At 66.7% G+C, this 910,915-nt stretch carries 815 protein-coding genes, 8 tRNA genes and 14 pseudogenes (2 of these 837 cut by a window edge); 490 read left to right on the top strand and 347 right to left on the bottom strand.

Annotated elements, in window-relative coordinates:
• A protein-coding gene (locus tag ACUDTM_RS05845; protein WP_353080284.1) for a M3 family metallopeptidase crosses the window boundary here: on the bottom strand, positions 1-421 show its 5' portion. It extends 1,748 nt beyond the left edge of the window; only the first 421 of its 2,169 coding nucleotides appear in the window; its start codon is at positions 419-421; its stop codon lies beyond the left edge, outside the window.
• Positions 422-551: 130 nt separating this feature from the next.
• On the opposite strand from ACUDTM_RS05845, the gene ACUDTM_RS05840 reads away from it, so the two are divergent.
• Entirely contained in the window at positions 552-1,031 is a 480-nt protein-coding gene (locus tag ACUDTM_RS05840) for a glutathione peroxidase (protein WP_053497833.1), read from the top strand.
• A gap of 94 nt (positions 1,032-1,125) precedes the next feature.
• On the opposite strand, the gene ACUDTM_RS05835 is transcribed toward ACUDTM_RS05840, so the two are convergent.
• The 4 genes from ACUDTM_RS05835 to ACUDTM_RS05820 form a co-directional block, all read right to left on the bottom strand.
• Positions 1,126-1,905 carry a ferredoxin--NADP reductase gene (locus ACUDTM_RS05835; RefSeq protein WP_049439380.1) on the bottom strand — a complete coding sequence of 260 codons (780 nt, stop codon included), beginning with the start codon at positions 1,903-1,905 and terminating at the stop codon, positions 1,126-1,128.
• Positions 1,906-1,985: 80 nt separating this feature from the next.
• On the bottom strand, positions 1,986-3,857 hold the full coding sequence (locus ACUDTM_RS05830; protein ID WP_072168357.1) for an ABC transporter ATP-binding protein: 1,872 nt from the start codon (positions 3,855-3,857) through the stop codon (positions 1,986-1,988).
• A 360-nt stretch (positions 3,858-4,217) separates the two neighbouring features.
• Positions 4,218-4,667: a carboxymuconolactone decarboxylase family protein gene (locus ACUDTM_RS05825; RefSeq protein WP_151355321.1), complete on the bottom strand. Its 450-nt coding sequence runs from the start codon at positions 4,665-4,667 to the stop codon at positions 4,218-4,220.
• Between the two features lie 35 nt (positions 4,668-4,702).
• Entirely contained in the window at positions 4,703-5,599 is an 897-nt protein-coding gene (locus tag ACUDTM_RS05820; protein ID WP_088496679.1) for an RNA polymerase sigma-70 factor, read from the bottom strand.
• 146 nt (positions 5,600-5,745) lie between these two features.
• On the opposite strand from ACUDTM_RS05820, the gene ACUDTM_RS05815 reads away from it, so the two are divergent.
• The 3 genes from ACUDTM_RS05815 (at position 5,746) to ACUDTM_RS05805 (ending at position 8,418) form a co-directional block, all read left to right on the top strand.
• Positions 5,746-7,263 carry a fumarate hydratase gene (locus tag ACUDTM_RS05815; protein ID WP_005417564.1) on the top strand — a complete coding sequence of 506 codons (1,518 nt, stop codon included), beginning with the start codon at positions 5,746-5,748 and terminating at the stop codon, positions 7,261-7,263.
• 122 nt (positions 7,264-7,385) lie between these two features.
• The gene (locus ACUDTM_RS05810; protein ID WP_353080285.1) at positions 7,386-7,724 is read left to right on the top strand and encodes a hypothetical protein; all 339 of its coding nucleotides are present in this window, start codon (positions 7,386-7,388) and stop codon (positions 7,722-7,724) included.
• Positions 7,725-7,782: 58 nt separating this feature from the next.
• Positions 7,783-8,418: a glutathione S-transferase family protein gene (locus ACUDTM_RS05805; RefSeq protein ID WP_005417555.1), complete on the top strand. Its 636-nt coding sequence runs from the start codon at positions 7,783-7,785 to the stop codon at positions 8,416-8,418.
• Between the two features lie 73 nt (positions 8,419-8,491).
• On the opposite strand, the gene arsC is transcribed toward ACUDTM_RS05805, so the two are convergent.
• The 3 genes from arsC to ACUDTM_RS05790 all read right to left on the bottom strand — a co-directional run bounded on the left by arsC (position 8,492) and on the right by ACUDTM_RS05790 (position 10,591).
• The gene (arsC, locus tag ACUDTM_RS05800; RefSeq protein ID WP_061477988.1) at positions 8,492-8,833 is read right to left on the bottom strand and encodes an arsenate reductase (glutaredoxin); all 342 of its coding nucleotides are present in this window, start codon (positions 8,831-8,833) and stop codon (positions 8,492-8,494) included.
• Complete coding sequence (locus ACUDTM_RS05795; protein WP_088496680.1) at positions 8,833-9,987, bottom strand: phospholipase A; 1,155 nt, start codon at positions 9,985-9,987, stop codon at positions 8,833-8,835. Before ACUDTM_RS05795 ends, arsC begins: the two co-directional genes overlap by 1 nt.
• A 118-nt stretch (positions 9,988-10,105) precedes the next feature.
• Positions 10,106-10,591 (bottom strand): DUF456 domain-containing protein, encoded by a 486-nt coding sequence (locus ACUDTM_RS05790; RefSeq protein ID WP_032958895.1) that lies wholly within the window; start codon positions 10,589-10,591, stop codon positions 10,106-10,108.
• Between the two features lie 235 nt (positions 10,592-10,826).
• Between ACUDTM_RS05790 and ACUDTM_RS05785 the strand changes: the two genes are divergently transcribed.
• Positions 10,827-11,036 carry a cold-shock protein gene (locus ACUDTM_RS05785; protein WP_005417546.1) on the top strand — a complete coding sequence of 70 codons (210 nt, stop codon included), beginning with the start codon at positions 10,827-10,829 and terminating at the stop codon, positions 11,034-11,036.
• Positions 11,037-11,109: 73 nt separating this feature from the next.
• On the opposite strand, the gene ACUDTM_RS05780 is transcribed toward ACUDTM_RS05785, so the two are convergent.
• Both ACUDTM_RS05780 and ACUDTM_RS05775 read right to left on the bottom strand, forming a co-directional pair.
• Positions 11,110-11,604: a glycine zipper 2TM domain-containing protein gene (locus ACUDTM_RS05780; RefSeq protein ID WP_005417545.1), complete on the bottom strand. Its 495-nt coding sequence runs from the start codon at positions 11,602-11,604 to the stop codon at positions 11,110-11,112.
• Positions 11,605-11,740: 136 nt separating this feature from the next.
• Positions 11,741-12,175 (bottom strand): cytochrome c, encoded by a 435-nt coding sequence (locus tag ACUDTM_RS05775; protein ID WP_061477985.1) that lies wholly within the window; start codon positions 12,173-12,175, stop codon positions 11,741-11,743.
• A 79-nt stretch (positions 12,176-12,254) separates the two neighbouring features.
• Here ACUDTM_RS05775 and ACUDTM_RS05770 point away from each other — a divergent pair, with 79 nt between their 5' ends.
• Entirely contained in the window at positions 12,255-13,082 is an 828-nt protein-coding gene (locus ACUDTM_RS05770; protein ID WP_188240814.1) for a tRNA threonylcarbamoyladenosine dehydratase, read from the top strand.
• Between the two features lie 76 nt (positions 13,083-13,158).
• Here ACUDTM_RS05770 and ACUDTM_RS05765 read toward each other — a convergent pair whose 3' ends face one another.
• The gene (locus ACUDTM_RS05765) at positions 13,159-13,932 is read right to left on the bottom strand and encodes a TatD family hydrolase (RefSeq protein ID WP_072168353.1); all 774 of its coding nucleotides are present in this window, start codon (positions 13,930-13,932) and stop codon (positions 13,159-13,161) included.
• Complete coding sequence (locus tag ACUDTM_RS05760) at positions 13,929-14,144, bottom strand: DUF6116 family protein (RefSeq protein ID WP_188240815.1); 216 nt, start codon at positions 14,142-14,144, stop codon at positions 13,929-13,931. Before ACUDTM_RS05760 ends, ACUDTM_RS05765 begins: the two co-directional genes overlap by 4 nt.
• A gap of 163 nt (positions 14,145-14,307) precedes the next feature.
• Between ACUDTM_RS05760 and ACUDTM_RS05755 the strand changes: the two genes are divergently transcribed.
• The 9 genes from ACUDTM_RS05755 (at position 14,308) to ACUDTM_RS05715 (ending at position 23,950) form a co-directional block, all read left to right on the top strand.
• On the top strand, positions 14,308-15,150 hold the full coding sequence (locus tag ACUDTM_RS05755) for a glycine zipper 2TM domain-containing protein (RefSeq protein ID WP_061478099.1): 843 nt from the start codon (positions 14,308-14,310) through the stop codon (positions 15,148-15,150).
• Positions 15,151-15,276: 126 nt separating this feature from the next.
• On the top strand, positions 15,277-15,825 hold the full coding sequence (locus tag ACUDTM_RS05750; RefSeq protein WP_072168352.1) for a GNAT family N-acetyltransferase: 549 nt from the start codon (positions 15,277-15,279) through the stop codon (positions 15,823-15,825).
• A gap of 155 nt (positions 15,826-15,980) precedes the next feature.
• Entirely contained in the window at positions 15,981-16,637 is a 657-nt protein-coding gene (locus tag ACUDTM_RS05745; RefSeq protein WP_032954328.1) for a glutathione S-transferase family protein, read from the top strand.
• A gap of 61 nt (positions 16,638-16,698) precedes the next feature.
• A complete protein-coding gene (locus tag ACUDTM_RS05740) occupies positions 16,699-18,978 on the top strand; it encodes a transketolase C-terminal domain-containing protein (RefSeq protein ID WP_353080286.1) in 2,280 nt (759 codons plus the stop codon).
• 3 nt (positions 18,979-18,981) lie between these two features.
• Positions 18,982-20,925 (top strand): asparagine synthase (glutamine-hydrolyzing), encoded by a 1,944-nt coding sequence (gene asnB, locus ACUDTM_RS05735; protein WP_061477980.1) that lies wholly within the window; start codon positions 18,982-18,984, stop codon positions 20,923-20,925.
• Positions 20,926-20,991: 66 nt separating this feature from the next.
• Positions 20,992-21,552 carry an NADPH-dependent FMN reductase gene (locus ACUDTM_RS05730; protein WP_049410520.1) on the top strand — a complete coding sequence of 187 codons (561 nt, stop codon included), beginning with the start codon at positions 20,992-20,994 and terminating at the stop codon, positions 21,550-21,552.
• A 247-nt stretch (positions 21,553-21,799) separates the two neighbouring features.
• Positions 21,800-23,230, top strand: coding sequence for a replicative DNA helicase (locus tag ACUDTM_RS05725; protein ID WP_049410515.1), 1,431 nt, complete (start codon positions 21,800-21,802; stop codon positions 23,228-23,230).
• 253 nt (positions 23,231-23,483) lie between these two features.
• Entirely contained in the window at positions 23,484-23,696 is a 213-nt protein-coding gene (locus ACUDTM_RS05720) for a hypothetical protein (RefSeq protein WP_005417525.1), read from the top strand.
• Positions 23,693-23,950, top strand: coding sequence for a hypothetical protein (locus tag ACUDTM_RS05715; RefSeq protein ID WP_072168350.1), 258 nt, complete (start codon positions 23,693-23,695; stop codon positions 23,948-23,950). The genes ACUDTM_RS05720 and ACUDTM_RS05715 overlap by 4 nt, the downstream gene beginning before the upstream one ends.
• 143 nt (positions 23,951-24,093) lie before the next feature.
• Here the strand turns inward: ACUDTM_RS05715 and lpdA are convergent, their stop codons facing one another.
• The 6 genes from lpdA to purB all read right to left on the bottom strand — a co-directional run bounded on the left by lpdA (position 24,094) and on the right by purB (position 34,287).
• Complete coding sequence (gene lpdA / locus ACUDTM_RS05710; protein ID WP_005417523.1) at positions 24,094-25,530, bottom strand: dihydrolipoyl dehydrogenase; 1,437 nt, start codon at positions 25,528-25,530, stop codon at positions 24,094-24,096.
• Positions 25,531-25,593: 63 nt separating this feature from the next.
• Positions 25,594-26,793, bottom strand: coding sequence for a dihydrolipoyllysine-residue succinyltransferase (sucB, locus tag ACUDTM_RS05705; protein ID WP_053499860.1), 1,200 nt, complete (start codon positions 26,791-26,793; stop codon positions 25,594-25,596).
• Between the two features lie 40 nt (positions 26,794-26,833).
• Entirely contained in the window at positions 26,834-29,665 is a 2,832-nt protein-coding gene (locus tag ACUDTM_RS05700; protein WP_005417518.1) for a 2-oxoglutarate dehydrogenase E1 component, read from the bottom strand.
• 186 nt (positions 29,666-29,851) lie between these two features.
• A complete protein-coding gene (locus tag ACUDTM_RS05695; RefSeq protein WP_072168349.1) occupies positions 29,852-30,757 on the bottom strand; it encodes a GNAT family N-acetyltransferase in 906 nt (301 codons plus the stop codon).
• Between the two features lie 9 nt (positions 30,758-30,766).
• Positions 30,767-32,179 (bottom strand): ribosomal protein uL16 3-hydroxylase, encoded by a 1,413-nt coding sequence (locus ACUDTM_RS05690; protein ID WP_445391210.1) that lies wholly within the window; start codon positions 32,177-32,179, stop codon positions 30,767-30,769.
• Between the two features lie 740 nt (positions 32,180-32,919).
• A complete protein-coding gene (purB, locus tag ACUDTM_RS05685; RefSeq protein ID WP_445391209.1) occupies positions 32,920-34,287 on the bottom strand; it encodes an adenylosuccinate lyase in 1,368 nt (455 codons plus the stop codon).
• 292 nt (positions 34,288-34,579) lie between these two features.
• Between purB and ACUDTM_RS05680 the strand changes: the two genes are divergently transcribed.
• Positions 34,580-36,007 carry a class II fumarate hydratase gene (locus tag ACUDTM_RS05680; RefSeq protein WP_072168173.1) on the top strand — a complete coding sequence of 476 codons (1,428 nt, stop codon included), beginning with the start codon at positions 34,580-34,582 and terminating at the stop codon, positions 36,005-36,007.
• A 71-nt stretch (positions 36,008-36,078) separates the two neighbouring features.
• Here ACUDTM_RS05680 and ACUDTM_RS05675 read toward each other — a convergent pair whose 3' ends face one another.
• From ACUDTM_RS05675 to ACUDTM_RS05645, 7 genes are all read right to left on the bottom strand, one after another.
• Positions 36,079-36,504, bottom strand: coding sequence for a hypothetical protein (locus tag ACUDTM_RS05675; RefSeq protein ID WP_072168172.1), 426 nt, complete (start codon positions 36,502-36,504; stop codon positions 36,079-36,081).
• Positions 36,505-36,610: 106 nt separating this feature from the next.
• Positions 36,611-37,216 carry a hypothetical protein gene (locus tag ACUDTM_RS05670; RefSeq protein ID WP_072168171.1) on the bottom strand — a complete coding sequence of 202 codons (606 nt, stop codon included), beginning with the start codon at positions 37,214-37,216 and terminating at the stop codon, positions 36,611-36,613.
• Between the two features lie 28 nt (positions 37,217-37,244).
• Positions 37,245-38,132: a DUF4097 family beta strand repeat-containing protein gene (locus tag ACUDTM_RS05665; protein WP_334271538.1), complete on the bottom strand. Its 888-nt coding sequence runs from the start codon at positions 38,130-38,132 to the stop codon at positions 37,245-37,247.
• A gap of 25 nt (positions 38,133-38,157) precedes the next feature.
• The gene (locus tag ACUDTM_RS05660; RefSeq protein ID WP_065178601.1) at positions 38,158-39,186 is read right to left on the bottom strand and encodes an ABC-2 transporter permease; all 1,029 of its coding nucleotides are present in this window, start codon (positions 39,184-39,186) and stop codon (positions 38,158-38,160) included.
• Complete coding sequence (locus ACUDTM_RS05655) at positions 39,183-40,058, bottom strand: ABC transporter ATP-binding protein (RefSeq protein WP_005417484.1); 876 nt, start codon at positions 40,056-40,058, stop codon at positions 39,183-39,185. The genes ACUDTM_RS05660 and ACUDTM_RS05655 overlap by 4 nt, the downstream gene beginning before the upstream one ends.
• Complete coding sequence (locus tag ACUDTM_RS05650) at positions 40,058-40,417, bottom strand: GntR family transcriptional regulator (protein ID WP_005417481.1); 360 nt, start codon at positions 40,415-40,417, stop codon at positions 40,058-40,060. The genes ACUDTM_RS05655 and ACUDTM_RS05650 overlap by 1 nt, the downstream gene beginning before the upstream one ends.
• A 2-nt stretch (positions 40,418-40,419) precedes the next feature.
• Positions 40,420-40,656, bottom strand: coding sequence for a hypothetical protein (locus tag ACUDTM_RS05645; RefSeq protein WP_072168169.1), 237 nt, complete (start codon positions 40,654-40,656; stop codon positions 40,420-40,422).
• A 369-nt stretch (positions 40,657-41,025) separates the two neighbouring features.
• On the opposite strand from ACUDTM_RS05645, the gene ACUDTM_RS05640 reads away from it, so the two are divergent.
• From ACUDTM_RS05640 to ACUDTM_RS05620, 5 genes are all read left to right on the top strand, one after another.
• Positions 41,026-41,613 (top strand): glutathione peroxidase, encoded by a 588-nt coding sequence (locus tag ACUDTM_RS05640; protein WP_072168168.1) that lies wholly within the window; start codon positions 41,026-41,028, stop codon positions 41,611-41,613.
• A 96-nt stretch (positions 41,614-41,709) separates the two neighbouring features.
• On the top strand, positions 41,710-42,687 hold the full coding sequence (locus ACUDTM_RS05635) for an FKBP-type peptidyl-prolyl cis-trans isomerase N-terminal domain-containing protein (RefSeq protein ID WP_014037761.1): 978 nt from the start codon (positions 41,710-41,712) through the stop codon (positions 42,685-42,687).
• A 23-nt stretch (positions 42,688-42,710) separates the two neighbouring features.
• Positions 42,711-44,060 (top strand): UDP-glucose dehydrogenase family protein, encoded by a 1,350-nt coding sequence (locus ACUDTM_RS05630; RefSeq protein WP_072168167.1) that lies wholly within the window; start codon positions 42,711-42,713, stop codon positions 44,058-44,060.
• Positions 44,053-44,295, top strand: coding sequence for a SlyX family protein (locus ACUDTM_RS05625; RefSeq protein ID WP_005410256.1), 243 nt, complete (start codon positions 44,053-44,055; stop codon positions 44,293-44,295). Before ACUDTM_RS05630 ends, ACUDTM_RS05625 begins: the two co-directional genes overlap by 8 nt.
• 10 nt (positions 44,296-44,305) lie before the next feature.
• Positions 44,306-44,959 carry a DUF2058 domain-containing protein gene (locus ACUDTM_RS05620; protein WP_072168166.1) on the top strand — a complete coding sequence of 218 codons (654 nt, stop codon included), beginning with the start codon at positions 44,306-44,308 and terminating at the stop codon, positions 44,957-44,959.
• 48 nt (positions 44,960-45,007) lie between these two features.
• Here the strand turns inward: ACUDTM_RS05620 and ACUDTM_RS05615 are convergent, their stop codons facing one another.
• The 4 genes from ACUDTM_RS05615 to ACUDTM_RS05600 all read right to left on the bottom strand — a co-directional run bounded on the left by ACUDTM_RS05615 (position 45,008) and on the right by ACUDTM_RS05600 (position 51,059).
• The gene (locus tag ACUDTM_RS05615; protein ID WP_252744948.1) at positions 45,008-46,195 is read right to left on the bottom strand and encodes an MFS transporter; all 1,188 of its coding nucleotides are present in this window, start codon (positions 46,193-46,195) and stop codon (positions 45,008-45,010) included.
• Between the two features lie 87 nt (positions 46,196-46,282).
• Complete coding sequence (gene metH, locus ACUDTM_RS05610) at positions 46,283-48,967, bottom strand: methionine synthase (RefSeq protein ID WP_445391208.1); 2,685 nt, start codon at positions 48,965-48,967, stop codon at positions 46,283-46,285.
• Positions 48,968-49,024: 57 nt separating this feature from the next.
• Positions 49,025-50,116 (bottom strand): homocysteine S-methyltransferase family protein, encoded by a 1,092-nt coding sequence (locus ACUDTM_RS05605; protein ID WP_353080288.1) that lies wholly within the window; start codon positions 50,114-50,116, stop codon positions 49,025-49,027.
• Between the two features lie 13 nt (positions 50,117-50,129).
• Complete coding sequence (locus ACUDTM_RS05600) at positions 50,130-51,059, bottom strand: ArsR/SmtB family transcription factor (RefSeq protein ID WP_072168161.1); 930 nt, start codon at positions 51,057-51,059, stop codon at positions 50,130-50,132.
• 153 nt (positions 51,060-51,212) lie between these two features.
• Here ACUDTM_RS05600 and ACUDTM_RS05595 point away from each other — a divergent pair, with 153 nt between their 5' ends.
• Both ACUDTM_RS05595 and ACUDTM_RS05590 read left to right on the top strand, forming a co-directional pair.
• Positions 51,213-52,361, top strand: a complete 1,149-nt coding sequence (locus ACUDTM_RS05595; RefSeq protein WP_088496857.1) for an acyl-CoA dehydrogenase family protein — start codon at positions 51,213-51,215, stop codon at positions 52,359-52,361.
• A 235-nt stretch (positions 52,362-52,596) separates the two neighbouring features.
• Positions 52,597-52,884, top strand: coding sequence for a hypothetical protein (locus ACUDTM_RS05590; protein WP_138951979.1), 288 nt, complete (start codon positions 52,597-52,599; stop codon positions 52,882-52,884).
• A gap of 152 nt (positions 52,885-53,036) precedes the next feature.
• Here the strand turns inward: ACUDTM_RS05590 and ACUDTM_RS05585 are convergent, their stop codons facing one another.
• From ACUDTM_RS05585 to ACUDTM_RS05575, 3 genes are read right to left on the bottom strand one after another with little or no spacing between them, the layout of a single operon-like run.
• A complete protein-coding gene (locus tag ACUDTM_RS05585) occupies positions 53,037-56,210 on the bottom strand; it encodes a multidrug efflux RND transporter permease subunit (protein WP_005417430.1) in 3,174 nt (1,057 codons plus the stop codon).
• A gap of 15 nt (positions 56,211-56,225) precedes the next feature.
• Complete coding sequence (locus ACUDTM_RS05580) at positions 56,226-57,494, bottom strand: efflux RND transporter periplasmic adaptor subunit (protein WP_072168158.1); 1,269 nt, start codon at positions 57,492-57,494, stop codon at positions 56,226-56,228.
• Positions 57,494-58,150 (bottom strand): TetR/AcrR family transcriptional regulator, encoded by a 657-nt coding sequence (locus ACUDTM_RS05575; protein ID WP_072168157.1) that lies wholly within the window; start codon positions 58,148-58,150, stop codon positions 57,494-57,496. Before ACUDTM_RS05575 ends, ACUDTM_RS05580 begins: the two co-directional genes overlap by 1 nt.
• 250 nt (positions 58,151-58,400) lie before the next feature.
• On the opposite strand from ACUDTM_RS05575, the gene ACUDTM_RS05570 reads away from it, so the two are divergent.
• From ACUDTM_RS05570 to ACUDTM_RS05560, 3 genes are all read left to right on the top strand, one after another.
• On the top strand, positions 58,401-63,377 hold the full coding sequence (locus ACUDTM_RS05570; protein ID WP_180883892.1) for an NAD-glutamate dehydrogenase: 4,977 nt from the start codon (positions 58,401-58,403) through the stop codon (positions 63,375-63,377).
• Positions 63,378-63,659: 282 nt separating this feature from the next.
• Positions 63,660-64,433: an NAD kinase gene (locus ACUDTM_RS05565; protein WP_069139728.1), complete on the top strand. Its 774-nt coding sequence runs from the start codon at positions 63,660-63,662 to the stop codon at positions 64,431-64,433.
• A 47-nt stretch (positions 64,434-64,480) separates the two neighbouring features.
• A complete protein-coding gene (locus ACUDTM_RS05560) occupies positions 64,481-65,425 on the top strand; it encodes a 5'-nucleotidase (protein ID WP_005417414.1) in 945 nt (314 codons plus the stop codon).
• A gap of 60 nt (positions 65,426-65,485) precedes the next feature.
• On the opposite strand, the gene ACUDTM_RS05555 is transcribed toward ACUDTM_RS05560, so the two are convergent.
• The 12 genes from ACUDTM_RS05555 to asnS form a co-directional block, all read right to left on the bottom strand.
• Positions 65,486-66,037, bottom strand: a complete 552-nt coding sequence (locus tag ACUDTM_RS05555) for a DUF2939 domain-containing protein (RefSeq protein ID WP_072168155.1) — start codon at positions 66,035-66,037, stop codon at positions 65,486-65,488.
• A gap of 42 nt (positions 66,038-66,079) precedes the next feature.
• Positions 66,080-67,072 carry an aldo/keto reductase gene (locus tag ACUDTM_RS05550; protein WP_334271414.1) on the bottom strand — a complete coding sequence of 331 codons (993 nt, stop codon included), beginning with the start codon at positions 67,070-67,072 and terminating at the stop codon, positions 66,080-66,082.
• Entirely contained in the window at positions 67,072-67,758 is a 687-nt protein-coding gene (locus ACUDTM_RS05545; RefSeq protein WP_053500718.1) for a DUF2461 domain-containing protein, read from the bottom strand. Before ACUDTM_RS05545 ends, ACUDTM_RS05550 begins: the two co-directional genes overlap by 1 nt.
• Positions 67,755-69,194: an exodeoxyribonuclease I gene (gene sbcB / locus ACUDTM_RS05540; protein ID WP_088497050.1), complete on the bottom strand. Its 1,440-nt coding sequence runs from the start codon at positions 69,192-69,194 to the stop codon at positions 67,755-67,757. The genes ACUDTM_RS05545 and sbcB overlap by 4 nt, the downstream gene beginning before the upstream one ends.
• Positions 69,194-70,561, bottom strand: a complete 1,368-nt coding sequence (locus tag ACUDTM_RS05535) for an FAD-dependent oxidoreductase (RefSeq protein WP_151355024.1) — start codon at positions 70,559-70,561, stop codon at positions 69,194-69,196. Before ACUDTM_RS05535 ends, sbcB begins: the two co-directional genes overlap by 1 nt.
• A gap of 32 nt (positions 70,562-70,593) precedes the next feature.
• Positions 70,594-71,868: a kynureninase gene (gene kynU / locus ACUDTM_RS05530; RefSeq protein ID WP_088497051.1), complete on the bottom strand. Its 1,275-nt coding sequence runs from the start codon at positions 71,866-71,868 to the stop codon at positions 70,594-70,596.
• 138 nt (positions 71,869-72,006) lie between these two features.
• Entirely contained in the window at positions 72,007-72,528 is a 522-nt protein-coding gene (locus tag ACUDTM_RS05525; RefSeq protein WP_151355025.1) for a 3-hydroxyanthranilate 3,4-dioxygenase, read from the bottom strand.
• Between the two features lie 20 nt (positions 72,529-72,548).
• Entirely contained in the window at positions 72,549-73,211 is a 663-nt protein-coding gene (gene can / locus ACUDTM_RS05520; RefSeq protein ID WP_005417406.1) for a carbonate dehydratase, read from the bottom strand.
• 71 nt (positions 73,212-73,282) lie between these two features.
• Positions 73,283-73,921: an FMN-binding negative transcriptional regulator gene (locus ACUDTM_RS05515; protein WP_252744954.1), complete on the bottom strand. Its 639-nt coding sequence runs from the start codon at positions 73,919-73,921 to the stop codon at positions 73,283-73,285.
• A 7-nt stretch (positions 73,922-73,928) separates the two neighbouring features.
• Positions 73,929-74,243, bottom strand: coding sequence for a hypothetical protein (locus ACUDTM_RS05510; RefSeq protein ID WP_005417404.1), 315 nt, complete (start codon positions 74,241-74,243; stop codon positions 73,929-73,931).
• A gap of 5 nt (positions 74,244-74,248) precedes the next feature.
• A complete protein-coding gene (locus ACUDTM_RS05505; RefSeq protein WP_005417403.1) occupies positions 74,249-74,548 on the bottom strand; it encodes a hypothetical protein in 300 nt (99 codons plus the stop codon).
• A 30-nt stretch (positions 74,549-74,578) separates the two neighbouring features.
• Positions 74,579-75,973, bottom strand: coding sequence for an asparagine--tRNA ligase (gene asnS / locus ACUDTM_RS05500; protein WP_049415614.1), 1,395 nt, complete (start codon positions 75,971-75,973; stop codon positions 74,579-74,581).
• Positions 75,974-76,101: 128 nt separating this feature from the next.
• Between asnS and ACUDTM_RS05495 the strand changes: the two genes are divergently transcribed.
• From ACUDTM_RS05495 to zipA, 6 genes are all read left to right on the top strand, one after another.
• The gene (locus ACUDTM_RS05495) at positions 76,102-76,440 is read left to right on the top strand and encodes a HesB/IscA family protein (RefSeq protein ID WP_072168148.1); all 339 of its coding nucleotides are present in this window, start codon (positions 76,102-76,104) and stop codon (positions 76,438-76,440) included.
• 196 nt (positions 76,441-76,636) lie between these two features.
• On the top strand, positions 76,637-77,074 hold the full coding sequence (gene rpsF, locus ACUDTM_RS05490; protein WP_005410228.1) for a 30S ribosomal protein S6: 438 nt from the start codon (positions 76,637-76,639) through the stop codon (positions 77,072-77,074).
• Between the two features lie 11 nt (positions 77,075-77,085).
• A complete protein-coding gene (gene rpsR, locus ACUDTM_RS05485; RefSeq protein ID WP_002804494.1) occupies positions 77,086-77,316 on the top strand; it encodes a 30S ribosomal protein S18 in 231 nt (76 codons plus the stop codon).
• Between the two features lie 104 nt (positions 77,317-77,420).
• Positions 77,421-77,870 carry a 50S ribosomal protein L9 gene (gene rplI / locus ACUDTM_RS05480; RefSeq protein WP_065178618.1) on the top strand — a complete coding sequence of 150 codons (450 nt, stop codon included), beginning with the start codon at positions 77,421-77,423 and terminating at the stop codon, positions 77,868-77,870.
• 259 nt (positions 77,871-78,129) lie between these two features.
• Complete coding sequence (gene smc, locus ACUDTM_RS05475) at positions 78,130-81,633, top strand: chromosome segregation protein SMC (RefSeq protein WP_445391207.1); 3,504 nt, start codon at positions 78,130-78,132, stop codon at positions 81,631-81,633.
• A gap of 46 nt (positions 81,634-81,679) precedes the next feature.
• On the top strand, positions 81,680-82,420 hold the full coding sequence (gene zipA, locus ACUDTM_RS05470) for a cell division protein ZipA (RefSeq protein ID WP_061480035.1): 741 nt from the start codon (positions 81,680-81,682) through the stop codon (positions 82,418-82,420).
• A gap of 93 nt (positions 82,421-82,513) precedes the next feature.
• On the opposite strand, the gene ACUDTM_RS05465 is transcribed toward zipA, so the two are convergent.
• Entirely contained in the window at positions 82,514-83,638 is a 1,125-nt protein-coding gene (locus ACUDTM_RS05465; RefSeq protein WP_353080291.1) for a pyridoxal phosphate-dependent aminotransferase, read from the bottom strand.
• Between the two features lie 256 nt (positions 83,639-83,894).
• Here ACUDTM_RS05465 and ligA point away from each other — a divergent pair, with 256 nt between their 5' ends.
• The 10 genes from ligA (at position 83,895) to ACUDTM_RS05415 (ending at position 96,668) form a co-directional block, all read left to right on the top strand.
• Positions 83,895-86,366 carry an NAD-dependent DNA ligase LigA gene (gene ligA / locus ACUDTM_RS05460; protein ID WP_404830524.1) on the top strand — a complete coding sequence of 824 codons (2,472 nt, stop codon included), beginning with the start codon at positions 83,895-83,897 and terminating at the stop codon, positions 86,364-86,366.
• Between the two features lie 49 nt (positions 86,367-86,415).
• Positions 86,416-86,901: a GNAT family N-acetyltransferase gene (locus ACUDTM_RS05455; RefSeq protein WP_353080292.1), complete on the top strand. Its 486-nt coding sequence runs from the start codon at positions 86,416-86,418 to the stop codon at positions 86,899-86,901.
• Positions 86,898-87,854, top strand: coding sequence for an EF-P lysine aminoacylase EpmA (epmA, locus tag ACUDTM_RS05450; RefSeq protein WP_353080293.1), 957 nt, complete (start codon positions 86,898-86,900; stop codon positions 87,852-87,854). Before ACUDTM_RS05455 ends, epmA begins: the two co-directional genes overlap by 4 nt.
• A gap of 138 nt (positions 87,855-87,992) precedes the next feature.
• Positions 87,993-88,721 (top strand): DUF3011 domain-containing protein, encoded by a 729-nt coding sequence (locus tag ACUDTM_RS05445; RefSeq protein WP_227836983.1) that lies wholly within the window; start codon positions 87,993-87,995, stop codon positions 88,719-88,721.
• 47 nt (positions 88,722-88,768) lie between these two features.
• A complete protein-coding gene (gene mtnA / locus ACUDTM_RS05440; RefSeq protein ID WP_111201551.1) occupies positions 88,769-89,833 on the top strand; it encodes an S-methyl-5-thioribose-1-phosphate isomerase in 1,065 nt (354 codons plus the stop codon).
• A gap of 215 nt (positions 89,834-90,048) precedes the next feature.
• Positions 90,049-92,763, top strand: a complete 2,715-nt coding sequence (gyrA, locus tag ACUDTM_RS05435; RefSeq protein ID WP_088497059.1) for a DNA gyrase subunit A — start codon at positions 90,049-90,051, stop codon at positions 92,761-92,763.
• 130 nt (positions 92,764-92,893) lie between these two features.
• A complete protein-coding gene (locus ACUDTM_RS05430; RefSeq protein WP_088497060.1) occupies positions 92,894-95,422 on the top strand; it encodes a membrane-bound PQQ-dependent dehydrogenase, glucose/quinate/shikimate family in 2,529 nt (842 codons plus the stop codon).
• Between the two features lie 40 nt (positions 95,423-95,462).
• A complete protein-coding gene (locus ACUDTM_RS05425) occupies positions 95,463-95,783 on the top strand; it encodes a lysozyme inhibitor LprI family protein (RefSeq protein ID WP_227836985.1) in 321 nt (106 codons plus the stop codon).
• A 58-nt stretch (positions 95,784-95,841) separates the two neighbouring features.
• The gene (locus ACUDTM_RS05420) at positions 95,842-96,336 is read left to right on the top strand and encodes an XAC2610-related protein (RefSeq protein WP_409349625.1); all 495 of its coding nucleotides are present in this window, start codon (positions 95,842-95,844) and stop codon (positions 96,334-96,336) included.
• A 47-nt stretch (positions 96,337-96,383) separates the two neighbouring features.
• Positions 96,384-96,668 (top strand): hypothetical protein, encoded by a 285-nt coding sequence (locus ACUDTM_RS05415; protein WP_072168137.1) that lies wholly within the window; start codon positions 96,384-96,386, stop codon positions 96,666-96,668.
• A 294-nt stretch (positions 96,669-96,962) separates the two neighbouring features.
• On the opposite strand, the gene ACUDTM_RS05410 is transcribed toward ACUDTM_RS05415, so the two are convergent.
• Positions 96,963-97,370, bottom strand: coding sequence for a DUF3037 domain-containing protein (locus ACUDTM_RS05410; protein WP_061480045.1), 408 nt, complete (start codon positions 97,368-97,370; stop codon positions 96,963-96,965).
• A complete protein-coding gene (locus ACUDTM_RS05405; RefSeq protein WP_072168136.1) occupies positions 97,348-98,124 on the bottom strand; it encodes a HipA family kinase in 777 nt (258 codons plus the stop codon). Before ACUDTM_RS05405 ends, ACUDTM_RS05410 begins: the two co-directional genes overlap by 23 nt.
• Before the next feature lie 239 nt (positions 98,125-98,363).
• Here ACUDTM_RS05405 and ACUDTM_RS05400 point away from each other — a divergent pair, with 239 nt between their 5' ends.
• The 5 genes from ACUDTM_RS05400 (at position 98,364) to ACUDTM_RS05380 (ending at position 104,297) form a co-directional block, all read left to right on the top strand.
• On the top strand, positions 98,364-98,693 hold the full coding sequence (locus ACUDTM_RS05400) for a hypothetical protein (RefSeq protein WP_061480047.1): 330 nt from the start codon (positions 98,364-98,366) through the stop codon (positions 98,691-98,693).
• A gap of 168 nt (positions 98,694-98,861) precedes the next feature.
• Positions 98,862-101,324 carry a S9 family peptidase gene (locus ACUDTM_RS05395; RefSeq protein WP_334271423.1) on the top strand — a complete coding sequence of 821 codons (2,463 nt, stop codon included), beginning with the start codon at positions 98,862-98,864 and terminating at the stop codon, positions 101,322-101,324.
• A 165-nt stretch (positions 101,325-101,489) separates the two neighbouring features.
• Entirely contained in the window at positions 101,490-103,322 is a 1,833-nt protein-coding gene (locus ACUDTM_RS05390; RefSeq protein ID WP_445391469.1) for a M3 family metallopeptidase, read from the top strand.
• A gap of 317 nt (positions 103,323-103,639) precedes the next feature.
• Positions 103,640-103,906 carry an ABC transporter permease gene (locus ACUDTM_RS05385; RefSeq protein WP_445391206.1) on the top strand — a complete coding sequence of 89 codons (267 nt, stop codon included), beginning with the start codon at positions 103,640-103,642 and terminating at the stop codon, positions 103,904-103,906.
• Between the two features lie 70 nt (positions 103,907-103,976).
• Complete coding sequence (locus ACUDTM_RS05380; protein ID WP_072168131.1) at positions 103,977-104,297, top strand: hypothetical protein; 321 nt, start codon at positions 103,977-103,979, stop codon at positions 104,295-104,297.
• A 13-nt stretch (positions 104,298-104,310) separates the two neighbouring features.
• On the opposite strand, the gene ACUDTM_RS05375 is transcribed toward ACUDTM_RS05380, so the two are convergent.
• On the bottom strand, positions 104,311-105,294 hold the full coding sequence (locus ACUDTM_RS05375) for a hypothetical protein (protein WP_445391205.1): 984 nt from the start codon (positions 105,292-105,294) through the stop codon (positions 104,311-104,313).
• 138 nt (positions 105,295-105,432) lie between these two features.
• Here ACUDTM_RS05375 and ACUDTM_RS05370 point away from each other — a divergent pair, with 138 nt between their 5' ends.
• From ACUDTM_RS05370 to ACUDTM_RS05360, 3 genes are all read left to right on the top strand, one after another.
• Complete coding sequence (locus ACUDTM_RS05370; RefSeq protein WP_445391204.1) at positions 105,433-106,398, top strand: DUF2268 domain-containing putative Zn-dependent protease; 966 nt, start codon at positions 105,433-105,435, stop codon at positions 106,396-106,398.
• A gap of 49 nt (positions 106,399-106,447) precedes the next feature.
• The gene (locus tag ACUDTM_RS05365) at positions 106,448-107,230 is read left to right on the top strand and encodes an SGNH/GDSL hydrolase family protein (protein ID WP_445391203.1); all 783 of its coding nucleotides are present in this window, start codon (positions 106,448-106,450) and stop codon (positions 107,228-107,230) included.
• 96 nt (positions 107,231-107,326) lie between these two features.
• The gene (locus tag ACUDTM_RS05360) at positions 107,327-108,049 is read left to right on the top strand and encodes a hypothetical protein (protein WP_111127365.1); all 723 of its coding nucleotides are present in this window, start codon (positions 107,327-107,329) and stop codon (positions 108,047-108,049) included.
• A gap of 3 nt (positions 108,050-108,052) precedes the next feature.
• Here the strand turns inward: ACUDTM_RS05360 and ACUDTM_RS05355 are convergent, their stop codons facing one another.
• A complete protein-coding gene (locus ACUDTM_RS05355) occupies positions 108,053-108,598 on the bottom strand; it encodes a thioesterase family protein (RefSeq protein ID WP_053497299.1) in 546 nt (181 codons plus the stop codon).
• 69 nt (positions 108,599-108,667) lie between these two features.
• Between ACUDTM_RS05355 and ACUDTM_RS05350 the strand changes: the two genes are divergently transcribed.
• From ACUDTM_RS05350 to ACUDTM_RS05335, 4 genes are all read left to right on the top strand, one after another.
• Positions 108,668-109,243 (top strand): TetR/AcrR family transcriptional regulator, encoded by a 576-nt coding sequence (locus ACUDTM_RS05350; protein ID WP_439426282.1) that lies wholly within the window; start codon positions 108,668-108,670, stop codon positions 109,241-109,243.
• Positions 109,244-109,295: 52 nt separating this feature from the next.
• A complete protein-coding gene (locus ACUDTM_RS05345) occupies positions 109,296-109,679 on the top strand; it encodes a nuclear transport factor 2 family protein (protein ID WP_134970697.1) in 384 nt (127 codons plus the stop codon).
• Positions 109,680-109,832: 153 nt separating this feature from the next.
• Positions 109,833-110,612, top strand: coding sequence for a hypothetical protein (locus tag ACUDTM_RS05340; protein ID WP_353762244.1), 780 nt, complete (start codon positions 109,833-109,835; stop codon positions 110,610-110,612).
• A gap of 195 nt (positions 110,613-110,807) precedes the next feature.
• Complete coding sequence (locus ACUDTM_RS05335) at positions 110,808-111,326, top strand: hypothetical protein (RefSeq protein WP_053497341.1); 519 nt, start codon at positions 110,808-110,810, stop codon at positions 111,324-111,326.
• A gap of 46 nt (positions 111,327-111,372) precedes the next feature.
• Here ACUDTM_RS05335 and ACUDTM_RS05330 read toward each other — a convergent pair whose 3' ends face one another.
• From ACUDTM_RS05330 to hutI, 6 genes are all read right to left on the bottom strand, one after another.
• Positions 111,373-113,484 carry a TonB-dependent receptor family protein gene (locus ACUDTM_RS05330; RefSeq protein WP_445391202.1) on the bottom strand — a complete coding sequence of 704 codons (2,112 nt, stop codon included), beginning with the start codon at positions 113,482-113,484 and terminating at the stop codon, positions 111,373-111,375.
• A gap of 194 nt (positions 113,485-113,678) precedes the next feature.
• Positions 113,679-115,115, bottom strand: a complete 1,437-nt coding sequence (locus ACUDTM_RS05325) for a serine hydrolase domain-containing protein (RefSeq protein WP_072168124.1) — start codon at positions 115,113-115,115, stop codon at positions 113,679-113,681.
• A gap of 110 nt (positions 115,116-115,225) precedes the next feature.
• Positions 115,226-116,893, bottom strand: coding sequence for a urocanate hydratase (gene hutU, locus ACUDTM_RS05320; protein ID WP_445391201.1), 1,668 nt, complete (start codon positions 116,891-116,893; stop codon positions 115,226-115,228).
• Entirely contained in the window at positions 116,890-117,744 is an 855-nt protein-coding gene (gene hutG, locus ACUDTM_RS05315; RefSeq protein WP_088496100.1) for an N-formylglutamate deformylase, read from the bottom strand. The genes hutU and hutG overlap by 4 nt, the downstream gene beginning before the upstream one ends.
• Positions 117,741-119,282, bottom strand: a complete 1,542-nt coding sequence (hutH, locus tag ACUDTM_RS05310; RefSeq protein WP_334271430.1) for a histidine ammonia-lyase — start codon at positions 119,280-119,282, stop codon at positions 117,741-117,743. The genes hutG and hutH overlap by 4 nt, the downstream gene beginning before the upstream one ends.
• Positions 119,279-120,502, bottom strand: a complete 1,224-nt coding sequence (hutI, locus tag ACUDTM_RS05305) for an imidazolonepropionase (protein WP_353080303.1) — start codon at positions 120,500-120,502, stop codon at positions 119,279-119,281. Before hutI ends, hutH begins: the two co-directional genes overlap by 4 nt.
• 67 nt (positions 120,503-120,569) lie before the next feature.
• On the opposite strand from hutI, the gene ACUDTM_RS05300 reads away from it, so the two are divergent.
• The 4 genes from ACUDTM_RS05300 to ACUDTM_RS05285 all read left to right on the top strand — a co-directional run bounded on the left by ACUDTM_RS05300 (position 120,570) and on the right by ACUDTM_RS05285 (position 123,374).
• Positions 120,570-121,940, top strand: a complete 1,371-nt coding sequence (locus ACUDTM_RS05300; protein ID WP_353080304.1) for a formimidoylglutamate deiminase — start codon at positions 120,570-120,572, stop codon at positions 121,938-121,940.
• A 27-nt stretch (positions 121,941-121,967) separates the two neighbouring features.
• Positions 121,968-122,696 carry a histidine utilization repressor gene (gene hutC / locus ACUDTM_RS05295; RefSeq protein ID WP_072168119.1) on the top strand — a complete coding sequence of 243 codons (729 nt, stop codon included), beginning with the start codon at positions 121,968-121,970 and terminating at the stop codon, positions 122,694-122,696.
• Positions 122,697-122,790: 94 nt separating this feature from the next.
• Positions 122,791-122,973, top strand: a complete 183-nt coding sequence (locus tag ACUDTM_RS05290) for a type II toxin-antitoxin system HicA family toxin (protein ID WP_072168179.1) — start codon at positions 122,791-122,793, stop codon at positions 122,971-122,973.
• Between the two features lie 8 nt (positions 122,974-122,981).
• Positions 122,982-123,374 carry a type II toxin-antitoxin system HicB family antitoxin gene (locus ACUDTM_RS05285; protein ID WP_005417308.1) on the top strand — a complete coding sequence of 131 codons (393 nt, stop codon included), beginning with the start codon at positions 122,982-122,984 and terminating at the stop codon, positions 123,372-123,374.
• A gap of 141 nt (positions 123,375-123,515) precedes the next feature.
• On the opposite strand, the gene ACUDTM_RS05280 is transcribed toward ACUDTM_RS05285, so the two are convergent.
• The 3 genes from ACUDTM_RS05280 to ACUDTM_RS05270 all read right to left on the bottom strand — a co-directional run bounded on the left by ACUDTM_RS05280 (position 123,516) and on the right by ACUDTM_RS05270 (position 125,605).
• The gene (locus ACUDTM_RS05280; protein WP_353080305.1) at positions 123,516-124,520 is read right to left on the bottom strand and encodes a restriction endonuclease; all 1,005 of its coding nucleotides are present in this window, start codon (positions 124,518-124,520) and stop codon (positions 123,516-123,518) included.
• A 236-nt stretch (positions 124,521-124,756) separates the two neighbouring features.
• Positions 124,757-125,248 carry a phasin family protein gene (locus ACUDTM_RS05275; protein WP_005417304.1) on the bottom strand — a complete coding sequence of 164 codons (492 nt, stop codon included), beginning with the start codon at positions 125,246-125,248 and terminating at the stop codon, positions 124,757-124,759.
• 81 nt (positions 125,249-125,329) lie between these two features.
• Entirely contained in the window at positions 125,330-125,605 is a 276-nt protein-coding gene (locus ACUDTM_RS05270; RefSeq protein WP_005417302.1) for a polyhydroxyalkanoic acid system family protein, read from the bottom strand.
• A gap of 125 nt (positions 125,606-125,730) precedes the next feature.
• On the opposite strand from ACUDTM_RS05270, the gene ACUDTM_RS05265 reads away from it, so the two are divergent.
• The 4 genes from ACUDTM_RS05265 (at position 125,731) to aroA (ending at position 130,439) form a co-directional block, all read left to right on the top strand.
• Positions 125,731-126,537: an FHA domain-containing protein gene (locus ACUDTM_RS05265; RefSeq protein ID WP_445391200.1), complete on the top strand. Its 807-nt coding sequence runs from the start codon at positions 125,731-125,733 to the stop codon at positions 126,535-126,537.
• 181 nt (positions 126,538-126,718) lie between these two features.
• Positions 126,719-127,804 carry a 3-phosphoserine/phosphohydroxythreonine transaminase gene (gene serC, locus ACUDTM_RS05260; RefSeq protein WP_088497904.1) on the top strand — a complete coding sequence of 362 codons (1,086 nt, stop codon included), beginning with the start codon at positions 126,719-126,721 and terminating at the stop codon, positions 127,802-127,804.
• 51 nt (positions 127,805-127,855) lie between these two features.
• Positions 127,856-129,055: a prephenate dehydratase gene (gene pheA / locus ACUDTM_RS05255; RefSeq protein ID WP_005417297.1), complete on the top strand. Its 1,200-nt coding sequence runs from the start codon at positions 127,856-127,858 to the stop codon at positions 129,053-129,055.
• Positions 129,056-129,131: 76 nt separating this feature from the next.
• Positions 129,132-130,439 carry a 3-phosphoshikimate 1-carboxyvinyltransferase gene (gene aroA / locus ACUDTM_RS05250; RefSeq protein ID WP_353080306.1) on the top strand — a complete coding sequence of 436 codons (1,308 nt, stop codon included), beginning with the start codon at positions 129,132-129,134 and terminating at the stop codon, positions 130,437-130,439.
• A gap of 190 nt (positions 130,440-130,629) precedes the next feature.
• Here aroA and ACUDTM_RS05245 read toward each other — a convergent pair whose 3' ends face one another.
• The gene (locus tag ACUDTM_RS05245) at positions 130,630-131,202 is read right to left on the bottom strand and encodes an energy transducer TonB (RefSeq protein WP_188240841.1); all 573 of its coding nucleotides are present in this window, start codon (positions 131,200-131,202) and stop codon (positions 130,630-130,632) included.
• Positions 131,203-131,321: 119 nt separating this feature from the next.
• On the bottom strand, positions 131,322-131,960 hold the full coding sequence (locus tag ACUDTM_RS05240; protein ID WP_334271435.1) for an energy transducer TonB: 639 nt from the start codon (positions 131,958-131,960) through the stop codon (positions 131,322-131,324).
• A gap of 113 nt (positions 131,961-132,073) precedes the next feature.
• Between ACUDTM_RS05240 and serS the strand changes: the two genes are divergently transcribed.
• Positions 132,074-133,354 carry a serine--tRNA ligase gene (gene serS / locus ACUDTM_RS05235; RefSeq protein WP_188240842.1) on the top strand — a complete coding sequence of 427 codons (1,281 nt, stop codon included), beginning with the start codon at positions 132,074-132,076 and terminating at the stop codon, positions 133,352-133,354.
• Positions 133,355-133,420: 66 nt separating this feature from the next.
• On the opposite strand, the gene ACUDTM_RS05230 is transcribed toward serS, so the two are convergent.
• Together ACUDTM_RS05230 and ACUDTM_RS05225 are read right to left on the bottom strand one after the other, a co-directional pair.
• A complete protein-coding gene (locus ACUDTM_RS05230) occupies positions 133,421-133,783 on the bottom strand; it encodes a ligand-binding protein SH3 (protein WP_088497906.1) in 363 nt (120 codons plus the stop codon).
• 137 nt (positions 133,784-133,920) lie between these two features.
• Entirely contained in the window at positions 133,921-134,508 is a 588-nt protein-coding gene (locus tag ACUDTM_RS05225; RefSeq protein ID WP_088497907.1) for an FMN-dependent NADH-azoreductase, read from the bottom strand.
• A 127-nt stretch (positions 134,509-134,635) separates the two neighbouring features.
• Here ACUDTM_RS05225 and ACUDTM_RS05220 point away from each other — a divergent pair, with 127 nt between their 5' ends.
• Entirely contained in the window at positions 134,636-135,628 is a 993-nt protein-coding gene (locus tag ACUDTM_RS05220; protein WP_005410175.1) for a LysR family transcriptional regulator, read from the top strand.
• A 52-nt stretch (positions 135,629-135,680) separates the two neighbouring features.
• Here the strand turns inward: ACUDTM_RS05220 and ACUDTM_RS05215 are convergent, their stop codons facing one another.
• Positions 135,681-136,754 carry a DUF4241 domain-containing protein gene (locus ACUDTM_RS05215; RefSeq protein WP_072168108.1) on the bottom strand — a complete coding sequence of 358 codons (1,074 nt, stop codon included), beginning with the start codon at positions 136,752-136,754 and terminating at the stop codon, positions 135,681-135,683.
• Between the two features lie 124 nt (positions 136,755-136,878).
• Between ACUDTM_RS05215 and ACUDTM_RS05210 the strand changes: the two genes are divergently transcribed.
• Positions 136,879-136,968, top strand: a tRNA-Ser gene (locus tag ACUDTM_RS05210).
• A gap of 667 nt (positions 136,969-137,635) precedes the next feature.
• Here the strand turns inward: ACUDTM_RS05210 and ACUDTM_RS05205 are convergent.
• The 3 genes from ACUDTM_RS05205 to acuI form a co-directional block, all read right to left on the bottom strand.
• Complete coding sequence (locus ACUDTM_RS05205) at positions 137,636-138,187, bottom strand: hypothetical protein (RefSeq protein WP_143592557.1); 552 nt, start codon at positions 138,185-138,187, stop codon at positions 137,636-137,638.
• A gap of 335 nt (positions 138,188-138,522) precedes the next feature.
• Positions 138,523-141,276 carry a UvrD-helicase domain-containing protein gene (locus ACUDTM_RS05200; RefSeq protein WP_445391468.1) on the bottom strand — a complete coding sequence of 918 codons (2,754 nt, stop codon included), beginning with the start codon at positions 141,274-141,276 and terminating at the stop codon, positions 138,523-138,525.
• A 152-nt stretch (positions 141,277-141,428) separates the two neighbouring features.
• Complete coding sequence (gene acuI / locus ACUDTM_RS05195) at positions 141,429-142,418, bottom strand: acrylyl-CoA reductase (NADPH) (RefSeq protein ID WP_072168106.1); 990 nt, start codon at positions 142,416-142,418, stop codon at positions 141,429-141,431.
• 101 nt (positions 142,419-142,519) lie between these two features.
• Between acuI and ACUDTM_RS05190 the strand changes: the two genes are divergently transcribed.
• The 4 genes from ACUDTM_RS05190 to ACUDTM_RS05175 all read left to right on the top strand — a co-directional run bounded on the left by ACUDTM_RS05190 (position 142,520) and on the right by ACUDTM_RS05175 (position 146,056).
• Positions 142,520-142,867 carry a winged helix-turn-helix transcriptional regulator gene (locus ACUDTM_RS05190; RefSeq protein WP_072168105.1) on the top strand — a complete coding sequence of 116 codons (348 nt, stop codon included), beginning with the start codon at positions 142,520-142,522 and terminating at the stop codon, positions 142,865-142,867.
• A 487-nt stretch (positions 142,868-143,354) separates the two neighbouring features.
• Positions 143,355-143,762 (top strand): hypothetical protein, encoded by a 408-nt coding sequence (locus tag ACUDTM_RS05185; RefSeq protein WP_072168104.1) that lies wholly within the window; start codon positions 143,355-143,357, stop codon positions 143,760-143,762.
• 76 nt (positions 143,763-143,838) lie between these two features.
• A complete protein-coding gene (locus tag ACUDTM_RS05180) occupies positions 143,839-144,702 on the top strand; it encodes a Smlt3025 familytype IV secretion system inhibitor (RefSeq protein WP_072168103.1) in 864 nt (287 codons plus the stop codon).
• A gap of 31 nt (positions 144,703-144,733) precedes the next feature.
• A complete protein-coding gene (locus ACUDTM_RS05175) occupies positions 144,734-146,056 on the top strand; it encodes a Smlt3024 family type IV secretion system effector (RefSeq protein WP_088497910.1) in 1,323 nt (440 codons plus the stop codon).
• Between the two features lie 50 nt (positions 146,057-146,106).
• Here ACUDTM_RS05175 and ACUDTM_RS05170 read toward each other — a convergent pair whose 3' ends face one another.
• Both ACUDTM_RS05170 and ACUDTM_RS05165 read right to left on the bottom strand, forming a co-directional pair.
• Complete coding sequence (locus ACUDTM_RS05170) at positions 146,107-148,248, bottom strand: TonB-dependent siderophore receptor (protein ID WP_353080307.1); 2,142 nt, start codon at positions 148,246-148,248, stop codon at positions 146,107-146,109.
• A 72-nt stretch (positions 148,249-148,320) separates the two neighbouring features.
• On the bottom strand, positions 148,321-148,965 hold the full coding sequence (locus tag ACUDTM_RS05165; protein WP_188240845.1) for a TetR/AcrR family transcriptional regulator: 645 nt from the start codon (positions 148,963-148,965) through the stop codon (positions 148,321-148,323).
• Positions 148,966-149,046: 81 nt separating this feature from the next.
• Here ACUDTM_RS05165 and ACUDTM_RS05160 point away from each other — a divergent pair, with 81 nt between their 5' ends.
• Positions 149,047-150,582 (top strand): FAD-dependent monooxygenase, encoded by a 1,536-nt coding sequence (locus ACUDTM_RS05160; protein WP_334271444.1) that lies wholly within the window; start codon positions 149,047-149,049, stop codon positions 150,580-150,582.
• On the opposite strand, the gene ACUDTM_RS05155 is transcribed toward ACUDTM_RS05160, so the two are convergent.
• The 6 genes from ACUDTM_RS05155 to ACUDTM_RS05130 form a co-directional block, all read right to left on the bottom strand.
• Positions 150,579-152,282 (bottom strand): hybrid sensor histidine kinase/response regulator, encoded by a 1,704-nt coding sequence (locus ACUDTM_RS05155; RefSeq protein WP_088497928.1) that lies wholly within the window; start codon positions 152,280-152,282, stop codon positions 150,579-150,581. The genes ACUDTM_RS05160 and ACUDTM_RS05155 overlap by 4 nt on opposite strands.
• A 378-nt stretch (positions 152,283-152,660) precedes the next feature.
• A complete protein-coding gene (locus tag ACUDTM_RS05150) occupies positions 152,661-152,909 on the bottom strand; it encodes a hypothetical protein (protein WP_005417258.1) in 249 nt (82 codons plus the stop codon).
• A 113-nt stretch (positions 152,910-153,022) separates the two neighbouring features.
• Positions 153,023-153,268, bottom strand: coding sequence for a hypothetical protein (locus ACUDTM_RS05145; RefSeq protein ID WP_072168099.1), 246 nt, complete (start codon positions 153,266-153,268; stop codon positions 153,023-153,025).
• 124 nt (positions 153,269-153,392) lie between these two features.
• On the bottom strand, positions 153,393-153,662 hold the full coding sequence (locus ACUDTM_RS05140) for a hypothetical protein (RefSeq protein ID WP_072168098.1): 270 nt from the start codon (positions 153,660-153,662) through the stop codon (positions 153,393-153,395).
• Between the two features lie 150 nt (positions 153,663-153,812).
• Positions 153,813-155,024, bottom strand: a complete 1,212-nt coding sequence (locus ACUDTM_RS05135; protein ID WP_445391199.1) for an MFS transporter — start codon at positions 155,022-155,024, stop codon at positions 153,813-153,815.
• A gap of 127 nt (positions 155,025-155,151) precedes the next feature.
• Positions 155,152-155,571, bottom strand: a complete 420-nt coding sequence (locus ACUDTM_RS05130) for an HD domain-containing protein (protein WP_005417250.1) — start codon at positions 155,569-155,571, stop codon at positions 155,152-155,154.
• A gap of 130 nt (positions 155,572-155,701) precedes the next feature.
• On the opposite strand from ACUDTM_RS05130, the gene ACUDTM_RS05125 reads away from it, so the two are divergent.
• From ACUDTM_RS05125 to ACUDTM_RS05020, 22 genes and pseudogenes are all read left to right on the top strand, one after another.
• Positions 155,702-155,959 carry a hypothetical protein gene (locus tag ACUDTM_RS05125; RefSeq protein WP_005417248.1) on the top strand — a complete coding sequence of 86 codons (258 nt, stop codon included), beginning with the start codon at positions 155,702-155,704 and terminating at the stop codon, positions 155,957-155,959.
• A gap of 35 nt (positions 155,960-155,994) precedes the next feature.
• The gene (locus ACUDTM_RS05120; protein WP_061480696.1) at positions 155,995-157,674 is read left to right on the top strand and encodes a type IV secretory system conjugative DNA transfer family protein; all 1,680 of its coding nucleotides are present in this window, start codon (positions 155,995-155,997) and stop codon (positions 157,672-157,674) included.
• Between the two features lie 425 nt (positions 157,675-158,099).
• The gene (locus ACUDTM_RS05115; protein WP_032954281.1) at positions 158,100-158,546 is read left to right on the top strand and encodes a hypothetical protein; all 447 of its coding nucleotides are present in this window, start codon (positions 158,100-158,102) and stop codon (positions 158,544-158,546) included.
• 89 nt (positions 158,547-158,635) lie between these two features.
• Positions 158,636-159,691, top strand: coding sequence for a virB8 family protein (locus ACUDTM_RS05110; protein ID WP_019660295.1), 1,056 nt, complete (start codon positions 158,636-158,638; stop codon positions 159,689-159,691).
• Positions 159,688-160,467 carry a TrbG/VirB9 family P-type conjugative transfer protein gene (locus ACUDTM_RS05105; protein WP_014037652.1) on the top strand — a complete coding sequence of 260 codons (780 nt, stop codon included), beginning with the start codon at positions 159,688-159,690 and terminating at the stop codon, positions 160,465-160,467. The genes ACUDTM_RS05110 and ACUDTM_RS05105 overlap by 4 nt, the downstream gene beginning before the upstream one ends.
• Positions 160,464-161,735 (top strand): TrbI/VirB10 family protein, encoded by a 1,272-nt coding sequence (locus ACUDTM_RS05100; RefSeq protein ID WP_053500185.1) that lies wholly within the window; start codon positions 160,464-160,466, stop codon positions 161,733-161,735. Before ACUDTM_RS05105 ends, ACUDTM_RS05100 begins: the two co-directional genes overlap by 4 nt.
• Before the next feature lie 14 nt (positions 161,736-161,749).
• Positions 161,750-162,793, top strand: coding sequence for a P-type DNA transfer ATPase VirB11 (gene virB11 / locus ACUDTM_RS05095; RefSeq protein WP_021202793.1), 1,044 nt, complete (start codon positions 161,750-161,752; stop codon positions 162,791-162,793).
• Between the two features lie 3 nt (positions 162,794-162,796).
• Complete coding sequence (locus ACUDTM_RS05090; RefSeq protein ID WP_111201523.1) at positions 162,797-163,780, top strand: lytic transglycosylase domain-containing protein; 984 nt, start codon at positions 162,797-162,799, stop codon at positions 163,778-163,780.
• Positions 163,781-163,853: 73 nt separating this feature from the next.
• The gene (locus ACUDTM_RS05085) at positions 163,854-164,264 is read left to right on the top strand and encodes a TrbC/VirB2 family protein (RefSeq protein WP_069139858.1); all 411 of its coding nucleotides are present in this window, start codon (positions 163,854-163,856) and stop codon (positions 164,262-164,264) included.
• A complete protein-coding gene (locus ACUDTM_RS05080) occupies positions 164,257-164,565 on the top strand; it encodes a type IV secretion system protein VirB3 (protein ID WP_334271446.1) in 309 nt (102 codons plus the stop codon). The genes ACUDTM_RS05085 and ACUDTM_RS05080 overlap by 8 nt, the downstream gene beginning before the upstream one ends.
• An 81-nt stretch (positions 164,566-164,646) precedes the next feature.
• A complete protein-coding gene (locus ACUDTM_RS05075; protein ID WP_334271447.1) occupies positions 164,647-167,088 on the top strand; it encodes a VirB4 family type IV secretion/conjugal transfer ATPase in 2,442 nt (813 codons plus the stop codon).
• A 45-nt stretch (positions 167,089-167,133) separates the two neighbouring features.
• Positions 167,134-167,931, top strand: a complete 798-nt coding sequence (locus tag ACUDTM_RS05070; RefSeq protein WP_231112037.1) for a hypothetical protein — start codon at positions 167,134-167,136, stop codon at positions 167,929-167,931.
• A gap of 79 nt (positions 167,932-168,010) precedes the next feature.
• The gene (locus ACUDTM_RS05065) at positions 168,011-169,168 is read left to right on the top strand and encodes a type IV secretion system protein (protein WP_353080309.1); all 1,158 of its coding nucleotides are present in this window, start codon (positions 168,011-168,013) and stop codon (positions 169,166-169,168) included.
• Positions 169,071-169,745 carry a DUF4189 domain-containing protein gene (locus ACUDTM_RS05060; protein ID WP_334272296.1) on the top strand — a complete coding sequence of 225 codons (675 nt, stop codon included), beginning with the start codon at positions 169,071-169,073 and terminating at the stop codon, positions 169,743-169,745. Before ACUDTM_RS05065 ends, ACUDTM_RS05060 begins: the two co-directional genes overlap by 98 nt.
• 379 nt (positions 169,746-170,124) lie before the next feature.
• Positions 170,125-170,946 (top strand): type IV secretion system protein, encoded by an 822-nt coding sequence (locus tag ACUDTM_RS05055; RefSeq protein WP_434556931.1) that lies wholly within the window; start codon positions 170,125-170,127, stop codon positions 170,944-170,946.
• A 37-nt stretch (positions 170,947-170,983) separates the two neighbouring features.
• Entirely contained in the window at positions 170,984-171,511 is a 528-nt protein-coding gene (locus ACUDTM_RS05050; RefSeq protein ID WP_315898891.1) for a DUF4189 domain-containing protein, read from the top strand.
• A gap of 404 nt (positions 171,512-171,915) precedes the next feature.
• On the top strand, positions 171,916-172,803 hold the full coding sequence (locus ACUDTM_RS05045) for a type IV secretion system protein (protein WP_343648491.1): 888 nt from the start codon (positions 171,916-171,918) through the stop codon (positions 172,801-172,803).
• Positions 172,804-172,827: 24 nt separating this feature from the next.
• Positions 172,828-173,367, top strand: a complete 540-nt coding sequence (locus ACUDTM_RS05040; protein WP_445391198.1) for a DUF4189 domain-containing protein — start codon at positions 172,828-172,830, stop codon at positions 173,365-173,367.
• Between the two features lie 152 nt (positions 173,368-173,519).
• Positions 173,520-173,893 (top strand): annotated as a pseudogene (locus tag ACUDTM_RS05035) (transposase); the annotation flags it as partial.
• A 400-nt stretch (positions 173,894-174,293) separates the two neighbouring features.
• Entirely contained in the window at positions 174,294-174,830 is a 537-nt protein-coding gene (locus tag ACUDTM_RS05030) for a hypothetical protein (protein WP_032954278.1), read from the top strand.
• 57 nt (positions 174,831-174,887) lie between these two features.
• Positions 174,888-175,895, top strand: coding sequence for an XVIPCD domain-containing protein (locus ACUDTM_RS05025; protein WP_005417198.1), 1,008 nt, complete (start codon positions 174,888-174,890; stop codon positions 175,893-175,895).
• A 97-nt stretch (positions 175,896-175,992) separates the two neighbouring features.
• On the top strand, positions 175,993-177,261 hold the full coding sequence (locus tag ACUDTM_RS05020) for a hypothetical protein (RefSeq protein WP_425520607.1): 1,269 nt from the start codon (positions 175,993-175,995) through the stop codon (positions 177,259-177,261).
• Positions 177,262-177,313: 52 nt separating this feature from the next.
• Here the strand turns inward: ACUDTM_RS05020 and ACUDTM_RS05015 are convergent, their stop codons facing one another.
• Genes ACUDTM_RS05015 through ACUDTM_RS05000 form a run of 4 tightly spaced genes read right to left on the bottom strand, consistent with a single transcriptional unit; the run spans position 177,314 to position 180,216 of the window.
• On the bottom strand, positions 177,314-178,639 hold the full coding sequence (locus ACUDTM_RS05015) for an XVIPCD domain-containing protein (RefSeq protein ID WP_227837008.1): 1,326 nt from the start codon (positions 178,637-178,639) through the stop codon (positions 177,314-177,316).
• Complete coding sequence (locus ACUDTM_RS05010; protein ID WP_227837009.1) at positions 178,636-179,289, bottom strand: hypothetical protein; 654 nt, start codon at positions 179,287-179,289, stop codon at positions 178,636-178,638. Before ACUDTM_RS05010 ends, ACUDTM_RS05015 begins: the two co-directional genes overlap by 4 nt.
• Positions 179,290-179,332: 43 nt before the next feature.
• Positions 179,333-180,004 (bottom strand): hypothetical protein, encoded by a 672-nt coding sequence (locus tag ACUDTM_RS05005; RefSeq protein ID WP_262221670.1) that lies wholly within the window; start codon positions 180,002-180,004, stop codon positions 179,333-179,335.
• A 17-nt stretch (positions 180,005-180,021) separates the two neighbouring features.
• Positions 180,022-180,216, bottom strand: a complete 195-nt coding sequence (locus ACUDTM_RS05000; RefSeq protein ID WP_134955477.1) for a hypothetical protein — start codon at positions 180,214-180,216, stop codon at positions 180,022-180,024.
• A gap of 34 nt (positions 180,217-180,250) precedes the next feature.
• Between ACUDTM_RS05000 and ACUDTM_RS04995 the strand changes: the two genes are divergently transcribed.
• Positions 180,251-180,757 carry a GNAT family N-acetyltransferase gene (locus ACUDTM_RS04995; protein ID WP_005417179.1) on the top strand — a complete coding sequence of 169 codons (507 nt, stop codon included), beginning with the start codon at positions 180,251-180,253 and terminating at the stop codon, positions 180,755-180,757.
• 34 nt (positions 180,758-180,791) lie between these two features.
• On the opposite strand, the gene ACUDTM_RS04990 is transcribed toward ACUDTM_RS04995, so the two are convergent.
• Complete coding sequence (locus ACUDTM_RS04990; RefSeq protein WP_252744723.1) at positions 180,792-181,229, bottom strand: acetyltransferase; 438 nt, start codon at positions 181,227-181,229, stop codon at positions 180,792-180,794.
• 184 nt (positions 181,230-181,413) lie between these two features.
• Between ACUDTM_RS04990 and tadA the strand changes: the two genes are divergently transcribed.
• The 4 genes from tadA to ACUDTM_RS04970 all read left to right on the top strand — a co-directional run bounded on the left by tadA (position 181,414) and on the right by ACUDTM_RS04970 (position 184,860).
• Entirely contained in the window at positions 181,414-181,938 is a 525-nt protein-coding gene (tadA, locus tag ACUDTM_RS04985; RefSeq protein ID WP_005417177.1) for a tRNA adenosine(34) deaminase TadA, read from the top strand.
• Between the two features lie 75 nt (positions 181,939-182,013).
• On the top strand, positions 182,014-182,586 hold the full coding sequence (gene orn, locus ACUDTM_RS04980; protein ID WP_065178525.1) for an oligoribonuclease: 573 nt from the start codon (positions 182,014-182,016) through the stop codon (positions 182,584-182,586).
• 143 nt (positions 182,587-182,729) lie between these two features.
• The gene (locus ACUDTM_RS04975; protein WP_049415102.1) at positions 182,730-183,605 is read left to right on the top strand and encodes an EcsC family protein; all 876 of its coding nucleotides are present in this window, start codon (positions 182,730-182,732) and stop codon (positions 183,603-183,605) included.
• Between the two features lie 139 nt (positions 183,606-183,744).
• Complete coding sequence (locus ACUDTM_RS04970) at positions 183,745-184,860, top strand: alkene reductase (RefSeq protein WP_227837010.1); 1,116 nt, start codon at positions 183,745-183,747, stop codon at positions 184,858-184,860.
• Positions 184,861-184,991: 131 nt separating this feature from the next.
• On the opposite strand, the gene ACUDTM_RS04965 is transcribed toward ACUDTM_RS04970, so the two are convergent.
• Positions 184,992-185,891, bottom strand: coding sequence for a mechanosensitive ion channel family protein (locus ACUDTM_RS04965; RefSeq protein ID WP_334272182.1), 900 nt, complete (start codon positions 185,889-185,891; stop codon positions 184,992-184,994).
• Positions 185,892-186,036: 145 nt separating this feature from the next.
• Positions 186,037-188,415 carry a phosphoenolpyruvate synthase gene (gene ppsA, locus ACUDTM_RS04960; protein ID WP_188240859.1) on the bottom strand — a complete coding sequence of 793 codons (2,379 nt, stop codon included), beginning with the start codon at positions 188,413-188,415 and terminating at the stop codon, positions 186,037-186,039.
• A 144-nt stretch (positions 188,416-188,559) separates the two neighbouring features.
• On the opposite strand from ppsA, the gene ppsR reads away from it, so the two are divergent.
• From ppsR to ACUDTM_RS04885, 15 genes are all read left to right on the top strand, one after another.
• Positions 188,560-189,381 (top strand): posphoenolpyruvate synthetase regulatory kinase/phosphorylase PpsR, encoded by an 822-nt coding sequence (gene ppsR, locus ACUDTM_RS04955; protein ID WP_005417170.1) that lies wholly within the window; start codon positions 188,560-188,562, stop codon positions 189,379-189,381.
• A gap of 177 nt (positions 189,382-189,558) precedes the next feature.
• Positions 189,559-190,068, top strand: coding sequence for a DUF1249 domain-containing protein (locus ACUDTM_RS04950; RefSeq protein ID WP_334272184.1), 510 nt, complete (start codon positions 189,559-189,561; stop codon positions 190,066-190,068).
• Between the two features lie 42 nt (positions 190,069-190,110).
• Entirely contained in the window at positions 190,111-190,599 is a 489-nt protein-coding gene (locus tag ACUDTM_RS04945) for an NUDIX hydrolase (protein ID WP_088496173.1), read from the top strand.
• 143 nt (positions 190,600-190,742) lie between these two features.
• Complete coding sequence (locus ACUDTM_RS04940) at positions 190,743-191,357, top strand: DUF2239 family protein (protein WP_111201511.1); 615 nt, start codon at positions 190,743-190,745, stop codon at positions 191,355-191,357.
• Positions 191,358-191,474: 117 nt separating this feature from the next.
• Positions 191,475-192,836 carry an MATE family efflux transporter gene (locus tag ACUDTM_RS04935; protein ID WP_334272187.1) on the top strand — a complete coding sequence of 454 codons (1,362 nt, stop codon included), beginning with the start codon at positions 191,475-191,477 and terminating at the stop codon, positions 192,834-192,836.
• A gap of 455 nt (positions 192,837-193,291) precedes the next feature.
• The gene (locus ACUDTM_RS04930) at positions 193,292-193,906 is read left to right on the top strand and encodes a CDP-alcohol phosphatidyltransferase family protein (RefSeq protein ID WP_019660264.1); all 615 of its coding nucleotides are present in this window, start codon (positions 193,292-193,294) and stop codon (positions 193,904-193,906) included.
• A 22-nt stretch (positions 193,907-193,928) separates the two neighbouring features.
• The gene (gene phaE, locus ACUDTM_RS04925; RefSeq protein WP_227837012.1) at positions 193,929-194,978 is read left to right on the top strand and encodes a class III poly(R)-hydroxyalkanoic acid synthase subunit PhaE; all 1,050 of its coding nucleotides are present in this window, start codon (positions 193,929-193,931) and stop codon (positions 194,976-194,978) included.
• Entirely contained in the window at positions 194,975-196,042 is a 1,068-nt protein-coding gene (phaC, locus tag ACUDTM_RS04920) for a class III poly(R)-hydroxyalkanoic acid synthase subunit PhaC (RefSeq protein ID WP_072168075.1), read from the top strand. The genes phaE and phaC overlap by 4 nt, the downstream gene beginning before the upstream one ends.
• Before the next feature lie 33 nt (positions 196,043-196,075).
• On the top strand, positions 196,076-196,444 hold the full coding sequence (locus ACUDTM_RS04915; RefSeq protein ID WP_334272189.1) for a YfeK family protein: 369 nt from the start codon (positions 196,076-196,078) through the stop codon (positions 196,442-196,444).
• 112 nt (positions 196,445-196,556) lie between these two features.
• Positions 196,557-196,715 carry a PspC domain-containing protein gene (locus ACUDTM_RS04910; protein ID WP_194430536.1) on the top strand — a complete coding sequence of 53 codons (159 nt, stop codon included), beginning with the start codon at positions 196,557-196,559 and terminating at the stop codon, positions 196,713-196,715.
• A gap of 44 nt (positions 196,716-196,759) precedes the next feature.
• Positions 196,760-197,164, top strand: a complete 405-nt coding sequence (locus ACUDTM_RS04905) for a hypothetical protein (RefSeq protein WP_088123871.1) — start codon at positions 196,760-196,762, stop codon at positions 197,162-197,164.
• 385 nt (positions 197,165-197,549) lie between these two features.
• Entirely contained in the window at positions 197,550-197,765 is a 216-nt protein-coding gene (locus tag ACUDTM_RS04900; RefSeq protein ID WP_005417149.1) for a hypothetical protein, read from the top strand.
• 207 nt (positions 197,766-197,972) lie between these two features.
• On the top strand, positions 197,973-200,360 hold the full coding sequence (locus ACUDTM_RS04895; RefSeq protein WP_353080312.1) for a Tex family protein: 2,388 nt from the start codon (positions 197,973-197,975) through the stop codon (positions 200,358-200,360).
• Between the two features lie 207 nt (positions 200,361-200,567).
• On the top strand, positions 200,568-202,757 hold the full coding sequence (locus tag ACUDTM_RS04890; RefSeq protein ID WP_072167438.1) for a PAS domain-containing protein: 2,190 nt from the start codon (positions 200,568-200,570) through the stop codon (positions 202,755-202,757).
• Positions 202,758-202,819: 62 nt separating this feature from the next.
• A complete protein-coding gene (locus ACUDTM_RS04885) occupies positions 202,820-203,122 on the top strand; it encodes a hypothetical protein (protein ID WP_072167439.1) in 303 nt (100 codons plus the stop codon).
• On the opposite strand, the gene ACUDTM_RS04880 is transcribed toward ACUDTM_RS04885, so the two are convergent.
• Complete coding sequence (locus ACUDTM_RS04880) at positions 203,064-203,354, bottom strand: putative quinol monooxygenase (protein ID WP_061479066.1); 291 nt, start codon at positions 203,352-203,354, stop codon at positions 203,064-203,066. The two genes, ACUDTM_RS04885 and ACUDTM_RS04880, sit on opposite strands and share 59 nt — an antisense overlap.
• Before the next feature lie 61 nt (positions 203,355-203,415).
• Positions 203,416-204,504, bottom strand: a complete 1,089-nt coding sequence (locus tag ACUDTM_RS04875) for a DUF5694 domain-containing protein (RefSeq protein WP_252744508.1) — start codon at positions 204,502-204,504, stop codon at positions 203,416-203,418.
• Positions 204,505-205,034: 530 nt separating this feature from the next.
• Here ACUDTM_RS04875 and ACUDTM_RS04870 point away from each other — a divergent pair.
• Positions 205,035-206,861: a methyl-accepting chemotaxis protein gene (locus tag ACUDTM_RS04870; RefSeq protein ID WP_188240866.1), complete on the top strand. Its 1,827-nt coding sequence runs from the start codon at positions 205,035-205,037 to the stop codon at positions 206,859-206,861.
• A gap of 27 nt (positions 206,862-206,888) precedes the next feature.
• On the opposite strand, the pseudogene ACUDTM_RS04865 reads toward ACUDTM_RS04870, so the two are convergent.
• Positions 206,889-207,096 (bottom strand): annotated as a pseudogene (locus tag ACUDTM_RS04865) (GGDEF domain-containing protein); the annotation flags it as partial.
• Positions 207,097-207,365: 269 nt separating this feature from the next.
• A tRNA-Leu gene (locus tag ACUDTM_RS04860) sits at positions 207,366-207,451 on the bottom strand.
• Between the two features lie 132 nt (positions 207,452-207,583).
• Here ACUDTM_RS04860 and ACUDTM_RS04855 point away from each other — a divergent pair.
• Positions 207,584-207,964 (top strand): response regulator, encoded by a 381-nt coding sequence (locus ACUDTM_RS04855; protein ID WP_061479069.1) that lies wholly within the window; start codon positions 207,584-207,586, stop codon positions 207,962-207,964.
• Between the two features lie 124 nt (positions 207,965-208,088).
• Here ACUDTM_RS04855 and ACUDTM_RS04850 read toward each other — a convergent pair whose 3' ends face one another.
• Positions 208,089-209,045: an SOS response-associated peptidase family protein gene (locus tag ACUDTM_RS04850; RefSeq protein ID WP_329847473.1), complete on the bottom strand. Its 957-nt coding sequence runs from the start codon at positions 209,043-209,045 to the stop codon at positions 208,089-208,091.
• A gap of 76 nt (positions 209,046-209,121) precedes the next feature.
• Here ACUDTM_RS04850 and ACUDTM_RS04845 point away from each other — a divergent pair, with 76 nt between their 5' ends.
• Positions 209,122-209,538, top strand: a complete 417-nt coding sequence (locus tag ACUDTM_RS04845) for a GNAT family N-acetyltransferase (RefSeq protein WP_072167443.1) — start codon at positions 209,122-209,124, stop codon at positions 209,536-209,538.
• A gap of 95 nt (positions 209,539-209,633) precedes the next feature.
• Here the strand turns inward: ACUDTM_RS04845 and ACUDTM_RS04840 are convergent.
• The 7 genes from ACUDTM_RS04840 to ACUDTM_RS04810 all read right to left on the bottom strand — a co-directional run bounded on the left by ACUDTM_RS04840 (position 209,634) and on the right by ACUDTM_RS04810 (position 210,968).
• A tRNA-Glu gene (locus ACUDTM_RS04840) sits at positions 209,634-209,709 on the bottom strand.
• Between the two features lie 47 nt (positions 209,710-209,756).
• Positions 209,757-209,832 (bottom strand) — tRNA-Ala (locus tag ACUDTM_RS04835).
• A 44-nt stretch (positions 209,833-209,876) separates the two neighbouring features.
• Positions 209,877-209,952 (bottom strand) — tRNA-Glu (locus ACUDTM_RS04830).
• Between the two features lie 49 nt (positions 209,953-210,001).
• Positions 210,002-210,077, bottom strand: a tRNA-Ala gene (locus ACUDTM_RS04825).
• Between the two features lie 183 nt (positions 210,078-210,260).
• Positions 210,261-210,336, bottom strand: a tRNA-Glu gene (locus ACUDTM_RS04820).
• A gap of 54 nt (positions 210,337-210,390) precedes the next feature.
• A tRNA-Ala gene (locus ACUDTM_RS04815) sits at positions 210,391-210,466 on the bottom strand.
• Between the two features lie 103 nt (positions 210,467-210,569).
• Positions 210,570-210,968 (bottom strand): heavy metal-responsive transcriptional regulator, encoded by a 399-nt coding sequence (locus ACUDTM_RS04810; RefSeq protein ID WP_088496180.1) that lies wholly within the window; start codon positions 210,966-210,968, stop codon positions 210,570-210,572.
• A 186-nt stretch (positions 210,969-211,154) separates the two neighbouring features.
• On the opposite strand from ACUDTM_RS04810, the gene ACUDTM_RS04805 reads away from it, so the two are divergent.
• The 7 genes from ACUDTM_RS04805 (at position 211,155) to ACUDTM_RS04775 (ending at position 220,595) form a co-directional block, all read left to right on the top strand.
• Positions 211,155-212,222 carry a GlxA family transcriptional regulator gene (locus tag ACUDTM_RS04805; RefSeq protein WP_227837751.1) on the top strand — a complete coding sequence of 356 codons (1,068 nt, stop codon included), beginning with the start codon at positions 211,155-211,157 and terminating at the stop codon, positions 212,220-212,222.
• Between the two features lie 82 nt (positions 212,223-212,304).
• A complete protein-coding gene (locus ACUDTM_RS04800; RefSeq protein WP_111201503.1) occupies positions 212,305-213,108 on the top strand; it encodes a TlpA disulfide reductase family protein in 804 nt (267 codons plus the stop codon).
• 30 nt (positions 213,109-213,138) lie between these two features.
• Positions 213,139-213,981 carry a thiol:disulfide interchange protein DsbG gene (dsbG, locus tag ACUDTM_RS04795; RefSeq protein WP_088496182.1) on the top strand — a complete coding sequence of 281 codons (843 nt, stop codon included), beginning with the start codon at positions 213,139-213,141 and terminating at the stop codon, positions 213,979-213,981.
• A 514-nt stretch (positions 213,982-214,495) separates the two neighbouring features.
• The gene (locus ACUDTM_RS04790; RefSeq protein WP_188240870.1) at positions 214,496-215,926 is read left to right on the top strand and encodes a DcaP family trimeric outer membrane transporter; all 1,431 of its coding nucleotides are present in this window, start codon (positions 214,496-214,498) and stop codon (positions 215,924-215,926) included.
• A gap of 76 nt (positions 215,927-216,002) precedes the next feature.
• Complete coding sequence (gene adiC, locus ACUDTM_RS04785) at positions 216,003-217,355, top strand: arginine/agmatine antiporter (RefSeq protein ID WP_049415369.1); 1,353 nt, start codon at positions 216,003-216,005, stop codon at positions 217,353-217,355.
• 20 nt (positions 217,356-217,375) lie between these two features.
• Complete coding sequence (locus ACUDTM_RS04780) at positions 217,376-219,664, top strand: Orn/Lys/Arg family decarboxylase (protein ID WP_111201501.1); 2,289 nt, start codon at positions 217,376-217,378, stop codon at positions 219,662-219,664.
• Between the two features lie 28 nt (positions 219,665-219,692).
• Positions 219,693-220,595, top strand: a complete 903-nt coding sequence (locus ACUDTM_RS04775) for a cation diffusion facilitator family transporter (RefSeq protein ID WP_072167450.1) — start codon at positions 219,693-219,695, stop codon at positions 220,593-220,595.
• Between the two features lie 204 nt (positions 220,596-220,799).
• Here ACUDTM_RS04775 and ACUDTM_RS04770 read toward each other — a convergent pair whose 3' ends face one another.
• The 7 genes and pseudogenes from ACUDTM_RS04770 to ACUDTM_RS04740 form a co-directional block, all read right to left on the bottom strand.
• Positions 220,800-221,513 (bottom strand): energy transducer TonB family protein, encoded by a 714-nt coding sequence (locus tag ACUDTM_RS04770; RefSeq protein WP_072167451.1) that lies wholly within the window; start codon positions 221,511-221,513, stop codon positions 220,800-220,802.
• Positions 221,506-221,676, bottom strand: a pseudogene (locus ACUDTM_RS04765) (ChaN family lipoprotein); the annotation flags it as partial. The pseudogene ACUDTM_RS04765 and the gene ACUDTM_RS04770, both read right to left, overlap by 8 nt.
• 1 nt (position 221,677) lies before the next feature.
• Positions 221,678-221,884 (bottom strand): annotated as a pseudogene (locus ACUDTM_RS04760) (RNA polymerase sigma factor); the annotation flags it as partial.
• A 125-nt stretch (positions 221,885-222,009) separates the two neighbouring features.
• Positions 222,010-222,516, bottom strand: a complete 507-nt coding sequence (locus ACUDTM_RS04755; RefSeq protein WP_111007676.1) for a hypothetical protein — start codon at positions 222,514-222,516, stop codon at positions 222,010-222,012.
• A 108-nt stretch (positions 222,517-222,624) separates the two neighbouring features.
• Complete coding sequence (locus ACUDTM_RS04750) at positions 222,625-222,849, bottom strand: hypothetical protein (RefSeq protein WP_088497903.1); 225 nt, start codon at positions 222,847-222,849, stop codon at positions 222,625-222,627.
• Positions 222,846-223,547 (bottom strand): glutamine amidotransferase, encoded by a 702-nt coding sequence (locus ACUDTM_RS04745; RefSeq protein WP_072167454.1) that lies wholly within the window; start codon positions 223,545-223,547, stop codon positions 222,846-222,848. Before ACUDTM_RS04745 ends, ACUDTM_RS04750 begins: the two co-directional genes overlap by 4 nt.
• Positions 223,544-224,317 carry a YggS family pyridoxal phosphate-dependent enzyme gene (locus ACUDTM_RS04740; RefSeq protein ID WP_353080428.1) on the bottom strand — a complete coding sequence of 258 codons (774 nt, stop codon included), beginning with the start codon at positions 224,315-224,317 and terminating at the stop codon, positions 223,544-223,546. Before ACUDTM_RS04740 ends, ACUDTM_RS04745 begins: the two co-directional genes overlap by 4 nt.
• 76 nt (positions 224,318-224,393) lie before the next feature.
• On the opposite strand from ACUDTM_RS04740, the gene ptsJ reads away from it, so the two are divergent.
• Positions 224,394-225,680 carry a MocR-like B6 salvage transcription factor PtsJ gene (gene ptsJ / locus ACUDTM_RS04735; RefSeq protein WP_334271341.1) on the top strand — a complete coding sequence of 429 codons (1,287 nt, stop codon included), beginning with the start codon at positions 224,394-224,396 and terminating at the stop codon, positions 225,678-225,680.
• A 102-nt stretch (positions 225,681-225,782) separates the two neighbouring features.
• On the opposite strand, the gene ACUDTM_RS04730 is transcribed toward ptsJ, so the two are convergent.
• The 7 genes from ACUDTM_RS04730 to ACUDTM_RS04700 all read right to left on the bottom strand — a co-directional run bounded on the left by ACUDTM_RS04730 (position 225,783) and on the right by ACUDTM_RS04700 (position 234,599).
• Positions 225,783-226,289 (bottom strand): hypothetical protein, encoded by a 507-nt coding sequence (locus ACUDTM_RS04730; RefSeq protein ID WP_069138254.1) that lies wholly within the window; start codon positions 226,287-226,289, stop codon positions 225,783-225,785.
• 81 nt (positions 226,290-226,370) lie between these two features.
• Positions 226,371-229,481, bottom strand: a complete 3,111-nt coding sequence (locus ACUDTM_RS04725) for an error-prone DNA polymerase (RefSeq protein ID WP_072167457.1) — start codon at positions 229,479-229,481, stop codon at positions 226,371-226,373.
• A 6-nt stretch (positions 229,482-229,487) separates the two neighbouring features.
• Positions 229,488-230,897, bottom strand: a complete 1,410-nt coding sequence (locus ACUDTM_RS04720) for a Y-family DNA polymerase (RefSeq protein WP_334271342.1) — start codon at positions 230,895-230,897, stop codon at positions 229,488-229,490.
• A gap of 9 nt (positions 230,898-230,906) precedes the next feature.
• Positions 230,907-231,521 (bottom strand): translesion DNA synthesis-associated protein ImuA, encoded by a 615-nt coding sequence (gene imuA / locus ACUDTM_RS04715; protein ID WP_053499642.1) that lies wholly within the window; start codon positions 231,519-231,521, stop codon positions 230,907-230,909.
• Between the two features lie 340 nt (positions 231,522-231,861).
• Positions 231,862-232,869: a cyclase family protein gene (locus tag ACUDTM_RS04710; RefSeq protein ID WP_072167459.1), complete on the bottom strand. Its 1,008-nt coding sequence runs from the start codon at positions 232,867-232,869 to the stop codon at positions 231,862-231,864.
• 36 nt (positions 232,870-232,905) lie between these two features.
• Entirely contained in the window at positions 232,906-233,556 is a 651-nt protein-coding gene (locus ACUDTM_RS04705; protein ID WP_061479094.1) for a DsbA family oxidoreductase, read from the bottom strand.
• Between the two features lie 92 nt (positions 233,557-233,648).
• Positions 233,649-234,599, bottom strand: a complete 951-nt coding sequence (locus ACUDTM_RS04700; protein ID WP_172412164.1) for a LysR family transcriptional regulator — start codon at positions 234,597-234,599, stop codon at positions 233,649-233,651.
• Positions 234,600-234,702: 103 nt separating this feature from the next.
• On the opposite strand from ACUDTM_RS04700, the gene ACUDTM_RS04695 reads away from it, so the two are divergent.
• A complete protein-coding gene (locus tag ACUDTM_RS04695) occupies positions 234,703-235,593 on the top strand; it encodes a sterol desaturase family protein (protein ID WP_088497897.1) in 891 nt (296 codons plus the stop codon).
• Positions 235,594-235,602: 9 nt separating this feature from the next.
• Here the strand turns inward: ACUDTM_RS04695 and ACUDTM_RS04690 are convergent, their stop codons facing one another.
• Positions 235,603-236,307, bottom strand: a complete 705-nt coding sequence (locus ACUDTM_RS04690; protein WP_072167461.1) for an AraC family transcriptional regulator — start codon at positions 236,305-236,307, stop codon at positions 235,603-235,605.
• 302 nt (positions 236,308-236,609) lie between these two features.
• Positions 236,610-237,044, bottom strand: coding sequence for a VOC family protein (locus tag ACUDTM_RS04685; RefSeq protein WP_227837766.1), 435 nt, complete (start codon positions 237,042-237,044; stop codon positions 236,610-236,612).
• Between the two features lie 338 nt (positions 237,045-237,382).
• Between ACUDTM_RS04685 and ACUDTM_RS04680 the strand changes: the two genes are divergently transcribed.
• Complete coding sequence (locus ACUDTM_RS04680) at positions 237,383-240,178, top strand: beta-glucosidase family protein (RefSeq protein WP_353080429.1); 2,796 nt, start codon at positions 237,383-237,385, stop codon at positions 240,176-240,178.
• 120 nt (positions 240,179-240,298) lie between these two features.
• Here ACUDTM_RS04680 and ACUDTM_RS04675 read toward each other — a convergent pair whose 3' ends face one another.
• Entirely contained in the window at positions 240,299-241,204 is a 906-nt protein-coding gene (locus ACUDTM_RS04675; RefSeq protein ID WP_088496137.1) for a LysR family transcriptional regulator, read from the bottom strand.
• 105 nt (positions 241,205-241,309) lie between these two features.
• Here ACUDTM_RS04675 and ACUDTM_RS04670 point away from each other — a divergent pair, with 105 nt between their 5' ends.
• The 3 genes from ACUDTM_RS04670 to ACUDTM_RS04660 all read left to right on the top strand — a co-directional run bounded on the left by ACUDTM_RS04670 (position 241,310) and on the right by ACUDTM_RS04660 (position 245,186).
• Positions 241,310-242,671 (top strand): MFS transporter, encoded by a 1,362-nt coding sequence (locus ACUDTM_RS04670; protein ID WP_445391197.1) that lies wholly within the window; start codon positions 241,310-241,312, stop codon positions 242,669-242,671.
• The gene (locus tag ACUDTM_RS04665) at positions 242,668-243,054 is read left to right on the top strand and encodes a DUF4440 domain-containing protein (RefSeq protein ID WP_088496136.1); all 387 of its coding nucleotides are present in this window, start codon (positions 242,668-242,670) and stop codon (positions 243,052-243,054) included. The genes ACUDTM_RS04670 and ACUDTM_RS04665 overlap by 4 nt, the downstream gene beginning before the upstream one ends.
• 221 nt (positions 243,055-243,275) lie before the next feature.
• Complete coding sequence (locus ACUDTM_RS04660) at positions 243,276-245,186, top strand: CocE/NonD family hydrolase (protein ID WP_088496135.1); 1,911 nt, start codon at positions 243,276-243,278, stop codon at positions 245,184-245,186.
• Positions 245,187-245,306: 120 nt separating this feature from the next.
• Here the strand turns inward: ACUDTM_RS04660 and ACUDTM_RS04655 are convergent, their stop codons facing one another.
• Entirely contained in the window at positions 245,307-246,260 is a 954-nt protein-coding gene (locus ACUDTM_RS04655) for a helix-turn-helix transcriptional regulator (protein ID WP_072167468.1), read from the bottom strand.
• Between the two features lie 320 nt (positions 246,261-246,580).
• Between ACUDTM_RS04655 and ACUDTM_RS04650 the strand changes: the two genes are divergently transcribed.
• The 7 genes from ACUDTM_RS04650 (at position 246,581) to ACUDTM_RS04620 (ending at position 254,461) form a co-directional block, all read left to right on the top strand.
• Positions 246,581-247,339 (top strand): SDR family NAD(P)-dependent oxidoreductase, encoded by a 759-nt coding sequence (locus ACUDTM_RS04650; RefSeq protein WP_088496134.1) that lies wholly within the window; start codon positions 246,581-246,583, stop codon positions 247,337-247,339.
• A 128-nt stretch (positions 247,340-247,467) separates the two neighbouring features.
• On the top strand, positions 247,468-247,920 hold the full coding sequence (locus tag ACUDTM_RS04645) for an MgtC/SapB family protein (RefSeq protein WP_005413774.1): 453 nt from the start codon (positions 247,468-247,470) through the stop codon (positions 247,918-247,920).
• 222 nt (positions 247,921-248,142) lie between these two features.
• Positions 248,143-249,801: an L-lactate permease gene (gene lldP / locus ACUDTM_RS04640; RefSeq protein WP_227837776.1), complete on the top strand. Its 1,659-nt coding sequence runs from the start codon at positions 248,143-248,145 to the stop codon at positions 249,799-249,801.
• Positions 249,802-249,854: 53 nt separating this feature from the next.
• Positions 249,855-250,619 carry a transcriptional regulator LldR gene (lldR, locus tag ACUDTM_RS04635; protein ID WP_353080430.1) on the top strand — a complete coding sequence of 255 codons (765 nt, stop codon included), beginning with the start codon at positions 249,855-249,857 and terminating at the stop codon, positions 250,617-250,619.
• 4 nt (positions 250,620-250,623) lie between these two features.
• Positions 250,624-251,763, top strand: coding sequence for an FMN-dependent L-lactate dehydrogenase LldD (lldD, locus tag ACUDTM_RS04630; protein WP_353080431.1), 1,140 nt, complete (start codon positions 250,624-250,626; stop codon positions 251,761-251,763).
• A complete protein-coding gene (gene dld, locus ACUDTM_RS04625; protein ID WP_072167472.1) occupies positions 251,760-253,466 on the top strand; it encodes a D-lactate dehydrogenase in 1,707 nt (568 codons plus the stop codon). Before lldD ends, dld begins: the two co-directional genes overlap by 4 nt.
• Before the next feature lie 110 nt (positions 253,467-253,576).
• The gene (locus tag ACUDTM_RS04620; RefSeq protein WP_088497344.1) at positions 253,577-254,461 is read left to right on the top strand and encodes a hypothetical protein; all 885 of its coding nucleotides are present in this window, start codon (positions 253,577-253,579) and stop codon (positions 254,459-254,461) included.
• A gap of 102 nt (positions 254,462-254,563) precedes the next feature.
• Here ACUDTM_RS04620 and ACUDTM_RS04615 read toward each other — a convergent pair whose 3' ends face one another.
• Complete coding sequence (locus ACUDTM_RS04615) at positions 254,564-254,860, bottom strand: hypothetical protein (protein WP_005417035.1); 297 nt, start codon at positions 254,858-254,860, stop codon at positions 254,564-254,566.
• Positions 254,861-255,030: 170 nt separating this feature from the next.
• Here ACUDTM_RS04615 and ACUDTM_RS04610 point away from each other — a divergent pair, with 170 nt between their 5' ends.
• Together ACUDTM_RS04610 and ACUDTM_RS04605 are read left to right on the top strand one after the other, a co-directional pair.
• Positions 255,031-255,690: a decarboxylase gene (locus ACUDTM_RS04610; protein ID WP_088497343.1), complete on the top strand. Its 660-nt coding sequence runs from the start codon at positions 255,031-255,033 to the stop codon at positions 255,688-255,690.
• Positions 255,691-255,758: 68 nt separating this feature from the next.
• A complete protein-coding gene (locus ACUDTM_RS04605; protein WP_088497342.1) occupies positions 255,759-256,538 on the top strand; it encodes a CDP-diacylglycerol diphosphatase in 780 nt (259 codons plus the stop codon).
• On the opposite strand, the gene ACUDTM_RS04600 is transcribed toward ACUDTM_RS04605, so the two are convergent.
• Positions 256,535-257,134, bottom strand: a complete 600-nt coding sequence (locus ACUDTM_RS04600; protein WP_353080432.1) for a GNAT family N-acetyltransferase — start codon at positions 257,132-257,134, stop codon at positions 256,535-256,537. The genes ACUDTM_RS04605 and ACUDTM_RS04600 overlap by 4 nt on opposite strands.
• 218 nt (positions 257,135-257,352) lie before the next feature.
• Between ACUDTM_RS04600 and ACUDTM_RS04595 the strand changes: the two genes are divergently transcribed.
• A complete protein-coding gene (locus ACUDTM_RS04595; RefSeq protein WP_072167477.1) occupies positions 257,353-260,079 on the top strand; it encodes a TonB-dependent receptor plug domain-containing protein in 2,727 nt (908 codons plus the stop codon).
• 79 nt (positions 260,080-260,158) lie between these two features.
• On the opposite strand, the gene ACUDTM_RS04590 is transcribed toward ACUDTM_RS04595, so the two are convergent.
• A complete protein-coding gene (locus ACUDTM_RS04590) occupies positions 260,159-260,803 on the bottom strand; it encodes a hypothetical protein (protein WP_072167478.1) in 645 nt (214 codons plus the stop codon).
• A 183-nt stretch (positions 260,804-260,986) separates the two neighbouring features.
• Here ACUDTM_RS04590 and ACUDTM_RS04585 point away from each other — a divergent pair, with 183 nt between their 5' ends.
• Entirely contained in the window at positions 260,987-262,147 is a 1,161-nt protein-coding gene (locus ACUDTM_RS04585; protein WP_353080433.1) for an amidohydrolase family protein, read from the top strand.
• Positions 262,148-262,195: 48 nt separating this feature from the next.
• Here ACUDTM_RS04585 and ACUDTM_RS04580 read toward each other — a convergent pair whose 3' ends face one another.
• Together ACUDTM_RS04580 and ACUDTM_RS04575 are read right to left on the bottom strand one after the other, a co-directional pair.
• Entirely contained in the window at positions 262,196-262,633 is a 438-nt protein-coding gene (locus tag ACUDTM_RS04580; RefSeq protein WP_088497338.1) for a DUF3806 domain-containing protein, read from the bottom strand.
• A 131-nt stretch (positions 262,634-262,764) separates the two neighbouring features.
• Positions 262,765-263,646, bottom strand: coding sequence for a LysR substrate-binding domain-containing protein (locus tag ACUDTM_RS04575; RefSeq protein WP_072167481.1), 882 nt, complete (start codon positions 263,644-263,646; stop codon positions 262,765-262,767).
• Positions 263,647-263,761: 115 nt separating this feature from the next.
• Here ACUDTM_RS04575 and ACUDTM_RS04570 point away from each other — a divergent pair, with 115 nt between their 5' ends.
• Together ACUDTM_RS04570 and ACUDTM_RS04565 are read left to right on the top strand one after the other, a co-directional pair.
• A complete protein-coding gene (locus ACUDTM_RS04570; RefSeq protein WP_088497337.1) occupies positions 263,762-264,463 on the top strand; it encodes an ankyrin repeat domain-containing protein in 702 nt (233 codons plus the stop codon).
• A gap of 54 nt (positions 264,464-264,517) precedes the next feature.
• The gene (locus ACUDTM_RS04565; RefSeq protein WP_188240886.1) at positions 264,518-265,975 is read left to right on the top strand and encodes an amidohydrolase family protein; all 1,458 of its coding nucleotides are present in this window, start codon (positions 264,518-264,520) and stop codon (positions 265,973-265,975) included.
• Positions 265,976-266,063: 88 nt separating this feature from the next.
• On the opposite strand, the gene ACUDTM_RS04560 is transcribed toward ACUDTM_RS04565, so the two are convergent.
• Positions 266,064-266,993: a LysR family transcriptional regulator gene (locus ACUDTM_RS04560; RefSeq protein WP_005417015.1), complete on the bottom strand. Its 930-nt coding sequence runs from the start codon at positions 266,991-266,993 to the stop codon at positions 266,064-266,066.
• Between the two features lie 93 nt (positions 266,994-267,086).
• Here ACUDTM_RS04560 and ACUDTM_RS04555 point away from each other — a divergent pair, with 93 nt between their 5' ends.
• Positions 267,087-268,280 carry an MFS transporter gene (locus tag ACUDTM_RS04555; RefSeq protein ID WP_188240887.1) on the top strand — a complete coding sequence of 398 codons (1,194 nt, stop codon included), beginning with the start codon at positions 267,087-267,089 and terminating at the stop codon, positions 268,278-268,280.
• Positions 268,281-268,885: 605 nt separating this feature from the next.
• On the opposite strand, the gene ACUDTM_RS04550 is transcribed toward ACUDTM_RS04555, so the two are convergent.
• Complete coding sequence (locus ACUDTM_RS04550) at positions 268,886-269,539, bottom strand: response regulator (RefSeq protein WP_014037539.1); 654 nt, start codon at positions 269,537-269,539, stop codon at positions 268,886-268,888.
• A complete protein-coding gene (locus tag ACUDTM_RS04545) occupies positions 269,532-272,561 on the bottom strand; it encodes a sensor histidine kinase (RefSeq protein ID WP_445391196.1) in 3,030 nt (1,009 codons plus the stop codon). Before ACUDTM_RS04545 ends, ACUDTM_RS04550 begins: the two co-directional genes overlap by 8 nt.
• 96 nt (positions 272,562-272,657) lie before the next feature.
• Between ACUDTM_RS04545 and ACUDTM_RS04540 the strand changes: the two genes are divergently transcribed.
• The 7 genes from ACUDTM_RS04540 (at position 272,658) to ACUDTM_RS04510 (ending at position 279,434) form a co-directional block, all read left to right on the top strand.
• Entirely contained in the window at positions 272,658-272,990 is a 333-nt protein-coding gene (locus ACUDTM_RS04540; RefSeq protein ID WP_353080434.1) for a hypothetical protein, read from the top strand.
• 50 nt (positions 272,991-273,040) lie between these two features.
• Positions 273,041-273,484, top strand: coding sequence for a helix-turn-helix transcriptional regulator (locus ACUDTM_RS04535; RefSeq protein WP_072167487.1), 444 nt, complete (start codon positions 273,041-273,043; stop codon positions 273,482-273,484).
• A complete protein-coding gene (locus ACUDTM_RS04530; protein WP_005417006.1) occupies positions 273,481-274,137 on the top strand; it encodes a hydrolase in 657 nt (218 codons plus the stop codon). Before ACUDTM_RS04535 ends, ACUDTM_RS04530 begins: the two co-directional genes overlap by 4 nt.
• A gap of 2 nt (positions 274,138-274,139) precedes the next feature.
• Positions 274,140-274,565, top strand: a complete 426-nt coding sequence (locus ACUDTM_RS04525) for a DoxX family protein (RefSeq protein WP_188240890.1) — start codon at positions 274,140-274,142, stop codon at positions 274,563-274,565.
• A gap of 119 nt (positions 274,566-274,684) precedes the next feature.
• Positions 274,685-276,532, top strand: coding sequence for an amidohydrolase (locus tag ACUDTM_RS04520; RefSeq protein WP_445391467.1), 1,848 nt, complete (start codon positions 274,685-274,687; stop codon positions 276,530-276,532).
• On the top strand, positions 276,511-277,794 hold the full coding sequence (locus ACUDTM_RS04515) for an alginate export family protein (RefSeq protein WP_445391195.1): 1,284 nt from the start codon (positions 276,511-276,513) through the stop codon (positions 277,792-277,794). The genes ACUDTM_RS04520 and ACUDTM_RS04515 overlap by 22 nt, the downstream gene beginning before the upstream one ends.
• Positions 277,788-279,434, top strand: coding sequence for an MFS transporter (locus ACUDTM_RS04510; RefSeq protein ID WP_445391194.1), 1,647 nt, complete (start codon positions 277,788-277,790; stop codon positions 279,432-279,434). Before ACUDTM_RS04515 ends, ACUDTM_RS04510 begins: the two co-directional genes overlap by 7 nt.
• A 328-nt stretch (positions 279,435-279,762) precedes the next feature.
• On the opposite strand, the gene ACUDTM_RS04505 is transcribed toward ACUDTM_RS04510, so the two are convergent.
• Entirely contained in the window at positions 279,763-280,587 is an 825-nt protein-coding gene (locus ACUDTM_RS04505; protein WP_151355020.1) for an alpha/beta fold hydrolase, read from the bottom strand.
• Between the two features lie 186 nt (positions 280,588-280,773).
• On the opposite strand from ACUDTM_RS04505, the gene ACUDTM_RS04500 reads away from it, so the two are divergent.
• Complete coding sequence (locus ACUDTM_RS04500) at positions 280,774-281,160, top strand: hypothetical protein (protein WP_088497886.1); 387 nt, start codon at positions 280,774-280,776, stop codon at positions 281,158-281,160.
• A gap of 76 nt (positions 281,161-281,236) precedes the next feature.
• Here the strand turns inward: ACUDTM_RS04500 and ACUDTM_RS04495 are convergent, their stop codons facing one another.
• The 13 genes from ACUDTM_RS04495 to ACUDTM_RS04435 form a co-directional block, all read right to left on the bottom strand.
• Positions 281,237-281,941, bottom strand: a complete 705-nt coding sequence (locus tag ACUDTM_RS04495) for a DUF2968 domain-containing protein (protein ID WP_151355019.1) — start codon at positions 281,939-281,941, stop codon at positions 281,237-281,239.
• A gap of 99 nt (positions 281,942-282,040) precedes the next feature.
• Positions 282,041-284,191, bottom strand: coding sequence for a TadG family pilus assembly protein (locus ACUDTM_RS04490; protein ID WP_445391193.1), 2,151 nt, complete (start codon positions 284,189-284,191; stop codon positions 282,041-282,043).
• An 8-nt stretch (positions 284,192-284,199) separates the two neighbouring features.
• Complete coding sequence (locus ACUDTM_RS04485) at positions 284,200-284,667, bottom strand: DUF3613 domain-containing protein (protein WP_072167497.1); 468 nt, start codon at positions 284,665-284,667, stop codon at positions 284,200-284,202.
• A complete protein-coding gene (locus tag ACUDTM_RS04480) occupies positions 284,664-285,554 on the bottom strand; it encodes a Flp pilus assembly protein TadD (RefSeq protein WP_445391192.1) in 891 nt (296 codons plus the stop codon). The genes ACUDTM_RS04485 and ACUDTM_RS04480 overlap by 4 nt, the downstream gene beginning before the upstream one ends.
• The gene (locus tag ACUDTM_RS04475; protein WP_445391191.1) at positions 285,554-286,489 is read right to left on the bottom strand and encodes a type II secretion system F family protein; all 936 of its coding nucleotides are present in this window, start codon (positions 286,487-286,489) and stop codon (positions 285,554-285,556) included. Before ACUDTM_RS04475 ends, ACUDTM_RS04480 begins: the two co-directional genes overlap by 1 nt.
• Before the next feature lie 28 nt (positions 286,490-286,517).
• Positions 286,518-287,474, bottom strand: coding sequence for a type II secretion system F family protein (locus tag ACUDTM_RS04470; RefSeq protein ID WP_069138314.1), 957 nt, complete (start codon positions 287,472-287,474; stop codon positions 286,518-286,520).
• A 2-nt stretch (positions 287,475-287,476) separates the two neighbouring features.
• A complete protein-coding gene (locus ACUDTM_RS04465) occupies positions 287,477-288,823 on the bottom strand; it encodes a CpaF family protein (RefSeq protein WP_061479830.1) in 1,347 nt (448 codons plus the stop codon).
• Positions 288,808-290,064, bottom strand: coding sequence for an AAA family ATPase (locus tag ACUDTM_RS04460; protein ID WP_005416986.1), 1,257 nt, complete (start codon positions 290,062-290,064; stop codon positions 288,808-288,810). Before ACUDTM_RS04460 ends, ACUDTM_RS04465 begins: the two co-directional genes overlap by 16 nt.
• Before the next feature lie 28 nt (positions 290,065-290,092).
• Positions 290,093-291,451 (bottom strand): type II and III secretion system protein family protein, encoded by a 1,359-nt coding sequence (locus tag ACUDTM_RS04455; protein WP_188240894.1) that lies wholly within the window; start codon positions 291,449-291,451, stop codon positions 290,093-290,095.
• A gap of 18 nt (positions 291,452-291,469) precedes the next feature.
• Positions 291,470-292,507: a Flp pilus assembly protein CpaB gene (gene cpaB, locus ACUDTM_RS04450; protein WP_445391190.1), complete on the bottom strand. Its 1,038-nt coding sequence runs from the start codon at positions 292,505-292,507 to the stop codon at positions 291,470-291,472.
• Between the two features lie 25 nt (positions 292,508-292,532).
• Positions 292,533-293,009 (bottom strand): TadE/TadG family type IV pilus assembly protein, encoded by a 477-nt coding sequence (locus tag ACUDTM_RS04445; RefSeq protein ID WP_072167502.1) that lies wholly within the window; start codon positions 293,007-293,009, stop codon positions 292,533-292,535.
• A complete protein-coding gene (locus tag ACUDTM_RS04440) occupies positions 293,006-293,551 on the bottom strand; it encodes an A24 family peptidase (protein WP_072167503.1) in 546 nt (181 codons plus the stop codon). Before ACUDTM_RS04440 ends, ACUDTM_RS04445 begins: the two co-directional genes overlap by 4 nt.
• A gap of 89 nt (positions 293,552-293,640) precedes the next feature.
• Positions 293,641-293,829, bottom strand: a complete 189-nt coding sequence (locus tag ACUDTM_RS04435; protein WP_005416979.1) for a Flp family type IVb pilin — start codon at positions 293,827-293,829, stop codon at positions 293,641-293,643.
• Between the two features lie 693 nt (positions 293,830-294,522).
• Here ACUDTM_RS04435 and ACUDTM_RS04430 point away from each other — a divergent pair.
• The 4 genes from ACUDTM_RS04430 (at position 294,523) to ACUDTM_RS04415 (ending at position 302,405) form a co-directional block, all read left to right on the top strand.
• Positions 294,523-295,503, top strand: coding sequence for an AraC family transcriptional regulator (locus ACUDTM_RS04430; RefSeq protein WP_072167504.1), 981 nt, complete (start codon positions 294,523-294,525; stop codon positions 295,501-295,503).
• 235 nt (positions 295,504-295,738) lie between these two features.
• Positions 295,739-301,096 (top strand): ESPR-type extended signal peptide-containing protein, encoded by a 5,358-nt coding sequence (locus ACUDTM_RS04425; RefSeq protein ID WP_445391189.1) that lies wholly within the window; start codon positions 295,739-295,741, stop codon positions 301,094-301,096.
• Positions 301,097-301,157: 61 nt separating this feature from the next.
• A complete protein-coding gene (locus ACUDTM_RS04420) occupies positions 301,158-301,994 on the top strand; it encodes an OmpA family protein (protein ID WP_111200613.1) in 837 nt (278 codons plus the stop codon).
• A 147-nt stretch (positions 301,995-302,141) separates the two neighbouring features.
• A complete protein-coding gene (locus ACUDTM_RS04415; protein ID WP_223224455.1) occupies positions 302,142-302,405 on the top strand; it encodes a DUF6959 family protein in 264 nt (87 codons plus the stop codon).
• An 81-nt stretch (positions 302,406-302,486) separates the two neighbouring features.
• Here the strand turns inward: ACUDTM_RS04415 and ACUDTM_RS04410 are convergent, their stop codons facing one another.
• A complete protein-coding gene (locus ACUDTM_RS04410) occupies positions 302,487-303,314 on the bottom strand; it encodes a class I SAM-dependent methyltransferase (protein ID WP_445391188.1) in 828 nt (275 codons plus the stop codon).
• A gap of 63 nt (positions 303,315-303,377) precedes the next feature.
• On the opposite strand from ACUDTM_RS04410, the gene ACUDTM_RS04405 reads away from it, so the two are divergent.
• Positions 303,378-303,782, top strand: a complete 405-nt coding sequence (locus ACUDTM_RS04405; protein WP_088497877.1) for a MerR family transcriptional regulator — start codon at positions 303,378-303,380, stop codon at positions 303,780-303,782.
• Between the two features lie 30 nt (positions 303,783-303,812).
• Here the strand turns inward: ACUDTM_RS04405 and ACUDTM_RS04400 are convergent, their stop codons facing one another.
• From ACUDTM_RS04400 to ACUDTM_RS04390, 3 genes are all read right to left on the bottom strand, one after another.
• Positions 303,813-304,529, bottom strand: coding sequence for an MgtC/SapB family protein (locus ACUDTM_RS04400; RefSeq protein WP_445391187.1), 717 nt, complete (start codon positions 304,527-304,529; stop codon positions 303,813-303,815).
• A 101-nt stretch (positions 304,530-304,630) separates the two neighbouring features.
• Complete coding sequence (locus ACUDTM_RS04395) at positions 304,631-306,403, bottom strand: chloride channel protein (RefSeq protein WP_194433856.1); 1,773 nt, start codon at positions 306,401-306,403, stop codon at positions 304,631-304,633.
• A 62-nt stretch (positions 306,404-306,465) separates the two neighbouring features.
• A complete protein-coding gene (locus tag ACUDTM_RS04390; protein WP_088497875.1) occupies positions 306,466-308,547 on the bottom strand; it encodes a TonB-dependent receptor family protein in 2,082 nt (693 codons plus the stop codon).
• Between the two features lie 131 nt (positions 308,548-308,678).
• Here ACUDTM_RS04390 and ACUDTM_RS04385 point away from each other — a divergent pair, with 131 nt between their 5' ends.
• Complete coding sequence (locus ACUDTM_RS04385; protein ID WP_445391186.1) at positions 308,679-309,599, top strand: M14 family metallopeptidase; 921 nt, start codon at positions 308,679-308,681, stop codon at positions 309,597-309,599.
• A gap of 101 nt (positions 309,600-309,700) precedes the next feature.
• Here the strand turns inward: ACUDTM_RS04385 and ACUDTM_RS04380 are convergent, their stop codons facing one another.
• Positions 309,701-310,552 (bottom strand): LysR family transcriptional regulator, encoded by an 852-nt coding sequence (locus tag ACUDTM_RS04380; RefSeq protein ID WP_111200625.1) that lies wholly within the window; start codon positions 310,550-310,552, stop codon positions 309,701-309,703.
• A 160-nt stretch (positions 310,553-310,712) separates the two neighbouring features.
• On the opposite strand from ACUDTM_RS04380, the gene ACUDTM_RS04375 reads away from it, so the two are divergent.
• The 4 genes from ACUDTM_RS04375 to betT all read left to right on the top strand — a co-directional run bounded on the left by ACUDTM_RS04375 (position 310,713) and on the right by betT (position 314,029).
• Positions 310,713-311,066: an SMR family transporter gene (locus tag ACUDTM_RS04375; RefSeq protein ID WP_072167514.1), complete on the top strand. Its 354-nt coding sequence runs from the start codon at positions 310,713-310,715 to the stop codon at positions 311,064-311,066.
• Positions 311,066-311,389: a DMT family transporter gene (locus tag ACUDTM_RS04370; RefSeq protein WP_072167515.1), complete on the top strand. Its 324-nt coding sequence runs from the start codon at positions 311,066-311,068 to the stop codon at positions 311,387-311,389. Before ACUDTM_RS04375 ends, ACUDTM_RS04370 begins: the two co-directional genes overlap by 1 nt.
• Before the next feature lie 96 nt (positions 311,390-311,485).
• Positions 311,486-311,866 (top strand): VOC family protein, encoded by a 381-nt coding sequence (locus ACUDTM_RS04365; RefSeq protein ID WP_072167516.1) that lies wholly within the window; start codon positions 311,486-311,488, stop codon positions 311,864-311,866.
• A 183-nt stretch (positions 311,867-312,049) separates the two neighbouring features.
• On the top strand, positions 312,050-314,029 hold the full coding sequence (betT, locus tag ACUDTM_RS04360) for a choline BCCT transporter BetT (RefSeq protein WP_072167517.1): 1,980 nt from the start codon (positions 312,050-312,052) through the stop codon (positions 314,027-314,029).
• Between the two features lie 106 nt (positions 314,030-314,135).
• On the opposite strand, the gene ACUDTM_RS04355 is transcribed toward betT, so the two are convergent.
• Both ACUDTM_RS04355 and ACUDTM_RS04350 read right to left on the bottom strand, forming a co-directional pair.
• Positions 314,136-316,763: a TonB-dependent receptor gene (locus tag ACUDTM_RS04355; RefSeq protein ID WP_072167518.1), complete on the bottom strand. Its 2,628-nt coding sequence runs from the start codon at positions 316,761-316,763 to the stop codon at positions 314,136-314,138.
• A 232-nt stretch (positions 316,764-316,995) separates the two neighbouring features.
• Positions 316,996-317,973, bottom strand: coding sequence for a zinc-binding dehydrogenase (locus ACUDTM_RS04350; protein WP_072167519.1), 978 nt, complete (start codon positions 317,971-317,973; stop codon positions 316,996-316,998).
• Positions 317,974-318,404: 431 nt separating this feature from the next.
• Here ACUDTM_RS04350 and ACUDTM_RS04345 point away from each other — a divergent pair, with 431 nt between their 5' ends.
• From ACUDTM_RS04345 to ACUDTM_RS04330, 4 genes are all read left to right on the top strand, one after another.
• Positions 318,405-320,768: a ribonucleoside-diphosphate reductase subunit alpha gene (locus ACUDTM_RS04345; protein ID WP_227837702.1), complete on the top strand. Its 2,364-nt coding sequence runs from the start codon at positions 318,405-318,407 to the stop codon at positions 320,766-320,768.
• Positions 320,769-320,838: 70 nt separating this feature from the next.
• Positions 320,839-321,879 carry a ribonucleotide-diphosphate reductase subunit beta gene (locus ACUDTM_RS04340; RefSeq protein ID WP_061479853.1) on the top strand — a complete coding sequence of 347 codons (1,041 nt, stop codon included), beginning with the start codon at positions 320,839-320,841 and terminating at the stop codon, positions 321,877-321,879.
• Between the two features lie 25 nt (positions 321,880-321,904).
• Positions 321,905-322,372: a flavodoxin gene (locus ACUDTM_RS04335; protein ID WP_080376919.1), complete on the top strand. Its 468-nt coding sequence runs from the start codon at positions 321,905-321,907 to the stop codon at positions 322,370-322,372.
• Entirely contained in the window at positions 322,344-322,670 is a 327-nt protein-coding gene (locus tag ACUDTM_RS04330) for a thioredoxin family protein (RefSeq protein WP_058982346.1), read from the top strand. Before ACUDTM_RS04335 ends, ACUDTM_RS04330 begins: the two co-directional genes overlap by 29 nt.
• A gap of 118 nt (positions 322,671-322,788) precedes the next feature.
• On the opposite strand, the gene ACUDTM_RS04325 is transcribed toward ACUDTM_RS04330, so the two are convergent.
• Positions 322,789-324,120, bottom strand: a complete 1,332-nt coding sequence (locus tag ACUDTM_RS04325) for an Nramp family divalent metal transporter (RefSeq protein WP_353762333.1) — start codon at positions 324,118-324,120, stop codon at positions 322,789-322,791.
• 116 nt (positions 324,121-324,236) lie between these two features.
• On the opposite strand from ACUDTM_RS04325, the gene mntR reads away from it, so the two are divergent.
• The gene (gene mntR, locus ACUDTM_RS04320) at positions 324,237-324,701 is read left to right on the top strand and encodes a manganese-binding transcriptional regulator MntR (RefSeq protein ID WP_005416934.1); all 465 of its coding nucleotides are present in this window, start codon (positions 324,237-324,239) and stop codon (positions 324,699-324,701) included.
• Between the two features lie 78 nt (positions 324,702-324,779).
• On the opposite strand, the pseudogene ACUDTM_RS04315 reads toward mntR, so the two are convergent.
• The 3 genes and pseudogenes from ACUDTM_RS04315 to fabR all read right to left on the bottom strand — a co-directional run bounded on the left by ACUDTM_RS04315 (position 324,780) and on the right by fabR (position 328,410).
• A pseudogene (locus tag ACUDTM_RS04315) lies at positions 324,780-325,327 on the bottom strand (thioredoxin-like domain-containing protein).
• The gene (locus ACUDTM_RS04310) at positions 325,317-327,476 is read right to left on the bottom strand and encodes a TonB-dependent receptor plug domain-containing protein (RefSeq protein WP_072167523.1); all 2,160 of its coding nucleotides are present in this window, start codon (positions 327,474-327,476) and stop codon (positions 325,317-325,319) included. The pseudogene ACUDTM_RS04315 and the gene ACUDTM_RS04310 overlap by 11 nt, the downstream one beginning before the upstream one ends.
• A 277-nt stretch (positions 327,477-327,753) precedes the next feature.
• Entirely contained in the window at positions 327,754-328,410 is a 657-nt protein-coding gene (gene fabR, locus ACUDTM_RS04305) for an HTH-type transcriptional repressor FabR (RefSeq protein ID WP_005416927.1), read from the bottom strand.
• Between the two features lie 92 nt (positions 328,411-328,502).
• Here fabR and ACUDTM_RS04300 point away from each other — a divergent pair, with 92 nt between their 5' ends.
• Both ACUDTM_RS04300 and ACUDTM_RS04295 read left to right on the top strand, forming a co-directional pair.
• Entirely contained in the window at positions 328,503-329,573 is a 1,071-nt protein-coding gene (locus ACUDTM_RS04300; protein WP_172412121.1) for a ferredoxin reductase, read from the top strand.
• A gap of 11 nt (positions 329,574-329,584) precedes the next feature.
• Positions 329,585-330,733: a fatty acid desaturase family protein gene (locus tag ACUDTM_RS04295; RefSeq protein WP_072167525.1), complete on the top strand. Its 1,149-nt coding sequence runs from the start codon at positions 329,585-329,587 to the stop codon at positions 330,731-330,733.
• Positions 330,734-330,738: 5 nt separating this feature from the next.
• Here the strand turns inward: ACUDTM_RS04295 and ACUDTM_RS04290 are convergent, their stop codons facing one another.
• The 5 genes from ACUDTM_RS04290 to ACUDTM_RS04270 form a co-directional block, all read right to left on the bottom strand.
• A complete protein-coding gene (locus ACUDTM_RS04290) occupies positions 330,739-331,074 on the bottom strand; it encodes a tetratricopeptide repeat protein (protein ID WP_072167526.1) in 336 nt (111 codons plus the stop codon).
• Positions 331,071-331,649 (bottom strand): flavin reductase family protein, encoded by a 579-nt coding sequence (locus ACUDTM_RS04285; RefSeq protein ID WP_188240902.1) that lies wholly within the window; start codon positions 331,647-331,649, stop codon positions 331,071-331,073. The genes ACUDTM_RS04290 and ACUDTM_RS04285 overlap by 4 nt, the downstream gene beginning before the upstream one ends.
• Entirely contained in the window at positions 331,646-332,275 is a 630-nt protein-coding gene (locus ACUDTM_RS04280; RefSeq protein WP_088496844.1) for a superoxide dismutase, read from the bottom strand. The genes ACUDTM_RS04285 and ACUDTM_RS04280 overlap by 4 nt, the downstream gene beginning before the upstream one ends.
• Before the next feature lie 182 nt (positions 332,276-332,457).
• Positions 332,458-333,978, bottom strand: coding sequence for a thioredoxin family protein (locus ACUDTM_RS04275; protein ID WP_188241089.1), 1,521 nt, complete (start codon positions 333,976-333,978; stop codon positions 332,458-332,460).
• 120 nt (positions 333,979-334,098) lie between these two features.
• Entirely contained in the window at positions 334,099-334,548 is a 450-nt protein-coding gene (locus ACUDTM_RS04270) for a GNAT family N-acetyltransferase (RefSeq protein ID WP_188240903.1), read from the bottom strand.
• A gap of 66 nt (positions 334,549-334,614) precedes the next feature.
• On the opposite strand from ACUDTM_RS04270, the gene ACUDTM_RS04265 reads away from it, so the two are divergent.
• From ACUDTM_RS04265 to ACUDTM_RS04220, 10 genes are all read left to right on the top strand, one after another.
• Positions 334,615-335,550 carry a TIGR03571 family LLM class oxidoreductase gene (locus tag ACUDTM_RS04265; RefSeq protein ID WP_445391185.1) on the top strand — a complete coding sequence of 312 codons (936 nt, stop codon included), beginning with the start codon at positions 334,615-334,617 and terminating at the stop codon, positions 335,548-335,550.
• Positions 335,551-335,727: 177 nt separating this feature from the next.
• Complete coding sequence (locus tag ACUDTM_RS04260) at positions 335,728-336,039, top strand: DUF3817 domain-containing protein (RefSeq protein ID WP_032129991.1); 312 nt, start codon at positions 335,728-335,730, stop codon at positions 336,037-336,039.
• A gap of 154 nt (positions 336,040-336,193) precedes the next feature.
• Positions 336,194-337,390 (top strand): MFS transporter, encoded by a 1,197-nt coding sequence (locus tag ACUDTM_RS04255; RefSeq protein ID WP_072167531.1) that lies wholly within the window; start codon positions 336,194-336,196, stop codon positions 337,388-337,390.
• Positions 337,387-338,580, top strand: coding sequence for an isochorismate synthase (locus tag ACUDTM_RS04250; protein ID WP_072167532.1), 1,194 nt, complete (start codon positions 337,387-337,389; stop codon positions 338,578-338,580). Before ACUDTM_RS04255 ends, ACUDTM_RS04250 begins: the two co-directional genes overlap by 4 nt.
• Positions 338,577-340,229, top strand: coding sequence for a (2,3-dihydroxybenzoyl)adenylate synthase (locus ACUDTM_RS04245; protein ID WP_227837692.1), 1,653 nt, complete (start codon positions 338,577-338,579; stop codon positions 340,227-340,229). Before ACUDTM_RS04250 ends, ACUDTM_RS04245 begins: the two co-directional genes overlap by 4 nt.
• Positions 340,229-340,861, top strand: coding sequence for an isochorismatase family protein (locus ACUDTM_RS04240; protein ID WP_049465418.1), 633 nt, complete (start codon positions 340,229-340,231; stop codon positions 340,859-340,861). The genes ACUDTM_RS04245 and ACUDTM_RS04240 overlap by 1 nt, the downstream gene beginning before the upstream one ends.
• Positions 340,861-341,118, top strand: a complete 258-nt coding sequence (locus ACUDTM_RS04235) for a phosphopantetheine-binding protein (RefSeq protein WP_072167534.1) — start codon at positions 340,861-340,863, stop codon at positions 341,116-341,118. Before ACUDTM_RS04240 ends, ACUDTM_RS04235 begins: the two co-directional genes overlap by 1 nt.
• Positions 341,115-345,005, top strand: coding sequence for an enterobactin synthase subunit F (locus ACUDTM_RS04230; RefSeq protein ID WP_445391184.1), 3,891 nt, complete (start codon positions 341,115-341,117; stop codon positions 345,003-345,005). The genes ACUDTM_RS04235 and ACUDTM_RS04230 overlap by 4 nt, the downstream gene beginning before the upstream one ends.
• Positions 344,996-345,754 (top strand): 2,3-dihydro-2,3-dihydroxybenzoate dehydrogenase, encoded by a 759-nt coding sequence (locus ACUDTM_RS04225; protein ID WP_088496086.1) that lies wholly within the window; start codon positions 344,996-344,998, stop codon positions 345,752-345,754. The genes ACUDTM_RS04230 and ACUDTM_RS04225 overlap by 10 nt, the downstream gene beginning before the upstream one ends.
• A 113-nt stretch (positions 345,755-345,867) precedes the next feature.
• Positions 345,868-346,314, top strand: a complete 447-nt coding sequence (locus ACUDTM_RS04220) for an REP-associated tyrosine transposase (protein WP_088496085.1) — start codon at positions 345,868-345,870, stop codon at positions 346,312-346,314.
• Between the two features lie 398 nt (positions 346,315-346,712).
• On the opposite strand, the gene ACUDTM_RS04215 is transcribed toward ACUDTM_RS04220, so the two are convergent.
• Genes ACUDTM_RS04215 through ACUDTM_RS04200 form a run of 4 tightly spaced genes read right to left on the bottom strand, consistent with a single transcriptional unit; the run spans position 346,713 to position 350,634 of the window.
• A complete protein-coding gene (locus tag ACUDTM_RS04215; RefSeq protein ID WP_088496084.1) occupies positions 346,713-347,081 on the bottom strand; it encodes a DUF2894 domain-containing protein in 369 nt (122 codons plus the stop codon).
• Positions 347,071-347,709 (bottom strand): OmpA family protein, encoded by a 639-nt coding sequence (locus tag ACUDTM_RS04210; RefSeq protein ID WP_072167539.1) that lies wholly within the window; start codon positions 347,707-347,709, stop codon positions 347,071-347,073. The genes ACUDTM_RS04215 and ACUDTM_RS04210 overlap by 11 nt, the downstream gene beginning before the upstream one ends.
• Positions 347,706-349,970 (bottom strand): DUF802 domain-containing protein, encoded by a 2,265-nt coding sequence (locus tag ACUDTM_RS04205; RefSeq protein WP_445391183.1) that lies wholly within the window; start codon positions 349,968-349,970, stop codon positions 347,706-347,708. The genes ACUDTM_RS04210 and ACUDTM_RS04205 overlap by 4 nt, the downstream gene beginning before the upstream one ends.
• A gap of 10 nt (positions 349,971-349,980) precedes the next feature.
• Positions 349,981-350,634 carry a DUF3348 family protein gene (locus ACUDTM_RS04200; protein WP_005416902.1) on the bottom strand — a complete coding sequence of 218 codons (654 nt, stop codon included), beginning with the start codon at positions 350,632-350,634 and terminating at the stop codon, positions 349,981-349,983.
• 146 nt (positions 350,635-350,780) lie between these two features.
• Here ACUDTM_RS04200 and ACUDTM_RS04195 point away from each other — a divergent pair, with 146 nt between their 5' ends.
• Positions 350,781-351,704: a M14 family metallopeptidase gene (locus ACUDTM_RS04195; RefSeq protein WP_072167542.1), complete on the top strand. Its 924-nt coding sequence runs from the start codon at positions 350,781-350,783 to the stop codon at positions 351,702-351,704.
• Positions 351,705-351,754: 50 nt separating this feature from the next.
• Here ACUDTM_RS04195 and ACUDTM_RS04190 read toward each other — a convergent pair whose 3' ends face one another.
• The 3 genes from ACUDTM_RS04190 to ACUDTM_RS04180 all read right to left on the bottom strand — a co-directional run bounded on the left by ACUDTM_RS04190 (position 351,755) and on the right by ACUDTM_RS04180 (position 353,608).
• Positions 351,755-352,147, bottom strand: a complete 393-nt coding sequence (locus ACUDTM_RS04190) for a diacylglycerol kinase (protein WP_439426953.1) — start codon at positions 352,145-352,147, stop codon at positions 351,755-351,757.
• Positions 352,148-352,229: 82 nt separating this feature from the next.
• Positions 352,230-352,856, bottom strand: coding sequence for a hypothetical protein (locus tag ACUDTM_RS04185; RefSeq protein WP_061479990.1), 627 nt, complete (start codon positions 352,854-352,856; stop codon positions 352,230-352,232).
• Between the two features lie 119 nt (positions 352,857-352,975).
• Positions 352,976-353,608 (bottom strand): hypothetical protein, encoded by a 633-nt coding sequence (locus ACUDTM_RS04180; RefSeq protein WP_439426951.1) that lies wholly within the window; start codon positions 353,606-353,608, stop codon positions 352,976-352,978.
• Positions 353,609-353,956: 348 nt separating this feature from the next.
• Here ACUDTM_RS04180 and ACUDTM_RS04175 point away from each other — a divergent pair, with 348 nt between their 5' ends.
• The gene (locus ACUDTM_RS04175; RefSeq protein ID WP_439426950.1) at positions 353,957-354,274 is read left to right on the top strand and encodes a hypothetical protein; all 318 of its coding nucleotides are present in this window, start codon (positions 353,957-353,959) and stop codon (positions 354,272-354,274) included.
• A gap of 50 nt (positions 354,275-354,324) precedes the next feature.
• Here ACUDTM_RS04175 and ACUDTM_RS04170 read toward each other — a convergent pair whose 3' ends face one another.
• The 5 genes from ACUDTM_RS04170 to ACUDTM_RS04150 all read right to left on the bottom strand — a co-directional run bounded on the left by ACUDTM_RS04170 (position 354,325) and on the right by ACUDTM_RS04150 (position 359,310).
• Positions 354,325-354,672: an RcnB family protein gene (locus tag ACUDTM_RS04170; protein WP_021204235.1), complete on the bottom strand. Its 348-nt coding sequence runs from the start codon at positions 354,670-354,672 to the stop codon at positions 354,325-354,327.
• Between the two features lie 134 nt (positions 354,673-354,806).
• Positions 354,807-356,243, bottom strand: coding sequence for an efflux transporter outer membrane subunit (locus tag ACUDTM_RS04165; protein WP_445391182.1), 1,437 nt, complete (start codon positions 356,241-356,243; stop codon positions 354,807-354,809).
• Entirely contained in the window at positions 356,240-357,124 is an 885-nt protein-coding gene (locus ACUDTM_RS04160; RefSeq protein WP_188240906.1) for an efflux RND transporter periplasmic adaptor subunit, read from the bottom strand. The genes ACUDTM_RS04165 and ACUDTM_RS04160 overlap by 4 nt, the downstream gene beginning before the upstream one ends.
• Before the next feature lies 1 nt (position 357,125).
• On the bottom strand, positions 357,126-357,335 hold the full coding sequence (locus ACUDTM_RS04155; RefSeq protein ID WP_188240907.1) for a DUF1656 domain-containing protein: 210 nt from the start codon (positions 357,333-357,335) through the stop codon (positions 357,126-357,128).
• A gap of 4 nt (positions 357,336-357,339) precedes the next feature.
• Entirely contained in the window at positions 357,340-359,310 is a 1,971-nt protein-coding gene (locus ACUDTM_RS04150) for an FUSC family protein (RefSeq protein ID WP_445391181.1), read from the bottom strand.
• 70 nt (positions 359,311-359,380) lie between these two features.
• On the opposite strand from ACUDTM_RS04150, the gene ACUDTM_RS04145 reads away from it, so the two are divergent.
• The gene (locus tag ACUDTM_RS04145; protein ID WP_072167551.1) at positions 359,381-360,175 is read left to right on the top strand and encodes an AraC family transcriptional regulator; all 795 of its coding nucleotides are present in this window, start codon (positions 359,381-359,383) and stop codon (positions 360,173-360,175) included.
• Between the two features lie 35 nt (positions 360,176-360,210).
• Here ACUDTM_RS04145 and ACUDTM_RS04140 read toward each other — a convergent pair.
• Positions 360,211-360,339: pseudogene (locus ACUDTM_RS04140) on the bottom strand (alpha/beta fold hydrolase); the annotation flags it as partial.
• A gap of 278 nt (positions 360,340-360,617) precedes the next feature.
• On the opposite strand from ACUDTM_RS04140, the gene ACUDTM_RS04135 reads away from it, so the two are divergent.
• From ACUDTM_RS04135 to ACUDTM_RS04090, 10 genes and pseudogenes are all read left to right on the top strand, one after another.
• Positions 360,618-365,324 (top strand): RHS repeat-associated core domain-containing protein, encoded by a 4,707-nt coding sequence (locus ACUDTM_RS04135; RefSeq protein WP_445391466.1) that lies wholly within the window; start codon positions 360,618-360,620, stop codon positions 365,322-365,324.
• A 402-nt stretch (positions 365,325-365,726) separates the two neighbouring features.
• Positions 365,727-366,449, top strand: a pseudogene (locus ACUDTM_RS04130) (RHS repeat-associated core domain-containing protein); the annotation flags it as partial.
• Positions 366,450-366,929: 480 nt separating this feature from the next.
• A pseudogene (locus tag ACUDTM_RS04125) lies at positions 366,930-367,666 on the top strand (RHS repeat-associated core domain-containing protein); the annotation flags it as partial.
• A 452-nt stretch (positions 367,667-368,118) separates the two neighbouring features.
• Positions 368,119-368,538, top strand: a complete 420-nt coding sequence (locus ACUDTM_RS04120; protein WP_188240908.1) for a hypothetical protein — start codon at positions 368,119-368,121, stop codon at positions 368,536-368,538.
• Between the two features lies 1 nt (position 368,539).
• Positions 368,540-369,112 (top strand): hypothetical protein, encoded by a 573-nt coding sequence (locus tag ACUDTM_RS04115; RefSeq protein WP_143592480.1) that lies wholly within the window; start codon positions 368,540-368,542, stop codon positions 369,110-369,112.
• Between the two features lie 14 nt (positions 369,113-369,126).
• A pseudogene (locus tag ACUDTM_RS04110) lies at positions 369,127-369,643 on the top strand (RHS repeat-associated core domain-containing protein); the annotation flags it as partial.
• Positions 369,644-369,830: 187 nt separating this feature from the next.
• Positions 369,831-370,271, top strand: coding sequence for a hypothetical protein (locus ACUDTM_RS04105; protein WP_143592479.1), 441 nt, complete (start codon positions 369,831-369,833; stop codon positions 370,269-370,271).
• Positions 370,272-370,583: 312 nt separating this feature from the next.
• Positions 370,584-370,913, top strand: coding sequence for a hypothetical protein (locus ACUDTM_RS04100; protein WP_111008031.1), 330 nt, complete (start codon positions 370,584-370,586; stop codon positions 370,911-370,913).
• 487 nt (positions 370,914-371,400) lie between these two features.
• Complete coding sequence (locus tag ACUDTM_RS04095; RefSeq protein WP_061479978.1) at positions 371,401-371,790, top strand: hypothetical protein; 390 nt, start codon at positions 371,401-371,403, stop codon at positions 371,788-371,790.
• A 149-nt stretch (positions 371,791-371,939) separates the two neighbouring features.
• Complete coding sequence (locus ACUDTM_RS04090) at positions 371,940-372,419, top strand: hypothetical protein (RefSeq protein ID WP_227837675.1); 480 nt, start codon at positions 371,940-371,942, stop codon at positions 372,417-372,419.
• Between the two features lie 19 nt (positions 372,420-372,438).
• Here the strand turns inward: ACUDTM_RS04090 and ACUDTM_RS04085 are convergent, their stop codons facing one another.
• Positions 372,439-372,813: a hypothetical protein gene (locus tag ACUDTM_RS04085; RefSeq protein ID WP_072167559.1), complete on the bottom strand. Its 375-nt coding sequence runs from the start codon at positions 372,811-372,813 to the stop codon at positions 372,439-372,441.
• A gap of 573 nt (positions 372,814-373,386) precedes the next feature.
• Between ACUDTM_RS04085 and ACUDTM_RS04080 the strand changes: the two genes are divergently transcribed.
• On the top strand, positions 373,387-373,716 hold the full coding sequence (locus ACUDTM_RS04080; RefSeq protein ID WP_019659894.1) for a hypothetical protein: 330 nt from the start codon (positions 373,387-373,389) through the stop codon (positions 373,714-373,716).
• On the opposite strand, the gene ACUDTM_RS04075 is transcribed toward ACUDTM_RS04080, so the two are convergent.
• On the bottom strand, positions 373,710-374,114 hold the full coding sequence (locus ACUDTM_RS04075; RefSeq protein WP_227837673.1) for a ribonucleotide reductase subunit alpha: 405 nt from the start codon (positions 374,112-374,114) through the stop codon (positions 373,710-373,712). The two genes, ACUDTM_RS04080 and ACUDTM_RS04075, sit on opposite strands and share 7 nt — an antisense overlap.
• Positions 374,115-374,308: 194 nt before the next feature.
• Here ACUDTM_RS04075 and moaA point away from each other — a divergent pair, with 194 nt between their 5' ends.
• From moaA to ACUDTM_RS03980, 19 genes are all read left to right on the top strand, one after another.
• Positions 374,309-375,289 (top strand): GTP 3',8-cyclase MoaA, encoded by a 981-nt coding sequence (gene moaA / locus ACUDTM_RS04070; RefSeq protein WP_072167561.1) that lies wholly within the window; start codon positions 374,309-374,311, stop codon positions 375,287-375,289.
• Between the two features lie 8 nt (positions 375,290-375,297).
• Entirely contained in the window at positions 375,298-376,293 is a 996-nt protein-coding gene (gene moaCB, locus ACUDTM_RS04065) for a bifunctional molybdenum cofactor biosynthesis protein MoaC/MoaB (RefSeq protein WP_072167562.1), read from the top strand.
• Positions 376,293-377,546, top strand: a complete 1,254-nt coding sequence (locus ACUDTM_RS04060) for a molybdopterin molybdotransferase MoeA (RefSeq protein ID WP_088496068.1) — start codon at positions 376,293-376,295, stop codon at positions 377,544-377,546. The genes moaCB and ACUDTM_RS04060 overlap by 1 nt, the downstream gene beginning before the upstream one ends.
• On the top strand, positions 377,546-377,806 hold the full coding sequence (locus ACUDTM_RS04055) for a MoaD/ThiS family protein (protein ID WP_065177647.1): 261 nt from the start codon (positions 377,546-377,548) through the stop codon (positions 377,804-377,806). Before ACUDTM_RS04060 ends, ACUDTM_RS04055 begins: the two co-directional genes overlap by 1 nt.
• A gap of 3 nt (positions 377,807-377,809) precedes the next feature.
• Positions 377,810-378,310, top strand: a complete 501-nt coding sequence (locus ACUDTM_RS04050) for a molybdenum cofactor biosynthesis protein MoaE (protein ID WP_005416853.1) — start codon at positions 377,810-377,812, stop codon at positions 378,308-378,310.
• A 36-nt stretch (positions 378,311-378,346) separates the two neighbouring features.
• Positions 378,347-378,889, top strand: coding sequence for a molybdenum cofactor guanylyltransferase (gene mobA, locus ACUDTM_RS04045; RefSeq protein ID WP_072167564.1), 543 nt, complete (start codon positions 378,347-378,349; stop codon positions 378,887-378,889).
• On the top strand, positions 378,886-379,251 hold the full coding sequence (locus ACUDTM_RS04040) for a hypothetical protein (protein WP_053499740.1): 366 nt from the start codon (positions 378,886-378,888) through the stop codon (positions 379,249-379,251). Before mobA ends, ACUDTM_RS04040 begins: the two co-directional genes overlap by 4 nt.
• Positions 379,252-379,395: 144 nt before the next feature.
• A complete protein-coding gene (locus tag ACUDTM_RS04035; RefSeq protein WP_053499738.1) occupies positions 379,396-380,814 on the top strand; it encodes a NarK family nitrate/nitrite MFS transporter in 1,419 nt (472 codons plus the stop codon).
• 72 nt (positions 380,815-380,886) lie between these two features.
• Entirely contained in the window at positions 380,887-384,630 is a 3,744-nt protein-coding gene (locus ACUDTM_RS04030) for a nitrate reductase subunit alpha (RefSeq protein ID WP_445391180.1), read from the top strand.
• Positions 384,630-386,174, top strand: coding sequence for a nitrate reductase subunit beta (gene narH, locus ACUDTM_RS04025; protein ID WP_065177652.1), 1,545 nt, complete (start codon positions 384,630-384,632; stop codon positions 386,172-386,174). Before ACUDTM_RS04030 ends, narH begins: the two co-directional genes overlap by 1 nt.
• Positions 386,174-386,854 carry a nitrate reductase molybdenum cofactor assembly chaperone gene (gene narJ, locus ACUDTM_RS04020; RefSeq protein WP_005416842.1) on the top strand — a complete coding sequence of 227 codons (681 nt, stop codon included), beginning with the start codon at positions 386,174-386,176 and terminating at the stop codon, positions 386,852-386,854. Before narH ends, narJ begins: the two co-directional genes overlap by 1 nt.
• Complete coding sequence (gene narI, locus ACUDTM_RS04015) at positions 386,851-387,558, top strand: respiratory nitrate reductase subunit gamma (RefSeq protein ID WP_072167565.1); 708 nt, start codon at positions 386,851-386,853, stop codon at positions 387,556-387,558. The genes narJ and narI overlap by 4 nt, the downstream gene beginning before the upstream one ends.
• A gap of 3 nt (positions 387,559-387,561) precedes the next feature.
• Positions 387,562-388,461 carry a peptidylprolyl isomerase gene (locus tag ACUDTM_RS04010; protein WP_065185686.1) on the top strand — a complete coding sequence of 300 codons (900 nt, stop codon included), beginning with the start codon at positions 387,562-387,564 and terminating at the stop codon, positions 388,459-388,461.
• A gap of 23 nt (positions 388,462-388,484) precedes the next feature.
• The gene (locus ACUDTM_RS04005) at positions 388,485-389,816 is read left to right on the top strand and encodes an MFS transporter (protein ID WP_005416836.1); all 1,332 of its coding nucleotides are present in this window, start codon (positions 388,485-388,487) and stop codon (positions 389,814-389,816) included.
• Between the two features lie 195 nt (positions 389,817-390,011).
• Positions 390,012-391,226 (top strand): coproporphyrinogen III oxidase, encoded by a 1,215-nt coding sequence (locus tag ACUDTM_RS04000; RefSeq protein WP_072167566.1) that lies wholly within the window; start codon positions 390,012-390,014, stop codon positions 391,224-391,226.
• A gap of 11 nt (positions 391,227-391,237) precedes the next feature.
• The gene (locus ACUDTM_RS03995) at positions 391,238-392,014 is read left to right on the top strand and encodes a helix-turn-helix domain-containing protein (RefSeq protein WP_005416832.1); all 777 of its coding nucleotides are present in this window, start codon (positions 391,238-391,240) and stop codon (positions 392,012-392,014) included.
• A gap of 19 nt (positions 392,015-392,033) precedes the next feature.
• Positions 392,034-392,777, top strand: a complete 744-nt coding sequence (gene modA / locus ACUDTM_RS03990; protein WP_445391179.1) for a molybdate ABC transporter substrate-binding protein — start codon at positions 392,034-392,036, stop codon at positions 392,775-392,777.
• Positions 392,778-392,780: 3 nt separating this feature from the next.
• Positions 392,781-393,464 carry a molybdate ABC transporter permease subunit gene (gene modB, locus ACUDTM_RS03985; RefSeq protein ID WP_065177657.1) on the top strand — a complete coding sequence of 228 codons (684 nt, stop codon included), beginning with the start codon at positions 392,781-392,783 and terminating at the stop codon, positions 393,462-393,464.
• Positions 393,454-394,122 carry a sulfate/molybdate ABC transporter ATP-binding protein gene (locus tag ACUDTM_RS03980; RefSeq protein WP_227837670.1) on the top strand — a complete coding sequence of 223 codons (669 nt, stop codon included), beginning with the start codon at positions 393,454-393,456 and terminating at the stop codon, positions 394,120-394,122. Before modB ends, ACUDTM_RS03980 begins: the two co-directional genes overlap by 11 nt.
• A 93-nt stretch (positions 394,123-394,215) precedes the next feature.
• Here ACUDTM_RS03980 and ACUDTM_RS03975 read toward each other — a convergent pair whose 3' ends face one another.
• Together ACUDTM_RS03975 and ACUDTM_RS03970 are read right to left on the bottom strand one after the other, a co-directional pair.
• Positions 394,216-395,745, bottom strand: a complete 1,530-nt coding sequence (locus tag ACUDTM_RS03975) for a diflavin oxidoreductase (protein ID WP_072167568.1) — start codon at positions 395,743-395,745, stop codon at positions 394,216-394,218.
• Positions 395,742-396,170, bottom strand: coding sequence for a PAS domain-containing protein (locus ACUDTM_RS03970; protein WP_069138376.1), 429 nt, complete (start codon positions 396,168-396,170; stop codon positions 395,742-395,744). The genes ACUDTM_RS03975 and ACUDTM_RS03970 overlap by 4 nt, the downstream gene beginning before the upstream one ends.
• Before the next feature lie 441 nt (positions 396,171-396,611).
• On the opposite strand from ACUDTM_RS03970, the gene glgA reads away from it, so the two are divergent.
• Genes glgA through glgX form a run of 7 tightly spaced genes read left to right on the top strand, consistent with a single transcriptional unit; the run spans position 396,612 to position 408,741 of the window.
• The gene (glgA, locus tag ACUDTM_RS03965) at positions 396,612-398,138 is read left to right on the top strand and encodes a glycogen synthase GlgA (protein ID WP_111008045.1); all 1,527 of its coding nucleotides are present in this window, start codon (positions 396,612-396,614) and stop codon (positions 398,136-398,138) included.
• Entirely contained in the window at positions 398,135-400,369 is a 2,235-nt protein-coding gene (locus ACUDTM_RS03960; RefSeq protein ID WP_445391178.1) for a 1,4-alpha-glucan branching enzyme, read from the top strand. The genes glgA and ACUDTM_RS03960 overlap by 4 nt, the downstream gene beginning before the upstream one ends.
• On the top strand, positions 400,366-402,084 hold the full coding sequence (treZ, locus tag ACUDTM_RS03955; RefSeq protein WP_072167572.1) for a malto-oligosyltrehalose trehalohydrolase: 1,719 nt from the start codon (positions 400,366-400,368) through the stop codon (positions 402,082-402,084). Before ACUDTM_RS03960 ends, treZ begins: the two co-directional genes overlap by 4 nt.
• Positions 402,081-403,925: a 4-alpha-glucanotransferase gene (locus ACUDTM_RS03950; RefSeq protein ID WP_227837665.1), complete on the top strand. Its 1,845-nt coding sequence runs from the start codon at positions 402,081-402,083 to the stop codon at positions 403,923-403,925. The genes treZ and ACUDTM_RS03950 overlap by 4 nt, the downstream gene beginning before the upstream one ends.
• Positions 403,922-406,495 carry a malto-oligosyltrehalose synthase gene (gene treY / locus ACUDTM_RS03945; protein WP_445391177.1) on the top strand — a complete coding sequence of 858 codons (2,574 nt, stop codon included), beginning with the start codon at positions 403,922-403,924 and terminating at the stop codon, positions 406,493-406,495. The genes ACUDTM_RS03950 and treY overlap by 4 nt, the downstream gene beginning before the upstream one ends.
• Complete coding sequence (locus tag ACUDTM_RS03940) at positions 406,464-406,634, top strand: DUF2934 domain-containing protein (protein WP_072167575.1); 171 nt, start codon at positions 406,464-406,466, stop codon at positions 406,632-406,634. Before treY ends, ACUDTM_RS03940 begins: the two co-directional genes overlap by 32 nt.
• Positions 406,621-408,741, top strand: coding sequence for a glycogen debranching protein GlgX (gene glgX, locus ACUDTM_RS03935; RefSeq protein ID WP_111008050.1), 2,121 nt, complete (start codon positions 406,621-406,623; stop codon positions 408,739-408,741). Before ACUDTM_RS03940 ends, glgX begins: the two co-directional genes overlap by 14 nt.
• A 52-nt stretch (positions 408,742-408,793) precedes the next feature.
• On the opposite strand, the gene ACUDTM_RS03930 is transcribed toward glgX, so the two are convergent.
• Together ACUDTM_RS03930 and ACUDTM_RS03925 are read right to left on the bottom strand one after the other, a co-directional pair.
• A complete protein-coding gene (locus tag ACUDTM_RS03930) occupies positions 408,794-409,108 on the bottom strand; it encodes an AzlD family protein (RefSeq protein WP_005409898.1) in 315 nt (104 codons plus the stop codon).
• Positions 409,105-409,836 (bottom strand): AzlC family ABC transporter permease, encoded by a 732-nt coding sequence (locus ACUDTM_RS03925; protein WP_353080463.1) that lies wholly within the window; start codon positions 409,834-409,836, stop codon positions 409,105-409,107. The genes ACUDTM_RS03930 and ACUDTM_RS03925 overlap by 4 nt, the downstream gene beginning before the upstream one ends.
• 127 nt (positions 409,837-409,963) lie before the next feature.
• Between ACUDTM_RS03925 and ACUDTM_RS03920 the strand changes: the two genes are divergently transcribed.
• From ACUDTM_RS03920 to ACUDTM_RS03850, 15 genes are all read left to right on the top strand, one after another.
• A complete protein-coding gene (locus ACUDTM_RS03920) occupies positions 409,964-410,428 on the top strand; it encodes an Lrp/AsnC family transcriptional regulator (protein WP_005413654.1) in 465 nt (154 codons plus the stop codon).
• A gap of 478 nt (positions 410,429-410,906) precedes the next feature.
• Positions 410,907-411,587, top strand: coding sequence for an STN domain-containing protein (locus ACUDTM_RS03915; protein ID WP_072168847.1), 681 nt, complete (start codon positions 410,907-410,909; stop codon positions 411,585-411,587).
• 16 nt (positions 411,588-411,603) lie between these two features.
• On the top strand, positions 411,604-412,134 hold the full coding sequence (locus ACUDTM_RS03910) for an RNA polymerase sigma factor (protein WP_061479455.1): 531 nt from the start codon (positions 411,604-411,606) through the stop codon (positions 412,132-412,134).
• A gap of 69 nt (positions 412,135-412,203) precedes the next feature.
• Positions 412,204-413,184: a FecR family protein gene (locus tag ACUDTM_RS03905; protein ID WP_353080464.1), complete on the top strand. Its 981-nt coding sequence runs from the start codon at positions 412,204-412,206 to the stop codon at positions 413,182-413,184.
• Positions 413,185-413,242: 58 nt separating this feature from the next.
• The gene (locus tag ACUDTM_RS03900) at positions 413,243-413,794 is read left to right on the top strand and encodes a hypothetical protein (protein ID WP_072168844.1); all 552 of its coding nucleotides are present in this window, start codon (positions 413,243-413,245) and stop codon (positions 413,792-413,794) included.
• A gap of 144 nt (positions 413,795-413,938) precedes the next feature.
• Entirely contained in the window at positions 413,939-414,496 is a 558-nt protein-coding gene (locus ACUDTM_RS03895) for a hypothetical protein (protein WP_269777758.1), read from the top strand.
• A 57-nt stretch (positions 414,497-414,553) separates the two neighbouring features.
• A complete protein-coding gene (gene gspG / locus ACUDTM_RS03890) occupies positions 414,554-414,991 on the top strand; it encodes a type II secretion system major pseudopilin GspG (protein WP_005416799.1) in 438 nt (145 codons plus the stop codon).
• Positions 414,992-415,000: 9 nt separating this feature from the next.
• Positions 415,001-415,906: a type II secretion system minor pseudopilin GspK gene (gene gspK / locus ACUDTM_RS03885; RefSeq protein WP_111008419.1), complete on the top strand. Its 906-nt coding sequence runs from the start codon at positions 415,001-415,003 to the stop codon at positions 415,904-415,906.
• On the top strand, positions 415,903-417,066 hold the full coding sequence (gene gspL, locus ACUDTM_RS03880; RefSeq protein WP_088496232.1) for a type II secretion system protein GspL: 1,164 nt from the start codon (positions 415,903-415,905) through the stop codon (positions 417,064-417,066). Before gspK ends, gspL begins: the two co-directional genes overlap by 4 nt.
• Entirely contained in the window at positions 417,063-417,590 is a 528-nt protein-coding gene (gene gspM, locus ACUDTM_RS03875) for a type II secretion system protein GspM (RefSeq protein ID WP_072168841.1), read from the top strand. Before gspL ends, gspM begins: the two co-directional genes overlap by 4 nt.
• Entirely contained in the window at positions 417,587-419,968 is a 2,382-nt protein-coding gene (gene gspD, locus ACUDTM_RS03870) for a type II secretion system secretin GspD (RefSeq protein ID WP_445391176.1), read from the top strand. Before gspM ends, gspD begins: the two co-directional genes overlap by 4 nt.
• Positions 419,965-421,398 (top strand): type II secretion system ATPase GspE, encoded by a 1,434-nt coding sequence (gene gspE, locus ACUDTM_RS03865; RefSeq protein ID WP_111200557.1) that lies wholly within the window; start codon positions 419,965-419,967, stop codon positions 421,396-421,398. Before gspD ends, gspE begins: the two co-directional genes overlap by 4 nt.
• 7 nt (positions 421,399-421,405) lie before the next feature.
• Positions 421,406-422,605, top strand: coding sequence for a type II secretion system inner membrane protein GspF (gene gspF / locus ACUDTM_RS03860; RefSeq protein WP_088496234.1), 1,200 nt, complete (start codon positions 421,406-421,408; stop codon positions 422,603-422,605).
• Between the two features lie 271 nt (positions 422,606-422,876).
• Entirely contained in the window at positions 422,877-424,052 is a 1,176-nt protein-coding gene (locus ACUDTM_RS03855) for a substrate-binding domain-containing protein (protein WP_445391175.1), read from the top strand.
• Positions 424,053-424,251: 199 nt separating this feature from the next.
• Positions 424,252-436,635, top strand: coding sequence for a filamentous haemagglutinin family protein (locus tag ACUDTM_RS03850; protein WP_445391174.1), 12,384 nt, complete (start codon positions 424,252-424,254; stop codon positions 436,633-436,635).
• A gap of 838 nt (positions 436,636-437,473) precedes the next feature.
• Here ACUDTM_RS03850 and ACUDTM_RS03845 read toward each other — a convergent pair.
• From ACUDTM_RS03845 to gspH, 3 genes are read right to left on the bottom strand one after another with little or no spacing between them, the layout of a single operon-like run.
• The gene (locus ACUDTM_RS03845) at positions 437,474-438,088 is read right to left on the bottom strand and encodes a prepilin-type N-terminal cleavage/methylation domain-containing protein (protein ID WP_111008412.1); all 615 of its coding nucleotides are present in this window, start codon (positions 438,086-438,088) and stop codon (positions 437,474-437,476) included.
• Entirely contained in the window at positions 438,085-438,447 is a 363-nt protein-coding gene (gene gspI / locus ACUDTM_RS03840; RefSeq protein WP_111008411.1) for a type II secretion system minor pseudopilin GspI, read from the bottom strand. The genes ACUDTM_RS03845 and gspI overlap by 4 nt, the downstream gene beginning before the upstream one ends.
• A complete protein-coding gene (gene gspH, locus ACUDTM_RS03835) occupies positions 438,444-438,890 on the bottom strand; it encodes a type II secretion system minor pseudopilin GspH (RefSeq protein WP_111008410.1) in 447 nt (148 codons plus the stop codon). The genes gspI and gspH overlap by 4 nt, the downstream gene beginning before the upstream one ends.
• Before the next feature lie 103 nt (positions 438,891-438,993).
• Here gspH and ACUDTM_RS03830 point away from each other — a divergent pair, with 103 nt between their 5' ends.
• The gene (locus ACUDTM_RS03830) at positions 438,994-439,455 is read left to right on the top strand and encodes a hypothetical protein (RefSeq protein ID WP_445391173.1); all 462 of its coding nucleotides are present in this window, start codon (positions 438,994-438,996) and stop codon (positions 439,453-439,455) included.
• Positions 439,456-439,545: 90 nt separating this feature from the next.
• Here the strand turns inward: ACUDTM_RS03830 and ACUDTM_RS03825 are convergent, their stop codons facing one another.
• A complete protein-coding gene (locus tag ACUDTM_RS03825; RefSeq protein WP_072168832.1) occupies positions 439,546-439,881 on the bottom strand; it encodes a hypothetical protein in 336 nt (111 codons plus the stop codon).
• Positions 439,882-440,082: 201 nt separating this feature from the next.
• Between ACUDTM_RS03825 and ACUDTM_RS03820 the strand changes: the two genes are divergently transcribed.
• From ACUDTM_RS03820 to ACUDTM_RS03795, 6 genes are all read left to right on the top strand, one after another.
• The gene (locus tag ACUDTM_RS03820; RefSeq protein WP_445391172.1) at positions 440,083-441,699 is read left to right on the top strand and encodes a ShlB/FhaC/HecB family hemolysin secretion/activation protein; all 1,617 of its coding nucleotides are present in this window, start codon (positions 440,083-440,085) and stop codon (positions 441,697-441,699) included.
• Between the two features lie 38 nt (positions 441,700-441,737).
• Positions 441,738-443,522, top strand: coding sequence for a DUF2341 domain-containing protein (locus ACUDTM_RS03815; protein ID WP_072168830.1), 1,785 nt, complete (start codon positions 441,738-441,740; stop codon positions 443,520-443,522).
• A 10-nt stretch (positions 443,523-443,532) separates the two neighbouring features.
• A complete protein-coding gene (locus ACUDTM_RS03810; protein ID WP_005409874.1) occupies positions 443,533-443,946 on the top strand; it encodes an ExbD/TolR family protein in 414 nt (137 codons plus the stop codon).
• Between the two features lie 39 nt (positions 443,947-443,985).
• On the top strand, positions 443,986-444,651 hold the full coding sequence (locus ACUDTM_RS03805; protein WP_088496240.1) for a cell envelope integrity protein TolA: 666 nt from the start codon (positions 443,986-443,988) through the stop codon (positions 444,649-444,651).
• 43 nt (positions 444,652-444,694) lie between these two features.
• Positions 444,695-446,440: a putative porin gene (locus tag ACUDTM_RS03800; protein WP_072168828.1), complete on the top strand. Its 1,746-nt coding sequence runs from the start codon at positions 444,695-444,697 to the stop codon at positions 446,438-446,440.
• A gap of 97 nt (positions 446,441-446,537) precedes the next feature.
• Positions 446,538-446,867: a hypothetical protein gene (locus ACUDTM_RS03795; protein ID WP_088496241.1), complete on the top strand. Its 330-nt coding sequence runs from the start codon at positions 446,538-446,540 to the stop codon at positions 446,865-446,867.
• A 63-nt stretch (positions 446,868-446,930) separates the two neighbouring features.
• On the opposite strand, the gene ACUDTM_RS03790 is transcribed toward ACUDTM_RS03795, so the two are convergent.
• The gene (locus tag ACUDTM_RS03790) at positions 446,931-447,329 is read right to left on the bottom strand and encodes an OsmC family protein (RefSeq protein WP_094000713.1); all 399 of its coding nucleotides are present in this window, start codon (positions 447,327-447,329) and stop codon (positions 446,931-446,933) included.
• A 321-nt stretch (positions 447,330-447,650) separates the two neighbouring features.
• On the opposite strand from ACUDTM_RS03790, the gene ACUDTM_RS03785 reads away from it, so the two are divergent.
• The 9 genes from ACUDTM_RS03785 to ACUDTM_RS03745 all read left to right on the top strand — a co-directional run bounded on the left by ACUDTM_RS03785 (position 447,651) and on the right by ACUDTM_RS03745 (position 458,078).
• On the top strand, positions 447,651-448,154 hold the full coding sequence (locus ACUDTM_RS03785) for an RNA polymerase sigma factor (protein ID WP_445391171.1): 504 nt from the start codon (positions 447,651-447,653) through the stop codon (positions 448,152-448,154).
• An 82-nt stretch (positions 448,155-448,236) separates the two neighbouring features.
• On the top strand, positions 448,237-449,193 hold the full coding sequence (locus ACUDTM_RS03780) for a FecR family protein (protein ID WP_445391170.1): 957 nt from the start codon (positions 448,237-448,239) through the stop codon (positions 449,191-449,193).
• 182 nt (positions 449,194-449,375) lie between these two features.
• A complete protein-coding gene (locus tag ACUDTM_RS03775; RefSeq protein ID WP_445391169.1) occupies positions 449,376-452,534 on the top strand; it encodes a TonB-dependent receptor domain-containing protein in 3,159 nt (1,052 codons plus the stop codon).
• A 52-nt stretch (positions 452,535-452,586) separates the two neighbouring features.
• Positions 452,587-453,351 carry a Slam-dependent surface lipoprotein gene (locus ACUDTM_RS03770; protein WP_111007795.1) on the top strand — a complete coding sequence of 255 codons (765 nt, stop codon included), beginning with the start codon at positions 452,587-452,589 and terminating at the stop codon, positions 453,349-453,351.
• 90 nt (positions 453,352-453,441) lie between these two features.
• Entirely contained in the window at positions 453,442-454,896 is a 1,455-nt protein-coding gene (locus ACUDTM_RS03765; RefSeq protein ID WP_445391168.1) for a surface lipoprotein assembly modifier, read from the top strand.
• 136 nt (positions 454,897-455,032) lie between these two features.
• Positions 455,033-455,437, top strand: coding sequence for a response regulator (locus ACUDTM_RS03760; RefSeq protein WP_005416747.1), 405 nt, complete (start codon positions 455,033-455,035; stop codon positions 455,435-455,437).
• 9 nt (positions 455,438-455,446) lie between these two features.
• On the top strand, positions 455,447-457,033 hold the full coding sequence (locus ACUDTM_RS03755) for a sensor histidine kinase (protein ID WP_445391167.1): 1,587 nt from the start codon (positions 455,447-455,449) through the stop codon (positions 457,031-457,033).
• 70 nt (positions 457,034-457,103) lie between these two features.
• Complete coding sequence (locus ACUDTM_RS03750; protein WP_111007792.1) at positions 457,104-457,445, top strand: type II toxin-antitoxin system prevent-host-death family antitoxin; 342 nt, start codon at positions 457,104-457,106, stop codon at positions 457,443-457,445.
• A gap of 3 nt (positions 457,446-457,448) precedes the next feature.
• Positions 457,449-458,078 carry an AAA family ATPase gene (locus ACUDTM_RS03745; RefSeq protein WP_072168825.1) on the top strand — a complete coding sequence of 210 codons (630 nt, stop codon included), beginning with the start codon at positions 457,449-457,451 and terminating at the stop codon, positions 458,076-458,078.
• Between the two features lie 72 nt (positions 458,079-458,150).
• Here ACUDTM_RS03745 and proP read toward each other — a convergent pair whose 3' ends face one another.
• Entirely contained in the window at positions 458,151-459,641 is a 1,491-nt protein-coding gene (gene proP / locus ACUDTM_RS03740; RefSeq protein WP_445391166.1) for a glycine betaine/L-proline transporter ProP, read from the bottom strand.
• A gap of 558 nt (positions 459,642-460,199) precedes the next feature.
• On the opposite strand from proP, the gene ACUDTM_RS03735 reads away from it, so the two are divergent.
• Both ACUDTM_RS03735 and ACUDTM_RS03730 read left to right on the top strand, forming a co-directional pair.
• Entirely contained in the window at positions 460,200-460,616 is a 417-nt protein-coding gene (locus ACUDTM_RS03735) for a host attachment family protein (RefSeq protein WP_072168823.1), read from the top strand.
• 5 nt (positions 460,617-460,621) lie between these two features.
• Positions 460,622-460,945: a thioredoxin family protein gene (locus ACUDTM_RS03730; protein WP_072168822.1), complete on the top strand. Its 324-nt coding sequence runs from the start codon at positions 460,622-460,624 to the stop codon at positions 460,943-460,945.
• Between the two features lie 59 nt (positions 460,946-461,004).
• Here the strand turns inward: ACUDTM_RS03730 and ACUDTM_RS03725 are convergent, their stop codons facing one another.
• From ACUDTM_RS03725 to ACUDTM_RS03710, 4 genes are all read right to left on the bottom strand, one after another.
• The gene (locus ACUDTM_RS03725; protein WP_088496249.1) at positions 461,005-461,250 is read right to left on the bottom strand and encodes a hypothetical protein; all 246 of its coding nucleotides are present in this window, start codon (positions 461,248-461,250) and stop codon (positions 461,005-461,007) included.
• A 415-nt stretch (positions 461,251-461,665) separates the two neighbouring features.
• A complete protein-coding gene (locus tag ACUDTM_RS03720) occupies positions 461,666-463,633 on the bottom strand; it encodes an autotransporter family protein (RefSeq protein ID WP_445391165.1) in 1,968 nt (655 codons plus the stop codon).
• Between the two features lie 545 nt (positions 463,634-464,178).
• Positions 464,179-466,488: an autotransporter family protein gene (locus ACUDTM_RS03715; RefSeq protein WP_445391164.1), complete on the bottom strand. Its 2,310-nt coding sequence runs from the start codon at positions 466,486-466,488 to the stop codon at positions 464,179-464,181.
• A 95-nt stretch (positions 466,489-466,583) separates the two neighbouring features.
• Positions 466,584-468,266, bottom strand: a complete 1,683-nt coding sequence (locus ACUDTM_RS03710; RefSeq protein ID WP_353079947.1) for an autotransporter family protein — start codon at positions 468,264-468,266, stop codon at positions 466,584-466,586.
• Between the two features lie 3 nt (positions 468,267-468,269).
• Between ACUDTM_RS03710 and ACUDTM_RS03705 the strand changes: the two genes are divergently transcribed.
• Positions 468,270-468,659, top strand: coding sequence for a hypothetical protein (locus ACUDTM_RS03705; protein ID WP_146260233.1), 390 nt, complete (start codon positions 468,270-468,272; stop codon positions 468,657-468,659).
• A gap of 619 nt (positions 468,660-469,278) precedes the next feature.
• The gene (locus ACUDTM_RS03700; RefSeq protein ID WP_227836774.1) at positions 469,279-471,624 is read left to right on the top strand and encodes a GH92 family glycosyl hydrolase; all 2,346 of its coding nucleotides are present in this window, start codon (positions 469,279-469,281) and stop codon (positions 471,622-471,624) included.
• 139 nt (positions 471,625-471,763) lie between these two features.
• Here ACUDTM_RS03700 and ACUDTM_RS03695 read toward each other — a convergent pair whose 3' ends face one another.
• Both ACUDTM_RS03695 and ACUDTM_RS03690 read right to left on the bottom strand, forming a co-directional pair.
• Positions 471,764-473,137 carry a sensor histidine kinase gene (locus tag ACUDTM_RS03695; RefSeq protein ID WP_445391163.1) on the bottom strand — a complete coding sequence of 458 codons (1,374 nt, stop codon included), beginning with the start codon at positions 473,135-473,137 and terminating at the stop codon, positions 471,764-471,766.
• The gene (locus ACUDTM_RS03690; RefSeq protein WP_072168815.1) at positions 473,130-473,804 is read right to left on the bottom strand and encodes a response regulator; all 675 of its coding nucleotides are present in this window, start codon (positions 473,802-473,804) and stop codon (positions 473,130-473,132) included. Before ACUDTM_RS03690 ends, ACUDTM_RS03695 begins: the two co-directional genes overlap by 8 nt.
• Before the next feature lie 62 nt (positions 473,805-473,866).
• On the opposite strand from ACUDTM_RS03690, the gene ACUDTM_RS03685 reads away from it, so the two are divergent.
• Genes ACUDTM_RS03685 through ACUDTM_RS03675 form a run of 3 tightly spaced genes read left to right on the top strand, consistent with a single transcriptional unit; the run spans position 473,867 to position 479,357 of the window.
• The gene (locus ACUDTM_RS03685; protein WP_445391162.1) at positions 473,867-475,114 is read left to right on the top strand and encodes a TolC family protein; all 1,248 of its coding nucleotides are present in this window, start codon (positions 473,867-473,869) and stop codon (positions 475,112-475,114) included.
• Positions 475,111-476,283, top strand: coding sequence for an efflux RND transporter periplasmic adaptor subunit (locus ACUDTM_RS03680; protein ID WP_111007781.1), 1,173 nt, complete (start codon positions 475,111-475,113; stop codon positions 476,281-476,283). The genes ACUDTM_RS03685 and ACUDTM_RS03680 overlap by 4 nt, the downstream gene beginning before the upstream one ends.
• Positions 476,280-479,357 (top strand): efflux RND transporter permease subunit, encoded by a 3,078-nt coding sequence (locus ACUDTM_RS03675; RefSeq protein ID WP_111007780.1) that lies wholly within the window; start codon positions 476,280-476,282, stop codon positions 479,355-479,357. Before ACUDTM_RS03680 ends, ACUDTM_RS03675 begins: the two co-directional genes overlap by 4 nt.
• Before the next feature lie 117 nt (positions 479,358-479,474).
• Here the strand turns inward: ACUDTM_RS03675 and ACUDTM_RS03670 are convergent, their stop codons facing one another.
• Positions 479,475-480,218 (bottom strand): SDR family oxidoreductase, encoded by a 744-nt coding sequence (locus tag ACUDTM_RS03670; RefSeq protein WP_445391161.1) that lies wholly within the window; start codon positions 480,216-480,218, stop codon positions 479,475-479,477.
• Positions 480,219-480,323: 105 nt separating this feature from the next.
• Here ACUDTM_RS03670 and ACUDTM_RS03665 point away from each other — a divergent pair, with 105 nt between their 5' ends.
• Positions 480,324-481,277 (top strand): LysR family transcriptional regulator, encoded by a 954-nt coding sequence (locus tag ACUDTM_RS03665; protein ID WP_445391160.1) that lies wholly within the window; start codon positions 480,324-480,326, stop codon positions 481,275-481,277.
• A 19-nt stretch (positions 481,278-481,296) separates the two neighbouring features.
• On the opposite strand, the gene ACUDTM_RS03660 is transcribed toward ACUDTM_RS03665, so the two are convergent.
• Genes ACUDTM_RS03660 through dkgB form a run of 4 tightly spaced genes read right to left on the bottom strand, consistent with a single transcriptional unit; the run spans position 481,297 to position 484,337 of the window.
• Positions 481,297-481,620: a MoaF-related domain-containing protein gene (locus ACUDTM_RS03660; RefSeq protein WP_111007777.1), complete on the bottom strand. Its 324-nt coding sequence runs from the start codon at positions 481,618-481,620 to the stop codon at positions 481,297-481,299.
• On the bottom strand, positions 481,617-482,555 hold the full coding sequence (locus ACUDTM_RS03655; protein ID WP_198422623.1) for a cyclase family protein: 939 nt from the start codon (positions 482,553-482,555) through the stop codon (positions 481,617-481,619). The genes ACUDTM_RS03660 and ACUDTM_RS03655 overlap by 4 nt, the downstream gene beginning before the upstream one ends.
• Positions 482,556-482,574: 19 nt before the next feature.
• A complete protein-coding gene (locus ACUDTM_RS03650; RefSeq protein WP_334271165.1) occupies positions 482,575-483,522 on the bottom strand; it encodes a TIGR03571 family LLM class oxidoreductase in 948 nt (315 codons plus the stop codon).
• Between the two features lie 11 nt (positions 483,523-483,533).
• A complete protein-coding gene (dkgB, locus tag ACUDTM_RS03645) occupies positions 483,534-484,337 on the bottom strand; it encodes a 2,5-didehydrogluconate reductase DkgB (protein ID WP_151355309.1) in 804 nt (267 codons plus the stop codon).
• Between the two features lie 118 nt (positions 484,338-484,455).
• On the opposite strand from dkgB, the gene ACUDTM_RS03640 reads away from it, so the two are divergent.
• Positions 484,456-485,358: a LysR family transcriptional regulator gene (locus ACUDTM_RS03640; protein ID WP_072168806.1), complete on the top strand. Its 903-nt coding sequence runs from the start codon at positions 484,456-484,458 to the stop codon at positions 485,356-485,358.
• Between the two features lie 73 nt (positions 485,359-485,431).
• Here ACUDTM_RS03640 and ACUDTM_RS03635 read toward each other — a convergent pair whose 3' ends face one another.
• Entirely contained in the window at positions 485,432-485,908 is a 477-nt protein-coding gene (locus ACUDTM_RS03635) for a MerC domain-containing protein (RefSeq protein ID WP_151355310.1), read from the bottom strand.
• 31 nt (positions 485,909-485,939) lie between these two features.
• Here ACUDTM_RS03635 and ACUDTM_RS03630 point away from each other — a divergent pair, with 31 nt between their 5' ends.
• The 8 genes from ACUDTM_RS03630 to ACUDTM_RS03595 all read left to right on the top strand — a co-directional run bounded on the left by ACUDTM_RS03630 (position 485,940) and on the right by ACUDTM_RS03595 (position 492,564).
• Positions 485,940-486,473 (top strand): ZrgA family zinc uptake protein, encoded by a 534-nt coding sequence (locus ACUDTM_RS03630; protein WP_072168804.1) that lies wholly within the window; start codon positions 485,940-485,942, stop codon positions 486,471-486,473.
• Positions 486,470-487,165, top strand: coding sequence for an ATP-binding cassette domain-containing protein (locus ACUDTM_RS03625; protein ID WP_061479410.1), 696 nt, complete (start codon positions 486,470-486,472; stop codon positions 487,163-487,165). The genes ACUDTM_RS03630 and ACUDTM_RS03625 overlap by 4 nt, the downstream gene beginning before the upstream one ends.
• On the top strand, positions 487,158-488,411 hold the full coding sequence (locus ACUDTM_RS03620) for an ABC transporter permease (protein WP_445391159.1): 1,254 nt from the start codon (positions 487,158-487,160) through the stop codon (positions 488,409-488,411). The genes ACUDTM_RS03625 and ACUDTM_RS03620 overlap by 8 nt, the downstream gene beginning before the upstream one ends.
• Positions 488,412-488,413: 2 nt before the next feature.
• Positions 488,414-488,965, top strand: a complete 552-nt coding sequence (locus ACUDTM_RS03615) for a DUF3299 domain-containing protein (protein ID WP_072168802.1) — start codon at positions 488,414-488,416, stop codon at positions 488,963-488,965.
• The gene (locus ACUDTM_RS03610; RefSeq protein WP_072168801.1) at positions 488,955-489,575 is read left to right on the top strand and encodes a DUF3299 domain-containing protein; all 621 of its coding nucleotides are present in this window, start codon (positions 488,955-488,957) and stop codon (positions 489,573-489,575) included. Before ACUDTM_RS03615 ends, ACUDTM_RS03610 begins: the two co-directional genes overlap by 11 nt.
• Positions 489,575-490,321, top strand: a complete 747-nt coding sequence (locus ACUDTM_RS03605) for a hypothetical protein (RefSeq protein ID WP_072168800.1) — start codon at positions 489,575-489,577, stop codon at positions 490,319-490,321. The genes ACUDTM_RS03610 and ACUDTM_RS03605 overlap by 1 nt, the downstream gene beginning before the upstream one ends.
• Before the next feature lie 148 nt (positions 490,322-490,469).
• Entirely contained in the window at positions 490,470-492,002 is a 1,533-nt protein-coding gene (locus ACUDTM_RS03600) for an MFS transporter (protein WP_445391158.1), read from the top strand.
• A gap of 4 nt (positions 492,003-492,006) precedes the next feature.
• Entirely contained in the window at positions 492,007-492,564 is a 558-nt protein-coding gene (locus ACUDTM_RS03595; protein ID WP_445391157.1) for a TetR/AcrR family transcriptional regulator, read from the top strand.
• A 195-nt stretch (positions 492,565-492,759) separates the two neighbouring features.
• Here the strand turns inward: ACUDTM_RS03595 and ACUDTM_RS03590 are convergent, their stop codons facing one another.
• Positions 492,760-493,641, bottom strand: coding sequence for an AraC family transcriptional regulator (locus ACUDTM_RS03590; protein WP_088497546.1), 882 nt, complete (start codon positions 493,639-493,641; stop codon positions 492,760-492,762).
• 106 nt (positions 493,642-493,747) lie between these two features.
• On the opposite strand from ACUDTM_RS03590, the gene ACUDTM_RS03585 reads away from it, so the two are divergent.
• On the top strand, positions 493,748-494,284 hold the full coding sequence (locus ACUDTM_RS03585; protein ID WP_445391156.1) for a carboxymuconolactone decarboxylase family protein: 537 nt from the start codon (positions 493,748-493,750) through the stop codon (positions 494,282-494,284).
• A gap of 56 nt (positions 494,285-494,340) precedes the next feature.
• Here the strand turns inward: ACUDTM_RS03585 and ACUDTM_RS03580 are convergent, their stop codons facing one another.
• Both ACUDTM_RS03580 and fdhD read right to left on the bottom strand, forming a co-directional pair.
• Positions 494,341-495,339 (bottom strand): TraB/GumN family protein, encoded by a 999-nt coding sequence (locus ACUDTM_RS03580; protein ID WP_111007771.1) that lies wholly within the window; start codon positions 495,337-495,339, stop codon positions 494,341-494,343.
• Positions 495,340-495,544: 205 nt separating this feature from the next.
• Positions 495,545-496,384 carry a formate dehydrogenase accessory sulfurtransferase FdhD gene (gene fdhD / locus ACUDTM_RS03575; protein ID WP_072168795.1) on the bottom strand — a complete coding sequence of 280 codons (840 nt, stop codon included), beginning with the start codon at positions 496,382-496,384 and terminating at the stop codon, positions 495,545-495,547.
• A gap of 244 nt (positions 496,385-496,628) precedes the next feature.
• Between fdhD and ACUDTM_RS03570 the strand changes: the two genes are divergently transcribed.
• The 3 genes from ACUDTM_RS03570 to ACUDTM_RS03560 all read left to right on the top strand — a co-directional run bounded on the left by ACUDTM_RS03570 (position 496,629) and on the right by ACUDTM_RS03560 (position 499,935).
• Positions 496,629-498,914, top strand: coding sequence for an FdhF/YdeP family oxidoreductase (locus ACUDTM_RS03570; protein ID WP_445391155.1), 2,286 nt, complete (start codon positions 496,629-496,631; stop codon positions 498,912-498,914).
• Between the two features lie 23 nt (positions 498,915-498,937).
• Positions 498,938-499,279, top strand: coding sequence for a hypothetical protein (locus ACUDTM_RS03565; RefSeq protein ID WP_088497595.1), 342 nt, complete (start codon positions 498,938-498,940; stop codon positions 499,277-499,279).
• Between the two features lie 116 nt (positions 499,280-499,395).
• Positions 499,396-499,935: a DUF411 domain-containing protein gene (locus ACUDTM_RS03560; RefSeq protein WP_080376956.1), complete on the top strand. Its 540-nt coding sequence runs from the start codon at positions 499,396-499,398 to the stop codon at positions 499,933-499,935.
• A 116-nt stretch (positions 499,936-500,051) separates the two neighbouring features.
• On the opposite strand, the gene blaL1 is transcribed toward ACUDTM_RS03560, so the two are convergent.
• A complete protein-coding gene (blaL1, locus tag ACUDTM_RS03555) occupies positions 500,052-500,921 on the bottom strand; it encodes a L1 family subclass B3 metallo-beta-lactamase (RefSeq protein ID WP_088497549.1) in 870 nt (289 codons plus the stop codon).
• A gap of 202 nt (positions 500,922-501,123) precedes the next feature.
• Here blaL1 and ACUDTM_RS03550 point away from each other — a divergent pair, with 202 nt between their 5' ends.
• Together ACUDTM_RS03550 and ACUDTM_RS03545 are read left to right on the top strand one after the other, a co-directional pair.
• Positions 501,124-501,390 carry a hypothetical protein gene (locus ACUDTM_RS03550; protein ID WP_005416705.1) on the top strand — a complete coding sequence of 89 codons (267 nt, stop codon included), beginning with the start codon at positions 501,124-501,126 and terminating at the stop codon, positions 501,388-501,390.
• A gap of 9 nt (positions 501,391-501,399) precedes the next feature.
• On the top strand, positions 501,400-502,572 hold the full coding sequence (locus tag ACUDTM_RS03545; RefSeq protein WP_445391154.1) for a low temperature requirement protein A: 1,173 nt from the start codon (positions 501,400-501,402) through the stop codon (positions 502,570-502,572).
• A gap of 69 nt (positions 502,573-502,641) precedes the next feature.
• Here the strand turns inward: ACUDTM_RS03545 and ACUDTM_RS03540 are convergent, their stop codons facing one another.
• The 8 genes from ACUDTM_RS03540 to pip all read right to left on the bottom strand — a co-directional run bounded on the left by ACUDTM_RS03540 (position 502,642) and on the right by pip (position 510,858).
• Positions 502,642-503,193, bottom strand: a complete 552-nt coding sequence (locus ACUDTM_RS03540; RefSeq protein WP_088497551.1) for a DUF1697 domain-containing protein — start codon at positions 503,191-503,193, stop codon at positions 502,642-502,644.
• The gene (locus ACUDTM_RS03535) at positions 503,190-503,831 is read right to left on the bottom strand and encodes a response regulator transcription factor (protein ID WP_088497552.1); all 642 of its coding nucleotides are present in this window, start codon (positions 503,829-503,831) and stop codon (positions 503,190-503,192) included. Before ACUDTM_RS03535 ends, ACUDTM_RS03540 begins: the two co-directional genes overlap by 4 nt.
• Positions 503,824-504,879, bottom strand: coding sequence for a sensor histidine kinase (locus tag ACUDTM_RS03530; protein WP_072168788.1), 1,056 nt, complete (start codon positions 504,877-504,879; stop codon positions 503,824-503,826). The genes ACUDTM_RS03535 and ACUDTM_RS03530 overlap by 8 nt, the downstream gene beginning before the upstream one ends.
• A 238-nt stretch (positions 504,880-505,117) precedes the next feature.
• Complete coding sequence (locus ACUDTM_RS03525; protein ID WP_049448085.1) at positions 505,118-505,855, bottom strand: MgtC/SapB family protein; 738 nt, start codon at positions 505,853-505,855, stop codon at positions 505,118-505,120.
• Positions 505,856-505,886: 31 nt separating this feature from the next.
• A complete protein-coding gene (gene mgtA / locus ACUDTM_RS03520) occupies positions 505,887-508,646 on the bottom strand; it encodes a magnesium-translocating P-type ATPase (RefSeq protein ID WP_445391153.1) in 2,760 nt (919 codons plus the stop codon).
• Between the two features lie 63 nt (positions 508,647-508,709).
• Positions 508,710-509,009, bottom strand: a complete 300-nt coding sequence (locus tag ACUDTM_RS03515) for a hypothetical protein (RefSeq protein ID WP_072167132.1) — start codon at positions 509,007-509,009, stop codon at positions 508,710-508,712.
• Between the two features lie 293 nt (positions 509,010-509,302).
• A complete protein-coding gene (locus ACUDTM_RS03510) occupies positions 509,303-509,602 on the bottom strand; it encodes a hypothetical protein (protein WP_188240955.1) in 300 nt (99 codons plus the stop codon).
• A gap of 308 nt (positions 509,603-509,910) precedes the next feature.
• Positions 509,911-510,858: a prolyl aminopeptidase gene (gene pip / locus ACUDTM_RS03505; protein ID WP_188240956.1), complete on the bottom strand. Its 948-nt coding sequence runs from the start codon at positions 510,856-510,858 to the stop codon at positions 509,911-509,913.
• Between the two features lie 114 nt (positions 510,859-510,972).
• Between pip and ACUDTM_RS03500 the strand changes: the two genes are divergently transcribed.
• Entirely contained in the window at positions 510,973-511,638 is a 666-nt protein-coding gene (locus ACUDTM_RS03500; RefSeq protein ID WP_088497561.1) for a TraX family protein, read from the top strand.
• Positions 511,639-512,096: 458 nt separating this feature from the next.
• A complete protein-coding gene (locus tag ACUDTM_RS03495; RefSeq protein WP_353079958.1) occupies positions 512,097-512,468 on the top strand; it encodes a hypothetical protein in 372 nt (123 codons plus the stop codon).
• Positions 512,469-512,653: 185 nt separating this feature from the next.
• On the opposite strand, the gene ACUDTM_RS03490 is transcribed toward ACUDTM_RS03495, so the two are convergent.
• Complete coding sequence (locus tag ACUDTM_RS03490) at positions 512,654-514,849, bottom strand: TonB-dependent receptor (RefSeq protein ID WP_353079959.1); 2,196 nt, start codon at positions 514,847-514,849, stop codon at positions 512,654-512,656.
• 244 nt (positions 514,850-515,093) lie between these two features.
• On the opposite strand from ACUDTM_RS03490, the gene ACUDTM_RS03485 reads away from it, so the two are divergent.
• The 4 genes from ACUDTM_RS03485 to ACUDTM_RS03470 all read left to right on the top strand — a co-directional run bounded on the left by ACUDTM_RS03485 (position 515,094) and on the right by ACUDTM_RS03470 (position 517,746).
• Positions 515,094-515,681: a TetR/AcrR family transcriptional regulator gene (locus tag ACUDTM_RS03485; RefSeq protein ID WP_334271174.1), complete on the top strand. Its 588-nt coding sequence runs from the start codon at positions 515,094-515,096 to the stop codon at positions 515,679-515,681.
• Positions 515,682-515,799: 118 nt separating this feature from the next.
• Positions 515,800-516,426: a signal peptidase I gene (lepB, locus tag ACUDTM_RS03480; RefSeq protein ID WP_353079960.1), complete on the top strand. Its 627-nt coding sequence runs from the start codon at positions 515,800-515,802 to the stop codon at positions 516,424-516,426.
• A gap of 95 nt (positions 516,427-516,521) precedes the next feature.
• Complete coding sequence (locus ACUDTM_RS03475) at positions 516,522-517,610, top strand: DNA glycosylase AlkZ-like family protein (RefSeq protein WP_353079961.1); 1,089 nt, start codon at positions 516,522-516,524, stop codon at positions 517,608-517,610.
• Positions 517,611-517,623: 13 nt separating this feature from the next.
• A complete protein-coding gene (locus ACUDTM_RS03470) occupies positions 517,624-517,746 on the top strand; it encodes a hypothetical protein (RefSeq protein WP_353080123.1) in 123 nt (40 codons plus the stop codon).
• Between the two features lie 117 nt (positions 517,747-517,863).
• On the opposite strand, the gene ACUDTM_RS03465 is transcribed toward ACUDTM_RS03470, so the two are convergent.
• The 3 genes from ACUDTM_RS03465 to ACUDTM_RS03455 all read right to left on the bottom strand — a co-directional run bounded on the left by ACUDTM_RS03465 (position 517,864) and on the right by ACUDTM_RS03455 (position 519,814).
• A complete protein-coding gene (locus tag ACUDTM_RS03465; RefSeq protein WP_069138450.1) occupies positions 517,864-518,457 on the bottom strand; it encodes a mechanosensitive ion channel domain-containing protein in 594 nt (197 codons plus the stop codon).
• 6 nt (positions 518,458-518,463) lie between these two features.
• The gene (locus ACUDTM_RS03460; RefSeq protein WP_088497565.1) at positions 518,464-519,330 is read right to left on the bottom strand and encodes a glucose 1-dehydrogenase; all 867 of its coding nucleotides are present in this window, start codon (positions 519,328-519,330) and stop codon (positions 518,464-518,466) included.
• A 100-nt stretch (positions 519,331-519,430) separates the two neighbouring features.
• A complete protein-coding gene (locus ACUDTM_RS03455; RefSeq protein WP_088497566.1) occupies positions 519,431-519,814 on the bottom strand; it encodes a sensory rhodopsin transducer in 384 nt (127 codons plus the stop codon).
• Between the two features lie 59 nt (positions 519,815-519,873).
• Between ACUDTM_RS03455 and ACUDTM_RS03450 the strand changes: the two genes are divergently transcribed.
• Positions 519,874-520,860, top strand: coding sequence for a TIGR03885 family FMN-dependent LLM class oxidoreductase (locus ACUDTM_RS03450; protein ID WP_353079962.1), 987 nt, complete (start codon positions 519,874-519,876; stop codon positions 520,858-520,860).
• On the opposite strand, the gene ACUDTM_RS03445 is transcribed toward ACUDTM_RS03450, so the two are convergent.
• The gene (locus ACUDTM_RS03445; protein WP_353079963.1) at positions 520,830-522,416 is read right to left on the bottom strand and encodes an alpha-amylase family glycosyl hydrolase; all 1,587 of its coding nucleotides are present in this window, start codon (positions 522,414-522,416) and stop codon (positions 520,830-520,832) included. The genes ACUDTM_RS03450 and ACUDTM_RS03445 overlap by 31 nt on opposite strands.
• A gap of 160 nt (positions 522,417-522,576) precedes the next feature.
• Between ACUDTM_RS03445 and xth the strand changes: the two genes are divergently transcribed.
• Positions 522,577-523,368, top strand: coding sequence for an exodeoxyribonuclease III (gene xth, locus ACUDTM_RS03440; RefSeq protein WP_353079964.1), 792 nt, complete (start codon positions 522,577-522,579; stop codon positions 523,366-523,368).
• On the opposite strand, the gene ACUDTM_RS03435 is transcribed toward xth, so the two are convergent.
• The 15 genes from ACUDTM_RS03435 to ACUDTM_RS03365 form a co-directional block, all read right to left on the bottom strand.
• On the bottom strand, positions 523,369-525,087 hold the full coding sequence (locus ACUDTM_RS03435) for a sensor domain-containing diguanylate cyclase (RefSeq protein ID WP_353079965.1): 1,719 nt from the start codon (positions 525,085-525,087) through the stop codon (positions 523,369-523,371). It abuts the gene before it with no gap.
• Between the two features lie 120 nt (positions 525,088-525,207).
• Positions 525,208-525,402, bottom strand: a complete 195-nt coding sequence (locus tag ACUDTM_RS03430; RefSeq protein ID WP_061480303.1) for a hypothetical protein — start codon at positions 525,400-525,402, stop codon at positions 525,208-525,210.
• Positions 525,402-526,037, bottom strand: a complete 636-nt coding sequence (locus tag ACUDTM_RS03425; RefSeq protein WP_088497572.1) for a DNA-3-methyladenine glycosylase — start codon at positions 526,035-526,037, stop codon at positions 525,402-525,404. Before ACUDTM_RS03425 ends, ACUDTM_RS03430 begins: the two co-directional genes overlap by 1 nt.
• Positions 526,038-526,109: 72 nt before the next feature.
• Positions 526,110-527,069: a cation diffusion facilitator family transporter gene (locus ACUDTM_RS03420; protein WP_072167118.1), complete on the bottom strand. Its 960-nt coding sequence runs from the start codon at positions 527,067-527,069 to the stop codon at positions 526,110-526,112.
• 69 nt (positions 527,070-527,138) lie between these two features.
• Complete coding sequence (locus tag ACUDTM_RS03415) at positions 527,139-527,498, bottom strand: AprI/Inh family metalloprotease inhibitor (protein ID WP_227836745.1); 360 nt, start codon at positions 527,496-527,498, stop codon at positions 527,139-527,141.
• 33 nt (positions 527,499-527,531) lie between these two features.
• Positions 527,532-527,723, bottom strand: a complete 192-nt coding sequence (locus ACUDTM_RS03410; RefSeq protein WP_227836744.1) for a hypothetical protein — start codon at positions 527,721-527,723, stop codon at positions 527,532-527,534.
• A 210-nt stretch (positions 527,724-527,933) separates the two neighbouring features.
• Entirely contained in the window at positions 527,934-528,191 is a 258-nt protein-coding gene (locus ACUDTM_RS03405; RefSeq protein ID WP_053496535.1) for a hypothetical protein, read from the bottom strand.
• Complete coding sequence (locus tag ACUDTM_RS03400; RefSeq protein WP_111007759.1) at positions 528,188-529,540, bottom strand: TFIIB-type zinc ribbon-containing protein; 1,353 nt, start codon at positions 529,538-529,540, stop codon at positions 528,188-528,190. The genes ACUDTM_RS03405 and ACUDTM_RS03400 overlap by 4 nt, the downstream gene beginning before the upstream one ends.
• A gap of 20 nt (positions 529,541-529,560) precedes the next feature.
• The gene (locus ACUDTM_RS03395; protein ID WP_072167115.1) at positions 529,561-530,700 is read right to left on the bottom strand and encodes an SPFH domain-containing protein; all 1,140 of its coding nucleotides are present in this window, start codon (positions 530,698-530,700) and stop codon (positions 529,561-529,563) included.
• A 137-nt stretch (positions 530,701-530,837) separates the two neighbouring features.
• Positions 530,838-532,142: a transporter gene (locus ACUDTM_RS03390; protein WP_445391152.1), complete on the bottom strand. Its 1,305-nt coding sequence runs from the start codon at positions 532,140-532,142 to the stop codon at positions 530,838-530,840.
• A gap of 44 nt (positions 532,143-532,186) precedes the next feature.
• A complete protein-coding gene (locus ACUDTM_RS03385) occupies positions 532,187-532,936 on the bottom strand; it encodes a hypothetical protein (RefSeq protein ID WP_445391151.1) in 750 nt (249 codons plus the stop codon).
• A gap of 13 nt (positions 532,937-532,949) precedes the next feature.
• A complete protein-coding gene (locus ACUDTM_RS03380) occupies positions 532,950-533,654 on the bottom strand; it encodes a C39 family peptidase (RefSeq protein WP_072167149.1) in 705 nt (234 codons plus the stop codon).
• A 99-nt stretch (positions 533,655-533,753) separates the two neighbouring features.
• The gene (locus ACUDTM_RS03375) at positions 533,754-535,070 is read right to left on the bottom strand and encodes an adhesin (RefSeq protein ID WP_445391150.1); all 1,317 of its coding nucleotides are present in this window, start codon (positions 535,068-535,070) and stop codon (positions 533,754-533,756) included.
• Positions 535,071-535,113: 43 nt separating this feature from the next.
• Positions 535,114-535,731: a hypothetical protein gene (locus ACUDTM_RS03370; RefSeq protein ID WP_151354756.1), complete on the bottom strand. Its 618-nt coding sequence runs from the start codon at positions 535,729-535,731 to the stop codon at positions 535,114-535,116.
• On the bottom strand, positions 535,728-536,258 hold the full coding sequence (locus tag ACUDTM_RS03365; protein ID WP_445391149.1) for a hypothetical protein: 531 nt from the start codon (positions 536,256-536,258) through the stop codon (positions 535,728-535,730). The genes ACUDTM_RS03370 and ACUDTM_RS03365 overlap by 4 nt, the downstream gene beginning before the upstream one ends.
• Before the next feature lie 397 nt (positions 536,259-536,655).
• Between ACUDTM_RS03365 and ACUDTM_RS03360 the strand changes: the two genes are divergently transcribed.
• Positions 536,656-538,011 carry a sigma-54 interaction domain-containing protein gene (locus tag ACUDTM_RS03360; protein ID WP_111200987.1) on the top strand — a complete coding sequence of 452 codons (1,356 nt, stop codon included), beginning with the start codon at positions 536,656-536,658 and terminating at the stop codon, positions 538,009-538,011.
• A gap of 7 nt (positions 538,012-538,018) precedes the next feature.
• Here the strand turns inward: ACUDTM_RS03360 and ACUDTM_RS03355 are convergent, their stop codons facing one another.
• On the bottom strand, positions 538,019-538,900 hold the full coding sequence (locus ACUDTM_RS03355; RefSeq protein ID WP_065177771.1) for a TolB family protein: 882 nt from the start codon (positions 538,898-538,900) through the stop codon (positions 538,019-538,021).
• A complete protein-coding gene (locus ACUDTM_RS03350) occupies positions 538,897-539,937 on the bottom strand; it encodes a hypothetical protein (protein ID WP_445391148.1) in 1,041 nt (346 codons plus the stop codon). The genes ACUDTM_RS03355 and ACUDTM_RS03350 overlap by 4 nt, the downstream gene beginning before the upstream one ends.
• A 91-nt stretch (positions 539,938-540,028) precedes the next feature.
• Between ACUDTM_RS03350 and ACUDTM_RS03345 the strand changes: the two genes are divergently transcribed.
• From ACUDTM_RS03345 to ACUDTM_RS03330, 4 genes are read left to right on the top strand one after another with little or no spacing between them, the layout of a single operon-like run.
• Complete coding sequence (locus ACUDTM_RS03345; RefSeq protein ID WP_111200989.1) at positions 540,029-540,955, top strand: LysR substrate-binding domain-containing protein; 927 nt, start codon at positions 540,029-540,031, stop codon at positions 540,953-540,955.
• Entirely contained in the window at positions 540,952-541,413 is a 462-nt protein-coding gene (locus ACUDTM_RS03340) for a helix-turn-helix transcriptional regulator (RefSeq protein ID WP_445391147.1), read from the top strand. The genes ACUDTM_RS03345 and ACUDTM_RS03340 overlap by 4 nt, the downstream gene beginning before the upstream one ends.
• 10 nt (positions 541,414-541,423) lie before the next feature.
• The gene (locus ACUDTM_RS03335; RefSeq protein WP_005416636.1) at positions 541,424-541,849 is read left to right on the top strand and encodes a VOC family protein; all 426 of its coding nucleotides are present in this window, start codon (positions 541,424-541,426) and stop codon (positions 541,847-541,849) included.
• On the top strand, positions 541,846-542,076 hold the full coding sequence (locus ACUDTM_RS03330) for a hypothetical protein (RefSeq protein ID WP_061478310.1): 231 nt from the start codon (positions 541,846-541,848) through the stop codon (positions 542,074-542,076). Before ACUDTM_RS03335 ends, ACUDTM_RS03330 begins: the two co-directional genes overlap by 4 nt.
• A 7-nt stretch (positions 542,077-542,083) precedes the next feature.
• On the opposite strand, the gene ACUDTM_RS03325 is transcribed toward ACUDTM_RS03330, so the two are convergent.
• From ACUDTM_RS03325 to ACUDTM_RS03315, 3 genes are all read right to left on the bottom strand, one after another.
• The gene (locus ACUDTM_RS03325; RefSeq protein ID WP_072167105.1) at positions 542,084-542,779 is read right to left on the bottom strand and encodes an HAD family hydrolase; all 696 of its coding nucleotides are present in this window, start codon (positions 542,777-542,779) and stop codon (positions 542,084-542,086) included.
• 336 nt (positions 542,780-543,115) lie between these two features.
• Positions 543,116-543,856 (bottom strand): DNA/RNA non-specific endonuclease, encoded by a 741-nt coding sequence (locus ACUDTM_RS03320; RefSeq protein ID WP_072167103.1) that lies wholly within the window; start codon positions 543,854-543,856, stop codon positions 543,116-543,118.
• Between the two features lie 311 nt (positions 543,857-544,167).
• Positions 544,168-545,316, bottom strand: a complete 1,149-nt coding sequence (locus tag ACUDTM_RS03315) for a hypothetical protein (RefSeq protein WP_445391146.1) — start codon at positions 545,314-545,316, stop codon at positions 544,168-544,170.
• 24 nt (positions 545,317-545,340) lie between these two features.
• Here ACUDTM_RS03315 and ACUDTM_RS03310 point away from each other — a divergent pair, with 24 nt between their 5' ends.
• Positions 545,341-546,915, top strand: a complete 1,575-nt coding sequence (locus ACUDTM_RS03310) for a S15 peptidase family protein (protein WP_445391145.1) — start codon at positions 545,341-545,343, stop codon at positions 546,913-546,915.
• Positions 546,916-546,919: 4 nt separating this feature from the next.
• On the opposite strand, the gene ACUDTM_RS03305 is transcribed toward ACUDTM_RS03310, so the two are convergent.
• Complete coding sequence (locus tag ACUDTM_RS03305) at positions 546,920-547,849, bottom strand: DUF6708 domain-containing protein (RefSeq protein ID WP_070489131.1); 930 nt, start codon at positions 547,847-547,849, stop codon at positions 546,920-546,922.
• Positions 547,850-547,909: 60 nt separating this feature from the next.
• A pseudogene (locus ACUDTM_RS03300) lies at positions 547,910-548,206 on the bottom strand (PfkB family carbohydrate kinase); the annotation flags it as partial.
• 185 nt (positions 548,207-548,391) lie between these two features.
• Between ACUDTM_RS03300 and ACUDTM_RS03295 the strand changes: the two are divergent.
• Complete coding sequence (locus ACUDTM_RS03295; RefSeq protein WP_445391144.1) at positions 548,392-549,606, top strand: hypothetical protein; 1,215 nt, start codon at positions 548,392-548,394, stop codon at positions 549,604-549,606.
• A gap of 65 nt (positions 549,607-549,671) precedes the next feature.
• Here the strand turns inward: ACUDTM_RS03295 and ACUDTM_RS03290 are convergent.
• Positions 549,672-550,006, bottom strand: a pseudogene (locus ACUDTM_RS03290) (LysR substrate-binding domain-containing protein); the annotation flags it as partial.
• Positions 549,945-550,271: pseudogene (locus ACUDTM_RS03285) on the bottom strand (arsenic transporter); the annotation flags it as partial. The pseudogenes ACUDTM_RS03290 and ACUDTM_RS03285, both read right to left, overlap by 62 nt.
• 66 nt (positions 550,272-550,337) lie before the next feature.
• On the opposite strand from ACUDTM_RS03285, the gene ACUDTM_RS03280 reads away from it, so the two are divergent.
• Positions 550,338-550,550 carry a hypothetical protein gene (locus tag ACUDTM_RS03280; protein WP_111007751.1) on the top strand — a complete coding sequence of 71 codons (213 nt, stop codon included), beginning with the start codon at positions 550,338-550,340 and terminating at the stop codon, positions 550,548-550,550.
• 106 nt (positions 550,551-550,656) lie between these two features.
• Complete coding sequence (locus ACUDTM_RS03275; RefSeq protein WP_227836732.1) at positions 550,657-551,214, top strand: hypothetical protein; 558 nt, start codon at positions 550,657-550,659, stop codon at positions 551,212-551,214.
• Here the strand turns inward: ACUDTM_RS03275 and ACUDTM_RS03270 are convergent.
• From ACUDTM_RS03270 to msuE, 3 genes are read right to left on the bottom strand one after another with little or no spacing between them, the layout of a single operon-like run.
• Positions 551,171-552,205: a methionine synthase gene (locus tag ACUDTM_RS03270; protein ID WP_072167097.1), complete on the bottom strand. Its 1,035-nt coding sequence runs from the start codon at positions 552,203-552,205 to the stop codon at positions 551,171-551,173. The two genes, ACUDTM_RS03275 and ACUDTM_RS03270, sit on opposite strands and share 44 nt — an antisense overlap.
• A gap of 39 nt (positions 552,206-552,244) precedes the next feature.
• On the bottom strand, positions 552,245-553,222 hold the full coding sequence (locus tag ACUDTM_RS03265; protein WP_445391143.1) for a DUF1852 domain-containing protein: 978 nt from the start codon (positions 553,220-553,222) through the stop codon (positions 552,245-552,247).
• A 56-nt stretch (positions 553,223-553,278) separates the two neighbouring features.
• Positions 553,279-553,872 (bottom strand): FMN reductase, encoded by a 594-nt coding sequence (gene msuE, locus ACUDTM_RS03260; protein ID WP_445391142.1) that lies wholly within the window; start codon positions 553,870-553,872, stop codon positions 553,279-553,281.
• 75 nt (positions 553,873-553,947) lie between these two features.
• Here msuE and ACUDTM_RS03255 point away from each other — a divergent pair, with 75 nt between their 5' ends.
• The 4 genes from ACUDTM_RS03255 (at position 553,948) to ACUDTM_RS03240 (ending at position 556,851) form a co-directional block, all read left to right on the top strand.
• The gene (locus ACUDTM_RS03255; protein WP_072167094.1) at positions 553,948-554,862 is read left to right on the top strand and encodes a LysR family transcriptional regulator; all 915 of its coding nucleotides are present in this window, start codon (positions 553,948-553,950) and stop codon (positions 554,860-554,862) included.
• Positions 554,862-555,746 (top strand): methylenetetrahydrofolate reductase, encoded by an 885-nt coding sequence (locus ACUDTM_RS03250; RefSeq protein WP_445391141.1) that lies wholly within the window; start codon positions 554,862-554,864, stop codon positions 555,744-555,746. The genes ACUDTM_RS03255 and ACUDTM_RS03250 overlap by 1 nt, the downstream gene beginning before the upstream one ends.
• A gap of 88 nt (positions 555,747-555,834) precedes the next feature.
• The gene (locus tag ACUDTM_RS03245; RefSeq protein WP_072167092.1) at positions 555,835-556,362 is read left to right on the top strand and encodes a DUF6622 family protein; all 528 of its coding nucleotides are present in this window, start codon (positions 555,835-555,837) and stop codon (positions 556,360-556,362) included.
• A gap of 108 nt (positions 556,363-556,470) precedes the next feature.
• A complete protein-coding gene (locus ACUDTM_RS03240) occupies positions 556,471-556,851 on the top strand; it encodes a hypothetical protein (protein ID WP_072167091.1) in 381 nt (126 codons plus the stop codon).
• 61 nt (positions 556,852-556,912) lie between these two features.
• Here ACUDTM_RS03240 and ACUDTM_RS03235 read toward each other — a convergent pair whose 3' ends face one another.
• Entirely contained in the window at positions 556,913-557,815 is a 903-nt protein-coding gene (locus ACUDTM_RS03235) for a LysR family transcriptional regulator (RefSeq protein ID WP_010485668.1), read from the bottom strand.
• Between the two features lie 109 nt (positions 557,816-557,924).
• Between ACUDTM_RS03235 and ACUDTM_RS03230 the strand changes: the two genes are divergently transcribed.
• The 5 genes from ACUDTM_RS03230 to ACUDTM_RS03210 all read left to right on the top strand — a co-directional run bounded on the left by ACUDTM_RS03230 (position 557,925) and on the right by ACUDTM_RS03210 (position 563,356).
• Positions 557,925-559,046: a 4-oxalomesaconate tautomerase gene (locus ACUDTM_RS03230; RefSeq protein WP_151354690.1), complete on the top strand. Its 1,122-nt coding sequence runs from the start codon at positions 557,925-557,927 to the stop codon at positions 559,044-559,046.
• Positions 559,047-559,121: 75 nt separating this feature from the next.
• Positions 559,122-560,180 (top strand): ABC transporter substrate-binding protein, encoded by a 1,059-nt coding sequence (locus tag ACUDTM_RS03225; RefSeq protein ID WP_151354683.1) that lies wholly within the window; start codon positions 559,122-559,124, stop codon positions 560,178-560,180.
• A 14-nt stretch (positions 560,181-560,194) separates the two neighbouring features.
• Positions 560,195-561,028, top strand: a complete 834-nt coding sequence (locus ACUDTM_RS03220) for an ABC transporter ATP-binding protein (protein WP_049467258.1) — start codon at positions 560,195-560,197, stop codon at positions 561,026-561,028.
• Complete coding sequence (locus ACUDTM_RS03215; RefSeq protein ID WP_005409726.1) at positions 561,012-561,788, top strand: ABC transporter permease; 777 nt, start codon at positions 561,012-561,014, stop codon at positions 561,786-561,788. The genes ACUDTM_RS03220 and ACUDTM_RS03215 overlap by 17 nt, the downstream gene beginning before the upstream one ends.
• Positions 561,789-561,922: 134 nt before the next feature.
• Entirely contained in the window at positions 561,923-563,356 is a 1,434-nt protein-coding gene (locus tag ACUDTM_RS03210) for an OprO/OprP family phosphate-selective porin (protein ID WP_252744996.1), read from the top strand.
• 24 nt (positions 563,357-563,380) lie between these two features.
• Here ACUDTM_RS03210 and ACUDTM_RS03205 read toward each other — a convergent pair whose 3' ends face one another.
• Entirely contained in the window at positions 563,381-564,628 is a 1,248-nt protein-coding gene (locus ACUDTM_RS03205) for an arsenic transporter (protein ID WP_072167088.1), read from the bottom strand.
• A gap of 294 nt (positions 564,629-564,922) precedes the next feature.
• Here ACUDTM_RS03205 and ACUDTM_RS03200 point away from each other — a divergent pair, with 294 nt between their 5' ends.
• The 3 genes and pseudogenes from ACUDTM_RS03200 (at position 564,923) to ACUDTM_RS03190 (ending at position 565,639) form a co-directional block, all read left to right on the top strand.
• Positions 564,923-565,114 carry a hypothetical protein gene (locus tag ACUDTM_RS03200; RefSeq protein ID WP_072167087.1) on the top strand — a complete coding sequence of 64 codons (192 nt, stop codon included), beginning with the start codon at positions 564,923-564,925 and terminating at the stop codon, positions 565,112-565,114.
• Positions 565,081-565,320 (top strand): annotated as a pseudogene (locus tag ACUDTM_RS03195) (penicillin-binding protein); the annotation flags it as partial. The gene ACUDTM_RS03200 and the pseudogene ACUDTM_RS03195, both read left to right, overlap by 34 nt.
• A gap of 106 nt (positions 565,321-565,426) precedes the next feature.
• On the top strand, positions 565,427-565,639 hold the full coding sequence (locus tag ACUDTM_RS03190) for a hypothetical protein (protein WP_049411161.1): 213 nt from the start codon (positions 565,427-565,429) through the stop codon (positions 565,637-565,639).
• 97 nt (positions 565,640-565,736) lie between these two features.
• On the opposite strand, the gene ACUDTM_RS03185 is transcribed toward ACUDTM_RS03190, so the two are convergent.
• Positions 565,737-566,297, bottom strand: a complete 561-nt coding sequence (locus ACUDTM_RS03185) for a fasciclin domain-containing protein (RefSeq protein WP_072167086.1) — start codon at positions 566,295-566,297, stop codon at positions 565,737-565,739.
• A gap of 415 nt (positions 566,298-566,712) precedes the next feature.
• Here ACUDTM_RS03185 and ACUDTM_RS03180 point away from each other — a divergent pair, with 415 nt between their 5' ends.
• The 8 genes from ACUDTM_RS03180 (at position 566,713) to ACUDTM_RS03145 (ending at position 580,326) form a co-directional block, all read left to right on the top strand.
• Positions 566,713-569,841, top strand: a complete 3,129-nt coding sequence (locus ACUDTM_RS03180) for a TonB-dependent receptor (RefSeq protein WP_312249936.1) — start codon at positions 566,713-566,715, stop codon at positions 569,839-569,841.
• A 125-nt stretch (positions 569,842-569,966) separates the two neighbouring features.
• Positions 569,967-570,725 (top strand): SapC family protein, encoded by a 759-nt coding sequence (locus ACUDTM_RS03175; RefSeq protein WP_095377571.1) that lies wholly within the window; start codon positions 569,967-569,969, stop codon positions 570,723-570,725.
• 3 nt (positions 570,726-570,728) lie between these two features.
• Positions 570,729-571,751, top strand: coding sequence for a cupin-like domain-containing protein (locus ACUDTM_RS03170; RefSeq protein ID WP_188240996.1), 1,023 nt, complete (start codon positions 570,729-570,731; stop codon positions 571,749-571,751).
• A gap of 11 nt (positions 571,752-571,762) precedes the next feature.
• Positions 571,763-573,295, top strand: a complete 1,533-nt coding sequence (locus tag ACUDTM_RS03165) for a tryptophan halogenase family protein (RefSeq protein ID WP_445391140.1) — start codon at positions 571,763-571,765, stop codon at positions 573,293-573,295.
• 163 nt (positions 573,296-573,458) lie between these two features.
• Positions 573,459-574,952, top strand: a complete 1,494-nt coding sequence (gene xylB / locus ACUDTM_RS03160) for a xylulokinase (protein ID WP_445391139.1) — start codon at positions 573,459-573,461, stop codon at positions 574,950-574,952.
• Positions 574,953-574,995: 43 nt separating this feature from the next.
• Positions 574,996-576,330 (top strand): xylose isomerase, encoded by a 1,335-nt coding sequence (xylA, locus tag ACUDTM_RS03155; protein WP_072167081.1) that lies wholly within the window; start codon positions 574,996-574,998, stop codon positions 576,328-576,330.
• 31 nt (positions 576,331-576,361) lie between these two features.
• On the top strand, positions 576,362-577,771 hold the full coding sequence (locus ACUDTM_RS03150; protein WP_445391138.1) for a sugar porter family MFS transporter: 1,410 nt from the start codon (positions 576,362-576,364) through the stop codon (positions 577,769-577,771).
• Entirely contained in the window at positions 577,768-580,326 is a 2,559-nt protein-coding gene (locus tag ACUDTM_RS03145; protein ID WP_445391137.1) for a glycoside hydrolase family 3 protein, read from the top strand. Before ACUDTM_RS03150 ends, ACUDTM_RS03145 begins: the two co-directional genes overlap by 4 nt.
• A gap of 8 nt (positions 580,327-580,334) precedes the next feature.
• On the opposite strand, the gene ACUDTM_RS03140 is transcribed toward ACUDTM_RS03145, so the two are convergent.
• Complete coding sequence (locus tag ACUDTM_RS03140; RefSeq protein WP_353762575.1) at positions 580,335-581,393, bottom strand: LacI family DNA-binding transcriptional regulator; 1,059 nt, start codon at positions 581,391-581,393, stop codon at positions 580,335-580,337.
• 92 nt (positions 581,394-581,485) lie between these two features.
• Between ACUDTM_RS03140 and ACUDTM_RS03135 the strand changes: the two genes are divergently transcribed.
• From ACUDTM_RS03135 to ACUDTM_RS03105, 7 genes are read left to right on the top strand one after another with little or no spacing between them, the layout of a single operon-like run.
• Positions 581,486-583,660 (top strand): alpha-glucuronidase family glycosyl hydrolase, encoded by a 2,175-nt coding sequence (locus tag ACUDTM_RS03135; RefSeq protein WP_445391136.1) that lies wholly within the window; start codon positions 581,486-581,488, stop codon positions 583,658-583,660.
• Positions 583,657-585,645 carry a sialate O-acetylesterase gene (locus ACUDTM_RS03130; protein ID WP_445391135.1) on the top strand — a complete coding sequence of 663 codons (1,989 nt, stop codon included), beginning with the start codon at positions 583,657-583,659 and terminating at the stop codon, positions 585,643-585,645. Before ACUDTM_RS03135 ends, ACUDTM_RS03130 begins: the two co-directional genes overlap by 4 nt.
• Positions 585,646-585,698: 53 nt before the next feature.
• Positions 585,699-587,393, top strand: coding sequence for a glycoside hydrolase family 43 protein (locus ACUDTM_RS03125; protein ID WP_072167076.1), 1,695 nt, complete (start codon positions 585,699-585,701; stop codon positions 587,391-587,393).
• Positions 587,390-590,083: a glycoside hydrolase family 3 protein gene (locus tag ACUDTM_RS03120; protein ID WP_088497158.1), complete on the top strand. Its 2,694-nt coding sequence runs from the start codon at positions 587,390-587,392 to the stop codon at positions 590,081-590,083. Before ACUDTM_RS03125 ends, ACUDTM_RS03120 begins: the two co-directional genes overlap by 4 nt.
• A gap of 59 nt (positions 590,084-590,142) precedes the next feature.
• Positions 590,143-591,627 carry an MFS transporter gene (locus ACUDTM_RS03115; protein ID WP_065186401.1) on the top strand — a complete coding sequence of 495 codons (1,485 nt, stop codon included), beginning with the start codon at positions 590,143-590,145 and terminating at the stop codon, positions 591,625-591,627.
• Between the two features lie 16 nt (positions 591,628-591,643).
• A complete protein-coding gene (locus ACUDTM_RS03110) occupies positions 591,644-592,681 on the top strand; it encodes a glycoside hydrolase family 43 protein (protein ID WP_088497159.1) in 1,038 nt (345 codons plus the stop codon).
• Positions 592,671-593,516: an aldose epimerase family protein gene (locus ACUDTM_RS03105; RefSeq protein ID WP_423172771.1), complete on the top strand. Its 846-nt coding sequence runs from the start codon at positions 592,671-592,673 to the stop codon at positions 593,514-593,516. Before ACUDTM_RS03110 ends, ACUDTM_RS03105 begins: the two co-directional genes overlap by 11 nt.
• 113 nt (positions 593,517-593,629) lie before the next feature.
• Here ACUDTM_RS03105 and ACUDTM_RS03100 read toward each other — a convergent pair whose 3' ends face one another.
• The 4 genes from ACUDTM_RS03100 to ptsP form a co-directional block, all read right to left on the bottom strand.
• On the bottom strand, positions 593,630-594,883 hold the full coding sequence (locus ACUDTM_RS03100; RefSeq protein ID WP_072167072.1) for a carbohydrate porin: 1,254 nt from the start codon (positions 594,881-594,883) through the stop codon (positions 593,630-593,632).
• A gap of 14 nt (positions 594,884-594,897) precedes the next feature.
• Positions 594,898-596,604, bottom strand: a complete 1,707-nt coding sequence (locus ACUDTM_RS03095) for a PTS fructose transporter subunit IIC (RefSeq protein WP_334271194.1) — start codon at positions 596,602-596,604, stop codon at positions 594,898-594,900.
• Between the two features lie 86 nt (positions 596,605-596,690).
• Entirely contained in the window at positions 596,691-597,647 is a 957-nt protein-coding gene (locus ACUDTM_RS03090) for a 1-phosphofructokinase family hexose kinase (RefSeq protein WP_065186396.1), read from the bottom strand.
• On the bottom strand, positions 597,644-600,157 hold the full coding sequence (gene ptsP / locus ACUDTM_RS03085; protein ID WP_445391134.1) for a phosphoenolpyruvate--protein phosphotransferase: 2,514 nt from the start codon (positions 600,155-600,157) through the stop codon (positions 597,644-597,646). Before ptsP ends, ACUDTM_RS03090 begins: the two co-directional genes overlap by 4 nt.
• Positions 600,158-600,314: 157 nt before the next feature.
• On the opposite strand from ptsP, the gene ACUDTM_RS03080 reads away from it, so the two are divergent.
• From ACUDTM_RS03080 to ACUDTM_RS03065, 4 genes are all read left to right on the top strand, one after another.
• The gene (locus ACUDTM_RS03080) at positions 600,315-601,298 is read left to right on the top strand and encodes a LacI family DNA-binding transcriptional regulator (protein ID WP_072167068.1); all 984 of its coding nucleotides are present in this window, start codon (positions 600,315-600,317) and stop codon (positions 601,296-601,298) included.
• Between the two features lie 60 nt (positions 601,299-601,358).
• Entirely contained in the window at positions 601,359-602,045 is a 687-nt protein-coding gene (locus ACUDTM_RS03075; protein ID WP_445391133.1) for a hypothetical protein, read from the top strand.
• A 45-nt stretch (positions 602,046-602,090) separates the two neighbouring features.
• On the top strand, positions 602,091-602,537 hold the full coding sequence (locus tag ACUDTM_RS03070; RefSeq protein WP_242015815.1) for a Rap1a/Tai family immunity protein: 447 nt from the start codon (positions 602,091-602,093) through the stop codon (positions 602,535-602,537).
• A 147-nt stretch (positions 602,538-602,684) separates the two neighbouring features.
• On the top strand, positions 602,685-602,918 hold the full coding sequence (locus tag ACUDTM_RS03065) for a hypothetical protein (protein ID WP_111007731.1): 234 nt from the start codon (positions 602,685-602,687) through the stop codon (positions 602,916-602,918).
• 15 nt (positions 602,919-602,933) lie between these two features.
• Here the strand turns inward: ACUDTM_RS03065 and ACUDTM_RS03060 are convergent, their stop codons facing one another.
• From ACUDTM_RS03060 to ACUDTM_RS03050, 3 genes are all read right to left on the bottom strand, one after another.
• Positions 602,934-603,485, bottom strand: coding sequence for a cysteine hydrolase family protein (locus ACUDTM_RS03060; RefSeq protein ID WP_111007730.1), 552 nt, complete (start codon positions 603,483-603,485; stop codon positions 602,934-602,936).
• A 3-nt stretch (positions 603,486-603,488) separates the two neighbouring features.
• The gene (locus tag ACUDTM_RS03055; protein ID WP_111007729.1) at positions 603,489-604,127 is read right to left on the bottom strand and encodes a DUF6766 family protein; all 639 of its coding nucleotides are present in this window, start codon (positions 604,125-604,127) and stop codon (positions 603,489-603,491) included.
• A 99-nt stretch (positions 604,128-604,226) separates the two neighbouring features.
• Complete coding sequence (locus tag ACUDTM_RS03050) at positions 604,227-604,415, bottom strand: hypothetical protein (RefSeq protein WP_088497168.1); 189 nt, start codon at positions 604,413-604,415, stop codon at positions 604,227-604,229.
• A gap of 148 nt (positions 604,416-604,563) precedes the next feature.
• Between ACUDTM_RS03050 and ACUDTM_RS03045 the strand changes: the two genes are divergently transcribed.
• The 8 genes from ACUDTM_RS03045 (at position 604,564) to ACUDTM_RS03010 (ending at position 610,446) form a co-directional block, all read left to right on the top strand.
• The gene (locus tag ACUDTM_RS03045; RefSeq protein WP_088497169.1) at positions 604,564-605,727 is read left to right on the top strand and encodes a zinc-dependent alcohol dehydrogenase; all 1,164 of its coding nucleotides are present in this window, start codon (positions 604,564-604,566) and stop codon (positions 605,725-605,727) included.
• A gap of 10 nt (positions 605,728-605,737) precedes the next feature.
• Entirely contained in the window at positions 605,738-606,235 is a 498-nt protein-coding gene (locus tag ACUDTM_RS03040) for a hypothetical protein (protein ID WP_445391132.1), read from the top strand.
• A 109-nt stretch (positions 606,236-606,344) separates the two neighbouring features.
• Positions 606,345-607,286 (top strand): acyl-CoA dehydrogenase, encoded by a 942-nt coding sequence (locus ACUDTM_RS03035; protein WP_445391131.1) that lies wholly within the window; start codon positions 606,345-606,347, stop codon positions 607,284-607,286.
• Positions 607,274-608,032: a PIG-L deacetylase family protein gene (locus ACUDTM_RS03030; protein WP_072167062.1), complete on the top strand. Its 759-nt coding sequence runs from the start codon at positions 607,274-607,276 to the stop codon at positions 608,030-608,032. Before ACUDTM_RS03035 ends, ACUDTM_RS03030 begins: the two co-directional genes overlap by 13 nt.
• Positions 608,029-608,616, top strand: coding sequence for a class I SAM-dependent DNA methyltransferase (locus ACUDTM_RS03025; protein ID WP_065196295.1), 588 nt, complete (start codon positions 608,029-608,031; stop codon positions 608,614-608,616). The genes ACUDTM_RS03030 and ACUDTM_RS03025 overlap by 4 nt, the downstream gene beginning before the upstream one ends.
• Positions 608,613-609,302 (top strand): glycosyltransferase, encoded by a 690-nt coding sequence (locus ACUDTM_RS03020; RefSeq protein ID WP_445391130.1) that lies wholly within the window; start codon positions 608,613-608,615, stop codon positions 609,300-609,302. The genes ACUDTM_RS03025 and ACUDTM_RS03020 overlap by 4 nt, the downstream gene beginning before the upstream one ends.
• Positions 609,303-609,480: 178 nt before the next feature.
• Positions 609,481-609,909 (top strand): BLUF domain-containing protein, encoded by a 429-nt coding sequence (locus ACUDTM_RS03015; protein WP_188241011.1) that lies wholly within the window; start codon positions 609,481-609,483, stop codon positions 609,907-609,909.
• A 138-nt stretch (positions 609,910-610,047) separates the two neighbouring features.
• Positions 610,048-610,446 (top strand): BLUF domain-containing protein, encoded by a 399-nt coding sequence (locus ACUDTM_RS03010; protein ID WP_072167058.1) that lies wholly within the window; start codon positions 610,048-610,050, stop codon positions 610,444-610,446.
• A 15-nt stretch (positions 610,447-610,461) separates the two neighbouring features.
• Here the strand turns inward: ACUDTM_RS03010 and ACUDTM_RS03005 are convergent, their stop codons facing one another.
• Complete coding sequence (locus ACUDTM_RS03005; RefSeq protein WP_072167057.1) at positions 610,462-610,854, bottom strand: response regulator; 393 nt, start codon at positions 610,852-610,854, stop codon at positions 610,462-610,464.
• Positions 610,855-611,059: 205 nt separating this feature from the next.
• Between ACUDTM_RS03005 and ACUDTM_RS03000 the strand changes: the two genes are divergently transcribed.
• The 3 genes from ACUDTM_RS03000 to ACUDTM_RS02990 all read left to right on the top strand — a co-directional run bounded on the left by ACUDTM_RS03000 (position 611,060) and on the right by ACUDTM_RS02990 (position 613,029).
• Complete coding sequence (locus ACUDTM_RS03000; protein WP_080376901.1) at positions 611,060-611,401, top strand: hypothetical protein; 342 nt, start codon at positions 611,060-611,062, stop codon at positions 611,399-611,401.
• Positions 611,402-611,559: 158 nt separating this feature from the next.
• A complete protein-coding gene (locus ACUDTM_RS02995; RefSeq protein ID WP_069138513.1) occupies positions 611,560-612,081 on the top strand; it encodes a ferritin-like domain-containing protein in 522 nt (173 codons plus the stop codon).
• Positions 612,082-612,120: 39 nt separating this feature from the next.
• Positions 612,121-613,029: a manganese catalase family protein gene (locus ACUDTM_RS02990; protein WP_188241013.1), complete on the top strand. Its 909-nt coding sequence runs from the start codon at positions 612,121-612,123 to the stop codon at positions 613,027-613,029.
• A gap of 121 nt (positions 613,030-613,150) precedes the next feature.
• On the opposite strand, the gene ACUDTM_RS02985 is transcribed toward ACUDTM_RS02990, so the two are convergent.
• The gene (locus ACUDTM_RS02985) at positions 613,151-613,486 is read right to left on the bottom strand and encodes a KGG domain-containing protein (protein WP_133050517.1); all 336 of its coding nucleotides are present in this window, start codon (positions 613,484-613,486) and stop codon (positions 613,151-613,153) included.
• A gap of 303 nt (positions 613,487-613,789) precedes the next feature.
• Between ACUDTM_RS02985 and ACUDTM_RS02980 the strand changes: the two genes are divergently transcribed.
• The 3 genes from ACUDTM_RS02980 to ACUDTM_RS02970 are packed head-to-tail and all read left to right on the top strand — an operon-like array spanning position 613,790 to position 615,748.
• Positions 613,790-614,257 carry a BLUF domain-containing protein gene (locus tag ACUDTM_RS02980; RefSeq protein WP_088497443.1) on the top strand — a complete coding sequence of 156 codons (468 nt, stop codon included), beginning with the start codon at positions 613,790-613,792 and terminating at the stop codon, positions 614,255-614,257.
• Positions 614,254-615,021, top strand: a complete 768-nt coding sequence (locus ACUDTM_RS02975) for a DUF72 domain-containing protein (RefSeq protein WP_188241014.1) — start codon at positions 614,254-614,256, stop codon at positions 615,019-615,021. The genes ACUDTM_RS02980 and ACUDTM_RS02975 overlap by 4 nt, the downstream gene beginning before the upstream one ends.
• Positions 615,014-615,748 (top strand): DNA-formamidopyrimidine glycosylase family protein, encoded by a 735-nt coding sequence (locus ACUDTM_RS02970; RefSeq protein ID WP_188241015.1) that lies wholly within the window; start codon positions 615,014-615,016, stop codon positions 615,746-615,748. Before ACUDTM_RS02975 ends, ACUDTM_RS02970 begins: the two co-directional genes overlap by 8 nt.
• A gap of 39 nt (positions 615,749-615,787) precedes the next feature.
• Here the strand turns inward: ACUDTM_RS02970 and ACUDTM_RS02965 are convergent, their stop codons facing one another.
• Entirely contained in the window at positions 615,788-616,285 is a 498-nt protein-coding gene (locus ACUDTM_RS02965; RefSeq protein WP_005416567.1) for a YciE/YciF ferroxidase family protein, read from the bottom strand.
• A gap of 249 nt (positions 616,286-616,534) precedes the next feature.
• Between ACUDTM_RS02965 and ACUDTM_RS02960 the strand changes: the two genes are divergently transcribed.
• From ACUDTM_RS02960 to ACUDTM_RS02950, 3 genes are all read left to right on the top strand, one after another.
• Entirely contained in the window at positions 616,535-616,711 is a 177-nt protein-coding gene (locus ACUDTM_RS02960) for a DUF3606 domain-containing protein (RefSeq protein ID WP_065426543.1), read from the top strand.
• Between the two features lie 13 nt (positions 616,712-616,724).
• Positions 616,725-619,274 carry a DNA ligase D gene (ligD, locus tag ACUDTM_RS02955; protein ID WP_188241016.1) on the top strand — a complete coding sequence of 850 codons (2,550 nt, stop codon included), beginning with the start codon at positions 616,725-616,727 and terminating at the stop codon, positions 619,272-619,274.
• Positions 619,275-619,412: 138 nt separating this feature from the next.
• On the top strand, positions 619,413-619,862 hold the full coding sequence (locus tag ACUDTM_RS02950; protein WP_188241017.1) for a BLUF domain-containing protein: 450 nt from the start codon (positions 619,413-619,415) through the stop codon (positions 619,860-619,862).
• A 9-nt stretch (positions 619,863-619,871) separates the two neighbouring features.
• On the opposite strand, the gene ACUDTM_RS02945 is transcribed toward ACUDTM_RS02950, so the two are convergent.
• Positions 619,872-620,102 carry a hypothetical protein gene (locus ACUDTM_RS02945; protein ID WP_138951212.1) on the bottom strand — a complete coding sequence of 77 codons (231 nt, stop codon included), beginning with the start codon at positions 620,100-620,102 and terminating at the stop codon, positions 619,872-619,874.
• 221 nt (positions 620,103-620,323) lie between these two features.
• Here ACUDTM_RS02945 and ACUDTM_RS02940 point away from each other — a divergent pair, with 221 nt between their 5' ends.
• Positions 620,324-621,814 carry an FAD-dependent oxidoreductase gene (locus ACUDTM_RS02940; protein ID WP_088497448.1) on the top strand — a complete coding sequence of 497 codons (1,491 nt, stop codon included), beginning with the start codon at positions 620,324-620,326 and terminating at the stop codon, positions 621,812-621,814.
• A gap of 30 nt (positions 621,815-621,844) precedes the next feature.
• On the opposite strand, the gene ACUDTM_RS02935 is transcribed toward ACUDTM_RS02940, so the two are convergent.
• The 3 genes from ACUDTM_RS02935 to ACUDTM_RS02925 form a co-directional block, all read right to left on the bottom strand.
• Positions 621,845-622,267 carry a low affinity iron permease family protein gene (locus ACUDTM_RS02935; RefSeq protein WP_188241018.1) on the bottom strand — a complete coding sequence of 141 codons (423 nt, stop codon included), beginning with the start codon at positions 622,265-622,267 and terminating at the stop codon, positions 621,845-621,847.
• Positions 622,264-622,518, bottom strand: coding sequence for a hypothetical protein (locus ACUDTM_RS02930; RefSeq protein ID WP_188241019.1), 255 nt, complete (start codon positions 622,516-622,518; stop codon positions 622,264-622,266). Before ACUDTM_RS02930 ends, ACUDTM_RS02935 begins: the two co-directional genes overlap by 4 nt.
• A gap of 123 nt (positions 622,519-622,641) precedes the next feature.
• Positions 622,642-622,920: a hypothetical protein gene (locus ACUDTM_RS02925; RefSeq protein WP_111128470.1), complete on the bottom strand. Its 279-nt coding sequence runs from the start codon at positions 622,918-622,920 to the stop codon at positions 622,642-622,644.
• Positions 622,921-623,097: 177 nt separating this feature from the next.
• Here ACUDTM_RS02925 and ACUDTM_RS02920 point away from each other — a divergent pair, with 177 nt between their 5' ends.
• Positions 623,098-625,782 carry an excinuclease ABC subunit A gene (locus tag ACUDTM_RS02920; RefSeq protein WP_445391129.1) on the top strand — a complete coding sequence of 895 codons (2,685 nt, stop codon included), beginning with the start codon at positions 623,098-623,100 and terminating at the stop codon, positions 625,780-625,782.
• Here the strand turns inward: ACUDTM_RS02920 and ACUDTM_RS02915 are convergent.
• Entirely contained in the window at positions 625,779-626,027 is a 249-nt protein-coding gene (locus ACUDTM_RS02915; protein WP_227836711.1) for a hypothetical protein, read from the bottom strand. The two genes, ACUDTM_RS02920 and ACUDTM_RS02915, sit on opposite strands and share 4 nt — an antisense overlap.
• Positions 626,028-626,214: 187 nt before the next feature.
• Here ACUDTM_RS02915 and ACUDTM_RS02910 point away from each other — a divergent pair, with 187 nt between their 5' ends.
• The 3 genes from ACUDTM_RS02910 (at position 626,215) to ACUDTM_RS02900 (ending at position 627,321) form a co-directional block, all read left to right on the top strand.
• Positions 626,215-626,430: a hypothetical protein gene (locus ACUDTM_RS02910; RefSeq protein WP_072167045.1), complete on the top strand. Its 216-nt coding sequence runs from the start codon at positions 626,215-626,217 to the stop codon at positions 626,428-626,430.
• A 58-nt stretch (positions 626,431-626,488) separates the two neighbouring features.
• A complete protein-coding gene (locus ACUDTM_RS02905; protein WP_088497450.1) occupies positions 626,489-626,758 on the top strand; it encodes a hypothetical protein in 270 nt (89 codons plus the stop codon).
• A gap of 281 nt (positions 626,759-627,039) precedes the next feature.
• Positions 627,040-627,321 carry a hypothetical protein gene (locus ACUDTM_RS02900; RefSeq protein ID WP_005416560.1) on the top strand — a complete coding sequence of 94 codons (282 nt, stop codon included), beginning with the start codon at positions 627,040-627,042 and terminating at the stop codon, positions 627,319-627,321.
• A 43-nt stretch (positions 627,322-627,364) separates the two neighbouring features.
• Here the strand turns inward: ACUDTM_RS02900 and ACUDTM_RS02895 are convergent, their stop codons facing one another.
• Entirely contained in the window at positions 627,365-627,676 is a 312-nt protein-coding gene (locus ACUDTM_RS02895) for a hypothetical protein (protein WP_026346984.1), read from the bottom strand.
• A gap of 237 nt (positions 627,677-627,913) precedes the next feature.
• A complete protein-coding gene (locus tag ACUDTM_RS02890) occupies positions 627,914-628,867 on the bottom strand; it encodes an alpha/beta fold hydrolase (RefSeq protein WP_353079987.1) in 954 nt (317 codons plus the stop codon).
• Positions 628,868-629,035: 168 nt separating this feature from the next.
• Between ACUDTM_RS02890 and ACUDTM_RS02885 the strand changes: the two genes are divergently transcribed.
• From ACUDTM_RS02885 to ACUDTM_RS02850, 8 genes are all read left to right on the top strand, one after another.
• Entirely contained in the window at positions 629,036-629,605 is a 570-nt protein-coding gene (locus ACUDTM_RS02885; protein ID WP_072167042.1) for a TetR/AcrR family transcriptional regulator, read from the top strand.
• 62 nt (positions 629,606-629,667) lie between these two features.
• Positions 629,668-630,144 (top strand): nuclear transport factor 2 family protein, encoded by a 477-nt coding sequence (locus ACUDTM_RS02880; protein ID WP_021202431.1) that lies wholly within the window; start codon positions 629,668-629,670, stop codon positions 630,142-630,144.
• A 79-nt stretch (positions 630,145-630,223) separates the two neighbouring features.
• Positions 630,224-630,808, top strand: coding sequence for a sel1 repeat family protein (locus ACUDTM_RS02875; protein ID WP_095377603.1), 585 nt, complete (start codon positions 630,224-630,226; stop codon positions 630,806-630,808).
• 253 nt (positions 630,809-631,061) lie between these two features.
• Complete coding sequence (gene paoA / locus ACUDTM_RS02870; RefSeq protein WP_445391465.1) at positions 631,062-631,709, top strand: aldehyde dehydrogenase iron-sulfur subunit PaoA; 648 nt, start codon at positions 631,062-631,064, stop codon at positions 631,707-631,709.
• Positions 631,706-632,656 carry an FAD binding domain-containing protein gene (locus ACUDTM_RS02865; protein ID WP_445391128.1) on the top strand — a complete coding sequence of 317 codons (951 nt, stop codon included), beginning with the start codon at positions 631,706-631,708 and terminating at the stop codon, positions 632,654-632,656. Before paoA ends, ACUDTM_RS02865 begins: the two co-directional genes overlap by 4 nt.
• Entirely contained in the window at positions 632,656-634,860 is a 2,205-nt protein-coding gene (paoC, locus tag ACUDTM_RS02860; RefSeq protein ID WP_445391127.1) for an aldehyde oxidoreductase molybdenum-binding subunit PaoC, read from the top strand. Before ACUDTM_RS02865 ends, paoC begins: the two co-directional genes overlap by 1 nt.
• A gap of 8 nt (positions 634,861-634,868) precedes the next feature.
• Positions 634,869-635,930 carry an XdhC family protein gene (locus tag ACUDTM_RS02855; RefSeq protein WP_445391126.1) on the top strand — a complete coding sequence of 354 codons (1,062 nt, stop codon included), beginning with the start codon at positions 634,869-634,871 and terminating at the stop codon, positions 635,928-635,930.
• The gene (locus tag ACUDTM_RS02850) at positions 635,906-636,574 is read left to right on the top strand and encodes a nucleotidyltransferase family protein (RefSeq protein WP_445391125.1); all 669 of its coding nucleotides are present in this window, start codon (positions 635,906-635,908) and stop codon (positions 636,572-636,574) included. The genes ACUDTM_RS02855 and ACUDTM_RS02850 overlap by 25 nt, the downstream gene beginning before the upstream one ends.
• 61 nt (positions 636,575-636,635) lie before the next feature.
• On the opposite strand, the gene ACUDTM_RS02845 is transcribed toward ACUDTM_RS02850, so the two are convergent.
• On the bottom strand, positions 636,636-637,106 hold the full coding sequence (locus ACUDTM_RS02845; RefSeq protein WP_445391124.1) for a hypothetical protein: 471 nt from the start codon (positions 637,104-637,106) through the stop codon (positions 636,636-636,638).
• Positions 637,107-637,463: a hypothetical protein gene (locus tag ACUDTM_RS02840; RefSeq protein WP_445391123.1), complete on the bottom strand. Its 357-nt coding sequence runs from the start codon at positions 637,461-637,463 to the stop codon at positions 637,107-637,109. It lies immediately after the preceding gene.
• 583 nt (positions 637,464-638,046) lie between these two features.
• Here ACUDTM_RS02840 and ACUDTM_RS02835 point away from each other — a divergent pair.
• Positions 638,047-638,571, top strand: coding sequence for a transporter (locus ACUDTM_RS02835; protein ID WP_088497459.1), 525 nt, complete (start codon positions 638,047-638,049; stop codon positions 638,569-638,571).
• 61 nt (positions 638,572-638,632) lie between these two features.
• On the opposite strand, the gene ACUDTM_RS02830 is transcribed toward ACUDTM_RS02835, so the two are convergent.
• Positions 638,633-639,388 carry a tetratricopeptide repeat protein gene (locus ACUDTM_RS02830; RefSeq protein ID WP_445391122.1) on the bottom strand — a complete coding sequence of 252 codons (756 nt, stop codon included), beginning with the start codon at positions 639,386-639,388 and terminating at the stop codon, positions 638,633-638,635.
• 167 nt (positions 639,389-639,555) lie between these two features.
• On the opposite strand from ACUDTM_RS02830, the gene ACUDTM_RS02825 reads away from it, so the two are divergent.
• From ACUDTM_RS02825 to ACUDTM_RS02790, 8 genes are all read left to right on the top strand, one after another.
• Positions 639,556-640,272, top strand: a complete 717-nt coding sequence (locus ACUDTM_RS02825; RefSeq protein WP_445391121.1) for a hypothetical protein — start codon at positions 639,556-639,558, stop codon at positions 640,270-640,272.
• 272 nt (positions 640,273-640,544) lie between these two features.
• Entirely contained in the window at positions 640,545-641,129 is a 585-nt protein-coding gene (locus tag ACUDTM_RS02820) for a fimbrial protein (protein ID WP_088476134.1), read from the top strand.
• A gap of 60 nt (positions 641,130-641,189) precedes the next feature.
• Positions 641,190-641,930, top strand: coding sequence for a fimbrial biogenesis chaperone (locus ACUDTM_RS02815; RefSeq protein WP_088497462.1), 741 nt, complete (start codon positions 641,190-641,192; stop codon positions 641,928-641,930).
• Between the two features lie 30 nt (positions 641,931-641,960).
• Positions 641,961-644,642, top strand: coding sequence for a fimbria/pilus outer membrane usher protein (locus ACUDTM_RS02810; protein WP_088497463.1), 2,682 nt, complete (start codon positions 641,961-641,963; stop codon positions 644,640-644,642).
• Positions 644,639-645,694 carry a fimbrial protein gene (locus ACUDTM_RS02805; RefSeq protein WP_445391120.1) on the top strand — a complete coding sequence of 352 codons (1,056 nt, stop codon included), beginning with the start codon at positions 644,639-644,641 and terminating at the stop codon, positions 645,692-645,694. Before ACUDTM_RS02810 ends, ACUDTM_RS02805 begins: the two co-directional genes overlap by 4 nt.
• Position 645,695: 1 nt before the next feature.
• On the top strand, positions 645,696-646,190 hold the full coding sequence (locus ACUDTM_RS02800) for a fimbrial protein (protein WP_088497465.1): 495 nt from the start codon (positions 645,696-645,698) through the stop codon (positions 646,188-646,190).
• An 8-nt stretch (positions 646,191-646,198) separates the two neighbouring features.
• Positions 646,199-646,678, top strand: a complete 480-nt coding sequence (locus ACUDTM_RS02795; RefSeq protein ID WP_143592548.1) for a fimbrial protein — start codon at positions 646,199-646,201, stop codon at positions 646,676-646,678.
• Positions 646,679-646,740: 62 nt separating this feature from the next.
• The gene (locus ACUDTM_RS02790; RefSeq protein WP_088497467.1) at positions 646,741-647,184 is read left to right on the top strand and encodes a fimbrial protein; all 444 of its coding nucleotides are present in this window, start codon (positions 646,741-646,743) and stop codon (positions 647,182-647,184) included.
• Positions 647,185-647,267: 83 nt separating this feature from the next.
• Here ACUDTM_RS02790 and ACUDTM_RS02785 read toward each other — a convergent pair whose 3' ends face one another.
• Both ACUDTM_RS02785 and ACUDTM_RS02780 read right to left on the bottom strand, forming a co-directional pair.
• Positions 647,268-648,461: a TIGR00341 family protein gene (locus ACUDTM_RS02785; protein ID WP_172412151.1), complete on the bottom strand. Its 1,194-nt coding sequence runs from the start codon at positions 648,459-648,461 to the stop codon at positions 647,268-647,270.
• A complete protein-coding gene (locus ACUDTM_RS02780) occupies positions 648,458-648,643 on the bottom strand; it encodes a hypothetical protein (RefSeq protein WP_172412152.1) in 186 nt (61 codons plus the stop codon). Before ACUDTM_RS02780 ends, ACUDTM_RS02785 begins: the two co-directional genes overlap by 4 nt.
• Before the next feature lie 273 nt (positions 648,644-648,916).
• On the opposite strand from ACUDTM_RS02780, the gene ACUDTM_RS02775 reads away from it, so the two are divergent.
• Together ACUDTM_RS02775 and ACUDTM_RS02770 are read left to right on the top strand one after the other, a co-directional pair.
• Positions 648,917-651,577 carry an ATP-binding protein gene (locus ACUDTM_RS02775; protein ID WP_111007719.1) on the top strand — a complete coding sequence of 887 codons (2,661 nt, stop codon included), beginning with the start codon at positions 648,917-648,919 and terminating at the stop codon, positions 651,575-651,577.
• Positions 651,501-654,977: a response regulator gene (locus ACUDTM_RS02770; protein WP_445391464.1), complete on the top strand. Its 3,477-nt coding sequence runs from the start codon at positions 651,501-651,503 to the stop codon at positions 654,975-654,977. Before ACUDTM_RS02775 ends, ACUDTM_RS02770 begins: the two co-directional genes overlap by 77 nt.
• An 11-nt stretch (positions 654,978-654,988) precedes the next feature.
• On the opposite strand, the gene ACUDTM_RS02765 is transcribed toward ACUDTM_RS02770, so the two are convergent.
• A complete protein-coding gene (locus ACUDTM_RS02765; RefSeq protein WP_088497471.1) occupies positions 654,989-655,648 on the bottom strand; it encodes a response regulator transcription factor in 660 nt (219 codons plus the stop codon).
• Positions 655,649-655,764: 116 nt separating this feature from the next.
• On the opposite strand from ACUDTM_RS02765, the gene ACUDTM_RS02760 reads away from it, so the two are divergent.
• The 4 genes from ACUDTM_RS02760 (at position 655,765) to ACUDTM_RS02745 (ending at position 661,374) form a co-directional block, all read left to right on the top strand.
• On the top strand, positions 655,765-656,445 hold the full coding sequence (locus ACUDTM_RS02760; protein WP_088497472.1) for a response regulator transcription factor: 681 nt from the start codon (positions 655,765-655,767) through the stop codon (positions 656,443-656,445).
• Between the two features lie 76 nt (positions 656,446-656,521).
• Positions 656,522-656,755, top strand: coding sequence for a hypothetical protein (locus ACUDTM_RS02755; RefSeq protein ID WP_143592550.1), 234 nt, complete (start codon positions 656,522-656,524; stop codon positions 656,753-656,755).
• Between the two features lie 171 nt (positions 656,756-656,926).
• Entirely contained in the window at positions 656,927-660,790 is a 3,864-nt protein-coding gene (locus ACUDTM_RS02750) for an autotransporter outer membrane beta-barrel domain-containing protein (RefSeq protein WP_445391119.1), read from the top strand.
• Positions 660,791-660,975: 185 nt separating this feature from the next.
• The gene (locus tag ACUDTM_RS02745) at positions 660,976-661,374 is read left to right on the top strand and encodes a hypothetical protein (protein WP_252744717.1); all 399 of its coding nucleotides are present in this window, start codon (positions 660,976-660,978) and stop codon (positions 661,372-661,374) included.
• Positions 661,375-662,408: 1,034 nt separating this feature from the next.
• Here the strand turns inward: ACUDTM_RS02745 and ACUDTM_RS02740 are convergent.
• On the bottom strand, positions 662,409-662,888 hold the full coding sequence (locus ACUDTM_RS02740; protein ID WP_445391118.1) for a GNAT family N-acetyltransferase: 480 nt from the start codon (positions 662,886-662,888) through the stop codon (positions 662,409-662,411).
• Between the two features lie 133 nt (positions 662,889-663,021).
• Here ACUDTM_RS02740 and ACUDTM_RS02735 point away from each other — a divergent pair, with 133 nt between their 5' ends.
• Together ACUDTM_RS02735 and ACUDTM_RS02730 are read left to right on the top strand one after the other, a co-directional pair.
• Positions 663,022-665,217 (top strand): hypothetical protein, encoded by a 2,196-nt coding sequence (locus tag ACUDTM_RS02735; protein ID WP_445391117.1) that lies wholly within the window; start codon positions 663,022-663,024, stop codon positions 665,215-665,217.
• A 73-nt stretch (positions 665,218-665,290) separates the two neighbouring features.
• The gene (locus tag ACUDTM_RS02730; protein WP_072167008.1) at positions 665,291-665,776 is read left to right on the top strand and encodes a TspO/MBR family protein; all 486 of its coding nucleotides are present in this window, start codon (positions 665,291-665,293) and stop codon (positions 665,774-665,776) included.
• 16 nt (positions 665,777-665,792) lie between these two features.
• Here ACUDTM_RS02730 and ACUDTM_RS02725 read toward each other — a convergent pair whose 3' ends face one another.
• Positions 665,793-666,086 carry a hypothetical protein gene (locus ACUDTM_RS02725; protein ID WP_151354712.1) on the bottom strand — a complete coding sequence of 98 codons (294 nt, stop codon included), beginning with the start codon at positions 666,084-666,086 and terminating at the stop codon, positions 665,793-665,795.
• A gap of 127 nt (positions 666,087-666,213) precedes the next feature.
• Here ACUDTM_RS02725 and ACUDTM_RS02720 point away from each other — a divergent pair, with 127 nt between their 5' ends.
• The 4 genes from ACUDTM_RS02720 to ACUDTM_RS02705 all read left to right on the top strand — a co-directional run bounded on the left by ACUDTM_RS02720 (position 666,214) and on the right by ACUDTM_RS02705 (position 672,013).
• Positions 666,214-666,801, top strand: a complete 588-nt coding sequence (locus ACUDTM_RS02720) for a biliverdin-producing heme oxygenase (RefSeq protein WP_172412153.1) — start codon at positions 666,214-666,216, stop codon at positions 666,799-666,801.
• Between the two features lie 115 nt (positions 666,802-666,916).
• Entirely contained in the window at positions 666,917-669,157 is a 2,241-nt protein-coding gene (locus tag ACUDTM_RS02715; protein WP_088497484.1) for an ATP-binding protein, read from the top strand.
• Positions 669,154-669,621: a response regulator gene (locus ACUDTM_RS02710; protein ID WP_005416517.1), complete on the top strand. Its 468-nt coding sequence runs from the start codon at positions 669,154-669,156 to the stop codon at positions 669,619-669,621. The genes ACUDTM_RS02715 and ACUDTM_RS02710 overlap by 4 nt, the downstream gene beginning before the upstream one ends.
• Positions 669,614-672,013, top strand: coding sequence for a hybrid sensor histidine kinase/response regulator (locus ACUDTM_RS02705; RefSeq protein ID WP_088497485.1), 2,400 nt, complete (start codon positions 669,614-669,616; stop codon positions 672,011-672,013). Before ACUDTM_RS02710 ends, ACUDTM_RS02705 begins: the two co-directional genes overlap by 8 nt.
• Positions 672,014-672,015: 2 nt before the next feature.
• On the opposite strand, the gene ACUDTM_RS02700 is transcribed toward ACUDTM_RS02705, so the two are convergent.
• The 3 genes from ACUDTM_RS02700 to ACUDTM_RS02690 are packed head-to-tail and all read right to left on the bottom strand — an operon-like array spanning position 672,016 to position 674,016.
• Positions 672,016-672,708, bottom strand: a complete 693-nt coding sequence (locus ACUDTM_RS02700; RefSeq protein WP_353080117.1) for an oxidoreductase — start codon at positions 672,706-672,708, stop codon at positions 672,016-672,018.
• Between the two features lie 13 nt (positions 672,709-672,721).
• A complete protein-coding gene (locus ACUDTM_RS02695; RefSeq protein WP_088497486.1) occupies positions 672,722-673,396 on the bottom strand; it encodes a ChrR family anti-sigma-E factor in 675 nt (224 codons plus the stop codon).
• Positions 673,393-674,016 carry a sigma-70 family RNA polymerase sigma factor gene (locus tag ACUDTM_RS02690; RefSeq protein WP_049414756.1) on the bottom strand — a complete coding sequence of 208 codons (624 nt, stop codon included), beginning with the start codon at positions 674,014-674,016 and terminating at the stop codon, positions 673,393-673,395. The genes ACUDTM_RS02695 and ACUDTM_RS02690 overlap by 4 nt, the downstream gene beginning before the upstream one ends.
• A 131-nt stretch (positions 674,017-674,147) precedes the next feature.
• Here ACUDTM_RS02690 and ACUDTM_RS02685 point away from each other — a divergent pair, with 131 nt between their 5' ends.
• The 11 genes from ACUDTM_RS02685 to ACUDTM_RS02635 all read left to right on the top strand — a co-directional run bounded on the left by ACUDTM_RS02685 (position 674,148) and on the right by ACUDTM_RS02635 (position 685,493).
• Positions 674,148-674,915: a hypothetical protein gene (locus ACUDTM_RS02685; protein WP_031269076.1), complete on the top strand. Its 768-nt coding sequence runs from the start codon at positions 674,148-674,150 to the stop codon at positions 674,913-674,915.
• 81 nt (positions 674,916-674,996) lie between these two features.
• The gene (locus ACUDTM_RS02680; protein ID WP_065178583.1) at positions 674,997-675,947 is read left to right on the top strand and encodes an acyl-CoA desaturase; all 951 of its coding nucleotides are present in this window, start codon (positions 674,997-674,999) and stop codon (positions 675,945-675,947) included.
• Between the two features lies 1 nt (position 675,948).
• Positions 675,949-677,226, top strand: coding sequence for an NAD(P)/FAD-dependent oxidoreductase (locus ACUDTM_RS02675; protein ID WP_445391116.1), 1,278 nt, complete (start codon positions 675,949-675,951; stop codon positions 677,224-677,226).
• Positions 677,223-677,990, top strand: a complete 768-nt coding sequence (locus ACUDTM_RS02670; RefSeq protein WP_088497487.1) for a DUF1365 domain-containing protein — start codon at positions 677,223-677,225, stop codon at positions 677,988-677,990. Before ACUDTM_RS02675 ends, ACUDTM_RS02670 begins: the two co-directional genes overlap by 4 nt.
• Complete coding sequence (locus tag ACUDTM_RS02665; protein ID WP_088497488.1) at positions 677,987-679,246, top strand: SAM-dependent methyltransferase; 1,260 nt, start codon at positions 677,987-677,989, stop codon at positions 679,244-679,246. The genes ACUDTM_RS02670 and ACUDTM_RS02665 overlap by 4 nt, the downstream gene beginning before the upstream one ends.
• Position 679,247: 1 nt before the next feature.
• Positions 679,248-679,793 (top strand): DUF2878 domain-containing protein, encoded by a 546-nt coding sequence (locus ACUDTM_RS02660; RefSeq protein ID WP_088497489.1) that lies wholly within the window; start codon positions 679,248-679,250, stop codon positions 679,791-679,793.
• Complete coding sequence (locus ACUDTM_RS02655) at positions 679,790-680,575, top strand: DUF1295 domain-containing protein (protein WP_072166999.1); 786 nt, start codon at positions 679,790-679,792, stop codon at positions 680,573-680,575. The genes ACUDTM_RS02660 and ACUDTM_RS02655 overlap by 4 nt, the downstream gene beginning before the upstream one ends.
• Entirely contained in the window at positions 680,572-681,645 is a 1,074-nt protein-coding gene (locus tag ACUDTM_RS02650; RefSeq protein ID WP_072166998.1) for an SAM-dependent methyltransferase, read from the top strand. The genes ACUDTM_RS02655 and ACUDTM_RS02650 overlap by 4 nt, the downstream gene beginning before the upstream one ends.
• An 8-nt stretch (positions 681,646-681,653) precedes the next feature.
• Complete coding sequence (locus ACUDTM_RS02645; protein ID WP_088497492.1) at positions 681,654-682,187, top strand: lipocalin family protein; 534 nt, start codon at positions 681,654-681,656, stop codon at positions 682,185-682,187.
• A gap of 313 nt (positions 682,188-682,500) precedes the next feature.
• A complete protein-coding gene (locus tag ACUDTM_RS02640) occupies positions 682,501-683,127 on the top strand; it encodes a response regulator transcription factor (RefSeq protein WP_072166996.1) in 627 nt (208 codons plus the stop codon).
• Positions 683,124-685,493, top strand: a complete 2,370-nt coding sequence (locus ACUDTM_RS02635) for an ATP-binding protein (RefSeq protein ID WP_445391115.1) — start codon at positions 683,124-683,126, stop codon at positions 685,491-685,493. The genes ACUDTM_RS02640 and ACUDTM_RS02635 overlap by 4 nt, the downstream gene beginning before the upstream one ends.
• On the opposite strand, the gene ACUDTM_RS02630 is transcribed toward ACUDTM_RS02635, so the two are convergent.
• The 9 genes from ACUDTM_RS02630 to ACUDTM_RS02590 form a co-directional block, all read right to left on the bottom strand.
• Positions 685,450-686,205, bottom strand: coding sequence for a SapC family protein (locus tag ACUDTM_RS02630; protein ID WP_053496662.1), 756 nt, complete (start codon positions 686,203-686,205; stop codon positions 685,450-685,452). The genes ACUDTM_RS02635 and ACUDTM_RS02630 overlap by 44 nt on opposite strands.
• Positions 686,206-686,315: 110 nt before the next feature.
• A complete protein-coding gene (locus ACUDTM_RS02625; RefSeq protein WP_005409616.1) occupies positions 686,316-686,588 on the bottom strand; it encodes a hypothetical protein in 273 nt (90 codons plus the stop codon).
• A 252-nt stretch (positions 686,589-686,840) separates the two neighbouring features.
• Complete coding sequence (gene fusA, locus ACUDTM_RS02620; protein ID WP_445391114.1) at positions 686,841-688,877, bottom strand: elongation factor G; 2,037 nt, start codon at positions 688,875-688,877, stop codon at positions 686,841-686,843.
• A gap of 415 nt (positions 688,878-689,292) precedes the next feature.
• Positions 689,293-690,042 carry a hypothetical protein gene (locus ACUDTM_RS02615; RefSeq protein ID WP_445391113.1) on the bottom strand — a complete coding sequence of 250 codons (750 nt, stop codon included), beginning with the start codon at positions 690,040-690,042 and terminating at the stop codon, positions 689,293-689,295.
• Positions 690,043-690,106: 64 nt separating this feature from the next.
• Positions 690,107-690,868: a heme ABC transporter ATP-binding protein gene (locus ACUDTM_RS02610; protein WP_445391112.1), complete on the bottom strand. Its 762-nt coding sequence runs from the start codon at positions 690,866-690,868 to the stop codon at positions 690,107-690,109.
• Positions 690,865-691,908 (bottom strand): FecCD family ABC transporter permease, encoded by a 1,044-nt coding sequence (locus ACUDTM_RS02605; RefSeq protein WP_188241049.1) that lies wholly within the window; start codon positions 691,906-691,908, stop codon positions 690,865-690,867. The genes ACUDTM_RS02610 and ACUDTM_RS02605 overlap by 4 nt, the downstream gene beginning before the upstream one ends.
• Complete coding sequence (locus tag ACUDTM_RS02600; RefSeq protein WP_188241050.1) at positions 691,905-692,951, bottom strand: heme/hemin ABC transporter substrate-binding protein; 1,047 nt, start codon at positions 692,949-692,951, stop codon at positions 691,905-691,907. Before ACUDTM_RS02600 ends, ACUDTM_RS02605 begins: the two co-directional genes overlap by 4 nt.
• A gap of 51 nt (positions 692,952-693,002) precedes the next feature.
• Positions 693,003-694,379, bottom strand: coding sequence for a YncE family protein (locus ACUDTM_RS02595; RefSeq protein WP_188241051.1), 1,377 nt, complete (start codon positions 694,377-694,379; stop codon positions 693,003-693,005).
• Between the two features lie 122 nt (positions 694,380-694,501).
• The gene (locus ACUDTM_RS02590) at positions 694,502-695,530 is read right to left on the bottom strand and encodes an alpha/beta hydrolase (protein ID WP_111200890.1); all 1,029 of its coding nucleotides are present in this window, start codon (positions 695,528-695,530) and stop codon (positions 694,502-694,504) included.
• Between the two features lie 320 nt (positions 695,531-695,850).
• Between ACUDTM_RS02590 and ACUDTM_RS02585 the strand changes: the two genes are divergently transcribed.
• The gene (locus tag ACUDTM_RS02585; RefSeq protein WP_111178192.1) at positions 695,851-696,225 is read left to right on the top strand and encodes a hypothetical protein; all 375 of its coding nucleotides are present in this window, start codon (positions 695,851-695,853) and stop codon (positions 696,223-696,225) included.
• Between the two features lie 135 nt (positions 696,226-696,360).
• Here ACUDTM_RS02585 and ACUDTM_RS02580 read toward each other — a convergent pair whose 3' ends face one another.
• The 4 genes from ACUDTM_RS02580 to ACUDTM_RS02565 all read right to left on the bottom strand — a co-directional run bounded on the left by ACUDTM_RS02580 (position 696,361) and on the right by ACUDTM_RS02565 (position 702,973).
• Positions 696,361-697,638, bottom strand: coding sequence for a replication-associated recombination protein A (locus ACUDTM_RS02580; protein WP_227836677.1), 1,278 nt, complete (start codon positions 697,636-697,638; stop codon positions 696,361-696,363).
• A gap of 241 nt (positions 697,639-697,879) precedes the next feature.
• Positions 697,880-698,518, bottom strand: a complete 639-nt coding sequence (gene lolA, locus ACUDTM_RS02575; RefSeq protein WP_005416489.1) for an outer membrane lipoprotein chaperone LolA — start codon at positions 698,516-698,518, stop codon at positions 697,880-697,882.
• Between the two features lie 111 nt (positions 698,519-698,629).
• Positions 698,630-700,573: a DUF3857 domain-containing protein gene (locus ACUDTM_RS02570; RefSeq protein WP_445391111.1), complete on the bottom strand. Its 1,944-nt coding sequence runs from the start codon at positions 700,571-700,573 to the stop codon at positions 698,630-698,632.
• Between the two features lie 39 nt (positions 700,574-700,612).
• A complete protein-coding gene (locus ACUDTM_RS02565) occupies positions 700,613-702,973 on the bottom strand; it encodes a DNA translocase FtsK (RefSeq protein WP_072166984.1) in 2,361 nt (786 codons plus the stop codon).
• A 233-nt stretch (positions 702,974-703,206) separates the two neighbouring features.
• Here ACUDTM_RS02565 and trxB point away from each other — a divergent pair, with 233 nt between their 5' ends.
• Positions 703,207-704,178, top strand: a complete 972-nt coding sequence (gene trxB, locus ACUDTM_RS02560) for a thioredoxin-disulfide reductase (protein ID WP_005416486.1) — start codon at positions 703,207-703,209, stop codon at positions 704,176-704,178.
• A 93-nt stretch (positions 704,179-704,271) separates the two neighbouring features.
• Here the strand turns inward: trxB and ACUDTM_RS02555 are convergent, their stop codons facing one another.
• The gene (locus tag ACUDTM_RS02555) at positions 704,272-705,750 is read right to left on the bottom strand and encodes an N-acetylmuramoyl-L-alanine amidase family protein (RefSeq protein WP_353762408.1); all 1,479 of its coding nucleotides are present in this window, start codon (positions 705,748-705,750) and stop codon (positions 704,272-704,274) included.
• Between the two features lie 192 nt (positions 705,751-705,942).
• Here ACUDTM_RS02555 and ACUDTM_RS02550 point away from each other — a divergent pair, with 192 nt between their 5' ends.
• The 4 genes from ACUDTM_RS02550 to ACUDTM_RS02535 all read left to right on the top strand — a co-directional run bounded on the left by ACUDTM_RS02550 (position 705,943) and on the right by ACUDTM_RS02535 (position 708,767).
• Positions 705,943-707,067: a GNAT family N-acetyltransferase gene (locus ACUDTM_RS02550; RefSeq protein ID WP_343648263.1), complete on the top strand. Its 1,125-nt coding sequence runs from the start codon at positions 705,943-705,945 to the stop codon at positions 707,065-707,067.
• A gap of 65 nt (positions 707,068-707,132) precedes the next feature.
• Positions 707,133-707,873: a leucyl/phenylalanyl-tRNA--protein transferase gene (aat, locus tag ACUDTM_RS02545; RefSeq protein WP_151354635.1), complete on the top strand. Its 741-nt coding sequence runs from the start codon at positions 707,133-707,135 to the stop codon at positions 707,871-707,873.
• An 86-nt stretch (positions 707,874-707,959) separates the two neighbouring features.
• Positions 707,960-708,178, top strand: a complete 219-nt coding sequence (gene infA / locus ACUDTM_RS02540) for a translation initiation factor IF-1 (protein ID WP_005409596.1) — start codon at positions 707,960-707,962, stop codon at positions 708,176-708,178.
• 202 nt (positions 708,179-708,380) lie between these two features.
• On the top strand, positions 708,381-708,767 hold the full coding sequence (locus ACUDTM_RS02535) for a hypothetical protein (RefSeq protein WP_353080007.1): 387 nt from the start codon (positions 708,381-708,383) through the stop codon (positions 708,765-708,767).
• Positions 708,768-708,839: 72 nt separating this feature from the next.
• Here ACUDTM_RS02535 and clpA read toward each other — a convergent pair whose 3' ends face one another.
• Positions 708,840-711,125 carry an ATP-dependent Clp protease ATP-binding subunit ClpA gene (gene clpA / locus ACUDTM_RS02530; protein WP_353080008.1) on the bottom strand — a complete coding sequence of 762 codons (2,286 nt, stop codon included), beginning with the start codon at positions 711,123-711,125 and terminating at the stop codon, positions 708,840-708,842.
• A gap of 139 nt (positions 711,126-711,264) precedes the next feature.
• On the opposite strand from clpA, the gene ACUDTM_RS02525 reads away from it, so the two are divergent.
• Entirely contained in the window at positions 711,265-712,077 is an 813-nt protein-coding gene (locus ACUDTM_RS02525) for an APH(6) family putative aminoglycoside O-phosphotransferase (RefSeq protein ID WP_072166980.1), read from the top strand.
• A gap of 175 nt (positions 712,078-712,252) precedes the next feature.
• Here ACUDTM_RS02525 and clpS read toward each other — a convergent pair whose 3' ends face one another.
• Complete coding sequence (gene clpS / locus ACUDTM_RS02520; RefSeq protein WP_005416477.1) at positions 712,253-712,579, bottom strand: ATP-dependent Clp protease adapter ClpS; 327 nt, start codon at positions 712,577-712,579, stop codon at positions 712,253-712,255.
• 112 nt (positions 712,580-712,691) lie between these two features.
• On the opposite strand from clpS, the gene ACUDTM_RS02515 reads away from it, so the two are divergent.
• The 8 genes from ACUDTM_RS02515 to ACUDTM_RS02480 all read left to right on the top strand — a co-directional run bounded on the left by ACUDTM_RS02515 (position 712,692) and on the right by ACUDTM_RS02480 (position 718,850).
• Positions 712,692-713,165 (top strand): hypothetical protein, encoded by a 474-nt coding sequence (locus tag ACUDTM_RS02515; RefSeq protein WP_005416476.1) that lies wholly within the window; start codon positions 712,692-712,694, stop codon positions 713,163-713,165.
• A gap of 1 nt (position 713,166) precedes the next feature.
• Entirely contained in the window at positions 713,167-713,628 is a 462-nt protein-coding gene (locus tag ACUDTM_RS02510; RefSeq protein WP_072166979.1) for an NUDIX hydrolase, read from the top strand.
• On the top strand, positions 713,625-714,752 hold the full coding sequence (gene mnmA, locus ACUDTM_RS02505; protein WP_445391110.1) for a tRNA 2-thiouridine(34) synthase MnmA: 1,128 nt from the start codon (positions 713,625-713,627) through the stop codon (positions 714,750-714,752). The genes ACUDTM_RS02510 and mnmA overlap by 4 nt, the downstream gene beginning before the upstream one ends.
• A gap of 12 nt (positions 714,753-714,764) precedes the next feature.
• Positions 714,765-715,379: a high frequency lysogenization protein HflD gene (gene hflD, locus ACUDTM_RS02500; RefSeq protein WP_049412377.1), complete on the top strand. Its 615-nt coding sequence runs from the start codon at positions 714,765-714,767 to the stop codon at positions 715,377-715,379.
• A gap of 162 nt (positions 715,380-715,541) precedes the next feature.
• Entirely contained in the window at positions 715,542-716,732 is a 1,191-nt protein-coding gene (locus tag ACUDTM_RS02495; protein ID WP_088497504.1) for a methyl-accepting chemotaxis protein, read from the top strand.
• Between the two features lie 98 nt (positions 716,733-716,830).
• The gene (locus ACUDTM_RS02490; protein WP_088497505.1) at positions 716,831-717,046 is read left to right on the top strand and encodes a hypothetical protein; all 216 of its coding nucleotides are present in this window, start codon (positions 716,831-716,833) and stop codon (positions 717,044-717,046) included.
• A 67-nt stretch (positions 717,047-717,113) separates the two neighbouring features.
• Entirely contained in the window at positions 717,114-717,620 is a 507-nt protein-coding gene (locus ACUDTM_RS02485) for a hypothetical protein (RefSeq protein ID WP_088497506.1), read from the top strand.
• A 54-nt stretch (positions 717,621-717,674) separates the two neighbouring features.
• Positions 717,675-718,850, top strand: a complete 1,176-nt coding sequence (locus ACUDTM_RS02480; RefSeq protein ID WP_445391109.1) for a GAD-like domain-containing protein — start codon at positions 717,675-717,677, stop codon at positions 718,848-718,850.
• 185 nt (positions 718,851-719,035) lie between these two features.
• On the opposite strand, the gene ACUDTM_RS02475 is transcribed toward ACUDTM_RS02480, so the two are convergent.
• Positions 719,036-721,795: a bifunctional diguanylate cyclase/phosphodiesterase gene (locus ACUDTM_RS02475; RefSeq protein ID WP_088497508.1), complete on the bottom strand. Its 2,760-nt coding sequence runs from the start codon at positions 721,793-721,795 to the stop codon at positions 719,036-719,038.
• Positions 721,796-721,924: 129 nt separating this feature from the next.
• Here ACUDTM_RS02475 and ACUDTM_RS02470 point away from each other — a divergent pair, with 129 nt between their 5' ends.
• Both ACUDTM_RS02470 and ACUDTM_RS02465 read left to right on the top strand, forming a co-directional pair.
• Entirely contained in the window at positions 721,925-724,027 is a 2,103-nt protein-coding gene (locus ACUDTM_RS02470) for a sensor histidine kinase (RefSeq protein ID WP_353080010.1), read from the top strand.
• Positions 724,028-724,031: 4 nt separating this feature from the next.
• The gene (locus ACUDTM_RS02465; protein ID WP_005416466.1) at positions 724,032-725,804 is read left to right on the top strand and encodes an EAL domain-containing protein; all 1,773 of its coding nucleotides are present in this window, start codon (positions 724,032-724,034) and stop codon (positions 725,802-725,804) included.
• 93 nt (positions 725,805-725,897) lie between these two features.
• Here the strand turns inward: ACUDTM_RS02465 and ACUDTM_RS02460 are convergent, their stop codons facing one another.
• From ACUDTM_RS02460 to flgA, 4 genes are all read right to left on the bottom strand, one after another.
• A complete protein-coding gene (locus tag ACUDTM_RS02460; protein ID WP_053496680.1) occupies positions 725,898-727,118 on the bottom strand; it encodes an ATP-binding protein in 1,221 nt (406 codons plus the stop codon).
• Positions 727,119-727,209: 91 nt separating this feature from the next.
• Entirely contained in the window at positions 727,210-727,548 is a 339-nt protein-coding gene (locus tag ACUDTM_RS02455) for a FlgN family protein (RefSeq protein ID WP_014037132.1), read from the bottom strand.
• The gene (flgM, locus tag ACUDTM_RS02450; protein ID WP_005409579.1) at positions 727,545-727,850 is read right to left on the bottom strand and encodes a flagellar biosynthesis anti-sigma factor FlgM; all 306 of its coding nucleotides are present in this window, start codon (positions 727,848-727,850) and stop codon (positions 727,545-727,547) included. The genes ACUDTM_RS02455 and flgM overlap by 4 nt, the downstream gene beginning before the upstream one ends.
• Before the next feature lie 75 nt (positions 727,851-727,925).
• On the bottom strand, positions 727,926-728,582 hold the full coding sequence (gene flgA, locus ACUDTM_RS02445) for a flagellar basal body P-ring formation chaperone FlgA (RefSeq protein WP_088497510.1): 657 nt from the start codon (positions 728,580-728,582) through the stop codon (positions 727,926-727,928).
• 166 nt (positions 728,583-728,748) lie between these two features.
• Between flgA and ACUDTM_RS02440 the strand changes: the two genes are divergently transcribed.
• From ACUDTM_RS02440 to ACUDTM_RS02120, 65 genes are all read left to right on the top strand, one after another.
• Positions 728,749-729,693 (top strand): chemotaxis protein, encoded by a 945-nt coding sequence (locus ACUDTM_RS02440; protein WP_019659622.1) that lies wholly within the window; start codon positions 728,749-728,751, stop codon positions 729,691-729,693.
• Positions 729,694-729,840: 147 nt separating this feature from the next.
• Positions 729,841-730,236: a flagellar basal body rod protein FlgB gene (gene flgB, locus ACUDTM_RS02435; protein ID WP_005409576.1), complete on the top strand. Its 396-nt coding sequence runs from the start codon at positions 729,841-729,843 to the stop codon at positions 730,234-730,236.
• A 3-nt stretch (positions 730,237-730,239) separates the two neighbouring features.
• Positions 730,240-730,647, top strand: a complete 408-nt coding sequence (flgC, locus tag ACUDTM_RS02430; RefSeq protein WP_005416461.1) for a flagellar basal body rod protein FlgC — start codon at positions 730,240-730,242, stop codon at positions 730,645-730,647.
• A 23-nt stretch (positions 730,648-730,670) separates the two neighbouring features.
• The gene (locus ACUDTM_RS02425) at positions 730,671-731,354 is read left to right on the top strand and encodes a flagellar hook assembly protein FlgD (RefSeq protein WP_005416460.1); all 684 of its coding nucleotides are present in this window, start codon (positions 730,671-730,673) and stop codon (positions 731,352-731,354) included.
• A gap of 32 nt (positions 731,355-731,386) precedes the next feature.
• Positions 731,387-732,610, top strand: a complete 1,224-nt coding sequence (gene flgE, locus ACUDTM_RS02420) for a flagellar hook protein FlgE (protein WP_005416459.1) — start codon at positions 731,387-731,389, stop codon at positions 732,608-732,610.
• Between the two features lie 32 nt (positions 732,611-732,642).
• Positions 732,643-733,392 carry a flagellar basal body rod protein FlgF gene (locus tag ACUDTM_RS02415; RefSeq protein WP_072166971.1) on the top strand — a complete coding sequence of 250 codons (750 nt, stop codon included), beginning with the start codon at positions 732,643-732,645 and terminating at the stop codon, positions 733,390-733,392.
• A gap of 103 nt (positions 733,393-733,495) precedes the next feature.
• The gene (gene flgG / locus ACUDTM_RS02410) at positions 733,496-734,281 is read left to right on the top strand and encodes a flagellar basal-body rod protein FlgG (RefSeq protein WP_005416457.1); all 786 of its coding nucleotides are present in this window, start codon (positions 733,496-733,498) and stop codon (positions 734,279-734,281) included.
• 22 nt (positions 734,282-734,303) lie between these two features.
• Complete coding sequence (gene flgH, locus ACUDTM_RS02405) at positions 734,304-734,996, top strand: flagellar basal body L-ring protein FlgH (protein WP_005416456.1); 693 nt, start codon at positions 734,304-734,306, stop codon at positions 734,994-734,996.
• 2 nt (positions 734,997-734,998) lie between these two features.
• Positions 734,999-736,141, top strand: coding sequence for a flagellar basal body P-ring protein FlgI (locus ACUDTM_RS02400; RefSeq protein ID WP_072166970.1), 1,143 nt, complete (start codon positions 734,999-735,001; stop codon positions 736,139-736,141).
• Between the two features lies 1 nt (position 736,142).
• Complete coding sequence (flgJ, locus tag ACUDTM_RS02395) at positions 736,143-737,342, top strand: flagellar assembly peptidoglycan hydrolase FlgJ (protein ID WP_353080012.1); 1,200 nt, start codon at positions 736,143-736,145, stop codon at positions 737,340-737,342.
• A gap of 8 nt (positions 737,343-737,350) precedes the next feature.
• Entirely contained in the window at positions 737,351-739,231 is a 1,881-nt protein-coding gene (gene flgK, locus ACUDTM_RS02390) for a flagellar hook-associated protein FlgK (protein ID WP_053496686.1), read from the top strand.
• Entirely contained in the window at positions 739,228-740,430 is a 1,203-nt protein-coding gene (flgL, locus tag ACUDTM_RS02385; RefSeq protein WP_053496687.1) for a flagellar hook-associated protein FlgL, read from the top strand. The genes flgK and flgL overlap by 4 nt, the downstream gene beginning before the upstream one ends.
• Positions 740,431-740,829: 399 nt before the next feature.
• A complete protein-coding gene (locus ACUDTM_RS02380; RefSeq protein ID WP_005416451.1) occupies positions 740,830-742,047 on the top strand; it encodes a flagellin in 1,218 nt (405 codons plus the stop codon).
• Positions 742,048-742,119: 72 nt separating this feature from the next.
• A complete protein-coding gene (locus ACUDTM_RS02375) occupies positions 742,120-743,310 on the top strand; it encodes a flagellin (RefSeq protein WP_095377991.1) in 1,191 nt (396 codons plus the stop codon).
• An 86-nt stretch (positions 743,311-743,396) separates the two neighbouring features.
• A complete protein-coding gene (locus tag ACUDTM_RS02370) occupies positions 743,397-744,575 on the top strand; it encodes a flagellin (RefSeq protein WP_353080014.1) in 1,179 nt (392 codons plus the stop codon).
• A 441-nt stretch (positions 744,576-745,016) separates the two neighbouring features.
• Positions 745,017-746,432: a flagellar filament capping protein FliD gene (fliD, locus tag ACUDTM_RS02365; protein ID WP_061478707.1), complete on the top strand. Its 1,416-nt coding sequence runs from the start codon at positions 745,017-745,019 to the stop codon at positions 746,430-746,432.
• A gap of 128 nt (positions 746,433-746,560) precedes the next feature.
• A complete protein-coding gene (gene fliS / locus ACUDTM_RS02360) occupies positions 746,561-746,977 on the top strand; it encodes a flagellar export chaperone FliS (RefSeq protein WP_005416447.1) in 417 nt (138 codons plus the stop codon).
• The gene (locus ACUDTM_RS02355; RefSeq protein ID WP_072166966.1) at positions 746,974-747,267 is read left to right on the top strand and encodes a hypothetical protein; all 294 of its coding nucleotides are present in this window, start codon (positions 746,974-746,976) and stop codon (positions 747,265-747,267) included. The genes fliS and ACUDTM_RS02355 overlap by 4 nt, the downstream gene beginning before the upstream one ends.
• Positions 747,264-747,842 (top strand): PilZ domain-containing protein, encoded by a 579-nt coding sequence (locus ACUDTM_RS02350; RefSeq protein ID WP_072166965.1) that lies wholly within the window; start codon positions 747,264-747,266, stop codon positions 747,840-747,842. Before ACUDTM_RS02355 ends, ACUDTM_RS02350 begins: the two co-directional genes overlap by 4 nt.
• A gap of 92 nt (positions 747,843-747,934) precedes the next feature.
• Complete coding sequence (locus ACUDTM_RS02345) at positions 747,935-748,567, top strand: response regulator (protein ID WP_005413261.1); 633 nt, start codon at positions 747,935-747,937, stop codon at positions 748,565-748,567.
• A gap of 284 nt (positions 748,568-748,851) precedes the next feature.
• Positions 748,852-750,261 carry an RNA polymerase factor sigma-54 gene (gene rpoN, locus ACUDTM_RS02340; RefSeq protein ID WP_072166964.1) on the top strand — a complete coding sequence of 470 codons (1,410 nt, stop codon included), beginning with the start codon at positions 748,852-748,854 and terminating at the stop codon, positions 750,259-750,261.
• Between the two features lie 14 nt (positions 750,262-750,275).
• A complete protein-coding gene (locus tag ACUDTM_RS02335) occupies positions 750,276-750,653 on the top strand; it encodes a response regulator (protein ID WP_005409556.1) in 378 nt (125 codons plus the stop codon).
• A complete protein-coding gene (locus ACUDTM_RS02330) occupies positions 750,650-752,152 on the top strand; it encodes a sigma-54 dependent transcriptional regulator (RefSeq protein WP_072166963.1) in 1,503 nt (500 codons plus the stop codon). Before ACUDTM_RS02335 ends, ACUDTM_RS02330 begins: the two co-directional genes overlap by 4 nt.
• Before the next feature lie 186 nt (positions 752,153-752,338).
• Positions 752,339-752,755 carry a hypothetical protein gene (locus tag ACUDTM_RS02325; RefSeq protein WP_445391108.1) on the top strand — a complete coding sequence of 139 codons (417 nt, stop codon included), beginning with the start codon at positions 752,339-752,341 and terminating at the stop codon, positions 752,753-752,755.
• Positions 752,756-753,202: 447 nt separating this feature from the next.
• Positions 753,203-753,568: a flagellar hook-basal body complex protein FliE gene (fliE, locus tag ACUDTM_RS02320; RefSeq protein ID WP_061478712.1), complete on the top strand. Its 366-nt coding sequence runs from the start codon at positions 753,203-753,205 to the stop codon at positions 753,566-753,568.
• Between the two features lie 13 nt (positions 753,569-753,581).
• Positions 753,582-755,228 carry a flagellar basal-body MS-ring/collar protein FliF gene (gene fliF / locus ACUDTM_RS02315; RefSeq protein ID WP_180870863.1) on the top strand — a complete coding sequence of 549 codons (1,647 nt, stop codon included), beginning with the start codon at positions 753,582-753,584 and terminating at the stop codon, positions 755,226-755,228.
• Between the two features lie 7 nt (positions 755,229-755,235).
• Entirely contained in the window at positions 755,236-756,222 is a 987-nt protein-coding gene (fliG, locus tag ACUDTM_RS02310) for a flagellar motor switch protein FliG (RefSeq protein WP_445391463.1), read from the top strand.
• A complete protein-coding gene (locus ACUDTM_RS02305; RefSeq protein WP_111008423.1) occupies positions 756,219-756,860 on the top strand; it encodes a FliH/SctL family protein in 642 nt (213 codons plus the stop codon). The genes fliG and ACUDTM_RS02305 overlap by 4 nt, the downstream gene beginning before the upstream one ends.
• Complete coding sequence (locus ACUDTM_RS02300; protein WP_065178546.1) at positions 756,857-758,242, top strand: FliI/YscN family ATPase; 1,386 nt, start codon at positions 756,857-756,859, stop codon at positions 758,240-758,242. The genes ACUDTM_RS02305 and ACUDTM_RS02300 overlap by 4 nt, the downstream gene beginning before the upstream one ends.
• Positions 758,243-758,245: 3 nt before the next feature.
• Positions 758,246-758,713 carry a flagellar export protein FliJ gene (fliJ, locus tag ACUDTM_RS02295; RefSeq protein WP_005416437.1) on the top strand — a complete coding sequence of 156 codons (468 nt, stop codon included), beginning with the start codon at positions 758,246-758,248 and terminating at the stop codon, positions 758,711-758,713.
• Positions 758,713-759,882, top strand: a complete 1,170-nt coding sequence (locus ACUDTM_RS02290; RefSeq protein ID WP_445391107.1) for a flagellar hook-length control protein FliK — start codon at positions 758,713-758,715, stop codon at positions 759,880-759,882. The genes fliJ and ACUDTM_RS02290 overlap by 1 nt, the downstream gene beginning before the upstream one ends.
• Positions 759,883-760,009: 127 nt before the next feature.
• Positions 760,010-760,525 (top strand): flagellar basal body-associated FliL family protein, encoded by a 516-nt coding sequence (locus tag ACUDTM_RS02285; RefSeq protein WP_151355146.1) that lies wholly within the window; start codon positions 760,010-760,012, stop codon positions 760,523-760,525.
• Positions 760,526-760,535: 10 nt separating this feature from the next.
• The gene (gene fliM, locus ACUDTM_RS02280; RefSeq protein ID WP_005416434.1) at positions 760,536-761,540 is read left to right on the top strand and encodes a flagellar motor switch protein FliM; all 1,005 of its coding nucleotides are present in this window, start codon (positions 760,536-760,538) and stop codon (positions 761,538-761,540) included.
• A complete protein-coding gene (gene fliN, locus ACUDTM_RS02275) occupies positions 761,537-761,872 on the top strand; it encodes a flagellar motor switch protein FliN (protein WP_005409543.1) in 336 nt (111 codons plus the stop codon). Before fliM ends, fliN begins: the two co-directional genes overlap by 4 nt.
• A gap of 17 nt (positions 761,873-761,889) precedes the next feature.
• Complete coding sequence (gene fliO / locus ACUDTM_RS02270; protein ID WP_445391462.1) at positions 761,890-762,288, top strand: flagellar biosynthetic protein FliO; 399 nt, start codon at positions 761,890-761,892, stop codon at positions 762,286-762,288.
• Between the two features lies 1 nt (position 762,289).
• The gene (fliP, locus tag ACUDTM_RS02265; RefSeq protein ID WP_445391106.1) at positions 762,290-763,069 is read left to right on the top strand and encodes a flagellar type III secretion system pore protein FliP; all 780 of its coding nucleotides are present in this window, start codon (positions 762,290-762,292) and stop codon (positions 763,067-763,069) included.
• A 59-nt stretch (positions 763,070-763,128) separates the two neighbouring features.
• On the top strand, positions 763,129-763,398 hold the full coding sequence (locus tag ACUDTM_RS02260) for a flagellar biosynthetic protein FliQ (RefSeq protein ID WP_005413254.1): 270 nt from the start codon (positions 763,129-763,131) through the stop codon (positions 763,396-763,398).
• Positions 763,399-763,411: 13 nt separating this feature from the next.
• The gene (fliR, locus tag ACUDTM_RS02255; protein ID WP_049412889.1) at positions 763,412-764,203 is read left to right on the top strand and encodes a flagellar biosynthetic protein FliR; all 792 of its coding nucleotides are present in this window, start codon (positions 763,412-763,414) and stop codon (positions 764,201-764,203) included.
• 278 nt (positions 764,204-764,481) lie between these two features.
• Positions 764,482-766,614: a putative bifunctional diguanylate cyclase/phosphodiesterase gene (locus ACUDTM_RS02250; RefSeq protein ID WP_445391105.1), complete on the top strand. Its 2,133-nt coding sequence runs from the start codon at positions 764,482-764,484 to the stop codon at positions 766,612-766,614.
• A 207-nt stretch (positions 766,615-766,821) separates the two neighbouring features.
• On the top strand, positions 766,822-767,952 hold the full coding sequence (gene flhB / locus ACUDTM_RS02245) for a flagellar biosynthesis protein FlhB (protein WP_445391104.1): 1,131 nt from the start codon (positions 766,822-766,824) through the stop codon (positions 767,950-767,952).
• 44 nt (positions 767,953-767,996) lie between these two features.
• Entirely contained in the window at positions 767,997-770,057 is a 2,061-nt protein-coding gene (gene flhA / locus ACUDTM_RS02240; RefSeq protein ID WP_188241100.1) for a flagellar biosynthesis protein FlhA, read from the top strand.
• 145 nt (positions 770,058-770,202) lie between these two features.
• On the top strand, positions 770,203-771,831 hold the full coding sequence (gene flhF / locus ACUDTM_RS02235) for a flagellar biosynthesis protein FlhF (RefSeq protein WP_445391103.1): 1,629 nt from the start codon (positions 770,203-770,205) through the stop codon (positions 771,829-771,831).
• Positions 771,818-772,705 (top strand): MinD/ParA family ATP-binding protein, encoded by an 888-nt coding sequence (locus tag ACUDTM_RS02230; RefSeq protein WP_072166952.1) that lies wholly within the window; start codon positions 771,818-771,820, stop codon positions 772,703-772,705. Before flhF ends, ACUDTM_RS02230 begins: the two co-directional genes overlap by 14 nt.
• Positions 772,702-773,445: an RNA polymerase sigma factor FliA gene (locus tag ACUDTM_RS02225; RefSeq protein ID WP_053498623.1), complete on the top strand. Its 744-nt coding sequence runs from the start codon at positions 772,702-772,704 to the stop codon at positions 773,443-773,445. The genes ACUDTM_RS02230 and ACUDTM_RS02225 overlap by 4 nt, the downstream gene beginning before the upstream one ends.
• 57 nt (positions 773,446-773,502) lie before the next feature.
• Positions 773,503-773,895 (top strand): chemotaxis response regulator CheY, encoded by a 393-nt coding sequence (gene cheY / locus ACUDTM_RS02220; RefSeq protein WP_005413247.1) that lies wholly within the window; start codon positions 773,503-773,505, stop codon positions 773,893-773,895.
• Positions 773,895-774,500, top strand: coding sequence for a protein phosphatase CheZ (locus tag ACUDTM_RS02215; protein ID WP_032129220.1), 606 nt, complete (start codon positions 773,895-773,897; stop codon positions 774,498-774,500). Before cheY ends, ACUDTM_RS02215 begins: the two co-directional genes overlap by 1 nt.
• Before the next feature lie 2 nt (positions 774,501-774,502).
• On the top strand, positions 774,503-776,350 hold the full coding sequence (locus tag ACUDTM_RS02210) for a chemotaxis protein CheA (protein WP_445391102.1): 1,848 nt from the start codon (positions 774,503-774,505) through the stop codon (positions 776,348-776,350).
• 101 nt (positions 776,351-776,451) lie between these two features.
• The gene (locus ACUDTM_RS02205) at positions 776,452-777,192 is read left to right on the top strand and encodes a flagellar motor protein (RefSeq protein ID WP_049413360.1); all 741 of its coding nucleotides are present in this window, start codon (positions 776,452-776,454) and stop codon (positions 777,190-777,192) included.
• A 1-nt stretch (position 777,193) separates the two neighbouring features.
• Complete coding sequence (gene motD, locus ACUDTM_RS02200) at positions 777,194-778,210, top strand: flagellar motor protein MotD (RefSeq protein WP_061478727.1); 1,017 nt, start codon at positions 777,194-777,196, stop codon at positions 778,208-778,210.
• A 4-nt stretch (positions 778,211-778,214) separates the two neighbouring features.
• Positions 778,215-778,997, top strand: a complete 783-nt coding sequence (locus ACUDTM_RS02195) for a ParA family protein (protein ID WP_069138615.1) — start codon at positions 778,215-778,217, stop codon at positions 778,995-778,997.
• Positions 778,994-780,253, top strand: a complete 1,260-nt coding sequence (locus ACUDTM_RS02190) for a chemotaxis protein CheW (protein WP_072166949.1) — start codon at positions 778,994-778,996, stop codon at positions 780,251-780,253. Before ACUDTM_RS02195 ends, ACUDTM_RS02190 begins: the two co-directional genes overlap by 4 nt.
• A 289-nt stretch (positions 780,254-780,542) precedes the next feature.
• Entirely contained in the window at positions 780,543-780,851 is a 309-nt protein-coding gene (locus ACUDTM_RS02185; RefSeq protein WP_061478730.1) for an STAS domain-containing protein, read from the top strand.
• Positions 780,848-781,213, top strand: coding sequence for a response regulator (locus tag ACUDTM_RS02180; protein WP_005409521.1), 366 nt, complete (start codon positions 780,848-780,850; stop codon positions 781,211-781,213). The genes ACUDTM_RS02185 and ACUDTM_RS02180 overlap by 4 nt, the downstream gene beginning before the upstream one ends.
• Positions 781,214-781,258: 45 nt before the next feature.
• Positions 781,259-783,247 (top strand): chemotaxis protein CheA, encoded by a 1,989-nt coding sequence (locus ACUDTM_RS02175; RefSeq protein ID WP_334271982.1) that lies wholly within the window; start codon positions 781,259-781,261, stop codon positions 783,245-783,247.
• A gap of 372 nt (positions 783,248-783,619) precedes the next feature.
• A complete protein-coding gene (locus ACUDTM_RS02170) occupies positions 783,620-785,869 on the top strand; it encodes a methyl-accepting chemotaxis protein (protein ID WP_227838166.1) in 2,250 nt (749 codons plus the stop codon).
• Positions 785,870-786,028: 159 nt separating this feature from the next.
• Positions 786,029-786,802 carry a flagellar brake protein gene (locus tag ACUDTM_RS02165; protein ID WP_005416413.1) on the top strand — a complete coding sequence of 258 codons (774 nt, stop codon included), beginning with the start codon at positions 786,029-786,031 and terminating at the stop codon, positions 786,800-786,802.
• A gap of 205 nt (positions 786,803-787,007) precedes the next feature.
• Positions 787,008-787,499 carry a chemotaxis protein CheW gene (locus tag ACUDTM_RS02160; RefSeq protein ID WP_072166946.1) on the top strand — a complete coding sequence of 164 codons (492 nt, stop codon included), beginning with the start codon at positions 787,008-787,010 and terminating at the stop codon, positions 787,497-787,499.
• Between the two features lie 135 nt (positions 787,500-787,634).
• Positions 787,635-788,018 (top strand): hypothetical protein, encoded by a 384-nt coding sequence (locus ACUDTM_RS02155; RefSeq protein WP_061480764.1) that lies wholly within the window; start codon positions 787,635-787,637, stop codon positions 788,016-788,018.
• A 101-nt stretch (positions 788,019-788,119) separates the two neighbouring features.
• Complete coding sequence (locus tag ACUDTM_RS02150; protein WP_065178536.1) at positions 788,120-790,498, top strand: methyl-accepting chemotaxis protein; 2,379 nt, start codon at positions 788,120-788,122, stop codon at positions 790,496-790,498.
• 739 nt (positions 790,499-791,237) lie between these two features.
• The gene (locus ACUDTM_RS02145) at positions 791,238-793,508 is read left to right on the top strand and encodes a methyl-accepting chemotaxis protein (protein ID WP_445391101.1); all 2,271 of its coding nucleotides are present in this window, start codon (positions 791,238-791,240) and stop codon (positions 793,506-793,508) included.
• A 37-nt stretch (positions 793,509-793,545) separates the two neighbouring features.
• Positions 793,546-794,415 (top strand): CheR family methyltransferase, encoded by an 870-nt coding sequence (locus tag ACUDTM_RS02140; RefSeq protein ID WP_049416359.1) that lies wholly within the window; start codon positions 793,546-793,548, stop codon positions 794,413-794,415.
• Positions 794,412-795,008: a chemoreceptor glutamine deamidase CheD gene (cheD, locus tag ACUDTM_RS02135; protein WP_014037083.1), complete on the top strand. Its 597-nt coding sequence runs from the start codon at positions 794,412-794,414 to the stop codon at positions 795,006-795,008. Before ACUDTM_RS02140 ends, cheD begins: the two co-directional genes overlap by 4 nt.
• Positions 795,005-796,078: a protein-glutamate methylesterase/protein-glutamine glutaminase gene (locus ACUDTM_RS02130; RefSeq protein ID WP_072168978.1), complete on the top strand. Its 1,074-nt coding sequence runs from the start codon at positions 795,005-795,007 to the stop codon at positions 796,076-796,078. Before cheD ends, ACUDTM_RS02130 begins: the two co-directional genes overlap by 4 nt.
• Positions 796,079-796,491: 413 nt before the next feature.
• Entirely contained in the window at positions 796,492-797,130 is a 639-nt protein-coding gene (locus ACUDTM_RS02125) for a hypothetical protein (protein ID WP_088497667.1), read from the top strand.
• 206 nt (positions 797,131-797,336) lie between these two features.
• Positions 797,337-798,602 (top strand): XVIPCD domain-containing protein, encoded by a 1,266-nt coding sequence (locus ACUDTM_RS02120; protein ID WP_445391100.1) that lies wholly within the window; start codon positions 797,337-797,339, stop codon positions 798,600-798,602.
• A 144-nt stretch (positions 798,603-798,746) separates the two neighbouring features.
• On the opposite strand, the gene acnB is transcribed toward ACUDTM_RS02120, so the two are convergent.
• The 3 genes from acnB to ACUDTM_RS02105 are packed head-to-tail and all read right to left on the bottom strand — an operon-like array spanning position 798,747 to position 802,012.
• On the bottom strand, positions 798,747-801,338 hold the full coding sequence (acnB, locus tag ACUDTM_RS02115; RefSeq protein WP_088497665.1) for a bifunctional aconitate hydratase 2/2-methylisocitrate dehydratase: 2,592 nt from the start codon (positions 801,336-801,338) through the stop codon (positions 798,747-798,749).
• A gap of 44 nt (positions 801,339-801,382) precedes the next feature.
• The gene (locus tag ACUDTM_RS02110; RefSeq protein WP_005416402.1) at positions 801,383-801,781 is read right to left on the bottom strand and encodes a type II toxin-antitoxin system VapC family toxin; all 399 of its coding nucleotides are present in this window, start codon (positions 801,779-801,781) and stop codon (positions 801,383-801,385) included.
• A gap of 6 nt (positions 801,782-801,787) precedes the next feature.
• Complete coding sequence (locus ACUDTM_RS02105) at positions 801,788-802,012, bottom strand: AbrB/MazE/SpoVT family DNA-binding domain-containing protein (protein WP_005409505.1); 225 nt, start codon at positions 802,010-802,012, stop codon at positions 801,788-801,790.
• 183 nt (positions 802,013-802,195) lie between these two features.
• On the opposite strand from ACUDTM_RS02105, the gene bamE reads away from it, so the two are divergent.
• Positions 802,196-802,555, top strand: a complete 360-nt coding sequence (gene bamE / locus ACUDTM_RS02100; protein WP_069138623.1) for an outer membrane protein assembly factor BamE domain-containing protein — start codon at positions 802,196-802,198, stop codon at positions 802,553-802,555.
• Positions 802,556-802,932: 377 nt separating this feature from the next.
• The gene (acnA, locus tag ACUDTM_RS02095) at positions 802,933-805,686 is read left to right on the top strand and encodes an aconitate hydratase AcnA (protein WP_072168982.1); all 2,754 of its coding nucleotides are present in this window, start codon (positions 802,933-802,935) and stop codon (positions 805,684-805,686) included.
• 146 nt (positions 805,687-805,832) lie between these two features.
• Here acnA and ACUDTM_RS02090 read toward each other — a convergent pair whose 3' ends face one another.
• Positions 805,833-807,383 carry a BCCT family transporter gene (locus ACUDTM_RS02090; RefSeq protein WP_061479285.1) on the bottom strand — a complete coding sequence of 517 codons (1,551 nt, stop codon included), beginning with the start codon at positions 807,381-807,383 and terminating at the stop codon, positions 805,833-805,835.
• 170 nt (positions 807,384-807,553) lie between these two features.
• Between ACUDTM_RS02090 and betI the strand changes: the two genes are divergently transcribed.
• The 5 genes from betI to ACUDTM_RS02065 all read left to right on the top strand — a co-directional run bounded on the left by betI (position 807,554) and on the right by ACUDTM_RS02065 (position 814,372).
• Positions 807,554-808,144, top strand: coding sequence for a transcriptional regulator BetI (betI, locus tag ACUDTM_RS02085; protein WP_065177626.1), 591 nt, complete (start codon positions 807,554-807,556; stop codon positions 808,142-808,144).
• 38 nt (positions 808,145-808,182) lie between these two features.
• A complete protein-coding gene (betB, locus tag ACUDTM_RS02080) occupies positions 808,183-809,655 on the top strand; it encodes a betaine-aldehyde dehydrogenase (protein WP_088497664.1) in 1,473 nt (490 codons plus the stop codon).
• 101 nt (positions 809,656-809,756) lie between these two features.
• A complete protein-coding gene (gene betA / locus ACUDTM_RS02075) occupies positions 809,757-811,439 on the top strand; it encodes a choline dehydrogenase (RefSeq protein ID WP_072168986.1) in 1,683 nt (560 codons plus the stop codon).
• 222 nt (positions 811,440-811,661) lie between these two features.
• Entirely contained in the window at positions 811,662-813,338 is a 1,677-nt protein-coding gene (locus ACUDTM_RS02070) for a long-chain fatty acid--CoA ligase (RefSeq protein ID WP_065177624.1), read from the top strand.
• A 161-nt stretch (positions 813,339-813,499) separates the two neighbouring features.
• A complete protein-coding gene (locus ACUDTM_RS02065) occupies positions 813,500-814,372 on the top strand; it encodes a crotonase/enoyl-CoA hydratase family protein (RefSeq protein WP_065184932.1) in 873 nt (290 codons plus the stop codon).
• 70 nt (positions 814,373-814,442) lie between these two features.
• Here the strand turns inward: ACUDTM_RS02065 and ACUDTM_RS02060 are convergent, their stop codons facing one another.
• The 10 genes from ACUDTM_RS02060 to recJ form a co-directional block, all read right to left on the bottom strand.
• Positions 814,443-816,617, bottom strand: a complete 2,175-nt coding sequence (locus ACUDTM_RS02060) for a response regulator (RefSeq protein WP_088497663.1) — start codon at positions 816,615-816,617, stop codon at positions 814,443-814,445.
• The gene (locus tag ACUDTM_RS02055; protein WP_049435901.1) at positions 816,614-817,759 is read right to left on the bottom strand and encodes a response regulator; all 1,146 of its coding nucleotides are present in this window, start codon (positions 817,757-817,759) and stop codon (positions 816,614-816,616) included. The genes ACUDTM_RS02060 and ACUDTM_RS02055 overlap by 4 nt, the downstream gene beginning before the upstream one ends.
• A gap of 204 nt (positions 817,760-817,963) precedes the next feature.
• Positions 817,964-819,475 carry a lysine--tRNA ligase gene (gene lysS, locus ACUDTM_RS02050; RefSeq protein ID WP_252744342.1) on the bottom strand — a complete coding sequence of 504 codons (1,512 nt, stop codon included), beginning with the start codon at positions 819,473-819,475 and terminating at the stop codon, positions 817,964-817,966.
• Between the two features lie 146 nt (positions 819,476-819,621).
• On the bottom strand, positions 819,622-821,262 hold the full coding sequence (locus ACUDTM_RS02045; protein ID WP_072168990.1) for an acetolactate synthase large subunit: 1,641 nt from the start codon (positions 821,260-821,262) through the stop codon (positions 819,622-819,624).
• Between the two features lie 63 nt (positions 821,263-821,325).
• Positions 821,326-822,711, bottom strand: a complete 1,386-nt coding sequence (locus ACUDTM_RS02040) for an NAD-dependent succinate-semialdehyde dehydrogenase (protein WP_088497662.1) — start codon at positions 822,709-822,711, stop codon at positions 821,326-821,328.
• 706 nt (positions 822,712-823,417) lie between these two features.
• On the bottom strand, positions 823,418-824,200 hold the full coding sequence (locus tag ACUDTM_RS02035) for a helix-turn-helix transcriptional regulator (protein WP_072168992.1): 783 nt from the start codon (positions 824,198-824,200) through the stop codon (positions 823,418-823,420).
• A gap of 159 nt (positions 824,201-824,359) precedes the next feature.
• Positions 824,360-825,485 (bottom strand): peptide chain release factor 2 gene (prfB, locus tag ACUDTM_RS02030; RefSeq protein WP_111008336.1). Its coding sequence is split into 2 segments (ribosomal slippage): positions 824,360-825,409 and positions 825,411-825,485, totalling 1,125 coding nucleotides; the frame shifts between segments, so codons are not numbered across the junction.
• A complete protein-coding gene (locus ACUDTM_RS02025; RefSeq protein WP_172412160.1) occupies positions 825,408-825,656 on the bottom strand; it encodes a hypothetical protein in 249 nt (82 codons plus the stop codon). Before ACUDTM_RS02025 ends, prfB begins: the two co-directional genes overlap by 78 nt.
• A 78-nt stretch (positions 825,657-825,734) precedes the next feature.
• Positions 825,735-828,647, bottom strand: a complete 2,913-nt coding sequence (locus ACUDTM_RS02020; RefSeq protein ID WP_445391099.1) for a VIT domain-containing protein — start codon at positions 828,645-828,647, stop codon at positions 825,735-825,737.
• 143 nt (positions 828,648-828,790) lie between these two features.
• Complete coding sequence (recJ, locus tag ACUDTM_RS02015; protein ID WP_088497773.1) at positions 828,791-830,548, bottom strand: single-stranded-DNA-specific exonuclease RecJ; 1,758 nt, start codon at positions 830,546-830,548, stop codon at positions 828,791-828,793.
• Between the two features lie 158 nt (positions 830,549-830,706).
• Between recJ and ACUDTM_RS02010 the strand changes: the two genes are divergently transcribed.
• Positions 830,707-831,747, top strand: coding sequence for a DUF1176 domain-containing protein (locus ACUDTM_RS02010; protein WP_072168994.1), 1,041 nt, complete (start codon positions 830,707-830,709; stop codon positions 831,745-831,747).
• A 99-nt stretch (positions 831,748-831,846) separates the two neighbouring features.
• On the opposite strand, the gene ACUDTM_RS02005 is transcribed toward ACUDTM_RS02010, so the two are convergent.
• The 5 genes from ACUDTM_RS02005 to dapB all read right to left on the bottom strand — a co-directional run bounded on the left by ACUDTM_RS02005 (position 831,847) and on the right by dapB (position 838,789).
• Entirely contained in the window at positions 831,847-832,764 is a 918-nt protein-coding gene (locus tag ACUDTM_RS02005; RefSeq protein ID WP_088497767.1) for a phosphoglycerate mutase, read from the bottom strand.
• Between the two features lie 4 nt (positions 832,765-832,768).
• On the bottom strand, positions 832,769-833,245 hold the full coding sequence (gene greA / locus ACUDTM_RS02000; protein WP_005409483.1) for a transcription elongation factor GreA: 477 nt from the start codon (positions 833,243-833,245) through the stop codon (positions 832,769-832,771).
• Complete coding sequence (gene carB, locus ACUDTM_RS01995; RefSeq protein ID WP_188241349.1) at positions 833,242-836,484, bottom strand: carbamoyl-phosphate synthase large subunit; 3,243 nt, start codon at positions 836,482-836,484, stop codon at positions 833,242-833,244. The genes greA and carB overlap by 4 nt, the downstream gene beginning before the upstream one ends.
• Before the next feature lie 149 nt (positions 836,485-836,633).
• Positions 836,634-837,761 carry a glutamine-hydrolyzing carbamoyl-phosphate synthase small subunit gene (gene carA / locus ACUDTM_RS01990; RefSeq protein ID WP_072168996.1) on the bottom strand — a complete coding sequence of 376 codons (1,128 nt, stop codon included), beginning with the start codon at positions 837,759-837,761 and terminating at the stop codon, positions 836,634-836,636.
• A 308-nt stretch (positions 837,762-838,069) separates the two neighbouring features.
• Positions 838,070-838,789 (bottom strand): 4-hydroxy-tetrahydrodipicolinate reductase, encoded by a 720-nt coding sequence (dapB, locus tag ACUDTM_RS01985; RefSeq protein ID WP_072168997.1) that lies wholly within the window; start codon positions 838,787-838,789, stop codon positions 838,070-838,072.
• 143 nt (positions 838,790-838,932) lie between these two features.
• Here dapB and ACUDTM_RS01980 point away from each other — a divergent pair, with 143 nt between their 5' ends.
• Positions 838,933-839,394, top strand: a complete 462-nt coding sequence (locus ACUDTM_RS01980) for a DUF4304 domain-containing protein (RefSeq protein ID WP_072168998.1) — start codon at positions 838,933-838,935, stop codon at positions 839,392-839,394.
• A 67-nt stretch (positions 839,395-839,461) separates the two neighbouring features.
• Here ACUDTM_RS01980 and ACUDTM_RS01975 read toward each other — a convergent pair whose 3' ends face one another.
• The 3 genes from ACUDTM_RS01975 to ACUDTM_RS01965 are packed head-to-tail and all read right to left on the bottom strand — an operon-like array spanning position 839,462 to position 841,823.
• Positions 839,462-839,707, bottom strand: coding sequence for a DUF6587 family protein (locus ACUDTM_RS01975; protein WP_065177612.1), 246 nt, complete (start codon positions 839,705-839,707; stop codon positions 839,462-839,464).
• Positions 839,707-841,572, bottom strand: a complete 1,866-nt coding sequence (gene feoB, locus ACUDTM_RS01970) for a ferrous iron transporter B (protein WP_072168999.1) — start codon at positions 841,570-841,572, stop codon at positions 839,707-839,709. Before feoB ends, ACUDTM_RS01975 begins: the two co-directional genes overlap by 1 nt.
• Positions 841,569-841,823 (bottom strand): FeoA family protein, encoded by a 255-nt coding sequence (locus ACUDTM_RS01965; protein ID WP_049464336.1) that lies wholly within the window; start codon positions 841,821-841,823, stop codon positions 841,569-841,571. Before ACUDTM_RS01965 ends, feoB begins: the two co-directional genes overlap by 4 nt.
• Positions 841,824-841,942: 119 nt before the next feature.
• Between ACUDTM_RS01965 and ACUDTM_RS01960 the strand changes: the two genes are divergently transcribed.
• The 5 genes from ACUDTM_RS01960 to yeiP all read left to right on the top strand — a co-directional run bounded on the left by ACUDTM_RS01960 (position 841,943) and on the right by yeiP (position 845,514).
• Positions 841,943-842,731 (top strand): enoyl-CoA hydratase/isomerase family protein, encoded by a 789-nt coding sequence (locus ACUDTM_RS01960; protein WP_188241348.1) that lies wholly within the window; start codon positions 841,943-841,945, stop codon positions 842,729-842,731.
• A gap of 2 nt (positions 842,732-842,733) precedes the next feature.
• A complete protein-coding gene (locus ACUDTM_RS01955) occupies positions 842,734-843,135 on the top strand; it encodes a VOC family protein (RefSeq protein ID WP_072169000.1) in 402 nt (133 codons plus the stop codon).
• A complete protein-coding gene (locus ACUDTM_RS01950) occupies positions 843,132-844,028 on the top strand; it encodes a hydroxymethylglutaryl-CoA lyase (RefSeq protein ID WP_065177609.1) in 897 nt (298 codons plus the stop codon). The genes ACUDTM_RS01955 and ACUDTM_RS01950 overlap by 4 nt, the downstream gene beginning before the upstream one ends.
• Positions 844,029-844,128: 100 nt before the next feature.
• On the top strand, positions 844,129-844,899 hold the full coding sequence (locus tag ACUDTM_RS01945) for an SDR family oxidoreductase (protein WP_065196763.1): 771 nt from the start codon (positions 844,129-844,131) through the stop codon (positions 844,897-844,899).
• A 48-nt stretch (positions 844,900-844,947) separates the two neighbouring features.
• Positions 844,948-845,514, top strand: a complete 567-nt coding sequence (yeiP, locus tag ACUDTM_RS01940; RefSeq protein WP_005409468.1) for an elongation factor P-like protein YeiP — start codon at positions 844,948-844,950, stop codon at positions 845,512-845,514.
• Positions 845,515-845,676: 162 nt separating this feature from the next.
• Here yeiP and ACUDTM_RS01935 read toward each other — a convergent pair whose 3' ends face one another.
• The 4 genes from ACUDTM_RS01935 to ACUDTM_RS01920 form a co-directional block, all read right to left on the bottom strand.
• Entirely contained in the window at positions 845,677-846,369 is a 693-nt protein-coding gene (locus ACUDTM_RS01935; protein ID WP_088497770.1) for a COG3650 family protein, read from the bottom strand.
• An 83-nt stretch (positions 846,370-846,452) separates the two neighbouring features.
• Positions 846,453-846,845 carry a nuclear transport factor 2 family protein gene (locus tag ACUDTM_RS01930; RefSeq protein ID WP_069138645.1) on the bottom strand — a complete coding sequence of 131 codons (393 nt, stop codon included), beginning with the start codon at positions 846,843-846,845 and terminating at the stop codon, positions 846,453-846,455.
• Entirely contained in the window at positions 846,826-849,975 is a 3,150-nt protein-coding gene (locus ACUDTM_RS01925; protein WP_445391098.1) for a multidrug efflux RND transporter permease subunit, read from the bottom strand. The genes ACUDTM_RS01930 and ACUDTM_RS01925 overlap by 20 nt, the downstream gene beginning before the upstream one ends.
• A 36-nt stretch (positions 849,976-850,011) precedes the next feature.
• Positions 850,012-851,160 carry an efflux RND transporter periplasmic adaptor subunit gene (locus ACUDTM_RS01920; protein ID WP_445391097.1) on the bottom strand — a complete coding sequence of 383 codons (1,149 nt, stop codon included), beginning with the start codon at positions 851,158-851,160 and terminating at the stop codon, positions 850,012-850,014.
• 129 nt (positions 851,161-851,289) lie between these two features.
• Here ACUDTM_RS01920 and ACUDTM_RS01915 point away from each other — a divergent pair, with 129 nt between their 5' ends.
• Together ACUDTM_RS01915 and ACUDTM_RS01910 are read left to right on the top strand one after the other, a co-directional pair.
• Positions 851,290-852,006, top strand: coding sequence for a response regulator (locus tag ACUDTM_RS01915; protein ID WP_005416361.1), 717 nt, complete (start codon positions 851,290-851,292; stop codon positions 852,004-852,006).
• Entirely contained in the window at positions 852,006-853,082 is a 1,077-nt protein-coding gene (locus ACUDTM_RS01910; protein ID WP_072169005.1) for an ATP-binding protein, read from the top strand. The genes ACUDTM_RS01915 and ACUDTM_RS01910 overlap by 1 nt, the downstream gene beginning before the upstream one ends.
• Here the strand turns inward: ACUDTM_RS01910 and ACUDTM_RS01905 are convergent.
• The 3 genes from ACUDTM_RS01905 to ACUDTM_RS01895 form a co-directional block, all read right to left on the bottom strand.
• Complete coding sequence (locus tag ACUDTM_RS01905) at positions 853,060-854,856, bottom strand: DUF7844 domain-containing protein (RefSeq protein ID WP_072169006.1); 1,797 nt, start codon at positions 854,854-854,856, stop codon at positions 853,060-853,062. The genes ACUDTM_RS01910 and ACUDTM_RS01905 overlap by 23 nt on opposite strands.
• Before the next feature lie 40 nt (positions 854,857-854,896).
• Positions 854,897-855,196, bottom strand: a complete 300-nt coding sequence (locus ACUDTM_RS01900) for a DUF2388 domain-containing protein (protein ID WP_065196996.1) — start codon at positions 855,194-855,196, stop codon at positions 854,897-854,899.
• 62 nt (positions 855,197-855,258) lie between these two features.
• Positions 855,259-856,647 carry an FAD-binding oxidoreductase gene (locus ACUDTM_RS01895; RefSeq protein ID WP_049441183.1) on the bottom strand — a complete coding sequence of 463 codons (1,389 nt, stop codon included), beginning with the start codon at positions 856,645-856,647 and terminating at the stop codon, positions 855,259-855,261.
• Positions 856,648-856,816: 169 nt separating this feature from the next.
• On the opposite strand from ACUDTM_RS01895, the gene serA reads away from it, so the two are divergent.
• Positions 856,817-858,058: a phosphoglycerate dehydrogenase gene (gene serA / locus ACUDTM_RS01890; RefSeq protein ID WP_072169008.1), complete on the top strand. Its 1,242-nt coding sequence runs from the start codon at positions 856,817-856,819 to the stop codon at positions 858,056-858,058.
• Positions 858,059-858,167: 109 nt separating this feature from the next.
• Here the strand turns inward: serA and ACUDTM_RS01885 are convergent, their stop codons facing one another.
• Positions 858,168-858,782 carry an NUDIX hydrolase gene (locus ACUDTM_RS01885; protein WP_080376960.1) on the bottom strand — a complete coding sequence of 205 codons (615 nt, stop codon included), beginning with the start codon at positions 858,780-858,782 and terminating at the stop codon, positions 858,168-858,170.
• Between the two features lie 132 nt (positions 858,783-858,914).
• On the opposite strand from ACUDTM_RS01885, the gene ACUDTM_RS01880 reads away from it, so the two are divergent.
• The 5 genes from ACUDTM_RS01880 (at position 858,915) to mtnC (ending at position 864,442) form a co-directional block, all read left to right on the top strand.
• Positions 858,915-860,390: an amino acid permease gene (locus ACUDTM_RS01880; protein WP_005416354.1), complete on the top strand. Its 1,476-nt coding sequence runs from the start codon at positions 858,915-858,917 to the stop codon at positions 860,388-860,390.
• A gap of 82 nt (positions 860,391-860,472) precedes the next feature.
• On the top strand, positions 860,473-861,900 hold the full coding sequence (locus ACUDTM_RS01875) for an amino acid permease (RefSeq protein ID WP_053500013.1): 1,428 nt from the start codon (positions 860,473-860,475) through the stop codon (positions 861,898-861,900).
• Positions 861,901-862,451: 551 nt separating this feature from the next.
• Positions 862,452-863,093 carry a methylthioribulose 1-phosphate dehydratase gene (locus tag ACUDTM_RS01870; protein WP_005416352.1) on the top strand — a complete coding sequence of 214 codons (642 nt, stop codon included), beginning with the start codon at positions 862,452-862,454 and terminating at the stop codon, positions 863,091-863,093.
• 92 nt (positions 863,094-863,185) lie between these two features.
• A complete protein-coding gene (locus tag ACUDTM_RS01865) occupies positions 863,186-863,743 on the top strand; it encodes a 1,2-dihydroxy-3-keto-5-methylthiopentene dioxygenase (protein ID WP_065177596.1) in 558 nt (185 codons plus the stop codon).
• 3 nt (positions 863,744-863,746) lie between these two features.
• The gene (mtnC, locus tag ACUDTM_RS01860) at positions 863,747-864,442 is read left to right on the top strand and encodes an acireductone synthase (protein WP_061479251.1); all 696 of its coding nucleotides are present in this window, start codon (positions 863,747-863,749) and stop codon (positions 864,440-864,442) included.
• An 86-nt stretch (positions 864,443-864,528) separates the two neighbouring features.
• Here mtnC and ACUDTM_RS01855 read toward each other — a convergent pair whose 3' ends face one another.
• From ACUDTM_RS01855 to ACUDTM_RS01830, 6 genes are all read right to left on the bottom strand, one after another.
• Positions 864,529-867,147: a beta-mannosidase gene (locus ACUDTM_RS01855; RefSeq protein WP_445391096.1), complete on the bottom strand. Its 2,619-nt coding sequence runs from the start codon at positions 867,145-867,147 to the stop codon at positions 864,529-864,531.
• 90 nt (positions 867,148-867,237) lie between these two features.
• Positions 867,238-868,464, bottom strand: a complete 1,227-nt coding sequence (locus ACUDTM_RS01850) for an AGE family epimerase/isomerase (protein ID WP_065177594.1) — start codon at positions 868,462-868,464, stop codon at positions 867,238-867,240.
• On the bottom strand, positions 868,461-869,456 hold the full coding sequence (locus ACUDTM_RS01845) for a carbohydrate kinase family protein (RefSeq protein WP_072169084.1): 996 nt from the start codon (positions 869,454-869,456) through the stop codon (positions 868,461-868,463). The genes ACUDTM_RS01850 and ACUDTM_RS01845 overlap by 4 nt, the downstream gene beginning before the upstream one ends.
• Before the next feature lie 7 nt (positions 869,457-869,463).
• Complete coding sequence (gene fucP, locus ACUDTM_RS01840) at positions 869,464-870,780, bottom strand: L-fucose:H+ symporter permease (RefSeq protein WP_072169083.1); 1,317 nt, start codon at positions 870,778-870,780, stop codon at positions 869,464-869,466.
• A gap of 61 nt (positions 870,781-870,841) precedes the next feature.
• Positions 870,842-871,891 (bottom strand): LacI family DNA-binding transcriptional regulator, encoded by a 1,050-nt coding sequence (locus tag ACUDTM_RS01835; RefSeq protein WP_061479246.1) that lies wholly within the window; start codon positions 871,889-871,891, stop codon positions 870,842-870,844.
• Between the two features lie 96 nt (positions 871,892-871,987).
• Positions 871,988-874,453, bottom strand: a complete 2,466-nt coding sequence (locus tag ACUDTM_RS01830; protein WP_072169082.1) for a GH92 family glycosyl hydrolase — start codon at positions 874,451-874,453, stop codon at positions 871,988-871,990.
• A gap of 761 nt (positions 874,454-875,214) precedes the next feature.
• Between ACUDTM_RS01830 and ACUDTM_RS01825 the strand changes: the two genes are divergently transcribed.
• Positions 875,215-878,289: a TonB-dependent receptor gene (locus tag ACUDTM_RS01825; protein WP_151354897.1), complete on the top strand. Its 3,075-nt coding sequence runs from the start codon at positions 875,215-875,217 to the stop codon at positions 878,287-878,289.
• A 189-nt stretch (positions 878,290-878,478) separates the two neighbouring features.
• A complete protein-coding gene (locus ACUDTM_RS01820) occupies positions 878,479-878,673 on the top strand; it encodes a heavy-metal-associated domain-containing protein (RefSeq protein ID WP_049438338.1) in 195 nt (64 codons plus the stop codon).
• A gap of 80 nt (positions 878,674-878,753) precedes the next feature.
• On the opposite strand, the gene cueR is transcribed toward ACUDTM_RS01820, so the two are convergent.
• From cueR to hisS, 18 genes are all read right to left on the bottom strand, one after another.
• On the bottom strand, positions 878,754-879,209 hold the full coding sequence (gene cueR, locus ACUDTM_RS01815; RefSeq protein WP_188241341.1) for a Cu(I)-responsive transcriptional regulator: 456 nt from the start codon (positions 879,207-879,209) through the stop codon (positions 878,754-878,756).
• Positions 879,210-879,220: 11 nt separating this feature from the next.
• Positions 879,221-881,722 carry a heavy metal translocating P-type ATPase gene (locus ACUDTM_RS01810; protein ID WP_445391095.1) on the bottom strand — a complete coding sequence of 834 codons (2,502 nt, stop codon included), beginning with the start codon at positions 881,720-881,722 and terminating at the stop codon, positions 879,221-879,223.
• Positions 881,723-881,883: 161 nt separating this feature from the next.
• Positions 881,884-884,841: a TonB-dependent receptor plug domain-containing protein gene (locus ACUDTM_RS01805; protein WP_188241339.1), complete on the bottom strand. Its 2,958-nt coding sequence runs from the start codon at positions 884,839-884,841 to the stop codon at positions 881,884-881,886.
• A gap of 392 nt (positions 884,842-885,233) precedes the next feature.
• On the bottom strand, positions 885,234-885,971 hold the full coding sequence (locus ACUDTM_RS01800) for a copper homeostasis protein CutC (protein ID WP_445391094.1): 738 nt from the start codon (positions 885,969-885,971) through the stop codon (positions 885,234-885,236).
• On the bottom strand, positions 885,968-886,966 hold the full coding sequence (locus ACUDTM_RS01795; protein ID WP_188241338.1) for a N(4)-(beta-N-acetylglucosaminyl)-L-asparaginase: 999 nt from the start codon (positions 886,964-886,966) through the stop codon (positions 885,968-885,970). Before ACUDTM_RS01795 ends, ACUDTM_RS01800 begins: the two co-directional genes overlap by 4 nt.
• A gap of 51 nt (positions 886,967-887,017) precedes the next feature.
• Entirely contained in the window at positions 887,018-888,040 is a 1,023-nt protein-coding gene (locus ACUDTM_RS01790) for a glucokinase (RefSeq protein WP_088497321.1), read from the bottom strand.
• An 84-nt stretch (positions 888,041-888,124) separates the two neighbouring features.
• Positions 888,125-888,409: a hypothetical protein gene (locus tag ACUDTM_RS01785; protein WP_005409434.1), complete on the bottom strand. Its 285-nt coding sequence runs from the start codon at positions 888,407-888,409 to the stop codon at positions 888,125-888,127.
• A 35-nt stretch (positions 888,410-888,444) separates the two neighbouring features.
• Positions 888,445-890,034 (bottom strand): calcineurin-like phosphoesterase C-terminal domain-containing protein, encoded by a 1,590-nt coding sequence (locus ACUDTM_RS01780; RefSeq protein ID WP_088497320.1) that lies wholly within the window; start codon positions 890,032-890,034, stop codon positions 888,445-888,447.
• A 148-nt stretch (positions 890,035-890,182) separates the two neighbouring features.
• Positions 890,183-890,803: a bifunctional phosphoribosyl-AMP cyclohydrolase/phosphoribosyl-ATP diphosphatase HisIE gene (hisIE, locus tag ACUDTM_RS01775; RefSeq protein WP_111007965.1), complete on the bottom strand. Its 621-nt coding sequence runs from the start codon at positions 890,801-890,803 to the stop codon at positions 890,183-890,185.
• Complete coding sequence (hisF, locus tag ACUDTM_RS01770) at positions 890,793-891,569, bottom strand: imidazole glycerol phosphate synthase subunit HisF (protein WP_445391093.1); 777 nt, start codon at positions 891,567-891,569, stop codon at positions 890,793-890,795. Before hisF ends, hisIE begins: the two co-directional genes overlap by 11 nt.
• Positions 891,563-892,297 carry a 1-(5-phosphoribosyl)-5-[(5-phosphoribosylamino)methylideneamino]imidazole-4-carboxamide isomerase gene (gene hisA, locus ACUDTM_RS01765; protein WP_445391092.1) on the bottom strand — a complete coding sequence of 245 codons (735 nt, stop codon included), beginning with the start codon at positions 892,295-892,297 and terminating at the stop codon, positions 891,563-891,565. Before hisA ends, hisF begins: the two co-directional genes overlap by 7 nt.
• Complete coding sequence (gene hisH, locus ACUDTM_RS01760; RefSeq protein ID WP_072169069.1) at positions 892,294-892,896, bottom strand: imidazole glycerol phosphate synthase subunit HisH; 603 nt, start codon at positions 892,894-892,896, stop codon at positions 892,294-892,296. The genes hisA and hisH overlap by 4 nt, the downstream gene beginning before the upstream one ends.
• The gene (gene hisB / locus ACUDTM_RS01755; RefSeq protein ID WP_088497318.1) at positions 892,893-893,966 is read right to left on the bottom strand and encodes a bifunctional histidinol-phosphatase/imidazoleglycerol-phosphate dehydratase HisB; all 1,074 of its coding nucleotides are present in this window, start codon (positions 893,964-893,966) and stop codon (positions 892,893-892,895) included. The genes hisH and hisB overlap by 4 nt, the downstream gene beginning before the upstream one ends.
• Positions 893,963-895,057 carry a histidinol-phosphate transaminase gene (hisC, locus tag ACUDTM_RS01750; protein WP_088497317.1) on the bottom strand — a complete coding sequence of 365 codons (1,095 nt, stop codon included), beginning with the start codon at positions 895,055-895,057 and terminating at the stop codon, positions 893,963-893,965. The genes hisB and hisC overlap by 4 nt, the downstream gene beginning before the upstream one ends.
• Positions 895,054-896,349 carry a histidinol dehydrogenase gene (gene hisD / locus ACUDTM_RS01745; protein ID WP_445391091.1) on the bottom strand — a complete coding sequence of 432 codons (1,296 nt, stop codon included), beginning with the start codon at positions 896,347-896,349 and terminating at the stop codon, positions 895,054-895,056. Before hisD ends, hisC begins: the two co-directional genes overlap by 4 nt.
• Positions 896,346-897,257, bottom strand: a complete 912-nt coding sequence (gene hisG / locus ACUDTM_RS01740; RefSeq protein WP_049438529.1) for an ATP phosphoribosyltransferase — start codon at positions 897,255-897,257, stop codon at positions 896,346-896,348. Before hisG ends, hisD begins: the two co-directional genes overlap by 4 nt.
• A gap of 34 nt (positions 897,258-897,291) precedes the next feature.
• On the bottom strand, positions 897,292-897,600 hold the full coding sequence (locus ACUDTM_RS01735) for a YerC/YecD family TrpR-related protein (protein WP_088497315.1): 309 nt from the start codon (positions 897,598-897,600) through the stop codon (positions 897,292-897,294).
• Positions 897,601-898,040: 440 nt separating this feature from the next.
• Positions 898,041-899,435: a histidine--tRNA ligase gene (gene hisS / locus ACUDTM_RS01730; RefSeq protein ID WP_072169064.1), complete on the bottom strand. Its 1,395-nt coding sequence runs from the start codon at positions 899,433-899,435 to the stop codon at positions 898,041-898,043.
• Between the two features lie 127 nt (positions 899,436-899,562).
• On the opposite strand from hisS, the gene ACUDTM_RS01725 reads away from it, so the two are divergent.
• Positions 899,563-900,315 (top strand): Crp/Fnr family transcriptional regulator, encoded by a 753-nt coding sequence (locus ACUDTM_RS01725; protein WP_005416324.1) that lies wholly within the window; start codon positions 899,563-899,565, stop codon positions 900,313-900,315.
• A 57-nt stretch (positions 900,316-900,372) separates the two neighbouring features.
• On the opposite strand, the gene thrC is transcribed toward ACUDTM_RS01725, so the two are convergent.
• From thrC to ACUDTM_RS01695, 6 genes are all read right to left on the bottom strand, one after another.
• Positions 900,373-901,659 carry a threonine synthase gene (thrC, locus tag ACUDTM_RS01720; protein ID WP_445391090.1) on the bottom strand — a complete coding sequence of 429 codons (1,287 nt, stop codon included), beginning with the start codon at positions 901,657-901,659 and terminating at the stop codon, positions 900,373-900,375.
• 29 nt (positions 901,660-901,688) lie between these two features.
• Positions 901,689-902,603: a homoserine kinase gene (locus ACUDTM_RS01715; RefSeq protein ID WP_227837201.1), complete on the bottom strand. Its 915-nt coding sequence runs from the start codon at positions 902,601-902,603 to the stop codon at positions 901,689-901,691.
• The gene (gene thrA / locus ACUDTM_RS01710) at positions 902,600-905,104 is read right to left on the bottom strand and encodes a bifunctional aspartate kinase/homoserine dehydrogenase I (RefSeq protein WP_445391089.1); all 2,505 of its coding nucleotides are present in this window, start codon (positions 905,102-905,104) and stop codon (positions 902,600-902,602) included. The genes ACUDTM_RS01715 and thrA overlap by 4 nt, the downstream gene beginning before the upstream one ends.
• Positions 905,105-905,188: 84 nt before the next feature.
• A complete protein-coding gene (locus ACUDTM_RS01705) occupies positions 905,189-905,323 on the bottom strand; it encodes a hypothetical protein (RefSeq protein WP_445391088.1) in 135 nt (44 codons plus the stop codon).
• A 138-nt stretch (positions 905,324-905,461) separates the two neighbouring features.
• Entirely contained in the window at positions 905,462-906,412 is a 951-nt protein-coding gene (locus tag ACUDTM_RS01700; protein WP_180890605.1) for a DMT family transporter, read from the bottom strand.
• Positions 906,413-906,579: 167 nt separating this feature from the next.
• A complete protein-coding gene (locus ACUDTM_RS01695) occupies positions 906,580-907,275 on the bottom strand; it encodes a helix-turn-helix transcriptional regulator (protein ID WP_252744531.1) in 696 nt (231 codons plus the stop codon).
• Positions 907,276-907,356: 81 nt separating this feature from the next.
• On the opposite strand from ACUDTM_RS01695, the gene ACUDTM_RS01690 reads away from it, so the two are divergent.
• The gene (locus ACUDTM_RS01690) at positions 907,357-908,136 is read left to right on the top strand and encodes a DUF6491 family protein (RefSeq protein WP_227837194.1); all 780 of its coding nucleotides are present in this window, start codon (positions 907,357-907,359) and stop codon (positions 908,134-908,136) included.
• On the opposite strand, the gene ACUDTM_RS01685 is transcribed toward ACUDTM_RS01690, so the two are convergent.
• The 3 genes and pseudogenes from ACUDTM_RS01685 to ACUDTM_RS01675 all read right to left on the bottom strand — a co-directional run.
• Positions 908,133-909,185 carry a linear amide C-N hydrolase gene (locus ACUDTM_RS01685; protein WP_049413806.1) on the bottom strand — a complete coding sequence of 351 codons (1,053 nt, stop codon included), beginning with the start codon at positions 909,183-909,185 and terminating at the stop codon, positions 908,133-908,135. The genes ACUDTM_RS01690 and ACUDTM_RS01685 overlap by 4 nt on opposite strands.
• 43 nt (positions 909,186-909,228) lie before the next feature.
• Positions 909,229-909,666: a DUF6691 family protein gene (locus tag ACUDTM_RS01680; protein WP_445391087.1), complete on the bottom strand. Its 438-nt coding sequence runs from the start codon at positions 909,664-909,666 to the stop codon at positions 909,229-909,231.
• Positions 909,663-910,106, bottom strand: a pseudogene (locus ACUDTM_RS01675) (YeeE/YedE family protein); the annotation flags it as partial. The gene ACUDTM_RS01680 and the pseudogene ACUDTM_RS01675, both read right to left, overlap by 4 nt.
• A gap of 80 nt (positions 910,107-910,186) precedes the next feature.
• Here ACUDTM_RS01675 and ACUDTM_RS01670 point away from each other — a divergent pair.
• Positions 910,187-910,507 (top strand): ArsR/SmtB family transcription factor, encoded by a 321-nt coding sequence (locus ACUDTM_RS01670; protein WP_353761892.1) that lies wholly within the window; start codon positions 910,187-910,189, stop codon positions 910,505-910,507.
• A 15-nt stretch (positions 910,508-910,522) separates the two neighbouring features.
• On the opposite strand, the gene ACUDTM_RS01665 is transcribed toward ACUDTM_RS01670, so the two are convergent.
• Positions 910,523-910,915, bottom strand: partial view of a BLUF domain-containing protein gene (locus tag ACUDTM_RS01665; RefSeq protein WP_252744536.1) — the 3' portion only. 36 nt of this gene lie beyond the right edge of the window; 393 of the gene's 429 nt are visible here — the last part of the coding sequence; the start codon falls outside the window, past its right edge; its stop codon occupies positions 910,523-910,525.

Genomic DNA, 910,915 nt, shown 5'->3' with positions numbered 1-910,915 from the left:
TCAGCGCGATCGCATCGCTGTGCGCGGCGAACTTCGCCGAGTAGTCGGCCTGCAGCTTCTTGCGGGTGTCATTGGTATCGGCACCGACCAGGCTGAAGAACACGGTGGTCGCACGGTCGAGGATGTCACCGCTCTTTTCCAGGGCGATGATGGTGTTGTCGAAGGTCGGCTTGGCCTTGTTGTTGGCGATGGCCTCCACTTCCTTCAGCTGCTGCGCCATGCCGGCGTCGAAGGCCGGGGCGAAGTCGCTGTCCTTGATCCTGTCGAACTGCGGATAATGCAGGGGCAGCGGGCTTTCGGCAAAGAACGGATTGGCCTGCTGGGCATGGGTGCTGGCAGCCGGGGTGACGGCGCCGGCCGAGAAGGCGGGCAGGGCAAGGCCGAGGGACATGGCCACGGCAAGGGCAAGGCGGGTGGTCAAGGCAGGAACTCCGGTAAGGCAAACAAGGGCCCGAGGGTAACCCGGCCGGCGGCGCCCGCACTTGTGTCAAAAGGCATGTTGCCGGCTCCGGGCGCGGGTACCATGCATTCACCGCCCACGGCCCGCCCTCATGACCAGCGCCTACGATTTCAGCTTCCGTGACCTCGACGGCCAGCCGCAGGCGCTGGCCCGTTATCAGGGCCACCCGTTGCTGCTGGTGAACGTTGCCAGCCGCTGTGGGTTCACCCCGCAGTACACCGGGCTGGAACAGCTGTGGCAGGACTACCGCGAACGCGGCCTGGTGGTGATCGGCTTCCCGTGCAACCAGTTCGGTGCGCAGGAGCCGGGGGACGCGGCGCAGATCCGGCAGTTCTGTTCGCTGGACTATCCGGTCAGCTTTCCGCTGTCGGAGAAGATCGAGGTCAACGGCGAGGGCGCTGATCCGTTGTGGGCCTGGATGACGCACGAAAAGCGTGGCCTGCTCGGCAGTGCCCGCATCAAGTGGAATTTCAGCAAGTTCCTGGTCGATCGCCAGGGGCAGGTGGTGTCGCGGCATGCGCCCACCACCCGGCCGGAGCAGTTGCGCAGCGCGATCGAAGCGCTGCTGTAGAGCCAAGCCCACGCTCGGCTGCTTTTCCGGCTGACTCCGAGAGCGCGCGCCGCGCGCAAGCCGAGCGCGGGCTCGGCTCTACAGATGCGATGGGTTATTTCTCGACGAACGCGCGTTCGAACACGTAGTGGCCCGGTTGGCCGATGCGCGGCGAAACCTGGAAACCCCGGGCATCGAGCACGGTGCGAAGGTCGGCCAGCATCTGCGGGCTGCCGCAGATCATCGCGCGGTCGTTTTCCGGGCTCAGTTCCGGCAGGCCGAGGGTGCGCTGCATCTCGCCGCTCTCCATCAGCTGGGTCAGGCGGCCCTGGTTGGCGAACGGCTCGCGGGTGACGGCCGGGTAGTACAGCAGCTTGTCGCCGATCATTTCGCCGAGGAACTCGTGCTCACGCAGTTCCTTCTCGAAGTAATCGCGATAGGCCAGGTCCTTCTCGTAGCGCACGCCGTGGCAGAGGATCACCTTCTCGAAGCGCTCGTAGGTTTCCGGGTCCTTGATGACCGACAGCCACGGCGCCAGGCCGGTGCCGGTGCCCAGCAGGTACAGGTTCCTGCCGGGATGCAGGTCGCTGATCAGCAGGGTGCCGGTGGGCTTCTTGCCGACCAGTACCTTGTCGCCCGGCTTGATGTGCTGCAGGCGCGAGGTCAGCGGGCCGTCCTGCACCTTGATGCTGAAGAACTCCAGTTGTTCTTCCCAGTTGGCACTGGCAATGGAATAGGCGCGCAGCAGCGGTCGCGCCTCGGTTTCCAGGCCGATCATCACGAACTGGCCGTTCTCGAAGCGGAAACCGCTGTCGCGGGTGGTGGTGAAGCTGAAGTAGGCATCGGTCCAGTGACGGACCTCAAGCACCGTTTCGGCGCCGAAAGCGGAGGACATGGGCGTATCTATCGAAAGTCGTCGGGGGTGATTCTATCTCAAATGAGACAAGTTCTCATTGGGCGGAACGAGAGGCGTTCTCAGCGGTAACCCGCCGCCTGCAGCTCGAACAGCTCGGCATAGCGGCCGCCCTGCGCCATCAGCTGCGCATGGGTGCCGCTGGCCTCGATCCGGCCATCGGCCAGCACCAGGATGCGGTCGGCCATGCGTACCGAGGAAAAACGGTGGGAAATCAGTACTGCGGTGCGATTATCCGCCAGTTCCCTGAACCGCTGGAACACCTCGAACTCACTGCGGGCATCCAGCGCTGCCGTTGGCTCATCCAGGATCATCACCTGCGCATTGCGCATCCATGCGCGGGCAATGGCGATCTTCTGCCATTGGCCACCGGATAGGTCCACGCCCTGCTTGAAGCGGCGGCCGATCTGCTGGTCGTAGCCGCCGGGCAGGTCGTCGATGACTTCCTCGGCCATGCCGCGTCGCGCCGCGTCAGCGATGCGTGCCTGGTCGTCCATCGCCTCGACCTGGCCGACGCCGATGTTCTCGCCGGCGCTGAGGTTGTAGCGCACGAAGTCCTGGAAGATCACCCCGAGGTTGGCGCGCAGGTCATCCAGGTCGTAATCGCGCAGGTCGCGGCCGTCGAGCAGGATGCGGCCTTCGTCCGGTTCGTACAGCCGCGCCAGCAGCTTCACCAGGGTGGTCTTGCCGGCGCCGTTCTCGCCGACCAGGGCCAGCACTTCGCCGGCGTGCAGCTGGAAATCCAGATGGCGCACCGCCCACTGTTCGGCATCGGGGTAGCGGAAGCCGACGTTCTCGAATACGAAGCCCTGGCGGATCGGTTGCGGCACGCGCACGGCCCCATCGCGCGAGTGGATTTCCGGCTGGATCTGGAAGAAAGAGAACAGGTCATCCAGGTACAGCGCCTGGCTGGCCACCTGCGAGAAGCCGATCAGCAGGCCTTCCAGCAGCTGGCGCAGGCGCAGGAAGCTGCCGGCGAGGAAGGTCAGGTCGCCGATCGAGAAGTCCCCGCGCACCGTGCGCCATGCGATGTAGGCGTAGGCGGTGTAATACCCCAGCGTGCCCAGCGCAGCCAGCAGCGTGCCCCAGAACGCGCGGCGCCGTGCCAGGGCGCGGTTGGCCTGGAACAATGCCACCGACAGGCGCCGGTAGCGCTCCACCAGGAAGCGGTGCAGGTTGTAGATCTTCACTTCCTTGGCCGTTTCCACGCTGGCGCCCAGCTGGCGCAGGTAGTCGAGCTGGCGGCGCTCGGGCGTCCACTGGAAGTTGAGGCTGTAGCCGGCCGCGTTGAAGTGCGATTCGCCGATGAAGGCCGGCACCAGTGCCAGCGCCAGCAGCAGGATCAGCCACGGCGCGTAGACCAGCAGGCCGACGGCGAGGCTGGCCACGGTGATCGCGTCCTGCGCCTGGCCGAACAGCTGGCTCATCAGGTTCATCCGGCCCATGGTCTGGCGCCGCGCACGGTCCAGCTTGTCCTGCAGGTCCGGGTCTTCGAAATCCTCCAGGTCCAGCGTCGCGGCGTGTTCCATCAGGCGGATGCTGGTGGCGTTGGCGAACAGTTCGGAAAGCAGAGCGTCGGCGTAGCTGACCAGCCGGCCGAGCAGGTCCGAGGCGATGGCCAGGCCGAATTCCAGTGCCAGCAGGCCCAGCAGTGGATTGAGCAGGCCGCTGGACAGCGCCTCGCCCAGCGGCGGGTAGCCGGCATCGTGCTGGCTCAGGTGCAGGGCGCTGTCGATGATCAACTTGCCGACGTACAGCATCGCCACCGGCAGCAGGGCACGGATCAGGCGCAGCCCCAGGCTGGCCAGGGTCAGCGCCGGACTGGTCTTCCAGACCATGCGCAGGAAAGGGGGCAGATTGCGCATCGCCCTGAAGCGCTGGCGCAGGCTGGGTTTCTTCGCGGCGGCAGCGCCAGCGGTGGGGGAAGCAGGCATGCGCGTATTGTGCGCGCCTGATACGTGCAGATGGGGTCAGTGCAGCCGTGTGGCCGGCACCGGGGTCAGATCCCTTTGCCACACAAAGGGATCTGACCCTCCCGTATCCATGCACGGCGTGGATCGACCGTGTCGACCACGGTCGACACCTACCAGCAGCTCCAGTGAACTATCGAAGGCGGGGTGGGTCAGGTCGCAGGGGCGTGAGCCGCATGGATGCGGCGACCGAGCTTACATGGACGTACTTGCAGCGTCCCCTGCGACCTGATCCACCCCGCCAACCCACAGTAGCGCCGGCTTTTGATGTTGCTCTGGTTGTTGCCTCTGCGGGTGCCGGGCGGCAGCCCGGCCAGCCCCCCGTTACGGCAGCGGCGGCAGCAGCCCCGCACCCAGCCGGTTCCAGGCATTGATCACCGCAATGCCCATGCTCAGGTCACTGATGCCCTTCTCATCGAAGTGCGGCGCCAATGCATCGAACGTCGCCTGCGACGGCGCACCGTCGGTCAGCCGGGTCAGCGCCTCGGCCCAGCCCAGCGCCGCACGTTCGCGCGCATCGAAGAAGCGGCTTTCGTGCCAGGCGGGCAGGGTGTCCAGCTTGCGCGGCTCGATGCCGCCCTTGCGCAGCGCCGTGCCGTGCATGTCCATGCAGTAGCCGCAGCCGTTGAGCTGCGACACGCGCAGGAACACCAGTTCCATCAGGGTCGGATCAATCGAGCTGTCATGCACCGCCTGGCTGGTGGCCAGCAGGCCCTTGAAGGCCTCGGCGGCCAGGCGGGTGTAGGGGACGCGGGGGGAGGTGTGATCGGACATCGTGGGCTCCACGGCGGCCACGATGGCCGCCTTCATCACAAGGACGCCGCAGCGTTGCGGTGCGTGACAACCTTCGGCAATTTTTCTGGATTCAGCACGCTGTACACGTTGGCGATGCGGCCATCGACCACTTCGATGGTGGTGACCGAGTGCAGGCGGTCGCCCTGGAAGCGCAGGATCGCCGGTTCGCCGTTGACGTAGCCCAGCTGCGCCGGATGCACCGCGCCGCGGCGGGCGATGGCCCAGAACAGGCGACCGATGCGCTCGGCGCCCAGCAGCGGGCGGATCGCGGCGGTAACCACGCCGCCACCGTCGGAGACCAGTTGCGCGTTGGCGTGCAGCAGGGCCTGGATCGCCTCGCTGTCGCCGCGCTGCGAGGCATCCATGAAGCGCGCCAGCAGCTGCCGGTGCTGGCTGGCGTCGGCGTTGAAGCGCGGCCGCCCGGCCTGCAACCGCTGCCGGGCGCGATGCACCAGCTGCCGGCAGTTGGCTTCGCTGTGGCCGATCAGCTCGGCGATCTTACGGTAGTCGTGGTCGAAGGCCTCCTTCAGCAGGAACGCGGCGCGTTCCTCGGGGCCGAGCTGTTCGAGCAGGGTCAGGAAGGCGACCGAGACGTCGTTGGCCAGCGCATGCAGTTGGGCCGGTCCGGGTGCCGGGTCGGGCTGCAGGGTGACCGCCAGCGGTTCAGCCAGCCACGGGCCGACATAGTGGACACGCTCGCGCCTGGCCGCGCGCAGCCGGTCCAGGCCGAGCCGGGTGGTGGTGGTGACCAGCCACGCCTCGGGGTCGCGGACGCTGGCCGGATCGGCGCCGGACCAGCGCAGCCAGGCGTCCTGGACCACGTCTTCGGCGTCGGCGCGGCTGCCGAGCAGGCGATAGGCCAGCGCCATCAGGCGCGGGCGGTGGGTCTGGAAAACGGTTTCGGCGTTCATGTGGGCAAGGACGCCGCAGTGGCGCGTGGCGTGACAGAGCGTCGGGGGAATCTTGCCGGCCAGCGGCCAGCACGACCACCCCGGGGCCGGGGGAGGGGGTAAAATGGGCGGATTACCCCCGCCAGCCTCGAGCAAGCGAGCAAGCCGTGACATCGATCAAGCAGGAAGACCTCATCCAGTCCATCGCCGACGCGCTGCAGTACATCTCGTACTACCACCCGGTCGACTACATCAAGAACCTCGCCGCCGCGTACGAGCGCGAGGAGTCGCCGGCCGCGAAGGAAGCGATGGCCCAGATCCTGATCAATTCGCGGATGTGCGCCGAAGGCCACCGCCCGATCTGCCAGGACACCGGCATCGTCACCGTGTTCCTGGAAATCGGCATGGACGTGCGTTGGGATGACGCCACCATGGGCGTGGAAGACATGGCCAATGAGGGCGTTCGCCGCGCCTACATGCATCCGGACAACAAGCTGCGCGCCTCGGTGCTGGCTGATCCGGCCGGCAAGCGGATCAATACCAAGGACAACACCCCGGGCGTGGTCAACGTCAAGGTGGTGCCGGGCAACAAGGTCGACGTCATCGTTGCCGCCAAGGGCGGTGGTTCGGAAGCGAAGACCAAGTTCGCCATGCTCAACCCGTCCGACTCCATCGTCGACTGGGTGCTGAAGACCGTGCCGACCATGGGCGCCGGCTGGTGCCCGCCGGGCATGCTCGGCATCGGCATCGGTGGCACCGCCGAGAAGGCGATGCTGCTGGCCAAGGAGGCGCTGATGGAACCGATCGACATCACCGAGCTGCAGGCCCGTGGTGCCTCCAACCGCATCGAGGAGCTGCGCCTGGAGTTGTATGAGAAGGTCAATGCGCTGGGCATCGGCGCGCAGGGCCTGGGCGGCCTGACCACTGTGCTGGACATCAAGATCAACGACTATCCGACCCATGCGGCCAACCTGCCGGTGGCGATGATCCCGAACTGCGCCGCAACCCGCCATGCGCACTTCACCCTGGATGGCAGTGGCCCGGTGATGCTGGACCCGCCGTCGCTGGAAGACTGGCCGAAGCTGACCTATGACGCGTCCAAGGGCACCCGGGTGGACCTGGACACGATCACCCCGGAAGACGTGGCCAGCTGGAAGCCGGGCCAGACCCTGCTGCTCAACGGCAAGCTGCTGACCGGCCGCGATGCCGCGCACAAGCGCATGGTCGACATGCTCAACAAGGGCGAGGAACTGCCGGTCGACCTGAAGGGCCGCTTCATCTATTACGTCGGCCCGGTCGATCCGGTGCGCGACGAAGTGGTGGGCCCGGCCGGCCCGACCACGGCGACCCGCATGGACAAGTTCACCGAGCAGGTGCTGGCGCAGACCGGCCTGCTGGGCATGGTCGGCAAGGCCGAGCGCGGCCCGGCCGCCATCGAGGCGATCAGGAAGCACAAGTCGGCCTACCTGATGGCCGTTGGTGGTTCGGCCTACCTGGTGTCCAAGGCGATCAAGGCGGCCAAGGTCGTTGGTTTCGCCGACCTGGGCATGGAAGCGATCTACGAGTTCACCGTGCAGGACATGCCCGTGACCGTGGCGGTGGATTCCACCGGCGAATCGGTGCACAAGACCGGCCCGCGCGAATGGCAGGCCCGCATCGGCAAGATTCCGGTGGTTGTGGAGTAAGCCCTCCATCCCGGACCAGACAACGGCGCCCCTGTGGCGCCGTTGTTGTGTGGGCAAAAATATTGATGTTCCGGTAGCGGTTGTTCTGCTACGGTCGGAACACCCTCGCACAGGACGTGTCCATGGCCCTGCATCGGTTCATCGTGGTAGGCGTGCTGCTGGCCCTGGCCGGTTGCAGCACCCCGGCGTCGTACGAAGGCGCGGATTTCACGGCATCGGCGCAATGCCGCGTGCAGTGCCAGGCCGGCTATCGCAGCTGCATGGCGCAGAATGACTCCCTCGGCAGCCGCCAGAGCAACTGCGAGCAGCAGGTGGTGCCGGCGCCGGACAAGCGCTGCAAGGACGTGGACAATCCGGACCTGCGCCGTGCCTGCGAACTGAAGACGCACGACTGCGCGATGCGCGCGCCGATGATGTCCTGTGGCGAGCGCCGGGATTCCTGCATGAGCAGCTGCGGCTGAGCAATGATCGCGCGCGTGGGCGCATAATCGGCTGATCCACCCGCACAGGATCTTCCGCATGAGCACCACGCTGTATGGTTCGACCAGTACCGCCGCGCTGGTCGTGCACTGGCTGCTGATCGAGCTCGGCATCGAGCATGAACTGGTGCTGCTGGATTTCGACGCGCGCGAGCACAAGTCGGCGCAGTACCTGGCGCTCAATCCGGCCGGTGTGGTGCCGACACTGTTGATCGATGGCCTGGTACTGACCGAAGCGGCGGCCATCGCCCTGTACCTGGCCGATCGCCACCCGGAGGCCGGCCTGCTCCCGGTGCCGGGCACGCCGCAGCGTGGCGATGCCTACCGCTGGATGTTCTGGTGTGCCAATACGCTGCAGCCGGCCTATCGGGCCTGGTTCTATCCGCATGAAATGGCCGGCCAGGCGAACGTCGAGGCCAGCCGCGAGAGGGCGCGTCAGCGGCTCGAAGCGGCCTGGCAGCACGTTGCCGCTCACCTGCAGGCGCACGGCCCGTACCTGCTGGGCGCCACGCCCTGCGTGGTCGACTACATGCTGGTGATGCTGATGCGCTGGTCGCGCAACATGCCCAGGCCCAGTGACACCTGGCCGGTGCTCAAGGCGCATGCCACCTCGATGAAGGCGCGCCCGGCGTTCGCCGAGGTCTACCGCCGCGAAGGCATCACCGACTGGCGGTAACCAAAAAAGGGGACGGAGGGAATTAAGTCGTTTGTGCACAAACGACTTAATTCCCTCCGTCCCCTTTTTCGGGTTACAGGATCTCCAGCACTGTTTCCGGTGGGCGGCACAGCCGCGTGCCCTTGGCCGTGCGCACCACGGGGCGATTGATCAAACGGGGGTGTTCGCTCATCGCCGCCAGCAGCGTGGCGTCGTCGGCGCCGTCCAGGCCCAGTTCGGCGAACAGCGCCTCCTTGCTGCGTACCAGTTCCTGTGCGTGCAGCCGGGATTCGGCCAGTACCTGGCGCAGCGTGGCTGCGTCCGGCGGGTTGCCCAGGTAGTCGATCACCACCGGCTCGAAGCCCGCATCGCGGATCAGCTTCAGTGCGCCGCGCGAGTTGCTGCAGGCCGGGTTGTGCCAGATCGTCACGTCCATCAGAACCACTCCAGCAGAGACACGCCCACACCCACATAGGTGGCCTTGTGGTTGTAGTCGATCAGGCTTTCGCCGTAGCCGTCGAAGACCTGCACATGGCCACGCAGCAGGTTGCTGATCGGGAAGCCGTAGTCCAGCTGCAGCGCACCGTGCGAACGGCTTCCGGTGCGCAGTGAATGGCGCGCCATCAGCGAGACCTCATGCCCATTGCGGTTCCAGGTCAGGGTGGCGTCGCCGCGACCCATGTAATCCTCGATGTCCGGATTGTTGTCTTCGCTGCGGCTTTCGGGAATGCGGTACCAGGGACGCAGCACCAGCGCCCAGTTCTCGCGGTCCAGGCCGATGTTGAGCATGACCCGGTTCCAGCTGCGTGACAGCGGGTCGGCGCGGCCATTGGACTGGTGGTTCAGCGCGATGCCGGTCATGCGCCCGCGCCAGCCACCGATCGAGTAGCCGTTGCGGAACACCATCATCACTTCCGGCTCGTAATTGGTTTCGCGGAACGGGCGCGAATCCTCGCCGTTGTAAGCCTGCCAGCGCGAACTCTGGGTGTAGCCGGCCCAGATGTCGCCGTTGTCGCCGAACAGGTTCTCGACGATCTTGGTCTTGAAGCTGATCTGGAACTTCAGCTCGGCACTGTCGAGTACCTGCGGAGTGGTCACGCTGTTGGCCGGGTTCGGCGAGTGCGGCATGGTGTTGCGATCGCTGGTCCAGAAGGCGGGCAGCAGGTACACCGGCTTGTAGGCGCGCAGTTGGAACGGCCCCAGCTTGGAGTCCTCGGCCAGTTCCCAGCGGCTGTCCAGCAGCGAACCGCGGCCGGCGTTGGCCAGCGCGCTGTCCGGCGTCGCCGGGCGGAACAGGTCGCTCACCCGCTCGCGCAGCTTTTCCTCGCCCTGGCTCACGCGCGCGGTCTGCCGTTCTTCGCGGCGGGCCTGCGCAGCCGCTTCGGCGGCAGCATCAGCGGCGGCGGTAGCCTCCGGGGTATGCCCGAACAGGCGGTCATAGCAGGCCAGCCGGGCCGCGTCGGTGGTAATTGCCGCGCAGGCGGCCGGTGAGGCATCGGCGGTAGGCGCGAACTCCTGCGCAGCCAGCGGTGCACTGGCCAGGGCAAGCGCCAGCGGCGCCAGACGGGGAAACAGCGTGGGGAGGGTCATTGCAGCAGGCCCTTCGATGAATTCGGGAATCACACAGTGTGGCGGCTGTGCCGGATCGCGGCCAGCCCCATGGTTTATGCACGGTCACAGCGTGCGCGTGGCGTGAAGGCCAGGTGGCTCAGAAGAACCAGGCGAACGCGAACAGGCCCAGCATCGCGATCACAACCGCCAGTTTCAGTGCCAGGCCAAGCAGGATGCCGAGCCAGGTGGCCAGGCCGACCTTGGTTGAGCGGCCGAGTTCGCGGGTGTGCCAGTACTCGCCGAGCAGGGCACCGACCAGCGGTCCCGCGAACAGGCCGATGGGCATGAAGAACAGGCCGACGATGCTGCCGACGAAGGTTCCCCACAGCGCCTTGCGGCTGGCGCCGACACGCTGCGCGCCGACAACCGTGGCCAGCACGTCCACCAGCAGCGAAAGCAGGGTCAGTACCCCGAGCGCGACCAGGGTGGGCCAGCCGACGTGGGCGAAGCCGTCGGCCCAGGCGGCCAGCAGCAGTCCGATGAACACCAGCGGGATGCCCGGGAGGGCCGGCAGGATGATGCCGGCGATGCCTATCAGGACAAAAATGACCGCTAGCAGATACAAGATGAATGAGAGTCCCATGCTGTCCCGTATGGAGTCCGTTTTGGGGTTGACAGTGAAAGATTTTGCCAGTTGCTTTTTCGTTTTGGCCGGGTTAAGTTGCAGTCGCTGAGCTTGGCAAGGTCACCGTGGATCGTGGCCTGATGAAGCAAGATCTTCCCGATCCGCTGCATCGATGCACCTCGCTTCCCCCTTGCTTGTCAGCCGCCCACCAGGCGTTTCCAACAACAAGAGAGAGTCAAAGGGAGTTAGTGAGATGGCTGATCGCGAGACCGGTACCGTAAAGTGGTTCAATGATGCGAAGGGCTTCGGCTTCATCAGCCGGCAGAATGGCGAGGACGTGTTCGTGCACTTCCGCGCCATCGAGACCCAGGGCTTCAAGAGCCTCAAGGAAGGCCAGAGTGTGAGCTTTGAAGTCGTGCAGGGCCAGAAGGGCCTGCAGGCCGACAAGGTCCAGCCGATGTAACACTTGCCGTCCGTCGGCATGAAAAAAGGCCCGCGCAAGCGGGCCTTTTTCTTTGCCTTTGGCCCGCTGCAGGTCAGCGCAGGATGACCTTGCCGTTGACCACGCGCACATAGGTGTTCTCACGGATGCCACCCAGGTCACGCTGGTTGACCACGATGGTGCGACCATCATCCATGCGCACGCTGATGTCGTAGGTATCGCTGGTCACATTCTTCTGGATCTGGTTGCCGGCCAGGGCGCCACCGACTGCGCCTGCAGCGGCGGCAATGTTCTTGTTGCCACGGCTGCCACCGGTGTGGTCGGAGATTTCATGGCCGGCCACGGCGCCAACGATGCCGCCGAGGATCGCGCCGGTCGCGCTGGGCGCGGTGCGGCCCGAGGGCACGGTGTTGATGCGGGTGACGATGCCACAGTCCGCGCAGCGGCCCTGGTTGTAGCCGCCGTTGTTGCCGTAGCCGCCGTTGTTGTAGCCGTTGTTGTAACCACCGCCACTGTAACCGGGCGAGGTGGCACAACCGGCCAGCGCGAGGGTAGCGATGGCGCTGGCGGCGATGAGCTGGATCTTCATGGGGCGTCTCCTGGCCGTGAAGGCGGGTATGTTGGGTGGTACTGCGTCATGCAGCAGGGTGGACGAATCCTCTCCCTTTGAACGTGAACAACGCGCCAACCACGCACCCGATGCCCGGCTGCAGGATGAACGCGCCTCAGCGGAAATCCTGGTGGCAGGCCCGACAATCGGCCTGCAGCGTTTCCACGAGCTGGGCCAAGGCCCTGCAGTCGCCTGGCGGTGCAGCCAGCGCAGTGTTGAGGTTGCCGCGAAGTCGGCTGGCGTGCTGCTGGAACTGCGTGCTGTCCTTCAGCCCGGGGAACGCCAGGTCCAGGTCATTGGACAACAGGCGTAGTGCCTGCAGCCGCGGCACGCTGTCGGCCAGGCTGCAGCGGTTCTGCTGCTGAGCCTGCTGCAGCAGCTGCGACTGCCGCTGCATCACCTGCATCAGGCTGTCCGGGAACGGGTCGCGACGCGCCTGCAGGGCGCGGCCCACCATTACCGTGGCGACCAGGCCGATCAGCAGGCCCAGGCACAGTACGAACAGGTAGCGATGGGCAGGGGACAGGCGGCGGGGCGGGCTGGCGTTCATGCGGCCTCTCCGGGCGTGCAACGGTGGGTTCAACGCCGGCGTGCTTTGGGCGCTGGCAGCTGCACGTTAAAATAGCCCGATGAACGAACAGGTCAAACAACGCTTCGCCGGCATCGAACGGCTGTATGGCGTGGGTGCGCTCGAGCGCCTGCAGGGCAGTCGCGTGGCGGTGGTCGGCATGGGCGGCGTCGGCTCGTGGGTGGTGGAGGCGCTGGCCCGTTCGGCGGTCGGTCATCTGACCCTGATCGATGCCGACGACATCTGCGTGTCCAACACCAACCGGCAGCTGCCGGCGATGGAAGGCAATTACGGGCGCAACAAGGCCGAGGCGATGGCCGAGCGCTGCCGTGCGATCAACCCGGGGATCGACGTCGACGCCGTGCAGGCATTCCTGACGATGTCCAACATGGCTCAGCTGCTGGACCGCGGGTTCGATCTGGTGATCGACGCCTGCGACAGCTTCCGGGTCAAGGTCGAGACGATCGCCTGGTGTCGTCGCCGCAAGCTGCCGCTGCTGACCGTCGGCGCTGCCGGTGGCCGCACCGACCCGACCCTGGTACGTATCCGCGATGTCTCGCGCACCGAGCACGACGCCATGCTGGCGCTGATCCGCAAGAAGCTGCGCAGCGAGTTCAACTTCCCGAAGAACGCCAAGCGCTATTTCGGCGTGCCGGCGGTGTATTCGTTGGAGAATGTGAAGTACCCGCAGGCCGATGGCAGCGTCTGCGGCATTCGTCCGAACCTGGGTGCCGATGCGGCGTTGAAGCTGGACTGCGGCGCCGGTCTGGGCGCGGCGACCCACATCACCGGCGCGTTCGCCTTTGCGGCGGTGGGCAAGGCGCTGGAGATGCTGCTGGAGCCGAAGAAGGTGAAGGCCGAAGTGGTCGAGGATCACGCCGACGCGTGACGGTAGTGCCGGCCGCTGGCCGGCATCGGGTTCGTCGCGGTCGTTACAGCGTGCCGGCCAAGGTTGGCCCCCGCCTTTACGTTGCCGGCAGCGCGAACAGCCGCCGCGCATTCTCTGTCGTGGCCTGTGCCAGGGCCTCCAGCTCCATTCCGCGCAGCGCGGCCACGTGCCTGGCAATGGTTGCCAACCGTGCCGGTTCGTTGCGCTGGCCGCGGACCCCTGCGTCGGGCTGGTCGGGCGCGTCGGTTTCCAGCAGCAGCTGCTCCAGCGGCATCCCGCGTACCAGCCGTTGCAGGCGCTGCGCCCGCTCGTAGGTCAGCGGACCGCCAAGACCCAGCAGGAAGCCGTGCCTGTGCAGTTGCGCGGCCTGTTGGGGGCTGCCGGAAAAACTGTGCACCACGCCGCGCAGGCCGCCGATGCGGCGGATCGCGGCGATCACCGCATCCACCGCGCGTCGCGCGTGCACGATCACCGGCAGCTCGAACTCACGGGCCAGTTCCAATTGGCCGATGAAATATGCCTGTTGAGCCTCGGCATCCAGTCCTTCGACGAAGAAGTCCAGCCCGCATTCGCCGATCGCGCAAGGGCGTTCGCGCTCGATCCACTGGCGCAGCAGTGGCAGGTGCCCAGGCTGGTGATCGGCCAGGAACATCGGGTGCAGGCCGAAGGCCGGGTACAGCCCGGGCGCCTGCTGGCAGACCTCGCGCAGTTTCGGCCAGCTGGCAGCGGTGACCGCTGGCACCACCTGTTGGCGTACACCCACGGCCTGCGCCCGCTCGATCACCGCGGCACGGTCAGGGTCGAACGCGCTCGCGTCGAGATGACAGTGGCTGTCGATCAGCACGCTCAACGCTGTTCCAGCGGCGGTGGCGTGGTGACATTGCGGCTCTTCCAGTTGGCCAGCAGCAGCGTGCCGAAGCCCAGCACCAGCTCATCGATGAACGGGATCGGGTCCGGGATGAACAGCGTCAGCACGAACAGACCGGCGGTGAGCTTGAACAGGGTGGGGTAGCGCAGCCGGCGCGCCCACTGCAGTACTGGCAGCAGCATCGGGTTGGCCATGGCGGGGATCCTCGTGGGGAATATGCAAACGCTATCACGGGCCCTGCATTTCCCGATGCTGAATGGGTTACAGGAATGAGCAGGAAATGTGGAGATTCCGTTCAGGCAGCGCATGCTGCAATCTGTCCCGAGAACGTTGCGGATGGTCCGCAAGGAGCAGGTCATGAAAAGCACAACTACAACTGTCCTGGTCGCAGCGGGCGCGCTGCTGGTTGGTGGCATCGCCACCGCCGCCTTCATGAAGAGTGGCGACAAATCGCCCGACTCCATCAGCGCCGCAACCCCCAATGGCGAGTCGCGCCTGGTCGATGGCAACGCCACCGACGATGGCGTACGTGGTGACAAGCTCGATCCGTCGGCGCCGCGCGGGCTGGAATATGCCGATGTGCTGAAGGTCGACCCGATCACCGAGAAGCAGAAGGCCTATGCCACCGTGATCGGCACCGATCCGGTGCGCGAGACCTCCACGACCCAGACCCCGCACGAGGTCTGCCAGGACGTGACGGTGCAGGAGCGCCTGCCGGAGCGTGATGGCAACGTCGGCGGTACCGTGGTCGGCGCGGTGGTGGGTGGCCTGCTCGGCAACCAGGTCGGTGGCGGCAACGGCAAGAAGGCCGCGACCGCAGCCGGTGCGGTGGCCGGTGGCTTCATCGGCAACCAGATCGACAAGCGCCATGTGGGCGGCCGCGTGGTCAATCGTACCGAGCGCCAGTGCCACACCGAAACCGCAACGTCCGAGTCGAGCCGCGTCACCGGTTACAACGTGACCTATCGCAACGAAGACGGCACCACCGGCACCATGCGCATGGCCAGCAAGCCGGGCAGCCGCATCGCCATGGGTACCAATGATGTGGTGAAGGGCTACAACGTGACCTATCGCTATGATGGCGCCGAGAAGACCGTGCGCATGGACAACAAGCCGGCCAGCGATCGCCTGCCGGTGGTCGATGGCCAGCTGGTCACGCAGACCGCTGCTGCCGGCGCCACTGCGGCCACGCGCCAGTAATCCAGAACACCCTGCTGCACCCGACGGGCCGGCTCATGCCGGCCCGTTTCGTTGTGCGCACGGGCATTCATCCGTGGGGAAAGGGAATCGACCATGATGGATGCCCCCCTTCGACAAGGAGTCGGCATGAGCATCTTCGACCTGCGCCTGGAAACCGAGCGGCTGATCCTGCGCCCGCTGCTGCGCGAGGACTACGAACCGTACCTGGCATTCTGTGCCGACGAGGAAACGATGCGCACCCTGGGGGGTGTTCAACCGCCCTCGGTGGCATGGCGCGGCTTCTGCAGCCTGGCCGGCGCCTGGCAGCTGTTCGGCTTCTCGATGTTCAGTGTGATCGAGAAATCCAGCGGTGACTGGATCGGCCGGATGGGACCGTGGCAGCCGCAGGACTGGCCTGGAACCGAGGTCGGTTGGGGTATTCGGCATGCCAGCTGGGGCCGGGGCTATGCACCGGAAGCGGCGGTTGCTGCCATCGACTGGGCATTCGACACGCTGGGCTGGGACGAGGTGATCCACACCATCGCCGAGAACAACGACAACTCGAGGGCGGTCGCGCGCAAGCTCGGCAGCACGCTGCTGCGCATGGGTGAATTGCCACCGCCGTACAACGACAAGCCGATGCAGATCTGGGGCCAGTCGCGCGAACATTGGCGCCAGCGCCGTTCGCCGTTGTAGAGCCGAGCCCATGCTCGGCTGCATTTGGCGCACAGCAGCCGAGCATGGGCTCGGCTCTACAGATTGTCCGCATGCTGCATCCGCGCTTGGCATTCACCGGCGGGCTTGCCAGACTGCGTGCAGCTGGCCGCCGGCCGGATCCGAGGAATCAGGCAATGGTGGAAGAGCGCGTCCCGTTGACGGTGCATGGCATGTCGGTGTCCGGCAATTGCCACAAGGTCCGCCTGCTGCTGGAGCAGCTCGGCAGCCGCTACCGCTGGGTGGAAGTGGACAGTGCCCATGGCCAGACCCACACCGCCGAGTTCCTCGCGCTCAATCCCAACGCCAAGGTGCCGTTGATCGTCCGCGACGATGGCCGCGTGTTGACTGAATCCAATGCGATCCTGTTCTGGTTGGCCGAAGGGACGCCCTACCTGCCTACCGACGGTTGGGAACGCGCGCAGGCATTGAGCTGGATGTTCTTCGAGCAGTACACGCACGAGCCATGCGTGGCGGTAGCGCGCTTCATCCGCGGCTGGACACCGCCCGATTCACCGCGCCGTGCTGAACTGCCACGCCTGCACGAGCGTGCCGCCACCGCGCTGGCAGTGATGGAGCAGCACCTGCGCGAAGCGCAGTGGTTCACCGGCAGCGCATACGGTATCGCCGACATTGCGCTGTTCGCCTATACCGACGTGGCAGGCGAGGGCGGCATCAGCCTGGCGCCCTTCCCGGAAGTGCGCGCCTGGCTGCAGCGCGTGCGCGCGCAGCCGCGCTTCGTGGCGATGCCAGCGGTGACCGCCGAGGTGCGCGCGCGCTTCGAGGCTGCCTGATCCCACAGGGTAGCGCCCGGCGTTGCCGGGTGGAATGCAACAACGACACGGAGGGTGTTCGATGTTTGCTGTGGTTCCAGATCCGATTCCTGCGCGCATGCGCGTGCTCAACCGCGCCGAAGTGTGCGACGCCAATTTCCTCGACGCGGTGCGTGGCTGGCGAGGCGCACCGCGCGCACGTCCTGCGCCGGACGCGCCGATCCTGCCGGGCAGCACGCTCAGCGCTGCGGCCTTCGGTGAGCTGTTCGATTCCCAGCTGGCCAGCCGCCAGCTGGACCTGATGGCGCGCGTATTGCGCGTGCAGAACAAGGTCTTCTATACCATCGGGTCGTCCGGCCATGAAGGCAACGCGCTGCTGGCGCGGGCCTGCCGACATACCGACCCCGCATTCCTGCACTATCGCTCCGGCGCCTTCATGGTCGAGCGCTCGCGCCAGGTGCCGGGCATCGACCCGTTGCGCGATGCGGCGCTTTCATTCGCGGCCAGCGCCGATGACCCGGCCAGTGGCGGCCGGCACAAGGTGTGGGGCAGCAAGCCATTGTGGGTATTGCCGCAGACCTCGACGATCGCTTCGCACCTGCCGAAAGCGCTGGGCACCGCGCTGGCCATCGAGAGTGGCAAGCGGCTGGGCCATGCGCTTCCCATTCCGGCCGACAGCATCGTGCTGTGCTCGTTCGGCGACGCCTCGGCCAACCATGCCACTGCGCAGACCGCATTCAACACCGCGATGTGGGCGGCCTACCAGAAACTGCCGGCGCCAATCCTGTTCGTCTGCGAGGACAACGGGCTGGGCATCTCGGTGAAGACGCCGGACGGCTGGATTGCCGAGCGCTTCAGCCACCAGCCAGGGCTGGACTACTTCTTTGCCGATGGCCTCGACCTGGCCACCGGGCACGCCCAGGTGCAGGCCGCAGCGGACCACTGCCGGCGGACGCGGCGACCGACCTTCCTGCATCTGCACACCACGCGCCTGATGGGCCACGCCGGCACCGACTTCGAGGTGGAATGGCGTGCATTGCCGGAATTGTGCGCGGCCGAGGCGCAGGATCCGCTGTTGCGCTCGGCGCAGATCGCGCTGGAATCGGGCTGGATGGATGCAGCCGCCATCGAAGTGGCCTACGAGACGATGCGCGCGCGCTGCATGGCCGCCGCTGCCGATGCCGAAGGCCGTGCGAAGCTGCAGTCGCTGCAGGAGGTCATGGCGCCATTGGCACCCTATACGCCCGCGGCGGTGCAGGCCGAAGCCCGGCGCGAGGTCGCCGACGGAGCGCGCGAGGCACTCTATGGCGGTGCCGAGGCCTTGCCGGAACGACAGGCGCCACGGCATCTTGCGATCCAGATCAACCACGGCCTGCAGGAACTGCTTGCGAAGTATCCGCAGAGCCTGCTGTTCGGCGAGGACGTGGCTCAGAAGGGCGGTGTGTACACCGTCACCAAGGATCTGCTGCGCCGCTTCGGCCCACGCCGGGTGTTCAACACGCTGCTGGATGAAACCATGATCCTGGGCATGGCGCAGGGCCTGGCCAACCTGGGCATGCTGCCGATTCCGGAGATCCAGTACCTGGCCTACCTGCACAACGCCATCGACCAGCTGCGTGGTGAAGCCTGTTCGCTGCAGTTCTTCTCCAACGACCAGTACCGCAACCCGATGCTGGTGCGGGTGGCCGGGCTGGGCTATCAGAAGGGTTTCGGCGGGCACTTCCACAACGACAACTCGATCACCGCGTTGCGCGACATCCCCGGGCTGGTGGTCGGCTGCCCCTCGCGCGGCGACGATGCGGTGATGATGCTGCGCACGCTGGCCGCATTGGCGCGGGTGGATGGGCGCGTGGCGGTGTTCCTGGAGCCGATCGCGCTGTACATGAGCAAGGACCTGCACGAAGCGGGGGATGGCCAGTGGCTGTTCGACTACCCGGCACAGGGCCGGGCGCTGGTGCCGGGCGAGGGCCGGGTCTATGCACCGGAGGCCGGAGACCTGGTGATCTACACCTATGGCAATGGCGTGCCGATGGCGTTGCGCGCGGCGCGGGCGATCGAGCAGCAGCTGGGCTGGCAGGTGCGGGTGGTCGACCTGCGCTGGCTGGTACCGTTGGACGCCGGCTTCATCGCGGCCCAGGCCGCGAGCGCGCGGCGGGTGCTGGTGCTGGACGAAGGCCGCCACAGCGGCGGAGTGGGTGAGGGCGTGGTCACGGCGCTGGTCGAGGCCGGCTTTGGTCACCTGCCGCTGCGCCGCGTCTGTGGCGCCGACACCTACACGCCACTGGCAGGGGCAGCAATGTTCGGGCTTCCAAGCGACAATGCGGTGATTGGCGCCGCCCTCGACCTGGCGCAGGAACCCTGATGCATGTGTGGATTGGCGGGAATGTTGTTGCCGGCGCCGCTGGCGTCGGCCGAGGCGCTGCAGGCGCAGGCGCTGGCCATGGGCCAGGCGCTGCACCATCGCGGGCCGGATGATGGCGGCAGCTGGGTCGATGCCGAGGCGGGCATCGCGCTGGCGCATCGGCGCCTGAGCATCCTTGACCTGTCCCCGCTGGGCCACCAGCCGATGGCCTCGGCGGACGGCCGCTACGTGATGGCCTACAACGGCGAGGTCTACAATTTCGCGGCCCTGCGTGAACAGCTGGAGCCGCTGGGGCACACCTTCCGCGGCCATTCCGACACCGAAGTACTGCTGGCGGCGATCCTGCAGTGGGGCGTGGAAGATACCCTGCAGCGCTGCAACGGCATGTTCGCCATCGCGCTGTGGGACCGCCAGGATCGTTGCCTGTGGCTGGCCCGCGACCGCGTCGGCAAGAAGCCGCTGTACTACGGCTGGGCCGGCGACACGCTGGTGTTCGGTTCGGAACTGAAGGCGCTCTGGCAACACCCGGCGTTCGACAACGACATCGACCGCGATGCGCTCACCTTGCTGCTGCGGCTGGATTACATCCCGGCGCCGCACAGCATCCACCAGCGCTGCTACAAGCTGATGCCGGGCCGGGTGCTGCGGCTGGATGCAGCGGCTGTGGCCGCAGGCGCCGCGGCACACCGCCCGGAGCAGGCGCAGCGCCCGTACTGGGATGCGCGCGCACGCATGCAGGCGGCGTTGGCCGCCCCGTTCCAGGGCCGCATCGAGGAGGCCGAGGAACAGCTGGACACGCTGCTGCGTGATGCGGTGGCGCTGCGCATGGTGGCCGATGTGCCGGTCGGCGTATTCCTGTCCGGCGGCACGGACTCATCGCTGGTGGCGGCGCTGATGCAGGCGCAGAGCGGACAGCCGGTGCATAGTTTCAGTATCGGCTTCACCGACTCGGGACATGACGAAGCACCGCTGGCCAGGGAGCTGGCGGCTCACCTCGGCTGTGATCACACCGAGTTGTACGTCAGTGGCGCCGACGCGCTGGCGGTGGTGCCGCAGTTGCCGGCGATGTTCGATGAACCTTTTGCCGATGCGTCGCAGGTGCCGACCGCGCTGGTCGCACGGCTGGCGCGGCAGGGCGTGACCGTCGCGCTGTCCGGCGACGGTGGCGACGAGCTGTTCTTCGGCTACACCCGGTATGTACGCGCGCTGCGCAACTGGCAGATGCTCGGACGCGTGCCGGGGCCGCTGCGGCGCTGGATGGGCGCACGCTCGCAGCAGCAGGGCGAGGCCTCGCGGACCGGTGGCCTGGCCGCGCTGCTGGCCGAGACCGGCGCACGTGGCATCGGCGACGTCTACCGCAACCGCATCTCGCGCTGGCGCGACCCGGCCGCGGCGGTGCCCGGCGCGCAGGCCGCCGGCAGCTTCTACGACCTGGCCGATCCGCTGCATGGCGCGGGCACACCGGCCGACGCGATGATGCTGGCCGATTTCGTGACCTACCTGCCGGACGACCTGTTATGCAAGGTCGACCGGACCTCGATGGCGGTCAGCCTGGAGGCACGCGCGCCATTGCTGGACTGGCGCGTGGCCGAGTTCGCCTGGTCGCTGCCGCTGGGCTTCAAGCGCAGTGAGACGACCAGCAAGGTGCTGCTCAAGCGCGTGCTGGGCCGTTACGTGCCGCATTCAATGGTGCACCGTCCCAAGCGCGGTTTTGGCGCACCGGTCAGTGACTGGTTGAAGGGCGACCTGCGGCCCTGGGCCGAGGACCTGCTGCAGCCGGCGCGGCTGGAGCGTGAGGGCGTGCTGTCGGCGGCGGCGGTGCAGCCGCTGTGGCAGCAGTTCCTGGGGGGGCAGCGCAAGTGGCATACCCACCTGTGGAACGTGCTGATGTTCCAGGCTTGGCAGGCGCATTGGCGGCAGGCGCGGACCGGCGTGACCGGCGGCTGATCTTCACTGGATGGCACGGGCCTGGCGACTAGGCTGGGCCTCCCGCACCGTGAGGAGTATGTCCCGATGTCCGTCCCCACCATCGCCGTGTTCGTTGGCAGCCTGCGCAAGGATTCCTGCAACCGCAAGCTGGCCCATGCGCTGGAGAAGCTCGCCGGTGATCGCGCGCGCTTCCAGTACGTGCAGATCGGCGATCTGCCGTTGTACGACCAGGATTTCGACGCCGATTATCCGCCGCAGGGCACCCGGCTGAAGGACCAGGTGCGCGCCGCCGACGCGGTGCTGTTCGTGACACCCGAGTACAACCGGTCGGTGCCTGGCGTGCTCAAGAACGCCATCGATATCGGATCGCGCCCGTACGGTGACAGTGCGTTTGCCGGCAAGCCGGCGGCGGTGATCGGCGCCTCCATCGGCCAGATCGGTACCGCCGTGGCCCAGCAGCACCTGCGCAACAGCCTGGCCTTCCTGGACATGCATGTGCTGGGCCAGCCCGAGGCATTCATCCACTTCAAGGACGGCCTGATCGATGCCGACGGCACGATCCACAACGAAGGCACGCAGAAGTTCCTGCAGGGCTACGTGGACCGGTTCCTGGCGTTGATCGCAGTGCACGTCAAGGGCGATTGACGCCTGCGGGGTCAGAGTCCCCTGCGTCGAAGGGGATCCGACCCCGGGGCGTTGATCTGCGATAATGTCCCGCTCGGGCGCCGCAACGGCGTCCGTCGCAGGCAGTGCGACGCTCTCACGCCAGTCTGGCCAGGTACCGGCGGATATCCCCCGTTTTCCCACGGCTTATCCACAGGTTTGTCCATGGCTGCCGGGGTCGGCACATGCCTACACTCGTCTGGCCCACTTTTGCAGGAAACACCGCAGCATGTCCGCTCGTCCCGGCTTCCGTTCCAACCGCAGAGAGCGCGGTGATGGCTTCGATCGCGATCGCGACGAGTCGCGCATCGACCAGTTGCGGGTACCGCCCCATTCGGTGGAAGCCGAGCAGGCGGTGCTGGGTGGCCTGATGCTGGCGCCCGAGGCGTATGACCGTGTCAACGACCAGCTGACCGAAAGCGACTTCTATCGTCGCGATCACCAGATGATCTATCGTGCGATCCGCGAGCTGTCCGAGCGCGAACGGCCGTTTGATGCGGTAACGCTGGGCGAGTGGTTTGAATCGCAGGGCAAGATGGAACTGGTGGGGGACGGCGCCTACCTGATCGAACTGGCCAGTACCACGCCGTCAGCTGCCAACATCGTGGCCTACGCCGAGATCGTGCGCGACAAGGCAGTGCTGCGGCAGCTGATCCAGGTCGGCACCGACATCGTCAACGACGGTTTCCAGCCGGAGGGGCGTGACAGCAGCGAGCTGCTGGCCTCGGCGGAAAAGAGCGTGTTTGCAATCGCCGAACAGGGTGCGCGTGGCCGTACCGATTTCGTGGCCATGCCCGGTGCACTGAAGGATGCCTTCGAGGAGCTGCGCAACCGCTTCGAGAACGGCGGCAACATCACCGGCCTGCCGACCGGTTACAACGAGTTCGATGCGATGACCGCCGGCCTGCAGCCGACCGACCTGATCATCCTCGCGGCGCGCCCGGCAATGGGCAAGACCACCTTCGCGCTGAACATCGCTGAGTACGCGGCGATCAAGTCGAAGAAGGGCGTGGCGGTGTTCTCGATGGAAATGTCGGCATCGCAGCTGGCGATGCGCCTGATTTCCTCCAATGGACGCATCAACGCGCAGCGCCTGCGTACCGGCCAGCTGGAAGACGAGGACTGGAGCCGCGTCACCAGCGCGATCAAGATGCTGAAGGAGACCAAGATCTTCATCGACGACACGCCGGGCGTGTCGCCTGAAGTGCTGCGTTCCAAGTGCCGCCGCCTCAAGCGCGAGCATGACCTGGGCCTGGTGGTGATCGACTACCTGCAGCTGATGAGCGTGCCGGGCAACAGCGAGAACCGCGCGACCGAAATCTCGGAAATCTCGCGTTCGCTGAAGGGACTGGCCAAGGAACTGAACGTGCCGGTGATCGCGCTGTCGCAGCTCAACCGCTCGCTGGAAACGCGTACCGACAAGCGCCCGGTGATGGCCGACCTTCGTGAATCGGGCGCAATCGAGCAGGACGCGGACATGATCGTGTTCATCTACCGCGACGACTACTACAACAAGGAAAACTCGCCGGACAAGGGCCTGGCCGAAATCATCATCGGCAAGCACCGTGGTGGCCCGACTGGCTCGTGCAAGCTGAAGTTCTTCGGTGAGTACACCCGCTTCGACAACCTGGCCCACGATTCGGTCGGTTCGTTCGAGTAACGGTCATGCCGGTCGCTGGCCGGCAACCACCACCGGGCGCTGCAGAGCCAAGGCAACGGCAGGAGCCGCTGTCAGCGCGGGTTCCATGCGGTCGCCACGAAGCGCAGCCGGGCGTGGGCGTGGGCGTGGCGTTGCACTGCGCTGGATCGGTTTCATCGCCGCCAGCCCGGTTTCGTCGCAAACCGTTTGCCGGCGCCAGGGCAGGGCGCCAAGGTGTCCGCAGGCGGCAGGGTGCCGCCCCAAGGAGACCGTGATGAAGACCCTGTTCGCGCTCGGTGTGTGGTGCCTGCTGTTCGTACTGTGCTGGCCGCTGGCGATCCTCGCCCTGATCGCCTGGCCGTTCGTGTGGCTGCTGAGCCTGCCGTTCCGACTGGTCGGCATCACCTTCTCGGCGCTGTTCGCCTTCCTGCGCGCGCTGTTCATGCTGCCGGCGCGCATGCTCGGTGGCCGGGCGGTGCCCGCATGAGGGCAGTGGCGCTGGTCGGTCTGGCCCTGGCGGCCGGCCCGGTACTGGCCGCTCCTCCAGCACCGCCTTCGGCGTGGCTGGAGCGCCAGCAGGCAGCCGGTGCCGACGAAGCGAATGCTGCGGGGGCGAAGGCTTCGACGAGGCCCGAGGCCAGGGAGCGCTGCCGGGTCACCAAGGAATGGAAGGTCGGCGAGACGGTGGTGCAGCATCGGGTCTGTGAGGATCCACCGAAGAAGCCGGCTGGAAAGGTGTAACGCTGAACCCAATGCTCGGCGGCCTCTGCAGGGCAGCCGAGCGTGGGCTCGGCGCTACAGGGAAACGGGCAACAAAAAACCCCGCCGAGGCGGGGTTTTTCATATCCGGGTGATGCTGGCCAGCGGCCGGCACTACCGGACGATCAGTTCGCTTTGTGGATGGCGCGCTTGCTGACCGCCATCGCGGCGTCGTGGATCACTTCCGACAGCGACGGGTGGGCGTGGCAGATGCGGGCCAGGTCATCGGCCGAGCCGCTGAACTCCATGGTCAGCACGCCTTCGTGCACCAGTTCGGAGACGTTGGCGCCAACCAGGTGCATGCCGAGGATGCGATCGGTTTCGGCATGGGCCAGGATCTTCACGAAGCCGGCCGGCTCGATCATCGCCACGGCACGGCCGTTGGCGGCGAACGGGAAGCTGCCGGCCTTGTACGGAATGCCTTCGGCCTTCAGCTGGGCTTCGGTCTTGCCGACCCACGCCAGTTCCGGCTCGGTGTAGATGACCCACGGGATGGTGTCGAAGTTGACGTGGCCCGGCAGGCCGGCGATCAGCTCAGCCACCGCGATGCCTTCCTCGAAGCCCTTGTGCGCCAGCATCGGGCCGCGCACGCAGTCGCCGACCGCCCACACGCCGTTGACGCCGGTGTGGCAGTGCGCGTCGACTTCGATCTGGCCGCGCTCGTTGACCTTGACGCCGGTGCCTTCGGCCAGCAGGCCCTTGGTGGCGGCGCGACGGCCGACGGCCACCAGCAGCTTGTCCACGGTCAGGGTCTTTTCGCCTTCCGCGTCGGTGTAGGTGACGATGACTTCCTTCTTCTTGCCCTTGCCGGTGATCTCGGTCTTGGAAACCTTGGCATTGAGCTTGATGTCCAGGCCCTGCTTCTTGAATTCCTTGGCAGCGGCCTTGGCCACTTCGGCGTCGGCAGCCGCCAGGAACTCCGGCATGGCCTCAAGGATGGTGACTTCAGCGCCCAGGCGCTTCCACACGCTGCCCAGTTCCAGGCCGATCACGCCGGCACCGATCACCGCCAGGCGGTTCGGCACTTCGGTGAAGTCCAGGCCGCCGACGTTGTCGACGATGGTCTCGCCGTCGAACTTGGCGAACGGCAGTTCGATCGAATCCGAACCGGCCGCGATGATGACGTTGGTGCCCTTCAGCTCGACTTCCGAACCGTCGTGCTGCTTCACCTTGACCACGTTGCCCGGCTGCAGCTGGCCGAAGCCGTAGTAGGCGGCGACCTTGTTGGCCTTGAACAGCATGCCGATGCCGCCGGTGAACTGCTTGACGATCTTGTCCTTGCGGCCAATCATCGCCTCGACGTCGATCTTGGCATCCTTGAAGCTGATGCCGTGGTCGCCAAAGATGTGGCCCATGTTCCAGAACTGGCGCGAGGAATCCAGCAGCGCCTTGGACGGGATGCAGCCCACGCGCAGGCAGGTGCCGCCGAGGGCCGGCTTGCCGTCCTTGCCCAGGGCTGCGTCGATGCAGGCGGTCTTCAGGCCCAGCTGGGCCGCGCGGATGGCAGCGTGGTAACCGGCCGGGCCGGCACCGATGACGACGACGTCGAATTGTTCAGCCATTGAATTATTCCTTGATGCATTACCAGAACCCCTCCGCGCAGGCGCGGAGGGGCGGGAGGTTTCTTACAGGCCGAACAGCATGCGGCCCGGGTTTTCCAGCTGGTTCTTGATGTCCACCAGGAACTGCACCGAGTCCTTGCCGTCGATGATGCGGTGGTCGTAGGACAGCGCCAGGTACATCATCGGCGCGATCACGACCTGGCCGTTCTGGGCGATCGGACGCTCCTTGATGGCGTGCATGCCCAGGATGGCGCTCTGCGGCGGGTTGATGATCGGGGTCGACAGCAGCGAACCGAAGGTGCCGCCGTTGGTCACGGTGAAGGTGCCGCCCTGCAGTTCTTCCAGGCCCAGCTTGCCGTCACGTGCCTTCTTGGCGTAGTCGGCGATGGTCTTCTCGATGTCGGCGAACGACATGCGCTCGACGTTGCGCAGGACCGGCGTGACCAGGCCCTTCTCGGTCGACACGGCGATCGAGATGTCCGAGTAGCCGTGGTAGATGATGTCGTCGCCGTCGATCGAGGCGTTGACCAGCGGGAAGCGCTGCAGCGCGTTGGCAGCGGCCTTCACGAAGAAGCTCATGAAGCCCAGCTTGATGCCGTGGGCCTTGACGAACTCGTCCTGCAGCTCCTTGCGCGCCGCCGACACCTTGGACAGGTCGACTTCGTTGAAGGTGGTCAGCATGGCGGTGGAGTTCTTCGACTCCATCAGGCGCTCGGCGATGCGCTTGCGGATGCGGGTCATCGGCACGCGCTCTTCCGGACGTGCACCACCGGCCTTGCCGGCGCCGCCGTTGCGGGCGAAGTTGACGATGTCTTCCTTGGTCACTGCACCACGACGGCCGGTGCCGTCGACGTCGGCCGGGTTCACGCCTTCGGTGATGGCGGTGAAGCGGGCGCCCGGCGGCAGGGTGTCGGCGGCCGACTTGGCAGCCGGAGCCGGAGCGGCGGCAGCGGCCGGAGCAGCGGCGGCCGGTGCGGCTTCAGCCTTCTTCTCTTCAGCGGCCGGGGCCGGAGCCGCAGCCACGGCGCCTTCTTCGATGATCGCCACGACCTGGCTGGAGGTCACGGTATCGCCTTCCTTGAACTTGATTTCCTTCAGCACGCCGTCAACCGGCGACGGCACTTCCAGCACGACCTTGTCGGTCTCCAGGTCAAGCAGGTTTTCGTCGCGCTTGACGGCGTCGCCCACCTTCTTGTGCCAGGTGGCGATGGTGCCGTCGGCGACGGATTCGGGCAGTACCGGGGCTTTGACTTCGGTGGCCATTGCGGGAGCTTCCTGGTTTGTCTTCTAAATAGGGGGAGGATTATTCAGCGAACGTGTCGTTGAACGGGTTGACCAGTGCGTCGGCAATCAGCTGCTGCTGCTCGCGGACGTGGTCAGCCATGTGACCGGCAGCCGGCGACGCCGAACGTGCGCGACCGGCGTAGTGCAGGTTCTGGCCATCGGCCAGGCAGAACTGCAGGTGGTGGCGGATCTGGTACCACGCGCCCTGGTTCTGCGGTTCTTCCTGCGTCCACACCACGTCGGTGGCCTTGCCGTACTTCTTCAGCTCGGCAGCCAGCAGCGCACGCGGGAACGGATACAGCTGCTCCACGCGGATGATCGCCACGTCGTCCTGGCCACGCTTGGTCTGGTCTTCCAGCAGGTCGTAGTAGACCTTGCCCGAGCACAGCACCACGCGCTTGACCTTCTTGGCATCGGCATTGGCGTCGCCGATCAGGTGCTGGAACTCGCCATTGGCCAGTTCGTCCAGGGTCGACACGGCCAGCTTGTGGCGCAGCAGCGACTTCGGCGACATCACCACCAGCGGCTTGCGGGTGGTCATGTGCAGCTGGCGACGCAGCATGTGGAAGGCCTGCGCCGGGGTCGACGGCACGACAACCAGCATGTTCTCCAGGGCGCACAGCTGCAGGAAGCGCTCCAGGCGCGCCGAGCTGTGTTCCGGGCCTTGTCCTTCATAGCCATGCGGCAGCAGCAGGGTCAGGCCGGAAATGCGGCCCCACTTGGCTTCACCGGCGGCGATGAACTGGTCGATCACCACCTGGGCACCGTTGGCGAAGTCGCCGAACTGGCCTTCCCAGATGCACAGCGTGTTCGGATCGGTGGTGGAGAAACCGTACTCGTAGGCCATCACCGCTTCTTCGCTCAGCAGCGAGTCGATGACGGTGGCCTTCTCCGGCGAATCCACCAGCTGCCGCAGCGGCATGTAGTAGTTGTCGGTCTTCTGGTCGTGCAGGATCGCGTGGCGGTGCGTGAACGTACCGCGGCCGACGTCCTGGCCGACCAGGCGCAGTGCGTGGCCTTCGTCGAGCAGGGTGGCGTAGGCCAGGTTCTCGGCAAAGCCCCAGTCGCCCGGAATCTCGCCGGCGGCCATCTTGCGGCGGTCGTCGTAGACCTTGGCCACGCGCGAGTGCAGCTGCACTTCGTCCGGGATGGTGTTGATCAGCTTGGCCAGCTCGACCAGCTTGTTCTTCTCGACCTTGGTCGAGACCGGATCGGACAGCTTGCCTTCCAGCAGCTTCGGCCAATCGACGAACAGCGGGCTGCTCGGCGGGGTCTTCTCGACCTTGGCCAGCTCGGTGGTCACTTCACCCGCGTCCAGCTTCTCGCGGTAGGCATCGACCATGGCCTTGCCGGCACCGGCGGCGATCACGCCCGCCTTTTCCAGCTGCTCGGCATACATCTCGCGGGTGGTCGGGTGCTTGCGGATCACCTGGTACATCAGCGGCTGGGTGATCGCCGGCTCGTCGGCCTCGTTGTGGCCCCAACGGCGGTAGCACATCAGGTCGATGACCACGTCCTTGGCGAACTTCTGGCGGAACTCGAAGGCCAGCTGCGCGGCGAACACGACGGCTTCCGGATCATCGCCGTTCACATGCAGCACCGGGGCGGCGATCATCTTCGCCACGTCGGTGGCATAGCGCGTGGAGCGCGTATCCAGCGGGTTGGAAGTGGTGAAGCCGACCTGGTTGTTGACCACGATGTGCACGGTGCCGCCGACGGCGAAGCCGCGGGCCTGCGACATCTGGAACAGCTCCATGACCACGCCCTGGCCGGAGAAGGCCGCGTCGCCGTGGATCAGGATCGGCATGACCTGCTTGCGTGCGGTGTCCTTGCGGCGCTCCTGGCGCGAACGCACGGAACCGGCCACGACCGGGTCGGCGATTTCCAGGTGCGACGGGTTGAACGCCAGTGCCAGGTGCACCGGGCCACCGTCGGTGGCCACGTCGGCGGAGAAGCCCATGTGGTACTTCACGTCGCCGGCCGAAGCGTGCTCGTCGTGTTCGAACTTGCCTTCGAATTCGTCGAACAGCTTGCGGGGGTTCTTGCCCAGGGTGTTGACCAGCACGTTCAGGCGGCCGCGGTGGGCCATGCCGATCACCACGTCCTTGACGCCATCCTTGCCGGCGCTGCGGATGATGGTGTCCATCATCGGGATCAGCGAGTCGCCGCCTTCCAGCGAGAAGCGCTTCTGGCCGACGTACTTGGTGTGCAGGTAGCGCTCCAGGCCTTCGGCCGCGGTCAGGCGCTCCAGGGTGCGGCGCTGGGTGTCAGCGTCCAGCTGGTAGTTGCCACCGGCCGCTTCCAGCTTCTTGTAGATCCACTGGCGCTGCTCGACCTCGGAGATGTGCATGAACTCCGCGCCGATCGAGCCGGTGTAGGTCGCCTTCAGGCGTGCGAGCAGGTCGCGCAGCTTCATGCGCGGCTGGCCGCCGACGCCGCCGGTGCTGAACTCACTGTTGAGATCGGCATCGGACAGGCTGTGGAACGGCAGGCCCAGGTCCGGGGTGTTGACCGGCGCGGCCAGGCCCAGCGGATCGAGGCGGGCGTCCAGGTGGCCGCGCGAGCGGTAGGCGGTGATCAGACGACCGACATTGCGCTCGCGCTCGTCGCCCGCACCGGTGCCGGTGCCAGCTTTCAGCGCATCCTTGGCCGCGTCCGCGATGTGGGAGATGACGGCCGAGTGCGGAATGTCACCTGCTTCCCGGCCCTTGAAGCCGTCGAAGTAGGTTTTCCATTTGGGATCGACACTATCCGGGGAGACCAGGTACTGCTCGTACAGGTCCTCGACATAGGAGGCGTTGCCGCCGGCGAGTTGCGAAGATTGCGCAAACTGCTTCAGTTGATTGTCCACGATGGAGGGTGTTGATTCGCTTTGTGGGGTATGGCTTCAGAAGGACCCGGCAGGAAGATGAATAGCCCTGCGCGGGCGCGTTCAAACAGCCAAATTGTACCCCCAACGGGACACGAAGGGGCACCACCACAGGTATCCCGCGTCCGCTGGTGCCGGTTCCAGACAGGTTGGGTCAGCGGTGCCGGCTCAGATGCCGAGCGCGCGCAGTTCGCTGCAATCGCGCGAACGGTCCCAGACCCGCTGCAATTGCTGCCCGAACGGCTGCGAACGTGCCGGCAGCGCGACGCCGGCCTCGCCGTCGAGGCGATGGCCGATCAGACGAAAGTAGAAGTCGCCCGCATCGTTGAGCAGGCAGGCCGAGACCAGCGCGCGGTCGACCGGATCGCTGACCTCGCGGAACTGGATCACGCTTGGCAGACGCTGGGCCAGCGCCAGCAGCGGTGCCCCGGCAGAGGCGATCGCAGCGGCATCGTGCACGATCACCCGCAGCTGCTTGTCGTGGCGGGCGGTGACGAAGCGGCGCAGGGCGGCCTGCACCGGCGCCGCGTCGAGCAGTCCCGGGTCCAGCTGGCGGCTGTGCAGCCACAGCTGGCGGCGGGCGCGGTGGACGATGGCCGTGGTGATGGCCACCGCCTCGGCGCGGCGGACGATCGCGCTGGTCGCGCCCAGCCGGCGGCGCATCTGCTGGTGGCCGATGCCGGCCTCCTCGAACACCTCGCCTTCAGGCAGGAAGCCCTGGCGGGCATAGAATTCGCGGGCGGGCAGTTGGGCGTGCAGGTGCAGCTCGGCCAGGCCGAGCCTGCGCCCGGCCTCGACCAGTGCCCCCAGCAGGGCCTCACCGACCCCGTGGCTGCGATGGCTGGCCAGCACGGCCATGCGGCCGATGCGGCCGATGCGGCCGTCCGGGGCCAGCCGACCGGTGCCGACCGGCTGGTTGTCACTGTCCAGTGCCAGCACATGGACGCTGACCGGGTCCAGCGCATCGCGTTCCAGTTCCGCGGCGATGCCCTGTTCCTGCACGAACACGCGTTGGCGCACGTCGTGGATGGCAACGTGGGCGTCGGCGTGGCTGACCTGCTGGACCCGGACCATGGTGAGGGCTCAGGCCCGGCCCTTGCTGTCGTCTTCGTCGTCGTCCTCGAAGTTGACGATGACCTCGATACCGTCGTCGTGCACGGTCACGGAGTGGACATCGTCGGACACCGCGTCGGCGTCGATCGCGTCGACGCGGTCACGGCCTTCGACCACTTCGCCGAGGACCACGGCGCCTTCGCCGTCGTCCTCGTCTTCAGCGTCATACATTTCGCTGGGATCGATCAGCTGGAACACGCCGCCGACCAGCAGCTGCTGGAGCACGGCCCGGCCCTTGTCGGACAGGCCGCGATAGGCGGCGGCGTCGAGCTGCTCGGCGCCGGCCAGGCGCTGGGCGTCCTTCACCGGCAGCGCGAAGTCCTGGCCGCTGACGTACAGGCTGGCGCCGCGCTTGGCCCGGCGCCAGGCCAGGCGTGCCCACGGGTGGCGCTGCAGCAGCAGGCCGGAGGCCAGTGCCTGGACCACTTCCTCCGGAGCCGGCGCGGCCTGGTGGGCCATCACTTCGCCGGCGGCGCGGTAGGTGGTGATGAAGCGACCGAACCAGTCACCCAGCTTGTCCGGGTCGTTCATGCGGATGGCGTTGAGCGCGGTGATCACCCGCGCCATCGCTACCGTGTCGATTTCGTTCGGGTCGGCTGGCACCTTGAGGTCGGCATCCTGGTAACGGATGTTCTCGTCGGCATCGGCGATCAGGGTGTCGAGGTAGTCGCTGATCAGTTCGGCCGAGGACGGCGCGCGCATGCCGAAGGAGAACGTCAGGCAGGGATCCTCGGCGACGCCGTGGTGCGGCACGTTCGGCGGCAGGTACAGCATGTCGCCCGGCGCCAGCACCCAGTCGTGGGTCGGCTTGAATACCTTCAGCAGCTTCAGTTCCACGTCCGGGCGGAAGCCCAGCGGTGGCTGCTTGCCCTTGATCGATTCGCTGGCGTCGATCTGCCAGCGGCGGTGGCCGTGGGCCTGCAGCAGGAACACGTCGTACTGGTCGACATGGGCGCCGACCGAGCCGCCGGTGGCGGCGAAGCTGATCATCACGTCATCCATGCGCCAACGCGGCAGGAAGCTGAAGTGCTCGATCAGGGCGCGCACGTCCGGATCCCACTTGTCCACGTCCTGCACCAGCAGGGTCCAGTCGTGGTCGGGCAGGGCGGGGAACACGTCTTCCTGGAACGGGCCGGTGCGCACGCACCAGCCGTCCCGGGTCTTGTCGTGCTCGATCAGGCGCGCCAGCACGCCTTCCTCGCAGGCCAGCCCGGCCAGGTCTTCCGGCTGCACCGGGGTCTGGAAGTTGGGGAAGGCGTTGCGGATCAGCAGCGGGCGTTTCTGCCAGAAGTCGCGCAGGAAGGTGGCCGGCGCCATGCCCAGCGGCTGGCCGGGGCGGGCGGTGACTTCGATGAGGGGGGCGGAGGACTTGCGGGCGGCCATGGGGGAATCCTTGCAGCGGAAAGCGGGAGGGGCGGCGTGGCGGGCCGCCATGGGTTGCATTGTCCGACGTTCGTGGGGATTGCGCACGTGCGGTGGTTTGTCGCGGGGTGTCCGGCCAACGGCGGAGCCCCTCGTGGCGACATCTTGGTAGGGTCGACTGTTAGTCGACCGGCTTCATGGGCTTGGCCGGGCGGGTGGGCCATGCAGGGGACGCTGCAAGTACGTCCCTGTAAGCTCGATGGCGCCATCCATGGCGCCAACGCCACTGCACGGTCCACCCGCCCGGCCCCTGACAGTTTCCTGCGGGGCCCGCCACGGAATGGAAGAAGAAAATCAAAGGCAAGAGCGGGTCGCGCGCTGCGCTTGCTCATGCCCTTGTAGAGCCGAGCCCACGCTCGGCTTGCTTTTGCCCACGCGAAAATCAGCCGAGCATGGGCTCGGCTCTACAAAACCCCCACAAACAAGGAGGGACGCAGCGAAGCCGCGTCCCTCTCTCAAATTCCGTCCCGACAACCCAACGCTCTTCGATCCGTCACCGGACAACTGTCAGAGGTGGGGCGGGTTGGGTTCGCGGGGGTATCCACGCCATGGATGGCGCGGCTAAGCCTCCACGGACGGATCCACGGCGTCCTCCGCGAATCCAACCTGCCCCGCCCAGCCAGCAGCAATCCAGAGCCGCTCTTGACGTTGATGTTGCCTGCCGCAGGCAGCGCACGCGGCCGCCGCCGCAAGCAAACCCCTTAGATCTTCTTCGCCAGCGCCTCGGCCAGACCGGTGTAGCTGCCCGGGGTCATGTCCAGCAGACGCTGCTTCGCATCCGCCGGCAGCTCCAGCCCCTGCACGAACGCACGCATCGACTCGGCCGTGATGCCCTGGCCGCGGGTCAGCGCCTTCAGCTGCTCGTACGGGTTCGGCAGGCCATGGCGGCGCATCACCGTCTGCACGGCCTCGGCCAGCACTTCCCAGGCCGCGTCCAGATCGGCATCCAGGCGCTGCGGGTTCACTTCCAGCTTGCCCAGGCCCTTGGCCAGCGAATCCAGCGCCACCTGGCTGTGGCCGAACGCGGTGCCCAGTGCACGCAGCACGGTGGAATCGGTCAGGTCACGCTGCCAGCGGCTGATCGGCAGCTTCGCGCTGAAGTGCTCGAACAGCGCGTTGGCGATGCCGAAGTTGCCTTCGGCATTCTCGAAATCGATCGGGTTGACCTTGTGCGGCATCGTCGACGAACCGACTTCGCCTTCCTTCAGGCGCTGCTTGAAATAGCCCAGCGAGATGTAGCCCCAGATGTCGCGAGCCAGATCGATCAGGATGATGTTGGCGCGGCGTGCGGCATCGCCGATCTCGGCCACGTTGTCGTGCGGCTCGATCTGCGTGGTGTACGGGTTGAATACCAGGCCCAGGCCGGTCACGAAGCGCTCGGCGAAGGCCGGCCAGTCCACGTCCGGGTAGCTGGCGATGTGGGCGTTGTAGTTGCCGACCGCACCGTTGATCTTGCCGGTCAGTTCGACCGCGGCGATCTGCCGGCGCTGGCGCTCCAGGCGTGCGACCACGTTGGCCAGCTCCTTGCCCAGCGTGGTCGGCGAGGCGGTCTGGCCGTGGGTGCGCGACAGCATCGGCTGGCCGGCCTGGGCGTGGGCCAGGGTGCGCAGGGTGCTGGCGATGCCGTCCAGGGTCGGCAGCAGCACCTCGCGGCGGGCCTGTTCCAGCATCAGTCCGTAGCTGAGGTTGTTGATGTCTTCGCTGGTGCAGGCGAAATGCACGAATTCCAGCGCCGGCGCCAGCTCGGCGTCGTCCTTCAGCTGTTCCTTGATGAAGTACTCCACCGCCTTGACGTCATGGTTGGTGGTGCGCTCGATCTCCTTCACGCGCGCGGCCTGGGCCGGGCTGAAGCGGGCGGCCAGGTCGCGCAGGCGGGCGACGGCGGCGTCGGAGAACGGCGCCAGTTCGACGATGCCCGGTTCGGCGGCCAGCGCCAGCAGCCATTCCACCTCGACCGTGATGCGGGCCTTGATCAGGCCGTATTCGGAGAAGATCGGGCGCAGCGCGTCGACCTTGCCGGCATAGCGGCCATCGAGCGGGGACAGGGCGAGCAGGGCGGAATCGGACATGTCGGCAGGGCTGGGACGAGCGGCGGGGCCGATATTCTACGACGTGCCGGCGGGGCGTGCCCTGTAGAGCCGAGCCCACGCTCGGCTGCTTCGGAGAATCCGGCGCCCTGCGGGAAGCCGAGCATGGGCTCGGCTCTACAACACGGCCCTGCGGACGGAACGTTCTGGCCCGTCCTCATCATCCCACGCTGCGGGCAAGGGAGTATCGTTGGCGCAGCCGCCAGCCCGGGAAGCGACACCCTGCCAGCCGCCGCTTCCCTTTCCCCAACTGAAGTAGTGCGGAGTTGAAGCAATGAGCAAAGCTGCAAGCAAGGGTTTCAGAATCGAACACGACAGCATGGGCGAGCTGCAGGTGCCTGCCGACGCCCTGTGGGGCGCCCAGACCCAGCGTGCCGTGCAGAATTTCCCGGTGTCGGGCCAGCGCATGCCGCGCGGTTTCATCCGTGCCCTGGGCCTGGTCAAGGGCGCTGCCGCCGGCGTCAACGCCGAGCTGGGCCACCTGCCGAAGAACGTGGCCAAGGCCATCCAGACCGCTGCTGCCGAAGTGGCCGCCGGCAACTGGGACGCGCACTTCCCGATCGACGTCTACCAGACCGGTTCGGGCACGTCGTCGAACATGAATGCCAATGAGGTCATCGCCACCCTGGCCAACCGTGCCGGCAAGGCGGGCAAGACCACCGTGCATCCCAATGACCACGTCAACCAGGGGCAGAGCTCCAACGACGTGATCCCGACCGCGCTGCGCGTGTCGGCGGTGCTGGCGACGCACGAACAGCTGCTGCCGGCGCTGGTGCACCTGCGCAAGACCCTCGACAAGAAGGGCCGCAGCCTGCGCAAGGTGGTCAAGACCGGCCGTACCCACCTGATGGACGCGATGCCACTGACCTTCGAGCAGGAGTTCGGCGCATGGTCGGCGCAGCTGGCCTCGGCGCAGGAGCGCATCGAAGACAGCCTCAAGCGCGTGCGCCGCCTGCCGCTGGGTGGCACCGCCATCGGCACCGGCATCAACGCCGACCCGCGTTTTGGCGCGCAGGTAGCCAAGGCACTGAAGCAACAGACCGGTTTCAAGTTCGACAGCGCCGAGAACAAGTTCGAAGGCCTGGCCGCGCAGGACGATGCAGTGGAGTTGTCCGGCCAGCTCAATGCACTGGCGGTGGCGTTGATCAAGATCGCCAATGATCTTCGCTGGATGAATGCCGGTCCGCTGGCCGGGCTGGGCGAGATCGAACTGCCGGCACTGCAGCCGGGCAGCTCGATCATGCCGGGCAAGGTCAACCCGGTGATTCCGGAAGCGACCGTGATGGCCTGCGCGCAGGTGATCGGCCACCACACGGCAATCACCGTGGCCGGACAGACCGGCAACTTCCAGCTCAACGTCACCCTGCCACTGATCGCGGTGAACCTGCTCGATGGCATCGGCCTGCTCGCGAATGTGTCGCGGCTGCTGGCCGACAGCGCGATCGCCGGGCTGAAGGTGCGCGAGGACCGCGTGGCCGAAGCGCTGGCGCGCAATCCGATCCTGGTTACTGCACTGAACCCGATCATCGGCTACGAGAAGGCCGCGGCCATTGCCAAGCGTGCCTACAAGGAACAGCGCCCGGTGTTGGACGTCGCGCTGGAGGACAGCGGCCTGGACGAAGCCGAGCTGCGCCGCCTGCTGGACCCGGTCGCGCTGACTGCCGGTGGCATCCAGGCGGGGGGCGGTGGCGGGGGCGGTTGATCGAACGGCGTGCGGACCAAGGTCCGCACCCACCACACGCAGGAACGCCGCCCTGGGGCGGCGTTTCTGCTTCAGCGACGGTCGGCGACGATGTTGCCGAACGTGTCGGTGTAATCCTTGAACTCGGGGATGCGCTGGATCAGGTCCGCCGGAATCACTTCCATGCTCTCCGGCGGCTGGATCTTCACCGGTTGCATGTTGGGATCGGCCGGGGCGGCGACCAGGGTGTTCTGGCGCAGCACCTGCAGCCTGCCGAACATCGTCTGCAGCATCTGCTTCTGCCCTTGGTCCAGCGGGATCTGGATCTCGTCCACCTTCATCGTGCCATCGCCGAGGATGATGATGTTCGGTGCCGGCGGGCGACGCACGGTCACCATGCCTTCGCTGACGGAAATCTTGGGCTTGCCGCGCTCGGCGCGGTGGTTGCGGTAATCCTTGTCACAGCCGACCAGGCCCAGGCAGAGCAGGGCGGCCAGCAGCAGGAACAACTTCTTCATGGCATTCGGTTCGGGGGCGTCCGGGGCCGCCATTGTAAGCCGGTCGGCACGCTACGGCCGGCAGCGGGGCGCCGCTGCCGGCCGGGTGCGCTGATCTGTCACAGGCCTAGCGCCGGACCACGGTGTCCTTGCCGCAGTCGTCGACGTCACTCTGGTCCATCGTTGCGTAGGGCTTGAACGCCGGCAGCTCGCGCGCCAGTGCCTGCTGGCTGGCCAGCATCGCCGGCATGCGGTTGCAGATGCGCTTGGCCTGGGCCTCGATCTTCTCGGCCTCGGCGTTGATCCGCTTCTCGATGCCTTCGCTGTCGCCGCTGAAAATGCCCTTCAGCGCTTCGCCGGCAGCGCTGGCGCCGAGCTTGGCGCCAGCCAGGCCGACATCCATGCCGTCCATTGCAATGGCGACGACGTGGCCGCGATATTCCAGCAGCCGTTGGCGCTGGGTTTCGTTGGCCGGCACGTCCTTGCCGTCGATCAGCAGGTGGCCATCCGGGGTGATCTCGGCACGCGGCTGCTTGTCGGCCGAGATCTTGATGTTGCCCTGAGTGATGTCCTTGCGGGCATCGTCCATGGCCTCCTTGACAGTCTGGCCGACCCCGCTGGTCGCGTCGGCCACGCTTTTGCCGACGGTGGTATCAGGCGTGGAGGACGTGCCGCCGCAGGCGATCAGCGGCAGGCACAGCAGGGTGGCAGGCAGCACGCGCAGCAGATTCATGGCAGTTTCCTCGATCGGTCCGTAGCGGTTACTTTTTAGGGGGCAGGGTGACGGTGCCGCTGACGTTGCGGTGGCCGACATCGCCGCTGCCGCTGTGGTCGACGGTCAGGCTGCCGCGCACGCCATCGACCTGGATGTCCCCCGAGCCGTGACTGCGCACATGCACATTGCCGCCGATGTCGGACAGATCAACATCGCCCGAGCCGACCACACCGACCTCGACGTTGCCTTGCACGCGCTTGAACCCGATGTCGCCGGAACCGACCGTGTCCAGTCGTGCGTTGCCGCGGACATCGCTGATCTTCAGGTCACCCGAACCGACAGTGCCGGTGACCGCATCGCCACCGATGTTGCGCACCTTGACGTCGCCGGAACCCAGCGAGAGCAGGTTCAGCGAACTGCCGCCGTCAATGTCCAGGTCGCCCGAACCCACCGCTGCATGGATGCTGCCGCGGGTGCCACGCACGATGGCATCACCGGAGCCGACATCCACGCTCAGCGACTGCGCGTTGTCCACGCTGGCATCGCCGGAGCCGACCTTGAACTGCAGCGGAAGGTTGTCCGGCACGCTGCCACGGATGTCCAGCCAGGCATAACTGCTGCCCAGGCTGATGCCGCTGTCACGGCCCTCGCGGCGCAGACTCACCACCAGCTTGTCGCCCACCTTGCGCTGGTCCAGTACCAGCTGCTCCAGCCATTCCTGGCTGGACGCACAGGCACGGCCATCCAACTGGCCACCGCCGGGGCTGGCGACCACCTTCAGGTCATGCTGGTTGACCTCGAACACCACCGCTTTGGCACCGGCCACGTCCAGCTTCAGCGCGCGGGCAGCGGCGAACTTGCAGTTCGGAGCATCGGCGGCCAGCGCCGACAGCGGCAACAGCAACAATGCAGAACAGGCGAGCAGGGAACGCATGGGTGGTGCCTCCGGGTGGATGGAATCAGATCTCGCCGGCGCGCTTGCGCAGACGGATGGCAAGGACAATGAACACGGCGCCGACGGCAGCACCGATCCACAGTTCCGGCATCGCCAGTGATTTCAGCTGCGAGGCCGGCGACATCAGGCTGACCACCGATTCGAGGTCGCGGCGCGTGCCTTCCTCGGCGCTGAGGCGATACACCAGGTCCGTGCCCGGTACGCCGCCCAGCAGCAGCCGGCCAACGATGTTCTGCCAGAACCAGCCCGTGGTCAGGCCGATCAGCGGCATCACCTTGGTGGTGCTGACGATGACGCCGGCGAACAGCGGCAGCATCACCGCCCACAGGAACGGCTTGCTGCGGGCCCAGGCCGAGCACAGCAGCAACCAGCCGGCGGTGGGCAGGGCCCACAGGGCGTAGACCGGGATCCAGGCCAGGTGGCCGGCGGCCAGGGTCAGCGGGCTGGCCGGGCCCCAGATCAGGGTCATTGGGCTGCCGCCGTGCATCAGCGCGACGATGCTGATCACCAGCATGAAGCCGAACATGGTGATGATGCCGGCGATCACCGCGATCAGTGGGGCCACGATCAGTGCGCTGATCACCTTGGACAACACGGTCTGGGTATCCGACAGCGGCAGTGACTTCCAGAACAGGATGCTGCGGTCGCGGCGGTCGTCGTACAGGGCACCCAGGCAGTAGAAAAACACCACGAAGGCCAGTACCAGGAACGGCCAGGCCGAGCTGAGCACCAGGGTCAGGTCGAGGCCGTTGCCAAGGTCAGCCAGGTCCTTGGCACTGATGTCGCGGGTCAGCAGGGCCAGGTCCAGGCCGTTGATGTTCACGTCTTCGCCGTCGATGTGCAGGCCACCATCACGTGCGGCCCGGTGCAGGGCGAACAGGCCGAAGGCGATGCCGATGGTGCTCATCACCAGCGAGATCAGGCCGGCGATCAGCGGTGCATACAGGAAACCGCCACGGTTCTCCCAGTACTCGCGCTTGAGCAGCCAGCGCAGGGTGCCCATCGGGCTGACGGGGTGGTTGACGGCATTCATGCGTAGGTCCCCTTCATGATGGCGACGAACAGATCGGCCAGGCCCGGGCTGCGGGTCTCGCCAAGGGTGGAGAGCTGGGTGCGCGGCACACCATCGAACAGCATCACGGTCTTGCCGAACGCCAGGCTGCGCTCGTCGATCGGCTTCAGCGCACGCGCGGTCTCCAGCTGGTCGGCGTTGACCAGCAGCTCGGTGTAGCGCTGGCCGACATCGTCCATGTCCGCGTCGAGCACGATGCGGCCATCACGGATGAACATGACGTCGCTGAGGATGTGCTCGATCTCTTCCACCTGATGGGTGGTGACGATGATGGTCTTCTGTTCGTCGAAATAGTCCTCCAGCAGGCGCTGGTAGAACTCCTTGCGATAGAGGATGTCCAGGCCGAGAGTGGGCTCGTCCAGGACCAGGATGCGGGCGTCGATGGCCATCACCAGCGCCAGGTGCAGCTGCACGATCATGCCCTTGGACAGTTCGCGCACGCGCTGCTTCGGTTGCAGCTTGGTATTGGCCAGGAAGCGCTCGCAGCGGGCGCGGTCGAAGCGCGGGTGGACGCCGGCGACGAAGTCGATCGCCTCGCGCACCTTCAGCCAGCGCGGCAGCACGGCGACGTCGGCGATGAAGCAGATGTCATTCATCAGCTCGTCGCGATGCAGTCGCGGATCGCGGCCGAGCACGCTCAGGTCGCCTTCCACCGAGGTGAGGCCGAGGATGGCCTTCAGTGCGGTGGTCTTGCCGGCGCCGTTGGGACCGATCAGGCCGACGATGCGCCCGCTCGGAATGCTGAAGCTGGCGTTGTCGAGGGCTACCGTGGTCCTGTAGGCCTTGCGCAGGCCTCGCGCGGTGATGACGGGTTCGCTTGCAGTGCTGTTCATCAGACGTTCCCCTGGGGCAGCAATTCGTCGAGGCTCAGGCCCAGGCGCTGGATGCGCTCCAGCACCGCGGGCCATTCTTCGTTGAGGAAGCGCTCGCGCTCGCTGCTGCGCAGCTGCGTGGCCGCCTGCTCGGTCATGAACATGCCCAGGCCGCGGCGCTTCTCGACCAGGCCTTCATCGGCCAGTTCCTGGTAGGCGCGCGAAACGGTGATGGGATTGAGTTGATAGTCGGCGGCCACCTGGCGCACCGAAGGCAGGGCATCGCCCGGCTTCAGGATTCCGTCGAGCATCATGGCGATCACGCGCTCCTTCAATTGACGGTAGATGGGAGCGCCGTCGCTCCACTGGATGTCGCTCATATTCAGCTCCGTGGGGTCAGCGGCTGGGCGAACGAGAAATACGGCATGGACAGGGAGCTGTGCAGCCGACGCGGGGGAGAGGGGGAGGAAGCGGCGTTCCCGGCCGGTGCAGCGTTTGCATCCTGCGCACTGTCGGGAGAGGCGGGGGTGGTGGGCGTGGCCAGCCAGGCCAGCACGATCAGGGTCGAAACAGCAGCGGCCGCGGGGGCGGTGAGGTTGCGACGGATGCGGGCGTTCATGGCTTCCCCCTGTCTCAGGTGACTGGTGTTGTATGCAACTATAACACCGGCACGCCTGGGTGCAAGCCCCTGCCGTCCCCAACTGATGGCAGGGGTGGTCAAATTGCTGAAATATTCACTTATCCATTTGATTGGAAAGGGAAATAAATTTGATGTAGGGGCTGATCCAGTTCCGCCTTCCATTCAGTGTTGTCCATGCTATGTCATCACTGCGCCGTCGCTGGTAAGGCCAGCGGAAAGACGCCACGCTGCGCAAAGCCGCAGGCGCTTGCCGCAACAAGGGGGGGGGGGGCGGGGCGGTGCTATAGTTCGGCCGATTCCCGGCCGCTACCGGCCGGCCCTTTGAATGGCTACCGCGGACCGCTCTCGATGCACCTGCCGACCGTTATCCCGCGCCGCCTGCGCGGCCTGTCCCTGCTGACCCTGCTGGTGGCCGGCCTGGCCGGTTCCGCCCATGTGCTGGCGGCCGATCTGCTGGACCTGGAGTACCGCCCACTCGCGAGCAAGCAGCAGGTCAACCTGCAGCAGCGCTACCACGGGCAGGTACTGCTGGTGGTCAATACCGCAAGCAAGTGCGGCTATACCCCTCAGTACGAAGGCCTGGAGGCGCTGCAGAAGCGATATGCCGGCCGCGGCTTTGCCGTGCTCGGTTTCCCGTCCAACGATTTCAAGGGCCAGGAGCCCGGTGACGAAAAGCAGATCCAGGATTTCTGCACGCTCACCTATGGCGTCAGGTTCCCGATGTTCGAGAAGGTGCATGTCGTCGGTGCACAGGCGACGCCGCTGTACCAGAGGCTGACCGCGGCCACCGGCGTGGCGCCGGGCTGGAACTTCCACAAGTACCTGGTCGGCCGCGATGGCAAGGTCATTGCCCAGTTCGCCAGCAAGGTAACGCCGGACGATCCGCAGCTGACCGCCGCCATCGACAAGGCGCTGGCCGCAGCCGCCACGCATTGATATCCGGCACGGATGCCTCGACATCGACGGCATGCGTGCGACAATGTTTCTTTTCGCGCCGACGTCGGCGCCCAGACACTTCCAGGAATGCAGCGAATGAAGATGGGAATGCGCGGCGCCGCGGCGTCGGTTCTGATTCTGGCGATGGGCACTTCGGGTGTCGCTCTGTCGCAACAACCGGCTGCCCCCGCAGCCGCCAAGGAGACCGCAACCTTGAATTCCCCCAAGCAGAAGCTCGGCTACGCCATCGGCCTTGATGTCGCCAAGTCGTTCACCCCGATCGCCGATGAGATCGATGTGGCCGCGCTGCGCACTGCCGTGGAGCGTTCGTTCGAAGGCCTGCAGCCGCAGATCACCCAGGAACAGGCCAAGGCCACCGATGCCGCGTTGCGCCAGGTGGTGATGGCCCGCAGTGGCCAGCAGGTGCCGGGCATGGCGCCGGGTTCGCAGCCGCCGAAGGTCGATCGCGTCAAAGTGTCGCAGATGATCGGTTCGTACTCGGTCGGCCCGTCGCTGGCACAGCTGAAGGACGACATTGATGTCGCCTCGCTGTTTGACGCGATCAGCACAGGCCTGAGCAAGGGCCAGCCGAAGATGACGGAAGCTGACGCGACCGCCACCATCCAGGCCTTCATGGGCAGCAAGCAGGCCGAGATGCAGGCCAAGGCCGCCGCAGCCGCACAGACCAACCGCGAGGAAGGCAACGCGTTCCTGGCCAAGAACAAGACCCAGCCGGGCGTCGTCACCACCCCGTCTGGCCTGCAGTACCAGATCATCCGCCCGGGTAGCGGCGAGCGCCCGCTGCCGAGCAGCAAGGTGCGCGTGAACTACGAAGGCAAGCTGCTCAACGGCACCGTGTTTGACAGCTCCTATGGTCGCCAGCCGGCCGAGTTCGGCCTGGACCAGGTGATCAAGGGCTGGACCGAAGGCGTCGCGCTGATGCCGGTCGGGTCGAAGTACCGCTTCTGGATCCCGGGTGAGCTGGCTTACGGTGAGAACGGCACCCCTGGTGGCCCGATCGGCCCGAATGCGACTCTGACCTTCGACGTCGAGCTGCTGGGCGTCCTGCCGTAAGCGACCACGGAGCCTGCACGGACATGCGCGTTGCGATTTTCGGTACCGGTTATGTAGGGCTGGTGACCGGTACCTGCCTGGCCGACGTCGGCCACCAGGTGGTCTGCGTCGATATCGACCAGGCCAAGGTCGATGGCCTCAACCAGGGCATCATCCCGATCTATGAGCCGGGCTTGGAGCCGATGGTGAAGGCCAACCACGCCGCGTCGCGGCTGGCGTTCACCACCGATGCCGCGGCCGCGATCGGCCACGGCCAGGTCGTGTTCATCGCCGTTGGCACGCCGCCGGACGAGGATGGCAGTGCCGATCTGCAGTACGTGCTGGCTGTGGCCCGCACCATCGGCCGGCACATGAGCGTGCCGACCGTGGTGGTCAACAAGTCGACGGTGCCGGTGGGCACCGCCGACAAGGTGCGTGCCGCCATTGCCGCAGAGTTGGCGGCACGTGGCGCGGACATCGCCTTCGATGTGGTGTCCAACCCGGAATTCCTGAAGGAAGGCGATGCTGTCGCCGACTGCATGCGCCCGGATCGCATCATCATCGGCGCGACCAGCGCCGAGTCGGTGGCGGTAATGCGGCGCCTGTACGCGCCGTTCAACCGCAACCACGACCGCGTGGTGGAAATGGACGTACGTTCGGCGGAGCTGACCAAGTACGCCGCCAACGCGATGCTGGCGACCAAGATCTCGTTCATGAACGAAATCGCCAACATCGCCGAACGTGTCGGCGCCGATGTCGAGCAGGTCCGCCAGGGCATCGGCTCGGATCCGCGCATCGGCTGGCATTTCATCTACCCGGGCGCCGGTTACGGCGGCTCGTGCTTCCCCAAGGATGTGCAGGCGCTGGCCCGCACCGCGCAGCAGGCCGGCCTGGAGCCGAAGCTGCTGAACGCCGTGGAAGCGGTCAACGATGCGCAGAAGGGCCATCTGTTCGCCCTCATCCAGCGTCATTACGACAAGGGTGAAGACGAAGGTGTGCGTGGCAAGACCTTTGCCGTGTGGGGCCTGGCGTTCAAGCCGAACACCGATGACATGCGCGAAGCTTCCAGCCGTCGCCTGCTGGCGCAGCTGTGGGAAGGCGGCGCGACGGTGCGTGCCTACGATCCGGAAGCGATGCACGAGTCGCAGCGCATCTTCGGCGAGCGCGATGATCTGGTGTTCTGCAGCAGTGCCGACGAGGCGCTGCAGGGGGCCGATGCACTGGTCGTGGTGACCGAGTGGAAGCAGTTCCGCAGCCCTGATTTCCAGACGCTGCGCGAGCAGTTGAAGGACGCGGTGGTGTTCGACGGCCGCAACCTGTACGAGCCGGCGGATATGGAAGCGGCGGGCCTGGCGTACTACGGCATTGGCCGGGGGCGCTCGCTGCATGTCTGATCTGCTGCCAACCGAACGCGAGCAGGCGCTGGAAGCGCGCCTGGTCGAACTGGAAATGCGCGTGTCCTTCCAGGAACAGGCGCTGGCCGAACTGAGCGATGCGCTGGCCGATGCCCGCATGCAGGGCATGCGCAACGCCGACGTGCTGCGCGTGCTGCTGGAAGACCTGGGCAAGGTCCGCAACGCGCTGAATTCTTCCGATCCGGCGAGCGAACCGCCGCCGCCGCACTACTGATCCGAATCCTATGAGCGATACCCTCCGCGACCAGCTGATGGGCCTGGGCTTCAAGCCCGCGCCCAAGCCCGAGCGCAAGAATGATGGCCCCCGCCGTGACGGTCGCCCGCAGGGCAAGGGTGGCAACGGCAATGGAAAGCCGCAGGGCGCTGGCAAGGGCGAGCACAAGCCCGGCGAGCGTCGTGGGCATGGCCATGGTCGCCCGGGCCAGCAGGGCCCGCGCACGCCGCGCAGCGCCGAAGAGATGGATCTGGCCAAGGCCTATGCCATCCGCGCGCAGAAGGAAAAGGAAGAGCGCATCGAGGCCGAGCGTCTGAAACAGGAAGAGGCGCGCGTACGCCGCGAGGCCAAGGCCAAGCTGGAAGAACTGCTGAAGGACAAGAGCCTGAACTCGGAAGCGGCCGACATCGCCCGCCACTTCCCGTATGGCGGCAAGATCAAGCGCATCTATGTGACCGCCGAACAGCTGACCGCGCTCAATGCCGGCGAGCTTGGAGTGGTCCAGCTCAACGGGCGCTACCTGCTGGTGACCGCTGAAGTGCTGTCACAGTCCGAGGCTGTGTTCGCCCCGTCGGTGGCGCTGAAGGTCGATCCGAATGCGCCGGCCGAGGAAGATCCGTACGCGGATCCGCAGTACCAGGTGCCGGACGACCTGGTCTGGTAACTGCATCTGCCGCATGATGAAAACGCCGGGCATTGCCCGGCGTTTTCGTTACCGGGTGCACGCAGTGCTGCGCCGCGCACGGATCAGCGGCAGGCTCAGCGCGAAAAAGCAGAGCAGGGCGCCAATCAGGGCGAAGCCGCTGCCGGCCAGGAACGCGGTGCGGCCGTCGTCGATCTTCCACAGTTGGCCGGCAATGAGCGCGCCCAGCACACCGCCGACACCGGACGAAAAGCCGTACAGCAGTCCTTGGCCGTGGCCGTTTAGACGACCGGGGAAGTAGGTCGCCAGCATCTGCATCGCTGCAGCGAAGAACGCGGCAAAGCCCAGCGCGTGCGCGGTCTGCGCCAGCAGCATCACCGGCAGGTTCTCCGGGAACAGTGCGGTCACGGCCCAGCGCAGGCAGGAACTGACCAGCGCGATCAGCAGCATCCAGCTGGCGTCGTAGCGGCGGAAGAAGCGGCCGATGGTGAAGAACACGCCCACTTCGAAGACCACGCCGATGGTCCACAGCAGGCCGAGGGTGGTGGTGCGGTAACCGTGGTGGTCCATGTAGACCGAAAAGAACGTGTAGTACGGGCCGAACGACAGCTGTTCCATGAAGGCGGCCAGGAAGAACGCCAGCACTGGCGGTCGGCGCACGATCTGCCAGAAGCCGCTGGTGTCACCCGCCGTCCTGCCGATGTCGCGCGCGTAGTGATTGCTGAAGGCCGAGGCAACCAGCAGCACGAACAGGGGCAGCATCATCCACGGCAACAATCCGGCGTGGTTGCCGGCGCCATCGCCCTCGATCAGCCAGCCGAACAGGGTGACCACGGCGATGAAACCGAGCGAGCCCCAGACCCGGATCAACCCGTAGCGATGGCTGTCGTTGCCCAGGTGGGTGAGGGTGATCGACTCGAACTGCGGCATCACCGCGTTGTAGAAGAAGCAGAACACGATCATCGCCGGGTACATCCACGGCTGCGGCAGTGGCAGCAGAAAGGCAGCGAAGCTGAGCAGGGTCAGCACGCAGCCGACGCGCAGCAGGCGGATCGGTCGCGGTGATGCGGCCGCCAGCGAGGTCCAGGTACTGGGTGCGATCACGCGGGTGGCGTACCACAGGCCCATCATCACGCTGATCGCGGTCACGCTCATCCCGCGCGCGGTCAGGAACAGGCTCCAGTACGGCGTGAACGCGCCGAGCGCCGCGTAGTAGAACAGGTAGAAACTTGAGAGGCGGGCAACGGGAACGGTCATCGCCGAATGATGAAGCAAAAAAAGGGGACGGAGGGGATCAAGTCGCTAATGCACAAACGACTTAATCCCCTCCGTCCCCTTTTTGTGTCATTCGGGGTCGTAGTCGAGGTTGGAGGCCAGCCAGCGTTCGGCCTGGGCGCGGTCCACGCCCTTGCGCCGGGCATAGTCGGTGACCTGTTCGCGGCTGAGCCGCCCGACCACGAAGTACTGGCTCTGCGGATGGCTGAAGTAGTAGCCCGAGACAGCGGCCGTGGGCAGCATCGCGAAGCTCTCGGTCAATTCCATGCCCGCGTTCTTCTCAGCCTGCAGCAGGTCGAACAGGCGGCGCTTCTCGCTGTGCTCGGGGCAGGCCGGGTAGCCCGGGGCCGGACGGATGCCGCGGTACTGCTCGTCGATCAGGGCCTCGTTGTCCAGCGTCTCGGCGCGGTCGTAGCCCCAGAATTCGGTACGCACGCGCTGGTGCAGGCGCTCGGCCAGCGCCTCGGCGAAGCGGTCGGCCAGTGCTTTCAGCAGGATCGCGTTGTAATCGTCGTGCTCGGCCTCGAAGCGCGCGACGTGGGCGTCGATGCCGATGCCGGCGGTGACCGCGAACGCGCCGATCCAGTCCTGCTTTCCGCTGTCGGCCGGGGCAATGAAATCAGCCAGGCAGAAATCCGGACGTTCGGCTGGCTTGTCCACCTGCTGGCGCAGGAAGTGCAGGGTAGTTTCGCCCTGTGCGTGCTGCACGCGGACATCGTCGCCGATGCTGTTGGCCGGCCACAGGCCGAACACGGCCTTGGCCGTCAGCCACTTCTCGCCGACGATGCGCTCGAGCATCGCACGGGCATCCTTGTACAGCTCGCTGGCCTGGGTACCGACGATCTCATCGGTGAGGATCGCCGGGAACTTGCCGGCCAGCTCCCAGGCCTGGAAGAACGGCGTCCAATCGATGTAGTCGACCAGTTCGGCCAGCGGATAGTCGTCGAACACGTGCAGGCCGGGCTGATTCGGTGCCGGTGGCGTGTAACTGTCCCAGCCGCCCTGGAATTTCTGCGCGCGCGCATGTTCCAGTGTGACCAGGCGCTTGGCGTCGCCCCGGTTGCGGTGGCGCGCGCGGATTTCGGCATAGTCGGCTTCGTTGGCGGCAACGAAGGCCTCGCGCAGATCACGCGAGATCAGCGACTGCGCCACGCCAACTGCGCGCGATGCATCCTTCACCCACACCGTCGGCGCCTTGTAGTGCGGGTCGATCTTCAGCGCGGTATGCGCACGCGAAGTGGTCGCGCCCCCGATCAGCAGCGGCAGGTCGAAGCCCTGGCGCTCCATCTCGCGGGCGACGTGGCTCATCTCCTCCAGGGACGGGGTGATCAGCCCGGACAGGCCGATCAGGTCGGCGTTGTGCTCGCGGGCGGCATCGAGGATCATCTGCGCCGGCACCATCACGCCGAGGTCGACCACGTCGAAGTTGTTGCAGGCCAGTACGACGCCGACGATGTTCTTGCCGATGTCATGCACATCGCCCTTCACCGTGGCCATGATGATCTTGCCGTTGCTCTTGGCGGTGTCACCGCTGCGCGCTTTTTCCGCTTCGATGTAAGGCAGCAGGTAGGCCACGGCCTTCTTCATCACGCGCGCGGATTTCACCACCTGTGGCAGGAACATCTTGCCGGCGCCGAACAGGTCGCCGACGATGTTCATGCCGTCCATAAGCGGTCCTTCGATCACGTCCAGCGGGCGGCTGGAGGCCTGCCGGGCCAGTTCGGTGTCTTCCTCGACGAAGGCATCCAGGCCGTGTACCAGGGCATGCGCCAATCGCTGTGCCACCGGCTTTTCGCGCCAGGCCAGGTCTTCGATCTTCGCCGCGCCCTTCCTGCCCTTGTAGCGCTCGGCGATCTCCAGCAGGCGCTCGGTGGCATCGCTTCGGCGGTTGAGGATCACGTCCTCGACACGCTCGCGCAGGTCCGGCTCCAGTTCGTCGTAGATCGGCATCGCGCCGGCGTTGACGATGCCCATGTCCATGCCGGCGGCGATCGCGTGGTACAGGAACACCGAATGGATGGCCTGGCGCACGGTTTCGTTGCCGCGGAACGAAAACGAGACGTTGGAGACGCCGCCGGAGACATGGCAGTGCGGCAGGGTCTGCTTGATGATGCGGGTGGCTTCGATGAAGTCCACCGCGTAGTTGTCGTGCTCTTCGATGCCCGTAGCGACGGCGAAGATGTTCGGGTCGAAGATGATGTCCTGCGGCGGGAAGCCGATCTCGTCGACCAGGATGCGGTAGGCGCGTGTGCAGATCTCGACCTTGCGCGCACAGGTGTCTGCCTGCCCGGCCTCGTCGAACGCCATCACCACTGCCGCGGCGCCATAGCGCAGCACCTTGCGCGCGTGCTCGCGGAACAGCGCTTCGCCTTCCTTCAGCGAGATCGAGTTGACCACGCTCTTGCCCTGCAGGCATTTCAGGCCGGCCTCGATCACGCTCCACTTGGAGGAGTCGACCATCACCGGGATGCGCGCGATGTCCGGCTCGGACATGATCAGGTTGAGGTAGCGCGTCATCGCCGCTTCCGAATCGATCAGGCCCTCGTCCATGTTGACGTCGAGGATCTGGGCGCCGCTGGCCACCTGCTGGCGGGCGACGTCCACCGCCTCCTCGTAGCGGCCTTCCTTGATCAGCTTGCGGAACTGCGCGCTGCCGGTGACGTTGGTGCGTTCGCCGACATTGATGAACAGCAGGTCCGGGGTGATGACCAGAGGTTCCAGGCCGGACAGGCGGGTAGGGCGGACAGGCGTCATGGCAGGCGTCGGCTCAACAGCAGTAGGGCGGGAAGTGCGGGACGGTGGCGGCAACGTTCATGCGGCCTGCTCCCGGGTGCCGGGCAGTGCGCGCGGCGGCAGTCCGGCTACGGCATTGGCAATCGCACGAATATGCTCGGGGGTGGAGCCACAGCAGCCGCCGACCAGGTTCAACAGGCCATCCTCAGCGAAGCCGCGCAGCGTGGTGGCCATCTCTTCAGGAGTTTCGTCGTAGTCGCCGAACGCGTTGGGCAGGCCGGCGTTGGGGTGGGCGCTGACATAGCAGTCGGCGACCTGCGAGAGGGTTTCCACATGCGGGCGCATCGCATCGGCACCCAGCGCGCAGTTCAAGCCGATCGACAACGGACGGGCGTGGGCGAGCGATGCGTGGAAGGCCTCGGCGGTCTGCCCGGACAGGGTGCGACCGGAAGCGTCGGTGATGGTGCCGGAGATCATCACCGGCAGCCGCGCGCCGCGCGCATCGAACGCTTCCTCCAGCGCATACAGCGCGGCCTTGGCGTTGAGCGTGTCGAAGATGGTCTCGACCATCAGGGTATCGGCGCCGCCGTCGATCAGGCCCTCGATGGCTTCGCGGTAGGTGTCGCGCAGCTCGTCGAAGCTGGTATTGCGGAAGCCGGGATCGTTGACGTCGGGGCTGATCGACGCGGTGCGGCTGGTCGGGCCGATCACCCCGATCACGAAGCGCGGCTTGCCCGGTGTGGTTGCGGCCACTGCATCACAGCACGTGCGCGCGACCGCAGCGCCGGCCTTGTTCAACTCGTACACCAGGTGCTCGAGGTGGTAGTCGGCCTGGCTGACCGAGGTTGCATTGAAGGTGTTGGTTTCGATCAGGTCCGCACCGGCCTCGAGGTAGGCGGTGTGGATGTCGGCGACGATCTGCGGCCGGGTCAGCAGCAGCAGATCGTTGTTGCCCTTCAGGTCATGGCCTTCCGGTGTGGCGTGATCGCAGCCGGAGCCATGCAGCTGGTCATAGCCACCGGCGAAGCGTTCGCCACGGTAATCGTCTTCCTGCAAGCCGTGGCGCTGGATCATCGTGCCCATCGCACCATCGATGATCAGGATCCGCTCGCGCAGGGCGTCGAGCAGGGCGTTGGCACGATCAGGATGCAACCAGGGCAGGGCGGGCATGGCGGTCTCGGGCTCAGGGCTTGTTGGCGATCAGCGAAATCACTTCGAAGTGCGGCGGCCGTTTCTCGCGGGTGACCGTCTCCAGGCTGGACACCTGCAGGCCGGCCTTGTCGACGAACCTGCGCAGCTCCTTGTCGCTGAAGCCGAGGTTGACGTGGCCATAGGCCTCCACCGCTGCCTTGTGCTCGTGGCGGGCCAGGCTGCACAGCAGCAGGCGGCCGCCCGGGCGCAGTACGCGTGCAGCTTCGGTCACCGCCTGCGCCGGTTTGCTGGCGTAGGTGAGCGCATGCATCAGCACGACCAGGTCGAAGCTGGCATCCTCGAACGGCAGGGCATGCATGTCGCCCTCGCGCACTTCCACATTGGGCAGCCGCCGCAGGCGCTCGCTGGCGGCGGCGACCACGCGCGCGCTGGTATCGATGCAGATGTAGCGCTTGGAATGCGGGGCAACCAGTTCGGCCAGCACGCCATCACCAGAGGCGATATCCAGCACGTCGCCGGTCTCAAGCAGCGGCAGCGCGGTGCGTGCCAGCGCCTCCCAGGTACGGCCCGGCGAGTAGTGGCGTTCCATGTCGCCGGCCACGCTGTCGGCCCAGTTCTGGTCGGCGGCGCGGTGGGCCAGCACGGCGGCCACGCGTTCAGCGTCCTGGCGCAGCAGCGGATCATCGCTTCCGTTGCTCAAGGCATGCCACAATGCACGCTGCGCCGGGTCCAGCTGGGCCTCGTCGAAGCGGTAATAGGCCGACACGCCGGCACGGCGGTCGCGGACCAGCCCGGCTTCCTTCAGGCGTGCCAGGTGGGTGGACACGCGCGGCTGCGCCAGCCGGGTGATCGCCGACAGTTCGGCCACGGTCAGTTCCTCCTGCTCCAGCAGCGCCAGCAGGCGCACGCGAGTGGCATCGGCGAACACCTTCAGGCGGGTCGACCAGTCTTCCAGATCCATAAACATCTACCTATCGCGATATAGAGATATATTCGCTGAAGGGGCCTGGCGCGGTCAAGTCGCCAGCGTACGGAAACTGCCGGGCCCCGGTACAATCGCAGCACCTGGGCGCGCCGTATGCGGCCCATAACTTCATGTACCCGGGAGGGTGTTGTGGATTTCAGCTTTACCGAAGAGCAGTTGATGCTGCAGGACGTTGCGCGGCGCATCGCGCAGGAAAAGATCGCCCCCAGTGCGGAGCACCATGACCGCACCGGCGAGTTCCCGCTGGACAACATCCGCCTGCTGGGCGAGAACGGCCTGATGGGCATTGAAGTGCCGACCGAATACGGCGGTGCGGGCATGGACCCGGTTGCGTACGTGCTGGCGATGGTGGAGGTCGCCGCCGCCGACGCAGCCCATTCGACCATCATGTCGGTCAACAATTCGCTGTTCTGCAACGGCATCCTGACCCACGGTACCGAGCAGCAGAAGCAGACCTACGTACGTGCCATCGCCGAAGGCACGGCCATCGGCGCGTTCGCGCTGACCGAGCCGCAGTCCGGTTCCGATGCCACCGCCATGCGCTGCCGCGCGGTGAAGCAGGCCGACGGCACCTTCGTCATCAATGGCAAGAAGAGCTGGATCACCTCCGGTCCGGTGGCCAAGTACATCGTGCTGTTCGCGATGAGCGAGCCGGACAAGGGCGCGCGCGGCATCACCGCCTTCATCATCGATACCGACAAGGCCGGTTTCGGTCGTGGCAAGACCGAGCCCAAGCTGGGCATCCGCGCCTCGGCCACCTGCGAGATCGAGTTCAACGATTACGTGGCGCAGGCCGAAGACGTGCTGGGCCAGGAAGGTGAGGGCTTCAAGATCGCCATGAGCGTGCTCGATGCCGGTCGCATCGGCATCGCTTCGCAGGCCGTCGGCATCGCCCGAGCCGCCTATGAAGCGACGATTCAATACGTCAAGGAGCGCAAGGCATTCGGCGCGGCCATCGGTACCTTCCAGATGACCCAGGCCAAGATTGCCGACATGAAGTGCAAGCTGGACGCCGCGCTGCTGCTGACCCTGCGCGCGGCGTGGGTGAAGGGCCGGGGCAAGCGCTTCAGCAATGAGGCTGCCATCGCCAAGCTGACCGCCTCTGAGGCGGCGATGTGGATTACCCACCAGGCCGTGCAGATCCACGGCGGCATGGGGTATTCCAAGGAAATGCCGCTGGAGCGCTACTTCCGTGATGCCAAGATCACCGAGATCTACGAAGGTACTTCGGAGATCCAGCGCCTGGTGATCGCCCGCAACGAAACCGGGCTGCGCTGAGTCGCATGGCCGCGCCGCCGCAATGGCGGCGCGGCGGTAGGTAGGTCCACGCCATGCGTGGATGCGCTGTTCTCTGGCCGTCTGTAGAGCCGAGCCCATGCTCGGCTCCGGTACAAGCAGCCGAGCATGGGCTCGGCTCTACAGAGCGGCAACCTGCGCATCGCCATGCATTTCATTCTGCGGCGCCCTTAAAGCCCCGCTACAATGCAGGCCGTTTTTTTCATGGGTCTGCACGATGATCTATCGCGGTTGGGGAATCATGACGCTGGTGACGCCGATTGCAGCGATCCTGCTGCTGGCGTACTTCTTTCCGCATGACGGCCCCAGGGGCAGTATCCCGCTGTCACAGGTTCTGTTGGGCGCAGGCCTCGGCGCGGCGGTGAACGTGGTGCTGGGCCTGTGGCTCAACCGTGCGCCGCGGCAGAAGGGGGAGGCCGCGCCCCACCATTTCTTCTTCGTACCCATGCAGTGGGCCTCGCTGATTCTGGTGGCGGTGTGCGCGGTGGTTGCGCTGCTGCGCTGAGGCGTTGCCCGAACAGCGCCAACCCAGGTTGGCGGCTACCGGCAATGCCGTTGTTCCGGTAGATGCCAACCTGGATTGGCATGAATTCAATTGTGGCAATAAAAAGGCCCCGGATCGCTCCGGGGCCTTTTCGTTTTCAGCGCAGCACCGGATCAACGATCCGGACGATGTGCGGCATCCGCATCGCGCTGGCGTTCCATGAACTCCTTGGACGGTTCGTCCAGCTTGTCGCCCAGCATGCGGCGCACGACCACGAAGAACACCGGGATCATCAGCAGGCCGAGCAGGGTGGCGAACAGCATGCCGCCGATCACGCCGGTACCGATGGCGTGGCGGGAGTTGGCGCCGGCACCGGTGGAGATCGCCATCGGGATCACGCCCATGATGAACGCGAACGACGTCATCAGGATCGGGCGGAACCGCAGGCGCGCCGCTTCGATGGTGGCATCACGCAGGTTCTTGCCTGCTGCGCGCTGCTCCACCGCGAACTCCACGATCAGGATCGCGTTCTTCGCCGCCAGGCCGATCACGGTGATCAGGCCGATCTTGAAGAACAGATCGTTGGGCAGGCCGCGCAGCATCGACAGGCCGAGGGCACCCAGCACGCCCAGCGGCACCACCAGCAGCACCGCCACCGGGATCGACCAGCTTTCATACAGCGCGGCAAGGCACAGGAACACCACCACGATGGACAGCACCAGCAGCAGGGTCGCAGCGTTGCCGGCCAGGATTTCCTGGTAGGACATGCCCGACCAGTCGTAGCCGAAGCCGGCCGGCAGGTCGTCGTTGACGATGCCTTCCATGGTCTGCATCGCCTCACCCGAGCTGGTGCCCGGTGCCTGCGAACCGACGATGTTGATCGCCGAGTAGCCGTTGTAGCGGCTCAGCGACGGCGGCGCCGACACCCATTCGGACTTGACCACCGTGTTCAACGGGATCATCGCGTTGGTGCCATCGGCGTTCTGGGTCAGGCTGGACGGGCTGTAGAAGCTCTTCAGCGATTCCTGGCCAGTGCGGTACGGACCATCGGCCTGCATGGTCACGCGCTTGATGCGGCCTTCGTAGAAGAAGTCGTTGACGTACACCGGGGCCAGCATCAGCTGGATGGTGCTGTACACGTCCGACACCGACATGCCCATCGACTGCGCCTGCACGCGGTCCACGTGCAGCTGCAGCTGCGGCGCGTTTTCCAGGCCGTTGGGGCGCACGCCGACCAGGTGGTCCGGCTTCTGCGCGGCCTGGCCGAGCAGGATGTTGCGGGCCTGGGTCAACTGTTCGTAGCCGGCACCGCTACGGTCCTGCAGCCACATGTCAAAGCCACCGAACTGGCCGAGGCCCTGCACGGTGGGCAGGTTGACCACGAAGATCTGCGCTTCCTTGATGCCGTAGAACGCGCCGTTCATGTTCTGGATGAACTCGGGCGCGGTGAACTTGCGTTCCTCCCACGGCTTCAGGCGGATGAAGCCCATGCCCACGTTCTCGCCGGAACCGACGAAGCTGAAGCCGGCCACCTGCAGCATGCCTTCATAGCCATCCTGCTTTTCCAGGATGCCACGCATCTGCGCGAACACTTCGTTGGTCTGGCCCTTGGTCGAGCCCGGCGGCAGCTGCACGATCGCCAGCGCATAGCCCTGGTCTTCTTCCGGCAGGAAGCTGCCCGGCATGCGGGTGAACAGGAAGCCGCACAGCGCGGTCAGCACCACGAACAGGATCATCCAGCGCGGCGCATGGCGCACCGCCGAGGTGATGTGCCCCACGTAGGTGTGGCTGATCTTGTCGTAGTACTTGTTGAAGGTGCGGTAGACGATGTTCGGGTTGTCGTTGTGCGTCGGCTTGAGGAACGTCGCGCACAGCGCCGGGGTGAAGCCCAGGGCCAGGAACGCCGAGAATGCCATCGAGATGGCGATGGTCAGCGCGAACTGCTTGTAGATCTCACCGGCGGCACCGCCCTGCAGGGCGGAGGGGATGAACACCGCGGCCAGCACGACGGTGATCGCCACCACCGCACCGGTGATCTGGGTCATCGCCTTCTGCGTGGCCGGCTTCGGCGCCAGGCCCTCCTCGGTCATGATGCGTTCGACGTTCTCGATCACCACGATCGCGTCGTCGACCACGATGCCGATCGCCAGCACCATCGCGAACAGCGTCAGCTGGTTGATCGTGAAGCCGATCATCCACATGCCCAGGAAGGTACCGAGCAGGGCGACCGGGATCACCAGGGTCGGGATCAGGGTGGCACGGAAGTTCTGCAGGAAGATCAGCATCACCAGGAACACCAGCAAGACCGCTTCAAACAGGGTCTTGACCACTTCCTGGATCGAGATCTTGACGAAGGTGGTGCTGTCGTACGGCGAGAACCAGGTGACCCCGGCCGGGAAGCTGGGCTGCAGCTCGTCCATCTTGGCGCGCACCGCTTCGGCCACGTTCAGGGCGTTGGCGCCCGGCAGCAGCTGGATGGCGAAGGCACCGGTCGGCTTGCCGTTGTACTGGGTGTCGAAACCGTAGTTGTTGGCACCGAAGGCGACGCGGGCGATGTCCTTCAACAGCACGCGCGAGCCATCAGCGTTGGCGCGCAGGATGATGTTCTCGAATTCCTGCGGCGAGCTGAAGCGGCCTTCGGCCGAGACCGTGGCGGTGAAGTGCTGGCCTTCCGGCGACGGGTCCGAACCCAGCGCACCGGCGGCGAACTGCACGTTCTGCGCGCGCACCGCGGCCAGTACCTGGCTGGCCGACAGGCCATAGCCCTGCATCTTCTCCGGGTTCAGCCAGATGTTCATGGCGTACTCGGAACCGAACTGCTGGGTGCTGCCGACGCCGGGGATGCGCGAGACCTGGTCGAGCACGCGCGAGCCGACGATGTCGTTCAGGGCGTCACGGTTAATGGTCGGGGTATCGGACTGCAGCGCCACCACCATCAGGAAGCCGGCGTTGGCCTTGGCCACCACCACGCCCTGCTGGGTCACTTCCGAAGGCAGGCGTGGCGTGGCCAGCGAGACCTTGTTCTGCACCTGCACCTGGGCGATGTCCGGATCGGTACCGGTCTCGAAGGTCAGGGTGATCTGCGCACGGCCGTTGGAGGCGGACGAGGAGCTGAAGTACAGCAGGTGATCGATGCCGGTCAGCTGCTGCTCGATCACCTGGGTGACGGACTTTTCCGTGGTATCGGCGCTGGCGCCCGGGTAGGTCGCCGAGACGGTGACCTGCGGCGGGGCGATGTTGGGATAGGACTCCACGCCCAGGTTGAGGATCGCGATCACGCCGCTGAGCGAGATCAGGATCGCAACCACCCAGGCGAAGACTGGATGTTCGATGAAAAATTTAGGCATGACGGAAGGTTCCCGTTACTGCTTGTTCGAATCGGTGGCGGCCGGCTTGGCCGCATCGGCCTGCTCGGGCTTGGCCGCGTCGGCCGGTGCCTTGCCTGCAGCCGGTGCAGCGCCCGCCGCTGCGGCGCCGCCTGCGGCCGGCTTGCCGTTGGCGTCCTGGCCCGGGGTCCACGGCTTGGCCACCGCCGGTGCACCTTCCTTGACCTTCTGCACGCCGGCCACGATCACCTTGTCACCGGCGGCCAGGCCGTCGCTGACCAGCCAGTTGCCGCCCTGCGCGCCATCGGTCTTCACGTTCTTGCGCACGACCTTGCCGTCGGCGCCGACCACCATCACGTAGCCGCCGGTGGTATCGCGCAGCAGGGCCTGCTGCGGCACCAGGAAGGCGTTGTTGCGCTCGCCCAGGTTGGCCTGGAAGCTGACGAACGCGCCCGGCAGCAGGATCTGCTGCGGGTTCGGCAGCAGCGCGCGCAACGACACGGCGCCGGTGGCCGGGTCGACCGTGGTCGAGGAGAAGTCCAGCGTGCCCGGCTCACCATAGGTGGTGCCGTCGGCCAGCTTGACGTTGACCGTGGCCTTGCCGTCGCCGGACAGCGCCAGCGCACCCTTGGCCTGCTGCGCGCGCAGCTGGGTCAGCTCGTCCACGCTCAACGAGAAGTTGACGTACAGCGGGTCGAGCTGGTCGACGGTGGTCAGCAGGGTCACATCGCCCTGGCCCACCAGCGCACCCTCGGTGACCTGCTGCTTGTTGGCCACGCCACTGATCGGCGCGGTCACTTCGGCATAGCCCAGGTTGATCCGCGAGGAGGTCACTGCCGCTTCGGCCTGCTTGACCGCGGCCAGCGCGGTGCGCTCGGCCGATTCGGCGTTGTCCAGGTCGGACTTGGAGACGAACTGCTGCGGGGCCAGCGAGCGTGCGCGATCGGCGGCGACCTTGGCGTTGGCGTAGGTCGCGCGGGCCGAGGCCAGCTGGGCCTCGGAGGCGTTGAGCGAGGCACGCAGCGGCGCCGGGTCGATCAGGAACAGGGTCTGGCCCTGCTTGACCTGCGAGCCTTCCTGGTAGACCCGCTTGAGCAGCACGCCGGGCACGCGTGCGCGGACGTCGGCGCTGCGGAACGGCGACAGGCGGCCGACCAGCTCGCGCTGCAGCGGCAGGGTCTGCGGCTTGGCGTCGATCACGCCCACCTCCGGCGGCGGGGGCGTCTGCTGTTCCGGCTTCTTGCAGGCAGCCAGCGCGACAGCAACGGCGCACGTCAAGGCAAGGGTGCGGAGTGGGGCGGTCATCAGGAGGAACTCCGGGGTTGGTTTGTAGACGGGGCCGGCGACGGCTGAGGCGCGAAGGCGCGCAGGAAGCTGTCGACGGAGAACTCTGCCCAGCGCCGACGCAAGAGCGCGTCATCACGGTGGGGGGTATGGAAGCGCTGTTTGTCGAAATCCTGACCGGCGATCATGCTCAGCAGCAGTTCGGCCATGAAGTGCGGGTCGTCATGCCGGAGCTGGCCCTGCATGCAAACGGTTTCAATCCATTCAGCAAGATGAAGCGCCAGTGCGCCGGCGCCATGCCGGTACAGGGTACGCGCCTCTTCGGGAAACTGGGCCGCGTCGGCGGCGATCAGCCGGCAGGCCTGGCCCACGTGCGGTTGGTTGAAGTGCTCCAGGAAGTCGGTGGCGAACTGGAGCAGGCTGGCACGCAGGTCGTCAGTACGGAGTGCACGAACCATGGCGCCGGTAGCGTGGCCGACGTGGCGCTGCATTACCCGGCGCAGCAGTTGCTGCTTGCTGCCGTAGCGCGAGTAGAGGGTCTGCTTGGAACAGCCGGCATGCTGGGCCACCGCGTCCATGCTCATCTGCATGCCCTGCTGGGCCAGCAGTTCGCGCACGGCATCGAACACGCGCTCATCGCGTGCGTCGAGGGCAACGGGAAGGTAGGCCGGGTTCACGCGGTGGACTATACCGTCCAGTTCAGGATTGTGGAATCGAATCGGTGTCGCCGCGTGTGTCTTCCGGTAACACGCTTTGCCGATCCTGTCGGCAGTGCTCAAGCAGGCGCCCGCTCCATACCGGAGCGAACTGAATAGGCGTCTAAACCGCAGCAAACCCGGATCTGCTTATTCCGTCCTGCAGCAAGGCCTTTTCGTGCGGTAGGGCTACAATTTCATTTTCCCAACTGAGCAAGCGCATCGCTCTGCCATGAAACCGCAAAAAACCGCAGCCAAGACCGTGAAAAACAAGACGAAACCAGCAGAGTCGGAGGTCGCAGTGACCGCTGGTTTCTCCCTGGAGCCGGTGTACACGGCCTTGCGCAAGCGCTACCCCGCGGCCGCACAGGCCGAAGCAGTGGCCTTCGCCACTGACTTCTACAAGCGCATGGAGTCGGACGAGTTCCCGCACCACAGCGCTGAAGAGTGGGCCGCTCTCGCGGCTGAGACGCTGGAATTCGCCCGGGCCCGCAAGGCTGGCAAGGCCAACGTCCGCGTGTTCAATCCGACCGCGAAGGCCAACGGTTGGGAATCGCCGCATACCGTGCTGCAGATCGTCAACGACGACATGCCGTTCCTGGTCGATACCGTCACCATGTCGCTGGCCGAGCAGGGCGTGGGCGTCCACGTGCTGGGCCACCCGGTACTGCGTTTCACCCGCGACAAGGCCGGCAAGCTGGTCAAGGTCGGCGAAGGTGATGCCGAGTCGGTGATGCTGCTGGAAATCGACCGCCAGCCGGCCGATGCGATGGCTGCCATCGAGCAGGCCATCAACAAGGCGCTGGACGAAGTGCGTGCGATCGTGCGCGACTGGCAGCCGATGAAGGACAAGGCGCTGGCGCTGGCCGACGACCTGGGCAGCCGCCAGCTGCCGGTCGACGACGCGTCGCGCAAGGAAGCACAGGAGTTCCTGCGCTGGGCCGCTGACAACCACTTCACCTTCTTCGGCTACCGCGAGTACCGCGTCGAGAAGCAGGGCAAGGAAGAGGTGCTGGCGCCGCTGAACGACACCGGCCTGGGCCTGATGCGTGGCAAGGACAAGTCCGCCGCCCGTCCGGTCAAGACGCTGGCCGCGCAGGGCCTGAACACCACGTCCGGTTTGAAGGATGCGCTGATCCTGACCAAGACCAATGCCCGTTCGCGCGTGCACCGCGCCGGCTACATGGACTACATCGGCGTGCTGGAGTTCGACGCCAAGGGCAAGATCATCGGCGAGCAGCGTTTCCTCGGGCTGTTCACCTCCAGCGCCTACAACCGTCGCCCGTGGGAAATCCCGCTGGTGCGCCAGCGCCACGAGCACGTGATGAAGCAGTCCGGGCTGGCCCCCGCCAGCCACAGTGGCAAGGCCCTGCGCCATATCCTGGAAACCCTGCCGCGCGAAGAACTGTTCCAGTCCAGCGAGGACGAACTGTTCCGCACCGCGATGGGCGTGCTGGGCCTGCAGGAACGCGTGCGCAGCCGCCTGTTCCTGCGCCGCGACAAGTACAGCCGTTTCATCTCCGCGCTGGTCTACCTGCCGCGCGAGCGCTTCAACACCGACGTGCGCCTGCGCATCGAAGCAATGCTCAAGGACGCGCTGCACGGCGAGTTCGTCGACAGCTCGGTGGTGCTGGGCGAATCGCCGCTGGCGCAGGTGCACCTGATCGTGCGCCCGAAGCCGGGTGAAATGCTCGACGTTGATACCGCCGAACTGGAGCAGAAGCTGGCCCAGGTGCTGCGTAACTGGCAGGACGACCTGCGCGAAGCGCTGGTGAGCCGCCACGGCGAGACCGAAGGCCTGCGCATCGCCGCCCGCATCGGCAAGGCGCTGCCGGCCGGCTACATCGAAGACAACAGCACCGCCGTTGCCGCCAACGATGTCAGCCAGCTCGACGCGCTGACCGGCCCGGACGACCTGCGCCTGAGCCTGCAGGCCGTGCCGCGCGAAAGCGGCGATGGCCTGCGCCTGAAGCTGTATCGCCAGCTGGATGACATCCCGCTGTCGGACGCGCTGCCGATGATGGAAAACATGGGCCTGCGCGTGATCGCCGAACGTCCGTACCGCCTGTCGGTCGACAACGCGCCGGTGTACGTGCAGGACTTCGAGGTCGAGTCGACCGCTGGCGCGATCGATGCCGCCAGTGTCGATGAAGCCTTCGGCGAGACCTTCGCCCGCGTCTGGCACGGCGACGCCGAGAACGACGGCTTCAACCGCCTGGTGCTGGCAGCTGGCCTGCACTGGCGCCAGGTCGCCATGCTGCGTGGCTACTGCAAGTACCTGCTGCAGACCGGCGTGCCGTTCTCGCAGGCCTACGTGGAAGGCACCTTCGCGCGTTACCCGCTGCTGGCCCGCCTGCTGGTCGAACTGTTCGAGGCCCGCTTCGATCCGGCCACCGGCCATGAGAGCAAGGACGACATCGCGGCCGGCCAGGCCCAGCTGAAGGCCCACTTCGATGTGCTGGCCGCTGGCGACGACGCCACCCTGAAGGTGCTCAAGAGCGTGGTCGATGCCCGCAAGGGTGACCGCGACGCGCAGATGCAGGCCGCGCGCGATGCGCTGCTGAAGCTGATGGATCGCGTGTCCAGCCTGGACGAGGACCGCATCCTGCGCTCGTTCATGGGCGTGATCGACGCGACCCTGCGTACCAGCTACTACCAGACCGATGCCAACGGCCAGCACGGCCATGTCATCAGCTTCAAGTTCGATTCGGCGCTGGTGCCGGACCTGCCGAAGCCGCGCCCGTACCGCGAGATCTTCGTGTACGGCCCGCGCGTGGAAGGTACCCACCTGCGCTTCGGCGCGGTTGCGCGTGGCGGCCTGCGCTGGTCGGACCGTCGCGAAGACTTCCGTACCGAAGTGCTGGGCCTGGTCAAGGCACAGATGGTCAAGAACACCGTCATCGTGCCGGTCGGCGCGAAGGGTGGCTTCTTCGCCAAGACCCCGCCGGTGAACGGCGATCGCGACGCGATCTTCGCCAATGGCGTGGCCTGCTACAAGCTGTTCATCCAGGGCCTGCTGGACATCACCGACAACATCGTCAACAACAAGATCGTGCCGCCGGTGGATGTCGTGCGCCACGACATGGACGATCCGTACCTGGTGGTGGCCGCCGACAAGGGCACCGCGACCTTCTCCGACATCGCCAACGGCCTGGCCATCGCGCACGGCTTCTGGATGGGCGATGCGTTCGCCTCCGGTGGTTCGGTCGGCTACGACCACAAGGGCATGGGCATCACCGCGCGCGGTGCGTGGGAGTCGGTCAAGCGCCACTTCCGTGCGCTGGGCCGTGACAGCCAGAGCCAGGACTTCACTGCGGTCGGCGTCGGCGACATGTCCGGCGACGTGTTCGGCAATGGCATGCTGCTGTCGCGCCATATCCGCCTGGTCGCTGCGTTCGACCACCGCCACATCTTCCTGGACCCGAATCCGGATGCGGCCACGTCGTTCATCGAGCGTGAGCGCCTGTTCACCCTGCCGCGTTCGAGCTGGGCGGACTACGACACCAAGCTGATCAGCAAGGGCGGCGGCGTGTATCCGCGCAGCCTGAAGTCGATCGAGATCACCCCGCAGGTGCGTGAGGCGCTGGGTCTGGACGAGAACGTCAAGGCGCTGTCGCCGAACGATCTGATGAGCGCGATCCTGAAGGCACCGGTCGACCTGCTGTGGAACGGCGGCATCGGTACCTACGTCAAGGCTGCCAGCGAGCAGCACAGTGATGTCGGCGACCGCGCCAACAACGCACTGCGCGTGAACGGTGGCGAGCTGCGCTGCAAGGTGGTGGGCGAGGGCGGCAACCTGGGCATGACCCAGCTGGGCCGCATCGAAGCTGCCCAGGCCGGCGTGCTGCTCAACACCGACTTCATCGACAACTCGGCCGGTGTCGACACCTCCGACCATGAAGTCAACATCAAGATCCTGCTCAACGATGTGGTGCGGGCCAAGAAGCTGACCGTCGAGCAGCGCAACAAGCTGCTGGCCTCGATGACCGATGAAGTCGCCGAGCTGGTGCTCAACGACAACTATCGCCAGAACCAGGCACTGAGCCTGATGGAGCGGATGGCAGTCAAGCGCCTGGGGTCCAAGCAGCACTTCATCCGCACCCTGGAACAGCAGGGCCTGCTCGACCGCCAGATCGAGTTCCTGCCGTCCGATGCCGAGCTCTCGCAGCGCAAGGCACGCGGCCAGGGCCTGACCCGTCCGGAGCTGTCGGTGCTGCTGTCCTATTCCAAGCTGGTGGCGTTCAACCAGCTTCTGGATTCGGACATCCCGGAAGATCCGTACCTGTCCAAGGAACTGCAGCGCTACTTCCCGACCCCGCTGCAGAAGAAGTACGCCGACGCGATGGAGCGTCACCGCCTGAAGCGCGAAATCATCGCCACGGCCGTGACCAACCAGACCATCAACCGCATGGGCGCCACCTTCCTGATGCGCATGCAGGAAGACACCGGCCGTTCCATCGCCGAGGTCGCCAAGGCCTACACCATCAGTCGCGAAACGCTGGATGCGCGCGCGTTGTGGGCACAGATCGATGCCCTCGACGGCAAGGTGCCGGAGTCGGTGCAGATCGACGCCCTGGAAGTGATCTGGAAGCTGCAGCGCTCGTTCGTGCGTTGGCTGCTGTCGCGCCCGGGCGCGATGCCGGGCATCACCGAAGCGGTCAACCGCTACCAGGGACCGTTCAACGACATCCGCGTCGCTTCGGGCGTGCTGCCGGATTCGCAGCGTCCGACCTACGAAGCCCTGGTGGCCGAGTGGAAGGAAAAGGGCCTGCCGTCTGCACTGGCACAACAGCTGGCCGAACTGCACTTCCTGGAACCGGCGTTCGACATCATCGAACTGGCCCGCACCCGCAAGCTGAAGCCGGTGGATGTGTCCAAGGTCCACTTCCGCCTGGGCGATGCCCTGCAGCTGCCGTGGCTGTTCGAGCAGGTCGACGCGCTGGAAGTCAACGGTCGTTGGCACGCGGTGGCGCGTGGCGTGCTGCGTGATGAGCTTGCAGCCAACCACCGCAACCTGGCCGGGCAGGTGCTGGGCACCAAGGGCAGCAGTGCCGAGGCCAAGGTCGCTGCCTGGATGGGCCGCGACGACAACAGCCTGCGCTTCACCCTGGCGATGCTGGCCGAACTGGCCGAGCAGAAGACCCTGGACTACCCGACCGTCTCGGTCGCGGTGCAGCGCCTGGGCCAGCTGGCCGCGCATGGTGCGTAAGCGCATTCGCGCTGACGCCCCACGGATTGCTCTGCAAACCGTGGGCCCCATGCCAACCATGCTCCCAGACCCCCGCGCCGTTGGCGCGCCCCCCCTGACTCAGGGGGGCTCCTGATCTGCAGCAGTTGGAGGAACGGCCCCGCGAAAGCGGGGCCGTTCTGCATTGTCTGGTAGTGCCGGCCGCTGGCCGGCAACCTCATGAATCGCAACCGGGTGCAGCAGCCGGCCAGCGGCCGGCACGACCGGGTATGCTCTTGCTGGCACACCCACCCGGATCCACCGATGAGCGACACCCCCCGCATCGCTTTCCTGGCCAGCAGCACCGAACCTGCACAGATGGCCCGCGCGGCGATGATCTCGCGTTATGGCGATCACGCGCCCGAGCAGGCCGACGTGCTGTGCCCGCTGGGTGGCGACGGTTTCATGCTGCAGACCCTGCACCGGCACGGGCACCTGGGCAAGCCGGTGTTCGGCATGAAGCTGGGCACCGTTGGCTTCCTGATGAACCAGTACCGCGGTGACGATGACGTGCAGGCCCGCATTGCGCGTGCCGAGCCGGCCAACCTGCGCCCGCTGGAAATGGTGGCGCTGACCGAGTCCGGCACCAGCACCGGGTCGCTGGCCTACAACGATGTCTCGCTGCTTCGGCAGACCCGGCAGGCGGCCCATATCGGCATCGACCTCAACGGCCAGGAGCGGGTGGCCGAGCTGATCGGTGACGGCGTGCTGGTGGCCACCCCGGCCGGCAGTACCGCCTACAATTATTCCGCGCACGGCCCGGTGTTGCCGCTGGGGTCGCATACCATCGCGCTGACGCCGCTGGCTCCGTATCGGCCGCGACGCTGGCGCGGGGCGATCCTCAAGGCCGACACCGAAGTGCGCTTCCGCGTGCTCGATCCCTACAAGCGTCCGGTCAGCGTCACCGCTGATTCGCACGAGACCCGCGATGTGGTCGAGGTGACCATCCGTGAGTCGAGGGACCGTCGTGTGACCCTGCTGTTCGACCCGGAGCACAACCTGGAAGACCGGATCCTGAGCGAACAGTTCGTTTTTTGAGGACAATGGGCGGCCGGCCCCGCCGACCGCTTGAAGGACCCCCACCGATGGGCGACAACTCCCCCCGTTTGCTGACCGTCGCGGTCACCTCGCGCGCGCTGTTCGACCTCGAGGAAAGCCATGCGCTGTTCGAGAGCGATGGCGTGGCGGCCTATGCCGAGTTCCAGCGCCAGCATGAGGACGACATCCTCGGCCCCGGCGTGGCCTTTCCCGTGGTGCGCAAGCTGCTGGCACTGAACCAGGGTGCCAGCCCGGAGAACCCGCGGGTCGAGGTGATCCTGCTGTCGCGCAACTCGGCCGATACCGGCCTGCGCATCTTCAACTCGATCCAGCATTACGGCCTGGGCATCATCCGTGCGACGTTCACCGCTGGCGAGCCGACCTGGCCGTATGTGAAGCCGTTCGGCACCGACCTGTTCCTGTCGGCCAACCCGGAATCGGTGCGCAGTGCGCTGCGCCATGGCATCGCGGCGGCGACCATCCTGCCCAAACCACCGGGCGAGACCGCTGCGGCAGCGGCCGACCAGATCGATACCGGTCGCCCGGCCGGCCAGCTGCGCATTGCCTTCGACGGTGACGCAGTGATCTTCGGTGACGAGAGTGAGCGCATTTCGCGCGAGCAGGGCGTGGAAGCCTTTGGCCGCCACGAACGCGAACGCGCCCGCGAGCCACTCAGTGGCGGCCCCTTCCGCGGCTTCCTGTCGGCCCTGCACACGCTGCAGGAAGTGTTCCCGGCTGGCGACAGCGCGCCGATCCGTACCGCATTGGTGACCGCGCGGTCGGCCCCGGCGCACGAGCGGGTGATCCGCACCCTGCGGGAGTGGGGCGTGCGCCTGGACGAAGCGCTGTTCCTCGGCGGCCGGCACAAGGGGCCGTTCCTGCAGGCCTTCGGTGCCGACATCTTCTTCGATGATTCGCAGCACAACATCGACAGCGCCCGCGAGCATGTGGCTGCCGGCCACGTACCGCACGGCGTCGCCAACGAGGGATAGGGCGGATTTGACCGGCAGGTGCCAATCTTGGTTGGCGCTGCCGTCAGGCCACGGGTCTGATCAAGGGCTGCCCGACATCCCCAACTGCAGGTCCACCACTTTCCAGCGCAGGCCCTGCGGCTCCAGCACCACCTTCGTCGGTGGCTGGCCGGGGCCGCGATCCACATTGATCACGAAGCGATCGAACGCCTCGAAATGGTGCTCGGCGTGTTTCAACGGCCGCGCAGGTTCGGTCGCGCCGAAGGCGTCGCCACCCTGCAGTTCATTGCGGCCACGCTTCCACAGCACGTGGCCCTGCAGCATCGCGCCGATCCCGGTCGGGGTCACCATGGTTTCCACCGCGGCCCCCCCGAGCTGGTCGCCCAGGCCGTAGAGCAGGGCTCCGAACGGGCTGGCCGCCACGTCCGGGCCCGCCTGGCGCACCAGGTAATCATTGAGCTGCGCACGCAGGCTGCTGCGCACGCGCGGGAAATCGACGTAACGCTCCAGGCGCGCGGTGTCGCGCTGTTCGATGGCCTTGGACAAGCCATTGACAGTCAGGTACGGGCCGCCGAACCACCAGGCCGCCAAGGCCAGGACCAGCAGCACAAGCAGTGCGGTGAGCTTCTTCATGCCGGACAGACTGCCGCAACGGCGGCAGTGCCGGGTGAAGACTCACTGACTGGGCGAACCACGGCCATCACCGAAGGCATCGACCAGCTGTTGCCGTTCCGCCGGGCTCAGCGCCTCCACGCGCGTTGCCAAGACCTCGTCCAGGCTGCGGATGCGGGTGGTGCCGAGGATGCCGCTGGCCACACCGGGATGCCCCAATGCGTAGGCGAAGGCGGTCTGGGCCGGACGCTGGCTGTGGATCGTGGCCACCGCGCGCCGCATCTGGCGGGCACTGCGCATCAGATGGCGGCTGCTGGGTTTCAGCCAGGCGCGCGCCAGGTACCAGCCATCGGCCAGCCGTGGCAGGCGCGGGCGTGCGGGCAGCAGATGGCCCTGCGCCAGCACGGTGCCGGCCAGCACGCCGATGCCCACTGCCTGCAGCTGATCGATAAGCGGTTCGCGGTCCTGCTGTAGGGCGTTGTAGTCCAGCAGCACCACATCGAAGGCATCTGGATGGGCGATCATCCAGCGCAGGGTCGAGGCCGAGTGGGTGTTGATGCCGGTGAATCGGATCAACCCACGTTCGCGCAGGCGCTGCAGTGCCGCCAGCAGGTCGTCACTGATGTCGTGTTCGCTGGCGTCATGCAGCTGGTAGACATCAAGATGGCCCAGGCCGAGGTTGCGCAGCGACGCCTCGCAGCTGGCGGTGATGGCCGCGGGCGAGAAATTGCGTTGCTCGGCGCCGCTGATGCCGGCCTGGCCGGTCAGCGTGCCGCCCTTGCTTGAGATCACCAGTGAATCGCGCGGGTACTGCTTCAGCAACGGGCGCAGGATGCGGCCCAGGCGCGGCTCGGCATGGAAGCCGGAATAGTTGTGACCGGTATCGAGCAGGTTCACCCCGTGGGCAAGCACATGCTCGACCACGGCAGCTGCCTCATGCTCGGGGAAGCGGCGATGACCCCAGAAGCCGGAACAGCCCAATCCGATCGGTGAAACGGCCAGGCCGGTGCGGCCGAGCACGCGCCGCTGGCGGGCCAGCGGAAGATTCTGCGACATCAGAATTCCAGGTCCAGCGCAGCGCACAGGTAGTCGACGAACGGGCCGAGCGCGGCCAGGTCCTTGCCCAGCGTGGACAGCAGGCGTGGGCCGGTCATGGTGGCGTCGTCCAGCGAGCGCCACATCACCCAGTTGCGGTGCTTGAGGTCGTCGATGAACTCGAAGTCGGCCGGGAAGCCACGCGGGGGCCGCACCAGCTTCTCGCTCTCCTCGAAATCGAAGCGCTTGCGCAGGGCCGGCGCGTGCGCGGCGGCCTTCCAGCTGCCCGGGTTGTCGAGGATGAAGTGGCGCACGCGGCGCTGGGTTTCCGGTTCCGGATGCCACAGGCCGGCGCCGACGAAGCTCTCGCCGGGTTGCAGGTGCACATAGAAGGACGGCGCGGCCACCTCGCGGCGCCGCTCGTGGAACAGGCGCGCACCCTGCCAGGTCTTGTACGGTGACTTGTCGTTGGAAAAGCGCGCGTCACGGTGGATGCGGAACAGGGAGCCGCCGACGCCGCGGGTATCGGCGCGGAAGTGCTCGCTGACCTCGGCCAATGCCGGCTGCAGGTCGCCCAGCAGGCGCAGGAACGGCTGCCGAACGTGGTCTTCATACTGCTGGCGGTGGTCGTTGAACCAGGTCTTGTCGTTGTGCCGCGCCAGGCTGCGCAGGAACTTGAAGCTGGCGTCCGAGAAATAGGTACTCACAAGGTCTCCTGCAGGTGCTGGCCCCAGTCGCGCAGCGATTGCAGCAGGGCCTGGCGCCGCGCGTCGTCGGGCGACTCGGCGGCCAGCGCATCGAGCTGTTGCTGGTACTGGGGCAGGTTGAGTTCGCCCAGGCCGCCGTCGCCGAGCAGGCGCTGGCGCCGGTAATCCTGCCAGCGCTGGCGTTCAGCCGGCGCGAGGCTGTCGGGATGATTGCGCGCACGGTAGCGGAACAGCAGCTCCGGCAGGCGCGGGTCGCGGAAGCGGCCTTCCAGCGCGGCCAGCTGCTCCGGCGCGGTGGTGCGTGCCAGCGCCAGCAGCGGCTTGTCGCCATTGCCGAGGAAGCCGTCATACAGCGAGGCATCGACATCGGCCACGGTCGCGACGCGGGGCTGGTTGTAGACCTGGCGTGCCTTCTCGGCCAGCTGTGGAGCGAACGCGCGCAGCCGTTCCACCTTGGCTTCGATCGCGGCCACGTCCAGGCCGAGGCGCGCATGGTCATCGGCGCGCAGGTGGTTCCATGCGATCAGTGCCGGCACCTTGTTCAGGTGCACTTCCTTCAGCGGCACGCGTGCCACGCCTTCGGGCAGCTCGCTGGCCCGCATGTACAGGCGCTGTGCGATCACCTCGGCCGGCAGGTCGAGCAGGTCGTCGATCTCGCCCTCCAGGTCGAACACGATCACCCGGTTGTTGATGGTCGGGTGCACGGCCAAGGGCAGAACCGGTGCGGCGCACAGGCGGCTGGCAGGGTAGCGCATGGAAATGTGCAGAACCGGCTTCATCGCCGCCACGTCCAGCAAGCCGCCGACGAAGCGCTTGTCGCGCAGCTTCAGCGCGTACTCCCACAGCCGCGGCTGCGACTGCTTGAACAGCCGTGCCATGCCGATGGTGGCGCGCACGTCTGACAGCGCTTCGTGCGCATCGCCTTCGCGCACGTTGTTGGCCTCGGCCAGGTGCTCGAGCTTGAACGAGGTGGCGCCGTCCTCGCGCAGCGGCCACCGGATGCCGTCCGGGCGCATCGCGCGCATCAGCCGCAGCATGTCCAGCAGGTCCCAGCGCGAATTGCCGTTGCGCCACTCGCGTTCGTAGGGATCGTGGAAGTTGCGGAACAACCCGTAGCGGACGAACTCATCGTCGAAGCGCAGCGTGTTGTAGCCCAGTGCGCAGGTGCCGGATCGCGACATCAGTTCGTTGATGCGGTCGAAGGCTTCTGCCTCGCTGATGCCCTCGGCCAGGGCCTGCTGCGGGGTGATGCCGGTGACCAGGGTGGCCATCGGCGAGGGCAGCAGGTCATCGGCCGGGCGCACGAAGAAGCTGACCGGCGTGTCGATCTCGTTGAGGTCGGCATCGGTGCGGACCGCGGCGAACTGCGAGATGCGCGTGCGCCGCGGGTCCTGGCCGAAGGTTTCCAGGTCGTAGAACAGGAAGCTGTCGGCCATCAGTGCGCGCCCTCCAGGACCGGCAACTGCGCGTGGACCTGCGCTTCCAGTGCGGCCCAGTCGATGTTGTCCAGTGAATCGTGACCGGCGGTGGCTGCAGCCAGCAGGTCGCGCTGCAGTTCGGTGCGGCGCAGCGCCTCGGCGTAGGGCGTGTGCAGGAAGGTGACCATCGTGTAATGCGGCACGAAGCGGGTCGGCCAGCGCCGCTGCAGTTCCTGCTCCAGCTCGCGTTGCAGCAGGAATGCAGGGTCGGCCACGCGGTCGCGCATCTCCAGGTAGTTCTCAAGCGCCATCTGCTGGATGGCACGTGCATTCGGTTTGCGCTCGGCCTCGAACGCGGCGAACGCATCTTCCAGATCATCCGCTTCCATCAGATGGCGGGCCAGAGCCACGCAATCCTCGAACGCGCAGTTCATGCCCTGGCCGTGGAACGGCACCATCGCATGCGCAGCGTCACCGATCAGCACGGCGCGGCCCTGCTGATGCCAGCGGTCGAGGGTGAGCGTGCCGAGCAGGCCCGGCGGGTGCTGTTCCCAGTCCACGCGCAGGTTCGGGATCAACGGCAGCGCGTCGGCGAACTCGCGTGCAAACAGGGCCTCGGCCTGCGCACCGGTATTGACCGTGGCGAAGCTGGGATCGCCCTGGTTGGGCAGGAACAGGGTGACCGTGAAAGTGCCTTCGTGATTGGGCAACGCGATGCACATGTAGTGGCCGCGCGGCCAGATGTGCAGCGCATTGCGCTCGATGCGGAAGCCGCCATCGGCAGCCGGCGGGATCTCCAGTTCCTTGTACGAATGGTCAAGGAAGGCGATGTCCTCGCCCAGCGGCGCACGACGGTTCATCGCCGCGCGCAGTGCCGAGCCCGCGCCGTCGGCGCCGATCAGGGTGTCAAAGCGGATGTCGTGCGGGCTGTCGTCACGGTCATCGATGAAACGCGCGTAGCCCGCATCGAAATCCACGGTATGCAGGCGACGATGGAAATGCACGGTGGCACCGGCCTGTTCGGCCAGTTCCAGCAGCGTGGTGTTCAGATCGCTGCGATGGATCGACCAGATCACCTCGCTGTCGTCGCGGCCATAGCGCTGCAGCTGCGGTTCGCCGTCGCGTGGATGCACCATGCGCCCGCGCATCATCACCGCGCGCGCCATCACCTCGTCTTCCACACCGGCCTGGCGCAGTGCATTGCGCCCGCGCTCGGCCAACGCCAGGTTGATCGAACGACCGCTCTCGTAGTCGGCAATGCGGGGATCGCCACGGCGTTCGTACAGGGTGATGCGCCAGCCTTGCCGTGACAGCAGGATGGCCAGCAGGGACCCGGCAAGGCCGGCACCGATAATGCTCAACGAGCGGGAGGCGTGTGCGATCAACGAACTGTCCAGCAGCAGGGGGAGGGGCCGGCTTACAGGCCGGCCCAGGCTTCCACTTCCTCGACGAAATGGTGCACGTCCAGGTAGCGGTTGTAGAGCGGGGTGGGCGAGATGCGGATCACGTCAGGCTCGCGCCAGTCGCCGAGCACGCCGATGCCGCGCAGGTGCTCGAACAGTGCACGGCCACGCTCGCGGCCACCGATCACGCGCAGCGACAACTGGCAGCCGCGGCGCTGCGGATCGGCCGGGGTAATGATGTCCAGCACCTGCGGCAGGCGTGCGCGGACCAGTGCTTCGAGCAGGCCGGTCAGCGCCAGCGATTTGCTGCGCAGCGCCTCCATGCCGGCACGCTCGAACAGGTCCAGCGAGGCACGCAGTGGTGCCAGGCCAAGGATCGGTGGATTGCTGAGCTGCCAGCCTTCGGCACCGATGGCGGGGGTGAACTGGGGCGCCATCTGGAAGCGGGTCGATTCCTCATGGCCCCACCAGCCGGCAAAGCGCGGCAGGGTGGTGTCGCGGTGGTGGCGCTCGTGCACGAACGCGCCAGCCACCGCGCCGGGGCCGCTGTTGAGGTATTTGTAGTGGCACCACACGGCGAAATCGGGCGCCACGTCATGCAGGCGCAGCGGCAGGTTGCCAACCGAGTGCGCCAGATCGAAGCCGATGCGTGCGCCCTGCAGGCGTGCGGCGCGGGTGATCGCATCGAGGTCGAAGGCCTGGCCGGTGCGGTACTGCACGCCGGGCCACAGCACCAGCGCCAGGCGCGGGCCGTGCTCGGCGATGGCGCGTTCGATCGCGGTCAGCGAAATCGTGCCGTTGGCTTCGTCCGGCTGCACTTCCACCAGGCACTCGGCCGGGTCGAAACCATGGAAGCGGATCTGAGCTTCCACCGCGTGGCGGTCGGTCGGGAATGCGCCGGCTTCCATCAGGATCACCGGGCGCTGCGTGGTCGGCCGGTAGAAGCTGACCATCATCAGGTGCAGGTTCACGCTCAGCGTGTTCATCGCTACCACCTCGCTGGGCAGTGCGCCGACCACTCGGGCCAGCTGCGCGCTCACCAGGCGGTGGTAGGACAGCCACTGCGTCGGGCCGGTGAAGTGGCCTTCCACCGCCAGTTCGCCCCATTGTTTCATCACTTCCTGCACCGCTGCCTGCGCACCGCGCGGCTGCAGGCCCAGCGAGTTGCCGACGAAGTAGGTCTGCTCGCCGCCACCATGGCGCGGAATCAGGAATTCGCCACGCAGCGGGCGCAGCGGATCGGCGGCGTCCAGGGCGATGGCGTGGGTGCGGCTGAGCAGGTCGGACATGGTCGGGCAACAGGCTGCAACGGGACCGCCAGTGTAGCGCCTGGCGGCGTGCCTGCCGCCGAACCTGTAGAGTCGAGCCCATGCTCGGCTGCCGGGCCACGAAGCCGAGCATGGGCTCGGCTCTACAGGGGCAGGTGCTCAGCCCGCCGCCGGCACCGGCAGCGGATCCACGTGCCCGCACTGGCTGCAGGTACGCAGTTCCAGGCTGGCGTGGTAGCGCGCAAACACCTTGGGCAGGTCGGTCTCGATGTTCTGCAGCGGGAAATACTCTTCGTGCAGCTTGTGGTTGCAGCGCTCGCAGTGCCAGATCACGCCGTCCGTCTCATGCGGCAGCCGCTTGCGCTCGACCACCAGGCCGATGCCCCCGGGCGGGCGGCGCGGCGAGTGCGGCACCTTCGCCGGCAACAGGAAGATCTCGCCGGCGCGGATCGGAATGTCGCGTACCGCGCCGTCCTCCTGCACCTTCAGCACCATCTCCCCTTCGAGCTGGTAGAACCACTCGGGGCCTTCGTCGTAGTGGTAGTCGGTACGCGAGTTCGGCCCGCCGACCACCATCACGATGAAATCGCCGTTGTCGATCATCTTGTTGCCCACCGGCGGCTTCAGCAGGTGGCGGTTCTCTTCGATCCAGGCGTGCAGGTTGATCGGCGGAGCGAGCATGGTGGTCATCCGTGTGGGGATCAGTCGCGACGGCCCTTGCGCGGCACGAAGGACAGCGCTTTTTCATACGCCGGCTGCAGCTCCTCCAGCGAACCGACGTCGATGCCCATTTCACGCACGCGGCCGTCCTTCAGGCTGTAGACCCAGCCGTGCACCATCAGCTTCTGGCCGCGGGCCCAGGCATCCAGCACGATGGTTGAGCGGCAGAGGTTGGCGACCTGCTCGATCACGTTCAGCTCGCACAGCCGGGCGTGCTTGAGTTCGTCGTCTTCGATGGCGTCGAGGATGCCCTGGTGCTTCTGCACCACGTCACCGACATGGCGCAGCCAGTTGTCGGCCAGGCCGACGCGGGTGTTGTGCAGGCAGGCATGCACGCCGCCGCAGCCGTAGTGGCCGACGATCAGGATGTGCTTGACCTTCAGCTGGTCCACCGCGTACTGCACCACGCTCAGGCAGTTGAGGTCGGTGTGGGCGACCACGTTGGCTACGTTGCGATGCACGAACACTTCGCCCGGCGCCATGCCGATGATCTGGTTGGCCGGCACCCGCGAATCGGAGCAGCCGATCCACAGGTACTCCGGGTGCTGCTGCTTGGCCAGCTGGTGGAAGAAGTCGGGGTCCTCCTTCTCGATGCGGTCGGCCCAGTCGCGGTTGTTCTGCAGCAGCTTGTGGATGTCTTTCATGTTCGGTCCCTGGCGTCGGGTGGGGGCGCACCGCAGCCATCCGGCTGCGACGTCGCGGGAATCTGGGGTGTTCAGCCGCTGCGGGCGGCCTGTTCGCGGTGCCAGCGCATCCACTGCGCCAACTCGGTGGAGGAAGGGGTGCCCAGCTGTTCCAGTTCGGCGATCACGGCGCGCTGGTTGGCGTCGGGATGGTTCTGGCTCAGCTTCAGCTTCAGCTGCACGTGTTCGACCTGGAAACGGAAGCCGACGATGGCACGCAGTTCCGGGCCATGTTCGGCGCGCGTGGCATCGAACTGCCAGGCCTGGCCGACACTGGCTTCGAAGTGATCGCTGATCGCGCCGACCAGTTCGGCCAGCGCATCGGTGTCGTCGAAGGTGTGCAACTGGCCATGCAGCTCGGCGGCGGCGTAGTTCCAGGTCGGCACCCGTGCGGCAGGCTCCTTGTCCGGGTACCAGCTGGCCGAGACGTAGCCGTGTGGTCCGTCGACCAGCACCTTGGCCGCACCGCTGTGGCGCGACTGCGGGTTGGCGCGGGCCCAGTGCCCGCGCAGCTCGATGCGCTCGCCCTCGCGCCGGTAAAGCACCGGCATCCGCGTCAGCTCCGGCAGGCCATCGCTGCCGGGGGTGAGCACGGTGACGAACGGATCGCGCGCCAGCAGGCGGTCCAGCCAGAGCAGGTCGGTCTCGGCGAAGGCGCGTGGAGTGAACATGCCTGGATCAGGCGCGCGCGCCCAGCGACTGGATCATGCGGCCGCGCAGGCCCTCGTCGTTGTCGGCCTGCGGCGGCTGCACTTCGTGCAGGCTGAAGCCGCGCACCAGCGCGTCTTCCTCGTCCAGGCCGTCATACTCGACGAATTCGGCGTCGAACAACTGCGAACGGGCGGTGTCTTCGCTGTCGTAGCTCAGCGTGTTGCCATCGCTGTCGAGCACTTCGGCGGTGCCGGCCGGGCGAACGCGCAGGCGCGCCCAGATCAGGGTGTTGCCGAGGCTGGCCAGCCACCAGCTGTCGCGCGAGGCAGAAATGTCATTCATGGGGGTTACCAGAGCGAGGCCAGCCAGAGCAGGGCGGCCATGCCCAGTCCGGCCAGCAGGGTCAGCAGCGATACCCAGGCCGGCGTCGCCAGCCCGGACAGCGAGCGGTCCGGCTGCTGGCGATAGTCGCGGCGCAGCAGCCAGGCCAGGGCATCGGGCTTGAGGAAGGCGCCGCTGCCGAAGCGCTCGGCGAGCGCCGGATGGCGGTCGCGCACGTGCACCAGGGTCAGCGGCCAGAAGATCACGAAGGCACTGAACCCGGCCACTGCAACGCCGACGAAACACAGGGCGAAGAACAGGGTCATGGGAGCCGTACCTCCGTGGTCGTGTGGGGCTTAGAAGTCCGCGCTGCCCGGGGCGCGCGGGTAGGGGATCGCGTCGCGGATGTTGGACAGCCCGCAGACGTACACCACCAGGCGTTCGAAGCCCAGGCCGAAGCCGGCGTGCGGCACCGAGCCATAGCGGCGGAAGTCGCGGTACCAGCTGTAGTGCTCGCGATCCAGGCCGAACTGGGCCATGCGCGCGTCCAGCACGTCCAGGCGCTCCTCACGCTGACTGCCACCGATGATCTCACCGATGCCTGGGGCCAGCACGTCCATCGCGGCAACGGTCTTGCCGTCGTCGTTCAGGCGCATGTAGAAGGCCTTGATGTGCTCCGGATAGTTGGTCACCACCACCGGACGGCCGACATGCTCCTCGGTCAGCCAGCGCTCGTGCTCGGTCTGCAGGTCCAGGCCCCATTCCACCGGGAAGTCGAACTTCCTGCCGGACTTCTGCAGCAGGCTGACCGCATCGGTGTAGTCGATGCGCTCGAACGGTGCGTTGATGAAATCTTCCAGCTTGGTGATCGCGTTCTTGTCCACGCGCTCGGCGATGAAGGCCAGGTCGTCGCTGCGCTCGTTCAGCACGGCGCGGAACAGGTACTTCAGGAACTCTTCGGCCAGGCGTGCGTCTTCGGCCAGGTCGGCGAAGGCGATTTCCGGCTCGATCATCCAGAACTCCGCCAGATGGCGGGTGGTGTGGCTGTTCTCGGCGCGGAAGGTCGGGCCGAAGGTGTAGACCTTGCTCAGCGCCAGGCAGTATGCCTCGACGTTCAGCTGGCCGGACACGGTCAGGAACGTTTCCTTGCCGAAGAAGTCGCGGCTGAAGTCGATCGCGCCCTTCTCGTCACGCGGCAGGTTCACCATGTCCAGGGTGGACACGCGGAACATCTGGCCGGCGCCTTCGGCGTCGGAGGTGGTGATGATCGGGGTGCTGATCCAGTTGAAGCCGTTCTCGTGGAAGAAGCGGTGCACGGCCTGGGCCAGGCAGTTGCGGATGCGGGTGACTGCGCCGAACAGGTTGGTGCGTGGGCGCAGGTGCGCCACTTCGCGCAGGAACTCCGGCGACATCGGCTTGGGCTGGATCGGGTAGGTGAGCGGATCTTCGACCCAGCCGACCACTTCCAGGGCGCTGGCCTGGATCTCGAACGACTGGCCCTTGCCCTGCGACTTCACCAGGGTGCCGGTGCCGATGACCGAGCAGCCGCTGGTCAGGCGCTTGATCTCGTCGAAGTTGGCCAGGGTGTCGTTGGCCACGACCTGGATCGGGGCGAAGCAGGAGCCGTCGCTCACATTCACGAAGGCCAGATTCGCTGAACCGCGCACCGTGCGCACCCATCCGCGTACCGTGACTTCGCCGCCTTCCGGGATCTTCCCGGCAAGCGCATGTTCAACGCTGACCACCGTCATGACTTGAATCCTCTGCTGATCGACTCGATCTGTGAACACGGGAGTTTACCGGTTGCAGCGTTCTGCTTGCGAGGCATTTTTCGCGGCAACGGCTCCTTATAATGTTCCCGTACCTCTGGAGTAGCCCCATGGCCGTCAGCCTGACCCCCATTGCCTTCGAGCGCGTGCAGCGCTTTGTCGCCCAGACCCCCGGCGCGCTGGGCCTGCGTTTCGGCGTGACCAGGACCGGCTGCTCCGGTTGGGGCCACGTGACCGACCTGGCCCGCGACGAGCGCGAGGGCGATACCGTGTTCGAGCAGGACGGCGTGAAGATCTACGTCGACGCCAAGAGCCTGGCGCTGGTGGACGGCACCGTGATCGACTTTGGCAAGCAAGGCCTGAGCGAGACGTTCACGTTCAGCAACCCGAACGCCACCGCCGAGTGTGGCTGCGGCGAGAGCTTCACCACCGACGCCGACAAGGCCTGAGGCCGGTTCTGGCGCCCGCCGGGCATGGCCGGGCGCTGGGGGGGCAGGTTCAGCCGCCGCGGGCCGGTTGCCCGGCACCCTCATCTGCGCCATAATGCGCGGCTTCCTGCCTTCCTGGCGGGAATCCTTGCCCCACCGCGGTCTCAACGGCGGGGGGCTGTCCGGCCGCGAGGCCACATCCGAAAGGTAGAAAAACATGAGTCGTCATTACGAAATCGTGTTCATGGTCCACCCGGACCAGAGCGAGCAGGTCCCGGCCATGATCGAGCGCTACAAGTCGCTGGTCGAGAACGGCAACGGCACCATCCACCGTCTGGAAGACTGGGGCCGCCGCCAGCTGGCGTACCCGATCCAGAACCTGGTGAAGGCCCACTACGTGCTGATGAACATCGAAGCCGACCAGGCCGTTCTGAACGAACTGACCGAGAGCTTCCGCTTCAACGACGCCGTGCTGCGCAACCTGGTCATCAAGCGTGACGAGGCTGACACCGAGCAGTCGCTGATCATGAAGAGCAAGGACGAGAAGGGTGACAAGCCGGAGCGCGGTGAGCGCCGTCGTCGTGACGACGAAGAAGGCGAGTCCAACAACACCGCTGACAACGAAGCCGGCGACGACGCCGCTTCCGCCGCCTAAGGAGCCTTCCCATGTCCAAGTTCTTCCGTCGCCGCAAGTTCTGCAAGTTCACTGCTGAAGGTGTGAAGGAGATCGACTACAAGGATCTCAACACCCTGCGCCAGTACCTGACCGAGAACGGCAAGATCGTGCCGAGCCGCGTGACCGGTACCAAGTCGAAGTACCAGCGCCAGCTGGCGACCGCCGTCAAGCGCGCTCGCTTCCTGGCCCTGATCCCGTACACCGACAACCACGACGTCTGATGCCGGCGGGGCGGCCCGGTGCCGCCCCCGCTGTGCCAGCTATTCGGACAGCCTTTGTTGCGGGGCATCGCCTCGCTAACGAATAACTCATCTGGAGCAATACCATGCAGCTGATCCTCCTGCAGAAAGTCACCAACCTCGGCAACCTGGGCGACCTGGTCGACGTGAAGCCGGGTTACGGCCGTAACTTCCTCGTGCCGCAGGGCAAGGCCGTGCCGGCCACCGAGAGCAACAAGGCAGAGTTCGAAGCCAAGCGCGCCGAGTACGAAGCCAAGGCCCAGGCCATCCACGCAGAAGCTGAAGGCCGCAAGGCCAAGCTGGAAGGCGCGAGCGTGACCATCGCCGCCAACGCTTCGACCGAAGGCAAGCTGTACGGCTCGGTCGGCCCGCGCGACATCGCCGAAGCCTTCACTGCCGCCGGCCTGCCGCTGGAAAAGAGCGAAGTCATCCTGGGTGAAGGCGCCTTCCGCAACATCGGCGAATACGACGTGCTGATCCACCTGCACGCCGACGTCGAGACCACCGTCAAGGTCGTCGTCGTCGCCGAAGCCTGATCCCCCGCCGCAAGGCCTGGCATCACCGCAGAACGGGCGCCCGCAAGGGTGCCCGTTTTGTTTTATGGTTCCGTTTCGCCAGCTCGGGCCACGTGCGGCCGGCGGGGCAGGGCCGGGCAATGTTCCACGCCCATTCGTAGAACACGGCCACATCGGTATACTCAGGGCGTCACACCCGTTCCACGGGCATCGATCCCAACAGGATCAATGACTTGGAGGGTAAACGCAGGCCGCTTGCCGGCCCCAGTCCGGAACCCCTATGCGTCTTTCCACGATCAAGCTGTCCGGCTTCAAGTCGTTCGTCGATCCGACCACCCTGCACCTGCCGACCAACATGACCGGCGTGGTGGGCCCCAATGGCTGCGGCAAGTCGAACATCATCGACGCCGTGCGCTGGGTCATGGGCGAGAGCTCGGCCAGCCGCCTGCGCGGCGACTCGCTGACCGACGTGATCTTCTCCGGTTCCAACGCCCGCAAGCCGGTGTCGCAGGCCACGGTCGAGCTGATCTTCGACAACTCCGACCACACGATCTCCGGCGAGTACGCCGCGTTCAACGAAATCTCGGTCAAGCGCACGGTCAGCCGCGACGGTACCAGCAACTACTACCTCAACGGCACCAAGTGCCGCCGCCGCGACATCACCGACCTGTTCCTCGGCACCGGCCTGGGCCCGCGCAGCTACTCGATCATCGAGCAGGGCATGATCAGCCAGATCATCGAGGCGCGCCCGGAAGACCTGCGCGTGTACCTGGAAGAGGCGGCCGGCATCTCCAAGTACAAGGAGCGCCGCAAGGAGACCGAGACCCGCATCCGCCACACCCGCGAGAACCTGGACCGGCTGGGCGACCTGCGCGACGAGATCAGCAAGCAGCTGGAGCACCTCAAGCGCCAGGCCAAGCAGGCCGAGCAGTACCAGGCCTTGCAGGAAGAGCGCCGGGTCAAGGACGCCGAGTGGAAGGCGCTGGAATTCCGCGGCCTCGACGGACGCCTGTCCAAGCTGCGCGAAGGGTTGTCGCAGGAAGAAACGCGGCTGCAGCAGCTGATTGCCGACCAGCGTGATGCCGAAGCCCGCATCGAAACCTCGCGTGCGCGGCGCGAAGAGGCTGCCGACGCGCTCAACACCGCGCAGGCGGCGGTCTACCAGGTCGGCAGTACGCTGGCGCGCCTGGAGCAGCAGATCCAGCACCAGCGCGAGCTGTCGCAGCGCCTGCACAAGGCGCGCGATGAAACGCAGCAGGCGCTGGCCGAACTGGGCCAGCACATCAGCGGCGACGAGGCCAGGCTGAGCGTGCTGCGCGAGGCGGTGGAGGCCGCCGCCCCGCAGCTGGAAGCACTGCAGGAAGAGAACGAGATCAAGCAGGAAAGCCTGCGCGAGGCTGAAGAACGGCTGGCCAGCTGGCAGCAGCGCTGGGAACAGCACACCTCGCAGAGTTCGGAGGCCTCGCGCGCCGGCGATGTCGAGCGCACGCGCGTGGACTACCTGGACAAGCAGATCCTCGATGCCGACCGGCGTCGTGAAGCCCTGGCCGCCGAGCGTGCCGGGCTGGACGTGGACGCGCTGGAAGAAGCCTTCGAGCAGCTGCACCTGCAGCACGACACGCAGAAGGCCGCGCTGGATGAACTGAGCGAAGACGTCGAGCTGCGCAAGCAGGGCGTGGCGGCGGTGCAGGAACAGCAGCGCAATGGCCAGAACGAACTGGCCGAACTGCGCAAGCAGGCCAACGGCCTGCGCGGTCGCCTGGCCTCGCTGGAAACCCTGCAGCAGGCCGCGCTGGGCCAGGAGCAGGGCGCGGCAGTCGCCTGGCTGAAGGCGCGCGGGCTGGATTCGGCGGCGCGTGTCGGCGAACGCCTGGATGTCGATGCCGGTTGGGAAAACGCGGTGGAAAGCGCGCTTGGCCAGTTGATCGAAGGCGTGCTGGTCGATGACCCGGCCAGCCTGGTCGACGCGCTGGGCGAACTGGGCGAGGGCCACATTGCACTGGTCGCCAACGATGGCGCGGACCTGAAGGTCGCGCCGACCTCGCTGGCTGCACGCGTGCGTGGCCCGGCAGCGATCCGGCGCCTGCTGGCGCACCTGCACGGTGCCAGGGATCTGGCCGAAGCCAAGGCGCTGCAGGCCAGCCTGCCCGAAGGCGATTCGATCATCACCCAGAGCGGCGAGCGCCTGGGCCGGGGCTGGCTGCGCGTGTCGCGCTCCGGTGCCGCCGAGCAGGGCGCGCTGCTGCGCGAACGTGAGATCCAGGAACTGCGCGAGCAGATCGAACAGCTGCAGGACCGCGAGGCCGAACTGGAAGACCAGCTGGCCGGTTTCCGCGAGCAGCTGCAGGCGGCCGAACAGCAGCGCGAGGACGCGCAGCGCGCGCTGTACCAGGCCCATCGCGCGGTGTCCGAACTGGCCGGCCAGTTGCAGGGCCAGCAGGGCAAGGTGGAGGCTGCACGCACGCGCATCGACCGCATCGAAGGCGAGCTGAAGCAGCTGCAGGAAACGATTGAAGCCAACAACGAGCAGGCGCGCGAAGCGCGCTCGCGGTTGGAGAACGCGGTCAGCAGCATGGGTGACCTGGAGTCGACCCGGCAGCGGCTGGAGGGCGAGCGCCGCCAGCTGACCGAGGCCCGCGACCTGGCCCGCGATGCCGCCCGTGCGGTGCGCGAGCGCTCGCATGCGCTGGCACTCACCCTGGAATCACAGCGCGCGCAGCTGGCCTCGTTGAGCCAGGCGCTGGAGCGCATGGGCACCCAGCGTGGGCAGTTGGATTCGCGACTGGGCGAGCTGCACTCGCAGCTGGACGAAGGGGATTCGCCGGTCGAAGCGCTGCAGGCCGAACACCAGAACGCGCTGGAAGAGCGCGTGCGCGCCGACCGCGTGCTGACCGAGGCGCGGACGCTGCTGGACGGCATCGACGCCGAGCTGCGCAACTACGAGCAGACCCGCCACCAGCGCGACGAACAGGCGTTGGCCCAGCGCGAGCGCATTTCGCAGCGCAAGCTCGACCAGCAGGCCTTGGTGCTCAGCGCCGACACCCTGCAGGCGGCGGTGGAAAAGGCCGGCTTCGTGCTGCAGGACGTGCTCAATGCACTACCCGAGGACGCCCGCCTGGGCGACTGGGAGCAGGCCGTGCACCAGATCGACGCACGCATGCGCCGGCTGGAGCCGGTCAACCTGGCCGCCATCCACGAGTACGGCGAGGCTTCGCAGCGTTCGGACTACCTGGATTCGCAGCACGCCGACCTGACCACGGCGCTGGAAACACTTGAGGATGCCATCCGCAAGATTGATCGCGAGACCCGCGGGCGCTTCAAGGACACCTTCGACCGCGTCAATGCCGGCGTCCAGGCGCTGTATCCGCGCCTGTTCGGTGGTGGCCACGCCTACCTGGAACTGACCGGAGAAGACCTGCTCGACACGGGTGTGACCATCATGGCGCGCCCGCCGGGCAAGCGCGTGTCCAGCATCTCGCTGCTGTCCGGCGGCGAGAAGGCGATGACCGCAGTGGCGCTGGTGTTCGCCATCTTCCAGTTGAATCCCGCCCCGTTCTGCCTGCTGGACGAGGTGGACGCGCCGCTGGACGAAGCCAACGTCGGCCGCCTGGCCAACATGGTCAAGGAAATGAGCGAGAAGGTGCAGTTCCTGTTCGTCAGCCATAACAAGGCGACGATGGAGGCCGCGCACCAGCTGTCGGGCGTGACCATGCGTGAGCCGGGCGTCAGCCGCCTGGTCAGCGTGGACCTGGAAGAAGCGGCGCGATTGGCGGGCGCGGCCTGACGTGCCATCCTAGTTACCTGAATGAATTAGCCGGAGAACCTATCGAATGTCCGACACGGCACTGTTGCGCATCGGCATCCTGGCCGCCGGCCTGCTGTTGATCGCCGCGATCTTCCTGTTTGGCCGTCCGAAGAAGAAGCCCCAGGGCCGTCGCGTGGAGAACACGGAACCGGCCAGTGGCGAGCGCCGCGAACCGGTCCTGGGCGAGGACGGCGTCGTGGTGGCTGAGGGCCGCGTCGAACCGGGCATGCGCGGGGAAGGCGAGCAGGCCGAACTTGGCCTGGCCGACACTGACCCGGGCGCGGCCAACGACCTCGGCAAGCGCACTACCCAGGATTTCGACAAGATCGTCTCGCTGTTCGTGGCCGCCCGTGCCGGCGAGCAGCTGCGCGGCGAAGACATCGTGGTGGCGGCCGAGAAGACCGGCCTGGTATTCGGCCACATGAACGTGTTCCACCGCCTGGTGGAAGGCCACCCCGAGCGCGGCCCGATCTTCTCGATGGCCAGCATCATGAAGCCGGGCAGCTTCGACATGGCCAACATCCGTGCCATGGAAACCCCGGCCATCGCCTTCTTCCTGACCCTGCCGGCGCCGCTGACCGCGCTTGATGCCTGGGAGAAGATGCTGCCGACCGTGCAGCGCATGGCCGAGCTGCTCGATGGCGTGGTGCTGGATGACAGCCGCAATGCCTTGGGCCGCCAGCGCATCGCGCACATTCGCGACGAGCTGCGTGCCTACGACCGCCAGCACCAGGCACCGCCGCTGACCAAGACCCCGCGCTGGTAAAGCCTGTTGTGCCGGCCAACGGTCGGCACCCACGCCGGTAGATCCACGCCATGCATGGATGGAGCGAACCAAGGTTCGCCCCCGCCAACAGGGTCAGGCCGGTACGCCGGCCACCTTGGCGAACGCACGGCGGAATGCGGCCATCTCGTCTTCGGTGCCGACGGTCACGCGCACGCGCTGTGGCCAGATCGGCCAGCTGCGGCCAATGATCACGCCGTGGTCTGCCATCGCCTTGGCAAAGGCGGCACCGTCGCGCTGCACATCCACCACGAAGCAGTTCGCTTCCGACGGCACGCAGCTGAAACCACGCTTGCCCAGCCACGTGATGGTGGCCTGCCGCACCTGGGCATTCTGCAGGCGCCGCTGCGCGATCAACTGCGGATCCTGCAGGCTGGCCAGTGCCGCGGCCAGTGCTGGCACGGGCAGCGGGTTGTCGCCCAGGCTGGCCAGTTCGCGCAGGCGGTCGGGGTGTGCGGCCGCCACGCCCAGGCGCAGGCCGGCCATGCCGTACAGCTTGGAGAACGTGCGCAGCACGATCAGGTCATCGCGCTGCGTCACCCGGGTGATCAGGCTCGGCTGCTCGCTGTACTGCAGGTAGGCCTCGTCGACCAGCACGCGGGTCGATGCGGGCTTGTGGGCCAGCAGCCAGGCGAGCTCATCCGGTGGGCTGATCGAACCGGTCGGGTTGTTCGGATTGCACACGTACAGCAGCCCGGTCGGGCGTGCGTGCGCGGCGGCGACCATTGCACGCAGGTCATGCGCGCCGTCGTCGCGCAGCGGCACTTTCTGCACGTGCGCACCGTGTGCGGCGGCGACCTCGCCCAGCGTCTCGAAGGTCGGATCGGCGACTACCAGTCCTGCCTGCGGGCCGGTCCACACCATGGCGGCGCGGTTCAACGGCTCGCTTGAGCCGGGATAGAGGCGCACGTGGTCGGCCGGAATGCGTGCCTGCTTGATGAAGGCATCGCGCACCTGTGCAGCCAGGGCGAAGCGGTAGCGGCCGCAGCTGGCGATACTGTCGCGCGCGGCCTGCTGGGCCGCCGGCGAGGGGCCGTAGGGGCACTCGTTGAAGTTCAGCAGTACCACGCCTTCGGTGGGGGCAGGAGCGGCGGCCGTCGCGGGTTGGGTATGGCCAAGCTGCGGCAGCCCGCTGCCAGCGACGGCGAGGCCGGCACCGGCCAGTTGCAGGAAGCGTCGACGGGAAGCAGGCAGGGTCACGGGCACGATTCCGAAGGGCAGACCGTCGCACGCTAGCGCTGGTTGCGGTGGGCGGCAAGCCCGCTTTTTGTAGTACCGAGCCATGCTCGGCTGCAGGTGTGCCAACCAAGGTTGGCACCTGCCGGGGTGGGGAGAAGGTCGGCATCCACCAGGGCAGGGGAGCGCCCGTCGAGCATGGCTCGGCGCTGCGAAGGGGGGCATTACAGGGCCTGACGGCCGGGCGCGGTAGAATCCCCGGCCATCCCAGAACCACCGGATTCCGATGAGCTCCAGCCCCGCCGAACGCGCCGAAGATCTCCGCCGGCAGATCGCCCAGGCCAACCGCGCCTACCATGAGCTGGACGCCCCGGAGATCCCCGACATCGACTACGACCGGATGGTGCGCGAGCTGGAAGCACTGGAGCGCGAACATCCGGAACTGGCCCGGGCCGACAGCCCGACCCAGCAGGTCGGCGCGCGTCCCTCCGGCCGTTTCCCCGAAGTCCGCCATGCGGTGCCGATGTTGTCGCTGTCCAACGCCTTCAGCGATGAGGAAGTGGCGGATTTCGTGCGCCGCATTGACGAACGCCTGGGCCGCCGCAGCCTGCAGTTCTCGGCCGAGCCGAAGATGGACGGCCTGGCGATCAGCCTGCGCTACGAGGATGGTCATTTCGTGCTCGGCGCGACCCGCGGCGATGGCAGCACCGGCGAGGACGTGACCGCCAACCTGCGCGAGATCGGCGATGTTCCCAAGCGGCTGCACGGCAAGGACTGGCCGGACGTGCTCGAGGTGCGCGGCGAGGTCTACATGGCGCGTGCCGATTTCGAGGCCTACAACGAACGTGCGCGCCTGCACGGCGGCAAGGTGCTGGCCAACCCACGCAATGCGGCGGCTGGATCGCTGCGCCAGCTCGACCCGAAGATCAGTGCGCAGCGCAGGTTGAGCTTCTTCGCCTACGGTACCGGTGAAGTGCAGGGCGGCGAGCTGCCCGATACCCATTCGGGCACGCTGGCGCAGCTCGGCGCCTGGGGTTTCCCGGTCAGCGCGCTGTGCAAGGTGGTGGAAGGCACCGACGGCCTGCTCGGCTACTACCGCGATATCGGCGAGCGCCGCGACAGCCTGCCGTTCGATATCGATGGCGTGGTCTACAAGCTCGATGACCGTGCCGGCCAGCAGGCGATGGGCTTCGTCTCGCGCGCGCCACGCTGGGCCATCGCGCACAAGTTCCCGGCGCAGGAACAGAGCACTACCGTGGAGGCGATCGAGATCCAGATCGGCCGTACCGGTGCGGCCACGCCGGTCGCGCGCCTGGCGCCGGTGGCCGTGGCCGGCGTGATCGTGTCCAACGCCACCCTGCACAACGCCGACCAGATCGCACGCCTCGACGTGCGCGTCGGCGACAGCGTGATCGTGCGCCGCGCCGGCGACGTGATCCCGGAAGTGGTCAGCGTCATCCTCGATCGCCGCCCGCAGGGCACCACGCCCTGGCAGATGCCGACGCGCTGCCCGGTGTGCGGCTCGGAGATCGTGCGCGAGGAAGGGGCGGCCGCATGGCGCTGCTCGGGCGAGCTGTCCTGCCCGGCGCAGCGCAAGGAAGCCATCGCCCATTTCGCCTCTCGCCGCGCGATGGACATCGACGGCCTGGGCGACAAATACATTGAAACCCTGGTCGACGCTGGCATCGTCAAGAGCGTGGCCGACCTGTACCGGCTCAGTCGTGACCAGCTGCTGCACCTGAAGCTGGTGCTGGACGCTGAAGATCCCTCGGCGCTGGCCGCCGCACTGAAGCTGCACCTGCCGGCCGAAGGCAGTGGCGCGGTGCTCAATGCGGTGCTCAGGCTGGACGGCAACGATCCGGGCTGGCGCGCGCAGGCGCTGGCGCAGCCGGCCCGCTTCGAATGGAACACGAAGAAGATCGCGACCAAGTGGGCCGACAACCTGATCGCGGCCATCGACGCCAGTCGTGCCGCCACGCTGGAACGGCTGCTGTTCGCGCTGGGCATCGAGCACGTGGGCGAGAGCACGGCCAAGGCGCTGGCGCAGTGGTTCGGTGACCTGGAACTGATCCGCCACCTGCCGTGGCCATTGTTCAAGCGCGTGCCGGACATTGGTGGCGAAGTGGCGCGCTCGCTCGGCCACTTCTTCGAACAGCAGGGCAACCAGCAGGCCATCGATGACCTGCTGCAGGTCGGCCAGGTCCGCATCAGCGATGTGCACGCGCCCAGCGCGAGGCTGCGCGAGGGGCTGGACCTGGCGCAGCTGTTGGTCGAATCAGAGATTCCCGGCATCACCCGCCTGCGCGCGGAAAAACTGGTGGCCGTGTTGCCCGGTGCCCAGGCGGTGCTCGACGCCGAGCATGGGCAGTTCGTCAACGCCGGGTTGCCCGACGACACCGCGCGTGGCCTGGCCCAGTGGCTGGACAGCGAGGGCCATGGCGCGATGCTGCTGGCAGCCGAGAAGGCGATGCAGCAGATCCTGGCCAAGGCACCGGCGTTGGCCGAGATCGTGGCCGGCCCGCTGGATGGGCAGACCGTGGTGCTGACCGGCACCCTGGCCCAGCTCACCCGCGATGCCGCCAAGGAGCGCCTGGAAGCCCTCGGTGCAAAGGTCTCCGGCAGCGTCTCGAAGAAGACCAGCTTCGTGGTCGCCGGTACCGAGGCCGGCTCCAAGTTGGATAAGGCGCAATCGCTGGGCGTGCCGGTATGGGACGAAGACCGCCTGCTGGCTTATCTGGCCGAACACGAATGATGACCCCGCCGGGTGCATGGCGCCCGGCATGAAACACAAAGGAACACCGATGCAGACCGCCCCGCTGGATTTCCGCCTGGCCACCCGTGCCGACGAGGAGCTGTTGATCGCGCTGATGCGCGAGTTCTACGCCGAAGACAGGATCGACTTCGATGACGCGCGCGTGCGTCGCGGCGTGGACGCGCTGCTGGCCGATCCGCGCAATGGCGAAGTGCTGTTGTGGATGGACGAGGCGGGCGAGGTGGTCGGCTACGCGGTGATCGCGATGGGCTTCAGCCTGGAGCAGGGCGGCCACTTCATGCTGCTGGACGAACTGTACCTGAGCCATCGCGCGCGCGGTCGTGGCCGCGGCAAGCAGGCGCTGGCCATCTGCGAACAGCGCGCTCGTGCTCGTGGCGTCAGCCGCCTTCGCCTGGAAGTGAACCACCACAACGAACTGGCCCGACGCCTGTACCTGGCCAGCGGCTACATCGACGATACGCGCGATCTGCTGACCCTGCCGCTCGACCATCCGCGCTCGGAGGGCATCCTGTGAGCGAGGCCCTGCTGCGCGCGCTGCAGCAGCGCGCCGTGCTCAACGCGCTGGTGCGCCGCTTCTTTGCAGAACGCGATGTGCTGGAGGTGGAAACGCCGATCCTGTCGGTGGCAGGCAACACCGAGCCGAACATCGACAGCTTCCATACCGATTTCACCGGCCATGTCGATGCCGGCGGACGCCGCCGCTGGCTGCGCACCTCGCCGGAGTATCCGCTCAAGCGCCTGCTCGCTGCCGGCGTGGGCGACTGTTACGAACTGGGCCGGGTGTTCCGCAATGGCGAGGCCGGTGGTCGCCACAACCCGGAATTCACCATGCTGGAATGGTATCGGGTCGGCTGGGACCACCATCGGCTGGTACAGGAGACCGCCGAGCTGATCGGCCAGGCGCTGGCCCTGGTTGGACGCCGTGCGACCCTGCGGGTGCTGAGTTACCGCGAGCTGTTCCAGCAGCACCTTGGCGTGGATCCGTTCGAGGCGGATGAGTCCACGCTGCGTGCCGCGTTGGGCGAGGTGCACATTGACCCGGTCGGATTGACCCGTGATGACTGGCTCGACCTGTTGATGACCCATCGTATCCAGCCGCATTTCGATGACGCGGTCATGACCGTGGTGCATGACTGGCCAGCCAGCCAGGCCGCGCTGGCACGCATCCGCGCCGGCACGCCGCCGCTGGCCGAGCGTTTCGAGCTGTACCTGGGTGCAGTGGAGCTGGCCAACGGCTATCACGAACTGAACGACGCCGACGAGCAGCGCGCCCGCTTCCAGCGCGACCAGCAGCGCCGCCACGAACGTGGGCAGGTGCAGCCGCCACTGGATGAGGCGCTGCTGGCGGCGTTGCCAGCGTTGCCGGCCTGTGCCGGCGTTGCGCTGGGGATCGACCGCCTGCTGATGGCGATGAACCGCACACCCCGCATTGCAGATGTGTTGGCCTACGACTTCGCCCACGCGTGACCATCACGCGTTGCTGAACATCCCAGGCTGAACGAAACGCGGGTTCTGCGCGCTTGCGTCGGCAAGCGGGATGATGCTTTTATCACGGCCAATGCCGGACACTGGCATGCAGTTCATCCATTCCTGCTGGGGAAGGCTTTGGTCAAGTGGTTTGCGGTTGTCGCTGCACCGGTGTACTCCATCGCGCTCTGGGGTGCCTGGCTGCCGTCGCCGGCGTCGGCCCAGCAGGTGGGCTACGACGATGAAGTGGTGACCTGCGAGTCCCGCGACATGGGCTGGGTGCACTGCGACATCGATGTGGCCAACGGCGTCGATCTGGTGCGCCAGCTGTCGAGCAACAGCTGCATCCGCGGTAGCGAGTGGGGCACCGACCGCAGCGGCGTGTGGGTCACCCTTGGCTGCCGCGCCGAGTTCCGTGCGCGCCGTGCGCAGGGTGCGGCACCTGCGGCAACGGAAGGCAAGCGCCTGGTGCGCCGCGTGGTGCGCTGCGAATCCAATGGCCGTCCGCAGAGCTGCCCGGTGCGCCTGGATGGCGCCCCCGTGCGCCTGCTGCGCCAACTGTCGGTGCTGCCATGCCGCGAGGGGCAGGGCTGGGGCTACAAGCGCAATGAGATCTGGACCAGCCGTGGTTGCCAGGGCGATTTCGAGGTGGCCGACGAGGATGGCCGCTTCGTCGATGTGCCGCGTCGCCTGACCTGCGAATCGAAGTCGAAGAAGCGGCGTTTCTGCGGCGCCAGCATCTCCGTTGGCGCGGTCGTTTCCGAGCAGCTGTCGAGCACGCCCTGCGAGGAAGGCAGTACCTGGGGCTGGAGCCGCAACGGCATCTGGGTGGACGGCGGCTGCCGCGCCGAATTCTCGGTGAATTGAGCCCGGGCGGGCTCCAACGCTGCCGGGCGTGGCCCTACAATGGGCCCATGAACACTGCCTCCGACATCGACTACGCCCGTTATGACCACATCCGCCCGATCCTGTGGACCGGCGATGCCCTGCAACTGCTGGACCAGCGCAAGCTGCCGTTCGTGGTCGAGCATGTGGTCTGCCATGACAGTGACGAGGTTGCCAGCGCCATCCACGCGTTGACCGTGCGCGGCGCGCCGGCCATCGGCATCGCCGCCGCCTGGGGCGTGGTGCTGGCCGCGCGCGAGGTGCAGGCCGCAGACGGTGCGCACGCGCTGCAGCAGCTGGAACCGGCACTGCAGCGCCTGAACGCATCGCGCCCCACTGCGGTCAATCTGGCCTGGGCGCTGGCACGCATGCGCCGTTGCCTGCACGCCGCCGGCGCCGACTGGAAGGCACTGCTGGAGGCCGAAGCGCAGGCCATCGCCGAGGAAGACCTGGCCGCCAACCGCCACATGGGCGCACTGGGCGCTGGCTTGATCGAGGCCGGCAGCGGTGTGCTGACCCACTGCAATACCGGCTCGCTGGCCACCGCCGGCTTCGGTACCGCGCTGGGCGTCATTCGCGCCGGCATGGCCCAGCACCGCATTGCCCGCGTGTTCGCCGGCGAGACCCGGCCGTGGCTGCAGGGCGCACGCCTGACCGTGTGGGAGCTGCAGCAGGACGGTATCGATGCCACCCTGATCGCCGACTCGGCGGCCTCGCACCTGATGAAGACCGGTGCCGTGCAGTGGGTGATCGTGGGCGCAGACCGCATCTGCGCCAATGGTGATACCGCCAACAAGATCGGCACCTACCAACTGGCCATTGCCGCGCGCCACCATGGCGTGAAGTTCATGGTGGTGGCGCCGTCCTCGACCGTGGACATGGAGACCGTGGACGGCAGTCAGATCGAGATCGAGCAGCGCGACCCGGGTGAGCTGTATGGCGTGGGCGGCACCCGCACCGTGGCCGAAGGCATTGCCGCCTGGAACCCGGTGTTCGACGTCACCCCGGGCGAGCTGATCGACGCCATCGTGACCGAGCGCGGGGTGATCCTGAACCCGACCGCCGAGAACATGCGCGCCGCCTTCGGCGGCTGAGGCGCAGGGGAGGGGCGGCGCGACCGCCGCCCCCGGTAGTGCCGGCCGCTGGCCGGCAACCCTAAGTTCCTGATTTGTGCCGGTAAAATCCCCGTAAAGGCAGGCGGAAAACAGCCCGTTGTGGTAGTATCCACAGGTTGAATCGAGGTTCCGGCGCGACCCCCTCCCGCAGAGGGCTGCGCCGGACTGGACCGCTACCAGACAACGGAACCCGAATGGCAGAAACCGCCAAGGAAATCATCCAGGTCAACCTGGAAGACGAGATGCGCAAGAGCTACCTCGATTACGCCATGAGCGTGATCGTGGGCCGCGCGCTGCCGGATGCGCGCGACGGCCTCAAGCCGGTGCATCGTCGCGTGCTGTACGCGATGAATGAACTCAACGCGCACAGCAACAAGCCCTACTTCAAGTCGGCGCGTATCGTCGGTGACGTCATCGGTAAGTACCACCCGCATGGCGATCAGTCGGTGTACGACACGCTGGTGCGCCTGGCACAGCCGTTCTCGCTGCGCTACATGCTGGTCGACGGCCAGGGTAACTTTGGTTCGATCGACGGCGACTCCGCCGCGGCGATGCGATACACCGAGGCGCGCATGTCGCGCCTGGCGCATGAGCTGATGGCCGATATCGACAAGGAAACCGTCGATTTCCAGCCCAACTACGACGAAAAGGAACTGGAGCCGACGGTCATGCCGACCCGGTTCCCGAACCTGCTGGTCAACGGCTCGGCCGGTATCGCGGTGGGCATGGCGACCAACATCCCGCCGCACAACCTGAGCGAATCGATCAACGCCTGCATTGCGCTGATCGACAACCCGGAGATCGACGTCGACGGCCTGATGGAGTACATCCCGGGCCCGGATTTCCCGACTGCCGGCATCATCAACGGCACCGCCGGCATCGTCGCCGGCTACCGCACCGGCCGTGGCCGCGTGCGTATCCGTGCCAAGGCCGACATCGAAGTGGCCGATAACGGCCGCGAGTCGATCATCGTCACTGAAATTCCTTACCAGGTGAACAAGGCGCGTCTGATCGAGAAGATCGCCGAGCTGGTCAAGGAAAAGAAGATCGAAGGCATCAGCGAGCTGCGCGATGAGTCCGACAAGGACGGCATGCGCATCTACATCGAGATCAAGCGCGGCGAATCTGCCGAGGTTGTGCTGAACAACCTGTACCAGCAGACGCAGATGGAATCGGTGTTCGGCATCAACATGGTGGCGCTGGTCGACGGCCGCCCGCAGTTGATGAATCTGAAGCAGATGCTGGAGGCGTTCGTCCGCCACCGTCGCGAAGTGGTCACCCGCCGCACCGTGTTCGAGCTGCGCAAGGCGCGCGCCCGTGCCCACGTGCTGGAAGGCCTGACCGTCGCGCTGGCCAACATCGACGAGATGATCGAACTGATCAAGACCTCGCCGAACCCGAACGAAGCACGCGAGCGCATGCTGGCGCGCGTGTGGGAGCCGGGCCTGGTCGGTGCGATGCTGGGTGCCGCCGGTGCCGAAGCCTCGCGCCCGGAAGACCTGCCCAAGGGCGTGGGCCTGATCGAGGGCGGCTACCAGCTGACCGAGATCCAGGCCACCCAGATCCTGGAAATGCGCCTGCACCGCCTGACCGGGCTGGAGCAGGACCGCCTGACTGACGAGTACAAGCAGCTGCTGGAAGTGATCGCCGGGCTGATCCACATCCTGGAAGATCCCGACCGCCTGCTGCAGGTGATCCGCGAGGAGCTGGTCAACGTCAAGGCCGAGTTCGGTGACGAACGTCGCACCGAAATCCGCCACAGCGAAGAAGACCTGGACATCCTCGACCTGATCGCACCGGAAGACGTGGTGGTCACCGTGTCGCATGCCGGCTACGTGAAGCGCCAGCCGGTCAGCGTGTACCGCGCACAGCGTCGCGGTGGCCGTGGCCGCAGTGCAGCGGCGACCAAGGAAGAGGATTTCATCGAACAGCTGTGGCTGGTCAACACGCACGATACGCTGCTGACGTTCACCAGTTCGGGCAAGGTGTTCTGGCTGCCGGTCTACCAGCTGCCGGAAGCGGGTTCCAACGCCCGCGGCCGTCCGATCATCAACTGGATTCCGCTGGAACCCGGCGAACGCGTGCAGGCCGTGCTGCCGGTGCGCGAGTACGCCGATGGCCAGTTCGTGTTCTTCGCCACGAAGAACGGTACGGTCAAGAAGACCCCGCTGGGCGAGTTCGCCTTCCGCCTGGCCCGCGGCAAGATCGCGATCAACCTCGATGAGGGCGATGCCCTGGTCGGCGTCGGCCTGACCGACGGCCAGCGCGACATCCTGCTGTTCGCCTCCAATGGCAAGACCGTGCGCTTCGGCGAGGACAAAGTCCGCTCGATGGGCCGTACCGCCACCGGCGTGCGTGGCATCAGGATGCCGGCCGGCGAGGAAGTGGTCAGCCTGATCGTGGCCGAAAGTGCCGGTGGCATCGAGGACGAGAACGAGGACGACAACGGTGTCGAGGAAGCCACCGCCAATGGCGATGCGGTGATCGATAGTGCCGACGATGCCAGCGTGCAGTACATCCTCACCGCCACTGAGAACGGCTACGGCAAGCGCACCCCGCTGCCGGACTACCCGCGAAAGGGCCGTGGCACGCAGGGCGTGATCGGCATCCAGACCACCGAGCGCAACGGCAAGCTGGTCGCCGCAGTGCTGATGGGCTCCCGCGACGAAGTCCTGCTGATCTCCGACGGCGGTACGCTGGTGCGTACGCGTGGCTCGGAAATCAGCCGCGTCGGCCGCAACACCCAGGGCGTGACCCTGATCCGCCTGTCCAAGGACGAGAAGCTGCAGGCGGTGGAGCGCATGGATGCCTCGATCGACGAGGACGAGGACGAGGTGGCAGTCGCCGCCCCGGCCACGACCGACGGCGCACCGGCTGCTGCCAGCAGCGAGGACGCCGCGCAGGAGTGATCCTGCCGCGAGCCTGGGTACCCGACGACGCCGGCCCTGTGCCGGCGTCGTCGTATCCGGATGCCACGCATACGCGCGCGCTTCACACAGGCGGTGGGATAACGGCGCATGCTGCCCCCGGAGATCGACGATGTCCGCCACGCCGCAGTCCGTTCCTGCTCCCGTCCGCGCCTCACGGCACCCTCTCGTTACCGTGCTGTCGCTACTGCTGGTCGTACTCGGCCTGGTCATCGGCGGGCTCGGCGCGTGGCTGCTCAGCCTGGGCGGGTCGGCGTACTACGCCATCGCCGGGGCCGGCCTTCTGGCCAGTGGCCTGTTGTTGTTCGGCAATCGCCGCAGCGGCGCGCTGCTGTACGCGCTGGTGTTCGTCGGCACGCTGCTGTGGACCTGGTGGGAGTCGGGCAACGACTACTGGCGCTGGGTGCCGCGGCTGGGCCTGGTGACCGCGCTCGGCATCGTGCTGGCGCTGCTCGCGCCGACCCTTCGCGAACCGGTTTCAAAGCGCCTGTCGCGCAGCGTGGCGGGCGTCCTGATGCTGGTGTTCGTCGCTGCCTTCGGGTTGGCGTTCGCACCGCATGGTGAAGTGGACGGGCACCAGCCGTTCCCGGAAGGCGCGGCCAGCGCCGGACTGGAACCCACGCGGGATACCACCGGCCTGCAACCGGCCGACCAGCCTGCCGAGGGAGACTGGCCGGCGTGGGGGCGCAGCAATGCAGGCACCCGCTATTCGCCACTGCAGCAGATCACCCCGGCCAACGTGGCCACGCTGCAGCCCGCCTGGCAGTTCCGCACCGGCGATATGCCGAAGAAGCGCTGGGGTGCGGAAACCACGCCGCTGAAGATCGGCGACCGCCTGTACCTGTGCACTGCCCGTAACCGCCTGATCGCGCTCGACGCCGCCAGTGGCAAGGAAGTGTGGCGCTTCGATCCGAAGGTGAAGGACGCCTCGATCCCGTACACCGCCGCCTGCCGTGGTGTGAGCTACTACGAGCAACCGGCAACGCCGATCCTGGCCGATGCCACCCTGGCCGATGCCGCGGCCGATCTGGCGTTGCCCGAACCGCCGCCCAGCGTGAGCCGCAGCGCTGCACCGGGCAGTCGTCCGGCGTGCTGGGCGCGCATCATCGAAGGCACGCTGGACGGGCGCATCATTGCAGTGGATGCAGATAGCGGCCGTCCCTGCGCGAATTTCGGCAACAACGGCCAGGTCGACATCACCCTCGGGATGGGTGAGGTGCCACCCGGCTACGTGTCGATCACCTCGCCCCCGGCCATCGTGCGCGGCGTGATCGTCACCGGCCACCAGGTGCTGGATGGTCAGCGCCGCGACGCGCCATCGGGCGTGATCCAGGCGTACGACGCGATCACCGGCAAGCTGCGCTGGGCGTGGGACATGGACCAGCCCGAGCGCAGCGGCCTGCCGCCGCATGGGCAGACCTACACCCGCGGCACGCCGAACATGTGGACCACCGCGACCGGTGATGAGGCGCTGGGGCTGGTCTATCTGCCGCTGGGCAATTCTGCGGGCGACTACTGGAGTGGCTCGCGTACGGAAAACCAGAACCGCTATGCGACGTCGCTGGTGGCGATCGATGTGGCCACTGGCAAGCCGGCCTGGCATTTCCAGGCCGTGCGCAAGGATGTGTGGGACTACGACCTCGGTTCGCAGGCCAGCCTGATCGACTACCCGACGGCGGCAGGCAAGGTGCCGGCGATCCTGCTGCCGACCAAGCAGGGTGACATCTACATTCTCGACCGCCGCAACGGCCAGCTGCTGACCGCTGCCGAAGAGCGCAAGGTGCCGGTCGGCGGTGTCGAACCGGAACAGCGTTCACCCACCCAGCTGTTCTCGCTGTACCACACGCTGCGCCGCGAGCATGATCTGACCGAGCGCGACATGTGGGGCATCACCCCGATCGACCAGCTGATCTGCCGCATCCAGTTCCGCAAGGCCTATTACGAAGGCTTCTACACGCCGCCGAGCAGTGATCGCCATTCCATCGAATACCCCGGCTACAACGGCGGTTCGGATTGGGGCAGTGTGTCCATCGACACGCGCCGCGGCGTGATCGTGGCCAACTACAACGACATGCCCAACTACAACCGGCTGGTGCCACGTGCCGAAGCCGACCGCCTGGGCTGGCTGCCGCGCGAAAAGATCCGTGCCGACAGGGGCGGTGGCGAGGGCGCCGGCGATCCGCAGGTGGGAACGCCGTATGGCATCCAGGTCAACGCTGGCTGGCGGCTGCCGTTCACGGGTCTGCTGTGCAAGCAGCCTCCCTACGGCGGCATCCGCGCCATCGACCTGCGCACCGGCAAGCTGTTGTGGGATCGTCCGTTTGGCAGTGCGCGCGGCAATGGGCCGTTCGGCATCCGTTCCGGCCTGCCGATCGAGATCGGCACGCCGAACAACGGCGGTTCGGTGGTGACCGCCAGCGGGCTGATCTTCATCGCGGCCGCCACCGATGACCTGCTGCGCGCCATCGACCTGAAGACCGGCAAGGAGCTTTGGCATGCCAAGCTGCCCGCGGGCGGGCAGGCTACGCCGATGGTGTATGAACAGGACGGACGCCAGTTCGTGGTGATCATGGCCGGCGGCCATCATTTCATGGAAACCCCGAACGGCGATTACGTGATGGCGTTTGCGCTGCCGAAATAGCGGTTGCCGGCCTGAACATGGGCGACGGGGGCCGTGACCGATGTCGCTGCCCAGTGGTGCCGAACTGATTGCCGGCGATGCACGCTTTCTGAGCCCTGCGTATGCGCCCTGCATGGGGGCCGCGGGCACCGCACTGGAGGCCCGTCGTCGTTGTGTCGACGCTGAATTCAAGGTGCGCGACGATGCGCTCAACGCCGCCTACAGTGCGGCGCGCTCCACGCTGACCGTCAGTGATCAGCAGGTGCTGCGCGATCTGCAGCGGCAATGGCTGCGCCAGCGCGACAGTCGTTGCCCGGAAGGCGGCACGGCCGTTGCCCAGCTGGATTCACAGCAGTGCCGCACGCACATGTGCCGCGCCTGACAAACAGGGCAGGATCGTCCTGCGGCCCGGCGAGGGCAGGATCACGCCTGCATTGCAGGTGGTCTTCCAGGTGGCCGACTGCGGCGGCGCCGACAACGTGACGACCTGCCGGGTGAGGAGCATGGGCGTGACCCGTGGCGGGCGCAACGTGGCGGTCACGGACGTGCAGCCGCGCCTGACCCGCGCTGGCGCCGATGCCCAGGGTGCGGTGGCCGTGCTGCTGACCGTTTCGGATTTCAATGGCGATGGCGTGCCGGACCTGCAGGTGTGGCAGGACAACAACGGTGTCTACAACGTTCCGGTGCATGCGTTCTACCTGTTCGACGCCAAGGTCAACCGCTATGTGCGTGCCAAGGCATTGGAAGCGGCCATCGGCGGGCGCGACATCGACCGTATCGACAATGGGCGGTTCGTGCTGCGCGCGAAGGTCAGCCCGTGCGCGCACGAGGACAAGGTCATCCAGCTGCGCGGAACCGGGCCGCGCACGCTGCTGCAGCGCCGCTATGACACCTGCAGGGGCGAGGCCCCTACCGAATCGGACCTGCTGAAGTAGGTCTTTCCCCGACGAACGGATGCGTTCCGGAACTGGAGAGCTGAAGGATGAGCGAAGGCTATGGAAAAGGTGGGGTGGGCTTCGGCCTGACCCGGGACCAGTCGGTCGAGATGATCGTGCGTACCTGCATCGACAACGGCATTACCGTCCATCGGCAGATTGCCTATGTGCTGGCCACAGCGCAGCACGAATCGCGTGATTTCTCCGCGCCCGAGGAAGCGGTGCGGTACCAGATCGGCATGGGCGTGGAATCGCTGCCGCAGGAGCGGAGCGAATGGCATCGCATCGAGGCGTTCGCCGTCACGGTCGAGGTGTTGCGGCAGCGTCCCTAGCGTGGATGCAGCTGGGGGGACGACCGTCATGGACCTGGCCAATCTGCGGCAGGTGAAGCGGTTCCAGATCGTGGGCGCTGAAACGCCGGACAAGATGAAGCTCGCCCAGGCCTGCAAAGCGGAGCGCTGGTCTCACCTGCATTGCTGCAGCGGGCCACCACGGCGCAGAACCACAAGGGCTGGTATGGCTTGGTTTCGTGGTGCAGGGCGAGGGTAGGGAGCACCGGTACGGCCACGAAGACGGTGCGCCTGCTTCCCGCGAACGGCAGTCGACCAGCGGTCGACTCTACCCAATCAATGTTGCTCGGTTGGTGCCGGTACCCGCACCATCTTCGTCATCAAGTGTTCCACCACACCCGCCGGGTCCGCAGTGCGGCCGACATGCGTGCTCGACATCTGCACAACCGAGCTGCGCTTGGCGGTGAGGAAATGAAAGCGGGCGCGCGCGGGCAGCTGTGCGATCGGTCCGGCGCTGGCGTCGCCACGGCAGATGGCCACGATCGCATCCAACCACGGTTGCAACGCATCCTGATCAAGCGCTGGAGCGAACGCGTGCAGGCGTGCCGGATCGATCTCGATGGCCGCTTCCAGATGGCGCGCGCCGGGGCAGGAGACGATCACTCCGACGTTGATGAACTCCTCGCGTTCCACCCGCGGTACCACGCGGATGACCGCATAGTCATACGTGTGCAGCGTGGGCACGGACGGCCTCCTGCACGAACACCGCACGCACTTTCAGGCGGTGCTTGAGATAGTCGATGTAGCCTTGGCGATAGGCCTGCGGACTGTCGAATGCCGGCTCGTTGACCAGCCAGCTGTCCGGCACCAGGCCGACGATGCGCTCGATCTCGGCATCGCTCAGGCGCGCGGCCAGTTCGGTATCCACCTCGGCGATGCGGCTGGCGAACGACAGCAGCACATGGTCGCGGATCAGCACGAACGGCTTTTCGCAGGCATCGCCGGCATTGGCCCAGTCGTGGTGGAAGTACATCGCCGCGCCGTGGTCGATCAGGTACAGCTTGCGGTGCCACACCATCAGGTTGGGGTTGCGGGTGGTGCGATCGACATTGCTGGTGAACGCATCGAACCAGACGATGCGCGAGGCAAGGTCGGCGTCCACCGGCATCGCCGCCGGATCGTAATTGATCGCACCCGGCAGGTAGTCCAGGCCCAGGTTCAGGCCCTCGCTGGCGCGGATCAGCTCCTGGATCTCCGGGTCGGGCTCGGTTCGGGCGAACTCGCGATCCAGCTCGACGAACAGGATTTCCGGAATCGGCAGGCCCAGCGTGCGTGCCATCTCACCGGCAATCAGCTCGGCGATCAACGCCTTCGGGCCTTGGCCGGCGCCGCGGAACTTCAGCACGGCCATGCCGTCGTCGTCGGTCTCGACCACGGCGGGCAGGGAGCCGCCTTCCCGTAACGGGGTGATGTAGCGGAGGGCATGTACGGTGCGCATGGGCGCATTCTAGCGTGGGTGCAGGTACAACCCTCTGATCGGCGAGGACCGATTTCGGCCTTCACCTGTCCCTTCCGCCTGCGATGGCAGCATCGTGCTCCAGGAACCCTTGGGTTCATGGGCGCACTGGCACTCTCGATGCCGAGGCTTCGGGCTGGGCACCTGCTCGGCTGCCAGCGACGCGCACTGCGAAGCGGAAACCTCATCCACGATGTCCAGCAGGCTACGGAGGTGCACCGATGAGCGATGAATTCACTCCCATGCTGCCGCCCTTGGACGATGCCAAGGTCGAGGAAATGATCGGCAAGGTGGTGCTGGTGGGCGTCACCCGCTATGGCGGTGACGGCCAGGTGCAGGGGCTGGAACAATACGCCGGTACGGTGCTGCGCATCAGCGCCGACGAAGGCGTGGTGCTGGCGGACGAGAATGACGGCCATGAGCGCTATCTGCCGCCGATGCTCGACCAGTACCTGCCCGCCGAGCCCGGCGAGTACCGCATGCGGAACAGTGGCATGATCGTGGTCGACCCCGATTACCTGACTGCCTGGGACCTGCACGCCCAGCAGTGACGACAGACCACGCCTGGCAGATGCCGGTCCATTGCCGGCCTCTCCGGGCGTGTTCCACTTTGCCCCATCCGGCCACTAGCCCTTCCGGCCCATTCACGACAACCCCTGCGGTGCTAGATTCGGGACCTTGCCCGATTCCGGGTACCCATTCACACCCAGGGGATAAGGATGCTCATCCGTCGAACCTCTCTGGCGGCGGCCGTTGCCGTTGCCACCCTCGGCCTGCTGGCCGCTGGCCCGGCGCTTGCAGACTACGCGAAGCCGCCGGAGCACCTGCTCAAGGTGTTGAAGGCACCGCCGCCGCCGGCGCCGAACGTGGCCCCGGGTGGCCAGCGCCTGCTGCTGACCACTGCGCAGACCTACCCGTCGATCAGCCGTGTCGCCCAGCCGTACCTGAAGCTGGCTGGCGTGCGCCTGGAACCGAAGAACCGCAGCCGCCATGACACCCCCGGTGGCTATGGCATCCCGGCCTGCGTGGCCGACTTCACCCTGGTCGACATCGGCAGTGGCCAGCAGACCAAGGTCAACCTGCCGCAGGGCTGTGCCACCGGCGCGCTGTGGTCGGCCGATGGCAGCCACTTTGCGTTCCAGAACGCGGTCGATACCAGCGTGCAGCTGTGGGTGGGCGATGCCGCTACCGGCCAGGTGAAGCAGGTGCCGAACGTTCAGCTGAACCCGATTTTCGGCTACACCGTGCAGTGGCTGGGCGGCAGCCAGAACCTGCTGGTGAAGCTGGTGCCGGCCAACCAGGGCCCAGCACCGTCCAACGGTGGCGTACCGACCGGCCCGGATGCACAGGAGTCGCTGGGCAGCAGTGGCGAGAGCAGCACCTACGAAGCCCGCGATACGCTGACCAGCGTGCATGACGAGAAGCTGTTCGCTTATTACGGCGCCTCGCAGCTGGCCGTGGTTGATACTGCCGCCAACAGCGTGCGTCCGGTCGGGCAGCCGGCGCTGTTCAACGAAGTCAGCGCCGCGCCCGATGGCGTGCACGTGCTGACCGAATCGATCAAGGCGCCGTACTCGCATGCGGTGACCTACCAGCGCTTCGCCAACGACGTGGCCGTGCTGGATATCGCCAGCGGCAAGTCCACGCCGATCGCCAGCCTGCCGCTGGCCGACCGCGTGCCGGTGCACGGCGTACCGGAAGGCCCGCGTGGTTTCGACTGGCGTGCCACCGATCCGGCCACCCTGGTCTATGCCGAAGCGCTGGACAAGGGCGACTGGAAGGTCAACGTGCCGCATCGCGACCGGGTGCTGATGCTGAAGGCGCCGTTCAACGGCAAGCCGGTCGAGATCGCCCGCACCGCACAGCGCTTCGAAGGCTTCGCGTGGACTGCCGATCCGGCCGTGGCGTTCCAGTACGAGAACGACGAGAACCGCCACTGGATGCAGACCCGCATCGTCGATGTGGATCAGCCGAAGAAGGAAGGCCGCCTGCTGTGGGACATGTCCAGCGATGAGCTGTACGGCAACCCCGGCAACCTGGTCTTCACCCGCCTGCCGAATGGTGCGCAGGTCGTGCGCCGTGAGGGCAACCATGTTTTCCTCAGCGGCCGTGGTGCCTCGCCGCAGGGCGACCGTCCGTTCCTCGATCGCCTCGACCTGCGCACGCTGAAGAGCGAGCGCCTGTTCCGCAGCAGCGCTGATGCCTACGAGCAGTTCCTTGGTTTCAGCAATACGCCTGGGCGCTACCTGACCTGGCACCAGTCGGTGATCGATCCGCCGAACGCCTTCATCCGTCAGCAGGGTGAGGCGGTGGCCGATGCGAAGACCGGCGAGGCGCAGTTCGCGTCCACCGCGACCGCGCTGACCAAGCTGGTCGACCCGACTCCGGAAGTGCGCCAGATCAAGAAGCAGCTGGTGACCTACAAGCGTGCCGATGGCGTGGACCTGTCGTTCACCCTGTACACGCCGCCGGGCTACAAGGAAGGCCAGCGCGTGCCGGCGATCCTGTACGCCTACCCGGCCGACTTCGCCAACGCCGCGCAGGCGGGGCAGGTGTCCGGTTCGCAGCAGACCTTCACCCGCCTGCAGCCGTACCGCCTGATGCTGCTGGCCGGCTACGCGATCATCGACAACGCCTCGTTCCCGATCGTGGGTGACCCGAAGAACGCCTACGACACCTACCTGGAACAGCTGGAAGCCGACGCCAAGGCAGCGGTGGACAAGGCGGTGGACATGGGCGTGGTCGATCGCAACCGCATCGGCGTGACCGGCCACAGCCATGGCGGCCTGATGACCGCCAACCTGATCGCCCATACCAACCTGTTCAAGGCTGGCGTGGCGACCAGCGGTTCGTACAACAAGACCTTTACCCCGTTCGGCTTCCAGAACGAGCGTCGCTCGGTGTGGCAGGCGCAGGACGTGTACCTGAAGGCCTCTCCGTTCTTCTATGCCGACAAGATCAAGCTGCCGCTGCTGCTGGTCCACGGCGAGGACGACGCCAACCCGGGCACTGAGCCGTTCCAGTCGCGCAAGCTCTACCAGGCGATCCGAGGCAACGGCGGCATCACGCGGCTGGTGATGCTGCCGAACGAACCGCACTGGTACACCGCGCTGGAATCGAACGAGCAGCTGGTGGCGGAAATGCTGAACTGGTTCGATACCTACGTGAAGAACGCCAAGTAAGGAGACGGGAAGGCCGCCCCAGGGCGGCCTTGCTGTATCGGGATGTGAGTGGGTAGACGGCCTGGATCCGGATGCGGAATCGGGAGTCGGGAAGCCACCTGCCATGCGGCATCCGGGTCCACCCGGGCTGCTAAGCTGGGAGTGGAAACAGACCAGGAGACATCGATGCATCGCAATGGGATGCGCGCCATCACTTTTGTCATCGCGACGCTGTTGGCCGGGATGACACACGGAGTGAAAGCGCAGGCTTTGCGGGCAGATGACCGCAGCTACTTTGGCAGCGCCTCCCAGGAACGTGAGGCGTGGCAGAACCTCGAGCGGAGGACCCATGCCCTCAAGGCACTTCATGCGCCGCCAGACGTGAGGTTCCAGCAGGCCGAACAGCTGTATGGCGAGTGCCTCCGGCACCATGGCTACCTGCATCTTCAGGCAGCGCGCAATGCCGACGATGCCCGGCTGGCCAACACCCAGGGCGAAGTCGCCAGCACATGTGGACGCATCGCGGCGATTGCCAAGCAGGCATTGCGTGATGCGCCCGCGCATGCTGCCTGGATCGCGCCGCATGCCGACCTGCGTGAACGGGCGTTGCGGGAGGATGTGCAGCCGGCCAATGCAGCGCTGGTGGATGCGGTCGACACGTTGGCTGATCCGGCGCTGGACAGCTTCGGCCGTCTGCACCGGCAGCTGCTGCAGTCGGCCCCCTTTGCGCGTTTCGAACATGAAGGCCGCACGCTCGACAGCCGCACCGACGCGCGAGCCCTTTCCCGCCTGCCGGACCGTTCACTGCGCGAAGCGGCATGGCGTGCCTACTGGCAGGGAACGGCGTCGCGGCGCAGCGAAATGGCAACGGTGCTGCTGGGCCTGGTCCGCCTCAACGAGCATGCGTCGGAACTGCAGGGCGATGGTACTGCGCCTGACCGCAGCTACCGGCACATGGGCCTGGATCAGGCCGCCGTCGACGCGACACTGGCGGCGGTAGCGCGCCACGCGCTGCTGCGGCGGAACTACCAGCAGATGCAGTTGACCCATCTTGAGCGCATGGGCCAGGCGTCTCCACAGATCTGGGACATGGACCTGCCTGATGCGGGCTATATTCCTCCGCCGCTTGACCTGGCGCAGTTGCGTGATGCGGCGGCGGCATCAATGCGGGTGCTGGGGCCGGATTACGTGACAGGGCTGCGCGGGCTGCTCGATCCTGCGGGCGGACGCATGGATCTGGGCGGATCGGCAGGGCGGCGCGCGATGGATGCGTTTTCGATCAGCGCCCCCGGTGTGCCTTCGTTGCTGTTCGTTGGCCATCGCCAGGGCGATCTGGAGGGGGATGTCCAGATCGCTCACGAAGCCGGCCATGCCATGCATGGCCAGTGGATGCAGCGCGGCGGCGCGTCATCATTCCAGCGCAACGGCAACAAGTGGTTGACCGAGGCCTTCGCCATCTACAACGAACTGAAGTTCCGCGATCAGCTCTACCGGCAGGCCAGTGATCCACGTGCCAAGGCGTATTACCTGAAGTCGTTGCTCGATGACATCATCCTGCAGCTGTTCGTATCGTCTGAAGAGGCCGATCTGGAACAGTCCATCTATCAGGAGGTGGCCGCCGATGAGGTTGGCAACGCAGACGCGCTTGATACGCTGACGATGAAGGTGCTGGGCAGGTACGGGGGCGCATCGGAGCAGTATCCCGAGCTGCGCAGCACCTGGATATCCAAGCGGCTGATGTATGAGGATCCGCTTTACCTGGCCAATTACCTGTATGCAGGACTGATTGCGGTGCAGCTCTTCGCACAGGACCGGCAGGATCCGGAGGGATTCAGGGAACGCTACCTGGCCGTCCTGGGCGAGGGGTTTGATCGCCCGCCGCAGCGGCAGGTCGAGCAGTTGCTGAATGTGAAGCCCGACTGGTCACGCCTGGTCGAGGAGGATCTGGACGTTTTCCAGCAGTACCTGGCGCAGCTGCAGGGACTGCACGCGGAAATCGAGCGCCAGCGCAGTCGCTGAACAGGCAACGGGGAACGCAGGCCTCGCAGGCGGCGATGCGTCTGCGTTTTGCCCCTGCGATGAACAAGAACCGGCTGGTGGCCGGCATCCTGTTGCTGCAGGTGCTCACCGCGACCGCCTGCATCACTGATATACCTTCCTGCTTGCGCAGCAATTGGAACACTCGCCTACGACACCGGACTGCAGGAGCAGGGGCTCGGCATCATCGAAACCGAGTTTGTCAGCAGCGCAGCTGCCAACGCCGCAGCTGCGGTGAAGGCGGACATGCAGGCGCTGCAGGATTACGCCGGTCTCTACGAGGTCAGTGAAGCCATCTGATGCTGACCTTCGTCGGCGCGCTCGCTGGCAGTGTGCTGGCATTGGCGTTGAATGTCTGGGTTTCGCGCTACTACGAGGTACCTCGCATCGATCCCGGGTACCTGGTGCTGGGCGTCGGGCTGGTGTTCGCCCTGGGGCAGCTGGCTGCCTGGGTACCGGCGCGGCGGGCGGCGCGCGAGGCGCCCGTGGCGGTTCTCAACAGTACCGGATGGATCCGGAGGGTGACCTCGTGTCATTGGCCGTTGCGATTGCGTAACCATATGTGATGCGGGTGCCATGGCGTGCGGAAGCTGCGATACGCTGCAGGCCTGTTGCTGTCTGCCACGGGTTTCACCTATGAAGTCCAAACGTGTTGTCGCAGTGTTGGCGCTGGTGATGACGCCGAGCCTGCATGGCCAATCACTCCCCTCCGAACTGGCGCAGCTGGGCATTGTCGCCGGCATGCCTTATGCCAAGGCCAAGCGCCTCATGGATGCGGCAGGGTGGCAGGCGAGTCCGGTCCAGCGCGCGCCTGAGTCACTCGAGGGCTTTCCGGAAGTTGGATGCCAGAAGGGCGCCAAGCAATGCGCCACGACCTTCGAAAAGGAAGGTCAGCAGATCGCGGTGCGGCTGGGCGTTACCCTGGCAGGGCAGCCGTTCGTGCAGGGCGTGGACTGAGCGCTCACTGCGTTCAGGCCAGCGGTAACCGGTCCTGAGCGTGCGACAGCCGATCGTGCAGCTCGCGCACATGCTCGGCCTTGGCATGCACCCGGGAGGTGTCGCCGAAGCTGCGCAGGTAGGTGCACGCGGCAAAGCCGGCACTCTTCTTTTCGTACTCGGCAATCCAGGCCAGTCGATCCGGATTGTTGGCCTGTTCGGCTGACCACGCGGCCACAGGCGGCCGGATGCGGTACTTCAGGCCGACGCGCCATGGCTTCGGTGTCAGTCGCGCACGGAAACAATGCTGCAGCCGGCACATGCGCGCGTACAGGGTGTCGGTGCCCAGTGCCTTGAAGAATGCCTGGAGCTGCTCGTCCTCCGGTGAGAACGTGGCATGCATCGCCAGCACGCGCAGCCCGGCGGGTGTGCGGTAGGCACGCAGGTGCCAATCGGGATGCTGTTCGCTGAAGGCGTCCACGCGTTTCAGCGCAAGCCCTTCAGCACCGCCGGCGGCGGCCAGGCGCTGCTTCCGCCGCATCAGCAGTGCCGCGTTGACCAGCAGCACTGCCGCCACGCCCAGTACCAGGCCCACCAGCCAGTGCCAGAGCAGGGTGCCGATGATGGCGCCGGCAAGCAGCACGATCGCAGCGACGATGGCCGGTATCACGCATCCGGCCGGTGGCTGCGCATGATCGATGTCGGCAAACAGCACGTCGGGGCTGTTGAGACACAATGCGCCATAGCTGTTGCGGGTGATGATGACATCGCCGTCGCGCTGCACGATCTGCTCGCGGATTGGCACACCCTCCACGCCATAGTTGCTGCGCACTTCGCGACGCGGCAGCGCCTGCCCGGCGAGGATGGCATTGAGGGCTTCGTTGGCGCGGCGGTCGGCGTGAGCCTGGGCCTGGGCAGGACCCTCATCGGACCAGCCGAAGCGGCGTACGACCACCGGCCGGCCACGGAAACGGGCCTGCAGGCGGGCTTCGGCCCAGTACGCGGGAACGATCATCATCGTGCGGTGCTCCATCATCCATGGCAGGTGCCTGAGTGAGTCTGGCACAGCCCCGAAGGGCCTGCATGTGCCCGCTGCGGTGGCCGGGGCGGAGTGATAGATTGCGCGCTTCGCATGCACTCCACCAAGGACGGAGCGATGTCCAGCTTCCTGCGTTGCCTGCTTGCCCTGGCCTGTGCCGGGGCGGTCGGCGTGGCGTCGGCGGGTACCCCGCCGGGGCCGCAGATCCTCACCACCGATGCCAGCCGCTTCTACGCGCTCTACGACAGCACCGGCGGCAAGCCCAGCGTCGCCCAGCTGGCCGGTTACCTGGCCGAAGGCAGTCCGGGCCTGAGTGAACTGGCGAAGGCGCGCCGGGTCACGCCCGAACGCATGGCCGAAGCCATTGCCAGCCAGCCCGGGGTGTATGCGCAGGGCCGCAGCTGCCTGGCGGAGCTGCCGGCGGTGAAGCAGCGCCTGGTGCAGGTGTTCGGCAACCTGCCGGCGATCTATCCGCAGGCCGCGTTTCCTCCGGTGACCCTCGCGGTCGGCCGTGGTCGGCCGGTCGGGTTGACCTCGAAGAGTGGGGTGATCATCGGCCTGGAAGCGCTGTGTGCAGCCGATTTCATGAATCCCAACGTGCAGGACCGTTTCGTGCACGTGATCGCGCACGAGTACGTGCACATCCAGCAGACCGGCCTGACCGATTTCGAGCCCGGCGACCCGCATGCGACGGTGCTGCGTGTTTCGCTGGGCGAAGGCATCGCCGAATTCATCGCCGAATTGATTTCCGGCAACGTCGGCAACAGTCGCCATGCGGCATGGACGCGCGGCCGCGAGGTCCACATTGAAAGCGCCTTTGCGCTGGATGTGGACAGTACCGATCTGTCGCCGTGGCTGTACAACTACAAGCCCGGTTCGCAGGAGCCCTATGACCTCGGGTATTGGGTGGGCTACCGCATCGCCAAGGCCTATTACCTGCAGGCCAAGGACAAGCGCGATGCAGTGCGGGCGCTGATCCAGCAGGACAACCCGAAGGCAATCCTGGCTGCCAGCGGCTGGACGCCCGGCATGTGGATGCCGGCCAAGGTGACCGGCGTGGCCGCGCGGTCGGCGGCGCGGTAAGCGCGGGGCCGCGCGCTAGACTGGCCCGGACATTCAAGGGAGAGACCCCATGCGTTCCTTGTCCGGCGGCCTGGCCGCAGTTGCCATCGGTATCGCGCTGAGCGCCCACGGGGTGGCGGCCGAGATGCCCGCGATCAACCCTTTGCTGCTGGAGCCTGTCGAAAGCCTGCGCGCGGACGAAGTGCGCTTCATGCAGCAGCGCCTGGCCGATTGGCCGCAACTGCAGCGTTATCGCGACGCCAACGCGCGACTGCCTGCCGCTGTACCGGGGCAACCACGCGTGGTGTTCTACGGTGATTCCATCACCGAAGGCTGGGGCAGGGAAGGCAGCGCATCGTTCTTTCCCGGCAAGGGCTGGCTCAACCGCGGCATCAGTGGCCAGACCACGGCGCAGATGCTGGTGCGGTTCCCGCAGGACGTGCTGGCCCTGAAGCCACAGGTGGTGGTGATCCTGGCCGGCACCAACGACATTGCCGGCAACACCGGCCCGTCCACGCAGGCGATGATTGAAGACAACCTGCACGCGATGGTGGACCTGGCACGCGCACATGGCATCGCCGTGGTACTGGCATCGGTGCTGCCGGTCAGCGATTACCCGTGGTTGCCGGGCACGGCACCTGCTCCCAAGGTGCGCGCATTGAACGCGGCATTGAAGCGCTATGCCGATGCGAAGCAGCTGGTCTATCTGGACTACTACACGCCGATGACCAATGCCGCCGGAGGGCTGGATCCGCAGCTGGCCGAGGATGGCGTGCATCCCACGGCGAAGGGCTATGCGGTGATGGCGCCGCTGGCGGAGGCTGCAATCGGGCGCGCAATGGCGCCGGACTAGGCACAGCACCCGCAATGCACAGCGTCCAGCCCGTCGAGGTAAAATGGCCCTGGAGCTGGCCACGCAGCGTGGCCGCCAGGGACGATGGGGTGGGTGATGCGGAAGGGAATCCAGGGATGGCTGCGCCGCAGCGGCGCAACGATGGCACTGCTGCTGGCGGCCGTACCGGCGTTCAGTGCAGACACGGCGGCGCCTTCGCCGCTGACGCGTGAGCCGGTGGCCGGAGTTTCACTGGCCGAATGGACCGCCCGCTGGTGGCGCTGGGCCGACGCCCAGGGCGGCGCGCCCTATCTCGACCCGGATGGCCGTGTATGCGATGTGGGCCAGGAAGGCCCGGTCTGGAACCTGGCCGGCACCAATGGCCGTTTCCGGCCACATCGCGAATGCGTGGTGCCGGCGGGCAAGTACCTGTTGCTGCCGATCATCAACATGGCGCACTACCAGGTGGATGAGTCTGTGTCCTGCAAGGAGCTGCAGGCGGGGGCGGCGGTCAACAACGATTATCTGATCAGTGCAGTAGTGCTGCTGGATGGCCAACCCCTGGGCGACATGCGCATGCATCGGGTGCGCAGTGAAGGCTGCTTCCGCATGGATGACGATGACGCAGACTCACGGCTGGCCGCCGCCGACGGCTACTGGGTGATGCTCAAGCCGTTGCCGCCAGGCCGGCATACCCTCAGCGTGGGCGCCAACTACGGCGTGCCGGAGGGTGGCGCGTACAGCCGCATGCGGCAGTCCTTCGAGTACGTGCTGCATGTGGGAGGGCGCACCCAGGTCGTATCGCGCAAACTGCACGCGGTGCCGCTGGCCGCCCCCTGAAGCTCAGGCATCGTCCTGCTTCAACGCTGCATCGGCCGCCAGCAACGCTTCGGCGGCCGCACCGAGCGGCGGCGAGGGCGGGGCAACCACACCGATCGCTTCCATCATCTTCGGCATGCCCAGGAACTGGCGCGCGCGGCGGTCGTAGATGCCGGTGACCAGCAACGCGCGCGTGGCGATCTTCTGCTCGGCACCGATCAGCACGCGCTGCTCCATGATGCCGCGCGAGCCGACCCAACCCACCAGTCGTGTTTCCAGGGTGAAGCGCTGGAACGGCTTCAATTCGCGGCGGAACTGGATGGTGCCGGCGCCGACGATCGGCGCCCATTTCTCGCGCAGCGCCACCCGGCCCAGACCCATGCGCAGGATCAGGTCCAGCCGGCCCAGGTCGAAGATGTTCCAGTAGCGGCCGTTGGTCATGTGCAGGTTGCTGTCCAGGTCGTTGGGCAGCACCCGGAACTGCAGCCGCGAGACCCCGAACGGGGCCTCCAGCTTCGGCCGGAACAGGCTGCACAGCAGCAGGTGGAGCAGACGGAACCAGAGATTCATGGCTATGACGACTGTTATAGAATCGCCGGTACGCTAATCTATGACGATTGTCTTAGCAAGGAGACCGCCGTGAGCCCGCGACCGTCCGATGCCCCACAGCGCGTGATCGATGCCGCGGCGCAGATGCTGGCGCGGGTAGGCCTCAATGCCACCAGCATCCGCGAAGTGACCAAGCTGGCCGAGGCGCCGTTGGGTTCCACCTACCATCACTTTCCCGGCGGCAAGCAGGAGCTGCTGGCGCGCGCTACCCACATGGCCGGCGACAAGGTGGAGGTGCTGCTGATGGAGCTGCTGAAGGATGGGGCGGTGCAGGGCCTGCAGCAGTTCCTGGCGATGTGGCGCGAGCGTCTGCTGCGCTCCGATTTCCGCGCCGGCTGCCCGGTGCTGGCCGCTGCCGTGGAGGAGCCGGTGGAGGCGACGCCCAGCCAACCCCGCGCGGCGGCGGCCGAGGTGTTCGCGCGCTGGCACGGCCATCTCGCCTCGGCGTTCGTCGCTGAAGGGCATGCCCCGGCAGCGGCGGGTGAACTGGCCAGCCTGGTGATCGCCAGCGTGGAAGGTGCGGTGGCGATGTGCCGCGCGCTGCAGGACATTGCCCCGTTCGACCGGGTGGCCGCGCAGTTGCTGAAGGCGGCCACGCGGCCTTGATCGGCCGGTGCGGGCAGGCCAGACTCGCCAGCAGCCCACGACTGGTGCCGCCATGGACGAATTGCACCATCGTCAGTTGATCGAGCACTACCTGCAGGCCTACAACCGCTTCGATATCGACGCCATGCTGGCCGTGCTGGCGCACAACGTACGCTTTGAGAATCACAGTGGCGGCCAGCTGACGATGGTCACCGAAGGCGTCGATGCCTTTGGCGAGCTGGCACGCCAGTCTGCGCGCCTGTTCCGGGAGCGCGAACAGCGCTTGCTGGCGCTGGTGTTCGATGGTGATCGGGCGACGGCGACGATTGGCTGGCGCGGCGTGTTCGCGCAGGATGTTCCCGATGGACCGCGTGCGGGCACTGAGCTGGAACTGCAGGGCCAGAGCGAGTTCGTGTTCGCGGGTGGCCGCATCGAACGGATCATTGATCGCAGCTGAGGATCGGCCGCTTGGAACCGCCGTCTGGACAGCGGAGCTGCCCGCGGTAGAATCCGCCCAACACCGCCTACGCGTGCCCGGCAAGGATGTCCGCATGCAGCATCAGGTTCCCGAGGTCCCTGGCCGCGATGCCTCCAGCCCCCTGGCGGCGGCATGAAGCGCTCGCGCCACTCTTCACGCAGCCCACTGACATTGCCGATGAACCGCGGCAGCGAAGTCGTGCGTGCGCGCAGGCACTTGCAGCAGCGCGGTTGGCCACGCCTGCAGATGGCGCTGATCGTCGCCCTGACCGGCGCTGCAGGTTTTCTTGCCTCGCACCTGCTGCGCCTGGCCGGTATCGACGCGATGTGGTTTCGCTACCCGATGGCCGTAGTGCTGGCCTACGGCGTGTTCCTGCTGCTGATGTGGATCTGGATCCGCTGGCGTTGGGACAACGTGCTGGATGGCCTGTCGCCGGATGTGGGCGGTGGCTGCCCATCCCCTCGCGGCAGTGCCGTGGAATCACCGTGGAGCGGCGCCGGCGGCCGTTCCGGCGGTGGCGGTGCGTCGGCCTCGTGGAACGGGCCGGCATCGGTGAGCAGTGGCGATGCCGGAGAGCTGCCGTTGACCGGGCTGGCTGAAGACGAAGCGGGCCTGCCGCTGCTGGCCATCCTCGGCATCGTCGCGCTGGTGGCGACCGTCCTGCTGGCCAGCGTATGGGTGGTGTGGTCGGCGCCGGTGCTGATGGCCGAACTGCTGGTGGACGCGGCCATCGCCGGCGGCCTGTACCGACGCATGCAGGGCATGCACGAGCAGGGATGGTGGCGGGTATGCGTGTCGCACACGGTCTGGCCGCTGATCGGCCTGTTGCTGTTCTTCGCGGTGCTGGGCTGGCTTGCTCAGGAACTCGTGCCAGGTGCAAGCCATCTGCTGCAGGTCATCCAGGGGCTGTAATGCGGTTGCTCCCTTCATATGGCCCGGTCCCGACCGGTTTTCAGCCGCAATGAACAGTGGGCTATGATCGCGGTCGCCGAGGATTCGTGTCCTGGCGGTTTCACCTATCGGGAGCTTGTCATACTGCTTCGGGAACCGGGGCGCTGGATGGCCGAACGCCCACTGAGACACACAACCACTGACGAGGAAGAGCGCATGGATGTCGCTGCACGCAGGAACAGGACGTTGTTTCGTTGGATCATGGTGACGCTGCTGGCGGTGTTGTTGCCGTTTGCAGCACTGGCGCAGCCGGCAGCCGGGCAGGGCGATGGCGCTGAAGCCGCCACTGCCGCGGAAGAGACGCAATGCCGTGCCTGCGCCTATGAGCGCATTGGACCGAAGGTCGATATCGGCCTGGTGGCACTGGTGTCGCTGTTGGTGGTGGGTCTGCTGGTAGCGGTGTCCCGCGAGTGGGGAACCACCTCGCAGCGCTGGACCTGCCGCACCCTGGCCCTGCTGTTGGTGGGCATCGGCCTGGCGTTGTTGTGGTGGGCTGGCAGCGTCGTCTACCTGGGCTACAACCCGTGGCAGGAGCCGCTCGCACCCGGCGGCGGCTCGCTCGGTTCGACGCTGCTGAGTACGTCGCCGAAGTGGCTGGCGGCACTGGTGCTGGTCGGCTTCGCGCCTTCCATCTGGAAGCGCAGCGAGCGCCTGCCGCCCTGGCGTATCGGCTGACCCTGGAACGACGGCGCCGGATCACACCCGGCGCCGCCTGCAGCAATCACTCAAAGCGCCAGCGCACGCCCGCGTAGACGCCGCGGCCTTCGCCCGGCGTCGAACGCGCGACATCCTTGCCGGCGTCGTCATAGCCCGGCGTGACGGTGGCGGCATAGCGGCGATTGCCTAGGTTGCGCATCTCCGCCCAGGCCTGCCAGCGGCCACCGGGTGCGTCGTAGCCGATGCGGCTGCCGAAGATCACATGGCTGTCGGCCCAGTAGCTGTTGGCGTAGTCCACGGCGATGCGCGAGGCGTATTCGGTATTGAGCGCCGCGTACAGGCCGGATGCATGATCGAAACGCAGCTCGGCCTGGTAGGCGTGGCGCGGCAGGCCGGGCAGGCGGTTGCTGCCGAAACGTGCATCGTGGCGGTAGCGGAAATCGCTGAAGGTATACGCCTGGCGCAGCGACAGGCGGCCCGGTGCAGCCTGCCACAGCGTGCTGTCCAATCCGGCTTCGATACCGCGGTGCACGGTGGGGCTGGCATTGTTCTCGGCGATGAACAGGTTCGGCACCGGTTGCAGTTCGACGCTCAGCAGTTCGTGGTTCACGTGGGCGTAGTAGCCGGTCAGTTCCCAGCGACCCAGCGCCGCGTCACCGCGCGCGCCCAGTTCCAGCGTGGTGGCGGTCTGGTTCTGCATCGGCACCGGCGCGCGCTGGCGGCCAGTGGATGGGCCATTGCCCGGCCCGAAGTACTGGTTCGAGCCCCAGATCATCGACCATGGGTGCGGTGCCTCCACCGAACGGCTGAGGTTGCCGAACCACTGGGTCTGCGCGCTGTGCTGCCAGGTAAAGCCCAGTCGCGGTGCGTAGTCCCAGTCGTGCTCGCGCAGGCGGCCGCCGCTGCTCGGCCAGGTCACCTGCACATCGCGACGGGTGTTGATCAGTGCCAGCCCAGCCTGCATGCGCAGGCGGTCATTGAAGGTGAGGGTGTTGCTGACGTGCAGCGTGCTGTCGGTGCCGTGGTGGCGGAAGTCACGCGTGCGCGTGCCGGCGGCATAGCCGTTGCTGGCAAAGCGCAGCGACTCGCGCACATCGGCGTCCAGGTCATGGGTGACGCGCAGGCCGACCGTGGTCTCGCTGTCCAGGCCGAACAGCCGGTGGCGGCGGCGGTAGTCCAGTGTGGCGTTGAGGTTGGCGTAGTCCAGCTGCTGGCGATACAGGCTCTCGTTCAAGTCCATCGGGTAGGTGTGGTAGACCAGCCCGGCCTGCAGCGACGAGTCCTCATCGATCTGCAGCGTGGTGACATTGCCCACCCAGGTGCTGCCCGGCTGCGGGCGGCGCGCATCGATGGCCAGGTTGGCCGCATTCGCGGCATGTGGATCGTTGCGGATCTGGTCGCGGGTCAAGCGACCGGGTGTTTCGTGATTGGTTTCGCGGTAGCGCACGAAGAAGCGCGTCTGCAGATCGGGCGTGATCTGCCAGCCGATGTTGGCCATCGCGCCCTTGCCGTCGCCGTGCGCATGGCGCTGGTAACCGTCGAACTCGGTATCGGTGTAGGCCAGGAAGTAGTCAACATCGCCGTTGACGCCGCCCCAGCTGAGGCCGCGCTTCTGGTAGCCACGGCTGCCGGCTTCGTAGTGCAGCTGCACGCCCGCCGAATCACGGCCGCTGCGGCTGACGTAGTCGATGGCACCGCCCAGCGCGAGCGCGCCGCGCTCGAAGCCGTTGGCGCCGCGCAGGACTTCCACGCGCGACAGCCACAGCGGTTCCAGCAGCTCGTAAGGCGTGCCACCCGGGCCGGTCAGTGGCAGGCCGTCGATCGATACCGCAATGCCTGAGGCATGCGCGCCCGGCCCGCGGTTGATGCCCGAGCCACGGATCGAGATCCTGGTGCCCTCGTTGCCCGGCGATTGCGCGCTGATGCCCGGCTGATAGGCCAGCACATCCGCACTGGTGGACAGTCGGCTGTCGGCCTTGGCCACGTCGATGACGTTGCTGGCGCCGGGTACGCGCTTCAGCGCCTCGCGCGCCTGCGCGCTGGCATCGCCAGCAGCGGTGACCTGCACCGCATCCAGCGTGGTGGCCTGCGGGGCTGCAGCGGCGGTGGAGGCGAGGCCAAGGGAAACGGCCAGGAACAGCAGCGAGGGGGTGGGGTGGTACGACGAGAGCGACATGCGGAAATGCTGTAAACCACCAAGGTGGCGCGCAGGTTAACAGGTCGGCGGCGACACGTCACCCACCGGCGGCGTATGGCCGCCCGCCGTGTTCCTGTAGAGCCGAGCCCGCGCTCGGCTAATCGCGTGCAGCGCGGGTTGTCTGCCATCGCGACGAAGAGCAGCCGAGCATGGGCTCGGCTCTACAGCAGGGTTTATGGCGAGGGTTTCGCCAGCGTCTTCAACTTTGCGTAGAGCTGATCAGCTGCTTCCTTCTCGCCCAATGCCGCATGACACTCGGCCAGGCTGTCCCACACATTGGCCGAATCCGGATACAGCTCGGTGTTGAGGGCGAATACCTTCAACGCCCTGCGTGCACCCAGGCTCTGGCGGATGGCATAGCCGCTGGCGTTGATCGCACGTTCCAGCTCGCTGCCCGTCACCCGGTTGTTATCGCGCAACCAGCTGCGTATCGCCTGGGCGGCGCCTGCATCATCATCCAGCGCATACGCAACCAGCCGCTCGGACAGCACCGCGTGCGGAAACTCCTGCGGCGCGGCCATCGCCATCGTGCTCTCCACCAAGGTACTGGACCAGACATTGCGGGCGCTGCCGCTGGTCAGGTACACGAACACCCAGTAGCCGTCGGCCAGCGTGCCCTTGTAGGCCAGCCGCGCACGTACACGGGTGCCGCCATCATGGCCGACCTGGGTATAGCCGTCGCTACGGGTGGTGTCCCAGCCAGTGGAGAAGAAATTGCTGCCGCCACCGCTCAGTTTCTGCGGCTGCCAGAACTTTTCCAGGGTCGCCGTGCGCACCAGCGTGCCGGTCGCCAGCGCCTGCAGGAAGCGGTTCATGTCGCCCACGGTGGTCTGCAGATCGGCATGGCCCCAGCCGTAGTCCGGCCAGGGATCTTCATTGGCAGGCTGCAGTTGGCCATCCTTGCCGATGTACGGCACCGCCGCGCGCCGGGCCGGCACGCTGGCAACGCCCCACGAGGTGCTGGCCATCTTCAATGGCTGCAGGATGCGTTCGCGCGCGATGGCCGGGTAGGGCTTGCGGTAGTGCGCTTCCAGCAACGCCGTCAGCACCAGGTAGTTGGCCTGGGTGTACTGCACGCGGCTGCCGGTGGCGAACTGCATCGGTGCAGCGCCGGCCACCTTCAGCGCAGTGCCAAGGTCAGGCGCTACACCGGGGTAGCCCGTGCTCACCCAGCGGTTATCCACCCGGTCGTAGTACTCGCCGATGCCGGAGCTGTGGTTGAGGAAATCACGCACGTGGATTGCCTGCCATGCTGCAGGCAGGTCCGGCACATAGCGGCTGGCCGGTGTATCCAGATCCACCTTGCTCTGATCGACCAGTTGCATCACCAGTGTGCTGGTCAGCAGCTTGGCCATCGACTGTGCGGCGAAGATGGAATCGACGGTGGCAGGTGTGTGCGTAGCGCGATCACATTCGCCGCTGGCGCCCTGGTACAGCACCTGGCCGTTGTGGGCGACCAGTACCGCCTGGCCGGCAATGCCGTAGCGCTCGCGGTTGACCTGCAGTTGGGCGTCGAGCTGGGTAGAGAGGCCGGCGGAGAGATCATTCGCTGATGCGGGCGGAGCAGCGAACAGGACGCAGAGCAATGCAGCAGCAAAGGTGCGGTACATCGCGGTGATCCATCAGCGGTGATGGCGCATGGTGGTCACGACGGAAGAGCGGGTCAAGGGCACCGATTCCCGCATCAGGGAGAGCCGGCCGCGGGCCGGCACCCCTGCGATCAGCCCAGGATCGCAGGCAGATCCAGTCCCTTTTCCTTCGCACAGTCGATCGCGATGTCATACCCCGCATCGGCGTGGCGCATGACGCCGGTCGCCGGGTCGTTCCACAGCACGCGGGCAATCCGCTTCGCCGCTGCCTCGGTACCGTCGCAGACGATCACCATGCCGGCGTGCTGCGAGAAGCCCATGCCGACGCCGCCGCCGTGGTGCAGCGAGACCCAGGTCGCGCCGCTGGCGGTGTTGAGCAGGGCGTTCAGCAGCGGCCAGTCGGACACCGCGTCGGAGCCATCGGCCATTGCTTCGGTTTCGCGGTTCGGCGAGGCCACGCTGCCGCTGTCCAGGTGGTCACGTCCGATCACCACCGGCGCCTTCAGTTCGCCGTTGGCGACCATCTCGTTGAACGCCAGGCCGAGTCGATCACGATCACCCAGGCCGACCCAGCAGATGCGCGCCGGCAGGCCCTGGAACTTGATCTTCTCGGCAGCCATGTCCAGCCAGCGGTGCAGGTGCGGGTTGTCCGGAATCAGTTCCTTCACCTTGGCATCGGTCTTGGCGATGTCTTCCGGATCGCCGCTCAGTGCGGCCCAACGGAACGGGCCGATGCCGCGGCAGAACAGCGGGCGGATGTAGGCCGGCACGAACCCGGGGAAGTCGAACGCGTTCTCCACGCCTTCTTCCAGCGCCATCTGCCGCAGGTTGTTGCCGTAGTCCACGGTCGGTACGCCAAGTGCGTGGAAGCCGAGCATGGCGCGAATATGGTTGGCCATCGACGCGCGCGCAGCCTTTTCCACTTCCTTGGGGGCGGAAACACGCTTTTCGTCCCACTGCTCGACGGTCCAGCCCTGCGGCAAGTAGCCGTTTACCGGGTCGTGCGCGGAGGTCTGGTCGGTCAGCAGGTCCGGCTTCACGCCGCGCTTGAGCAGTTCGGCCAGCACGTTGGCGACGTTGCCGAGCAGGCCCACGGACTTCGGCGTACCGGCCTTGCACGATTCGTCGATCAGGCGCAGCGCTTCATCCAGATTGTCGGTCCAGGTGTCCAGGTAGCCGGTGCGCAGGCGCATGTCGATGCTGCTCTTGCGGCACTCCACGGCCAGGCAGGAGGCGCCCGCCATCACCGCGGCCAGCGGCTGTGCGCCGCCCATGCCGCCGAGGCCACCGGTGAACAGCCACTTGCCGGTCAGGTCACCACCGAAATGCTGGCGGCCCATTTCCACGAAGGTTTCGTAGGTGCCCTGCACGATGCCCTGCGCGCCGATGTAGATCCAGCTGCCTGCGGTCATCTGGCCGTACATGGCCAGGCCCTTCCTATCCAGCTCGTTGAAGTGGTCCCAGTTGGCCCAACGAGGTACCAGGTTGGAATTGGCGATCAGCACGCGCGGCGCATCAGCGTGGGTGCGGAACACGCCCACCGGCTTGCCCGACTGCACCAGCAGGGTCTGGTCGTCGTCCAGGCGCTTGAGCGTTTCGACGATGGCATCGAAGCTCTCCCAGTCGCGTGCGGCGCGGCCGATGCCGCCGTACACCACCAGTTCCTGCGGGCGCTCGGCCACATCGGGGTGCAGGTTGTTCATCAGCATGCGCAGCGGCGCTTCGGTCAGCCAGCTCTTGGCGTTCAGCGTGGTGCCGGTCGGCGCGGCGAGGGTGCGGGACGGGTCGTTGCGGGTCATGCGGCGCTCCGGTTCGTAGCGAATTCGAGGCAGGCGTTGAGCACCTGCGCCAGGGTGTGGCGCAGCGGTGCGGCGTGGTCGGGGTCGAGCGGGGTGGGCCAGCTGTGCTCGTCCACCTGATCTGGCAGGGGTTCGTGCATGTAGCCGCGGCAGGCCAGCTCCATCTGCAGGCTGTGCACACCGCCGGCGATGTTGCTGTAGTGGCGGGTGATCCAGCCACCTTTGAAGCGGCCGTTGCGCACCTGGCTCATGCCACTGATCTTCAGCAGGTTCTCCACCACGTCGCTCAACGCGTTATCGCAGGAGGTGTCCGGCGCGCCGGTCGGGCCAGCGGTACCCAGGTTGAACTGCGGCAGTTCGCCGTCGAACAGGTGCGGAATATGTGAGCGGATCGAATGTGCGTCGTACACCACCACCGTGCCGAACTTCGCGCGCAGGCGAGTGATCTGCGCAGCCAGCGCATCGTGGTAAGGCAGGAAATAGGTGTCGCGGCGACGGGCGATTTCCGCATCATCCGGTTCGCGTCCGGCGTGGTACAGCGGCTGGTTGTCGAAGGTGGTCAGCGGGCACAGGCCGGTGGTGTTCTGGCCCGGGTACAGTGAGACCCCGCTGGGGTCTCGGTTGAGGTCGATCACCGAGCGCGAGATCGCCGAGCGCACCGTGGTCGCGCCCATGCCACGCACAAAGTCGTACAGCTCGTGCACCCACCAGTCGGCATCGCGACGGGCCAGCCACGGCGAGTGGTAGTCGCCGATCAGGTCGTGCGGCAGCTCGCTGCCGGTATGCGGGAAGCTGACGATGACGGGGGCGTCGCCCTCGTGCACGGTCAGCCATTCGGGATGGGTATTCATGCCTGCGGCTCCACGGTTGGCAGCAGGTCGGTCAGGCCCTGCGCCAGCGCGCCACTGCGCACCAGATTCGTGGCGGTCACCATGTCCGGATGGAAGTAGCGGTCTTCTTCCAGCGTCGGCACCTGCGCACGCAGGGTGGCGCGCACGATTTCCAGCGCGGCGCTGGAGCGCAGCGGGGCGTGGAAGTCGCAGCCCTGCGCAGCGGCCAGCAGCTCGATGCCGATCACGTTGGCGGCGTTCTCGGCCATCTGCATCAGCCGGCGCGCGCCATGCGCGGCCATCGACACATGGTCTTCCTGGTTGGCCGAGGTCGGGATCGAATCAACGCTGGCGGGGTAGGCGCGCTGCTTGTTCTCCGAGACCAGCGCGGCGGCGGTCACCTGCGGAATCATGAAGCCGGAATTCAGGCCGGGGCGCGGGGTCAGGAATGCAGGCAGGCCGGACAGCGCAGGGTCGACCAGCATCGCCAGGCGGCGCTCGCTGATCGAGCCGATCTCGCACACCGCCATCGCCAGCATGTCGGCCGCGAAGGCCACCGGCTCGGCGTGGAAGTTGCCACCGGACAACGCTTCGCCGGTATCGGTGAACACCAGCGGATTGTCGGACACTCCATTGGCTTCGATTTCCAGCGTGGTCGCGGCCTGGCGCAGGATGTCCAGCGCCGCGCCCATCACCTGCGGCTGGCAGCGCAGGCAGTACGGGTCCTGCACGCGCACGTCGTTGTCACGGTGCGATTCGCGGATCTCCGAGCCGTGCATCAGCGCGCGCAGCGTCGCGGCGGTGGCGATCTGTCCGCGCTGGCCGCGGATGGCGTGGATGCGCGGGTCGAACGGCGTGTCCGAGCCCTTGGCCGCTTCCACCGACAGCGCGCCGGCGACCAGTGCCGCCTGGAACACGGTCTCGATCTCGAACAGGCCGGCCAGCGCGTAGGCGGTGGAGAACTGGGTGCCATTGAGCAGCGCCAGGCCTTCCTTCGCTCCCAGTTCGATCGGCTGCAGGCCGGCACGTGCCAGCGCATCGACCGCCGGCAGGCGCTCGTCACCGATGAAGGCTTCACCGACGCCCAGCATCACGCTGGCCAGGTGCGAGAGCGGCGCCAGGTCACCCGAGGCACCCACCGAGCCTTGTGCCGGCACCACGGGCAATACGCCCTTGACCAGCATCCCTTCGAGCAGCAGCAGGGTTTCCTCGCGGATGCCCGATGCACCCTGCGCCAGGCTGACCAGCTTCAGCGCCATCATCAACCGCACCACGCTGGCCGGCATCGGCTCGCCCACGCCGGCGGCATGCGAGAGCACGATGTTCCGCTGCAGGGTGGCCAGGTCTTCGCGCTCGATGCGCACGCTGGCCAGCTTGCCGAAGCCGGTGTTGATGCCATACACCGGTGCGCCCTTGGCGACGATGGCGGCCACCGCCGCAGCGCTGGCGCGTACCACCGGCAGGGCGGCCGGGTCCAGTGCGAGCGGCGCACCGCGATAGACCTGCCGCCACTGGGCGAGAGTGACATGGCCGGGGCGAAGAACCAGGGTGTTGCTCATGTGTTGCTCCAGGAGGCAGGCAGGTCGGGCTGCCCGCGCACCACGCGCGCGTGCAGCGGGTTGAATCCAATGCGATAGACCAGGTCAGCGGGCGCATCGATGTCCCAGATCGCCAGGTCGCAGTCCATGCCCGCGGCCAGGCGACCGATGCGCTCGCCGTGGCCCAGTGCGCGCGCCGCTTCACGGGTGAAGCCGGCGATGCACTCATCCACGGTCAGGCGGAACAGGGTGGCGCCCATGTTCATCGCCAGCAGTGGGCTGGTCAGCGGCGAGGTGCCCGGGTTGCTGTCGGTGGCCAGCGCCAGTGGCACGCCGGCCGCACGCAGCGCGGCGATCGGCGGCAGGGTGGTATCGCGGGTGAAATAGAAAGCACCAGGCAGCAGCACGGCGACGGTACCGGCGGTGGCCATCGCGGCGATGCCGGCATCGTCCAGATGTTCGATATGGTCGGCCGACAGTGCACCGAAGCTGGCCGCCAGTTCGGCACCGTGCTGGTTGCTCAGCTGCTCGGCGTGGATCTTCACCGCCAGCCCGTTCGCGCGGGCGGTCTCGAACACCTGCCGCGCCTGCGCGGGCGAGAACGCGATGTTCTCGCAGAACACGTCCACCGCTTCGGCCAGGCCTTCGGCAGCAATGGCCGGAATCATCACCTCGCACACCTCGTCGATGTATTCCTGTGCCTCGCGGCCCGGCGGAGTCGCGTGCGCGCCAAGGAAGGTGGTGACCACGTTGACCCGGCATTCCTCACCCAGCGCACGCGCAACCTGCAGTTGCTTGCGTTCGTCGGCCAGGGTCAGGCCGTAGCCGGACTTGATCTCGAGGGTTGTCATGCCCTCGGCGCGCATCGCCAGCAACCGTGGCCGGCTTTCGCGGGCCAGCTGTTCCGGCGTCGCGGCGCGGGTGGCGCGCACGGTGGAGACGATGCCGCCGCCGGCACGGGCGATCTCTGCATAGCTCACGCCCTGCAGGCGCTGCTCGAATTCGTTGGCGCGGTTGCCGGCGTAGACCAGGTGGGTGTGGCAGTCGATCAGGCCGGGCGAGATCCAGCGGCCTTCGCCATCGATGCGGGTGGTTGGCTGCAGGTGGGCATCGCTGCCGGCCGGGCCGACGTGGATGATGCGGCCGTCGGCGCAGGCCAGTACGCCATCGCGGATGACACCCAGGCCCTCGCCGTCGAGGGTGATCAGGTGGACGTTGGACCAGAGGGTATCGGCGTGCATGGCATCCACAACGCGGCTGTGCTTATATGTCTATACAATATAGGTGTCCATTTCGGGTTGTCCAGCCATGTCCGATTCGCGTTCCCTGCTCAGTTTCCATGCTACCCACGCCCTGCTGGCCGAGGGCTGGGCCCGCGATGTCCGCCTGCAGGTGCGGGACGGCCGCATCACGGCAATCAGCAAGGGGCAGGCCGCGCAGGGCGGTGACACCCGCGTCGGCATCCTGGTGCCGGGCCTGCCCAACCTGCACAGCCACGCCTTCCAGCGCGGCATGGCCGGCCTGACCGAGATCGGCGGCGGTGACGGCGACAGCTTCTGGAGCTGGCGCGAGCTGATGTACCGCTTCCTGGCCCATCTGCGCCCGGATGCGGTGCAGGCCATCGCCGCCCAGGCCTACATGGAAATGCTGGAAAGCGGCTTCACCCGCGTCGGCGAATTCCATTACCTGCACCACGACGCCGAGGGCCATGCCTATGCCAACCGCGCCGAGATGAGCGCGCGGATTGCCGCTGCGGCCGATCAGACCGGCATCGGCCTGACCCTGCTGCCGGTGTTCTACGCGCATGCCGATTTCGGTGGCGCGCCGCCGAATCCGGCGCAGCGCCGCCTGATCCACGACGTAGAGGGATTTGCGCAGCTGCTGGATGCCGCAAAGCCGGCATTGACCACGCTGCCTGACGCGGTGCTCGGCATCGCCCCGCACAGCCTGCGCGCGGTCACCGGCGAAGAACTGAGTGCGTTGTTGCCGCTCACCGATGGCCCGGTGCACATCCATATCGCCGAGCAGGTGCGCGAAGTCGAGGCCTGCCTGGCCTGGAGCGGCCAGCGCCCGGTGCAGTGGCTGTACGACCATGCACCGGTCGATGCGCGCTGGTGCCTGGTGCATGCCACCCACATCACCGATGACGAGCGCGCGGCCATCGTCGCCAGCCAGGCTGTGGCCGGCCTGTGCCCGATCACCGAAGCCAATCTGGGCGACGGCCTGTTCCCGATGCAGGCGTTCGCCCGCGAGGGCGGGCGCTTCGGTGTCGGTTCCGATTCCAATGTGCTGATCGATGCAGCTGAAGAACTGCGCCTGCTTGAATACGGCCAGCGGCTGACCCTGCGCGGACGCAACGTGCTGGCGCCGGATGCCACCCGCAGCACCGGTGGTTTCCTGTTCGAAGGCGCACTGCGCGGTGGAGCGCAGGCGCTGGGCGTGGCCGCTGGCCTGCAGGTCGGTGCCAGTGCCGACCTGGTCGAACTGGACGCCGCGCACCCGGCGCTGCAGGCGCGACAGGATGACGCATGGCTTGACAGCTGGGTGTTCGCCGCACGTAATGGCGCGCTGCGATCGGTCTGGCGCCATGGCCGCCAGTGCGTGGCCGAGGGCCGCCACCTGCAGCGCGAGGCGATCACCACCGCCTTCGCCGCCGCCCTGCGCGGCGTGCTGGGCTGATCGCCTCCGCCACCGGGACCTCATTACGTGAAGGCAAGCAAGTCCGCCACGCTCAACCAGCGTATCCGCAGCGATCTGGAAAGCCGCATCCTCAGCGGAGAGTGGGCGCCGGGCTTCCGTATTCCGTACGAGCACGAGCTGATGGAGCAATACGGCTGCTCGCGGATGACGGTGAACAAGGTGCTGACCGCACTGGCCGAGAGCGGCATGATCGAGCGCCGCCGTCGCGCCGGTTCATTCGTGGCGCGTCAGCCGCCGCACCTGGAACAGGTGGCGCTGGAGATTCCCGATATCGCGATGGAGGTCGGTTCGCGCGGCCATCAGTACGCGTACCGCCTGCTGCAGCGCGAGCTGCGTCTGGCCGACACCGGCAATGCCGGTGAAGTGGAGCTGGCCGGCAGCGAGAAGCTGCTGGCGATGCGCTGCCTGCACCTGGCCGATGGCCGTCCGCTGGCGCTGGAGCATCGCCTGATCAGTCCGGTGGGCGTGCCCGAGGTACTGGAAGTCGATTTCAGTACCACCGCGCCGGGCAGCTGGCTGCTGCAGAACGTGTCCTGGACGCGCGCGCAGCATCGCATCAGTGCCTGGGGTGCGGATACCGCTACCGCCAGGCTGCTGGAGGTGAAGCCGGGCACCGCATGCCTGGTGATCGAGCGCCTGACCTGGCGCGGTGAACAGCCGATCACCCGCGTGCGGCAGGTGTTCCTGGGGGATGCCTGGGACCTGGTTGCGCGCTTCGCGCCGGGCGCTCGCTAGGGATTCCATCCACGCATGGCGTGGATCTACTGGTCCGGTACGGCTGTCGTCTTGAACTCTGTTGGTGCGTGTGTACGATGTGTATCGTCCCTGCATGAAGAGCAGGGACCTCATCCGGGATCTGGAGGCGGCAGGTTGGACCTGTTGCAGGATTCGCGGATCCCATCATGTATTCGTGCACCCGCAGTGGCCTCACATCATCACCGTGCCTCACCCCAGAAAGGATCTGGGCAAGGGGCTGGTTCAGGCGTTGCGGAAGCTCGCAGGATTGACGTAGGAGGTCCCATGCGCTATCCAGTCTTGATTGAGGCCGGCGATGAACGCACCGCGTGGGGGGTCATCGTTCCCGATCTGCCGGGGTGCTTCTCGGCAGCCGACACGCTTGACGATGCACTCAGCGCGGCCGAGGAGTCTGCGCTTGCCTGGATCGATGCGGCCCTGGATGAGGGGCGCTCGATTCCCAGTCCTTCTGCGCCACAGAAGATCGTCGCCGAGGCTCCCAGTGGTACGGCCTGGATTCTTGCCTACATCTGCATTGATCCATCTCTGCTGGACGACACCATCGAGCGGGTCAACATCAGCCTGCCGCGTCGCATCCTGGCCAGGCTGGATGCGCAGGCCAGGGCGGCCGGCGAATCCCGCTCCAGTTACATCGCCCATCTCGCAGCATTGGGCTGAGCGGGCGCCTTGTAGAGCCCAGCCCATGGTCGGCTGCTGTTCGCGCGTTGCGCGATGAGTCGAGCGTGGCTCGACTCTGCAAAGGCATCCACGCATGGCGCGGGATTCAGTAGATCCACGTCATGCGTGGATGTTGCCCCATCAATACGTAGCGCACTGCCGCCAGCGTACGGGTTCATCCACGCCGGGGCGGGCGTTGAGCTGGATGCGCACGTTGCGCAGGGCAGGGTAGTGCAGCACTTCCTCACAGACCTGCGGCCAGACCTTTTCCAGTTCACCGGTGCGGTTGATCGCCAGCGTCTGCCGGGTCAGCCAGACACCGCTGGCGATGCCGGGCTTGCCGGCCAGGGCGCGGGCCAGATCGGCCTGGAAGCGCTCCAGCGTGGCCGCATCCGGATTGGGATTGCTGCGCGCGTCGGCCGCCGGGGCGACGGCAGCCGCGGGTGAAGGGGCGGCCGGGAGCACTGCCGCGGTGCCAGCAGGTTCCGCCGCAGGCGCGGTTGAAGGCGTCGCCACCACCGGTGCCGCAGCAACCGGCGCGGCCTCTTCCACACGCAGGCCCTGCAGGCCCAGGCCAACCAGCAGCCCCAGCGTTGCCGAACCCAGTGCGGCGATGGCGATGCGGCGCAGCGCTTCGTGCCGGGCGCTGGCGCGCACGCGTGCTTCGATGTCGCCGGGCAGGTAAGGCTGCAGCAATGGCCACAGGCGCGGGCCGTCCAGCACTTCAACCGCCTGCTTCTCGGCTGCGCTGCGGCCGCCGCGCTCGATGCGGCCTTCGGTCAGCAGCACACCGCCCTTGGCACCGGCCAGGCGCGCGGCCGCACCCAGCTCGTTCACTGCGGCGGTGCCGATGCGGTAGGCCAGGCCATGCTTGCACGACACCAGCCAGTGGTTGGGGCCATCGCTGAGCATGAAATCGCTGCTTGGCTCGCGGGCTTCTTCCGCCGGATCGATCAGTTCACGCAGGCCGCGCTGTTCGCGCAGCATGCGCTTGACCAGAACCGAGAATTCGCGCCAATGCATGCCCGCCAGGGCCTGCAGGCCGAGTTGCATCTCCTTTTGCCGCCGCTTGACCCACCACAGATAGACAACGGCCAGGAAACAGCTAAGCAGGGCCGACAGCAGGGCCAGGATCCAGGGGAGCATGCAGGAGTAGGGCGGAAGGGGCAAAAGCGGAGAACGACAGTGTAAAGGTCGCGGTGCCTGGCCGGGTCAGGATGTTCCTGACAGAAAGCGTGATGGAGCGCGCAGATCGGCGTACAGCGGGCACGAAAAACCCGCCAATCCTGAAGCCGTGAGGGGAGGGAACAAACGGCAGCCGAAGCGATTGGCGGGTTGCTCGCGATTGTCAATCAATTTTTATTGCGTTGCAACAATTGCGCTCAGGGCACGCTGTCCGGCGACTGATGGCTGCCCGGAGCAGGGGCGTCGGTGCCGGACGCGGCGCGGTTTTCCAGCTTGGCCAGGCGCGCGTGCAGGGCATCAATGCGGGCCTCCAGTGCGGTCACTTCGTCGGCGGTGGGTACATGGAGGCGCTTGAGTACGCCCTGCACCTGGTCATCGAAGGCCTTCTCCACCTTGTTCCAGGTGCCGGACGCCTTCTCGCGGGCCTCGTCCAGCGAGGTCTCGACATTGTCACGCCAGCCCGGGCCCTGGTCGCCGTTACGTTCACGGCGGCGGGCTTCCCAGGCTTCGCCTTCCTTCACCAGGCCATCGAAGAAGCGGCTGCCCTCGGCCTGGGCGCGACCCAGCGCACCCAACCCGGCCAGCCAGACCTGCTGGGCCGAATCGCTCAGCTTGCGCGAGAAGCGCTCGGCCTGGTCACTGAAAGAGGCATCGTCGTTGCGGCGGTCGTCGTTCTCGTAGTGGTTCATCGCACTTCCCGTGGGAGTTGGGCCTGACCCCGAGAGTAGCGCGCACCGGCGTTGCACGGCCGTGACGGCCGCCGCCGGGGTTCAGCCCAGCTTTTCCTTCAGCACACGCTGGATCTCGCCTTCGACCATGCCCTTCATCGCCGACAGCAGGAAGCCCAGCTTGGCGGTTACGCGCACGGCACCCGGCTGCAGTTCGATCGCACCGTCCACGCCGCTGCCGGAGAAGTTCAGTACGTCGGCGGTCCAGGACGACTTCAGGCCAAAGCGCTCGGACAGCTTGGCAGCGACCTGTTCGATCGCGGCGCGCGCCTGTGCATCGGGCAGGGCGTGGGCGTGGCGGACATCGATGGTGGACATGCAGGCTCCTGGCGCAGGGCGGGGTAGGTCGAAGAGGGCAAGCATTGTGCGCATCAAGGGCCGCCGCGCCAAGCACTCATCGTGGGTTCTTCTTCGTTGGCGACCAACCTGCTAGTCTGCGCCGCGTGCAGAACCTGCTTGTTCACTTCAGTCAACAACAACAGCCCGACCAGCCCTTGCGGCCCGGGGTGCAGCGCATCGTGCGCCAGGCCAACGGCAGCGTGCGGCTCGGAGATCCCGGCCACGGCGCACTGCTGCTGGCCCAGTTCTGCATGGATGATCGCGGCCTCTGGCTGCAGGTCGGCAACGGCATCCCCGGCGTCCACGTCAACGGTCGCCCGGTACGCCGGATGGCCCTGCTGCGTGCAGGCGATGCGGTGTATGTGGATGGCGTGGAGATGGTCCTGCAGGGCGAGGTCGAAAGCCTGCTGCAGGCGCCTGCGCCGAAAACCGAAGATGGCAGCGACGAGCAGCAGCGGCTGCTGCGCGGTGTCGGCGGCCTCCATCATGGCCGCAGCTTCACCCTGTCGCGGGCCCGCCTGATCGGGCGTGGCAACGAGGCTGACATCGCCATCGATGACCCGGCTTTTGCCGAGCAGCATGCCCGCGTGGAAGTGCACGGCGAACGCGTGCTGCTGCGCGACCTCGGCAGTGCCGACGGCACCCGCGTCAATGGCGTGGCCGTGCGCCATTGCTGGCTGCAGGCCGGCGACCAGGTGGTGTTCGATGGCCAGCACCGTTTCGTGCTGGAAGTGCCGCATGATCCACGCCGGCGGTCGTTGCCGGTCGAGGACGAGTCGGGCGAGGACGTGGAACAGGCGCCGGTGCTGCCGGCTGCGCCGCGCAGGGTGCGGCGCTGGCCGTGGCTGCTGGTCAGTGCGCTGCTGCTGGCCGCGCTGCTCAGCCTGCTGCTCTGGTTCGGCGCGCGCTGACGATGGTGCCGGCCGCTGGCCGGCAACCGCCGCCCCTGAATCCGTGAGGTTGCCGGCCAGCGGCCGGCACTACCCGGTCGCGTCGCCGATGGATTCCAATGAAACCAAATTTCCCTTGCCGCACAAGGCCGCAAGGCTGGTGCACTGCGGCATACTAGGGGTCTTGCCCCACAGGTGTGACATGACGCGCGCGTTCAACTTCAGTGCCGGCCCTGCGACTTTGCCGGAATCGGTCCTGCGTCAGGCGCAGGCGGAAATGCTGGACTGGCACGGGTCCGGCGCTTCGATCGTGGAAATGAGCCATCGCGGCGCGGAATTCATGTCCGTGGCCGCCGAGGCCGAGGCCGACCTGCGTCGCCTGCTCGATATCCCCGAAGACTATGCGGTGCTGTTCCTGTCCGGTGGTGCCACCACCCAGCAGGCGTTGATCCCGCTGAACTTCGCCGCCCCCGGCCAGCGTGCCGACTACGTGGTCAGTGGCCACTGGGGCAAGACCGCGGTCAGGCAGGCCGGTGTCTACGTGGACGTCAACATCGCCGCCAGCAGCGAGGCCGATGGCTATCGCACGCTGCCGCCGCACGCCGATTGGCAGCTCTCGCCGGATGCCGCCTACGTGCACATCACCGCCAACGAGACCATCCACGGCGTCGAGTTCCGTGATGTGCCCGATACCGGCAATGTGCCGCTGGTGGCCGACTTCAGTTCGTCCATTGCCAGCGAGCCGCTGGACGTGCGCCGCTACGGCGTGATCTATGCCGGTGCGCAGAAAAACCTGGGTCCGGTCGGCATCGCGGTGATGATCATCCGCCGCGACCTGCTCGAGCGCAGTGGCCAGCCACGCGCGGACATCTTCGATTACCGCTCGCATGTCGCCCGCGATTCGATGCTGAACACCCCGCCGACCTGGAACTGGTACCTGGCCGGTCTGGTGTTCAAGTGGATGCTGGCCGAGGGCGGCGTGACCGAGTTCGCCAGGCGCAATGCCGCCAAGGCCGCGCTGGTGTACGGCGCCATCGACGGCTCCGGCGGCTTCTACCGCAATGAGGTTGCACACGCGGCCCGTTCGCGGATGAACATCCCGTTCTTCCTGCCCGATGCCGATCTCGATGCCCGCTTCGTGGCCGAGGCCAAGGCCGCTGGCCTGCTGGCGCTGAAGGGGCACAAGGTCGTCGGTGGCATCCGTGCCTCGCTGTACAACGCCATGCCGCTGGCCGGGGCCGAGGCGCTGGTCGCCTTCATGGCCGATTTCCAGCAGCGTCACGGCTGAGCAATGAACGGCGCGCACCGTCGGGTGCGTTCCCCGCAACAAGGAATTCCGATGGCAAGCAGCAAATCCAGCAAGAAGGCGCCGAAGAAGGCCGAACCGGCCAAGGACAGCGTGCCCACCAAGGCGAAGGGCAAGGCCAAGGCCACCTCGAACCCGGCACCCACCCTGGCGCCGCTGGCGCTGGCCGATGTGCGCTCGAAGATCGACCAGATCGACCGCGACATCCAGAGCCTGATCGCCGAGCGCGCGCGCTTCGCCCACCAGGTCGGCAAGGCCAAGGGCAAGCTCGCCGCCGCCGTCGACTACTACCGCCCCGAGCGCGAAGCGCAGGTGCTGCGCATGGTGGTGGACCGCAACGAAGGCCCGCTCAGCGATGAACTGCTGGTGCACGTCTACCGCGAGATCATGTCGGCCTGCCTGGCCCAGCAGGAGCCGCTGAAGATCGGCTACCTCGGCCCGGAAGGTACTTTCAGCCAGCAGGCCGTGCTCAAGCACTTCGGCCGCTCCGCGCTGGGCCTGCCGATGGCCAGCATCGAAGAGGTGTTCCAGGAAGTGGAAGCGGGCAACGCCGATTTCGGCGTGGTGCCGGTGGAGAATTCGGGGCAGGGCACCATCCAGATCACCCTGGACATGTTCCTGACCTCCAACCTGAAGATCTGCGGCGAAGTGGAACTGCGCGTGCAGCAGTACCTGATGTCGCGCAGCGGCCGCATCGAGGACATCGAGCGCATCTACGCGCACCCGCAGTCGTTCATGCAGACCTCGGCGTGGCTGCGCGCCAATCTGCCGAAGGCCGAGAAGATTCCGGTGTCGAGCAACGCCGAAGGCGCGCGCCGTGCGCGCAACGCCGACGACGCGGCGGCCATCGGCGGCGAGAGTGCCGGCCACGTGTACGGCCTGAAGAAGGTGGTCACCAAGCCGATCCAGAACGATGCCGACAACACCACCCGCTTCCTGGTGGTGGGCCGCAACATTTTCCCGACCTCCGGCCACGACCGCACCTCGGTGCTGGTGTTCATCCATGACAAGCCCGGTGCGCTGTTCGACGTGCTCAGCCCGTTCGCCCGCCACGGCATCAGCATGAACCGCATCGAGTCGCGGCCGTCACACCACGGCAAGTGGGAGTACGGTTTCTTCATCGACCTGGCCGGCCACATCGACGACGCGCCGATGCAGGCCGCGCTGGCCGAACTGGAAGCGCACTCGGCGCAGATCAAGGTGCTGGGCTCCTATCCGGTGGCCGTGCCCTGAGTGCTGCTGCGGCGGCAACAGCCGCCGCTCCCTGATGCATCGCCGGCGCTGCCGGTGTTTACGGAATGATCGAACGATGAGCAACGCGCAACACTGGATAGCCCGCAAGGGCCAGCCGCTGCAGGGCAGCCTGACCATTCCCGGCGACAAGTCGGTCTCGCACCGCTCGGTGATGTTTGCCGCGCTGGCCGATGGCACCTCGCACATCGAAGGCTTCCTGGAAGGCGAGGACACCCGCGCGACCGCGCGCATCTTCAGCCAGCTGGGGGTGCGCATCGAAACGCCCAGCCCGTCGCAGCGCGTCGTGCACGGTGTCGGCATCGATGGCCTGAAGGCGCCGGATGCACCGCTGGATTGCGGCAATGCCGGTACCGGCATGCGCCTGCTGGCCGGCCTGTTGGCGGGCCAGTCGTTCGACTGCACGCTGATCGGCGATGAATCGCTGTCCGGCCGCCCGATGCGCCGCGTCACTGGCCCGCTGTCGCAGATGGGCGCAAAGATCGACACCCAGGACGACGGCACACCGCCGCTGCACGTGCATGGTGGCCAAGCGCTGCACGGCATCGATTTCGCCTCGCCGGTGGCCAGTGCGCAGGTCAAGTCGGCGGTGCTGCTGGCCGGGCTGTATGCGCAGGGCGAAACCTGCGTGACCGAACCGCACCCGACCCGCGACTACACCGAGCGCATGTTGTCCGCGTTCGGCGTGGACATCGCGTTTTCGCCGGGCAAGGCCCGCCTGCGCGGTGGCCAGCGCCTGCGCGCCACGGATATCGTGGTGCCCGCCGATTTCTCTTCGGCCGCGTTCTACCTGGTCGCCGCCAGCATCATTCCCGGTTCCGAGCTGCGCCTGAAGCAGGTCGGCCTGAATCCGCGCCGCACCGGCCTGTTGCATGCGCTGCGCCTGATGGGTGCGGACATCACCGAAGAGAACCCGGCAGAACAGGGCGGTGAACCGGTGGCCGACCTGGTGGTGCGCTACGCCCCGCTGAAGGGCGCACGCATTCCGGAAGAACTGGTGCCGGACATGATCGACGAGTTCCCGGCGCTGTTCGTGGCGGCAGCTGCTGCAGAAGGCCAGACCGTGGTGACCGGCGCCGCCGAGCTGCGGGTGAAGGAATCCGATCGTCTCGCAGCGATGGCCACCGGCCTGCGCGCGCTGGGCATGCAGGTGGACGAAACTGAAGACGGTGCCACCCTGCACGGGGGCGTGCGCCTGGGCAGCGGCACCATCGAAAGCCACGGCGACCACCGCATCGCCATGGCGTTCGCCATTGCCGGCCAGATCAGTAACGGCGAAGTGCGCATCAACGACATCGCCAATGTCGCCACGTCCTTCCCGGACTTCGACGGCCTGGCGCGCAGCGCCGGCTTCAACCTGGCCTGACCGGCGGATCAGGTTTTCCGGTAGGTGCCAACCATGGTTGGCACGCGCCCCCTGTCCGGTAGGTGCCAACCTCGGTCGGCACGCTCACATCGCCCGGTAGGTGCCGACCTTCCTTGGTCGGCACGCTTCTCCGCATAAAAGGACGGAGGCCGAAGCCTCCGTCTAAACATCACGAACCCCTCGTCCGCGATCAACGCTGTCCGGTACGGAAATCCACCGGGACCCGCACCACACTGGCCACTGCACGGCCTTCATGCATCGCCGGCTGGAACTTCCAGTTCTGCACGGTGCTCAGCACCGCACGATCCAGGTCACGGCTGCGCTCGCCGCTGCGCGAAACAATCGCAGCATTGGTCACTTGGCCGCGGGCATCGACATTCAGGCTGGCGATCACGCTGCCCTGCACGCCATTGCGCAGCGCGGCAGCGGGGTAGGTCGGCTTGCTGTTGCCCGCCAGCGGGCGCGCCTCGCGATTGCGTACGGCAGGGGTCGCCTTGCGCTGGTTGCCGGCCGCTGCGGCCTGGCGTGCCGCAGGCTGCTGTACGTCGGCGACCGGCGCCTGCTCGGGCGCGGGCAGCATGCGCTCGCCGACCGGTGCCGGCGCCACGTCTTCCTGGTTCGAGTGACGCAGCCAGAGCAGTGCGGCGGCAAACATCGCCACGATCAGCGCGATCCACATCCAGGGCGACGTGGGCTTGTGCTGTTCGCTGGCGTCCTGCTGTTGCTGCGGCGAATGAAGGTCTTCGTGGGTGGTGGCGGTCATCGCAAACTCCTTCCGTCAATGGACGACGGGGAGAGTGTTGCGCGGGCCAGTGGCGGGAAGTGTCAGCGTTGCGTCAACGCAACCGGCAGGGTTCAGTTTGCCTGCCGGGAAACGTTCAGTTACTGGGTCTTGAAGTCGAACGGCACTTCAATGCTGCCCGGTACGGCCTGGCCGTTGCTCTGTGCCGGGGTGAAGCGCCAGCGGCGCACCGCATCGGTCGCGGCACGGTCGAGCTCGCGTGAGCCGCTGCGCTGGATCACCGTGGCATTGTTCGGATAGCCGGTGGCATCCACGTCCACGCGTACGACCACCGTACCGGTTTCACCGGCGCGCAGGGCGGCGGGGGGATAGGACGGCGGTGGCGACTGGCCGGCAATCGGCATCGGCTGGCTGTTGCCCGTGGCAGCCGGCGCGGGAGCCGGTGCGGCCGGGGCCGCTTCGGCGACGGGCGCCGGCGGTGGCGGCGGGGTTTCGACCAGCTTCGGGGCTTCCTCTTCGACCGGGGCCGGCTTGGCATCGGGCATGTCGCTGGAACCGGCGGCCGCCGCCAGCGGTTCGGGCAGCGGTTCCACCTGCGCCGTCTCCTGCGGGGTCTGTGCGGCCGGGTCGGCGCGGAAGAATTCCTTGTCGCGACCGGTGAACCAGACCAGCACGAACAGCAGCACGCCCACGCCGAAGGCGATGCCCGCGATCTTCAGGGCGTTGCGCGGGATATGCACGGTAAACGACTTGGCGGACGACGAGCGGGGTGCAGACATGGACCGGACCAGTACGGAATGCCCCGATTCTGCCACGGCGGGAATGAACCGGGCGGCAGAAATCCGTATAACAAGCGATAATCCCATCCCTGATACCCACCACGACACCTGCCATGCTTGATCCAGCCCTGCTCCGCCACCAGCCCGCCGACCTCGCCGAACGCCTGCGCGCCAGCCGCGGCTTCGAGCTCGACGTGTCTGCCTTGGAGTCCCTGGAGGCCGATCGCAAGCGCATCCAGGTGCGGACCCAGGAGCTGCAGAGCCTGCGCAACAGCCGTTCCAAGGCCATCGGCCAGGCCAAGGCCAAGGGCGAGGACGTGTCGGCCATCATGGCTGAAGTTGCCGCCTTCGCCGACGAGCTGAAGGCCTCGGAGGTGGCGCTGGACGAGCTGCGCGAGAAGATCGAAGCGATCTCGATGGGGATCCCGAACCTGCCGGCCGATGACGTGCCAGCCGGTGCTGACGAGAACGACAACGTCGAGCAGGCGCGCTGGGGTACTCCGCGCCAGTTCGACTTCAACGTGCTTGACCACGTCGAACTGGGCGCCCGCAATGGCTGGCTGGACGGCGAGACCGCGGCCAAACTGTCCGGTTCGCGCTTCACCGTCCTGCGCGGCCCGATCGCGCGCCTGCACCGCGCCCTGGCCCAGTTCATGGTCGACCTGCACACCGGCGAGCACGGTTACGAGGAAACCAACGTACCGCTGCTGGTCAATGCTGACTCGCTGCGCGGCACCAGCCAGCTGCCGAAGTTCGAGGACGACCTGTTCAAGACCGCCGTGGGCGACTCCACGCGTTATCTGATCCCGACCTCGGAAGTGCCGCTGACCAACATCGTGCGCGACGAGATCGTCGACGCCGAGCGTCTGCCGCTGCGCATGACCGCTCACTCGATGTGCTTCCGTGCCGAAGCCGGCAGCGGCGGCCGCGACGTGCGCGGCATGATCCGCCAGCACCAGTTCGAGAAGGTCGAGCTGGTCTCGATCAGCCGCCCGGAAGACAGCGACGCCGAGCACCAGCGCATGACCCGCTGTGCCGAAGTGGTGCTGGAAAAGCTGGGCCTGCCGTACCGCAAGGTGCTGCTGTGCACCGGCGACATGGGCTTCTCGGCGGTGAAGACCTACGATCTGGAAGTCTGGCTGCCGTCGCAGGAGACCTACCGCGAGATCTCCTCGTGCTCGAACTGTGGTGATTTCCAGGCCCGCCGCATGCAGGCGCGCTGGCGCAACCCGGCCACCGGCAAGCCGGAGCTGGTGCATACCCTGAACGGCTCGGGCGTGGCGGTTGGCCGTGCGATGATCGCGGTGATGGAGAACTACCAGAACGCCGACGGCAGCATCACCGTGCCGGAGGCCCTGCGCCCGTATATGGGCGGCCTGGAAACGATCGCCTGACAGCCGGCGCTTTGCGCCGCCGCCCGAGCGTAGGCTCGGGCGCTACAGATCCATGTAGAGCCGAGCCTATGCTCGGCTCTCCTTTATGGCCCGCAGCTTCTCCAGCGGTACCCATCCCGGTTCGCCGGTCTCCGGCACGCACCACGCCCAGCCATTGAGGGTGCGCAGCCCGCGCAAGATCTGCCCGGGATCCACATCCAGCTCCCGCGCGCAGTAATCCTCCGTGGCATAGGCGTCATCCTGCGCATCGCGACCGATCACCGGCGCCGGCACGAAACCGGGCTGCTGCCCTTCGGCTTGGCACAGGAACCAGTCTTCCCAGCCCTCCGGGCCTTCATAACGTTCGCCCACCACCAGCGCCTGGCCACGGCGCAGGGTGATCGGGTGCGGAAATTCGCTGCGGTGCGCAGCCGTCACGATGTAGTTCATGGCCCCAGCCTAGCGCGTCGCAAAAGAAAACGGCCCCGCATAGCGGGGCCGCCAGGGTGGGCCGGGATGGGGGAGGGGATCCCGGCCCGCGTTCAGCGCCCAGACGAGGAGAGAGGAGCGCCGAACGTTGGAACGCGTTACGCAGCGACGGCTTCGGCCGCTTCGTGCGACGGCAGTGCCGCCAGTGCACCGGCAATGGCGTCTTCACGGTGCTGCGGCGAATAGGCGATGCCCTCGGCGCGCACGAATTCGACCTCGTTGATGCCCATGAAGGCGAACACCTGGCGCAGGAACGGCTCCTGGAAGTCGGCCGGCGAGTCGGTGTAGATGCCGCCACGGCTGCTGGCGATGATCACCCGCTTGCCACCGGCCAGGCCCACCGGGCCGTTCTCGGTGTACTTGAAGGTGCGGCCGGCCACGGCCACGCGGTCGATCCAGGCCTTCAGCGTGGACGGAATGCTGAAGTTGTACATCGGCGCGCCGATCACCACGATGTCGGCGTCCAGGAACTGCTGCATCACCTGTTCAGCATCGGTCGCCTCGGCCGCGTCGGTCCTGGCCAGCGAGCTGCTGCTCAGATGCGGTACCGGATTGGCGTCAAGATCGCGATAATCGACCTGCAGGTCATCGATCTGGCTGGCGAAGCGGGCGACCACGGCGGCCGACAGCTGGCGCGAGACGGAGTTGTCGCCAAGCACGCTGGCGTCGAGATGCAGAAGCTTCATGGCAGTCACCTGTGTTCTGGGAGGAAGGGGCGGGGTGGCCCCGCCGACGGAGAGAACGATAGGTTGTTGCAAAGGCGGAATAAAGGTGATTGAATGCCACGTATTGTTCTAGATATGGAACTCGGGTATGCATGACCTGAATGACCTGTACTACTTCGCGATGGTGGTCGACCACGGCGGATTCGCCGCCGCCGAGCGCGCACTGGGTATTCCCAAGTCGCGCCTGAGCCGCCGCATCAGCCAGCTGGAAACCGACCTGGGCGTACGCCTGCTGCAGCGCTCCACGCGCCGTTTCGCGGTCACCGATGTCGGCACCAGCGTGCATCGCCATGCGCAGACGATGCTGGCCGAGGCCCAGGCCGCCCGCGAAGTGGTGGACCGCCTCAGCGCGGAGCCGCGCGGCGTGGTGCGCGCCAGCGTGCCGGTGTCACTGGCGCAGATGCAGCTTCCCAAGCTGCTGCCCAAGTTCCTTGAGCAGTACCCGAAGGTGCGGCTGCAGCTGAACATCAGCAACCGCCGCGTGGATATCATCAATGAAGGCTACGACGTCGCCCTGCGCGTGCGTTCGCGCCTGGACGACGACGGCAGCCTGGTGATGCGCAGCTTCGGCCAGGTGCAGGAACTGCTGGTGGCCAGCCCGAAGTACCTGGACCGCGCCGGACGCCCCAAGGACCCGGAAGAGCTCACCCAGCACGTCACCCTCAGCATCAGCGAAGACGAAGCACGCCAGCGCTGGGAACTGCATGGCCCGGAAGGCGAAGTGCGCCGGGTCGACTTGCAGCCGCGCGTGGCCGGTTTCGACTTCCCGCTGCTGCAGAGCATGGTGAAGGACGGTTTCGGCATCACCATGCTGCCGGAGACCGTGTGCGCCGACGCCGTGCGCAACGGCGAGCTGGAAGTGGTGCTGCCGGACTGGTCGCTGCCGCAGGGCGTGTGCCACGCCGTGTTCGCTTCGCGCCGCGGCCTGCTGCCGGCGGTGCGCGTGTTCATCGACTTCCTGGCCGAGCACCTGCCGCCGCAGCTGGAGGCCTCGCGCCTGGATTGCGGTGGCGCCTGTGAGAAGGCCAAGGAGCGAATCAAGGCCAGTGCACTGGGTGCGCTGGCGGTGGATGCCGGCTGAGAGCGCTGAACGGTAGCGCCGGGCCATGCCCGGCGTTGCTGTTTTCCGACGATCAGTTCCGGCCGAACAGCCGGTCCCAGAAGCTGCGGCGTCGCGCTGCGGCCGGTGGCGGTTCGGCCGCAACGACGGGCGCTTCCAGCACCGCCATCAGTTCCGCGCTGCGCGGCTTCTTCAGGAAGCGCGCATAGTCCAGATAGCCGGTCACCTTGCTCATGTGAAGGCGTTCGGGCATTGCCGGCAATGCGCCGCCCTGCAACAGCACCCGCAATGCCTGCGGGCGGTCCAGGCGGATCGCCTCGTACAGGGCGGTGCCGCCGCAGCCCGGTTCGATCTGGTTGGCGCGCTGCGGCGCATCCTTCAGCAGGTCCTGCAATGCCTCCGCGTCGTCTCCTTCTACCGCAGCCACCAGCCGCGCCAGCGCCTCGGCTTCCGCAGGGGGCAGGTTGTCGCGATAGGCCTGGTCGGCAATCTCGCGCTCGTCGCGCCCATCGCCGCCCTGGATGCACAGGAAATCGGTGACCAGGGCGACCGGAATGCCGGACGTATCCAGCCCCCAGTAGCTGGGATAGACACCGTCGCCCCAGCCGCTGGTGAAGACCACCAGGCCGTGCGGCGAGTTCTCCCCCCAGGGGCGGTATTCGACGCCTTCGTCCAGGCCATCGTGGTCGATCAGTGCATCCGACCATTCACTCTCTTCCTCGCCATCGGCCTGTTCGATCAGGGCCAGCAGCGCCTGCTGGGTGTCGGTGTCCATGAAACAACCGATGCCAGCGTCGACCGGATAGCCGATGAAGCTGTCCTCATCCAGGCCGGTCAGGTCCTGGGTGGCCCAGCGCGCCATCTGCCAGTGCAGGGCGGTCGCGGTAAGAGCTTCGCGGGGCTTGAACCAGACCACGGCCAGGGCCGGGTGGCCGCTGTGCACGATGATTTCGACCGGGTGCCGCCCCAGCGGGGCGGTGTAGTCGGCCAGCGCAGGCGCCTCGGCCTGGACCAGCGGATCGCAGACCACCAGCTGCCCGCTGCTGACCGGCAGGTGCCCCGCGAAGGTGCGGTGCAGGGCCACAGCGGCCAGCTGTGTATCGTCCAGCAGGCAGGTGCGCAGGTTGGCCAGATCGAGATGGGCCATGGCGGCTCCGAGTGCGGTGAAGGCTCCCACCGCGCCGGATGCGAAGGGCAGGGGCAAGGTGGTCTTGGGCAAATGCCCTTCACGTGCGAGAATACGTCGCTGCCCGGGCGACCGGGACCCGATTGGAGAGATGGCCGAGCGGTTTAAGGCACCGGTCTTGAAAACCGGCGAAGGGTTAAACCTTCCGTGGGTTCGAATCCCACTCTCTCCGCCAGTCTTTGCAAAAAGCTCCTGGAAATAGGGGCTTTTTCGCTTCTACAGCCTTAGCTGCCCGCCCGCTTACCCTTCCACCTGCAAAGGTCGATTCTGCGCGATCTGCTGCCGAACCCAGCCTTGCACCCCGGATTCTATCCAGAGGAAGTTGTCGCCTCGGCCAACAACAGGCGCAGCGCAATCTTCTCCCTGCAGCGACGGAGGCTGCGCCGAACCTTCTGCTCTACGAATTGACCGTCTGACGAAACAGGGCACCGCCCGGGCGTCGGCAAGCATCCGGGCAGTGCCCCAAAACAGGTGATCTCAGCACCTGACATGGCCGTCGCCCCTCGCCAGAGCGTCGGGATTGTCGTCAGGGTCTACGGTAATGGGGAACAGCAAGTGTCTACTCTGCGTTGGGTTGCTCAGCTGCTGCGCCTGTACGTACCAACGAATACTGATCTGAATGTGGATTCAGGGAGACTGCACAGCGCTGAGGGAACCTCTACCAGTAGCACACCGCTGCGGTATGCATCCTTCCATCGACGTGTTCACAGTTCGGGCATCACTTATCAGACACGCCACTTGCGCTGTGTGTGTGCCTTCGAATGGTGAGCTATATGGCTCGGTCACCGACGTTGTACATCTTCCATCATCGATGGAGAGCGTTGCCTTCATGTCTCCCGCGACTACACTCTTAAAAGCAACAGCGCCAGTGGATGTAAAATTTTTGCTACAGGATAGTACCCTTCGGGGGCGACAGCGTACAGATAGTCCGAGCTCCTGGCGGAGATTGGAGCATTGCTCGAAGAGGGGACATCAGCTTTGCTGTTTGTGCAGGACCAACTCCACACTGCCTCTCCGGAGATTGTGGTTGCCCCTCTTGAGGGGACAGAGTCTTTTGCTTCACACAGGGCCTGGTGATAGATCTTGGTTGCTTGACTTTGGTCGTCAAACCGATAGACAAGCCCGCCCTTTCCATCTCTGAACAGACGTTGCTCAACCATCACCGTACCGCCTTGGAAATCGGACGTCGGGATGGTTCGAACGATCCACTTCTTTCCATCGGAAGATTCAAGCTGGCGTTCATGAATCGCCGAGCTTTCACTGGCAATCGGATTGGCGGCCGCTAGTCCTGGCGCGACCGCAACGAGAATGGCGAGGGCGATCAAGGCCTTTCCAATCGGCTTCGATGATTTCTTTACAGTGTCCATACTTTTCCCTTGTTCGATTTGGCGCATCAGTCGAGCTGTTTTCGCAGCTGGCCAGTGACCTCCTGGACTCAAATGCCGAGAGACTTGGAGACACTGCCTACACCGATGCAGGGCTCGCTTGTGCGAGGTTGCTCGCATTTTGTGAAATTGGTTGGCATTTTAACTTTCCCGCGCTGATCGTAATCTTCGCTGGGTCGTGCCTATATTCTTGGCCCTAGTTTCATGGTGATACTGGGAGACAGCCGGCTGGGTGCGGTCACTCTCATCGCCATGCGCGAATGCCCAGGGAGAGGCATTTGTGTTTCTGACAGACTACGACCCCTGGATACTTGAACTGCTGGCTCGCTGGTGAGGTCACGTGTTCATCCCCGACGCCCACCCTTCGGCTTGTTATGGCACAACGGGTAACTCGAGCACGACCGGAACGCCCCGTGCGGCCCATTGCGGTCCACGAACACGCCCACCTTGCACACCGGGCAGCGCTCTTCGTGGATGGCTGTGCCTGAAATCGCGGTCACTTCCACTGCGCCTTCCTTCACCAGCTCATCCAGGAACGGCGAGTGCCTGCCCTGCAGGGTGAACATCGCAACCGATCGTCGCGCCCGCGTCAGCGCGACATAGAACAGGCGCCGTTCTTCGCTCAGCGGATAGGTATCGCCGTCCGGCATTGCCAGCGAAAGCACCGGGTCATCCGCGCGCAGGCTCGGGAAGCTGCGGTTGATCACGCCCGGCAGGATCACGTAGTCCGCCTCGCGCCCCTTCGATCGATGGGCGGTCAGGAACTCGACCTCCATCGTGCTGCCAAAGGCCGTCTTCCAATCCAAAGGCATCGCGCTGCGGTCCGCGCGATACCGCCCCAGAATGAATACAGTCACGCGCCCGTTGCGGCCCTGCGGCACTGCACCTGACAGCAGTTGCTGGTGCAGCGTCGCAAGGTATTGGCGAACACCATCCTGTACCTCTTCACGCCGGTTCATCTGGAACGCCTGCAGCACCGGACCCATTGCCGGCGCAGCAGAGCGGACCTTCTTGGCGATCTGCGCGGGGTTGCGGCTGATGAAGCGGCTGGAAACATCACACAGCGCCTGCGGGCAGCGGAACGTCTGCTTCAGTTTCAGCACCTGGCCATGGCCCATCCATTCGCGGAATCCGGTCATCACCGAAACGTCGGCGCCAGCGAAGCGATTGATCGATTGCCAGTCATCGCCCACCGCAAACAGATGGCGGCCCGGTTGGCTGACCAGGGCACGGCAGAGGCGCGCACGGGCGCGCGAGGCATCCTGGAATTCGTCGGCCATCACCAGATCGTAGGGTGATTCATAGTGGCCCTGTTCCAGCAGCCCGGCGGCCATGTTGAGCATGTCCTCGAAGTCGATGCTGCGCTCGTCAGCCAGCGCGTTGTCCCAGGCCTGGAAAACCGGCCCGGCGATCTCCAGGAAGCGCCGGTAGCGTTCCTTGAACTGATCCTCGGGCATCTGCCGCAGGCGCGCCGCCATGTCATCCAGCGTCAGGCAGTTGCTCTTGGCATGCGCAATGAAGGTGCGCATCAGGCCGATCAGGTCTGCATCCGGCATCGGCTTGGCGCCCTGGTCGGGCAGCTCGCGGTCCGGGTTCGGGTCGAGTTCGACACCAGCCGCACGCAGCCGCTCGGCTAGATCCTGCAGGGCCTGTCCACTGCGCAGGCCGAACGACGTCGTTTCCACCAGTGCGGTGCTGTGCGCCGCATGCTGCTGCCGCTTCCAGTGCATCCCTTCGCTGTAGTTGGCAAAGTGCTTTGGCGGCTGGCCATCGGCATCCAGCGCAAAGTGCTCGTGATACAGCTGGGCGTACGGATAGTAGAAGTCCGGACGATACTGGCGGTGGGTGTCCGTCGCGGTATCGAATTCGTAGCGCCGCTCGTAGTCGTACGCCACGCCGTTGTAGAACAGCCAGTCGGCGATGACGCACTCTTCCAGGCTCTTCACCCGCTCGCCCTGCAGGGTACGCATGTAGGGCGTGCCATCGCGGTCGTAACCATCGGCCATCATGTCGGCGCCGAACGGCGGAAGATCGCGCCCGAACACCAGGCGGAACATGTCCCACTGGGTGCGGAAGTGGGTCGAGCGGTCCTTCAGGTCGTCCACCAGTTCGGCCAGCTTGTTGAAGCCCAGCGTCGCGTCGACCGCCCATTCCGGGATATCCGGCTTGCGCCCTGTGGCTTTGGCGATGATGGACAGGCCCAGGGCGTGGAAGGTCCGCGCCTCCACCACGGTGTCGCCCATGCCGAGCCGGTCGAAGCATCGCTGCGCGCGCTCTTCCAGCTCCTTGGCGGCGTCCTTGTTGAAGGCGAGCATCACGATCCGTTCGGGCTCCATGAAGCCGCGATCGATGGCATAGGCGGCCTTGGCAACCATCGTGGAGGTCTTGCCAGAGCCGGCCGCGGCCACGACCTGCACGCGGTTGTCGAAGCAGATGACGGCGCGGGCCTGCTCCTCGGTCAGCGGCCTGCTCTCGACCCGGTCCAGGAAGGGCTTGGCCAGACCCAGTTCGCGGGTCGCCATTGCCTCATTGGCGTCCGCCCACAGGGCGGGCCAATCCAGCTGCCAGTCATGCAGTGCGTCCAGTGCCATGCGGTGGCGGTCCGAGTGCAGGTCGTCATGCACCTCCTCGTCGAGGAACAGCTGCTCCAGCTCGGCGGGCGGCAGGGGCAGGGACGGGCGGTCGGCCAGCAACGCCTGCTGCTGTTCGTACGTGATCCAGCGGCGGCCGGTGGTGCCTCGGTCGGTAAGCGCATCTGCCTCGGCCAGCCACGCCTGGATCTGCGCCAGAACGTGCTCAAACTGTGCCTTGCGCCCCCGCCTGGAGCGCGCGAAAAGCATGTGCTGCACGGCAGCGGCAAGCCGGGAGCCCTGGCTGTTCGGCAGCCCATCCACAGACAGTGCTTCGCCGCGCTCGGTCGTCAGTTCGACCCTGGACCAGAGTACGCCGCGAACGACCCGCACGCTGTGTTCGTTCGCTACATGCTGGCGGTACTGCCTGCCGTCGATCAAAAGCGCGACCTGTTCGCCATCCAGCCGCAACTGCCAGTCCGGCGAGCGGGTCACACGCTGGCCCCAGCCCGAGGGGCGCCATTCCATAGACATCCAGATACTGCCTTGCGTACGTGACCGGGCGTAAAGCGCCCTTGCCGCCACATGATAAGGCGGCTTGGCGTGGCACGTTGCGTTTTTCCGGTCAGTCGCGCGCGTGAGCCAGCGATGGCATTGCACCCTCGCCGGTACGACAGGCGTCAGGCGTTCACATCCACGACGATGCGGCCGCGCACCTTGCCGGGGATGATCTGCTCATAGACATGCAGCACCTCGGCGAGGCCGATCTGCTGCACGGTACTTTCCAGCTTCTGCGGGTCCAGGTCAGTTGCAAGCCGATCCCAGGCGCGCTGGCGAACCTCTTGTGGGGCATTCACCGAATCCACGCCGGCCAGGGTCACGTTGCGCAGGATGAAGGGCAATACCGAGCCGTGCAGAGCGTCGCTCTGGGCCAGGCCGCACGCGGCCACGGCGCCGCGGTACTTGGTCTCGGCGATGGCGTTGACAAGGGTGGGGCCGCCGGCCACATCGACCACGCCTGCCCAGCGCTCGGCACTCACCGGCCGCTCGCGCGGCTCCGAAAGCTGCGCACGATCGATGATCTCGGCCGCACCCAGGTTGTGCAGATACTCAGCATGCTCCGGACGTCCGGTGGCGGCTACCACGCGGTAACCCAGCTTCGAGAGGATTGCCACCGCGATCGAGCCGACGCCACCGTTGGCGCCGGTTACCAGCACATCGCCCTTGTCGGGCGTCACGCCGGCATGTTCCAGGGCGAGCACGCACAGCATCGCGGTATAGCCAGCGGTGCCGATGGCCATGGCATCGCGGGTGCTCAGGTTGCCGGGAATCCGGTTGAGCCATTCACCGCGTACGCGGGCGCGCTGGGCCAGGCCGCCGTGGTGGCCCATGCTCAGGTCCCAGCCATTGAGTACGACGCGGTCGCCTGGCTTGAAGTCGGTCCTGCTGGATTCCAGTACCACGCCTGCCAGATCGATGCCGGGAATGAGCGGGAATGTCCGGATGATCGGACTCTTGCCGGTGAGCGCAAGCGCATCCTTGTAGTTGAGCGTGGAGTACTCGACCTGCACCAGGACGTCGCCGTCCATCAGATTCGCCTCATCGAAATCGACCAACTCGGTCGAGAGCTGGTTGTTCGTCTTGCGTGTCAGCAGGGCTTTGAACGTCATGGATGGCCTCACATTCATGGAATGGGGCCATGCTAGGCTCGTGCCACTATTGCAACAAGAACGATGATTTTCCGTAGGTACTATGGTTTTCCGGAGTATGCATGCGTAGCAGGCGTTGGGATGGCAAGAGCGGGTGTGCGGTGGAAGTCACGCTGTCCGTGATCGGTGGCGTGTGGAAGCCGATCATTCTGTTTCACCTGATGACCCGCAAGCGACGTTTCATGGAATTGACCCGGCGGGTGCCCAACGCCACCCAGTCCATGCTCACCAGCCAGCTCCGTGAACTGGAAGCCGATGGCGTGGTGATCCGCCACGTGTATCCGGAAGTGCCGCCAAAGGTGGAATACGAGCTGTCCGAGTTCGGTCGCACGCTGGTGCCGGTGCTGCTGGCCATGCGCGAGTGGGGCGAGACCTACCGCGGCTATCAGAGCACCCAAGGCGATAGCTGAAGGCTGAGGGGCGTTGCGCCTGCCGCATGTGGGTTTCGCGAATGCCTACAGCCATCGGCGGGTCTTTGGCACCGCGACCGCGCATGTCGTATACGGCTGGATAGGGCGTCCGGAAAGTACGCGTCGATGGTAGTCGCCTGCTGGCGAAGAACGCCAGTCAATGGACAACTCGACATCCACTGACGCAACCAACGTAGCGACGTGATCGATCAGGATTTCCCTGCTTTCCACCGCCGGTTCAGGGCGGTAACCATGTCCGCGCCAAGGCATTCGCCGTGGCCGGGATTGGCGTCCCGAACTTACGTAGTACAAGGCGTCGTAGTTGCAACGTATGTTGCGATCACGACAATGCAGCTTCTGTCAGTTCATGGCGGATGGTGCGTGGGGGTCTTAGGGCCCGTCGGCTTTCGTACTACGTATCCGGCACGCCAACCCGCACCGTCCGCCACCTTGCATCTGCAGGTGGCCACAACGTGAGGTTGCCGTCATGCCCGAACGTCTTCCCGACCATCCCCGCCTGCACGCGCTGCTGGGTGCCGCTGTACTTGATCTTCCCGCTGCCTTGGCCGAAACGCTGGAGGACGCGCTCCGCGAATCCGCCGAGTTCGTCACCCCATCGGCATTCTTTGCACACCTGAAAGGCCACGGCAGGAACCTGCGCGCCGATGGCGAGGCCTGGAGTGAAATGTGCCTGAGCCCCGGCCGCGCCTTCGACATGGCCCTGGCCACCCGCAGCGTTTCGGGCATCACGGCTTTGACTGCGGTGCTGCACGCCGCGCATGTGGCGCGGGAGAGCGACGATCCCGCCTGCTGCCCCTCCGCAGCCGTGGTCGAAGGTCTGTTCAACGCCTGCCAGGCGTTGTCGCTGCAGGTGGAACGCTGCCTGGTGCCGTGAAGGGCTGCGACGCGGTTCCTGTTCCGTTGACGCCCGGTTCCCTATAGTGGCGCTGGAACCCCGCAATGGAATGCCCATGCACGTGATGTCCCCCGGCCGTTGCCTGACGCTTGCACTTGCCGTCGCGGTGAGCGCCAGCGCATGTGCACGGTCACCGTCCACCGAACACGAAAGGAATCCCGCCATGTCCGGCGCAACGCAGACCGGCCGCACGATCAACGGCCACACCTATACCGATGCGCCCGTGGACGTGAAGCTCGGGCCGAATACCTTCCGCATTCCGGCCAACTACCTGGACAGCCAGATCGCACCATGGCCAGGCGAGGGCGTAACGCTGGTCATCGAGTGGCCGGACATGAAGCCGACGGCGCCGGGTGCGCGAGCCAATCCGCGTACGAATGATTTCCGGAAGGAGATTCCCATCCGGATCAACTATGTTGATCGCGTTCCCGTTGAAACACTGCTTTCAAGGCTGTCGTCAAATGAAGCCATCACGGAGGAGGGCTCTGTGGAAAGGGAGGATCCCAGGGACCGTCTCGATCAACGCGTTGCGCAGCCGGAAACCTTGGGCCTGACGCCCCATGCAATCGATGAAGCGAAGATGGTGGTGTACGCGAAGAAGTATGAGGCGCGGTACGGGAAGCCGCCTGTGCGCAATCCCGCCTATGAAAGAGACTGGTACATCGCACGTCAGAGCGACGGCCGGATCAGCTCATTCATCAAATGTGACGGCGAGGAATTCCGAGGCGACGGCGTGCGGCTGGAGGGGCGCGAGGTGATCAGTGAGCCAGGGGAAGTGGCCGCGGGCTGCGTTCATTACTTCGTGGACATCGACAACAAGCTGTCCGTCAGCCTGGACTACAAGAGAGCGTTTCTGAAAGACTGGAAGCGCATGGAAGAGGCCGTCAGGGACGTCATCGCGCGCACCCGGTCCAAGTGATCGGTGATTCAAGGAAGAGAAGGGGCAGGGTATGAGTGGATTGACAGAACGCGATCTGAGCGTCCTTGGCAGCTATGCCAGAGACGGCAACCGCGAGCTTTACTGGAACTACCTGTCGCAACTGCCGGGAGCCGATGGATACGGGACACTGGCACTGGGTGTTGTACGCAATGACAGCCTGCCGGGACGCGTCGCGAACGCGTATGCACAAAGCTACGCAAAGACCCAGCAGGACGAGGGATCCCGGTTTTCAAATGCACAGTTGACGGAGCGGCAATGGGAGTCCTTTGGGCAGACCCTGCTCGAAAGAGATCTTGAGTTGCGGCAGCAGTGGATGAACGAGCGCCGTCCAGACCTGGCACTGAATCTCCCCGGCAAGGATGTAATGCTGGCTCACGACCGGGCATTTGAACGGCATGAACTTGATCCTAACTGCTGGACGCCGCGCGTGTTGCTGCAAGCGGCTGAGCAGAAGAGCGGCCCCGAGAAGCTGGAACAGATCTGGACCAACATGCTCAACAATGACTACGCCGGAGGCCCGCGCGTAGGCAACACCAGTGTCGATGCCGTCAGCCAGATGGGATGGGTGAAGGGCGGCCAGTACCTCACCCGGTTGAGCGTGCTGGAAGCCACCCAGGCGCTGGAGGGCCGCTCAGCAGTCGATCCGAACGTCATCGGTGGCAACAGCTACTACGCGATGTACTTCGAAGCGGACAGGAAGTGGGCCAGTGTCAGCGCGGGCGGCGGCCACATCTCGATGCGGGAGATCACCGACCCCGCGCGCATCGCCGAACTCAACGACACGCGCGAGGTCCGTCTGGAGCGCCAGGAAAAACGCACCCAGTTCCACCCGGACGACCCGTACCGGACCATCACCCGCAGCCCGCTGACCGCAGCCGTGGACGACGTGCCGGATCCCTCGCAGGCACCGACCCGCCTGGCCGACATTGGTCCGGGCCACCGCGACTACGCACTGATGCAGCAGGTGCGCGAAGGCGTGGCCGCGATCGATGCCAGCGCGGGACGTACCCACGATGAGAACAGCGAGCGCTTGGTGGCGAGCGTGATGGCATTGGCCCGTCGCAACCAGCTTGAACGGGCGGACCATGTCCTGCTGAGCGCGCAGACCGCCGAGCATCCGGCCGGCCGCAACGTGTTCGTGGTGCAGGGCGAGATGAGCGATCCCGCGCATCTGCGAGCCGTCATGCCTACCGATGTTGCGGTGCAGATGCCGGTTGAACAATCACTGCAGCAGATCGAAGCTGCCAGCCTTGAGCGCCAGCAGGCGGCCATGCAGCGCCAGCAGGATATCGATGTGCAGGCGCGCGAAAGTCACGCGATACGCATGGGGTGACCAGGCGAGCGCCGAGCCGGGCGTGGGCACGGCGCCACAGGAGCGGCTCGTCAGAAGCTGTAAGCCGCCTGCACATACACCCGCCGCGGCTCGCCCGGGAAATGCCCGTTGCGCTCGATGAAGCCGCTGGCCGCGTACACCTTGTCGAACAGGTTCTTGACGTTGGCCTGGAACTGCCACTGCTTCCACGTGGTCTTCCAGCTCATGTCGAATACCGTGTATGCCTTGACCGTCTGCCCATCCAGGCTGACACGCTCGCCCACATGGTCGGCGCCGAAGCCGATTGCCGAGTTGATCGAAGGCAGGTCGTAGCGCGTCCACAGGCCGAGCTTGTTGCGTGGCGCATTCGCGAAGCGGTCGCCGGAGGCATTGGTGATGCCGTTCGGTCCGGCGTCCTTCACCCGTGCGTCGTTGTAGGCGTAGGTCAGGTTCACCACCCAGCGCTCGGTCACGTCGGCCAGCAGGTCCAGTTCCATGCCCGTACTGCATACCAGGCCCAGCGCGGCCAGCTGGTTCACGCCGTCCCGTACTTCACCGGTGGCCTGCACGATGTTGCTGCGGTCGATGCGGTAGGCCGCCATGTTCAGGGTCACACGGTCGGCCAGCAGGGACTTCAGGCCGACTTCCCATTGCCTGCTGCGCTCCGCGTCGAACGGTCCGCCGGCCGCCGGGTTCTGGTTGGTGGCACTCTGCGGCACGAAGCCGCTGGCGATGTTGGCATACAGGTTCACGCCGTCCCGGACGGTAAAGGTACTGCCCAGGCGCCAGCTGAGATCGTTGCCATCCACGCTGCCGCCACCCATGCGGTCCTCATCCTTGAAGCCATCCCAGCGCAGTCCGGCCAGCACGTGCCAGCGCGTGCCCAGCGCCAGCTCATCCTGCAGATAGCCGCCGTAGCGCTTGCTGCGGGTTGCGGTGCTGCGCCAGGGCAGGGCGGCCAGGTTGTAGTCATGCCAGGTGCTCGCGCCATAGACCGGGTTGAACAGGTCGATGCCGCGCACCGGGCCGGCGCCGCGTGCCAGGTCGGCACTGTTGGCGGTCTGCGCCGTGAAGTCGGCGTCGAGCTGATACACGTCGGCGCCGAACAGCACCTTGTGTTCGATACGGCCGGTGTTGATCCGCCAGACGGCATTGCCGCTGGCGGTGAAGGCCTCGTTGTCGCGGATCTGGTTGCGCAGCTGGCGCGTCATCCATTCGGCTACGCCATCGCGGTCACGATCGATCAAGCCCATCGGTTCGTGGTACATCTGGTGCTCGTTGTTGCTGAACCAGCGTGCAGCAATGTCCACGTCCAGCGTATCGAGCGGTGCGAAGCGGTACTGCGCCAGTGCAACCCTGGCGCGCATGTCGAGGAAATCACTGGCCTCGTTGTGGTTCCATCGCCGGTCGGTCAGGAAGCTGCCGGCATCGTTCACCGGCACACCGCGCAGCCGGTTGCCGCCCAGGTTCTGGGTGATGTCGGTGAACTGCAGCACCAGTTCGCCGGTCTGGCCAACGTCGAAGGCCAGCGATGCATCGCCGATCACGCTTTCGCTGTCGGCGTTCCAGCGCACCCCCTGCTCGCTGTCGGCATACAGGCCGGCGCGATAGCGGATGCTGCCGCTGGCATTCAGCGGGCCGGTGCCTTCGATCGATCCGGCGCGGAAGTCCTTGTCGCCTGCCTGCAGCTCGATGCGGCGTTCGGCGCGCGCCTTGGGCTTGCGCGTCACGTAGTTGATGATGCCGCCCGCATCACCACCGCCGTACAGCGCACCGGCCGGGCCCTTCAGCACTTCCACGCGTTCGATGTTGAACAGCTGCGGCACCGAGAAGCCTGCATACGGATCGCCGCGCAGACCGTCGTAGAGCACGTTCTCCTGGCGGAAACCGCGCAGCGTGACGCCGGCATAGCTGAAGAAGCTGATGCCGCTGATGCTGCGGTACAGATCGGTGACCTGGCGCGCCGCCTGGTCGTCGATCAGCTCGCGTGGCACGACCTGGATCGACTGCGGTACCCGCTCCAGCGGAGTATCGGTGCGGGTGCCGACGGCTGCATCGTTGGCGCGATACAGGGTCTGCGCGCGGCCGCGGACTTCCACTTTGTCCAGGTCCTTCGGGGCGTCAGTGGAGGTCTCGGAAGCCAGTGCAGGTGCAGCCAGAGAGAGGGGCAGCGCCAGGCAGAGGGCGTGCTTGAGCGGGGTTGGAAGGGGCATGAGGGACGAGGCCGGGCTGCAAATGAGAAAGATTAGCATTTGCAGTACTTCGAGGCCTATCCCCCGGATGCACTATGGACGCGGGCCCGGGTCGGTATACGGAGTGCCGGCCAGGGCCACCAGCACGCCGGTCCCGCCGCGCACGATCAGCTGCAGCATCGCCTGGCGCGGATCCTCACCCTCCTGCTGGCTGGCCAGTCCTCCCTGATAGGCCGCCACCATCGACGCCAGCAGCATCGCCGCACCCAGGCGTGCCTCGGCATCATCCGCTGGCCGCCCGACCGCGCTTGCCATCAACAGCGTGAGGTCGTCGGCCAGCAGTGCCTGCAGCCGTCGCGCGTGCGCCACCAGCACCGGACTGTCGGCCACGGTGGCCCAGAAGGCCGCTGCACCGGCATTGATCCGCAACAGGGGATGGCCGCTGTCGAGCAGCTCCCTCACCAGAGACTGGAAGGCGGCCAGCGGCGTCATGCCGCGGCGCGCCGCCATGCCCTCGCGCAGCAACGCCCGCGCCTCCTCGTCGCGGTCGAATACCAGGTCCTCCTTGCTGGCGAAATAGTTGAAGACCGTCTTGCGCGAGACTCCGGCGGCCTCGGCGATCTCGGACATCGACACCGCCTCGAAGCCACGCTGGATGATCAGCGCGGTGGCGACATCGGAAATTGCCTGTCGCGTCTGTGCCTTGCGTTGCTCGCGACGGCCTTGGGGCGGGGTCATGGCGGTTGGCTTGTGTAAACGTACACCGAGTGTAACATTGTGCGCACCAGAGCGCCGGGCCGGCGCAGAGCGGGGATCCTGATGCTGTACGACGTTGTCATTGCCGGGGCCGGCCCGGTCGGCCTGTTCCTGTCCTGCGAGCTGGCCCAGGCCGGCTGTTCGGTCCTGCTGCTGGAGCAGGCTGAGTCGCCCGATTCAGCCCTGAAGCGCCTGCCCTTTGGCCTGCGCGGCTTGAACGCGCCCACGCTGGAAGCGCTGGATCGGCGCGGCCTGCTGGACGCGGTCGCGGCCCGCCAGGTGCTGAAGCCGGACAAGGGCGCACCGCCGCCCGGCACCGCCCATTGGCTGGCGCAACCGCGGCCGCTGGGAGGCCACTTCGCCGGCATTCCTTTCGCCCTGGATGACGTGGACGGCGGGCGCTGGCGTGATCGCCTGCCGACCCCGGTACCCACCCAGATGGCGGTGGAGCTGCAGTCGCTGGAGGCGGTGCTGGCCGAGCGCGCAGTGTCACTGGGTGTGCAGATCGAGCGGGGCTGTACGGTGCAGGCAGTGCACGCACACCAGTCACAGATGGAGGTGCAGACCGCTCGCGGGCTGATGCGGGGGCGATGGCTGGTCGGTTGCGACGGCGCCCGCAGCACGGTACGCAAGCACTCCGGCTTCGAGTTCGCAGGGACGGCGCCCGAGTTCACCGGGTACACGCTGCAGGTTGAACTGGCCGATCCGTCGGTGCTCACCCCGGGGCGTCAGTTCACCGAATACGGCATGTGCAATTTCAACCCGCCGGGCGTGCTGGCGCTGGCCGATTTCGACGGTGGCGCAGGCCACCGCGGGCCACTGGACCTGCACGCCTCCCAGGCGTTGCTGCGGCGGGTGTCCGGGCGCCAGACAACGATCACCGCGTTGCATCTGGCCACCACATGGACCGATGCCGCGCGCCAGGCCACGGCCTATCGCAGCGGCCGCGTGCTGTTGGCTGGTGATGCGGCGCACATGCATTCGCCGCTGGGAGGTCAGGGCCTGAATCTCGGCATCGGCGATGCGATGAACCTGGGGTGGAAGCTGGCCGCCGTGGCGCGAGGCGACGCCGCCGAGACGCTGCTGGACAGCTATCAGGCTGAGCGTCATCCGATCGGCGCCCGGGTGCTCGACTGGTCGCGTGCGCAGGTGGCGTTGATGCGACCAGGCCCAGGGCAGCGCGCGCTGGCGGCGGTCTTCGCCGACCTGGCCGCGACCCGCGACGGTGCCACCTATCTCGCTGAGCGGCTGTGGGGCGTGGCACAACCAGCGGTGTTCAACGGCGAGCATCCGTGGGTTGGCCAAAGCGTGCCTGACGTCCAGCTGGCCAATGGCGATCGCATGGGGGAGCTGCTGCGCGCAGGGAAGGGCGTGCTGCTGGGGCTCGATACCGGCGTTTCACTCGGCCCGGTCTTTGCGCGCTGGCAACGCTCGGTTACCTGCGTGATATCCACGGCGCGCGATGCGATGGGACTGGGTGCGTTGCTGGTCCGCCCTGACGGTATCGTGGCCTGGGCCTGCGATGCCGGCGGCGATGCGTCGGGGCTGGCGCCCTCGCTGGAACGCTGGTTCGGTCCGCCGCGGGGAGCGACCGGCTAGGGCGATGCCACCACAGCCAGCGCGCGGCGCGCGGTCTCGGTCATCACCGAGGCCAGCTGCTTCAATGAGTACGGCTTGCGCAGCAGGGTGAAGCCATGGCCAGGATCCCGCGCCAGCAATTCGCTGTAGCCGCTGGTGAGGATCACCGGAAGCTCCGGGAAGCGGGCGCGGATGGCACGGGCCAGATCCAGGCCGTTCATGCCCGGCATTACCACGTCGCTGAACACCACATGGAAGCGCGAGGCATCCCGTTCCAGCTCGGCCAGGGCCTCGTCCGCATTGCGTGCAAGGACCACGCTGTAGTCGAGTTCGCGCAGGGCGCCCACCGCAAATTCGGCCACGTCGACGTTGTCTTCCACCACCAGCACGCAGACGCCATGCCCATGCTGCAGCCCCGATTGCGCCGCCGGCCGTTCCGTCGTTTCTCCTGCCTGCGCCAGCGGCAGGTACAGCGTAAAGCGGGTGCCGGCGCCGGCCTGGCTCTGCACGTCCACCTCGCCTTCTGACTGCTTGACGAAGCCGAATACCTGGCTGAGACCGAGTCCGGTCCCAGCGCCCACGCTCTTGGTGGTGAAGAAGGGCTCGAAAATGCGGTCAACCACCGCAGGGTCGATGCCCGCTCCGGTGTCGGTCACACTGATTGCGGCAAAGTCGCCCTTCATCGGCGCGGCGAAGCGCACCGAAGGCACGGCGGTTACCTGCTCCACCTGGATGGTCACCCTGCCGTGTCCCTCGATCGCATCGCGGGCATTGACCGCGATGTTGATCAATGCAGTGTCCAGCTGGGTCCGGTCCAGCAGTACCGGCATCGGTGTATCGGGCAATGTCAACGACACCTGGATGCGCGCGCCAAGTACCGTGGTGATGATATCCGAGAGCGCGTGCACGCTTTCGCAGAGGTCGAAGACCTCCGGCGACAGGCTCTGGCGACGCGAGAATGCAAGCAGTTGCGCGGTCAGCTTGGTGGCGCGGTCCGACGCTGTTGCAATGGCCTGGATGTAGCGGCGCCGGGTGTCGTCTGCCGGCCACGTGTGCAGGAGCATGTCTACCGAACCGGTGATGACCTGCAGCAGGTTGTTGAAGTCGTGGGCCACCCCGCCGGTGAGCTGGCCGATCGCCTCCAGCTTCTGCGACTGGCGCAGCTGCTCGCGGGCGCGCACCAGTTCCAGATGGGCCTCCCGCGCCTGCTCGGTGATCGCCGCGACCTGGCGGCTGTGCAGGTCGCGCTCGATCACCCGTTCGGTCTGTTCGCTGACCACGCACAGGATGCCGGCCACACTGCCGCAGCCGACGCGCAGCGGCGAATAGGAGAACGTCCAGAATGTTTCACGCAGCGTGCCGTCGCGATCCATCATCAGTGGCAGGTTCTTGAAACTGCGGCTGGTGCCGGCGAAGGCATCGTTGACGGCCTGAACCACGTCTGGCCATACGTCCGCCCAGACATCCTCCAGGCGATTGCCCATCGCGCCGTGCAGTTTTTCCCCCAGCATGGGCAGGTACGCATCATTGAAGAAGAACGCCTTGTCTTCCTTGCCCCAGGCAAGCCACAGGGGTTCTGGCGAATCCAGGATCATCGCCAGCAACGTGCGAAGTTCGGCGGGTGCGCTTGCGGCAGTGGCCGAGCGGGCCCAGTCACTGTCCTGCAGCAGTCGGTAAGCGAGCTGATCAGGTGCAGAGACTGGCAGGGGAAAAGGATGCATGGCCGCCATTGGCGCAGGAAGGTGGCGCAGCATAGCCCAGCGCATGTCATGACGCTCTGCACACCGCCGACATGAAAGACCTCGCCACTTCGCCGCCGACGTGGCAGCGATGTACCCTTTGTTCCGCAGGTTGCCGCTATCGCGACGCAGCGCGAAGGGAGGCGACGCTGGCCTGAGCGGCGGGTCTAGCCCTCACGACCTGCCTGCGCGGTGAGCGCATCCCGGCCAGCCTCGGTGAGATCGATATCCCCGTCCTCTGCCTGTACAGCCCATCCGGCGGTCACCGCCCACGTTGCGGCATCACCGCGCACCGGTTCTGCAGCGGCGATGGCCTGGAGTATTTTCCGCTGTTCCACAGTCATTGCCACGTTGCGGTCCTCAGATACCCAGCAACGACGCCGGTTGCCAGTCCGACAGCCGGGCATGGCTGACCGGTTGATGGCAGCCGCACCCGTCGCAGCGGAACAATGCTCCACCTGGCAAGTGCACCAGATTGTCCTCACTGGCCGAACTGGTCGATGTGCAATGCCGGCAGGTGACCGTGAGCGCGGTGATGCGCTGCACGCCCCCTGACAGATCGAACACGGCCTCGAACGCGCGAATGACAGGGTGGGCAGTGTCCGGCATCTGAATCTCGACAGGGTGGGGAGACCCCATCGTCGCGCGCCGGTTGTGATGGGCCAGTCAGCCAGGTGCATGGACATGATCAAGACAGCCGCGGCAACCGGCAGCGCTCCATTTCAGAGATCCTTTTTCTTTCCGCTCAGGTCCAGCGGCTTGTCACTGCCGCCGCGCTCGCTCGACCACACTTCCACACCCTTGTTGCAACGGCTCTCGCGGGCAGCGACCTCGCGTGGCAGATCCTTCAGATGGGGTGACTCCTGGCAGGCCGGATGCATGGCACTGTCGTCGTAGGTGGCGCAGGCGCTGAGCGACGCCAGAGCGATGGCAGTGAGGGTGGCGCGGAATGAAGGCTGCAGGTTCATGGGATGGCCTCGGGTAATGCCAGGATGGCCATGGAATTCAAATCCGTGACGCCGGGCATGCACAATCGGACCCGTTGCACTTGTTATTCTGTAACAAATGCGCGATAGTCCGGCCCCTGCTGGGTCAGGCGATGCAGATCATCAGCACCATGCACAGCGCCACCATCAGCACGAACACACGACGGCTCAGCGCCAGGCAGGCCAGATAGGCTGCGAGCGCCCACGCAGCCAGCAGTGCACAGGCCACCACCCACAGCCCGATCCCCATCATCGAACCGGCTGCCAACGCGGACAAGGCAATGGCCTTGGACAACGCCACCCCCAGCACGCTGCCCAGCATGCCGGCCTGCAAGGCGATGGCATCGTGGCGGGCAGGGGCGCGAGGGTGGTGCATTGCGGGTCCGGTGCAGGCCGAGAAAACGGCGTCGGCTGCACTGTGCCCAAATGCACATCCACGAAATGTGTTCATCGCGCGTCAGGAGCGCGACGAAGCCGGCTCAGTCGAACGGTTGACCTGTGGATGCGATGGTTGGACGCCCGTTCTTCAGTGGTTGCCGGCGGCGACGGTCTTGCGCTTCCTGTCCAGCATCACCGCCGCGCACCACAGCAGCAGGCCGCCGATCGCGGTGGCTGCACCGACATAGCCGGTGCTGGCCGGGCTGAAGCCGGCGCTGATCGCCATGCCGCCCAGCCACGGGCCGAGTGCGTTGGCGGTATTGAAGGCGGCGTGATTGGAGGCGGCCGCCAGCGTCTGCGCTTCGCCGGCCACATCCATCAGTCGCGTCTGCAGCACCGCCGCCAGCGCACCCATGGTGCCGACCGTGATGATCATCGGGCCGATGGTCCAGACCGACTGTGCGGCCAGCGGATACAGCAGCAGCATCATGATCGACCACAGCAGCACCACGGCGGCGGCCTTGAAATGGAACCTGTCCACCAGCCAGCCACCGGCGATGTTGCCGATGATCGCGCCGATGCCGAACACGCCCACTGCCAGCGGCATCCACGATTCGGCCACGCCGGTGACCTGCACCAGGGTGGGTGCGAGGTAGGTGAACACGCAGAACATGCCGGCGAAGCCGACTGCACCGATCGCCAGCGCCAGCCACACCTGGGGAGTGTTGAAGGCGCGCAGTTCGCGCATCGGCGAGGTACGCACTTCGTCCGGGTCCGGCAGCAGGGAGCGCGCGATCATCGCCACCGTGGCAATGGCCAGCACGCTGACCAGGGCAAAGGCGGTGCGCCAGCTCAACTGCTGGCCCAGCCAGGTGGTCAACGGATTGCCGACCAGGATCGCGATCGACAGGCCCAGCAGCACCCGCGACATCGCCTGGCCGCGCTGGCCGGCAGGACTGATCGCAGCGGCCACCAGCATCGCAACGCCGAAGTAGGCGCCGTGCGGCAGGCCGGCGACGAAGCGTGCCGCCAGCATCGTGCCGTAATTCGGTGCCAGCGCGCTGGCCAGGTTGCCGATCGCGTAGAAGCCCATCAGCGCCAACAGCAGCTTGCGGCGCGGGAAGCTGGCACCCACGAAGGCGAGGATCGGGGCACCGACCACCACGCCGATGGCGTAGGCGCTGATCAGGTGCCCGACCTGGGTTTCGGAAATCGACAGGCCGCGGCTGATCTCCAGCATCAGCCCCATGCTGGCGAATTCGCTGGTGCCGATGGCAAATCCACCCAGCGACAGGGCGAGGATGATCAGGGTGCGCTGGCGGGGCGTCAGACGCGCAGCCAGGGAAGAGTTGGGGCTCATGCGGAGGCGCGATGGGGCGGGGGAGCCGTCCATTGTACTGCTGCACTGCAACAGGAGCAGCAGCACTCAGGGTAAATCAGCGTTTGATCGGTGACACGCCGGCCCTCCGCGCCGCCTCGCGGCGGGCTCAGATGCCCAGCGCCGCCCGGGCATGAGCGTATTTGTCGCGAAGGCGCCCTGCCGTGGTCCCGTCCAGCATCGCCAGCCGCTGTGGATCGGCGTTGTCATCCAGATCGGCGCGCTTCACTTTCAATGCAAGCGGGTGGGCGGCAATGCGCGCGTAGTAGCTGTCCGCGTCAGGAGCTGCATCGCGGTTGAGCAGTTGCACCGCCTCGCGCAGCGGCGCTGGAAATACCTCGATCCGCGCGGCAAACGCCGGGCAGTCCTCGGCCACGTCATGCAGCCAGGCCACCACTTCGGCGTCATCGTCGCCGCGCACGGCGGCCGCCACCCGCGCCACATGGCCGATATAAGGCTGGCCGGCCTTGTCGAACTGCCCCGCGTGGGCCTCGGTGGCCAGCGTACGGGCAAGTGCTACCCAGTCCATTGCAGTCTCCTTGGATATCCGCGCACAGTTTCGCGCAAGAGCCGCAGCGGTTGTGGATGCGCCCATGACGCTGCCACGGGCATGATGGCGAGGCAGGGGACGCAGTGTTGCCCCGACAAGGAGGAGTGAGATGCAGGAATTCAGGCATGTGCTGGAAACCCGTGGGCGCTATCAGCTGGTAGCGGTGTCCTACGAGCCGGTGTACGCTCCCGGCGATGTGGTCGGCCATGCGGTCGTCGCCGACGATGGGGATCGTCTGACCGACCTGATATCACTGGCCGAAGCGCGCCAACGCTTGCTGCAACTGGTGCGTGAAGAGGGCGAGGAGCCCGGGCTGGAAAACGAGAACCACCTGCGGAAGAAGGCGTCGCGCTGGCGCCACCGCTAGGCCGTCGCGCCGCGTGCGCATCATGGAGGATTCGGGTGTTGCCCAGTAAGAAGTATCTGCTCATCGCCATCATCACGCTGGCGACCCTGCTGCTCGGTTTCGTGTTTTCCGGCTATCTGACCCTGCTGTTCCTGGGGCTGGACACCCAGCTGTTCACCTGGAACACCTACTACCAGTACGTCCACGCCATCGGCCAACCGCAGGTCGCGCCCTTCGTGGGCAAGATCAAATGGGCTGGCTACGTGGGCTTCGGCCTGCCCCTGCTGGTGCTGCTGGTGGCCGGCCTGGTGCTGCTGCTGAAGAAGGACAAGCGCTCGCTGCACGGCGATGCGCGCTTCGCCACCGGCGCCGACCTGGCCAAGCACGGCATGTTCAAGAAGACCGGCCAGAGCATCGTGGTCGGCAGCCATGGCGGCAAGCTGGTGCGCCTGGATGGCCAGCAGTTCGTGATCCTGGCCGCGCCGACCCGCTCGGGCAAGGGTGTGGGCGTGGTCATCCCGAACCTGCTGGAGTACGGCGAATCACTGGTGGTGCTGGACATCAAGCAGGAGAACTTCGACCTGACCAGTGGCTGGCGCGCCAGCCAGGGCCAGGAAATCTATCTGTTCAATCCCTTCGCCGAGGACCGGCGCACGCACCGCTGGAACCCGCTCAGCTACGTCTCCGACGATCCGGCCTTCCGCGTGTCGGACCTGATGAGCATCGCCGCGATGCTGTATCCGGACGGGGCCGAGGACCAGAAATTCTGGGTCAGCCAGGCGCGCAACGCGTTCATGGCCTTCACCCTGTACCTGTTCGAGAACTGGGACGACGAGCGCAGCAGCGGTTTCCCGGGCGGCGCCGGCACGCCCACGCTCGGTGCGGTGTACCGTCTGTCCTCCGGCGACGGCACCGACCTGAAGAAGTACCTCAAGACCCTGTCGGAGCGGCCGTTCCTCAGCGCCAACGCACGTTCGGCATTCGCCAACATGCTGTCCCAGGCTGACGAGACTTTCGCCTCGATCCTGGGCACCTTCAAGGAACCGCTCAATCCCTGGATCAATCCGGTGCTGGACAAGGCCACCAGCTGCAACGACTTCCTGCTGACCGATGTCCGCAAGAAGAAGATGACCATCTATATCGGCATCCAGCCGAACAAGCTGGCCGAGAGCCGGCTGATCATCAACCTGTTCTTCAGCCAGCTGATCAACCTCAACACCAAGGAACTGCCCAAGTCCAACCCGGACCTGAAGTACCAGTGCCTGCTGCTGATGGACGAATTCACCTCGATCGGCAAAGTCGAGATCATCGCCTCGGCGGTGTCCTACATGGCCGGCTACAACATCCGCCTGCTGCCGATCATCCAGAGCATGTCCCAGCTCGACGCCACCTACGGCCGGGAAGTGTCACGCACCATCATCACCAACCATGCCCTGCAGATCCTGTACGCGCCGCGTGAGCAGCAGGATGCCAATGACTATTCGGACATGCTGGGCTACACCACGGTGCGCAAGAAGAACGTCACCCATGCCCGCGAGAAGACCCACAACTTCACCGAGGAACGGCGCGCGCTGATGCTGCCGCAGGAGCTGAAGGCGATGGGGCCGGACATGGAGGTGTTCCTGTATGAGGGCATACCGCATCCGGTGAAGTGCGACAAGATCCGCTACTACAAGGACCGCTACTTCACCTCGAGGCTGCTGCCGAAGGTGGATGTTCCGATGCTGAACGTCTAATTCACGACGCTTAATTTGTGAATTTGATTCGAAGTTAAGAATGTGAATTCGTGATTTCGGTCAAGAATTTGGCATTTGTTCATGGATTTTCAGACTTGTCTGACATGGAATTGACGCGTGGTTGTGCGACCCTGTGTCTGTCGTCCAGAAGTGTGTGCTGGATGTCAAAGATGTAGCAGCAGGGTGGCCAGGAGTTTGTGCCATGGAAACAAGGATGGTTTCGACGTTGGTGAGGTATGCGGATGTGTTGTCGGCTGCGCCGATGGCCCCGCGACCTGGTTGGCAGCCTTTGGGCTGCAGGGGAGCCGGAGTGGGTGCGCTGCACACAGCGTGTCCCTCCGATTCCGGCGTGCGCGATGCAGCGCCGGACGACCAGGAGGACCAATGCTCGGGACTGCTTTTTCGTACGTCAAAGTGAAGCCCGTATGAATCAGGCGTTTATCGCGAAAATGTCCATCGCCGCAGTGGCGGCGCTGATGGTGGCCGGTTGCGCCACCAAGTCCGCTCCGGATTTCGGAGGCCGCTGGAAGCCGGTCAACCGCTTTGCTGCGACGACGACCGAAATTCCGCTGTACTCCAGCTACGTCTACCAGGCCTCGCCGATGGATGGCACGCTCAAAGCCATGCTCGAGCGTTGGGCCAAGGATTCCGGGCGCACGCTGGACTACCGCCTCAGCTCGGATTTCACCCTGTATGGCGCGGTCTCGAACATCGACACCACCAACGCACAGCAGGCCGTGATCGATCTGACCGCAGCCTATGCGGCGCAGGGCATCTCCGTCTCCATTGTTGGCAACCAGATCGTTGTGCAGAGCGCTGGCTCGACGCCGACCGCGTCGGCGCAGGGCGCTGATTCCAACAGCGGCACCTGAGTCCACCTCGAAATCATCGAACGTGCCGCTCCCCGCGCCTGTCGCAGGGGTGCCACGCCCATTGATGTTTCAGCAGTACGGAAGAATCCATGTTCCGCAAGAAGGATCCCGGCAATAGTCCCAAGGTCGAGCAGTCGGTCGCCAAGGCGGTCAGCTACGAGATCACCGTGGCCGACATGGCACGCCGCAGCGAGCGGCGCGCATGGTGGGTCGCCACAGGCTCGTTGCTGATGTCGCTCGCCCTGGCGGGCGGCTACTACTACATGCTGCCGCTGAAGGAGAAGGTGCCGTTCCTGGTGATGGCCGATGCCTACACGGGTACCGCGACCGTCGCGCGCCTGAGTGGCACCTTCCAGGGCGAGACGATCACCACCAACGAAGCGATCAATCGCAGCAACGTCGCCCAGTACGTGCTCGCGCGCGAATCGTATGACTCGGCGGTGATGGGCCTGCGTGACTGGGAACTGGTGTTCGTGATGTCCACCGATCCGGTGGCGCAGTCCATGCGTGTCCGCTATGCCGGCAACAATCCGCAGAACCCGTTCGTGATGTATGGCCGCGAACGCGCGATCCGGGTCAAGATCCTCAGCATCACGCCACTGGGGGCCGAGCCGAACGGCAGCTTCCGCGGCGCTTCGGTGCGCATCCAGCGCAGCCTGCTGGACAAGCGCACCGGCGTCTCTACCTACCTGGACAACCAGCTGGTGACGATGCGCTTCGAGTACAACCAGAACCTGGCGTTGTCCGAGCAGGATCGCATCCTCAACCCGCTGGCGTTCCAGGTCACCGAGTACCGCGTCGACAACGACTACTCGCGTGGTGTGCCGGTACCGGATGACGGCGCCATGCAGGCACAGGCGCAGCAGGCCGCGCAGGCCGCGCAGCAGGCGCAGGGTGTCTACGATCCCAACAATCCGGCCGCGGCCACCATGATCGACCCGGCCACCGGCCAGCCGGTCGCGGTGCCAGCCAACGGCCAGGTACCGGGTCAGGCAATGCCGGGACAGCCTGTACAGGGCCAACCGATGCCGGGTCAGCCGGTGCAGGGGCAAGCAATGCCGGGGCAGGCCATGCCCGGACAGCCGGCCATGAGGCCGGCGCAGAACAATTCCACCGGAACTGCTGATGGAGCAAGCAACCGATGAGTAGTCGAAATATCAGGGGAAGCGCGCTGGCGCTGCTGTCGATGTTGTCGTTGCTGTTCTCAGCAGCGGCGATGGCGCAGGCGGTTGACCACTACGAGTACGAGAAGGACCGCATCTATCCGGTTCGCACCGGTCTGGGGCTCACCACCCAGATCGAGTTGAGCCCGAACGAGAAGATCCTCGACTACAGCACCGGCTTCAGCAGCGGCTGGGAACTGACCCGTCGCGAGAACGTGTTCTACCTCAAGCCGAAGAACGTCGACGTCGACACCAACATGATGGTGCGCACCGAGACCCATTCCTACATCTTCGAACTGAAGGTAGTAGCCACCGACTGGCGCCAGCTGGAGCAGGCACGCCGTGCAGGCGTGCAGTACAAGATCGCCTTCGTCTATCCCAACGACACCGTGTTCGGTGTCGCCCAGGAAGCGGTCGAAGAAGAGGCCAAGCCGTTGTTGAGCTCGGAACTGGCCAAGGACCGGCAGTACAACTTCAACTACTCCTATTCGACCAGCAAGGCGAAGAAGATGGGGTGGCTGATCCCGGTCAACGCCTACGACGATGGTCGTTTCACCTACCTGAAACTGCCGAATTCGCCGGAGTACAAGACCGGCATCTTCCCGGCGGTGTTCGGTCGTGAAACGGAATACGGTGAAGACTTCGTGGTCAACACCACGGTTGAAGGCAATACGCTGATCGTGCACGGGACGCACCCGTACCTGGTCATCCGCCACGGCGACTTCGTCGTCGGCCTGCGAAGGAACGTGAAGAAATGAGCCAGCAGAACACTCCCGGAAACGACCCGAACAACGGACGCGACGAGAGCCAGAGCCCGTACGGCGCACAGGGTGCCGCGGACGCGCCGTCGAATCCCTACTTCGGCACGACCCAGGCCGAGCCCGCGCCGGATCTGGATGCGGCCGCGCCGCAGCTGCGCTCGGCCGAAGAGCAGCGGTTGAACCGCAAGGCGCTGCTGTTCCTCGGCGGTATCGTGCTGCTGCTTGTGGCCATGGGCTTCCTGCTGTTCCGGAAGGGGCAGGATGACAAGAATGCCGTGCAGAAGGTGCCGGAAGTTGCGCGCGTGTCTACGCCGACGCTGCCGGACGCCGTGCAGACGGATCCGGTTCCGTCGCAGGCGATGCAGCCCGCTGACCCGATTCCGATGCTGCCACCGCTGCCGCCGCAGGAGAGCAATGCCATTTCGCCAGCGATGATGGGCACGCGTCAGGAGCGCGAGATCGAGCGTGGCCCCTCGCTGCTTGATCGCCGCATTGCCGGGTCTGGCGGTGGCGTGGGTGGCATGGGTGAAGGGCAGGGTCAGGCTGGGGGTCCTCCTTCATCCTACGAACAGGCCATGCTCGCCACGCTGCAGGCGCAGAACGGCAACACCGCTCCCGCAAAGGTTCGCCGCGGCCCGGACGTCGAGGATGTCTCCAGCGCCACCTACATCCAAAGCCCCGATGCGCTGCTGGTGCGTGGCACCTACCTGCGTTGCGTGCTGGAAACCCGCATCATCACCGACCTCGCCGGCTATACCTCGTGCCTGCTGACCGAACCGGTGTACTCGATCAACGGTCGCAACCTGCTGCTGCCGAAGGGCTCCAAGATCTATGGCGCCTACGGCGGCGGTCCGATGGGCAAGCGCGTGGAAGTGATCTGGGATCGCATCACCACACCGAATGGCATCGACGTTGCGATGTCCAGCCCGGGCGTGGATCAGCTGGGTGGCGCCGGTCATCCGGGCCAGTACAGCGCGCACTGGGGTAGCCGTATCGCATCGGCGCTGATGATCAGCCTGATTTCCGATGCCTTCAAGTATGCGGCCGCCGAGCACGGTCCGGAGACGACGACCATCGCCAACAATGGCATGACGGTGCAGTCGCCCTATGAGAGTGCTACCGCACGCACGATGGAGCGCCTGGCCAATGAGGCTCTCAGCAGCAACCGTCGTCCGCCGACCGTCACCATCAACCAGGGCACGATCGTGAACGTCTACGTCGCCAAGGACGTCGACTTCACCAACGTGCTGCACCCCCGCCGGTAACCCAACGAACGAACATGGACGCCGAAGTGTCACCCCTCGCCCTCGTCTCCAGCGATTTCCTGCGCTATCAGTACGAAGTGCTGGGCATCGCCGAGTACATGACCTCTCCGGAAGTGACGGAAATCTGCATCAACCGTCCCGGTGAGCTGTACCTGGAAACCCGGGCGGGGTGGCAGCGGGTGGACGTGCCGAGCCTGACCTTCGAGCGGGCCCGGCAGTTCTGCACGGCGGTGGTGAACGAGAGCAACACCGGCCAGCGCATCACCGATGCCGATCCGGTCGTGTCGCTCACGTTCCCCACCGGCCAGCGTGCACAGTTCGTCATTCCGCCCGCGTGTGACGCTGGCAAGGTGTCGATCACCATCCGTCTGCCGTCCAAGCACACCAAGTCGCTCACGCAGTATCACGAAGACGGCTTCTTCAATCAGATCCTGGAATCTGATGGCAGCATCAGCGAGCAGGATCGCGAGCTGCTGGAGCTGCGTCATTCGCGAGAGTACGCCGAATTCTTCCGGCGTGCGGTGATGTACCGCAAGAACATCGTGGTATCCGGCGCGACCGGCAGCGGCAAGACCACCTTCATGAAGGCGTTGGTCAACCATATCCCGGACAACGAGCGCCTGGTCACCATCGAGGACGCACGCGAGCTGTTCCTGACCCAGCCCAATGTCGTGCACCTGCTGTACTCCAAGGGCGGGCAGAGCACCAGCAATGTGACAGCCAAGAGCTGCATGGAAGCCTGTCTGCGCATGAAGCCCGAACGCATCATCCTGGCCGAGCTGCGCGGTGACGAGGCGTTCTACTTCATCCGCAACTGCGCGTCCGGCCATCCGGGTTCGATCACAAGCTGCCATGCGGGCAGCCCGGAGCAGACCTGGGACCAGCTGGCGCTTATGGTGAAGGCTTCAGCCGAAGGTTCGGGCCTGGAGTTCAACGTGATCAAGCGGCTGTTGATGATGACCATCGACATCGTTGTGCATATCAAGGCGCATGCCGGCTCGCGCTACATCACCGGCATCGACTTCAATCCTGGGCGTGCCCAGGGGCAGGAGGGCTGAGGGATGCTGCCAGGACTGGAAATGATGGCGTGCCCGGAGATGGCCGTGTCGATGGATGTGATGCAGCACGTCATCAACGTCGAATCGTCGCGCAATCCCTACGCCATCGGCGTGGTCGGCGGTGCACTGGTGCGCCAGCCCAAGGCGTTGGATGAAGCGCTGGCGACGGTGCGCATGCTGGAAGAGAAGGGCTACAACTTCTCGATCGGGCTGGCCCAGGTCAATCGCTACAACCTGGGCAAATACGGGCTGGATTCCTACGAGAAGGCCTTCCAGCAGTGCCCGAACCTGCAGGCCGGTTCGCGCATCCTTGCTGAATGCTACAAGCGTTCCGGCGGTGACTGGGGCAAGTCGTTCAGCTGTTACTACTCGGGCAACTTCGAGACCGGCTTCCGTCATGGCTACGTGCAGAAGATCTACGACTCGATCCGCCGCGGCCAGCAGGTTGCCAGCAATGGTGTTGCGCCGATCGACGTGGTGAGCCGCGGTGAACGCCGCAGCGTGAAGGTCGAGCATCATCCGCAGCTGGCCTCTCCGGCGCAGGCGCGCATCGTTGCTCAATCCAATGGCCCGGTGTACGTGCCGTCGGAAGATCCGGCACGCGCGTATGTCGTGTATCCCTCCACCGGTGCGATGGCGCGGGGTAGTTTGCTGAATCTCGCCGACCAGGCGCTGTCCAAGGTGGTGCTGGGTTCGGTGGACAGGATGATGCAGCCTCAGGCGCAACCCGGCCAAGGGGCCGCCTATCCGCAGCAACAGTCCGGTGGTATGCCGCAGCAGTTGCCTCAGCAGCGTGCTGCGCAGGCCATGGCCATGCCGCAGCAGTTGCCGGGCGCCGCCGGTGCCAGCAATGAGGGGCCCGTGATGCTGCGGCCCTGGAGCGAGCGTAACCAGCCTGTGGCAGGTGCCGACAATTCGTATAACGCGTCGGTGCAGGCCGCACCGGTGCAGCAGATTCCCGCAGGGGATGCGGCCTTCGTGTTCTGACGAAGTCGTGGTGCGGCCAGTCCCCCGGCTGGCCGATTCAGTTGTGTTAGTCCATCAACAAGGAAATCAATCCATGAAGCGATCCAATCTCGACCTCGTCCAGGCCCAGCGCACGCTGAAGACCCTGCTGATGGCCACGATCTTCGTTGGCGCACTGTTCGCCCCGCAGGTGTTCGCCACCAGTCCCGACTTCGGCGGTACCGACAAGAAGGTCTGCGGCTTCTTCTCCAACATCAACGGCCTGCTGAACATGGCTTCGATCGCCGTGGTGACCATTGCGGTGATCTTCGCCGGCTACCAGATCGCCTTCGCACACAAGCGCATCGCTGACGTCGCGCCGATCCTGATCGGTGGCGTGCTGATCGGTGCCGCCGGCCAGATCGCGCGCATGCTGCTGGGCGAAGGCAGTGATGGCAAGTGCGGCGGCGGCACCGGCACCACCTACTACCTGATCAACAACGCGATCCAGTACTACAGTGCATAAGAACGTCGTGTTCCGCGGCTGCACGCGCCCGGCCATGTTCCTGGGCGTGCCCTACCTGCCATTCTTCATCGTGGCAGGTGGGTTGCTGCTACTCAGCATGTACACGAACTTCTGGTTCCTGCTCACCATCCCGGTGGCGGTCTTCATCATGCGGCAGATGGCCAAGCGTGACGAAATGATCTTCCGCCTGTTGGGCCTGCGCCTGATGTTCAAGCTGAAAGTCCGCAACGTGCAGGAACACGATGGCATGTGGGTGTTCAACCCCAACCATTATCGCGACAAGCCGGCCCGAATGGATTGAGGTCCGGATCCGGCCCGGCGGGCGCAAGCGCCCGTCGGGTCTGTTGAAACTTCTTGGCAGTACCTCTTTGGAAGCAGTCGTATGTTCAGCCCAGACACCTCCATCAGCGAGTTCATTCCATTGTCGTCGCACGTCGCCCCGAACGTGGTCAAGACCACGGGCGGCGACTACCTGCTGACCTGGCATCTGGAAGGGCTGCCGTTCGTCGGCCGTGAGGAGTGGGAGCTGGAGCATCGCCACAACACGTTCAACCGCCTGCTGCAGACGCTGCGTGCTCCCGACTTCGTGAACGTGGCGTTCTGGGTGCATGACATCCGTCGTCGCCGCACGCTGAAGGGCAAGAGCAACTACAAGCAGCGCTTCAACCAGGACGTGTCCGACCAGTACATGGGCATGCTGTCCTCGCAGCGCATCATGCAGAACGAACTGTACCTGACCATGATCTACCGCCCGGTGGTGGCGGGTAAGCGCTTCGTCGAGAAGTCGGCGAACGTGGACAAGCTGCGCGCCGAGCAGGAGCAGGCGATCGAGAAGCTGATGGAGCTGGCTGGCAACGTCGAGGCCGTCATCCGCGATTACGCGCCGTATCGCCTCGGCATGTACGAGGCCAAGAATGGCGTGGTGTTCTCGGAAACGCTGGAGCTGTTCGGTTACCTGATCAATCGCATCGACGAGCCGGTGCCGGTGCTGTCGGCGCCAATCAAGGACTACCTGCCGGTCAGCCGGCACATGTTCTCGGCCAAGACCGGTGACTTCGTCATCAATACCCCCAATGGTGCCAACCACTTCGGCGCCATCCTGAACATCAAGGAGTATGCCGAGGGAACGTACCCGGGCATCCTCAACGGCCTGAAGTACCTGGACTACGAATACGTCATCACCCATTCGTTCAGCCCGATGGGGCGCCAGGATGCGCTGAAGGTGCTCGACCGCACCAAGGGCATGATGATCTCCTCAGGCGACAAGGCGGTGAGCCAGATCGTCGAGCTGGACCAGGCGATGGATCAGCTGTCGTCGGGCAACTTCGTGCTGGGTGAATACCACTTCATCATGGCGGTCTACGGCGACACCCAGGCCAAGCTGTCGCAGAACGTCGCTTCGACCCGCGCCGAGCTATCCAACGCCGGCTTCGTGTCGACCAAGGAAGACCTGGCGGTTACCTCGTCCTTCTATTCGCAGCTGCCGGGCAACTGGCGCTATCGCACACGCTTGGCCAATGTCAGCTCGCTGAACTTCCTGGGCCTGTCGCCGCTGCACAACTTCGCCACTGGCAAGCAGCACAACAACCCATGGGGCGACTGCGTCACCACGCTGCAGACCACCAACGGCCAGCCGTACTACTTCAATTTCCACGCGACCCATCCGTCGGAAAACTCGCTGGGGGAGAAGGCGATCGCCAACACCATGGTGATCGGCAAGTCCGGTACCGGTAAGACCGCGCTGATCAACTTCCTGCTCAGCCAGGTGCAGAAGTACGAGCCGTCGCCGACCATCTTCTTCTTCGACAAGGACCGTGGTGCGGAGATCTTCGTCCGTGCCTGCGGTGGTAACTATCTGGCCCTGGAGAACGGCGCGCCGACCGGCTTCAACCCGTTCCAGTGCGAGAACAACGAAGCCAACGTGCAGTTCCTGGCCGACCTGATCAAGGTGCTGGCCGGCAAGCGTGAGTACAGTGCTCGTGAGGAAGAGGACATCTACCGCGCAGTGGAAAGCATGCTCGATACGCCGATGCACCTGCGCAGCATGACCAACTTCCAGAAGAGCCTGCCCAACATGGGCGACGATGGGCTCTACGCGCGCATGCGCCGCTGGACCTCGGGCAATTCGCTGGGTTGGGTGTTCGACAATCCGGTGGATACCGTCGACCTGAGCAAGGCCAATATCATCGGCTTCGACTACACCGACATCATCGACAATCCCGAAGTGCGCGTGCCGGTCATCAATTACCTGCTGCACCGCCTGGAGTCGCTGATCGATGGTCGTCCGCTGATCTACGTGATGGACGAATTCTGGAAGATCCTGGACGGCGAGGGTGGCCTGAAGGAATTCGCGAAGAACAAGCAGAAGACCATCCGTAAGCAGAACGGTCTGGGCATCTTCGCGACGCAGAGCCCGGAGGACGCGCTGAAGAGCGATATCTCCGCCGCGCTGATCGAACAGACCGCCACGCTGATCCTGCTGCCGAACCCGAATGCCAGCAAGAGCGATTACATGGACGGCCTGAAGCTGACCGAGGCCGAGTTCAGGGTGGTTACCGCCCTGGACGAGCGCTCGCGCTGCTTCCTGGTCAAGCAGGGTCACGCGTCCAGCGTGTGCCAGCTCAACCTGCGCGGCATGGATGACATTCTGTCGGTGATCTCGGCGTCCACTGACAACATCGACATCATGCATCGGGTGTTGCAGACCGCTGCAGTCCGCAACCGGATCACCGTGGATGAGCTGACGCCGGAGCAGTGGCTGGAAGATTTCTACAAGAATCGAAAGGGTTCGGGCAAGACGGCAAGTACGGAAGCTGTGGCGTGAGTCGGGTGTCCCGACGCTCTTGAACGACCGACTATGGAGACGATGATGAACAGTCCGCACAAGAACAGTAAGAAGGCCCGTATGCCGCGCAGCACGAGACTGAGCGCGCTGGCAGTGGGCGCCGTGATGTCGTTGGCAACCACGACGGCGAACGCAGGCTGGCCGGTGTTCGATTACTCGAACCTGCTGCAGGCCATCTATGAGTATAGGAATTCGATTACGAGCTACACGGCCGACGCCGCCGAGTATGCCGAGCAGGCAGAGCGCTGGAAGAGAACGCTTGACCAATACGCTCAGGCGCTGGTGAAGGTGCAGGCGCAGATGCGCAAGATCGGCCTGCCGGAAGGGCAGCCGTTGGTACCCGTGCCTGCGGACTATCTGGTGGCGGAGACCTGTGGCAGCAAGAGCAGTTTCTCGCCCGGTGATCTCTTCAAGAGCCTTGTGTTCAATCCGACCGGGGACATCAAGGAGCAGCAGACCCAGATCTGCGTGAACATCCGCATGATGCAGAATCGCAAGTACAACGATTCGGTGATGTTCCTCGTGCAGTCCATTCCCCAGATGGAGTCGGGCCTGAAGGAAATTTTCGATCTGCGCATCCTCAGCAATGATCAAGGCAACGTCCAGGGTTCGGACAGCGAAGCGACGCGCATGGCCAACAATCTGGAAGTGGCAGCACAAAGCTGGGAAGGACGGATGCGTTCCTACGATGCCTACATCGAAGTCATGGAAGCCAACCAGAAGATCGTGGCACAGGCGGCGCTCAAGGGTGATCCCACCAAGACCCTTGCGAGCGATCTGGTGAAGACCGTCGCGCTGAAGACGGCACTGTCCATCGATTAAGGCAGGCGGTGGGGCGGGTGGAGCAAGTGCATGGGCGTCGCCACCGGTGCAAAAGCAGTATTACCAAGGGATTGCAGGAATGACGATCAGGTCGATTGCCAACTTTGATTTTTCGGGCGGGTTCCAGGATCTGATGGAGCACGCTGTGCGTATCCAATCGATCGGCGACTTCGTGTTCTTCAAGCTGATTCTTGACTACCTGCGCGACAGGATTGGCAAGTTCGGCTTCCATTTGATGGAGAACATGATGACGTGGGTCGGCGGCATCGCGCTGACCCTGATGACCCTGTGGGTGCTGGTACAGGGCTATCGGATCGTCACCGGCCGCAGCCGGGACTCGATGATGATCCTTGTGACCAACATGGCGCGCGCCGCCCTGATCGTGGCGGTGGCGACGAGCATGGGCATGTTCGGTCGCGACCTCCATGAATTCCTGACGGAAGACGTGAAGGGGCTGATCACGCACGTTGTGACCGGCAAGGACGAGAAGCCCGAGGCGCAGATCGACAAGAGCCTTGCCTGGATGCAGGTGGCGCTGTCCAGCATCGATGGGATCAAGATTCTCAATGATCCCGAGCTGCAGGCTGACAAGACCCGCGCGATGTGGTTCATCGGCCTGGGCACGGGTGGCCCTGCGGTGACGGCAGGTTCAATGCTGCTGCTGTATGAGGTCGCCATGGCCCTGTTCATCGGCTTGGGACCACTGTTCATTCTTTGCCTTCTGTTCGACCAGACCAAGCAGCTGTTCCAGCGATGGCTGTTCTACGGTATTGGAACCATGTTCTCCATGGCGGTACTGGCGGCGATGGTCTCGATCGCGCTGGACATGGTGATCCGCGTGTCGGCCTCGTTCTGGATGACGGCGCTTGTGAACAAGTTCCCGCTCATGGGCGCATCCAGTGACGGTATGACCAGTCAGGCGATGCAGCAGGGCGGCATGGGATTGATCCTGACGACCTTGATTCTGACTGCGCCCCCAATGGCGGCCATGTTCTTCCAGGGCACCTTGGGCAGCTTCATGGCATATTCGCAGATAGGTGGCAGCCCGGTGGCGCAGGCGCCGGGCCCGAATGGGCAGCCGCCGGGTAGCTACTACACGCCGGATAAGCCTTCGACGAGCAAGGGAAGTGAAGGCGCTAATGAAGTTGGTGCTCCAACAAAGATGTTCACCGGTCCTTCTAACTCCACGCCCGAGCATGATCCAGGCAGGATGGGGATTGGCAATAAACCGAGATAGAGTCAAGGTGATTGTGATGCGTGCAGCGAATAAATTCAGGGCGAAGCAACTGGTAGCAGCGTACGCCTCGATGCTGTCTTTGCTGTTGATCCTCTTCTTGGTGGATGCTCCGTCCGCTAGCGCAGAAGGTCGTTGCCCACCCGGACAATATCCCATTGGTGGGCAGGGCGTGGGGGGGTGTGCACCGATTCCGGGCGGGGACAGTGGGGCGAATGCAACGGCGGCGCCTAGGCCAACAGGCCGCTGGTTGAAAACTTGGGGAGCTATTGCCACTGCTCCGAGCGGTGATGCCGGTGCATCAACGGGTCAGAGTTCGAAAGGCGCTGCAGAAAAAGAAGCTATTTCGCAGTGTGCCCGCGGAGGCGCTAGTGATTGCCGAGTGACGATGTCCTACAAAAACCAATGCGCTGCAATGGTTACCCCTTCGAGTCTCGAAAGAGGAGGAGCGGTGACGTGGCGAGCCGAGACGGAGGCTCTCGCGACGAAACTTGCAATGGATGAATGCACAAAGCGGGGAAGCGCAGGGTGTAAAGTATTTTATTCCGCATGCTCTGATCCGATTTTTCAGGAGTACTAGTGGAACTTCAGCGTGAGCGAATTTTGAGACTGGCTTGCAAGTATGCCTGCTTGGCAGGTGGGGTCTGGAGCTGACGGGTGGTGCGCGTTGGCGCTAGATTTAAGTGGCGTCCGTTTAGTTGAGAAGGCTTAATTCAGTTGGGCTCCTCAATATGATGTCGCGAATCGCCTCCAAGTTCGTCAGGCCGTACCGCTATCCCGCGTGCAATCCTGTGGGTGTGTTTCTGATGATGCGCGTATACGCTGAGCGCGCATTGGATTGTTAAGCTTGGGCTCACTTCGTGGGAAGTGCTCAAGGGATATCGGCTCATCAATGATGGCCTTGGTGATTCAAGAGACGAACGCCAGCCCTGATCGTGGCGGTGGCGACGAGCATGGGCATGTTCGGTCGCGACCTCCATGAATTCCTGACGGAAGACGTGAAGGGGCTGATCACGCACGTTGTGACCGGCAAGGATGAAAAGCCCGAGGCGCAGATCGACAAGAGCCTTGCCTGGATGCAGGTGGCGCTGTCCAGCATCGATGGCATCAAGATTCTCAATGATCCCGAGCTGCAGGCTGACAAGACCCGTGCGATGTGGTTCATCGGCCTGGGCACGGGCGGACCTGCAGTGACGGCAGGTTCCATGTTGCTGCTGTATGAGGTCGCCATGGCCCTGTTCATCGGCTTGGGACCACTGTTCATTCTTTGCCTTCTGTTCGACCAGACCAAGCAGCTGTTCCAGCGATGGCTGTTCTACGGCATTGGAACCATGTTCTCCATGGCGGTACTGGCGGCGATGGTATCTATCGCGCTGGACATGGTGATCCGCGTGTCGGCCTCGTTCTGGATGACAGCGCTTGTGAACAAGTTCCCGCTCATGGGCGCGTCCAGTGACGGTATGACCAGTCAGGCGATGCAGCAGGGCGGCATGGGATTGATCCTGACGACCTTGATTCTGACTGCGCCCCCAATGGCGGCCATGTTCTTCCAGGGCACCTTGGGTAGCTTCATGGCATATTCGCAGATAGGTGGCAGCCCGGTGGCACAGGCGCCTGGCCCGAATGGGCAGCCGCCGGGTAGCTATTACACGCCGGATAAGCCTTCGGCGAGTGGTGGGCATGTTGATAGCAATAGTACAAATCGTGCAAGCACGCCTGTCATTCCAATGGCTAAGGATGGAAATAGCTTGACCGACGGGAAGTTCGGATCTGCCCGTTAAGTAAAATTCTCTGCTTTTGGTGTTAGGAGATTTCCATATGATCAGGCGTTCAATGGCAGCATATTTGGTCGCAGCAATTGTGGTGGCGGGTGCTGCGCTCACGTCTGAGTCGGTCCGGGCAGAGGGGCGGTGTCCACCTGGCCAGTATCCCATCGGTGGTCAGGGTGTTGGTGGGTGTGCTCCTATGCCTGGTGGCGCAGCTGCTGCGGACACTGGGCCCAAAGCAACCGGCCGTTGGATAAAGACTTGGGGTGCCATTGCGCTATCCCCAAGCGGCGCATCTGGTGCATCGACAGGGAAGAAGAGTAAGTCTTTGGCTGCGAAAGAGGCCGAAGCAGTCTGTGCGCGAGGAGGGGTTAGCGGCTGCAAAGTTGCTTTTACCTATAAGAATCAGTGCGCGGTTGCAGTGGTGCCCAAGTCGGGGGCAGGGGGAACTCTTTTCAGTAGCTCGCCGACAGTTGAAGAATCAAAAGCCCGTGCATTGAAACAATGTGAGAATGGTGGGGGCAGCGATTGCCAAGTGATCTTCGAGAATTGCGCTGAACCTGAATTCCAAGAGTTCTAGTGGATGGGCGCCGGGGAGCTGCGTTGATACATCCGACGTCCACCGCCTATTGCATTTTGGCAGATGGATCTGAGTAGCTTGGGATATTATGAGGCGAACTTCCGAAGCTGAGCTCGGGAGTTCGGCTCCACGCTCGAAGAACAATCTTGGTAGAACGAGCCGCAAGCCAAAAAATCTGACGCGTTAGGGGTTTCTGTCTTTAGGTAAGACTACTGATTGGCGCTTGAGCCGCGTAGGAAGCCACTCATGGTAATTGCTCTTTTTTCAATCAAGAGCGCTTCTCAATTCAAGTCCCGTTAGACGAGCAATCTGTCCTCGAAGGAGGATGCGCCCGCGTCAAAAATGTTGACGCATCGCCCCCTCAAACGTAGGAACTTTTTCGTCGTTGACGGCTCTGGGGGCGAGTGCTGCGGGTGACGCTCACGGCCCTGATCGTGGCGGTTGCGACGAGCATGGGCATGTTCGGCCGCGACCTCCATGAATTCCTGACGGAAGACGTGAAGGGCCTGATCACGCACGTTGTGACCGGCAAGGACGAGAAGCCCGAGGCGCAGATCGACAAGAGCCTTGCCTGGATGCAGGTGGCGCTGTCCAGCATCGATGGGATCAAGATTCTCAATGATCCCGAGCTGCAGGCTGACAAGACCCGCGCGATGTGGTTCATCGGCCTGGGCACGGGTGGCCCTGCGGTGACGGCAGGTTCAATGCTGCTGCTGTATGAGGTCGCGATGGCCCTGTTCATCGGTTTGGGACCACTGTTCATTCTGTGCCTTCTGTTCGACCAGACCAAGCAGCTGTTCCAGCGATGGCTGTTCTACGGCATTGGAACCATGTTCTCCATGGCGGTACTGGCGGCGATGGTCTCGATCGCGCTGGACATGGTGATCCGCGTGTCGGCCTCGTTCTGGATGACAGCGCTTGTGAACAAGTTCCCGCTCATGGGCGCGTCCAGTGACGGTATGACCAGTCAGGCAATGCAGCAGGGCGGCATGGGATTGATCCTGACGACCTTGATTCTGACTGCGCCCCCAATGGCGGCCATGTTCTTCCAGGGCACCTTGGGTAGCTTCATGGCATATTCGCAGATAGGTGGCAGCCCGGTGGCTCAGGCGCCGGGGCCGAGCGGACAGCCGCCGGGTAGTTACTACACGCCTCCGGCTCCAGAGAAGGGCGGGACACATGGTGCCACTACCGAGCAGGTTGTTGGTTCGCGAGTGACGGGCGGTGGTTCATCGCCAGGTTCGGCGGTGGTGGACTCGGGGCGTCTTGGTCTCGCAAAGAACAACGGCTGATGGGAAGTTTGAGGGTCTAACGATATGGTCTCGATACTTGGCCGCCGATGTGCGCTTATCTTCGGCGCTGCAGCTTGCATGCTATTTCTTGGCTTCGCGCCCGTTGCTGGTGCTGAAGGGCGTTGCCCGCCAGGCCAGTATCCAATCGGAGGTCAGGGTGTTGGTGGGTGTGCGCCGATCCTGGGAGGGGACGCGGGATCGGGTCAGACGGGCCCTATCCAAACAGGACGCTGGAATAAGACTTGGGGCGCGATTGCCATGGCTTCCAATGGTGACGTCGGTGTGTCAGTCGGAAAAGTGAGAAAGGCTGACGCCTCAAATGAGGCCTTGGCCAATTGTAGTCAGCACGGGGCATCGGATTGCAAGGTTACTCAGACTTACAAGAATCAATGCGTCGCCCTGGTCTCTCCCCAAACTAGCGCATTCGGCGGTTCCACGTTTGGACGCGCTGAATCTGTCTCTGCCGCGACTTCATTGGCGATGGGGCTTTGCACTAAGCGCGGCAGTGAAGGTTGTAAGGTGATCTACTCGGCATGCAGCGAACCGGAATTCGAGTCGTTCTGAGTGGTAGTCAGTGAGGCGCCGCAGGTTGCAATTGCTGGAAGAGTTTAGGTTTACCTGCTGTCATGCTTCGCTTGTCAACTCAATTTGACCTTCTCCCGGTTTCCAGGGCCAGCCTAACTTAAGTGGAGTCCGTCCCCATACCGAGGACGGACATGAAGAAGCGTTTCACCGACGAGCAGATTATTGGCTTCCTGAAGCAGGCGGCCGCTGGCACCCCGATCAAGGAGCTGTTCCGCAAGCACGGTTTCAGCGATGCCTCCTGCTACCTGTGGCGCCGCAAGTTCGGCGGCTTGGAAGTGCCCGACGCCAAGCGGCTCAAGGCGCTTGAGGCGGAGAACGCGAAGCTCAAGAAGATGCTGGCCGAGGCGATGCTGGATAACGAAACGCTGAAGGTCGTGGCGCGGGGAAAATTTTGAGCCCGCAGGCACGGCGCAACGCCGTGGTGGCCGTGCGGGCAGAGGCCCAATTCTCCGAACGCCGGACCTTCCGCCTGCTGGGCCTGTCGCGCAGCCTGCGGCACTACCAGTCTTAGCGGAAGGACGACCTCCCCCCGGTTTTGAATGCCCGGGCACACTCCAGCGCGGTGCCCGACGTCAGGGGCGGGTAGGCATCCATTCACGTTAACCGCGCTTTTTCTGTGATCAAGTGCGCTTTTCATCCCAAGCCCCCTTCGACGAGCGCCGCCTCCTCGAAGTAAGCTGCGTGCGCGTCAAAATCCCGACGCGCCGGTGCCATCGAACGCAGGAGCTTTTCCGTCCATGAGGACTGTGTCCCCCCGCGATGCGGGTGACGCTTGCCACCATCGCGGTTGCCGTGGGCTCGGGGCTATCATCCGCCATGGCGGCCGCAGGGCACGTGCGAGGCATCGCCCCGTTTCCGGCCTCCGCTCGGGAACTGGCAAGACGGGATTGAAGGAGTTGCAGGGGATGGAGAAGGGGAGTGGCGTACACATGGACAATGCCTTGGCGTTCGTTCCGTCCGGCGCGAACCTGCTGGAAGCCGTGCGCGGTGATCTGACCGGCAATGGTTTCCAGGACCAGCTCCTGGTGATCGACCAACCTCCTCCGGAGGGCTTGCTGCCCGGCGAGCACGGTCCCAACCGGGTGCTGTTGCTGCTGCTGGGCGACGCCACGGGCCGATGGCAGTTGGCGGCGCGCAACGACAAGCTGGTGCCGTGTTCCACCCGGGGAGGCATTGCCGGCGATCCTTTCGCGTACGTGACCATCGAGGATGGTGCGTTCAGTGTGATCACCAACGGCGGCAGTCGCGAACGCTGGAGCAGCGTCTACACGTTCCGGTATGCACCTGCCGAGCAGGCGTGCTGGGTGCATGGCGTGCAGCGCAGGGTGGTCGACACCGAGACCGAGGCCACCCATACGCGTGACTTCTCGGCCGCCGAACTTGGCCGGGTGCGGTTCGAGGATTTCGATCCGTCCGTCGTCGCCGACGTCAGCTTGCCCTGAGTGCCATGCCGGTGAGGAGGCGGGAGTATCCAACGATGATCGAGCAGGAGTTTCACCGTGTCGCAGGATAGGGAGTCGCAGCTGTTGCGGCAGGCCACGGAGGCCGGCATGACCTCGTCCCGGGAACTGGCCAACTTCATGGCGCAGGCCGGGCACGAGTCCCGTGGCCTGAGCCGGCTCAATGAAAGTTTCAACTTCACCCGGGGTATCTCGCAGATCCCGGTGGAAGCGGCGTGGCGCAATGGCAATGGTGCGCTTGAGAGCGCGCGCCAGGAGGCGCTGCGTGGGCGGCCGGAGAACCTGGCCGAACTGATGTATGGCGGGCGTATGGGCAATGACGCGCCTGGCGATGCGCTGAAGTATCACGGCCGTGGCTATCTGCCTCTGGTCGGCAAGGAGAATTACGAGCGTGCCGGCAAGGCGCTGGATCTGGACCTGGTGAATCACCCGGAACTGGCCGCGCAGCCCGAGCACGCAGGCCGCATTGCCGTGTGGCAGTGGCAGACGCGGGTGCCGGAAGCGGCGCGCGAGGACGTGCGCGAAGCGACGCGCGCGATCAATGGTGGCCTGAACGGCATCGAGGCCCGCCAGCAGCGATTCGAGGTGTGGCAGCAGAAGCTGACGCCTGATGTGATGGCGCGGCTGGAGCGGGGCGAAGTCGGGGCGCCGGCCCAGCAGGCCACCGTGCGCGACATGTCGCAGCCTGGCGCGCCGGGGCATGCCCTGTTCCAGGGCGCCCGCCACCATCTGCAGCAGATGGGACCACAAAGCGGTCTGCGCAGCGTGCAGGAACTGGACAATGCTGCCGGCGCACTGGCGCTGAGCGCGCAGAAGGCGGGGATGTCGCGCATCGATCATCTCCTGGCTGGCAACGACGGCCGCACGTTGTTTGCCGTGCAGGGCGCGCTGGGTGACCCGGCCATGCTGCGCGCTTCGGTCGAGCGCGAACAGGCGGCACAGCAGCCGCTGGCACAGAGCAGCCAGCAGTTGGCCGCCAGTGTCGCCCAGCAGGACCCCGCGGCCGCGCTCGCCCGCGAGCAGGAGCAGCGCTCTCGATCCCTGTAGCACCTGATGCCGGCGGGCAGAGTGCCCGCAGGCGCTTTACGTACGACGCGTGGCGCCCTGTGGCGCCGACATGGAAACCCACTCGTAAGGACACCACATGCGAATCGTTCCCTCGAATACCCGGCACGCCGCTGCCCGCTGCACTGCATCCGTGCGCCGCCTGCCGCCGCTCTGGCTGCTGTCACTTGGACTTGCCGCAGCGTCGGCACAGGCTCAGGAGGCAGCGGCACCTGTGGTGGAGACGCCCCCCGCTGCCGAGGCTACCGTTGAGGCGCCTGCAGGGGCGGCGGCCGTTGCAGCGCCCGCGGCGGCCGACGCCGTTGTCGCGGCGCCGACGCCCGAGGTGTCGGCTGCCGTGACACCCCCTGCGACACCTGTGGTGGACGCACAGCCGGCGCCGACTGCGGATCCGGCGCCGGCGCCCGTTGCGCCCGCAGCGCCGGCACCTGTGGCTGCACCGCCCGCCTCCGTCGAGCCAACCGTTCCGGCGGTAGCCCCCGCTCCGCCCGCATTGGCCATCGTGCCGTTGCCGCCAGAGCAGGCGACCGAGCGGGCGCTCGGTGCCCGCTGCCCGGTGGATCTGGCCGGGCGGCTGGCGACCCAGGGCGACCTGCTGATTGGCGCCTGCCAGGGCACCATGCCGGCGCATCTGGCCGCGTTGCTGGTCGCGCTGCCCGCGCAGGACATCCACCTGCCGCGCAGCTGGCGCGAGCGTGAGGTGCGGCAGAAGGCCTGGTTCAAGGCTGTGCCGGGCTATGGCCAGCGCCCGGACTTCATCGTGCGGATGGGCGACATCTGGGTGCGTTCGCTGGAAGGGCGCGACGCCGACAGCACGTTCTATCTGGTGTCGGCGCCGTTCACCTGCAGCGACCAGGTCGCCAACCGTGATGAGTACGGCGCGGAGCCGGTCCGCGTACCCGCAGGTGATTGCCGCGAGGCTTATGTGGCCCAGCGTGTGTACCAAGTCCGCGGGGATGCGGCGCCGCGGGATGTGACCGCTGATGCCATGCCGATCATGCCGCAGCAGACGGAAGCGGATCGTGCGCGGCAGCTGTCGCGTGAGGGACGGATCAGCCTGGACCACAGCAAACTGCAGTATGGCCCGGCGATGCGCTGGTTCGTGCAATACCCGGAGTCGGCGCAGAAGGGTGGTCCGCGCGCCTACAGTGACTGGAACCGTGAGCACATCGCGTTCGTGGTCTGGACCGGTGATCGCTTCGAGCTGCGCGAGAAGGTCGCGCGCGCGCAGTGGCCCTGTGACCCGGTGGCACCCGGCGATCGCGCCTGTGGCGGATTCCCGGATTCCGGGCCCGATCTGTTCGTGACGGCCGGAGCATCCGTGCCAATGGCAGCGTCCAGCCCCTGAGCCGGAGTTTCGAAGTGATGCGGGAGCCGGGCTGACCGGCTCCCTCGCTGCATCAGGCCTGCAGGCTGCGGGTCTGGTTCCGCTGCTGTTCCAGCTGCTGGTCGCGCTCCAGCGTAACGCGCTGGTCGGCGGCCTGCTGGTCGATGCGCTGGCTGCTCTGTTCCAGCGGGGTGTTCATCGCCACTGCCGTATCCACCGACACACGAAGGTGGGCGGGGTCGCCGCCCTGGCCCTGCACGGCGAAGCTGCGCGAGGCATCGGCATTCATGACCACTTCGTCGATGCGCTTGCCGCCTGCTGCGTGCATTTCGGCGGCCAGGCTGCCTGCCAATTGCGTGCTCATCACGTCTGGTACCCGGCCGACGCGGACATCCTGCGCGTGCACGCCACGGATCGCGTCGTTGAACAGTGGGTTGCCCACATGGTTGGCATCGTCCATTCGCAGCATGCTGGTGTGATGGCCGTTCTTCTCCGCTTCGCGGCGAGCCGGCTCACCGGGCTGCAGCGGGCCGCGGATGTGGTCGTACAGGTCGACGGCGCCGCCCGGAATGCCCCGCGCCGCGCGGGTGACACCACGGCGCAGTGATTCAACGTCGTCGCGGTATTCCTCGATCATCCTGGCGTTGTCTTTTGCCAGCTTCTGCGTTTCCGGGTGCTGCAGCACCGAGCCGTCACCGAGGAAGTTGCCCAGCTTGTGCGCGCCGAACGAGCTGCCTGCGGCGATGATCGGCCGGTCGGGGATAAGGGCGCGCAACGAGTGATTGCTGAAACCGTTCGCGGCGAGCGTGCTGATTTCATTCGGCCTGGCGTAGATGCGCACCTGGCCGAAGTGCGGCGACGCCGCGCTGACCGGATCGGAGGCCATGACATGGTTGATCATGGTGTTGCCGCCTTCCGGGATGCGGTAGCTGAGGCTGACCGCGCCATAGGCGTTGAAGGTTTCGCCCTTGACGTTGAAATGGTGCGAGGTGATCTGGGCCAGAGCGCCGCCGAGGGAGTGGCCGGTGACGGTGACCTCAGGAGCACGGCCTCCGAAGGCGGCGTCCTGCTTCGCGTAATCCAGTGCACTCTTGGTCAAAGCGATGGCATCGGGGGCCTGCACGTTGGTGCGGGCGACGACCATGCCGCCGTCGGTCAGGATGGCATCACGAGCTATCTGCTCGGTGCCGCGATGAGCCACAACGATCTCGTTGGTGTCGGCTCGCTGATAAACCGTGCCTTGGTAACCATTGAGCCGATTATTGACGTGATCGAGAATCTTGTATTCATGCCCGTTGATCGTGACGAGCTCTTCTTCCCCCGGACGCCTCCGGCCGACAGCGCGATCCTTGTAGGCATCGTCGGAAAGCGCCGCATAATCCTGCGTGCTGATGGTCATGGGGTGACCTCGCTGGCGCTGAGACTCATCGTGAACAACTTGCCCTGAAGTTCAGCAACGTAGTCAGCCGGGTCAGCCTTGCCGGTGGCCGGGTAGTTGGCAGCAAGTGGTGCCCGCGGATAGGCTGCGTCCGGATAATAAAGCGTGTGGGTCTTGCCTTCAGTCAGCGGTTCGGCCTTGACGAAAGTCAGGAAGCGGGTCTCTTCTTCAGCACCCGTTGCCTTCAGCATTGCCCCAGCACCAGTGAACTCCCAGTGGCACACGCCACGACCGTAGTAGTCTTCATCCAGCATGCGGTCCACATACAGCGTGCCCCGGTACTCACCATCGCTGACCTTGCGCAGTTCCACCGGTTCCTGGCTGGTAATCCGTGCAGCCGTGCCGGTGGCCGGCTCGATATAGCCACACTGGTCTTCGTTGGTGACGTCGTACTGGGCCACGCCTTCAACCACAGCGAAATCACCCGGGGCGTCCTTCAGGCGCAGCACCAGTTCATAGGCCTTGCGCGGGCTGGGGTTGAGCTTGGCGAGGCCGCGCCCACCCTGGGCGACATCGGCTTCAGCAGCGGCACGTTCCTGGTTCATGGCGGTCTCCGGATGGCAGGCGGTCAACAGAAGCAGAGCAAGGCACGGAATCATCTTGTGGCGCAATGTCGGCCTCCTTGGGGATAGGGGTGAATGAGGCACTGGCAGCTCATGGCGTGAGCTTCTGCACAGTGGTGGTAGTTGAGAACAGCGCGTCGCGCAGATCTTCGCTGTACCCCGACGGAGCTTCCTCGCCACTGGCACCAAAATTGGCGACAGTGTCGGCGCGCGGATAGACAAGGTTCGGGTAATAAAGCGTCAGAGGCGAGTCGTTCTCCATGCGCTTCTTGTCGACGAACGTCAGGAATCGCGTATCCGCCTTGCTGGTCGTGGCGCGCAACATCGCACCGACGCCCGTCAACGTCCAAACGCAGGCGCCGCGCCCGTAGTAGTCCTCATCCAGCATGCGGTCCAGGTAGAACGTACCGCGGTACTCGTTCTCGCTGACCTTGTGCAGGGTGACGGGCTCTTGGCTGGTGATGCGGCCCGCAGTGCCTGTTGCAGGCAGTATCCGCCCGCAGTCTTCGTAGTTACTGACGTCGTACTGGGCCACGCCCTCCACGATCGCGAACGGGCCCGGCGCGTCCTTCAGTGTCAGCACCAATTCGTAGGCCTGCTTCGGCGCCGGGTTGAGTTTGGCCAGGCCGCGTCCACCCGCGGCGACGTCGCGCTCGGCATCGGCGTAGGGCGAACATGCCGCCAGCGGGACGAGGGCGAGCAATGCCAGCAGCGGCCGCCCCCTGGGTTCGGGGCGAGCTACACGCATGGCGCGAGCCTGCATCGTGCGTCCATGTCCATCTATCCTTCCTGGGTGGCAGGTTTCTCGATTATGGAACGTGCCGGGAGCGCTGTGCCACCCTTGGAGACGGATTTTTGACGCCCCGGCGAGGCATTGCCCGGGCGGATCGCTTGCCGCACAAGGCTCGCGATCATCACGTTGGCATTGCTGCCGGAGGCAGGTCTGCGGCTGAATCCGTGACTGAAATCAATCATTCACATATCCATCACTTCATTGAAGGCGCTCTCCTTGAACTGCACGATCCGCCCTGAAATCCGCGAAGACCGCGCTGTCATCCACGCACTCACCGAGGCAGCCTTCCGCGAAGCCCCACACAGCAGCCACACCGAGCAGTTCATTGTGGATGCACTGCGTTCGCGTGGAGAGCTGAGTCTCTCGCTGGTCGCCGAGAAGGACGGGCAGGTCGTCGGGCATGTTGCCTTGTCGCCGGTGACGATCAGCGATGGCAGTACGGGCTGGTTTGGCCTGGGACCAATCTCGGTGCTGCCCGGATGGCAGGGGCAGGGTGTCGGCGCGGCGCTGATGCATGCGGCGCTTGATGCACTGCGTGAGCAGGGGGCGCAGGGCTGCGTATTGCTGGGAGAACCCGCGTATTACGGTCGATTCGGATTCCGCGCCGAGCCCGGCCTGGTGCTGCCGGGTGTGCCGCCAGAGTACTTCCAGGCGCTGCACCTGAGGCCGTCGATGGCGCAGGGAGAGGTGCAGTACTCACCGGCATTCGAAGCCACGGCCTGATGATCGGGGGCGGGCCTCGAATATCCGTCCAATGTCAGCCGTCGTGCCGGAGATGGATCAGAGGATACGGACGGCCCTGCGAATCCAGCGGTGAACGTCCGGTTTCGACGAAGCCCATGCGCAGGTAGAAGCCAACAGCCTGTGCGTTCTGCTCATTGACGTCGGTACTCAGCTGCGGATGCCGGGCCAGCGCGTGCTGCAGCAGTTGCCGGCCGATACCAGTGCCGCGCACGTCCGGATCGATGAACAGCGCTTCCATGTGCGTGCCGTCGATCAGCATGAAGCCAAGGGGGCGGTCCTGAGCGTCGACGGCCACTGTCATCGGTGCCTGCGGCAGGAAACCGGCGACTTCGGCATCGATGGCCTGCCGGTCTTCGGCGCTGAGGAAGTCGTGGGTGGCGTCGACGGCACGGCGCCAGAGGTCGACGAGGGCGGCGCCGTCATCGGCGCGCGAGGGACGGAGGGTGGTCATGGGTTCACCAAGGTGCTTGCGGAAGGGCTCAGTATGAGGCCTGCAGCCTGGCTTCAGCGCGCTCGCTGCTTGGACCGCCGGTCGCGCGCAATGGCACCGCCGATACCAGCGCCGCCTGTACGGCTGCAGGCGTACAATGCGGCCCCGGCGGCCATCCTGGCCCTGCAGACACGCGAGAACCGCCATGACCGATGCCTTGGGTGTACCGGTGCACGACGCCGATGAACACTGGATGCGCCATGCACTGGCGCTGGCCGAGCGTGCGCAGCGCGAGTTCGACGAGATTCCGGTCGGTGCGGTACTGGTGGGCGCCGATGGCCAGCTGCTGGGCGAGGGCTGGAACCTCAACATCGCCTCGCACGATCCCAGTGCGCATGCCGAGATCGTGGCCATGCGCGCCGGCGGCACGCGGCTGGCCAATCATCGGCTGCTCGGCAGCACCCTGTACGTGACCCTCGAACCCTGCGCGATGTGCGCGATGGCCATCGTGCATGCACGCGTCGCCCGCCTGGTCTACGGCGCCAGCGACCCCAAGACCGGCGCCTGCGGCAGCGTGTTCGACCTGCTGGGTGATGCCCGGCACAATCACCGGGTGGAAATCCACGGTGGGGTGCTGGCCAAGGAGGCCAGCATGCGCCTGACCAATTATTTCCGCGCCAAGCGCGGCAAGCCGCCGTTGCTGCTGGAAGACCATGCGGGCGAGGGCTGAGGGGCGAACGGGTATGATGGGCGCCTCTTTCCTTCACCGGTAGGCCGCGCGCCTGCCCAGCAACGAGGCGACACAATGGCGGACACCGGCGCGGCCAACGAGCGACTGATCTGGATCGACCTGGAGATGACCGGGTTGGATACCGACAACGATTCGATCATCGAGATCGCCACCGTGGTCACCGATGCCCAGCTCAATGTGCTGGCTGAAGGCCCCGAGTTTGCCATCCACCATCCGCTGCAAACGCTGGAAGCGATGGATGAGTGGAACCGCAACCAGCACCGTCGTTCCGGCCTGTGGCAGCGCGTGGTGGACAGCACCACCACCCTGGGCCAGGCCGAAGCGCAGACGGTGAACTTCCTGGCGCAGTGGATTCCGGCCGGTCTTTCGCCGATGTGCGGCAACTCGATCTGCCAGGATCGCCGCTTCCTGCATCGCCAGATGCCGAGGCTGGAGAAGTACTTCCACTACCGCAACCTGGACGTGTCCACGGTGAAGGAACTGGCCAAGCGCTGGGCGCCGAGCGTGGCCGCCGGCGTCGGCAAGAACAGCAACCATACCGCGCTGAGCGACGTGCATGATTCAATCGCCGAGCTGCGCCACTACCGCCAGTTCATGGGTGCGCTGTCGGGCCTGCCGGCTGCCTGAACGACGCCGTCGGGCATGGCCTGGCGCTACCGGGTGACACACCAACGGGTAGTGCCGGCCGCTGGCCGGCAAGGCGCCGGATCCGCGCCTTCTGTCGTGACCCACGACGAACCGTTCAACTTCCGGGCGCTAACATCGGCGCCATGAACGAGCCCATCCTGCTTCCCCGCGACATCGCCCATGACGCCCGCGACTGGTCCGACCTGCAGCGCGCGGTGGCGCTGCTGGAAGCGCCGACCCTGACCGCGCGCATGGCGAACCTGGTCGGTACGCCGCTGGAGTTCGCGGTGAAGGCGCTGCCCAGTTCGGTCTCCAACCGCATCCACGGTGCGGTGCAGGCGGCACTGTCCAAGTCGGCGCAGGCAGCCCTGTGGAGCATGGACAACTCGCCCGGCAAGGGAGCGTCGACCCGCTGGCACAAATTGGCGGCAGCCACCTCCGGTGCGGTCGGCGGTGCCTTCGGCTTTGCCGCCCTGCTCATCGAGCTGCCGGTGTCGACCACGATCATGATGCGTGCGGTGGCCGACGTCGCCCGCAGCGAGGGGTTTGACCTGTCCGAGTTCAGCACCCGCCAGGCGTGCCTGGAAGTGTTCGCGCTGGGCGGCAACTCGCCGCGTGATGACGCCAGCGAGACGGGCTATTACCTGGCCCGCGGCTTCACCACCGATGTGATGCGCCACCTGTCGGCCGAGCTGGCCGGGCGGGTGGTGACCGGCCGCGACCTGACGCTGGGCGTGGCGCCGAAGGAAGCCGGCAAGCTGCTGGCGAAGATGGTGGAGAAGGTGGCGGCGCGCTTCGGCGTGGTTGTTACCGAGAAATTCGCTGCGCAGGCGGTGCCGATCGTTGGTGCGGCCGCGGGTGCAACACTGAATACCATGTTCACCGATTACTACCAGGACATGGCGCGTGGTCACTTCATCGTGCGCCGGCTGGAGTTGAAGTATGGGGAAGATGTGGTGCGCGCCTGCTATGACCGCGTGGCACACGGTGCGGTAAAGATCGAGCCAAGGGTGGAGTAGATACACGCTGTGCGTGGATGAGCCCTCGTACAGGGTGATCCTTGCCGTGGGGGAACAACTGTTTTGCCAGTGCGTGCCTGTTGCCTGGCGGGCGCCATCCCCATTCTTGGTGGCACTCCTCCCGCAAGAGATCGCCGCCATGTTGTTCACTCCTCATCATCTGGGCGCACTGACGCTGCCCAACCGCATCGTGATGCCGCCGATGACCCGCTCGCGCTCGTCGGCCGGCAACGTGCCCACTGCCGAAATGGCCACGTATTACGCGCAGCGCGCCAGCGCCGGCCTGATCGTCAGCGAAGGCACCCAGATCAGCCCTCAAGGCCAGGGCTATGCCTGGACCCCGGGCATCCATAGCCCGGACCAGGTGAAGGGCTGGCGCCGGGTGACCGATGCCGTGCACGCTGCCGGCGGTCGCATCTACGCCCAGTTGTGGCATGTCGGCCGGGTCTCGCACGTGGCGCTGCAGCCGGGCGGCGCCGCGCCGGTGTCGTCGTCGGCGTTGTTGGCGGAAGGCGTGAAGGTGTTCGTCGACCCGACCGGGGCAGGTCCCGAAGCCGGGGTGGGCGAAATGATCCAGCATTCGATGCCGCGCGCGCTGCGCGAAGACGAGATTCCGGGCATCGTCGCCGACTACGCCGAGGCGGCACGCAACGCGCTGGACGCAGGCTTCGATGGCGTGGAGTTGCACGGTGCCAATGGCTACCTGATCAACCAGTTCATCGACTCGCAGGCCAACCAGCGCACCGACGGCTATGGCGGCGCGTTGCAGAACCGCCTGCGGTTCCTGCGCGAGGTGGTGCAGGCGGTGGTTGCGGTGGTCGGTGGTGATCGCGTCGGCGTGCGCCTGGCGCCACTGACCACGTTGCAGGGCGCGGTGGACGATACGCCGCAGGCGACCTATCTGGCGGCCGCGCATCTGCTGGGTGATCTGGGCGTGGGTTACCTGCACATTGCCGAAGCCGACTGGGACGATGCACCGCTGATGCCGGTGGCGTTCAAGCAGGCGCTGCGCATGGTCTACCCGGGCACGCTGATCTACGCCGGCAAGTACACCGCCGAGCGCGCCGAGCAGGCACTGGCTGAAGGCTGGGCTGACCTGATTGGCTTCGGCCGGCCGTTCATCGCCAACCCGGATTTGCCGGAGCGTCTGCGTTTGGGGGCGGAATTGAACCCGCCGGATCGGGCGACGTTCTTTGGCGGTGGCGCGGCGGGCTTCACCGATTATCCGACGCTGGAAGAGAGCGTCGCGGCCTGATCCTGAAGGCTGCCGGCCAGCGGCCGGCACTACCGGTGCATGGAGATGGGTGGGTGCCGGCCAGCGGCCGGCACTACCAGGGGGCGCGGGGCAGGGTAGTGCCGGCCGCTGGCCGGCATTTCTGTTTGGGATCAGGGCTTGTCGCGCACCAGCGCCTCCGCCTCGACCACGCCGCCATCCTTGCCATGCAGGTAAAGGTGCATGTCCTGCTGCGGATACGGGATGTTGATGCCGGCCCTGTCAAAGCCCAGCTTCAGCTGCTCCAGCAGCGTGACCTTGGTACCGAACCAGTCGGCCGACTTCACGTAGCAGCGGATGCCGAGGTTGATCGCGTGCGCCCCCAACTCGTACACCACGACGTCCGGTGCCGGCGTCTGCAGCACGCGCGGGTCCGCCTTCATCAGCGCCAGCGCGGTGTCGCGTGCCAGCTGGATGTTGTCCTCGTAGCCGATGCCGATCACCAGTTCGACGCGGCGGGTCGGCTCGGCGGTCAGGTTGATGATCGGTGCGGCGGTGATCAGCGTGTTCGGAATGGTGGTGTGCTGGTTGTCGGCACCGGTGATGACGGTCTGGAAAATGCGCACTTCGCGCACCGTGCCGGTCTGTCCGGCAACGGTGACCACGTCGCCGACGCGGAACGGCCGCAGTGTCACCAGCATCACGCCCGAGGCGATGTTGGACAGCGAATCCTTCAGGGCAAGGCCAACGGCCAGGCCGGCGGTGCCGAGCACGGCCAGCAGCGGAGTGATCTGCACGCCCAGCGTGCCGATGGCCAGCACCACCACGATCACCAGCGATGCGGCGTACACCACGTTGCGCAGGAAGCTGCCCAGCATCGGGTCCACGCCCATGCGCGCTGTGGCGCGCGGCATCGCGTTGGACAGGCGACGCGCCACCCACAGGCCCACCAGCAGCACCACGATGGCGGCCAGTAACGGCACACCGTAGGTTTCCAGCAGGCGCTCCCAGTTGAGCGAGTGGAACCAGGGCGTTGCGGCGGGGGCGGGGGCGGGAGGTGCGGCGGCGATCATGCGGAAGTCCTTTGCTGCGTAGCGATGTCTGCGTGGGGCAGGGCGTGCGTGGACGCCAGAAACAGCAAGCCCCGCAGAGGCGGGGCTTGCGTGCAGCAGCAGTATGGGCGGACGTCGATGAAAGCGACGTCAGCCCATCACGGCATCAGCCGTTGGCCTTCAGCTTGGCCAGGCGCAGCCAGGTGTCGACCACGGTGTCCGGGTTCAGCGACACCGACTCGATGCCTTCCTGCATCAGCCATTCGGCCAGATCCGGGTGATCGGACGGGCCCTGGCCGCAGATGCCGACGTACTTGCCCTTGGCACGTGCTGCCTTGATCGCCATCGACAGCAGCTTCTTCACTGCCGGATTCCGCTCGTCGAACAGGTGCGCGACGATCGACGAGTCGCGGTCCAGGCCCAGGCTCAGCTGGGTCAGGTCGTTGGAGCCGATCGAGAAGCCGTCGAAGATCTCCAGGAACTCATCGGCGAGCAGTGCGTTGGACGGCACCTCGCACATCATGATGATCTTCAGGCCGTTCTCGCCCTGCTTCAGGCCGTTCTGTTCCAGCACCTCAATGACCTTGCGGCCTTCTTCCAGGGTGCGCACGAACGGAATCATGACCCACAGGTTGTCCAGGCCCATTTCGTTGCGCACGCGCAGCACGGCCTTGCACTCCAGCGCGAAGGCGGCCGAGAAGCTCGGGTCGACGTAACGGCTGGCGCCGCGGAAGCCGATCATCGGATTCTCTTCGTGCGGCTCGTAGTTGCTGCCGCCGATCAGGTTGGCGTACTCGTTGGACTTGAAGTCCGACAGGCGCACGATCACCGGGTTCGGTGCAACCGAGGCGGTGAGGGTGGCGATGCCTTCGGCCAGGCGGTCCACGTAGAAGCTGACCGGGTCACCATAGCCGGCGATCTTCTCGTCGATCTTCTTCCTGGTCGCGGCGTCCTGGCGGTCGTATTCCAGCAGCGCGTTCGGGTGGATGCCGATGTGGCTGGCGATGATCATTTCCAGGCGGGCCAGGCCGATGCCGGCGTTCGGCAGCTGGCCGAAGTCGAAGGCACGTTCCGGGTTGGCCACGTTCATCATGATCTTCAGCGGCGCCGGCGGCATGTTGCCCAGATCGGTCGTGGTGCGTTCGAAGCCGAGCTTGCCTTCGTAGATGAAGCCGGTATCGCCTTCAGCGCAGCTGACGGTGACCAGCTGGCCATCCTCGATGACCTGGGTGGCGTTGCCCGAACCGACCACGGCTGGCACGCCCAGCTCGCGCGCGATGATCGCGGCGTGGCAGGTGCGGCCACCGCGGTTGGTGACGATGGCCGAGGCGCGCTTCATCACCGGTTCCCAATCGGGATCGGTCATGTCGGCGATCAGCACGTCGCCCGGCTGCACGCGGTTCATGTCGTCCAGCGTCTTCACCACGCGGGCCACGCCCGAACCGATCTTGGCGCCGACGGCACGGCCCTCGGCCAGCACCTTGCCGCCCTTCTCGGTCAGCGCGAAGCGCTCGATCTGGGTGGCGTGGCTGCGTGACTTCACCGTTTCCGGGCGCGCCTGCACGATGAACAGCTTGCCGCTGACACCGTCCTTGGCCCACTCGATGTCCATCGGGCGGCCGTAGTGCTTTTCGATGACCAGCGCCTGCTTGGCCAGTTCCTGCACGTCCTCGTCGCTGATCGAGAAGGTGGCGCGCAGTTCGGCCGGGGTGTCTTCAATACGGACGCGCTCACCGGGGACATCCGAATACACCATGCGGATCGCCTTGCTGCCGAGCGAGCGGCGCAGGATCGCCGGCTTGCCGGCCTGCAGGGTGGGCTTGTAGACGTAGTATTCGTCCGGATTGACCGCGCCCTGCACGACCATCTCGCCCAGGCCGAACGAGGAGGTGACGAACACCACGTCGCGGAAGCCGGACTCGGTGTCCAGGGTGAACAGCACGCCGGAGGAGCCGACGCCCGAACGCACCATCAGCTGCACGCCGGCGGACAGGAACACGTCCTCATGCTTGAAGCCGTGGTGCACGCGGTAGGCGATGGCGCGGTCGTTGTACAGCGAGGCGAACACTTCCTTGACCTTGTGCACGACGTCGTCGGCACCGGTCACGTTGAGGAAGGTTTCCTGCTGGCCGGCGAAGGAGGCATCCGGCAGATCCTCGGCGGTGGCCGACGAACGCACGGCCACGGCCACGTCACCGCCGCCATTCTCGGCGCTCAGCTTGGCGTAGGCGGTGCGGATGTCCTGGTCCAGCTGCGGCTGCAGCGGGGCGTCGATTACCCAGCCGCGGATTTCCTTGCCGGCGGCGGTCAGCGCATTGACGTCCTCGACGTCCAGCGTGGCCAGCCTGTCGAAGATGCGCTTGGACAGGTCGTTGTGCGCGATGAAGTCCTTGAAGGCTTCAGCGGTGGTGGCATAACCGCCCGGCACCGAAACGCCCAGACCGGCCAGGTTGCCGATCATCTCGCCCAGGGACGAATTCTTGCCGCCTACGCGGGCCAGATCGGCCAGACGCAGTTCGTGCAACCACAGGATGTTCTCGTTCAAGCGCGATGCTCCGTTTGGCCATCGCCCGAGGCGGGCTGAGTGGCCGCGTCCGTAGGAAGAAGCCGATATGATGCCGGGCAGAGCACCGTCGGCACAAGCTTGTGCTGGCGGCCTTTTTAAGCTTTGTAGGGGGTAAAAGCGCGCATGTCGACCATCCGTCCGGTGTTCTACGTTTCCGATGGAACCGGTATCACCGCTGAAACCATTGGGCATAGCCTGCTGACCCAGTTCTCCGGGTTCAGCTTCATTACCGATCGGATGTCGTTTGTCGACGACCCTGAAAAAGCGCGTGAAGCCTGCGCCCGGATCCAGGCGGCGGGGGAGCGGTACCAGGTCCGGCCGATCGTGGTGAACTCCTGCGTGGACCAGAGCCTGAGCCTGATCCTGGCCGACAGCGGGGCGCTGATGCTGGATGTGTTCGCGCCGTTCATCGAGCCGCTGGAGCGTGAACTGGCCAGCCCGCGTCTGGCCCGGGTCGGCCAGGCCCACGGCATGGTCGATTTCGACACGTACCACCGCCGCATCAACGCGATGAACTTCGCCCTGACCCATGACGACGGCATCGCGGTGAACTATGACGATGCCGACGTGATCCTGGTGGCGGTGTCGCGCGCCGGCAAGACGCCCACCTGCATCTACCTGGCTCTGCATTACGGAGTGCGCGCGGCCAACTACCCGCTGACCGACGAAGACCTGGAAAGCGACCGCCTGCCGCCGCGCCTGCGCAACTACCGGCGCAAGCTGTTCGGGTTGACCATCGATCCGGACCGCCTGCAGCAGATCCGCCAGGAGCGCCGTCCGAACTCGCGCTACGCGAACCTGGACACCTGCAAGCGCGAGGTGGCCGCGGCCGAGACCATGTTCCGCATGGAGCGGATCCCGACCCTGAGCACCACCCACACCTCGATCGAGGAGATTTCCAGCAAGGTGCTGGCCACATTGGGGCTGCAGCGCGAGCTGTATTGATCCTTTCCGGCGCGCCTGGCTGTGCCCGTAGAGCCGAGCCCACGCTCGGCTGGGCCAGCGGGTTCTGGCCGAAGCGCAGCCGAGCGTGGTCTCGGCCCTGCAGGGGGATCGTCGTCGTCGGGTTGGCTGTGGCTTGAGGCGCCCCCACGTTGAAGCACCAACGTGTAGGATCGACCCATGGCCCGAGCCTTGCCCCGTACCGAACGCATTCCCCGCCTGAGCCGGCTGAGCTGGCTGATGGGCCTGTACGCGGAGAACTACCGCCATCTGGTGCGCCTGTTCGAACCGGCGGGACTGGCGGCGGGCAGCTACATTTCCTCGATCGGCGACGGCCTGGATGTCCGCCTGGACGTGATCGAGTGCCACCGCTACACGGTGGAACTGCGGCTGACCTACGACCTGGCCGACCCGGTCACTGGCGAGCCGGATCCGTCGGCCTATGTTCGTCTGTACCGCGACGCGCGCCAGGCCGAGACCACCCATTGCTACGTCGGCCGCCGCTGGCAGGACACCATGGGCCTGTACCCGCCGCCGGCGGAGTTGATCAGTCATCGCATGCGGATGAACACCTTCCTCGGCAAGTGGCTGGAATACCTGGCCGAGCGCGGCCACGGCGTCGCAACGCTGCGCCGTGACCCCGATGGCACCGGTGCGCCTGCCGAGCGCCGCCTGTCGCTTGTGCGCTGATCGGCCATAATCCAGGGCTGACCTGCCGCTGGATTCCGCCCCATGCCGTACACCCCGATCGTCGCCACCCTGGGCTATGTGCTGTCGCCCGATCGTCGCCAGGTGCTGATGATCCATCGCAATACGCGCCCCGGTGACCATCACCTCGGCAAGTACAACGGCCTGGGTGGCAAGATCGAAGCGGACGAGGACGTGGCGGCCAGCATGCGCCGCGAGATTGCCGAGGAAGCCGGCATCGACTGCACCGGCATGCGCCTGCGCGGCACTCTCAGCTGGCCCGGTTTCGGCAGGCACGGCGAAGACTGGCTGGGCTTCGTGTTCGTCATCGACAGCTTCGAAGGCACCCCGCACGGCGGCAATCACGAAGGCACGCTGGAGTGGGTGGATCTGGACAAGCTGGACACGCTGCCGATGTGGGAAGGCGACCGCAACTTCCTGCCGCTGGTGTTCGACGCCGACCCGCGCCCGTTCCACGGCGTGATGCCGTACAAGGACGGGCGCATGGTCAGTTGGTCCTACAGCCGGCTGTGACCCGGCGAATCGGGGAGGTGCCAACCATTCCGGTGGGTGCCAACCCGGGTTGGCAGGCTCTTTCGGTCAATTAATACCCGGGCGATATTGACGACCATAAATTACCCGGGCAATATTTGCGCATCACCTCTGATGCCATTGCCATGCCTGCGTCCCGCCTCCCTCCCTTCAGTTGTTTCGACGGTCATCGCCTCGTTGCCTGCGGCAGCCCGGAAGTGGCGGCACTGGCGCTCAAGCGGCTGCGCGCCGACAACGCTGCCGGACCATTGCTGGTGTTCGACAACGCCACCGGTCGCACCCGCGATTTCGATACGCGCGGCAGTGATGAGGAACTGCTGGCGCGGGTAACCGAAGCGTTTCCCCCCTCTGACGAGGCGGATGCCGAAATCACTGCCGAAGACGCTGCGACCCCGCGTGGCCGTGGCCGCCCCAAGCTGGGCGTGGTCGCCCGTGAAGTGACCTTGCTGCCGCGCCATTGGGCGTGGCTGGCAGAGCAGCCGGGCGGGGCCTCGGTGGCATTGCGAAAACTGGTGGAGGCGGCCAGCCGCGCCGGTGCGGACAAGGACCGCCGGCGTCGCGATGCCGAGCGCGCGTATCACTTCATGCAGACCATCGCCGGTGACCTGCCGGGCTTCGAGGAGGCCATCCGCGTGCTGTTCGCGCACGACCGTACGGGCCTTGAAGCGGTGCTGCATTCCTGGCCCAGGGATGTGCGCGACCACGCCCTGCGTCTGGCGTTCGACAGCGCTGACGGCTGAACCATCGCGCCGTCGTTGAGCGGCGGCGCCACCTGATCGCGGGCCACGGCCCGGTCCCCTGTGCTTGCTTTGCTGGTGGAAACGCCGGGCAGGGCAGCGCCTTGCCCAGAGAACCCCATGAACTCCCCTGTACATCCCACGCCCCTGGTCGCGCCGCCTCTGTGGCGCACCTACCTGGCCCTGCTGCTGCCGATGCTGCTGACCAATGCGCTGCAATTGGCCGCAGGCACGCTGGACAACATCTACCTCGGCCATCTGCTCGGTACCCAGGCGGTGGCCGTGGCCGCTGCGTTCTTCCCGGTCTTCTTCCTGCTGCTGGCCCTGGTGATGGGCCTGGCGACCGGCGCGATGGTGCTGATCGGGCACGCCTGGGGCGCGGGTCGGCCGCAGCAGGTGCGCGCGGTGGCTGGCAGTGCGGTGGCGCTGATCCTTGTGCTGTCGGTGCTGGTGATGGCTCTGGGGAGCGGTTTCGCACCACAGCTTCTGATGTCACTGGGTACACCGGCACCGATCCTCGGTGAGTCCATCGTCTACGCGCGCGTGCTGCTGCTGGCGGCGCCGGCGTTCTTCCTCCTGTGGCTGGCCACGGCCGTGAGCCGCGCAGTAGGCGATGCGAAGACGCCGCTGCATGCGCTGCTGCTGGCCACGGCGGTGGGCCTGCTGTGCACGCCGCTGCTGATTCTGGGCTGGGCCGGCCTGCCGCGGCTGGGAGCGGCCAGTGCGGCGGTGTCGGCGGCGTTTGCCTCGCTGTTGGCCCTGGGCTGGCTGTTGTTGCGTTGGCATCGGGCAGGACATCCCCTGGCACCGGGCCCTGAGTTGTTGCATGCCATTCGTTTCGATGGCGCGATCATCCGATCGATGCTCCGCATCGGCATACCCTCCTCGCTGCAGATGCTCAGCCTGGCCGTCGCCGAAATCGTGTTGCTGGGCTGGATCAACCGTTACGGCTACACCGCTACGGCCGCCTACGGTGCGGTCAACCAGCTGATGAACTGGGTGCAGTTGCCGGCAATGTCGTTGGGGATCACCGCCACCATCCTCGCGGCGCATGCGATGGGCGCCGGGCGTACAGCACGGCTGCCGGCCATCGCCCGGACGGGTGTGCTGGTGGCGCTGGCGACGCTGAGCGTGGTGGTGGTGCTTGTTGTGGCGCTGGCGCGCGGGCTGACCGGGCTGATCCTGGCGGCAGCCGACGTGCGCGAGCTGGCTGCGTTGCAGCTGCGCACTGTGGTGTGGGGCGTGCTGGCGATGGGAATCAGCGCGGTGCTTGTCGGGGTGATGCGCGGCAGCGGCACGGTATGGTTGCCAGCGTTGCTGGGTATGGCAGCGGTGCTGCTGTTGGAACTGCCGCTGGCGATGTGGATGCAGGCGCAGCACGGGCTGGCCGGCGTGTGGTGGGCGTGGCCGCTGGGGTTGCTGGCCATGCTGGTGATGCAGGTGTTGTGCTTCGCGCGTTGGCGGCGGGTGCAGGCTGGGTAGTGCCGGCCGCCGTCCGGCACCCCGGAATGGCAGGTGCAGCCGGCCAGCGGCCGGCTCTACCACTTCAGCGCCGCTGCGCCAGCAGCAGGTGGAAGCATCCGGCATCATCATCGTCCGTCACCAGGAATCGGACGTGGCGGCGGCGGGCCCGCCGGTGACCATAGCGCCGACCTCGCGGCTTGGGAAGTAGGGAAACCCCGCGTCAGGGTGATGAGGAAATGTCCACCGGCGCAGTCGGTGAGATCTGGTTGTCCACAGGGGGTGTGGATTACGCGTGGGCAACTTTGTGGATAAGCCGCGACAGGCGCCACCCCCCTAGGCTGTCAAGATGGGTGGCGAAAAATTCACCGCCGGTGAGGGCGGGTGAGGGGGCGGTGAAGGGTGGGCCCCGCCAGCGCTGTCACCAGCGACGGCGCTCGCGGTAACCTGTGGGCCTTGATGCTCCGTGAGTCCCCATGAAACGTCACTTCTCGATGCTGCGCGAATTCCAGCTGGCCGACTGGTTCACCCTGGCCAATGCTTTCTGCGGCACCGGTGCGGTATTTGCCGCCATGCGCTTCCTGCAGGACGGCGAGCGTGGCTACCTGCTGTTCGGCATGGCGCTGATCCCGTTGGCCTTCATCTTCGACGCCCTTGATGGGCGCATCGCGCGCTGGCGCAAGTCCAGCTCCACCCTCGGCCGCGAGCTGGACTCGCTGTCCGACGTGATCTCCTTCGGGGTGGCCCCAGCGGCGCTGGCCTATGCCTGCGGCATGCAGGGTGGCTGGGACTGGCTGGTGCTGAGCTACTTCGTCTGCTGCGGCGTCAGCCGCCTGGCACGCTACAACGTCACTGCCGAGGCAATGACCGGCGATGAGGGCAAGGTCACGTATTTCGAGGGCACCCCGATCCCGACCAGCCTGGTGCTGGTGATCGTACTGGCGATCGCCGCCGGCACCGATGCCATCGGCCAGAACATCTGGTTCGGCCAGTGGCAGATCGGACCGTGGCAGCTGCACCCGATGGTGCTGTTGTTCGCCCTGTCCGGGTCGCTGATGATCAGCAAGACCCTGCGTATCCCCAAGCCATGAGCCAGCCCTGCGGAGGCCTGCGATGACCAGCTCGGCCCACGATGCCGGCAGCAGCGATTTCGAGACGCTGGCCCGGCAGTACTTCGGCGCCTGGGGTGATGCTCTGCGCCATGCGGGCGCGCCCGCTGCACCTGCCGGTGACGACCCCGGCAGCTGGCAACGGTTGTTTGACTGGTGGGGCCAATTGCTGCCCGAACAGGCGCCCGGCGCGCCGGAAGATGCCATGCGCCGGTTCCGCGAACAGGCGGGCAGCTGGTACGGCACCATGCAGGAGGTCGCCGCTCGGTTTGCCGGCCGCGACGCCAGCAGTGCCGACGTGGCCCAGGCCTGGCGTGAGGCGGTGCAGGGGCAGGGCGACGGCATGCTGCAATGGATGCTGCAGGGTGCCCGCGGCAGCACCCACGCCGGTGCCGCAGTACCTGAATTCGCCGCATGGCTGCAGCAGTTCCAGTTGCAGGCGGGCCCGTGGCTGCAGAGCCCGGCATTCGGCCCCGGCCGCGAGCACCAGGCGCGCTGGCAGGCCCTGCTGCGTGCGCAGGAAGAATACCAGCAGCATTCGCGCGCCTATGTCGACCAGATCAAGCGGGCATTGGACGAGGCATTTGCGCTGTTCGAGCAGCGCCTGGCCGAGCACGAACAGCCGGGCAGCCAGCTGACCAGCGCCCGCGCGATGTTCGACCTGTGGATCGAAGTGGCCGAGGAGGCCTACGCCAAGGTCGCCATGTCCGAACCGTTCCAGCAGGTGTACGCCTCGCTGGGCAACGCGCAGATGCGTCTGCGCGCAGGCCTGCAGCGCGAGGTGGAACAGATGAGTGAACGTATCGGCCTGCCGACCCGCAGCGAGATGGATGCCGCACACCGCCGCATCGCCGAGCTGGAGCGCAGCCTGCGCCGGCTGCAGGCACAAGTGGCGGTGCTGGCTGGAACCGCTGCGGTCGATCCGGTGGCGCAGCCGACGCCGGCGAAGGTGAAGCCAGCCGCCCGCAAGGCCGCGAAGAGGGCCGCGCCGGCAAAGAAGGTGGCTGCCAAAAAGTCCGAATCTCGCACCACCTCACGGGCACGTGACCGATGAAGGGACCGCTGGGCTTCAACGCCGATGACCTGATGCAGGAGACCCTGGCCATGCAGCGCAAGCTGATGGAGGGGCTGAAGCTGCTGCCGCAGGTGGAAGACGTTGACTATGGCGTGACCGCCCGCGAGGAAGTGTGGCGCGACGGCAAGGTGGTGCTCTACCGCTTCGTCGGCGAACAGGCGCCGACCCGGCGCACGCCGCTGCTGATCGTCTACGCGCTGGTCAACCGGCCGTACATGGTCGACCTGCAGGCCGACCGCTCGCTGGTGCAGAAGTTGTTGGCGCTTGGGCAGGATGTGTACGTGCTGGACTGGGGCTACCCGGATCGCTCGGAGCGCTTCCAGACGCTGGAGGACTATCTGCTGCGCTATATCGATGGTGCGGTGGATGCACTGCGCGTGCGCAGTGGCGGCCCGATCGACCTGCTCGGCATCTGCCAGGGCGGTGTGTTCGCGCTGTGCTATGCCGCGCTGCGCCGGGAGAAGCTGGGCAAGCTGATCACCATGGTCACCCCGGTCGATTTCCAGACGGCCGACAACATGCTCTCGCACTGGGCGCGGCAGGTGGACGTGGATCTGCTGGTGGATACGCTGGGCAACATACCGGCTGACCTGATGAATGCCAGCTACCTGATGCTCAAGCCATTCCGCCTGAACGTGCAGAAGTACGTCGGTCTGCTCGATATCCTCGACGACAAGGCGGCGCTGGAGGATTTCCTGCGCATGGAAAAATGGATCTTCGATTCGCCGGACCTGGCGGGCGAGGCGTTCCGTGACTTCATCAAGCAGTTCTACCAGGGCAACGGCCTGGTGAACGGTACGGTGCGGATCGGCGAGGAAGCCGTGGATCTGTCGCAGGTGACCTTGCCGGTGCTGAACATCTATGCCGAGCAGGACCATCTGGTACCGCCGGACGCCTCGCGCGCGATGCGTGGGCGCCTGGGCACGGACGACTACACCGAGTCCAGTTTCCGCGGTGGCCACATTGGTATCTATGTGTCCGGCCGCGCCCAGCGCGAAGTGCCGGCCACGATCGATGGCTGGTTGACGGCGCGTGACCTGTAGAGTCGAGCCATGCTCGATTGACCTGGGGGGATGATGACGTACCGGATTTCGTTGATTCTTGCGGCACTGCTGGCAGCACAATTTGCCCACGCCGCACCCAGTGCCCATGCACGCCGGGAGATCGCCCAGCTGATTTCCAGCCTGGACGGCTCGCAGTGCCGTTTCCAGCGCAATGGCAGCTGGTACGACGGCGGCGATGCGCGCGCTCATCTGCAGCGCAAGTACGACTACCTGCTGAAGAAGGACATGGTGGACAGCGCCGAGCAGTTCATCGAGCGCGCCGCCAGCCAGAGCAGCATGAGCGGGAAGCCTTACCGCATCCAGTGCCCGGGGCAGCCTGAACAGACCGCGGCCGCCTGGTTCGGTGCGCGCCTGCAGGCGCTGCGTCTCCGCACGCCGTAGACACGGAGGCGGTGTAGAGTCGCGGCGTGCTCGACTGATTCTGCCCGCAAGCCGAGGAGACACCGCCGTGAACACCACGCCCAAGACGCTGTCGCGTTCATTGAACGACCGCATGATTGCCGGCGTGATGGGCGGCATTGCCCATCGCTTCGGCTGGAACCCCACCCTGGTGCGGATCGTGTTCGTGCTGGTATCGATCGGCTCGGCCGCCTTCCCCGGCATTCTGATCTACCTGATCCTGTGGCTGCTGATTCCGAACGAGGCGGATTGAACACCGCCGCTCGATCCTGGCCGCTCTGGCTGCGCGCGCTGCAGATGCTGGGCGCCGCATGGACGCTGCCCAACACACTGATCGGCCTGATCGGCGGCCTGGCCGGCATGCTTGGCGGCGCGACGCTGCGATGGAGCGGGCGGGACTGCGCCGTGGTGTTCGATCACTGGCCGTGGGGGCCGGGCGGTGCGATCACCCTGGGCAACGTGATCCTGCATACCGGCCATGACCTCGGCATCTGTTGCCGGACCTATGCGCATCAGGCGGGGTGGGGCGTGGAGCCGCTGATCCGGCTGGACGACCACGAGCGCGCGCACGTTTACCAGTACATGGTGCTGGGGCCGTTGTACCTGCCGGTGTACCTGCTGTGTGGTGGGGTGAGTGCACGCAATCCGTTCGAACGCGCGGCCGATCATTTCGCCCGGTTCGGGCGTGGTTGGTGGCCGTAGTTTCCAGCCAACGGCGCGGCCCCTCGTGGGTGGTGATGCCTGGTTGTCAAATGCAAAACCCTCGCGCTGGTCGGTCGGGTTGGGTTCACGGCGTCCCCGGCCTACCCACCCTCCCGGCCAGCCCACAGGAAACCGGCTTTCCGCGACCAACCAAACCACCCACGAGGGGCTGCGCCGTTGGCGGGAATCCCCCACCGATTCGTTAGCCGGAAGTTAAAGATCCGTAAGCATTCTGCTGCGATCCCGCAGTCATCTGCATGCAACCGATCGTCATTAGCCTTCGTGACGTTCCAGTCAGGTTCGACGCGGTAAGCTCTCCCTCGATGAGCTCGCAGCATCGCTCATCGAGCGCAGTACGCAGTAGCAATTTGGAGGAAGACATCACATGGCAATCGTTCTTTATGTCGGTGGTAGCAAGGATGGCGAGAAGGGCGTGGTGCCCTACGGCTTCAGCAAATCCCGCGCCGACACCGCGCTGGGGCCGGAGTTCTACACGGAGCGGTTCATGGAACTGCAGGGTGTCGGCAAGGTCCGCCTGATGGCCTTGGAAGGCATGCGTGACGACATCGTCATGCAGCGCGCCGCCCGCCACTACCGCTGACCGTCGCAACACGCGGCAGGGCGCGCCCACCATCGCGCGCCCGCGCCGGCATCCCAGCCCCGGGCCAGTCCGAGCCCGCTCTTTGCCAGGATGCCGGCGTCCAATCCGGCTTCGCCGCTGAACCTCGCCCCCTGTCAATGCCTTGTCCGGCTCCGTCGCGGATTGCCAGAATGGGGGCTTCCCGAAACGCGGCACAGACCTGAAGCAATGCACGACGCCAAGAACGCCCAGAGCGCGCTCGCCCAGCAGATCGCCCAGACCATCGCCGACGAAATCGGTGCCCAGTCCGCCCAGGTACGCGCCGCCGTCGGCCTGCTCGACGAAGGCGCCAGCGTTCCGTTCATCGCGCGCTACCGCAAGGAAGTGACCGGTGGCCTGGACGACACCCAGCTGCGCAACCTGGAAACCCGGCTGACCTACCTGCGCGAGCTGGAGGACCGTCGCGTGGCGGTGCTGGCCAGCATCGGCGAGCAGGGCAAGCTCAGTGACGAGCTGCGCAATGACATCCTGGCCGCCGATACCAAGAGCCGGCTGGAAGACCTGTACCTGCCGTACAAGCCCAAGCGCCGCACCCGTGCGCAGATCGCCCGCGAGGCCGGCCTGGAGCCGTTGGCCGATGGCCTGCTGGCCGACCCGACGCAGGACCCGCAGACGTTCGCGGCCACCTTCGTCGACGCCGACAAGGGCGTGGCCGACGCCAAGTCCGCGTTGGAAGGCGCGCGCGCGATCCTGATGGAGCGCTGGGGCGAAGACGCCGCGCTGGTCGGTGAACTGCGCACCTGGCTGGGCGAGACCGGCGTGATCCGTGCCCGCGTCGCCGAGGGCAAGGAAACCGAGGGCGCCAAGTACCGCGACTACTTCGAGCATGCCGAGGCGCTGGCGAAGATTCCGTCGCATCGCTTGCTGGCACTGTTCCGTGCGCGCCGCGAGGAGATCCTGTTCCTGGAACTGGACCCGGGCAGCGATGCCGAGGCTGGCCATCAGTACGCCGAAGGACGCGTGGCGCGCAAGGCCGGCATCGCCGACCAGGGCCGTGCCGCCGACCGCTGGCTGCTGGATGCGTGCCGGCTGACCTGGCGTGCCAAGCTGCACACCCATCTGCTGCTGGACCTGTTCAACCAAGCCCGCGAAAAGGCCGAAGCCGAAGCCATCGCGGTGTTCGGCGACAACCTGAAGGACCTGTTGCTGGCGGCACCCGCCGGCCCGAAGACCGTGCTCGGACTGGACCCGGGCATCCGCACCGGCTGCAAGATCGCCGTGGTCGATGCCACCGGCAAGCTGGTCGCCACCGACACCATCTACCCGCACGAGCCGCGTCGCCAGTGGGAGCAGTCGCTGCAGACGATCAAGCAGCTGTGCGCCAAGCACAACGTGGAACTGATCGCGATCGGCAACGGCACTGCCAGCCGCGAAACCGACAAGCTGGCCGGTGAAGCGATCAAGGCCGCTGCCAACCCGAAGCTGCAGAAGGTAGTGGTCAGCGAGGCCGGGGCGTCGGTGTACTCGGCGTCCGAGTTCGCGGCCAGGGAGTTCCCGGAGCTGGACGTGTCGCTACGTGGGGCGGTGTCGATCGCCCGCCGCCTGCAGGACCCGCTGGCCGAACTGGTGAAGATCGAACCCAAGGCGATCGGTGTCGGCCAGTACCAGCACGATGTGGATCAGTACCGCCTGGCGCGCGCGCTGGATGCCCGCGTGGAGGACTGCGTGAACGCGGTGGGCGTGTACGTGAACACCGCTTCGGCTGCACTGTTGTCGCGGGTGTCCGGCCTGTCGGCCACGGTGGCCGAGAACATCGTGCGCCACCGTGATGCGAACGGCCCGTTCAAGCGCCGCAAGGACCTGCTGAAGGTCGCGCGCCTGGGCGAGAAGACCTTTGAACAGTGCGCGGGCTTCCTGCGCATTGCCGACGGTGATGAACCGCTGGATGCTTCGGCGGTACACCCGGAAGCCTACCCGGTGGTCGAGCGCATCGTTGCCAGCACCGCGCGCCCGATCAAGGCGCTGATCGGTGATGGCAGCTTCCTGCGCGGCCTGAAGGCCGAGCAGTTCACCGATGCCACCTTCGGCGTGCCGACCGTGCGTGACATCCTCAAGGAACTGGAGAAGCCGGGCCGAGACCCACGCCCCGAGTTCAAGGCGGCACGATTCGCCGAGGGCGTCGAGGACATCAAGGACCTGCGCGAGGGCATGGTGCTCGAGGGTGTGGTCAGCAACGTGGCGGCCTTCGGTGCCTTCGTCGATATCGGTGTGCACCAGGATGGCCTGATCCACATATCGGCACTTTCCGATACGTTCGTGAAGGACCCGCGCGACGTGGTCAAGGCCGGCGATATCGTCAAGGTGAAGGTGCTGGAGGTGGACGTGGCGCGCAAGCGCATCGCCCTGACCCGGCGCCTGGACGATACCCCCGGGCAAGCCACCAGCCGCCCGGGACAGCGTGATGAGCGCGGTCATGGGCAGGGTCCGCGCCGCGATGCAGGCGGCCAGAACCGCGGGCTGAACCGGGGTCAAGGCAATGGTGGCCGTCCCGCCGCGTCCGCGCCCCCGGCCAACAACGCCCTGGCGGAGGCCTTCGCGCGCGCCAAGCGCAGTTGAGGACCGCGTTCCCCGTCACACTTGATTCATGGCGGGGGACTTGTCGATTCTCCCGTGATTGCGCACACTTGCGCTTGAGGGGAGGCGTCCGGCCACCCCGCTGTTGCTGGGGAGGGCCATGACGCCAGCACCACCCGTTGCTCGTACCGGCGGTCGCAGCGCTGCGCTGCGTTCGGCGCCTGCCCGTGCCGGCAGGAGACCGGATTGATGCCGGGCCAGGGCATCCACGGCAATGGACTGCTGGAGCGCCGCCTGCAGGAGCTGGCGGAAGAGCGTCGCCGCCTGGCGATGATCATCGACGGTACCGCCGCGGGAACCTGGGAATGGAACGTGCAGACCGGCGAGATGCGGGTCAATGCGCGCTGGGCCGAGATCGTCGGTTACCGCCTGGAAGAGCTGGAACCCATCTGCCAGAAGACGTTCCTGAGGCTGGTCCATCCCGATGACATTGCGTTGTCCGATGCTGCGCTGGACGACCATTTCCAAGGGCGCAGCGACAACTACGCCTGCCTGCTGCGCATGCGCCACAGGAACGGCCAGTGGATCTGGATCCAGGACCGTGGCCGCGTCTTTGAATGGGACGGGCAGGGCAAGCCGCTGTGGATGGCCGGTGCCCATGCCGACGTCACCGAGCTGCAGCAGGCGAGACAGGACGCGGCCGAAACCCGCCAACGCCTGCAGGCCGTGGTCGATGCGTCCGATGAGGTAGCGGTGATCGCCACCGATACCGATGGCACCATCACCCTGTTCAACACGGGTGCGGAGCGCCTGCTGGGCTACAGCGCAGCGGAGGTGGTCGGCCAGCGCCGGCTCGATGCGTTCCACGATCCGGAGGAACTGAATGCCTGGCTGGAGCCGCTGGCCGATGCCGAGGGCAACCTTCCCGACGTGTTCGAAGCGCTCAGTGCCCGCGCTGACGGGCAGACCTACTCGCGGCAGTGGACGTTGCTGCGCAAGGAGGGCCTGCCACGCCAGGTGCGCCTGTCGATCAGCCGCATGGAAGGTGCCGATGGCGCACGCATCGGCTACGTCGGCATGGCCATCGACATCACCGAAATTCTGCAGGCACGGGCCGAGGCGCGGCTGTCGGCGGAGAAGTTCGCCGGTGCATTCACGTCGGCGGCGTTGGGCATGGCGCTGGTGTCGCTGGAGGGGCGTTGGCTGGACGTCAATGATGCGCTGTGCCGGATCCTGGGTTACCCGCGCGAAGAGCTGCTGCAGGTCGACTTCCAGCGCCTGACCCATCCCGATGACCTGCAGACCGACCTGGCCCTGGTGCAGGACCTGCTGGCCGGACGGCGCAGCCATTACCACCTTGAAAAGCGCTATCTCGACCGCGACGGCCGCATCATCTGGGCGCGGCTGTCGGTGTCGCTGGTGCGCAGCGAGCATGGCCAGCCGCTGCACTTCGTGTCGCAGATCCAGGACATCACCGCCCAGCGCAGCAGTGAGCAACGCCTGTTCGAGAGCGAACAGCGCAGCCGCATCACCCTGGATGCGGTGGCCGACCTGGTGCTCAGCGTCAACCTTGACGGCCGCATCGACTATGCCAACGCGGCCGCGGTACGCACCCTGGCCGGTGATGGCGCGCTGTCGCTGGCCGGGCACAAGGTGCAGGACGTGCTGGCGCTGACCACCGAGTACGCGCCCGGCTCGGTACTGGATGTGTCGGTACTGCTGGACCCGGAGAGCAACGCGGTGGACCTGCACGCCGACCTGCTGCTGCGCCTGGGCACGGCAACGGTGCCGGTGGACCTGACGCGGGCCTGGCTGCGCGATGACGAAGGCCATGTGCGCGGCGCGGTGTGGGTGCTGCGCGACGACACCCAGCAGCGGGCGCGGCAGCGCGAAGCCCGCCACCTGGCCGAGATCGATCCACTCACCGAACTGAGCAACCGCCGCGGTTTCGAGGTGCACCTGCAGCAGGCGATCACCCGCGTCGAGCGCACCGGGCAGGCCGCCTCGCTGATGTACATCGATCTGGACCGCTTCAAGCCGGTCAACGACACCTGGGGCCACCTGGCCGGCGATGCCGTGCTGTGGGCGGTGGCCAGTGTGCTGCGACATGGTGTGCGTGATTCGGACGTGGTGGCGCGGCTGGGCGGCGACGAGTTCGCGGTGATCCTGTCCGGGTGTACGCCGCGTCGTGCCGCACGGATCGGCGGTGAACTCCTGCAGACCCTGTCAGCGCTGTCCATCCCGTGGGATCAGCATCGGCTGCGGGTCGGTGCCAGCATCGGCATCGCGCCCCTGGCGGGGGGCATGAGCGTGGACCAGGCAGTGGCCGCTGCCGATGCACAGTGCTACCGGGCCAAGGCGCTGGGGCGCAACAACGTGCAGGTGCAGGGCGAGCTGTCGGAGCTTCCAGGCGACGATGCCGATGCCGCCCAGGACTGATCTCAGTCTGTGAGAGGACGCGCGCGAATACTGTGCGCATCTCCCCTGAAGCAGGTGAACCCATGAATGCCTGGAACCCGGTTGCGGTACGCATGTTCATCCCGGCGCTGGTCGGCTGGTGCCTGGCGCTGGCCACCTGCCTGCGCGCCGAACAGCTGCGCGGCGACCCGTACGCGCAGGCGTTGTTGCCCGTATTGCAGCAAGGCGCGGTCGCGCTGCTGGTCCTGAGCCTGGCCTGCACGGTTGCGGCCTGCGTGTTGCTGTGGCGGCATGGCCGCGGCGACGGCGGGCGTCTCGCTTCCGGCACTACACCCGTGCCGCGTCCATCAGCAGGACCCGGCACGGTGCGCGCTGGAACGCGTTGATCTGAGGCACCAGACGCTGGAAGTGCTCGCTGGCGCAATGGATATCCAGAGCGTCGCGGTCCGGCCATTGCTCGATGAAGACGAAATGCCCGGGGTCCTTCTGGTCGACGAACAGTTCATAGCCGAGGCAGAGCGGCTCTCGCCGCGTGCATGCGACCAGCTCGCGGTACAGGGGAAGCACGGTGTCCACCGCATCGGGATGGATGAAATCCTCGGCGATCACTTTCAGCATGTCGGCACCTGCAGACGGGCCTTGCAGGATAGTGCCAGCGCATCGCGTGCACCTATCCTGGTCAACGCAATACCGTGTCCGTACTGACCAGCTGCACGTCGTGCATCTGATTGAGGTAGGCCTCGTAGTAGCCCTTGTGCGAGGCACCGACGATGGCCAGCATTCGGCTGCCAGGGTGCAGGCCCAGCACGTCGCGGACGTTGGCGACCATGCGCAGGTTGCGGGTTTCCCAGTAACCGACATACATCCGGCCGAACGCCTTGGAGGACGGCTCGACGAGCGTCGCGCCGAAGTCGCTCTGGTACGCTGCCATCGCTGCCGCGGGGCTGTTGTAATCCCGATACAGCGCCATGACGCCGCCGGGCTTGTCCAGATTGGCCACGAGGCGTTCATCGGCCTCCCGTCGCGCCCGCAAGTGTGTATTGTTCCAGGCACCGGTGATGGCTGCACTGGCCGCCGCTTCATCCTCGGCCGGTGTGGGAGAATCGGCCGTGTGGTCGTCCACGGCCCACAGCCGTTCATGCCCGAGGCGGGCAGCAACGACGGCGGCGATCAGGCTGGTTTCATTGCGGCGGACCAGGCCTTTGCCGAGGATCTCGACCAGGGCCGGCGTCAGCCCATCGCCGGCTTTGCGCTCGGACGCAGGCAGGCGCAGCCACTGCACCTGCGCCGAGCCGCGTTCGCCCGCTGCCAGGAACAATGCGGCGAGCCGACGACGCTGGGTGGGCGTCGGCTCGTCCGGCCAGGTCGCAAGCAGGCGCTCGGCCTGGGCGTTCGCTGCGGGCACGTCCAGGCCCGTGGCAGCCTGCGCAGCGGTGGTGTCGAAGCAGTAGGTGGCCACGCTCTGCGCATAGCGTTCCGGGTAGCGACGCATGGAATCGCACTGGAGGCCGGACAGGTCTTCGGTGGCGATCAGTTCGGGCTTCCAGGCGACCAGTCGCTGCAGCAACGGTTCAAGCAAGGCGGGCTGGAACGACTTGGGCAGGCCGGACAGGTGGGCGGTGCCCAGTACCAGCACCTCGTTCGGTCGCCCGACAGGCGGCCCCTTCAGCTGGTCCGGATGGAAGGCGGGCCGATAGGTGGCATCGGCAGCGAGGGCGCCGGTACTGCACAGGCCCAGGATCAGGAGGCTGGCCAAGCGTGGGAACATGCGATCTCCGTGTCAGTGCGCGTCCTGCAGTTCGCTGCATGCTGGCCGTTTTCACCTGCCACGGAATCGCCCGTTGGTCATGCAAACCTTTTGGGCCTGAACTGCATCGTGCCCGGCAAGGCTCTGCCCAGTGACGACGGCAACGCGCGACATGTTCCGTGATGACACCCGGTGTCCCCACCGAGCGTGAGCAGAATGTGAAGTACATCGCGATTGTCTACCGCGTCCCTGCAGCTGCATCTGAAGTTGCGACGGACGTCGCGTAATCCGGCTAAAGCCACCGATCGCCTCGCCGATATTCCCTCTGGATCCCGCTCCAGTCACCCGCCGCAGGACCCCAGGCCGTCCCCGATGGGCGGCCCGCGCTGTGTGTTCCGCCGCTCCCAGATGCCGATCGCACCCGCAGCAGACGTTCGTGGCAGTCGCTCGAGAGGTGCCGGTTGGCACCTGTAGTCCCTGGCACCTGAAGTTGCCGCCGGGCATCCCGCCCGTCGGGTCGCAACCGCTTACCGGACACCGAGGATCAGACAATGCTCATTCCAGGCTTCACGGCGGGCGCACAGGCGCCGGCTGAGCTGCATACCCGTTGGTCGCCGTGGCGTGCCCTGCTGGACGCGCTGGCACCCCAGCACCGCACCGGCGCCGAGGCCGTGTCCGACGGCCGTGCCGAGCTGGAAGCCCAGGTCGCGGCGCTGCACCGGGTCCAGGCGGTCATCGAGTTCGCCCTCGATGGCACCATCCTGCAGGCCAATGACAACTTCCTGCAGGCGATGGGCTACCGGCTGGAGGAGATCCAGGGAAAGCATCATTCCCTGTTCGTCGATCCCGAGCAGGCGCGCAGCGCCGAGTACCGCGACTTCTGGGCGCGGCTGGGGCGTGGCGAATATGACGCTGGCCAGTACCGGCGCTTCGGCAAGGGCCAGCGCGAGATCTGGATCCAGGCCTCGTACAACCCGGTGCTGGACCGGCAGGGGCGGCCTTACAAGGTGGTCAAGTTCGCCACCGACATCACCGCGCAGAAGCTGCAGGCGGCCGACTCGGCCGGGCAGCTGGCGGCGATCGACAAGTCGCAGGCGGTGATCGAGTTCGGCATGGACGGCCGCATCCTTTCGGCCAACGAGAACTTCCTGGCAGCCACCGGCTACAGCCTGGACGACGTGCGTGGCCAGCACCACTCGCTGTTCGTCGAGCCCGAGTATCGTGGCAGTGCCGAGTATCGGCAGTTCTGGGAGAAGCTGGGCCGTGGCGAATACGATGCCGGCCAGTACCGGCGCCTCGGCAAGGGCGGGCGCGAGGTCTGGATCCAGGCGTCCTACAACCCGATCCTGGATCTCAATGGAAAGCCGTTCAAGGTCGTCAAGTACGCCACCGACATCACCGCGCAGGTGCATGAGAACCAGGCCATGCAGCGCGCCGTGGCGCAGACCCGTGAAGTGGTGGCGGCCGCCAAGGAGGGCGACCTGACCCGGCGCGTGGCCACCGCCGACAAGCACGGGCCGATCGCCGAGCTGTGCGAAGGCGTGAATTCGCTGGTCGAGGCGATGGCTGCGATCATCGGCCAGATCAAGTTTGCCGCCGACACCATCGCCGTCGGTGCCACCGAGATCGCGCAGGGCAACAGCGATCTGTCGCAGCGCACCGAGCAGCAGGCAGCGTCGCTGGAGGAGACCGCCATGTCGATGAAGGGCCTGGCCGAGACCGTGCAGCGCACCGCGAGCAACGCACGGCAGGCCAGTCAGCTGGCCGGTGGGGCTGCCGATGTCGCTGCGCGTGGCGGCAACGTGGTGCACGAAGTGGTCGAGACCATGGCGGTGATCAACGCATCCTCGCGGCGCATCGTCGACATCATCGGCGTGATCGACGGCATCGCTTTCCAGACCAACATCCTTGCCTTGAACGCCGCGGTGGAAGCCGCGCGTGCGGGCGAACACGGGCGTGGCTTCGCCGTGGTCGCCACCGAGATCCGCGAACTGTCGCAGCGCTCGGCCAGTGCCGCCAAGGAGATCAAGCAGCTGATCGATGCGTCGGTGGCCAATGTCGGCGCCGGCACCGCGCAGGTTGAGAGCGCCGGCCGCACCATGGACGAGATCGTGCTCAACGTGCGCCGGGTCAGTGACCTGATGTCCGAGATCAGCACGGCCGCACAGCAGCAGAGCGACGACATCCAGCAGATGAACCACGCTGTCGATCTGATCGACCAGGGCACCCAGCAGAACGCTGCGCTGGTCGAGGAAGCCTCGGCCGCGGCGCGCAGCATGGAGGAGCAGTCAGCGCAGCTTCTGCAGACCGTGGCCAGCTTCCGCGTGCAGGGTGGCGCGGGGCACCTGCACGGCGCGGCGGTGCTGCGTGCGGTCTAGGCCCGGCGGTCGGAGTGCTGTTCCCCGGCCTCGTGGCTCGGCCTGCTCATGCGCGGCCTGCCAGGCTACGCCGATGCTGATGGTCACATGGGCCTCAGCGGCGGGCAGGGCGGCGGTTTCCACGGCGGCGCGCAGGCGCTCGCAGGGTGGCGATGAATTCCTCGCCGCCGTCGCGGGCCAGCAGGTCATCACTGCGTTGCGGGCAGCCGTCGAGGATCGCGGCGACCGCCTGCAGGTTGTTGGCGTCCCCAGCGCCAGCGCTGATCGGATGCGTCAGGCAGATGGCGGGCGATCTGCAGCGCCATCGCCCGTTCGGAAACGTGGCCCCAGCTGGTGTGCTCGATCACGCCCGGCAGCGAGAGGTAGTGGGACGAGGCGACGGCGTCGGACGCCCGCAGGAGAAGCAATCGCGCGGGCAGGGCATGCTGGGGCATCTTCGCCAGTGTCGGCGCTCTGGCCCGGGAAAAGCAAAAGGCCAGATCACGGACCTGGCCTTTGATGCTGTGGTGCCGGTGAAAGGACTCGAACCTTCATGGGGTCACCCCCGGCTGATTTTGAGTCAGCTGCGTATACCATTCCGCCACACCGGCAGGCAGCGTACGAGTGTAACCGAGGTCGGCAGGCGATGCATAGTAGGAGGGCCTATGAGGGCGGTTCCTGTCGGCATTGGCCCCTTGATAGCTATACTCCCAGCGTGCAATTGCCTCCAGGAGCGGTAGCCGATGACAGTGTTGCAGGACCTGAGGGTGCTGGTGGTCGAGAACGACGAAATGAGTGCGGCCCTGCTGCAGATGCAGCTGGTGCATGCCGGTGCGGTCGTGGTTGGCCTCGCAGCGAGTGTGTCCGAGGCCCTGCGGCTGCTGGAGCAGAGCACTCCTGACGTGGCCCTGCTGGATTACCGCCTGGCCCGCAACGAGACCAGTGAGCCGGTGGCTGCAGCGCTTTCAGCGCGTGGCATTCCGTTCGTGCTGGCCACCGGGATGCTGGCCGAGCAGCTGCCGGCGCCGATGTTGGCCGGCCTGCTGCTGGTCAAGCCGTACCTGTCGGCTGATCTGTCACGCGCGCTGGCGCGAGCGGTGGGTCGCTCCAGCGTCAAGGCCTGAGCCGTCCGTCACGGACCGGCAGGGGGATACTGCCGACGGCTGAATGCTCGCGTCTGCGAAGTTCGGCGGCAACCCCTGATCCAGGAACCCCGTCCAGGCGGGGTTTTTCAATTGCGTCCGGCGCTCAGCCCGCTTCCTCGTACACGTAACGGATCTCCTCGCGGTCATCGAGGATGCGGTACTGGCGCGCCAGGTCATCCGGTTCGGGGTTGAGCCAGGCGTCGAGGTGTTCCTTGCGGATCGGCACTACCCCGCGGTCATGCCCGGCAGCGGCGACGTCGCTGGGCGGTGCGTCGGTGATCGTGGCAAACGACAGCAGGCGGCCTTCCGGTCCTTCCCATTCTGCCCAGAGGCAGGCCAGCAGCAGGTCGCGGGGCGGATCGGGACGGAATTCGAGCACCACGTCCTGTTCCTTTTCGTCGGCACCGAGGGTGCGGCCGGCGATGGCGTGGCGGGGCACGTGCTCGTAGAACGCCTGTACCACCACCACGCCGTGGCGCAGTCCGAACGCACCCCGCCAGTAACCTTCCAGGCTGTCGCGCCGCGCATTGTAGGTGCCGGGGTAAAGCACGTCGTTGCGCGCCGGCTTGTCCGGCAGCCGGCACTGGTAGCGCATCGGCTTGATCACGCGCTGGCCGTTCTCGCTGACCATCACCGGTGCGTAGGTGCCGGGGAAAATGCGGTTGTCACGCGGCAGCAGCTGCACCCGATGCAGGTCTTCCAGCCGGGCCTGTGCGCGCTCGATGCGGTTACCGGCCACGCGCAGGTCGTTGCGCGCCTTCTGCGTGGGCCGGGTGGCCAGCGTGGCATGGGCAATATCGCGTCGTTCGCGTTGCCGGGCCAGTTCGGCCTCCAGGGCCTGTTGCTCCTGCGCATGCCATTGCTGGATCTTCGCCACGATGTCCCGCCCCTGTTCGGTACGCGCACCGGCGAATCCGTCATCCATCGCCTTCGGGGTCTTCGGCCGTTTCTTGCCCGGATCGTGTGCGTACAGTTCGGCGAAGTCCTCCAGCGACAGGATGGCGCCGAACTCGCGTACCAGTTTGGCGTAGTCAGCGCGGATCAGGGCGGAATAGCACATGGGACTCTGTGGGCCTGGGTCGCAGCGGCTGCGACGTGGATGCGGCAGGATAGCCCGACCCATCCGGAGATGCCGCATGAATGATTCCATCACCTGCCAGTTCCGCGAAGCCGTACCCACGGTCGAGGACTACTGCCAGTTGCGCGTGCTCGCAGGCCTCAGCGCCAAGTCCCGCGAAGCAGCCGCCCGCGCGCTGCCCAATACGCTGTTCGGCGTATGTGCCTACCAGGGCGCTGAACTGGTGGCGATGGGCCGTATCGTCGGCGATGGCGGCTGCCACCTGCAGGTCTGTGATATCGCGGTGCTGCCGCGATTGCAGGGGCAGGGCCTGGGCAAGGAGGTGATGCGGCGGCTGGACGGCTGGATGCAGGCCAACCTGCCGCCGTCGGCGTACGTCAGCCTGCTGGCCGATGGCGAGGCGCATCGGTTGTATGCGCAGTTTGGTTTCGAACCGACTGCCCCGGCATCGATCGGGATGTATCGGCGGTTCTGAGCCGTGGGCGGGGTGAAGCCATCCACGGGCAGGGCGGTTTGATGGCAGATCGCGGGAAAAGAAAAACCCCGGCCGAAGCCGGGGTTTTCAAGAATTGGCGTCCCCACGGGGATTCGAACCCCGGTCGCCACCGTGAAAGGGTGATGTCCTAGGCCTCTAGACGATGGGGACGCACGAAAACTTCAAGTTGTAGATCCTTCGACGGCCTAATGTCGAAGTGGTGGAGCCAAGCGGGATCGAACCGCTGACCTCCTGCATGCCATGCAGGCGCTCTCCCAGCTGAGCTATGGCCCCATGAAACTCCGGATATCTGCCGGGAGCAGAGTCCGTTTTGAAACTGGCGTCCCCACGGGGATTCGAACCCCGGTCGCCACCGTGAAAGGGTGATGTCCTAGGCCTCTAGACGATGGGGACGCACGAAAAACTTCAAGTTGTAGAACTTTCGACGGCCTAATGTCGAAAGTGGTGGAGCCAAGCGGGATCGAACCGCTGACCTCCTGCATGCCATGCAGGCGCTCTCCCAGCTGAGCTATGGCCCCGTGTTACCGAGCCGCCTATCATACCTGCGTGTTCACGTTTGTGGAAGTTTTTTTTGAACTTTTTCGTCCCGGTTCAACCGTTGCCACCAAGGGCAGGGGAACCGCAACGCCACAACCTGAATGCCGGTAGGCGGTGAACAAAAAGACCCGGTTATCGGCCGGGTCCTCGTTGTTCGTGATGAGTGGCGTCCCCACGGGGATTCGAACCCCGGTCGCCACCGTGAAAGGGTGATGTCCTAGGCCTCTAGACGATGGGGACGCAATTCTCATCAATGTTCTTTAGCGACCTTTCGACGGCCTAATGCCGAAAGATTGGTGGAGCCAAGCGGGATCGAACCGCTGACCTCCTGCATGCCATGCAGGCGCTCTCCCAGCTGAGCTATGGCCCCACGTCGCTGAGGAGCGAAATAATAGCCTTGCCCCAGAGGGTTGGCAAGCATTTGTTGCACTTTTCTTCACGCGCGTTGCGAAGGGAACGACGATCACACGTACTCAGTCGGCGCCGTCGGTCAGCGCCGCCAGGATTGGGCACTGATCCAGGGTGCCGTGGCCGGGGCAGGCGTCGACCAGCTGCGAGAGCGCGCTGTGCATGCGTTGCAGTTCAGCCATGCGCTGCGCGATGTCCTGCAGTCGGGCTTGCGCCGCGTTGCGCACGCTGCCCATGTCCTGCGGATGGCCATCACTGAGTGCCAGCAGTTCGGCGATTTGTTCCAGGCTGAAGCCCAGCGTCTTGGCGCGGCGGATGAAGCGCAGCCGGCGCAGGTCCTGCTCACCGAAGATGCGATAGCCCCCGGCCGAGCGTGCCGCGGTGGGCAGCAACTGCTGGCGCTCGTAGTAGCGCACGGTATCGATCGGTACGCCGGCCTGGCGCGCCAGTTGACCAATGTTCATGGCGGATTCCTGCGGATGCTGCCGGTCATTCTGAAGCCTGGAGTCAGGTCCAGGGTCAAGCTCCCGTCGCTGACGGCGCATTCAGCGCACTTTGCAACTTTCTTCATAGCCCCGCCGTCGTGGCAGTTCCTACCCTGCGCCTGAACCGGCCGCTGGATGGCCTGCAACGAACCGAGGAGATGCTCTGTGGAAGGATTCAGGAACGAGGGATTCGTAGAGGTCGCGGTGGTCGAGTACCCGGGAGGGGACCCGTCGGCGGCCTCGGTGCTGACCGAAATGGCACACGTCGCCAACCGGCTTGCCCAGCAGCAGCGTCGCCCGTTCAAGCGTGTCCTGGTGACCCGCTGGGTCGTGCCAGCCAGCCAGACCGGCGTGCATCGCGTTGCCGGCGCGGAGATGCTCGAGGCGGACATTCCCGCCGTGATCGCCGTGCCTGGCCAGATCAGTCAAGGCGTCTGCCTGCGCGCCGATGAGGTCCTGCTGGATTGGCTGCGCGCGCATTACGATGGCGGCAGTCTGCTGGCAGCTGCCAGCGATGGTGTCAGCATGCTGGCACGCGCGGGTCTGCTTGCCGGCCGCACCGTCAGTGGGCCGGACCTCGGGCGTCATCCGGGCCTGCAGGGACCGTCGGCCAGCTGGGTGCCCAGTGAGCGTGCGCTGGTCGACGACGGTGACCTGCTGACGGTGGCCGGTTCCCAGGCCTGGCGCTTCCTCGCCCTGCGCCTGCTGTACCGGCTGCACGGTCAGGGCGTGGCGAGCTCCGTGGCGCAGCAGCTGGGGATCACGGTGCCAGCGGCGATCCAGCAGGATCTGGAGCGTTTCAGTGCCAACTTCGCCCACGGCGATCGCGACGTACTGAAGGCGCAACGCTGGCTGCATACCACCGCTGCGCGTGGGGCCACGCTCGGAGCGATCTGCGAGGTTTCCGGACTGGAACCGCGGACTCTGCAGCGGCGCTTCCTGAAGGCCACCGGCCTGCGTCCGATCGAGTATTGCCAGCGGTTGCGTATCGCCAAGGCGCAGACATTGCTGCAGCAGGGGGCGGGTATCGATGAAGTGGCCTGGGGCGTGGGCTATGCAGACCAGAGCGCATTCCGCCGCCTGTTCCTGCGCATTGTCGGAATGACGCCGGCCAACTATCGCCGGCAGGTCAACAACAATCGGCGCGAACGACCGCTGTTGTCGTCGGTGGCGGGCAGCCTGCGCGGGCTGCAACCGGCGCCTGGCATGCAGATGCCGCGCAGCGCGGCCTGAAGCCTGCGGTGGGCGTCGCACTTGCAACCTGGGCGCGACGCTTTGACCATGCAGGCAACGAGATGATGTGACAGGTGGGTTGATGTCGAGTGTTGGACCGGTGCCGATGCCGGTGGTGCTGATCCTGATGTGCGTGCTTATGGCCATGGCGGTGGCCCACCTGTGGCCGCGGCCGAAGGACGGGATGGCAGTGCCTTCCGCGGCCAGCCTGGTCCTGGACATGTTGCTGATCGGCCTGCTGTGTGGACGCATCAGCTTCGTGGCCTTGAACTTCGCGCTCTACCGTGAGGCCCCCTGGAGCATCCTGCAGATCGCCGACGGTGGGTATCACCTTGCCGTCGTGCTGGTTGCGGGCCTGGCGTGGGGCACCTGGCGGCTGCGGCTGTGGCGCGCGTTGCGTGCGCCGGTGCTGGCGGGAGCCCTGGTGGGTGTGGTGCTGTGGGCGGCGGGCAGCCACCTGCTCGCAGCATGGCAGGAGCGGCGAATGCCGCTGCCGGCGGTCCAGGTGGCCGATCTGCAGGGGCGCAGGATCGACCTGCAGCAATTCCGTGGCAAACCGGTGGTGCTGAATCTCTGGGCCAGCTGGTGTGGTCCCTGCCGTCGCGAGATGCCGGTACTGGCATCCGCACAGCAGACCCACACTGACGTGCAGTTCGTGTTCCTCAACCAGGGAGAAACCCTGGACGAAGTGAAGGGTTTCATCGCATCCGAACAGCTCCGGCTGGGCAATGTATTGCTGGACGATACCGCCTCGGCGTCAACCGTGCTGGGTGTACAGGCCTATCCATCGACGCTGTTCTTCGACGCCGAAGGCCGCCTGCGTGAACTGCACCTTGGCGAACTGACGGCGGCGGGTCTTGAACACAAACTGCGCCGGCTGCGGTAGCCTGCGCGGGCATCTCACTACGGAGTTCCCATGTTGTCGACTTCCCTGCGCATCGCTTCGGCGGTGCTGTTGCTGCCGGTCATGCTGGCATTGGCCGCCTGCAGTCAGGCCCAGACCCCACCAGGCAAGGCAACGGCAGCGCCGGCAGCGAGCGCTCAGGCCCCAGCGGCCAAGGGCGAGCGCCCCGCAGTGCTGAAAGGCATCGAGAAGCACGGTTTTGAAGTCGTTGCCGAGTTCGATGCACCGGGTGGCCTGCGTGGATTCGCTGGCGTGGTGGGTGGGCAGCAACCGGCCGCAGCCTATGTCACCGCCGACGGCAAGCATGTGCTGGTAGGCAGCCTGTTCGATGCCGAGGGCAACGACGTGGCCGCCGAGGCGGTGGAGAAGCTGGTTTCAGCACCGATGTCGGCCAGGATGTGGACCAAGCTGGAGGCCAGTGCCTGGGTGCGTGACGGCAAGGCTGATGCGCCGCGCGTGGTCTATACCTTCAGTGATGCCAACTGCCCGTACTGCCACAAGTTCTGGGAAGCAGCGCGTCCGTGGGTCGACGCCGGCAAGGTGCAGTTGCGCCACATCATGGTCGGCGTGATTCGTGAGGACAGCCCGGCCAAGGCTGCGGCCATCCTGTCTGCGCGTGACCCGAGTGCGGCCTTGCTGGAAAACGAACACCAGTTCGACCGTGGTGGAATCAAGGCCCTGCCGAGCATCAGCCGCGAGATCGCCGGCAAGCTCGATGCCAACCAGGTGCTGATGATTGAAATGGGCTTCCAGGGCACGCCGGGCATCCTGTTCCAGGATGCACAGGGCCAGGTGCAGCGTCGCGCCGGCCTGCCACAGGGCGCTGACCTGCAGACGGTGCTGGGCCCGCGCTGACCGGCACCCACGCCGTGATGCGACATCACAGGCCCACATGGCAGCATGCGGGCCTGTTGCTTTTCGTCACCTGTGCGGGTGATGCAGGCTGCGCACCTCCTGTTCGTCGTCACGTCTGAATCGTGACTGACATCAAGCATCGCGCCTTGATTCCAATCAAGGCCAAAAACGACAGGCGGATTAGCCTGTGACGCATGGAATACAGCGTCAACGCGCCAGGGATGCCGCGCCTGACACGCCCTGAACCGGGGCAGTCGGCACAGCCATTCACGACGTTCTCACTCCCTGGTTGTTACCCAGACCGCTGCGGTCGCCACCTCTCCGGCAGTGCGGCCCTGATGGCGTCGATATCGGTACGGGCGGGGCAGTGTCATCGTCCTGTTGCCTGCCACGTGCAGGCTGGCCGGTGTCGTCGACGCAGTACCCGCATTTCCAGCAATGGCAACGCAATGTCGGAGCTGCGCCTGTGCGCGCGCCGTCAGTGCGCTGCGAATGTTCGTCCAGGGAGGATGCAATGCGCTTTGCGGTACTGAGTCTGGCCTGCCTGACCGCGCTGGCGGTCACGCCAGCCTATGCGCGGCAGAATGGCCAGGAGGATGCGCACGCATTGCGCCAGGAAATCGCTGCCATGCGACAGGCACTGGAGGGCATGCAGAAGCGCCTGGAACGGCTCGAACAACGCGAGGGCGCTGTCGCGGCCGCTGCGCAGGTAGCGGCGCCGGTGACACCACCTGGCAGCAGTGCCAACCTGCTGCATCCCACCCAGGTGCCGGGTGTGGCGCAACCGGTGCTGCCGCAGCGCGAATCGGTGGCCGATCCCTCAACAGCGGCCTCGCGTCCCGACAGCGCTGCTGGGCCGACCGACCCGGATCTGAAGGGCTTCTTTGCCATTCCAGGCACTGACACGGTGATCCGCATTGGCGGCTATGCCAAGCTCGATGCGATTGCCGATTCGCGTGCGGCCGGTGACGAGGATCAGTTCATCCCCTCATCGATGCCGGTGGGCGGCAGCCATCGCGATGTCTCCAATTTCAACATCCACGCCAAACAGACCCGCTTCAGCTTCGAGGCGCGGCGCCCGACCACGCACGGCAACCTGCGCTTCTACCTGGAGAATGATTTCTTCGGCAGCAGCGATGGCTACGCGTTCCGTCTGCGCCACGCGTATGGCCAGCTTGGCAATACCTATGCCGGCTACGGTTACTCCAGTTTCATGGACCCGGACAGCCTGCCCGACACGCTCGACTTCGCCGGTCCCGGCGGCGCCGGCTATCTGCTGGTGGCCGGCATCCACCACAGCTTCGCGATGGGCAAGGGCAACACCCTGACGCTGGCGGCCGAAGACCCCAGGACCGAACTGGCCGGTGCCAGTGATGAACGGGCCGCAGTGAACCGGCTGCCAGATGTGACCGTGACCGCACGCATGGAGCGCGACTGGGGCCATCTCCAGCTGGGCGCGGTGGCGCGCAGCCTGGCCTATGACGGTGACGGCGAGCGTGACCGGCGCATGGCCGGCGGCCTGCAGTTCAGTGGCTCGGCATCGGTAGGCGAGCGCGATCTGTTGCTGTTCGGCGCGCTCGGCGGGCGCGGCCTCAGCCGCTACACCGCGGACCTGACCGGCTCCGGGCTGGACGCGGTGGTCGGTGCCGATGGCCGTCTTGACGCGCTGGACCTGCACGGCGGCTTCGTCGGCTACACGCATTACTGGTCCGGGCTGTGGCGTTCGAACCTGATCTTCGGCCAGCTGACCCTGGAGCGGAACGCGGCACTCGCTGCCGACGCCTTCCGGCAGAGCCGATACGGCGTGTTCAACCTGATCTGGAGCCCGGCGCCGTCGTGGACGATGGGCATGGAGCTGCTGTACGGCCGCCTGGAACAGCAGGGCGGCGCGCGCGGCGACACGGTCCGGGTGCAGGGCAGCCTGCAATACAACTTCATCAAGTAAGCGCCAGCGGCGTTACGCCAGCGCAACCGTCCCCACGCCCGGCCGCACCGGGCTCATGCCAGTACCGGAGATTGTCATGGCAGAAGCAAAGAAAATCGGGGTGGTCGGAGCCACCTTCCTCGTCGCCGGCAACATGATGGGCTCAGGCGTGTTCCTGTTGCCGTCCAGCCTGGCCAAGATCGGTACCGCATCGATCTGGGGCTGGCTGATCACCACGGCCGGTGCGCTGTTGCTGGCCTTCGTATTCGCCAAGCTGGGCAAGCTGGCGCCGAAGGCGGGCGGCCCGTACGCGTATGCGCGTGACTGGTTCGGGCCCTACATGGGCTTCCAGACCAATACCATCTACTGGTTCGCCAACTGGATCGGCAACGTTGCCATCCCGATCGCCGCGGTGGGCTACTTCAGCTACTTCTTCCCGATCCTGTCCGAGCCGCTGGTGCGCTGCATCGCGGTGCTGATCCTGGTGTGGGCGCTGAGCTTTGCCAACGTGATCGGCCCGGCCTTCGTCAGCCGTGTGCAGACGGTCACCACCAGTTTCGCGCTGGTGCCGATCCTGGGCATCGCCATCTTCGGCTGGTTCTTCTTCGATGCCGACATCTTCAAGGGCGCCTACAACGTGTCCGGTGAGTCCAACTTCGGCGCGATCTCCAGTGCCGCGGCACTGACCCTGTGGGCCTTCATCGGTGTCGAATCGGCTTCGGTCACGGCTGGCGTGGTCGAGAACCCGGAGAAGAACGTGGCCCGCGCCACCCTGGCCGGCGTGTTCCTGGCGGCCATCGCCTACATCGCCAGCTCCTCTGTGATCATGGGCATGGTGCCGAACTCGGAACTACAGGTGTCCGACGCACCGTTCGCGCTGGCGGCGGCCAAGGCGGTCGGCGGCTGGGGCGGCGCGCTGGTCAGCCTGTGCGCCTTCATCGGCGCCGCCGGCTCGCTGGGTGGCTGGATCCTGCTGACCGCGCAGAGTGCCAAGGCGGCCTCGGATGATGGCCTGTTCCCAAGCATCTTCAGCAAGACCAACAAGGACGACGTGCCGGTCAAGGGCGTGCTGATCGTGGCCGTGCTGATGACCCTGGCGGTGCTGGTGACGTCTACCTCGGAAACCGCGTCGGCCCAGTTCGACGTGATCACGTCGGCGGCCGTGGTGCTGACCCTGCTGCCCTACATCTACTCGTGCGTGGCCTGCTACTTCGTGGTCGAGCGTTCGCACACCCTGGTCCATACCGGTGCGTTCTGGACCCTCACCAGCCTGACCGTCGTGTACTGCCTGTGGGCAATCTACGGCTCGTCGGGAACCATTGTGCAGTACGCCTTCCTGTTCGTGCTGTTCATCACCGTGTTCTATCCCTTCTTCAGCGAGGAGCGCCGCCAGCAGCGGCAGCGCGCCCGCGAGGCATCGGCCATCAGCGCCGGCGCCCAGCGTTCCTGAGTTCGACAAGGAGAATCAACGTGTACTTCAAGTCCCTGGACTACCCGGTCATTGTCATCGACAACGACTACGAGTCGCCGCGCATCGGCGGCATCCTGATCCGCGCCCTGGTGGAAGAGCTGCGCAGCAACGACCAGCGGGTGCTGTGCGGGCTGAACCTGGATGATGCGCGTGCCGGAGCCCGTACCTACGTGGCGGCCTCGGCGGTGCTGATCTCGATCGATGGCAGCGAAGAGGTGGATGGCGAGTTCCAACGCCTCACCGCCTTCCTGCGCGAGCAGAGTGCGCGCCGCGCCAACCTGCCGGTGTTCCTGTACGGCGAGCGCCGCACCATCGAAAAGGTGCCGAGCAAGCTGCTCAAGTACATCCACGGCTTCATCTTCCTGTTTGAAGACACCAAGAGCTTCATCTCGCGGCAGGTGATGCGCGCGGCCGAAGACTACATGAAGAATCTCTTGCCGCCGTTCTTCAAGGCGCTGATCCATCATGCGGCAGAGTCGAACTACTCCTGGCATACGCCGGGCCATGCAGGCGGCGTGGCATTCACCAAGTCGCCGGTCGGCCGTGCGTTCCACCAGTTCTACGGAGAGAACACCCTGCGCAGCGATCTGTCGATCTCGGTGCCGGAACTGGGCTCACTGCTGGATCACACCGGCCCGATCAAGGATGCCGAGGAAGAGGCGGCGCGCAACTTCGGTGCCGACCATACCTTCTTCGTCACCAATGGCACCTCCACCGCCAACAAGATCGTCTGGCATGGCACGGTGGCCCGCGGCGACGTGGTGTTCGTCGACCGCAACTGCCACAAGTCGCTGCTGCACGCGCTGATCATGACCGGCGCGGTGCCGGTGTACTTCACCCCAAGCCGCAACGCACACGGCATCATCGGCCCGATCAGCCTGGATCAGTTCACGCCGGAGTCGCTGCAGCAGCGCATTGCTGCCAACCCGCTGGCCAGCCAGGCCTACAAGGCCGGTTCCAAGCCGCGCATTGCGGTGGTCACCAACTCGACCTACGACGGCCTGTGCTACAACGCCGAGAAGATCGCCGACGAAATCGGCAGCGCGGTCGACTTCCTGCACTTCGACGAAGCCTGGTACGCCTACGCCGCGTTCCATCCGTTCTATGAGAACCACTACGGCATGGCCAAGGGCAAGCCGCGCGAGCAGGATGCGATCATCTTCACCACGCACTCCACCCACAAGCTGCTGGCCGCGTTCTCGCAGGCGTCGATGATCCACGTACGCAACTCGGCGCAGCGCGACCTGGATGCCGAGCGCTTCAACGAGTCGTTCATGATGCACACCTCGACCAGCCCGCATTATGGGGTGATCGCGGCCTGTGACGTGGCCTCGAAGATGATGGAGGGCGAGGCCGGCCGTTCGCTGGTGCAGGAAATGCATGACGAGGCGATCGCCTTCCGCCGCGCGATGCTGCACGTGCGTGACGACCTCGGGCGCGACGACTGGTGGTTCAGTGTGTGGCAGCCGACCAAGGTCGAGCGCAGCCTGGACAAGGGCGATACGCCGGCGCCGCTGGTGGCCAAGCGCGAGGAGTGGTACCTGCAGCCGGACGCGCACTGGCACGGCTTCGAGAATCTGGTCGATGACTACGTGCTGATCGACCCGATCAAAGTGACCCTGCTGACCCCAGGCCTGACGATGGACGGCAGCATGGGCACGCTGGGCATTCCGGCGGCGGTGCTGAGCAAGTTCCTGTGGGGCCGCGGCATCACTGTGGAGAAGACCAACCTGTATTCGGTACTGTTCCTGTTCTCGATGGGCATCACCAAGGGCAAGTGGAGCACGCTGGTCACCGAGCTGATGGCCTTCAAGGAGCTGTACGACTGCAACGCGCCGCTGAGCCAGGCATTGCCGACGCTGGCGGCGGACTATCCGATTGCCTACGCTGGCTGGGGACTGCGTGACCTGTGCGATGCATTGCACGCGTTCAACCAGGAATTCGAGGTCGCCAAGGTGATGCGCGAGATGTACGTGGATCTGCCGACGCCGGTGATGACCCCGGCCGATGCCTACAACCACCTGGTGAAGGGCGAGATCGAGCGGGTCGACATCGAGCAGCTCAGTGGTCGCGTCGCGGCGACCATGCTGGTGCCGTATCCGCCGGGCATTCCGACCATCATGCCGGGCGAGCGATTCGGCGACAGCGACGAACCGATCATCCAGTCTCTGCGTATTGCCCGTGAACAGAATGCGCGCTTCCCGGGCTTCGAGTCGGATGTGCACGGGCTCATCATCGAGCACGATGGCGATGTGACCTCGTACAAGGTGGAGGTGCTGAAGGCCTGACCGGCGACGGTCGGCCCTTCGGCGAGCGATGGATACCGCGCGCGAGCAACGCATCCTGAAGTTCTCCATCGGGGTGACCATCGCGGTGAGCGCGGTCGGCTTCATCGGTGGCCTGCTGGTGGGATCGCAGGCGATCCTGTTCGACGGCGTGTACAGCCTGGTCGACGTTGCCTTGACCCTGGTGTCGTTGTCGGTACTGCGGCTGGTGGCGCGGGAGCAGAGCCCGCGCTTCCAGTACGGCTATTGGCACCTGGAGCCGATGGTCGAGGCACTCGGCGGCGTGATCCTGTCGCTGGCCTGCGTGTATGCGCTGGCCAACGCGGTCATTGGCTTGACCACGGGCGGGCATGAGGTGAAATTCGGGCCCGCGCTGTGGTGGGCGGCGCTGCTGAGTGCCAGCAACCTGGCAATGGCGACGTTCGTCGCGCAGCGTGCGCGGCACCTGCGCTCGGCGCTGTTGTGGCTGGATGTAAGAGGCTGGTTGCTGGGTGGGTTGATGAGCCTGGCGGTGGTGCTGGCCTTCGTGCTGGCCCTGGCCCTGCATGGCGGCAAGTGGCACCACTGGGTCCCGTACCTGGATTCGATCGTGCTGGCGTTGATCAGCCTGGCGGTACTGCCAGTGCCGGCGCGCAGTGCATGGAAGGCCATGCGCGAAGTGCTGCAGGTGGCGCCGGATGACCTGGACCGGCGCGTGCAGCAGGTGATGCAGGCGTTCGTGTCCGAGCGTGGCTATGCCGGTTTCACCAGCCACGTGGCGAAGATGGGGCGGATGCGCTTCATCGAGATCCATGTGCTGGCAGACCCCGGCACGCCATTGGGCTCGGTGGGCGAGGTTGATGCGATGCGCGATGAGATCGCCGTGCGGCTGGATGCGCGGGGCAGCACGTTCTGGTTGACCATCGATTTCACTGCGGATCCGGCGTGGACGTAGCCCTGCCTCTTTCGCGCCGGGGCCTCGTCCGGCCAGGTTCTGTTCCCCTGTAGAGCCGAGCCCATGCTCGGCTGTCGTTCGCGTGGAGCGGCCGAGCCGGCCCGGCCTCGCGATCGTTGCACACGGCGGACTGCTCTGTTGCGCCGGATGTGTTTGACCTGAACCTGGGTTGAGGTTGCAGACTGCAGCACAGTTCCACAACGCCTAGCGCAGGTAGTACTCCACCGGCACCACCAGTTCCTGTGGTGCCTTCAGTTCATCGGGAATGGGCGGTAGTGGCTGCGCGCGGCGGAAGGTCTGCAGTGCGGCGCCGTCAAGCATCGGTTGGCCACTGGACTGCTCCAACCGCAGGGCCAGCAGGCGTCCCTCGCGATTGATGCTGGCCCTGACCCAGGCAGTGCCCTGCTGGCGCCGTGCGCGGGCCGCAGCAGGGTAGTAGCGATAGCGCTCCAGCCGCGCCATCAGGCGGGCTTCCCACTGGTCGCTGGCGGCGCCGGCCTGGAAGTCCGCCGGTGGGGCGTCGGGAGCGGGCGGCGCGGCCGTGACCGATGCCGGTGCGGGACTTGCATCGGTCGCGGCCGCAGGCGGGGCGACCGGCAGGGCTTGCCGGCCAGCGCCACCGCGTTCGCTGGCGGCTACCTCGCCCTCGCGTGCGGCGGTGGGTTTCGGTGGAGGGGGCGACTTCGTGGGTCGGGATGCGCGGGCCTGCTGCGCCTGGCTGGGGGTGTCGGCTTGGCGTTCTTCCAGTGGCTGAGGCGGCGTTGCCGGTGCCAGCAGGCGCAGGCTGATGCGCACGTCCTTCTCCGGCGGCGTCGGCAATGGCGGCGCGGCCACCCAGTGCACCAACAGCAGCAGGGGCAACAGGTGAAGCCCGATGCTGATGGCGATCGCCTGCCAGTGTTGGCCGCGCTCACTCATCGTCCAGCACCCATAGCAGGTCGGCGTCGGTCGCATCGACGGATGCACCGACTGAAGCGAGCGCGATCACCAGCGCTGGTGTGCCCGCTGGCAGGTAGCCCGGCATGCCAGTACCGCGCAGTACATGCCAGCGACCGGCCAACAGCAGCGTGGGTGCCGCGGCTCAGGTTGTGGGCGACGCGGTACAGGTAGGCGCGGCCATTGCTCAGCAGGCCACTGGCGGCGATTCTGACGACGCGCAGCCAGGTCTCCTGGACGACATCATCGGCGTCGCTGCGTTGCGGGAGTTTACGGCGGACATGGGCGTGCAGCGGCCGGTAGTGGGCCGCGCACAGTTGCGCGACATCCGTCGGTTTGACAGGCGTGGACACGGGGCGGGCGACAACTGGGAAAGGGAACAGCCTGCGGCGGCAAGGGCAGCGGCTACACCTTACAGCAAAAGAGAATCATTTGCATCCATGGACGCGAGGCGCGGCATGCGTGGCCGACTGCGAGGTCAGCGCGGACGAAAGTCGCAGTGGATCTGCAGGGCTTCGGTGGGGTTGTGATGCAGCTCGAAACCGCAGTGCTGGAGGCTGCGCTTCACCCGGGCGATCGCTTCGGCATGGCGGGCGGTGCGACGATGTTGCCAGCGCGGCGGGGTGAACACGTCCAGTGGCAGCAGCCGCAGCCGCTTGCCGTGCAACACCACTGAGACATCGATATGACGGCCATCGATGTCGTGGCCGTTGGCGCCGAAGATGGCATCGACTTCATCATGGCGCTGCGGATAGCAGGCGCGGAACACTGCGATGCCGAGCCAACGCACGCCACGACGGAAGCTGCCGAGCCAGCTGTGGCTGGGTTCGAAGCCGCGCGTGACGAGCAGGCCCAGCCCGGCGGGCAGCAATGCCTGCGCGTCGAGCAGGCGTTGCAGTGCCTCTTCTTCCAGCTGGATGCGGGTGGAGGGCCAGCGCGGTGCGATGAGCAGTGCGTGGTGGCGGCCGCGTTGCAGGGTCAGCATGGGTCAAGCCTCGCATGCGGGCGAACAGCCGGGGTAGTGCCGGCCGCTGGCCGGCAAATCTGTTCCCCGTCGGGTGCCGGCCAGCGGCCGGCACTACCGTGACGATCGTCAGAGGTCGCGGTACTGGGTCTGCGAAGCCAGTACGCGCAGGCCATCGGCATTGCTGGACAGGATGCGCTCTTCGCTGATGCCTTTCTGCCGTTTCAGCTGGAAGCCCTGGGCTGCAGGCAGCTGCGCGGCGATGCTGTCCATGCGCTGCAGGGCATCAGGCCCGCTGCAGTCGAAGTGGCCCCAGTAGGCGCCATCGCGGTGGATCTGCAATCGGTAGTTCATCGCGGTAGCTCCGGCAGGTCCTGCAGCCAATGGTCGAACATCGCGGTGGCGGCCGCGGCCAGTGGCGCGCCATAGCGACGCGCCTGCGTGCGCAGGTCGTTCGGATCGATGCCGGCCTGCGCCAGTTCCAGGGTGTGACCGATCAGCCAGCGCTCGAACTGGCGCGCGTCCAGCTCCGGATGGCATTGCAGTGCCAACGCATGGTTACCGATGGCAAAGGCCTGATGGCGGCAGGCCGGCGTACTGGCCAGGCGGCGTGCACCCGCCGGGAGTTCGAACGCCTCGCCATGCCAATGCAGTACCGGAATGCCCTGCAGGGCCTGCAGTGGCGAGCGCTGGCCGTCATCGGTGAGCAGCAGCGGCGAAAAGCCGATCTCCTTGCCGCCACTGGCGGCGACGTCGGCACCGAGTGCACGCGCCATCAGCTGCGCGCCCAGGCAGATGCCCAGCGTGGGCCGCTGCTGCTGCAGCCGACATTGCAGCAGCGCGATGCTGTCATTGAGGAAGGGATAGAGATCAACGTCGTTGACGCTGACCGGACCGCCCAGCACCACCAGCAGGTCGGCGGCTTCGGCCGGATCGAGGGCGTCGACACCGGCTTGCAGCACCTGCAGCTGCCAGCCCTGTGCCATCAGCAGAGGCTGCAGGGTGCCGAGGTCTTCAAAGGCGACGTGTTGCAGGACGACCGCGTGCTTCATGCCAGGGCTCCATTGCTGGGCCAGTAGAAACTGTCCGGGGTGGCGCGTGCGCCGAAGATGGCCTGCCCGACGCGGACCACGGTGGCACCTTCCTCGATGGCCACTTCGAAGTCACCGGACATGCCCATCGACAGCTGCGACAGGTCGATGCCGGGAGGTGCAGTGCGCTGCAGCTGGTCGCGCAGTTCGCTCAGGCGCACGAAGCAGGCACGCACGCGCTCGACCTCGGGGGTGAAGATGGCCAGCGTCATCAGGCCGCGTACGTGCAGGCGGTCGAACGCTGGAAGCTGCTGCACAAAGGCCTCGACGGCAGCGGGTTCCAGACCGTACTTGCTGGGTTCGGCGGAGGTGTTGACCTGTACGAACACATCGAGCGTGCGGTCTTCCAGCTGCAGGCGCTGCTGCAGCGCTTCGGCCACGCGCAGGCTGTCAAGCGCCTGGAACTCGCTGGCGAAGCGCGCCACGTAGCGCGCCTTGTTGGTCTGCAGATGCCCGATCACCGACCAGTGCACGCCCAGATCGGCCATCGTCTCGGCCTTGCGCTGCGCCTCCTGCACCTTGTTCTCGCCCAGCTCGCGGCAACCGGCGGCCACCGCCATGCGGATGCGGGCGTCATCGACGGTCTTGCTGACCGGCAGCAGGCGCACGCTGGCCGGGTCCCGGCCGACGCGGGCGCAGGCAGCGGCGATGCGTTGGCGCACCGTGACCAGGTTGGCGGCGATCTGTTCAACGGACTGGGCGATGGGCCAGTCGGCGGCGGCAAGGGGCATGCGGGCACCTCCAATGCAGGATGGCCAGGGTGGGATACACTGGCACAGGACAAGAATTATTTTGGCATAGGACAAAATGAAAATCACCGGGCATAGCGCCGAGTCGATCTTCGACAGCATCCGTGATGGCATCGGCAAGGGCCGCCTGCCGGCGGGCAGCGTGCTGCCGCCGGTGCGCGAACTGGCCGATCAGCTGGGGGTCAATCGCAACACCGTGGCTGCCGCCTACAAGCGACTGGATGCGGCCGGCCTGGCCAGTACCGCGGGCCGACGCGGCACGGTGGTGCGTGGCCTACCGCCGACGCTGGCGCGCGAGGGCAGTACGCCGGGGTTGGCGCTGCAGGACCTGGCCGGTGGCAACCCGGATCCTCGCCTGCTGCCCAGCCTGCGCCTGGCCCCGGCGGCGCCACGGCTGTATGGCGTGGGCACGGTCGACCCGAGGTTGCAGGCGTTGGCACGCGCCTCGCTGGATGCGGATTGCCCCGAGGGGTACGCGCTGGAGCTGACCCATGGCGCGGTCGATGGCATCGAGCGCCTGTTGGCGGCATGGCTGCTGCCGGGGGATCGCATCGCGGTGGAGGATCCATGCTTCCTCGGCAGCCTCAATGTGCTCAATGCCGTGGGCCATGTGCCGTTGCCGGTGACGGTGGATGCGCATGGCATGCAGGTTGAATCGCTGCGACAGGCGCTGGAGGCCGGGGCACGCGCGGTGCTGCTGACCCCGCGTGCGCACAACCCGACCGGGGCCAGCCTGGATGCGAAGCGGGCACGGGCGTTGCGCCAGCTGCTGGCGGCCTACCCGCAGGTGGCGGTGCTGATCGATGACCACTACGCACTGCTCTCGCAGCAGGCCTACCACTCGGTACTGCCGCTGGATGGCCGGCGCTGGGCGCTGCTGCGTTCGCTGTCCAAGCCGCTCGGCCCCGACCTGCGCCTGGCCTGGCTGGCCTGTGATGACGAGACCGCGATGCGGTTGCGGTTGCGGTTGGCGTCCGGCATCGGCTGGGTCAGTCATCTGCTGCAGGATGCCGCCACTTCGGTGCTGGCCTCGGCGCCGCAGCGGGCGAAGATCGTCTCGGCAGGCGAGCGGTACCAGCAGCGCCTGCAGTCGCTACAGGAACTGCTGCGCGCGCGTGGTGTGCCGACGCCGTTGCCGATGGAGGGATTGAACCTGTGGCTGCCGTTGCCGGCCGACAGCCATCCACAGGTACTGGCGCTGGCTGCGCGCGGATGGCATGTGCGTGCTGGCGAAGTGTTTGCGGTGGCTGCACCAGGGCATGGCCTGCGCATCACCTGCGCGGCGCTGGGGGCGGCGCAGCTGCGGCAGCTTGCCGATGACCTGGCGGCGGTGTGTGGTCTGTAGCGTCGAGCCATGCTCGACGTTGTTTCGCCTTTGTAGCGCGGAGCCATGCTCGGCTGCTGTTGGTAGAAGCAGCCGAGCATGGCTCGGCGCTACAGAAGCAGATCAGGGCGCGGCGTTGGCGCCGGGGCGCACGTAGTAGGACTGGCCACTGTCATCGACGAACATCAGCTCCGGCTTGCCCTGCCAGGAGGTGAGCATGGCGCCGGTATTGTTCTGGTGCTTGACCATCAGGCTGGCGCCACGGTCCGGGTTGGCGACGACCTTGAAGACTTCGGTGGTGCCGGTGGCATCGTCCAGAGTGAGCAGGGCTTCGCCCCCGCGGTCGCTGGTGCCATAACCGCCGCGCTCGGAACCGTCGGGGCCAAGCAGGATCAGGCCGGACAGCGCGGTTGCACGCGGTCCTTGGGTGCGGCCCCTGCTGAGGGGGTCCGGCACCGGCGCACCGAGGATCAGCCGTGGTTGGCCAGTGCCATCGTGGATGACCAGGCCGCGCGCTTCGATGATCCGCTCAGGCGATTGGCTGCGATGCAGGCTCCAGGCGGTCCAGCCGGAAACGAGCAGGGCAAGGGTCGAGACCACCAGGGTGGTCAGCAGCAGCACACGGGGCATCGGGTCGTCCTTCCTTGGATAGGCCGACGATAGCGGATGCCGGCGGGCAAAGGCCAGTTCGTTGTGTGACGATCTGTATCGTCAGTGGAAATCGCGGCTGTGGCTGCGCAGTCCCTGCAGCAGCTCATCCAGGCAGTGCATGCGCTGCACGATGACATGCTGCACGCCATCAACGCGCTCCAGGCGGCCATCGATCTGCATCAGCTGGGTGTCGACCAGCACCCGGTGCTGGCGGTCGGCCAGGTGGCGCCAGACCACGGCGTTGACCATGCCGGTCTCGTCTTCAAGGGTGAGGAAGGTAACGCCACTGGCGGTCTGTGGCCGCTGGCGCATGCGCACCAGTCCGGCGATGCGCACACGGCGGCCGTGGCCGTGCCCGGCCAGCTGTGCGGCATCCAGGCAGCCACGACTGCGCAGCTGCGCGCGCAGGAACGAAATCGGGTGGCGGCCGAGGGTGGTGCCCGTGCTGCGGTAGTCGGCCTGCATGTCCTCCCAGGCGCTGGGCAGTGGCAGGGGCACGCGGGCTTCGGCAGTGGCACGGGCCTGGTCGAACAGCGGCAGCCGGTTCTCTACGCCCGAGATATCCCAGCGTGCACGATGGCGATGGCCGCTGAGCCCGCGCAGTGCCCCGGCATCGGCCAGCAGGCCCTGCTGGCGGCGGTCCAGCGCGGTGCGCTGGCACAGGTCGCCGACGTCGTCGAACGGGCGCCGCGCGCGCTCGCGCATGATGGCCTGCACGGCATCTTCGTTGCAGCCGTCGATCAGGCGCAGGCCCAGACGGATCGCCGCCGGCCCCCTGCTGAAGTCCAGCGTGCAGTCCCAGTCGCTGTGGCGTACGTCCACGGGAAGAACGGTAATGCCATGCCGCCGTGCGTCCTGCAGCAGCTGGTCGGGGCTGTAGAAACCCAGCGGCTGGCTGTTGATCAGGCTGGCAGTGAATGCGGCCGGGTGGTGGCATTTCAGCCAGCAGCTGTTATAGGTCAGCAGGGCGAAGCTGGCGGCGTGGCTTTCCGGGAAGCCGTAATCGCCGAAGCCCTTGATCTGCTCGAACAGGTGCTCGCCGTATTCGCGACTGAAGCCGTTCTCCAGCATGCCGGCCAACAGCTTCTCGCGATGCGGTTCCAGCCCGCCACGACGTTTCCAGGCGGCCATCGAACGGCGCAGGGCATCGGCCTGGCCAGGCGTGTAGCCGGCTGCTTCGACCGCCAGCTGCATCACCTGTTCCTGGAACAATGGCACGCCCAGCGTACGCGCGAACACGCGTTCCAGCTGCGGTGGGTAGAGCGGATTGTCCGGATCGTTCAGTGCCTCCGGGCCCTGTTCGCGCAGGATCCGGCGCCGCTCCAGATAGGGGTGCACCATGTCGCCCTGGATCGGGCCGGGGCGCACGATCGCCACTTCGATCACCAGGTCATAGAACGTGCGCGGCTGCATGCGCGGCAGCATCGCCATCTGTGCGCGCGATTCGATCTGGAACACGCCGATGGTATCGGCGGCGCAGATCATGTCGAAGGTTTTCGCATCCTTGGGCGGGATGGCATCCATGCGCCCTTCGTGCAGGCCATGCTGTTTCAGCATCGCCAGGCACTTGCGGATGGCCGTGAGCATGCCCAATGCCAGGCAGTCGACCTTCATCAGGCCGGTGGCATCCAGGTCATCCTTGTCCCACTGGATGACGGTGCGGTCGGCCATCGCCGCGTTCTCCACCGGTACCAGGGTCGACAGTGGATGCTCGGAGATGACGAAACCGCCCGGGTGCTGCGACAGGTGGCGCGGAAAATCGATCAGCTCTGCGGTGAGTGCCAGCAGGCGCCGCATCAACGGCGTGTCCGGATCGAAGCCACGCTCGCGCAGGGTTTCCGGCAGCGGGATGTTGCCGCCCCAGTGGTCCATCGCCGCGCCCAGTTCGTTGACCTGGTCCATCGGCAGGCCCAGTGCGCGGGCCACGTCGCGGATCGCGCTGCGGCCACGGTAGCTGATCGCCACCGCGGTCAGTGCGGCGCGCTCGCGGCCGTAGCGCTTGAACACGTACTGCAGCACCTCCTCGCGACGCTCGTGCTCGAAGTCGATGTCGATATCCGGTGGTTCGTCGCGCTCGGCGGAGATGAAGCGCTCGAACAGCAGGTTGCTGCGTGCCGGGTCGATCTCGGTCACGCCCAGCACGAAGCACACCGCCGAGTTGGCCGCTGAGCCACGGCCCTGGCAGAGGATGTCCTGGCTGCGCGCAAAGCGCACGATGTCCTGCACGGTGAGGAAATACGAGGCGTAGTTCTTCTGCTTGATCAGCGCCAGTTCGTGCTCGATCTGCGTGCGTTGCTTCGCTTCGATGCCGCCTTTCCAGCGCCACCGGATGCCGCGCTCGACCAGCACGCGCAGCCAGCTGTCCGGATCGTGTCCTTCGGGCACCAGCTCGCGCGGATAGGTGTACTGCAGCTGTTCCAGGGTGAAGTGGCAGCGATCGGCGATGCGCAGGGTTTCAGCCAGCAGTTCGGGCGGATACAGCTGGGCCAGCGCGGTACGCGGGCGCAGGTGGCGCTCGCCATTGGGAAACAGGCGCCAGCCGGCCTCGGCCACGCTGCAGCGGTGGCGGATCGCGGTCAGTGTGTCCTGCAGGGCACGGCGACGGCGCACGTGCATGTGCACATCGCCACTGGCGACCAGGGGCAGGCGGTGGCGTTCGCCGAAGGCCTGCAGCTGCTGCAGGCGGCGTGCATCATCGTGTTCGCGGTGCAGTTCCACAGCCAGCCACAGCCGATCATCGAAGCCGGTGCGTAGCAATTCAAGATCGGTGGCGGATGGCTGCCGGTCCAGCCACAGGCACAACAAACCGTCGGGCAGGCCGAGCAGATCGTCGCGCAGGCAGCGGTATTCGCCCTTGGCAGCCCGCCGCCGACAGGTCGTGATCAACTGGCACAGCCCGGCATAGGCGGCCTGGTCGGTGCACAGCAGGGCCAGCTTCGGCCCGTCCTCGACCTGGAATTCGGCGCCGACGATCAGCGCCACGCCATGTGTCTTCGCTGCCTGCCAGGCGCGCACGATGCCGGCCAGCGAGCATTCGTCGGTGATCGCCAACGCGCGGTAGCCCTGGCCAGCGGCGCGCGCGAACAACTCTTCGGCGATCGAAGCACCGCGCTGGAAACTGAAGGCCGACAGGCAGTGCAGTTCGGCGTAGCCGGGCAGTTCGCTGTGCATGGCGGCTCAGCCGAACCAGCCGTGCAGCATCCACGGCGCATGCGGATCGTTGCGCGCGCGGAAGGCCCAGCCGCGCTGGCCATGCGCGGTTTCCACCACGTAGTAGTCGCGGCGCGCGTCAGCCTGGTCCCACCAGCCCGATTCGATCCGCTCCGGCCCGGCGATGATGCGCAGGCGCGGGTCACGCAGCGGCTGTGGAGCGTCCAGCAGCCAACCGGGGCGCAGTGGCCAGTATGCCGGTGGCCTGGCTGCTGGCTGGGTGCCGCTGGCGCGTTCGGGGCGATGGTCGGCCTGCACTGCCAGCGGCTGCACGGCGTCATCGCCGAGCCGCGCGCGCAGGCGCTCACGCAGCTGGTTCCACGGCATCGCCTGCGCCGGACGGGTATCGAACAGGTCATGCGCGGCGGGCACGAACGGCGGCAGCTGTTCGGCCTGCAGGCGCAGTGCGCGGCTGCCGGCCGGCAGGGCGAACGCTTCCATGCGGTTGCGCGCGATCTCGAACAGCAACGCGGGATCGCGTTCGGGCGCCAACAGGCCGATGGTCAGCACGCTGGCCGGCAACAGGTCATGCTCGAAATGCAGGTCGAAGCGCTGCACGCCGCCATCGCGCGAACACAGGAACGCGGCCAGGTCGAGCAGCAGGCGGCGCAGCGGGAACAGCAGGGCCTGGCTGGATTCGATCTCGTATTCGAATTCGATGCGCGCATCGAAACGGTCCGGTGGCTGGTAGTAGCGCAATGGCGCGGTGGGCAGCCCGCGCAATGCATCCAGCTGCTGCAGGACCTCGGGGGCGAAGCGCCGGGCCAGGCTGTCGCGCGGCAGCTTGAGCACCGCGCCCAACGTGCGCAGGCCGGAACGGCCAAGCACCGTCACCGCCTCGCTGGGCAGGCCGCAGCGCGCCAGGGGCAGCTGCGCCAGCGCCGCCGGCAGCTGCTGCGCATCAAGGCCGAGGCCATCGTGGACGTTGGCCAGCACGCGCGCGGCATGTGGGTTAGGCGCGGCCACCAGGCGGTGGCGGAAGCCGAGTTCGTGCAGTTCGTTGCGCAGGCGCTGCTGGATCGTCAGCCAGTCACCGAACAGGGCGCGGCTGGCACCGATTTCCAGCACCAGCGCATGCGGAAAATCGAGGCTGACCTGCGAGCTGTAGGCATAGGCCCAGCTGGCCAGCAGCTGCCGGGTGTGCTGTTCGGCATTGGGGTCGTAGTCGTGCAGGTGCATGTCCTGCACCAGTACCTGTGCAGCCGACAGCAGCATGCCCGGGCGCAGCCCTGCTGCACGTGCCGACGGGCTGACCGCGCGCAGCACGCGACGCTGCGCCGGCCCCTGCAGCAGTACCAATGGCCGCTGTGGGTCGGGCTGCAGGCGCAGCACGCTGTCCAGCGCCAACTGCGGCAACAACAGGCAGGCCCAGTGCATGGCGCGTCCTCAGTGGGCGATGGCCAGCGGCAACGGTTGTGCCGGCGGCAGGCCGCCACGGCACTTCAGCACCCGCACCTGGCCGTGGTCGAGCTGCAGGCGCAGGCTGGCCGGGGAAGGATTGCGCGCGGCCTGCGCCTCGCGGAACACGAAGCCCAGGCACTGGCCGCTGTCGGCGGCCACCTGCAGGCGGCGCAGGGCGCGGTCGTCGGCTTGATGCGGCCAGCACAGTACCGCCGCGCAGGCCGCAGAGCGCAGGCACTGTTCGGCGGCCCACAGTGCCTGCTTCGGCGTGGCCTGGATGACCTGCAGCTGGGCCAGTTCCAGCCCGGCCGCTGCCCAGGCCGGAGCGTGCGGGCGATAGGGCGGAGCGACCAGCACGATCGGGCGGTCGCGCTGGCTCAGCCTGGCCAGTGCCGGCCAGACCAGCGCCAGTTCGCCAACGCCGGGCGCCGCCTGCAGTACCTCGCACAGCCCGCTGGCCGGCCAGCCGCCGCCGGGCAGGCGTGCATCCAGTGCCGGATGGCCGCTGGCCAGATGGTCGCTGGCGGGGCCCTGGCGGGCCGGGCCACGCCACAGCTGGCGCCCGTCCAGCAGCCGGTCGAGGGCGACGACGGCACCCATCAGTCAGCCCTCCAGGGGAGGCGCCGGGCGGGCTGGAAACGGCAGGAACGGGCGGAAACGGCGGGCATGGCGCGAGTATCGACGGGCCGGTATCAGGGGCTGAGACCAGACATGCTACTCGCGTTGTAAGTAGAATTACTAATGAAATCGGAGGGTCCGGTTTCAGGTTGCTGAAGGGGGAAAGCATCCACGCATGGCGTGGATCTACTGGAGAGAGCCCCGGCAAATCCATGCCGCAGCCTGGTAGATCCACGCCATGCGTGGATAGCGGTAAAGCGCGGTGCCGACCAAGGTCGGCACCCACCCGGCATGGCCCGGCGCTACCCGGGGATGCCCCTGGTTACGGGCGCACCGGCAGCGCCACCGGGCGCAGCGGCGCGGCATCGCCACCGCGGATCTTCAGCGGGCCGCCGATGAAGGCGAATTCGTAGACCTTGTCGCGGGCCAGTTCGTCCAGCGCCACCAGCTCGATGATCGGCGCACCCTGCTGTGCCAGCAGGTAGGTGTGCAGCGGCACGTAGTCGTCGGACACCTCCGAAGGGAAGGTCTCGAAGCTGAGGTTGTCGGCACCGACGATCATCGCGCCGCCGTCCTCGACCAGGAAGCGTGCCGCGTCCAGGCCCATGCCCGGCGGGTTGGCCATGTAGGCCCTGGGCTGCTCGAACAGGCGCATGCGGCCGGTGCGGATCAGCACCACGTCGCCCTGCTGCAGTTTCACCTTCTGGCGTGCCAGCGCATCCTTCAGGTCCTGGCGGGTGACGCGGTAGCTGTCCGGCAGCATGTCCACGCCCTTGGCGGCGGCCACGTCGATCAGCACGCCACGCGCGATCAGCGGCGGGAACTTCTCGATGCCGGTGACATTCCAGCCACGGTCGCCGAGGTGCTTGTCGGCCTCGAAGCCGTTCCAGATCTTCCCGTGGATGCCGAAGTGGTTCAGCGCATCGATGTGGGTGCCGGTGTGGCTGTACATCGAGAACGCGGTGCCGGTGTAGCTGCGGGTGAGGTTCATGGTTTCGCCCACGCCCATCGGATCATCCATCACCGTGCCGCGCGGGGTGTGGGTCATCCAGAACTGGTAGTGCGGGTCGCCGGCATCCTGCCAGCTGGGCATGCCGACGTAGTATTCGGTGGCCAGGTCATAGGCCTTGCCGCCGCTGACCCGCGACAGGATCGCGGCGCGAGAGGCTTCGGTGATCAGGTTGAGGCGGCCGATCTCGTCCTTCGGCCCCCAGGGGCTGGTGCCGACCTGCTGGCCGGAGGGAACGCGTTCGTGTGCGGACACGGGGGTGGAAGCGGCGGTGGCGGCCAGCAGCAGGGCCAGCGCGGTGGACAGGGTACGTGGGGTCATGAGGAAATCTCCTTGCAGGGTGGGGGAGGGCGCGGCTCAGGCCGCGACCAAGGGCGCCAGGGCCTGGCGCAATTGCGGCAGCGGCAGGGTCTGCAGGCGCAGGCCGTTGCCGCCGATCACGGTGGGGATGGACCGGATGCCGAGCGCGGCAGCGTCGGCGCGATCGGCCTGCACGCGCTGGCGCACCGCGTCGCTGCGCATGTGGTCAGCGAAGGCGCCACGTGGATGGCCCAGCGATTCGGCAATATCCAGCAGCACTTCGGCATCGCCGATGTTGCGGTGCTGGTGCAGGTGTGCCCATTGCACCGCGTCGAACATCGCGCCATGGGCATCATTGCCACCGATCAGTCCTGCGGCCTGGCAGGCCAGTGCGCCGAGCCAGCCGGAGGGATACTCGAAGTCCTGTGCGCGCATGCCTTCGATATCGATGCGCGCGGTGTCTTCATGCGCGGCGCAGTCGGTCCAGTGGCGCAGGATGATCGCCTTGGCGCGCGCCATCGAGCCGAACACCTCGACCATCTGCGCGCGCGAATCCTGCAGCACGAAGCTGCGGTGGCGCACCTGGATGCCGAGTTCGGCCGATACCTGCTGCAGGCGCGGGGCCAGCACGAAGCACCAGCCGCAGACCACGTCGTGGAAGAAATCGACCACCGGCGCTGCGGTGGCGGGGGAAGGAACGGAAGACATCTGCCTGCCATCGGTGAGAGGGGAGGCGGCAGAGTAGGCAGCGCGGCGTGGCCGAAACAGCACGCTGCGGGCAGCTCAGTTTTCGCTGGCGGTTACGAATCCAGACCGGCGCAGCCGGGCAGCTCGGCGTGCAGGAAGTCGATGAAGGCACGCACCTTGGGCTGCAGATGGCGCGAGGTGGGGTAGACCGCATGCACGAAGCGCGGCGGATAGCGATGGTCGGGCAGCACCTGCTGCAGTTCGCCACGGGCCAGCGCTGGTGCCGCCAGGAACGAGGGCAGGGCGCCGATGCCCATGCCGGCCACCAGCAGGTCACGCAATAGCAGGCTGTTGTTGACGGTCACGCGTGCCGGCAGGGTGATCGTCACCTGCCCATCCGGGCCGAGCAGCGGCCAACTGCCGGGCGAGTCGGACAGGCTGTAGGCCAGCACGCTATGCGCCTGCAGATCGCCTACTGCCTGGGGTGCCGGATGCTGCTGCAGGTAGGACGGCGCCGCGCACAGCACCTGCTGCAGCGAGGCCAGCCGGCGTGCCACCAGTCGTGAGTCATCAAGCTCAGCGCGCAATCGTAGCGACACATCGAAACCCTCGCCGACCGCATCGAGCAGGCGGTCTTCCATCACCAGGTCCAGCGACAGCTGCGGATGCTGCTGCAGGAAGCGGGGCAGTAGCGGCGACAGCGTGCTCAGCGCGAACGACTGCGGCACATTGACGCGCAGGCGCCCGGTCACCTCGCCACGCTGCTCGGCGATGCCACGTTCCAGCGCTTCCAGCTCGTCGAGCAGGCGGCAGCATTCGCGGTAATAGGCGTGGCCGGTTTCGGTCAGGCTCATGCGCCGCGTGGTCCGCTGCAGCAGTACCACGCCCAGATGCGCTTCCAGCGTGCGCAGCTGTTTGCTGAGCCCGGCGGGCGACATGCCCAGGTCTTCGGCGGCACGAGCGAGCCCGCCGCGTTCGACGATGCGGCGGAAGGCACGCATCAGGTTGAAGGAATCCATGCCGGTCCCGGGCGCGATGAGGGCGCCATTGTAGATCCACGCCATGCGTGGATGTGGGAAACGCGGTGCGGCAGGGTTGCGCCGTTTGTTCAAGCCGGCAACCCGCACGTGGCGCCAGCATGCAGGCCCCTCATTTCCCGGGTTGCCCATGAAGCACTGGATCCTGCGCCTGTATGCCCCGTTGTTCCTGCTGGGGTTCGTTGCCACTGCCGTCGTCTGGGTCGGCCACTGCCATGGCGATCCGTTGTGGCTGCTGGCCCTGCTGGCGATCGCCATTGCGGTCTCGTTCGTCGCTGAGCGCGCCTGGCCGTATGACCCTGCGTTCAACCATGACCAGGGCGACCGTGTGCGTGATGCCCTGCACGCGCTGGTCAACGAGAGCCTGAACCTGCTGTCGATCGCCACGGTGCCGCTGCTGGCGGCGATCATTCCGTGGCAGGTCTGGCCGCTGCAGTGGCCGTTCGCGCTGCAGGTACTGGTGGCGATCATCGCTGCCGATCTCGGCATCACCCTGGTGCACTACGCAAGCCATCGCATCGGCTGGTTGTGGCGCCTGCATGCGGTGCATCACAGCGTGACCCGCATGTACGGATTCAACGGGCTGATGAAACACCCACTGCACCAGGCGGCCGAAGCGGTGGGAGGTGTGCTGCCATTGTTGCTGCTGGGCCTACCGATGCCGGTGGCGGCGGTGCTGGCGTTTGCCATCGCCATCCAGCTGCTGCTGCAGCACTCCAACGTGGACATGCGCCCGGGTGTGCTGGGCCGGGTGATGGCGTGGGCACCGCTGCATCGCTTCCATCACATGCGTTACGGCACCGCCGGTGACGTCAACTTCGGCCTGTTCCTGACCGCATGGGATCATCTGCTGGGGACCGCCTTCGATGCGCCCGGTTATCGGCTGCAGCAATGTGATCTCGGCATCGGCAGCCAACCGGACTATCCGCGCGATTACGCGGGGCAGCTGCTGGCGCCGTTTCGTGAACTGCCGCATGGCGAGGTGCCGGAGCTGCCCGAAGGCCTGCGCAGGCGCGGGTGATCGGCCGTGTCAGGTCGCGTGCAACTGCAGGCCCTGCAGCTGTGCGGCACCGATGCCGAACATGCGGCGCAGGCTGCGCGAGAGATGGGCCAGGTCGGCGAAGCCGGCGGCATGCGCGCTGGCGGTCAGGCTGTGCCCCTGCAGGTGGTGCGCGAGCGCGGTACGCAAGCGCTGCCACAGCACCCAGCCGCGCAGGGTCACCGCCAGGTCGGACTGGAAACGCCGGTGCAGCTGGCTGGTTGACAGGTGCGCGGCTTCGGCGATGTCGGCAGCCGGCACCGGGCCGGGCAGGTACTGGGCGATACGGGCCAACGCCGCCTGCACGCGGCGGTCCAGCGGTTGCGGGCGGCTCAGCCGTGGCAACCAATCGCGCAGCTCCAGCGCGTTGCCCGGCAGCGCGTGCAGATGCTGCTGGATCTGGGTGGGATCGGCGTGGGCCGGCTCAAGGAACACCGTGCAGCCTGCTTCCGGTGCCGACAGGATCGCGTGCGGCTGGAACGAAGGCAGCCATAGCCGCTGGCCCTGCTGCTGTACGCCATCGATCTCGACGTGCCAGGGCGTACCGTCGCTCAGCAGCAATTGATGGGCGTAGTGCGCATGCAAAGCGCTGTCACCGGCATGGCCGTGCAGCACGGCGGCGTGCGCATCCAGCAGCAACGTGCCGTTCCAGGGCAGGGCGGGGGAAGACATGACGGGATTGTAGATCCACGCCATGCGTGGATGAATCTCCATCGAAATCGAGTAATTCGACAATGAAACGAAGAGCATCCACGCATGGCGTGGATCTACTGCAGGTCGCGAGAGACTGTCGAAGGCGGGGTGGGTCCGGTTGCGGGGCGTGAGCGCCATGGATGGCGCGACCGAGCTTACATGGACGTACTTGCAGCGCCCCCCGCAGCCGGACCCACCCCGCCATCCCACAGGAAGCCCGCTTTTGCTTCGGCTGTTGCTTCTGAGGTTGCCGGCCAGCGGCCGGCACTACCGCGGGGGCCGGGCGCAGCCCGGCCGTGCGTCCCTCACCGCCCGTGCGGATCCGGCCGGTGATGCACGTACTCGACCACCGTGCCATCGGGATGCACCGCATTGAACGCCGCCCCGGTCGGGACCACCTGCAACGGGAAGATGATCTCGGCGCCGGCGGCGACCAGTTTGTCGTGATAAGGCCGAACGTCATCGACCAGCAGTGTCCCCGTGGTCGAGGTGAACGGCGCCAGCGCCGCCTCGCTGCCCTCGATCAACAGGAACGCACCGACCATGGCCAGGCGCAGCCCGGCCTCCGGAAACGGAAAGCCCGCATCGGCCACCACGCCCTGCAACTGCTCGTAGAACGCCACGCTGCGTTCCAGCTCACCGGGGGCCACGAACACACGGATCAGCACGCGCGGTGCGCGCTGGCTGGAGGTATCGCAGCGGTCGCGCCAGAGATGGTCGAAGTCGCGATGTACGTTCATGGGCTCGGTTCGTGGCCAGGGACCTTCATTATCGGCAGCCTCGCACGGCGCGCTGATGACCGCCGGTGATGGCCTGATAACTGCAGGCTGGGATCGCCCCTGTGACTTAGGTCCTGTTGACAGGTGTGAACGCCCTCGCACAATCTTCACAGGATTGGGTCGCCCTGCGCGGCCCGGGCAGGCAGGTTGTCACGCCGGGAGGAGGGTCCCGCGCGCAGACCGGCCCGTCCTTCGGCCTGCGGGAGGTTGCCTGGCAACCCCTGCGCGGCATGAACGCTGCACCCTTCGGCGGCACTTTCCCTGGACCGATTGCCTTGGCAACGGAATTACGCCTGTCGATGAAAACGTTTACAAAGCCGCTTGTACTGTCCCTGGCCCTGTCCGCTGCACTGGCCGCTCCGGCCTGGGCCGACCCTGCCGCGTTCACCGTGCTGACCCTAGAACAGGCCCCGACCGCCGAGGCGATGCCGGCCCTGGCCGCCCAGCTGAAGACCCTGCAGGTGGACGCAGTGAGCGTGCGCCAGGTGCAGCGCGGCATCGGCCAGGTCGATCCGCTGCAGGTGCTGGCCGACGGACTGGGTTACGAATACCGCTTCATTGCTGCGGGCAAGGACGATGGCCAGACCCAGCGCGGCCAGGCCGTACTGACCCGGCTGCCGATCGCCGCTGAATCCGGCCCGGACCAGCCGGGCCTGAACTACCTGCGCCTGGACGATGGCCGCCACACCGTGGCGGTCTATACCGATGCCGGTGCAGGTGCCGCGCAGCTGCCAGCGCTGGTCACCCGTTCGCGGCTGGGTGCACCGGCGGTGCTGCTCGGCGCAGTGGCCGGTGAATCGGCCAAGGCCGCCGGCTTCGATCCGGCGCGTGTGGCGCTGGAAGCGGATGCCAGCTATTTCAGCGACGGTTTCCAGGCCGCCAGCAGCGCGCCGTTCAAGGTGGAAGGCAGCGCCTTGCGCGCCACCCTGCTGACACTGGCCTATGCCGCCGACAAGCACGGCGAAAAGCCATGGATGGACACCGCCCTCAACGCCGATGCGCGCGCTGCGCTGCTGCTGAAGGCGATGACCGAGGATGAGAAGTTCCAGATGCTGCACAGCTACTTCGGGCTGGGCAAGGATGGTGGCCCACTGCCGGAAGGCGCGGTCGGTTCGGCCGGTTTCGTGCCGGGCGTGGCGCGGCTGGGCATTCCGTCGCAGCAGTCGGCCGATGCCGGCGTCGGCGTGACCAATCCGGGCGGCATCCGTCCGGGCGATTTCGCCACGGCAATGCCCTCAGGCCCATCCACCGCGTCCAGCTGGAACCGCGAAGTCGCCTTCGCAGGTGGCGCGACCATGGGCCGCGAGGCGTGGCAGCAGCGCTTCAACATCCTGCTGTCGGGCAGCGTCAACCTGCAGCGCGATCCACGCAACGGCCGCAACTTCGAATATGCCGGTGAGGACCCGCTGCTGGCCGGTTCGATGGTCGGCGCGCTGATCCAGGGCGTGCAGAGCCAGCACGTGATCTCCTCGATGAAGCACTTCGCGCTGAACGACATGGAGACCCGGCGCAACTTCCACGACGTGCGCATCGGCGAACAGGCCATGCACGAGTCGGACCTGCTGGCCTTCGAGATCGCGCTGGAGGCTGGCCGCCCGGGCGTGGCGATGTGCTCGTACAACAAGATCAACGGCACCTACGGCTGCGAGAACGGCTACCTGATGAACCAGGTGCTGAAGCAGGAATGGAAGTTCCCCGGTTTCGTGATGTCTGACTGGGGCGGCGTGCACAGCGGTTCGAAGGCGGCGCTGGCCGGCCTGGACCAGCAGTCGGCCGGTGAAGTGTTCGACGCGGCGGTGTTCTTCGACGAACCGCTGCGTCTGGCCGTGCATGGCGGCGTGGTGCCGCAGGCGCGCTTGAATGACATGGTCACGCGCATCCTGCGCACGATGTTCCTGCACGGCAACTTCGACAACCCGCCGCAGCACCAGAAGGTGGATGCCGAGGCCGGCTTCGCCGTCGCCCAGCGTACGGTGGAAGAAGGCAGCGTGCTGCTGCGCAATGAGGGCAACCTGCTGCCGCTGGCCGACAGCGTGAAGCGCATCGTCATCATCGGCGGCCATGCCGACAAGGGCGTGATCGGCGGCGGTGGTTCGTCGATGGTGGGCGTCACCGCCAAGGGCACCAATGCGGTGCCGGGCGTGCTGCCGACCACCTGGCCGGGCCCGGTGATCTTCCACCCGTCCTCGCCGCTGGAATCGCTGCGTGCGGCGCGCCCTGACGCAACCATCGAATATGTGGACGGCACCAATGCCGCCGCTGCGGCCAGGGCCGCCGCGCAGGCCGATGTGGCCATTGTGTTTGCCACGCAATGGGCCGCCGAATCTGTGGACCTGCCGGACATGCAGCTGCCGGACAACCAGGACGCACTGATCTCGGCGGTGGCCGCGGCAAACCCGAAGACCGTGCTGGTGCTGGAAACCAACGGCCCGGTGCGCACACCGTGGCTGGCGCAGGTGCCAGCGATGCTGCAGGCCTGGTACCCGGGCATCCGCGGCGGCGAAGGCATCGCCGCGCTGCTGACCGGCCAGGTCAATCCGTCCGGCCGCCTGCCGGTGACCTGGGTGACGGACGAATCGCAGCTGCCGCGCCCGCATATCGATGGCCTCGGCTTCAAGCCGGCCAAGCCGTTCGGTGATGTGTTCGATTTCGATATCGAAGGCGCCAACGTCGGCTACAAGTGGATGGCGGTCAAGGGCCTGACCCCGACCTTCGCCTTTGGCCATGGCCTGTCCTACACCTCGTTCGCCTATGACAACCTGAAGGTGAGCGTGGAAGGCTCGCGCCTGGTCGCCAGCGTCGATATCCGCAATACCGGCAAGCGCGCCGGCGCCGACGTGGCCCAGCTGTACCTGAAGCTGCCGGCCGGCAGCACCACGCCGATCCGCCTGATCGGCTACGACAAGGTGAACCTGCAGCCGGGCGAACAGCGCCGCATCCGCATCGAAGCCGAGCCGAAGACCCTGGCCCACTACGATGCACAGGCGCGGCAGTGGAAGATCGACGGTGGCACCTACCAGGTGCAGCTGTCGCGCAATGCCGCCGAGCCGCTGCAGACGGTAGATGTGCAGCTGGTGGAGCAGGTGCTGCGCTGATGCCTGACGACACGGCCCGCACAGGGCCGTGTCCGTTCGTGGTGTTCCTGTAGAGCCGAGCCCACGCTCGGCTGAAGAACGGTCAATCGAACCGACGGGCAGCCGAGCATGGACTCGGCTCTACAAAGGTGCGGTGCCGAACCACCTGCGCAGGAAATCGATCAGCTGCCGCACCTTCGGTGAAGGCTGCGAACTGTGCGGATAGACCGCGTAGACACTCTGCTGCGGGAAGCGGTGCTGGCGCAGCACCGGGCGCAGCCGGTCCTGGGCCAGGTCGTCCTCGATCAGCCAGCGTGGCAGCACGGTGACCCCGGCGCCGGCCAAGGCGAACGCGCGCAGGCTGCTGGCACCATCCACGCGTACCACGGCGTTGCCCGGGTTGGTGGCAAACAAGGCATCGCTGCCGTCAGGTGCAACCACCGGCACATCGGCCAGGCGCGGATAGCCCAGGCGGGGCAGGGTGCCCAGGAGTACTGGATCATCGGCAGCCTCGGCAGAGGGCAGGCGCGCCAGCAGTGACGGCGCCGCCACCGCGTACAGCGGGTGGCGCTCCAGTTCATTGGCGTGCAGGCCCGAGTCCGGCAGGCGGCCGAGGCGAATCGCCAGGTCGAAGCGTTCGGGAATGAGGTCCGCTGGCGCTGGAGAAGTTGAAAGGTGCAGCTGCAGGGCCGGGTGCTGCGCGCGGAACGCCTCCAACGCGGGAATCAGGCGTAGCTGGGCGTACTCCGGTGTGGTGGTCAGGCGCAGCACGCCCTGCAGCTGGTGCTGGTCGCGGCGCGCGGCATCGATCGCCGCCTGCGCAGCATCCAGTGCCTGCACGCAATGTTGCAGGAACTGCTCGCCGGCCTCGGTCAGGGACAGGTGGCGGGTACTGCGCAACAGCAGGGTCACGCCCAGCTCCTGCTCCAGCCGCTTCAGGTTGAAGCTGACCACCGCGCGGCTGAGGCCGAGCCGATCGGCCGCAGCGGTCAGGCTGCCGGCTTCGACCACGGCACGGAAGATATCGAAGCGATCGAGGCTGACCATGGCGATTCATTGTCAAAACAGATTTGACAGTGTTGCAGCTGCCGTCGTGTTTTTCCAATGGGGTCCGGGCGGCATGCTGGCTGCTTCCTCGCTGGAGCGCCGCCGATGCCGTCCCCCCGCCTGCGCCATGAGGCGATCTTCCTGCTGGTATTCGCCCTGGATCTGGTCAATATGTTCATCGCCACGGTGGCCTATCCGGCATTGGCAGCGGAGCTGCACGCCGACGTGAGCACCCTGGCCTGGGTCGGCACGGCGTACATGCTGGGCCTGAGCATGGTGATTCCGCTGGCGCCGTGGCTGGCCGCACGCTGTGGCGAGCGTCGCTTGCTGCTGGCGGCGTTGCTGTTGTTCGCGGTCGCCGCTGTGCTAGCTGGCGCAGCGCCAGGAATCGGCTGGCTGCTCGGCTGGCGCCTGCTGCAGGGCCTGGCCGGTGGCCTGCTGATTCCCGTGGCGCAAGCCGCAGCGTACCGGCAATGCACGCCCGACCAACGTGGCGCGCTGACCCGCCGCATCCTGCTGGTGGCGCTGCTGGTGCCAGCACTGGCGCCGGCGCTGGGCGGGCTGCTGGTGCAGTGGCTGTCCTGGCGCGGTGTGCTCTGGGCCAGCCTGCCGTTGGCGGTAGCGGTCATCGGTCTGGTGCTGGCCTGGATGCCGGCCGATGGCGCGCGCAGTGCGCCGCGCCTGCAGGCCTATGCCTTGTCCACCGCGATGCTGGCGCTGGGTGCGCTGCTGCTGGCGCTGACCTGGCTGGGCGAATCGGGACATCGCGGTGCAGGTGCCGTGTTGCTGCTGGCCGCGCTGTTGCTGGCGGCGACGCACCTGCGACATGCACGTCGGCAGGCGCAGCCACTGCTGCGCTGGTCGCTGCTGTCCCATCGCGGGCTGCGGCTGGCGATGCTGGTGTATCTCGCCGTACCAGGTGTGTTCATCGGCAGCCAACTGGTCAGTACCCTGCAATTGCACCACGCCGGTTACAGCGCGGCACGCATCGGCGCGCTGATGCTGCCCTGGGCGCTGGCTGGGGCCATCGCGATCATGGCCAGCAAGCGCCTGCTGGCTCGCTTCGGTCCGGCCGCGGTACTGCGCGCCGGCATGCTCCTGCAGGCCAGCGGCCTGTTGTTGATGGCGCTGCTGCCGCAGCCGGCCTTCGTGCTGGCCGGATTGTTGTTCGCGTTGATGGGCGCCGGCGGCAGCCTGTGCAGCAGCACCGCGCAGACGCTGGCCTTCCATGGCGTGGAAGGTGAGGCGTTGGGCGATGCCAGTGCACTCTGGAACCTCAACCGCCAGCTCAGCTTCTGCCTCGGCACCGCCGCCATCGCACTGCTGCTGGCATTGGCCATGCAATGGCTGCCGGAACGCGCCACCAGCGTGGCGCTGGGTTTGGCCGCTGCAATGACGCTGCTGCCGATGACGCTGCTGCGCCGTCCGCAATCGATCTCTCTTTCCCAACCCGAGACAATGCAATGATGATGACCGCAGAGAACGAGTTCCATGATCTGATCGCCAAGCTGCAGGCCTGGTTTCGTGCGGAAGCAGCCGCCAGTACGCTGGATGCGCTGATGGATCATTTCTGCACCGACTTCAGCATGGTCGGTATTGCTGGGCAGCGCCTGGACCGCGAAGCACTGGCCGGCATGTTCGCTGGCGGCCACGGTGCCCGCCCGGGCCTGCGTATCGAAGTCGATGCCCTGCAGTTCATTGCGGTGCCGGCACCGTTGGCAATGCTGCGCTACCGTGAAGGGCAGGGCGTTGCTGAAGGTGGGATGGCCTGGCGTGAAGCACTGGCCGTGCTGCGGCAGGAAGACGGCCGTTGGCGTTGGCTGGCGTTGCATGAAGTAACGGCAGCCTGATCGGGTAGTGCCGGCCGCTGGCCGGCAACTTCATGATCCTGGGCGCGTTACGCGGTTGCCGGCCAGCGGCCGGCACTACCTTTCGCCGACGAGCGCAGCGGCACCGCAGGCACATGTGCCATCAGTCCTGCCCGCATCCACCGAAGAATGCAAAGCCTGCGCACACTTCACGGCGCCAGGCAGGAGTAGGCTTGAGGCTTTCCTGCCGGGAGGGGTTGTCCATGCGTGTGCGTGCCGTCGCTGTAGCCATTGCCCTTTGCCTGTCCAGCACCGTGCTGGCCGCCGATACCCCGCCGATGACCCCGGATATCAGCGGCAAGCCGTTCGTTGCCCCGGATGTCGGTCGCGACTACGACAAGCGCGTGGTGATGGTGCCGATGCGTGATGGCACCAAGCTGTACACGGTGATCGTGGTGCCCAAGGGCGCCCACAATGCGCCGATTCTGCTGACCCGGACCCCCTATGATGCTGCCGGTCGCGCCAGCCGCAGTGATTCGCCGCGCATGCGCGACCTGTTGCCGCAGGGTGACGAGGTGTTTGTCGACGGCGGCTACATCCGCGTGTTCCAGGATATCCGCGGCAAGTATGGTTCCGAGGGCGATTACGTGATGACCCGGCCGCTGCGCGGGCCGTTGAACAACACCAAAGTCGACCATTCCACCGATGCCTGGGACACCATCGACTGGCTGGTGAAGAACGTGCCGGAGAGCAATGGCAAGGTCGGCATGCTCGGCTCGTCGTACGAGGGCTTCACCGTGGTGATGGCGCTGACCGACCCGCACCCGGCACTGAAAGTGGCCGCACCACAGAGCCCGATGGTCGATGGCTGGATGGGTGACGACTGGCTCAACTACGGTGCGTTCCGCCAGGTCAACTTCAACTACTTCGCCATGCAGACCGAGAAGCGCGGCAAGGGTACGCCGCTGCCCAGCCTCGGCTACGACGACTACAGCACCTTCCTGCGCATCGGCTCGGCAGGCGACTACGCGCGTTTCACCGGCGTGGACCAGTTGACCTGGTGGAAGAAGCTGGTCGAGCATCCGGCCTATGACGGCTTCTGGCAGGGCCAGGCGCTGGACGCGGTGATGGCAAAGACACCGCTGAAGGTGCCGACCATGTGGCTGCAGGGCCTGTGGGACCAGGAGGACATGTGGGGTGCCAACCACGCCTATCAGGCGATGGAAGGACGCGATAGCGGCAACAACCGCAATTACCTGGTGATGGGGCCGTGGCGACACAGCCAGGTGAACTACAGCGGCAGCGAACTGGGTGCGCTGAAGTTCGACGGCGATACCGCGCTGCAGTTCCGCCGCGACGTGCTCAAGCCCTTCTTTGACCAGTACCTGGTGGATGGCGCGCCGAAGGCCGATACGCCACCGGTGCTGATCTACAACACCGGCGAAAACCACTGGGACCGCTTGAAGGGCTGGCCGCGCAGCTGCGACAAGGGGTGTGCCGCCAGCAGCAAGCCGCTGTACCTGCGCGCCGGGGGCAAGCTGGCGTTCCAGGCACCGGCGGCGGGCGAGGGTGATTTCGAGGAATACGTGTCCGACCCGGCCAAGCCGGTGCCGTTCGTGCCGCGCCCGGTGCGCTTCGGTGACCGCGACATGTGGACCACCTGGCTGGTCAAGGACCAGCGCTTTGTCGATGGTCGCCCGGACGTGCTGACCTTCATCACCGAACCGCTGACCGCGCCGCTGCGCATCGGCGGCGCGCCGGTGGTGCATCTGCAGGCGTCGACCAGTGGCACCGACAGCGACTGGGTGGTGAAGCTGATCGACGTGTATCCGGACCAGGAAGCGTCGACGCCGGAAATGGGGGGCTACGAGCTGCCGGTGTCGCTGGCGATCTTCCGTGGCCGCTACCGCGAGAGCTTCAGCGATCCGAAGCCGCTGGCCGCCAACCAGGTGCTGCCGTATCGCTTCGATCTGCCCAACGCCAACCATACGTTCCAGAAGGGCCACCGGGTGATGGTGCAGGTGCAGTCCAGCCTGTTCCCGCTGTACGACCGCAATCCGCAGACCTACGTGCCGAACATCTACCTGGCCAAGCCGGGCGATTACCAGAAGGCCACGCAGCGGGTCTGGCATAGCGCGGCGCAGGCCAGCTACATCGATCTGCCGGTGTATTGAGGCCCGCAGGGTGACGCCGGGCCGTGCCTGGTAGCACGTGGTAGTGCCGGCCGCTGGCCGGCACCCGCAATGGCGCAGGAGCGTGTCGACCAAGGTCGACACCTGCCAGGGCCCGGGCCTTCAGCCCACCTTCGAGGGGCCCGTACGCCAGCGGCTGGGGACCAGGCCGAAGCGCTTGCGGAACGCGGCGGCGAAGTTGCTGGGGTGGCGGTAGCCGCTGGCGGCGGCAGCCTGCTCGACGGTCCATCCGTTCTCGCGCAGGCCCTGTTCGGCATGGCGCATGCGCTGCTCATGCAGGTAGTCGAACACCGAGCTTCCATATTGCTGGGCAAAATGGCGGCGCAAGGAGCTGGGGCTCATGCAGGCCAGCTGGGCCAGTTCGATCAGGCTGTGGGCATGGCTGGGGTCGTCATGCAGATAGCTGCGCACTCGCTCCAGCCGCTCGCGCTGGCCGGCGCGCAGCGTGCGTACATGCTCGGTCTGCATATCCTCGGCCTGCAGGCCGACGGCCAACACCTGCAGGGCCACGCCTTCGCGCCACAGCGCATCGATGTCGTCCTGCCAGGGGCTGTCGAACAATTGGGCGAGCGTCGGCAGCAAGGCATGCGGAATGGCCCAGTGGCGGCACTGCAGAGGGGAATGAAGGACCCGTTGCAGTGCCGGCAGGCGCAGCATGTCCACGTCCAGATCGGCCGGTACGCTCAAGCTGACCCCGCGCAGGTGGCTGCCACCGGGATGCAGCCCGGCCATCGACACAGGTTCATGGTGGCTGGTGGTCATGCCTGTGCCGGCGCGCAGGGTGAACCCCTTGCGACGAGGAAACTGGACATCCACTTCGCCCTGAAGCATCAGGCGGATGGTCAGGCCGGCACCGTGCACAGCGGTGGCCGTGTAGGTGAACCGGTTGTGCACGTCCGAGGCGATCAGGCCCAGGCCACCGCGCAGTGACTGTTCGTGGACGTCGCCACGCCCTGCCCATTGGTCGTCGCGCAGTTCACTCCCTTCGATCCGGTAGTCGTAGCCATGGCGTTCGCCGAACTGGCGGTAATCAGCAAAAGTGAAATATCGGGACATCGCTCTGCGCAAACACAGGTTGAATTGAATGTGTCGAAGAAACTGGAAGCGTTTCCCATTGTCGCCGCGATTCGCGCGCTTTTGACTTCGATAAGGTCAAAACGATTTGCGATTACGGCCAAAGTGAAAAAGCAGAAGAACATACGCCGGGGTTTTGAACGCATATCCGTACGCAATTCCATACATAAACTGCAGTTGAGGTTTCATGGCTGGAACGATCTGGAGATGCGATGTCAGCCCGGCCATCACGGGCGCGCGCGTAAGGTAGGTAGGTTGGCTGCTGCAGGCCACTTCGATACCCCCGCATTTGGAGAACGCAGATGATTGACTACCAGCTCACCGGCAAGACCGCGATCGTGACCGGAGGCGTGTCGGGCATCGGCCTGGCCGTGGCCCAGACGCTGGCCGCATCCGGTGCCCGTATCTCGGTCTGGGACCTCAAGCAGGATGCAGTGGATGCCACCGTGGCGCAGTTGCGCAGCACCGGCACACAGGCCATCGGCATCGCGCTGGACGTCACCGACGACGCGGCGGTGGAGGCAGCGGTGCAGCGCACGATCAAGGAACTCGACGGCCTGCACGTGGCGGTCAACAACGCCGGCATCAGCGGGCCGGCCGCCGCCAGCGGTGACTATCCTATCGATGGCTGGCAGCGCGTGATCGATGTCAACCTCACCAGCGTGTTCCTGTGCCAGCGTGCGCAGATCCAGGCCATGCGCGCGGCCGGCACGGGCGGCAGCATCATCAACATGGCCTCGATCCTGGGCCAGGTGGGCTATGCCGGTTCCACTGCGTACGTGGCGGCCAAGCACGGCGTGGTCGGGCTGACCCAGACCGCAGCGTGGGAACATGCGGTTGACGGCATACGTGTCAACGCGGTGGGTCCGGGCTTCATCAGCACGCCACTGCTGGAGAAGATGGACCCGAAGGTGCGCGCCACGCTGGAAGGGCGGCACGCGTTGAAGCGGCTGGGTACGCCGGAGGAAGTGGCCGCATTGGTAGCCTGGCTGGCCAGCGACGATGCCTCGTTCGCGACCGGCACGTACTACGCCATCGATGGTGGCTACCTCGCGCAGTGATGCGCTGAACGCGGGTTGCGGCGTCGCCGGGCATCGCCCGGCGCTACCGGGTGAACGCACTGTGGGGTGGCCTTCACCTCTGTGCCACGCATGCCACGCGACGCTCAGGAAAATTCCGGAGCCTGCCCATGGAACTCACCCAGGATGTCTCGATCCTGCTGCGCGTAGCCGCAGCGATGCTGTTCGGCGGTGTGCTCGGTGTCGAGCGGGAAATGGGCAAGCACGCCGCCGGCCTGCGTACGCACATGCTCATTGCCGGAGCGGCGGCATTGATCGTCGGTCTCGGCGACTCGGTGGCCGAGCATTTCCAGCAGGAGCGTTACCGCGACCTGCTGCAGGTTGATCCGGTGCGCCTGATCGAAGCGGTGGTGGCCTGCGTCGGCTTCGTGGCCGCTGGCACCATTCTGCGCGGCTCACGCGAGGACCAGGTCAGCGGCTTGACCACGGCCAGTTCGCTGATCATGGCGGCGGCGATCGGGATTGCGGTGGGGATCAGCAAGTACGTGATCGCGATCGGGGTCAGCGTGCTGTGCGTGCTGGTGCTGGCGGTGATGCGGCGGTTGGAGAAACGGATCTCGTAGGGAAGGTCGAGTTGCCGGCCAGCGGCCGGCACCACCATGAAGGCTCCAATGGTCAGACCAATAAAGGGCTAGCCCTATGGTCTAATAGGCTCTTCGTCGGAGTGGCGGTTAAATCCGCTGCAAGTGGTCTGATCGCAATCATTAATGGTAATACCAATGATCGACAGCCACGGCGACCCACCGCCTGCGGTGGGCTCCTTCCGTTTCCAGTCGAGAGTCTTCATGCAGCCCTGGCAACACCTGTACGACCCCGCCGGCAACCTGTGGCTGTCGAGCCTGATCGCGCTGCTGCCGATCGCGTTCTTCTTCGTTGCCCTGGCCGTGCTGCGCATGAAGGGCTGGCTGGCCGGCACGATCACCGTGGCCATCGCACTCGGCGTGGCCCTGTTGTTCTACCGCATGCCGTTGCCCCAGGCGCTGGGCGCGGCCGGCTTCGGTTTCGTCTACGGCCTGTGGCCCATCGCGTGGATCATCATCGGTGCGGTGTTCCTCTACAAAGTTTCGGTCAAGACCGGGCAATTCGACATCATCCGCGCCTCGATCCTGTCCGTGACTGAAGACCAGCGCCTGCAGATGCTGATGGTCGGCTTCGCCTTTGGCGCCTTCCTGGAAGGTGCGGCCGGTTTCGGTGCGCCAGTGGCGATAACCGCGGCGCTGCTGGTCGGGCTGGGCTTCAAGCCGCTGTATGCCGCCGGCCTGTGCCTGATCGTCAACACCGCGCCGGTAGCGTTCGGCGCGATGGGCATTCCGATCATCGTGGCCGGGCAGGTCACCGGCCTGGATGCATTCGAGATCGGCCAGATGGCCGGTCGCCAGCTGCCGTTCCTGACCATCATCGTGCTGTTCTGGATCATGGCGATCATGGATGGCTGGCGCGGCATCAAGGAAACCTGGCCGGCGGTGCTGGTGGCCGGTGGCTCGTTCGCCATCGCGCAGTACCTGACCTCCAACTTCATCGGCCCGGAGCTGCCGGACATCACCGCCTCGCTGGCGTCGCTGGTGTGCCTGACCCTGTTCCTGCGCCGCTGGAAGCCGGTACGGATCTTCCGTTTCGACACCGAAACCAGCGCCGAGGCGGCCGCACAGGCGCTGGAGGCACCGCTCCACAGCGTCGGCCAGATCGCCAGGGCATGGTCGCCGTTCCTGATCCTCACCGCGATGGTCACGCTGTGGAGCATCAAGCCGTTCAAGTCGCTGTTCGCGGCGGGCGGCCCGCTGGAAGGCTGGGTGCTGAAGATCCCGGTGCCAGGCCTGGACCAGCTGGTGCAGAAGATGCCACCGATCGTGGCTGCGCCGCTGAGCTATGAAGCCATCTACAAGTTCGACTGGTTCTCGGCCACCGGTACCTCGATCATCCTGGCCGCGTTGATCGCCATCATCGCGCTGCGCATGCCGGTCCGTTCGGCGCTGCAGACCTTCGGCGAGACCGTGCGTGAGCTGCGCATGCCGATCTACTCGATTGGCATGGTGCTGGCGTTCGCCTTCATCGCCAACTACTCGGGACTGTCTGCCACGTTGGCCCTGGCGCTGGCGCATACCGGCGACGCGTTCCCGTTCTTCTCACCGTTCCTGGGCTGGCTGGGCGTGTTCCTGACCGGTTCGGATACCTCGTCCAATGCCTTGTTCTCGGCACTGCAGGCCACCACCGCACAGCAGATCGGCGTGTCCGACGTGCTGCTGGTGGCGGCCAACACCACCGGCGGTGTCACCGGCAAGATGATCTCGCCGCAGTCGATCGCCATTGCCTGCGCGGCGGTCGGCCTGGCCGGCAAGGAGTCGGATCTGTTCCGCTTCACGGTCAAGCACAGCCTGATCTTCACCACGATGGTCGGCCTGATCACCCTGGCCCAGGCTTACTGGCTGACCTGGATGATTCCCTGAGCCATGCGCGGCTGGCCGACCACCCGCTGCGCGCTTCGGGCCACAATGGCGCCATGAGCACGCAACGTATTTCGGACAAGGTGGCTGCGCAGCTGCGCGGCCTGGTGCAGGAACAACAGCTGCAGCCGGGCGACCGGCTGCCGGCCGAGCGCACCCTGGCGGTGCAGCTGGGGGTCTCGCGCACGGCCTTGCGCGAGGCCATCGCGCAGCTGGCCAGCCAGGGTCTGTTGACCGCACGGGTCGGTGGCGGCACCTACGTGGCCGAGCCTGCGGCACGCGCGCGGCAGGCGCTGGATGAACCGCTGGCGCCGTACCTGCCGCTGTTCCAGGGCGACCCGGAATACCGCTTCGACGTGCTGGAGATCCGCCACGCGCTGGAAGGTGCCACCGCCTGGCATGCGGCGCTGCGGGCCACCGACGAGGACCGCGCGCGCATCGCACAGGCCTTCCAGACCATGATGGATGCGCACGGCAAGGACGACCCCACCGGCGAGGCGGAGGCCGACGCGGCCTTCCACCTGTCCATCGCCGAGGCCTCGCACAACCTGGTGCTGCTGCAGGTGATGCGCGGGCTGTTCGAACTGCTGCAGACCAACATCTCGCAGAGCCGCGAAAAGCTCTACACCTCGGCGAGGACCTTCTCGCCGCTGTCCGACCAGCACCGCGAGATGATGGATGCGGTGCTGGCCGGCGACCCCGAACGCGCGCGCGCCGCCGCGCATGCCCACCTCGAGTTCGTGCACACCACGCTGCGCACCCTCGATGACAACGAAGCCCGGCGTGCGCGGGCCTCGCGCCTGCCTTCCCCCCACGGTTGACCCCATGATCATCTCCGCCTCCACCGATTACCGTGCTGCTGCCGAACGCCGGCTGCCGCCGTTCCTGTTCCACTACATCGATGGCGGCGCGTATGCCGAGCACACGCTGAAGCGCAACGTTTCCGACCTGTCCGACATCGCGCTGCGCCAGCGCATCCTGCGCAACATGTCCGACCTGAGCCTGGAAACCCAGCTGTTCGGCGAAAAACTGGCGATGCCGGTGGCGCTGGCGCCGGTCGGCCTGACCGGCATGTATGCGCGGCGCGGCGAGGTACAGGCGGCGCGCGCGGCCGACAGCCGCGGCATCCCGTTCACCCTATCCACGGTGTCGGTGTGCCCGATCGAGGAAGTGGTACCGGCCATCCAGCGGCCGATGTGGTTCCAGCTGTACGTGCTGCGCGACCGTGGCTTCATGCGCAATGCACTGGAGCGTGCACAGGCCGCCGGCGTGACCACGCTGGTATTCACCGTGGACATGCCGGTGCCGGGCGCGCGCTACCGCGATGCACACTCGGGCATGAGCGGCCCGAATGCCTCGCTGCGCCGCATCGGCCAGGCCATCACCCATCCGCACTGGGCGTGGGACGTGGGCCTGTTCGGCCGCCCGCATGACCTGGGCAACATCTCCACCTACCGCGGCAACCCTACCGGGCTGGAGGATTACATCGGTTGGCTGGGCAGCAACTTCGATCCCTCCATTTCGTGGAAGGACCTGGAGTGGATCCGCGAATTCTGGAAGGGCCCGATGGTGATCAAGGGCATCCTCGACCCGGATGACGCACGTGATGCGGTGAAGTTCGGTGCCGATGGCATCGTGGTCTCCAATCACGGTGGCCGCCAGCTGGACGGCGTGCTGTCCACCGCGCGTGCGTTGCCGGCCATCGCCGATGCGGTGCAGGGCGACCTGAAGATCCTCGCCGATTCCGGCATCCGTACCGGCCTGGACGTGGTGCGCATGCTGGCGCTGGGGGCCGATACCGTGCTGCTGGGACGCGCCTTCATCTATGCGCTGGCCGCACAGGGCGAGGCCGGCGTGGCCAACCTGCTGGACCTGATCGCCAAGGAAATGCGCGTGGCGATGATCCTGACCGGTGCGCGCCGCATCGCCGACATCGGCCGCGATTCGCTGGTCAGCCTGCCATGAGCGGCCACGACGCCGTGCTGGCACAGTTGCGCGATGCGGTCGGCAATCGCCATGTACTGACCGGCGACAAGGCCACGCGGCGCTTCCGTCGCGGCTACCGCTTCGGCGATGGCCCAGTGCTGGCGGTGGTGCGCCCGGGGACGCTGCTGGAACTGTGGCGCGTGCTGCAGGCAGCGGTGCAGGGCGGCGCCGCGATCATCCTGCAGGCGGCCAACACCGGGCTGACCGGCGGCTCGACCCCGGATGGCGATGACTATGGCCGGCCGATCGTGCTGGTCAGCACGCTGCGCCTGACCGGCATCCAGTTGTTGAACGAAGGCCGGCAGGTGCTGTGCCTGCCTGGCGCGACGCTGGACCGCCTGGAGCAGACGCTGGCCCCGCTGGGTCGCGAACCGCATTCGGTGATCGGCTCGTCCTGCATCGGCGCCTCGGTGCTGGGCGGCATCTGCAACAACTCCGGTGGCGCGCTGGTGCGACGTGGCCCGGCCTACACCGAGCTGGCGCTGTATGCGCAGGTCGATGCGCAGGGCCAGTTGCAGCTGGTCAACCATCTGGGCATCGCGCTGGGTGACACGCCCGAGCAGATCCTGCAGCGCCTGCAGGCCGGTGACTACACGGCCGCCGACGTGGGCGATGGCGACGGCCGTGCGGCTTCCGATCCACGCTATGCCGAGGAAGTACGCAAGGTCGATGCCGATACCCCCGCACGTTTCAACGCCGATCCCAGCCGCCACTTCGAGGCGGCCGGGTCCGCGGGCAAGCTGGCGGTGTTCGCGGTGCGCCTGGACACCTTCGAAAAGGAGGCCGCCGAAGTCTTCTACATCGGCAGCAACCGCACCGACAGCCTCACCGCGATCCGCCGCCAGCTGCTGACCGGCTTCGAGCGCCTGCCGATCGCGGGCGAGTACATTCACCGCGATGCCTATGACATCGGCGAGCGCTACGGCAAGGACAGCTTCCTGCTGATTGATCGCCTCGGTACCTCGCGTGTGCCCGCGGCGTTCGCATTGAAGAGCCGCATCGATGGCTGGTTCGAACGGCTGGGCCTGCGCGGGGTGACCGACCGGGTGATGCAGATGCTGACCGGCCTGCTGCCCTCGCACCTGCCCAAGCGCATGGGTGAGTTCCGCCAGCGCTATGAGCATCACCTGCTGCTGAAGGTGTCCGCGCAGGACGCAGCGCAAACCGAAGCCTGGCTGCGCGATTTCTTCGCTGGCCACGAAGGCGGCTATTTCCACTGCACGGCCGAGGAGGGGCGCAAGGCGTTCCTGCATCGTTTCGCCGTAGCCGGTGCCGCGGTGCGCTACCGCGAAGTGCATCGTGAGCAGGTGCAGGACATCGTCGCGCTGGACATCGCGTTGCGACGTGACGACGCCGACTGGTTCGAGCAGCTACCGGCGGATATCGACGGCCGCCTGTTGCACAAGCTGTATTACGGGCACTTCCTGTGCCACGTGTTCCATCAGGACTACATCGCGCGCAAGGGCGAAGACCCGATGGCGATCGAGCATGCGATGTGGGCGCTGCTGGACCAGCGTGGCGCCGAGTATCCGGCCGAGCACAACGTCGGCCACCTGTACCCGGCCAAGCCGGCGCTGGCCGGGTTCTACAAGCAGCTGGACCCGAGCAATACCTTCAACCCGGGTATTGGCCAGACGTCGAAGGCGAAGGGGTGGGGCAGCTGCGATTGCAGTGGGCATTGAGGACGGAAAGGGCAGTCGAGCATGGCTCGACGCTACAAGGGCGATGCCGGGCAGGCCCGCCGCCGTCCGGGTAGCGGTTACCATCGGAATCCCAGCCACAGGAGCCGCCCATGCCTTCCATTCCCGTCCGCGCCGCCCTGTGCGCTGCATTGCTGGCGACCCCGCTGCTGGTGCTGGCGCAGTCTTCTATCCTGCCGCAGCAGCGCGATGCCGCTGGCAATGTGATGGAACCGCTGGGGCAGGTGCTGATCGCGAGTGAGACTGGACCATCGGGGCTTTACGACTGCACGCGGGACGGCAACTGGTGCGTGCGCGTGCAGCCGGTCGCCGAGGAGGGTGACCGGCCGAGCGTGCTGGAAGTGCTTGAGAAGGTGCAGGGCCAGGGCAAGCCACACACCTACCACGTCAGCATCGACGTGCCGCAGGAAGCCGACCTGTCACTGTGGCCGTGGATCGTGCGCCTGGCGCCGGGCGTGGGCAGCGACGAAACAGTGACCGACCCGCAGCAGCGCGCCCGCCAGAATGTGCTGGTAGGCGGCATCGTCAAGTTCAGCACCATGTACTCCGGTGGAAGTGCGGACGCGTCCACGCTGCAGTTGGCACGCGTGCGCCACCTGCAGGACGACATCCAGGTGGACGACGACGTGCTGACCGTGCCATGGCTGGGCAATGCGATGATCCGCGCCTGTTTCAGCGAGCAGGACATGAAGCAGCGCGCAGGCGCCTGCCACGACGAATACGGGTTCTCGGCCAAGCTCGGGCTGGATCCGGTGGCCGAGGGCATGCCGGTGCTGCGCTACCAGACCGTGGCGACCCGGTTCCCGGCGGGTGTTTCGCGCTTCGAGGATTCGCTGGCCAGGGGCCCGCTGAAGAAGAAGGACCTGCGCACCGAGCAGGACCCGGCGTGCAGCTACACGCGGCTGTTCCGCTTCAGTGATGGGGTGTTCAACCCCGACCAGGCGCTGCCGGACTGCGCGGGGTATACCGAACCCTGACATGTAGCGTCGAGCCATGCTCGACTGGGGTTTTCTGTAGAGCCGAGCCTGCCCTCGGCTGTCACGGAAGCGCAGCCGAGCGTGGGCTCGGCTCTACAGCGCCTACTCGCAGCGGGTGGCGGTGATGATGTTGTCCTTGTCCACGTAAACGCGCAGGCGATCCTGGCGGATGTCCTTGGTGGTGATGGTGCTGGGGCCGATCGGGTTGACCAGGCCGGCGCCGCTCTCGCTGGACAAGCGGCGGATGTTGGGTTCGTTGGCCGGCTGGCCGATTGCCCAGCCCAGCTGGCTGGCATCGCAGTGGCCGGTACCCTTGACCTGCGGGCCAGGGGTGCTGACGCAGGCCGACAGCAGCAGGGCCGACGCAGGCAGTAGCAGGGACAGACGGAAGGCGGACATGCGAGCGCTCCTGCGCAGGGAAGATGGGCGGAACGATAGCACCCGTCGCGCGAAAGGCGTCAGCACTCCGGTCATTGCCGGCACAGCGTGGTCATTGCATAGTGGCAGGGATGGCTGGCAGCACGCCAGCGGGCAGGCCGGGCCATTCCGGTGCAGGTGTTGGATACGCTATGACGGCAGGCAGTTTGCGCGACAAGCGCAGGGCGAGAAGGGTACTGGCAGTGTCGGTGCTGGGCGTGGCGTTTGCCGCCTCTGCCATCGAACCGGCGCCGGACGCCGCTGCGGAAGCGCCGGTGTTCGGTGCCTGGCGCAACCTGCAGACCGAGGCAGGCTACGCACCCGCCCAGCGCAACCTGGCGTTCGCGATGCTGCCGCAGGCCGCCACCCGCGGCGATCGATTCGCCATTGTCGATCGTGAGGGCAAGCGTGCGGTGTGCTGCCTGCAGGTGGCCAGCCCGTCGCTGGGCGTGGCCGCACTGCGCGAGCAATACCACCTGCCACAGGCCTGGGTGACCGACCTCAGCAATGGCCGCAGCCCGGCACGCCCCTACCTGCCGCATGTCTATGCGATGCAGCGCGTGGATGAACTGGCTGACTATGGTTTCACCGATGTGCCGGGGGCCTACAGCGACCTGGGTGGGCTGCTGATTCCCGAAGGTGCCGCGCTGGAGGCCGATGGCAGTGCCGTGCGCCTGGGGGATGAGCGCTATCCCCTGCATTTCCAGCGCCAGCCGCACGCCGAAGATGATGGCGCACTGGACCGCTACACCCTGCAGGCGGGCGAGGGTGTGGCTCCGATCGTGGTTGAAGTGCCGTTCGGCACCTACTGATTGCAGCACCGCACTGGCTAGAATGCAGCGCGGCGCCGCCTGCCGTGCCTGTTCCGTGAGTCGCCGCCGTGTCCCTGCGCCCGTTGCTGCTGTCGCCCCTGCTGCTGTTGTCCGCCTGTGCGAGCGCGCCGCCTCTGCCGCCCGTCCATTCCGATGCGCTGTGGCGCCTGATCGAGCGTGACTGCCAGGCAGCTGACGGCCCGCGCGGCAGCTGCCTGCGGGTGGAGACGGCAGCCGGCCGCCGTGACGTGCTGGTCAAGGATGCACACGGTGACTACCAGTTTCTGCTGATGCCGCTGGACAAGGTAAGTGGCATCGAGAACCGCGGTCTTTACCAGCGTGGGGCGCCGAACTACTTCGCTGCGGCCTGGCAGGCGCGCAGCCACACCGAACAAGCCTTGCGGCAACCGCTGCCGCGCAACGTCGCGAGCCTGGCATTGAACTCGCCGCACGGCCGTTCGCAGCACCAGCTGCATATCCACGTGGATTGCCTGCGTGGCGACGTGTTGCAGGCGTTGGACGTGCATGCCGCTGCCCTGGGCAGCCAGTGGTCACCGTTGCCGGTGCCGCTGCGCGGTCATCAGTACCAGGCCCGCCTGTTGCCGGGCGCGGAACTGACCGCCAATCCGCTCAATCTGCTGGCCTATGACCTCGCCGGCGTGGACGACGTGGGCCAGTGGAGCCTGGTGGTGGCGGGACGGGATCCGGTGCAGGGTGGCCCGGGTTTCATCCTGCTGGCCACCCGTGTGGACCCCGGCACCGGCAACGAGGCCAGCGCTGAAGAGCTGCAGGACCACGCCTGCGCAGTGCTGACCGGCGCAGGTGCATCGCTGGAGCGGGTCCGCTAACTCTCGGGGTGCTGGCGGCTGCGCCAGACCGGCGCGGTCAGTGCCAGCAGCTGGCGATCCTGCCAACCGTCCAGATCCAGGTGGTGGTCGCGCAGCAGCCCTTCCTGTTCGAAGCCGAAGGCGTGCAGTGCAGTGGCGAACGGGCTGCTGCAGTCCGGTGGCAGCATCACGAACAGGCGGTGCACGCCCACATCCTTGAAAAGGAACGGGCACAGCGCCCGCAGCGCTGCATCCGCGTGCGGGTGCCAATGCTGCAGCGACAGCAGCTCGGCGCAGCGCGTATGCAAGCACTGCAGGCGGACATGCAACTGGTCCAGCACGGTGCCGTGCTCGTCATCGAATACCCCCAGCATCAGCTGATCGTTGTCCTGCTCCAGCCGCGAGCGGTGCATGTGGGCCAGGAAGCGGGCTTCCTCGTCGATACCCGCCGGATGGCGTCGGCCGCGCCGGCGGCGATCATCGAACAGGCGCCAGCGCGGCAGGTCGGTACGCTGGAACGGGCGCAGGGTGACCGGTGCGGCCTGCAGCTGCAGCAGGTGACGGCGCAGCACCGGCCGCAACGGGGGGAGAAGCGAGGTGGGATACGGGATCATCATCCCCGGCACGATGGCCGTGCCCGCCTCCCTGCACCATTCAAAACATTGCAAAAATGCGGTGAGCGGAGCCGGGGGTCTGATTCGGTTCAGGCATAAGCCCATCAGGGCTGGTCATTTCCGTTGAAACCACCCATTCAGGACACTTTCGTTACGGGATCGTTATGTGCCGCACAGGCCACGGCTCCCCCGTACCACCCGCCCACTCCCCCAGGAAGCCCATGTCCGCCTCCCACAAGGCGTTGCGCCCGCGTCCGCTGGTGCTCGCGCTGTCGTCCCTGATGCTGGTCTCGCTGCCGGCCTTCGCGCAGGAAAGCGCACCCACCACATTGCAGGAAGTGAAGGTCACCGGCTCGCGCATTCCCCGTGCCAGTGTCGAGGGGCCCTCGCCGGTGACGGTGATCAGCCGCGAGCAGATCGATGCGCAGGGCTACCGCAATGCCTTCGACGCGCTGAGCGCGCTGACCGAGAACACCGGCAACGTGCAGGGCGAGGACTTCGGCAATACGTTCACGCCGGCCGCCAACACCATCAACCTGCGTGGACTGGGTCCGAACCGCACGCTGGTGCTGGTCAACGGCCGCCGCCAGGCCGACTACCCGCTGGCCTACGAGGGCTCGGTGAACGTGGTCAACCTCGCCAACATTCCCAGCGCCCTGATCGAGCGCATCGAGGTGCTCGCCGCGGGTGCGTCGGCGGTGTATGGCTCCGATGCCATCGCCGGCGTGGTCAACATCATCCTCAAGGACCGCTTTGAAGGCGTGGACGTGAACGTGCGCGCCGGCGGCACCCAGCAGGGCGGGGGTGACAACCAGCGGGCGCAGGTGGTCGGTGGCAGTTCCGGCGAGCGTTGGGATGCGCTGTTCGGCTTCGAGTTCGACGTGCGCAAGGCGATCCACGCGCGCCAACGCGACTTCATGGATTCACTGGACGATGATCCGGCCGGCAAGGCGCCGCAGGCGACCGCGATCGCCTATCGCCGCAATGCTGCCACCGGCCGCAACATCGATCCGGGCGTGAGCGGCTGCGACGCAGCGTCGGGCATTTATGGCGGCAGCGTGTTCCGTGCCAACAACCCGCGCCAGGGCTGGTACTGCGGCAGCAACGAGGCCGCCGCCAGCTACTGGACCGTGCAGACCCAGAAGCGCAACCTCAATGGCTATGGCCTGTTGACCTTCCACGTCAACGACACCACCGACCTGTTCGCCGATGTCGCCGTGGGCAGCGCGCGCATCTACAACAACACGCGTGCGCCGACCTGGACGTCGTCACGCAACTACTTCTACAACCAGAACAGCGGGAACCTGGAGAGCTGGTACCGCCGCTTCGCGCCGGAGGAAATCGGTGGCCTGCCGCGCAATGCCAATCGGTTCCTGGAGAACTCGTGGTCGTTCAACCTGGGCGCGCGCGGCCAGATCGGCGACAGCGGCTGGGACTACGAGGCGGTCTACAGCCGTTCGCGCTACGAGAACCGCACCCGTCGCCCGGTGCTGCTGGCCGGCATCAACGAGTACCTGCTGGGCCCGAAGCTGGGCGTGCGCAATGGCGTGGAGGTCTATGCGCCGGACCCGGTGCGCCTGTTCAAGCCTTTGACTCCGAACGAGTACGAGGGCCTGTCCGACTATCAGGAAAGTCGCAACGCGGCGTGGCTGCAGACCTTCAGCGCCAGCATCAATGGCCGCCTGTTCGCACTGCCGGGCGGCGATGCTGCGCTGGCGGCGGTGGTCGAGGCCGGCAGCCAGGGCTACCGCAACCGCCCGGACCCGCGCCTGGGCACCGGCGAGTTCTGGAACACCAGCGCCGGTATCGGTGCCGGCGGTGATCGTGATCGCTATGCGGCCGGCGTTGAACTGCAGTTGCCGTTGCTGCAATCGCTGACCACCACGCTGGCCGGCCGCTACGACCAGTACCGCGCAGGCGGCGAGCACATCGGCAAGGCGACCTGGAGCTTCGGCGTCGAGTTCCGCCCGATCGAGAGCCTGTTGATCCGCGGCTCTGCTGCGACCAGCTTCCGTGCGCCGGACATGAACTACGTGTTTGCCACCGAGACCCGCGGCTACAACCCGGGCATGACCGATTACTGGCGCTGCCGTACTGCAGGCCAGTCGTACGACAACTGCGACTACAACGGCCTGTCGATCGACTACAGCAACCGTGCCAACGCACAGCTGCAGCCGGAAACCGCCAAATCCTATGGGTTCGGCGTGGTCTGGTCGCCGCTGTCCGGGCTGGACTTCAGTGCTGACTACTACGACATCCGCATCGACAATGAGGTCACCAGCCTCGACACCAGCCGTATTCTTCGTGATGAAGCCGATTGCCGCCTGGGACGCACGTTGGGTGGCGAAGCGCGCGATATCGGTTCACCGCTGTGCCAGGACGCGCTGTCGCGGGTGATCCGCAACCCGTCCAATGCCACGGTGCAGCCGGACCAGGTAACCCGCGTGCTGATCAATCCGATCAACGCGGCCTCCGAGTCGGTGCGCGGCCTGGACCTGAAAGGCAACTGGCGCTTCGACGCCGGCCGCTATGGCCGCTTCACCACGCGCCTGGCCTATACCGTGGTGCTGGAGCATAAATACCGGCAGTTCTCCGATGATCCGGAGCGTGACATCCGCAATTCACTGGATGACTACCAGTGGCGCAGCAAGGCCAATGGCAGCATCACCTGGAACCAGGGCGACTGGACCACCACGCTGTACGGCAATCGTTTCGGTTCACTGCCGAAGACCGATGGCAGTGGCCGCATCGCGCCGTACATGACCTACAACGCCAGCGTGTTCCGCCAGTTCGGCGAGAACCTGTCGGTGGGCGTGATCGTCAACAACCTGCGTGACAGCCGCCCGCCGGCGGACAGGAACGGGGGCGGCTGGCCGTTCTACCCGGTCGGCAACTACGACCCGTATGGCCGCCAGTACTGGCTGCAGCTGGACTACCGGTTCCGCTGATCGGGCGGGCAGACAGAAGGCCCGGCAATGCCGGGCCTTCTGCTGTCTAGACACCGCGGTGATGGCGCGCGCCGGTCGGCTAGGGCAGGGCCTGTTGCAGGTACGACTCGATGACGTAGCTGAAGGGCTGCTGCTGGCGATCGCGTAGCAGCGCGCGCACTTCCAGGACCACGCCGTCGTCGCCTTCGCCACGCGGTGGCCAGAACGTCTGGTCAGCCAGGGTCTGGCGCTGGAAACCGAGCGGGCCGACCACGCGGCCAAAGGGTTCGTCGGTGCTGTCCAGCACCTGGTTCATGGCCGGGCTGAGATGGTCCGGCAGGTACCAGTTGTCGGCCTCGGACAGCACGCGGCTGCCACAGACCAGCTGTACCCGGCGGTAGCGCAGCGCGGTGCCAGGCTGCGTCGCACCCAGCGCCTGCAGCACATCGGCAGGGGCAGGCTTGTCCTGGCCATGCACACGCACCGCGCGCACCCGCGCCTGTTCGGCCAGGCCGTGTTCGGCGCACCAGTGTTCCAGGGTGGCGGTGGCGCTCTGCCCGGACAGCACACGCTGGTGCAACCGCTCGACGAGGGCAGCCGATGCGATGCGCTGTTGGCCCGGCGGCGCCTGCAGCGGCGCGGTGGCGGCCGTATCGGCGGCGGACAGGCTGGCCATCGGGGCAGCAGCGAGCAGGGACGCGGCCTGCCAGCGGCGGAGGCGATCGTGGCGGTCGGACGGGCCCATGCGGCATCACAGCGGAAACAGGTGCCTATGGTACCCGTTCAGGCGTGTGCACGGCGTGGCTGCGAGCTCCGTCGCAACCGCGTTCATCGGATTGGTGAATATGTGGCATCCAGATATTTCGTTGGCCGATGGCAGCGCGGGCGCGCAGGATGGCGTCATGACTTGGCTTTCCGGGAGTTTCCGATGACGCTTCAGTTCGTCCATGGCGGTGTAGACCGCTACGGCGCGCCACTGCATTTCCATATCCGTGACGGCCGCATCAGTGGCCTCAATGGCGAGGCCTCGCCGGCCGACGGGGCGGAATGCGTCGACCTGCAGGGCTTCGCGGTCCTGCCCGGGCTGGTCGACGGCCACATCCATCTGGACAAGAGTTTTGTCGGCGACCGCTGGCACCCGCATCAACCGGTGAACAGCCTGCGTGAGCGGTTGGCGGTAGAGAAGGCCGCGGTAGCGGGTGCCGCGCCGATGGTGGACCGTGCCGAGGCATTGATCCGCCAGTGCAGCCGCTTCGGCACGGTGGCCATGCGCTGCCACGTCGACATCGACGGCAGCACGGGCCTGCGTCATCTCGAAGCGGTGCGCGAGGCGGCGCTGCGCTGCGCCGACATCATGCGGATCCAGCTGGTGGCGTTCCCGCAGGCCGGGGTGATGTCCTGTCCGGGTACCGCCGCCGTGCTTGAGCAGGCCCTTGCAGCGGGCGTGGAGGTGCTGGGAGGCATCGACCCGACCACGCTGGATGGCGATGCTGAGGGCCAGCTGGCACTGCTGTTCGGCCTGGCCGAGCGCTATGGCGTGCGCCTCGACATCCACCTGCACGAGCCCGGCGAAACCGGACTGGCCCAGTTGCTGCGCATTGCCGCGCGGACCCGGGCCGCTGGCCTGCAGGGGCGGGTGGCGGTCAGTCATGCCTACTCGCTGGGCGACGTGCCGCTGGCGCGCGCGTTGCAGGTGGGCGAGGCGCTGGCCACGGCGGGTGTGGCGATCATGAGCAACGCGCCGGGTGATCATCCATTTCCGCCTTTGCGCGCACTGCATGATGCGGGCGTGCGCGTGTTCGCCGGCAACGACAACATCCGCGACTGCTGGTGGCCTTACGGCAACGGCGATCTGCTGCAGCGGGCGATGCTGCTGGGCTACCGCTCGGGCTTCTACACCGATGCCGACCTGATGCTGGCGCTGGACATGGTCACGACCCATGCGGCGCAGGTGATCGGGCTGCCGCAATACGGTCTCGTGGAAGGGCATCCGGCCACTTTCGTGGCCGTGCGGGCCGATCATGGCCCGGCTGCCGTGGCCGGGGTGCCGGTGCAGCGCCGGGTAGTGGTGGATGGCCGTTGGCTGTAGACCACGCCGCGCCAGCTCCGTGTAGTGCCGAGCCATGCCCGGCGGCTTTCAGGCGTAATCGTCTGCGCGGGTGGCGACGAACTCTTCCAGCCACGCCAGCAGATGGGCGATGTCGATGACCTCGCCCTGCTCCACGCGCTTGAGCAGCAGGGTGCCGGCGCCGATCTGCAGGTTGCTGTCGGCATGGCGCAGCACCGCGTCGATGCCCCAGGCATCGGTGACCTGCATCCAGGCCAGGCCCGGCACGCGTTGCGCCAGAGTGTCACCGAACGCCACGCCCAGGGCTTCCCAGCCGCCGCAGTCGTCACGATCGATCAGTTCGGCATCGACCACGCGCTGCAATGTGCTGGCGGCCAGCGGCCATTGCACCGGCAACGTCGGGAAGCTGGCGGCCACGCGCGCGGCGATCAGTGCACGCTGGTGCTGCAGGTGCGTCTGCAGCGCCGCAGGCAGGGGATCGAAGCGGGTCGGGGTTTCGTCGGACATGGCGAGGCGCCGTGGAGCACGGAATCAAGGGGCACTGTACGAGGCCATGATGCCTGCCGTGCGGCAAGATTGATCAGATATCGATGATCAATGCGCGTAAGGCATCCACGCGTGGCGTGGACCTACCGTGGTCAATCCGGTTCGCGCTGTACCTGCCGCCACAGCTCGCTGGCCAGTGCCCGCACCGCATCATCGGCATCGGCACGATGCAGCAGGCCGATTTCGTAGTTGTCGATCACCGGCAGCCCACGCTCGCCATCGATGATGCGGTGCTCGCGCGTGACCGCGCGGCGCGGCAGCAGGCTGATGCCGATGCCATCAGCCACCGCGCCCTGGATGCCACTCAGCGACGAACTGGTGAAGGCAATGCGCCAGCGCAGGCCCAGCGCTTCCACGGCGTGGATCATCTCGTCGCGGTACAGCCCTCGCGGCGGGAAGGTGACCAGCGGCAGCGGGTCCTGCTGCAGGCAGCTGCTGCGCAGGCTGTCGATCCAGTGCATCGGCTCGCGGCGGCAGTGCACCGCCTGGCGGCTGTTGCGGCGCTGCTTGACCAGCACCAGGTCCAGCTCGCCGTGGTCGAAACCCTGTGCCAGGGCGCGGCTCAGGCCGCTGCTGATCTCCAGCTTCACCTGCGGGTGGCGGCGGCTGAAGGCGGCCAGCATGCGAGTGGTCTGCGGGTTGACGAAGTCTTCGGGTACGCCGATGCGGACCGCGGTTTCCACCGTCGCGCCGGCCAGCGCCTGTGCCATTTCCTCGTTCAGGTCGAGCATGCGCCGCGCATAGCCGAGCAGGGTGTGGCCGGCGTCGGTGGGGTGTACATCGCGGTGGCCGCGCTCGAGCAGGCGATGCCCGGCCAGTTCCTCCAGCCGCCGTACCTTCTGGCTGACCGTGGACTGCGTCGAATGCAGGCGCGTGGCCGCCGTGGTGAAGCTGCCGCAGTCGGCCACCATCACCAGCGCCCGCAGCAGGTCCAGTTCGAACAGGGTTCTATTCGATTTGGCACTGTCTTGCATTTGAACATTTCACTTCTGGATACCCAGGCCGACTTCTACCATGCGGGGCAGGGGCCGGCAATGCGCGGCCCCTGCGACCATCGCCCTGCGGCGATGGAGAAAAGGAGACACCGTGATGCGCTTCCATTGCCCTGCTGGCTGGCCTGCACCGTTCACGCGCGTGCTGTTGTTGTGTCTGCTGGCCATGGTCACCCCTGCCTGCACTGCCAGCTCCAGAGCTGACGCAGACGCGCGCCTGCGTGATGCCGCCAGCCGCGGCGATGCCGAGGCGGTGCGCGGCGCACTGGCCGATGGTGCTGATCTTGAGGCGCGCGATGGCCAGGGCCGCACGGCGCTGCTGCTGGCCACGCAGGGCAACAACGTGGATGCCGCGCGCGAACTGATCGAGGCCGGGGCGGACGTCAATGCCAAGGATGCGCTGCAGGACAGTGCCTACCTGTATGCCGGCGCGCGCGGCCTGGATGAGATCCTGGCGATGACCCTGGCGCACGGCGCCGATCTGCGCAGCACCAACCGCTATGGGGGCACTGCGTTGATTCCGGCCGCCGAGCGCGGCCACGTCACCACCGTGCGCATGCTGCTGCGTGCAGGTGTGGCGGTGGACCACGTCAACCGCCTGCACTGGACCGCGCTGCTGGAAGCGATCCTGCTTGGCGACGGTGGTGAACGCCATGTGCAGATCGTGCAGCTGTTGCTGGAGGCCGGTGCCGACCCGGAGCTGGCCGACGGCGATGGCGTAACGCCACTGGCGCACGCGCGCCAGCGTGGCTATGCCGGCATTGAAACCCTGCTGCGCCAGCACGGCGCGGCGCGCTGAACCGCTACTCCTTCCACCCGCACGCTGGCCGTGCCTACCAGGATGCTGTCCATCATGTTCCGTTCCCGCCCGTTGTCCCTTGCCATCCTTCTTGCGGTGGCGCCGCTGTCGGCATCTGCTGCCGAGCGCGCCGACCTGCTGATCCGCAATGCCATCGTGGTCGACGTCGAGCACGCCAGCGCGCGGGCCGGGCAGAGCGTGGTGATCCGCGGCGAGGACATCGTCGCGGTGGGCCCGGACGCGCAGCTGCGCGGCCAGTGGAGCGCGGCCCGCCAGATCGATGCCAAGGGCAAATACCTGATCCCGGGCCTGTGGGACATGCATGTGCACTTCGGTGGCGGCCCGGCGCTGATCGAAGAGAACAAGGCGCTGCTGCCGCTGTACATCGCGCACGGCATCACCACCGTGCGTGACTGTTCCGGCGATCTGCCCGAGCAGGTGCTGCAGTGGCGTGGTGAGATCGCCAGGGGCACGCTGTTCGGCCCGCGCCTGCTCAGCTCGGGCGCGAAGATCGAAGGCATCAAGCCGGTCTGGAAGGGCACGATCGAAGTGGGTAGCGAGGCCGACGTCGACAAGGCGATCACCCGACTGCAGCACGATAAGGTCGATTTCGTGAAGATCACCGACAGCACGCTGAAGCCGGATCTGTTCCTGTATTCGGCCAGCGCCGCGCGCAAGGCCGGCTTCAAGGCCTCGGGCCACATTCCGATGGCGCTGACGGTGGAGCAGGCGGTCGATGCCGGCCTGGCCTCGATCGAGCACCTGGACTACGCATTCAAGGCCGGCAGCAAGGACGAAGCGAAGATCGCCGCCGACTTCGGCGCCGGCCGCATCGACCGCGCGGAAGCCAATCGCCGCCTCGACGCCAGCTTCGACCGTGACACCGCGATGCACGCCTACCGTGATTTCGCCAAGCGCGGCGTATTCGTGACCCCGACCCTCAACGGTGGCCGTATCCTCGATTTCCTGGACCAGGATGACCACGCCAACGATCCGTACCTGGCCTACATCGGCCCGGGCCTGCGCGTGACCTACCAGTGGCGCGTGGACCGCGCCGCGAAGGCGACGCCGGCACAGATCGAGGCGCGCCACGCGCAGTACCACCAGGTGGCGGCCGTGCTGCCGTTGCTGCAGGAGGCGGGCGTGACGATCATTGCCGGCACCGATGCGGGCTTCCTCAACTCGTTCAACTTCCCGGGCATCGCCCTGCACCAGGAACTGCAGCTGTTCGTGAAGGAGGGTCTGAGCGCGCCGCAGGCGCTGTCGGCCGCAACCCGTTCCGGCCCGGCCTGGTTCGGCCAGATGGACCGCTACGGTGGTGTCGCGCAGGGCAAGGCCGCCGACCTGGTGCTGCTGACCGCCAACCCGCTGCAGGACATCGCCGCCACCGAGAAGATCGACAGCGTGATCCTGCGCGGCAACGTGTATGACCGCGCCGCGCTGGACAAGATGCTGGCCGACACCAAGGCCAAGGTCGCGGCGTGGAATGCAGAGGCGGCGAAAGCTGACTGATTGCGGGGTTGGACGGAATCCACGCATGGCGTGGATCTACCGTACCCTCAGTAGATCCACGCCATGCGTGGATGATGCGGCCGGTGACCTAGCGCGGTGCCGGCCGCATTCCGTGTAGCTGCGGCAACGCGGCCTTCATCGCATCGATGAAGGCGCGCAGCCGTGGCGGCTGCTGGCGCGCGGCAGGAAACACGACGTGGACCGGCAGTGCCGGCGCCTGCCAGTCCGGCAGCAGCTGCACCAGCCGTCCTTGTGCGAGGTCGTCGGCCACCAGCCAGGCCGAGACCACCGCTGCGCCCAGCCCGGCGCGTGCAGCCTGCTGTACCACGAACAGGTTGTCGCTGAGCAGGCGCGGGCTGATCGAAAGGGTATGCGCGCGTCCCTGCGCGTCATGCAGCAGCAGGCGTTCGCGGTAGTAGGTGACCAGCGAGATCCACGGCAGTGACTGTGCCTGTTCCGGCGTGCTGACCGCCGTGGCGTCCACCAGCGAGGGCGCTGCCACGACGATGCGCGGCACTTCCGCGAGCGGCAGTGCAACCATGCGCGGTTCGTCGACTGGGCCCACCCGGACCGCGCAGTCGATACCTTCGGCGATGAAATCCGGGCGCCGATCTTCCAGGATCCACTCCAGGCTCAGCTGCGGGTGCTGGGCGAGGAATGCGAGCATGGTCGGCAGCAGCTGCGCCTGGCCAAAGGCGTGCGGCACCATCACCCGCAGGCGTCCGCGCAGCGTTTCCGGTTCGCCGTTCAGTTCGGCCTGCAGCGACTCCCATTCGTCGACCACGCGCTGCGCATGACGCTGGCAGCGCAGGCCGTCCTCGGTCAGTTGCAGGCCATGGGTGGAGCGCTGCAGCAGGCGCAGGCCGAGCTGCCGCTCCAGTGCCTGCAGGCGTCGGCTGACCGTCGGCTGGGTGGTGCCCAGCTGCAGGGCCGCAGCAGACAGGCTGCCGGCATCGACAATGCGCAGGAAGGTGCGCAGCAGATCCAGGCGATCAGCGCCGGTGGCGAGGTCATTCATGCGTGTGGCGTATGAAGTATATGTGCCAGAGCCTACTACAGACGTTTGGCGAATACAGGCAGGATACGCCCACTTCCTCTACGGGGCTCCCCCATGTCTACCCCCTCGCTGTCTGTTGCGGCCGCACCGGCGACCGTGCCTTCCGCCTCATTGGTGCTGGCAATGGCGGCCGGTGCTGGCTTCTCGGTCGCGTCGCTGTATTACAGCCAGCCCATGCTGGGCCTGATCGCGCAGGACCTTGGCGCCGGTGAGCGCGCCGCCGGCCTGGTGCCAACCCTGACCCAGCTCGGCTACGCACTGGGCATCCTGCTGCTGGCACCGCTGGGCGATCGCTTCGACCGCCGCCATCTGATCCTGTTGAAGTCCGCGCTGCTGGCGCTGGCACTGGGCGCCGCCGCGATGGCCGGGCACCTGCCGGGCCTGTTGATGGCCAGCCTGCTGGTCGGGCTGATGGCAACGCTGGCGCAGGACATCGTTCCCGCCGCTGCGGTGCTGGCACCGGATGCGCAGCGCGGCCAGATCGTCGGCCGGGTGATGACCGGCCTGCTGCTCGGCATCCTGTTGTCGCGGGTGGTCAGTGGTGTGGTGGCTGAAGCGTGGGGTTGGCGCACGCAGTTCGTGCTGGCGGCGGTATCGGTGGCGGCGATGGGCGCGGTGATGGCGCGTGCACTGCCGCGTTTCGCGCCGACCAGCACGCTGCGCTATCCGGCGTTGCTGGGCTCATTGCTGGCGTTGTGGCGTGAGCAGCCGCAGCTGCGACGTGCAGTGGCCAGCCAGTCACTGCTGGCGGTCGGCTTCAGTGCGTTCTGGTCGACCCTGGCGCTGATGCTGCATGCCCGCCTGGGGCTGGGCAGTGCGGCGGCGGGTGCGTTTGGTATTGCGGGTGCGGCCGGTGCATTGGCCGCGCCGTTTGCCGGCCGTTTCGCTGATCGACTGGGGTGCCATGCGGTGGCACGGCTGGCGATTGCGGTGGCGCTGCTGGGCTTCGGCCTGCTGCTGGCCGAAGGCTGGTTGCCGGCCGCCGCGCTGCTGCCGTTGCTGGTGGTGAGTGCGCTGCTGTTCGACTTCGGCTTTCAGTCGGCGCTGGTGGCGCACCAGACCCTGGTCTACGGCCTGGTGCCGCCGGCACGCAGCCGGCTCAATGCGCTGTTGTTCACCGGCATGTTCATCGGCATGGCCGCCGGCGGTGCGCTGGGCAGCCTGGCGCTGGCGCAGTGGGGGTGGCACGGCGTGGCCTGGCTGGCGGTGGTGTGTGCGGGCGGCAGCCTGCTGCTGCGTTTGAAGTAGGGGGTTGTTCGGCAGGGCTTGCAGCCCTGCACCTGCTGGAGGCAACAGCAACAGCAACAGCAACAGCAACAGCAACAGCGGGGTTCCTGTAGGGAGGCGGGGTGGGTCCGGTTGCGGGGGACGCCGTGAATCCCCAGTCCGGCCCAGCCGCTGGCGGCTGGGCGTTCGGGCGCTTGCGAAGCAATGCTTCGCAAGCGAAGCGCCCTCACCCATGGGGGCTCGGTCGCGCCATCCATGGCGCTCACGCCCCCGCAACCGGACCCACCCCGCCTTCTGTTGGAATGGCTCTTGGGGTCAGATCCGTTTTCCGGAGGAAAACGGATCTGACCCCTGATTGATTTCGATATCTGACAGAAGTGTCGACCAAGGTCGACACCTACCAACCGCCATCGGAATCTGTCAGAGGTGGGGCGGTGTCGGAGTGCGGGGTGTCAGCCGCATGGATGCGGCTGCCAAGCTTACAGGGACGTACTTGCAGCGTCCCCGTACTCCGACACCGCCGCGCCATCCCACGGAGAGCGCGCTTTTGATTTTGCTGTTGAAGTTGCCGGCCAGCGGCCGGCACTACCGCGGGTGCAGGGCTGCAAGCCCTGCCGACCCCCCCCCTAATCGTGACCGCTGTCGTCCAGGCTGATGATGCCGCGCCGCAGCGCCTGGGTTACCGCATGCGTGCGATCACCCACGCCGAGCTTGTCCATCAGGCTTTTCATGTGCGCCTTCACCGTCTGCTCGGAAATCTGCATGCGCTCGCCGATGCGCTTGTTCGACAGCCCTCCGGCCACGTGCCGCAGTACCTCGGTCTCGCGCGGCGACAAGCGATCTTCCACCACGTGCGCGGCGATGCTGGCTGCCACCGCCGGGGGAATCGGTGCGCGCCGGCCGCCGGCGACCATGCGGATGGTGTCGACCAGTTCATGGCGCAGCATGTCCTTCAGCAGGTACGCGCTGGCGCCGGCCTGCAGCGCCCGCACCGCACGTACGTCACCGCGGTAAGTGGTCAGCACGATGATGCGCGCGCGCGGATCCATCGCGCGGATCCGCACGATGGCTTCCACACCATCCAGGCGTGGCATCTGCAGGTCCATCAGTACCACGTCTGGCTGCAGCTGCTGATAGCGCGCGATGGCTTCCTCGCCATCGGCGGCCTCGCCGAGCAGGCGCAGGTCGGAATGGGCGCCCAGCAGCGCAGCCAGTCCATCACGCAGTAGCGGGTGGTCGTCGACCACCAGCACGCCGATCGGGGCAGGGGACTCAGTCATGGTTTTCTCTACTCCAGGGCCAATGCCAACGCGATCGGCGGCGGTGATACAGCCGCCGGGCCGGGACTGCCAGCGCGACTTCGGTACCCAGCCCGGGGCGGGTCCACAGCTGCAGTTCCGCGCCGAGGCGCTGGGCGCGCTCACGCATGCCCTGCAGGCCCCAATGGCCATGGCCGGCGTTCTCGTCGGCAATGCCGGCACCGTCGTCGCGCACGTGCAGCAGAAAACAACGCGTGCCATAGGACAGTTCCACTTCAATGGCACTGGCATTGGCATGGCGCAACGCATTGCGGATGGCCTCGCGCCCGATCAGGAACACCTCTTCGGCCGCGTCGGCCTGCAGCGGTGGCGTCGCGCCTTCCACGGTCAGGCGCAGGGGATTGATGCCATGCCCGGCGTATTCGGCGTGCACATCGGCCAGTGCCGAAGCGAGGTCGCGGCCCGCGAACGGCCCCTCGCGCAGCGCATTGACCCGCTCGCGACCCTCGGCCAGGTTGCGCTCGGCCAGCTGCATCGCTGACTCAAGCTGGCTGCGCACCGGCTCTGGTGTCTGCGCTGACTGGCTGATCGCGTGCAGGCGCAGGATCAGGCCCTGGCTACCCTGCAGCAGGGTGTCGTGCAGGTCGCGCGCGATGCGTTCGCGCTCGCCATTGCGTTCCTGCAGGCGCGCGCGGAACAGTGCGGCCAGCTGCCCGCTGCGGATGCGCACCGCCAGCACCAGCAGTGCAAGCACGGCGGCGGTGCACAGCAGCTTGAACCACACGGTCTGCACGAAGGTGGGAGCGATGCGGAAGCTGCGGCTGGCCGGTGCGGTGCTCCAGATGCCGTCCTCGTTGGCGGCTTCCACCTCGAACCGGTAGCCGCCGGGCGCGAGGTTGGTGTAATACGCACGTGTGCTGCTGCCCGCGTCCTGCCAACCATCATCCACGCCCGACAGGCGGTAGCGGTATCGGTTGCGCTCCGGACGTGCCAACGACAGCGCCACGTAATCGATCTGCAGCTGGCTGGTGCCTGCCGGGAGGCGCAGGCCATCGCGTAGCGGCGCGTGCTCGCTGCCATACAGCACCTCGCCGATACGCACGCTGGGAGCCATCGTATTGACGTGCGAGCGGGTGGTGTCCAGCCAGGCCAGGCCCTGGTTGGTGGCCAGCCACAGCAGGCCGTCGTCGGCCAGGGCGGCGGTGGAGATCGGTCCGCTCTGCAGGGCGATGCCGGGCATGCCGTCGATGGCATCGAACAGGCGTGGCGTCACTGGCAGGCCGGAGCGCAGGGCACGGCGCAGCAACCCGCTTTCCATCCGTACCAGGCCACGGCTGCCGTTGAGCCACAGGTGTCCATTGGCATCGGCGACCATGCCGGTGATGCCTTCCAGTACGCCGGCCATGTCGGTGCGCACCGGAACGAACCGGCCGTTGCCCAGCCGTGCCGCCAGCCCCGCTTCGCCGGCGACCAGCAGAAGGTCCCGGTGGTGCAGCATCGCAGTGATCGGCCCTACCGACAGGCCGTCCCCGGCGCCGAAGCTCTCGGTGCCATTTGCACCCAGGCAGCGCAGGCGGCCATCGGCATAGCCGAGCAGCAGCTGGCCATCGGCATCCAGCGCCAGCGATGAGCAGGCCTGCTCTGGCAGGCGGATTTCACGTTGCCACTGGTCATGCTGGTAGTGCAGCACCCCGCGTTCTCCGGCGCAGACCCAGGCCTGTCCGTCATCGGGGAACAACAGGGCATGCAGCGGCTGCCCGGTGAACGGCGCCGGCAGCGGGATCAATGTGGTGCGGCCGGCGACCGTGCGCGCGAGGTTGACCCAGTCGAACTGCCAGATCGGCGTGGGTGCCTGGCGCGCGGCGGCCTGCAGCTGCGTGGCGCTGCCATCCAGCAGGGGGCGCCGCAGGTCGTAGGGCTTGAGGTCTTCGCCATAGCCATACACGCGCCCATCGCTGGCCCGTACCAGCGAGCGGTAGGGATCGCTCGGGCCGACCACCAGGGCGTGCACGCTGCGTGCGCGGAAGCGGTTGAGGCCGAGATTGGTGCCGACCCAGAGATTGCCTTCGCGATCGACGATGATCGGCACTGCCGATGTGGCGGTCAGTCCTTGCGGCGTATCGAAGCGTTCCATGCGCACGGCCCGGGTGCCGTCGAAGGTGATGCGGGCGACGCCGCCGTGCGGGCTCATCGTGGCCCACAGCGCGCCATCGGCAGTGAACTGCAGGCGCGCAGCAACCAGTTCCGGCAACCGCCGCGCCTCACGTTCGCCGGCCGCCAGCAGACCCTGCGCGTTGGCCAGCGGCGAGGTGCCGCGCACCCGGTCGGCCAGCCATACTTCACCCTGCGGGCTTTCGGCCAGCGTCGCCATCTGCGAGACCGCGATGCCGGTGTCCTCGAACGCGGTCTGGCCCGCCGCACGCATCCAGATCTTCAGGTCGGCCAGCACCCAGAACCTGCCCCGGCTGTCGTGCAGCACCCACTGCGCACGGCGCTCTGGCAGGCCGGCAGCGGCCGGCAGTGGCTGCCAGCGATGTCCGTCAAAGCGGCGCAGCCCGCCATTGATCGCCGCCCAGAGCTGGCCCTGGCGATCCTGGCTGAAGCGTGGGACCACGCCGACCGGCACCCCCTGCTCGCGGCCGTAGCTGCGCAGCTGCCCATGCGTGAACTGGCTGATGCCGGCCTGGAAGTAGCCGATCCACAGCGCACCGCCGGCGGCATGCGCCAGCGTGACCATGTTGGTGGACGGGAACTGGCTGCCGGCGGGCGCCGCCTGCCGTTCGAAGCGACGGCCATCGAAGCGGTACAGGCCCGAGCCGGTAGCCAGCCACAACAGGCCCTCACGGTCCTGGGCAATGTCCCAGATATCGCCCGGCGCGCCCTGGCCGACACGCCAGGCGGTGTGTTCGTAATCGGGCAGCCCGCCGCTCACCGGCGGGCGCTGCACGGCAAAGGCGGGCAGGGAGGTCAACAGCAGCAGGCACGTCAGCAGCGTCGGCAGGCGACGCACGGACGGGAAGGGGCGGCCACGCATGGCGCGCATTCTGGCAGGTGTGGGGCAGTCCGGGGTGACCCGAACGGGGTAGGCGGCGTGCGCCGGCGTCGGCTATCACGCCGGCATGCCCTCCGGAGCCTCGCCATGCAGCGCCTGTTCGTGATGTTCCCCGACCGCGGTCCGGGCATCGGCCTGCTGTGGTTGCGGTTGTGCCTGTCCGCTGCGCTGTTGACGCCCGGCATGCAGGCGGGCGGGTGGTCGGCGTTGTGCCTGCTGGCAGTGCTGATGCTCGTGCTGGGTGCGTTGACGCCGCTGGCGGCGCTGATGGCGGCCGTGGGCATGTTCGCGCAGCAGGCGCCGTGGCCGCAGGCGGCGCTGCCATTGGCGCTGTTGATGCTGGGCCCTGGCGCCTATTCATTGGATGCGCGGTTGTTCGGGCGCCGCCTGCTCGGCCGTCGGCCTCCCCCATTCGGGTAGGTGCTGGCCTCGACCGACGGGGGTAGGGCATCACGCAGGGGTCACGCACCATGGGGCACCCCTTCGCGGCGTCCCGCATGGCCACCCTCTTCCCGCCTGATCCGCCCGCCGCTTCACTGGCACCGCAACAGGCCGCCGCGTTGCAGCGCGCCCTGCGCTATGTCGATGAGCATCTGTCGCAGCCGCTGCGGGTGACCGAGCTGGCGGCGGCCGCCTGCGTCAGCCGCTTCCATCTGGTACGCCTGTTCCGCGCCGGTACCGGCGCCAGCCCGCTGCGCTATGTCCGCCGCCGTCGCATCGAGCGCGCGCGCGAGCTGCTGCCGGGCGCGCAGCTGCCGATGGCCTGCCTGGCCCAGCAGCTGGGCTTCTTCGACCAGAGCCATTTCGTCCGCAGCTTCCGCGCGGAGACCGGCTGCAGCCCCGGCCAGTACGTTGCCGGCGATGCCGCCCTGTTGCATCCCCTTGATCGTGTTTCCAACGGAGTCCACCCATGAGCCTTGCCACCGCCACTCCCGCCCCGGCGCTGCTGTCGCCGACCGACCACGCCCTGGTGCTGATCGACTTCCAGTCGCAGATGGCGTTCGCCACCCACACCATCGACATCTCCGCGCTGCGCAACAACGTGTCGCTGATCGGCAAGGGCGCCAAGGGCTTCAATGTACCGGTCGTGCTGACCACAGTCGCCGAAGCGTCGTTCTCCGGGCCGATGTTCCCGGAACTACCGCAGATCTTTCCGGGCCAGACGGTGTTCGATCGCACCTCGATGAACACCTGGGAAGACCAGCCTGTGATCGATGAGATCAACCGCATCGGCAAGCGCCGTCTGGTCATCGCCGGCCTGTGGACCAGCGTCTGCATCGTCGGCCCGGCACTGTCGGCGCTGGCGCAGGGCTTCGAGGTGTATGTGATCACCGATGCCTGTGGCGATGTCAGCGAGGAAGCGCACGAGCGTGCGATTACCCGCATGGTGCAGGCCGGCGCGGTGCCGATGACCAGCGTGCAGTACCTGCTCGAACTGCAGCGCGACTGGGCACGGGGTGAAACCTACGACCTGACCACCGGCATTGCGCGCGACCACGCTGGCGGCTACGGCATCGGCATCCAGTACGCCAAGCGGATGTTCGGTGCGCAGGAAGGCGGGCACTGAGCATGGTTGCCGGCCATGGCCTCGACCTGGCCCTGCTGATGCTGCGCGTGGCGGCAGGAGGCTTCCTGCTGCCGCACGCGCTGGGCAAGCTGTTCGGCTGGTTCGGGGGGCCGGGGCTTTCCGGCTTCACCACCGAGCTGCGCGGTTTCGGGCTGCCGGCAGTGGCACCGTTGCCATTGCTGTTGGCCTTGCTGCAGGTGTTGTCCGGGCTGGCCGTGCTGCTGGGGTGGCAGACTCGCATCGCTGCGCTTGCAGCGGCTGCCTTCATCGGCTTCACCGTGCTGTTGGCCCTGCCCAAGGGCTGGTTCTGGATGCGCGGCGGCAGTGAGTACCCGTTGATGTGGACCACGGTGCTGCTGGCCCTCGCGCTGGCCGGCCCCGGTGCCTGGGCGCTGGACGGCCAACGCTTTCCGGGAGAATTCGCATGAGTCACGATCCCCTCGATCATGGCCGCCGCAACGTGGTGCTGGCCAGCGGCGCCGCTGTTGCGCTCGGCCTGGCAGGTCGCGCCGGTGCCGCACTCGATCCCACTTCCAAGGAGCGTCGCATGAGCACGCTGGTCATCCGCAATGCCCGCATTACCACCCTCGACCCGCAGCAGCCGCATGCGCAGGCGCTGGCTGTACAGGAAGGCCGCATCGTGGCCGTCGGCAGCGACGAGGAGATCATGCGCGGCTGGGGCAATGAAGCGACCTTGATCGACGCCCAGGGCCGGCGCCTGCTGCCCGGCCTCAACGACAGCCACACCCACCTGATCCGTGGTGGCCTGAACTACAACCTGGAGCTGCGCTGGGACGGCCTGCGTTCGCTGGGCGACGCCCTGGACATGCTGAAGGCCCAGGTAGACCGTACTCCCGCGCCGCAGTGGGTCCGCGTGGTCGGTGGCTTCACCGCCGCGCAGTTCAACGAGAAGCGCCTGCCGACGCTGCAGGAGCTCAACGACATCGCACCGGATACGCCGGTGTTCCTGCTGCACCTGTATGACCGCGCACTGCTCAACCGCGCCGCGCTGCGCGCCTGCGGCTACAGCAAGGACACACCGGATCCGCCGGGTGGCCAGATCGTGCGCGATTCGCTGGGCAACCCGACCGGGCTGCTGCTGGCCAAGCCCAATGCGCTGATCCTGTACGCCACGCTGGCCAAGGGCCCGCGCCTGCCGATCGAATACCAGGCCAACTCGACGCGCCATTTCATGCGCGAACTGAACCGGCTTGGCATCACTTCGGTGATCGACGCCGGCGGTGGCTTCCAGAACTACCCCGAGGACTACCAGGTCATCGAGCAGCTGCACCGCGATGACCAGCTGACGGTGCGCATCGCCTACAACCTGTTCACCCAGAACAAGGGCAGGGAAGTGGATGACTTCCGTGGCTGGAGCGAGATCCTGCAGCCGCGCCAGGGCGATGACCTGCTGCGCCACAACGGCGCGGGCGAGATGCTGGTGTTCTCTGCCGCCGACTTCGAACTGTTCAATGAGCCGCGCCCGGAACTGCCGCCGGAGCTGGAGCCCGAACTGCACGACGTGGTGAAGCTGCTGGTCGAGAAGCGCTGGCCGTTCCGCATCCACGCCACCTACGACGAGAGCATCACCCGCATCCTGGATGTGTACGAACAGGTCAACCGGGAGGTGCCGTTCGATGGCCTGCACTGGTTCATCGACCACGCCGAGACCATCACTCCGCGCAACATCGAGCGCATCCGCGCGCTGGGTGGGGGTATCGCCGTGCAGCACCGCATGGCTTACCAGGGCGAAGCCTTCGTCGAGCGCTACGGTGTGCAGGCGGCACGGCACACGCCGCCGGTCAGGCGCATGTTGGCCGAGGGCGTGCCGGTGGGCGCAGGCACCGACGCCACCCGCGTGGCCAGCTACAACCCGTGGGTGGCGTTGTCCTGGCTGGTGACCGGGCGCACCGTGGGCGGGTTGGCCCTGTATGGCGAGGAAAACCTGCTCGAACGCGAGCAGGCGCTGCGCCTGTGGACCCAGGGCAGCGCCTGGTTCTCCGGCGACGAAGCAGTGAAGGGGACATTGAAGGTTGGTCAGCTGGCCGACTTCATCCTGCTCTCGGCCGATTTCTTCCGCGTCGACGACGCGCAGATCGCCGACATCACCAGCATGCTGACCGTGGTCGGCGGGCGCATCGTGCACGCCGACGGCGATTATGCTGGGCTGGCGCCGCAGCTGCCGCCGGCGATGCCGGACTGGTCGCCGGTCAACCGGTTCGGTGGTTACCATGTCGGCGGTGCTGCCACCGGGTTGGCAGCTGCCCATCGCCACCATCACGGTGTGGCCTGCAGTACGCATGGTGCTCACGGGCATGCCGCGCAGCATGCGGCGCCCACCGATGACCTGACCGTCTTCTGGGGCGCGATGGGATGCTCGTGCTTCGCGTTCTGAGCCTGGCGCTGCTGTCCGTGCCCTCGCTGGCGCTGGCCTGCGAAGGCGGCCGCTGCAGCGACGCGGGCAACGGCGAGCTGCAGCTGGACGCATCGCTGCGCCTGCGTGGCCTGTACTACGACCCGACCCGGTTCGGTATCGGCGGCGGCGAAGATGGCTATGGCCTGCTGCGTGCACTGGCTTCGGCCACCTATGTGGAGGACACCTGGCAGGCAAAACTGCAGCTGGGCGTGCATGCCGAGAATGGCAAGGCAGGCGGCCCGGGCCGCACCGACCGTGGTGCCTTGGACGTGCAGCAGGCGTACTGGCGCTGGCAGCGCGGTGGCTTCCATGTGCAGCTCGGCCGGCAGGACGCCGGCTATGGCAGCTCGCGGCTGTTGTCGGTGCGCGATGGGCCGAACATCCGCCTGGCCTTCGACGGTGCGCGCCTGGGCTGGAAGGGGCGGCTCGGCACGCTTGACTTGATGGCCCTGCGGCCGGTCGAGAACCGGCCGGGTGCCTTTGATGATCGCAGCGAACACGGTGCGCACCTGTGGGGTGCCTATGCCACCGCGGCACGCGGGCAGGGCGTGGGACAGTGGGATCTGTACCTGCTGGACTACCGCCGCGACGGTGCGCGCTTTGCGGCGGGCTCCGGAACCGAGCGCCGGCAGACCCTCGGTGCACGCTGGTTCGGCCAGGTTGGTGCACTGGACTGGAACAGCGAGCTGGTGGCGCAGGGCGGTGAGCTGCGTGCCGCCACCGGCACCCTCGACATCCGTGCATGGACGCTGGCGACCGACACCGGCTGGCGCTGGAGGGATGTGCCGCTGCAACCGCGCGTGGGCCTGAAGGCCGACGTCGCCAGTGGCGATGGCAACCTGCACGACCGGCGATTGGGCACCTTCAATGCACTGTTCCCGAAATCGGCCTACTTCAGCGAGGCCAGCCTGCTGGCCCCGGCCAATCTGATGGACCTGCAGCCGACCCTGGCCCTGCGCCTGCACGATGCGGTGACGACGGAACTGGGCGTACAGATGGCCTGGAAGCATCGTCGTGCCGATGCGGTCTACACCACGCCGGCGCCGCTGGTGGCGTTGCCGGGCAGCGCCGGTGGCGCGCGCCGCATCGGCACCCAGTACAAATCCGAAACCCGCTGGCAGGCCAGCGAACACTGGCAATGGCAGCTGCAGCTGGCCTGGGTCGACGCCGGTCCTGCACTGAAGCAGGCTGGAGGCCAGGACACGCTGTTCGCCTCGATCGTTGGAGCATGGCAATGGTGAACGCAACCGCGTCGCAACCCCCCGTACAGGCCGCAGGGGCCTGGTCCCCGCTGAAGATCCAGATGTTCCGTTCGATCTGGCTGGCGATCCTGGCCAGCAACATCGGCACCTGGGTCAATGATGTGGCCGCCGCCTGGGTGATGGCCGAGCGCACCGGTTCGCCGTTGATGGTGGCCCTGGTGCAGTCGGCCACCACAGTGCCGATCGTGCTGCTGGCGCTCGCTGCCGGCACCCTGGCCGACATTGTCGATCGTCGGAAGTACCTGTTGGCGACCCAGGGCTGGATGCTGCTGGTGGCCGCAGCGATGGCTGCGTTGACCGCGATGGACCTGCTGACCCCGCAGTTGCTGGTGCTGCTGACCTTCTGCATGGGCTGCGGTGCGGCGATGGCAATGCCCGCGCAGGCCGCCATCGTCTCCGAACTGGTGCCGCAGCCGATGCTGGCCTCGGCGGTGGCGCTGAACTCGATCGGCATCAATATCGCCCGTTCGATCGGCCCGGCCATCGGCGGCGTGATCGTCGCCCAGCTGGGTGCGGCCTGGGCGTTCGGCTTCAATGCCATCACCTTCGCCGCAATGCTGTTCGTGGTGTGGGGCTGGAAGCGCGACCCAAAGCAGTCGAGCTTGCCGCCGGAAGGCTTCGGTGCCGGATTGAAAGCGGGCCTGCGCTACGCCAGCCGTGCCGGACGGCTGCAGGCGGTGCTGATCAAGTCGGTCGGCTTCTTCTTCTTCGCCGCGGCAATGAACGCGCTGTTGCCGGTGGTGGTGCGTGGGCAGATGCAGGGTGGGGCGGGGCAGTACGGCATGCTGCTCGGCTGCATCGGCATCGGTGCAGTGGGCGGTGCGTTGCTGCTGCCGAAGCTGCGCGCACAGCTGGATCGCGACCTGCTGGTACTGCTGGCGACGTTGTCGCTGGCCCTGAGCCTGGTCGGGCTGGCGCTGACCCGCAGCTGGTACGTGCTTCCGGCGGTGATGCTGGTCAATGGTTTTGCGTGGATCACCGTGCTGTCGTCGCTGCAGATCGCTGCGCAGACTGCGGTTCCGGCATGGGTACGTGCGCGTGCGCTGGCGCTGTACATCATGGTGTTCTCTGCCGGCATGGCCGCCGGCGGCCTGAGCTGGGGCGCGCTCGCTCAGCGCACCTCGCCCGAACTGGCGTTGCTGGTGGCAGCGGCCGGTGCGGTGATCGGCGGATTGCTGGTGTGGCGCGTGCGCATCGCCGGCACCGAGGACCTGAACCTGCGCCCGGCCGGGCACTGGCCGGCACCCGAGCTGTCGGTGCCGGTGTCGAACGATCGAGGCCCGGTGCTGGTCACCATCGAGTATCGCATCGATGATGCTGATCGTGCCGCGTTCCAGGCGCAGATGCGCGCGATGGGATCCATCCGTCGTCGCGACGGTGCGGTGGTCTGGGGCGTAGTCGAAGACGTGGCAACACCGGGAATCCACCTTGAGTATTTCGTGACCCCGTCATGGCTGGAGCACCTTCGCCAGCACGAGCGCATCACCGCCGACGACAAGGCGATCCAGGAAGAACTACGCGGATTGCATCGGGGAGAGCGCGCGCCGGTGGTGCGCCACTTCGTGGGTGGCCATGATCCGCTGCCCGCCTCCGTGCCACATCACCATGCCGACATCTGAGCCGTCGCGGGTAGAGCCGGCCGCTGGCCGGCTGCGCAGGATCGCGATGGATTGATCGGGGTGCCGGCCAGTGGCCGGCACTACCGAAGGGGCGGCGGTTGACCTGCCAGTGGTAGAACCGGCCGCTGGCCGGCTGTGCAGGATCGCGAAGGATTGATCGGGGTGCCGGCCAGCGGCCGGCGCTACCGAAGCGGAGGCGGTTGACCTGCCGGTGGTAGAGCCGGCCGCTGGCCGGCTGCGCAGGATCGCGATGGATTGATCGGGGTGCCGGCCAGTGGCCGGCACTACCGAAGTGGCGGCGGCACCGTTGCGGCGCCGCCGCGATACCTCACTTGCGTGCGAATGCCAGCAGGTCGGCGTTGAACTGGTCGGCGTGGGTGATGGTCAGGCCATGCGGCGCACCGGCGTACACGTTCAGTTCGGCATCCTTGATGATCTGCGAGGACAGCTTGGCCGAGGCATCGAACGGCACGATCTGGTCGTCATCGCCGTGCACGACCAGCGCCGGCACGTCGATCTTCTTCAGGTCCTCGGTGTAGTCCACTTCCGAGAATTCGTGCACGCAGTCGTACTGGCCCTTGACGCCACCGAGCATGCCCTGCAGCCAGAACGCATCGCGCATGCCCTGGGTGACGTTGTTGCCATCCCGGTTGGCGCCGAAGAACGGGGTGGTCAGGTCCTTGAAGAACTGCGAACGGTCGCCGCCGGTACCCTTGCGGATACCGTCGAAGACCTCCAGCGGGGTGCCGGCGGGGTTGCCAGCGGTCTTCAGCATCAGCGGCGGCACGGCGCCGACCAGCACCACCTTGGCCACGCGCGCGCTGCCGTGGCGGCCGATGTAATGGGCCACTTCACCGCCGCCGGTGGAATGGCCGACCAGGATCGCGTCCTTCAGGTCCAGCGCTTCGATCACCGCGGCCAGGTCATCGGCATAGGTGTCCATGTTGTTGCCATCCCAGGTCTGGCTGGAGCGTCCGTGGCTGCGGCGATCGTGGGCGACCACGCGAAAGCCGTTCTGGCCCATGAACAGCATCTGCGGATCCCAGGCATCGGAAGTCAGCGGCCAACCGTGGGCGAACACGATCGGCTGGCCGGTGCCCCAATCCTTGTAGAAGATGCGGGCGCCATCGGCGACGGTGACGAAGTTGCTCATTGCAGGTTCCTTGGCGGAAGGGAGGGAAGGCTTCGGCAGGATGCCGGTGCCTTCGGCAGTACAGCGCAGGCGCAGGCGACCGACTTGCACGGCTGTGCTGGATTGCATCGGATGTGACGCGTATCGCTCTGGCAGGACGGGAGCCGTGTGCCGAGGATGAGCGCAGCCCGCCACAGGAACGCACGGATGCCCGCCATGCGATGGTCGCTGATGCTGTGCCTGCTGCTGCCCATGGCAGCGCCGGCACAGACCCATGTCTACAAGTGCGTGGATGGACCGCACCCGGTCTACCAGCAGACACCCTGCCAGGGGCGCGCCGCATGGCGCTGGGACGTGCCCGCGGAGCAGTCATTGTCCCGCGGCGCTGTGGCGCCAGCGGCCTCGACACCGAAGCCATCGCCCCGGCCACGGCGTGCGGCGCGGGCGCACGGTGCGCTGATCACGATCAGCACGGATGCGGCGGCCTGCGAGCGTGCCCGGCGTCATCGCGAGCAGGCGTTGCTCAAGCGTCGGCGCCTGGATTTCGTGCAGCGCCGGCAGCTGGATGACGCGGTCTACGGCGCCTGCCAGTGACGCGGGGACGCTGAAGTGCCGAAAACGACAACGGCGCCATAGGGCGCCGTCGCGTGGAGTACCGTGAGTGCAGCTCTCAGCGACCGTTGCTGGCGGCCGCCGGTGCGGGCACGCTGTCCGGCTTGGGCAGGCTCAACTCCGGGTTGCCCTGTTCGGCCTGCAGGATCTGGATGCGGCGCTGCAGGGCGTCCAGCTGGCTGTTGGTGCTCTGCACGTCGGTGCTGAGGCTCACGGCCTGCTGCTGGGCCTGCTGCAGGGCGGCGCTGACCTGGGCCGACTGCGCCTGCTGCTGTTCCATTTCCTGCTGCAGGGTACGCAGGCGTTCCTCGTTGTAGGCCACCAGGCGCTCGGTGTAGCGCTTGCCGGCTTCAAGGCGGGTGGTGTCGATGTAGACCTGGGCCAGCTGTTCGGACTGCTGCGCGAAGGTGCGATAGACGCGCTCGGCGTTGTCCACCGCATCGGTCTTGATCACCCGCCAGAAGTTCTTCTCCTGGAACAGGGCGACGTAGTAGGTCAGGGTGTTGGCATTGAACAGCAGGCTGGCGCCGTAGTTGCCGTTGTAGGTGGTGCGCAGCTCGGTCAGCTGGCGCGAGTCCATCAACTGCTTGAGTTCGTCCACGGTATTGCGCACCACCGGCGCGCTGCGCGCCGGTTCGGCTGCCGCCTCACGGTCGCCACGTGCAGCCATCGCTGCCGGTGCCACCAGCATCATGACCACGGCCAGCACTGCCGCGCTGCGCGCGTGCCGGGCAAAGACCGCGCCCCCTGAAGTTTCTCGCATGTCTAGACCATCCACGGATGAGTGTGGGTTGATATGAAGGTGGTTCCCCGCCGGGAGTCTAGCATGGGTGTGGGCGCCGCCAAGGGCGCCCGTCACGGGTCAGTAGACCAGCTGTGCGGCGCTGCACTGGATCGACTGCACGTTGACGTCGGTCCGGCCCAGTTCAAGGCCCAGCACGCTGGCCAGCAGGTTGGTCAGCAGGGTGCCGACACTGTTGAGCACCGGCCGCAGTGCGGCCAGGATCGGCTTCAGCACGGTGCACAGCAGGCCGCTGCAGCTGACGCTGCCATCGGGGTTGGTGACACCCGTTCCCCCCGCACCATCGAGAAAGCCGGCCGGTGCGGTCTGGATGTACGACGCCAGATTGTTGCGCACGCAGCCGTTGTAATCGATCAGGTTGCCGAGCAGGCTGTCGCAGCGGTTGATCAGCAGGCCGCCGACCAGCGAGCCAAGCAGGCCATCGAGCAGGCCCAGGCCCTGGCCGGTGACGGTCGTCCTGTAACCGGTCCACACCGAACCGTCTTCCCAGCAGGTGGTCAGGCCCAGCAGGCAGGGCTTGGGGACGCCATTCTTCACCGTCCAGTTGCCCAGCGGGGCGAGATTGCGTGCCGGATCGCCATCGCGCAGCAGCGGGATGACCTGGTCGACGTTGTAGCGTCCGCCAGTGGGAAAGGCCGCCTGCAGGTAGCGATCGGCCAGCGCCTTGGCGGTGTCGTTGGCGTTCATGCCCTGCTTGGGCGAATTGAGCATGCCCGACAGCACCCGTAGCAGTTCGTTCACCAGGCTCGACACTGCGTCACCGATCGCGAGCGGGTTGAACCGGGTCGAGCCGGTCTCACCGGCGGCCAGGGTCAGGGTCTGCGTGCTGGTCAGGGCAGGCAGGGTAATCCTGTCGTTGATCAATGGTTGGCCCAGCAGCTTCAGCAGCTGTTCGTCCTGCAGCGTGGCGTCGCAGACATTGGCCTTGGAGAAGCGCTGTGCAGGGTCGACATTGCCGACGCAGGCGCGCAGCACCGACGAGTCCACCTGGATCGTGGCCTTGGGTGGATTGCCGCCGCACTGGATGCCGGTCAGCGTGCCCATGCCGTTGGCCACGTCGACGTGCAGCGGCAGGTGCAGGCGCGTGCCAAGCAGGTTCAGCAGCGGCCCCAGCGCGAACAGGTTGTTGCTGTCCACGTCCGCCATCAGCCGCACCTGCGCGTTGTAGGCACGGCTGCCGACACCGCCGATGGCGATCGATGGCGGCTCGACCACGCCTGCCTGGATGCTGATGCCCAGCAGGTCCAGTCCCTTGACCGCCACGCCGTTGCCATCGTTGGCGATGGAGATCGCGGTGCTGATCAGGTTGAGCACGTTGATCTGTGACTCCAGTGCGCTGCCGACTGTGCCGTCGGGCGAGACAACTTCGGCAAACAGGCCACCGCCGCCGGACTGGCTGCCAAGCACGATGTTGAGCTTGTTGATGTCCAGCTGGGTGGCAACCAGATCGGACAGGGCGCGCAGCTGCACCCCCACTGCGGAGTCACGGCCGACCACGGTGGCAGTAGCATCGACCAGCTGTGCCAGCGAAATCTTGTTGACCGACAGCAGGCGGTTGAAATCGGCCACGCTGAGGTTGGCGCTTACCGGTATGTTGAGCGCTTTCAGCAGGCCGGACGGAGTCACGTTGGCCTGCGCCAGGCCGTCATAGGACAGCACCGTGGCATTGGTGACGTCCAGGCCAACCAGGCGCAGGGTGGACAGCAGCACTGAATCGCCATTGGTCCGTAGCAGCTGCGAGCCGACCGCAAACACCGCGGTGGGTTCGGCACGGCGCGCCACGGCCTGCACGCTCACGGTGGGCAGGCCGGAAGTCTGCCCGAAGAAGGGCAGCACGCTGCGCTCGGCGATCACCTGAACGGCATTGCGGGGATTGCTGGCATCGACGCTGGTGACGAAGCGGGTGCCGGTGCCACGGCTGGCGCTCCAGTTGCCGCAGCGGATCTGCAGGGTGCCTGCGAACCCGTTCTGGGCCACCGCATTCTGCCGGGCAGCGCTGTTGTCGCTGTTGTCCGGGCTGCACAGCTCCAGCCGCTGTGCGCCGGCCAGTGCGGCAAGGTCGGCCACCTTCTGCGCATCACGCTTGGCCCAGAACAGATAGCCGATCTCGATCAGGCCCAGCATGGCCAACAGCGCCAGCATGACCAGCATCATCGTGACCGACATGCCGCCGCGTGCGCGGCTGAAACTGAACTGGCGTGGGCGTTTCATGGCCGACCTCAGCGTCCGGAGGAGGAGGCGTCCTTGGACCGGGAGACATCGGTCTCAAAGAAGTCCGGGATCTCGTGTTCAAAGCTCTTCAGGTAACGCGCATAGCTCAGCGTGGCCTGGTCACCCAGGATCGGCAGCCGTTGGCCAGCCTGCTGCCCGGAGGCCTGCAGGCGGAACAGATTGCGGGTCGCCTCGCCGCTGGGCAGGCGCGCGCGCGGTGCGGCGGGCGATGCTGGTGCGACGTCGTTTGCGACGGTTGCCGGTTGCGCGCCAGTCACCTCGGCGGATGCGGCCGGTGCGGCCAACTCCACGGTGGGGAGCGGTTCGGCCTGCATGGGCACCGTGGCCGCTGGCGACGGCGAGGGGCCACCGAGCATCTGTCCGGTCAATGGCTGTTGCTGCGCCTGCACGGCACCGGCAACAAGCAGGCAGCACAGCACGGGCAACAGGCGTCGGATCTGGCGCATCGTGGTCATGGTGTGCTTCCGGTCGGGTGGTCGGTGGCGCTGAAGCGTTCCAGCATCGAGGGTGGCAGGCGCTGCGGATCGCGTTGGTCGCGCGGGTCGCGGTGGGGTTCGCCCGCCAGCCGTGCGCCGCCCGATGCACGAGCGCCACTCTCGACGCTGGCCGTATGTGCAGGTGTGGCTGCGTTGGCGGCAGCAGCGGCCTGTCGTTGCTGCAGGCGCGTCCGGATCTGCTGGGCCTGCTGCTGGATGCTTCGGCGCGTTTCCTCGTTGAGGCTGGCCTGTGCCGATAGCCGCTCCGCCGTGGCCTGGTCGCCGCGCAGTACCGCCCAGAGTGCAAGGTTGGCCGTTGCCTTGGCGTTGCCCGGTGAAAGCTCCAGGGCCTTGGCCAGCGGCTCGCGGGCCTGATCGAACCGGCCGGCACGCAGCCGTGCATAGCCCAGGTCGCCCAGGTAGTCGGTGTTCAAGGGCTGCAGCTGCGTAGCGCGCGCCAGGGCCTGTTCGCTGCCGGCATCGTCGTCGCGACGTGCGGCGATCAGGCCCAGGCCATGTGCCGCAGCGGCGGCCTGCGGCCCGCTGGACAGCTCGCGATACAGCGCGACCGCCGCGTCGGTCTGGCCGGTCTCACGCAGTGCGTCGGCCTGCAGCAGGCGCAGGGCAGGACGATCACCATAGCGCTGGCGGAAGGCCTCCACATGGGCCAGCGAGGCATACCAGGCGCCCTGCTGCTGCATGCGTTCGATCAGCTCCAGATAGGCGTTGCGCCTGTCCTGCGGATCGGGTTCCGGCGGCGCAAGGCTGGGCGCCCGCACATACTTCGGCGTGGTCGAGGCGCAGCCACTGGCCAGGGCGGCGAGGGTGACGGCAAGCAGCAGGCAGGAGGTGTGCAGGGGAGGCATCAGGGGGATCCCATCTTGGACAGGGTGGTGGCCAGCGCGACCAGCGCCGGGCCGGCAAGCACCAGCATCAGTGCCGGCAACAGGGTCAGCATCATCACCACGGTCATCTTCACCGAGAGCTTGCCGACCTTTTCCTTCAACGCGTTGCGGCGCTGTTCGCGCAGGCGGAGGCTGAACTGGCGCAACGGCTCCTGCACTGCGCCGCCGTGCGCATGCACCTGCAGGATCAACTGCATCAGGCTGGCCAGGTCATCATCGGAGTAGACCTCGCTCAGCCGCCGCAATGACTGCGCGCGCGTGCGGCCATGGGTATAGGCCACATTGGCTTCCTGCAGTTCGCCGCCGAGTACCGGCAATGCATCGCGCAGCTTGTCGCCCAGCGTCTGCAGGCTCTGGTCCATGCTGAAGCCCACGCCCTGCAGCAGGCGCAGCAGGTCGATCAGCAGGGGCAGCTCGTTCTCGACCGCACGGCGGCGGCGCTTGACCCACGACGACAGCACGAACTTCGGCAGCAGCAGCCCGGCCGCCAGCGCACCGATCACCACCATCACCTTGGCAAGCCCGTGCGCGCTGCTGAACGCCAGCGCCAGCGCCAGCACCAACAGGGCAAGCACCAGGCGCAGGCCGAGATAGATCGCGGTGCCGCGGCGCGTGTTCCAGCCAGCCAGGTCCAACAGCAGCTTGTCTTCGTTGGCAAGCAGTGCGGCCTCCAGGCGGCCGCCACTGAGCGAGCGCCCGAAGCGCTCGATCCAGCCCAGTGAGTCGCGGCGCGTGGCCTCGGTGTCGCGGCCTTCTTCACGCGGCTGAAGGGCGGTTTTCAGTGTGGCTGAGGTGCGGTGCTCGCGATGGCTGCGCACCCAGCCGGCGATACCGAGCAGGGCGACGCCGGCTGCCAGCACCAGCAGCGAAAGGGCGAACCAGGCGCTGGCGCTCATCGGGCACCTCCGGGGCGGCTGCGGGCGGTCATAGCGATTTGGCCAGGCGGTACAGCAGGAACGCCCCGAGCAGTTCCAGGCCCAGTGCGATCAGCAGGATCCTGTGACCGAGCGGGTCGTGCAGCACCGGCTGGAAGAACGCCGGGCTGGAGATCGCCATCAGCACCGCACTGGCGGGTGGCAGCAGCCCCAGCACCCAGGCCGACATCCGTGTTTCCGAGGTGGTGGCCGCCAGTTCCTGCTGGGCCTGTTCCAGGTCGCGCATGAAATCGCCCATGCGTTGCAGGATCTGGTCGGCGCGGCCACCGATGCGCACGCTCACGCCGATCACCACTGCCAGCACCTTCAGTACGTCCATCCGGTACGGCTGCGCGGCCAGGCTCAATGCACGATCCAGGTCCATGCCGCTGCGCGCATAGCGCACCGTGGTGTCGAGCAGGCCGCGCAGTGGCGCGCTGGTCTGCATCGAAGACACCTGGAACGCGGCCTGCAGGCTGTTGCCCAGCGCGGTGAGGCGGACCAGGTTGTCGAGAAAGTCCGGCATCTGGTGCAGCAGCTGCGCGCGCAGCTTCGTGATCCGGCGCATCACCCACAGCCAGCAGCCCAGCAGGTACAGCAGCAGGGTCAGCGGAAACATCCAGGCCGTGCCCAGCCGCATCGCCGCCACGACCGCAAGCACCAGTCCCGGCACCAGCAGCATCAGTGGCAGCTTCCAGCCCGGCTGAAGGCCGGCGCGCTGCAGGACACCGTCCCACGGCAGTACGCGGGTCCCAGTGCTGGCCGGGCGGGTCGAATCGTTGGCCGCCGCAACGGCAGGCCCGGCCGGTACCGCGCCGGCCGCGCTGCCGCGCGCCAGTTGTTGCTCGGCATGCTGCAGCGAGGCCTGGCGCTGCTCACGGCTAGCGGCGGTGCCCCATAGCCAGACGGCCAGCGCCAGCAGCACCGAGATGATGCTCAACACGCCCAGCAGCAGGCCGGTGCCCATGCTCAGAAGTCCCCGTAGAGCGATTCACGCAGTTGCTGGCGGAACGGCTCCAGCTTGTGCGAGTGCGGATGGAAGCCCAGGCCGATCCAGCGGTCGGTCTCGCGGCCGGCGGCGTCGATCTGCACCTCGTGGCGGAACATTTCCTGGGTGGTGATCAGGTTGTCACTGACCCCGGTGATCTCGGTGATCGAGACCAGCACCCGGCGCCCGCTGCCCAGCCGCGAGATCTGCACGATGAAGTCGATGGCGCTGGCAATCTGCCGGCGCAGGCTGTCCTCGCTGCCCTGGAAGCCGGCAAAGCCGGCCAGCATCTCGATGCGGTACAAGCAGTCGCGCGGCGTGTTGGCGTGGATGGTGGCCATCGATCCGTCATGGCCGGTGTTCATCGCCTGCAGCATTTCCAGCACTTCCGCGCCACGCACTTCGCCGACCACGATGCGGTCCGGGCGCATGCGCAGACTGTTGCGCACCAGGTCGCGGATGCTGACCGCGCCCTGGCCCTCGGCGCCACCGATGCGGCTTTCCAGGCGCACCACGTGCGGATGGTTCAGCGAAAGCTCGGCGGTGTCCTCCACGGTGATGACGCGCTCGCTGGGTGGCACGTAGCTGGCCAGTGCGTTCAGCAGCGAGGTCTTGCCGGAGCTGGTGCCGCCGGAGACCAGGATGTTGCATCGGCCCAGCACCATTGCCTTCAGCAGGGCCTGCATCGGTGCGTCGAAGGTGCCCTTGGCGAGCAGTTCGTCGGGGGTGAACGGGTCCTTGCGGAACTTGCGGATGGACACCATCGGCCCGTCCACCGCCAGTGGCGAGATGATCGCGTTGAGGCGGCCGCCGTTGGGCAGGCGCGCATCGACCATCGGATTGGAATCATCCAGCCGGCGGCCAAGCGGCGCGAGGATGCGGCGCAGGATGCGCAGCAGGTGGGTGTCATCGGTGAAGCGCTGGGTGGCACGCCGGAGCTGGCCACCCTGCGAAACGTGCACGTCCTTGAAACCGTTGATCAGGATGTCTTCGATGGAGGGGTCGTGGAGCAGGTCGTCCAGCGGGCCGAAACCGGTCAGCTCCTTGACCAGGCCCTCGGCAACCACCTGCATCTCTTCTTCGTTGATCGGGATGCGCCATTCCTGGATGAAGCCCACGGTCTGTACCTGCACCCAGCGGGCGATGGTATCCGGGGCCCAGGAATCGATGTCGATGCGCTCGTCCTCGATGCTGTTGAGCAGGTGCTCATGCGCGGCCGACAGCACCTTCTGGTACTGCTCGGTCTGTGCGAACGGCAGGTGGCCCGGGCTTTCGTGCAGCAGCGGGCGGGCAACGGCATGCGGGAACGGGGTTACCTTGTCTTCCATTGCGATCCACCCAGGGCAAGGGAGAGTCTTTCCCGCAGGCCATGCGGCTGGACCGGGCAGGCAGCCGGGTCCAGCCGTGACACAAGCGGGGCGAGGGCACGCAGGTAGGGATCGCGCGGCGCATCCTGCAGCAGCAGGCGGCCCTGGCTGGCGGCAAGGCGCACACGCGGTCGTTCAGGCAATGTCGCCAGCAACGGCAGTTCGAAGCGGCGTGCGATCTGTTCCGGGCTCATGCCGCTGCTGTCGTCGTGGCGGTTGATCACCAGTTGCAGGCGTTTCTCGCGCTCGCGCTGGCCTGCAAGATGCTTCAGTGCCTGGTCCAGCGAGACCAGCGTGGCGATCGACGCATCGGTGACCAGCCAGATCTCGTCTGCCTGGTCCAGCAACAGCGGCGGCAGCTGCCGCAGCGGGCAGCCGCCGGCATCACACAGCACGCTGGCGAACACCCCGCGCAGGCGCTGCAGCAGCGCGCCAGGGTCGGACGGGGGCACGGCATCACTGCCGCCGGCACGGTCCAGCAGCACCAGCCCGGAGTCATGGCGCGCCATCGCGGTGCGTGCAAGGGTGGCGTCGATGCGGCTGGCGTTGCGCAGCGCATCCTCGTAGTGGAAGCGGCTGTCGAGATTGAGGTACAGCGCAAGGTCACCGGCGGGCTGCGCCAGTTCCATCAGCAGGCCGTCCTGCTGCACTGCATCGCCCTGGGCGAGGGCCCGCGTCTGTTGCGCCAGCACCGAAAGATGTGCGGCCAGGGTACTGGTGCCGACGCCTGCGCGCACGCCCAGCAGCACGATCAGGCGCGCCTTGTGCGCGTGCTGCGCCACCGCGGCCGGGCGCGGTGACAGCGCACGCCGCAGGGCCGCCTCGATGCCGGCGTTGTCACTGTCCAGGTCCAGCACATCGCGCAGGCCGGCGCGCAGCGCGATCACCACGCCTTCGACCTGGCCGGCGCTGGTGGCGCCGACCGCGACCAGCGCCAGGTCCGGTTGGGTCTGCTGCAGCTGCTGTGCCAGCACGCTCGAGGCAGCCGCGTGCTCGGGCCGGAAGTCAAGCAGCACCAGGCTCTGCGGCCCGCGTTGCAGGTCCTGCGCAGACGTCGGCGCACTGCTGTCCTGCCAGTGCAGGGTGGTGGTCGGCGGCAGCTTGGCGGCCAGCCGGGGCAGCAGTTCGCGGTCGATGCCGTACAGGACCAGGTTCATCGGCGGTCCTTGCGGATGCAGCGGCTGGGCGGTGGCGTAGGGCATGGGCGTGGTTCCGCAGGCGTCATGGAAGTCAGCGCGAGAAGCCGGGCACCGGGTCCTGGCTGACCGGCCCCAGCAACCACGACCCCCATTCGGGAAGATGCGGCTTGGCTTCGCGCTCGCCAGGCAGCGGCAGTTCGGTGTTGCGTGCCAGCGGCTGCACCAGACGCGGGGTGACGATGATCACCAGCTCCTTGTCCTGGCGCTTGTAGTCGAAGTTGCGGAAGAACGAACCAATGATCGGCAGGTCGCCCAACAGTGGAATCTTGTTGACGTTGGAGACGATGTTGGAGCTGACCAGGCCACCGATGACGAAGCTCTCGCCATCACCCAGCTCGACCGTGGTATCGGCGCGACGAGTGGTGATCGAGGGAATCTGCACGTTGTTGAGCACGATCGCGTTGCTGTAGTCCAGGTCGCTCGCCTCCGGCGCGACCTTCAGCGCGATCCGGTTCGGCGCCAGTACCGTTGGGGTCACGGTCAAGCCGATGCCGAAGGGCTTGTAGGTGATGGTGGTGGTGCCAAGCCCCTGCGGCTCCAGGATCGGCAGCTCGCCACCGGCCAGGAAGCTGGCGCTCTGGCCGGACAGTGCCACCAGCGTCGGCTCGGCCAGCACGCGCGCCATGCCATTGCTCTGCAGCAGTTCGACATCGGCGTTCCACCGTCCCTTGGTCGAGCCGAACACCAGCCGGAACGCCGAGGAAATCGGCGACACGGCCTCGTTGCTGCTGTTGCCTTCCTTCATGCCGGGCAGCAGGCCGGTATTGCCGGGCAGGCCAGTGCCGGGCCGCGCGAAGCCATAGGCGAAGCCGCCGTTGCGGTTCTGGAAGTTGATGCCGATCTGCTTCATCGCGGTCTTGTTGAACTCGACCACCTTGACCTCGACCTGGACCACGCCCCCACTGTTGATGGTGGACGCATCGGCAAGCATGCCGTCCTTGCCCAGCGCCATCGCCGCAGTGCGCTGTTCCTGCATGTGCGTGAGCATGCTGTCGGTGCTTCCCTGCAGGAGGCCCTGCTGGTCCTGCTGGGTGAACACCAGCCCGGTACCGCCGGTGCTGGCAGCGCCCTGTACGGCGCTCTGCACCCGTACCGTCAACCGCTGTGGCTCGGCCTGTCTGCGGTGCCACAGCAGCAGGGTGGTGGTGCCAGGCGTCTTGCCGACCAGCAGCGCCTGGCGCTGCCCGCGCAGCATCACGATGTCGGCCACACCCGGGTCGGCAATGGCCACCCGCTCCAGGTCGGCCGGCAGGTTCCAGGGACGCTGCTCGCGCGCCTGCAGCACCAGGTCATCGGCGGCCACGCTCGTTGCCGGCGCCAGCAGCACCAGCAGCAGGGCCAGCCAGCGCTGGCGGAGGGAGAGGCGTGGACGGCGGCGACGTTCGGTCATGGATGCACTCGATGCAGGTCAAAGGGAGGCACGGGATGCGGAACTGTCGCCGCGGATGATCTCGATCCCCGACGCGCGCGGTGCACTGCGACGTGACGCCGGCGCGCGCGCCGGTGCATCCGGGGTGCTGCGTGGCGGTGCACTGCCACGTCCGGCCAGCGCGTCGCTGTCGATACCGGCAAAGGCGTGGTTCTCCGGCCGCTGCAGGGCGAGCTGCTGTTCGGCGTCGAGCCCACGCAGCGGGTCGATCACTCCGCGCGATTGCGGGAACAACGCCAGGTCGGGCAGGCCAGTATCGGCGGGATTGCGCAGGGCCAGGAAAAGTCTGCCTTGCTGCGCACCCAGCAGCAGCCGGTTGGCGTCGGCCACCGGTACCGCAAGCACCGCGCTGCGTGCGGGTTGCGGCGCTTCATTGCTGCTGCTGTGCGTGCTGCCACTTCCGGTGATGTCGGCAGCGCGCGGGTCGTTGCGGGTGTCGGCCTCGCTGTCGGAAATAGTCTCTGTGGCCAGCGGCACGATGTCCTGCTGGCCGTAGCTCAGGACGCGCAGGCGCGACAGCAGCAGGCGCGTCTGCGCCGCTTCGCCAGGGCTGTTGATGCTGGGCTGGGCGTTGCGCAGGTTGAGGAAGACGTCGACGAAATCACCGGGAAGGATGCGGTTGCCGGCACCGACCAGTTCGTCCACGGGTACGGCCAGGGCACGCTCGCCCGGCCGCAGCTGCAGCGAGAAGCCCTGAGCCAATGCGCTGCCGTTGATCACACTGCCTTCGGCAATGTCCTGCACCGGCACCTTGCCGGTCACGGCGGCAATGCTGGTAGCGGCGCCGGGGACGGGTGCGGTGCGCTGGGCCAGGCGCAGGCCGTTGGCGCTGATCGGCTCGCCCGCAGGCAGGCGTGCCACGGCTTCGACCACGGTGATCGCCTGGGTTTCGTTGTGAGCGACCGGCGCGACCGTTGCAGGTGCGGCGGGTTTGCGCCCGATCATGAAGGCGATCAGCGCCAGCAGCACGGCCAGGCCGATCAGGGCGACGGCAGCGATGCGGGTCAACTTGAGCATGGAACCATCTCCAAAGTACCGATCATCAATTGCCGCTGCCGAGATCGAGCTGCGCGACCGCGACGCTGCGGATGGGGGCCTGCATCACCCACTTGTAGAGCGTGGCGGTGCCGGGCAGGAAGGGATGGCTGGCGTAGTCGTAGCTGACCGTCACGGTCATGCACTGGGCCGTGGCCAGACCGGCGCAGGGTGCCTGTGCCGACACCACGATGGCGTTGCTGCCCCCCGCGCTGCAGTCCACGTTCTGCCTGGAAAACTGCAGCAACCATTGCATCGAGGTGCGTGCGGCGACGCAGGCGGCGGTGCGTCGTTCGCTGGCGGTGCCGTAGCGCAGCGAGGCACGCGCGCCTTCGGCCGATGCGGTGGCCAGGGTCTGTTGCGCCGCCATGATCATCACCCCGGAGAAGGTGAACAGCAGCAGCGGCAACAGGCCGAGCATCAGCATCAGGGCGAACTCGATGCTGGCGACACCGCGTTGCAGGCGTGGGCTGCGGATGTTCATGGTGCACCTCCGTAGATGCTGGCCAGCACCCAGCCGATGGCGGCCAGTGCCAAGTAGGCTGCATAGGGAATGCCACGTCGTCCCTGGCGGGCGGCCTGCATGTCACGCAGCACCGGATGCGCTTGCCACTGCGTGCTGGTGCGATTGACCTGCATCTGCAGGTGACCGGGCAGCAGCACGCCCAGGCGGCGACCGGCCAGCACCAGTACGGCATGCAACCCAGCCGCGAGGCTTGCCACCAGCCAGACCGGCAGCAGCGCCTGCCAGCCCAGCATCAGGCCCAGCACGGCAAAGAACTTCACGTCCCCGGCGCCCATCAAGCGCAGGGCATGGAACGGCAGCAGCGCCAACAGGCCGATCGCCGCGCCGGCAAGGTGGGGCAGCCACGGCTGGCGCGGCGCACTGAACTGGCCGACCACGATCACCGCAGTGGCGATCACGCATGCGGCGACCAGCCAGTTGTTGGGCACTCGACGGGCATACAGATCACTGATCGCGATCCGCAGGCACACGCCGATGGCCAACAATCCCAGCACTGTCATCGCACACTCCATCGTCCGTCACTGGACGGTCTTCGCCTGGTTCCATGCGCCCCGCCGTCGCGGCTCTGCCGGCCGCGCGCGGTCGCCGCTCAGGTCGTCGAGCCCGAAGCCTTGGTGGCCAGTGCGGAGAGGTTCTTGAACAGCGTTTCGAAGAACCCCTTGATCTGGTCGTTGCCGACCGCAATCAGGACGCCAGCTATCACGGCAGCCAGCAGCCCGTACTCGAGCGCGGTGACGCCGTCTTCTTCCTTCAGGAATTTGCGGATCGATGCGTTCATGACCAATGTCTCCCTCTACCTGTCTGCGGATGCAGTACACCTGCGTTGGGCGGTGGCCCGGCTCCGCCGGGATCGTCCGTGGGCCTCCGCGCGTCCTGGCGGAGGAGGCACGGCGGGATAGGCCCGCTGTGCTCAAGCAGGGTGATCGTTTCCAGGCGGGACATCGGCCGCACGGTCGCGACCGGACGGCCCGGGGCCGGTGGTCGAGGCATCCAATGATGCGTGCGTGGTCATGCTGTCCCCCTGGGTGCGGCCAGATCAGATGGCTCGATCACCGTAATGTCGACTTTGCCTGAATGGCGGTTGGCTGCAACCGGAACCTATATGCAAATTCGGCAGAAACCCCGGAAGCCTGAAAATTTCAGATGGTTTTTGTGATGAAAATCCGTTCGCAGGCAAAACGATTCATTGTCGTGCAGATAATGTGATTCGCCTTGTGGTTCCATGCGAAAACCGTGCCACCTGCTCAGACATTTTCTTCACTTGTGTATCCCGTTTCATCATTCAGCGCCGCGGGTTTACCTTTGCCGATTATTGGGCATACTCGTAATCAAGCTCTTGCATTGATTTGTACGATCGCATCGACGCCGGCGCTGCCGGCGTGGCAACGGAAATGGATTCTGGATCGTTGCGCGCCCTGTCAGGCAGTGGGGGCCGCAGCGGATGGCGGATCAACGGGGGGACAACACTGTCATGGTCGATGGTGGGGTAGAGGACAGCGACGACAGCGGCCTTCGGTCGATAGACCTGGCCACGCTGAGCGGCGTGCTTCGCGTCTGCGATGTCGAACTGCTGCTGCTGGATGGCAACGGGCCACGGGCGGCGTTCGCTTCGCGCGTGCACGAGGAAGCCCTGTTCTGCAGCATCAGCTGCGGCTTCCATTGCCGTGGCCGTTTCATGCTGCCGCCGGACTGGGCGATGCTGGGGTACCTGCACGCCACCGATGAAACGATGAGCTGGTGCCACGGCGTGCCGCTCTCGCCGGGCATGGCGCTGACGATCATGCCGGAGGGCATCAGTGAGTTCACCCTGAGCCCGGGCACGCACATGACCCTGATGCTGGTGCCGGTGGCCCGCGTCCAGCGCAAGCTGACCGAACTGAGCCTGCGCAGCACGCCACCTGCTGGCCAGGCACTTTCGCTGTTCAACCTGGCCAGCGACGCCACGCCGCTGGCACGCCATTACCAGCAGCTGCACCTGCAGCTGGGGCAGGGTGCAGGCCTGCAGCCGGATGAGACCGAGAACCTGCTGCATGAGCATGTGCAGGCCCTGCTGGGCGCCGGTGCGGCGGATCGCCCGGGCTGCACCCGTGCGCGGCGCACGCATTATCTGATCGCGCAGCGTGCAGAGAACTTCATGCGGCTCAACCTGCGTCGCAATATCTACATGAACGAGATCTGCGATGCCGCCGGCGTCAGCGAGCGCGGCCTGCGCTATGCGTTCGAGGACCTGTTTGGAACCTCGCCGAACCGCTACCTCTCCATGCTGCGCCTGTGCGCGGCCTGCCGCAGCCTGTCGATGGCGGACTCCAGCCGTCGCTCGGTGAAGGCGATCGCCCTGAGCTGCGGGCTGTGGGACCTGTCGCGCTTCGCCGACAATTACCGCAAGGTATTCGGCGAACTGCCGCGCGACACCCTGATGCGCGCACCCGCGCAGATCGGCCAACCGGCCTGATCCAGGCCCGGCAAGGGTTTTTGCGGAGTTTATGCCGGAATTGCGTATCCGCTTGCCGATCGTGTTGCCGCTTATGCATAGCCGGCTGCCGATTCCGGCCGTGGATTTGCCGGAATGCGCGATTGCCGTGCCGGATTGAAGTGCACCGCCCTCGTTGCAACCGCTGGAATGTCAGTCACCTGCCTAGCGGCAAGTCCACTGACATTCCAGTTGTTCGCCTACGGGGGAAATGCTCATGAACCGCATCTACCGGCGTGTATGGAACCGCCAGCTCAATGCTCTGGTTGTGGCCTCGGAACTGGCCACCGGCGACAGCGGCGGCAGCGCCGCACGCGATCCGCGCGCCTTCCTGCTGATGCCCACGGCCCTGGCCCTGGCACTGCTGTGTGCGCTGGCCAGCGGCCATGCAGGGGCCTCGGAAACCAATCAATCGCTGCGTGACCTGCAAGCACTCGCGGCAAAGTATGCGCAGCCGATGCCGGTCAAGGTTGACGCGGAAGTGGCCCTGGCTGCCGCCGCGCGACAGGCGCAGAACAGCCCCGCACTCAGCGCGGATGCTCGTCTGGGCCTGCAGTTGAACACCACGTCGCTGCCGGTGGTACGTGACGTGTTGCCGGCCACCGTGCAGGTGAAGCTGGCAGCGAACACCGTGCCGAAACAGGTGGCCGTGCCGGCACTGGCGGCTGATGTCCGCGCCAATGTTGGCGTGGGCAACGCTGCGGCCAGGGCGGCACAGGTGGATGCATCGCTGGCTGCGCACGTTGCGCCCGGCGCGCAGGCGCCGCTGGGCGTTGCTGCCAATGCGCGCGCCAGGGCCAAGGTCGGCATCGCTGGCCGCCAGGTCGCTGCGATCGATACGGGTGCCCAAGCGGCCGCCGGCCTCAGCGGTGCAGCCGCCGGATCACTGCCTGGGCTGAAAGCCACCGTCGACGGCAAGGCCGACACGCATCTGGCGGTCGCTGGCCATCACATCGAGGGGCATGGCCAGGCCCGGGCGACGGCGGCAGTCACGCTGCCGGCCAAGGAAGAACTGCCGGGTGAAACCCATGATCGTGCCATCAGTGCCGCGTTCGATGCCGGCGTCGCCGGCAAGGTGCGCGTGCAGGCGCCAGACGGCCAGGAGGTAGTGGCCGATCGCAATCTGAAGCTGGCCGGACAGGCGACGGTGGCCGCACAGCACAGCGCGCTGGGCGTCGGCAACCTGGTCGGTGGTGCGGTGGGTGCTGTCGGCGGGACGCTTCACGGTGCCGCGGGCGCAGTTGGTAGCGCGGTGGGTGGCGCGCTGAACGGTACTGTCGGTACCGTTGGCGGCGCACTGAACGGCACCGTCGGCCAGGTCGGCGGCGCACTTGGCGGCACGCTCAACAATACGGTAGGCGCGGTCGGTGGCGCAGTTGGCGGTGCACTGAACGGCACTGTCGGTACCGTTGGAAGTGCAGTGGGCGGCGCACTGAACGGCACCGTCGGCCAGGTCGGCAGCGCAGTGGGCGGCACGCTCAACAACACCGTCGGTGCAGTCGGTGGCGCGCTGAACGGTACTGTCGGTACTGTCGGCAGTGCGGTGGGTGGTGCTCTGAACGGCACTGTCGGCCAGGTCGGCAGCGCAGTGGGTGGCACGCTCAACAACACGGTGGGCGCAGTCGGTGGCGCAGTTGGCGGTGCTCTGAACGGCACTGTCGGTACCGTTGGAAGTGCAGTGGGCGGCGCACTGAACGGCACCGTCGGCCAGATCGGCAGCGCAGTGGGCGGCACGCTCAACAACACGGTAGGCGCGGTCGGTGGCGCAGTTGGCGGTGCTCTGAACGGCACTGTCGGTACCGTTGGAAGCGCAGTGGGCGGCGCACTGAACGGCACCGTCGGCCAGGTCGGCAGCGCAGTGGGCGGCACGCTCACCAACACGGTCGGCACGGTCGGCGGCGCAGTGGGCGGCATTCTCAACGGCACCACCGGCAGCACCGCCGGCGACCTGGGCGGTGTGCTGGGCAGCACGCTGGGCAGTGTCGGAAGCGCGGTGGGCAACCTGCTCAACGGCAATCTCAATGGCACCGTCGGCAACCTGGGCAGCGCCGTGGGGGGCCTGGTGGGAGGCACGCTGGGCAGCCTCGGCCTGACCCAACCCTCGGCGATTCCGCCAACCAGTCCGAAGGCGCCCGCGCCGGCCGACCCGAATGCTGGTCTGATCATCGGCACCGGTGGCCTGGTCGGCAATGTCGGCCAGCTGATCGGGCCGACCACCACCAGCCTGTTCGGCGGCAATGGCTACCTGAGCAACGGCAATCTCAAGCTCAGCAACGCCAACGTCATGCAGACCTATTCGACGGTCAATGTGCTGGGCCTGCCGGTGGTCAACCTGTCGCCGGTCGGCAGCACGCTCAACGGCCTGGGCGGCGCAGCCACGGGCGGCAGCTCGCACCTGACCCTGATCGGTGGCGTGACCTCCGACAGTTACATCTACAACATCAACAACGGCAATCCCGGTGGCCTGCTGGGCCTCCTTCTGCCAACCGACTCGCCGGCGTGGGCGGCCAAGTGCCTGGACATCGCGCTGGCCGATATTTCCTGCTGGGCGGTCAACGCGGCACAGGACTACCAGGTGTTGATGGGCGATGGCGCCTTCGCCAACGGGTCCAAGGAAGTGGTGATCGGTGCCAACGCACGCCATGAACTGCCGAAGGTCGATGCCAATGTCGCCTTCCCCGGCGATGGCGTGAACGATCCCAGCAATCCGACCGGCGTGCCGACGGCCGACTATGCCGCCCGCATGGGCCACTCGGTCGTCGTCGGTGACAGTGCCGTGGGCACCGCCAACGGACAGACCCTGCTGGGTGCCGAAGCCACTTCAAACCAGGCCAACTCGGTCGCGCTGGGTTACCGCTCCGCTGCACTGCGCGGCGCGCAGGCCAGCTACAGCGCCTACGGCCTCACCGCACCCCAGGTCTCGGCCGGCGAAGTGTCGGTGGGCACGGCCGGTGGTGGCGAGCGCCAGATCACCAACCTTGCCGCGGGCAGCGCCAATACCGATGCTGTCAACGTGGCCCAGCTGAAGGGCGCCATCAGTCTGATCGACGATGTGGCCTCCGCAGCGGTCACCTATGACCTGGACGGCTCGGGCAACCCGAACTATCGCCGGGTCACGCTCGGCGCAGGCACCGGCACCACCACCATCGGCAATCTTGCCGCTGGCGCGGTCACCGCCGGCAGCCTGGAGGCGGTCAACGGTGGCCAGCTGGCGGCGACCAACAGTGCCATCGCCAGCTTCTTCGGTGGTCGTGCGGCTTTCGATCCGGCCAGCGGCATCTTTACTGCACCGTTGTTCGAGATCAGCACGATCTCCACTGGCGGTGCCATCGCCAAGGGCCTGTATGAGAATGCCACCGATGCCTTCGCCGCGGTCGATGGCTCGCTGGTCAACCTCAACACGCAGATCACCGACATCCGCAACGGTGGCACCAAGTACCTGCGGGTGAACTCGACCGGCACTGAGGCGGTGGCCAGCGGCGCCGACTCGATCGCGGTGGGTACCAATGCCCGCGCCACTGCCGCCAACAGCATCGCGGTCGGCGCCGGCAGCCTGGCCGACCGTGCCAACAGTGTCTCCATCGGTGCGGCCGGTGCCGAGCGCCAGGTCACCAACATGGCCGCCGGCACGGCGGCGACCGATGCGGTCAACGTGGGCCAGCTGCAGGCCTCGGAGCAGGGCGCCCTGCGCTATGACCTCAACGGCGACGGCAGCGTCAACTACGCCAGCGCCACGTTGGGCCAGACCGGCACGGCAACCACGCTGCGCAACCTTGGCCCGGGCCAGGTCAGTGCCACCAGCAGTGAGGCCATCAATGGTGCCCAGCTGTTTGCCGCCAACCAGGCGGTGGCCACCCATCTGGGCGGTGGTGCCGCGGTCGATGCCAACGGCGTACTGACCGCACCGACCTACTCGATCAACAACGTCGCCGCCAACGGCACGATCACCAAGGGCAACTACAACGACGTCGGTACCGCCTTCGATGCCGTCAGCAACTCGCTGGCCAACGTCGCGGACCAGACCGGCGAGATCGACAAGCTGGCCGTGAAGTACGACGTCGATGGCAGTGGCAACGTGCTCAACAGCGTGACGCTGACGGGTACCGGCACCGGCGCGGTGAAGATCACCAACGTCGCCGCCGGCAGCATCCTGGCCGGCAGCAGTGATGCCATCACCGGCGACCAGCTGTTCAGCACGAACAGCACCATCGCCACCTACTTCGGTGGCACCACCGCCTACAACGGCACCACCAACGTGTGGACCGCGCCGACGTTCAGCATCTCCAGCATCGCCACCGATGGCACCTTCACCAGCGGCGATTACAACAACGTCACCGCCGCCTTCACCGCTGTCGACGGCTCGCTGAAGGTCCTCAACCAGCGCATCACCAATGGCGGTGGTGGCAGTGCGTACCTGGCGGTCAACTCAACGGCGGCCGCAGCCACTGCAGCCGGTGCGGAAGCCGTGGCGGTCGGTCCGCAGGCCAGTGCCGCCGGTGCCAACAGCGTGGCGGTCGGCAACGGTGCCAGCAGCAGTGCCGGTAACAGCGTGGCGCTGGGCGCCGGTTCGGTCGCCAGCGTCGGTGCACAGAGCGGCTACACCGGCGCCTACGGGCAGACCGGTGCCAGCAACTCGGCCGGTGAGGTCTCGGTCGGCAGCACCGGCAGCGAACGCAAGATCACCCATGTTGCCGACGGCTCGGACACCTACGACGCGACCAATGTCGGCCAACTCAAGAACGGCGTGAACTACGCCATCGACGAGTCGAAGAAGTACACCGACCAGAAGATCCAGAACATCACCAACGTGGCGGGCAGCTTCCGCGCCAACAACACCAACAACCTGGCCGATCCGTCCGCCAGCGGCGCCAACTCGGCCGCCGGTGGTGCAGGCTCCACTGCCGCCGGTGCCAACTCGACCGCGCTGGGCAATGGTTCGCAGGCGCAGGCCGACAACTCGGTGGCGCTGGGTGCGGGTTCGGTGGCGAACCGGGCCAACACGGTCTCTGTCGGTGCCGCCGGTGCCGAACGCCAGGTGGTCAACGTGGCAGACGGCTCGCAGGCCACCGATGCGGTCAACGTGCGCCAGCTGCAGGCTTCGCAGCAGGGCACGATCCGCTACGACACCACGGTGAACGGCGCGACCAACTACAACAGTGTCACCCTGGGCAGCACCAGCAGCGGCCCGACCACGGTGCGCAACGTCGCCGCCGGTACTGCTGGCACCGATGCCGTCAACGTCGACCAGCTGAAGTCGGGCATGGCGCAGACCCTGGACTGGTCCAAGGCCTACACCGACGAGCGCATGGGCGGCTTCGAGCGCGACCTGCGCAAGACTGACAATCGTGCTTCGGCCGGTATCGCGTCGGCGATGGCCACCGCAGCGCTGCCGCAGCCGAGCGAGGCGGGCCGCAGCATGGCCTCGATCGCGGCTGGCAGCTACAACGGCGAATCGGGCGTGGCGGTCGGTATCTCCGGTGTCTCCGAAGGCGGCCGCTGGATCTACAAGTTCAGCGGTTCGACCAACAGCCGTGGCGAGGCCGGTGTGGCCGTCGGTGCCGGCATCCAGTGGTAATCCCCGCCGCCGGGCCGCACCCGCGGCCCGGCATCGCGGAAACGTCTACAGGGGGAACGACATGAAACAGCATCGCATCGCCCGCGCCGGCCAATGTGCCGCCACGCTGGGCCTGATCCTGGGGATGGGCCTGCTGGCCGCCTGCCGCAGCCATGCGCCGGCCGCCGACGGTCCTGCCGACGCCACCGCCGTGCACTTCCCGGAGGCCTCCAAGGCCTCGCTGAAGGAAGGCATCTATCCCGACGTCGCCGACCTGCGCCGCTTCGCGCCGGGCATGAGCAAGCGGCAGCTGTACACGCTGCTGGGCACGCCGCACTTCAATGAAGGCATGTGGGGCGTGCGCGAGTGGAACTACCTGTTCAACTTCCGCACCGCGCAGGGCGCGGAGTACTTCACCTGCCAGTTCCAGGTGCGCTTCGACAGCAAGGGCATCGCGCAGGGCGGGTATTGGAAGCCGGAATCGTGCGCGGCCGTGCTCGAACCGCCGCGGCCACCGGCGCCGCTGGCACCGGCACCGCTGCCGGAACAGCCGCTGCGGCTGTCGGCCGACGCGCTGTTCGGCTTCGACAGCGCGGTGCTCAGCGCCGAAGGCCAGCAGGCGGTGCAGGGCATCCTGGCGCAGGTACGCGAGGCCGCGCAGGTGCAGTCGATCAGGGTAACCGGCTACACCGACCGCATCGGCAGCGCCAGCTACAACCAGGCACTGTCGCAGCGCCGCGCCGATGCCGTGCGCAACGCGCTGGTGCAGGGGGGCGTGCCTGCAGCCAGCATCAGTGCCGAAGGACGCGGCGCGGCCGAGCCGATCGTGCAGTGTGAACAGCGCAACCGGCGCGAGCTGATTGCCTGCCTGGCGCCGAACCGGCGCGTGCAGATCGCCGGGATGGCCCAGCCACATTGACCTCCTGCGCCGGGGCGGTGTCCCGGCATCCCGAGTCCCCCCTGACCGCCGGCAGGCGTGGCAACGTCTCCCCCGTCGTCCACGCCTGCCTGCGGCTCAGGTTCTCAAATGGTGCACGCGATGAATGCCCAATTCCTGCCCCTCTCCATGAAGACGGAAGCTACGCTCAGCGTGTACGGCCAGCTCGGCAACCATGCCGTGGTGCGCATCCCCGGTCGGCGACTGCCAGGCCTGATCCTGCAGGCCGACACCGTGGCGGGGTTCCTGGCCCAGCTGCAGGAAGCCCAGGCCTGCCTGCGCAGTGGCCGCGCGCAGCGCACCGACGCCGAGCTGGACATGCTGATCGACGTGCTGCAGCAGTGGTACGCCCTGATCGAATCGCGCCTGGCCGACGCCGGCGAGGCCCTCTAGCAAAAAAAGGGGACGGAGGGGATTAAGTCGTTTCCGGCACAGCCGGGGCATATGCGACTTAATCCCCTCCGTCCCCTTTTTTCAAGCGCGGGCGCGGATCAGCCAACAGGCGGCATCCACACGAACGCGGTCACCTTCGATGAACGGCGCGAATGCGGCCAATGCTTTTTCGCGAAGCACTGCGGCGCGGGCTTCCGGCATCGATCGCAGGGCCAGTCCCAACGGTCCCAGGTGGCCGACATAGGTCGGCAGGTCTTCGCGGGCGAGCGAACAGGGCAGGTCCACCGCAACCACTTCCACGTCATTCCAGCCGGCGGCCTGCAACAGGCGCTGCACGCGCTCGCCATCGGCAAAAGCGAACTGTCCCGGTGCGCCGGGTACGCGGGGCGGGAGATCCAGTACATCGCCGATCGCGCGCTCGGCCGTGGTCATGAATGGATTTTCGTCGGCACTGCGCCAGGCGATGAAGCGCAGCCCAGCGCCGGGTGTCGTGGCACGATGCAGGTTGGCGAACGCGGCCTGGCTGTCCTCGAAGAACATGACGCCCAGCCGCGACTGGATCCAGTCGAAGTGCGCGGGCGGCAGCGGATGGCGCTGCGCGTCTGCCACGATCAAGTCCGCGTCCAGTCCCGCAGCCTCGGCGCGCTGGCGGGCCAGCGCCAGCATCGGCGCGGAGATGTCCAGGCCGGTGCAATGTGCCGCAGGGCGCGCTGCGGCCGCGGCCAGCAGGCTGGCGCCGGTGCCGCAGCCGATGTCGAGCAGTTCGGTAACGGTCTCAGGAAGTTCGGTGACCAGCAGGTCAGCCATCGGCTGGAACAGGCCGTCAAGAACAGCCTGTTGCGCAACCCACGCCTGGCCGCCAGGGCCGTTCCACAGGGCGTACTGATCAATGGGAGATGTGCTGGCCATGGCCTTGCCTCGACGGGTAGTTGCCCATAGCTTGGTGCTTGAAGGTCACTTGAGGTCAAGCCCGTGCGTGAACTGGATATCGGCGAGGTGGTCAAGCGCAGTGGCGTGCCGGCCTCGACCTTGCGCTACTACGAACAGCTGGGGTTGTTGCATGCGCTGGGGCGCCGCGGCCTGCGCCGGCAGTACGACAAGCGGGTGCTGGAACGGCTGGCCTTGATCGGCCTTGGCCAGGCGGCCGGCCTTTCGCTGCAGCAGATTGGTGCATCACTGCCGTCGCAGCATGGACGCATCTCACTGGACCGCGAGGCACTGCTGGCGCAGGCCGACGTGCTGCAGCGGCAGATCACCCGGTTGCAGCGGGTGCGCCGTCAGCTGCAACGCGCGGCGGCATGCCCGCTGGCGGAGGATGCCCGGTCGTGCAGTTCGTTCCGGAAACTGTTGCGCGCGCAGCAGCGGACGAGGGGATGAGAGAAGAGCCTCCACGCCCCGCGTGGATCATCAATCGCGGGTGCTGACTTCCCAGGTGGCATGCAGCACGCCCGGCACCTGCTCCATCCGTGCCAGCACCACGTCCAGTTCATCGGCACTCACGGCCGTACTGACCAGCACTGCGATCACATCGGTAGGCGCGTCGGCATGCTCGACCACCTGCACATCGCCCACCGGATACTGCGCCGCTTCCAGCGCATCGACCAGGCGCTCGCGCACCCGCGGCACGGCGTCGGCATCCACGCTCAGGCGCACCTCGTAGGTGGCTTCGGTCGCTGCCTCGTTGATCGGAATGCGGTTGATGGCATTCACCAACGGCCGCAGCAGGGTGTTGCCGGCGATGATCAGCACGGTCAGCAGCACGCCCTCGGCCAGCATGTCCGCGCCGGTGCAGCTGCCGACCGCTGCAGAGCACCACAGGGTGGCGGCGGTGTTCAGGCCACGCACGTTCATGCCTTCCTTCATGATCACGCCGGCGCCGAGGAAGCCGACACCGGAGACCACGTAGGAGATCACCCGCACCGCCTCGGCACTGCCGGCGATGCGCATGCCGAGGTCGACGAAGGCGGCGGCACCGACTGCCACCAGCACGTTGGTGCGCAGGCCGGCGGTGCGTTGCCGGTACTGGCGCTCGGCAGCGATCAACGTACCCAGCACGAAGGCGGCCAGCAGGCTGACCACGGTGTCGGCGAAAGGACCGGCCTGGAAGGTCTCAATGAAGCGCATGGCCGGAGTCTACCCGGTCGAAGTGACAGTAGATCCACGCCATGCGTGGATACCCGGAAGTGCCAGAAACGACTTAATCCCCTCCGTCCCCTTTTTCGGGGTCAGTCGGTGTCGTCGACGCGCTCGCCCATCAGTTCGCGCTGGCGCTTGTCCAGTTCCTCGGCATAGCGCTTGCGTACGAAGGCTTCGGACACCACGCCCAGCACCTGGCCGTCGGCGCCGACCACGGCCAGTTCATCGGCCTGGGTCTGGTCGAAGCGCTGCATCACGCTGACCACGTCCGCGGACGGCGACAGCGAGATGTCACGGTTCTCGGCAAGCTCACCGATCGCGGTCTCCGGCTTCACGCCATCGCCGTACACGCGTGGGATCTGCACGATGCCCGCGTAGTGGCCTTCGCTGTCGATCAGGATCACGCGGCTGCCCGAGCCCAACGGGAAGCGCTGGCGGAAGGCGGCGGCGTCGAGGTCAGCGGGAGCCGTGGAAACCCCTTTGCGCATCATCCGGCCGGCATTGAGGTTGTGCACCCAGCCGACGTCGCGCGCGCTCCTGATGGTTTCGCCACGCAGGTGCATGCGCCAGGTCGAGAACGAATAGCCGAACCACTGCCGCACCAGCGTGCTGGACACCAGCACTGCACTCATCACCACGCTGGTCAGCAGGAAATCGTGGGTGCCCTCCAGCACCAGCATGGCCATGGTCATTGGCGCACCGACCACGGCAGCGGCCAATGCGGCCATGCCGGCCAGCGCCGCAGAGGTGGCGTCGACCACGGGCACGCCAGTGGCCATGCCGAGCAGGCCCGCGAACAGCGCGCCGACCAGGGTGCCCATGAACAGCGAGGCAAAGAACAGGCCGCCGCGGAAGCCGAAGCCCAGCGAGATGCCCGAGGCCAGGCATTTCAGGGTCAGCAGGCCGCCGATCCAGATCAGCGGCAGATGCGTGGTCAGGTCAAGATGCAGCGCGCCGTGGCCTGACGACAGCACCTGTGGGCTTGCCATGGCCAGCGGGATCAGCAGCAGGCCGCCCACCACCGGCCGACCCCAGGCAGGCAGCGGGCTGCGCTTGACCGTGCCCTCGATCGAGGCGATGAGCCGCATGATGACAATGCCGACCATCGCGCAGCAGCAGCCGAGCAGGCCGTAGATGGCGTAGTCGGCGGCGCGCACGTCGATGGTCGAGGCGGCGGGCAGCAGGTAGGCCTCGATGCCGGCCTGGTCGGCCACAAACGCGCCGGCCAGCGCGGCGACCGCCACCGGGGCCAGTGCGGCCGGCGTGTAGGCGCCGATGACGATCTCGAAGGCATAGAACGCACCGGCCAGCGGCGCACCGAAGGCGGCGGCAATGGCACCGGCGGCACCGGCGCCGACCAGGATGCGCACGTCGTTGCGGCGCAGGCGCATCACCCGGCCCAGCTGCGAGCCAGTGCCGGCCCCCATCTGCGTATACGAAGCTTCCAGCCCGACCGAGGCGCCGCAACCATTGGACAGCAGGGTCTGGGTCAGCACGATCAGGTTGTCGCGCATCGACATGCGGCCGCCGTGCAGGGCATTGGCTTCCACCGCATCGAGCAGGGGCCGCTTGAGTCGCGTTGCCGCCAAACTGACCAGGCCCACCAGCAGGCCACCCAGCGGCAGCACCAGCAGCGCGGTCCAGGTCATCGAGGGCAGGGAGCTCAGGCGCATCCCTTCATCCAGCCCGTACAGCGTGCCCTGCAGCCAGCGTGCGATGCCGGACTGCAGCAGGGTCAGGTAGCCGGCAAGCAGGCCGACCAGCAGGGCAAGTGCGATGAACCACAGGTCGCTGCCGCGCAGCCGCAGGCGCAGGCCCTGGAAGGCCGAATGCAGGCGCGATGGCGAAACAGGCAGTGACATGGTGGCGGCATGATACGCCGCCACCGTGATCGCCACCGTCACTGCATCGGGCGGCTACCGCTTCAGAAGCGGTAGCGACCCTGCACGTAGAAGGTGCGCGGTGCGGCCACCATGCGGCCGGCGTTGCCATCGACGTTGCGGGTGTACCAGCGCGTGTCGGCCAGGTTGTTCACGCCCAGCGCGATCTCGCTGTCACCCAGGCCCGGCACCTGCCAGGCCACCTGCGCATTCCACAGGCGCACGCCCGGCACGCGGCCCACGCGCGCATCGGCGGTTTCTTCCCAGGTGTTGGCGGCATCGGAGAACTGGCCGCTCTGGTGGGTGCTGGAGACATTGAAGGTCCAGCCGGCCAGCGCGTAGCGGGCGCCGACGCTGTCGGTGTCGCGCGAGTAGAACGGCACGTCCAGGCCACGGTTGTCACCGGACTGCTGGACCGCCTTGGTCCAGGTGTAGTTGGCGTACAGCTCCAACCCGGCCAGCGCACTGTCCTCGGCGAAGTGGTACTCCACCGCGCTCTCCACGCCCTTGTGGTCGGTGGCGCCGATGTTCTGGAAGGTCGGCGGGGTGATGCCCGGCACCTGCAGGATCTGGTTGTCGAAGCGCATCTTGAACACGGTCACTTCCGCGCGCAGGGCGCCGTCCTGCCAGCGCGCGCCCAGCTCGGTGGTCCTGGCGATTTCCGGGTTCAGCGGGTTGCTGGCCGTCTGCGAATTGAGCTGGATGTTCTGCACCGGCCCGAACGAGGTGGTGTAGTTGCCGAACACGGTCAGCTGCGGAGTCAGCAGATAAGCGATGTTGAGCGAGGGCAGAGCCTTGTCGTTGCGGCTGCTGAAGGTCGCCGCGCCACCGGCCTGGCGGCGGTCCATGTCGATCCACTCCATGCGCACGCCCGGGGTGATCCGCCACTGGCCGATCGCGATGCGGTCGTCGATGTAGAACGCGTGGGCGTCGGTGGCGTTGTCGAAGCGGTTGGTGGCGCCGGCCACGCCGGTGCGGCGGGTGACGGTGTAGCTGCGGTCGTTGCCACGTTCGCGCAGGAAACGGTAGCCGGCGGTGATGTCGTGAACGCTTGCACCCCAATGCAGGCGCTGGGTGTAGCGCGGCTCGATGCCGAGCACGCGGTAGTCGCGCGGCTGCACGGTCAACTGGGTGTTGGCGGCGTTGATCAGCGAGCTGGCACGGGTACTCTCGTTGTAATAAGCCAGCACCTCGAACTCGCTGTTGGCCGACAGCGTGTTGGTGTAGCCCAGGTCGATGCCGGTGCGATGACCCTTCCAGAAATCGGTGGGGCGGGTGTTCTGGAACGGGTCGGCCTCGTACTGGGCGCGAGTCAGGCCGCCCGGGGTCAGCGAGCGCACATCGTAGTAGGACAGCTTGGCGCGCAGTTCCTGTTGTTCGTCGATGGCATAGGCGAACTTCAGCGCCAGGTCGTTGAAGCGGTCATCGCTGCCCTGGCGCCAGCCGCGGCCGTCCTGGCCGGAGTACAGCAGGGCCGCGCCCAGGCCATTGTCGCCGGTGCCGCCGAGGAAGGCGTTGTACTGGGTGCTGTCGCCGCCGCCGTGGTCGTAGGCGGTGTAGCGCACACCGGCTTCGCCATGCAGGCCGGTGCCGGTGGGAATGGCACGGGTACTGAAGTTGATGATGCCGCCCACGTTCTGCGGGCCGTAGCGTACCGCGCCGCCACCACGCACCACGTCGATCGATTCGATGTTCGACAGGCTGGTCGGCGCGAACGACAGCTGCGGCTGCCCATACGGCGCTACCGCCAGCGGCACGCCGTCCAGCAGTACCGTCGAACGCGGCGAGTAGCGGCCGGTCAGGCCACGAACGCCGATGTTCAGCGACACGGAACTGCCGGCGGTGCCGGAGTTTTCGGTGACCTGCACGCCGGGGATGCGGCGCATGGCATCGCCGATGCTGGCCGCGCCGCTGGCCTCGATGCGCTGGCGGTCGACCACCGTGCGTGCGCCGGCAAAGCGCTTGACGCTGTCATGCAGGCCGGTGCCGAGCCAGCTGCCCGAGACCTGGATGCTGTCCAGCGTAGTGGCGCTGTCCTGGGCAAAGGCGCGGGTGGCCGGAAGCAGGCACAGGGCGAGGGCGGCGGCCAGGGGCAGGCGGGCCGGTTGCAGGGCGTGGATGGCCATCGGTAGAGGTTGTGGAAGGTCGCAAATGAGAATTATTGCTGATTCCATTCGCTATTGGAATGCGCCCCCGGTTCATGCCCGTGCCCCGGTGATAGAGTGGGCGATTGTTTCCTGACTCGCTGAGATCCGCCATGTCCCAAGCCCCCTTCTACCCCGTCGGAACCCCTGGCCAACCGTGGGGAGCGGCGGAACGGGAGCTGTGGCGTGGCCGCCAGCAGCGCCTGCGTCGGTATGACAAGGAGGTGCTGCCGCGCATCGAGTCGCTCGCATCGCGCTTCGACAAGGTGGCCTATGGTCAGCTCGACTACGCCGGCGAGAGCTATACTCTGTTTGCCCTGCGCAGCCGCGACTGGAACCCGGCGCTGCCGGCCGCACTGGTCACCGGTGGCGTGCACGGCTACGAGACCAGCGGCGTGATGGGCGCGCTGGAATTCCTCGAAAAGCACGCCGCCGACTACGCCGGCAAGGCCAACCTGCTGGTGGCACCGTGCGTGAATCCGTGGGGCTTCGAGCGCATCAACCGCTGGAACTTCGATGCGATCGACCCGAACCGCAACTTCCGCGCCGACGGCCCGGCGCGTGAATCAACGGCGGTGATCGATCTGATCGCGCCGTACAAGGGCCAGTTCGTGCTGCACATCGACCTGCACGAGACCACCGACAGCGACGAGAGCGAGTTCCGCCCGGCGTTGGCCGCGCGTGACGGCAAGCCGTTCGAACCGGGCCTGATCCCCGATGGCTTCTACCTGGTGGATGACAGCGAGAACCCGCAGCCGGCCTTCCAGCAGGCGGTGATCGCCGCGGTGGAGAAGGTCACCTACATCGCCCCGGCCGACGACAAGGGCGAGATCATCGGCTCGCCGGTGGTGGCCCACGGCGTGATCGAGTATCCGCTGGTGAAGCTCGGACTGTGCGCGGGCATCACCGGTGCGAAGTTCACTACCACCACCGAGGTCTACCCGGACAGCCCCCGGGCGACCCCGCAGCAGTGCAACGACGCGCAGGTGGCCGCGGTGTGCGCGGCGCTGGATTACGCGCTCGCCCATCGTTGACCGGTAGTGCCGGCCGCTGGCCGGCAACTGAAAAAGGGGACGGAGGGGATCAAGTCGTTTGTGGCACAAACGACTTGATCCCCTCCGTCCCCTTTTTTGTGTCATCCCAACGCGTCGGCCCACCACAGTGCGGCCGGTCCCGGCGGCGCGTCGCGGCGCCACAGCAGGTCGCTGTGGATGCGTCGTGGCCAGCCGGGCAGCGTCAGTTCCACCAGCTGCCCGCGGTCGTAGCGCTGTACCAGCGCGCGTGGCAGCTCGGCCCAGCCGATGCCGTCCTCGGCCATCTCCATCACCATCAGGTAGTCGGTGGCGGTCCACGCCAGCCCGGTAACCGCCCGCGCATGGTCGACCTCCGCGCTCAATCGCACCTGCCGGTACCGTGCCAGCTGGGAAGCTGCGCGACGGCCGGCGTCGGCCAGCGCATGGTCGCGCGCCACATACACCGACAGCTCGCTGTGATGGGCCAATGGCCGTGCCACCAGACCATCCGGATAGCTTTCCTGGCGCGGCAGCAGGCCCAGCGCGGCGCGGCCGCTGCCGACCAGCTCCAGCACGTCATCGCCTTCGGCATCCAGCCATTCCAGTTCGATCTCCGGGAATGCTTCGGCAAAGCGCTGCAGCACGCGCTGCTCCGGATCGAGCTGGTACACGTCGGAAAACACCACGGTCAGCCGCGCTTCGACCGGCGCGGCCAGGCGCACACTCAACTGCTGCAGGCGGGCATCGGCGGCGAGGATTTCATGGGCATGGCCAAGCACCTGGCGCCCGGCCTCGGTCAACCGGGGGTAGCGCCCGCTGCGGTCGAACAGGCTCACCCCGAGGTCGGCCTCCAGATGGGCAATGGCGGTACTGACCGTTGACTGCGTCTTGCGCAGGCGGCGCGCCGCCGCCGAGAACGAGCCCAGCGCGGCGGCTTCCACGAAGGCCTGCAGGGATTCGGGGGAATAGGGCATTGAACCATCGCTCCTGTCGATGGAATCCATTTTTATACCACCGTAAAAGGCGATGATACTGGCCGCCGTCGCCCTTGTCTGCGGGGCGTTCCGGACCGTCCACGCATGCCGTGGACCCATTGAAGAGGCGGCGCGGTCCCCGCCCTGCAAGGAGCTTCACATGTCCCGTACTGTTCCCGCCCGTGGCGCGCTGGCCGCCTGGGCCTGCCTGACCGTGGCGATCATCGCCGAGGTGGTCGGCACCTCGTTCATGGCCCATGCCGCCCGCGATGGCGGCTGGACCGGCTACCTGATCATGGCCGGCGCGCTGGCGCTGTCCTACTTCTTCCTGGCGCAGTCGGTGCGCCGCATCGCCGTGGGCGTGGCCTACGCGGTGTGGGAAGGCCTCGGCCTGACCCTGCTGACCGTGGTCGGCCTCACCGTGTTCGGCGAGAGCCTGTCGCTGCAGCAGTTGGCCGGCCTGATGCTGGCCGTGGCCGGCATCGTCTGCGTCACCCTCGGGGAGGCGCACTGATGAATACCCTGGCCCTGTTTTTCGTGATCTGCTCGGCGTTGATCGACGTCGCCGCCAACATGATGGTGGCCAAGTCGGAAGGTTTCCGTCGTTGGCGCTGGGGCGTCGGTGCTATCGTCCTGGTCTGGATTGCCTTCGCCCTGCTGGGCCAGGCCGTACGCTACATGGATCTGGCCACGGCCTATGCGATGTGGGGGGCGATCGGCGTGATCGGCACCGCCAGCTGCGGCCGCCTGTTGTTCGGTAACCGCCTGCGGCCGATCGGCTGGATTGGCATCGCCCTGGTCACGGCGGCGGTACTGCTGCTCAGCACCGCCAAGTAGCAGCACGTCCGGTCGCGAGCGGGGCGGCGATGATGCAGCGATTTGCGAAGTCGCCCATGCTCATCGACACTGCGGTTTTCCACATGGAGTGCCCGCATGTTCAGCCACATCACCGTAGGAACGAACGACATGGATGCCGCACGTCGCTTCTACGACGCCCTGTTCGCCGCGATGGACGCGCGGGCGGGCGTATTGGACGAGAAGGGACGGCTGCTGTACTTCAAGGATGGGCGGATGTTCGGTGTAACCGCGCCGATCGATGGGCAGCCAGCGTGCCATGCCAACGGTGGCACCATCGGTTTCAGTCTGGGCAGTGCAGAGGCCGTGCGTGCCTGGCAGGAGGCTGGAGTGGCTCACGGTGGCACCGCCATCGAAGATCCGCCCGGCGTCCGCAACATGTCCGGTCGCCAGGTGTTCCTGGCCTATCTGCGTGACCCGGATGGCAACAAGCTGTGTGCGGTGCACGTAATGTCGTGATCGGACAGGATGTACGTGGCCGCGCCGCAGCCCGCGCGGGCAAGGTGGCACTCCGGCGCGCGCGTGATACCACGGAATGAGCGGACGGGCCTGCGACCGCAGGCCGCAACTTCATGCTCTGTCCACTGCGGTTCAGCCAGAATCGGTCGGCTAACCCTTTGATCTACCGGAGAACGCCGCCCCATGGAAGTACTGGAGCCGCAACAATCCCCGGTGCGCACCCTTCGGCCTGTGTTCGCCTTCGCGGCGATCATTGTCGTGGCGTTCGCGCTGTTCGTCAGCCTGTTCCCGCTCGGCGCGGGCCGCCTTCTGCTCAAGGCACAGGATTGGGCCGCCCTCAACGTCGGCTGGTACTACCTGCTGGCCATGACCCTGTACCTGGTGTTCGTGGTGGGCGTGGCGCTGTCCAAGTACGGTGGCATCAAGCTGGGTGCCGACCATGACGAGCCGGAGTTCAGTTACCTCTCGTGGGCCGGCATGCTGTTCGCCGCCGGCATCAGCATCACCCTGTTCTTCTTCTGCGTGTCCGAACCGCTGACCCACTACCTGCAGCCGCCGCAGGGCGATCCGGCCGCAGGCGAGGCTGGCGCGCGCCAGGCCATGCAGCTGCTGTTCCTGCACTGGGGCCTGCACGGCTGGGGCGTGTTCGCGCTGGCGGCGATGGCGATGGCCTACTTCGCCTATCGCCACAACCTGCCACTGGCCCTGCGCTCGGCGCTGTACCCGCTGATCGGCAAGCGCATCAACGGCCCGATCGGATACACCGTGGACGCGCTGGGCATCGTCGCCACCGTATTCGGCATCGGTGCCGACATGGGCTTCGGCGTGCTGCACCTCAATGCCGGTCTGTCGCACCTGTTCGACATTCCGCACTCCAACCTGGTGCAGATCATCCTGGTGGTCAGCATGATGGGCGCGGCGGTGGCCGTGGCCGTGTCCGGCGTCGAGAAGGGCGTGCGCTGGATGGCCAACATCAACATGCTGCTGGCGATCGCGCTGGTGCTGTTCATGCTGTTCGCCGGGCCGACGCAGTACCTGTTCAGCACGCTGATGCAGAACCTGGGCGACTACCTGGGCAGCGTGGTCGGCAAGAGTTTCGATGTGTACGCCTATGGCGGCCGACCGGAATGGCTGGGCGGCTGGACGGTGTTCTACTGGGCCTGGTGGATCGGCTGGGCACCGTTCGTCGGCCTTTTCATCGCGCGCATCTCACGTGGCCGCACCATCCGCGAATTCGTATTCGGGGTGCTGCTGATCCCGCTCGGCTTCACCCTGGCCTGGCTGTCGATCTTCGGCAACAGCGCGCTGGACCAGGTGCTCCACCACGGCCAGCAGCAACTGGCGCAGCTGGCGGTGGATGATCCACCGACGGTGCTGTACGCGCTGCTGGACGGCTACCCGTGGAGCCGCACGGTGATCGCGGTGACGGTGCTGGTGAGCTTCATCTTCTTCGTGACCTCCGCTGATTCAGGGGCGGTGGTGTTGTCCACGCTGTCGTCGCATGGTGGATCACCCGAAGACGATGGTCCGCGCTGGCTGCGCGTGTTCTGGGGCACGGTGATCGCGGTGCTGACCGCCGGGTTGTTGCTGGCCGGCAGCATCGATGCATTGAAATCGGCGGTGGTGCTGGCATCGCTGCCGTTCTCGGCGATCCTGTTGCTGATGATGTGGGGCCTGACCCGCGCGTTCAGTGACGAGTCGCACCGCAAGCGCGCGCTGCAATACCGGCCATCGCCCTTGATCGGAGACGATCGCCATCATCAGGGCTGGCGCCAGCGCCTGAGCCAGGCCATGCACTTCCCGGTACGCGACCAGGTCTACCGTTTCATGGATGACACGGTGAAGCCGGCGATGGAGGCGGTGGCCGAGCAGCTGCGCGGGCAGGGTTGGGATGTATCCACCCGCTTCGAGGCCGGCGATATGGAGCTGACGGTGAACCACGGCGAGCAGCAGGACTTCCTGTACCGGGTGATCCTCAGCGGCTACCTGACCCCGTCGTTCGCCGCCCAGCAGCTGCGCAATCAGCGCTACTACCGCGCTGAGGTACATCTGTTCGAAGGCAGCCAGGATTACGATCTGGTGGGCTACAGCCGCAAGCAGATCATCAACGACATCATCAGCCAGTACGAACGGCACCTGCAGTTCCTGCACCTGAGCCGTTGATGCGGTGGGTGCGGACCGCGGGACCGCACCGACCTGTAGAGCCGAGCCATGCTCGGCTGCGTGGTGCCGAAGAGCAGCCGAGCATGGCTCGGCTCTACAGTGGCAATCAGAACCGGTAGCGCGCACCCAGCGAGACGAACTGCCCGCGCAGGTTGTACTGGCTGATGTCGAAACCGTTGGAACCGCCAGCCGGGTCGAACGGCGGGTCCTTGTCGGTCAGGTTCAGCGCCGACAGCGACAGCGTGGTGTTGGGAATCCCTTCGTACGCCACATACAGGTCCAGCTGGTGATAGGGCTTGACGCGGTCACGCAGCCCCGGGTTGCTGGTCGCCGTCGCCACGCGCTGGTCGTAGCCGCTTACGTACTGCAGGCTCAGCGTGCTGCTCCAGTCGCCCACCGCCCAGTTCAATGAGGTGGTGCCGCGGGTGCGAGGCAGCGCGCCGTGGCGGTTGTTGCCGGCGCCGTCATACGGTGCTTGGCCGGCCACCAGCGGTTGCTTGAAGCTGAGCAGGTGGGTCCAGCTGCCGGCCACGGTGAAGGTGCCCCAGCCGTCGGTACGGAAGGTACGGCTGGCGTCCAGGTCCAGCCCCGAGGTGGTCAACTCGCCCTGGTTGGCGTACTGGTTGGTGATGAACTGGATGCGTCCCTGCGCATCACGTTGCACGCGGCCCGGGAACAGGGTCGGGTTGTCGACGATGAACTGCGCGCTGTCCGGCTTGACCAGGTTGTCCTGCTCGATGCGGTACCAGTCCAGGCCGATGCTGGTATCGCCATCCGGCGACCACACCGCACCCAGGTTGAAGTTGCGCGAACGTTCGGCCTTCAGGTCCGGGTTGCCGGTGCGGATGTTGGTGATGCCACGGCTGCCGCCGGGCTGCAGCGGATCCAGCGGATCGATCACCGAACCATAGCTGACGGTCTGGCCGGGTGCGATTTCCGGCAGCGACGGTGCACGGAAGCCGCGGGAGAACGAGCCGCGCAGCAGCAGGCTGTCCAGCGGTTGCCAGCGCAGCGCCACCTTCGGTGAGAACGCCTTGCCGAAGTCGTCGTAGTGGTCGCCGCGGCCCGCAACCTGCAGTTCCAGCGTGCGATGCAGCGGCACGCTCAGTTCGGCGTAGGCGGCGCTGACCTGGCGCTCGCCGTTCACCACGTTGATGGCCGGGCGCAGTTCGGTGCCCGACAGCACCTGTGCACTGGTGCGCGCGTCCAGTGATTCCTTGCGGAACTCTGCACCCCAGGCGAAGCCGATCGCACCGGCCGGTAGCTCCCACAGCGAGGTCGAGGCCTTCAGGTTCAACGAATGCAGCTTGTACCAGCCCGGACGCTTGGTCTGCAGGCGCAGTGCATCCAGTGCCCCCGGCGTGCTGGACGGGTTGAGGAAGTTGTAGCTGCCATCGCGCAGGATCTGTTCGAACGCGTAGCGGTTGACGAAATTGTCGACGTACTCGCGCTGCGCACTCTGCGAGGTCAGCGCCGCGACTTCCCAGTCCCAGCGTTCACCGCTGCCGCGCACGCCGGCCAGTGCACGGTAGAACACCTGGGTGTTGTCCTTCAGGCGCGGGCCGAGGTCGAAGAAGGTGTACTCGAATGGCAGGGGCGTGCTGCCCGGATTGTTCGGGTGGCCGACCGGCAGCACCGCCGGCACGTCGATCAGGGTGCCGGTGGCCGGGTTATACGCGCGCAGGCCCGGGCCGACGGTCAGCGGCGCGCTGAAGATCTGGTCGGCCTTGTTGTGGCTGTACAGCACGTCGGCGAACGCTTCGACGCTGTCATTGAAGCGGTAGGTTGCACTCAACGAGGCCTGCAGGCGCTCGGCGCCGGGCTGCAGGGTCTTGAACGGCTGCGCATTGAAGGCGCAGGCCTGGCCGGGCAGGGTACTGCCGAAGTCGCTGTACGGGCGCAGCTGGCTGCCATCCGGGCAGTTCGCGAACGGCTGCGGTGCACGCGGGTTGCTCAGCCAGTTGCCACCGGCGGTGGGCCAGCCGGCCAGGCGTCCGCCGGGCTTGTCGCGGAAATCGCCGCTGCGGGTATAGGCGCGCTGGTCGGCGTCGAGGCGATCACGCTTGAGCAGGTCCAAGCCGAACAGCACGTTCCAGCCCTGCTGCTCCAGGTCGCCGAAGCCGGCCAACAGGTTGGCCTTGCGTTCGTTCAAGCCGCCCTCGGTGGCGGTACCGAAGCCGCCACCCACTTCCACGCCCTGGAAGTTCTTGCGCAGGATGATGTTGATGACGCCGGCGATGGCATCGGAACCGTACACCGCCGAGGCGCCGTCCTTGAGCACTTCGATGCGCTCGACGGCGCTGATCGGCAACGCGTTGAGGTCGACGAACGTGTCCTGGGTATTGAGCGCGAAGCCGAAGTTGGACACGCGGTAGCCGTTGACCAGCACCAGCGTGTTCTTCGGTGACAGGCCACGCAGGCCGATCGAGGCAGAGCCGGCGGCGAAGCTGCCGGTGTACTGCTCATCGAAACTGTTGCCGGCATTGGCCGACAGGTTGCGCAGCACGTCGGTAAGGGTGGAGCGGCCGGTCTGCTCGATCTGTTCGCGGCTGACGATCTGCACCGGGTTCGGCCCGGCGGTATCACTGCGCTTGATGTTGGAGCCGGTCACCAGCACGGTGCCGAGAGTGGTGCTGTCCTTGCCGGTATCGGCCGATTCAGCGGCGCCGGCAGCGCCGGCGGTGAGGCTCAGCGCAATGGCGCCGGCTAGCAGGTTCAGGGTGGTGCGGTACATGGAAGCGACAACGCCAAACGGGGGAGGAGCCGTCAGTACCGCACGCAGGTACATGCGCCTTCCAATGACGAAAGCGCATTCAGTTATACAGCACAGGTTCTTAATGAACGGAGCGAGGAGTGCGGAGCATTGGTCCGCACGCTCCTGTAGAGCCGAGCCTACGTTCGGCTGCGCACACTGACCGGAAAGCAGCCGAGCATGGCTCGGCTCTACAGAAGGCAATGCCAGCCCATCACGGCCGCAGCAGCACCTTGCCGTTGCGGCCCGAGCCTCCTGCGACCTTCGCTGCCTGGGCGATGTCGTCCAGCGCGAAGATCTGCTCCACCGGCAGCGTCAGCTCGCCGCCAGCAGCACGCTTCAGCAGCTCGCCCACCAGCCGGCGCTTGTCCTCCACCGCCATCGCCTGGCTGACCTTGCTGCCCCAGAAGCCCTTCACCGTCGCTTCCTTGTAGATCAGGCCGCCGGCCGGGACGCGCATCGGTTCGCCGCTCATCACCCCGAACGACACCAGCGTGCCGTTGTGGCCGAGCAGGTCGACCAGGTCACCGCTGGCGTCGCCGCCGATGGAATCCACGGCGGCCGCCGCCTGTGCTTCGCCGGTCGCTTCACGAACGCGATCCTTCCACCCGTCCAACGAGGTGTCGAACACATGATCGATGCCCAGCGCCTGCAACTGCGCCACGGCAGCGGCGTTGCGCACCAGGTTGGCCACATGCACGCCACGCGCCTTTGCCAGCATCGCCAGCGACTTGCCGACCGCGCCGTTGGCGGTGTTCTGCACGATCCACTGGCCTGCTTCGACGTGCAGGAACTCCAGCAGCATCAGCGCGCTCAGCGGCATGGCGATCAGCTGTGCGGCCATCTCGTCCGGGATCGCCTCCGGCATCGGAATCACCATGCGTGCCGGTGCAATGAACGCTTCGGCCCAGGTACCGTGCACCGAGGCGGCGGCAACCCGCTGGCCGATCTGCAGGCCGTCCACGCCATCGCCGAGTGCATCGACCACGCCCAGTGCTTCACTGCCACCGATCGCAGGCAGTGTCGGCTTGTACCCGTAGAGGCCACGCACGGTCAGCAGGTCGTGGTTGTGGATCGAGGCCAGCACGGTGCGGATGCGCACCTCGCCGGGACCGGGCTCGGGCAGGGCGGCATCGGCAATGGCGAGGACGTCGGCCGGGTTGCCGAAGGAGGAGTACTGGGCAGCGCGCATGGGCGGTGTTCCGGGGAAAGTGGATGTTGTACCGAACTGGGGACGCAGGGCATGTCGACAAGGCGTCGCTGCTGCAACACGGCATCCTGCGACTGATCGTCGCGGCATGTCGTGATTACCGCATCTTGTGTTGACGGTTCGAGTCATCCCCACTATGTTGTGGCCGTCACTCCCGGTCAGCCGCCGCCGCCGGACATGCAGCAAACGTCCCACGGCCCGCCCCTGAAGGCTTGCCGTGTCGACGCGGCCGCCACCGTGCGGACGCAGGTCGCCCCCACGGCCCGGATACCGGCCGCAGGCGCAGGCAGATGCCGACGACCTCCGTTCCCGCACCCTGGCAATCCACCCGTTTGCCCCGTGCGCCGGTATCGCGTCCAGGGCCGCCATGGCATCGACCGCCAAAGCGCGTGCGAGCCTGGAGTTTCACCACCATGACCGACAGTACCTTCCGCGCGGCCGATCTGGCCGGCGCCGGCGACGCTTTGCGCGCTGGTGGCGAGCGCGTGCCGACCTGGATCACCAAGGAGGCCGGCAACCGCCGCCTGCCGTTCGACGCTGAGCGGCTGCAGCGCAGCATCGATGCCGTGCATGCCGAGTTCCCGCAGCTGGATGTGAGCGACTACCGCCGCGTGGTGCAGGCAATGGTCGAGCGCAAGCCCAGCATCAGCGCCGATGACCTGGTCGATCTGCTGATCCGCGAGGCGGAATCGCGGGTGGACCTGGTCGCGCCCGAGTGGGAACAGTTCGCCGCGCGCATCTACCTGCGTCGCCTGTACAAGCGTGCCAGCCGCAACCGCTTCTACGATGTCAGCCTGAAGTACGGCTCCTACGTGGGCCTGCAGGAAAGCCTCGCCGATCGTGGCATCTACAGCAACGACATCCTGCGCTGCTATTCCAAGGAAGAGCTGCAGCAGGCCGGTGAGATGATCGATCCGGAACGCGACCGCCTGTTCGCCTACAACGGCCTGTACCTGCTGGCCACGCGCTATCTGGCCAGCGACCGCAGCCGCGAGGTCTATGAGCTGCCGCAGGAGCGCTGGCTGACCATTGCGCTGTACCTGATGCAGGAGGAAAAGCCGCGCGAACGCCGCATGCAGCTGGTCGGCGAGGCGTACTGGGCGCTGTCCAACCTGTACATGACGGTGGCTACGCCGACCCTGGCCAACGCCGGCAAGGTGGGCGGCCAGCTGTCCAGCTGCTTCATCGACACGGTGGACGACAGCCTGCAGGGCATCTATGACTCCAACACCGATATCGCGCGCGTGTCCAAGCACGGCGGCGGTGTTGGCGCCTACCTGGGCTACGTGCGCAGCAGCGGCGCGCCGATCCGCGGTGTGGCCAATTCCTCCGGTGGCGTGGTGCCGTGGATCAAGCAGCTCAACAACACGGCGGTGTCGGTTGATCAGCTTGGCCAGCGCAAGGGCGCGGTGGCGGTATACCTGGACATCTGGCACCGCGACATCGAAGCCTTCATGGACCTGCGCCTCAACAACGGTGACCAGCGCCTGCGCGCGCACGATGTGTTCACCTCGGTGTGCGTACCCGACCTGTTCATGGAAGCGGTCGAACGCCGCGCCGACTGGTACCTGTTCGACCCGCACGAGGTGAAGCAGGCCAAGGGCTGGTACCTGCAGGACTTCTACGATGAGAAGCGCGGTTCGGGCAGCTTCCGCGACCGCTATGCCGAGCTGGTGGCCGATGAGCGCATCAGCCGCCGCACGGTGAAGGCCATCGATCTGTTCAAGCGGATCATGCTCAGCCAGCTGGAAACCGGCAACCCGTTCCTGTTCTACCGCGACGAGGTCAATCGCAGGAACCCGAACAAGCACGCGGGCATGATCTATTCCAGCAACCTGTGCACCGAGATCCTGCAGAACATGAGCCCGACGCGGATGATCCAGGAGATCGTCAGCGGCGACCAGATCGTCACCACGCGCCGTGCCGGTGACTTCGTGGTCTGCAACCTGTCCTCGATCAACCTCGGCCGGGCGATCAGTGCACCTGATGACCTGCTGGCCACCGATGTGCTGGAGCGCCTGATCCCGATCCAGGTGCGCATGCTCGACAACGTGATCGACCTCAACGCGTTGCCGGTGCCGCAGGCCACGATCACCAACCACAAGTACCGTGCCATCGGCCTGGGCACGTTCGGTTGGCACCACCTGCTGGCGCAGCAGGCGATCCAGTGGGAATCTCCGGATGCCGAAGCATTGGCCGACCGTCTCTACGAACGCATCAACTTCCTGACCATCCAGGCCAGCGCGCAACTGGCGCGGGAGAAGGGCAGCTACCCCATGTTCGCCGGCAGCGATTGGCACAACGGACGCTACTTCCGTGACCGCGGCTACAGCGGCGCGGCCTGGGACAGCCTGGCCCGCGAAGTCGCCAGGCATGGCCTGCGCAACGGTTGGCTGCTTGCAGTTGCGCCGAACATGAGCACCGCGCAGATTGCAGGCTCCACGGCCTCCATCGACCCGATCTACAGCGCGTTCTACTACGAGGAAAAGAAGGACTTCCGGCGGCCGGTGGCGGCGCCGGGTCTGTCGCTGGAGACCTGGCCGTACTACGAGAAGGGTGCCTACAAGGTCGACCAGTTCGCCAGCGTGCGCCAGAACGCGCGCCGCCAGCGCCATGTCGACCAGTCGATCAGCTTCAACCTGTACGTGCCCAGCACCATCCGCGCCAGCACGCTGCTGGAGTTGCACCTGAGCGCCTGGCGCGAAGGCCTGAAGACCACCTACTACGTGCGCTCCAACGACATCGACATCAGCGAATGCGAGTGGTGTTCAAGCTGACCACCGGCGGCCCACGGTAGTGCCGGCCGCTGGCCGGCAACACGAAGGAAAGAGAACGAAGGCATAAACCATGGCAACCCCCCTCGATCGCATCAAGATACTCGAACCACGCCATCCCAACCGCAGCACCGGCATCATCAACGGCCAGACCAGCGGCATCCTCAACTGGAACGATATCCCGTACCCGTCGTTCTATCGGGCCTACAAGGAGCTGTCGACCAACTTCTGGATTCCCGACGAAGTGGACATGAAGCTGGATGCGCGCCAGTACGGCGAGCTGTCAGGGCGCGAAAAGAACGCCTACGACTCGATCATCGGCCTGCTGGCCACGCTCGATTCGCCGCAGACGCGCTTCATCTACAACGTGGCCGAGTACATCACCGATCCGGCCGCGCACGCCAACGCGGCGATCATCGGCCAGCAGGAAGTGATCCACAACGAGAGCTACAGCTACGTGCTGGCCTCGATCACCGACCTGCCGAACCAGAACCGGATCTTCGAGATCGCCCGCACCCACCCGACCATCATCAAGCGCAATGCCCCGATCATGGGCGCGTATGACGATTTCATGCGCGAGAAGACCGCCGAGACCCTGCTCAAGTCGTTGATCCAGTCCTCGATCCTGGAGGGCATCAACTTCTATTCCGGGTTTGCGTACTTCTACAACATGGTGCGGCAGAACCGCATGAACGGCACCGGCAAGATCATCAGCTTCATCAATCGCGACGAGCTGGCGCATACCAAGTTCATCAGCGAGCTGATCCGCGCCATCATCGGCGAAAACCCCGAGCTGCAGACCAATGAGTTGACCGCCTATGTGCACCAGTCATTCGAACATGCCATCGAGCTTGAGACGCAGTGGTCGTCGGAGGTTCTGGATGGCATCGATGGCATCGACGTGGACGAGATGGTGCGCTACGTGAAGTACCGCGCCAACAAGATGGCCGGCATGCTCGGGATCGAGCGCCTGTACAGCGACACCACTGACAACGTGATGCCGTGGATCAAGGCCTACGCCGACAACTTCACCGAAACCAAGACCGACTTCTTCGAGATGCGCAATGCAAGTTACAAGAAGACCAATGTCGACAACGGCTTCGACGATCTCTGAGCCCGGCGCCGCGCTGAGCATCCTGATGGTGGTCGCCTCCTTGAGCGGCAACACCCGCGAACTCGGCCGGCAGATCGCCGAGCGCTGCCGCGCGGCAGGTCATGCGGTGCACTGGCAGGAGGCCGACGACCTGCGCCAGGCACCGCCGCTGGCGGCCGATGAGGCCGACTTGGTGCTGCTGGGCTGCTGGACCGACAACGCCGGGCGCACGCCAGCGGAGATGAAGGCGTGGGTGGCCGGCATTGCCGAGCGCGGTCAGCAGCCACGCCAGCTGGCGGTGTTCGGTACCGGCGAAACGCAGTGGGGGCAGGCGTACTACTGCGGCGCCGTGCACCGGCTGATCCGCTATTTCCGCAGCGACTATCCGCCGCTCGAGATCGAGCAGATGCCGCATGGCGAGCGTCACGCCGCAGCCATCGACGCCTGGACCGATGCGATCCTGGCCCACTACTGGAGCAACCACGATGCAGATCATCGACGCCACCACGCCTGAGCAGTTCCAGCAGCTGCTGGCCGAGCACCCGCGGGTGCTGGTGGATTTCCACAAGGACCACTGCCCGGGATGCCGGATGCTGGAGATGTCGCTGCACCGGGTGGCCAACAGCGTCGCGGGGCAGGGCACCACGTTGCTGCGCGTGCAGCTGGAGGTGCTGGGTGAGGCGTTCTTCAGGGAGCTGGGGCTGCGGCAGACGCCGACCCTCTCGCTGTTCCGTGACGGTGATGAGCGCACGCGCCTGGCCGGGTTCCAGTCGCCGCAGCAGATCGAAGCCGCGATCGCGTTGCATTTGTAGAGCCGAGCCCATGCTCGGCTGCCGTTCGCGCGGTGAGCGATGAGTCGAGCATGGCTCGACTCTACAAGGGCATCCACGCATGGCGTGGATCTACCGGGGCAGGGTCCGTGGTTTGGCGTCAGGCTCCGCTGAAGGTATCCACCAGCAGCTTCCCATTCAGCACCACAATCACCAGCGCGATCACCCAGGCGATCGCGCCCAGCCAGCGCGGCGCCACCAGCGCCCCCATCGTCACCTTGTCGGTCACGATCCGCACCAGCGGAATGATCGCGAACGGCAGCTGCATCGACAGCACCACCTGGCTCAGCACCAGCAGCTTCACTGCGCCCTGATCGCCGAACAGCAGGATCACCACCACCACCGGAATGATCGCCAGCGCACGTGTGATCAGCCGTCGCAGCCATGGCGGCATTCGCAGGTGCAGGAAGCCTTCCATCACGATCTGGCCGGCCAGCGTCGCGGTGACTGTCGAATTCAGGCCTGACGCCAGCAGCGCCACCGCGAACAAGGTCGCCGCCGCACCCACGCCCAGCATCGGCGCCAGCAGCTGGTGGGCCTGCTCGATGTCTTCCACGTCGAATCGGCCATTGGCATGGAACACCGCCGCCGCCAGGATCAGGATGCTGGCGTTGATGAACAATGCGAGTGTCAACGCGAGGGTGCTGTCGGTGACCGCCCAGCGCAGCGCGCTGCGGCGGCCTTCATCCGTGCGCGGGTAGGCGCGGGTCTGCACGATGGACGAATGCAGGTACAGGTTATGCGGCATCACCGTGGCACCGATGATGCCGATCGCAATGTACAGCGCGTTCGGATCGGTCACCACCTGTGCGCGCGGAATGAATCCGCCCAGCACCGCCATCACTGGCGGGGCAGCCATCGCGATCTGCACCACGAAGCAGGCGAAGATCACCATCAGCAGCGCGATCACGAAGGCTTCGAGCGCACGGAAGCCGCGGTTCATCAGCAGCAGAACCAGCAGCGTATCCAGCGCAGTGATCACCGCACCCCAGAGCAGTGGCAGGTCGAACAGCAGTTTCAGTGCGATCGCGGTGCCGATCACCTCGGCCAGGTCGCAGGCGATGATCGCCGCCTCGCACAGCGCCCAAAGTGCCAGGTTCACCGGCTTCGGGTAGCGGGCGCGGCAGGCCTGCGCGAGGTCCATGCCGGTGGCGATGCCGAGCCGTGCCGACAGCGCCTGCAGGATCACCGCCATCAGGTTGGAAATGAGGATGACCGACAGCAGCAGGTAGCCGAAGCGCGAACCACCGGCCAGGTCGGTGGCCCAGTTGCCCGGGTCCATGTAGCCAACCGAGATCATGTAGCCCGGGCCGAGGAAGGCCAGCAGGCGGAACCACCAGTGACCCTTGTCGGGTACCGCCACCGAGGCGTTGAGCGCGCCCAGGCTGGCCGGAGTGGAGGCCGAAGGGTCGCGGGGCGCCAGGGTGTTCATGGCCCGAAGATAGCTCCTGCTATAGTCATTAGCAATGTGAAACAATCGTCTTTATCGCTTTACTGGTCCAGAATTCAGGTTCAACACCGGATCACCCCGGAAGGACAGGCGCAGGCGTGGGCAAGACCGACGATTCGACATCGCTGAAGAGCACCCCCTTGATCGAGGCCGAGCGCCAGGTCGAGAGCTTCCGGCAAGTGCGCGAGGCGCACCGGATGGAGCTGGTGGAGGACTATGTCGAGCTGATCTCGGACCTGCTGGCCGACGGCGGCGAGGCCCGCCAGGTCGACATCGCGACGCGTCTGGGCGTGGCCCAGCCTACGGTGGCGAAGATGCTGCGGCGCCTGGCCCGTGATGGTTGGGTGGTGCAGCGGCCGTACCGTGGCGTGTTCCTGACCCCGGAAGGTGAGGCGCTGGCCCATGCCAGCCGCCAACGCCACCAGACCGTGGAGCGTTTCCTGCTGGCGCTGGGGGTGGACGCAGATACCGCGCGGCGCGATGCGGAGGGCATCGAGCACCATGTCAGCGAACAGACACTGGCTCTGTTCGAGGCATTCGTGCGCAGGGCCGAGGGCGGCTGAGCCACGTTTCCTGTAGAGCCGAGCCATGCTCGGCTGCTGTTCGCGCGATGACAGGGAGCATCCACGCATGGCGTGGATCTACAATCCAGGCGGGCAGCGCGCCTGCTGCTGCGCGCACGCGCGTCTCGTCCATTCCTTCAACACCGGCTGCAGGCCTTCATAGCGCCGGCCCTGCCATCCGTTGGCCAGCACCTTCCCATCCGCATCGATCAGCACAGGTTCGGTGGTGCCAATCCGGCCAATGCCTGCAGTGCCGGCATGCGCGCGGCGCGGCGCGGGTCCAGCACCGGCCACGGCATGTCCTGCGCGTGCATGTAGCGGCGAAGCGCGCTCTCGCTCTCATCCTGGCTGACGTACACCACTTCGGTATCGGCGCCGGCTTGGCGCAGGGCATCACGCACGCTGCGCAGCGTGGGTACGAAGGCATGGCACGGTGCACACCAGTCGGCGCCGAAGTACAGCGCCACCAGTTTCGGCGGCGACGACCACTGCATCGGCCGTAGCGATCGCTGCTCCGGCCGCATCAGCGAGGCCGAAACCTGCGCGTGCAGGTCCGCAGCCATCGCCGGTGCGGCCAGCAGCACGGCACAGGCCAGCACCAACGCTCGCAGAGCTTCAGAACGCATAGCGCAGGTTGACGTACCACGAACGTGCAAAGCGCGGCCCGTAGACATAGTCGCTGTCACGCAGCGCGCCCACTTCCAGATCTTTCTGGCGCTGATCGAACACGTTCTTGACGCCCGCGGCCACCGACACTTCCTGCTGCGCCTGCGTGCCCAGATGGCGGTGCCAGCGCGCTCCGAGGTCGGTGACCAGGAATGACCGCGTGCGGTGCAGCTCGCCCAGCCGGTTGTTCAGCACCGACATCGGCCCGGTATGGCGCAGCGCGACGAAGGTTTCCCACGGTTCGGCAGGCATCCAGCTGAGCTGCGCCAGGCCGGTCCAGCGTGGTGTCTTCAGGTAGTCGCGGCTTTCGATGATGGTATCGCCACCGTCGCCAGTGTCGTCGAAGATGCGCTGCGGTTCGCGGAAGCGCGAGCGGTACCACGAGGCACCGGCGGTCAGGCGCCATTGCGGCGACGGCTGCCAGCCGAGGTTGGTTTCCGCACCCAGCACGTTCGAGCCGGAGGCATTGTAGCGCAGCTGGCTCAGCTGGCCGTCATCGCCGCGCTGGATCTCGCCCAGCGCGAAGGTGTCGCGGATGCGTGCATGGGAGGCGGTGGCATCCCAGCTCCACACCGGATTGGCCGGGTCCGAACGCCAGTCGAAGCCGAACAGGGTGGTCAACGCGCGTTCCTCTTTCAGGCCATCGGTGTTGCGCACGCGCACCTGCTCGCCACCGAGGGTATCGACATGTACGTCCTCGACGAAAATCTCCGGTGCACGGAAACCGGTGGCGACGCCCGCCCGCCATTTCAGGTTCGGAGTGGCCTGCCAGGCCAGCGCGATGCGCGGCGAGAACACCGCGCTGTCCAGCTCCGAGCTCTTGTCCACGCGTGCGCCCAGTACCAGGTCGACGTTGTCGCGCAGGCTCCACTCGTCCTGGATGAAGGCGCCCAGGTTGTGGAAGGTCGCATCCTCCAGCACCGCGAGACGCTGCCCGTCACCGGTGCGGTTGTCGTCGCGCAGCGCCTCGTGCTTGTACTGCACACCGAAGGCCAGCGCATGCGCGCCGCGGCGCCAGTTCAACTGGCTGTCGATGTAGTGCAGCGGGTTGTGGGTGCGGCCGTACTGGCGCCACGAACGCGAGGCCGCGCTGCCGGCCACGTTGCGGTCCAGCTGCAACGGGTCATAGCCGGGCGCCGAGGGATCGGTGACCACGTCGCCCAGGCCACCATAGAAGCTGTCGCGGTCGATGTCGGCGAAGGCATAGGCCAGGCGGAAATCGACGTCGGCAGTGATCTCCTGGTCCCACGACACGCTGCCGCGGCGGTATTTCGTATCCAGCGATTCGGCGATGTTGGCCAGGTACTCTGGCTGGTCCAGGCGGTTGCCGCCGCGGCGGGTTTCATCGGTCACCTGCAGGTCCAGGCGCAGCCGCGTGCCCGGCGTGGGCGCGTACCAGGCCTGCAGCCCGCCGACCTTGAGGTTCTTGCGGGTGATCTCGGTGTAGCCGTCACCGTTGTAGTCGATGCCGCTGTTCCAGTTGCGCTGGGCAATCACCGACAGGCCGGCGTCTGCGTCCTTGGCGACCAGGTCCAGTCGAACGTCGGCGTTCTTCTGCGGCGTACCCTTCAGCACATCCACGCCGGCCTGCACGTGGCCACCGCTGCGCGCCGGCAGCGGCGGAATCAGGTTGATCACACCGGCAACTGCGCCCGGTCCGTACAGCGCCGAGCCGCCGCCCTTGACCACTTCGATGCGGTCGACGAACCCGGCCGGGATCTGCTCCAGACCGTACACGCTGCCCAGCGTGGACAGCAGCGGAATGCCATCGAACAGGAGCTGGTTGTAGGCGCCGGGCAGGCCCAGCAGCTGTACTTCGCTGGTGTTGCAGTTCTGGCAGTTGCTCTCCACGCGCAGGCCGTTGATCAACTCGGCGGCGCGCGAGAAGTCGGTGGCCGCGCGCAGCGCAATGTCTTCCTTGCGCAGCACTTCGGTGCGGATCGGCACGTCCGACAACAGGCGTTCGCTGCGCGTGGCGGTGCTGACCTTGACCTGCACACGGTCCAGTTCGGTCGGTTTCGGAGTGTCGGCCAGTGCAGGCAGCGGCAGGGTCAGTGCAATGGCGGCGGCCAGCGGCAACCGTCGGAAGCGGTGGGGGATAGAGCGCATGAGGGCGTCGTCCTTGTGGGAAGAAAGGCGGCGAGGGCGACCTGGCTGACGCATATGAAAGCAATGACTTATGAATATAGCAAGTGCTATATAACGAAGCCGCAGCAATTTCGGGTGGAGCGCCGGTCGAGTCAGATCATGCAGGTGTTATAACATTACACCTGACAGCGACCACCCTGCCGCTGGTCATAGGCGGAGGATGGAATAGTCGTGGGGGCAGTGGGGACGGGGTCAGAGCCCTTTCCTTTGGAAAGGGATCCGCCCCGGGAGCGGATCGTCAGCCGCGGCGGAATGCGGCGGGCGTGCGGGCGCCGACGATGATCATGCGGATCATCGTGGAGATCTGTTCGACCAGCTCCGGATCCTTCTCCGGCGGCAGGTCCATGGCGGTGGCACCCATCGCGAACACCAGCCGGGTGATGGCCTTGGCCACCAGTTCGGGGGCATGCAGTACGGCGCCATCCAGTGCGGCCAGGCGCACCAGGTCGTGCTGCAGCTCTTCCTCGAAATAATGCAGCTCGCGTTCGACTGCGTGCTTGAAGTCGTCCGAGCCGACCGCGCCTTCGCGCAACAGCACGTGCAGCAGCTTGTCGTCGGCGCGCAGCTGTTCCATGAAGGTCTCCACCGAGACCCGCACCACGCTGGTGGCGGTGGAGGTGGCACGCTGGCGCGCCTCGCCGATGATGGTGCGCAGCGAGCGGCCGGCCGCGTCGATCAGCGCTACGGCCAGTTCGTCCATGTCGCGGAACTGCCGGTAGAAGCTGTTCGGCGCGATGCCGGCCTCACGTGCCACTTCGCGCAGGCTGAGCGTGGACAGGCTGCGGTGCGGCCCGATCAGTTTCAGGGCGGCGGCCAGCAGATCCTCGCGGCTCACCGTACGGCGGGCCGGGCTGTTGGCATCTTCAGGCGTCGACAAGACGGTGGCGGCGGCCATGGCGGTTCCGGTGGGGCGAGGCTGAATCATACCCAATCCGGTTCAATATACACATGTATACACAGATGTATGTGCGCCCGTATAGTGCGCGTATGAGCGCTGTCGTCCGTCCATCCCTGTTCTCTCCGTACCGCTGGGTCTCGCCGTCGCTGTTCGATTTCTGGGCGGGCCAGCTCAATCCCCTGTGGACCCTGCGTGAGCCGGTGGCCCGCCTGGTCCGGCGCGAGCCGGCCGGCGAGGGCGCGGCGACCCTGGTCCTGCGCACCAACCGGCACTGGGCCGGCATGCGCGCGGGCCAGCACGTCACCCTGGGCGTGGAGATTGAAGGACGCCTGTGGCAGCGCAGCTACAGCCCCACTGCGCTGGGACCGCGCGAACTGGCGATCACCGTCAAGGCGGTCGAGGGCGGCCGGGTCAGCCAGCATCTGGTCAACCATGCGCAGCCGGGCGAGCTGTTCCGCCTGGAGGCTGCGTTCGGAGAATTCCAGCTGCCGGCCGCGGCTCCGGTATTGCTGCTGGCGGCCGGTAGTGGCATCACGCCGATGCGCAGCCTGCTGCGCGAAGCCTGCCAGCGCCCGCTGGCCGCGCCGGTGGACCTGTTCTACTGGGAGCGCAGTGCCGCCCAGCTGCAGTTCCGCGATGAGCTGCAGGCACTGGCCGCGCGCCAGCCGAACCTGCGTGTGCACCTGCTGACCACCCGCGAAGGTGATGTGCCTGCCGCACGCATCGATACCCACGATCTGCAGGTGGCCGGCGATGACACCCCGTTGGCGCAGCGCCACGTACTGGCCTGTGGCCCGGATGGATTCGTTGCCGCTGCGCGCGAACGCCTGGCGCACCAGGTTGCGGGTTTCCAGGCGGAAGCATTCACTCCGCCGGCGCCGTTGCGTGACGCCAGCAGCGAAGGCGAAGTGTCGCTGACCCTTGCCCGCAGTGGCCGCCAGCTGAGCGTGCCGCGCGGCCGCTCGTTGCTGGAAAGCCTCGAAGCCCATGGCATCAAGCCCAAGCATGGCTGCCGCATGGGCATCTGCAACACCTGCAGCTGTGACCGCGTCAGTGGCGCCACCCGCCACCTGCGCACCGGCGACCTGCAGTCCGAATCGGCACAACCGGTACGGATCTGCGTGAGCGCACCGACCACCGACCTGACCCTGGATCTCTGAGGACGCCTGCCATGACCCGCGCCACCGACCGTGCCCTGAGTACTGCCGAGATGCATGCCTTCGGTGAGGAACTCGACGCGATCCGCGACCGTGTGATCGGCAGCCTCGGCGCCTCCGATACCCGCTACATCCGCCGCGTGGCCGCCGCCGTGCGCTGGTTCGGCGTGGGTGGCCGTGGCCTGCTGTTCTTGGCGGCATTTTCGCCGCTGTTCTGGATGCCGCTGCTGTGGCCGGCCGCGATCACCGGCACGCTGCTGCTGGCGCTGTCGAAGATCCTGGAGAACATGGAGCTGGGCCACAACGTGATGCACGGCCAGTTCGACTGGACCGGTGATCCCAAGCTCAATGGCAACACCTACGAGTGGGACATCGTTGCCACCGCCGACAACTGGCGCAAGACCCACAATTTCCGCCACCACACCTACACCAACGTGCGAGGCATGGACGATGACATCGGCTATGGCCTGCTGCGGATCTTCCCGGAACAGCGCTGGAAGCCGTTCTACCTGCTGCAGCCGATCATCGCGCCGATCTTCGCACTGCTGTTCCAGTGGGGCGTGGCCGCGCAGGACCTGCGCCTGGGCCGGTGGCTGAAGGGCCGCATCAGCGGCCGTGCGATGTGGATGCAGACCCGCCCGGTGGCGCGGAAAATGGCCCGCCAGGTGCTGAAGGACTACGTGTTCTTCCCGCTGCTGGCGGGTCCGTTCTTCCTCACCGTGATGCTGGGCAACCTGGTTGCCAACGGCCTGCGCAACATCTGGACCTACGTGATCATCTTCTGCGGGCACTTCACCGCCGAATCGGAAACCTTCCCCAAGGAGTGCCTGCGCAATGAGTCGCGCGGCCACTGGTACCTGCGCCAGCTGCGCGGTTCGTCCAACATCAGCGGCGGCTTCCTGATCAACGTGCTGTCGGGCAACCTCAGCCACCAGATCGAGCACCATTTCTACCCGGATCTGCCGGCCAACCGCTATGCGGCCATCGCCAAGGAAGTGAAGGACATCTGCCGCCGCTACGGCCAGCACTACAACAACGGCTCGCTGCCGCGCCAGTTCGGCCAGGTGGTCTGGCGCATCCTGCGCCACGCATTCCCGAGCAAGCCGCGCCGCCTGCCGATGCCGGACATCATGTCCGCACCGGCATCGGCCAACGCGGGCTGATCGACTCAGCCCGCCTTCGCCAGGGCGGCCTGCTCGCGGTCCAGGCGTCGCAGGAACACCTGCATTTCCTTGCGCGCCTGCTGGTCGCCCTTGCTGCCGGCCACGCTCAAGCCGCGCTGCCATGCCTCACGGGCCGCCTGTGGCTGGCCACTGGCCAGCCAGGCTTTGCCCAGCAGCTTCCAGGCTGCCGAGTAATGCGGATCAAGCACCACGCAGCGGCCCAGGTGGGTTGCCGCGCGTACCGGGTTGCCGGCATCCAGCCAGCCCTTGCCCAGGCCGAAGCGCAGCAGCGCGCCGTCCTTGCCTGCGGCAAGCATGCATTCCAGAGCTTCGATGTTCATCCGCGCACCTCCACCAGCAGTTCGGCCGGGCCGGGCTGGAAGCGGCCGCGATGGAACAGTAGTGGCGTGCCGCCGTTCTCGTGCACTTCGATGATGCGGCCGGCCAGCAGCAGGTGATCGCCTACCGGCCACTGCGCGTGGCGGGTACAGGTGAGATGGGCGACCGCACCGGCGATGCGCGGTGGGGCGTCCTCGTCGTCATCCAGCAATGCCAGGCCGTCGAAGCGGTTGCGCACCTGCGGATCGGCAAAGCGCCGGGCCAGTGCCTCCTGGTCGGCCGCCAGCACGCTGAGCGCAAAGCGTGTGGCACGCTGGAAGGTGGACAGGCTCTGCGCGTGCAACGCCAGGTTCCACAGCACCAAAGGGGGCTGCAGTGAGACCGGTACGAACGAGTTGATGGTCAGGCCGACCGGCTTGCCCTGTGCATCGCGCGCGCAGACGATGACCACGCCGGTCGGGAAATGGCCGAGCAGCCGCCGCAGGGCACGCGGCGGCATCTCGACCGATGGCACCGGGACCGGGGCGGGGAACACCCCCGCCCACGGCCCGGCGTAGGGCAGTGTCTCGCCGCTCATGAGGCCCGGGCCTGGCGGTAGCGCCGGCCGACCTCGGCCCAGTTGATGATGTTGAAGAACGCACCAATGTAGTCCGGGCGACGGTTCTGGTAGTGCAGGTAGTAGGCGTGTTCCCAGACATCCAGTGCGAGGATCGGGGTGTTGCCGGACAGGCCGACGGCTGCACCCATCAGCGGGCTGTCCTGGTTGGCGCTGCTTTCCACCTGCAGGCGGCCATCGCGATCGCTGGTCAGCCAGGCCCAGCCACTGCCGAAGCGGGTCTGCGCTGCCTTGCTGAAGGCATCCTTGAACGCATCGAAGCCGCCAAGGTCACGGTCGATGGCGGCGGCCAGTTCATCATCGGGTGCACCACCGCTGGGGCTGAGCACGGTCCAGAACAGGCTGTGGTTGGCGTGGCCACCGCCGTTGTTGCGCACCGCGCCACGCTGCGCCTCGGGCACGGCATCGAGGTTGGCGATCAGCGCCTCGACCGGTTGCTCGGCGATGCCGGCCTGCTCGATGGCGGCATTGAGGTTGTTGACGTAGGTCTGGTGGTGCTTGCTGTGGTGGATCTCCATCGTGCGCGCATCGAAGTGCGGCTCGAGGGCGTCGTAGGCGTAGGGGAGCGGGGGAAGCGAGTACGACATCGAAGCAATCTCCGTGGGGAAGGCCAGAGGGGCTGGCCGTGGGGAGATCGTTATCGCACCTCAACATTGGTTGAGGTCAAGGGAAGAAGCGATGGACATCGAGGCATGGTAGTGCCGGCCGCTGGCCGGCAACCCGACCCGCCCTGATTGCCGGCCAGCGGCCGGCACTACCTTTCACTACCTCAACTCAACCAATCCTTGCACGCGCCATCCACCTGATCCCCGCACGCCTGCTGCATCCGCTGCTGCAGCCGCGCCAGTGTCTCGGCACCCTGGTGCTTCCCGCTCCACGTCTTCAACCGCCCGGCCAGGCGTTCGAAGCGCTGGCGGGTGCGCTGGTGGTAGCCCGACGGCTGCGCCTCCAGTTCGGCGATCAGCGAGGCGGTGGCCTGCTCGATGCGCGGCGCGTCGTTCGGCGCCAGCTTCAGCAACCCTTCCACGTACAGCACGCCCCATTGCACGCGGGTGGCCGGGCCCTGCGCACCGTCGTAGGCACGCTTCAACCACTCCAGCGCACCGGCAGTGTCGCCGCGCTGCTCGGCCAGTTCGGCCAGCTCGGGCATGTAGTAGTAGGGCTGCTCGCTGCGCTTCAGCTCCGCCAGCAACAACGCCTCGGCACCGGCGTCGTCACCGACCTGGCGCAGTGCGTAGACCGCGCTGCTGATCGTGGCCTGGCGTGCATGCGCATCAGTGGCGGTGGCGTCGGCCGCGGCCACGCGCTGCTTGACCCGATCAACCAGCGGCGCGGGCAGTGCGCCCTTCGGCTGCTGCTGGCGGGCCAGCGATACTTCCGTCAGTGCGCGCGACAATGCGTCGTCGGCGCGGTCGCCGCGCTCGGCATCTGCGCGCTCCAGCGCGACCAGCAGCTGCTGCCCCAGCGTGTTGCGGGTGGCTGGGCCGGCGCTGGCCTGCTGGACCAACTGTGCGCCTGCATAGCCCAGCAACTCACGGTTGCGGCGGACTTCGGCCGGCTGCGCCAGCACGGCCTGCAGCAGCTCGCGTACTTCGGTAGGCGAGCTGGCGGGCGTGTCGGCGGTGGCCAGGGCCAGCAGGGCGAAGCGGCGTTGCAGCGCCGCGTCGGGTGCGGCCTTGGACAGCTGGCGCAGTACATCCTGGCCCCTGCGCCCGCCAGCCAGACGGTTGGCGTCGACTTCCCAGCCGTAGTCGCCCAGTACCTGCCAGTCTTCGGCGGCCAATTTTTCCGGCGTGGCCAGTGCCGTCGCCAGGGTGGCGGCGATGGCGCTGCGGCGCCCGGCCGCGACGGTCAATGCCCGGGTCAGTTCGGCGGCGTCGTTGCCACCGGCCACGCGGGTAAGTTCATTGCGCTGTGGGTCCAGCACGATCAGGGTCGGGTAGCCGCGCACCCCGAAGCGTTCGCCCCAGGCCTGCGCACCTTCCTCGTCGCCATCCAGGTAGACCGGCACGAACTTGCCGGTCAAGGCGATGAAGGCCGGGTCCTTGAACAGGCCGGCCTTGAGCTGGTTGCACGGCGGGCACCAGACCGCGCCCCAGTACAGCAGCACCGGCTTGCCGCTGTCGGCGGCTTCGGCGAAGGCATCATCGACGTCACCCTGGCGCCACGCGATTCCCTTGGCCGGCGCAGGTGCCTCGGCGGAGTTGGCGGTGGAAACCGGGGCCGGGGTGCAGGCGCTCAGCGCCGAAGCCAGCAGCAACATGGAAAGCGCGACGCGCATCGGCAGCATCTCGAAGGGCAAGGTGACAGGGCATTGTAGGAACGCGCAGGGAACCCGCTGATTCAGTTTGCTTATGACGGGCATGCGGCGAGGCATGACGCCCCCCGGGCATTGCCGGGGGCCGTGCCTTCAGGCGGCCGCCCGCACCATCTGCTGGTAGACCAGTCCGTTGAACTCGCCGGCCTCACCGTCAACCACGAAGCCATAGCGCAGATAGGTGGGCACAGCATTGAGCGATGCGCGTACGGTCAGGACCGGCTCGCGTACCTGCGGCAGCACCGCCTCGAACAGTGCATGGCCGATGCCCTGTCCCTGGCAGGCGGGATCGACGAACAGCATCGCCAGGTGGCGGCCTTCCTTCAACTCGACCACGCCGACGATACGGCCGTCCTGCTCGGCCACCAGGAGATGGTTGTCGCCGTCCAGGCGTTCACCGAACGCATCGGCGGCGGCGACATTGCCGAACGTGGCGATGCCGGCTGCGCTGAGCGAGGGCGCCACCGCCGCAGTGAACGCGGCCAGGCACACCGCGCTGATCGCGGGCAGGTCATCGACGCGGGCAGGGCGGATCGTCGGCATGCAGTGTTCTTCCCGTGGCGGGCTGCGCGTCATCGCTGCCCCGTGCCTGCACGCTAAGCTGCAGGCATGAGTGATTTCAATCCCGCGTACGCTGCGTTGTTTCCAGGGCAGGGCTTGAGCCTGGGCCTGATGACGCCGGTGGCGTCGCAGGGGCTGGCCGATCCGCATGAGGCGCGGCGCATCGCGCGGTTGGCCGACGATCTTGGTTTTGCCGCGCTATGGGCGCGCGATGTGCCGCTGATGGTGCCGCAGGGGCCGGACGCGAAAGCAAGTGCGCTGGACGATCCGTTCCTGTGGCTGGGCATGCTGGCCGCTGCGACCGAGCGCATCGTGGTCGGCAGCGCGGCCATCGTGCTGCCATTGCGGCAGCCGCTGCAGGTGGCGAAGTCGGCGTTGAGCCTGGACCGGATCAGCGGCGGGCGGTTCGTGCTGGGGCTGGGTTCGGGTGATCGCCCGGAAGAATTCGCTGCATTCGGCGAGGATCTGGAGGGCAGGGCGGCGACCTTCCGTGAGCGCTGGACGTTGCTGCGCGCGGCGCTGTCACCGGAGACCGATGAGCGGAGCGCCGTACTGCAGGCGACCGGTGGCTTCGACGTACTTCCGGCGCCGGCAACCCGCGTTCCGATGCTGGTGGTGGGTACCGCACGGCAGAGCCTGCAGTGGATCGCGCGCGAGGCCGAAGGCTGGGTCACCTATCATCGTGAGGAGGCCGCGCAGGAGGGGCGCATCGGCCTGTGGCAGCAGGCGCTGGCGCAGCGCGGCGGACCAGGCAAGCCATTCGTGCAGTCGATGCTGCTGGATCTGCAGGCGGATCCGCAGGCGCCCCCCGAGCCGCTGCCGCTGGGCCTGAAGGTCGGCCGCGATGGCCTGCGTGACTATCTGCTGCGCGTGCATGGGCAGGGCGTGGCGCACGTGATGTTCAATCTGGTCGACAACGGGCGGCCGATGGACGCGGTGCTGCGTGAGATCGGGGAGCAGGTTCTGCCGCATATGCTCGGGTAGGTGTACACCTTGGTGGACACGCTCTCACCGCTGCGCCCGCTGAACTGCTGAGTGTTTCCTTCAGTGGCCGAGGCAGAAGCAGTCGAGCACTGCTCGACTCTACATGCAGCAGGCATCTGCGTATCATTCGCATTTGATACCCCGCTGCCGGAGCCCCGTGTGACCCAACGTTCCCCCATGCACCCGACCGGACGCCTGTTCGCCGCGGTCGCCTTCATCGAGGCCGTGACCTGGGCCGGCCTGCTCATCGGCATGTGGATGAAATACGGCCCGATGGCCAACGTGGCGCTGGTGAAGCTGTTCGGGCCGCTGCACGGCGTGGCCTTCCTGGTCTATGTGGCGGTGACGCTGTTTGCGGCGGTGCGCCTGCGCTGGCCGTGGTGGGCCAGTGCCCTGGCCCTGCTGGCAGCGATCCCGCCGCTGGTGACGCTGCCGTTGGAGTGGTGGTTCAAGCGCCGTGGCCTGCTCGGCTTGCGTGCAATGCGCTGAACCCACTGTTGCGGGCCCATTCAAGAGAATGGGTATCAAATGCAAATACGAGCCGTTATCATTTAAGGGTGGCATCTGGCCCTTAGCAGGGTCGGTGCCGGGTGGGGCGCGCAGGCGCGTCCGGCCAATCCTTCCCTGTTACGGCTGGTGTTTCATGCACGCACGTCCCGTCGTTCCCGGCTTGCCGGCGCTGGTGTTGGCTGCCCTGATCGGCACCATGGCGATGATGTCCTTCGTCGCCGTGATCGGCCCGGTGGTCCGCATGCTCGGTTTGTCCGAGTGGCATGCCGGGCTGTCAGTCACCGCCGCAGGCGTGTTGTGGATGCTGGCCGCGCGCCCCTGGGGCAAGCTCAGCGACCGCATCGGCCGCAAGCGTGTGCTGATGCTGGCGATGAGTGCCTACACCGTGGTCTACATCGCGCTGGCGGTGTTCATCGACGTGGCCCTGCAGGCAGTGCCGCCGGTGCTGGTGTCAGTGCTGGTGCTGGTTGCTGCGCGCGGCCTGATCGGCCTTTTCTACGCAGCGGTGCCTCCTACCGCAGCTGCGCTGATCGCCGACAAGGCGCCGACTGGGCAACGTGCGAAGTTCCTCGCCCGCCTGGGCAGCGCCAACGCACTGGGCATGGTGCTGGGCCCGGCTGCCGCGGGTTGGCTGGCCTATACGAACCTGTCGCTGGCGCTGTATGTAGCCGCACTGTTGCCACTGCTGGCGTTGGCGCTGCTGGCCTGGCGACTGCCGGCCACACCGCCTGTGATGGGCGTTTCCGCCCAGCGCCGCGCGCCGATGAGGTGCCTCGACCCGCGCCTGCGCCTGCCGCAGCTGGCGGCGTTCACCGCCATGGTCTCGGTGACCATCGCGCAGGTGACGGTGGGCTTTTTCGCGATTGATCGGCTGGGACTGGATGCGGCGGCCGGTGCGCGCATGGCCGGCATCGCGCTGACGGCGGTCGGCGTTGGCCTGATCCTGGCGCAGGCGCTGGTGATGAAGCTGGAGGTTCATCCGCGGCGCTGGATCGTCCTCGGCGCCGTGATCTCAGGCATCGGCTTTGCTTCGGTGGCGGGCGTGCAGCAGGCCTGGCAACTGCCTGCGGCCTACGCACTGGCTGCATTCGGCATGGGCTTCGTATTCCCTTCGTTCCAGGCGTTGGCCGCCGACGCGGTGGAGGCGCACGAGCAGGGCGCCGCCGCCGGTACTGTCGCTGCCGCGCAGGGACTGGGCATGGTGGCCGGGCCGATGCTCGGCACGCTGGTGTATCGCGGCGGGCCCAGCCTGCCATACCTCCTGGTCGGCGCGTTGCTGCTGTTGCTGTGCGCGCTGGCTGCAGCGCATCGGATGAAGGAGACCCCATGAACGATTCCCTGATGCAGGGCGCGTGGCCGGAGGCCGCGCCCGCGCCGCAGGAGAGCAGCGACGACGCGTCGCTGTTCCTCCTGCGGCACGCTGGCCAGCACGTGCACGCACGCGGTTGCCGCGCCACGCTGCCGGCCGGTGCGCTGGCGACGTTGGCAGAGCGCGTTGCGTCCTTCTTCGAGCAGCAGCGCGGTGGGCCGGGCCTGCTGGTCGGCGCAGTCCCTTTCGAACCCCGTGCGGACGACGCGTTGTACCAGCCCGAGCGCCTGCTGCCGGCCCTGCCGTTGCAGCCACAGGCCGCGCCAGCGCTGGAGGGTGCCCTGCAGGCCGAGCCTTCGGCGCAGGCGTACGCGGCGTCGGTGGCTGCGGCGGTGCAGGCATTGCGCGCGCCCGAACTGGACCTCCAGAAGGTGGTGCTGGCGCGCAGCCTGCTGGCACGCACGCGGCAGTCACTTTCCCCGGAGGTTCTGCTGGCCCGCCTGGGCGCGGATCCTTCGGTGGCGACCTACGCGGTGCCGTTGCCGGTGGCGCCGGGTCAGGCGCCCGCCTGGCTGGTGGGGGCAACCCCGGAATTGCTGCTGCGCAAGCGCGGCGCCGAGCTGTTGTCGCACCCGCTGGCGGGCTCCGCGCGGCGCAGCACCAATGCTGCCGAGGACGAGCAGGCCGCGCAGGCGCTGCTGGCCTCGACCAAGGACCACGACGAGCACCGCCATGTGGTCGAGGCCATCGTCGACGGCCTGGCGCCGTACTGCAGCCACATCGATGCACAGCCGCGGCCGGCGCTGCATGCCACCGCCAGCATGTGGCATCTGGGTACCCGCATCCATGCCACCCTGAAGGATCCGCAGACATCGGCGGCCGAGCTGCTGGCGCAGCTGCATCCCACGCCGGCCGTCTGCGGTACGCCGCGGTTGGCGGCGCTGCAGCGCATACGCGAACTGGAACCGGTACCGCGCGGCTTCTATGCCGGCGCCGTGGGCTGGTTGGACGCGCAGGGTGACGGCGACTGGTATGTGGCAATCCGCTGCGCACGCCTGCAGGGAATGCAGCTGCGCCTGTTCGCCGGCGCCGGCATCGTTGCCGACTCGCAGCCCGAGGCCGAGGTGGCCGAGACCGCTGCGAAGTTCGCTGCCCTGCTGAATGCGTTGGGTGTCCATGAATCCGCGCCTGCGATCGAGCCTGCCGCATGACTACCTCCACTGACGCTTCCCGCCTGGCACTGCAGCAGGTGTGGCCGGATGACCTGATCGCGCGCTATCGCGAGGCCGGTCATTGGCGTGGCGAGACCTTTCCGGCGTTCCTGCGCGAACGTGCAGAACGCTATGCCGATGACATCGCGGTGGTCGCCGGCGACGTGCGCCTGAGCTATGCGCAGCTGTGGCACGAGGCCGGGCGGATCGGTGCAGGCCTGCTGGCGCTGGGCCTGCAGCCTGGCGAACGGGTGCTGGTGCAGCTGGGCAACACCGCAGGCTTCATCACCACGGTCTGCGGCCTGTTCCGGGCCGGCCTGGTGCCGGTGTACGCGCTGCCGGCGCACCGCATCACCGAGCTGGCGCACTTCGCCAATAAGGCCGAAGCCAGTGCCTACATCACCACGCCACTGCACGATGGCTTCGATCATCGCGGGCTGGCGCGGGCACTACAGGCCGAGGCCCCGGCAGTGCGCCATGTGGTGATCGACGGCGATGCGGCGGAGTTCATCGCGCTGGAGGCGCTGCAGGGTGACCGCAGCCAGCTGCCGCCCGATCCGGACCCGCAGTCGGTGGCGTTCCTGCAGATTTCCGGTGGGAGCACCGGGCTGTCCAAGCTGATTCCACGCACGCATGACGACTACATCTATTCGTTCCGTGCCAGCAATGAAATCTGCGGCATCGACCGCGACAGCGTCTACCTGGTCGCGCTGCCGGCCGCGCACAATTTCCCGATGAGCTCGCCCGGCTTCTTCGGCGCGTTGTATGCCGGTGCCCGCGTGGTGCTCAGCCCCGGCCCCGGGCCGGACGCCGCATTCCCGCTGATCGCACGGGAGCGGGTGACCTGCTGCGGCCTGGTGCCGCCGCTGGCGCTGCTGTGGGCGCAGGCCGCCGCCACCAGCAAGTATGACCTGTCGAGCCTGCAGGTGCTGCAGGTGGGCGGTGCCAAACTGGTGCCGGAAGCCGCACGGCGAGTGATCGACGGCCTTGGCTGCACGCTGCAGCAGGTGTTTGGCATGGCCGAAGGCCTGGTCAACTACACGCGGCTGGATGATCCGGAGGACCTGATCGTGGCTTGCCAGGGTCGGCCCATCAGTCCGGACGACGAAGTGCGCGTGGTCGATGACCATGACCAGCCGGTGGCCGAAGGCGAGGTGGGGCATCTGCTCACCCGTGGCCCGTACACCATCCGTGGCTACCACAACGATGCGGTGGCCAATGCGCGCTCGTTCACCGATGACGGCTTCTACCGTACCGGTGACCGCGTGCAGCAGCTGCCCGGGGGCTACCTGGTGGTACAGGGGCGTGCGGGTGACCACATCAACCGGGCGGGCGAGAAAATCTCTGCTGAAGAGATAGAGGACCACCTGCTGGCACATCCGGGCGTGTTCGATGCGGCCGTGGTCTCGATTCCCGACGAGTACCTGGGCGAGCGCAGCTGCGCCTTTGTGATCCCGCAGGGCGAACCGTTCAAGGCGCCGGCACTGAAGGCCTGGATGCGCGGGCGCGGCCTGGCGGCGTTCAAGGTGCCCGACCAGATCGTGTTCGTCGACAGTTTCAATACCACGGCGGTCGGCAAGATCAGCCGCCGCGAATTGCGCGCGCAGCTGCGTGCGCGTCATCTGCAACAGACAGGAGGAACGCGCTGATGGCGCTGCCCCGTATCACCGACTATCCCTTGCCGACCGCCGCCGAACTACCGCAGGCGCGTGGCCCGTGGCGCCCGCAGCGCGATCGTGTGGCTTTGCTGGTGCACGACATGCAACGCTACTTCCTGGCGGCATTCGACGCCGGCAGCACGCCCTTGCGGCCGGCGGTGGACAACATCGTGCGCCTGCTGGCGCACTGCCGCGCGCAGGGCATTCCGGTGTTCTACACCGCCCAGCACGGTGACCAGGACCGTCGCGACCGCGGCCTTCAGGCCGACCTGTGGGGACCGGGCATGCGTCGCAGCGCCGATCATGAGCCGATCATCGAGGCGCTGGCGCCGCAGCCGGGCGAGCATGTGCTGGTCAAGCATCGCTATAGCGCCTTCCAGCGCAGCAACCTGGAGACGCTGATGCGGGTACGTGGGCGTGATCAGCTGCTGGTGACCGGCGTGTACGCCCATATCGGCTGTACCGCGACCGTCGTCGAGGCCTTCCAGCGTGACATCGAGGCCTTCATCGCCGCCGATGCGGTGGCGGACTTCTCGCGTGCCGATCACGATCAGGCGCTGCACTGGATCGCGCGCACCTGTGGTGTGCCGATGACCACCGATCAGCTGCTGGAGGTGCTGTGATGGCTGCCATGGGTGAGGCGCTGGATCTGGAGCGGATGCGCGCCGACGTGGCGCGCGTGCTGGAGTGCACGCCGGCCGAGATCGGGGACGACGACAACCTGATCGACCTGGATCTGGATTCAATGCGCATGCTCGGCCTGGTCCTGGCGTGGGGCAACACTGGCCTGCCGCTGGAGTTCTCGCAGTTGGCCGAGCACACCACGCTGCGCCGGTGGTGGGGTGTGGTGCAGCAACTGCAGGCCGCGCAGAACGCATGAACGCCGCAGCGCTGGCCACGCCGGTGGCGTTGACCGAGGCCCAGGCGGGGCTGTGGTTCGCACAGCGGCTGGCACCGGACAATCCGTCATTCAATACCGCGCACGCGGTATGGATCGACGGCCCGCTGGACGTGGCCGCGTTCGTCGCAGCCGCAGACCAGGCTGCGCGCGAGGCCGAGGCTTTCGCATTGCGCTTTGCCGAAGGTGCCGATGGCCAGCCACTACAGTGGCATGACCCGGCACACGTGCCGTTGCTTTCGGTGCGCGATGTTTCTACCGAGGCGGATCCCGCCGCTGCGGCACGCAACCTGATGCACGCCGACCGGCTGAGCCCGGTCGATCCCGCCCGCGACCGGATCAGCCAGCAGGTACTGTTCGATCTGGGTGGCCTGCGCTGGGTCTGGTACCTGCGCGTGCATCATCTGGCGGCCGATGGCTACGGCATGGCGCTGTTCACTGATCGGGTGTGCGCGTTGTATGCCGGTCGTACCGGTGAGTCACTGCCGGGGCTGGCGGGCGTGCTGGCCGATGATGCCGCGTTTCGTGCCGATCCGCGCCGCGTGCAGGCCGGGCAGTGGTGGCGCGAGCACATGCAGGGCGCACCGGCAGGTGCAGGCCTGGCCGGCACGCTCGCGGCCAGTGACGACGCGCTGCGCTGGGTGCAGCCGCTCGATGCGGCATTCCGTGAGCTGTTGCTGCAGGCTTCGGTGCGTTGGCTGCAGCCCTGGCCGGATGTGCTGGTCGCGCTGGCGGCCGAGTACCTGCGGCGGATGAGTGGCGCCGATGAAGTGGTGCTGGGCGTGCCCTACATGGGGCGGTTGGGCAACGCGTCGGCGCGGGTGCCGGCGATGGTGATGAATGTGTTGCCGCTGCGCGTGGCGGCCGGCGAGGGCAGCGTCGAGGCCTTTGCCCGGGGCCTGGGTCGCCAGCTCAGTCAAGGCCGCAGGCACGGCCGCTACCGGGGCGAGCAGCTGCGCCGGGACCTGGGCCTGGTCGGCACGCAGCAGCGCCTGCATGGTCCATTGGTGAACGTGCAGCCGTTCTACAGGCCGCTGGCGCTGACCGACGTGCAGGCGACGCTGGAGGTGCTGTGCACCGGGCCGGTGGATGACCTGGCGCTGGGTTTCCGTGGCGATGGCCAGCACCTGCTGGATCTGGAGATCGAGGCCAATCCCGCGCTGTACAGTCGCGAGGATGTCGAGGCGCACGCGGTGAGGCTGCTGCATTTCGTGTCGGCGGCGCTGCAGGCTGACGATATCGAAACCGTACCCTTGGCGACGCCCATGGAGGCGCAACAGGTGCTGCAGGGTTTCAACGCCACCGCGCACGCGCTTCCTGAGACCACCTTGGTTGAATTGCTGCAGCAGGGCATGGATCGGGACCCGCACACGCCTGCGCTGGTGTTCGGCGATGCGACGCTGGATTACGCGACGCTGGAAGCGCGCAGCTTCGCGCTGGCGGCACAGCTGCGGGCAATGGATGTCGGCCCGGGCAGCGTGGTGGCGGTGGCATTGCCGCGCTCGCTGGAGCTGGTGATCGCGCTGGTCGCGGTGCTGCGTGCAGGCGCGGCCTATCTTCCGTTGGACCTCGCCCATCCCGACGAGCGGCTGGCGCGCATCTTCGCCTCGGCGCAGCCGGTGTGCGTTCTGGCTGCGGCGGAGATTTCGGCGCGCACGGCCGGCGTACCGGTGCTCGCGCCGGAGCAGTGGGCCGCGCTGAGCTTCGCTGCGCCCTGGGCCGATCCGGCGCCCAGCGATGCGGCCTATGTGATCTACACCTCCGGTTCGACCGGCGAGCCGAAGGGCGTGGTCATCGAACACCGCGCCATCGTCAACCGCCTGCTGTGGATGCGCGAGCACTACGGCATCCGCGCCGATGACCGCGTGCTGCAGAAGACCCCGGCCACCTTCGATGTGTCGGTCTGGGAGTTCTTCCTGCCGTTGCTGTGCGGGGCAACGCTGGTGATTGCCGGGCCCGATGCGCATCGCGACCCCACTGAACTGGCCCGCTTGATCCGCGGGCATGGCATCACCACGGCGCATTTCGTGCCGTCGATGCTCGATGCCTTCCTCGCTGCACCGGCCTCCGAAGGCCTGCAGCTGCGACGGGTATTCACCAGTGGCGAGGCGCTGGACGCCGCGTTGCGCGACCGCTTCCACGCGCGCATGCACGCCGAGCTGCACAACCTGTATGGCCCGACCGAAGCCGCGGTGGACGTCAGCTACTGGCCGGCGTCGGCGCAGGATCGATCGCGGCCGGTGCCGATCGGCTTCCCGGTCTGGAATACCCGACTTTACGTGCTGGACGCGCGGATGCAGCCGGTGCCGGTCGGTGTGGCCGGTGACCTTTATCTGGGCGGTGTGCAGCTGGCGCGCGGCTATCTCGGTCGCGAGGACCTGACTGCCGAACGCTTCCTTGCCGATCCTTTCCTGGCGGGCGAGCGCATCTACCGCACCGGCGACATAGCGCGCTGGCGCAGCGATGGCGCGGTGGAGTACCTGGGCCGCAGCGACCATCAGGTGAAACTGCGCGGCCTGCGCATCGAGTTGGGCGAGATCGAGGCGGCTTTGCGCGAACTGCCGGGCATGGAGCGGGTGGAAGTGCTGCTGCGCCAGGATGCGCCCGGCGACGCGCGTCTGGTGGCGTATGTGCCGACTGCGCTTGCCGATGCCGTGATGCTGCGCAGCCATTTGGCCACGCGTGTGCCGGACTACATGGTGCCCTCGGCGTTTGTCGGCGTGGACCACTGGCCGGTGACCGCCAACGGCAAGCTCGACCGCAACGCGTTGCCGAAACCATCACAACATGAGGTCGCCGGATTGGCGCCGCGCACGCCGTTGGAACAGGAGCTGGCGTCGCTGTTTGCCCAGGCACTCGGGCGAGAAGCGCCGGTGGCGGTGGATGCGGATTTCTTCAGTCTCGGCGGTGACTCGCTGTCGGCGGTGCACCTGCTGCTGGCGATCGAACAGCGCTGGCGCTGCGATCTCGGTCTGGGGGCGTTGTTTGCCCAGCCCACCGTGGCCGCGCTGGCGGTTCGCATTGCCGAGCCACCCGCGCTGGCCGATCACGCACTGGGGCCGGTGATCGCGCTGGCCGCGACCGACGCTGCCGGGCCTACGCCGCTGTTCGTGCTGCACCCGGCCGGCGGCATCGCCTGGAACTACCGCACCCTGGCCCGGGCACTGCAGCCGGCACGCCCGGTATATGGCCTGCAGTCGCCGGCACTGGACGCGCGGCAGCCGCTGCCGAGCAGCATCGAGGCGATGGCCAGCGACTACGTACAGCGCGTGGTTGCATTGCAGCCAAAGGGGCCGGTACACCTGCTGGGCTGGTCGGTGGGTGGCATCCTCGCGCAGGCAATGGCGGTGCGACTGCATGAGATCAGGCGCGAGGTCGGCGAACTGGTACTGCTGGACGCCTATCCCAGCGAGTGCTGGCGGGCCGAGCCGGAACCCGATGCCATCGCCGCATTGCGGGCACTGCTGGCGATTGCCGGGCATGACCCGGATGCGCATCCGGAACTGGACAGCCGGGAGCGCATCCTCGCGTTCCTGCGTCGTGGTGGCAGTGCGCTGGGTAGCCTGCCGGATGTCGTGCTGGATGGCGTGGTGCGCGCCGTGACCGGCACCAATCGACTGATCCGTGAGCATATCCACCGGCCGTTCGATGGCACGCTGGTGCATGTGCGTGCGGGCCGGGATCACCCGGCGCGGCCACAGTTGCAGTCGGCGTTGTGGCGGGCACACGCGCGTAGGGTGCAGTCGTTGGAACTGCCGTTCCTGCATGCAGAACTGACCGGCCGCGATGCGGTGGCGCAGCTGGCGCCGTGGTTGTCGGCGCGGTTGCGCCAATGGGACGAGCAACAGGAGATCGCAACATGCAGTTGACCGGCTTTGAAGGCCGCGTGGCGCTGGTCACCGGCGCTGCCGGCGGCATCGGCGAGGCACTGGTACGGTTACTGGCCGAGGCCGGTTGCACCGTGGTGGCGACCGATCGCGAGGCGCCTGTTACGGCAGATGTGCGTGTGCATACCTTCGCACTCGACGTGACCGACAGTGCCGCCGTGGACGGCTTGGTGGATCAGGTCGAGTCCAGCATCGGGCCGATCATGCTGGGCGCCAGCGTGGCCGGTGTGCTGCATGTGGGCGGCGTGACCGAGACCGGCGATGACGACTGGCGCCGGGTGTTCGCGGTGAACACCGACGGGGTGTTCCATGTCGGGCGTGCCCTGGCGCGGGTGATGTCGCCGCGCGGGCAGGGCGCGATGGTTACCGTCAGCTCGAATGCGGCCGGTGTGCCGAGGCATGGCATGGCCGCCTATGCGGCATCCAAGGCCGCCGCCACGATGTTCACCCGCTGCCTCGGGCTGGAGCTGGCGCCGTTGGGCATCCGCTGCAACATCGTCGCCCCGGGCTCGACGCTGACCCCGATGCAGACCGGCATGTGGCAGGACGAGCACGGCGCCGAACGGGTGATCGCCGGCAACCTGGAGACCTACAAGGCCGGCATTCCGCTGCGCAAGCTGGCCGCCCCCGAGGACATCGCGCACTCGGTGATGTTCCTGCTCTCCGAGCAGGCCGGGCACGTAGCGATGAGCGACCTGTACGTGGACGGTGGCGCCACCCTGCGCGGCTGAGGTCTGGTAGTGCCGGCCGCTGGCCGTCAACCTCATTCAACTTCAGACATCTCCCAACCCCCATCGAGGCTTGGCCTGACAGCCAACGCCCAATGATCGACCCACCATGGCGCATGAGCAGCCATCGCCTCCGCCTGGGCCGTCACTCGATCATCGGCCAGGCCTATGTCCTGACAACCACGACCCACCAGCGCCGCCGGCTCTTTGAAAGCGAAGCTGCAGCAGCATGTGTAATCGACCAGTTCCATTACATCGAACAGCGCGGGCTCGTACGGTCACACGCATGGGTCGTCATGCCGGATCACGTCCACTGGATGTTCGAGCTGCGTGCAGCTGACCTTCCCGACATCGCGCGCCGGATGAAGTCGTCGAGCGCGCTTGCCCTGAATCGCCTGGCGGGCCGTCGAAGCACGGTGTGGCAGCCCGGCTACTTCGATCATGCATTGAGGACCGAAGAGTCGCTGGCGCGGCAGGCGTTGTACATCCTGGGGAATCCGGTACGCGCCGGTCTCGCTGGACAGATTGGCGAGTATCCCTATGCGTGGTCGGCCTGGATGTGATGCCGGCCAGCGGCCGGCACCACCACAGCAGAACCGACGCGCAGCGTAGATCGCGTTCCGGCGCACAGAGCACCCTCGATGGTAGTGCCGGCCGCTGGCCGGCAACCACATGACCCGCGCAGAGATGCGTAGCTGCCGGCCAGCGGCCGGCACCATCATTCAATGTTCAGCGCGGCCATTCGCTGTTCAGCGCCGCCTGCGCGCGCTTCGGCCGTGGTCGGCCTGGATGTGATGCCGGCCAGCGGCCGGCACTACCACAGCAGAGCCGACGCGCAGCGCAGATCGCGTTCCGGCGCACAGAGCACCCTCGATGGTAGTGCCGGCCGCTGGCCGGCAACCACATGACCTGCGCAGAGATGCGTAGCTGCCGGCCGGCGACCGGCACTACCATTCAGTGTTCAGCGCGGCTTGCGCGTACGCTTTGGCTTTGTGGTATCACCGCCGCTGGCGGCGCTGTCCTGCAGCGCCTGCAGCCAGGACAAGGTGTCCACATAGTCGATGAAGTGGCGAAGGTAGCCGGGGCTGGCGGCCTGCATCATGTCGAGCATGCGTTGCACCAGTACCGCCGAGTTCAGCGGGCCGCCATCGGCCGGGGCCTCGGCGCGTAGCGAGCGGCGCACCTGCAGTTCGCTGCGCAGCTCCGACCATTCGCGCTGCACCTGTTGCAGCATCGGCACCTGCGGGTAATGCGGCAGCGAGCGCGACCCCGCATCGAGGTCACGCACCAATGCGCGCAGGCCTTCCAGGGCGGGCGGTTTACTTGCCATCCGCCGCCTTGGGCTTGGGAATCGGCGCGATTTCCACGCGGCGATTGCGCGCGCGGCCTTCCTCATTGGCGTTGGAACTGACCGGCTGCTCGCTGCCGAACGCGGCGGCGAACACGGCGTCGGCCGGTACGCCATCGGCGATCAGGGTGCGGGTCACGGTCAGCGAGCGCTGCGCGGACAGCTCCCAGTTGTCAGCAAAGCGGCGGTTGCCTTCGCGCACGGGCGCATCGTCGGTGAAGCCGCTGACCATCAGGATCTCTTCGCGGCTGCCCAGATAGGCGGCCAGCGGTGCGGCCAGGCTGCGCAGCAGCTCCTGGCCTTCCGGCTGCAGCTGGTCGGAGTTGAGCGCGAACAGCACGCTGCCGCTGATGCCGATGCGGCCATTCACCAGCGTCACGCGGCCGGCCGCCAGCGGTCCGGCCAACGCTTGCTCCAGCGTCTGCAGGCGCTTGGCCTCGGCCTGGCGCTGCTTCACTTCCTGCTCCAGCCGCTGCGACAGCTCCAGCTGCACCGCGACCACACCCACCAGGATCAGCACGAACGCACCCAGCAGCACCGACATCAGGTCGCCGAAGGCGGCCCAGATCGGCGCGTGCGAGCCGCCATCGACCTCCAGCTCGTCGCTCATGCGCTGCCGGCCTTGCCGCGGCGTGTGGCCAGCTGCTGCAGTTCTTCCATCACCTGCTTCTGCGACAGCAGGCTGAGGTCGACCACCTCGCGCGCCTGCGCTACGTAGTAAGCCAGTTGCTCATCGCTTCGGGCCAGCGAGGCATCCAGTGCACCACCGATCTGTTCCAGGCGGCCGGAAAGCTCGGTGGCGGCACTGCCGAACTGCGCGACCGCTTCACCGAAGGCGCCGGCCAGCTGGCCGACGTCACCCGCGCTGCCGGTAAGTGCTGCCGCAATGCCATCCAGCTTGCCGGTCTCGGCGGCGATATGATCGGTAAAGCGGTTGCCGACACGCTCCAGCAGCTCGGCCGAACCGCCAACCAGTGCGTCCACCGCGGTGCGCTGTTCGTGCGATGCGTGGTTGATCGCATCGAGCAGGGTCTGCACGGTGGCCAGCAGGCGGCCGCGCTCTTCCAGCATCGCGTTGTCGCGCACCAGGCTTTCGGACAGCGTACTGCGCAGCTCGTTGATGACGTCGGCCGCAGCCTTCGGCGCGGCCGCGGCGGTCTGCAGCAGGGTGGACACTTCGGCCAGCGTGGCACTGGCCTGCGCGCGACCGTTCTCGCCGATCTGCTGTGCGGTGGCCGCCAGCGTGTCGCAGACCTGTTGCTGCTGCGCAGCCAGGCGTTCGCCATTGGCCTGCAGGCGCTCGGCCAGCTCAGTGGAAACGTGCTGCAGGGCATCACTCCAGCGCTGCAGGCGCTGTTCGTCGCCAGCCTGCAGTTGCGCCTGCAGGGCGGCGTGGGCCTGCTGCAACTCGGCGCTGACCGCGTCCCAGCGCGCTTGGCGCTGCTGCTCGCGGCTTTCCAGGCTGGCCTGCAGTTCGGCGTGCGCAGTCGCGGCGGCGGCCTGCGCGGCCTGCCACTGCTGCGAGCGCTGCGCTTCATGATCCTGCAGCAGTGACTGGTTGGCGCTGTGCTGCTGTTCCAGTGCCTGCAGCAGCGCCTGCGCACGCGCATCCAGATGTTCGCTGGCGGCGATCAACGCCTGCTGCTGGCGCTCGACCAGCGCGCTGTTGAGGGCCTGCTGCTGCTCGGCGGCGGCACGCAAGGCGTCTGCATTGCTCTGTGCATCGGCCTGCAGGCGCTCGCCGATGCGCGCGATCAACGCTTCGGCATGCGTGCCCTGGCCATCGCTGAAGGCCTGCAGGTGCTGGCGCAGATCACTCACCAGCGCCTGCTGCGCCTGGGTCTGTTCACTCACCACCTTGGCCCAGCTGGCTTCGGTGGCGACCCGGCTGCGTTCGAAACCGTCGCTCAGGCCCGCCAGCTGCTGTTGCACGGCCCGCTCGACACGGGCATGCAACGCTTCGCCATGGTGAGCCAGACCGGCCAGGGTGGTCTCGGCCATCGGCTGCAGCGCGCCACCGATGGCCGCGGCACTGGCTTCGGCACCTTCGCGCAGCGACTGCTGCAGCGACAGGGCCAGGCGTTCCTGCAGCGCCTGGCTCTGCGTCAGGAACTCGGCCTGGCCTGCCAGCAGGCGCTCATTGGCGGCCGCACTGTGCTGTTCAAAGGTGCTGGTCATCGCCTGCAGGCGGTCGACCAGCGCCGGCAGCGCGGCGGACTGTGCCTGCAGCAGGCGCAGGGATTCGGCGCGCTGCCAGGCCTGCGAATACGGGTGCAGGTCGCCGGCAATGGCGCGGTCCAGCTGCTGCACGGCCTGCAGGCGGTCGCGGCGCAGCAGCGCGGCCAACAGGCCGAGCATCGCCGAGCTGGCCACGCCGGCGATCGAGGTACCGAAGGCCACCGCCAGGCCCTGCACCGGCGAGGCCAGCGAGCCGCGGATGGCGGCCATGTCGGTGGCGCTCTGCAGGGCCAGGCCAGTGCCGCGCAGGGTATCCATCATGCCCAGCAGGGTGCCGAGCATGCCGAGCAGCACCAGCAGGCCGACCAGGTACGGGGTCAGCACCGGCGCGGGCAGGGCAGTGCGCTCGCCTTCCACGCGCAGGCGCACGGCGTTGCGCAGGCCCACCGGCACGCGCTCCAGCCAGGGAGCGAGGCTTTCCTTTGCGCTGGACAGGTCGTTCAGTGCGGCGCGCAGGCCGTTGCTGGCCTGGCGGTAGCGGTACAGCTCCACGCCGCCGGCGATGTAGCAGGCCGCGATGATTGCCGCCACCGCTGCACCCAGCGGATGCACCGAAACGTAGCCAATGCCGATCCAGCACACGGCCAGCAGGCCGACAAGGAAAACAACGACATGGAGAGCAGTTCTGGACATGGTGTTCCGGTCAGTGGGAGCGCAGGGCGTCTTGCAGCCCTTCGATCGGGTGGAAGCGCAGCTGCAGCTCGGCGAGCAGCAGCGTGCGCATGTCATGGCGGAAGGCCGCGCGCCAGCCGGGCTGGCCATGCACGCGTTCAAAACGGGCGCCGAGCACCGCCGGCGCGGTGGCCAGCAGGCTGTGCTCGCGCGGGGTGAGGGTCTGTTCCATCACCGCATCAACCTCGGCCAGTCGCGCCAGCTCCGGCGAGACCTGTACCAGCTGGTCGCGCAGGCGGCCGCGCAGGCGCCCGGTGGCGGTCTGGATGGCCTGCTGCAGCACCCGGTAGCGCTGGCGCAGCGAAGCGAAGTTGGGTGCGGCAGCGGCCTCGGCCAGGTCCAGCAGGCGCTCGGCCTCGGCGTCCTCGCGGATCGAGGCCAGCAGGCTGGCATGGGCCTGGGCGCAGTCGGCCAGTACATCCTCGGCCCCCTCGGCAGCTTCGCCGGGCTCGGGCAGGCGTCCGCCCAACGCGCCGGACAGGGCCACGGCACGGCTCCAGTCCACCCACTGGCCGAGGCGATCGGTCAGAGCGGGACTGCTGGCCGGCATCGCGCCGTCGCTGAGACGGGCGAGCAGGCGGAGGAACTCCGGTCCACCCAGGACCGGCTGCGCTGCGTTCGCCATCAAGGGGTGAGGGGCCAAAAACCGCTGATTTTACAGCCAGATGACCCCGGCTGGATGAAGGCGGGGCGTGGGGGGCGGTACCTGCAGGCGCGACAAGGCTTAGAATGTCCGGCTGCATCCACCCGCTCGACCCTTGGAGTACCCCCATGACTGTTGCGCAGTTCTACCCGATCGGCACCCCCGGACAGCCCTGGGGCGACGTGGAACGCGCACAGTGGCGGGCCCGCCAGCAGCGCCAGCGCAGCTACCACGATGACGTGGTGGCCGCCCTCGAACGCCTGGACGACAGCGTTTTCGACGTGATCCAGTACGGCCAGCTGGACTATGCGCCGGACCATTATCCGCTGTTCGCGGTGGTCAACCACGACTGGAACCCGGCGCTGCCGACCGCGCTGATCACCGGCGGCGTACATGGCTACGAGACCAGCGGCGTGCACGGCGCCCTGCAGTTCCTGGAACAGCAGGCCGAGCGTTACCTGGGTCGGCTGAACCTGATCGTGGCGCCGTGCGTCAGCCCGTGGGGCTACGAGCGCATCCAGCGCTGGAACCCGGATGCGATCGATCCGAACCGCAGCTTCCGTGACGGTGGCCAGATCGAGGAAGCGGCCGCCCTGATGCGCTGGGTGGCCGAGCGCAAGCCGAACCTGCTGGTGCACCTGGACCTGCACGAAACCACCGACAGCGACCTGCACGAGTTCGATCCGGCGCGTTGCGCCCGCGACGGCAAGCCGTTCGAGCGCGACACGATTCCCGATGGCTTCTATGTGATCGGCAACAGCGAAGACCCGCAGGCCGAGTTCCAGAAGGCCCTGATCGCCGCAGTGGCGCCCATCACCCACATCGCTCCGGCCGATGCCGACGGCAACCTGGTCGGCCTGCCGCTGCAGTCGCCGGGCGTGGTCTGGGGCGAGTCGCGTTCGATCGGCGCCTGCGCCGGCTTCACCGACGCACGCTTTGCCACCACCACCGAGGTCTACCCGGACAGCCCGCGCACCAACCCGCAGGAATGCAACGACGCCCAGGTGGCGGCGGTGTGCGCCGGCCTGGATTTCGCCCTGGCGGCGCAGTAGCGCATCAACACGAGGTAGCGCCGGGCCCTGCCCGGCGGGTCGGGCGTGCGCTAGCCCAGCAGGATCACGCCCCACACCGTACCGACCATCAGCAGCGCGGTGGTCTGTGCGGCGCTGCCCATGTCCTTGGCGTTCTCGGATAGTGGGTGGTGGTCAAGCGAGATGCGGTCGACCACCGCTTCGATGGCCGAGTTGAGCAGTTCCACCAGCAGGCTGATGAAGCAGGCCGCCAGCACCACGGCGCGTTCGACCCTGCTGATGTCCAGCAGGAACGCGGTGGCGATCAGCAGTGCATGCAGCAGCAACAGCTGCCGGAAGGCTGCTTCGCCACGGAAGGTGGCAATGAAGCCATCGCGCGAATGGATCAGCGTATGGAAGATACGGCGAAGCCCGGTCTTGCCGTGCGGGTACTTGCCGCTGTCCCTGGGGTGAAGTGGCTGCATGCCGGTCCTGCCATGAGTTGACCTCACGACAGGATGTGCAGGCAGGCGTCGGGAAGGCGTCGGACGCCCGTTGGATTTTCCTTCAGCCGCCTTGGCGCTGCGCCTGGATGGCCTGGTCGAGGGCGTCCAGCTCATCCGTCGGCGAGGCCAACCATGCCGGGTACGCCTCGGTCTCGACGAAGGCGGAGGATCGCAGCACGTCATCGAACGCCGGATTGTCCTTCTCCGCATGGCGCAGCAGGCCGGACATCAGCCCGCAGATGCGGACTGCGGCCTGGAAGGCGCCCTGCAATGAACCGGCCGGCTCGGTGACCGTGTTGAGGAAGGCCGCATAGGCCGGCCCATCGAAGACGAAGTCCTCGCGCCGCTGGAAGGCATCACCGTTGAGGTTGGCTTCGCCAGAGACGTGCCGCGAGAATCCCCAGGACCAGATGTCGAGGAAACGCAGGTCATCCAGCATCCGGCGCGCATCGTCATTCAGTGGAACGGCGCCGGACAGGGCGTGCTCCAGCGTGGCCGCCGCGAAGGGCTCGGTGCCCTCGTGGGCCAGGAAATCGCTCAGGCAGCGCAGGGCACCGGGATGATGCGGGTCCAGCTGCAGCGCCCGGTAGATCACCCGCGCACCTTCGACGTGACGGCCCTGGGCGATGAAGATGTTGAGGGCATGGTGCGCGAGCTGGTCGGCGCTGAGGTCGGCAATGCGGGTCATCGGGTCTGGCGGGCATGGACGAAAGGTGTGCGCCAGTCTGACAGATCGCTCAATCGGCCGGGCTGCGTGAATCGCGGATCGAATAGATCACCGAGAAGTCCTGGGGTGCCGCTCGCGCATCAGCGCGCGTAGGTTCGCCAGAAAAGCACGTGGTCTTCGGCCGTGTTGACGGCGACGAAGACGGATTTTCGGGATTCGGGCGCGCAGCGAAAGACGCGGTACGACGACTTGAGCGTCCCGTCGCCCGGCCACCAGTATCGATCGAACGCAACAGGATCGCTGCTACTGAATGTCGTTGCCTGGCAATCCGCCGGCAGCTGCAGTGATACCGCAGGGGGTTTGGTGAAGGCCAGCGCGCTGGTGTTCGAGTCGAGGTCATGTACCTCCCGCAGATCGGTCGCCGCTTGCGGCACCCAGCCGGGAATCCACCCCTTGTTCACCCTGTCGGAGTCAAGCGCCTCCTGCAGGGTGTCGAACGAACTGTCCATCACCATACCGCAGGCGCATAGCGCGATACAGAACGTCACGACAATGGCGCGCCTGGCCCATGCAACGGGGCTGGTCATCCTCGTCATGCTCTGCGGAAAGCAGCCTACCCACTTCTTAGGGCGGCAAGCGCTTGAGCCGCGCTTCCAGCCCCGGTCGTACGGCCGGTCGCAGGGTTCTGCATGGCGCTGCGCCTTGCGCGCGTACTGCTGCATGAACAGGCCGATCTCCTGCGCGATCCTGTCCTTCCGGCTCTTGCCTGCCATCGACGGGCGTCCCTGTGTTCATCCTGAATCATCGGTCGGCGCACGCCAGCACGGATGACGGGCGCCGCAACAGGCCGGTTTGACGTTGAGGAAGGTCTGCGCGGATGATGCGCGGGCGCGCGGCGCAGGAGGGGATCTGTCAATGGGGCAACTTGACGTGGTGGAGCATGCCGGTGTTCCCTTTACCCGCTATGCCAGCCGTGAATGCAGTGGTCTCTGTGCGCAGCGATGGTGGTATGAGAACCGGTTGGGCCTGGATACCGAAGCCTGGTCGGTGGAATTGGATGCTTCCGATCGCGTGCTCGCAACGTCGCGCTTGACGTCACCCTAGAAGGCCGCGACGAACGCATGCGCATCCATCGACCTTTCGTCTTCATCGCAAGCCTGGCCCTGATGGCGTTGTGCGGACTGATGGGCGTACTGGTGCTCATCCATGGCTTCAACGAGCAGGGCCTGCGCTGTGGCAGGCTGTGCTCACTGGAGGTCTCCATTCGCCTGCTCTTCGGTGATCGGGGATTCGAAATACTGGTGGCGATGGGACTGTTTGCCACAGCGCTGATGTGCGCGTATATCGCACTGCGGGAGGGCATGCATGCCGGGCGGCCGCGGAGGCAGGTGCAGCGTCGGGGGCGCAAGCGCCGCCGACCGTCACAGCCCCGGTCGTGAGTATCCCTCCACGTGGCGTGCTGCCGCGCGGAGGGACACCGCAGGAGGTCTCAGCGATGCAGCGCGTCGATGATCAAGCCGGTCGCGATCTCCACCAACAGATACTCGGTGTCGGACTGGCGCACCCAGCGCTGGCCGCGACCCGGATTGCGCAGGTCGTAGCGCGCGTAGTCGTCTACCCAGTAGCGGCGGTCCACTTCGGCCCAGGGCAGGCGGTCGCCACGACGCCAGGCCTTCTTCTGCCAGCCCGGCGGCGGCGCATCGCGGTTGTGCGGGCCGCCTGCATGCGGCGGCGGGCCGTTGCCGCGGGCGTGGTGCGGCGGATCGGCGAAGGCGGGGGCCGCAGCCAACGCGGTGGCGGTGGTCAAGGCGATGGCAAGCAAACGTGTGGTCTTCATGGAGATGCCTCCGTCATGGCCGCGGCATGCGGCGCTGTGGCGGGAATATAGGGCAGGCAGCGTGAATGAATACGGGTGTGCGCGGCACTTTCCTGAACACACGGCGTGACGTGCAGTCGCCGCCCCGGAACGGATCACCGGGTCCCGTCCCGGGCCGGATCCGTTGCGCCCCAACCACCGCCCAGTGATAGGAACAGATCCATCTGGCGATCGACCCGGTCCGCGCGCGATGCGGCCAATGCGGACTCCGCATCTGCCAGTGCGGCCTGGGCCGAAAGCACATCGAGAAAATCGATCCTGCCGAAACGGTAGAGCTGCTGCGCCTGCGCCGCGGCCCGCGCTGCGTCCCCACGCGCCTGTGCCAGGCTGCGCTCGCGTTCAAGCTCCTGCGTGCAGGCAGAAAGCGCAGTCTCGGTCTGGCGCAGTGCCTGCAGCACCGCGCCGTCAAAGGAAGCAAGAGCGGTATCTGCATTGGCACCGGCCGCTGCGATGCGGGCCTTGGTGGCGCGGCGGTTGGGCCAGTGCCATGACAGCAGCGGCCCGACGCTCACCCCGAAACTGTCGGCGGAAAGCAGCTGCCCTCGCATGCCCGCCGTGCCCAGGGACGCGCCCAGGGTGACCTGCGGATAAAGTTCCGCGGTCTCTACGCCGATCATGGCCGTGGCCGCGGCAAGGCTCCGCTCGGCGGCACGTATGTCGGGGCGCCGCTGGAGCAGCTGCCAGCCCTCACCGACCGGCAGCGCCTGCCCCAGCTCCGGGGGGCGCGGGCACGCTTCCGCCTCCCTCGGATAGTCTGCCGGCACCCTGCCCATCAGCGCGGCCAGTTCGAACAGTGCGGCCTGGCGCTTCGCCAGCAGGTGCGGTATCCCCGCCGCGCTGCGGTTGACCGCGGCTGCGGCACGGCTGACATCGAAGTCCGTTCCGCGCCCGCCCGCGGCCAGGCGACGGGTTGCCTCCAGCGTGGCGCGCTGTATCGCCAGCACCTGCCGGGTCGCAGCGAGCGTGTGATTGCTTGTGCAGATCTGGAGATAGGCACGGGTGACAGCAGCAGCGACGACCACGCGGACCTGGTCCCGTGCTGCAGCGACAGCCTCCGCGTCGGCGTTGGAGGCTTCGATGCCGCGGCGGATGCCGCCTGCAAGATCCAGTGGATAGGAGAGGTGAAGGCCCAGCGCATAGGACTGCGGCGCGGCCGACGCCTGGGTGTAACCACCGGCATGGGTGAGCGTGCCCGATGCATCCACGTCGGCCTGCACGGCACCGCGCGCGCGGTACTCCAGCACGGTAGCGCTGGCGCGCCGAAGATTGGTATCAGCGGCGCGCAGGTCGGTGTTGGCCGCCAGTGCTTCGCGCACGTAGCCGTCAAGCTGGGGGTCGCCATACAGTTGCCACCACCGATCGGGTGGCGCGTCGTGGCTGAACGATGCCTCCTTGCCCGAGACGAACGGCTGCGCCGCGCGTGTGGAGGCGGCGACGGCATTCGCAGGCAGGTGATAGTCGGGGCCGGAGACGCAGGCCGTCATCGGCAGCAACAGGGCAAGCAGCCCACCGCGTAGTGTTCGCAAGCTCACTTGCAGGCTCCCTGTGCCGAGGGCGTGATGGTCACACTCGCAGTGCGACCGACGATCAGGCGGGTATCCGGCCGCGCATCATCAATGCGGATGCGTACCGGGATCCGCTGTGCCAGCCTCACCCAGGTGTACGTCGGCGCCACGGCGGGGAGCAGGTTGTGCGTGCTTGAGCGCTGATCGTCGGCAATGCCGGCGGCGATGGTATCCACCTGCCCGCGCACGTCGTGGTCGTCGCCCATCAGCCGGGCCACGGCGGCATCGCCCTCGGTGATGCAGCCCAGCTTGGTTTCCTCGAAATAGCCCTCGATGCGCAGGCTGCGGGTGTCGATCAGCGCCAGCGCCTGTGCCCCCGGCTGCAGGTAGTCGCCCGCGTGCAGGTCCAGGTTGGTGACGATGCCATCGGTGGTCGCGCGCACCTCGGTGCGTTGCACATTGAGCCGGGCAACGCGCTGCTCGGCCCGCGCCTGTGCCAGGGCGGCCAGCTCGGTATCGACCTTGGCGGCATTGCGTTCGCGGGTTTCCGAAGCGACCAGGTTGCCCAGTGCGTTGTCCCGCGTCGATTCGCGGCGGGCCAGCGCCAGCGTGGCGCGTGCGCTGCTGGCCGCTGCGTCGGCCTTCTCAAGTGCGGCAGCGAAGCGCGGCTGGTCCAGCACCAGCAGCAGCTGTCCGGCGCTCACCCGCTGGTTATCGTGCACCAGCACCTGGGTGACCAGCCCCCCCATGTCCGATGCAACGCGCACCACGTCGGCACGCACCCGTCCATCGCGCGTCCACGGGCGTGTTTCGTAGCGATGCCAGATGGCCAGTGCAGCGACGACGGCAATTGCGAACACCACCAGGGTTGCGCTCCAGCGCCCGATGACAGCAAGCGTGTGTTTCATTTCATTTCTCGAACAGGGGCGCGAGCCGGATCATCAGCTCCGCCAGGATCACGAACAGAGACAGGCCCACCAGTGGCCGCGCGGCGAACAAGCGGTACAGGCCGAGGCTGGCGAGCAGACGTGAGGTCAGCACCGACAGCACCAGCGCGGCCACCGCCACGGCGAGCAGTGCTGGAATGAGCACCCCATCAATGGAAAGATCAGAAAGCATGAGGTCAGTGCCGATGGGTGTGCGTGGGTACCAGCAGGTCGCGGCGCAGGCTGCAGAGCAGATGCAACAGGTGATCCCGATCAACCCCGCTACTGGCCGTCGCGGCCTCGCGCATGCGGTCGAGAAGTTCCAGAAGATGGATGTCGACACTGCGTACCGAGTGGGCGCGTACCCTGAAATGTGCGGCGATGCGTTCGACCAGCGCCGCATGAAGCGCCCGGACCTGCGGGTTGTCCTGGCACTTGTCCAGTGCGCGGAGTTGGTTGGATGCTCGTACCGCGCGCACGTCCGCAAACAATGCCCGCAGGTCGTGTGCGGCACTGGAACGGCTCCGCAACCGAGGAGCGAGCTGCCCGATTCGATCCAGCATGCGGCTGAGCCAGGCCCGGGCCACGCCACCTTGTCCGGCGGCGTGTCGTGCGATATCCCGACGGATCGAACGCTCCAAGCGAGCGCGGTTGCGGCCCGCATCGGCGGTCTGGAACAGCTGCATGCTGCACAGTGCCACCGTCGTACCGATGAACAACGCAACGCTGTTGTTGAGCGCGCCGACGATGTTGACCGTATTGGTCGCGCCCAGGCCGGCGATGAGCGGAAACGTCAGCACCACGCCCAGGGCAGCCATGGTGAATGGCGGCCGGGCCAGGAACGATCCGCACAGCAGCAGCACCGGCGCGAGCGCGGCAATCAGGCCTGTGATATCGGACAACGCGGGGAAGATCAGCAGACCGTAGAGCAGGCCGACGGCAACGCCGATCAATGACCCCACCAGATAGCGCATGACATGCGGCGCAGGCGCTTCGATCGTGCCGAACAGCACGCACGCCGTGCCGATGATGGACACCGCCGTGGCGCCCTCCGACCAGCCGGTGACGATCCACAGAACGCAGCTCAGCAGGATGCCGACGAACGCGCCCAGCGCGCTGCGCAGGGCAAGCTGATGATCCCGGTGAAGCGCCGCACCACGCGCATGTCGCGCAAGGCGAGCAGGTACATGCAGGCGCCAGTCGGGCCGGGCAGTGTGCAGTTGCGCCTGCAGCACGCGGCAGTCGGCGTGGGCCAGGTCGAGCTCGGCCTGTTGCGTGGCGAGGCTGGCCTGCAGCAGATCGCGCCAGCCGCTTGCATCCATTGTGCCGGCCTGCGGTGAACGCAGCCGAGCGATGGAATCTTCCACCGCGCTGGACAGCATCAGGACGTCCAGCATCCGGTCATGCAGGGCGCGCAGGATCTGCACTTGGGCCACGCCGTGGGCGCTGTCGAAGGGCAGGTGGATCGACAACACGTGCAGATCAAGCAGGTCGGCTGCCACTTTCGAGCGGTCCGTCACCAGCACCGTGTCCGATGCACCGGCGCGCATGTCCCGTGTCCATCGTTCCGCATCATCCAGCACGGCAGCAACCCGTGCGTGCACGCGCGACGAAACCCGGCGCGGCAGCACCAGCCCATGTACCAGCGTAGCCGCCAGGATGCCGATGGCGATTTCCTGCACCCGTGTGATGGCAATGGTGAACACGTCTGCCGGCACCATCACCGCCGGAAACCCGATCAGGCTGGTGGTATAGCCGGCCAGCAGGAACGCATAGGCACGCGGCGTGCGGTCGAGCATCGCCAGGTACAGGCACAGCGCCATCCACGTGGCGAGTGCGGCGCTCAGCATCAGGGGGGCATTGGCGAAACGTGGCACCAGCGCGACGGTGGCGACGGCCCCGCCCACGGTACCGAGCAGGCGGAACAGGCCGCGGCTGAGTGTCGCCCCGGAAAGGGGCTGCGACACCAGATAGACCGTGCCGATCACCCAGAACGGGCGATTCAGGCCGATCCGCAGGGAGACATACAGCCCCAGCGACGCGGCGAGCAGGCATTTGAGCGAGAACAGCACCGCCTCCTGGTCGGTCCGGAGGGCAGGGCTTTTCAATCGGGCGAATGCCTGGAGCAGGTGGGGAAGGAAAGGTGTGGGGAGGTGCATGCGGCTCATGCTAGTGATCGGCCGCAACGACTAATTTCGCTACAATGACAATCAATCGCTAAAACCGGTCAATGTGAGAATGGCTCGCATTTCGCTCCCCGGCTTTGACCTGGACCCGGACGAGACCGACCGCCCGGCGGTTGCCAGCCGCCTGCAGGTGGCCGAGCACGACGCAGAGATTCCCGTGCATGAACACCGCAAGGGCCAGCTCATTCTTGCGCTGCATGGCGCGGTGACCTGCGAAGTGGCCAATGCGTTGTGGATCGTTCCGCCCCAGTGTGGCGTCTGGATCCCGGGCGGCATGCCGCACAGCAATCGCGCCACCGCCAACGCGCGCCTGTGCTACCTGTTCGTCGAGCCCGGCGTCGTCGACCTGCCGGCGCAGTGCGTGACGCTGGCGATCTCGCCGATGCTGCGCGAGATGATCCTGCACCTGGCCGACGCGCCGCTGGACTACCCGCATGGCAGCCACACCGACCGGTTGGCGCGGGTGTTGCTGGACGAGCTGGTACAGATGCCGGCCGAGCATCTGTCGTTGCCGGTCAGCCATCACCCGAAGGTGCGTGCGCTGGCGGCGGCGCTGTCGGCGGATCCGGCAGATCGCAGCACCATCAGCCAGTGGGCGGTGCGCCTGGCCCTGGGCGAGCGCACATTGACCCGGCTCATCGAACGGGAAACGGGCTTGTCCTTCGGGCGCTGGCGGCAGCAGCTGCACCTGCTCATCGCCATTCGGGAACTTGCCACGGGCGCACCGGTACAACGCGTTTCCGAGACGCTGGGCTATGAGTCGGTGACGGCCTTCATCACGATGTTCAAGAAGGCGCTTGGCCTTTCCCCGGCGCGGTACTTCGCGGTGCGCTTGCGTGGGCGGTAGCGGGGAACAACGGGCGAAGCCGTTGCCTGGAACGGCTACTTCGAGGTGTCGGAGACCGATTGAATCGCGGCCACCACCGCAGCGGGTTCCTCGCGCTGGAGGGTGAGGCCGGTTGCCAGGTAGCGGTGCGAGCCGCGTGTGAAGCCCGGGAAGAGCAGGGCGTGTGTGGGAGATTGTGCTGGTAGTTTTGTGAGCTATGAACACGGACTCCCTGTAGAGGAAGTCATGGGAGCCCGGCGTAGGCCGCTGAATGGCCACGGATGCTTGAATCTGTGACCGGTTACGCGACTCCACACTTGAATGTGCAAGCGTCCTCGCCGATAAAGGCGGCATGTGGCACTGCCGCATTCCGGACCAGGGACGATCCGATGCACGACGCGTGGGCTCAGCTCCGCGTTCTCGTTCCCGCCGGCGCTGTGTTCGTCCAGGAAGGAGAACAGGGATGTTGGAACGACTGAAGACCCTCTCGCGTGCCGCGCTGGCGATTGTTGCCGCTGGCTGCATTGCGCCGGCTGTTGTACAGGCGCAGGAAAGCAAGATCACCTGGCGTATTTCGCAGCCCGGTGGCAATTCGACGCAGTACAAGACCCAGCAGCAGGCGGTGCAGGCGATCAAGAGCCTTCCCGCACCCAGTCCATTCCCGCCGGAGTTCCAGTTCGGCTGGCAGTCTGTCGACAAGATCAAGTCGAAAGTTGTGGACTTGAACGGCAATACGTCGATCACCTACTGGATGGGAAAAGCGCAACCCTCGGATCCAGACTGGACCTATCTGAGCACAGCGGAATTTACCAGTGAAGAGGCCATGGTCGCGAGCTATCTCGCGGGCGTCCAGGCCGCCAATCCTGTCTGTCCGGGTGCTGCTGTAACTCCAAATGGAGACTGGTTCTCGGGTGTGCCCGAAATGGAGGGCGTGGTCGAGTCCAGGTACTATCAGATCACGCGTATGATTGGGCAGAACACAGCCGAATCGCCCTGCACGCCCCACGTGAGTCAGGCGGCCTTCGGCCGCAAGCGCCGCCTTGATTGCCCTGTTCCGCTTACGCAGTGGTCCAACAAGCACAACGCCTGCGTCAACGAGGACTTCGTTGCGACCATCACCTCGAAGTCGCAGAAGTGCGACAAGGACGGCGGCAACGGTAGCTGCCCCATGTCCCGCAACGATACAGCGGCGAACATGAGTCCGATTCCCGACAAGGACCCGGCCTCCAACGGCGGTACCTGCGACGGCAATGTCGGCAACCCATGTGATGTCAAAACGGGCGAGAAGTACGAGATCGCGCCGGACTTCGATCTGGGCTGGATCGCGCTGACGCGCTTCTATCACTCCGGCATCTCCACCTCATCCGGTGGCTTCGGCTATGGCTGGACCCATTCGCTGGGCGCCCACCTGGCACTGGACGGCGTTGACAGCGTGGGCATCATTGAAAGCACCGGTTTCCAGCGTGCATTCAAGAAGACCGGCCAAGCCTATGAGGCGGACGACGACAGTGGTGACCGTCTGGTCCAGAACGGCAACTGGACACTGTACTCGGCGGATTCCATCTCTACCTTCGGCGCGGACGGGCGTCTTGCCGCCAAGCGCTTCCCGGATGGCACGTCGCTGACCTACATCTACGACGACAGCGACCGCCTTGCGGCGGTCACGCACAGCAGTGGCCGCACACTGGAGTTCGTTTACCAGTCCAACGACTATGAGGCGCTGATCAGTTCGGTGCTGGTCGAAGGCATTGCGCTCGCCACCTATACCTACACGCCGCAGAACCAGGTCGCCACGGTGACCTATGCGGGTGGTGGTGTGCGGACATATCACTACGAGAACCAGGACTTCCCCCAGCACCTGACCGGCATCACCGCCGAGGACGGTCGCCGCTACAGCACCTTTACCTACGATTCCATCGGTCGTGTGATCTCCAGTCAGCATGCCGGCGGTGCCGATGGCGTGACACTGGCCTACAGCCCCAATGGTGGTGCGGTGGTGACCGACGCGCTGGGGCGGCAGACCGACTACACCCTGACACCCGGCGGCGACACCGCGCCGTCGCGCAAGGTGACCGGCCTGACGGATTCGCAGGGAACCGTCAGCCGAACCTACTACGACCAGAGTGTCGACTTCCGCCGGCGCCTGGATACCTACACCGATCGCCGCGGCATCCAGACCAAGCACACCTATGCGCAGGGCACCGATCCGGTAAGCGGTCGTGCCGTCAGCATCCATACCGTGACCGAAGCGGTCGGCTTGCCCGAGCAGCGTGTTGTGACCACCGCGCGCGACGTCGAAACCAATGCGGTACTGACCACCCGGATCGGTAGCCGCGAAACCCGCACGGCCTTCAATTCCCGACGCCAGCCGACGGCCAACACGGTGACCGACACCGCTTCCGGTCAGACGCGCATCACCAGCTACACGTACTGCGAAGCCGCTGATGTGGCAGCGGCAGGCAGCTGCCCGGTGGAGGGGCTGCTGAAGAGTGTGGATGGCCCGCGCACGGATGTGGCCGATGTCGTTACCTATGCCTATTACTCGGCGGATGATGCAGGGTGCGCGATCGGAGGTGCCTGCACCTATCGCAAGGGCGACCTGCGCAGCGTGACCAATGCGCTGGGCCAGACGGTCGAGACTCTGGCCTACGACGCGTTCGGGCGGCCGTTGTCGGTCAAGGATGCCAACGGCGTGGTCACCGACTACACCTACCATGCTCGCGGTTGGCCAACCTCGGTCACCGCGCGTGGCGCGACCACTGCCGAGAATCGGGTCACCCAGATCAGCTACTGGCCGACCGGCCAGGTGCAACAGATCACCGAGCCCGACGGCAGCAGCGTTTCCTATGTCTACGATGCGGCGCTGCGCTTGACCGATATCGAGGACAACGCGGGCAACACGATTCACTACACGCTGGACAATGCCGGCAATCGCCTCAAGGAAGACACGCTCGATGCAGGCGGTACCCTGCGCCGTACCCTGGCGCGGACGTTCAACACACTCGGCCAGCTGACCGCACTGAAGGACGCAGGCAATCACGCCACCGGCTTTGCCTACGATGCCAACGGTAACCGGCAGACCGTGACCGACGCTCTGCAGCGCGTGACCAGCCAGCAGTACGACCCGTTGAACCGCCTGGCGCAGACCCTGCAGGATGTGGGCGGCGTCGCGGCGGAGATCCGCAGCCAGTACAACGCGCTGGACCAGGTCACCCAGGTCACCGACCCGAAAGGCCTGCACACCACTTATGCCTATAACGGTTTCGGTGATCTGACCGGGCAAGTCAGCCCGGACAGTGGCGCCAGCAGCTTCACTGTGGACGCCGCTGGCAACCGCAAGACCGCTACCGATGCGCGCGGCGTCACCGCCACCTATCACTACGATGCGCTCAACCGCCTGATCGGCGTTGCCTATCCGGACCCCAATCTGGACGTGGGCTATAGCTATGACGTTGCGCCGGCCGCCTGTGCCGCCGACGAGAGCTTTGCCAAGGGACGGCTGGGGCAGGTGCTGCACGCCAGTGGCAGCACCCAGTACTGCCATGACCGTTTCGGCCAGGTCACCCGCAAGGTGCAGACCGTCAATGGTGTGGCCACCACCCTGCGCTATGCCTACAGCAAGTCGGGTCGCCTGACCGCATTGACCTACCCCGACGGCAGCGTGGCCGACTACGTGCGTGATGCCCAGGGCCGCATCAGCCAGATCGGCCTGACCCGGCTTGGTCAGGCGCGCCAGATCGTGGTGAACAACGTGACCTATGCGGCCTTCGGCCCGGCGACCGGCTGGACCTACGGCAACGGCCGCCAGCTGCAGCGTCCGTTGGATCTGGATTACCGCCCGCAGGCGGTGCATGACCCGGCCGCGGGCGGCCTGTCGCTGGGCTATGGCTACGATCCCGTCGGTTCGATCACCGAGCTGAAGAACGGCACAGGCTCAACGGTGCTGGCCAAGTATGCCTATGACGCGCTGGGTCGCCTGACCCAGACCCAGGACGGCACGACCGGCACCCCGATCGAAACCTATGCCTATGACGCCACCGGCAATCGCACCGCGCTGACCACCTCGGCAGGCACCGCCAGCTACACCTATCCCGCAACCAGCCACCGGCTGACCGCAGTGGATGGCGAAGCGCGCAACCATGACGCTGTGGGCAACACCACCCGAATCGGCAGCAAGACCTTCACCTACAACGATGCCAACCGCATGAACGCGGTGAAGCAGGGTAACGCCACACTGGAGAGCTACGCGTACAACCATCGTGGCGAGCGCGTGCTGCGTACTCCGGCTGGTGGCGCTGCTCAGATCACCCTGTATGACGAGACGGGGCAATGGCTGGGCAACTACTCGGCCACGGGCCAGGCGCAGCAGCAGGCCATCTGGCTGGACAATTATCCGGTGGCGCTGATCAACGTGCCGAGTACCGGCGTGCCAGAACTGGCCTACGTCCAACCAGATCACCTGGGCACCCCGCGCGTGGTGATCGACCCGGCGCGCGATGTCGCGATCTGGGAGTGGAGCAACAAGAGCGAGGTATTCGGCAACCAGATCCCAAGTGCCGATCCAGATGGCGATGGTGTGGCGTTCGAACTGGCACTGCGCTTCCCGGGCCAGCAGGCGACGGATGCGAGTGGGCTGTTCTACAACTACCAGCGCGAATACGACGCTGCGACCGGACGCTATACGCAAGCGGATCCCATAGGCTTGTCCGGCGGCATTTCCGCGTACGGGTATTCGAATGCCTCTCCGCTTCTCGCGGCTGACCCACTTGGGCTTGAGCCCGTGTTCGATACAAGTACGTGCGGCGGACAGCTGGGAATGGTGACTTGTGATGGCAATGGAGGATTTCTGGTCAGTGTCTGCAATTCAGGCTGCGACAAGATATGCACCGTTATGCATGAGCGAAACCATAAGGCGTTATTGGAAAAGAGGGTTCCTAATGCCTGCGTGGGTAGGCCTAAAGGTGCAAGCCCATTCCCAAAGGACTGGGAATATGGTGGGATCGAGCATCGGCAGCTGGCCAATGAGCTTGAGTGTCGTGCATATCAAGAGCAGATGATCTGTGCAACTCGGCTGCGCGATGGAGGACTCGGAGGCGCCGCAGTAGACAAGGCCTACAGCAGGGCAGTAAAGGAAAGGAGCAACAGGCAATGCGATGCATTCGGATACTAGCCATCCTCTCGCTCGTTCTGGGCCAGCTGGGGTGCCGGGATGAGGTTGAGAGTTCAACGTACCCCATGGGTCAGACGGGAAAGAGTTGCACTGCCTACAAAGGCTTTGATCGCCAGCCTCCCGAAGTGGTTGTTACGGAACTGGCCAGACGGGGGTTGGACAGTCGCAGGTTGATCCATAAAACAGTTTGCGGCTCGATCACCAGCTGGGAGATCCTTCCCGCAGGGGCGTCAATCAATCGGATACCTCCCCCAGATACCTACGTGAACGTCTGGCTGAGGGAAGACGGCTCTGTTTCCGTCAGTACGGACCTCCCTTGATGTCGGCGCTCTGATGCTCACGCATCGGGCCAGCGCGCCTGCGCAATAGGTCAGCTAAGGCGAAGTCGCGCTCACTTGATGTCATCCGGGTGGACCGCGCGTGGCAATCGCTCGGTCGCCCGATGTCCCGGCTTGGGCGCGGAGCAGAAAGAGCGAAGTGTTTGGCAACCAGATTCCGAGTGCCGACCCGGACGGGGATGGTGTGGCAGTCGAGCTGGCGCTGCGCTTCCCGGGCCAGCAGGCGACGGATGCGAGTGGACTGTTCTACAACTACCAGCGCGAGTACGACCCGGCTGTGGGGCGCTATTCGCAGAGTGATCCGATTGGGTTGAATGCTGGCGTCAGTACGTATGGCTACGTGATCTCGAATCCCACCCGATTTATTGATCCGCTCGGGCTGACGACTACGCTGATAACGACATATAATTTCGGTATTGCAAACCACTCGGCGATTCATGTTTCGAGGCCTGGAAAGCCTGATTTCCTGTACGACCCTTCCGGCACTTACGCACCTGGTGGCCGTCGAGGAACAGGCGGGCTATTTGAGGGGCGCGACGCCAGCTTGGCCAGCTACAAGAAGTATCAGGTAGGAACTGGTAGTCGAGTTGTTTTTACAGTAATTCCTTTGACTCCCGAGCAAGAGTTGACTCTCATTGCGAACGCGGAGGAGTGGGGGGATGCGCGTGGATTCTGGTGTGCGAGCCATGTGTCCGGGGCGTTGGGCGGAATGTGTGGAATCAAGCAAACCCTCTTCCCAGGTGTTCTTCAAAAGAGTGCAAAGGCAGCGGAATGTCCAGTCAAGTGAAGGATAGAATTTTCTCATCGTTGATTTGCTTCACTCTATCTGCTTCTGTGAATTTTGCGGGATGGGTATGGATATCCGCTTTCATGAAGATAGGGGCGATGCGAGTTCCCTACGTACTGCTTCTCTCATTACTCCTTTCGGTTACATTCTTTGCGCTCTCTCGAGGCGAAAGTATGCGCCGCATCCCGCGAAGTTTAGTGGTGGGGTTGATCGCTGGTCTTGTACTCGGGGTCGTGGCTGTAACTTCTTCCAATCTGGCAATTGATGGGGGGCGCTTGCTTCTAAAGAGCCTTGAGAGATTCGGAGCAACGGCATTGGTAGCAGACCTTTGGCCATCGCTGTTACTTGGAAGCTGGCTTGTGGGAGCGATCTCATTTTGCGGGGCATCGGCTTATTTAAGGCGAGCGTCCCTAGGGATGCCCTGAATAATTGCCACTGAGCCCTGGATTTCCATCATGCCGAATTAACCTATGCCCCGGCGCCACCGGTAATCGCACCTCGCTGCCACTTCAGCAGGCACTGCCAGCCACACCTATTCCGCAGCCAGCCACCGACTGGCCGCCGTGGATGGCGAAGCGCGCAACCATGACACAGTGGGCAATACCACCAGCATCGGCAGCAAGACGTTCACCTACAGCGATGCCAACCGCATGAACGCGGTGAAGCAGGGCAATGCCGTGCTGGAAAGCTACGGTTACAACCATCGCGGTGAACGCGTACTGCGTACCCCGGGTAGTGGCGCAGCGCAGATCACCCTGTACGACGCAGCAGGGCAGTGGCTGGGCAACTACTCGGCTACGGGCCAGGCGCAGCAGCAGGCCATCTGGCTGGACAACTACCCGGTGGCGCTGATCAACGTGCCGAGTACCGGCGTGCCGGAACTGGCCTACCTGCAGCCGGATCACCTGGGTACGCCGCGCGTGGTGATCGATCCGGTACGGAATGTCTCGATCTGGGAGTGGAGCAACAAGAGCGAGGTGTTCGGCAACCAGATTCCGAGTGCAGACCCGGACGGGGATGGTGTGGCGTTCGAGCTGGCACTGCGCTTCTCGGGTCAGCAGGCGACGAGTGCAAGTGGGTTGTTCTACAACTACCAGCGCGAGTAAGGCCCGGCGGTGGGCCGGTACTCGCAGAGTGATCCCATCGGGCTGGATGGCGGCATCTCCACATTCTCTTACGCTGAAAGCAATCCTCTGTCCTATGTTGATCCTCTAGGGGAAATGTCGCGACGCAAAGGTGAGCGCAATTTGACTCGCTCGCCAGATGGCACAGGCAACCCAGATAAGCATTGGAAGGATGATCCCAAGCGGCCAGGATGGGGTTGGCAGCTGGATGGCCATTCAGGTAAGCCGAAGTACAAAAAGAGACCGCACTACCTGCTTCCCCCAAAGGCAATCGGGCCGGGTCTGGTCCTCCGGGTTGCCCTTCAGGTAGCCTGTGAGAATGGCGACCTTGCCTCCTGCAAGACGCGCTGTACTCTGTTGCCTGAGGTCTGTGGCAATGTTGACTTCGCCGAACCCGACGTAGCGATGTGTCCAACTGAGGGGCCGTCGTTGAATTTGCAGTGATAGGCAGTGATCCGTCGATCTTCATGGTTCCAGGCACAATGTGGCCTGGATTCCGTGATGGTTCGCAGCATGCCTGTAGATGACAGGACGTGGAGTTGATAGTGAAGTCATTGCATTCGCGAGCGAAGATTGACTTGGCGCCCTTGACCGCAAGGGCTCTAAGAAAAATAGTGGGGAGTCTGTTCCATCGCCGGCACGACTATGGTGATTTCGAGCCCGAAGAACTGCTGGATGAGCTTGCGCGGCTCGGTGTTACAACGGCCAAGAGACTGCTTATGAAAAAACATCGTCGCGCAATTCTTCGGGACGAGAGGGCGAAGATGTCTAGAAGAAAGATGCTCTACCTCTTAGACGAGTTCGGCCCTGAAGGTCTTGACATGCATGCCAATATCTCTTGGTTCGCGACTTCGGGATTGGTGCGGCAAGCCATTGAGAAGGAATTCGGCTGGGAGGCATTTATTGCTTTGTACGATCGCCAGCCAGGCGCCGCCTCTGGTTCTTCTGAAAAGTCGGCGCCCTAGCATGAAGTCCATTGCGCTTTGGAGAATGAAGCGCGAGGCCAAGAGGAGCGGTCTGCGAGTCGTTGGCAATTTTTTGATTGCGTTACATACGCGCGATGTTATCTCAGGCTTCACGTTGGATCCTGCGCCATCCTCTACCTATATATGGACCTTCGTAATTCCGACATATGATGATTTGCCCTGTCTGCACATGTCTCTAGGTCAGAGGATTGCAAGCGCGGAAGTGGATAAAGGTTTTTTCTGTGGAATGCATGAGGCGCATGCCAAAAAGCTTGAGACAGTGAGAACGGCGGCAGACTTGTTGCTCTATGTCGACAGTCTTGATTTCACAAGCGACTATTCGGAATGGGTAAAATACATATCCGCCATCCGGCTGGGCGATTTCGTGGCGGCGGACGCGACGCTGAAGACGCTTTTGAAGTTGCCAATGTCCAATGCTATTAAAAGTAGATTAGATGCGATTCTTTCTGTGCTGAAGAATGGTGGTGAATCGGGCGCGCAGCATCTTTTGGAGGCGTGGTCTGTTCAGACGGATCGATTAGTGGGCTGCAGCTCCTGGGGCAGCCGGCGGTAGCGAATCGTCGCGCTGCACGCAGCCCTAATGCAGCAGGGAATACCACGCTCTGGCAGCAGATCGTTTACCTGCAGCGATACCAACCGCATGAACGCGGTGAAGCAGGGTAATGCCGTGCAGGAAAGCCACGCCTACAACCATCGCGGCGAGCGCGTGCTGCGTACCCCTGCCGGTGGAACTGCCCAGATCACGCTGTATGACGAAGCAGGGCAGTGGCTGGGCAACTACTCGGCCACGGGCCAGGCGCAACAGCAGGCCATCTGGCTGGACAACTACCCGGTGGGGCTGATCAATGTGCCGAGTACCGGCGTTCCGGAACTGGCCTACGTCCAGCCAGATCATCTGGGCACACCGCACGTGGTGATCGATCCGGTGCGCGATGTGGCGATCTGGGAGTGGAGCAACAAGAGCGAGGTATTCGGCAACCAGATTCCGAGTGCCGATCCGGATGGCTGTGGTGTGGCGTTCGAACTGGCGTTGCGCTTCCCGGGCCAGCAGGCCACGGATGCGAGCGGGTTGCTTTACAACTATAGTGGTTCGATCAAAACATCAAGGGTGACTCCACCGCTGACTCCACCGCTGACTCCGCTGCGGATCAGCTGGCAAACCGCCTCGGACGATCATCTGGACAAATGAGCCGTACGCGGAGGTGCTCGCAGATGTGCGGGAGCTATCGACCCGGTGGAAACTTCCCTTGCTGATGTCTCGGATGCCTCAGATGTACGCTCCCAAGCTGCTCCCAATCGTGACGCTGTCAATCGCACTTTCTGGTTGCATGGAAGTTGCCAGCACAGAGTATGCAGACCGCAATCAAGCCGTCTCAAGGCAAGCAATCGGTGAATCGAAATGGTTGCCTTCATGGTTGCCTGAGGACGCAGTCAACATACGCGAGTCGCACGACATGGACACAAATGAGTCGTGGTTGGTTTTCCGCCTGACCAGCGGGGCTCTTGCTTTGCCCGAAGAATGTAGGCTGGTGAGCAGGCCGGAGATGTCCGACGCGCGAGTCATGCGGAGATTTCCTCAGTTTGCCCGCAACGCGTGGTCGCGAGCGTCAAGCTATGGCGGCAAGTTCTATCTGTGTCCGGAGGGAAATGTTGGCCGCTGGGTCATGCGCGATGAAGAGCTGGGCCTTGTTTACAGCGGAATAAAATTATAGTTGGCTGGGCGGTCTCACCCAGTAAGCGAGATGCGTGAGTGGCACGTGGCGGTCTCCTTTCCCGGTGCCTGATTCGGCACTTTCCGGCCGAGCGTCGTGTGGGTTCGGGTATGTGTCAAATCGACCTTGCCACTGGTCCGTGTTCACGAATGGGAGGGCCGTGTAAGAAGATCGGATGGTCCGGCAAGCTTTAAGCACCCTGGCGTTCGGCAGGAAGATTGCTGGGCCGCGGTGACGACTGTGCGGGAGGACCTATGCGATATCGGCTCCATGCTCTATTGTGGCTGCAGCGCAGGCGGTGGATAGAGGCGAATGGAAATGAAGGAAAGCCTGAGAGAAAGAGAGGCGCTGTCGCCAACTGGCTTCTATGACCGATACTATGCGGAGAGTGGCCTGGAACAGGAAACCGTAGTGGAGCTGCTGGAGCATGTTGCAGACGAGCTTCGTTTGCCCTCCGGGAAGCTCCGTCCTGGAGATCGATTTTCGAAGGAACTGTCGCCTGGTGAAGCTCATGGTTGGGACTCGGGGTATGGGGTGTTGATATTCGAGCTTCAATCGCTCGCAAAAGAACGTGGTATTGCAGTCGATCGGCGGGTGGATTCGCTCGACGACTATATTCGTATCATGGCGGGTATCTATTGATGAGATTGATGCGTCCCTGAATGGCTATCGGCGTGAGACGTCGCAGTGCGTACTGAGGATTCGGGGATGCCAATGGTGAGGTGTGCCGCCGCTGTCGTTGCCGGTCTGATTCTGGCCGGCTGTGCAACATTGGGTGGCGATATGATCGTGCGCGTCTCGGGAAGCGTGCCGCCAGGTCAGGGTGACGTTCGCGCTCTCGATTGTGAGCTGAGCATGCTCGGGGAGGGCGAAGGTGTAGTTTCGTCGAAACCGGTTGGAAGCACATTCTCGGTCCCCATGATGGTCGTTGCAGGGCCGGAACCCCAGAGCTACCAATTCGCCGTTGAATGCAGGGACGGCCGGAGGTTCGCATCCAAGCCGGTGCAGATCAGTAGTCGGCGGTCCTATGCCCGGGATCTCAATCTTGGGGAGCTTCAGGAGCGGTGAGAGAGAGGAAGGGGCGACCGGGGTCGCACCTCCGTGGTATGCATCTGACGGATTCCAGTGGATGAATGAAGATTTCAACTTGCTCGAATGGTGTGACGCCACGTTGCTGGCCATCAACATTGACAGGAGCAAACCTGGCGTATGCGACGAGGTAAAGGTCCACGTGCGCTGGCCGGACGGCCGGCAGGCAACCGTCTGCTTCTCGGAAGCCTACGGGTGCTCGGCGCTCATGAACTTCGGCGTACTGGGGGAGGAGGGAATAGAGTTCGCCAGGGTCGAGGACGACGAGCCGGGGCTTGCTCATCTTCTTGATCGTTGGAAGGCGGTCGGCTATCCGCTGTCCGGCCTGAAATGTTTCCGTATCGAGACCACCTCGACCGGAAGCGTAATTCTCATCTACGCCAGGACATGGCGGATCGAGCATCTTCCGATGGCGGGTGCAGTGCCCTGAAGGACATTCCGTGCCCAGATTCCTCACCCCGACAAGGCTCCCTCATCCGGGGGAAGGCGCCTGAGAAGACCGAGCGGAGACGTGCTTGGTTTCACGATTTTTGGCCCTGCGGCGACGTTGGCCGCCACACTCTGCAAATTGAGGCCTTGATGATGGTGAGGATCCTGACAGCACTACTTCTGATTGGAGTCGGACTTGGATTCTCTGGCGGCGCATGGGCTGTAGGAAAGCGGCCCTTCAAGATGATCCAGTTCTGCGTGCATGACCAAGAGGGCGTGAATCGGTTCAAGCAGACCCTCAGCTCTATCGCCAAGGACGAAGGAATGCAGTACTTCGATGGCAGCGCTGAATTGGATCGCCAGCTTGCCAGGGCAAAGGTGGACGTGAAGCGCCCTGTCGTCTACGTCGGAGTGAAGCGGGAAGATGGCTCGGGACTGGAGGCGGGGAACCTCGGATTGGATCGCTTCGAGATAGCTATCGGCTTCTCTGAAGGGAAGATGCCCGCCGAGGCACGGTCATTTTCTGTCCGCGTCGAACGCACCTTGGCCGAGCGCTGGAATGCACTCGCGATTCCCTCGGCGAAGGGCGCTACGCCGCTGGCATGTCGGGTGGAAGGCGGTTCTCGTTGAAGTCCGTTGCACATGACATTCACCCTTCGGGCTGTAACCGCCCCACCGCGTGGGCGCACAACGACTGGCAGGCCATGACCAACCCCTCCATCACCCGGTCGCCCACGTACTGCCCGGGTTCGCCGTTCTGACGGGTGCGTTCGGCCGCCAGCAGCATTTCCAGCACCACCCGCAACCCGCTCAACGCGCAATCGGCGTCGGCCAGGGCCAGGCAGCGCCCGGGCAGCTGGTGACGCTCCGGCCAGGGTTGCCCGTCGGCCGCAGCACCGGAGCCGATGCGGTGGAGGTTGGCAATGAAGGTGTTCCTGTCCACTGTTGGCGCAGCCTGTGGCGCACCGTCGTCGCCGGCGGTGTTGCGGTAGGCGTGCAGATGCGGGAAGTCCGATTCGTTCATGGCAAGGCTCCGTGCAGGGCAATCGGTAGCCGCCACCCATAAAAGTGGCGGGCGGTACGTGGTTCGAACACCGGGTTGATGTCAGTCCGGCGGGCCCGAAGGCCCCCACGCACCGCCCGCCATAGCCGGCAGACGGATTGCCAGCCGGCGCCACGCTAAGGTGGCGCCGGCTGGCAAGCGCATACATCAACATCAACTCGGGTGTTCGAAGCCCGGCCACCTATTTCCGGTGGCACGCCATCTGAGCCCTTGGCGCTGTGCAATGCCAATCAGAAGAGTTGTAAACATCACTCGATTGGAGACGCTTTTGACATTGTCCCATGCTGTTAAGCACTGCCAGCGCTGGCTGGCGCGGCGGTCCGCCCGCACCGTGCAATCTGCGACAGATGTCGAGGTTGGGGGGCGTTACGGAACAAAGGGGGAGGGGCGATGACGACAGGCTCTGCGGGGAGCGACCTGTGTCGAGCATGGCCCGCGTCTACAGGCGCCAAAGCGTGACGTGCGACTCGGGTTGACGTTCCCAGCCACCAAGCGCAGGCTTGCTCAGCACGTTTCCTAAACAGAAGGAGACTTATGACCGCCACCGCTTCGCTGCACCCCACCCCCGACACCCAAGGCCGTTCCCGCCTGTGGAGTGTGTTCTGGCTGCAGGGCGTCATTCCCAGCAACATTCTGTGGGCGGTGGCCCTCTGGGCGCTGGCCAACCAGCGCACCCCGCTGCTGCTGGGGGTATTTGCCGTGCTGCTGCTCTATACCGGCTGGATCATCCCGGCGGTCTGGCGGGCGGCGCCCACCGCGCACAACCCCAACCTGGGCGTGGCGGCGCGCGGGCTGACCGTGGCCTGGGGGCTGAACACCGTGCTGGTGATCTTCTTCCTGACCCTGCAGCTGGTGGCTCAATAGAACTGAACGGGCTCGCCGCCACGGTCGAAGGCGGCGAAGCGGCCGATCTGACCGTCATGGATGGCGTTGACCATCAGCTGCAACGGGCGCGCGGCTTCGTCGCTGTTCGGCGCGAAACCGCCACGGCCAACCAGCGCCGCTACGAACACCAGGTCCCAGTCGATGCCGGTGGTGGTCGATTCGCCCGCCAGCGCCTGGAAGCTGGGCACCTCGGCCGGCAGCTTGTCCACGCACAGCACCGGCGACAGGGTGCCGCCCTCGCGGCGGTCATGACGGTCGCGCTGGTCGCTGGTGGGCGATTCGGGCAGCTCGGCGCGCACGAATACGAACAGCAGGCGTTGCGGTTCAGCCTGCTCGCCGGCGGCGTGCAGCAGTTGCTGGAAATCGTTCATCATCATGAGGGTTGTCACACGCCCGCTGCACGGAAAGCCGCATGCTGCCACAACGCCTGCCGCGCGGGGCCGAACGCGATTGATTTAAGTCATGCCGATGGAACTGAAGGCCGCGTACTCTGGCAATCGTTCCAGCAGGCGAGGGTATCCGGGCCGTTCCGGGAACAGGCAAGACGGTGGAGCAACAAGGTGGACCAGCCATGAGCCAACTCACCGACGGTTTCGGACGCAGCTTTCCGTACCTGCGCCTGTCGTTGACCGAAGCCTGCAACTTCCGTTGCAGCTACTGCCTGCCCGACGGTTACCAGGCCGATGGCCGCCCGCGCTTCCTGCAGGTGGATGAAATCGCAAGGGTGGTGCGTGCGTTTGCCGCGCTGGGCATGAGCAAGATCCGCCTGACGGGCGGTGAGCCCAGCCTGCGCAAGGACCTGGACGAGATCATCGCCACCGTGGCGGCGGTGCCGGGCATCCGCAAGGTGGCCATCACCACCAATGGCACGCTGCTGCCGCGGCGCCTGCCGGGATGGCACCGGGCCGGCCTGACCGCGCTGAACGTGAGCATGGACAGCCTGCAGCGCGAACGTTTCCACACCATCACCGGGCACGACCGCCTGCCGGAGATCCAGCAGGGCCTGGCCCTGGCGCAGGCGTTGGGCCTGCAGGCGATCAAGCTCAACGCGGTGCTGCTGCGCGGCCTGAACGACGACGAGCTGCCGCAGTGGATGGACTACCTGCGCGATCGCCCCTTCAGCGTGCGCTTCATCGAGCTGATGCGCACCGGCGACAACGAAGCCTATTTCCAGCGCCACCACCTGCGCGCCGATCGGGTGATCGAGCAGCTGCTGGCTGCGGGCTGGCACGAGCGCCCGCGCGCGGCCGATGCCGGCCCGGCGCGCGAGTTCGGCCACCCCGACCATCGCGGCAGCATCGGCATCATCGCGCCGTATTCGCGTGACTTCTGCAAGGGCTGCAACCGCCTGCGGGTGACCGCCAGGGGCGACCTGCGGCTGTGCCTGTTTGGCGAGTTCGGCGTTCCGCTGCGCCCGCTGCTGCAGCGCGACGAGGACCGCGACGCGCTGCTGGCACGCATCACCACCCAGCTTGGCCTGAAAGCGGCCGGGCATGGACTGCACCAGGGCCAGACCGGGCTGACCCCGCACCTGGCCTCCATCGGAGGATGAGCAACACGATGAGTGGGGAATTGAACGCGGCCTTCCACATGGCCGATGTGCGCAACAAGCGCATCAGCCGCCGCCGTGCGGTGGCGGTGGGCGAGTTGCATGCCGGTCCAGTGGCCTATCCGCTGATCGTCGAGCGCCGCCTGCCCAAGGGCGATGCGCTGGTGATGGCCGAGATTGCAGGCCTGCAGGGTGCCAAGATGGCGTCGATGCTGATGCCGCTGTGCCATCCGCTGCCGCTGGAACTGGTGCAGGTGTTCTGCGCGCCGGTGCCGGAACGGCAGGCGATCCGCGTGTGGTGCGAGTGCGCCAGCGAGGCCCGCACCGGCGTGGAGATGGAGGCACTGGCCGGCGTCAACGCGGCGCTGCTGACCCTGTACGACCTGAGCAAGCCGGTGGAACCGGCGCTGCGCATCGAAGGCATCCGCCTGCTGTTCAAGGAAGGCGGCAAGCGTGGTGTCTGGCTGCACCCGGACGGCATGGACGAGGCCGAGCGTGAGCGTTTCAAACCGCGTGCGCCGAAGGGCCTGGAGGGCGCGGCCTGCGCGGTGATCACGCTGAGCGATCGCGCCAGCGACGGCACCTATGAAGATGTGTCCGGCCCGACCCTGGTGTCTGGCGTGGAAAAACTGGGGGGCGAGGTGGTAGCCGCCGAGGTACTGCCCGATGGCATCGAGCCGTTGGCGGGCCGCCTGCAGGCCTTGGCCGCCGAGGGCGTGCGCCTGTGCCTGTGTACCGGCGGGACCGGGCTGGGCCCGCGAGACCTGACCCCGGAGGCGTTGCGTTCCTTGAACGCGCGGCCGGTGCATGGCCTGGCGCAGATGGTGCGTGCACTGAGTGCACAGCACACGCCGATGGCCTGGCTGAGCCGCGCCGAGGTGGTGCAGCTGGGCAACATGCTGGTGTTTGCATTGCCGGGCAGCCCGAAGGCGGCGGCGCAGTGCCTGGACATCCTGGCGCCGGTACTGGGCCACGCACTGGCAATGGTCGAGGGTGGTGGCCACTGATGATTGCCTATAGCGAAGCCTTGCAGAACCTGCTGGACGCGGCCATGCCGCTGCCGGCTGAACATCTGCCGCTGCATGAGGCCGGCGGCCGCACTCTGGCCCGTGACATCCACAGCGCGCAGTCGCTGCCGCCGTTCGACAATTCGGCGATGGACGGCTTCGCGCTGCGCGCCGACGGCGCGACGTTCGAGGCCGGTACCGAGTTCGCGGTGCAGGGCTGGCAGGCGGCCGGCGATGCTGGCGCCGAAGGCGGCGAGGGTGCCTGGGAAATCATGACCGGGGCACGCATGCCGGTTGGGCTGGACACGGTGGTGCCGGTCGAGAATGTGGAGATCCTCGCCAGCGAGGACGGCCGCCCGACCCGCATTGCCCTGAAGGCATTGGTGAAGCCGGGCCAGAACGTGCGCCTGCGTGGCGAGGATGTAAGCGACGGCGAGCGCGTGCTGCAGGCCGGGCAGGTGCTGGATATCAACGCGCGCACCCTGCTGCATGCGATCGGCGTGGGCGAGGTGGCGGTGGTGGCAAGGCCAAGGGCCGCAGTGATCGCCACCGGCAAGGAGCTGGTGACCGAGGCGGCGCAGACGCTGGCGTCCGGGCAGATTCGTGACAGCAACCGGCCGTACCTGGTTGGCCGCCTGCAGGCCGCCGGTGCCGAGGTGGTCTGGCAGGGCACGGTGGGCGACGACGTGGCCGCCTTCAATGCAGTGCTGGATGAAGCGCTCGCCGCGGGCGCGCAGGTGCTGATCAGCACCGGCGCGGTGTCGGCTGGTCGGTACGATTTCGTTCCCGATGCGCTGCGCGGCCGGGGTGCGCGCATCGTGTTCCACAAGGTGGCGATCCGCCCCGGCAAGCCGTTGCTGTTTGCGGTGCTGCCCAATGGCGCGCTGTATTTCGGCCTGCCGGGCAATCCCGTCTCGGCGGCCGTGGGCCAGCGCTTCTTCGTCGAGCCGGTGCTGCGCCGCCTGCTGGGGCTGGCACCGGAGCCGGTGCTGACGTTGCCGCTGCAGGCCGACGTGCGCACGCCGCCGGGCCTGCGCTTCCACGCGCGGGCGCGGGTGGAAGTGGACGCGCAGGGGCGCCTGAGTGCGCGCGTGCTGTCCGGGCAGGAATCATTCCGTTTGATGTCCATGCTGCAGGCCAACGCCTGGGTGGTGTTGGAAGGCGAGGGCAGCGTGGCCGCTGCCGGCACGCCAGTGCGCGTGCAGGGCTGGGGTCATCAGGACCCGGTGCAGCTGGCGAGCCAGGAGCCGTGATGAGACAGGTGAATCTGCAGTTGTTCGGTGCGTTTTCCGATCTGGATGCAAGCCGTGAAATCGCGGTGGAGGTGGCTGGTGGCACCGTGGCCGATCTGCGCCAGGCGCTGCGCGAGCTGCTGCCACTGCGTTGGCCGGGTTTCCGTGCCGGCCTGCTGGATTACTCGGCATTCGCCGATCAGCAACGCGTGCTGCGCGACGACGAGGCGCTGCCCGACGATGGCCGGGTGGCGATCCTGCCGCCGGTGAGCGGGGGCTGAGCGATGAGCGAGACGATCATTGCCAAGGTGGTGGACCGCGCGCAGGCGGCGATCGATCCGGCCGAGGGCATCGCGGCGGTCTCCGATCCGGGCTTCGGCGGCATCGATGTGTTCATCGGCAAGGTGCGCGACGTCAACATCGGCCGGCCGGTGACCGGGATCACCTACGACCTGTTCGAGCCGCTGGTGTTGAACGAGTTCAAGCGGTTGGCCGCCGAGGTCGAGGCGACGTTTGGCCCGAAGCTGAAGCTGTATGTGGCCCATGCCAAGGGCCGGCTCGGCATCGGCGATGTGGCGGTGGTGGTGGCCGCCGGCAGCCCGCACCGTGACGAGGCATTCCGGGCCTGCCGGCAATTGATCGAGGTGGTCAAGCACCAGTGCCCGATCTGGAAGCAGGAACATTACGAAGACGGCGACAGCGCGTGGAGCGAGGGCTGCAGCCTCTGCCACGCGGACAGTGAACCTGCACATGCCCATGACCATGCGCACGATCATCAACATTGATGCCGGCGCAGCCACGCATGGCGTGGCTCTACTGCGATGAGCATCACCGGCATCGTGCTGGCCGGTGGCCTGTCCACCCGGATGGGCCGCGACAAGGCGCTGCTGCCGTGGCAGGGGCGCACGCTGCTGGAACACATGCGGGGCCTGTTGATGCAGGCTGGCGCACGCGAGGTCTGGGTCAGCGGAAATTACCCGGCGTTCGGCGGCATACCGGACCGCCTGGCACGTTGCGGGCCGCTGGGCGGGCTCTACAGCGTGGCGATGCGCATGCCCGATGGCCCGGCCTGGGTGGTGCCGGTGGATACACCGCTGCTGCCGCCGCGATTGCTACAGAAATTGCGTGACGGCCATCGCGGTCCATGCACGATCTTTGCGGGCCACCCCCTGCCCATGCTGGTGGATATAGACGATGCTTGCCGCAACGTACTTGGATCGATGCTGGATGACCCGGACGGCCCGCGCTCGCTGCAGGCCCTGCAGCGCCGTCTTGGCGTGAATTCCGTGGCCCTGGCGCCGGTTGACGAGGCCGGGCTGGTCAACTGCAATACCCCCGAACAATGGGAGGATGTTGCGTCATGAAAGTGCAGTTGCAGGACCAATCGGTACGGCTTCGCCTGGACGAGGCCGAACTGGCGCGCCTGCTGGCCGGTGAATCGGTCGAGAACATGACCCGCTTCGGCGGTATCGAGGGCTGGGGCATGGCGGTGTCGCTGCATGGCGGCGAGCGGCCGGTGCTGCTCGATGGTGGCACCTTCTGCCGCCTGGTGCTGCCGCGCCCGGCGGTTGAGGCCTTGGCGGCGCGGCTGCCGTGCCGGGATGGCCTGCCATTCGACATTGCCCTGGAAGATGGCAGCCGGCTTCAGCTGCAGTTCGATGTGGACGTGCGCGACAGCGTGCGCCAGCGCGGAGTCACGCGCCGCAATACCGCTTCATCGGTTTGACATTTGTCAGGGGCAGGGTGAAAACCGGCCCCTGATTGATCCAGATCAACCCCGTCGTAGTTGCCGCACGGCCTAATGGCTGCACGACGACGGGTCACAACTTGAAAGCAATACCCACGTCATTCCACAGCCTTGGAGCCATGTATGACCGTCGGTAGCGATCCTGTTGTCCGCAGCACTGCCCGTCCGGGTCGCGTCATCAGCGACTGGACGCCGGAGGACCCCGGCTATTGGGAGCGCACCGGCAAGCGGGTTGCCACCCGCAACCTGGTCATCTCGATCCCCTCGCTGCTGCTGGCCTTCTCGGTCTGGGTGCTGTTCTCGGCGGTGTCGATCAGCCTGCCGAAGATCGGCTTCAACTTCAGCACCGACCAGCTGTTCTGGCTGGTGGCGCTGCCCAGCCTGTCCGGCGCGACCCTGCGCATCTTCTATTCGTTCGTGATCCCGATCTTCGGCGGCCGCCGCTGGACCGCGCTGTCGACCGCCTCGCTGCTGGCGCCGACGCTCTGGCTCGGCTTTGCGGTGCAGGACCCGGCCACGCCGTACTGGGTGTTCGTGGCCATCGCGATCCTGTGCGGCTTCGGTGGCGCGAACTTCTCATCGTCGATGTCCAACATCTCCTTCTTCTATCCCAAGCAGAAGCAGGGCCTGGCGCTGGGCCTGAACGCTGGCCTGGGCAATGTGGGCGTGTCGGTGGCGCAGGCGGTGATCCCGCTGGTCATCACTGTAGGCGTGTTCGGTGCGCTGGGTGGTGCACCGCAGCCCACGGTGGAGGGTGGGGCACCGCTGTTCCTGCAGAACGCCGGCTTCATCTGGGTGCCGGCCATCGCGCTGTGCGCCATCGCGGCCTGGTTCGGCATGAACGACCTGACCAGCGCCCGCTCGTCGTTCTCCGAGCAGGCGGTGATCTTCCGCCGCAAGCACAACTGGCTGATGTGCTGGTTGTACATCGGTACCTTCGGTTCCTACATCGGTTTCTCGGCCGGCTTCCCGATGCTGGTGAAGAGCCAGTTCCCGGACGTGAACCCGCTGGCCTACGCCTTCATCGGCCCGCTGCTGGGCGCACTGATGCGCTCGGTGGGTGGCAGCATGGCCGACCGCTGGGGTGGCGCACGCCTGACCTTCTGGGTGTTCGCGCTGATGATCGCCGCGGTGTTCGGTGTGTTGCACTTCCTGCCCAGCGATGGCCAGGGCGGCAACTTCCATGGCTTCCTGCTCAGCTTCATGGCGCTGTTCGTGCTCAGTGGCATCGGCAACGGCACGACCTTCCGCATGATCCCGGTGATCTTCCGCACGCTGCATGAGCGCTGGTCGGCCAACGACAACGCCGAGGGCAAGGCTACCGCCGCGCACCAGGCCAGCATCGAGTCGGCTGCGGTGGTCGGCTTTTCCGGTGCGATCGGCGCCTACGGCGGTTTCTTCATTCCCAAGAGCTACGGCTCGTCCATTACGTTGACCGGCAGCCCCGACATGGCGCTGTACGGATTCGTTGTTTTCTATGTCACCTGCCTGGCCGTGACCTGGTGGTGGTACTACCGGCGCGGTGCCGAGACACCCTGCTGACGACATGAAAACGCACCGCAGCCAGATGACACACACAGCCACGATGCCGATGTCCGCAAAGGGAGATCCCCGATGAGTTATTTCCTCGATCGCTTGCAGTTCTTCAAGCGTGACCCCCAGACCTTTGCCGATGGCCATGGATTTGCCAATAGCGAGGGCCGCGACTGGGAAAACAGTTACCGCGCCCGCTGGCAGTACGACAAGATCGTGCGGTCCACCCATGGGGTGAACTGCACCGGCTCCTGCAGCTGGAAGATCTACGTCAAGAACGGCCTGGTCACCTGGGAAACCCAGCAGACCGATTACCCGCGCACGCGTCCGGACCTGCCCAACCATGAACCGCGTGGCTGCCCGCGTGGCGCCAGCTACTCCTGGTACCTGTACAGCGCCAACCGGCTGAAGTACCCGCTGATCCGCGGCACGCTGCTGCGCCTGTGGCGCGAAGCGCGCAGGAGCAAGGCCCCGGTCGATGCCTGGGCCAGCATTGTTGAAGACAAGGAGAAGGCGCGTTCGTACAAGACCCGCCGCGGCATGGGCGGCTTCGTGCGCCTGCAGTGGGAAGAGGCCAACGAGATCATCGCCGCTTCCAATCTGTACACGGTGAAGCAGTACGGCCCGGACCGCGTGGTCGGCTTCTCGCCGATTCCGGCGATGTCGATGGTGTCCTACGCCGCCGGCGCGCGTTACCTGTCGCTGCTGGGCGGCGCCTGCCTGTCGTTCTACGACTGGTACTGCGATCTGCCGCCGGCCTCGCCGCAGATCTGGGGCGAGCAGACCGACGTGCCCGAATCGGCCGACTGGTACAACAGCCGCTACATCATCGCCTGGGGCTCGAACGTGCCGCAGACGCGTACGCCCGATGCGCACTTCTTCACCGAAGCGCGCTACAACGGCACCAAGACGGTGGCGATCTGCCCGGACTATTCCGAGCTGGCCAAGCTGACCGACCACTGGCTGCACCCCAAGCAGGGCACCGACGCTGCGCTGGCGTTTGCGTTCGGCCATGTGATCCTGCGTGAGTTCCATGTCGATTCGCCCTCGCAGTATTTCCAGGACTACTGCCGCCAGTACTCGGACATGCCGATGCTGGTGCGCCTGGAGCGCCGCGACGATGGCCGCCTGGTGGCGGGCCGCTTCCTGCGCGCCAGTGAGCTGGGCGGGCTGGGTGAAGCCAACAACCCGGACTGGAAGACCCTGGCCTACGACGAGAACAGCGGCCAGATCGTGGTGCCCAATGGCTCGATCGGTTTCCGCTGGGGTGAAAAGGGCCGCTGGAACATCGAAGAGAAGGCCAGCAATGGCGCCGACACGCGCCTGCGCCTGAGCTTGTCCGACGCCAATGACGGCATCGAGGCGGTGAGCTTCCCGTACTTCGGTGGCATTGAAAGCGACGGCTGGACCGCCGCACCGGCCGAAGACGTACTGGACCGCAACATTCCGGTGCGCCGCCTGGCCACGGTCGACGGCGGCGAGACGCTGGTGGCCACGGTCTACGATCTGCTGCTGGCCCAGTACGGCGTGGACCGTGGCTTTGGCGGCGGCAACGTGGCATCGAGCTTCGATGACAGGGTGCCGGGCACGCCGGCGTGGCAGGAGCGCATCACCGGCGTGTCGCGCGCCGAGGTGATCGAGATCGCCCGCGAGTTCGCGCGTACCGCCGACAAGACCCACGGCCGCTCGATGATCATCGTCGGCGCGGGCATGAACCACTGGTTCCACAACGACATGAACTACCGCGGCCTGATCAACATGCTGATCATGTGTGGTTGCGTGGGCCAGACCGGCGGCGGTTGGGCGCATTACGTGGGCCAGGAGAAGCTGCGCCCGCAGACCGGCTGGCAGCCGCTCGCGTTCGGCCTGGACTGGAGCAAGCCGCCGCGCCACATGAACGGCACCTCGTTCTTCTATTTCAACACCGGGCAGTGGCGTTACGAGAAGCTGCAGGTGGACGAGCTGCTGTCGCCGCTGGCCGATGCCCGCAAGTACAGCGGCAGCCTGGCCGACCTGAACCTGCGCGCGGTGCGCATGGGCTGGCTGCCGAGCACCCCGCAGCTGGACCGCAACCCGCTGCAGTTGGTACGCGAGGCCGAAGCGGCCGGCGTGGCCCCGGCGGACTACGCGCTGGGCAAGTTCAAGGATGGCTCGCTGGACTTCGCCTTCGCCGACCCGGACGCCAGCCAGAACCACCCGCGCATGATGTTCATCTGGCGCTCGAACCTGCTCGGTTCCTCGGGCAAGGGCCACGAGTACATGCTGCGGCACCTGCTGGGTACGCGCCACGGGCTGCAGGGCAAGGACCTGGGCGAAATGGGCGCAGTGAAGCCGCAGGAGGTGAAGTGGCGCGACGACGCGCCGGAAGGCAAGCTGGACCTGCTGGTCACGCTCGACTTCCGCATGTGCACCACCGCGCTGTACTCGGACATCGTGCTGCCGACGGCAACCTGGTACGAGAAGGACGACCTCAACACCTCGGACATGCACCCGTTCATCCACCCGCTGTCCAAGGCGGTGGACCCTGCGTGGGAATCGCGCAGCGACTGGGACATCTTCAAGGAGGTGGCCCGCACCGTGAGCGAGATGGCGCCGGGCGTGCTGGGCGTGGAGAAGGACCTGGTGCTGGTGCCGACCCTGCACGACACCCCCAACGAGCTGGGCATGCCGTTCGGCGTAGCCGACTGGAAGAAGGGCGAGTGCGAGGCCATTCCGGGCCAGACCATGCCGTCGATGACGGTGGTGGAGCGTGACTACCCGAACCTGTACCGCAAGTTCACCTCGCTCGGCCCACTGCTGGACAAGCAGGGCAACGGCGGCAAGGGCATGAGCTGGGACACGAAGCACGAGGTCGAGTTCCTCGGCAAGTTGAACCACACCGTGCACGAAGAAGGCATAAGCCAGGGGCGCCCGGCCATCTCGACCGCGATCGACGCGGCCGAAGTAATCCTGCACCTGGCGCCGGAAACCAACGGCCACGTGGCGGTGAAGGCCTGGGAATCGCTGGGCGCCTTCACCGGTCGCGAGCATACGCATCTGGCGGTGGGCAAGGAGCACGAGGCGATCCGCTTCCGTGACATCCAGGCGCAGCCGCGCAAGATCATCTCTTCGCCGATCTGGTCGGGACTGGAAGACGACAACGTCAGCTACAACGCCGGCTATACCAACGTGCACGAGCTGATTCCGTGGCGCACGGTGACCGGTCGCCAGCAGTTCTACCAGGACCACGAATGGATGATCGACTTCGGCGAGGCCTTCATGAGCTATCGCCCGCCCGTCAACACGCGCACGGTGGAGCCGCTGCTGAACCAGCGCCCGAACGGCAACAAGGAGATCGTGCTGAACTGGATCACCCCGCACCAGAAGTGGGGCATCCACAGCACCTACAGCGACAACCTGATCATGCAGACGCTGTCGCGCGGTGGTCCGATCGTGTGGATCAGCGAGGACGACGCGCGCAGTGCCGGCATCGTCGACAACGACTGGATCGAGCTGTTCAACGTCAACGGTGCGATCGCCGCGCGTGCGGTGGTCAGCCAGCGCGTGATGCCGGGCATGGCGATGATGTACCACGCGCAGGAACGCATCATCAATGTGCCGGGCTCGGAGATTTCCGGCACCCGCGGCGGCATCCACAACTCGGTGACCCGCATCGTGCTCAAGCCGACCCACATGATCGGCGGCTACGCGCAGCTGGCCTATGGCTTCAACTACTACGGCACCTGCGGAACCAACCGCGACGAGTTCGTGATCGTGCGAAAGATGGACAAGATCGATTGGCTGGACGATGAGGCAGTACCTGCAGCTGTAAAGGAGGTGGTGTGATGAAGGTCCGTGCACAGATCGCGATGGTGCTGAACCTGGACAAGTGCATCGGCTGCCATACCTGCTCGATCACCTGCAAGAACGTCTGGACCTCGCGCGAGGGCGTCGAGTACGCCTGGTTCAACAACGTGGAAACCAAGCCGGGCATCGGCTACCCGAAGGAATGGGAGAACCAGGACAAGTGGAACGGCGGCTGGGTGCGCAGCCGCGCCGGCAAGCTGGTGCCACGCGCAGGTGGCCGCTGGCGCATGCTGGCCAAGATCTTCGCCAACCCGGACCTGCCGCAGATCGACGACTACTACGAGCCGTTCGATTTCGACTACCAGAACCTGCACACCGCCAAGGACAGCCAGCACCAGCCCACCGCACGCCCGCGTTCGCTGATCAGTGGCGAGCGCATGCAGAAGATCGAGTGGGGCCCGAACTGGGAGGAGATCCTCGGTTCGGAGTTCAGCAAGCGCTCACGCGACTACAACTTCGACCAGGTGCAGAAGGAGATCTACGGCGCCTTCGAAAAGACCTTCATGATGTACCTGCCGCGCCTGTGCGAGCACTGCCTGAACCCGGCGTGCGTCTCGGCGTGCCCCTCGGGCGCGATCTACAAGCGCGAGGAAGACGGCATCGTGCTGATCGACCAGGACAAGTGCCGCGGCTGGCGCATGTGCGTGTCGGCGTGCCCGTACAAGAAGATCTACTACAACTGGAAGAGCGGCAAGTCGGAGAAGTGCATCTTCTGCTACCCGCGCATCGAGATGGGTGAGCCAACCGTGTGCTCGGAAACCTGCGTGGGCCGCATCCGCTACCTGGGCGTGATGCTGTACGACGCCGACCGCATCGCCGAGGCCGCTTCGGTAGCCGCCGAGAAGGACCTGTACCAGGCCCACTTGGACATCTTCCTGGACCCGAACGATCCGGCAGTGATCGCCGCCGCGCGCAAGGAAGGCATCCCGGACAGCTGGCTGGATGCGGCCAAGCAGTCGCCGGTGTACAAGCTGGCGATCGACTGGAAGCTGGCGCTGCCGCTGCACCCGGAATACCGCACGCTGCCGATGGTCTGGTATGTGCCGCCGCTGTCGCCGATCCAGTCCGCCGCCGAGCGTGGCCGCGTGGGCATGAGCGGCGAGCTGCCGGACGTGGCGTCGCTGCGCATCCCGATGCGCTATTTGGCCAACCTGCTGACGGCCGGTGACGAGGCGCCGGTGGTACGCGCGCTGGAGCGGCTGATGGCGATGCGTGCCTGGCGCCGGGCCAAGAACGTGGACGGCGTGGAAGACACCGCCGTGCTGGAACAGACCGGGCTAAGCATCGCCCAGGTGGAAGAGATGTACCGCTATCTGGCCATTGCCAACTACGAGGACCGTTTCGTGATTCCGACCGGCCACCGCGAGTACGCCAACGACGCCTTCGGTGAGCGCGGCGGCTGCGGCTTCAGCTTCGGAAACGGCTGCAATGGTGACAGCCCGGCGGACCTGTTCGGGCAGCGCAAGACCACCACCTTCGTGGTGGACAAAGGCCCGAACCAGCGCCGCAAGGAGGTGGTGTGATGAGCGTGCTCAAGCTGGTCGGGGTGTTGCTGGACTACCCCCGCGAGGAACTGTGGGAGCACGGCGAGGAGCTGCTCGCCGCCTGTGACGACCCGGCGCTGAACCCCGCCCGCCGCCAGCAGCTGCGCAGCTTCGTGCAGCAGCTGCTGGCCACCGATGCGCTGGATGCACAGGCGGCGTGGCTGGCCAGTTTCGACCGCGGCCGTTCGATGAGCCTGTTGCTTTTCGAACACATCCATGGCGAGTCGCGCGACCGCGGCCAGGCCATGGTCGATCTGGTCGAAACCTACCGCCGCAACGGCTTCGAACTGGATGCCCGCGAGCTGCCGGATTACCTGCCGTTGCTGCTGGAGTTCCTGGCCCACCGCCCCGGTAGCGAGGCCCGCGAGTGGCTGCACCACATCGGCCATATCGCCGGCATGCTGGCCGCGCGTGCCGCCGAGCGTGAGCTGCCGCACCGGGTGCTGTTCGAGATCCTGGTCGAAGCCGGTGACGGCAAGGCCGATCTGCAGGCGCTGCGCCAGCGTGCCAGCGAGGAAGTCCGCGACGATACCGCCGAGGCCATGGACCGCTTGTGGGAGGAGGAGGCGGTGCGCTTCGGCGCCGAAGCCCCTGCCGAAGACTGCAAGCCGCCCGTGCGTTCGCCGGCCCGTCCTTCGCATCGTGAGGTCCAGCCATGAGTTACTCCCTGCATCAATTCGCCTTCCAGTACTACCCGTACATCGCCGTGGCAGTGCTGCTGATCGGCAGCTGGGCCCGCTATGACAAGGCCATGTACACCTGGCGCACCGGCTCCAGTCAGATGCTGTCGGACAAGGGCATGCGGCTCGGCAGCAACTGCTTCCACATCGGTATCCTGGCCATCCTCGGCGGCCACCTGGTCGGGCTGCTGACGCCGCACGCGGTGTACGAGCACTTCATCACCTCCTCGCAGAAGCAGATGCTGGCGATGGTGGTCGGTGGTGTGTTCGGCGCACTGTGCTTCATCGGCATCAGCATCCTGCTGGTACGCCGCCTGTTCAATGCGCGTGTTCGGGCTACCGGCAGCTTCGGTGACACCCTGGTGCTGGTGCTGCTGTTCGCGCAGCTGTGCCTGGGCCTGTACAGCATCCGCGTCTCGTCCGGTCACCTGGACGGTGGGGTGATGGTGCAGCTGGCCGAGTGGGCGCAGCACATCGTGACCTTCCGTGCCGGAGCCGCTTATTACATCGAGGGCGTCAGCTGGGTCTACAAGATGCATATCTTCCTGGGCCTGACCCTGTTCCTGATCGCGCCGTTCACCCGCCTGGTGCACGTATGGAGCATTCCGATCAGTTACCTGTGGCGGCCCTACCAGGTGGTGCGCCGCCGTCAGGCCACGCTGCGCTATGGGCCGCGGGAGTAAACCATGCGCAGCCTGCCGAAATTCCTGCCGATTACCGTGATCGACTCCGCCGCACCGGTTCCCGCCGAGGCGCATTCGCACCACCATGACGCGGCGGCGCAGGGGCCGCGTTCGCTCGGGCAGCCGGCACCGTGCCGGCTGTTCGTGGACGAGACCGCGATCAGCGAGGCCGACATCGCCCGCGAGATGCAGCACCACCGGGCGATGCGCCCGCAACAGTCACGTGCCGAAGCGGCACGCGCACTGGTGGTGCGCGAACTGCTGCGCCTGGAAGCGCAGCGGCTGGGCCTGCAGGCGCCGGAGGGTAACCGGGTAAGTGACGAGGAAGTGCTGATCCAGCAGCTGCTGGAAGACGCGATCGAAGACCGCGTGCCGACCGATGAAGACTGCCGGCGCTACTTCGAGCAGAACCCGGAGCGCTTCCGCTCCCCCGACCGTGTGCGCCTGCGCCATATCCTGCTGGCCGCACCGGCCGACGACGTGGCCGGGCGCTTCGCTGCACGCACCGAGGGCGAGCGGCTGCTCGGACTGCTGAAGGAGTCGCCGCACCTGTTCGCCGATTTCGCCCTGCGTCATTCACGCTGCCCGTCCAGCAGCGAAGGCGGTGACCTGGGCTGGCTGCAGCGTGGGCAGACCACGCCGGAGTTCGACCGACAGGTGTTCCGCCTGCGCGAAGGCCTGGCCGGTTTCCCGGTGGAATCGCGCTGGGGCTACCACGTGGTCTGCGTCGATGCCCGCGAGGAAGGCCAGCCGCAGCCGTTCGAGGCCGTGCTGCCGCAGCTGCGTGACTACCTGGAGTTGCAGGTGCGGCAGCGCGAGGTGCAGGCCTACCTGCTGCAGTTGCAGGAACGCTACCCGGTGCGCGGGCTGGATGAGATCGAAGCCGAAGCGGATATCGGCTGAACCCCTTTGAACGAGGAAAATTCATGAACCAGGCCCTTGCCCCCGCCAGTGCCGGGCAGCAGCAACGTGCGCTGTGGCTGAGCACGTTCGCCTTCACCGTGTGCTTTGCGGTGTGGATGATCTTCTCGATCATTGGTATCCAGATCAGTCAACAGCTCGGTTTGAATGACACCCAGTTCGGTCTGTTGATCGCCACGCCGGTGCTGACCGGCTCGGTCAGCCGCGTCTTCCTCGGCATCTGGTCCGACCAGTTCGGTGGCCGCAAGGTGATGGTGCTGGTGATGCTGTGTGGTGCAGTCGCTACCTGGATGCTGACCTACGCACAGACCTACAGCCAGTTCCTGGTTGCCGCGCTGTGCGTGGGTATCGCCGGCGGCAACTTCTCGGTGGGCGTGGCCTACGTCTCGAAGTGGTTCCCGGCCAGCAAGCAGGGCACTGCGCTGGGCATCTTCGGTGCCGGCAACATCGGTTCGGCGGTGACCAAGCTGCTGGCGCCGCTGGTGATGGTGGCGGCCGGCTGGACCATGGTTGCCAAGGTCTGGGCCGTCGCGCTGGCGGTCACTGCGGTGCTGTTCTTCCTCTTCAGCAAGGAAGACCCGTCTCTGGAACAGCGCCGCCGCGAAGGCGTGAAGCCGGTGCCGTTCGCCGAGCAGATGGCACCACTGAAGAACCTGCAGGTATGGCGGTTCTCGCTGTACTACTTCTTCGTCTTCGGCGGCTTCGTGGCGCTGGCGTTGTGGCTGCCGCACTACCTGGTTGGCGCCTATGGCATGGACGTGGGCCACGCCGGCATGCTGGCGGCGTGCTATTCGATCCCGGCCAGCCTGTTCCGCGTGGTCGGTGGCTGGATGTCGGACCGGATGGGCGCGCGCCGGGTGATGTACTGGACCTTCGGCGTGTCGGCCATCTGCACCTTCCTGCTGGCCTACCCGGATACCGAGTATGTGGTGAAGGGTATCCACGGGCCGCTCCATTTCCATCTGGCCATCGGCGTGGTGATGTTCACCGTGCTGGTGTTCGTGCTGGGCTTCTTCATGTCGCTGGGCAAGGCCGCGGTCTACAAGCACATTCCGGTGTATTACCCCAGGCATGTGGGCGCGGTGGGCGGCGTGGTCGGCATGATCGGCGGCCTGGGTGGCTTCGTCCTGCCGATCGTGTTTGGCGCGTTGAACGATGCGGTGGGCATCTGGAGCAGCTGCTTCATGCTGCTGTTCGTGCTGGTGGCGGCTGCACTGGCGTGGATGCATTTCGCGATCCGCCGCATGGAACGTCGCCACTTCCCGCAGATCGACCGCGAAACCGACCTGCCCGAAGCCATCGACGCGGCTGCCGCCGAGCGGGTGCGCGGCGGGTGAAGGGTGCTGCCGGCCAGCGGCCGACACTACCAGGACGATACGCGGCGGGTGAAGGGGTGATGCCGACCAGCGGCCGGCACGACCGAGTGGTGGGTGAAAGGGTAGTATCGGCCGCTGGCCGGCAGGAACCATCAGATGCGCCACGCTTGATTTCAATCAGGGCCACGCGAAGAGGAACGCCCGAAGATGTCTGCCATGAGCTTCCACGTTGACGAGAGCGAGGACACTGCGCTGCAGGCGGCATTGCTGCGGCAGCCACGGCACGTGCTGTTTCCGCCGGCTGACCAGTTCAGTACCGGCTTTGGCGAAAGCGGGTGGCGCGCCGCCGTGCGCGCCAGCAACGAGCACCTGATCCCGCGTGGTTTGACGCTCGGCTTCCAGGCGGGTCGTGGCGGGCGCGACGTGCCACCGCAGGCGTATCTGGACACCCTGCTGCTGGCGCTGCGCCTGCAGGCCGGCGCGCTGGCTGAAGATCGCGAGGTGGTGGCAATGGTGCTGCAGTTGGGGCTGGCCGAGACGCTGCCGCCACCACAGCTGGGCCAGCTGCTGGATGCCGTGCCGCAGTACTTGCGCACCGTGGCGCGGCCACAGGTGGAGGTGCGGCTGGACGCGGGCAGCGCGCTGGCGCCGGCACAACTGCGTGCGGTGGGCTGCACCCGCCTGAACGTGATCGATCGCGCCGATGCACCGGGGCCGACGCTGCTGGCGCATGCGCGACAGGTGGGCTTTACCGCGCGATGCTACCAGTTGCGGGTGCCCGGCAGCGCGGATACCGGCTTCATCGAACGACTGCATGAGGTGCTGGCCGAAGCGCCCGAGCGCATCCTGCTGCCGGCGCCTTGCGCGCTGCCAGAGCATCCCTCGGCGGCACGATGGCTGCAGAGTTGGCGCCTGCTGCGCGCAGCCGGCTACGAACCGATCGGTGGTGACCACTACCAGCGCGGCGACCTGCCGATCCCGCATGGCCCGGGCGATGGCCAGCGTCATTGTGACCTGGCCGGCGTGCCACGCCGCGACCGCAGCGATTTCATCGGGCTTGGGCTGTCCGCCTGCAGCCAGATCGGCGAGGTGTTCTACCGCCTGGAGGACGAACTGGGCGAATGGCGTGCGCGGCTGCAGGCCGGGCATATGGGCGTGTCTGCCGGATTGATCCTGTCCGAAGACGAGCGACTGGCGGCCGAGGTGGCGCAGAGTATCGCCTGCGATCACGCGCTCGATGCGGCTGCCTTCGAATGGCGCAACGATGAACCGTTCGAAGAATGCTTCGCCGGGCAGCTGCCAGCATTGGCACCGTTGCTGGCGCGCGGCTGGGCGCACTGGGATGCGCGCGTGCTGCGGCTGGCCGAAGAAGGGCGCCTGCTGTGGCGTATGATGGCCGCATGCTTCCGGCCGGCGGCCGCCATCGCTTGAGTCTTGCCCAGATGTCTTCGAATCCGCCTTCGCACGGCCGCCTTGGACAGGCCACCCCGAACCCCGCCGCCGCCGATGACGGCGACGCGCTGCACTTCTGCAGCACCTGCGCGTTTTCCGACGCCTGCATGTCGCAGGGCTACGACAAGACCGCACTGGGCGATCTGCACGTGCTGGTCGACCACGTCGGTCCGTTCCATGCGGGTGACTACATCTTCCGCGCTGGCGAGTCGTTTGATTCGATTGCTGCGGTGCGCGCCGGCATGGTCAAGACCTTCGTCGACGACAGCCAGGGCAACGAGCAGGTGCTGGGCTTCAGCCTGCCGGGCGAAGTGATCGGCCTGAATGCGATCCACGGTTCGCGCTTCCCCTGCAATGCGGTGGCGCTGGATACGGTGCATCTGTGCCGCATCTCGTTCCCAAAGCTGAGCTCGCTGGCCACGCGCATGCCCGGGCTGCAGGCCAAGCTGTTCAGCCTGCTCAGTGCGGAGATCGGCAAGGTCGCCACGCTGGCCGCCAACCACCGTACCGAAGAGCGCATGGCCGCATTCCTGCTGGACATGTCCGAGCGCTACGCGCGGCGCGGTTTTTCTGCCACGCGCTTCAACCTGACGATGGCGCGTACCGAGATCGCCAACTACCTGCGGATGGCGCCGGAAACCGCCAGCCGCGTGCTGCGCCGCCTGAGCGATGATGGGATCATCGCGGTGAAGCAGCGTGAGATCCTGCTGCTGCAGCCCGAGCGCCTGGCCGCGCTGGCGGTGGCCGACGAATCCGATCCGAACTGAACCTGGCCGGGAGCCGACGATGAAGCGAGCTGGACTGTTGTTGCTGGGCCTGCTGGCCACGGTGCCGGCCTGGGCGGCCACGCTGACCGTTTCGGCGGCATCGAGCCTGACCGAGAGCTTCCGCGAACTGGGCAATGCCTATGAGAAGGCGCACCCGGGCACCAAGGTCGATTTCAACTTCGCCGCGTCCGGCGTGTTGCTGCAACAGATCAGCCGCGGTGCGCCGGTGGATGTGTTCGCCTCGGCCGACGAAACCACCATGGACCAGGCCCAGCAGCAGGATCTGCTGGCGGCCGGCACCCGCGAGGTGTTCGCGGTGAACGCGCTGTGGGTGGTGGTGCCACCGCAGGCCAAGGCGGCGCCGCGTACCTTGAAGGACCTGGCCGGTGCCGGTGTGCAGCGCATCGCACTGGGCAACCCGGACAGCGTGCCGGTCGGCCGCTATGCCAAGGGCGCACTGGAAGTGGCGCGCCTGTGGTCGTCGGTGCAGGGCAAGACCATCACCACGCAGAACGTGCGTCAGTCGCTGGATTACGTGGCGCGCGGTGAAGTGGATGCCGGCTTCGTCTATGCCACCGATGGGCACGCGATGCCCGGCCGGGTGCGCCGTGCGTTCGCGGTGCCGGTGTCCGGGCGCATTGCGTATCCGCTGGCGGTGACCAGGGCCAGTACGCAGCCGGCAGAGGCACGGCGCTTCGCTGCCTTCGTGCGTTCGGCACAGGGCCAGGCGATTCTGGCCAAGCACGGGTTCGGCAAGCCCTGAGGCATGGATCTGGACTGGACCGCGCTGGGGTTGTCGCTGAAGGTGGCCGGCTGGGCCACCGCGATCAATCTGGTGCTGGGCGTGGCGCTGGGCGCGTTGCTGGCCCGCCGTCGCTTCCCCGGGCGCGAGCTGCTGGATTCGCTGCTGACCCTGCCGATGGTGCTGCCACCGACGGTGCTGGGGTACTACCTGCTGGTGTTGATCGGTCGCAATGGTCCGATCGGTGCGTGGCTGCAGTCGTGGTTCGGCATCAATCTGGTATTCACTTGGCAGGCCGCGGTGATCGCTGCGGCGGTGGCCTCGCTGCCGCTGGTGTTCAAGCCGGCACGCGCGGCGTTCGAGGAAGTGGACGGGCAGCTGGAGCAGGCCGCACGCACGCTGGGTGTGTCCGAAGTGGCGGTGTTTTTCCGCATCACGCTGCCACTGGCGTGGCGCGGCATCCTCGCCGGCCTGCTGCTGGCGTTTGCGCGCGCAATGGGCGAGTTCGGCGCGACGCTGATGGTGGCCGGCAGCATTCCGGGCCGGACGCAGACGTTGTCGATCGCCATCTACGAGGCGGTACAGGCCGGCCAGGACGGCAAGGCCAATGCGCTGGTGATTCTCACCTCGGTGGTCTGCATCGTGATCCTGTTGCTGGCCGCGCGGCTGGTGGGCGGGCGTCGCCGGGAGCTGCGCGATGTGGCTTGACCTGCAGGTGCAGCGTCGCCTGCAGGCGGCCGGCCAGGAGTTCGTGTTGGACGTATCGCTGCAGTGCACGCAGCGGCAGGTGGTGTTGTTCGGGCCTTCGGGCGCGGGCAAGAGCCTGACCTTGAAGGCGGTGGCCGGGCTGCTGCGGCCGGGCCAGGGTCATGTGCGCGTGCAGGGGCAGACCCTGTTCGATGCGGCCACCGGCGTGGATCTGCCGCCGCAGCGCCGCCGGCTGGGCTATGTGTTCCAGGATTACGCGTTGTTCCCGCACCTGAGCGTGCGCCAGAACGTGGCGTTCGGGCTGGAGAAGGGGTGGTTGAATCCGCGCGTGGGCCAGCGCTTCGATGCGGTGGAGCAGTGGTTGCAGGCATTCCGCATCGACACCGTGGCTGATCTGCTGCCCTCGCAGATTTCCGGCGGGCAGCGCCAGCGCAGCGCACTGGCGCGGGCGCTGGTGACGCAACCGCAGGCGTTGCTGTTGGATGAGCCGTTCTCCGCGCTGGATCATGACCTTCGCCAGCACCTGCGCCAGGAGTTGGAGGCGGTGCTGGACAAGACCGGCATCCCGTTGTTGTTGATCAGCCACGATCCGCAGGACGTGGCCATGTTCGGCCAGCAGGTGGCGCGCATGGTGGACGGGCGTATCGTCGGCGATTGACCTGCATCTGTAGAGCCGAGCCCATGCTCGGCTGCTGTTGGCGGTGTTGCGAAAAGCAGCCGAGCGTGGGCTCGGCTCTACAGGATCTACGGATCAATACAGTTCACAGTGCGTGCGGCCTTCATTGCGCAGCGCGTCCCAGCGCCCTTCGCCACCGATGGCATCGATGGCCTCGCGCACCGCGCCTTCCAGGTGGCGCTTGTTGCCGCACAGGTACAGATGCCCGCCCCGGGCCAACACGTCGCGCACTTCGGCGGCACGCTGCTGCAGCACATGCTGCACATAGACCTTTTCGACGCCATCGCGCGAGAACGCGGTATGCAGGCCAGCCAGAACGCCACGCGTGTGCCAGTCCTGCAGCTGGTCGCGGTACAGATAGTCGTGCTGGCGGTGCTTCTCGCCGAACACCAAGTGCACTTCGCGTTCGCAGGCATTGGCCTGCAGTTCCTGCATCAGGCCCATCAACGGTGCGATGCCGGTGCCGGTGCCGACCAGCAGCAGCGGTGCCTGGCCGGTATCGGGCAGGTGGAAGCCAGGGTTGGAACGGCAGTACACCCGGGCGTGGTCGCCGCCATGCAGCAGGCTGCCGGTGGCAGTGCCGAAGCGCTCGCGGCCGCGCAGGGTGTAGCGCACTTCGCGCACGCACAGGCTCAGCTGGTCGTGGCACGGATGCGAGGCGATGGAATAGGCGCGCGGCAGCCGCGGTGACAGCAGCTCGCGCAGCCGGGCCAGCGGCACGCCGTCCGGCGTGGCGTGGTCCTGCAGCACGTCCAGCAGGTCCAGGCCATGCAGGTAGGCGTCGAGCTCGCGCTTCTGGTTGACCTTCAACAGGCGCTTCAATCCCTCGCTGCCGCTGAGCCTGGCCAGTTCGCGCAGCACGCCCTTGCTCAGCAGGCGCAGCTCGCGGTCGTGCAGGGCGGCCACGGCGGTGCTGTCGCCGTACCAGGTGGCCAATGCCCGCAGCAGGGCAGGATCGTTCTCCGGCACCACGTGCAGGGTGTCACCCGCGCGGTAGGCCATGCCACTGCCGGCGATGTCCAGCTGCAGGTGCCAGGCAGCGGGGTCGCTGCTGTTCAAGCGGCGACGTTCGAGAATGCGGGCGGCAAAGGCATTGTCTTCGCCATAGGCGGTGACCTGCAGGTGCAGGTCGTGGCCAGCGTTGAGGTCGCCCTCCAGCACCTGGCCCAGCACCGGCCGCCATTGCTGGAAGAACTGCTCGTAACCCAGGTCGGCGTCCACGCGGTGCAGCAGCGGCTGCGCCTGGCGCTCGCTCAGCGCAGCATCCAGCGCCTTGGTGAAGCCACAGAAGTTGGGGTAGCCGGTGTCACCAAGGCCGAACACCGCATAGCGCAGGCCAGCCAGCGTCGGGGTCTGGCGCAGTGTTTCGAAGAACTGTTCGCCGTTGGCTGGCGGTTCGCCATCGCCGAACGAGCTGGAAATCGCCAGCAGCACATCGCCGTGGCCGAGACTGGCCACGTCGATGTCGTTGAACGGGAGCACCTGCGGCGCGTGCGGCTGCAGGTCCGCGCCCAAGCGCTGGGCCAGGGCGCGGGCATTGCCCGACTCGGACGCGAATCCCACGAGCAGGCGGCTGAAGGGCGTACTGGTCGGGAGGGCGTTCACGCGGCCTCGTAGAAGTCGTCGAACTTTTCCTTGCTGAACTCGACCAGGTCGTAGTTCTGCATCAGGTCGTTCACCACGCGGCGGATGCTGATGTAGGAGGTGATGTTGCCGTCGCCGTCGAACAGCGGTTGCACGGTGGTGTCGACCACGTAGAGCACGCCGCCCTTGCCGAGGTTGGGCACGATGCCGGTCCAGGTCTTGCCGGCCTTGATGGTGTCCCACATGTCCTTGTAGACCGCCTTGGGCACGTCCGGGTGGCGCACGATGCTGTGCGGCTGGCCGATCAGTTCCTCGCGGGCGAAGCCGGTGAGCGTGCAGAACAGGTCATTGGCGTAGGTGATGTTGCCCTGCAGGTCGGTGGTGGAGATCACCATGACGTTCTGCAGCGCATTCACGAGCTGGGCGTTGTCGGGGGAGTAGCTCATCGCAGGGTCCTTGTAGAGGCCGGCTGCGCCGGCGTGTTCGGGTTCTGCATAGGAATACGCCCGCGTGGCAGCGGGCGGTTTGACATTGGTCAAGCGCGTAGCGCGAAGGCCTGCGACCGGGTGTCGCAGGGTGAGTCTCTTTAGAGATCAACCCAGCCCGGCTCAGGCGGCACGCGGGATTGCCAGCAGCCGGGCGTGGGCTCGGCCCCATCGCAGGAGACACGGGCAGGAGGCGGGCGCATGTCATGTGTACTGAGCTCATGACGTGTTGTCACAAAGAAATCGCCATGGCTTCACGGTTGATTGATCGCATGCAGGGCTATTGTCGTCCTGAGCCTCTCGCTGGCGTCCCCCACGTCCTGCGTCGACTTCCTTCCCAGCATCAGCGCCTGTCCGGGCGCCGCTGGCGTCTGTCTGCCTGAAGCATCCGAGATCATCCCCATGGCCCGCGCCGCCCAGTCCGCTTCACCCGTTGCGATCTCTCCCGTCACGCCCGTGCCGATCGGCACGCGCCGCGGCCATTCGCAACCGTTGGATCTGCCGGAACTGGTGCAGCGCGTGTTGTTCGTTGCCACCGAGATGGCGGACTTCGTCAAGGCCGGTGGCCTGGGCGACGTCGCTGCGGCCCTGCCGCGTGCGGTGCGCGGTGCGTGTGATTCGCGCGTGCTGCTGCCCGGCTACCCGGAGGTACTGCAGCGCCTGCCACAGCTGCAGCGGGTGGGGCAGGTCAGCGCGCGGGCCGGCTTGCCGGCGTGCACGATCGGCATGGCGGTGCAGGCCGACGGCCTTCCGATCTACGTGCTGCTGTCGCCGGAGCTGTACGAGCGTGAGGGCTCGCCCTACGTGGACGGGCAGGGGCAGGAGTGGAAGGACAACGCGGTTCGCTTCGCGACGCTTTCGCATGCGGCGGCGGAGATCGCGGCCGGGCGTGCCGGGCTGTACTGGTCGCCACAGCTGCTGCACCTGAATGACTGGCCGGTGGCCATGGCGGCCGCCTACGTGCGTTGGGACCGGACGGCCGTGCCGACCCTGCTGACCATCCACAACCTGGCTTACCAGGGGCTGTTCCCCTACGCGCTTGCGCCGGTACTGGGCGTGCCGGCCGAACACCTGGATGAACTGCACTTCCACGGGCAGATGTCGTTCCTGCAGGGCGGCATCACCAACGCCACGCGGCTGAACACGGTCAGCCTTCGCTACGCTCAGCAGATCACCGCCCCGGATGAAGGCTGCGGGCTGCATGACCTGTTGGCGCGTCGCGCAGCCGGCGGGCACCTGAGTGGCATCGTCAACGGCATCGACGCCAGCTGGGACCCGCGCCGCGATATCCATCTCAAGGCCCACTTCGGCATTGGTGAGTGGACCGGGCGCGCCACCAACGCCCATGCGGTGCGCAAGGCGTTCGGCCTGGCACCGTCGACCGGCCCGCTGTTTGCGGTGGTGTCGCGGCTGGTGCACCAGAAGGGCCTGGACATCACCTGCGACGTGGCGCCCCAGATCGTGGCGGCCGGCGGCCAGCTGGTCATCATCGGCGGTGGCGAGCCGCAGGTGGAAGCCCAGGTGCAGGCGCTGGCCCGCCGCTACCCGGGGCGGGTGGGCGCCTTCATCGGGTTCGAAGAAGCGCTGGCCCGCCAGATGTTTGCCGGCGCCGATTTCCTGCTGATGCCTTCGCGCTTCGAACCCTGCGGGCTGAGCCAGATGTACGCGCAGCGTTTCGGCTGCCTGCCCATCGCACACGCGACCGGCGGACTGGTGGATACCGTGGAGGACGGCGTGACCGGTTTTCTGTTCCATGGCGCCAATGCCGATGGCCTGCGCCGCTGCGTGGAACGGGCGATGCGCACCTTCCGCCTGCCGGGGCTGCTGCAGGCCATGCGCCGCGCGGCCATGCTGCGGCCAGGTGGCTGGGATGCGGCGGGGCGCGCCTACCTGGCGTTGTACCAGCAGACCTGCCAGGTGGCCGCATGAGCCACGACAGCCTGTATCTGGCCGCCCTGGAGGATGAAACCATCGCGGAGATGGGATTGGATCAGCGCATCGCGCCGGCGCTGGAGGACCTCGTCCATGCACGCCCGGCCGACGCATTCGCCTGGCTGGGCCCGCACCGCCAGCCAGAAGGCGGACGCCAGCTGCGCGTGCTGGTGCCGCACGCGCAGCGCGTCGAGGTGATCGCAGACGACGGGCGGCGCTGGGACCTGTCCCCCGGCCCGTTGCCCGGCCTGTTCGAGGGCGCGGCCGGCGACGCGGCGATACCGCTGCTTGCCCTGCATTTCGAACAGGGCGTGGAGCAGGTGCACGATGCCTATGCGTTCGGTCCACTGTTGGACGAAGCCCTGCTGCAGCGGTTCCATGCCGGTGATGCCGATGCGGCGCGGCAGCTGGGGGCGGTGCCGATGCAGGTGCAGGGCATCGCGGGCGTGCGCTTCGCGGTGTGGGCACCCAATGCCCAGCGGGTCGCGGTGGTTGGCGATTTCAATGGATGGGATGGCCGACGCCATCCGATGCGGCTGCGTCACACCGCCGGCGTGTGGGAACTGTTCCTGCCGGGCGTGCAGGCCGGTGCCCGCTACAAATTCCGCATCGTCGGCGCCGACGGCCGGGTGATGCCCGACAAGTTCGATCCGATGGCGCGCTGGGCCGAGCTGCCACCGGCCACCGCTTCGCGGGTGCCTTCGGCGGCGCCGACGCAGTGGCACGATGACGCATGGTTGGCGGCCCGACGCCAGGCCGGAACCTGCGCACCGCTGTCGATCTACGAAGTGCATGCGGGCTCCTGGCAGCGCAGCGACGAGGGTGCGCCGCTGGACTGGGATGCCCTGGCCGACCGGTTGATTCCGTACGTGGCCGGGCTGGGCTTTACTCACATCGAGCTGCTGCCGGTCAGCGAGCATCCCTTTGGCGGTTCCTGGGGCTATCAGCCGCTGGGCATCTACGCGCCGACGGCGCGCCATGGCACGCCGCAGGCCTTCGCGCGCTTCGTGGACCGCTGCCACCAGGCCGGCGTGGGGGTGATCTTGGACTGGGTGAGCGCGCACTTCCCGAACGATGCGCATGGCCTGGCCGGGTTCGATGGCACTGCGCTGTACGAGCATGCGGATCCGCGCGAAGGGGTGCACGCCGACTGGGACACGCTGATCTACAACTATGGCCGCAATGAGGTGGCCGCCTACCTGATCGGCAGTGCCTTGGAGTGGGTGGAGCGGTTCCACATCGACGGTCTGCGCGTGGATGCCGTGGCGTCGATGCTGTACCGGGATTACAGCCGGGCCGAGGGGGAGTGGATACCCAACGAGCAGGGCGGGCGCGAGAACCTGCAGGCGGTCGCGTTCCTGCGGCGGATGAACCAGACGCTGCGCGAGCGCTTTCCGGACGTGCTGGTGATCGCCGAGGAATCCACCGCGTGGCCGGGCGTGACCGCGCCGGTGGAAGCGGGCGGGCTTGGCTTCACCCATAAATGGAACATGGGCTGGATGCACGACACCCTGCAGTATATGGGGCGCGACCCGATCCATCGCCCGCATCACCACAGCGAGATCAGCTTCGGCCTGGTCTACGCCTTTTCCGAACGGTTCGTGCTGCCGCTTTCGCATGACGAGGTGGTGCACGGCAAGGGGGCGCTGCTGGCCAAGATGGCCGGCGAGCCGGCGCAGCGGCTGGCCCAGCTGCGCGCGTACTACGGCTTCATGTGGGCGCACCCGGGCAACAAACTGCTGTTCATGGGCGGCGAGTTCGGCCAGGGCCACGAGTGGTCGCACGATGCGGCACTGGACTGGGCACAGGCGGCCAGCAGTGAGGGCCAGGGCCTGTCGCGCCTGGTGCGAGACCTCAACGGCGTGCTCCGCGCCGAACCCGCGTTGCATCGCGACGAGCGCGACGAACGCGGTTTCGACTGGAGCGTGGCCGATGACAACCGCAACAGCGTTTACGCGTTCATCCGCCGGGATCCTGCCGGCAGCGGCCGCACCCTGCTGGTGGTGAGCAACTTCACCCCGGTGCGGCGCGAGGCGTACCGGGTCGGCGTGCCGCACCCGGGGCGTTGGACCGAACGACTCAACACCGACAGCGTGTACTACGGTGGCGGCAATAGCGGCAACCTCGGAGCGGCGCTTACCGAGCCCCGGCCGATGCATGGGCACGCCCAGTCGCTGCGGCTGACGCTGCCGCCGCTGTCCACGCTGTACCTGCAGGTTGATGCATGACGGCAGTGACGCCGCGCCTGGGCGCATGGCCTGTGGCCGGTGACGGGGTGGAGTTCCGCGTGTGGGCACCGGACGCAAGGACGATGGCGCTGAGCCTGCACGGCACGCAGCGGCCGATGCAACGCGACCCGGACGGCTGCCACTGGCTGCGAACACCGGCATCGCATGGCGACCGCTACTGTTTTCGCCTTCCTTCCGGCCTGGACGTGCCCGACCCGGCCTCGCGCTGGCAGCCGGACGGCATCGACGGCGACAGCGCGGTGGTGCTGGACAAGGACATGGTGCAACCCACGTGGCGCGGGCATGCCTGGCAGGACCTGGTGATCTATGAAGTACACATCGAGGCCGGCGGCGGCTTCGCGGCGCTGACCGCGCAGCTGCCGATGCTGGCCGCGATTGGCATCACCGCCATTGAGCTGATGCCGGTCGCGCAGTTTCCCGGCCAGCGCAACTGGGGCTACGACGGCGTGTTCCCGTATGCGCCGGCCCATGCTTACGGTGGGCCGGCAGAGCTGAATGCCTTCGTCGAGGCGGCACATGCCGCTGGGCTTTCCGTGTTGCTGGACGTGGTCTACAACCACTTCGGACCGCAGGGTAACCATCTGCGCCAGTACGCGCGGGGGTTCTTCCGTGATGACCGCAGTACTCCCTGGGGCGAGGCCATCGACTTCCGCCAGCCCTGGGTGCGGCGCTTCTTCATCGACAACGCGCTGATGTGGTTGCGCGACTACGGCTTCGATGGGCTGCGCCTGGATGCGGTGCATGCCATCGATGATGAGCGCTTCCTGCAGCAGCTGGCCGAGGAGGTACACGCGGTGGTGCCGCACGCGCACCTGGTGCTGGAGAACGAACGCAACCAGGCGCGATGGTTGCGCGGCGCCTACCAGGGGCAATGGAATGACGACTTCCACAATGCGCTGCACGTGATGCTGACCGGCGAGCAGGAGGGCTATTACGCGGCCTATGCCGGTCGCGCCGAAGCACTGCTGGCGCGCTGCCTGGCCGAAGGATTCGCCTGGCAGGGTGAACCGGACCTGCGCGGCGATCCCCGCGGCGAACCCAGCGCTGACCTGTCTCCCGCGCGTTTTGTGGCATTCGCGCAGAACCACGACCAGGTAGGCAACCGTGCTTTCGGCGAGCGCTTGTCGATGCTGGTGGATCCGGCGCGGCTGCGTGCGGCGCTGGCGTTGACCGTGCTGACGCCGATGATCCCGCTGCTGTTCATGGGCGAACCGTGGCAGGCGCAATCGCCGTTCCTGTTCTTCACCGACTACGCGCCGCCGCTGGACGAGGCGGTGCGCGAAGGGCGTCGCCGCGAGTTCGCTGGTTTCAGCGCCTTTGCCGACGCCGCCTCGCGCGCGCGTATTCCGGACCCGAACGATGCGGCGACCCTGCAGGCGTCGTACACGCCGCCGCCCGGCGATGATCCCTGGTCGCAGCACTGGCTGCGCTGCACGGGCGAGTTCCTCGGCCTGCGCAGGCGCTATCTGCAGCCGGGCCTGCTGCAGGCGCGGTCGCTGGGTGCGCGCGTGCTGGGCCAAGGCGCGGTGCAGGCGGGCTGGCAGTTGCCCTCGGGCCAATGGTGGATCGCGATCAACGTGGGCCCTGTGCCGGTGGCGCATGCGGTGCCGGCCGGCGACTGCGTCGTGGGGCCGGACGCGGCCGGGATGCTGCCAGCCGGCGGCGGCGTGCTGGCCTGCTGGATCGCCGCATGAGCACGGATGCAGCGGTGCGGGAAGCGGCCGGCCGTGCGGGCCTGCTGGTCCGCTGGACCGACGTGGCCGGTGCCGCGCGCGAGGTCGCACCGGACGTGCTGCGCGCGGTGCTGGAGGCGCTGCAGGGCGATGCAGCGCCCGAGCACGGTGGCCTGCGCACGGCTTGCTGTGGACAGCTGCTGGCGATGCCCCAGGCGGCAGGCGCAGCGTGCTGGGTGGATGAGCAGGGCGCAGTGCTGCCGGCACACCCCGATGCGCAAGGGCGCTGGCGCGTGCCGGACCAGCCCGGCTACTGGCAGTGGCGCCAGGGCGGACGGCAACAGGCGATTGCGGTGGCGCCACAGCGTGCCTGGTGGCCGCTGGGCTTGCTGCGCGGCTGGGGCCTGTCGGCGCAGGTCTACAGCCTGCGCGCTCGCGACGACGCCGGCATCGGTGACAGCGCCGGCTGTGCGCGATGGAGCGAACTGCTGCACCGTCACGGCGGCGATGCAGTGGCGTTGAGCCCGCTGCATGCCGGCTTGCCACCAGGGCCCGGTTACAGCCCCTATTCGCCCAGCGACCGGCGCTGGCTCGATCCGCTGCAGACCTCCCTGCCGCAGGTACTGCCGGAAGCAGCCGACGCCGTGCTGGCTGAAGACGAAGCACTGGCGACGGCCGTTGCAGCAGCCACTGCCGCGCGCCGCATCGACTGGCCGCACTCGGCGGCGTTGAAGTGGCGCTGGCTGCGCCAGGTGCGCCAGTGGCTGCGGCAGCAGGCGCCGGCTCAGTACGAACAGATGCAGACGTGGTGCGATGCGCAGGGCGAATCCCTGCTGCGCTATTGCCAGCACGCCGCCGACCGGTTCACTGGAAGCGCCGACGACCATGCGTTTGCGCAGTGGTTGGCGCGGCAGGGCTGGGCGCAGGTGCAGGCGGGCTTGCGCGACGACGGCGCGTCGATCGGGCTGATCGCAGATCTGGCGGTGGGTTGCGCGCCGCAGGGCGTCGAGGCCCGGACCGGTGGCGACCGTCTGCTGCAGGGCCTTGAGCTGGGCGCGCCGCCGGATGCGTTCAATCCGCTGGGCCAGGCCTGGGGTATCACCAGCTGGTCACCCTCCGCGCTGCAGCGCGAGGGCTTTGAGCCGTTCATTCGCGTGCTGCGCGCCGTGATGGCCGGCCGTGGTGGGCTGCGCATCGACCATATCCTCGGCCTGCAGCGGCTGTGGGTGCTTCCCTGTGGCTCAGGCGCCGGACAGGGCGTGTACCTGCGCTATCCGTTCGATGATCTGATCAACCTGCTGGTTCTGGAATCGTGGCGGCATCGCTGCGTGCTGATCGGTGAAGACCTGGGCGTGGTGCCGCCGGGCATTCGCCAGCGGCTGGCAGCCCGCGGCATCCTGGGCATCGAGGTGCTGCCGTTCGCCCGCAAGGGTGAGCGCTTCCTGCCTGCGCCACGGTGGCGCCGCGATGCGGTGGCCATGCCCTCCACCCATGATCTGCCACCGCTGTCCGGCTGGCTGCACGGGCGCGACCTGCGCTGGCGTGCCCGCCTGGGTGAGCTGACCGGGCTTGCAGCGGCGTTGCACGCGCGCGCCAGTGAGGTGCAGGGACTGTCCGCCGTTGCCCGAGGCGAGGGCGCGACGCTGGAAGCGCGTGCGCTGTCGCTGGTCGCGCACGCGCCTTCGCGGTTGGCGCTGCTCCCGCTGGAAGATGCGCTGGGGAGCCGCGCGCAGGTGAACCTGCCGGGCACCGTCAACGGCCATCCGAACTGGCGCCGGCGGCTACCGCTGGCATGGGAACAGGACGCGGTTGACGCGCGTATTGCCCGGTTCAGCGCAACGCGGCGGAGGGAGCGGCGATGACTCCATTGCGTGCCACCGGACGCCTGCAATTGCATGCAGGCTTCGACCTCGAGGCCGCCGCGATGCAGCTGCCGTACTACGCCGCGCTGGGCGTCAGCCACCTTTACCTGTCGCCGATCGCCGCTGCGCTGCATGGGTCTACGCATGGCTACGATGGCATCGACCCGGCCTGCATCAATCCGGAACTGGGCGGCGAAGAAGCCTTCCGGCAACTGGCCACAGCGACGCGCGCGCACGGCATGGGCCTGATCCTCGACATCGTACCCAACCATCTGGCGGCGTCCCCGCACAGCCATTGGTGGAACGATGTGCTGATGCACGGGCGTCGAAGCCCGCACGCAGCATGGTTTGACATCGACTGGGAGGCGCCGGGCTGCGAGGGCCGGCTCTGGCTGCCTGCACTGGACCGGCCGTTGCACGACGCGGTGCGCGATGGCGTAGTGCGCGTGGTGGTGGACAACGCGCGTCCCGTGCTGCGCCACCATGGTCTGGCGTTGCCCTTGTCGCCGCGCAGCCATCCACTGGACCCCGCGCAGTGGCCGGCGTGGGCCGAGCGCTGCAACCGCAGCGTTGAACGGCTGCATACGCTGCTGCAGCGGCAGCACTACCGGCTGGCCTGGTGGCGCACGGCGGGCGATCAGGTGAACTACCGGCGCTTTTTCGATATCAATGAACTGGCCGCGCTGCGGGTGGAGCGCGATGACGTGTTCGAGGCGGTGCATGCGCTGCCGCTGCGGTTGGTACGCGAGGGATGGGTGGACGGCCTGCGTATCGATCATGTGGATGGCCTGTCTTCCCCGGGCACCTACCTGCGGCGCCTTCGTGAATCGCTTGACGCAGCCTGTGCGGCCGGCGGCCGTGATCCGCAGGCGGTGAGCCTGCATGTGGAGAAGATACTGGCCGAGGGCGAGCAGCTGCCCGACAGCTGGGCCTGCGACGGCACCACCGGCTATGACTTCATGGACCAGACCGGTGCCTGGTTGCACGATCCGGCGGCTGCACCCGCGCTCTCGCGCACGTGGCAGGCGCTGGGCGGTGATCCGCGCAGCTTCGACCGGATCCAGCAGGACGCTCGCGGCATGATGTTGCGCCAGGGCCTTCACGCAGACTTCCAGCGGCTGCTGCGCAGTGCGCAGCAGGTCCTGCAGCCCCGGCTGGCCGAGGCCGATATCGGACTGGCTGCGCTGGCACGCGCATTGGCTTCATTGCTGCGGCATTACCGCACCTACCGGCCCTATTCGCTGCAGGGGGCGGGTGAACGAAAGGCGCTGGTGGACGCTGCAGCTGCTGCGCGCGAGGCGCTGGACGGTGCGGCATGCGCCGCGCTGGATCTGCTGCTGCAGGCACTTCCCGGCCAGGCGCCGGCTGAAACCGAGCTGCGCGTACGGTTCGGGCAGCTGGCCGCGCCGTTGAATGCCAAGTCGGTGGAAGATACCGGGTTCTATCGCTATTTCAGGCTGCTGTCGCGCAACGAAGTCGGCAGTGATCCGCAGCGGCTGGGCATGGAAGGGCGCGAGCTGCTGGAACATGCAGCCGGGCGCCTGCGGCGCCATCCCAGGGCGCTGCTTGCGCTGGCGACCCACGATCACAAGCGCGGGGCCGACAGCCGGGCACGGCTGGCGGTTCTCAGTACCTGCACGGTCGAGTGGCGGGACGCGGTGCGGCGCTGGGGCCGGATGGCGACCCGCGCCGGCGCGCCAATGCCATTGCCGAGTGCCGAGGCCTATGCGCTATGGCAGGCGCTCGTGGCCGCGTGGCCGATGCACGGTACCCCCGGCGCAGGCTTCGCATCGAGGATGGGGCAATGGCTGACCAAGGCGTTGCGCGAGGGCAAGCGGGTCAGCAGCTGGTCCGATCCCAACGTGGCCGTGGAGGAGGGCGCCGCGCAGTGGCTGCACGCGCTGCTGGATGGAGCGCCGTTGCAGCCGGTGCGGGAGGCGCTGGCGACCTTCGTGGCGCGCATCGCGCCGGCGGGCGCCTGCAACGGCTTGGCACAGCTGTGCCTGCAGCACTGCCTTCCCGGCGTGCCCGATCTTTACCAAGGCGGTGAAGGCTGGGACCTGAGCCTGGTGGACCCGGACAACCGGCGCGCCGTGGATTATCCAGCGCGGCAGGCCTGGCTGCGTGATGCGCGCGCGTGGCCCGCGCTACTGGAGGACTGGCGGGACGGTGGGATCAAGGCATTTCTGCTCCGGCGATTACTGGATTGCCGCCGCAGGCACCCGCAGCTGTTCCTGCACGGCGCGCTGCAGCCGCTGTCGGCGCCGGTGCGCTCACCGTGGCTGGCGTTCACGCGCAGGCATCAGGCGCAGATGCTGCTGGTGGTCGTGCGGCGTGGTTCGCCCACCGCCGTGCCTGGCCCAAGCCTGCATGCGCCGCGCGACGTCGGCAGCGATGTGACGCTGCGTGGGGTGCCGACAGGCCCCATGCGCAACGTCCTTGACGGGCGTATCGAACATTTCAACGCAACCACGGACGTGGCCAGGCTTCTGGCTGGCAGCCCGTTGGCGATATGGATCAACGAGGAGGCAGGTAGGGATGGACAGCAGGGAACGACGGCAGCGGATTGAGGCACTGGCCCACCAGATCTGGGAGGCAGAAGGGCGCCCGGATGATCAGCAGCAACGGCACTGGCACATGGCCGAGCGGCTGGTGGAGGCCGAGATCGCCGCCGCGCGCGAGGAGGAGGGCACCGATGGCGAGCCGTAAGTGGACGCAGACCTCGCGCGTGCGCGAAGGCCGGCCCTTCCCGCTGGGGGCGACCTGGGACGGGTTGGGCGTGAACTTCGCGCTGTACTCGCGGCATGCCACCCGGGTGGAGCTCTGTCTGTTCGATGCACGCAACCGCGAAGTGGAACGCATCGCGCTGCCCGAGTACACCAACGAGATCTGGCATGGCTACCTGCCGGACGTGAGGCCCGGCCAGCGCTATGGCTACCGGGTGCATGGCCCCTATGCGCCGGAGGAAGGCCATCGCTTCAATCCCAACAAGCTGCTGCTGGACCCCTACGCCAAGCAGATTGTGGGCGAACTGAAGTGGGCCCCCCACCTGTTCGGCTACACCTTGGGCCACCGCGATGGCGACCTGAGCTTCGACCGCCGCGACAGCGCCAGCTACATGCCGCGCTGTGCCGTGATCGATCCGGCCTTCAGCTGGGGTGCCGAGCGGGCACCTGCCACGCCCTGGGACCGGACCGTGATCTACGAAGCGCACGTGCGCGGGCTGACCATGCAACACCCCGATGTTCCGCAGGCCGAGCGTGGCACCTTGTCTGCCCTGCGCCATGACGCAGTGGTCGACCACCTCAGCCATCTGGGCGTGACCGCCATCGAACTGCTGCCGGTGCACGCCTACGTCGATGACCAGCAGCTGCTCGAGCGCGGGCTGCGCAACTACTGGGGGTACAACACCATCGGCTTCTTCGCGCCGCAGCCGCGTTACCTGTCGCTGGGCACCGTGGCCGAGTTCAAGCAGATGGTCGCGCGGCTGCACAATGCTGGCATCGAAGTGATCCTGGATGTGGTCTACAACCACACCGCCGAAGGCAATGAGCTGGGCCCTACGCTGTCCTTCAAGGGCATCGACAACGCCAGCTACTACCGCCTGGCCGATGATCGCCGCTACTACATCAACGATACCGGCACCGGAAACACGTTCGACCTGACCAATGCCGGTGCACTGCGCATGGTGATGGACTCGCTGCGCTACTGGGTGACCGAGATGCGGGTGGACGGCTTCCGCTTCGACCTGGCGACCATACTCGGCCGTGAACGGCATGGGTTCGACGCTTCGGGCAGCTTCCTTGATGCCGTGCGCCAGGACCCGATCCTGAGCCAGGTGAAGCTGATCGCCGAGCCCTGGGACATCGGCCCGGGCGGCTACCAGCTGGGCCAGTTCCCGCCGGGCTGGGCCGAATGGAATGACCGTTTCCGAGATACGGCGCGCGCGCTGTGGCGCGGCGATGGCGGCCAGCTGGCGGAGTTCGCCACGCGCTTCACCGGCTCGGCCGACCTGTTCGAGCACCACGGCCGGCGGCCGTCGGCCAGCATCAATCTGGTAACGGCACACGATGGGTTCACGCTGCATGATCTGGTGAGCTACAACGACCGCCACAACGAAGCCAACGGCGAAGACAACCGTGATGGCCATTCGCACAACCTTTCCAGCAACCATGGCGTGGAGGGTGAGACCGATGATCCGGCGATCCTCTCTGTGCGTGCGCGGCAGATGCGCAACCTGCTGGCCACGCTGCTGCTGGCGCAGGGCACCCCCATGCTGCTGGCCGGCGATGAGTTCGGCCATTCGCAGCAGGGCAACAACAACGCCTACTGCCAGGACAACCCGCTGAGCTGGATCGACTGGGAGCGTGCTGCGCAGCCGGCAGCCCAGGCGCAGGTGGCGTTCGTGCGGCGGGCGCTGTCGCTGCGCCGTCGCTATGGCCTGCTGCGCAGGAACCGGTTCCTGCGCGGTGAATACGATGAAGCGCTGGGCCTGCGTGATATCGACTGGCGGCATCCCGATGGTCGCGGCATGGAGGAAGCGGACTGGCATGACGCAGGGCTGCGTGCGCTGCTGATCATCTTGGACGGCCGCAGCCCGGACAGCGGCCTGCGCGAGCCTGGGCGGCATGTCAGCCTGGCCCTGCTGTTGAACGCTGGGGAGCAGCCGCAGCGGTTCTGTGTGTCAGACGACGCCCTGTCGTTCCGGCGCGTACTCCTGCAGACCGACGAAACGCCGTTGGAGCCGGATGAGGAAGGCGCCTGGACGCTGCCGCCGCGCAGCCTGTGCCTGCTGGCGGCAAGCAGCAGCGCTTGATTGCATCGCGGCGCCACTACGGTCCGCCGGGCGTTGCCCGGCGTACCGGTAGCTACCCCATCAGATAACGCAACACACCCGCCGAGACCACGCCGATCAGCACCGTCGGCAGCATCGACAGCCGCGTGGCGGCCAGCAGGGTGATCGCCAGTGCAGCCAGGTCGGCCGGCTTGTCAGCGACGAAGTCCGGGGCGATCACCGAGATCAGCACGCAGCCCGGCGCGGCTTCCATCACCGTCACTGCGCGTTTGCTCAACGTGCGGTTACGCAGCGCGAGGAAACCGACAATGCGGGTCAGGTAGGTGGCGGCGGCCATCAGCACGATGGTCAACACCGAGGTCCAGTGGATCAGTCCATTGAAGATCATGCCGGGTCCTCCGCCAGCAGCCAGGCGGTGGCCAGGCCGGCCAATGCGCCGCTGGCCACGTACCACGCGCCCGGGATCAGCAGGTAGGTGGCGGCGGCCACCACCAAGCTGACCAGCCACGGCCGCGCCGCCTTCATGCCTTGCCACATGCCGCGCAGCAGTACCAGGAACACGGCGGGGAAGGCCATGTCGAAGCCGTAGGCGTGGATGTCGCCCAGCATCGGGCCGACGATCGCGCCCAGTGCGGTGCAGGCCACCCAGACCGTGTACAGGCCGGCCGACACGCCCAGGTAGTAGGCCAGGCTGAAGCCCAGCGCGCGTCGACGCGCATCGGCCACGCCCATTGCCCAGCTTTCGTCGCACATGAAGAACAGCGCCGGCAGCACCCGGCGGCGCGGCAGGTGTTGCAGCAGCGGGGCCAGGCTGGCGCCCATCAGCAGGTGGCGGCTGTTGACCAGCGCGGTGATCGCCACGATCAGTGCGATGTGCGGTGGCGAGGTCCACAGTTCGACGGCGGCGAACTCCGAACCGCCAGCGAAGTTGAGGCCGGTCATCAGCGGTACTTCCAGTGCGCTCAGGCCCTTCTGGGCCGCCTGCGCGCCGAGCACCAGGGCGAACGGAATGAAGCCGATCATCACCGGTACGGCGGCGCGCAGGCCGCGCAGGAATTCGGCACGCGGCGCGGTATCGCAGGTGTCTGGCAGGGGGAGGGTGGTACGGGCGTCCATGGAACGGCACGACGAGGTGGGGGTGGCCCATGCTAGCGGTCCGATCACGAAATCGGGTTGCGTTGATGCCACTGGATTCTGGATGATTGATATTCCATGCGGCCAGAGTCGACCAGGACGAAATTTCATGCAGTACCAGCTCGACAACCTTGATCGGCGCATCCTCGACGCCCTGCAGCGCGATGGCCGCCTGCAGAACCTGGAGCTGGCCCGTCTGGTCGGGCTGTCGCCGTCGGCCTGCCTGCGCCGGGTGCGGCTGCTGGAGGAGGGCGGCTACATCGACCGCTATGTGGCCTTGTTGAACGAGGCCAAGGTGGGGCGGGGCTTCACGGTGTTCGTGCGGGTGTGGCTGCGCGGGCAGGACGAGGACACCACCAACCACTTCATCAACAGCATCAAGTCTTTCCCGGAAGTGCTGGAATGCCATCTGATGGCCGGTGACTGCGATTTCCTGCTGCGGGTGGCGGTGGCCGACCTTGATGCCTACCGGCAGTTCCAGATGCAGCACCTGAACCGGATCGCCGGCGTGCAGAACACCAAGACCGAGATTCCGATGCAGCGGATCAAGCAGACGACCCAGCTGCCGCTTTGAGGGATGGGGTTTGCGGCCGGGTTGCACCCGGCACCCGCGGGTAGTGCCGGCTGCTGGCCGGCAACCTCAGGAGCAACAACAGCAACAGCGATGCTCCGTGGGGCGGCGGGGCGGTGTGGCCAGGCAGGACACGCCGTAAACCCTTCCTTGGGGGCTCGATGGCGCCATCCATGGCGCCAACGGTCCTGCCTGGCCACACCGCCCCGCCGCCTGACAGTTCCCCGCGATCCGTCGGGGTCGGATCCCGTTGTTGCGCAACGGGTTTTGACCCCTGGGGCAGATGATCATGCCTGTTCGATTCATTGATTCCTGACGCGTGACTGGCTTCGCAGGGCCTGACCCGGCGTCAGCCGTGGCGGCGGTCATCGCAATGACATGTGCCCCCGGTACGGTTTGAGCCCGCTTGCGGGTCGCGCGTGGGCCGGGGTTCCGGTTGTGGTGCGCGACCGTTGCAGCTGCTGTCGCTGCCGAGGGTCATGTGTTCTACGTCAGGGGGCTGAATGGACACCATGCGGTCAGAACTTGGAAGGTGGCCATCGCCGCATGGCTGCTGCTGTCCTTTGCCGCTGCCGCACAGGACGCGGTTCACGCCTACGACATCCCTGCGCAGCCGCTGGAACAGGCGGTCGAGCGCTTCAGTGTCATCAGTGGGTGGTCGGTGATGTACCCCGGCGACCTTGCTTCGGGCCGCAGCAGCCATGCGCTGCGCGGGAGCCTGGCGCCGCTTGTGGCGCTGGAGTCGCTGCTGCAGGACACCGGGATCGAGGCAGAGGTGATCGGCGAGCAGCGTGTGGTGCTGCGCCGGGGCAAGCCCTCGGCCGCGGAACCCGATGTTGGCGCGGGGCTGCCCGAGGCCGAACGCCGGCGTCGCTACGGCGGGTTGCAGCAGCGGCTGCGTGCGGCGTTCTGTGACGACCCGGAGATTGCGCCCGGCCGCTATGCCGCAACGCTGCGCTTCCGCATCGACGGCGCGGGCCAGGTGAGCGAGCCCGAGCTGCTGTCCGGCAGTGGCAGTGATCGCCGCGACGCACGCCTGCTGCAGGCGCTGCACGGCCTGGTGCTGGCGGCCGACGCCGCCGCGCTGCCACAGCCGGTGACGCTGCAGATCCGTCCTTCCGGCACCGACCACGACTGTGGCCGGCGCGCGCCCCTTCCATGACTTCAAGGATTCGAACATGAACAACGGTACGGCTGGGGCGGTTGATCTGATGGACCACCTTCTGGGTGCCTACGACGAGCTGAAACGCCGGTTGGTGCGCAAGCTCGGATCGGAAGAGCTGGCCGGCGACGCGCTGCAGGACACGTGGATGCGCCTGAGTGCGCGACGTGACCGCCTGGACGCGGTGCAGAACCCTGCGGCCTACCTGCTGCGGATGGCGATGAACACCGTGATCGACCGCCAACGGGCAGACCACCGCCTGCTGAGCCTGGAGGAGGTGGATACGCTGATGGACATGGCCGACCCGGGGCCGGGGCCGGCACAGGCGGCCGAGCTCGACTTCGCGCTGGAAGACATGGTCGGCCTGCTGCAGCGCATGCCCGAGCGCCGTCGTCGCATCCTGCTGGCGATCCGCGTCGATGGCCTGCAGCAGCGCGACGTGGCCGACCACCTCGGTGTGTCGCTGCGGTTGGTGCAGCGGGAGCTGAAGGCAGCCCAGGACTACCTGGCCGAACGCAGTGGGCAGGGGCGCCAGGTGCGGTTCTGAGCGACGGCATCCGTCTACACTTTGACGCCGAGCAGAACCCCGCAGCGTGCGGGTCCGGCATGAGCTCCCATGGATCCTGACGACCGCCCGCAACGCCCGCTGGATGCCGTTGAGCGTCAGGCCCACGCGTGGGTGGTGCGGCTGACCTCGGGCGAGGCGACCGCTGCCGATGGGCGCCGGTTCCGTGCATGGTGCGAGTCCGACCCGCGTCATCGTGAAGCGTTTGGCCGTGCGCGCCGGCAGTGGGAGCAGGTGCAGCTGGCCGGCGAGCGACTGCCCGCCGCCGCGCGCCAACCGGTCGCGCCGACGCCGGCGCAGCGCTGGAGCCGGCGCGCCTTCCTGGGCGCTGCGGTGGCGGCGCCGGCCAGTCTGGTGGTGGTGGCGGCGCTCCGCCCGCCGCTGGGATTGTGGCCGTCGGTGACGGCGATGGCGGCCGATTTCCACACCGGCACCGGTGAACGACTACAGATCGCGCCCTCGCCGCAGCTCAGGATCGAACTGGATACGCAGAGCAGCCTGCGCCGCCGCGCGCACGCGCAGGGCGAAGGCTTCGAGCTGGTGCAGGGCCAGGCCGCGATCGAAACCGGTGCTGGCCTGCGCCTGGCACTGTTCGCGGGCCCGGGTTGCGTGATTGCCGATGAAGGTGCGGTGCGCCTGGACGTGCGCAACACCCACGGGCTGGTACGGGTGACCTGCCTGCAGGGTAGCGCCCGTATCGAGCACCCGCAGGGCCGCCTGCAGCTGCAGGCCGGCCAGCAGACCCGGTTCGACGAGCGCCTCAGTGGCGTCGTGGCCGAGGCCGTAGCTTCGGAAGTGAGTGCCTGGACCGAAGGCATGCTTGTGTTCCGCCGCGCACCGCTGGGCGAGGTGGTGGACGAGATCAACCGTTACCGGCGGGGCAAGGTACTGCTGGGTGAATCGGCATTGGCGCGCGCGCCGGTCAGTGGCCGCTTCCGCATCGATGATCCGGATGCGGCGCTGGAGCAGCTGCGACTGACGATGTCGCTGGATCTGCGTCGCTTTCCGGGTGGCATCGCCGTCCTTGGATAGATGAAGGCGCTGGCCGTGCGCGCCGCGCAGGGCTGTTGCAAGCGAGGAGAAGCCAAGGATGCGCAACGAGACCATCGGTGTGCTCGATCTGCGTCGCAATCTGTCTGCATTGCTGGAAACCACCCAGCGAAGGCCCCTGATGGTGCATCGTTATGGTTCGCCCTGGGTGTGCGTGGTGTCTGACGCGCAGTGGCAGCAGCAGGCGGTGCTGCTGGACTTCAATCCGCAGTCACACCCCTTGGCGATGCTGCTGCGGTTGCAGCAGCAGGAGATGCCCTTGGTCGAATCCGGGGCGCTGCCGCCTGCGGCGCTCGCACGCGCACTGCTGTTGGCGGACATGCATGGCATCGACGATCTCACGCAGCTGCATGAGCAGGTGCTGCATCATCGGCTCTGGCACTGGTTCGTGGCGGGCGCCCATGGGGTGATGGACGGGTGGCAGCTGCCCGCGCTGCGCGTCGCGCTGGCGTCATGGTGCGATGACGTGGACATGACCGATGCACTGGTCGCATTCGCTGCCCGCAGCGACGTGGCGGTACTGGCCCGCCGTTGTGGGGGTGACGCACCGCGGCTGCAGCGCGAAGCCTGCAGGCGGATGACGCTGCGATGACGTTGCCGATGAAGCGCCATCCCGTGCACAGAGTTGCATTCGCGGTGTCGCTTCACCTGCCTTGCTGACGTCTTCTCCAGAGTACGACGCACCACGCGTCGCGGAGCACGGGCGGCGCAGATGGAAGACAGTCGCAGGATCAGCATGCTGGAGCTGGATCGCCACCTGAGCCAGTCACTGGAGCAGGCACGGCACACGCCCCTGAACGTGCAGCGTTACGGGCGCTCGTGGGTCTGGGTGCTGTCCAGTGACGCCTGGGCGGACGCGGCGCGCTGGGCGGCACTGGACAGCAGTGCGCATCCACTGGCGGCACTTCGAAAGGCCCTCGACCTGCGGATGCGGCCCTGGCCCGACGCGGCCATGAGCGCGCTGCCGCTTGGCGCAGCCGATGCGCGACTGCTGCAACGTGCGGCCCTGCTGGTGAACGTACGTGACCTCAACAGTGCGCAGCGTGTGTACGACGACCTGCGCTACCACCAGGCCTACCGCATGTTCATCGGGCTCGACCACGGCACCGCGTGGTCGCCGACGCAGTGCGTGCGCCTGCTGCAGGCGTGCGTGCATCCGTTGCTGCGCAAGTGCATCGACCAAACACTGGCCAGCGTGCCGCCGCACCTGCTCGAGGCGGCACGCGTGCCGGCTGCACGTGCGCCCGCACAGGCAACCGCGCAGCGAATCGCAGGCGGATGTTTATCGTACTGACACATGCACCGCTGACCATGGTGCAGCGGTCTCTTCCAGGATGACGAGGGCGGAACAATGGCAAGGCAGGCAGGTGGTCGCAGGGCTCGGCAGCAGGGCTTCAGCCTGATCGAGATCATGGTGGTGGTGGTGATCATCGGCATCCTTGCCGCGCTGATCGTGCCGCGGTTGATGGACCGTCCGGACCAGGCGCGCGTGGTGGCGGCGCGCCAGGACATCGCGGCGCTGATGCAGGCGCTGAAGTTGTTCAAGCTGGACAATGGGCGCTATCCCAGTGCCGAACAGGGCCTGCAGGCGCTGGTGAAGCCGCCGCAGGGCAGTGGTGCGTTGCCGGTGACGCCGTACCTGGATCGCCTGCCGAATGACCCGTGGGGCCATCCGTACCAGTACCAGGTTCCAGGCACTCATGGCGACATTGATGTGTTCTCGCTGGGTGCGGACAGCAAGCCCGGTGGCGACGCCGGGAACGCAGACATCGGCTCCTGGCAGCTGTGAGGCGTGCTGATGGCAGCCCCGACGCGTTCGGTCTCGTGCACCCGCCAGCGTGGCATGGCGGTGATCGTCGCCCTGCTGGTGGTGGCGTTGGTGGCCGTGATTGCCACCGCGCTGCTGACCCGGCAGTCGGCGCAGCTGCGCGCGCTGCGCGGCGACCAGTTGCGCGCGCAGGTGCGCATGGCGGTGGACGCCACGCTGGAGCGTGCGGCGCAGCAGCTGCGTGAGGATGTAAAGGAACAGCTGACCACGGTGCGCAGCGGGCGCTGGGCGCGCCCGTTGCAACTGCAGGCGCCGTTGCCGGTGCAGCTGCAACTGGTCGATGCGCAGTCGATGTTCAACCTGCGCAACCTGCTGGCACAGGGCAGGCCGGACCCCGAGGCGCGGCGCGCGTTCATCGCGTTGTGTGCTGCACAGGGGCTTGGCCAGGGTGCCTGCGCATCCGCGGCGGACCACATCCAGGCGCGCCTGCGCGACGGTGACATCCAGGCACAGGCCCCACTGCCGCGCGAATCACTGATCGCGCAGGCACTGGCCGGTGCCGATCCGGTGGCATTGCAGGCGCTGGCGCGACGCACCGTGGTGCTGCCGGCGCAGACCCTGGTCAACGCCAATACCAGCGACCTGAGCGTTCTGCAGGCGGTGACGCCTGCGGTCGAGCCCGCACGGCTGCAGGCGCTGCTCGCTGAGCGCGACGCCGGCCACTGGCTGCTCAACCGCGGTGACATCGCCAACCGACTCCAACTGAGCAACGAACAGATGGCCGTGCTTCCACTGGGTATCCATAGCGAGTGGTTCCTGGCCGTGGGCCGGGTGCAGGCTGACGGCAGCGCGGTTGATTTTCGCGCGCTGCTCTGGCGCGAGTACCGCGACGACGGGGTACGTGTACAACGGGTGTGGACGAGGATCGGCGCATGACGGTGCAGCTTCGGGTGCGCCTGCCGCCGTTGGCGCACCTGCGCGCCGACAGCGCGGTGGACTGGGCGCGGCTTCACAAGGACGAGGTAGTGGCACACGGCCGCGACACGCTGGCCGCGCTGGGCCTGCGGCATCCGCGGGCGGCGGTGCATGCCTGCCTTGACCCGAACGACCTGATCCTGCTGGAACTGCAGCTGCCGCCGCTGTCCGGGCGCCGCCTGCAGGCGGCGTTGCAGGGCGAGGTGGAGGCCATGCTGCTGGATGACCTGCAGGAGGTGGCGCTGGCCCACGGTGCGCAGGCGGCAGACGGTACGGTTCCGGTGGCCTGGCTCGGCCAGCAGGCCATCGCGCAGGCGCAGCAGCTGCTGGCCTCGTGTGCGCTGCAGCTGCAGGCGTTGTATCCGACGCCACTGCTGCTGCCTTGGCAGGACGGCCACGCCACGCTGCAGGTCAGCGGCGAGCATCTGCTGGTGCGCAGCGGGCGCGATCGGGGACTTGTCCAATGGTATGGCGGACGTGACGCGTCTGCGGTGATGCAGGCGTTGGCCACCCGCCTGCAACAGGCCGGCGTGCAGGCCGTGCAGTGGATCGGCAGCGTGCCGCCGACGTGGCCGGACAGCCTGCCGGGCACCGCCGTCGCGCATGAACGGCAGGCCTGTGGCCCGTTGCCGGGGTGGTCATTGCCGCTGCCCGGCGCAGACCGTCAAGCGCCGCGACTGGCGATCGGCCTGGCACTGGCGGCGGTGCTGCTGGCTGCACTTGGCCTGCAGTGGCAGGTCTCGCGTTGGCGGGTCGAGGGTGAGGCGCTGCAGCAGGACATGGCACGGCAGTTCAGCGCACGCTTTCCGGAGATCACCGACGTGGTGGACCCGGTGTTGCAGGCAAGGCGAGCGCTGGCGGTTCCGCCGCCAGCGCCGCCGTTGCCGGCGCTGCAGCGCCAGGTCGCCAGCACGCTGCATGCGGTTCCGGAGCTGGCGGGGCAGGTGCACAGCCTGCACTACCAACCCGGGCAGGTGTACCTGGAGCTGGACGCCGATGCCCAGGCATTGGCTGACGATCCACAGCGGCTTGAGCACTGGCAGCAAGCGATGCAGGCGCAGGGGCTGCAGCTGGCGCGCGACGCCGGTGGACGCCTGCGGGTGAGCGGAGCGGGACAGTGACGACCCGAACCCTGCGGCTGGGCGAGGGGCTGGCGGGCCTGCAGCAGCGCTGGCAACGCCTGCCACCGCGCGACCGGCTGATGCTGTGGGTGATGGTTGTGGCGCTGCTGGTGGCGGGCCTGTGGTCGTCCTGGCTGGAGCCCCTGCTGAAGCAGCGCACGCACTGGCAGGCCGAACTGCCACGGCTGCAGGCGCAGCATCGCGCACTGGCACCGCTGCTGCGCGCCCGTGAGCGCCAGCAGCTGGCGCAGGGCCAGCATCCGACCCTGGCCGGGCTGCGTGACCAGATCAAGTCCGCCGGTCTGGCTGGCGGCCTGCATATCGAAGCGCGCGACGGGTGCTGGCACCTGCAGGTACGGGCCGTTCCCGCCGATGCGCTATGGAACTGGCTGCTGCCGCTGCTGGCCGATCCGGCCATCGAGTTGCAGCAGTTGCAATTGACACGCACAGGGGATGCGAACATGCCGGCGGCAAGGATTTCCGGAAACATCGTGATGGTGGCTCCTGCGGGTGCCCATCCATGAGGGCGATGCGCAGCCTTGCCTGCAGTGCCGCATTGGCACTGATCGTGGGCATGGCCCACGTGCCGGCGCCGGTGGCGGCGCAGGACACCCGCGATGAGCCGGTGCAGCTGAACCTGGTGGATACCGATATCGGTGGTGTGCTGCGCATGGCGGCGCGCTTCACCGGACGCCAGTTCCTGGTCGACCCCCGCGTGACCGGCAAGATGACGGTGGTTTCCGATGGCCCGGTCAGCCGTACCCAGGCCTACCAGCTGCTGCTGGGCGCACTGCGCATGAGAGGCTTCGCCGTGGTCGAGAACGGCGGCGTCAGCCGGGTGGTGCCGCAGGCCGATGCCAAGCTGCTCGGTGGCCGGGTGGGTAGCGGTGGTGCAGGGGGCGAGATCGCCACGCGTACGTTTGCGCTGCGCTATGAGAATGCGGCGGCGCTGGTGGCTGTGCTGCGGCCGATGATCAGCCCGGACAACCCGATCACCGCCAATCCAGGCAACAACACCCTGGTGATCACCGACTACGCCGACAACCTGGAGCGCATCGCGAGGGTGATCGCCAGCGTCGACACGCCCGCCGGCATGGACACCGATGTGGTGAAGCTGCAGCAGGGCATTGCGGTGGACGTGGCGGCCATGGTTGCGCCGCTGCTGGATGCGCAGGGCGCCGAGCCGGGCCAGAAGGTGGTGGTGATGGCCGATCCGCGCAGCAACAGCGTGCTGCTGCGTTCCAGCAGCCCAGGCCGCACCCGCCTGGCGCGGCAGCTGGTGGAGAAGTTGGACCGTGCCCAGGACGAGTCCGGCAACCTGCATGTGGTCTACCTGCGCAACGCCCAGGCCAACCAGCTGGCCGGTGTGCTGCGTGGCGTGGTGGCCGGACAGAGCGATGCACCGGCCATGGGCAGCAACGAAGGCATCACCCCGCTGCCGGGTGACGCCAACCGTTCCACGCCCATCCAGCCGTCGCAGCCGCAGCAGGCCAAGCCCGGAGGCAATGCGCTGGAATCGCAGCGGCTGGACCCGAGCCGGCGCGACCCGATCGATGCAGGAAGCACCGGCTTCAGCCATAACGGCATTTCGGTACAGGCGGACGTGGCCACCAACACCCTGCTGATTTCGGCGCCGGAGCCGGTGTACCGCAACCTTCGGCGGGTGATCGACCAGCTCGACCAGCGCCGTGCGCAGGTGCTGGTGGAAAGCCTGATCGTGGAGGTCAACCAGACCGACGCGGCCGAGCTGGGCGTGCAGTGGATGCTGGGCAATGGCCGTACGTTTGGCGGCACCCATTTCGGGGGCGCTACCGGCGGTAGCGGGCTCAATACCGGTGCGCGTACCACGCTGGACGTGCTGCCCAAGGATGGCCTGAAGATCGGCGTGATCGACGGCACCATCAACCTGCCCGGTGTCGGCCAGATCCTCAACATGAAGGCGCTGGCCACTGCGCTGCAGAGCAAGGGCGGCGCCAACATCCTGTCGACGCCGAACCTGATGACGCTGGACAACGAGTCAGCCAGCATCATGGTCGGCCAGACCGTGCCGTTCGTCAGTGGCCGCTACGTGACCGACGGTGGCGGCGGCAGCAACAACCCCTTCCAGACCATCGTGCGCGAAGACGTGGGCCTGAAGCTGCGGGTGCGCCCACAGATTTCCGAGGGCGGTACGGTGAAGCTGGACATCTACCAGGAAGTCAGCAGCATCGACGCGCAGAGCGCGAACAGCACGGCCGGCATCATCACCAACAAGCGCGCACTCGATACCAGCGTGCTGCTGGACGATGGCCAGATCATGGTGCTCGGTGGCCTGCTGGAAGACAGCGTCAGCCATGGCCGTGATGCGGTGCCGGGGCTGGGGAAGATCCCGGTGCTGGGCACCTTGTTCCGCAGCGACACGCGCAAGCGCGCCAAGACCAACCTGATGGTGTTCCTGCGCCCGCACGTGGTACGCGACCCGGCCGCCGGACAGCGCCTGACCCGCGACCGCTACGACTACATGCGCAATGCGCAGGCCGGCGCGCAGCCCGTACAGAGCTGGGCCTTGCCCGCGCTGTCGGCGCCGCAGCTGCCACCGCAGGACCTGTCGGTACTCGGCCAGGGCAATGCGCGCGATGGCCACGGCCAGCCGTTGCAGAACACCAGCCTGGCAGCGTTGTATCCGGCCGGTGACGGCGATGCGCAGCTGGTGCAGTTCGCACAGGGGCTGGAGCCGAGCCGTGCCAGCCAGGGCGTGGCGCAGGTGCGGGCGCTGGGCCTGCAGGCCTACGCGGAGGCGACGCCGGGCGAGGGTGGGCAACGCCTGCGCGTGCGGTTGCCGCGTGATCCGGCGAAGTTGGATCCGGCATTGCAGCAGCTGCGCGGGCTGGGCTACACGCCGGAACTGGTGATCGGGCCGTGAGCGCCGTTGTGCCGCTGCCATACGCGTGGGTGCGCAGCCACGGCGTGATGCTGTCCGAAGCCGGTGGCGAGCCGGTGCTGCTCGGCACGGCCGACACGGCGGCGTGGGCCGTGGCCGAGCTGCGCCGCCGGCATGGCCCGCTGCCTTTCCAGGCCCTGGATGCGGCGACCTGGCAGCAGCGGTTGGGTGAGCAGTACCGTGACGGCGGTGATGCCGCGGCCGTGGTCGGTGCCGCCGAAAGTGAAGTCGATCTGGACCGGCTGATGCAGGACATGCCGGAGGTCACCGACCTGCTGGATGCGCAGGATGATGCGCCGGTGATCCGCATGATCAACGCGCTGCTGGCACAGGCTGCACGCGACGGTGCCAGCGATCTGCATATCGAGCCGTTCGAGACCCATTCGGTGGTGCGCTACCGGGTGGACGGCACGCTGCGCGACATGGTGCAGCCTCGGCGCGCACTGCACGCAGCGCTGGTGTCGCGCATCAAGATCATGGCCCACCTGGACATTGCCGAGAAGCGCCTGCCACAGGATGGGCGCATCGCGATCCGCGTGGGCGGGCGGCCGCTGGACATCCGTGTTTCCACGGTACCGACCGGGCATGGCGAGCGCGCCGTGCTGCGATTGCTCGAAAAGGATGCCGGCCGCCTGCAGCTGCAGCGCCTGGGCATGGCCGATGACACCCTGGCCACGTTCACCGGATTGATCCGGCAGCCGCACGGGATCGTGCTGGTGACCGGGCCGACCGGCAGCGGCAAGACCACGTCGCTGTACGCCGCGCTGGGCCAGCTCGACAGCAGCACCAGCAATATCCTCACCGTGGAAGATCCGGTGGAGTACGACTTTGCCGGCATTGGCCAGATCCAGGTCAACGCGCGCATCGGCATGAGCTTCGGCACCGCGCTGCGCGCGATCCTGCGCCAGGACCCGGACACCATCATGATCGGCGAGATACGTGACCTGGAGACCGCACAGATCGCGGTGCAGTCGTCGCTGACCGGGCACGGTGTGCTGGCTTCGCTGCACACCAACGATGCGATCTCGGCGGTGACCCGCCTGGCCGACATGGGCGTGGAACCGTTCCTGCTGGCCTCGTCGTTGCGTGGTGTGCTGGCGCAGCGACTGGTGCGGCGATTGTGTACGCAGTGCCGGCGTGCCGAGGTGGACGGCGAAGGCCGGACCGTATGGCGCGCAGTGGGCTGCACGGCCTGTGCCAACAGTGGCTATCGGGGACGCACCGGCATCCATGAACTGTTCGTGGTGGACGACCGGGTACGTGCACTGATCCATGAAGGGCAGGGTGAGCCTGCGCTACGCGAGGCGGCACGGCGGGCCGGCATGCGGACCCTTCGACAGGACGGCCAGCGCTGGGTCGACAGCGGGGTGACCACGCTGGAAGAGATCCTGCGCGTTACTGGCGACGACTGAGGCTCGCATGGCGCTGTTCGATTACCAGGCTGCCAATGCGCAGGGCCGCATCGAGAAGGGTCAACTGGATGCCGACAGCCCGCGCGGTGCGCGCCAGCTGCTGCGTGGGCGCGGGCTGACACCCGTGCAGGTGAGCGCTGCGCGCAGTGTCGGCAGTGGCTGGGGCGCTCGCCGCCTGTCGGCCAGCGAGTTGGCCTGGGCCACCCGCCAGCTGGCCAGCCTGCTGGCGGCCAGCCTGCCGTTGGAGGGCGCCTTGAGTGCGGTGATCGAGCAGGCCGAGCGCCCGCACGTGGCCCAGGCACTCACCGCTGTGCGCGCCGACGTGCGCGCCGGCCAGCGCCTGACCGTGGCGCTGGCCGCGCGGCCGCGCGATTTCCCGCCGATCTATCGAGCGCTGGTGGGTGCAGGTGAGGATTCCGGCGATCTGGCGCGGGTGATGGAGCGCCTGGCCGACTACATCGAGGAACGCAATGCGCTGCAGGCCAAGGTACTGACCGCCTTCATCTACCCGGCGGCGATCAGCCTGGTATCGGTGGCGATCGTGATCTTCCTGCTCAGCTACGTGGTGCCGCAGGTGGTGACCGCGTTCGTGCAGGCGCGGCAGACGCTGCCGATGCTGACCCAGGTGATGCTGGCCGCCAGCGCGTTCGTGCGCAGCTGGGGCATGTGGGTGGGGCTCGGCATCGCTGCGCTGGTGGTGGCCTGGCGGTTGGCCCTGCGCAAGGCCGGGTTGCGCCTGCGCTGGGACGCGATGCTGCTGCGGGTGCCGATGGTCGGGCGTTTCGTGCTGGGTGTGAACAGCGCGCGCTTCGCCTCGACACTGGCGATCCTGCTGGATGCGGGTGTGCCGCTGCTGCGTGCGCTTGAAGCTGCCCGGCAGACCCTGGGTAATGCGTTGCTGGCGCGCTGTGCCGGTGACGTGTCCGCGCGTGTGCGCGAAGGTGCCGCGCTTGGTTCTGCGCTGAAGGTGCAGAAGGTGTATCCGCCAATCCTGGTGCACCTGGTGGCCAGCGGCGAGAAGACCGGTTCGCTGGCGCCACTGCTGGACCGCGCCGCACAGACCATCTCGCGCGAGATCGAGCGTCGCGCGATGGCGCTGACTGCGTTGCTGGAGCCGACCATGATCCTGGTGATGGGCGGCGTGGTGCTGACCATCGTGCTGGCGGTGCTGATGCCGATCATGGAAATGAACCAGCTGGTGCAGTAGATCCACGCCATGCGTGGATGCACCGGACAGGACGCGCGTCGCTCGATCCATCCACGCACAGCGTGGATCTACGGGTGCCTGGATTTCTCCACACAATCCTCCACACCTTTTTCCGGTCTTCCACAGGTTTCTTAAGCGGCCTGTCATCGGCGCGGACCAGCATGGACCCGTCGCCGCAGAGTGGGCTGGGAGGCCCTCGGCGGCAGCAGGCGTGTAGTGACCGTTCCTCCCTTGGCGTTTCCCTTCGCAGTAAACCCTTCAGGAGAAGATCATGACCAAGTACAAGACCCTGGCCGCGCTGGTTGCCACCGCGCTGCTCGCTACCGTGGGCGCCGCCTCGGCGCAGACCGTTACCGGCGGCGGTGCCTCGCTGCCGGCCGACCTCTACAAGGGTTCGGCCGACAGCATCCTGCCGGCGAACTTCACCTACGCCGTGACCGGTTCGGGCACCGGCAAGAAGGCCTTCCTGGAAAACAACTCGGCGCTGTTCTCGACCACCGGCACCGTGCATTTCGCCGGCAGCGATTCGGTGCTGAGCAGCACTGAGCTGAGCAACTACACCACCAACTTCAACCAGGCGACCAACGCCAACCGCTACGGCGCGCTGATCCAGGTGCCGTCCGTGGCCACCTCGGTCACCATTCCGTTCAACAAGGCCGGTTCGGCGGTGGACCTGAGCGTGGCGCACATCTGCGGCGTGTTCTCGGGCGCGATCAGCGACTGGTCGACCATCGATGCCAACCGCAGTGGCCCGATCCAGGTGGTGTACCGTCCGGAAAGCAGCGGTACCAGCGAAATGTTCAGCCGCTTCCTGACCGCGGCCTGTGCCGCCGAGAACGCTGAAACCTCGAAGCTGGTGGGCGGCAAGTTCGCCATCAAGTCGACCTTCGCCGACCTGTACAAGCGCGATGCCAACGGCAACCTGCCGGCGTTCCTGGTGGCCGCCCCGGCCACCGGTGGCACCTCGCTGTACAACACGGTCTACGCAGCTGAAGGCCGTATCGGCTACGTCGGCCCGGACGTGATCCCGAGCCTGACCGATGCGACCAAGGTCGCCAAGGTCAAGGGTTTCTCGCCGGACCAGGTGAGCGTGCAGGCCACCCTGGACACCGTTGCTCCGCCGACCGGCACCGATGCTGAGAACCCCGCCAACTGGGTGCCGGTGTTCGGCAACCCGTCGGCTGGCTATCCGATCGCCGGCTACACCAACCTGGTGATCGGCCAGTGCTACAAGGATTCGAGCGTCGCCACCAGCCTGCGCGGCTTCCTGGCCCGCCACTATCCGGCGACCTACACCGTTGCGTATGAGAAGTCGATCACCGACCACGGCTTCATCCCGCTGACCAAAGCGTGGCGCGATGCGATCCGCAACCGCTTCGTGCTGGCCAGCAGCACGGCCGGCCTGAACAACCCCAGCACCTGTGCCGGCATCGGTCGTCCGCTGTAATCCGCAGTACCGGTTGAATCCTGCTTGACGCGACGCCGGCCTCTGGGCCGGCGTCGCCATTTCCGTGATGGTGCCGCCGCCGCAGTGTTTCACTGTCGGCTTCGTGTCACGTGAACCGTCTATCAGTGGCAGGGCATGCGTTGCGCGTGCCTCCCCGATCGTCGCCGCAGCCGCGGCCCACCAGGTTGATGAGGTTCCGATGTCGCACCCGCTCCTGTCCGTTGTTCGTCCGGCCGCGTCGATGCGCCGCAATCATCCGATGGCGTGGGCCATCGCAGTCGCACTGGGGAGCATGGTGGCCCCGGCCAGCCAGGCGCAGCAGGCGTTCAGTCCGGGCTGGTTCGCCGAACGGGGCGCGGCCCAGGGCAGCGCGGCACAGAGTGGCCGCATGCCCAACGGCGTGCCGATCCAGTTCCAGTTGCCGGCCCAGCAGCAGGATGCAGCACGGCAGAAGCTGCAGCAGTCGATCGACAATCTTGGCACGGCGGCGCAGGCGATCGCCCTGCAACAGCGCCTGCAGGAACAGGCGCGGCAGGCGCGCCGCGAGGCTGGCTTCATTGTTGCCGATGGCCTCGGCAAGGACGGCCTGAGCGTCGACCAGAACCCGCTGACCCGCGGCTGGCTCAATGCGCGCGAGGCGATCCAGTCGCAGGGCAGCGACGGGCGGGTGCAGGTCACGGTCGAGCAGACCGCGGACAAGGCGATCCTGAACTGGGAGACCTTCAACATCGGCGGCAACACTACGCTGAACTTCCTGCAGAGCCCTGACTGGGCAGTACTGAACCGCGTCAACGATCCGCAGGCGCGGCCCAGCCAGATCCTGGGCCAGCTGAAGGCCAATGGCACGGTGTTCGTGGCCAACCGCAACGGCGTGGTGTTCGGCAACAACAGCCAGGTCAATGTACGCAATCTGCTGGCGGCTGCAGCACGGATCAGCGATGCGCAGTTCCGCGACAATGGCCTGTACAGCCCCGACGCCAGCAGCAGCGCGCTCAGCGATGCATTCGGCAAGGTGACGGTGGAGCAGGGCGCCCGCATCGCGACCCATGAGCCGACCAGTGCGACGCGCGGCGGTGGCTACGTACTGCTGGCCGGGCACAGCGTGGAGAATGCTGGCCATATCGAGGCGCGCAAGGGCCAGGTGCAGCTCGCTGCGGGTGACAGTTTCGTGATCCGGCGTGGCGTGGGTACGGCCACCAACACCAGCTCCACCACCCGGGGCAATGAGATCGCGCCGCGCTTCATCGCTGGCAGCACGGCTGGCGGCGTGCGCAACACCGGCCTGCTGCGCGCGCTTGAGGGTGATGTGACTCTGGCCGGGCGCAGCGTCGAGCAGGCCGGTGTGGCCGTGGCCAGCACCACGCTCGCACAGCGCGGCACCGTGCATCTTCTGGCCTCGGCCAGTGATGCCGGCAGCAGCGTCACGCTCGCCGATGGCGCCACTACGGCGGTGCTGATCGAGGACGATGGCAAGGCCACGGTGCTGGATACGCAGCGCGACAGCCTCATCAAGGAGTCGGCAGAGCAGGACGCGATCCGCGCTGGCGCGCGCTCGGCAACCTTCGACAATCTGTCCCAGCACAATGATCGCCGGGACCAGTCGCGGGTGGAGATCGTCTCGGGTGGCAACATCCATTTCAGCAGGGATTCGCTGACGGTCGCCACGGGCGGCCAGATCATCGCCGATGCGGCGGCCCGCAGCTACGTGGACGACGCCGCGCGCGTGGACGTGTCCGGCGCAGTGGGCGTGCAGGTGTCAATGGAGAGCAACAATGTCCAGGTCAAGGTGCAGGGCAACGAACTGCGCGACGCCCTGGACAACCGCGACAGCGGCAAGCTGACCAGCAGTGAAGTCTGGGTCGACCGCCGCAGGCTGGTCCACGTTCCGGCCGGAACCGGGGGCTACGAGGGGGAGCGCTGGTACGCTGCTGGCGGCCTGCTGGAAGTGGGGGGCTACCTCGACAACCAGGGGCACTCGATCGGCGAATGGGCCGCGCAAGGAGGCACCGTCCTGCTGGGCGGCAGGGAAGTGATCACGAACGGTGGCTCACGCATCAACCTTGCCGGCGGCAGCCTGGATGTGCAGAGCGGCGTGGTCCGGCAGAGCTGGGTGCGCGGCGTCGACGGCCAGGTCTACCGCCTTGATGAGGCGCCGGCGGAGATGCTGTTCGATGGCCTGTACAGCGGCCATGAAGTGAAGCAGGAACGCTGGGGCATCACCCAGACCTTCCGTGATCCGATCGTATTCGCGGCGCAGCGTGTCGACAACGGGTACACGGTCGGCCGCGATGCAGGACGGCTGATCGTCTCCGCACCGACCGCGGTGCTGGATGGGAAGGTTGAGACGGCCACCTTCCAGGGCGCGCATCAGAACCGCAGGCCGGAGGCCGCACTGGATGGCTATGCGCAGGCGCAGACGGCGGTGGCGCGCAATGCGCAGCTGTACCTGGGGCGCTACGACGGCCAGGGCCGCAGCGGTGTGTTCGGCTCGGATGTGCGCCTGGATGACAAGGCTCCGGCGAAGGCGGCGTGGTCGCTGCTGGCTCCGGTCGGCGAGGACCGGCGTGACACCGTGTGGCTGGATATCGCAGCGGCGAGTGCCCAGCAGTGGGGACGGATCGACCTGGCGACCGCCGATCGCATCCGCGTCGATGGCAGCCTTCGGCTTCAGGCAGGCGGACAGCTCAACCTGACCGGCAGCGAGGTGGAACTGGCAGGCGACATCGGCATTGCCGGCGGCCAGCTGTCGGCGGGCAACCTGCTGGATGTCCAGGGCCGGCCGACGGCGCTGCTGCACGATGGCCGCGCCCGCACCGCCATTGCCGACGGCACGCGGATCGATCTCTCCGGTGAATGGAGCAACGCGTCACTGGCGATGCCGCTCGACGCCAGCGGTGCCTGGACGGATGGCGGCCGCCTGAGCCTGAGCAACAGTCATGACGTGGTCGTGGGCGCCGAGGCAACGGTGGACGTCGAGGCCGGCGCCGCGCTGGACCTGCGCGGCAAGGGCCGCATCGGCAAAGGGGGCAGCGTCAGCCTGCAGGCCAACAGCAGCACGGTTACGACCGACGGCAGTGGCCGGGTGCAACTGGGCGAGGGTAGCCGGTTCAGTGGCCGAGGACAGGGCAGTGGTGCCTTCTCGCTGGGAACCGGTGGCCACGTTCGAGTGGGCGATGCGGACCTGGCGGGCGCGTCGCTGCGACTGGACCCCGGCCTGTTCGGCAGTGGCTTCGCACAGTACGACATCAACGGCCACCAAGGCGTGGAGGTGGCCGACGGCGCGCGGCTGGTCGCTGCCCTGCCAGGCCTGCGCATGACCCAGGACGCGCAGACGGCAACCGATCGGGCGTCCGCACTGGCGGCATGGGATGCGCCGCTGTACAGCGCCGATCCGTCGAACGGGCGCGTCAGCCAGCGCGCCGGTGCGAGCATCAGCCTGCGTTCGGACCGCAACAGCGTGGGCGGTGACCTGCGGGTCGGCAAGGATGCACTGGTGGCGGTCGATCCAGGGCAGACGATCTCGCTGCTGGGTGCAGGCAACATCGATGTTGAAGGCACACTGCGTGCGAAGGGCGGCCGCATCGTGATCGACGATGTGCGTCCGCAGAATGCGCTGTACGCGGGGCAGCGCACCGAACGCACCTGGCGTTTCGCCGAAGGCGCGCTGCTGGATGCCGATGCAGACGCGATCTCGCTGCCCGATCCCAGCGGCCGCCTGCGCGGGCAGGTGCGCGCGGGTGGACGCATCGAGATCGGCGGGGCGCTGGACTGGGAAACCACAGCATTCGTCGACAACCGACCACCGGAAGCCTTCGTGGTGGTCGAACGCGGTGCGCGCCTGCAGGCGCGGGGTGCGTCGGCCGAGCTGGATATCGACGGCCAGGGCCGTGTACGCGTGGACAGCGACGGCGGGCAGATCGTGCTGCGCTCGGCCAATGCGCTGTATCTGGAGGGCGGGATGGACGCGGCCGCCGGGGGGGCCGGCGCACGCGGCGGCACCCTTGGGCTGGCCTTCGGCGGCAGCATCCATGCACGTGGCGCCAGCGAGGAGGTACTGCGCGCACGTGCGATCACCCTCAGCCAGCACAGCGCACCGGTGCAGCCACTGCCGGCCGCACTGGAGTATGGCCACGCCGCGTTGTCGGTCGAGCAGCTGCAGGCGGGCGGCTTCGACAACCTGTCCGTGTTCGGTGACATCCGCGCCGTCGGCGATGTCGACCTGCGCCTGGCCCAGAGCCTGCGCATCCATGGCCAGGGCACTTCGAGCCTGGGCATGGCCGTGGATGCCGGGCCGTCGTCGGCGTTGCGGCTGAGTGCGCCCTACGTCCGCCTGGCGCAGGCGCGCTGGGGCCAGCTGGCGGGCGAGAACCTGCAGGGTACCGTGGCGGTCGCTTCGGCCGGGCCGGACGATCACGCGCTGGCGGTGCAGGCCGCGCTGATCGACATCCGCGACGTCACCTGGCTGCCCGGGTTCGACCACGTGGCGCTGGAAAGCCGCAGTGACGTGCGCCTGACCAACGGCATTGCCAGCAGTGGCAACACCAGCGCGTTGATGACGGCCGGTTCGATGGACGTGACCGCCGCCCGCCTGTACCCCACCGCAGGCGCGGTCGGCACGCTGGTGGCCGGCGCTTCGGTGCAGACCGTGCAGACCGTTGATTACTGGGCCGATCCAGCTGCCGTTCTGCGAATCCACGGCACAGGTGCGGCCACGCAGCCGGCGCCGGAATCGGCGCTGGGCACGCTTCGCCTGGTGGCTGCCACGGTGCAGCAGGGCGGCAACGTGCAGGCGCCGATGGGCACGCTGCAGCTGGGCGGCCTGATCCAGAACGGAACCATCGGCAGCCGGGTGGAACTGCTGCCAGGCAGCGTTACCTCCACCAGCGGTGCCGGCCTGTCGCTGCCCTATGGTGGCACCGTCGATGGTGTCGACTGGCGGGTAGGCACGCGCAGCCTGAGCTCGCTGACGCCGGCCGGCATCTCCTCGATGGGGGTGACCCTGAAGGCCAACGCGATCGAGGTGGCGCCGGGGGCACTGCTGGACATGTCCGGCGGTGGTGAGTTGACCGGTGCCGCCTTCGTGTCCGGGCGCGGCGGCTCCGTCGACGTGCTGCGCACGGCGTTGGCCGACGCCAATCCGCGCTACGCGTTCAGTGCGTCGGGCAACCCGGTGTACGCGATCGTACCGGGACGCGCCGAGGCGTTCGCCCCCAGCGGCGAAGAAGGATTCTCAGCTCCGGCGGTGGGCCAGCAGATCACCGTGCCGGCTGGCGTGCCCGGCCTGGCGGCCGGTACCTACACGCTGATGCCGGCAAGCTATGCGCTGCAGCCCGGTGCATTCCGGGTGGAGCTGGGCGCTACCGGCACCTCCGGCACCGTGCAACCGATTGCGACCGGCACCGGCACCTGGCGTGTGTCCGGGCAGCAGCGCACGGCGCTGGGCGCGGCATTCTCGCCGTTGCTCACCGACATCCTGCTGACGCCCGCCGCAGTGGTACGCCGGCACTCGGGCTACAACGAAACCTCCTACAACAGCTTCGCGCAGTCGGTGGCCGACCGCCGCGGCGAGTCGCGTGGCTGGCAGACCATCGATGCGCTCGGGTTGACCCTTGCGCTGGGCGAAGGTGCAGGTCGTGCAGACACGCCTGCCATCCGCTTCGCCGGCACCGCGCGGTTCGGCGCCGCCACCGACAAGGGGCGCGGCGGCACGCTGGCAGCCACGTTGGCGAGCCCGGCGGTCGGTTCACTGGAGATCGTTGACGGTAGCGCGCAATCGCAGGCGCGTGATCGCGGCGCCACCTTCAGCGACGACGCGCTCAATGCCTTCCTGCCGGCGCGGATGATCATCGGCGGGCAGTTCAGCCAGGAGGCCTCGCAGGTGGCGGTGACCGGCCAGGCGCGCAGTGTGGCGATCCGTTCCGGCGTCACCTTGAACGCACCGGAAGTGCTGGTGGCAGCGGCCTCCGGTGGCAGCGGCGTACTGGTCGAGGCCGGTGCGACCCTCGATTCACTGCCGTTCGCGACCGCCAACGCGGGTGCCAGCGCGACGCTGCCTTACCAGGTCTCCGGCGGCCTGCTGGCGGTGTCCAACCAGCGCCTGAACCTGATCACCGGCACCACGGGCGTGGAGGCCGGTCCGGTGGCGATCGACATCGGGGGGTGCCAGGCGGCGTGCGACGGCCACGCCCGGCTGGTTTCCGATGGCAGCATCGCGGTAGCGACCGATGGCACGCTGCAGATGCGCGACTCGGTCAGCTATGGCACCCGTCAGCTCGGCCTGAGCATGGCGGCGCTGAACCTCGGCAGTGCCGAAGCGATCGCACAGGCCGCAGCGGCAGGGGCGCTGCCCAGTGGCATGACCATGAACCAGTCCGTGCTGCAGCAACTGCTGCGCGGCGATGACGCCACCGGCGCGCCGGCGCTGGACACGCTGAGCCTGGTCGCGCGGGAGTCTGTCAACGTGTTCGGCAGCGTCGACCTGGACGCGCGCGACAGTGCCACCGGCCGCAGTGGCCTGCAGACGCTTGTGCTTGGTGCGCAGGCCATCCGCGGCTACGGTGCGGCGACCGACCGCGCGCGCATCCTGGTGGACACGCTGGTCTGGGACGGCGCATTGGCGGCGAGCCAGGCGGCGGGCAGCGACGCGTCGGTGCCGCCGGCCGATCCGATGGTGGACCGGCTCGGTGCCGGGCAGCTGGACATCGTCACCCGCCAGCTGCAGCTCGGGCGGGCGCCATTCAGCCGTCCCAGCTCTGAAGTACGTGCGAACCGGCAGGTGCTCGGATTCAGTGCGCTGAACCTGAGGGCTTCGGAGCAGCTGTCGTTCTCCGCGCAGGGCACGCTGGACGTGTTCCAGCAGCGCGGCGACTATCTGGCCGACAAGGGCTGGCAGTACAGCGGAGGCAGCCTGGATATCGATACACCGCTGTTGACCGCCGATCCCGCCGCGCAGCTGCGCGTGCGCTCCGGCGGCGAGTTCCGCCTGCACGGGGGTACCGGCAAGGCGGGTGGCGATGCACTGGGCAGTGAGCTGAGCATCGACGCCAACCGGATCACGCTGGACAGCACGATCGCGCTGGCGTCAGGAAGGCTGTCTGCGAACGCGCGTGAGGGCATCGCGCTTGGTAGCCGGGCGGCGCTGGATCTGGCCGGGCGCAAGGTCCCGCTGTACGACGTGGACAAGTTCAGCTGGGGCGGCGATGTCGTGCTGTCCACCGACACGGGTGACATCCGCGCCGATACGGCCTCCCGCATCGATGTTTCCGCCCGCAACAACCGCGCCGGGCGCCTGACGGTCACCGCAATGGCTGGCCGAGCCGATCTGGCCGGCGATCTGCAGGGCGCCGCAAGTGGCCGCTACGATGCCGGTGGCACGCTGGTGCCCTACGACGGTGGCGAACTTGTGCTGCGGGCACGCCAGCTGCAGGACTTCACCGGCCTCAACCAGCGATTGACCGCCGGCGGTGTCGTCGGCGGCCGCAGCTTCCAGATTGGTGAAGGCGATCTGCGGATCGGCGACGAAGTGAAGGCGCGCCGGGTCGACATCAGTGTCGACGCGGGCAGCCTGACCGTGGCCGGCCGCATCGATGCCAGCGGCGAGCAGGTCGGCAGCATCCGCCTGTACGCCCGCGACCAGCTGCAGGTGGATGGCACGCTGGACGCGCACGGTACCGGCCTGCGCGTGGACAGCCATGGCAAGATCATCGACAGTCCGAACCGGGCCACGATCGCCCTGGGCAGCGCCGAAGGCGCCGTGGGTCTGGGCAGCGCGGCGCACCTGGACCTGCGTGCCGGCAGCGACGTTGCCGTCGGCGACGGCCCTGGACAGAACGACGGCATGGCGCGGGGCTCGCTGAAGATCGATGTGCCGCGGGTGGGCAGCAACGACGCGGCGATTGCCGCGGCCAATGGCCTGCGCATCGATGGCGCGGCTGACATCCAGCTCAATGGTGTCCGCCGTTACGACGATGCGCCCCTGGCCAGCACCGCTGATGTGCGCGGCAACCGCGCGCAGCTGGTGACCCAGCAGTGGCTGGACCAGGTGGTCGATCCGCACAGCGTGGCGTGGATCGATGGTGCGCTGGGCAACCCGGACCTGCAGCAGCGCACGCACGCGCTGGGTGACGTCCGCCTTCGTCCCGGCGTGCAGGTGGTGGCGCGGCGCAGCGACGCCAACCCGGACGGCGACCTGACCATTGCCGGCGACATCGATCTGTCCGGTTACCGCTACGGGCCCGAAGCCAACCGCGCCGATCCATCGCGGCGTGGCTTCGGCGAATCGGCCTCGCTGGTGCTGCGGGCCGAAGGCAACATCAACGTCTACGGCAGCATCAACGATGGCTTCGCATCGCCGCCGTCCACGCCGGATGAGGGGGGCTGGCAGCTGTATGAGGGTCGCAATGGCAGCGCCGGGCACACCCCCTTCGGCAGCGGCCTGGTGGTGCCGGTGGACGGAGTGAAGCTGCAGCCCGGCACCGAGTTCCAGGCCGGCACCCGCCTGAACTACGACGTGCCGGTCGAATCGGTAACGCTTCCGGTTGGTACCGTGCTGCCCGCGCCGATGGTGATCTCGCAGACCCTGCGCCTGCCAGCGGGCACCGTACTGGGTGCGGCGGTGACCACCGACTCCGGGCAGACGCTGGCGGCGGGCACCGTGCTGCAGGAGCCGCTGGTGCTGGCGGCAGGTGCGCGGCTGGGAGCCGGCTTCCGCCTGCGCAGTGCGGTACAGGTGGCGGCACAGGAGTGGCCCGCCGGCGCGGTGCTGCCGGTTGCGCTGCGCCTGGCACGGGAAGTCGCGCTCAAGGTGGGCGCGTACATTCCCTCGTTGACCAAGGTGGAGCTGCCCGGCGACGGGCCGGTGAATCTGCGGCCGGCCGATGCCAACGGCAACCAGGGGCGCAACTGGGCGCTGGCGCCGATGCTGGCCGAGGGCACCAGCTCCTGGGACCTGACCGCGGTTGCCGGTGCCGATGCCGGGGCGGCCGATCCACGCAGCCGGCGCTGGGGCAGCGAAGGCAGCGTGGTGCTGGCCGATACCCACCAGGGCTCGATCGGCACGGTCAAGACCGAGATCATCTGGGTGGGTGATCGTGCGTTGACCGAGCGGGCATCGCTGGACTGGATCGGTGACACGTCCTACGCGGGCCGTCCGATCGCGGAGCTGGCCGACATGTTCGGCTTCACCGAAGATGAGTTCTGCGCGATGTCGGCCGACTACTGCGGCCCGGCACCCCGCCAGGTGGCCGCGCAGGGCTCGCTGGATTACTGGGGCGACGAGTCCTACGTGGGCACCCCTGCGAAGGACTTCGCCGCGATGTTCGGCATGACCGAAGACGAGTTCTGCAGTACCGCGCCCAGCTACTGCGCCGGCGGCGGCACGCAGACCGAAGTGACCACCTACGGCAAGCGCGCGGGCACGCCGGCGTGGAGCGTACTGCGCACCGGCAAGGGTGACATGGAACTGCTCGCTGCCGGTGACGTCGTGATGAAGTCAGGCTTCGGTGTCTACACCGCCGGCACTCCCACCGCGCTGGGTGGGGGCCACGACGCTGCCTTCAATTCGCCCCGTGCAGCGGCTCCCTGGAACACCGCACTGCTGGGGCCGAACCTGGTGCCGGGCAGCTATGACGCAGCGATCGCAGGCTACCAGGCCTGGTATCCCGATCATGGTGGCAACCTGCGGGTCGAAGCCGGGCGCGATATCGTCGGCGACGCCTGGACCGCGCGCGCGGAGTCGGGCACCAGCGAGCGCGACTGGGCGCTGTACTCCAGTGCCGCGGTCGGCAATTGGCTGTGGCGGCAGGGAACCGGCAGCACCACCGGCGTGGAGCCGGTGCCGACCAGCTGGTGGGTGAACTTTGGCACCTACACCAACGTGTCCGCTGCCGCTGGCGCCTCTCCGCGGATGGTCGGCTTCACCGGCTTCGGCACCCTGGGTGGCGGCGACCTGACGCTTGAGGCCGGGCGCAATGCCGGCGTCCGCGATCCGATGGGCGACGCGCTGGGCTCGCTGAGCGCACCGCGCTCGGGCGCGATCATCGCGGCGGTGGGATCGACCGGCCGCGTCAGCAATGGCCAGCTGCACCTGACCGGTGGCGGCGACCTGCGGTTGCGCATCGGTGGCGCACTGAATCCGAATCTGCAGGCGACGATCTCCAGCCTCAATCCCTCCAGGGCGGGACAGAATCTCGACCTCAACGGTACCTTCAGCAATCTGCGTGGCAGCCTGCAGCTCGATGCCGGGCGCATCGGTGCAATGGGCGTCACCCTGGAAAACTACGCGACGCTGCGTCAGCAGCGCGCCGCAGACCTGTTTGCGCCCGACGCCGCCCGCGCGATGGGCGGACCGGTGCTGGTGCTGGGCGATGCGGTCGCGCAGCTGCAGGCACGGGGCGATGTGGTGCTCGGCGGGGTCGCCGATGCAGGCCGGGTGCCGCTGGCCAACTACAGCGCGGTGCTGCAGGATGATGGCGCGCGCGCTGCAGGCAGCACGTGGTTTTCCCTGTGGACCGCCAGCACGGCCGTGGATCTGTTCAGTGCCGGTGGTGACCTCGCGCCAGGCCTCGCCGGGCCGGATAACGTGACCGGTAGCAATCTGTGGCGCGAGCAGGTCCAGCTTGTTGTGCGTGGCAGTGATGATCTGCTGAATTACTGGCTCTATCCTTCGCGCTTCAGCGCCATTGCTGCGCAGGGCGACATCAAGCTGGACCGGATCAGCGCCACGCCGGGGACGCAGGATGTGATCCTGCTGGCACCCTCGGCAACAGGACGGCTGGACGTCCTGGCCGGTGGCAGCATCTTCGCCCAACGTGGCGCGACCCAGATCGCGCGCTCGGGCGCGGATGCGCGCCTGCCGGGACCCTTCGACCCCGCGTTCCTGGCCCAGCAGGGGGATTCCGGCGGCAATGTGACCCGCTCGCGGCACAACCTGTCGGTCGACGGCAACATTGCATCGCCGGACGCGTCGCTTCCGCTGTTTGCGTTCGGTCCGAATACTCCGCTGTCCACCGTGTCTGCGGCCCTGGCGCCGAGCCGCTTCTACGCGATGCAGGGCGACATCATCGGTCTGGCCACCGGCGCCCGGCGCACGCTGAATCCCAACGTGGGGCAGCGCACGCAGCTGAACTGGTTCGAGGCCGCCGGTGCCGTGCAACTGCGGGCAGGCCGGGACATCCTCGGGGTGTCGATGACCGCGTTGAACACCGCGCCCACCGACATCACGGTGGCGGCGGCGGGCCGCGACATCGTGCATCTGAACGCGACCATCGCCGGCCCCGGCAACACCGAGATCAGTGCCGGCCGCCAGCTGCGCCAGGAGGATGCGGGCAGCATCGTCAGCCTCGGTGGCATCGTGCAGGGCGACACCCGTCCCGGCGCCAGCATCGCGCTGACGGCCGGCAACCAGCAGATCGATTACGCGGCCCTGCGTGCCCGCTATCTGGACCCCGTCAACCTTGCCGATCCCGCGCAATCGCTTGCGTCGCAGCCGGGCAAGGCAGTCAAGGTCTACGACCAGGAACTGAAGCAGTGGCTGCAGCAGCGCTTCGGCGTGGCTGCTGACGGCGACGGGGCGCTGGCTGCCTTCGATGCGCTGCCGCAGGAACAGCAGCACATCTTCCTGCGCCAGGTCTATTACGCCGAGCTGCGCGAAGGTGGACGGGAATATACCGATGCAGAAGGGCCCCGCTTCGGCTCCTACCTGCGTGGGCGCGAGGCCATCGCCACGCTGATGCCAGACAAGGCTGCGACCGGCGCGACGATCGACCGTACCGGCGATATCGTGATGTACGGTGGCTCCGGCGTGCGCACCGAAGCGGGTGGCAACATCGAGCTGATGGCGCCGGGTGGGCAGATCGTGATCGGTGTGCAGGGCGTGGTGCCCCCGGCCAGTGCCGGACTGGTGACCCAAGGGCAGGGCGATATCCGGCTGTTCAGCCAGGACAGCGTGCTGCTGGGCCTGTCGCGGGTGATGACCACGTTCGGCGGCGACATCCTGGCGTGGTCGGAGCAGGGTGACATCAATGCTGGTCGTGGTTCGCGCACGACGTTGCTGTACACGCCACCGCGCCGCGTCTATGACGGGTGGGGCAATGTGATCCTGTCGCCGCAGGCCCCGGCCAGCGGTGCTGGCATCGCGACCTTGAACCCCATCGCCGAAGTGCCGCCGGGCGACGTCGACCTGATCGCACCGCTGGGCACCATCGATGCGGGCGAGGCCGGTATCCGCGTCTCCGGCAACATCAACCTGGCCGCGCTGCAGGTGCTCAACGCGGCCAACATCCAGGTACAGGGCGAGAGCAAGGGCCTGCCGGTGCTGGCATCGGTCAACGTCAATGCGCTGGCCGCGGCCAGTGCGGCAGCCAACAGCGCCAGCCAGGCGGCACAGGACGTGATGCGCAAGAGCCAGGACGACGCACGGCGCAACCAGCCGTCGGTGATCAGCGTGCAGATCCTGGGCTTCGGCAGCGGCACCAGCAGCGTAGCGCCGCCGGCGCGTGGCACTACCGCCAACAGCGGCTACGACGCCGACAGCGCATTCCAGTTCCCGCAGGCCAGCCGCGACGACGGCACGCAGCGCCGCTAGGTGCCGGCCCTGGTCGGCACGATCGCGGCCGGCAGTAGATCCACGCCATGCGTGGATGGGACTGACCAGGAAGAACGGACAGCATCGGGCCAGCCGCCAGGGAACGGTGGCGGCCCCAGCCAGGACGGCACGGAGGGCAGGGAGCGGCCATCGGCGGTGAGGACCACCGACACGGCGCCGCCGGGCGCAGGAAAGCACCCGGCGGCAGGCTCGGCAGTAGGTCCACGCCATGCGTGGATGGCTGGGCCAGCATCAGTGCCGACCAACGGTCGGCACCCACCAGGGCAGGCCGGGCAGTAGAAGCCGCTCGGCAGTAGATCCACGCCATGCGTGGATGGCTGGGCCAGCATCAGTGCCGACCAACGGTCGGCACCCACCAGGGCAGGCCGGGCAGTAGAAGCCGCTCGGCAGTAGATCCACGCCATGCGTGGATGGCTGGGCCAGCATCAGTGCCGACCAAGGTCGGCACCCACCAAAGCAGGCCGGGCAGTAGAAGCCACTCGGCAGTAGATCCACGCCATGCGTGGATGGCTGGGCCAGCATCAGTGCCGACCAAGGTCGGCACCCACCAAAGCAGGCCGGGCAGTAGAAGGCACTCGGCAGTAGATCCACGCCATGCGTGGATGGCTGGGCCAGCATCAGTGCCGACCAACGGTCGGCACCCACCAAAGCAGGCCGGGCAGTAGAAGCCACTCGGCAGTAGATCCACGCCATGCGTGGATGGTTGGGCCAGCATCAGTGCCGACCAACGGTCGGCACCCACCAGGGCAGGCCGGGCAGTAGAAGCCGCTCGGCAGTAGATCCACGCCATGCGTGGATGCTTTGCCTGGGAGGAATCCTACAACGCCAGCACGCGCCGGTAGCTCAACGGCCCACGCCCATCGCGCAGGCCCAACCGCAGTTCCAGCCCGGTGGCCGGCAGCACTACGCCTTCGCTCGGCAACAGCGCCCACCCCGCGCCCGGCTGCCAGGCGCGTACCTCGAACCGCTGCACATCCCTGGCCACCGCAATGGCTTTCGACGGCTCAGGCGCGGGCAGGGGGTATCGATCCGTCGCCGCGCCACTGGCCCGCCACAGCGTAGTGCCCTGCCGCCACCAGCGCACCCGCTGCCAGCGTAGTCCATCACTGCCGACACTGCGGGTGATCTCCAGCGCAAAGCTGCCGTCCGGGTGCCGTTCGCTTACCAGGGACGGAGGCAGCAGCCGCTGCGGTTGATCGGCCGGACGCACTGCACCATTCATCAGCGCGTCGTCGGCACGCATCTCGATATCGCGCTGGAACTGCTGCAGGATGCGCAACGCCGTTGTGGTTTCGGCATCGGCCCGGCGCAGGCGCTGGTCGCTGCTGGCCACGCTGTCCAGCGCACGCCAGCAGATCAGCGCCAGCACACCCATGATGGTGATCGCGATCATCACCTCGATCAGAGTGAAGCCACGTGCGGCGTGCCTCATGGCGCTGCCGTCCACGGTAGCTGCACCCGCGCCAGCGACTGCCGCGGTGCATCTTCGGCCACCAGGCTGAGTTCCAGTTGCGGCTGTCCGTCACTCCCCGTGCCGACATGTTGCAGCACCAGAAACGTGCTGCGCCCCTGCACGCAGCGCTGCCGTGCATCCTTGGGCGGCTGCGCGGCCAGGCGCAGCTCCTGCCAGCGGTCCTGCGCGCACATCAGTGCCAGCCGACGATCGCGCAGGCGCGACTGATCGTCGGTGGCCACCGCCACCGAACGCATCACCGCCGCCAGTGCGATTGAAACGATCGCCAATGCGATCAGCACTTCGATCAGGGTGAACCCGTGCCTGTTCCGCTTCACTGCACGACCTGCAACTGTCCGCTGCCATCATCACGAAGACGCAGCTGGCGGCCCTGCAACGACAGCGTCACCTCCCACGCCACGCCAATCCATTCGGGGCTCAGTTCAATCGGCGTGCTCGGCTGCACCGCGATGCCCGCCGGCTGCCATGGCTGTGGTCGCAGCTGGTCGTCGCGCTGCACATCCACCCAACGGGTGCCTTCGCGGCGGCTGAAGCGGTAGCCGGCGGCGTCGGCCTGCCAGCGCCACGGACGGCCATCGATGCGCGCCTCATCGCGTGCCACCTGCAGGCGCTGTGCCAACCGTTCGGCCTCCTGTCGCAGCTGCCGGCCCGGGTCGAGCAGGCTGCCCAGGCCCAGCCCGATGCCCGCCGTGCAGATACCGATGATCACCAGCACCACCATCAGTTCCAGCAGGGTGAAACCACGCGGCATGCGCTGCATCGACGTTGCCTCCTGTGCTGGCCGATGCCTCCCAGCATAGGCCCGCATGATGAAACAAAAGCGTCAGCTGCAGCTGCTAGCGTGGGCAGGGACGAACGTGGCGATGGTGCGGAACATGGATGGCAGGCGCTGGGATCGCAATCGCATACTGACCCTGCTGGCGGCAACGTTGCTGCTGGCCGTGGTGGCCTACTGGGGCGTCACTCTGTCTGCGGTAGCGCCGGCGGCTGTGGCCAGCGAGGCGAAGACCGAGCCGGCGGTGCGGCCGATGTTCGATGCGGTGGCAAGCCTGCCGCTGGTGCGACTGTTGTCCCCCGGCGCAGTGCAGACCGAGGTGGTGGTGCTGGGCGTGATGGCCGGCGACCACGCACCGCTTGCGCTGCTCTCGGTGGATGGGCGTCCTGCCGAGGCCTACGCGCCGGGCCAGCGGCTGGGGCCCTGCACGGTGCTGGCCAGCATCAGTGCCAACACGGTGGAGCTGAACCAGGCAGGGCAGCCGCGCAGCCTAGCGGTGCCCACGCTGCCACCGGTGCCGAGCGATGGCATCGTGCCGGCCGCCCTGTAGGGCCGAGCCTGCGCTCGGCTGCTTCAGCTTGGCCTCGTCGACGGATACAAAGACAGCCGAGCAAGGGCTCGGCGCTACAGAGGCGCAGGCTCAGCGCGCAGGTCGCTGCGGCACCACCGAGCGACCGAACGCATCGCCCATGCGCTGCCGCGTGCCTTCCAGGTTGTATTGCATCAGCTGGTTGCCGGGCTGCCGCATCAGGCGTTCGGCTTCGGGGAGCGCTGGCGACTTCGCCGGCCTTGTCGCAGGCGCCAGCTTGCGTTGCAGGCAGTCCCAGGCCGGAATCCGCTCGCCGTTGACCTGCACTTCGATGCAGGGCGTAGCTCCTTCCTGCTTCTTCACCTCGTCGGCGCGACCCGATGGCAGCGCCAGCAGCAGGGCGAGGGCGAGCGCAGCGCGCAGGCCCGGCATCAACGATTCACGCATCTCGAATCTCCCGCAGCAATCGATGTTCTGCAATGAAGACGGGTGGCCAAGGCAGGGCCCGCCTGCGTGCGTTGCGGCGCTGTCAAAAGATGACGGCGCTGTCACAAAACTGTTGGCGGCTTTGACGCGATGTACACGTCCTGTTGGTAGATCCACGCGCCGCTCCCTGGCCCCTCCCTTCGATACGACGCGATGCCTTCGATGAATCCTGTTCCGTGCCGAGCCGTTCGCCTTCCGCTGCGCCTGCATCCGTTGATGCTGGCGCTGGCAGCGCTGCCGCTGCCGCTGCTCGCGCAGGAGGCAGCACCCGCGCCCAGCGTGAACATCAACGAATTCATCGTGCGCGGCAACACAGTGCTCGATCCGCGGGAGATTGAACGTGCGGTGGAACCGTTCCTCGGCCCGGGCAAGACCCTGGCCGATGTCGAGAAGGCGCGCGATGCCGTCCACGCGCTCTACCAGCAGGCCGGCTACCAGTCGGTCTACGTCGAGTTGCCCGAGCAGCAGGTCAGCGGTGGCGTGGTGCTGCTGAAGGTGCAGCAGACGCCGATCGGCCAGCTCCGCGTCGTCGGTACCCGCCACGAATCGCCCGAACGCATTCGTGAACGCGTGCCGGCATTGGCGGAAGGCAAGGTTCCGGACTTTGACCAGGCCCAGAAGGAACTGACCGCACTGAACGAAGGCGGGCGTCGCCAGGTGATGCCGCTGGTGCGCGAAGGCCAGGTGCCGGGCACGATGGATGTGGACCTTCAGGTCGAGGAGAAGTCGCCGTGGCGTGCCAGTGCGTCACTCAACAACGACCATGGCGCCGACACCGAGAAGCTGCGCCTGAGTGCATCGCTGGCCTACGACAACCTGTGGAAGCGTGGGCACAGCGCCAACCTTGGCGTGTATCTGGCGCCGGAAGATACGAAGCAGGCCAAGGTGTTCTCGGCCTCGTACACAATGCCGTTCGAAGGCACGCCGTGGAGCCTGGAAGCCTCCGGCTACAGATCCGACAGCCGCGTGTTGGATGCAGGTGGGCAGGTCGGCACCGGCACCGGCACCAATGTGATCGGCAACGGTCATTCGATCGGCCTCAAGCTCAACTACCGCCTGCCGGGCAGCAGCCAGTGGTGGCGCCAGCTCAGCCTCGGCGTGGATTTCAAGGACACCGAGGAGGACACGCAGATGGGCAAGGACAGCCTGAAGACGCCGCTGAAGTACGCGCCGATCACGCTGGCCTTCGTCGGCGTGCGCCAGGGCGAGCACGATCAGCTGAGCATCAACACCCAGCTGGTGGCCGGTACCCGCCGCCTGTTCGGTTACGGCAGCGACGCCACTGCGTTCGGGCAGAAGCGCTACTGGGCCGACCCGAGTTTCGTGGCGTTCAAGGCCGACGTGGACAACACGCATACCTTCGGCAGCGACTGGCAATGGTATGCGCGCGGCTCGCTGCAGGTAACCGATGCGCCACTGGTGTCGGCCGAGCAGTTCGCCGCAGGTGGCATGTACACCGTGCGCGGCTACCTGTCGGCCGAGGCGATCGGCGACTACGGCGGCCTGGCCAGCCTTGAATGGCGCACGCCTGCGTGGTCACTGTGGCGCGGCGCCGACCTGCGTGTCTACAGCTTTGCCGACGCAGCCTACCTGCGCCTGCGCCAGCCGCTGCCCGAACAGCGCGACAAGTACAACCTGGCCTCGGTCGGCCTGGGCGCGCAGCTGCGCCTGGGTGAACACCTGCAACTGCGCCTGGACTACGCCTGGCCGTATGCCGATGGCCCGGTCACGCGCAAGGACGATCCGCGCCTGCATTTCAACATCAGCACCAGTTACTGACCCTTCCCTTGAACATGCGTTCTCCGGAGACCCTTCGCATGGACCGTTTGCTTTCCCGAGTGTTGTTGCTGCTGGCCGCGCTGATTGCGCTGCCGACGGCTGCGGCCGATGCCAATTGGTGGCAGGCCGAATGGAAGTACCGCAAGCCGATCACCATCGACGCCGGACCGCAGGGCGCGGGCCTGGCCGGTGACCCGGGCCGCACGCCGCTGCTGCTGCGCCTGCATACCGGCAACTTCGGCTTCGACGGCACCCAGGATGCGGGCAACGACCTGCGCTTCGTCTCGGGTGATGGCCGTACCGTGCTGGCCCACCAGATCGAACAGTTCGATCCCAAGATGGGCCTGGCCCTGGTCTGGGTGGACGTGCCTGCGTTCAGTGCCGCCGCGCCGCAGACGATCTGGATGTACTACGGCAATGAAAAGGCCCCGGCCAGCGGCAACGGCCAGCAGGTGTTCGATCCGGACTATACGCTGGTCTACCACTTTGCCGAGGCCAACGCCCCGGCGCGTGATACCACCGCCTACGGCAACAACGCCGGTGCCGTGGCACCGCCGGCGGAAGGCTCGGTGATCGGTCGCGGCGTTCAGCTGGGCACCGCGCCGCTGCCGCTGCCGGCCAGCGCCTCGCTGGCACAGGAAGCGGGTGCACCGCTGACCGTCTCGGCCTGGATCAAGCCCGGCAGCAACACCGCTGCGCAGGCCATCTACGCCCGCCGAGATGGCGCGTCCGAACTGGTGCTGGGCATCGAGAACCGCGTGCCGTTCGTGCAGCTCAATGGCCAGCGCAGCACGCCCGCGCAGCCGGTTCCGGAAGGACAGTGGGCACACGTTGCACTGACGGCAGAGAAGGGCGCGTTGCAGCTGTACCTCAACGGGCGCGTCGTTGCCCAGCTGAGCGGTGCGCTGCCGGCGCTGGGCACGGCTCCGGTGGTGGGTGCCGATGCGCCGGGCGCGGTGCAGCCACTGGCCAACTTCGAAGGTGCGCTGGATGAACTGCGCATCTCGCGCGTGGCACGGCCGGCCGCGCTGCTGCTGGCCGATGCCACCGCACAGGGTGCCGATTCGCGGCTGATCAGCTACGGCGCCGACGAGCAGTCCGCCGGCCAGAGCCACTTCGCCTTCATCCTCAAGGCGATGCCGTTCGACGCCTGGGTGGTGGTCGCGATCCTCGGCCTGATGATGCTGCTGTCGTGGGCGATCATGATCGCCAAGAGCCGCCACTTCGGCCGTACCAGCAAGGCCAATGCGGTGTTCACCGAGAGCTTCGGCAAGCTGTCCGGCGTACCGCTGCGCACCCTGTCCGACATGGACCGCCAGGGCAAGGCACCCACCGCGATGCACGACGGTTCGCTGTGGCGCATCTACCAGGTGGCCATCGACGAAATGCAGCAGCGCCATCAGCGCGACGGCAACAGTGGCTACCTCAGTGGCGCCACCATCGCGGCGATCCGCGCGTCGATGGATGCGGTGATGGTGCGTGAGCAGGAGGCAATGGCACGACGCATGAACTGGTTGTCGACCACCATCGAGGGAGCCCCGTATGTGGGCCTGTTCGGCACCGTGATCGGCATCATGCTGGTGTTCGTGGTGGCGGCGATGGCCGGCGCGGTCGACATCAACTCTGTGGCACCCGGCATGGCCGCAGCGTTGCTGTGTACGGCGGCCGGCCTTGGCGTCGCGATCCCGGCACTGTTCGGCTACAACTACCTGGGCGCGCGTGCCGAAGCGATCGGTGCGGACATGGCAGTGTTCATCGACGAGTTCGCCGCACGCCTGGCCGAAGAGCAGGACGGGCGCGGCCCGGCCGCGGTGCAGGGCTGAGGGGCGCGCCATGGGCCAGAAGGCGAAGTTCGGCATCAAGAAGCGCGAGAAGGGCATCAACGTGACGCCCTTCGTCGACGTGCTGCTGGTGGTGCTGGTGATCTTCATCCTGACCAGCAACGCCTCCATCCCCGGCATCGAGGTCAACCTGCCGAAGGCGAGCAACAGCGTCGCGCTGGAGAAGCCGAAGACCAAGGCGATCACCATCGACCCCAGCGGCCAGGTGTTCCTGGATGCCTACCCGGTGACGATGGCCGAGCTGGAAGATCGCCTGCGCACCGAACGCGCGACCACGCCGGATTTCCCGGTGATCGTGCGCGGCGACGCACAGGTGCAGTATGCCCGCGTGGTCGAGGTGCTGGACCTGCTGCGGCGCCTGGAGCTGGCCCAGGTCGGCCTGGTCACCGGCAAGGCGCAGGGCTGAGGCATGACCGCCCATCAACCCCCTCGGCAGGAGCCCGGCATGCGTGGCCGCCCGTTGCTGGTGACCGTCGCGCTGGTGCTGGCCGCGTTGCTGGTGCTTGGCGTCGCGCTGTGGTGGCTGTTGTTCAAGGACACCGCAAGCACCCGCCGGCCGGTGGTGCAGCCGCCGATGCTGGCGTTGCCGCCACCGCCTCCGCCACCCCCGCCGCCGCCGGAGAAACCGCCGGAACCGGAAACGCCGCCGGAAGAGGCGATGCCCGAACCGGAGCCGCTGGATCAGCCGACGCCGGCCGAAGAGCCGACGCCGACCCCGGACAACAGCGATCCGGTGACGATGAATGCCGACGCGCAGGCCGGTGGCGACAACTTCGGCATCCAGTCCGGTAGTGGTGGCGGTTCGTCCGGTGTCGGTCGTGGCGGTGCCGGCAATGCCACCTATGGGCGCTACCTCGGCTACCTGATGCAGCAGGCGATCTCGCGCGACGACAAGGTCAAGCGCCTGGCGTTCCAGTTGCAGGTGAATGTGTGGCTGGCCAGCGATGGTCGCCTGGAAAAGGTCGAGCTGGTGCGTGGCAGTGGCAACGAGGAGGCCGACGCGGCCGTGCTCGATGCACTGCGTCGCATCGGCAAGGTCGACCAGGCACCGCCGCCGTCGCTTGATTTCCCCGCCCGCGTCCTGATCCAGGGCCGCCGGCCCGGGGCCTGATTCCTCGAACTCCGTGATTTCCCTTCATTCGATGAGAACCGTGATGAACGACCACGTCCGCGCACGAACCGATTCCCGCCGCCCGCGGCCGGCCCGACGGGCGCTGCTGTGCTGCGCCGTGCTGCTCAGCCTGGCCGCCCCGGCCGGTGCGATGGCCGCCGAAACCACCATGGTCAAGCTGATCAAGGGCTTGATCGCCAGTGGTGCGCTGAAGCCCGAAGACGGCCAGGCATTGCTGGTGCAGGCGCAGGCCGAAGCAGCGGCGTTGCAGCACACCGCGGCCGCCGGGACACCGGCCGCCAGTGGTGGCGTGGCCCTGGAGCCCGGTGACGTGCGCGTGCCTTACGTACCGCAGAGCGTGCGCGACGGCATTCGTGACGAGGTGCGCCAGGAGGTGATGACGCAGGCCAGGTCCGAGGGCTGGGCGGCGCCGAACGAAGTGGCTGAGTGGACCAAGCGCATCAAGGTCACCGGTGACATGCGCGTGCGCAGCGAGTCGCGCTTCTTCTCCGAACGCAACAGCGACATCGTCAGCAACTGGTCGTCGATCAATTCCGGCAACGGCTTCGACACCAACACCAACACCAACCTGCAGCTGCCGCCGCTGCTGAACACCCGCCAGGACCGCCGTAACCTGTGGCGCATCCGTGCGCGCCTGGGCATCGAGGCAACCATCGGCCAGCACACCACGGCCGGCGTGCGCCTGGCCAGCGGCAGCAGCAATGGCCCGGTGTCGACCACCGAGCAGCTGGGTGGCGGCCTGAGCAAGAAGGACGTGTGGCTGGACCAGGCTTGGCTGGCCTACAGCCCGGCGGACTGGGTGACGGTGCGCGGTGGCCGCTTCGGCAATCCGTTCTGGACCAGCGACACGCTGTTCTCCAACGACATCAACTTCGATGGCCTGGCTGCGAACCTGAAGTATGACTTCGATGACGGCGACCTCGATCTGTTCGGCAACCTCGCGGTGGTGCCGCTGGAGTACACCTCCGACAGCTCGCCGAGCCAGAGCCGGGTCAAGACTCCGAACGAGAACAAGTGGCTGTCCGGTGCGCAGGTCGGCGTGAACTGGCGTTTCAACGATGACAACGCGCTGCGCGCGGCGCTGGGTTACTACGACTTCAAGAACATCAGCGGCCGCCTGTCCTCGCCGTGCGCGCTGTACGCAGGCGCGGTCGGCTGCGACACCGACTGGTCGCGCCCGGCCTTCATGCAGAAGGGCAACACCCTGATGCTGATCCGCGACATCGCACGCAACCCGCTGGATCCAGCCAACACGCCCACCCCGCAGTACGTCGGCCTGGCCTCGGCATTCCGCCTGGCCACGCTGAACCTGCGCTGGGATACGCAGCTGGCCCAGGGCATCGGCCTGCGCCTGGACGGCGACTACATCCGCAACCTGGCCTACGACAAGCAGGCGATGTTCAGCCGCGCCAACAACGGCATCGTCAACAACTACGGCGCCGGTGGTACCGCCAGCATCGACACCTTCCGCAGCGGCGACACCGCCTGGATGGTGCAGGCCACCTTCGGTGCCACCGACCTGAAGGAGAAGGGCCAGTGGCAGGCGCTGCTGGGCTACAAGCGCATCGAGGCCGATGCGCTGCCGGACGCCTACAACGACCCGAACTTCCACCTCGGAGGCACCAATGCCCGCGGCTACTACGTGGGCGGCGCCTACGCGCTGGACGCGCGCAGCTGGATCAGCGGCAAGTGGATGGCGGCCAAGGAAGTGTCCGGTGCTCCACTGTCGATCGACGTGTTCCAGCTGGAGTTCAATACCGGGTTCTGAGTGACGGCGTGATGTGGATCACGTAGTGCGTGGCGGGGGTGCAGCGATGCGCCCGTCTAGGGAAAGGAGACCACGCGCTGCACATAAGGAGGAGTGGATGAGCCGTCGCAAGCTGTTCGAAAGTTCCGAACCGTCCAGCCGATCGCTGGGCGTCGGCCCGGCCTATGTCTCGGTGGAGGGGCTGCGCCAGCACCTGGCGGAGTTCCTGCTGTATGCGGGCCGGCCGGTGGTGATCATGCGCGGGCGCAGCGAAGTGGGTTACTTCCTGCCAGCGCGCTGCTGGCGCCAGCGTGACGATGATCCGCTGGCGGCCGCCGCCGCCGACCAGCTGCTGGACGCGGCCGGGTTCCAGGCCGAGGATATCCAGCAGGTAGAGCAGGAATTCAACGCGATGCGCCAGCGCACCGTACTGCATTCACGGCGCTGAGCCTTTTGCAGAGCCGGGCATGGGCTTGGCTCTACAGTAGATCCACGCCATGCGTGGATGGGGTTACGCAGCACCCCCGCGCTCACTGGTGATGCGTGCACCCTCGCGCATCACCAGGGTCACCGGGGTCTTCTCCACCACCTCCAGCAACCGCTGCCACTGCGCATCACTCAGCTCGGCGCTGGCATGCAGCACGCGGTGCACGTGGAAACGTCCATCCTCGTCACGTTCCGAGCGCAGCTCGGCATGGAACTCGCCCAGCTCCCAGCCCTTGCGCTGCGCATACATGCGCAGGGTGATGGCGGTACACGCCGCCAGCGAGGCCAGGTACAGGTCGAACGGTGCGAAGCCCTTGCCCTGGCCGCCCAGCGAGGCGGGCTCGTCCGCGTCCACATCGAAGCTGCCGTTGCTGATGTGGTGCAGATAGTTGTCGGCGGTCGAAACAATGCGTGCGTAGGCCATCACGTTCTCCATCTGTCTGTGGCGTCGAGCCAGGCTCGACTGCGCCAAAAAGGGCGGCCCCAGCCAGGACCGGCGCCGCCACCCCATCACTCGGTACGATCGTACGAGAACTGGATGCCCGCGGTACCACCGGTTGCGATGAAGAGGTTCATGAAATCCGGGACCGTTGCCGAGCGGGCCCAGTCGCGCTGCAGTTCGCAGAGCACCTGCCATGCGTGGATGAACGAGCCCGCGGCTTGCCGCCCACGGCCGCGCAGCCCACAATCCACGTCCGGACCGTCGCCATCACGCCCATCATTCCCCGGTCCGGTCTTGGCACCTATGTCTCCCAATGCCCTGGCGCTGGTCGAGCTGCTGATCCGCGAGCGCCGCGCGTTGTCCCGCTTCATCGCACGCTATCTCGACCCGGCCAGTACTGAGGACACCCTGCAGAACCTGTACCTGAAGGCCAGCAGCGTGCCCGGCGATCCGCCCATCCTGGAGCCGCGCGGCTATCTGTACCGGATGGCCTACCATCACGCGCTCAACCGCAGCCATGCCGACGCGCGCGAGCGGCGAGCGATGGCCGAGTACGCCGTCGACATGGGCGATGCAGGGCATGATGGCGAGGCGCAGGCGCTGGACCAGGCGCAGCTGCGCGAGATCACCCAGACCATCCTCGCCCTGCCGGCCCAGGTGCGCGAGTGCTTCGTGCTCAACCGCTACCTGGGCCTGAGCGAGCGCGAAATCGCCGCGCGCCTGGGAATCTCCAAGAGCCTGGTCGGCAAGCATGTGCTGCGCGCAGCGCTGCTGATCCAAAAACAGCAGCAGGGAATGCGTCGATGAGTGGCGATTACCGTGGGCAGATCGCGCCCGCCGTTGTCACAACAGGAAAGCGCACCCGTTCGTGGTGCGGCAGGCCACAATCATGACCACCTCCGAACCCTCGCCGCGTCAGGCCAGGCAGGCGTTGCGCTGGGTGATACTGCGCAGTGCAGGCCCGCTGCCGGAACGCCAGCAACGAGCCCTGCAGCGCTGGCTGCAGGCCGATCCCCGCCACGCGCGGGCCTGGCGCCAGCAGCGGGCCTTCTGGCAGCGGTTGGACGCTGCCGGGCCCGAGGTGCTGGCCGCGCTGCCCGAGCTGACCGCAGATCGGCAGGGGCTGCGCCCGATCGCACCGCGCCGCCGTCTGCGCTGGCTGCTCGCCAGTGCTGCGGCCGCAGTGCTGATGGTCGCGGCCACTCCGCACGCGTTGCTGCTGGCGCGCAGCGATGTGCGCAGCAGCGATGCGCCGCGCGTGGTGCGGCTGGACGACGGCAGCACGGCGGTACTCGATGCCGGCACCGCACTGGCATTCACGTTCGATGGCCAGCAGCGGCGCGTGCAGCTGCTGCACGGGCAGGCCTGGTTCCAGGTGGCGCATGAGCAGCGACCGTTCCAGGTCGAGGCCGGCGGTGGCCAGATCCGCGATATCGGTACGGCGTTCAGCGTGTCGATGCAGGGCGCCACCATCACCACCGACGTCAGCGAGGGCGTGGTCGATGTGCGCCCGGGCGATGGCAGCGTGCAGCGCCTGCGCGCCGGGCAGGTGCGCGCGTTCCGTGACGGGCGCTGGTTGCAGCCGCTTCGGCAGGCCGCGCCGGAGGCGATGGCGCCGTGGCGCCGTGGTGAGGTGGTGATCGACGGTCTGCCTGCCGCGCAGGCCATCGCCGATCTCGGCCGCTACCGGCGTGCCCCGGTCTGGGTGGTGGGCGGGCAGGGCACACGCGTGCGGGTCAGTGGCCTGTTCCATCTGCAGCAGCCGGACACGGCCATCGACGCCGTGGCCGCGCAGGCGGGACTGCGGGTGCAGCGCTTGCCCGGTGGTGCGTTGCTGGTGTGGTGAAGCGCCCGCGGAGCACGCATGAACCGGCTGCATGAAAAAACATGAAAAAACCGTGGGCAGTCGTCGTACCCCGCTGTCTATAGAGGTATAGCCAGAGCGAAACCGCGTTTCTTCTCAAGCCAGACACACCACCGGGCACCGGACGTGCCCGTGGTCCCGCCCCGCTTGAGGAGTTCCTTTCCATGCCGTCCACGGCATCCGCCTGTCATCGTCGCGCTACCGTCCTGGCCCTGGCCATCTCCACCGCATTGCTGCCGCTGGCCTGGGTGCCGGTGGTGCAGGCGCAAGCCACAGTGGCCGCACCGCTGCGCACTTACGCCATTCCGGAACAACCGTTGGCCGATGCCGTGCGCAGCTTTGGCCGCCAGGCCGATGTGCAGGTGGTCTTCCGCAGTGACCTGGTGGAGGGCCGTCGATCCAGCGCGGTGAGCGGCGAGTACAGCCAGATGCAGGCCCTGCAGCAGCTGCTGCGCGGCAGTGGTGTGCGTGCCCAGCGCGGCATGAATGGCACCTGGAGCCTGCGCGCCGCAGCGGAGGCGGGGGAAGGGGAAGGGGAAGGGGAAGGGGAAGGGGAAGGGGAAGGGGAAGGGGAAGGGGTGCGGGTGACCGAAACACTGGACGTGGCCGGCCGCCTGCAGTCGGAAGGGGGCGAGGCCCGCGATCGGCGCGGCTACGATGATGTGTTCGCGCTGGATCTGACCACGGCGTACTCGGGGCGCGACCGTGTGGAGCGTTATCGCGGCTCCAACCCGGCCGACGTGGTCAAGGATCTGGTCGGTGTGTTCAGCGGTGATGCGCGCAACAGCGGCGCGCTGGACATCAACATCCGCGGCATCCAGGGGCCGGGGCGGGTGCCGGTCAGCATCGACGGTGGCGAGCAGGCGCTCACGGTCTGGCGCGGCTACAACGGCGTCAGCAACCGCAACTACATCGATCCCAACCTGATCGGTGGCATCCAGGTCATCAAGGGGCCAGGGCTGGTGCGCGATGTGCACAGCGGGATCGGTGGCGCGCTGGTGATCAAGACCATCGACGTTGACGACATTGTTGCTGCCGGCGAGCGCTTCGGCGGGGAGCTGAAGATCGAAGGCAGCAGCAATGCGGTGGCGCCACGCCTGCCGCGGCTGCATACCGGCGAGGATTACCGCACGGTGCCCGGGTTCCCGCAGGGCTCGCCCTCGGCACCGTATGCCGACAGCACGCTGCTGGTGCCGGTGAAGTCGCGCGGTTCTGAAACCAATGTGTTCGCCGGGGAAGACCAGGCCTGGCGGCTGGCGCTGGGCCTGCGTGGCGAACACGTGGACCTGATGGCGGCCTATGCCTGGCGCAAGCGCGGCAACTACTTTTCCGGCACCCGGGGCGCGGCGTACTACGACCAGGATCCGCGCGAGCAGTTCGAGTACAAGGGCCTGGACTACATCACCACGCTGGCGCGCTACTTCAAGCCCGGCGACGAGGTGCCCAATACCTCCAGCGAGCAGGAATCGTGGCTGCTGAAGGCGACCTGGCAGATCAACGACGACCAGCAGCTGCGCGCGACCTGGCGGCGCACGCTCTCGCACTACGGCGAGATCATGCCCTCGCGCATCCTGTCCGCGCCCGACTACGGTCGCATCCAGTGGCCGCTCAGCCGCGTCGATGCCGATGCCTGGAACCTGGAATACCACTGGCAGCCCGCCGGAAGCCGCTGGCTGGACCTGCGTGCCAACCTGTGGCGCACCGAAACCACCAGCGATACGTACACCGCTGGCGGCTTCCCCAATTTTGCCAGCAACCCCGACGGGAACCCCGGCAGCAGCCCGATCCTGCGCAATACCGCGCTGGCCAATGCCCGCAACGACCGCACCGGCCTGACCCTGAGCAACCGCTTCGCGTTGCATTCCACCCTGGACCTGACCGTGGGCGGCAACTGGCAGTTCGAGAAACTGCGCTCGGCGGACCCGTACTTCGGCGTCAGCGATGGCTGGCGCATGTACCCGCGCGCAGGACGCCGCCAGGAAGGTGAGGGCTACCTGGTGCTGGACTGGCTGCCGGTGGATTTCCTCTCCCTGAGTGCTGGCGTGCGCTACGCGCGCTATTGGGCCTTTGATGATTTCCTGCAGGACCACCCGGAGCTGATGACCACCTCGGTGTTCCCCAAGGAGGCCCGCTACCGCGTCAACGAACTGCCCGAACGCCCGGCCAGCCTGCAGGGCGAGATCGACGCCATCGAGTCGCAGCGCGCGTTCTGGGACAGCATCGGCATGGGCTTCATCGTTGATGATCTGCTGAAGGGCCTGCTGAGCAGGTATGAGACGCCGGTTGCGGTGGACCACACCATTCCGTGGCTGCCGGATGCGGACGGCAACTACAGCCGTGCCAGCAACCCCTGCCTGAATGGCCAGGTGGCGGCCATTCCCGGGCGGTTGCCGGTGCAGGGTGCGCAGATCCTGTGCAGCATCCAGAGCGGGCGGCCGCAGACGGTGTCCGGGCGCAATGAGCGCAGGCGCGACCATGCCTGGCTGCCGACCTTCTCGGCCACCGCGCATTTCTCGCCCAATGCGCGCGCCTACGTCCGCTACAGCGAGGCGGTGCGTTTCCCCAGCATGTTCGAGAGCACCATCGCGTTCTCCAGCAGCCTGAACCCGCTGTACCCGCTCAAGCCCGAGCACGCCTACAACTACGAAGTGGGCTACGTGCACAACCTGTCGGCGCTGTTCGGCAACACCGCGGATGCCGACGTGAAGTTGGCCTACTACGTGCACAAGACCCGCAACGTCATCGAGCGCGACGGCAATTTCCTGTTCGACAACCTGGACAAGCAGCGCATCCGCGGCGTGGAGCTGCAGGCCCGGTTCGACAACCGCCGCTTCTTCACCGACCTGGGCATCATCCGCACGCTGGAAAACAAGGTCTGTGACGAAAGCATGGCGGTGCAGCTCGATGCACTCGCCGGCAAGGTGCCCAACTGCGTGCAGGACGGCTTCGTCAGTGGCTACCTGCTGACCCAGGCCATTCCCCGCTTGTCGGTGAACGCGTCGCTGGGCACCCGGCTGTTCGATGAGCGCCTGGAGCTGGGCAGCCGCATCGTGCATTACCAGCGCCACCAGAACCCGGACCTGCAGGCCTACCGTGACCGCCTGTACGCCGGCAGTGGTGGCCTGATCTGGCAGAACGTGCCGTTCACCTGGGGAAACATCACCACCGTCGATGCCTACGCGCGCTGGCGCATCAACGACCATGCCAGCATCGAGCTGGTCGGCACCAACCTCGGCAACCGCTACTACGTCGACCCGGCCACGCGCTCCACGCTGCCGGCGCCAGGGCGCACGCTGAAGCTCGGTGTCACCGCGCGCTTCTGATGACCTGTTCCGTTGTTGTACCCGTAGCTCTCTCAACCCAAGGAGTAGTTCCATGAAGATGATCTCCCGTTCCGTACTGGCCGTGGCCGCCACCTTTGCCCTGGCCGGTGCTGCCCAGGCTGCCGACATCGTCGGTGCGGCCAGCGCGGCCACCGATTCGCAGCTGTACGTCAAGGTCGGTGCTTCCGAAGTCAACGGCGGCCCGCACAGTGCCGGCAAGGCCGGCATCGGTGTCGGCACCGTCTCCAACGCCAAGCCGGTCGATTTCCAGGGCCTGGCCGCATACTCGGCCCCCACCACCGTGGGCAACGTGACCGTACGTACGCTGGCCATGCCGATCACCGGTACCCCCGGCAACCATGCCGGCATGGGCCACTTCAACTTCGTCAAGGTGGGCAGTGGCGATGTGTGGTTCGGTGAATGGTCCAAGGATGGCGCCGCGGGTGGCTTCAACAACCGCCAGGTTTACTTCGCTGGCGACCGCGCGGGCACCACGTTGCCCAGCGGCACCGCCACGTACGAGGTGGCCGGCCTGAACAAGTTCAACGGCAGCAACCTGCTCAGCGGCACCTTCGCCGCGAACTTCGGTACCGGCAAGCTGACCGGCGGCCTGGCCGGTGGTGGCCAGACCCTGGCGATCAACGCCAACATCAACAGCGCCGATGCGTCCTTCGCCGGCACCGCTGTGGCCAACGGTTCGGTCACCGGCAACAGCCAGGGCCAGTTCTTCGGCGCCAACGCCGCCACCCTGGCCGGTATCGCTACGTTCGCCGGCAACAGCCAGTACGACACCGCCTTCGGCGGCAGCAAGAACTGATCGCCACGCCCCTCACGGGGCAGGGCAGGGACAAGCCGCGATCCGCCAGTCCCTGCTTCGGCCCGCTGCATGCACCGCCACGGATCGACCATGCGCCACCCCATTTTCCTTGTGTTCCTGCTGCTGGTTGCCGCCGACGTGCGCGCCCAGCAGGACGATCTGCGCCGCGTGCTCGAACAGGGCAGCGAACTGCGCCACCAGCAGCAGGACCAGCAGCGCCTGCAGCAGGCCGAATCGCAACGGCCGAGGCTCACCATCGATGGCCAGACCGTGCGGGTGGAGCGCACCGTCGATGATCTCGGCCAGGCCCTCTACCTGTCATTGCAGCACCAGCAGTGGCCGGCCGCTGCGGCGTTCCTGGCCGAATACATCGAGCTTCCCGGGCACGATCCGCTGCTGCGCCACTACGCGCAGGGTGCGTTGGCCCGCGTGGCCGGTGACCATCCGCGCGCTGCACGGGAGTACGAAGCGCTGCTGGCAGCGCAGCCGGACTTCCTGCCCGCCCGCCTTGAACTGGCACGCGTCTATGCCGAAGACCAGCGCGACCGCGAGGCGGTGGCATTGTTCGGTGCAATCAAGGCCGGTATCGACAGCAACGATCCGGCCACTACGGGTGTCCGCGCTCGCGTGGACAGCTATCTGGACGCGTTGCAGGCACGCAGGCGCTGGAAGGCGGCGGTCGCCGCCGGGCCTGCATGGAGCGACAACATCAACCGCAGTTCGGCCAGCCGCACCTGCCTGTTCGTCGTCGGCGACACCTGCCTGATCGAACGCACGCTACCCGAAGCGCAGCGCGCCACCGGCCTGGACTACGACGCCAACCTGGAACGGCGCTGGGCGTGGGCCGGCCATCATGGACTTTACGTGCGCGGTCTCGCTTTCGGTCAGGCATGGCGCGGGTACAGTGCATACAACGAGCTCAACGCCAGCGTGCAGGCCGGTTACAGCTGGCGCAGTGCACGGCACACCCTGCAGCTGGCGCCGAGCTATGACTTCCAGGCGCTGGGCAACCACGCCCTGCAGGGCGGCAGCGGCGTGCACGGCGAGTGGCAGTACGCCCTGGACGGGCGCAGCCTGCTCAAGCTGGAGGCCGACTGGAAGCGCCAGCGCTACCGGGAGCCGGGCCTGGCTGACAACTACGATGGCGATCTGGCAGCGCTGTATGCCACCTGGTTCCGCGCGCTCAATCCGCGCTGGACCCTGTTCGCGGGCATGGACCTGACCGACAGCAGCGCAGCCGACCCGGCCAACGGCTACCGCCAGCGCGGACTGCGGCTGGGCGCGGCGCGCCAGTGGAGTGGCACCACGGCCACGGTGTTCGTGTCGTTGCGTCGCCGTGACTATGATGCCTGGAGTCCGTTGCTGGAGGCGCGCAGGCAGGACGACGAACAGAACCTGATCGCCATCGTGCGCAGCGAGCGGCTGGCGGTGGGCGGGCTGGTGCCCAGCCTGGGCCTGCGCTACGCCCGCATCGACAGCAACGTCGGTTGGCTGTACAGCCATGACCGCAGTCTGCTCAGCCTGAAATGGGAGCGTGCGTTCTGAACGCACCGCTGCAAGGCCGGAGTGAATGCGCCGCGGCTGCGATCTTCATCGATCATCACGCGCCCTTGTAGCCCGGTTCGCGCATCCTACGACCGTTGCGGCGGAGGTGGGCCGCGTGTATCGAGGAGCGCCGGTCGTGCTGGAAGCGGGCAACAAACCAGAAGGCCTGAAAGGGTTGAGAGTACTGGTGGCGGAAGATGAATTCGCCATCGCGATGTTCCTGGTGGACTACCTGGAGTTGAAGGGCGCGCAGGTGGTGGGGCCGGCCGGGGACCTGCAGGCACTCGGCCGGCTGCTGGATGACAACCCCATCGATGTGGCCCTGCTGGACATCAACCTGGGCGGTGAACAGGTGTACCCGCTGGCCGACCGGTTGGCCGAAGCGGGTACGCCGTTCATGCTGACCTCTGGCTACGATGACAACCTGCCCAGCCGCTTCGCGGATGCGCCACGCTGCACCAAGCCCTATCACATCGAGGCCCTGGTCCAGCAGCTGGCGGGACTGGTGGCGACGCCGCAGGCCCCTGCGGGCATCGCCTGATTGCGCGGCATGTCGCGCCACACCGAAGGCCTCCGGGCCGTTGAGCGCCCGGCGGGCATGCCGCCGTCGCTGCAGGCGCAGGCGCGCCGTGACGGCATGGCCGCCCGTATTGCCCGGCACGACTGGTCAGGCACGCCACTGGGTGCGATCGAGCAATGGCCGCCGCACCTGCGCGCCACCGTCGACCTGATGCTTGCGCACGGCTTTCCGATGATCGTGCTGTGGGGCGAGCAGCTGGTGCAGCTCTACAACGATGGCTATGCCGAGATCCTGGCTGACAAGCATCCTGGCGGACTGGGCCAGCCGACGCGCGAGTGCTGGCCCGAGGTCTGGCACATCAACGGCCCGATCTACCAGCGTGTGTGGCAGGGCGAGACCATCACCTATGAGGACAAGCTCTATCCGCTGGCGCGGCGGGGGCGCTTGGAGGATGTCTGGTTCACCATCACCTACAGCCCCATAAGCGGAGAGGACGGGTGCATCAACGGCGTGCTGGTGACCATGTTCGAAACGACGGCCGCGCACGTTGCGCAGGCGGCCCGCGAACGTGAGGAACAGAAGCGCCGTGAGAGCGACCGCCGGTTGGCGCTGGCCTTCAAGGTGCTGCCGGTGGGTGTCTGCATTGTCGATGCCGACGGCAACCTGCAACTGTCCAACGACCAGATGCGGACCTATCTTCCCACCGGCAAGGTGCCCTCCATGGATCGCCCCAACCACTACCGGTGGCAGGGTACGCATCCCGATGGCTCGCGCATCGAACCCCACGATTTCGCCATCGCCCGCGCCCTGCGGGGGGAGACGATGGTCCCAGGCCTGGAGTTCCAGTTCATCCATGACGATGGGCGCGCGCGCTGGACGCGTGTCGCCGCCGCACCGCTGCGTGATGCCGATGGCGGGGTGAGTGGCGTGTTCGCGATCGCCGTGGACATCGACGACCTCAAGCGTGCCACCGAGCGCCAATCGGTGCTGCTGGCCGAACTGCAGCATCGCGTGCGCAACATCATGTCGACCATCCATGCCCTTGCCTGGCGGACCCGCGCATCGGTCGGCAGCGTGGACGAGTATGCCGAGCGCCTGTGCGCGCGGCTGATGTCACTGGCGCGCACGCAGAGCCTGTTGACCCGTGGCGCCAATGTAGGGGTCTGCCTGCGCGGCATGCTCGAGGAGGAGATCGCGGCGCAGACGCCGGCCGCCGCCGCCTATCACCTGCAGGGTGAGGATGTGCTGTTGCCACCGAAGGCGGCCGAAGTACTGTCGCTGGCCATCCATGAGCTGACCACCAATGCGTTGCGGTATGGCGCGCTGGCCCACGAGGACGGCCGGATCGATGTCTGCTGGCACCTGCAGGTGCAGGATGGGCAGCCGTGGCTGGGCCTGCACTGGTGCGAGCGCCATGCCGAGGTGGCGGGGTGGGAGATGCCACGCCAACGTGGCCTGGGCCGGGTCCTGATCGAGCAACGGGTGCCCTATGAACTGGCCGGCAGTGGCGAGCTGCGCTTTGCCCCGCAAGGCCTGGATGCCTGGATCCGGTTCCCGCTGCGCGAGCGCGACAGCCTGCTGCAGACTGACGCCCCGGACTCCGGGCTGCCTGGGTAAAAGGGTATTTATCTCCAATTTGGCCAAATTGGGTATAGTGTCGCTTATCCACCCCGCCTGGAGCCGTGTGATGACCCTGCCGCTGGATCTGCCTGGCCTCGAGAAGGCCCCGGCCTCGTCGGTGAAGACCCGGGGCTGGCCGAGCCTGATGCGCACCGTGCGCGAAAAGCAGGCGCTGGTCATCACCAACCACAATCACCCCGAAGCGGTGATCGTGGATATCCGCACCTACCAGGAGCTGCTGGCCAAGGCTGCCGGCGGCGATGCCGATGAGCGCAGCGAGGAACTGCTGCGCCTGCGCAGCGAGTTCGACCAGACCCTGGCCGGGCTGCAGCGCGGAGAAGGGCTGGGCAAGGTACTGGGCCAGCCGATCCGGCGCGGCCGCAAAGCCACCCTCGGCCGTCCGCTCTGATCGATGGGACGCATCCTGGCGCTGGCCGGCGTCAATGGCGCCGGCAAGAGTTCGCTGCTGGGCACCTGGCTGGACGCCGAAGGACTGAGCTGGTTCAACCCGGACTCGTTCACCCGTCGCCTGGTCGACGCCGGCTGGCCGCTGCCGGAGGCCAACGCGGAGGCATGGCAGGAAGGCACCCGCCGCCTGCGCCAGGCCATGGCTGATGGCACCGACTTCGCCTTCGAGACCACACTCGGCGGCAATACCATTCCGCACCTGCTGCGTGAGGCCTGCGAACGGCATCAGGTGGCGATCTGGTTCTGTGGGCTGGCTGATGTCGAGCTGCACATCGCCCGTGTTGCGGCGCGGGTGGCCGCTGGCGGCCACGATATTCCGGTGGAGAGGATCCGCGCGCGTTTCGATTCCGCGCGCGCGAACCTGCTGGAGCTGCTGCCACACCTGGCCGAGCTGCATGTCTACGACAACAGCGCACCGGCCGACGCGCAGGGCTGCGTGGTGCCGCTGCCGGTACTGGCCATGGCTGCAGGCGAACTGCAGTACCCCATTGCGGTAGCCGACCTGCTGCACACGCCCGGCTGGGCCAAGCCCATCGTGATGCGCGCGATGGAATTGAACAGTCCGCGCGATTGAGGGCGCGTGCGTTGTAGAGCCGAGCCCATGCTCGGCTGATTCCCCGAAGGGCAGCCGAGCGCGTGCTCTGCTCTACAACGCAGGCTTCACCTGCTCGGGGTCTGCAACGTCCGGCAGCGGTGGCAGGGTCCGGTCCACGGTCACCGGTGCATCGCTCAGCAGCAGCGCAGCGGCTTCCTTCCTGCAGCCGACTGCCGGCGGTGAGCCACGCAGCGGCAGGCCGGCGGTCTCCTTCACGAACAGCATGGTCACCAGGCCGATCACCGCCGCGCCCATCAGGTAATAGGCCGGCACCAGCGGGTCGCCGGTGCGTTCCACCAGCCACGCGGTCACCAGCGGCGTGGTGCCACCGAACAGCGACACCGACACATTGAAGGCGATCGACAGCGCGCTGTAGCGCACCGGGGTGTAGAACAGCGCCGGCAGCGTGGACGGCATCGAGCTGGTGAAGCACACCAGCGCCAGGCCCAGCAGCATCAGGCCGAGGAAGATCAGCCCGTCGTAGCCGCTGCCCACCAGCAGCAGGCATGGCACCGCCAGCACCAACAACGCGATACACGCGCCGATGATCATCGGGCGGCGGCCCAGCCGGTCACTGAACAACCCGCCGACGATGTTCAACGGCATCATCACCAGCATCACGATGATGATCAGCAGCAGGCCCTTGCTCTCGGCATAGCCCATGGTGACGCTGAGGTAGCTGGGCATGTAGGTCAGCAGCATGTAATCGGTCACGTTGAACACCAGCACCAGGCCCATGCATACCAGCAGCTGGCGACCGTGCACCTGGAACAGCGCGCGCAGCCCCGGCCGGTCGTGTTCGCGCTTCTCGGCTTCCTCGGCGAAGGCGCGGAACGCCGGGGTTTCCTCCAGCTTCATGCGCATATACAGGCCGAGCAGGCCCAGCGGACCGGCCACCAGGAACGGAATGCGCCAGCCCCAGTCCAGCATCTGTTCGCTGCTCAACAGCATGTGCAGCGCGGTGACAGTACCTGCGCCGGCGATGTAGCCGCCCAGCGTGCCGAACTCCAGCCAGCTGCCCATCAGGCCGCGGTTGCGGTCGGTGGAATACTCGGCGATGAAGGTGGCCGCGCCGCCGTACTCGCCACCGGTGGAGAAGCCCTGCACCACGCGCGCCAGCAGCAACAGCACCGGTGCCCAGATACCGATGCGCTCGTAGGCGGGAATCAGGCCGATCGAAAAGGTGCCCAGCGCCATCAGGATCATGGTGAACGCCAGCACTTTCTGGCGGCCGTAGCGATCACCCAGCGGCCCGAACACCAGGCCGCCCAAGGGGCGCACCAGGAACGCCACGGTGAAGGTAGCGAACGCGGCGATCACCTGCGCGGTGGGATTGCTGGAGGGGAAGAACACCTGGCCGATGGTGACCGCCAGATAGCCGTAGACACCGAAGTCGAACCACTCCATGGCATTGCCGAGTGCGGCCGCGCCGACGGCGCGCTTGAGCATGGGCTTGTCGACGACGGTGATCTCATCGACCTTCAGGTGGCGGCGGCGCTTGAACCAGCCGAAGTGGGCGTGTGCATCGGGGGTGTCCTGCATGGGGACTCCTTGTTTGGTAAATACAGTGCGGGATAGACGGTGTGATGTGTCCCGAGAAACGGAAACGGCGATGCAGACGCAGGTGGCGCAGGGGCATCGGGGGCAGGGAGAATGGGCGCAGGCACGACGCCACGCGCACGGCAACGTACCGCCGTAACGGTGGACATGCGGAAACAGACCGCTGCAGCCGCGCAATCAGCGGCCAGCGGTCACGTCAGCGTGGGAATGCAGGCAGAGCGCCTGCGGGCGTCATCCGCCGGGATCCAGCGCGAGGCGATGGAAGGGCAGGGCGGGAGCCATCGTGGCAAGCGAAGCGCCGGTCGGCAGTGCTTCCCACGTAACAGGTGCGCCCGTCACGTAGTGGGTCGTGTCGATCATCGGTTCATGATAACGGCATCGGCGTGAGCATGCGGAGAAGCGGGCTGATCTGCACGCTGTGTTCCATGGCGCCTGTTCATCCGCAACGCATGCGATGACACGCGTTGAACGAACCCTGGCCGCAGCGCTCACGCAGTGCTGTCTACGGTAGTGCCGAACGCAATCGAGAAGGAGCATCGCATGACCCGTCGCATTCCCGAAGGCACGCTGATCATCGTCGCCGATGGTGGTTCGGCCCGCGTGTTCACCAACGTTGGCGACGAACATCAGCTGACGTTGAAGCAGGAAGGCGAACTGCGCCTGCAGGACATCAGCGAGCAGGGTATCTCAGGTCAGGGGCCGGCCGGTGCGGTGCCGAAGGACATGTCCATTTCTCAGCTCAACGAAGCGACGTTCGCCAAGCAGGTGGCTGAGCAGCTCAACGAAGATGCCTTGAATAATCGCTATGCACACCTGGTACTGGTGGCAGACCCGACCACGCTGGGCCGTATCCGCCCGCTGCTGCACAAGGAGGTCCAGGCGCGCCTGCTGGGCGATATTGCCAAGGATCTGACCAATTCACCGGTGGAGGACATCCAGAAGGCCTTGGCGGGGTAACGACCATGCCGTTCATGCGTGACTACCCGGCGGCGGAGCCCGCCGGCGCGGACGTGGAAGCTCAGGCGGGCTGGCTGCTGCTCGAGTTCGGTGCACCCTGGTGTGGCCATTGCCAGGGCGCGCAGCCCACACTCCAGGCGTTTGTGGACGCCCATGATCTGGTGCATTGGAAGATCGAAGATGGCAAGGGAAAGCCACTGGGGCGTGCTTTCAAGGTAAAACTGTGGCCCACAGTGGTGCTGCTGCATGACGGCCAGGAAGTGGCGCGGGTGGTGAGGCCGGTCGACAGCGCCGACCTCGCCACGTTGCGGAGCGCGTTGCCGGGTTGAGGGCAGCAGTCGCTGCCTGCGGCCCGCACGGCGACGAGCAGGCTTGGCTGCATCGCGGTCTAGTGATAGGTCACCTTTTCCGCTTCCGCGCGCAACTTCTGCAGCAGGCAACGCCCATGCTGGCTCAGCATGACCATCGCATTGGCGATCTGCTTGGCGTCGTAGCCCATCGGCGCGGGAGGTTTCGGCTCGGGGCCGTATTGCTCGCCGATGAGGATGGCCATGCCTTCGGCGCTGTTGAGTGCGTGTTCGATGCGCTGGAACAGCGACTCCATGGCCGGGCTGAGCGGGCGTGGGTGTTTCATGCGGAAACTCCTTGGGTGCGAGGGCCACCGCAAGGGTGGCGGGCGATGCGTGCTTGGAACTCCCGGAAGGAACAGAGAAAACCGGAGGGCCTGACGGCCACACGCATCGCCCGCCGTAGTTTCGACGGGCTATCTCTGTCCTTCCTTTCGGGGGTTCCAATCCCGGCAGCGGCATGTCCGCTGCGGCGCCATCCTGTACGCATCACGACGTGGAACGCTCATTGATGGTGTCTGCCGAACGGGCAGAATCGAAAGGTCACATCACTCACCGTTGTAGATCCCGGCAAACAAGTGGCGGACGCGACAATCCCTGTCGCGCCCTTCACGCCGTGGCCGCGAACCCCAGTCCGGCAGCCACACCTCCCGCCTTGAGACAAACCCGCAATCGAATCGACCACGGGCCGAAGGCGACCGATTACCAGCTGTAACTGACACCCACCTGCGCACTGGTCTGGTGATAGCCGCTGGCCCGCTGCAGCGACAGGCCGCCCCAGGCACCGACGCCGTTGGCAAACTTCACCGATGCGCCGCCGCTGAACTCGCCACGACTGCGCGGGATGCGCGCATCGGCCACTTCGTCATCCATCCGGATCTGCGATTCGGCGCGGGTGTGCAGCCAGTTGGCGGCCAGGTACGGCTGCACTTCCGCCGCGCCGTTGCCCGGGCGGGTTACGCCGGACAGGCGCAGGCCCACGCGGCCGAACACGCCATTGGCATTCTCGGTGCTCACCACCGTGCCGTTGGCCTCGGTGTGGTGGTTGCTGTCCCAGCGGCTGTAGCCGACCTGCAGTTGCGGCTCCAGGTAGACGCCGCCGTTGCTGGCACCGCCCACACGGAACGCATACCCGGTTTCCACCGCACCCTGCCAGGCACGGCTGTCGTAGCGTTCCGCGTCCAGGCCGATGCCTTCCACGCGATTGCGGAACTGCGCACGCTGCACCGAGCCATCCACGTAGAAGCCCGCATATGGATCGGCGGTGCTACCGCCGCGCCAGGTGCCGTAGAGGCCCAGCGCCTCGCCCTTCACCTTGCCGCGGGCGTAGTAGCCGGTCAGCTCATTGGTGGAGGTGCTGCTGGCGTTGCCGGTGGACAGCATCACGCCCACGCTGCTGCCCGAATCGTGACGCCACACATCAGCACCGACGGTCAGTGCCTGGCTGTTGCCACGGATGTCGAGCTGGCGACTGATGGCATCGAAGCCATTGCGTGAGCCGTCCACGCGTGCCCAGGCGCGGCCGGCATTCTGGCCTGCATGGCGATCGTGGTAGCCGACGCGGAACATGCTCTGCGCCGCCTGCAGGTTGGCCAGGTAAGCGCCTTGCTCGGGGCGCAGCACCGGTTCCGGATCGACCGGACCCACGGGATCGACTGGATCCACGGGGTCCACGGGGTCCACGGGATCTACTGGATCGACCGGATCGACCGGATCGACTGGCCGGCATTCCGGCAAGTCGGGGTTCGCCACGCATGGGTCAGGCACGGTCGGCAGCTGCGAACGCAGGTACCAGTTGCCATCGGTTCCGGTGCCCTTGTGCAGGAAGTACTCGTACTGCCCCCCCACCGCACGACCGGCCAGATTGAACTGGCCGTTGGATGCGCCACCGATCTGGATCAGTTCGATGCCCGTGTCGGTCTGAGCACCGGCGCCGCCGACATTGTTGACGCGCACGTTGGCAGTGCCGCTGGTGTCACCGCCGATGATCAGCTTGTCGGTGGCGGCACTGTCGCCGGCCAACACGGTGTTGAAGATGATCGTGCCACCGGCGCCGCTGAAGTTGCCGGCCACGTTGAGGCTGTGGAAGGCGGAGCCGTCGCCGAGCGCGATCTCGCCGCCGCTGCCCAGCGACACCGAGCCGGTGCTGCTGCTGCCGGTCAGCTGCCAACGGGCATTGTCCACCGCCATCGACGTGATGTTCTCGGTGGCACCACGCAGCGAGGCGTTATTGGTCAGGCCGACATCGACGATGCTGCCAGCGGTGTTGATGATGTTGCCGGAGAGGTTGGAGTCGTCGACGGTGAAGCCAACGGTGGCAGCGGCCGCAGTGACTTCCAGCAGGTTGCCGTTGCTGCCGATCAGCTGCGCGCCGTTGCGGGCGGTGAAGCGGACGTCGGAGTCTGGGATGCGCGCCAATGTGGGTGCGGGGACAATCAGTGCGGCACCTGCGTTGCCTTCCACCCTGGAAGCGTCGATGACCACCGTGGAGGCGATGGGGCTGGTGGAACTTCCTACGGCGTAGATGCCGTTCTGTGCGCCAGTTACCACGCTTCCGTTGCCCACGTGAATGTCTGAGCCCTCGAAAGCGACGATGCCGTTGCCGGCCAGTGCCGGATCTGCAGTGCTGACCAGCTGGCCGATGACTTGCGTACGGTCCAGATTCAGCACAGCGCGCCGTCTGAATGTTTCGCCTATCACGCTGATGCCGGCCCCTTGGCCGGTGATCTGGCTGTTGCTGATGTTGGCTACGGGGTTTGGACGTCCCTGCGAGCTGGCGTAGGTAAGCTCCACGCCGCGTCCACCCGTGTTGTTTACCGTCGACTGGGTGAGCGTGAGTACGCTGTTTGCGACGCGGATTGCGGTGGAGTTTACTGCTGATGCAGACACCTCGGCACCTGAAAGCGTCGCCGTGGACTGGGCATGTGCGTCGATGCCGAGTGTCTTTCCGCCGGGATTGACGATCAGCCGGGCATTGATGAGTAACCACGCCTCTGGCAAGTCTCCCGGTTGCACGGTTGCGGACTGCCCAGGGTTCAGCGATCCGGCATGCAGCGGAGCTGCCATGGCAAGATAGCTGGTCACAGCCAGTGCGAGGAAACGGCGAACAGCGATCTTCATGGAAAGTCTCCTTCGACCCTCCGTCCCAGCGGCCTACGAAAGTTCATGTGGATCGGTTGGGAGGCGCCAGCTTGGCCGCCTCCCATGCGCAAGGCTTACCAGCTGTAACTGACACCCACCTGCGCACTGGTCTGGTGATAGCCGCTGGCCTTCTGCAGCGACATCCCGCCCCAGGCACCGACGCCGTTGGCAAACTTCACCGATGCGCCGCCGCTGAACTCGCCACGGCTGCGCGGCACGCGTGCATCGGCGATCTCGTCATCCATGCGGATCTGCGATTCGGCGCGGGTGTGCAGCCAGTTGGCGGTCAGGTACGGCTGCACTTCCGCCGCGCCGTTGCCCGGGCGGGTTACGCCGGACAGGCGCAGGCCCGCGCGGCCGAACAGGCCATTGGCATTCTCGGTGCTCACCACCGTGCCGTTGGCCTCGGTGTGGCGGTTGCTGTCCCAGCGGCTGTAGCCCACCTGCAGCTGCGGCTCCAGGTAGATGCCACCGTTGCTGGCACCGCCCACACGGAACGCGTAGCCGGTTTCCACCGCACCCTGCCAGGCACGGCTGTCGTAGCGTTCCGCTTCCAGGCCGATGCCTTCCACGCGATTGCGGAACTGCGCACGCTGCACCGAGCCATCCACGTAGAAGCCTGCATACGGGTCGGCACCGTTGCCGCCGCGCCAGGTACCGTAGATGCCCAGCGCCTCGCCCTTCACCTTGCCGCGGGCGTAGTAGCCGGTCAGTTCATTGGTGGAGGTGCTGGTGGCGTTGCCGGTGGACAGCATCACGCCCACGCTGCTGCCCGAATCGTGACGCCACAGATCAGCACCGACGGTCAGTGCCTGGCTGTTGCCACGGATGTCGAGCTGGCGGCTGATGGCATCGAAGCCATTGCGTGAGCCGTCCACACGCGCCCAGGCGCGGCCGGAGTTCTGGCCGGCGTTGCGGTCGTGGTAGCCCAGCCGGAACATCGTCTGCGCCGCCTGCAGGTTGGCCAGATAGGCGCCGGGCTCGGGGCGCAGCACCGGCTCCGGATCGACCGGATTGCATTCGGGCAGGGTCGGATCGACCACGCACGGGTCGGGCTGGGTCGGCAGCTGCGAGCGCAGGTACCAGTTGCCGTCGGCGCCGGTGCCCTTGTGCAGGAAGTACTCGTACTGGCCGCCCACCGCGCGGCCGGCCAGGTTGAACTTGCCATTGGACGCACCGCCCACATGGATCAATTCGATGCCCTTGTCGGTCTGAGCACCGGCACCGCCGACGTTGTTGACGCGCACGTTGGCCGTGCCGCTGGTGTCACCGCCGATGATCAGCTTGTCGGTGGCGGCATTGTCGCCGGCCAGTACGGTGTTGAAGATGATCGTGCCATCGGCGCCGCTGAAGTTGCCGGCTACGTTCAGGGTGTGGAAGGCGGAGCCGTCGCCGAGGGACACGGTGCCGTTACCGAGGCTTAGTGCACCAACCGTGGAGTTTCCGGTCATGTTCCAGGTGGCAGAGTCCAATGTGGCGCTGGTGACATTCGTCATGACACCGTTCAACACGGCGCCATTGGACAGCTTGGCGTGCAGCTGCGAGGTGGCGTCGGCGCGAAGCGTACCCTGCAGTTGCGACGCGCCGGCGTTCAGATTCAGAGTGCCGCCATCGACGGCTGCAGCAATCACGCCATTGCCGCCGCTGACGGCGCTGCCGTTGAGAATGTTGATCGTGGTAGGAGCGATCGACCCGGCGCCGCTGACCACGATGCCCGAGCCATTTCGGCCGGAGACGCGTGACTTGTCGATGGTGAGGACGTTGTCACTGATCGGACTGGTGGGGGTTCCCCCAATGTCCTTCACAACGATGCCGTTTTCATCGCCCGTGACGGAAGAACCGTTGGTGATGCTGACATTTGAATTGGAGAAGACTGCCAGACCGGACGAGATTTCGGGTGGAAGGAGGCCGGCTCCGATGCCGGTTCCATCAATCGTTGTGTTGCTCAGCGCCAGCACGCCACCCTGAACATAGCTTCCTATTCCTTGGCCGACGATGCTCGAACCAGTGACAGTTGCAGTGCCTGCAGCGCCACCAGAGAAGCCATTGGTTACAGCCAATCCCGCAGCGCGGCTGTTCTGTATCCGGGTGCCGGTGATCGTCGCGCTGGAGGAGGCGATCTGGACGGCGGCAAACGACTGGCTGGCGATGACTGCTGCCCCCGTCATGGCGAGCGTGGACCCCTCACTGATGCCTACGGATGTGGCGGCGCTGCCGGTGTTGAACGTCAGCGTGGCGTCCTGGGCCGTCCAGCTCTCAACAGGGTCGCCAGCATTCACAGTGGCCGACTGGCCGGGGCCCAGAGTTCCGGCCTGGGCGGTCGATGCGAGGGTGATGCCGGTGGCTATGGCCATGGCAAGGGAATGACGAACAACGATCTTCATGAAAGGTCTCCTGCGAGCCTCAATCCGAGCGGCTCACGAAAGGCTATGTGGATTTTCTGGGAGGCGCCAGCCTGGCTGCCTCTCATGCGCAAGGCTTACCAGCTGTAACTGACACCCACCTGCGCACTGGTCTGGTGATAGCCGCTGGCCCGCTGCAGCGACAGGCCGCCCCAGGCACCGACGCCGTTGGCAAACTTCACCGATGCGCCGCCGCTGAACTCGCCACGGCTGCGCGGCACGCGTGCATCGGCGATCTCGTCATCCATGCGGATCTGCGATTCGGCGCGGGTGTGCAGCCAGTTGGCGGTCAGGTACGGCTGCACCTCGGCGGTCCCGTTGCCCCAGCGGGTCACGCCGGACAGGCGCAGGCCCGCGCGGCCGAACAGGCCATTGGCATTCTCGGTGCTCACCACCGTGCCGTTGGCCTCGGTGTGGCGGTTGCTGTCCCAGCGGCTGTAGCCCACCTGCAGCTGCGGCTCCAGGTAGATGCCGCCGTTGCTGGCACCGCCTACACGGAACGCGTAGCCGGTTTCCACCGCACCCTGCCAGGCACGGCTGTCGTAGCGTTCCGCGTCCAGGCCGATGCCTTCCACGCGATTGCGGAACTGCGCGCGCTGCACCGAGCCGTCCACATAGAAGCCTGCATACGGGTCGGCACCGTTGCCGCCGCGCCAGGTGCCGTAGATGCCCAGCGCTTCGCCCTTCACCTTGCCGCGGGCGTAGTAGCCGGTCAGCGCGTTGGTGGAGGTGCTGGTGGCGTTGCCGGTGGACAGCATCACGCCCACGCTGCTGCCCGAATCGTGACGCCACAGATCAGCACCGACGGTCAGTGCCTGGCTGTTGCCACGGATGTCGAGCTGGCGGCTGACGGCATCGAAGCCGTTACGCGAGCCATCCACGCGGGCCCAGGCGCGGCCGGAGTTCTGGCCGGCGTTGCGGTCGTGGTAGCCCAGGCGGAACATCGTCTGCGCGGCCTGCAGGTTGGCCAGGTAGGCGCCGGGTTCGGGGCGCAGCACCGGTTCCGGATCGACCGGATCCACGGGATCCACGGGATCCACGGGATCCACAGGGTCGACCGGCGGGCATTGCGGCAAGCCGGGGTTGGCCTCGCAGGGGTCAGGAACCGTCGGCAGCTGGGAACGCAGGTACCAGTTGCCATCAGCGCCGGTACCCTTGTGCAGGAAGTACTCGTACTGACCGCCCACTGCGCGGCCGGAGAGGTTGAACTGGCCGTTGGAGGTGCCGCCCACTTGGATCAGTTCGATGCCCTTGTCCGTCTGAGCACCGGCACCGCCGACGTTGTTGACGCGCACATTGGCAGTGCCGCTGGTGTCACCGCCAATGATCAGCTTGTCGGTGGCGGCGTTGTCGCCGGCCAATACGGTGTTGAAGATGATCGTGCCATCGGCGCCGCTGAAGTTGCCGGCTACGTTCAGGGTGTGGAAGGCGGAGCCGTCGCCGAGGGACACGGTGCCGTTGCCGAGGCTTAGCGCACCGACCGTGGAGTTTCCGGTCATGTTCCAGGTGGCAGAGTCCAGTGACACGCGAGTGACGTCGGTCATCGCGCCGGTGATGCTGGCGCCGTTCGAGAGTGCGACGTTCACAGTGCCCCCGGCAGCGTTAACGATGCCACCGGTCGCGCTCGAGGCATCGAGGTTCAGGTCGATCTCTGCGCCTGCATCCTCGACCAGAAGCGCGGTGCCGCTGCCACCGACCAGCTGGCTGCCGTTGCGGAAATTGAACGTCGCCAGGACAGAAGGCCTGCTACCAAAGCGCACAACATGAATGCCTGCGCCGCTGCGGCCTTCAACACGCGAAGCGTCTATCTCAACATTGGCTCTATCACCTGGTGCGGCCATTTGAAAGTTCGCATTGATGCCCGAATCATCACCAATGATGGTGCTTCCATTCCGGGCAAGCAGGTGGGCCGGGTCGGCCAACAGGAATCCAATACCGCGGTCAAAAGCGCCGTTGGAGTTGAACACGCCTTCGAGTCGGCTTGCGTCCAGCGTCAGATCGGCACCCTGCGTAGCACTACCACCGATGCCGGCACCTACCAGTGTGGTGCGTTCGACGACTGCGACGGAGCTGCCGGAAGTGCCACCGGAGGTAATCAGACTCAGGGCACGGCCGGCGGTGTTCCGGACGGTGCTGTCGCTCAACGAGAGTGAGCTGTTGTTCAGATTGATCCGCCCATCAATGGACACGCTGTTCGCCGTGACGCTGGATGTCCCTCGGGCATCGATGTCCAGGAGGCGTGCTCCTGGATTGCCTGTCAGCTGTGCGCCGTCGAGTGACCAGGACTCCGGGGCATCCCCAGCATTCACTGTGGCCGACTGGCCAGGGCCCAGAGTTCCGGCCTGGGCGGTGGATGCGAGGGTGATGCCGGTGGCTATGGCCATGGCAAGGGAACGACGAACTGCGATCTTCATGGCGGTACTCCTACGGGGTATCAAACTTCGGGAAACGGGCCGCATCACTTCGTTGGCGTGAATGAAACGCTGTGATGGCGTGAGGATGAAGTGATTCCGGCGCACTTTCCGGCCCGGCTGGTGCAAAGTGCAATAGCGGTCGCATTGCGACCGGGAATGCCGCAGGGCACCTTTTTCGCCCCGCTTTTCGGCTTTGGCGACAGTGTGGTGAGCGCCACGGCATCGAACCATGCAATTAGTTGCATAGGAAATCGGACAGCTTTTGTCGCCTTTAGATCCATTCAGTTGCGCCGCAACATGCGGCACCTGAAGCCCGGTGCTAGCATCCGGTCAACATCTTGAATCGATCCAAACGCCGATGCCCACGCTGGACCGTCGTCTCCTGATCGCTTTCGCCGCGACCGCCGTGCTTGCCTCCGGGGCGGCGCTGGCGGTCCCGTCGAAATCCGCCGCCGAACGCGCCTACGCCGCCGTCGATCCCTTCATCGGAACCGGTGGCGAGGGCCACACCTATCCCGGCGCCACGGTGCCGTTCGGCATGGTCCAGCTCAGCCCGGACACGCGCATCCAGCCGCGCGAGAAGGCCTATGGCTGGGCGGCGGGCTACCGTTACGACGACAGCAGCATCGTCGGTTTCTCGCATACGCATTTTTCCGGCACCGGTCATTCGGACCTGGGCGACATCCTGCTGATGCCGTTCACCGGCACTCCCGGCCTGGAGCGCGGCGATCCGGAGAAGCCGGGCAGCGGCTATGCCTCGCGGTTCCGCCACGCTGACGAGAAGGCCGAGCCGGGCTACTACGCGGTCACCCTGGACGACTACAGGGTGCGTGCCGAGCTGACCACCAGTACCCGCGTGGGCGTGCATCGCTATGCCTTCCCCAAGGGTACCGACGCCAAGGTGCTGCTGGACATGCGTACCAGCATGTACGACTACCCGGGCAAGGTGCTGTGGTCGCGGGTACGGGTGCGCGCCGACGGCACGGTCACGGGCTTCCGCGAAACCCGCGGCTGGGCGCCGGGCCGCCAGCTGTATTTCGCGATGCGTTTCTCGCGCCCGCTGGCCGGGCACGAGCTGCACAACACCGAGCAGGACATCGTCTACAAGGGCTTCCCGCCGCCGGGTGAGAAGGATCCCGCGCAGCGCGCCCAGATCGAGGGCCGACAGCTGGTCGGCACGTTCGCATTCGGCAAGCTGGATGCACCGCTGGTGGTGAAGGTGGCGATCTCGCCGGTCAGTGAAGCCGGCGCCATCGCCAACCTCGACGCCGAAGTGGCCGACTTCGATTTCGACCGCGTGCGTGCGCAGGCAAAGCAGGAGTGGACGCAGGCGCTGTCGGTACTCGATATCGACGCCCCCGAGCATGCGCGGCGCAGTGCCTATACCGCGCTGTACCACACCCTGCTGGGGCCGACGCTGTTCATGGATGCCGATGGCCAGTACCGCGGGCCGGACAATGCCGTGCACAAGGCCGAGGGCTACACGAACTATTCCACGTTCTCGCTGTGGGACACCTACCGTGCGCTGCACCCGTTGCTGACGCTGGTGCAGCCGGAGAAGCGCAACAGCGACTTCGTCAATTCCATGCTTGCCCACCATGAGCACAGCCCGTACGGCATGCTGCCGGTATGGTCGTTCCATGGCCTGGAAGACTGGTGCATGATCGGCTACCACGCCGTGCCGGTGATCGCCGATGTCTACGTGAAGGGCATTCGTGGCTTCGACGCCGACAAGGCGCTGAAGGCAATGGTCGAGACCGCCAATTACGGTCCCTATGACGGCATCGCGCAGTACCGCGAGCTGGGCTACGTGCCGATCGACGAGGAGGGCGAAGCAGCCAGCAAGACGCTGGAATACGCCTTCGACGACTGGACCATCGCACGCATGGCGCAGGCCATGGGCAAGGCCGATATCGCGGCGACCTTCGACAAGCGCGCAGGCAACTGGCGCAATGCCTTCGACAAGGACACCGGCTTCATGCGCGCACGCAAGCGCGACGGCAGTTTCCGCACGCCCTTCGACCCCAGCGCCAGCGGCTACGGCACCGACTATACCGAGGGCAACGCATGGCAGTATTCGTGGTACGTGCCGCAGGACGTCGCCGGGTTGGCGGCCGCGCACGGTGGCAGCGACAAGCTGCTCGCGCGCCTGGACGAGGTGTTCAACGCCAAGGTGGATCCGTCGATCTTCGAGCACATGGAAGACATCACCGGCCTGATCGGCTGGTATGCCCACGGCAATGAGCCCAGCCACCACGTGGCCTACCTGTATTCGTATGCCGGCCAGCCGTGGCGCACGCAGGCGCGCCTGAAGCAGATCATGGATACCCAGTACGCCGACCGCCCGGATGGCCTGGCCGGCAACGATGATGTCGGCCAGATGTCGGCGTGGTACGTGTTCACCGCGCTGGGCTTCTATCCAGTGGCCCCGGGCTCGGGCGAGTACATCCTTGGCCGTCCGTTCCTGCCGAAGACCGCGATGCGCCTGCCCAACGGCAAGACGTTCACCATCGTGGCCGAGGGGCTGGATGACGCGCACACGTACGTGGGCAGCGTGACGTTGAACGGCAAGCCGCTGCAGCGTACCTTCCTGCGCCACGACGAGATCCTGGCCGGCGGCGAACTGCGCTTCAGCATGCAGGCCGAGCCGAACAAGGACTGGCCGGGGCAGGGCGCGCAGGCGCCGTATTCGATGAGCCAGTGACGATTGGTAGGTGCCGACCTTGGTTGGCACGCTTCACGGGTGACCAGGAACCTGTAGAGCCGAGCCCACGCTCGGCTCAGGCATCGTGCCAGGAGCAGCCGAGCATGGGCTCGGCTCTAAAAGGGCAATTCAACAAAGCTCAGCGGAACCGCACCCCCACCCGCGCGCCACCGAGCGGCGCCGTTTCGATCTTCAACATCGCACCATGCCGCTGCGCGATCTCGGCCACGATCGCCAGGCCAAGCCCGCAGCCGTCGCCCTCGCTGCTGGCCCGGTAGAAGCGTTCTGTGACGCGCGCGCGTTCGGCTTCGGCGATGCCGGCGCCGTCATCGTCCACCCAGACCTGCACGCCGTCGGTTTCCTGCCGAACGCCCAGGGTGATCACACCGGGCGCGGCGCCATAGCGCAGCGCGTTGTCCAGCAGGTTGCCCAGCGCCTCGCGCAGCAGCTGCGGATCACCTTGCACCTGCACACCGTCGTCGGGTCCGTCGTAACCCAGGTCCACGCCTGCAGCCAACGCACGGTCTGCGTAGCGCTCGACCACGCCCCGCGCCAGCGCGGCCAGGCCCAGCGGCTGCAGCGGCAGTACGCTGCCATGGGGATCTTCCGAACGGCTGAGCATCAGCAGTTGGTTGACCAGGTGCTGCAGCCGCGCCAACCCAGCCAGCGTGCCGGACAGCGCGAGGTGCTGGGTCTGCGGATCCTGTTGCCGCAATGAACTCTCCAGCTCCACCTGCATCGCCGCCAGCGGCGTGCGCAGCTGGTGCGCGGCGTTGCTGACGAAGCGCCGTTGCGCGGCTTGCATGGCGTCCAGTCGCTGCAGCAGGGCGTTGTAGGCCTCCACCGCCGGCCACAGTTCGCGCGGCGCCTCCTGCGCCGGCTCCAGTGGCGCCAGCGGGTCGGGGCGTGGGCTGGCCAACCGCCGCGCCACCTGGTTCGCATGGCGTGCGGCAGCGCCGGTCCCGGACCAGGCCAGCCAGGCCGCGAGGGCGAGGATCGCGGCCTGGAACGGAATGCTGGTCAGCAGCAGCTTGCGCTCCAGCCGGTGGCGCTTGCGCAGCGTCTCGGCCACGCGCAGCCGGATATCGTGGCCGGGCCCGGCGCTGACCACGACTTCGACCATGCGCACCGGCTGCCCGCGTAGGCGCGCATCGTAATAAACCGCGTCGTCGCTTGAAGCGGCGGTGGCCGGGCGGGGCAGCGCTTCGGCCAGGTCGCCATACAAGCGTGCACCCGCAGCGTCGACCACTTCGCCATGCACTTCATCGGCGGTGTCCCAGCTGAACATACGTGACACCGCGGGCGTGATCTCGATCGAGGCATGACCGTCCTGCACCGTCACCAGCTCGGACAGCGACATCGCCGAGTCCAGAAGCCAGCGGTCGTAGACCTGGCCGGCGTAGAAACGGGCCAGCGCGAAGGAACCTACCGCGCTGCACAGCAGCAGCACCAGCAGTGGCAGCCACAGGCGGCGCAGCAGCAGGCCCCGCAGGCTGTGCACGCGCTCAGTCACCCACGGCCTCCAAGCGATAACCCAGGCCACGCAGCATGCGGATGCCGACGCCGGCACGCGCCTGTTCCAACTTGCGGCGCAGGCGGCTGACATGCACCTCGATCACCGACAGGTTGGCTTCGTGGTCCCAGCTGTACAGCGCATCGAACAGGCGCTGCTTGGTGACGGTGCGGCCAGGATGCTGCATCAGTGCCTCGACCAGCGACAGCTCGCGCGCGGTCAACTCGATGCGCTGGCCTTCAACCTGCACTTCATTGCGGATGCTGTCGAAGCACAACCGGCCCAATCGCTTCTGAGCCGGTGCATCGCTGCGGCGGCGCGACAGTGCACGCAGGCGGGCTTCCAGCTCACCGAGTGCGAACGGCTTGGCCAGGTAATCGTCGCCACCGCGGTCGAGGCCGAGGATGCGGTCCTCCACACCATCGCGTGCGGTCAGGATCAGCACCGGCAGGGTGGCACCGTCGTTGCGCAGGCGCGAGAGCAGGTCCAGGCCATCGACGTCGGGCAATGAAAGGTCCAGCACCATCACGTCATACGGTGCGCCGGCCAGTGCCGCCGGCGCGTGCAGTCCACGCGAGAGGTGGTCGCACAGATGACCGGCACCCTGCAGGGCGCGGATCAGTCCATCGGCCAGAGCGGCGTCGTCTTCGATCAGCAGGATTCGCATTGCAAGCTTCGTGCAAGGTTGGGGCAAGTTTGGCGCAAGTGCATCACCTTACCGTGACGTGCATGAATTTCTCCTCTCGTCTTGCGGCCGTGCTGGCCACGCTTCTGTGCGCACCTGCGGCGTCGGCACTGTCCCTGCAGGAGGCGCAGCGCGCCATGGAAGCACACAACCCGGACCTGCGTGTGGCGGCACTGGCGCTGCGTGGCGTGCAGGGCGACGCGCAGACGGCGGCGCTGCGTCCAGCGACCGAGCTGTCGATCGGCACCAGCAAGCTCAGCCCCAGGCACGGCGTCGGCCCGGGCCGCTGGCAGGACAAGCGGATGGACAGCACCGTGGGCCTGGGCTGGACCTGGGAACGCGGTGGCAAGCGCGCCCTGCGCATTCGCCAGGCCGATGCGCTGCTGGAAGTGGCCCGTCTGGAGATGCTCGATACCCGGCGCCGCCAGCAAGTGGCGCTGCATGAAACCTATTTCGGCCTGAAGGGCGCGCAGGAGCGGGCGCAGATCGCCGACGCCAACCGCCAGAGTTCGGCCGAGCAGATGGCGGCGGCGGACAAGCAGGTCGCGACAGGGGCGATGGCACCGGTGGATCGCGCGCGGCTGGCGGTGGACGATCTCGCCGTAGCCGACGCGGCGCGCGAGGCGGCCCTGGATCTGCGCGATGCACGGCATGCGCTGGGGCTGCTGCTCGGCCGTGACGACAGCGGTGACCTGAGCGCTGATGAGCCCTGGCCCGACCCCGCAGCTGTTGACGCAACGGGCGCGTTCGATCCGCAGCAGCGTGCCGATCTGCGTGCGGCGCGTTCGCGCCTGGCCGCGGCGGATGCCGGTGTGGCACTGGCGCGCAGCGAGCGCTATCGCGACATCCAGTTGGGCGTGGAAGCCGAACGCGAGCCGACCGACATCAGCGGTGTGACCTGGGGCGTGTCGTTGACCATCCCGCTCGGCGGCCCGTCACGTGCACGCGGCACGATGCAGCGTGCCGAGGCCGACCGTGATAGTGCCGCGCTGGAACTGCAGGTGCTGCAGCGCGAAGCGCGCGCCGAACTTGACCTGCTGCAGGCCAGCGTGCAGTCCGCCGCGCAGCGCCGCAGCGACTACGAAGGACTGCAGTCCGACGCCGCGCGCAAGGCGGTGCAGGGCATCGAACTGGCCTACCGGCGCGGCGCCGCCAGCCTGACCGACCTGCTGGATGCGCGCCGTAGCTGGCGCGACTTCGAGGGCGCACTGATCGAAGCACGCGTCAACCATGCCATTGCCCTGGCGCGCTGGGAAGCGGCCACATCCGTTGCTGAAGGAGAGTCTCGATGAAGTTCATCGTCGTTTGTCGCCCGCAGGCGCGACATGCCGTGCTGCCGGCCTTGCTGGCGCTGGCCCTGCTGGGCGGCTGCGGCCGCGAGCCGGCGTCGTATACCGAGGACGCGCCGCAGGTCAGTGCCGGCCAGGTCCAGTTTCCAGCCGGCAGCCGCCAGCTGGACGTGCTGCGCAGCGAGGCGGTGACCGCCGGCGCAAGCGCCAGCCTGCAGCTGCCGGGCCGGGTGGTCTGGGACGAGACACGCTCCAGTGCACTGCGCACGCCGTTGCCGGGTCAGGTGGCGCGCATCGAGGCGCAGCCGGGGCAGAAAGTGAAGGCCGGCCAGGTGATTGCCTGGATCACCTCGCCCGAGTTCGGCCAGGCCCAGGCCCACAGCGTGCGTGGCCGCGCCGAGCTGCAGCGGGCCCGCCGGGAACTGGACCGTACCCGCGAGCTGCATGCCGCGGGTGTGGCGTCGGGCCGTGAACTGGACGAGGCCGAGGCCAACTTCGCGGGCAGCCAGGCCGATCATGCGCGCGCGAATGCATTCGCCCGGGCCTATGGCAATGGCCAGCGCGTGGACCAGCGCCTGCCGCTGCGCGCCCCCATCGATGGCGTGCTGGTGGAGCGGCGGATGAACCCGGGCATGTCGGTCAGTCCCGACAGCGAGCAGCCATTGGCAGTGATCGGCGATCCGGACCGCCTGTGGCTGCTGCTGGATGTTCCTGAAAGCCTGGCAGGGCGGTTGAAGGCCGGCATGCAGGTGAGCGTGCCCGGCGCCGATGGCCAGCCGCTGCAGGCGACCCTGCAGCACGTGGATGACTTCGTCGACAGTGAGCGCCGCGTGGTGCAGGCGCGTGCCGAGCTGGACAACCGCGCACGTGGCTTCAAGGCCGGGCAGTACGTACGCGCCCAGGTGGCGTTGCCGTCCGAGGGCGGTGTCTCGCTGCCCGACGCCGCGGTGTTGCTGATCGACGGAAAGCAGGTGGTGTTCGTGGAGGAAGGCAAGGGCCGCTTCGTGCGCCACGCGGTGCACGCCGAGGAGCTGGGTGACGGCCGCCTGTGGGTGCGTGAAGGCCTGGCGCGGGGCAGCAGAGTGGTCGTCGAGGGTGGCCTGCTGCTGCAACAGCTGGTGGACAGCGCGCCGGCAGCCGTCAGCACCGGCACGGGGCGCGCCGCCCCATGATCGATCGCCTGATTGCCTATTGCCTGCGCCAGCCGCTGATGGTGATGCTGGCGTTGCTGCTGTTCATCGGCGCTGGCATCGCCGCGTTCCGCGTGCTGCCGGTGGAAGCCTTCCCGGATGTGTCCGACACCCAGGTGACGGTGGTGTCGCTGCACCCGGGCCGTGCCGCCGAAGAGGTGGAGCGTGAGGTGACGATGCCGCTGGAAGTGGCGCTGTCCGGCATTCCGCATTCGGTGCGGGTGTTCTCGCATACGCAGTTCGGCCTGTCGATGATCATCCTGACCTTCGACGACAAGGCCGATGACTACTTCGCACGCCAGCAGGTGCTGGAGCGCCTGCAGGGCGTGGAGCTGCCGGAAGGGGTGACCCCGGAGCTGGAGGCGATGAGCTCGGCGGTGGGCGAGATCTACCGCTATGTGCTGAAAGGCCCGCACCTGACCCCGACCCAGCTGCGCACCGTGCAGGAATGGACGATGGAGCGTAGCCTGCGCACCGTTCCTGGAGTGGCCGATGTGATCAGCTTCGGTGGCTTTGCGCGCACCTTCCAGGTCAAGCCGGACCTGGACAAGCTGCGTGACCGCGGCATCAGCCTCGGTGAGTTCGCCGAGGCGCTGGAGAAGGGGAGTTCGAACGCGGGCGGCGGCTATGTGGAACGCGGCCAGCAGCAGTTCCTGATCCGTGGTGTGGGCCTGATGCGTTCGCCGGCCGACATTGGCAACGTGGTGGTGGCGCAGCGCGGTGGCACGCCAATCCTGGTGCGCGACCTTGCCGGTATCGCCGATACCGGCCTGCCCCGGCAGGGCCTGGTCGGCCACGACGACAATGACGATGCGGTGTTCGGCATGGTGCTGATGCGCAAGGGCGAGAACCCGTCCGACGTACTCGACGCCCTGCATGCGCGCATCGCCGAGATCGAGGCCAACCAGCTGCCGGCCGGCGTCAGCATCGAGCCGTTCTACGACCGCTCATGGCTGGTCTCGACCACGCTGAAAACCGTCTTCCGCAACCTGCTGGAAGGCGCCGTGCTGGTGTTCCTGGTGCTGTGGCTGTTCCTGTACAACGCCCGCGCGGCGCTGATCGTGGCGGCGATGATGCCGCTGGCACTGCTGTCGACCTTCCTCGGCCTGCACCTGTGGGGCGTACCGGCCAACCTGCTTTCGCTGGGAGCGATGGACTTCGGCATCATCATCGATGGCGCGGTGATCGTGACCGAGCACATCGTTTCGCGGCTGTCGAAGCTGCCGCCGAACGCTGACAGGAAAACGCGCTTCTCGACCGTCCTCTCGGCAGCCTCCGAAGTGGGGCGGCCGACGTTCTTCTCGATGCTGATCATCATCGCCGCACACATCCCGATCTTCACCCTGCAGCGCCAGGAGGGCCGAATGTTCGCGCCGATGGCGTACTCGGTGACCTCGGCGTTGATCGGTGCGTTGATCCTCGCACTGACCGTGGTGCCACTGTTCTGCTACTGGTGGCTGCGCCGCGACCGCATGCGTGATGGCAATCCACTGATGGACCGCCTGAGCGGCTGGTACAAGCCGATCCTGGAGCGGGCGCTGGCCCGCCCGCGTGCAGTGGTACTGACCGCGGTTGCGCTGCTGGTCGGCACGCTGGCACTGGGCACCCGGCTGGGTTCGGAGTTCCTGCCCGAGCTGGACGAAGGATCGATCTGGCTGACGGCCACGCTCGACCCGAGCACCAGCCTGGGCGAAGCGCAGCAGCAGTCGCGGCGCATCCGTGAGCTGGTCGGCACTTTCCCGCAGGTGTCGACGGTGGTGGCCAAGCTGGGGCGGCCAGAAGACGGCTCCGATGCCAAGGGCGCCAACCAGATCGAGGCGCTGGTGGCGTTGAAGCCTGAGAAGGAATGGCCGAAGGGCGTGGACAAGCGCCAGCTGGTGAGCGATCTGCAGCGCACGCTGGAGCAGCGCATTCCGGGACCGGAGTTCTCGATCTCGCAGCCGGTGCGCGACAACATCCTGGAGAGCATCTCGCAGATCAAGGGCCAGGTGGTGATCAAGGTCAGCGGCTCGGACCTGGATGTACTGAACCAGCACGCGCAGGCGATCCTGGTCCAGGTACGTGCGGTGGACGGCGTGGAAAGCGCGTTCATCGATCGCGACGGTTCGCTGCCGCAGCTGCAGATCGACATCGACCGCGACCGCGCCGCGCGCTACGGCCTGAACGTGCGCGACATCGACGAGGTGATCGAGACCGCACTGGGCGGACGCCAGGTCGGTGAACTGTGGGAAGGTGACCGCAGGTTCCCGATCACCCTGCGCCTGGACGATGCCGATCGTGAGCTGCAGCGGCTGCGTACGGTGCCGGTTGGCATCGGCGATGGCCACACGGTGACGCTGTCCGACGTGGCCGAGTTCCGCATGGCCAGCGGCGCGATCAACATCTCGCGCGAGAACGCACAGCGGGTGAAGGCGGTGAGCATCTTCATCGCCGGCCGCGACATGGGCAGCGTGGTGGCTGACATGCGCAAGCGCGTGGACGCCAGCGTGCAGCTGCCGGAAGGCTACCGGCTGGAGTGGTCCGGCGAGTTCGAGAACCAGCAGCGTGCGATGAAGCGGCTGGGCTGGGTGATTCCGCTGTCGGTGCTGATCATCTTCGTGTTGCTCTTCGATGCCTTCAAGGACATCAGCAGTGCCGCCCTGATCCTGGCCAACGTGCCACTGGCGATGATCGGTGGCATCCTCGCCTTGTGGCTGACCGGCATTCCATTGTCGGTGTCAGCGGCGATCGGCTTCATTGCATTGTTCGGGCAGGCGGTGCTGAACGGAGTAGTGATGCTCAGCCGCTTCGCCCAGCTGCGCGAGCAGGGCATGGACCTGCTGCAATCAGTGATTCAAGGCTCGCTGCAGCGCCTGCGCACGGTGCTGATGACCGCGCTGCTGGCGATGTTCGGCCTGCTGCCGATGGCCACCTCGCACGCGATCGGTGCCGAGACCCAGAAGCCGTTGGCGGTGGTGGTGATCGGCGGCCTGCTGTCGGCGATGCTGCTGACACTGCTGGTGCTGCCTACGCTCTACTACTGGGTACACGGGCGTCGCGAGGCCCATGGCGCCTGACCTGACTGTAGCGCCGAGTCCAGGCTCGGCTGCTTCTGGCCTTCGCGCGGAGAGCAGCCGAGCATGGGCTCGGCTCTACAAGGGCGTCGCGCCATGCGTGGATGCCATCTGTGCGATCTACACCATTCCGCCGTTGGCGCGCAGCACCTGGCCGTTGATCCATCCGCCATCGGCACCTGCCAGGAACCCCACCGCGCCGGCGATGTCCTCGGGCGTACCCAGCCGCTCCAGCGGGTTCATCTTCGCCAGCCGCTCGATCAGCTGCGATGACTTGCCCTCCAGGAAACGGTCGGTGGCGGTCGGGCCGGGCGCCACCGCATTCACGGTGATGTTGCGCCCGCGCAGCTCCTTGCTGAGGATCGCGCTCATGGTTTCCACTGCCGCCTTGCTGGCGGCGTACGCGCTGTAGTTCTCCAGCCGGGTGCCGACCACGCTGGTGGACAGGGTGATGATGCGGCCACTGTCGCGCACCCGGCGCGCGCTTTCGCGCAGCACATTGAAGGCGCCCTTGAGGTTGATGCCGATGACCCGCTCGAACAATGCGTCGTCGGTGTCGGCCAGCGGCGCCAGCTGCAGCACACCGGCGCTGTTGACCACCACGTCGATACCGCCGAAACGGGCTTCGATGGCATCGAACAGCTGACGCATGGCCTGCGGATCGGCGACATCGGCCTGCAATGCGATGGCCTGCGCGCCGGCTGCGCTGAGTTCGGCCGCCAAGGCTTCGGCGTCGTCGCGGCGGCCCGCATAGTTGATCGCGACCGCGTGGCCGTCGGCGGCGAGCCGGCGGGAGATGGCGGCGCCGATGCCACGGGAGCCGCCGGTAACCAGGGCGACAGAGCGGACGGGGGAGGGGGTCATGGTGGTTTCCAGTGGGCACGCCGGAGTGGCGCAGGGCCATCTTCGCGCCATTGCCCGTTCGGATAATCCTGCATAATCCGCCAACATCATCCGGATCACCGAACAATGGATCGCTTCACGGCCATGCGCGCCTTCGTCCGTATCGTCGAGCGCCGCAGCTTCACCCGGGCTTCCGAGGACTTGGGCCTGCCACGGGCCACGGTGACCGACGCGATCAAGGCACTGGAACAGCGGCTGGGCGTGCGCCTGCTGCACCGGACCACGCGGCGGGTGGTGCCAACGCTCGAAGGCGAGGCCTTCTATGGCCGTTGCCTGCGCCTGATCGCCGACATGGATGATGCGGAGGCCGCGTTCCGTGACGCGCCGCCACGCGGCCCGTTGCGCATTGAAGTGCATGGCACGCTGGGCCGGCACCTGCTGTTTCCGCACCTGCCGGAATTCCTGCGGCGCTACCCGGAGATCGAGCTGGACGTCAGTGAAGGCGACCGTTATGTCGACCTGTTGCGCGAAGGCGTGGATGCGGCGTTGCGGGTGGGGACGCTGGCCGACAGCGATCTGGCGGCGCGCCGGTTGACGATGCTGCGCGAGGTGACGGTGGCCTCGCCAAGCTATGTGCAGGCCAGGGGCGCGCCGGGCAGCATCGATGCCCTGGGGGACGGCCACGAGATGGTCGGCTACCGCTCCAGCGCCAGCGGCCAGCTGATTCCGCTGGAGTTCCAGCAGGGCGGGCAGGTGCGCTACCTGCCGCTGCCGGCGCGGGTGCGTGTGTCCGGTGCGGACGCCTTCCTTGGTGCTGCGCTCGCAGGCCTGGGCATCATCCAGGCACCGCGCTACCGGATGGACCCGTATATCGCGCGCGGGCAGCTGGTCGAGCTGTTGCCTGAGGCGCCGCCGACGCCAAGCCCTTTGAGCCTGGTCTACCCGCGCAACCGCACGCCGTCGCCGCGGTTGCGGGTGTTCATCGACTGGGTGACTGGGGTGTTCGACTCGTTCGAGGGTGCCGGCCAGCGGCCGGCAATACCGGGCCCGGTCAAACAGAGTGGGGTATTGCTTGGGTAGTGCCGGCCGCTGGCCGGCATCACAGCGCGTGCAGCGGCCCCTGCATGCGATGGAAACTCCCATCGGGGGCGGTGAACCAGGCCAGCGAACGCCCACCCACGAAGTCGTCGACATGCACCACCGTGGCGCCGTCGGCTTCCTGCCACGAAATGGCATAGATCCCGTCGCTGATCTGTTGCCACTCGCAGGCGGCTTCGCCACGTGCGCCGGCATAGGCGCCGGAGACGATGACGTACTGCACGTGGCGACCATCGGCGCTGTAGGCATTGTCGGCCGCCAGGCCGTCATAGCAGACGCGGAAACGGCGGCCAGCGAACACGGGCAGGTCGGTGGCAGCGCTCATCGAATCGCCACCGGGTTGATGTTGACCTGGGTCGAGCCGACGTACAGCGGCTGGCCGAGTACGAACAGGAATTCCCAGGCCTTGTCGCGCACCAGGGCACGGCTGTCGATCAGCTCCAGGTTGTAGATGCCGCGCTTGGCCAGCATGTACTGGTTGACCGGAAATTCCTCGGCACCGTCCGGGTTCGGGTAGACCTCCGAGGCCCAGGTGTCGCCACCGAAGGCGACGATGCCCTGGTCGGCCAGCCACTTCGCGGCCTCCATGCCGATACCCGGTTCCACTGCCAGGAATTGCGTGTTGTCCTTGCCGATCAGTTCCAGCCAGCCGGTGTTGAACAGCACCACGTCGCCCTTGCGCAGGCTCAGGCCCTGCTTCTTCAGCACGGCCTGGATGTCGGCGACGGTGAACACGGTGCCGCCGGGCACGATCGCCTTGCCGTAGTACGCGGTCATGTCCAGCACCACGCCGCGGGTGACCATTGGCGGTACCTTCTCGACGCCGAGCTTGCGCACACCGTCCACGGTGACGAAGTCGGCAGCCCTGTTGCCGTTGTAGTAGACGTTGTCGATGCCGATATGGCCGATGCCGTTGAGCTGGGTGCCAACGCCGGTCCAGGCGTTCACCAGTTCATCGTTGAAGGTGAACCTGTTGGGGCCCAGCGACGTGCCGGCCTGCTGGCCGACCTGCACGTTGTACAGGCGGAAGCTGCGGTGGCGGAACGCGGGCAGGTTCTTGTCCACCGGCACCGCCAGCGGATAGGTCTTGCCGGTCCTGACCAGCGAGACAGCGTGTTTGACCACGTCCGCGGTCAGCAGGTTGGCCGCGCCGATCTCGTCATTGGCACCGTAGGCAGAGGGATACCAGTCCTCGGCACTAGCCTGGAAGGACAGCGGCAGGGTGGCCAGCGCAAGGGCGGCCAGGGTCTTCATCTTCATGGCAAAGCTCCGGTAACTGTCAGGCCGTCGCGGCGGCGCCGGCATGGGCCGGGAAGCGCGGCAGCACGTACTCGGCGATTTCGTGGAAGGTTTCGGCCAACGGCCGTTCATTGCGGCGGAACTGCAGGCCGATGTGGTCGACACCGGCGGCCTGCATGGCATGCAGCTCGGCCAGCAGGGCGTTGCGGCCGCCGCGCAGGCCGAAGCGCCAGCGCTGCAGAGGGGCATCGGCATCGGGCACCAGGTCCAGATGGATGAAGCTGGCATACGGTTTGTTGCCGGCCACGGCGCGCCAGGCCGCCACGCGTTGCGCATGGTCCTGTGGCGTGCCCGGGTAGGCCAGGCAGCCGTCCATGTGCTGGCCGATCCACGCCGGTTGCTGCTGGGCCAGGCCGGCCACGAACAGCGGCAGGGCCGGGCCATCCGCGGGCAGCACGTCCAAGCCCTGCGGCAGGTGCGCGGCGGCGCCTTCGCGCAACAGTGCGATCTGCTCGCGGAAGCGGCTGCCACGGCTGTCGAAGTCGCGGCCGAACAGCGGGTACTCCACCGGGCGGTCGCCACTGGCCACGCCCAGCAGCAGGCGGTCGCCGCTGAGCCGCTGCACGCTGCGCGCCGACTTCAGGGTCAGCAATGGCTCGCGGATCGGCAGCACCACCGCACCGGTGCCCAGCAGGATCTGCTCGGTGATGCCGGCCAGGTAGCCGAGGTAACTGAACACCTCGAACACCTGCGCCGCATCGCCGAAGGCCGGGTCGTACACCGGCACGTCGCGTACCCACAGCGCACGGAAGCCGAGGCGGTCGGCCAGCCGTGCCAGCTCCGCATGGCGCTGCAGGTCCGGTTGGCCGGGCAGGCGTCGCGCGGCGCGTCGCGCCTGTTCGCCCAGCGGCGTCCAGTCATTGTCCAGCGGTGCTTCGATGCCGATGCTGAAACCCCCGGCCTGCAGCCGCGCCAACGCACTGCCCATGGGCAGGCTCCTCAGTCCCAGGCCGGGGCCAGGCCCGGCGGATCGACTTCGCGGCCGTTGCGGTCAAGCGCGGCGATCGCGGCCATGTCGTCGGCATCCAGGCGCAGGTCCTGGGCGAGCAGGTTGCTGGCCAGGTTCTCGCGCTTGGTCGAGGACGGGATGACCGCGTAGCCCCGTTGCAGCGCCCACGCCAGCGCGACCTGGGCTACGGTGGCCTGGTGCTTGTCGGCGATGGCGGCCAGCACCGGGTCCTTCAGCACCTTGCCGTAGGCCAGGGTCATGTAGGAGGTCACGGTGATGCCCTGATCCTGCAGGAAAGCAGTCAGTGCCGGGTTCTGCAGGTAGGGGCTCAGTTCGATCTGGTTGGTGGCGATCTCGCCGGCGCCGACCACCGCGATGGCCTGCCGGGTCAGTTCGATGTTGAAGTTGGACACACCGATCTGGCGGGTCAGGCCCAGCGTCTTGGCTTTGGCCAGCGCGGTCATGTACTCGCGCAGTTCAACGCCATTGCCCGGCGCCGGCCAGTGGATCAGCAGCAGGTCGACGTAGTCGGTGCGCAACTTGGCCAGGCTGTCGCGCAGGCTCGGGATCAGCTTGTCGGCGGCGTAGTTGTCGACCCAGATCTTGGTGGTCAGGAACAGCTGGTCGCGCCGGACGCCGGATTCGGCGATGGCCTGGCCGACCTCGGCTTCGTTGCCGTAGATCTGCGCCGTATCGATCGCACGGTAGCCGACGTCGAGGGCGTTGCGCACCGAGTCGATGACGGTCTGGCCGGTCAGGCGGAAGGTGCCGACGCCAAAGGAAGGAACGCTCATGATGGACTCCAGGGACTTCGTTGAGAGCCGGCGGGCTCGGGACAGGGCGAAGTGTGGGCGCTTTACATTTGTTGATTAAGCCGTGTATACGGGAAATGCTTTTGCAGCGAGGTAAATAATGAAAACCACCCTGGATGAGCTGAAGGCCTTCGTGGCGGTGGTCGATGGTGGCTCGATCACGGCGGCGGCCGAGGCGCTGGAGCTGACCATCTCGGCCACCAGCCGCACCCTGGCGCGGTTGGAGGACAAGCTGCAGACCACGCTGCTGCGGCGGACCACGCGCCGGCTGGAATTGACCGAGGAAGGCGCGGCGTTCCTGGAGTACGCGCGCACGATCCTGGCCACGGTTGACGAGGCCGAGGAACAGATGGCGGCGCGGCGGCTGCAGCCGGTCGGGCGCCTGCGCGTGGACGCGGCCACGCCGTTCATGCTGCACGTGATCGTGCCGCTGCTGGAGGGCTTCCGCGAGCGCTACCCGCAGGTGGAGCTGGAGTTGAATTCCAACGAGGGCATCACCGACCTGATCGAAAAGCGCACCGATGTGGCGTTCCGCATCGGCGTCTTGCGCGATTCGACCCTGCATGCGCGGCCGATCGGCCACAGTCGCATCCGCGTGCTGGCCAGCCCCGAGTACCTGCGACGGCACGGCACGCCTACGCGCGTGGAGCAACTGCGCGAGCACGACCTGCTGGGTTTCACCCAGCCCAGCTCCTTGAACGAATGGCCGCTGCAGGATGCCGATGGCGGGCCTTTCGTGATCGCGCCGGCCATCGCTTCATCCAGTGGCGAGACACTGCGGCAGATGGCGGTGGCCGGGCTGGGCATCGCCTGCCTGTCCGACTTCCTGACCGGCCAGGACCGGCGCGAGGGCCGACTGGTGCAGCTGTTGGCCAGGCAGACGCAGGAGGTGCGGCAGCCGATCAACGCGGTGTACTACCGCAACACCGCGCTGGCCGCGCGCATCACCTGCTTCGTCGACCATGTCACACAGACGCTCGGCCAGCGCCCGTTCGATGAATAAAGATCGGTAGAGCCGGCCGCTGGCCGGCTTCCCCATCTGCTGGATCACCGCCGCTGCCGGCCAGCGGCCGGCACTACCGGCGGTTGTGCAGCGCGCGCCGGTTTCCGATATGCGCGCATGCCAGCAGCACGCCACCGCTGGCTGTCGCTACGCCGTGCCAGAGCAGCGATTCCTTCAACGGCAGGTACAGCGAGGCCGACAACAGCAGGATGGCGCCGACGCACGCCAACCGCAGGGGGCACCAGTACCGATGCCGATACACCCCGGCCAAGGTACTCGCCAAGGCCAGCGAGGAGGCCAGCAGCGCGAACAGCCACTCCCAGCGCGACATCATCAGCAGCCATGTCATGGCGCCATGGCCGGGATGCTGGAACGAGCGCAGCGCCATCATCGCTGCCGGCACGAAGGCCAGCAGTAAGGGGAGGGCGATGCAATGGGCGGCGCAGGCCAGGGACAGCCAGGCACCGGCAAGATCGAAGCGGGGGTGCCAGCGTGCCGAACGTGGCGGCTGGGCCAGGGCCCTTGCGGGCGTCGTGGGGGTGTGGTCCATAATGTTACATAGTAACAACCGGGGGATCCCCATGAAGCGTTCTGCTGCTCTTTTCCTGCTGCTGACGGCCAGCACCGCGCAGGCCCATGACGTCCGCCAGTTGGGTGCGCATGTGCACGGCCAGGCCACCGTCGATGTTGCGCTTGACCAGCAAACACTGGAGTTCGCCCTGCAGGCCCCCGGCATCGGCATCCTTGATTTCGAGCGGCCGCCGGCCAATGCGGTAGAGCAGGCCGCGCTGGCGCGAGCGACTGCGCTGTTGAAGGGGGGCAGCTGGGTCACCCTGCCTACCGCGGCGGGCTGCCGCCTTTCCGGCAACGATGCCAAGGCCGAGGGCTTCGATGCGTCGGCTGCCGCGCCGCCGCCAGGCCAGCACCGGCACGCGGGGTTCAGCGCAACGCTGCAGTACCACTGCGCCAGGCCGGCCGAGCTGCGGGCCATGGTCGTGCGCCTGCCCGTACTGTTCCCGGGCCTGCACGAAGTGATCGTCAACAGCGCCACGGCTCGCGGCCAGAACCGCAGCGTGTTGACTGCGGACAACCTGCGCGTGGTGCTGGCACCGTGAGCCTGCGACCGGTGATCGCGTTGGATGGCGTGCAGTTCGGCTATGGCCGGCGCCTGGTGCTGGATGTGCCGCGGCTGTGGATCGAGCAGGGCAGCAGCGTGCTGCTGCGCGGGATCAGCGGTGGCGGGAAGAGCACGCTGCTGGGCCTGCTGGCGGGCGTGTTGCTGCCCGGCAAGGGCAGCGTGGAGGTCGCCGGCCACGCACTGCAGGCGATGCGTGGCGCCGCACGCGACCGCTTCCGTGCCGACCACCTGGGCGTGATCTTCCAGCAGTTCAACCTGCTGCCGTTTCTGAGCGTGCGCGACAACATCGCACTGGGCCTGCGCTTCTCGCGCGTGCGCAGCGCGCGCATCAGCGGCCCGGTGGATGCCGAGATCACCCGCCTGCTGCAGGCCCTGCAGCTGGACCCGGCGCTGATGCAGCGGCGCGCAGGCACACTCAGCGTTGGCCAGCAGCAGCGCGTGGCGGCGGCACGCGCCCTGATCGGCCGCCCGGCGTTGCTGCTGGCAGATGAGCCAACCTCGGCGCTCGATCGCGACGCGGCCACCGCGTTCCTGCAGCTGATGTCTGCGCAGTGCCAGGCGGCCGGCACCACGGTGCTGGTGGTCAGCCATGACGACAGCCTGGAGCGGTTGTTCGACCGCACGATTGCCCTGTCTCAGATCAACCAGGCAGGTGCCGGCCATGCTTGAGCTTGCCTGGGCCAGCCTGCGCAGCCGTGCCGTGAGCGTGGGCCTGACCGTGCTGGTCATCACCCTCAGCGTGGTGCTGTTGCTGGGCGTCGAGCGCGTGCGCACGCAAGCACACGAAGGCTTCGCCAGCACCGTGTCCGGTACCGACCTGATCGTCGGTGCGCGTTCGGGGCCGGTGAACCTGCTGCTGTACTCGGTGTTCCATATCGGCGACCCGACCAACAACGTGTCCTGGCAGTCCTACCAGGCGCTGTCCGCAATGCCGCAGGTGAAGTGGGCGGTGCCGCTTTCGCTGGGCGATTCCTGGCGCGGCTACCGCGTGGTCGGTACCAGCGATGCCTATTTCGAGCACTACCGCTACGGCGCCGGGCACGTGCTTGCATTTGCGAGCGGACGGCCGTTCGATGACCTGTATGACGTGGTGATCGGTGCCGAGGTGGCACAGGCACAGAAGGTCGTCCTCGGTGATGAGATCGTGCTGGCGCACGGCACCGGCGCAGTCACCCTGGCCAGGCACGCCGACAAGCCATTCCGTGTCACCGGCATCCTGCAGCGCACCGGCACGCCGGTCGACTCGTCGCTGCTGGTCTCGCTGGCGGCCATCGAGGCGATCCATGTCGACTGGCGCTCGGGCGTGCAGCTGCGCAGCCAGAGCGTCAGCGCCGAGCAGGCGCGTCATCTGGACCTGACCCCGACCAGCATCACCGCCTTCATGCTCGGCCTGAACTCGCGCATCGCGACGTTCTCGGTGCAGCGCAGGATCAACGAGTACCCGGACGAGGCGATGCTGGCGATCCTGCCCGGCGTGACGCTGCAGCAGCTATGGCAGTCGCTGGGTACCGCCGAGCGGGCGTTGCAGCTGATCAGTGCGATGGTGGTGCTGCTGGGCATGGTTTCGCTGGTGGCGCTGCTGGTCTCGACCCTGCAGGAGCGGCGGCGTGAGATGGCCATCCTGCGTGCCACCGGGGCACGGCCGGGTTACATCGCCGGCCTGCTGGTGGTGGAAGCGGTGGCGACCAGTGCGGTGGCGTGCGTGCTGGCCCTGTCGCTGCTGGTGGTCGCCAGCATTGCCGGGCGCGGCTGGGTACTGGCCACCTTCGGCCTGTCGATCACCCATGTCTGGCCGGATGGCCGCGAGCTGGCGTGGGTGGCGGGGGTGCTGGCGATCAGTGCGGTGGCTGGGCTGGTGCCGGCATTGCTGGCCTACCGGCGCACCTTGGCCGATGGCCTTTCACCGGGAGGCTGAGCATGCGCTGGATGCTGTCATTGCCGATGGTGCTGGCGCTGGCAGCCTGCGAGCGGCCGGTGGATACGGGCTTACAGGCCTTGCCACCCGCGCCGGTGGTCGACCGCGAGGACCCTGCAGGCGCTGCGGAGCAGGAGCTGGACTGGTTGCAGATGATGCCGAAGGATGAGCTGGCCGCGCTGGAGCGGGGCGAGGGCCCGGAGGTCGAGCACAACGGCAACCGGCGCATGCCGCAGTTCGGCACCTTCCGCACGGTGGACACGGTCCTGCAGCGACCGGTGCGCCTGCCAGGCTACGTGGTACCGCTGGCCAATGCGCAGGACGGGCGGCTGACCGAATTCCTGTTCGTGCCGTACTACGGCGCCTGCATCCACGTGCCGCCGCCGCCGCCGAACCAGATCGTGCACGTGGTGCTGCCGCGCCCGATCGAGATGCCGGACATGTACTCGCCGTTCTTCCTGGCCGGCACCCTGCGTGCCGAACGGCTGGATGACGATCTGGCCGGCTCGGCGTACACCATGCGCGATGCGGAGCTGAGGCCGTATGAACCGTAGCCCCCTTTTGCTCATGCTGGGATGCCTGTGGCTGGCGGGCTGTACGTCGCCGGGCGGCGATGCCGTGGCGGTCGTGCCGCAGGACAAGCCGGCGCCCTCCGCCACGGCCGAAGCCCCGATCGACCGTTGGGACGCGTTGCGGCCCGACGAAGTCACCTATCAGCGCCCGCCCCCGCAGATCGGCCTGTCACGCAATGGGATGGACGGCGTGGGCGGGCTGATCGACGACACCGGCTCGGGCACGCCGCCGGGGCAGGAGATCGACCATTCCAGCCCCGATCGCGCCAAGCAGTTCGGCTCCTCGCGCGTGGTCGATGCTGCCGATGGCCGCGCGGTGGACCTGGATGGCTACGTGGTACCGCTCGGCACCAACGATGCCGGTCTGGTGGATGAACTGCTGTTCGTGCCGTTCTACGGGGCCTGCATCCACGTGCCGCCACCGCCGCCGAACCAGATCATCCACGTGACCCTGGCGACGCCGATCGCGCTGGGCGATCTGTGGGATCCGTACCGGTTGGCCGGCCGCCTGCGGGTGAAGCGCTTCGATGCGGACATTGCCAGCGCGTCCTACGATGCCGCCGCGGCCACGCTGACGGCGATCCACAACTGATGCGGCGGCGCTGGGTCCTGGCTGCCGGGGTGCTACTGGGCGCAGTTGTGCTGCTGGTGTGGTGGCAGCGGCGGGCTGCACCCGCTGCGCCGCCGGAAGTCGCGTTCCCGGCACCGGCGTCCGATGCCCGCCAGCGCATCGAACAGCGCTTGGGCGATGACCACGCGTTTCGCAATGACGTGCTGTTCCTGCTCGCGGCAACAGTGCGCGACCGCTGCCAGCCGACGCAGGCCGGGCTGCTGGCGCGCATGGCCAATCGTGCGTCGTTGCCGGTGCTGGCGGCGGTCAGTGCGGTGACCCAGCAGGATCCAACGCTGGACCGGCCGATCTACCAGTACATCCAGCATCGCGCTGATGCGACGCCGTGCGGCCAGCCGCTGCAGATGCCGCTGGCCGGTGGGCGCAGCCTGGCGGTGGACATCGAGCAGTACGCGCGCACGTTCCCGGACAGCTATTTCGACCCGCAGCGCAGCAGCGAACCACGGGATTTTGGTGGGGTGTCGTTGCAGCAGCGGGCCGGCAATGCCTGCAACAGCGTGGTGTATTCGGTGTTGCCGCTGGGTGGCACCGATTGGCGGTGCAGCAGCCTGCGCGCCAATGCCCGGGCGCGGGTGCGCGGGCTGTGCGAGGACGAACTGCGGCGCCAGCATGGGAATACAGGTGGGGAGCTGGACATGGCCGTAGGGCAGGGCATGCAGGCGGCCGTGGTATCAGCCATCGCCGCGCTGCCGGAACACTGCCGGTGATGATCCCTGACACCGGCCACACTCGGCAGGCGCGGCGCGGCAACATGAACATTGGCCGGACCCCAATCTGAACCGGTGGTACAGTTTCCGTAACTATACCGGACATCCTGTATAGTTACGGTGGTACTTCATCCCATCAGGTTCTCCCATGGCTCTGTCCCAGCCCTTGGCCGGCGCTCCGGCCCTGTCGCGTGCCCGTCGGTGGGCACTGTTGTTCACCGTCGCCGCCGGCCTGCTGCTGGTCACGCTGGATAACTCGGTGCTCTACACCGCACTGCCCACACTGACTGGGGAACTCTCGGCCAGCGCCGGCCAGGCGCTGTGGATCATCAATGCCTATCCACTGGTAATGGCCGGCCTGCTGCTGGGGGCGGGCACGCTGGGCGACCGCATCGGCCACCGCCGCATGTTCCTGATCGGCCTGGTGGTGTTCGGCGTCGCCTCGCTGGCAGCGGCGTTCGCCGACTCCGCAGCACAGCTGATTGCCGCACGTGCGTTGCTGGCGGTCGGCGCGGCCGCGATGATGCCGGCCACGCTGGCGCTGATCGGCCTGAGCTTCCACGAAGAGCGCGAACGCAACATCGCCATCGCCATTTGGGGTTCGGTGGCCATCGTCGGTGCGGCGCTCGGCCCGATCATTGGCGGCTGGCTGCTGCAGCATTTCTGGTGGGGCTCGGTGTTCCTGATCAACGTGCCGGTGGCGGTGGTCGCCTTCGTGGCCACGCTGCTGCTGGCGCCGGAAGGACAGCGCGACACCTCGCGGCCGTGGGATCTGGTTTCGTCGCTGCTGGCATTGACGGCACTGTCCGGCCTGGTGCTGGCGATCAAGTCGCTGATCGCTACGCCGCCGTCGTATGCGCTGGGCGCGGGCGCGCTGCTGTTGGCTCTCACCAGCGGCGCAGCGTTCGCACGCCGCCAGCAGCAGCTGCCGTACCCGCTGCTGGACTTCGCTATCTTCCGTAATCCGGCGTTCCTGGCCGGCACGCTTTCGGCGGTGTTCACCCTGTTCGCGATGGCCGGCCTGCAGCTGGTCACCACGCAGCGCTTCCAGCTGGTGGCAGGTTTCACGCCGCTGCAGGCGGGCCTGCTGGTGTCGGTGGCGGCGCTGGGCAGCCTGCCCAGTGCGCTGCTGGGCGGCAGCATCCTGCACCGGGTGGGCCTGCGCCCATTGATCTGCGGTGGCCTGGCTACGGGCGCGCTGGGCGTCGGCCTGGTGGCGTTCGGCTTCCCGCACGGCCTCGGTTGGGTGATCGCCGGCATGGCGATCACCGGCTTCGGCATGGGTTCGGCCATCTCGGTGGCGTCCACGGCCATCCTCAACAACGTGCCGACGCACCGCGCGGGCATGGCGTCTTCCGTGGAAGAAGTGTCCTACGAGTTAGGTGGCCTGCTGGCGGTGGCGATGCTGGGCAGCCTGAGCGCGGCGATGTACAGCGTGTTCCTGCCGGTCTCGGCCGATATGCCCGCGCTTGCCCGCGAGGGTTTCACCCAGGCGCTGCATGCCGCGCGCGAGAGCGGGCAGGGTGATTGGTTCGCACTGGCTGCGGCGGCATATGACCGTGGCTACCAGAGCGTGCTGCTGGTGATCACGGCGGTACTGGCGCTGGGCGCGACGATCCTGGCGCACCTGCTGCGTGGCCGGGCCGGCAGCCGTGAGGGCGCGGCCGATCGCGTAAAATGACGCCATGAGAACCAGCAAGCGCGACCGCATCCTCGACGCCGCCGTCAACGTGATCAATCGTGACGGCGTGCGTGCGGTGACCTTCGAGTCGGTGGCGGCCGAGGCCAGGCTGACCCGCGGCGGCCTGCTGTACCACTTTCCCTCGCGCGAGGCGCTGCTGCGCGGGATCGACGAGTACCTGGCGCAGGCCTGGGAGGCGTCCATGGAAACGCTGCTGGGCAAGCGTGCGGACGAAGCCTCGGCGCTGGAGCGTTACCAGACCTTCGTGCGCGTGTCGGCCCAGAGCGCCACCCGTGCCGAACTGATGTTCATGCTCGAATCGGCCGACCCGGAGGCGGGTGAGCGTCCGTGGGGCCCGGCGGTTCAGCGCTGGGCACCGTCCGCGCCGCAGGCCGGGAATGTGGATCCGACGACGCTCGACAATTTCGTGGCGCGCCTGGCGGCCGACGGCCTGTGGATCTACGAGGCGATGTACGAAGGGCAGCTGGATGAAGGCGTACGTGCCCAGGTGGCCGAGCGCATCGCCGGGCTGCTGGCAAAGTCTGACGGCACGTCCAGTTGAGCGGCCAGCCGGCGCGCCGACATCGCCCGTGGTAGAGCCGACCGCGGGTCGGCAGCCCTTCGGTCAGGCCACGGAAATGCCGCTTCGATCGCCCGTGGTAGAGCCGACCGCTGGTCGGCTGCCCTTCGGTCAGACAACGAAAATCCCGCGCGTCGCGCGATAGTCGACCAGCGGCCGACTCCACCCCTCACCCATTTACCGAGCCTGCGTGGCGCTCGCGGCCAGCCACGCCCTGGGCGATGCCCCCAGCCGCTTGCGGAACGCCTTCGACAACGACGCGGTATCGGCAAACCCCACCTCGACCGCTACCTGCTTGACCGCCACGCCGGCCCGCAGCTGCGCGCAGGCCAGGCTCAGCCGCCAGTCCAGCAGATAAGCGGCCGGCGTCGCCTGCATCACCTCCTTGAACACTGCCGCGAATGCGCTGCGCGACATGCCGGCGGTCGCGGCCATCCGGGGCAGCGTCCATTCGTCCTGCGGTGCCTGGTGCATCGCCACCAGCGTGCGTGCCAGCCTCGCGTCGGACAGCCCGCGCATCAGTCCGTGACTGACGCCCGCTGCATCCGGGTGGTCGACCACCCAGCGCAGGATCTGGATCAGCGCCACCTCGAACAGGCGATTGGTCAGCAGCCGTGAACCGCAGCGCTGGCGATCGGCCTCGGCAAACAGCAGCTGCAGGGTGTCATCCAGTTCGCCGATGGCCGCCAGCGGTACTACCATCACCGGTGGCAGCGACTGCACGATCGGATTGCGCGCACCGCCATCGAAATCCAGCGTGGCGCAGGTGAAATCCGGGCCATCCAGCGGCGCGTTGAAGAACACATGGTGCAGCGGCTGCGGGTACAGCAGCAGGCTGGGTGTGTCGATCTTCAGCCGGGGCAGCGCGATATCGCCGTCGGGATGGCGGACTTCCATTTCACCCTGGCGCAGGATGTGCAGGAACGCACGACCGGGCTGCGGCTCGAAGACATGCCGCCCGCACAGCGGGCCACTGTAGAACAGCGCCGCCTGCACCCGGAAGCGTTCCAGCAGGCAGGAGAGTCGATCTGGCGCAGGGGCGGCGGCGGGCATGCTCATGGACGTATGGACAACATGTATGGCGAATTACGACTGATGCGTCCGGCGAGTCTACCTAGGATGAGCGGGTCGTCCAATCCCGGGCGCTTTCCCAAGGAGATCCACCATGTCCCGTGTCCCCCTGATCGATGCCGCCAACACCACCGCCGACCGCCAGGCCCTGCTGGGCCAGGTCCACGCCGCTTTCGGCGCCACCCCGGCCATGTTCCGCGCCGTGGCCAACTCGCCGGCCGCCCTGCAGAGCATGTGGGGTTCGTTCGGCGCGCTGGGCGGCGGTCGCCTGTCGCCGCTGCTGGGCGAGCAGATCGCCGTGGCCATCGCCAACCGCAACGCCTGCGAGTACTGCCTGGCCGCGCACACCGCGCTGGGCCGCAAGGCTGGTGCCAGCAGCGAGCAGATGGCGGCCGCGCAGATCGGCCAGTCCAGCGACCCGGCCACTGCGGCGGCGCTCGACTTCGCGTTGAAGGTGGTCGAGCAGCGTGCGCAGATCGCCGACGGCGACGTGCAGGCGCTGCGCGCGGCTGGCTTCGATGATGAGCAGATCGTGGAGATCCTCGCGCATGTGACGCTCAACCTGTTCACCAACTACGTCAACGTGGCGTTCGACGTGCCGGTGGACTTCCCGAAGGTCGCGCTGCGCTGAGTGCAATTGCTCCGGGCAGCAGAGTGCTGCCCGGACCCAGGCCCGCAGCTCAGTGGCTACGCCGGCTGGAAGCTGAAACCGCGTTCGCGCAGCGCTCTGATGTAGCCATTCCCGTCGAACGCATCTGCAATATCGAGCATCGCAAGCGTGGTTGATCTTCCCGCAGTTACGGTTTCCACTGCGCTGAGCCAGGCCTCGCGTCGAAGCGTGTCCAGCTCGTTGCTGCCAGTCGCTGTCACGTGCATATCCATAGGCACGTCATGCCCACACATGCCAAGGGCATTGCCCTGCGCCCAGGCCTTGGACTGAACACGGGCGGTATCGTGAAGGCGACGGAGTCGTTCGACCTGCACCGCAAACCGTGTCGTGTCATCCAGTGCAGGATGCGGTTTACCGCAGTCGTCAGCTGCCGCGATGTCGATAGCCAGTTCAGTGCGCGGCACGAAGTAGCGCGCTCCACCCGCGCGTCCTATCCTGCGCAGCTCCTTGCAGAATGCCTTCGGCGACTCCAGCCGATGCCTGGCCATGACGGCCTTGCGCAGCGCTCTGGCCGCGAAGTGGGGACGCAGGCGTTCCAGCTCGATTGGATCGATTCCGCACTCATTCAATGCCGCTTGCCATTCTGCATGGACGTCCGCCGGCAGAACATCCTTCAGGGTCAGGTTGTCGGGATTGTGGTGGATGGTTTCGGCTTCAGACACCGCGCGGGCCAGTGTGAACAACGCGCTCAGTCCCGAGCCCTCCCATCTGCCGGTGATGTCCACCTTCGGCCGGCCCAGAATGGTGTGCGCAACCGCGGCAATGCGTCCTGCTTCGCCCGTCACGCATCGCATCGATCCGGGTAGCGCGGTGGGGACGGGCAGGATCCACAGGTGGGCCTCTTCACGCCTTGCCTGCCAGAGCGCCGGACCTTCTGCACGGATCGTGGGGGGAGGCAGGGCATCCGTTACCTTGGTTCCGCGGCTTCCGGAAGCCGGCGCACCTGCCAACGTACGGTGCACGGAAACATCAAGGGAAACCGACAGCAGTGAACGTGGTTGCCGGGCAGCCGACATGGGGAACTCCAGAAAGGACCATGATGAGTGTCCTCGATGGTGCGCGGCGCGCCGATTGCTGGCTATCGGACTACGACGATTTCGCCTTGGCTGGGCGAGGGGCCCTGAAGCCGTTGCGGTAGAGTCCACAGTTAATCGACTGCTCGTCCTTCAGATGCCCGGAAACCTCGCGCCACGAGTGATAGTCGACCCTACGCAGCGGAGATTACCGGTCGTCCGCCTGCAACCGGTCCGGATGGGTATACACATTGAACCCGCTCTCCCGCGCGAACCCGACCAGGCACAGGCCGGCACTGCGGGCCAGGTCGATCGCCAGCGCGGTCGGCGCCGACACTGCCGCCAGCACGCTGGCGCCGGCGCGCACCGCCTTGCTGACCATTTCGTAGCTGGCCCGGCTCGAAATCACCAGCAGGCCGCCTTCGATGGCGTGTTCGTTGTGGTGCAGCGCACCGATCAGCTTGTCCAGTGCATTGTGGCGGCCGACGTCCTCGCGTACCCAGCCGATGCGCCCACTGGCGTCGGCCCAGGCCGCGGCGTGGATCGAGCCGCTTGCCGCATTCATCGGCTGGTGCTGCGCCAAGGTGGCCAACGCCCGCTGCAGGGCCGTGGCGGAATAGCTGCGGCGCTCGCGGATCTGCGGCAGTGGGCGCAGCACTTCTTCCAGCTGGCGCGTGCCGCACAGGCCACAGCCACCACGGCCGGGCAGCAGGCGCCCCTTGTCGGGGTCGAGGTTTGCGCCGGGCGCAGCCTCGTCCACGGTCATCTGCAGCTCGATGCCTTCCAGCTGTGGGTGGATATCGATCGACAGCAGCTGCGAGGGCGCGCTGATCAGGCCTTCGCTGAGCGAAAATCCGAGTGCGAAGTCCTCCAGATCACAGGGTGTGGCCATCATCACGGCAAAGGCGGCATCGTTGTAGCGCAGCGCCACCGGCACTTCCTCGGCCACCACGTCGACCCGCTGCTGTTGCGTGCCGCCGCGCCAGCGCTGCAACGGGCGTTGGGCGGTGCCGGCAGGCGGGGTGTGCGGCGGGATCGAATCAGGCATGCAGCGCGTCCGGACAAGGGAGAAACGCGGGCGGGCCACCGCCTGCGGTTTCGAGGATAGCGCAGTGGTCGCGCGCAGACGCGGCTGTAACCGTTGCCATGGCAGGTTGTGCTGAAATCAGCCTGTGCCCTCTGGCGAAGCGCCGTGGGCCGTGCTTGACTGTGCGGCTGGCCGTGCCACTGAATGCACCGCCGGACCGCGTTGTGCCGTTCGTTGCTGCGTTCCTTCCGCCAGGTTCCCGAACATGTCCGAGCAGAAACCGCCGCGTTACAAGCCCTACAACCAGCCCGCCGGAGGCTGGGGTGCCGCCGGCGCCACGGCCAAGGTGCTGCTGCAGCAGAGTGTGATCGGCAAGGGGTCGAAGGCATTGCTGGCGATGAACCAGCCCGGTGGCTTCAAGTGCCCCAGCTGTGCGTTCCCCGATGCCGACGAACGCAGGAAGCTGGAGTTCTGCGAGAACGGCGCGAAGGCACTGGCCTGGGAAGCTACGGAGTTCCGGTCCGGCCGCGAGTTGTTCGCCCGGCACACCGTGACCGAACTGATGGCGCAGACCGACTACTGGCTGGAGATGCAGGGCCGGCTGACCGAGCCGATGCGCTACGACGCAGCCACCGACCACTATGTGCCGTGCAGCTGGGAAGATGCCTTCGCACTGATCGGTCGCCACCTGCAGGCGCTGGACAGTCCTCACCAGGCCGAGTTCTACACCTCCGGGCGCACGCCCAACGAAGCGGCGTTCCTGTATTCGATCTTCGTGCGCGAGTTCGGCACCAATAATTTCCCGGACTGCTCGAACATGTGCCACGAGCCGACCAGCCGCGGGCTGCCGCCGGCCATCGGGGTGGGCAAGGGCACCATCGTGCTGCAGGATTTCGAGCACGCCGAGGCCATCTTCGTGATTGGCCAGAACACCGGCACCAATTCGCCGCGGATGATGAGCAACCTGGTCGAAGCACGCAAACGCGGCATCCCGATCGTGGCGGTCAATCCCATGCCCGAGCGCGCGCTGATCCGCTTTGCCGAGCCGCAGGACGTGGTGCAGATGGCCACGTTCGGCTCGACCGCGATCACCAGCGAGTTCGTGCACATCCGCATCGGCGGCGACCTGGCCCTGATCAAGGGCATGATGAAGGTGATGTTCGAGCGTGAGGCACAGGGCGAGCGCGTGCTCGACCATGATTTCCTGTCGGAACACACGGTGGGCCTGGAGGCGCTGCGCGAAGACGTGATGGCGCAGGACTGGGACCAGATCGTGCAGGTGTCCGGCATCTCGGAGGCGCAGATCCGCCGATGCGCAGAGATCTACATCCGCTCCAACGCCACCGTGATCTGCTACGGCATGGGGCTGACCCAGCACCAGTATGGCTCGCGCCTGCTGCAGCAGGTGGCCAACCTGCTGATGTTGCGCGGCAACTTCGGCAAGCCCGGTGCCGGCATCGGTCCGATCCGCGGACATTCCAATGTGCAGGGCGACCGCACCGTCGGCATCGACGAGAAGCCCAAGCCGGCCTACCTGGACCGCGTGCAGCAGGTGTTCGGCTTCGATCCGCCGCGTGAGCATGGTCACCACGTGGTCGAGGCGATCGAGGCGATGCTGGCGGGCAGCGCCAGGGTTTTCTTCGGCCTGGGGGGCAACTTCATTCATGCGGTGCCCGATACGCCGCGTGCGTACGAGGCGATGCGTGGGCTGGACCTGACCGTGGGCATCGCCACCAAGCTCAATCGAGGTCATCTGGTTCATGGCCGCGATGCGCTGATCCTGCCGGTGGTGGCGCGCTCGGAGCGCATCGTCACGCCGGCCGGCGAGCAGTTCGTCACCATCGAAGACGCGATGTCGAACGTGACCGCCTCACGCGGCGTGCTCGAGCCGGTCAGTGCCGATGTGTTGCCCGAGGTCGAGATCGTCTGCCGCATGGCGATGGCCACACTGCCGCACAGCAAGGTCGACTGGATGCGCTGCATGCACGACTATGCCTCCATCCGCGCGCTGATCGCTGCCGTGTACCCGGAGATCTACGCCGGCTTCAACGAGCGCATCCAGCAGACTCATGGCTTCCACCTGGACATTCCGCCGCGCCGCCGGGTGTGGCCCACGCCCAACGGCAAGGCCAACATCCTGGTGATGCCCGGCCTGGACGTGGACGATCCGGTGCACGATCCGGACATGTTGCGGTTGGCCACCGTGCGCTCGCATGATCAGTACAACACCACCATCTACAGCTACAACGATCGCTATCGCGGCGTGTACAACGATCGCATGGTGCTGTTCATGAACATCGAGGACCGGCTGGCGCGCGGGCTGGAGAAGGAGGCGCTGGTCAGCCTGGAGACGATCAGCGGCGATGGCGTGCAGCGCCGCATCGAGGGCCTGACGGTGCTGGACTACCCGATGCCGCGCGGCGCGCTGGCCGGTTACTACCCGGAACTGAATCCGTTGCTGCCGCTGGACTACTACGACCGGATCAGCGGCACACCCGCAGCGAAGTCGATCCCGGTGCGGATGCGGGCGATGGCGGCGGCGATTGCGTGACGCGCATCGGCTATCATCGGCGGGTGAACCTGCCTGACCTGCTGCTGCGATGGATGCTGCTCGTTGCCCTGGTGCTGAATGCACCGGCGCTGGCGCTTGCCTCGTCTTCGTACGGCGGGTCGGGCAACCAGGATCACTGCGCTGCACCGCACGCGGCTGCGCTGGCGGCAGCCGGCTGCTGCGATGATGCGGCCCGGGCGGCCTGCCAGAGCGGTGAGTGCGAATGCCCGCCGGCCTGCCTTGGCATGCTGGCCACGTTGAGCGGAACGCCCGCCTCGCCGTGGCGCGAGGCACCTGTAGCCGCGCGCTCCCAGCAACGCGCATCGCCGCCGATGCCGGACCCGTTGCGTCCCCCCATCGTGTGATGTCCTGCAGGCGCTCAAGCGCCTGCCATGACTGTTCGACTTTTTCTCGCCTCTGCCTGCGCCTTCGATGCGCGGGCGGCGGGCCGCGTTGTCCGCCTCTGCAAAGGAATTACTCAATGAACCGCACTCTCTCCCTCGGCCTGCTGCTGGGCACCGTGCTGACCACGACTGCCTGTGCACGTGCCGCCGAAGAATCCGCCGCCGCACCGATCGCCAGCGCAGCACCGGTGGCACCGATCCAGGCCGGCCCGGCCAAGGTCGATCCGGTCTTGCCGGTGGCCATCGTGCACAAGACTGCCAGCTGTAGCTGCTGTGGCATCTGGGTCGACCACCTGAAGGCCGCCGGCTTCCAGGTCGAGGTGCGCGACACCGATGACATGAATCCGATCAAGGTTCGCCTGGGCGTGCCGGTCGGCAAGGCCTCCTGCCATACCGCCGAGATCGGCGGGTATGTGGTCGAGGGCCACATCCCGGCCGAGGACATCAAGCGCCTGCTGGCCGAACGCCCGGCCGCGCGCGGGCTGGTACTGCCCGGCATGCCGGCCGGTTCGCCGGGCATGGAAATGCCGGATGGCTACGTGCAGCCGTACACCGTCGAGCTGGTGCGCAACGACGGCAGCACCGAGCCGTTTGCCCAGCACGGGCAGGGTGGCTGATTGACGGCGGGTGCCGGTCGTTCTGACCGGCACTCTTCGACGCATCCTGTGTAGAGCCGAGCCCACGCTCGGCTGTGTTTGGCCGGCAAGCCGAGCATGGGCTCGGCTCTACAGGATCAGCGTGCCGTGGCCGTTTCCTTGGCCAGCTGCGCGTCGAACTTCTTCTCTGCCGCATCCGCGTAGGCTTTGCAGCTCAGTACCTTCTCGCTGGCGTTGCTGCCAGCAGCATAGTTCCAGTTGCTGGCGCCCGGATGCGGGGTCAGCAACAGGTCGCAGGGCAGGCCGCGCACCGTAGCGAAGCTGCGTCGGTAGTCCTCGACCAGGCGGGGATAGCGGACATTGCCCTGCAGCTGGTAGCCCGGCGCGCTCAGGCTGTCGGCATAGGCGATGCGCACCGGCTTGCCATCGCGCGTATCGGTCCAGGTCCAGGCGGTGCTGCCCGGGGTGTGCCCGGGCATGAAGTGGGCGGTGAACTCGATGCCACCCACCGTGACCACTTCGCCATCCATGATGATGCGGTCGGTGCTGGCCGGCGGAAAGGTGATGCTGTCGCCAAAGTGCAGGTCGTTGCTGCCGCCGCGCGCCAGCAGCACCGCTGATTCGGCGTTGGCTACCACCATCGCACCGGTACGGCGCTTCAGTTCTGCCACCGGGCCCGCATGGTCGGCATGCGCATGGCTGAGCAGGATCAAGCGCAGGTCCTGCGGCGCCACGTCGCGCACCTTCATGTTGCTGATGAGGTGGCTGGCCATCTGCGGCATGCCGCCGTCGAGCAGCACCGCGCCGTCGGCGGTCTGCACCAGTAGCGCGGTCAGGTCCTCAGTGCCGATCTGCCAGGTATGGTCGGCGATCTGCAGCGGCGCCATCGGCTGCAGCCAGGATGGGTCTACGGTGTAGGCCTGCAGCTGTGGCAGCGGTGTGTCGGCGGCAGTGACATCAAAGGCAAGTGTGGCAGTCAGGGCAAGGGTCGTCAGGCAACGGCGCATGGCGGAGAGGGGTCTGGATAGGGTCGGATGAAGCTAGCACGTACCCTGGACGGCCCGTTTCGCGAATAACTCATGGCTGCCATAAGGTCGCCGCAGCCGATGCCGGGATTGTTCGCTTGCTCTGGACTGTGAATCCATCTCCACGGGCTGTTGCGCACAATCGGCCGGGGCTAGCCTGTTCCCAGGCTCAAGGAGGTGGACCATGCATGTGCTCATGGTGATGCTCGGCGGCGTGCTCCTGCTGGGCGTGTTCCTGCTGTTTGGCCGTCTCTGGAGCGTGGGCACCTCGCAGCTGCCCACGGCGCTGATCGCCTTCATCGCTACCTGGCTGCTGGTGGCCGTGGCCAACATGTGGGTGGGGGTCAGCAAGGCCGGTTACGCGGTACGCGAGGAGTTGCCGATCCTGTTGCTGGTGTTTGCCGCGCCGGCGTTGCTGGCCGGTTTCCTGTACTGGCGCTTGGCGCGCTGAAGGAGTTCCATGCGTACCCGACTGCGCTTGCCCGCGCTTCGCCACCGCGACGGCCACCATGCCCGCGTGACCTACGAAGAACTGTTCTTCGATCTGGTCTACGTATTCGCGGTCACCCAGCTCAGCCACCATCTGCTGCACCACCTGGACCTGGCCGGTGTACTGCAGACGCTGGTGCTGTGGTTCGCGGTCTGGCTCGGCTGGCAGTACGCGTGCTGGGTCAGCAACTGGTTCGACCCGGAGGCGCCGCGCATCCGCGGCCTGCTGTTCGCCACCATGCTGCTGGCGTTGTTGATGTCCTCGTCCATTCCCGAGGCGTTTGCCGATCGTGCGTGGATCTTCGCCGGGGCGTACGCCACGATGCAGGTCGGACGCACCGCGTTCGTGCTGCTGGAGGTCGGCCGGAGCCATCCGTTGGCACCGAACTTCCGCCGCATGCTGGCCTGGGTCAGCGTGTCGGCCTGCCTCTGGCTGGCCGGCGCGGCGGCCGAGGGCAACCTCCGCCTGGCATTGTGGGCGGTGGCGGTGGCCTGCGAATACATCTCGCCGATGTTCGGCTTCGCGTTCCCGGGCATGGGTCGTTCGCACACCCGCGACTGGACTATCGAGGGGGGGCACCTGGCCGAACGCTGCCAGTTGTTCGTCATCGTCGCACTGGGCGAGACGTTGCTGGCCACCGGTGGCGTGCTCAGCGACGTCGAGCATTGGAGCCTGGAAGTGGTTTCAGCGGTGTTGGCCACCTTCGCCGGCACGATTGCCATGTGGTGGCTGTACTTCGGCATCTCCAGCCGCGATGCCACAGAGGCCATCACCCACGCCGAAGACCCCGGACGGATGGGCGCCAACTTCCACTACGTGCATGCATTGCTGATCGCCGGCATCATCGCCACGGCGGTGGGCAATGATCTGGTCATGGACCATCCGGGGGTGGCCGTCACCACGGTTTACGCCAGCGTGATGGTGGCAGGCCCGCTGATCTATCTGCTGGGCAGTGCCTCGTACAAACGCGTGGTCTATGGGCACGCGCCGCGCTCGCATCTGCTGGGCGCGGTGGCGCTGCTGGTGCTGGGGCTGATGCTACCGCACGTGCACCTGCTGGCCGCCGGATGGCTGACCAGCCTGGTGCTGCTGGGCGTGGGGCTGCTGGATACGCGATTGAAGCGCCGCTTGCAGCGGGCGTGACCCGTTGGGTCCGCCCACTGCTTCAGCCTCCACGGAGCGCGAGCGCAGCGCAGTGCCTGAGGGTCGACGCTACCGCCTCCGGCCAGCACGCGGATTGCTGGCAGGCCAGGTAAGCGCTGCGGCCATCACTGCAAGCTTGCCGATTGTGTTCATATTGCGGGCGGTGCCGTGCTGGGCATAGGGCACCCGCAAGCGCGAGTCGGCCATGCCGGCACCGTAGTGGATGAAGATCTCGCGCGTGCCGAGTGCAAGCTGTTCGTCGCGCCGGCCGGTCACGCCGTCCAGCGGATCGGCAGGCAGGCTGCCGTCGAGGAACAGGGCGACCACACGGTTGCCGGCCGCCTGTGCAAACGGGTTGCGTGCCACCACACCGGCAATCTCGTTGGCCGTGCGCACCAGCACGCCCACCGGCTTGCCGGCATAGGCCTGGAGCCGCTGGCCGAGGGCCTGGCGCACGCCTGCTTCGTCGAGCGAGCTGCGCAACACCACGTTGCCGCTGGCGATGTACGTGCGGACATCGGCGAAGCCTGCGTCCTCGCACATTGCCACCAGTTCGCGCATCGGCAGCTTGCCGGTGCCGCCGACATTGACCGCGCGCAGCAGCGCGACGTGGACGTTCATGGCGTACCCGCCTGCAGGCGGTCGTACATGCGCACCAGGTCGACCAGGGTGCGTGCGCCCATCTTGCGCATCACCTGCGCACGGCGCACCTTCACCGTGATCTCGCTGACGCCGAGATCAGCGGCGATCTGCTTGTTGAGGCGGCCGCGCACCACGCCATCGACCACCTCGCGCTCGCCGGCATTGAGGGTGTGCCAACGCAGCTGTAGCGCGCCGAGCGCCTTGTCCTCGCGGCGGCGCTGGCGGTCGATCTCGATGCCCTTGTGGATGGCATCGAGCAGCTCCTGGTCACGGAAGGGCTTGGTCAGGAATTCGATGGCGCCACCCTTGATCGCGTTGACACCCATCGCGATGTCGCCGTGGCCGGTGATGAACACCACCGGAAGCTGCAGGCCGTGGTTGCCCATCGTGCGATGGAATTCAAGACCGCTCTGGCCGGGCATTCGCACGTCCAGCACGAGACATGCCGGTGCGTCTTCCAGCGCGTGTTCGAGGAGGGCCTGGGTGGAGGCGAAGGCCCGCACCTGCAGGCCCATCGAGGCCAGCAGGTCTTCCAGTGCCGCGCGCACCGACGGATCGTCGTCGACCACATAGACGATGGGTGCCGGATCGGGATTGGCGGCAGTCGGCTTACGCATGGTGGGCGTCCGTGGCAATGGGCAGGTCGAACACAAAGCAGGCACCGCCGCCTGCCGGTCGTTCGGCACGGATCTGGCCGTCGTTGGCTTCGATCATCGAGCGGCTCAGGCTGAGACCCAGCCCCAGACCGTGCGACTTGGTGGTCCAGAAGGCATCGAAGACGCGTTCGGGATGGTCGGCGGGCAGGCCGACGCCGCGGTCACGCACACTGAGGCTGATCCGCTGGCCGTTGCGCCGGGTCAGCAGGGACAAGCGTCGGTCGGCGGTGGGCACGGTCTCCATCGCGTCCACCGCATTGAGGATCAGGTTGCCGATCACCTGCTGCACCTGCACGCGATCGGCCTGCACCGGTGGCAGCTCGGTGTCCAGCAGCAGTGCCACGGCCACGCCATGCCGGTCCAGCTCGCTGCGCGACAGCGCCAGCATTTCCTCCACCGCTTCGTTCAGATCGAAGGCGCGTCGCTGCGGTGCCGCGCCCTGGGTCAGGCCGCGGATGCGGGCGATCACGTCACCGGCACGATGTGCATCGGCCAGGATGCGGGCCACGGTCTGCCGCGCCTTGTCCACGTTGGGTGGATCCTGCGCGAGCCAACGCTGGCAGGCTTCGGCGCTGCTGGCGATGGCCGCCAGCGGCTGGTTTACTTCATGCGCGATGGAGGTGGTCAGCTCGCCCACGGTGGAGGCGCGCGCTACCCGCAGCAGGCGGCCCTGTGCTTCCTGCACGGCGGCCTTGGCCGCTTCCATGTTCAGGGCAAGGTAGGTGGTGATACCGATCACCAGCATGCCAATGACCGAATTGACCAGGCCGATGCGGTAGGTGCCGAAGCGGGTCAGGAAGAAGCTCAGCCCGGTCAGCGCGATGCAGGCCAGGGCAAGCGTGATCAACCCGCGTGCGCCCAGCACGCGCGATGCGGCCAGGATGACCGCCGCGTAGAAGCAGGCGGCGGCAACCGCGTAATCGGTGACGGTGTCGATCAGGAAGATCGCCGCCATCACGACGAACAGGGCCAGCAGCACCAGTGGGCGGCGGGGCGACAGCGATGGCATCGGGACGGCTCCCTGGCGTGGGGTGAAAGGATAGCAAAGCCGCCATCGGTGGATGCCGGCCTTGGTCGGCACCGGTCAAAGCGATGCCTGGTAGTGCCGGCCGCTGGCCGGCATCTGCAGCGTGCTTCCGGAGATCATGAGGTTGCCGGCCAGCGGCCGGCACTACCGCAGTGGTGGGCATGCCGAGGCGATGCACGGGGCGTCCGGAGATCATCAGGTCGTCGGCCAGCGGCCGGCACTACTCCTCCAGGCTGGCGTTCCAGAACCCCTGCAGGACGCCGGGCGTGGTCGCCAGCGTGGCCAATACCGCATCGAGTTCGCCCGCATCGACGGTGGTGGCATACAGCACCGCTTCGATCTCCACGTCGCGCTCGCCAAACGGGCGCTGGTCGACTGCGCGCACCGGGTACTGTGCCTGTTCAAGCAGCAGCAACAGCTGGTCCAGCACCTCGGCCTGTTGCTCGCGCTGGCAGACCACGTTGATCGCATAGGTCGCTTCGCTGAACGCTTCCGGCAGCGGCTGCCGCTGGATGCGGTTCACCACCGGCCGCAGCAGGGTGTTGGCGGCCAGCACGAACACCGCCGCCAGCACCGCTTCCGGCAGCAGCTTGATACCCGCGCATGCACCCACCGCCGCCGAGCCCCACAGGGTGGCGGCGGTGTTCAGGCCGGACACCTGCGCACCATCCTTCATGATCGCGCCGGCGCCCAGGAAGCCGACGCCGGAGATCACATAGGCCACCACATGCAGCGGCGACGGCGGGCCGCCGTACAGGTCATGGAAGCGCACCGCCAGATCGACGAACACCGCCGCTCCCACCGCCACCAGGGTGTTGGTGCGCAGGCCCGCGGTGCGTTGGCGCAGCTGCCGTTCCAGGCCGATGGCCGTGCCAAGCACGAACGCCACCGACAGGCTGATCAGCGAACTCAGGGTTGCGCCGGCGTTGAACGCCGGCAGGTTCGGATTGATGTCCATTGTGATTCTCCCTGGACAAGGCGGCGGGCGCTTACTGCCAGCCGTAACGACGGATGTAGAGCCGCTTCAGCGCAGTGGTCAGCACCGCGTAGCCGAACAGGATCGCGACCAGGAACGGCCAGTAGCCGGCCGGCAGCGCCTGCAGCTTGAAGTAGCCGGCCAGCGGGCTCATCGGCAGGGCCACGCCAATGGCCATGATCAGGCCGGTCATCAGCAGCAGTGGCGGCGCGGCGATGCTCTGCAGGAACGGCAGCTTCGGCGTGCGGATCATGTGCACGATCAGGGTCTGGGTCAGCAGGCCGACCACGAACCAGCCGGACTGGAACAGGCCCTGGTCGGCCGGCGTGCGTGCATCGAACACGTACCACATCAGCGCGAAGCAGCTCAGGTCGAAGATCGAGCTGATCGGCCCGAAGAACACCATGAAGCGGCCGATGTCCGCCGGGTTCCACTTCAGCGGCCTGCGCACCAGCTCTTCGTCCACGTTGTCGAACGGGATGGCGATCTGCGAGATGTCGTACAGCAGGTTCTGCACCAGCAGCTGCAGCGGCAGCATCGGCAGGAACGGCAGGAAGGCCGAGGCCACCAGCACCGAGAACACATTGCCGAAGTTGGAGCTGGCGGTCATGCGGATGTACTTCAGCATGTTGTTGAACGTGCGCCGGCCCTGGATGACGCCTTCCTCCAGCACCATCAGATTCTTTTCCAGCAGGATGATGTCGGCGGCCTCCTTGGCGATGTCCACCGCACTGTCCACGCTGATGCCGATATCGGCTGCGCGCAGCGCCGGTGCATCGTTGATGCCGTCGCCGAGGAAGCCGACCACCTTGCCCTGTGCGCGCAGTTCGCGCACCAGGCGCTCCTTGTGCAGCGGCGTCAGCCGGGCGAACACGCGATGGTGGTGCAGCGCCCGCGACAACGCGCCGTCATCCATGCGCTCGATCTGCGGCCCGGTCAGGATGGTGTCGGCATCCAGTCCCACCTGTGCGCACACACGCGCGGTCACCAGTTCGTTGTCGCCAGTGAAGACCTTGACCTCGACGCCGTGTGCGGCCAGCGCCTGCAGCGCCTGCGCGGCCGATTCCTTCGGCGGGTCCAGGAACGCCACGTAGCCGACCAGGGTCAACCCGCACTCGTCCGCCTGCGAATAGGCGGTCTGGCTGGCTGCGGTCTCCTTCATCGCCACCGCCACCACACGCAGGCCTTGTTCGTTCAGTTCCTCGGTGGTCTGCCGCACCCGCGCCAGGCGGCGCTCGTCCAGTGGCATGTCCTGGCCGTTCTCGCGCACGGTGCTGCACACCGCCAGCATCTCTTCTACCGCCCCCTTGCAGATCAGCTCGTGGTGATCCTCGCGCTCGGAGACCACCACCGACATGCGGCGGCGCTCGAAGTCGAACGGGATCTCATCCACCTTGTGGTAGTCCTGCGACAGCCGCAACGAACTCTGCAGCTCCACGTGCTCCAGCACCGCGCGGTCCAGCAGGTTGATCAGGCCGGTCTGGAAGTGACTGTTGAGGTAAGCGAACTTCAGCACGTCTTCCGAATCGTGGCCGAACACATCGGTGTGGCGCTCCAGCGCGATCCTGTCCTGGGTGAGCGTGCCGGTCTTGTCGGTGCACAGCACCTCCATCGCGCCGAAGTTCTGGATGGCGTCCAGGCGCTTGACGATCACCTTGCGCCGCGACAGCAGCACCGCGCCCTTGGCCAGGGTGGAAGTGACGATCATCGGCAGCATTTCTGGCGTCAGGCCCACCGCCACCGACAGCGCGAACAGGAACGCCTCGGTCCAGTCGCCCTTGGTCCAGCCGTTGATCAGCAGCACGAACGGCACCATCACCAGCGCGAAGCGGATCAGCAGCCAGCTGACACTGTTGACGCCGGCCTGGAATGCGGTGGGCGCACGGTCGGTGGCGGTGCTGCGCTGGGCCAGCGTGCCGAAGTAGGTGCGGTTACCGGTGGCCAGCACGATGGCGGTGGCCGTACCGGACACCACGTTGGTACCCATGAACAGCAGGTTGTGCTGTTCCAGCAGGCCGGCCAGGCCATCGCCCGGGTGCGCGAATTTCTCCACCGGCAGCGACTCGCCGGTCATCGCCGCCTGCGCCACGAACAGGTCCTTGGCATTCAGCACGCGGCAATCGGCCGGAATCATGTCGCCTGCCGACAGCACGATGTGGTCGCCGGGCACCAGTTCACGGATCGGCAGGTCCAGCAGGCGTGCAGGGCGACGGCTTTGCAGGCGCGCGCCGAAGCACTGGTCGGCCACATCCGCAGCCTCGGTGCCGGGATTGCGGCGCAGCACGCGCGCAGTGTTGCCGACCAGTGCCTTCAGCCGCTCGGCCGCTCGGTTCGAACGACCCTCCTGCACGAAGCGGATCAGCGTGGACAGCAGCACCATCGCACCGATGACGATCGTCGCCTTGATGTCCTCGGTCAGCCAGGACACCGCCGCCAGCACGGTCAGCAGCAGGTTGAACGGATTGCGGTAGCACTGCCACAGGTGGCGCCACCACGGCAGCGGCTTCTCGTGATCCACCTCGTTGGGGCCGAGCGTGGCCAGTCGCTCCTCGGCCTCGTGCGGGCTGAGGCCATCGGCATGTGATTCCAGCGTGGTCAGCAGCTCGGCTTCGTCCTGCTGGGCGAGGGTGACCAGGCCGGTGGTGAGCGCGAACGGCGCGGCCTCGGCGCTGCCAGGGCCGAAGCCGGCTTCGGGCATCGCACGGCGGCGGAACAGGTTGCCTGCGCGACGGCTGCGCAGGAAGGCATTGAACCAGGCGTTGAGCAGGCTCATGGGACTCTCCTCGAATGTCAGAGCCGGCCGCGGCCGGAACACGAACGGAACGGTTGGAACAGGTCAGGCGTGGCGCATCGCCAGCACCGCTGGCGACCACGGCTGCATGCGCAGGCGCTGGCTGCCACCGATGCACAGTGGCTTCATCGCGTCGCGCAGGGGATAGGGCAGGTGGCGCAGCACATTGATGCGCTCGCTGATCGGGAGCAGCGACAGCGCGTCGGCCACAACGCGTGGCGAACCGAGCGACAGCGAACGGGCAAACATGATCGGGCCGTACTGCAGCAGCTGGCTGCGCAGGGCGGCAACATCGCGCTCGCCGATCAGGCGACGCAGGGTGATGTACAGGATCTTGTAGGACATGGGGGCGATCTCCAGGCAGGCGGCGCCTGGCGGTCCCCCGTCACTCAGGCAGGCAGGGACCGGCGGGCAGGCGCCAGGAACAGGCAGCAATCAGGCATACGGGTCGCGGTGCGCCCGGAAGGGTCGGGGTCCATCTGCGTCTCCATGAGGGGAGGGGGCCGGCCAGGGTTGCCCTGGCCAGTGGTGCTATTGTCCGCGCCTGAACGGGGCAGGCCTAGAGGCCGGTGGGTTAGCCCGGCTATACCTTGGTATAGCCGGGCATGCACAGCGCCAATCGAGGGTTCAGTGATGGATCAATGCGAAGCGCTGGTCTGCTTGCACACGTCGTACTCGCCATGGCTCAGCGTCTTGTCACGGTCGGTATCGCAGGCATGCAGGCGCTCGGCCCAGTCCGGTGCCACCGCATCGACTTCCGCCAGGGTGACGATGCCGTCCTTGTCCTTGTCCAACGATTCATACGGCGGTATCAGCTTCACTTCGGTGACGTCCTCGTCGGCGGTGGCCCTGCTCGCCTCCTGGGTCCTGGAACAGGCGCCCAGCAGCAAGGCCGCAGAAAGCGAGAGTACAATCGGAAGGTAGCGACAAGCGATCATGGCGTGCTCCTGAAGAAAAGGCGGACGACCGGTGCGGTGGTCACGGCCGGATCTTCTGCGGGAGGCTGTAAGCGGGCTGCGAAGAATGGGGCCCGTCGACCATTGCCGGTGGGCCGCCATTCACCGGGCCGCGCAGAGGCGATTGCGCGCGGAGGCCTTGGGGGCGGTGGCTCGACGGAGACGCCTCGGTAGAGTCAACTGCTAGTGCAGCGCGGGGCCTTCAGCTTCCTGCCAAGAGCAGTCGACTAACAGTCCACTCTACCCTCGAACGGCAGGAAGCCGGCCAGCGGCCGGCACTCCCGTCTGCTTCAGAAGCGGTCTGCAAAGGCGTCCGTGGCTCGCACCAGCGCATCCACCGTGGCCGGCTCGTTGGCACTGTGGCCGGAGGTCACCATCTCCAGCCGCGCTTCCGGCCAGGCCTGGGCCAGGTCCCACGCACTGCGCGGTGGGCAGATGATGTCGTAGCGCCCCTGCACGATCACGCCCGGCAGGTGACGGATGCGATCGATATCGCGCAGCAGCTGGTCGGGTTCCAGGAAGATGCCGTTGCGGAAGTAGTGCGCCTCGATGCGGGCCTTGGCGAGGGTATCCAGCGGATCATCAGTGGACTCGGCGTCCACATCATGCTGGAGGGTTGCCGCGTTGTCTTCCCAGCCGAGCCAGGCCTGCGCGGCTTCGATGCGGGTCGCCTCATCCGGGCCATCCATGCGCGTCCAATAGGCCGCAATCATGTCGCCACGCTCAGCCTCCGGAATGTAAGCCTCATAACGGTCCCAGCGCTCCGGAAAGATCCAGCGCGCACCGCCATCGGCCTCGGCGAACCAGCGATTCTCCATTTCGCGGCCGAGGAATACGCCGCGCACGATCAGGCCGGTGGCGCGCTCGGGATGCGCTTGTGCGTAGGCCAGTGACAGGGTCGACCCCCAGGAGCCGCCATAGACCAGCCAACGCTCGATGCCCAGGTACTCACGCACTTTCTCGATGTCGGCCACCAGGTCCTGCGTAGTGTTGTCGCGCAGCTCGCCGAACGGTGTGGAGCGGCCGCTGCCACGCTGGTCGATCAACACGATGCGGTAGCGTGCCGGATCGAAGAAGCGGCGATGGGTGGGTGAAATGCCCGCGCCTGGGCCGCCGTGCAGGTACACCACCGGAATGCCGTCCGGTGTGCCGCACTCTTCGACATGCAGCGTGTGCAGATCGCTCACCGGTAGGGTGAACTCGCGGTAGGGCTCGATGGCGGGGTACAGGGTGCGCATGGCGGGTGTCTCACAAGCAGGGGCGGCCAGCATAGCGCCGCCACCTGCGGGCTGCAGCGACGGGCTCCTGCGCGGCGCTGGAAATGGGCTGGCCGATGCGCATAAGCTTCCGCGATGCAAGCGACCACGACCGGGACGTCAACCTTCAACTTCACCCTTGGCAGCGGCGCGCGCGAGCTGTTGAAGTGGATCGCACTGCTGGCCATGACCGGTGATCACGTGGCCAAGGTGGCCTTCGGCGGCTACGTGCCGGTGGTCAGCGAACTGGGGCGTATTGCCTTCCCGCTGTTCGCGCTGGTGATGGCCTGCAACCTGGCCCAGCCCGGGGCCGACCTGCGCAAATCGATACGCCGGCTCGTGCTTTGGGGGTTGATCGCCCAGCCAGTGCACGCATTCGCGTTTGGTTCCTGGCTGCCGCTCAACATCCTGCTTACTTTCACTCTGGCGGCCGTGGCCGTTCATGCGCTGGCGAACCATCGGCCCGTTCTGCTGTTGCTGGCTGCCGGCGTGCTGCCGATGTTCGTGGATTACCAGTGGGCGGGTGTCGGATGCGTGCTGCTGGGATGGATCGCGTTCCGGCATCGCGCGTGGTGGCTGTTGCTGGTCGGGCTCGCAGCGGTGTGCTGGGCCAACCACAACGGCTGGGCATTGCTGGCCGTACCGGTGGTGCTGCTGGCCGCGCGGGTGACATGGCCACTGCCGCGCTGGCGGTGGGTGTTCTACGGGTACTACGTGGGACATCTGGCGGTGCTGGCGTTGATTGCACATCTGCTTGCGTAATGTCGGAACTGGCGCGTCGCCTGTCTTGAATGCCGGATGCGGTCAAGGAATGCGCGGTGCCGATGCGGGTGAAGCATGCCGCCATCGGCATGGTGCAAGTTGTTGAATCTTCGGCTCGATTGTCGATATGCGACAATGCTGCCACTGCGTGAACGTTGCTGTCTTTGCACGTGGGTTGTTGGCGCCTGCCACCCCGCCGTGCACATGATGGATTGCCGCCGGAAAAGGGTGGCCGGGTGTGGAAACCCGTTTAGCTATGCGTTGTTTACGCTTGCCAGCCGGCGTCGCCTTGCGCGGCGCCGGCTGGCATTCCGTTCGCGTTCCATGGCGGGCGGTACGTGGGGTGCGCGCAAGCGAACCCACCGGGTAATGACGCTTAGCTACCGGTTTCCACACACGTACCGTCCGCCGCCTTTGTTAAGGGCGGTGGTCCCGCATGCCTTGCACGGAAACCTGCCATGGACCGTTCGGACATTCCCCCTCTGCGCACCCAGTACGCCCCGGCCAACGCCGATGAGGGCGAAGAAGTGCGCGCGAAGCCCGACCCCAACAACCTCATCGCGCTGCTGCACCAGATCGGTCTGGGCGTGGCCGCCGACGGCCAGCCCTGGCCCGAGCGCCACCAGCTGCCAGTCCGCTGCCTGGCCCTGGCCGACAGCGACGGCGCGTTGGCGGGGCTGCGCATCGTCAACGAGATCCTGCTGGCCGCCGAGCGCGCCCGCCAGAATGGCGGCCCGGAACAGTACGTGGGCGATCGCGTGATGGAAGGTCTGAAGCTGGCCGCGCTGGCGCTGACCAATCACGCCATCTTCCGCCTGCATCCCGAGTAGAGCCACGCCATGCGTGGATGCTGTTGGCGTGGAGCCGAGCGTGGGCTCGGCTCTACAGAATATTCGCATCCTGCCTGGATGCCGTTGGCGGATGGCCCCGCGTTCTGTAGCGCCGAGCCTACGCTCGGCTCACCAGACAGAACCGGGCCGAGCATGGATCGGATCTACAGGGGTTCCGCGCCGCCTCAGAAATCCATCGTCGCCGAGAACAACATCGTTCTCGGCGCTCCCAGCGCCAGACTGGATAGCAACGGCATGCTCCAGAACGCCTTGTTGGTCACGTTGTTCACCGTGGCGCGTAGTGCCAACGGTCGACCCGCCACGGTGGTGCTGTAGCGCGCGCCCACGTCAAACAACGTCCGCCCCGGCACCGACAGGCGGTTGTCGGCACTGATGTACTGCTTCGACATCGCCGTGGCATTACCGGTCAGGGTCAGGCCTTCCAGCGCGGGCACATCCCACTCCACGCCCAGCTTGGCCTGCCGCTGCGCAATTGCCGTGGCCATGCGGCCTTCATTCACGCCGCCCGCCGTGCGGGTCAGCTTCGGCTGCACGTAGGCCACGCCACCCAGCAAGCGCACGCCGTCCAGTGGCGCACCGAAGAAGCCCCATTCCACGCCGCGGTTCCGCTGTTCGCCGCCGAACGAGAAGATATTCGTGACCGGGTCGGTGTAGCTGCTGGGCCGCTTGATCTCGTACACGCTGAAGGTGTGCGCGAAGCGGCCCAGGTCCAGCTTCAGGCCCAGCTCCTTCTGCCTGGTGCGGAACGGCGCGAACACATCGCCGGCATTGGCGGCGGTCATCGGCGCGGTGGCGCCCTGGCTGAGGCCCTCGATGTAGTTGGTGTAGAGGGAGATCGTGTCGGTGGCTTTCACCAGCAGCGCCGCTGCCGGCGTGGTGGCGCTCTCGTCGTAGCGTGAGGTGCGCGCACCCGTGGCGACGTTGAAGGTCTCACTGACCACCTGCTGGCGGCGCACGCCCAGGGTCAACTGCACGCGTTCATCGGCGAAGGACAGGGTATCAGCGAAGCCGAGGCTGTCCAGCCGCAGTTCGGTATGCGAGATGTGCGGCGCTACGAACGGCGCGGCCGGGCCCCACACCGGGTTGTAGAGGTTGGTGGTCCAGTCCCAGCCCGGCACGCTGCGGCGGCCGTAGTCGTTCTGGGTGTGCTGGTAGTGGGTCACGTTGGCAGCCCACTGGTGGCCGACCCTGCCGGTCCGGAACGAACCGCGCAGGCCGGCATCGCCGGACTGCTTCCTGATATCGAAGGCGAGCTGGCCGATCACCGTGGTGAAGTCGCCGGCCGGGTTGAGGATCTGCGCGCTGATCGAACCGTTGTAGCGGTAGTCGGTCCTGCTGGTGCCGTAGGCCAGGTAGGCCATCAGGGTATCGTTGATGTCCAGTTCGCCGCGCAGCATCGCGCCCTTGTCCTGGCTGTCCACGTAGGCCCAGTCCGGGTTGATCAGCGTATCGCCACGCGGCGGCCGCGGAATGGCGACGCCGGGTGCCAGGCCGACGCCACGTGCGGGGCCGTCAACACGGTCATCGGCGCTGTACAGATCGGCCGACAGCCGCGCACGTTCGCCGCGCCAGTCCAGTGCCAGCGAACCGAGCTGGACCTTCTTGCGCTGCTTGCCCACGGCGCCATCGCCATCACGGTACGCGCCGTTGAAGCGGATGCCGAACTGCTTGTCCGCGCCGAGCCGACGGCCTATGTCCACATGGGTGCCGAACTGCGCGTCGGAGGCGAAGTTGGCGCTGACCCGCAACAGCGGCTGCTGGCCGGCGCGCTTGGGCACGAGGTTGACGCTGCCACCGACCGAACCACCCGGCGGCATGCCATTGAGCAGCGCGGAGGGGCCCTTCAGTACCTCGATGCGTTCGAACATTTCCGGCGAGGTGCGGTAGTAGGGCGCCATGCCACTCAGCCCGTCGAAGGTGGTGTCGCTGGTGCTGGAGGCGAAGCCGCGGATTGCGTAGTTCTCGCTCCAGGAACCGGTGACGCCGTTGCTGAACACCGTGGGGTCGGTGGCGGCGATGACGTCGGTCAGGTCCTTGGCCTGGCGGTCGCGGATGAAGGACTCGGTGTAGCTGACCGTACTGAACGGCGTATCCATGAAGTCCTTGTCGCCGAGCAGGCCGATACGGCCGCCGGCGGCCACCTGGCCGCCGGCATAGTCGCCGGTCACGCGGCGCTGTTCCTGTACCTGCACCGAGGGCAGGGTGGACGGCGCGGTTTCGGCCAGCGCGGCACACGATGCCATCAGGCCAAGCGCGAGCGCCGATGCGCGGTAGCGCCGGGCCAGGCCGTGTGGAAGTGGCTGGCTGCAGGACACGGCGGCAGCTTGGTTCTGTGAAGAGGAGAAGGGGGATACGGTCATACCAGGGTCCTGTGAATCGCGAGGGCGAGCGCGCCTGGCGCGCGGCCATCGGCAAGCACGGGGGAGGGCGCAGCGCGGGGTTGTCGGCTGGGTGGGGACCTGGCGGGAAGTGAGCCACGGGCTCGATCCGGACGGCGCCATGATTGCGAACCAGACGCATTCCGAATTAGTTGAGTAAATTAAACTAAAGAGACCAAAGCGGACAAGAGGGTCCCTTTGCTGGCACCCTCGGCAGGGTATGAACATGCAACGCGAAACCACGGTGCCGTCTCGCGGCCGTCCACCGACCATCACCCCCGAGCGCCTGGCCGACATCGGCATCCGCCTGGGTCTGCCCAACCTGACCATGGCCAATGTGGCCGCCGAGCTCGCGGTCACCCAGGCCGCGCTGTACAAGCGCGTTGCGAACCTGGAGGCGTTGAAGCGGCTGGTGGCCGAAGCCGTGTTCCAGCGCTGGCAGATTCCGCGCGCGTCGGCCGATGCGGCGGGCGGCCTGCAGGGCTATCTGATGGTGTTCGTGGAATCGTTGTGCGAGGTAGTGAAGGCGCATCCCGGGTTGCCGCCATACCTGCTGCGGCGCACGGTGGCGACCGCGCCGATGCTGGAAAAGATTGCCTCGCACCAGGCGCACGTGGCCGAAGTGTTCGGCCTGCCGATGGACAAGGCGCGCTGGCTGCTGGCCACGATCGCGTTCTACTGCATCGCCGGCGCCGACACCATCTACGCGATTGCGGATGACGAAGAGGGCCAGGTGATCACCGAGTTCAAGCAGGGCATGCAGGCGCTCGTGATCGGGTCGTTGCAGTTGTTGGATGCGGACGGCGATCTGTAGCGTTGGTCGTGCCTGTTGGCCCTACGGGCGGGCACATCTGGGACCTGTCCTATGTGTGGCCAGGTGTGCCCGGTCTAGCCTAGGGCTCCGAGTCCTTCCATCACCTTCCGGAGCCCTTATGGATGCCACCCTCCGCGCGTCGTGGTCCCAGCGAATGCTGGCGTGGCTGAAGAAGGAGGCCGCGCCGCTGCTGATGCTGCTGGGCCTGTTCTTCGTTGCACGCGACACCCTAGCCAACCATTACGTCGTGCCGCGTGGTTCAATGCAGCCCGCCTTGCAGCCGGGTGACCGCGTCGTTGTCGATATGCGCGCGTACGGCCTGCGCCTGCCTTTCAGCGGGCTGAAGCTGATGGGCGCCACCGTGCCGCAACGCGGCGAGGTGGTGGTGTTCGCTTCGCCGGCCGATGGCGTGCGCATGATCAAGCGCGTGGTGGCCGTGGCCGGCGACCGCGTGCGTCTGCAGGATGGGCGCCTGAGCGTCAATGGACGCCCCCTCCAGATGACCTATGCGAGCGGCGTGGAACGGTTTGGCAAGCGGCACGCCTGGCTCGACCTGACGCATGGCGGAGGCCCGGACATTGCCGATGTGCAGGTACCCTCCGGCAAGGTACTGGTGCTGGGTGATCACCGTGGCAACAGCCTGGACGGCCGCTTCTTCGGATGGGTCGATGCGGACCGGATTTATGGCCGCGCGATGGCGGTGTACTACCGCCGGGGTGAGGGCGTGGTCTGGCAGCGCCTGTAGTTGGATCCGGTGAAGGGTCCGGGTGCGATGAGCGCTAGCCCTCGGGGGAATTGCCGTGATCCCATCCACGCATGGCGTGGATCTACAATGCAGCCATGCCTGCCACGCCTACCCTTGAAGATCTGCGCCGCTACGCGGTGGCGCGCACCCTGTTCAAGCCGACCACGCTGTTGACCGCGATCCGGCGGCTGGGCTTCGTGCAGGCCGACCCGATCCGGGCACCGGCACGCGCGCAGGATCTGACCCTGCGGCACCGGGTGAAGGACTACCGCGCGGGTGATCTTGAACGTCGTTATGCGCGCTTGCCGGTGGAAGAGGACTGCCTGGTGAACTACGGATTCCTGCCGCGCGAGCATCTGGCGCTGATGCACCCGCGCGTGTCCAAGCGCGAGTGGGACGCCGAGACCCATCGCCGCGCGGCCGACGTGCTGGCGTTCGTGCGCGAGCGCGGCAGCGTGCACCCCCGCGAGGTCGACCAGGCGTTTGCGCATGGGCGGGTGACCAACTACTGGGGCGGCACCAGCAATGCCAGCACCCACCTGCTCGATGGCATGCACTACCGCGGAATGCTGCGCGTGGCGCGGCGTGACAACGGCACCCGTATCTACGCCGTGGCCGAGCATGCCGAGGCGGATGCCAGCGAGCAGTCGCAGGTCGAACGCGCGGCCGCCCTGATTGATCTGGTGGTGCGCAAGTACGCGCCGCTGCCATCGGCCAGCCTGACCTACCTGGTGCGCCTGCTGGGCTATGGTGCACCGCATCTGGCCGAGCAGACCCGCAAGGCATTGGCGCTGGCCAAGCAGCAGCTGGCCCGCTGCTCGCTGGAGGGCACCACCTGGTACTGGCCGGCAGACGAGAATCCACGCTCGCGCAGGCACGCGCCAGACGATCAGGTGCGCCTGCTGGCGCCGTTCGACCCGGTGGTGTGGGACCGCCGCCGTTTCGAGTTGCTGTGGGATTGGGTCTATAAGTTCGAGGCCTACACACCTGCGCCAAAGCGCCAGTATGGGTACTACGCACTGCCGGTGCTGTGGCATGACCAGGTGGTGGGCTGGGCCAACCTGAGCGTGTGCGGCGGTGAGTTGGTGCCGAACGTGGGTTATGCCGGAAAGTCGCTGGCCCGCGACAAGGCATTTCGTGGCGCGCTGGACGACGAGTTGCAGCGCATGGCGGAGTTCCTGTAGCCCCAAGCGGCGCATGGGTACCTATCTGGTGCCGGCCGCGTTGGTGTGTTCGTCTGTGATCGGGCTGGGCTTCGGCTGCTTCCCGGCACGCAGTGCTGCACAGCTGGACCCTATACAGGCACTGGCGGCGGAATAGGGCCGCCCGCTATGGCACCTGTAGAGCCGAGCCCGCGCTCGGCTGCACTCCGTTCAGGTCGCGCTGCACCGAGCGCTGCGCGCAGCAAGCCGAGCATGGGCTCGACTCTACAGCTACTCAGCGCACCTTGCCTTTGATTGGCACGCTTCCCGGCAGCTGGGAATAGCCGCTGTCACCCCAGTGGCGGGTGATGCGCTGGAAGAACAAGGAGTTGGGCACGCGCAGCAGGCAACCGCGCGCGCCTTCGCCACGATCACTCAGCGTGGTGTAGATCAGGTTGATGTCAACCACCTGACCGCACAAGCCCGGCTTGTCCACGCTTTCCAGCACCTCGATGGTGTCATTGATGCGGAACGGGCGCGTGGCGACGATCAGGAATGAACAGAACAGGTTGGACAACACGCTCCATGCAGCAAAGAACGCCACCGCACCGACCGCCATGAACCCGGTCAGCGCGGTCCACAGCACCGAGCGCGACACGCCCAGTCGCTCCAGTATCAGCAGCGCAGCCGCCAGATACAGCAGCAGGGCACCGCCGCGGCGCAGGCCCACATGAAGCTCTGGTGCCAGCCTGCCGCGCTGCCGCGCCTGCACCAGCAGCCACGCCAGGGCACGCACCATAACCCATGCGACGCCGAGGATGGCGAGCACCTCGGCCACCGGCACAACCACGGTCAGCCAGTCCTCAATCCAGGCGGGCAATCCGGCCATGAGGGGTCACAGTGTTGCCGCGCCGCCGGAGATGGTCAGCAGCGCACCGGAGGTGTAGCTGGCGCTGTCCGAAGCCAGCATCACATAGGCCGAGGCCAGCTCGGCCGGCTGTCCGGGGCGGCCGAATGGCGTCTGCGCGCCGAACTGTTCGACCTCTTCGGCGGCCATGCCTGCGGGAATGAACGGCGTCCAGATCGGGCCGGGCAGCACGGCATTGACGCGGATCTGATGCTCGGCCAGCAGGCCGGCCAGCCCCAGCGTCAGGTTGGCGACGGCACCTTTGGTTGCAGAATAGGGAAGGATGTTCGGCGTCGGCCGCTTGGAGTTGACCGATGCGGTGTTGATGATCGCACCGCCACCGCGCAGGTGCGGGACGCACAGTCGGGTCAGATTGAACACGGCATGCACGTTGGTATCGAACGTCCGCTTCCAGTCATCCAGGGTGATGTCGTCGAAGTGCTCGTAGTAGCGCTGGTAGGCCGCGTTGTTGACCAGGATATCGAGACCGTCCAGTTCGCTGGCCACGCGGTCTACGAGCGATCGCGCCTGTGCCGGGTCACTGATGTCGCAGGGTACCAGCACGGCTTTGCGCCCGGCCTGTTCGATCTGCTGCTGCACATGGCGGGCGTCGTCCTGCTCGCCATCGAGGAATGCGATGGCAACGTCGGCGCCTTCGCGCGCGAAAGCGATCGCCACCGCCGCGCCGATACCGCTGTCACCGCCAGTGATCAATGCCTTCTTGCCCTGCAGCAGGCCATGCCCGCGATAACTGTCCTCGCCGTGGTCCGGCCGGGGCCGCATCTGCGCAGTCTTGCCGGGGAAGGATTGCTGCTGGGCCGGGAAGGGCGGGCGTGGATAGTCGGGCAGGGCCATCGTCACTCTCCGAAAGGAAACCGGCGCCAGTCTCCCTCCAAGCGGGTAAACGGCTGGACGGCGCGGTGTCGTTGCAGCGTGGACGCCTGCGCGCGCGGCTTCACACTGGATGCGCGATGGTGGTCATGATGCTGTTGGCCGGTTGCCGTGAATCCAGCCGCGTGTGCTGCACGATGATCGGCTGGTCGGATTCGACGAGGGTGGCGAAGCCCGTTCCGCGCGGCACAGGTGCCGGATCCTGCAGGTCGTTGAAGCGCAGATGGCAGGTGCGCCGCGCCGGCACTGTAATCCGGTAGGGACCCACCGGATCGCGGTCCTCGAAGTAGAGGGTCAGCGTGACATGCGCGTCCTCGCTGCCGGCATTGAGGACACAGCAGGTTTCGTGACTCTGCATCTCCGGTGACGGGCCGTTGCTCCAGGCTGGAATGTAGCCCTCGGCGATAGCCCAGCGTCGATGCCCGATGCAGGGAGTGTTCGTTTCCATGACGCCGTTTTAGCTGGAGGGGTGTTGCCATCGTGTCCAGTCCCCGCACGGAATCCGTGATGACCATCGGCTACCACGCATCGCATGAGCAGTTCCCGCCCGCCACCTTGCTGGGCCTGGCGCTGCGCGCCGAACAGGCGGGATTCGAGGCCCTGATGTGCTCCGACCATTTCCACCCGTGGACGGCTGCGCAAGGGCAGTCGGGCCACAGCTGGGTGTGGGCCGGCGCGCTGGCGGTGCAGAGCGCGTTGACCCTGGGCATGGTGACCTGCCCGATGCTGCGCCAGCACCCGGCCTTGGTGGCACAGGCAGCGGCGACGCTGGAGCAGCTGGCGCCGGGTCGGATCTGGCTGGCGCTGGGTACCGGCGAGGCCCTGAACGAGCGCATCACCGGCCAGCCGTGGCCAGCCAAGCGCGAGCGGCAGAAGGCACTGCGCGCTGCGGCCGAGGTGATGCGGCGGCTGTGGGGAGGCGAGCGGGTCGACCACAGCGGTGGCTTCCAGGTGCGCCAGGCGCGACTGTACAGCCGACCGGCCCTTCCCCTGCCGCTGCTGGGTGCAGCCGTCACCGAGGAAACCGCACGCTGGATGGGGGGCTGGGCCGATGGCCTGATCACCATCAGCCAGCCACTTGCGCAGTTGCGGCGTGTGGTGGCGGCGTTCGAGGACGGCGGTGGCAGGGGCAAGCCGATGTACCTGCAGGCCAAACTCTCCTACGCGCGCGCCGAACAGGCGGCGTTGGACGGTGCGATGGAGCAGTGGAGCGCCAATGTGCTGCCACCGGAACTGGCCGAAGGCCTGGACCAGCCCGAGCAGTTCGAGGCACAGGCCCGGTCGGTCAGTGCCGAGGAGCTGCGCCAGCACGTGCATGTCTCGGCGGATCTTGGCCAGCACCGGGCCTGGCTGCAGGAACTGCAGTCACTGGGCTTCGATCGCATCTACCTGCACAACGTGAACCGCGAGCAGGACCGCTTCATCGATGATTTCGCCGAACACGTGCTGCCCGCGCTGCGCACTCAGGCGCCCTCGGCGGCCAGCCACGCGTAGCCGTGGCCCTGCAGGATGCAGCGGTTATCCTGCATGGTGGTGCCGTGGCCCACCAGCATACGCAGCGGGCCGTGCAGTGGCACCTCTACCTCAACCGGGTTGTCGCCGAAGTTGATCAGTGCAAGCGCCTGGTGGGGGGCCTCGCCGTAGCGGAGCATCAGCAGCGCAGGTGAAGGTGGGTCGAGCGTGTGTGGCCCCTGCTGCAGCACGGGATGGGCATTGCGTTGCTGCAGCAGCTCGCGCACACGCCGCAGCAGCGAGCCGGGCGTCGCGCGTTGCGCCTCGACATTCACTGTCCGGTAACCGTAAGCGCCGTCTGCCGGAGGCGCGCGCCACGCATGCCGTGGCTGATCGGTAAACCCCGCCCCTGGGCGGTCGTGCCAGTGCATCGGCATCCGCACGGCGTTGCGCTCGGACAGTTCCAGGCAGTCACCGAGGCCGATTTCCTCGCCATACCGGATCACCGGCACCTGACCCAGCGACAGCAGTGCGGCCCAGGCCATGGCCTGCCACGCGGTGTCGCCGTCCAGCATGGGCGCCAGCCGGCGGCGGATGCCGCGGCCATAGATGCGCATGCCAGGTTCGGGCGCGAAGCGCTCCATCACCGCTTCGCGTTCGTCGGGCCGCAGCTGCTCCAGGTCAAGCTCATCATTGTTGCGCAGCCAGGCGATGCGCGTGTGCGGCGGCGCCTGCGGTCCGTATTCGGCCATGACCCGGGCCACTTCACTGGCGTCGCCGCGCGCCAGGGCCAGGAAGAAATGATTGTTCAGATGGAAGTCGAGCAGGTTCGAAAGCCGCCGCCCCTGGCACAGGAAGTCACCGTAGCGGGACGCGCGGACATCCGCTTCGCCGATCAACGGCAGCCCTGGCTGCTGTGCGTCTGCCGTGGCGCGCATTTCCTCCAGCAGCCACAGCCCGTCGTCGCGCGGGTCCGCGTGGCGGGCGCGCTCGACCATGTACGGGACCGCATCCACGCGGAAGCCGGCCACGCCGCGCTGCATCCAGAACGTCATCACCCGCAGCAGTTCGTCGCGTACTGGCGCATGGGCCAGCTCCAGGTCTGGCTCGTGCCGGTAGAACATGTGCCGGTTGAACGCGCCGGCCTCGGCGTCCCATGTCCAGGCAGACGCCTCGATCGGCGGGAACATCGGCTGCACGCCGTCGTCGGGCACGTGGTCGCTCCACAGGTACCAGCGGCGCCATACCGGGTCGCCCCGCTGCGCGGCGACGAACCACGGGTGGGCGCTGGCCGTGTGCTGCATCACCAGCTCGACGATGATACCGATACCGCGTGCGTCGGCAGCATCGACCAGGCGCTGGAACGCGGTCTGGTCGCCCAGGCGTGGATCGATGCGGTAGTGATCGGTGACATCGTAGCCACCGTCACGGCCGGCGTTGCAGTAGAACGGCAGCAGCCACACATGGCTGATGCCGAGCCACTGCAGGTAGTCCAGCTTTTCGGTGATGCCATCCAGGGTGCCCCAGCCGCGCCCATTGCTGTCGCGGAACAGGTAGGGGTCGACCTGGTAGATCGCGCGCAGCGGGCGCACCGCCATGGGGCTTCTCCGACACTGGCCACGGGTGACCAGCCTGCTGTCGCCCGTGGCAGCGGTTGGTGAAACGGATGGCACCCTGTCGTGACATGGCATCCACGGACTCTGCATGCGCGGGCGCGCACAGTGAATGCTCATTCCCGGCGCCGAGGAGACTTCCTGCATGGCCCGACGCAAGACGCTTCGCATTGCCACGTTCAACGTCAACGGCATCGGCACACGCTTGCCGCAGCTGTTGGACTGGCTGCACAGGGAATCGCCGGATGTGGTTGCCCTGCAGGAACTGAAGGCGACCGACGCCGCGTTTCCGGCTTCAGTATTGGAAGAGGCGGGCTACGGCGCGCTCTGGCAGGGCGAGGCGCGGTGGAACGGCGTGGCGCTGCTGGCACGAGGGACCACGCCGGTCGAGAGCCGCCGCCGATTGCCGGGCGAGCCCAAGGACACCCAGAGCCGCTACCTGGAGGCGGCGGCGCACGGGGTCATCGTGGGTGCCCTCTACCTGCCCAACGGCAACCCGCAGCCCGGGCCCAGGTTCGACTACAAGCTGCGCTGGATGGCGCGCCTGATCCGGCATGCGCGCAGCCTGGTCGAGCTGCCGCACCCGGCGCTGCTGCTGGGTGATTTCAACGTGATTCCCACCGAAGCCGACGTCTACGACCCCAAGGCCTGGCGCCGCGATGCGCTGTTCCAGCCAGAGGTGCGCGAGGCCTTTGAACGACTGCTGGCGCAGGGCTGGACCGATGCGTTGCGGAAGGTGCACGGCGACGCCACGATCTACACCTTCTGGGATTATTTCCGCCAGCATGCCGAGCGCGACCGGGGGTTACGCATCGATCATCTGCTGTTGAACCCCGTACTGGCGTCGCGACTGAAGGACGCTGGCGTCGACCGCTGGGTACGCCTGCAGGAAAAGGCCAGCGACCACGCGCCGACCTGGGTGACGGTAAGCGCGTGATCAACGGGCGGCTGGGTCCTCGCGTCGCTCGCGGCGTACCCGTGCGCGGGTGCGATACAGGCGGCTGTCCGCTTTCTGGATGGTGTCGGCCACCGGCTCGCCGGGCGTGTTGATGGCCGCACCCATCGAGAACGCGCTGGGCGAGAGCGCGGCGTGGTCCTGGTACCAATGCTCCAGTTCGCTCAACCGGCCGTCCGCAGGCGCGACCAGTACCACCATGAATTCGTCGCCGCCCAGACGCACCACCGTCTCCTCCTTGCCCAGCGGCGAGCGCAGGAAGGTGGCGAACTCGACCAGCACGGCGTCGCCACGCCGGTGGCCTTGGGTGTCGTTGATGTGCTTGAAGTGGTCCAGGTCGAACATCACGCAGGCCCAGCGCTCGTCAATCAGTTCATCCAGCCGGTGCAGGTAGCGCCGGTTGTAGCACTGGGTGAGCGGATCCTTGAAGGACATTTCGCGCAGCTGCTGCTCCTGCATCCGCAGCGCGGTGACGTCCTGTGCATGTCCCAGCACGTAGGGCGGGCTGGCCTCGCTGTCGAGCACGTTGTGGTACGCCCAGTAGTGGCGCGTACCGTCGGCGGCAATCAGCTCGATCACGCCAGCGTCGGTGTGGTTTGCCTGGATCCGAGCGAGGTAGGCCTTGAAGCCCTCGCGTTTTTCCGGCGGCATCAGGTCACACAGGCTGCGCCCGATCATCTGGCTTTCCTCGAAGCCCAGCGACTGCACCGCCGCGGGATTCACCGAGGTCAATGTGCCGTCCAGCGTGTGGGTGCAGATCAGGCCCAGGCTGTAGTGGAACAGTCGCCGGTAGCGGGTTTCGCTCGCTTCCAGCGCGTCCAGCGCGGCTCGTTCGTCCGTGATGTCCTGGATCGCCCCGACCAGGCGCGGATGGCCGTCGACCTGTTGCCGGCTGCCGACCACCCGGGTCCAGATCGCGCGCCCGTCGGCGGTGGTCATTGGCAGCTGCACCTCCCAGGACGTGCCTTCGTCGATGCAACGCTGCACTGCTGCCCGGATGATGTTGCGGCTGTCTTCGCGATAGAACGACAGCGCGGTGCCGAGCGTCGGTTCAAAGTTGCTGCGCACGCCGTGCAACTGCTTGGTCTCGCGGGTCCAGCGCACTTCGTTGGTGACCAGGTCCATCTCCCAGCCGCCCACCCGGGCGGCGCGGTTGGTGCGCTCCAGGAAGTCCTCACTGCGTTTGAGCTCACGATGCAGCGCCTTGGCCTGGCCCACCTGCGCCATCAGCGTGCTGCGCTGCTCCAGCACCTGGGTGGTGACCCGGGCAAGGTGCACCATCAGCTCGCGCTGGGACGGAGACAGCACGCCGGGCATCGGATCGAGCAGGCACAGTGTTCCGATACGCGCGCCGTGCGCCGAGCCCAGGGGGATGCCAGCGTAGTGGCGGATACGCGGCCCACCCGTCACCAGGGGGTTGGTGGAGAAACGTGGGTCCTGACGCGCATCGGGTATCTCGAACAGCTCGTCCTGGCGTATGGCATGGGTGCAGAAGGAAATTTCGCGGGCCGTTTCGCTGACGCTTTCAAGGCCGATGTTGGCCTTGAACCACTGGCGGTCTTCGGCCACCACGCTGATCAGGCCCATGGTCATGCCGGTTGCGGCGCGGGCGGCGGCGACGATGGCATCGAACACCGGCTCCGGGGGCGTATCCAACAGGTGCAGTCGTTCGATCTCAAGCAGTCGTTCGGCTTCGTCCATGGTGCTTTTCAGGGCAGGGTGGCGAGGGCGCTTGCGGCGGCTGTCTGGGACTACGGTAGTCGGTACAGTGTTATGTATCGCTGTGACGGGGTGATGCCGGCGTGAGGTGGGTGCGTCGGTTCAGTGCTCGCGCAGCGATGCCTGCAATGCGGTCGCCAGCGCCGCGTCCCCGGACACCAGATCCTGCCAGCGCAACGCAATGCCCTTGCGTCGCCCCTTCTCCGCCAGCTTCAGGCCTTCAGGGTCCACAGTCAGGGTGTAGGGCTGGCCATCGATCTCCAGTTCGCGTCGCAACGGCTTGTCGAGAGGTGTCATCAACGTTTCCTTGCGGGGGCGGAGATGCGGCGTCGCCGCACCGATACGTGACGGTGGTCACGGACGTGCCATCGCCACGGGAAATCCACGGCTCGGGTGATGCCGATGCGAGGACCAACTTCCGGGTCGGACGGAGGCGGGGTGCCATCGCTGGCGATCACGATGCCATGGCTGCCGGTCACCAGATCGGCGCCGTCGAAGCTGCGGTCCAACCCGAAGGCCTGCGAGAGCTTGCCGGGGCCACTGGCCAGATCGTGGTCGCGGCGCGCGGCGGAACGCAGCTCGTGCATGCGCTCCAGGCCCGCCAGCGGCTCGACGGCCCGCAGCAGCACCGCCACGCCTTCACCGGCCTCTCCGCAGACCACGTTGCTGCCCCAGTGCATGCCGTACGTGAAGTAGACATAGAGGTGGCCGGCCTCACCGAACATGCTGGCCGTGCGCGGCGTTGGCCCGCGATAGGAGTGCGCGGCGGGGTCGTCGCTGCCGGCATAGGCTTCAACCTCGACGATGCGGCCAGCGCGACCATCGTCGCGCACCAGCAGCTTGTTGAGCAGCTCCGGCGCAACGTCGGTCGATGGACGCCGGTAGAAGCGGCGCGGCAGGATCTGCAGGGAGGCGGGCAACCAATCCGGCACGGTGGTGGCAGGCTCGGGAGAAAGACCGTGGCACTGTGGCATCGATCAGGTGAAACGGGCGCAGACGCCGCGTCATTCCGGCGCAGGCGGTGCGGCCAATGCAGCGCGCCGGGCGGCATACACCTCCGGCGTCTGCGGCTTGATGAACAGTGCCACCAGCTCCGGATACTCGCGCTTCACCGCCGTTTCGATGCGGGTGATGCAGGCTTCGATCTGCGGGGTCCGCCGGTCATCCTCGAACTCGGCGCTGAGCATGGCCACCACCTGTTCCGGGCCCATCTGCATGGTGGTCACCCCGTTGGCGCGGCGCAGATCCGGATCGGTTTCGGCCACCGCCATGATCCGCTCGGCCACTGCGGGATGGGCAGGCTCTCCGACCAGCAGGCCCTTGGTCTCACGGGCCAGGAGGAAGGCGGTGGCGGCCAGCACGCCAGCGATGCACAGCGACGCAACGCCATCAAGCACCGGCATGTCCAGCACCTGCGCGGCCACCAGGCCGATCAGTGCGAAGCCCAGGCCCAGCAGGGCCGCGCTATCCTCCAGCAGCACGGTAAAGGTGGAAGGATCCTTGCTGCGGCGGAACGCTTCGAAGTAGCCAAGTCTGCCCTTGGTGCGCCGGAACTCACGCAGCGCCACCCACCAGGAAGCCCCCTCGAACAGGATGGAGATGCCCAGCACGCTGTAGCTTAACGCGTGGTTGGTGGCCGGCTCCGGCTGGCGGATGTGCTGGATACCTTCGTAGGCCGAAACGCCGGCGCCGGCAGCGAACACCAGCAGGGCGACGATGAAGCTCCAGAAGTACAGTTCGCGGCCATAGCCGAACGGATGCAGGGAATCCGGCGCCTTGCTGGCACGGCGCAGCCCGTACAGCAGCAGAAGTTCATTCAATGTGTCGACCAGCGAATGCACGCCTTCGCTGAGCATGGCCGAGCTGCCGGAGATGCCGGCTGCGATGAACTTGGCCACGGCAATGGCCAGATTGCCTGCAAGGGCCGCATAGATGACGAGACGGGAGCCGGTGGGAGCGGACATTTCGGTGGCGGGGTGGGGCGGATGCCTGATCTTCCCGATCAGCGCGTGCCCACTGCGTGCACGGTGCGATCAGCGCCCCTTGGGATTGAGATACAGCCGCGCGCCATCCGGTTCACGGTACCCCGTCCAGCGTCCGCCGCCCGACGCGCGGAAGCGCCCGAATACGGTGTTGCTGGTGTCAGTCAGCAGCAGCTGGTTGCCCGACAGCACCCAGCGGTTGGCCGAGAAGAAGCCGTCCGGGCAGCCGGCAGGCACAGAGGCACTGTAGCCGCCGAACCACTCGATGTTCTTCAGCTCGATGGTGCAGGTGCTGCCGTTCTCCTGGCCCAGTGTCCAGCTGCGGAACAGATCGCCTTCGCGCACGCCGCGGCCGCCGCGCTGGCGGTCGTGGTCCCAGTCATCGTTGTTGTCGTGGAAGCCGAAGTCCACGTCCAGCCCCTTGCTTTCACTGCGCGACTCGGACTACGAGCTGCCGCTGGTGGTGGTCTGCGTGGTCACCGCTCCACTGCTCTGGGTCTGGGTACTGCTGGATTGCGTGGTCTGCTCGGTACGGGTGGCCTGTTCACCGAAGCCGAACGACGCGTCCTGGGCAAGGGCGGGCAGGGTCAGGAAGCACGGGACGGACAGGCAGGCACGGGCAGGAACGGCGGCCATCGCACGATCCTCGGAAGGGTGGATCGCGCGAGTACCGAACCGGTGGGGCGGGAGGCGGTGTGAGGGCGCGCCCTGAGGCAAGCCAGCCAAGAACAGGTGCTGTCCGCTGAAGGGTCGTGCCGGCCGCTGGCCGGCTCCCCTTTGACGCCCAGAGACCGAAGGGATGCCGGCCATCGGCCGGCATGACCCGCAGCCAGGCATGGCCTGGCGCTACTGATCCGGCTTCACCCTTGCCACCCGTTTCCGGTACTCATACACGTTGTCACCGCGGATACGCTTGTCCTCGGTGCCGGTGACCCGGCCGACCTGCTGGTCCGAGCCGGTGACCGGCTTGGCCTCGATCTCGGTCTCGTGCTCGAAGGAGTGCGATTTGTCGGTGTTGCGGTAATAGCGGTACAGCGCCCAGTACAGCGCGGTTGCGCCGGCCGGACCTGCCGCCAACAGCCAGAGGCCACTGTCGTCGCTCATGTCGATGCCACCAGGAAGGCAATTGCGAGGGCTTCAATGACGGTGCCGGTGGCCAGGGCCGCCAGCAGCATCTTCCATTGCTGCACGGGCACACTGCCCATGGTTTCGCCGGTACGGCCGTTCACCGCGATGTAGTGCAACATGCCGCCGTTCTTTCCGGGCTGGTGATACGAGTACAACCACACCGGCAGGTACATCGACACCCAGCGCGTTCCATGCACCTCCAGCTGTTCCTGTTCCCAACGCACGCCACGGTTGTAGCGCCTCACCGACCCTTCCACCTGCGCGCGGGCGATCGACAGCAGCTGGTCTTCCAGCCGCGGCCGCAGCTTTTCCACATCCAGGTTGCGCTTCTCAGAGGTGAAGCCAGCCAGGTATGAGGCGTTCCATTTCACCGCGTTCTTGGTGTCGAACGGCAGGATGGTGTTGATGATGTTGTTGGTGTTGGCGCGGGTATCCAGATTGCCGCGCTCGGCCGAGGATTCCAGGGGCAGGTCATCAACCGTGAAATCCACCTGGCGTTCGACCTGGTAGACATCGGCGTCGTACAGGGTGCGCTTGTTCTTCTCGGTGCCGACCGTGTATTGCCGGGTCTGGATCTCGCCCTTGCCGGCCACGGCCGCGCTGACGTTGCTGTCCACGATCATGTAGGGCAGGAACACGCCCACCACGTTTTCCGGGGTGAACTGCTCCTTGAACGCTTTCAGCGCGAACATGCGGCGCTTGTCGACGAACTGGCGGATGCGCGCGACCGCATCGTCCTTCTTGATGTGGAAGGGCAGCACCGCATCGGGCACCGCACCATTGCTGATCTGTTCGTTGACGCCGAATACATGGCGGCACCAGTGGCAGCGCGCCGTCATCGTGCTTTCGGTATTGACCGTGACTTCAGCGCCGCAGCCCGTGCACTTGAACGTCATCAACGCCGAGGTGTCGGCGTCGATGTCACGCGCGCCGGAGGCGATGACCGTGCCACGCAACTGGTCGATGGCCTCGCCCAGCCCGAATTCCTCCTCGACCCGCGCGCCATGCCATTCGTGACGGCAGTACAGGCAGATGAGGATATCGGTGCCGGCCTTGGGCCGGATGTCGGTGGCGCCGCACTTCGGGCAGCGGTTGAGGCCGTCCTTCAGCTCGCTGGCCGAGGTATCAATGGCCACAGGATCGGGCGCTTCCACTTCATCGCGGATGGCCTGTGGCAGTTTCGAGGTGTCCAGCGGGAAGCTGCCGGGCAGGGGAGGGACGTCCTGCGGCGAACCGGGCCCATCCAACGACGCCGCCGGCAAGGGCGGCGGCGTCGCGGGCACGGATCCGGGCAGCGGCGGTGGGCCGTTTCTGGGATCGGACATGTGGGTTGTGCGTCCTGCTGTTACAGGCCCAGCGCCTTGGCTTTCAGGGCGTCATAGTCGCCCTGGGTGATCAGGCCCAGGTCCAGCATTTCCTTGGCCTTCTTCAGCTTGGCCACCGGATCGTCGGCAGCCGGTGTGACCGGCTGCTGCATGCCGCCGACACCGAACATGCCCGAGGCCATGCCGACACCGACCAGGCCGGCCGCACCGCCGTTCTCGCCGGCCGACTGGATGCCCTGGGCGACGCTCGCCTGCAGGTTGGAATTGCCGCGCGAGCCGGACAGCGCATCGGCGCGCTGCACGGTCTTCAGCAGTTCGCGGGTGTTGGCGTCGTACTCGATCGAGACAATGGCGGTCTTGACGATGGCCAGGCCGCGATCCGACTTCCACTGGTAGCCCTGCTCGACGGCGGCCGACAGGCTCTGTGCAAAGCCCAGCGAGTCCTGCTGCAGCCTGGTGATGCGGTTGCCCTTGCCCGGATCGTTCGTGTACAGGCTGAAGGCCGGCGCCAGCGAACCGACCACTTCATTGAACAGCTGGCTGGCGGCGGCGTTGTCCAGGTCGGTGAAGTCGAACACCTGGCCCGGCTGCAGGTAGCTGGCCGGCACGAAGTTCTTCACGAACAGGATCGGGTCGACGATCTTCAGCGTGTACGAGCCGCGCGTGACCGCGCCCACCTGGGTATTGAGGAAGCCGTCGTCCCAGTAGATTTCCGACTGGGTCCCGAAGCGGTTGTCCGGCAGCTCCTTCAGCGAGACGAAATAAGCCGCCTGCTGCGAACCGGGCTGGCCGCCGAACTTGAAGCGTTCCCAGCTCTGCTTGATGAAGGTGCTGACCAGACCGTCGCCGGCGAAGATCGATTGCGAGTTCAGGTCGTCCGAACGCCACTCGTAGCCGCCCGGTTCGGCGACGAACGCGGTGATCGCGCCGTCCTGGAACAGCAGCAGGCCGTAGCCCTCCGGCACGACGATCTTCGAGCCGTTGGTGATGATGTTGGACGAGCCGCTGGTGTTGGAGCCGCGGCCGGCGTTGGTGCCGCGCGGCACCGCCGCGAACAGGGCCGCCGTCGAGGGCAGGCCCGTGGGCACGGTGTAGAAGTCCTTCCACTGGTCGGCCAGCACACCACCGACCGCACCCTTCACCGCCTGTACCAGACCCATGTCCAACTCCCTGTGATTCGAGGGCAGGCACCATGCCTGCCGAGCTGGGCTGAATATAGCAGCGGGCAGGGACCGCTGTGGTGCCGGAAGATGAATCCAGGCCCTGCCGGGGCGCAGGGCCGTGCCTGGCGCTGTCGCTACAACATGTACGGGATCTTGAAGGCGAGCGTGAAGTCCTGTGCATCCGGGGTCAGCCCGATGCCGAGCAGGGTCACCAGCGTGGTGTGCTGGTTGAGCGCGTAGGTCACGCCCAGATTCAGTGATGCCGCGTTGGCGTCGCTGCCGATCACTTTCATCCACTTCCCGCCTTGGAAACGGGTGGAAGCGCGGGCGCTGATGCGGTCGCTGAAGGACAGGCTGAGGCTGGTGCGCTCGTTGAACGCAAAGGCCACGCCAGCGCCGAAGTAGACCGCGCCGCCGAGCTTCACGTCTCCCGGGTTGACCGTGTCGGGGTTGCTGTCGATATCACTGAAGCCACGCGGGAACGAATGCACATAGCCGACGTTGGCGAACAGGATCGCCGGATCGGCGGTCTTGACCATCGACAGGCCCACATTGGCCTGCCACACGCCATTGCCGGTGGGCTGTTCCCTGGGTACGGCGAAGCGGATGTAGTCGTCGTCGTCGCGCTCGATCACCTTCCAGTCCAGACCGTAGGGTGCGCGCCCGGTAGGGGCGGTGACTCCGGCGGTGAGCACCGTTTCCGGGCGCCAGCCGCGTTCGCCGAACAAGCGGTAGTTCGCACTCAAACCGATATCGCCCAGCCCGTTGCCATTGGTTTCTTCCTGCGCGATCGCGGCCGCCGCACCGCCCGCGCCGCCCTTCTGGTAGACGGTGCGCCGCGCCAGGTAAGGCACGTCCAGGTTGAGCGTCAGGTTCGGGCTGACACCCCAACGTGCGGCCAGGTTGTAGGTGAGCGAATCGGATTCAACGTTCTCGATGGCGATGTTGCCGAGGAAGATCGCGTCCAGCGCCAGGAAACCATTGAGGGTGAGCTGCTTGCGGTCGTAGCGGGCGTAGGTGAGGCTGTTCTCGACGGTGAAGCGGCGCGAGAACAGCGCCGACTGCTGTTGTTTCACATCATCCACGCTGCGCCGCGATTCCTGCTTCGCCTGCTGTGCCTCGGCCGCCGTGCTGGCGTAGCCCTCGCTACCCTGCGACGTCTGTAGCGTCGAGCCATGCTCGACTGCTGCGCCCGTTGCCGCCGCCGTTGCCGGCCCGGTGGGCCCCGTGCGTCCACTCAATCGCGCCTGCATGGCCTGCACCTGCATGTCCAGTTCGCGCAGCCGCCGCACTTCCTGTGCGTAGTTGGATTTGAGCTGCTCCAGCTGGTTGGCAAGTGCCTGCACGTCGCCGCCATCGTCCGCCGCTGGCGGTGCGGCAAAGGCGGTGCCCGCCAGCGCCGCCAGCGCCAACGGGGTGATCCTCATCAAGGTGTGCATGTTCGTGTCCTGCGTTGTGGATCCCCCAACGCCGTGCCGTGGTGCTATCGGCCCGGCCCCATGCCGCGGTTCATCGCAATCGCCTGGGCCACGTTCTGGCTCAACGGCAGGTTGCCGCCCGCGGTATCCCGCACCAGTTCCAGCCGCAGCTGGTTGCTGGCGATCTGGCCGTCACCGGCCAGGGCGATGCCCTGGCCGACGCTGCCGTTACGTATCCATTGCTGGACCATGCCCTGGCCCTCCACCTGCAGCTGCAGGCGTGCCTGGTTGCCGTCCAGCACTGCGGAGGCCGAGACGCCTGCACCCTGCGCACTGAGCGAATGGGCACCGTCATCCGAAAGGCCCGGCACCGTGCCGTTGCGCACCACCAGCGTGGTCGCATTGCGGGCAACGTTGCCATCGCCGGCCACCTGCACGCTCTGCACCAGGCCATTGGCGTTGGCCAGGCCGGTGCTGTCGATATGGCGGCCCTGCGTGTCCGGCAGCGGCGCATCTGCGGCAGTCACGTGCACGCTGGGCTGGAAGCTCAGTTTCGGGCTGCCGCCGCCGCGGAAGTCCATGCCCAGAGTCAACGCACCCTGCAATACGTTTCCGTTGCCGGCCTGCCACTGCGAGACCATCGTCACCCCGAACCACGCGACGGTATTGCCGCCCACGGTGTAGCGGCCGCGCATCAGGTTCAGTTCGGGATCCGGAATTTCCTTCAGGCCGCGTCCCGGCGCAGCATCCGCCGCCTGCAGGGGCAGGGCGGGGCTCGCCAGCAGCAGGAGCATCAACAGACGGTGGCGGAACATGGCGGAACCTCCTTCAGAACAGGTCGGCGTGGCTGAAGCCGAAATCGACCAGTTCGGCATCGGTGATCGGCCCCTGTCGCGCGTAGAGCGCGCGGGCACTGGGCCGTTCGCTGGGTTGCAGCAGGACTGTGTTGCGATCGAAATCACTCCCGATCACCACGAATACGGCACGCGATGGCCACGCAGCGAGGAATTCAGGCAGCGCCAGGCTGCGGTTGCCAAGGATGGGATCAGCCACCTCGACCACACCGCCGCGCACCTGCTTGAGCACCACGAAGTGGCGGAAGCCGCGCACGTCCATCAGCACAAGACCCGGAACCCGAAGCGTGCGCAGGCGGGCCTCATCGATGCGATAGCCGCGCCCGCGCATGCCCAGCGACTCCACGTAGCGCTTGATGTCGAGCAGCGAGAAGCCACGCTCGGCCACCAGCGCCGGGTCGGACACCCCCATCATCCCTTCGATGACCGTCGCCTCGTCGGTGTCCAGGTGGTAGGCATGGCGCAGGACGGTCGCCAGTGCGGCCGCTCCGCAGCTGTAATCGGTGTGCTGGCGTACCACGTTGCGGTAGCGCCGTTCCTGCATGCTCTCCACCTTCTGCTGCAGCAGCGCGCCATTGGGCAGTACGCCGGCGAAGCCGACGTCGCCCGCCCGCGCGGACGCGCCGCCCAGCAACAGCAGGCAGGCCAGCAGGCGTATCGAGAGACGGTGGCCGAACATCGCATTCTCCGGCAGCAAGGGGGAGCTCCTGTCCCAAGGGGGAGGAGGAACAGGAGCTCCCGGGAACCCGGCCATTGGCGGACGGCCGGGGTGTTGCGCTTACTCGCCGCTGCCACCACCGCCGCCGGTGCTGGGCTGGGCGACTGCCAGGGCCAGGCTGTTGGCCTGCAGGTTGCCGGTGCCCGCGGCCACGTTCACGCCGATGTTGCCCGAGGCGCCGGAGAAGGCGCGGCCCGACAAGGCCGAGGTGTTGGTCGCGTTGACGTTCACCCAGCGCGTGGTGCTGACCGTGCCGCTGAGGCTGGCATACAGGTCGGCCACGCCCAGTTCGACGAACTGGCTGGTGCCACTCTCACGCGTATCGAAGCCCAGGCCGCCCACCCCCGGCCGGTTGGGGTTCATCGTGGCGTTCTGGATCTGGTTGTCCAGATCGATATGGCCGGTGCTGTTGCCACCCGGGTGCGGCAGCTCGCCACTCCAGGTATCCAGGTAGTAGTTGGCCATCTGGTAGGCGTTGCCGGTGCCGCGGTAGGTGCCCGCGCCATAGGCCAGGGTCAGGCCGCTGACGCCGCCACGCATGCCGACCTGCACGGTATCGGTGTAGGACTGTACGAAGCCGGCGTTGCTGACCGTGTTGCCGGTGGAGACCTGGTTGGAGCTGATGCTCGACTGCGCCACCGCGGTGGTCGCGACCGACGCCGCCAGCGCGTTCTTCTGCTCGTTGTTGTTGCCCGAAGCAATGTTGACGCCGATGTTGCCTGACGCACCGCCGAAGGCATTGCCACCGAGACCTGCGGCATTGGTGACGCCGGAGTTCATGGTCGCGTTGCCGAAGCCGGCCTGGTTGACGAACACCTCGGCGTCGGCCATGCCGAAGCTGAAGGACGCGTCGGCGGCGGACAATGACGCGGCATTGTCCTGGGCGTTGTTGTCGCCCGATACCACGTTGAAGCCGAGGTTGCCGGAGGCACCTGCGCCCACGCTGTCACCGATGGAGGCACTGTTGGTGACCAGGCTGTTGCTGGTGGCGTTGTTGCTGATCGACTGGCGGTTGTCGATCACGGCGATGGCCGCCGAGTCGAGGTCGATGTCGCCGGTGATGTTCGGGTCGCCGGAGAAATTGATGTCGGTGCTCAGTCGCAGGTCCTTCTCCAGGTTCACGTCGACGCCGTGGTTGTTCTTTTCCTTGCGTTCGTCGGCCTGGATGGTGCTGTGCTTCTGCACATTGACGTTGACGGTGCGGTTGCGCACGTCGTTGTCGGTGTGGTTGTGCGTCTCGTTGCGGGTTTCGCTGACGGTGTGGGTGTGGTTGATGTTCGCGTTGGCGTTCTGGTTGTCCCAGCCATTGGCCGCAGCGGCGGTCGAGGCAGTGGCAATCGCCATGGCGAGCATGGTCCGTTTGACGGTCGCTTTCATGGTGCCCTCTCTCTCATCAGGTGGTGCATCGGTTGGGTGGTTGTCACGGGCGGTCCTGCACGACCAGGCCCAGCACATTGGCCGTGTCATTGCCGCTGCCCGCGATCTGATTGAGTTGCAGGACCCCGTCGAATCCCCGCAGCGCGGTGCTGGTGACACCGGCGCTGCGGGTGCCCGTCGCGACGCCGCGACCGGCGTAGTCCCGCCCCCCTGCCAACGCGGAACCCTCGGCGGCCAAGGCCGTATCGTCGGTTTCGCGTATGCCCTGTCGGGCCAGCGTCGCGCTGACGACGTTGAGCGTCGTGTTGGCGATGCCGCTGGCCTGGTTGATGGATGCGATGCCGCTGGCACCGGCCAGCGCCTTGCCATCGATGACGGCAGTGGCGTGCAGCGGTGCACCCAGCACGCGGTTGCCACCGCGCAGTTGTCGGTTGCCGATCGAGACGTCGGCATGTTCGCCCGTGGCGATGCCGCGCAGGTTGGCCTGCAGATTGAGGTCGCCGGCCGCCTGGTTGACCGCGATGGCGCCGTTCGCGCCGGCCAGTGCATGGCCGTCGATGCGGGCAACGTCGAGGTAGGCGAGCATGCCGCTATAGTCATCGGCCTGCGCGATCAACGGCGTGGCAGGCAGGATCAGCAGCAGCCAGTGCGCCCGCCTCACTTGCCACCTGCCGGGGCCATGCCCTGCAGCGGGAACTGGCCGAGCGCGCCGCGCACGGTCTCGCTGATGCCGCGGGTATTGTTGCCGACCGCGCCGAGCGGCCCGCTCATGGCGCCACCGAGACTGCTGCCGACCATGCCGTCACCGTTGCGGCCGAGCGTACCGCCCAATGCCTGCTGCGTCACACGTTCGACCGTGGTGCCTGCGGGTGCGGTGGCCGTGGCGGCCTGACCTGCTCCCATGCCTGCGTAGTCCTCATCGCTCAGCTCGTCCATCCCGTTTGCCGGGGCACCCGCACCGAGGGCCGCCGCGATCTCGCGCTGGGGTTTCGGGTCGGCGATCAGCGCCATGCCGGGCGGCGCCATGCGATAGGCCGGGCGTGCGGACACATCACGCAACAGGACGATTTCGCCCGGTTGAGCCTTCACGCCCTGGCGCGCACCGGAGGCAGAGGCGCTCGCGCCAACCGACAGCAGGGCCACAGCCAGCGTTGCCAGCAGGCCGCGAATGGGGGTGATGCCGTCCATGCCGATCTCCCGTGGTGGGTGCGGCGGAAGCACGCATCAACCGTGCCAACCCTGCAAGGCTTGGCTGCCTTGGCGTCAGGCGCTGGCAGGCGCAGGGGGCTGCTGCCGCGCCGTTACAGCGGCGTCGGAAAAATGTTGGGATCGCGCTGTACCACGCGCCGCAGGGCAAGGCGGGCGCCCGACTGTCACACGGGTGTTACAGGTGCCGTCGCGGACTGTAACGATGCCGCTTCAGCCGGTGGTCTCTTGACGTGGCGCTCATTGCGCCGCCGTTTAGCGCAGCGCTAGGATCCGCCCATCAAAGGCCGCTGCGGTGGCCGTAGAGGGTCCCGGCGGAGGGCGGCACGCCGGCGATTGCCTGACAGTCCGCCGACGGTGTCCGGATGCTGGGGGAAGCATGGCGGCGGTCCCGGAGGCTTCTACATCACGTTGCGTGCTCTGGTTCGGCGAGCCGCTGGCGAACGAGCGCAGCGCGCTGGCGGCCGCAGGCTGGTACGTGCGCCGCATCCATCCCGACCCGGCGATGGCGATCGGGCTGCGCGGGCGTGATCGGCTGGTCGCTGTGCTGGATCTTCGCCATCTGGATACGTCCGCGCTGCAGTTGCTGGCGCCATGGATCGAACAGCACGTGCATCTGCCCTGGATTGCGGTGCTGCCACCCGGCGCGGGGCCCACGCCTGCAGCGTGGCTGCCCTTGCTGCAGCGCTGCATCTCGCGGTTCACGCTGCCTTTCGGCCTGCAGGACCTGGTGGCTGCGATGCGCCAGCAGTTCGACGCGGATGATCCTTCTGCCAGCGAGGTATGCGCCGGCCAGGGGCCGCGCACACTGATCGGCGAGAGTCCTGCGTTGCATGCGGTGCGCAGCGTGCTGCACAAGTTCGCGCCGGTCGAACTGCCGGTGCTGGTCACCGGCGAAACCGGCACTGGCAAGGAGCTGGCGGCTCACGCTCTGCATGCGTTGTCCGGCCGTGCGGGCAAGCCGTTCATCGCGGTCAACTGCGGTGCCATTCCGGCCAGCCTGGTGCAGTCGGAGCTGTTCGGCCACGAGCGCGGCTCGTTCACCGGCGCCGACAAGCGCCAGATAGGCGTATTCGAAGCCGCACACGGCGGCACCGTGTTCCTCGACGAGGTGGGCGACCTGCCGGCGGAGGCGCAGACCAGCCTGCTGCGCGTGCTGCAGGAAGGCACCTTCGAGCGTGTCGGCAGCAGCCAGCCGCTGCGTGTGGATGTGCGGGTACTCGCCGCCACCCACGTGGAGCTGGAACACGCGGTGGCGCAGGGTCGGTTCCGCAGTGATCTCTACTATCGGCTCAATGTGCTGCGCCTGCTGATGCCGCCCTTGCGCGAGCGTGGCGCCGATGTGCAACTGCTGGCCGAGCACTTCCTGCGCTGCTTCCGCCTGCGCCACAGCGTGCGTGCACGTGGCTTTGCGCCCGCTGCGCTGCAGGCGATGCGGCGCTTCGGTTGGCCCGGCAACGTGCGTGAACTGCTCAACCGGGTGCAGCGGGCGGCGATCATGGCCGAAGGCGAGCTGATCAGCGAGCGTGACCTTGAACTGGGTGGGGCCGAGCATGCGCCGCCGGGCGCGATGCTGCAGGATGCCCGCGGCCAGGCCGAGCGCGATGTGCTGCTGCAGACCCTGCGCCAGACCGGCTACAACGTCTCCGAGTGCGCACGGCAGATGCAGATCTCGCGGGTGACCGTGTACCGGCTGTGCCGCAAGCATCGTCTGGAACTGCCGGCGCAGCGTTGAGTGCGGATCATGGTTCGCCCGAACGGTAGCGGATGCGGTACAGGTCCAACCCCGCACCGTCTGCGCGCCGCGCCGAATAGGTCAAAGTGTCAGGTTGCGAGCCATCCAGCATCGCACCGTAGCTGTCGCCGGAGGCTTCGTTCACCGGGGAGGGCAATGCATGGCCCGCGTCATAACGGCCTCCACGCTCGTAGGCAATGAACTGGCGGACCGGTGCAGTGGCGAAGTCCAGGGCGCGGGCAAACACCACCGTTTGGCCGTTGCCGAGGAACGTGGCATCGAACTCCTGTGCGGCGGTATTGATGCCCCCCGCCAGCGGCCGCGCCAGCTGCGCCACGCCGCCGATCATCGTGGCGCTGTAGAGGTCATGGCCGCCGGCACCGCCCGCGCGATCGCTGGAGAACAACAGCGTACGACCGTCCGGCGAGAGCATCGGCGCGAACTCGTCGGCCGCGCTGTTCACCGCGGGGCCCAGATTCTCCGGTTCGCCGAATCGACCGTCACGTCCAATGCTGACCCGGTACAGATCGTCGCCGCCCTGGCCGCCTGCTCGATCCGAACAGAAATACACCGTGCGGCCATCGGCAGAAAAGGCGGGATCGAAGTCTCGTCCCGGCGTGTTGAACGAGACCGGCGTCGCCGGCCGCCAGCGCTGCCCATCGTGGCGGGAGACCCAGATGTCATACCCGCCCGGACCACCGGGACGGTTGCGGCTGAACCACAGCGCGGTGTTTCCGTCCGGGCTCAGGGTCAGTCGAATCTCGTCGTACTGCGTGGATGCAACGCCCGGCGCAAAGCGTTCAGCGGAGCCGACGATCTGCAGCACGCTTGAGGGAGTCGCGGGGGGCGACGCAGCAACCAGCAGCATCACGGCCAGCCGCGCTTTCATGCCTGCCGCTCGAAGTCGCTGACCCAGTTGGTTTCCCAGCTGCGCCCGCCATCGGTCGATGCCGCCTGTTCCCAGCGCGCCGAGCGCGGGGTGATGCGTGACCAGATCACCCGCGTCTGGATTGATCGACCGTCGTGCTGGTCCTCGCCGAAGAAGCGGCCGACACCGGCCTCGAAACCACCGCGCAGCGGCGCACCGATCCGGGTCGGCTCCCGACCATCCAGCCACCAGCTAAGCCAGTGCTGCTCAGCCGCACTCCAGGCGCGGATACCCATGCCGCGCAGCGGTGTTCCCGGCACGTCCATCAGGTTGTCGCCTACGTTGCCGAATCCTCCCAGTACCGGCCAGTTGTGCAGCGTGCCGTTGAACGCGTCCCACGCATCACTGCCTGCCAGCCGAGCGCGCAGGCGACGATGGCGCACGTTCCAATGGCCCACCAGGAAATCAAAATCGCGCGGTGCATCCGGCAGCTTCGGAAGCGGTGAGGGGACCGCCGCAGTGCGGCGGAACCAGTTGCGCCAGTTCACTTCCCAGTGCGCGCCGGCATCGTCGGAGAACGCCTGCTCCCACCACGGCTCCTCGCCATGGATGTCATGCCAGCGGAACCAGACGTCGATGGGGCGTTCCTTGAAGTGGTCACGACCACGGAAGCTGCCGCCATCGCCTTCGAAGGCGCCGCGCACGGGCGCTTCGATATGGGCAGGGTTGCGCCCATCGATCCACCAGATCGACCACGTGGAAGACACTGGATCAAAAGCACGCACGCCCAGGCCTCTGTACGGGCCCGAAGGCAGCGCCATGACGTTGTCATCGATGGTGCCGAGCCCGCCCAGGGTGAGCCAGACCGCGCTGGCGCCGGTGAAGGCTTCCCAGCGGGTGTCGCCCACCAGGCGCTCCTTCAGGCGTTGGTGCCGGACCTGCCAGTTGCCCTGCAACCATTTCCAGTCGTCGCTGTGGCTGGACAGGGGCCGCCCCGAGGGTGGGGCGCTTGAGGCTGCCACTGCGGCCAAGGTGGCCAGGAACTGCCGTCGATCCATGTGCGTGACCCCTTGCCGGAAGTGCCTCCATCGTTGCGGATGCGAGGGGGATTGACCACGCAGATATCCGGGCTCAGGCTAAGCCACACTTATGGTGACCCAACGCCAGCTTCCATCGCTTGCCGCCATCCGCGCCTTCGAAGCGGCGGCGCGGCTGGGCAGTTTTGCCCGTGCCGCCGAGGAGCTCGACACCAGCGCGGCATCGGTGAGTTACCACGTGCGCCGGCTGGAGGCCCAGACCGGCACCTGCCTGTTCCTGCGCCACGCACAGCATGTGGAACTGACGGCAGCGGGTGCCAGCGTCGCGCGGGAGGCCACCCGGGCCTTCGACGCGCTTCGTGCCAGTTTCATGCGCGCCGCAGACATGGATGCGGCGCGACTGCGCCTGTCCGTGCTACCCACGCTGGGCACCAGCTGGTTGACACCGCGGCTGGGCAGTTTCCGCGGCCGCCATCGGAGCATCGTGCTGGAACTGGACCTGTCGGCAGAGCCGCAGGACCTGGCCGCCGGGCATTTTGATGCTGCCATCCGCAATGGGCATGGCGAGTGGCCCGGGCTGCAGGCCACGCCCCTGTTCCCCAGCATTTTCACCCCGTTGTGCGCGCCAGCGCTGCTGCCGGCGGCTGACGGGCTCGGGCGCCGGGCCTTGGAGGTTCCGCTGCTCGGCAGGCCCGACTGGTGGGCACTGTGGTTTTCCGCACATGGCGCGGTTCCGCCGCCGGCCGAGGAGAGCCTGGTCAGCCCCTTTGCGGTAGAGCATCTGGACGTCGGCGCGGCCATTGCCGGGCAGGGCATCGCCATTGCTTCGCCAATCCTGTTCCAGGCCGAACTGGACAGCGGGCGCCTGGTGCAGGCACATCCCGGTGTGGCCAGCGACGGGCGTGGTTTCTGGTTCGTGGCACCGACGGCGCGCAGCCGGAGCGCGAAGGTCATTGCATTCGGTGACTGGCTGGGCGAGCAGGCCGCGCAGGCCAGGCATGCGGCGCGACATCATCTGGCGCGCACGGTGGCGGCATGAACCAGAGCCCTGAACTGCTGCGACGCCTGCTGCGTGCCAAGGACCGGATGGACCATGCCAGCCACGAGGACTGGCCGGTGGCCCGCCTGGCCGAAGTGAGTGCCGTATCCGCAGCGCATTTCGCGCGTTCGTTCAAGCAGGCCTTCGGGCTGCCACCGCATCGCTACCTGCTGAGCCGACGGATTGAACGGGCCGTGGCGATGTTGCGTGACACCGATCTGCCGGTCACCGAGATCGCCGCGCAGACCGGCTGGAGCAGCCTGGGCACCTTCGGCCGCATCTTCCGTGACATCACCGGCGACAGCCCGGGCAACGTGCGCGAGTGTGAGCGGGCCGGCCAGGCGACGCCGGCCTGCGTGCCGGAGTGCCACGCACGTGCCGCGCAGCGACCGGACCTGAACATGGCAGTTTTGGAGAAGCGCCGGCGCGCGGCGGTTGCTAACGTGGATCCCACGTGAGGGAGGTCCCATGACAAACACTGTGAACACGGTCGGCCTCTATGTGCGCGACCAGGATGAAGCGCTCGCGTTCTACGTCGGCATGCTCGGTTTCGAAGTGCACACCGATGTGCGCAATGGCAGCTACCGTTGGCTGACGGTACGCAGCCCCGGCCAGGACGGATTCCAGCTGGGGCTGTTCGTTCCGGGCCCGCCCACACACGACGCGGCCACCGCGCAGGCACTGCAGCAGCTGGTGGCGAAAGGCGCAATGCCTCCGCTGGTGCTGGCCGTCGATGACTGCCGGGCACGCTATACGCAATGGCTGGCACGGGGCGTCGAGTTCACCCAGGAGCCGGTCGAACGCTATGGCGCCATCGATGCCGGATTCCGTGACCCGTCCGGCAATGGCTGGAAGATGATCGAAGCCCGATCCGAAGCGAGGCGCCGTCAATGAGCCGGGGTGGCTGGGCGCGGCCCGTGCATCGCTGGACTTCGATCGTCTTCACCCTGGCGGTGATCGCCAATTTCGCAGCTCGCGGGCTGGGGCAGGGCGAGCCGGCAGCGTGGATCACCTATTCGCCGCTGCCGCCATTGTTCCTGCAGCTGTTCACTGGCCTGTACCTGTTCGTGCTGCATTACACCGGGAAACGCCGCAGCGCCACGCTGGGCGCTGCAGGCTGAGGCCGCCTCAGGCTGCAGCGTCGGCGGCGTAGGCCGCCAGCAATGCCGGCAGCTGGTCCATGCGCTGGAAGATCACCTTCGCACCCGCAGCGCGCAGGGCCTCCGGCGTGCTGTGGTGCGGGCCGCCCTCGCTGAAGCCAAACACGGTTGCACCCGCCGCGACGCCGGCGGTCGCGCCGGTCACGGTGTCTTCAATGACCGCGCAGCGCTTCGGATCCACACCCAGCGCGGCAGCGGCCGCCAGGTAGACGTCCGGGTGCGGCTTGGTGTTCGGCATGTCCTGGCCGCTGTAGACGTGGTCGCCGAAGGCATCGAGGATGCCGACCTTGCCCAGCTGCAGTTTCACCTTGATCAGGTCGGCACCGGACGCGCAGGCAATGCGGCCACCGGTCGCTGCGGCGATCGCACGCACGGCCTCGGGCGCCCCCCGGATCGGCTCCAGATCCCGTTCCAGCGCCCGGTTGCGCTGCTGGCGGAACTCCTCCAGCCATTCCTCGGTGAACGGCTTGCCGGTGCGCTCTGCGATCAGCCCGGCCAGATGGGCCACGGATTGGCCCAGGAAGACCTCGCCGGCCTGCGCCGGGGTCAGCGGCCAGCCGCGTGCGGTCAGCATTTCCGAGAGCACGCGGGCGACCAGCGGCTCGGAATCGACCAGTACGCCGTCGCAGTCGAACAGCACGGCATCGAAGGGGAGACGGGACATCAACTACTCCGGGAACAGCCAAAGGGGCGAGGCGCCCGCCATTTTCCCATAGCGGGACGGGCAGGGCACGCTGGCCACAGGAACGCTAGACTGCCGGGCCACCCCACCCAGCGCTTGCACGGGAATACCCCTTGAACCGAGTGCGATCCCGGGCCCGGCACCATCGCCTCATCAGTGCCGGCATCGCCGGCGCGGTGACGCTGGCCGGCAGCTGCCTGCTCCCCGTCCTGCTTGTCGTTGCCACCGTCGCAGGCGCCGCAGTGCAGTTCCTGGTTGCCAGAGTGCTGGCGTCACGATGGCTGCGCGTACAGGCATCGTGATTCCTCTGCCCGCCGATCAGCCCAGGTCACACCCTGCAGGCTGTGGCCAGGTGCTGGCCGGCAGCATGTTCTTCAGCGAGGTCGGTGCGTTGATCGCCACATAGCTGGCGCCCAGCAGCTCCTCCAGATCGGCAATCGTCACCAGATAGTTGTCCAGGCTGCCCAGGTTGGCCTCGTTGGGAATGATCCAGCTGATCGCCTTGGCGGTTCCGGTGTTCGGGTCACGGGTGATGATCGTCTTCCAGAAGAACTCCGGGGTCGGGATGCCATGGCTGGCCAGGAAGTAATCGTTGGCGGCGTCGCCGTAGACCACACCACCGTAGACGTCCACCGGTGCGATGTCGCGGTAGCACTCGGCCACGTTTTCGGCCTTCACCCAGATGCCCTGGTTGAAGCTGGATACCTGCGGCACGATGTTGGTCATGTAGTTGGCGCGGCGGATGTAGGTCGCGTCGTAGTCCATGTGGTTGGACGTGACCAGGTGGCCACGGTCGTAGCCGGATCTGATGCTGGCGTAGGACGCGGTGCTGGTCTGGCCCAGGCAACCGGCCGGCAGGTCCGGGTCCTTGTAGAAGCTGGACGGCCGTGCGGCCGAACCGGTATCGGCAGTAAGCGTGTACTCGTAGCGGGTGGCGCTGTGGATGCTGCAGTCGTAGGTCAGCACGAAGCCGCCCTTGTTGAGGGTGACCACCTGGGCCTGTGCAGCACCGGCAAAAGCACTGAGTACGAAAGCAAAGACAAAGCTTGCAAGGCGCATTTCGATTCTCCAGCAGAAGATTCAGGGCGCAGCCGCCCGTCACGACCTGGCCGGGGCGAGGTCATGCGGAGATGCTGCGGAGACGGATGCTGCGGATTGCGGTGGAGCCTGGCCGCGTTGTTGGGCCATCAGCCCTGCGGTGTCATAAGCGTCACAAGCTGGCGCCTTGTGGTCAATGACGAAAGGGCGAAGCTGTGATCATGCGCAAGCACTGGTGATATGTCAGATCACGCGGCGCGTGGATGACACGCGCGCGTGCTAGGCGCCCGGCAGGCCTGCCAGCTGCGCCCCTGGGCCTGCGGCGGCGGGCGCTACAGGAATGTTTCCTGTTCTTCGTCCGGCGCCAGGCATGCGGCCTTGCTTTGCTCGGTCGAGTGCGCAATGGCCGCCTCGTCGAAACCGGCGCGGCTCAACCACAAACGATTCCAGCGGACCAGTGCGTCGCCGTCGCGTGCCAGGCAGGCATAGCGGACGATCGATTCCAGGTTGTCGATGGTCGGGTACTGCTGGGCGATTTCGTCCAGCCCCTGGCGCATCAGCGGCCAATCGGGCTTCGCTGCGCGGAAGTGATCGGGCGAATATTCGGTGGCCGACCAGTACAGCCGTGCGTAGCGCATGGCCCGCTTCTTCTTCGGTGCACTGGCCATCGAGTGCCGCGCGAAGGCTTCCATCTTCTGCGCGCTGCCACCCCAGGCCGGCGTGAAGTACTCCATGGCAATGAGGTGCAGTGGTTCGTAGTCGGGGAAGGCCTTCGCTGCGCGATCAACGAGCGCCAGCATTTCGTCGTCATCCGCGCTTTCGCGCAGCGCGATCAGCACGTTCATCTCGTGCCAGAACGGGTCGCCGCCGGCAACATCCTCATGCGATTGCAGGTAGGCCCGCGAAACCGCGTTGTACTCATGGAACTGTGCCCAGTCGTCGGCGTTGACGGTGTTGGCGTAACCGTTGCCGCGGTAGCTCCAGGCCAGGTTGAGTGGAATCCGTGCGGTGATCAGGTGGGCCGCCGCAGACTTCGGCGCGTGCTGAACCCAGCGCGCCGCCCATGCAGACCAGTCGTTCCAGGCTTGAACCTCCTGCCGCGACGTGCCGATTGCACGCGACATGCAGATGTAGAAACGGCCGAGCCGGGATTGGCCGGCGGCGTTGAGCTCGCCCTTGCGGAAACGCGCGGCCATCGCATCAAGTGCCGCAAAGTCGTCGTTGGCCATCAGCCGCGCAATCTCCGCGCAGTCGTTGGCCGGTTCGGGGGCATCTTCCGCCAACACTGAAGGGGCGAACAGACAGGCGACGCTGGAGAGCGTGCCTGCGACGAGCATCCTGTGCATCGGGGGCGTCCTTGCTTTGATGGGAGACTGCGGAGGGCCCGCAGTGCCTTGAAGCATAGCAAGGCGCGCTTTGCGGCATGTTGCGTCGCAAGGTGCCAGCCACCATTCGCACTGGTACGGTCCGATCCGTTGCACCACCACCGACGGGGAGAGACAACGATGCGCAAGGTTCTGCTGCTGTTGATCCTGCTGACCGGGCTGGCGCCCACGGCCCTGGCGGCCACGGTCAAGACCACCCATCGCACCATCCCCAGCTGGGATGGCACGCCCCTCGGGGCCTTCGTCATCGAACCCCAGGATGCCGGCAGTGGCCGCTATCCGCTGCTGGTGATGCCCAGCAGCTGGGCAGTGCCCAGCGTGGAGTACGTGGGCGCGGCACAGTCGCTGGCGCAGCGCGGCTATGTGGTCATCAGCTACAGCTCGCGCGGCTTCTGGGAGTCCGGCGGCAGCATCGACATCGCCGGGCCCGCCACGGTCGAAGATGTCAGTGCCCTGATCGACTGGGCGCTGGCCAACACCCGGGCCGATCCGGCCAGGATCGGTGTCTCTGGCATCTCCTACGGGGCCGGCACCAGCCTGCTGGCGGCGGCACGCGATCCGCGCATCAAGGCCGTTGCCGCGCTGAGCGGCTGGGCCGACCTGCAGGCGTCGCTCTACAGCCATGACACGCCCAGCGCACAGGGCATCGCCCTGCTGGTGGCAGCCGGCCTGGCCACTGGCCGCCCCGGAGCGGAGCTGGCCACCATCAACGGCAATGTGCTGGTCGGCAACTACCAGGGGGCGGTGGACTCGCTGCTGCCGGTAGCGGCACAGCGCAGCCCGGCCAGCAGCCTTGATGAGATCAATGCCAACCAACCCGCGGTATTCCTCGCCAACGCCTTCAACGACAGCCTGTTCCCGCCGGGCCAGCTGGTCGACTTCTTTACCCGCCTGAAGGGACCCAAGCAGTTGCAGCTGCGCCATGGCGACCACGCCCTCAACGAAGCCTTCGGTGCGCTCGGCATTCCCAATGAAGTCTATGCCGCGGTGGGCGACTGGTTCGACCACTACCTCAAGGGCGTGGCCAATGGCATCGACCGCCAGCCGGCGGTGCAGTTGAAGTCGCAGAAGGGCAGCTGGAGCCGTTATCCGGACTGGCAGGCCACCTCTACCGGCGCCGTAAGCTACGGGCTGACCGCGCCGACCGGGTTTCTGCTGCCCACCGGAGGGCTGGCCGAGAGCGGTGGCGGCACCGGTTGGAACTACCGGATCGGCAGCGGCCTGCTGACCGCCGCCAACTCCGGCGTGGTGATGGCGTCCGGCGCGCTGCAGATGTTCAACCTGCCGCCCGGCGCCTATGTGCCGTTCGTTGACCGCAACGCCGCAGGCGTCTGGCAAGGCCCGATCTACTGGAGTGCACGCCGCCTGGATGGCGCACCGGAAGTGCGGTTGACGGTGACGCCCACGCGCGCCGACACCACGCTGTATGCCTACCTCTATGCCGAGGATATGCTGGGCAACGGCCAGCTGATCAGCCACAAGCCGTACACCCTGCGCGGTGCCACGCCCGGCCAGCCGAGAACCATCGATCTTCGCCTGGAAGCCAGCAGCTGGAACCTCCCGACCGGCAGCCGGCTGACCCTGGTGGTCGATACCGTGGACCTGCGCTATGCGGGCATCAGCCAGCTGGGCGGTGCGGTGACCTTCAGCTCGCCAGCCAACGCGCCTTCGGTGCTGAAGGTGCCTTTGCATTGATGGGTCAGCGCAGGTCCGGTGGATTCATCGAAGCGTCGCGGACACAGGGATCACCGGCGTCCGGTGTCAGGCACGCCTCGATGTCCGGTGGAAACCGCGGAATCCTGCTGGTCTGCATCACCACCCAGCGCATGATCGTGTGCAGGTAGTTGAGTGGCAGCATCGTGAGCCACATGAAACCCGGGAGCTGCGCGTCTTCGGCGAAGATGCGCTCCTTGCCGGACGCGAAGCTCTCGCGCTTGCCGTCCAGCGGCATGCAGTAGTGCACCGCGTCCACGACGGCTGCCGGTCCTTCTTCCATGTAGCGCCGCAGGAACTCCCAGTGGGCATGCGCGTTCTCGATGCGGGAGGTCGCGATGCAGAACGCGAACGTCTCCCGTACTGTCACGCCATCCGCGTCTAGGATCAGTCCGCGGACATCCCAGTTGTACCATCCGAAGGTTCCGGTTCCGCGGCCAAGCGTGAAATACACCCGGTCCCAGGGCGCGCTGAGGGTGGTGCCATCCAGCCGGAACACGTGTATCTGCCGATGCTTGCGATCAAGCGCGATCGGATAGTAGGTCCAACGGAACAGCTCGAGGCAAGCTACCCATATGCTCGCTGCAGTGAAGACGGCCAGCATCGCCATGCCTATGAATATCGCCTCCCACAGGCCGTTTTGGTTCGGTAGCCTGTTCACGACCAGCAACCAGAGCAGCATCAGCATGCCGCCCAGCCCGAAGGCAATGCCGATCGCGCCCAGCAGGGCTGCAAAGCCACGTGCGGCGAACCAGCGATCCACCGAAACCAGACAGTTCGAATTCATCTTCACCACGCACAGCTGCGCCAGCGGCGCGACATCCAGTCGCTTCTTCCGCAGCAGGCGGTGCTCACGATCAAACGCATTCAGCGGGCGGTTGTTGGGAAATTTGCGCGTGTATCCGGTGTAATCCATGGGCGATCCCTGCGCGATTCCAGCGCCCGTTGGATTCTAGCGGGATTATCCTGGGGGAGATCAGCGACGAACGTCGAACTGGTCGCTCTCCATCAGCGCCCGGACTTCAGCTTCGCGGGCAGGGCTGAAGTCGCCGGGAATGGCGTGCTTCAACGCGCCCGCAGCCAGTCCGAAGCGCACGGTGCTTTCTGCGTCCAGCCCGGACAGCAATCCGTGCACGATGCCGGCGGCAAAGGCAGCGCCACCGCCGATGCGATCAACGATGCCGGGCAGCGGCCTCGGAGGAGCCTGCGCGCGGGTTCCATCGCGTCCCAGCAGCAGCGCACCGAGCACGTGATGGTCGGCGCTGATTACCTGGCTGTTTCTGAAGAACTACCAGCGCCAAGCTTGATCTGGCGCGACGCACACCTGCGTTGAAGCGCGCAATGCATCACGAAACGGTGAATGGCCCTCCTGCCCCGCCGAGCGCAAAGAGGTTTCCTGCTACCTTCGGCCGTGGAGCCGGCACTGGCTCCTGAACTCATTCCATGGAGGAAACCTAGATGTCGCTAGCATCAGTTCTGCTTGTTCTCGCGTCAGCTCAGAGTCTCGCGGTCATGCCGGCAGGCCAGGCATTTTCGGAGAAGGAATCGGATATCGCTGCCAAGGCCTACATGAGTGCGAACGGCGTGTCACTCGACACCGCCAAGCGCAGGCTGGAAGTTGAATCCGAGCTACCTTCGGTCATCGCCGAACTGAAACGGCGATACAGTGATCGGCTCACATTTGTTTCGATCGAAAACATGCCCGATCAACACCTCGTTGTTGGACTGAAGGGAAACATGATGGAGGCGGTCCGGCACTTCAGAGTGAGCGACTCATCCATCAGGGTCGAGTTCGAGGAGGGGTATCCGTACACGGAGAAGGAGTTCTCCGAAACCATGCATAGAGTCGTTCCACTTGTGGTCGAACTCATACCTGATGCAGTGAGTGTGGACGGCCGCCCCGAGCTGGGCATGATTGACGTTTCGGTTCGTGGAGCCGATGCAAAATCGTATGAAGCGGCCAAGCGCAAGATTGAAGAGGCTGCGAAGCTGAAGGTCAACATCATCCTTGGGAGGGATCCCTTCCGCAATTCGGCGTACACCGCCGGTGGGGCGATCCTGACTGCCAATGGCAGGATGTGCACAAGCGGCCTTGCGGTTCGGCACAAGCTGACCAAGGTAAAAGGGCTCCTTACGGCAGCGCACTGCGATGATCAGTTGCTTTACAGCAATTACGGTCATGAGGTTGGTGGCCCGCAGGTCATGATGCCACTGACATTCCAGGACGCGCTCTTCGACGGTAGTCACGATGTTCAATGGCACTCGCTTCCTGCTGGAAATACACCGCTCCAGGAAGTGTTCGCAGAATTGAAGGGTGAGTACCAGACGAAGGCATTGATACTGATCCATGCGGACCTTCCACTGCATGGCCTCCTTTGCTTCCGAGGGGCTCGCACCGGCTTCAGTTGCGGAACCGTCACATCGGTGCAGCACGCCCCGTTGGGCGTATGTGGCGCTGCAGTCTGTGCACCCACTTGGGGAAGAGTGGAAGGCTCCGAACTTGCATGCGCGTCCGGTGACAGCGGCGCCGCCGTCTTCAACAAGAGCGGCTCAGGCTACGGGATCGTAAAATCCGCTGAGAATCCCAGTGATTCAATCGAGAAGGGAAGCTGCAAGGCGTTGACCGTCATGCCCTTCGGCAAGGTTGCCGATCTGAATCTCGACCCGGTATGAGGCACCGGGACCGAGGAAGCCTTCAGTAGGCGCCGCAGGGAATTGCTGCGGGCAGGAGAGGTGGCGCGCTCTGCCGTGGGCGAGAGCAGGGCACCACGGCGGCGGACTATGCCGATCGTGCGCGACACTACCGGGTTGCCGATCGCGCGTGTCACCAGGGTGGGGTGATCCCCGTCCGGCGTGGCCATCTTCGGCAGCGCTGACACGCCGATGCCGGCCTCGACCATGCCCAATGAGTCGACAGGTGGGCCACTTCGTAGTGCCAGCTGAGCTTGAGGCTCTCACGCGCCAACGCACCATTCAGCAGCGTGCGGTTGCCGCTTGTGCGGTGCACGGTGATCAACTGGCGCTTGGCCAGATCCGCCCATTCCACCTTGCGCTTGCGTGCCAGGGAATGATTGTGCCGGGTCGAACAGGCCTTCGCGCCGGGCCAGCCGGGCCAGCCCGGCCAGCATCATCATGCCGATCAGGAACAGATAGACATCGCGGCCCTCGGCCACCGCGTGCAAGGTCGTGCCGAACGGCACCGTTCCCAGCAGTGGAAGCAGAAGAGCAGCCCCCAGTGCCCACACGTACTCCGGAATGCGGAATGGCCGGAACAGCAGGCCGAGGGTCGCCACGGTCACGGCCGCCCAGATGAGGAAAGAGGAACAGGAAGCGAGCATCGGGCGGGGTGTCGCACCTCCCCGCATAAGGTGGGAGCCATTCAGGGCGTTGCGGTGGACTCAACGATGTTCGACTACCAGGGCTGGACCTTCAAGGCCAATGGCCGAACCCGGGTGGCCCGGGTGGAACTGGATGGCGACGGCGACGGCACCATCAACCGTTACCGGTTGACCCTCGGGCCCGCCCAGTCCGGGCTGTGCATCAAGGTGGCCTCGCAGGAGGAAGCCGCCAAGAGGCTCGAAACCGAGGTGGAGAAACTGCTCGGCCCAGAGTGGTAAAGAGGGGAGTGGTAAAGAGGGCTTCACTGCGGCAGAAGCGTTGTGAGGTTGCCAGCGCCACTCCGCAATCTCAGTCCATGCGACGGCCGACCGTATTCTTACGGCCATGCATTCGCCCTCCAGCGCTCCCGATTTCATGATAGCCCGCCGGCCCTCGGGCTGGGTGCAGAGCGGCGAGCGCTGGGATCTGTGGTGGAACGGCCGTTCGGTGGCCAGTATCGTGCCGCATGCCGCGCTCGGGTTCCGTCTGTACCTGGACGCACGCAAGATGTCACAGGTCAAGGTCGTGTCCGCCACCAGCACCCGTCAGGCCAAGCGCTACGCCGAGCGCTGGTGTGCTGCACGGCTCTGCCCGCAGTTGCCTCTGCGCGATGCGGTGGCGCGATTGGTGGATGCCGGTACTCCACCGCCTCCGGCGCTCACGCGGGAACAGCGGCAGCAGGCCCGGCGCCTGGCCGAAGCCGGGGCAGGGGAGATGGGGCGGATCAAGGAAGCGCTGGCGCCACGGCCGCGCATGACGGCCGCCAGGCCCGAGGTGCAGGGGCGAGGTGGAGCCTGGTCTGTACCAGGCCAGGTTCCATCCTCCCCGCGCCGAAACGGGAACACATCCCCAGCCAGGGCTACGCCGAAAGCTCCTCACGTACGATCCTCGCCCCCGCGCTGAGTGCGCGCAGCTTGCCCCTGGCCACGTCGCGCGCCAACGGCGCCATGCCACAGTTGGTGCTCGGGTAGAGCTTGTCGGCGTCCACGAACTGCAGCGCCCTGCGCAGCGTGTTGGCCACATCCTCCGCCGATTCCACCGTGTTGGAGGCCACGTCGATGGCGCCCACCATCACTTTCTTGCCACGCACCAGCTCGATCAGGTCGATCGGTACGTGCGAGTTGTGGCATTCCAGCGAGATGATGTCGAGGTTGGAGGTCTGCAGCTTGGGGAACGACTCTTCATACTGTCGCCATTCCGATCCCAGCGTCTGCTTCCAGTCGGTGTTGGCCTTGATGCCGTAGCCGTAGCAGATGTGCACGGCGGTCTCGCACTTCAGCCCTTCGATCGCACGCTCCAGCGCGGCCACGCCCCAATCGTTCACTTCGTCGAAGAACACATTGAAGGCCGGCTCATCGAACTGGATGATGTCAACGCCGGCGGCCTCCAGCTCCTTCGCTTCCTCGTTGAGGATCTTCGCGAACTCCCAGGCCAGCTTTTCGCGGCTCTTGTAGTGCGCGTCGTACAGCGTGTCGATCATCGTCATCGGGCCGGGCAGCGCCCACTTGATCGGCTGCGTGGTCTGCCGGCGCAGGAACTTCGCATCCTCCACGAACACCGGCTTCGGACGGCTCACTGCGCCGACCACGGTCGGCACGCTGGCATCGTAGCGGTTGCGGATGCGCACGGTTTCGCGCTTCTCGAAGTCGACGCCGCTGAGATGCTCGATGAAGGTAGTGACGAAGTGCTGCCGGGTCTGCTCGCCGTCACTGACGATATCAATGCCGGCATGCTGCTGTTCCTGCAGGGACAGGCGCAGGGCGTCCTGCTTGCCCTCGATCAGGCTTTCGTCCTGCAGCTTCCAGGGTGACCAGAGCTTCTCGGGCTCGGCCAGCCAGGAAGGCTTGGGCAGGCTGCCTGCAGTGGAGGTGGGGAGCAGCGTCTTCGTCGGCATTGTGTCGTGTGTCCTGGGGGAGAATGGAAAGTCGATGGATCAGCGGGCGGCCCACTGCTCAAGCACGGCGCGGTACGGCTTGATGAAGTGTTCTTCGGTGAACCGGCCCTGCTTGACGGCCAACTGGCTGCGCTCTTCGCGGTCGTAGACGATGCGGGTGGAGGAGTAATCCTGGTGCTTCAGGTTGGGCTGGTAGACCTTGCCGGCCACGGAATTGGCGTTGTAGATCTCCGGCCGGTAGATCTTCTGGAAGGCCTCCATCGTGCTGATGGTGCCGATCAGCTCCAGGTTCGAGTAGTCCCCCAGCAGGTCGCCCTGGAAGTAGAAGGCAAGCGGCGCCACGCTGCCCGGTGGCATGAAGTAGCGCACCTGCAGGCCCATCTTGTCGAAATACTGGTCAGTGGGGGAGGACTCGCCCTGGCGGTATTCCACGCCCAGGATCGGATGGTGGTTCTCGGTGCGGTGGTAGGTCCTGCTGCTGGAAACACTGATGCAGATCACCGGCCCCTTGCTGAAGTTGGCGCGGTAGGCGTCCGAGCGCAGGAAGTGCTTGAACAGCTTGCCGTGCAGGTCGCCAAAGCCCTCCGGAATGCCGAAGGTGTCCTTGCCTTCGTTGCTGGCCGGAAGCACCACGCTGAAGTCGTAGTCACGGACATAGGACGAGAAGTTGTTGCCGACGATGCCTTCGGTGCGCGCGCCGGTGTGCGTGTCAACGATGGTCGGGCGCAACACTTCGATCAACGGGAAAGGATCGCTGCCGTCGGCGCCGTCGATGTGCATCTCCACCGAGATGATGTCCAGCTCGACCGCGTAGCGATCGGCGCTTGGGTTGTCCCAATGCGCCAGATCATTGAAGCGGTTGTTGATCATGCGGATGGTGTTGCGCAGGTTTTCCTGCCGGGACGCGCCGCGCGCCAGGTTGGCGAAGTTGGTGGTGATGCGCGTGCCTTCGGCCGGCTGGTAGTCCTCGTTGAACGGGATGCGCGTGATGCTGAAGGTGAAAGCGTCGTTCGTCATGGGCGGCGTTCCGTTTGCAGGGTGACATCCAGATGCAGGTCGGCGGCATCTGGCATTCAAAGGGCTTCGATGGCCTCAGCGGCGGCGACTGGCGCGCGGCGATTGGACAGCGCAAGCAGCGGCATTGCGCGCTGCACCGCCAGTCGTGCGCGCTGGATCAGCGCTTCGTTGTGCACGCGCCCCTCGGCGAAATCGCGGTCGGTGGCATACACGCCCAGGGGCGGGGTGCGGGCCTGGAAGAAGCTGAAAAGCGGCCGCAGCTGGTGATCGATCACCAGTGCATGGCGGTCACTGCCGCCGGTCGCGGCCAGCAGGATGGGGGTATCGACCAGCGCGTCCTGGTCGATGAAGTCGAAGAAGTGCTTGAACAGCCCTGTGTAGGAGCCTCGATAGACCGGCGTGCTCACCACGAGCACATCGGCCCGTTCGACGGCCACCAGCTGGCGCTCGACAACCTCCGGGAGCTGCGAACGCCACAGCGCACCGGCCAGCTGCGGCGCCAGTTCGCCGAGTTCGATCAGCTGTTGTTCGCTGCGCATGTTGTCGCCGATCAGGCCCAGCAGGTGCTCGGCGAGGGTGGCGGCCCGGGAGGGGCGCTGCAGTCCACCGGAGACGGCGACGATTCGGAGGGGGCGTTGGGATGAAGGCATGACCCGATCCTAGCCATGCCTTTCCATGACGTAAAATGGTATTACTTCACCTATCCATGAGTGAGATTCATCTTTATGTTGGAGCGGATCCACCTCAGCATCGTGCAGCAGGTCGAGCAGCAGGGCTCGCTCACCGCAGCGGCCGGCGTGCTCAACCTGACCCAGTCGGCGCTCAGCCACAGCATGAAGAAGCTGGAGCAGCAGCTGGGTACCGATGTCTGGCTGCGCGAAGGCCGCAGCCTGCGGCTGACCCAGGCCGGGCAATATCTGCTGGCAGTCGCCAACCGGGTGCTGCCGCAGCTGGACCTGGCCGAGGAGCGCCTGCGCCAGTTTGCCCAGGGCGAGCGCGGCGCGCTGCGCATCGGCATGGAATGCCACCCCTGCTACCAGTGGCTGCTGAAGATCGTCTCGCCGTATCTGGCCGCGTGGCCGGATGTGGATGTGGACGTCAAGCAGAAATTCCAGTTCGGCGGTATCGGCGCCTTGTTCGGCTACGAGATCGACCTGCTGGTCACCCCCGACCCGCTGCTGAAGCCAGGCCTGAAGTTCATCCCGGTGTTCGACTACGAGCAGGTGCTGGTGGTGGCCAGCAACCACGCCCTAGCCAAGGTGGACCACGTAAAGCCGCGCCAGCTCAGCCAGGAAGTGCTGATCAGCTACCCGGTGCCGTTCGAGCGCCTGGACATCTACAACCAGTTCCTGCTGCCGGCCGGCATCACCCCGCGGCGCCACAAGGCCATTGAAACCACCGACATCATGATGCAGATGGTGGCCAGCGGCCGCGGCGTGGCCGCCATGCCGCGCTGGCTGGTGGAGGAGTACGCCGCGCGCATGGACGTGGTGCCCGTACGCCTGGGTGCCAAGGGCATCCCCAAGCAGATCTATCTGGGTGCGCGCGAGGCCGATACCAGCATCGATTACCTGCAGGCCTTCATCGAGCTGGCCCGCAACAGCTCGCCGCTTGCCGGCAACGCAGACGGAGCCCGTTGATGCCCGTACCTGGATCACTGCGGGCGGAAGCCTTCATCAACACCTTTTCATTGGAGGTCAGCGCGAAGGCCATGCCCGCGCTGCGCGCCGAGGCTGACCGCATACCGCGCGGCACGATCATCTCCATTCCCTGGCTGGCCAGCGAGGATGACGACGCACGCCTGGCCGCCGCACGCACGGTGCGCGCGCTCGGCTTCGAGCCGATGCCGCATCTGTCTGCGCGCCGTATCGGCTCGCGCGCGGTACTCGGGCGGTTCCTTGAGCGCGCGGCCAGCGAGGCTGGTGTCGAGCAGTGCCTGGTGATCGCCGGTGACCTCGCCACGCCTGCTGGACCGTTTGCAGACAGCATTTCGATCATCGAGGCCGGACTTCTGGAACGGTGCGGCATCAAGGTCGTTGCTATCGGCGGGCACCCGGAAGGGCATCCTGTAATGAGCAGTGACGAACGCTGGCAGGCGCTGGAGGGAAAATGCCAGGCCATCGAAGCACGTGGCATGGCCCCCTTGGTCGTCACCCAGTTCGCCTTCGATGCCGATACCGTGCTGGCCTGGCTGGATGCACTGCGCGCGCGTGGCATCACGGTTCCGGTGCTGGTCGGTGTGCCGGGCCCAGCCAGCATCCCCCGGCTGATGCGCTATGCCGCAATGTGCGGCGTGGGCGCCAGTGCATCGATGTTGGCCCGGTATGGCATCTCGATCGGCCGGCTGCTCGGCACGGCGGGGCCGGAAGCGTTCGTCGACCGCCTGGTGAAGGGGTTGACCAGTGCCCATGGCCCGGTCAGCCCGCATTTCTTCCCGTTCGGCGGTGTTGCGCTGTCGCTGGAGTGGATGGCGCAGTACCGGCGGCGCATTTCCAGTGCCCGCAGCGTAATCCCCGAAGGCTGACAGCTGTCACTGGCTGCAACCCGGGCGGAAGCGAATAGTGAGCGCCAAGGCGAGCGCACCTCGCCACCACTCACCAAGGGGACCGCTCATGAACATGCTTCAGCACCTCGCCTCGCAGACGCCGATCTGGGTCTGGCTGCTGCTGGCCTTCCTGGTCACCCGTGGCATCGCCGCCATGAAGCCGGCCGAGACCTCGCTGCAGAAGCTGGCGATCGTACCCGCCTTGTTCGCCGTATGGGGTGCGTGGTCGGTCAGCCATCGCTTCGGCGCGTCGCTGAGCGCCTGGAGCGAATGGCTGGCCGGCATCGCCACGGGCGCCGCGCTTGCCTGGCTGCTGCTGAATCGGTTGAAGCTGACGCTGGACCGCAGTACCGGCAAGCTCTGGCGCAACGCGGATTTCAGCCTGCTGCCGCTGCTGCTGGTCACTTTCCTGGTGAAGTACGGGTTCGAAGTCGCATTTGCGGTGTCGCCGTCGCTGTCCGCCAATGCTGGCTTCAATGCCGCCTACCTGCTGCTGGCAGGCGGATTCACCGGCATCTTCGTTGGCAAGTACGGCCGATACCTGGCCTCGCTGCGGATGGATGCGGCAGGCAAGGGGCTGGAAACCGCAGGCTGATCGCCCGGGTAGTGCCGGCCGCTGGCCGGCTTCCCCATGCAGGGTTGTGCGGGGCTGACGCAGGCGTCACCATGCCCACCACTGGCCAACACCGGAAACGCTGACGTCATGAAGACCACATCCTGGTTCTGGATCAACGTGGCCAGTCACTTCGGTATTGTCGCCGCCCTGGCCTGGCTGCCCGCACGGTGGACGGGCCAGCTTGTAGAGGGTTTGGCCGGCACTCAGCCGGCTACTGGCGATGCCCAGCATGTGGCCCTCATTGGTTCCATTTTTGGCTTCTGCGTGACCGCACTGATCTTCATGGGGGCGCTGACAGTCACCGGCGAACTCCTGGGTTTCTCCAGGCCCTATGCGCGGCGGCCGGAGCCCCGGAACGAAGCGCAGGTCGTGCACCGGAAGGTGTTGCTGGTTGCATTCGCCACGCTCTCGTGGGTGGCCGTGGGATCGCTTGCAGGTATTGCGTCGATCTTCGCGGCTTCGTCATGAAGGGCGGCCCTGCCAGCGTCTGGCGCGCCGGAACGCATAGGCGCGTGAACCGCGCAGTTGCTCACGCCTCCCCGCGCCACTGGCTCATCAGCATCTGCAGGAATCGCTCCGCCGTGGGCGAGAGCAGGGCGCCGCGGCGGCGGACGATGCCGATCGTGCGTGACACCACCGGGTTGCCGATCGCGCGCGTCACCAGGGTGGGGTGATCTCCGTCCGGCGTGGCCATCTTCGGTAGCACCGACACGCCGATGCCCGCCTCGACCATGCCCAGTGACGTCGACAGGTGGGTCACTTCGTAGTGCCAGCTCAACTTGAGGTTCTCGCGCGCCAGCGCACCATCCAGCAGCGTGCGGTTGCCGCTGGTGCGGTGCACGGTGATGAGCTGGTGCTCGGCCAGATCGGCCCATTCCACCTTGCGCTTGCGTGCCAGAGGATGATCGCGCCGGCATGCCAGCACGAATGGATCTTCAGCGAGCACGTCGAAATCGAGATTCGGATCGTTGGCACCCATGAAGTTGATGCCGAACTCCACTTCGCCACGTTCCACTGCCTGCAGACCCTCCGTGGCCGGGATATCCAGGATGCGGAAGCGCACGTTCGGGTGCGCTTCGTGGAAACGCGCCATCACGCTGGGCAGGAAGTAGAACGCCGCCGTCGGCAGGCACGCGATGGTCACGGTAGCGCCGCGGGTGTCTTCGCGGCCACGCAGTGAGAACAGCGAGCCATCGAACTCCTCCAGCATGCGGCGCACCAGCGGCAGCAGGTTCTCGCCGACGGCGGTAGTGCTGACGCTGCGCGTGGTGCGCTCCAGCAGCGGCGACCCCACCGCCTGCTCCAGTTTCTGGATGCGGCGGCTGAGTGCTGGCTGGGAGACGTGCAGGATTTCTGCGGCTCGATGGAAGCTGCGGGTCTCCGAGACCAGCAGGAAGGCGCGTAGATCCAGGATTTCGCAATTGATGCTCATGGGGTATCAATCATCCAAAAATCAGCAATTCACAGATCAATTGGGGCCATGCCAGTATCGAATCACAGAGGGGTCATTCATCCCCTATACGCATCAATCTAGCACACGTATGTCCAACGATCTGCTCAGCATTCCCTGCGTACTCATGCGCGGCGGCACCTCCAAAGGCCCGTTCTTCCTGGCCAGCGACCTTCCGATGGACATCGCTGAACGCGATCGCCTGCTGCTGGAAGTGATGGGCTCGGGCCATCCGTTGCAGATCGACGGCATCGGCGGTGGCAACGCGCTGACCAGCAAGGTGGCGATCATCGACCGCTCCAGCCGTCCGGACGCCGATGTCGACTACCTGTTCGCCCAGGTGCGGGTAGAGCAGCAGGTGGTGGATACCTCGCCGAACTGCGGCAACATGCTGGCGGCCGTAGGCCCGTATGCCATCGAGCGTGGGCTGGTGCAGGCGCAGGATCCGCAGACCGAGGTGCGCATCCACAACGTCAACACCGGCAAGCTGATCATCGCCACGGTGGAAACGCCCGGCGGCAACGTGGTGTACCGCGGTGACACGCGCATTGCCGGCGCGCCGGGCTCGGCCTCGCCGGTCAGGCTCGCTTTCCTTGATGCGGCAGGCGCCCGCACCGGCAAGCTGCTGCCCAGCGGCCACGCGCAGGAAACCATCGATGGCGTGCCGGTCAGCCTGGTGGACTGCGCGATGCCGATGATGCTGGTGCGCGCAGAAGATCTGGGCGTGCGCGGCGATACCCCGCCCGCCGAACTGAACGCGGACGCGGTATTCATGCGCCGGCTGGAAGCGCTGCGCATCGAGGCGGGCGCCCGCATGGGCATCGCCGACGCCGGCAACAAGGTCATTCCGAAGCCGGTGCTGCTGTCGGCGCCGCAACATGGGGGCGATCTGCAGGTGCGCTATTTCATGCCGCATCAATGCCACACCGCGCTGGCCATTACCGGCGCGGTCGGCCTGGCCACCGCCGCTGTTACGCCGGGCACGCTGGCCCACACTTTGGTCGGATGCCTGTCCGTTCCCGGCAGCATTACCCTCGAACATCCGAGCGGGGCCCTGGAGGTGGGCCTCAGTCGCAGCTCGCAGGACGCGCCGGTCGTTGCCAGCGTCGTGCGCACCGCACGCCGGCTGTTCGAAGGACGCGTGTTTGCCACCACGCCAGCACTTGCCGTGGCCGGTTCCACCCAAGCCCGCCAATGGACGTCAGCGGCATGATCTGAACCCGGACGGGCCGGCGCAGGTGCGCATGCCCGCCATTACAACGTAGATGCTTCACTCCTGGGAGGGATGATGTACAAGCAGTTCTTGATGGCCGCGCTGTGCGCGGCTGGTCTGGCCGCGGCCGGATGCAGCAACAGCGGGCGCACCGAAGGCGCATCCGCCGGCGGTGGTGACCATGCACCGGTACGCATCAGCGTCGGCTCCTACAACCTCAACAACCTGCCGTTCTTCATCGCCGACGCCAAGGGCTACTTCAAGGACGTCGGCCTGCAGGTGAAGACCGAGAACTTCGCCCAGGGCGGCTCCAAGGTATTGCAGGCGCTGGTGGCCAATTCCACCGATGTGGCCGTCGGCTTCTACGACCACACCATCCAGATGCAGGCCAAGGGCAAGGACGTGGTGGCCTTCGTGCTGCTCTCGCGCAACTCCGGCCTGGTGATGGCCGGCCGCGACGATGCCACCTTCGATCCGGCCCGCCCGGAAACCATCAAGGGCCAGAAGGTCGGGATCACCGCGCCGGGCTCATCGTCGGACTTCTTCGTCCGTCACTTCCTTGCTCAGCACGATATCCCGGTCGACAGTGTCTCGCTGATCGGCGTCGGCTCGGGCGCGGCTGCGGTGGCCGCGCTGGAGCAGGGCAAGATCGACCTGCTGGTCAACTACGACCCGGCCGCCACCCTGATCACCGAGCGCAAGGTCGGGAAGATCCTCCTCGACGCGCGCAGCGATGACGGCGCCCGCCAGGTCTATGGCGGCCTGTACCCGACCTCGGTGATGTACGCCAACCAGAGCTTCCTGGACAAGCGCCCCGAAGCGGCCGAGAAGATCGCCCGCGCCGAGCAGATGGCGTTGAAGTTCATCGCCGACAACAGTGCTGAAGACATCGTTGCGGCGCTGCCGGACAGCTACGTCTCCGGCGACCGCGCCACCTATGCGCGCGCGGTGGAGAACGCCCGCGCGATCTTCACCCGCGACGGTCATTTCACGCCGGCTGATCTGGAAACGCCGTTGAAGGTGCTGCGCGAGTTCAATACGGATGTGGCCAAGGCCGACATCGATCTGTCCCGCACCTACACCAATGCCTTCGTCGAGCGTGCCAACGCTGCGGCGCCGGCTGCCCAACCGTAAGCGGAGGTAACCCCATGGCCCTCAATGCCACCGTGCGCCAGCTCAATGGCGCACCGCAGCTGGAGCCTGCACAGACCATGGTCGCCATCAACAAGGTGACCATGTCCTTCGGCGAATTCACCGCCGTCCGTGATGTCGACATCCAGGTGGGGGACGGCGAGTTCCTTGCCATCGTCGGGCCGACCGGCTGCGGCAAGAGCACCATCCTCAATTCCGTGGCAGGCCTGCTGAAGCCGTCGTCCGGGCAGGTCAGCATCGATGGCCGTGCGGTCAGCGGCGTCCAGGAGTCGGTCGGCTACCTGTTCCAGCAGGACGCGCTGCTGCCGTGGAAGACGGCTTACCAGAACGTTGAGCTCGGCCTGCGCTTCCGCGGTGTGCCCGAAGCCGAACGCAAGGCCAAGGCCAACGCGTGGCTGGCCAAGGTCGGCCTGGCCGGTTTCGAGCACCGCTATCCGCACCAGTTGTCCGGTGGCCAGCGCAAGCGCGTGCAGATGGCGCAGGCGCTGATCGTCGAGCCGAAGGTGATCCTGATGGACGAACCTTTCTCGGCGCTGGACATCCACACCCGGCACCTGATGCAGAACGAACTGCTGCGCCTGTGGCAGGAGGACCGGCGCTCGGTGATCCTGATCACCCACGATCTGGAAGAAGCGATCGCCCTGGGCGACCGCGTGGTGGTGCTGTCATCCGGTCCGGCCAGCCGCGTGGTGCGCAGCTTCGACGTGGATCTGGAACGCCCGCGCAACGTGGCCGAGATCAAGCTGGATGACCGTTTCACCGACCTGTACCGCGACATCTGGGCCTGCCTGCGCGGCGAAGTGGAGAAGAGCTATGCACGCCAAGACTGACAAGTTCATCCAACTGGCCCTGGTTGTGGCCGTGTTCGGTGGCTGGGAGGGCGGCATCGCGCTGGGCGTGATCGATCCGTTCTTCTTCCCCTCGCCAACGGCGATCGTGCAGCAGGCCTGGACCTGGCTGTCCGATACGTCGTTCTACCAGCACGTCTACATCACCCTGACCGAAACCGCGCTGGGCTACATCATCGGCACCGGCCTCGGCGTGGCCGGCGGTGTCTGGTTGGGCCTGAGCCGCCGCTCGGCGCGCATCCTCGATCCCTTCATCAAAGGCTTCAACGCAATTCCGCGCGTGGTGCTGGCCCCGATTTTCGTGTTGTGGCTGGGGCTGGGCCTGTGGTCGAAGGTGGCGCTGGCGGTCACCCTGGTGTTCTTCACCACGTTCTTCAATGCCATGCAGGGCGTACGCGAGGTGAATCCGGTGGTACTGGCCAATGCCCGCATCCTGGGCGCAAGCCGCAGCGACCTGCTACGCCATGTCTACTTCCCGGCAGCAGCCAGCTGGATCCTGTCCTCGCTGCGCACCTCGGTGGGCTTCGCCGTGGTCGGCGCGATCATCGGTGAGTACCTCGGCGCCTCGGCGGGCCTGGGTTACCTGATTGCGCAGGCAGAAGGCAACTTCAACGCCGTCGGTGTGTTTGCCGGCATCATCATCCTTGCCGCCTTCGTGCTGGTCATCGACGCGCTGCTGGACGTGGTCGAGAACAAGCTGATCACCTGGCGTCCCAACGCCCAGGCCCAGGCCACCAGCTGACCGGGCCGGGCTGAGCCCGCCTGCCGCGCCGCCGGGCCGATCCGGCGGCGCGCGCTTCCTCCCCCGATCTTCCCCCGCACCACCGCAACAGGCCAGCGCCGGGCCAGGGGGCCGGCTGGCCGGAGAGAGAGTCCATGAACCATTCCACCGTGCTGCCGCTGGCAGCGCTGTCGGTCGCGCTCGGCCTGCTGTTGGCCAGTGGCCATGCCGGCGCCCAGTCCACGTCTTCGCTGCCCGCGCCGCTGAGCCAGGCTGAGCTGTCACGCCTGGTGCAGCAGCAGGCACTGCAGATCCAGCAACTGGAAGCACGCCTCCGCGCCGTGGAGGGCGGGCACAGCACCGCCGGTGCGGCGGCCGCAACGCAGGCCCCCGCGCTGGACACCCGCGTCGCCGCACTGGAATCCAGCCAGGCCAAGGCGCCCAAGGTCACCTGGTCCAAGGGCGCACCGGAGTTCAGCAGTGCCGATGGCAGCGTGGTGTTCCGTCCGCGCGGACGCCTGTTCGTCGACGCATCCAGCACCGATGGATCGTCAGTGAGTGACCGCAACATCTCCGGTACCGAGATCCGCTCGGTGCGGCTGGGCGCCGAAGGCCGCTACGGCATCCTCGGCTGGGCGGTGGAAGGTGACTTCGCCGACAACGCGGTGGCGTGGAAGTCGGTCTACGCCACCGTTGACCACCGCCTGTTCGGGCTGCCGGCCGACCTGACCGTAGGCAACCGCCTCAACGACCGGGGTATCGACGGCTCCAGCAGCACCTCCAACACGCCGTTCCAGGACCGCAACGTGGTCGGCACGCTGATGATGCCGCAGCGCGGCCTGTTCGGTGTCGGCCTGACCGAGCGCGTGTACGGCAAGAACTGGCATGCCAGCCTGTCGGTGGCCGGCAACGATCTCAACAACGCCGGCACCGACAACGACAGCCAGACCTGGGCCACGCGCGTGCATTGGAACCCGGTGGCCAACGACGCAGTCACGGTGCACCTGGGGGCCTGGGCCTTCCACGAGGAGATTGCCGCAAGCGCCAGCGGCGTCGTCCGCAGTTCGGCCATCGCCGGGCACTTCAACGACCTGGTCAAGATTGCGCCGGGCACACTGCTGGGCGCCGAGCGCAGCACGTCCTATGGCGCGGAACTGGCAGGCTTCTTCGGGCCGGCCTGGGCGACCGGCGAATGGGGTACGCGCAACCTGCGCGGGGCCGGCGCCAGCGGGCGCTACGATCTGGACCACCAGGCCTGGGCGATCTCGGCGGGCTGGTTCCTGGCCGGTGCAAGGCCGGCCTATTCGGGCAAGGCCGGCACCTGGGGCCGGGTGAAAGTGGCCGATCCTGTCACCCGCGGCGGCGCCGGGGCATGGGAACTGAAAGGGCGCTACGAAGACGTGGACTATGCCGAGCTGCCCAGTGGCGGTACCGGCCACGCGTGGACGCTGGGTGCGAACTGGTATCTCAACGACTTCAGCCGCGTGATGTTCGAGGCGATCCGTTGGCAGACCCGCAACCGCAGCGGCACCGGCCAGGGCAGGGATGAAGGCACCACCTTCAACACCCGCCTGCAGGTGGCCTTCTAGCAGCGCATGCCGCTTGCGCGCCGATCAGAGCAGCAGCAGTGCTCCGATCAACGCCGGCGGCATCACCAGCGCGCCGACGCGCAGGAAGTCGAGCGCGCTGACATGCTCGCCCTCGCGGCGCAGCGCCACCAGCCACAGCATTGTCGCCAGCGAACCGGTGACCGACAGGTTGGGCCCCAGATCCACGCCGACCAGCAATGCGGCACGGGTCTGCGCCGGCAGGTCGGCCATCTGCCCCAGCGAACCGGCGGCCAGGCCGACCGGCAGATTGTTGGCCACGTTGCTCAGCAGCGCAGCCGCGCCACCGGCCAGCCAGCTGGCCTGGCGGGGAGATGCCTGCGCCAGAGCCTGCAGCGCGCTGGCCGCGCTCTGGATGACACCGGTCTGCGCCACCGCTTCCACCAGCACGAACAGTCCCGCCACCAGCGGCAGCACGCCCCAGGACACGTGTCGCAGCAGTGGCAGCGGGCTGCGCCTCTGGCGGATCGCCACCACGGCCACACTCAGCGTGCCCGCACAGAACGTGGTCAGGCCCAATGGCCCGTTCAAGGCGGACGTGACCAGCAACACGGTGCCGGTGAACAGCACGCCCAGTGCGCTCAGCCGGCCGCCGTCGGTCAACGGGCGATGCGCCGGCGCGGCCACCAGCGGCTGGGCGATCTCGCGCCGGTGCACCCAGCGCAGGACCAGATAGGTGGCACCGATCGCCGCCGCCGACGGCAGCGCGAACTGCGCCAGCCACTGCAGCAGCGGCGGCAGGTGCTGGCCGTACACCACCAGGTTGGCCGGATTGGAAATGGGCAGCACGAAGCTGGCCGCATTGGCGATGAAGGCACAGACAAACAGGTAGGGCAGGGGGTTGGCGCGCGCCGCCTTGCAGGCGGCGTAGACCGCCGGCGTCAGCACTACGGCCGTTGCATCGTTGGACAGGAACACGGTCACCAGCGTGCCGACCAGGAACACCAGGTCGAACAGGCGTCGCCCGGATCCGCCCGCATGCCGCACCGCGTACAACGCCAGCCAATCGAACAGGCCTTCGCGCCGCGCCAGTTCGGCCAGCACCATCATGCCGACCAGGAACAGGTAGACGTCGCGGCCTTCGGCCACTGCGCCCCATGCGGTGTGCAGCGACACGGCGCCCAGCAGCGGCAACACGGCGGCAGCGCCCAGCGCCCACACATATTCGGGGATGCGGAAAGGACGGAACAGCAGGCCGAGGGTGGCAACGGCGACCGCTGCCCAGATCAGGAGGGGGGCTTGGGAGGCAAGCATGGAGTGGGGCTTCAGCGGCACCTGCACCGACCCCGGCGCAGGGGGGGCCTGGCGCGCGATCAGCGGATGGGCGGCCGCTGCAATCATCGCAGGTTCCGGGTCGCCGCATCATACCGTGCGGCGCTGCATGGCGACCGCTGCGGTCGACCGCGTTGCAGGTGGGCCGGGGGTGGCGCCCAGCCCACGTTCAGCACGCAAGCGCGCCATCACTTCAGCCACTGCAGTGTGACTACGCATGTAGTCACACTGCACGCACACTCATTGGACGAGATTGCGATGCCAGGATCCTGCTGGTTGTCCTGCGCCCTGGCCCTGGTGTTCGGCATCGCCGGGCCCAGCCAAGCGGCGACGCGTGCCGAAGCCCTCGCCGCGATCGAGCGCAACGCGCGTGGCGCGCATTCCGACGCGGTCCTGGTGATGCACGACCGGGAGACGCTGCTTGAGTTGAAGCCCGCCGCCGGAGCCAGATCTCCGCGCGCGGACTGAAGCGCGCCGATCTCTACGACATCACACGGGGGCCGGTCGTCGGCTTTGCCGCCAACGGCTACCTGGGCCAATACCTGATGATCGTCCCGGAACAGCGGGTGGTCGCCGTGCGTCTGGTCCACCGGCGCGAGACCCACAGCGCTCCACAGGACGACTATCCCTCCTTCTTCGCCGATGTCCTGCAGTTGGCGCGGACACTGCGATAGGCCCTGTCGCCATCATGTCCACGCGCGCTGAACATCTTCCTGGAGCGTTCTTCACTGGCGTGCCGCCTAAAGTGGGATGACATCTTGGCCGCACAGCAACTTAGGCATGTTTGATTATCAGGACTGGACCTTCCACGCCAATGGCCGAACGGTAGTGGCGCGGGTAGCGCTGGACGGCGACGGTGGCGGCACCATCAACCGCTACCAGCTGGTGCCGGGGCCGGCGCAGTCGGGGCTGTGCATCAAGGTCGCCTCCCAGGACGAGGCCGCGCAGAAACTGGAGGCCGAAGTGACCAAGCTGCTCGGGCCGGAGTGGTAGCTACTACGCCATGCCGGGCAGGGATCCGCATGGCGACGTCGGGATGACCGGGCCCGGGCAACGGGCATCGCGCCGGATGCCCGTTGCGTGAGGCCGCTTACCTGGGCATCAGCACGGTGTCGACCACGTGGATGACGCCGTTGGACTGGCCGACATCTGCAATGCTGATGCCTGCCTTTCCACCCTTTGCGTCGATGACCCAGAGCTTGCCATCGTGGAGCGCCACGGTGAGAGGCTCACCCTGCACGGTCTTCAGGGTGGCCTTGCCGCCGTGCTTGCGGGCATCGGCCAGAAGCTGGGCCGAACTGTAGCTGCCCGGGACGACGTGGTAGGTCAGGATCCGGGTCAGCTGTGCCTTGTTTTCAGGCTTCACCAGTGTATCGACAGTGCCTGCAGGCAGCTTTTCGAAGGCCGCATTGGTGGGCGCGAAAACAGTGAAGGGCCCGGCGCCGTTGAGGGTGTCGACCAGGCCGGCTGCTTTGACCGCTGCAACCAGCGTGGTGTGATCCTTGGAATTGACGGCGTTCTCGACGATGGTCCTGGTGGGGTACATTTCTGCCCCGCCCACGATGACGGTGTTGGCGGCGAAAACCGAGGAGCCGGACGAAACGAGTACGGCGAAGCCGACTGCGGCGGCGATGCGCTGAAGAGCGTTCACGGTGCGTTCCTTTCTGGATGACCCGCAAGTGCGGGCATCTTTCCTACGTCGGGTGAGCGTGACCGGATGCAGCAACGGCCGAGTCATTGGCGCGCTGCCGGTTTTGCTGCGCTGCATGGTGACAACGGCGAACCTCGGTGATTACTCTCCGCTGCAACGAGATGGTAGCGCTACCAGTCGGACGGGGATCCAGGGTCCGGGAGGCTGCCTTCTTTGCCGCGTGTTTGTCCTGGCAGGCTTGAAAAGCAAGTGTAAGTCGCGGCGTGCCCGAGCACCCGTGCTGTTCGGTTTGGAATGCGGGCCACGCCCGTGCGTGCCCCTGGGAGGGGGCGGTACATCCATTCGATCGTATGTCAGAGGGGACTTTCATGAGCACCTGCAGTTTCCGTGGCACCCCGGGCCCGAGGTCCGGTTCATGAGCCGCGCGTTGGCGAAGTTCCGGTCCCGGGCCATGTTCACCTTCGTGGGTGGTGCCCTGGTCATCAATCCCGCCTTTGCGCAGGACGCCGCACCGGCGACCGGGCCGCAGCCGCAGAGCCAGTCGCAACCCACCCAGCTTGATGCAGTGCAGGTCACGGGCATACGCAACAGCCTGAGCCAGGCCATGGACATCAAGCGCGACTCGGCGGGCGTGGTCGACGCGATCAGTGCCGAGGACATCGGCAAGTTCCCCGATACCAATCTTGCCGAGTCGTTGCAGCGCATCACCGGCATCTCCATCGAGCGCCGTGACGGCGAGGGTGCGCAGGTGACCGCGCGTGGCTTCGGCCCCCAGTTCAACATGGTCACGCTCAACGGTCGGCAGATGCCGGGTGCCGATGCATTCGGTGCCTCTGGACAGGTCGCCATCGGCGGTGTCGACGGCGGCACCCGCGCCTTCAATTTCGCGCAGCTGGCCGCCGAGGCCATCAATGGTATCGAGGTCTACAAGACCAGCCAGGCGCAGGTGCCCAGCGGTGGCATCGGTGCGACGATCAACATCCTGACCTCGCGCCCGCTCGATCACGCCGGCATCGTGGCCAGCGCCGGGGCGAAGCTGGTGTCCGACCAGAGCCAGCCGTTTGACAATGACCTGACACCGGAGCTGTCGGGCATCTTCAGTTACAGCAATCCGGAAAAGACCTTTGGCGTCAGCCTCAGCGCGAGCCAGCAGAAGCGCAAGGGTGGCTCGGTGCAGGCCACGGAGAACTACTGGAACGTGCAGCCGTGGACAGGGTCGATGCCGGGCAACCCGACCGTGGTCAATGCTCCGGCCGTCGGCCAGCTTTACGCGCGGCCCAACGACCTGCGCTACGCGTTCTCCGAATTCGAGCGCGAACGCGTCAACGGCCAGGCCGTGCTGCAGTTCGCACCGACGGACAGCCTGACTCTGACCGTGGATTACACCTACTCGACCAACGAGATCACCGAGAATCGTGGCGAGCAGGGCATGTGGTTGCAGAACAGCAACTACACCAACGTCGAGTTCGACACCAGTGGCGCCGTCGCGACGCCGGTCTACATCCGTGAAATCGCCGGCACCAAGGATTTCGGCCTGGAGCAGCAGCGCAGCATGCAGGAGTACAAGCTGGGTTCGCTGGGCTTCAACGCCGTCTGGAATGTCAGCGACCGCTTCAAGCTCAGCTTCGATGCGCACAACTCGAAGAACGAGAGCCGCCCGAATGATCCGCTCACCGGCGGTGGTTCGATCTTCATGAGCATCGCCGGCACCAACAACTGTACCCGTGGCCCGCATTGCGGTGGCTCCTGGGTGCAGGAGCTGAACTTCAACAATGGCCTGCCGGTTGGCACCCAGGTCTGGTATCCCAGCACCGCCGATGCGCTCGCCGGGACCAATGGCGTGGTCAATCCGGGCTTCCAGGAAGGCGAGGTTGGCACGCAGGTGCTGCGCGTCAACGCGCAGACCCAGATCAGCGAGATCAAGCAGGCGCGCGTCGATGGCGAATGGAACTTCGACCACGGGCGCTTCCAGTTCGGCGTGGACACCAACAAGTCCACCACCCACCGCATCCAGGCCGCCGAGGCCTACTCGACCCTGGGCGACTGGGGCGTGGCCAACGTGGACCGGGATACCGCCGCAGGCCTGATGGACCTGCTGCAGCCGGTCAGCATCGTCGGCCTGTTCGACGACTACAGTGCCAACAGCTGGCCCGCCTGGCGCGGCAATGCCGGGCAGCTCGCGCAATGGGCATCGCGCGAGTACGGCGTCGGCCTGGGTGTGAACCCGCAACGCGCGGCCGACAACTTCGTCGAAGAAAAGACCAAGGCGGCGTACTTCCAGGTGGAGCTGGACGGGGAGCTGGGTGGCATGCGCACCAACACCCGCCTGGGCGTGCGCTATGAAACCACTGACGTGGTGTCGACCTCGGTCATTGCCGTCCCCGAGTCCATCGAGTGGCAGGCCAACAACGATTTCCGCATCGTGCTGTCCGATGAGCAGCAGCCCTTCACAGAGAAGGCGCGCTACAGCTACATCCTGCCCAACCTTGATTTCAGCATCGACCTCACCGAGGAACTGAAGGGCCGCGTTTCGTTCGGCAAGAGCATCGCCCGCGCGCCGTACGGCAATCTCTATGCGGGACCCGGGGCCCAGCAGCCGTTCGGCTCGGTGCTGATCGATCCCTCGTCGCGCGCCAGCGGCAATTCGCAGAACCCGAGCCTGAAGCCGCTGGAATCGGACAACCTCGACCTGGGGCTGGAGTGGTACTTCGCCGATGCCAGCTATGTGTCATTGACCTACTGGAACAAGTCGGTCAGCAACTTCATCGGCAACACCGTCGTCCAGGAAAGCCTGTACGGCCTCACCGACCCGACCTCCGGGCCGGATGCGCGGGCGGCGTTGGACTTCCTGACCAGCGGCGCCTGCGTCGCCCAGGTCGGGCCGGCCAATGCCGCTGCCTGCTCGGCCAACGACACCTCGCTGTTCACCGCGCTGGCATTGCTGCGAAACAATCCTGCCGGCCTCGGCGCCTACAACGGCACTGATGCGCAGGTGCTGGCCACCGAAGCGGCCTACGATCTGTATGGGCAGCCCAACGATCCGCTGTACCAGTTCAACGTCAATCGCCCGATCAACCAGAACAAATCCAAGCTGCATGGCTGGGAGCTGGGCGGCCAGTACTTCTTCGGTGACACCGGCTTCGGCGTGCTGGCCAACTACACCGTGGTCAAAGGTGATGTCGGCTACAACAATGGCGGCGATCCGGGCATCGACCAGTTCTCGCTCACCGGCCTGAGCGACACCGCCAACGCCATGCTGATGTACGAGAAGTACGGGTGGTCGGTGCGCCTGGCATGGAACTGGCGCGACCAGTACCTGATCCTGGCCAACCAGGGCTCCAGCCGCAACCCCTACTATGTGGAGCCGTACGAGCAGTGGGATCTCAGCGTCAACTACGCGCTGGATGACCACTGGTCCTTCAGCCTGGAGGCGATCAACCTGACCGGCGAGGATGTGCGGTGGCGCTCGCGCACGTCGCAGATGATCGTCAAGCTGGCTGACCAGAGCCCGCGCTACATGCTGGGCGTCCGCTACAAGTTCTGAGCCTGGCTGCCGATGCGTCCGGCACGGCACCGCTGCCCGTCAGCGGTGCCGTGCCGGGACGGTGTCGCCGCAGCTGTCGCGCCTGCGCTACGCTGCCGGCCAGCCACCCCGCACTGGATACCCTGATGGCCCGCTACGAAATGCTCAACAACATCGCGCATCGGGACCTGAAGGTCGCCACCGGATTCGGGCCGCAGTTCGGCGATGCCGTGGGCATGGTGCCGGCCTATCCCAGCGAGTTCGCAGAACTGCAGCGTGAGTATCCGATCTTCCTGCGCAGGGAAACCGGGACGGAAGCGTGGCAGTCCGTGGCCCTGCTGGGTTTCGAGCAACACGAGAACCTGTTCCTGCAGGACGGGCGCTGGAATGCTTCCTACCTGCCTGGCGCGGCGGCCAAAGGGCCGTTCCTGATCGGCTTCCAGGAGCACTACGTGGATGGCCTGCTCACCCAGGATGCGGTGATGCACGTGGACCTGGACCATCCGCGCGTCACCGACGGGGGCGGCGAGCCGGTGTTCCTGCCGCAGGGCGGCAACACCCCTTACCTGGACCACATCGCCAGCGTGCTGCGCGGCATCCACGAGGGCAGTGCCTTCGCGGCCGGGATGTTCACGATGCTCGACGACTGTGGCCTCATCCAGCCGGTCACGCTCGACGTGCAGATCGCGGCGCACCACCGGGTGAGCGTGAGCGGATTGCACGGCATCGACCGCGAGCGCCTGGCGGCGCTGGACAGTTCGCGCCTGGCTGCGTTGAACCGCGCCGGTTACCTGGAAGGTGCATACCTGATGCTTGCCTCTCTGCATAACATGCGCCGCCTGATCGCCGAGAAGCAGCGCCGTCTCCGCGTCCAGCACGGCACCGCGCAGGCGGCCAGGAACTGACCGGTGCACGCCAGCCTGCCGATGCGGATCCTGGAAGGCATCGATCCTGCCGCCTTGCCACTGGCGGCCCTGGTGGAGGCCGGTGACCCGGTCGTACTGCGCGGCATCGCCACCGATTGGCCACTGGTCCAGGCCGGGCTGGGCGGGGTGCAGGACGCAATGGCGTACCTGTGCAGCGTCGATGCGGGTGCGCCCATCCAGTACTCGTTCGGCGGCGCCGAGATCGGGGGGCGCCCGTTCTACAGCGCGGACTTCACCCGGTTGAACTTCGAAGTACGGCGCGGTGGGCTGGCCCAGGTGCTGGAAGAGATCGCCATGACGCTGCATGCACCGCAACCGCCAACCTACTACGTGGCCTCGCTGCCGATCGCGCGGGCACTGCTACCGGCATTCGCGCAGGCCAACGACGCCGGTCTGGCCAAGCAGGGCATCGACGCCACCGCCAGCATCTGGATCGGCAACCGGGTGACGGCCTCGTGCCATTTCGACACACCCGACAACCTCGCCTGCTGCGCGGTGGGGCAGCGCGAGTTCACCCTGTTCCCGCCCGACCAGATCGACAATCTGTATCCGGGCCCGCTCGATCCCACGCCGGGGGGACAGGTGGTCAGCGTGGTGGACTTCGAACAGCCCGACTTCGATCGGCATCCACGTTTCCGCGAGGCGCTGGCGCACGCGCGCCGCGCGGTGCTTGGGCCCGGCGATGCGATCTTCATCCCCAGCATGTGGTGGCACCATGTACGCAGCCTGGAACCGTTCAACGTGCTGGTGAACTACTGGTGGCGAAGCTCGCCGACTTGGCTGGGATCCGCGCTGGCGGCGCTGCACCACGCGATGTGGGCCGTGCGTGATCTGCCGGCGCGCGAAAAGCAGGCCTGGGAAGGGCTCTTCCGCTACTACGCATTCGGCCCTGGCGAGCGCGCGGGGCAGCACCTGCCTGACGCCGCGCGCGGGGATCTGGCACCGTTCGACGAGCAGCGCGCCCGCCGCATGCGCGCGATGCTGCTGGGCAGGCTCAACCGTTGAGAGAGGGCACCATGTTGGATACCCAGAGCACGCCTTCAGGGCGCATCCGCAAGGTGGTCATTGCCGGTGGCGGTACGGCGGGTTGGCTGGCCGGCTGCGCGCTTGCGCACCAGTTCCGTGACCAGCTGCAGATCACGCTGGTCGAGTCCGAGCAGATCGGCACGGTCGGTGTCGGTGAGTCCACTGTGCCGCCGATCCGCACCTTCCACCGCTTCCTGCAGATCGACGAGCAGGAGTTCCTGCGCGCGGTGGCCGGCACCTTCAAGCTGTCGATCTCGTTCGAGAACTGGCGCCTGCCGGGCGATCGCTTCTTCCATCCGTTCGGCACCATCGGCCATGGCACCTGGGCGGCCCCCTTCCATCACTTCTGGCTGGACAGCCTGCGCCGCGGCATGCCCTCGGACCTGGGCGACTTCTGCCTGGAGAGCATCGCCTCGCGTGGCGACCGCTTTTCGCTGCACACCCAGCCGCAGGCCAGCTATGCGTATCACTTCGATGCCGGTCTGTATGCGCGGTTCCTGCGCGGCAGGGCCGAGGCCCACGGCCTGCGCCGGATCGAAGGCCGGATCGCCCAGGTCAGGCAGCACGCGCACGACGGTTCGGTGCAGGCGCTGGTGCTGGACGACGGCCAGGTGATCGAGGGCGATCTGTTCATCGACTGCACCGGCTTCCGCGGCCTGCTGATCGAGCAGGCACTGTGCACCGGCTACGAGGACTGGCACGAATGGCTGCCGTGCGACCGGGCCGTGGCGGTGCAGACCGAAGCGGTGGCGCCGCCGGTGCCCTATACCCGGGCGATCGCCCACGAGGCGGGGTGGCGCTGGCACATCGCGCTGCAGCACCGCGTTGGCTGCGGGCTGGTGTATGACAGCCGCCATCTGTCCGATGACGAGGCCGCCGCGAAACTGCTGCGCGATGCCGGGGCTCCACCCTTGCGCGATCCATGGAAGGTGCCGTTCCGCAGTGGACGCCGGCTGAAGGCCTGGAACAGGAACGTGGTGTCGCTCGGGCTGGCCAGCGGCTTCATCGAACCGCTGGAGTCGACCAGCATCCATCTGACGATCAGCGCAGTGGTGAGGCTGATCCAGCTGTTCCCGTTCGACGGCATCAGTGCGTCGCTGGTGCAGCTGTACAACGATGTCAGCCGCCAGGAAATGGAGCATGTGCGCGACTTCATCATCCTGCACTACCACGCCACGCAGCGCAGCGAACCGATGTGGAAGGCCTGTCGCGAGATGCGCGTGCCCGAGTCGCTGCAGCATCGGCTGCAGGCGTGGCGCGAGCGTGCGCATGCGTGGCAGGACCCCGGCGAGCTGTTCCGCGTCGAATCCTGGACCAGCGTGCTGCTCGGGCAGGGCATCGCGCCCGGTCCTGCGCACCCGCTGGCGCGGGCCGTGAGTGATGTCGATCTGCGCACCTTGTTGAAGGGCATCCAACGGCCTGTGCAGCAGGCCGCCGCGCAGATGCCGGCGCAGGCGGAGTTCATCGCGCAGTACTGCAGGTCCGGCGTGGACGTGTGGCGTTCGACGGAAGCAAGCGCGTAGCAGGGTTTTGCGTTGCAGCACGCTTTTTCCGCTGCGGCTGGTTACAGTGCGGCAACACCGCGGGCGATGACGCGCGCGGTGGCAACGAGGGGGCCGGACACCACGCCCCCTTTTTGAGTCCACGGAATGTTAGCGCTACCTTTTTTGATCGGAGGCGGTTTCGATGGGTCTGGTTGCAGGGATCGATGCAGGGACGCAGAGCCTGAAGGTGCTGGTCTATGACCCGCCGAAGCAGGCGGTGGTGGCCTCGGCCAGCGCGCCGCTCGCGCTGGACAGCGGTGCCGATGGCAGCCGTGAACAGGCGCCGGCCGACTGGGTGTCGGCCCTGCGCGACTGCTTTGCCCGGATCGATCCCTCGCTGCGCGCACGCATCGTTGCGCTGGCGGTATCGGGCCAGCAGCATGGATTCGTGCCAGTTGACGATGCTGGCGAGGTGCTGGCACCGGCCAAGCTGTGGTGCGACACCAGCACCTCGGCCGAATGCATCCAGATCATGGACGCCGTGGGCGGGTTCCAACGAACCATAACGCTGGCGGGCAACCCGATCCTGGCCGGCTACACAGCGTCCAAGCTGCCCTGGACCCGCACCCACCGTGCCGACGCCTATGCGCGGCTGGCGACCATCCTGCTGCCACACGACTACCTGAATTTCGTGCTGACCGGGCAGCGGTTCTGCGAGCTTGGCGATGCGTCCGGCACCGGCTGGCTGGACGTGCGCACGCGCACCTGGTCGCAGGAATTGCTGCGCGCCACCGATCCTGATCGTGATCTTGCTGCCTGCCTGCCGCCGGTCGCTGCGCCCAATGCCCTGTTCGATATCGCGCCGGAGGCTGCGGCCGCGCTCGGGCTTGCAGCGGCGGTGAAGGTGGCCGTTGGTGGCGGCGACAACATGATGGCGGCGATCGGCACCGGCTGCGTCACGGAAGGGCGGCTGGCGATGAGCCTGGGAACCTCCGGAACGCTGTTTGCGTATTCCGGCTCGCCGGTGATCGATCCGGATGGCGCGTGGGCGGCGTTCTGCTCGTCCACGGGGGGCTGGCTGCCGCTGATCTGCACCATGAACTGCACCGTGGCCACCGAACGCGTGGCCAGCGCCTTCGGTTTCAGCACCCGCGACGGCGACGCGCATCTTCGCGCAACGCCGCCGGGGGCAGGGGGCCTGGTGATGCTGCCGTTCCTCAATGGCGAACGTACCCCTGACCTGCCGCTCGGCAAGGGCGTGCTGGCTGGCCTGGACATCGCCAATTTCACCCCGGCGCATGTGTACCGCGCCGCCATGGAGGGCGCGACCTACAGCCTGAAGTACGGCTACGACGCCTTCGTCCGCGCGGGCATGCAGTTCGATCGCATCGTGCTCACCGGCGGCGGCAGCAACAGCGCTGCCTGGCGTCAGCTGGTGGCCGATGTATTCGGCCTGCCGGTGGAGGTCCCGGTGCAGGCCGAGGGTGCGGCGTTTGGAGCGGCGCTGCAGGCGCTGTGGGCGCTCGCCCGATCGCAGGGCAACGCCACTTCGATCAGCGACATCACCGCACGGCACGTCACCGTCGATCCCGCGCTGTCCGCACGACCGGATCCGGATCGCAGCGATGCCTATGCACGGGCCTACGCACGCTTCCTCAGTCATCTCGATGCCATCACGCCGCTGCAGCGCGGTTGATGGCTCCTCCACGACACCCCGTACAACGACAGGAGCACGCACCATGAGCACGCAGCCCTTCATCGGCGCCAAGGAGTACTTCCCCGGCGTCGGCCGCATTCCGTTCGAGGGCAAGGGCTCGGACAATCCGCTTGCCTTCAAGGTCTACGATGCCAGCCGGGTCATCGGTGGCAAGACCATGCAGGAGCATCTGCGCTTCGCCGTGTGCTACTGGCACACCTTCTGCAATGCCGGGCACGATCCGTTCGGCCCGGGCACCCGGCAGTTCCCGTGGGAGGCCGCCTCGCCACTGGCCACGGCAGAAGCCAAGGTGGACGCGGCGTTCGAGTTCTTCACCAAGCTGGGCGTGCCGTACTGGTGCTTCCACGATATCGACCTGGCGCCGGATGCCGACGACATCGGCCAGTACCAGAAGAACCTCTCGCATATGGTGGGCCTGGCCAAGGCACGCCAGGAGGCCACTGGCGTCAAGCTGCTGTGGGGCACGGCCAACCTGTTCTCGCACCCGCGCTACATGAACGGCGCATCGACCAATCCCGACTTCGCGGTGGTCGCGCGTGCAGCCGTGCAGGTCAAGGCCGCCCTGGAGGCCACGGTCGAACTCGGTGGCGAGCACTATGTGTTCTGGGGCGGGCGCGAAGGCTATGCGTCGCTGGCCAATACCCAGATGAAGCGGGAGATCGAGCATTTCGCGCGCTTCCTGACCATGGCACGCGACTATGGCCGCAGCATCGGGCTGAAGGGCAACTTCCTGATCGAGCCCAAGCCGATGGAGCCGATGAAGCACCAGTACGACTTCGACAGTGCCACGGTGGTGGGCTTCCTGAAGGAACACGGGCTGGACAAGGACTTCAAGCTCAACATCGAGGCCAACCACGCCACGTTGTCCGGCCATACCTTCGAGCACGACCTGCAGGTCGCGTCCGATCATGGCCTGCTCGGCAGCATCGATGCCAATCGCGGCAACGCCCAGAACGGCTGGGACACCGACCAGTTCCCCAGCGATCTGTACGACACCGTGGGCGCAATGCTGGTCGTGCTGCGCCAGGGCGGGCTGGAGGGCGGGTTGAACTTCGATGCGAAGGTGCGCCGTGAGTCGACCGACCTGGAGGATCTGTTCATTGCCCATATCGGCGGCATGGATGCGTTCGCACGCGGGCTGGAGGTTGCCCATGCACTGCTGACCGAGTCGCCGTGGGAGCAATGGCGTGCGCAGCGCTACGCCAGCTTCGATTCCGGCGCCGGCCAGGATTTCGAGCGTGGCACGCTCAGCCTGCCGGACCTGGCGGCACTGGCCGCCCGCCTCGGCGAACCGCGCCAGGCCAGCGGCAAGCAGGAGCGTTACGAAAACCTGCTCAACCAGTACCTGCTGCGCTGAGCGCGGCAACGGCGCACTCAAGGGGATGGGGATGAACCAGGCAGCAGGCAGCGGTGAGAACACGCGGCTGATCGTACTGATCAGCGTGGTGGCGACGATTGGCGGTTTTCTGTTCGGCTTCGACAGCGGTGTGATCAACGGCACCCAGGATGGCCTGCACCAGGCGTTCCGGTCCGGCGAATGGATGCAGGGGTTCGAGATCGCGTCGATGCTGCTGGGCTGTGCGGTGGGCGCGTTCACTGCTGGACGGCTGGCCGACCGGCTCGGCCGTCGCAACGTACTGATCCTTTCGGCAGTGATGTTCCTGCTGTCGGCGCTCGGTGCCGGGGCGGCGCTCTCGTCGGGCTGGTTCATTGCGGCGCGGGTGGTGGGCGGATTCGCGGTCGGCGCGGCCAGCGTGATCTCGCCCGCCTACATTGCCGAGGTCGCTCCGGCCCGTTACCGCGGACGCCTGGCTACGGTGCAGCAGATCGCGATCATCACCGGCCTCACCGCCGCGTTCCTGTCCAACTACCTGCTGGCGGCCGCAGCGGGCGCGTCGACCGAGCCGCTGTGGGGCGGGCAGGCCGCCTGGCGCTGGATGTTCTGGATGCAGGCCGCGCCATCACTGGTGTTCCTGCTGCTGTTGCTGACCATTCCGGAGAGCCCGCGCTACCTGGTGGTGAAACGGCGCAAGGAAGACGCCCTGCGGGTGCTGACCCGGCTGCTGGGCAGCGACAAGGCCAGGGCCACGCTCGAGGAGATCGATGCCTCGCTGTCCAACGACCATCATCGCCCGCGCCTGTCCGATCTGAAGAGCCGGGCGACCGGGCGGATCCGCCCGATCGTGTGGGTCGGCGTCGGGCTGGCCTGCTTCCAGCAGCTGGTCGGCATCAACGTGGTGTTCTATTACGGCGCGGTGCTGTGGCAGGCAGTCGGCTTTTCCGAGAACGACGCGCTGCTGATCAACGTGCTGTCCGGCGCACTGAGCATCGGTGCCTGCGTGGTCACCGTGCTGCTGATCGACCGGATCGGCCGCAAGCCCCTGCTGTGGTTCGGCTCGGCCGGGATGTCGCTGTCGCTTGCACTGGTGGTGGTGGCGTTTGCCAGCGGTTCGCTGGCCGACGGGCATCTGCAGCTGCCCGGCCGCATGGGCACGCTGGCACTGGTGGCGGCCAATGCCTATGTCGTGTTCTTCAATCTGTCCTGGGGACCGGTGATGTGGGTGATGCTGGGCGAGATGTTCCCGAACCAGATCCGCGGTTCGGCACTGGCAGTCGCCGGCGCGGCGCAGTGGACCTCCAACTTCGTGGTCACGGTGACGTTCCCGATGCTGCTGGTCGCGGCAGGGCTGGCGGCCACCTACGGCATCTACCTGGTGGCTGCCGTGATCTCGGTGATCTTCGTCGTCCGGCATGTGCACGAGACCAAGGGCAAGGAACTGGAGCAGATGGAAGGATGAGCACCATGACATCGCAGGCCATCGTCATCCGCAGCGGCGCGCTGGTCGCCGCACTGATGCTGGGATTGCTCGGCTGCCGCGGCCAGGACCGGGCTGCCGCCGCCGCAGCCACCGACAAGGATCCCTGGCCGGAGGTCATCTGGCCCCTGGCTGCGGACCCGGCGCTGGAGAAGCGCATCACCGACCTGATGGCCGGCATGACGGTGGAGGAAAAGGTCGGCCAGCTGGTGCAGGGTGACATCGCCAGCGTCACCCCCGACGATGTGCGCCGCTACCGGCTTGGCTCGATCCTGGCCGGTGGCAATTCCGATCCCGGTGGCCGCTATGACGCCTCGCCGGCCGAATGGCTGGCGCTGGCCGACGCCTTCTACGACGCCTCGATGGACACGTCGAAAGGCGGCAAGCCCATTCCGCTGCTGTTCGGCATCGATGCCGTGCACGGGCAGAGCAACATCATTGGCGCCACGTTGTTCCCGCACAACATCGGGCTGGGCGCCACGCGCAATCCGGAGCTGCTGCGGCAGATCGGTGGCATCACCGCGCTGGAGACCCGCGTTACCGGCATGGAGTGGACGTTCGCGCCGACTGTTGCCGTACCCCAGGATGATCGCTGGGGACGCACCTACGAAGGCTACTCCGAATCGCCGGGCGTGGTGGCCAGCTATGCCGCCGCCATGGTGGAGGGGCTGCAGGGCAGGGTGGGAACCCCGGAGTTCCTCGATGGCCGCCATGTGATCGCCTCGGTGAAGCATTTCCTCGGCGACGGTGGCACCACTGACGGCAAGGACCAGGGCGACACCCGCATCAGCGAGTCAGATCTGGTGCGCATCCACGCCGCCGGATATCCGCCGGCAATCGCCGCCGGCGCGCAGACCGCGATGGCGTCGTTCAACAGCGTCAACGGTGAAAAGATGCATGGGCACCGGCACTACCTTACCGATGTACTCAAGGGCCGCATGAACTTCGGTGGCTTCGTGGTGGGTGACTGGAATGGTCATGGACAGGTCAAGGGTTGCACCACTACAGACTGCCCGGCCACGATCAACGCGGGCCTGGACATGGCGATGGCCTCGGACAGCTGGAAGGGTTTCTACGAGACGACGCTGGCTGCGGTGAAGGATGGGCGGATCACGCCGCAACGCCTGGACGATGCGGTGCGCCGGATCCTGCGGGTCAAGTTCCGCCTTGGGCTGTTCGAGGCCGGCAGGCCATCCACGCGGGCCGTCGGCGGGCAGTTCGCACTGATCGGCGCGCCGGCACATCGCGCGGTTGCCCGGCAGGCCGTGCGCGAATCGCTGGTCCTGCTGAAGAACCAGAACGGCCTCCTGCCGCTGTCGCCGAAGCAGCGGATCCTCGTGGCCGGCGACGGTGCCGACGATGTCGGCAAGCAGGCCGGCGGCTGGACGCTCAACTGGCAGGGCACCGGCACCACCCGCAAGGACTTCCCCAATGCGGACACGATCTACGAGGGCATCGCGCGCCAGGCCAGGGCGGCAGGGGGTGAAGCCGTGCTTGCCGCCGATGGTCGCTATGCAGTGAAGCCCAACGTGGCGGTGGTGGTGTTTGGCGAGGACCCCTATGCCGAGTTCCAGGGAGACCGGCCGACGCTGGCCTACAAGCCCGGCAACGAAACGGACCTGGCGCTGCTCAAGAGGCTCAAGGCCGATGGCATACCGGTTGTCGCGGTCTTCCTGAGCGGGCGGCCGCTCTGGGTGAACCGGGAAATCAATGCCGCCGATGCCTTCGTGGCTGCGTGGCTGCCGGGTTCGGAAGGCGCCGGGATTGCCGATGTGCTGCTGCGCGGAAGCGATGGCCGCGTGCAGTACGATTTCAAGGGCAAGCTCAGTTTCAGCTGGCCGCGCACTGCCACCCAGTACGCCAACAACGTGGGCCAAAAGGACTACGATCCATTGTTTGCGTTCGGCTTCGGCCTGACCTACGCCGACAACGGCGACCTGGCCGCGCTGCCGGAGGCATCGGGCGTGACCGGCAACGAGGGCGCGACCGGCGTGTTCTTTGCGCGCGGTGACGCAGGCCCTGGCATGGCGCTGCGGCTCGAGGATGCTGCTGGCCAGGGCCTGACCGTGACCCGCGTGCCGGACGCATTGCCCGATGATCGGCTGAAGATCACCGGCGTGGATCATCTGGCGCAGGAGGATGGACGACGCCTGGCCTGGTCGGGCAATGGCGAAGCCGTCGCGGCACTGCAGTCGCACACGACGCTGGACCTGCAGCGCGAATCCAACGGCGACCTGATGCTGCTGACCACGCTGCGGGTGGACGCAGCCCCGAAGGGTGAGGCGTGGCTGTCGGTCGGTTGCGGCGTGGGCTGCTCGGCGCGCATCGCCATCGGGCCGGCGCTGGCGGCGCTTCCACAGGGCCAGTGGAAGCGTGTCGGCGTGCCGCTGAAGTGCCTGGCCAAGGCGGGCGCCAAGCTGGACGCGATCGACCGACCGTGGTCGGTGGCGACGGGCGATGCGATGACGATTTCCGTGTCACGCGTCGCGCTGGGCGCACTGAACGAAGCCGAGGTCACCCTCGGATGCGGAGCATGAGGCCTGCGCTACCGCGCACGGGGCGGCGCGGCGACCGAACCGCGTGCGATCAGCCGATGCGGCATCACATGATCGCGCAGCACCGTTGCGTCCCCTGCCGGACGGCGGATGGTGCGCAGCAGGATGTCGACGGCCGCGTTGGCCATCGAGGCGATGGGCTGGTGGATCGTGGTCAGTTCCGGCCACACGGTAGTGGCGGCCGAGGTGTCATCGAATCCCACGACCGACAGGTCGCGCGGCACTTCCAGCCCGCGCCGATGCGCGACGGATATGGCGGCAGCGCCCATGTCGTCGTTGCTGGCGAAGATCGCGGTCGGTGGGCGGCGTTGGGACAACAGCTTTTCGGCGGCAGCCAGGCCGGACCGGTAGGTGTAGTCACCGTGCTGGACCAGGCCAGGCTCCACCGCCAGCCCGGCCTCGCGCAGGGCGGTGACGAAGCCGTCGTAGCGGAGCGCACTTGCGCTCAGGTCATCGCGCCCACGGATGAAACCGATGCGGGTGTGTCCCTGCCGGAGCAGGTGATCGGTCATTTCCCTGCCCGCACTGAAATCGTCGATGCGGACGCAGGACAGGGCCTCGCTCAGGCGCCCCGATGCGATGGCCACCACCGGAATGCCAGCCTTGACCAGTTCGCTTACGGCGGCCTGCGATTCGCACAGGGGCGGCGGCAGGATCACCCCGTCGACGCGTCCGGCGAGCGCGCGCGCCGCCCTGCGTTCGGATTCGGCATCCAGGTTGTCCCAGTAGTCGATGACCAGCTGGATGGCGGAACTGGAGGCGACGCGCAGCAGGCCCACCAGCAGTTCGCGCAGGTAGGCGCCGCTGGGGTTGGTGTAGATCAGCGCAATGCGCGTGTGCTGTGCGGCGGCCAGCGAACTGGCGGCAAGATTGGGCGTATAGCCCAGCTCGCGCACAGCGCGCAGCACGCGCTCGCGGGTGACATCACGCACCTTGCCCTGGTTGATCACCCGCGACACGGTCATCGGCGAAACGCCGGCAAGGGCCGCAACCTCGTCGATCGTCACGCCTGCGGTTCTGCGGCGAACCGATTTCTTCGGCTTGTCCAATGCACGATCCCTTTGTTCTTGGTGGCGCTGCCGCGCGGGTGCGAAGGACGATGATGCGCCGCCCCGGGCCCGGACGTAGTCTACAAAGGCGCATGTTAACGCCGTTGTTGCGTACTGTCGGCACGCGCCTGTGCGCCGTGCTCGCACTGCTGGCCTGTGCTGGCGGGGGACGGGCGGAGGATGGCTACGGGCTGTGGATGCGCTACCAGCCGGTTGCCGCAACGGTTGCTGCCGATTACCGGCGGCAACTGGCCGAAGTGGTGGCCCCGGATCGCACGCCGATGCAGCGCGCCACCCGAGACGAGCTTGCGCGCAGCCTCCCTGGATTGCTCGGAGCGGCGCCGCCAATACGAACGGCAATCAGTACTGGCCATGCCCTGGTGCTGGGTACGCCGCAGTCTTCGGCGCTGGTTGCCGCGTTCGGCAACGAGATCGGGACGTTGGGCGACGAGGGCTTCCTGATCCGGCAGGTCCGGACCGAGGGGCGCGATGTGCTGCTGGTGGCGGCACGCCGGGATGTCGGCGTGCTGTATGGCACGTTCCACCTGCTGCGCCTGTTGCAGCGTGGCATGCCGCTGCAGGGGCTGGACGTGCGGGAGTCGCCGCGGGTCGCACTGCGTGTGCTCGACCATTGGGACAACCTGGACCGCCACGTCGAGCGTGGCTATGCGGGCAGCTCGCTGTGGGACTGGCAGACGTTGCCGCAATGGCGTGACCCGCGCTACACCGACTACGCCCGTGCCAACGCTTCGCTCGGCATCAACGGCACCGTCCTCAACAACGTCAACGCCAGTGCGTTGAGCCTGTCGCCGGCCTATCTGGCCAAGGCCGCCGCGCTGGCCGACCTGTTCCGCCCCTATGGCATCCGGGTCTACCTGAGCGCACGCTTCAGTGCGCCCATCGAGCTCGGCGGCCTGGCGACAGCTGACCCGTTGGATCCCGGCGTGCGGCGCTGGTGGCGCGACAAGGTCGATGAGATCCATGCGCACATACCGGATTTCGGCGGCTTCCTGGTCAAGGCGAACTCGGAGGGGCAACCCGGCCCGCAGGATTACGGTCGTTCCCATGCCGACGGCGCCAACCTGCTGGCCGACGCGCTGGCGCCCTACAACGGCGTGGTGATGTGGCGGGCCTTCGTGTATTCGCACGAGGTCCCCGAAGATCGCGCCAAGCAGGCGTACAGCGAGTTTGTCGGGCTGGACGGCGCCTTCCGGCCCAACGTGATCGTGCAGGTGAAGAACGGCCCCATCGACTTCCAGCCGCGCGAGCCGTTCCATCCGCTGTTCGGCGCGATGCCACGCACGCCGCTGATGATGGAACTGCAGATCACCAAGGAATACCTGGGTTTTGCGACGCACCTGGTCTACCTGGGAACGCTCTACGAGGAAGTGCTGCAGGCCGACACGCATGCCCGTGGCGAAGGCTCCACGGTTGCCCGCGTGGTCGATGGTTCGCTGGAGGGCCACGCACTGACCGGTATCGCCGGCGTCGCCAACATCGGCATGGACCGTACCTGGAGTGGCTCGCACTTCGACCAGGCCAACTGGTACGCCTTCGGCCGACTGGCCTGGAACCCGCAGCAATCCGCGCGCGCGATTGCCGAAGACTGGGCAGCGCTGACCTTCTCGCCCGACCCGCAGGCCACCGGCCCGATCGTGCGGATGATGATGGACTCGCGCGAGGCGGCAGTGGATTACATGACGCCGCTGGGCCTGCATCACCTCATGGCACGCGGCCATCACTACGGCCCCGGCCCCTGGGTGGACGGCGGCCCGCGTGCGGACTGGACGTCGGTCCACTACCACCGCGCAGATAGCAAGGGCATCGGCTTTGACCGCAGCGCCAGCGGAAGCAACGCCGTGGGCCAGTACGCCCCGCAGGTCGCCGAGGTCTATGGCGACCCCGAGCGGGTGCCCGAGTCGCTGCTGCTGTGGTTCCATCATGTGCCGTGGGACCGCCGCATGCGCTCGGGCAGGACGCTCTGGGAGGAACTGGTCGGGCGCTATTCGCGCGGCGTGCGCCAGGTGCAGTCGATGCAGGCGACCTGGGCCGGCCTGCGCGACCGGATCGATCCGCAGCGGCATCGGCACGTCGCGGCGTTCCTGCAGATCCAGCACGACGAAGCGCAATGGTGGCGTGACGCCAGCGTGGCGTACTTCCAGTCGCTCAGTGGCCGGCCGCTGCCCGCCGGCGAGCGGCCGCCGCCGCATCCGTTGTCGTACTACCAGGCGTTGCAGTTTCCGTTCGCACCGGGGGATGGCCGATGAGCAGGTTCGGAGCGGTCGGGTGCGCGCTGTTGATGATGGCTGCGGTAGTGGTGGCGATGCCGGCCGCGGCGCGGGAAGTAGCGGGATTGCTGCATCCGCAGTTCAGCGATCACGCCGTCCTGCAGCGTGACCGGCCCATTGTGGTCTGGGGGCACGCAGGCCCCGGGCAGCCGGTTTCCGTGACGTTTGCCGGGCAGGCGGTGAGCAGCCGGGCGGACGCCGCAGGCGGCTGGCAGGCGACGCTGCCCCCGGTGGCCGCGGGCGGTCCGTACACGCTGGAGGTAAACGCTGGGACACGTCGGGAGATGGCGCGCGACGTGCTGGTCGGCGACGTGTGGCTGTGCTCGGGCCAGTCGAACATGGAGCTGCCGGTGTGGCGCTCGCTCAACGCAGCCAGCGAGATCGCCGCAGCCACGATGCCACGGATCCGGCTGTTCACCGTGCCGCAGCACGCCGCCGTGCAGGCACAGGAGAGCTTCAACGGCAGCACTGCCTGGACATCGGCAACGCCTGATACGGTGCGCGATTTCTCCGCCACCTGCTTCTACTTCGCGCGCGAACTGCAGCGCACCGTCGACGTGCCGATGGGGCTGATCGAGGCGGCGTGGGGCGGCTCTCGGATCGAGGCCTGGACCAGCGTGGGTGCACTGCGAGAGCAGGGTGGCCTGGACGAGCCCCTCGATATCCTCGCGCGGTCTGCGCGTGATCCGCTGGAGGCACGCGCAGCCTGGGGCCGCTACTGGCAGCACTGGTGGGCCACACGCGAGGGCACGCCGCCCGGCGACGCCCCATGGCGCGCGGATGCCGATGACCGAGGATGGCCGCGCGCACCGGCCACACTGGGCGCATGGGAGCGTTGGAACGAGCCCGCGCTTGCCGACTACAACGGCATGGTCTGGTATCGCACGCAGGTGATGCTGAGCGCTGAACAGGCTGCACGCGGCGCGACCCTGGAGCTGGCATCGGCCGACGAGGTGGACGTGACCTGGGTGAACGGGGTCGCCGTCGGCAGCCAGTACGGCGCCGGCAAGAGGCGCTACCCGTTGCCACGTGGCCTGCTGAAGGCAGGATCCAACAGCATTGCGGTCAACGTGCTGGACACCTACGGCGAAGGCGGCCTGGCCGGCCCCGCCACGGCATACGGCCTGCAGTTCGACAACGGTGAGCGGGTGGCACTGCAGGGTCCGTGGAAGTACCGGGTCGCGCCGGGCCAACAGGCGCCGCCATTTGCCCCCTGGCAGGCCGCCACCGGGCTGTCGACGCTGTACAACGGAATGATCGCACCGCTCGGCGCTTTCGGGCTGCGCGGCATGCTGTGGTACCAGGGTGAATCGAACACCGGTGATGGCGCGGCGTACGCGGCGCGGTTGCGTGCGCTGCGCGACGATTGGCGGCGTCAGTTCGGTGAGCGCACGCCACTGCTGTTCGCGCAGCTGGCCAGCTATGGCCAGCCGCCGGTTGCGCCCGCCGACAGCGGTTGGGCGCAGGTGCGCGAGTCGCAGCGGCGCGTCGCCGCCGAGGATGCGCAGAGCGGGCTCGCCATCGCCATCGACATCGGCGATGCCTACGACATCCACCCACCGAACAAGCAGGAGCTCGGGCGCCGCCTGGCGCGCGTGGCCCGCCAGGTGGTGTACGGCGAGCAGGATCTGGCACCGTCAGGTCCGCGGGCGGTCACCGCCGTGCGGACGCCCACGGCCGTCGCCATTGCGTTCGAGGATGTCGAAGGCGCGCTCACCGCGACCGGCGCACTGCGTCCGATCGGCTTTGAACTGTGCGAGGCCAGGGGCCATGCGCACCACTGCGAGTACGCCGAAGCCGAACTGGATGCGCGCCGGATCCTGCTGCGAGGCCCTCTGTCGACGCGCGCAACGCATGTCCGCTACTGCTGGGCCGATGGCCCGGTGTGCACGCTGCGCGATCGCAGCGGGGCGCCGGCCGGCCCGTTCGAACTTCCCATTGCCGAAGCCGAGGCCCGACGATGATGACGTTGTCCACGAAGTCCCCTGTGGCCCGCGACAGGGCTGGCCTGAGATCCATGGCGCGCCGGCTGCTGGCGGCAGTGTTCCTGCTGTCGGCCGCAGCCGCCCGGGCCAGCGCGCCGCCGGACGCTCCGCCGGTGTACTTCGACTGGTTCGAGTACCGCGGCAATGACCAGGCGTTTGAAGTGCCGCTGCCGGCCGGGCACTACCGCAATCCGGTACTGGCCGGCTTCCATGCCGATCCCAGCATCGTGCGCGCGAACGGCCGGTTCTATCTGGTCAATTCCAGCTTCACCTACTTCCCCGGCATTCCGGTGTTCGAGAGTGCTGACCTGGTGCACTGGAAGCAGATCGGCAACGTGATTGACCGCCCCACGCAGCTGGATTTCGACGGGCTGAGCGTGTCGCGCGGCATCTTTGCCCCCACCATCGAGTACCACGACGGGGTCTTCTACGTGGTGACCACCGCCACCGACAGCGGTGGCAACTTCATTGCCACGGCGCGCGACCCGGCCGGGCCGTGGTCCGATCCGCACTGGCTGCCCGGCATCGATGGCATCGATCCATCACTGTTTTTCGACGACGACGGCAAGGTGTACCTGATCAACAACGATGCACCGCCCGGTCCGCCGCGCTACGACGGGCACCGCGCCATCTGGATGCAGCAGATCGATCTGCCGGCGTTCAAGCCGGTTGGGCCACGCCGGGTGCTGGTTGATGGAGGCGTGGAGCCGGCGAAGAATCCGATCTGGATCGAGGGACCGCACATCTACAAGCGGGAGGGCTGGTATTACCTGTCCGACGCTGAAGGGGGTACCGGGCCGCAGCATTCGCAGGTGGTGCTGCGCAGCCGCGCGGTGTGGGGACCCTACGTTCCCTATGCGGGCAATCCGATCCTGACCCAGCGCGAGCTGCCGGACGACCGTCCGCTGCCGATCACCAATGCCGGCCACGCCGACCTGGTCGAAGGCCCGGATGGCTCGTGGTGGGCGGTGTTCCTGGCCAGCCGCAACTATCAGAAGCGCCACTACAACACCGGGCGCGAGACCTACCTGTTGCCGGTGCGATGGCAGGATGGCTGGCCGCAGATCCTGCCGACCGACCAGGCCATTCCCTACGTGGCCAAGGCGCCGTCATGGATGCAGGGCGAGGCATCGCAGGCCCCGTCGACCGGCAATTTCGTGGCGCGCGACAATTTTGATGGCCCAGCGCTCGATCGCCAGTGGCTGCGCGTGCGCGTGCCCAGGCATGCCTGGGCTGACCTGCACAAGCGCCCCGGGATGCTGGCCGTGCACCCGCTTGCCGAGGATCTGGACACGTTGCGCAATCCGGCATTTCTCGGCCGGCGCCAGCAGCACCTGCGTTTCGAGGCGAGCACCGCGATGACCCCGCCAGCCCCCGGTGTCGCCGCCGGTCTGGCGGCGTTCCAGAGCGAGGCGTACTGGTACTTCCTCGGCGTTCGTGACCTTGGCGGGGGTCGCCTCTCGCTCTTTCTCGAAGCGTGTGACGGGGGGGGCAGCACGCGGACGCTGGCCAGCCATGACGTGCCGGCGTCTGCAGCACTGCGCCTGAAGATTGCCGGCAACGAGGGCGCCTACGCGTTCTCGTTCGACACCGGCGACGGGCAGGGCTGGCAACTGCTCGCAGGCGACGTGGACGGCACCGTTCTGAGTACGGACCGGGCAGGCGGCTTCGTGGGCGCACTGCTGGGTCCCTTCGCGCGCGACGAGCGCACCGGGAGAAGCAAATGAGACTGTCGATTTCGTCCAGGACCCGCCGCCGCACATGGCGTGGCCGGGCTACCCTGTTCGTCCTCACCTGCGTGGCGGCCGCGGCGTCCGCGGCCGCGCCACGGCCCTGGCTGGATGCCTCGGCAAGCTTCGAGCAACGGGCCGCCGCACTCGTCGCGCAGATGACCCTCGAAGAGAAGGCCGCGCAGATGCAGAATGCTGCACCGGCAATCGAACGGCTGGGAGTGCCCGCCTACGACTGGTGGAATGAGGGGTTGCATGGCGTCGCACGGGCGGGGCAGGCCACGGTGTTTCCGCAGGCAATCGGCCTGGCCGCGACCTTTGATGTACCGTTAATGGGGCAGGTGGCCACGACCATCAGCGACGAGGCCCGCGCAAAGCACCACCAGTTCCTCCGAGAAGGCGCGCATGGCCGTTACCAGGGCCTGACCTTCTGGTCGCCGAACGTCAACATCTTCCGCGACCCGCGCTGGGGTCGCGGACAGGAGACCTACGGCGAGGATCCCTACCTCACCGCGCGCATGGGCGTGGCCTTCGTACGCGGCCTGCAGGGCGACGACCCCGTCTACCGCAAGCTGGACGCCACCGCCAAGCACCTGGCCGTGCACAGCGGACCGGAGGCCGACCGCCATCACTTCGATGCGAGGCCCAGCCGGCGGGACCTGTATGACACCTACCTGCCGGCGTTCGAGGCGCTGGTGAAGGAGGGCGAAGTGGATGCGGTCATGGGCGCCTACAACCGCGTGTACGGCGAGTCCGCCAGTGCCAGCCGTTTCCTGCTGCGTGATGTGCTGCGACGCGACTGGGGTTTCAAGGGCTACGTGGTCTCGGACTGCTGGGCCATCGTCGATATCTGGAAGCACCACCATATCGTCGGCACGCGCGAAGCCGCCGCGGCGCTGGCGGTCAGGAACGGCACCGAGCTGGAATGCGGCCAGGAGTACGCAACGCTGCCTGCGGCAGTGCGCCAGGGGCTGATCAGCGAAGCGGAGATCGACGATGCGGTAACCCGCCTGTTCACCGCACGGATGCGCCTGGGCATGTTCGATCCGCCGGAGCGGGTGCGCTGGGCGCGCATTCCGGCCTCGGTGAACCAGGCGCCGGCCCATGATGCGCTCGCGCTCAAGGCCGCGCAGGCATCGCTGGTGCTGCTGAAGAACGATGGCATCCTGCCGCTGTCGCGCGACACCAGGCGCATTGCCGTGGTTGGACCCACCGCCGACGACACCATGGCGCTGCTCGGCAACTACTTCGGCACACCGGCCGCGCCGGTCACGATCCTGCAGGGCATACGCGAGGCGGCCAAGGGCGCTGAGGTGCGGTATGCGCGTGGCGTGGACCTGGTGGAAGGGCGCGACGATCCCGGTGCCACGCCGTTGATCGAGCCGACCTTCCTGCGGCCCTCGGCGGATTCGCCCGAGCGCGGCCTGCGCGGCGAGTACTTCCGCACGCCCGACCTGTCTGGCACTCCGGCCCTGGTGCGGACCGACGCGCAGATCGGCTTCCGCTGGGACCGCGGCTCGCCGACCGACAACCTGCTGGCACGCGGCGAAGCGGCACCGGGGCAGGGGATTCCCAACGACCGCTTCAGCATCCGCTGGAGCGGCCAACTGCTGCCCCCCGTGTCCGGTCGTTACCGGCTGGAGGTGGCCGGCGATGATGGCTACCGCCTGTACCTGGACGGCAAGCGTGTGATCGATCACTGGGTGAACACGGATCGCCTGCATGCCGAGGGTGTCGAACTCGACCTGCAGGCGGGGCGTGCCTATGACCTGAAGCTGGAGTACTACGACGACCAGCGCGATGCCGGCGTGCGCCTGGGGTGGCGCATGCCCGGTGCCAAGGCGCCGTTCGATGAAGCGCTCGATGCCGCACGCGAGGCCGATGTGGTGGTGTTCGTTGGTGGACTCACCGGCGATGTCGAAGGCGAGGAGATGACGGTCAACTATCCGGGTTTTGCCGGTGGCGACCGTACCGACCTGCGCTTGCCCGCGCCGCAGCGCACCCTGCTGGAGGCCCTGCACGCTACCGGCAAGCCGGTGGTGATGGTACTCACCGGCGGCTCAGCCATCGCCGTGGACTGGGCGCAGGCGCATCTGCCGGCGATCCTGATGAGCTGGTACCCCGGGCAGCGCGGCGGCACCGCCGTCGGCCAGGCGCTGTTCGGCGACGTCAATCCGGCGGGTCGCTTGCCGGTCACGTTCTACAAGGCCGGCGAAGTGATGCCGGCATTCGACGACTACGCCATGGAGGGCCGCACCTACCGCTACTTCCGCGGCACGCCGCTGTATCCGTTCGGTCACGGACTCTCGTACACGCGCTTCGATTATGGAGCGCTCCGCCTCGATGCGGACACCATCGGCGCCGATGGCCGCCTGGGCGTGACGGTGGATGTGACCAATGCGGGCACACGCAGCGGTGATGAAGTGGTACAGCTGTACGTGCGGCGCGAACACGCCGGCAGCGGCGATGCCGTGCAGGAACTGCGTGGCTTCCAGCGCGTCCAGCTGGCCCCGGGCGAACGCCGCACGGTGACGTTCACCCTGCAGGCGGCGCAGGCCCTGCGCCACTATGACCAAGCGCGTGCGGCGTACGCGGTGCAGCCCGGTGCCTACGAGGTCAGGGTAGGGGCGTCCAGTGCCGATATACGTGCGCAGGGCAGGTTCAGCGTGGTGCCCGCGCATGACTGATCGCCCTCGTTGGCATCGGTTCCCCTTCGACCAGATTCCTTTTCCAGGACGTCCGCTGCATGGCAAGCACTGAACACGCGCTATCGGTACGCGAGAAGCTCGGCTACAGCCTGGGCGATCTCGCCGCCAACCTGATCTTCCAGACCCTGATCACCTACCTGGCATTCTTCTACACCGACGTCTACCGCCTGCCAGCTGCGACCGCGGCCACGATCATCTTTGTGGTCGGCCTGCTGGGAGCGTTCGTGTTCACGCCGTTGATCGGCATTGCGGCTGACCGAACGTCCACCCGTTGGGGCCGCTTCCGCCCGTGGATCCTGTGGACGGCCATCCCCTTTGGCGTACTGTCCCTGCTGGCGTTCAGCACCCCGGACCTGGGCGAGCGCGGAAAGGTGATCTATGCACTGGGCACCTACGCGCTGCTGGTCTGCGTTTACGCCGCGAACAACCTGCCGTACTCGGCGCTGAGCGGCGTGCTGACCGGCAGCATGGCCCAGCGCAACAGCCTTTCGGCGTACCGCTTCGTGGCCGTGATGATCGCGCAGTTCATCATCCAGGTGCTGCTGATGCCGCTGGTGCTGATTCTGGGTGACGGCGACCGGGTGCGCGGCTTCGAACAGGTCATGACCGCCTTCGCACTGATCGGAACAGTGTTCTTCCTGATCACCTTCGCCACCACCCGCGAACGCATCGTGCCGACGCGCGAGCAGACCGGCGGCATTGTGCAGGACCTGTCGGACCTGCTGCACAACCGCCCGTGGCAGGTGATGCTGGCCCTGACCGTGCTGGTGTTCATCAACCTGGCGTTGAAAGGCGGCACCTACATCTATTACTTCCAGTACTACATGAGCGAAGCGGCGCTGGCCGGTTTCCTGGAAAACTCAGGCTTCAACGGCCTGATCCGTGCATTGAATGGCGCCCTGGCCAGCGCCGGCTTCGCGGCGTTCACCTGGCCGAAGGACGCGGCCACCTCGGCGTTCAGCCTGTTCAACGCGTGCGGCATCCTCTGCATGATCCTGGGTATTGGTGCATCACGGCGGCTGGCGGATCGCTTCGGCAAGCGCGATGTCTTCGGTGGCGCCCTGTTTGTCTCGACCCTGTTCCTGCTGGCCTTCTACCTGTTCCCACCCACGGCGGTGGCGGTGGCGTTCGCAGCCTTCATGCTGCATGGCTTCTGCTATGGCATCACCATCCCGCTGCTGTGGGCGATGATCGCGGACGTCGCGGACTACTCCGAGTGGAAGAACCATCGCCGGGCCACTGCGATCATCTTCTCGGCGATGCTGTGCGGCCTGAAGATCGGCCTCAGCGTGGGCGGCGCACTGGTCGCCGCGATCCTTGCCCACTACGGCTACCAGGCAGGCCTGGTGCAGCAGCCTGAGGCCGTGGTGCAGGGCATCCGCCTGACCGTAAGCGTCTACTGCTCCCTTCCTTTCCTGCTCGCCGTGGCGCTGCTGTTCTTCTACCGGATCGACAAGCGCGCGGAAACCCGCATCGAGCAGGATCTCCACCTGCGTCGCCGTTCCGCCGACGCCTCCGCGTAACGCCAAGATGACAACCATGATCGACCTCTCTGCCGGTGAAGACGGCCAGGCCAGCGAAGCCCGTCTCGCGCAGCTCAGCGCACACGCCATTTCGCAACCGCTGGTGACCCACATCTACACCGCCGACCCTTCGGCGCACGTATTCGAGGGGCGCCTGTACATCTATCCGTCGCACGACATCGACGGTGGCCAGCCATTCGACGATGAAGGCGGCCACTTCGGCATGCAGGATTACCATGTGCTGAAGATGGATACGCCCGATAGCGCGGCCGTGGATTGCGGCATGGCGTTGCACGTGCGCGACGTGCCGTGGGCGCGGAAACAGATGTGGGCTCCCGATGCCGCCTGTCGCGATGGCCGCTACTACCTGTACTTCCCGGCCAAGGACGCCGAGGGCCGGTTCCGCATCGGCGTGGCAATCGGTGCGCGACCGGAGGGCCCGTTCGTACCCCAGCCGGAGCCGATCAAGGGCGCGTACTCGATCGACCCGGCCGTGTTCGAAGACGACGATGGCAGCCACTACCTGTACTTCGGTGGCATCTGGGGCGGGCAGCTGCAGAAGTATCGTGACAACCAGTACAGCGAAGCGCACGAGGAACCCGAGGGCGGCGCGCCGGCCCTGGGGCCGCGCGTGGGCCGCCTGGATGCTGGAATGACCGAGCTGGCCGAACCCACCCGCGAAGTGCAGATCCTGGATGAGCATGGCCAGCCGCTGCGTGCGGACGACCATGCGCGCCGTTTCTTCGAAGGCCCGTGGCTGCACAGGTACCAGGGTCGCTACTACCTGTCGTACTCCACTGGCAACACCCACCAGCTGTGCTACGCCGTGGGTGACAGCCCGTACGGGCCGTTCACCTATGCTGGCGTGATCCTCACCCCCGTGGTCGGTTGGACCACCCACCACTCCATCTGCCAGTTCCAGGGCCAGTGGTACCTGTTCTATCACGATGCGCTGATGTCCGGCGGCATTACCCACCTGCGCTCAGCCAAGTGCACGCCGCTGCACATGGAGCCGGACGGAAGCATCCGCACGATCAATCCCTATGGGGCCTGAGCACATGTTGCCGAGGGATGATGCGCTGGCCCCGCTGCCGGCCGGTCAGCTGCACTGGCTGAGATGCGGCGAACTGGAGGTTGCGCTCGCCGCAGCGGCGGGCGGGCGCATCGCGCACCTACGTTACCGGGGCGTGGAATGGCTGGTGGACGCGCAGGAGACCGGGGCGGCGGCGATCGCCTGGGGCTGCTACCCGATGGTGCCGTGGGCCGGGCGCATCCGCCGTGGACAGTTCCGTTTTGACGGCATGCCGCATCGGCTGCCGCTCAACTTCGACGGGCATGCCATCCATGGGGTCGGCTTCTCGCGACCCTGGCAGATCGACCGGCTGGATGCGGTCGCAGCCGAGGTGTCGCTGCAGCTGCCGCGCGACAGCTACTGGCCCTTCGGTGGCATTGCCATGCTGGAACTGCGGTTGCAGGGGCACACCCTGCAGCTGCGCCTTTCGGTCCAGGCCGGCGAGCAGGCGATGCCGGCGGTGCTGGGCTGGCACCCCTGGTTCAGGAAGCCGGACCGGTTGCTGTTCAATCCTCGCGCGATGTATCCGCGGGACAGGGAAGGTATTGCCACGCTGCCCCACGTGGAGCCCACCACCGGCCCCTGGGATGACTGCTTCGTTGCCGACGGTGACATCACGCTGGTACGCGAAGGCCAACGCCTGCGGCTGAGGTCGGACCACGACCACTGGGTGGTCTACGACGCTGCGCCGCACGCCACCTGTGTCGAACCGCAGAGTGGCCCGCCGGACGGCTTCACGCTGGCACCGCACCGGCTGGAGCCTGGCCAGCGCCTCGCGTTGACGTTCGAACTGGCGTGGGTGGCGGACAGCAGCTGAAGCCCGGCCAGGGCCCGCAATCGCCCTGGTTCCGGAGTATCGGTACGCCGCCTGGACCGGTTGTGGACCCTGGTGCCTGACACGGGCTGCGCCTGACCGACACGTGCCATCTGCTACAGGTTCCAGTCAACCCGCATGCCCGCGATCAGTGCATTCGGCAGGTCCCGCTGCCGCGCAGGTTCGTTGAACGGGTCCGGATGCACGATGTAGTGCAGGTTCGGTGCAATCCTGAGCTGCGGGGTGAGCTGGATGCCATAGCTCAGCTCCATCATCACCTGGCTTCCGTGCGGGGTGCCGCTGCCGCCGGCGGCAGCGCGGGCCAGGCGGAGGTTCTCCAGCGCGATGCCGCTGTACTTCTGCCGGGTGACGACGAAGCCGATGCTGTCCTGCGGCCGGCGGGCGAACGTGCCCTTCTGCACAAGCCCGGCCTGCAGGAAGTGATCCTCGATCAGCTGCCCGGAGGTACCCTTGAGCGCGGCGCCGAAAAGGGTCAGGCCGCGGCCATTGCCATCGCCGGTAAGCTGCTGCTCGAAGCGCGCGAACGCACCGGAGCGACCGTGGCGTGCCGCGTACTCCTGGCCACTGAGCAGCGCGGGAATGCCGTTGGCATCGCGCAGCGGATCGCGATAGGTCGAGTTGTCCTGCCAGCCACCGAGTTCGTAGCGGGCTTTCAGTCGTGCCGAAGCCGGGCTGCGCCAGCCGATCGTGTAGGGCACGATCCAGCCGGTGGCCTGGTTCGTATTCCACTTCAGGCCATGCTGGCCATCCTCGGCCTGGCTGGGATCGACCTGGTAGGCACCGATGCGGACATAGACATCGGGCGTCACCCAGGCCGTGGCGTCGGCCATCCAGCTCGACACCGGCCACCAGGTGAAGTTGCTGGTGCGGAAAACGTAGGTCGGGTTGCCGCACGCCGAGTTGCCCTGGAAGTACTGGCACAGCTCCGACCCGAGGTGGTGGATGTTGGCGACGCTGCGACCGGCCTCCAGCACCAGCCGGTCGTTGAACAGCTTCTGTTCCAGGGTCAGGTTGGCCAGGCGGGTCCCCTGGCCGCCGTAGATTTCCTGCACCGAGGTGCTGTTGCCGGTGCTGCTGTTGGCGAGGTTGGTGCCGTGGCGATTGATGCCATAGGCCTTGATCGTGGCCCCCCGCCAGCCGAACGCAGCGTCGAGGTCAACATCGGCGCCGAACATCAGCTGGCCGGCGTAAGCGGTGCCGCTGCGCTTGCCACCATCGAGCGTGGCGGCCGCCTCGCCGGTGTAAGCCAGTTTGGGAGTGAAGACATCACTCGCGTTGGCAGCTACGGCCAGTGAGGGCAGGGTCAGCAGGATCGCTACCGGCACCAGGCGGCAGGAAGGGCAGGTCATGGGCGGGGTTCCTTTTACAGGGTGGGGGCTGTGACCGGCTTCTTGAGGATGCGCAGTGCAATCGCGGTGACCGCCACGCCGGCCAACAGCGCCAGCAGGTAGACACCAAGATGGGTGACCGCGTTCGGGATCGGCAGCACGAACACACCGCCGTGCGGCACCTTCAACTCGACGCCTGCGGCCATCGAGATCGCACCGGCCACGGCCGAGCCGAGGATCAGCGCAGGAATGGTGCGCAGCGGATCGCGTGCCGCGTAGGGAATAGCCCCCTCGGTCACGAAGCTCAGGCCGAGCACGCCGGCGGCACCGGCAGTGCCGCGCTCCTCGGCAGTGAAGCGGTTGCTGAACAACCACGTCGCCAGCGCGATGCCCAGCGGTGGCGTCATGCCGCCGATCATGGTCGCCGCCATCGGCGTGTAGACCTGGCTGGAAATCAGGGCGGTGGAGAAGGCGTAGGACGCCTTGTTTACCGGTCCACCCATGTCAACGGCCATCATGCCGCCCAGCAGCAAACCGAGCAGGATCGCGCTGCTGCCCTCCATGCCGCGCAGCCAGTCGGTCAGCCAGGCCAGCAGTGCGGCCACCGGCGTGCCGATCACGTACATCATCAGCAGGCCGACCAGCAGCGTGCCCAGCACCGGCAGGATCAGCACCGGCTTGAGGCCTTCCAGGCTGCGCGGCAGGCGCAGCGCACGGTTGATCCAGTGCACGCCATAGCCGGCGATGAAGCCCGCCAGGATGCCGCCGATGAAACCTGCGTCCATGTTGACCGCAACCAGCCCGCCGATCATGCCGGGCGCGATGCCGGGGCGGTCGGCGATGGAGTAGGCGATGTAGCCGGCCAGCGCCGGCACCATCAGCATGAAACCGGACTTGGCGCCGATCTGGAACAGCGACCAGGCCAGCGTCCCCTTGTGTGCGTCGTCGAAGGCATAGATGCCGCCGAGTGCGAACGCCAGGGCGATCAACAGGCCGCCGGCTGTCACGAACGGCAGCATGAACGACACGCCGGTCATCAGGTGCTTGTAAGGACCGGTGCTCTTGTTCCTTTCTGCGGTACGGCCCGAAGCCGCTGTCCCCGCGTGCACGCCGGCCTCGGCCAGCGCCTTGCGGATCAGGTTCTGGCCGTCATTGATCGCCGGCTTGGTACCACTCTTGAACAGGCGCTTGCCTGCGAAACGCGAAAGATCGACTTCGCGGTCGGCGGCGATCAGCACCACATCGGCAGCGGCGATTTCCGCATTGCTCAACGCATCCTGCGCGCCGACCGAGCCCTGTGTTTCAACCCGGATCGCATGGCCCAGCGCTTTGGCAGCCTGTTGCAGGCCTTCTGCTGCCATGAAGGTGTGAGCGATGCCGGTGGGGCAGGAGGTGACGGCAACGATGCGCTTGCCAGCCCCGGTGGCGGGGGCACTGGCCGGCGCAGCTGCGAGCGGTGCAAGCGCGGCGACCGGATCGTCCAATACCTCGCCCAGGCTGGCATGCACGATCCGGGCATTGCCGAAGCGTGCGATGTCTGCCTCGCCATCGCCCACCAGCAGCAGCTGGGTCGGGGAGGCGGCGTCCGAGGCGGGCAGCGCGCCGGTCACGCCCTGGTCGCTGCGGATTTCGATCATCAGCTCAAGCCCGCGCTGGCGGGCCGCGCGACGCAGAGCCTCGGCGGCAAGTACCGCCTCGATGCTGCGTTCGCCAGCGGCGATGACTACGGTGGAAGCGTGCATGGGAACTCCTGGAATGCTTCGGGTTCGTCCTTGCCGGAGGCATCGCGGGTGGCCCGAAGCCAACCGCTGCTCCTCCGGCAGGTGTTTCAATCCAACCGCTCGATCAGTACATCGCCGGCCCCGGCGCGCACCTGCGCCGGATCGAGCCGCCGCGCGTCTCCGCTATCCAGCCGGCTCATCGAGAACGCCGTGGCCAGTCGTGCACAGGCGGCGAGGTCGAGGGAGCGCTCCAACAGCGCGGCGGCGATGCCGGCGACCATGGCATCACCGGCGCCCACCGTGCTGCCCTGGGCCAGACGCGGCGGTCGCGCGACCAGGGCGCCGGCGCGATCAATGAACAGCGCGCCGTCGGTCCCCATGGAGATGGCAACGAGTGCGACACCGCGTTCGACCAAGGCCTGGCCTGCAGCGCGCAGTGCGCTGCGATCCGGCAGCGACGTGCCGGTCCAGGCCTCCAGTTCGTGGCGGTTGGGCTTGATGGCGTAGGGCAGCGCGCCCCGCGCGCCGTCCAGCGCAGCTGCAAGCGCATCGCCGCTGGTGTCCAGCAGCACGCGCGCACCGGCCGTTCCGGCCTGCGCCTGCAACCGCGCCCATGCATCGGCCGGCAGTCCGTGCGGCAGGCTGCCGGACAGCACGACCGGCAGGCCGGGCGCGAGCAGGGCGCCGAGCTGGCGCGACACCGCGTCCAGATCGGCAGCGTCCACGGCCAGGCCCGGCAGGTTGATGTCCGTCGTTTCGCCGTTGGCCTCTTCGACCAGCTTGATGTTGGTGCGGGTATGGCCCGGAACGCGCAGGCAGCCGTCAATGATGCCCCGCTCGCGGAACAGCGTGCGGAACACGCCGTCGTTGCCGTCGCCCAGCACACCCAGCGCGGTGATCGGCACGCCCCAGTCGGCCAGGCAGGCCGCCACGTTGATGCCCTTGCCGCCTGCGTCGTCGCGGGAGCTGCCGGCCCGATGCACGCGGCCTGGCTGCAGGCGGGCCAGGCGCACGGTCTGGTCGATGGCCGGGTTCAGGGTCACGGTGACGGCGCGGGCAGTCATGCGCGCGCTCCATCGAGGCCGCGCACCTGCTCGGCGGTTTCGCACCCCAGTGCGGTGCTGGCCAGCGCTTGCAGTTCGGTCATCGCGGTGCCACGCAGGCGCGCCTTCACCGCCGGGATGTCGTTCGGAGTCATCGACAGTTCGTCCACGCCCAGGCCAGCCAGCAACATGGCGCCGAAGGGGTCGCCGGCCAGGCCGCCACAGACGCCGACCCAGCGCCCATGCAGCCGTGCGCCTTCAACCGTGGCGCGGACCGCGCGCAGCACCGCCGGATGCAGGCTGTCGGCCTCGGCGGCGAGTTCCGGGTTCTGGCGGTCGATCGCCAGCACGTACTGGGTCAGATCATTGGTGCCGATCGAGAAGAAGTCGGCATGGCGCGCCAGTACGTCGCTCTGAGCGGCGGCAGCCGGCACTTCGATCATGATGCCGATCGGCACCACCGGCGCCTCCAGCTCGGCACGCAGGCGCTCACAGATGGCGCGCAGTGCGACCAGCTCGGTCACCGACGTGATCATCGGGAACATGATGGACAGGCGTGCACCGTCCTTGGCGGCGCGATACAGCGCACGCAGTTGCGGCTCCAGCAGGTCAGGGCGGCGCAGCAGCAGGCGCGCGCCGCGCACGCCGAGGAACGGGTTCTCCTCGCGTGGCAGTTCCAGGTGCGCCACCTGCTTGTCGCCGCCGATGTCGAGCGCGCGCACGATCAGCGGGCGGCCGTCGAGTGCCTTGGCCATCGCCAGGTAGGTGGTGTACTGCTCCTCCTCGCTGGGCGTACTGCCACGTTCGAGGAACAGGAACTCGGTGCGCATCAGGCCGACGCCTTCCGCACCCTGTTCCAGTGCCAGTGGCACCTGGTCGGGCAGGTTGACGTTGGCGCCGATGTCGATGCGGTGGCCGTCGGGGGTCTGGGCGGGTTGCGCGCGTTGCGCGGCTTCGCGCTCGCGGATCTGCTGCTGTTCGGCGATCCATTCGCGTGCCGAGGCGAGATCGGCTTCGGAGGGGGACAGGTAGAGCCGTCCGCCGCTGCCGTCCATGATCGCTTCGCGGCCTGGCTGGATCGCCAACAGCCCGGCGCCGCCGGCCACCAGCGCCGGCAGGCCCAGCGTGCGCGAGAGGATGGCGGTGTGCGAGGTCGGCCCGCCCTGCGCGGTGGCCAGGCCGAGCACGCGACTGGTGTCGAGATTGGCGGTATCCGAAGGCGACAGATCTGTGGCGATCAGGATGCACGGTTGCGACGGCAGATCCGCCAGGCCACCACCTTCAGCAGAAGGGTCAAGCTGCGCCAGCACGCGCCGGCCGACATCACGCAGGTCCGCCGCGCGCCCGGCCAGCACCGGATTGCCCAGCGCCGCCAGCCCGGAGGCGATCTGCTCGATGGCCTGGTGCCATGACCACGCCACACCATGGCCTTCGACCATCAGCTGGCAGGTGCGGGTGATCAGGTCGGTGTCGTCGAGCAGCGCGGCCTGCGCCTTGAAGATCGCCGCATCCGAAGCGCCAAGGCGGCGCTGTGTGTCGTCCTGCAGGGCGGCCAGCTGCTGGCGGGTGCGGCCGAGTGCATCCTGCAGGCGTGCGCCGCCCTCGCCAAGCGGGGCAGGACGGTCGGTGACTTCCGCCTGCGTGCTGGCCAGCACATGCACCGGGCCGATCGCCAATCCGGGGCTGGCGCCGATGCCAATGATCGTCGCCTGCGCTTCGGGTGGTTTCCACCCGGCGACAGGGGCTGCTGCCTTGCGCTGGGCTGCACGCTCGGCATCAGCCCTTTCCTGTGCGACCAATCCATCCATGACCTTGCGCAGCGCAGCCAGCAGCGCGGGGGCATCGGCGCCCTCGGCAGAAACACGCACGGCATCGCCCTCACGCAGCCCGAGCTGAAGCAGCGCTACCAGACTCTTGGCATCGGCCGCCTGATCGCCTGCGCGGACCTGCGCGCGGGCCGCGAAGCCGCGCGCCGTCTCGGCCCAGCGCGTGGCAGGACGGGCGTGCAGTCCGTTGGGGTAAGCGATGGTCCATTCGAAGCGCTCGGCCAGATCCACCGCTGGCGCGTGGGTGGCGGCAATCGCAACATCGCCGGCCAGCGCGTTCACGATCTCGCCCGCCTCGGTGGTGGTGAACAGCCGCTGCAGCGTGGACTCGTCCTGGATCAGCCGGGTCAAGCGGCGCAGCACCGTGATGTGGGTATCCGACTGGGCAGCGATGCCGACCACCAGACGGGTGACCTGTCCCGGGTTCCATTCCACGCCTTGCGGCAACTGCAGCACGGCGATGCCATCGCGGTGCACCAGATGGCGGTCCTCGCCAAGCCCGTGCGGGATTGCTACGCCGTGTCCAAGGAAGGTGTTCGCCAGCGTTTCGCGCCGCCCCATGCTGGCTTCGTACCCCGGCGCCACGCAGCCGGACGCGACCAGCATCTGGGCGACCTGGGCAATGGCATCGGTCTTGTCCTGCGCCCGCGCGTCCAGGCGGATCAGTTCCCGGGTGGCCGGGGAAGGGGAGGTCTGGGGCGACAAAGGGGGCTCCGCGGAAGGGGTGGCTGAGATGTATTGGGAACGTTCCCACTCGCCATTTCAATGTGCAGTGCACAAAAATCCAATAGTCCTTTGGCGTTAACATGGTGCTGGAGGGCCGTCCGGCCCAGAAAAGCGCTCGATTCCGGGAACGTTACCAGTGAGCATCAGCATCAATGACGTCGCACGCGTGGCGGGGGTATCCAAGTCCACGGTGTCGCGGGTGCTCGGCGGCGGCCCGGTCAGCGAGGCCGTGCGCGGCCGGGTGGAGGCGGCGATCCGCCAGACCGGATATCACCCCAACCTGCAGGCAAGACGCCTGCGCGCCCGGCATACCGGCATCATCGGCCTGATCGTGGCCGATATCCGCAACCCGTTCTTTACCGCGCTGATCCGCGCCGTGGAGGAAGTCGCGTACCGGGAAGGCCTTCGCGTCACCTTCTGCAACACCGATGAGGACCCCGAGCGCGAGGCGCTGTATCTGCAGTTGATGCATGAGGAACGCATCAGTGGGCTGATTTTTGCGCCCACCCGGACCACGGTGGGGCGGCTGGACCGGCTCACGCTGGATTACCCTACGGTCCTGGTCGATCGTGCCGCACCCGGTGGCTCGATCGACAGCGTGGTCCTCGACAACGCAGCGGCGATGGCGGGCCTGGTCGAACACCTGGCCGAGCGCGGCTATTGCCGCATCGGTGGCCTGTTCGGCAGCACCAGTACCACGGCGGCCGAACGCCGCGACGGCTATATCGCTGCAATGCGCAGGCACGGGCTGGAACCGGACTACCGCGAGGTAGAGCCCACGGCCGAGGCCGCCATCGCAACGGTCGAGCCGTGGTTGACCAGTCCTTCGCGTCCCGATGCGCTGGTCGCCAGCAACAGCCTGCTGCTCATGGGCGCATTGAAAGCGGCCCGCAGCGCTGGGCTTGCGATTCCAGGAGAGCTGGCGCTGGCAGGCTTCGACAACGAGCGATGGACCGAGCTGGTCGAACCGGGTATTACCGTGGTCGAGCAGCCGGTTGAAGAGATGGGGCGGGCCGCGATGTCGCTGTTGCTGGAGCGCCTGCGCATGCCGGAGCTGCCGGTACGCAGACTCGTGATGACGGGAAGGTGCCTGGTGAGAGGGTCAACGGCTGCGCGATAGTCCGGCGCTGCGCCTGCGGCAGTAGCAGTCGCAGTCGCAGTCCATGAGGCTGGCACTGGGGTGTTGGCGGGTCGCGCGTTGTCTGCTAAAAGCCATCTGGACACGCAGACCGGATGGGTCATCGCCTTGTCAGAGCCTTATTCAGCGCTGTTGCGCCTGCAGTTGCGCCACGAAGATCTCTCCAGATGGCTGGCGGCGCCCCTGCCTTCGCCATCCCGATGGTCCGACTGGCGATGCATCGCCGGGCCGTGGCGCTTGGGCAACGGTGAATGCCTGGAGTCTTCAAGCGACGAGGCGTTGGATGAACTGCTCATAGACTGCCAGGCCCTGCTGGCCCGCTACCCCGACAATCGCGCCGCATTGAAGGCCTTCCTTGCATCCGCGCAGGCCGAGAATATCCAGGTTGCCGCCTATGACCGCACTGGTACGCACTTTGTTGCGGGATCGCTGACGTATTCGGAAAGCCTCTACGATCTCATCGCGTTTCTGGCTGTGGCACGGGGCGCGGCCGATTTCCTGAAGGCGGGCGACCACGGGGTGGCACTGGTCCACGACTATCTCTGGGCAGAGGAAGGTGAGCGCGAGACCGTTGCCGCGATTGCCCTGGCCGGCCAGGGGGAATCCGGATTCCTTTCTTCCACGGACCTGGATACCGCTGCCGCGCCCTTCGACGCCTTGGTGGACGCCATGCTGGAAGCTGAGGACGACCCGGCGTTTCAACCACGCAACCAGCTTGATCAACTCTGACCGGCACCGCGTGGAATCCAGAAAAACGACAGCCAGGACCCCGATATGAAAGGACATCACGCCCGCCTCACGCACCGCCGCATGCGTTGGCTCCTGACACTGTGCCTCGGCGCCCTCGTGGGACCCGCCGTGGCAGGCACAACGCAACCGGAACGCACCTGGTTTGTCAGTGGTGCGGAGCTCATCACGCTGCTGCAGGGCAAAGGCGCTGACGGGTTCTGCGATGGCGAACACTGCCGGGGGCTGTCCAGCGCCCGGGCCAGCAGCTATATCCTGGGTGTCGCCGATGCCAGCCGCGGTCAGTGGTGTGGGCAGGGCCGGATCCTTCCGCATGAACTGGTCGATCAGGTGTCTTCCCATCTCCGGCAGCTGCCCCGCGTGCGATTGCAACAGGATGCGTCTCCCCTGGTTGTCGAAGGGCTGCGCGCGGCGTTTCCGTGTGGTCGCGGCACATCGCCTGGTGGCAGTGCCGAGCCCGGCAAGGCACGCTGAGACGCGTGGGCTGGGCGTTGGCAACGCGGGCTGCAGCCCGCGTAATGAACACATCGGTGTTCTGCACGCTGGCGACACGATGCATTCACGACCGCCGACACCCGCGCCCGCGACACTGCATGCTCCTTTCTCCGCATGAGGTGCCCCATGGCTACCTGTGATGTCTGCGGCAATGACTACGACAAGAGCTTCACCCTCCAGCAGGGTGGACGCAGCGGCACCTTCGATTCGTTCGAGTGCGCCATCCATGCGTTCGCACCGCGCTGCGCACATTGCGACTGCGCGATCATCGGGCATGGCGTTGAAGGAAACGGTCAGATCTTCTGCTGCGCACATTGCGCCGGTCACGCCGGTGTAAAGGGAATCGCAGACCGGGCCTGAGCCCGCTCCGGCCGGTCATGCCGGGACCAGCGAGGCGAGCCGTGCGACCCGGGCTGCACCCGAATCGGCGAGCAGCGCCATCGCACGCTGTTTCCGCGCCGGCGTCCCCGCCACGGCCTCCCGTGCCACCACTACGTCGAATTCCCTGGCGTTGGCGTCCAGCGCGGTAGCCAGGACACATGAATCGGCCGTCATCCCGCTGAGCCAAAGGCTGCGCACGCCAAGCTTGGCCAGCAGAATCGGCAACGGGCTGGCCAGGAACGCCGAATGCTTGGGCTTGAGCACGAAGTAGTGACCGGGCAGGGGAGAGAGGAGGTCGGCAATCCGCCCGGCCGGTCCTCCATCCCGCTGGCACTGTGCTACCTGTTGGCGGAAGTCACGCTTCCAGTCCGAGAAATTGTCATTGGCGTAGATGACCGGCCATCCGTGGCCATCAAAGTGGTTTCTCAAGCGTCGGATCTGTGCGGCCGCCCGCTCCGCTGCTGGCGCCAGCGCCTGCGCGCCTGGGAAGTCGAAGCGACTGAACATATCGATGATCAGCAAGGCGGTTGACGGAGCATTTCCCATGGTTCAATCCCCTGTCTGCGCGTGCGGAGCTTCGACCGGCTTGGATTGCGGTGAGTCCTTCTGCCGCAGGAAGATCGTAAGTACAACCAGGGACAGCACCGCAAGAAACTCACTCTGCCAGTTCTGCATCGATTCGAACCAGAACGTGCTGCTGCCCAGATGCTCCAGGAAACCCGGCACCGGCAACCCCTGCAGCTGCTGCTCGACCTGCTCGGCGCGCCAGCTACCCAATGCATGCAATGCAAAACTGAGCAGGAACAACAGCCCGAAGGCAATCGCAAGCGAGTGACCGTAAAGCACCTTCCATGCGCCGCCGCGACGAACCGGCCACGGCGCAGGGCCCGGCTCGACGCGGTTCTGCTCCTGCGCCGGGTCCAGGGGCCGGGATTCGGCCGAGCCACGCTGGCGCAGGGCGACGGTCAGAAGAACGTACATTCCCATCTGCAGGAACTCGCTCTCCCAGTTCTCGAATGTAGCGCTCACGAAATGCCCGGTCGCCAGGTAGTGCCAGAGGTCGATCGCCGCGCGCCCGTGCTGCGTCAACTCCTGATTGTGCACGTGATGTCCCGCAACTGCCTGCCCGACAATGAAGACGACAGTGAGTGCGAGCAGTACCAGCGAGAGACCGTTGCGTTTCCACATGCAACACCTCTTTCAGCCTGACCAGAAACCGTGCATGCAGCTTGCGCCGGCAGCGCACCATGACGCGTGAACCCGGCGCATCCAGGATGTGAGGCGGCCTCAACGCTTGCCCGTCGGATCGGGATCGGGACGCTCGTAGTCCTCGGGTACGGCCTTGGGGCCATCGCCGTCGTCCGGCATGTCGTGCTCCTTCCACTTCGCTCGACCATTGCGCCGCTTGTCCGGCGTGTGTGCTTTCGATTGATCGTCCACGTCTGTTGTTGGATTGAAAGGCAGCTTGTCGTTCATGGTGAGCTCCTGTGGCGGGTGTTCGCAGCGTGCCCCGGGCCGGGTTAACACCACGACGCCGCGGAATGAACGCTGCGCACACCTGGATGTCACCGGGGCAGGAGGGCGTCCCTGCAATGCTGTCGTTCCGATCTTCTGGAGAAGCACGATGCAGGCATTGACCTATCACGGCCGCAAGGATGTGCGCGTCGAGACCGTGCCGGACCCGGTGCTGGCAGCTGAGGACGACCTGATCCTGAGGGTTACCGCCACCGCCATCTGTGGCTCGGACCTGCACCTGTACAGGGGCAAGATTCCCGATCTGCACGACGGCGATGTGCTGGGGCACGAATTCATGGGCGTGGTGGAAGAGGTCGGCAGCGGCGTAACCCAGGTGAGGCCGGGCGATCGCGTGGTGATCCCTTTCGTGATCGCTTGTGGCGAGTGCTTCCACTGCCGGCTGGCCGAGTATGCCGCCTGCGAGACCACCAACCCGGGCAAGGGCGCTGCGCTGAACCAGAAGGGCCTTCTGCCCCCGGCGGCGTTGTTCGGATACAGCCATCTGTATGGCGGCGTGGCAGGCGGACAGGCCGAATTCGTGCGCGTGCCCAAGGCGAATGTGGGCCCACTGCGCATCCCGGAAGGCGTGGCCGACGAACAGGTTCTGTTCCTGTCGGACATTCTGCCCACCGGCTATCAGGCCGCGCTGAACGCAGGGGTCAAGCCGGGCTCGACAGTGGCGATCTTCGGTGCCGGTCCGGTTGGGCTGATGAGCGCGGCCTGCTGCCGGCTGCTGGGAGCGGAGACCATCTTCATGGTCGACCATCTTCGCTACCGCCTGGACTACGCGCGCCGTGCCTATGGTGTGACGCCGATCGACTTCAAGGAGATCGAGGACCCGGCCGACTACATCCTTACCCAGACCAGTGGACGCGGCGTGGATGCCTGCATCGAGGCCGTCGGTTTCGAGGCCGAGGGCAGTGCCCTGGAGTCAGCGCTGACCGCCGTGAAACTGGAAGGCAGCAGCGGCGTGGCCATCCGTCAGTGCATCGCAGCCGCCCGCCGCGGCGGCGTGGTCAGCATTCCCGGTGTCTATGCCGGTTTCATCCACGGGTTCCTGCTGGGCGATGCGTTCGACAAGGGCCTGACATTCAAGATGGGGCAGACTCACGTGCAGGGACTGATGCCGGAGCTGCTGGACGCAATCCTGGAAGGAAAGCTGGATCCGGGGGACATCATCTCGCACCGGATGCGCCTGGCCGACGCGGCGCAAGGTTATGCGATGTTCGATGCCAAGGACGACGACTGCCGCAAGATCGTATTGACTCCCTGAGCAGGCCGTCATGAGTTGGATTGTCATGGCATGTGTCTACGCAGTCTGGCTGGCCGCCGGTGCGCTGGACTTCCACTTTCACCGGCGTACCGACCTGCCGCACACGTCCGCGATGCGCGAGAGCCTGCTGCATGGGCTGCAGCTGCTGCTCATCGGCAGCGGCGTGCTGGCGTGGCTCGTGCTGGAAAGCACGTGGTTGCTCGTCACGCTGCTGGCAGTCCTGGTCATCGCGCACGCAATCGCCGGCTACCTCGACACTGTCAGCGCGGACGGGCGGCGACGCATCAGCCCGGCCGAGCAGCACGTGCACAGTGTGCTCGACGCCGCTCCCTGGGTGCTGCTGGGCGGGGTGGCGTGGCAGGCCGAACCTCGATGGGCAGTCAATGTGGCACTGGCAGCACCGGCGCTGTGGGGGTTCGTACTGCTGCCGGCGCTTGGCCTGGTGGTGTTGCCCTGGCTGTGGGAGCTGCGCCAGTGCGTGCGTGCCAGCGAACAGCGCCAGCGGTGAGCGCGTGAGGAACACTGCGCCGGGTATTCATGTGGCCGCCACACCGCCAAGACAGTGATGTGACCGCAGGGCGCCTACGTTCATGACCTATCTTCATTGCAGATCGGCCATGCAGGATGTGACGTTGCCTTCTTCGCTGTTCAACCGTGCACGCCAGGTTCTCGCCCAGCAGCCCGCACTGCCTTTGCCCGGAAGTGGCCACACGCTGCAGCGCTGGCGGGCGCTGGCGGCGTGGGGGGCAGAGGATCTCTGCCTGGCCAAGGTGCTGGAAGCGCATTACGACGCCCAGGCGATCATTGCCGAGCTGAACGCGCCTGTGGTTGCTGAAGGGCAGCTGCTGGCGGTGTGGGCCGCAGAAGGCCCAGCCAACACCCTGCGCATCGACGCCGGCGGTGGACTGTATGGTGACAAGCCCTGGTGTTCAGGCAGCGCGTGGGTGGATGCGGCACTGGTAACCGTGCGGAACACACACGGCGTGTGGCTGTGCCATGTGGCGGCGGAGCATTGGTGCACGCTTTCGGGTGAGCCCTGGCCGGCGGCTGGCATGGCCGGCATTCCGTCCACGACGGTGCGCTTCGACGGCGCACCGATGACGATTCTGGGACCGCGCGACGCCTACCTGCAACGGCCGGGCTTCTGGCATGGCGGAGCCGGTATCGCGGCGGTCTGGTTTGGCGCAGCGGTGGCACTGGCTGAACGCATGCGGCCGGCCTGCAGCGACGGCAACCGCGCACGGCTGCTGGGTGCAGCGGACCTTGCCCTGGGGCCGGCTGCGGCGCTGCTTCGCGAAGTGGCCTCGCGCATCGACGACGCGCCCCAATCGGCACATCGGGAAGACGTAGTGCGGCTGCGCTGCGTGGTCGAGCGGGCGGCGACGCGCGTCCTGGACCTTGCAGGTCGGGCGCTCGGTCCGGCGCCGATGTGCCTGGAAGACGGGCACGCCCGCCGCTGGGCGGACCTGACGGTGTTCCTCAGGCAGTGCCATGCCGATCGCGATTGGCAGTGGCTGGGGGAGCAGCGGGCAGCCGAGGAGACCGCATGGGCGCTGTAGCCAGCACACCCCTGCAAGGACAGGGAACTCTGGAACAGGCCTGGCTGCGCTGCGATTGGCTCTGGCAGCAACCGTCCACGCCCGCCCGCTCGCTGTGCGCCGACCATCACCGCCTTGTGGTCGTTGCGCCGCATCCCGACGACGAGATCCTTGGCTGTGGAGGGCTGCTCCATCAAGCTGCGGCACAGGGCATGGAGATTGGCGTCATTGCCGTGACCGATGGTGAAGCGTGTTATCCGGGTGAGCCGTGGTGGACACCGGACCGCCTGCGGTCGGCGCGTCGGGCAGAGCTTGCAGCGGCGCTGGCGGAACTTGGGATTGCGGCCGACGCGACGTTTCATCTCGGCATCGGCGATGGCGCGGTCAGCAAGCACGAACAGGGCTTGCAGGACTGGCTGCAGCAGCACCTGCAGCCGGGCGATCTGGTGCTGGCGCCCTGGCGCTTCGATGGGCATCCCGATCACGAAGCGGCAGGGCGTGCAGCCTGCCGCGCCGCGCGCGCAGTGGGTTGCCGTCGCCTGGAGTACCCGGTATGGGGCTGGCACTGGCTGGATCCGGCCTGCGCGCATATGGCGTGGGAGTTCCCGCAGCTTGTCGACATTTCCGCAGTGGCGTCGGTGAAACGAAGTGCGATCGCCCGGTTCCGGACGCAGACGGGCAACGTGCCGGGCCTGAACAGCCCGCCGGTGCTGCCTTCCCATGTACTGGCCCGATTTTTCCGCGATTACGAGGTATTTCTGGCATGAGCGCGCAACCGTACTTCGATGAACTGCATGAGCAGGAAGACCCTTTTGGCTACCGCAGCCGGTGGTATGAAGAACGCAAGCGTGCGTTGCTGCTGGCCAGCCTGAGCCAGCGCCAGTTCAATCGTGGCTGGGAGCTGGGATGCTCCAACGGCGTGCTGACCGAGGCCCTGGCGGCCCGCTGTGAGCGCCTGCTGGCCACCGACATCAGCCCGCGCGCAGCGTTCCGGGCCCGCCGCAACCTGGCCCACCTGCCGCACGTGCAGGTCCACTGCGCCAGCCACCCCGAGCAATGGCCGCCGGGGCGCTTCGACCTGATCGTCTGCGGTGAGATGGGCTACTACCTGGGGACGAGCGCTCTTCGCGAGCTGCGTGCCGGAATCGATCAAGCACTTCGTGACGACGGATTGCTGGTCGCGTGCCATTGGTTGCCCTCGTTCCCCGGGCGGGTGAGCCGGACCGAAGTCGTGCATCGGTGCCTGGGCCACGGCCTGCACGAAGCCTTCCACTATCGCGATGCGGACTTCGTGCTGCAGGGCTGGACGCGCGGCACGCTGTCACTGGCCCGCAACGAGGGCCTGCGGTGATAGGCGTTCTGGTCCCCGCGCACAACGAGGCAGCCAGCATGGCGCGCTGCCTGCAATCGATCCGAAGGGCGGCCCTGCACCCGGGCCTGGGCGGCGAACCGGTCGAAGTGGTGGTTGCACTGGACGCTTGCTCGGATGCGACGGCGTCCATCTGCCACCAACAGCGCGTCGGCATTGTGCGGCTGGATGCACACTGCGTGGGGATTGCCCGCGCAGCGGCCGCCGTCGAGCTGTTGGGTCGCGGCGCCAGGTGGCTGGCCAGCACCGACGCCGATAGCGAGGTCCCTGGCAATTGGTTGGTTGGACAACTGGAGCAGCCGTGTGACGCCTTCTGCGGACTGGTGGACATTGCGGCGCGCTGCCCGTCCGAACATCGCCTGCGGAGGGTATTCCAGGGGCGGCAGCAGTGGGGGGAAGGTCACGGGCGCATCCATGGTGCCAACCTAGGTGTTTCTGCCCATTTCTATCATGCGGTCGGCGGTTTTCCTGCCTTGCGCTGCGGGGAAGACGTTCAGATGGTGAGGGCGCTGCAGGCCTGCGGCGCGGATGTACGCTGGGCCGGTGCACCCGTCGTCTTCACCAGTGCGCGTCTGGAAGGGCGCGCCGCAGGGGGATTTTCAGCCTATCTGGCGGAGATTGGGGCGGCGGGTGCCCCTGCCGTGCTGACCGGGCGGGTCATTGTGTAAACACCGGCCATTTCGCCGCACCGCAGCATGCGGTCGCGCCGTCAGGCGTCTCCGATCCAGGCCGAATCCCATGAAACCCGGGCACATCGGCCGATGTGTGACGCGTGGCCTGTACGCGTTTACGGCGCGTGAACGCTGCCTACCTTACATTGATCGGCTGGGAGAGCAGGAGCGGTCGATGCCGAACAGCGCGATTGTCTACGCCAGCCAGGCTGCCCCAGGGTTCACGCCGGAACGCCTGGCTGCACTGATGGAAGATGCGGCCCGCTTCAATCGATCAGCGGGCGTGACCGGGGTCCTGTTGTTTGACGGGCAGCGCTTCCTGCAATACATGGAAGGCCCGGCCGACGGGCTGGATGTTGCCTTCTCCCGCGTAAGCGGCGCCCGCAGCCACACCGAACTGACCGAACTCGGGCGTGGCCGTGTCGGGCAGCGGCGGTTGCCGTTCTGGCCAATGCGCTGCCTGTCGGTCAGCGCGGGCGAGCTGCAGATGATCGCCCTTGCGGACTGGAGCCGTTTCATCCAGCGGGCGGTAACCAGCCAGGACGAAGACGAAGCGATGCAGAAGCTGCTTGCAATCGTTGAGCCCTACGCGAACGCCGCTTGAAGTCCGGGACGGGTGTTAGCGTAGTGTGCAGCCGAGGAGAGGCGGCGGTGCCCCAGCGCCTGAAGGCCCTCATCGCCGCCTACAACGGGGCAGCGATCATTGCCGCGCAGGAAACCTCCTGCGCCAGAAGGAACGAATGTGCCCCTCCGCGCGATCGCCTACGCAAGTGAGGCGATACCGGGGCTTTCCATGGACCATGTGGACGACCTCGCCAGGGCCGCCGCCGGCTTCAACTTCGAAGCCTGCGTTACCGGTGTGCTTCTTTACGATGGGCTCCGCTTCCTCCAGTACATCGAGGGACCGGAAGACAGCATCAACGTGGTGTACAGCCGCATTCTCAGTGCCCGCAGCCATCGCGAGCTGATCGAACTGGGCCGTGGCAGGGTTTCAGGCCGATTCTTTCCTGATTGGTCGATGCGGTTGCTGTGGGTTGAGGCCTCCGAGATCCGCAGCGTGGCGCGTGGCAACTGGGACGGGCTCTCCCGTGGTGGTGCGCTGCGCCAGCTGAGCCTGGTGGTGGCCCCGCACCTGGGTTGACCGCTGCAGTCGGGGTCAGCGTGCCGAAGAAGGTGCGCAGGCGTCGCCCACCACGCGCCGCACAGTCTCCTGCAGCTGGTCGACGTGGAACGGCTTGGCCACGAAGGCGGCGCGGCGGTGGCGCTGCGGCACCAGCTGGTCATAGACCGCAGAGACGAACAGAAAGGGGATGCCAAGTTCGGCCAGGCGATCAGCGACTGGAAACACCACGCCGTCACGAAGCTCGACATCCAGCACGGCGCCGTCGAATCGCTGGGTGTCCAGCAGTCCCAGCGCGTCGAACACGCTGTAGGCGTGCGTCACCTGGTCGCCTGCGTCCTCAAGTGCATGTTCCATCAGTGCTGCCAGGTCGAGCTGGTCTTCCACCAGCAGCAGGTTGCATCTGCGCTGGCTCATTCCGGATTGCATGTGTACAGCCTGTATTGCTTCGGGAGTGCCAGTCTGTGCTGTGCAGCATCAATACGACGCGTGCGGCTTGTCAGCCCGGCGCGAAGCCCGTGAAGCGCGCCTCCAGCACCGTCGAGGCAGCGTGCAGGGCCGGATGGAGCTCGTTGACGGCGCCTTGGCACGTGGCATGGATACTGCCGCCGTCCCCCGCATTGGAGCTTCTCTCATGCCGCTATCCGGAACCGATTCTGCTTCTCCACGCGTGCTGCGTGTCGAGTGCATGCCGCTGGACTGCGGTGGCACTGCCATCGTAGTGGAACTGGACCGCATGCCTGAGCGCACGTGGATGAAGTCGCTCAAGCGAGCCCTGCAGGCCGACGATCTCCTGGAGGGCGCGCACGCCAAGTTCGATGGGCGCTTCGTGTATGTCGTGGGCGTGGAGGGCGGTGCTCATCGTATGCAACACCGTGTGGTGCAGGCACTGGTGGCGACGGACGCTCCGCGCGCGTCGGGTGGCAGCCTGCAAGGTCGAGCCGGCGGCGCGGCACTGTCCAGCCCGATGCCCTGATCGCGGAGCGGGGCCAACCCACAGTCCCTGCATGTTATCGCCGCATCAGGGCCGCGTGCAGCGGCCACCTCCAGCGGTTCACACCGCCCGACAAGGCGGTGATCGCCAGCGCTTCACCATGTTCTCCGGAGGCATGTCGCCCCAGACCGGAGATCGAAATGGCAGACCACAACGACACCCGACGCGAACGCTTGCTGAAATGGCTGCAGGATGCCTACGCCATGGAACAGGAAGCGGAGACCATGATGAAGGCCATGGCTTCGCGGATCGAGAACTACCCCCAGCTTGCTGCCCGGATCGGCCAGCACGTCCAGGAGACACAGGGGCAGGCCGCTTCCCTGCGGGAGTGCATCGAGGCGCTGGGAGGAAGCGTGCCCACCGCAAAGGGATTGTTCGCCAGCATGACCGCCGCCATCCACGCCGCTGGCAACACCCTGATGGAAGATGAGGTGGTCAAGAGCGTGGGCCTTTCGTTCGGCTTCGAGAACACCGAGATCGCCACGTACCGGGCGCTGGTGATCGCTGCCGAGCGCGCCGGCGCGCCCGACATTGCGGCGGTGTGTGGCCAGATCCTGCAGGAAGAGGTTGCCATGGCGCGCTGGCTGGAGGACCACCAGGACGGCCTGGTCGGTGCGTTCCTCAACCGTGACGAAACGCCTGGCGCCCAGGCCAAGCGTTGACCGCAAAGCCAGCCCACGCCAGCCACTGGAGAAATCCTCATGTTCTTTCATCACAAGAAACTGATGTATACCGTGCGCGTCCGCGAATCCAATCCGCAGCTCGCCAGCCTCATGCTTGAGCAGTTCGGCGGCCCGCAGGGCGAGTTGGCCGCCGCGATGCGCTACTTCACCCAGGGACTTGGCGAATGCGATCCCGGGCGCAAGGACCTGCTGATGGACATCGCCACCGAAGAGATCAGCCATCTGGAGATCATCGGCACCATCATCGCCATGCTCAACCGCGGGCCCAAGGCGATCCAGTCCGAAGGCCTTGCCGAGGCCGAGGACATGCGGCTGCTGGGGCAGAACAGCACCAGCCACACCGAACAGATCCTCTACGGCGGCGGCCCGGCGCTGGTCAATTCCAGTGGGGTGCCGTGGACAGCCGCCTACATCGACTCGATCGGTGACCCCAGCGCAGACCTGCGCTCGAACATTGCGGCCGAAGCCCGCGCCAAGCTGGTGTATGAGCGCCTGATCAACGTCACCGACGACTCGGGCATCAAGGATGCGCTGCGCTTCCTGATGACCCGCGAGATCGCCCACATGAAGTCGTTCGAGAAGGCGCTGCACAGCATCCAGCCCAACTTCCCACCGGGCAAGCTGCCGGGGGATCCTGCGTTCACTGATCTGTACATGGACATGTCGCAGGGCGACGGCGCCGACGACCTGCAGGGCAGCTGGAACAGCGGCGAGCTCTGGGAGCGGGTCAGCGACCGCGAGGCACAGGCTGCGGTGGACGGTGGCGACGGCAGCGGCACGGTGGACCTCGATCCACGCGAACAGGCCGCGGTGCAGGCCATGACCCTGCGCACGCTCTCCGACCCGGAAGCGCGGCCGACCACCGGGGCCGAGCTGGGGGCCGGCCCGGGCGCGGGCGCACTGGATCTGCCGCCACGCGAGCCATGAAAAACCTGGGGCGCCCGCCTGCGGCGCCCCAGTTGAAACGCCCGTGAGTGACGCGAGGGCGCACGAAAGTGGGCGGACATCACGTCCGCCCACGAAGGGGTACATCGGGTTTCAATGCAGATCAGCGCTGCTGGCCACCGCGGTTGTTGCCGCCGCCACGTTCCTGCTGTTGCTGCCCGCCTCCCTGGTTGCCGCCCTGGTTGCCTCCCTGGTTGCCACCGCCACGACTGTTCTGGCCGCCTTCGCGGCCGATGTCAGCCATGTGCTGGCGGTCCTGGCTCACTGCTTCGCCGCCCTTGCGGCCGGCTTCGCGTGCTTCTTCCGAGCTGAATTCATGGGCGTTGCCTGACTCGTGCGCGGCACGTCCACCCTTGGCGGCGATCTCGCGCTGCTTGTCCTCGTCCATCGAAGCGAAACCGCGGTTGCTGTTGCCCTGGTTCTGGTTCTGGTTGGCCATGGAAAGTCTCCTTGGGTTCAGCCGCCCGATTGGCGGCAGCGACCATCTTCCAGATCCGGCGCTAGATGGCGGTGGCATGGCTGCCAACGTGGCGTCATCCGGGAGCCCGCGATTCCTCATCCTGCCTCCACGAACCATGGTGCACGCGTGTGCGCACAGGCAGACACTTCTTCCGCAACCCAACCACGCGTCAACGCGATGCGGAAGGGCCACGCCACAGTTCGACGCAGCCTCCACACCGATCTCACCGCGCGTACGATCCGCGTGGCTAAGGTAGAGCGGTCTGCAACAACCGGTGGTGCCATGCCTTTTCGAGCAATTGCCTACGTAAGTGAAGCCTCCCGCAACCTGACGGAACAACGGCTGCAGCAGCTTGTGGCGGAGGCGGTGCAGTTCAACGAATCCGTCGATGTGACCGGCACACTGCTGTTCGATGGCTCGCGCTTCCTGCAGTACCTGGAAGGCCCGGAGGCAGGAATCAAGGCCGCTTACACGCGTGTTCTGGCCGCCAGCAGCCACAGTGGGATCGTCGAACTGAACCGGGGCAGGGTGGGGCGTCGACAGTTTCCGCACTGGCGGATGCGCAGCGTGCGGGTGGACGAGCTGGCGCTGGGAAAGATCGCCATCTCCGACTGGACCGGCTTCGTGCGCAGCGCGTCGGCGCTGCAGTCGGGCACCAGTGCCCTGGATCGACTGCTGTCGGTTTCGCAGTCGCACACGGAGGCAGCTGCGGCCAGCATCACCGAACCGGACGGGCAGCTGGCACGATGAAGGCCACAGCCGCCCCGGTTGCGCCCGCCCCACCACGCGTCGGTTGTGCGGGATGGTCGCTGCCGCGGGCGGATCAGGAAGCGTTCGGCGCGGGCGACAGCCTGCTGCAGCGCTATGCCACACGCCTGTCGATGGTGGAGATCAACTCGTCCTTCTATCGACCGCACCAGCCCAGGACTTACGCGCGATGGGCCGCGAGCGTTCCGGAGGGCTTTCGGTTCGCGGTGAAGCTCCCGCGCGAGATCAGCCATGAGCGTCGGCTGCGCGATGCAATGCAACCGCTCGAACAGTTCCTTGAAGGCGTGCTGGCGCTGGGCGGAAAGCTCGGTCCGTTGCTGCTGCAGTTGCCGCCCAGCCTGGTGTACGACACGATCACGACCGAAACCTTCCTGCGGGGCCTGCGCGCACGCACGCAAGCCGACCTGGCGTGCGAGCCGCGCCACCCGAGTTGGTTCACGCCGGAGGTCGATGCGCTGTTGAGCGCGCATGGCGTTGCACGGGTCGCCGCGGATCCGGCACGTGTGCCGGCGGCAGCGATCCCCGGCGGTGACCGCACGTGGAGCTACTGGCGCTGGCACGGCCAACCGCAGATCTATCGCAGTGCGTACAGCGAGCAGACCCTGGCCGGGCTCGCGGAACGGCTGCGGCGCGAATCCGACGCGCAACGACCCGCCTGGTGCGTACTGGACAATACCGCACTGGGCCATGCCACCCGCAACGCACTGGGCCTGCAGGCGCTGCTGTCGGAGAACGCACATGCCTGAAGGCCCTTCCATCGTGCTGTTGCGGGAAGCGGCGAGCCATTTCAAGGGGCACGTGGTCCGCACCGTGTCCGGCAACAGCCGCATCGACCTGTCACCGCTGCAGGGCCGCAGGGTCAAGGCGGTCCGCAGTTGGGGCAAGCACTTCCTGCTGGAGTTCAGCCGCCACACGCTGCGCATCCACCTGATGATGTTCGGCAGCTGGCGCATCGATGAAAGGAAGCCAACCCCGCCGCGTGTATCCCTGATGTTCGACAATGGCGAGCTGAACTTCTATGCGTGTTCCGTGCGGCTGATCGATGAGCCGTTGGACGATGTCTACGATTGGCGCGCGGACGTGATGAACGACGCCTGGGATCCGAAGCTGGCCCGGCGCAAGCTGAAGGCCCTGCCGGACGTCATGGTCTGTGATGCGCTCCTGGACCAGACCGTCTTCGCCGGCGTGGGCAACATCATCAAGAACGAGGTGCTGTTCCGGATAGGCGTGCATCCCGCCTCCCGGCTGGGCGACCTGCCGCCACGAAGGCTTACCGCCTTGATCGAGCAGGCTCGCGCCTACAGCTTCGATTTCCTGGAGTGGAAGCGCCGCTTCGAGCTGAAGAAGCATTGGCAGGTGCACACGAAAAAGGTCTGCCCCCTGTGTGGTGGCCCGATCAGCAAGCTCTATCTGGGGACGACGCGGCGACGCACGTTCTTCTGCCCGAATGATCAGGTGCTGTACGGGCCCTGAGGCGGCCATCCGTGGCCGCCGGGTTCCGGCGTGCGCCGGTCAGGCGGCCTGCGCGGCCTTGGCGTTGCCGCCGCCCTTGGCCAGCAGGGTCAGCTTTTCGTCGGTGGCCTTCTCTTCCTCCAGCGTCTCCAGCAGCAGCGGAAGGGCATCCTTGTAGCCCAGCTGCTTGGCCAGCGCGGCGATGGTGCCGTAGGACGCAATCTCGTAATGCTCGACCTTCTGCGCGCCGCCGATCAGGGCCGCATCCCGCACCGGCCCCTTGTCGATGCTGTCGATCACTTCCTTGCCTTCCTCCACCAGGCCCTCCATCGCCGCACACTTGATGCGCTTCAGGCGAATGCCAAGCACCTCCACCACCTGATCGATGCGTTCGATCTGGCCCTGCGTTTCTTCCAGGTGCGTTTCGAACGCTGCCGCCAGGTCCGGGTTCTCGGCCGCACGGGCCAGGCGCGGGAGGGCCTTGGTCAGCTGCTTCTCGGCACTGTAGATATCCGAGAGTTCGTGGATGAACAGGTCTTCCGCCGTCTTGATAGCCATACTGGGCTCCGCAGTGAGTGGAGTGCCCAGCGTAGGTCCTGACCGGTTGCGATCGGGCAGGGGCCAAGTGAAGGCGGCATGGGAACGTCCACGCGAACTCTGCGCGCTGTCTTCACGATGCAGGATCTGTCGGCATCCGTTGCCGCCGATGCATCCAGGTCTTCGCCATGGCTTCACAATGGCATCGCTTCGTGCCCATGCACCGGCCGGTACGGTCACTTCACGCCCGATCACGCGTGGAGACCCCCCATGAGCGATGACAAGAAGAACACCGGCAGCCCGGACCGGGATCGTATCAACGTCAACGAAGATTACGAGCTGCAGTACTGGACCGCGACGCTGGGTGTGTCCGCCGCAGAACTTCGTGCCGCTGTCGCGGCGGTCGGCCCCACCGCCGTTGCGGTCCGCAAGCATCTGGGAAAATAGCGCGGAGTTGCCCATGTCCCTGGTCGAGTACCGCCGCAAGCGTCGTTTTGACCAGACCCAGGAGCCCGAGCCGGGCAAGGCGCTACCGAAAGGCCAACGCGCCATCTTCGTGGTGCAGTTGCACCATGCCAGCCGCAGGCACTACGACTTCCGCCTGCAGGTCGGCGACGCGCTGAAGAGCTGGGCCGTGCCCAAAGGACCCAGTTACGACCCGAAGGTCAAGCGCATGGCGGTGGAGGTGGAGGATCATCCTGTCGACTACGCGAGCTTCGAAGGCGAGATCCCCAAGGGCCAGTACGGCGGTGGCCATGTCGCCCAGTTCGACCACGGTGTATGGGCCACGCAGGGCGACCCGGAAGCCCAGCTTGCCAAGGGTCATCTGCGCTTCGAGCTGTTCGGTGCCAAACTGAAGGGCGGATGGCATCTGGTCCGCTCCGGGAAGCCGGCGCGCCAGCCGCAGTGGCTGCTGTTCAAGGACGACGACGAATTTGCCGGCGATATCGAGGCGGACGATCTGCTGGCCGATGTCGCTGAACCCCCTGCAGAGGATCTGAAGCGGTCGGGTGCCGGCAAGGCTGCAAAGAAAAGGCTCGCCACAGTACCCGCCAGGCGCACCCGGCCAAAGAACTGGGCGAAGAAGGCCCTGGCGCTCAGCAGGGCAAGAAAGGCCGCAGCGCCGTCCGGTCCATTCGAACCACAGTTGGCCAAGCTGGGAGACGCGCCGCCCCAGGGCGGGCAGTGGGTCCATGAGATCAAATGGGACGGGTACCGCATCCTTGCCACGGTCGCCGAGGGCAATGTGCAGCTTTGGTCCCGGAATGCACTGGAGTGGACCGGCAAGATCCCCGAGATACGTGACGCTGTGGCGGCGCTGGGCCTCACTTCAGCCGCACTGGACGGCGAGCTGATCGCCGGCGCTGGCACCAAGGAGGACTTCAACCTGCTGCAGGCCACGCTCTCCGGCGAGCGCCAAGGCGTGCTGACGTATGCACTGTTCGATCTGCTGCACCTCGATGGTGTGGATGTCGCTGATGCGCCCTTGCTGGAGCGCAAGGCCTTGTTGCAGTCCGTGCTGGAAGGACAGGGCCGCCCGTTGGCGTTCAGTTCGCATGTGCAAGGTGATGGCGATGAAGCCTATCGCGTGGCCGGCGAGCAGCATTTCGAAGGCATCATCTCCAAGCGCGCCGACCGCAGCTACCACAGCGGCCGCAGCGAGGATTGGCGCAAGACCAAGCAACTGGCCAGCGACGAATTCGCGGTGGTCGGATATACCGCGCCCAAAGGCAGCCGCACCGGCTTCGGCTCACTGCTGCTGGCCCGGCCGGATGCGAAGCATGGCTGGCTCTACGCCGGCCGCGTCGGGTCCGGGTTCTCGGACGAACTGATCGGTGACATCAGCAAGCGCATCAAGGGCGGTGGCGGCCGCAAGCCGACCGCCTACGTGCCCACGCAGGACACCGACCTGCGCGCTGCGACCTGGTTCGAGCCACGTTTCGTGGTCGAGGTCTTCTACCGCGGGATCGGCGGGCAGAAGCTGTTGCGCCAGGCGTCGCTGAAGGCGGTGCGGGCCGACAAGGATACCGCCGACCTTGCCGATTCCGATCGCGCTGGAACGTCCCCGGCGGCGGCGCGCACACCGGCAGCCTCGGGACCTGCGCGCAAGACCAGGAAGGCACCGGTGGCGGATCGCGTGCCGCCGTCGCTGTCGTCTCCGGGCAAGATCCTGTTTCCCGGCGACGGTTACACCAAGCAGGACGTGTGGGATTACTACACGGCAGTGATGGATCATCTCCTGCCCGAGGTGATTGATCGCCCGTTGTCGATCATCCGATGCCCCGGTGGCACCGCAAAACCCTGCTTCTTCCAGAAACACCATACGGCCGGACTGGAATTGGTCGACGCGGCAAGGCTGAAGGAAGAAAGCGGCATCAATGCCCATTACCTAGTCGTGCGCGACCCGGCCAGCCTGCTCGAACTGGTGCAGTTCAACGCATTGGAATTCCATCCGTGGGGCAGCCACGCCGAAGCGCCCGAGCAGGCCGACCGGGTGGTGTTCGATCTGGATCCAGGACCGGACGTGCCCTTTGCCGAGGTCAAGAAAGCGGCCACCGACATCCGCAAACTGCTGGCGCAGCTGGAGCTGGAGTCGTTCCTGCGTGTATCCGGCGGCAAGGGCCTGCACGTGGTCGTGCCGCTCAACCCGGGATGCGATTGGGACCTGACCAAGCGCTTTGCGAAGGGTTTCGCCGAAGCACTGGCGCAGTCCGAGCCGCAGCGGTTCCTGGCAACAGCCACCAAAAGCCTGCGCAACAAGCGGATCTTCGTTGACTATCTGCGAAACGGGCGCGGAGCAACGGCGGTCGCGTCGTACTCGTTGCGGGCCAGGCCGGGGGCACCGGTGGCGCTGCCGATTGCATGGGGGGATCTGTCCAAACTCAAGCGCGCCGACGCGTTCACGATCAGGGACGTGCCAGCAAAGCTCAAACGGCGCCGCAGGGACCCGTGGGCCGGCATCGACAAAGTGAAACAGAATCTTGCGCGATGGGCGCAGGCAGACGGGTAGCCCAGGCGCACTCTGCGTACCGTCTGTCTGTCTGAACCCAACTGATCCACAAAATACACAGCGTCGGAACATACCGGCGGCGCGGTTGGCCTATGCTTTCGACACGGAATCTGGGGGGATTCGCTACAGGAGCAGCCAATGCCGATCAGGGCAGTCGCATACGTGAGTGAAGCGGCCCCAGCCGTTGCGGGTGACCCGCTGGGTCTGGGCAGCGTGAAGCTGGATGATCTGGTGGATGATGCCGCCCGCTTCAACCGAAATGCGGGCGTCACCGGGGTGCTGCTGTTCGATGGAGCCCGATTCCTGCAGTACATGGAGGGGCCCGAGGACGGCTTGAGCGTGGCGTACTCACGGGTGCTCGGTGCTACCAGCCACACGGGACTGATCGAATTGCAGCGCGGCAGGGTAGGCAACCGGCGTCTCCCGTTCTGGCCGATGCGCTGGCTCCCGACGCAGCCGGCGGCGTTGAGACGCCTGGCCCGCGCAGACTGGCTGGGGTTTGTGCAGCACAGCGACGGCCAGGCCGAGGCTGAGACGGCGATGGACGTCCTGGCCAGGTTGGTCGAACCCTATGCCATCGCGGCCTGACGTGATGGCTCAACGACCTCCATAGCGCGCTGCCCACGGGATCTCTCCGCTGCACACGTTGAGGTGCCCGGTGCGCATCACGCAATACATCCGGGCATCGGAGTCGGCACTGGCAGCAATGAAGTCCAGCGCCTCGGCGAGCATTCGGATGAACTGTGGCTCGGGGTAGAACGCCGCCCATTCCGGCAGCATTTCCTCCAACTGCGCGATCATCAGGTCGATCTCCAGGTGCGTGCTCACAGCGGGTTCCTCCTTCCAGGCAAGCTAGCGACCGCACTGCAAAGGGGCGTCGTCGCCCGCACAGCGGGCGCAGGCGCGTCGCCCACGCGATGTTCACCCGCCTTTGATCGGCATCGCTGCTGCCACGCGTGTGAGCATTTCCTGCACGGCCGCACCACTGCTGTTTCACCCGCAGCGGCGTATCAGGGAAGGCTTCCAGCTGACTCTGCAAGGGTGTATTCATGGCCGACCCGTTACCGCGCGCCAGTCTCTGGTCCCGTGATGCCGAATCGAACAGCTTCCGCCCACTTGCCGGAACCACGCAGGCGGACGTGCTGGTGGTTGGTGCTGGCATGACTGGCCTGCTGACAGCGGCCCGCCTGGCCGATAGCGGCCTGGATGTGCTGGTGGTCGATGCGGGGCCCATCGGCGGGCGCAATACGGTGATGTCCACGGGCAATCTTTACGCGCCCGTTTCCCGGCTGGCAGACCTGATCGCGCGTTGGGGCGGTGACACGGCCAGTCGTATCGTGCAGTGGCGGCAGCAGGCGCTGCGGTCCATCGAAACACTGGTTCACCGCTACGATCTGCGCTGTGGCTTCGAACGCGTGGCCATGCAGTACGGCATGCAGGAGCGCACCCGCGAGGTCACTGCGCGATTCGAGCGTGAGCTGCAGGCCTATCAGCGCGTCGGCCTGCAATGCGAACACCACCAGTCCGGGCTGCCGTTCACCTTGGGCCACGCCTTCCGCGTTGCAGATCAGGCGCAATTGGATCCGGCGGCGTTCTGCATTGAGCTGGCGCGACATCTGGCGGGCCGGGTGCGCATCCACGACTGGACCCGGATCAACAGCATCGAGGCATCCGCCGGCGTTGCGACGGCCGACGGCGCCCGCATCCACGCCAGGCACTTCGTGCTGGCCACCCATTCGCCAGCAGGTTTCAACCTGGTGCAGGCCGAGATGGAGGTCTACCGCGAATACGGCGTGGCGGTACCGGTTGCCACGCCGCCCGCGGCAGGCATTCATTGGATTGCCGATCGGCACCGATCGCTGCGCGGGGTGCGCGGTACTGATGGCCGTGACTGGTTGGTGCTGGTCGGCGAGACCCACCGCACCGGCGAAACGCCGCCGATGGATCCAGCCCAGCATCTGGTCGCCGACGCGCATCGCAATTTCACCGTGCAGGGAGAGCCGCTGTGCTGGTCCGCGCAGCAGTTCCGTGCAGCCGACCAGCTGCCCTACATCGGCAGCAGCGCGCACGACAATGTGTGGCTGGCTACCGGCTATGGGCCGGACGGCTTGACCTGGGCGGGCGTGGCCGCGCGTGCGATCACCGAGGGAATCCTCGGCACGACCAGCGAGATCGAGCAGCTGCTCAGCCCCATGCGCTTCACACCGGTGCGCTCGGCGGCCGGTTGGGCCCGTACCAATGGCACCGTTGCGCGGCACATGGTGGGAGATCGCCTTGCTGCTGTGCCGTCGCACTCGCCCAGTGAGCTGGCCCGTGGTTGCGGCGCACTGCTGGACGTGGACGGAAAGCGAACTGCGGTCTACCGCGATGAGGGAGGGCGCCTGCACACGATGTCGGCGCTCTGCCCGCACCTGAAGTGCGTTGTTCAATGGAATGGTCATGAGCGCACATGGGATTGCCCTTGCCACGGCAGCCGCTTTTCCGCCACCGGAGCGCTGCTGGAAGGCCCTGCCAGGCAGGGCCTCACACCAGAACAGTGATAGGTGCAGGTAGCCGCCGGAGCAGCGACCTCAGGCTTCGGCGGCCGCGTCCGCATCGCAGGGCATGCAGCGCTCCTTCTTGGACTTGATGTCTGCAGCGGTCTTCGCCAGTCCCTCGTAGCGCTGGCGTATCTCTTCAAGGTGGGCCGGCTCCATCGACTCCAGGTTCAACAGCTCCTGGTTGGCGTCCTTGCTGACACGGATCAGTTCATCCAGTTTGATGTGCAGCGCTGCGGTGTCGGCGTTCTGCGTATGCTGAATCAGGAACACCATCAGGAAGGTCACGATGGTCGTTCCCGTATTCACCACCAGCTGCCACGTGTCATTGAAGTGGAAGGCCGGCCCGCTGGCAGCCCAGGTGATGATCACCCCCAGCGCTGCGACGAATGCCCCCAGGCTGCCGGACAATCGCGCCGTCGCGGCCGCGACACGGGCGAAGCCGCGCCGGATCACTTGTCACCTCCCGCGGCCTCCTCATCCGTGCGACGGTCTGGCAGCCTGACCCGCTCCCCAAGGCGCTTGGCCTGCTCGTCCGGCGTGGGTGCAGCGACGAAGGGAGAGATCGGGTCGCTGGCGGGGAAGGTTTCCTGCAGCGCTTCGTCATGATTGCGGTGGTTGTGCAGCTTTGCCTGCAGCGGACTGACAGGATCGGGGCGCTGCGCCTCCGTGTCCGGATGGGGAAGGTCTTTCTGGTCGCGTTGCATGGTGCATCTCCAGGTTGATCACCACCTCGCAGGTGGCGGGCCCAGCATAGGAATGCGTTGTGGGCGCACCCATCAAGGGCGGGGCAACGTGATGTCAAACCTTCAGGCAACGCGCATTAACAATCAGCAGGGCGGGGGAGCCCGGCGTCGGCCACGGCGGCGCCAGGCCATCACCTGGCCCACCACCGCCGTCAACAGCAGCATCGCATTGGTCACCACGAAGACCACGCTGCCCAGCATCGCGCTGTACACCGTGAACAGCGCAGACGCGGTCATCTGGCCTGCGAACAGCCACCTGGACACGGCTTCCGGGTTGGGCGACTGCCACTGCTTCACCATCTGCCGGATCAAGGTTGCCATCAGTACCGCCGTGGCGGCCCAGCCAAGTACGTCGGGGTGCATGACGGCCTCCGGTGTGTGGGCACCCAACGCTAGCCCTTGGCTGGGCAAGGCCGTACGAACGGGAGGTGAAGACAACATCCCGCTTCCGGCGCCCTCACGCCATTCACTCCGCAGCGGCGACAATGGCCCCTCGGGCGCACCATGCGCGATCCGCCCACCGAATGCAGGAATGCTGAGATGTCCAACACCCCCTCTGGCGAATCGTCATGTGCTGCCGCAGCCAGCGGCTGCATCGAGGTCCGCGGTGCGCGCGAGCACAACCTGAAGAATGTCGATGTCTCCATTCCACGCAATGCACTGGTGGTGTTCTCCGGCGTGTCGGGGTCCGGCAAGTCCTCGTTGGCCTTCGGCACGGTCTTCGCCGAGGCGCAGCGGCGCTACTTCGAATCCGTAGCGCCGTACGCGCGTCGCCTGATCGACCAGGCCGGCGTGCCCGACGTGGATGCCATCGACGGCCTGCCGCCGGCGGTGGCCTTGCAGCAGCAGCGCGGCGCGAGCAATGCGCGCTCGTCGGTGGGCAGCGTGACCACGCTGTCCAGCCTGGTGCGCATGATGTACTCGCGGGCGGGGGCCTACCCGGCCCACCAGCCCATGCTGTACGCCGAAGACTTCTCGCCCAACACCCCACAGGGCGCCTGCAGCACCTGCCATGGCCTGGGGCATGTCTACGAAGTGACTGAAGCACTGATGGTGCCGGACCCGTCGCTGAGCATCCGCGAGCGCGCCATCGCCTCCTGGCCACCGGCATGGCATGGCCAGAACCTGCGCGACATTCTGGTCACGCTGGGCTACGACATCGATGTGCCGTGGAAGAAACTGCCGAAGAAGGACCGCGACTGGATCCTGTTCACCGAGGAAACGCCCACGGTGCCGGTCTATGCCGGCTTCACGCCGGCCGAGACCCGCGCCGCGCTCAAGCGCAAGCTGGAGCCCAGCTACATGGGCACGTACACCGGCGCACGCCGCTACGTGCTGCACACCTTTGCCAACACCCAGAGCGCCCTGATGCGCAAGCGTGTTTCCCGCTACATGGAGGGCCGGCTGTGCCCCGCCTGCCACGGAAAGCGCCTGAAGCCGGAAGCACTGTCGGTCACCTTCGCCGGCGTGGACATCGGCGAGTTCATGCGGCTGCCGCTGGACCAGCTGGCGGCCTTGCTCGAGCCCATCGCGCAGGGCGACTTCAGTGCACACAGCCACGGCGCGCGTACCAGCAGGCGTGCAACAACGCCCCGCGATCGCGCCAAGCGGGCAGCAAGTGGCCGCGCGACCCACGAGGGCGCCCCCGACGTGCGACTGACCTCGGCCCTGTCAGAGGAAAAGCGCCTGGCTGCACAGCGGCTGGCGGGCGGGGTCATGGCACGGGTACGGCAACTGCGCGAGCTCGGCCTGGGCTATCTCTCACTGGACCGCGCCACGCCCACACTATCGGCCGGCGAACTGCAGCGCCTGCGCCTGGCCACGCAGCTCAGCTCGCTGCTGTTCGGCGTGCTGTACGTGCTCGACGAACCCTCGGCCGGCCTGCATCCGGCCGACAGCCAGGCGCTGTACGACGCGCTGGAACGGCTGCGCAACGGCGGCAACTCGGTGTTCGTTGTTGAACATGATCTGGAGCTGATGCGCCGCGCGCAGTGGCTGGTGGATGTGGGCCCACAGGCAGGGGAACATGGCGGACGCGTTCTCTACAGTGGCGAGCCCGACGGCCTGCGCAACGTTCAGGATTCGCGCACGGCGCAGTACCTGTTCGACCGGGTGCCCGCACCGGCCAGCCGGCAGCGCAGCGTCAACAGCTGGCTGGCGCTGAAAGGCATCCACCGCCACAACCTGCACGGTGTGGATGCGCAGGTGCCGCTGGGGCTGCTGACTGCAGTGACCGGCATTTCCGGATCGGGCAAATCCAGCCTGATGGCGCAGGCGCTGCCTGAGCTGATGCTGCTGCACCTCGGGCATGAGACAGCAGACGACGGCGCCGACAGCGCGCCCACGGATGGACCCACCGTGATCGAAGCCACTCGGGGCCAGCTGGCCGGCGACGTGGACGCCATCCAGCGCGTGGTGCAGGTGGACCAGAAGCCCATCGGCCGCACGCCACGCTCCAACCTGGCTACCTACACGGGCCTGTTCGACCACGTGCGCAAGCTGTTCGCCGCGACACCCGACGCGCGCCGCCGCCGATTCGATGCGGGCCGCTTTTCGTTCAACGTGGCCAAGGGGCGATGCGAGACCTGCGAAGGCGAGGGTTTCGTCAGCGTCGAACTGCTGTTCATGCCCAGCGTCTATGCGCCGTGCCCCACCTGTCACGGCGCCCGCTACAACGAGGCCACGCTGAAGGTGCAGTGGAACGGCCGCAACATTGCCGAGGTCCTGCAGATGACGGTGGACCAGGCCCATGCGTTCTTCGCCGAAGAAGAGGCCATCGCCCGCCCGCTGCAGTTGCTGCAGGAGATCGGCCTGGGCTACCTGCGGCTGGGCCAGCCGGCCACGGAGCTTTCAGGGGGTGAGGCGCAACGCATCAAGCTGGCCACAGAGCTGCAGCGCAGCCAGCGCGGGCGCACGCTGTACGTGCTGGACGAACCCACCACCGGCCTGCATGCATCAGACGCCGACAGGCTGCTGGTGCAGCTTCAGCGGCTGGTGGACGCAGGCAACACGGTGGTGATGATCGAGCACGACATGCGTTCTGTCGCACAGGCCGACTGGGTGATCGACGTCGGCCCGGGCGCAGGCAGCGCGGGCGGCACCATCGTGGCGGCGGGGCCACCGCATCAGGTGGCCCGCGCCAAGGGCAGCAGGACGGCACCGTTCCTGGCATCCGAGCTGGGGCAGGGTGTGCGCGAGCGGAATCATCCGGCAGGAGGCGCCTAGCCGCAGGACAGCAGCGTCCAGCAACGATCGGCAATCTCCGCCGCGCCAGGGTGGCCGCGCAGGCTTGATCGTTTCGCAAGGCGGCACTGCAGATCGTCCATCCAGGCTGACCGGGTACCGTGCGGATCTCTCACATAGATGTCGCAGGCAAGCCGGATGACCGGCGCCACTTCGTGCCGGAAACTCACCGCGGGCAACGCGCCCAGGTTGAACGCGGTTTCCCAGTGGGCCAGCTCGCGCTCCACATCGACAACGTGCTTGCTTCTTCCGCGGCTCACGGCGCCTACCCCTGTTCGAAACCTCACTGTACACGCTTGCTGCCGGGAGCCTGTTCATCACAACCGTTCATACAACGCGCTTGCCGGCACGTTCCCGTAACGGCAACAGGCCCACAGTCAATCGGCAGCACACTTGCTGCGACGGAGAATCGAAATGAACAGCGTCCCCGAACAGAACAGGAATGACCGCTCCAACGCTTCCGCTGAAGCAGAACAGCCCGTGCAGCAGGGGCAGGTCGAGGGGGGCGAGCCCAGCGCGGAGGAGCCTGGCCGGCAAGGCGAACAACAGCAGCAGGACAAGAAGGATCGTAGCGACTCGAATCCAACGGACCAAAAGAAAGGCGGTCCCGGCGGTGATACGCGTCGCTGAAGAACAGGAGGAGCCGCGCGTCGCGCGGCTGCTTCCGCGCAGCAGACAGGGAGCGCGCATGTCCTCGCAAAGCCAGGCGATCAGCCTGATGACCAAGATCATGTACCAGTGCCGCCCGGAGAGAACGACGACGATGGCGCAATGCCGTTGCTGCGATGCGCCCAGTCCTGGCGGGATGGAGTGCGCACGGTGCCTGACCGGAAGGCTTGGCGAAACGATTCACAGTCGTGGCGCAGCGTTCGGCTGGCTGGAGTCGTTCCGCAGGGTCCAGCAGGACGAAGCACACGTATTCGAATGCGCAAAGCGCGCCGATGCGGCATCTTCCTAGGCGTCGCATCCAGACCTGACATCGCGCAGGCGTATGCTCGGGTCATCCAGGAGCAACGCAATGACTTTTCCGATCTGCATCTACGATAGAACGGGCACGGGGCTCCGGCTGCCCACGGGGTGGTGGATCGACCTTCAGTCCGATCTGCCCGCGCTGGTGAACGGCGCCGCACGTATCGACCTTCCGCGCTCTTCGAAAGACGAGCATCCACGCTTGGATCCAGAGGTCCTGAGGGACCTTTTCCGGCGCATCGGGGGTTCGCAGTGGCTAGCTTGAATCCGGTGCGTTCCCTGGGAGTGCGCTGGCTGTTCTTCCGTCTTCGCAACGGCCAATCCATCAGTCCCGCCAGGTTGATGTCCGTCTGGTCCGAGGCTGCCGAATCCAATGAGTGCGCCGTGCGCCGCGAGATCATCGACGGCGCAGGCTACGTCTATGCCCTGTACGCGCCCAACAGCCTGCTTTCTCCCCGGCGTGTGGAGCTGCGCATGAGAGCGCTGCTGGAGGAGGCGGGCTACGCCTTCACGATGGGTAGCCTGGCAGGGCGTCACCCCGGCGACGGTTGAGGCGCGGCGCTGAGGCGCCGGCCGGACAGTCCATGCGTCGCTCTCATTCGGGGCCATCAGGCTCCAGAGGTTCGTCAGGTGCGGGATCGAAGAGCGCCAGCATCCGCTCCCGCCGGCACTGTTCGAGCCAGTGGTGCCATATCTCCACCTCGTCCATCAGCCCCGTGGCACCGCACGCGGGGCACGTGAGCGTCGTGCCCAATGGACTCGTCTTGATGCCCTCGTCCTGAGTCATTGATGAGCGCAAGCCGCAGCTCTTGCAGGTGGATCGCAATTGATCGAGGCGAACGATGGCCCCATTGCGCGCAAGAAGGGGCTGGATCGCGTGGATCCGGAAGGCATTGGGAGGATGCATGGCCGTGTCGTCTGGGGCTGGACACGGGAGCAAAGGATTCTGCGCCGGAGAAGAGCCGTGAGAGCGCAGTATGCTTTGTTGGAGGTTAACCCTTCATCAAGGTGCACCCCGCGCGCCATGACTGGCTTGAAATCCCACGGCCGCAATCGTGCACTGACGTGGCAGCCGGCGCTCGTCCGGTGCCGGCCCTGCCTCTGGGCAGGAAGGGCTCCGCCATCACGACGGAGCCCCGTACACTCACTTTTCCTGCAGGAACGCCAGCAGATCCTGGTTGACCTTGTCCTTGTGGGTGTCGGTCAGGCCGTGCGGCGCACCCGGGTAGACAATCAGCTTTGCGCCCTTGATGAGCTTTGCCGACTGGCGGCCCGAGATATCGATCGGCACGATCTGGTCGTCGTCACCGTGGATGACCAGGGTAGGAACATCGAACTTCTTCAGGTCGGCGCGGAAATCGGTGGCCGAGAACGCAGCGATCGAGTCGTAAGTATTCTTGTGGCCGCCCTGCATGCCCTGTGCCCACCACGCATCGATCAACCCCTGCGACACCTTCGCGCCCGGGCGGTTGAAGCCGTAGAACGGGCCCGACGGAATGTCCCGGTACAGCTGCGCGCGGTTATCCATCTGTGCCTTGCGGATGCCATCGAACACTTCGATCGGCAGGCCGTTTGGGTTGTCGGCGGTCTTCAGCATGAACGGCGGCACCGAGCTGATCAGCACGGCCTTCTTCACCCGCCCGGTGCCATGCCGGCCGACGTAGCGCGCCACTTCGCCGCCACCGGTGGAGAAGCCCACCAGGGTCACATCGTGCAGGTCCAGCGTATTGATCACCGTGGCCAGGTCATCGGCGTAATGATCCATATCGTTGCCGTCCCACGGCTGGCTGGAGCGGCCGTGGCCGCGACGGTCATGGGCAATGACGCGATAGCCGTGGTTGGCCAGGAAGATCATCTGCGACTCCCAGCTGTCCGAGTTCAACGGCCAGCCGTGGCTGAAGGTCACGACCGGGCCGTTCTTCGGGCCCCAGTCCTTGTAGTACAGCTGCACGCCATCGGCGGTGGTGATGTAGGTGGCGGTGCGCGCGATGCTGGTGACTGCCGCCGGCGTGGCCGGTTCGGCGGCCTGCGCGGACAGGCTGGCCTGGACCGAGAGGGCGAGGGCGGCAACGGCCAGGGTACGGGCGAAGGTGTTCATGCGGGAACTCTCATGGGTGGGTGGTGAGACGTACTTTGCGCCTGCAACCAGGCGTCCGGGTGATGAACTGTCCTGATTTCTTGATAGATCGTCTTGCACGGATGTGCGCACGCGAATCGCTCGCGATCGCCTGTTGACAAGGGAGAACGCTCATTCTACCTTGCAGCCATGAGCAAGGGCAGCACCGACACCCAACAGAAGATCCTGGCCACGGCCGAGGCGCTGATCTACCAGAACGGGATCCACGCCACCGGCATGGACCTGCTGGTGAAGACCTCGGGCGTGGCGCGAAAGAGCATCTACCGCCACTTCGAGAACAAGGACGACGTGGCCGCCGCCGCATTGAAGGCGCGCGATGTGCGATGGCTGGCCTGGTTCCGGCAGGAGTGCGATAAAGCGGACACCCCGGAAGCACGCATCCTCGGCTTGTTCACCGTGCTCAAGAACTGGTTCCAGTCCGAGGGCTATCGCGGGTGTGCGTTCATCAATACCGCCGGGGAGGTCGGCGACCCGGCCGATCCGATCCGGGAAATCGCGCGGAATCACAAGCAGAAGCTGCTCGATTACACGCTGGAACTTACCGAACAACTGGATGTGGAGCAGCCGGCGGATCTGGCCCGTCAGCTGCTGATCCTGATGGAAGGCGCCATCACCCTGTCGCGCGTGATGGGTGATTTCGACGCCGCAGACACCGCGAAGGATGTCGCGAAGCTGTTATTGGAACAGGCCAAGCGTTAGCGCCTGGGTACCCCAGATCCCTTGAAGCAACCCGTATATCCATTTCGATTGGAGGTTTCCCCGTGTCCGCTGAACAACCCCGTCCGCCGCTTCCTCCGTTCACCCTTGAATCGGCCACGCAGAAAGTGCGTCTTGCCGAGGATGGCTGGAACTCCCGCGATGCCGACAAGGTCTCGCTTGCCTATTCGCTCGACACCCAGTGGCGTAACCGTGCCGAATTCACCAACGGTCGGGAGGAAGCCCGGCAGTTCCTGGCACGCAAATGGAACAAGGAGCTCGAGTACCGCCTGATCAAGGAGCTCTGGGCCTTTACCGAAAACCGCATTGCGGTCCGCTACGCGTACGAATGGCACGACGACTCCGGCAACTGGTTCCGTTCCTATGGCAACGAAAACTGGGAATTCGGAGAGGATGGCCTGATGCAGCGCCGCTTCTCCTGTATCAACGACATGCCGATCAAGGAGAGCGACCGCAAGTTCCATTGGCCGCTGGGGCGTCGCCCGGATGATCACCCGGGGTTGTCGGAGCTGGGTATGTGATTCCCGCTGAGGCGCCATCCGAAGCACGCTCAGGTACGATGGGGCGGCCGGCATCCGCGCCGGCGGGGCAGGGGGCGCAATGGACATGCAGGCCGGGGGCGGATTCGAACCGCCAGCGAAGACCGATTCTCAGGAACTGGGATTGATGATCCTATTTAAGAGAGCCGGTCTTCTCTTGTGCCTGGCGGGCGCAGGGTCGGTTAATGCGCAGGTGCCGCCTCAACCGGACAGGCCGAAAGTTGAGCTTGACGGGTCGATCGCAACGGATGATGGCGCGGAGCTTGATGACAAGCAGCTACGCACGCTGGTCGGGCGCGCAGATGCAGGCGACGCCGAGGCGGCGTTTCGACTTTCGCGCCACTTTGAGGGCAAAGGCGTGGCCGGCAACTCCCATATGTGGCTTGCCTATGCCGCAGCGCTGGGACACCCGATTGCACAGTACAACGTGTTCTTCATATTGAGGGACAAACAGGACTGTGAGTCATCCAGTGAGGCATACGCATGGCTCAAGAGTGCCGCGCTGAAGGGAGTGAAGGCCGCGCATTCCGAACTTGAGCAGGCGGCACGCATGGCGTCTCTGCGATGTGCCAGCAAGCGAGAGGAAGAGAGAAGCCATCTACCTACGAGAGAAGCGAGCGTGGCAACTCAGTCAAGCCCGCCGTAGTTGGCCTGCAGGCTGGGAATGAGTCCGGGTGTCCATGAAAGGGCTGGATGCAGTCGATTTCTTCGGACTTGCTACAACATGTTCTTCTGGGCACTCAGGCTGACTGCCTTGGCGGGTTCGTACATTTCGCCGACTTCACAGATCTGTACCCCGCAGATGGGCATAGTGGCCCTTCGGTAGTGTGAGCGCGTCCATCCAGCCACGGGGTTTCCCCGAACGCCAGGAGGTCACTGTGCCAAGTTGTGATGAAGGAATGAAGTTGACGCGTCGCCAGGTGATCGCCGGCGGCGTCACGACCGTGGCGATGTCCGCCGCACCGGGGGCATCATCGCTCGCCGCCGAACTGGCGGCGCCCCCGCCGCCCAGGCCGCCGGTCATCAGCACGGTGGCCTTGACCGTCAACGGCGGGCGGCGGGAGCTTGAGCTCGACACCCGGACCACGCTGCTCGATGCCCTGCGCGAACATCTGAAGCTGACCGGGACCAAGAAGGGCTGCGACCACGGTCAATGCGGTGCCTGTACCGTGCTGGTCAACGGTGAGCGCATCAATGCCTGCCTCAGCCTGGCGGTACAGCACCAGGGCGATGCCATCACCACCATCGAAGGCCTCGGAACTCCCGATGACCTGCATCCGATGCAGGCCGCCTTCATCAAGCATGATGGCTACCAGTGCGGGTATTGCACGCCGGGGCAGATCTGTTCGGCGGTGGCGGTCCTGGACGAGATCAAGCGGGGTGTGCCCAGCCATGTACAGGCGGACATCAGCGCACGGCCCCGGGCCACCAACATGGAAATGCGCGAACGCATGAGCGGCAACCTCTGCCGCTGCGGCGCCTATTCCAATATTGCCGAGGCGATGGCAGAGGTCGCTGGCGTCACCTCTGCAGGGAGGCGCGCATGAGGGCCTTCAGTTACGAACGCGCGAAATCCCCGGCCGAGGCCGCCAAGGCCGTCGCCGGTACCGAGGGCGCGAAGTTCCTGGCCGGAGGGACCAACCTGCTCGACCTGATGAAGCTGGAGGTCGAGACGCCAGCGCATCTGGTCGATGTGCAGGACATCGGCCTGGACAGGATTGAACCCACCGACGAGGGCGGCCTGCGCATCGGCACGCTGGTCACCAATACCGCACTGGCCTCGCATGAGCGCGTGCGCCGCGACTACGCGGTGCTGACCCGCGCGATCGTGGCAGGTGCCTCCGGGCAGTTGCGCAACAAAGCCACCACCGGCGGCAACCTGCTGCAGCGCACGCGCTGCCCATATTTCTACGACCCCAATCTGCCTTGCAACAAGCGCCTGCCCGGATCCGGCTGCGGCGCACTCGAGGGGTTCTCCCGGCAGATGGGCGTGATCGGCACCTCGGACAGCTGCATCGCGACCTATCCGGGCGACATGGCGGTGGCCCTGCGGGTGCTGGACGCCTCGATCCAGACCGTCAGGGGTGACGGCAGTACGCGCAGCATCCCGATTGCCGATTTCCATCGTTCCCCCGGCGACAGGCCGCAGCAGGACAACGTGCTGCAGCGCGGTGAGCTGATCACCCACGTCACGCTGCCACAACCCCTGGGCGGTCGGCACGTGTACCACAAGGTACGTGACCGCGCGTCCTATGCGTTCGCGCTGGTGTCGGTCGCCGCGGTCGTGCAGCGTGACGGCTCGGCGCGGTTCGCCTTCGGTGGGGTCGCGCCGAAACCGTGGCGCGTCGAGGCAGCCGAACCGCTGCTGCGCAATGGCGTAAAGGCCGCGACCCGGCAGGTGTTCGCCGGTGCCCGTCCGACGCGGGAGAACGCGTTCAAGATCGCGCTCGCCGAGCGCACCCTAGCAGCGGTGCTGGTGGAAGGAGAGCGCTGATGCCCCTTGAATTCAACGCCCCCGCCGGCGACAACCTGTTTGACAAGGCCAAGGTGGTCGGCAAGTCGACGCCGCGCATCGACGGCCCACGCAAGACCACCGGTACCGCCCCCTATGCCTACGAGCGCCATGACGTGGCGCCGAACCAGGCCTACGGCTACATCGTCGGTGCGGGCATCGGCAAGGGGCGCATCATTTCGATGGATGCCTCCCGCGCACGTGCCGCGCCCGGCGTACTGGCGGTCATCACCGCACCGGAAACCAAGCCGGTCGGCACATCGAACTGGAACAATGCACCGTTGTTCGGCGGAGCCGAGGTGGCCCACTACCACCAGGCCATCGCCTGCGTGGTGGCAGAGACCTTCGAGCAGGCCCGCGCCGCCGCGGCGCTGATCCGCACCCGCTACGAGCGCGGCAAGGGCCGCTTCGATTTCCCAGCCTTGGCGCCGTCCGCGCCGCTGGCAAAGGGGCGCGGTGGCAAGCCCGACCGGCAGACGCTCGGCGATTTCGACACCGCTTACGCGAGCGCGGCGGTCAAGCTCGACGAGACCTACCACACCTCCGACGAAAGTCATTCGATGATGGAGCCGCACGCCACCATCGCCGCCTGGGAGGGCGACACGCTCACGCTATGGACGGCGAACCAGATGATCGACTGGGCCAGGCAGGGCATGGCGGCGATCCTCGGCATCGATCCTGCCAAGGTGCGCGTGGACTCGCCCTATATCGGCGGCGGCTTCGGCGGCAAGCTGTTCATCCGTGCCGACGCGGTGCTGGCCGCGCTGGCGGCCAAGCAGGTCGGGCGGCCGGTGAAGATCGCACTGCAGCGCCCGTTGATGCCCAACAACACCACGCACCGGCACGCCACCCTCCAGCGCGTGCGGATCGGCTGCGGAAAGGATGGCCGGATCTCCGCCATCGCCCATGAGAACTGGTCGGGCAACATCAACGGTGAGGACGGCGAGAACGGCACCCTGCAGACGCCCAAGCTCTATGCAGGCGCCAACCGCCTGGTGGCCAATTACATCGCCACGCTCGACATGCCCGAAGGCAATGCGATGCGCGCACCGGGCGAAGCACCCGGCCACATGGCGCTGGAAGTGGCGATGGACGAAATGGCCGAGAAGCTGGGCCTCGACCCGATCGCGTTCCGCATCCTCAACGAGCCCGAGGTGGTACCCGGCGATCCGTCCAAGAAGTTCTCCGACCGCAACCTGGTGCGCTGCCTGCGCGAAGGCGCGGAGCGCTTCAACTGGAACAAGCGCAACCCCAGGCCGGCGCAGGTCAGGGAAGGGGACTGGCTGATCGGCATGGGCGTATCTGCGGGCTATCGCGGTGCACCGACAATGAAGTCGGCGGCGCGGGTCAGGCTTGACGGCCAGGGCGGAGTGATTGTCGAGACCGACATGACCGACATTGGCACCGGCTCCTACACAATCATCGCGCAGACGGCAGCCGAAACCATGGGCGTGCCGCTGGAGCGGGTCCAGGTGACCCTCGGCGACTCCCGTCATCCCGCCTCCGCCGGTTCCGGCGGCCAGTGGGGCGCGGCAAGCTCCACCGCAGGCGTGTACGCGGCGTGCGTCAGCCTGCGCCGCAAGGTGGGCGAGAAACTGGGCTTCGACGGCGACACCGCAGACTTCGCCAATGGCCGCATCCAGGCGGGTGGGCGGACGATCAAGCTGGCAGAGGCGGGGACACTGTCGGCGGAGGACGGCATTGCCTTCGGCGACTTCAAGCAAGGCTATGACGTGGGCACCTATGCAGGGCATTTCTGCGAGGTTGCCGTGCATGCCTACACGGGAGAGACGCGCATCCGCCGCATGCTTGCCGTATGCGATGGCGGGCGGATCCTCAATCCGCTCTCTGCGCGCAGCCAGGTCATCGGCGGGATGGTGATGGGCGCGGGCGCGACCCTGATGGAGGAGCTGGTGGTCGACAAACGGCTTGGCTTGTTCATCAACCACGACCTGGCCGGCTACGAGGTTCCCGTGCACGCCGACATCCCGTACCAGGAAGTGGTCTTCCTCGACACGCTGGATCCGGTGATCTCGCCGATGAAGGCCAAGGGTGTGGGTGAACTGGGCATCTGCGGGGTCGGCGCCGCGATCGCCAATGCGGTCTACAACGCAACCGGCGTGCGCGTGCGCAACTATCCCATTACCCTGGACAAGCTGCTGCCCGGCTTGCCCGACGTAGGCTGACGGTGCGCATGGACCGACCCGCAGCCTCGACCACTCTGGAGGTCTCCGCCGCAGGCGGAGGGGAGCCCGGCGATCTTGCCGAGGACCTGTCGGCAGCGCCGGGCTTCCTCGCCGAAGGCAGCCCGCGCGGCGTACTCGAGACGGCATTGACGCGCGTGCGCGCGGGGGAGTACGCCGTGCTCGCGCTGGTGCTGGAAACCGATGGCTCCACCTACGCCGGTGCCGGCGACATGGTGCTGTTCTGCAACGGCAGCCAGGTCGGCTGGCTGAGCGGCGGATGCCTGGAGCCCGAGCTCGCGCGACGCGCGGAGCAGGTGAGCGCTGCAGGCCGGGTCGACTGGATCGAGATCGACACCCGCAGTGACGACGATCTGTTGAGTGGGTCCGCGCTCGGGTGCCGCGGCCGGCTGCGGATTGCGCTCCTGCCATTGCGTGCCATGGCCGGCATCGACGCCGTGATCGAGGCTTGGTTGCGCGAGGGTGTGTCACTCCAGCGCGACCTTCGCACGTCGGGGCAGGTCATTTTCCGTGCCGGCCATCACGAGCAGGCGTGGCAGCTGCATCCGATGGAGGGTACGCAGCCCTTTGGCGAGGGTGCGTGGCGTTTGCCGTTGCCCCGGTTTCCGCGGGCCTTGGTGTTGGGGGGCGGTCCCGAAACGCCCCTCCTGGTTCCGTTGCTGCGGGGCCTGGGGTGGCGGGTCAGCGTGGCCGAACGGCGAGCGCGCTGGGCCTCAGCCGGGCAGTGCGCAGATGCGCATCTTCAGACCAGCCCGGCCGAGGCCCTTCATGGCGACCCGTGCGACGCGGTACTGGTGATGCATCACGATTTCGAACTGGACCGGGAGGCGCTGGTGGCCCTGGCTGATACCAAAGTTATGTTCATTGGACTGCTGGGTCCGCGGCGAAGGCGCGAGGACCTGTTCAAGTTGCTGACACCGGATCAGCGCCACCGCCTTTCCCCGAGACTTCGATCACCTGTCGGCCTGGACATCGGCGGCCGAGGGCCAGAGGCGATTTCGCTCAGCATCGCCGCGCAGCTGCAGCAATGGCGAAGCGCGCACGGCAGGTGACCGACGCGCATGCGGTCGTCGTGCTGGCTGCCGGCGGGAGCACCCGACTTGGCCAGCCCAAGCAGCTTCTGACCCGGCAGGGCGAGACCCTGGTACATCGCGTGGTGCGGTTGGCGCGGGAGCTCGCGCCAGCGCAGGTCCTGGTCGTGGTGGGCGCGAACGCACAGGCCGTGACATCCAGCATTGCCGGCCTGGATGCCACCCCGGTAACCAACCAGCACTGGGAACGCGGCCTGGCGAGCAGCCTGCAGGTTGCCAGCGCACACCTGCTGCCCACGGTGACTGCGGTGATGGTCGTGGCATGCGACCAGCCCGCAATCGAGCGCTCCCATCTGCAGGCGCTGCTTTCGGGTGCCCGCGCCTCGGCGTCAGGGTGCGCTGGCACCCGTCATGGAGGCGCGCTTGGCATTCCTGCAGTAGTGCCGCACCCATGGTTCAATCAAGTGGGTGCAAGCGCTGACCGCGGCTTCGGAGCGCGCCTGCGGCAACTTCCTGCCGATACGGTGCATGTCCTAAAGGCACCGGCACTGGGCCTGGATATCGATACGCCAGAAGATCTTGCGCGTGCGCGCGATGCGGGCTGGATCGATGCCGAGGTCGAGTCGCACGATCACGGTGCCAACGCCCGTCAAGCAGATGACTAGCGGCAGAGCCGGACCCCGAACCCTCGCTGCCCGCAGCCCTGTAGAGTCGAGCCATGCTCGACTACGGCACGCCACATCGCGCCCCATCAGGCACATCACCAGCAAGAATCTGCAGCACCCGATCCAACAGAACAGGCTCCGGCACGCCAGCCAGTACCTGCTCCAGGTAATCCAACGGCTCCAACTGCCATTCGAGGAACGCCCGCAACCGCATAACGGCAGGCGCCCGCTGCCTCGCGTCCAGTGAGACCTGCAACAGCAGATGTTGCGGGCGCCTCTCCAGCCACAGCACGGGTATGCCTCGGCAATGAACCTGGAACTCGGCATCTCGATGCCGCTCAACGAACTGGAAGCCCTGTCGTGGCCGAGCCTCCACGAACTGCATGGCTTGGCGGCGCAACTGCAGAAAGCGATCGCCGGGGATGCTGTGGAAACCGATAGGCGAGGGCTTGGGCGGTGCCAGCCACTGCGTCTGTGCCGCAACCACCACCACAAGACAGAGCGCGGTGGCCGCCCAGCGCCACCAGGCCACTCAGCCCTCCGGATGCAGTCGGGTACTGGCGTGTGCGGTAAGGCCGATTCCGGCCATGATCAGCCCCTCCATCACGCGCGGGCCAACGTACTGCTCCAGCTCGCCATTTTCGCGGGCGCGCTGCGCGGCCAGCAGAATCTTCAGGACCACGCGAAGCCCGGCCAGCGAGCAATCGGTATCCGCCAAGGCGATGCGTCTACCGGGCATCTGATGGCGTTCAGGCCACGGCTGGCCATCGGAGGCGACGCCAGAGCCGATGCTGTGCAGCAGGGCGATGAGGGTGTTCGGGTCCAGCGCAGGGCCATTCGCAGGCGCGTCGTGGATCGGATGCGGGGCAGGGGAGTGGGGCTGGGTCATGGCGGGGCTCCTTGCGTGCATGCAGAAGCCGCCACCGATAAAGGTGGCGGACGATGCGTGGTTCGAAACCCGGCGTTCGCTGAACCGGCGGGCACAAGGCCCCCACGCACCGCCCGCCATAGCCGGCCGACGGATTGCCAGCCGGCACCACACAGGGTGATGCCGGCTGGCAAGCGTTTACTTCAGCGAACTACCGGGGTTTCGAATCCCGGCCACCTGTTTTCGGTGGCACGCAAAGGAATACGCCCGGCTGTGCGCGATGCCAATGCAGTAAGGCTGATGCCGTCACCACATTCAACATTTTCAGAATCGTTGTATACGACGAAACGAAGCTGGAGCCTTGCGCTGCAACGCTATCGGCCATGTCGGTGGTGCAGCTCTGCGCGCTGTCGGCATCCGCCCGGTGGGGCTGTGAGCAAGGCAGATGCGACATGCCTGTCCAGCAATGCGCTTCCGATTGCGTGTGACGCGTCACGTTAATACGTGAAATCCGCGAAATAAGGCGCTGCATGTCACCATGTGGCGAATCATCTGCACAATGCCCCTTGGTACCTCATGGACGCATCCGCCCAAAAAGGTTTTCATGTCTGGCATGACTGACGGGCAGCAACTACGCAACGCGCAATGGGGCAAGGTGTCGCGCCTGTTCAAGCCTGCGATGATCATTAGCGCGGCGCTGGCGGCAAGCGCAGAAACGCTCTATCGCACAGGGGTATACCCGCGAGCCATCTTCGAGGCGGGCAGCGCTGATTCTCGAACCTGGTTGTATGTGGCATTGATGTACCTGATCGCCTTTCCAGTACTGTTTCTTTGGATGAGGCGACTGCTCGCAGGCTATCCCATGCCATGGAACCCGCCACTCAAGCGCTGGTTGCTGGGCGCGTTCTCCCTGATCCTCTGCAGCGGAATGATCATGCTGCCGGTCATCGTGCTGACTGTTGGAGGCAGCGCTGCAGGTCGCGGCAAAGGGCTGTATCAGGTGTTCACCGGCAGCCTATTCGGCACATTCCTTGTGGGAACGGTGCTCGCCTACGGAGCGGCCCTGGGGGCATGGCTGCTGTTTATCGGAACCCCCAAGCTGCTCTTCCCCAGGCCGGGCTCGCGCTAGGCCCGCTGCGATAGTTCCCTGGAAGTGCAGGTGTTCGAGCCCGCCACCTGCTGCCGGGTCGTCAGTGGCCCTTCAACGCCGCCTTGGTTCGCTCCAGCCATGCGGCATTGTGGCTGCGCGCGTGGCGCGACCAGTGCTGGGCATCGTCGATGATGCTGGCGAACAGGCTGCGGGCTTGCTCGCGATCGTCGGGTTGCGGCTGCGCCATCAGCCATTCGGCGTAGAGGCAGCGGGCGGCCGCGTCGTTTCCGCATTCCAGGGCGCGCTCGAATGCGGCGCGGGCTCCGGGGGCTTGCGCGGTTGCCAGTGCCTGCGCGTACAGCAGGGTCTGTTCCGGCTTGCGGCGCACGTCCGGGTGGCGTGCGAACAGGCCGTCCAGCGTCTCCACCGCAAGCTCGGGCTGCCCGGAATCGAGGCGGGCACGGGCAAGGCCGGTCAGGATGTAGGCATCGTCGCCCAGCGGCGAACTGGCTGCCTGCTCCAGCAGGGTTCTGGCTTCCTCCGCCTGGCCGGCATCCAGCAGCGTCATGCCCAGGCGAACCCGGTTCTGCACGGTGGGCGTGCGCGCCAGTTCGGCACGGGCGTTGCGAAGGTCCTGGCCCGGGTCCATGAGCTGCTTGGCGGAACGGACGACCTGTCGGGCGCCCCGCGAGTGGCGGACTTCCGGGAAGTAGATCGCCAGGAAGTAGACGACGCTGCCGAGCAGTGGGAACGAGAAGAGCAGGATGAGCCAGTAGAGGTTCTGGCCCGAGCGGATGGCGTGCACCGCGAAGTAGATGGCCGCCAGTACGTGGAGTCCGATTCCGATATAGGGCATGTGTGCCGCCTCGTCCTTGTGAGGGGTGGAACTATAGTCGGGGAGGGGTAGGGCGCCAATGGAGTGGCAGCGATCGAGCGTGACGCGTCACGTTAATAGGATGAGTTCTGCAGGGTCGAGCGCTGCATGCCACTATGTGGCGGGGCTGCATTGACGGAAGGGGATACATGGAACGTACGCAGAAGACGCTAACCATGGCCGATGTTGCGGGGTGGGGTTCGGCGCTGGTTACGTTTGGCTTGGTGCAAGGGGCTTTCTATCTGAAGGCTTACTGGGGTCACTTCGGCCTGGATCCTTTTCAGTTTGTTGCGGTGAGTGAGCTTGCACTGGCAGGGCTTGCGGGGATCGGCATGGTGTTGTTCCTTATTCTGATTGCGCTGCTGTTTGGAGGGTGGGTTGAGGGGGAGGTGACAGCGACGCCGTCCCAAGCCAATCTGCTGATGTGGCTGACCCTGGCTCTTTGTCTTGTTGGAATGGGTGCCTTGCTTTGGTGGACCAATGCCTGGCCCGTTTTGATAGGTGTGGCGCTGACGGGCATATGTGCAATGGCAGTACGCCTGTCCCCAGTGTTGCCGGCCGCCGTGAAGGACTCGCCGTGGCTGGTCTATGCGCTCGTGATGATTGTCTATGTCCCGATCTCGTCAAACTGGCTTGGCTTCGAGCGCGCCAAGGCGATCACTTCTGGCGCCAGCAAGTACACGGTCAATGTGACTATTGATGAGAAGGTGCAAGGCGGCCTGGGCCTAGTGGGGCGTTTGGGTGATAGCTATGTACTTTGGGACCCGGTACAGAAAGCTGCAGTTCTTATGCCAGTGGACGACGTGAGTAGGCTGGAGATTGCGCAAAAATCCGTTCTGCCTGCCAAACCAGTTCAGTCGCGATAAGGGCTCGTTATCACGGCTACAACCGTACCCCTGTCGTGGACCTGTGCCGTACGGGAGCCAGTCCACGTGTTTCGTGGTTGGCCCTTAACAATCATGCGCGGCAAATCTAGGCGCAGTCCGATAGAGCGCTCCGGGGGCCTTACCTAGGATTCTCTCCGCCAGCCGTGCACCGGCTGGCCGGACAGGACCTTCTCCCCAAGTGTCCGATCCGTCCCCGGCCACCGCCGCTTCGGCGGCGGTGGTTTCTTGCCGCCCGCGTGCGGATCACATCTGTGAAGAAGAACACCACCATCATGAAGCTCATTCCGATCGCTTCCGCTGCAAGCCTGCTGCTGGCCGCTTCGGCGGCCAGCGCCCAGTCCTATGGCTCGGGCACCATCGAGTTCACCGGCGAAGTCACCGACCTGACCTGCACCATTTCCGGTGGCGCCGGCGCCATCGGCACCACCAACGTCACCGTTCCGATGAGCGCGGTGCAGGCCAACCAGCTGGCAGCAGCCGGCGACGTTGCCGGTGAACACCCGTTCCAGCTGATCATCGGTGGCCCCGGCCAGGGCACGTGCCTGGATGGCAAGGTCGCCGAGCTGTACTTCGACCCGGCTGCCGGCCAGGTCGACGCGAGCAACGGCAACCTGCGCAACCAGGAAGCCAACGCGCCGGCAGCCAACACCCAGATCCAGGTGAAGTACAAGAACGCCGTGGTCGACCTGCGCGATCCGTCGTTCAAGACCGATCCGGTGACGATCACCAACAACACCGCCACGATCGACATGGCCAGCCAGTACGTCGCCAACGGTGGCGCTGCGGCCCCGGGCTTCGTGCAGTCGTACGTCAACTACAAGGTTGTCTACAACTGATCGCGGGAGGTCGCCGGCAGGCGCTGGCGGCCTCCTTCCTTTCCCGTTCCGAGGTGACCCATGAACGCCCTCCATCGCATCATCGCTGCTGCATTGCTGTCGCTCGTCGCGCTGGCTTCACCGGTGGCCCATGCGTCGGTCGTGATCGGCGGTACCCGCGTGGTCTATCCCGCGCAGGACAAGGAAGTCACGCTCAAGTTCATTAATGAAGGCGAGCGCGCGACGCTGGTCCAGGTCTGGCTGGATGATGGCGATGACCAGTCCACGCCGGATACCGCCAAAGCCCCCTTCGTGGTCGCGCCACCGGTGTTCCGCCTAGACCCGAAGAAGCAGCAGACCACCCGCATCATGTTCACCGGCGCGGGCCTGCCGGCCGACCGGGAAACGCTTTACTGGTTGAACATGCTGGAAATCCCCCCGAAGAATGGCACTGCCAGCGCCAACATCCTGCAGTTCGCCTTCCGCACCCGCATCAAGGTTTTCTACAGGCCGTCGAACCTGGCAGGGGAGCCGGTGCTGGCTTACCAGAAGCTGCGCTGGACCCTGCACACCGGGAAGGAGGGTCTGGTTCTGCGTGCCGAAAATCCGACCCCGTTCCACATCAACTTTGCCAACGTCAGCCTCAATGTCGGCGGACAGGAACAGGGCGGGCAGGGCGGCGGCATGGTCGCGCCGTTCTCACAGGCGGAGTTCCCGCTGAAGGATCTGCGCGCGCGCCCGTCGGGCCAGCTGAAGGCTGCCGTTACGGTCATTAATGACTTCGGCGCGCTGGTTCCCACCGAGGCCGTGTTGCAGCCCTGAGCCGCGCACCGCACCGCCGGAGAATCCATCATGAACGCCCGCTCCCGGGCGCCGGCCGCCGGCGCCCGCCAGTTCCAGCGCGCCCGCCTGCCGGGTGTGGTGGCCGCCATCCTGTTTGCCCCGGCCGTCGCGAGCGCCAGCAACGAAAGCCCGGACGATGTTGAGTTCGACGCCGCGTTCCTGCCGGTGGGGGCATCCTCGCGCCTGGACCTGCAGCGGTTCTCGCAGGAAGACTACGTTGCGCCTGGTACCTACCGGGGGGACGTGCGTCTGAACGGCCAGTGGCAAGCGCGTGCGGACATTGTCTACCGCGAGGTGGATGGCGTCTCGCGGCTGTGCCTGGACCCGGCCGCGCTGAAGCGCTACGGCATCGCGCCGGAGCGCCTGCACGCCGACCAGGCCCGGCAGCCGGCCCTGGCTTGGCCGGACGAACCCTTCTGTGGTGACCTGGGCGAGCGCGTGCCCGGTGCCACGGCGTCCTTCGATGCAGGCAACCAGACCCTGGACCTGCAGGTGCCGCAGCTGTACCTGCGCAGCGAGGCGCGGGGCTATGTCGACCCCAGCGAGTGGGATGCCGGCGTGGCGGCGCTGTCGCTGGGCTACAACGCCAGCGTCTATCGCTACAGCAATGGCGCTGCCCCGACCTACTCCGGGTTCCTTGGCCTGAACGCCTCGGGCCGCGTGGCGGGCTGGCAGCTGGTGCATCAGGGCGCGATGACGCACGGTGGCAGCCAGCCGCAGCGTTACCGGTCAGCGGCCGCCTACCTGATGCACGACATCGTGCCGTGGAAGGCGCAGCTGATGGTCGGCGACACGTCCACTGCCGGCGACCTGTTCGAGAGCGTGCGCCTGCGTGGCGCCCGCCTGGGCAGCGACGACCGCATGCTGCCGCAGTCACAGCGCGGTTTCGCACCGGTAGTGCGTGGCATCGCCGAGACCAACGCTCGGGTGATCGTGCGCCAGCGTGGCAACGTCCTGCTGGAAACCAGCGTTGCGCCTGGACCGTTCGAGATCAACGACCTGTTCCCGACCGGGTATGCCGGCGATCTCGACGTGGAAGTCGTCGAAGCCGACGGCCGCTCACGGCGGTTCACGCTGCCGTACTCGGCGGTGCCGCAACTGCTGCGTCCGGGTCAGTCACGGTGGTCGGTAGCGGCCGGTCGTGTTGCCGAGGCCTCGCTGCTCGATGCGCCGGACGTCCTGCAGCTGCAGTACCAGCGCGGCCTGTCCAATGTGGTCAGCGCCTACGGCGGCGCCGTGGTGGGCGACAACTACCACTCGGTGCTGGCCGGCAGCGCGGTCAATACACGATTCGGCGCGCTGGCAATGGATGCGTCGTTGTCACAGGCCCGTGTACGCGGCCTGCCCGAGCTGTCCGGCAGCAGCTTCCGCGTGGCCTACAATCGAAGCATCGCCAGCACCGGCACCTCGTTTGCCATCGCGGCCTACCGCTATGCAACGCGTGGCTACGTGAGCGTGCGCGACTGGGCCAGCCTGCGTGACGCACAGGCACGTGATCTTGGCATCGACGCGGTGGCGCGCCAGCGCAACCGCATGGACCTGAGCGTCAACCAGCGACTGGGGGAGCGCGGAGGCCAGCTGTTCGTCATCGGGACGCGGCGCGACTTCTGGAACACGGCTGGCCGCCAGCTTGACCTGAGCGTGGGCTACAGCAACCAGTGGAAGTCGCTGAGCTACAGCCTGAACTTCCAGCGCACGCGCGATTCGATCGATTTCATGCCGGGCTTCCTGCAGGATCGTATTCCCGGCGCGGATGCGGCGCCGCGCCCACAGATGGCGCGGGCTGACAATCGCCTGATGCTGATGCTGTCGGTGCCCCTGGGGAGCACGCCCCGTGCGCCACAGCTCAATGTCACCCAGACCCGCAGCGACAACGCCGATCCTTCCACGCAGCTGTCGGCCAGCGGGCTGTGGGTCCGCGACGACCGAGTCAATTACGGCGTGTCTCTGGCGCGTATCGGTGGTGGCAACGCCCTGGACGTCAACGGCGGCTATCGCGGCGGCCGCGGCCAGTTGGCGGCCAATCTCAGCCGGGGCCCCGGCTATACCCAAATGGGCCTTGGCGCGTCGGGCGGGCTGGTGCTCCACGCGGGTGGGCTGACCCTGTCGCCGCCGCTGGGCGACACGGTCGCGCTGGTGCACGCGCCCGGCGCGGCGGGAATGCGGGTGGAGAATAGCGGCGGATCGCGCGTGGACAGTCGCGGGTTTGCGGTGGTGCCGTACCTGACGCCGTACCAGCTGAACACGATTTCGCTCGACCCCAAGGGGGCCGGCTACAGCTTGGAGCTGCAGGAAACCGCACGCGCGGTGGCGCCGCGTGCCGGTGCGCTGGTGAAGCTCGATTTCAGTACGCGCGCCAGCCGTGGGCTGATGGTCGACACGCAGACCGAAGATGGGCGCCCGCTGCCGTTCGGCGCGCAGGCCACCGATGCCAGCGGCGCCACGGTCGGCGTGGTGGGGCAGGGTAGCCGCCTGCTGCTCAGTGGCCTTCAGTCGTCCGGGCCGGTGCAGGTGCAATGGGGCGAGGGCGCCGACCACCAGTGCGTGGTGGACGTGCAGATTCCCGACGGCCCTGTCAGCGGCCAGTACGCCGTGCTCAGCGCGCAATGCCGATCGCCGGTCGTCCATGCCAACGGTGACGCGCCGCCCGCGCGCCGGATTACCACCACCTTCCAGGAGAACGCACCGTGATTCGCTTGCCTCTGGTCGCGCGATTGATCGCGCTTGTCCTGTTGATTGCCGCAGCGCCTGCGCTTGCGCAGAACTGTCGCTTCAACGCCGGCACCACCACGCTCACCAACATCGCCAACCTCAGTGGCAGCATCACCGTCGGTCCGGATGTGCAGGTCGGCACCGAAATCTATCGGGCCACGTATTACGCCGGGCCCACCAACGAGATCTACTGCACACCGGGCAGGGCCGATCGCATCCGCCAGTACACCGCGCTCCCGTACGGGCCTTCGGGCTACGCAGACGCGCGCTACGGAACCGTATACAACACGAACCTCCCCGGCGTCGGCGTGGCAGTCTGGTTCAACGGTAGCCCATTCCCGATATCTACGTCCGTAGAGGTCGTTACGGGCACGGTGATCTGGCCCGTTCAATCCTTTGACGTCAGCCTGATCAAGACCGGACCGATAACGGCCGGCACGGTCACAGGTGCGAACCTGCCGCGCTTCGAATACCGCATGACCGGCGCCAACAGCGCACTCCAGCTCTGGAACGGCCTGGTGCAGGGCTCGCTGTCCATCGTTGCCCGCACCTGCACCACTGCAGATGTATCCGTGAATCTAGGCGATCACCGCGTGACGGAGATTCCCACCGTGGGCAGCGGGACACAATGGGTCAACGTACCAGTAATGCTGAGCAATTGCCCGGCGTTCTATGGCCGCTACCGCGGCAACCTCACCACCGGAACGGTACAGACGGCCAATGGGCGCGTCGACAACACCGTCCGCTTCCGCGTGGATCCGGTCACGGCCGTGGCGGATAGCGCGCGCTCGGTGATGATGCCGCAGAGCGACGGCGTGAATACCACGGCGACCGGCATCGGTATCCAGATCGGGACCGCGGCCGACGAGTCGGTAGGCTTTGGCAACATGCGTGATTCCGGGCTGGCGTTAAGCGAAACCAACAACGCGTCCTACACGCTGATGCTGCGTGCGCGCTATACCCGCTACGCCGCTGCCGCGTCATCGGGACAGGCGAACGGTGCCGCCACCATTACCCTGGAGTACTACTGACATGCACGCACGATGGCTGCTGCTGGCGCTGCTGTGCGGGGCCGCCCTGCCGGTGGCGGCGGCGGACCTCACCGTCCGCTTCACCGGCAGGTTCCTGGCCGGGACCTGCCAGCTGAGCGTGCAGGACGTCGATCTGGGCACGTTCCAGGCAACGTACTTCACCACCAGCACGCAGTCACCTGCCGTTGCCTTCGTGCTGGAGCGCAAGAACTGCACCGATGACCTGCGAACCCTGCACGTCCGCTTCGTCGGCGCCGCCGACAGCAGCAACGCCAGCTATTTCGCCATTCCGCCGACGGGCGGCGTGCAGGGGCTGGCCATCCGCCTGCAGAGTGCCACCGGCACGCTCTACGCACCCAACCAGCCCGCGTTTGACTGGCCCACCGGCGGCGATGCCGCAGGCCAGCGCGCACTCGGCGCGCTACTGGTCCGCACCGGCAATGTCACTGCAGGCGCGGTCCGTACCCCCATCACTGTCCAGGTCACCTACAACTGAGGTCTCCCATGTCCCGTCCGCTTCTCTCCCTGAGCTTGTTGCTTTGCGCTGCCACAGTGCACGCGCAGGACAGCCAGGTTTTCACGATGTCCGGTGAAATCCTGCCAGGCGTCTGCAAGGTCGCGTTCCCCGATGTGGATCTGGGGTCCCATCAGGCGTCATTGTTCACCGGCAGCTATGCCACGGCCTATATTGATTTCAGTGGCACCGTCAGCGACTGCGACGCGCAGGTGCTGCGGGTGGCCATGACCTTTACCGGTGCAGCCGACAGCGGCAACGCGTCACTGTTCCAGGGGGTTTCCGGCGTGGGCATCGAACTGGTACGCGTGGTCGGTGCCGTCAACGTGCCGATTGCACCGGGTGGAAATACCCAGTATGCGACCGCCGCCGGTGTGTATCCCTTCCGTGCGCGCTTCCGGCAGTCCGCCACGACGGTTGGCGCAGGCCGCGTGACGCGTCCCATCACCGTTTCGCTCACCTACAACTGAGGCTGCAGCTGATGTGCACTGTCGCCCTCCGCCTGCGTCCCATCCTACTGGCGCTGACCTCAATGTTCGCTGCTGGCCACGCGGCCGCGCAGACGACCACCACGTTCAACGTCACCGGCACCATTCTGCCGGGTGTCTGCCGCATCGCTGTGGCCGACGTCAGTCTTGGCACCTATCAGGCAACACTGTTTACCGGCGCATATGCCTCGCCCTTCCAGCCAGTGAATGTTGTGGTCAGCCAGTGTGACCCGCTGGTGACCCGGGTCGCGTTGCGTTTCGATGGCAACGCCGACACCAGCAATGCCCAGCTGTTCCAGGGTGTGCCTGGCATCGGCATCGAGCTGCAGTACACCAGCAGCGGGGCCCGCGTCGCACCTGGCGGAACGGCCCAGATGGCCACGGCTGCGGCGACGCACGCATTCCGCGCACGCTTCGTGCAGAGCCGCGCAACGGTATCGGCCGGTACGGTCAGCCGACCGATCACGGTAACCATGACGTACAACTGATCACGCGGGTGGGGGACGGCACCCGGGGCCGTCCCCTCGCGTTTCAGGCGCAGGACAGGGCTGCTGCGCGCAGCGGCGCCTCGCTAGCGGAGACTGTCCGCGCTGTGCGATCCTTGGCCCTGCTCCTGCGCAGCGCTCTCCTCGCGCAGCACGCGTGAGCGTTCCGCCACGATCTCATCCATCTCGACACGAAGCGCCCTCGTCTCGGCGGACAGGCTGGCAACGTTGAGCCGCAGGCCATCGATATCTGCCCGGTTGCGCAGTTCGTCCTCGTTGGCCTCCAGGGTCTGTCTGACGCGAAGGGATACCGGAGCCGCCAGCCGCGCGGACAGCCGTCCTTCCAGATTGGTCTGGGCATTGTTGATATAGGCCGGGACCAGCGCCACCACCTCGATGACATAGCGATGCTCGGCACGCACTACGGACATGTGTTCAATCGACGCACGGCGATCGCCCAGGTACCGGGTAACCACGGCGCGGGCCTGGTTTGCAGCCCAAGTCTGCTGCCCGATCTCGCGCAGGGCCAGTCCCAGTGGCAGCGCTAGCAGAATGAACGTGGTGGCGATCACCCCCGCCTGCCAGGCGGTGTGGCGAGGTGAGTTCTCCATCCCGAACCTGTACCACTTGGCAATCAGTGTCACGCTGAGGGCAATCGCCAGCAGGTTGGTCATGAAAAGGAACATCGCGCCCCCGGCCACGCGCACGTCGCCCGTCGCCAGCCCAAACGCGACCACTGCCAACGGCGGCATCAGGGCGGTAGCAATCGCAACGCCCACAATGGCCTCTCCCTTTCGGGTAATCACTGCGTAGCCGCCGGCCAGCCCTGACAGCAGCGCCACCAGCAGGTCGAACAGGGTGGGCTGCGTGCGTGCAAGGATCTCACTGGTCGCCTCGCGTAGCGGCGACAGCCATACGATGCACATGGCGGTCAGCAGCGCCAGCGCCATGCCCACAAGCAGCGCAAGCAGTGCACGGCCCATCATCCGGAAATCGACCACGCACAGCGAAAAACCCAGCTGCACGATGGGGCCCATCAGCGGCGAGATCAGCATCGCACCGATCACGACGGCCCCGGAGGACTGAAGCAGCCCCAGGATCGCGATACCGCAGGACATCACTGCCATGAACGTGAAGCGCGGGCTGAGCCCGCCACCGTCACTCACGTTGGCGATGACGGCATCGTGGTCGACGGCGGCAAGCATGCGGTTGCGCCACCGGCTCCAGCCATGGTGGGCGGATGCCAGGACACTCACCAGCAGCGTTGGCACGGCACTCATCGATCCGCTCCCGGCTGCGCGGGTGAATGCAGCGCTTCGGCCCGTTGCAGCCGGTGGAAGTAGTCCAGGAGGGCCAGCGCCTCTGCGAGGCAGGTACGGCCGCCAAGCAGCTGACGGCCGCGCATGACATTCCAGTGGCCGTACTCGGTGTAGATGAGGGTGTGTCGGGAAAGATCTGCCATGGAGATGCCTGGGAAATAAAGAGGGTCGAACGCGTATCGTCAGCCAGCGTGGTGCGGTAGCCCATCGGACGACGCCCATTCCGCGGGGGATCCGAAGCGTGACACGGACGTCCACGCACCCACGCCAGCCGTGCGGCCGCGTTGCGCCACAGCGCGGCAGAAAGTCAGCCGCGTCCTATGTGGCTGTCTGCCAGGGGCCGATAGGGTGGCCGCTCCCTTTCACTTTCTCCGGTATGGCCCGCATGTTCCTTGGCGGGCGCATCCACAGCAACAATGTTCCGTTTCTTCCGCTCCGCACACCTGCGCCAGGACGCCTCGCCTGATGCTACCGACGATTGCGACCTCGCTGCGCTCCGCAAGTACCAGCGCGGCGTGCTGCTGGGCGGCGGCTGCCTGCTCAGCATCGCTATCGTGGCCGGGCTGATCGCGCTGGCGCTGTTCCACGCAGATGGCTTTGCGGCGCGGCGGTCGGAAGCGCTGCAGCGCAGCCGTGCCATCGTCGAGGCCCACTTGGCGGCGTCGGATGCGGCCCACCTTCGGCTGTTGAGCATGGCCGAGTACGCCTGGCGGCATCGCCCGGACAATGATGCGCGGACGCTGGAAGTGGACCGTGCCAACTATCTGCGTGCCGGACAGCGGGCCGTCATGACCGCTGGCACCGAGAGCGTGCCGCAGACGGTGCTGGGTGCCGGCACCGATGCCTGGCCCGTTGACCGTCTGGATCGCTATCTCATGCTGGCGCACTCGCTGTCGATCATCCGCCGGCTGGGCGGCGCCGGCGGCCGGTCCAGCGAATCGGAGTCGAGCTTCTTTCTTGATCCGCGCGGCCAGCTGCTGGTACTGGGCGAGGGCATGAGCGAACAGCATCTTCTGTCGGCCACGGGAGAAAAGGACCGTGCGCAGCTCATCGGTCGGCTCGCGGCGCTGTCCCGCACCGGCGTCGACGACGCGGAGGCGTATGGCACGCACGCCACCCGGATGGAACTGGTGCGCCATCCGGTGTCGGGGGCTCCGGCGATCGCCAGTGCCCTGGTGGCGCGTGACGGTGCCACGGTGATCGGTACGTTCGTCACGCTGGAATCAACGGCACCGCTGTCCCGGGCAATGCGTATCGCCGACGGTGGCGTGTCGTTCGTGCTGACTGGCGACGGCCGCGTGGTGGCGGGCACCGGCAGCCCCAAAGCGCTGGATCTGGGCGAGGTGACCCGGCATCTTCTGGACGCGGAGCAGAAGGGGCGCACGCTGGCCACCTTCCGCCAAGGGCTGCGCTTCTTCCAGGTGGTCCGTATCGAGGAGGCTGACTGGGCACTGGTCAGCACGTACTGCATCGCCGATGTCATTGCCGATGGGCAACGCCTGTACATCGCCGCCGCGTCGTTGGCGTTCGGCCTGTTGCTGGGTCTTTGGACGCTGCTGGCCTGGCTGCATTGGCGCGCCTTCGGGCCCGCGCTGGCACGCGCCGCGCGCGTTTACCAGGGCGAACAGCTCAGCCGCGCGTTGATCCAGCTGTCACCGGTGGGACTGTGCCTGCTCGATCGCCACAGCGGTGACCCGGTGGTGCAGAACGACATGATGCGTCAGCTCGCCGCCGCCGCCGAGCGACGCGGCGCCATGCTCTATGCCCGCATGGTCGACCAGGCCTCGGCGATCCTGCTGCTGCCTGATACCACCATCGCCGAGTTCGAGGTGTCGGTGCCGGATCCCCAGGGCCAGGCGCCTGTCGTGCTGCTGGTGGGGGCGACCAGTGCCAGCTATCAAGGGCGCATGGTACTGCTGTGCGCCGTGCGCGACTTGAGTGCGCGAATCGAACTGGAGCAGCAGCAGAAGCAGGCGCGCGAGTCGGCGGAGGCCGCCAGCCGCGCAAAGAGCCGCTTCCTGGCGGCCATGAGCCACGAGATCCGCACGCCGTTGCATGGCATCCTGGGTCACCTGGAGTTGCTCGGCCGCTCTGCGCTGGACGACAACCAGCAGGCACGGCTTCGGCGGATTACCCAGGCTGCGGACTCGCTGCTGCAGATCATCAACGACGTGCTGGATTTCTCCCGCGCGGAATCCGGGCACCTGGACCTGGTTGCGGAGACCTTCGAACCGGTGACGCTGCTGGAGCGGGTCGCGCTGCTGTTCTCGCCACTGGCCGAAGCAAAGGGCCTGGTATTGGACGTCATGGTCGATGATGCAGTGCCGGCCAGGCTGGTCGGGCCGCAGGCACGCGTCGAGCAGGTCCTGCGCAACCTGGTCAGCAATGCAGTGAAGTTCACCCCGTCCGGTCGTGTCGAACTGAGGGCTGACTGGGTGCCCGATACGGACGGTTCCCAGCTGCAGCTGCAGGTCATCGACTCCGGCATCGGCATGACGGAGACGCAGATGGCAAGGCTCTTCCAGCCCTATGTGCAGGCGGACGCCAGCATCATCACCCGTTTTGGCGGGTCTGGGCTGGGGCTTTCACTGTGCCGTGAACTGAGCAGCTGCATGGGGGGCACCATCCATGCCAGCAGCACGCCCGGCGTCGGCAGTGTCTTCACCTTCTGCATACCGGTCCAGGCGGTTCCGGCTGCCGGGACGCTGCCCTTGGCTGACCGCTCGGTGCTCCTGAGTTCCTCGGCCAGCGGGTGGCGGGACGAGCTGCGGCGCCGGCTTGAACGCTGGGGCGCCACCGTGATCATCGTGAGCGAGGCCGACGCCTGGCCCGCCGAACACTGGGAGGCGCACGTTCCGCTCGTTGCATTCGAGAGAAGTCCCGCGCGGACGGAAGTGGCGTCGCGGGCGGGACGGCGGCGGGTGATCCTGGTATCTGCCGACGGTCCGCTGAAGCCGCAGGTGCGGGGAAATGCGTGGCGCGTGTCCTGCTATTCCAGTGATGGCCTGCTGCAGGCCCTGCTGGTTTCCTCGCAGCGGGGCGTGCCGACACTGGCGGTGGAAAGGGGCATGCACTAGATTCATGGCCACCCCCTTGCCCGTGCGCGGGAATGCCATGCCTCCGGCCTCGCCTGACTTGCCTTCCGCCCCGTTGCAGGCACTCCACCGTTCACAGCGCCGGCTGCTGTTAGGGGGAGGGGGGCTGATCACGTTGCTGGTGCTGTTGACCACAGCGGTGAGCATTTTTGCCGGCGTGGGCGAATTCCATGACCGCGAGCGCCAGAAGTTCTTCGAGGCCCGCGGCGCGATCGATTACTTCCTGGTGCAACGTGACCGTGCCTATGCAGGAAGCGTGAACGCCAACGACGTGATGTGGAGCGGGCAGCGGGAAGAACTGCGGCGCCTGGGTCGGCCGATGGTGGCCAACTACCTGTCGCAGGACATGCGAACGGTGGTCCGGGCAGAAGGTCCGGCATCGGTGCCGTGGCTGGTGCTGGGCGATCCCGAGCGGCCGATGCCACAGCCTGAGCTGGAAGCCTATCTGGGCATGATCTATCAGTACTCGCTGTACACGACTGCGGCGATCAGTTCGATGCAGGGGAGCAGCCCGGCCATGGTGTATGGCTATGACCCGCAGGCGCGGCTGATGGCACTGCCCGGCGTGGTTGACGAGGCGCAGCTGCTGCGGGGGCTGCGCGCAGATTCGCGGGCACAGGCGTTCGCACTGTTGAAGGGCATCGAGCGCCAAGCACCGCTGCAATCTCCAGACCCCGGTCCGATGGAAAGCGCCGCTAGGGGCCATCGCCTGGCCTCGCTGTTCGGCCGCAACCCGCTGGATGGCCGGCCCTCGCTGGTGGGCATTCTCACCCTGGCCGAGGGCACCACGCCCTATTTCCGGCGGGTCACCTTCGAGCCGATCAGCAGCATCGGCTCGCGCCTGGAGGCGACCGCCGCCGGCAGCTATCTGCTGACCGGGCCCACCGGTGAAGTGGTGCTGGCAAAGGGCCCCCTCAGCCGGGAGGCCAATGCGCTCGGCCCGCTGCTGGCGCAGCAGGACACACGCAACGTGACACGGCTGTCCTTCCAGCATCTGTTTGCGGTAAGCGGGGGGCTGTCAGGGACGGACTGGCGCTTCACGCGTCTTTACGACTGGAGCGCGCTGTGGCGCGACCAGGGGATGGCCATCGTTGCGCGGCTGCTGACGGCACTGTCGATCATCGCAGCGCTCTGGCTGCTGCTCTGGCGGGTGGAGCGCAAGGTCATGGCGCCGGCCCTGGCCGAGGCATCGCGCGTCTACGAAAGCGAAGCGCTCAGCCAGACCATCATCGGCACGGCGCCGGTGGGCTTGGCACTGCTCAGCTGCGATGATGGTGCTACCCTTCTGCAGAACCAGGTCGCACGCGAACTGGCGACGCAGCCGGCGGGCTATTCGACGACCCCGGCGCTCTATGCCGCGCTGGTAGAGCAGGCGCATGCCTTGCCCGGTGCGCGCAAGGAGTTCAACTGGACGCTGCACGACGCGGGTGCAGCGCCGATCCAGCTTCAGGTGGCGTTGGCCATCGCACGCTATCGCGACCAGACCGTGTGGGTCTGCGCGCTGCGTGATGTCACGGCGCAGATGGAACTGCAGCAGACCCTGGAGCGCGCCAGTCGCGATTCCGAGGATGCCCGCGCCGCTGCGGAGGCGGCCAACCGGGCGAAGAGCGCCTTCGTCGCCACCATGAGTCACGAAATCCGCACACCGCTCAACGGCATCCTCGGCCATCTGGAACTACTGGCACGCTCACCGTTGCAGCCTGCGCAGCAGGAGCGCGTGCAGCGCATCCGGCTGTCGGCGGACTCACTGATGGCGATCATCAGTGATGTGCTCGATTTCTCGAAGATCGAGGCCGGGCAGTTGGATATCGACCCGGCTCACTTCAACGTTCGTGAACTGATCGAGCAGGCCACGCTGCTGTATGCGCCCGAGGCGCACAAGAAGGGCGTGAAGCTGTTCTATATGATCGATGGCGAGCTTGAGGATGCCTACCAGGCAGATGCGCATCGCATCCGGCAGATCATCAACAACCTGCTGAGCAACGCGGTGAAGTTCACCGAGTCCGGACGCATCACGCTGCACGCCGGGCTCGGGAACTGCCTGCAGCCGAACCAGAGCGTGCTGCGGCTGCGGGTCGTGGACTCCGGCATTGGCATGTCCGACGAGCAGCTTGCGCATCTGTTCCGTCCCTTCGAGCAGGGCGATGCCAGCGTGTCCCGGCGTTACGGTGGCAGCGGGCTGGGGTTGGCGCTGTGCAGGCAACTTGCGCATCTGCTGGGCGGCAGCATCCAGGCCGAAAGTACGCTGGGTGTCGGCACCGTGTTCACCCTGGAGGTGCCGGTTCACCCTGTCGATGCGCCGCATGGCGGTGACCAGCCGCTGTCGGGCACCACCGTGACGCTGCTTTCCGCAGCGCCGGAGTGGCGGCAGGAAATCGGGCAGGTCCTGCAGCGCTGGGGCGCGGGGTTGACCGTCCTTGATCGTCCGGCCGCGCTGCCCACCGATGCCGCAACGACAACGCTGTTGATTTTCGGCGAGCGCCGCGCATGGCCGGAGGAGGATGAGCAGGCGCTGTGCAGCCTCCACGCCCGGTTGGTGCGCGCGTACCCGAGCGGCCCCCTGGCCCCCGAACGCCGTCCTGATGGCGTGCACGTCACCAGCTATTCCAGCCGGGCGCTGCTGCGCGCGTTGCTGCAGGATGCGATGGGAGCGGAAGCGCCATCGCCGGTCGCCGCGCAGGCACGGCCGCCGGCGGGACGGGGAAGGGTGCTGCTGGTGGAGGACAATCCGGTGAACCGCGAGCTGATCCAGCAGCAGCTGGAGGAGCTCGGCTGGCATGTGGGCACCGCCGAGGATGGCCAGGCCGCGCTGAGCCTGTGGCCGTCAGCCAGCTGGGACGTCGTGCTGACCGACATCAACATGCCGGTGATGGACGGCTACGAGCTGGCCCAGGCGCTGCGTGCACGCGGGGATAAGGTGCCGATCCTGGCGATCACCGCAACCGCACTGGCCAGCGAGCGGGAGCGCTGCCGGCAGGCGGGCATCGATGGGCTGCTGCTCAAGCCCCTGGATCTGGAACGGCTGTCGGCGGCGTTGTCCCGCTATGTTCCCCCCAGCAACCGCAGGGCGTCCCCGTCGGCCGCGGGGGAGGGGCTGCCGCTGAAACTTCGGGCCCTGTTCGTGGAAAGCGGCGCGCGTGATCTTGACGTCCTTGCCGCCGCGCTGCGGGAAGGGCAGCAGGCCGCGCTGCTGGACAAGGTCCATTCCCTGAAGGGCGTGCTGTTGATGATGGGGGAGCGTCCGCTAGGTGAGCGCTTTGGTGCTGTGGAGCACCGCCTGCGCGAGCACGACACGGTGGATGAAGCCGAGCTGCAGGCGCTTCTCGCGTCCCTGTCCGCGCTCATCGACAGCTATCGGGAGGGCCTGCCGGACGGCTCGTGAGCGAACGCCGATCAGTCCGGATCGGGGCCGTTTGAACGCAGGCCGAGTTCCGTCGCGAACTTGAAGAGATCGGCTTCCTTGTCGATGCCCAGCTTGGCCATCCCGATCCGCTTTTGCGTGCTGATGGTCTGCTTGCGCTTGTCCAGGCGCTCGGCAATTTCGTTGATGCCAAGCCCCGACACGAACAGCGTCAGCACTTCACGTTCCCGTGGCGAGAGCGCTGTCTTCCTTGACGCCGCGGCATGGTGTGGCAAGATCTGCGCGACCGACGGCGAGAGGTAGCGCCGGTTGGCCCAGGCCGCAGCGATGGCCGCCGGAACATGGCTGGTGTCATCGGCCTTGCTGAGGATATGGGTGATGCCGCGCTGATAAAGTGACTGGATGACCACCGGCTGGTCCATGCCCGTCATCACGATCACACGCAGGTCGGGGTAGCGTTCGCGGAGTGTATCCAGCAGGGCGAGGCCGTCGCCGTGCTGGCCGCCCGGCATGGCGTAGTCGGTCACCACGACATCACATGCGGTACTGTCCAGCAGCGCCACCAGCTCCGAGGAGTCGGACGCCGTTCCAATGCACTGCAGCGTGGGAACCGCATCGATTGCGGCCTCGATTCCCATGCGGATGACCGGGTGGTCGTCTGCAATGGCTACACGAATGATCGGATGAGACATGCAACAGCCCCGCGCTGAAGTTGGCCCGCCACACCGGCGACCCGCCGCCGCAACTATAGGCCAGGCGACCGCGTGGTGGCATGCCCGGCGATACCTGCAACCAAGAGGATGACTGTATGGCCTTGAACCTGGTCGTTGCCGACGACCATCCCGTGATGCTGGCCGGCATGGAAATGCTGCTGCGCTCCGAACCCGGCATCGCGGTCGCTGGCCTGGCCAGCGACTCGACCGGACTGGTTGCGCTGCTGAGCGCCGCATCGGTGGACGTGGCCGTCTGTGACTTTTCCATGCCGAACGGACGCTACGGCGACGGCGTGACCCTGCTCAGATTCCTGCAGCGGCGGTTTCCCAACCTGAAGCTGGTGGTGCTCACCGGCATGGAGAGTCCGCTGGTCCTGCGCTCCATCCAGGCCGCCGGGGTGACGTGCATCGTGAGCAAGAGCGATTCGCTGGAGCACGTGGTTCCTGCGGTGCATGCGGCCCGGTCCGGCCAGCCGTTCGTCTCTCCGGCCATTGAGCGATTGCTCGCCGACGCGGCCGAAGCACCTGCCAGTGGCGCGTCCGCACTGTCAAAGCGGGAAACAGAAGTGCTGCGCATGTTCGCCGAAGGATTGACCATCCGGGAAATCGCCGAGCGGGTAGGGCGCAGCAGCAAGACCGTCAGCACGCAGAAAATGGCGGCCATGCGCAAGCTTGGGCTTAAGCGCGACGCGGACGTGTTCGAGTACGCGCTGGCGCATGGGCTGGTGCAGGCATCACAGTGCGCCCGTGCAGGCGCCGGTGGAGAATCGGACTGATTCAGGCATTGTCCGATGGTTTTGCGCTGCAGCGTTCGTATTCTCGGTGGGGCACACCCCTGTAACCGGTGACCACGTGCCCGACCCCAATTTTCTGGTAACGCTGCTGCTGCTTCGATTCAGCGAGCTTTCGGCCAGCTCGCAGGCGAGCTTCCTGGACTGCCTCAATCAGTACCTGTTTGCCTCGCCGCAGTTGCGCCGAGCGCTGCGCCGCCAATGGCAGGACCGATGCAGTGACAGCGAAGCGGGCCAAGCTTCGGGCCCGGCACGGGGCACTGTAAAGCAGAACGCTTCTCAACACGATTCTTGACGTCTGCCAACAGGCATGGCCGCTGCAACGCACCCTGGTGGCATCTGCCGGGGCGGGCGGCGCACGCGCGCAGCGCCTCGGGCAGGGCTGCAACGCCGGGTCCCCCCGCTTTTGGGACGAGTCCGATTCGACTCCCGGGTGGCCCTCACTAACCTCGCAAGTGTCCGCTGAGTGCTTCCCCTTCGGTTCGTCCGAACGCTCCAGGAAGCCGTCCAGCCTTCATTTCACTTCGAGGAGAGCCTCATGAACAAGATTCATTCAATCGTCTGGAATGCGGCCGCCGGTCGATGGGTCGTCGCCTCCGAATTCGCCACCCGTCGCCGTCGCGCCCACGCGGGCAGCCGTACCGTGCTCCGCCCGCTGCAGCTGGCTATCGCTGTCGCCCTGGCGTGGGGCGGTGCCGCTGGTGCAGAGACGCTGCAGTTCCCCGGCGCCCCGGTTGACGTTGCCGATGGCACGCGAGTCGTCGAGGACATCATTGTAGCCAATGGCGCGACGGGCGTCGTCGTTGGCAACGGCGGCACGCTGATCCAGCAGGGAAATTCCTTCCGCATCGGCGGCACAGCGAACCGCGCCACCCAGAATCTGGACCTCAGCGGGCTGTCTCACTACGTCTACGACAATGCCAGCCTCAACTTCAGCGTCGGTGGCCGCGTCATAGGCGGCACACGGGATCAGACCGGGGCTACCACCGGTACGGTTGTTTTGGCTTCGGATACCAACCTCATCCGCGCATCGCATATTGGCATAGGCGATGTTGGCCGTAGCATCAGCGCAGCGGCCACCAATCAAGGTACCGTGCGTCTGGGCCAGAACAATACGATCAATGCCGACAGCATCACGCTCGGCGGCAACCAGAGCACCGGCACCCTGGTTTTCCAGGACTCAGTCACGGACGGGACTCTTATCCTGCGTGGGTCGGACGGGGAAAGCGCCGTGGGCACCTGGAACATTGGCACGGGAAACAGCAGCAATTACAGCGGCACCACTGGCAATGTCGACCTGCGCCGAGGTGTGCTTGACGCAAAGGTGGACGCCCTGAACATCGCCGGCGCGACCTATGGTGATGCCACCGCAACTGGCACACTCAGCCTGGGCCGGGGCGTGCTCGAGGCCAACACCATCATGCTCGGCGAGCGGAGCAGCACCTCAGGCACCGGTGGCTCGAACGGGCGTCTCAACATTGGCCAAGGCGGCACCGTGCTTGCCAATACCATCACCTTGGGCAACCGCACCGGTACGACAGGGACAGTGTCGTCGAACATCACCCTCGATGGGGGTGCGCTGCGTGCTGGCAGCATCCTGGCGGGCGCCGGTCCCGGCACGCGTGTGATCACCTTCAACGATGGCGTGCTGGGCAACCGTGCCGCAGGCCAGGACATGCGGGTTGACGTTCCGGTGGTGCTGGCCGCAATCGGCGAGCACGCGTTCCGCGTCGATGGCGAGGATGCCGTGATGACCGTCAGTGGTCGGGTCAGCGGCAATGCAGGCACCCTGACAAAGACAGGCGAGGGCGTGCTGGCCCTGACCGGCGCTAACACCTACGGCGGCTCGACGCGCGTCGATCAAGGCCTGATCCGATTCCAGTCCGGCAGCAACCTGGGCACCGGCAGCATTGTTCTGGATGGCGGCGGCCTGCAGTGGGCTGCAGGCAGCGATGAAGACATCTCCGCGCGACTGGAGGCGCTGGGGGCTGCAGGCGCGGCGCTGGACACCAACGGCAATGCTGTCACCCTGGCCACGGCCCTGCGCGGCGAAGGCGGCCAGCTGATCAAGCGCGGCGACGGCGCGCTCACCCTGACCGCAGACAACACCCACACCGGCGTGACCCGCATCGAACAGGGTGAACTGGTGCTTGGCGACGGCGGCGCAGCCGGCAATGTGGCGGGCGACATCGTCAACAACGCGCGGCTGACCCTCAATCGCGGTGATCGCATGTCCCTGTCCGCCAACATCGCAGGCAGCGGCGAGCTGCTGCAGGCAGGTGGCGGCACCGTCGTGCTGTCCGGCAACGTCGCGCACAGCGGCGGCACCCGGGTGGCGGCCGGCACCCTGCAGATCGGTGATGGCGGCTCGCGCGGCACGCTGGGCGGCGATGTCAGCCTGGCCGGTGGCACGTACCTGGACGTGGACCGCAACGATACGTTCCTGCTCTCGGCACGTGTCGCCGGGGATGGCGCGCTGCGCCAGATCGGATCGGGCACCACCGTGCTGAACGCTGACCACAGCTACGCCGGCGGAACGCTCATCGCGGCCGGTGCGTTGCGCATGGGCAACGGTGGCACCAGCGGCAGCGTGACCGGTGCAATCGACAACCAGGGCTGGCTGGAATTCAACCGCAGCGACGACGTGCTGCTGGACAATGCGGTGAGCGGAACGGGCGGCCTGGTGCAGATGGGCACGGGTACCTTGCGCATCGCCGATGACCAGGCCTACACCGGTGCCACCCGCGTGCTCGCCGGTGCACTTCAAGTCGATGGCAGCATCCGGTCGGCAACAGAAGTGGCCAGCAATGCCACCCTGAGCGGCAACGGCGCCATTCACGGTGACGTGGTGAACGCCGGCGTGATCCGTCCGGGCAGCGGGAATGACTACGGTCGCCTGACCATCCAGGGCAACTACGTGGGCCAGCAGGGGCAGTTGGAACTGAACACCTGGCTGGGCGACGACGCATCGCCCAGCAGCCAGCTGGTGATCGATGGCGGCAGCGCCAGCGGCAACACCACCGTGCGCGTCCACAACACCAGCGGCACCGAAGGCCACACCGTCGGGGACGGCATCTTGGTGGTTGCCGCCATCAATGGCGCCACCACGTCGGCCGATGCATTCAAGCTCGGAGACTACGCACGAAACGGCGCATTCGGGTATGGGCTCTTCCGCGGCGACCTGGAAGGCAAGTCGACCGAAAACTGGTACCTGCGCAACGCCTTTGTCGTGCAGCCGCCGGTTGATCCGACGGACCCGGTCAATCCGACTGACCCGGTCGATCCGACTGATCCGGTTGATCCCATCAACCCGGTCAATCCGACCAACCCTGTGCCTCCGGTGGCCCTGCCCATCTTCGGTCGCGAGCTGGCGACGTACGGCTCGGTCCAGCCGCTGGCGCGCGAACTGGGTGCACTGGCGATGGGCAACCGGCGCGACCGGGCGCAGGCCGCCGCTGCTGGCGACAGGCCGCGTGCTGCCTGGGTGCGTATGGCAACCCGCGACCTGCACAACGGGTACGAATCCATGGTTGCGCCGGAAGCCCAGGGCAGGATCGACGCGTTGCAGGTCGGAAGTGATTTCTGGCAAGCCGCCCCGTCGGCAGGAGCCCGCTGGCGTGCGGGTGGCTACCTGTCGCACGCAAGCAGCAATGTGCAGGTCGACGGCATCTACACCAATGATGAGCGGACCCGCTATGTGCGTGGGGCGACCGGCAACGTCGAGCTGCAGGCCACCAGCGCTGGCTTGACCCTGACCGGCGTTGGCAGCCGAGGCGGCTATCTTGATGCCGTCGTCCAGCTGACCCGCTACGGCGGTTCCGCCAATGCGGGCCCGGTTCGCCTCAACACCCGTGGTGACGGCTACCTGGCGTCGCTCGAGGCCGGCTATCCGTTTGTCATGCAGGCCGGCACCGGGCAGTTCACGCTGCAGCCTGAAGTCCAGCTGGTCTGGCAGAAGGTGCGTTTCGATGCAGGGCAGGACGCTGCAGGGCAGGTGTCGCTTGGAAGCACGCAGGGGCTGAGCGGGCGATTGGGCATCAACGGCAGTTGGCAGTTCCAGAGCGCGGGCGGCGTGCAGTGGGCGCCGTACCTCGCCGCCGATGTGTGGCACGAATCGGATGCGCGCTCGGCAGTGACGTACGCCGGCAAGGACCAGATTCCCTTGGGGGCGGGTGGAAACCGAGCTTCGTTGAGCGCTGGCGTCAACGTCCGGTTGAATGAGCGCTTCAATCTGCAGATCTCCGGTGGGCGCGAGCGCTCGATGGGCAACAGCAGTGGTGCCAGCCGGGAAGGCGCGTTCGGCAACCTCAGCCTGCAGGTGCGCTGGTAAGGGCGAGCCGCCGGTGTCCTCCATCAGATGCGGCGACCCCGCATCTGATGGCGCCCCAGCGAGCACCGCAGTCGAGCAGGGCATCCAGGGGCGTGCCTGCTGCCCAGGCTGATTCGTGGGATGATCCTGCCATGGCAACACCATCGGTGCGGAATCGGCTGTTGTCTGCGGCAACGGAATCGGCGATGGACGCCAAGCTGGGCCAGAAGCTGACGTCAGCGGAGAGCGACAAGATCTGGAACACATGGGACTTCATTGGCAGGGAAGGGGAGGGGCTGGAGCTGTCGGTCGTCAACCCCACAGCGGTCCTGGGGCCGGTACTGGGCGCGGACTATTCCCACTCCATCCGGTTGATCAAGCACATGCTGGAAGGACAGCCAGGATGCCCGAAGATCAATTGTGGATTCGTGGATGTGCGTGACGTGGCCGACCTGCATCTACGCGCGATGACCCACCCAGCTGCCAGCGGCCAGCGCTTCCTCGCCATCGCGGGCGAAAGCCTATGGCTGAGCGAAGTCGCCAAAGTTCTGCAGCAGCGACTCGGCACGTCCGCAGCCCGGGAATCGAGCGCTCAGCGATGTTGATCGAGCCCGCCAGGAGGCGAAGGAACTCCAGGCGCAGCTAAGCAAGGCATCCGAACAGCACAGGGCACTTGAGAAGCAGCTGCGTCAGGAAATCCAGGCCGCCCAATCAGCGGCCGCCACGGCCAGTCAGTCTGCCGATCTCCTGCGCGGCAGATGTGATGCGCTCGAGGGGCAACTTTCAGGGCTTCGAGATTTGCCAGCTCAACTGGAAGTAGCGCTCAAGCGATCCAAAGAAGTTCGCGTCGCTGCTAATGTCAGACCGAAACGCAAGCCGCCGAAGCAATGACCACCTGGCCGCAATCCCGGCCAGTGACACGAATAGGGATCAAATCTGGCTATTTGGCCGGCCCCATTGCCACGAACTCGGGTCGAATTTGAAGCAAATTTGGCCCTAGTTGCCGCACGTGCCACTCCAGACACGATGGCCTCCAAAGGGCGAACCGAATCGCCCGAGCTCCTCCAGCTAATCCATTTGCCCGCCAATCCGCCGTTAGGCCAGATCTGGGGCAACAGTTTCGCGGTTTCGTCGAATTAGGGGCGCCTTGTTGGAAGTTCCACCAAATGTGTGGCGACTTTTCGTAGCAAATGGGGCGACTTTCCGTAGTAGGCGGGGCAACTTCTCCCCGTCAATCAGCCGAGCCAGAGGCCCAGCCATTGCCACGCCGAGGACACGAACGCGGCCGTAGCCCAATACAGCATTGCGCATAATGTATATTATGTTCATTACGCCATTGCCCGATCCAGGCTTCACCAGTCACGCCCCTGATCCACTCCAGGCGCCGGCCTGATTGTCAGTGATTCGATCACTGCCAACCGCACTTTGGGCTTCCCTCAACCTCTGCAGGAATGGCAAAGGATCTTGCGGATCTGACAGTGGCGGGTAAAGACGGCTTTGCGGGCGTAGTTTTGCCGCTGATCTTGCCGTGGCTGCACGCCAGCCTGGCAAGAGAGCTTTCGCCGATTCGGCACCCCCAGCCGTAGCCACTCACTGGTCGTGACGCGTCACGCTATCCACGTGCGACCAACGCATCGCATCACAGGAAACTGTGCATCACAAAGACATCCACCAAGCCCAGCGTCCCATGCCGGAACGCCTTCGGTAGCGTTCCCACCACATCGAACCCCAGCTTCCGGTACAGCGCCACGGCCGGGGCATTGGTACTGACCACGTAATTGAACTGCATGGCCAGGAATCCTTCCGCCCTCGCCCGCTCCAGGCTGTGTTCCACCAGGGCCCGGCCCACACCTTGCCCTTGTGCCGGCGCATCCACCACATACGTGGCGCTGGCCACATGCGCCCCAAGGTCAGGGAAATTCGGGCCCATCTTGTACATGCCCACAACCCGGCCCTGCAGAACGGCCACATAAGGTGTCTGCGGCAGGAGCCAATGCGCGCGAAACGTTTCGACTTCAAAAGACCCGGCAAAGGGCAGCGCATCCTGCGCCGCAATGGCCGCCTTGAACATGCCCCACATCGCGTCGAAATCGCCTGCACGGGCGGGCCGGATCTCCATGCGTCTCCTGCAGATCTGTGGTGGTGACCAGGCCGGACACTACCAGAATCCAGCCCCTGCCCCATGGCTGCTTCACGCGCCACCGCCGTCGGCTCCGCAATAGTTGTGGGAATTCCAGCCCTCAGAGCAGTAGATGCCTCCTGTTTCCGTGCACATCTCGCACCGGCTTCGACGGTGGCGCGTTCCCGCCTACGTCCTGCTGGGCATCTACCTGCTGTACCTGCTGGCCGGCAACATCTTCCTCAATACCCCGCTGTTCGATCAGGTCACCAACCGCAAGCCGCACAAGTTCGTGATGACCACCGGCCCGGCCATCACGCTGCTGCCCGGCCATGTCATCGCCTGGAACGTGCACATGCGCGGCCACGTGAACCACACGGTCTACGTGCTGCATGCCGAGCGCGCCAGCGCCCGGTTGGCGGTACTGCCCCTGTTCCAGCGCGAGGTACGGGTTCCGCGCTTGCAGGCGACGGGGGTTTCCGCCGAGATCAGCCGCGTCGAAGAAGCCATCCCGCCACCGCCGCGCAGCGACCGCGGCTGGACGCTCCGTTTCGACGCCATCCACAGCGACAGCATCCGCAGCGCACGCTTTGGCAAGTTGCTGATCATTGGCAAGGGCCGGGGTACGGTGGGCTTCCTCAAGCAGCTGCGCGGCGGGCCGTCGGAGCTCTTCGAATCCGAGGTGGCGTTCAGCGATGCGGACACCAGTTTTGACGGCGTGCAGCTGTTGGGCGACATGGATCTCACCGCGCGCTTCAGCTATCCGCGCCACTATCGGGACCAGGCGCCCGGTCTGGCCAAGTTGAAGCTGCTGCATGCCAAGCTCGAGGTCGACGCCCGCAGCCAGGGCCTGCGCATGGACACGGATGCCACAACGCCGAAGATCTCCAGCGCGCCCGTGCCCGGACGCCTGCAGCTGGCGCTGCACCTGATTGACGGCCAGCTGCAGCCCGGGGACCGCGCAATCTGGCAGGTGCCGCTCTACCTGGGTGACGGCGCCCCCAATCGCGGCGTGCTGGCCCTGCAGCTCAATGTGTCCAACGACCTGCGCCTGCAGGCCCGCCTGCCGCCAAAGCCCGGCTCAGGCAGCGAAGTGGATGCCGATCTGCACATCAGTGGCCGGAACGTTCCCTTCCAGCAGCCCGCCCAGCTGCTGGAACGCAGCTCCGGCACAGTGCGCGGCGAATGGACGTTCACTTCGCTCAACTGGATCCCTGCCCTGTTCGTTCGCAAGCCGTGGCTGCAGCTGGACGGCGGCGGCACGCTGAAGGCGGACCTGCGCGTGCGCAACGGCGAACTGATCGAAGGCAGCACCGTGGACATTCCGGCCGCCGAAGCCGTGGCCGAAGTCGCCGGCGTACGCCTGGCCGGCACGGCCAGCGCCCATGGCGAACTGAAGGCCGGCAGCCCCAGCCAGGCACAGCTGGCTGTCCGGCTGCCACGATTCACTGCTCGGCCAACCGATGCCAAGGACGTGCGCCTGTTCGACGGCCGTGATCTGGCCCTGGACCTGACCGGTGATGGTCGCCTGCAGGAGCTGCGCAAGGGTGTCCGCGCGCACCTGCGCTTCAGCCAAGCAACGATTCCCGACCTGGCCGCCTACAACCGTTACCTGGGCTCGCCGCAGGTGCGGCTGCTCCGTGGCACCGGCAGCCTGAGCGGCGATGCCACGCTCGACACCGATGGACGCGTCGGCCACGGCACTGCCCGGCTGCTGGGGCGCAATGCCAGCGCCAAGGTGGCAGGGCTGGACATGGGCGGCGACGTCGACGTGAAGGCAACGCTGCGCCGCGGTGACTTCAATCAGCGTCATTTCGATCTGTCCGGCACCACCGTCGAGCTGCGCAATGTGCAGGTGGCGGATACAGAGCAAACAAGCCCATGGAAAGGCCGCGTGGCCTTCAAGCGTGGCCGCATCGACGCGCAGTCGCCCTTCCAGGTCGATGCCACCACGGATCTGGATCTCAGCGATGCCCGCCCGTTGCTTGCACTGTTCGCAGAGCGTACCGACTACCCGCGCTGGACCCTGTCGCTGTTGGATTCCGGCCAGGTGCAGGCACGGGCGACGCTGCGCTGGCGCCCGGGCCATCTGATCATCGATGGACTGCAGGCCGAGAACGATCGGCTTTCGGTACGCGCGCGGCTGGATCTGCTCGACCAGCGCAAGCGCGGTGATCTCTACCTGCGCTGGGGGCTGCTGGGTGCGGGCATCGAGCTGGACGGTGACCAGCGCCAATGGCACCTGGCGAAAGCAAGGGAGTGGTTTGACCAGCGACCTTCCCTGCTGCCAGCGAGCGAGGGAGCGGGTGCCGTCGGTTCTTCAGATTGAAGGCCAGCAACCTGCATCCGTTCGCTGCCCCTGTGCGTAGACAGGCAGCACAAGCATCAGGGAGCTGCACGCTATGAAGCGGAGTTCACAGGTTTCCGGATTTCTGGGATGGGTGGCAATTACTTTCGTCGCGGCCACGCTGGGGGCATGGGCGTCCACGTCCGCGGCAAGCTTCTACGCTACCCTCACGCTTCCGGCATGGGCGCCACCGGCCAGCGTCTTTGGTCCGGTGTGGACGCTGCTCTACGCCATGATGGCGGTTGCCGCGTGGCTGGTCTGGCGCGAACGTGGCTGGCGCGGGGCACGACCCGCGCTGCTGCTCTATCTGGTGCAGCTGGCCGTCAACGCACTGTGGAGCTGGCTGTTCTTCGGCTGGAAGCTGGGCGCGCTTGCCTTCGCCGACATTCTTGTATTGATCGTGTTGGTGTGCGCGACGATCGTCGCGTTTGCGCGTACCCGCCCGGCCGCGGCAGTGCTGCTGCTTCCCTACCTCGCCTGGATCCTGTTCGCCTCGGCGCTCAACTTCGCCGTCTGGCGGGCCAATCCAGGGCTGCTGTGACACGCGGATCCAGCGTTCATGCCTGGGCCACGGCCTGTGGGCACCAGGTCCGCAGCAGGGCCGGCTTGAACGCCTGCTGCCCGCAACCGGTGGGGCACCGCACCACTCGCGCTGCAGTATGGCTGACCAGGCCCTGCCCTTCTTCTGCCTTGAAGATCGTCTCGCAGGAAAGGCAACGCGCTACCAGCGAGTACAGGTGCAGCAGCCGGCCACTGGCTGGATCCTGCAGTGCATCCACATCCAGCAATTCAAATTGGCAGCTGTCAGGGAGCATGCGGTACTGGGGCGCGGGTTCGGTCTGCAGGTTCACGGGCGTGGCATCTGTTGGAATTGCAGTCACCGTAGGGCAGCCGCTGTCTAGCTGGCGTGCAGCGCAGATGTGCTGGCCGCGAAACCTGCACCGGTCTCTGCATCGAAATCTGCTAGGGTGCGCGCCGATGCCTACATCCACATTGCCAGCACAACCCGATCACCCCATTGCCCTCAGCGCCGCCCTGAAAGCGCACACCCGAGCGGCCCACGATCGCCTCGACCAGCACCTGTTGCAGCAACACATCTTCGCGTCGCGCCAGCGTTACCTCTGCTTCCTGCGCGTGCAATGGCACTTCCATAGCGCCGTTGCGCCGCTGTACCGGATGCAGGATCCGGGCGCGACCCGCTTGCCGCTGATCGAGGAGGATCTTCGCGACCTCGGCGCTTCCATGCCGGTACCCCATGCCTGGCAACCGCAGCCTCAAGCATTCTCGAAAGCGACCGTTCTGGGCTGGCGCTACGTGGCGGAGGGCTCGACGCTGGGAGCGTCCGTGCTGTTGAAGATGGCCGCTGCGTTGCAGCTTCATGCCGGGTACGGGGCGCGCCACCTGCGTCCTTCCGAGCTCGGTGTGGCCGAGTACTGGAGACGCGAGCGGGAGGAACTGGATGCGCTCGTTTTAAGTGGCCAAGAGCGCGCACAGGCATGCAGGGGCGCGACAGACGCCTTCCAGTTCATCCGTCGCTGCGTAGATGAAGAATTCAGGTTTGAATGAAAGCCCCTTCACATTCACGTGGTGGTATGCGGCGGCACGCTTTTGCTTCACCATTCATGCACACCGGATGCAGTGCTGGGCCGTTCCAGCCATCCACGAATCATGAGTCCCGCCCTTGACGCCTCCTACCGAATCCGCGCACGACACTGCCCTGTCCCGTTGCGCGCGCGAACCGATCCACACCCCTGGCGCGATCCAGCCCTACGGTGTGCTTCTGATCGTTGAACCGCAGTCCCTGCAGGTACGCGAGCGCGCCATCAGCCACCCCGGGCTGCTGAAACAGTTCGGCGAACCGTTGATGCAGCACGTCAGTGAAGTGCTGGGCGGCGTGCTGGCACCGTTCCAGGGCGTGTTGCAACAGGCGACGGTGGGCAGCAGCGCGCATGTCGGTGCCGTGCACCTGGATGGGCACGGCCGCCATCAGTTGCTGGTGCACCGCTCCGCCACGGATCTTCTGGTCGAGCTGGAAGCACCGGTTCCCGGCCAGCCCGGCTCGCTGGAAGAACTGTATCCAGCCATCCGCGAGCTGATGACCGGCATTGAATCGGCAGCGACGGTGGAAGACCTGTGCAGGCTTGCGGCCGCGCACATGCGGCGGCTCACCGGCTTTGACCGCACCCTGGTCTATCAATTCGATGCTGGCTGGAATGGCATCGTGGTGGCCGAAGATGGCAATGGCCTGTTGCCGTCCTACCTGGACCTGCGCTTTCCCGAGTCGGACATTCCCGCACAGGCCCGCGAACTGTACCGCCGGAACCGGGTGCGCCTGATCGCGGACAACAACTATACCCCTACCCCGCTGATGCGGGCCGAAGACCACCGCGAGGCGCCACCGACCGACCTGAGCCTGGCCGTGCTGCGCAGCGTGTCCCCCGTGCATCTTCAGTACATGCGCAACATGGGGACCGGGGCGTCGATGTCGGTGTCACTGGTACATGAGGGGCGGTTATGGGGCCTGGTGTCCTGCCACACCGTGCAGCCACGCCGCCTGCCCTACCACGTGCGTACCGCCTGCGAGTTCATGGGCCAGATCCTGTCGCTGCAGATTGCACTGAAGGAGCGCGCGCTCGCGATTGAAGAACGCGTCGCGCGTCGTTCGATACTGGTCAAGCTGCTGGGCCGCATGGCCGGCGACGAAGAATTCATGGCGGCCCTGCGCCAGGACGAAGGCAGCCTGCTGTCGCTGACCGGCGCGGCCGGGGCTGCCATCGTGCACAAGGGCGACTGCATGCGCGTGGGTGAGTGCCCACCGGCCAGCGACGTGCTGGCCCTGGCCGATTGGCTGGCTACCCGGCAGGCCGGGCAGGAAACCTACTGCACCGACCACCTTGCCGCCGACTGGTCGCCTGCCGCGCACCTGGCCGATGTAGCCAGCGGCCTGCTGGCAGTGTCCATTTCGCAGCTGCATGACAGCTACCTGATGTGGTTCCGGCCGGAGGTGGTGCGAACCGTGCGCTGGGGGGGAGACCCCCGCAAGACCGCAGCGCCCGGCGTCGCACTCTCCCCGCGGAGCTCCTTCGACGCCTGGAAAGAGACCGTGCGGCAGCGCAGCCTGCCGTGGACCGACGCCGACTGCGATGCGGCACACGAGATGCGCACGGCCATCGTCGATATCGTGCTGCGCAAGGCCGAGGAGATGGCGGAACTGAACGAGCAGCTCCTGCGCAGCAACAAGGAACTGGAAGCCTTTTCCTATTCGGTCAGCCACGACCTGCGCGCCCCCTTCCGCCACATCGTGGGCTATTCGGAGCTGCTTGGCAGCTCGGCGGGCGACCGCCTCAACGAGACCGAGCGCCGCTTCCTGGATACGATCGTCGATTCGGCAAAGTCCGCCGGCACACTGGTGGATGACCTGCTCAGCTTCTCGCAGATGGGACGCTCCACGCTGGGGCGGGTGCGGCTGGACATGGCTGCGCTGGCCGAGGACGTGCGCCGGAGCCTGGCGCTGGATTACGCCGGCCGCGACGTGCAGTGGACGCTCGCGCCGCTGCCGGAGGTGGAAGCCGACCCGACGATGCTTCGCCTGGTCTGGCAGAACCTGCTGGCCAACGCGATCAAGTTCACCCGCGAGCGTGAGCACGCGATGATCGAGATTGGGCACGACCGCAGCGACGACGAAGATCACTTCTTCGTGCGCGACAACGGCTGCGGCTTCGACATGCGTTACGTCGACAAGCTGTTCGGTGTGTTCCAGCGCCTGCACCATGTGGAAGAATTCGAAGGCACCGGCATCGGCCTGGCCAACGTACGCCGCATCATCGGCCGCCATGGCGGCCGTACCTGGGCCGAGGGCGAGCCCGGCAAGGGCGCGACCATTCACTTCACCCTACCCCGCTCCACAGGAGAACACCCATGAGGGACCTGCGGCCGATCCTCCTGGTAGAGGACAGCCCCAAGGATGCAGAGCTGACGATGGCCGCGCTTGAGCGCTGCCAGCTGTTGAACGATGTCATCCATGTACGCGACGGCGCCGAAGCGCTGGATTACCTGCGCTGCGAAGGCAAGTTCGCCGGTGCCATGCACGGCGGCCCGGTGGTCGTGCTGCTGGACCTGAAGCTGCCCAAAGTCAATGGCTTGGAGGTACTGGAGCAGGTCCGTGGCGACCCGTACCTGAGCAGCACCCCGGTTGTGATGCTGACCTCCTCGCGCGAGGAGCAGGATCTGGTGCGCAGTTACGAACTGGGCGTCAACGCATTCGTGGTCAAGCCGGTCGACTTCAAGGAATTCTTCGACGCCATCCAGGGCCTGGGCATGTTCTGGGGCATCACCAACCAGCCGCCACCGCATCGGCCCAACGGTTCGGGGCAGCGCAATGCGTGATGGATCGCGCCGCAGCGAGCGCCTGCGCATCCTCATGCTGGAGGACAGCGCGCTTGATGCGGAGCTGATCAGCGCCCAGCTGCAGCGTGCCGGCCTCGATTTCGAGGCCGAGCGCCTGTGGACCCGCAACGCGTTCATCGAGGCCATCGAAAACCGCCCGTTCGACGTGATCCTCGCCGATCATGTCCTGCCAGGCTTCGATGGTGACGCAGCACTCGCCCTGGCGCGCGAGTGCGTGCCGCAGACGCCTTTCATCTTTGTTTCCGGCACCCTGACCGAGGAACTGGCGGTACAGGCCCTCACGCGCGGTGCCCGCGACTATGTGGTGAAGCAACGCCTGCAACGCTTGCCAGATGCGATCCGCCGCGCCCGCCAGGAGGCGCAGGAGCGTATCCAGCTGGCCAATGCGCAGGCCGCGCTGAACGAAAGCCAGGCCCAGCTGCAGAAGGTGACCGATGCCGTCCCGGCGCTGATCGCCCAGTTGGACAAGGACCATCGCTACCGGTTTGCCAACAAGGCGTTCCTGGACTGGCATGGATTCAGCCTTGCAGAACTGCTGGGTCGGTCGGCTCGGGATGTCAGCGGCATTTCCGCCTTCGAGCACGCCCTGCCCAGCCTGGAACGGGTACTACAGGGCGAGCGCACCCGCTTCCAGGCCGAACTGATCCATCGCAGCGGCGAATCACGATTCGTGCAGATGGACTGCGTGCCTGAGCATGCCGCCGATGGCAGCGTGGCCGGGTATATCTGCCTGGGCAGCGACGTGTCGCTGCTGAAACAGGCCGAGCTGGCCCTGCGCGAAGACAACCAGCTGCTCGAGCAGCAGGTACAGGCACGCACGGCCGAGTTGCGCGCCAGCAAGCGGCGCCTGCAGGCGATCTTCGAATCCAGTTTCCAGCACCAGGTGCTGCTGGATCTGTCTGGACGCGTGGTCGATGCCAATGACGCGTCACTGGCCGCGGTGCTGGCAGACAAGAAGGACGTCGTTGGCCAACGCTTCGCCGAATCGGTCTGGTTCGGCACCACCGAGGGCATCGCAGCGCTGATCGATCGGGCCGTGGCCGCAGCGGTACAGGGCCGCAGTTCACTGCATGCGCTGGAACTGGAACTACCGACCGGGCGGCGCAGCTTTGATTTCTCGTTCCGTCCACTACTCGATACGGAGGGCGTGGTCACCGCTGTGGTCTCCGAGGCCGTGGAAACCACCGCGCGCGTGCAGGCTGAGCATGCGCTGCGCCAGTCGCAGAAAATCGAGGCGGTCGGCCAGCTCACCGGCGGCATCGCACATGATTTCAACAACATCCTGACGGTCATCTCAGGCAACGTCGAGCACGCCATGCTGCTCAGCGAGCGCGCGGGCGAACCCGGAGCGATGGTGAGCCGTGCGCTGGACAATGCACTGAAGGGTGTCGGCCGTGCCGCCAGCCTGACCCAGCGCCTGCTGGCGTTTGCCCGCCGCCAGCCGCTGCGCAGCCAGGCCGCCAACCTCAACGAGCGCCTGCTGGACATGCACGACATGCTGCAGCGTGCGCTGGGTGAGCTGGTGCAGCTGGAGATCCGCAGCGCCGAGGACATCTGGTGCGTCGAGATCGACGTCAGCCAGCTGGAGGCCTCTGTACTGAACCTGGCGGTGAATGCCCGCGATGCGATGCCGCACGGCGGCCGACTGGTGATCGAGGTCGACAACAGCCACCTCGACCACGACTACGCCGCGCTGTTCCCGGATGCAACGCCGGGCGAGTACGTGATGCTGCGGGTGCGCGACAACGGCCACGGCATGGATGCGGCGACGCTCGCCCGGGTCTTCGAACCCTTCTTCACCACCAAGCAGGTTGGCCGTGGCACCGGCCTGGGCCTGTCGATGGTGCACGGGTTCGTCAAGCAGTCAGGCGGCCACGTGCTGATCGATTCGGTGGAAGGCGGCGGCACCAGCATCACCATGATGTTCCCGCGTTCACTGCTGCCGTTGCCCAGCGAGGCGCGCACTCCGCAGACCGGCCTGGCAGGCTATTCGCCGCGCGAGGAAACCATCCTGGTGACCGAGGACAACGACGATGTCCGCGCCCACACGGTGGATGCACTGCGGCTGCTGGGCTACCGGGTATTGGAAGCCCACGACGGCCCTTCCGCACTGCGGCTGCTGGAACGCCCGGATACCAGGGTGGACCTGCTGTTCTCGGACGTGGTGATGCCCGGCATGTCGGGCTGGGAGCTGGTGCGGGAAGTCCGTGAACGCTGGCCGGAGGTCGCCGTGCTGTTCACGTCGGGCTATCCCCGTGACCACGACCAGGTGGGCAGCCAGGGCCGGGCCGTTGCGCTGCTGCCAAAGCCGTTCACCCGAAGTGATCTGGCGACGGCCGTGCGCACCGCGCTGGAAGCAGCGCCACACTGAGGTCAGGACGCCGGATCGCGCCCGCCGGCCGCGATCCGGTTGATGTCCGCGCACTCCACCGTCGCCGGTGGATGCTCCCTGACGGCCAAGGCAATCATCGCTTGGCCCAGTGCCAGGTTGCTCGTCACCAACGAAGGTGCAACCGCACCGGCCAGTTTCATTAATGGCGCACCGCCCCAGTAAAGGGGCTTCAACAGGGCATGACGGGTGCCGGTGCCCGGGACCGGCCTGACACCGCCCGGGCGCAGCATCACGGTGCGCACCGGCAGGCTCTGCAATGCGACTTCGATCTCGCCCTTGATCCTCAACGGCATCAGCCGGCTCCGAGGGTCCGCGCCGGCACCGGATACATACAGAAAGCACCCTTCGGGATTCGCAGCCGCCCAGGCAAGGGCCACCGCCAGAGTGGTGTCCAGGGTCACGCGTCGGTACTCGGCCTCTGCCGTGCCGACCGGTGGCGCACCGGCACAGTAGAAGCATGCGTCGAAGCCGGCCAGTTGCTCATGCCGGCCTTGCATATGCAGAAAATCGGGGACGATCAGTTCGCTGCCAGGCCCGTTCAGGCTGCCCGGCCTGCGGACCAGGGCAGTCAGGTGGGCCACCTGCGGCGAGCGCTGGCAGGCCAGCGCAACACCCTGCCCCACCAGGCCCGCAGCACCGGTCAACAGAATCCTCAACGCACCTTTCCCGGTCATGGTCGCACCCACGCTAGAGTTTCACGAAACGCTGGATCTTCCGCGCCAACCAGCCACTGAACACCAACGGCGCGTCCAGCGCTGACACGCAGATGCAGGGAACACCGGGTGCAGTTACCGGTTGATGCTCCACCTCCTCGTCCAGGTCCGCCACGTCGCCCGGCGCGAACAGCCCCAGCGCGTCGTTGTACGAGCCTCGAAGGATGTGGGTCAGTTCGCTGCGGCCATGGCTGTGCATCGGCAGGCACTTGCCCGGGGCAATCTTCAGCATGATCAGCGAGGGCATCTGCTCAGCCCTGATGCAGTGCACGCCGGGCGCCATCCAGCGCCAGCGCAGGGCACTGAGCGAAGCGCCGAAGTAAGGATGCAACGAGGCGGGCAGATGGTCCGGATCGGCCTCGGGCCGCTCCCTCGGCACCGGGCGCCTGGCTCCGGCGATGGCGCTCGGCGCGTCCGAGGCCAGCTGCATCAGCATGGCCTCGCGCAACTGCTCGCGACGCGCCTCGGCCGCGGGCGGTTGGGTCTGCTCCAGCAGCACCGAGCCGATCGCCTCGGCATCGCGCAGGCGCTGGCGGCAGTGGGGGCACTGCTCGAGGTGGGCACCGGCCACGATGCTCAACGGCGCCGGCAGCGCGCCGGCGGCATAGCTCATCAGCGTGGATTCGTGCAGGTGGTGATGCGGATTCACAGCGCACCTCCCACTTTGGCCTGCAGTTGCAGGAACGCACGTCGCAGGTGTGACTTTACCGTTCCAAGCGGCATGCCCAGCGCCTGGGCAATCTCGCTGTGGCTCTTCGCCTCGAAATAGGACATCCGCACCAGCCTCGCCTGCACGGCGGGCAACTCGTTGATGCGCTGGCGAAGGCGCGCCTGGTCGGCGAACTGCTCGGCGCTGCTGCGCTCGATCATGTCCACCGCCGCGGCGTCTTCCACCGCTGCCTGCACCTGCATCCAGCTGCGCTCTCGACGGATGCGGTCGATATGCAGGTTGCGCGCGATCCGGTACAGCCAGGTACTCAGCGCGCCTTGGGCCGCATCATACTCGGCCGCCCGCAACCACAGGCGCAGCAGGCACTCCTGCGCCATTTCCTCGGCCACGGCGTCGGGTGCCCCCAGGCCACGCAGATACACGCACAGCCGCGGCATGAAGTAGTCATAGATCCGCATGAAACAGTCGCGGTCGCGCAGCCGCGCCACACTGTCCATGTCATCGGCCCAGTTCGTCGGCTCGCTGCTGGGCTGCTGGGAACTGGACACGGTGCGTGCGGTATCGAAGTTGAGGAGGGTGCTGGCAGCGTCAGGGTACATCTGCGTGAGCGGCGGGCAGGTGAAGGTCTGTCCTCTCTACGCGCAGGGGCGGCCATTGGATGCAGCAGGCACTGTGCATCCAAGCAGCCGCGCCCGCCGTATGACCTGAGCCTCCCGACCGGATGAACACCATGCGCACTGCCTGGCTGCTGCTGTGCCTGCCCCATGCCGCGCTGGCGGCGCCCTGGCTGCGCAACGAGGGCGTGGCCACCTCGGCGCAGGGCGATCTGCTCTATCGTGAAGTGCACTGGCGGCGCGGCCCATCGGAGGGTGCCGAGCGCTGGGTGCTCTATCAGTGCCCGGATGGCCGCCCCTTCGCCCGCAAGCATCTGCCGGCCAGCGCCCGCCCGCAGGCCCGGGGTTATTCGCTGCAGGACAGCCGTAGTGGGCAAACCGCTGAAGTCGACGCGAGTGGCGAGTCGGTGTCGATCGCCTGGAAAGAAGATGCCGCCAGCGAGCTGCGTCAGCGTCGGCTTGAGCTGGCACCGGATGCGGTGATCGACACGGGCTTCGACGCCGCGGTGCGCCAGCATTGGCCAGCGCTGCTGCGAGGTGAACGCATCAGCCTGCCCTTCCTGGTGCCGGGGCGGCAGCGCTTCTTCCCGGTGCAGGTGCGGCGTACCGGCCCTGTTCGCTGGCAGGGCATCGACGCCCAGGCCATCGAGGTCAGTCTGGACACGTGGTACGGCGGCATCGCGCCGCGCCTGTCGCTGGTCTATGCCAGCGCCGACCGCCGCCTGCTGGAATTCCGCGGAACCAGCAACCTGCGCGATACCCGCGGCACCTACCCACAGGTCACGGTGCGCTTCAGCTCGCCGGTGGCCGAGCGGCCCGCCAGCGAATGGCAACAGGCCTGGGCGCAACCGCTGGTCGAACGCTGCAGCGTGATGCCCAAGTGAAGCCGGAATTTTCCACAGTCGGCCGCATCCATTGCGCGCACTGCTGCGTAGAGGAAGACACGACACCCGCCGAGATCCGCCATGGCCTCTGTAGCGCCCCTCCCCCGCCGACGCTGGCGCCTGCTGCGCACCCTGAAGCGCTGGGTCGACACCGGCAGCGCTGCAGACCACGCCGCTGGCGAGCCCGGACGCATCGACTGGCTGCGCGCCGTACCGTTCGCGTTGATGCACCTGGCCTGCATCGCGGTGATCTGGGTAGGTATCTCGTGGACGGCAGTGATCGTCGCCGCAGCCCTCTACGCAGTGCGCATGTTTGCGATCACCGCCTTTTACCACCGCTACTTCTCGCACCGGACGTTCCAGGCATCGCGAACGGTGCAATTCGTGTTCGCGGTGATCGGCGCGTCCAGCGTGCAACGTGGGCCGCTGTGGTGGGCGGCCCACCATCGCCATCACCATCGGCATGCCGACCAACCGCTGGACCCGCACTCGCCGCGCGAAGGCGGCTTCTGGCGCAGCCACATGGGCTGGTTCCTCACCCGCGAGGCATTCGCCACGGATCTATCGCGCGTGCCTGACCTGGCGCGCTTCCCGGAACTGCGCTGGCTGGACCGCTTTGATACGGCGGTGCCGGTATTGCTGGCTGCCGCGCTGTACGCACTCGGCGCCGGCCTGGAGCGCTGGGCGCCCGGACTGCACACCTCTGGCCCGCAGTTGCTGGTGTGGGGCTTCTTCATTTCCACCGTGGTGTTGTTCCACGCCACCGTTACCATCAACTCGCTGGCCCATCGTTTTGGCCGGCGGCGCTTCGAGACCCGTGACGACAGCCGCAACAACCTCTGGCTGGCGCTGCTTACCTTCGGTGAAGGCTGGCACAACAACCACCATTTCTTCCCTGGGACCGTCCGCCAAGGGTTCCGCTGGTGGGAGATCGACCTGACCTGGTACGGGCTGCGCGCAATGGCGGCCATGGGCCTGGTGAGGGGGCTCAAGCCCATCCCCGAGTGGGTACTGGCCAAGGCGAGGTACTGACATGCGCATCGCGATCATCGGCTCCGGCATTGCCGGCCTGGCCAGTGCCTGGTGGCTGGACGGCGAACACGAAGTGACGCTGTTCGAGGCCAACGATTACCTGGGCGGGCATACCCACACCCATGACGTGCAGGTGGACGGCACGCGCATGGCGGTGGATACCGGTTTCATCGTCTTCAATCCCCTGCACTACCCACTGCTGACGGCACTGTTCGAAGAACTGGGTGTGGCCTCGCAGCCGACCACCATGAGCTTCTCCATGCACAGCGAGCGAAGTGGCGTCGAGTACAACGCCACTTCGCTGGATGGCCTGTTCTGCCAACGTCGCAATCTGGTTTCGCCACGTTTCTGGGGAATGCTGGCCGACCTGCGCCGGTTCTACCGGGATGCGCCGCTGCTGCTGGCGGAAGACGAAGGCCCGACACTGGGCCAGTACCTGCGCGGCCAGCGCTACGGCACCGCTTTCATCGACGAGCACCTGCTGCCGATGGCTTCGGCACTATGGTCGTCACCGACCGCCACGGTCATGCAGTTCCCGGCCCGCTACCTGGCCCAGTTCATGGCCAACCACCAGATGCTGCAGATGACCGGGCGCGCACCCTGGCGGGTGGTCAGCGGTGGCTCGGCACGCTATGTCGATGCCCTTCGCGCCCGCTGGCGGGTGCGTGAGCGGCTGGAATGCCCGGTTCACTCGGTCGAACGCATGCCGTGGGGCGCGCGCGTGCACAGCGCGGCCGGCGTGGAGGGGTTCGACGAGGTCATCCTGGCGTGCCACAGCGACCAGGCGCTTGCCCTGCTGCATGACGCCGATCAGGTCGAACGCGAAGTACTCGGCGCCATCCGCTACCAGCCCAACGAAGCAGTACTGCATACCGATGCATCGTTGCTGCCGCGCAACCGCAAAGCATGGGCTGCATGGAATGCACACGTGCCCAGGGATCCAGGCGCGCCCTGTACGGTCAGCTATTGCATGAACCTCCTGCAGGGCCTGCCCGGTGACACCCCGCTGGTCGTGACCCTCAACCGCAGCGAGGCGATCGATCCGGCCAAGGTGCGGCGCAGGCTGCACTATGCCCACCCGGTGCACGATCATGCCGCTATCCGCGCCCAGCAGCGCTGGGCAGAGCTGCAGGGCCGCCGCCACACCTGGTTCGCCGGCGCATACTGGGGCTGGGGCTTCCACGAAGACGGCATCCGCAGCGCCCGCCGCGTGGTGGACGCGATGCGCGAGTGCACCGCGCACCTTGACAGCGTTGCGCCCGGCGAGGTGGCAGCGTGAGTGCCAGCGCACTCTACTTCGGGCAGGTGATGCACCGACGGCATCATCCGCAGCCCCACGCGTTCCGCTATCCGATCGCGCAGCTGCTGCTCGATCTGGACGAGCTGGAGACCGTGTTCGCCGGGCGCTGGCTGTGGTCGGTCAATCGCCGCAACCTGGCCGAGTTCCGCCGCAGCGACTACTTCGGCAATCCCGCACAACCGCTGGCCGATGCGGTGCGCGATCATGCTGCGGCTACCCTGGGCTATCGGCCTGCCGGCCCGGTACGCCTGCTCACCCACCTTCGCTTCGGCGGGCACGTATTCAACCCGGTCAGCTTCTACTACTGCTACCAGTCCGATGGCAGCACCCTGGACTGCATCGTCGCCGAGATCACCAATACGCCCTGGAAGGAACGGCACGCCTATGTCCTGCCAGTCGCCACGGCCACCCACGAAGGCGCCTCGCTGCGCTGGCGGTTCGACAAGCGCTTCCATGTCTCGCCGTTCATGCCGATGGATTGCCACTACGACTGGCGGTTCAACCGCCCAGATGATGATCTGCGCGTGCACATGCAGGTCTGGCGCCAAGGCGTTCGCCAGTTTGATGCCACCCAGGCCATGCAGCGACACGCCCTGGACGGCCGCGGGCTGGCCCGGGTCCTGGCCTGCTATCCCTTGATGACCCTGCAGGTGATGGCCGCCATCCACTGGCACGCGCTGCGGCTGTGGCTGAAACGCAACCCCGTGCATGACCACCCTGCCCTTGCCGAGAAACCGCGATGAACTCGATGACTCCCCTGGTCGCCCTGCCACGTCCCGGCGCCTTGGATGCCTTCCTGCGCCGCCGCCTGCTGCAACAGCTTGCCCCCATGCGCGACGGCCGCCTGTGCGTGCGTGATGCACTCGGCGAAGTCTGGCTGGGCGATGCCCATGGCGAGCTGCAGGTGACCGTCACCATCGATGACCCGGCGTTCTACCGCAAGGTTGCAGCGCAAGGCAGCGTGGGCGCAGGTGAAAGCTACATACAGGGGGAATGGCACTGCGATGACCTGGTGGCGCTGATCCGGCTGCTGGTACGCAATCGCGACCTGCTCGACGGCATGGAGCGCGGCCCGGCCCGCGTGGGTGGCTGGCTGCTGCGCGGCTGGAACCGCCTGCGCCGCAACAGCCGTGAAGGCAGCCGCCGCAACATTGCCGCGCACTACGACCTTGGCAACGACTTCTTTGCCCTGTTCCTGTCGCCGGACCTGATGTATTCCTCAGCCCTGTTCGACACAGAAGACGAGTCGCTGGAATCCGCCTCCCGGCGCAAGCTGGACCGCATCTGCCAGCAGCTCCAGCTCAAGCCGGGCGATCGCGTGGTGGAGATCGGCACCGGCTGGGGTGGTTTTGCGCTGCACGCGGCGCAGCACTACGGCTGCCACGTCACCACCACCACCATCTCCGCCGAGCAGCACGCGCTGGCTGCCCAGCGCGTGCAGGCGGCCGGCCTGCAGGACCAGGTCACGCTGCTGATGCAGGACTACCGCGACCTGCAGGGCCAGTTCGACAAGCTGGTGTCGATCGAGATGATCGAAGCCATCGGCGCAGAATACCTGGACACCTACATGGCCACGCTGCAGCGCCTGCTCAAGCCTGATGGCGTTGCCCTGCTGCAGGCCATCACCATCGAGGACCATCGCTACGAGCAGGCCCGGCGCAGCGTAGACTACATCAAGCGCTATGTGTTCCCCGGCAGCTTCATTCCGTCGATCAACGCGATCATGGCCGCCAAAACGCGGTCCAGCGACCTGCAGCTGATCGCCCAGCAGGACTTCGGTCACTCCTACGCGCTGACCCTGCGCGCCTGGCGCCAGCGCTTCCTCGCCCGGTTGCCCGACGTGCAGGCGCAGGGCTTCGATACGCGCTTCTGCCGCCTGTGGGAGTTCTACCTGGCCTACTGCGAGGGCGGCTTCCTTGAGCGCTCGATCGGGGTCTCCCATCTGCTGATGGCGCGCCCGGGGCATCGCCCGGGCGCCTCATCGGGCCAAGGCAGCTGAGATGCGCAGGTTCTGGCCCAATCTGCTTGGCAACCAGCTGGTCTGGCTGTGCGCCGTAGCCGGCGCCGGGCGCGGCTGGCAGTGGCCGGCGTTGCTGGCAGCCTCTCTCTACATCGGCAGCCAGCTGCTGACGTCGCCGCAACCACGGCTGGACCTTCGGTTGATGGTGTTGGCACTGGCCTGCGCATGGCTGGTCGATGCCAGCGCCGCCGCCAGCGGCACCGTGCGCTACGCCGCCGCCCCGCTGGGCTGGGTGCCACCCCCCTGGATCATGGCGCTGTGGGCCGCGTTCGCGATGACGCTGACCACCTCGATGCGCTTCCTGCTGCGCCACCCGGCCTTGCCGGCTCTGTTCGGCCTGCTGTTGGCACCGCTGGCCTATCTCTCCGCAGCGCGCGGTTTCGATGCGGTCCGTTTCGCCGCACCCACGTGGCAGGGCCTGCTGGTGTTGGGTGCGGGCTGGAGCATCGCGCTTTCGCTGCTGTGCGTCACCGCGCGTCGCGGCTCTCGCACCACCCCGCCCTCCCTGGCCGGAGCATCGTCATGATCAATCTGCTGTGGGTACTGCTGTATGCCGTGCTGGTGATGAGCTGGGGCTGGGCCTGGCAGCGCCGCCACCAGAACATCGGCGTTGTCGACGTGCTCTGGGCCAAGTGCGTGGGTGCGTCGGCCCTGCTGCTGGCGCTGCTCGGCGATGGCGCGATGTTGCCTCGGGTTGCGTTGGGCCTGCTCGGCGGCCTGTGGGGCGGCCGGTTGGCGCTGCACCTGTGGCGCCGGGTCCGTAGTGAACCCGAAGACGGGCGCTACCGTTATCTGCGCGAACACTGGCAGAGCCACCAGGGCAAGATCTTTGGCTTCTTCATGGCGCAGGCGCTGCTGGTCGTGCTGTTCGCTCTGCCCTTCGTTGCGGTGGCAGCCAATTCCCATGCCGGCCTGACACCGTGGACAGTCGCCGCAGCACTGGCCTGGCTGATGAGCGTCGGCGGCGAGAGCCTGGCCGATCGCCAGCTCGCACGTTTCCGTGCCGACCCGGCGAACAAGGGCCGCACTTGCCGCGAGGGGCTCTGGCGTTATTCACGCCACCCCAACTACTTCTTCGAGTGGCTGCACTGGTTCACCTATGTGCTGCTCGCCGTCGGTTCCCCCCTGTGGTGGCTGGCGTGGGCCGGGCCGCTGCTGATGTATCTGTTCCTGCGCTATCTCAGCGGCATCCCCTTCACCGAGAAGCAGGCGTTGCGCAGCCGCGGCGACGACTACCGTGCCTACCAGCGCAGCACGCCGATGTTCTTTCCCTGGTTCCCCCGTTCTTCCAAGGAGCATTCCGCATGAGCGCGATCCCGTCACTGAATCCGGCTGAAGATGCGGAAACCGGGCTGATCGCCTGGGCCGAACGCGGGCTGGTTCCCGATGCGGCGCTGCGTGCCGGCATCCGGCGCCTGTGCGCGCAACGCCTGCACGAGGAATCGGCGGGGGGTATCGAGGCACAGTCCGCGCGCTTCAGCCGTTGCATCGCAGAACTGACCGACAGTCCGCTCGCATTGCATACCGACGCGGCCAACCGCCAGCACTACGAAGTTCCCGCGGCATTCTTCCAGGCCTGCCTGGGCAAGCGGCTGAAGTACAGCAGCTGCTACTACCCTACCGGGCGCGAAACGCTGGACCAGGCTGAGGAAGCGATGCTGGAACTGTATGGCCAGCGCGCCGGACTTGCCGACGGCCAGCAGATTCTCGAACTGGGCTGTGGCTGGGGTTCGCTGACCCTGTGGATGGCCGAACGCTATCGGCAGGCCAACATCACTGCGGTGTCCAACTCGCACAGCCAACGCCAGCACATCATGGCGCAGTGCCAGGCCAGGGGCCTGCACAACGTCGAGGTGCTGACCTGCGACGTCAACCAGCTTGAGCTGCCCACGGCACGCTTCGATCGCTGTGTCTCGGTGGAAATGTTCGAACATGTGCGCAACTACCAGCGACTGCTGGCGCACATCGCGCAGTGGCTGAAGCCCGACGGCGCGCTGTTCGTGCACATCTTCGCCCATCGCACGCTGATGTACCCGTTCGAGACCGAGGGCGGCGACAACTGGATGGGGCGCCATTTCTTCACCGGCGGCCTGATGCCGGCCGCTGACACGCTGCTGCATTTCCAGCGCGACCTGCGACTCGATCAGCGCTGGCTGCTGGACGGCACCCACTACCAGCGCACCGCCGACCATTGGCTGGCCAACCAGGATGCGGCCCGCGAGGCGGTGATGCCGGTACTGGTCGCAACCTACGGCCAGGCGGCGGCGAAGATCTGGTGGCAGCGCTGGCGCATGTTCTGGATGGCCTGCGCCGAGCTGTTCGGCTACGACGATGGCCAGCAGTGGCTGGTTGCCCACTATCTGTTCCGTCCCCGTTGAGGTGTGACATGCGCATGCGCTCCCTGCTTCCCCTGCTGGCCTTGAGCCTGTTCGGTTCCGGCTGCAGCTCCAGCGATACCCGTCCCCTGCCCCGCCCGCCCTCGGTGGACGTGCCGCGCTTCATGGGCGACTGGTATGTGATCGCCCACATACCCTCATGGCCGGAGCGCGAGGCCTTCGACGCGGTGGAGAGCTATGCGCTGCGGCCGGACGGGCGCATCCAGACGACCTTCACCTATCGCAAGGGCAGTTTCGACGCCCCGCAGAAGTCCATGCACCCGGTTGGACGGGTCGAGAGGAACGGCAATGGCGCGATCTGGGGCATGCAGTTCATCTGGCCGATCCAGGCCGAGTATGTGATTGCCTGGCTGGACGACGACTATGGCCAGACCATCGTCGCACGCAGCAAGCGCGACTATGTCTGGTACATGGCACGTACCCCGCACGTATCGGACAGCGACTACCAGCACGCCGTGGAGCGCATCGCGGCCATGGGCTACGACACCGGCAGGCTCAGGCGCGTACCTCAGTCGGTGCGATAGATCGCCAACCGCCGACCACTCGGCTCGCGGGTGACCAGGCACTTCAGCGTGACGCGTCACATTAATACCCCCCTCGAAGGGTGCCGGCAGCCCTGCAACCCAGGCCACCTGAACCCAGCGAGAGCGTACCAGGACACTGCGTCCACACGGCTCTCAACCTGACGATACGTCCAGCCCATGGATCAGCTCTTATCGATGGAGCTCATCCATCGATCTTTAGGAATAGTCGTAAAAACGCAACAAATTCGATGTTCGACGCGACAGCGGCGCCAGAATGGCGGCCACGCCCACGGGCGCTGACCACCTCCCGCGCATGAATGGATTTCCTGCACCGCGCCGGCTTCGACTGGCGCTCCTGGACGACCATGAAGTCGTCCGTCGCGGCACCGCCCTGCACCTGTCAGGCGATCTCCGGTTCGACATCGTCGCCAGCCATGGTTGCAGCAGTGCGCTGATCGACAGCCTGCACCGCTTGCCCGTGGATGTGGCCATCATCGATCTCACGCTCGCCCGTGGCGACCTGGGCGGCATCGAGCTGGTTACGCTGCTCTGTCGCGAATTCCCGCGCACACCAATGCTGGCCTTCGCCACGCTCTCTCCCACCACGAATCTCAACAGCCTGATCGATGCCGGACTCGGTGGGTTCGTCAGCAAGGCCGAACCCCTTGCGGCATTGTCCGACGCCATCGTGCGCGTCTTCCAGGGCCTGATCCGGATTCCGCCGGACGTCAGGCTGGCCGGCGATCGTGGCGAGCTCAGCCGCAACGAGCGGGAGGTACTGGAGCTGCTGCTGGAAGGCCTGACCGTATCGGAGATCGCGCTGCGCCGGCACCGCAGCATCAAGACCGTCAGCACACAGAAGGTCGCGGTGCTGCGCAAGCTGGGCTTGCGCAGCGATGTGGAGATCTATGCGCTGCGTGAACGGTTGGAGTCGCCGTGAGGCGCCATGCGCCATTGCGTCCGTGCCTGCTGATCCGGGGGTTGCTGGTACTGCTTCTCCTTCCCGCCGCGTCGGCGGAAGATGTCCGGTCACCACGCTGGCTACCGGGCAGCAGCGTGCGGGTCTCCACCGCTCCGTCCCTACGCCCCGTGCCCGCAGCGATAGCCGATCCGTCATCACCGCCGACGCTCGCCCATGGCTACGCCAACCTGGTGGCGCGTCACGCCCAACTCAGCTTCCTGGAACACCCCTATCCGACGACCGCCGCATCAATCCTCGCTGTATGTCATCACGAGGCCGACCTGGTCATGGTGTTTGGCGGCGCGAGACACCAGAAGCTGCCCTGCCCCGACCTCGCCGCGTCCAGCCGCTTCCGGGGTGGCGCCACCCTGCTGGCAGGGCGCGCCGGTGAATGGCTGCCACGGGAGATACGCGAGCTCGACGGCCGGGTGGTGGCCGTCGTTGAAGGCGGGCCCTACGCCGGCTGGCTGCGCGCGCATCATCCTCAGATCCGGCTGCAGCACCTGCCTGATCGGTACGCAGCATTGACGGCAGTTCAATCCGGCCTGGCCGACGTGGCGATTGGCCTGGAATCCACGCTGCGCCCGCTGGTTCGACGCCATTTCAACGGCAGCCTGCGCCTGCAGCCATTCGACAGCGACTTCTCCACCGACCTCTACCTGCTCGTCCGCCAGGAAGACCAGCAGCTGCTAGAACGCATCGGACAGGCGTTGCGGGAGATCACGCTGGAGGAGCATGCGAGCCTGCTCCACCTGTGGGCAGGCCAGACCCTGCCAGCGGCGGCGGGAAACGCACTGGACTGGATGCAGGCCTCGCCCCCGCGCGGCTGGCTGCTGCTGCCCCCTCTGCTGGTCGCGCTGTTGCTGTGGCCCATGACCCGTCACCTGCGGGTACGCGGCGACCGCCGCAGCGCGCAGGCCATCGGGATGATCAGTCACGAGATGCGCAATTCGGCACAGGCCGTACTGGCCTCCATCGAGCTGCTTGGACGATCGACACTGCCGAAAGGCGAGCGCGATCTGCTCGCCGCTGCCAGCAGCGCCGGCCAATCCCTGCGCGGCCTGTTGAATCGCGCACTGGACTTTTCGCGCCTCGCCAGCGGCGCTTTCAGGCCGCATGCACAAGCCTGTGATGCGACCCGGCTTTGCCGGCAGGCACTGGAGGCCATTCGGCCTCAGGCGCAACAGAAAGGCCTGCAACTGCATCTTGATGCCCCGACCGAACCTTCGCCGATCATTCGGGTGGACATTGATGCGCTACGCCAGATTGCCAGCAATCTGCTGGCCAATGCGGTGAAGTTCAGTGATATCGGCGGCATCGAGCTGCGCCTGCGACTGCTTCCAGTAGCGCGGCCGCAAGAGCTGCTGCTGGAGGTGATCGACAGCGGGATCGGGATCGCGCCCGCACAGGTAGCCGAACTGTTCCAGCCTTTCCATCAAGGCAGCGGTGGGCATCAGCGTGGCGGTAGTGGCCTCGGGCTTTCCATTGCACGCGAGCTGGCACGTGCGATGGGGGGCGATCTGACCGTGCACAGCGTCCTCGGTCGCGGCAGCCGCTTCATCCTGCGCCTGCCGGTATGCGCTGCTGACTCTGCCGAGAGTGTCCGGGACATGCCCGTGGAGGGCACGCCACTGGCCGGGCTGCAACTGCTGCTGGTGGAGGACCACGCACTCAATCGCCACGTCATTGCCGAACAGTTGCGGCGCTGGGGCGCCGAGGTATGTGCCCTGGAAGACGCGGCCAGCGCGCTGGCCGAACAGATACGCCACCCCCGCCCTGCCGCGCTGATCGACATTGGGCTGCGTGGCATCGATGGCTACGCATTGGCACGCGAACTGCGCGCCCGCAGCGGGCATCCGGTCCGTCTGATCGCCTTGTCTGCCCGCAGCGGGCGACGTCACCACGCACGCTGCCGCCGCTCGGGTTTCGACGCGGTGCTGGCCAAGCCGCTGCGCGCCGCCGAACTGCTCGCTGCGCTGGGCATTCCGGCGCCGGAGAGCGTGGACGCACTTGAGCAGGTGACTGAAATGGACGCGGCCTACAGCGCCGACATCTGCGATGAACTCGGCAGGATCGAGCGGATTGTCGATCATGCAGACGCATCGGCGCTCGGTCATCACGCGCACCGATTGCAGGGCGCGCTACAGATGCTGGGTCAATGCGAGCACGCCGCCATCGCGGCCGAGCTGGTCGATCTGGCGCAGGACGCCACGCCGGACTGGACCGACGCACGTCGCCTGCTGGGCGTACTGCAGGCCGGACAGGGCGCCCGCGTCGCGGGAACCCTGCCCACCCCCTTGATCACGCGGCCAGGCGCTCGACCTGGCGACGGGTCAGGTCATTGAAGCGACCCAGCGACATCAGGTGCTGGTGGATCAGTGCCAGCCAGCCACTGCGGTGCCACTCGACCACGGTTGCTTCCGGCAGCGCGACGAACTTCTCGACGTCCACGACCAGGAAACCGTTGAGGTTGAACTCCCGGCCATCCGGGATTCGCACGGTGGCGTTGCGCTCCACCAGCAGGCCGTTGTCGACCAGGGCCTTGGAGAAGGCCTGGGTCTGTTCGTGTTCGCGGGTGTACTGGCCGCAGAATTCCAGGGCCTGCTGCACCATCTCGGTGGCCTTGCCATCAACGAACAGCGGTTGGCCTTCTTCGCCACCCTTGACCACGCGTGGGCTCTCTTCGTCGATGCCCAGCAGGAAATCATTCTCCGCACCGGTGTCGATGAAGATGAAGGGGTGGCGGCGCAGGTAGGCGGGAATATAGGCCTCGTCTTCCCACAGGCCATCCTTGATGAACAGGTTCTGGTCGGACACGCCCACGGCAGCCATCGGAACCGCGCTCGGGCCGGCAAACAGGATCGGGAAGTGGTGCAGGGCCAGCGAGAACTCGCCCAGCACCAGCGGAATGGCATTGTTGCCGGCGGCGAACTCGAGCTTGCCCGGCAGGATGCGCAGATCGGCATGCACATCGGCCTGCAGCGGCACCGGGCGGGTATAGAACAGGGGGGCGCCGCTCGGCGCCGCTTCGGTGGTGGTGTCGCTGGTGGTGGTCATGTTGGGAACCGTTCGATCATGCGCGCCTGCCATCCCGGGCACGCCAGCGGGAACAACCTGAATCCCGCATTATCAACAAGCTCGATGACAACGGCCACCCCACCGGCGAACTATTTCAGCTGCAGGGGGTAGCGCTGCCAGAGTACGTGGACCAGGAAACCGGCCAGCTCGGTGTCGCGGGCACTGACCGCCGCACGGATCTTGTCCAGCAGCACCATGTCACTGCAGGAACGCACGTCGGCATGGTTGGCCTGCCCTGCCCTGCGCGCACGATAGCGCGCCGCCCGCTGCGCATCGCTCATCGCGTACCCGAACTTGGGCGGACGACCGCGCTTGCGCGGCAGGGTCAGCTCCAGGGTTCCGGGGTCTTTGTCATCACGCATGAGAGGGGTGCGGGCGGCGGCGAGCAACGGGGGGTGCGCAATTTATCGTGAGGCATCACTTTAATCCAGCTTTTTCTACAGATTTGGTGCGATGCAGCGCCAATGTTGCCGTGTCGGTGCGGATCCATCCACGCATGGCGTGGATCTACTGCAGAGCTCGCGACCCGTTCACCCGGTGGATCCACGCCATGCGCGGATACGGAAACCCGGACAAAAAAAATGGGAGCCCGCGAACGGGCTCCCTTGCCTTCTTCATGCCGCGCGTACTGGCTCATAGCCGTGCAGGTGCGCCTCACTGCTGGCCCGCCCCTGGCTGAGCGAACGCAGCGAGGTGGTGTACCCCACCAGCTGCGCCAGTGGCGCGAAACCACTGACCTCGGCACGACCGTCCTGGTCCTCGATGCGGGCGATGCGGCCATGGCGCCGGTTGAGGTCGCCGACCACATCACCTACCGACGCCGACGGCGAATGCACCGTCACCGCCATCACCGGCTCCAGCAGCTGCGTGCCACCCTCGACCAGCGCCGCCTTGATCGCCTCGGCGCCTGCGCGATGGAACGCCATCTCCGAAGAGTCCTTGGCATGGGTCTGGCCATCGACAAGACTGACCTCGATGCCGACCACCGGATGTCCCTGCGGACCTTCCGACAGCGCGGCACGCACGCCCTTTTCCACCGCTGCGATGAAGCTGCGCGGCACAACGCCACCGACGATGCGGTCGTTGAACACGACAAGGTCGTCGTCGCGCGGCGCCACATCCAGCACCACGTGCGCGAACTGGCCCTGGCCACCGGTCTGCTTGACCAGCCGCCCGACGACACCGGTCATCGGGCGCATCAGCGTCTCCTGGTAGGCCACGCGCGGCGCACCTACGGCCACGTCGACCTTCCATTCGCTGCGCAGGCGCTCGACCATCACTTCCAGATGCAGCTCACCCATGCCCCAGACCAGGGTTTCACCCGTTTCCCGGTCCGTTTCCACACGGAACGAGGGATCTTCCTGGGCCAGGCTGGCCAGTCCCTGCGCCATCCGGATCAGGTCCGCCGCACGCGCCGGCTCCAACCGCCAGGCCAGCACCGGCGCCTGAGCCTGGATGTTCTCCAGGCGCAACGGCAGCGCACGGCTGCTCAGCGTCTCGCCACTGACCGCATCCTTCCAGCCCAGGACCGCGACGATGTCACCGGCCACGGCCTGCTCGATGTCATGGGTCTGGTCGGCCTGCACCCGCACCAGGCGACTGACACGCCGCCCCTGCGGATGCTGCGAACTGGCCACCGCGTCGCCCACCTTCAAGGTGCCCGAGTACAGCCGCACGAAGCTCAGCGCCCCGTGCTGCTGGTGGGTGATCTTGAACAGCAGGCCTGCCAGTGGACCGTCCGGATCCGGCGGCAGCATCACCTCGCCCTCATCGCTTTCAGCCCTGACAGCAGGGCGGTCCAGCGGCGACGGCAGGTAATCGACCACGGCATCCAGCAGCGTCTCGATGCCCTTGTCCTTGAACGCAGCACCGGCCAGCACAGGCACGCCTGCACCTGCCAGCGTCGCCCGCCGGATCGCCGCGCGCAGCATATCGGCACCAATCACGCGACCTTCCAGCCAGGCATCGGCCAGTTCTTCGTCATGATCGGCCACAGCTTCGACCAGCGCATCGCGCTGGGCCTGCCATTGGGCGCGCGCCGCTTCGTCCCACGGGGTCACCGTGGTTGCGCCGCCCTCCTGCCACTGCAGCACGCGCGCATCGACCAGATCGACCCAGCCACTGAAGCCGCTTTCGCTGCCCAACGGCACGCCCAGCGCCCACGGCCGCGCGCGCAGCTTGTCCTGCAGCTGCTCCAGCACGCGCTCAAACGAAGCGCCTACGCGGTCCATCTTGTTGACGAAAGCGATCAGCGGCACGTGATGGCGACGCGCCTGGCGCCACACCGTCTCGGACTGCGGCTGCACGCCATCCACGGCCGAGAACACCGCCACGGCGCCGTCGAGTACCCGCAGGGATCGCTCGACCTCGATGGCGAAATCGATGTGGCCGGGGGTATCGATCAGGGTCAACCGATGCGGCGGCAGATCACGCGGTGCCCACTGCGCCTGCACGGCGGCCGCGCCAATGGTGATGCCCCGTTCGCGCTCGATCGCCGAGAAGTCGGTGGTCGCATTGCCGTCGTGCACTTCGCCGACGCGATGGATCTCGCCGCTTTTCCACAGCAGGCGTTCGGTCAGCGTGGTCTTGCCGGCGTCGATGTGGGCAATGATGCCAAGGTTGCGACGGCGGGAAAGGACTTGGGTGTTCATGAGATAGGTTCCTGCAAAGCCAACTACGGGGGCCGCGCACCCCGGTTGGCGACAGGGTGCGCGGCTAGCGTTCGGTCTCGGCGATCTGGTGCATGGCACGTTCTCCTTGCGGTACGTCGGGTTAGGGAAATGAAACTGCAGAAACGAAAAGAGCGCCCCGAAGGGCGCTCTGTGGATGATCCAGCGATAGCCGCTTCAGCGGCCCTGTGGAGCTCCAGGCAGACACGCCCGTTCCGCGCTTGCGCGGGTCAGGGTGAAAAACTTCAGGAGCGGCATCCGGTTCATGCGGCGCATTCTAGACCTGCCAATCTGGCGCGCAAGTGAATATTGCGCACATGAATGGAACGATGAGGCCGACAACGATAGGGGTCAGATCCCTTTGCCAGGGGCAAAGGGATCTGACCCCTGGCAGCCCTCACTTGCAGCCGTGCAGCTTGCGCGCCTCGGCCACTGTTGCAGGCTGGTCATCCCCCATCGACATCCAGCCCTTCAACGAAATCGCCGGGTCCACGTGCGGCAGCCGTGGGCCACCATGAATCACGACCTCGACCCAGCTCCCCACCGGCGCCAGCTCGGACAGGCGTGCGGCCTGATCATCTTCGGTGCTGAATGTGTCGTCCGGGCCCGCCGGCGGCGTGGTATTCACGGTTTCCGTCTTACGCGTCCGGACCCGAAGAGCACCATCCGGCAGCCGCTGACTGATCACGTCGTAGCGCTCGATACCGTATGCCCAGCTGTTCTCGCCAACACTGCGGGTCTCGCTACCGTCATCCGCCACGGCCACCACCTCGCCTGCCGGCCCGACAACGCCCGCGACAGCCCCCAGGCCGGACATCAGTGCCTGATAGACGATCATCTGCCGCTGCTCGGTAGTCAACGCTCCGGCCTTGAGCTTGGCGGCAGGAATCTTCAGGTACGCCGCTTCACTGCACAGCACGAGTACCTGCTGGTCGTCCCAGCTCACCGACATTTCCTCGTTGGCAAAGTACTGCGTCTTCATCGACGTCACTGCGGCACCGTCGCCACTGGAATGCCGGGTTTCGATCAGCGAGGCATTCTCGGCCGCGTTGGTCAGCGAAACCTGAGAGGTCGACGCTGCATGGGCTGCGCAAACGGAAGCAATCATCGCGGCAAGCAGCACGCTGCGGGTAACCGTGCGGAACATGGCATCAGTCCATTGAAGAAAACGAAGCCGCCATGATACCCGGAGCAACCTGGCGGACCTTCGCTCAGGTCACCACCACCAGCGGCACCCCACGACGCGGATGCTCCAGCACCACCACATCCTGCTGGTAGACCCGCTGCAGGTTGTCTTCGGTGAGCACCTGCAATGGCGTGCCATCGGCCGCCACCGTGCCCTGCTCCAGCAGCACGATGCGGTCGGCATAGCCTGCGGCCAGATTGAGGTCGTGCAGGACCACGATCACGCACGCACCGGCTTCGGCACAGGCACGCACACTGCGCAGCGTGCGCTCCTGATGGCGCAGATCCAGCGCAGCAGTGGGCTCATCCAGCAGCAGCAATGGCGTGTCCTGTGCCAGCACGCGCGCGAACGTGGTCCGGGCGGACTCACCACCGGACAGCTGCTGCACGTCGCGCAGGCGCAACGCCTGCAGTTCAGCGGCATCGATCGCAGCTTCCACCTGGGCGTCATCGGTGACCGGGTCCGGCGGATGCGGCAATCGCCCCATCGCCACCACCTCTTCGACGCTGAAGGCAAAACGCACGCCGTGCTCCTGCGGCATCACCGCGCGCTCGCGCGCCAGCGGCCCCGCCTTGTAACTGGCCAACGGCATGCCCAACAGGCTCACCTCCCCCGCATCGGCGCGCAGGTCGCCGGCCGCGACCGCCAACAGCGTGGACTTGCCCGCACCGTTCGGGCCCACCAGTGCGGTCACCGTACCTGGTTCGAACGCCAAGGAAATGCCGTGCAGGATCTCGCGTTGCTGGCGGCGCACCACCACCTCGTGCAGCTTCAGCAGCACACTCATGGCACCGCCTTGCGGCGCTGCTGCAGCACCAGCCAGAGGAAGAACGGCGCACCCAGCGCGGCCGAGAACAGGCCCAGCGGAATCTCCGCGGGCGGATCCAGCGTGCGCGCGGCCGTATCCGCCACCACGATCAGCAGTGCACCCAGCAGGCCGGACAACGGCAGCAGCCAGCGATGACCGGGACCCACCAGCAGGCGCGCCACGTGCGGCACCACCAGGCCAACGAAGCTGATCGAGCCCGCAAACGCCACCGCCGCCCCCACCAGCAGCGCGCTGAACGCCACCAGTCGACGCCGCGTGCGGGTCACATCCAGCCCCAGGTGCTGGGCCTGGCGCTCGCCCAGCGCCAGCATGTCCAGCGGCGTTGCCAACCGTTGCAGCGCCAGCACACCGATGGCAAACAGCGGTACCACGGCGGCCACATCGGCCCAGTTGGCACGTGCCAGCGAGCCCATCTGCCAGAACACCAGCGACTGCAGCTCGCTTTCGCTTGCGATATAGGTGAGAAAACCGATCAGCGCCGAACAGAAGGCCGCCATCGCGATACCGACCAGCAGCAGCGTCGCATTGCCACTGCCCTTGCCCGGCCGCGCCAGCGCATAGGTCAGGCCGATGGCCAGGGCGCCACCGACGAAGGCGGCAACCGGCACCAGCCAACCGGCGGCACCGGCAGCGCCGAGAACAATGGCAGCCACTGCACCCAGCGCAGCACCCTGGCTGACACCGACGATGCCGGGGTCGGCCAACGGATTGCCGAACAGGCCCTGCAGGCTGGCACCGGCCATCGCCAACGACGCACCGACCATCGCGCCCAACAGGGCACGCGGTATGCGCAGCTGCCAGACCACCGCCAGATCGCGGCTGCTGACCGCCTGTTGGTCAAGCAGGCCCAGCTTCACCGCCAGTGCCTGCATCACCTCCAGCGGTGGCAACCGCAACGGACCCACGGCGAACGACGCCAGCACCGCTCCCAGCAGTGCCAGCAACGCCACCATCAACATCGCCCGCCCGCGACGGCGGCGCCGATCCGCCGGACTCATGCCTTCGGCAACGCCGCCAGGGCCTTGGCCAGCGCCAGCGCGCCCGCACCAGAACCCACGCTGGTGTACTTCAGCTGCACATCCGGCATCACCCAGACCCGATTGGCCTGCCCAGCCGGGGTCTGCTTCAGCGTCGGGTACGCCTTCCACAGGCCTTCGGCACCGCCGAACAGCTGCAGGTCATGCTCGGTCACCAAGATCACTTCCGGTGCCGCCGCGACCACGCCCTCATTGCTCAGCTGCGAGTAGTTCTTCACCCCGGCCTCGGTACCGATGTTGATGCCGCCGGCCAGTGCGATCAACTGCGCCGACGCGCTGTCGGCACCTGCAACAGTGGGCGAGCCGCCAGCGCCGGTTGCCGAGACGTGGATCAATCGTGGCGCATGGCCCAGGCCCTTGCCAATCGCTGCAGCCTCGTCGAGCTGACGCTGCACCTGCGTGGCCAGTGTTTGCCCCGCTTCGGCCAGCCCTAGTGCGGCGGCGACCTTGCGCACCTTGTCCGGCGCCGGCTGCAGGTCATCGATGACCACCGCCGGCTCGCCCACCTCGCGCAGCTTTTTCGCCAGCTCGGTGTGGCGGCGCAGGCTGTTGCCGAGGAACAGCGAGCCCTGCAGGCTCAGCACGCCCTCCACACCGGTGGTGCGGTTGAACAGGAACTGGTGCGGCGCGGCCAGGCCGGCCTGCGTGGTGGTGTTGGTCGGTGCCGCGTACACCTGCTGGCCCAGGCCCAGTGCCTCGATCACTGCGATGACGTCGTCACCACCGGCGATGATGCGGCTGGTGTCGGCAACCTCGACGTCTGCGCCATCGTCGGAATGCACCTGGGCCGGCAGCACGGCCTTCTGGCCGTGCACGGAGGGCAGTTCGGCACCGGCCACGCGCTGCCAGCCTGCCGGCAATGCGGTTTCCGCAGCGGCGGTTGCGGCGGGCGGCTCGGCGGCCTTGTGGCCATCCGACGGCGTTGACGAGCCACTGCAGGCAGACAGCGCCAGCGAAACAGCCAACGGAAGCGCACACAGGCGCAGACGGGACGCGATGTTCATGCTCGTTCTCCTTGCTGGCAGGGCGACACGCACGCCGCCCTGCCCTGTGACTTACTGCTTCGGGGTGATGCGGGTGATGCGGTCACCCTTCGGATCTTCGGCGCCACGCGACTTGTTCACCGCAAACACGTTGCCCTTGCCATCGGCACGCACATGGTTGGGAAGGGTGCCGCCATCGAGGTTGGCAACCACCTTGCCGTCGCCGTTCACCACGGTGACCGTACCGGCGCCGCGATTGCTGACATAGGCCAGGCCGGAGGCATCATCGAAGGCGACGTTCAGCGCGCCGGCACCGACCGGCACGTCATGCAGCACCTTGCCGGAAGCCACATCGACGATCAGCAGGTTGTCGGTGCCCTGCGAGGCCACGTACAGGCGGTTGCGTGCTGCGTCGAAGGCCACGCCCGAGGCGCTGATCGAATTGCCCAGGTCGATGACCTTGTCGACCTTGCCGCTGGCCACATCGATCACCGCCGCCTCCGGCGTGCCGATGCTGACGGTGAACAGCTTGCCACCCTTCTCGTCCAGCACCAGGCTCATCGGCGCGAACTTGCCATCATCCACGCCGGACTCCAGCGTCACCGGCGGCAGCTCCTTGAACGTCTTCGCATCGAACACCGACAGGTGGTCCTCACCCGTGGCCGAAGCGAACACCTTGCCATGGGTGCCGTCGACCACCACGTCGCGCGCATGCGGCACGGTGTCGACAGGGAACTGGTGGACCAGCGAGAGGTCCTTCTGGCGATAGACCGCAATCGAATTCTGGCGGGTATTGGTCACCCAGACATTGCCATTGATGTCATCCACGCCCACACCGTAGACCGCATAGACCGCGCCGTTGGTGCTGCCCGGCACCTGCGCCGGGGTGATCGCCCTGGTCACCTTCAGCGACTTCGGGTCCAGCTTCAGCAACTGCGACTGGGTCACCGGCGGACGGCCCACCGCCGAGGTCACGAACACCGCATTGCTGGCGGCGCTGTAAGCGGACTGATACAGCCCCGGCACCAGCTTGTTGGACTGGGTGGCGAACTGCCCCTGGCCGGACAGCGGCAGTTGCGGCGACACGCGCAGCTTCAGCACCGTGGCCGCAGCCGGCTGGCTGGCGCGCACCACCACCGGGTGGGTGCCCGGCACCGCATCGGCCGGAATGCTCAGCTGGGTCTTGAAGTTGCCGTCGGCATCGACCACCAGCGGCTGCGTGTTGAGCACGCTGTCGCCACGCAGCAGGCTGACCTTCTGGCCCGGCACGAAGCCACGACCAACTACGTCGGCAGTGCTGCCGGGAACCACGTTCTCACCGCGCGAGACGACCTCACCCTTGAAGGTGGCGTTGGCCGGCTGATCGAACACCGGCTGGGCGGTGGCGGTCACCGCCAGCAGCAGACCGGCGGCGAGAGAGGTAAGGCGGAAAGACGGACGGAACGACATGGCAGGCTCCTTGCACACGTAGGCCGCGCCGCGTGGCGCGGGATTCATCGGTTGCCTGGGCCGCTGCACGCCGGCAGCCTCGCCTGGGTAGTGGGGTCGCACGGCATGGCGTGCGAAGGCATTCATTCGGCGGCGCTGTCCCCGCCACTGGGCGCGCCGTCGCCGGTGCTGCGGTCGGACACGCCATACAGTTCATGCAGCGCAGCGTGGAACGATGCCGGCAGCATCGGGCCGTGGCCGAGGCCATCGAACTCGCGGTACTGCACGCTCAGGCCCGGCACCCTGCCCAGCCGCTCGGACAACTGCATCGCCGCATCCGGGGTGGCGCCACTGATCCGGCGCAGGTGCGCAACCACGCGCGGGTTGCTCATATCGCGCTTGCCGCGATCACCGACCCGCTCGGCGCCGCCCAGCATCAGCCAGAGCTTTGCCGGCTGGCCGTGCACGTTCTGCACGAACTGCTGCTCCGGATCACCCAGCGCCGCGCCCTGGCTCCACCACAGCGACGGACTGGCTGCCAGATAGGACTGGAACGCGGCAGGTCGCGTGTACAGCGCATTGAGCACGAATAGCCCGCCCAGCGAATGACCCCACAGCGCCTGCTGCTGCGTATCGATGCGTGCGCGTCGCTCGACTTCCGGCTTGATGCGGCGCTCGATCACATCCAGGAAAGCCGCAGCGCCGCCGCCGACTGCCTGGGTCGTGCCGCTCTCGTCGTCGGCACGGTCGATCCACGCGGTGTAGTCGAAGGTACGCGCCTTGGAATCGATGCGCAGGTCGTTGTCGTAGCCGATCAGCACCAGTACCGGCGGTGCCTTGCGCGCGGCCAGCTCGGCCAGCAGCGGCTGGTCCAGCACCATGGCCACGGCATTGCCATCCAGCGCGTACAGCACCGGGGACGGGGTCTTGCCGGCCTTGGCCGGAATCGCCAGGTTCACCCGCCAACGGCGCTGCTGGTCCGGGCTGTCCACCACGAAACGTTCAAAGCGATAGCTGGCCGCCGGCTCGTCCAGCACGGTGTGGCCGATCTTCTGCAGCGGATTACGCTGCTGCGCATGGGCGTAAGGAGTGGCCAGGAGCAGACCCATCATCATGGCAGCCAGGCCGCGGGCCAATGGGCCACGGCGCGAAGGCAGGACGAAAAGCTTCATCAGTGGCGGCAGGAGCGGCCAAGGCCGCCGGTTCTCAGGGGACCGCAGTCTACCTTAAACGCGAATGATTATCACATCGATCAAACGTCACACTGTGTATCACGCGCGCGATGCATTCATTTTCCCGGTTGCGCCGGAAACACCGGATCCACTACTTTGCCGGGCAGCGGGGCGCAGGAGCGCCCTTCCCTCGCAGGGCTGCGGATGGATGGGCAATCGAGTCGCCGGCCGCGCCCTGTCCTTTGCCAAACCCATCCACGCATGGCGTGGATCTACTGACCACCATCCACGGGAATGAATCCCGTGACTGCGAGAACACCTTGAAGCGCACCGCCTTGATCGCCCTTTCCCTCGGCCTGCTTGCACCGCTGGCCGCCCATGCCGCACAGGATCTGCCAACGCTCTACCAGGCCTTTGAAGAGGCCGGCAATTCGTCACTGGGCATGGAAGAACTCAACCAGACGGTGACATTCACTGCCGTTGCCCTGGGCGTCTCCAGCAACCTGGCGGGCGAGCCGCTGATCGAGGCCGGCGACGACCAGGGCAATGTCCTGGCCCGGCTGACCAGCGACGACGAACAGCAGGCGGCCAAGCTGGGCGCACTGGAAGAAGGCGCGACTTTCACCGCAAGCTGCACGCTGCAGTTCAGCTCGGGAACGGATTACCTGTCCTTCGGCGACTGCAGCATCAAGTAAGAAAGAAGCCGGCGAAACGCCGGCTTCGTTTTCCCGCCCTGTAGAAGTCGAGCCATGCTCGGCTGTCGCTTCCGCAGGTGCTGCTGGGTCGGTCCAGAGCGGAGTCGAGCATCGCTCGATGCTACATAAGCCAGCTCAACGGCCCTTCGCGGCCCTCGCCGCCTCACGTTCGGCGCGCAGGCGATCAAGCTTTTCCTTCAGCTTGATCTCCAGGCCACGCGGCACCGGGTTGTAGTACACCCGTTCGCCCATCGCATCCGGGAAACCGGTCTGGTCCAGCGCGATGCCCCCCTCGGCATCGTGGTCGTACTGGTATTCGGCGCCGTAGCCCAGCTCCTTCATCAGCTTGGTCGGCGCATTGCGCAGATGCAACGGCACCTCTTCGGTACCGCTCTGGCGCACGTCGGCCTTGGCCTGGTTGAACGCGGCATAGCCCGCGTTGGACTTGGCGGTGCTGGCCAGGTACAGCACCAGCTGGGCGAACGCGAGCTCGCCTTCCGGGCTACCGAGCCGCTCGTAGATGTCCCAGGCTTCCAGCGCCATGCTCTGCGCGCGCGGATCGGCCAGGCCGATGTCCTCGATGGCCATGCGGGTCAGTCGACGTGCCAGGTAGGATGGATCGCAACCGCCATCTAGCATACGGGTCAGCCAGTACAGCGCGGCATCCGGATTGGAGCTGCGCACGGATTTGTGCAGCGCTGAAATCTGGTCGTAGAACTGCTCGCCGCCCTTGTCGAAGCGGCGGGTACGATCGGCCAGCACCTGGGTCAGGGTCTGCGGGGTGATGCGACCCCCCTCCCCACCCGCCAGTTCGGCGGCGATTTCAAGAAGGGTCAGTGCGCGGCGCACGTCACCATCGGCAGCGGTGGCGATTTCCAGCAGCAGCTCGGGCGCAACCTCGATACCCTCCTCGCCCAGACCGCGTTCGCGGTCGCCCAGCGCGCGTTCCAGCGCTTCGACGATATCGGTTGGCGATACCGCTTCCAGTACGTGCACGCGGCAACGCGACAGCAGCGCCGAGTTCAGCTCGAACGACGGATTCTCGGTGGTGGCACCGACGAACAGGATCGTGCCGCGTTCGATGTGCGGCAGGAACGCATCCTGCTGCGCCTTGTTGAAGCGGTGCACCTCGTCCACGAACAGCACGGTGCGCCGGCCCTCAGCGAAGCGCTGTGCGGCCTCTGCCAGCACCTGACGCACTTCCGGCAGCCCGGACAGCACCGCGGAGATGGCACGGAACTCGGCATCGGAGTACTCGGCCAGCAGCAGTGACAGCGTGGTCTTGCCGCAGCCCGGTGGCCCCCACAGGATCATCGAGTGCACACGTCCGGATTCGACTGCACGGCGCAATGCGCTGTCCGGCGCCAGCAGGCGCTTCTGCCCGACCATTTCGTCGAGGGTGCGCGGGCGCATGCGCTCGGCCAGCGGGCGCAGATGTTCCCGATCAACGCTCAGCAGATCGGGGCCGGGGAAGGAAGTTGAACGATGTCTTGCCACCCGCTCATTGTACCGCGACAGGGTGACGACGATTCCGGTAGTGCCGGCCGCTGGCCGGCAGATCAAAATTGCGTCAACCAAGGTTGACACCCACCAAGGCGGTGCCGGTTGACACCCACCGGAGCAGGCAGCGCCGGGCCATGCCCGGCATCCCCGATCAATTACCGATAACGTCGGTGCCCTTCGGCGGCGTAAAGCTGAAGGTGCCAGCCGCGAAGCCCGGGTTGCGCTTCCAGCCGCTGAAGCTGATCACGGTGCGCTGGCCAACCGCATCGGTGATCTCCATCTTGGCCAGGCCCTGGGCATTGAAGCCCAGCGCGGCGTACTGGAAGCTGGCTTCGGTCTCGCGCTTCGGCGACAGCGACAGCCACTGCAGGCCATCACGCTGCGCAGCCTCTTCACTGACGTCGTACTGCTGTTCCAGCAGCGCCGGGTTGATCAGCGCAGTCAGCGGGCTGTTCTGCTCTTCCTTGCCCTGCTCGCGCACGGTGACCTGCTCCAGGTCCGGCTCGTACATCCAGACCTTCCTGCCGTCAGCCACGATCAGCTGTTCGTGCGGGCGCACGTATTCCCAGCGGAACAGGCGCGGCGCCGACAGGGCCACGCGGCCACTGGTCGATTCCTTCACCTTGCCGCGGCTGTCGAACACCTGCTGGCTGAACTGGCCATCCAGGCCCTTCAGGCCACTGGTGAAAGTCTTCAGGTCATCGCGGGCACCGGCCCAGGCACTGCCGGCAGCGGCACAGGCGACGGCCAGGGTAGTCGTGGCAAGGAAACGGCGGAAGCGGAAGTTCATGCGGAAATCCTGTGGGCGCGGGCGCCAGGAAAGGTGGTTGCCAGTGTGCCCGGGGGAAGATGAATGGGCGATCAGGACGACATTATGCCGCCCTGAACGTCCATCGGCGATTCAGCCGCCCGAGCCGGGCAGCTTGCCGTACAGCACCTGCCCACGGAAGCCGCGCCGCACCTCGCGATACAGCGCGCGGAACGCCGGATAGTCCTGCGGCTGGCACAGCGCCTCGGGGCCACGCACCGCGTTCTGCTGCAAGCGGTGGTGCACGATCACCTCCTGGCCCTCGCGGCTCCAGTCCACCCGGTATTCGCCAGCGGCATTGGTAAAGCGCTGGCTGGCCGGGATGGCGATGATCGGCGCATTGGCCGGGAACTGCAGGCGATAGGTTTCCTCGCGCAGGCTGGCATTGCAGTAGAACGGCGTCTCGTTGGCCGGCGCCGAGGCGGTGGCGTACAAGCCACGCACCGACTCGCCGCCCGGCGGATCCGGCACGGCCATGCCGCCGGCCACGCTGAAATCGGCGTAGTCCTCGGCCTGGAACGCCATGCGATAGCCGAAGGGCCGGGTCAGGTCGACCGGCACGCCCTGGATCTGCAGCTGCCCTCGCCCATCGAAACCGGACGAGGCCATGATCTGCTCTTCAGCGCGCGCACGGTTCTGCGCGTTGAGCTGTGAGAACTGCGCGCGCATGCCGATCTCGGCGTTCTCGCCCAGCTTCGGAATCGTTTCGCCGCGCAGGTTGCCGTTGGCGTCGAAGGTGAACCGCACTTCCATCGAGGTGGCGTTACGCTCCGGCGTGTTGGCCGGGGTGCGCGCCAGCGTGGCGTCACGGGTACGCATCACCGGCGCACCCAGGTCACCTTCCGGCAGCTGCCCGAAGCGTGCCCACGCGGTGGTCGAATCCAGGTAAAGATCAAACTCGGGGATATAGGTGATGGCGTGGTTGAAGCGGCCCAGCACCGGAATCTTCGGCAGCGTCGGGCCGCCCCCCGCACCGATCAACACCGGCGAGCTGGCGATACCCTTGGCCGCCAGCAGCGCCTCGAGGATCGTCACGTGGTCCTTGCAGTCACCATAGTGATTGTCGAGGATGCTCTGCGCGCTGTTCGGCTCCAGGCCACCGTTGCCCAGGTACACCGCCACATAGCGGATGTTCTGCGCGACCCAGCGATACAGCGCATCAGCCTGTTCGCGGCGGTCGCTGATGCCGGCGGTGATCTCATCAGCGAGCGCCTGCAGCGCCGGGGTCACCTGGGCCGCCGGGCCCGCCTTGAGCTGGTAGGCGCGCCCCATCTGCGACCAGTCACGATACGTGCTGGCCATGATGTTCGGGCCGAACTCCCAGCCCGCCGCCGACCAGTTCTGCGCCGGCATCGCCTCGCGGCGCTGGTAGCGCCAGCGCCATTGCGCCTGGCCATTCTTCACTGTCGGCCGGTCACTGCCCTGCACGCCGCGGCTGTCGACGAACATCGGCAGGTTGGCCGGCGCACTCAGGGTGACCTCGGCGTCCTCGTACTCGGTGAAGACGTTGAAGGTCTCCCACAGGCCGAAATAGCCCGGGAAGTACGGCGTAGCCTGGGTGCGACGCACCTGGTAGTACAGGCGCGTGCCCGGGGCCAGGTTCGGGAACACGATCACCCGCACCTTGCGGTCGGCATACATCGCCGCCGAGGCGCTGGAGTAGCTTTCCTGGGTGTAGATGCGGTCGGCCGGCACGTCGCGGCGCTGGCCGTCGGCGGTAATGGTGTAGGCGCCAAGCACCTCCAGCGTTTCCATCTTCTCGCTGTAGCTCAGCCGCACCTGGCTGAACTGCTCGACCGAGGCCTTGGTCTTGAGCAGGACTTCGTAGGTTTCGGTCTGCACATTGCCCGCATCCGGCCGCACCTGGTAGTCGGCGCGGTAACGGACAATGCTGAAATTATTGCTGGCTTCGGTATCGCCGCTGGTGGATGGCGGCGCCGTGGCGGGCGCGGAGGTGGCGGTTTCTGCCAGTGCCGGGCCGGCAGCCATCAGGGCTGCCAGCGCCAGCGCCAGCGCGCTTGGTACGGGGTGAAGCATGCGTCGGTTCCTTGGACGTCGTGGGGGATACGTCGGGTCTTACCTCGGCGGCGGCGGTGCCAGCACCGTGCGGTCGCCGTTGTGCTCGGGCGGGCTGACCACGCCGGCCGCTTCCATGGCCTCGATCAGTCGCGCTGCACGGTTGTAGCCGATCTTCAGCCGGCGCTGCACGCCGGAAATCGAGGCACGGCGGGTCTCGGTGACCACCCGCAGCGCTTCGTCATACAACGGGTCGGACTCGTCGCCAGCGGAGCTGTTCTCGGGCAGGCCGGTGGCGCCGACGACCACGCCGTCGCCCATCGTCTGCACTTCGTCCAGCACGCCGTCGACATAGTCGGCCGGGCCCATCGCCTTGAGGTGCTCGACCACGCGGTGCACTTCGTCGTCGGACACGAACGCACCATGCACGCGCTCGGGCAGCGCAGTACCCGGCGGCAGATACAGCATGTCGCCGTGGCCGAGCAGGGTCTCCGCGCCGGACTGGTCGAGGATGGTGCGCGAGTCGATCTTGGAGCTGACCTGGAAGGCGATGCGGGTCGGGATGTTGGCCTTGATCAGGCCGGTGATCACATCCACCGACGGGCGCTGCGTGGCCAGGATCAGGTGGATGCCGGCCGCACGCGCCTTCTGTGCCAGGCGCGCGATCAGCTCTTCCACCTTCTTGCCGACGATCATCATCATGTCGGCGAATTCGTCGATGAAGATGACGATGAACGGCAGCGTTTCCAGCGGACGCGGCGCCTCGCCCAGCTCCGGGTTCGGCTTGAACAGCGGATCCATCAGCGGCTGGCCGGCGTCCTGGGCTTCCTTCACCTTCTTGTTGAAGCCAGCCAGGTTGCGCACACCCACCGCGCTCATCAGCTTGTAGCGGCGCTCCATCTCGGCCACGCACCAGCGCAGGCCGTTGGCGGCCTCCTTCATGTCGGTAACCACCGGCGCCAGCAGGTGCGGAATGCCCTGGTAGACGCTCAGCTCGAGCATCTTCGGGTCGATCATCAGCATCCGCAGGTCTTTCGGCGAGGCCTTGAACAGCAGGCTCAACACCATCGCGTTGACCGCCACCGACTTGCCCGAACCGGTCGTACCGGCCACCAGCAGGTGCGGCATGCGCGCCAGGTCGGCCACGGTCGGGCGGCCGGCGATGTCCTTGCCCAGCGCCAGGGTCAGCACGCTGGCCGATTTGTCATATTCCTTCGAGCGCAGCAGCTCGGACAGGAAGATCATCTCGCGGGTGACGTTGGGAATTTCCAGGCCGATGACCGACTTGCCCGGGATGACGTCGACCACGCGCACCGACTTCACCGACAGGCCGCGCGCGATGTCCTTGTCCAGCGAACTGATCTGGCTGACCTTGATGCCCGGTGCCGGCTCGATCTCGAAGCGGGTGATGACCGGGCCAGGGTTGGCGCCGACCACCTGCGCATCGATGCGGAAGTCCTTCAGCTTGAACTCGATCTGCCGCGACAGCGTTTCCAGCGTTTCTTCGTCGTAGCCCTTCGGCTGCGGCTTGGGATCATCCAGCAGCGCCAGCGGCGGCAGGTCGGAACCATCGCCGTTGACGCCACGGAACATCGGAATCTGGGTATCGCGCTTGGCACGATCACTCTTCTCGATCACCGGCTCAGGGCGCGGTTCGATCTTTACCGGCTCGCGCTTGGCGCGCACTTCGGCGTCGGCCTTGCGCACTTCCTGGCGCTCCTCGCGCATCACCCGGGTCTGCTTCCACTCGGTGACTTCTTCCTTCTTGCGTTCCAGCAGTGGCGCCAGCGACATCACGCCACGGCCGATCTTCTCCATCACCGTGAACCAGGACAGCCCGGTGGCCAGGGTGATCGAGGCCAGCAGCAATACCAGCACGAACAGGTTCGCCCCCAGCGCGCCGAAGCCCACCGTGAGCGAATTACCCACCAGCTTGCCGAGGATGCCGCCGGCACTGGCGACATCGCCACTGAACAGGCGCACATGCAGGAAGCCGGTGCCGGCGATCAGGAAACCGACCAGGCCGACCAGGCGCAGCGCCGGGTCCAGATCGTTCTCGCCCTTGCTCTCGCGCTTGAGGCCGAACATGGCGATCCACGCCAGTGCGCCGAGCACCACCGGCAGCAGGAAAGCGATGTAGCCGAACAGCTGCAGCAGCACGTCGGCAATCCAGGCCCCGGCGCGGCCACCCAGGTTGTGCACCGGCGCGACCACGCTGCCGGTATGCGACCAGCCCGGATCCGTGGCTGAATAGGTGAACAGACTGGCCGCCAGGTACAGCAGGGCCGGCGCGATGGCGATCAGGCCCAGATCGCGCCAGAGGCGCTGGCGGCGTGGATTGTCGGTCGTCGCCGCCGCGGCCGTGCGACGTGACGCCTTGCTGTCGTCGGACTTGGAGCGTTCGGGGACCTGCTTCGCCACCTTAGACCATACCTTTGGAATGCGCTGTTAGTGATTGATAATAAATGAGACGGCGTCAGTTTTCAGTTATGCGACGCCCGACAGGGCAATCCGAGGCCCGGAACCACCGTTGGATGACGGCGTTCTGTTCATCGGCTTGAATCGCCCTGCCCCAGCCGCCACTCTATGACCTGCCGAGGATGCTGCGCAAACGTCGCCAGCGCCTTGCCCCATCTACCTTTTCGCGAGTTTACATGAGCACCAGCCTGCCCTCCCGCCACCAGCGCCTCGTCATCCTCGGTTCCGGACCGGCCGGCTGGACCGCCGCCGTCTACGCCGCCCGTGCCAACCTGAAGCCGGTCGTCATCACCGGCCTGCAGCAGGGTGGCCAGCTGATGACCACCACCGAGGTGGACAACTGGCCGGGTGACGCCCACGGCCTGATGGGCCCGGACCTGATGGCGCGCATGCAGGCGCACGCCGAGCGCTTCGAAACCGAGGTCATCTTCGACCATATCCACACCGCCGACCTGTCGCAGCGCCCGTTCAAGCTGATCGGCGACAGCCACGAGTACACCTGCGACGCGCTGATCATCGCCACTGGCGCCACCGCCAAGTACCTGGGCATCCCGACCGAAGAGACCTTCAAGGGCCGCGGCGTCTCCGCCTGCGCCACCTGTGACGGCTTCTTCTACCGCGACCAGGACGTGGTCGTGGTCGGCGGCGGCAATACCGCCGTGGAAGAGGCGCTGTACCTGTCCAACATCGCCCGCAAGGTCTACCTGGTCCACCGCCGCGACACCCTGAAGGCGGAAAAGATCATGCAGGACAAGCTGTTCAGGAAGGTGGCCGAAGGCAAGATCGAGACCGTCTGGCACCACCAGGTGGAGGAAGTGCTGGGCAACGATGCCGGCGTGACTGGCGTGCGCGTAAAGTCCACCTTGGACGGCAGCACCCGCGACATCGACGCCCACGGCTTCTTCGTGGCCATCGGCCACCATCCGAACACGACCCTGTTCGACGGCCAGCTGGCGATGAACAACGGCTACCTGGAAATCCGCTCGGGCCTGGGCGGCAACGCCACCCAGACCTCGGTGGAAGGCGTGTTCGCCGCCGGCGACGTAGCCGACCAGCACTACCGCCAGGCGATCACCTCGGCCGGCTTCGGCTGCATGGCCGCACTGGACGCCGAGCGCTACCTGGACGCGCAGGGGAAGGCCAGCTGACCGGCGGTTTGTAGAGTCGAGCCATGCTCGACTTAGGAAAACGGGCGCGCAAGCGCCCGTTTTCGCAACCCCACTACCCGCTCCAGGCACCACTCAGACCCGGACACAGGACTGGGTGAACGCCACCGGCGCCGCGACGACATCGTCCGCATCGCGCATCAGGACATTCCAGCGGACTGAGCCGGGCTCCGTAGAGGAGCAGCTCACTCCGAACTTCACCGGCGCATCCGGATCCTCAAAGCGGCCCTTCCACGGCGTGCAGTATCCGGGCCGGTCACAATCTGCCACGACCACTTCAAGTTCCAGGGGGTACTGGGGATTGCCCGCAAAACCCACTGTCAGCTCGTGCACCGCCTGCAGCGGAACCTCGACATCGGGAATGGGGTGGAGCATCAAAGGCTCACAAGCCTTGCCCTGTGCCCACAGGCGATAGCCCTTCTCCACCCCTTTCATCGACGCCGAGCGGAAGACGGGGTCCTGCAGTGCCGCCACATCATCAGGATTGGAGTGATAGGCGGTTTCGATGATCACCGAGGGCATCTTCCCAATGCGGTTCTCGCCGTGCCTGGCCGAGGTCGAACTCTCGCGAATCGGGAAATCCCGATAGCCCGGTTGCGCTCGGATGATTTCACGCATCCCACAGAGGATGCTATCCGCTAGCGCCTTGTCCTGCGGTTTGTCCTGATGATAGTAGACCTCGGTTCCACGCAGACTGGCTGAATCGCTGCCATTGGTGTGCAGGCTCAGCATCACATCCACACCCAGATGGTTTGCGTAGTTGGGGCGAGCCCGTATGTCCTCTTCCTTTTCGCGAGCAGACTCTGGGCTGTTCGGAAACTCATTCCACATGTCGGTGCGTTCGGGGAAAAGAGCCTTCAGGTGGTAGCGGGATGACATGTGCTCCCATGGCTTCCCGGACTCCGGATGGAGTTCCGTGGAGCGGCTCCGTGCCCGGTGCACCGTCAAGCCGCTACGTTGTTCGATCAATCCTTGCAGTTCGTCGCCAAACAGTGGACTCAGCGTGTCTTCCTGAATGCCCAGAGGCGCCGGCCGCTGAAACTTCCATTCTCTACTGGGATGCAAGCTGATGTAGCCATGGCTTGCTGATACCAAAGCTGAGGTATGCGTCGATCTCGCCCGCGCCTGCGGCGGAACGGCGAGATCCTCCGGGTAGTACTCCTCAAGAGTTTTTCCGTCGAATAGGAAATCAATATCGTTCACAATCAGTCCTGACTTTTCGGCATAGAACCTCAACGAGGACGCCATCGGAATCAGGAAGAGCTCGTCATAACCCCGATCGGGGCCAGGAAGATATCCAGGCCCAAAGCTGATCACCATTGATCTTGCCTTCGCATTGAGACGGATGCTGACGCTGACGTGTCGCAGCTCACCCCTCTCCTGCAAATGACGCGTCAACTGGCTCCCAACTTCACGCTCCAACAGCGCAACCACCTCCGCGTAGGCACCCGGATCCTCAAGCACTTCTGCTGGCTGATCTCCAAAAGCCAAAACAGGAAACGCAAAGATCAGGCCGCACGCGACCACGGCAGTTGCAAGCTTCAATCCCTTCATTGTTCATTTCTCCAAGTGGTTGGATGCGCGCCAGTCATGCAGCGCCCCGCCACCCTGCCGACCCATGCGCCCGCGATTCCGCACCCAGCGCACACGGATGGAGATTTCAAATTTCCCTCATCCCCAACCGGAACAAACCAACCCAGCCCCGCCAGCACCGTTCGCGATCCACCTGGCCTATCCTTGCCAACCATGCCCTCCGCCCGCTTCCTCGACTCCCTGCAGTCCATTCCCGCCACCGACTGGGACGCCCTGCACGACGGCCAGAATCCGTTCGTCAGCCACGCCTTCCTCTCAGGCCTGGAACAGCACGGCTGCCTGCGCGAGGACTGGGGCTGGCAACCCCGGCACTTCACGCTTTGGGAGGGCGAGCGCCTGATCGGCGCCATTCCGGGCTACCTGAAGACCAACTCCCACGGCGAATTCGTGTTCGACCATGCCTGGGCCAACGCCTATGCCCGGCATGGCCGCGACTACTACCCGAAGTGGCTGGGCGCGGTGCCGTACTCGCCGGTCACCGGGCCGCGCCTGCTGGCCCGTCACGATTCAGAGCGCACCACGCTGCTGTCGGCGTTGCGCGATGCATTGCCGGCACTGGAGGTGTCATCGGCCCATATCAACTTCCACACCGCAGTGGACGAGGCCCTGTTCGGCGATGACTGGCTGCTGCGCGAGGACGTGCAGTTCCAGTGGCAGAACCCGGGTGACTGGGCGACATTCGAGCAGTTCCTCGGTGCGATGAACCACAAGCATCGGAAGAACATCCGCCAGGAACGGGCCAAGGTCACCCGCCAGGGCATCAGCTTCCGCGTGGTACACGGCGATGAAGCCGGCCGCGCCGACCTGCAGGCGATGTACCGCTTCTACCTGCAGACCTTCCTTGAGTACGGCAATGCCCCGGCGCTGACCGAGGCCTTCCTGCGCCATCTGGCCATTTCATTGGGACGCGGGCTGGTGCTGTTCCTGGCCGAGCAGGAAGGCCAGCCGATTGCCGGCGCACTTTGCCTGCGCGGTGGTGACACGCTGTACGGTCGCTACTGGGGCGGCGCCACATTGCCCGGCCTGCATTTCGAAGCCTGCTACTACCAGGGCATCGAATACTGCCTGCGCGAAGGCCTGAGCCGTTTCGAGCCGGGCGCCCAGGGCGAGCACAAACTGGCGCGCGGCTTCCTGCCAGCACTGGTGCGCAGTCGGCATTGGGTGGCCGACGCGGATTTCGCCGAGGCGTTGCAGGAGTGGTGCCGGCAGGAGCGGCGCGATGTGCGGCGGTACCGGCAGGAGCTGCTGGGGCACAGCCCATTTCGTGCGGACGGGTGACCAGCCAACCAGGGTTGGCATCTACCGCGGCATTCGCGCAGGGCCGCGACGACTACAATGCCGGCATGACCCGTCAGCTGCCCTGGCGCCTGGCCGATGCGCCGGACGCGCCCTTCCCTCCGGCCGAGACCGCCCTGCACCAGCCCGATGGCCTGCTCGCGGTGGGTGGTGACCTGCATCCAGCGCGCCTGCTCAACGCCTACGCCGGCGGCATCTTTCCGTGGTTCAGCGAGGGCGAGCCGATCCTGTGGTGGTCGCCTGATCCGCGCATGGTGTTCCGCACCGATGGCGTGCACCTGTCCAGCCGCTTCCGCCGCCACCTGCGCGGCACCACGTGGGAGGTCACCGCCGACACCGCCTTCAGCCAGGTGATGCGCGCCTGTGCGGCGGCACCTCGGCCCGGCCAGGACGGCACCTGGATCAGCCCGGCGATGGTCGAGGCCTACAGCCAGTTGCACGACCTCGGCTTCGCCCATTCGTTCGAAGTCTGGGACCGTCAGTCGCTGGTCGGCGGCATCTACGGGGTGGCCATCGGGTCGATGTTCTTCGGCGAGAGCATGTTCAGTGGCGCCAGCGGTGGTTCCAAGATCGCGCTGGCGGCACTGGCGTCCACGATTCACGGCTGGGGCTGGGAGCTGATCGACGCCCAGGTGGAAAATCCGCACCTGCTGCGGATGGGCGCCGAACACCTGCCGCGCGCGGAATTCCTGCAGCACGTGCGCCAGGCCGTGCGCCATGACGGCCGTGAAGGCTCGTGGACACAGGCCGTCGGACGCTTGCCAGCCCGGCATTTGGCCGGCGGTTAACACAAACTTTGCAAGCTGGGCCGGTCACGCGTAAAATACCGCGCCTTAGGCCCAGCGTGGCCGTTTTCTGAACCGCACAGGACTACATGTCGAAAGACGATTCCATCGAGTTCGAGGGCACCGTCAGCGAGACGCTGCCGAACACCACTTTCCGCGTTCGTCTGGAAAATGGGCACGAAATCATCGCCCACATCTCCGGCCGCATGCGCAAGAACTACATCCGCATCCTCACCGGTGACCGGGTCAAGGTTGAAATGACCCCGTACGACCTGACCAAGGGTCGTATCACCTACCGCATGAAGTAAGCGGTCGGCGCGCTGCGCCACTTCGACAAGGCCAGCCCTGGTTGCTGGCCTTTTGTCATGCCTGCAATCCGGCCCTGCCGGAGGTCATCGTGACCGGACTCACCGTGACGTCGGTCAGCCCTGCTTGCGGCAGATTCGCATCTGCATCCGTGGCGGCATCGTGGGACCCGATCCAGTCCGGATCGCCATCCCCTGCCCCGCCATGAACATGCTCTCGCTGACCGCTCTGCTCGTCGCCCTTGCCGTGTCCGCCAGCGCGCTGCCTGCGCACGCCGCCGATGCCCCCGCTGCGGCGAACGCCGCTGACTGCATCCAACTGGGCAGCGACCAGCAACTGGTGCGCGCCGGCGCCTCGCGCAACATCCTGCTGCGCAATGGCCAGGACCACTACCTCGTGCATTTCCAGGACGACTGCTCGGCGGCAGGCTACTCGCGGAAACTGAGCTTCGCCACGGACGGCCAGCAGGGCCTGCTGTGCGCTGCCGGCCGCAGCCAGCTGAACACCGATTCCAGCCGCTGCATCGTGTCGCAGATCGAACCAGTTGACGAGGCAACCTTCAAGAAGAAAGCCCGCCAGCGCAGCCGCTGACGTCGCGTACAACAAGGGCGGCCGAAGCCGCCCTTGTCATTTCAGGTCCACCGAAACCGGCCGGGGGTCAGTTCATTCCACGGTGACCGGCAGCAGGCGCTCCGGTTCGGCCTGGGTTTCGACCACCAGCTGGTCGTCGCGCACATCGATGCTCACCTTGCCGCCGTTGACCAGCTTGCCGAACAGCAGCTCGTCGGCCAGCGGACGCTTGATCCTGTCCTGGATCACGCGGGCCATCGGACGCGCACCCATCAGCGGGTCGAAGCCGTGGTGGGCCAGCCAGTCGCGCGCGGTTGGCGTGGCCGAAAGGCTGACGTGCTTGTCCTGCAGCAGCATCTCCAGCTCGATCAGGAACTTGTCGACCACGCGCAGGATGTGCTCGAAGCCGAGCGCCTGGAACTGCACCACCGCATCGAGGCGGTTGCGGAATTCCGGGGTGAAGCTGCGGCGGATGGTCTCCATCGCGTCGGTGGCGTGGTCCTGCTTGGTGAAGCCGATCGAGCGCCGCGAGGCCTGCGCCGCGCCGGCATTGGTGGTCATCACCAGCACCACGTTCTTGAAGTTGGCCTCACGACCGTTGGTATCGGTCAGCACGCCGCGGTCCATCACCTGCAACAGGATGTTGAAGATGTCCGGGTGCGCCTTCTCGATTTCGTCCAGCAGCAGCACGCAGTGCGGCGTCTTGACGATCTTCTCGGTCAGCAGGCCACCCTGGTCGAAGCCGACGTAGCCCGGAGGGGCACCGATCAGGCGGCTGATCGAATGCGGCTCCATGTACTCGGACATGTCGAAGCGGACCAGCTCGATGCCCAGCTGCAGCGCCAGCTGCTTGGTCACCTCGGTCTTGCCGACACCGGTCGGGCCGGCGAACAGGAAGTTGCCGATCGGCTTCTCCGGGTTGCCCAGGCCCGAGCGGGCCAGCTTGATTGCCGAGGACAGCGTCTCGATGGCCGGATCCTGCCCGAAGATCACCATCTTCAGGTTGCGCTCCAGGTGCTGCAGCACATCCTTGTCGGTGGCACTGACCTGCTTGGTCGGGATGCGCGCCATCTTGGCGACGATCGCCTCCACTTCCTCGACGTCGATCAGTTCCTTGCGCTGGCCTTCCGGCAGCAGGCGCTGGCGGGCACCGGCCTCGTCGATCACGTCGATGGCCTTGTCCGGCAGCAGGCGGTCGCCGATGTGCTTCACCGACAGGTCCACCGCAGCCTGCAGCGCTTCATCCGAATAGGTCACGCTGTGGTGCAGCTCGTACTTGGACTTCAGGCCCTGCAGGATCTCGTAGGTCTCGCCCACGGTAGGCTCGACGATATCGATCTTCTGGAAGCGGCGGGCCAGTGCCCGGTCCTTCTCGAAGATGCCGCGGTATTCCTGGAAAGTGGTCGAACCGATGCAGCGCAGCTCGCCGGAGGCCAGCGCCGGCTTGATCAGGTTGGACGCATCCATGGTGCCGCCCGACGCCGAGCCGGCGCCGATGATGGTGTGGATCTCGTCGATGAACAGCACTGCGTTGGGCACCTTCTTCAGCGCGGTCAACACACCCTTCAGCCGCTTCTCGAAGTCGCCGCGGTACTTGGTGCCGGCCACCAGCGCACCCAGGTCGAGCGAGTAGATCACCGCGTCGGCCAGCACGTCGGGTACCGAGCCCTCGACGATGCGGCGGGCCAGGCCCTCGGCGATGGCGGTCTTGCCCACGCCGGCCTCGCCCACGTACAGCGGGTTGTTCTTGCGGCGGCGGCACAGGACCTGGATGGTGCGCTCGATCTCGTCGCCACGACCGACCAGGGGATCGATGCGGCCGGACCGGGCCTGTTCGTTGAGGTTGCTGGCGAACTCGGTCAGGGCATCGCCCTTCGGCTCGCCCTCCCCGCCTTCCATGCGGCCCTCGCCGTCGGAGGAGGAGGACGGCTGCTCGCCTTCCTCGCCCAGCTTGGCGATGCCGTGGGACAGGTAATTGACCACATCCAGCCTGGTCACGTCCTGCTGGTTGAGGTAGTAGACGGCGTGGGAGTCCTTTTCGCCGAAGATGGCGACCAGCACGTTTGCGCCGGTGACCTCCTTCTTGCCCGAGGACTGCACGTGGTACACGGCCCGCTGCAGCACCCGCTGGAAGCCCAGGGTCGGCTGGGTGTCACGGCCGTCATCTTCGGCCAGGCGGGACACCGAGGCCTCGATGGCCTGCTCCAGCTCCTGGCGCAGGCGTTCGGCGTCGGCACCACAGGCTTTCAGGACGGCCTGGGCGGACGGGTTGTCGAGCAGTGCCAACAGCAGGTGTTCGACCGTCATGAACTCATGCCGGGCCTCACGGGCGCGCTTGTAGCACTGGCCGATGGTGTGTTCGAGGTCTTTGCTGAACATGGATTACTCCGGCGGCAGATGGGAACAATATGCGGCCTGACTACGCGATTTCCATCACCCTAGCGGATTGCTGCGTTCAGATGGCGTTAGCACTGCAGAAACGCTTGATCTTCGTTCACTCCAGAAGACCTCAACCGGCATGAGCGAACCCTACCTGAGCCGCTGGCGATTGCGGCGTGATGGCCCGGCCATCGAAACACCTCACGCCCGGCTCTGGCCGGTGCTGACCGCTGCCGGCGAGCCGGCGATGCTGAAGATCAGCAGCGAAGCGGAGGAGCAGAACAGCCATCGCCTACTGCGCTGGTGGGACGGCGATGGCGCTGCCCGCCTGCTGGCCCACGCCGGGCCGGCGATCCTGATCGAACGTGCCGGCGGCGACTCGCTGCGGCAACGCTCGATCGAGGGCGACGATGAGGCCTGCACCACGATCCTATGCCAGGTCCTGCAACGGCTGCACCGGCCACGGAGCGCGCCGCCAGCGGAACTGGTCTGCCTGCGTACATGGTTCGCCGATCTGCTGCAGCCAAGGGCCGCGCTGCCGCCACTGCTGGAACAGTGCAGATCACTGGCGGAGGGGCTGCTGCGTGACGAACAGGAGATCCGGCCGCTGCACGGCGACCTGCACCACGACAACGTGCTGGATTTCGGCGCGCGCGGCTGGCTGGCGATCGACCCGAAGCGGCTGCTGGGCGACCGTGCGTTCGATTACACGACGCTGTTCAGCAACCCGGATCTCTGCGGCCCGGGCATCCACGTTGCGACGCGGCCCGAGCGGTTTGCCGCACGGCTGGAACAGGTCACTGCGCTGGCCGGCCTGGAACGTACGCGCCTGCTGCGCTGGATCGCGGCGAGTGCGGGGCTGTCGGCGGTATGGTTCAGGGATGATGGCGACCCTGCCGAGGTCGACGAGGCCGTGGCGCGGATGGCGCTGGAGGCGCTGGCGGCGGGGTGATCTCGACCTGTAGAGCCGAGCCCATGCTCGACTGTGCTTCCGGGAATGCGGAACATCTGAACGAAAAGCAGCCGAGCGCAGGCTCGGCTCCGCAGGCCTCTGCTTCGGTAGGTGCCCGCCTTGGTGGGCACACTGGGTCCGGGATCGTTGTGCCCGGACGAGAATCGCCAGCCGGTCAGGCCTTTTCCATCGTGCACAGCAGCGGATGCTGGTTCATCCGCGAGTACTCGTTGACCTGGGCAACCTTGGTCTCCGCCACTTCACGGGTGAAGACACCGCAGACGCCGCGGCCGCGGGTGTGGACGTGCAGCATCACCTGGGTGGCCTTGTCCAGGTCCATGCTGAAGAACTGCTGCAGCACATCCACCACGAAATCCATCGGGGTGTAGTCGTCGTTGAGCAGCATCACCTGGTAGAACGGTGGCGGCGCCACTTCCGGGCGCGCGGGCTCTACGGCAACGCCGTGCTCGTGCTGGGAATCGGGGGAGGACTCATGGGGCATCCGTCCATTATAGGGGCTCGGGCAGGCCTGCGTCGGCCCGCCGCAGATTGGACGGCACGCACGCCCACCGTCACAATTGCATCCTCTCCCAACACTGTTTCACAGGATCTTCATGAAAAGGACCCTTCTTCCCGCCCTGCTGATCGCGCTGGCCGCTGCCGGCTCTGCCACTGCCGCAACCAGCGCCGACAAGTCCGTGGCCCGCCACCTGGACAAGCTGGGCTATACCTACGAAGTCGACGAGGATGGCGACTACCGCATGGTCTTCGACGTCGAGGGTGACCGCACCCAGATGGTCTACGTACGCTCGGCGGTGGAGGATTTCGGCAGCCACAACATCCGTGAGATCTGGTCGCCGGCCTACAACGCCAAGACCAAGCAGTTCCCGGTGGCCGTGGCCAACCGCCTGCTGGAAGATTCGCAGGACGCCAAGATGGGCGGCTGGGTGAAGCAGGACACCACCGCCATGTTCGTGGTCAAGATCGACGCCGATGCCACCCCGGACCAGCTCAGCGACGCCATCGATGCGGCCATCCGCACCGCCGACGCGATGGAGCTGGAGCTGACCAAGAAGGACGAGTTCTGAGTTGAACGCCACGCCGGACCCGCGCTGGGCACCGCACGCCACCGTTGCCACGGTAGTGGTTGACGGCGGCCGCGTGCTGCTGGTCGAAGAGACCATTGAAGGCCGCCAGGTGCTGAACCAGCCGGCCGGCCACCTCGAGCCAGGCGAAAGCCTGGCCGAGGCAGCCCTGCGCGAGACCCGGGAGGAAACCGGCTGGACCGTGCAGCTGACCCATTTCATCGGCTGCTACCAGTGGACTGCCGGCGACGGCACCGCCTTCCTGCGCTTCTGCTACGCAGCGCGCCCGGTCTCGCACGACCCGGCCCAACCGCTGGATACCGGCATCGACCGCGCGCTGTGGCTGACCCCGGCCGAGCTGCAGGCTGCCGGTGAGCGCCAGCGCAGCCCGCTGGTCTGGCAGGTGGTGGCGGATTACCTGGGTGGCCAGCGCCATCCGCTTTCGCTGGTCCGGGAGGTCGCATGAGCACGCCGCGCGTGATAGTGGGCGTCTCGGGTGGTGTCGACTCTTCGGTCGCCGCCTGGCGCCTGGTCCAGCAGGGCGAGGCCGTGGCCGGCCTGTTCATGCAGAACTGGGCCGACGACGGCAGCGGTGACTGCCGCGCCGAGGATGACCGCCGCGATGCGGTCGCCGTATGCGGCCTGCTCGGTATCCCGTTCCACTTCCGGGACTTTTCCAGTGAGTACTGGCAGGGCGTGTTCGAGCACTTCCTGGCCGAATACGCCGCTGGCCGCACGCCGAACCCGGACGTGCTGTGCAACCGCGAGGTGAAGTTCAAGCATTTCCTGGATGCCGCCCGCGAGCTGGGCGCCGAGCGCATCGCCACCGGCCACTACGCGCGGGTGACCCAGCGCGGCCACCAGTGGCTGCTGCTGCGCGGCGCCGACCGTTCCAAGGACCAGAGCTACTTCCTGCACCAGCTGGGCCAGGAGCAGCTGGCGGCCACCCTGTTCCCGATCGGCGACCTGGAGAAGACCGACCTGCGCCGGATTGCGCGCGACGTCGGCCTGCCGACCCATGCCAAGAAGGACTCCACCGGCATCTGCTTCATCGGCGAGCGGGATTTCCGCGAGTTCCTCGGCCGCTACCTGCCGGCCAGGCCCGGCCAGATCCTCGACCCGGCCGACGGCAGCGTGATCGCCGAACATCCGGGCGTGTTCTATTTCACCCTGGGCCAGCGCGAGGGCCTGAACATCGGCGGCGTACGCGGCCGCCCGGCCGCACCGTGGTACGTGGTCGGCAAGGATGTGGCCAACAACGTGCTGTACGTCGACCAGGACCGCGACAGCCCATGGATGCTGTCCGAGCGCCTGCGCTCGGAGCCGGCGCATTGGATCGCGGGCTCGCCACCCGCGCGGCGCTTCGAATGCACCGCCCAGACCCGCTACCGACAGCCCGATGAGCCGTGTACGGTCAACGTGCTGGACGATGGCAGCGTGCTGGTCACCTTCGCGCGCCCGCAGCGCGCCGTTACCCCCGGTCAATCGCTGGTGCTGTATGACGGTGATGTGTGCCTGGGTGGCGCGGTGATCGCCGCCACCGATGCGCCGCTGGAACAGCGCCTGCGCACCACCCCCTCCCCCTTTTGAGGTAATCGCTGCATGAGTTTCACTGTCGACGACCGCGTCCTGGCCCTGGCCGGCATTGCCCAGGCCCTGCAGCAGGTACGCCGCATCGCCGATACCGGCCATTCCGACGCCGCCGCCGTGCGCACCGCCGTGGACAGCGTGTTCCGTGTCGATGCGTCCTCGCCGCAGGCGGTGTTCGGTGACCGCCATGCACTGAAGGCCGGGCTGCGCCTGCTGCACAACTACTTCCGCAACCAGGGCCAGGATCCGATCCTGCCGAAGCTGGCGCTGTCGGTGCTGCAGCTGGAGCGCCGCTTCGTTCAGGATGGCGCCACCGTGAACAAGGTTGCTTCGGGCATCGAGCGTGCCCAGCGCCAGGCCACCGAACTGGGCGACAGCGGCCACCCGGATGTGCTGGCCAGCCTGGGAAGCCTGTACGCGGACACCATCAGCCACCTCAAGCCGCGGGTGATGGTACAGGGCAACCCGCACTACCTGGGCCAGGCCGGCGTGGTGGCCGAGATCCGTGCCCTGCTGTTGGCGGCGGTGCGCTCGGCAGTGCTGTGGCGCCAGCTGGGCGGCAGCTACTGGGACTTCCTGTTCGGGCGAAAGGCGATGATCGAGGCCGTGGACCGCCTGCTGGCCTGAGGGTGTGGGGTCAGAGCCCTTTCCCATGGAAAAGGGATCCGACCCCGAGACCGCACAGGCGCCGGAAATCCGGCGCATTCAGAATGCACTTCCAGGCACATCGACGTTAAAGAGAAAGGGGGTACGGCCGATACATCCTCCGTGCACCTCCCGAGAACGTCCATGTACTCACGCATTTTCATCCGTCTGGCCGCCCCCCTGGCTCTGACCCTGCTGCTCCCCTTCGCCATCGGATTCGAATGGCCGGCCGCCCTGCGATGGGCGATCCTGACCACGATGACGCTGAGCTGGCTCGGCTTTGCGTGGTGGACCACCCGCGCTCAGGCACACCGTTCCCCGGAACACGCCCGTGTCCTGCGTGAGCAGGACCAGCTGCTGACCGAACTGCGCAATTTCGTCGGCAACGAGATCGAGGGTTCGCGCGGCGAAGTGGAACGCGCCCGTGACCTGATCCGCCAGGCGGTCTCCAGCCTCGGTGGCAGCTTCGATGCGATGAACCGCAAGTCGCGCCAGCAGAGCCAGGCCCTGTCGCGTATCGTCGACCGCGCCGGCGATGAAGGCAATGCCGGCCTCGACGTTGCCCGTTTCGCCCAGCACGCCAGCCACCGCATGGAACAGCTGGTGGAAGCGCTGGAACAGGTGAGCGGCCAGAGCAGCACCACCGTGCAGCACATCGACCAGATGGCGCAGCACCTGGATGGCATCTTCGCGCTGCTGGAAGACGTCAAGTCGATCGCCGACCAGACCAACCTGCTGGCGCTGAACGCCGCCATCGAAGCGGCCCGTGCCGGTGAGGCCGGTCGTGGCTTCGCCGTGGTCGCTGACGAAGTGCGCAACCTGTCCGAGCGCTCGACCACCTTCAACGAGCAGATCCGCAAGCTGGCGCACAGCTCCAAGGACGCCATCGCCAAGGTGCGCGAGACGGTCTCGCACATGGCCTCGCGTGACATGGACCGCTCCCGCGAAGCGCGCCAGGAAGCGGCGGCAATGCTCGACAACGTCGCGCAGATCAATGCCTCGCTCGGCGACGGCATGCGCGAAGTGTCCGAGTGCGCCCGTGCGATCGATGGCAGCGTGGCCGAAGCCGTGCGCGCCCTGCAGTTCGAAGACATCGCCACCCAGGCGCTGGGCGGCGTGCACACCCACCTGGACCGCCTGACCGCGATCAACCGCGAAGCGGTGGCCCTGCAGGAGCTGCTGCACCGCAATGGCGGCGTGTTCGACGAAGAGATCGCCAGCGCCCTGCAGCGCACCGGCAACCGCCTGCGCGAGCTGCGCAGCGAATGGGAACGCCCGCCGCACAAGCCCGTCGCCCAGCAGAGCATGGGCGCCGGCACCGTCGAGCTGTTCTGATCCTGATGTCCGCTGCCCTCGCCGGCAGCCCGCAAGGCCCCGGTTCGTCCGGGGCCTTTGCCTGTGACCCGCCGTTGGATGCACCCTGTACGCACACCATGACCCTGATCCACGCCCTGCCCGCCCTCACCGACACCGAGCGCCCGCGCAACGCGAGCGTGCGTGAGCAGCTGCAGCAGCTGGAAGATGTCGCCCGCGAAGAGATCCGCGAACTGCAGCAGCTGGCGGACGCGCGCCCGGCCCCATCGCGGGTGGACGAGGCGCTGCTGGGCCTGGCCTGGGATCTCGGGCTGGATGGCGAAGCCCTGAAGTAGATCCACGCCATGCGTGGATGGACCGTCCCGCATGGCATGATGCCCCTGTCCCGTTCATGGAAGACCGATGGCCATCGCCCTGATCGCAGTGCTCCTGATCGAAACCGTCCTTCTGATGGCCTGGGTGACCGGCTATTTCAGCTGGGGCATCGCCCTGTTCAACGAACGCATCGCGGCATCATCGGCCATGCAGGCCCGGCTCTCGCTGGGCAGCCTGGAGCGTGACCTGCCGCAGGACAAGTGGCTGCGGCTGGCCTTCCATGCGCTGCCCGATGGCAGCATGACGTTCCGCGAGAGCTTCGCGCCGAGCTTCGGCCTGCGCTACTTCCCGGTGATGCGTGGACGCATCGTGCTCAACGCACGGCGGCACGAGGTACGGGTGATCGGCCTGTGCAGCTGGTTCGTGGCGATCCTGTCGCTGCTGCTGTTGCCACTGGTGGCGATGCGTCCGACGGTGGCGCCGATGCTGCTGGTGCTGCCGCTGTTCCTGGCCAGCTATCTGGTCCAGAAGCGCCGCTATGCCGCCATCGTCGAGGCGCTGCGCATGCAGTTGAAGGCGGAATTTTCGAGGTAGATCCACGCCATGCGTGGATGATGCCCCGCGACTCACGATTTTCGGATTGTTTGCATGGATCGTGAGCGCTCGGCCCTTCATCGTAAAGGGCCGATTCCGGTTCAGATCAGCCCGATGACCAGCGCCGCCCTCTGCCTTTCACTCGCTTTGCAGCTCCCGGTTGCTTCAGAACCGCTTGCCGTAGATCCCGACTCCCTGCTCGCCCTTCACCAAGCGCTCCAGTCCTTCGGCGAGTTTCAACAGCCCTACTCCGCACCTGTAGATGTAACCGATCCTGATGCAGGTGTGACCGATGCAACTGTCGAGATCTCCGCCGGGTGTGTGAAGGATGGTCCACAGGTCATCATCCTGGACGCGGATGTAGACGAGGCACCCGAGCGCTATCTGGTGCTGAACGAGCCCTGGCAAAGCCTTTCGGCGGGAACATTGTTGCTCGTCTCTGGAAACACAGCGGCCATCATCTCAACTCAGGAGGCGAACAAGGAAGCCACACAGGCCGAGCGAATGCTGACATTCCTGGATTATCTGCCATTCGACGCCGGGAGGAATGCGTTGGTGGAACCAGGCATCGAAGCGCAGGAATCAAGCCTTGAAACCAAGGCGTTCATGGAGAGCTTCAGTGCGAGCTCCCGGTGCGAGGCGCTCCCCGAGGCGACTCTTGCCGCATGGAAGGGCGTGCTGCCCGACCTGCTGCTGGCGCTGTGGCGACGCGACGGGTTCGCACGCTATCGCGACGACAGGCTCATCTTGGTCGATCCGCACCTGTACTCAGGGGTTGTCGCAGCCTTCCTGCGGGGCACTCCGATGGAGGGTGCTGATCGGTTCCATGCCTATGCGGTGACACCTTTCGGCCAGATGCTCTTGTGTGGAGAGAACACCTCCATGCATATCAGCATCGACCCGCACAGCGGACAGGTTTCGGCGGACTCGGATGTAGCAGCCACTGCCGACGCGACTGAACGCAACTGGAAACTGGAGTTCCTGCTGCACGTCCTGGATGCGCCCGATCTCGATGCCACCGACGATGACGAGCAGCCCCTGTACGCACGCGCACTCGATTTACTGGGCCACCTGGCTCCCAACGAGATCTACAGCTTCTCACCCTCGGTTGTTGAAGGTGGCTGGCAGGCAGCGCACCTGGTCAAGCGGGATCGTCTCGCTGAATTGAAGTCACTCGCCAAGCAGACAGCAGCAAGACGGTCCTTGCGGTCTGATGCTGAAGACAGGTAAACCCGCGCCGTTCATTGCTGGTCGCGATCTCTGGCATCGGCGCCGACCAACGGTCGGCACCCACCGTGGCAGGCTCCGGCACTCGCCACTGCAGGTGCTGCAAGTAGAACCACGCCATGCGTGGATGATCGCGAGGTACATGCATCCGTGCCGACCAACGGTCGGCACCTACCAGCGTCGGGTGGTCAGCGCACCAGCACCGCTTCGCTGCTGGCGTCGGTGCGCATCGGTAACGGACGCTGCTGGCGCAGCCATTGCGCCAGGTCACGCGGGCTGAGCGGGCGCGAGTACAGGTAGCCCTGGATCTCGTCGCAGCCCTGGCGGCGCAGCATGTCCTCTTCCTGGTGCGTTTCCACGCCCTCGGCCACCACCTTCATGCCCAGCGCGTGGCCCAGGTGGACGATGGCCTGGGTCACCTCGGCCGTACCCGAGTCGTGCAGCATGCCCTGCACGAAACTGCGGTCGATCTTCAGGCGCCCCACCGGGAAGCGGTTGAGGTAGTTGAGGTTGGAGAAACCCGTACCGAAGTCGTCCACCGCCAGCGGCACGCCGTGACGTTCGAGCACGTCGAAGCAGTGGCGCAGGATGTCGGTGTCACGGATCAGCGCCGATTCGGTCAGTTCCAGCTCCAGCCGCTGCGGCGGCCAGCCGTGGGCATGGCAGATGTCGATCACGCGCTCGGCGAAGCCGCGATCACGCAGCTGCACCGCCGACACGTTGACCGCGATGCGGTCGAAATGCAGTCCTGCCCGGTCCCAGGCGGTTGCCTGGCGGCAGGCTTCGTTCAGTACCCAGTCGCCGATGCGCACGATCTCGCCGCATTTCTCGGCGATGGGAATGAACTCGGCCGGGCTGCAATAGCCGATGCCGGGGCGATGCCAGCGCAGCAGTGCTTCGATTGCCGGCGGCTCGCCCTGGTGGGCATGCAGCAGCGGCTGATAGGCCAGGCTGAACTCCTCGCGCTCGATCGCACCGTGCAGCGCGTGCTCAAGCTCCAGCCTGCGCTGGATGCGGGCCAGGGCATCCTGGCTGTAGTACTGGTAGGTGTTGCGTCCGGCTTCCTTGGCCGCGTACATGGCGGCGTCGGCAGCGCGCAGCAGTGAATCGAAATCGGTCTGCGCATCGCCCAGCATCGCGATGCCGACACTGGCACCGACCTTCAGCGTGGTCTCGCCACGGCGCAGCGGCTCGGCCAGCGAGGCAATCAGCTTGCGGGCGACATGTCCCGCATCCTCGGGCTCAGCCAGGTCGCGCAGTACGACGATGAACTCGTCGCCGCTGAAACGGCCAAACAGATCGTTGTTGCGCAGGTTCTGGTGCAGGCGGGTGGCGGCAGCCTTCAGCAGCGCATCACCCGTGGCGTGGCCGAAGCTGTCGTTGATGGTCTTGAAGCCATCCAGGTCGATGAACAGCATCGCCAACGAGGTGCCGCGATCACGCGCCTCCTCGATGGCCTCGGCAGTCTGTTCACCGAGCAGCACGCGATTGGGCAGGCCGGTCAGCAGATCGTAGTGGGCCAGCAGTTCGATGCGCTCGTTGGCCTCGCGCTCGCGGGTGATGTCACGGAACAGGACGACGAAGCGCGGCGGCAGTCCGTCACGACGATCCAGCTCGATCAGCACCTGCACCCAGACACGCAGGCCGGACTGGCGGTAGAAGCAAAGGTCCAGCTGCTCGGGCAGGCCGCCGTTGGCGATGCGGGCCAGCGCCGCCTCGAACGCATCGCGCGAGTCTTCGGTATACAGCGCCATCGCCTGGTCGAGGGTGATCGGTTCCTTGCGCAGGCCGTGGATGCGGTAGCACTCCTCGGTCCACTGCATGCTGCGGGTCTGCACTTCGATCTCGCAGCCGCCGATGCGGCCCAGCGCGGAAACCCGGTTCAGCAGTTCCGTGCGCCAGCGGATCAACGCGTCGGTCTGGTGCTGTTCGGTGATGTTCTGCACCTGACCGAGCAGGCGCTTGGGCTGCCCGTCCATGTCCAGCAGCGGCTGCATCCACAGCCGCAGGTGCTGTGATGGCTCATGGCCGCGGGTCAGCTCCAGCTCGAGATTGGCGGCACGACCATCGCGCCACAGCCGCCGCCATGCCGCACGCAACGCGCCGCGCGAGCGCGGGTGCAGCTGCTTCAGCCAGCGCCGCTGGCCAGGCACGGCGCCGTGCTCCAGCGCCAGCAGCGAGCGCAGCTCCGGCGACCACCAGAAATGCCCGCTGTTGGGGTCGAACGACCAGCTGCCCATGCTGGCGATACGTTGGGCTTCGCTCAGGTGCAGCTGCTGCTCCTGCAGCAGCGATTCGAGCTGCTTCTGCTGTTCGATATCGGTATGCGTGCCGACCATGCGCAGCGGCTGGCCATCGGCGGTGCGCGCGACCACGCGGCCGCGATCCAGCACCCAACGCCACTGGCCATCGGCCTGGCGGAAGCGGAACTGTGCACTGTACTGCTCGCTGCGCCCGCGCAGGTGCTCGTCGAGCGCGGCGCGCACCTGGTCAATGTCCTCGCAGTGCACGCGCGACAGCAGCTCAGTGGCCGTTTCGTCGCCCAGCGCCGGCGTGCGCGCCACCCGGTCACTGGGGATGTCCCAGTCCCACAGGCTGTGGCCGGCGCTGTCCAGTGCAAGTTCCCAGCGCCCGCCCCCGTCGACCGGCACCGGCTCGGGAATGCTCAGGGTGAACGCCAGCAGGTTGCCGGCACCGTCATGCACGGCGCGCAGGTGACCGTCGTAGTGGCCGCGCGGGCCGCCCGGCAGCGTGCAGGGCACGATGCCCCCATCGGCGGCCATCAGGCGCAGATCTTCCAGCATCGGCGCATAGGCAGCCACGGTAGCCGGCAGGCCATGCTCGCGCGCGGCTGGATTGGCCGCCAGCGGGCGCCCGGTACGGTCGACGATGACCAGCGCCGACGCAAGCGGGTGCTGCAGCAGGCTGGCGATGATCCCTTGGTCCACGCGATCTTGCTCCGGATGACACGCCCGTCAGCGGGGCACGCAGTGGTTAACGGCGCCTGCGGCGGATAATTGAGTGGTGACGGCACGCTGCGGGGTAAGATGACCGGCGCCCCTTTCACCCCCCCGTCCATGCCCGCAGAACCGACCGGCAACGCCCCAGTTCCCGACCCGCGGATGGCGCAGGCGCTGAGCCGTGACCGGCGGCGGGTGGTGTTGAGCTACCTGGTGATGGCGCTGGCCTGGATGATCTCCACCGACAGCGTGGTGCAGGCGCTGGTGCCCGATCCGCAGCAGGCGGCCCTGTGGCAGGGCCTGAAGGGCTCGTTCTTCGCCCTGGCCAGCGCGGGCCTGCTGTACCTGCTGCTGCGCCCGCTGGCCGAGCATGTGCTGCATACCCACGCCCGCCAGCAGGCCTCGGAGCTGCGCCTGCGGCAGATGTTCGAGGGCAACCCCGGCCCGATCCTCGTCTATGACCTGGACACATTGGCGATCCTCGATGCCAACCCAGCCGCCTGCACCGCTTTCGGCTGGGAGCGCGATGAGCTGCTGGAACAGACCATCGACGCCTTGTGGCCACCCGGCCAGGGCCAGGCGCTGCAGGCCAAGCTGGAGGCGATCCGCGAGGCGCCCGAAGAGCTGTGCATCCTGCGCGCGCAGCTGCAGCTGCGCGATGGCGCGCTGCGGCACATGGAGCTGCGCTCCAACGCGATCAGTTACGACGGCCACAATGCGCGCCTGCTGATCGCCATCGACCGCACCGCCGAGGACCTGGCCCAGCTGCGTCGCGACCAGGCGCTGGCACGGGTGGAAGAGGCCCACGAACTGGCCCGCATCGGTGCCTGGGAGCTGGACCCGTCCACCGGGCTGGGCCGCTATTCCAACCAGGTCTATCGCCTGCTCGGCCGCCGCCCGCCCGAAGCGCGCCGCTGGCACCGCTTCGACGAACTGCTGGTGCCGGCCGACCCGGCCACCGCTACCCAGACCGAGCAGCTGCTGGCCGAGCTGTGCTCCGGCGAGCCGGTACAGGTGGACGTGCTGCTACCGCTGCTGTCGATGGACGGGCGCGCGCTGATGGTGCATCTGCGCGCCGCCAGTGGTCTTGATGAAGCTGGCCGCAACCGCGTGCTGGGCACGCTGCAGGACGTGACCGAACGCGAGCAGTCGCGGCGCCTGCTGCGCGAGCGCGAGGAGCAGTTCCGCGAGCTGGTGCGGGTACTGCCCGACGGCGTGGTGATCCTCTCCGACGAGCATGTGCTGTACGCCAACGCCTGGGCCGCCGGCCTGTTCGGCTACGGCAGCCATACCCTGCTGGGCGAGCCCTTGTCGGCGCTGGTCGCTGCCGCAGACCTGCCGCGGGTGCGCAGCCAGCTGCGTGCCGGCCAGCCACATCTGGGACCGGGCCACAGTAGCGTGGTGGCCATGCAGCGCGGCGACGGCCGCAGCTTCCATGCCGGCCTGGCGGTGGGCGACGTGCGCTACGGTGGCCGCGACTGCAAGCTGCTGATCGTGCGCGATCTCAGTGATTCCGAACGCATCCGCAGCGCGCTGGAAACCAGCAACCGCGAACTGCAGGCGATGGCCGGGCGGCTGTTCTCGCTGCAGGAAGACGAGCGTCGTGCGATTTCGCGCGACCTGCACGATGACATCGGCCAGGCCATCACCGCGATCAAGCTGTCGGCGCACGCGGCGCTGGAAGAGGACGATCCGCAGCGGCGTGGGCAGGATCTGGCGCAGATCGTCAGCCTGGCCGACACCACCGTGGCCAAACTGCGCGACATCTCCACCCTGCTGCGCCCCCCGCAGCTGGATGCACTGGGCCTGGAGGCAGCGCTCAGCTGGCAGGCGCGGGTTCTGTTCCGCTCCTCGCCGGTGGAGCTGCGGGCCGAGATCGAGCCGTTGCCGCATCGCCCCGACAACAGCATCGAACAGGCCTGCTTCCGCATCGCACAGGAAAGCCTGACCAATGCGCTGCGCCATGCGCGCGCCAGCCAGGTCCTGCTGCAGCTGCGCGATGTCGGCCAGCGCGGCCTGCACCTGCAGATCCGCGATGACGGCGAAGGCTTCGATCCGGACGGCCCGCGCGGCCTGGGCCTGATCGTGATGCGCGAGCGCGCACAGAGCGTCGGTGGCCACGTGCGGATTGAATCCGCGCATGGCGAAGGCACCCTGGTCGACGTCCACCTCCCCTACCAGGCGGCCAGCAGGGCTGCCGTCGATTCACCGGAATACTGAGCCTATGTGGAATCCCAACCTGCCCCCGGTCAGCATCGATGATGCCCCCGACCGCCTTGGCGCCGGCAACCCCGAGCTGCAGGCGATGGTTGCCGAGGCGGCCTCCGGCGGTATCGCGCTGATGCTGATGCACGTGGACATCGACCACTTCGCATCGGTCAACGAGAACATGAGTGCCGAAGTGGGCGATCAGGCGCTGGTGCTGGTGGCACAGCGCCTGCAGTCTTACCTGCGCGGGCGCGGCAAGCTGTGGCGGCATGGCAGCGACGAGTTCCTGATCGCGGTGCCGCGCACCGCCGATCTGCCGTTGCCGGAGGATTTCGCCGAGGAGATCCGCCAGCAGATGGAGCTGCCACTGTCGGTGCTGCCGTACACGTTGTTCATGACCGGCAAGCTGGGCGTGAGCCTGTGCCCGGAACATGCCAGCAGCACCTCGCGCCTGCTCGACCATGCCGAGGATGCGCTGTACCAGGCCGCCCGCGAAGGCGGCAATGCCGTGCGCATCCATGCGGTGGACACCCCGCCGAGTGCGCACAGCGAGAGCATCATCGCGCGCCAGATCGTCGATGCCATTCCCAATGGCGAGCTGAAGCTGCGCTACCAGCCGCTGGTAAGCGCGCGCGACGGCCACGTGGTGGGCATGGAAGCGCTGCTGCGTTGGCAGTCGCCGACCCTGGGCATGCTGGTGCCGGAGCGCTTCATGCGCACCGCCGAACGCCTGGGCATCATCGTGCAGATCGGCACCTGGGTGCTGGAAGGCGCCTTGAAGCAGGCGCGGCTTTGGCGCGACCAGGGCTTTGATGACTTCACCATCGCAGTGAACGTGTCCACCCTGCAGCTGCTACGGCCGAACTTCTTCGCCGAAGTGATGTCACTGCTGCAGGCGGCGGGCGTACCGGCGCACATGCTGACGCTGGAGATCAACGAGAGTGCGTTGACCAACAACGTCAATTTCGTCCACGAAACGCTGGCCAACCTGCGCAACGAAGGCATCAGCCTGAGCCTGGACAACTTCGGTACCGGCGACTCCAGCCTCAGCGCGCTGGTGCGCTACCCGGTGGACAAGCTGAAGATCGACCGCAGCTTCATCAAGAGCGCACCGGCTGGCAATCGTGAAGCGGCCATCGCCCGCGCGATCATCGCCATGGGCCACCAGCTGGGCATGACCGTGATTGCCAACGGCGTGGAATCACAGGCCCAGCTGGGCTTCCTGCGCCGCAACGACTGCGACGTGTTCCAGGGCTACCTGTTCGGCGAACCGATGTCGGCCGATGCCGCCGGCATGACCCTGCGCCGCCGCTACCTGCGTCCGGAAGCCTTCGCCGAGACGCGCCCGGACCGGACGCTGCTGCTGCTGGATGACGAGGAGAACGTGCTGCGCTCGCTGGTGCGCCTGTTCCGCCGCGACGGCTACCGCATCCTGGCCGCCGGCAACGTGCGCGATGCGTTCGACCTGCTGGCGATCAACGACGTGCAGGTGATCCTGTCCGACCAGCGCATGAGCGACATGAGCGGCACCGAGTTCCTGGGCCGGGTGAAGATGCTGTACCCGGATACGATCCGCCTGGTGCTGTCGGGCTATACCGATCTGAACACGGTGACGGATGCAATCAACCGCGGCGCGATCTATCGCTTCCTGACCAAGCCGTGGAACGACGACGAACTGCGCAAGCACATCCACCAGGCGTTCCGCACGTACGAGGAGCAGCGCCGCAGCAATGCCGGCCCGGCGCCGGTGGAGAGCGGGGATGGCGGCGAGGATCGCCCATTGCGGTAACCATCCCCTCTGGTAGAGCCGGCCGCTGGCCGGCTGCTCTGGATATCGGGTTCAATGAGGTTGCCGGCCAGCGGCCGGCACTACCAGAAGCGGTCAGCGCGGCTGCTTGACCGGCAGCACCACGCGGAAGCGCGAGCCCACGCCGGGCGTGCTGTCCAGGTCGATGCGGCCGTGGTGCTTGTTGATGATGCTGTAGGAGATCGACAGGCCCAGGCCGGTGCCACTGCCCACCGGCTTGGTGGTGAAGAAAGGATCGAAGATGCGCTGGCGCAGTTCCGGCGAGATGCCACCGCCGGTATCTTCGAACTCAACCCAAACGTGATCGCCATCAACGCCGGTACGCACCGTGATCGTGCCGCGCTCGGCGATGGCATGGCCGGCGTTGAGCAGCAGGTTCATGTAGACCTGGTTCAACTCCGATGGCAGGCACTCCACCAGGGGCAACTGGCCGAACTCGCGCACCAGGGTGACCTTGTACTTGAGTTCGTTCCAGATGATGTTGATGGTCGATTCCAGGCCCGCGTGCAGGTCGACCAGCTTCCACGACTCGTCGCGGCCGGAATACGAGAAATCCTTCAGGTCGCGCACGATGCGGGTGACCCGCTCGATGCCTTCGCGCGATTCCGCCATCAGCTGCGGCAGGTCGCGGCTGATGAAATCGATATCCAGGCGGTCACGGATATCATCGATTTCCGGGATCAGCGCTTTCGGATCCGGCGCACGCAGGGCACGCTCGTAGGCTTCGATCACGGTGAACAGGCTGCGCAGGTACTCCTGCAGGCTGCCCAGGTTGGAGTGCACGTAACCGATCGGGTTGTTGATCTCGTGCGCGACGCCGGCGGCCAGCTGGCCGATCGACGCCATCTTCTCCGACTGCAGCAGCTTTTCCTGGGTGCCATTGAGGCGCAGGTAGGCCTGGCGCAGTTCGGCATGACGCTGCTGCAGCTCGCGTTCGTAGTCTTCCTGCCCTTCGATGTGGCGGAACAGGGCGAGGAAATGCCCCTGGCCGACCGGACCATGGTGGTACAGATGGGCGATGACCACGCCCTCGCCAAGCGGCAGGCTGCCATTCCAGTGACCATGCTGGCGAGCCTGTTCCAGCGCATCGGGCGGCAGCAGTTCGCGCAGGCGCTGCGGCGGCGGCAACCCGCCGTCCTCGCCACTGGCCAGCAGGTTCTGTGCGGCCGGATTGGCCAGGGCCACCCGCCCGTCATCGGTGAACAGCAGCAGGCCTTCGCGCAGGCGCTCAAGCAGGGCCTGCAGCACCGGCTGCGGCGGAAGGGGGGCGGTAACCAGGGCGTTGGCAGCGGACACGGCGACTCGGGACGTTCGAACAGGCGCCCAATATACGCGGTCATGCAGCGGGCTTCAGCCCGCCGGGAGGGGATATGCGACCGCCGTCGCCTCAGGCGACGGCGAGGGGCCGGCCGATGCTGACCGTGTGCGACTGGCCCTTGGCATCGTAGGCCGAGGCGTCTTCGGTGCGGCCGAGCTGGCGCAGCGCCCAGTTCACCTCGCGGCGGCGGCGCGACAGCAGTACGCCGTTGGCCCGGTTGCGCTCGGCCAGTTCCTGCAGCTGTTCGCCCTCGCCCACCGGCGGCGCGCCTTCCAGCGCACGCAACGCTTCCAGCTTGGCGCCGGTAGCCCGGATCAGGGCGTGCACGTCGTGCTCGACCAGGGCCTGGCGTTCAACGTCCAGGGCCTGGGCGAGACGCTGCAGCGGCTCGCTCATCGCCGCAGTCATCCGTGCAGCTGCTGGTCCAGATCGAGCATGCGCGATGCGATCGCGTCCGGATTGATCTTGTAGGTGCCGTTCTGCAGCGACTCGCGCACGGCGGCCACGCGCTGGGCGTCGATCGCCGGGGCGGTGGTCAGCTCGCGCTCGATGGCCTGCAGATTGGTGGCCTCGCCGGTCAGGCGCAGGCTGTCGGCCGCCTCGACCGGGCGCGCCGCCGCATCGGTGCTGACACCGGGCTTGTTGGCCGGGGTCGTCACGCTGCGCAGTGCCTGGGGGACCTGCAGGTTGCCGTCGATTTTCTGGCTCATGGGGTGTCCTGGAGTTGCCGTTCACAAGGGATAACGGCCGCAGGGCCGTGATCTTTAGGGATATTTTGCGGTAATTCAACGCGCCACGATTACGTCACCTGCGGCATCGACTGTGCCTTGCACGATCCGCCGCGAGGACAGGTTCTCGACCGAGACCCGTTCGTTCTCACCGGCATCACCCATCGCACGGCCGGCAATGCGGACCTCGACCGAACCGCGACGCGACACCAGGGAAACATTGTCTCCTCGCTTGATGAGACGCTGCACCACCAGATCGTTGTTCGACAGCAGGGCCCCGGCCTGCAGCGGACGGCGGGCGACGCGGCCGATCGCTGCATTGGGATCGGACAGCACCGCGCCGGCAATCCGGGCAGCGTCACGCTGGGCAGTGGTGATATCGGCGGCAGTGAGGGTTTCTCCAGTGCCGATTCCGCGGTTGAGCACCAGTACGGTCTGGTTGCGCCGCACCTTTACAGGCACGAACAGGCGCCAGCCGCCCGCATCCGGACAGCTGACCTCCACCGTGGTGTTGGCGGTGGGTTGCACCTGCAACGCGCTGCCACATATCGGCAGGCGCAGCGCATCGGCCACCTGGGCCTCGCCCTCGCTGCCCGCCGGCAGCGTCGACAAGGCCGCCGCGCGGATGCTCGCCACCGGCTGCCAGTCGGCGGCAGCCGCCCACGGCGAGGCCAGTGCCAGCGCGATGGCGAATAGAGATGTGACCCGGCGCATGGCGCCTCCTTCAATCGGCAAGAGCTGGCCCAGGTGCGTGCAAGGCGTGTGCCAGAGGGGCAGAGCTGCCTCGGTCGAACATGGCGCGCCACCACAATTGCGGTGTGCAGCGCGCAGGTGGCAGAGCACCCTCAAGTTTGGCGCCCAACGCGCCGATACAGCAGCCATGTCCCATGACCTGCTCAACCGGATCGACCAGCGGACCCGCCTGGCCGGCCACAACCGCCTGGCGCTGCTGCTGTTCCGTCTCGGCGGACGTCAGCTTTTTGGCGTCAATGTCTTCAAGGTGCAGGAAGTCCTGCGGCGCCCGGAGCTGTTCCAGGTACCCGGCCTGCCCAGCCAGTTCGCCGGTGTGGCCGACGTGCGCGGCCGCTCGGTGCCGGTGCTGGACCTGGGCCTGGCGATCGGCCACCCCGAACGTGAGCCCGATGCCGATACCTCGCCGGGTTACCTGGTCGTCACCGAATTCAACCGCTCGATCCAGGGGTTCCTGGTCAGCGGCGTCGAACGCATCGTCAACATCGCGGTGGAAGACATCCACCCGCCGCCGGAGCTTGGCGCCGAGTCGAGCTACCTGACCGCGGTAACCCGCTTCCAGGGTGAGCTGATCCAGGTGATCGACGTTGAAAGCGTGCTGGCCGATATCGCCCAGGTGCGCGGTGACGCCGTACTCGATCCGGCGATGGCGATGCCCGCCGATGGCCCCCAGCTGCAGGTGCTGGTGGTGGACGACTCGCGCGTGGCCCGCCAGCAGATCCGCAGCGTGCTGGATCAGCTGGGCGTGGGTGCCACCCTGCTTTCCGATGGCAAGCAGGCTCTCGACCATCTGTTGCAGATCCACGCCTCGGGCGAAAACCCGGCCGAACGCTATGCCATGGTCATCTCCGACATCGAGATGCCGGCCATGGATGGGTACACGTTGACGACGGAAATCCGGCGCCACCCCGGCCTTGCCGGCCTCTACGTGCTGCTGCACACCTCGCTGTCGGGCGTCTTCAACAACGCCATGGTCGAGCGTGTCGGCGCCAACGCGTTCGTCGCCAAGTACTCGCCGCACGAGCTGGCTGACTTCGTGCTGGACCGCCTGCGCAAGGTGGCGATGGCGGCGTAGGGCCCTATCCTGTGGAGCCGAGCCCATGCTCGGCTTGTGCGGCGCCTGAACGAAAGGCAGCCGAGCATGGCTCGGCTCTACCAAGACGCACCGTGCTTTGGCACACCCCTTGCAGCTTCCCGGGCAACGTTCCCGTGGGAGTGCACCGTGCGCAACCTGATTACCGACTACCTGGGCGTCCACGCCCAGGCCATGCCGTTGCGCGAACAGCGGATGAAGCTGATCGCCAGCAACCTCGGCAATGCCGACACCCCCGGCTACAAGGCCCAGGACCTGGACTTCGATGCCGCCCTGCGCCATGCCCAGGGGCAGGATGCCAACGGCCTGATGGCCACCACCCATGAGCAGCACTACGAAATCAGTAGTGGCCTGAACCCGTTCCAGATCGCGCGCGAGGGCGTGCAGCCCAGCCTGGACGGCAACACCGTCGATCCCGATGCCGAGCGTGCCGCCTATGGCCGAGCCGCGCTCGAGTACCGCGCCTCGCTCAGCTTTGTCGAGAGCAAGGTGCGTTCCATGCTGACCGCGATCACGGGGCAATAAGCCATGAGCAACCTGCCGATCTTCGATATCGCCGGCTCCGCGCTGCAGGCACAGTCGGTGCGCATGAGCACCATCGCCTCCAATCTCTCCAACGCCGACACCGTGGCCGGGTCTGCCGACGCCGTGTACAAGCCGCTGGAGCCGATCTTCCAGGCCGTCACCAGCAAGAACGATCCCAACATCACCTCGGTGAAGGTGAAGGAGATCACCCAGAGCGAAGCGGCGCCGATCAAGCGCTACGAGCCGGGCCACCCGCTGGCAGACGCCGATGGCTACATCTACCAGCCCGATGTCGATCCGGTGGCGCAGATGGTCAACCTGATCTCGACCTCGCGCAATTACCAGGCCGGCGTGGAGATGTTGACCACCGCCAAGGAACTGGCCCTGGCCACCTTGACCATGGGCCGCTGAGGCCCGCAGCACCGGATACCGCCATGACCACCGCCGTCAACAACCAGACCAGCCAGGACGTCTATTCCGCGCTGGGCCTGAACGCCCCCAACAGCAACGCCACGAAAAAGAAGAACACGCTCGACCAGGCCGACTTCCTGCGCCTGATGACCGAGCAGCTGCAGCACCAGGATCCGCTGAAGCCGATGGACAACACGCAGATGGTCGCGCAGATGGCGCAGATGTCCACCGTGCAGGGCATCACCGATCTGAACAAGACGGTGAAGGGCTTCCAGGAATCGATGGCCAGCGACCAGGTGCTGCGTGGCGCGGCGCTGGTCGGCCACCAGGTGCTGGTGCCATCGGAAAAGCTGGTGCTGGAGAAGGAAGGCAGCGTCGAGGGCACGGTGGCCGCGCCGTCGGCCGGCATCATCACCGTGGATATCACCGATGCCACCGGCGCCAAGGTCACCTCGCTGAGCGTGGAAGCCAAGGCGGCAGGCGAAACCGCCTTCCAGTGGGACGGCAAGGACGCCAACGGCAAGCGCATGGAACCGGGCAAGTACTCCATCGTTGCCAACCATGTCGATACCGCCGGCAAGAGCACCAAGCTGTCCACCTATGTGCAGGCGCCGGTGGAAAGCGTGACCGTCGGGTCCGACGGCCTGTACCTGAACCTCAAGGGCCTGGGCACGGCCCCGATCGACTACGTGCTCCGCGTCAGCTGAGCCGCACATCCCGCATCAACCAGGAGCATCCCATGGGCTTCAATGTCTCGCTGTCCGGCATCAATGCCGCCAACACCGACCTGAGCGTCACCGCCAACAACGTCGCCAACGTCAACACCACCGGCTTCAAGCAGTCGCGCGCCGAGTTCGCCGATCTGTTCGCCTCCACCAGCTATGGCCTGTCGAAGAACCAGACCGGCTCGGGCGTGCGCGTCTCCAACGTCGCCCAGCAGTTCATCCAGGGCCACAACGAGCAGACCGGGCGCAGCCTGGACATGGCCATTTCCGGTGAGGGCTTCTTCACCATGAACATGAACGGTTCGCGTGTGTATTCGCGTGCCGGCAACTTCCAGACCGATTCGGCCGGCTACGTGGTCAATCCGCAGGGCGCGCGCCTGCAGGTGTTCGCGCCGAATGCCGATGGCACCAACTTCGACGCCGGCCGCCTGGTCGACCTGCAGCTGTTGACCACCGACAGCCCGCCGAAGCAGACCAGCGAAGTGAAGGTGGGCTTCACCCTGCCGGCCAACGCCAAGCAGCCGACCGTGGCCACGTTCGACCCGACCGACTCCAACAGCTACAACCACTCCAGCGGCGGCATCACCGTGTACGACTCGCTGGGCGTGAGCCATATCCAGGTCTCGTACTTTGTGAAGGGCGCCAACCCCAACGAATGGACCGTGCACAACTATGTCGATGGCCAGCCCGCCGGCACCCCGACCGCGGTCACCTTCGACAACAGCGGCAAGCTGACCGCCCCGGCCAACGGCAAGGTTGGCCTCGGCACCTTCACCCCGACCACGGGCGCTGGCCAGCTGAACATGACGCTGGACATCAGCGGTTCGACCCAGTACGGCGAGAAGTTCGCCCTGCGCAACACCCAGCAGGACGGCTATGCCGCCGGCAAGCTCAACGAGATCACTGTGTCCGAGTCGGGCGTGGTCTATGCGCGCTACTCCAACGGTGACGACAAGCCCCTGGGCCAGGTCGCACTGACCACCTTCAACAACACCCAGGGACTGGAATCGAAGGGCAACAACCTGTGGGTGGAGACCTTCGAGTCGGGCACGCCGCGCACCGGCATGCCGGACACCTCCAATCTCGGCAAGATCCAGGCCGGCTCGCTGGAAGCGTCCACCGTCGATCTCACCGAGCAGCTGGTCAACATGATCACCGCGCAGCGCAACTTCCAGGCCAACGCGCAGATGATCACCACGCAGGACCAGATCACCCAGACCGTCATCAACATCCGTTGATGAGCTGCTGACCCTGTCACGGAACCCCCCGCATGGATAAAGCCCTTTACGTGGCGATGACCGGTGCCCGCGCCTCCCTGCAGGCGCAGGGAACGCTCAGCCACAACCTCGCCAACTCGGATACTCCTGGCTTCAAGGAAGCGCTGGCCAACACCGAAGCCTTCCCGATCAAGGGTCAGGGCTTTGCCTCGCGGGTGGATGCGCTGCACGTCGACGCCGGCTTCAACCGCCGGCCCGGCGCGCAGCACATCACCGGCAAACCGCTGGACCTTGCACTGCAGAGCGGCACCTGGCTGGCGGTGCAGGCGAGCGATGGCAGCGAAGCGTATACGCGCGGCGCAGCCCTGTCGGTGACGCCGAACGGCCAGCTGGTGACCTCTGGCGGCCGCACGGTGCTGGATGACAACAACAACCCGATCGCCATTCCGCCCTACCAGGCGATGGAGATCGGTGCCGACGGCACGATCTCGATCATCCCGCAGGGCGAAGGCCCGCAGACGATGGCGCAGATCGGCCGGATCAAGGTGGTGCAGGCGCCGGACGAGCGCCTCGAACGTGGCCTGGATGGCCTGTTCCGCAACACCGACCCGCGCCAGCCGTTCGCACCGGCACAGGGCACCGCCGTGCACAGCGGGCAACTGGAAGGCAGCAACGTCGATGCTGCCGGTGCGCTGGTGCAGATGATCCAGCTGCAGCGCCAGTACGAAATGCAGGTGCAGGTGATCAAGCACGGCGACGACAACGCGCGCAGCGCCAACAGCCTGCTCCGCCTGGGCAGCTGACGGATTTCCGGCGCCGCCCGGGCACGGCGCTGGCACACCGCTTGCACACCCGCTACCAAGGGCCGCATTGCGCGGCCGGCTTCACCCAGACAGGACTCCGAAGATGAACCAGGCATTGTGGATCGCGAAAACCGGACTGGATGCGCAGCAGATGCGCATGTCGGTGGTTTCCAACAATCTCGCCAACACCAACACCACCGGCTTCAAGCAGGACCGCGCCAGCTTCGAGGACCTGCTGTACCAGCAGGTGCGCCAGCCGGGCGGCTCTTCGTCGGCGCAGACGCAGCTGCCGACCGGCCTGCAGCTGGGTACCGGCGTGCGCGTGGTCGCCACCGCCAAGAACTTCGAGCAGGGTGGCCAGCAGCAGACCGGCCGCGCACTGGACGTGATGGTCAACGGCCGCGGCTTCTTCGAAGTGCAGATGCCCGACGGCAGCTCGGCCTACACCCGTGATGGCTCGTTCAAGATCAACCAGGACAGCGAGCTGGTTACCAACAGCGGCTACCCGGTGCAGCCGGGCATCCAGATTCCCGAGGGCGCGCAGTCGGTCACCATCGGCAGCGACGGCACCATCAGCGTGAAGATGGCCGACAACGCCGCGTCGGTGGAAGTCGGTGCGCTGACCCTGACCGACTTCGTCAATCCGGCCGGCCTGCAGGCGCGCGGCGAGAACCTGTTCCTGGAGACCACGGCCTCGGGCCCGGCCCAGAACGGCAATCCCGGCCTGAACGGTCTCGGCACCGTGGTGCAGGGTGCGCTGGAAGGCAGCAACGTCAATGTGGTGGAAGAGCTGGTGTCGATGATCGAAACCCAGCGCGCCTACGAAATGAATGCCAAGGCGATCTCCACCACCGACTCGATGCTCGGCTATCTCAACAACAAGATCTGACCGGCCCAACCGGGAAACCGCCATGTCGCCCATTTCCAACCTCGCCCGTACTGCCCTCGCCTGCACCGTGGTCGCTCTGCTCGGTGGCTGCGTGATCGCGGGCGACGTGCGCCCCTATCCGGCGATGGCACCGATCCAGCCGATCATGCCGCCGCAGGCCGCGCCGACCGCCGGTGCGATCTACGCCGCTGGCCCGACCCTGCAGCTGTATTCGGACCGCCGCGCGCGCGATGTCGGCGACCTGCTGACGATCACCCTGCTGGAAAACACCACCGCGCAGACCAGCGCCAACACGGCCACCAACAAGGAATCCAACCTGAGCCTGGGCACGCCGTCCATCCTCGGTGCGCCGGTCACCCTGGGCGGCAAGGACATCCTCAGTGCCACCGCCAAGGGCGCGCGTGACTTCACCGGCAAGGGCAACAGCGCGCAGAGCAACCGCCTGCAGGGCAGCGTCACGGTCACGGTGATCCAGCGCCTGCCCAACGGCAACCTGGTGGTGCAGGGGCAGAAGAACCTGCGGCTGAACCAGGGCGATGAACTGGTGCAGGTGCAGGGCATCGTGCGCCCGGGCGACATCAGCCAGGACAACACCATTCCCTCCAGCCGCGTGGCCGAGGCCCGCATCGTCTACGGCGGCCGCGGACCGGTCGCGCAGTCCAACGCGATGGGCTGGCTGAGCCGCTTCTTCAATTCCGGCCTGACGCCGTTCTGAGTATGGCCATGAAACTCTTCTCCTCTTCTTCCTGGCAGCGACGCATGGCGTCGCTCTACTGTGGCGTGTTCATGGTCTTCGCGGTGGCCGCCCCGGCCAGCGCCGAGCGCATCAAGGACCTCGCCCAGGTCGGCGGCGTGCGCGGCAATGCGCTGGTGGGCTATGGCCTGGTGGTCGGCCTGGATGGCAGCGGCGACCGTACCAGCCAGGCGCCCTTTACCGTGCAGAGCCTGAAAAACCTGCTCGGCGAGCTGGGCGTGAACGTGCCGCCGAACGTCAACCCGCAGCTGAAGAACGTGGCCGCCGTGGCGATCCATGCCGAGCTGCCGCCGTTCGCCAAGCCCGGCCAGCCGATCGACATCACGGTGTCTTCGATCGGCAACGCGGTGTCGCTGCGCGGCGGTTCGCTGCTGATGGCCCCGCTGCGCGGCGCCGATGGCCAGATCTATGCCATCGCCCAGGGCAATCTGATCGTGGGTGGCTTTGGCGCGCAGGGCAAGGACGGTTCCCGTGTCTCGGTGAACGTGCCCAGCGTCGGCCGTATTCCCAACGGCGCCACCGTGGAGCGTGCCCTGCCCGATCCGCTGGCCAACGGCGGCGACATCACCCTGAACCTGCACAACAATGATTTCACCACGGTCTCGCGCATGGTCGCCGCGCTCAACAACGCGTTCGGCGAAGGTGCGGCACGCGCGATCGATGGCGTGACCGTCGCCGTCACCGCACCGACCGATCCGGGCGCACGCATCGGCCTGCTGGCGCGCATCGAGAACCTTGAACTGACCCCCGGCAGCGCCCCGGCCAAGGTGGTGGTCAATTCGCGCACCGGCACCGTGGTCATCGGCCAGCAGGTGCGGGTCGGCCCTGCGGCGATTTCGCATGGTTCGCTGACGGTGACGATCCAGGAGAACACCAACGTCAGCCAGCCCAATGCGCTGTCGGGCGGCCGTACCGTGGCCAGCCCGCAATCCACCATCACTGCCACCAACGACGGCAGCCGCATGTTCAAGTTCAGCGGCGGCACCACCCTGGACGAGATCGTGCATGCGGTGAACGCCGTGGGTGCGGCACCGGGCGACCTGATCGCGATCCTGGAAGCCCTGAAGCAGGCCGGCGCACTGAGTGCCGAGCTCGAGGTGATCTGACATGCGCATCAATCCCGCATTCGACCTGCACCCGGCGCAGCAGAACGATCCGGCGAAGATCGACAAGGTCGCACGCCAGCTGGAAGGCCAGTTCGCACAGATGCTGGTCAAGAGCATGCGCGATGCGAGCTTCGGCGACTCGCTGTTTCCCGGCGAGAACAAGATGTTCCGCGACATGTACGACCAGAAGATTGCCGAGGCGATGACCCGCGGCAAGGGCCTGGGCCTGTCCGGCATGATCACCCGCCAGCTGTCCGGCCAGGCCGCCGAAGGTCCGGCACTGGATACCCGCGTGGATCCGGCCAAGGCCAGCCGCGCTTACCAGCTCAACGCGCCGGCCAGGCCGGCACCGTCGCTGCCCCTGGAAGATGGCAGCCAGGCCGTGCGCATGCTGCAGCAGATGGCCGCAGGCGCGCAGCACGGTGCGCAGGCCGCGCTGGCACCGATGGAGCAGGCACTGGACCTGATCGCCGGCCGTGAGAGCAGCGGCCTGCACCGCTCGTTGGGCACCGAGGATCCGTACATCGGCAGCCTGCAGGGCGAGGACTGGGCCGCCAACAGCGACCAGTGGACGGCGACGGCCAGCAATCGCGGCACGGCCATGAGCCCGGCCGATGCCCTGGCCACGCGCACCGCCGTCGCCCAGCTCGGCGAGCATACCCCGGAGGGCTTCGTCGCCAGCATCTGGCAGCACGCACAGAGCGCGGCCAGGGAACTGGGCGTGGATGCCCGCGCCCTGGTCGCCCAGGCAGCGCTGGAGACCGGCTGGGGCAAGCGCCACATCAAGCATGCCGATGGCAGCACCTCGCACAACCTGTTCGGCATCAAGGCCACTGGCTGGAACGGCCAGCGCGCCACGGCCGGCACCCATGAATATGTCGATGGCGTGCGCCGCAACGAAACCGCCAGCTTCCGCGCCTACGGTTCAGCTGCCGAGAGCTTTGCCGACTACGTGCGCCTGCTGAAGACAAGCCCGCGCTACCAGCAGGCCCTGCAGGCCGGCACCGACGTGCAGGGCTTCGCCCTTGGCCTCCAGCGCGCCGGTTACGCCACCGATCCGCGCTACGCCGCCAAGATCGCTGCGATCGCCGGCGGCCCGACCATCGAGCGCGCCGTAGCCGCCGTGGCCGACGCCGGCTCGCGCCTTGGCCAGACCTTCGCCAGCACCGCGACCGCGGCGCTGGGTATCACTCGTCGTTGAGGAACACCATGTCCAGCGTACTTTCCACCGGTACCGGTGCCCTGCTCGCCTTCCAGCGAGCGTTGGCGACCACCAGCCACAACGTGGCCAACCTCAATACACCCGGCTACAGCCGGCAGAAGGTCAACTTCGCCACCGCCGATCCACAGAACTATGGCTACGGCACGGTCGGCAACGGCACCCGCATCACTGACATCCGTCGCACGGCCGACCAGCTGGCGATCTCGCGCCTGCTCGACAGCAGCGGTGAGCTGGCGCGCCTGAAGCAGCTTTCGGGCATGGCCGACCGGGTCAACGCCCTGTTCTCCGATGCCGCCACGAACGTGGCCGGCGTCTGGTCGAACTTCTTCGACTCGGTCAGTGGCCTGTCGTCCAACGCGGCCGGCACCGCCGACCGCCAGAACATGCTCGACGGTGGCAAGGCGCTGGCCAACCGCTTCGTGCAGCTCAACACGCACCTGAACAATCTCAACAGCGAGGTCAACAACGGCCTGCTGGCCGGTGCGACCGAGGTCAACCGCCTTGCGCAGGAGATCGCGCAGATCAACGGTGCCATCGGAACCAACATCGCCTCGGCTGCACCGGACCTGCTCGACCGCCGCGACCAGCTGATCACCCAGCTGATCGGCTACACCGGTGGCACCGCGGTGATCCAGGACGGCGGCATCATGAATGTCTACACTGCCGGCGGCAACGCGCTGGTGGTGGGTACCACGGCGACCAAGGTCACCACCGTAGCCGATCCTTACCAGCCCGAGCGCCTGCAGTTGGCACTGGAGACCCAGGGCAACACCATCCGTCTCGACCCGAAAGCGGTCGGTGGCCAGATCGGGGGCCTGCTGGAATTCCGCGACACCGTGCTGACGCCTGCGCAGGCCGAACTGGGCAAGCTGGCGGTGGGCCTGGCCGAGAGCTTCAACCAGGTCCACCACCAGGGTGTGGATCTGTATGGCCAGATGGGCGGGGACTTCTTCAACATCGGCAGCCCACGCGTGACCGGCAACAACAGCAATACCGGAACCGCCAGCCTCAGCGCCACCTATGGCGACCTGGGCAAACTGGACGCGCAGAACGTGGTGCTGCAGTTCGATGGCACCACCTGGAAGGCCAGCCGCGCCGACACCGGCGCCAGCATTCCCCTGACCGGTACCGGCACCGCCGCCGATCCGCTGGTGATCAACGGCGTGAACCTGGTCGTCGGCGGCACCCCGGCGGCCAATGACCGCTTCCTGCTGCAGCCCACCGCCGGCGTGGCCGGCAGCCTGGAGATGGCCATCACCGATCCGTCGCGCATTGCCGCGGCCGCCGCAGTCAAGGGCGCAGCCGCCACCGCCAACACCGGTACCGGCAAGCTGAGCGGCGTCACCGTCACCGATTCGGCCAACGCGAACCTGCGCAATCCGTCGGCGATCGTGTTCACCTCGGCGACCACCTACACCATCGACGGTGGCCCGCCGCAGACCTATACACCTGGCCAGACCATCAGTGCCAACGGCTGGAGCTTCGTACTGGACGGTGCGCCGAAGGTGGGCGATACCTTCAACATCACCCCGACCCCGGCCGGTTCGTCGGACAACAGCAACGCCTCCAGGTTGGCCAAGGTGGAAAGCACGAAGGCCTTCAACGCCGGAACGGTGACACTGAACGGTGCACTGGGTGGCCTGACCACCCAGGTCGGCGCCGCCGCCCGCTCGGCCGAGTACTCGCTCGATGCGCAGCTGGTGATCAATGACAAGGCACAGGAAGCCCGCGACGAGGTCTCCGGCGTGAATCTGGACGAAGAGGCCGCCGACATGCTGCGCCTGCAGCAGGCCTACCAGGCCGCCTCACAGCTGATCTCCACCGCCGACAGCATGTTCCAGACCATCCTGGGAGCCGTCCGCCGATGAGCAGCCGCATCTCCACCAGCATGATGTTCAACCAGTCGGTGTCGCTGATGATGGCCAAGCAGGCCAAGCTCAGCCACCTGGAGCAGCAGATTGCTACTGGCAGCAAGATCGTCAGCGCCAAGGACGATCCGGTTGCCGCCGGCACTGCAGTCGGCCTTGACCGCAGCCTGGCCGCACTGGACCGCATGAAGCTCAACGCCGGCAATGTGCAGAACCGCCTGGGCGTGCAGGAAAACACCCTGGCGCAGGTCAACGACCTGATGGCGCGCGTCAACGATCTGACCATCCAGGCCAGCAATCCGGCACTGAGCGCGGCGGACAAGAAGACGCTGATCACCGAGGTGAACCAGATCCGCGATGGCCTGCTGTCGCTGGCCAACGCCGACGATGGTACCGGCCGCTACGTGTTCGGTGGCACCAACGACGGTGACCCGCCGTTCGCCAAGATCAACGGCAAGGTCGTCTATCGCGGCGACCAGACCCAGCGCCAGGTTGAAGTCGGCCCCGATACCTATGTGCGCGACGCCCTGCCCGGCAGCGAGATCTTCATGCGCATCCCCACCGGCGACGGCTTCGTTGACGGCAGCGCCGCGGCCGGCAACACCGGCAACGGCGTGCTGACCAACATCACCCGCGACGGCAGCGACAGCTGGAACGGCCAGGGCTTCAGCGTGCGCTTCACCACCGGCACCCAGTACGAGGTGGTGGATGGTGCGGGCAACGTGACCGGCACCGGCACCTACAAGGCTGGCGACGACCTGGAAGTGAACGGTGTGCGCCTGCGCATCACCGGCGCACCTGCAGCGGGCGACAGCTTCAGCGTACAGGCCGCCAGCAGCCGCGACATCTTCGCCACCATGGACAACCTGGTCGCCGCGCTGGGTGCCGACACCGGTACCACCGCGCAGATGACTGCGCAGCAGAATCAGCTGCAGAGCGCACTGCGCGACGTCGCGCGCGCCTCGGAGCGGATGATCGATTCGCGCGCTGCCGGTGGTGCGCAGTTGAAGGCGCTGGACAACGCGGCGGAGATGCGCGAGGCCAATGGCGTGACCCTGAAGACCACGCTGTCGCAGATGCGCGACCTGGATTACGCCGATGCACTGAGCCAGTACCAGCTGCAGAGCACCGCACTGCAGGCGGCGCAGACGATCTTCTCGCAGATGCAGTCGATGTCGCTGTTCAACAAGCTGCGCTGACGCCTCTCCTGCGTCACCCCTGAAAGGCCGCGATGCCCTGCATCGCGGCCTTTTTCGTTTGCGCGCCTGCCCGCCACCACGCGGCCCTCTGGCCATCTCCGGCCGATTCTCCGTGATTGCCCATCAAGCCGGGTCGCACCCCGCCGATACCTTCATCAGCGCTGGTCAGGCCCTGCCCGACCGCCCCTCCCGGGCTCGCTTCCATCCTGGCAACAGGGCTGAAAACCCCGGGAAAACAGCTTCAGGCAACGAATTCTGGCTTCAGCGGAATTCACGGCTAAAGGTTGTTGACAAAGCGCCGTTATTCATTTGGCAACGGCGAAGCACACAGCCACACAAAAAAACAGGCGGCGCTTCGTTTCATTCACCAACGGGTTCCATATAAGAGGAGACGACCCCATGGCACAGGTAATCAACACCAATACGATGTCGCTCAACGCTCAGCGCAACCTGAGCACCAGCGGCAGCTCGCTCGCCACCACCATCCAGCGCCTCTCGTCCGGCCTGCGCATCAACAGCGCGAAGGACGACGCGGCCGGCCTGGCCATCAGCGAGCGCTTCACCACCCAGATCCGTGGCCTGGACGTGGCCATCCGCAACGCCAACGACGGCATCTCGCTGGCCCAGGTCGCCGAAGGTTCGCTGAACGAAGTCGGCAACAACCTGCAGCGCATCCGCGAACTGGGCGTGCAGGCCTCCAATGCCACCAACTCGGCCAGCGACCGCAAGGCCCTGCAGGCTGAAGTGACCCAGCTGGTTTCGGAAATCGATCGTGTGGCCAAGCAGGCCGACTTCAACGGCACCAAGCTGCTGGACGGCAGCTTCACCAGCCAGCTGTTCCAGGTGGGCGCCAACGCCGGCCAGGCCATCGCCATCAACAGCGTGGTCAACGCCAAGGCCGATTCGCTGGGGGCTGCCACCTTCGCCAACGGCTACACCGGCACTGCGCTGGCGGTGGACAAGGCCACGGCCGACACCACCTACTCCGGCCTGCAGGTCTCGGTCACCCCGCCGGGCGGCACCGCCACCACGGTCACCATCAGCGACTTCACCGTGAAGGCCGGCGAGTCGATCACCTCGGCCACCGCTGCGGCGATCAACAACAAGCTGGGTGAAACCGGCGTGGTGGCCTCGGTCAATGCCGGCGTCATCAGCCTGGCTTCGGTCAAGGATGGCCAGACCTTCGCCCTGGGCGTCAGCGCAGCAACCCCGCCGGCCGGCGTCACCGCCGCGACCATCGCCGGCCTGGGCCTGACCGAGACCAGCACCAACGGCGGCACCCTGACCGGTGCAGCGGCCAGCTTCGTCAAGGACCTGAACGTCACCACCGCCGAAGGCGCACAGAAGGCGATGTCGATCGTCGACAAGGCCCTGGAATCGGTCAACAGCGTCCGCGCCGACCTCGGCGCGATCCAGAACCGCTTCACCTCGGTGGTCGCCAACCTGCAGACCTCCTCGGAGAACCTGTCCGCATCGCGCAGCCGCATCCGCGATACCGACTTCGCCAAGGAAACCGCCGAACTGACCCGCACCCAGATCCTGCAGCAGGCCGGTACGGCCATGCTGGCCCAGGCCAACCAGGTACCGCAGAACGTGCTCAGCCTGTTGCAGCGCTGACATGAGCCGCCCCCGGGGCACGTCGGGGGCGTCTGACCCAACTCACGTGCAACCGCTCAAGGACCTCTCCTCATGGCACAAGTCATCAACACCAATACGATGTCGTTGAATGCTCAGCGTAACCTGAGCACCAGCGGCAGCTCGCTGGCTACCACCATCCAGCGCCTGTCCTCCGGTTCGCGCATCAACAGCGCCAAGGACGACGCCGCCGGCCTGGCGATCTCCGAGCGCTTCGGCACGCAGATCCGCGGTACCGACGTCGCCATCCGCAACGCCAACGACGGCATCTCGCTGGCCCAGGTCGCCGAAGGTTCGCTGACCGAAATCGGCAACAACCTGCAGCGCGTCCGCGAGCTGTCGGTGCAGGCCGCCAACGCCACCAACTCGGCCAGCGACCGCAAGGCCCTGCAGGCCGAAGTGACCCAGCTGGTCTCGGAAATCGACCGCGTCGCCAAGCAGTCGGACTTCAACGGCACCAAGCTGCTGGACGGTTCGTTCTCCAGCCAGCTGTTCCAGGTCGGTGCCAACGCCGGCCAGGCCATCGCCATCGACAAGACCATCGATGCCAAGGCCAACGCCCTGGGCGGCGCCAAGTTCGACACCAACTCGCTGGCCCTGGCCGACCCGGGCACCAACGCCGACTTCAAGGTCACTGGCCTGCAGATCAATGGCGTCACCATCGCCGACGTCGATGTCAAGCAGGGTGCCGACGCCGCTGCTACCGGCAAGGCCTCCCGCGAGGCGCTGGTGACTGCCATCAACGCCAAGATCGGTGAGACCGGTGTCTACGCCGAAGTGAACGGCACCGCTGGCGTCACCCTGACCTCGGTCAAGGACAGCGTCAACGCCGATGGCTCGTTCAAGGCCATCACCGCTTCGGTGGGCACCTGGACCGGCGCCACCGCCCCGACCTTCACCGCTACCACTGCTGCTGCAGCGCCGGCCGCGAAGTACGCCAGCAACCTGGACGTCAGCACCGTGAAGGGCGCCCAGCAGGCGATGGAAATCGTCGACAAGGCCCTGGGTGCGATCAACAGCACTCGTGCCGACCTGGGCGCCGTGCAGAACCGCTTCACCTCGGTGGTGGCCAACCTGCAGACCTCGTCGGAGAACCTGTCGGCTTCGCGTAGCCGCATCAAGGACACCGACTTCGCCAAGGAAACCGCAGAACTGACCCGCACCCAGATCCTGCAGCAGGCCGGTACGGCCATGCTGGCCCAGGCCAACCAGGTGCCGCAGGGCGTGCTCAGCCTGCTGCGCTGATCCGCTTACTGATCGACCTCCGGGCGCTGCATGACGCCGCGCCCGGATCCTGAAACACGTTCCACCTTCGCCAAAGGAAATGCACCATGGCACAAGTCATCAACACCAACACCATGTCCCTGAATGCTCAGCGCAACCTGAGCACCAGCGGCAGCTCGCTGGCCACCACCATCCAGCGCCTGTCCTCCGGTTCGCGCATCAACAGCGCCAAGGACGACGCCGCCGGCCTGGCGATCTCCGAGCGCTTCGGCACGCAGATCCGCGGTACCGACGTCGCCATCCGCAACGCCAACGACGGTATTTCGCTGGCCCAGGTCGCCGAAGGTTCGCTGACCGAAATCGGCAACAATCTGCAGCGCGTCCGCGAGCTGTCGGTGCAGGCCTCCAACGCCACCAACTCGGCCAGCGACCGCAAGGCGCTGCAGGCCGAAGTGACCCAGTTGGTCTCGGAAATCGACCGCGTCGCCAAGCAGTCGGACTTCAACGGCACCAAGCTGCTGGACGGCACCTTCTCCAGCCAGCTGTTCCAGGTCGGCGCCAATGCCGGCCAGGCCATCGCCATCGACAAGACCATCGATGCCAAGGCCGGCTCGCTGGGCACCTCGACCTTCGCCACCGGCGCGACCGCCGCCCTGGCCGCCAGCACCGACGGCGCACGCTTCTCCGGCACCGTGATGGGCGTGGACATCGGCACGGTTGAAGTCAAGGCCGGCGCCACCACGGCGGATGCCTCCAAGGCCGTCGCCACCGCCATCAACGCCAAGATCGGCGAGGCCGGCATCTACGCCGAAGCCAATGCCGACGGCTCCCTGAAGCTGAGCTCGGTGAAGGAAGGCAAGGCCGTTGCCGCTGCCGATATCGCCCTGATGCGCAGCGACTACGACGCCACCGCCAAGACCTGGGGCACCGCAGCGGCTGCCGGCGCCTACACTGCTGGCACCGACACCTCGGCCAACGTGCAGAAGCTGGACGTGAGCAGCGTACTCGGTGCCCAGCAGGCCCTGGAAGTGGTCGACAAGGCCCTGGGTGCGATCAACAGCACCCGCGCCGACCTCGGTGCGATCCAGAACCGCTTCACCTCGGTGGTGGCCAACCTGCAGACCTCGTCGGAAAACCTGTCGGCATCGCGCAGCCGCATCAAGGACACCGACTTCGCCAAGGAAACCGCAGAGCTGACCCGCACCCAGATCCTGCAGCAGGCCGGTACGGCCATGCTGGCCCAGGCCAACCAGGTGCCGCAGGGCGTGCTCAGCCTGCTGCGCTGATCCACGGCAATAAGGCGCCGCTACCGTCGGGTCGAACCGACGGTAGCGGCAACCGGGAAGCCACGATGCACGAAGGCGCGGGCCATGCCCGGCCCGGGATCAGTCCCGAACCGGCTTGGCATCGCCCGCTCCTGCGGACCTCTCTTTCAGCGCTGTACCTTTGACTGTACGTACCGGGCGGCTTCGTCTCCCCCCGATTGTCAGTAGCCTGATCCCTCCCCTGCATTGGGGGAGGGCTTTTTGCAGACTCCCGGCAGCCCGCGGTGAACCCACCCGCACCCTGCCCCAGCCCTCCTGCAACCCGCGTGCCAGAACCTGCGCCAGGCGATTGGCACGGCACGTGCATCAACGAAGCCCTCAAGACCCAGCGGCGCAGGCCGCTATTTTCGTTGACGACGGGCCAGCGCACGACGGCCGGGCCCGGATACCAGGAGAAACGACGTGGCAGACTTTGGATACGGTGGCATTGGCTCGGGACTGGATATTTCCAGCATCGTCAACCAGCTGGTCGCAGCTGACCGCAAGCCCGCCGACAATGCGCTGAACCTGCAGCAGTCCAAGGCCAAGATGCAATTGTCGTCGATCGGCACCATCACCTCGGCCTTCGACAAGCTGAAGACGGCGCTGACCGCACTGAAGGCCACCACCGCGTTCGACACGCGCACGGTGACCGCCAGCAAAGGCGGCGACAAGGGCACCGACGAGATCCTGACGGCGTCGGTCGCGCTGTATGACGTTGGCACCACCAAAGCCGCGGCTTCCAACGGTACGCACGTCGTCAATGTCACCTCGCTGGCCACTGCGCACAAGCTGATCGCCGATACTTCGGTACCCAAGACCGACACGTTTGCTGCCGGAACCTTGACGCTGACCGTTGGCGTGGGCGACAAGGCCAAGACCATGAACGTGGAGGTGGAGGACGGCGACACGCTGACCACCATCCGCAACAAGATCGATGCGGCCGGCCGCAAGGAAGGCGTGCAGGCCACCCTGATCAGCTCCGGCGACAACCAGTACCTGTCGATCGCACAGGAGAAGACCGGTGCCGCCAACGCGATCAAGCTCGAGTACGCAGGCAGCGACGCCAAGCTGGGGGGGCTGGTCAACAGCCTGAAGCAGAACACCGCCGCCGCCGACGCCGAGCTGACCATCGATGGCGTGAAGGTCGTCAGCGCCAGCAACACCGTGGCCGATGCGGTTCCGGGCCTGACCCTGAACCTGAAGATGCCGGGCACCAGCACGGTGACCATCAGCACCGACACTGCGGCGGCCACCAAGGTGATGCAGGAGTTCGTAACGGCCTACAACGCCGCACTGGCGGCGATCAACACCGAAACCAAGTACGACGCCAAGACCAAGGAAGCCTCCACGCTGACCGGCGATGCGCAGATGCGCGGCGCCACCAGCCAGCTGCGCTCGGTGATGTCGAGCGTGCTCAAGGACCTGGCCGGTGACAAGCTCGATGCCAAGGCGATCGGTCTGGATACCCGCGGCTACCCCAATGCCGACGGCACGCTGATCCTGGACACCACCAAGTTCGCCGCCGCACTGGCCAGCCAGCCGGAGAAGATGCGCCAGGCGATCACCGGTGATTCCGGCGGTGCCGGCAAGCTGTACACGCTGGTCGACGGCTATGTCAGCACCACGGTCGGCAAGGAAGGCGCGTTCGTCGCGCGCACCAAGGGCCTGAACACCACGCTGGACAACATCGACAAGCGCCGCAAGGACCTCGACACGCGGATGAAGAGCGTGGAAGAGCGCTACAAGAAGCAGTTCATCGCGCTGGACAGCCTGATGGGCAAGTTGCAGCAGAGCAACACGGCGCTGCAGCAGCAGCTGGCACAGTTGAACCGCTGACGATGCGTGCGTGGCACTCAAGTTTGCCGCGCAATGCACCGATAACGGACGCAACAGCAATCATCGCCGCGCCGCCGGCACCGATCCCCACGATCACCCGACGGCACCCCGCGCAAGGAGAATCACGAATGTACGGTTCCAGCCGTCAATATGCCGAGCAGTACCGCCAGGTGGGAGTGACCAGTGCGGTCGCCGATGCCGATCCGCACAAGCTGGTGGCGATGCTGCTGGCCGGCGCGCTGGAGCGCGTGCGTCGCGCCCTGGCCAGCCTCGAGCGGGGCGACCAGGCCGGCAAGGGCAAGGCGATCGGCGAAGTCTGCGCGATCGTCGGCCACCTCAACGGCTCGCTGGACCATGAGGCCGGCGGCGAGATCGCCGGCAACCTGTCGGCCCTGTACGATTACGTGCTGCAGCGCCTCACCGAAGCCAACCTGCACAACGACCGCGCCGCGCTGGATGAATCGCTGCAGCTGCTGGGCGAGATCGACAGCGCCTGGAACGCGATCCCGCACGAACAGCGCCGCCCGGCCGCGGTGGCGCCATGAGCCTGCCCGAACTGCACGCGCAGCTGGATGCCTTCGAGAAGGCACTGGGCGATGATGCCCTGGACCAGGCCGACAGCCTGCTCGACGGGCACGACAGCACCCTGCATGCCCTGCTCAGCCAGCCGCTGACCGCTGCGGACCACGGGCCGCTGAGCGCCCTGTTCGAGCGCCAGCAGAGCCTTCTGGGCCTGCTGCGCCAGCGCCGCGATGCAGCGGCCGCACTGATGAATGACGGCCAGCGCTCGCTTCGCGCCGCCCATGCCTACCTGCAGGCAGGATCGCTGGCATGACCCAGCTGCCGGCCACGTCGCTGCACCATCCTGCCGAAAGCGAGCTGTTCGACGAAACGCTCAGCTGCGAGCTGGCCCTGCCGGCCGAGTTCCAGGCGGGCAGCGCGGCCGGACGCACCAGCGGTGCCGAAGGCCTGCTGCGCAGCCTGGCACTGGTCGAAGACAGCCGTGTTGACGAGCACGACGAACGCAACGAGGCCACCCTGCAGCTGCAACGCCTTGAAGCCAAGCTGGACCTGGCGATGGTGCTGCTCGGCCGCTTGGTGCGCCAGCAGGGCCTGGAACTGCCCCTGCGCCCGGTGCGCTGGTCGCGCCGTGGCATCCGCCTGCAGCTGGGCCCGCGCAGCGGTGCCAGCCCCGGCCAGGCCGGCGTGGTGCGCCTGCAGCCCAGCGACTGGCTGCCCGACCACATCGACCTGCCGGTGGAAGTGATCGCCGAGGCAGCCGACGGCGGCGGCGGCCACTTCCTATGGCTGCGCTTCCAGCGCCTGGGCGACGGCCTGGAAATGGCCATGGAGCGGCACCTGTTCCGACTGCACCGCCGCCAGGTGGCCGAGGCACGCCGGGCGCGCTGAAAGCTGCCACCATCACGCTTGGCGGGCAAGCCTTGGCGCGCCCGTTCAGCTAAGTTAAGGTGGACTCCCCTACACGGATCTGTTGCGTGCCTGTGCGAGTTCTCATCGTCGACGATCACACCCTCGTCCGCGCCGGCCTGGCGCGGCTGCTGCAGGGGTTTGCCGACGTGCAGCTCGTCGCCGAGGCCAGCAACGCCGAACAGGCATTGCAGCTGGCCCTGCAGCACGCGCCGGATGTGGTGCTGATGGATCTCTCGTTGCCGGGCCGCACCGGCCTGGAAGCGCTCAGCGACATCCGCCTGCGCGCCCCCGGCACCCGGGTGGTGATGATGACCATGCACGACGATGCCGCGCATGTGCGCGATGCCCTGGATCGTGGCGCGGTCGGGTTCGTGGTGAAGGATGCAGCACCGCAGGAGCTGGAACTGGCGCTGCGCGCCGCGCATGCCGGCCAGGTGTTCCTGAGTCCCCAGATCTCGGCCAAAATGCTGGCCCCCATGCTGGGCCGCGAGAAGCCTACCGGCATTGCCGCGCTGTCGCCGCGCCAGCGCGAGATCCTGCGCCGCATCGGCAAGGGCGAAAGCAACAAGGAAATCGCCGCCGACCTCGGCATCAGCGTGAAGACGGTGGAAACCCACCGCGCACGCATGATGGAGTCATTGGGCTGCCGCCGCGCCAATGACCTGTTGCTGCTGGCCGCGCGCCACCAGCACGAGCTGGAGTAAGCGCCAGTAGCGGGCAAGGCCCTGCACTGACGACGAATTCCCGTCACCCCGACATTCCCTGACAGGAATCCGTACACCGGCCGCCGCGAACCCCGCCGCTTCGGCACGACGAATCAATGACTTGGCGGCCCGCTTCGTCAATATCCCGAGCCAATGTAGGGATAACCCCTACATCCTGTCGGGACAACCACGAACCCCCTCAGGAACCCCCCGATTCCGCCCACGCCGGATCAAAAGCAAGATGCGTTCCACAAGGCGCCGGGGAGCGGCGCCGGGGAACCACGATGAAGGCTGCACTCTCGACCCAGCTGGGCCAACAACTTCACCTCACCCCTCAGCTGCTGCAATCGATCCGGCTGCTGCAGCTCGATGGCCTGCACCTGGAACAGGAAATCCAGCGCCTGCTGGACTCCAACCCGCTGCTGGAGATCGAAGAGGCCGAAGCGCCTGCCGCTGACGCCACCGAGGCCGCCGCCACCACGCTGGAAACCGCTGCGTTCGACGAGTTGCCGGAGTCTTCGATGTGGGATGTGGCCGGCGCCAGCTGGCAGGACGGCGACGACGATCGCATGGCGCGCATTGCCGCCGGTGAGTCGACCGACCCGCAGCTGCGCGTGCTGCAGCGCCTGGCGCTGGACATGGACGACCGCGAACTGGCGGTGGCCGCGTTCTGGCTCGACCACTGCGATGAGGCCGGCTACCTGCAGGCGCCGCTGGCGCAGCTGCAGCTGCTGGCCAGCGCCCAGTTCGACATCGCCGCCGAAGGCGTCGAGGCCATCCGCCAGCAGCTGCTGCACGGTGAACCCGCTGGCATGGCTGCGCAGGACCTGCGCGAAGGCCTGCAGGCACAGCTGCGCAGCCTGCACGGCGTGGTCCCTGCTCGCCACCTGGCCGCCCGCATCCTCGATGGCGCGCTCGATGCGCTGGCTGCGCACGACTACCCCGCCCTCGCCCGCCAGCACGACGCCGAGATCGACGACGTGCGCGAGGCGGTGCGCCTGATCCTCTCGCTGCAGCCGCGCCCCGGCGACAGCCTGCTGCCCGAACGCAACGCTGTGGTAGTGCCGGACGTCGTCGCCTGGCACGCCGATGGGCAATGGAAGGTGGCACTGAACCCGGCCACCAGCCGCCGCGTCTCGATCAACAGCCAGTACGAACAGGCGCTGGCCGAAACCAGCGAAGCCGCGCCGGCACTGCGCGAGATGCTGCAGGAGGCACGCTGGTTCAGCCGCGGCCTGTCGATGCGCTACGACACCCTGCTGCGCACCGCGCGGGTGATCGTCGAGCGCCAGGCCGCCTTCCTGGTCCGTGGCGAAGAGGCCATGGCCCCGCTGACCCTGAAGGAAGTGGCCGAGGAAATCGGCATGCACGAGTCCACCGTCTCACGCATCACCACCGGCAAGTTCCTGCAGACACCGCGCGGCACCTTCGAACTGAAGCACTTCTTCGCGGTGCGCCTGGAAGGCGCCAGCGTCTCGGGCCAGGCGGTGAAAGCCATGGTCCGCCGCCTGATCGACGCCGAACCCGCCGGCCGTCCGCTGGCCGACGAGGCCATTGCCGGCCTGCTGTCACGCCAGGGGGTGAACATTGCCCGCCGAACCGTCGCAAAATACCGAGAACAACTGGATATCGCCCCGGCCCGCGAACGGCGCCGGCTCAGCGCCAGGCAACCGCAGCTGGCCCGGGTGGGCTGAAAAGGATGTTGGACATGAACAAGCTCACGGTCCTGCTGGTCGATGACCACGAGGGCTTCATCAACGCGGCGATGCGCCATTTCCGCAAGATCGACTGGCTGCAGATCGTCGGCAGTGCCGGCAACGGCCTGGAAGCGATCGAGCGCTCGGAAACGCTGCGCCCGCAGGTGGTGTTGATGGACCTGGCCATGCCGGAGATGGGTGGCCTGCAGGCCACCCGCCTGATCAAGTCGCAGGACGATGCACCGTACATCGTGATCGCCAGCCACTTCGATGACGCCGAGCACCGCGAACACGCGCTGCGTGCCGGTGCCGACAACTTTGTCAGCAAGCTGTCCTACATCCAGGAAGTGATGCCGATCCTGGAAGGCCTCAGGGAGGAACAGTCGTGAGTGAATCGCGCATCCTGGTGCTGGACAACGACGCCGTGCGCGCAGAGCGCACCGTTGCCCTGCTGGAATTCATGGACTTCAACCCGCGCTGGGTATCCGACGCGGCCGACTTCGACCTGGGCCGGCAGCGCCAGAACGACTGGATGGCGGTGATCGTCGGCAGCCTGGACGACAGCCCCGCCAGCACCGCGCTGTACAACTGGCTGGGCGGCAGCAGCCTGCCGCCTCCGGTGCTGCTGGCCGATGGTGATGCTGCAGTGTTTGCCCGGCAGCACGGGCTGCATGAAGCGAACATCTGGCCGCTGGAAACGCCGCTGCGCCACGCACAGATGGAAGCCCTGCTGCGCCGCGCCAGCCTCAAGCGCCTGGATGCCGAGCACCAGGCAGGCGCCGCCCAGGACCAGGGCCCCACCGGCAACGGCCCGGCAGTGACCGCCCTGCGCACCATGATCGAGCAGGTCGCCGCATTCGATACCACCGTGCTCGTGCTGGGCGAATCCGGTACCGGCAAGGAAGTGGTGTCGCGCGCCATCCACCAGCGCTCGCCGCGCCGTGACGGCCCGTTCGTGGCGATCAACTGCGGCGCCATTCCGGCCGACCTGCTGGAAAGCGAACTGTTCGGCCATGAGAAGGGCGCCTTCACCGGCGCGCTGACCGCGCGCAAGGGCCGTTTCGAAATGGCCGAGGGCGGCACCCTGCTGCTCGACGAAATCGGCGACATGAGCCTGCCGATGCAGGTGAAGCTGCTGCGCGTGCTGCAGGAACGCAGCTTCGAGCGCGTCGGTGGCAACCAGACCATCCGCTGCAACGTGCGCGTGGTGGCCGCGACCCACCGCGACCTGGAGACCCGCATCGCCGAGGGCAAGTTCCGCGAGGATCTGTTCTACCGCCTCAACGTGTTCCCGATCGAAGTGCCCGCGCTGCGCGAGCGCCGCGAAGACCTGCCAGCGCTGGTGGAAACCATCGCCGCGCAGCTGGCCCGCACCGGCCGTGGCGAAGTGCGCTTCACCCCGGAAGCGCTGCAGGCCCTTGCCGGCTACGAATGGCCGGGCAACGTGCGCGAGCTGACCAACCTGGTCGAGCGCCTGGCGGTGCTGCATCCGGGTGGTTCGGTGCGCGTGCAGGACCTGCCGGCCCGTTACCGTGGCGATGCGGCACTGGCGGCCGCCACGCCGGCACCGGCACAGCCGGCCGCCAGCGAAGAACGCCTGGACCTGCGCAGCTTCTCCTTCCACACCCCGGGCAGCGGCAACCAGCCGGCGCTGGAGCACGGCATCGCCGTCAATCGCCCGGCGGCGCCGGCGGCGCTGCCTGACGAAGGCATGGACCTGCGCAACCACATGGCCAACATCGAACTGGGCCTGATCAACGAAGCACTGGAACGCACCCAGGGCGTGGTCGCCCACGCGGCCCAGCTGCTCGGCCTGCGCCGCACGACCCTGGTGGAAAAGCTGCGCAAGTACGGCATCGAGCGCGAGCAGGCCGAACTGGCCGGCTGAAACGCATTGCCAGCATGAAGGGGGCACGAACGCCTGGGCTTGCCCGGGCGTTGGTGTTTTGGGCCCCTGGGCTCACATCCCTTTGCTGCGGAACGGGATCTGAGCCCATTGCTTTTGCACGTTTTCCTAGAGACAACACCGCCGCAGTGCGGAGCATGGCAAGGAGACCCCCAAGGAGGTTCCACCATGCATCGCCTTGCCCTGCTCGCCAGCCTGCTCTGCCCGGCCCTGGCCACTGCCGCCAACTGCACCCTGCCCGCAACGCTGGACCAGCGCCAGTTCATCAACCTCAGCGACCCGCTGTACGCCCCGGACAACCCCAACGCCGGACGCATGGTGCAGCTCAGCTTTGCCGGCAGCCAGTACGTGCTGGACATCCTCGGCACTGACTTGCGCATCGGCGGCAGCTACCGCTACCAGCGCCTGGCCCCGCATATCGCGGAGATCCAGATGAGCGAAAGCCACCCGGCCGGCGCCGCCCACTACACCCTGCTGCTGACCTGCCTGAGCGACCGGCAGGGTCGTTTCATCTACACCCAGCACGACGGCCCCATCGCCCCGCGCCAGCGCCAGAATTCCGGCCGATGGACCCTGCAGCCCTAGGCCAGAAAACCGACGCCGGTTAAATGGCGCCACGACCGGAGTCAGAGCCGGTTGCGTTGCAACGGGATCCGACCCCGTGCCGACCAACGGTCGGCACCCACCACCATCAGAAGCACCATCAGAAGCACCATAGGCAGCAGGTTCCAACAGATCGCGGCCAACTGTCGAAGGCGGGGTGGGTCCGGTTGCGGGGGCGTGAGCGCCATGGATGGCGCGACCGAGCCTACAGGGACGTATTCACGGCGTCCCCCGCAACCGGACCCACCCCGCCACCCCACGGATAGCCCGATTTTGACGTTGATGTTGACGTCGCGTCGGCGGGTGCAGGGCGCAGCCCTGCCACCAAACACCCACACCCTCACGTCACTGAATCGAAAACCGGTTTCGGCACGGCACTTGCACTGGTTCCAGCAGACAACCCCATCCCTGTTTCTGGAACCGTTGCAGATGTCCCACTCCGTCACTTCGATCCTTTCGCAGATCCGCTCCTATCAGACCCAGATGGGACAGCCGGCGCTCAACCCGCTGGGCGAAGCGCCGCGCAGCAACGCCCTGCCGGGCACGGTGCTGGACGCGCCGCAGGCCCAGCCGGCCAGCTTCACCGAAACCCTGCGTGGTGCGATTGCCGGCGTCAACGATGCGCAGCAGAAGTCCGGCGCCCTCGCCAAGGCCTTCGAAATGGGCGACCCCAGCGCCGACCTGGCCAAGGTGATGGTCGCCTCGCAGCAGTCCCAGATCGCCTTCCGCGCCACCGTGGAAGTCCGCAACCGTCTCGTCCAGGCCTACCAGGACGTGATGAACATGCCGCTGTAAGGAACATTGACGCATGGCACTGACGCTCTCCAAGGACAGCCTGAACGCCGAGAAGGCCGGGCAATGGTTCGACCGCCTGCAGAGTCTGCAGATCACCCGTCGGCTGGGCCTGATGGCGATGATCGCGGTGGCGGTGGCGGCAGGCCTGTCCGTGTTCTTCTGGTCACAGAAGCCGGGCATGGTCCCGCTGTACACCGGCCTGGACCAGAAGGCGACCGCTGAAGCGACCGACCTGCTGCGCGCGGCACAGATTCCGTTCGCGCTCGATCCGGCCACCGGTGGCATCACCGTGCCGGAAAAGAACCTGCACGACGCCCGCCTGAAACTGGCCGGCTCCGGCCTGACCGACAGCGGCAAGCTCGGCTTCGAGCTGATGGAACGCGATCCGGGCTTCGGCGTCAGCCAGTTCGTGGAAAGCGCGCGCTACCAGCACGCGTTGGAAACAGAGCTGTCGCGCACCATCAACACGCTGCGCCCGGTACGTGATTCACGCGTGCATCTGGCCATTCCCAAGCCCAGCGCCTTCACCCGCCAGCGTGACGTGGCCAGCGCCTCGGTCACCCTGGAACTGCGTGGCGGCCAGCAGCTGGAACGCAGCCAGGTGGATGCCATCGTGCACATGGTTGCGGCCAGCATTCCGGACCTGGCGCCGGAACGGGTGACCGTGGTCGACCAGAGCGGGCGCATGCTCAGCATCACCGACCCGAACAGCGAGGCGGCGGTCAACGCCGCGCAGTTTGAGCAGGTGCGCCGCCAGGAAACCTCGTTCAACCAGCGCATCCGCGAGCTGCTGGAGCCGATGACCGGCCCCGGCCGGGTCAATCCGGAAGTGAGCGTGGACATGGACTTCTCGGTGACCGAGGAAGCCCGTGAGCTCTACAACGGTGAACCGCAGAAGCTGCGCAGCGAGCAGATGAGCGAGAACACCACCAGCACGCCGGGTCCGCAGGGCGTGCCGGGTGCCACCAGCAACAGCCCGCCGGGCCAGCAGGCCGCGCCGGCCGCCGCGCAGGCCCCGACCGAAAGCAGCAAGAACGCCACCCGCAACTACGAGCTGGACCGCACCCTGCAGCACACCCGCCAGCCGGCCGGCCGCATCAAGCGCGTGTCGGTGGCGGTGCTGGTGGACAACGTGCCGCGCGCCGGCGCCAACGGCAAGGTCAGCCCGCAGCCGCTGTCGGCCGCGGAACTGACCCGCGTCGAGGCGCTGGTGAAGCAGGCCGTCGGCTTCAACGCCGAGCGTGGCGACACCGTGTCGGTGATGAACGCCCCGTTCGTGCGTGACACCACGCCGGTCGAAGGCCCGGCCTGGTGGGAACTGCCATGGGTGCACGATGCCGGCCGCATGCTCCTCGGCGCGGTGGTGGTGCTGGCGTTGTTGTTCGGCGTACTGCGCCCGGCGCTGCGCGCGATCACCGGCCAGAACAGGAAGGACGACCCGCAGGCACTGGAGCCGCACACCGCGGACGTGCAGCTGGTGGATGACGATGGCATGCCGCTGCCGGCGCTGGGCACCGACCGGGCAAGCCTGGGCGGACCGGATGCGCTCGCACTGCCGGTGGATTCATATGAGGAACGACTGCGGATGGCGCGTGAAGCCGTGAAGACCGACTCCAAGCGCGTGGCCCAGGTGGTCAAGGGCTGGGTGGCCAATGACTGAGGCACAACTGACCGGTGTACAGCGCGCGGCCGTGCTGCTGCTTTCGCTGGGTGAGCTGGATGCGGCCGAAGTGCTGCGCCACATGGAACCCAAGGAGGTGCAGAAGATCGGCATCGCCATGGCCACCATGACCGACATCACCCGCGAGCAGGTGGAGCGAGTGATGGACCAGTTCGGCCAGGAACTGGGCTCGAAGACCTCGCTGGGCGTGGGCTCGGATGACTACATCCGCAACATGCTGGTGCAGGCGCTGGGCAGCGAGAAGGCCGGCAACCTGATCGACCGCATCCTGCTCGGCCGCAACACCACCGGCCTGGACGCGCTGAAGTGGATGGACCCGCGTGCGGTGGCCGACCTGGTGCGCAACGAGCACCCGCAGATCATCGCCATCGTGATGGCGCACCTGGAAATCGACCAGGCTGCCGACGCGCTGAAGCTGCTGCCGGACCGTACCCGCGTGGATGTGCTGCTGCGCATCGCCACCCTCGACGGTATTCCGCCGAACGCGCTCAATGAACTCAACGAGATCATGGAGCGCCAGTTCGCCGGCAACCAGAACCTGAAGTCGTCCAACATCGGCGGCGTGCAGTGCGCAGCCAACATCCTGAACTTCATGGACAGTGGCCAGGACCAGGCGATCCTGGGCGAAATCGCGCGCATCGATGCGCCGTTGAGCAACCGCATCCAGGACCTGATGTTCGTGTTCGACGACCTGGTCGACCTGGACGACCGCGAGATGCAGCTGGTGCTGCGCGAGGTGAGCGGCGAGCGCCTGGGCCTGGCCCTGCGCGGTGCCGACATCAAGGTGCGCGACAAGATCACCCGCAACATGTCGCAGCGCGCGGCCGAAATCCTGCTCGAAGACATGGAGGCCCGCGGTCCGGTGCGCCTGTCCGACGTGGAAGGCGCGCAGCGCGAGATCCTGGCCATCGTCAAGCGCATGGCCGATGAAGGCACCGTCACCATCGGTGGCAGCGCGGAGGCCATGCTGTGAGCAACGTCGTGCGCTGGCTTGCCCCGGACCTGCTGGCCCAGCCCGAACCGGTGCTGGAGCAGGAGGGTGCGTTCGAACTCACCGAGCCGGATCCGGAACACGATCCGGAGCCGCCGCTGCAGCTGCCGACCCTTGAAGAGATCCAGGCAATCCAGGACAGCGCCGAGAAGGAAGGGTTCGAACAGGGCCATGCCGACGGCTACGGCCAGGGCCAGGCCGAAGTACGTCGCCTCGCCGCACAGATCGAAGGGATCCTGGACAACTTCAGCCGGCCGCTGGTGCGGCTGGAGAACGAAGTGGTCGGCGCCCTCGGCGAACTGGCGGTGCGCATCGCCGGCGCACTGGTCGGCCGCGCCTACGAAGCCGAGCCGGCACTGCTGGCGCAGCTGGTCGGCGAAGCGATCGACGCCGTGGGGGGCAGCACCCGCGAGGTGGAAGTGCGGCTGCACCCGGATGACATCGCTGCGCTCGCCCCGCTGCTGAACCTTTCACCGGCGCAGCGCCTCGTACCGGATACCAGCCTCAGCCGTGGCGACCTGCGCGTGCACGCCGAAGCCGTGCGCATCGACGGCACCCTGGAAGCCCGCCTGCGCGGTGCGCTGGATGCGGTGATCCGCCAGACCGGAGCCACGGCATGAGTGCCGGACCACAAACCACTCCGCCGCCGGCCGACTGGGCCGTGGCCCGCAACCTGCGCCTGGCCCGGCGCCTGGATGGCCTGCGCGTGGACACCGCGCATGGTCGTGGCCTGATCCGCGAGGGCGTGTTGCGCCGTGCGGTCGGGCTGACCCTGGAAGCGGTCGGCTGCGAAGCGCCGCTGGGCGCCAGCTGCAAGGTGGAAGTGGTCGACGGTGGCTGGGTCGACGCCGAAGTGGTCGGCTTCGCCGGCGAACGCACCTACCTTATGCCCAGCGCCGAACTGCATGGCCTGCTGCCCAACGCCCGGGTGGTGCCATCGGCGCGCCGGGGCGGCGTGGAAGTGGGCGAAGGCCTGCTCGGCCGCGTCATCGACAGCGACGGCGTGCCGCTGGATGGCAAGGGCCCGATCCGCGCCGAAGGCCATGTTGGCATGGCCGGCGTGTCGATCAATCCGCTGGCGCGTGAACCGATCACCCAGCCGCTGGACGTGGGCGTGCGCGCGATCAACGCGCTGCTGCCGATCGGCCGCGGCCAGCGCGTCGGCCTGTTCGCCGGCTCCGGCGTCGGCAAGTCGACGCTGCTGGGCATGATGACCCGCTACACCGCCGCCGACGTGATCGTGGTCGGCCTGATCGGTGAACGTGGCCGCGAAGTGCGCGATTTCGTCGAGACGACGCTGGGCGAGGAAGGCCTGCGCCGCGCCGTGGTGGTCGCCAGCCCCGCCGACCGGCCGCCGCTGGCGCGACTGCATGGTGCCTACCGCGCCACCGCCATTGCCGAGTGGTTCCGCGACCAGGGCCTGAACGTGCTGTTGCTGATGGACTCGCTGACCCGCTTCGCCCAGGCGCAGCGCGAGATCGGGCTGTCGGTCGGCGAACCGCCGACCACCCGCGGCTATCCGCCGTCGGTGTTTGCCAAGCTGCCGGCACTGGTCGAACGCGCCGGCAATGGCGCCAAGGGCCGTGGCTCGATCACCGCGTTCTACACGGTGCTGACCGAAGGCGATGATCCGCAGGATCCGATCGCCGATGCCGCGCGCGCGATCCTCGATGGCCACATCCTGCTCTCGCGCCGCGTGGCCGACAGCGGGCTGTACCCGGCCATCGACGTCGAATCGTCAGTCAGCCGCGTGGTCACGGAAATCGCCGACGAACCGTGGCGCCTGCGCATCCGCAAGTTGAAGCGACTGGTCTCGGCCTACTCGGCCAACCGGGACCTGATCGCGATCGGTGCCTACCAGCGCGGCAACGACGCGGCCACCGACGAAGCCCTGGAACGCTGGCCGGAAATCATGGAGTTCCTCGGCCAGGACGTTGCCAAGGCCGCAGATCTCCCGCACAGCCAGGCGGCGCTGCAGCGCCTGGTGGAACAAGAGAGTTAAGCCATGAACCAGTCCAAGCGCATCGATCCCCTGCTCAAGCGGGCCCAGGAACATGAGGACGCGGTCGCCCGCGACCTGGCCGAACGCCAGCGCGTGCTCGACACCCATCTCTCGCGACTGGACGAACTGCGCCGCTATGCCGAGGAGTACGCCAACGCACAGATGGCGGCGACCAGCCCGGCACAGTTGCTCAACCGCCGCGCCTTCCTCGATCGACTGGACAGCGCGGTCGAGCAGCAGCAGGCCACGGTCAATGGCAACCGCGAAAAAGTGGAGGCCGAGCGCGCACGCCTGATCCTCGCCAGCCGTGACAAGGCGGTGCTGGAGCAGCTGGCCGCCAGCTACCGGGCGCAGGAAAAGGTGGTGACCGACCGCCGCGACCAGCGCGAGATGGACGACATTGGCGCACGGCGTGCACGCCTGGTGCAGGCCGAAGACCAGGACGGCGCCGAGCAGGGAGGCCGCTCGTGATGCCCGCCCCGCTCGCCAGCAGCGCCAACACGGCCACGCCCGCCACCAGCAACAGTGCCGCACGCGCCTCGCGCAGCGAAGGCGGAAAGGACTTCAGCCAGCTGCTGCAGGGCGGCGCACCGTCTGCACCCACGCCAGCCGGCAGCGCCACGACACCGATGTCATCCACGCCGAGCCCGCCATCGACCGCCGACAGCAATGGCCAGGCACCGGGTGAACGCACCGCGGACGCCGAAGCGGCAACTGCTGAAACGCCGTCGCTGCCGCCGGTTGCCGTGACCCCGGCTGGACCCGGCACCGAAAAGGACAAGCCCGCCGCGACCGAGGACGCCCCGTGGCCACCGCCCGGCCTGGCCGGCCTGGTGCTGGCGATGCCGATGCCTGCCGATCCGGCCGCTGCTCTGCCAACCACCGCTGCACCGGCGGTGGCCAGCGACGGTAGCGCGCTGCCTGCTGCTGCCCCCGCCACGAACGCGACACTGCCTGCAGCCGCGCCGGCAGCGGCAACCGCAGCCCCAGTGGCGGCCGACGGCAAACCGGCGGCGACCAGCCCGGAGGATGCCACCGCGCTGCCACTGCCGGAGATGATCCTGCCCGGCAAGCGCGCCGAGCGTGGCGAAGGCAGCGACGTGGCTGCACTTGGCGACCGCACCAGCGTACCCCTGCTGCACTCACCGCCAGCGGCCGCCGTACAGGACCTCAAGGCGGCGCTCGCCACCGGCAACGCGATCTTCAATGGCGAACCGACGCCGAAGCCCGTGCTGGGTGACGATGGCTTCGACCAGGCCATCGGCGCACGGCTGGGCTGGCTGGCCGACCAGAAGATCGGTCACGCCCACATCCGCCTGAGCCCGGACGACCTGGGCCCGGTCGACGTGCGCCTGCAGTTGAACGGCGACAAGGTGCATGCCAGCTTCAGCAGCCCGCACGTGGACGTTCGGCAAGCGCTGGAAAGCAGCCTGCCGCGCCTGCGCGAGCTGCTGGGCGAACAGGGCTTCCAGCTGGCCCACGCCGATGTCAGCCACCAGGCACCGGGCGGTGGCGGCAATGCGCCGGGCCAGCCCGGTGGCAGCGGCATCATCGGCGACGGAGAACCGACGCCGGGCGACGCCAGCGTGTCGTCGGCGCAGTTGATCCGCCAGCGCGGACTGCTGGACGCTTACGCCTGACAGGCGTGCCGACCAAGGTTGGCACCTACCGGCACAGGTTTCCGACGGAATTCCGTCGCACCCGCTGCCCGGCCTTCGGCACACCCCTTGCATATCCCGGTGAAGCAACCCTCAGGAGCTTCACCCCGTGGCCGCAGCCGCTGACAAAACCAAGAAGACCGCCGAGAAGGACAAGGCCGCCAAGCCGCGTAGTCCGATCCTGATCACCGCGCTGGTAGCCGTATTGGCCGCCGCTGCTGCCGGTGGCGGCGTGTGGTTCTTCACCCAGTCCAAGCACGAAGAGAAGACCGCACAGGCGCCGAAGAAGAGCGCGACTCCAGCCCCGGCCCAGTACTTCGCACTGGAGCCGGCCTTCGTGGTCAACCTCAATGGCCCGGTCGACGGCCCACGTTACCTGCAGCTGGAGGTTCAGCTGATGACCCGCGACCCGGCCGCGCTGGAAGCGATCAAGACCCACGCCCCGGCCATCCGTGCGCGCCTGCTGATGCTGTTCTCGCAGGTCAGCCCGGACCAGATCGCCGATGTCGCCGGCAAGCAGAAGCTGCAGGCCGCCTCATTGGCCGAGGTGCAGAAGGTGCTCAAGGCCGAGACCGGCAGCAACGGCGCCGACGATCTGCTGTTCACCAGCTTCGTGACCCAGTAAGGGCCCACCGATGAATGATCTGCTGTCCCAGGACGAGATCGATGCCCTGCTCCACGGCGTGGACAGTGGCGCGGTCGAGACCGATGCGGAACCCCCGTCAGGCGAAGCGCGCTCGTACGACTTCGCCAGCCAGGACCGCATCATCCGTGGTCGCATGCCGACCCTGGAAATGGTCCATGAGCGCTTCGCGCGCCTGTGGCGGATCGGCCTGTTCAACCTGATCCGCCGCTCGGCCGAACTGTCGGTGCGCGGCATCGAGCTGATCAAGTTCAACGACTACATGCACTCGCTGTATGTACCGACCAACCTGAACCTGATCCGCTTCAAGCCGCTGCGCGGCACCGGCCTGATCGTGTTCGAGCCGACCCTGGTGTTCGCCATCGTCGACAATTTCTTCGGTGGCGACGGGCGCTACCCCACCCGCATCGAGGGCCGCGAGTTCACAGCTACTGAAATGCGGGTGATCCACCTGCTGCTGAAGCAGACCTTCGCCGATCTGCGCGAAGCGTGGGCACCGGTGATGGATGTCGACTTCGAGTACATCAACTCGGAGATCAACCCGCATTTCGCCAACATCGTGACCCCGCGCGAGTACGTGGTGGTGTGCCGCCTGCACGTCGAGCTCGACGGTGGCGGCGGCGACATCCACGTCACCCTGCCCTACTCGATGCTGGAACCGATCCGCGAACTGCTCGACGCCGGCATCCAGAGCGACCGCAACGACCGCGACGAGAGCTGGGGCAAGACCCTGCGTGAGCAGCTCAACGTCGCCGAAGTCACCCTGTCCAGCGTACTGGCCAGCAAGCGCATGACCCTGCGCGACCTGACCCAGTTGAAGGTCGGCGACATCCTGCCGATCGAGCTGAGCCCGCAGGTGCCGCTGTGCGTGGAGAACATCCCCGTGTTCACCGGCGAGTTCGGCATCGCCAACGGCATGAACGCCGTGAAGATCACCGCTACCCATCCGCCGGGCACCCGCCCGCGCGTACCCGTCATCCAGGAAGACCCGCAATGAACGATATCGACGCCCTCGAACCGACCCCGGCCCAGTTCAGCAGCCTGCAGGCCGATGAGGCGAATGGTCCGGACCTGAACCTGGACGTGATCCTCGATGTGCCGGTGACCCTGTCGCTGGAAGTCGGTCGTGCCCGCCTGCCGATCCGCAACCTGCTGCAGCTCAACCAGGGGTCGGTGGTGGAACTGGAGCGCGGTGCTGGCGAGTCGCTGGACGTGTTCGTCAACGGCACCCTGATCGCCCACGGCGAAGTAGTAGTGATCAATGACCGCTTCGGCGTGCGCCTGACCGACGTGGTCAGCCCCAGCGAGCGTATCCGGAGACTGCGTTGAGCCTGCTGGCCTCCACCCTGCTGGCGGTCGGCAAGGCCGCCGCGCCGATCGGTCCGCAGGTCGGCCAGCATGCGGCCGCCGCACCCAGCCTGTTCGGTGCGGTGCTGGCGCTGCTGGCGGTAGTGGCACTGGTGATCGGCCTGGGCTGGCTGCTCAAGCGCATGCCTGGCAGCGGCTTCCGCCCGGCCGAAGGCATGAAGGTGGTGGCCAGCCTGAGTGTCGGTGCCAAGGAACGCGTGGTGGTGGTGGAGGTCAACGGCCAGCAGCTGCTGCTGGGCGTCACCGCCGGCGGCATCAACACCCTGCACACCCTGCCCGAACCGCTGCCGCCACCGGCGCCGGTGCGCGTGCCGGACTTCAAGAACCTGCCGAATTTCGCCCAGCTGCTGCAGCAGCGGCTGCGCAAGGACCCCTGACATGCGTGTCCCCCGTACCCGTCCCGCCACCCTGACGCCGTGGCTGCTGTTGCTTGCCCTGTGCCTGTTGCCGGCGCTGGCGTTGGCCGCACCCGGCGCGCCGGCCACCCCGCTGCCGGACGTCAACGTCGGCAAGATCGGTGGCCAGCCGGTCAGCCTGCCGCTGCAGACCCTGCTGCTGATGACCGCGATCACCCTGATCCCGTCGATGCTGCTGGTGCTGACCTCGTTCACCCGCATCATCATCGTGCTGGGCCTGCTGCGCCAGGCGCTGGGCACCGGCCAGACGCCGTCCAACCAGGTGCTGCTGGGCCTGGCCCTGTTCCTCACCGCAATGGTGATGATGCCGACCTGGGACAAGGCGTGGAGCGCGGGCATGGCGCCCTACCTCAACGGCGACATCGACTTCCAGACCGCATGGACGCTGACCACGCAGCCACTGCGCGGCTTCATGCTGGCGCAGATCCGCGAGACCGACCTGATGACCTTTGCCGGCATCGCCGGGCATGGCACCTACGCCAGCCCCGACGCGATCCCGTTCCCGGTGCTGGTCGCTTCGTTCGTCACCAGTGAACTGAAGACCGCCTTCGAGATCGGATTCCTGATCTTCATCCCGTTCGTGATCATCGACCTGGTCGTTGCCAGCGTGCTGATGTCGATGGGCATGATGATGCTGTCGCCGATGCTGGTATCGGCGCCCTTCAAGATCCTGCTGTTCGTGCTGGTCGATGGCTGGGTGCTGACCGTGGGTACGTTGGCGGCGAGCTTCAATCCGGCCTGATATCCCCCGTAACGCGCAGTCGAGCAGGGCTCGACTCTACATGAGCAGATGGAATCCGAATGTCTCCCGAACTTGCCTTGACTGAACTGCGTGGCGGCCTGATCACCGTGTTGTGGGTGGCCGGCCCGCTGCTGCTCACCGTACTGGTGGTGGGCGTGGTGGTTGGTGTCGTGCAGGCCGCGACCCAGCTCAACGAACCGACCATCGCCTTCGTCGCCAAGGCGGCAGCGCTGACCGCAGTGCTGTTCGCGCTGGGCAGCCTGCTGATCGGCCACCTGGTTGAATTCACCACGCTGCTGTTCCAGCGCATCCCACACCTGATCGGCTAGGGCACGCGCTTCGATGGACGCCGCGACACAGATGGCGGCCGACGGCCTGCAGGCCTTCGGCATGATCGGCACGGTGCTGTGGACCATGCTGCGCATCGGCGCAGTGGCCATGGCCATGCCCATGGTCGGCACGCGTGCGGTGCCATCGCGGGTGCGCGTGGTGCTGGCCGGCACCCTGGCCATCGCACTGGCCCCGCTGCTCCCCCCGGTACCGGACTGGACCGGCTTCGACGCGGCTACGGTGCTGACCATTGCCCGTGAACTGGCCATCGGCGTGTCCATCGGCTTCATGCTGCGGTTGGTGTTCGAAGCCGGCGCGATGGCCGGCGAACTGATCGCGCAGGGCACCGGCCTGGCCTTCGCGCAGATGAGCGATCCGCTGCGCGGTGGTACCTCCGGCGTGATCGGACAGTGGTTCTACCTGCTGTTCGGGCTGCTGTTCTTCACCGCCAACGGCCACCTGGCTTTGATCTCGCTGCTGGTGGACAGCTATCGCGCGCTGCCGATTGGCGCCCCGCTGCCGGATCCCCATGCCTTCTTCAGCATCGCCCCGACCTTCCTGCTGACCGTGCTGCGCGGCGCGCTGAGCCTGGCCATCCCGCTGACCGTGGCGATGTTGGCGGTGAATCTGGCCTTCGGTGTCCTGGCGCGTGCCGCGCCTGCGCTGAACCCGATCCAGCTGGGCCTGCCGGTTTCGCTGCTGCTGGGCCTGTTCCTCCTGGCGCTGCTGGCCGGGGAAATGGGGCCGCCGGTACAGCGCCTGTTCGACGCCGCCTTCCAGGCCGCGGACGCGGTCACACGCTGACCCGGTCGTCACGTTCTACTGCTTGCCATGCATTTGTTTCTGTAGAGCCGAGCCCATGCTCGGCTGCCTTCGGCAGGAGTGGCAGCCGAGCATGGGCTCGGCTCTACAGGGGCGCAATTTCACGGATTGCCGCTTGAAGTCCCCCCGGGTCTGCGCGTTAGAGTGAATGCGCGGCAACCGGGGGGATGCCGCACCTGGCCGACGCCCGTTCGCGTTGGCCTGCCTCATGCATGCCCCACCGTGGTTTCCGTCGACAGGCAGGTCCGGGAGACTGACGAATGCTGGTAGGCACGTACAACCCGTGGCTGGTGGCGATCTCACTGCTGGTCGCCGTGATGGCGTCGTACACAGCGCTGGCCATGGCCGGGCGCACGGTCACCGCCCCGGGCCGGGCAGCCGCCTGGTGGTGGCGCCTGGGGGGCGGATTCGCCATGGGCCTGGGCATCTGGTCGATGCACTTCATCGGCATGCTGGCCTTCGATCTGCCCATTGCACTGGGCTACGACCTGCCCATCACCCTGCTCTCGCTGGCCCTGGCGATCGCCTCGTCGGTGTTCGCACTGTGGCTGGTCTCGCTGCGCACCCTGCCCCATCCGCGATTGGCGGGCGGTGCCCTGCTGATGGGCACTGGCATTGCCGGCATGCACTACGTCGGCATGGCAGCGATGCGCATGCAGCCCGGGATCGACTACGACCCGGGCTGGCTGCTGCTCTCCCTGGTGGTGGCGGTGGCCGCGTCGTGGACCGCGCTCTACGTTGCGTTCCGCCTGCGCGCGCAGCGCACCCGCGTCGGTGACCGGTTGGCAGCCGCGGGCCTGCTCGGCCTGGCCATCGTCGGCATGCACTACACCGGCATGGCCGCCGCGCGTTTCCCGGAAGGCAGCATCTGCGGCGCGGCGGTCGGCGATGGCCTGCAGAGCGAGTGGCTGGCGATGCTGGTGGTGGTGCTGACGGTTGCGATCCTGGCGGTGGTGCTGGTGGTCTCGTGGCTGGACCAGCGGGTGGAGGCGCAGCTGCTGCGGCTGCGCAACTCGATGCTGAGCACCTCGTTGACCGATGCCCAGCAGGAACTGACCCAGGCCGCGCTGCACGACCCGCTGACCCGCCTGCCGAACCGCCTGCTGCTGCAGCGGCGCATCGTGCAGGCGCTGGCAGAAGCCGAACAGGGCGGCAGCCGATTTGCGGTAATGTTCATGGACCTGGACGGATTCAAGCAGGTCAATGATGCCTACGGCCATCAGGCCGGCGACGCACTGCTGGTGGCGGTGGCCGAGCGTACCCGCCAGCTGCTCCGGCCCAACGATATGCTGGCCCGTCTGGGCGGCGACGAATTCGTGCTGGTGGTGCGCATCGAGCACGACGAGGACCTGCCCACCCTCGCCCGGCGCATCCTGCAGGCGGTGGGCAGCGGCCCGTTGCTGCCGGACAACGAACTGCAGGTGACTGCCAGCATCGGCGTGGCGATCTGCCCCGACCACGCTGCCAGCGAGCGCCAGTTGATGGCCTTCGCCGACGCGGCGATGTACCAGGCCAAGGAATCCGGACGCAACGCCTTCGTGCTGTTCGCCGACTGGATGAACGACAGTGCCGAGCAGCAGTTCCGGCTGCTGGCCGACCTGCGCCGTGCGATCGGCAGCGAGCAGCTGTTCCTGCACTATCAGCCGAAGATCCGCGTGGCCACCCAGAAGGTGGCCGGTGCCGAAGCGCTGATCCGCTGGAAGCACCCGGAGCACGGGCTGATCCCACCGGACCGCTTCATCCGCCTGGCTGAACGCAGCGGCGCGATCAACGAGATCGGTCGCTGGGCGCTGGACCAGGCCTGCCAGCAGCTGCGGCGCTGGCGCGACGCCGGGCATGAAGGCTGGTCAATGTCGGTGAACCTGTCACCGGTGCAGTTCAGTTCGCCACACCTGCTGCAGGATGTGCGTGAAGTGATCGAACGCTATGGCATTGCCCCGCGCCACCTGGTGCTGGAGATCACCGAAAGCACGGTCATGCGCGATACCGATGCCAGCCTTCGCCTGCTGCAGGCGCTGTCGGCGCTGGGCGTGGGCATCTCCATCGACGATTTCGGAACCGGCTATTCCAGCCTGCTGTACCTGAAGCGGCTGCCCGCCACGGAGATCAAGATCGACCACGCGTTCGTGCGTGACCTGGAACACAGTGCGGAGGACGTGGTGATCGTCTCGGCGATCGTGGCGCTGGGCCATGCACTGGACATGGACATCGTCGCCGAGGGCGTGGAAACCGCCGCGCAGCGCGCCTACCTGGAGCGCCTGGGCTGCGACTTCCTGCAGGGGTACCTGCTCGGCCGCCCGGTCGACGCGGCGCGCTTCATGCAGCTGCACGACCTGCCGCGGCCGCGGATGGAGCTGGCGCAGAGCCCGCCGCAACAACACCCGCCCGGATAGCGCCGGGCAGCGCGACCACCTGCCATCGCGGAACGATTCCTGCGGCACCCTCCTGTAGAGCCGAGCCCACGCTCGGCTGCGCTTCGCGCCTGGACCCAACCGCAGCCGAGCGTGGGCCCGGCTCTACAAAAGGGTCGTCGGTTGATCCACGCCATGCGTGGAACAGTTCTTGCACGCCCTCCGGCAACCCCTGCCGCAGTACCCGTGATGTCCGAGAACGAATCCGCCGGCGAAAAGACCGAACAACCGACCGAAAAACGCCTGCGCGACGCCCGTGAACAGGGCAACCTGCCGCGCTCGCGCGAACTGGGCACCGCCGCCGTGTTCGGCGCCGGTGTGCTGGCGGTGATGGCCATGAGCGGCTCGATCGGCCGTGGCGCCACGGCCTGGATGAAGCAGGCGCTCAGCCCGGAACAGAGCCTGCGGCAGAACCCGAAGGCACTGTTCGGCCACTTCGGCGACCTGCTGTTGCAGTTCATGCTGGTGATCGCACCGCTGGTGCTGGTCTGCCTGCTGGCCAGCTTCGTCGCCCCGCTGGTGATGGGCGGCCTGCGCTGGTCGCAGAAGGCGTTGCTGCCTGACATCAACCGCATGAACCCGATGAGCGGGCTCAAGCGCCTGTATGGCCCCGAGGCGCTTGCCGAGTTCACCAAGTCGCTGCTGCGCGTGGCCTTCGTCGGTGTCGCTGCCGGGATGGTGGTGTGGTCCGGCTTCGACACCCTGCGCGGGCTGATCCACCACCCGCTGGAGACCGCCATCACCGACGGCCTCGGCTTCACCCTGCGCCTGCTGCTGGCCACCGCCGGCGCCATGCTGGTGCTGGCCGCCATCGATGCCCCGTACCAGCGCTGGAACTGGATGCGCAAGCTGAAGATGACCCGTGAAGAACTGCGCCGGGAAATGAAGGAAAGCGAAGGCAGCCCCGAGGTGAAGGGCCGCATCCGCCAGCTGCAGCAGCAGATGGCCAACCGCCGGATGATGGAAGCGGTACCCACCGCCGACGTGGTGGTGGTCAATCCCACCCATTACGCGGTGGCCCTGAAGTACGAAGGCGGCGCCATGAACGCCCCCACCGTGGTCGCACTGGGCGTGGACGAGACCGCCCTGCGCATCCGTGAAGTGGCCGACGGCAACAAGGTCGCGATCGTCTCTGCCCCGCCTTTGGCACGCGCCTTGTATCGGGAAGGCCAACTCGGAAAGGAAATCCCCGTGAGACTGTATTCGGCCGTCGCCCAGGTTCTGTCCTACGTCTACCAGCTGCGCGCCTGGCGCACTGGCCCGATGCCGGACGCCCCGCACATCCAGGTGGATGAATTCGGCAAGGGAGGCCGCCCGTGAGCGCCCAGCCCGCCACCGGATTCAACACCCGCCGTGCCCTGGAAATGATCCGCCAGGGCCTTGGCGCGCCGCTGATCGTGCTGGCCCTGCTGGCCATGGTCGTGGTGCCGCTGGCCGCGCCAGTCCTTGATGCGCTGTTCACCTTCAACATCGCCATCTCGCTGATGGTGCTGCTGGCGGTGGTCTACGTGAAGCGCCCGCTGGACTTCACCATCTTCCCGATCGTGCTGTTGATCACGACCATGCTGCGGCTGGCGCTGAACGTGGCCTCCACCCGCGTGATCCTGCTCAACGGCCAGAACGGCCACGACGCTGCGGGCAAGGTCATCGCCGCCTTCGGTGAATTCGTGATCGGCGGCAACTATGCGGTCGGCATCGTGGTGTTCGCGATCCTGACCATCATCAATTTCGTGGTCATCACCAAGGGCGCCGGCCGCGTCTCGGAAGTGACCGCGCGCTTCATCCTGGACGCGATGCCCGGCAAGCAGATGGCGATCGACGCCGACCTCAACGCCGGTTTGCTGACGCGCGAGGAAGCCAAGCTGCGCCGCGAGGAAGTCCGCGAGGAAGCCGACTTCTACGGTGCAATGGACGGTGCCAGCAAGTTCATCCGCGGCGACGCCATCGCCGGCATCCTGATCCTGTTCATCAACATGCTCGGCGGCCTGGCCGTGGGCGTGCTGCAGCATGGCATGCCGTTCGGCGACGCCGCTGCCACCTACACCCTGCTCTCCATCGGTGACGGCCTGGTGGCGCAGCTGCCGGCACTGCTGGTGTCCAGCGCGGTGGCGATGCTGGTCACCCGCGCCTCGCGCTCGCAGGACATGGCCCAGGCCATGACCGGGCAGGTGTTCGGCCAGTACCGCGCGCTGGCGATCACCGCCGGCATCATCGGCGTCGTTGGCCTGGTGCCGGGCATGCCCAACGTCGCTTTCCTGACGCTGGCCGCGATCCTTGGCTTCATCGCCTGGAAGCTGTATCGCAAGACCAAGGCACCGGCTGCCGATGCAACAGGCAGTGGCACCGATGCTGCCGCGCTCACTGCGCTGGGCCGCCCCGCCGCGCCGGCACCGACCGCCGAACTGAGCTGGGACGAGCTGCGCCCGGTCGATCCGCTGGGCCTGGAGGTCGGCTACCGGCTGATTCCGCTGGTGGACAGCAACCAGGGCGGCGAACTGATGGCGCGCATCAAGGGCGTGCGCCGCAAGCTGACCCAGGATGTCGGCTTCCTGATTCCCTCGGTGCACATCCGCGACAACCTGGAACTGCCGGCCAACGGCTACCGCGTGCTGGTGCATGGCGTGCCGGTGGCCACCGCCGAGATCCACCCCGACCGCGAGCTGGCCCTGGATCCGGGCAGCGCGCTCGGCGCACTGGAGGGCATTGCCGGCAAGGATCCCGCGTTCGGCCTGGATGCCACCTGGATCCAGCCGCATCAGCGCGCCCAGGCCGAAACGCTGGGCTACACGGTGGTCGACCCGGCCACCGTGGTCGCCACCCATCTGTCGCACCTGATCCGCGAACACGCACCCGAGCTGCTCGGCCATGAGGAAGTGCAGCACCTGCTGGCCAACCTGGCCAAGAGCGCACCCAAGCTCGTCGAAGATCTGACGCCGAAGGCGCTGCCGCTGTCGGCGGTGGTGCGCGTGCTGCAGAACCTGCTGGTCGAGCGCATTCCGATCCGCCAGCTGCGCAAGATCGCCGAGGCACTGGTCGAACATGCGCCCAGCAGCCAGGACCCGGCCGTGCTGACCGCCGCGGTGCGCACCGCACTGGGCCGCTTCATCGTGCAGGAGATCGCCGGAATGTCGGCGGAGCTGCCGGTGTTCACCCTCAACCCGCAATTGGAACGTGTCTTGCAGGAGTCCACGCAGGGCAACGGCGCCGCGCTGGAACCCGGACTCGCTGAGCGACTGCACCAGAGCCTGGCCGAATGTGTCAGCAAGCAGGAAGCCCGCAACGAGCCCGCGGTCGTGCTGGTACCTGGCCCGGTGCGCGCCGCGCTGGCCCGCCTGGTCCGCCACAGCGTTCCGTCGCTGTCGGTCCTGGCCTACAGCGAAGTGCCGGAGGACAAGCGCCTGAAGCTGGTCGGAACGATCAGCTGACGCCGCCCGCCGATGCGCCAGAAAACAGACACCACTTTCGAACCAACGCAACAGACAGACACCAAGGGGAACCCGCACCGTGCAGACCACCGACCACCCGAGTTCCCCGACCGCCACCCCGCCGTCTTCGCCTCGTGACCACAGCATGAAAATCAAACGATTCGTCGCCGCCGACATGCGCTCGGCCATGAACCTGGTGCGCAAGGAGCATGGTCCTGACGCCGTGATCCTGTCCAACCGCCGGATCGAGGAAGGCATCGAGATCGTCGCCGCCGCCAACTACGACGAGAGCGCGGTGCAGCGTGCGCTGGAAGCCTCGCGCCGCGACGTCGCACCGCCGCCGGCACCCAAGCCGCGCACCGCCGCCGACGCGGTGATCGCCGCCGTCACCCGCCGCCGCAGCAGCACCCCGGCACCGGAACCGGTTGCCGCCACCACCTCGGCGGTGGCCGCCCTCGCCCGTGCAGCAGTGGGCGCTACCGGCCGCACCCTCGATAGCGCCGACGAGATCGTGCCAACCCGCGGCAGCACCGGCTTCGCCGCCACCCTGGCACGCGCCGCCGTCAATGAACCGGCACTGCCGGACCAGATCTTCGCCCCGTTCGCCGAGGCCATCGTTGCTCCGGCGCCGGCACCGGCCCTCGTCGCGCCGGCCAACCGCGCCCGTTTCCAGATCGATCCGCCGCACGAGGCGCATCACGAAAGCGTGGCGCCGGCGGTGCAGCCGCCACCGCTGCCGACCGCAACCCTGTCCGAAACGCAGCCGGAGGTCGCCGTCAGCGAACCGGCGTTGGCCGATGCCACCGTCGAAGCCGCGCCGACGCCGACGCTCGCCCCAGCCCCGGTCCTGACCGTGGTCGCCCAGGACGACGCCGAGATCCGCCAGCTGCGCCAGGAAGTGGCCGGCATGCGCCAGGTGATCGAGCGCGAAATGAACCGCTTCACCGACGAGCGCCTGCGCGGCTGCCCGGTGCGCGCCACCGCGCTGGACCTGATGGACGAGTACGGCTTCGATGCTGGCCTGGCCCGCGACGTCGCCATGCAGATTCCGCTGGAGACCGAGGCGCACCGAGGCCGCGGCCTGATGCTGGGGCTGATCTCGCGCAAGCTGCCGATTGCCCCGGTCGACCCGCTGGAGGAAGGCGGCGTGATCGCGCTGGTGGGCCCGACCGGCGCCGGCAAGACCACCACCATCGCCAAGCTGGCCTCGCGGTTCGCCGAGAAGCACGCGCCGCGTGACGTGGCTCTGGTCACCACCGACACCACCCGCATCGGCGCCCGCGAGCAGCTGTATGGCTACGGCCGGCAGCTCGGCATCGCCGTGCACGAGGCCAACAGCGGCACCGACCTGGACCAGCTGCTGGAACGCCTGAAGGACTACAAGCTGGTACTGATCGACACCGCCGGACTGGGCCCGCGCGACCGCGCGCTGGCCGCCCAGCTGCAGTGGCTGCGCGCCGCGCGCCAGGTGCGCACCCTGCTGGTGCTGCCGGCCAACACCAGCTTCGGCGACATGGACGAGGTGGTCCGCCGCTTCGGTGCCGCCAACCTGCAGGGCCTTGTGCTGAGCAAGCTGGACGAAACCGGCCGCTTCGGCAACGCCCTGTCGGTGGCCGTGGACCACGCCCTGCCGATCACCTGGGTGACCGACGGCCAGGACGTTCCGGACGACCTGCACCGGGCCAGTGCGGCCAATCTCGTACTTCGCCTTGAAGATTTGCGCCGAGCGGCCGATATGCCCTGCAACCCGGAGTTGAACCATGCCGTCGCGTGAGTACGCCAAGCTGACCAAGACCTTCCCGCTGTCGGCCACCCGCAGCGAGCCGCTCGGCCCTGTGCGCACCATCGCCGTGACCGGCGGCAAGGGCGGCGTGGGCAAGACCAACGTGTCGGCCAACCTGGCCGTGGCGCTGGCCGGCATGGGCAAGCGCACGCTGCTGCTGGACGCCGACCTCGGCCTGGCCAACATCGACGTGATCCTGGGCTTGAACCCCACCTATACGCTGGCCGACCTGGTTGCCGGCCGCTGCTCGCTGGACGACGTCATCGTCGAAGGCCCGAACGGCGTGCTGGTGGTCCCGGCCGCGTCCGGCCGCCGGCACATGGCCGAGCTGGCCCCGGCCGAGCACGTCGGCCTGGTCAACGTGTTCTCCGAGCTGGAACGCGAGCTGGACATCATGGTGGTGGACACCGCCGCAGGCATCACCGACGGCGTGCTGACCTTCTGCCAGGCCGCGCAGGACACCGTGGTGGTGGTCTGTGACGAGCCGGCTTCAATCACCGACGCCTACGCGCTGATCAAGGTGCTCTCGCGCGAACGTGGCGTGGACCGCGTCCAGGTGGTGGCCAACATGGTGCGCGACCCCAACGAGGGCCGCGTACTGTACGAGAAGCTGACCCGCGTCTGCGAGAAGTTCCTCGCCGATGTCTCGCTGAACTATCTGGGCTGCGTGCCGCAGGATGACTGGCTGCGCCTGTCGGTGCAGCGCCAGCAGCCGGTGGTGAAGGCCTACCCGTCCAGCCCGTCCGCACTGGCCATCACCGAGATCGCGCGCCGCACGGCCCGCTGGCAGGCGCCCACCGAACCACGCGGCGGCGTCGAGTTCTTCCTCGAACGCATCCTCAAGCAGCGCGGGGTGGCGGCATGAAAGGCGCGGCCCAGTACAGGGAAGTCCAGCGCTCGGCGGCCAACGACGTCATCGCCCAGCACTCGGACCTGGTGCGGCGCATCGCCCACCATCTGGCCGCGCGCCTGCCGGCCAGCGTCGAAGTCGACGACCTGATCCAGGCGGGCATGATGGGCCTGATCGAGGCTTCGCGCAGCTACGACGCCGACCAGGGCGCCTCGTTCGAGACCTATGCCTCGATCCGTATCCGTGGCTCGATGATCGACGAGATCCGCCGTGGCGACTGGGTGCCGCGCTCGGTGCACCGCCGTGCACGCGATGCTGCGGCCACCATCCGCCGCCTGGAACAGAGCAGCGGCCGCGCCGCCAGCGCCACCGAAGTGGCCGCCGCGATGGAGATGCCACTGCCCGAGTACCTGCGCCTGATGGAAGACGCTGCGCGTGGCCAGGTGCTGAGCCTGGAGTCGCGCATCGAGGACCAGGGCGAGCTGGACACGGTCGCCCAGGGTGGCCCGACCCCGCAGCAGGTGCTGGAGCGCAGCGAGTTCGGCCGCGAGCTGGGCAAGGCCATCGGCCATCTGCCCGAGCGCGAACAGCTGGTGCTCTCGCTCTACTACGAGCAGGAACTCAATCTGAAGGAGATCGGCGCGGTGCTCGGCGTGAGCGAGTCGCGGGTCTGCCAGATCCACGGCCAGGCGGTGCTGCGCCTGCGCGGCCGGCTGAAGGTATTCGAGGCCGTCGACGCCGGCCTCGAAGAATGAACATCCCCGAGGCAGCTGCCCCCGGCCGCCCGGAATGAACAACAAAGGAACTCTGCTTTGAACAAGAACATGCGCATCCTGATCGTGGACGACTTCTCGACCATGCGTCGCATCGTCAAGAACCTGCTGGGCGATCTGGGCTTCACCAACACCGCCGAAGCCGAGGACGGGCATGCCGCGCTGTCGCTGCTGCAGAGCCAGCCGTTCGATTTCGTGGTCACCGACTGGAACATGCCGGTCATGACCGGCATCGAGCTGCTCAAGGCGATCCGTGCCGACGCCAAGCTGAAGACCCTGCCGGTGCTGATGGTCACCGCCGAAGCCAAGCGCGAGCAGATCATCGAAGCGGCCCAGAACGGGGTGAACGGCTACATCATCAAGCCGTTCACCGCGCAGACGCTGGAAGAGAAGCTCGGCAAGATCTTCGAACGCCTGGCGGCCAGCGCCTGATGGACACCACGGTCGACAAGAATGCCCTCGCCCTGCGCCTGCAGGAAGCACTGGACGCACTGGAGTCCGGTGACGAAACCGCCTGGCGGCAACGCATCGACGGACTGGTCGCGCTGCGCACGCAGCCGATGATGAGCGGCCTCTCGCGGCTGGCCCGCGAGCTCGGGCAGGCCCTGGGTGAACTGCCGACCGTGCCCAGCGAGGCCGGCGAACTGGACGATGCCTGCGCACGCCTGGACCACGTGGTGGCGATGACCGAACAGGCGACGCACCGCACCCTGGACCTGGCCGAGGAATGCCGCAGCCTGACCGAACAGCTGCGCGCCGAAGGCCTGCAGCCCGGCCAGGATGCACAGCTCGAGCGCATCCGCCACAACCTCACCGAGATCGCCCTGACCCAGAGCTACCAGGACCTGACCGGGCAGATCATCCGTCGCGTGGTCGGCATCGTCCGCCGCGTGCACGAGGGCTTCGGCGCGCTCGGCCTGCCGCCGGAACAGCATCGCACCGATCCGGAACTGGCCGGGCCGGCACTGAAGGGACTGGACCGCCACGCGGTCTCGCAGAACGACGCCGACGACCTGCTGTCGGACCTGGGGCTGTAAGCATGAGCGCGGTATCCGACGACATCACTGCCGATTTCATCATCGAGGCGCAGGAAATCCTGGATCGCCTGGGCGAACAGCTGGTGTCGCTGGAGCAGGCACCACAGGACACCGAGCAGCTCAACGCGGTGTTCCGGGGCTACCACACGCTCAAGGGCGGCGCCGGCTTCCTCGGCGTCACCGCCATGGTCGAGTTGTGCCACGCCGCCGAAGAAGCGCTGGGCATCGCGCGCGCGGGCCAGGCCGTACTGCAGGCCCATCACTTCGATGCCGCCCAGCAATCGCTGGACTACCTGCAAGCGATGCTGGATGCAGTTTCCTCCGGCACCGAGCCGGGCTATGCGCCGCCGGAGCTGATCGCCCAGTTCGACATGCATGGCGGTGCCGTGGCTGCACCCGCCGCCGCAGCAGCTCCCGCTGCGGGTGGCAGCGACCTGATCACCGACGACGAGTTCGAGGCCCTGCTCGACCAGCTGCACGGCGGCAACGCACCGACTGCAGTCGCGCCGGCAAAGAAGGCTGACGACGGCCTGATCAGCGAAGACGAGTTCGAAGCCCTGCTCGACCAGCTGCACGGTGGCGCCGCACCCGGCGCCAAGCCCATCGCTGCGGTAGCGCCCGCACCGATCGCGGCACCACGCCCACTGGCCGCACCGGCCGCACCGGCAACTGCAGCGGCGACCAAGCCGGCCGCCAAGCCGCTGGCCGAAGCCGAACATACCGTGCGCGTGGACACCAAGCGCCTGGACGCGATCGTCAATCTGATCGGCGAACTGGTGCTGTCGCGCAACCGGCTCAAGACCCTGCGTGCGCGCCTGCGCGACGAGGAACTGGACCGCGCCGTGTCGACCCTGGACATCGCCACCGCGCGCCTGCAGTCGGCGGTGATGCGTACCCGCATGCAGCCGGTGGGCAAGGTCTTCTCGCGCTTCCCCAAGGTCGCCCGAGACGTTGCCCGCTCGCTGAAGAAGGAAGTGGACCTGGAGCTGATCGGTGCCGAGACCGAGCTCGACCGCAACCTGGTCGAAGCGCTGGCCGACCCGCTGGTGCACCTGGTCCGCAACGCCATCGACCATGGCGTGGAAATGCCCGACCTGCGCGAAGCACAGGGCAAGCCGCGGATGGGCCATGTACGCCTGTCGGCCCAGCAGGAAGGCGACTACGTCAGCATTGAAGTGCAGGACGACGGTGCCGGCATCGATCCGGAGAAGCTGCGCGCGAAGGCGCGTGAGAAGGGCCTGATCGATCCGGAAGCTGCCGCGCGGCTGAGCAGCGAGGAGTGCCTGCACCTGGTGTTCCTGCCCGGCTTCTCGACCAAGCAGCAGGTCACGGATATCTCCGGCCGTGGCGTTGGCATGGATGTGGTGCAGTCGCGCATCCGCGAACTGAGTGGCCAGATCCAGATCCAGTCCGAGCTGGGCCGTGGCAGCCGCTTCCTGATCCGCGTGCCGCTCACCCTGGCGATCCTGCCGACCCTGCTGGTGCAGGCCGGCGAGGATGTCTATGCGCTGCCGCTGGCGCGCGTGATGGAAGTGCTGCACGCGCCGCGCACCTCGCTGGGCTGGTTCGATGGCCGCGCCGTGCTCGACCGCCGTTCGCACACGCTGCCACTGGTCGATCTGCGCCAGTGGCTGGATGTGACGCCGGCCGCCTCGACCCTGCTGACCATCGTGGTGCTGCAGGCCGGCGAAGCGCGCTTCGGCCTGGTCGTGGACCAGGTCCGCGGGCGCGAGGAAGTGGTCATCAAGCCATTGCCGAAGGCCCTGCGCGGCCTGCGCGGTTACGCCGGTGCAACCCTGATCGGCGATGGTCGCATGGCGCTGATCCTGGATGTGGACGGCCTGCGCTGACGCCCGCCGGGCCAGTCCCGGCGCCCCGAAAACTGTGACTACCGTCGTTACGCGATCTACCGGTGTCTCAAGTCCCATTCATACAAGCCGATACCGGATCCATGGATAGACTCAGCCTCATTGGACTCTTTCTCGCCCTGGCCTCGCTGGTCGGCGGCAGCATCCTCAAGGGCGCCGGCCTGGCGTCGCTGTGGTCGCCTGCGGCGTTCGTGATCGTCATCGTCGGCACCGTCGCTGCGATCCTGCTGCACACCTCGCCGGCGGTGTTCAAGCATGCGTTCAGCATCGTGCGCTGGGTCGTGCGTCCACCGCACAGCGACCGCCGCGAGCTGATCCAGCAGATCGTCGAGTGGAGCAACATCGCCCGCCGCCAGGGCCTGCTGGGCCTGGAATCGCAGGTGGAAGCACAGCAGGACCCGTTCCTGCGCAAGGGCCTGCAGCTGCTGGTGGACGGCGTCGAGCCCGAATCGATGCGGCACATGCTGGAAATCGAACTGGGCAGCCAGGAGCACCAGGACCAGGCCGGCGCCAAGGTGTTCGAAGCAATGGGCATCTATGCACCGACGCTGGGCATCATCGGTGCCGTGCTGGGCCTGATCGCAGTGATGAAGAACCTGGCCGACCCGAGCAAGCTCGGCCACGGCATCGCCGCCGCGTTCACCGCCACCATCTACGGCATCGCTTCGGCCAACCTGCTGTTCCTGCCGATCGCCGCCAAGCTCAAGAGTGTGATCTCGCACAACACGCGCGACCGCGAGATGGTCATCGAAGGCCTGATCTCGATCGCCCAGGGCGAGAACCCGCGCAACATCGAAACCAACCTCTCCGGCTTCCTGCACTGACATGGCCCGCCGCAAGCACCACGAAGAGCACGCCAACCACGAAGCATGGGCGATCCCCTATGCCGACCTGATGACGCTGCTGCTCGCCTTCTTCGTGGTCATGTATGCGATCTCCTCGGTGAACGAGGGCAAGTACCGGATCATGGCCGACGCGCTGACCGATGCCTTCGGTGGCGCACCGCGCACCATCAACCCGGTGCAGGTGGGCAACAAGCAGGTGCAGGGCGGCGGCTGGGACAGCCCCTCGGTGATCAAGTCCGGCACCAAGATCGGTCCCTCCGCGCCGGCGCCCTCGCACGACCCGACCCTGCTGCCGTCGATGGCCTCGCAGATGCGCATGCCGGTGTCAGTGCACAACCAGGAGCAGATCGCCCGTGCCGAGCGACAGCTCAACAGCATCGCCGACCGCCTCACCGCCGCGCTCGCACCGCTGATCGACCGCGGCATGATCAGCGTGCGCCGCACCGAACTGTGGATCGAAGTCGAGATCAACAGCGACATCCTGTTCCCCACCGGCTCGGCCGCGCTGGACGTGCATGCGCGGCAGACCCTGGCCAGCCTGGCCGAGGTGCTGCGCGACGTGCCCAACAGCGTGCGCGTGGAAGGCCACACCGACAACGTGCCCATCGCCACCGCCACTTTCCCGTCGAACTGGGAACTGTCGGCCGGGCGCGCCGCCAGCGTGGTGCACCTGTTCGCCGACCAGGGCGTGCAGCCGTCGCGGCTGGCGATGGTCGGCTATGGCCAGTTCCGCCCGCGCGAAGAGAACGACAGCGCGCAGGGCCGCAACCGCAACCGCCGGGTGATGGTCATCATCCTGGCCGACACGTCGCACTCGGTGGATCCGCTCGGCCAGCGCCTGAACGCAGCCACCGGCGCCACCGACAGCACCGTCACCGAACAGGCCGCCGCAACTCCGGCCAGCGCCCCCACCTCCCCCATCGCACCGGTGAAGTTGCCGCCGGTGCCGGCTGGCAGCCGCGTCGGCGCCGCCGTTCCCCCGGCAATGAAGGAGTAATCCGATGCGCATCTGGGCAGTCGCCAACCAGAAGGGCGGAGTCGGCAAGACCACCACCACCCTCGCCCTCGGCCGCGGCCTGGCCGCACTCGGCCATCGCGTGCTGCTGATCGACCTCGATCCGCATGCCTCGCTCAGCCGCGCCTTCGGCGTGCCGGTGGACCCGCCGCCGGCCGGCGTGCTGGAGCTGTTCGGCACACCGCCAGCGGACCTGTCCGGCCTCTGCCATGCCAGCAACATCCATGGCCTGGACTACGTCTGCGCACAGTCGGCGCTGGCCACGCTGGAACGCCGCAGCGCCAACCAGCCCGGCCTCGGCCTGGCCCTGCAGAACGCGCTGGCGCGCCACCAGGGCCAGCACGACTACATCCTGCTGGACTGCGCACCCACCCTCGGCCTGCTGATGATCAACGCACTGGCTGCCGCCGATCGCCTGATCATCCCGACCCAGGCCGAGCCCCTGGCACTGCACGGCCTGGATGGCATGGTCCGCACCGGCGAGATGGTCGAGCGTTCGCGCCGCCGCCCGCTGCCGATCTCGATCCTGCCGACCCTGTTCGACCGCCGCACCCGCGCCGGCAACGAATCGCTGCGCACCATGCAGGATCGCCACGGCAACCGCGTGTGGGAAGACGCCATTCCGATCGATACCCGCATCAGCAACGCCGCCGGGCTGACCCTGCCGAGCGCTGGCGAGGACTACCCGGGCCGTGGCCTGGCCGCCTACCGGCGCGCCTTGAACTGGATCCTCGGCGAGGATGCCCGCGCCCTGGAGCAGGCCGCATGAACAGTACCGGCATCCTCGACGACTACCTGGACGAACTGCTGGGGGAGGCGATGGTCGCGCCGCCGCCTGCCGTTCTGCCGCCCGCAGGCGCCGGGCCAGGCCCGGCGATCGAAGCAGTCGCCGAACGCGAACCGACCTGGGACGACCTGCCGGCCGACGTGATCTACGAAACCGAAACCATCGCCGCCACGCCCAGCGGGGACAGCGCTGCGCTGGAAGCCGCCTTCGAGAGCGCCGCACCACCCACGCGCGAACCCACCTGGGATGACCTGCCCGCCGAGGTGATCTACGAAACAGAATCCGTCGCCGCCGCACCAAGCCCGGACGACGCGGTGCTGGAAGCGGCCTTCGAGAGCGCTGCCGCCTCCGCTAGCGCTGGGCCGGGTCCGGCGGGAGAAGCGGTTTCCGGACGCGAGCCGACCTGGGATGACCTGCCTGAGGAGGTCATCCACGAAACCGCGCCGGCACCCGCCGTCGTTGCAAACGCCGGTCCGGAACCTACCTGGGACGACCTGCCGGACGAGGTGATCTACGAAACCGATCCGGCGGACAGCCATCGCCTCGCCCACACCGACAGCCCCGGCCTGCAGGCCGCGTTCGAGGCGGCCGCGGGTGGCGAAGACGTAGCCACGCCACCGCCCGCCGTGGTCGCAGCACCGGTCGCCCCCACGGTTGCACCTGCAGCTCCGGCCCCGGCGGCGCGCACCGCCACTCCGCCGCCGCGCGTCGCCGTCGATGCCCCGGCAGGCAACCGTCCCGGCACCTGGCAGGAGCTGCAGGCGCAGGCCCACCAACCGGCCCGCAGCCCGCACCCGCAGAACCGACGCGCCGGCGAACGCACTTCGCGCTGGCTGCGCCTTCGCTGCGGCACCCAGGCCTATGCGCTGGAACTGCTGAAGGTGCAGGAAGTGGTGCTGCCGGTGCCCCTGCTGCCGCTGCGTGGCACTGCAGCGGCCATGCTCGGCATCATGAACCTGCGCGGCCAGGTGGTCCCGGTGATGGACCTGGGCCTGCACTTGGGCGCGGCCGCCGCCGAGGACGACGCGCAGACCCGCATCGTGGTCCTGGAGGAGGACGGCGAGACCATCGGCCTGCGCGTGTCAGCGGTCGAAGATGTCGCCAACCTCACCGATTCGCAGATCGAACCGCCCGATACCGCGCGCATCTGCCAGATCTCAAACGACCTGTTCCGCGGCGTGGCCCGGGTCAGCCAGCGGCCGATGATCCTGCTCGACGCCACCCGGCTGTTGAGCTGAGCCGCCAAGAAAAAGGGGACGGAGGGGATTAAGTCGCAAGTGGCTCGGTGCTTTGCACCGAAGCGGTGCCTGTCGGGGACGCAAGGAGTTGATCCGTTGGATCAACACCTTACGTCCCCACTGCGCGGTCACCGTTGCCGAGGGGACTGCAGTAGAGCCAGCTCGCTTGCGACTTGATCCCCTCCGTCCCCTTTTGGACAGCGACCGCATCGACGTACCGCGTCGATTCTTCTAAAGAACCCCACCGGGGTGCCGTTATGGATCACGGAACCGTTTGTCCGGAGCAACGATGAGCACTGTCGAACTGGGTGGGGATCTCGGCATCGAGAGCACTACCGAGCTCAAGAACCGCCTCGCCCCCCTCGTGGAGCAGGCTGGCGAGCTGACCCTGGATGCCAGCCAGGTCGCCCGCATCCACACGGCCGCCGTGCAGGTGCTGTGTGCGTTCGTGCAGGCCCGCCGCGAGGCAGGCCTGGGCACCGGCTTCCACGGTTGCACTGCAACCTTCAGTGACGCCGCGCGCCTGCTGGGCGTCACCCAGGCCCTGGGCCTGGACGTAACCCATGACAACCTGAAATCTGTGGAGAACGCTGCATGAGCGCACGTATCTTGGTGGTGGACGATTCGGCGTCGATGCGCCAGATGGTGTCCTTCGCCCTCACCTCGGCCGGTTTTGCCGTCGAAGAAGCTGAAGACGGCGCGGTCGCGCTCGGTCGCGCCAAGGGCCAGCGCTTCAATGCGGTGGTGACCGACGTCAACATGCCGAACATGGACGGCATCGCGCTGATCCGCGAACTGCGCCAGCTGCCGGACTACAAGTTCACCCCGCTGCTGATGCTGACCACCGAATCGGCCGCCGACAAGAAGTCCGAAGGCAAGGCCGCCGGTGCCACCGGCTGGCTGGTCAAGCCGTTCAATCCCGAACAGCTGGTCGCCACCGTGCAGAAAGTGCTGGGCTGATCGCCCGGCACCGCTCCCCCTCCTCGCTTCCGGATCACCACTGCCATGAGCATGGACCTGCAACGCTTCCACGCCACCTTCTTCGAGGAGAGCCGCGAAGGCCTCGATGCGATGGAGGCTGGCCTGCTGGCCCTGGAATCGGGGCAGCAGGACGCGGAGATCATCAATTCGGTGTTCCGCGCCGCCCACTCGATCAAGGGCGGCGCCGGCACCTTCGGCTTCGACGCGATCGCCGGCCTGACCCACGTGCTGGAAACGCTGCTCGATGAGCTGCGCGCCGGCAAGCGGGTCCTGGAAGGCCACGCCGTCGACGCCATGCTGTCCTCGGTGGACGTGCTGCGCGCCCTGCTGCGCGAAGCCGAACACGGCCAAGCCGCAGATCCCGCCGCAGTCGCTGCGGTGAAAGCGCGCCTGGAAGCGGTTCTTTCCGGCCAGGCCGCAGCGAGCGCCCCGGCGGCCGCGGCAGCCAAGGTGGACGATACGCCGGAAGCCTGGCAGATCGGCTTCACCCCGGCGCCGTCGCTGTTCATGAGCGGCAACGATCCATTGCGCATCATCCGCGAACTGGAACACCTCGGTTCGCTGCAGGTCGCTGCGCGCATGGAACGCCTGCCGGGCTTCGCCCAGCTTGATCCGCTCGAAGCCCATCTTGCGTGGGATCTGGGCCTGGTCGGCAAGGTGCCGCGCAGCAAGATCGAAGATACCTTCGCCTGGGTGCTGGACGATTGCGAGCTGGACATCCGTCCCGCCGCGCCGCCGAGCCTGGCCACGCAGGCGCCGGCCGCCGCGGCTCCCGCTCCGGTCGCAGCGGCAGCGTCTGCACCTGCCGCGCCTGCCGCCAGCGGTGGTGCCAGCCAGGAAGCGGAAACCTCGATCCGCGTCAGCGTCGACAAGGTCGATGCGCTGATCAACCTGGTCGGCGAGCTGGTCATCACCCAGGCCATGCTCAAGCAGGTCTCGCATGCGCTGGACCCGGTCCACGCCGAGAGCCTGTTCGCCGGGCTGGACCAGCTTGAACGCAACACCCGCGACCTGCAGGAAGCGGTGATCGGCGTGCGCATGCTGCCGGTTGATGCGGTGTTCCGCCGCTTCCCGCGCCTGGTCCGCGACCTGTCCAGCCGCCTCGGCAAGCAGGTGCGCCTGCGCACCGTCGGCGAAGGCACCGAACTGGACAAGGGCCTGATCGAAAAGATCGCCGATCCGCTGGTGCACCTGGTGCGCAACTCGATCGACCACGGCCTGGAAATGCCCGACGTACGTCGCGGTGCAGGCAAGGATGAGACCGGCACGATCACGCTGGCGGCCTCGCATCAAGGCGGCCATATCGTCATCGAAGTCAGCGACGATGGCCGTGGCCTGGACCGCGCCAAGATCCTCGCCAAGGCCCACGAACGCGGCCTGGCCGTGCCGGACAACCCGACCGATTCGCAGGTCTGGGACCTGATCTTCCAGCCTGGCTTCTCCACCGCCGATGCGGTCACCGACCTGTCCGGGCGCGGCGTCGGCATGGACGTGGTCCGCCGCAACATCCAGGCACTAGGCGGCGAGGTGCAGATCGAAAGCAGCCTCGGTACCGGCACCCGCACGCTGATCCGCCTGCCGCTGACCCTGGCCATCCTCGATGGCATGACGGTGGCCGTGGCCGGCGAAACCCTGATCCTGCCGCTTGCCTACGTGCTTGAGGCATTGCAGCCGCAGCCCGAGGATATCCGCAGCATGGCCGGCGAAGGCCGCGTGCTGCGCGTGCGAGGCGAGTACCTGCCGATCCTGTCGTTGAGCGAGTACTACGGCTACGGCAACCGCGCACCGGGCAGCGAATCGCTGGTGGTGGTGGTGGAAGGCGATGGCCAGAAAATCGCGCTGGAAGTGGACGAACTGGTCGGCCAGCAGCAGGTGGTGGTGAAGAACATCGAGAACAACTACCGCCGTATCGGCGGGGTGTCCGGTGCCACCATCCTTGGCGACGGCCGCGTCGCGTTGATCGTTGACATCGGCGGACTGGTGCGCTCACTGCGGATGCCGCAGGCCGCCTGATCCACGCCGCATGCGGGTCATGGACCGCCGCCCTTCGGGACGGCGGTTTTTGTTTGTGTGCTCCATTCCAGCCGGGGTCAGATCCCTTTTCAGGGAAAAGGGATCTGACCCCATCCCTTCTGTGAACTCCGTCGAGGCGATGGTTTCGCGCGCAACCACGTCATCCGAGCGCAAGCCCCGCCAGACCAGCACTTTCGTGCCGTCATCCCTACGCAACCGAATGTGATCTGCGTCCATAAAGTCCGCGCGGACGGCGCCGTTATTTCGCTTTGACGGTCGTCACCGAACCCCACCGGGCACCCCCGTTCGCTCTGCAACCACCCCCAAACCGGCGCACAGACGCCGGCACTCTGCCCACCTGGAGCACCCTGCATGAAGTGGTTCCAAGATCTGCCCATCGCCCGCAAGCTGGCCGTGGGGTTCACCCTCACCACCTTGATGACCCTGATCCTCGGCGCCTTCGCACTGGTGCGCCTGAGCGAGGCCAACGCGCAGTTGCGCGACATGGCTGGCAACGATATCCCCTCGGTCCAGCACCTGGGCGAGGCCCGCTCGCAGCTCGGCGAGTTCCGCACCTACGAACTGGCCCAGCTGAGCATGCTCGACCAGCCGGAAAAGGTGGCCGACTACAACAAGCGCATGAACGACACCGCCAAGGCCGTGCATGACGAACTGGCGGCGTACGCGGCGCTGCCGGCGCTGGACAAGGAGCGTGAACTGTATCGCGCAGCCAGCGCACAGCTCGACCGCTACTTCGCCGCCAACAAGGCGATGCGCGACGCCGTGACCGCCGGTGACGGCGTCCTGGCGCGGCAGATCTCCGACGAACAGTCACGCCCGGCGCGTCGCGACCTGTTCGCTGCGATGAAGGCACTGGGCACCCACATCGCCGGCCAGATGGACCGCAAGATCGCCGACGCCAACGCCACCCACCGCACCAGCATGATTGCCATCATCGGCTGCATCGTGCTGCTGTCGCTGGTCGCTGCCGCGCTGGCCATCGTCATCTCGCGTGCAGTGACCGGCCCACTCGGCAAGGCCGTGCATGCCATCCAGGCCGTTGCCCGCGGTGATCTCAGCGTCAGCACCCAGGCCACCAGCAACGATGAAGCCGGCAGGATGCTCGCTGCCACCGCCGAGATGACGGCGATGCTGCGACGCTTCAGCGAGCAGACACAGCTGATGGCACAGATGCACGCTGGCCCGGACATCAGCCATCGCATCCCGGAAGATTTCCCGGGTGTCTACGGCCAGCTGGCCAACGGCATCAACACGGTGATCTTCGAGCACCTCGATGCGATCGTCGATGCCATTGAAGTACTCAACCAGTACGCCATCGGCAATCTGAGCCCGGATGCACGCCGCCTGCCCGGCAGCCGCGCGATCCTGCACGAATCCATGGACGCGGCCAAGGCCAGCCTGCTGGCCATCAATTCGCAGATCCAGCACCTGGCTGCGGCGGCCGCCGCCGGTGACTTCAGCCAGCGCGGCGACGCACAGCGGTTCCAGCACGACTTCAAGCTGATGATCGAGCACCTCAACACCATGATGCAGGTGGCTGACGGCAACCTCGGCCAGCTCTCGCAGCTGCTGCAGTCGATCGCCACCGGCGACCTGACCGCGCGCATGGAAGGCCAGTTCAATGGCGTGTTCGCCCGCATGCGTGATGATGCCAACACCACGGTCGCGCAGCTGACCCAGATCGTCGGCCAGATCCAGGCCAGCGCCTCCAGCATCACCCTGGCCGCCGGCGAGATCGCCTCGGGCAACAGCGACCTGTCGCGCCGGACCGAGCAGCAGGCCGCCAACCTGGAAGAAACCGCAGCCTCGATGGAGGAACTGACCTCCACCGTGCGCCAGAACGCCGAACACGCCCGCCAGGCCAACCAGCTCGCCATCGGCGCGCACGGTGTCGCCTCGCAGGGCGGTGAAGTGGTCGGCCAGGTGGTCACCACCATGTCCGCCATCGAAGCCTCGTCGAAGAAGATCGCCGAGATCATCTCGGTCATCGACGGCATCGCCTTCCAGACCAACATCCTGGCGCTGAACGCCGCCGTGGAAGCCGCGCGTGCCGGTGAACAGGGTCGCGGATTCGCCGTGGTCGCCAGCGAAGTGCGCACCCTCGCCCAGCGCTCGGCCGCTGCCGCCAAGGAGATCAAGGGCCTGATCGACGACTCGGTCGGCAAGGTTGCCGAGGGCTCCAGCCTGGTCCACCAGGCCGGCAGCACCATGGGCGAGATCGTCGCCTCGGTGCAGCGCGTGACCGACATCATGGCCGAGATCTCCGCTGCCTCGCAGGAACAGAGCGCGGGCATCGAGCAGGTCAACCAGACCGTGGTGCAGATGGACGAGACCACCCAGCAGAACGCCGCGCTGGTGGAGGAAGCCACTGCTGCCGCGCGTGCGATGGAGGACCAGGCCGTGCAGCTGGGTGAAGCCGTGGCCCGCTTCCGGCTGGCATCGCACGGCACGACGGCCATTCCGGCACGCCCGCTGGCGGCGCCGGTACCGCGCCAGGTCGCAGCCGCCGCGCCTTCGGCAAAGCCGGCTTCCGCGCGCCCCCTGCGCAGCTCGACGGCGCAGCCGGTACTGGCCGCCGACGGCGACTGGCAGGAGTTCTGACAGAACCACGGGGTCAGATCCCTTTCCCGCAGAAAGGGATCTGACCCCTTACGCGTGGAAAGTGATGCAAATCCCACTTCATAATCCGGTGCAGAGGCCGATATCCCCATCGAGCCTCGCGCCAATGCGTGCTGGCGCCCGCCCCTGACCGTAGATTCCATGTCCGACGGCAACGACACTGCAGTGCATGATGTCCACGCGGCCGACGCCGCTGACGAGCGCTTCCTGGTCCGCAATCCGCGTCAGCTGCGCCAGCTGCTGCGCTCGCTGATCGACCAGCGATCATTGATCAACGCGCACATCGACGGCCGCGACCGTTCGTTCCCCACTGCGCTGCTCGACCTCGACGAAGACGAGGACTACCTGCTGCTCGATGGCAGCCCGCAGGAAGCTTCCAACCGCGCCGCCGAGCAGGCCGATCACCTGCTGTGCTTCGCCCAGCTCGAACGGGTGCTGGTGCGCTTCCGCCTGCACGAACTGCAGCGCGTGGACAACGACGGCCACGTGGCCTTCCGCGCCCCGCTTCCGGAAGAACTGGTGCACCTGCAGCGCCGCGAGCTGTATCGGCTGGAGACGCCAGTCACTGATTCACCGCAGCTGCTGCTGCCACCCGGCGAAGCGCGGGCCGAAGCGCTGTCGATGCGGGTGGTGGACATCAGCGGTGGCGGTCTGGCCGTGGTGGTGCCCAATGACTGCGCGGTATTTGGTCTGCAGAAGCGTTATCCGGCGCAGCTGTCGCTGCCGGACGGCCCCGACCTGGACATCGCGCTGGTGGTCTGCAACCTGTTGCCCCAGCGCCAGCCCAACGGCATCGAGGTCAAGCGCGTGGGCATGCGCTTCGACAGCCTGCCGCGCGGCGCCGACAGCGCCATCCAGCGCTACATCTTCCGCATCGACCGCCAACGCAAGGCACGCCGCAACGGCGAGCTCTAAGGCCCGGCCAACAGGTAGTGCCGGCCGCTGGCCGGCAACGTCGCGACAATGCGGGTACGGCCATTGCCGGCCAGCGGCAGGCACTACCGATCTCCGGTGGATCCACGCCATGCGTGGATGCCTTTCCCCGGGCACCTAAAGTCCCCCCCAGCGGGGCCGATATCGAGCCTGACACCGGGACTTCCGGCAGAACCAGGACCCCTCGATGAACGACAAGACCAGCTCCGCCGCCAGCACCGGTGGCGAATTCCTCAGCTTCACGCTTGGTGACGAGCACTACGGCGTGGACATCCTCAAGGTGCAGGAAATCCGTGGCTATGATGCGGTTACCCGCGTGCCGGATGCCCCGGACTACATCAAGGGCGTGATCAACCTGCGCGGCACCATCGTCCCGGTGATCGACCTGCGCCTGAAGCTGCGCCTGGACAACGCCCGCTACGACGCCTTCACCGTGATGATCGTGCTGAACGTCGACGACCGCGTGGTCGGCATCGTCGTCGACAGCGTCTCCGACGTGATCCCGCTGTCGGCCGAGCAGATCCGACCGACCCCGGAATTCGGTGCCGCCGTCGATACCCGCTTCATCTCCGGCATCGGTACCCATGACGATCGCATGCTGATCCTGCTGGACATCGAGACCCTGCTCGACAGCGCCGACATGGGCCAGGCCAGCCCCGCCGAAGACGTCGCCGCCTGAGCAACCGGAACTGCTTCACGTTCCAGTCACAAAACCCTTCAGTTCCCTTCGGCGATGCCGATAGGGGGACAGAAGCCGGTCGCGCAGGAGCGCGCAGGACCGGCCCGATCGTTACCATCCCCGGAGATACCCTCGATGAAGTCCCTGTTTGCGTTCGTCTCGGCTGCTGTCCTGGCCACCACCGCCACCTCCGCTTTCGCCCAGTCGGCCGACATGATCCCGCCGGAAATGGCGCCGCGTTCGGTCGGCAAGGACGGCATGGTCTGTGGCAAGGTTGAAAAGGCCCGCTACGCAGAAGGTTCCGAAGGCCAGCCGACCTTCCTGTACATGGGCGGTGCCTTCCCGCGCCACACCTTCTCGGCCCGCATCGCCGGCGAGAACCGCGGCAAGTTCTCCTTCCCGCTGGAAACCCTGGAAGGCAAGACCGTCTGCGTGATCGGCAAGATCCAGCGCGACGCCTCGCGCGCGGAAATCGAAGTCAGCTCGCCGGCTGGGCTGAAGCTGGCCAACATCAAGTAATCCGCTGTCCGTCGAACTACGCCGGACCTGGTGCCGGCGTGGTTTCTGCTGCAACCGGGCCCGATGCCCGGGCGCGTCTGCCTTAGGAGCTCGCAACGCCCATGCCGTGGATCAACAACCTGAAACTGATGCCGAAGCTGCTGCTGACCTTCGGCGTCCTCCTGCTGGTGATGCTGCTGCAGGGCATCGTCGCCTATCGCGGCCTGCATTCGCTGAACAACGTCACCACCGAGCTGGCCGGTTCACGCATGGAAAGCATCCGCCTCGCCGGCGAGATGCGCGGCATGCTGGGCGAGTACCGCAATGCCGCCTACCAGCAGTTGATCCGCGCCAGCGACGACGTCAAGGCCGATGCGCGCAAGCAGGCCGTCGACCTGCGCACCAGCATGGACAAGTCGATCAAGGACTATCCGAAGCTGGTCGATAACGCACAACAGAAGAAGTTGTTCGACACCTTCGCCAAGGAATGGAAGGATGCCCTGGCGTCCTATGACAGCGTCACCGAGATGCTGGAACTGGACCTGCCGGACGACGCCATCGATACCTTCGTCGGCGAAACCCGTACCAAGCACCGCAAGGCTGCATCGGCGCTGGAAGCGCTGATCGCCGAAGACAACCGCCTCGCCCGCGCCTCGCGCGAAGAGGCCGCTTCCACCTATTCCGCCTCGGCCGTGCTGACCGTGATCGCCCTGCTGGGCGGCGCCGCGCTCGGCCTGGTGCTGGTGTGGCTGTTCGCACGCGCACTGGTCGGCAGCGTGCGTGGCGCCGTCTCGGTCGCCAACGACGTCGCCGGTGGCAAGCTCGATGGCCATATCGACGTCAGTCGCCAGGACGAAGTGGGCGAACTGATGCAGGCCATGCAGCGCATGCAGCGCGACCTGCGCGAGCGCATCGAAACCGACCAGGCCGTCGCCCGCGAGAACCTGCGCATCCGCACCGCGCTGGACTACAGCTCGACCGGCGTGTACCTGACCGACACCAGCAACACCATCGTCTACAGCAACCGCGCCCTGCAGCAGACCCTGAGCCAGTACCAGGACGAAGTGCGCCGCGACCTGCCGGACTTCGACGCCCAGGCCTCGCTGATCGGCAAGCCGGTCACCGTGCTCGAGCACCGTGGCGAGATGGACCAGACCCTGCTGGGCAACCTGAAGGCGCACGGTGTCGCGCGTCGCCCGATGCAGTACGGCGATGCCCAGTTCGCCCAGGTGGTGTCGACCATCCGCAATGAAGGCGGCGACACCGTCGGCTACGTGGTGGAATGGCGCGACCGTACCCAGGAAGCGCAGGTTGAAGCGGAAGTGGCCCGCGTGATCGCCCAGGCCGCCGCCGGCGACCTGTCCGGCCGCATTGACGCCACCGACAAGGAAGGCTTCTTCCTGCAGCTGGCGCAGCAGATCAACGGCCTGCTGGACGCCAACGCCGGCAGCATCGAGCAGATCTCCGGCCTGCTTGCGGCACTGTCGCAGGGCGACCTGACCGTGCGCATGCACGGCGACTACCAGGGCGTGTTCGCCCGCATGCGTGACGATGCCAACGCCACCGCCGCGCAGCTGAGCGAGATCGTCACCCGCATCAAGCAATCCAGCCGCGCGATCAGTTCGGCCGCCGGCGAGATCGCCTCCGGCAACAGCGACCTGTCGCGCCGGACCGAGCAGCAGGCCGCAAACCTGGAAGAAACCGCGGCCTCGATGGAGGAACTGACCTCCACCGTGCGCCAGAACGCCGAACACGCCCGCCAGGCCAACCAGCTCGCCATCGGCGCGCACGGTGTCGCCTCGCAGGGTGGCGAGGTCGTCGGCCAGGTGGTCACCACCATGTCCGCCATCGAAGCCTCGTCGAAGAAGATCGCCGAAATCATCAGCGTAATCGACGGCATCGCGTTCCAGACCAACATCCTGGCACTGAACGCCGCCGTGGAAGCCGCGCGTGCCGGTGAACAGGGCCGCGGCTTCGCCGTGGTTGCCAGCGAAGTGCGCACCCTCGCCCAGCGCTCGGCCGCCGCCGCCAAGGAGATCAAGGGCCTGATCGACGACTCGGTCGGCAAGGTCAACGATGGCTCGGCGCTGGTGCACAAGGCCGGCGCCACCATGGGCGAGATTGTCGCCTCGGTGCAGCGCGTGACCGACATCATGGCCGAAATCTCCGCGGCCTCGCAGGAACAGTCCGCCGGCATCGAGCAGGTCAACCAGACCGTGGTGCAGATGGACGAGACCACCCAGCAGAACGCTGCGCTGGTGGAGGAAGCCACTGCTGCCGCGCGTGCGATGGAAGAACAGGCCGGCCATCTCAGCGAAGCGGTGTCGATCTTCGTGGTCGACGAGGCCGAGGTCGTCGCCGCCCCGCGCGTCGCCGCAGCCCCGGCCCCGCGAGCCACCGCGCCGGCCGCCCCGGCACCGGTCGCACCGCCGGCCCGCCGCACCGCTGGCGGTCGCCCGATGGCCACCGAACTGGCCGACGGAGACTGGCAGGAATTCTGATGCCGGCCTGACCTGATCCACGAACACGCCCTGGCCCCGTGCTGGGGCGTTTTTGTTTACGGGGTATCTGGATATCCAGCCAACGGCGAAGCCCCTCGGGGTGGTCACGGAAAGCTGCGGATTTCCTTCGCTCGGGCCGGGAGGGTGGGTCGCGCAGGGGACGCCGTGAACCCGTCCATGGGGGCTTGGCCGCGGCATCCATGCCGCGGACACCCCTGCGCAACCCACCCTCCCGGCCACGGACAGTTTCCGTGCGCGTCCACCCCGGATTGAAGAAAGAAGAGCAAAAAACAAAAGCCAGGTCACTTCCGGGGTCAGATCCGTTTTCCGCAGGAAAACGGATCTGACCCCTCTTTCCACCTGGAACCCCAACGCTCTTTCCGTCCGACACCGAAATGCCGAGAGGGCTGGGCCGGGGTGGGTAGGCAGGACCGTTGGCGCCATGGATGGCGCCATCGAGCCCCCATGGACGGGTTTACGGCGTGTCCTGGCTGCCCACCCCGGCCCAGCCACCTACTGACAATCCAGCGCCGACCAACTGCTGTTGCTGTTGCTGTTGCTGTTGCTTCAAAACCAGCCTGCCGCAGGCAGCGCCGCAGCCGCCGCTGCACGGAAACCTGAATACGTTCGGACACCGCACCTCAATCCCCCGCCCTGACGGCCGATAACGGGGTTGTCACCGCTTGTCCCGCCGTGACCGGCACGGCGCCGCCCGCCCGCTTCGACCTGGTCCTGCTCGATGAATCTCCTGCATCGCTGGCAACACTACTTCAGCAATCTTTCCGTCCGGCGCAAGCTCAACCTGCTGACGCTGCTCATCGCGCTCGGCGTGATCGCGCTCTCGGTGATCGCCGCCCGCATGCAGTACCTGGATCTCACCGAGACCCGCAAGGCCGCACTGAAGACCCAGGTCGAACTGAGCTACGGCATCCTCCAGCACTACCACCGTCTGGCCAGTACCGGCGAACTCAGCGAAGAGGCTGCCAAGCGCGCCGCGCTGCAGGCACTGGAGGTGATGCGTGCAGAGAACGATACCTACTATTTCAACGTCTACGACACCGGCTACCGGCTGCTGATGCACCCGTTCCGCAAGGACCTGGTCGGCAAAGACATGAAGGACTTCCGCACCGACGATGGTGTGCGCATCTACTACGACCAGGTCGAAGCGGCCAAGGCCGGTGGCGGCTTCGTCAACTACCGCTGGGCCAAGCCGGGCAGCAAGGGCGACGTGGAGAAGGTCGCGTACGCCGGACTGTTCGCGCCGTGGAACTGGGTGGTCAGCAGTGGCGTCTACATGGACGACGTGCAGAAGCAGGCGCTGGTGTTCACCGCCATCATGGCAGTCTCCGGCGGCGTCCTGGTGCTGATCGTACTGGCCCTGAGCTGGGTCATCGGCAACCGCATCGCGGTACCGCTGAAGCAGGCCACAGCCGTCGCCGAAGGCATCGCCGCCGGCAAGCTCGACAGCCACATCGGACCGCAGCCGCACGATGAAACCGGTCGCCTGCTGGACGCCATGGCCGGCATGCAGCAGCAGTTGCATGCGGTCATCACCGGCCAGCGCGAAATGGCCCGCCGCCACGACGGTGGCGAACTCAGCTACCGCATCGACGCCAGCGCCTTCCCCGGCGAATACGGGCTGATGGTGCAGGAAACCAACGCCCTGGTGGGTAGCCACGTGCAGACCCTGCACGATGTGCTGGACGTGGTGCAGCAGTACGCGGTCGGTGACCTGAGCCGCGACATCGCCCGCTACCCGGGCGAGAAGGCGGCGATGACCACCACCGTCGACACCGTCAAGGCCAACCTCGGCCGCATCAACGCCGAGATCAAGCAGTTGGCCAGCGCCGCCGCTGCCGGCGACTTCAGCCGCCGTGGCGATGCGCAGCGCTTCGACCACGATTTCCGCCTGATGCTGGAAAACCTCAACGCGATGATGGCGGTCAGCGATGACAACCTCGGCAAGCTGTCGCAGCTGCTGTCGGCCATCGCCGAGGGCGACCTGACCGCGCGCATGCACGGCGATTACCAAGGCGTGTTCGCCCGCATGCGCGACGATGCCAACGCCACGGTCGCGCAGCTGACCCAGATCGTCGGCCAGATCCAGGCCAGCGCCTCCAGCATCACCCTGGCCGCCGGCGAGATCGCCTCGGGCAACAGCGACCTGTCGCGCCGTACCGAGCAGCAGGCCGCCAACCTGGAGGAAACCGCCGCCTCGATGGAGGAACTGACCTCCACCGTGCGCCAGAACGCCGAGCACGCCCGCCAGGCCAACCAGCTCGCTATCGGCGCCCATGGCGTCGCCTCGCAGGGTGGCGAGGTCGTCGGCCAGGTGGTCACCACCATGTCCGCCATCGAAGCCTCGTCGAAGAAGATCGCCGAGATCATCAGCGTCATCGACGGCATTGCGTTCCAGACCAACATCCTGGCGCTGAATGCCGCCGTGGAAGCCGCGCGTGCCGGTGAACAGGGCCGCGGCTTCGCCGTGGTCGCCAGCGAAGTGCGCACCCTCGCCCAGCGCTCAGCCGCTGCCGCCAAGGAGATCAAGGGCCTGATCGACGACTCGGTCGGCAAGGTCAACGATGGCTCGGCGCTGGTGCACAAGGCCGGCGCCACCATGGGCGAGATCGTCGCCTCGGTGCAGCGCGTGACCGACATCATGGCCGAAATCTCCGCGGCCTCGCAGGAACAGAGCGCGGGCATCGAGCAGGTCAACCAGACCGTGGTGCAGATGGACGAAACCACCCAGCAGAACGCCGCACTGGTGGAGGAAGCCACCGCTGCCGCACGTGCGATGGAAGACCAGGCCGCACAGCTTGCAGATGCCGTGGCGATCTTCCGGCTCGACAACCAGGTCTCGGCCGCAGTGAAGGCTGTCGCCGAGCGCGTGGAACCGGCGCGCATCACCACCGTGGCACGTCCGCAGCCGACCAGCACCCCCGCGCCGGTACGTCGCAGCAGCAACGCCAGCACCTTCGCCGCCAGCGACAGCGACTGGCAGGAATTCTGAGACCCACCCGTGGCGGCTTCGGCCGCCGCCCCCGCCGATGGACACGTCCCCCGTGCAAAGTCCTACTCCCATCGTTACCGGCCCACGCGAATTCGAGTTCGCCGACCGTGATTTCCGCCGCGTCTGCGACCTGATCTACCAGCGCGTGGGCATTGCGCTTGCGCCGGCAAAGCGCGACATGGTCTACGGCCGCCTGTCGCGCCGCCTGCGCACGCTGGGCATGCGCAGCTTCCAGCAGTACCTGGACCATCTGGAACAGGAAGATGGTGACGAGTGGCAGGCGTTCACCAACGCCTTGACCACCAATCTGACCTCGTTCTTCCGCGAACCGCACCACTTCGACAAGCTGCGCGAAGAACTGCAGCAGCGCTCCAGCCGCACGCCGTTGCTGCTGTGGTCGTGCGCAGCGTCCACCGGCGAAGAGCCCTACTCGATGGCGATCACCGCGTGCGAGGCCTTTGGCACCCTGAAGCCGCCGGTGCGCATCATCGCCACCGACGTCGACACCCAGGTGCTGGCCACCGCCGGCCGCGGCGTCTACAACATCGATCGCGTCGCCAGCCTCGATCCGGACCTGCGCCGCCGCTACTTCCAGCGTGGCAGCGGCCCCAACGAGGGCCAGTGCCGCGTACTGCCTGCGCTGCGCGAGCTGATCGAATTCCGCCCGTTGAACCTGCTCGCCCCGCGCTACGACGTCGGTGGCCCGTTCGACGCACTGTTCTGCCGCAACGTGATGATCTACTTCGACAAGCCGACCCAGCGCGCGATCCTCGGCCGTCTGGTGCAGCACCTGGCCGATGACGGCCTGCTCTACACCGGCCATTCGGAGAACTATCTGCACGCCGCCGACCTGATCCAGCCCTGCGGCCGCACCCTGTACCGCCGTGCGGCGAAGGCCGGCGCATGAATGCTTCGCTGCGTACCGACGATGTGATGCGCTACCAGGATGCGCGCTTCCAGACCATCGCCGCCAAGCTGCTGCCCACCCAGTACCTGGTGGTCGATGACACCACCGCGCTGACCACCACGCTGGGCTCGTGCGTAGCCGCCTGCCTGCGCGACCCGGTGCTGAAGATCGGCGGCATGAACCACTTCCTGCTGCCCGAGGGCAACGCCGGTGACGGCGCGCCCGCGCGCTACGGCAGCTACGCGATGGAACTGCTGATCAACGACATGCTCAAGCGTGGTGCCCACCGCAAGCGCATCGAGGCCAAGGTGTTCGGTGGCGCCAACGTGCTGAAGGGCTTCACCAGCAACCCGGTTGGCACCCGCAACGCCGAGTTCGTCCGCCAGTACCTTCAGGCCGAGCACATTCCGATCATTGCCGAGGACCTGTGCGGCATCCATCCGCGCAAGATCTGGTTCTTCGCCGATACCGGCCGCGTGGTGGTGCAGCGCCTGCCGCATGCGCATGAGGCCGAGGTGGCCGCCACCGAATCGGCGGTGCGTGCGCGCCTGTCCAAGGCGCCGGTCACCGGTGGCGTGGAGCTGTTCGAATGACCTTCACCGGCAACGCCCCCTGCCGGGTCCTGATCGTCGACGACTCCGCCGTCGTGCGGCAGATGCTCACGGAAATCCTGTCCAGCGACCCGGCCATCGACGTGGTCGGCACCGCGGCTGACCCGCTGCTGGCGCGCGAAAAGATCAAGCGCCTGCTCCCGGACGTGATCACCCTGGACGTGGAAATGCCGCGCATGGACGGGCTGGCGTTCCTGGAAAACCTGATGCGCCTGCATCCGCTGCCGGTGGTGATGATTTCCTCGCTGACCGAGCGAGGCGCCGACACCACCCTGCAGGCACTGGCGCTGGGCGCCGTGGATTTCGTCTCCAAGCCCAAGCTGGACGTGGCCCGTGGCCTGCAGGGCTATGCCGAGGAGATCATCGCCAAGGTCAAGATGGCGGCGCGCTCGCGCGTGCGCCCGCTGGTGCGTGCCAGCGCCCCCAAGCTCACGCTGGACGCAACGCCGGCGATGCGTGCTGCCTCGCCGCAGTTCCGCACCACCGACCGCCTGATCGCGATCGGCTCGTCGGCCGGTGGCACCGAAGCGCTGCGCGTGGTGCTGGAAGGCATGCCTGCCGATGCACCCGCCGTGGTGATGACCCAACACCTGCCGGCCAGCTTCAGCAGCGCCTTCGCCGAGCGACTGGACCGCCATTCGGCGATGGCCGTGCGCGAGGCCAGCGACGGCGAAGCAGTACTGCCCGGCCACGCCTACCTGCCGCCCGGCGGCAAGCACCTGCGCATCATCCGCGACGGTGCGCGCTGGCGCTGCCGCATCGACGACGGCCCGGCGGTGAACCGGCACAAGCCCGCGGTGGACGTGCTGTTCCGCTCGGTCGCGCAGAGCGCCGGTGGCAATGCCATCGGTGCCATCCTCACCGGCATGGGTGACGACGGCGCGCGCGGCCTGCTGGAGATGCGCCAGGCCGGCGCGCCCACACTGGTGCAGGACGAGGCCACCAGCGTGGTCTGGGGCATGCCCGGCGCCGCGTTCAAGCTGGGCGCTGCCGAGGAACAGGTGCCGCTGGAGCGGGTCGCCGAGCGGTTGCTCGCCCTCGCCCGCGGCTGACAGGCCCCTGTAGAGCCGAGCCCACGCTCGGCTCCGCTCCCTGCTGGACACCTCCAAGAGACGTCAGGCTCAATTGCCGATCCGCCGCCAGCACTTTCGACCATTGATGTTTCAACGGCGCTGATCGAGATCTGATCCTGCCGCAAGCCATGCGCGGCAAACGGGAGGCCCGCAGGACACCGACTGGAGCGCGGCTGGAGCGGGTCGTATAGTCAGGTATCGCACAGCAATGGAACGCCGATGAACGTTACCCCGCAAGGCCGCGCTGCTCGGGTACACAGGGTGGGAAGTCCGGGTAACGGACAATACCCACTGCGCAACCTGTCGCATTTGCCCGGATGTGGCGCCGTCGTTCGTGATGAGACCGCATGTTCCAAGGATCAAGGACAATCCTGCAGCGACGTGGACCGCTCATGCTGAAATCCGTCCCCAGCCTTGCTCATGTTGCGTTGATCGCCTTGATCACACTGGTTGTTGCAGGCTGCAACAAGGAACGCTCGTTCCCGGTCTATCGCGAGAATCCTGCGCCCAGGGATGCGCTGCCGATTGTGATTCGGGTCCACGATGCACCCGTGGATGTCCCCGTTCCTTCGGTCTTCGTCACGTATGAGATAGACCCACTCTGTCTGCCTCCGGTCAACAATTGGGAGGGGGTGCAGTACGAGCCGAACCAGCACAAGGTTGAGGTTCAGGCACAGCGCCTCAGTGCAACTGAATTCAGCAGTGCTGTTTTCAACGACGGTATGGAAGTTGCCGACTATTACGGTCGTGGCCCGTGCACTTGGACACCCGTGCTTGTGGAAGCTTCATTCCCCTTCATCATCGATGATCGCCCAATCCGAGCGTCCGTCGCAGCACTATTCACGGAAATTGAGGGCGGGAGAACCTTCACTGCTTACGTAAAGCGCGCATTGCCGCCCTTGACCACAGGACAGTCGACAGAGCGGACGCCAACCGAGCCTTCAAGTTGGTACGAAAAGATGCCCCCAGAGAAGCGCGAGGAATACTTTCCAATCGAAGTCTCCACACGGATTGAAGGAGCATCGCAATAAATCCTAAAGAAAGCGCGGCGTTTTCGGACGATGTCTATAAGGACCCGCTTCCGCCCGTCAGTTCCGACATCACCGTCGGCGGAACAAAGTATGAGGTCCTCGCTTGTCGTGACTCTGGGAGCGGATATCAGGGTATTGTCTACCTCAACATCAATACAAAGGAAGTCATCGTCGCCCATCGCGGTACCGAGTTTGATCGTCAGCCCATGCTTGATGGCGGCATCGACGCCGCGATGGTCACCGCCAGATTCAACGCGCAACTGACTGACGCGCTGGCGCTGACAAAGCAAGCCCTCAGGCTGGCCGAAGAAAGGGGAGCCGGGCCAGTACACGTCACCGGCCACTCCTTGGGCGGCGCGCTCGCGCAGATCACTGCACACCACTACAACCTCCCCGGCGACGCGTTCAATCCCTACGGTGCCGCCGGGCTGGCATATCGCCTTCCTGAAGGCCAGCCAGCCAACGCGGCCCCCTTCACCAACCATGTGATGGCAGGCGACCTGGTCAGTGCCGGCGGTCCCCATTACGGCAAGGTCGAGATGTATGCGCTGCCCAGGGAACTGGAGATCCTGCGCAACGCCGAGCACGGCCAGCGCATCGCCTCGATCGGAACACCCGGGATGAAGAGCGGCCATGTCATGTCCGCCGCGGTGGCGGTCCAGTTGGGCGACTCCCATCGAGTGGTTCATTTCCTTGATCGCATGACCGACAAGGGTCCGGTGCAATCTGTACTGGACAACCCACAGGCGCGGGTCACGGATCCTGAGGACCTGCGCCGGATTGCCGACTACCGCAGTGATGTTCATCAACTGCGTGCGGGTGCGACCGTGCTTGTCGGCGGCGGGCCCGGTCTGCTGCGCGACGGTATCAATTTCCTGCGCGGTGTCGAGGAAGCCGGTGCATACGCCCGCCGCGAGGCTGAAGCGGAGCAGCGGGCCCAGAATGCGCTCAAGCCGGGGGAGCAACTGATCCAGGATGCAACCGGCAAGGGCTCGCCCTCTCTCAGCAATCCCGCTTTCTCTCCCAAGAACCCTTTACAGGAGAGCATTGAATCAACCTTGGACAAGGCAGGCCAGGATCCCAGGAAGGAAGGCCATCCAGACCATGCGCTCTACCGGCAGATTCGCGAGGGCGTATCCACCGTGGATGCCAGGCACGGGCGCAGCTTCGATGAAACCAGTGAGCGCGTGACGGCCGGCCTGCTTGCGGCGGCCAAGGGCAGCGGCCTGGAACACGTCGATCATGTTGTACTGGGCAATTCACCCAGCGATGGCTCAGTCTCTCGCATGTTCGTTGTGCAGGGAGCGCTCGACAATCCAGCACACCTGCGGGCGTCGGTTCCAATCAGTGAGGCCGTCAATACGCCCGTAGAACAGTCGCTCGCCAAGGCCGAGCAGATTTCGCAGGCACAGCAGGTCGCCCAGCAGGACCTCGCCCACGAGCAGGTCCTCACCGCGAGGCGGATGGGCTAGGCCACCTGGCCGGGCACAATGAAAAACCCGGCTCTCACCGGGGATTTTTCATTTCAACGGGATGCCGGCCAGCGGCCGGCACTACCATGCGTCGTCCGCTCACAAAAAACCCCCGGCGCGAGCCGGGGGTTTTCCGTTACCGCATCAGGCAGCGACCGTGCTGGCCACGTCCTGGTATTCCTCGATCTGGTCGAAGTTCATGTAGCGGTAGATCTCCGCACCATTGGCGTTGATCACGCCGATGTCCGCCATGTACTCCTCCTTGGTCGGGATGCGGCCCAGACGCGAGCAGATCGCCGCCAGTTCCGCCGAACCCAGGTACACGTTGGTGTTGCGGCCCAGACGGTTCGGGAAGTTGCGGGTCGAGGTCGACATCGCGGTGGAACCTTCGCGGATCTGCGCCTGGTTGCCCATGCACAGCGAGCAGCCCGGCATTTCCATACGAGCGCCGGTAGCACCGAAGGTGCCGTACACGCCTTCCTTGGTCAGTTCCGAGGCGTCCATCTTGGTCGGCGGGGCCACCCACAGGCGGGTCGGCAGGTCACGCTTGCCTTCCAGCAGCTTGGCAGCGGCGCGGAAGTGGCCGATGTTGGTCATGCACGAACCGATGAACACCTCGTCGATCTTGGCACCGGCCACTTCGGACAGGGTCTTCACGTCGTCCGGGTCGTTCGGGCAGGCCACGATCGGCTCGTGGATGTCGGCCAGGTCGATCTCGATGACGGCGGCGTATTCGGCGTCCGCATCCGGCTCCAGCAGCTGCGGGTTGGCCAGCCACGCTTCCATCTTCTCGATGCGACGCTGCAGCGAGCGCGGATCCTGGTAACCCTCGGCAATCATCCACTTCAGCAGGGTGATGTTGCTGGTCAGGTACTCGATGATCGGCTCCTTGTTCAGGCGCACCGAGCAACCGGCCGCCGAACGCTCGGCCGAGGCGTCGGACAGTTCGAACGCCTGTTCGACCTTCAGATCCGGCAGGCCTTCGATTTCCAGGATACGGCCGGAGAAGATGTTCTTCTTGCCCGCCTTGGCCACGGTCAGCAGGCCCGACTTGATCGCGTACAGCGGGATCGCGTTGACCAGGTCACGCAGGGTCACGCCCGGCTGCATCTTGCCCTTGAAGCGCACCAGCACCGACTCCGGCATGTCCAGCGGCATCACGCCGGTGGCGGCAGCGAAGGCGACCAGGCCCGAGCCGGCCGGGAACGAAATACCCACCGGGAAACGGGTGTGCGAATCACCACCGGTACCGACGGTGTCCGGCAGCAGCATGCGGTTGAGCCAGCTGTGGATCACGCCGTCGCCCGGGCGCAGCGAAACGCCGCCACGGGTGGAGATGAACTCCGGCAGGGTGTGGTGGGTCTTGACGTCCACCGGCTTCGGGTAAGCGGCAGTGTGGCAGAACGACTGCATCACCAGGTCGGCCGAGAAGCCCAGGCAGGCCAGGTCCTTCAGCTCGTCACGGGTCATCGGGCCGGTAGTGTCCTGCGAGCCGACCGAGGTCATCTTCGGTTCGCAGTAGGTGCCCGGGCGCATGCCCTGGCCTTCCGGCAGGCCACAGGCGCGGCCGACCATCTTCTGCGCCAGCGAGAAGCCCTTGCCGGTATCGGCCGGCTGCACCGGCAGGCGGAACAGGTCGGTCGGGGCCAGGCCCAGCGCTTCGCGCGCCTTGCCGGTCAGGCCACGACCGATGATCAGCGGGATGCGGCCACCGGCACGCACCTCGTCGAACAGCACGTCGGACTTGACCTGGAACTCGGCGATCACTTCGCCGTTCTTCAGCGCCTTGCCTTCGTACGGACGCAGCTCGATGACATCGCCGTGCTCCATCTTCGACACGTCCAGCTCGATCGGCAGCGCACCGGCATCTTCCATGGTGTTGTAGAAGATCGGGGCGATCTTGCCGCCCAGGCACACGCCACCGGCGCGCTTGTTCGGGATGTACGGAATGTCATCGCCGGTCCACCACAGCACGCTGTTGGTGGCCGACTTGCGCGAGGAGCCGGTGCCGACCACGTCGCCGACGTAGGCGACCAGGTGGCCCTTGTCCTTCAGCGACAGGATCTGCTGGATCGGGCCGCGCTTGCCGTCTTCTTCCGGGGTGAACGGCGCGTCGTCGCGCTTGTTCTTCAGCATCGCCAGGGCGTGCATCGGAATGTCCGGGCGGGTGGTCGCGTCCGGTGCTGGCGACAGGTCATCGGTGTTGGTTTCGCCCGGCACCTTGAACACGGTGACGGTCAGGCTCTGCGGCACTTCCGGGTTGCTGGTGAACCACTCAGCCTCGGCCCAGCTCTGCAGCACGGCCTGGGCGTTGGCGTTGCCGGCCTTCGCCTTCTCCTGCACGTCATGGAACGCATCGAACACCAGCAGGGTCTTCTTCAGGCCATTGGCAGCGATAGCGCCAACGCTGGCGTCGTCCAGCAGCTGGATCAGCGGCGCAACGTTGTAGCCGCCGAGCATGGTGCCCAGCAGTTCGGTGGCGCGCTCGCGGCTGATCAGCGGGTTCTGCTCGCTGCCCAGGGCGATCGCCGCCAGGTACGAGGCCTTGACCTTGGCCGCGTCATCGACGCCGGCCGGCACGCGGTGGGTCAGCAGGTCGAGCAGGAACTCGGCCTCGCCCTGCGGCGGGTTCTTCAGCAGTTCGATGACATCGGCCGTCTGCTGCGCGCTCAGCGGCAGCGGCGGGATGCCAAGCGCAGCGCGCTCGGCGACGTGGTGGCGGTAGGCTTCCAACATGACAACTCCCGGGTAATGCGTAGGTTGAAAAATCAAAAGTGGGCTCAGGCGTGCGGCACGATCAGCTTCAGGCCCTTGAAGTAGTCGCGGTAAAACGTGTCGTTCCAGGTGATCAGGCCATCGCACTGCAGCAGTGCGTGGGCGCCGACCATGAATTCGTCCAGGCTGCGACGGCTGCCGCCGCGCTGACGGTGACGGCGGTGCATCTCGCCGGCGCGCAGCGCCGACTTGGCCTCCATCGGGTTGAAGTGCACGCCCATCTCTTCCAGTGCTTCGAGCACCTCGGCACCACCGCGCAGCGATGCGCACACTTCGGCGAGGGTTGCGCCACAGACCACCACGCGGCCACCGACCAGGCTCTGCCGGAGGATGGCTTCCACGGCATCGGCCTGCGGGCCATTGCTGAGCAGCTCGACCAGTACCGGTGAATCGACGGCGATCATCACGGCTTATTCCTCGTCGCGCACCGCGCGTACTGCCGCATCGGACGACTCGAAGCCGTCCAGCGCGAACTTGCCGCGCGCCCGTGAAATGGCATCGTCAACACTCTTGCGCAGGATGATGCGGCTGCCGTCCAGCTCGACCTTCAGCAGCGTGCCCTTGGTCAGGCCGAGGGCATCGCGCACCGCCTTGGGCAGGGTGATCTGTCCGCGTTCTGCAACGGTGGCTTCCATAGGTAGGCCTCAAAAAGTATGTATGAATTATACATACCTGACGTAAACACCTCAAATCGGGCGAATTGTGACCTTGAACCAGAACCAGTCGCATTCGACCGCTAGACTGGCCGGGCAGCCCTCGCTGTACCGGGCCGGGACACTCCGGCACCGCACGCCCCCTCTCTCATAAAAGGACGTTCAATGCGCGCATTCATTCTGACCCTGGCTCTGGCCACCCCCCTGGCCCTGGCCGCAGGCCCGGCCCACGCCAATCCGTTCGCGGCCCACACCACCGGCACTGAGATCACCCAGAAGCAACTGGACGAGCTGGAGGTGGGCAAGGCGACCCAGGACCAGGTCCGCGAGAAGTTTGGAGCGCCGACGCGTCGTGAGCAGCTTGGCGACACCCAGGTCTGGTACTACGACTACGCCAAGATCAAGCACTTCGGAAAGAACGTGCAGGAATCGACCGTCTTTGAGTTCGGCAAGGACAACGTACTCAAGGTGAAATCCAAGGGCGCGGCTCCCGCCAAGACCGGCAATCCGTTCCTGGGTGGCTGATCGCCACTGACTGGCGCGCTGCCCGTCGGCGGCGCGCCCCCCGTGCCCGGTCAAGAACGCCTCGACCGCCACGATGACCATCGCTCAGCACGGCTCCGCCCCCAGCGCCTGCAGCCCCCCCCATGCTGCCCTCCACCTGTCCCCCGGCGCCATACGGCACTGCCTCGAGCCTGTCAGCCCGCACTAAGTCCGGCGGCGCCATGACACGAAAACTACATACGAATTTATAACCTTGCGTTCTGAGCCCGCAGTTCTGCGGCCCCGACGGCATCGGCGATACTGGCCTTCTGCCCGGCGGCACGGACTGCCGGCCACCGCAAGCAGGCCTGCCCATGCGCGGGCCACTGCAAGCCATCCGCAAGAAGGAGTTAACCCGCATGAGCGATTCGTTCTCCACCCGCAGCCAGCTGAATGTCGGTGGCAAGACCTACGACTACTTCAGCCTGCCCACGCTGGGCCAGCGCTTCGATATCTCCCACCTGCCCTACTCGATGAAGATCCTGCTGGAGAACCTGCTCCGGCACGAGGACGGCGGCATCACCGTCGGCAAGGACCACATCGAAGCCGTGGCCCGCTGGAACCCGGCGGCCGAGCCGGACACCGAGATCGCCTTCATGCCGGCGCGCGTGGTCCTGCAGGACTTCACTGGCGTGCCCTGCGTGGTCGACCTGGCCGCGATGCGCGACGCCGTCGTCAAGCTCGGCGGCAAGCCGGAGCAGATCAACCCGCAGATTCCCTCCGAACTGGTCATCGACCACTCGGTGCAGGTCGATGTGTTCGGAAAGCCCGACGCGCTGGACCTCAACGGCAAGATCGAGTTCCAGCGCAACCAGGAACGCTACGGCTTCCTGCGCTGGGGACAGAAGGCCTTCGACAACTTCAAGGTGGTGCCGCCCAACACCGGCATCGTCCACCAGGTGAACCTGGAGAACCTGGCCCGCGTGGTGATGACCGCGCAGAAGGATGGCAAGGACATTGCCTACCCCGACACCGTGTTCGGTACCGACAGCCATACCACCATGATCAACGGCATCGGCGTGCTCGGCTGGGGCGTGGGTGGCATCGAAGCCGAGGCCGCCATGCTCGGCCAGCCATCGTCGATGCTGATTCCGCAGGTCGTCGGCTTCAAGCTGACCGGCAAGCTGCCCGAAGGCGCCACCGCCACCGACCTGGTGCTGACCGTCACCCAGATGCTGCGCAAGCTGGGCGTGGTCGGCAAGTTCGTCGAGTTCTACGGTGACGGCCTGCAGCACCTGCCACTGGCCGACCGCGCCACCATCGGCAACATGGCCCCGGAATACGGCGCCACCTGCGGCATCTTCCCGATCGACGCCGAATCGCTGAACTACCTGCGCCTGTCCGGTCGCAGCGAAGAGCAGATCAACCTGGTCGAGGCCTATGCCAAGGCGCAGGGCCTGTGGCACGAACCGGGCAGCCCGCACGCCCAGTACAGCAGCACGCTGGAACTGGACATGGGCACGGTGAAGCCGTCGCTGGCCGGCCCGAAGCGCCCGCAGGACCGCGTCCTGCTGGAAGACGTGCAGAAGAACTACCGCGAAGCGCTGGTCGGCATGACCGCCAACCGTGACAAGCGCAGCGAGGACGTTGCCACCTTCGTCAACGAAGGCGGCGGCGCCGCCGTCGGCAACGAGCAGCTGGCCAAAGGCTTCGCCGACATCGAGATCGAAGGCCGCAAGGTGCGGCTGAAGGATGGCGCGGTGGTGATCGCGGCCATCACCTCGTGCACCAACACCTCCAACCCGGCGGTGATGATCGGTGCCGGCCTGCTGGCCCGCAATGCGGCCGCCAAGGGCCTGAACCGCCAGCCGTGGGTCAAGACCTCGCTCGGCCCGGGCTCGCGCGTGGTCACCGACTACCTGGAAAAGGCCGGTGTGCTGAAGGAGCTGGAGAAGATCGGCTTCTACGTGGTCGGCTACGGCTGCACCACCTGCATCGGCAACTCCGGCCCGCTGCCGACCGAAGTCAGCGCCGGCATCGCCGCCGGCGACCTGGTGGTGACCTCGGTGCTGTCAGGCAACCGCAACTTCGAGGGCCGCGTGCACCCCGAAGTGAAGATGAACTACCTGGCCAGCCCGCCGCTGGTGGTGGCCTATGCCATCGCCGGCACCACCGACATCGACCTGACCACCCAGCCGCTCGGCACCGGCAGCGACGGCCAGCCCGTGTTCCTGCGCGACATCTGGCCGAGCAACAAGGAAATCGGCGACGTCATCGCCGCCACCATTGGCCCGGAGATGTTCAAGCAGAACTACGCCGATGTGTTCAAGGGCGATACCCGCTGGAACACCATCGCCTCGCCGGACGGCAACCTGTACGCGTGGAGCGACGCCTCCACCTACATCAAGAACCCGCCCTACTTCGATGGCATGACCATGCAGACCGGCAGCATCGACGACGTGCACGGCGCACGCGTGATGGGCCTGTTCGGCGACTCGATTACCACCGACCACATTTCCCCGGCCGGCAACATCAAGAAGGACTCGCCGGCAGGCCGCTTCCTGCAGGAGCGCGGCGTGCAGCCGGCCGACTTCAACAGCTACGGCAGCCGTCGCGGCAACGATGACGTGATGGTCCGCGGCACCTTCGCCAACATCCGCATCAAGAACCTGATGTTCGGTGGCGAGGAAGGCGGCAACACCCTGTACTACCCGGCCGGTGGTGGCCAGCCGGAGAAGCTGGCGATCTACGATGCGGCCATGAAGTACAAGGCCGACAAGGTGCCGCTGGTGGTGCTGGCCGGCAAGGAATACGGCACCGGCTCGTCGCGTGACTGGGCGGCCAAGGGCACCCTGCTGCTGGGGGTGAAGGCGGTCATCGCCGAGAGCTTCGAGCGCATCCACCGCTCCAACCTGGTCGGCATGGGCGTGCTGCCGCTGCAGTTCCGCAACGGCGAGAACGCACAGACGCTGGGCCTGGACGGCTCGGAAGTGATCGACATCACCGGCCTGCAGGACGGTGCCAGCAAGCGCGCCACGGTCACCGCGACCAAGGCCGATGGCACGAAGAAGACCTTTGAGGTCTCGGTGATGCTGCTGACCCCGAAGGAAGTCGAGTACTTCCGCCATGGTGGCTTGCTGCAGTACGTGCTGCGCCAGCTGGCAGCCAAGTAACGGCGCGGCTGCGCCCGATTGAGGAAAGGGCCGGATCCTTGCGGATCCGGCCCTTTGCGTTTGCGATGCCCTTGTAGAGCCGAGCCTGCGCTCGGCTGCTTCTGCGCCAACAGCAGCCGAGCATGGGCTCGGCTCTACAGAAGCGATCACCGGCGCGGCGCATCCGGGTCGGTGCGCAGGGCCTTCAACAGGCCCCACATGTAGAACGCCAGGGTGAACGAGAACGGCAGGCCGCACAGCACCACCGCGGTCTGCATCGCGCTGAAATTGCCAGCCAGCAGTAGGCCGACGCTGGCCACAGTGATGCCGGCGGCCCAGAACACGCGCAGCCAGATCGGCGCGTCATGGCCATCTTCCACGCCATCGTCAACGCGACGCGTGCACAGGTTGGCGATCATCAGCGTGCCCGAGTCGACCGGGGTCAGGAACAGCACGAAGCCGATCACCACCGCAGCACCGGCCACGTACGGCGCCGCAGGCAGGTATTCCAGCAGCTTGAACAAGGTCATCGCTGCATCGTGCTGGGCCACGTCACCCAGGATCGCCTGGCCATGGTTGAGCACCAGGTCGATGGCGGTGTTGCCGAAGATCGACAGCCAGGCCAGGGTGAAGCCGAGCGGGATCAGCAACACGCCCAAGATCACTTCGCGGATGGTGCGGCCGCGCGAGATGCGCGCCACGAAAAGGCCGACGAACGGCGCCCAGGCGATCCACCACGCCCAGTAGAACAGCGTCCACGACCCCATCCACTCGCGACCCTTGGGGTCGTTGAGGTACATGTCGAAGCTCTTGCGCACGAACGCGCCGAGGTAGTCGCCGGTGTTCTGGATCAGGCCGTCGAACAGGTGCAGGGTCGGGCCGGTGACCAGCACGAACAGCAGCAGGCCGCACAGCAGGCGCACGTTGAGGTTGGACAGCCAGGCAATGCCTTTTTCCACGCCGGCGACCACGCCGATGGTGGCCACCACCATCATCACCAGCACGATCGCCACCAGCACCTGCGGCGTATCCGGGATGTGGAACAGGTAGACCAGGCCGGACTGCACCACCAGCGCGCCGATGCCGAGGTTGGTCACCATCGAGATCAGCGTGGCCAGGATGCCGAAGCCATCGACCATGTCGCCGATGCGGCCATGAATGCGCTCACCGAAGACCGGGTACAACGCAGAGCGCAGCGCCAGCGGCAGGTCCCGGCGATAGGCGAAATAGCCCAGTGCCACGCCGACCAGCGCATACAGCGCCCAGCCATGCAGGCCCCAGTGCAGGAAGGTCAGCACCATCGCCTCGCGGCCGGCGGCCACGGTGCCGCCGGGCTGCCCGGGCGGATTGAGGAAATGATCCAGCGGCTCGTAGGCGCCGTAGTACAGCAGCGCGATGCCGATGCCGGCCGAGAACAGCATCGAGACCCAGGCCACGTAGCCGAAGGCCGGTGATTCCTCGTTGTGGCCCAGGCGGATGCGGCCGTACGGCGAGAACGCCAGCCACAACACGAAGCCCAGGCACAGCACGATCAGCAGCATGTACCACCAGCCGAACGCGGCCGAGACCTCGGCCTGCGCCCATTGCAGCCAGTGCTCGCTGCCTTCGGGATAGAGAACGGTGAGCAGCCCGAGGATGCCGATCGACACCGAGGAGCTGAGGAAGACAAAACGGTTCAAGCGCAGGGGCGAACGCTTGGGATGAGCCAGGGAAGACATGGGGTCGTCTCATCAAGTCCGAGGGAGCACATGGGCGGGGCCGGACCGGTAAACCGGGCCCATGGCGTGGGGCGCGAGCGCATCCTAGGGTTTATTGATTGAACGTTCAATCAATAAAAAGCATAATGGCGGGCAGCCCGATCCTTCGGGTCGCAAACCGTGGAGAGACAATGCCGAAGAAAGGCGTGGAACCGGTACGGCGCGAACAGCTGATCCGGGCCACTTTCCAGACCATCGACGAGATCGGCATGGCCGATGCCACCGTCGCCACCATCGCGAAGAAGGCGGGGTTGTCCAGCGGCATCGTCGCCCACTACTTCGGCGACAAGGACGGCCTGCTCAATGCTGCAATGCGGCAGATCCTGCGCGAACTGAAGGACGCCGTCGCCCGCTACCGCGCCGACGCCAGCGACAACCCGCGCGAGCAGCTGCGCGCCATCGTCGATGGCAACTTCGACGACAGCCAGATCAACGGCACCGCGATGCGCGTCTGGCTCACCTTCTGGGCCGCCAGCATGCACCAGCCGGAACTGGCCCGGCTGCAGCGCGCCAACGACCAGCGCCTGTTCTCCAACCTGTGCCACCAGTTCAACCGCCTGCTGCCCCATCCGCAGGCCCGCCTGGCCGCCCGCGGCCTGGCCGCGATGATTGATGGCCTATGGCTGCGCGGCAGCCTGGTCGGCGGCCAGTTCAACGCCGAGAAGTCCCGGCGCATCGCTTACGGCTACATCGACTTCCAGTTGCAGGCTGCCGCGCTATAAGCGCTTCAGCACCCGCCCCCTTCCAAGGAGTACGCCCCATGTCCACCCTGCCCGTCCAACAGCTCTACATCCACGGCCAGCGCGTCGATGCCACCAGCGGCAAGACCTTCAAGACCATCAACCCGGCCACCGGCGAGGTGATCGCCGAGGTGCAGGTCGCCAGCCAGGCCGACGTCGAACGCGCCGTGCAGAGCGCAGCCGAAGGCCAGAAGGTGTGGGCCGCGATGACCGCCATGGAGCGCTCGCGCATCCTGCGCCGCGCCGTCGAGCTCCTGCGCGAGCGCAACGACGAACTGGCCCACCTGGAAACCCTGGACACCGGCAAGGCGCTGGCCGAGACCACCACCGTGGACATCGTCACCGGTGCCGACGTGGTCGAGTACTACGCCGGCCTGGCCACCGCCATCGAAGGCATCCAGTTGCCGCTGCGCGAATCGAGCTTCTTCTACACCCGTCGCGAGCCGCTGGGCGTGGTCGCCGGCATCGGTGCCTGGAACTACCCCATCCAGATCGCCATGTGGAAGTCGGCACCGGCGCTGGCCGCGGGCAACGCGATGGTGTTCAAGCCGTCCGAAGTGACCCCGCTGACCGCGATCCGGCTGGCCGAAATCTACACCGAAGCCGGCGTGCCGGCCGGCGTGTTCAACGTCGTGCAGGGCCCGGGCCGCGAGATCGGCCAGTGGCTGACCGAGCACCCGGTGATCGAAAAGATCTCCTTCACCGGTGGCGTCGCCACTGGCAAGAAGGTCATGGCCAGCGCGGCGTCCTCGTCGCTGAAGGAAGTGACCATGGAACTGGGCGGCAAGTCGCCGCTGGTGATCTGCGACGACGCCGACCTGGACCGCGCCGCCGACATTGCGGTGATGGCCAACTTCTTCAGCTCCGGCCAGGTCTGCACCAACGGCACCCGCGTGTTCGTGCCGCGCAGCATGCTGGCCGCATTCGAGGCGGCCGTCGTCGAGCGCGTCAAGCGCATCCGCATCGGCGACCCGATGGCCGCCGAGACCAACTTCGGCCCGCTGACCAGCTTCCCGCACATGGAAAACGTGCTGCGCTACATCGAGAGTGGCAAGGCCGAAGGTGCCCGCCTGCTGACCGGCGGCGGCCGTGCCACCGAAGGCGCGCTGGCCAACGGCGCCTACGTGCTGCCGACCGTGTTCTCCGACTGCCGCGATGACATGACCATCGTCAAGGAAGAGATCTTCGGGCCGGTGATGAGCATCCTCGCCTATGACGACGAAGACGAAGTGGTACGTCGTGCCAACGACACCACCTTCGGCCTCGCCGCCGGCGTGGTCAGCAAGGACATCAGCCGCGCCCACCGCATCATCCATCGCCTGGAAGCCGGCATCTGCTGGATCAACACCTGGGGTGAATCGCCGGCCGAAATGCCGGTCGGTGGCTACAAGGAATCCGGCGTCGGCCGCGAGAACGGTATCTCCACCCTCGGCCACTACACCCGCATCAAGTCGGTGCAGGTCGAGCTGGGCGACTACGCCAGCGTGTTCTGACCGGCGCGCCCCGAGCACGCCCCATCGTCCGGCCTCCGCGCCGATCCGACATTCCACCGGGACGCCTGCATGCAGCGCGCCCCGGCCTGCAGGAGACACCCATGAGCACCCATAACGAGTACGACTACATCATCATCGGCGCCGGTTCAGCCGGCAACGTGCTGGCGACCCGCCTCACCGAGGATGCCGATGTCAGCGTGCTGCTGCTGGAAGCCGGTGGCCCGGACTACCGGCTCGACTTCCGTACCCAGATGCCGGCGGCGCTGGCCTTCCCGCTGCAGGGCAAGCGCTACAACTGGGCGTACAAGACCGATCCGGAGCCCTTCATGAACAACCGCCGCATGGACTGCGGCCGCGGCAAGGGCCTGGGTGGCTCGTCGCTGATCAACGGCATGTGCTACATCCGCGGCAACGCGATGGACTACGACAACTGGGCCAGCATGCCGGGCCTGGAAGACTGGACCTACCTGGACTGCCTGCCCTACTTCCGCAAGGCCGAAACCCGCGACATCGGCCCTAATGACTACCACGGCGGTGACGGCCCGCTGCGCGTGACCACGCCGAAGGCCGGCAACAACGAACTGTTCGCTGCGATGGTCGAAGCCGGCGTGCAGGCCGGCTACCCGCGCACCGACGACCTCAACGGCTACCAGCAGGAAGGCTTCGGCCCGATGGACCGCACGGTGACCCCGAACGGCCGTCGTTCCAGCACCGCCCGCGGCTACCTGGACCTGGCCAAGCCACGCCCGAACCTGACCATCGTCACCCACGCGCTGACCGACCGCATCCTCTTCTCGGGCAAGCGCGCGGTGGGCGTGCAGTGGCTGCACCACGACCAGCCGCAGCGTGCCACCGCCCGCCGCGAGGTGCTGCTGTGCGGCGGCGCCATCGCCTCGCCGCAGATCCTGCAGCGCTCGGGCGTCGGCCCGGCCGACCTGCTGCGCAGCCTCGACATCGACCTGGTGCACCACCTGCCGGGCGTCGGCGCCAACCTGCAGGATCACCTTGAGATGTACCTGCAGTACGAATGCAAGAAGCCGGTGTCGCTGGCGCCGGCGCTGAAGCTGTACAACCAGCCGGCGATCGGTGCCGAGTGGCTGTTCCTGGGCACCGGCATCGGCGCCAGCAACCAGTTCGAGGCCGGTGGCTTCATCCGCAGCGACGCCGAGTTCGACTGGCCGAACCTGCAGTACCACTTCCTGCCGGTGGCGATCAACTACAACGGCTCCAACCCGATCAAGGCGCACAGCTTCCAGATGCACGTCGGCTCGATGCGCTCGCCCAGCCGTGGCCGCATCCATGTGCGCTCGAAGGACCCGCGCGAACATCCGAGCATCCTGTTCAACTACATGTCGCACGAGCAGGACTGGCGCGAATTCCGCGCGGCGATCCGCATCACCCGCGAGATCTTCGCGCAGCCGGCGCTGGCCCCGTACAGCGGCCGCGAGATCTCGCCGGGCAGTGCACTGCAGACCGACGCGCAGATCGATGCATTCGTGCGCGAGCATGCCGAGACCGCCTACCACCCGTCGTGCTCGAACAAGATGGGCCATGCCGATGACCCGATGGCGGTGGTCGATGGCCAGGGTCGCGTGCACGGCCTGGAAGGCCTCCGCATCGTCGATGCCTCGATCATGCCGCAGGTGGTGACCGGCAACCTCAACGCGCCGACCATCATGATGGCCGAGAAGCTGGCCGACGTGATCCGCGGCCGCACCCCGCTGGCCCGCAGCACTGCGCCGTACTACAAGGCCAACGGCGCACCGGTGCGCAAGCAGGGCTGACGCAAGCGGCCCGGTTGGCGCCACGGTAGTGCCGGCCGCTGGCCGGCACCAACCGGAATCCCGATCGAGCACAGATGCCGGCCAGCGGCCGGCACTACCCAGCAAAGAGGCCCTTCGGGGCCTCTTCGCGTTTTCCCTACGGCGGGGTATGCTGCAATGACCGGCCATTGTCGATACGCTCAGGGCCGGAACCTAATACATCACGATTCCTGGAGGGGGAATATGAGTCTGGATCGTCCCTGGCTGCAGAGCTATCCGAAAGGCGTTCCCGCCGAGATCGACGTCAACGAGTTCCATTCGGTAGCTTCGGTCTTCGACGCTTCCGTCGCGAAATTCCGCGACCGACCCGCCTACTCCAGCTTCGGCAAGGTCCTCACCTATGGCGAGACCGACGCGCTGGTCAATCAGTTCGCGGCCTACCTGCTGGGAGAGCTCAAGCTCAAGAAGGGTGACCGCGTCGCCCTGATGATGCCCAACTGCCTGCAGTACCCGGTGGCCACCTTCGGCGTGCTGCGCGCCGGCCTGACCGTGGTCAATGTCAATCCGTTGTACACCGCGCGCGAGCTCAAGCACCAGCTGATCGATGCCGGCGTGACCGCACTGGTGGTGGTCGACAACTTCGGCGACACCGTCGAGCAGGTCATCGCCGATACGCCGGTCAAGCACGTGATCACCACCGGCCTGGGCGACCTGCTTGGCGCCAAGGGCGTGATCGTCAACTTCGTGCTGAAGTACATCAAGAAGATGGTGCCCAACTACCATCTCAAGGGCGCGGTGCGCTTCCGCCAGGCGCTGAAGATCGGCAGCCGCCACAGCCTGCCCCAGGTCGAGATCGACCACGACGACATTGCGTTCCTGCAGTACACCGGCGGCACCACCGGCGTGGCCAAGGGCGCGATGCTGACCAACCGCAACCTGATCGCCAACATGCAGCAGGCCTCGGCCTGGATCAGTGCGTCGGGCATCGAGATGGGCAAGGAGTGGATCATCACCGCCCTGCCGCTGTACCACATCTTCGCACTGACCGCGAACGGGCTGGTCTTCATGAAGTTCGGTGGCTGCAACCACCTGATCACCAATCCGCGTGACATGAAGGGCTTCGTCAAGGAGCTCAAGTCGGTGCGCTTCACCGCCATCACCGGCGTCAACACGCTGTTCAATGGCCTGCTCAACACCCCCGGCTTCGACACCGTCGACTTTTCCTCGCTGAAGGTCACCCTGGGCGGCGGCATGGCGGTGCAACGCGCCGTGGCCGAGCGTTGGAAGAAGGTCACCGGGGTGACCCTGGTGGAGGCGTATGGCCTGACCGAGACCTCGCCGGCGGCCTGCATCAACCCGCTCACCCTGACCGAATACAACGGCTCGATCGGCTTGCCGATCCCGTCCACCGATGCCTGCATCAAGGACGACAACAGCGCCATCCTGCCGCTGGGCGAGGTCGGCGAGCTCTGCATCAAGGGCCCGCAGGTGATGAAGGGCTACTGGCAGCGCCCGGAGGAAACCGCCAAGGCGATCGATGCCGACGGCTGGTTGCATACCGGCGACATGGCGAAGATGGACGAACACGGCTTCTTCTACATCGTCGACCGCAAGAAGGACATGATCCTGGTGTCCGGCTTCAACGTGTACCCGAATGAAGTCGAGGACGTGATCGCGATGATGCCGGGCGTGCTGGAAGTGGCCGCGGTCGGCGTGCCGGACGAAAAGTCCGGGGAAGTGGTCAAGGTGGTCATCGTGAAGAAGGACCCGAACCTGACCGCCGAAATGGTCAAGGAGCATGCCCGGGCCAACCTGACCGGCTACAAGCACCCCAAAATCGTTGAATTCCGAAAGGAGCTGCCGAAGACCAATGTCGGCAAGATCCTCCGCCGCGAACTCCGCGATACGCCCGCCCAGTAAGGGTTTGCGGCAATTTGAACGATGCAGGGCCCGGGGCGGAAACGTCCCGGGCCCTTTCGCATGCGACGCCCCTGGGGCGGTGTAGCATCGCCGCGTGTGTGGACCGTTCGGCCCGCCGGCCACCCACCTGACACTGCGGGCCGCATGCCGAGGACCCTTCCATGAGTACCATCGAAAAGCTGCCTTCAAGCGGCTCACCGTTCGCCACCATCCGCACCGAAGACAGCGCCGGCGGCGCTGCCCACTGGCTGTTCATGCACGCCGATGCCGCCACCGGGATCCGCCCCTGCTGCCGCAAGGACATGCTCGACGAGATGTGGAGCTACATGGCGGCCATCACCCGCAGCCCTGCCGAACGCCACAGCGGAACATTGCGGCATTTCGTGCTGGCCTCCGATGCCGTCGCCTACAATCTGGGCGGCGACCTGGACCTGTTCACCCGCCTGATCCGCGAAGGCAACCGCGACCTCCTGCTGAACTATGCCCAGCGCTGCGTGGAGGGCGTGCACCACCTGCACACCGGGTTCGGCGGCGACGTCCGTTCGATCGCGCTGATCCAGGGTGACGCCCTCGGCGGCGGGCTGGAAATGGCCCTGGCCTGCCACACCATCGTCGCCGAGGAAGGCAGCGGACTGGGCCTGCCGGAGGTGCTGTTCGGCCTGTTCCCGGGCATGGGTGCGTACTCCTTCCTGTGCCGGCGCGTGTCCCCCCACCTCGCCGAGAAGATCATCCTCGACGGCCGGGTCTACAGCGCCGAGGAGATGCACGCGATGGGCGTGGTCGACGTGCTGGTGAAGAAGGGCGAAGGCCGGGCGGCGGTGGAAGAACTGATCCGCCAGCAGCAGCGCACACCGCAGTCCTATCTGGCGATGAACGCCGCACGCGCCATCGCCCAGCCGGTCAGCTACGACGAACTGCTGGAGATCACCAAGGTTTGGGTCGATTCCGCCCTGGCCCTCGGCGACCGTTCGCTGCGCACCATGGACCGCCTGATCAAGGCCCAGACCCGTCGCGCCAGCCTCGACGCGGCCTGATTCATCCCTCCCCCAGGATGGGTTCAAGCCCGGTTGGCCACCGGGCTTTTTTTATGCACCCTGCCGTGGTTCAACGCGCCTCGCCATCGTCGGCAGCGCCGCGCAGCCGGCGTTCGGCCCGTGCCTCCAGCGCGCGCCGGCCTTCCTTGATCGCCTCCTGCAGGATGCCCAGGCGCTGGCGCCATTCGGTCTTCAGCTGCCAGTCGGCCATCCGCATCAGCTCGCCGGCACGGTTGGACGCGCGCATCAGGCCAAGGTTGCTGGCCACGCCCTTGATCGCGTGGGATTGTTCGCGGAACACATCCCACTGCGTGGCCTCACCGGCCTGCTCGGCCTTGCCCATGCAGCCCGCCACGTCCTCCAGGCATTGGCGGATGAACTCACGTTCGAAGCCCTCGCCCATGCCCAGCGAGGCCAGCTCGTCCAGCACGCTGCTGTCGAGCACCCCATCCTGCAGCGCCATCGGTCGCACCACCGGTGCGGCCATGGTCTTCAGCTGGGCATTGCTGGCGATCTCGGCCAGGGTATCGAGCAGGCGCACCGCCACCACGGGCTTGGCCAGGAACGCATGCGCCCCAGCCTGGGTACAGCGCTGGATCGCCTCGGGGGTAACATCGGCGCTGAGCACCAGCACCGGCGTGCGCGGTCCGCCGCCGGCCTGCATCACCCGCAACTCCTTCAGCATGTCCAGCCCGCTCATGCCCGGCATGTGCAGGTCGACGATGACCGCGTCGAACTCACTGTCGGCCAGCGCATCCAGCACCGCCTCACCGCCATCCACGCACAGCACGCGATGCCCGGCCTTCTGCAGCAGGCGCTGCAGGACCATGCGGTTGGCCTCGTGGTCGTCGGCCACCAGGATCTGCATGCTCCGCACGCGGGCGCGATGGCGCAGGAACGGGTCGGCAAATGCGATCACGTTGCCGCCCGGCCCCACGTCGTCGTCGCCGGTCAGGCTCGGCACCGCACCCGGCACCTGCGGCTGCGGCGGCGCGAACGGCAGCTCGACCCAGAAGTGGCTGCCGCGCGGCGGGTTTTCCAGATAGCCGATGTCACCGTCCATCGCCTCGACCAGGCCCTTGGCGATGGTTGTGCCCAGCCCGGTGCCCTCATGGCGACGCGCCATGCTGACGTCAGCCTGCTCGAAGGCGTCGAACAGCCGCGCACGCATGGCCGGGGCCACGCCGATGCCGGTGTCGAGGATGTCGAAGCGCAGCCGCACCGCGCCACTGGTATCGGCCTGCACCACGCTGACACGGATTTCGACCCGGCCGTGATCGGTGAACTTGACCGCGTTGCCGGCCAGGTTCAGCAGGATCTGCCGCAGGTGCCCGACGTCTCCGCGCACGCGTGGCGGCACACCATCGGCGACCTTCACCCGGTAATCCAAGCGCTTGGCCTTGGCCTGCGGCAACAGGATCAGCCCGATCGCCTGGATCACGTCGGCCACGGCGAAGTCTTCGGCCACCACGCGCAGCTTGCCGGCCTCGATGGCCGAGATGTCCAGCACTTCCTCCACCAGCGCCAGCAGGCTGCGCGAAGACGCCTGGATGGTGTTGAGGCACTCGCGCTGCTCATCGTCCAGGCGCGTGGTCGCCAGTACTTCGGTCATGCCGTTGAGGCCGTTCAACGGCGTGCGGAACTCGTGGCTCATGTTGGCCAGGAAACGGCTCTTGGCCTCGCTGGCACGGCGCGCCTCGGCCATCGCTTCGGTCAGCTGCCGCAGCAGCGTCGAGAAGTACAGCGGCACCGCCGCCAGGCCGAGCCAGAGGCCGATGGCCAGACGGAAATTCTGTTGCCAGTAAGGCGTCAGCAGCACCGTGCAACCGAAGCTCACCATCGCCATCGCCACCGCCACGTACAGGTAGTGGTGGCCGAAGCGCATGCCGTTGCCGACCGTCACCCACATCACCACGATGTAGACCCAGGCCAGGGGCTCGCCCATCTGCACCATGCCGGCAGCGATCAGGCCATAGTCGGCGAGCATGCCCAGCACGCGGCGGGGATCGGAACGCGCCGGCCGCCACAGCAGCCAGCCGAACAACAGCAGCGACAGGCTCAGGCCGGTCAATACGATCGCCAGCACGCCCACGTACTGCGTGTGCGGCAGGTCGTGGCGCGGCGCCGGCAACAGCACGTAGGCCAGGATCAAGCTGATCAGGACAATACGGACGATCTGCTGGCCGTGTTCGCTGTCCTGGCGCTGGGACAGGCGCAGCCGCAGCTGCGACAACAGCCGTTTCACGCGCCCAGCCCCGGGCGCGCGGACGCCATCGAATGCTCGGCGCAGATCTGGTCCAGCTGTTCGCGGCCGCGCAGCAGCGCGTCCACGCATCGGGGATCGAACAGCCGGCCACGCTGGGCGTAGAGATAAGCCAGGGTGGCTTCCATGGTCCATGCTTCCTTGTACGGACGGGGCGAAATCAGGGCGTCGAAGACATCGGCGACAGCCACGATGCGCGCTTCCAGCGGAATCGCATCGCCGACCAGCCCATCAGGATAGCCGCTGCCGTCGTAGCGCTCATGATGACGCAGTGCGATCAACGCGCCAACCTGGATGAAACGATTCTGGCTGCCGCTCAGCAGTTCATGGCCAATCCGCGGGTGCCGGCGCATGATCGCCAGCTCCTCCTCGTTGAGCTTGCCCTGCTTGAGCAGCACCGCATCGGGAATGGCGATCTTGCCCATGTCATGCAGCGGCGCAGCCATTTCGATCAGGCGCACCTCCTCCTCGGGCAGCCCGAGCTGTTCGGCAATCAGGCCGGCCACACGTGCCATGCGCTCCAGGTAGGCGCTGGTGCCGGCATCACGGAACTCGATCGCGCGCGCCAGCCGCGACAGCGTTTCGCGCTCCCGCTCTTCGACCTCATGCATGCTGGCCAGCAGGCGCTGCTCCAGCGACAGCGCCCGTTGCTTCACGTTCTCGGTCTGCTGGCGCAGCTGCAGCAGGTTGTAGCAGCGCGCACGCAGTTCGCGCGGGCGGATCGGCTTGACCAGGAAGTCGATGACGCCGGCTTCCAGTGCCGCCTGGCGGATCGGCTCGTCACCGACCACGGTGATCAGGATCACCGGAATGTCGCGGTGCTTGGGCAGGCGACGGAAACGACGGGCGAACTCCAGCCCATCCATCTCCGGCATACGGTAATCGAGCAGCAGCAGGTCGACCGGATGGGCTTCGCACCAGGCCAATGCGGTCAGCGGATCGCCGAAGTCATACACGCTCAGTTCCGGCGCGATGTCTTCGATGACGTGACGCAGCATCGTCCGGGCGGAAGTCTGGTCATCAACGATGACGATATTCAACGCGTACTCTGCCTGGTTTTTCGACCACGCTGGATCATCAGCAGGCGAGGATACTCTGCCGCTGCGAACGCTCGCACCCTGCATCGGCCTGACTCCCGTGTCATGCGTCCCGATTCATGATCGTCATCACAATGTGAAGCGGACTCCCCACACCGTGCCCTCCCCTGACGCCGATCAAGCCATAACAGGCGTCAAGGTAGTGCAATTACGATACGCCGAGTGCGGGACGCGTCAATCGCGCCGTCTCGTTTCGGGACGGCGCGCACAATCGGGAGTCAAAAACGCGACTTACTGCTCCGGACGCATGTACGGGAACAGCAGCACATCGCGGATCGAGCTGCTGCCGGTCAGCAGCATCACCAGACGATCGACGCCGATGCCGAGGCCGCCGGTCGGGGCCATGCCGTACTCCAGCGCACGGATGTAGTCGGCGTCGTAGTGCATGGCCTCATCGTCGCCACCTTCCTTCGCGGCCACCTGGGCCTGGAAGCGCTGGGCCTGGTCTTCCGGGTCGTTCAACTCGGAGAAGCCATTGGCCAGCTCCTTGCCGTTGACGAACAGCTCGAAGCGGTCGGTGTAGCCCGGATCACTGTCGTTGGCACGGGCCAGCGGCGAGACTTCCACCGGATGGTCGGTGATGAAGGTCGGCTGGATCAGGGTGTGCTCGACGGTGGCCTCGAAGATCTCAAGCAGCAGCTTGCCCCAGCCGTAGGACGGCTTGACGCGGATGTTCAAGCGCTCGCAATGGCGCAGCAGCGCGTCACGGTCGGTGCAGTCGGCAACCGAGATTTCCGGGTTGTGGTGGCGCACGGCTTCGTCCATGCGCCAGCGGCGGAACGCCGGGCCCAGGTCGATCTTCGCCCCGTCCCACTCGACCTCGGTGCTGCCGTTGACCGTCCTGGCCACGTCACGGATCACGCCTTCGGTCAGGTCCATGATCTCGTTGTACGTGGCATAGGCCTCGTACAGCTCCATCATGGTGAATTCCGGATTGTGGCGGGTGCTGACGCCTTCGTTGCGGAAGTTGCGGTTGATCTCGTACACGCGCTCCAGGCCGCCCACGGTCAGGCGCTTGAGGTACAGCTCCGGCGCCACGCGCAGGTACAGGTCCAGGTCCAGCGCGTTGTGGTGGGTGGTGAACGGCTTGGCCGCCGCGCCGCCGGGGATGTAGTGCATCATCGGCGTTTCGACTTCCAGGAAGTCGCGGTTGTCCAGCCACGCACGCATGGCGCGGATGATCTTCGAGCGCTTGATGAAGACCGCGCGCGACTCCGGGGTGACGATCAGGTCGACGTAACGCTGGCGGTAACGCTGCTCGACGTCGGCCAGGCCATGCCACTTGTCCGGCAACGGACGCAGCGACTTGGTCAGCAGGCGGATCGACTCGGCCTTGACCGACAGCTCGCCGGTCTTGGTCCGGGTCAGGCCGCCTTCGACGGCGATGATGTCGCCCACGTCCCAGCCCTTGAACGCGGTGTAGGCATCGCCCAGCACGGCCCCCTGCAGGAACAGCTGGATGCGGCCGGACTCGTCCTGGATCTGCGCGAAGCTCGCCTTGCCCATGATGCGCTTGGCCATCAGGCGGCCGGCCATCTTCACCTGGCGGCCGTTGCCTTCCAGCGCCTCGGCGGTCCACTGCTCGGCATCGGCGAATTCTTCCTGCAGGCGGCCGGCGAAGTCCTCACGACGGAAATCGTTCGGGTACGCGATGCCCTGCCCACGCAGCGCTTTGAGTTTCTCACGGCGCTCGGCGATCAACTTGTTCTCGTCGACGGGGGGGGTATCGGTAGCTTCGCTCATGGATCTGCGGGAATCGTGTAGTGAGGGGGATCTTGCGCCCGGCGCGGCCGGCTCCACAGCATACCAAAACCGCCCTGCCCCGGCCTGGAGAGGGGTCAGATCCCTTTGCGCTGCAAAGGGATCTGACCCCATCAGCGGATCGGCGCCTACGCGTTCCCGGGGAACGCCTGCCGCAGCTCGTCCACCAGCACCCGCTGGTTCTCCGAGTAGTCGACCGGTACGGACACCAGGTGCACCCCGCCCTCGTTGAATGCCGCCTGCAGGGTCGGGATGAACTGCTCGATGGCGGTTACCTCATGCCCCTTGCAGCCATAGGCCTCGGCGTACTTCACGAAATCCGGGTTGCTGAAGGTCATGCCGTAGTCAGTGAAGCCATCCACCGCCTGCTTCCAGCGGATCATGCCGTAGGCGCCGTCGTTGAGGATCAGCACCACCAGGTTGAGCCCCAGCCGGCGCGCCGTCTCCAGCTCCTGGCTGTTCATCATGAAACCACCATCGCCACACACCGCCAGCACCCGGCGCTGTGGATACAGGATCGAGGCCATGATCGCCGATGGCAGGCCCGCGCCCATGGTCGCCAGCGCGTTGTCCAGCAGCAATGTGTTGGCCACCTGGGTACGGTAGTTGCGAGCGAACCAGATCTTGTACATGCCGTTGTCCAGCGCCACGATGCCGTCCGGCGGCATCACCTGGCGCACGTCGTGCACCAGCCGCTGCGGGGTAAAACGGGCCTCCTCGGCACGGTCGGCCAGATGCTCGAGGATGGTCGCGCGCAGCGGCAGCAGCGCGGCGGCATTCGGCACCGCGCCTTCGATGCGGTCGGCCAGCTGGGTCAGCGAACGGCCGATGTCGCCGATCACCTCCACCTGCGGGAAGTACACCTGTTCCACCGCCGCCTGCGAGTAGCCGATATGGATCACGGTCGGCCCGCCCGGGCGCATCACGAACGGCGGCTTCTCGGTGACCTCGTGGCCGATGGTCACGATCACGTCGGCCTGGTCGATCGCCATGTGCACGTAATCGCGCTCGGTGAGCGCTGCGGTGCCCATGTACAGGCCCGAGCCGCCGGCCACCGCGCCCTTGCCCATCTGCGTGGTGAAGAACGGAATGCCGGCGCGCAGCACGAACGCCGACAGCGCCTCGCTGGACTGCGGCCGCGACGCCGCCGAAGCGATCATCAGCAGCGGTCGCTTTGCACTGCGGATGGTCTCTGCCGCCCGATCCAACGCTTCCGGACTGGCGATGGAACGATCCACCGCGTGCGGCGGAACCAGCGCCACGCCTTCGACCTCATCGGCGGCGATGTCTTCGGGCAGCTCCAGCAGCACTGGGCCCGGCCGCTCTTCCTGGGCGACACGGAACGCCTCGCGGACGATGGTCGGGATCGTGCGCGCCGAGACGATCTGCCGTGCCTGCTTGGTCAACGGCTTCATCGTGCCGACGATGTCGACGATCTGGAAGCGCGCCTGCTTGCTGGCGACGATGCCCTTCTGGCCAGTGATCATGATCACCGGCCACGCACCGAGCAGCGCATAGGCGGCGCCGGTGGTGAAGTTGAGCGCGCCCGGACCGAGCGTGGCCAGGCACACGCCGGGCTTGCCGGTCAGGCGGCCATAGGTGGCGGCCATGAACACCGCTGCCTGCTCGTGGCGGGTGATGACCAGCTCGATGCTGGAATGACGAAGCGACTCGACCACGTCGAGGTTTTCCTCGCCGGGGATACCGAAAATGCGCTCGACGCCTTCGTTCTCAAGCGCGGCGACAAGCAGATCTGAACCCTTGGACATTGGAATGCCGTCCTTTTCGCTGGACTGATGGTGGATCGTTGCAGGAAGTAGGGAAGCTGCGCGTCAACGCTTGTCGAACCACACCGTCTGCGCGTTGACGAATTCGCGGATGCCGAAGTGCGAGAGCTCACGACCGAAGCCGCTCTTTTTTACGCCGCCGATCGGCACGCGCGGGTCTGAAGCGGAGAAGCCGTTGACGAACACGCCGCCGGTCTGCAGCCGGCGCGCCAGCTGCATGGCCCGCGCGCGGTCGCCGGTCCACAGGTTGCCGCTCAGGCCGAATTCGCTCTGGTTGGCCAGTTCCACCGCATGGTCGGCGTCGCGGGCGCGACTGATCGAGGCCACCGGCCCGAAGGTCTCGGTATCGAAGGCCTGCATGCCTGGCTCCACGTCGGCCAGCACGGTGGGTGCATAGAAGGCTCCCGGGCGATCCAGCGGGTGGCCGCCAACCAGCAGCCGCGCACCGGCCTCCACCGAAGCCCGTACCTGCGCATCGAGCTGCTCCAGCAGGTCCTGGCGCGCCATCGGGCCGATACGGTTGGCCGGGTCGCGGCCATCGCCGATGGTCAGTGCCTGCACCTTCTGGCAGAACTGCGCCACGAAACGATCGTAGATCGCGTCTTCGACGATGATGCGCTTTCCGGCGATGCAGACCTGCCCGGTGTTCTGGAAGCGCGAGGCTACCGCCGCATCAACGGCGGCGTCCAGATCGGCGTCGGCCAGTACGATGAACGGATCCGAGCCCCCCAGCTCCAGCACCACCTTCTTCAGCGCCTGCCCGGCCTGGGCGGCGATGCTGCGGCCTGCGGCCACGCTGCCGGTCAGGGTCACTGCGGCGATGCGATCATCGGCGATCGCGCGGCTGGTGCCCTCGCGGCTGATGTTGGCGGCGATGAAGGTGCCTTCCGGCAGGCCGGCATCGCGCCAGGCCGCGTCGAGCAGCTGCGCGGTACCGACGATGTTCTCGGCCGGCTTCAGCAGGAAGCCGTTGCCGCCCATCAGGATCGGCACCGCCGCACGCATCACCTGCCAGTACGGGAAGTTCCACGGCATGATGCCCAGCACCACGCCCAGCGGCAGGTAGGACACGTAGGCCTTGTCGTCGGGCACCTGGGTCGGTTCGTCGCGCAGGAACTGCGCGCCGTGGTCAGCGTACCAGTCGCACAGCACGGCACACTTCTCGATCTCGGCCAGCGATTCGGCCTGTACCTTGCCCATCTCGGCGGTAGCCAGCGCGGCCAGCTTTTCGCGGTCACGCCGCAGTACGGCGGCCATCGCACGCAGTACGTCTGCGCGCTGTTCGAGGCTCTTGACGCTCCAGGCCGCAAAGCCGACCTGGCCGCGATCGAGGATTGTTTCCAGCTCGGCATCGGTGGCGAAGGGATGGCTGGCGATCTGCTGGCCGGTGGCCGGATCGCGGGAAATGGCGGTGGTGGGGGCAGCGGACATGCAGGGCTCCTGTTGTCTCGGCAACGGGCAGCGGCCCGTCTTCTGCACAGGAATGTGGACCCGATTGGCGGAGGCAACAAGGCGTCTGCTTATCCTGTGACCTGCACTTACCTGTGTGAATGGGGTTATCGGCAGGGCTGCGCCCTGCACCCGCAGAGGCTTCAAGCCAAGCCGAGGCAACGGCAACGGCAACGGCAACGGCAGAAGCTGGCATTCCGTGGGTTGGCGGGGTGGGTCCGGTTGAGGGGGACGCTGCAAGTACATCCATGTAAGCTCGGTCGCCGCATCCATGCGGCTCACGCCCCCGCAACCGGATCCACCCCACCTTCGACAGAGTTCTGCGATCTGTCGGGACGGCGCTCTGCGTTGCTGTTGGTGGGTGTCGACCTTGGTCGACACAGTAGATCCACGCCATGCGTGGATGACTCATTCGATATCTGAGAGAAAAATCGTGTCGACCAAGGTCGGCACCTACCAACAGCCGCGCGGAACAAAGCCGCAGTTGCCAACAGCCGCGTGAACCTGTCGAAGGCGGGGCGGTGTCGGAGTGCGAGGTGTCAGCCGCATGGATGCGGCTGCCAAGCCTACACGGACGTACTTGCGGCGTCCCCGCACCCCGACACCGCCCCGCCAAACCACGGAATCCAGCTCTGGCTCTGGCCGTTGCGTTGAGCAGGTGCAGGGCTGCAAGCCCTGCCGTAAACCCCTACCCTCGCGGCAGGTAGGTCACCAGGGACAGGTCGTGCCGGCTCTCCGGCACCAGCGCCACGTACTGCAGGTCCAGCAACCCCCGCGTGGGATGGTTGAGCTTCTTCGCACCTTCATCGAACCGACGCACGTCGTGCTCCGGCCACCATTGGCGAAACTCTTCGCTGTGCGCGGCGATGTCTTCCACCAGCGCCAGGAACGGGGCCTTGTCCGGGGCCTGCGCCATCGCCGCGCGGAAGCCCGCCAGCAGCCCGCGGGTCATTTCTTCCCAGTTGAGGATCAGCGTGCGGTACGGCGGGTACAGGAACATCAGCCGCAGCGTGTTGCGCTCATGCGGCGCCAGCTGGCTGTAGTCCACGAAAAGATCGGCGATGGCCGGGTTCCAGGCCAGGATGTCGAAGCGGGTATTGCGTACGTAGGCCGGGATCGGCTGCATCGCCTCCACCAGCTGGCGCAGGCCATCGGTCACGCTCTCGTCCGGCGATTCCAGCGGCACGCCGTAGCCGGACAGCGCGAACGCGTAGGCGCGTTCGTCGTCACTCATGCGCAGCACCTGTGCCAGGCGCTCAAGCACTTCGGGCGAGGCGCGCACTTCACGGCCCTGTTCGATCCAGGTATACCAGCTGACGCTGACCCCGATCGCCAGCGCCACTTCCTCGCGCTTCAGGCCCGGGGTGCGCCGGCGCCCGGCCGGGAGGCCGAGCGTGGCAGGGTCGACACGGGCGCGGCAGGCCTTGAGGAAGCCGCCGAGTTCCTTGCGTTCACTTTCGCTGCGCATCATCGGCCCGTCCTACCCTTTGTAGTTGTAGCGTTGAGCCATGCTCGACGCGTCTGCTACTGCGCCAACAGCAGCCGAGCATGGGCTCGGCTCTACCGGAAGCGTGATCAGCCACCCTCGGCGTTGCGCACGAGGGTGACGAAATACGCGCAGGCGCGTCGATCAGGCATCGGCGCGCTTGGAGCCCACGGCCAAACCGGCCTTCAGGCTGGCCTCGACGAACTCGTCCAGGTCGCCGTCCAGCACCTTCTGCGTATCTGAACGCTCGATGCCGGTACGCAGGTCCTTGATACGGCTCTGGTCCAGCACGTAGTTGCGGATCTGGCTGCCCCAGCCAATGTCGGACTTGGTGGCTTCCACCGCGTCCTTCTCGGCGTTGCGCTTCTGGATCTCCAGTTCATACAGCTTGGCGGCCAGCATCTTCATCGCGTTGTCGCGGTTCTGGTGCTGGCTGCGGCCGGTCTGGCAGGCCACAACGATGTTGGTCGGGATGTGGGTGATACGCACCGCCGACTCGGTCTTGTTCACGTGCTGACCACCGGCACCGGACGAACGGTACACGTCGGTACGCAGGTCGGCCGGGTTGATGGTGATGTCGATGTTGTCATCGATTTCCGGCGACACGAACACCGAGGTGAAGCTGGTGTGGCGGCGGTTGTCCGAGTCGAACGGCGACTTGCGCACCAGGCGGTGGACGCCGGTCTCGGTCTTCAGCCAGCCGTAGGCATAGTCGCCTTCCACGCGCAGCGTGGCCGACTTGATGCCGGCGACGTCGCCACCGGAGACTTCCATCAGTTCGGTCTTCCAGCCGCGCGACTCGCACCAGCGCAGGTACATGCGCAGCAGGATCTCGGCCCAGTCCTGGGCTTCGGTGCCACCGGCACCGGCCTGGATGTCGACGAACGCGGCCGCATTGTCCATCTCGCCGGAGAACATGCGCTGGAACTCCAGCTTCTCCACGTGCGCCTGGTGCTTGTCGAGGTCGGCGACCACCGCCAGTGCGGTCTCCTCGTCCTGCTCGGACTCGGCCAGCTCCAGCAGTTCAGTGGCGTCGTTCAGGCCATCGAGCACCGAGGCGATGCCGCCCACGGTCTTTTCCAGGCTGGAACGCTCGCGGCCCAGGTTCTGGGCGTACTCGGCGTTGTTCCAGACGTCGGGGCTTTCCAGCTCCCGCGTTACTTCTTCAAGACGCTCTTTCTTGGCGTCGTAGTCAAAGATACCCCCGAAGCGACAGCACGCGATCGGTCAGATCGGTGATGCGCTGGCGGACAGGATTCAGTTCGATCATGTCGGCGGTTATGCATTCAAAAGATGACTGGTAATGATACCGCAGGCCGGGGATGCCCGGAATGAGGGCCTGGGCCTGCGCCGGGGCTCCAGCATGATGCACTGGCGCTGCATTCAGGCAGGCGATGCCCGCCTTGGCGCGGGGAGCCGGCCGGGCCGCGGCCGACCCCACACAGGACCTCCTTGCCCAGAGCGGCGTCGACGAGGGTCTTCCTTGGCCCACCCTCGGACGGCCACTTGGGGCAGTTGACTACTTCACCTCGAACTCACCCACCAGCACGGTCTCAGCACGGTCCTTCAGCCGCATCGTCACCATCTGATCCTTCTGCTTCGGCGTGCCCCAGTGGGTGGTCAGCCGCAGCATCAGGGTTGTCGCACCGGTCACCAGCTGTTGGCGGCTGCCAAAGTAGTTCGCCTCCACCTTGTACTTGCCCGGCTTGGCGTTGCGCAGCGAGAACTGCTCGGGGCCATAGCCGCCGGTGAAGTCCTGCGACATCTGCCCGCCCTGGTAGGTCATCCGGTTGCCGTAGTAGGCGCGCTCGCCGTTCGGGTCGGTCACCCACAGGTCCATGTCGCTGTTGTCGGCGTCCCACGACAGCACCACGCGCAGGTCCAGCGGCATCGCCTGCAACAGGCGCGGGTCGATGCCGGTGGTATCCAGCCGGGGCGTGCTGCCGGCCACCAGGTTGGTCAGCTCATCCAGCGCGATCAGGGCGATGCCATCGAAGCGGCTGTCCCACGGCCGCACCACCACCTGGTACAGCGGCGCCAGTGCCTGCTGTGGCTTGCCGGCCGCTGCCAGCGCCAAGCCCAGGTCGCGGAAGCTCTGCGGTTCTTCCTGGCCCATCGCCAGCACCTGCTCGAACACCGGCACCGCCAGTGCGGGAGCATCGGCCTGCATCAGTCGGTAACCGAGCACGCGCAGCAGGTGGCGGTTGTCCAGATCCATTTCGGCCAGGTTCGACAGCACCCGCAGTGCCAGCTCGCGCTGGCCCTGCTCCAGCAGCAGGTCGGCCACATCGAGGAAGAAGGCGCTGCTGTCGGCGTGGGCATCGCGCTCGGCCAGATAGCGGTCATAAAGCTGCGATGGCGGCCCCTGGCGCAGGCGCCGGGCGACGGCCGAGTCCGGCTGCCAGGCCGCCAGCTGGATGCCGAGCTGGCCATCGTTGGCGGCTGCAGCGGCATCGACCGAGCCGCCGGTGACCACAATCGAATCCAGTGCATTCTCCGACGCGGGCGCCGGACGACGCGCGCGTGCGCTGCTGGCCTGCATGCGCTGTTCTGCCGCCGCGGCCATCGGTGCAGGCGCGGGCGGTGCCGCGGGCGCCGGTGCGACGAGCATCGCCATCGGCGCTGACTCGGCAGGATAGTCGGCCGAAGCAACGTCCAGCGCTGCTTCCTTGGCCCGCGGCGGCGCACCCTTCGGCCAGCTGCGGTTCCACCACTGCTGGCGCTCCTTCCAGCGGGCGGCCACTTCATCCAGGCGCTGGCGATCAGCAGCGGCGCGATCCCTGACCTGCACTGCAAACCTGGCGTCGTACTCCGCGCGCAGCGTGTCCGAAGGGCGGATCGCATAGCGCAGGTAGTCCTCCAACGTCTCCAGCACGATCAGCGAGGTATCCGGCCCCACCAGGCCAAACTGCTGGGACAGGCGCTGCATCGCCTCGCGGTTGCCACGGCGGTCGGCGGCCAGCTGCTGCAGGCGCGCCTGCGCCCACAGGCCGGACAGCAGCTCTCCGTCGTCGCTCTTCTGCGTGGCGGGCAGCGCCTGCCATTCGCCGCCGCCCACGCGCACCCGCATCGGCACACCGTCGGCCGCCAGTCGTGCATGCAGCCACAGCCAGCCCTGGGCTTCACTGCGACGATCGATCACCACGTCCTGCACGCCGCGCCCCGCATCGACCTGCACATCCAGCGGCGACGACAGCAGCGCGCGCGCCGCCGAATCGACATCCTTGCCCAGCGCAACGAAGCGACCGCCATGCGCCTCACTCCAACCACGCAGCCGCACGGCATCAGTGCGCGCACCGGCACTGCTGATCGCAAACAGGCGCTGATCCGACGCCATCGCCGGCAGCTGTTCCGGCCCATAGGTCAGCAGGCCATCGCTGACCAGCAGGTATTCCTTCACGCCCGGCTGCGGCTGCCACTGTGCCAGCGCGCTGGCACCGTCCGGGCGCACGGCCTGCAGGGCTGCGCGCAGTTCACTCCAGTTGCCGGCGCGGATGCGGAAGCGACGCACCGGCTCGGCGCGATCGCGCAGCACGGTCAAGGCCACGGTGCCGTCACCCAGCGCGGCGAAATAGCGATCCAGCAGGGCGAACTCGCGCGTGCGTTCGCGCTGTCCCGCCGAACCGGAGCCGTCCCACAGCAGGCCGATTTCGCTCGGCAGTCTGCGCGGCGTACTGCTGGCCGCCACCGGCAGCTGCGCCAGCAGGTAATGGCCGTCCTGCCAGGGCGCCACCTGCACCTGTGCCTGGCGGGTCGCCGGCAGATCCCACTGCAGCTGCTTCGGCAACTGCGCGCCCTCGCCCTGCCACAGCAGCTGGCCCGCGCTGATGCGGAACGGCGCCGTACCTGCAGTAGTCGCGCCGGGGGCCTGCAGTTTCAGTTCAACCGAGGCTGCACCGGCGGCAAACTGCAGCGGCAGCGTCCACTGCCAGCCTTGGCCGGCGAAGGCCAATGGCTCGCGGATCACCAGCTGCACGCGCCGGCTACCACCGGCCGGCAGCGGGTAGATGCGCAGCCGGAACTGATTGCCGGCGGTCTGTTCCAGCAGGCCCGGGTCAACGCCGCGGCGGGCAATCTCCTCGAACACCTGGCGGCCGCGGTCCTTCGGCACCGGCACCGCGTCACGCATCTCGCCGTTGATATCCAGCGCGAAGCCGCTGATCTGCTGGCCCTCGGCCAGCGGGAACTGCAGCTCGCCCTCCAGCACGCGCCGGTTCGGGTTGTGGAATTCCAGGGTGATCCGGGTCTGGGCGATGCCGGCCTGGATCTCGCCCTCGATGCGGGCGTGTTGCAGTTGGACCGCCTGCTCAGCCGCCGGCGCGATCAGCAGCGGGGTGGCGGCCTGCGGCCGGGAGATCGGCGGCGACTGTGCGCCAGCGGGCCAGGCCGCAAGGGCCAGCAACAACACGGTGCAGCAACGGGCGAAGACCATGACCGGACTCCAGTGGGATCGTGGATCGTTGAACGCACCAGCAGCCGTAACGGGGTTGGGAGACCAAAAAAGGGGACGGAGGGGATTAAGTCGCAACTGGCAAACAAGGCACAAGCGACTTAATCCCCTCCGTCCCCTTTTTCTCAGGCGGGCAGGCAGTGCTCGACGATCAGCTGGATGGCGCTGCCGCCGCGATAGTCGTCGCAGGCGAGCCGATAGGCGAGATGCACGTGGCGACTCGGCGCGTTGCCGTGCCAGCCGCCGAAATGGATGGCGTTGATGGTGCCGGGTACGCCGGGCAGGCGCAGTTCCAGCTTCAGGTGACGCTCCTTCAAAACGCGCCAGTTGGCTACTTCAAAGTGGCCGTCGAACAGGGGCTCGGGGAAACCCTGGCCCCACGGGCCGGCCAGGCGCAACGCATCGGCGTGGCGATGGTCCAGCTCGTCCGCCGCCAACTCGCCGTCACTTAGCACCTGCTGCTGCAGTGCCGCCGGATCGAGCATCTCCAGCACCACCGCGACGAAGGCGGCCTTGAAGTCATCAACGTGGTCACGCCGCAGGCTGAGCCCAGCCGCCATGGCGTGGCCGCCGAAGCGTTCGATCAGGCCCGGATGGCGCGCATCGACCAGCGCCAGGGCGTCACGGATGTGCAGCCCGGGAATCGAGCGCGCAGACCCGCGCAGGGTATCGGCGCCGGGTTCGGCCGGGGCGAAGGCGATCACCGGGCGATGCAGGCGATCCTTCATCTTCGAAGCGACCAGGCCGACCACACCGGGATGCCAGTCGGCATCAAACAGGCAGGCGGCCACCGGTCGCTGACCGGCCATGTCCAGCACTACCCGGGTCAATGCCTGCTCGGCGTCATCGGTCATCGACTGCTGCACCGCGCGGCGGTCTGAGTTGATCTGCTCCAGCGTCTGCGCGATCTCGCGCGCCTGGCGCGGGTCTTCGGTCAACAGCAGCGCGATGCCCAGCGCCATGTCTTCCAGCCGGCCTGCGGCATTCAGGCGCGGGCCGAGTGCGAAGCCGATGTCGGTGGCAGTGAGCCGCGCGGCATCACGGCCGCTGGCTTCGATCAGCGCACGCAGGCCGACACAGCCCTGCCCTGCGCGCAGACGGCGCAAGCCTGCGCTGACCAGCGCACGGTTGTTCGGGTCCAGCGCTACCAGGTCCGCAACGGTGCCCACCGCCACCAGATCCAGCAGCGTGGTGAGGTCTGGCCCCTTGCCATCGGCAAAGACACCGGCCTCGCGCATCTGCCGGCGCAGCGCCATCAGCACGTAGAAGATCACGCCGACGCCGGCCAGTGACTTGCTGGGGAAGGCATCACCGTCGAGATTGGGATCGACGATGACATCGGCCGGCGGCAACTGCGGCCCGGGCAGGTGATGGTCGGTGACCAGCACCTGCCAGCCGCGCGCCTTGGCCGCGGTCACGCCCGCATGGCAGGCGATGCCGTGATCGACGGTCACCAGCAGGTCCGGCTGCAGCGCGGCCAGCTCCTCCACCAGCGACGGCGACAGGCCATAGCCATGCACCATGCGGTTCGGTACCGCGTGGAAGACGTGTTGCGCGCCGAGCATGCGCAGGCCACGCACGCCGACCGCACAGGCGGTGGCGCCATCGCAATCGAAATCGCCAACCACCAGGATGCGCTTGTCGTTGGCGATGGCCTCGATCAGCAGGCCCACTGCATCATCGATACCGGTCAGCAGCTCGGGCGCGTGGAGGCTGCCCAGTTTCGGCAGCGCCAGCTCTGGTGTACCCGCACCGCGGCTGGCATAGAGTCGCGCCAGCAATGGCAGCGTGCCCTCTGGCCAGCTGCCGGGCACGACCGCATCGCGGCGGCGGATCAGCGGTATATCAGAGGGCGGCTGCGCAGCATCGGCGGCAAGGGACATCGGCATCGCCGGTTACAAAAGACCCGCACATCATAACGTGCACCGCTCCCCCGGTCGGCTGCCGCCGCTGACGAGGCCCCTTGGCTCTTCGGCCAGCAGCATTTGGATTTCACGACCGCATCTTCCATGCTTGCCTGCCCTGGAACGGACTTCCATCCATGACCCGCACCCTGCTGACCGCGCTGATGGCACTCGCCGTGGCCCCGGCCGCTCACTCCGCGACGCCTGAACCCAGGCCCGGGGTCGAATTCGAACACAACGACTGGTCGTTGGCCTGTGACAACACCCGCACCTGCCGCGCGGCTGGCTACAGCCCGCAAGCTGCGGGCAACCTGCTCAGCCTGATGCTGGAGCGCGCCGGCGGCCCGGGTACGAAGGTGCTCGCGCGGCTGCGCAATGGCGAGGATGGCGAAAGCCCGACGCCGACCGGGGCGCTGCGCCTGCACCTGAACGGCAAGGACCTGGGCCCGGTGCGCGACACCGGCGACGGGGACACAGTGTTGTTGCAGCAGGCACAGACCGATGCACTGGTCGCCGCACTGCCGCGCCAGGCACGCATCGAGATTATCGACGGCAAGGCCAAGGCGTGGCCGATCTCCGACAGCGGTGCAGCGGCCGTACTGCTGAAGATGGACGAGGCCCAAGGCCGGCTGGGCACGCCCGGTGCGCTGGTGCGGCGTGGAGACAAGGCTGAAGCGAGCGTGCCTGCGGCGTTGCCGGTGCCAGTGATCATGCGCGGCACGCTGGTGGCACCGCGCGCCTCCGACGCGGCACTGGCGATCGCACCGGGCCTGCGCAAGGCACTGATCGCCAGCCTACCGAAGCCGGATGAGTGCGGCCGCCTGAGCGATGGCGGGACAGATGAGATCGAGATCCAGCGACTGGACGCCCAGCATGTGCTGGCAAGCACCAGCTGCTTCGTGGGTGCCTACAACTTCAGCAGCGGCTACTGGGTAGTGCAGGACAAAGCACCGTACCAGGCGAAGTTCGTGACCTCCAACGCGGAGGACTTTGATCGCGATGACGCGACGCTACGCGGGCGCTTCCGTGGGCGCGGCATCGGTGACTGCTTCTCCGGCCACGACTGGGCTTGGGATGGCGCGCGATTCGTGAAGAGCAGCGAGTTCACTACCGGGCAGTGCCGGGGCGTCGCGGGCGGGCACTGGACGCTGCCAACGGTGGTGAGCGAGGTCCGTTGAGGCGCCGCTATCTGCGGTAGTGCCGGCCGCTGGCCGGCAACCCCGACAAACCCTGGGGGGTCAGAGCCGTTTTCCGATGGAGAACGGATCCGACCCCGGTCAGTCGTGAAGCTGGCGCGGCTTCTTCCAGAACTGCCAGCGCTGGCCACGGTCCAGCTGGAACTGCAGGCCATCCTCGAAGTCCAGTACCAGCCGCTGCAGTTCGCCACGCTTGAGCGCGGCCAGCAGCGGCCGGATCGCATCGTTGCCGAGCTGCTGCAGCGAACGCAGCTGGCGCAGATCAACGAGTGCATCCACCGCTTGTTCGCCATCCACGGCCACACCGGCCGCCAGGGCCAGGCCCTGCAGCAGGGCATCGCGGCTGCGCACCTGTGCGTGCGGCGTGCTGACCGATACCGGCATCACGCCACCGCCCCAGAACCACAGCGAATTGATCGGCTGTTGTCCTTGCGCGGCGCGCTGCTGGTTCCAGGAATGGTTGTGCAGCAGTACCTGCGCCTCGGTCATCAGCGCCCGCCAGCGGCGGCCGCCCTCGCCTTCCGGCAGGTGCGAGAACAGGTCATCCCCGAGCACCTCTTCCGGACTGTCGAAGTCCGGCAGGGCCAGGTCGATCGGCAGGCGCAGGTACCAGCGCGAGGGATCGGGTGCGTCGAGCACGAAGCCGGCATCGGCAAACAGCGGCTGCAGCACTGGCAGCAGGGCGAGGCTGTCGGCCAGCGTCGGCCGCAGTGTTTCGCCGTAGGCCATCATCCGCGCGCCGTGCATGTCCGGCACCATGCAGGCCGGATCGGCACGCAGCCAGCTGGCGCCGGCGGCATCGCCGACGTCGCGCTGGCGGGTCAACGCGGCCACCGGCCAGTGCGGCGCGGCAACCGAGAAATGGCGTGTCAGCTGCGCGCGCTCGCCCGGGACGACCTGCACCGTCGTGGCACGACCGAGCGCGCGTGCCACATCGTCCGGCAGCGCAGCCGCGGCAAAGCGGCTGCGTGCCGGCAACAGCAGGGTCGCCGTTGCCACCGGGTCAGTCCACGTAGCTGACGCTGACGATCTCGTACTCGCGTTGGCCGGCCGGGGCGTCGATCACGATCGAATCACCTTCCAGCTTGCCGATCATCGCGCGCGCCACCGGCGAGGAAATCGCGATCAGGCCCTGCTTGATGTCCGCCTCCAGGTCACCAACGATCTGGTACTTCTTCTCTTCGTCGGTTTCCACGTCGGCCAGGGTCACGCTGGCACCGAACACCACCTTGGAGCCGGCATTGAGCTTGCTCACGTCGATGATCTCGGCGTGCGACAGCTCGCCTTCGAGCTGCTTGATGCGGCCTTCGATGAAGCCCTGTTCCTCGCGCGCGGCGTGGTACTCGGCGTTCTCCTTCAGGTCGCCATGCTCACGTGCTTCGGCGATGGCCGCGATCACCTTCGGGCGCTTGACCGACTTCAGGTGATCCAGTTCGTCGCGCAGCTTCTGCGCGCCCTTCATCGTGATGGGGGCTCTCATGCATTCAACTCCTTGTGCAGCTCCTGCAGCGACCAGACGGGGCCGGTGCCGCGGAATTCCAGTGAATCCACCAGCGCCTTGGCGCCGGCAATGGTGGTCGAGTAGGTGACGCGATGCTGCAGCGCCTCGCGACGGATCGAGAACGAGTCGTTGATCGCCGAACGACCTTCGGTCGTGTTGACGATGTAGACGATCTCGCCGTTCTTGATCGAGTCGACGATGTGCGGACGGCCTTCGACCACCTTGTTGATGATCTCGCAGTCCATGCCGTGCTGCTGCAGCCACGCGGCGGTGCCACGCGTCGCGACCAGACTGTAGCCACGCGCCAGCAGCGCCTTGGCCACCGGCAGCACGCGCTTCTTGTCCGGATCGCGGACCGAAACGAAGGCCTTGCCGACCGGCGGTGCCTTGATGCCGCCGGCTTCCTGCGCACGCGCGAAGGCGGCGTTGAAGCTGCGGCCCACGCCCATCACCTCACCGGTGGAGCGCATCTCCGGCCCGAGGATCGGGTCGACGCCCTGGAACTTGGCGAACGGGAAGATCGCTTCCTTCACCGAGTAGTAGTCCGGCACGATTTCCTTGGTCGCGCCCTGCTCGGCCAGCGTCTTGCCAGCCATGCAGCGGGCGGCGATCTTGGCCAGCGGCATGCCGGTGGCCTTGGACACGAACGGCACGGTGCGCGAGGCACGCGGGTTCACTTCCAGCAGGTAGATGGTGTCGGCACCTTCGTCGCTGGTCTGGATCGCGAACTGGGTGTTCATCAGGCCGACCACGTTCAGGGCCTTGGCCAGCTCCACCACCTGGCGGCGCAGTTCGGCCTGGGTTTCAGCCGACAGCGAGTACGGCGGCAGCGAGCAGGAGGAATCGCCCGAGTGCACGCCGGCTTCTTCGATGTGCTCCATCACGCCACCGATCAGGACGTTGCCATCCTTGTCGGCGATGATGTCGACGTCGCACTCCACGGCGTTGTCGAGGAAGCGGTCCAGCAGCACCGGCGAATCGTTGGACACCTTCACCGCGTCGCGCACGTAGCGGGCCAGGTCGGCTTCGCCGTAGACGATTTCCATGGCACGGCCGCCCAGCACGTAGCTCGGGCGCACCACCAGCGGGTAGCCGATCTCGCGGGCCAGCAGCAGGGCTTCCTGATCATTGCGGGCGATGCGGTTCGGCGGCTGCTTCAGCCCCAGCGTGTCGACCAGCTGCTGGAAGCGCTCGCGGTCTTCGGCCAGGTCGATCGAGTCCGGGCTGGTGCCGATCACCGGCACGCCGTTGGCTTCCAGCGCGCGCGCCAGCTTCAGCGGGGTCTGGCCGCCGTACTGCACGATCACGCCCTTCGGCTGTTCCAGTTCGACGATCTCCAGCACGTCTTCCAGGGTCAGCGGCTCGAAGTACAGGCGGTCGGAGGTGTCGTAGTCGGTCGACACGGTTTCCGGGTTGCAGTTGACCATGATGGTTTCATAGCCATCCTCGCGCAGCGCCAACGCCGCGTGCACGCAGCAGTAGTCGAACTCGATGCCCTGGCCGATGCGGTTCGGGCCACCGCCCAGGATCATGATCTTGTCGCGGTTGCTCGGCGCGGCCTCGCACTCGTCCTCGTAGGTCGAGTACAGGTAGGCGGTACCGGTGGAGAATTCACCGGCACAGGAGTCCACGCGCTTGTAGACCGGGCGCACCTTGTGCGCACGACGCAGCGCGCGGATGGCGGCTTCGTTGGTGCCGGTCAGCTGCGCCAGGCGCGCGTCGGAGAAGCCAGCGCGCTTCAGCTTGCGCAGGCGTGCAGCGTCCAGTGCGTCGATGCCACCGGCGGCGACTTCGCCTTCCGCCGCGATGATTTCCTCGATCTGGTCCAGGAACCAGTGATCGATGAATGACAGTGCATAGATCTCTTCCACGCTCATGCCGGCGCGGAACGCATCGGCCACATAGAACAGGCGCTCCGGGCCCGGCGCCTTCAGCTCGCGACGCAGGGTCTGCAGGTCGTCTTCGTTGCCCAGGTCCAGACCGGTCGGGTCGAAGCCGACCTTGCCGGTTTCCAGGCCACGCAGGGCCTTCTGCACCGACTCCTGGAAGGTGCGGCCCATCGCCATCACCTCGCCCACCGACTTCATCTGGGTGGTCAAGCGGGCATCGGCGGCCGGGAACTTCTCGAAGGCGAAGCGCGGGATCTTGGTGACGACGTAGTCGATCGACGGCTCGAACGAGGCCGGGGTCAGGCCACCGGTGATTTCGTTCTTCAGTTCGTCCAGGGTGTAACCCACGGCCAGCTTGGCGGCGACCTTGGCGATCGGGAAGCCGGTGGCCTTGGAGGCCAGCGCCGAGGAACGCGACACACGCGGGTTCATCTCGATGACGACCACGCGGCCGGTCTTCGGGTTGATGCCGAACTGCACGTTCGAGCCGCCGGTGTCGACGCCGATCTTGCGCAGCACGGCGATGGAGGCATCGCGCAGGCGCTGATACTCCTTGTCGGTCAGGGTCTGCGCCGGCGCCACGGTGATCGAGTCACCGGTGTGCACGCCCATCGGATCCAGGTTCTCGATCGAGCAGACGATGATGCAGTTGTCCGCGGTATCGCGGACCACTTCCATCTCGAATTCCTTCCAGCCCAGCACCGACTCTTCCACCAGCACTTCGGTGGTCGGCGACAGCTCCAGGCCGCGGCTGACGATCTCGACCAGCTCTTCGCGGTTGTAGGCGATGCCGCCACCGCTGCCGCCCAGGGTGAAGCTGGGGCGGATGATGGTCGGATAGCCGACGCGGGTCTGGATTTCCAGCGCTTCGTCCAGGGTGTGGGCGACGGCGGCGGTCGGGCACTCCAGGCCGATCTCACCCATGGCCACGCGGAACAGCTCGCGGTCTTCGGCCATGCGGATCGCTTCGCGCTTGGCGCCGATCAGCTCGACGTTGTACTTCTCCAGCACGCCGTTGTCGGCCAGGTCCAGCGCGCAGTTCAGCGCGGTCTGGCCACCCATGGTCGGCAGCAGCGCATCGGGCTTTTCCTTGGCGATGATCTTCTCGACCGTCTGCCAGTTGATCGGCTCGATGTAGACGGCGTCGGCCATCTCCGGGTCGGTCATGATCGTGGCCGGGTTGCTGTTGACCAGCACCACGCGGTAACCCTCGTCACGCAGGGCCTTGCAGGCCTGGGCACCGGAGTAGTCGAACTCGCAGGCCTGGCCGATGACGATCGGGCCAGCACCGATGATGAGGATGGTCTTGAGGTCAGTGCGCTTGGGCATTTTCTTCTCTAAGTCAGTACAGCGTGACAAGGGGGAGTGATCGCACGCTGTCGATCAGGAATCTTGATCCGCAGCGCCGCGCCAGTGGCAGCAGCGATGCGGGGTTTACGGTCCATCGCGACGCCACCGGGGGGCCGGCGGCGTACTGATCACGCCTTGGCCTGCTCCATCAGCGCCACGAAACGGTCGAACAGCGGACCGACGTCGTGCGGGCCCGGCGATGCTTCCGGGTGGCCCTGGAACGAGAACGCCGGCACGTCGGTGCGGGCGACGCCCTGGTTGGTGCCGTCGAACAGCGAACGGTGGGTCACGCGCAGGGTCGGCGGCAGGGTTGCTTCATCGATCGCGAAACCGTGGTTCTGCGAGGTGATCATCACCCGGCCGCTGTCCAGGTCCTGCACCGGGTGGTTGGCACCGTGGTGGCCGTGGCCCATCTTCATGGTCTGCGCGCCCGAGGCCAGGCCGAGCAGCTGGTGGCCCAGGCAGATGCCGAAGGTCGGGACCTTCACGTCGATGAAGGTCTTGATCGCTTCGATGGCGTAGTCGCACGGCTCCGGGTCACCTGGGCCGTTGGACAGGAACACGCCGTCCGGCTTCAGTGCCAGCACCTCGGCGGCCGGGGTCTGCGCCGGCACCACGGTCACTTCGCAGCCGCGCTCGGCCAGCATGCGCAGGATGTTGGTCTTCACGCCGAAGTCGTAGGCCACGACCTTGAACCGGGCCGGCACGCTGACGAAGGCGTTGGCATCCAGGTCCAGCTGGCCCTCGGTCCAGGTGTAGGTCTTCTCGGTAGTGACGACCTTGGCCAGATCCATGCCCTTCAGCCCCGGGAACTTGCGGGCGGCTTCCAGTGCCTTTTCCACGTCGATGTCGCCGGCCATCAGCGCACCGTTCTGCGCGCCCTTCTCGCGCAGGATGCGGGTCAGCTTGCGGGTGTCGATGCCGGCGATGGCGACCACGCCACGCTGGATCAGCCAGTCCTGCAGCGACACCTGGCTGCGCCAGTTGCTGGGACGGCGCGGAACGTCGCGCACGATCAGGCCGGCCGACCACACCTTGGACGCTTCATCGTCCTGGTCGGTCATGCCGGTGTTGCCGATATGCGGATAGGTCAGCGTGACCATCTGCCGGGCGTAGGACGGGTCGGTCAACACTTCCTGATAGCCGGTCATGGCGGTGTTGAACACCACTTCACCGACGGACAGGCCGGGCGCGCCTACGGATTCGCCCTCGAATACGGTGCCGTCTTCGAGGACGAGGATTGCGGCTTGGGTCACGGGAATCTCACTTTGGCTACCGAGGGGGCTGCCGAAGTCACGCCTGCGCTTCACGGAAATCCGGTTGCAAAAAAGCGCGGACGTACGGTCTGGGACCGGTCCGGCTTTCGTGATTCGGCGAGTGCGAATTGTAGCGCTGCCGGGGCGCTCGCGCCAGCGGTTATCGCGCTTCATGAACAGGCGATTGCGCATTCATTTCGATCCGGCCGGGTATGCGGCACCCGCCACCCGGTAGTGCCGGCCGCTGGCCGGCAACCCCATTGGCTCCCGTCACCCAATGTTGCCGGCCAGCGGCCGGCACTACCGCCTTACGCCAGCAGGTCCCGCACCCGGTAGCTGCCCGGGGCCCGGCCCTGCAGCTGGCGGGCGGCGAACAGGGCGCCGCGGGCGAAGATGTCGCGGTTGGTGGCCCGGTGTACCAGCTCGATGCGCTCGCCCAGCCCGGTGAACTGCACCAGGTGCTCGCCGACGATGTCGCCGGCGCGCAGGCTGGCGTAATGCGGCTCCGCCCCGCCCCGCTGGGCGGCCGCGCCCAGGGTCAGTGCAGTGCCCGATGGCGCGTCCTTCTTCTGGGTGTGGTGCAATTCGACGATGTCGCAGTCCCAGCCGGCCAGCGCCTGCGCCGCGCGCTCCACCAGTTCGTCCAGTACGGCCACGCCCAGGCTGAAGTTCGAGGCCCATACCAGCGGGATCTTCGCCGCTGCCGCATCCAACGCCTGGCGCTGCGTGCTGGAAATGCCGGTGGTACCCGACACCAGTCCTGCCCCGCGATCCACGCACAGCGCCAGCAGCGGGTCGAAGCCCTCCGGCAGGCTGAAGTCAATGGCCACGTCGAACACCGGCGCACCGGGCAGTTCGCTGGCCGCGAAGAACGGCACGCCGTCGACTACGCGCTGGGCCGGCGCGCGACCGGTCACGGCGGCCACGATCTGCAGGGTTTCGGAATGTTCGGCGGCCAGCCGCAGCAGGGCTTGGCCCATGCGCCCGGAGGCACCGTGAATGAGCAATCGCAGGGGAGTCTGGTTCATGCCTGCAGGCTAGCGGCAGCACGCCCGCTCCGGCAAGCGCCATCGCTGCGATGCTGCTTGCCCCTGCGGTGACGGGTTTGCCACTGGACGCGGCAACGCTCCCCTTCAAGTCTGTGGCCCTTCCCTCAGCCCGGGCAAAACCCATGAAATCCTCGACCGTCTTCAGCAAATGCGCCAGGAAGACCGGTTATGCCGGGACGTCGACCACGCGCTACCGCTTGCTGGATGCCGCCCTGCTTGTCGTTAATCACCAGCGCGCCAGCGAAAGCCGGGGCTTCTATGTGAATGCTGGACTCTACTTTCCAGAGCTGCTCGCGTATCCCCTCGCGCCTGACGATCTTGAAACGGCTTTCCGGTACCGCTCCAGCATTCCCACGCCCCATGTCGACTGGCGGATCGAAGAAACGCCAGGCCTGCGCCGGACCTTCATCCAGCAGGACCTTGAAGATCTGCTGGAGGCCGGCAACCGCGACGCGTTGAAGGCCCTGCTGCTCGATGCCCTGGCCGACGTGGCGGGTTTCGCAGCAGCCCATGGAAACCGCGAATCGGTGCGGCGATTGAATCAGGACGGGAACTTCCGCGCGATCATCCGCAGAGAGGTCTGAACCCTGGAAAGCGTGCGGGTCGAAAGTTCGCGACCTCCGGACAGCCGCGGTCGAGCATGGCTGGACGCTACTTCTTGGTCGGCCCGCAGCTGTCGCACCCCCCACAGGCACCGCCACCACCGCTGGCCGGCGGCGCGATCTTCCGCCCCAGCGCCTGCAGCCAGGCCGCGCGACCCGGCTTCAGCAGGGCCAGCGCCAAGGCCCCGCGCAGCGTGCGCACGGTACCCGGGAACTGCTTCTTCAGTACCACCCAGGCACTGACCAGCACGGCCACCGCGATGATCAGGTACTGGATCAGCAGCCCGGTATCCATCAGCCGCCTCCCAGCGCCTTGGTCACCTGATAGGTGATCAGCGCGGCCACGTAAGCCGCGGCAAACAGGTAGAACGCGGCAAAGCCCATCTGCTTCCACGAGTTGGTCTCGCGTTTGATGGTCGCCAGCGTCGAGATGCACATCGGGGCGTAGATGTACCAGACCAGCAGCGACAGGGCCGTGGCCAGCGACCAGCCATCGCTGATCAACGGGGTCAGCGCCTGGCTGGCGGCATCGTCATCGGCGGCCGACAGCGCATACACGGTGGCCAGCGAAGATACCGCCACCTCACGCGCGGCCAGGCCCGGGATCAGCGCGATGCAGATCTGCCAGTTGAAGCCCAGCGGTGCGAAGAACACCGCCATCGCATGGCCGATCCGGCCGGCGTAGCTGTAGTCGATGGCCGGCATCGTGGCATCGGCCGGGGCCGCCGGGAACGACAGCAGCACCCACAGCAGGATGGTCAGCGCCAGGATGATGCCGCCGACACGCTTGAGGAAGATCATGCCGCGCTCATACAGGCCCACCGCCAGGTCACGCACATGTGGCAGGCGGTACGACGGCAGCTCCAGCATCAGCGGATGCTCGCTCTTGTCGCGGCGCCACTTCTTCATGATCCACGACATCGCCAGCGCACTGAGGATGCCGGCGGCGTACAGGCCGAACAGGACCAGGCCCTGCTGGTTGAATACCCCCCACACCGTCTTCTGCGGAATGAATGCACCGATCAGCAGGGCGTACACCGGCAGGCGCGCCGAGCAGGTCATCAGCGGTGCGACCAGGATGGTGGCCAGGCGGTCACGCGGGTCCTGGATGCTGCGCGTGGACATGATGCCCGGCACCGCGCAGGCGAAGCTGGACAGCAGCGGGATGAATGAGCGGCCGGACAGGCCGGCGGCGGCCATCATGCGGTCGAGCAGGAACGCCGCACGTGGCAGGTAGCCGGATTCCTCCAGCACCAGGATGAAGAAGAACAGGATCAGGATCTGCGGCAGGAACACCACCACGCCACCGACGCCGGCGATGATGCCGTCGGTCAGCAGGCTGGCCAGGGGGCCCTCCGGCAACACGCTGCCAACGAGAGCACCGAGCCAGGCGAAGCCAGCCTCGATGCCATCCATCAACGGCGTCGCCCAGGCGTACACCGCCTGGAAGATCAGGAACATCACCACTGCAAGGCTGATCAGCCCGAACACCGGGTGCAGCAGCCAGCGGTCCAGCGCGTCGTCGATCTTCGCGGTCCGCGCCGGCATCCGCACGGCGACCGACAGGATCTCGCGCACCTTGCCGTGGTAATCGATGCCACCTTCCGGGCCCGGCACCGGCGCATCCAGGTGCGGCACCATCGCATCGAGGCGCTCGACCAGGGCCTTGGCACCCTGCTTGCGCACCGCCACGGTCTCCACCACCGGTACGCCCAGCTCGCGCTCCAGCGCGGCCACGTCCACCTGGATGCCACGGCGCTGGGCCGCATCGACCATGTTCAGGGCGACCACCATCGGCTTGCCCAGCTCACGCAGCTCCAGCGCGAAGCGCAGGTGCAGGCGCAGGTTGGTGGCGTCGATCACGCACAGCAGCACGTCCGGCGCAGCTTCGCCCGGGTAGAAGCCCCGGCACAGGTCACGGGTAATCGCCTCGTCCAGGCTGGCCGGATGCAGGCTGTAGGCGCCCGGCAGGTCGAGCACGGCGAATTCGCGGCCGGACGGCGCACGCAGGCGGCCTTCCTTGCGCTCGACGGTGACGCCGGTGTAGTTGGCGACCTTCTGCCGGCTGCCGGTCAGCTGGTTGAACAGCGCGGTCTTGCCGCTGTTGGGGTTGCCGACCAGCGCGATGCGCAGCGGTGAGGCGGAGACAATGGCGGTCATGCGCGTCGTTCCTGACTGACGGCGTCGACCACGACGCGCTTGGCTTCACTGATCCGCAGCGCGAACCGGGTGAACCCGACCTGCACCAGCAGCGGCTCGCCCCCCACCGGGCCCTTGGCCACCAGGCGTACTTCCTCGCCATTCACGAAACCCAGCTCGCGCAGGCGGCGGGCAATGGCATCGTTGGCATGCAGGTCCTGCACGGACTCGACCACGGCCGAGGTGTGCAGCGGCAGTTCGGACAGCGTCATCTAGCGTGTTCTCTGCTGGATGTAAATGGTTCTCGATTCTAACATTCCCGCGTCGCGTCATGGCCCATGACCAATGGCCCGCTATGATCCATACAGGTATGGAGTGACCCTGGAATCCCATGAACGATGCTTTGCAGATCGAGCGCCGTGGCGCTGTCCTCACCCTCTGGCTGAACCGGCCGGAGCTGCACAACGCCTTTGACGCCAGCCTGATCGCCCGGCTGACTGCCGCACTGGAAGCCGGCGGCGGCGATGATTCGGTCCGGGCCGTGGTGGTCGCCGGTCACGGCGCTTCCTTCTCGGCCGGTGCCGACATGCAGTGGATGCGTGGCATGGCCGCGGCCAGCGAGGCCGACAACCGCGAGGACTCGCTTGCCCTGGCGCGGCTGATGCGCACCCTGGACGAGCTGCCCAAGCCGACCCTGGCCCGGGTCCACGGCGCGGCCTTCGGTGGCGGCGTCGGCCTGGTTGCCTGCTGCGACATTGCCATCGCCAGCACCGCGGCCCGCTTCGGCCTGACCGAAAGCCGCCTGGGCCTGCTGCCCGCCGTCATCTCGCCCTACGTGATCGAGGCCATCGGCCCGCGCCAGGCCCGTCGCTGGTTCGCCACCGGCGAGCACTTCGATGCCGACACCGCGCTGCGCATCGGCCTGGTCCATCAACTGGTCGAACCCGAGCGCCTGGACGAGGCGCTGGAACGCCAGCTGGCCCTGCTCGACAAGGCCGGCCCGATCGCCTCGTCCACCGCCAAGCAGCTGGTGCGGCAGGTCCGCGACAGCCATGACCGCGACGCACTGGATCGCGATAATGCGGCCCTGATCGCGCGCCTGCGGGTCTCCGCCGAGGGCCAGGAAGGCCTGGGCGCCTTCCTCGACAAGCGCGCCCCCCACTGGGTCACGGAAGCCTGAACATGCTCGATCATCTTGGTTTGACCAGCGCCGACCTGGCGCGCAGCAGGACCTTCTTCCTGCAGGCACTGGCGCCGCTGCAGATCGGCGTGGTGATGGAAGTGACCGCCGAACAGACCGGCGACCACGACCACGTCGGCTTCGGCAGCGACGGCAAGCCGTTCTTCTGGCTCGGCAATGGCGGCACCGCCAGTCACGGCGTACACGTGGCCTTCGCCTGCGCCAGCCGTGCGCAGGTGGATGCCTTCCATGCCGCCGCGCTCGCCGCCGGCGGCCGCGACAACGGCGCGCCGGGCCTGCGCCCGTGGTATCACCCGGATTACTACGCGGCCTTCGTGCTCGACCCGGACGGCAACAACATCGAAGCGGTCTGCCACCGCCCCGCCGATGGGGCAGCCGCATGAGCGATTACGTCCGCATCGTCGAGGTCGGCCCGCGTGACGGCCTGCAGAACGAAAAGCAGTCGGTGTCCACCGCCGACAAGATCGAACTGATCAACCGCCTGTCGGCCACCGGCCTGCGCAGCATCGAGGCGACCAGCTTCGTCAGCCCGAAGTGGATCCCGCAACTGGCCGACGCCGCCGAGGTCTATGCCGGCATCCAGCGCAGGCCGGGTGTCCACTACCCGGTGCTGGTACCGAACGAACAGGGCTACGACCGCGCCCGTGCGGTCGGCGTCGAGGAGGTGGCGGTGTTCACTGCCGCGTCCGAGGCGTTCAACCGCACCAATACCAATGCCGGCATCGACGAGTCGCTCGCCCGGTTCGAGCCCATCCTGCGCCGCGCCGCCGCCGATGGCGTGCGCGTGCGCGGCTACGTCTCCACCGTGCTCGGCTGCCCCTACCAGGGCGAGGTGCCGCTGGCCGACGTGGTGCGCGTGGCGCGCGCGCTGCACCAGATGGGCTGTTACGAAATCTCGCTGGGCGACACCATCGGCGTCGGCACCCCGCGCAAGGCACGGGCGATGCTGCAGGCGGTGGCGGCCGAGATTCCGATGACGGCACTGGCCGTGCACTTCCACGACACCTACGGCCAGGCCATCGCCAACATCGCCACCTGCCTGGAAGAAGGCGTGCGCGTGGTCGACAGTGCCGTCTCCGGCGCCGGTGGCTGCCCGTATGCGAAGGGCGCCAGCGGCAATGTGGCCAGCGAAGACGTGGTCTACCTGCTGCAGGGCCTGGGCCTGGACAGCGGCGTGGACCTGCCGGCACTGGCCGAGACCGGCCGCTGGCTGGCCGGCCTGCTCGGTCGCGCCACCGCCAGCCGCACCGGGCAGGCGCTGGCCGCCGCAGGTTGACCGCCGCACTGCGCCGCCCTGCTGCGGCGGCGCAGTGCACAACAGCGACGGTCGCGGCTTCCGTTAGAATCGGCGGTTCTCGAACCTGCAGGACCGTTCAATGCAGCTGTCTTCCGTACGTGCCGTGATCACTGGTGGCGTCTCCGGCCTCGGCCTGGCCGTGGCCCAGCACCTCGTCGCCCAGGGCGGCAAGGTGGCCCTGTTCGATCTCAACGACGACAAGGGTGCGACCGCCGTTGCCGGGCTGGGTGCCGACAACGCCCGCTATTTCAACGTCAACGTCAGCGATGAGGCCGCCGTGGCTGCGGCCATCGACCAGGCCCACGATTTCCTCGGCGGCCTGAACGTGGCAATGAACTGCGCCGGCATCCTCGGCGCCGGCCGCGTGCTGGGCAAGGACGGCCCGATGCCGCTGGCCGGCTTCCAGGGCACGGTGATGGTCAATCTGGTCGGCAGCTTCAATGTCGCCAAGGCCGCGGCCAACCGCATGCAGCACAACGAGGCCGGCATCGATGGCGAGCGCGGGGTGATCATCAACACCGCCAGCATCGCCGCCTATGAAGGCCAGATCGGCCAGGCCGCCTATGCCGCCAGCAAGGGCGGCGTGGTGTCGATGACGCTGCCGATGGCACGCGAACTGTCGCGCTTCGGGATCCGCGTCAATACCATCGCCCCGGGCGTGTTCTGGACGCCGATGGTCGATGGCATGCCCGAAGCCGTGCAGCAGTCGCTGGCTGCCTCGATCCCGTTCCCGTCGCGCCTGGGCAAGCCGGAAGACTTCGCCAGCCTGGTCGGCTTCATCCTTGGCAACACCTACCTCAACGGCGAGACCATCCGCCTGGACGGCGCTACCCGCCTCGCTCCGAAGTGATTCCCCCGGGCGCCGGGACGGCGCCCTCCCCCAACGACCTAGATCACCATGAAAGCCAACGACATCAAGAAGGGCAACGTCGTCGAGTACAACAACGGCGTGTACCAGATCCGCGACATCGAGCGCAGCTCGCCGCAGGGTCGCGGCGGCAACGTCCGCTTCCGCTTCATCATGTACAGCGTGCCGGGCGGCAACAAGCTCGACGCCAGCTTCGATGCCGACGACAACCTGGTCGAGGTCGAACTGCTGCGCCGCCAGTCCACCTATTCGTACAAGGACGGCGATGCCTTCGTGTTCCTCGATGACGAGGACTACACCCCGTACACCCTGGACGCGGACGTGATCGGCGACGACGCCGGTTACATCACCGACGGCCTGACCGGCATCTACGTGCAGGTGATCGACGAGCAGCCGGTGGCGATCCAGCTGCCGGCCTCCGTGGTGCTGGAAGTGATCGAGACGCCGCCGGAACTGAAGGGTGGCACCGCCACCAAGCGCCCGAAGCCGGCCAAGCTCAACACCGGCATCGAGATCATGGTGCCGGAGTACATCGTCAACGGCGAGCGCGTGCTGGTGAACACCGCCACCGGCGAATTCGCCGGCCGTGCCGACTAAGCACCCTGCGCCGATCGTCTGCCGATCGCTGCCTGCGGCAAGTTCGCCGCAGGCAGCAAGCGGCGCATCGCTGACAGCAGTTGTGTAGAGCCGAGTCCGCGCTCGGCTGCGGTGGGTTGGACAGGTGCTGCAGCCGAGCGTGGGCTCGGCTCTACAGGAAACTTACGGCTGTTTCGCACCGAAGTTGCCGCAGCCATGGTACTGGCGGGTACCGACAGTCAGCATCGCCTTGGCCTCTAATGCCTCGCCGCTCATGTCATCCTGGCAGGTGGTGCGCTGGAAGCTGAGCTTGACGTCGGTGCCGTCGGACGCCTTGCCGCTCCATCCATCAGCGCCCTGGGTGGGCCTGGCCACGTCAAAGCGGCGCTCGCCGTAGTCAACTTCCACCTGCAGGCCCGGCATATCGCCATCGACGACTGCTAGCCATCCAGGTTCATTGCCGGTGGCACGGAACGCGGCATTGCCGGCGCTGCCATCGCCTTCGGTGGCTTCCACCGCATGGCACTCGCGATCCGGCTCGCCCTTCAGGCTCAGCAGGCCATCATCGCTGCCCTTGGTCCAGAAGCTGTTGCCAAGGCCATCGCTGTACTTGGCGCCGGATGCCGCGCGCTCGGAGGTCATGGCGAAGCGACGCTCGCCGATCACCAGCGTGGCAGCATCCTCGCCATTGAAGGTCGCGCCCACACTCAGATCACCACACTGGTAGGCGGTCTCGCTGCCACCTTCCGTGTTGGCGCTCGGCTGCAGCGTGGCAGGCGAGGCGTCATTGCTGCCCGCCGCGGGTGCCTGGGCCGGCTGGCACGCGGCCAGGACCAACCCCAGGGACGCTGCCAACAGACTGGGAACTACACGCATGGCTCGACTCCTTGTCGACACTACAGGAATGCTCGACCCTACCACCTCGCGGTGAGCGGGGCCTGAAAACGGCCTGACCGCACTCATGCGGCCAGCACCGCCATCGACAGCAGCTGCGCGCCACTGCCGCCGGAACTGCAGGTCCAGACCCGCAACAGGCGCAGCTTCAGTTCGCGCTCGCGGCCCTGCTGCCAGACCGACATCCGCACGTTGCTGGACAGCAGTGCCAGCCGACCACACAGCAGCGTTTCAACGGCGTGCAGCTGCAGGCCTCGCACCTGCAGGCTACCCGCCAACCAATCACCCAGCCACGGCAGATCGAGCATGCGGCCACCGTGGCCGTCCATCATGAACAAGGCTGGCGATACCAGCGCGTTCAACGCATCGTGATTGTTCTCCAGCAGCGCTGCGCACAGGCGCTGCTCCAGCGCCAACAACTGCTGCTCATGCAGATCTTCAACGATGTTCCGTTCCATCCACGGTTCCTCCCGGCATCGGCCGGCGCCTGCGCAGGCGCTGCGCGATCCACTGCCGCGCGCCCTGCACCACTACATAGAAGACCGGCACGAAGAACACCGCCAGCACGGTCGCACTGACCATGCCGCCGAACACACCGGTTCCAATCGCCTGCTGGGTTTCCTTCGACGCGCCCTGCGCCAGCATCAGCGGCACCACGCCCAGCGCGAACGCCAGCGAGGTCATCACGATCGGGCGCAGGCGCAGCCGCGCCGCCTCCAGCGCTGCTTCAACCAGACCGCGCCCCTGCTGCTGCAGCTGGCGCGCGAATTCGACGATGAGGATCGCGTTCTTCGCCGACAGCCCGATCACGGTGATCATGCCGACCTTGAAGAACACGTCGTTGGGCATGCCGCGCAACAGCACCGCGGCGACCGCGCCAAGCAGGCCCAGTGGCACCACCAGCAGCACCGCCAACGGAATCGACCAGCTCTCGTACAGCGCGGCAAGCACCAGGAACACCACCAGCATCGACAACAACAGCAGCCACGGCGCCTGCGCCCCCGACTCACGCTCCTGCAGCGACTGGCTGGTCCACTGCAGGGCAAAACCGGACGGCAGCTTTTCGGCCAACCGCTCCATCTCCGCCATGGCCTGGCCGGTCGACACGCCAGAGGCCGGGGCGCCGGACAGGTTCAGCGCCGGGAAGCCAAGATAGCGCTGAAGCTGCAACGGCGCTTCGGTCCAGTGCGGGGTGACCAGCTCGGACAACGCCACCATGCCGCCCTCGCTGTTGCGCACGTACAGCTTCAGCACGTCTTCCAGCTCCATCCGGTGCGGCGCATCGGCCTGCAGGATCACCTGCTGCAGCCGTCCCTTGTTGGGGAAGTCGTTGACGTACTGCGAGCCCATGGCTGCCGACAGCGTGCTGCTGATCTGCTCGAAGCCCACGCCCATTGCCTCGGCCTTGGCCCGGTCGATGTCCAGCCGCACGCTGGTGCCGGCCGGCAGGCCATCGGCATGCACCTCCGACAGCAGCGGGCTGGCTTCGGCCAGCTTCAGCAGCTGCTGCAGGGCCGCGCGCAGTTCGGCCTGACCCTGCCCGGTGCGCGCCTGCAGCGCCAGCGAGAAGCCGGACGAACGTCCCAGGCTGTCGATGGCCGGCGGCATCACGCTCATCACCTCGCCCTCGGCAATCGTGGCCATCGCCTGCTGCGCGGCCTCCACCTCACCGGCCGCGGTTGCGCCTGCGCGCTCACCCCAGTCCTTCAGCATGGTGTAGGTCAGCGCCGCACTCGGGCCGGAACCGGAAAAGCTGTAGCCGAGGATCGACTGGTTGGAGCCGATGCCCGGACGCGAGGCCACGTGCCGTTCGTAGGCTTCGACCACGGCCAGCGTACGCTCGGCCGTCGCCTCGGCCGGCAGCTGGATCGAGGTCATGAAATAGCCCTGGTCTTCTTCCGGCAGGAATGCGCCCGGCAGCCAGTGCAGGCCCAGCAGCAACGCCGCCACCAGTGCGGCGAACACGCCCATCACCCGCCCGCTCCGCTGCAGCACCGTCGCCACACCACGCTGGTAATGCCCGGTCATCCGCTCGAAGCCCCGGTTGAAGGCGCCGAACAGCCCGCCGCGACCGTGATGGCCGTGGTTGGCCTGGCGCAGCAGGGTCGCGCACAGCGCCGGCGTCAGGCTCAGGGCCAGCAGCGCCGAGAACAGGATCGACACCGCCATCGCCACGGTGAACTGACGGTAGATCGCGCCCACCGAACCGCTGGCGAACGCCATCGGGATGAACACCGCGGTCAGCACCAGGGTAATGCCGATCACTGCGCCGGTCAGTTCACGCATCGCCTTGATGGTGGCCTCGCGCGGCGGCAGGCCCTCCTCGGCCATGATCCGCTCCACGCCCTCGACCACCACGATCGCGTCGTCGACGATGATGCCGATGGCCAGCACCATGCCGAACATGGTCAGCACGTTGATCGAGAAGCCCAGCGCCAGCATCACCGCGAACGTACCCAGCAGCGCGATCGGTGCGACCAGCGCCGGGATCAGCGTGTAACGCCAGTTCTGCAGGAACAGGTACATCACCGCGAACACCAGCAGCATCGCCTCCAGCAGGGTCTGCACCACCTTCTGGATCGAGATCTTCACGAACGGCGCGGTGTCGAACGGGATGCTCGCTTCCACCCCGCGCGGCAGCAGCGGCGCCAGCTCAGCCATGCGCTCACGCACCGCCGCAGCGGTACGCACCGCGTTCGCGCCCGGGCGCAGCTGCACGCCGGCGGCGGTGGCTGGATGGCCGTCCTCGCGGGTGCCCCAGGCATAGCTCTGCGCGCCCAGCTCGACGCGGGCGACATCACCCAGCACCACCCGTGAACCGTCGGCGCCGGCACGCAGTACGATCGCCGCGAACTGTTCCGGCGTGGACAACTGGCCGTCGGCACTGAGCGGCACGGTGATGCGCTGGCCTGGAACACCCGGCGAATCACCAATGCGTCCTGGCGAAATCTCCAGGTTCTGCTGTTCGATGGCGGTTGCCACATCGCCCATGGTCAGGCCGTAGCCGGTCAACCGGGTCGGGTCCAGCCACACGCGCATCGCCTGCTCGGCACCGAACAACTGCACGCGGCCGACGCCATCGATACGGCGCAGCTCTTCGATGATGTTGCGCGCCATGAAATCGCCCAGCGCGGCCTCGCTGACGCTGGCATCGGGCGAACGCAGGCCGACCAGCATCAGGAAGCCGGAATCAGCGGCCTCCACGAACAGGCCATTCTGGCGCACGCTGCGCGGCAGCCGTGGTTCGATCGCCTTGATCCGGTTCTGCACGTCCACCTGCGCCAGCTCCGGATTGGTGCCGGGCTTGAAGGTGGCAGTGATCGACGCTTCGCCGGACGTGTCCACCGACGACTCGAAGTACAGCAGGTGCTTGACGCTGGACAGCTCGCGCTCGATCAGGCCAACCACGGCATCATTCAGCGTCTGCGGGCTGGCACCCGGGTAGCTGGCATAGATGCTAACGCTGGGCGGGGCGACTGCTGGATAGCGCTCCACCGCCAGCTGCGGGATCGCCAGCACGCCGGCCAGGATGATGAAAATCGCCAGCACCCAGGCGAACACCGGGCGATCGATGAAGAAACGTGCCATGTTGGATTTTCCTGGAGGGACCGGCCCGGAACAGGCTCAGCCCTTGCTGCCGGTCTGCACTGCACCGGCGCTGGCGACCGGCATCTGCCAGTCGCGCGCATCGACCACCACGCCTTCCTGCAGGCGCTCCTGGCCCTCGACCACCACCTTCTCGCCGGCCTTCAGGCCCGTGCGCACCAGCCACTGGCGATCGACACTGCCGTCCACTTCCAGCGTGCGGATCACCGCCTTGCCGTCGGCGCCGATCACCCAGGCATAGGCCTGGCCACCGGCGCTGCGCAGCACCGCCTGCTGTGGCACGGTCAATGCACTGGCCGGCGCGCCACGTGGCACCCTCGCGCGCACGTACATGCCGGGCAGCAGCTGTCGCTGCGGGTTGTCGACCAGGATGCGCAGGATGACATCACCGGTTCGCGCATCGACATTGATGCCGGAGAACAGCAGTTGGCCGCGTTCGGGCAGTGGCTTGCCGCTGGCACCGATGATCGTCACCGGCAGCTCGCCGCCACCGGCGGCACTGCGCTGCAGAGACTCCAGCTGCGCCGCCGGTTGGCGCACATCGACGTAGACCTGGTCGATCTGCTGCACCACTGCCATCGGCTCGGCATCGGCCACGCCCACCAGTGCGCCTTCGGTCACCAGCGCCTGGTCGATGCGGCCGGCAATCGGCGCGCTGACCGTGGCATAGCGCAGGTCAAGCTGGCGACGGGCCAGGATCGCGCGCGCTTCGTTCACCGCGGCACGGGCCTGTTCGTACTCGGCACTGGCATCGTCGCGATGCTGCTGGCTGACGGCCTGTGCGGCGGCCAGTGCATGCAGGCGCTGCGACTGCACGCGGCTGCGGCCCAGCGCCGCTTCGCTGCGCTGAAGGGCTGCCAGTGCCGAATCAACATCTGCACGGAACGCCGCCGGATCGATCTGGAACAGGGCCTGGCCGGCGCTCACTTCTGCGCCCTGGTCGAACAGGCGGCGCTGCACGATGCCGCCCACCTGGGCACGGATCTGTGCGGTGCGCACGGCAGCCACGCGGCCGGGCAGTTCGTCATCGCGCTGTACCACCTGCGGGCCGACGGTGACCACGCTGACACGCGGTGCGGCTTCGGGAGTGGCTTCGGGGGTTGAGCAGGCCGTCATGGCCAGGGCGAGGGCCGCGATCAACGCGACCGGAGTCCTGAAGGTTCTCATTGCTGTGCACAATGCCGCGCAGGCGGCGGATAGGTTCTGAAGCGCGCAGTGTGCGTGGCAATGATGGGGTTTCGATGGAGGAACTGTGGAGATACGATGGAGGCAAGCACCTTACGGCCCCGCCCCTGCATGCATGCCTCCCCCGCCCTCGCCGCCCTGGTCCTGATCGTCGAGGATGAGGCCGAGATCGCCGATATTCTCAGCGCCTACCTGGAACGCGAAGGACTGCGCACGCTGCGCGCGGCCGATGGCCATAGCGCACTGGACCTGCATCGCAGCGCCCGCCCCGACCTGGTCCTGCTCGATGTACAGCTGCCACGCCTGGATGGCTGGAGCGTGCTGACCCAGCTGCGCCAGCGTGGTGAGACGCCGGTGATCATGCTGACCGCGCTGGACCAGGACCTGGACAAGCTGACCGCGCTGCGCATGGGTGCCGACGACTACGTGGTCAAGCCGTTCAACCCGGCCGAGGTGGCGGCGCGCGTGCGCGCGGTGCTGCGGCGTACGCTGCGCGCCTCGCGCGTGGACGCGCCCACTGCGCTGCGCGTCGGCCCGCTGCTGATCGACTCGGCCACCCACGCCGTGCACGTGGAGGGCGAAGGCTATAGTCACGAAGTGCTGCTCACGCTCACCGAGTTCAAGCTGCTGCACTGCATGGCGCTGGCACCGACCCGCATCTTCAGCCGCAGCGAGCTGATGCACGAATGCCTGCCGGAAAGCGAAGCGCTGGAGCGCACTGTCGACAGCCATGTCAGCAAGCTGCGCCGCAAGCTGGACGAAGTGGGCATGGTCAATGTTCCGGCCAGTGTGCGCGGCGTCGGCTACCGGTTGATGGCTGACCGCTGATGGCCCGACTGCGCCGTTCCGGGCTCAGCCGCCACATCATCGTCTCGATGTCGCTGATGGTGATCGGCGTCATCGTGATGATGATCCTGTCGTCGTGGCTGCTGTACGCGGTGCTGGTCGAGTTCTTCCCCGGAAGTACCGAAGAGCCGGAAAGCTGGCTGCCGACCGGGCCGGAGCTGGCATGGATGGTGGGCGTGATCCTGACCGGCCTGGCGCTGGCCATCGCCGCCTCGTTCCGCCTCGCCCACCGCATCCTGTCGCCGTTGAATTCGCTGGTGGACAGCGTGCGTGCGCTCGCCAGCGGTGACCTTGGGGCGCGCGCCAGCGTCGAGGAGAATTCTCCGGGCGAAGTGGCAACCCTGGTTGAGGACTTCAATGCGATGGCGCGCCGCCTGCAGCACATGGAGAGCGAGCGCGCGATGTGGCATGCGGCCATCGCACATGAGCTGCGTACTCCGGTGACGATCCTGCGCGGCCGCCTGCAGGGACTGGCCGAGGGCGTGTTCCAGCCGGACGAGTCGCAGTTCCGCAGCCTGCTCGCCCAGGTCGAAGGGCTGTCGCGACTGATCGAAGATCTGCGCGTGCTGAGCCTGTCCGACAATGCGCGGCTGGACGTGCGTCGCGCACGCACCGACGTGGTGGCCGAGGTGCATTCGGTGATGACGCTGGTCGACCCGCAGTTCCGCGCTGCGGGCTTCGTGCTGGAACTGGAAACCAGCCGCGAGGAACACAACGCGCACTGTGATCCCACGCGCCTGCGCCAGGCGCTGCTGGCGCTGCTGGAAAACGCGCGTCGCTATGCCAGCCCAGGCAAGGTGCGGATCGCCGTGCATGACACGCCGGGCCATGTGCAGGTGGCCATCGAGGATGAAGGCCCGGGCATCGATCCCGGACTGCATGCCGACATCTTCACTCCGTTCATGCGCGCCGACGGCTCACGTTCGCGCCAGGGCGGTGGCAGCGGGCTCGGCCTGGCGGTGGTCAAGGCCATCGCCGATGCACATGGTGGCCATGCTTACTGCACGCCCGGCAGCTGCGGCGGCAGCCGTTTCGTCATCGAACTGCCGCGCCAGTAGCCGGACCAGCGGCCTGCGTGCGCAGGTGTGCTCCCAGCGCGGCCAGATTGGCGTCGATCGCATCCATTTCCTCACGCTGCTGCGCCGGCAACTGCTGGCGAAGCTGCACACGCAATGCCTGCCATGCCGGTACCGCGTGCGCACTGGCAGTGGCCACGGCCGCAGACAGCAGTACCTGCTCGTCGCCCAGCGGCAACCCATAGCCGCCGTCCTGCAGCAGCGTCCCCGGGCGCAACCACTGCCCACTCTGCGCCAGCAGGCCGCGCAGGCTGCGGGTTTCCGCGCTGTTGGCAGCAGCCAGCAGCTGCCGCTTGAGCACATCGCGTGCCCGCAGCTCGGCACGCCGCTGTGCGGCCTGTTCCAGCAACAGCAGGCCGGCACTGGCGCGCAGGTCGCCCTTCAGCAGCCACGGTGCCCGTTGTTCTGCCGGCAGCTTCAACCAGCCGCGCACATCGCGCGCGGGCAAGCTCAGCTGGGTCGCTGCCACTGTGAACAACTGCTGATAGTGGTCGCGCGCGGAAGCGAAGTAATAGCCCTGTGCCTGCGCGGCGTTGCGGTCCGTGAGTACCCGCTCGTCGAGCATGCCCAGCCGCGCCAGCCGGCGCTTGAGACCACGCGGACTCAGCTGGGCCAGCCCGGCCTCGCCCAGCCGCGGCACTCCGGCCTGCAGCAGCTTGGCGGTCTCCACCGCACAGTTGTTGCTGACGAAGTAATAGCGCCCGTCATAGCTCCAGTGCACCTGGGCGGTGCGCTCGAGCAGGCTGGCGATCTCATCGCGCTGCAGCCGCAATGGCAGCGACTGCAGGCCGCGCAGTTCGACCTTGGTGTACTCGTCCACCACCTGCTGCAGCGGCAGCACGAACAGCCGCGACGGGTAGCCGCCGGTCAAGCCGCGCCAGTTGGATATCTGCACGTCGCCCACGAACGCGCGGAAGGACAGCACGCGGTGGTGTTCGAGATCCAGCCTGCAGTCCGGCCCCGGTGCGCGCCCGGGCCTGCAGATCACCAATCGCAGCATGCTGTGGCCCCAGCGGCTCATCGGCTGCGCGCTGCCTTCGGCGAACAGGTAATCCACGGCGTAGACACGCGCGGGGTCGAGCTGCAGCAGCGATGCCGCCCCCTCTTCCGATTCGGCCTGCAGCAATGGCAACGCGGTCGCGCAGTGCGACTGCGGCAGCGATGGCGGGGTTCCGAAATGGGCCTGGTACCACCGCGCCAGTGCCGGGCGCCGGCAGGCGAACTCGCTGTCGAGCACGAAATGCTCGGCGTTCACTGCCAGGTACTCGGCCGGGTCCTTCAGTTCATACGCATCGGGGCTGCGGTCACGGAAGTCGTTGTCGCCACGGCCGAGATGCCAGGGCTTGCGCTGCCAACCCGCGAGGTCACGCCATCGCATGCTCTGCGACCAGTTCGCACCGCCACGGTCGGCGACGTGCGTCAGTTCGTGTACCAGCGCGCTGCGGCGTGCGCGCCGGGCGCCCGGCGCACTGTCGCCCAGCAGACTCCGGCGCAGCGCGATACGGCCAGCGAAGGTGCGGCCATGCACATCGGCCGGCAGGTCATCCGTCCAGCGCACCCGTACCTGCGCCGGCAACGCAGCCAGCAGGCCGTCCGGCAATAGTGACTGCACGTCGGCCAGGGTCTGGCTGGCGAGCCGCTGCTGCGCCGGATCGAGACCGGACGGATCAAGCTGCAGACGATCAGCTGCAGACGCGACGTGGGCGGTCAGCAGTAGAGCCACGCCAAGCGTGGCGGCGTTCCGTGCAGATGTCATGGAATTGCCGGCCAGCGGCCGGCACTACCCGAAGGCCGGATCAACGCGCCAGCAGTGTGCGGGCCAGTTCCAGGTCGCTCTGCTGCTGCGCGGCGGCGCTCTGCTCACGCAGGTGGGCCAGTGCGGCCTGCAGGCGGGCGCCACGGATCTGGCCGTCGCTGGCAACGAACGCAGCGGCATCGTCGCGCGCGGCCAGCACCACCTTGTCGTCACCCGAGCTGCTGCCCGAGGAGCCGGAGGAAGCACCGGTGGCAGAACCGGCCGAGGTGCCGGCGAAGCTGGAAGCAAAGCCGGCCAGCGGCAGGGACAGCAGGGCGAGCAGCAGAAGCGGACGGGTCATCGGTTCGAAGCCGGTTGTGAGGATGGGTGGAGCGTAACGGGTGGGTGAAGGATTTGCCCGGCTCAGGCGTCAAACAGCTTGCCGGGATTCAGCCGCGCTTGGGGATCGAACGCGCGTTTGACCGCCTTCATCAGCGCGATTTCGGCCGGGCCGCGGGTGCTGTCCAGGTAGCCCTTCTTGACCAGGCCGATGCCATGCTCGGCCGAGATGCTGCCATCGAAACGCGCCAGCACCTGCGCCAGCAGCTTGGTGACGTGCTCGCACTGCGCCACGAAATCGGCGTCACTGGTGTCGTCGGGCTTGAGCACGTTGATATGCAGGTTGCCGTCGCCGATGTGGCCGAACCAGACCACGTCGAAGTGCGGGTAGGCTTGCCCGATCAGCGCCTGGGTCTCGGCCAGGAACGCCGGCATCGCCGAGATCCGTACCGAGACGTCGTTCTTGTAGGGTTTGTAGCGCGCCAGCGATTCGGTGATGCCTTCGCGCAGGCGCCACAGCTGGGCGGCCTGGGCGTCGCTGGCACTGATCACCCCGTCGCTGACCCAGCCGTTGCCCATGCAGTCCTCGAAGGCCGCCATCGCCGCCGCTTCCTGCGCTTCGTCGTTGGCGGCGAACTCGGTGACCACGTAGTACGGGTGCACCTCGTCGAACGGCGCCTGCGCGCCGTGCGCCAGCACATGTTCCAGCGCGCGGTCGGTGAAGAACTCGAAGGCCTGCAGCTGCAGGCGCGCGCGGAACGCGGCGAACACCTGCATCAGCACTTCGAAGCTGGGTACGGCCAGCAGCATCACGTTGCTGGCCGGCGGCGGATCGGTCAGCTTCACCGTCGCCTCGACGATCACCCCCAACGTACCTTCCGAACCAATCAGCAGCTGGCGGAAGTCATAGCCGCTGGAGTTCTTGATCAGGCCCTTGTTGAGCTCGAGCAGTTCGCCACTGGCGGTGACCACCTTCAGCCCGGCGATCCACTCGCGGGTGTTGCCGTAGCGGATCACGCGGATGCCGCCGGCATTGGTGGCGATGTTGCCGCCGATCGTGCACGAGCCGCGCGCGGCGAAATCCACCGGGTAGATCAGGCCGTGGTCCAGCGCGGCGTTGTGCACGGCTTCCAGCGGCATGCCGGCCTGCACCACCAGGGTGCGGTCGACCGCGTCGTAGGCCAGTGCCTTGTTCATCCTCTCCAGGCTGAGCACCAGCTCGCCGTTGGCCGCCACCGCGCCACCCGAGAGGCCGGTGCGGCCGCCCGACGGCACCACCGCCACGCCCTCGGCGGCACTCCAGCGCATCACCGCCTGTACCTCCTCGACCGTGGCCGGCAGTGCGACCGCCAACGGCGCAGGCGTCCAGCGCCGGGTCCAGTCGCGCCCGTAATGCTCCAGGTCGGCCGGGTCGGTCTTCAGCTTCAGGCCGGGACAGGCCTGCTGCAGCGAGGCAATGCGGGAATCGGTCATGACGGTCCAGCGCGGGGCGTGAAGAACGGGCAAGCGTGCCAGCGGCACGCGCCAGCGTCCAGCCCCGCAGCCGGGCCGATAGCTACGGATGCAACCAATTGCGCACTGCACCATGAGCGCCGTGATCTGGCATAGTGGTCAGCCCCTGTCCCACTGGCCGTGTTGCCCCATGTCGCCGAAGAAGACCTCGTTCCCGAAGCAGGATATCCGCGTGCTGTTGCTGGAGGGGGTCAGCCAGACCGCCGTGGAGGTGTTCAGCGCCGCCGGCTACAGCCAGATCGAAGCGCACACCAAGGCGCTGCCCGAGGACGAATTGAAGGCACGCATCGCCGAGGCGCACATCGTCGGCATCCGCTCACGCACCCAGCTCAGCGCCGAGGTGCTGGCCGAGGCCAAGCGACTGATCGCGGTGGGCTGCTTCTGCATCGGCACCAACCAGGTCGACCTGGATGCGGCCGAACTGGCCGGCATCCCGGTGTTCAATGCGCCCTATTCCAACACCCGCAGCGTGGCCGAGCTGGTGATCGCCGAGGCGATCATGCTGACCCGCGGCATCCCGCAGAAGAACGCCGAATGCCATCGCGGCGGCTGGTCGAAGTCAGCCAGCGGCAGCCATGAAGTGCGCGGCAAGACGCTGGGCATCATCGGTTATGGCCACATCGGCACCCAGGTCGGCGTGCTTGCCGAATCGCTGGGCATGCAGGTGATCTTCCACGACGTGGAAACCAAGCTGGCACTGGGTAATGCGCGTGCAGCGGCCAGCCTGGACGACCTGCTGGCACGCGCCGACATTGTCACCCTGCACGTGCCGGAGACGCCGGCCACGCAGTGGATGATCGGCAGCACCGAGCTGGCGAAGATGCGCAAGGGCGCGCACCTGATCAACGCCGCCCGCGGCACCGTGGTCGACATCGATGCGCTGGACGCTGCGCTGGCCAGCGGCCACGTCGGTGGTGCCGCGCTGGACGTGTTCCCGGTTGAACCGAAGGGCAACGGCGATATCTTCGAGTCGCCGCTGACCCGTCACGACAACGTGATCCTGACCCCGCACGTCGGTGGCAGTACGCTGGAAGCGCAGGACAACATCGGCGTGGAAGTGGCGGCCAAGCTGGTGCGCTACAGCGACAACGGCAGCACCTTGTCGGCGGTCAACTTCCCGGAAGTGACCCTGCCCGAACACGAAGACAGCCTGCGCCTGCTGCACATCCACCAGAACGTGCCGGGCGTGCTGTCCAGGGTCAACGAGATCTTCTCGCGCCACAACGTCAACATCGACGGCCAGTTCCTGCGTACCGACCCGAAGGTGGGCTACGTGGTGATCGACATCACCGCCAGCGAGGAACAGGCCGCCGCCGTCCGCGACGAACTGGCCGCCATTCCAGGAACGTTGCGTACGCGCATCCTGTATTGACGCGCGCTGTATTGACGCGCGTCCCGCCTTGCACGTGTAGAGCCGAGCCCATGCTCGGCTGCGGTTCCGGCCTGCATCGAGCCGAGCATCGGCTCGGCTCTACAGGTTGCTAGCGCGCCAACCACCGGCGCGCCATGCGCTGCATCGATTCATCCGATTCGGGGTCGACCGCGACTTCGGTCACCGCCCGCCAGGCCAGGTCGAGCGATTCCTCGCTGAGCACGAAGGCCTCGCCACCCAGCGCCCGGATCACGAAACGCACGTCGTAGTGCCAGTGCCCCGGCACGTCCTTGCGCTCGGGAATCCAGTGCTTGTCCAGATCGAAGATGGCCGGGTCTTCCAGTACCAGGCCGCTCAGGCCGGACTCCTCCTCGGCTTCCTTCAGCGCCACCTGCGCCAGATCACGGTCGCCGTCGGCGTGACCGCCCAGCTGCAGCCAGCGCTGCAGCTTTCGGTGATGGGTGAGCAGCAGGCGCTGGCCGTCGGCACTGACCAGCCAGCAGCTGGCGGTGAAATGCCCGGCCAGCCGTTCGCGACGGAACGGATCTTCTGGATCGTCCAGCAATGTGCCGAATTCGGCAGCCAGTGCGTCGTGGGCGGGCTCGCGGCGGGCATAGTCCCGCAACAGGCCGCGTAGGCGATCGTCAAGCACGGCAAGGGTTTCGGCGGTCTGGCGCATGAATGGGGGCGGTTCGGAAAAATACTGCTCATTATCGCCGTTCATTGTTGCGATTGCGCTTGTGCGTTGGCTTCAGCTTTGGCTAAGGTACAGCGGGCCGTTCGCACGGCCTTCACCGTTCAAGGTTGCCGGCAACGTATCGGCGGCCCACCCCATCCGATCATTAGGAAGTACTGCATGCTGAAAGCTCTGTTGAGGGTCAAGCCGGTCCAGCCGGCCGGGCACGTCGATGCCGGCGAACCCATCGAAGGCAGCCTGGACGGCGAAGCCACGCTGAAACGGACCCTCACGGCTAAACACCTCATCCTGCTTGGCGTGGGTGCGGTGATCGGCGCTGGTATCTTCGTGCTGACCGGCCAGGCCGCGGCCAACCACGCCGGCCCGGCGGTGATGCTGTCGTTCGTGCTGGCCGGCTTCGCCTGCGCCCTGGCGGGCCTGTGCTACGCCGAGTTCGCGGCGATGATGCCGGTCTCCGGCAGTGCCTACTCCTATTCGTATGCCACCCTCGGCGAAGGCATGGCCTGGTTCATCGGCTGGTGCCTGGTGCTGGAGTACCTGTTCGCCTCGGCGTCGGTCGCGGTGGGCTGGTCGGCCTACCTGATCAGCTTCATCACCACCACGCTGCACATGCCCTTCCCGGACCTGCTCAGCGCCGCGCCCATCGCCTGGACCGGCAGCGAGTTCGTCTCCTCCGGCAAGCTGTTCAACCTGCCGGCGGTGCTGATCGTGGCGGCGGTGTCCGGCCTGCTGTACGTGGGCGTGACCCAGTCGGCGTTCGTCAACGCCATCATCGTGGCGATCAAGGTCACCGTCATCTGCCTGTTCATCGGCATCGGCGCGGCCCACATCGATCCGGCCAACTGGCAGCCCTTCATTCCGGAAAACACCGGCGTGCCGGGTGAGTTCGGCTGGAGCGGCATCTTCCGCGCGGCCACCATCGTCTTCTTCGCCTACATTGGTTTCGATGCGGTCTCCACCGCCGCCGGCGAAACCAAGGATCCCCAGCGCAACATGCCGATCGGCCTGCTCGGCTCGCTGGCCGTGTGCACCATCGTCTACATCATCGTCTGCGCGGTGCTGACCGGCATGATGCCGTACCACCTGCTGGGCACCGACAAGCCGGTGGCCACCGCGCTGGAGCCCTACCCGACCCTGTCCTGGCTGAAGACCCTGGTCGAGATCGGCGCCATCGCCGGCCTGTCCTCGGTGGTGCTGGTGATGATGATGGGCCAGACCCGCATCGCCTACACCATTTCCCGCGACGGCCTGCTGCCGAAGTTCTTCGGCAAGGTCCACGCTCGTTTCCGCACGCCCTATTGGGCCACGATCGTGGTCGGCGTGATCGCCGCCGCACTGGCCGGCCTGGTGCCGCTGAACGTGCTGGGCGAACTGGTCTCGATGGGTACCCTGCTGGCTTTCGCCACGGTCTGCATCGGCGTGCTGGTGCTGCGCTATACCAAGCCGGAGATCCATCGCCCGTTCCGCGTGCCGGCGGTGTGGATCATCTGCCCGCTTGGCGCTGCGGCCTGCCTGTTCCTGTTCTGGCAGGCGTTCGTGGTGCACTGGCACCTGTTCGTCGGCTGGACCGTGCTGGGCATGCTGATCTATCTCGGCTATGGCATGCGCAACAGCAAGCTGGCCAAGTCACCCTGATCCGCCTACGGGCCGGCCCTGTGCCGGCCCGTCCGTTTTCCCCGCGCGCCAGACACGGCGCGCTTCGACAAGACCACCACACATGTTCAAGCAACTGTGGGCCACCAAGCACCCGCATGCCGCCCATGAAGACGCCAACGGCCTGAGCCTGCGCCGCCACCTCGGCCCCTGGGGCCTGACCGCCCTCGGCATCGGTGCCGTGATCGGCGGCGGCATCTTCGTCATCACCGGCCAGGCCGCCGCCAACCACGCCGGCCCCGCGATCATGCTGTCGTTCGTGCTGGCCGCCATCTGCTGCGCCTTCTGCGCGCTGGCCTACGCCGAGTTCGCCTCGATGGTGCCGGTCTCCGGCAGCGCCTATACCTATACCTACGCCACCTTCGGCGAACTGTCGGCCTGGTTCATCGGCTGGATGCTGGTGCTCGAATACGGCGTCTCTGCGTCGGCGGTGGCGGTCAGCTGGACCGGCTATTTCCTCAGCCTGCTCAGCCAGTTCGACATCCATCTACCGGCGGCGCTGGTCAGTGCCCCACTCGATGCACAGCTGCGCCCCACCGGCGCGATCGCCAACCTGCCGGCCGCTGCGCTGGTACTGCTGCTGACCTGGCTGTGCTACGTCGGCATCAGCAAGTCATCGGCAATGAACATGGCGATGGTCGTGCTCAAGACCGGCCTGATCCTGCTGGTCATCGTGGTCGGCTGGAAGTATGTGGACACCAGCAACTGGACGCCGTTCATTCCCGCCAACGAAGGCCCCGGCAAGTACGGCATGGAAGGCGTACTGCGTGGCGCGGCGATGGTGTTCTTCGCCTACATCGGCTTCGAGGCGGTATCGGTGGCGGCGCAGGAATCGAAGAATCCGCAGCGCGACATGCCGATCGGCATGATGCTGTCGCTGGTGGTCTGCACCGTGCTCTACATCGCGATGGCCGCGGTGATGACCGGCCTGGTGCCGTTCCAGCTGCTGGGCACCGACGAACCGGTGGTGACCGCGGTGGCCGCGCATCCGCAGCTGGGTTGGCTGCGCTGGGTGGTCGAGGTCGGCGCGCTGGTCGGCCTGTCCTCGGTGGTCCTCGTGATGATCATCGGCCAGCCGCGCATCTTCATGATCATGGGCCGCGACGGCCTGCTGCCGCCGGTGTTCACCAGGATCCACCCGAAGTACCGCACCCCGCACATCAACACGGTGATCACCGGCATCGGCATCGCGCTGCTGGCGGCGCTGTTCCCGCTGGACATCCTGGGCGAGCTGACCTCGATGGGCACGCTGATCGCGTTCGCGGCGGTGTGTGCCGGCGTGCTGATCCTGCGCCGCACCCAGCCGGACCTGCCGCGCCCGTTCCGCATGCCGATGGCCTGGCTGATCTGCAGCCTGGGCGTGCTGAGTTGCCTGGCCCTGCTGTCGGCGATGACGATGCACAACTGGATGCTGATGGGCGTCTGGACCTTCGTCGGTTTCGTGATCTATTTCTGCTACGGCTTCAGGCACAGCCGTCTGCGGGGTAAGTGAGGTTTTCTGCATTGCAGGGCCTGCGGCCCTGCACCCGCCTTTGAAGCCGGAGCAACGGCAAGAGCGGGACTGTGGGTTTGGCGGGGAGGCATGGGTTCGCGGGGGACGCCGCAAGTACGTCCATGTAGGCTTGGCAGCCGCATCCATGCGGCTGACACCCCCGCGAACCCATGCCTCCCCGCCCCTGACAGTCTCCCGGCGCGTCCGGTAGATCCACGCCATGCGTGGATGAAGCGTTCCCGGAAACGAATGTATCGGGACGAATCTTCTGTAGAGCCGAGCCATGCTCGGCTGCGAGCAAGCGTAGCGCCGCGACCCGCTTTTCGCTCTTCCTTCTTCACTCCGTGGCCGGCCGCACGCCGGAACCTGTCCGAGGCGGGGCGGGTGGGCCGTGCAGGGGCGTGAGCCGCATGGATGCGGCGACCGAGCTTACAGGGACGTACTTGCAGCGTCCCCTGCACGACCCGCCCGCCCCGCCAACCCCATGAACCGCTCTACACGACCCGCCACGAGGGGCTCAGCCGTTGGCCGAATCCAGTAAAATCGTCGGCATGAACGCCCCCACCTTCCCCTACGACACCGCGCGCCTGAGCGAACTGGCCCAGCTGCTGATCGACAACGTCCGCGAACTGGCCCATGCCGGCTGGACCCCGGCCACCAGCAGCAACTTCTCCCACCGCCTGGACGATCGCCACGCGGCGATCACGGTGTCCGGCAAGGACAAGGGCCGCCTGATCGAGGACGACATCATGGTGGTGGACTTCGACGGCCAGGCCGTCGGCCGTCCGCTGCGCCCGTCCGCCGAGACCCTGCTGCACACCCAGCTGTACCGCCGCTTCCCGGACGTCGGCTGCGTGCTGCATACGCACTCGCCGGTGCAGACCATCGCCTCGCGCCTGTACGCGCCGCAGGGTCATGTCCGCCTGGAAGGCTACGAGCTGTTGAAGGCCTTCGCCGGCAACAGTACCCACGAAATGGCCATCGATGTGCCGGTGTTCGCCAACACCCAGGACATGAACGTGCTGTCGAAGCAGGTCGATGACCTGCTCGACCGGCAGAACCTGTGGGGCTATCTGATCGATGGCCACGGCCTGTACGCCTGGGGCCGCGACATGGCCGAGGCACGCCGCCACCTGGAAGCGTTCGAGTTCCTGTTCCACTGCGAACTGGAGCTGCGCAGGCTGCGCGGCTGAACCGGCGCGCAGGTGCAGATGCCGATCCGGAATCTGCGCCCTACACCCACCCTGCTACCCTGTCTTCCCCCCGAGACGTTCAAGCTGCCGCCATGAGCCGACTGCGCATCTACGACGACACCCGCCCCGATTCGCCGCTGCTGGACACCCAGGACGGCGCGGTCATCACTGCCGAGCTGCAGAAGATCGGCGTCACCTTCGAGCGCTGGCAGGCCACCGCGCCCGTCGCACCGGGCGCCAGCCAGGAGGAAGTATTCGCCGCCTACCGCGCTGACATCGACCGCCTGGTCGCCGAGCGCGGCTTCAAGAGCGTGGACGTGGCCTCGATCGCCCCGGACAACCCGAATCGCGCCGAGCTGCGCAAGAAGTTCCTCGACGAGCACTTCCACAAGGAAGACGAAGTGCGCTTCTTCGTCGCCGGCTCGGGCCTGTTCACCCTGCACGTGGGTGACAAGGTCTATGAGATCGAGTGCGTGAAGGATGACCTGATCGCCGTGCCCGATGGCACCACCCACTGGTTCGACATGGGCGAGGAACCCAGCTTCGTGGCGATCCGCTTCTTCACCGAGCCGGATGGCTGGGTCGGTCACTTCACCGGCACCGACATCGCGCAGAAGTTCCCTCGTTACGTACCCACCCAGGCGTCCTGATCCATGCAAGCCCGCGTCATCCTGACCGATATCGAAGGCACCACCAGCAGCATCTCGTTCGTCAAGAACGTGCTGTTCCCCTATGCGCGCAAGGCATTGCCCGCGTTTGTCGCCGAGCATGGCCAGCAGCCGGACGTCCGCCGCTGGCTGGATGCGGTGGCAACCGAGATCGGCGGTGCCTGCCAGGACAGCCTCGTGGCCGAGACGCTGCAGGGCTGGATCGACCAGGACCGCAAGCACACCGCACTGAAGGCGCTGCAGGGACTGATCTGGGACGAAGGCTACCGCCGTGGCGACTACACCGCGCACTTCTACCCGGAAGTAGCGCCGGTGCTGAAGGGCTGGCACGCCTCCGGGCTGCCGCTGTACGTGTACTCCTCCGGCTCGGTGCCGGCGCAGAAGCTGTTCTTCGGCTTCAGCGATGCCGGGGACCTCAGCCCGCTGGTGTCGGGCTGGTTCGACACCGAAGTCGGCGGCAAGCGCGAGGCCGACAGCTACCGCCGCATCGTGCAGGCCATCGGCGTACCGGCCGGCGAGATCCTGTTCCTGTCCGATGTGGTGGAAGAACTGGATGCCGCCCGCGAAGCCGGGCTGCAGACCCGCCTGATCGATCGCCTGGATGATTACCCGATGCCGCGTACCGGGCAGGCCGCCAACGGCCACGAACGGGTCGAGAATTTCCAGCAGATCCAGCTGTAAGCAAGAAAAAGGGGACGGAGGGGATTAAGTCGTTTGTGGCACACATGGGCCACAAACGACTTAATCCCCTCCGTCCCCTTTTTTGCTCAACGGTCGTTGAGGGTCTTCACCTTCAGCGCTTCGCGCAGGGTAACCAGATCCACCGGGCCGCGCACCGCGATATCGCGGGTTTCACCCGGCAGCAGGTCCAGCAGGTTGTCTTCGACCTGCACATCCAGCGCGCCGAAGTCGATCCACGCCGCGCGCACATACGCCGCGCTTTCCAGCCGCAGACGATAGTGGTCCCCTTCGATGGACAACGTGGCCTTGAGTTTCTGCCGCGGCAACACCTGGTCCTTGGCTTCAACGAAACCGACCACCTGCCGCGCACTCACGTTGCCGTCCTGCAGCAACTCGAACACCGCCACCGTACGCATCGGGTCGGCACCGGCCAGCAGCTCCGCATCGCTGAAATCGCCCATCGGGGTGACACCCGCCGCCGCCAACGTCACCGTTTCCTCGCGACGACGCAGCACCTTCCCCTCCACGTCCATCACCCGCAGACGCCAGCGCGCATCCAGTGCGGCACCGTCGTTGATCAGGCGCACCCGCGTGCTGCCCTCGTCGCGCAGCGCTGCCACCGTCACTGGCGCGAAGAAACGCCGCGCGGCGAAGTGCAGCGCCTTCCAGCGGCCGAAATAGTCCACGCTGGACCACGAGGCGCCGGGCCAGACATCGTTGAGCTGCCAGTACAGCGAGCCCATCGTGTACGGGCGCGAGGCGCGATGGTGCAGTGCCGCCAGAGCGATGCCATCGGCCTGCATGACCTGGCTGAGGTAGACGAAGTCCTCGAAGTCCTTCGGCGTACCGTAGCCCAGCTCGATGTAGTGCAGCAGGCGGCTGTTGCCCTCGCCAGCCATGAACTTCTGGTGCGCACGGATCACCGGGCTGTCGATGCGCTGCTCGGCGCGGGTGGCGATCTGGTCCACCGTCGCCACCGACGGCCACGCCTGCAGCCCGTACTCGGACATGAAGCGCGGCGTCTCACGCAGGTAGGCCTGCACCGGCAGCGCCGGATTGCCCCAGACCTGCCAGTAGTGCTTGTCGCCGCGGGTCGGGTCGTTGGCCTTTTCGTCAAGATCGTTGCTCGGTGAACTGGACCAGTACGGCACGCCCAGCCCTTCCTCGCCCACCACCGCGCGCAGATCGTTGCCGAACAGGTCGACATAGCCCTGCCAGACCTTCGCTGCAAACGCCGGGTCGGCCGCCTTCAGGTCGCGACCATGGCCCCAGTCCTTCCAGGCGGTTTCTTCCTCGTTGTTGCCACACCACAGCACGATGCTGGGGTGGTGGCGCAGACGGCGCACGTTGTCGCGTGCTTCGGCCACCACGTTGGCACGAAACGCCGGATCGTAGCCCGGCTGCATGCCGCCGCCGAACATGAAGTCCTGCCACACCAGCAGGCCCAGTTCGTCGGCGATGTCGAAGAACGCGTCCTCCTCGTAGTAGCCGCCGCCCCAGTTGCGCAGCATGTTCATGTTGGCGTCGCGCGCGGCCGTCAGCACCTGGCGCAGGCGTGCGGCATCGACGCGCGCGGGGAAGGCATCGAACGGAATCACGTTGGCGCCCTTGGCGAAGATCTCCACGCCGTTGATGACGAAGGCAAAGCCCTGCCCGCCCTTGCGGTCTCCCTCGCGGCGCAGTTCGACCGTGCGCAGCCCGATGCGCTGCTCGCGCGCCAGCTCCGACGCGCCACCTTGGTCCAGGCGGGCCTGCACCGTGTAGCGGTCCTGCGCGCCGTAGCCGACTGGCCACCAGCGCCGCGGATCGGCCAGTTCAACCGGAACCTCGATGCTGTTCTGGCCGGGCTTCAGCAGCACCGTGCGCTGCACCTGGGCCACGCTGCGACCCTGCGGATCGCGCACATCGACATTGACCACCGCAGAACCGGCAGCGTCGCCCTGCTCTACTTGCAGCAGCACGGCCAGCTTCGCCTGCTCCGCGCTCAATGCATCCGTGCGCACCGCAAGATCGGTCAGGCGGTGCGCGTCCCAAGCCTGCAGATCGATTCCGCGCCAGACGCCGGCGGTGACATAGCGCGGACCCCAGTCCCAGCCGAAGTGGTAGGCCGGCTTGCGCGCGAAGTTGCCGACCATCGCGTCCTTCGGCTCATCGCCATACGGCGACGGATAGTTGCCAGCGATCTTGTGCGGCATTGCCTGCACGCCCGGCAGCAGGGTGCGGATCGGCGAACGGAACACGATCTGCAGTTCATTGTCCCTGGCCCGCAGGCGCCCATTCACGCGCGCGCGCCAGGTCCGGTGCGCGTTGTCCGCACGCAGCAGCGGCTTGCCGTTGAGGCTGACGTCGGCGTAGGTATCCAGACCGTCGAAGCGCAGCTCGGCATTGGGCTTGGCCAGCGTCGCCGCATCCACGTCGAAGCGCGCGCGGTACTCCCAGGCGGCCAGGCCGATCCATTGCAGTTCGGCCTCTGGTGCGCCGACATACGGATCACGGATCAGTTCGTGAGCGAGCAGGTCGGTGTGCACGCTGCCCGGCACCGTCGCCGCCCGCCATTGCTGCAGACCTGGATGAGCGGCGCCCTGCGCGTCGCCGGGCAGCATGCGGAACTCCCACTGTGCCTGCAGCGGCGTGGCAGCGACCGGGAAGGCGGACGCCGCGATCAGCAGCAGGAGCAGGCGGACAACGAGGGGAAGGCGATGCACGGGATGCTCCTGTTATTCCGCCGGGCATGGTCCGGCGCTACCTGCAAGTCCAGTTCACGGCAGTGCCGGGCCATGCCCGGCGCGCCAACCTCAACGCACCACGTTCAACACTTCGTAGCACGCACCCATGGTGTGGTAATCCACCTTGCCGGCCGGGCTCTTCTCGTCGCTGTACTTGCGATTGTCGGCATCGAGGATGCGGAACCAGGCGCCGTACCGGTGATCGACGAAGTGTTCCCACGAATACGCCCAGATACGCTCGTACCACTGCCAATAGCGGTCATCGCCGGTACGCTTGGCCATCAGTGCGGCGGTCGCAAGCGTCTCCGCCTGCACCCAGAAATACTTGTCGTCGTCGCAGACGAAACTGTCGCCACCGATCGGGGCGCCATCCATGCCCGGCTGCCGGCGCGACTCCGGCGCGAAACCGTAGTACAGGCCACCCCGCGCCTCGTCCCAGCTGCGCGCCACGGCCACGTCGAACAGGTGCTGCGCGGTCGGCACCAGCCAGTCGACCTGCACATGGCGGTCCAGGATCAACAACAGCTTGGCCCATTCGGTCTGGTGGCCCGGCTGGAAGCCCCATGGGCGGAACAGGTGCTTGGGGTCGTCCAGGTTGTAGTCCCAGTCGATCTCCCAGTTGGAATCGTAGTGCTCCCACACCAGGCCACCGGCCTTGGCGGCCTGGCGACGGGTCATGTTGTCGGCCAGCTGCAGCGCGCGCTCCACATAGCGCTGTTCGCCGCTGGCCTCGAAGGCGGCCAGCATCGCCTCGCACATGTGCATGTTGGCGTTCTGGCCACGGTAGCCGGTGAAATTCCACTGCCCATCGGCTTCGTCCTTGTAGAGGCCGTGCTGGGGCTCCCAGAAGCGCGCCTCCAGCAGCTGCCAGGTCTCGTCCATCCATGCGCGGGCCTGTTCGAGACCGGCCTTCAGTGCGCAGCTGTAGGCCAACAGCACGAACGCCACGCCGTAGCAGTGGTTCATGTCGTCCTCGACCTTGCCGTCGCGCAGGGTCCAGGCGTAACCGCCGGTGGCCGGGTTGCGGTGCACCTCGCGCAGGTAGCGCACGCCGTGCTCGACCGCCTCACGGTACTCGGCGTTGCCGAATTCGCGGTAGGCCATCGCGTAGTTGAAGACGAAACGCGTGCTGCTCACCAGATGGCGATGGTTGGCGTCGTAGATGCTGCCGTCGTCACGGAAGTAGTGGAAGAAGCCACCGTTCGGATCGATGCACCGCGGATGGTAGAACGCCATCGTATCGGCGATGTGCGCGCGCAGGAACGCGGGCGAACGGAAGTCGGGGGAGGTGCTCATGCGTTAATGTCCTGGGCCTGCAGCAGCTGCTGCACTTCATCGAGCGAGGGCATCGCGGCGAACGCGCCCTTGCGGGTAACAGCCAGCGCACCGACCGCAGCACCGAAGCGCAGCGTGGCGGTGATCGCCTCCGGGTCCTGGCAGAAGGCGGCAAAACCGGCACCGGCGCCGCTGCGCTCCAGCAAGCCGACCAGCACGCCACCGACGAAGGCATCACCGGCCGCGGTGGTATCGACGGGAGCCACGCGGAAGCTGGTGACCGTGCCGTGGTTGTCGCGCGTGTACCAGTGCAGCGTGGCCGCACCGTCGGTGACGATCACCCAGCGCACGCGCGCAGCGAGCAGGCGCCGCAGTACCGCAGCCTCGCCATCGGCACCCAGCGGCGCGGCCAGGTAGTCCAGCTCCTCGCGCGACAGCTTGACCAGGTCGGCGCGTTCCAGCGCCTGCCACAGGCGCGGTGTCGGGTCCTCGTTCGCCGGCCACAGCGCCGGACGCAGATTGAGGTCGAGGCTGACCACCGCACCAGCCGCACGCGCGCGATCCATGCCGGCGAAGGTCGCCTCGGCGATCGCCGCTTCGGTCAGGCTGTTGGAACAGACATGGAAGCACTGTGCGCTGTCGAAGCACGCCGCCTGGAAGTCGCTGTCACGGAACAGCAGGTCGGCTGCCGGCGGGCGATAGAAGCTGAAGCTGCGCTCGCCGCTGGCATCCAGTGCGACGAAGGCCAGTGCGGTCTTGGCCGCATCGGTACGCACGATGTAATCCGTGCCCACGCCGTGCTCGACCAGGCTGTCGGCCAGGAAGTCGCCGAACATGTCGCGGCCCAGCGTGCCGACGAACTGCGTCTTCGCACCCAACCGGGCGGCCGCAACGGCAACGTTGGCCGGTGCACCACCGGCGTACTGCAGGAAGGCGCGCGGCGTGTCGGCCGAGGCCGGCGGCTGCGCTAGTAGATCGATCAAAATTTCGCCGAAGCAAACGATGGCACCCATTCCGGACTCAGCCTCCCTGCGGAATGCGGGTCGACGGGCGCGAGCCCACCAGACCGTAGAAAATAATGTAGAGGTAGCAGGCGATAGGCAGCAAGAAACTCAAGTGCAGGCCAATGCGATCGGCCAGCATGCCCTGCAGCAGCGGGATCACCGCACCACCGACAATGGCCATGATCAGCAGGCTTGACGCCTTGTTGGTCAGCGGCCCCAAGCGTTCGATTGCCAGCGAGAAGATGGTCGGGAACATGATCGAGTTGAACAGGCCCGTGGCCACGATGCCGTACATGGCCGCCTTGCCGCTGGCGGCCAGAGTCACGCCCAGCAGAATCACATTGGCGACAGCGAAGCCAGCCAGGAGACGCCGCGGCGAATACTTGGCCAACAGCCAGGAACCGGCAAAACGGCCAACCATCGCGCATCCCCAGTAGGCCGACACATACTTCGTGGCCTGCTGCTCGCTCATGCCACCGATCTCCGGCAGGGCGAGATAATTCACCATCAGACTGCCGATGGAGACTTCGGCGCCCACGTAGAAGAAGATCGCCAGCACACCGAACAACACGTGCGGCTGCTTCAGCGCATCCAGCAACGTGTGATGATTCGTATCGGCCTTCTCGGTGGTCTCGGCCAGACTGGGCAGGCGGAACAGGTAGACGAACACTGCCAGCAGCACCAGCGCGATCGCCAGGCCCACGTATGGCCCCTGCACGGAGTGCGCTTCAGCGGCGCGATAGGCCACCTGCTCGGCCACGGGCAGGGCGTCGATCTCGTCGCCGCTCTTCACCGTGGTGCTGAGGATCAGGAAGCCTCCGAACAATGGTGCCAGCGTGGTACCCAGCGAATTCAGCGCCTGGGCCAGGGTCAGGCGGCTCGAGGCGGTCTGTTCAGGCCCCAGCAGCGCTACGTACGGATTGGCAGCAACCTGCAGCACGGTGATGCCGGTGGCCAGCACGAACAATGAAGCGAGGAACGCGTCGTACGTGCGCAACGCCGCTGACGGCCAGAAGCCGAGCGCGCCGACACCGGCGATCAGCAGGCCAGCGATGATGCCCTTCTTGTAACCAAGGTGGGCCACCAGCCGGCCTGCCGGCAACGACATCAGGAAGTACGCGCCAAAGAAAGTGAACTGCACCAGCATCGCGCGCGTGTAGTTCAGCTCGAACACCGCTTTCAAGTGCGGGATCAACACATCGTTCAGACTGGTCAGGAAGCCCCACATGAAGAAGATCGTGGTGGCCACCGCCAGTGCGGCACGTGCGTTCATCACCGGCGCGGTGCCGCTGGAAGAAGAACCCGATGGACGGGGCGTTGCGGAGATCGGCATGCGGTACGCGCCTCGATGCGCGGAAGGTCGTTGTTGCGTGGAAGGGGGTATGCAGAAGGAATCAGTTCGGTCGTGCGGCACTGCTTTCGCGGATGCGCAACTGCACCGGCGCAACCGTGCGCCGTGGCGGCGCGTCCGGTTCGTCCAGCCGCTGCAGCAGCAGCGCGGCAGCCTGGCGGCCACGCTCGCGCGGGTCGGCGGTGAGCGTGGTCAACGGCGGAACCGCGACCGACGCCTCGGAAATATCGTCGAAGCCTGTCACGGCAAAATCACCGCCCGGACGGATACCGCGCGAGTTCAAGCCCAGCATCAGGCCAAGCGCGACGGTGTCGTTGTAGCAGACCGCCGCACTTGGGCGATGGCCATCGGCGAACAGCTCATCGGTGCGCGCTGCCGCTTCCAAGCGATTCGGGGCCGATTCGATCATCCAGCCCGGCGGCAGCGACAGGCCGGCCTCGGCCAGCGCCTGCTGGAAACCCGCGCGGCGCTGGTGGCAGGAACTGGATGCGGCGTGGCCCCCGAAGAAGGCGATCTGGCGATGGCCGCGCTCGATCAGGTGGCGCGTGGCCAGATAGGCGCCGTGCTGGTTGTCCAGGGTCAGGAAGTCCCAGTCGGCCCCGGCCAGTTCGCGGTTGAACAGCAGCACGTTGGCATTGGCGCCCAGTGCCTGCCGCAGCTGTGCGGTATCGCTGCCCTCGGCCGGCGACAGGATCAGGCCGGCCGGGGTGTGCTCCATCAGCGTGGACAGCACCGCCTGCTGCCGCTCCGGCGATTCACCCGTGCTGCCGAGCAGGGTCACGTAGCCACGCCCGCCCAACGCCTCGTCCACGCCCGATGCGAACTCGGCGAAGAACGGGTTGGAGAGATCGTTGATCACCAGCGCGATGCTCGACGAGGTACGACGGCGCAGGTTGGCCGCCGCGCGGTTGTAGACGTAACGCTGGCGGCGCAGTTCGGCCTCGACCTTGGCCCGGGTATCGACGTTGACCAGCGGGCTGCCACGCAGCACCAGCGACACGGTTGCCCGTGACACGCCGATCGCGCGCGCGATGTCGGTCACCGTCACCGCCTTGCCGGCGCGCTTGCTGGGACTGTTGCCGTTGTCGTTCATCGTCTTCCCGGACTCCGCTGGAGGCTCAAGCCTAATGGATCAGGGCCGTGTCGTGCCGTGCCGTTCGCTGGGTCAGCGCGAACGGCACAGTCCGGCTCAGCGCAGCTGGCTGCCCGGTGCCGCGCACCAGGACACCGGCAGGTCCTTCACCGCCGTGCCCCAGCCCTGCTCCGGCGCCTTCGCGTCGAGTGCGAACTGCAGGCGCGGGCCCTGCTGCAGGCGGTCCCAGTCCAGCCACACCGGTGCATGCGGCTGGCCGTCGACCCGCACACCCTGCACGTACTGCAGGCGGCGGCCATCGGCACCCGGCGCGTCGATGCGCAGGGTCCGGCCATTGCCCATGTCCACTTCGACCTTGCTGAAGCGCGGCGTGTGCAGCAGGAACTGGCCGCTGCCCGGCACCGCCGGGTACACGCCGATGGCGCTGAACAGGTACCAGGCCGACATCGTGCCGAGGTCATCGTTGCCGGTCACGCCATTGGGGGCATTGGTGAACAACTGCTGCGCGGCACGCACCACGGCCGCGGTCTTCCACGGCTGGCCGATCAGCGTGTACAGCCACGGCGAGTGCAGGTCCGGCTCGTTGTTCGGGTTGTAGCGGAACTGGTTGTAGTAGCTGTACGGCCCGACCACCCACGCCTTGCGGGCGGCATTGAGCGGATCGGCCTGCAGCGCGTCCATCGCGAAGAACGCATCCAGGCGGCGACCGGCCTGTTCGCGGCCGTCCATCGCTTCGACCAGGCCCGGCACGTCCTGCTGCGCCAGCCACTGGTACTGCCACGCCGTGCCCTCATGGAAACCGTGGTGCGAACGCGGACTGTAGTGGCCATCGGCCGGCGTGTACCACTGGCCATCCTCGGTGCGCGGGCGCGGGAAGCCGGTGAAACCCGTCTCGGCATCGCGCACCTGCGGGTCCCACACCTTGCGCCAGTTGCGGCCACGCTCACGGAGTGTCGCCGCATCCTGCGCATGGCCCAGGCCATCGGCCATCTGCGAGAGCGCGCAGTCGGCCAGCGCATATTCCAGCGTGGCCGAACCACCATGGTGCGGATCGACATCCATGCCCTTGGACGGGAACGCGCGGTCGTAGGCCACATAGCCCTTGTCCAGGTAGGTCGGGTTGCCGGAGCGTCCGGCCATGCGCGAGTTCAGTGGTGGCGTGCCGAAGGCATTGCGGCGCAGTGCATCCCAGGCTTGCGATTCACGGCCCTTGAGCGCGCCGAAGCGCCACAGGTCGACCATGAACGGCGTGACCGGATCGCCGGTCATGATGTTGGTCTCGAAGTTGGCATAACCCCAGCGCGGCAGCCAACCGACCTGTTCGTCGATCGCCAGCAGGGTACGGCCGATGTCGCGCGCCACGTCCGGGCGGGTCAGCGCCAGCCACTGGTTCTGCGCGCGGTAGGTATCCCACAGCGAGAAGTACTGGTAATAGGTCCAGCCATCAGCGCGGTGGATACCGTCGTCATAACCACGGTAGCGGCCGTCGGCGTCGTTGCCGGTCATCGGCTGCAGCAGCGCGTGATAGACCGCGCTGTAGAACACGGTGCGGTCATCGGCGGTGCCGCCCTGCACGCGCACCCGGCCCAACTGCTCACGCCAGGCCTGCTGGGACAGCGCGCGCATGCGGTCGAAGCCGAGCAGCGCCCCACCCTGCATGCCCTCCGCGCGCAGGTTGGTGCGCGCGCCTTCGGCATCCACGTGCGAGATCGCGCTGACCGCTGTCACCGACTGGCCCTTGGCCAGGTCGAAGCTGAGCCAGGCACCGTTCGGCTTCTGCTCGCCTTCCATGCTGTGGCGCGCGCCCGGCAGGCCACCGCCCTCGCCCCAGGTGCCATGCGCCTTGAACGGACGGTCGAACTCGATGCGGAACCAGGTGGTGTACTGATGACCGCCGCAGAAACTCTTGGTGACCAGCTTGCCCTCGACCACGCGGTCGCCGACCACATCGACCACGCTGCCGATCACCGAATGGCGCTCGTTGGCCTGGCCGACGTTGACGAGGACGTGGCCATCGCCGCTGCGCTGGCTGAAGGTGTAGCGCTCGGCCGCGGCACGGGTACGCGCGGTCGCCTCGGCATCGATGCCACCGTAGCTGGTCAGGCGCACCTTGTAGTAGCCGGCCTGGCCGACCTCGCCATCGTGGGTGTAAGCCGACGCATAGGCCTTGTGGTCGAACTGCTTGGCATTGCCGGTATCGAAATCGCCACCCGGACCGATCGAGCCGGTCACCGGCAGCACCGACACCTGCCCGCCCTGTTCCCAGCAACCCGCGCCGGACAGGAAGGAGTGGCCGAACCCGCGGATCTTCTCGTCGTCATAGCGCCAGCCCGAGTAGTGGCTGCCGATCGGACTGACCTGGATCAGGCCGAACGGTGCCGACGCACCCGGGAACGTGTTGCCGTCGTCCTTGCTGCCGATGAAGGTGTTGACCTCGCGCTCCAGCGCTGCCGGGGCAGCCTGCAGCAGCACCGGCACTGACGACAGCGCGAGCAGGCAGGCCAGGCGCACCAGCGGGCGCGAGGACAATGGGACGGCGGGAGCGGACGGCACTGGGCGCATGTCGGGTTCCTGTAGTCGATGACGCGGAGGCAGACGGCCGGGGGCGTTCGGCACCGTTCCGCTGAGCCCTGCCCTGACCTGCAGAGAGCTCCCCCTGGAATGACGCCCGACCCACCAGACCGTGAATTTAGATCGATTCAAGTAGAGCATGCAGGTTCAGCCGAATGCATTCTGCGGCGCAGCATGAGATGGGGTGTTCGGCAGGGCTGCGCCCTGCACCTGCTACGAGCTGGAGCAACAGCAACCGCAACAGCAGAAGCAACAGCAGAAGCCGGTTTCCTGTGGGGAGTCGGGGTGGGTCCGGTTGCGGGGGACGCCGTAAACCCGTCCCCGCAGTCCGACACCGCCCCGCCAAGCCACAGACAACCCAGAGCCGCTTTGGCTTTGGCTTTGGCTGTTGCCGGCCAGCGGCCGGCACTACCGCGGGTGCAGGGCGCAGCCCTGCCGACCCACCCTCCCCTGCGCACGAAAACGATTTCACTGATTTCAGCAAACCGTCATCCCTTCGCCACGCCAGTACCATATTGCGCAGCAGCATGCGCCTGCGGGCGACCCGTGCTAAAAATCGCCCGCCCATCGCTTAGATCGATCCAAGACGACGCTGCGATGGCCGGGAGTTGGGGGAGCAGCAACAGGACGTACCAGGCCACGCGCGCGGCGCCACTGGCAGTTGCTTGGCGACAGCGACAAAGTCACTTCAAATTAGATCGATTCAAGTTGTCCGTGCCACGTCACCGGATCAATCCATGAGAGAGGGAGAGATGGGAATGAAGCATTCAACACGTACGCATGGCCAGGACGCATTGTCGTTGGCCATCGCGCTGGCCTTGGCCGCCGCCGTCATTCCGGGTGGCGCCGCCGCGCAACAGGCCGCTTCCACCGGCTCGCAGGACGCCACCACTCTGGACAGCGTCCAGGTCACCGGCTACCGCTACGCCATTGAAAAGAGCCTCGAGCAGAAGCGCGACGCCAACGCGGTGGTCGAGGTGATCACCGCCGAGGACGTCGGCAAGTTCCCCGACAAGAACGTGGCCGACGCACTGCAGCGCGTGCCCGGCGTGGTCATCACCCGCAGCGGCGGCGAAGGCAAGAGCGTCAGTGTGCGCGGCCTCGCGCCGGACCTGACCCTGACCCAGTTGAACGGCAACTTCGTCGCCTCGTCAGAGACCAACAACGAAGCGACACGCTCCTTCAACTACACCCTGCTGCCATCGAACATGTTGTCCAGCGCGGAGCTGTTCAAGTCGCCGGAAGCACGCATCGACGAAGGCGGCATCGGCGGCACGGTCATCCTGCATACCCGTCGCCCGCTGGACATGGAATCCAACTCCGGCTACGTGAACCTGGAGGGCACCACCTCCGATACCAGCCACGATGTCGATCCGCAGGCGTCCGCGCTGTACTCGTGGCACAGCAAGGATGAGCGCTTCGGCGTCCTCGTCGGCGTGACCCAGCAGAAGCGCACCACCCGCACCATGGAAGCCAGCACCGAGGACTACCAGTGGTACGGCAATGGCACCACGGCCCGCGATGCCAACGGCAACCTGCTGGAGCAGGATGGCATCCACTACTGGTGGGGCCAGTCCGGCTTCAACAACCAGGCTGGCAAGAACTACAGCGAATTCTTCATGCCGACCTCGGTGAACTTCGCGGTGAAGGAAGAGAAGCGCGAGCGCAAGGGCGGCCAGCTGACCTTCCAGTTCAAGCCGGTCGACAACGTCACGATGACAGCGAACTACTTCCGCTTCGAGTTGCAGGGTGACTACACCCAGAACATGCTGAAGGTGCCGGAGTGGAACCTGGCCCGCTACAACCAGGACGGCAACTGGGCCGGCGGCCGCCTGCTCAACGGCCTGGATTTCGACCCGAGTGGCAGCATCGTCACGGGTGCGCAGTACCAGAAGCTGGCCGGAAAGACCTATTACTGCAGTGAGGAAGAAGCAGCGGCAGCCGGCCTGGAACCCGGTGGCTGGGGCCCGGACGACTGCACCATCCCCACTCCGCAGCTCACCGGTGGATACAGCAAGGAAAAGGCACTGTCGCAGACCGCCGACCTGACCATCGACTGGGATATCAGCCCGCTGTGGAAGGCCTCGTTCACCGGCGGCCGCACCTGGTCCGAAGGTGGTCCGTCGATGAATTTCCGCATGTCGGCCAAGCCGCGCCGCAAGGTTGGCAACCAGTGGCAGTCCGGCAACCAGTACACCGCCTGGGACCTGACCGGCACGCCGTCGGTGCAGTTCTCGCCGGACCTGCAGCAGCAGTTGATGGCGGGCGTGGCCGAAGTCGATACCGGCTCGACCGATTCGTCGTGGATGCAGACCGAGGTCAAGCAGAACTACTTCCAGGCCGACGTCACCAAGCTGTTCGAGGCCGGCTGGCTGGATTCGATCCAGTTCGGCGCCAAGTACCGCGATGGCAAGGTCCACCGCAACACCGGCAACACCTATTGGGTGTGCCCGGGCCTGGATCCGTCCGACTATGACAACAATCGCTACCAGGCCGGCTGCGATCCGACCGCAGGCGATGCGCAACCGGGCTTCTTCCTGTCCAACCCGATCAGCAACATCACCGGCGCATTCAACGCCAACGTGTTCCCGGGCATCAACTACCCGGCCTACATCGACTACCTGAACAAGACCTACGGTGGCTCGCACAACCGTACCGAAGAAGACTTCGTCTACGACGTCAACGAGAAGATCCATTCCGGCTACTTCCAGGCCAACTTCCGCACTGAGCGGGTACGCGGCAACATCGGCGTGCGCGTGGTGCGGACCAAGCAGTTCGCCCAGTCCAGCGATTCGGTCGAGCGCTTCAACGACTATTTCGTCGACAACGCCAGCGGCGCGCCGATGAGCTGCGATGATCCGGCCGCCGACCCGAACCTGCGCTGCCAGGGTGGCTTCGTCCGCCTGCCCGACCCGCAGGTGCGCGACAAGGTGTATGCCCTGTCGTCGCTGGAAAAGACCTATACCGACGTGCTGCCCAGCTTCAACATTGCCTGGGACATCACCGACAACCTGGTGCTGCGTGGCGCGGCATCGAAGGTGGTCGCGCGCCCGAGCTACACCAGCATCGCCTATCCCGGTGGTCTGCGTTACATCAGCGAAGAGTACGCCAACGACCGCCGCGTCACCGGCGGCACCGACACGCCCGGCTGGTACGGCTCGGGCAGCAACAAGGCGCTGGAACCGTTCAAGGCGGTACAGTTCGACCTGGGCCTGGAGTGGTACTTCCAGCCGGGCGCGGTCGCAGGTGTTTCGGTGTTCCGCAAGAACGTGGACAACTTCACCGTGCCGGTGGTGCGCGACCAGCAGATGAACGTCGGCGGGCAGTCGGTCACCGTGCAGAAGTACGAGACCCAGGCCAATGGCCGCGATGGCGTGTCCCAGGGCGTGGAACTGTATGGCCAGTACACGTTCGACTTCGGACTGGGCGTGCAGGCCAACTACACCTACAACGACACCAACCTGGCCTCGATCGTGCTGGATGGCGAGGAAATCGGCTCCTCGCCGCTGGTCGGCAGTGCCAAGAACCAGGCCAACGTTACGGTGTTCTACGAGAACGACAAGTTCCTGGCGCGCGCCTCGTACAACCGTCGTGGTGAAGTGGTCGGCGGCCTGAACAATGGCATGACCACCTACACCAAGCCTTACAGCCAGCTTGACCTGAACGTGGCCTACAACCTCACTCCGGACTGGACGGTGACCGCCGCCGTACTGAACGCCACCAAGTCCGAGCTGCGCAGCTACATCGGCAACGACAGCCAGGCCCGCCTGCTGTCCAACCTGTACGCCGGCCGCCAGCTGTACTTCGGCGTGAACTGGAAGTTCTGAGGCAGCGCCGGGCCTGGCCCGGCGCAGTCTTGCCCGCCCCGGCGGGAATGGTCCTCCACGGCAGCCGCGCTGGTACAGGCGGCTGCCGTTTTCATGGGTGCCTGCGCCGCCGTTCAGCCACCTGCTTGACCCTGCCATCGTTGGAAGGTGCACACTGGTTTCATCTCACGAGCACCGAAGGAGCTACAGATGGAATTCCATGTTGACGGCATGACCTGCGGCGGCTGCGCGCGCAGCGTGACCCGCGCCATCCAGCAGATCGATCCGAACGCCAGTGTGGTGGCCGATCCGCCGACCGGCCTGGTCAAGGTGCAGACCACCGCATCACAGGAGCAGGTGTTCGCCGCGCTGAACGATGCGGGTTTCCCGCCGCGCACTGCCTGATCCCCTGGCCTCTGCCACAGCGAAGCCCGCCCCGTGCACTGTCACTGGGCGGGCTTTTCAGTGCATGCGAACATGAAAACTCAGTGCTTGCGTGCGCGGCGGCGCACCGCGCCGGTCTTGGCCGCTTCCACCGGCAGCGGAGCCTCATCGTCTTCACCCAGCCGCTGCAGGATCGGGCATTCCGGGCGCTCATCGCCGGCACAGCAGCGGATCAGCGATTTCAGCGTGTCGGCCATCTGCCGCATGTGCTCGATGCGCCGTTCCAGGTCGGCGATGTGCTGCTCGGCCAGCTGCTTGACGTCGGCACTGTGGCGCGACGTGTCGTTCCACAGGCCCAGCAGGTCGCCGATCTCGGCCACCTGGAAGCCGAGATCGCGCGCGCGGCGGATGAAGCGCAGGCGATGGATGTCGGCCTGCGAATACGCCCGATAGCCCGACTCCGTTCTATCCGCCGCAGGAATCAGGCCGATCTGTTCGTAGTAGCGGATCATTTTCGCCGACACGCTGGAGGCCTTGGCGGCGTCACCGATATTCATGCGATTCTCCTTCAGTGGGTCGCAACGGCGGCATCCGCCATCGGCGGCTGGAAGCGGCGCAGGCGCAGTGCGTTGCCCAGCACGAACACACTGGACAGCGCCATCGCACCGGCCGCGAACACCGGCGACAGCAGCACGCCCCAGGCCGGGTACAGCACCCCGGCGGCCACCGGAATCAACGCGGTGTTGTAGGCGAAGGCCCAGAACAGGTTCTGCCGGATGTTGCCCAGCGTCGCCTTCGACAGCGCAATGGCATTGGGCACGCCCTGCAGGTTACCCGACATCAGCACCACGTCGGCCGACTCCACCGCGATATCGGTGCCGGTACCAATGGCCAGGCCGACATCGGCTTCAGCCAACGCAGGGGCATCGTTGATGCCGTCGCCGACGAAGGCGACGCGCCCATGCGTGGCCTTCAGCCGACGCACTGCCTCGACCTTGCCTTCCGGCAGCACCTCGGCCACCACTTCATCGATGCCGAGCTGGCGCGCGATCGCCTGTGCGGTCCCGGCGTTGTCGCCGGTGATCATCGCCACCTTCAGGCCCAACCGATGCAGCGCCGCGATCGCTGCGGGGGTGCTCGGCTTGATCGGATCGGATACCGCAATGATCGCGGCCAGGCGTCCATCGATGGCCACGTACATCGGTGACTTGCCCTGCGTGCCGAGTTCCGCCGCCAATGCTGCGAATGCAGTGATGTCCACGCCCAGGTCGCGCATGAAGCGATCGGCACCGACCTCCACGCGTGCACCCTCGACACTGGCCCGCACACCCATGCCGGTGACCGATTCGAAGTCGACCATGCCCGGCAACGCGATGCCCTGCCCGGTCGCGGCATCAACAATCGCGCGGGCGATGGGATGCTCCGAGCGCGACTCCACCGCGGCCACTGCCGCCAGAACCCTGTTGCGATCGAAGCCGGCAGCAATCTCCAGATCGGTCAGGCGCGGGCGGCCTTCGGTCAGCGTGCCGGTCTTGTCCACCGCCACCACCTGCGCGTCCTTCAGCAGCTGCAGGGCCTCGCCCTTGCGGAACAGCACGCCCATTTCGGCGCCACGACCGGTTCCGACCATGATCGAGGTCGGCGTGGCCAGGCCCATCGCGCACGGGCAGGCAATGATCAGTACCGCCACCGCATTGACCAGCGCGAAGCTCAGTGCCGGCGATGGTCCGAAGATCAACCAGACCGCGAAGGTCGCCAGCGCGGCCAGCATCACCGCCGGCACAAACCACAACGTGACCTTGTCGACCACCGCCTGGATCGGCAGCTTCGAGCCCTGCGCCTGTTCGACCATGCGGATGATCTGCGCCAGCAGGGTCTGCGCGCCCACGGCCGTGGCCCGCACCGTCAGTGCGCCCTTCTGGTTGACCGTGCCACCCACCACGCTGCTGCCCGGCAGCTTCTCGACCGGAATCGGCTCGCCGCTGATCATCGATTCATCGATGTAGCTGCGGCCGTCAACCACCTCGCCATCCACCGGCACGCGCTCGCCCGGGCGCACTTCCACCAGGTCGCCGCTCTGCACTTCATTGATCGGGATGTCGACCGCGCGGCCGTCACGGACCACATGGGCCACCTTGGCCTGCAGGTTGACCAGGCGCTTGATCGCTTCGGAGGTGCGGCCCTTGGCCCGGGCCTCCAGGAAGCGGCCGAGCAGGATCAGCGCGACGATCACCGCCGCCGCTTCGTAGTAGACGTTCACCGTGCCCGGCGGCAGCAGCCGCGGTGCAAAGGTCGCTACCACCGAATAGCCGAACGCCGCGGCGGTGCCCACCGCCACCAGTGAATTCATGTCCGGCGCCAACCGCAGCAGCGCCGGGAAGCCCTTCTGGTAGAAGCGGCGCCCGGGGATGGCCAGGACCAGGAGCGTCAGTGCGAACTGCAGGTACCAGCTGGCCTGCATGCTGAGGGTGGACATCACCCATGCGTGCATGCCGGGGATCAGGTGCGAGCCCATTTCCAGTACGAACACCGGCAGTGCCAGCGCGGTGGCCACGATCAGGTCGCGCTTCAGTCCGGCGCGCTCGGCATCCTTCTTTTCCGCAGCCTGATCATCGGACTGCACACCCGCCTCGATCACACGTGCGTCATAGCCGGCCTTGTCGATCGCGGCGACCAGCGCAGCCACGTCCGCCATACCACGCACCGTGGCGCGCTCGGTGGCCAGGTTGACGCTGGCCTGGCTGACGCCGGGCACGGCCAACAGCGCGCGTTCGACACGGCCCACGCAGGAAGCGCAGGTCATGCCTTCGACCGCCAGTTCGGTGGTCGCCGCGGGCACGTCATAGCCCACCCGCTCCACCGCCTGGACAAGCGCCGCGCGATCAACCGGGCCCGACGGACGAATGTCCGCCCGCTCGGTGGCCAGGTTCACCGAGACACTGCCCACGCCCTCGACCTTGGACAGTGCTGCCTCGACCCGGCCCACGCAGCTGGCGCAGGTCATGCCCTCGATGGGCAGGCTGATGGTGGAGGGGCTGGCGGGGGCGGCAGCGGCGCGCGGCGTGCTCATGATCGGATTCCCGGGTTTCCTTCTGGATGCGGACAGGCTAAACCTTGCCATCGTGGGAAGGTCAAATCCAGCCTGTCCGCATGCCTGAAGGGAGCGCCGCCCCCGGCGTCCCGTTTCCGCATCCACGCATGGCGTGGATCGAGCGGCGGAGGTCGGTCTCCTCAGAAGGTGAACACATACTCCAATGCGAACTCGCGGCCGACCGCGCTCAGCAACCGGGTCGGCGCGAAGTCATAGTCCAGCTTGTACGGGTCCTTGTGGTTCCAGCTGGCCGAATTGAACACGTTGTTGACGTAGACATTGACCTTGGCGTGCTCGGTCACCTGGTAACCCATGTTGACGTTCCAGGTGATGAACGGGCCGACCCGGCCGAAGTAGCGCGAGGTCTGCTGGCCCGCGTTGGGGTTCGGGTTCACCGAGCCATCCGGCAGCTGTGCCGGTTCCAGGCAGTTCAGCGACGGGCTGTCACTGGGCACGTAGCCGTCGGCGAACGGCAGGCAGCCGCCGGGATTGTCCAGGCGGTCGGTGCCCCAGTGATAGCGCACGCCCGGCACCGAGCCCACGCGGTCGGCATAGACGTTGGCGTTCCAGTTGCCGCGCTGCCAGGCCAGGCTCGCGCGCAGCTTGCTGCGCAGGTCCCGGTCGCGCCGTTCCGGGTTCGGGTCGTTGGCGTAGCGCTGTTCCTTGGTCGAGATCTGGTTGGTGTAGTTCAGGCCCAGCTGGAAGCTGCCCCACTGCGCGGTTTCCAGGCGATAGCGTGCAGTCAGGTCGATGCCGCGCACTTCCCGGCTGGCCAGGTTGAACGGGCCGCGCTCGATCGATACCAGGCGGCCGCTGCTGTCGCGGTTCACGCGGGCCAGGATGCCGGCGCAATAGTCGCCACCGGCCGGATTGGCCCACGGCGTGCCATCGATGTTCTTGCCGGTCAGGCAGCCGGCCTCGCTGGCCAGCACCTCGTCGGCGCCGACGTCGACGATCATGTCTTCCAGCTTGATCGCCCAGTAGTCGGCGCTGAACGACAGGTTCGGCATCACGTCCCAGACGAAGCCGACCGTCCACGAATCGCCGGTTTCCGAACGCAGCAGCGGCGTGCCACGCCGGTTCACGTCGAAGGTGTACCAGATATCGGTGTTGCCCACGCCACAGTTGTTGACCAGGTAGGCACCGCTCTGGATGCAGCGCAGGCGGTCATAGGTCTGCACTTCGGAACTGCTCGGCTGGCCCAGCAGGTAGTGCATGTCCGGCGCGTGGAAACTGGTGGCATACGAGCCACGCACCAGCAGCGATTCGACCGGGCGCCATTCCAGGCCGACGTTCCAGGTGGTCTCCTTCTGGCTGCCGATATCCAGCGCTTCACTGCTGTCATCGGCCTTGTAGTTGCCATAGCGGTCGTAGCGGGCGGCGGCGGTGGCCGTCACGCTCTCCAGCAGCGGGATCTTGAACTCGACGCCGGCCGAGTAACGGGTGCGCTCGCCGCCACCGCGATCGACGTTCTGCAGATCGAAGTCGATGCCGGCGCGCGGGTCCGGGCTGAGGTGATAGCCCTGCTGCGCGACTTCGGCCACGGCGGCGAACGAGATCGGGCCGGCCCAGCCCTGAAACAGCTCGCCGGTGATGTCCGCCGAGGCCTGGTTGACCCACGATGACGCGCGGTTCCTGGCGACCGTGCCCATCTGCCAGTACTGGTCCGGCGTGAGCGGATTCCACCAGCGCGATTCGTTCAACGCGTAGATCGCCTCGCCATCGGCGGTGGTACCCAGGCGCGGGCCGAGGAAGAAGTCGTACGACTTCTGCTCGTCCACCACGTTCTGCCGTTCTTCCACGCGATAGTAGGAACGCCCCACCGTGGCGCTCCAGTCGAAGCGGTCGGCAAGGCGGCCACGCAGGCCCGCGCTCCAGTCCCATGACAGCTCGCGGTTGGTGTTGCGCAGGGTGTCCAGGCCGCCGACTTCGTTCGGGGTGAACTGGCGCACGCCCAGGATCGGGCGGTTGCGGTTGGCATCCCAGTAATAGCCGTTGTCGTCGTCGATCAGCGAGACGCTGGGCGGGTTGGTGCCCCAGATCGCTTCGGAGCGGTACACCGCCAGGTTGGTCCAGGCCTGCAGGTCGCTGCTGAAATCGAAGGTGGCATACAGGTTGCCGGACACGTTCTCGGCACCACCGGTCAGCAGCCAGTTGGCGTAGTCGGCGCTCATGCCGCACAGGCGGCCGGTGTTGGTGATGCGGTTGGCGGCGTAGTTGTAGACCAGTCGATCGGCCGTGTAGTACTCACCGTCGAACTTCTCGCAGGTGCCGGCGGGTGGCGCCAGGCGCTGGCCCGTCGTCGGATCGATCAACGCCAGGCCCGAGGTCGGGCGGAAGCCGACCTTGCGCTGCTCCATGTTCCAGGACGCATACGGCGCATCATCGGCATCGTCCATCTGCGGGCGGTCGCGGCCGAACAGCGGATCGCGCTTGGTGTACTGCAGCGCGTAGGTCACGCTCCAGTTGTCGCCGGTCTTGCCGCCGGCCCAGGACAGGTCCCAGGTATCTCGCCCACCTTCTGTGGAGGTACCGCCACGCACGCGCACTTCGTCGCCGTCGTAGCTGGTCTTGAGGATGACGTTGACCACGCCGGCGATCGCATCCGAACCGTAGATCGCCGAGGCGCCGCCGGTCAGTACTTCGATGCGCTCGACCGCGGCAGCGGGAATGTTGCCGTAGTTGGAGAAGTTGGTTTCACCGCCATACGGCAGCGGGTAATCGGCCACGCGACGGCCGTTGACCAACAGCAGCGAGCGGTTCGGGCCCATGCCGCGCAGGTTCAGGCCACTGGCGTTGGGCGTGTGCGAGCCCCATTGCGAGGCGGCTTCAACGGTGCCGGTCGCTTCGGTGAGCGTCTTCAGCGCGTCATACACGCTGACGAAGCCCTCTTTCTGGATCTGCTGCGCGGTAATCACGTTGACCGGGGCCGGGCCTTCGACCGCGGCGCGCTTGATGCGCGAACCGGTAACGGTGACCGCATCCAAGTCCTTGGTGGACGAACTGGCCGCTTCCTGTGCACCCGCGGCCAGGGGCAACAGGGCCAGGACCAGTGCCTGGGACAGCAGGTGACGACGCTTGTGGACGATCTGAGCCATGGGTGGTTGCTCTTCGAAGATGTGGACGCACGGGCGGACGGTGGCGCGGCACTACGACGGATCCAGGCGCCTGGATCGGTTCACGACCGATATGGCACCTCCCCTGTGGATCGATCCAAACTAAAGCACAGCTGAACCACGCCGGGCATGCGGCGATGCAGCAACACCCTAGGCAATGCCGCTATCAGCCGCAGGTATCAAGAACAATCAAAGGGTTGCGAAACATCGCTGAGAGAACAGCGCACACGTCAATGACACGATCGCGACAACCGCGCGCGGAACGGTTTTGTCCGCGTCGTCGCGTGCGACTGTAGAGCCGAGCCCGTGCACGGCTGATGTCGTTTGCCGCAAAGCGCAGCCGAGCGTTGGCTCGGCTCTACAGCAGAAGCGGGCTACCTTGCGCCGTCCAGCGCCTGCCGCAGCGCGGCCACGGTCGCGGTGGCGGTCTGGCTCCAGTCCGGGTCCAGGCCGCGCAAAGCCGGGTTCTGGAACTGCATCGCCGAGCGGCGCAGGCCCTTGGCCGAGGCGTGCAGTTCGGTGCAGCTGGTCCGTCGCGCAACGGCGGCGATGTTGGCCGGGCCCAGCCCGGCGCCGGCCATCACCGTGATACGTCCCGCCGCCTGGGTGACCAGACCCGCCAGCACATCGGCGCCGGCCTCGGCGCTGACCTGGCCGCCCGAGGTCAGCACGCGCTGACAACCCAGTCCGATCACCTGCTCCAGCGCCGCCGGCAGATCGCGGGCCGCGTCGAAGGCACGATGGAAAGTCACCTGCAGCGGCCCGGCGGCCTGCACCAGTTCACGGCACAACGCCAGGTCGATACCGCCCTGCACATCCAGCGCACCGATCACCACGCCATCGCAGCCCAGCGCGCGGCACTGCGCGATGTCACGCAGCATCAGTTCGGTTTCCAATGCGTCGTAGTGGAAATCACCCGGGCGCGGGCGCACCAGCACGAACAGCGGAATCGACAGGCGTTCGCGGGCGATCGCGATGGTGGCAAACGACGGCGTGGTGCCACCCTCGGCCAGGTTCTCGAACAGTTCGATGCGGTCGGCACCGCCGGCCTGCGCGGCCAGCGCCGAGGCCAGCGAGTTGCTGGCGATCTCCAGGGTCAGCCGCGTGCTCACGCCTGAGTGCTCATGTAGATCGACGGCGAGTCGCGCAGGTCGTCCTGGCGCTGTCCATCGCACACGGCGTAGACGAAGCCGCGGTGCAACGCGTAGGCACCCACCTCGCCCTGCTTGTTCATGGCCAGGAAGCACACCTGCAATGTTCTGCTCGCTTCGGGGCGCTTGCGCACCACGCGGTCGATGGCTTCGCGGCAGGCCTGCGCGGGCGAGCGCCCTTGGCGCATCAGCTCGACCACCAGGAACGAGGCGGCGTTGCGGATCATCTCCTCACCCACGCCCGAAGCAGTGGCCGCGCCCACTTCGTTGTCGACATACAGGCCGGCGCCGATGAGCGGGCTGTCGCCGACCCGGCCGTGCAGCTTCCAGGCCATGCCGCTGGTGGTGCAGGCACCTGCAAGATGACCCTTGGCATCCAGCGCCAGCATGCCGATGGTGTCGTGGTTGTCGCTGTTGCCGGGAATACCACGGCGCTCGGCATTGATCTGCGGCTGGTACTTCTCGGTCTTCAGCCACTCGCGCCAGGCCGCTTCGGCCTGCGGCGTCAGCAGGTGCCTGCGTTCAAAGCCCTGCTGCACCGCGAACTGCTGCGCGCCCTCGCCCACCAGCAGCACGTGCGGGCTGTTTTCCATCACTTTGCGGGCCACCGACACCGGATGCAGGATGTCGACCAGCGCGGCCACCGCACCACAACGGCCATCGCCATCCATGATGCTGGCGTCCAGGCTCAGCACGCCGTCGCGATCCGGGTTGCCGCAATGGCCGACGGTGGGGTTGCACAACTCGCTCTCGGCCCAGCGTGCACCGGCTTCAACTGCATCCAGTGCGCTGCCCCCCTGCGCCAGCACCTTCCACGCGGCCTGGTTGGCCGGCACGCCGAAGTCCCAGGTCGAGACCACCCTGGCCCCACCCTGCGTGCGCGCCTGCACGCCCGGCAAGGCCACCATGCCTGCGGCCAGTGCGCCGGCCTGCAGGAACTGCCTGCGATCCACCATCTTCCCCTCCCAGTCTGCAATACACGGCCGGCCCGATGCCGGCCACGCCGATCAGTCGTGCGTGGGCTGCCGTGCGGCGTACCAGACCGCTGCGCCGAGAACGCCCAGCTGGCCATGCTCCACGCGCCATACCGGCACCTGGCGCAGCACCTCGGTCAGCACGCCCTTGTTGAGGAAGCGCTCACGGAAGCGACCATCGGCCAGGAAATCCTGCACATGCGCGGAAATGCCCCCGGCCAGGTACACCGAACGCGCACCCACCGCGATCGCTGCGTCGCCTACCAGGCTGCCCAGCCAGGCACAGAACACCTGCAGCGTTTCCACGGCCAGCGCATCCTCACCGCTGCGCGCGGCACCGATCAGTGCCTCGGTACTGCTCCACACCGGAGTGACGCCGCGCAATTCGCACAGGCACGGATACAGGTTCATCAGGCCACTGCCGGACAGCACGCGCTCGTTGTCCACGTGCGGCCAGCGCTGCAGCAGCTTGTCCAGCACCTGCAGTTCCAGCGCGTTGCCGGCGCCGAGCGCGGCATGGCCGATCTCGCTGGCCAGCACCGGACGCTCGCCGTCGGCAAAGCGCAATGCTGCACCCAGACCGGTACCGGCGCCCAGCACCAGCGCCGGGAACGCCTGCGCCGGGTCAGCATCGCCATTGAGCGGCACCAGGGTGTCAGGCTGCAGGTAGGGAATGGCCAACGCCACCGCTTCAAAATCATTGATCAGCTGCAGCTCATGCAGCCCGGACTGCACCCGCGTGGCCGACAGCGAGACCGTCCACGGCAGGTTGGAATTGATCAGCACATCGCCATCGAGCAGGCCGGCGATGGCGACCACGGCGGCCTGTACCGGCTGGCCGAGGCCTGCGGTGAAATCAGCAAGGATCGCGGCCAGGCTGGGATGCTCGGCGCAGGCGTAGGTGCGATGGCTGCCCAGCAGTGGTGCCTGGCCGGGTTGCGTTTCAGCCAGCGCCAAACGGGCGAAAGTGCCGCCGACATCGGCGACAACGAGACTGCGCGGAAGACCGCCGCGGGCGGAGTCGGTGGAAACCGGGGACGCTGCTGCGATGGTCACGCTGGCCTGCTTGGATCGATTGAATCGCCCCGATTCTCAGGCATCGGAGCGGCTTTGCCTAGCGCGCCGGCGGTTCAGGTTGGCCTACATGCCTTCCTGTTCGGCCACCTGCACGCCATCCACCAGCACGCGCAGGCGCTGCGGGCGGAAGCCGGCGAACAACAGCGGCCGGGTGCGCTCGACCAGCACCTCATGGCCGGCGATGTGGCGCAGCCACGACTGTACCAGTGAGAACGAGAAGTGGGTGCCCGGATGCAGCGGATGCTGCACCCAGACCTTCTCGGTGGCGCTCTGCAGCAGCATCGCGCCGGTGAACCAGTGGCGGCTGAGGGTCACCGGCGTGGTGCCGGCCATGAAGCGGATATCCATGCGGGGTCCTTTCGCTGGAGAGGCCTTGCGGCGTGTCAGGGCTGGGCAGTCTGCAGGCTGTAGCGGGTGGTGGCGGTGAACACCACGCCATCGGGCTGGGTGGAGCGTACCTCTACCTTGTGGCTGCCCACGGCCAGGTCGGTCGGCAACGCCCCACGCCACAGGTGCGGCGAAGCGGTGGCCTCCGGCGAGCGGTCGTAGCCACGCAGGCTGTCAGCCAGATCGTCGGCCACGTTCTCTACCATCAGGCGCGGGTCGGGCTGGCTGACCTGCTTCATCGGCTGCCATGCGCCGCCATCAACGCGGTACTCGACCACGCTGGCGTCCTCGCCCATGTAGACGTTGGCGTACACACCCCACGCCGGATAGGCCCCCTGGCGCAGCACCTTTGGTGCATGCAGGCCGATCTGCTCGCTGGCCGGCTTGCCGGCCACGCGGTACTGCAGTCTGTAGCTGCCATTGGCGGCGACGTCCAGCAACGCGTAGCCCTTTGGCGTGCCATCACTCATGGTGCTGTCCGGCACGCCGGCGGCATCCTTCACCCCCGACCAGAACGCACCGCAGTTGGCACCGACGTTGTATTCGTGCAGCGGCTTGTCACCGTTCCAGCCGTCGGCCTTGCCGTGGTAGACGTGCTGCTGGGTGTGGCTGTGGCCACTGAGCACCAGCACGTTGCGGAAGTCCTTCAGCAGGTCGAACAGGCGCTGGCGGTCAGCATGACGGAAGGTCTCGCGCCCCGGCGCGGCGTCGAACAGCGGGATGTGCATGCCCAGCACCAGCAGGCGGTCCTTGTGCAGGCCCTTCAGGTAGCTGGCAAGGAAAGCGAACTGGTCTTCGCGCAGGCCACCGACATACTTCGGCCTTGCGTTGGGGTCATACACCACGTCATCGAGGAACACGAAACTGGCACCGCCCTCTTCCACCGCGTAGGTATCCGGGCCGTAGATATTGCGCCAGCTGTCCAGCGAATGCTCATCGCTGGCGGCATCGAAATCGAGATCGTGATTGCCCGGCACATGGAACCACGGCACGCCCAGCGACGTAGTGACCTTGTTGATTGCCGGATACAGGGTCAGGTCATCGTTGACGATGTCACCCAAGGTGGTGCCCATGCGCGCCTTGGTCTGGCCGACCAGCGGCGACACGATCGACTGCTGGTAGTAGCCGATGTCCTTCAGGCTGGCGGTCTGGGAGTCGGTGAAGACCAGCATCTGGAAGCCGCGACGGCTGTCATGGCGATCCGGCTGCAGCGCGAAATCCCAGTTGCGGGTGACATCGCTGGTGGCGGCGATGCCGCCGTACTTCAGCGCCGGCGAGCCGTTCGGGCGGAAGTGGCGCCAGAACGAAGGCAGGCCGTCTGCCGCCTTCGGGAACGAATACGCATCGGGCTTGATCACGAACACGGTCTGGCCGTCGCGCACCGGCAGGCTGTAGCTGCCGTCGGCGGCGGTCTTGACGATGGCCTCGCCGTTGGAGACCTGCACCCCGGCCAGGCCCGGATCGGTCGCACCGCGGCCCGGCTTGCCGTCACGCTCCAGATAGACCTTGCCGGTGACCACGGTGTCCGCAGCCCAGGCCGGCGAGGTCAGCAACAGGCAGCACAGCCAGGCGGCAGGCAGTTTCATGGGAGAGATCCAGCAGAAAGAGACGCGGTATTGTAGAGCCGAGCGATGCCCGCCTGCATTTCCAGCGGGTAGTGCCGGCCGCTGGCCGGCAGCCCCTCGATGCCCGAAGATGATGAGGTTGCCGGCCAGCGGCCGGCACTACCACGCTTCAACGATGGCGTTTTTCCAGCACCGCCCGCGCATCGTCCAGCGACAGACCGCGCGCGCGCAGCAGTACCAGCAGGTGGTACAGCAGGTCCGAAGCCTCACCGAGCAGCGCCTCGTCATCCTGCGCAACCGCCGCCAGCGCGGTCTCCACCCCCTCCTCACCCACCTTCTGTGCGATGCGGCGGATGCCGCCCTCGAACAGGCGGGTCGTATAGCTGCCCGGTGGGCGCTGCGCCTCACGCATCGCGACCAACTGGCCCAGCCCGCCCAGGAAGTCCTTCGGCGCCTGGTCGAAACAGCTCTCCGCACCCGTGTGGCAGGTCGGCCCGGCCGGCCGTGCCATCACCAGCAGCGTGTCGGCGTCACAGTCGACGCTGATCGATTGCACCACCAGCACGTTGCCGGACTGCTCGCCCTTGGTCCACAACCGCTGCTTGCTGCGGCTGAAGAACGTCATGTGGCCGACGGCCAGCGTGGCCGCCAGCGATCCTGCGCTGACATAGCCCAGCATCAGCACCTGCAGCGTATCGGCATCCTGCACCACGGCCGGCAGCAGGCCGTCACCCTTGCCCCAGTCCAGTGCCTGCAATGCGTCCAACGAAGGCCTGACTTCAATAGACATCCCGCACCTCGATCTGCTGTCCGCGCAGGTAGCGCTTCAATTCCGGAATGGCGATGGCGCGGCTGTGGAACACGCTCGCCGCCAGCGCACCATCGACGTCGGCCTGGTCAAAGGCTTCGGCGAAGTGCTCCATCGCACCGGCGCCACCGGAGGCGATCAGTGGCACCTGGCACAGTGCCCGCGCCTGCTGCAACTGTGCGACATCGTAGCCGCGGCGCACGCCATCGCTGTCCATGCAGTTCAGCACGATCTCACCGGCGCCCCGACGTTGCGCCTCGACAATCCAGTCAAGGGTGCGCAGTGGCACCGCCTGGGTCTTGTCCGGGTCTCCGCTGAAGCGGCGCACCCGCCATTGGCCATCCGCTTCGCGCACCGAATCGACACCGACCACCACGCATTGCACGCCGAACTCGTCGGCCAGTTCAGTGATCAGTTCCGGGCGGCCCAGCGCGGGGGAGTTGATCGACACCTTGTCGGCACCGGCGAACAACACGCGACGCGCGGTTTCCACGCTGTCGATGCCCCCGGCCACGCAGAACGGAATGTCGATCAGCCGCGCGATGCGCTCGATCCAGGCAACGTCGACCGAACGCGCCTCGGGGCTGGCGCCGATGTCATAGAACACCAGCTCGTCCGCCCCTTGGTCGCGATAGCGCTGCGCCAACTCAGCGATGTCGCCCATGTCGACGTGGTCGCGGAAGCGCACGCCCTTGACCACGCGGCCATCGCGCACGTCGAGGCAGGGAATGATGCGGCGGCTCAACATGCCAGCGCCTCCGCCAGGTCCATGCGCTGCTCCAGCAGGGCCTTGCCGAGAATCGCACCACCGCAGCCGGCGGCACGCGCCTTGGCCACATCGGCCACGTCACGGATGCCGCCGGACGCCTGCACCGCCACCCCCGGCAGCAAGGCCGACAGGTGCTGGTAGAGGCCGATATTGGGCCCGGCCAGCATGCCGTCGCGGGCGATGTCGGTGCACAAGAGATGGCGCATACCGGCGCGCGCGTAGCGCTGGGCCAGGTCATCCAGGGTCACCCCGGCGTTCTCGGTCCAGCCGTGCACCGGCAGCTGCCACTGCCCCTGTGCGTCCTGGCGCGCGTCCAGCGCAATCGTGATGCGCTCGGCGCCGAATTCCTCCAGCCAGCCGACCACTTCATCGGGACGACGCACCGCCAGCGAACCGACCACCACGCGGCCGGCACCAGCATCAAGGATGCGCGCCACATCGTCGCGGCCACGCACGCCACCACCGGTCTGCACCTGCAGCGGCGCGTGCGCGCGGATCGCCGCCAGCAGCGGCGCCAGCGTATAGCCACCAGCGCGTGCAGCATCCAGGTCGACCAGATGCATCCACTGCGCGCCCTGCGCGGCGAAGGCCTGCGCGCGCGGCAGCGGATCGTCGCCGTAGGAGGTTTCCTGCGCGTAGTCGCCCTGGCGCAGCCGCACCACGCGGCCATCGCGGATATCCAGCGCGGGGTAGACGATGAAACTCATGCAGCAGTGCCCTCGAGGAAATTGCGCAGCATCAGCGAGCCGGTTTCGCCGGAACGTTCGGGATGGAACTGCGCGCCGTAGTAACGCCCCTGCTCCACCACGGCGGTGAACAGCCCGCCGTGGTCGCAGGCAGCGACGGTGTGGGTATTCAAGGGTGCCGCATAGCTGTGTACGAAGTAGGCGCTGGCGCGTTCCGGCACACCCTGCAACAGCAGCGACTCACGTAGCGGCAGCAGGCGGTTCCAGCCCATGTGCGGCACGCGGATGCCACAGGCCGGCACCAGCTTGCGCACCACGCCCGGAATCAGTCCCAGTGTCTCTACGCCCGCTTCCTCGGAGCGTTCGAACAGCAACTGCATGCCAAGACAGATGCCCATCAGCGGCACCTCCAGCCGCTGCAACGGCTCCACCAGGCCCTGCGCGTGCAATCGCTGCATGCCGGGACTGGCGGCGCCGACGCCGGGCAGGATCACCCGCCGCGCCCCCACCAGGCCGTCCGCGTCGCGCACCAGCCGCACCGTCGCGCCCAGGCGCTCCAGTGCGTAGCGCACCGAGCCCAGGTTGGCACCACCGGCATCGATCAGCGCGACGTCGCTCACAATGCCCCCTTGGTGCTCGGCAGTGCCGTGCCCTGCCGGGCCAGCGCCGGGCGCAGTGCGCGCGCCAGTGCCTTGAAGCAGGCCTCCACCTTGTGGTGATCGTTGTCGCCGCGTACCTGCAGGTTGAGGTTCAGGCCACTGGCATCGCACAGCGAACGGAAGAAGTGCGGCACCAGCTCAGTCGGCATGTCGCCCACCCGCTCGCGCTTGAACTCGCCCTCGAACACGAAGTACGGGCGGCCGCTGAAGTCCAGCGCGGCGCTGGCCAGGGTCTCGTCCATCGGCAGGGTGAAGCCGTAGCGGCCGATGCCGCGCTTGTCGCCCAGCGCCTCGCGCAGGGCCTGGCCCAGGGCCAGCCCGGTGTCCTCGATGGTGTGGTGCTCATCGATGTGCAGGTCACCCTCGGCCTGGATATCGAGGGCGAAGCCGCCGTGCTTGCCGATCTGTTCGAGCATGTGGTCGAAGAACGGCAGGCCGGTGGCGATGCGCGCATCACCGGCGCGATCCAGGTCCAGCTCAACGCGGATCTTCGTTTCTTTGGTGTTGCGCTGGACCACGGCGGTGCGCGGCGCGTCGGCCAGCGCGTGCGCGATGCCCGGCCAGTCCCATTCGCCACCGAACTGTTCGGTACGCAACTGGAAGCCCCGGATGTTGAGGTTGTCGGCGAACTGCAGGTCGGTGATGCGGTCGCCAACCATGGCCGAGCGTGCCCAGTCGATGCTGCGGTCCTGCAGGTAGCCAGTCATCAGGCCGATGCCCGGCTTGCGGGTCGGCGCATTGTCCTGCGGCCAGCTGCAGTCGATCAGCACGTCACGGAAGGTGATGCCCTGGCTCTCGAAGATCTGCAGCATCAGGTCGTTGGGGCCATCGAAGCTGGCGCGTGGGTAGCTGTCGCTGCCCAGGCCGTCCTGGTTGGTGACGATCACGAACTGGTAGCCGGCATCACGCAGCTTTAGCAGGGCCGGGATCACCTGCGGCACGAAGCGCAGCTTTTCGTAGGCGTCGATCTGGAAATCGGCCGGCTCCTCGATGAGGGTGCCGTCGCGATCGATGAACAGGATCGGGGTCATGCTGCGGCCCTCCGCGCCGACAGGGCCGCAAGCACGCGGTCGTTTTCTTCGGGGCTGCCGATGCTGATGCGCAGGGCATCGCCCAGCTGCGGCGCGGCGCGCTGGTCACGCACCACCACGCCCGCAGCCAGCAGCGTATCGAACGCGGCCTGGGCATCGGCGAAGCGGACCAGCAGGTAGTTGCCGGATGAGCGGTAGACGCGACGCACGCCGGGCAGGCCCAGCAGCGCCACGCGCAGGCGTTCGCGCTCGGCAATCACCGTGGCTACGCGTTCGGCGGTCCTGGCCAGCGTGGCGGGTTGCAGCGCCTGTACCGCCAGTTCCGCGCACGGCGTCGGCACCGGGTACGGCGCCTGGCAGCGGCGCAGCACAGCAATCAGCTCCGGGGCGGCCATCAGGGTGCCGATACGGGCAGCAGCCAGCGCGTGCGCCTTGGACAAGGTGCGCAGTACCGCCAGGTTGGCGTGTGCGGCCAGAAGCGTGGTGGCCGATGCGCGCCCTGCGTACTCCACATAGGCCTCGTCCACCACCACCAGCGCCTGCCCGCGCAGCGCAACCGCCACACGCTCGACCTCTTCCAAGGCGATGTCACTGCCGGCCGGGTTCGACGGTGCGCACAGGAACACCAGCTTGGCACCCTGCGCCTTGGCCGCATCGATCACCGCATCCAGATCGGCGCGCAGGCCATCCTCGCTGTCCACCAGCGGCACTTCAATCAATGCGGCACCCTGCAGGCGCGCGCAGACGGCGTACATGCCGAACACCGGCGGCGTGACCAGCACGCCATCGCGACCCGGCACGCACAGCGCGCGTACCAGCAGATCAATGGCCTCGTCGCTGCCGCGGCCGACCAGCAGCTGCTGCGGCGTCACGCCGTACAGCGCCGCCAAGCCTTCGCGCAACGCCAACGGTTGCGGCTCCGGATAGCGCCGGCTGCTGCCAGCCGCATCGGCCGGATTGGCCCAGGCCGACTCGTTGGCGTTCAACCAGACCTCGCCCTGCACCGCCGCACTGCGTGCCGAGCTGTAGCCGGCGAACGCCTGCAGATCCGGGCGTACCAGCGCCAGCACATCCTCGATAGCCGCGCTCATGCCGCCACCTCCATGCGCAATGCCACCGCACGCTCGTGGGCATCCAGGCCTTCGGCGCTGGCGATGATGCGCGCGCAGCCGCCGATCGCGGCCAGGCCGGCGGCACTGGCGCTCTGCACGCTGATCAGGTTCTGGAAGCTGGCAACACTCACGCCGCTGTAGGCACGTGCGGCACCGGCGGTGGGCAGTACGTGGTTGGTGCCGCTGCAGTAGTCACCCAGTGCTTCGGGGGTGTAATCACCCAGGAACACCGAGCCGGCCGCCTGCACCTTGTCCAGCCACGCACGCGGATCACGCAGCGCCAGGATCAGGTGCTCCGGCGCATAGCGGTTGCTGATCGCGAAGGCCTCGTCCAACGAATCAACCTGGATCAGGCGCGACGCTGACAGCGCCTGGCGCGCAATCTGCTCGCGCGGCAGCAGGGCCACCTGGCGCTCGACCTCAGCCTCGACCGCCGCCAGCATCCCGGCATCGTCGGTCAGCAGCAGCACCTGCGAATCCGGGCCGTGTTCGGCCTGCGACAGCAGGTCGGCGGCCACGAACGCCGGATTGGCACCGGCATCGGCAATCACCAGCACCTCCGAAGGACCGGCCGGCATGTCGATGGCGGCGGCGCCCTCCTGTGCGACCTGCTGCTTCGCTTCGGTCACGAAGCTGTTGCCCGGCCCGAACAGCTTGTCGCAGGCGGGAATGCTTGCGGTGCCATGGGCCATCGCGGCGATCGCCTGCGCGCCGCCCAGCTTGAACACGCGCTGCACGCCGGTCAGCCGCGCCGCCACCAGTACGGCCGGGTCTGCGCTGCCATCGGCTCGCGGCGGCGTGCACAGCACCACCTGCGGGCAGCCGGCCAGCTGTGCCGGAACGCCCAGCATCAGCGCGGTAGACGGCAGCGGCGCGCTGCCGGCCGGCACGTACAGGCCCACCCGCCCGATCGGACGCAGCATGCGTTCGCAGACCACGCCTGGTGCGGTTTCAACTGCGTATCCCTTGCCCATGCCGGCGGCGTGGAAGCGGGCGATGCGCTCGGCCGCGTCCACCATGGCCTGGCGCAGTTCGGCGGGGACAGCGGCTTCGGCCGCCGCGAACTCGGCTTCGCTCACTTCAAAGGACGACAGTTCGACACCATCGAAGCGTGCGGTGATCGCACGCAGCGCGTCGTCGCCCTGCGCGCGCACCTGTGCAATCAGCGTCGCCACCGCGTCGCGGGTCTGCTGCGCCACGGTCTGCACCGGGCGGGTCAATGCCGCGCTGCGCGCGGCCTCATCAAGTCGGGACCAGATCAGACGGTTCATGCCAGCGACCGCTCCACGCTCAGTACCATCAGGCCCTGCGCACCCGCGCGCTCGAGTTCCTCCATGCGCTGCCAGCTCAGCGGGCCAGGGCACATGGTCTGCAGGCGCAGCGCACCGCCATCGGCCGGCAACCGCACCAGCGGCTCGGCATCGGCCAGCAACTGCGCCAGCGCGTCGACGCGGTCCTCGCTGGCGCGGAACATCAGCAGCTTGCGGTCCTGGCGCTGCACCACGCCATCGAGTCGGCGCAGCAGCATCGCGCGCAGCGAAGCGCGTGCATCATCCGGCACTCGTACTGCACCGGCCAGCACCGCCTCGCTGTCGAGCAGGTTGTGTACCGGGGTCAACTGGTTGGCGCGCAGCGTGGCACCGCTCGAGACCAGATCACAGATCAGGTCGGCAGTGCCCAGGCGCGGGGCGATTTCCACCGAACCGGACAATTCGACCACCTGCGCGTCCACGCCCTGCTCCGCCAGCCACTGCGTGAGGATGGCCGGGTAGCTGGTGGCGATGCGGGTACCGGCCAGCTGCGCCGGACCCTGCCACTGCCATTCCTCCGGCACCGCCAGCATCAGCCGGCACTGGCCGAAGCCCAGCCCGCGCAGCGCCTGATAGGCGTCAGGCAGGCCGATCTGGCGGCGTGCCGCGGCCTGCTCGTCCAGTTCATTGCGGCCGACGATGCCGAGGTCGCAGACGCCGTCAGCGATCAGGCCGGGGATGTCGTCGTCGCGCACCAGCAGGAGGTCTACCGGCAGCGATTCACCGTAGCAGAACAACTTGTCACGGCTTTCGCGCCAGCTCAGGCCACAGGCGCTGAGCAGGTTGCGGGCGGGCTCGGCCAGCCGGCCACTCTTCTGGATGGCGATACGCAGCCGGTCTCGCGCCGGCGCTGCCTGGGTTGCACTCATGGGGGAGGTCTCGAAGTTCGGAACGGGGCGCGGATCAGCGCGAAGCAAGGCGGTCGATGGCGGCGGCATAGCCTCGATGGCCATGCTCGAGCGTGCGCGCCACCCGTCCGGTGGTGGTCACGCTCACGCCGGTGCGCTCGTGGATCTCGCGATACGGCACGCCCTGCTGCAGCAACGGCACCACTTTCCAGCGGTCGGCCATGGCTTCCAGTTCGGCCGGCGTGCACAGATCGCGCAGGAAGGCTTCCACCTGCTCCGGCTCGCGCAGGGCGGCAAAGGCCAGGGCCAGGGCTTCCAGGTCGGCCTTCGGGTCTTTGGCGGCAATCTCGGGGCGGGCTTTCACGGGGCTGTTTCCATGCATCAATGTAATAGCGCGTTAGTACATTAGCGCATTCTTGCGCAGTGCGTCAAATCGTCAGTTGGGGTACGGCAGGGCTGCTGCCCTGCACCCGCAGAGGCAAGAGCCAGAGCAACAGCAAAGCTGGTTTCCGAGGGTTGGCGGGATGGATCCGCTTGAGGGGGGCGCTGCAAGTACCCCTCCGGGGCCCGGCCCAGCCGCTGGCGGCTGGGCGTTCGGGCGCTTGCGAAGCAGTGCTTCGCAAGCAAAGCGCCCTCACCCATGTAAGCTCGGTCGCCGCATTTATGCGGCTCACGCCCCCTCAACCGGACCCACCCCGCCTTCGACGGTTGGCCGCGAGCTGTCGGGACGGCCGGGGCCCGGAAACGAAAACGCCCACCGGTTGGTGGGCGTTTCCTTGAAGCGTTGCATGCTGCCAGTGGCCGTTACATCACCTTGGATTGCTCCAGCTCGACCTGCAGGGTGCTGGCCAGCTCGTCGCGGGAGACTTCGAACTGCTGCTCGCGCACCAGGTCCTTCACCGCCACCACGCCGCGCGCCAGCTCGTCCTCACCGGCCAGCACCACGAAGCGGATGCCCGCCTTTGCGGCGTACTGGAACTGCTTGCCGATCTTCTTCGGCTCCATCTGCACTTCGGTGTTGATGCCACCGGCGCGCAGGCGGCGGGCGATGTCCAGCGACTGCGGCATGCCCTGCTCGTCCATCAGTGCCACCAGTGCCTGCACGCTGCTGGCCTCGATGCCATCGATCAGGCCGGCTTCGCGCAGCTGCCAGAACAGGCGCGACAGGCCGATGGAGATGCCCACGCCCGGCAGCTTCGACTTGCTGTAGTGGCTGGCCAGGTCTTCGTAGCGGCCGCCCGAACAGATCGAGCCGATCTGCGGATGGTCGGTCAACGTGGTCTCGTAGACGGTGCCGGTGTAATAGTCCAGGCCGCGCGCGATGGAGAAATTCAGGCAGTACGCGCTCTCCGGCACACCCAGCGCCTGCACCAGCTGCAGCACTTCGCGCAGCTCGGCCACGCCGGTGCGCAGGATTTCCGAAGAGCCGCCGTCGGCTTCAAGCGTGGCCAGCTGCGCCAGCGCATCGGCATGGCCCTGCGAACGCACGGCCACAAAGGCCAGGATCTTCTCGACCTGCTCGCCCGGGATGTTGAAGCCCTCGCCCACCAGCGTCTCGCGCACGTAATCGGCGCCGCGCTTGTCCAGCTTGTCCACTTCACGCAGCACCGCCAGCTGGCGCTCGCCTTCGGCCACGCCCAGGCTCTCGAAGAAGCCGCGCATGAGCTTGCGGTTGTTCAGCTGGATGCTGAAGTCGCCGATGCGCAGTTCCGAGAACACGGCGTGGATGACCGCCAGCACTTCGGCATCATAGCGAACGCTCAGGCTGTCCTTGCCGATCACGTCGATGTCGCACTGGTAGAACTCGCGGAAACGGCCGCGCTGAGCACGCTCGCCGCGGTAAACGCGCTGCATCTGGTAGCGACGGAACGGGAAGGTGAGTTCGTGTTCGTGCTCGGCCACGTAGCGTGCCAGCGGCACGGTCAGGTCGAAGCGCAGCGCCATCTCCGGCAGCGAACGGTCGCCCGATTCGGCCGCATTGGCCAGCGCACCGGTGGACTGCACGAAGTACACCTGGCGCTCGGTCTCGCCGCCGGACTTGGTCAGCAGCACGTCGGACAGCTCGAACACCGGCGTCTCCACCGGCAGGAACCCGAAGCGCTCGTAGTTGCGGCGGATCACGTCCAGCATGCGCTGGAACGCAATCTGCTCGCGCGGCAGCAGTTCAAGGGTGCCGGGCGGGGTACGGGGCTTGATCACGGGCGGAACTCCTGCTGGAACGGGACGTGGGAGGGGGCGACATTCTAGCGCCCCCGCCTCGGGCAGGGTCGAACGGCCGCTTGAAGTATCATAAGGCCCTCCCCCGCCCGCGATACGCCCCCGCAACATGTCACGGCCTTCCGGCGCTCCGCCCGCCACCAACGATCCCGCCTCGCCGTCCTGCACCACGCTGGACTGCCTGCACTGCTCGGTTCGCCACCTTGCGGTGTGCTCGGCGCTGTCGCCCGATGAAGTGCAGGCGCTGGAACAGGTCACCGTTTCGCAGCAGGTCAGCATGGGCAGCACGCTGGCCCGCACGGGTGAAGAACGCGACCATGTCTATACATTGACTGCCGGCGCACTGCGCCTGGTACGCACCCTGGCCGACGGCCGCCGCCAGATCAACGGCTTCGTGCTGCCCGGCGACTACCTGGGCCTGAGCGGCAGCGACCATCACCGCTACGACATCGAAGCCATCGCCGACAGCCGTGTCTGCCGCGTCGCGCTGCCACAGATGAAGGCGCTCCGCAGCCGCTTCCCGCACCTGGAGCGCAAGCTGCTGCAGCGTGCCTGCCAGGAACTGGATGCCGCGCAGGACGCTGCACTGGCGCTGGCACGCCTGCAGCCGGCCGAGAAGCTGGCTGATTTCCTGCTGCGCCTGGCCGCGCGTGAAGCCAGGCTGGGCGGCGACGGCCTGCGCGTGTCGCTGCCGATGGGCCGAGGCGACATCGCCGACCATCTGGGCCTGACCATGGAAACGGTCAGCCGCACCTTCACCAAGCTGCGCCAGCAAGGGCTGATTGCCCTGCCCCACCTGAACGTAGTGGAGATCCTCGACGAGGACGGGCTGCGCACGCTGGCCGGTGAAGGGTTGATCTGACCGCACTGCGGTTGCTGGGATTGCCGGCCAGCGGCCGGCAATCCCATCCATCTCCGATCAACGCAACAACACCTCGCGCAACGCCGCGTAATCGGCGGCCAACGGTTCGGCGTGCGCCGCCCGTTGCAACAACGCATCCAATGCCGGCGGCACGGCCACAGGTTCGCCGATCAACGGCTCGACCACGGCCTCGAACTTGGCCGGATGCGCGGTGGCCACCACCGCCCAGTCGCCCTTGGCACCACGGGCGCGCAGGTCCTGCAGCACCTTCACCGCCGTAGCCGTATGCGGGCAGAACAGCTCGCCCCTGCTGGCATGCGCGGCGGCAATGGTGGCCCGGATGGTCACGTCATCCACCGCAAACGCCCGGAAGGCAGCACGCAGTTCGGCATCGTCACCCTGGTAGAGCCAGCGCAGGCGCTCGAAGTTGCTGGGCGCCCCCACATCCATGGCATTGGCCACGGTCGCCACGCTGGCCTGCGGGTGGTACTCGCCACCGTTGAAGTACGCCGGCAATACGGCGTTGGCATTGGTGGCCAGCACGATCTGTCCGATCGGCACGCCCAGCGCGCGCGCCAGCACTGCGGCCATTGCGTTGCCCAGGTTGCCGGTCGGTACCACCAGGTTGAGCCGGCGACGATGCAACGCGTAGTGGCTCAGTGCCGTATGTGCGTAGTAACTCATCTGCGGCAGCAGGCGACCGAGGCTGATGCTGTTGGCCGAGCTCAGCGGCACCTGTGCCTGCAGTTCGCGGTCGGCCAGCGCCTGCTTGACCATGGCCTGGCAGTCGTCGAAGGCACCGGCCACGCGCAGCGCCTGGATGTTGTCACCGAAGCAGCCGAGCTGGTGCGCCTGGCGCGGTGACACGCGGCCATCCGGATACAGCACCACCACGCGTACGCCTGGCTGGCGATGGAAGGCCGCGGCAACGGCGGCGCCGGTATCGCCAGAGGTGGCGACGACGATGGTCAGTTCGCGGTCCTTGCCGGCCTGCAGCCGCGACAGCGTACCGGCCAGGAAACGCGCACCAATGTCCTTGAAAGCCGCCGTCGGTCCATGGAACAGTTCCAGCACGTGGTCACCGTCGCCGAGCGCGCGCAGCGGCACCGGGAAGTCGAACGCCTCGCGGCAGATCGACGGTAATCCGGCCTCCAGCGCATCCCCGGCGAAGAACGGTGCCAGTAGATCTGCGGCGGTATCGGCCAGGGTCGCACCGGCTTCCAGCTCACGTGGCGCCGGCAGTGCCTGGGGCACGTACAGGCCACCATCGGGTGCCAAGCCTGCAGCGATGGCCGCGCTGAGGCCAACGGCCGGGGACCGGCCGCGGGTCGAAACGAATTGCATGGGTTCAGTATCCAAAGAGGGAGAAGGATTCAGCACAGCCGGGCTCCCGGCGCATCCAGCGGCGACACCCAGGCATCACTGTCAAAGCCGGCAGCAGCGAATGCGGCCTGCACCGGCGCCGCGGCAGCGTGGGCCTGGTCGGCATCTTCGAACCAGGCGAATACGCTGGGGCCGGCACCGGAGATGCCCGCGCCCATTGCACGGGCTGACAACGCCGCATCGCGAGCCACCTCGAAGCCGCCGATCAGACCCGCCCGTCGCGGCTCCACCAGCACATCGCGCAGGCCAGCGCGCACCAGCGCCGCGTCGCTGCGATGGCAGCCGCTGAGCACCAGCGCAAGATTCGCACTCTGCGCCACGAATTCACCCAGCGCATAGCTGCCTTGCAGCGCCTGGCGTGCCAGACGGGTTTCCAGCACCGCGTGCGGGTGCACCAGCAGGCTGTGCCAACTGGCTGGCACAGGGATCGGCAGCAGGCGGTCAGCCGTGCACAACGCCATCCCGCCGAGCAGCAGCGGCCCCACGTTGTCACCATGGCGGCCCCCACTGGCCACGGCCTCGCCATCCAGCGCAAACGGATACAGCGCATCGCGCGAGAGTGGCGCATCCAGCAATGCGTTGGCAGCAACCAGCGCAGCGACGCACGAGGCTGCCGAGCCCCCCATGCCGGAGCCGAATGGAATGCCCTTGTCGATCTCCACCGCGAAGCCGAAGTGCAGGCCCAGCCCTGCGCGCAGCGACATCAACGCCGCACCTGCCGTGTTTCCGGCCGCCTCCAGCGGAAGTTCGACCGCACTGCCACGGATCGCCTCGATGCGCACCACCGGCTCATCGATACGCCGCACGCTCACCGTATCGCCAACGCCTGCAATGGCATGCCCCAGTATGTCGAAGCCCACCGCCACATTGGCCACCGAGGCGGGCGCAAATGCACGTGCGATCACAGGCGTGCTCCCTCGCCAGCGGCTACCCGCAGCAGGTCGGCGAACACGCCCGCCGCCGTCACTTCCGGTCCAGCGCCCGGTCCCTGCACCACCAGCGGGTTGTCGCAGTAGCGGCGGGTACGGAACTGCACCACGTTGTCGGTCAGCCGCAGGTTGGCGAAGGCATGGTCGGCCGGCAGTTCCTGCAGGCCCACCGAGGCGCCGTCGGTGCCCAGCCGTGCCACGTAGCGCAGCACCGCGCCACGCGCCCGCGCATCCTGCAGGCGCTGCAGCAGGCTGGCGTCGGACTCGCCCAGCCGCGCCATGAAGTCATCCACGCTGCCGTCGCGTAGCAGTGCCGGCACCAGGCTTTCCACCTGTACCTGTTCCAGGCTGAGCGCGTGACCGGCCTCGCGTGCAAGGATCACCAGCTTGCGTGCCACGTCCACACCGGACAGATCATCGCGCGGGTCCGGCTCGGTATAGCCCATCGACCGCGCCTGCGCGACCAGCTGCGAGAACGGCTGGCTGCCATCGAAGCGGTTGAACAGCCAGGCCAGCGTGCCGGAGAAGATGCCCTCGATGGCCAGCACCTCGTCACCGGTATCGACCAGATCGCGCAGCGTGGTGATCACCGGCAGGCCCGCGCCCACCGTGGCCTCGTAGCGGAAGCGCGCACCACTGGCCGCTGCGGCGGCGCGGATGCGCTGGTAGCGCGGCAGCGGCCCGGCACCCGCCTGTTTGTTCGGGGTGACCACATGGATGCCTGCCGCCAGCCAGCCCTCGTAGCGCTCGGCCACCTCGGCACTGCCACTGCAGTCGATCACCACCGCATGCGGCAGGTGCGCAGCCAGCAGGTGCTCGGTGAAACGATCAAGATCGCTGGATTCACCCGCGTCCCGCAGGGCCTCGCGCCAGTCCGCATGCAGGCCGTCCACTTCCAGGCGCATGCGCGAACGCGAGGCCAGCGCACGCAGGCGAAGATCCACATTGGCCTTGGCCAGCAGCTGCGGGCGCGCGGCCAGCAACTGGTCCAGCAGTGCGGCGCCAACGTTGCCGGGCCCGATCACACCGACCGCGAAGGTCTGCGGCGACAGCCAGAAGCCTGCATGCGCCGCGCGCAACGCACGGGTGGCATCGGCACTATCCACGGCGACCGAGATGTTGCGTTCGGACGAGCCCTGCGCGATCGCCAGGATGTTCACCTGCGCACGCCCCAGTGCCTCGAACAGGCGCGCCGCCACACCTGGCTGCCCGGCCATGCCGTCACCGACCGCAGCCAGTACGCTGACGCCCTCACTGACCTGCACGCGCTGCACCTGTCCCGCTGACAGCTCGTGCGCAAATGCGTGCAGCAGTGCCTCGCGGCCGCGCGCAGCTTCGGCGGCGCGCACCACGCAGCAGATCGAATGTTCCGAGGAACCCTGCGAGATCATCACCACAGAGACCTGCGCCTGGCGCAGGGCGGCAAACACACGCTCGGCGGTACCCGGCACGCCGATCAGGCCAGTGCCCTCCAGGTTCAGCAGCGCCAGCCCGGGACTCAGGGTCAGGCCCTTCACCGGCCCGCGCGGCGAGCGCTCGGCGCTGATCCGCGTACCCGGATGCGCCGGCTGGAACGTATTGCGGATGAAGATCGGCAGGCCGAGTCGGATCGCCGGCGACATCGTCTGCGGATGCACCACCTTGGCGCCGAAGTACGCCAGTTCGCAGGCCTCGTCGTAGCTCAGCGCTTCCAGCTGCACCGCCTCGGGCACCAGCCGTGGGTCCGCCGACAGCACGCCATCGACATCGGTCCAGATGTGCAGCTCGTCAGCGTTGAACAGCGCGGCAAAGATCGCACCGGAATAGTCGCTGCCGTTGCGACCGAGGGTGGTGATGCGGTCATCGCGATCGCGTGCGACGAATCCGGTGGCAACCAGGCGCGACTGCGGATGCTGCAGGCGCCACTTGACCAGGCGGTCGGCACTGGCTTCCCAGTCGACATCCACGCCGAGTTCGCCATGCCCGACCACCAGCACATCGCGCGCGTCGAGTACCGCGCAGTCTTCGCCCAGCGCGCGCAGATGCGTGCCGAGCAGCTGTGCGGAAAACACTTCGCCCAAGCCCTGCACACGGTCCAGCACCTCGCGCGGCAGCTCGCCGATCACTTCCAGCGCGGCCAGCACTTCGGCCAGCTGATCGAAGCGGGCGTCGATCCATTCGACCGTCTCGCCCACCTGCTCGCCCAGCAGCGCCACGGCAGCGCCGCGATGGCGTGCGCGCAGGGCATGCCAGGCCTCACGCCAGCCTTGATCGCCCTTGGCCGCCAGCTGGGCCAGTTCGATCAGCGCGTCGGTGACGCCCTTCATCGCCGAGACGACAGTGACCTGCAGCGATTCGGGACGGGCCAGCAACAGCCCGCCCACATGGCGATAGCGTTCGGCATCGGCCACCGAGGTGCCGCCGAACTTGTGCACGACGGTGAACGCGGCAGCCAGGTCGGCCGGGGCAACGGAATGAGCGGGGGCGTGGGGAGACATGCAGACCTCGGTAGGAGGCCCCGTCGCATGCAGGTGTCGAGTTTCCCCGCCACCTGTAGGGTGCGGGGCCGTGGTTTTCGGGAGTTACACGAAGACGACGGGCCGCACCAGGGCAGTGGTGGCGGTGGTGGTAATGGTGGTGATGGTCGCGACCGGCGCAGTCGAACGGCCCGCAATGGCGGGGGCGATCAGGCTGGCGTGGGCGGCATCAAGGACCATGGCGCACAGAAAACACCGTGCGCCCGGCCGGTGTCAAGTGCTGCGATGCAAAAAACCGATGCGGCGATCATCGGCCAACGCGCCTACATTTGGTTGCAACTGAGACAAAGCCGGCATCAGCACGCTTGACGACTGCATTCAGCCGGCATGTTCGGCGATCGCCCGTGGTGTGCGATGCGCATGCGCGCACAGCATCACACCGGCCACCAGGAACACGATCGCCAGTGCTTCCAGCAGCGAGGGCCAGCGCTGCTGCCAGGCGAAGGCATAAAGCAACGCGAACAAGGTCTCGAACACGATCATCTGGCCAGTCAGGGTCAGTGGCAGCAGGCGGCTGGCACGGTTCCAGAATGCGTTGCCGAGGATCGAGGCCACCACTGCCACGCCGGCGCTGATCGCCCAGAACCCGCTCCATTGCGCCGCCGTATGGCTGCCGGTGTGCCCGCTGAAGGCCATCGGCACCAGCAGCAGGGCCAGGCCGCCAGTGGTGACGCCGGTCAGCAGCGACCAGTCATGGCTGGACAGGTCTGGCCTGCGCGCCAGCCAGCGGCTGTTGCCGATCGAGTACAGCGCCCACGAGAACAGCGCACCGAACGCGCACAGCAGCCCGATCAGGCGCTGCCGCCACGGGGTGACCAGGTGCTCGGACATCAGCGCTTCCCAACCCACCAGGGCGACCCCCAGCACGCACAGCCCCAGTGCCGGCAGCAGCTGTTTCAGTGGTACAGCGCCCGGCTCGCGCACGCCAACGAGGGTGACCACCACCGGTATCAGGCCGACGATCAGCGATGCCGCAGCGCCACCGGCCCACTGCACGGCGGTCGCCAGCAGCAGGAAATACACCAGGTTGCCTGCCAGGCTCAGCCACAGCAGGCCGATCCATTCGGCACGGCCCAGCCGCAGTGCCAGCCGCTTCCATCGCGGCAGCAGCAGGGCGACTGCCATCAGGCCATAGACCAGGTAGCGGCCGGCGGACAGTTGCAACGCATTGAACGACTGAAGCACGGCAGGCGCGAGAAAGACCACGCCCCACAGCGCGCCAGCGGCCACGCCATTGGCGATGCCCACGGCCATCGGGTTGTTGCGCATTCGGATTGTCCGGGCGGATGGAACGGGCCGCGCAGTGTAAGCGCTGGCCGCTGGGCGCTCTTGACCGAGGCTGCTGCCTTGTCACCTCTGTAGAGCCGAGCCCATGCTCGGCTGCGATTCACCGTTGTGCAGACAAGGGCAGCCGAGCATCGGCTCGGCTCTACAACTCAGCCGGCACCCCTGCGCCACGCAGCGGGGGTCTGGCCACATTCGCGGCGCAGCGCACGGGTCAGTGCGCTCTGCTCGGAATAACCTGCAGCCAGTGCGATATCGCTGATCGGCGCGGCAGTGGTGCGCAGCTGATGCTTGGCCCAACGCAAGCGGCACGCACTGAGCCAGGCCTGCGGGCTCAGCCCGAACTCGCGCTGGAACAATGCGTGCAACCGGCCCTCGCTGATACCGACAAATCCGGCCATCCGGGCAACCGGCCAGGCCCGGCCGGGATCGGCCTGCACCGCCGCGCACAGGCCCTGCATGCGCGCCCCACTGCCCGCCGGTGCAAATACCTGCAGCAACTGCGGCAGCAACGCCGGCATCGGCTGCCCTGCCTGCACCTCGGCCAGGCGCCGACGCAATGCCAGCGGCAGATGCAGCCAGCGCTGGCGGCACAGATGCTCCTGCGTGCCGTCATCCAGCACGCCTGGAGGACAATCAACGATCACGAAACCATTGGGGCCGTCCGCCATCTGGTCATGTGCTTCGCCGGCGGCGACAAATGCCCCCTGCAGCAGGTCCAGCCGGCCGCCGCGCCCTTCCATCTCGAACTGCAGTTCGCCCTGCAGCGGAAGCACCCACTGCGCGTAGTCATGGCGGTCCAGGCCGGTGGCCTGCCCGTAGTGCCGCAGATGGAAGATGGCGCCCATCCGGGCAGTGTGCGCGTGTAACAACGGCCGTGCAAACCGCTGCTATAGTCGATGCGTCATCCAACGCAGGGAGTGCAGGTCATGACCCATCAGCAGCTGTCCCTGGTGCTTGCCACCAGCCTCGGCCTGGCGCTCACCGCCTCGGCCTCCGCGCAGGAACGTACGCCACCGGCCCCGCACTGCATGGACGCGGTCGGCGTCCAGGAAGTGGAGCAGGCGTCATCGCGTTCAATCGCCCTGCGAGCCGCCTCGGGCCAGGCCTATCGGATCGACTTCAGCGAAGAGTGTCCCGGCGTCCGCGGTGCCACCACGCTGAAACTTGAAGCACCCGCCGGCTGGGCCTGCGGTCGCCCCAGCGAGCGTTTGGTGGTCGATGGCCGCAGCTGCGCGATCAGCGCGGTGACCCCCGTGCAGGATCGCGACTACGCCAGCGTTGCCCGCGACAGCGATCGCCTGCGCATGGCCACCCTGCCCGCCCTGACCATCCGCGAGCGCAGGGACATCCGCCGCAGTTTCGGTGGTTCGCCGTCGTACTGCTTTGCCACGCGCAACGTGCGCGCGTGGTCGTCCGACCCGCAGGGCATGCTGGTGGAGACCAATCCGCATCGCAATGGGGGTCACCGCTACTATCGCGTGGAGCTTGGCAGCCACTGCCGCCAGCTCGACCGTGCGCCACAGCTGAGCTTCCACTCCGGCATGCAGAACGGCCTGATCTGTGGCAATCCGGGCGATCGCATCCTCACCGCCGGATTCGAGAATGGTGACCTGCGCAACGACGCGCTGGCGCCGCTGCCGCAGTACACCCGCGGCGGCTGCACGATCCAGGCGGTCTATCCGGCTTCCAGCCAGGCGTCGAACTAACCGTCGACGCCGAGGAACGCAAACGGTGCGCTGGGCACGAAGTGGCCCAGCGCGTCGCCGGAAAAGGTATTGCGCTGGTCCGGACCGAGATCGAGCTTGAGCACCTTGCCGCCGAAATCGACCTTGTTCAGGTCGACCCAGAAGGTGTTCGGTGTCAGTGCCGATTCGAAGAAGTACAACCGCCGCTTGTGGTCGGCCACGGTGCGCCAGCGCGTGGATGAAATATTCGGTTCGCCCGGGGTGGTGATGCCATACGGTACCGAGGCGTTGCGGATCACGCTGAACACACTGGCCAGCGCCACCACCGGGTCTTCCGCCTTGGGAATGGCGTTGATGTAGAACGAGGCGCGCGCGAAACGGTCGGCTGAGCGGTTGGTGCCCGGCAGCATCACCGTGCCGCCGATCTGCTGCCAGTAGCTGTTGAGTGCCAGCTGCTGCTCGAAGATCGGTGAGTTGGTCATCACCTGGTAGCGCCGGTCATGGTGGATCACCTGGCGACCGCCGATGTATTCGACGATGGCGCTGTCGCCACTGGCATCTGACAGCGACAGGTGCAGCGTGGCCTGGCGGTCTTCGCCCGGCACCTTGTCGGTGACGATCGAGTACGGCTCGCGCTGCAGCGCCGCGACCGCCTCGTCTACGGTGGCGAAGTTGTCCAGCACATACTGCGCCCATAGTGAGATGGCCAGGCCCGGCTTGTTGCCGCGCTGCTTCGGATACTCCGATTCGACCAGCCACAGCAGGTTGGCCACCAGGCCTTTCTCGTTCATGCCATCGGTGGTCGATACGTCATAACCGGTGGCCACCACCGAGCCGTAGCGCGCCGTCCAGGCCAGCGACTTCGGCCCGGCCTGGCCGGTGCGCGCGATGCCGCGCGGCAGAACGTAGAGGTTGGTCGCCACATCGACCTTCCAGTCCATCGAGCGAGCGGTGATCACATCACCGTTGTCGCCCAGGTAGACCGCGCGCGTGCAGGCCAGCGCCGGTGCCACTGCGGCAGCCAGCGCGACCGCCAGCAGTGCCCTTTCCTTCCACTTCATCCGTGCCATGTCGTTGCGCTCCTTTCCCCGTGATCCGTGGATATGACGCGATTCAGGGTGACACAGCGGTGAAGCCCGGGCGAACCAGGCGATCGTGCAGCCAGAAACCTGCAAGCATCGCCGGCACCAACCAAAGCGCTTCGCGCGATCCCACCGCCAGCCCGGCGATGGCAGGGCCCGGGCAATAGCCTGCCCATCCCCAACCCATTCCGAACAATGCCGCGCCCAGCACGAGGCGTACATCGACAGCGCGCGCAGCGGGCAGTTGGAAGCCCGTTGCGCATGACGGCCGCGGGCGCCGCAGCACCCAGCGCTGGCCGACCGCGCTGACCAGCAGTGCCGAGGCCAGCACCCAGGCCAAGGTGGGATCGAAATCGCCGGCGATGTCGAGGAAACCGAGGACGCGGCGCGGATCGGTCATGCCGGCCAGCGCCAGGCCCGCGCCGAACAGCGCCCCTGCCGCGCCGGCGGCCACCATCACGCGGCTCATGCGAAGCCGCCGCCATGACGGATCAGGAATGTGGTCAACATTGCGCAGGCCATGAACACCACCACCGCCAGCAGTGACCGCATTGAGCCGCGGGCCAAGCCGCACACCCCATGACCACTGGTGCAGCCGTTGCCCAACCGCGTACCGAATCCGACCAGCAGGCCGGCGCCAACCAGCTGCCACGCCGGCAAGGCGTCACGCAACAGGTCGCGGGGCGCTTGGCCTGGCACGGCCTGCCAGTACAGCACACCCCCGCCAGCGGCAAGCAGGCTGAGCAGGAATGCCCAGCGCCAGCCGCGATCGCCCGGCGTTGCGCGCACGCTGCCAGCGGCGATGCCGCTGATGCCGGCTACCCGGCCCGTGGTTGCCAGCAACACCACCGCCGCCGCACCGATCAATGCGCCCCCCGCGACGGCGGCCCACGGCACGGTCATGACCTGCCTCCACTTGTTCCGTTCATTCGCTTGCCTTTTGAATTAGCTTTGTCTAAATTAGCTTCTTCTAAAACAAAAGGTCAACCATGACCCGCATCGAGCTCGACAGTGCCGCGATGGCCGGGCATGCCGCCCAGGCCGCTGCGCTGCTCAAAAGCCTGGCCCATCCTGCACGGCTGCGCGTGCTGTGCCGGCTGGTCGAAGGCGAGGCGCCAGTACCGGAACTGCAGGCACTGACCGGGCTCAGCGCATCAGCGCTGTCCCAGCATCTGGCGGTGCTGCGCGGACTTGGCATCGTCGCGACCCGGCGCGAAGCGCAGTCGATCCACTACCGGGTAGTGGAAGGGCCGGCGCTGGGCGTATTGCAGGCGTTGCACGCGGCGTACTGCGGAAGTGCAGCGCGCTGAACCTTCCACGCAGGTTCAACCTGCGTGCAGCACCGGTTGCACGACCTGATCGAGCAGATCCACCGGGGTCGGCGCCGACAGGTCACCATGCAACGCGCGGGTGAAACCTGACCAGTCGCTGGAAGACAGTTGCCGCAGCAGCGCCTCCTCCACCGGCAACGCGCGCATCGACCAGTACGGAAACTGGCGCTGGCCGAGGCGGCCACGCGCCAGTTCGATGATGTCGATATGGCTACCGGCCTGCAGGATGCGTTCGTACACCGAATCGATACCATCCGGCGGCCCTTCGATGTACTGCAGGAATCGCCCGCCGTCATGCAGCAGCACACCGGTCACGCCCGCCATCTTGTTGAAACGGGCTGCATCATCGACCAGCGCCCGCAGCCGTTCAGCGGAAAGATCCGGCAG

The sequence above is a fragment of the Stenotrophomonas maltophilia group sp. vghtpe118 genome (assembly GCF_052605195.1).
This window is presented reverse-complemented; position numbering and strand designations above follow the sequence as displayed.

Excerpts from the sequence above, each read along its gene's own strand:
- ACUDTM_RS04430 (WP_072167504.1), top strand. The coding sequence starts at position 294,523 with ATGGTCGATGGTGGGGTAGAGGACAGCGACGACAGCGGCCTTCGGTCG.
- ACUDTM_RS05825 (WP_151355321.1), bottom strand. The coding sequence starts at position 4,667 with ATGTCCGATCACACCTCCCCCCGCGTCCCCTACACCCGCCTGGCCGCC.
- betA (WP_072168986.1), top strand. The coding sequence starts at position 809,757 with ATGAGCACCCATAACGAGTACGACTACATCATCATCGGCGCCGGTTCA.
- hutG (WP_088496100.1), bottom strand. The coding sequence starts at position 117,744 with ATGAATACCCATCCCGAATGGCTGACCGTGCACGAGGGCGACGCCCCC.
- ACUDTM_RS05270 (WP_005417302.1), bottom strand. The coding sequence starts at position 125,605 with ATGTCCACCATCGATGTCCGCCACGCCCACGCCCTGCCCGATGCACAG.
- ACUDTM_RS02850 (WP_445391125.1), top strand. The coding sequence starts at position 635,906 with ATGGCGAAGCGCGCACGGCAGGTGACCGACGCGCATGCGGTCGTCGTG.
- ACUDTM_RS03180 (WP_312249936.1), top strand. The coding sequence starts at position 566,713 with ATGAGCCGCGCGTTGGCGAAGTTCCGGTCCCGGGCCATGTTCACCTTC.
- ACUDTM_RS02065 (WP_065184932.1), top strand. The coding sequence starts at position 813,500 with ATGAGTACCATCGAAAAGCTGCCTTCAAGCGGCTCACCGTTCGCCACC.
- fliN (WP_005409543.1), top strand. The coding sequence starts at position 761,537 with ATGAACGATATCGACGCCCTCGAACCGACCCCGGCCCAGTTCAGCAGC.
- recJ (WP_088497773.1), bottom strand. The coding sequence starts at position 830,548 with ATGTCCCTTGCCGCCGATGCTGCGCAGCCGCCCTCTGATATACCGCTG.
- ACUDTM_RS03545 (WP_445391154.1), top strand. The coding sequence starts at position 501,400 with ATGCGTACCCGACTGCGCTTGCCCGCGCTTCGCCACCGCGACGGCCAC.
- ACUDTM_RS02875 (WP_095377603.1), top strand. The coding sequence starts at position 630,224 with ATGGACATGCAGGCCGGGGGCGGATTCGAACCGCCAGCGAAGACCGAT.
- ACUDTM_RS05425 (WP_227836985.1), top strand. The coding sequence starts at position 95,463 with ATGTCGCTGCCCAGTGGTGCCGAACTGATTGCCGGCGATGCACGCTTT.
- ACUDTM_RS05155 (WP_088497928.1), bottom strand. The coding sequence starts at position 152,282 with ATGCATCCTTTTCCCCTGCCAGTCTCTGCACCTGATCAGCTCGCTTAC.
- ACUDTM_RS05375 (WP_445391205.1), bottom strand. The coding sequence starts at position 105,294 with ATGATGATCGTTCCCGCGTACTGGGCCGAAGCCCGCCTGCAGGCCCGT.
- ACUDTM_RS04455 (WP_188240894.1), bottom strand. The coding sequence starts at position 291,451 with ATGACCGAACGTCGCCGCCGTCCACGCCTCTCCCTCCGCCAGCGCTGG.
- ACUDTM_RS02105 (WP_005409505.1), bottom strand. The coding sequence starts at position 802,012 with ATGGAAGCCACCGTTGCAGAACGCGGACAGATCACCCTGCCCAAGGCG.
- arsC (WP_061477988.1), bottom strand. The coding sequence starts at position 8,833 with ATGGACGTGACGATCTGGCACAACCCGGCCTGCAGCAACTCGCGCGGC.
- ACUDTM_RS03830 (WP_445391173.1), top strand. The coding sequence starts at position 438,994 with ATGGTGCGGAACATGGATGGCAGGCGCTGGGATCGCAATCGCATACTG.
- ptsJ (WP_334271341.1), top strand. The coding sequence starts at position 224,394 with ATGAAAATCACCGGGCATAGCGCCGAGTCGATCTTCGACAGCATCCGT.
- ACUDTM_RS05680 (WP_072168173.1), top strand. The coding sequence starts at position 34,580 with ATGAGCAAAGCTGCAAGCAAGGGTTTCAGAATCGAACACGACAGCATG.
- ACUDTM_RS01930 (WP_069138645.1), bottom strand. The coding sequence starts at position 846,845 with ATGGAACGGAACATCGTTGAAGATCTGCATGAGCAGCAGTTGTTGGCG.
- ACUDTM_RS03800 (WP_072168828.1), top strand. The coding sequence starts at position 444,695 with ATGAACGACCACGTCCGCGCACGAACCGATTCCCGCCGCCCGCGGCCG.
- ACUDTM_RS04890 (WP_072167438.1), top strand. The coding sequence starts at position 200,568 with ATGCCGGGCCAGGGCATCCACGGCAATGGACTGCTGGAGCGCCGCCTG.
- ACUDTM_RS04585 (WP_353080433.1), top strand. The coding sequence starts at position 260,987 with ATGACGCTTCAGTTCGTCCATGGCGGTGTAGACCGCTACGGCGCGCCA.
- gyrA (WP_088497059.1), top strand. The coding sequence starts at position 90,049 with ATGGCAGAAACCGCCAAGGAAATCATCCAGGTCAACCTGGAAGACGAG.
- ACUDTM_RS03620 (WP_445391159.1), top strand. The coding sequence starts at position 487,158 with ATGCTTGAGCTTGCCTGGGCCAGCCTGCGCAGCCGTGCCGTGAGCGTG.
- ACUDTM_RS03395 (WP_072167115.1), bottom strand. The coding sequence starts at position 530,700 with ATGGGTCTGGTACAGGCGGTGAAGGGTGCGGTCGGTGGTGTGCTGGCC.
- ACUDTM_RS04445 (WP_072167502.1), bottom strand. The coding sequence starts at position 293,009 with ATGAACATCCGCAGCCCACGCCTGCAACGCGGTGTCGCCAGCATCGAG.
- ACUDTM_RS05695 (WP_072168349.1), bottom strand. The coding sequence starts at position 30,757 with ATGGTCCGGGTCCAGCAGGTCAGCCACGCCGACGCCCACGTTGCCATC.
- ACUDTM_RS03330 (WP_061478310.1), top strand. The coding sequence starts at position 541,846 with ATGAGCCGGGGTGGCTGGGCGCGGCCCGTGCATCGCTGGACTTCGATC.
- ACUDTM_RS04460 (WP_005416986.1), bottom strand. The coding sequence starts at position 290,064 with ATGCCCTACGCCACCGCCCAGCCGCTGCATCCGCAAGGACCGCCGATG.
- ACUDTM_RS03385 (WP_445391151.1), bottom strand. The coding sequence starts at position 532,936 with ATGTTCCGCCACCGTCTGTTGATGCTCCTGCTGCTGGCGAGCCCCGCC.
- ACUDTM_RS03000 (WP_080376901.1), top strand. The coding sequence starts at position 611,060 with ATGCCGCTATCCGGAACCGATTCTGCTTCTCCACGCGTGCTGCGTGTC.
- ACUDTM_RS04230 (WP_445391184.1), top strand. The coding sequence starts at position 341,115 with ATGAACGCCGCAGCGCTGGCCACGCCGGTGGCGTTGACCGAGGCCCAG.
- ACUDTM_RS01780 (WP_088497320.1), bottom strand. The coding sequence starts at position 890,034 with ATGAAACTGCCTGCCGCCTGGCTGTGCTGCCTGTTGCTGACCTCGCCG.
- ACUDTM_RS03725 (WP_088496249.1), bottom strand. The coding sequence starts at position 461,250 with ATGAAACACCCACGCCCGCTCAGCCCGGCCATGGAGTCGCTGTTCCAG.
- fusA (WP_445391114.1), bottom strand. The coding sequence starts at position 688,877 with ATGAACACCCAAGTCCTTTCCCGCCGTCGCAACCTTGGCATCATTGCC.
- ACUDTM_RS02605 (WP_188241049.1), bottom strand. The coding sequence starts at position 691,908 with ATGAGTCCGGCGGATCGGCGCCGCCGTCGCGGGCGGGCGATGTTGATG.
- ACUDTM_RS04900 (WP_005417149.1), top strand. The coding sequence starts at position 197,550 with ATGGCAATCGTTCTTTATGTCGGTGGTAGCAAGGATGGCGAGAAGGGC.
- ACUDTM_RS03765 (WP_445391168.1), top strand. The coding sequence starts at position 453,442 with ATGCGCCACCCCATTTTCCTTGTGTTCCTGCTGCTGGTTGCCGCCGAC.
- ACUDTM_RS02180 (WP_005409521.1), top strand. The coding sequence starts at position 780,848 with ATGAGCGCACGTATCTTGGTGGTGGACGATTCGGCGTCGATGCGCCAG.
- ACUDTM_RS03735 (WP_072168823.1), top strand. The coding sequence starts at position 460,200 with ATGACCCGTCGCATTCCCGAAGGCACGCTGATCATCGTCGCCGATGGT.
- ACUDTM_RS04515 (WP_445391195.1), top strand. The coding sequence starts at position 276,511 with ATGCTCGTGCTTCGCGTTCTGAGCCTGGCGCTGCTGTCCGTGCCCTCG.
- ACUDTM_RS04075 (WP_227837673.1), bottom strand. The coding sequence starts at position 374,114 with ATGATGATGAACGATTTCCAGCAACTGCTGCACGCCGCCGGCGAGCAG.
- ACUDTM_RS03780 (WP_445391170.1), top strand. The coding sequence starts at position 448,237 with ATGACCACCTCCGAACCCTCGCCGCGTCAGGCCAGGCAGGCGTTGCGC.
- ACUDTM_RS01950 (WP_065177609.1), top strand. The coding sequence starts at position 843,132 with ATGAGCGATTACGTCCGCATCGTCGAGGTCGGCCCGCGTGACGGCCTG.
- ACUDTM_RS03015 (WP_188241011.1), top strand. The coding sequence starts at position 609,481 with ATGCCGAACAGCGCGATTGTCTACGCCAGCCAGGCTGCCCCAGGGTTC.
- ACUDTM_RS05220 (WP_005410175.1), top strand. The coding sequence starts at position 134,636 with ATGCATGACCTGAATGACCTGTACTACTTCGCGATGGTGGTCGACCAC.
- ACUDTM_RS02735 (WP_445391117.1), top strand. The coding sequence starts at position 663,022 with ATGCCTCCTGTTTCCGTGCACATCTCGCACCGGCTTCGACGGTGGCGC.
- ACUDTM_RS04250 (WP_072167532.1), top strand. The coding sequence starts at position 337,387 with ATGAACGATTCCCTGATGCAGGGCGCGTGGCCGGAGGCCGCGCCCGCG.
- glgA (WP_111008045.1), top strand. The coding sequence starts at position 396,612 with ATGGCCCGCGCCGCCCAGTCCGCTTCACCCGTTGCGATCTCTCCCGTC.
- flhB (WP_445391104.1), top strand. The coding sequence starts at position 766,822 with ATGTCCGAGAACGAATCCGCCGGCGAAAAGACCGAACAACCGACCGAA.
- ACUDTM_RS04195 (WP_072167542.1), top strand. The coding sequence starts at position 350,781 with ATGACTGTTGCGCAGTTCTACCCGATCGGCACCCCCGGACAGCCCTGG.
- ACUDTM_RS05525 (WP_151355025.1), bottom strand. The coding sequence starts at position 72,528 with ATGCTCGCTCCGCCGATCAACCTGCACGCCTGGATCGAAGAGAACCGC.
- ACUDTM_RS02665 (WP_088497488.1), top strand. The coding sequence starts at position 677,987 with ATGAACTCGATGACTCCCCTGGTCGCCCTGCCACGTCCCGGCGCCTTG.
- ACUDTM_RS05275 (WP_005417304.1), bottom strand. The coding sequence starts at position 125,248 with ATGAACCACTACGAGAACGACGACCGCCGCAACGACGATGCCTCTTTC.
- ACUDTM_RS02045 (WP_072168990.1), bottom strand. The coding sequence starts at position 821,262 with ATGTCCAAGGGTTCAGATCTGCTTGTCGCCGCGCTTGAGAACGAAGGC.
- ACUDTM_RS02835 (WP_088497459.1), top strand. The coding sequence starts at position 638,047 with ATGTCTGGCATGACTGACGGGCAGCAACTACGCAACGCGCAATGGGGC.
- ACUDTM_RS03700 (WP_227836774.1), top strand. The coding sequence starts at position 469,279 with ATGCCCACGCTGGACCGTCGTCTCCTGATCGCTTTCGCCGCGACCGCC.
- ACUDTM_RS04750 (WP_088497903.1), bottom strand. The coding sequence starts at position 222,849 with ATGAACTACCGATTGCAGATCCACCGCGATGGCGCCTACTGGGGCCAC.
- ACUDTM_RS04415 (WP_223224455.1), top strand. The coding sequence starts at position 302,142 with ATGAAGACGGAAGCTACGCTCAGCGTGTACGGCCAGCTCGGCAACCAT.
- ACUDTM_RS01705 (WP_445391088.1), bottom strand. The coding sequence starts at position 905,323 with ATGGTCCTTGATGCCGCCCACGCCAGCCTGATCGCCCCCGCCATTGCG.
- ACUDTM_RS04565 (WP_188240886.1), top strand. The coding sequence starts at position 264,518 with ATGTTCCGTTCCCGCCCGTTGTCCCTTGCCATCCTTCTTGCGGTGGCG.
- aroA (WP_353080306.1), top strand. The coding sequence starts at position 129,132 with ATGAGCAACGCGCAACACTGGATAGCCCGCAAGGGCCAGCCGCTGCAG.
- ACUDTM_RS03225 (WP_151354683.1), top strand. The coding sequence starts at position 559,122 with ATGTACAAGCAGTTCTTGATGGCCGCGCTGTGCGCGGCTGGTCTGGCC.
- ACUDTM_RS05230 (WP_088497906.1), bottom strand. The coding sequence starts at position 133,783 with ATGAACTACATCGTGACGGCTGCGCACCGCAGCGAATTTCCGCACCCG.
- flgE (WP_005416459.1), top strand. The coding sequence starts at position 731,387 with ATGGGCTTCAATGTCTCGCTGTCCGGCATCAATGCCGCCAACACCGAC.
- carB (WP_188241349.1), bottom strand. The coding sequence starts at position 836,484 with ATGCCCAAGCGCACTGACCTCAAGACCATCCTCATCATCGGTGCTGGC.
- ACUDTM_RS01810 (WP_445391095.1), bottom strand. The coding sequence starts at position 881,722 with ATGAGCACGCCGCGCGCCGCTGCCGCCCCCGCCAGCCCCTCCACCATC.
- ACUDTM_RS02865 (WP_445391128.1), top strand. The coding sequence starts at position 631,706 with ATGAGGGCCTTCAGTTACGAACGCGCGAAATCCCCGGCCGAGGCCGCC.
- hutH (WP_334271430.1), bottom strand. The coding sequence starts at position 119,282 with ATGAGCAACACCCTGGTTCTTCGCCCCGGCCATGTCACTCTCGCCCAG.
- ACUDTM_RS02160 (WP_072166946.1), top strand. The coding sequence starts at position 787,008 with ATGAACGACAAGACCAGCTCCGCCGCCAGCACCGGTGGCGAATTCCTC.
- lysS (WP_252744342.1), bottom strand. The coding sequence starts at position 819,475 with ATGAGCGAAGCTACCGATACCCCCCCCGTCGACGAGAACAAGTTGATC.
- ACUDTM_RS03610 (WP_072168801.1), top strand. The coding sequence starts at position 488,955 with ATGAACCGTAGCCCCCTTTTGCTCATGCTGGGATGCCTGTGGCTGGCG.
- ACUDTM_RS05720 (WP_005417525.1), top strand. The coding sequence starts at position 23,484 with ATGAAGACCCTGTTCGCGCTCGGTGTGTGGTGCCTGCTGTTCGTACTG.
- ACUDTM_RS05665 (WP_334271538.1), bottom strand. The coding sequence starts at position 38,132 with ATGCGTTCCCTGCTCGCCTGTTCTGCATTGTTGCTGTTGCCGCTGTCG.
- ACUDTM_RS04365 (WP_072167516.1), top strand. The coding sequence starts at position 311,486 with ATGTTCAGCCACATCACCGTAGGAACGAACGACATGGATGCCGCACGT.
- ACUDTM_RS04850 (WP_329847473.1), bottom strand. The coding sequence starts at position 209,045 with ATGTGCTATTCCGCCCTGATCCGCGCTGACTACGCCAAACTGGTACGC.
- ligD (WP_188241016.1), top strand. The coding sequence starts at position 616,725 with ATGTCCCTGGTCGAGTACCGCCGCAAGCGTCGTTTTGACCAGACCCAG.
- fliF (WP_180870863.1), top strand. The coding sequence starts at position 753,582 with ATGGCACTGACGCTCTCCAAGGACAGCCTGAACGCCGAGAAGGCCGGG.
- gspD (WP_445391176.1), top strand. The coding sequence starts at position 417,587 with ATGAGGGCGATGCGCAGCCTTGCCTGCAGTGCCGCATTGGCACTGATC.
- ACUDTM_RS02685 (WP_031269076.1), top strand. The coding sequence starts at position 674,148 with ATGCGCACTGCCTGGCTGCTGCTGTGCCTGCCCCATGCCGCGCTGGCG.
- ACUDTM_RS02370 (WP_353080014.1), top strand. The coding sequence starts at position 743,397 with ATGGCACAAGTCATCAACACCAACACCATGTCCCTGAATGCTCAGCGC.
- rpoN (WP_072166964.1), top strand. The coding sequence starts at position 748,852 with ATGAAGGCTGCACTCTCGACCCAGCTGGGCCAACAACTTCACCTCACC.
- ACUDTM_RS04655 (WP_072167468.1), bottom strand. The coding sequence starts at position 246,260 with ATGTCCCGATATTTCACTTTTGCTGATTACCGCCAGTTCGGCGAACGC.
- ACUDTM_RS03205 (WP_072167088.1), bottom strand. The coding sequence starts at position 564,628 with ATGCTTGCCTCCCAAGCCCCCCTCCTGATCTGGGCAGCGGTCGCCGTT.
- thrC (WP_445391090.1), bottom strand. The coding sequence starts at position 901,659 with ATGCAATTCGTTTCGACCCGCGGCCGGTCCCCGGCCGTTGGCCTCAGC.
- ACUDTM_RS04285 (WP_188240902.1), bottom strand. The coding sequence starts at position 331,649 with ATGAGCGGCGAGACACTGCCCTACGCCGGGCCGTGGGCGGGGGTGTTC.
- ACUDTM_RS05160 (WP_334271444.1), top strand. The coding sequence starts at position 149,047 with ATGCTGTACGACGTTGTCATTGCCGGGGCCGGCCCGGTCGGCCTGTTC.
- imuA (WP_053499642.1), bottom strand. The coding sequence starts at position 231,521 with ATGGGTGCCGTCGTCGCCCTCGACCGGCTGCTGGACGGGCGCCAGCTG.
- ACUDTM_RS03920 (WP_005413654.1), top strand. The coding sequence starts at position 409,964 with ATGCAGTACCAGCTCGACAACCTTGATCGGCGCATCCTCGACGCCCTG.
- ACUDTM_RS02495 (WP_088497504.1), top strand. The coding sequence starts at position 715,542 with ATGTACTCACGCATTTTCATCCGTCTGGCCGCCCCCCTGGCTCTGACC.
- ACUDTM_RS03065 (WP_111007731.1), top strand. The coding sequence starts at position 602,685 with ATGGCTACCTGTGATGTCTGCGGCAATGACTACGACAAGAGCTTCACC.
- ACUDTM_RS05835 (WP_049439380.1), bottom strand. The coding sequence starts at position 1,905 with ATGTCCTCCGCTTTCGGCGCCGAAACGGTGCTTGAGGTCCGTCACTGG.
- ACUDTM_RS03410 (WP_227836744.1), bottom strand. The coding sequence starts at position 527,723 with ATGGCCGCCGTTCCTGCCCGTGCCTGCCTGTCCGTCCCGTGCTTCCTG.
- ACUDTM_RS05785 (WP_005417546.1), top strand. The coding sequence starts at position 10,827 with ATGGCTGATCGCGAGACCGGTACCGTAAAGTGGTTCAATGATGCGAAG.
- ACUDTM_RS04755 (WP_111007676.1), bottom strand. The coding sequence starts at position 222,516 with ATGCTGACCCTGCAACGCGGCCGCCACCACGCACTGCTCATCGCACCG.
- ACUDTM_RS04970 (WP_227837010.1), top strand. The coding sequence starts at position 183,745 with ATGTTGTTCACTCCTCATCATCTGGGCGCACTGACGCTGCCCAACCGC.
- ACUDTM_RS03925 (WP_353080463.1), bottom strand. The coding sequence starts at position 409,836 with ATGGACGCCCGTACCACCCTCCCCCTGCCAGACACCTGCGATACCGCG.
- ACUDTM_RS05615 (WP_252744948.1), bottom strand. The coding sequence starts at position 46,195 with ATGACCGTTCCCGTTGCCCGCCTCTCAAGTTTCTACCTGTTCTACTAC.
- ACUDTM_RS03420 (WP_072167118.1), bottom strand. The coding sequence starts at position 527,069 with ATGTCCGCTCCCACCGGCTCCCGTCTCGTCATCTATGCGGCCCTTGCA.
- ACUDTM_RS02130 (WP_072168978.1), top strand. The coding sequence starts at position 795,005 with ATGACCTTCACCGGCAACGCCCCCTGCCGGGTCCTGATCGTCGACGAC.
- ACUDTM_RS05590 (WP_138951979.1), top strand. The coding sequence starts at position 52,597 with ATGATCTATCGCGGTTGGGGAATCATGACGCTGGTGACGCCGATTGCA.
- ACUDTM_RS05605 (WP_353080288.1), bottom strand. The coding sequence starts at position 50,116 with ATGCCCGCCCTGCCCTGGTTGCATCCTGATCGTGCCAACGCCCTGCTC.
- ACUDTM_RS04280 (WP_088496844.1), bottom strand. The coding sequence starts at position 332,275 with ATGTCGTACTCGCTTCCCCCGCTCCCCTACGCCTACGACGCCCTCGAG.
- phaC (WP_072168075.1), top strand. The coding sequence starts at position 194,975 with ATGAAGGGACCGCTGGGCTTCAACGCCGATGACCTGATGCAGGAGACC.
- ACUDTM_RS03070 (WP_242015815.1), top strand. The coding sequence starts at position 602,091 with ATGAAAGGACATCACGCCCGCCTCACGCACCGCCGCATGCGTTGGCTC.
- ACUDTM_RS02760 (WP_088497472.1), top strand. The coding sequence starts at position 655,765 with ATGGCCTTGAACCTGGTCGTTGCCGACGACCATCCCGTGATGCTGGCC.
- ACUDTM_RS03775 (WP_445391169.1), top strand. The coding sequence starts at position 449,376 with ATGCCGTCCACGGCATCCGCCTGTCATCGTCGCGCTACCGTCCTGGCC.
- ACUDTM_RS01895 (WP_049441183.1), bottom strand. The coding sequence starts at position 856,647 with ATGACCGATTCCCGCATTGCCTCGCTGCAGCAGGCCTGTCCCGGCCTG.
- orn (WP_065178525.1), top strand. The coding sequence starts at position 182,014 with ATGGCGGACACCGGCGCGGCCAACGAGCGACTGATCTGGATCGACCTG.
- ACUDTM_RS01725 (WP_005416324.1), top strand. The coding sequence starts at position 899,563 with ATGTCACGGCCTTCCGGCGCTCCGCCCGCCACCAACGATCCCGCCTCG.
- flgG (WP_005416457.1), top strand. The coding sequence starts at position 733,496 with ATGAACCAGGCATTGTGGATCGCGAAAACCGGACTGGATGCGCAGCAG.
- ACUDTM_RS05100 (WP_053500185.1), top strand. The coding sequence starts at position 160,464 with ATGAGCCAGCAGAACACTCCCGGAAACGACCCGAACAACGGACGCGAC.
- ACUDTM_RS02655 (WP_072166999.1), top strand. The coding sequence starts at position 679,790 with ATGATCAATCTGCTGTGGGTACTGCTGTATGCCGTGCTGGTGATGAGC.
- ACUDTM_RS01980 (WP_072168998.1), top strand. The coding sequence starts at position 838,933 with ATGAAATCCTCGACCGTCTTCAGCAAATGCGCCAGGAAGACCGGTTAT.
- pheA (WP_005417297.1), top strand. The coding sequence starts at position 127,856 with ATGGCAAGCAGCAAATCCAGCAAGAAGGCGCCGAAGAAGGCCGAACCG.
- ACUDTM_RS03690 (WP_072168815.1), bottom strand. The coding sequence starts at position 473,804 with ATGCGAATCCTGCTGATCGAAGACGACGCCGCTCTGGCCGATGGACTG.
- ACUDTM_RS03150 (WP_445391138.1), top strand. The coding sequence starts at position 576,362 with ATGAACCAGGCAGCAGGCAGCGGTGAGAACACGCGGCTGATCGTACTG.
- proP (WP_445391166.1), bottom strand. The coding sequence starts at position 459,641 with ATGCAGGACACCCCCGATGCACACGCCCACTTCGGCTGGTTCAAGCGC.
- ACUDTM_RS05300 (WP_353080304.1), top strand. The coding sequence starts at position 120,570 with ATGTCCGATTCGCGTTCCCTGCTCAGTTTCCATGCTACCCACGCCCTG.
- aat (WP_151354635.1), top strand. The coding sequence starts at position 707,133 with ATGACCCGTCAGCTGCCCTGGCGCCTGGCCGATGCGCCGGACGCGCCC.
- ACUDTM_RS04050 (WP_005416853.1), top strand. The coding sequence starts at position 377,810 with ATGAGCGAGACGATCATTGCCAAGGTGGTGGACCGCGCGCAGGCGGCG.
- ACUDTM_RS04525 (WP_188240890.1), top strand. The coding sequence starts at position 274,140 with ATGGTTGCCGGCCATGGCCTCGACCTGGCCCTGCTGATGCTGCGCGTG.
- ACUDTM_RS04085 (WP_072167559.1), bottom strand. The coding sequence starts at position 372,813 with ATGAACGAATCGGACTTCCCGCATCTGCACGCCTACCGCAACACCGCC.
- treZ (WP_072167572.1), top strand. The coding sequence starts at position 400,366 with ATGACGGCAGTGACGCCGCGCCTGGGCGCATGGCCTGTGGCCGGTGAC.
- fucP (WP_072169083.1), bottom strand. The coding sequence starts at position 870,780 with ATGCCGATCTCCGCAACGCCCCGTCCATCGGGTTCTTCTTCCAGCGGC.
- flgH (WP_005416456.1), top strand. The coding sequence starts at position 734,304 with ATGTCGCCCATTTCCAACCTCGCCCGTACTGCCCTCGCCTGCACCGTG.
- betT (WP_072167517.1), top strand. The coding sequence starts at position 312,050 with ATGGAAGTACTGGAGCCGCAACAATCCCCGGTGCGCACCCTTCGGCCT.
- ACUDTM_RS03040 (WP_445391132.1), top strand. The coding sequence starts at position 605,738 with ATGAGTTGGATTGTCATGGCATGTGTCTACGCAGTCTGGCTGGCCGCC.
- ACUDTM_RS02770 (WP_445391464.1), top strand. The coding sequence starts at position 651,501 with ATGGCCTGCTGCAGGCCCTGCTGGTTTCCTCGCAGCGGGGCGTGCCGA.
- ACUDTM_RS04875 (WP_252744508.1), bottom strand. The coding sequence starts at position 204,504 with ATGTTCCCACGCTTGGCCAGCCTCCTGATCCTGGGCCTGTGCAGTACC.
- ACUDTM_RS03405 (WP_053496535.1), bottom strand. The coding sequence starts at position 528,191 with ATGAGCGACGACAGTGGCCTCTGGCTGTTGGCGGCAGGTCCGGCCGGC.
- ACUDTM_RS02785 (WP_172412151.1), bottom strand. The coding sequence starts at position 648,461 with ATGAGTGCCGTGCCAACGCTGCTGGTGAGTGTCCTGGCATCCGCCCAC.
- ACUDTM_RS03675 (WP_111007780.1), top strand. The coding sequence starts at position 476,280 with ATGATCGATCGCCTGATTGCCTATTGCCTGCGCCAGCCGCTGATGGTG.
- ACUDTM_RS04555 (WP_188240887.1), top strand. The coding sequence starts at position 267,087 with ATGTCTACCCCCTCGCTGTCTGTTGCGGCCGCACCGGCGACCGTGCCT.
- ACUDTM_RS04895 (WP_353080312.1), top strand. The coding sequence starts at position 197,973 with ATGCACGACGCCAAGAACGCCCAGAGCGCGCTCGCCCAGCAGATCGCC.
- ACUDTM_RS04010 (WP_065185686.1), top strand. The coding sequence starts at position 387,562 with ATGCGCAGCCTGCCGAAATTCCTGCCGATTACCGTGATCGACTCCGCC.
- ACUDTM_RS05345 (WP_134970697.1), top strand. The coding sequence starts at position 109,296 with ATGGACGAATTGCACCATCGTCAGTTGATCGAGCACTACCTGCAGGCC.
- ACUDTM_RS02970 (WP_188241015.1), top strand. The coding sequence starts at position 615,014 with ATGCCTGAAGGCCCTTCCATCGTGCTGTTGCGGGAAGCGGCGAGCCAT.
- ACUDTM_RS05285 (WP_005417308.1), top strand. The coding sequence starts at position 122,982 with ATGCGCTATCCAGTCTTGATTGAGGCCGGCGATGAACGCACCGCGTGG.
- motD (WP_061478727.1), top strand. The coding sequence starts at position 777,194 with ATGGCCCGCCGCAAGCACCACGAAGAGCACGCCAACCACGAAGCATGG.
- ACUDTM_RS02415 (WP_072166971.1), top strand. The coding sequence starts at position 732,643 with ATGGATAAAGCCCTTTACGTGGCGATGACCGGTGCCCGCGCCTCCCTG.
- ACUDTM_RS03325 (WP_072167105.1), bottom strand. The coding sequence starts at position 542,779 with ATGTCCCGTCTCCCCTTCGATGCCGTGCTGTTCGACTGCGACGGCGTA.
- ACUDTM_RS02555 (WP_353762408.1), bottom strand. The coding sequence starts at position 705,750 with ATGAAGGGATTGAAGCTTGCAACTGCCGTGGTCGCGTGCGGCCTGATC.
- ACUDTM_RS04665 (WP_088496136.1), top strand. The coding sequence starts at position 242,668 with ATGATGATGACCGCAGAGAACGAGTTCCATGATCTGATCGCCAAGCTG.
- ACUDTM_RS02660 (WP_088497489.1), top strand. The coding sequence starts at position 679,248 with ATGCGCAGGTTCTGGCCCAATCTGCTTGGCAACCAGCTGGTCTGGCTG.
- ACUDTM_RS04990 (WP_252744723.1), bottom strand. The coding sequence starts at position 181,229 with ATGACCACCCTCCGTCCCTCGCGCGCCGATGACGGCGCCGCCCTCGTC.
- ACUDTM_RS04335 (WP_080376919.1), top strand. The coding sequence starts at position 321,905 with ATGGTGGTCGCCTCCTTGAGCGGCAACACCCGCGAACTCGGCCGGCAG.
- ACUDTM_RS05020 (WP_425520607.1), top strand. The coding sequence starts at position 175,993 with ATGCGAATCGTTCCCTCGAATACCCGGCACGCCGCTGCCCGCTGCACT.
- ACUDTM_RS05725 (WP_049410515.1), top strand. The coding sequence starts at position 21,800 with ATGTCCGCTCGTCCCGGCTTCCGTTCCAACCGCAGAGAGCGCGGTGAT.
- ACUDTM_RS01845 (WP_072169084.1), bottom strand. The coding sequence starts at position 869,456 with ATGGGTGCCATCGTTTGCTTCGGCGAAATTTTGATCGATCTACTAGCG.
- hisC (WP_088497317.1), bottom strand. The coding sequence starts at position 895,057 with ATGAGCGCGGCTATCGAGGATGTGCTGGCGCTGGTACGCCCGGATCTG.
- ACUDTM_RS02710 (WP_005416517.1), top strand. The coding sequence starts at position 669,154 with ATGAGGGACCTGCGGCCGATCCTCCTGGTAGAGGACAGCCCCAAGGAT.
- ACUDTM_RS04545 (WP_445391196.1), bottom strand. The coding sequence starts at position 272,561 with ATGCGCGCCATGCGTGGCCGCCCCTTCCCGTCCGTGCGTCGCCTGCCG.
- ACUDTM_RS04935 (WP_334272187.1), top strand. The coding sequence starts at position 191,475 with ATGAACTCCCCTGTACATCCCACGCCCCTGGTCGCGCCGCCTCTGTGG.
- ACUDTM_RS05550 (WP_334271414.1), bottom strand. The coding sequence starts at position 67,072 with ATGTCGCAGAATCTTCCGCTGGCCCGCCAGCGGCGCGTGCTCGGCCGC.
- ACUDTM_RS04880 (WP_061479066.1), bottom strand. The coding sequence starts at position 203,354 with ATGCTGAAAGTGATCGCCGAGGATTTCATCCATCCCGATGCGGTGGAC.
- ACUDTM_RS04400 (WP_445391187.1), bottom strand. The coding sequence starts at position 304,529 with ATGCGCTTCATTGAGACCTTCCAGGCCGGTCCTTTCGCCGACACCGTG.
- ACUDTM_RS03845 (WP_111008412.1), bottom strand. The coding sequence starts at position 438,088 with ATGAGGCACGCCGCACGTGGCTTCACTCTGATCGAGGTGATGATCGCG.
- ACUDTM_RS03130 (WP_445391135.1), top strand. The coding sequence starts at position 583,657 with ATGAGCAGGTTCGGAGCGGTCGGGTGCGCGCTGTTGATGATGGCTGCG.
- fliM (WP_005416434.1), top strand. The coding sequence starts at position 760,536 with ATGAATGATCTGCTGTCCCAGGACGAGATCGATGCCCTGCTCCACGGC.
- ACUDTM_RS04290 (WP_072167526.1), bottom strand. The coding sequence starts at position 331,074 with ATGAACATCGAAGCTCTGGAATGCATGCTTGCCGCAGGCAAGGACGGC.
- ACUDTM_RS03905 (WP_353080464.1), top strand. The coding sequence starts at position 412,204 with ATGGATCCTGACGACCGCCCGCAACGCCCGCTGGATGCCGTTGAGCGT.
- ACUDTM_RS04375 (WP_072167514.1), top strand. The coding sequence starts at position 310,713 with ATGTCCCGTACTGTTCCCGCCCGTGGCGCGCTGGCCGCCTGGGCCTGC.
- ACUDTM_RS05065 (WP_353080309.1), top strand. The coding sequence starts at position 168,011 with ATGACGATCAGGTCGATTGCCAACTTTGATTTTTCGGGCGGGTTCCAG.
- ACUDTM_RS04870 (WP_188240866.1), top strand. The coding sequence starts at position 205,035 with ATGCTCATTCCAGGCTTCACGGCGGGCGCACAGGCGCCGGCTGAGCTG.
- ACUDTM_RS03210 (WP_252744996.1), top strand. The coding sequence starts at position 561,923 with ATGAACCATTCCACCGTGCTGCCGCTGGCAGCGCTGTCGGTCGCGCTC.
- ACUDTM_RS01820 (WP_049438338.1), top strand. The coding sequence starts at position 878,479 with ATGGAATTCCATGTTGACGGCATGACCTGCGGCGGCTGCGCGCGCAGC.
- ACUDTM_RS01830 (WP_072169082.1), bottom strand. The coding sequence starts at position 874,453 with ATGCGCCCAGTGCCGTCCGCTCCCGCCGTCCCATTGTCCTCGCGCCCG.
- ACUDTM_RS03450 (WP_353079962.1), top strand. The coding sequence starts at position 519,874 with ATGACCATCGGCTACCACGCATCGCATGAGCAGTTCCCGCCCGCCACC.
- ACUDTM_RS05365 (WP_445391203.1), top strand. The coding sequence starts at position 106,448 with ATGCGTTCCTTGTCCGGCGGCCTGGCCGCAGTTGCCATCGGTATCGCG.
- ACUDTM_RS03585 (WP_445391156.1), top strand. The coding sequence starts at position 493,748 with ATGTCCCGTGTCCCCCTGATCGATGCCGCCAACACCACCGCCGACCGC.
- ACUDTM_RS02890 (WP_353079987.1), bottom strand. The coding sequence starts at position 628,867 with ATGAACACCTTCGCCCGTACCCTGGCCGTTGCCGCCCTCGCCCTCTCG.
- ACUDTM_RS02055 (WP_049435901.1), bottom strand. The coding sequence starts at position 817,759 with ATGCAGGGTGCGAGCGTTCGCAGCGGCAGAGTATCCTCGCCTGCTGAT.
- ACUDTM_RS04470 (WP_069138314.1), bottom strand. The coding sequence starts at position 287,474 with ATGGGCACCGGCCTGCTGCTGGGCGTGTTGAGCATCATCTCGGTGCTG.
- ACUDTM_RS05630 (WP_072168167.1), top strand. The coding sequence starts at position 42,711 with ATGCGCGTTGCGATTTTCGGTACCGGTTATGTAGGGCTGGTGACCGGT.
- ACUDTM_RS05215 (WP_072168108.1), bottom strand. The coding sequence starts at position 136,754 with ATGGCCCATCTCGATCTGGCCAACCTGCGCACCTGCCTGCTGGACGAT.
- ACUDTM_RS01920 (WP_445391097.1), bottom strand. The coding sequence starts at position 851,160 with ATGAGAACCTTCAGGACTCCGGTCGCGTTGATCGCGGCCCTCGCCCTG.
- ACUDTM_RS04030 (WP_445391180.1), top strand. The coding sequence starts at position 380,887 with ATGAGTTATTTCCTCGATCGCTTGCAGTTCTTCAAGCGTGACCCCCAG.
- ACUDTM_RS03525 (WP_049448085.1), bottom strand. The coding sequence starts at position 505,855 with ATGGACATCAATCCGAACCTGCCGGCGTTCAACGCCGGCGCAACCCTG.
- ACUDTM_RS02205 (WP_049413360.1), top strand. The coding sequence starts at position 776,452 with ATGGATAGACTCAGCCTCATTGGACTCTTTCTCGCCCTGGCCTCGCTG.
- hflD (WP_049412377.1), top strand. The coding sequence starts at position 714,765 with ATGAGTTTCACTGTCGACGACCGCGTCCTGGCCCTGGCCGGCATTGCC.
- ACUDTM_RS03790 (WP_094000713.1), bottom strand. The coding sequence starts at position 447,329 with ATGGCCTACGCACGCATTGTTTCGACCGCCGACAACTATCTGCACCAC.
- narH (WP_065177652.1), top strand. The coding sequence starts at position 384,630 with ATGAAGGTCCGTGCACAGATCGCGATGGTGCTGAACCTGGACAAGTGC.
- ACUDTM_RS05555 (WP_072168155.1), bottom strand. The coding sequence starts at position 66,037 with ATGAAGAAGCTCACCGCACTGCTTGTGCTGCTGGTCCTGGCCTTGGCG.
- ACUDTM_RS03470 (WP_353080123.1), top strand. The coding sequence starts at position 517,624 with ATGGGTACCTATCTGGTGCCGGCCGCGTTGGTGTGTTCGTCTGTGATC.
- ACUDTM_RS02720 (WP_172412153.1), top strand. The coding sequence starts at position 666,214 with ATGCCTACATCCACATTGCCAGCACAACCCGATCACCCCATTGCCCTC.
- ACUDTM_RS02930 (WP_188241019.1), bottom strand. The coding sequence starts at position 622,518 with ATGCAACGCGACCAGAAAGACCTTCCCCATCCGGACACGGAGGCGCAG.
- ACUDTM_RS03050 (WP_088497168.1), bottom strand. The coding sequence starts at position 604,415 with ATGAACGACAAGCTGCCTTTCAATCCAACAACAGACGTGGACGATCAA.
- ACUDTM_RS04730 (WP_069138254.1), bottom strand. The coding sequence starts at position 226,289 with ATGCCCCGTGTGCTGCTGCTGACCACCCTGGTGGTCTCGACCCTTGCC.
- ACUDTM_RS05075 (WP_334271447.1), top strand. The coding sequence starts at position 164,647 with ATGTTCAGCCCAGACACCTCCATCAGCGAGTTCATTCCATTGTCGTCG.
- ACUDTM_RS05125 (WP_005417248.1), top strand. The coding sequence starts at position 155,702 with ATGCAGGAATTCAGGCATGTGCTGGAAACCCGTGGGCGCTATCAGCTG.
- dkgB (WP_151355309.1), bottom strand. The coding sequence starts at position 484,337 with ATGAGCGTTCCTTCCTTTGGCGTCGGCACCTTCCGCCTGACCGGCCAG.
- ACUDTM_RS04620 (WP_088497344.1), top strand. The coding sequence starts at position 253,577 with ATGCCTTCCATTCCCGTCCGCGCCGCCCTGTGCGCTGCATTGCTGGCG.
- ACUDTM_RS04325 (WP_353762333.1), bottom strand. The coding sequence starts at position 324,120 with ATGAACACCCTGGCGCCCCGCGACCCTTCGGCCTCCACTCCGGCCAGC.
- fliE (WP_061478712.1), top strand. The coding sequence starts at position 753,203 with ATGTCCCACTCCGTCACTTCGATCCTTTCGCAGATCCGCTCCTATCAG.
- ACUDTM_RS04580 (WP_088497338.1), bottom strand. The coding sequence starts at position 262,633 with ATGTCCGACGAAACCCCGACCCGCTTCGATCCCCTGCCTGCGGCGCTG.
- ACUDTM_RS01885 (WP_080376960.1), bottom strand. The coding sequence starts at position 858,782 with ATGAACGGCGATAATGAGCAGTATTTTTCCGAACCGCCCCCATTCATG.
- metH (WP_445391208.1), bottom strand. The coding sequence starts at position 48,967 with ATGACGCCTGTCCGCCCTACCCGCCTGTCCGGCCTGGAACCTCTGGTC.
- hisG (WP_049438529.1), bottom strand. The coding sequence starts at position 897,257 with ATGAGTGCAACCCAGGCAGCGCCGGCGCGAGACCGGCTGCGTATCGCC.
- ACUDTM_RS05115 (WP_032954281.1), top strand. The coding sequence starts at position 158,100 with ATGAATCAGGCGTTTATCGCGAAAATGTCCATCGCCGCAGTGGCGGCG.
- ACUDTM_RS05430 (WP_088497060.1), top strand. The coding sequence starts at position 92,894 with ATGTCCGCCACGCCGCAGTCCGTTCCTGCTCCCGTCCGCGCCTCACGG.
- ACUDTM_RS05570 (WP_180883892.1), top strand. The coding sequence starts at position 58,401 with ATGAAACCGCAAAAAACCGCAGCCAAGACCGTGAAAAACAAGACGAAA.
- ACUDTM_RS02775 (WP_111007719.1), top strand. The coding sequence starts at position 648,917 with ATGTTCCGTTTCTTCCGCTCCGCACACCTGCGCCAGGACGCCTCGCCT.
- ACUDTM_RS04245 (WP_227837692.1), top strand. The coding sequence starts at position 338,577 with ATGACTACCTCCACTGACGCTTCCCGCCTGGCACTGCAGCAGGTGTGG.
- ACUDTM_RS04425 (WP_445391189.1), top strand. The coding sequence starts at position 295,739 with ATGAACCGCATCTACCGGCGTGTATGGAACCGCCAGCTCAATGCTCTG.
- ACUDTM_RS01975 (WP_065177612.1), bottom strand. The coding sequence starts at position 839,707 with ATGGATACCGGGCTGCTGATCCAGTACCTGATCATCGCGGTGGCCGTG.
- fliJ (WP_005416437.1), top strand. The coding sequence starts at position 758,246 with ATGAACCAGTCCAAGCGCATCGATCCCCTGCTCAAGCGGGCCCAGGAA.
- ACUDTM_RS04370 (WP_072167515.1), top strand. The coding sequence starts at position 311,066 with ATGAATACCCTGGCCCTGTTTTTCGTGATCTGCTCGGCGTTGATCGAC.
- ACUDTM_RS02490 (WP_088497505.1), top strand. The coding sequence starts at position 716,831 with ATGACCCTGATCCACGCCCTGCCCGCCCTCACCGACACCGAGCGCCCG.
- ACUDTM_RS04390 (WP_088497875.1), bottom strand. The coding sequence starts at position 308,547 with ATGGCCATCCACGCCCTGCAACCGGCCCGCCTGCCCCTGGCCGCCGCC.
- acuI (WP_072168106.1), bottom strand. The coding sequence starts at position 142,418 with ATGACGTTCAAAGCCCTGCTGACACGCAAGACGAACAACCAGCTCTCG.
- narJ (WP_005416842.1), top strand. The coding sequence starts at position 386,174 with ATGAGCGTGCTCAAGCTGGTCGGGGTGTTGCTGGACTACCCCCGCGAG.
- ACUDTM_RS04770 (WP_072167451.1), bottom strand. The coding sequence starts at position 221,513 with ATGAGTGAGCGCGGCCAACACTGGCAGGCGATCGCCATCAGCATCGGG.
- ACUDTM_RS04740 (WP_353080428.1), bottom strand. The coding sequence starts at position 224,317 with ATGCCCCTTGCCGCCGCCGACTGGCCCATCGCCCAGTCCGTTGAACAG.
- ACUDTM_RS01900 (WP_065196996.1), bottom strand. The coding sequence starts at position 855,196 with ATGACCCGTCCGCTTCTGCTGCTCGCCCTGCTGTCCCTGCCGCTGGCC.
- hutI (WP_353080303.1), bottom strand. The coding sequence starts at position 120,502 with ATGCACGCCGATACCCTCTGGTCCAACGTCCACCTGATCACCCTCGAC.
- lpdA (WP_005417523.1), bottom strand. The coding sequence starts at position 25,530 with ATGGCTGAACAATTCGACGTCGTCGTCATCGGTGCCGGCCCGGCCGGT.
- ACUDTM_RS02580 (WP_227836677.1), bottom strand. The coding sequence starts at position 697,638 with ATGCGCCCGCGCACCCTCGACGAAATGGTCGGGCAGAAGCGCCTGCTG.
- ACUDTM_RS02070 (WP_065177624.1), top strand. The coding sequence starts at position 811,662 with ATGAGTCTGGATCGTCCCTGGCTGCAGAGCTATCCGAAAGGCGTTCCC.
- ACUDTM_RS03570 (WP_445391155.1), top strand. The coding sequence starts at position 496,629 with ATGTCCGAGCAGAAACCGCCGCGTTACAAGCCCTACAACCAGCCCGCC.
- ACUDTM_RS04775 (WP_072167450.1), top strand. The coding sequence starts at position 219,693 with ATGGATACCGCGCGCGAGCAACGCATCCTGAAGTTCTCCATCGGGGTG.
- ACUDTM_RS02680 (WP_065178583.1), top strand. The coding sequence starts at position 674,997 with ATGGCCTCTGTAGCGCCCCTCCCCCGCCGACGCTGGCGCCTGCTGCGC.
- hisIE (WP_111007965.1), bottom strand. The coding sequence starts at position 890,803 with ATGTCTATTGAAGTCAGGCCTTCGTTGGACGCATTGCAGGCACTGGAC.
- ACUDTM_RS02290 (WP_445391107.1), top strand. The coding sequence starts at position 758,713 with ATGCCCGCCCCGCTCGCCAGCAGCGCCAACACGGCCACGCCCGCCACC.
- ACUDTM_RS03550 (WP_005416705.1), top strand. The coding sequence starts at position 501,124 with ATGCATGTGCTCATGGTGATGCTCGGCGGCGTGCTCCTGCTGGGCGTG.
- ACUDTM_RS05190 (WP_072168105.1), top strand. The coding sequence starts at position 142,520 with ATGCGTAGCAGGCGTTGGGATGGCAAGAGCGGGTGTGCGGTGGAAGTC.
- ACUDTM_RS03900 (WP_072168844.1), top strand. The coding sequence starts at position 413,243 with ATGCGCAACGAGACCATCGGTGTGCTCGATCTGCGTCGCAATCTGTCT.
- fdhD (WP_072168795.1), bottom strand. The coding sequence starts at position 496,384 with ATGCCTGATTCGATCCCGCCGCACACCCCGCCTGCCGGCACCGCCCAA.
- ACUDTM_RS05280 (WP_353080305.1), bottom strand. The coding sequence starts at position 124,520 with ATGCTCCCCTGGATCCTGGCCCTGCTGTCGGCCCTGCTTAGCTGTTTC.
- ACUDTM_RS02470 (WP_353080010.1), top strand. The coding sequence starts at position 721,925 with ATGCCCGCAGAACCGACCGGCAACGCCCCAGTTCCCGACCCGCGGATG.
- ACUDTM_RS05135 (WP_445391199.1), bottom strand. The coding sequence starts at position 155,024 with ATGAGCCCCAACTCTTCCCTGGCTGCGCGTCTGACGCCCCGCCAGCGC.
- ACUDTM_RS05335 (WP_053497341.1), top strand. The coding sequence starts at position 110,808 with ATGGATGTCGCTGCACGCAGGAACAGGACGTTGTTTCGTTGGATCATG.
- ACUDTM_RS02035 (WP_072168992.1), bottom strand. The coding sequence starts at position 824,200 with ATGATGCGCAGCGAAAGTGAACGCAAGGAACTCGGCGGCTTCCTCAAG.
- ACUDTM_RS03430 (WP_061480303.1), bottom strand. The coding sequence starts at position 525,402 with ATGACACCTCTCGACAAGCCGTTGCGACGCGAACTGGAGATCGATGGC.
- ACUDTM_RS04475 (WP_445391191.1), bottom strand. The coding sequence starts at position 286,489 with ATGAGCGCCAGCGCCTGGTTCGCCCTTTCGCTGCTGGTGCTGGCAGCC.
- ACUDTM_RS03005 (WP_072167057.1), bottom strand. The coding sequence starts at position 610,854 with ATGCAATCCGGAATGAGCCAGCGCAGATGCAACCTGCTGCTGGTGGAA.
- gspG (WP_005416799.1), top strand. The coding sequence starts at position 414,554 with ATGGCAAGGCAGGCAGGTGGTCGCAGGGCTCGGCAGCAGGGCTTCAGC.
- ACUDTM_RS04535 (WP_072167487.1), top strand. The coding sequence starts at position 273,041 with ATGGGGCACCCCTTCGCGGCGTCCCGCATGGCCACCCTCTTCCCGCCT.
- ACUDTM_RS02975 (WP_188241014.1), top strand. The coding sequence starts at position 614,254 with ATGAAGGCCACAGCCGCCCCGGTTGCGCCCGCCCCACCACGCGTCGGT.
- ACUDTM_RS03030 (WP_072167062.1), top strand. The coding sequence starts at position 607,274 with ATGGGCGCTGTAGCCAGCACACCCCTGCAAGGACAGGGAACTCTGGAA.
- ACUDTM_RS03560 (WP_080376956.1), top strand. The coding sequence starts at position 499,396 with ATGAACCGCACTCTCTCCCTCGGCCTGCTGCTGGGCACCGTGCTGACC.
- ACUDTM_RS03600 (WP_445391158.1), top strand. The coding sequence starts at position 490,470 with ATGGCTCTGTCCCAGCCCTTGGCCGGCGCTCCGGCCCTGTCGCGTGCC.
- ACUDTM_RS05225 (WP_088497907.1), bottom strand. The coding sequence starts at position 134,508 with ATGAAGCTTCTGCATCTCGACGCCAGCGTGCTTGGCGACAACTCCGTC.
- feoB (WP_072168999.1), bottom strand. The coding sequence starts at position 841,572 with ATGACCGCCATTGTCTCCGCCTCACCGCTGCGCATCGCGCTGGTCGGC.
- ACUDTM_RS05760 (WP_188240815.1), bottom strand. The coding sequence starts at position 14,144 with ATGGCCAACCCGATGCTGCTGCCAGTACTGCAGTGGGCGCGCCGGCTG.
- greA (WP_005409483.1), bottom strand. The coding sequence starts at position 833,245 with ATGAGAGCCCCCATCACGATGAAGGGCGCGCAGAAGCTGCGCGACGAA.
- ACUDTM_RS01965 (WP_049464336.1), bottom strand. The coding sequence starts at position 841,823 with ATGACGCTGTCCGAACTGCCGCTGCACACCTCGGCCGTGGTCGAGTCC.
- ACUDTM_RS04295 (WP_072167525.1), top strand. The coding sequence starts at position 329,585 with ATGACCCGCGCCACCGACCGTGCCCTGAGTACTGCCGAGATGCATGCC.
- flgK (WP_053496686.1), top strand. The coding sequence starts at position 737,351 with ATGTCCAGCGTACTTTCCACCGGTACCGGTGCCCTGCTCGCCTTCCAG.
- ACUDTM_RS05670 (WP_072168171.1), bottom strand. The coding sequence starts at position 37,216 with ATGAATCTGCTGCGCGTGCTGCCTGCCACCCTGCTGTGCCTGCCGCTG.
- ACUDTM_RS02440 (WP_019659622.1), top strand. The coding sequence starts at position 728,749 with ATGTCCCATGACCTGCTCAACCGGATCGACCAGCGGACCCGCCTGGCC.
- glgX (WP_111008050.1), top strand. The coding sequence starts at position 406,621 with ATGGCGAGCCGTAAGTGGACGCAGACCTCGCGCGTGCGCGAAGGCCGG.
- dsbG (WP_088496182.1), top strand. The coding sequence starts at position 213,139 with ATGTTGTCGACTTCCCTGCGCATCGCTTCGGCGGTGCTGTTGCTGCCG.
- clpS (WP_005416477.1), bottom strand. The coding sequence starts at position 712,579 with ATGCCCCATGAGTCCTCCCCCGATTCCCAGCACGAGCACGGCGTTGCC.
- ACUDTM_RS04420 (WP_111200613.1), top strand. The coding sequence starts at position 301,158 with ATGAAACAGCATCGCATCGCCCGCGCCGGCCAATGTGCCGCCACGCTG.
- ACUDTM_RS04145 (WP_072167551.1), top strand. The coding sequence starts at position 359,381 with ATGGCTCGCATTTCGCTCCCCGGCTTTGACCTGGACCCGGACGAGACC.
- betI (WP_065177626.1), top strand. The coding sequence starts at position 807,554 with ATGCCGAAGAAAGGCGTGGAACCGGTACGGCGCGAACAGCTGATCCGG.
- ACUDTM_RS03950 (WP_227837665.1), top strand. The coding sequence starts at position 402,081 with ATGAGCACGGATGCAGCGGTGCGGGAAGCGGCCGGCCGTGCGGGCCTG.
- ACUDTM_RS03705 (WP_146260233.1), top strand. The coding sequence starts at position 468,270 with ATGAATGCCTGCGCCGCTGCGGCCTTCAACACGCGAAGCGTCTATCTC.
- gspL (WP_088496232.1), top strand. The coding sequence starts at position 415,903 with ATGACGGTGCAGCTTCGGGTGCGCCTGCCGCCGTTGGCGCACCTGCGC.
- ACUDTM_RS04905 (WP_088123871.1), top strand. The coding sequence starts at position 196,760 with ATGCTGGGCGCCGCATGGACGCTGCCCAACACACTGATCGGCCTGATC.
- lldP (WP_227837776.1), top strand. The coding sequence starts at position 248,143 with ATGCAGCCCTGGCAACACCTGTACGACCCCGCCGGCAACCTGTGGCTG.
- ACUDTM_RS05600 (WP_072168161.1), bottom strand. The coding sequence starts at position 51,059 with ATGGATCTGGAAGACTGGTCGACCCGCCTGAAGGTGTTCGCCGATGCC.
- ACUDTM_RS04505 (WP_151355020.1), bottom strand. The coding sequence starts at position 280,587 with ATGAGCAACTTCGTCACCGTCGCCGATGGCGCCCGCATCTTCTACAAG.
- ACUDTM_RS03165 (WP_445391140.1), top strand. The coding sequence starts at position 571,763 with ATGTTGGATACCCAGAGCACGCCTTCAGGGCGCATCCGCAAGGTGGTC.
- ACUDTM_RS03120 (WP_088497158.1), top strand. The coding sequence starts at position 587,390 with ATGAGACTGTCGATTTCGTCCAGGACCCGCCGCCGCACATGGCGTGGC.
- ACUDTM_RS04930 (WP_019660264.1), top strand. The coding sequence starts at position 193,292 with ATGAAACGTCACTTCTCGATGCTGCGCGAATTCCAGCTGGCCGACTGG.
- ACUDTM_RS05645 (WP_072168169.1), bottom strand. The coding sequence starts at position 40,656 with ATGAACGCCCGCATCCGTCGCAACCTCACCGCCCCCGCGGCCGCTGCT.
- dapB (WP_072168997.1), bottom strand. The coding sequence starts at position 838,789 with ATGAACCAGACTCCCCTGCGATTGCTCATTCACGGTGCCTCCGGGCGC.
- ACUDTM_RS04530 (WP_005417006.1), top strand. The coding sequence starts at position 273,481 with ATGAGCCTTGCCACCGCCACTCCCGCCCCGGCGCTGCTGTCGCCGACC.
- ACUDTM_RS01880 (WP_005416354.1), top strand. The coding sequence starts at position 858,915 with ATGCTGAAAGCTCTGTTGAGGGTCAAGCCGGTCCAGCCGGCCGGGCAC.
- ACUDTM_RS02625 (WP_005409616.1), bottom strand. The coding sequence starts at position 686,588 with ATGCGTGATGACAAAGACCCCGGAACCCTGGAGCTGACCCTGCCGCGC.
- ACUDTM_RS03490 (WP_353079959.1), bottom strand. The coding sequence starts at position 514,849 with ATGACCGTATCCCCCTTCTCCTCTTCACAGAACCAAGCTGCCGCCGTG.
- tadA (WP_005417177.1), top strand. The coding sequence starts at position 181,414 with ATGACCGATGCCTTGGGTGTACCGGTGCACGACGCCGATGAACACTGG.
- ACUDTM_RS04265 (WP_445391185.1), top strand. The coding sequence starts at position 334,615 with ATGAGTGATTTCAATCCCGCGTACGCTGCGTTGTTTCCAGGGCAGGGC.
- flgA (WP_088497510.1), bottom strand. The coding sequence starts at position 728,582 with ATGCGCCGGGTCACATCTCTATTCGCCATCGCGCTGGCACTGGCCTCG.
- ACUDTM_RS04350 (WP_072167519.1), bottom strand. The coding sequence starts at position 317,973 with ATGCGCGCTGCCCAGTACTCCTCCTTCGGCAACCCGGCCGACGTCCTC.
- ACUDTM_RS02550 (WP_343648263.1), top strand. The coding sequence starts at position 705,943 with ATGCCCTCCGCCCGCTTCCTCGACTCCCTGCAGTCCATTCCCGCCACC.
- ACUDTM_RS02810 (WP_088497463.1), top strand. The coding sequence starts at position 641,961 with ATGAACGCCCGCTCCCGGGCGCCGGCCGCCGGCGCCCGCCAGTTCCAG.
- ACUDTM_RS04680 (WP_353080429.1), top strand. The coding sequence starts at position 237,383 with ATGAAAACGTTTACAAAGCCGCTTGTACTGTCCCTGGCCCTGTCCGCT.
- ACUDTM_RS05495 (WP_072168148.1), top strand. The coding sequence starts at position 76,102 with ATGGCCGTCAGCCTGACCCCCATTGCCTTCGAGCGCGTGCAGCGCTTT.
- lepB (WP_353079960.1), top strand. The coding sequence starts at position 515,800 with ATGGATGCCACCCTCCGCGCGTCGTGGTCCCAGCGAATGCTGGCGTGG.
- ACUDTM_RS03510 (WP_188240955.1), bottom strand. The coding sequence starts at position 509,602 with ATGATCGCTTGTCGCTACCTTCCGATTGTACTCTCGCTTTCTGCGGCC.
- cpaB (WP_445391190.1), bottom strand. The coding sequence starts at position 292,507 with ATGCTCAAGTTGACCCGCATCGCTGCCGTCGCCCTGATCGGCCTGGCC.
- ACUDTM_RS05580 (WP_072168158.1), bottom strand. The coding sequence starts at position 57,494 with ATGACCGCCCCACTCCGCACCCTTGCCTTGACGTGCGCCGTTGCTGTC.
- ACUDTM_RS05130 (WP_005417250.1), bottom strand. The coding sequence starts at position 155,571 with ATGGACTGGGTAGCACTTGCCCGTACGCTGGCCACCGAGGCCCACGCG.
- ACUDTM_RS05290 (WP_072168179.1), top strand. The coding sequence starts at position 122,791 with ATGAAGAGCAGGGACCTCATCCGGGATCTGGAGGCGGCAGGTTGGACC.
- ACUDTM_RS05165 (WP_188240845.1), bottom strand. The coding sequence starts at position 148,965 with ATGACCCCGCCCCAAGGCCGTCGCGAGCAACGCAAGGCACAGACGCGA.
- ACUDTM_RS03580 (WP_111007771.1), bottom strand. The coding sequence starts at position 495,339 with ATGTCGGCTGCCCGGCAACCACGTTCACTGCTGTCGGTTTCCCTTGAT.
- hisB (WP_088497318.1), bottom strand. The coding sequence starts at position 893,966 with ATGACCCCGATCCTGTTCATCGATCGCGACGGCACCCTCATCGAGGAG.
- ACUDTM_RS04745 (WP_072167454.1), bottom strand. The coding sequence starts at position 223,547 with ATGAAGCACGCGGTCGTCCTGCAACACGTCGCCTTTGAAGACCTCGGC.
- ACUDTM_RS02250 (WP_445391105.1), top strand. The coding sequence starts at position 764,482 with ATGCTGGTAGGCACGTACAACCCGTGGCTGGTGGCGATCTCACTGCTG.
- ACUDTM_RS05200 (WP_445391468.1), bottom strand. The coding sequence starts at position 141,276 with ATGGAATGGCGCCCCTCGGGCTGGGGCCAGCGTGTGACCCGCTCGCCG.
- ACUDTM_RS04345 (WP_227837702.1), top strand. The coding sequence starts at position 318,405 with ATGACCGACAGTACCTTCCGCGCGGCCGATCTGGCCGGCGCCGGCGAC.
- ACUDTM_RS02090 (WP_061479285.1), bottom strand. The coding sequence starts at position 807,383 with ATGTCTTCCCTGGCTCATCCCAAGCGTTCGCCCCTGCGCTTGAACCGT.
- ACUDTM_RS04575 (WP_072167481.1), bottom strand. The coding sequence starts at position 263,646 with ATGCAAGACAGTGCCAAATCGAATAGAACCCTGTTCGAACTGGACCTG.
- ACUDTM_RS02170 (WP_227838166.1), top strand. The coding sequence starts at position 783,620 with ATGAAGTGGTTCCAAGATCTGCCCATCGCCCGCAAGCTGGCCGTGGGG.
- ACUDTM_RS02020 (WP_445391099.1), bottom strand. The coding sequence starts at position 828,647 with ATGGTCTTCGCCCGTTGCTGCACCGTGTTGTTGCTGGCCCTTGCGGCC.
- ACUDTM_RS03795 (WP_088496241.1), top strand. The coding sequence starts at position 446,538 with ATGAGCCGTCGCAAGCTGTTCGAAAGTTCCGAACCGTCCAGCCGATCG.
- ACUDTM_RS03350 (WP_445391148.1), bottom strand. The coding sequence starts at position 539,937 with ATGGATCGACGGCAGTTCCTGGCCACCTTGGCCGCAGTGGCAGCCTCA.
- ACUDTM_RS02980 (WP_088497443.1), top strand. The coding sequence starts at position 613,790 with ATGCCTTTTCGAGCAATTGCCTACGTAAGTGAAGCCTCCCGCAACCTG.
- hisD (WP_445391091.1), bottom strand. The coding sequence starts at position 896,349 with ATGAACCGTCTGATCTGGTCCCGACTTGATGAGGCCGCGCGCAGCGCG.
- ACUDTM_RS03530 (WP_072168788.1), bottom strand. The coding sequence starts at position 504,879 with ATGCCATCGCTGTCGCCCCGCCGCCCACTGGTGCTGCTGGCCCTGTTC.
- ACUDTM_RS02225 (WP_053498623.1), top strand. The coding sequence starts at position 772,702 with ATGAAAGGCGCGGCCCAGTACAGGGAAGTCCAGCGCTCGGCGGCCAAC.
- ACUDTM_RS02010 (WP_072168994.1), top strand. The coding sequence starts at position 830,707 with ATGACCCGCACCCTGCTGACCGCGCTGATGGCACTCGCCGTGGCCCCG.
- ACUDTM_RS02465 (WP_005416466.1), top strand. The coding sequence starts at position 724,032 with ATGTGGAATCCCAACCTGCCCCCGGTCAGCATCGATGATGCCCCCGAC.
- ACUDTM_RS03590 (WP_088497546.1), bottom strand. The coding sequence starts at position 493,641 with ATGAGCATGCCCGCCGCCGCCCCTGCGCCAGATCGACTCTCCTGCCTG.
- ACUDTM_RS03660 (WP_111007777.1), bottom strand. The coding sequence starts at position 481,620 with ATGAGCGCTGCCACCGACCTGCCCGTGTTCGCTGGCCGCCGTTTCCGC.
- ACUDTM_RS05515 (WP_252744954.1), bottom strand. The coding sequence starts at position 73,921 with ATGTTCACTCCACGCGCCTTCGCCGAGACCGACCTGCTCTGGCTGGAC.
- ACUDTM_RS05090 (WP_111201523.1), top strand. The coding sequence starts at position 162,797 with ATGCTGCCAGGACTGGAAATGATGGCGTGCCCGGAGATGGCCGTGTCG.
- phaE (WP_227837012.1), top strand. The coding sequence starts at position 193,929 with ATGACCAGCTCGGCCCACGATGCCGGCAGCAGCGATTTCGAGACGCTG.
- ACUDTM_RS02780 (WP_172412152.1), bottom strand. The coding sequence starts at position 648,643 with ATGGCAGATCTTTCCCGACACACCCTCATCTACACCGAGTACGGCCAC.
- ACUDTM_RS02745 (WP_252744717.1), top strand. The coding sequence starts at position 660,976 with ATGGACGCCAAGCTGGGCCAGAAGCTGACGTCAGCGGAGAGCGACAAG.
- xylB (WP_445391139.1), top strand. The coding sequence starts at position 573,459 with ATGGGTCTGGTTGCAGGGATCGATGCAGGGACGCAGAGCCTGAAGGTG.
- purB (WP_445391209.1), bottom strand. The coding sequence starts at position 34,287 with ATGTCCGATTCCGCCCTGCTCGCCCTGTCCCCGCTCGATGGCCGCTAT.
- ACUDTM_RS04915 (WP_334272189.1), top strand. The coding sequence starts at position 196,076 with ATGACGTACCGGATTTCGTTGATTCTTGCGGCACTGCTGGCAGCACAA.
- ACUDTM_RS04495 (WP_151355019.1), bottom strand. The coding sequence starts at position 281,941 with ATGCGAGAAACTTCAGGGGGCGCGGTCTTTGCCCGGCACGCGCGCAGC.
- ACUDTM_RS03650 (WP_334271165.1), bottom strand. The coding sequence starts at position 483,522 with ATGGGCAGTGCGTTGGCGCGGCTGCAGGCCGGGGGTTTCAGCATCGGC.
- ACUDTM_RS03940 (WP_072167575.1), top strand. The coding sequence starts at position 406,464 with ATGGACAGCAGGGAACGACGGCAGCGGATTGAGGCACTGGCCCACCAG.
- ACUDTM_RS02640 (WP_072166996.1), top strand. The coding sequence starts at position 682,501 with ATGAATGGATTTCCTGCACCGCGCCGGCTTCGACTGGCGCTCCTGGAC.
- ACUDTM_RS03755 (WP_445391167.1), top strand. The coding sequence starts at position 455,447 with ATGTCGCGCCACACCGAAGGCCTCCGGGCCGTTGAGCGCCCGGCGGGC.
- lldR (WP_353080430.1), top strand. The coding sequence starts at position 249,855 with ATGAGCACGCAACGTATTTCGGACAAGGTGGCTGCGCAGCTGCGCGGC.
- mgtA (WP_445391153.1), bottom strand. The coding sequence starts at position 508,646 with ATGAGCCTGCTCAACGCCTGGTTCAATGCCTTCCTGCGCAGCCGTCGC.
- ACUDTM_RS04940 (WP_111201511.1), top strand. The coding sequence starts at position 190,743 with ATGCCTGCGTCCCGCCTCCCTCCCTTCAGTTGTTTCGACGGTCATCGC.
- ACUDTM_RS02905 (WP_088497450.1), top strand. The coding sequence starts at position 626,489 with ATGTCCTCGCAAAGCCAGGCGATCAGCCTGATGACCAAGATCATGTAC.
- ACUDTM_RS03355 (WP_065177771.1), bottom strand. The coding sequence starts at position 538,900 with ATGAAAGCGCGGCTGGCCGTGATGCTGCTGGTTGCTGCGTCGCCCCCC.
- ACUDTM_RS04600 (WP_353080432.1), bottom strand. The coding sequence starts at position 257,134 with ATGATGATCCCGTATCCCACCTCGCTTCTCCCCCCGTTGCGGCCGGTG.
- ACUDTM_RS04705 (WP_061479094.1), bottom strand. The coding sequence starts at position 233,556 with ATGTCTTCCGTTCCTTCCCCCGCCACCGCAGCGCCGGTGGTCGATTTC.
- ACUDTM_RS03895 (WP_269777758.1), top strand. The coding sequence starts at position 413,939 with ATGCTGGAGCTGGATCGCCACCTGAGCCAGTCACTGGAGCAGGCACGG.
- ACUDTM_RS03335 (WP_005416636.1), top strand. The coding sequence starts at position 541,424 with ATGACAAACACTGTGAACACGGTCGGCCTCTATGTGCGCGACCAGGAT.
- ACUDTM_RS04435 (WP_005416979.1), bottom strand. The coding sequence starts at position 293,829 with ATGAACGCATCGATCCGCAAATTCCTGAAGGAAGAAGACGGCGTCACC.
- mnmA (WP_445391110.1), top strand. The coding sequence starts at position 713,625 with ATGAGCACGCCGCGCGTGATAGTGGGCGTCTCGGGTGGTGTCGACTCT.
- ACUDTM_RS04235 (WP_072167534.1), top strand. The coding sequence starts at position 340,861 with ATGGCTGCCATGGGTGAGGCGCTGGATCTGGAGCGGATGCGCGCCGAC.
- ACUDTM_RS03295 (WP_445391144.1), top strand. The coding sequence starts at position 548,392 with ATGTCGCTAGCATCAGTTCTGCTTGTTCTCGCGTCAGCTCAGAGTCTC.
- ACUDTM_RS04200 (WP_005416902.1), bottom strand. The coding sequence starts at position 350,634 with ATGGCGAACGCAGCGCAGCCGGTCCTGGGTGGACCGGAGTTCCTCCGC.
- ACUDTM_RS05150 (WP_005417258.1), bottom strand. The coding sequence starts at position 152,909 with ATGCCGGACACTGCCCACCCTGTCATTCGCGCGTTCGAGGCCGTGTTC.
- ACUDTM_RS02615 (WP_445391113.1), bottom strand. The coding sequence starts at position 690,042 with ATGTTCCGCACGGTTACCCGCAGCGTGCTGCTTGCCGCGATGATTGCT.
- ACUDTM_RS03745 (WP_072168825.1), top strand. The coding sequence starts at position 457,449 with ATGGGACGCATCCTGGCGCTGGCCGGCGTCAATGGCGCCGGCAAGAGT.
- ACUDTM_RS04060 (WP_088496068.1), top strand. The coding sequence starts at position 376,293 with ATGATTGCCTATAGCGAAGCCTTGCAGAACCTGCTGGACGCGGCCATG.
- ACUDTM_RS03095 (WP_334271194.1), bottom strand. The coding sequence starts at position 596,604 with ATGCACGCTTCCACCGTAGTCATCGCCGCTGGCGAACGCAGCATCGAG.
- ACUDTM_RS05400 (WP_061480047.1), top strand. The coding sequence starts at position 98,364 with ATGAGCGATGAATTCACTCCCATGCTGCCGCCCTTGGACGATGCCAAG.
- ACUDTM_RS03265 (WP_445391143.1), bottom strand. The coding sequence starts at position 553,222 with ATGACGAACGACGCTTTCACCTTCAGCATCACGCGCATCCCGTTCAAC.
- ACUDTM_RS01875 (WP_053500013.1), top strand. The coding sequence starts at position 860,473 with ATGTTCAAGCAACTGTGGGCCACCAAGCACCCGCATGCCGCCCATGAA.
- ACUDTM_RS03655 (WP_198422623.1), bottom strand. The coding sequence starts at position 482,555 with ATGAAGATGAAGACCCTGGCCGCCCTTGCGCTGGCCACCCTGCCGCTG.
- ACUDTM_RS03825 (WP_072168832.1), bottom strand. The coding sequence starts at position 439,881 with ATGCGTGAATCGTTGATGCCGGGCCTGCGCGCTGCGCTCGCCCTCGCC.
- ACUDTM_RS03750 (WP_111007792.1), top strand. The coding sequence starts at position 457,104 with ATGACCCTGCCGCTGGATCTGCCTGGCCTCGAGAAGGCCCCGGCCTCG.
- ACUDTM_RS01955 (WP_072169000.1), top strand. The coding sequence starts at position 842,734 with ATGCTCGATCATCTTGGTTTGACCAGCGCCGACCTGGCGCGCAGCAGG.
- ACUDTM_RS03305 (WP_070489131.1), bottom strand. The coding sequence starts at position 547,849 with ATGGATTACACCGGATACACGCGCAAATTTCCCAACAACCGCCCGCTG.
- ACUDTM_RS05330 (WP_445391202.1), bottom strand. The coding sequence starts at position 113,484 with ATGTCGCTCTCGTCGTACCACCCCACCCCCTCGCTGCTGTTCCTGGCC.
- ACUDTM_RS02455 (WP_014037132.1), bottom strand. The coding sequence starts at position 727,548 with ATGACTGCGGCGATGAGCGAGCCGCTGCAGCGTCTCGCCCAGGCCCTG.
- ACUDTM_RS02765 (WP_088497471.1), bottom strand. The coding sequence starts at position 655,648 with ATGTCTCATCCGATCATTCGTGTAGCCATTGCAGACGACCACCCGGTC.
- ACUDTM_RS04540 (WP_353080434.1), top strand. The coding sequence starts at position 272,658 with ATGCAGCGCCTGTTCGTGATGTTCCCCGACCGCGGTCCGGGCATCGGC.
- ACUDTM_RS02885 (WP_072167042.1), top strand. The coding sequence starts at position 629,036 with ATGAGCAAGGGCAGCACCGACACCCAACAGAAGATCCTGGCCACGGCC.
- ACUDTM_RS01945 (WP_065196763.1), top strand. The coding sequence starts at position 844,129 with ATGCAGCTGTCTTCCGTACGTGCCGTGATCACTGGTGGCGTCTCCGGC.
- ACUDTM_RS02535 (WP_353080007.1), top strand. The coding sequence starts at position 708,381 with ATGAACATGCTCTCGCTGACCGCTCTGCTCGTCGCCCTTGCCGTGTCC.
- ACUDTM_RS02630 (WP_053496662.1), bottom strand. The coding sequence starts at position 686,205 with ATGACCACCACCAGCGACACCACCACCGAAGCGGCGCCGAGCGGCGCC.
- ACUDTM_RS01870 (WP_005416352.1), top strand. The coding sequence starts at position 862,452 with ATGAACGCCCCCACCTTCCCCTACGACACCGCGCGCCTGAGCGAACTG.
- msuE (WP_445391142.1), bottom strand. The coding sequence starts at position 553,872 with ATGCCTTCATCCCAACGCCCCCTCCGAATCGTCGCCGTCTCCGGTGGA.
- zipA (WP_061480035.1), top strand. The coding sequence starts at position 81,680 with ATGTCCGACACGGCACTGTTGCGCATCGGCATCCTGGCCGCCGGCCTG.
- ACUDTM_RS05730 (WP_049410520.1), top strand. The coding sequence starts at position 20,992 with ATGTCCGTCCCCACCATCGCCGTGTTCGTTGGCAGCCTGCGCAAGGAT.
- ACUDTM_RS03310 (WP_445391145.1), top strand. The coding sequence starts at position 545,341 with ATGCGCAAGGTTCTGCTGCTGTTGATCCTGCTGACCGGGCTGGCGCCC.
- ACUDTM_RS04885 (WP_072167439.1), top strand. The coding sequence starts at position 202,820 with ATGAATGCCTGGAACCCGGTTGCGGTACGCATGTTCATCCCGGCGCTG.
- ACUDTM_RS03345 (WP_111200989.1), top strand. The coding sequence starts at position 540,029 with ATGGTGACCCAACGCCAGCTTCCATCGCTTGCCGCCATCCGCGCCTTC.
- ACUDTM_RS04300 (WP_172412121.1), top strand. The coding sequence starts at position 328,503 with ATGAGCGCTGTCGTCCGTCCATCCCTGTTCTCTCCGTACCGCTGGGTC.
- ACUDTM_RS04100 (WP_111008031.1), top strand. The coding sequence starts at position 370,584 with ATGGAAATGAAGGAAAGCCTGAGAGAAAGAGAGGCGCTGTCGCCAACT.
- ACUDTM_RS03730 (WP_072168822.1), top strand. The coding sequence starts at position 460,622 with ATGCCGTTCATGCGTGACTACCCGGCGGCGGAGCCCGCCGGCGCGGAC.
- xth (WP_353079964.1), top strand. The coding sequence starts at position 522,577 with ATGGCCCGACGCAAGACGCTTCGCATTGCCACGTTCAACGTCAACGGC.
- ACUDTM_RS05625 (WP_005410256.1), top strand. The coding sequence starts at position 44,053 with ATGTCTGATCTGCTGCCAACCGAACGCGAGCAGGCGCTGGAAGCGCGC.
- ACUDTM_RS04440 (WP_072167503.1), bottom strand. The coding sequence starts at position 293,551 with ATGACAGTGCTGGGATTGTTGGCCATCGGCGTGTGCCTGCGGATCGCG.
- ACUDTM_RS02645 (WP_088497492.1), top strand. The coding sequence starts at position 681,654 with ATGCGCATGCGCTCCCTGCTTCCCCTGCTGGCCTTGAGCCTGTTCGGT.
- ACUDTM_RS03380 (WP_072167149.1), bottom strand. The coding sequence starts at position 533,654 with ATGTTCGGCCACCGTCTCTCGATACGCCTGCTGGCCTGCCTGCTGTTG.
- ACUDTM_RS04480 (WP_445391192.1), bottom strand. The coding sequence starts at position 285,554 with ATGCCTCCCCTGCACACCTCCTGCCTGCTGCTTGCCGTCACCCTCGCC.
- ACUDTM_RS04590 (WP_072167478.1), bottom strand. The coding sequence starts at position 260,803 with ATGGGCCCGTCCGACCGCCACGATCGCCTCCGCCGCTGGCAGGCCGCG.
- ACUDTM_RS03815 (WP_072168830.1), top strand. The coding sequence starts at position 441,738 with ATGGACCGTTTGCTTTCCCGAGTGTTGTTGCTGCTGGCCGCGCTGATT.
- ACUDTM_RS05245 (WP_188240841.1), bottom strand. The coding sequence starts at position 131,202 with ATGACCGCCACCACCCACGAAGACCTTCATTCGCCGCAGCAACAGCAG.
- ACUDTM_RS03460 (WP_088497565.1), bottom strand. The coding sequence starts at position 519,330 with ATGGCCCTGCCCGACTATCCACGCCCGCCCTTCCCGGCCCAGCAGCAA.
- asnS (WP_049415614.1), bottom strand. The coding sequence starts at position 75,973 with ATGACGGTGGTCAGCGTTGAACATGCGCTTGCCGGGAAGATCCCGGAA.
- ACUDTM_RS03090 (WP_065186396.1), bottom strand. The coding sequence starts at position 597,647 with ATGACTGCCCGCGCCGTCACCGTGACCCTGAACCCGGCCATCGACCAG.
- betB (WP_088497664.1), top strand. The coding sequence starts at position 808,183 with ATGTCCACCCTGCCCGTCCAACAGCTCTACATCCACGGCCAGCGCGTC.
- ACUDTM_RS04520 (WP_445391467.1), top strand. The coding sequence starts at position 274,685 with ATGAGCACGCTGGTCATCCGCAATGCCCGCATTACCACCCTCGACCCG.
- ACUDTM_RS03500 (WP_088497561.1), top strand. The coding sequence starts at position 510,973 with ATGCAAGCGACCACGACCGGGACGTCAACCTTCAACTTCACCCTTGGC.
- ACUDTM_RS03100 (WP_072167072.1), bottom strand. The coding sequence starts at position 594,883 with ATGACCTGCCCTTCCTGCCGCCTGGTGCCGGTAGCGATCCTGCTGACC.
- hisF (WP_445391093.1), bottom strand. The coding sequence starts at position 891,569 with ATGTTGAGCCGCCGCATCATTCCCTGCCTCGACGTGCGCGATGGCCGC.
- ACUDTM_RS03960 (WP_445391178.1), top strand. The coding sequence starts at position 398,135 with ATGAGCCACGACAGCCTGTATCTGGCCGCCCTGGAGGATGAAACCATC.
- ACUDTM_RS03455 (WP_088497566.1), bottom strand. The coding sequence starts at position 519,814 with ATGGAAACGAACACTCCCTGCATCGGGCATCGACGCTGGGCTATCGCC.
- ACUDTM_RS05060 (WP_334272296.1), top strand. The coding sequence starts at position 169,071 with ATGAAGTTGGTGCTCCAACAAAGATGTTCACCGGTCCTTCTAACTCCA.
- ACUDTM_RS03475 (WP_353079961.1), top strand. The coding sequence starts at position 516,522 with ATGCCTGCCACGCCTACCCTTGAAGATCTGCGCCGCTACGCGGTGGCG.
- ACUDTM_RS01680 (WP_445391087.1), bottom strand. The coding sequence starts at position 909,666 with ATGAGCCGCGTGATGGTGGCCGCCGGCGCGGCAGGGGCGCTGTTCGGC.
- ACUDTM_RS05740 (WP_353080286.1), top strand. The coding sequence starts at position 16,699 with ATGTTTGCTGTGGTTCCAGATCCGATTCCTGCGCGCATGCGCGTGCTC.
- flgM (WP_005409579.1), bottom strand. The coding sequence starts at position 727,850 with ATGAGCCAGAAAATCGACGGCAACCTGCAGGTCCCCCAGGCACTGCGC.
- moaA (WP_072167561.1), top strand. The coding sequence starts at position 374,309 with ATGAGCCAACTCACCGACGGTTTCGGACGCAGCTTTCCGTACCTGCGC.
- ACUDTM_RS03980 (WP_227837670.1), top strand. The coding sequence starts at position 393,454 with ATGTGGCTTGACCTGCAGGTGCAGCGTCGCCTGCAGGCGGCCGGCCAG.
- gspK (WP_111008419.1), top strand. The coding sequence starts at position 415,001 with ATGGCAGCCCCGACGCGTTCGGTCTCGTGCACCCGCCAGCGTGGCATG.
- ACUDTM_RS04185 (WP_061479990.1), bottom strand. The coding sequence starts at position 352,856 with ATGACCCGCATTGCCGACCTCAGCGCCGACCAGCTCGCGCACCATGCC.
- ACUDTM_RS03115 (WP_065186401.1), top strand. The coding sequence starts at position 590,143 with ATGGCAAGCACTGAACACGCGCTATCGGTACGCGAGAAGCTCGGCTAC.
- ACUDTM_RS03175 (WP_095377571.1), top strand. The coding sequence starts at position 569,967 with ATGGCCCGCTACGAAATGCTCAACAACATCGCGCATCGGGACCTGAAG.
- ACUDTM_RS05675 (WP_072168172.1), bottom strand. The coding sequence starts at position 36,504 with ATGAAGAAGTTGTTCCTGCTGCTGGCCGCCCTGCTCTGCCTGGGCCTG.
- ACUDTM_RS03540 (WP_088497551.1), bottom strand. The coding sequence starts at position 503,193 with ATGAACGTCCACGTCGCGCTGCTGCGCGCGGTCAATGTCGGCGGCACC.
- ACUDTM_RS05585 (WP_005417430.1), bottom strand. The coding sequence starts at position 56,210 with ATGCCTAAATTTTTCATCGAACATCCAGTCTTCGCCTGGGTGGTTGCG.
- ACUDTM_RS01690 (WP_227837194.1), top strand. The coding sequence starts at position 907,357 with ATGACCCATCAGCAGCTGTCCCTGGTGCTTGCCACCAGCCTCGGCCTG.
- ACUDTM_RS03055 (WP_111007729.1), bottom strand. The coding sequence starts at position 604,127 with ATGTGGAAACGCAACGGTCTCTCGCTGGTACTGCTCGCACTCACTGTC.
- acnA (WP_072168982.1), top strand. The coding sequence starts at position 802,933 with ATGAGCGATTCGTTCTCCACCCGCAGCCAGCTGAATGTCGGTGGCAAG.
- ACUDTM_RS03435 (WP_353079965.1), bottom strand. The coding sequence starts at position 525,087 with ATGGACGAAGCCGAACGACTGCTTGAGATCGAACGACTGCACCTGTTG.
- ACUDTM_RS03135 (WP_445391136.1), top strand. The coding sequence starts at position 581,486 with ATGTTAACGCCGTTGTTGCGTACTGTCGGCACGCGCCTGTGCGCCGTG.
- ACUDTM_RS04135 (WP_445391466.1), top strand. The coding sequence starts at position 360,618 with ATGTTGGAACGACTGAAGACCCTCTCGCGTGCCGCGCTGGCGATTGTT.
- paoC (WP_445391127.1), top strand. The coding sequence starts at position 632,656 with ATGCCCCTTGAATTCAACGCCCCCGCCGGCGACAACCTGTTTGACAAG.
- ACUDTM_RS05455 (WP_353080292.1), top strand. The coding sequence starts at position 86,416 with ATGCAGACCGCCCCGCTGGATTTCCGCCTGGCCACCCGTGCCGACGAG.
- ACUDTM_RS04160 (WP_188240906.1), bottom strand. The coding sequence starts at position 357,124 with ATGAAACACACGCTTGCTGTCATCGGGCGCTGGAGCGCAACCCTGGTG.
- ACUDTM_RS04490 (WP_445391193.1), bottom strand. The coding sequence starts at position 284,191 with ATGAAACGCCCACGCCAGTTCAGTTTCAGCCGCGCACGCGGCGGCATG.
- hutU (WP_445391201.1), bottom strand. The coding sequence starts at position 116,893 with ATGACCCGCAACGACCCGTCCCGCACCCTCGCCGCGCCGACCGGCACC.
- ACUDTM_RS02995 (WP_069138513.1), top strand. The coding sequence starts at position 611,560 with ATGGCAGACCACAACGACACCCGACGCGAACGCTTGCTGAAATGGCTG.
- ACUDTM_RS03630 (WP_072168804.1), top strand. The coding sequence starts at position 485,940 with ATGAAGCGTTCTGCTGCTCTTTTCCTGCTGCTGACGGCCAGCACCGCG.
- ACUDTM_RS03045 (WP_088497169.1), top strand. The coding sequence starts at position 604,564 with ATGCAGGCATTGACCTATCACGGCCGCAAGGATGTGCGCGTCGAGACC.
- ACUDTM_RS04225 (WP_088496086.1), top strand. The coding sequence starts at position 344,996 with ATGCAGTTGACCGGCTTTGAAGGCCGCGTGGCGCTGGTCACCGGCGCT.
- ACUDTM_RS03220 (WP_049467258.1), top strand. The coding sequence starts at position 560,195 with ATGGCCCTCAATGCCACCGTGCGCCAGCTCAATGGCGCACCGCAGCTG.
- ACUDTM_RS02920 (WP_445391129.1), top strand. The coding sequence starts at position 623,098 with ATGTCCAACACCCCCTCTGGCGAATCGTCATGTGCTGCCGCAGCCAGC.
- ACUDTM_RS05840 (WP_053497833.1), top strand. The coding sequence starts at position 552 with ATGACCAGCGCCTACGATTTCAGCTTCCGTGACCTCGACGGCCAGCCG.
- ACUDTM_RS02210 (WP_445391102.1), top strand. The coding sequence starts at position 774,503 with ATGAGCGCGGTATCCGACGACATCACTGCCGATTTCATCATCGAGGCG.
- ACUDTM_RS02375 (WP_095377991.1), top strand. The coding sequence starts at position 742,120 with ATGGCACAAGTCATCAACACCAATACGATGTCGTTGAATGCTCAGCGT.
- ACUDTM_RS05830 (WP_072168357.1), bottom strand. The coding sequence starts at position 3,857 with ATGCCTGCTTCCCCCACCGCTGGCGCTGCCGCCGCGAAGAAACCCAGC.
- ACUDTM_RS02165 (WP_005416413.1), top strand. The coding sequence starts at position 786,029 with ATGTCCGACGGCAACGACACTGCAGTGCATGATGTCCACGCGGCCGAC.
- ACUDTM_RS05085 (WP_069139858.1), top strand. The coding sequence starts at position 163,854 with ATGAAGCGATCCAATCTCGACCTCGTCCAGGCCCAGCGCACGCTGAAG.
- mtnC (WP_061479251.1), top strand. The coding sequence starts at position 863,747 with ATGCAAGCCCGCGTCATCCTGACCGATATCGAAGGCACCACCAGCAGC.
- ACUDTM_RS04310 (WP_072167523.1), bottom strand. The coding sequence starts at position 327,476 with ATGCGCTCTATCCCCCACCGCTTCCGACGGTTGCCGCTGGCCGCCGCC.
- ACUDTM_RS04175 (WP_439426950.1), top strand. The coding sequence starts at position 353,957 with ATGCGCATCCATCGACCTTTCGTCTTCATCGCAAGCCTGGCCCTGATG.
- mtnA (WP_111201551.1), top strand. The coding sequence starts at position 88,769 with ATGAACACTGCCTCCGACATCGACTACGCCCGTTATGACCACATCCGC.
- bamE (WP_069138623.1), top strand. The coding sequence starts at position 802,196 with ATGCGCGCATTCATTCTGACCCTGGCTCTGGCCACCCCCCTGGCCCTG.
- ACUDTM_RS02895 (WP_026346984.1), bottom strand. The coding sequence starts at position 627,676 with ATGCATCCTCCCAATGCCTTCCGGATCCACGCGATCCAGCCCCTTCTT.
- yeiP (WP_005409468.1), top strand. The coding sequence starts at position 844,948 with ATGAAAGCCAACGACATCAAGAAGGGCAACGTCGTCGAGTACAACAAC.
- can (WP_005417406.1), bottom strand. The coding sequence starts at position 73,211 with ATGAAAGACATCCACAAGCTGCTGCAGAACAACCGCGACTGGGCCGAC.
- ACUDTM_RS05040 (WP_445391198.1), top strand. The coding sequence starts at position 172,828 with ATGGTCTCGATACTTGGCCGCCGATGTGCGCTTATCTTCGGCGCTGCA.
- ACUDTM_RS03670 (WP_445391161.1), bottom strand. The coding sequence starts at position 480,218 with ATGACCCCCTCCCCCGTCCGCTCTGTCGCCCTGGTTACCGGCGGCTCC.
- ACUDTM_RS05805 (WP_005417555.1), top strand. The coding sequence starts at position 7,783 with ATGAGCACCACGCTGTATGGTTCGACCAGTACCGCCGCGCTGGTCGTG.
- ACUDTM_RS05015 (WP_227837008.1), bottom strand. The coding sequence starts at position 178,639 with ATGACCATCAGCACGCAGGATTATGCGGCGCTTTCCGACGATGCCTAC.
- rplI (WP_065178618.1), top strand. The coding sequence starts at position 77,421 with ATGCAGCTGATCCTCCTGCAGAAAGTCACCAACCTCGGCAACCTGGGC.
- ACUDTM_RS02325 (WP_445391108.1), top strand. The coding sequence starts at position 752,339 with ATGCATCGCCTTGCCCTGCTCGCCAGCCTGCTCTGCCCGGCCCTGGCC.
- ACUDTM_RS03255 (WP_072167094.1), top strand. The coding sequence starts at position 553,948 with ATGTTGGAGCGGATCCACCTCAGCATCGTGCAGCAGGTCGAGCAGCAG.
- ACUDTM_RS03365 (WP_445391149.1), bottom strand. The coding sequence starts at position 536,258 with ATGGACGGCATCACCCCCATTCGCGGCCTGCTGGCAACGCTGGCTGTG.
- ACUDTM_RS03110 (WP_088497159.1), top strand. The coding sequence starts at position 591,644 with ATGATCGACCTCTCTGCCGGTGAAGACGGCCAGGCCAGCGAAGCCCGT.
- flhF (WP_445391103.1), top strand. The coding sequence starts at position 770,203 with ATGAAAATCAAACGATTCGTCGCCGCCGACATGCGCTCGGCCATGAAC.
- ACUDTM_RS02120 (WP_445391100.1), top strand. The coding sequence starts at position 797,337 with ATGCTTGATGGCGGCATCGACGCCGCGATGGTCACCGCCAGATTCAAC.
- ACUDTM_RS02175 (WP_334271982.1), top strand. The coding sequence starts at position 781,259 with ATGAGCATGGACCTGCAACGCTTCCACGCCACCTTCTTCGAGGAGAGC.
- ACUDTM_RS03400 (WP_111007759.1), bottom strand. The coding sequence starts at position 529,540 with ATGTCCGATCCCAGAAACGGCCCACCGCCGCTGCCCGGATCCGTGCCC.
- ACUDTM_RS02215 (WP_032129220.1), top strand. The coding sequence starts at position 773,895 with ATGGACACCACGGTCGACAAGAATGCCCTCGCCCTGCGCCTGCAGGAA.
- ACUDTM_RS04080 (WP_019659894.1), top strand. The coding sequence starts at position 373,387 with ATGACCGCCACCGCTTCGCTGCACCCCACCCCCGACACCCAAGGCCGT.
- ACUDTM_RS04710 (WP_072167459.1), bottom strand. The coding sequence starts at position 232,869 with ATGACCCCACGTACCCTGTCCACCGCGCTGGCCCTGCTGCTGGCCGCC.
- ACUDTM_RS04330 (WP_058982346.1), top strand. The coding sequence starts at position 322,344 with ATGCAGATCATCGACGCCACCACGCCTGAGCAGTTCCAGCAGCTGCTG.
- ACUDTM_RS03605 (WP_072168800.1), top strand. The coding sequence starts at position 489,575 with ATGCGGCGGCGCTGGGTCCTGGCTGCCGGGGTGCTACTGGGCGCAGTT.
- serC (WP_088497904.1), top strand. The coding sequence starts at position 126,719 with ATGACGCGCGCGTTCAACTTCAGTGCCGGCCCTGCGACTTTGCCGGAA.
- dld (WP_072167472.1), top strand. The coding sequence starts at position 251,760 with ATGAGCGGCCACGACGCCGTGCTGGCACAGTTGCGCGATGCGGTCGGC.
- ACUDTM_RS02960 (WP_065426543.1), top strand. The coding sequence starts at position 616,535 with ATGAGCGATGACAAGAAGAACACCGGCAGCCCGGACCGGGATCGTATC.
- ACUDTM_RS05180 (WP_072168103.1), top strand. The coding sequence starts at position 143,839 with ATGCACGTGATGTCCCCCGGCCGTTGCCTGACGCTTGCACTTGCCGTC.
- ACUDTM_RS04260 (WP_032129991.1), top strand. The coding sequence starts at position 335,728 with ATGCACCCGACCGGACGCCTGTTCGCCGCGGTCGCCTTCATCGAGGCC.
- ACUDTM_RS02155 (WP_061480764.1), top strand. The coding sequence starts at position 787,635 with ATGAAGTCCCTGTTTGCGTTCGTCTCGGCTGCTGTCCTGGCCACCACC.
- fliP (WP_445391106.1), top strand. The coding sequence starts at position 762,290 with ATGCGTGTCCCCCGTACCCGTCCCGCCACCCTGACGCCGTGGCTGCTG.
- ACUDTM_RS02675 (WP_445391116.1), top strand. The coding sequence starts at position 675,949 with ATGCGCATCGCGATCATCGGCTCCGGCATTGCCGGCCTGGCCAGTGCC.
- ACUDTM_RS02195 (WP_069138615.1), top strand. The coding sequence starts at position 778,215 with ATGCGCATCTGGGCAGTCGCCAACCAGAAGGGCGGAGTCGGCAAGACC.
- ACUDTM_RS02595 (WP_188241051.1), bottom strand. The coding sequence starts at position 694,379 with ATGTCGTTCCGTCCGTCTTTCCGCCTTACCTCTCTCGCCGCCGGTCTG.
- ACUDTM_RS04115 (WP_143592480.1), top strand. The coding sequence starts at position 368,540 with ATGAAGTCCATTGCGCTTTGGAGAATGAAGCGCGAGGCCAAGAGGAGC.
- ACUDTM_RS04380 (WP_111200625.1), bottom strand. The coding sequence starts at position 310,552 with ATGCCCTATTCCCCCGAATCCCTGCAGGCCTTCGTGGAAGCCGCCGCG.
- ACUDTM_RS02940 (WP_088497448.1), top strand. The coding sequence starts at position 620,324 with ATGGCCGACCCGTTACCGCGCGCCAGTCTCTGGTCCCGTGATGCCGAA.
- ACUDTM_RS04095 (WP_061479978.1), top strand. The coding sequence starts at position 371,401 with ATGAATGAAGATTTCAACTTGCTCGAATGGTGTGACGCCACGTTGCTG.
- ACUDTM_RS04725 (WP_072167457.1), bottom strand. The coding sequence starts at position 229,481 with ATGCACAGCGAACTGCCCGGCTACGCCGAACTGCACTGCCTGTCGGCC.
- ACUDTM_RS05635 (WP_014037761.1), top strand. The coding sequence starts at position 41,710 with ATGAAGATGGGAATGCGCGGCGCCGCGGCGTCGGTTCTGATTCTGGCG.
- ACUDTM_RS04945 (WP_088496173.1), top strand. The coding sequence starts at position 190,111 with ATGCCGTACACCCCGATCGTCGCCACCCTGGGCTATGTGCTGTCGCCC.
- ACUDTM_RS01925 (WP_445391098.1), bottom strand. The coding sequence starts at position 849,975 with ATGGCACGTTTCTTCATCGATCGCCCGGTGTTCGCCTGGGTGCTGGCG.
- flhA (WP_188241100.1), top strand. The coding sequence starts at position 767,997 with ATGATCCGCCAGGGCCTTGGCGCGCCGCTGATCGTGCTGGCCCTGCTG.
- ACUDTM_RS05810 (WP_353080285.1), top strand. The coding sequence starts at position 7,386 with ATGGCCCTGCATCGGTTCATCGTGGTAGGCGTGCTGCTGGCCCTGGCC.
- ACUDTM_RS01960 (WP_188241348.1), top strand. The coding sequence starts at position 841,943 with ATGAACGATGCTTTGCAGATCGAGCGCCGTGGCGCTGTCCTCACCCTC.
- ACUDTM_RS04800 (WP_111201503.1), top strand. The coding sequence starts at position 212,305 with ATGTCGAGTGTTGGACCGGTGCCGATGCCGGTGGTGCTGATCCTGATG.
- ACUDTM_RS03595 (WP_445391157.1), top strand. The coding sequence starts at position 492,007 with ATGAGAACCAGCAAGCGCGACCGCATCCTCGACGCCGCCGTCAACGTG.
- ACUDTM_RS04210 (WP_072167539.1), bottom strand. The coding sequence starts at position 347,709 with ATGAGCGACGAGCTGGAGGTCGATGGCGGCTCGCACGCGCCGATCTGG.
- ACUDTM_RS04055 (WP_065177647.1), top strand. The coding sequence starts at position 377,546 with ATGAGACAGGTGAATCTGCAGTTGTTCGGTGCGTTTTCCGATCTGGAT.
- ACUDTM_RS02185 (WP_061478730.1), top strand. The coding sequence starts at position 780,543 with ATGAGCACTGTCGAACTGGGTGGGGATCTCGGCATCGAGAGCACTACC.
- serS (WP_188240842.1), top strand. The coding sequence starts at position 132,074 with ATGCTTGATCCAGCCCTGCTCCGCCACCAGCCCGCCGACCTCGCCGAA.
- ACUDTM_RS05140 (WP_072168098.1), bottom strand. The coding sequence starts at position 153,662 with ATGCACCACCCTCGCGCCCCTGCCCGCCACGATGCCATCGCCTTGCAG.
- ACUDTM_RS04220 (WP_088496085.1), top strand. The coding sequence starts at position 345,868 with ATGAGCAGCCATCGCCTCCGCCTGGGCCGTCACTCGATCATCGGCCAG.
- ACUDTM_RS04595 (WP_072167477.1), top strand. The coding sequence starts at position 257,353 with ATGTCCGCCTCCCACAAGGCGTTGCGCCCGCGTCCGCTGGTGCTCGCG.
- ACUDTM_RS02570 (WP_445391111.1), bottom strand. The coding sequence starts at position 700,573 with ATGCTTCACCCCGTACCAAGCGCGCTGGCGCTGGCGCTGGCAGCCCTG.
- ACUDTM_RS05770 (WP_188240814.1), top strand. The coding sequence starts at position 12,255 with ATGAACGAACAGGTCAAACAACGCTTCGCCGGCATCGAACGGCTGTAT.
- ACUDTM_RS05775 (WP_061477985.1), bottom strand. The coding sequence starts at position 12,175 with ATGAACGCCAGCCCGCCCCGCCGCCTGTCCCCTGCCCATCGCTACCTG.
- ACUDTM_RS05185 (WP_072168104.1), top strand. The coding sequence starts at position 143,355 with ATGCCCGAACGTCTTCCCGACCATCCCCGCCTGCACGCGCTGCTGGGT.
- ACUDTM_RS04670 (WP_445391197.1), top strand. The coding sequence starts at position 241,310 with ATGCCGTCCCCCCGCCTGCGCCATGAGGCGATCTTCCTGCTGGTATTC.
- ACUDTM_RS01695 (WP_252744531.1), bottom strand. The coding sequence starts at position 907,275 with ATGGGCGCCATCTTCCATCTGCGGCACTACGGGCAGGCCACCGGCCTG.
- lldD (WP_353080431.1), top strand. The coding sequence starts at position 250,624 with ATGATCATCTCCGCCTCCACCGATTACCGTGCTGCTGCCGAACGCCGG.
- ACUDTM_RS02515 (WP_005416476.1), top strand. The coding sequence starts at position 712,692 with ATGAAAAGGACCCTTCTTCCCGCCCTGCTGATCGCGCTGGCCGCTGCC.
- ACUDTM_RS02815 (WP_088497462.1), top strand. The coding sequence starts at position 641,190 with ATGAACGCCCTCCATCGCATCATCGCTGCTGCATTGCTGTCGCTCGTC.
- ACUDTM_RS02965 (WP_005416567.1), bottom strand. The coding sequence starts at position 616,285 with ATGGCTATCAAGACGGCGGAAGACCTGTTCATCCACGAACTCTCGGAT.
- ACUDTM_RS02830 (WP_445391122.1), bottom strand. The coding sequence starts at position 639,388 with ATGCCCTATATCGGAATCGGACTCCACGTACTGGCGGCCATCTACTTC.
- ACUDTM_RS01805 (WP_188241339.1), bottom strand. The coding sequence starts at position 884,841 with ATGGCTCAGATCGTCCACAAGCGTCGTCACCTGCTGTCCCAGGCACTG.
- treY (WP_445391177.1), top strand. The coding sequence starts at position 403,922 with ATGACTCCATTGCGTGCCACCGGACGCCTGCAATTGCATGCAGGCTTC.
- ACUDTM_RS02230 (WP_072166952.1), top strand. The coding sequence starts at position 771,818 with ATGCCGTCGCGTGAGTACGCCAAGCTGACCAAGACCTTCCCGCTGTCG.
- adiC (WP_049415369.1), top strand. The coding sequence starts at position 216,003 with ATGGCAGAAGCAAAGAAAATCGGGGTGGTCGGAGCCACCTTCCTCGTC.
- fabR (WP_005416927.1), bottom strand. The coding sequence starts at position 328,410 with ATGGCCGCCGCCACCGTCTTGTCGACGCCTGAAGATGCCAACAGCCCG.
- ACUDTM_RS03270 (WP_072167097.1), bottom strand. The coding sequence starts at position 552,205 with ATGCCGACGAAGACGCTGCTCCCCACCTCCACTGCAGGCAGCCTGCCC.
- ACUDTM_RS02480 (WP_445391109.1), top strand. The coding sequence starts at position 717,675 with ATGGATCGTGAGCGCTCGGCCCTTCATCGTAAAGGGCCGATTCCGGTT.
- ACUDTM_RS03250 (WP_445391141.1), top strand. The coding sequence starts at position 554,862 with ATGCCCGTACCTGGATCACTGCGGGCGGAAGCCTTCATCAACACCTTT.
- ACUDTM_RS04615 (WP_005417035.1), bottom strand. The coding sequence starts at position 254,860 with ATGTCCGCCTTCCGTCTGTCCCTGCTACTGCCTGCGTCGGCCCTGCTG.
- ACUDTM_RS05565 (WP_069139728.1), top strand. The coding sequence starts at position 63,660 with ATGAGCGACACCCCCCGCATCGCTTTCCTGGCCAGCAGCACCGAACCT.
- ACUDTM_RS05790 (WP_032958895.1), bottom strand. The coding sequence starts at position 10,591 with ATGGGACTCTCATTCATCTTGTATCTGCTAGCGGTCATTTTTGTCCTG.
- ACUDTM_RS03535 (WP_088497552.1), bottom strand. The coding sequence starts at position 503,831 with ATGCGTAAGCCGACTGCCGCCAATCCCGATCCGGCACCCATCGTCTAT.
- ACUDTM_RS05070 (WP_231112037.1), top strand. The coding sequence starts at position 167,134 with ATGAACAGTCCGCACAAGAACAGTAAGAAGGCCCGTATGCCGCGCAGC.
- rpsF (WP_005410228.1), top strand. The coding sequence starts at position 76,637 with ATGAGTCGTCATTACGAAATCGTGTTCATGGTCCACCCGGACCAGAGC.
- modA (WP_445391179.1), top strand. The coding sequence starts at position 392,034 with ATGAAGCGAGCTGGACTGTTGTTGCTGGGCCTGCTGGCCACGGTGCCG.
- ACUDTM_RS02425 (WP_005416460.1), top strand. The coding sequence starts at position 730,671 with ATGACCACCGCCGTCAACAACCAGACCAGCCAGGACGTCTATTCCGCG.
- cueR (WP_188241341.1), bottom strand. The coding sequence starts at position 879,209 with ATGAATATCGGTGACGCCGCCAAGGCCTCCAGCGTGTCGGCGAAAATG.
- ACUDTM_RS03035 (WP_445391131.1), top strand. The coding sequence starts at position 606,345 with ATGCAGGATGTGACGTTGCCTTCTTCGCTGTTCAACCGTGCACGCCAG.
- ACUDTM_RS04550 (WP_014037539.1), bottom strand. The coding sequence starts at position 269,539 with ATGACTGAGTCCCCTGCCCCGATCGGCGTGCTGGTGGTCGACGACCAC.
- ACUDTM_RS04465 (WP_061479830.1), bottom strand. The coding sequence starts at position 288,823 with ATGGAAGACAAGGTAACCCCGTTCCCGCATGCCGTTGCCCGCCCGCTG.
- lolA (WP_005416489.1), bottom strand. The coding sequence starts at position 698,518 with ATGAACTTCCGCTTCCGCCGTTTCCTTGCCACGACTACCCTGGCCGTC.
- ACUDTM_RS04510 (WP_445391194.1), top strand. The coding sequence starts at position 277,788 with ATGGTGAACGCAACCGCGTCGCAACCCCCCGTACAGGCCGCAGGGGCC.
- ACUDTM_RS04190 (WP_439426953.1), bottom strand. The coding sequence starts at position 352,147 with ATGCAGCCACTTCACCCCAGGGACAGCGGCAAGTACCCGCACGGCAAG.
- ACUDTM_RS05820 (WP_088496679.1), bottom strand. The coding sequence starts at position 5,599 with ATGAACGCCGAAACCGTTTTCCAGACCCACCGCCCGCGCCTGATGGCG.
- ACUDTM_RS01670 (WP_353761892.1), top strand. The coding sequence starts at position 910,187 with ATGACCCGCATCGAGCTCGACAGTGCCGCGATGGCCGGGCATGCCGCC.
- ACUDTM_RS05240 (WP_334271435.1), bottom strand. The coding sequence starts at position 131,960 with ATGTCTGCACCCCGCTCGTCGTCCGCCAAGTCGTTTACCGTGCATATC.
- ACUDTM_RS05030 (WP_032954278.1), top strand. The coding sequence starts at position 174,294 with ATGGAGAAGGGGAGTGGCGTACACATGGACAATGCCTTGGCGTTCGTT.
- ACUDTM_RS04215 (WP_088496084.1), bottom strand. The coding sequence starts at position 347,081 with ATGGCAAGTAAACCGCCCGCCCTGGAAGGCCTGCGCGCATTGGTGCGT.
- gspH (WP_111008410.1), bottom strand. The coding sequence starts at position 438,890 with ATGCAGCGCATGCCGCGTGGTTTCACCCTGCTGGAACTGATGGTGGTG.
- ACUDTM_RS05390 (WP_445391469.1), top strand. The coding sequence starts at position 101,490 with ATGCATCGCAATGGGATGCGCGCCATCACTTTTGTCATCGCGACGCTG.
- ACUDTM_RS03770 (WP_111007795.1), top strand. The coding sequence starts at position 452,587 with ATGAAGATGATCTCCCGTTCCGTACTGGCCGTGGCCGCCACCTTTGCC.
- ACUDTM_RS05170 (WP_353080307.1), bottom strand. The coding sequence starts at position 148,248 with ATGCCCCTTCCAACCCCGCTCAAGCACGCCCTCTGCCTGGCGCTGCCC.
- ACUDTM_RS05660 (WP_065178601.1), bottom strand. The coding sequence starts at position 39,186 with ATGAATGCCGTCAACCACCCCGTCAGCCCGATGGGCACCCTGCGCTGG.
- trxB (WP_005416486.1), top strand. The coding sequence starts at position 703,207 with ATGAGCACCAGCCTGCCCTCCCGCCACCAGCGCCTCGTCATCCTCGGT.
- fliR (WP_049412889.1), top strand. The coding sequence starts at position 763,412 with ATGGACGCCGCGACACAGATGGCGGCCGACGGCCTGCAGGCCTTCGGC.
- clpA (WP_353080008.1), bottom strand. The coding sequence starts at position 711,125 with ATGTTCAGCAAAGACCTCGAACACACCATCGGCCAGTGCTACAAGCGC.
- ACUDTM_RS03665 (WP_445391160.1), top strand. The coding sequence starts at position 480,324 with ATGGATCGCTTCACGGCCATGCGCGCCTTCGTCCGTATCGTCGAGCGC.
- ACUDTM_RS04790 (WP_188240870.1), top strand. The coding sequence starts at position 214,496 with ATGCGCTTTGCGGTACTGAGTCTGGCCTGCCTGACCGCGCTGGCGGTC.
- ACUDTM_RS03280 (WP_111007751.1), top strand. The coding sequence starts at position 550,338 with ATGTTCGACTACCAGGGCTGGACCTTCAAGGCCAATGGCCGAACCCGG.
- ACUDTM_RS02855 (WP_445391126.1), top strand. The coding sequence starts at position 634,869 with ATGGACCGACCCGCAGCCTCGACCACTCTGGAGGTCTCCGCCGCAGGC.
- ACUDTM_RS02190 (WP_072166949.1), top strand. The coding sequence starts at position 778,994 with ATGAACAGTACCGGCATCCTCGACGACTACCTGGACGAACTGCTGGGG.
- ACUDTM_RS04570 (WP_088497337.1), top strand. The coding sequence starts at position 263,762 with ATGCGCTTCCATTGCCCTGCTGGCTGGCCTGCACCGTTCACGCGCGTG.
- ACUDTM_RS01915 (WP_005416361.1), top strand. The coding sequence starts at position 851,290 with ATGCATGCCTCCCCCGCCCTCGCCGCCCTGGTCCTGATCGTCGAGGAT.
- ACUDTM_RS03025 (WP_065196295.1), top strand. The coding sequence starts at position 608,029 with ATGAGCGCGCAACCGTACTTCGATGAACTGCATGAGCAGGAAGACCCT.
- rpsR (WP_002804494.1), top strand. The coding sequence starts at position 77,086 with ATGTCCAAGTTCTTCCGTCGCCGCAAGTTCTGCAAGTTCACTGCTGAA.
- ACUDTM_RS03715 (WP_445391164.1), bottom strand. The coding sequence starts at position 466,488 with ATGAAGATCGTTGTTCGTCATTCCCTTGCCATGGCCATAGCCACCGGC.
- ACUDTM_RS01935 (WP_088497770.1), bottom strand. The coding sequence starts at position 846,369 with ATGCGTGTAGTTCCCAGTCTGTTGGCAGCGTCCCTGGGGTTGGTCCTG.
- sbcB (WP_088497050.1), bottom strand. The coding sequence starts at position 69,194 with ATGGCCGACAGCTTCCTGTTCTACGACCTGGAAACCTTCGGCCAGGAC.
- ACUDTM_RS03360 (WP_111200987.1), top strand. The coding sequence starts at position 536,656 with ATGGCGGCGGTCCCGGAGGCTTCTACATCACGTTGCGTGCTCTGGTTC.
- modB (WP_065177657.1), top strand. The coding sequence starts at position 392,781 with ATGGATCTGGACTGGACCGCGCTGGGGTTGTCGCTGAAGGTGGCCGGC.
- ACUDTM_RS05175 (WP_088497910.1), top strand. The coding sequence starts at position 144,734 with ATGAGTGGATTGACAGAACGCGATCTGAGCGTCCTTGGCAGCTATGCC.
- paoA (WP_445391465.1), top strand. The coding sequence starts at position 631,062 with ATGAAGTTGACGCGTCGCCAGGTGATCGCCGGCGGCGTCACGACCGTG.
- serA (WP_072169008.1), top strand. The coding sequence starts at position 856,817 with ATGTCGCCGAAGAAGACCTCGTTCCCGAAGCAGGATATCCGCGTGCTG.
- ACUDTM_RS05755 (WP_061478099.1), top strand. The coding sequence starts at position 14,308 with ATGAAAAGCACAACTACAACTGTCCTGGTCGCAGCGGGCGCGCTGCTG.
- ACUDTM_RS04355 (WP_072167518.1), bottom strand. The coding sequence starts at position 316,763 with ATGTACCGCACCACCCTGAACCTGCTAGCCGGCGCCATTGCGCTGAGC.
- ACUDTM_RS02260 (WP_005413254.1), top strand. The coding sequence starts at position 763,129 with ATGTCTCCCGAACTTGCCTTGACTGAACTGCGTGGCGGCCTGATCACC.
- ACUDTM_RS05110 (WP_019660295.1), top strand. The coding sequence starts at position 158,636 with ATGTTCCGCAAGAAGGATCCCGGCAATAGTCCCAAGGTCGAGCAGTCG.
- ACUDTM_RS02800 (WP_088497465.1), top strand. The coding sequence starts at position 645,696 with ATGCACGCACGATGGCTGCTGCTGGCGCTGCTGTGCGGGGCCGCCCTG.
- ACUDTM_RS03275 (WP_227836732.1), top strand. The coding sequence starts at position 550,657 with ATGCATTCGCCCTCCAGCGCTCCCGATTTCATGATAGCCCGCCGGCCC.
- ACUDTM_RS03680 (WP_111007781.1), top strand. The coding sequence starts at position 475,111 with ATGAAGTTCATCGTCGTTTGTCGCCCGCAGGCGCGACATGCCGTGCTG.
- ACUDTM_RS04950 (WP_334272184.1), top strand. The coding sequence starts at position 189,559 with ATGGCCCGAGCCTTGCCCCGTACCGAACGCATTCCCCGCCTGAGCCGG.
- ACUDTM_RS05145 (WP_072168099.1), bottom strand. The coding sequence starts at position 153,268 with ATGAACCTGCAGCCTTCATTCCGCGCCACCCTCACTGCCATCGCTCTG.
- ACUDTM_RS05715 (WP_072168350.1), top strand. The coding sequence starts at position 23,693 with ATGAGGGCAGTGGCGCTGGTCGGTCTGGCCCTGGCGGCCGGCCCGGTA.
- ACUDTM_RS02525 (WP_072166980.1), top strand. The coding sequence starts at position 711,265 with ATGAGCGAACCCTACCTGAGCCGCTGGCGATTGCGGCGTGATGGCCCG.
- ACUDTM_RS05395 (WP_334271423.1), top strand. The coding sequence starts at position 98,862 with ATGCTCATCCGTCGAACCTCTCTGGCGGCGGCCGTTGCCGTTGCCACC.
- ACUDTM_RS03970 (WP_069138376.1), bottom strand. The coding sequence starts at position 396,170 with ATGAGCTACTCCCCCGACAACGCCCAGCTCGTGAATGCGCTGCAGAAC.
- ACUDTM_RS04090 (WP_227837675.1), top strand. The coding sequence starts at position 371,940 with ATGATGGTGAGGATCCTGACAGCACTACTTCTGATTGGAGTCGGACTT.
- ACUDTM_RS03495 (WP_353079958.1), top strand. The coding sequence starts at position 512,097 with ATGGACCGTTCGGACATTCCCCCTCTGCGCACCCAGTACGCCCCGGCC.
- ACUDTM_RS02145 (WP_445391101.1), top strand. The coding sequence starts at position 791,238 with ATGAATCTCCTGCATCGCTGGCAACACTACTTCAGCAATCTTTCCGTC.
- ACUDTM_RS04720 (WP_334271342.1), bottom strand. The coding sequence starts at position 230,897 with ATGCACTGGGCCTGCCTGTTGTTGCCGCAGTTGGCGCTGGACAGCGTG.
- ACUDTM_RS01825 (WP_151354897.1), top strand. The coding sequence starts at position 875,215 with ATGGGAATGAAGCATTCAACACGTACGCATGGCCAGGACGCATTGTCG.
- pip (WP_188240956.1), bottom strand. The coding sequence starts at position 510,858 with ATGCGCACCCTGTACCCCGCCATCGAGCCCTACCGCGAGTTCACCCTA.
- ACUDTM_RS04040 (WP_053499740.1), top strand. The coding sequence starts at position 378,886 with ATGAAAGTGCAGTTGCAGGACCAATCGGTACGGCTTCGCCTGGACGAG.
- asnB (WP_061477980.1), top strand. The coding sequence starts at position 18,982 with ATGTGTGGATTGGCGGGAATGTTGTTGCCGGCGCCGCTGGCGTCGGCC.
- ACUDTM_RS04485 (WP_072167497.1), bottom strand. The coding sequence starts at position 284,667 with ATGACCACGATGCGCCAGATCCGACGCCTGTTGCCCGTGCTGTGCTGC.
- ACUDTM_RS04645 (WP_005413774.1), top strand. The coding sequence starts at position 247,468 with ATGGAACTCACCCAGGATGTCTCGATCCTGCTGCGCGTAGCCGCAGCG.
- ACUDTM_RS04610 (WP_088497343.1), top strand. The coding sequence starts at position 255,031 with ATGACGGCAGGCAGTTTGCGCGACAAGCGCAGGGCGAGAAGGGTACTG.
- ACUDTM_RS01795 (WP_188241338.1), bottom strand. The coding sequence starts at position 886,966 with ATGGTGGATCGCAGGCAGTTCCTGCAGGCCGGCGCACTGGCCGCAGGC.
- blaL1 (WP_088497549.1), bottom strand. The coding sequence starts at position 500,921 with ATGCGCCGTTGCCTGACGACCCTTGCCCTGACTGCCACACTTGCCTTT.
- ACUDTM_RS04035 (WP_053499738.1), top strand. The coding sequence starts at position 379,396 with ATGACCGTCGGTAGCGATCCTGTTGTCCGCAGCACTGCCCGTCCGGGT.
- ACUDTM_RS05405 (WP_072168136.1), bottom strand. The coding sequence starts at position 98,124 with ATGCGCACCGTACATGCCCTCCGCTACATCACCCCGTTACGGGAAGGC.
- ACUDTM_RS02125 (WP_088497667.1), top strand. The coding sequence starts at position 796,492 with ATGCTGAAATCCGTCCCCAGCCTTGCTCATGTTGCGTTGATCGCCTTG.
- ACUDTM_RS03855 (WP_445391175.1), top strand. The coding sequence starts at position 422,877 with ATGACCAAGTACAAGACCCTGGCCGCGCTGGTTGCCACCGCGCTGCTC.
- ACUDTM_RS02790 (WP_088497467.1), top strand. The coding sequence starts at position 646,741 with ATGTTCGCTGCTGGCCACGCGGCCGCGCAGACGACCACCACGTTCAAC.
- ACUDTM_RS04650 (WP_088496134.1), top strand. The coding sequence starts at position 246,581 with ATGATTGACTACCAGCTCACCGGCAAGACCGCGATCGTGACCGGAGGC.
- ACUDTM_RS01700 (WP_180890605.1), bottom strand. The coding sequence starts at position 906,412 with ATGCGCAACAACCCGATGGCCGTGGGCATCGCCAATGGCGTGGCCGCT.
- ACUDTM_RS03820 (WP_445391172.1), top strand. The coding sequence starts at position 440,083 with ATGAATCCTGTTCCGTGCCGAGCCGTTCGCCTTCCGCTGCGCCTGCAT.
- ACUDTM_RS03230 (WP_151354690.1), top strand. The coding sequence starts at position 557,925 with ATGTCCAACGATCTGCTCAGCATTCCCTGCGTACTCATGCGCGGCGGC.
- ACUDTM_RS01685 (WP_049413806.1), bottom strand. The coding sequence starts at position 909,185 with ATGGCACGGATGAAGTGGAAGGAAAGGGCACTGCTGGCGGTCGCGCTG.
- ACUDTM_RS02925 (WP_111128470.1), bottom strand. The coding sequence starts at position 622,920 with ATGCACCCCGACGTACTTGGCTGGGCCGCCACGGCGGTACTGATGGCA.
- flgC (WP_005416461.1), top strand. The coding sequence starts at position 730,240 with ATGAGCAACCTGCCGATCTTCGATATCGCCGGCTCCGCGCTGCAGGCA.
- ACUDTM_RS02795 (WP_143592548.1), top strand. The coding sequence starts at position 646,199 with ATGTCCCGTCCGCTTCTCTCCCTGAGCTTGTTGCTTTGCGCTGCCACA.
- ACUDTM_RS02110 (WP_005416402.1), bottom strand. The coding sequence starts at position 801,781 with ATGATCGCCGTCGATTCACCGGTACTGGTCGAGCTGCTCAGCAATGGC.
- moaCB (WP_072167562.1), top strand. The coding sequence starts at position 375,298 with ATGAGTGGGGAATTGAACGCGGCCTTCCACATGGCCGATGTGCGCAAC.
- ACUDTM_RS05620 (WP_072168166.1), top strand. The coding sequence starts at position 44,306 with ATGAGCGATACCCTCCGCGACCAGCTGATGGGCCTGGGCTTCAAGCCC.
- ACUDTM_RS03125 (WP_072167076.1), top strand. The coding sequence starts at position 585,699 with ATGGCGCGCCGGCTGCTGGCGGCAGTGTTCCTGCTGTCGGCCGCAGCC.
- ACUDTM_RS03060 (WP_111007730.1), bottom strand. The coding sequence starts at position 603,485 with ATGGGAAATGCTCCGTCAACCGCCTTGCTGATCATCGATATGTTCAGT.
- ACUDTM_RS05360 (WP_111127365.1), top strand. The coding sequence starts at position 107,327 with ATGCGGAAGGGAATCCAGGGATGGCTGCGCCGCAGCGGCGCAACGATG.
- ACUDTM_RS05795 (WP_088496680.1), bottom strand. The coding sequence starts at position 9,987 with ATGACCCTCCCCACGCTGTTTCCCCGTCTGGCGCCGCTGGCGCTTGCC.
- ACUDTM_RS04105 (WP_143592479.1), top strand. The coding sequence starts at position 369,831 with ATGTACGCTCCCAAGCTGCTCCCAATCGTGACGCTGTCAATCGCACTT.
- ACUDTM_RS05055 (WP_434556931.1), top strand. The coding sequence starts at position 170,125 with ATGTTCGGTCGCGACCTCCATGAATTCCTGACGGAAGACGTGAAGGGG.
- ACUDTM_RS04205 (WP_445391183.1), bottom strand. The coding sequence starts at position 349,970 with ATGTCCAGAACTGCTCTCCATGTCGTTGTTTTCCTTGTCGGCCTGCTG.
- ACUDTM_RS04255 (WP_072167531.1), top strand. The coding sequence starts at position 336,194 with ATGCACGCACGTCCCGTCGTTCCCGGCTTGCCGGCGCTGGTGTTGGCT.
- kynU (WP_088497051.1), bottom strand. The coding sequence starts at position 71,868 with ATGTCCGACCTGCTCAGCCGCACCCACGCCATCGCCCTGGACGCCGCC.
- ACUDTM_RS05050 (WP_315898891.1), top strand. The coding sequence starts at position 170,984 with ATGATCAGGCGTTCAATGGCAGCATATTTGGTCGCAGCAATTGTGGTG.
- ACUDTM_RS03910 (WP_061479455.1), top strand. The coding sequence starts at position 411,604 with ATGAACAACGGTACGGCTGGGGCGGTTGATCTGATGGACCACCTTCTG.
- ACUDTM_RS05750 (WP_072168352.1), top strand. The coding sequence starts at position 15,277 with ATGAGCATCTTCGACCTGCGCCTGGAAACCGAGCGGCTGATCCTGCGC.
- ACUDTM_RS02355 (WP_072166966.1), top strand. The coding sequence starts at position 746,974 with ATGAGCCTGCCCGAACTGCACGCGCAGCTGGATGCCTTCGAGAAGGCA.
- ACUDTM_RS02910 (WP_072167045.1), top strand. The coding sequence starts at position 626,215 with ATGAACAGCGTCCCCGAACAGAACAGGAATGACCGCTCCAACGCTTCC.
- ACUDTM_RS03785 (WP_445391171.1), top strand. The coding sequence starts at position 447,651 with ATGTCTCCCAATGCCCTGGCGCTGGTCGAGCTGCTGATCCGCGAGCGC.
- ACUDTM_RS05690 (WP_445391210.1), bottom strand. The coding sequence starts at position 32,179 with ATGGCCGCCCGCAAGTCCTCCGCCCCCCTCATCGAAGTCACCGCCCGC.
- ACUDTM_RS02985 (WP_133050517.1), bottom strand. The coding sequence starts at position 613,486 with ATGGCCAACCAGAACCAGAACCAGGGCAACAGCAACCGCGGTTTCGCT.
- ACUDTM_RS04270 (WP_188240903.1), bottom strand. The coding sequence starts at position 334,548 with ATGCCGACGATCCGCCCTGCCCGCGTCGATGACCTGCCCGCGATCAGC.
- ACUDTM_RS04005 (WP_005416836.1), top strand. The coding sequence starts at position 388,485 with ATGAACCAGGCCCTTGCCCCCGCCAGTGCCGGGCAGCAGCAACGTGCG.
- ACUDTM_RS02730 (WP_072167008.1), top strand. The coding sequence starts at position 665,291 with ATGAAGCGGAGTTCACAGGTTTCCGGATTTCTGGGATGGGTGGCAATT.
- ACUDTM_RS01905 (WP_072169006.1), bottom strand. The coding sequence starts at position 854,856 with ATGACATCTGCACGGAACGCCGCCACGCTTGGCGTGGCTCTACTGCTG.
- xylA (WP_072167081.1), top strand. The coding sequence starts at position 574,996 with ATGAGCACGCAGCCCTTCATCGGCGCCAAGGAGTACTTCCCCGGCGTC.
- ACUDTM_RS02150 (WP_065178536.1), top strand. The coding sequence starts at position 788,120 with ATGCCGTGGATCAACAACCTGAAACTGATGCCGAAGCTGCTGCTGACC.
- ACUDTM_RS03145 (WP_445391137.1), top strand. The coding sequence starts at position 577,768 with ATGAGCACCATGACATCGCAGGCCATCGTCATCCGCAGCGGCGCGCTG.
- ACUDTM_RS02140 (WP_049416359.1), top strand. The coding sequence starts at position 793,546 with ATGGACACGTCCCCCGTGCAAAGTCCTACTCCCATCGTTACCGGCCCA.
- ACUDTM_RS05415 (WP_072168137.1), top strand. The coding sequence starts at position 96,384 with ATGAGCGAAGGCTATGGAAAAGGTGGGGTGGGCTTCGGCCTGACCCGG.
- ACUDTM_RS04340 (WP_061479853.1), top strand. The coding sequence starts at position 320,839 with ATGGCAACCCCCCTCGATCGCATCAAGATACTCGAACCACGCCATCCC.
- fliS (WP_005416447.1), top strand. The coding sequence starts at position 746,561 with ATGTACGGTTCCAGCCGTCAATATGCCGAGCAGTACCGCCAGGTGGGA.
- ACUDTM_RS05510 (WP_005417404.1), bottom strand. The coding sequence starts at position 74,243 with ATGAATGACATTTCTGCCTCGCGCGACAGCTGGTGGCTGGCCAGCCTC.
- ACUDTM_RS02990 (WP_188241013.1), top strand. The coding sequence starts at position 612,121 with ATGTTCTTTCATCACAAGAAACTGATGTATACCGTGCGCGTCCGCGAA.
- ACUDTM_RS03235 (WP_010485668.1), bottom strand. The coding sequence starts at position 557,815 with ATGAGCATCAATTGCGAAATCCTGGATCTACGCGCCTTCCTGCTGGTC.
- ACUDTM_RS04685 (WP_227837766.1), bottom strand. The coding sequence starts at position 237,044 with ATGAACGTACATCGCGACTTCGACCATCTCTGGCGCGACCGCTGCGAT.
- ACUDTM_RS04855 (WP_061479069.1), top strand. The coding sequence starts at position 207,584 with ATGACAGTGTTGCAGGACCTGAGGGTGCTGGTGGTCGAGAACGACGAA.
- flgJ (WP_353080012.1), top strand. The coding sequence starts at position 736,143 with ATGCGCATCAATCCCGCATTCGACCTGCACCCGGCGCAGCAGAACGAT.
- narI (WP_072167565.1), top strand. The coding sequence starts at position 386,851 with ATGAGTTACTCCCTGCATCAATTCGCCTTCCAGTACTACCCGTACATC.
- ACUDTM_RS03215 (WP_005409726.1), top strand. The coding sequence starts at position 561,012 with ATGCACGCCAAGACTGACAAGTTCATCCAACTGGCCCTGGTTGTGGCC.
- ACUDTM_RS02610 (WP_445391112.1), bottom strand. The coding sequence starts at position 690,868 with ATGAGTGTGCTGCTGAAGCTGCACGAGGTGGTGGTGCGCCGCCAGCAA.
- ACUDTM_RS03445 (WP_353079963.1), bottom strand. The coding sequence starts at position 522,416 with ATGGCGGTGCGCCCGCTGCGCGCGATCTACCAGGTCGACCCCTACCTG.
- mobA (WP_072167564.1), top strand. The coding sequence starts at position 378,347 with ATGAGCATCACCGGCATCGTGCTGGCCGGTGGCCTGTCCACCCGGATG.
- ppsR (WP_005417170.1), top strand. The coding sequence starts at position 188,560 with ATGTCGACCATCCGTCCGGTGTTCTACGTTTCCGATGGAACCGGTATC.
- ACUDTM_RS05655 (WP_005417484.1), bottom strand. The coding sequence starts at position 40,058 with ATGAACAGCACTGCAAGCGAACCCGTCATCACCGCGCGAGGCCTGCGC.
- ACUDTM_RS03465 (WP_069138450.1), bottom strand. The coding sequence starts at position 518,457 with ATGGCCGGATTGCCCGCCTGGATTGAGGACTGGCTGACCGTGGTTGTG.
- ACUDTM_RS04000 (WP_072167566.1), top strand. The coding sequence starts at position 390,012 with ATGAGCTTCCACGTTGACGAGAGCGAGGACACTGCGCTGCAGGCGGCA.
- ACUDTM_RS03615 (WP_072168802.1), top strand. The coding sequence starts at position 488,414 with ATGCGCTGGATGCTGTCATTGCCGATGGTGCTGGCGCTGGCAGCCTGC.
- ACUDTM_RS05745 (WP_032954328.1), top strand. The coding sequence starts at position 15,981 with ATGGTGGAAGAGCGCGTCCCGTTGACGGTGCATGGCATGTCGGTGTCC.
- ACUDTM_RS03850 (WP_445391174.1), top strand. The coding sequence starts at position 424,252 with ATGTCGCACCCGCTCCTGTCCGTTGTTCGTCCGGCCGCGTCGATGCGC.
- ACUDTM_RS01785 (WP_005409434.1), bottom strand. The coding sequence starts at position 888,409 with ATGGATATCCGCTTCATGGCCGGCACCACGCCGGTGACCCTCAGCCGC.
- ACUDTM_RS03375 (WP_445391150.1), bottom strand. The coding sequence starts at position 535,070 with ATGAAAGCGACCGTCAAACGGACCATGCTCGCCATGGCGATTGCCACT.
- ACUDTM_RS01865 (WP_065177596.1), top strand. The coding sequence starts at position 863,186 with ATGAGCCGACTGCGCATCTACGACGACACCCGCCCCGATTCGCCGCTG.
- ACUDTM_RS05105 (WP_014037652.1), top strand. The coding sequence starts at position 159,688 with ATGAGTAGTCGAAATATCAGGGGAAGCGCGCTGGCGCTGCTGTCGATG.
- ACUDTM_RS04675 (WP_088496137.1), bottom strand. The coding sequence starts at position 241,204 with ATGGTCAGCCTCGATCGCTTCGATATCTTCCGTGCCGTGGTCGAAGCC.
- ACUDTM_RS03340 (WP_445391147.1), top strand. The coding sequence starts at position 540,952 with ATGAACCAGAGCCCTGAACTGCTGCGACGCCTGCTGCGTGCCAAGGAC.
- acnB (WP_088497665.1), bottom strand. The coding sequence starts at position 801,338 with ATGTTGGAAGCCTACCGCCACCACGTCGCCGAGCGCGCTGCGCTTGGC.
- ACUDTM_RS02840 (WP_445391123.1), bottom strand. The coding sequence starts at position 637,463 with ATGACCCAGCCCCACTCCCCTGCCCCGCATCCGATCCACGACGCGCCT.
- ACUDTM_RS05380 (WP_072168131.1), top strand. The coding sequence starts at position 103,977 with ATGAAGTCCAAACGTGTTGTCGCAGTGTTGGCGCTGGTGATGACGCCG.
- ACUDTM_RS03640 (WP_072168806.1), top strand. The coding sequence starts at position 484,456 with ATGAAAACCACCCTGGATGAGCTGAAGGCCTTCGTGGCGGTGGTCGAT.
- ACUDTM_RS03805 (WP_088496240.1), top strand. The coding sequence starts at position 443,986 with ATGCGTGGCCGCCCGTTGCTGGTGACCGTCGCGCTGGTGCTGGCCGCG.
- ACUDTM_RS04965 (WP_334272182.1), bottom strand. The coding sequence starts at position 185,891 with ATGATCGCCGCCGCACCTCCCGCCCCCGCCCCCGCCGCAACGCCCTGG.
- ACUDTM_RS05560 (WP_005417414.1), top strand. The coding sequence starts at position 64,481 with ATGGGCGACAACTCCCCCCGTTTGCTGACCGTCGCGGTCACCTCGCGC.
- ACUDTM_RS02485 (WP_088497506.1), top strand. The coding sequence starts at position 717,114 with ATGGCCATCGCCCTGATCGCAGTGCTCCTGATCGAAACCGTCCTTCTG.
- ACUDTM_RS05650 (WP_005417481.1), bottom strand. The coding sequence starts at position 40,417 with ATGAGCGACATCCAGTGGAGCGACGGCGCTCCCATCTACCGTCAATTG.
- ACUDTM_RS01835 (WP_061479246.1), bottom strand. The coding sequence starts at position 871,891 with ATGAACGACAACGGCAACAGTCCCAGCAAGCGCGCCGGCAAGGCGGTG.
- ACUDTM_RS03515 (WP_072167132.1), bottom strand. The coding sequence starts at position 509,009 with ATGTCCTACAAGATCCTGTACATCACCCTGCGTCGCCTGATCGGCGAG.
- ACUDTM_RS02700 (WP_353080117.1), bottom strand. The coding sequence starts at position 672,708 with ATGACCGGGAAAGGTGCGTTGAGGATTCTGTTGACCGGTGCTGCGGGC.
- ACUDTM_RS04560 (WP_005417015.1), bottom strand. The coding sequence starts at position 266,993 with ATGAATGACCTCGCCACCGGCGCTGATCGCCTGGATCTGCTGCGCACC.
- ACUDTM_RS04180 (WP_439426951.1), bottom strand. The coding sequence starts at position 353,608 with ATGGCAGGCAAGAGCCGGAAGGACAGGATCGCGCAGGAGATCGGCCTG.
- smc (WP_445391207.1), top strand. The coding sequence starts at position 78,130 with ATGCGTCTTTCCACGATCAAGCTGTCCGGCTTCAAGTCGTTCGTCGAT.
- ACUDTM_RS02705 (WP_088497485.1), top strand. The coding sequence starts at position 669,614 with ATGCGTGATGGATCGCGCCGCAGCGAGCGCCTGCGCATCCTCATGCTG.
- ACUDTM_RS04660 (WP_088496135.1), top strand. The coding sequence starts at position 243,276 with ATGCGTGTGCGTGCCGTCGCTGTAGCCATTGCCCTTTGCCTGTCCAGC.
- ACUDTM_RS05205 (WP_143592557.1), bottom strand. The coding sequence starts at position 138,187 with ATGCGCCAAATCGAACAAGGGAAAAGTATGGACACTGTAAAGAAATCA.
- ACUDTM_RS05370 (WP_445391204.1), top strand. The coding sequence starts at position 105,433 with ATGTCCAGCTTCCTGCGTTGCCTGCTTGCCCTGGCCTGTGCCGGGGCG.
- ACUDTM_RS02690 (WP_049414756.1), bottom strand. The coding sequence starts at position 674,016 with ATGTACCCTGACGCTGCCAGCACCCTCCTCAACTTCGATACCGCACGC.
- infA (WP_005409596.1), top strand. The coding sequence starts at position 707,960 with ATGTCGAAAGACGATTCCATCGAGTTCGAGGGCACCGTCAGCGAGACG.
- ACUDTM_RS01850 (WP_065177594.1), bottom strand. The coding sequence starts at position 868,464 with ATGAGCACCTCCCCCGACTTCCGTTCGCCCGCGTTCCTGCGCGCGCAC.
- ACUDTM_RS05780 (WP_005417545.1), bottom strand. The coding sequence starts at position 11,604 with ATGAAGATCCAGCTCATCGCCGCCAGCGCCATCGCTACCCTCGCGCTG.
- ACUDTM_RS02380 (WP_005416451.1), top strand. The coding sequence starts at position 740,830 with ATGGCACAGGTAATCAACACCAATACGATGTCGCTCAACGCTCAGCGC.
- ACUDTM_RS01910 (WP_072169005.1), top strand. The coding sequence starts at position 852,006 with ATGGCCCGACTGCGCCGTTCCGGGCTCAGCCGCCACATCATCGTCTCG.
- ACUDTM_RS03685 (WP_445391162.1), top strand. The coding sequence starts at position 473,867 with ATGAATTTCTCCTCTCGTCTTGCGGCCGTGCTGGCCACGCTTCTGTGC.
- hisA (WP_445391092.1), bottom strand. The coding sequence starts at position 892,297 with ATGAGTTTCATCGTCTACCCCGCGCTGGATATCCGCGATGGCCGCGTG.
- ACUDTM_RS03240 (WP_072167091.1), top strand. The coding sequence starts at position 556,471 with ATGAAGACCACATCCTGGTTCTGGATCAACGTGGCCAGTCACTTCGGT.
- ACUDTM_RS02040 (WP_088497662.1), bottom strand. The coding sequence starts at position 822,711 with ATGTCCGCTGCCCCCACCACCGCCATTTCCCGCGATCCGGCCACCGGC.
- ACUDTM_RS04150 (WP_445391181.1), bottom strand. The coding sequence starts at position 359,310 with ATGAGCCGCATGCACCTCCCCACACCTTTCCTTCCCCACCTGCTCCAG.
- ACUDTM_RS02825 (WP_445391121.1), top strand. The coding sequence starts at position 639,556 with ATGGAACGTACGCAGAAGACGCTAACCATGGCCGATGTTGCGGGGTGG.
- ACUDTM_RS03635 (WP_151355310.1), bottom strand. The coding sequence starts at position 485,908 with ATGGACCACACCCCCACGACGCCCGCAAGGGCCCTGGCCCAGCCGCCA.
- ACUDTM_RS05325 (WP_072168124.1), bottom strand. The coding sequence starts at position 115,115 with ATGTACCGCACCTTTGCTGCTGCATTGCTCTGCGTCCTGTTCGCTGCT.
- ACUDTM_RS02300 (WP_065178546.1), top strand. The coding sequence starts at position 756,857 with ATGAGTGCCGGACCACAAACCACTCCGCCGCCGGCCGACTGGGCCGTG.
- ACUDTM_RS02950 (WP_188241017.1), top strand. The coding sequence starts at position 619,413 with ATGCCGATCAGGGCAGTCGCATACGTGAGTGAAGCGGCCCCAGCCGTT.
- thrA (WP_445391089.1), bottom strand. The coding sequence starts at position 905,104 with ATGTCTCCCCACGCCCCCGCTCATTCCGTTGCCCCGGCCGACCTGGCT.
- ACUDTM_RS04500 (WP_088497886.1), top strand. The coding sequence starts at position 280,774 with ATGCCCGCCATGCGATGGTCGCTGATGCTGTGCCTGCTGCTGCCCATG.
- ACUDTM_RS02335 (WP_005409556.1), top strand. The coding sequence starts at position 750,276 with ATGAACAAGCTCACGGTCCTGCTGGTCGATGACCACGAGGGCTTCATC.
- ACUDTM_RS04975 (WP_049415102.1), top strand. The coding sequence starts at position 182,730 with ATGAACGAGCCCATCCTGCTTCCCCGCGACATCGCCCATGACGCCCGC.
- sucB (WP_053499860.1), bottom strand. The coding sequence starts at position 26,793 with ATGGCCACCGAAGTCAAAGCCCCGGTACTGCCCGAATCCGTCGCCGAC.
- ACUDTM_RS03105 (WP_423172771.1), top strand. The coding sequence starts at position 592,671 with ATGGGGCCTGAGCACATGTTGCCGAGGGATGATGCGCTGGCCCCGCTG.
- ACUDTM_RS04275 (WP_188241089.1), bottom strand. The coding sequence starts at position 333,978 with ATGCTGCCGATGCGCGTCGCGCTTTCCATGTTGCTGCTGGCTTCGGCG.
- virB11 (WP_021202793.1), top strand. The coding sequence starts at position 161,750 with ATGGACGCCGAAGTGTCACCCCTCGCCCTCGTCTCCAGCGATTTCCTG.
- ACUDTM_RS03995 (WP_005416832.1), top strand. The coding sequence starts at position 391,238 with ATGTCTTCGAATCCGCCTTCGCACGGCCGCCTTGGACAGGCCACCCCG.
- gspF (WP_088496234.1), top strand. The coding sequence starts at position 421,406 with ATGGCGCTGTTCGATTACCAGGCTGCCAATGCGCAGGGCCGCATCGAG.
- ACUDTM_RS04240 (WP_049465418.1), top strand. The coding sequence starts at position 340,229 with ATGGCGCTGCCCCGTATCACCGACTATCCCTTGCCGACCGCCGCCGAA.
- ACUDTM_RS05505 (WP_005417403.1), bottom strand. The coding sequence starts at position 74,548 with ATGACCCTGTTCTTCGCCCTGTGTTTCGTCGGCGTTGCAGTGGCCGGG.
- ACUDTM_RS03485 (WP_334271174.1), top strand. The coding sequence starts at position 515,094 with ATGCAACGCGAAACCACGGTGCCGTCTCGCGGCCGTCCACCGACCATC.
- ACUDTM_RS02400 (WP_072166970.1), top strand. The coding sequence starts at position 734,999 with ATGGCCATGAAACTCTTCTCCTCTTCTTCCTGGCAGCGACGCATGGCG.
- ACUDTM_RS02590 (WP_111200890.1), bottom strand. The coding sequence starts at position 695,530 with ATGAAGCTTTTCGTCCTGCCTTCGCGCCGTGGCCCATTGGCCCGCGGC.
- ACUDTM_RS04695 (WP_088497897.1), top strand. The coding sequence starts at position 234,703 with ATGAAGCACTGGATCCTGCGCCTGTATGCCCCGTTGTTCCTGCTGGGG.
- ACUDTM_RS03390 (WP_445391152.1), bottom strand. The coding sequence starts at position 532,142 with ATGCACACCTTGATGAGGATCACCCCGTTGGCGCTGGCGGCGCTGGCG.
- ACUDTM_RS05005 (WP_262221670.1), bottom strand. The coding sequence starts at position 180,004 with ATGCAGGCTCGCGCCATGCGTGTAGCTCGCCCCGAACCCAGGGGGCGG.
- ACUDTM_RS03810 (WP_005409874.1), top strand. The coding sequence starts at position 443,533 with ATGGGCCAGAAGGCGAAGTTCGGCATCAAGAAGCGCGAGAAGGGCATC.
- ACUDTM_RS04170 (WP_021204235.1), bottom strand. The coding sequence starts at position 354,672 with ATGAAGACCACACGTTTGCTTGCCATCGCCTTGACCACCGCCACCGCG.
- ACUDTM_RS03245 (WP_072167092.1), top strand. The coding sequence starts at position 555,835 with ATGAACATGCTTCAGCACCTCGCCTCGCAGACGCCGATCTGGGTCTGG.
- cheD (WP_014037083.1), top strand. The coding sequence starts at position 794,412 with ATGAATGCTTCGCTGCGTACCGACGATGTGATGCGCTACCAGGATGCG.
- ACUDTM_RS05640 (WP_072168168.1), top strand. The coding sequence starts at position 41,026 with ATGCACCTGCCGACCGTTATCCCGCGCCGCCTGCGCGGCCTGTCCCTG.
- ACUDTM_RS02350 (WP_072166965.1), top strand. The coding sequence starts at position 747,264 with ATGACCCAGCTGCCGGCCACGTCGCTGCACCATCCTGCCGAAAGCGAG.
- ACUDTM_RS04385 (WP_445391186.1), top strand. The coding sequence starts at position 308,679 with ATGTCCCAAGCCCCCTTCTACCCCGTCGGAACCCCTGGCCAACCGTGG.
- ACUDTM_RS04410 (WP_445391188.1), bottom strand. The coding sequence starts at position 303,314 with ATGGCCAGCACATCTCCCATTGATCAGTACGCCCTGTGGAACGGCCCT.
- ACUDTM_RS05000 (WP_134955477.1), bottom strand. The coding sequence starts at position 180,216 with ATGATTGATTTCAGTCACGGATTCAGCCGCAGACCTGCCTCCGGCAGC.
- ACUDTM_RS05340 (WP_353762244.1), top strand. The coding sequence starts at position 109,833 with ATGAAGCGCTCGCGCCACTCTTCACGCAGCCCACTGACATTGCCGATG.
- ACUDTM_RS04395 (WP_194433856.1), bottom strand. The coding sequence starts at position 306,403 with ATGTCACTGCCTGTTTCGCCATCGCGCCTGCATTCGGCCTTCCAGGGC.
- ACUDTM_RS02740 (WP_445391118.1), bottom strand. The coding sequence starts at position 662,888 with ATGGAGATCCGGCCCGCCCGTGCAGGCGATTTCGACGCGATGTGGGGC.
- ACUDTM_RS03190 (WP_049411161.1), top strand. The coding sequence starts at position 565,427 with ATGTTTGATTATCAGGACTGGACCTTCCACGCCAATGGCCGAACGGTA.
- flgL (WP_053496687.1), top strand. The coding sequence starts at position 739,228 with ATGAGCAGCCGCATCTCCACCAGCATGATGTTCAACCAGTCGGTGTCG.
- ACUDTM_RS03930 (WP_005409898.1), bottom strand. The coding sequence starts at position 409,108 with ATGATCTTCAATGGACTGATCCACTGGACCTCGGTGTTGACCATCGTG.
- ACUDTM_RS04690 (WP_072167461.1), bottom strand. The coding sequence starts at position 236,307 with ATGGCGTGGATCTACAATCCCGTCATGTCTTCCCCCGCCCTGCCCTGG.
- ACUDTM_RS05355 (WP_053497299.1), bottom strand. The coding sequence starts at position 108,598 with ATGAATCTCTGGTTCCGTCTGCTCCACCTGCTGCTGTGCAGCCTGTTC.
- ACUDTM_RS04810 (WP_088496180.1), bottom strand. The coding sequence starts at position 210,968 with ATGAACATTGGTCAACTGGCGCGCCAGGCCGGCGTACCGATCGATACC.
- ACUDTM_RS05385 (WP_445391206.1), top strand. The coding sequence starts at position 103,640 with ATGCTGACCTTCGTCGGCGCGCTCGCTGGCAGTGTGCTGGCATTGGCG.
- ACUDTM_RS03320 (WP_072167103.1), bottom strand. The coding sequence starts at position 543,856 with ATGCGCCTTGCAAGCTTTGTCTTTGCTTTCGTACTCAGTGCTTTTGCC.
- ACUDTM_RS02650 (WP_072166998.1), top strand. The coding sequence starts at position 680,572 with ATGAGCGCGATCCCGTCACTGAATCCGGCTGAAGATGCGGAAACCGGG.
- ACUDTM_RS02600 (WP_188241050.1), bottom strand. The coding sequence starts at position 692,951 with ATGAACATCGCGTCCCGTCTGCGCCTGTGTGCGCTTCCGTTGGCTGTT.
- ACUDTM_RS04910 (WP_194430536.1), top strand. The coding sequence starts at position 196,557 with ATGATTGCCGGCGTGATGGGCGGCATTGCCCATCGCTTCGGCTGGAAC.
- ACUDTM_RS04845 (WP_072167443.1), top strand. The coding sequence starts at position 209,122 with ATGAATGATTCCATCACCTGCCAGTTCCGCGAAGCCGTACCCACGGTC.
- ACUDTM_RS04700 (WP_172412164.1), bottom strand. The coding sequence starts at position 234,599 with ATGGCGTGGATCTACAATGGCGCCCTCATCGCGCCCGGGACCGGCATG.
- ACUDTM_RS04155 (WP_188240907.1), bottom strand. The coding sequence starts at position 357,335 with ATGCTTTCTGATCTTTCCATTGATGGGGTGCTCATTCCAGCACTGCTC.